Annotated in this window: 884 protein-coding genes, 8 tRNA genes, 4 rRNA genes, 3 other RNA genes, 11 pseudogenes, 2 riboswitches and 1 other annotated feature (1 of these 913 only partly in view); of the genes and pseudogenes, 500 read left to right on the forward strand and 410 right to left on the reverse strand. The window is 56.8% G+C overall.

The genetic code is table 11. The features are described 5' to 3' along the window. The 8 genes from dnaA to B8P98_RS00040 all read left to right on the forward strand — a co-directional run bounded on the left by dnaA (window position 1) and on the right by B8P98_RS00040 (window position 10851). On the forward strand, window positions 1-1404 hold the full coding sequence (gene dnaA / locus B8P98_RS00005; RefSeq protein WP_025711354.1) for a chromosomal replication initiator protein DnaA: 1404 nt from the start codon (window positions 1-3) through the stop codon (window positions 1402-1404). Between the two features lie 4 nt (window positions 1405-1408). Continuing rightward, window positions 1409-2509 (forward strand): DNA polymerase III subunit beta, encoded by a 1101-nt coding sequence (gene dnaN / locus B8P98_RS00010; protein ID WP_025711353.1) that lies wholly within the window; start codon window positions 1409-1411, stop codon window positions 2507-2509. A gap of 146 nt (window positions 2510-2655) precedes the next feature. Next, on the forward strand, window positions 2656-3729 hold the full coding sequence (recF, locus tag B8P98_RS00015) for a DNA replication/repair protein RecF (RefSeq protein WP_008806744.1): 1074 nt from the start codon (window positions 2656-2658) through the stop codon (window positions 3727-3729). A gap of 28 nt (window positions 3730-3757) precedes the next feature. Beyond that, window positions 3758-6172: a DNA topoisomerase (ATP-hydrolyzing) subunit B gene (gyrB, locus tag B8P98_RS00020; RefSeq protein ID WP_025711352.1), complete on the forward strand. Its 2415-nt coding sequence runs from the start codon at window positions 3758-3760 to the stop codon at window positions 6170-6172. Between the two features lie 200 nt (window positions 6173-6372). Beyond that, a complete protein-coding gene (gene yidA / locus B8P98_RS00025) occupies window positions 6373-7185 on the forward strand; it encodes a sugar-phosphatase (protein ID WP_023313767.1) in 813 nt (270 codons plus the stop codon). Window positions 7186-7334: 149 nt separating this feature from the next. Beyond that, entirely contained in the window at window positions 7335-8417 is a 1083-nt protein-coding gene (locus B8P98_RS00030) for a porin family protein (RefSeq protein WP_095032605.1), read from the forward strand. Further along, window positions 8414-9547 (forward strand): BamA/TamA family outer membrane protein, encoded by a 1134-nt coding sequence (locus B8P98_RS00035; protein WP_025711350.1) that lies wholly within the window; start codon window positions 8414-8416, stop codon window positions 9545-9547. Before B8P98_RS00030 ends, B8P98_RS00035 begins: the two co-directional genes overlap by 4 nt. 77 nt (window positions 9548-9624) lie before the next feature. After that, window positions 9625-10851 (forward strand): DUF3748 domain-containing protein, encoded by a 1227-nt coding sequence (locus tag B8P98_RS00040; protein WP_080897969.1) that lies wholly within the window; start codon window positions 9625-9627, stop codon window positions 10849-10851. 1 nt (window position 10852) lies between these two features. On the opposite strand, the gene B8P98_RS00045 is transcribed toward B8P98_RS00040, so the two are convergent. Continuing rightward, window positions 10853-11185 carry a YceK/YidQ family lipoprotein gene (locus B8P98_RS00045; protein WP_004151524.1) on the reverse strand — a complete coding sequence of 111 codons (333 nt, stop codon included), beginning with the start codon at window positions 11183-11185 and terminating at the stop codon, window positions 10853-10855. A gap of 245 nt (window positions 11186-11430) precedes the next feature. Next, window positions 11431-11506, forward strand: a sequence feature (ROSE (Repression Of Heat Shock gene Expression) occurs in the 5'-region of heat shock genes and acts as an RNA thermometer to modulate expression.). Here B8P98_RS00045 and ibpA point away from each other — a divergent pair. From ibpA to B8P98_RS00065, 4 genes are all read left to right on the forward strand, one after another. After that, the gene (gene ibpA / locus B8P98_RS00050; protein WP_004151523.1) at window positions 11500-11913 is read left to right on the forward strand and encodes a small heat shock chaperone IbpA; all 414 of its coding nucleotides are present in this window, start codon (window positions 11500-11502) and stop codon (window positions 11911-11913) included. It overlaps the preceding feature by 7 nt. A 116-nt stretch (window positions 11914-12029) precedes the next feature. Continuing rightward, complete coding sequence (gene ibpB, locus B8P98_RS00055; RefSeq protein WP_004145074.1) at window positions 12030-12458, forward strand: small heat shock chaperone IbpB; 429 nt, start codon at window positions 12030-12032, stop codon at window positions 12456-12458. Window positions 12459-12594: 136 nt separating this feature from the next. Beyond that, complete coding sequence (gene dinD, locus B8P98_RS00060) at window positions 12595-13419, forward strand: DNA damage-inducible protein D (RefSeq protein ID WP_080897968.1); 825 nt, start codon at window positions 12595-12597, stop codon at window positions 13417-13419. Window positions 13420-13520: 101 nt separating this feature from the next. Then, window positions 13521-15182: a putative transporter gene (locus tag B8P98_RS00065; protein ID WP_025711347.1), complete on the forward strand. Its 1662-nt coding sequence runs from the start codon at window positions 13521-13523 to the stop codon at window positions 15180-15182. Here the strand turns inward: B8P98_RS00065 and B8P98_RS00070 are convergent. Beyond that, the gene (locus B8P98_RS00070; RefSeq protein ID WP_025711346.1) at window positions 15150-15896 is read right to left on the reverse strand and encodes a GntR family transcriptional regulator; all 747 of its coding nucleotides are present in this window, start codon (window positions 15894-15896) and stop codon (window positions 15150-15152) included. The genes B8P98_RS00065 and B8P98_RS00070 overlap by 33 nt on opposite strands. A gap of 297 nt (window positions 15897-16193) precedes the next feature. On the opposite strand from B8P98_RS00070, the gene B8P98_RS00075 reads away from it, so the two are divergent. The 5 genes from B8P98_RS00075 (at window position 16194) to B8P98_RS00095 (ending at window position 20433) form a co-directional block, all read left to right on the forward strand. Continuing rightward, on the forward strand, window positions 16194-17816 hold the full coding sequence (locus B8P98_RS00075; protein WP_095032606.1) for an alpha-glucoside-specific PTS transporter subunit IIBC: 1623 nt from the start codon (window positions 16194-16196) through the stop codon (window positions 17814-17816). Beyond that, complete coding sequence (locus B8P98_RS00080) at window positions 17813-19135, forward strand: 6-phospho-alpha-glucosidase (RefSeq protein ID WP_095032607.1); 1323 nt, start codon at window positions 17813-17815, stop codon at window positions 19133-19135. The genes B8P98_RS00075 and B8P98_RS00080 overlap by 4 nt, the downstream gene beginning before the upstream one ends. Before the next feature lie 101 nt (window positions 19136-19236). Then, a complete protein-coding gene (locus B8P98_RS00085; RefSeq protein ID WP_095032608.1) occupies window positions 19237-19584 on the forward strand; it encodes a YidH family protein in 348 nt (115 codons plus the stop codon). Then, window positions 19574-19936, forward strand: coding sequence for a DUF202 domain-containing protein (locus tag B8P98_RS00090; protein ID WP_095032609.1), 363 nt, complete (start codon window positions 19574-19576; stop codon window positions 19934-19936). Before B8P98_RS00085 ends, B8P98_RS00090 begins: the two co-directional genes overlap by 11 nt. A 74-nt stretch (window positions 19937-20010) precedes the next feature. Continuing rightward, window positions 20011-20433, forward strand: a complete 423-nt coding sequence (locus B8P98_RS00095) for a regulator (RefSeq protein WP_095032610.1) — start codon at window positions 20011-20013, stop codon at window positions 20431-20433. 3 nt (window positions 20434-20436) lie between these two features. Here the strand turns inward: B8P98_RS00095 and dsdA are convergent, their stop codons facing one another. Together dsdA and dsdX are read right to left on the reverse strand one after the other, a co-directional pair. Further along, window positions 20437-21765, reverse strand: coding sequence for a D-serine ammonia-lyase (dsdA, locus tag B8P98_RS00100; protein WP_095032611.1), 1329 nt, complete (start codon window positions 21763-21765; stop codon window positions 20437-20439). A gap of 17 nt (window positions 21766-21782) precedes the next feature. Then, window positions 21783-23120 carry a D-serine transporter DsdX gene (gene dsdX, locus B8P98_RS00105; RefSeq protein ID WP_095032612.1) on the reverse strand — a complete coding sequence of 446 codons (1338 nt, stop codon included), beginning with the start codon at window positions 23118-23120 and terminating at the stop codon, window positions 21783-21785. A 91-nt stretch (window positions 23121-23211) separates the two neighbouring features. Between dsdX and B8P98_RS30595 the strand changes: the two are divergent. Together B8P98_RS30595 and dsdC are read left to right on the forward strand one after the other, a co-directional pair. Then, a pseudogene (locus B8P98_RS30595) lies at window positions 23212-23345 on the forward strand (hypothetical protein). Next, complete coding sequence (dsdC, locus tag B8P98_RS00115; RefSeq protein WP_095032614.1) at window positions 23345-24268, forward strand: DNA-binding transcriptional regulator DsdC; 924 nt, start codon at window positions 23345-23347, stop codon at window positions 24266-24268. Before B8P98_RS30595 ends, dsdC begins: the two are co-directional and overlap by 1 nt. A gap of 159 nt (window positions 24269-24427) precedes the next feature. On the opposite strand, the gene emrD is transcribed toward dsdC, so the two are convergent. From emrD to B8P98_RS30600, 5 genes and pseudogenes are all read right to left on the reverse strand, one after another. Beyond that, the gene (gene emrD / locus B8P98_RS00120) at window positions 24428-25612 is read right to left on the reverse strand and encodes a multidrug efflux MFS transporter EmrD (protein ID WP_004181587.1); all 1185 of its coding nucleotides are present in this window, start codon (window positions 25610-25612) and stop codon (window positions 24428-24430) included. 175 nt (window positions 25613-25787) lie between these two features. Next, window positions 25788-26621, reverse strand: a complete 834-nt coding sequence (locus tag B8P98_RS00125) for a DMT family transporter (RefSeq protein WP_080897998.1) — start codon at window positions 26619-26621, stop codon at window positions 25788-25790. A gap of 67 nt (window positions 26622-26688) precedes the next feature. Continuing rightward, the gene (locus B8P98_RS00130; RefSeq protein WP_025713839.1) at window positions 26689-27135 is read right to left on the reverse strand and encodes a GNAT family N-acetyltransferase; all 447 of its coding nucleotides are present in this window, start codon (window positions 27133-27135) and stop codon (window positions 26689-26691) included. A 90-nt stretch (window positions 27136-27225) separates the two neighbouring features. Continuing rightward, entirely contained in the window at window positions 27226-27345 is a 120-nt protein-coding gene (tisB, locus tag B8P98_RS00135) for a type I toxin-antitoxin system toxin TisB (RefSeq protein ID WP_004145059.1), read from the reverse strand. Between the two features lie 461 nt (window positions 27346-27806). Next, window positions 27807-27966 (reverse strand): annotated as a pseudogene (locus B8P98_RS30600) (hypothetical protein). 12 nt (window positions 27967-27978) lie between these two features. On the opposite strand from B8P98_RS30600, the gene ivbL reads away from it, so the two are divergent. The 7 genes from ivbL to uhpT all read left to right on the forward strand — a co-directional run bounded on the left by ivbL (window position 27979) and on the right by uhpT (window position 35280). Then, the gene (ivbL, locus tag B8P98_RS00140) at window positions 27979-28074 is read left to right on the forward strand and encodes an ilvB operon leader peptide IvbL (protein WP_002923286.1); all 96 of its coding nucleotides are present in this window, start codon (window positions 27979-27981) and stop codon (window positions 28072-28074) included. 104 nt (window positions 28075-28178) lie between these two features. Then, the gene (gene ilvB, locus B8P98_RS00145; protein WP_025713840.1) at window positions 28179-29867 is read left to right on the forward strand and encodes an acetolactate synthase large subunit; all 1689 of its coding nucleotides are present in this window, start codon (window positions 28179-28181) and stop codon (window positions 29865-29867) included. 3 nt (window positions 29868-29870) lie between these two features. Next, window positions 29871-30158: an acetolactate synthase small subunit gene (ilvN, locus tag B8P98_RS00150; protein WP_095032615.1), complete on the forward strand. Its 288-nt coding sequence runs from the start codon at window positions 29871-29873 to the stop codon at window positions 30156-30158. Window positions 30159-30310: 152 nt separating this feature from the next. Next, window positions 30311-30904 carry a transcriptional regulator UhpA gene (gene uhpA, locus B8P98_RS00155; protein WP_015369064.1) on the forward strand — a complete coding sequence of 198 codons (594 nt, stop codon included), beginning with the start codon at window positions 30311-30313 and terminating at the stop codon, window positions 30902-30904. A 17-nt stretch (window positions 30905-30921) separates the two neighbouring features. Then, a complete protein-coding gene (gene uhpB, locus B8P98_RS00160) occupies window positions 30922-32403 on the forward strand; it encodes a signal transduction histidine-protein kinase/phosphatase UhpB (RefSeq protein ID WP_165931846.1) in 1482 nt (493 codons plus the stop codon). Window positions 32404-32414: 11 nt separating this feature from the next. Further along, window positions 32415-33743, forward strand: coding sequence for an MFS transporter (gene uhpC / locus B8P98_RS00165; protein WP_025713842.1), 1329 nt, complete (start codon window positions 32415-32417; stop codon window positions 33741-33743). A 145-nt stretch (window positions 33744-33888) separates the two neighbouring features. Next, on the forward strand, window positions 33889-35280 hold the full coding sequence (gene uhpT, locus B8P98_RS00170; protein WP_004202242.1) for a hexose-6-phosphate:phosphate antiporter: 1392 nt from the start codon (window positions 33889-33891) through the stop codon (window positions 35278-35280). 47 nt (window positions 35281-35327) lie between these two features. On the opposite strand, the gene B8P98_RS00175 is transcribed toward uhpT, so the two are convergent. After that, window positions 35328-36233, reverse strand: a complete 906-nt coding sequence (locus B8P98_RS00175; protein ID WP_022064559.1) for a LysR family transcriptional regulator — start codon at window positions 36231-36233, stop codon at window positions 35328-35330. Window positions 36234-36338: 105 nt separating this feature from the next. Between B8P98_RS00175 and B8P98_RS00180 the strand changes: the two genes are divergently transcribed. Then, on the forward strand, window positions 36339-36791 hold the full coding sequence (locus tag B8P98_RS00180) for a DUF1198 family protein (protein WP_025713845.1): 453 nt from the start codon (window positions 36339-36341) through the stop codon (window positions 36789-36791). Window positions 36792-36893: 102 nt separating this feature from the next. After that, the gene (locus tag B8P98_RS00185; protein ID WP_016162009.1) at window positions 36894-37418 is read left to right on the forward strand and encodes an SRPBCC family protein; all 525 of its coding nucleotides are present in this window, start codon (window positions 36894-36896) and stop codon (window positions 37416-37418) included. 98 nt (window positions 37419-37516) lie between these two features. Here B8P98_RS00185 and B8P98_RS00190 read toward each other — a convergent pair whose 3' ends face one another. Both B8P98_RS00190 and B8P98_RS00195 read right to left on the reverse strand, forming a co-directional pair. Beyond that, window positions 37517-37840 (reverse strand): helix-turn-helix domain-containing protein, encoded by a 324-nt coding sequence (locus tag B8P98_RS00190; RefSeq protein ID WP_095032616.1) that lies wholly within the window; start codon window positions 37838-37840, stop codon window positions 37517-37519. Next, the gene (locus tag B8P98_RS00195) at window positions 37824-38183 is read right to left on the reverse strand and encodes a type II toxin-antitoxin system RelE/ParE family toxin (protein WP_095032617.1); all 360 of its coding nucleotides are present in this window, start codon (window positions 38181-38183) and stop codon (window positions 37824-37826) included. The genes B8P98_RS00190 and B8P98_RS00195 overlap by 17 nt, the downstream gene beginning before the upstream one ends. A 210-nt stretch (window positions 38184-38393) precedes the next feature. On the opposite strand from B8P98_RS00195, the gene nepI reads away from it, so the two are divergent. Next, window positions 38394-39578: a purine ribonucleoside efflux pump NepI gene (gene nepI, locus B8P98_RS00200; protein ID WP_015369069.1), complete on the forward strand. Its 1185-nt coding sequence runs from the start codon at window positions 38394-38396 to the stop codon at window positions 39576-39578. A gap of 5 nt (window positions 39579-39583) precedes the next feature. On the opposite strand, the gene phnX is transcribed toward nepI, so the two are convergent. Together phnX and phnW are read right to left on the reverse strand one after the other, a co-directional pair. After that, window positions 39584-40393 carry a phosphonoacetaldehyde hydrolase gene (gene phnX / locus B8P98_RS00205; protein ID WP_095032618.1) on the reverse strand — a complete coding sequence of 270 codons (810 nt, stop codon included), beginning with the start codon at window positions 40391-40393 and terminating at the stop codon, window positions 39584-39586. 9 nt (window positions 40394-40402) lie between these two features. Further along, the gene (gene phnW, locus B8P98_RS00210; RefSeq protein WP_095032619.1) at window positions 40403-41506 is read right to left on the reverse strand and encodes a 2-aminoethylphosphonate--pyruvate transaminase; all 1104 of its coding nucleotides are present in this window, start codon (window positions 41504-41506) and stop codon (window positions 40403-40405) included. A gap of 141 nt (window positions 41507-41647) precedes the next feature. On the opposite strand from phnW, the gene phnR reads away from it, so the two are divergent. The 5 genes from phnR to phnV all read left to right on the forward strand — a co-directional run bounded on the left by phnR (window position 41648) and on the right by phnV (window position 46337). Next, entirely contained in the window at window positions 41648-42367 is a 720-nt protein-coding gene (phnR, locus tag B8P98_RS00220) for a phosphonate utilization transcriptional regulator PhnR (protein WP_025713850.1), read from the forward strand. Between the two features lie 178 nt (window positions 42368-42545). Beyond that, window positions 42546-43559 carry a 2-aminoethylphosphonate ABC transporter substrate-binding protein gene (phnS, locus tag B8P98_RS00225; protein ID WP_095032620.1) on the forward strand — a complete coding sequence of 338 codons (1014 nt, stop codon included), beginning with the start codon at window positions 42546-42548 and terminating at the stop codon, window positions 43557-43559. A 5-nt stretch (window positions 43560-43564) separates the two neighbouring features. Next, window positions 43565-44677 (forward strand): 2-aminoethylphosphonate ABC transport system ATP-binding subunit PhnT, encoded by a 1113-nt coding sequence (gene phnT / locus B8P98_RS00230; RefSeq protein ID WP_095032621.1) that lies wholly within the window; start codon window positions 43565-43567, stop codon window positions 44675-44677. Beyond that, a complete protein-coding gene (phnU, locus tag B8P98_RS00235) occupies window positions 44677-45537 on the forward strand; it encodes a 2-aminoethylphosphonate ABC transporter permease subunit (protein ID WP_095032622.1) in 861 nt (286 codons plus the stop codon). Before phnT ends, phnU begins: the two co-directional genes overlap by 1 nt. 2 nt (window positions 45538-45539) lie before the next feature. Then, window positions 45540-46337 carry a 2-aminoethylphosphonate ABC transport system, membrane component PhnV gene (gene phnV / locus B8P98_RS00240; RefSeq protein ID WP_025713854.1) on the forward strand — a complete coding sequence of 266 codons (798 nt, stop codon included), beginning with the start codon at window positions 45540-45542 and terminating at the stop codon, window positions 46335-46337. 146 nt (window positions 46338-46483) lie between these two features. Here phnV and B8P98_RS00245 read toward each other — a convergent pair whose 3' ends face one another. The 4 genes from B8P98_RS00245 to B8P98_RS00260 all read right to left on the reverse strand — a co-directional run bounded on the left by B8P98_RS00245 (window position 46484) and on the right by B8P98_RS00260 (window position 50056). Beyond that, entirely contained in the window at window positions 46484-47863 is a 1380-nt protein-coding gene (locus tag B8P98_RS00245) for a carbohydrate porin (protein WP_095032623.1), read from the reverse strand. A 144-nt stretch (window positions 47864-48007) separates the two neighbouring features. Beyond that, complete coding sequence (locus tag B8P98_RS00250; protein WP_002923158.1) at window positions 48008-48310, reverse strand: PTS lactose/cellobiose transporter subunit IIA; 303 nt, start codon at window positions 48308-48310, stop codon at window positions 48008-48010. A gap of 97 nt (window positions 48311-48407) precedes the next feature. Continuing rightward, the gene (locus tag B8P98_RS00255) at window positions 48408-49730 is read right to left on the reverse strand and encodes a PTS cellobiose transporter subunit IIC (protein WP_008806769.1); all 1323 of its coding nucleotides are present in this window, start codon (window positions 49728-49730) and stop codon (window positions 48408-48410) included. Window positions 49731-49741: 11 nt separating this feature from the next. Next, window positions 49742-50056 (reverse strand): PTS sugar transporter subunit IIB, encoded by a 315-nt coding sequence (locus B8P98_RS00260; RefSeq protein WP_025713757.1) that lies wholly within the window; start codon window positions 50054-50056, stop codon window positions 49742-49744. Between the two features lie 293 nt (window positions 50057-50349). Here B8P98_RS00260 and B8P98_RS00265 point away from each other — a divergent pair, with 293 nt between their 5' ends. The 3 genes from B8P98_RS00265 to B8P98_RS00275 all read left to right on the forward strand — a co-directional run bounded on the left by B8P98_RS00265 (window position 50350) and on the right by B8P98_RS00275 (window position 54149). Then, window positions 50350-51291: a LacI family DNA-binding transcriptional regulator gene (locus B8P98_RS00265; protein WP_025713758.1), complete on the forward strand. Its 942-nt coding sequence runs from the start codon at window positions 50350-50352 to the stop codon at window positions 51289-51291. 211 nt (window positions 51292-51502) lie between these two features. Next, window positions 51503-52873 carry an MFS transporter gene (locus B8P98_RS00270; RefSeq protein WP_095032624.1) on the forward strand — a complete coding sequence of 457 codons (1371 nt, stop codon included), beginning with the start codon at window positions 51503-51505 and terminating at the stop codon, window positions 52871-52873. Window positions 52874-52886: 13 nt separating this feature from the next. Further along, a complete protein-coding gene (locus B8P98_RS00275; RefSeq protein WP_095032625.1) occupies window positions 52887-54149 on the forward strand; it encodes a gallate dioxygenase in 1263 nt (420 codons plus the stop codon). Here the strand turns inward: B8P98_RS00275 and B8P98_RS00280 are convergent. After that, window positions 54146-55372, reverse strand: a complete 1227-nt coding sequence (locus B8P98_RS00280) for a LysR family transcriptional regulator (RefSeq protein ID WP_095032626.1) — start codon at window positions 55370-55372, stop codon at window positions 54146-54148. The genes B8P98_RS00275 and B8P98_RS00280 overlap by 4 nt on opposite strands. A 127-nt stretch (window positions 55373-55499) precedes the next feature. Between B8P98_RS00280 and galB the strand changes: the two genes are divergently transcribed. From galB to B8P98_RS00300, 4 genes are read left to right on the forward strand one after another with little or no spacing between them, the layout of a single operon-like run. Then, window positions 55500-56240: a 4-oxalmesaconate hydratase gene (gene galB / locus B8P98_RS00285; protein WP_008806774.1), complete on the forward strand. Its 741-nt coding sequence runs from the start codon at window positions 55500-55502 to the stop codon at window positions 56238-56240. Next, window positions 56237-56950, forward strand: coding sequence for a 4-carboxy-4-hydroxy-2-oxoadipate aldolase/oxaloacetate decarboxylase (locus tag B8P98_RS00290; protein WP_008806775.1), 714 nt, complete (start codon window positions 56237-56239; stop codon window positions 56948-56950). The genes galB and B8P98_RS00290 overlap by 4 nt, the downstream gene beginning before the upstream one ends. Further along, a complete protein-coding gene (locus tag B8P98_RS00295; protein WP_080924972.1) occupies window positions 56951-58036 on the forward strand; it encodes a 4-oxalomesaconate tautomerase in 1086 nt (361 codons plus the stop codon). Between the two features lie 2 nt (window positions 58037-58038). Then, a complete protein-coding gene (locus B8P98_RS00300; protein WP_080924971.1) occupies window positions 58039-58902 on the forward strand; it encodes an NAD(P)-dependent oxidoreductase in 864 nt (287 codons plus the stop codon). Between the two features lie 3 nt (window positions 58903-58905). Here the strand turns inward: B8P98_RS00300 and B8P98_RS00305 are convergent, their stop codons facing one another. The 8 genes from B8P98_RS00305 to eefA all read right to left on the reverse strand — a co-directional run bounded on the left by B8P98_RS00305 (window position 58906) and on the right by eefA (window position 69685). Then, the gene (locus B8P98_RS00305) at window positions 58906-59196 is read right to left on the reverse strand and encodes a YicS family protein (protein WP_002923120.1); all 291 of its coding nucleotides are present in this window, start codon (window positions 59194-59196) and stop codon (window positions 58906-58908) included. A gap of 106 nt (window positions 59197-59302) precedes the next feature. Further along, window positions 59303-60205, reverse strand: a complete 903-nt coding sequence (locus tag B8P98_RS00310; RefSeq protein WP_080897987.1) for a DMT family transporter — start codon at window positions 60203-60205, stop codon at window positions 59303-59305. A gap of 151 nt (window positions 60206-60356) precedes the next feature. Further along, window positions 60357-61787: a PTS N-acetylmuramic acid transporter subunit IIBC gene (gene murP, locus B8P98_RS00315; protein WP_080897986.1), complete on the reverse strand. Its 1431-nt coding sequence runs from the start codon at window positions 61785-61787 to the stop codon at window positions 60357-60359. A 24-nt stretch (window positions 61788-61811) separates the two neighbouring features. Then, window positions 61812-62714 carry an N-acetylmuramic acid 6-phosphate etherase gene (murQ, locus tag B8P98_RS00320; RefSeq protein WP_025713765.1) on the reverse strand — a complete coding sequence of 301 codons (903 nt, stop codon included), beginning with the start codon at window positions 62712-62714 and terminating at the stop codon, window positions 61812-61814. Between the two features lie 162 nt (window positions 62715-62876). Beyond that, window positions 62877-64040, reverse strand: coding sequence for a multidrug effflux MFS transporter (locus B8P98_RS00325; protein ID WP_095032627.1), 1164 nt, complete (start codon window positions 64038-64040; stop codon window positions 62877-62879). Window positions 64041-64085: 45 nt separating this feature from the next. Next, window positions 64086-65450, reverse strand: coding sequence for a multidrug efflux RND transporter outer membrane subunit EefC (gene eefC, locus B8P98_RS00330; RefSeq protein ID WP_095032628.1), 1365 nt, complete (start codon window positions 65448-65450; stop codon window positions 64086-64088). 3 nt (window positions 65451-65453) lie between these two features. Further along, entirely contained in the window at window positions 65454-68561 is a 3108-nt protein-coding gene (gene eefB, locus B8P98_RS00335; RefSeq protein ID WP_095032629.1) for a multidrug efflux RND transporter permease subunit EefB, read from the reverse strand. Further along, complete coding sequence (gene eefA, locus B8P98_RS00340) at window positions 68561-69685, reverse strand: multidrug efflux RND transporter periplasmic adaptor subunit EefA (protein ID WP_016529678.1); 1125 nt, start codon at window positions 69683-69685, stop codon at window positions 68561-68563. The genes eefB and eefA overlap by 1 nt, the downstream gene beginning before the upstream one ends. A 206-nt stretch (window positions 69686-69891) precedes the next feature. On the opposite strand from eefA, the gene B8P98_RS30605 reads away from it, so the two are divergent. Then, window positions 69892-70014, forward strand: a complete 123-nt coding sequence (locus B8P98_RS30605; protein ID WP_046620780.1) for a hypothetical protein — start codon at window positions 69892-69894, stop codon at window positions 70012-70014. Here B8P98_RS30605 and B8P98_RS30610 read toward each other — a convergent pair. Next, window positions 69974-70090: a hypothetical protein gene (locus B8P98_RS30610; protein ID WP_162676795.1), complete on the reverse strand. Its 117-nt coding sequence runs from the start codon at window positions 70088-70090 to the stop codon at window positions 69974-69976. The two genes, B8P98_RS30605 and B8P98_RS30610, sit on opposite strands and share 41 nt — an antisense overlap. On the opposite strand from B8P98_RS30610, the gene B8P98_RS00350 reads away from it, so the two are divergent. Both B8P98_RS00350 and B8P98_RS00360 read left to right on the forward strand, forming a co-directional pair. Continuing rightward, window positions 70065-70481 carry a GNAT family N-acetyltransferase gene (locus tag B8P98_RS00350; RefSeq protein ID WP_046620763.1) on the forward strand — a complete coding sequence of 139 codons (417 nt, stop codon included), beginning with the start codon at window positions 70065-70067 and terminating at the stop codon, window positions 70479-70481. The genes B8P98_RS30610 and B8P98_RS00350 overlap by 26 nt on opposite strands. 421 nt (window positions 70482-70902) lie before the next feature. Beyond that, window positions 70903-71928 carry an IS110 family RNA-guided transposase gene (locus tag B8P98_RS00360; protein ID WP_025711640.1) on the forward strand — a complete coding sequence of 342 codons (1026 nt, stop codon included), beginning with the start codon at window positions 70903-70905 and terminating at the stop codon, window positions 71926-71928. A gap of 560 nt (window positions 71929-72488) precedes the next feature. Here B8P98_RS00360 and B8P98_RS00370 read toward each other — a convergent pair. Next, window positions 72489-73136 (reverse strand): TetR/AcrR family transcriptional regulator, encoded by a 648-nt coding sequence (locus B8P98_RS00370; protein WP_095032631.1) that lies wholly within the window; start codon window positions 73134-73136, stop codon window positions 72489-72491. 80 nt (window positions 73137-73216) lie between these two features. On the opposite strand from B8P98_RS00370, the gene B8P98_RS00375 reads away from it, so the two are divergent. Then, the gene (locus tag B8P98_RS00375) at window positions 73217-74710 is read left to right on the forward strand and encodes an MDR family MFS transporter (protein WP_095032632.1); all 1494 of its coding nucleotides are present in this window, start codon (window positions 73217-73219) and stop codon (window positions 74708-74710) included. On the opposite strand, the gene B8P98_RS00380 is transcribed toward B8P98_RS00375, so the two are convergent. Beyond that, the gene (locus B8P98_RS00380; protein WP_095032633.1) at window positions 74707-75621 is read right to left on the reverse strand and encodes a LysR family transcriptional regulator; all 915 of its coding nucleotides are present in this window, start codon (window positions 75619-75621) and stop codon (window positions 74707-74709) included. The genes B8P98_RS00375 and B8P98_RS00380 overlap by 4 nt on opposite strands. A gap of 95 nt (window positions 75622-75716) precedes the next feature. Between B8P98_RS00380 and B8P98_RS00385 the strand changes: the two genes are divergently transcribed. Further along, window positions 75717-76343, forward strand: a complete 627-nt coding sequence (locus tag B8P98_RS00385) for a pyridoxamine 5'-phosphate oxidase family protein (protein WP_095032634.1) — start codon at window positions 75717-75719, stop codon at window positions 76341-76343. Between the two features lie 2 nt (window positions 76344-76345). Then, window positions 76346-76816 carry a nuclear transport factor 2 family protein gene (locus tag B8P98_RS00390; protein WP_095032635.1) on the forward strand — a complete coding sequence of 157 codons (471 nt, stop codon included), beginning with the start codon at window positions 76346-76348 and terminating at the stop codon, window positions 76814-76816. A gap of 20 nt (window positions 76817-76836) precedes the next feature. On the opposite strand, the gene B8P98_RS00395 is transcribed toward B8P98_RS00390, so the two are convergent. After that, window positions 76837-77373 carry a carboxymuconolactone decarboxylase family protein gene (locus tag B8P98_RS00395; RefSeq protein WP_095032636.1) on the reverse strand — a complete coding sequence of 179 codons (537 nt, stop codon included), beginning with the start codon at window positions 77371-77373 and terminating at the stop codon, window positions 76837-76839. Window positions 77374-77491: 118 nt separating this feature from the next. Between B8P98_RS00395 and B8P98_RS00400 the strand changes: the two genes are divergently transcribed. The 3 genes from B8P98_RS00400 (at window position 77492) to B8P98_RS00410 (ending at window position 80215) form a co-directional block, all read left to right on the forward strand. Then, window positions 77492-78397 carry an AraC family transcriptional regulator gene (locus B8P98_RS00400; RefSeq protein WP_095032637.1) on the forward strand — a complete coding sequence of 302 codons (906 nt, stop codon included), beginning with the start codon at window positions 77492-77494 and terminating at the stop codon, window positions 78395-78397. Window positions 78398-78526: 129 nt separating this feature from the next. Then, window positions 78527-79336, forward strand: a complete 810-nt coding sequence (nlpA, locus tag B8P98_RS00405) for a lipoprotein NlpA (protein WP_095032638.1) — start codon at window positions 78527-78529, stop codon at window positions 79334-79336. A gap of 24 nt (window positions 79337-79360) precedes the next feature. Next, the gene (locus tag B8P98_RS00410; RefSeq protein WP_095032639.1) at window positions 79361-80215 is read left to right on the forward strand and encodes a DMT family transporter; all 855 of its coding nucleotides are present in this window, start codon (window positions 79361-79363) and stop codon (window positions 80213-80215) included. On the opposite strand, the gene B8P98_RS00415 is transcribed toward B8P98_RS00410, so the two are convergent. After that, on the reverse strand, window positions 80205-80765 hold the full coding sequence (locus B8P98_RS00415) for an NUDIX domain-containing protein (RefSeq protein ID WP_095032640.1): 561 nt from the start codon (window positions 80763-80765) through the stop codon (window positions 80205-80207). The genes B8P98_RS00410 and B8P98_RS00415 overlap by 11 nt on opposite strands. Before the next feature lie 167 nt (window positions 80766-80932). Between B8P98_RS00415 and B8P98_RS00420 the strand changes: the two genes are divergently transcribed. Beyond that, window positions 80933-81712: an MBL fold metallo-hydrolase gene (locus B8P98_RS00420; RefSeq protein WP_095032641.1), complete on the forward strand. Its 780-nt coding sequence runs from the start codon at window positions 80933-80935 to the stop codon at window positions 81710-81712. A 21-nt stretch (window positions 81713-81733) separates the two neighbouring features. Beyond that, on the forward strand, window positions 81734-82687 hold the full coding sequence (locus B8P98_RS00425; RefSeq protein WP_095032642.1) for a GlxA family transcriptional regulator: 954 nt from the start codon (window positions 81734-81736) through the stop codon (window positions 82685-82687). On the opposite strand, the gene B8P98_RS00430 is transcribed toward B8P98_RS00425, so the two are convergent. Then, on the reverse strand, window positions 82684-83733 hold the full coding sequence (locus tag B8P98_RS00430; RefSeq protein ID WP_095032643.1) for an NAD(P)-dependent alcohol dehydrogenase: 1050 nt from the start codon (window positions 83731-83733) through the stop codon (window positions 82684-82686). The genes B8P98_RS00425 and B8P98_RS00430 overlap by 4 nt on opposite strands. A 370-nt stretch (window positions 83734-84103) precedes the next feature. Here B8P98_RS00430 and B8P98_RS00435 point away from each other — a divergent pair, with 370 nt between their 5' ends. Next, a complete protein-coding gene (locus B8P98_RS00435) occupies window positions 84104-84802 on the forward strand; it encodes a winged helix-turn-helix transcriptional regulator (protein ID WP_025713950.1) in 699 nt (232 codons plus the stop codon). Window positions 84803-84851: 49 nt separating this feature from the next. Here the strand turns inward: B8P98_RS00435 and B8P98_RS00440 are convergent, their stop codons facing one another. The 4 genes from B8P98_RS00440 to B8P98_RS00455 all read right to left on the reverse strand — a co-directional run bounded on the left by B8P98_RS00440 (window position 84852) and on the right by B8P98_RS00455 (window position 86992). Continuing rightward, complete coding sequence (locus tag B8P98_RS00440; protein WP_025713949.1) at window positions 84852-85142, reverse strand: putative quinol monooxygenase; 291 nt, start codon at window positions 85140-85142, stop codon at window positions 84852-84854. A gap of 1 nt (window position 85143) precedes the next feature. Further along, window positions 85144-86151, reverse strand: a complete 1008-nt coding sequence (locus B8P98_RS00445; protein WP_080924171.1) for a zinc-binding alcohol dehydrogenase family protein — start codon at window positions 86149-86151, stop codon at window positions 85144-85146. A gap of 112 nt (window positions 86152-86263) precedes the next feature. Continuing rightward, window positions 86264-86731 carry a DUF3237 domain-containing protein gene (locus tag B8P98_RS00450; protein WP_025713947.1) on the reverse strand — a complete coding sequence of 156 codons (468 nt, stop codon included), beginning with the start codon at window positions 86729-86731 and terminating at the stop codon, window positions 86264-86266. Window positions 86732-86897: 166 nt separating this feature from the next. Beyond that, window positions 86898-86992, reverse strand: a tRNA-Sec gene (locus tag B8P98_RS00455). Window positions 86993-87284: 292 nt separating this feature from the next. On the opposite strand from B8P98_RS00455, the gene B8P98_RS00460 reads away from it, so the two are divergent. The 3 genes from B8P98_RS00460 (at window position 87285) to B8P98_RS00470 (ending at window position 91892) form a co-directional block, all read left to right on the forward strand. Then, window positions 87285-88679: a glycoside-pentoside-hexuronide family transporter gene (locus B8P98_RS00460; RefSeq protein WP_025713946.1), complete on the forward strand. Its 1395-nt coding sequence runs from the start codon at window positions 87285-87287 to the stop codon at window positions 88677-88679. Between the two features lie 12 nt (window positions 88680-88691). Then, window positions 88692-91010: an alpha-xylosidase gene (gene yicI / locus B8P98_RS00465; protein WP_095032644.1), complete on the forward strand. Its 2319-nt coding sequence runs from the start codon at window positions 88692-88694 to the stop codon at window positions 91008-91010. A 159-nt stretch (window positions 91011-91169) separates the two neighbouring features. After that, a complete protein-coding gene (locus tag B8P98_RS00470) occupies window positions 91170-91892 on the forward strand; it encodes a MurR/RpiR family transcriptional regulator (protein ID WP_095032645.1) in 723 nt (240 codons plus the stop codon). Window positions 91893-92229: 337 nt separating this feature from the next. On the opposite strand, the gene B8P98_RS00475 is transcribed toward B8P98_RS00470, so the two are convergent. Beyond that, window positions 92230-93252 carry an IS110 family RNA-guided transposase gene (locus tag B8P98_RS00475; protein ID WP_095032646.1) on the reverse strand — a complete coding sequence of 341 codons (1023 nt, stop codon included), beginning with the start codon at window positions 93250-93252 and terminating at the stop codon, window positions 92230-92232. Window positions 93253-93587: 335 nt separating this feature from the next. Here B8P98_RS00475 and B8P98_RS00485 point away from each other — a divergent pair, with 335 nt between their 5' ends. After that, window positions 93588-94574 carry an IS110 family RNA-guided transposase gene (locus tag B8P98_RS00485; protein WP_025714927.1) on the forward strand — a complete coding sequence of 329 codons (987 nt, stop codon included), beginning with the start codon at window positions 93588-93590 and terminating at the stop codon, window positions 94572-94574. 207 nt (window positions 94575-94781) lie between these two features. Here the strand turns inward: B8P98_RS00485 and B8P98_RS00490 are convergent, their stop codons facing one another. The 4 genes from B8P98_RS00490 to B8P98_RS00505 all read right to left on the reverse strand — a co-directional run bounded on the left by B8P98_RS00490 (window position 94782) and on the right by B8P98_RS00505 (window position 101225). After that, window positions 94782-96161, reverse strand: a complete 1380-nt coding sequence (locus B8P98_RS00490; protein ID WP_095032647.1) for a family 4 glycosyl hydrolase — start codon at window positions 96159-96161, stop codon at window positions 94782-94784. A gap of 12 nt (window positions 96162-96173) precedes the next feature. Beyond that, window positions 96174-97733 carry a PTS transporter subunit EIIC gene (locus tag B8P98_RS00495; protein ID WP_095032648.1) on the reverse strand — a complete coding sequence of 520 codons (1560 nt, stop codon included), beginning with the start codon at window positions 97731-97733 and terminating at the stop codon, window positions 96174-96176. Between the two features lie 252 nt (window positions 97734-97985). Beyond that, the gene (locus B8P98_RS00500; RefSeq protein ID WP_025713941.1) at window positions 97986-99683 is read right to left on the reverse strand and encodes an AsmA family protein; all 1698 of its coding nucleotides are present in this window, start codon (window positions 99681-99683) and stop codon (window positions 97986-97988) included. Between the two features lie 150 nt (window positions 99684-99833). After that, complete coding sequence (locus B8P98_RS00505) at window positions 99834-101225, reverse strand: nucleobase:cation symporter-2 family protein (RefSeq protein WP_080897626.1); 1392 nt, start codon at window positions 101223-101225, stop codon at window positions 99834-99836. A gap of 284 nt (window positions 101226-101509) precedes the next feature. Between B8P98_RS00505 and gltS the strand changes: the two genes are divergently transcribed. Continuing rightward, window positions 101510-102712: a sodium/glutamate symporter gene (gltS, locus tag B8P98_RS00510; protein ID WP_025713939.1), complete on the forward strand. Its 1203-nt coding sequence runs from the start codon at window positions 101510-101512 to the stop codon at window positions 102710-102712. Between the two features lie 114 nt (window positions 102713-102826). On the opposite strand, the gene glpK is transcribed toward gltS, so the two are convergent. Continuing rightward, window positions 102827-104338 carry a glycerol kinase GlpK gene (gene glpK, locus B8P98_RS00515; RefSeq protein WP_025713938.1) on the reverse strand — a complete coding sequence of 504 codons (1512 nt, stop codon included), beginning with the start codon at window positions 104336-104338 and terminating at the stop codon, window positions 102827-102829. A gap of 21 nt (window positions 104339-104359) precedes the next feature. Next, a complete protein-coding gene (locus B8P98_RS00520; RefSeq protein WP_025713937.1) occupies window positions 104360-105211 on the reverse strand; it encodes an MIP/aquaporin family protein in 852 nt (283 codons plus the stop codon). A gap of 442 nt (window positions 105212-105653) precedes the next feature. On the opposite strand from B8P98_RS00520, the gene zapB reads away from it, so the two are divergent. The 5 genes from zapB (at window position 105654) to B8P98_RS00545 (ending at window position 110727) form a co-directional block, all read left to right on the forward strand. Then, window positions 105654-105899 carry a septal ring assembly protein ZapB gene (gene zapB / locus B8P98_RS00525; protein ID WP_004150222.1) on the forward strand — a complete coding sequence of 82 codons (246 nt, stop codon included), beginning with the start codon at window positions 105654-105656 and terminating at the stop codon, window positions 105897-105899. A 151-nt stretch (window positions 105900-106050) separates the two neighbouring features. After that, a complete protein-coding gene (locus tag B8P98_RS00530; RefSeq protein WP_002922936.1) occupies window positions 106051-107040 on the forward strand; it encodes a sulfate ABC transporter substrate-binding protein in 990 nt (329 codons plus the stop codon). Window positions 107041-107185: 145 nt separating this feature from the next. After that, window positions 107186-108208: an IS110 family RNA-guided transposase gene (locus B8P98_RS00535; RefSeq protein ID WP_095032646.1), complete on the forward strand. Its 1023-nt coding sequence runs from the start codon at window positions 107186-107188 to the stop codon at window positions 108206-108208. Between the two features lie 379 nt (window positions 108209-108587). After that, on the forward strand, window positions 108588-109358 hold the full coding sequence (locus B8P98_RS00540) for a CDP-diacylglycerol diphosphatase (protein ID WP_025713936.1): 771 nt from the start codon (window positions 108588-108590) through the stop codon (window positions 109356-109358). A gap of 64 nt (window positions 109359-109422) precedes the next feature. Continuing rightward, on the forward strand, window positions 109423-110727 hold the full coding sequence (locus B8P98_RS00545; protein WP_095032649.1) for an SLC13 family permease: 1305 nt from the start codon (window positions 109423-109425) through the stop codon (window positions 110725-110727). Between the two features lie 91 nt (window positions 110728-110818). Here B8P98_RS00545 and tpiA read toward each other — a convergent pair whose 3' ends face one another. After that, the gene (gene tpiA, locus B8P98_RS00550) at window positions 110819-111586 is read right to left on the reverse strand and encodes a triose-phosphate isomerase (RefSeq protein ID WP_002922909.1); all 768 of its coding nucleotides are present in this window, start codon (window positions 111584-111586) and stop codon (window positions 110819-110821) included. A gap of 109 nt (window positions 111587-111695) precedes the next feature. Beyond that, window positions 111696-112295: a DUF1454 family protein gene (locus B8P98_RS00555; RefSeq protein ID WP_095032650.1), complete on the reverse strand. Its 600-nt coding sequence runs from the start codon at window positions 112293-112295 to the stop codon at window positions 111696-111698. Window positions 112296-112407: 112 nt separating this feature from the next. Here B8P98_RS00555 and B8P98_RS00560 point away from each other — a divergent pair, with 112 nt between their 5' ends. Beyond that, window positions 112408-112836, forward strand: a complete 429-nt coding sequence (locus B8P98_RS00560; protein WP_004173894.1) for a DUF805 domain-containing protein — start codon at window positions 112408-112410, stop codon at window positions 112834-112836. Here the strand turns inward: B8P98_RS00560 and fpr are convergent, their stop codons facing one another. From fpr to gmk, 7 genes are all read right to left on the reverse strand, one after another. After that, window positions 112837-113583 carry a ferredoxin--NADP(+) reductase gene (fpr, locus tag B8P98_RS00565; protein ID WP_095032651.1) on the reverse strand — a complete coding sequence of 249 codons (747 nt, stop codon included), beginning with the start codon at window positions 113581-113583 and terminating at the stop codon, window positions 112837-112839. It lies immediately after the preceding gene. A 150-nt stretch (window positions 113584-113733) separates the two neighbouring features. Continuing rightward, entirely contained in the window at window positions 113734-114744 is a 1011-nt protein-coding gene (glpX, locus tag B8P98_RS00570; RefSeq protein ID WP_095032652.1) for a class II fructose-bisphosphatase, read from the reverse strand. Between the two features lie 50 nt (window positions 114745-114794). Then, complete coding sequence (gene recG, locus B8P98_RS00575) at window positions 114795-116876, reverse strand: ATP-dependent DNA helicase RecG (protein ID WP_095032653.1); 2082 nt, start codon at window positions 116874-116876, stop codon at window positions 114795-114797. A 5-nt stretch (window positions 116877-116881) separates the two neighbouring features. Beyond that, a complete protein-coding gene (gene trmH / locus B8P98_RS00580) occupies window positions 116882-117571 on the reverse strand; it encodes a tRNA (guanosine(18)-2'-O)-methyltransferase TrmH (protein WP_025713932.1) in 690 nt (229 codons plus the stop codon). 4 nt (window positions 117572-117575) lie between these two features. After that, entirely contained in the window at window positions 117576-119696 is a 2121-nt protein-coding gene (spoT, locus tag B8P98_RS00585) for a bifunctional GTP diphosphokinase/guanosine-3',5'-bis pyrophosphate 3'-pyrophosphohydrolase (protein ID WP_025713931.1), read from the reverse strand. A gap of 18 nt (window positions 119697-119714) precedes the next feature. Continuing rightward, the gene (gene rpoZ, locus B8P98_RS00590) at window positions 119715-119990 is read right to left on the reverse strand and encodes a DNA-directed RNA polymerase subunit omega (RefSeq protein ID WP_000135058.1); all 276 of its coding nucleotides are present in this window, start codon (window positions 119988-119990) and stop codon (window positions 119715-119717) included. 54 nt (window positions 119991-120044) lie between these two features. Continuing rightward, window positions 120045-120668, reverse strand: a complete 624-nt coding sequence (gene gmk / locus B8P98_RS00595; RefSeq protein ID WP_002922664.1) for a guanylate kinase — start codon at window positions 120666-120668, stop codon at window positions 120045-120047. Between the two features lie 257 nt (window positions 120669-120925). Here gmk and ligB point away from each other — a divergent pair, with 257 nt between their 5' ends. Then, on the forward strand, window positions 120926-122605 hold the full coding sequence (ligB, locus tag B8P98_RS00605; protein WP_095032654.1) for an NAD-dependent DNA ligase LigB: 1680 nt from the start codon (window positions 120926-120928) through the stop codon (window positions 122603-122605). A gap of 5 nt (window positions 122606-122610) precedes the next feature. Here the strand turns inward: ligB and B8P98_RS00610 are convergent, their stop codons facing one another. After that, on the reverse strand, window positions 122611-123228 hold the full coding sequence (locus B8P98_RS00610; protein ID WP_012540300.1) for a trimeric intracellular cation channel family protein: 618 nt from the start codon (window positions 123226-123228) through the stop codon (window positions 122611-122613). 275 nt (window positions 123229-123503) lie between these two features. Between B8P98_RS00610 and B8P98_RS00615 the strand changes: the two genes are divergently transcribed. Continuing rightward, on the forward strand, window positions 123504-124778 hold the full coding sequence (locus tag B8P98_RS00615; protein WP_095032655.1) for a chloride channel protein: 1275 nt from the start codon (window positions 123504-123506) through the stop codon (window positions 124776-124778). 33 nt (window positions 124779-124811) lie between these two features. Here the strand turns inward: B8P98_RS00615 and B8P98_RS00620 are convergent, their stop codons facing one another. The 3 genes from B8P98_RS00620 to B8P98_RS00630 form a co-directional block, all read right to left on the reverse strand. Further along, window positions 124812-125870, reverse strand: a complete 1059-nt coding sequence (locus B8P98_RS00620; RefSeq protein WP_025713928.1) for a bifunctional transcriptional activator/DNA repair enzyme AdaA — start codon at window positions 125868-125870, stop codon at window positions 124812-124814. Beyond that, window positions 125867-126619, reverse strand: coding sequence for an isocitrate lyase/PEP mutase family protein (locus tag B8P98_RS00625; protein WP_025713927.1), 753 nt, complete (start codon window positions 126617-126619; stop codon window positions 125867-125869). The genes B8P98_RS00620 and B8P98_RS00625 overlap by 4 nt, the downstream gene beginning before the upstream one ends. A gap of 182 nt (window positions 126620-126801) precedes the next feature. Beyond that, the gene (locus B8P98_RS00630; protein WP_025713926.1) at window positions 126802-127665 is read right to left on the reverse strand and encodes a YicC/YloC family endoribonuclease; all 864 of its coding nucleotides are present in this window, start codon (window positions 127663-127665) and stop codon (window positions 126802-126804) included. Window positions 127666-128282: 617 nt separating this feature from the next. Here B8P98_RS00630 and B8P98_RS00635 point away from each other — a divergent pair. The 6 genes from B8P98_RS00635 (at window position 128283) to pyrE (ending at window position 134637) form a co-directional block, all read left to right on the forward strand. Next, window positions 128283-129983: a lysophospholipid acyltransferase family protein gene (locus B8P98_RS00635; RefSeq protein ID WP_025712208.1), complete on the forward strand. Its 1701-nt coding sequence runs from the start codon at window positions 128283-128285 to the stop codon at window positions 129981-129983. A gap of 87 nt (window positions 129984-130070) precedes the next feature. Then, the gene (locus B8P98_RS00640) at window positions 130071-131036 is read left to right on the forward strand and encodes an HlyD family secretion protein (protein WP_080897624.1); all 966 of its coding nucleotides are present in this window, start codon (window positions 130071-130073) and stop codon (window positions 131034-131036) included. Further along, window positions 131029-131946, forward strand: a complete 918-nt coding sequence (locus B8P98_RS00645) for an ABC transporter ATP-binding protein (protein ID WP_025712205.1) — start codon at window positions 131029-131031, stop codon at window positions 131944-131946. Before B8P98_RS00640 ends, B8P98_RS00645 begins: the two co-directional genes overlap by 8 nt. Continuing rightward, complete coding sequence (locus tag B8P98_RS00650; RefSeq protein ID WP_042929284.1) at window positions 131933-133072, forward strand: ABC transporter permease; 1140 nt, start codon at window positions 131933-131935, stop codon at window positions 133070-133072. Before B8P98_RS00645 ends, B8P98_RS00650 begins: the two co-directional genes overlap by 14 nt. 96 nt (window positions 133073-133168) lie before the next feature. Continuing rightward, window positions 133169-133885: a ribonuclease PH gene (gene rph, locus B8P98_RS00655; RefSeq protein WP_002922602.1), complete on the forward strand. Its 717-nt coding sequence runs from the start codon at window positions 133169-133171 to the stop codon at window positions 133883-133885. 110 nt (window positions 133886-133995) lie between these two features. After that, entirely contained in the window at window positions 133996-134637 is a 642-nt protein-coding gene (gene pyrE, locus B8P98_RS00660; RefSeq protein ID WP_025712203.1) for an orotate phosphoribosyltransferase, read from the forward strand. A 37-nt stretch (window positions 134638-134674) separates the two neighbouring features. On the opposite strand, the gene B8P98_RS00665 is transcribed toward pyrE, so the two are convergent. The 4 genes from B8P98_RS00665 to coaBC all read right to left on the reverse strand — a co-directional run bounded on the left by B8P98_RS00665 (window position 134675) and on the right by coaBC (window position 138238). After that, the gene (locus tag B8P98_RS00665; RefSeq protein ID WP_025712202.1) at window positions 134675-135691 is read right to left on the reverse strand and encodes an SMP-30/gluconolactonase/LRE family protein; all 1017 of its coding nucleotides are present in this window, start codon (window positions 135689-135691) and stop codon (window positions 134675-134677) included. 175 nt (window positions 135692-135866) lie between these two features. After that, complete coding sequence (gene slmA, locus B8P98_RS00670) at window positions 135867-136463, reverse strand: nucleoid occlusion factor SlmA (protein ID WP_015369151.1); 597 nt, start codon at window positions 136461-136463, stop codon at window positions 135867-135869. A 124-nt stretch (window positions 136464-136587) separates the two neighbouring features. Continuing rightward, complete coding sequence (gene dut, locus B8P98_RS00675) at window positions 136588-137046, reverse strand: dUTP diphosphatase (protein WP_017900056.1); 459 nt, start codon at window positions 137044-137046, stop codon at window positions 136588-136590. After that, complete coding sequence (gene coaBC / locus B8P98_RS00680) at window positions 137024-138238, reverse strand: bifunctional phosphopantothenoylcysteine decarboxylase/phosphopantothenate--cysteine ligase CoaBC (RefSeq protein WP_025712199.1); 1215 nt, start codon at window positions 138236-138238, stop codon at window positions 137024-137026. Before coaBC ends, dut begins: the two co-directional genes overlap by 23 nt. A gap of 172 nt (window positions 138239-138410) precedes the next feature. On the opposite strand from coaBC, the gene radC (B8P98_RS00685) reads away from it, so the two are divergent. From radC (B8P98_RS00685) to mutM, 8 genes are all read left to right on the forward strand, one after another. Continuing rightward, on the forward strand, window positions 138411-139076 hold the full coding sequence (gene radC, locus B8P98_RS00685; RefSeq protein ID WP_025712198.1) for a RadC family protein: 666 nt from the start codon (window positions 138411-138413) through the stop codon (window positions 139074-139076). Between the two features lie 216 nt (window positions 139077-139292). After that, window positions 139293-139529, forward strand: a complete 237-nt coding sequence (rpmB, locus tag B8P98_RS00690) for a 50S ribosomal protein L28 (protein WP_002436699.1) — start codon at window positions 139293-139295, stop codon at window positions 139527-139529. 20 nt (window positions 139530-139549) lie between these two features. Then, window positions 139550-139717, forward strand: a complete 168-nt coding sequence (gene rpmG / locus B8P98_RS00695; protein ID WP_002922510.1) for a 50S ribosomal protein L33 — start codon at window positions 139550-139552, stop codon at window positions 139715-139717. Window positions 139718-139923: 206 nt separating this feature from the next. Then, on the forward strand, window positions 139924-140601 hold the full coding sequence (locus B8P98_RS00700) for a vWA domain-containing protein (RefSeq protein WP_025712196.1): 678 nt from the start codon (window positions 139924-139926) through the stop codon (window positions 140599-140601). A gap of 34 nt (window positions 140602-140635) precedes the next feature. After that, window positions 140636-141331 carry a PP2C family serine/threonine-protein phosphatase gene (locus B8P98_RS00705; protein ID WP_227673375.1) on the forward strand — a complete coding sequence of 232 codons (696 nt, stop codon included), beginning with the start codon at window positions 140636-140638 and terminating at the stop codon, window positions 141329-141331. Next, window positions 141321-142694, forward strand: a complete 1374-nt coding sequence (locus B8P98_RS00710) for a DNA-binding protein (RefSeq protein WP_095032657.1) — start codon at window positions 141321-141323, stop codon at window positions 142692-142694. The genes B8P98_RS00705 and B8P98_RS00710 overlap by 11 nt, the downstream gene beginning before the upstream one ends. Beyond that, window positions 142695-145028, forward strand: a complete 2334-nt coding sequence (locus B8P98_RS00715; protein WP_095032658.1) for a TonB family protein — start codon at window positions 142695-142697, stop codon at window positions 145026-145028. It begins immediately after the preceding gene. A 63-nt stretch (window positions 145029-145091) separates the two neighbouring features. Beyond that, on the forward strand, window positions 145092-145901 hold the full coding sequence (mutM, locus tag B8P98_RS00720) for a bifunctional DNA-formamidopyrimidine glycosylase/DNA-(apurinic or apyrimidinic site) lyase (protein ID WP_025712192.1): 810 nt from the start codon (window positions 145092-145094) through the stop codon (window positions 145899-145901). 79 nt (window positions 145902-145980) lie between these two features. On the opposite strand, the gene coaD is transcribed toward mutM, so the two are convergent. The 7 genes from coaD to rfaQ all read right to left on the reverse strand — a co-directional run bounded on the left by coaD (window position 145981) and on the right by rfaQ (window position 152915). After that, complete coding sequence (coaD, locus tag B8P98_RS00725) at window positions 145981-146460, reverse strand: pantetheine-phosphate adenylyltransferase (RefSeq protein WP_025712191.1); 480 nt, start codon at window positions 146458-146460, stop codon at window positions 145981-145983. Continuing rightward, window positions 146457-147233 (reverse strand): glycosyltransferase family 2 protein, encoded by a 777-nt coding sequence (locus tag B8P98_RS00730; protein ID WP_025712190.1) that lies wholly within the window; start codon window positions 147231-147233, stop codon window positions 146457-146459. Before B8P98_RS00730 ends, coaD begins: the two co-directional genes overlap by 4 nt. After that, entirely contained in the window at window positions 147233-148507 is a 1275-nt protein-coding gene (gene waaA / locus B8P98_RS00735; protein ID WP_025712189.1) for a lipid IV(A) 3-deoxy-D-manno-octulosonic acid transferase, read from the reverse strand. Before waaA ends, B8P98_RS00730 begins: the two co-directional genes overlap by 1 nt. Before the next feature lie 91 nt (window positions 148508-148598). Continuing rightward, the gene (locus B8P98_RS00740) at window positions 148599-149588 is read right to left on the reverse strand and encodes a glycosyltransferase (protein ID WP_095032659.1); all 990 of its coding nucleotides are present in this window, start codon (window positions 149586-149588) and stop codon (window positions 148599-148601) included. Between the two features lie 29 nt (window positions 149589-149617). Next, window positions 149618-150712 carry a glycosyltransferase gene (locus B8P98_RS00745; RefSeq protein WP_025712186.1) on the reverse strand — a complete coding sequence of 365 codons (1095 nt, stop codon included), beginning with the start codon at window positions 150710-150712 and terminating at the stop codon, window positions 149618-149620. 2 nt (window positions 150713-150714) lie between these two features. Then, entirely contained in the window at window positions 150715-151842 is a 1128-nt protein-coding gene (locus B8P98_RS00750) for a glycosyltransferase family 4 protein (protein WP_025712185.1), read from the reverse strand. Continuing rightward, the gene (rfaQ, locus tag B8P98_RS00755) at window positions 151839-152915 is read right to left on the reverse strand and encodes a putative lipopolysaccharide heptosyltransferase III (RefSeq protein WP_025712184.1); all 1077 of its coding nucleotides are present in this window, start codon (window positions 152913-152915) and stop codon (window positions 151839-151841) included. The genes B8P98_RS00750 and rfaQ overlap by 4 nt, the downstream gene beginning before the upstream one ends. A gap of 111 nt (window positions 152916-153026) precedes the next feature. Between rfaQ and B8P98_RS00760 the strand changes: the two genes are divergently transcribed. Together B8P98_RS00760 and B8P98_RS00765 are read left to right on the forward strand one after the other, a co-directional pair. Next, window positions 153027-153989: a polysaccharide deacetylase family protein gene (locus B8P98_RS00760; RefSeq protein ID WP_025712183.1), complete on the forward strand. Its 963-nt coding sequence runs from the start codon at window positions 153027-153029 to the stop codon at window positions 153987-153989. A gap of 18 nt (window positions 153990-154007) precedes the next feature. After that, a complete protein-coding gene (locus tag B8P98_RS00765) occupies window positions 154008-155087 on the forward strand; it encodes a glycosyltransferase family 9 protein (protein WP_025712182.1) in 1080 nt (359 codons plus the stop codon). Between the two features lie 42 nt (window positions 155088-155129). Here B8P98_RS00765 and B8P98_RS00770 read toward each other — a convergent pair whose 3' ends face one another. From B8P98_RS00770 to rfaD, 5 genes are read right to left on the reverse strand one after another with little or no spacing between them, the layout of a single operon-like run. Next, entirely contained in the window at window positions 155130-156299 is a 1170-nt protein-coding gene (locus tag B8P98_RS00770; RefSeq protein WP_025712181.1) for an O-antigen ligase family protein, read from the reverse strand. Beyond that, window positions 156277-157185 (reverse strand): sugar glycosyltransferase, encoded by a 909-nt coding sequence (locus B8P98_RS00775; protein ID WP_025712180.1) that lies wholly within the window; start codon window positions 157183-157185, stop codon window positions 156277-156279. Before B8P98_RS00775 ends, B8P98_RS00770 begins: the two co-directional genes overlap by 23 nt. Continuing rightward, entirely contained in the window at window positions 157185-158156 is a 972-nt protein-coding gene (rfaC, locus tag B8P98_RS00780; RefSeq protein WP_025712179.1) for a lipopolysaccharide heptosyltransferase RfaC, read from the reverse strand. Before rfaC ends, B8P98_RS00775 begins: the two co-directional genes overlap by 1 nt. Window positions 158157-158159: 3 nt before the next feature. Then, window positions 158160-159218 (reverse strand): ADP-heptose--LPS heptosyltransferase RfaF, encoded by a 1059-nt coding sequence (gene rfaF, locus B8P98_RS00785; RefSeq protein WP_080924195.1) that lies wholly within the window; start codon window positions 159216-159218, stop codon window positions 158160-158162. Between the two features lie 9 nt (window positions 159219-159227). Next, the gene (rfaD, locus tag B8P98_RS00790) at window positions 159228-160160 is read right to left on the reverse strand and encodes an ADP-glyceromanno-heptose 6-epimerase (protein WP_023291355.1); all 933 of its coding nucleotides are present in this window, start codon (window positions 160158-160160) and stop codon (window positions 159228-159230) included. Window positions 160161-160373: 213 nt separating this feature from the next. On the opposite strand from rfaD, the gene kbl reads away from it, so the two are divergent. The 3 genes from kbl (at window position 160374) to B8P98_RS00805 (ending at window position 163563) form a co-directional block, all read left to right on the forward strand. Beyond that, on the forward strand, window positions 160374-161567 hold the full coding sequence (gene kbl, locus B8P98_RS00795) for a glycine C-acetyltransferase (RefSeq protein WP_012967063.1): 1194 nt from the start codon (window positions 160374-160376) through the stop codon (window positions 161565-161567). A gap of 12 nt (window positions 161568-161579) precedes the next feature. Next, complete coding sequence (tdh, locus tag B8P98_RS00800; protein WP_025712176.1) at window positions 161580-162605, forward strand: L-threonine 3-dehydrogenase; 1026 nt, start codon at window positions 161580-161582, stop codon at window positions 162603-162605. 169 nt (window positions 162606-162774) lie between these two features. Next, a complete protein-coding gene (locus B8P98_RS00805) occupies window positions 162775-163563 on the forward strand; it encodes a glycosyltransferase family 2 protein (protein WP_025712175.1) in 789 nt (262 codons plus the stop codon). Window positions 163564-163568: 5 nt separating this feature from the next. Here the strand turns inward: B8P98_RS00805 and B8P98_RS00810 are convergent, their stop codons facing one another. The 3 genes from B8P98_RS00810 to gpmM are packed head-to-tail and all read right to left on the reverse strand — an operon-like array spanning window position 163569 to window position 167354. Continuing rightward, window positions 163569-164525, reverse strand: coding sequence for a divergent polysaccharide deacetylase family protein (locus B8P98_RS00810; RefSeq protein ID WP_025712174.1), 957 nt, complete (start codon window positions 164523-164525; stop codon window positions 163569-163571). Window positions 164526-164528: 3 nt separating this feature from the next. Continuing rightward, window positions 164529-165800 carry a murein hydrolase activator EnvC gene (envC, locus tag B8P98_RS00815; protein WP_025712172.1) on the reverse strand — a complete coding sequence of 424 codons (1272 nt, stop codon included), beginning with the start codon at window positions 165798-165800 and terminating at the stop codon, window positions 164529-164531. A 9-nt stretch (window positions 165801-165809) separates the two neighbouring features. Then, the gene (gene gpmM / locus B8P98_RS00820) at window positions 165810-167354 is read right to left on the reverse strand and encodes a 2,3-bisphosphoglycerate-independent phosphoglycerate mutase (RefSeq protein WP_025712171.1); all 1545 of its coding nucleotides are present in this window, start codon (window positions 167352-167354) and stop codon (window positions 165810-165812) included. 244 nt (window positions 167355-167598) lie between these two features. On the opposite strand from gpmM, the gene B8P98_RS00825 reads away from it, so the two are divergent. The 5 genes from B8P98_RS00825 (at window position 167599) to cysE (ending at window position 170829) form a co-directional block, all read left to right on the forward strand. Continuing rightward, window positions 167599-168030: a rhodanese-like domain-containing protein gene (locus tag B8P98_RS00825; protein ID WP_023291350.1), complete on the forward strand. Its 432-nt coding sequence runs from the start codon at window positions 167599-167601 to the stop codon at window positions 168028-168030. A gap of 105 nt (window positions 168031-168135) precedes the next feature. After that, on the forward strand, window positions 168136-168387 hold the full coding sequence (gene grxC, locus B8P98_RS00830; protein ID WP_002922429.1) for a glutaredoxin 3: 252 nt from the start codon (window positions 168136-168138) through the stop codon (window positions 168385-168387). Between the two features lie 60 nt (window positions 168388-168447). Beyond that, window positions 168448-168915: a protein-export chaperone SecB gene (gene secB / locus B8P98_RS00835; protein WP_023291349.1), complete on the forward strand. Its 468-nt coding sequence runs from the start codon at window positions 168448-168450 to the stop codon at window positions 168913-168915. After that, a complete protein-coding gene (gpsA, locus tag B8P98_RS00840; RefSeq protein WP_004205045.1) occupies window positions 168915-169934 on the forward strand; it encodes an NAD(P)H-dependent glycerol-3-phosphate dehydrogenase in 1020 nt (339 codons plus the stop codon). Before secB ends, gpsA begins: the two co-directional genes overlap by 1 nt. Before the next feature lie 73 nt (window positions 169935-170007). Then, window positions 170008-170829 (forward strand): serine O-acetyltransferase, encoded by an 822-nt coding sequence (gene cysE / locus B8P98_RS00845; protein ID WP_002922426.1) that lies wholly within the window; start codon window positions 170008-170010, stop codon window positions 170827-170829. Window positions 170830-170910: 81 nt separating this feature from the next. On the opposite strand, the gene trmL is transcribed toward cysE, so the two are convergent. The 5 genes from trmL to B8P98_RS00870 all read right to left on the reverse strand — a co-directional run bounded on the left by trmL (window position 170911) and on the right by B8P98_RS00870 (window position 175972). Beyond that, window positions 170911-171384 carry a tRNA (uridine(34)/cytosine(34)/5-carboxymethylaminomethyluridine(34)-2'-O)-methyltransferase TrmL gene (gene trmL, locus B8P98_RS00850; protein ID WP_016161951.1) on the reverse strand — a complete coding sequence of 158 codons (474 nt, stop codon included), beginning with the start codon at window positions 171382-171384 and terminating at the stop codon, window positions 170911-170913. Between the two features lie 331 nt (window positions 171385-171715). Next, window positions 171716-172900: an FMN-dependent L-lactate dehydrogenase LldD gene (gene lldD / locus B8P98_RS00855; protein ID WP_025712168.1), complete on the reverse strand. Its 1185-nt coding sequence runs from the start codon at window positions 172898-172900 to the stop codon at window positions 171716-171718. Continuing rightward, window positions 172900-173673: a transcriptional regulator LldR gene (gene lldR / locus B8P98_RS00860; RefSeq protein WP_025712167.1), complete on the reverse strand. Its 774-nt coding sequence runs from the start codon at window positions 173671-173673 to the stop codon at window positions 172900-172902. Before lldR ends, lldD begins: the two co-directional genes overlap by 1 nt. After that, the gene (gene lldP, locus B8P98_RS00865) at window positions 173670-175325 is read right to left on the reverse strand and encodes an L-lactate permease (RefSeq protein ID WP_025712166.1); all 1656 of its coding nucleotides are present in this window, start codon (window positions 175323-175325) and stop codon (window positions 173670-173672) included. The genes lldR and lldP overlap by 4 nt, the downstream gene beginning before the upstream one ends. 284 nt (window positions 175326-175609) lie before the next feature. Next, a complete protein-coding gene (locus B8P98_RS00870; RefSeq protein ID WP_025712165.1) occupies window positions 175610-175972 on the reverse strand; it encodes a YibL family ribosome-associated protein in 363 nt (120 codons plus the stop codon). A gap of 273 nt (window positions 175973-176245) precedes the next feature. Here B8P98_RS00870 and B8P98_RS00875 point away from each other — a divergent pair, with 273 nt between their 5' ends. Next, window positions 176246-176470 carry a hypothetical protein gene (locus B8P98_RS00875; protein WP_025712164.1) on the forward strand — a complete coding sequence of 75 codons (225 nt, stop codon included), beginning with the start codon at window positions 176246-176248 and terminating at the stop codon, window positions 176468-176470. On the opposite strand, the gene mtlR is transcribed toward B8P98_RS00875, so the two are convergent. The 3 genes from mtlR to mtlA form a co-directional block, all read right to left on the reverse strand. Beyond that, complete coding sequence (mtlR, locus tag B8P98_RS00880) at window positions 176459-177055, reverse strand: mannitol operon repressor MtlR (RefSeq protein WP_025712163.1); 597 nt, start codon at window positions 177053-177055, stop codon at window positions 176459-176461. The genes B8P98_RS00875 and mtlR overlap by 12 nt on opposite strands. Then, window positions 177055-178203, reverse strand: coding sequence for a mannitol-1-phosphate 5-dehydrogenase (mtlD, locus tag B8P98_RS00885; RefSeq protein ID WP_025712162.1), 1149 nt, complete (start codon window positions 178201-178203; stop codon window positions 177055-177057). Before mtlD ends, mtlR begins: the two co-directional genes overlap by 1 nt. 100 nt (window positions 178204-178303) lie before the next feature. Next, a complete protein-coding gene (gene mtlA, locus B8P98_RS00890; RefSeq protein ID WP_025712161.1) occupies window positions 178304-180211 on the reverse strand; it encodes a PTS mannitol transporter subunit IICBA in 1908 nt (635 codons plus the stop codon). Between the two features lie 538 nt (window positions 180212-180749). Here mtlA and B8P98_RS00895 point away from each other — a divergent pair. From B8P98_RS00895 to selB, 5 genes are all read left to right on the forward strand, one after another. Next, on the forward strand, window positions 180750-181118 hold the full coding sequence (locus tag B8P98_RS00895; protein WP_087804727.1) for a DUF3302 domain-containing protein: 369 nt from the start codon (window positions 180750-180752) through the stop codon (window positions 181116-181118). A 3-nt stretch (window positions 181119-181121) separates the two neighbouring features. Next, window positions 181122-182258 carry an HlyD family secretion protein gene (locus B8P98_RS00900; RefSeq protein ID WP_080897618.1) on the forward strand — a complete coding sequence of 379 codons (1137 nt, stop codon included), beginning with the start codon at window positions 181122-181124 and terminating at the stop codon, window positions 182256-182258. A gap of 106 nt (window positions 182259-182364) precedes the next feature. Then, complete coding sequence (locus B8P98_RS00905; RefSeq protein WP_080897617.1) at window positions 182365-182973, forward strand: glutathione S-transferase; 609 nt, start codon at window positions 182365-182367, stop codon at window positions 182971-182973. Window positions 182974-183078: 105 nt separating this feature from the next. Further along, window positions 183079-184467 carry an L-seryl-tRNA(Sec) selenium transferase gene (selA, locus tag B8P98_RS00910; RefSeq protein ID WP_080897616.1) on the forward strand — a complete coding sequence of 463 codons (1389 nt, stop codon included), beginning with the start codon at window positions 183079-183081 and terminating at the stop codon, window positions 184465-184467. Further along, window positions 184464-186305, forward strand: coding sequence for a selenocysteine-specific translation elongation factor (gene selB / locus B8P98_RS00915; RefSeq protein ID WP_080897615.1), 1842 nt, complete (start codon window positions 184464-184466; stop codon window positions 186303-186305). The genes selA and selB overlap by 4 nt, the downstream gene beginning before the upstream one ends. Before the next feature lie 57 nt (window positions 186306-186362). Here the strand turns inward: selB and araD are convergent, their stop codons facing one another. From araD to yiaK, 8 genes are all read right to left on the reverse strand, one after another. Beyond that, entirely contained in the window at window positions 186363-187061 is a 699-nt protein-coding gene (araD, locus tag B8P98_RS00920) for an L-ribulose-5-phosphate 4-epimerase (RefSeq protein ID WP_021440878.1), read from the reverse strand. Further along, entirely contained in the window at window positions 187055-187915 is an 861-nt protein-coding gene (locus tag B8P98_RS00925) for an L-ribulose-5-phosphate 3-epimerase (protein ID WP_004889283.1), read from the reverse strand. Before B8P98_RS00925 ends, araD begins: the two co-directional genes overlap by 7 nt. Continuing rightward, the gene (ulaD, locus tag B8P98_RS00930; RefSeq protein WP_004889285.1) at window positions 187908-188570 is read right to left on the reverse strand and encodes a 3-keto-L-gulonate-6-phosphate decarboxylase UlaD; all 663 of its coding nucleotides are present in this window, start codon (window positions 188568-188570) and stop codon (window positions 187908-187910) included. The genes B8P98_RS00925 and ulaD overlap by 8 nt, the downstream gene beginning before the upstream one ends. After that, window positions 188567-190072: an FGGY-family carbohydrate kinase gene (locus tag B8P98_RS00935; protein WP_025714087.1), complete on the reverse strand. Its 1506-nt coding sequence runs from the start codon at window positions 190070-190072 to the stop codon at window positions 188567-188569. Before B8P98_RS00935 ends, ulaD begins: the two co-directional genes overlap by 4 nt. Before the next feature lie 78 nt (window positions 190073-190150). Continuing rightward, window positions 190151-191470 carry an MFS transporter gene (locus B8P98_RS00940; protein ID WP_025714088.1) on the reverse strand — a complete coding sequence of 440 codons (1320 nt, stop codon included), beginning with the start codon at window positions 191468-191470 and terminating at the stop codon, window positions 190151-190153. Window positions 191471-191505: 35 nt separating this feature from the next. Continuing rightward, window positions 191506-192435, reverse strand: a complete 930-nt coding sequence (locus tag B8P98_RS00945; protein WP_025714090.1) for a DUF4862 family protein — start codon at window positions 192433-192435, stop codon at window positions 191506-191508. 24 nt (window positions 192436-192459) lie between these two features. Further along, window positions 192460-192924, reverse strand: coding sequence for a YhcH/YjgK/YiaL family protein (locus B8P98_RS00950; protein ID WP_095032660.1), 465 nt, complete (start codon window positions 192922-192924; stop codon window positions 192460-192462). An 11-nt stretch (window positions 192925-192935) separates the two neighbouring features. Continuing rightward, window positions 192936-193934 carry a 3-dehydro-L-gulonate 2-dehydrogenase gene (gene yiaK / locus B8P98_RS00955; protein WP_095032661.1) on the reverse strand — a complete coding sequence of 333 codons (999 nt, stop codon included), beginning with the start codon at window positions 193932-193934 and terminating at the stop codon, window positions 192936-192938. 218 nt (window positions 193935-194152) lie between these two features. Here yiaK and yiaJ point away from each other — a divergent pair, with 218 nt between their 5' ends. Further along, complete coding sequence (yiaJ, locus tag B8P98_RS00960) at window positions 194153-194980, forward strand: IclR family transcriptional regulator YiaJ (protein WP_025714091.1); 828 nt, start codon at window positions 194153-194155, stop codon at window positions 194978-194980. Between the two features lie 109 nt (window positions 194981-195089). After that, complete coding sequence (locus B8P98_RS00965; RefSeq protein WP_095032662.1) at window positions 195090-195575, forward strand: 4Fe-4S dicluster domain-containing protein; 486 nt, start codon at window positions 195090-195092, stop codon at window positions 195573-195575. A gap of 42 nt (window positions 195576-195617) precedes the next feature. Here the strand turns inward: B8P98_RS00965 and avtA are convergent, their stop codons facing one another. Beyond that, window positions 195618-196874: a valine--pyruvate transaminase gene (avtA, locus tag B8P98_RS00970; protein WP_025714093.1), complete on the reverse strand. Its 1257-nt coding sequence runs from the start codon at window positions 196872-196874 to the stop codon at window positions 195618-195620. A gap of 168 nt (window positions 196875-197042) precedes the next feature. Further along, complete coding sequence (locus B8P98_RS00975; RefSeq protein ID WP_025714094.1) at window positions 197043-199076, reverse strand: alpha-amylase; 2034 nt, start codon at window positions 199074-199076, stop codon at window positions 197043-197045. A gap of 315 nt (window positions 199077-199391) precedes the next feature. Between B8P98_RS00975 and B8P98_RS00985 the strand changes: the two genes are divergently transcribed. After that, window positions 199392-200210 carry a protein bax gene (locus B8P98_RS00985; RefSeq protein ID WP_071993305.1) on the forward strand — a complete coding sequence of 273 codons (819 nt, stop codon included), beginning with the start codon at window positions 199392-199394 and terminating at the stop codon, window positions 200208-200210. A 38-nt stretch (window positions 200211-200248) separates the two neighbouring features. Here the strand turns inward: B8P98_RS00985 and xylR are convergent, their stop codons facing one another. The 4 genes from xylR to xylF form a co-directional block, all read right to left on the reverse strand. Continuing rightward, window positions 200249-201427, reverse strand: coding sequence for a D-xylose utilization transcriptional activator XylR (xylR, locus tag B8P98_RS00990; RefSeq protein ID WP_025714096.1), 1179 nt, complete (start codon window positions 201425-201427; stop codon window positions 200249-200251). A 221-nt stretch (window positions 201428-201648) separates the two neighbouring features. Then, window positions 201649-202830 (reverse strand): xylose ABC transporter permease XylH, encoded by a 1182-nt coding sequence (gene xylH / locus B8P98_RS00995; protein ID WP_002922349.1) that lies wholly within the window; start codon window positions 202828-202830, stop codon window positions 201649-201651. Then, window positions 202808-204349: a xylose ABC transporter ATP-binding protein gene (locus B8P98_RS01000; RefSeq protein WP_025714097.1), complete on the reverse strand. Its 1542-nt coding sequence runs from the start codon at window positions 204347-204349 to the stop codon at window positions 202808-202810. The genes xylH and B8P98_RS01000 overlap by 23 nt, the downstream gene beginning before the upstream one ends. Window positions 204350-204413: 64 nt before the next feature. Next, window positions 204414-205409: a D-xylose ABC transporter substrate-binding protein gene (gene xylF, locus B8P98_RS01005; RefSeq protein WP_004210164.1), complete on the reverse strand. Its 996-nt coding sequence runs from the start codon at window positions 205407-205409 to the stop codon at window positions 204414-204416. Window positions 205410-205904: 495 nt separating this feature from the next. Between xylF and xylA the strand changes: the two genes are divergently transcribed. From xylA to yiaB, 3 genes are all read left to right on the forward strand, one after another. Continuing rightward, window positions 205905-207227 carry a xylose isomerase gene (gene xylA, locus B8P98_RS01015; RefSeq protein ID WP_087804723.1) on the forward strand — a complete coding sequence of 441 codons (1323 nt, stop codon included), beginning with the start codon at window positions 205905-205907 and terminating at the stop codon, window positions 207225-207227. A gap of 92 nt (window positions 207228-207319) precedes the next feature. Next, window positions 207320-208774, forward strand: a complete 1455-nt coding sequence (xylB, locus tag B8P98_RS01020) for a xylulokinase (RefSeq protein ID WP_087804722.1) — start codon at window positions 207320-207322, stop codon at window positions 208772-208774. 181 nt (window positions 208775-208955) lie between these two features. After that, complete coding sequence (yiaB, locus tag B8P98_RS01025) at window positions 208956-209327, forward strand: inner membrane protein YiaB (protein WP_080897613.1); 372 nt, start codon at window positions 208956-208958, stop codon at window positions 209325-209327. 79 nt (window positions 209328-209406) lie between these two features. On the opposite strand, the gene B8P98_RS01030 is transcribed toward yiaB, so the two are convergent. After that, complete coding sequence (locus B8P98_RS01030; RefSeq protein WP_080924206.1) at window positions 209407-210402, reverse strand: acyltransferase; 996 nt, start codon at window positions 210400-210402, stop codon at window positions 209407-209409. A gap of 179 nt (window positions 210403-210581) precedes the next feature. Between B8P98_RS01030 and B8P98_RS01035 the strand changes: the two genes are divergently transcribed. The 5 genes from B8P98_RS01035 to B8P98_RS01060 all read left to right on the forward strand — a co-directional run bounded on the left by B8P98_RS01035 (window position 210582) and on the right by B8P98_RS01060 (window position 216399). Further along, window positions 210582-210881, forward strand: a complete 300-nt coding sequence (locus tag B8P98_RS01035; protein ID WP_025714079.1) for a YsaB family lipoprotein — start codon at window positions 210582-210584, stop codon at window positions 210879-210881. 127 nt (window positions 210882-211008) lie between these two features. After that, on the forward strand, window positions 211009-211920 hold the full coding sequence (gene glyQ / locus B8P98_RS01045; RefSeq protein ID WP_002922128.1) for a glycine--tRNA ligase subunit alpha: 912 nt from the start codon (window positions 211009-211011) through the stop codon (window positions 211918-211920). A gap of 9 nt (window positions 211921-211929) precedes the next feature. Further along, window positions 211930-213999, forward strand: a complete 2070-nt coding sequence (gene glyS / locus B8P98_RS01050; RefSeq protein WP_095032663.1) for a glycine--tRNA ligase subunit beta — start codon at window positions 211930-211932, stop codon at window positions 213997-213999. A gap of 326 nt (window positions 214000-214325) precedes the next feature. Continuing rightward, complete coding sequence (gene hokA / locus B8P98_RS01055) at window positions 214326-214478, forward strand: type I toxin-antitoxin system toxin HokA (protein ID WP_025714077.1); 153 nt, start codon at window positions 214326-214328, stop codon at window positions 214476-214478. Between the two features lie 301 nt (window positions 214479-214779). Beyond that, the gene (locus B8P98_RS01060; RefSeq protein WP_080924208.1) at window positions 214780-216399 is read left to right on the forward strand and encodes an ATP-binding cassette domain-containing protein; all 1620 of its coding nucleotides are present in this window, start codon (window positions 214780-214782) and stop codon (window positions 216397-216399) included. A 97-nt stretch (window positions 216400-216496) separates the two neighbouring features. Here the strand turns inward: B8P98_RS01060 and cspE are convergent, their stop codons facing one another. The 3 genes from cspE to B8P98_RS01075 form a co-directional block, all read right to left on the reverse strand. Next, window positions 216497-216709 (reverse strand): transcription antiterminator/RNA stability regulator CspE, encoded by a 213-nt coding sequence (gene cspE / locus B8P98_RS01065; RefSeq protein WP_000014594.1) that lies wholly within the window; start codon window positions 216707-216709, stop codon window positions 216497-216499. A 252-nt stretch (window positions 216710-216961) separates the two neighbouring features. Then, on the reverse strand, window positions 216962-217252 hold the full coding sequence (locus B8P98_RS01070) for an HTH-type transcriptional regulator (RefSeq protein ID WP_080924209.1): 291 nt from the start codon (window positions 217250-217252) through the stop codon (window positions 216962-216964). 246 nt (window positions 217253-217498) lie between these two features. After that, window positions 217499-218854: an MFS transporter gene (locus B8P98_RS01075; RefSeq protein WP_080924210.1), complete on the reverse strand. Its 1356-nt coding sequence runs from the start codon at window positions 218852-218854 to the stop codon at window positions 217499-217501. A gap of 440 nt (window positions 218855-219294) precedes the next feature. Here B8P98_RS01075 and B8P98_RS01080 point away from each other — a divergent pair, with 440 nt between their 5' ends. Beyond that, a complete protein-coding gene (locus B8P98_RS01080) occupies window positions 219295-220005 on the forward strand; it encodes a DUF3053 domain-containing protein (RefSeq protein ID WP_002921929.1) in 711 nt (236 codons plus the stop codon). A 108-nt stretch (window positions 220006-220113) separates the two neighbouring features. Here the strand turns inward: B8P98_RS01080 and ghrB are convergent, their stop codons facing one another. The 6 genes from ghrB to B8P98_RS01110 all read right to left on the reverse strand — a co-directional run bounded on the left by ghrB (window position 220114) and on the right by B8P98_RS01110 (window position 226077). Then, a complete protein-coding gene (gene ghrB, locus B8P98_RS01085) occupies window positions 220114-221085 on the reverse strand; it encodes a glyoxylate/hydroxypyruvate reductase GhrB (protein ID WP_080924211.1) in 972 nt (323 codons plus the stop codon). Window positions 221086-221109: 24 nt separating this feature from the next. Further along, window positions 221110-222390, reverse strand: a complete 1281-nt coding sequence (locus tag B8P98_RS01090; protein ID WP_080897609.1) for an MFS transporter — start codon at window positions 222388-222390, stop codon at window positions 221110-221112. 104 nt (window positions 222391-222494) lie between these two features. Further along, complete coding sequence (locus B8P98_RS01095) at window positions 222495-223430, reverse strand: sugar kinase (RefSeq protein ID WP_080924212.1); 936 nt, start codon at window positions 223428-223430, stop codon at window positions 222495-222497. Between the two features lie 3 nt (window positions 223431-223433). Next, on the reverse strand, window positions 223434-224183 hold the full coding sequence (locus B8P98_RS01100; protein ID WP_025714070.1) for a sugar phosphate isomerase/epimerase family protein: 750 nt from the start codon (window positions 224181-224183) through the stop codon (window positions 223434-223436). Between the two features lie 111 nt (window positions 224184-224294). Then, on the reverse strand, window positions 224295-225311 hold the full coding sequence (locus B8P98_RS01105; RefSeq protein ID WP_025714069.1) for a LacI family DNA-binding transcriptional regulator: 1017 nt from the start codon (window positions 225309-225311) through the stop codon (window positions 224295-224297). Window positions 225312-225414: 103 nt separating this feature from the next. Beyond that, complete coding sequence (locus tag B8P98_RS01110; protein ID WP_025714068.1) at window positions 225415-226077, reverse strand: OmpA family lipoprotein; 663 nt, start codon at window positions 226075-226077, stop codon at window positions 225415-225417. Between the two features lie 165 nt (window positions 226078-226242). Between B8P98_RS01110 and B8P98_RS01115 the strand changes: the two genes are divergently transcribed. Further along, window positions 226243-228573, forward strand: a complete 2331-nt coding sequence (locus B8P98_RS01115) for a molybdopterin guanine dinucleotide-containing S/N-oxide reductase (RefSeq protein WP_080897606.1) — start codon at window positions 226243-226245, stop codon at window positions 228571-228573. Here the strand turns inward: B8P98_RS01115 and B8P98_RS01120 are convergent. Continuing rightward, window positions 228542-228982 carry an N-acetyltransferase gene (locus B8P98_RS01120; RefSeq protein ID WP_025714066.1) on the reverse strand — a complete coding sequence of 147 codons (441 nt, stop codon included), beginning with the start codon at window positions 228980-228982 and terminating at the stop codon, window positions 228542-228544. The genes B8P98_RS01115 and B8P98_RS01120 overlap by 32 nt on opposite strands. After that, window positions 228960-229541: a DNA-3-methyladenine glycosylase I gene (gene tag, locus B8P98_RS01125; RefSeq protein ID WP_025714065.1), complete on the reverse strand. Its 582-nt coding sequence runs from the start codon at window positions 229539-229541 to the stop codon at window positions 228960-228962. Before tag ends, B8P98_RS01120 begins: the two co-directional genes overlap by 23 nt. A gap of 205 nt (window positions 229542-229746) precedes the next feature. Between tag and B8P98_RS01130 the strand changes: the two genes are divergently transcribed. The 11 genes from B8P98_RS01130 (at window position 229747) to dppF (ending at window position 242031) form a co-directional block, all read left to right on the forward strand. Further along, entirely contained in the window at window positions 229747-230328 is a 582-nt protein-coding gene (locus B8P98_RS01130; RefSeq protein ID WP_165931756.1) for an autotransporter outer membrane beta-barrel domain-containing protein, read from the forward strand. Between the two features lie 241 nt (window positions 230329-230569). Continuing rightward, entirely contained in the window at window positions 230570-231775 is a 1206-nt protein-coding gene (locus B8P98_RS01135) for an L-lactate MFS transporter (protein ID WP_025714062.1), read from the forward strand. A gap of 243 nt (window positions 231776-232018) precedes the next feature. Then, entirely contained in the window at window positions 232019-233692 is a 1674-nt protein-coding gene (eptB, locus tag B8P98_RS01140; RefSeq protein WP_025714061.1) for a kdo(2)-lipid A phosphoethanolamine 7''-transferase, read from the forward strand. Window positions 233693-233883: 191 nt separating this feature from the next. Further along, a complete protein-coding gene (locus tag B8P98_RS01145; RefSeq protein WP_080897605.1) occupies window positions 233884-235278 on the forward strand; it encodes an ankyrin repeat domain-containing protein in 1395 nt (464 codons plus the stop codon). Window positions 235279-235397: 119 nt separating this feature from the next. Then, window positions 235398-235474 (forward strand) — tRNA-Pro (locus tag B8P98_RS01150). Between the two features lie 34 nt (window positions 235475-235508). Then, a non-coding RNA gene (locus tag B8P98_RS01155) (RtT sRNA) lies at window positions 235509-235640 on the forward strand. A gap of 713 nt (window positions 235641-236353) precedes the next feature. After that, window positions 236354-237961, forward strand: coding sequence for a dipeptide ABC transporter periplasmic-binding protein DppA (dppA, locus tag B8P98_RS01170; protein ID WP_025714059.1), 1608 nt, complete (start codon window positions 236354-236356; stop codon window positions 237959-237961). Between the two features lie 134 nt (window positions 237962-238095). Beyond that, on the forward strand, window positions 238096-239115 hold the full coding sequence (gene dppB / locus B8P98_RS01175; protein WP_008806900.1) for a dipeptide ABC transporter permease DppB: 1020 nt from the start codon (window positions 238096-238098) through the stop codon (window positions 239113-239115). A 9-nt stretch (window positions 239116-239124) separates the two neighbouring features. Beyond that, complete coding sequence (dppC, locus tag B8P98_RS01180) at window positions 239125-240027, forward strand: dipeptide ABC transporter permease DppC (RefSeq protein ID WP_080897604.1); 903 nt, start codon at window positions 239125-239127, stop codon at window positions 240025-240027. A 10-nt stretch (window positions 240028-240037) separates the two neighbouring features. Next, complete coding sequence (gene dppD / locus B8P98_RS01185) at window positions 240038-241021, forward strand: dipeptide ABC transporter ATP-binding protein (protein ID WP_025714058.1); 984 nt, start codon at window positions 240038-240040, stop codon at window positions 241019-241021. Then, the gene (dppF, locus tag B8P98_RS01190; protein WP_025714057.1) at window positions 241018-242031 is read left to right on the forward strand and encodes a dipeptide ABC transporter ATP-binding subunit DppF; all 1014 of its coding nucleotides are present in this window, start codon (window positions 241018-241020) and stop codon (window positions 242029-242031) included. The genes dppD and dppF overlap by 4 nt, the downstream gene beginning before the upstream one ends. Window positions 242032-242165: 134 nt before the next feature. On the opposite strand, the gene B8P98_RS01195 is transcribed toward dppF, so the two are convergent. Then, on the reverse strand, window positions 242166-243218 hold the full coding sequence (locus B8P98_RS01195; protein ID WP_095032664.1) for an IS5 family transposase: 1053 nt from the start codon (window positions 243216-243218) through the stop codon (window positions 242166-242168). A 31-nt stretch (window positions 243219-243249) separates the two neighbouring features. Here B8P98_RS01195 and bcsB point away from each other — a divergent pair. From bcsB to B8P98_RS01225, 6 genes and pseudogenes are all read left to right on the forward strand, one after another. Next, window positions 243250-245448 (forward strand): annotated as a pseudogene (gene bcsB, locus B8P98_RS01200) (cellulose biosynthesis cyclic di-GMP-binding regulatory protein BcsB); the annotation flags it as partial. Between the two features lie 3 nt (window positions 245449-245451). After that, window positions 245452-246561, forward strand: coding sequence for a cellulose synthase complex periplasmic endoglucanase BcsZ (gene bcsZ, locus B8P98_RS01205; protein ID WP_080897550.1), 1110 nt, complete (start codon window positions 245452-245454; stop codon window positions 246559-246561). Then, on the forward strand, window positions 246543-250022 hold the full coding sequence (gene bcsC, locus B8P98_RS01210) for a cellulose synthase complex outer membrane protein BcsC (protein ID WP_095032665.1): 3480 nt from the start codon (window positions 246543-246545) through the stop codon (window positions 250020-250022). The genes bcsZ and bcsC overlap by 19 nt, the downstream gene beginning before the upstream one ends. Window positions 250023-250264: 242 nt before the next feature. Next, a complete protein-coding gene (gene hmsP, locus B8P98_RS01215) occupies window positions 250265-252271 on the forward strand; it encodes a biofilm formation regulator HmsP (protein WP_217353406.1) in 2007 nt (668 codons plus the stop codon). Between the two features lie 156 nt (window positions 252272-252427). Continuing rightward, window positions 252428-253714, forward strand: a complete 1287-nt coding sequence (locus tag B8P98_RS01220; RefSeq protein WP_002921438.1) for a dicarboxylate/amino acid:cation symporter — start codon at window positions 252428-252430, stop codon at window positions 253712-253714. 219 nt (window positions 253715-253933) lie between these two features. Then, complete coding sequence (locus tag B8P98_RS01225; protein ID WP_095032667.1) at window positions 253934-255436, forward strand: M16 family metallopeptidase; 1503 nt, start codon at window positions 253934-253936, stop codon at window positions 255434-255436. A gap of 55 nt (window positions 255437-255491) precedes the next feature. Here the strand turns inward: B8P98_RS01225 and kdgK are convergent, their stop codons facing one another. Then, window positions 255492-256421 (reverse strand): 2-dehydro-3-deoxygluconokinase, encoded by a 930-nt coding sequence (gene kdgK / locus B8P98_RS01230; protein ID WP_080924227.1) that lies wholly within the window; start codon window positions 256419-256421, stop codon window positions 255492-255494. A 194-nt stretch (window positions 256422-256615) separates the two neighbouring features. Here kdgK and B8P98_RS01240 point away from each other — a divergent pair, with 194 nt between their 5' ends. Then, entirely contained in the window at window positions 256616-258667 is a 2052-nt protein-coding gene (locus tag B8P98_RS01240; RefSeq protein ID WP_025710714.1) for an AsmA family protein, read from the forward strand. A gap of 42 nt (window positions 258668-258709) precedes the next feature. Here B8P98_RS01240 and B8P98_RS01245 read toward each other — a convergent pair whose 3' ends face one another. The 3 genes from B8P98_RS01245 to B8P98_RS01255 form a co-directional block, all read right to left on the reverse strand. Next, window positions 258710-260032, reverse strand: coding sequence for an MFS transporter (locus B8P98_RS01245; RefSeq protein WP_095032668.1), 1323 nt, complete (start codon window positions 260030-260032; stop codon window positions 258710-258712). 271 nt (window positions 260033-260303) lie between these two features. Then, window positions 260304-261335, reverse strand: a complete 1032-nt coding sequence (gene yhjD / locus B8P98_RS01250) for an inner membrane protein YhjD (RefSeq protein WP_080924229.1) — start codon at window positions 261333-261335, stop codon at window positions 260304-260306. Window positions 261336-261440: 105 nt separating this feature from the next. Further along, window positions 261441-262340: a LysR family transcriptional regulator gene (locus B8P98_RS01255; RefSeq protein WP_025710717.1), complete on the reverse strand. Its 900-nt coding sequence runs from the start codon at window positions 262338-262340 to the stop codon at window positions 261441-261443. Window positions 262341-262459: 119 nt separating this feature from the next. Between B8P98_RS01255 and B8P98_RS01260 the strand changes: the two genes are divergently transcribed. Next, entirely contained in the window at window positions 262460-263218 is a 759-nt protein-coding gene (locus B8P98_RS01260) for an SDR family NAD(P)-dependent oxidoreductase (protein WP_025710718.1), read from the forward strand. A gap of 24 nt (window positions 263219-263242) precedes the next feature. On the opposite strand, the gene B8P98_RS01265 is transcribed toward B8P98_RS01260, so the two are convergent. The 3 genes from B8P98_RS01265 to B8P98_RS01275 form a co-directional block, all read right to left on the reverse strand. Then, window positions 263243-263776 (reverse strand): GNAT family N-acetyltransferase, encoded by a 534-nt coding sequence (locus B8P98_RS01265; RefSeq protein WP_080924230.1) that lies wholly within the window; start codon window positions 263774-263776, stop codon window positions 263243-263245. A 66-nt stretch (window positions 263777-263842) separates the two neighbouring features. Then, window positions 263843-265495 (reverse strand): alpha,alpha-trehalase, encoded by a 1653-nt coding sequence (locus B8P98_RS01270; RefSeq protein ID WP_025710720.1) that lies wholly within the window; start codon window positions 265493-265495, stop codon window positions 263843-263845. A gap of 241 nt (window positions 265496-265736) precedes the next feature. Further along, window positions 265737-266885: an iron-containing alcohol dehydrogenase gene (locus B8P98_RS01275; RefSeq protein WP_095032669.1), complete on the reverse strand. Its 1149-nt coding sequence runs from the start codon at window positions 266883-266885 to the stop codon at window positions 265737-265739. Between the two features lie 126 nt (window positions 266886-267011). Between B8P98_RS01275 and B8P98_RS01280 the strand changes: the two genes are divergently transcribed. Then, on the forward strand, window positions 267012-267635 hold the full coding sequence (locus B8P98_RS01280) for a glutathione S-transferase family protein (protein WP_042929026.1): 624 nt from the start codon (window positions 267012-267014) through the stop codon (window positions 267633-267635). A gap of 53 nt (window positions 267636-267688) precedes the next feature. Here the strand turns inward: B8P98_RS01280 and gorA are convergent, their stop codons facing one another. Continuing rightward, window positions 267689-269041: a glutathione-disulfide reductase gene (gene gorA, locus B8P98_RS01285; protein ID WP_080897544.1), complete on the reverse strand. Its 1353-nt coding sequence runs from the start codon at window positions 269039-269041 to the stop codon at window positions 267689-267691. Between the two features lie 72 nt (window positions 269042-269113). After that, window positions 269114-269956, reverse strand: coding sequence for a 23S rRNA (adenine(2030)-N(6))-methyltransferase RlmJ (locus B8P98_RS01290; RefSeq protein ID WP_057212750.1), 843 nt, complete (start codon window positions 269954-269956; stop codon window positions 269114-269116). 193 nt (window positions 269957-270149) lie between these two features. On the opposite strand from B8P98_RS01290, the gene B8P98_RS01295 reads away from it, so the two are divergent. The 3 genes from B8P98_RS01295 (at window position 270150) to rsmJ (ending at window position 274406) form a co-directional block, all read left to right on the forward strand. Next, entirely contained in the window at window positions 270150-271421 is a 1272-nt protein-coding gene (locus B8P98_RS01295; RefSeq protein ID WP_025710725.1) for an acid phosphatase, read from the forward strand. Between the two features lie 182 nt (window positions 271422-271603). Next, entirely contained in the window at window positions 271604-273646 is a 2043-nt protein-coding gene (gene prlC, locus B8P98_RS01300) for an oligopeptidase A (protein ID WP_095032670.1), read from the forward strand. A 7-nt stretch (window positions 273647-273653) separates the two neighbouring features. After that, window positions 273654-274406: a 16S rRNA (guanine(1516)-N(2))-methyltransferase RsmJ gene (gene rsmJ, locus B8P98_RS01305; RefSeq protein ID WP_025710727.1), complete on the forward strand. Its 753-nt coding sequence runs from the start codon at window positions 273654-273656 to the stop codon at window positions 274404-274406. A 145-nt stretch (window positions 274407-274551) separates the two neighbouring features. Here the strand turns inward: rsmJ and dtpB are convergent, their stop codons facing one another. Further along, window positions 274552-276024: a dipeptide/tripeptide permease DtpB gene (gene dtpB, locus B8P98_RS01310; protein ID WP_080897541.1), complete on the reverse strand. Its 1473-nt coding sequence runs from the start codon at window positions 276022-276024 to the stop codon at window positions 274552-274554. Window positions 276025-276281: 257 nt separating this feature from the next. Further along, window positions 276282-276719 (reverse strand): universal stress protein UspA, encoded by a 438-nt coding sequence (gene uspA, locus B8P98_RS01315; RefSeq protein WP_004145166.1) that lies wholly within the window; start codon window positions 276717-276719, stop codon window positions 276282-276284. A gap of 382 nt (window positions 276720-277101) precedes the next feature. Between uspA and uspB the strand changes: the two genes are divergently transcribed. Beyond that, a complete protein-coding gene (gene uspB / locus B8P98_RS01320) occupies window positions 277102-277437 on the forward strand; it encodes a universal stress protein UspB (protein WP_002921203.1) in 336 nt (111 codons plus the stop codon). A 58-nt stretch (window positions 277438-277495) separates the two neighbouring features. Here the strand turns inward: uspB and pitA are convergent, their stop codons facing one another. Further along, window positions 277496-278992 carry an inorganic phosphate transporter PitA gene (gene pitA / locus B8P98_RS01325; protein ID WP_025710729.1) on the reverse strand — a complete coding sequence of 499 codons (1497 nt, stop codon included), beginning with the start codon at window positions 278990-278992 and terminating at the stop codon, window positions 277496-277498. A 229-nt stretch (window positions 278993-279221) separates the two neighbouring features. On the opposite strand from pitA, the gene B8P98_RS01330 reads away from it, so the two are divergent. Next, window positions 279222-280415, forward strand: coding sequence for a BaiN/RdsA family NAD(P)/FAD-dependent oxidoreductase (locus B8P98_RS01330; RefSeq protein ID WP_025710730.1), 1194 nt, complete (start codon window positions 279222-279224; stop codon window positions 280413-280415). Window positions 280416-280454: 39 nt separating this feature from the next. Here the strand turns inward: B8P98_RS01330 and B8P98_RS01335 are convergent, their stop codons facing one another. After that, window positions 280455-281468, reverse strand: coding sequence for a magnesium transporter (locus B8P98_RS01335; RefSeq protein WP_025710731.1), 1014 nt, complete (start codon window positions 281466-281468; stop codon window positions 280455-280457). 56 nt (window positions 281469-281524) lie between these two features. Further along, window positions 281525-281706, reverse strand: a riboswitch (M-box (ykoK) riboswitch). Between the two features lie 158 nt (window positions 281707-281864). On the opposite strand from B8P98_RS01335, the gene B8P98_RS01340 reads away from it, so the two are divergent. Both B8P98_RS01340 and B8P98_RS01345 read left to right on the forward strand, forming a co-directional pair. Next, window positions 281865-282140, forward strand: coding sequence for a type II toxin-antitoxin system HicA family toxin (locus B8P98_RS01340; protein WP_025710732.1), 276 nt, complete (start codon window positions 281865-281867; stop codon window positions 282138-282140). Next, window positions 282137-282496, forward strand: coding sequence for a type II toxin-antitoxin system HicB family antitoxin (locus B8P98_RS01345; protein ID WP_004181489.1), 360 nt, complete (start codon window positions 282137-282139; stop codon window positions 282494-282496). The genes B8P98_RS01340 and B8P98_RS01345 overlap by 4 nt, the downstream gene beginning before the upstream one ends. Before the next feature lie 27 nt (window positions 282497-282523). On the opposite strand, the gene nikR is transcribed toward B8P98_RS01345, so the two are convergent. The 7 genes from nikR to B8P98_RS01380 form a co-directional block, all read right to left on the reverse strand. Further along, window positions 282524-282925 carry a nickel-responsive transcriptional regulator NikR gene (nikR, locus tag B8P98_RS01350; protein WP_004181488.1) on the reverse strand — a complete coding sequence of 134 codons (402 nt, stop codon included), beginning with the start codon at window positions 282923-282925 and terminating at the stop codon, window positions 282524-282526. Beyond that, window positions 282913-283704, reverse strand: coding sequence for a nickel import ATP-binding protein NikE (gene nikE / locus B8P98_RS01355; protein WP_080897539.1), 792 nt, complete (start codon window positions 283702-283704; stop codon window positions 282913-282915). The genes nikR and nikE overlap by 13 nt, the downstream gene beginning before the upstream one ends. Next, entirely contained in the window at window positions 283701-284465 is a 765-nt protein-coding gene (locus tag B8P98_RS01360; protein WP_080897538.1) for a nickel import ATP-binding protein NikD, read from the reverse strand. The genes nikE and B8P98_RS01360 overlap by 4 nt, the downstream gene beginning before the upstream one ends. Further along, window positions 284465-285298 carry a nickel ABC transporter permease subunit NikC gene (gene nikC, locus B8P98_RS01365; RefSeq protein WP_025710735.1) on the reverse strand — a complete coding sequence of 278 codons (834 nt, stop codon included), beginning with the start codon at window positions 285296-285298 and terminating at the stop codon, window positions 284465-284467. The genes B8P98_RS01360 and nikC overlap by 1 nt, the downstream gene beginning before the upstream one ends. After that, complete coding sequence (nikB, locus tag B8P98_RS01370) at window positions 285295-286239, reverse strand: nickel ABC transporter permease subunit NikB (protein ID WP_023285608.1); 945 nt, start codon at window positions 286237-286239, stop codon at window positions 285295-285297. Before nikB ends, nikC begins: the two co-directional genes overlap by 4 nt. Beyond that, window positions 286239-287807: a nickel ABC transporter substrate-binding protein gene (gene nikA / locus B8P98_RS01375; protein ID WP_025710736.1), complete on the reverse strand. Its 1569-nt coding sequence runs from the start codon at window positions 287805-287807 to the stop codon at window positions 286239-286241. The genes nikB and nikA overlap by 1 nt, the downstream gene beginning before the upstream one ends. 138 nt (window positions 287808-287945) lie before the next feature. After that, window positions 287946-288806 (reverse strand): LysR family transcriptional regulator, encoded by an 861-nt coding sequence (locus tag B8P98_RS01380; RefSeq protein WP_095032671.1) that lies wholly within the window; start codon window positions 288804-288806, stop codon window positions 287946-287948. Window positions 288807-288903: 97 nt separating this feature from the next. Here B8P98_RS01380 and B8P98_RS01385 point away from each other — a divergent pair, with 97 nt between their 5' ends. The 8 genes from B8P98_RS01385 to arnF all read left to right on the forward strand — a co-directional run bounded on the left by B8P98_RS01385 (window position 288904) and on the right by arnF (window position 297182). Then, window positions 288904-289410 (forward strand): phenolic acid decarboxylase, encoded by a 507-nt coding sequence (locus B8P98_RS01385; protein WP_004181483.1) that lies wholly within the window; start codon window positions 288904-288906, stop codon window positions 289408-289410. A 396-nt stretch (window positions 289411-289806) separates the two neighbouring features. Then, window positions 289807-290946 carry a UDP-4-amino-4-deoxy-L-arabinose aminotransferase gene (arnB, locus tag B8P98_RS01390; protein WP_025710739.1) on the forward strand — a complete coding sequence of 380 codons (1140 nt, stop codon included), beginning with the start codon at window positions 289807-289809 and terminating at the stop codon, window positions 290944-290946. 1 nt (window position 290947) lies between these two features. Continuing rightward, window positions 290948-291931 carry an undecaprenyl-phosphate 4-deoxy-4-formamido-L-arabinose transferase gene (gene arnC, locus B8P98_RS01395; protein WP_002921035.1) on the forward strand — a complete coding sequence of 328 codons (984 nt, stop codon included), beginning with the start codon at window positions 290948-290950 and terminating at the stop codon, window positions 291929-291931. Beyond that, on the forward strand, window positions 291928-293913 hold the full coding sequence (gene arnA / locus B8P98_RS01400; RefSeq protein ID WP_025710740.1) for a bifunctional UDP-4-amino-4-deoxy-L-arabinose formyltransferase/UDP-glucuronic acid oxidase ArnA: 1986 nt from the start codon (window positions 291928-291930) through the stop codon (window positions 293911-293913). Before arnC ends, arnA begins: the two co-directional genes overlap by 4 nt. After that, entirely contained in the window at window positions 293910-294812 is a 903-nt protein-coding gene (gene arnD, locus B8P98_RS01405) for a 4-deoxy-4-formamido-L-arabinose-phosphoundecaprenol deformylase (protein WP_095032672.1), read from the forward strand. The genes arnA and arnD overlap by 4 nt, the downstream gene beginning before the upstream one ends. Then, a complete protein-coding gene (gene arnT / locus B8P98_RS01410; protein WP_095032673.1) occupies window positions 294812-296467 on the forward strand; it encodes a lipid IV(A) 4-amino-4-deoxy-L-arabinosyltransferase in 1656 nt (551 codons plus the stop codon). The genes arnD and arnT overlap by 1 nt, the downstream gene beginning before the upstream one ends. Further along, the gene (gene arnE, locus B8P98_RS01415; RefSeq protein ID WP_004202083.1) at window positions 296464-296802 is read left to right on the forward strand and encodes a 4-amino-4-deoxy-L-arabinose-phosphoundecaprenol flippase subunit ArnE; all 339 of its coding nucleotides are present in this window, start codon (window positions 296464-296466) and stop codon (window positions 296800-296802) included. Before arnT ends, arnE begins: the two co-directional genes overlap by 4 nt. Further along, window positions 296802-297182: a 4-amino-4-deoxy-L-arabinose-phosphoundecaprenol flippase subunit ArnF gene (gene arnF, locus B8P98_RS01420; RefSeq protein WP_095032674.1), complete on the forward strand. Its 381-nt coding sequence runs from the start codon at window positions 296802-296804 to the stop codon at window positions 297180-297182. The genes arnE and arnF overlap by 1 nt, the downstream gene beginning before the upstream one ends. Here arnF and B8P98_RS01425 read toward each other — a convergent pair. Further along, a complete protein-coding gene (locus B8P98_RS01425) occupies window positions 297179-298228 on the reverse strand; it encodes an AI-2E family transporter (protein ID WP_025710744.1) in 1050 nt (349 codons plus the stop codon). The genes arnF and B8P98_RS01425 overlap by 4 nt on opposite strands. A gap of 134 nt (window positions 298229-298362) precedes the next feature. Here B8P98_RS01425 and B8P98_RS01430 point away from each other — a divergent pair, with 134 nt between their 5' ends. Next, on the forward strand, window positions 298363-299583 hold the full coding sequence (locus B8P98_RS01430; RefSeq protein ID WP_095032675.1) for an MFS transporter: 1221 nt from the start codon (window positions 298363-298365) through the stop codon (window positions 299581-299583). Here B8P98_RS01430 and B8P98_RS01435 read toward each other — a convergent pair whose 3' ends face one another. Beyond that, on the reverse strand, window positions 299584-300141 hold the full coding sequence (locus B8P98_RS01435; protein ID WP_025710746.1) for a DcrB family lipoprotein: 558 nt from the start codon (window positions 300139-300141) through the stop codon (window positions 299584-299586). It abuts the gene before it with no gap. 73 nt (window positions 300142-300214) lie between these two features. After that, a complete protein-coding gene (locus tag B8P98_RS01440) occupies window positions 300215-300880 on the reverse strand; it encodes a 7-cyano-7-deazaguanine/7-aminomethyl-7-deazaguanine transporter (RefSeq protein WP_025710747.1) in 666 nt (221 codons plus the stop codon). Window positions 300881-301086: 206 nt separating this feature from the next. Here B8P98_RS01440 and tusA point away from each other — a divergent pair, with 206 nt between their 5' ends. Next, a complete protein-coding gene (gene tusA / locus B8P98_RS01445; RefSeq protein WP_002920858.1) occupies window positions 301087-301332 on the forward strand; it encodes a sulfurtransferase TusA in 246 nt (81 codons plus the stop codon). Between the two features lie 103 nt (window positions 301333-301435). Here tusA and zntA read toward each other — a convergent pair whose 3' ends face one another. Both zntA and B8P98_RS01455 read right to left on the reverse strand, forming a co-directional pair. Further along, window positions 301436-303646, reverse strand: coding sequence for a Zn(II)/Cd(II)/Pb(II) translocating P-type ATPase ZntA (gene zntA, locus B8P98_RS01450; protein WP_025710748.1), 2211 nt, complete (start codon window positions 303644-303646; stop codon window positions 301436-301438). A gap of 78 nt (window positions 303647-303724) precedes the next feature. Next, window positions 303725-304351, reverse strand: coding sequence for a lysoplasmalogenase (locus B8P98_RS01455; protein ID WP_004173987.1), 627 nt, complete (start codon window positions 304349-304351; stop codon window positions 303725-303727). A gap of 150 nt (window positions 304352-304501) precedes the next feature. On the opposite strand from B8P98_RS01455, the gene B8P98_RS01460 reads away from it, so the two are divergent. Continuing rightward, on the forward strand, window positions 304502-304852 hold the full coding sequence (locus tag B8P98_RS01460) for a DUF2500 domain-containing protein (RefSeq protein WP_025710749.1): 351 nt from the start codon (window positions 304502-304504) through the stop codon (window positions 304850-304852). A 13-nt stretch (window positions 304853-304865) separates the two neighbouring features. On the opposite strand, the gene B8P98_RS01465 is transcribed toward B8P98_RS01460, so the two are convergent. Then, window positions 304866-305141, reverse strand: a complete 276-nt coding sequence (locus tag B8P98_RS01465) for a DUF1145 family protein (RefSeq protein WP_002920822.1) — start codon at window positions 305139-305141, stop codon at window positions 304866-304868. After that, complete coding sequence (gene rsmD / locus B8P98_RS01470; RefSeq protein WP_025710750.1) at window positions 305131-305727, reverse strand: 16S rRNA (guanine(966)-N(2))-methyltransferase; 597 nt, start codon at window positions 305725-305727, stop codon at window positions 305131-305133. The genes B8P98_RS01465 and rsmD overlap by 11 nt, the downstream gene beginning before the upstream one ends. 182 nt (window positions 305728-305909) lie before the next feature. Here rsmD and ftsY point away from each other — a divergent pair, with 182 nt between their 5' ends. The 4 genes from ftsY (at window position 305910) to rpoH (ending at window position 310279) form a co-directional block, all read left to right on the forward strand. Further along, window positions 305910-307433: a signal recognition particle-docking protein FtsY gene (gene ftsY, locus B8P98_RS01475; RefSeq protein WP_095032676.1), complete on the forward strand. Its 1524-nt coding sequence runs from the start codon at window positions 305910-305912 to the stop codon at window positions 307431-307433. A 2-nt stretch (window positions 307434-307435) separates the two neighbouring features. Further along, the gene (gene ftsE, locus B8P98_RS01480; protein WP_002920817.1) at window positions 307436-308104 is read left to right on the forward strand and encodes a cell division ATP-binding protein FtsE; all 669 of its coding nucleotides are present in this window, start codon (window positions 307436-307438) and stop codon (window positions 308102-308104) included. Next, complete coding sequence (gene ftsX / locus B8P98_RS01485; RefSeq protein ID WP_080897535.1) at window positions 308097-309155, forward strand: permease-like cell division protein FtsX; 1059 nt, start codon at window positions 308097-308099, stop codon at window positions 309153-309155. Before ftsE ends, ftsX begins: the two co-directional genes overlap by 8 nt. 269 nt (window positions 309156-309424) lie before the next feature. Beyond that, window positions 309425-310279, forward strand: a complete 855-nt coding sequence (gene rpoH, locus B8P98_RS01490) for an RNA polymerase sigma factor RpoH (protein WP_002920815.1) — start codon at window positions 309425-309427, stop codon at window positions 310277-310279. A 47-nt stretch (window positions 310280-310326) separates the two neighbouring features. Here rpoH and pdxR read toward each other — a convergent pair whose 3' ends face one another. Further along, window positions 310327-311850 carry a MocR-like pyridoxine biosynthesis transcription factor PdxR gene (gene pdxR, locus B8P98_RS01495; RefSeq protein ID WP_025710753.1) on the reverse strand — a complete coding sequence of 508 codons (1524 nt, stop codon included), beginning with the start codon at window positions 311848-311850 and terminating at the stop codon, window positions 310327-310329. 118 nt (window positions 311851-311968) lie between these two features. On the opposite strand from pdxR, the gene B8P98_RS01500 reads away from it, so the two are divergent. The 3 genes from B8P98_RS01500 (at window position 311969) to livJ (ending at window position 315987) form a co-directional block, all read left to right on the forward strand. Continuing rightward, window positions 311969-313234, forward strand: a complete 1266-nt coding sequence (locus tag B8P98_RS01500; protein WP_025710754.1) for a 4-aminobutyrate--2-oxoglutarate transaminase — start codon at window positions 311969-311971, stop codon at window positions 313232-313234. A 147-nt stretch (window positions 313235-313381) separates the two neighbouring features. Then, window positions 313382-314626, forward strand: a complete 1245-nt coding sequence (locus B8P98_RS01505; protein WP_025710755.1) for an aromatic amino acid transport family protein — start codon at window positions 313382-313384, stop codon at window positions 314624-314626. 257 nt (window positions 314627-314883) lie between these two features. After that, entirely contained in the window at window positions 314884-315987 is a 1104-nt protein-coding gene (gene livJ / locus B8P98_RS01510; RefSeq protein WP_002920812.1) for a branched chain amino acid ABC transporter substrate-binding protein LivJ, read from the forward strand. 311 nt (window positions 315988-316298) lie between these two features. On the opposite strand, the gene B8P98_RS01515 is transcribed toward livJ, so the two are convergent. The 3 genes from B8P98_RS01515 to panM form a co-directional block, all read right to left on the reverse strand. After that, entirely contained in the window at window positions 316299-318344 is a 2046-nt protein-coding gene (locus tag B8P98_RS01515) for a DUF2207 domain-containing protein (RefSeq protein ID WP_025710756.1), read from the reverse strand. A gap of 4 nt (window positions 318345-318348) precedes the next feature. After that, window positions 318349-318891 (reverse strand): LemA family protein, encoded by a 543-nt coding sequence (locus tag B8P98_RS01520; protein ID WP_019704666.1) that lies wholly within the window; start codon window positions 318889-318891, stop codon window positions 318349-318351. A gap of 312 nt (window positions 318892-319203) precedes the next feature. Next, a complete protein-coding gene (gene panM / locus B8P98_RS01525) occupies window positions 319204-319587 on the reverse strand; it encodes an aspartate 1-decarboxylase autocleavage activator PanM (RefSeq protein ID WP_025710757.1) in 384 nt (127 codons plus the stop codon). 423 nt (window positions 319588-320010) lie between these two features. On the opposite strand from panM, the gene livK reads away from it, so the two are divergent. The 10 genes from livK (at window position 320011) to ugpQ (ending at window position 330102) form a co-directional block, all read left to right on the forward strand. Then, window positions 320011-321120 (forward strand): high-affinity branched-chain amino acid ABC transporter substrate-binding protein LivK, encoded by a 1110-nt coding sequence (gene livK, locus B8P98_RS01535; protein ID WP_025710759.1) that lies wholly within the window; start codon window positions 320011-320013, stop codon window positions 321118-321120. Window positions 321121-321181: 61 nt separating this feature from the next. Continuing rightward, complete coding sequence (gene livH / locus B8P98_RS01540) at window positions 321182-322108, forward strand: high-affinity branched-chain amino acid ABC transporter permease LivH (RefSeq protein WP_002920807.1); 927 nt, start codon at window positions 321182-321184, stop codon at window positions 322106-322108. Further along, window positions 322105-323382 carry a branched chain amino acid ABC transporter permease LivM gene (livM, locus tag B8P98_RS01545; RefSeq protein WP_025710760.1) on the forward strand — a complete coding sequence of 426 codons (1278 nt, stop codon included), beginning with the start codon at window positions 322105-322107 and terminating at the stop codon, window positions 323380-323382. Before livH ends, livM begins: the two co-directional genes overlap by 4 nt. Continuing rightward, a complete protein-coding gene (livG, locus tag B8P98_RS01550) occupies window positions 323379-324146 on the forward strand; it encodes a high-affinity branched-chain amino acid ABC transporter ATP-binding protein LivG (protein WP_008806972.1) in 768 nt (255 codons plus the stop codon). The genes livM and livG overlap by 4 nt, the downstream gene beginning before the upstream one ends. Window position 324147: 1 nt before the next feature. Then, a complete protein-coding gene (gene livF / locus B8P98_RS01555) occupies window positions 324148-324861 on the forward strand; it encodes a high-affinity branched-chain amino acid ABC transporter ATP-binding protein LivF (RefSeq protein WP_004145133.1) in 714 nt (237 codons plus the stop codon). A 279-nt stretch (window positions 324862-325140) separates the two neighbouring features. Beyond that, entirely contained in the window at window positions 325141-326457 is a 1317-nt protein-coding gene (gene ugpB, locus B8P98_RS01560) for a sn-glycerol-3-phosphate ABC transporter substrate-binding protein UgpB (RefSeq protein WP_095032677.1), read from the forward strand. A 106-nt stretch (window positions 326458-326563) separates the two neighbouring features. After that, entirely contained in the window at window positions 326564-327451 is an 888-nt protein-coding gene (gene ugpA / locus B8P98_RS01565) for a sn-glycerol-3-phosphate ABC transporter permease UgpA (protein ID WP_015369328.1), read from the forward strand. Further along, window positions 327448-328293 (forward strand): sn-glycerol-3-phosphate ABC transporter permease UgpE, encoded by an 846-nt coding sequence (gene ugpE / locus B8P98_RS01570; RefSeq protein WP_025710761.1) that lies wholly within the window; start codon window positions 327448-327450, stop codon window positions 328291-328293. The genes ugpA and ugpE overlap by 4 nt, the downstream gene beginning before the upstream one ends. A gap of 1 nt (window position 328294) precedes the next feature. Further along, entirely contained in the window at window positions 328295-329365 is a 1071-nt protein-coding gene (locus tag B8P98_RS01575) for a sn-glycerol-3-phosphate import ATP-binding protein UgpC (protein ID WP_025710762.1), read from the forward strand. Continuing rightward, on the forward strand, window positions 329362-330102 hold the full coding sequence (ugpQ, locus tag B8P98_RS01580; RefSeq protein ID WP_025710763.1) for a glycerophosphodiester phosphodiesterase: 741 nt from the start codon (window positions 329362-329364) through the stop codon (window positions 330100-330102). Before B8P98_RS01575 ends, ugpQ begins: the two co-directional genes overlap by 4 nt. Window positions 330103-330125: 23 nt before the next feature. Here ugpQ and B8P98_RS01585 read toward each other — a convergent pair whose 3' ends face one another. Further along, window positions 330126-330446 carry a DUF2756 family protein gene (locus tag B8P98_RS01585; protein ID WP_025710764.1) on the reverse strand — a complete coding sequence of 107 codons (321 nt, stop codon included), beginning with the start codon at window positions 330444-330446 and terminating at the stop codon, window positions 330126-330128. 123 nt (window positions 330447-330569) lie between these two features. On the opposite strand from B8P98_RS01585, the gene ggt reads away from it, so the two are divergent. After that, complete coding sequence (gene ggt, locus B8P98_RS01590; RefSeq protein ID WP_095032678.1) at window positions 330570-332315, forward strand: gamma-glutamyltransferase; 1746 nt, start codon at window positions 330570-330572, stop codon at window positions 332313-332315. 85 nt (window positions 332316-332400) lie between these two features. On the opposite strand, the gene B8P98_RS01595 is transcribed toward ggt, so the two are convergent. Then, window positions 332401-332877 carry a GNAT family N-acetyltransferase gene (locus B8P98_RS01595; RefSeq protein ID WP_025710766.1) on the reverse strand — a complete coding sequence of 159 codons (477 nt, stop codon included), beginning with the start codon at window positions 332875-332877 and terminating at the stop codon, window positions 332401-332403. A gap of 513 nt (window positions 332878-333390) precedes the next feature. Between B8P98_RS01595 and B8P98_RS01605 the strand changes: the two genes are divergently transcribed. The 5 genes from B8P98_RS01605 (at window position 333391) to gntU (ending at window position 338406) form a co-directional block, all read left to right on the forward strand. After that, on the forward strand, window positions 333391-334428 hold the full coding sequence (locus tag B8P98_RS01605; protein WP_025710767.1) for an oxidoreductase: 1038 nt from the start codon (window positions 333391-333393) through the stop codon (window positions 334426-334428). A 121-nt stretch (window positions 334429-334549) separates the two neighbouring features. Next, window positions 334550-335245, forward strand: coding sequence for a pirin family protein (locus B8P98_RS01610; RefSeq protein WP_002920779.1), 696 nt, complete (start codon window positions 334550-334552; stop codon window positions 335243-335245). Between the two features lie 114 nt (window positions 335246-335359). Continuing rightward, window positions 335360-336355, forward strand: coding sequence for a gluconate operon transcriptional repressor GntR (gene gntR / locus B8P98_RS01615; protein WP_002920777.1), 996 nt, complete (start codon window positions 335360-335362; stop codon window positions 336353-336355). A gap of 180 nt (window positions 336356-336535) precedes the next feature. Next, on the forward strand, window positions 336536-337066 hold the full coding sequence (gene gntK / locus B8P98_RS01620; protein WP_012540395.1) for a gluconokinase: 531 nt from the start codon (window positions 336536-336538) through the stop codon (window positions 337064-337066). After that, the gene (gntU, locus tag B8P98_RS01625; protein ID WP_025710768.1) at window positions 337066-338406 is read left to right on the forward strand and encodes a gluconate transporter; all 1341 of its coding nucleotides are present in this window, start codon (window positions 337066-337068) and stop codon (window positions 338404-338406) included. The genes gntK and gntU overlap by 1 nt, the downstream gene beginning before the upstream one ends. A 12-nt stretch (window positions 338407-338418) precedes the next feature. Here the strand turns inward: gntU and B8P98_RS01630 are convergent. Beyond that, window positions 338419-338766: pseudogene (locus B8P98_RS01630) on the reverse strand (hypothetical protein); the annotation flags it as partial. 103 nt (window positions 338767-338869) lie between these two features. On the opposite strand from B8P98_RS01630, the gene asd reads away from it, so the two are divergent. From asd to B8P98_RS01670, 8 genes are all read left to right on the forward strand, one after another. After that, entirely contained in the window at window positions 338870-339976 is a 1107-nt protein-coding gene (asd, locus tag B8P98_RS01635; RefSeq protein ID WP_012967126.1) for an aspartate-semialdehyde dehydrogenase, read from the forward strand. Window positions 339977-340214: 238 nt separating this feature from the next. Further along, window positions 340215-342401 carry a 1,4-alpha-glucan branching enzyme gene (gene glgB / locus B8P98_RS01640; protein WP_095032679.1) on the forward strand — a complete coding sequence of 729 codons (2187 nt, stop codon included), beginning with the start codon at window positions 340215-340217 and terminating at the stop codon, window positions 342399-342401. Then, window positions 342398-344374, forward strand: coding sequence for a glycogen debranching protein GlgX (gene glgX / locus B8P98_RS01645; protein ID WP_080897529.1), 1977 nt, complete (start codon window positions 342398-342400; stop codon window positions 344372-344374). The genes glgB and glgX overlap by 4 nt, the downstream gene beginning before the upstream one ends. Window positions 344375-344454: 80 nt before the next feature. Further along, the gene (gene glgC / locus B8P98_RS01650) at window positions 344455-345750 is read left to right on the forward strand and encodes a glucose-1-phosphate adenylyltransferase (RefSeq protein ID WP_025710770.1); all 1296 of its coding nucleotides are present in this window, start codon (window positions 344455-344457) and stop codon (window positions 345748-345750) included. Further along, on the forward strand, window positions 345750-347183 hold the full coding sequence (glgA, locus tag B8P98_RS01655) for a glycogen synthase GlgA (RefSeq protein ID WP_004202133.1): 1434 nt from the start codon (window positions 345750-345752) through the stop codon (window positions 347181-347183). The genes glgC and glgA overlap by 1 nt, the downstream gene beginning before the upstream one ends. Before the next feature lie 17 nt (window positions 347184-347200). Then, entirely contained in the window at window positions 347201-349648 is a 2448-nt protein-coding gene (gene glgP, locus B8P98_RS01660) for a glycogen phosphorylase (protein WP_025710771.1), read from the forward strand. 214 nt (window positions 349649-349862) lie between these two features. Continuing rightward, entirely contained in the window at window positions 349863-350210 is a 348-nt protein-coding gene (locus tag B8P98_RS01665; protein ID WP_025710772.1) for a type II toxin-antitoxin system RelE/ParE family toxin, read from the forward strand. Continuing rightward, window positions 350210-350509: a helix-turn-helix domain-containing protein gene (locus tag B8P98_RS01670; protein WP_025710773.1), complete on the forward strand. Its 300-nt coding sequence runs from the start codon at window positions 350210-350212 to the stop codon at window positions 350507-350509. Before B8P98_RS01665 ends, B8P98_RS01670 begins: the two co-directional genes overlap by 1 nt. 63 nt (window positions 350510-350572) lie before the next feature. Here the strand turns inward: B8P98_RS01670 and glpD are convergent, their stop codons facing one another. Next, the gene (gene glpD, locus B8P98_RS01675) at window positions 350573-352081 is read right to left on the reverse strand and encodes a glycerol-3-phosphate dehydrogenase (protein ID WP_025710774.1); all 1509 of its coding nucleotides are present in this window, start codon (window positions 352079-352081) and stop codon (window positions 350573-350575) included. 204 nt (window positions 352082-352285) lie between these two features. On the opposite strand from glpD, the gene glpE reads away from it, so the two are divergent. Genes glpE through B8P98_RS01690 form a run of 3 tightly spaced genes read left to right on the forward strand, consistent with a single transcriptional unit; the run spans window position 352286 to window position 354304 of the window. Further along, entirely contained in the window at window positions 352286-352615 is a 330-nt protein-coding gene (glpE, locus tag B8P98_RS01680; RefSeq protein ID WP_080897527.1) for a thiosulfate sulfurtransferase GlpE, read from the forward strand. Window positions 352616-352665: 50 nt separating this feature from the next. Then, on the forward strand, window positions 352666-353496 hold the full coding sequence (glpG, locus tag B8P98_RS01685; RefSeq protein WP_095032680.1) for a rhomboid family intramembrane serine protease GlpG: 831 nt from the start codon (window positions 352666-352668) through the stop codon (window positions 353494-353496). A 49-nt stretch (window positions 353497-353545) separates the two neighbouring features. After that, entirely contained in the window at window positions 353546-354304 is a 759-nt protein-coding gene (locus tag B8P98_RS01690; protein ID WP_025710777.1) for a DeoR/GlpR family transcriptional regulator, read from the forward strand. Between the two features lie 15 nt (window positions 354305-354319). On the opposite strand, the gene malT is transcribed toward B8P98_RS01690, so the two are convergent. After that, window positions 354320-357025 (reverse strand): HTH-type transcriptional regulator MalT, encoded by a 2706-nt coding sequence (malT, locus tag B8P98_RS01695; protein WP_025710778.1) that lies wholly within the window; start codon window positions 357023-357025, stop codon window positions 354320-354322. A gap of 624 nt (window positions 357026-357649) precedes the next feature. Here malT and malP point away from each other — a divergent pair. Further along, window positions 357650-360040 carry a maltodextrin phosphorylase gene (malP, locus tag B8P98_RS01705; RefSeq protein WP_095032681.1) on the forward strand — a complete coding sequence of 797 codons (2391 nt, stop codon included), beginning with the start codon at window positions 357650-357652 and terminating at the stop codon, window positions 360038-360040. Window positions 360041-360050: 10 nt separating this feature from the next. Further along, window positions 360051-362144 (forward strand): 4-alpha-glucanotransferase, encoded by a 2094-nt coding sequence (gene malQ, locus B8P98_RS01710; RefSeq protein WP_095032682.1) that lies wholly within the window; start codon window positions 360051-360053, stop codon window positions 362142-362144. A gap of 104 nt (window positions 362145-362248) precedes the next feature. On the opposite strand, the gene gntT is transcribed toward malQ, so the two are convergent. From gntT to gntX, 3 genes are all read right to left on the reverse strand, one after another. Beyond that, complete coding sequence (gntT, locus tag B8P98_RS01715; RefSeq protein ID WP_025711872.1) at window positions 362249-363565, reverse strand: gluconate transporter; 1317 nt, start codon at window positions 363563-363565, stop codon at window positions 362249-362251. Between the two features lie 335 nt (window positions 363566-363900). Beyond that, window positions 363901-364476, reverse strand: a complete 576-nt coding sequence (gene nfuA / locus B8P98_RS01720) for a Fe-S biogenesis protein NfuA (protein ID WP_002920540.1) — start codon at window positions 364474-364476, stop codon at window positions 363901-363903. A gap of 58 nt (window positions 364477-364534) precedes the next feature. Next, a complete protein-coding gene (gntX, locus tag B8P98_RS01725) occupies window positions 364535-365209 on the reverse strand; it encodes a DNA utilization protein GntX (RefSeq protein WP_095032683.1) in 675 nt (224 codons plus the stop codon). 38 nt (window positions 365210-365247) lie between these two features. Here gntX and bioH point away from each other — a divergent pair, with 38 nt between their 5' ends. Both bioH and B8P98_RS01735 read left to right on the forward strand, forming a co-directional pair. Continuing rightward, complete coding sequence (gene bioH, locus B8P98_RS01730) at window positions 365248-366021, forward strand: pimeloyl-ACP methyl ester esterase BioH (protein ID WP_025711874.1); 774 nt, start codon at window positions 365248-365250, stop codon at window positions 366019-366021. Window positions 366022-366141: 120 nt separating this feature from the next. Beyond that, the gene (locus tag B8P98_RS01735) at window positions 366142-366411 is read left to right on the forward strand and encodes a YdgH/BhsA/McbA-like domain containing protein (protein ID WP_002920510.1); all 270 of its coding nucleotides are present in this window, start codon (window positions 366142-366144) and stop codon (window positions 366409-366411) included. Between the two features lie 71 nt (window positions 366412-366482). On the opposite strand, the gene feoC is transcribed toward B8P98_RS01735, so the two are convergent. From feoC to greB, 5 genes are all read right to left on the reverse strand, one after another. After that, window positions 366483-366722: a [Fe-S]-dependent transcriptional repressor FeoC gene (feoC, locus tag B8P98_RS01740; RefSeq protein ID WP_025711875.1), complete on the reverse strand. Its 240-nt coding sequence runs from the start codon at window positions 366720-366722 to the stop codon at window positions 366483-366485. Window positions 366723-366731: 9 nt separating this feature from the next. Beyond that, window positions 366732-369050: a Fe(2+) transporter permease subunit FeoB gene (gene feoB / locus B8P98_RS01745; RefSeq protein ID WP_025711877.1), complete on the reverse strand. Its 2319-nt coding sequence runs from the start codon at window positions 369048-369050 to the stop codon at window positions 366732-366734. A 28-nt stretch (window positions 369051-369078) separates the two neighbouring features. Beyond that, window positions 369079-369306, reverse strand: coding sequence for a ferrous iron transporter A (feoA, locus tag B8P98_RS01750; protein ID WP_025711878.1), 228 nt, complete (start codon window positions 369304-369306; stop codon window positions 369079-369081). A 415-nt stretch (window positions 369307-369721) separates the two neighbouring features. Beyond that, entirely contained in the window at window positions 369722-372052 is a 2331-nt protein-coding gene (locus B8P98_RS01755) for a Tex family protein (RefSeq protein ID WP_080897524.1), read from the reverse strand. A gap of 100 nt (window positions 372053-372152) precedes the next feature. Continuing rightward, the gene (gene greB, locus B8P98_RS01760; protein WP_002920503.1) at window positions 372153-372626 is read right to left on the reverse strand and encodes a transcription elongation factor GreB; all 474 of its coding nucleotides are present in this window, start codon (window positions 372624-372626) and stop codon (window positions 372153-372155) included. Window positions 372627-372853: 227 nt separating this feature from the next. Here greB and ompR point away from each other — a divergent pair, with 227 nt between their 5' ends. Together ompR and envZ are read left to right on the forward strand one after the other, a co-directional pair. After that, complete coding sequence (gene ompR / locus B8P98_RS01765; RefSeq protein ID WP_001157751.1) at window positions 372854-373573, forward strand: osmolarity response regulator transcription factor OmpR; 720 nt, start codon at window positions 372854-372856, stop codon at window positions 373571-373573. Beyond that, window positions 373570-374925, forward strand: coding sequence for a two-component system sensor histidine kinase EnvZ (envZ, locus tag B8P98_RS01770; RefSeq protein WP_025711881.1), 1356 nt, complete (start codon window positions 373570-373572; stop codon window positions 374923-374925). The genes ompR and envZ overlap by 4 nt, the downstream gene beginning before the upstream one ends. A gap of 78 nt (window positions 374926-375003) precedes the next feature. Here the strand turns inward: envZ and pckA are convergent, their stop codons facing one another. The 5 genes from pckA to B8P98_RS01795 form a co-directional block, all read right to left on the reverse strand. Then, the gene (gene pckA, locus B8P98_RS01775; RefSeq protein ID WP_025711882.1) at window positions 375004-376626 is read right to left on the reverse strand and encodes a phosphoenolpyruvate carboxykinase (ATP); all 1623 of its coding nucleotides are present in this window, start codon (window positions 376624-376626) and stop codon (window positions 375004-375006) included. 362 nt (window positions 376627-376988) lie between these two features. Further along, a complete protein-coding gene (gene hslO, locus B8P98_RS01780) occupies window positions 376989-377873 on the reverse strand; it encodes an Hsp33 family molecular chaperone HslO (protein ID WP_165931759.1) in 885 nt (294 codons plus the stop codon). An 18-nt stretch (window positions 377874-377891) separates the two neighbouring features. Then, window positions 377892-378293, reverse strand: a complete 402-nt coding sequence (gene hslR, locus B8P98_RS01785) for a ribosome-associated heat shock protein Hsp15 (protein ID WP_017899959.1) — start codon at window positions 378291-378293, stop codon at window positions 377892-377894. Further along, window positions 378290-378973 (reverse strand): GMP/IMP nucleotidase, encoded by a 684-nt coding sequence (gene yrfG, locus B8P98_RS01790; RefSeq protein WP_080897523.1) that lies wholly within the window; start codon window positions 378971-378973, stop codon window positions 378290-378292. Before yrfG ends, hslR begins: the two co-directional genes overlap by 4 nt. 60 nt (window positions 378974-379033) lie before the next feature. Next, entirely contained in the window at window positions 379034-381163 is a 2130-nt protein-coding gene (locus B8P98_RS01795; protein ID WP_025711886.1) for an intracellular growth attenuator family protein, read from the reverse strand. Between the two features lie 320 nt (window positions 381164-381483). Here B8P98_RS01795 and nudE point away from each other — a divergent pair, with 320 nt between their 5' ends. Continuing rightward, on the forward strand, window positions 381484-382044 hold the full coding sequence (gene nudE, locus B8P98_RS01800; RefSeq protein WP_025711887.1) for an ADP compounds hydrolase NudE: 561 nt from the start codon (window positions 381484-381486) through the stop codon (window positions 382042-382044). Window positions 382045-382096: 52 nt separating this feature from the next. Here nudE and mrcA read toward each other — a convergent pair whose 3' ends face one another. Beyond that, window positions 382097-384655 carry a peptidoglycan glycosyltransferase/peptidoglycan DD-transpeptidase MrcA gene (gene mrcA, locus B8P98_RS01805; RefSeq protein ID WP_025711888.1) on the reverse strand — a complete coding sequence of 853 codons (2559 nt, stop codon included), beginning with the start codon at window positions 384653-384655 and terminating at the stop codon, window positions 382097-382099. 118 nt (window positions 384656-384773) lie between these two features. On the opposite strand from mrcA, the gene B8P98_RS01810 reads away from it, so the two are divergent. The 12 genes from B8P98_RS01810 (at window position 384774) to trpS (ending at window position 394718) form a co-directional block, all read left to right on the forward strand. Then, window positions 384774-385574 (forward strand): type IV pilus biogenesis protein PilM, encoded by an 801-nt coding sequence (locus B8P98_RS01810; protein ID WP_025711889.1) that lies wholly within the window; start codon window positions 384774-384776, stop codon window positions 385572-385574. Then, a complete protein-coding gene (locus tag B8P98_RS01815; RefSeq protein WP_025711890.1) occupies window positions 385558-386091 on the forward strand; it encodes a PilN domain-containing protein in 534 nt (177 codons plus the stop codon). Before B8P98_RS01810 ends, B8P98_RS01815 begins: the two co-directional genes overlap by 17 nt. Beyond that, window positions 386081-386500 (forward strand): HofO family protein, encoded by a 420-nt coding sequence (locus B8P98_RS01820; RefSeq protein WP_025711891.1) that lies wholly within the window; start codon window positions 386081-386083, stop codon window positions 386498-386500. Before B8P98_RS01815 ends, B8P98_RS01820 begins: the two co-directional genes overlap by 11 nt. Then, window positions 386490-386870 carry a HofP DNA utilization family protein gene (locus tag B8P98_RS01825; RefSeq protein WP_025711892.1) on the forward strand — a complete coding sequence of 127 codons (381 nt, stop codon included), beginning with the start codon at window positions 386490-386492 and terminating at the stop codon, window positions 386868-386870. Before B8P98_RS01820 ends, B8P98_RS01825 begins: the two co-directional genes overlap by 11 nt. Then, on the forward strand, window positions 386806-388047 hold the full coding sequence (hofQ, locus tag B8P98_RS01830) for a DNA uptake porin HofQ (protein ID WP_025711893.1): 1242 nt from the start codon (window positions 386806-386808) through the stop codon (window positions 388045-388047). Before B8P98_RS01825 ends, hofQ begins: the two co-directional genes overlap by 65 nt. A gap of 270 nt (window positions 388048-388317) precedes the next feature. Then, window positions 388318-388839 carry a shikimate kinase AroK gene (gene aroK / locus B8P98_RS01840; RefSeq protein WP_002920267.1) on the forward strand — a complete coding sequence of 174 codons (522 nt, stop codon included), beginning with the start codon at window positions 388318-388320 and terminating at the stop codon, window positions 388837-388839. 55 nt (window positions 388840-388894) lie between these two features. Next, entirely contained in the window at window positions 388895-389989 is a 1095-nt protein-coding gene (aroB, locus tag B8P98_RS01845; protein ID WP_025711894.1) for a 3-dehydroquinate synthase, read from the forward strand. A gap of 84 nt (window positions 389990-390073) precedes the next feature. Next, window positions 390074-391366 (forward strand): cell division protein DamX, encoded by a 1293-nt coding sequence (gene damX / locus B8P98_RS01850; RefSeq protein ID WP_025711895.1) that lies wholly within the window; start codon window positions 390074-390076, stop codon window positions 391364-391366. Between the two features lie 78 nt (window positions 391367-391444). Further along, a complete protein-coding gene (gene dam, locus B8P98_RS01855) occupies window positions 391445-392272 on the forward strand; it encodes an adenine-specific DNA-methyltransferase (RefSeq protein ID WP_025711896.1) in 828 nt (275 codons plus the stop codon). 17 nt (window positions 392273-392289) lie between these two features. Further along, window positions 392290-392967 carry a ribulose-phosphate 3-epimerase gene (gene rpe / locus B8P98_RS01860; RefSeq protein WP_004202179.1) on the forward strand — a complete coding sequence of 226 codons (678 nt, stop codon included), beginning with the start codon at window positions 392290-392292 and terminating at the stop codon, window positions 392965-392967. Next, window positions 392960-393721, forward strand: coding sequence for a phosphoglycolate phosphatase (gph, locus tag B8P98_RS01865; RefSeq protein ID WP_025711897.1), 762 nt, complete (start codon window positions 392960-392962; stop codon window positions 393719-393721). Before rpe ends, gph begins: the two co-directional genes overlap by 8 nt. Further along, entirely contained in the window at window positions 393714-394718 is a 1005-nt protein-coding gene (trpS, locus tag B8P98_RS01870; RefSeq protein ID WP_025711898.1) for a tryptophan--tRNA ligase, read from the forward strand. The genes gph and trpS overlap by 8 nt, the downstream gene beginning before the upstream one ends. A gap of 74 nt (window positions 394719-394792) precedes the next feature. On the opposite strand, the gene cysG is transcribed toward trpS, so the two are convergent. From cysG to nirB, 3 genes are all read right to left on the reverse strand, one after another. After that, entirely contained in the window at window positions 394793-396166 is a 1374-nt protein-coding gene (cysG, locus tag B8P98_RS01875; RefSeq protein ID WP_025711900.1) for a siroheme synthase CysG, read from the reverse strand. A 153-nt stretch (window positions 396167-396319) separates the two neighbouring features. After that, complete coding sequence (gene nirD / locus B8P98_RS01880) at window positions 396320-396646, reverse strand: nitrite reductase small subunit NirD (protein ID WP_004202186.1); 327 nt, start codon at window positions 396644-396646, stop codon at window positions 396320-396322. Beyond that, window positions 396643-399186 carry a nitrite reductase large subunit NirB gene (nirB, locus tag B8P98_RS01885; RefSeq protein ID WP_025711901.1) on the reverse strand — a complete coding sequence of 848 codons (2544 nt, stop codon included), beginning with the start codon at window positions 399184-399186 and terminating at the stop codon, window positions 396643-396645. Before nirB ends, nirD begins: the two co-directional genes overlap by 4 nt. Before the next feature lie 239 nt (window positions 399187-399425). Here nirB and B8P98_RS01890 point away from each other — a divergent pair, with 239 nt between their 5' ends. Continuing rightward, window positions 399426-400748: a cytosine deaminase gene (locus B8P98_RS01890; protein ID WP_025711902.1), complete on the forward strand. Its 1323-nt coding sequence runs from the start codon at window positions 399426-399428 to the stop codon at window positions 400746-400748. Here the strand turns inward: B8P98_RS01890 and tsgA are convergent. Then, window positions 400745-401932, reverse strand: a complete 1188-nt coding sequence (tsgA, locus tag B8P98_RS01895; protein WP_002920240.1) for an MFS transporter TsgA — start codon at window positions 401930-401932, stop codon at window positions 400745-400747. The two genes, B8P98_RS01890 and tsgA, sit on opposite strands and share 4 nt — an antisense overlap. A gap of 276 nt (window positions 401933-402208) precedes the next feature. Between tsgA and ppiA the strand changes: the two genes are divergently transcribed. From ppiA to argD, 5 genes are all read left to right on the forward strand, one after another. Further along, window positions 402209-402778, forward strand: coding sequence for a peptidylprolyl isomerase A (ppiA, locus tag B8P98_RS01900; RefSeq protein ID WP_002920238.1), 570 nt, complete (start codon window positions 402209-402211; stop codon window positions 402776-402778). Window positions 402779-402883: 105 nt separating this feature from the next. Then, window positions 402884-403051 (forward strand): YhfG family protein, encoded by a 168-nt coding sequence (locus B8P98_RS01905; RefSeq protein ID WP_002920231.1) that lies wholly within the window; start codon window positions 402884-402886, stop codon window positions 403049-403051. Then, window positions 403041-403643, forward strand: a complete 603-nt coding sequence (locus B8P98_RS01910; RefSeq protein WP_025711903.1) for a putative adenosine monophosphate-protein transferase Fic — start codon at window positions 403041-403043, stop codon at window positions 403641-403643. The genes B8P98_RS01905 and B8P98_RS01910 overlap by 11 nt, the downstream gene beginning before the upstream one ends. Window positions 403644-403675: 32 nt before the next feature. Next, window positions 403676-404239 (forward strand): aminodeoxychorismate synthase component 2, encoded by a 564-nt coding sequence (pabA, locus tag B8P98_RS01915; RefSeq protein ID WP_025711904.1) that lies wholly within the window; start codon window positions 403676-403678, stop codon window positions 404237-404239. Window positions 404240-404329: 90 nt separating this feature from the next. After that, window positions 404330-405550 (forward strand): bifunctional acetylornithine/succinyldiaminopimelate transaminase, encoded by a 1221-nt coding sequence (gene argD, locus B8P98_RS01920; protein WP_025711905.1) that lies wholly within the window; start codon window positions 404330-404332, stop codon window positions 405548-405550. Here the strand turns inward: argD and B8P98_RS01925 are convergent. Both B8P98_RS01925 and crp read right to left on the reverse strand, forming a co-directional pair. Continuing rightward, the gene (locus B8P98_RS01925) at window positions 405540-407618 is read right to left on the reverse strand and encodes a YccS/YhfK family putative transporter (protein ID WP_095032684.1); all 2079 of its coding nucleotides are present in this window, start codon (window positions 407616-407618) and stop codon (window positions 405540-405542) included. The two genes, argD and B8P98_RS01925, sit on opposite strands and share 11 nt — an antisense overlap. A gap of 51 nt (window positions 407619-407669) precedes the next feature. Continuing rightward, complete coding sequence (gene crp / locus B8P98_RS01930) at window positions 407670-408302, reverse strand: cAMP-activated global transcriptional regulator CRP (RefSeq protein ID WP_000242758.1); 633 nt, start codon at window positions 408300-408302, stop codon at window positions 407670-407672. Between the two features lie 306 nt (window positions 408303-408608). Between crp and B8P98_RS01940 the strand changes: the two genes are divergently transcribed. Beyond that, complete coding sequence (locus B8P98_RS01940) at window positions 408609-409013, forward strand: OsmC family protein (protein ID WP_023291180.1); 405 nt, start codon at window positions 408609-408611, stop codon at window positions 409011-409013. Between the two features lie 55 nt (window positions 409014-409068). On the opposite strand, the gene B8P98_RS01945 is transcribed toward B8P98_RS01940, so the two are convergent. The 4 genes from B8P98_RS01945 to B8P98_RS01965 all read right to left on the reverse strand — a co-directional run bounded on the left by B8P98_RS01945 (window position 409069) and on the right by B8P98_RS01965 (window position 413318). Then, window positions 409069-409938 carry a phosphoribulokinase gene (locus B8P98_RS01945; RefSeq protein ID WP_025711907.1) on the reverse strand — a complete coding sequence of 290 codons (870 nt, stop codon included), beginning with the start codon at window positions 409936-409938 and terminating at the stop codon, window positions 409069-409071. 36 nt (window positions 409939-409974) lie between these two features. Next, complete coding sequence (locus B8P98_RS01950) at window positions 409975-410193, reverse strand: YheU family protein (protein ID WP_002920151.1); 219 nt, start codon at window positions 410191-410193, stop codon at window positions 409975-409977. Then, window positions 410190-411149, reverse strand: coding sequence for a hydrolase (locus B8P98_RS01955; protein ID WP_230362605.1), 960 nt, complete (start codon window positions 411147-411149; stop codon window positions 410190-410192). Before B8P98_RS01955 ends, B8P98_RS01950 begins: the two co-directional genes overlap by 4 nt. 264 nt (window positions 411150-411413) lie before the next feature. Beyond that, on the reverse strand, window positions 411414-413318 hold the full coding sequence (locus tag B8P98_RS01965; RefSeq protein ID WP_080897517.1) for an ABC transporter ATP-binding protein: 1905 nt from the start codon (window positions 413316-413318) through the stop codon (window positions 411414-411416). Between the two features lie 173 nt (window positions 413319-413491). Here B8P98_RS01965 and kefG point away from each other — a divergent pair, with 173 nt between their 5' ends. The 4 genes from kefG to slyD all read left to right on the forward strand — a co-directional run bounded on the left by kefG (window position 413492) and on the right by slyD (window position 416740). Continuing rightward, window positions 413492-414055, forward strand: a complete 564-nt coding sequence (gene kefG / locus B8P98_RS01970) for a glutathione-regulated potassium-efflux system ancillary protein KefG (RefSeq protein WP_025711911.1) — start codon at window positions 413492-413494, stop codon at window positions 414053-414055. Then, the gene (kefB, locus tag B8P98_RS01975; protein ID WP_095032685.1) at window positions 414042-415847 is read left to right on the forward strand and encodes a glutathione-regulated potassium-efflux system protein KefB; all 1806 of its coding nucleotides are present in this window, start codon (window positions 414042-414044) and stop codon (window positions 415845-415847) included. Before kefG ends, kefB begins: the two co-directional genes overlap by 14 nt. Before the next feature lie 11 nt (window positions 415848-415858). Beyond that, complete coding sequence (locus tag B8P98_RS01980; RefSeq protein WP_002920143.1) at window positions 415859-416059, forward strand: YheV family putative zinc ribbon protein; 201 nt, start codon at window positions 415859-415861, stop codon at window positions 416057-416059. Window positions 416060-416152: 93 nt separating this feature from the next. Continuing rightward, window positions 416153-416740, forward strand: a complete 588-nt coding sequence (slyD, locus tag B8P98_RS01985) for a peptidylprolyl isomerase (RefSeq protein WP_025711913.1) — start codon at window positions 416153-416155, stop codon at window positions 416738-416740. 57 nt (window positions 416741-416797) lie between these two features. Here slyD and B8P98_RS01990 read toward each other — a convergent pair whose 3' ends face one another. Then, window positions 416798-417016 carry a protein SlyX gene (locus B8P98_RS01990; protein WP_002920136.1) on the reverse strand — a complete coding sequence of 73 codons (219 nt, stop codon included), beginning with the start codon at window positions 417014-417016 and terminating at the stop codon, window positions 416798-416800. Window positions 417017-417238: 222 nt separating this feature from the next. Between B8P98_RS01990 and fkpA the strand changes: the two genes are divergently transcribed. From fkpA to bfr, 11 genes are all read left to right on the forward strand, one after another. Then, on the forward strand, window positions 417239-418069 hold the full coding sequence (fkpA, locus tag B8P98_RS01995) for an FKBP-type peptidyl-prolyl cis-trans isomerase (protein WP_025711914.1): 831 nt from the start codon (window positions 417239-417241) through the stop codon (window positions 418067-418069). A gap of 168 nt (window positions 418070-418237) precedes the next feature. Continuing rightward, a complete protein-coding gene (locus tag B8P98_RS02000; RefSeq protein ID WP_002920130.1) occupies window positions 418238-418960 on the forward strand; it encodes a helix-turn-helix transcriptional regulator in 723 nt (240 codons plus the stop codon). Then, complete coding sequence (gene tusD / locus B8P98_RS02005; protein ID WP_025711915.1) at window positions 418960-419346, forward strand: sulfurtransferase complex subunit TusD; 387 nt, start codon at window positions 418960-418962, stop codon at window positions 419344-419346. Before B8P98_RS02000 ends, tusD begins: the two co-directional genes overlap by 1 nt. After that, window positions 419346-419705 (forward strand): sulfurtransferase complex subunit TusC, encoded by a 360-nt coding sequence (tusC, locus tag B8P98_RS02010; RefSeq protein ID WP_025711916.1) that lies wholly within the window; start codon window positions 419346-419348, stop codon window positions 419703-419705. Before tusD ends, tusC begins: the two co-directional genes overlap by 1 nt. A gap of 7 nt (window positions 419706-419712) precedes the next feature. Further along, a complete protein-coding gene (gene tusB / locus B8P98_RS02015; protein WP_025711917.1) occupies window positions 419713-420000 on the forward strand; it encodes a sulfurtransferase complex subunit TusB in 288 nt (95 codons plus the stop codon). A 124-nt stretch (window positions 420001-420124) separates the two neighbouring features. Next, window positions 420125-420499, forward strand: a complete 375-nt coding sequence (gene rpsL / locus B8P98_RS02020; RefSeq protein ID WP_002920115.1) for a 30S ribosomal protein S12 — start codon at window positions 420125-420127, stop codon at window positions 420497-420499. 96 nt (window positions 420500-420595) lie between these two features. Next, window positions 420596-421066, forward strand: a complete 471-nt coding sequence (gene rpsG, locus B8P98_RS02025; protein ID WP_002920113.1) for a 30S ribosomal protein S7 — start codon at window positions 420596-420598, stop codon at window positions 421064-421066. Between the two features lie 96 nt (window positions 421067-421162). Further along, the gene (fusA, locus tag B8P98_RS02030; RefSeq protein ID WP_025711918.1) at window positions 421163-423277 is read left to right on the forward strand and encodes an elongation factor G; all 2115 of its coding nucleotides are present in this window, start codon (window positions 421163-421165) and stop codon (window positions 423275-423277) included. A gap of 69 nt (window positions 423278-423346) precedes the next feature. Further along, a complete protein-coding gene (gene tuf, locus B8P98_RS02035) occupies window positions 423347-424531 on the forward strand; it encodes an elongation factor Tu (RefSeq protein ID WP_004174069.1) in 1185 nt (394 codons plus the stop codon). A 180-nt stretch (window positions 424532-424711) separates the two neighbouring features. Beyond that, window positions 424712-424906, forward strand: a complete 195-nt coding sequence (bfd, locus tag B8P98_RS02040; RefSeq protein WP_025713648.1) for a bacterioferritin-associated ferredoxin — start codon at window positions 424712-424714, stop codon at window positions 424904-424906. Window positions 424907-424979: 73 nt separating this feature from the next. After that, window positions 424980-425456 carry a bacterioferritin gene (gene bfr / locus B8P98_RS02045; protein ID WP_004206792.1) on the forward strand — a complete coding sequence of 159 codons (477 nt, stop codon included), beginning with the start codon at window positions 424980-424982 and terminating at the stop codon, window positions 425454-425456. On the opposite strand, the gene B8P98_RS02050 is transcribed toward bfr, so the two are convergent. Next, window positions 425440-425925 carry a prepilin peptidase gene (locus tag B8P98_RS02050; RefSeq protein ID WP_025713647.1) on the reverse strand — a complete coding sequence of 162 codons (486 nt, stop codon included), beginning with the start codon at window positions 425923-425925 and terminating at the stop codon, window positions 425440-425442. The two genes, bfr and B8P98_RS02050, sit on opposite strands and share 17 nt — an antisense overlap. Before the next feature lie 13 nt (window positions 425926-425938). Between B8P98_RS02050 and B8P98_RS30355 the strand changes: the two genes are divergently transcribed. The 32 genes from B8P98_RS30355 to B8P98_RS02205 all read left to right on the forward strand — a co-directional run bounded on the left by B8P98_RS30355 (window position 425939) and on the right by B8P98_RS02205 (window position 441206). Further along, window positions 425939-426097: a hypothetical protein gene (locus B8P98_RS30355; protein ID WP_157738350.1), complete on the forward strand. Its 159-nt coding sequence runs from the start codon at window positions 425939-425941 to the stop codon at window positions 426095-426097. A gap of 211 nt (window positions 426098-426308) precedes the next feature. Next, complete coding sequence (gene rpsJ, locus B8P98_RS02055) at window positions 426309-426620, forward strand: 30S ribosomal protein S10 (protein WP_001181005.1); 312 nt, start codon at window positions 426309-426311, stop codon at window positions 426618-426620. A 32-nt stretch (window positions 426621-426652) separates the two neighbouring features. Further along, complete coding sequence (rplC, locus tag B8P98_RS02060; RefSeq protein WP_002919796.1) at window positions 426653-427282, forward strand: 50S ribosomal protein L3; 630 nt, start codon at window positions 426653-426655, stop codon at window positions 427280-427282. Window positions 427283-427292: 10 nt separating this feature from the next. After that, on the forward strand, window positions 427293-427898 hold the full coding sequence (gene rplD / locus B8P98_RS02065; RefSeq protein WP_002919794.1) for a 50S ribosomal protein L4: 606 nt from the start codon (window positions 427293-427295) through the stop codon (window positions 427896-427898). Beyond that, entirely contained in the window at window positions 427895-428197 is a 303-nt protein-coding gene (rplW, locus tag B8P98_RS02070) for a 50S ribosomal protein L23 (protein WP_000617546.1), read from the forward strand. Before rplD ends, rplW begins: the two co-directional genes overlap by 4 nt. Before the next feature lie 17 nt (window positions 428198-428214). Beyond that, a complete protein-coding gene (gene rplB, locus B8P98_RS02075) occupies window positions 428215-429036 on the forward strand; it encodes a 50S ribosomal protein L2 (RefSeq protein WP_002919786.1) in 822 nt (273 codons plus the stop codon). Window positions 429037-429052: 16 nt separating this feature from the next. After that, on the forward strand, window positions 429053-429331 hold the full coding sequence (gene rpsS / locus B8P98_RS02080; RefSeq protein WP_001138115.1) for a 30S ribosomal protein S19: 279 nt from the start codon (window positions 429053-429055) through the stop codon (window positions 429329-429331). A 14-nt stretch (window positions 429332-429345) separates the two neighbouring features. Next, window positions 429346-429678, forward strand: a complete 333-nt coding sequence (gene rplV / locus B8P98_RS02085) for a 50S ribosomal protein L22 (protein WP_002919773.1) — start codon at window positions 429346-429348, stop codon at window positions 429676-429678. Window positions 429679-429695: 17 nt separating this feature from the next. After that, window positions 429696-430394: a 30S ribosomal protein S3 gene (rpsC, locus tag B8P98_RS02090; protein ID WP_002919766.1), complete on the forward strand. Its 699-nt coding sequence runs from the start codon at window positions 429696-429698 to the stop codon at window positions 430392-430394. 12 nt (window positions 430395-430406) lie between these two features. Then, on the forward strand, window positions 430407-430817 hold the full coding sequence (gene rplP / locus B8P98_RS02095; protein WP_002919759.1) for a 50S ribosomal protein L16: 411 nt from the start codon (window positions 430407-430409) through the stop codon (window positions 430815-430817). Next, on the forward strand, window positions 430817-431008 hold the full coding sequence (gene rpmC / locus B8P98_RS02100) for a 50S ribosomal protein L29 (protein WP_002919754.1): 192 nt from the start codon (window positions 430817-430819) through the stop codon (window positions 431006-431008). Before rplP ends, rpmC begins: the two co-directional genes overlap by 1 nt. Continuing rightward, window positions 431008-431262, forward strand: a complete 255-nt coding sequence (gene rpsQ, locus B8P98_RS02105) for a 30S ribosomal protein S17 (RefSeq protein ID WP_002919751.1) — start codon at window positions 431008-431010, stop codon at window positions 431260-431262. The genes rpmC and rpsQ overlap by 1 nt, the downstream gene beginning before the upstream one ends. A 165-nt stretch (window positions 431263-431427) precedes the next feature. Beyond that, window positions 431428-431799 (forward strand): 50S ribosomal protein L14, encoded by a 372-nt coding sequence (rplN, locus tag B8P98_RS02110; protein ID WP_002919748.1) that lies wholly within the window; start codon window positions 431428-431430, stop codon window positions 431797-431799. 10 nt (window positions 431800-431809) lie between these two features. Further along, window positions 431810-432124 (forward strand): 50S ribosomal protein L24, encoded by a 315-nt coding sequence (gene rplX, locus B8P98_RS02115; protein WP_000729185.1) that lies wholly within the window; start codon window positions 431810-431812, stop codon window positions 432122-432124. 14 nt (window positions 432125-432138) lie between these two features. Then, the gene (gene rplE, locus B8P98_RS02120; protein WP_001096200.1) at window positions 432139-432678 is read left to right on the forward strand and encodes a 50S ribosomal protein L5; all 540 of its coding nucleotides are present in this window, start codon (window positions 432139-432141) and stop codon (window positions 432676-432678) included. A gap of 14 nt (window positions 432679-432692) precedes the next feature. Further along, complete coding sequence (gene rpsN / locus B8P98_RS02125) at window positions 432693-432998, forward strand: 30S ribosomal protein S14 (protein ID WP_002919667.1); 306 nt, start codon at window positions 432693-432695, stop codon at window positions 432996-432998. A 33-nt stretch (window positions 432999-433031) separates the two neighbouring features. Then, window positions 433032-433424, forward strand: coding sequence for a 30S ribosomal protein S8 (gene rpsH, locus B8P98_RS02130; protein ID WP_002919665.1), 393 nt, complete (start codon window positions 433032-433034; stop codon window positions 433422-433424). A gap of 12 nt (window positions 433425-433436) precedes the next feature. Then, a complete protein-coding gene (gene rplF, locus B8P98_RS02135) occupies window positions 433437-433970 on the forward strand; it encodes a 50S ribosomal protein L6 (protein WP_002919662.1) in 534 nt (177 codons plus the stop codon). A gap of 9 nt (window positions 433971-433979) precedes the next feature. Beyond that, a complete protein-coding gene (gene rplR / locus B8P98_RS02140) occupies window positions 433980-434333 on the forward strand; it encodes a 50S ribosomal protein L18 (protein ID WP_000358960.1) in 354 nt (117 codons plus the stop codon). A gap of 14 nt (window positions 434334-434347) precedes the next feature. After that, window positions 434348-434851, forward strand: a complete 504-nt coding sequence (rpsE, locus tag B8P98_RS02145; protein WP_002919545.1) for a 30S ribosomal protein S5 — start codon at window positions 434348-434350, stop codon at window positions 434849-434851. 3 nt (window positions 434852-434854) lie between these two features. Continuing rightward, on the forward strand, window positions 434855-435034 hold the full coding sequence (gene rpmD, locus B8P98_RS02150) for a 50S ribosomal protein L30 (protein ID WP_001140434.1): 180 nt from the start codon (window positions 434855-434857) through the stop codon (window positions 435032-435034). A 3-nt stretch (window positions 435035-435037) separates the two neighbouring features. Next, complete coding sequence (gene rplO / locus B8P98_RS02155) at window positions 435038-435472, forward strand: 50S ribosomal protein L15 (RefSeq protein ID WP_002919516.1); 435 nt, start codon at window positions 435038-435040, stop codon at window positions 435470-435472. 7 nt (window positions 435473-435479) lie between these two features. Then, complete coding sequence (secY, locus tag B8P98_RS02160) at window positions 435480-436811, forward strand: preprotein translocase subunit SecY (RefSeq protein ID WP_002919515.1); 1332 nt, start codon at window positions 435480-435482, stop codon at window positions 436809-436811. 33 nt (window positions 436812-436844) lie between these two features. Further along, on the forward strand, window positions 436845-436961 hold the full coding sequence (rpmJ, locus tag B8P98_RS02165; protein ID WP_000868187.1) for a 50S ribosomal protein L36: 117 nt from the start codon (window positions 436845-436847) through the stop codon (window positions 436959-436961). A gap of 146 nt (window positions 436962-437107) precedes the next feature. Continuing rightward, a complete protein-coding gene (gene rpsM / locus B8P98_RS02170) occupies window positions 437108-437464 on the forward strand; it encodes a 30S ribosomal protein S13 (RefSeq protein ID WP_002919259.1) in 357 nt (118 codons plus the stop codon). 16 nt (window positions 437465-437480) lie between these two features. Next, window positions 437481-437870 (forward strand): 30S ribosomal protein S11, encoded by a 390-nt coding sequence (gene rpsK / locus B8P98_RS02175; protein ID WP_004388621.1) that lies wholly within the window; start codon window positions 437481-437483, stop codon window positions 437868-437870. A 33-nt stretch (window positions 437871-437903) separates the two neighbouring features. Then, window positions 437904-438524, forward strand: coding sequence for a 30S ribosomal protein S4 (gene rpsD / locus B8P98_RS02180; RefSeq protein WP_002919224.1), 621 nt, complete (start codon window positions 437904-437906; stop codon window positions 438522-438524). A gap of 25 nt (window positions 438525-438549) precedes the next feature. Next, on the forward strand, window positions 438550-439539 hold the full coding sequence (locus B8P98_RS02185) for a DNA-directed RNA polymerase subunit alpha (RefSeq protein WP_002919219.1): 990 nt from the start codon (window positions 438550-438552) through the stop codon (window positions 439537-439539). A 40-nt stretch (window positions 439540-439579) separates the two neighbouring features. Further along, window positions 439580-439966 (forward strand): 50S ribosomal protein L17, encoded by a 387-nt coding sequence (gene rplQ, locus B8P98_RS02190; RefSeq protein WP_002919206.1) that lies wholly within the window; start codon window positions 439580-439582, stop codon window positions 439964-439966. Between the two features lie 107 nt (window positions 439967-440073). Then, the gene (locus tag B8P98_RS02195; protein WP_025713645.1) at window positions 440074-440442 is read left to right on the forward strand and encodes a DnaJ family domain-containing protein; all 369 of its coding nucleotides are present in this window, start codon (window positions 440074-440076) and stop codon (window positions 440440-440442) included. A 2-nt stretch (window positions 440443-440444) separates the two neighbouring features. Next, entirely contained in the window at window positions 440445-440870 is a 426-nt protein-coding gene (gene zntR / locus B8P98_RS02200; RefSeq protein ID WP_025713644.1) for a Zn(2+)-responsive transcriptional regulator, read from the forward strand. A gap of 57 nt (window positions 440871-440927) precedes the next feature. Continuing rightward, window positions 440928-441206, forward strand: coding sequence for an alternative ribosome-rescue factor A (locus B8P98_RS02205; RefSeq protein ID WP_071993293.1), 279 nt, complete (start codon window positions 440928-440930; stop codon window positions 441204-441206). Here the strand turns inward: B8P98_RS02205 and mscL are convergent. The 5 genes from mscL to def form a co-directional block, all read right to left on the reverse strand. After that, window positions 441142-441555, reverse strand: a complete 414-nt coding sequence (gene mscL, locus B8P98_RS02210) for a large-conductance mechanosensitive channel protein MscL (protein WP_004145325.1) — start codon at window positions 441553-441555, stop codon at window positions 441142-441144. The genes B8P98_RS02205 and mscL overlap by 65 nt on opposite strands. A 140-nt stretch (window positions 441556-441695) precedes the next feature. Further along, window positions 441696-443072 (reverse strand): Trk system potassium transporter TrkA, encoded by a 1377-nt coding sequence (gene trkA / locus B8P98_RS02215; RefSeq protein WP_002919153.1) that lies wholly within the window; start codon window positions 443070-443072, stop codon window positions 441696-441698. Between the two features lie 13 nt (window positions 443073-443085). Beyond that, window positions 443086-444381 (reverse strand): 16S rRNA (cytosine(967)-C(5))-methyltransferase RsmB, encoded by a 1296-nt coding sequence (gene rsmB, locus B8P98_RS02220; RefSeq protein ID WP_025713643.1) that lies wholly within the window; start codon window positions 444379-444381, stop codon window positions 443086-443088. 52 nt (window positions 444382-444433) lie between these two features. Next, window positions 444434-445381, reverse strand: a complete 948-nt coding sequence (fmt, locus tag B8P98_RS02225) for a methionyl-tRNA formyltransferase (protein WP_025713642.1) — start codon at window positions 445379-445381, stop codon at window positions 444434-444436. 14 nt (window positions 445382-445395) lie between these two features. After that, the gene (gene def, locus B8P98_RS02230; protein WP_008807058.1) at window positions 445396-445905 is read right to left on the reverse strand and encodes a peptide deformylase; all 510 of its coding nucleotides are present in this window, start codon (window positions 445903-445905) and stop codon (window positions 445396-445398) included. A gap of 128 nt (window positions 445906-446033) precedes the next feature. Between def and dprA the strand changes: the two genes are divergently transcribed. Genes dprA through B8P98_RS02260 form a run of 6 tightly spaced genes read left to right on the forward strand, consistent with a single transcriptional unit; the run spans window position 446034 to window position 449825 of the window. After that, on the forward strand, window positions 446034-447158 hold the full coding sequence (gene dprA / locus B8P98_RS02235; RefSeq protein ID WP_080898046.1) for a DNA-protecting protein DprA: 1125 nt from the start codon (window positions 446034-446036) through the stop codon (window positions 447156-447158). Then, on the forward strand, window positions 447130-447603 hold the full coding sequence (gene smg, locus B8P98_RS02240; RefSeq protein ID WP_008807060.1) for a DUF494 family protein Smg: 474 nt from the start codon (window positions 447130-447132) through the stop codon (window positions 447601-447603). The genes dprA and smg overlap by 29 nt, the downstream gene beginning before the upstream one ends. Before the next feature lie 26 nt (window positions 447604-447629). After that, window positions 447630-448172, forward strand: a complete 543-nt coding sequence (locus B8P98_RS02245; RefSeq protein WP_080924994.1) for a DNA topoisomerase family protein — start codon at window positions 447630-447632, stop codon at window positions 448170-448172. A 4-nt stretch (window positions 448173-448176) separates the two neighbouring features. Then, window positions 448177-448749 (forward strand): L-threonylcarbamoyladenylate synthase type 1 TsaC, encoded by a 573-nt coding sequence (gene tsaC, locus B8P98_RS02250; protein WP_025713639.1) that lies wholly within the window; start codon window positions 448177-448179, stop codon window positions 448747-448749. Window positions 448750-448752: 3 nt separating this feature from the next. After that, window positions 448753-449571: a shikimate dehydrogenase gene (aroE, locus tag B8P98_RS02255; protein WP_025713638.1), complete on the forward strand. Its 819-nt coding sequence runs from the start codon at window positions 448753-448755 to the stop codon at window positions 449569-449571. Beyond that, on the forward strand, window positions 449568-449825 hold the full coding sequence (locus B8P98_RS02260) for a DUF1488 family protein (RefSeq protein WP_002919125.1): 258 nt from the start codon (window positions 449568-449570) through the stop codon (window positions 449823-449825). Before aroE ends, B8P98_RS02260 begins: the two co-directional genes overlap by 4 nt. Here B8P98_RS02260 and B8P98_RS02265 read toward each other — a convergent pair. Beyond that, a complete protein-coding gene (locus B8P98_RS02265) occupies window positions 449801-450355 on the reverse strand; it encodes a gamma carbonic anhydrase family protein (RefSeq protein ID WP_025713637.1) in 555 nt (184 codons plus the stop codon). The two genes, B8P98_RS02260 and B8P98_RS02265, sit on opposite strands and share 25 nt — an antisense overlap. A 471-nt stretch (window positions 450356-450826) precedes the next feature. Between B8P98_RS02265 and B8P98_RS02270 the strand changes: the two genes are divergently transcribed. From B8P98_RS02270 to rrf (B8P98_RS02290), 5 genes are all read left to right on the forward strand, one after another. Next, a 16S ribosomal RNA gene (locus tag B8P98_RS02270) occupies window positions 450827-452366 on the forward strand. Window positions 452367-452564: 198 nt separating this feature from the next. Beyond that, window positions 452565-455466, forward strand: a 23S ribosomal RNA gene (locus B8P98_RS02275). Window positions 455467-455661: 195 nt separating this feature from the next. Next, window positions 455662-455777: ribosomal RNA gene (gene rrf, locus B8P98_RS02280) — 5S ribosomal RNA — on the forward strand. Between the two features lie 14 nt (window positions 455778-455791). Next, a tRNA-Thr gene (locus B8P98_RS02285) sits at window positions 455792-455867 on the forward strand. A gap of 38 nt (window positions 455868-455905) precedes the next feature. After that, window positions 455906-456021 (forward strand): 5S ribosomal RNA (gene rrf, locus B8P98_RS02290). The 16S, 23S and 5S rRNA genes sit together here with 1 tRNA gene alongside, the layout of an rRNA operon. 442 nt (window positions 456022-456463) lie before the next feature. On the opposite strand, the gene B8P98_RS02295 is transcribed toward rrf (B8P98_RS02290), so the two are convergent. The 3 genes from B8P98_RS02295 to B8P98_RS02305 all read right to left on the reverse strand — a co-directional run bounded on the left by B8P98_RS02295 (window position 456464) and on the right by B8P98_RS02305 (window position 461240). Then, entirely contained in the window at window positions 456464-456685 is a 222-nt protein-coding gene (locus B8P98_RS02295) for a putative periplasmic lipoprotein (RefSeq protein ID WP_004206262.1), read from the reverse strand. A 292-nt stretch (window positions 456686-456977) separates the two neighbouring features. Further along, on the reverse strand, window positions 456978-460088 hold the full coding sequence (locus B8P98_RS02300) for an efflux RND transporter permease subunit (protein ID WP_095032686.1): 3111 nt from the start codon (window positions 460086-460088) through the stop codon (window positions 456978-456980). Between the two features lie 12 nt (window positions 460089-460100). Then, entirely contained in the window at window positions 460101-461240 is a 1140-nt protein-coding gene (locus B8P98_RS02305; RefSeq protein ID WP_025713002.1) for an efflux RND transporter periplasmic adaptor subunit, read from the reverse strand. Window positions 461241-461618: 378 nt separating this feature from the next. Here B8P98_RS02305 and envR point away from each other — a divergent pair, with 378 nt between their 5' ends. Further along, window positions 461619-462272, forward strand: coding sequence for an acrEF/envCD operon transcriptional regulator (gene envR, locus B8P98_RS02310; protein ID WP_025713003.1), 654 nt, complete (start codon window positions 461619-461621; stop codon window positions 462270-462272). A gap of 84 nt (window positions 462273-462356) precedes the next feature. Here the strand turns inward: envR and fis are convergent, their stop codons facing one another. The 10 genes from fis to msrP all read right to left on the reverse strand — a co-directional run bounded on the left by fis (window position 462357) and on the right by msrP (window position 470823). Continuing rightward, the gene (fis, locus tag B8P98_RS02315; protein ID WP_000462905.1) at window positions 462357-462653 is read right to left on the reverse strand and encodes a DNA-binding transcriptional regulator Fis; all 297 of its coding nucleotides are present in this window, start codon (window positions 462651-462653) and stop codon (window positions 462357-462359) included. A gap of 24 nt (window positions 462654-462677) precedes the next feature. After that, a complete protein-coding gene (gene dusB, locus B8P98_RS02320; protein ID WP_004144972.1) occupies window positions 462678-463643 on the reverse strand; it encodes a tRNA dihydrouridine synthase DusB in 966 nt (321 codons plus the stop codon). Between the two features lie 357 nt (window positions 463644-464000). Further along, a complete protein-coding gene (gene prmA / locus B8P98_RS02330; protein ID WP_025713004.1) occupies window positions 464001-464882 on the reverse strand; it encodes a 50S ribosomal protein L11 methyltransferase in 882 nt (293 codons plus the stop codon). 11 nt (window positions 464883-464893) lie between these two features. Next, window positions 464894-466345 (reverse strand): sodium/pantothenate symporter, encoded by a 1452-nt coding sequence (gene panF, locus B8P98_RS02335; RefSeq protein WP_080897321.1) that lies wholly within the window; start codon window positions 466343-466345, stop codon window positions 464894-464896. Beyond that, the gene (locus B8P98_RS02340; protein ID WP_004206253.1) at window positions 466335-466577 is read right to left on the reverse strand and encodes a DUF997 family protein; all 243 of its coding nucleotides are present in this window, start codon (window positions 466575-466577) and stop codon (window positions 466335-466337) included. The genes panF and B8P98_RS02340 overlap by 11 nt, the downstream gene beginning before the upstream one ends. A 110-nt stretch (window positions 466578-466687) precedes the next feature. Beyond that, entirely contained in the window at window positions 466688-468037 is a 1350-nt protein-coding gene (gene accC / locus B8P98_RS02345; RefSeq protein WP_004174096.1) for an acetyl-CoA carboxylase biotin carboxylase subunit, read from the reverse strand. A 10-nt stretch (window positions 468038-468047) separates the two neighbouring features. Then, the gene (gene accB / locus B8P98_RS02350; RefSeq protein WP_004206250.1) at window positions 468048-468515 is read right to left on the reverse strand and encodes an acetyl-CoA carboxylase biotin carboxyl carrier protein; all 468 of its coding nucleotides are present in this window, start codon (window positions 468513-468515) and stop codon (window positions 468048-468050) included. A 22-nt stretch (window positions 468516-468537) separates the two neighbouring features. Then, window positions 468538-468990: a type II 3-dehydroquinate dehydratase gene (gene aroQ / locus B8P98_RS02360; RefSeq protein ID WP_025713006.1), complete on the reverse strand. Its 453-nt coding sequence runs from the start codon at window positions 468988-468990 to the stop codon at window positions 468538-468540. 232 nt (window positions 468991-469222) lie between these two features. Beyond that, entirely contained in the window at window positions 469223-469822 is a 600-nt protein-coding gene (msrQ, locus tag B8P98_RS02365) for a protein-methionine-sulfoxide reductase heme-binding subunit MsrQ (RefSeq protein ID WP_025713007.1), read from the reverse strand. Next, window positions 469822-470823, reverse strand: a complete 1002-nt coding sequence (gene msrP / locus B8P98_RS02370; protein ID WP_080897322.1) for a protein-methionine-sulfoxide reductase catalytic subunit MsrP — start codon at window positions 470821-470823, stop codon at window positions 469822-469824. Before msrP ends, msrQ begins: the two co-directional genes overlap by 1 nt. A 216-nt stretch (window positions 470824-471039) precedes the next feature. Between msrP and B8P98_RS02375 the strand changes: the two genes are divergently transcribed. The 9 genes from B8P98_RS02375 (at window position 471040) to tldD (ending at window position 483581) form a co-directional block, all read left to right on the forward strand. Further along, entirely contained in the window at window positions 471040-471231 is a 192-nt protein-coding gene (locus B8P98_RS02375) for a hypothetical protein (RefSeq protein ID WP_042929469.1), read from the forward strand. Between the two features lie 79 nt (window positions 471232-471310). Next, window positions 471311-473251: an RNase E specificity factor CsrD gene (csrD, locus tag B8P98_RS02380; protein WP_025713009.1), complete on the forward strand. Its 1941-nt coding sequence runs from the start codon at window positions 471311-471313 to the stop codon at window positions 473249-473251. Between the two features lie 305 nt (window positions 473252-473556). After that, window positions 473557-474600: a rod shape-determining protein MreB gene (mreB, locus tag B8P98_RS02390; protein WP_002918653.1), complete on the forward strand. Its 1044-nt coding sequence runs from the start codon at window positions 473557-473559 to the stop codon at window positions 474598-474600. 70 nt (window positions 474601-474670) lie between these two features. Beyond that, window positions 474671-475663 (forward strand): rod shape-determining protein MreC, encoded by a 993-nt coding sequence (mreC, locus tag B8P98_RS02395; protein ID WP_004206242.1) that lies wholly within the window; start codon window positions 474671-474673, stop codon window positions 475661-475663. After that, on the forward strand, window positions 475663-476151 hold the full coding sequence (gene mreD / locus B8P98_RS02400; RefSeq protein ID WP_025713010.1) for a rod shape-determining protein MreD: 489 nt from the start codon (window positions 475663-475665) through the stop codon (window positions 476149-476151). The genes mreC and mreD overlap by 1 nt, the downstream gene beginning before the upstream one ends. Before the next feature lie 7 nt (window positions 476152-476158). Further along, a complete protein-coding gene (locus B8P98_RS02405; RefSeq protein WP_042929470.1) occupies window positions 476159-476740 on the forward strand; it encodes a Maf family protein in 582 nt (193 codons plus the stop codon). A gap of 2 nt (window positions 476741-476742) precedes the next feature. Continuing rightward, complete coding sequence (rng, locus tag B8P98_RS02410) at window positions 476743-478212, forward strand: ribonuclease G (protein WP_004206239.1); 1470 nt, start codon at window positions 476743-476745, stop codon at window positions 478210-478212. A gap of 37 nt (window positions 478213-478249) precedes the next feature. Then, window positions 478250-482047, forward strand: coding sequence for an AsmA2 domain-containing protein YhdP (gene yhdP / locus B8P98_RS02415; protein WP_095032687.1), 3798 nt, complete (start codon window positions 478250-478252; stop codon window positions 482045-482047). A gap of 88 nt (window positions 482048-482135) precedes the next feature. After that, window positions 482136-483581 carry a metalloprotease TldD gene (gene tldD, locus B8P98_RS02420; RefSeq protein ID WP_095032688.1) on the forward strand — a complete coding sequence of 482 codons (1446 nt, stop codon included), beginning with the start codon at window positions 482136-482138 and terminating at the stop codon, window positions 483579-483581. Window positions 483582-483616: 35 nt separating this feature from the next. On the opposite strand, the gene aaeR is transcribed toward tldD, so the two are convergent. Beyond that, on the reverse strand, window positions 483617-484546 hold the full coding sequence (gene aaeR, locus B8P98_RS02425) for an HTH-type transcriptional activator AaeR (protein WP_025713013.1): 930 nt from the start codon (window positions 484544-484546) through the stop codon (window positions 483617-483619). A gap of 132 nt (window positions 484547-484678) precedes the next feature. On the opposite strand from aaeR, the gene aaeX reads away from it, so the two are divergent. From aaeX to B8P98_RS02450, 5 genes are all read left to right on the forward strand, one after another. Continuing rightward, window positions 484679-484882, forward strand: a complete 204-nt coding sequence (gene aaeX / locus B8P98_RS02430; RefSeq protein WP_002918640.1) for a p-hydroxybenzoic acid efflux pump operon protein AaeX — start codon at window positions 484679-484681, stop codon at window positions 484880-484882. A 7-nt stretch (window positions 484883-484889) separates the two neighbouring features. Beyond that, on the forward strand, window positions 484890-485822 hold the full coding sequence (aaeA, locus tag B8P98_RS02435) for a p-hydroxybenzoic acid efflux pump subunit AaeA (RefSeq protein WP_025713014.1): 933 nt from the start codon (window positions 484890-484892) through the stop codon (window positions 485820-485822). A 5-nt stretch (window positions 485823-485827) separates the two neighbouring features. Further along, complete coding sequence (aaeB, locus tag B8P98_RS02440; protein WP_025713015.1) at window positions 485828-487795, forward strand: p-hydroxybenzoic acid efflux pump subunit AaeB; 1968 nt, start codon at window positions 485828-485830, stop codon at window positions 487793-487795. 79 nt (window positions 487796-487874) lie between these two features. After that, a complete protein-coding gene (locus B8P98_RS02445) occupies window positions 487875-488150 on the forward strand; it encodes a barstar family protein (RefSeq protein WP_025713016.1) in 276 nt (91 codons plus the stop codon). A 232-nt stretch (window positions 488151-488382) separates the two neighbouring features. Beyond that, a complete protein-coding gene (locus B8P98_RS02450; protein ID WP_025713017.1) occupies window positions 488383-489405 on the forward strand; it encodes an alpha/beta hydrolase in 1023 nt (340 codons plus the stop codon). 111 nt (window positions 489406-489516) lie between these two features. Here the strand turns inward: B8P98_RS02450 and yhcN-B are convergent, their stop codons facing one another. From yhcN-B to argR, 3 genes are all read right to left on the reverse strand, one after another. Beyond that, the gene (gene yhcN-B / locus B8P98_RS02455; RefSeq protein WP_025713018.1) at window positions 489517-489783 is read right to left on the reverse strand and encodes a DUF1471 family stress response protein YhcN-B; all 267 of its coding nucleotides are present in this window, start codon (window positions 489781-489783) and stop codon (window positions 489517-489519) included. A 97-nt stretch (window positions 489784-489880) separates the two neighbouring features. Further along, window positions 489881-490144, reverse strand: coding sequence for a peroxide/acid stress response protein YhcN (gene yhcN, locus B8P98_RS02460; RefSeq protein ID WP_004889568.1), 264 nt, complete (start codon window positions 490142-490144; stop codon window positions 489881-489883). A gap of 376 nt (window positions 490145-490520) precedes the next feature. Continuing rightward, entirely contained in the window at window positions 490521-490991 is a 471-nt protein-coding gene (argR, locus tag B8P98_RS02465) for a transcriptional regulator ArgR (RefSeq protein ID WP_002918625.1), read from the reverse strand. A gap of 414 nt (window positions 490992-491405) precedes the next feature. Here argR and mdh point away from each other — a divergent pair, with 414 nt between their 5' ends. The 10 genes from mdh (at window position 491406) to B8P98_RS02515 (ending at window position 501032) form a co-directional block, all read left to right on the forward strand. After that, entirely contained in the window at window positions 491406-492344 is a 939-nt protein-coding gene (mdh, locus tag B8P98_RS02470; RefSeq protein ID WP_025713019.1) for a malate dehydrogenase, read from the forward strand. A 130-nt stretch (window positions 492345-492474) separates the two neighbouring features. Then, window positions 492475-493104 (forward strand): GntR family transcriptional regulator, encoded by a 630-nt coding sequence (locus B8P98_RS02475; protein WP_025713020.1) that lies wholly within the window; start codon window positions 492475-492477, stop codon window positions 493102-493104. Continuing rightward, window positions 493091-493756 (forward strand): GntR family transcriptional regulator, encoded by a 666-nt coding sequence (locus B8P98_RS02480; RefSeq protein ID WP_025713021.1) that lies wholly within the window; start codon window positions 493091-493093, stop codon window positions 493754-493756. The genes B8P98_RS02475 and B8P98_RS02480 overlap by 14 nt, the downstream gene beginning before the upstream one ends. 211 nt (window positions 493757-493967) lie before the next feature. Continuing rightward, the gene (locus B8P98_RS02485; RefSeq protein WP_080897326.1) at window positions 493968-495236 is read left to right on the forward strand and encodes an SLC13 family permease; all 1269 of its coding nucleotides are present in this window, start codon (window positions 493968-493970) and stop codon (window positions 495234-495236) included. A 32-nt stretch (window positions 495237-495268) separates the two neighbouring features. Further along, entirely contained in the window at window positions 495269-496168 is a 900-nt protein-coding gene (gene ttdA / locus B8P98_RS02490) for a L(+)-tartrate dehydratase subunit alpha (RefSeq protein ID WP_080897327.1), read from the forward strand. Next, window positions 496168-496785 carry a L(+)-tartrate dehydratase subunit beta gene (gene ttdB / locus B8P98_RS02495; RefSeq protein ID WP_064317651.1) on the forward strand — a complete coding sequence of 206 codons (618 nt, stop codon included), beginning with the start codon at window positions 496168-496170 and terminating at the stop codon, window positions 496783-496785. Before ttdA ends, ttdB begins: the two co-directional genes overlap by 1 nt. A gap of 141 nt (window positions 496786-496926) precedes the next feature. Continuing rightward, window positions 496927-497178 (forward strand): oxaloacetate decarboxylase subunit gamma, encoded by a 252-nt coding sequence (locus B8P98_RS02500; protein WP_058331016.1) that lies wholly within the window; start codon window positions 496927-496929, stop codon window positions 497176-497178. Window positions 497179-497193: 15 nt separating this feature from the next. Continuing rightward, window positions 497194-498957 carry a sodium-extruding oxaloacetate decarboxylase subunit alpha gene (gene oadA / locus B8P98_RS02505; RefSeq protein WP_095032689.1) on the forward strand — a complete coding sequence of 588 codons (1764 nt, stop codon included), beginning with the start codon at window positions 497194-497196 and terminating at the stop codon, window positions 498955-498957. Window positions 498958-498972: 15 nt separating this feature from the next. Next, on the forward strand, window positions 498973-500274 hold the full coding sequence (locus B8P98_RS02510) for an oxalacetate decarboxylase subunit beta (protein ID WP_095032690.1): 1302 nt from the start codon (window positions 498973-498975) through the stop codon (window positions 500272-500274). A gap of 59 nt (window positions 500275-500333) precedes the next feature. After that, window positions 500334-501032, forward strand: a complete 699-nt coding sequence (locus B8P98_RS02515) for a hypothetical protein (protein WP_025713348.1) — start codon at window positions 500334-500336, stop codon at window positions 501030-501032. A gap of 27 nt (window positions 501033-501059) precedes the next feature. Here B8P98_RS02515 and degS read toward each other — a convergent pair whose 3' ends face one another. The 3 genes from degS to zapG all read right to left on the reverse strand — a co-directional run bounded on the left by degS (window position 501060) and on the right by zapG (window position 504145). Further along, a complete protein-coding gene (gene degS, locus B8P98_RS02520; RefSeq protein ID WP_025713347.1) occupies window positions 501060-502118 on the reverse strand; it encodes an outer membrane-stress sensor serine endopeptidase DegS in 1059 nt (352 codons plus the stop codon). An 86-nt stretch (window positions 502119-502204) separates the two neighbouring features. Beyond that, window positions 502205-503572 (reverse strand): serine endoprotease DegQ, encoded by a 1368-nt coding sequence (degQ, locus tag B8P98_RS02525; protein WP_025713346.1) that lies wholly within the window; start codon window positions 503570-503572, stop codon window positions 502205-502207. A 174-nt stretch (window positions 503573-503746) separates the two neighbouring features. Beyond that, entirely contained in the window at window positions 503747-504145 is a 399-nt protein-coding gene (gene zapG, locus B8P98_RS02530) for a Z-ring associated protein ZapG (protein WP_012540461.1), read from the reverse strand. A gap of 190 nt (window positions 504146-504335) precedes the next feature. Here zapG and zapE point away from each other — a divergent pair, with 190 nt between their 5' ends. The 7 genes from zapE (at window position 504336) to B8P98_RS02565 (ending at window position 508841) form a co-directional block, all read left to right on the forward strand. Continuing rightward, window positions 504336-505463: a cell division protein ZapE gene (gene zapE, locus B8P98_RS02535; protein WP_025713345.1), complete on the forward strand. Its 1128-nt coding sequence runs from the start codon at window positions 504336-504338 to the stop codon at window positions 505461-505463. A gap of 265 nt (window positions 505464-505728) precedes the next feature. Continuing rightward, the gene (rplM, locus tag B8P98_RS02540; protein ID WP_002918559.1) at window positions 505729-506157 is read left to right on the forward strand and encodes a 50S ribosomal protein L13; all 429 of its coding nucleotides are present in this window, start codon (window positions 505729-505731) and stop codon (window positions 506155-506157) included. A gap of 15 nt (window positions 506158-506172) precedes the next feature. Next, complete coding sequence (gene rpsI / locus B8P98_RS02545) at window positions 506173-506565, forward strand: 30S ribosomal protein S9 (protein WP_000829818.1); 393 nt, start codon at window positions 506173-506175, stop codon at window positions 506563-506565. A gap of 57 nt (window positions 506566-506622) precedes the next feature. After that, the gene (locus B8P98_RS30360; protein ID WP_136026098.1) at window positions 506623-506907 is read left to right on the forward strand and encodes a hypothetical protein; all 285 of its coding nucleotides are present in this window, start codon (window positions 506623-506625) and stop codon (window positions 506905-506907) included. Next, window positions 506877-507515, forward strand: coding sequence for a stringent starvation protein SspA (gene sspA, locus B8P98_RS02555; protein WP_002918467.1), 639 nt, complete (start codon window positions 506877-506879; stop codon window positions 507513-507515). The genes B8P98_RS30360 and sspA overlap by 31 nt, the downstream gene beginning before the upstream one ends. A 3-nt stretch (window positions 507516-507518) precedes the next feature. Continuing rightward, entirely contained in the window at window positions 507519-508013 is a 495-nt protein-coding gene (sspB, locus tag B8P98_RS02560; RefSeq protein WP_002918465.1) for a ClpXP protease specificity-enhancing factor, read from the forward strand. A 123-nt stretch (window positions 508014-508136) separates the two neighbouring features. Beyond that, window positions 508137-508841 (forward strand): N-acetylmannosamine-6-phosphate 2-epimerase, encoded by a 705-nt coding sequence (locus B8P98_RS02565; RefSeq protein ID WP_080924978.1) that lies wholly within the window; start codon window positions 508137-508139, stop codon window positions 508839-508841. A gap of 55 nt (window positions 508842-508896) precedes the next feature. Here the strand turns inward: B8P98_RS02565 and gltD are convergent, their stop codons facing one another. Then, window positions 508897-510315: a glutamate synthase subunit GltD gene (gltD, locus tag B8P98_RS02570; protein ID WP_025713342.1), complete on the reverse strand. Its 1419-nt coding sequence runs from the start codon at window positions 510313-510315 to the stop codon at window positions 508897-508899. A 9-nt stretch (window positions 510316-510324) separates the two neighbouring features. After that, on the reverse strand, window positions 510325-514785 hold the full coding sequence (gene gltB / locus B8P98_RS02575; protein WP_095032691.1) for a glutamate synthase large subunit: 4461 nt from the start codon (window positions 514783-514785) through the stop codon (window positions 510325-510327). 673 nt (window positions 514786-515458) lie between these two features. Here gltB and B8P98_RS02585 point away from each other — a divergent pair. Further along, entirely contained in the window at window positions 515459-516394 is a 936-nt protein-coding gene (locus B8P98_RS02585) for a TIGR01212 family radical SAM protein (protein ID WP_080898054.1), read from the forward strand. A gap of 45 nt (window positions 516395-516439) precedes the next feature. Here the strand turns inward: B8P98_RS02585 and B8P98_RS02590 are convergent, their stop codons facing one another. Together B8P98_RS02590 and B8P98_RS02595 are read right to left on the reverse strand one after the other, a co-directional pair. Beyond that, the gene (locus B8P98_RS02590; protein WP_025713339.1) at window positions 516440-517723 is read right to left on the reverse strand and encodes an MFS transporter; all 1284 of its coding nucleotides are present in this window, start codon (window positions 517721-517723) and stop codon (window positions 516440-516442) included. A gap of 85 nt (window positions 517724-517808) precedes the next feature. Next, window positions 517809-518825 (reverse strand): Zn-dependent oxidoreductase, encoded by a 1017-nt coding sequence (locus B8P98_RS02595; RefSeq protein ID WP_025713338.1) that lies wholly within the window; start codon window positions 518823-518825, stop codon window positions 517809-517811. Between the two features lie 297 nt (window positions 518826-519122). Between B8P98_RS02595 and uxuA the strand changes: the two genes are divergently transcribed. From uxuA to mtgA, 4 genes are all read left to right on the forward strand, one after another. Beyond that, a complete protein-coding gene (gene uxuA / locus B8P98_RS02600) occupies window positions 519123-520187 on the forward strand; it encodes a mannonate dehydratase (RefSeq protein WP_025713337.1) in 1065 nt (354 codons plus the stop codon). Between the two features lie 149 nt (window positions 520188-520336). Next, window positions 520337-522676 carry an aerobic respiration two-component sensor histidine kinase ArcB gene (gene arcB / locus B8P98_RS02605; RefSeq protein WP_025713336.1) on the forward strand — a complete coding sequence of 780 codons (2340 nt, stop codon included), beginning with the start codon at window positions 520337-520339 and terminating at the stop codon, window positions 522674-522676. Between the two features lie 233 nt (window positions 522677-522909). Next, window positions 522910-523563 (forward strand): isoprenoid biosynthesis glyoxalase ElbB, encoded by a 654-nt coding sequence (elbB, locus tag B8P98_RS02610; RefSeq protein WP_025713335.1) that lies wholly within the window; start codon window positions 522910-522912, stop codon window positions 523561-523563. Then, window positions 523560-524285: a monofunctional biosynthetic peptidoglycan transglycosylase gene (gene mtgA / locus B8P98_RS02615; protein WP_025713334.1), complete on the forward strand. Its 726-nt coding sequence runs from the start codon at window positions 523560-523562 to the stop codon at window positions 524283-524285. The genes elbB and mtgA overlap by 4 nt, the downstream gene beginning before the upstream one ends. Before the next feature lie 9 nt (window positions 524286-524294). Here the strand turns inward: mtgA and citC are convergent, their stop codons facing one another. Both citC and B8P98_RS02625 read right to left on the reverse strand, forming a co-directional pair. Further along, a complete protein-coding gene (gene citC, locus B8P98_RS02620) occupies window positions 524295-525338 on the reverse strand; it encodes a [citrate (pro-3S)-lyase] ligase (protein ID WP_025713333.1) in 1044 nt (347 codons plus the stop codon). A 4-nt stretch (window positions 525339-525342) separates the two neighbouring features. Next, the gene (locus B8P98_RS02625) at window positions 525343-526203 is read right to left on the reverse strand and encodes a LysR family transcriptional regulator (protein ID WP_080898077.1); all 861 of its coding nucleotides are present in this window, start codon (window positions 526201-526203) and stop codon (window positions 525343-525345) included. A 180-nt stretch (window positions 526204-526383) separates the two neighbouring features. Between B8P98_RS02625 and citD the strand changes: the two genes are divergently transcribed. From citD to B8P98_RS02680, 11 genes are all read left to right on the forward strand, one after another. Further along, window positions 526384-526680 (forward strand): citrate lyase acyl carrier protein, encoded by a 297-nt coding sequence (gene citD, locus B8P98_RS02630; protein WP_042929555.1) that lies wholly within the window; start codon window positions 526384-526386, stop codon window positions 526678-526680. Then, a complete protein-coding gene (locus B8P98_RS02635) occupies window positions 526665-527594 on the forward strand; it encodes an aldolase/citrate lyase family protein (protein ID WP_200548315.1) in 930 nt (309 codons plus the stop codon). The genes citD and B8P98_RS02635 overlap by 16 nt, the downstream gene beginning before the upstream one ends. Before the next feature lie 21 nt (window positions 527595-527615). Next, window positions 527616-529169, forward strand: a complete 1554-nt coding sequence (gene citF, locus B8P98_RS02640) for a citrate lyase subunit alpha (RefSeq protein ID WP_025713331.1) — start codon at window positions 527616-527618, stop codon at window positions 529167-529169. A gap of 90 nt (window positions 529170-529259) precedes the next feature. Further along, entirely contained in the window at window positions 529260-530525 is a 1266-nt protein-coding gene (locus tag B8P98_RS02645; RefSeq protein ID WP_025713330.1) for an SLC13 family permease, read from the forward strand. Beyond that, window positions 530526-531575, forward strand: a complete 1050-nt coding sequence (locus B8P98_RS02650) for a lactonase family protein (RefSeq protein ID WP_200548316.1) — start codon at window positions 530526-530528, stop codon at window positions 531573-531575. It begins immediately after the preceding gene. 79 nt (window positions 531576-531654) lie between these two features. Further along, complete coding sequence (gene citG / locus B8P98_RS02655; protein WP_025713328.1) at window positions 531655-532545, forward strand: triphosphoribosyl-dephospho-CoA synthase CitG; 891 nt, start codon at window positions 531655-531657, stop codon at window positions 532543-532545. Further along, a complete protein-coding gene (locus tag B8P98_RS02660; RefSeq protein WP_080898078.1) occupies window positions 532542-532793 on the forward strand; it encodes an oxaloacetate decarboxylase subunit gamma in 252 nt (83 codons plus the stop codon). Before citG ends, B8P98_RS02660 begins: the two co-directional genes overlap by 4 nt. Window positions 532794-532808: 15 nt before the next feature. Continuing rightward, on the forward strand, window positions 532809-534572 hold the full coding sequence (gene oadA / locus B8P98_RS02665; RefSeq protein WP_095032692.1) for a sodium-extruding oxaloacetate decarboxylase subunit alpha: 1764 nt from the start codon (window positions 532809-532811) through the stop codon (window positions 534570-534572). A 15-nt stretch (window positions 534573-534587) separates the two neighbouring features. After that, the gene (locus B8P98_RS02670) at window positions 534588-535889 is read left to right on the forward strand and encodes an oxaloacetate decarboxylase subunit beta (RefSeq protein ID WP_095032693.1); all 1302 of its coding nucleotides are present in this window, start codon (window positions 534588-534590) and stop codon (window positions 535887-535889) included. 160 nt (window positions 535890-536049) lie between these two features. Beyond that, complete coding sequence (locus B8P98_RS02675) at window positions 536050-536673, forward strand: hypothetical protein (protein WP_025712548.1); 624 nt, start codon at window positions 536050-536052, stop codon at window positions 536671-536673. Then, a complete protein-coding gene (locus tag B8P98_RS02680; protein ID WP_025712547.1) occupies window positions 536673-537521 on the forward strand; it encodes a fumarylacetoacetate hydrolase family protein in 849 nt (282 codons plus the stop codon). Before B8P98_RS02675 ends, B8P98_RS02680 begins: the two co-directional genes overlap by 1 nt. A gap of 41 nt (window positions 537522-537562) precedes the next feature. Here the strand turns inward: B8P98_RS02680 and npr are convergent, their stop codons facing one another. The 11 genes from npr to B8P98_RS02735 form a co-directional block, all read right to left on the reverse strand. Beyond that, entirely contained in the window at window positions 537563-537835 is a 273-nt protein-coding gene (npr, locus tag B8P98_RS02685; protein ID WP_002918431.1) for a PTS phosphocarrier protein NPr, read from the reverse strand. Then, entirely contained in the window at window positions 537832-538686 is an 855-nt protein-coding gene (gene rapZ, locus B8P98_RS02690) for an RNase adapter RapZ (RefSeq protein WP_002918428.1), read from the reverse strand. Before rapZ ends, npr begins: the two co-directional genes overlap by 4 nt. A gap of 45 nt (window positions 538687-538731) precedes the next feature. Continuing rightward, window positions 538732-539220 carry a PTS IIA-like nitrogen regulatory protein PtsN gene (gene ptsN / locus B8P98_RS02695; protein WP_004144926.1) on the reverse strand — a complete coding sequence of 163 codons (489 nt, stop codon included), beginning with the start codon at window positions 539218-539220 and terminating at the stop codon, window positions 538732-538734. 69 nt (window positions 539221-539289) lie between these two features. Beyond that, the gene (gene hpf, locus B8P98_RS02700; RefSeq protein ID WP_004206206.1) at window positions 539290-539577 is read right to left on the reverse strand and encodes a ribosome hibernation promoting factor; all 288 of its coding nucleotides are present in this window, start codon (window positions 539575-539577) and stop codon (window positions 539290-539292) included. Window positions 539578-539599: 22 nt separating this feature from the next. Next, on the reverse strand, window positions 539600-541033 hold the full coding sequence (gene rpoN / locus B8P98_RS02705) for an RNA polymerase factor sigma-54 (RefSeq protein ID WP_025712546.1): 1434 nt from the start codon (window positions 541031-541033) through the stop codon (window positions 539600-539602). A gap of 47 nt (window positions 541034-541080) precedes the next feature. After that, window positions 541081-541806, reverse strand: a complete 726-nt coding sequence (gene lptB, locus B8P98_RS02710) for an LPS export ABC transporter ATP-binding protein (RefSeq protein WP_004206203.1) — start codon at window positions 541804-541806, stop codon at window positions 541081-541083. A gap of 6 nt (window positions 541807-541812) precedes the next feature. Then, complete coding sequence (gene lptA, locus B8P98_RS02715) at window positions 541813-542358, reverse strand: lipopolysaccharide ABC transporter substrate-binding protein LptA (protein ID WP_002918415.1); 546 nt, start codon at window positions 542356-542358, stop codon at window positions 541813-541815. Continuing rightward, on the reverse strand, window positions 542327-542902 hold the full coding sequence (gene lptC, locus B8P98_RS02720; RefSeq protein WP_002918413.1) for an LPS export ABC transporter periplasmic protein LptC: 576 nt from the start codon (window positions 542900-542902) through the stop codon (window positions 542327-542329). The genes lptA and lptC overlap by 32 nt, the downstream gene beginning before the upstream one ends. Then, a complete protein-coding gene (kdsC, locus tag B8P98_RS02725; RefSeq protein WP_025712545.1) occupies window positions 542899-543465 on the reverse strand; it encodes a 3-deoxy-manno-octulosonate-8-phosphatase KdsC in 567 nt (188 codons plus the stop codon). Before kdsC ends, lptC begins: the two co-directional genes overlap by 4 nt. A gap of 14 nt (window positions 543466-543479) precedes the next feature. Further along, window positions 543480-544484 (reverse strand): arabinose-5-phosphate isomerase KdsD, encoded by a 1005-nt coding sequence (gene kdsD / locus B8P98_RS02730; RefSeq protein ID WP_370511770.1) that lies wholly within the window; start codon window positions 544482-544484, stop codon window positions 543480-543482. Further along, window positions 544481-545458, reverse strand: coding sequence for a calcium/sodium antiporter (locus B8P98_RS02735; RefSeq protein WP_025712543.1), 978 nt, complete (start codon window positions 545456-545458; stop codon window positions 544481-544483). Before B8P98_RS02735 ends, kdsD begins: the two co-directional genes overlap by 4 nt. A gap of 209 nt (window positions 545459-545667) precedes the next feature. Here B8P98_RS02735 and mlaF point away from each other — a divergent pair, with 209 nt between their 5' ends. The 7 genes from mlaF (at window position 545668) to murA (ending at window position 550474) form a co-directional block, all read left to right on the forward strand. Beyond that, the gene (mlaF, locus tag B8P98_RS02745; RefSeq protein ID WP_042929381.1) at window positions 545668-546480 is read left to right on the forward strand and encodes a phospholipid ABC transporter ATP-binding protein MlaF; all 813 of its coding nucleotides are present in this window, start codon (window positions 545668-545670) and stop codon (window positions 546478-546480) included. 7 nt (window positions 546481-546487) lie between these two features. Further along, entirely contained in the window at window positions 546488-547270 is a 783-nt protein-coding gene (mlaE, locus tag B8P98_RS02750) for a lipid asymmetry maintenance ABC transporter permease subunit MlaE (RefSeq protein WP_004150949.1), read from the forward strand. Between the two features lie 4 nt (window positions 547271-547274). Next, the gene (mlaD, locus tag B8P98_RS02755; protein ID WP_025712541.1) at window positions 547275-547826 is read left to right on the forward strand and encodes an outer membrane lipid asymmetry maintenance protein MlaD; all 552 of its coding nucleotides are present in this window, start codon (window positions 547275-547277) and stop codon (window positions 547824-547826) included. Between the two features lie 18 nt (window positions 547827-547844). After that, entirely contained in the window at window positions 547845-548480 is a 636-nt protein-coding gene (gene mlaC / locus B8P98_RS02760; RefSeq protein WP_025712540.1) for a phospholipid-binding protein MlaC, read from the forward strand. Next, window positions 548480-548770: a lipid asymmetry maintenance protein MlaB gene (gene mlaB, locus B8P98_RS02765; RefSeq protein ID WP_095032694.1), complete on the forward strand. Its 291-nt coding sequence runs from the start codon at window positions 548480-548482 to the stop codon at window positions 548768-548770. The genes mlaC and mlaB overlap by 1 nt, the downstream gene beginning before the upstream one ends. A gap of 136 nt (window positions 548771-548906) precedes the next feature. Beyond that, window positions 548907-549161, forward strand: coding sequence for a BolA family iron metabolism protein IbaG (gene ibaG, locus B8P98_RS02770; RefSeq protein ID WP_004144910.1), 255 nt, complete (start codon window positions 548907-548909; stop codon window positions 549159-549161). Between the two features lie 53 nt (window positions 549162-549214). Next, window positions 549215-550474: a UDP-N-acetylglucosamine 1-carboxyvinyltransferase gene (gene murA, locus B8P98_RS02775; protein ID WP_025712538.1), complete on the forward strand. Its 1260-nt coding sequence runs from the start codon at window positions 549215-549217 to the stop codon at window positions 550472-550474. A 57-nt stretch (window positions 550475-550531) separates the two neighbouring features. Here the strand turns inward: murA and sfsB are convergent, their stop codons facing one another. Together sfsB and ispB are read right to left on the reverse strand one after the other, a co-directional pair. Further along, window positions 550532-550804: a DNA-binding transcriptional regulator SfsB gene (gene sfsB, locus B8P98_RS02780; protein ID WP_025712537.1), complete on the reverse strand. Its 273-nt coding sequence runs from the start codon at window positions 550802-550804 to the stop codon at window positions 550532-550534. Window positions 550805-551002: 198 nt separating this feature from the next. After that, entirely contained in the window at window positions 551003-551974 is a 972-nt protein-coding gene (gene ispB, locus B8P98_RS02785) for an octaprenyl diphosphate synthase (RefSeq protein WP_025712536.1), read from the reverse strand. A 260-nt stretch (window positions 551975-552234) separates the two neighbouring features. Between ispB and rplU the strand changes: the two genes are divergently transcribed. From rplU to cgtA, 4 genes are all read left to right on the forward strand, one after another. Further along, window positions 552235-552546, forward strand: a complete 312-nt coding sequence (gene rplU / locus B8P98_RS02790) for a 50S ribosomal protein L21 (RefSeq protein ID WP_002918379.1) — start codon at window positions 552235-552237, stop codon at window positions 552544-552546. A 20-nt stretch (window positions 552547-552566) separates the two neighbouring features. Beyond that, window positions 552567-552824: a 50S ribosomal protein L27 gene (rpmA, locus tag B8P98_RS02795; RefSeq protein ID WP_002434222.1), complete on the forward strand. Its 258-nt coding sequence runs from the start codon at window positions 552567-552569 to the stop codon at window positions 552822-552824. A gap of 93 nt (window positions 552825-552917) precedes the next feature. After that, the gene (locus B8P98_RS02800) at window positions 552918-553883 is read left to right on the forward strand and encodes a DMT family transporter (RefSeq protein ID WP_004206187.1); all 966 of its coding nucleotides are present in this window, start codon (window positions 552918-552920) and stop codon (window positions 553881-553883) included. A gap of 15 nt (window positions 553884-553898) precedes the next feature. Continuing rightward, complete coding sequence (gene cgtA, locus B8P98_RS02805; protein ID WP_025712535.1) at window positions 553899-555077, forward strand: Obg family GTPase CgtA; 1179 nt, start codon at window positions 553899-553901, stop codon at window positions 555075-555077. Between the two features lie 51 nt (window positions 555078-555128). On the opposite strand, the gene dacB is transcribed toward cgtA, so the two are convergent. Beyond that, on the reverse strand, window positions 555129-556562 hold the full coding sequence (gene dacB / locus B8P98_RS02810) for a serine-type D-Ala-D-Ala carboxypeptidase (RefSeq protein ID WP_025712534.1): 1434 nt from the start codon (window positions 556560-556562) through the stop codon (window positions 555129-555131). A gap of 235 nt (window positions 556563-556797) precedes the next feature. Between dacB and greA the strand changes: the two genes are divergently transcribed. Then, window positions 556798-557274 carry a transcription elongation factor GreA gene (gene greA / locus B8P98_RS02815; RefSeq protein ID WP_025712533.1) on the forward strand — a complete coding sequence of 159 codons (477 nt, stop codon included), beginning with the start codon at window positions 556798-556800 and terminating at the stop codon, window positions 557272-557274. A gap of 152 nt (window positions 557275-557426) precedes the next feature. Here the strand turns inward: greA and yhbY are convergent, their stop codons facing one another. Then, window positions 557427-557720, reverse strand: coding sequence for a ribosome assembly RNA-binding protein YhbY (gene yhbY, locus B8P98_RS02820; RefSeq protein WP_025712532.1), 294 nt, complete (start codon window positions 557718-557720; stop codon window positions 557427-557429). Between the two features lie 123 nt (window positions 557721-557843). Between yhbY and rlmE the strand changes: the two genes are divergently transcribed. The 7 genes from rlmE to B8P98_RS30635 all read left to right on the forward strand — a co-directional run bounded on the left by rlmE (window position 557844) and on the right by B8P98_RS30635 (window position 563983). Continuing rightward, the gene (rlmE, locus tag B8P98_RS02830; protein WP_008806638.1) at window positions 557844-558473 is read left to right on the forward strand and encodes a 23S rRNA (uridine(2552)-2'-O)-methyltransferase RlmE; all 630 of its coding nucleotides are present in this window, start codon (window positions 557844-557846) and stop codon (window positions 558471-558473) included. A 99-nt stretch (window positions 558474-558572) separates the two neighbouring features. Beyond that, window positions 558573-560507 carry an ATP-dependent zinc metalloprotease FtsH gene (gene ftsH / locus B8P98_RS02835; RefSeq protein WP_004206183.1) on the forward strand — a complete coding sequence of 645 codons (1935 nt, stop codon included), beginning with the start codon at window positions 558573-558575 and terminating at the stop codon, window positions 560505-560507. Between the two features lie 96 nt (window positions 560508-560603). Next, entirely contained in the window at window positions 560604-561452 is an 849-nt protein-coding gene (folP, locus tag B8P98_RS02840; protein WP_025712531.1) for a dihydropteroate synthase, read from the forward strand. Further along, on the forward strand, window positions 561445-562782 hold the full coding sequence (glmM, locus tag B8P98_RS02845) for a phosphoglucosamine mutase (RefSeq protein WP_002918370.1): 1338 nt from the start codon (window positions 561445-561447) through the stop codon (window positions 562780-562782). The genes folP and glmM overlap by 8 nt, the downstream gene beginning before the upstream one ends. A 229-nt stretch (window positions 562783-563011) precedes the next feature. Next, entirely contained in the window at window positions 563012-563341 is a 330-nt protein-coding gene (gene secG / locus B8P98_RS02850; protein ID WP_025712530.1) for a preprotein translocase subunit SecG, read from the forward strand. Window positions 563342-563350: 9 nt separating this feature from the next. Further along, window positions 563351-563437, forward strand: a tRNA-Leu gene (locus tag B8P98_RS02855). A gap of 297 nt (window positions 563438-563734) precedes the next feature. Further along, window positions 563735-563983 (forward strand): hypothetical protein, encoded by a 249-nt coding sequence (locus B8P98_RS30635; protein ID WP_165931848.1) that lies wholly within the window; start codon window positions 563735-563737, stop codon window positions 563981-563983. A 40-nt stretch (window positions 563984-564023) separates the two neighbouring features. On the opposite strand, the gene B8P98_RS02865 is transcribed toward B8P98_RS30635, so the two are convergent. From B8P98_RS02865 to argG, 3 genes are all read right to left on the reverse strand, one after another. Further along, complete coding sequence (locus tag B8P98_RS02865; protein ID WP_095032695.1) at window positions 564024-564575, reverse strand: YfaZ family outer membrane protein; 552 nt, start codon at window positions 564573-564575, stop codon at window positions 564024-564026. Between the two features lie 353 nt (window positions 564576-564928). Continuing rightward, the gene (locus B8P98_RS02870; protein WP_080924507.1) at window positions 564929-565558 is read right to left on the reverse strand and encodes a winged helix-turn-helix transcriptional regulator; all 630 of its coding nucleotides are present in this window, start codon (window positions 565556-565558) and stop codon (window positions 564929-564931) included. Window positions 565559-565729: 171 nt separating this feature from the next. Next, complete coding sequence (gene argG, locus B8P98_RS02875; RefSeq protein WP_004144895.1) at window positions 565730-567073, reverse strand: argininosuccinate synthase; 1344 nt, start codon at window positions 567071-567073, stop codon at window positions 565730-565732. Between the two features lie 306 nt (window positions 567074-567379). Here argG and B8P98_RS02880 point away from each other — a divergent pair. From B8P98_RS02880 to mtr, 12 genes are all read left to right on the forward strand, one after another. Further along, a tRNA-Met gene (locus B8P98_RS02880) sits at window positions 567380-567456 on the forward strand. Between the two features lie 208 nt (window positions 567457-567664). Continuing rightward, window positions 567665-568117 carry a ribosome maturation factor RimP gene (rimP, locus tag B8P98_RS02885; protein ID WP_002918364.1) on the forward strand — a complete coding sequence of 151 codons (453 nt, stop codon included), beginning with the start codon at window positions 567665-567667 and terminating at the stop codon, window positions 568115-568117. A gap of 27 nt (window positions 568118-568144) precedes the next feature. Beyond that, complete coding sequence (gene nusA, locus B8P98_RS02890) at window positions 568145-569632, forward strand: transcription termination factor NusA (RefSeq protein ID WP_002918252.1); 1488 nt, start codon at window positions 568145-568147, stop codon at window positions 569630-569632. A 24-nt stretch (window positions 569633-569656) separates the two neighbouring features. After that, a complete protein-coding gene (gene infB / locus B8P98_RS02895; RefSeq protein ID WP_008806629.1) occupies window positions 569657-572347 on the forward strand; it encodes a translation initiation factor IF-2 in 2691 nt (896 codons plus the stop codon). Between the two features lie 102 nt (window positions 572348-572449). Beyond that, window positions 572450-572851: a 30S ribosome-binding factor RbfA gene (gene rbfA / locus B8P98_RS02900; protein WP_002918248.1), complete on the forward strand. Its 402-nt coding sequence runs from the start codon at window positions 572450-572452 to the stop codon at window positions 572849-572851. Beyond that, on the forward strand, window positions 572851-573795 hold the full coding sequence (gene truB, locus B8P98_RS02905) for a tRNA pseudouridine(55) synthase TruB (protein ID WP_023291116.1): 945 nt from the start codon (window positions 572851-572853) through the stop codon (window positions 573793-573795). The genes rbfA and truB overlap by 1 nt, the downstream gene beginning before the upstream one ends. Window positions 573796-573943: 148 nt before the next feature. Then, window positions 573944-574213: a 30S ribosomal protein S15 gene (rpsO, locus tag B8P98_RS02910; protein WP_002918244.1), complete on the forward strand. Its 270-nt coding sequence runs from the start codon at window positions 573944-573946 to the stop codon at window positions 574211-574213. A gap of 242 nt (window positions 574214-574455) precedes the next feature. After that, on the forward strand, window positions 574456-576591 hold the full coding sequence (gene pnp / locus B8P98_RS02920) for a polyribonucleotide nucleotidyltransferase (RefSeq protein ID WP_004150944.1): 2136 nt from the start codon (window positions 574456-574458) through the stop codon (window positions 576589-576591). 108 nt (window positions 576592-576699) lie between these two features. Beyond that, window positions 576700-577584 (forward strand): lipoprotein NlpI, encoded by an 885-nt coding sequence (gene nlpI / locus B8P98_RS02925; protein ID WP_002918241.1) that lies wholly within the window; start codon window positions 576700-576702, stop codon window positions 577582-577584. 104 nt (window positions 577585-577688) lie between these two features. Further along, window positions 577689-577769 (forward strand): protein YrbN, encoded by an 81-nt coding sequence (yrbN, locus tag B8P98_RS02930; protein WP_085903200.1) that lies wholly within the window; start codon window positions 577689-577691, stop codon window positions 577767-577769. Then, a complete protein-coding gene (gene deaD, locus B8P98_RS02935; protein WP_025712528.1) occupies window positions 577762-579693 on the forward strand; it encodes an ATP-dependent RNA helicase DeaD in 1932 nt (643 codons plus the stop codon). The genes yrbN and deaD overlap by 8 nt, the downstream gene beginning before the upstream one ends. Before the next feature lie 144 nt (window positions 579694-579837). Further along, the gene (gene mtr, locus B8P98_RS02940) at window positions 579838-581082 is read left to right on the forward strand and encodes a tryptophan permease (protein ID WP_080897334.1); all 1245 of its coding nucleotides are present in this window, start codon (window positions 579838-579840) and stop codon (window positions 581080-581082) included. 44 nt (window positions 581083-581126) lie between these two features. Here mtr and B8P98_RS02945 read toward each other — a convergent pair whose 3' ends face one another. From B8P98_RS02945 to ubiU, 3 genes are all read right to left on the reverse strand, one after another. Further along, window positions 581127-582134, reverse strand: a complete 1008-nt coding sequence (locus B8P98_RS02945; protein ID WP_080897335.1) for a luciferase-like monooxygenase — start codon at window positions 582132-582134, stop codon at window positions 581127-581129. A 143-nt stretch (window positions 582135-582277) separates the two neighbouring features. After that, window positions 582278-583156 carry a U32 family peptidase gene (locus B8P98_RS02950; protein ID WP_025712525.1) on the reverse strand — a complete coding sequence of 293 codons (879 nt, stop codon included), beginning with the start codon at window positions 583154-583156 and terminating at the stop codon, window positions 582278-582280. A gap of 5 nt (window positions 583157-583161) precedes the next feature. Continuing rightward, window positions 583162-584157 (reverse strand): ubiquinone anaerobic biosynthesis protein UbiU, encoded by a 996-nt coding sequence (gene ubiU / locus B8P98_RS02955; protein WP_025712524.1) that lies wholly within the window; start codon window positions 584155-584157, stop codon window positions 583162-583164. A 221-nt stretch (window positions 584158-584378) separates the two neighbouring features. Here ubiU and ubiT point away from each other — a divergent pair, with 221 nt between their 5' ends. Together ubiT and B8P98_RS02965 are read left to right on the forward strand one after the other, a co-directional pair. Further along, window positions 584379-584903, forward strand: a complete 525-nt coding sequence (gene ubiT / locus B8P98_RS02960) for a ubiquinone anaerobic biosynthesis accessory factor UbiT (protein ID WP_008806622.1) — start codon at window positions 584379-584381, stop codon at window positions 584901-584903. Continuing rightward, window positions 584897-585400 (forward strand): GNAT family N-acetyltransferase, encoded by a 504-nt coding sequence (locus B8P98_RS02965; RefSeq protein ID WP_025712523.1) that lies wholly within the window; start codon window positions 584897-584899, stop codon window positions 585398-585400. The genes ubiT and B8P98_RS02965 overlap by 7 nt, the downstream gene beginning before the upstream one ends. On the opposite strand, the gene B8P98_RS02970 is transcribed toward B8P98_RS02965, so the two are convergent. Next, window positions 585387-585677 (reverse strand): GIY-YIG nuclease family protein, encoded by a 291-nt coding sequence (locus tag B8P98_RS02970; protein ID WP_025712522.1) that lies wholly within the window; start codon window positions 585675-585677, stop codon window positions 585387-585389. The two genes, B8P98_RS02965 and B8P98_RS02970, sit on opposite strands and share 14 nt — an antisense overlap. A 48-nt stretch (window positions 585678-585725) precedes the next feature. On the opposite strand from B8P98_RS02970, the gene B8P98_RS02975 reads away from it, so the two are divergent. Further along, window positions 585726-586169: a YhbP family protein gene (locus B8P98_RS02975; protein ID WP_025712521.1), complete on the forward strand. Its 444-nt coding sequence runs from the start codon at window positions 585726-585728 to the stop codon at window positions 586167-586169. Here the strand turns inward: B8P98_RS02975 and B8P98_RS02980 are convergent. Continuing rightward, window positions 586131-586667, reverse strand: coding sequence for a type 1 glutamine amidotransferase domain-containing protein (locus B8P98_RS02980; RefSeq protein ID WP_008806618.1), 537 nt, complete (start codon window positions 586665-586667; stop codon window positions 586131-586133). The genes B8P98_RS02975 and B8P98_RS02980 overlap by 39 nt on opposite strands. Window positions 586668-586795: 128 nt before the next feature. Between B8P98_RS02980 and B8P98_RS02985 the strand changes: the two genes are divergently transcribed. Both B8P98_RS02985 and B8P98_RS02990 read left to right on the forward strand, forming a co-directional pair. Then, window positions 586796-587443 (forward strand): NAD(P)H-binding protein, encoded by a 648-nt coding sequence (locus B8P98_RS02985; RefSeq protein ID WP_025712520.1) that lies wholly within the window; start codon window positions 586796-586798, stop codon window positions 587441-587443. 75 nt (window positions 587444-587518) lie between these two features. Continuing rightward, on the forward strand, window positions 587519-588556 hold the full coding sequence (locus B8P98_RS02990) for a permease (protein ID WP_095032696.1): 1038 nt from the start codon (window positions 587519-587521) through the stop codon (window positions 588554-588556). Window positions 588557-588670: 114 nt separating this feature from the next. On the opposite strand, the gene dolP is transcribed toward B8P98_RS02990, so the two are convergent. From dolP to B8P98_RS03010, 4 genes are read right to left on the reverse strand one after another with little or no spacing between them, the layout of a single operon-like run. After that, entirely contained in the window at window positions 588671-589246 is a 576-nt protein-coding gene (gene dolP / locus B8P98_RS02995; RefSeq protein ID WP_002918214.1) for a division/outer membrane stress-associated lipid-binding lipoprotein, read from the reverse strand. A 9-nt stretch (window positions 589247-589255) separates the two neighbouring features. Next, on the reverse strand, window positions 589256-589846 hold the full coding sequence (gene diaA, locus B8P98_RS03000) for a DnaA initiator-associating protein DiaA (protein WP_002918211.1): 591 nt from the start codon (window positions 589844-589846) through the stop codon (window positions 589256-589258). A 25-nt stretch (window positions 589847-589871) separates the two neighbouring features. Continuing rightward, window positions 589872-590258, reverse strand: coding sequence for a YraN family protein (locus B8P98_RS03005; RefSeq protein ID WP_008806614.1), 387 nt, complete (start codon window positions 590256-590258; stop codon window positions 589872-589874). After that, the gene (locus B8P98_RS03010; RefSeq protein ID WP_095032697.1) at window positions 590216-592324 is read right to left on the reverse strand and encodes a penicillin-binding protein activator; all 2109 of its coding nucleotides are present in this window, start codon (window positions 592322-592324) and stop codon (window positions 590216-590218) included. Before B8P98_RS03010 ends, B8P98_RS03005 begins: the two co-directional genes overlap by 43 nt. A 63-nt stretch (window positions 592325-592387) precedes the next feature. On the opposite strand from B8P98_RS03010, the gene rsmI reads away from it, so the two are divergent. Beyond that, window positions 592388-593251: a 16S rRNA (cytidine(1402)-2'-O)-methyltransferase gene (gene rsmI / locus B8P98_RS03015; RefSeq protein WP_004144878.1), complete on the forward strand. Its 864-nt coding sequence runs from the start codon at window positions 592388-592390 to the stop codon at window positions 593249-593251. Window positions 593252-593365: 114 nt separating this feature from the next. Continuing rightward, a complete protein-coding gene (locus tag B8P98_RS03020; protein WP_167382686.1) occupies window positions 593366-594268 on the forward strand; it encodes a Fic family protein in 903 nt (300 codons plus the stop codon). A gap of 34 nt (window positions 594269-594302) precedes the next feature. On the opposite strand, the gene B8P98_RS03025 is transcribed toward B8P98_RS03020, so the two are convergent. The 10 genes from B8P98_RS03025 to B8P98_RS03070 all read right to left on the reverse strand — a co-directional run bounded on the left by B8P98_RS03025 (window position 594303) and on the right by B8P98_RS03070 (window position 603951). Then, complete coding sequence (locus B8P98_RS03025) at window positions 594303-595076, reverse strand: DeoR/GlpR family DNA-binding transcription regulator (RefSeq protein ID WP_004206153.1); 774 nt, start codon at window positions 595074-595076, stop codon at window positions 594303-594305. Window positions 595077-595186: 110 nt separating this feature from the next. Continuing rightward, on the reverse strand, window positions 595187-596230 hold the full coding sequence (gene gatD, locus B8P98_RS03030) for a galactitol-1-phosphate 5-dehydrogenase (RefSeq protein ID WP_025712515.1): 1044 nt from the start codon (window positions 596228-596230) through the stop codon (window positions 595187-595189). 49 nt (window positions 596231-596279) lie between these two features. Then, the gene (locus tag B8P98_RS03035) at window positions 596280-597662 is read right to left on the reverse strand and encodes a galactitol-specific PTS transporter subunit IIC (protein WP_008806609.1); all 1383 of its coding nucleotides are present in this window, start codon (window positions 597660-597662) and stop codon (window positions 596280-596282) included. A gap of 5 nt (window positions 597663-597667) precedes the next feature. Beyond that, window positions 597668-597952: a PTS galactitol transporter subunit IIB gene (gene gatB / locus B8P98_RS03040; protein WP_002918119.1), complete on the reverse strand. Its 285-nt coding sequence runs from the start codon at window positions 597950-597952 to the stop codon at window positions 597668-597670. Between the two features lie 26 nt (window positions 597953-597978). Further along, on the reverse strand, window positions 597979-598446 hold the full coding sequence (gene gatA / locus B8P98_RS03045) for a PTS galactitol transporter subunit IIA (RefSeq protein WP_008806608.1): 468 nt from the start codon (window positions 598444-598446) through the stop codon (window positions 597979-597981). Window positions 598447-598460: 14 nt separating this feature from the next. Further along, on the reverse strand, window positions 598461-599732 hold the full coding sequence (gene gatZ / locus B8P98_RS03050) for a tagatose-bisphosphate aldolase subunit GatZ (RefSeq protein ID WP_025712514.1): 1272 nt from the start codon (window positions 599730-599732) through the stop codon (window positions 598461-598463). 176 nt (window positions 599733-599908) lie between these two features. Next, the gene (locus B8P98_RS03055) at window positions 599909-600724 is read right to left on the reverse strand and encodes an HPr family phosphocarrier protein (protein ID WP_080897338.1); all 816 of its coding nucleotides are present in this window, start codon (window positions 600722-600724) and stop codon (window positions 599909-599911) included. Between the two features lie 10 nt (window positions 600725-600734). Continuing rightward, the gene (locus B8P98_RS03060; RefSeq protein WP_025712512.1) at window positions 600735-602147 is read right to left on the reverse strand and encodes a PTS fructose transporter subunit IIC; all 1413 of its coding nucleotides are present in this window, start codon (window positions 602145-602147) and stop codon (window positions 600735-600737) included. Between the two features lie 10 nt (window positions 602148-602157). Beyond that, on the reverse strand, window positions 602158-603072 hold the full coding sequence (pfkB, locus tag B8P98_RS03065; protein ID WP_008806604.1) for a 1-phosphofructokinase: 915 nt from the start codon (window positions 603070-603072) through the stop codon (window positions 602158-602160). A 24-nt stretch (window positions 603073-603096) separates the two neighbouring features. Next, entirely contained in the window at window positions 603097-603951 is an 855-nt protein-coding gene (locus tag B8P98_RS03070; protein WP_020803712.1) for a tagatose bisphosphate family class II aldolase, read from the reverse strand. A 350-nt stretch (window positions 603952-604301) separates the two neighbouring features. Here B8P98_RS03070 and B8P98_RS03080 point away from each other — a divergent pair, with 350 nt between their 5' ends. Both B8P98_RS03080 and B8P98_RS03085 read left to right on the forward strand, forming a co-directional pair. Then, window positions 604302-605105: a DeoR/GlpR family DNA-binding transcription regulator gene (locus B8P98_RS03080; protein ID WP_167382687.1), complete on the forward strand. Its 804-nt coding sequence runs from the start codon at window positions 604302-604304 to the stop codon at window positions 605103-605105. Further along, a complete protein-coding gene (locus tag B8P98_RS03085; RefSeq protein ID WP_004206140.1) occupies window positions 605105-606055 on the forward strand; it encodes a sugar kinase in 951 nt (316 codons plus the stop codon). The genes B8P98_RS03080 and B8P98_RS03085 overlap by 1 nt, the downstream gene beginning before the upstream one ends. Window positions 606056-606109: 54 nt before the next feature. Here the strand turns inward: B8P98_RS03085 and garD are convergent, their stop codons facing one another. After that, on the reverse strand, window positions 606110-607681 hold the full coding sequence (garD, locus tag B8P98_RS03090) for a galactarate dehydratase (protein ID WP_095032700.1): 1572 nt from the start codon (window positions 607679-607681) through the stop codon (window positions 606110-606112). A gap of 392 nt (window positions 607682-608073) precedes the next feature. Here garD and B8P98_RS03095 point away from each other — a divergent pair, with 392 nt between their 5' ends. The 5 genes from B8P98_RS03095 (at window position 608074) to rnpB (ending at window position 612744) form a co-directional block, all read left to right on the forward strand. Then, window positions 608074-609405, forward strand: a complete 1332-nt coding sequence (locus B8P98_RS03095) for an MFS transporter (RefSeq protein WP_008806599.1) — start codon at window positions 608074-608076, stop codon at window positions 609403-609405. Window positions 609406-609431: 26 nt separating this feature from the next. Beyond that, window positions 609432-610202 carry a 2-dehydro-3-deoxyglucarate aldolase gene (gene garL, locus B8P98_RS03100; protein ID WP_008806598.1) on the forward strand — a complete coding sequence of 257 codons (771 nt, stop codon included), beginning with the start codon at window positions 609432-609434 and terminating at the stop codon, window positions 610200-610202. Between the two features lie 26 nt (window positions 610203-610228). Beyond that, complete coding sequence (gene garR, locus B8P98_RS03105) at window positions 610229-611119, forward strand: 2-hydroxy-3-oxopropionate reductase (protein WP_025712508.1); 891 nt, start codon at window positions 610229-610231, stop codon at window positions 611117-611119. 64 nt (window positions 611120-611183) lie between these two features. After that, window positions 611184-612329, forward strand: coding sequence for a glycerate 2-kinase (gene garK, locus B8P98_RS03110; protein ID WP_025712507.1), 1146 nt, complete (start codon window positions 611184-611186; stop codon window positions 612327-612329). A gap of 32 nt (window positions 612330-612361) precedes the next feature. Continuing rightward, an RNA gene (gene rnpB, locus B8P98_RS03115) (RNase P RNA component class A) lies at window positions 612362-612744 on the forward strand. Between the two features lie 538 nt (window positions 612745-613282). Here the strand turns inward: rnpB and B8P98_RS03120 are convergent. Beyond that, the gene (locus tag B8P98_RS03120; protein WP_025710600.1) at window positions 613283-613747 is read right to left on the reverse strand and encodes an OB-fold putative lipoprotein; all 465 of its coding nucleotides are present in this window, start codon (window positions 613745-613747) and stop codon (window positions 613283-613285) included. Between the two features lie 312 nt (window positions 613748-614059). On the opposite strand from B8P98_RS03120, the gene B8P98_RS03125 reads away from it, so the two are divergent. After that, window positions 614060-614470, forward strand: a complete 411-nt coding sequence (locus B8P98_RS03125) for a Spy/CpxP family protein refolding chaperone (protein WP_025710599.1) — start codon at window positions 614060-614062, stop codon at window positions 614468-614470. Window positions 614471-614543: 73 nt separating this feature from the next. Here the strand turns inward: B8P98_RS03125 and B8P98_RS30650 are convergent, their stop codons facing one another. Both B8P98_RS30650 and B8P98_RS03130 read right to left on the reverse strand, forming a co-directional pair. After that, window positions 614544-614711: a hypothetical protein gene (locus B8P98_RS30650; RefSeq protein WP_042928995.1), complete on the reverse strand. Its 168-nt coding sequence runs from the start codon at window positions 614709-614711 to the stop codon at window positions 614544-614546. Between the two features lie 24 nt (window positions 614712-614735). Then, entirely contained in the window at window positions 614736-615437 is a 702-nt protein-coding gene (locus tag B8P98_RS03130; RefSeq protein ID WP_025710598.1) for a pirin family protein, read from the reverse strand. 104 nt (window positions 615438-615541) lie between these two features. Between B8P98_RS03130 and B8P98_RS03135 the strand changes: the two genes are divergently transcribed. Then, window positions 615542-616438, forward strand: a complete 897-nt coding sequence (locus B8P98_RS03135) for a LysR family transcriptional regulator (protein ID WP_025710597.1) — start codon at window positions 615542-615544, stop codon at window positions 616436-616438. A gap of 41 nt (window positions 616439-616479) precedes the next feature. Here the strand turns inward: B8P98_RS03135 and B8P98_RS03140 are convergent, their stop codons facing one another. The 11 genes from B8P98_RS03140 to B8P98_RS03190 form a co-directional block, all read right to left on the reverse strand. Beyond that, window positions 616480-616848, reverse strand: coding sequence for a DUF805 domain-containing protein (locus tag B8P98_RS03140; protein ID WP_002917923.1), 369 nt, complete (start codon window positions 616846-616848; stop codon window positions 616480-616482). A 126-nt stretch (window positions 616849-616974) separates the two neighbouring features. Beyond that, complete coding sequence (locus B8P98_RS03145) at window positions 616975-617961, reverse strand: glutathione S-transferase family protein (protein WP_095032701.1); 987 nt, start codon at window positions 617959-617961, stop codon at window positions 616975-616977. Between the two features lie 75 nt (window positions 617962-618036). Then, window positions 618037-618429, reverse strand: coding sequence for a DoxX family protein (locus B8P98_RS03150; RefSeq protein ID WP_002917920.1), 393 nt, complete (start codon window positions 618427-618429; stop codon window positions 618037-618039). A 356-nt stretch (window positions 618430-618785) separates the two neighbouring features. Next, complete coding sequence (locus B8P98_RS03155; RefSeq protein ID WP_025710595.1) at window positions 618786-619079, reverse strand: YqjK-like family protein; 294 nt, start codon at window positions 619077-619079, stop codon at window positions 618786-618788. After that, window positions 619076-619474 carry a phage holin family protein gene (locus tag B8P98_RS03160; protein WP_095032702.1) on the reverse strand — a complete coding sequence of 133 codons (399 nt, stop codon included), beginning with the start codon at window positions 619472-619474 and terminating at the stop codon, window positions 619076-619078. The genes B8P98_RS03155 and B8P98_RS03160 overlap by 4 nt, the downstream gene beginning before the upstream one ends. A gap of 2 nt (window positions 619475-619476) precedes the next feature. After that, window positions 619477-619782, reverse strand: a complete 306-nt coding sequence (locus tag B8P98_RS03165; protein WP_002917916.1) for a DUF883 family protein — start codon at window positions 619780-619782, stop codon at window positions 619477-619479. 45 nt (window positions 619783-619827) lie between these two features. Next, on the reverse strand, window positions 619828-620196 hold the full coding sequence (locus B8P98_RS03170) for a DUF1090 domain-containing protein (protein ID WP_095032703.1): 369 nt from the start codon (window positions 620194-620196) through the stop codon (window positions 619828-619830). Window positions 620197-620345: 149 nt separating this feature from the next. Then, window positions 620346-620723, reverse strand: coding sequence for an EnvZ/OmpR regulon moderator MzrA (gene mzrA, locus B8P98_RS03175; RefSeq protein ID WP_165931850.1), 378 nt, complete (start codon window positions 620721-620723; stop codon window positions 620346-620348). A gap of 8 nt (window positions 620724-620731) precedes the next feature. After that, window positions 620732-621394 carry a DedA family general envelope maintenance protein YqjA gene (gene yqjA / locus B8P98_RS03180; RefSeq protein WP_004206121.1) on the reverse strand — a complete coding sequence of 221 codons (663 nt, stop codon included), beginning with the start codon at window positions 621392-621394 and terminating at the stop codon, window positions 620732-620734. A gap of 341 nt (window positions 621395-621735) precedes the next feature. Further along, window positions 621736-622512, reverse strand: a complete 777-nt coding sequence (gene exuR, locus B8P98_RS03185; protein WP_008806583.1) for a transcriptional regulator ExuR — start codon at window positions 622510-622512, stop codon at window positions 621736-621738. A 127-nt stretch (window positions 622513-622639) separates the two neighbouring features. Further along, window positions 622640-623941 carry an MFS transporter gene (locus tag B8P98_RS03190; RefSeq protein ID WP_025710591.1) on the reverse strand — a complete coding sequence of 434 codons (1302 nt, stop codon included), beginning with the start codon at window positions 623939-623941 and terminating at the stop codon, window positions 622640-622642. A gap of 477 nt (window positions 623942-624418) precedes the next feature. Between B8P98_RS03190 and uxaC the strand changes: the two genes are divergently transcribed. The 3 genes from uxaC (at window position 624419) to B8P98_RS03205 (ending at window position 628021) form a co-directional block, all read left to right on the forward strand. After that, window positions 624419-625831, forward strand: coding sequence for a glucuronate isomerase (uxaC, locus tag B8P98_RS03195; RefSeq protein ID WP_025710590.1), 1413 nt, complete (start codon window positions 624419-624421; stop codon window positions 625829-625831). 18 nt (window positions 625832-625849) lie between these two features. Then, complete coding sequence (locus B8P98_RS03200) at window positions 625850-627337, forward strand: UxaA family hydrolase (protein ID WP_095032704.1); 1488 nt, start codon at window positions 625850-625852, stop codon at window positions 627335-627337. A gap of 129 nt (window positions 627338-627466) precedes the next feature. Further along, window positions 627467-628021 carry a YgjV family protein gene (locus B8P98_RS03205; RefSeq protein WP_025710588.1) on the forward strand — a complete coding sequence of 185 codons (555 nt, stop codon included), beginning with the start codon at window positions 627467-627469 and terminating at the stop codon, window positions 628019-628021. Between the two features lie 15 nt (window positions 628022-628036). Here B8P98_RS03205 and sstT read toward each other — a convergent pair whose 3' ends face one another. The 4 genes from sstT to B8P98_RS03225 form a co-directional block, all read right to left on the reverse strand. Then, window positions 628037-629284 carry a serine/threonine transporter SstT gene (gene sstT / locus B8P98_RS03210; RefSeq protein ID WP_095032705.1) on the reverse strand — a complete coding sequence of 416 codons (1248 nt, stop codon included), beginning with the start codon at window positions 629282-629284 and terminating at the stop codon, window positions 628037-628039. A 231-nt stretch (window positions 629285-629515) separates the two neighbouring features. Then, window positions 629516-630487 (reverse strand): TerC family protein, encoded by a 972-nt coding sequence (locus B8P98_RS03215; RefSeq protein ID WP_025710586.1) that lies wholly within the window; start codon window positions 630485-630487, stop codon window positions 629516-629518. A 271-nt stretch (window positions 630488-630758) separates the two neighbouring features. Beyond that, window positions 630759-631748, reverse strand: coding sequence for a Gfo/Idh/MocA family protein (locus B8P98_RS03220; protein ID WP_095032706.1), 990 nt, complete (start codon window positions 631746-631748; stop codon window positions 630759-630761). A 73-nt stretch (window positions 631749-631821) separates the two neighbouring features. Continuing rightward, window positions 631822-632322 carry a M48 metallopeptidase family protein gene (locus B8P98_RS03225; RefSeq protein WP_016161861.1) on the reverse strand — a complete coding sequence of 167 codons (501 nt, stop codon included), beginning with the start codon at window positions 632320-632322 and terminating at the stop codon, window positions 631822-631824. Window positions 632323-632392: 70 nt separating this feature from the next. On the opposite strand from B8P98_RS03225, the gene rlmG reads away from it, so the two are divergent. Beyond that, window positions 632393-633523, forward strand: coding sequence for a 23S rRNA (guanine(1835)-N(2))-methyltransferase RlmG (rlmG, locus tag B8P98_RS03230; RefSeq protein WP_095032707.1), 1131 nt, complete (start codon window positions 632393-632395; stop codon window positions 633521-633523). Window positions 633524-633717: 194 nt separating this feature from the next. Further along, window positions 633718-633810 (forward strand): annotated as a pseudogene (locus B8P98_RS31975) (hypothetical protein); the annotation flags it as partial. A 108-nt stretch (window positions 633811-633918) separates the two neighbouring features. Here B8P98_RS31975 and B8P98_RS03235 read toward each other — a convergent pair. The 4 genes from B8P98_RS03235 to lsrR all read right to left on the reverse strand — a co-directional run bounded on the left by B8P98_RS03235 (window position 633919) and on the right by lsrR (window position 640398). After that, on the reverse strand, window positions 633919-635940 hold the full coding sequence (locus B8P98_RS03235; protein WP_080897342.1) for an NADPH-dependent 2,4-dienoyl-CoA reductase: 2022 nt from the start codon (window positions 635938-635940) through the stop codon (window positions 633919-633921). 426 nt (window positions 635941-636366) lie between these two features. Then, window positions 636367-637695, reverse strand: coding sequence for an IS4 family transposase (locus B8P98_RS03240; protein WP_080896980.1), 1329 nt, complete (start codon window positions 637693-637695; stop codon window positions 636367-636369). A gap of 101 nt (window positions 637696-637796) precedes the next feature. Beyond that, window positions 637797-639389, reverse strand: coding sequence for an autoinducer-2 kinase (gene lsrK, locus B8P98_RS03245; RefSeq protein WP_032733842.1), 1593 nt, complete (start codon window positions 639387-639389; stop codon window positions 637797-637799). A 37-nt stretch (window positions 639390-639426) separates the two neighbouring features. Beyond that, window positions 639427-640398, reverse strand: a complete 972-nt coding sequence (gene lsrR / locus B8P98_RS03250; protein WP_095032708.1) for a transcriptional regulator LsrR — start codon at window positions 640396-640398, stop codon at window positions 639427-639429. A gap of 218 nt (window positions 640399-640616) precedes the next feature. Between lsrR and lsrA the strand changes: the two genes are divergently transcribed. From lsrA to lsrG, 6 genes are read left to right on the forward strand one after another with little or no spacing between them, the layout of a single operon-like run. Then, on the forward strand, window positions 640617-642104 hold the full coding sequence (gene lsrA, locus B8P98_RS03255) for an autoinducer 2 ABC transporter ATP-binding protein LsrA (protein ID WP_095033605.1): 1488 nt from the start codon (window positions 640617-640619) through the stop codon (window positions 642102-642104). Continuing rightward, complete coding sequence (gene lsrC, locus B8P98_RS03260) at window positions 642101-643135, forward strand: autoinducer 2 ABC transporter permease LsrC (protein ID WP_095032709.1); 1035 nt, start codon at window positions 642101-642103, stop codon at window positions 643133-643135. The genes lsrA and lsrC overlap by 4 nt, the downstream gene beginning before the upstream one ends. Next, a complete protein-coding gene (gene lsrD, locus B8P98_RS03265) occupies window positions 643136-644134 on the forward strand; it encodes an autoinducer 2 ABC transporter permease LsrD (protein WP_095032710.1) in 999 nt (332 codons plus the stop codon). It begins immediately after the preceding gene. 1 nt (window position 644135) lies between these two features. Beyond that, window positions 644136-645137: an autoinducer 2 ABC transporter substrate-binding protein LsrB gene (lsrB, locus tag B8P98_RS03270; protein WP_025710578.1), complete on the forward strand. Its 1002-nt coding sequence runs from the start codon at window positions 644136-644138 to the stop codon at window positions 645135-645137. Between the two features lie 11 nt (window positions 645138-645148). Next, window positions 645149-646036, forward strand: a complete 888-nt coding sequence (gene lsrF / locus B8P98_RS03275) for a 3-hydroxy-5-phosphonooxypentane-2,4-dione thiolase (protein ID WP_095032711.1) — start codon at window positions 645149-645151, stop codon at window positions 646034-646036. Then, window positions 646033-646329, forward strand: coding sequence for a (4S)-4-hydroxy-5-phosphonooxypentane-2,3-dione isomerase (gene lsrG, locus B8P98_RS03280; RefSeq protein WP_025710576.1), 297 nt, complete (start codon window positions 646033-646035; stop codon window positions 646327-646329). Before lsrF ends, lsrG begins: the two co-directional genes overlap by 4 nt. A 52-nt stretch (window positions 646330-646381) precedes the next feature. Here lsrG and ygjG read toward each other — a convergent pair whose 3' ends face one another. Both ygjG and B8P98_RS03295 read right to left on the reverse strand, forming a co-directional pair. Beyond that, a complete protein-coding gene (gene ygjG / locus B8P98_RS03285) occupies window positions 646382-647761 on the reverse strand; it encodes a putrescine aminotransferase (protein WP_025710575.1) in 1380 nt (459 codons plus the stop codon). Between the two features lie 257 nt (window positions 647762-648018). After that, window positions 648019-648573 (reverse strand): PadR family transcriptional regulator, encoded by a 555-nt coding sequence (locus tag B8P98_RS03295; RefSeq protein WP_023298241.1) that lies wholly within the window; start codon window positions 648571-648573, stop codon window positions 648019-648021. 239 nt (window positions 648574-648812) lie between these two features. Between B8P98_RS03295 and B8P98_RS03300 the strand changes: the two genes are divergently transcribed. Further along, on the forward strand, window positions 648813-649589 hold the full coding sequence (locus B8P98_RS03300; protein ID WP_025710574.1) for a siderophore-interacting protein: 777 nt from the start codon (window positions 648813-648815) through the stop codon (window positions 649587-649589). 101 nt (window positions 649590-649690) lie between these two features. Here B8P98_RS03300 and B8P98_RS03305 read toward each other — a convergent pair whose 3' ends face one another. The 5 genes from B8P98_RS03305 to B8P98_RS30655 form a co-directional block, all read right to left on the reverse strand. Then, on the reverse strand, window positions 649691-651340 hold the full coding sequence (locus B8P98_RS03305) for a glycerone kinase (protein ID WP_025710573.1): 1650 nt from the start codon (window positions 651338-651340) through the stop codon (window positions 649691-649693). A gap of 75 nt (window positions 651341-651415) precedes the next feature. Further along, window positions 651416-652837, reverse strand: a complete 1422-nt coding sequence (dhaM, locus tag B8P98_RS03310; RefSeq protein WP_025710572.1) for a dihydroxyacetone kinase phosphoryl donor subunit DhaM — start codon at window positions 652835-652837, stop codon at window positions 651416-651418. 10 nt (window positions 652838-652847) lie between these two features. Continuing rightward, a complete protein-coding gene (gene dhaL, locus B8P98_RS03315) occupies window positions 652848-653480 on the reverse strand; it encodes a dihydroxyacetone kinase subunit DhaL (RefSeq protein ID WP_004181378.1) in 633 nt (210 codons plus the stop codon). Between the two features lie 10 nt (window positions 653481-653490). Further along, window positions 653491-654561 (reverse strand): dihydroxyacetone kinase subunit DhaK, encoded by a 1071-nt coding sequence (gene dhaK / locus B8P98_RS03320; protein ID WP_025710571.1) that lies wholly within the window; start codon window positions 654559-654561, stop codon window positions 653491-653493. A 155-nt stretch (window positions 654562-654716) separates the two neighbouring features. Then, window positions 654717-654920 (reverse strand): hypothetical protein, encoded by a 204-nt coding sequence (locus B8P98_RS30655; RefSeq protein WP_025710570.1) that lies wholly within the window; start codon window positions 654918-654920, stop codon window positions 654717-654719. A 251-nt stretch (window positions 654921-655171) separates the two neighbouring features. Here B8P98_RS30655 and B8P98_RS03340 point away from each other — a divergent pair, with 251 nt between their 5' ends. After that, window positions 655172-656269: a glycerol dehydrogenase gene (locus B8P98_RS03340; RefSeq protein WP_008806556.1), complete on the forward strand. Its 1098-nt coding sequence runs from the start codon at window positions 655172-655174 to the stop codon at window positions 656267-656269. 101 nt (window positions 656270-656370) lie between these two features. Beyond that, on the forward strand, window positions 656371-658296 hold the full coding sequence (gene dhaR, locus B8P98_RS03345; protein ID WP_025710569.1) for a dihydroxyacetone kinase operon transcriptional regulator DhaR: 1926 nt from the start codon (window positions 656371-656373) through the stop codon (window positions 658294-658296). Here the strand turns inward: dhaR and B8P98_RS03350 are convergent. From B8P98_RS03350 to B8P98_RS03365, 4 genes are read right to left on the reverse strand one after another with little or no spacing between them, the layout of a single operon-like run. Next, window positions 658274-658804 carry a cob(I)yrinic acid a,c-diamide adenosyltransferase gene (locus B8P98_RS03350; protein ID WP_025710568.1) on the reverse strand — a complete coding sequence of 177 codons (531 nt, stop codon included), beginning with the start codon at window positions 658802-658804 and terminating at the stop codon, window positions 658274-658276. The genes dhaR and B8P98_RS03350 overlap by 23 nt on opposite strands. After that, window positions 658805-659158, reverse strand: coding sequence for a glycerol dehydratase reactivase beta/small subunit family protein (locus B8P98_RS03355; RefSeq protein WP_025710567.1), 354 nt, complete (start codon window positions 659156-659158; stop codon window positions 658805-658807). It lies immediately after the preceding gene. A 20-nt stretch (window positions 659159-659178) separates the two neighbouring features. Then, window positions 659179-660342, reverse strand: a complete 1164-nt coding sequence (gene dhaT, locus B8P98_RS03360) for a 1,3-propanediol dehydrogenase (protein ID WP_025710566.1) — start codon at window positions 660340-660342, stop codon at window positions 659179-659181. A 21-nt stretch (window positions 660343-660363) separates the two neighbouring features. After that, on the reverse strand, window positions 660364-660792 hold the full coding sequence (locus B8P98_RS03365; protein ID WP_025710565.1) for a GlcG/HbpS family heme-binding protein: 429 nt from the start codon (window positions 660790-660792) through the stop codon (window positions 660364-660366). A gap of 413 nt (window positions 660793-661205) precedes the next feature. Between B8P98_RS03365 and B8P98_RS03370 the strand changes: the two genes are divergently transcribed. The 5 genes from B8P98_RS03370 to B8P98_RS03390 are packed head-to-tail and all read left to right on the forward strand — an operon-like array spanning window position 661206 to window position 666590. Next, window positions 661206-662873, forward strand: coding sequence for a propanediol/glycerol family dehydratase large subunit (locus tag B8P98_RS03370; protein ID WP_095032712.1), 1668 nt, complete (start codon window positions 661206-661208; stop codon window positions 662871-662873). Window positions 662874-662885: 12 nt separating this feature from the next. Continuing rightward, window positions 662886-663470, forward strand: coding sequence for a propanediol/glycerol family dehydratase medium subunit (locus tag B8P98_RS03375; RefSeq protein ID WP_095032713.1), 585 nt, complete (start codon window positions 662886-662888; stop codon window positions 663468-663470). Between the two features lie 2 nt (window positions 663471-663472). After that, window positions 663473-663898 (forward strand): glycerol dehydratase small subunit DhaB3, encoded by a 426-nt coding sequence (locus B8P98_RS03380; RefSeq protein WP_095032714.1) that lies wholly within the window; start codon window positions 663473-663475, stop codon window positions 663896-663898. Window positions 663899-663910: 12 nt separating this feature from the next. Then, entirely contained in the window at window positions 663911-665734 is a 1824-nt protein-coding gene (locus B8P98_RS03385) for a diol dehydratase reactivase subunit alpha (RefSeq protein WP_025710561.1), read from the forward strand. A 52-nt stretch (window positions 665735-665786) separates the two neighbouring features. Beyond that, window positions 665787-666590, forward strand: coding sequence for an MIP/aquaporin family protein (locus B8P98_RS03390; RefSeq protein ID WP_080897347.1), 804 nt, complete (start codon window positions 665787-665789; stop codon window positions 666588-666590). Window positions 666591-666656: 66 nt separating this feature from the next. Here the strand turns inward: B8P98_RS03390 and hdeB are convergent, their stop codons facing one another. Further along, entirely contained in the window at window positions 666657-666962 is a 306-nt protein-coding gene (gene hdeB / locus B8P98_RS03395; RefSeq protein ID WP_095032715.1) for an acid-activated periplasmic chaperone HdeB, read from the reverse strand. A 26-nt stretch (window positions 666963-666988) separates the two neighbouring features. Further along, entirely contained in the window at window positions 666989-667564 is a 576-nt protein-coding gene (locus B8P98_RS03400; protein WP_095033606.1) for an HdeD family acid-resistance protein, read from the reverse strand. Between the two features lie 251 nt (window positions 667565-667815). Here B8P98_RS03400 and B8P98_RS03405 point away from each other — a divergent pair, with 251 nt between their 5' ends. After that, the gene (locus B8P98_RS03405) at window positions 667816-668478 is read left to right on the forward strand and encodes a YfdX family protein (protein WP_167382638.1); all 663 of its coding nucleotides are present in this window, start codon (window positions 667816-667818) and stop codon (window positions 668476-668478) included. Window positions 668479-668568: 90 nt separating this feature from the next. Here B8P98_RS03405 and B8P98_RS03410 read toward each other — a convergent pair whose 3' ends face one another. Beyond that, entirely contained in the window at window positions 668569-671811 is a 3243-nt protein-coding gene (locus B8P98_RS03410; protein WP_095032717.1) for an ATP-binding protein, read from the reverse strand. Window positions 671812-671815: 4 nt separating this feature from the next. Beyond that, window positions 671816-672430, reverse strand: coding sequence for an acid-sensing system DNA-binding response regulator EvgA (evgA, locus tag B8P98_RS03415; protein WP_025710556.1), 615 nt, complete (start codon window positions 672428-672430; stop codon window positions 671816-671818). Window positions 672431-672728: 298 nt separating this feature from the next. On the opposite strand from evgA, the gene B8P98_RS03420 reads away from it, so the two are divergent. Next, window positions 672729-673094, forward strand: coding sequence for an HdeA/HdeB family chaperone (locus B8P98_RS03420; protein WP_025710555.1), 366 nt, complete (start codon window positions 672729-672731; stop codon window positions 673092-673094). Between the two features lie 68 nt (window positions 673095-673162). Here the strand turns inward: B8P98_RS03420 and B8P98_RS03425 are convergent, their stop codons facing one another. Both B8P98_RS03425 and B8P98_RS03430 read right to left on the reverse strand, forming a co-directional pair. Then, window positions 673163-673435: a hypothetical protein gene (locus tag B8P98_RS03425; RefSeq protein WP_025710554.1), complete on the reverse strand. Its 273-nt coding sequence runs from the start codon at window positions 673433-673435 to the stop codon at window positions 673163-673165. Between the two features lie 539 nt (window positions 673436-673974). Then, window positions 673975-674050, reverse strand: a tRNA-Ile gene (locus tag B8P98_RS03430). 124 nt (window positions 674051-674174) lie between these two features. On the opposite strand from B8P98_RS03430, the gene mug reads away from it, so the two are divergent. Beyond that, the gene (mug, locus tag B8P98_RS03435) at window positions 674175-674681 is read left to right on the forward strand and encodes a G/U mismatch-specific DNA glycosylase (RefSeq protein ID WP_002917636.1); all 507 of its coding nucleotides are present in this window, start codon (window positions 674175-674177) and stop codon (window positions 674679-674681) included. Between the two features lie 99 nt (window positions 674682-674780). Here the strand turns inward: mug and rpoD are convergent, their stop codons facing one another. The 3 genes from rpoD to rpsU form a co-directional block, all read right to left on the reverse strand. After that, window positions 674781-676622 (reverse strand): RNA polymerase sigma factor RpoD, encoded by a 1842-nt coding sequence (gene rpoD / locus B8P98_RS03440; RefSeq protein WP_025710522.1) that lies wholly within the window; start codon window positions 676620-676622, stop codon window positions 674781-674783. Between the two features lie 219 nt (window positions 676623-676841). Continuing rightward, window positions 676842-678587: a DNA primase gene (dnaG, locus tag B8P98_RS03445; protein WP_095032718.1), complete on the reverse strand. Its 1746-nt coding sequence runs from the start codon at window positions 678585-678587 to the stop codon at window positions 676842-676844. A 111-nt stretch (window positions 678588-678698) separates the two neighbouring features. Beyond that, window positions 678699-678914, reverse strand: a complete 216-nt coding sequence (gene rpsU, locus B8P98_RS03450) for a 30S ribosomal protein S21 (protein WP_001144069.1) — start codon at window positions 678912-678914, stop codon at window positions 678699-678701. Window positions 678915-679151: 237 nt separating this feature from the next. Between rpsU and tsaD the strand changes: the two genes are divergently transcribed. Next, window positions 679152-680165, forward strand: coding sequence for a tRNA (adenosine(37)-N6)-threonylcarbamoyltransferase complex transferase subunit TsaD (gene tsaD, locus B8P98_RS03460; RefSeq protein WP_008806537.1), 1014 nt, complete (start codon window positions 679152-679154; stop codon window positions 680163-680165). A 44-nt stretch (window positions 680166-680209) separates the two neighbouring features. Here tsaD and B8P98_RS03465 read toward each other — a convergent pair whose 3' ends face one another. The 8 genes from B8P98_RS03465 to B8P98_RS03500 all read right to left on the reverse strand — a co-directional run bounded on the left by B8P98_RS03465 (window position 680210) and on the right by B8P98_RS03500 (window position 686921). Further along, on the reverse strand, window positions 680210-681817 hold the full coding sequence (locus B8P98_RS03465; RefSeq protein WP_025710520.1) for a purine-cytosine permease family protein: 1608 nt from the start codon (window positions 681815-681817) through the stop codon (window positions 680210-680212). A 153-nt stretch (window positions 681818-681970) separates the two neighbouring features. After that, window positions 681971-682588, reverse strand: coding sequence for an urease accessory protein UreG (gene ureG / locus B8P98_RS03470; protein WP_002916877.1), 618 nt, complete (start codon window positions 682586-682588; stop codon window positions 681971-681973). A gap of 8 nt (window positions 682589-682596) precedes the next feature. Beyond that, on the reverse strand, window positions 682597-683271 hold the full coding sequence (locus tag B8P98_RS03475; RefSeq protein WP_095032719.1) for an urease accessory protein UreF: 675 nt from the start codon (window positions 683269-683271) through the stop codon (window positions 682597-682599). 1 nt (window position 683272) lies between these two features. Continuing rightward, on the reverse strand, window positions 683273-683749 hold the full coding sequence (gene ureE, locus B8P98_RS03480) for an urease accessory protein UreE (protein ID WP_004215466.1): 477 nt from the start codon (window positions 683747-683749) through the stop codon (window positions 683273-683275). Between the two features lie 9 nt (window positions 683750-683758). Next, a complete protein-coding gene (gene ureC, locus B8P98_RS03485) occupies window positions 683759-685462 on the reverse strand; it encodes an urease subunit alpha (RefSeq protein ID WP_025710518.1) in 1704 nt (567 codons plus the stop codon). Further along, window positions 685455-685775, reverse strand: a complete 321-nt coding sequence (locus B8P98_RS03490; RefSeq protein ID WP_022064951.1) for an urease subunit beta — start codon at window positions 685773-685775, stop codon at window positions 685455-685457. The genes ureC and B8P98_RS03490 overlap by 8 nt, the downstream gene beginning before the upstream one ends. Window positions 685776-685784: 9 nt before the next feature. After that, the gene (locus B8P98_RS03495) at window positions 685785-686087 is read right to left on the reverse strand and encodes an urease subunit gamma (protein ID WP_002916871.1); all 303 of its coding nucleotides are present in this window, start codon (window positions 686085-686087) and stop codon (window positions 685785-685787) included. A gap of 9 nt (window positions 686088-686096) precedes the next feature. Then, window positions 686097-686921 (reverse strand): urease accessory protein UreD, encoded by an 825-nt coding sequence (locus B8P98_RS03500; RefSeq protein ID WP_025710517.1) that lies wholly within the window; start codon window positions 686919-686921, stop codon window positions 686097-686099. Here B8P98_RS03500 and B8P98_RS31525 point away from each other — a divergent pair. After that, window positions 686911-686994, forward strand: a pseudogene (locus tag B8P98_RS31525) (short-chain dehydrogenase); the annotation flags it as partial. The gene B8P98_RS03500 and the pseudogene B8P98_RS31525 overlap by 11 nt on opposite strands. A 73-nt stretch (window positions 686995-687067) precedes the next feature. Here the strand turns inward: B8P98_RS31525 and B8P98_RS30660 are convergent. Together B8P98_RS30660 and plsY are read right to left on the reverse strand one after the other, a co-directional pair. Continuing rightward, window positions 687068-687187 (reverse strand): hypothetical protein, encoded by a 120-nt coding sequence (locus B8P98_RS30660; protein ID WP_042928987.1) that lies wholly within the window; start codon window positions 687185-687187, stop codon window positions 687068-687070. A gap of 131 nt (window positions 687188-687318) precedes the next feature. Further along, the gene (plsY, locus tag B8P98_RS03505; protein WP_025710515.1) at window positions 687319-687936 is read right to left on the reverse strand and encodes a glycerol-3-phosphate 1-O-acyltransferase PlsY; all 618 of its coding nucleotides are present in this window, start codon (window positions 687934-687936) and stop codon (window positions 687319-687321) included. A gap of 107 nt (window positions 687937-688043) precedes the next feature. Here plsY and folB point away from each other — a divergent pair, with 107 nt between their 5' ends. Continuing rightward, on the forward strand, window positions 688044-688427 hold the full coding sequence (gene folB / locus B8P98_RS03510; protein WP_025710514.1) for a bifunctional dihydroneopterin aldolase/7,8-dihydroneopterin epimerase: 384 nt from the start codon (window positions 688044-688046) through the stop codon (window positions 688425-688427). A gap of 198 nt (window positions 688428-688625) precedes the next feature. Beyond that, entirely contained in the window at window positions 688626-689447 is an 822-nt protein-coding gene (bacA, locus tag B8P98_RS03515; RefSeq protein WP_004144532.1) for an undecaprenyl-diphosphate phosphatase, read from the forward strand. An 11-nt stretch (window positions 689448-689458) separates the two neighbouring features. Here bacA and B8P98_RS03520 read toward each other — a convergent pair whose 3' ends face one another. Both B8P98_RS03520 and B8P98_RS03525 read right to left on the reverse strand, forming a co-directional pair. After that, window positions 689459-690700, reverse strand: a complete 1242-nt coding sequence (locus tag B8P98_RS03520; RefSeq protein WP_095032720.1) for a multifunctional CCA addition/repair protein — start codon at window positions 690698-690700, stop codon at window positions 689459-689461. 61 nt (window positions 690701-690761) lie between these two features. Beyond that, the gene (locus B8P98_RS03525) at window positions 690762-691382 is read right to left on the reverse strand and encodes a TIGR04211 family SH3 domain-containing protein (protein ID WP_002916862.1); all 621 of its coding nucleotides are present in this window, start codon (window positions 691380-691382) and stop codon (window positions 690762-690764) included. Between the two features lie 214 nt (window positions 691383-691596). Between B8P98_RS03525 and B8P98_RS03530 the strand changes: the two genes are divergently transcribed. The 3 genes from B8P98_RS03530 to hldE are packed head-to-tail and all read left to right on the forward strand — an operon-like array spanning window position 691597 to window position 697245. Continuing rightward, entirely contained in the window at window positions 691597-692895 is a 1299-nt protein-coding gene (locus B8P98_RS03530) for a CYTH domain-containing protein (protein WP_025710512.1), read from the forward strand. 20 nt (window positions 692896-692915) lie between these two features. Further along, complete coding sequence (gene glnE / locus B8P98_RS03535) at window positions 692916-695753, forward strand: bifunctional [glutamate--ammonia ligase]-adenylyl-L-tyrosine phosphorylase/[glutamate--ammonia-ligase] adenylyltransferase (protein WP_080897351.1); 2838 nt, start codon at window positions 692916-692918, stop codon at window positions 695751-695753. 58 nt (window positions 695754-695811) lie between these two features. Next, window positions 695812-697245: a bifunctional D-glycero-beta-D-manno-heptose-7-phosphate kinase/D-glycero-beta-D-manno-heptose 1-phosphate adenylyltransferase HldE gene (gene hldE, locus B8P98_RS03540; protein WP_025710510.1), complete on the forward strand. Its 1434-nt coding sequence runs from the start codon at window positions 695812-695814 to the stop codon at window positions 697243-697245. An 80-nt stretch (window positions 697246-697325) separates the two neighbouring features. On the opposite strand, the pseudogene B8P98_RS30665 reads toward hldE, so the two are convergent. Continuing rightward, window positions 697326-697472, reverse strand: a pseudogene (locus B8P98_RS30665) (hypothetical protein); the annotation flags it as partial. On the opposite strand from B8P98_RS30665, the gene glgS reads away from it, so the two are divergent. Next, window positions 697464-697661 carry a cell surface composition regulator GlgS gene (gene glgS, locus B8P98_RS03550; RefSeq protein WP_042928986.1) on the forward strand — a complete coding sequence of 66 codons (198 nt, stop codon included), beginning with the start codon at window positions 697464-697466 and terminating at the stop codon, window positions 697659-697661. The pseudogene B8P98_RS30665 and the gene glgS sit on opposite strands and share 9 nt — an antisense overlap. Window positions 697662-697697: 36 nt before the next feature. On the opposite strand, the gene ubiK is transcribed toward glgS, so the two are convergent. Next, window positions 697698-697970, reverse strand: a complete 273-nt coding sequence (gene ubiK / locus B8P98_RS03555; protein WP_002916856.1) for a ubiquinone biosynthesis accessory factor UbiK — start codon at window positions 697968-697970, stop codon at window positions 697698-697700. A 120-nt stretch (window positions 697971-698090) separates the two neighbouring features. Continuing rightward, window positions 698091-698242, forward strand: a riboswitch (FMN riboswitch). Window positions 698243-698347: 105 nt separating this feature from the next. Between ubiK and ribB the strand changes: the two genes are divergently transcribed. Then, window positions 698348-699001, forward strand: coding sequence for a 3,4-dihydroxy-2-butanone-4-phosphate synthase (gene ribB / locus B8P98_RS03560; RefSeq protein WP_004174356.1), 654 nt, complete (start codon window positions 698348-698350; stop codon window positions 698999-699001). Window positions 699002-699064: 63 nt separating this feature from the next. On the opposite strand, the gene zupT is transcribed toward ribB, so the two are convergent. Further along, window positions 699065-699835 (reverse strand): zinc transporter ZupT, encoded by a 771-nt coding sequence (zupT, locus tag B8P98_RS03565; RefSeq protein WP_025710508.1) that lies wholly within the window; start codon window positions 699833-699835, stop codon window positions 699065-699067. A gap of 185 nt (window positions 699836-700020) precedes the next feature. On the opposite strand from zupT, the gene ygiD reads away from it, so the two are divergent. Next, window positions 700021-700812, forward strand: a complete 792-nt coding sequence (gene ygiD, locus B8P98_RS03570; RefSeq protein ID WP_025710507.1) for a 4,5-DOPA-extradiol-dioxygenase — start codon at window positions 700021-700023, stop codon at window positions 700810-700812. Between the two features lie 43 nt (window positions 700813-700855). On the opposite strand, the gene B8P98_RS03575 is transcribed toward ygiD, so the two are convergent. The 3 genes from B8P98_RS03575 to tolC form a co-directional block, all read right to left on the reverse strand. After that, window positions 700856-702016 (reverse strand): glutathionylspermidine synthase family protein, encoded by a 1161-nt coding sequence (locus B8P98_RS03575; RefSeq protein WP_025710506.1) that lies wholly within the window; start codon window positions 702014-702016, stop codon window positions 700856-700858. Window positions 702017-702021: 5 nt separating this feature from the next. Further along, window positions 702022-702693 carry a DUF1190 family protein gene (locus tag B8P98_RS03580; protein WP_002916849.1) on the reverse strand — a complete coding sequence of 224 codons (672 nt, stop codon included), beginning with the start codon at window positions 702691-702693 and terminating at the stop codon, window positions 702022-702024. Between the two features lie 167 nt (window positions 702694-702860). Next, complete coding sequence (gene tolC, locus B8P98_RS03585) at window positions 702861-704330, reverse strand: outer membrane channel protein TolC (RefSeq protein ID WP_023340732.1); 1470 nt, start codon at window positions 704328-704330, stop codon at window positions 702861-702863. Window positions 704331-704526: 196 nt separating this feature from the next. Here tolC and nudF point away from each other — a divergent pair, with 196 nt between their 5' ends. The 5 genes from nudF to parE are packed head-to-tail and all read left to right on the forward strand — an operon-like array spanning window position 704527 to window position 708931. Continuing rightward, window positions 704527-705159 carry an ADP-ribose diphosphatase gene (gene nudF / locus B8P98_RS03590; RefSeq protein WP_025710505.1) on the forward strand — a complete coding sequence of 211 codons (633 nt, stop codon included), beginning with the start codon at window positions 704527-704529 and terminating at the stop codon, window positions 705157-705159. Then, window positions 705156-705578, forward strand: a complete 423-nt coding sequence (locus B8P98_RS03595; protein WP_025710504.1) for a DUF1249 family protein — start codon at window positions 705156-705158, stop codon at window positions 705576-705578. The genes nudF and B8P98_RS03595 overlap by 4 nt, the downstream gene beginning before the upstream one ends. A 24-nt stretch (window positions 705579-705602) precedes the next feature. Then, a complete protein-coding gene (gene cpdA, locus B8P98_RS03600; RefSeq protein ID WP_025710503.1) occupies window positions 705603-706430 on the forward strand; it encodes a 3',5'-cyclic-AMP phosphodiesterase in 828 nt (275 codons plus the stop codon). Next, window positions 706430-707005 (forward strand): esterase YqiA, encoded by a 576-nt coding sequence (gene yqiA, locus B8P98_RS03605; protein ID WP_025710502.1) that lies wholly within the window; start codon window positions 706430-706432, stop codon window positions 707003-707005. Before cpdA ends, yqiA begins: the two co-directional genes overlap by 1 nt. Before the next feature lie 30 nt (window positions 707006-707035). Next, window positions 707036-708931 carry a DNA topoisomerase IV subunit B gene (parE, locus tag B8P98_RS03610; RefSeq protein ID WP_025710501.1) on the forward strand — a complete coding sequence of 632 codons (1896 nt, stop codon included), beginning with the start codon at window positions 707036-707038 and terminating at the stop codon, window positions 708929-708931. Window positions 708932-709004: 73 nt separating this feature from the next. On the opposite strand, the gene B8P98_RS03615 is transcribed toward parE, so the two are convergent. From B8P98_RS03615 to qseB, 4 genes are all read right to left on the reverse strand, one after another. Further along, window positions 709005-709319 carry a putative quinol monooxygenase gene (locus B8P98_RS03615; RefSeq protein ID WP_025710500.1) on the reverse strand — a complete coding sequence of 105 codons (315 nt, stop codon included), beginning with the start codon at window positions 709317-709319 and terminating at the stop codon, window positions 709005-709007. Window positions 709320-709399: 80 nt separating this feature from the next. After that, entirely contained in the window at window positions 709400-709981 is a 582-nt protein-coding gene (locus tag B8P98_RS03620; protein WP_025710499.1) for an NAD(P)H-dependent oxidoreductase, read from the reverse strand. Between the two features lie 106 nt (window positions 709982-710087). Further along, on the reverse strand, window positions 710088-711437 hold the full coding sequence (qseC, locus tag B8P98_RS03625) for a quorum sensing histidine kinase QseC (RefSeq protein WP_025710498.1): 1350 nt from the start codon (window positions 711435-711437) through the stop codon (window positions 710088-710090). After that, window positions 711434-712093: a quorum sensing response regulator transcription factor QseB gene (gene qseB / locus B8P98_RS03630; RefSeq protein ID WP_025710497.1), complete on the reverse strand. Its 660-nt coding sequence runs from the start codon at window positions 712091-712093 to the stop codon at window positions 711434-711436. The genes qseC and qseB overlap by 4 nt, the downstream gene beginning before the upstream one ends. Before the next feature lie 149 nt (window positions 712094-712242). Here qseB and B8P98_RS03635 point away from each other — a divergent pair, with 149 nt between their 5' ends. From B8P98_RS03635 to B8P98_RS03660, 6 genes are all read left to right on the forward strand, one after another. Beyond that, window positions 712243-712632 (forward strand): YgiW/YdeI family stress tolerance OB fold protein, encoded by a 390-nt coding sequence (locus tag B8P98_RS03635; protein WP_025710496.1) that lies wholly within the window; start codon window positions 712243-712245, stop codon window positions 712630-712632. A 77-nt stretch (window positions 712633-712709) separates the two neighbouring features. After that, a complete protein-coding gene (locus tag B8P98_RS03640) occupies window positions 712710-713579 on the forward strand; it encodes an AraC family transcriptional regulator (RefSeq protein ID WP_080897354.1) in 870 nt (289 codons plus the stop codon). Window positions 713580-713700: 121 nt separating this feature from the next. Beyond that, a complete protein-coding gene (parC, locus tag B8P98_RS03645) occupies window positions 713701-715959 on the forward strand; it encodes a DNA topoisomerase IV subunit A (protein WP_095032721.1) in 2259 nt (752 codons plus the stop codon). A gap of 191 nt (window positions 715960-716150) precedes the next feature. Further along, the gene (plsC, locus tag B8P98_RS03650; protein WP_025710493.1) at window positions 716151-716888 is read left to right on the forward strand and encodes a 1-acylglycerol-3-phosphate O-acyltransferase; all 738 of its coding nucleotides are present in this window, start codon (window positions 716151-716153) and stop codon (window positions 716886-716888) included. Window positions 716889-716971: 83 nt separating this feature from the next. After that, window positions 716972-718384, forward strand: coding sequence for a cell division protein FtsP (gene ftsP / locus B8P98_RS03655; protein WP_025710492.1), 1413 nt, complete (start codon window positions 716972-716974; stop codon window positions 718382-718384). A 33-nt stretch (window positions 718385-718417) separates the two neighbouring features. Beyond that, window positions 718418-720691, forward strand: coding sequence for a YgiQ family radical SAM protein (locus tag B8P98_RS03660; RefSeq protein ID WP_167382639.1), 2274 nt, complete (start codon window positions 718418-718420; stop codon window positions 720689-720691). Window positions 720692-720777: 86 nt separating this feature from the next. Here the strand turns inward: B8P98_RS03660 and dkgA are convergent, their stop codons facing one another. Both dkgA and yqhD read right to left on the reverse strand, forming a co-directional pair. Next, complete coding sequence (gene dkgA, locus B8P98_RS03665; RefSeq protein ID WP_080897356.1) at window positions 720778-721605, reverse strand: 2,5-didehydrogluconate reductase DkgA; 828 nt, start codon at window positions 721603-721605, stop codon at window positions 720778-720780. A 144-nt stretch (window positions 721606-721749) separates the two neighbouring features. Continuing rightward, the gene (gene yqhD / locus B8P98_RS03670) at window positions 721750-722913 is read right to left on the reverse strand and encodes an alcohol dehydrogenase (RefSeq protein WP_080897357.1); all 1164 of its coding nucleotides are present in this window, start codon (window positions 722911-722913) and stop codon (window positions 721750-721752) included. A 196-nt stretch (window positions 722914-723109) separates the two neighbouring features. Between yqhD and B8P98_RS03675 the strand changes: the two genes are divergently transcribed. Further along, window positions 723110-724009, forward strand: coding sequence for an AraC family transcriptional regulator (locus B8P98_RS03675; protein ID WP_080897358.1), 900 nt, complete (start codon window positions 723110-723112; stop codon window positions 724007-724009). A gap of 49 nt (window positions 724010-724058) precedes the next feature. On the opposite strand, the gene yghB is transcribed toward B8P98_RS03675, so the two are convergent. Beyond that, complete coding sequence (gene yghB, locus B8P98_RS03680; protein WP_025710489.1) at window positions 724059-724718, reverse strand: DedA family general envelope maintenance protein YghB; 660 nt, start codon at window positions 724716-724718, stop codon at window positions 724059-724061. Between the two features lie 131 nt (window positions 724719-724849). Then, complete coding sequence (gene metC, locus B8P98_RS03685; protein WP_025710488.1) at window positions 724850-726037, reverse strand: cystathionine beta-lyase; 1188 nt, start codon at window positions 726035-726037, stop codon at window positions 724850-724852. Window positions 726038-726287: 250 nt separating this feature from the next. On the opposite strand from metC, the gene exbB reads away from it, so the two are divergent. The 5 genes from exbB to B8P98_RS03715 all read left to right on the forward strand — a co-directional run bounded on the left by exbB (window position 726288) and on the right by B8P98_RS03715 (window position 729461). Next, window positions 726288-727019 carry a tol-pal system-associated acyl-CoA thioesterase gene (exbB, locus tag B8P98_RS03695; RefSeq protein ID WP_004174395.1) on the forward strand — a complete coding sequence of 244 codons (732 nt, stop codon included), beginning with the start codon at window positions 726288-726290 and terminating at the stop codon, window positions 727017-727019. 6 nt (window positions 727020-727025) lie between these two features. Beyond that, window positions 727026-727451 carry a TonB system transport protein ExbD gene (gene exbD, locus B8P98_RS03700; protein ID WP_002916785.1) on the forward strand — a complete coding sequence of 142 codons (426 nt, stop codon included), beginning with the start codon at window positions 727026-727028 and terminating at the stop codon, window positions 727449-727451. Between the two features lie 140 nt (window positions 727452-727591). After that, entirely contained in the window at window positions 727592-728086 is a 495-nt protein-coding gene (locus tag B8P98_RS03705; RefSeq protein ID WP_004105804.1) for a TIGR00645 family protein, read from the forward strand. A 121-nt stretch (window positions 728087-728207) separates the two neighbouring features. After that, window positions 728208-729095, forward strand: coding sequence for a YghX family hydrolase (yghX, locus tag B8P98_RS03710; protein WP_025710487.1), 888 nt, complete (start codon window positions 728208-728210; stop codon window positions 729093-729095). Window positions 729096-729173: 78 nt separating this feature from the next. Next, complete coding sequence (locus B8P98_RS03715; RefSeq protein ID WP_025710486.1) at window positions 729174-729461, forward strand: DUF2623 family protein; 288 nt, start codon at window positions 729174-729176, stop codon at window positions 729459-729461. Between the two features lie 72 nt (window positions 729462-729533). Here the strand turns inward: B8P98_RS03715 and yghU are convergent, their stop codons facing one another. Both yghU and B8P98_RS03725 read right to left on the reverse strand, forming a co-directional pair. After that, on the reverse strand, window positions 729534-730400 hold the full coding sequence (yghU, locus tag B8P98_RS03720) for a glutathione-dependent disulfide-bond oxidoreductase (protein ID WP_080897360.1): 867 nt from the start codon (window positions 730398-730400) through the stop codon (window positions 729534-729536). 47 nt (window positions 730401-730447) lie between these two features. Continuing rightward, window positions 730448-731008 (reverse strand): DsbA family protein, encoded by a 561-nt coding sequence (locus B8P98_RS03725; RefSeq protein WP_004150918.1) that lies wholly within the window; start codon window positions 731006-731008, stop codon window positions 730448-730450. Between the two features lie 20 nt (window positions 731009-731028). On the opposite strand from B8P98_RS03725, the gene B8P98_RS30365 reads away from it, so the two are divergent. The 3 genes from B8P98_RS30365 to B8P98_RS03735 all read left to right on the forward strand — a co-directional run bounded on the left by B8P98_RS30365 (window position 731029) and on the right by B8P98_RS03735 (window position 734421). Continuing rightward, entirely contained in the window at window positions 731029-731151 is a 123-nt protein-coding gene (locus B8P98_RS30365; protein WP_042928997.1) for a hypothetical protein, read from the forward strand. Between the two features lie 76 nt (window positions 731152-731227). Beyond that, the gene (gene gss, locus B8P98_RS03730) at window positions 731228-733093 is read left to right on the forward strand and encodes a bifunctional glutathionylspermidine amidase/synthase (RefSeq protein ID WP_025710485.1); all 1866 of its coding nucleotides are present in this window, start codon (window positions 731228-731230) and stop codon (window positions 733091-733093) included. 146 nt (window positions 733094-733239) lie between these two features. After that, window positions 733240-734421, forward strand: coding sequence for an aminotransferase-like domain-containing protein (locus B8P98_RS03735; protein ID WP_080924467.1), 1182 nt, complete (start codon window positions 733240-733242; stop codon window positions 734419-734421). 177 nt (window positions 734422-734598) lie between these two features. Here B8P98_RS03735 and B8P98_RS03740 read toward each other — a convergent pair whose 3' ends face one another. The 3 genes from B8P98_RS03740 to B8P98_RS03750 form a co-directional block, all read right to left on the reverse strand. Next, a complete protein-coding gene (locus tag B8P98_RS03740) occupies window positions 734599-734787 on the reverse strand; it encodes a hypothetical protein (protein ID WP_025710483.1) in 189 nt (62 codons plus the stop codon). 199 nt (window positions 734788-734986) lie between these two features. Beyond that, window positions 734987-735331 carry a hypothetical protein gene (locus B8P98_RS03745; RefSeq protein WP_025710482.1) on the reverse strand — a complete coding sequence of 115 codons (345 nt, stop codon included), beginning with the start codon at window positions 735329-735331 and terminating at the stop codon, window positions 734987-734989. An 87-nt stretch (window positions 735332-735418) separates the two neighbouring features. Then, entirely contained in the window at window positions 735419-736021 is a 603-nt protein-coding gene (locus B8P98_RS03750) for a short chain dehydrogenase (RefSeq protein WP_080897362.1), read from the reverse strand. Window positions 736022-736118: 97 nt separating this feature from the next. Between B8P98_RS03750 and B8P98_RS03755 the strand changes: the two genes are divergently transcribed. Further along, complete coding sequence (locus B8P98_RS03755; RefSeq protein ID WP_080897363.1) at window positions 736119-737030, forward strand: LysR family transcriptional regulator; 912 nt, start codon at window positions 736119-736121, stop codon at window positions 737028-737030. Here the strand turns inward: B8P98_RS03755 and B8P98_RS03760 are convergent, their stop codons facing one another. The 3 genes from B8P98_RS03760 to B8P98_RS30370 form a co-directional block, all read right to left on the reverse strand. Further along, the gene (locus B8P98_RS03760; protein ID WP_080897364.1) at window positions 737031-738179 is read right to left on the reverse strand and encodes a trans-sulfuration enzyme family protein; all 1149 of its coding nucleotides are present in this window, start codon (window positions 738177-738179) and stop codon (window positions 737031-737033) included. It abuts the gene before it with no gap. 10 nt (window positions 738180-738189) lie between these two features. Next, a complete protein-coding gene (locus tag B8P98_RS03765; RefSeq protein WP_165931765.1) occupies window positions 738190-739566 on the reverse strand; it encodes a pyridoxal-phosphate dependent enzyme in 1377 nt (458 codons plus the stop codon). Window positions 739567-739665: 99 nt separating this feature from the next. Then, entirely contained in the window at window positions 739666-740376 is a 711-nt protein-coding gene (locus tag B8P98_RS30370; RefSeq protein ID WP_142832751.1) for a hypothetical protein, read from the reverse strand. A 372-nt stretch (window positions 740377-740748) separates the two neighbouring features. On the opposite strand from B8P98_RS30370, the gene B8P98_RS03775 reads away from it, so the two are divergent. The 6 genes and pseudogenes from B8P98_RS03775 to B8P98_RS03795 all read left to right on the forward strand — a co-directional run bounded on the left by B8P98_RS03775 (window position 740749) and on the right by B8P98_RS03795 (window position 748977). Further along, a complete protein-coding gene (locus B8P98_RS03775) occupies window positions 740749-742245 on the forward strand; it encodes a DUF3375 domain-containing protein (protein WP_095032723.1) in 1497 nt (498 codons plus the stop codon). A gap of 5 nt (window positions 742246-742250) precedes the next feature. Beyond that, entirely contained in the window at window positions 742251-743000 is a 750-nt protein-coding gene (locus B8P98_RS03780; protein ID WP_080959044.1) for a DUF4194 domain-containing protein, read from the forward strand. Beyond that, window positions 742997-743152, forward strand: a pseudogene (locus B8P98_RS31850) (ATP-binding protein); the annotation flags it as partial. The gene B8P98_RS03780 and the pseudogene B8P98_RS31850, both read left to right, overlap by 4 nt. Before the next feature lie 1785 nt (window positions 743153-744937). Further along, window positions 744938-746284, forward strand: coding sequence for an SbcC/MukB-like Walker B domain-containing protein (locus B8P98_RS31855; RefSeq protein WP_309599640.1), 1347 nt, complete (start codon window positions 744938-744940; stop codon window positions 746282-746284). A 1-nt stretch (window position 746285) separates the two neighbouring features. Then, on the forward strand, window positions 746286-747434 hold the full coding sequence (locus B8P98_RS03790; protein ID WP_095032725.1) for a DUF3322 domain-containing protein: 1149 nt from the start codon (window positions 746286-746288) through the stop codon (window positions 747432-747434). Between the two features lie 400 nt (window positions 747435-747834). Then, window positions 747835-748977, forward strand: coding sequence for a Fic family protein (locus B8P98_RS03795; RefSeq protein ID WP_095032726.1), 1143 nt, complete (start codon window positions 747835-747837; stop codon window positions 748975-748977). A gap of 117 nt (window positions 748978-749094) precedes the next feature. Here B8P98_RS03795 and gapS6b read toward each other — a convergent pair whose 3' ends face one another. Then, on the reverse strand, window positions 749095-752409 hold the full coding sequence (gene gapS6b / locus B8P98_RS03800) for a GapS6b family protein (protein WP_095032727.1): 3315 nt from the start codon (window positions 752407-752409) through the stop codon (window positions 749095-749097). A gap of 17 nt (window positions 752410-752426) precedes the next feature. Beyond that, entirely contained in the window at window positions 752427-752759 is a 333-nt protein-coding gene (gene gapS6a, locus B8P98_RS03805) for a GapS6a family protein (protein WP_226946870.1), read from the reverse strand. A 381-nt stretch (window positions 752760-753140) separates the two neighbouring features. On the opposite strand from gapS6a, the gene B8P98_RS03810 reads away from it, so the two are divergent. From B8P98_RS03810 to B8P98_RS03830, 3 genes are all read left to right on the forward strand, one after another. Continuing rightward, a complete protein-coding gene (locus B8P98_RS03810) occupies window positions 753141-753602 on the forward strand; it encodes a hypothetical protein (RefSeq protein ID WP_095032728.1) in 462 nt (153 codons plus the stop codon). Between the two features lie 2 nt (window positions 753603-753604). Then, the gene (locus B8P98_RS03815) at window positions 753605-753820 is read left to right on the forward strand and encodes a helix-turn-helix domain-containing protein (protein WP_095033607.1); all 216 of its coding nucleotides are present in this window, start codon (window positions 753605-753607) and stop codon (window positions 753818-753820) included. 939 nt (window positions 753821-754759) lie between these two features. After that, a complete protein-coding gene (locus B8P98_RS03830) occupies window positions 754760-755644 on the forward strand; it encodes an integrase domain-containing protein (RefSeq protein ID WP_095032730.1) in 885 nt (294 codons plus the stop codon). Window positions 755645-755837: 193 nt separating this feature from the next. On the opposite strand, the gene B8P98_RS03835 is transcribed toward B8P98_RS03830, so the two are convergent. The 3 genes from B8P98_RS03835 to B8P98_RS03845 form a co-directional block, all read right to left on the reverse strand. Continuing rightward, window positions 755838-757097, reverse strand: coding sequence for a tyrosine-type recombinase/integrase (locus B8P98_RS03835; protein WP_095032731.1), 1260 nt, complete (start codon window positions 757095-757097; stop codon window positions 755838-755840). Window positions 757098-757260: 163 nt separating this feature from the next. Further along, a tRNA-Phe gene (locus B8P98_RS03840) sits at window positions 757261-757336 on the reverse strand. A 105-nt stretch (window positions 757337-757441) separates the two neighbouring features. Beyond that, the gene (locus tag B8P98_RS03845) at window positions 757442-758155 is read right to left on the reverse strand and encodes a DUF554 domain-containing protein (RefSeq protein WP_025713504.1); all 714 of its coding nucleotides are present in this window, start codon (window positions 758153-758155) and stop codon (window positions 757442-757444) included. A gap of 420 nt (window positions 758156-758575) precedes the next feature. On the opposite strand from B8P98_RS03845, the gene B8P98_RS03855 reads away from it, so the two are divergent. Further along, window positions 758576-760714 (forward strand): ornithine decarboxylase, encoded by a 2139-nt coding sequence (locus tag B8P98_RS03855; protein ID WP_025713503.1) that lies wholly within the window; start codon window positions 758576-758578, stop codon window positions 760712-760714. A 43-nt stretch (window positions 760715-760757) separates the two neighbouring features. On the opposite strand, the gene B8P98_RS03860 is transcribed toward B8P98_RS03855, so the two are convergent. From B8P98_RS03860 to mutY, 4 genes are all read right to left on the reverse strand, one after another. After that, window positions 760758-762011: a nucleoside permease gene (locus B8P98_RS03860; protein ID WP_095032732.1), complete on the reverse strand. Its 1254-nt coding sequence runs from the start codon at window positions 762009-762011 to the stop codon at window positions 760758-760760. Between the two features lie 188 nt (window positions 762012-762199). Then, window positions 762200-763282 carry a membrane-bound lytic murein transglycosylase MltC gene (gene mltC / locus B8P98_RS03865; RefSeq protein ID WP_095032733.1) on the reverse strand — a complete coding sequence of 361 codons (1083 nt, stop codon included), beginning with the start codon at window positions 763280-763282 and terminating at the stop codon, window positions 762200-762202. Window positions 763283-763330: 48 nt separating this feature from the next. Further along, window positions 763331-763606, reverse strand: coding sequence for an oxidative damage protection protein (locus B8P98_RS03870; protein WP_004105744.1), 276 nt, complete (start codon window positions 763604-763606; stop codon window positions 763331-763333). Between the two features lie 28 nt (window positions 763607-763634). Beyond that, window positions 763635-764693, reverse strand: a complete 1059-nt coding sequence (gene mutY, locus B8P98_RS03875) for an A/G-specific adenine glycosylase (RefSeq protein WP_095032734.1) — start codon at window positions 764691-764693, stop codon at window positions 763635-763637. Between the two features lie 136 nt (window positions 764694-764829). On the opposite strand from mutY, the gene trmB reads away from it, so the two are divergent. From trmB to B8P98_RS03890, 3 genes are read left to right on the forward strand one after another with little or no spacing between them, the layout of a single operon-like run. Further along, on the forward strand, window positions 764830-765549 hold the full coding sequence (trmB, locus tag B8P98_RS03880; RefSeq protein WP_002916627.1) for a tRNA (guanosine(46)-N7)-methyltransferase TrmB: 720 nt from the start codon (window positions 764830-764832) through the stop codon (window positions 765547-765549). After that, complete coding sequence (locus B8P98_RS03885; RefSeq protein WP_002916620.1) at window positions 765549-765875, forward strand: YggL family protein; 327 nt, start codon at window positions 765549-765551, stop codon at window positions 765873-765875. The genes trmB and B8P98_RS03885 overlap by 1 nt, the downstream gene beginning before the upstream one ends. A gap of 50 nt (window positions 765876-765925) precedes the next feature. After that, window positions 765926-766645 carry a YggN family protein gene (locus tag B8P98_RS03890; protein ID WP_095032735.1) on the forward strand — a complete coding sequence of 240 codons (720 nt, stop codon included), beginning with the start codon at window positions 765926-765928 and terminating at the stop codon, window positions 766643-766645. A 40-nt stretch (window positions 766646-766685) separates the two neighbouring features. Here the strand turns inward: B8P98_RS03890 and hemW are convergent, their stop codons facing one another. The 5 genes from hemW to B8P98_RS03915 are packed head-to-tail and all read right to left on the reverse strand — an operon-like array spanning window position 766686 to window position 769996. Next, window positions 766686-767822 (reverse strand): radical SAM family heme chaperone HemW, encoded by a 1137-nt coding sequence (hemW, locus tag B8P98_RS03895; protein ID WP_095032736.1) that lies wholly within the window; start codon window positions 767820-767822, stop codon window positions 766686-766688. Then, window positions 767815-768408, reverse strand: coding sequence for an XTP/dITP diphosphatase (locus B8P98_RS03900; RefSeq protein ID WP_025713497.1), 594 nt, complete (start codon window positions 768406-768408; stop codon window positions 767815-767817). The genes hemW and B8P98_RS03900 overlap by 8 nt, the downstream gene beginning before the upstream one ends. A 12-nt stretch (window positions 768409-768420) precedes the next feature. Further along, on the reverse strand, window positions 768421-768711 hold the full coding sequence (yggU, locus tag B8P98_RS03905; protein WP_025713496.1) for a DUF167 family protein YggU: 291 nt from the start codon (window positions 768709-768711) through the stop codon (window positions 768421-768423). Continuing rightward, on the reverse strand, window positions 768708-769274 hold the full coding sequence (locus tag B8P98_RS03910; RefSeq protein ID WP_004205182.1) for a YggT family protein: 567 nt from the start codon (window positions 769272-769274) through the stop codon (window positions 768708-768710). The genes yggU and B8P98_RS03910 overlap by 4 nt, the downstream gene beginning before the upstream one ends. Before the next feature lie 20 nt (window positions 769275-769294). Continuing rightward, window positions 769295-769996, reverse strand: a complete 702-nt coding sequence (locus B8P98_RS03915; protein WP_025713495.1) for a YggS family pyridoxal phosphate-dependent enzyme — start codon at window positions 769994-769996, stop codon at window positions 769295-769297. A 16-nt stretch (window positions 769997-770012) separates the two neighbouring features. Between B8P98_RS03915 and B8P98_RS03920 the strand changes: the two genes are divergently transcribed. After that, the gene (locus B8P98_RS03920) at window positions 770013-770993 is read left to right on the forward strand and encodes a type IV pilus twitching motility protein PilT (RefSeq protein WP_025713494.1); all 981 of its coding nucleotides are present in this window, start codon (window positions 770013-770015) and stop codon (window positions 770991-770993) included. A 348-nt stretch (window positions 770994-771341) separates the two neighbouring features. Next, window positions 771342-771995: a LuxR C-terminal-related transcriptional regulator gene (locus tag B8P98_RS03925; RefSeq protein ID WP_080898044.1), complete on the forward strand. Its 654-nt coding sequence runs from the start codon at window positions 771342-771344 to the stop codon at window positions 771993-771995. A 52-nt stretch (window positions 771996-772047) separates the two neighbouring features. On the opposite strand, the gene ruvX is transcribed toward B8P98_RS03925, so the two are convergent. The 8 genes from ruvX to metK all read right to left on the reverse strand — a co-directional run bounded on the left by ruvX (window position 772048) and on the right by metK (window position 779305). Next, the gene (gene ruvX / locus B8P98_RS03930) at window positions 772048-772464 is read right to left on the reverse strand and encodes a Holliday junction resolvase RuvX (protein ID WP_049004129.1); all 417 of its coding nucleotides are present in this window, start codon (window positions 772462-772464) and stop codon (window positions 772048-772050) included. Continuing rightward, window positions 772464-773027, reverse strand: coding sequence for a YqgE/AlgH family protein (locus tag B8P98_RS03935; RefSeq protein WP_025713491.1), 564 nt, complete (start codon window positions 773025-773027; stop codon window positions 772464-772466). Before B8P98_RS03935 ends, ruvX begins: the two co-directional genes overlap by 1 nt. A gap of 173 nt (window positions 773028-773200) precedes the next feature. Then, the gene (gene gshB / locus B8P98_RS03940) at window positions 773201-774151 is read right to left on the reverse strand and encodes a glutathione synthase (RefSeq protein ID WP_025713490.1); all 951 of its coding nucleotides are present in this window, start codon (window positions 774149-774151) and stop codon (window positions 773201-773203) included. A 20-nt stretch (window positions 774152-774171) separates the two neighbouring features. After that, the gene (rsmE, locus tag B8P98_RS03945; RefSeq protein ID WP_023282987.1) at window positions 774172-774903 is read right to left on the reverse strand and encodes a 16S rRNA (uracil(1498)-N(3))-methyltransferase; all 732 of its coding nucleotides are present in this window, start codon (window positions 774901-774903) and stop codon (window positions 774172-774174) included. Between the two features lie 91 nt (window positions 774904-774994). Next, a complete protein-coding gene (endA, locus tag B8P98_RS03950; RefSeq protein ID WP_087805962.1) occupies window positions 774995-775702 on the reverse strand; it encodes a deoxyribonuclease I in 708 nt (235 codons plus the stop codon). A gap of 94 nt (window positions 775703-775796) precedes the next feature. Then, entirely contained in the window at window positions 775797-776297 is a 501-nt protein-coding gene (locus B8P98_RS03955; RefSeq protein ID WP_025713488.1) for a SprT family zinc-dependent metalloprotease, read from the reverse strand. Between the two features lie 77 nt (window positions 776298-776374). Further along, complete coding sequence (locus tag B8P98_RS03960) at window positions 776375-777769, reverse strand: sugar porter family MFS transporter (protein ID WP_087805964.1); 1395 nt, start codon at window positions 777767-777769, stop codon at window positions 776375-776377. A 381-nt stretch (window positions 777770-778150) separates the two neighbouring features. Then, window positions 778151-779305, reverse strand: a complete 1155-nt coding sequence (metK, locus tag B8P98_RS03965) for a methionine adenosyltransferase (RefSeq protein ID WP_095032737.1) — start codon at window positions 779303-779305, stop codon at window positions 778151-778153. Between the two features lie 467 nt (window positions 779306-779772). On the opposite strand from metK, the gene B8P98_RS32105 reads away from it, so the two are divergent. The 4 genes from B8P98_RS32105 (at window position 779773) to speB (ending at window position 783277) form a co-directional block, all read left to right on the forward strand. Next, window positions 779773-779922: a hypothetical protein gene (locus B8P98_RS32105; protein ID WP_420061990.1), complete on the forward strand. Its 150-nt coding sequence runs from the start codon at window positions 779773-779775 to the stop codon at window positions 779920-779922. Window positions 779923-780006: 84 nt separating this feature from the next. Next, complete coding sequence (gene yqgB, locus B8P98_RS03980; RefSeq protein WP_002916578.1) at window positions 780007-780138, forward strand: acid stress response protein YqgB; 132 nt, start codon at window positions 780007-780009, stop codon at window positions 780136-780138. An 8-nt stretch (window positions 780139-780146) separates the two neighbouring features. Beyond that, window positions 780147-782123 carry a biosynthetic arginine decarboxylase gene (gene speA / locus B8P98_RS03985; protein ID WP_008806456.1) on the forward strand — a complete coding sequence of 659 codons (1977 nt, stop codon included), beginning with the start codon at window positions 780147-780149 and terminating at the stop codon, window positions 782121-782123. Between the two features lie 233 nt (window positions 782124-782356). Then, window positions 782357-783277 (forward strand): agmatinase, encoded by a 921-nt coding sequence (gene speB / locus B8P98_RS03990; RefSeq protein ID WP_004205166.1) that lies wholly within the window; start codon window positions 782357-782359, stop codon window positions 783275-783277. A 132-nt stretch (window positions 783278-783409) separates the two neighbouring features. Here speB and B8P98_RS03995 read toward each other — a convergent pair whose 3' ends face one another. Next, window positions 783410-784678, reverse strand: coding sequence for an OprD family outer membrane porin (locus tag B8P98_RS03995; protein ID WP_095032738.1), 1269 nt, complete (start codon window positions 784676-784678; stop codon window positions 783410-783412). A gap of 377 nt (window positions 784679-785055) precedes the next feature. Further along, a complete protein-coding gene (gene loiP / locus B8P98_RS04000) occupies window positions 785056-785814 on the reverse strand; it encodes a metalloprotease LoiP (protein WP_025713485.1) in 759 nt (252 codons plus the stop codon). A gap of 279 nt (window positions 785815-786093) precedes the next feature. Between loiP and tkt (B8P98_RS04005) the strand changes: the two genes are divergently transcribed. The 8 genes from tkt (B8P98_RS04005) (at window position 786094) to B8P98_RS04040 (ending at window position 796024) form a co-directional block, all read left to right on the forward strand. Then, a complete protein-coding gene (gene tkt / locus B8P98_RS04005; protein ID WP_095032739.1) occupies window positions 786094-788085 on the forward strand; it encodes a transketolase in 1992 nt (663 codons plus the stop codon). 384 nt (window positions 788086-788469) lie between these two features. After that, the gene (gene epd / locus B8P98_RS04010; protein ID WP_004205289.1) at window positions 788470-789498 is read left to right on the forward strand and encodes an erythrose-4-phosphate dehydrogenase; all 1029 of its coding nucleotides are present in this window, start codon (window positions 788470-788472) and stop codon (window positions 789496-789498) included. Window positions 789499-789537: 39 nt separating this feature from the next. Beyond that, entirely contained in the window at window positions 789538-790701 is a 1164-nt protein-coding gene (gene pgk / locus B8P98_RS04015; RefSeq protein ID WP_008806453.1) for a phosphoglycerate kinase, read from the forward strand. A 97-nt stretch (window positions 790702-790798) separates the two neighbouring features. Beyond that, the gene (gene fbaA, locus B8P98_RS04020) at window positions 790799-791878 is read left to right on the forward strand and encodes a class II fructose-bisphosphate aldolase (protein ID WP_004144748.1); all 1080 of its coding nucleotides are present in this window, start codon (window positions 790799-790801) and stop codon (window positions 791876-791878) included. A 190-nt stretch (window positions 791879-792068) separates the two neighbouring features. Beyond that, window positions 792069-792926, forward strand: a complete 858-nt coding sequence (locus B8P98_RS04025; protein WP_095032740.1) for a small-conductance mechanosensitive channel MscS — start codon at window positions 792069-792071, stop codon at window positions 792924-792926. A gap of 151 nt (window positions 792927-793077) precedes the next feature. After that, complete coding sequence (gene argO, locus B8P98_RS04030) at window positions 793078-793713, forward strand: arginine exporter ArgO (protein WP_025714605.1); 636 nt, start codon at window positions 793078-793080, stop codon at window positions 793711-793713. Window positions 793714-793802: 89 nt separating this feature from the next. Further along, window positions 793803-794579, forward strand: coding sequence for an oxidative stress defense protein (locus B8P98_RS04035; protein ID WP_025714604.1), 777 nt, complete (start codon window positions 793803-793805; stop codon window positions 794577-794579). A 116-nt stretch (window positions 794580-794695) separates the two neighbouring features. Continuing rightward, on the forward strand, window positions 794696-796024 hold the full coding sequence (locus B8P98_RS04040) for an IS4 family transposase (RefSeq protein ID WP_080896980.1): 1329 nt from the start codon (window positions 794696-794698) through the stop codon (window positions 796022-796024). A 46-nt stretch (window positions 796025-796070) separates the two neighbouring features. Here B8P98_RS04040 and argP read toward each other — a convergent pair whose 3' ends face one another. After that, on the reverse strand, window positions 796071-796964 hold the full coding sequence (gene argP, locus B8P98_RS04045) for a DNA-binding transcriptional regulator ArgP (protein WP_008806448.1): 894 nt from the start codon (window positions 796962-796964) through the stop codon (window positions 796071-796073). 167 nt (window positions 796965-797131) lie between these two features. Here argP and rpiA point away from each other — a divergent pair, with 167 nt between their 5' ends. Continuing rightward, window positions 797132-797791, forward strand: coding sequence for a ribose-5-phosphate isomerase RpiA (gene rpiA / locus B8P98_RS04050; RefSeq protein WP_002916495.1), 660 nt, complete (start codon window positions 797132-797134; stop codon window positions 797789-797791). A gap of 269 nt (window positions 797792-798060) precedes the next feature. Beyond that, entirely contained in the window at window positions 798061-799293 is a 1233-nt protein-coding gene (gene serA, locus B8P98_RS04055; protein ID WP_087805907.1) for a phosphoglycerate dehydrogenase, read from the forward strand. Between the two features lie 83 nt (window positions 799294-799376). Here serA and B8P98_RS04060 read toward each other — a convergent pair whose 3' ends face one another. The 3 genes from B8P98_RS04060 to zapA form a co-directional block, all read right to left on the reverse strand. Further along, a complete protein-coding gene (locus B8P98_RS04060) occupies window positions 799377-799973 on the reverse strand; it encodes a 5-formyltetrahydrofolate cyclo-ligase (protein ID WP_025712506.1) in 597 nt (198 codons plus the stop codon). 98 nt (window positions 799974-800071) lie between these two features. Further along, window positions 800072-800255: non-coding RNA, 6S RNA (ssrS, locus tag B8P98_RS04065), on the reverse strand. A 41-nt stretch (window positions 800256-800296) separates the two neighbouring features. Beyond that, window positions 800297-800626, reverse strand: coding sequence for a cell division protein ZapA (gene zapA / locus B8P98_RS04070; protein WP_004205298.1), 330 nt, complete (start codon window positions 800624-800626; stop codon window positions 800297-800299). Window positions 800627-800792: 166 nt separating this feature from the next. Between zapA and B8P98_RS04075 the strand changes: the two genes are divergently transcribed. From B8P98_RS04075 to B8P98_RS04110, 8 genes are all read left to right on the forward strand, one after another. Further along, window positions 800793-801371 (forward strand): YecA/YgfB family protein, encoded by a 579-nt coding sequence (locus tag B8P98_RS04075; protein WP_002916486.1) that lies wholly within the window; start codon window positions 800793-800795, stop codon window positions 801369-801371. Window positions 801372-801394: 23 nt separating this feature from the next. Further along, window positions 801395-802711 carry a Xaa-Pro aminopeptidase gene (gene pepP, locus B8P98_RS04080; RefSeq protein ID WP_080925030.1) on the forward strand — a complete coding sequence of 439 codons (1317 nt, stop codon included), beginning with the start codon at window positions 801395-801397 and terminating at the stop codon, window positions 802709-802711. Beyond that, a complete protein-coding gene (gene ubiH, locus B8P98_RS04085) occupies window positions 802708-803886 on the forward strand; it encodes a 2-octaprenyl-6-methoxyphenyl hydroxylase (RefSeq protein WP_080925029.1) in 1179 nt (392 codons plus the stop codon). Before pepP ends, ubiH begins: the two co-directional genes overlap by 4 nt. A 10-nt stretch (window positions 803887-803896) precedes the next feature. Then, window positions 803897-805099 (forward strand): FAD-dependent 2-octaprenylphenol hydroxylase, encoded by a 1203-nt coding sequence (gene ubiI / locus B8P98_RS04090; protein ID WP_080925028.1) that lies wholly within the window; start codon window positions 803897-803899, stop codon window positions 805097-805099. Window positions 805100-805521: 422 nt separating this feature from the next. Continuing rightward, window positions 805522-806616 (forward strand): glycine cleavage system aminomethyltransferase GcvT, encoded by a 1095-nt coding sequence (gene gcvT, locus B8P98_RS04095; RefSeq protein ID WP_080925027.1) that lies wholly within the window; start codon window positions 805522-805524, stop codon window positions 806614-806616. Window positions 806617-806640: 24 nt separating this feature from the next. Next, window positions 806641-807030, forward strand: a complete 390-nt coding sequence (gene gcvH, locus B8P98_RS04100; protein WP_023290979.1) for a glycine cleavage system protein GcvH — start codon at window positions 806641-806643, stop codon at window positions 807028-807030. Window positions 807031-807236: 206 nt separating this feature from the next. After that, the gene (gene gcvP, locus B8P98_RS04105) at window positions 807237-810110 is read left to right on the forward strand and encodes an aminomethyl-transferring glycine dehydrogenase (RefSeq protein ID WP_025712501.1); all 2874 of its coding nucleotides are present in this window, start codon (window positions 807237-807239) and stop codon (window positions 810108-810110) included. Between the two features lie 60 nt (window positions 810111-810170). Then, window positions 810171-810914 (forward strand): SDR family oxidoreductase, encoded by a 744-nt coding sequence (locus B8P98_RS04110; protein ID WP_025712500.1) that lies wholly within the window; start codon window positions 810171-810173, stop codon window positions 810912-810914. A gap of 138 nt (window positions 810915-811052) precedes the next feature. Here B8P98_RS04110 and B8P98_RS04115 read toward each other — a convergent pair whose 3' ends face one another. From B8P98_RS04115 to B8P98_RS04140, 6 genes are all read right to left on the reverse strand, one after another. After that, window positions 811053-811556: a protein disulfide oxidoreductase gene (locus B8P98_RS04115; protein WP_025712499.1), complete on the reverse strand. Its 504-nt coding sequence runs from the start codon at window positions 811554-811556 to the stop codon at window positions 811053-811055. Next, window positions 811546-812157 (reverse strand): DsbA family protein, encoded by a 612-nt coding sequence (locus tag B8P98_RS04120; protein ID WP_025712498.1) that lies wholly within the window; start codon window positions 812155-812157, stop codon window positions 811546-811548. Before B8P98_RS04120 ends, B8P98_RS04115 begins: the two co-directional genes overlap by 11 nt. Window position 812158: 1 nt before the next feature. Further along, window positions 812159-814168: a protein-disulfide reductase DsbD family protein gene (locus B8P98_RS04125; RefSeq protein WP_095032741.1), complete on the reverse strand. Its 2010-nt coding sequence runs from the start codon at window positions 814166-814168 to the stop codon at window positions 812159-812161. A 49-nt stretch (window positions 814169-814217) separates the two neighbouring features. Then, a complete protein-coding gene (locus B8P98_RS04130) occupies window positions 814218-814577 on the reverse strand; it encodes a hypothetical protein (RefSeq protein ID WP_025712496.1) in 360 nt (119 codons plus the stop codon). A gap of 124 nt (window positions 814578-814701) precedes the next feature. Further along, window positions 814702-816135 carry a 6-phospho-beta-glucosidase BglA gene (bglA, locus tag B8P98_RS04135; RefSeq protein WP_025712495.1) on the reverse strand — a complete coding sequence of 478 codons (1434 nt, stop codon included), beginning with the start codon at window positions 816133-816135 and terminating at the stop codon, window positions 814702-814704. A gap of 119 nt (window positions 816136-816254) precedes the next feature. Then, on the reverse strand, window positions 816255-816983 hold the full coding sequence (locus tag B8P98_RS04140; protein ID WP_025712494.1) for a MurR/RpiR family transcriptional regulator: 729 nt from the start codon (window positions 816981-816983) through the stop codon (window positions 816255-816257). Between the two features lie 50 nt (window positions 816984-817033). On the opposite strand from B8P98_RS04140, the gene yqfB reads away from it, so the two are divergent. Both yqfB and trhA read left to right on the forward strand, forming a co-directional pair. Then, window positions 817034-817345, forward strand: a complete 312-nt coding sequence (gene yqfB, locus B8P98_RS04145) for a N(4)-acetylcytidine aminohydrolase (protein WP_025712493.1) — start codon at window positions 817034-817036, stop codon at window positions 817343-817345. 163 nt (window positions 817346-817508) lie between these two features. Beyond that, on the forward strand, window positions 817509-818168 hold the full coding sequence (gene trhA, locus B8P98_RS04150) for a PAQR family membrane homeostasis protein TrhA (RefSeq protein WP_025712492.1): 660 nt from the start codon (window positions 817509-817511) through the stop codon (window positions 818166-818168). A 410-nt stretch (window positions 818169-818578) separates the two neighbouring features. Here trhA and ygfZ read toward each other — a convergent pair whose 3' ends face one another. Then, complete coding sequence (gene ygfZ, locus B8P98_RS04155; protein ID WP_025712491.1) at window positions 818579-819562, reverse strand: tRNA-modifying protein YgfZ; 984 nt, start codon at window positions 819560-819562, stop codon at window positions 818579-818581. A gap of 245 nt (window positions 819563-819807) precedes the next feature. Between ygfZ and sdhE the strand changes: the two genes are divergently transcribed. Both sdhE and B8P98_RS04165 read left to right on the forward strand, forming a co-directional pair. Next, entirely contained in the window at window positions 819808-820074 is a 267-nt protein-coding gene (gene sdhE, locus B8P98_RS04160) for an FAD assembly factor SdhE (RefSeq protein WP_002916312.1), read from the forward strand. Further along, a complete protein-coding gene (locus B8P98_RS04165) occupies window positions 820055-820465 on the forward strand; it encodes a protein YgfX (protein WP_025712490.1) in 411 nt (136 codons plus the stop codon). The genes sdhE and B8P98_RS04165 overlap by 20 nt, the downstream gene beginning before the upstream one ends. A 6-nt stretch (window positions 820466-820471) precedes the next feature. Here the strand turns inward: B8P98_RS04165 and fldB are convergent, their stop codons facing one another. Continuing rightward, on the reverse strand, window positions 820472-820993 hold the full coding sequence (fldB, locus tag B8P98_RS04170) for a flavodoxin FldB (RefSeq protein ID WP_025712489.1): 522 nt from the start codon (window positions 820991-820993) through the stop codon (window positions 820472-820474). A gap of 100 nt (window positions 820994-821093) precedes the next feature. Here fldB and xerD point away from each other — a divergent pair, with 100 nt between their 5' ends. The 5 genes from xerD (at window position 821094) to lysS (ending at window position 827176) form a co-directional block, all read left to right on the forward strand. Beyond that, window positions 821094-821990: a site-specific tyrosine recombinase XerD gene (gene xerD / locus B8P98_RS04175; protein WP_025712488.1), complete on the forward strand. Its 897-nt coding sequence runs from the start codon at window positions 821094-821096 to the stop codon at window positions 821988-821990. Window positions 821991-822012: 22 nt separating this feature from the next. Then, window positions 822013-822726 (forward strand): bifunctional protein-disulfide isomerase/oxidoreductase DsbC, encoded by a 714-nt coding sequence (gene dsbC / locus B8P98_RS04180; RefSeq protein WP_080897037.1) that lies wholly within the window; start codon window positions 822013-822015, stop codon window positions 822724-822726. 5 nt (window positions 822727-822731) lie between these two features. Then, complete coding sequence (gene recJ / locus B8P98_RS04185) at window positions 822732-824465, forward strand: single-stranded-DNA-specific exonuclease RecJ (protein WP_025712486.1); 1734 nt, start codon at window positions 822732-822734, stop codon at window positions 824463-824465. Window positions 824466-824550: 85 nt separating this feature from the next. Beyond that, window positions 824551-825649 (forward strand): peptide chain release factor 2 gene (gene prfB, locus B8P98_RS04190; protein ID WP_095858446.1). Its coding sequence is split into 2 segments (ribosomal slippage): window positions 824551-824625 and window positions 824627-825649, totalling 1098 coding nucleotides; the frame shifts between segments, so codons are not numbered across the junction. Between the two features lie 9 nt (window positions 825650-825658). Next, entirely contained in the window at window positions 825659-827176 is a 1518-nt protein-coding gene (lysS, locus tag B8P98_RS04195; RefSeq protein WP_002916299.1) for a lysine--tRNA ligase, read from the forward strand. Window positions 827177-827385: 209 nt separating this feature from the next. Here the strand turns inward: lysS and idi are convergent, their stop codons facing one another. Genes idi through B8P98_RS04215 form a run of 4 tightly spaced genes read right to left on the reverse strand, consistent with a single transcriptional unit; the run spans window position 827386 to window position 830806 of the window. Further along, entirely contained in the window at window positions 827386-827940 is a 555-nt protein-coding gene (idi, locus tag B8P98_RS04200; RefSeq protein WP_080924660.1) for an isopentenyl-diphosphate Delta-isomerase, read from the reverse strand. 53 nt (window positions 827941-827993) lie between these two features. Beyond that, entirely contained in the window at window positions 827994-828710 is a 717-nt protein-coding gene (locus B8P98_RS04205; RefSeq protein WP_025712484.1) for a DUF554 domain-containing protein, read from the reverse strand. 12 nt (window positions 828711-828722) lie between these two features. After that, entirely contained in the window at window positions 828723-829301 is a 579-nt protein-coding gene (locus B8P98_RS04210; protein WP_025712483.1) for a UbiX family flavin prenyltransferase, read from the reverse strand. Window positions 829302-829312: 11 nt separating this feature from the next. After that, the gene (locus B8P98_RS04215; protein ID WP_025712482.1) at window positions 829313-830806 is read right to left on the reverse strand and encodes a UbiD family decarboxylase; all 1494 of its coding nucleotides are present in this window, start codon (window positions 830804-830806) and stop codon (window positions 829313-829315) included. 211 nt (window positions 830807-831017) lie between these two features. Here B8P98_RS04215 and B8P98_RS04220 point away from each other — a divergent pair, with 211 nt between their 5' ends. The 6 genes and pseudogenes from B8P98_RS04220 to B8P98_RS04245 form a co-directional block, all read left to right on the forward strand. Beyond that, complete coding sequence (locus B8P98_RS04220) at window positions 831018-831917, forward strand: LysR family transcriptional regulator (protein ID WP_025712481.1); 900 nt, start codon at window positions 831018-831020, stop codon at window positions 831915-831917. A 102-nt stretch (window positions 831918-832019) separates the two neighbouring features. Beyond that, window positions 832020-832733 carry an amidase activator ActS gene (gene actS / locus B8P98_RS04225; RefSeq protein ID WP_095032742.1) on the forward strand — a complete coding sequence of 238 codons (714 nt, stop codon included), beginning with the start codon at window positions 832020-832022 and terminating at the stop codon, window positions 832731-832733. A gap of 80 nt (window positions 832734-832813) precedes the next feature. Beyond that, window positions 832814-832887, forward strand: a tRNA-Gly gene (locus tag B8P98_RS04230). 154 nt (window positions 832888-833041) lie between these two features. Further along, window positions 833042-834658, forward strand: a complete 1617-nt coding sequence (locus tag B8P98_RS04235; RefSeq protein WP_095032743.1) for a site-specific integrase — start codon at window positions 833042-833044, stop codon at window positions 834656-834658. Then, window positions 834651-835289 carry a DUF4145 domain-containing protein gene (locus B8P98_RS04240; protein WP_000796417.1) on the forward strand — a complete coding sequence of 213 codons (639 nt, stop codon included), beginning with the start codon at window positions 834651-834653 and terminating at the stop codon, window positions 835287-835289. Before B8P98_RS04235 ends, B8P98_RS04240 begins: the two co-directional genes overlap by 8 nt. Window positions 835290-836336: 1047 nt before the next feature. Continuing rightward, window positions 836337-836843, forward strand: a pseudogene (locus B8P98_RS04245) (Rha family transcriptional regulator); the annotation flags it as partial. Between the two features lie 16 nt (window positions 836844-836859). On the opposite strand, the gene B8P98_RS04250 reads toward B8P98_RS04245, so the two are convergent. Then, window positions 836860-837971, reverse strand: a protein-coding gene (locus tag B8P98_RS04250; RefSeq protein ID WP_087812879.1) for an IS3 family transposase whose coding sequence is annotated in 2 segments (ribosomal slippage) — window positions 836860-837710 and window positions 837710-837971 — 1113 coding nt in all. Because the reading frame shifts where the segments join, the coding sequence is not laid out codon by codon here. 616 nt (window positions 837972-838587) lie between these two features. Here B8P98_RS04250 and B8P98_RS04265 point away from each other — a divergent pair. The 7 genes from B8P98_RS04265 (at window position 838588) to B8P98_RS04285 (ending at window position 844205) form a co-directional block, all read left to right on the forward strand. Next, window positions 838588-838998: a DUF6971 family protein gene (locus B8P98_RS04265; RefSeq protein WP_095032745.1), complete on the forward strand. Its 411-nt coding sequence runs from the start codon at window positions 838588-838590 to the stop codon at window positions 838996-838998. Between the two features lie 102 nt (window positions 838999-839100). After that, the gene (locus B8P98_RS04270) at window positions 839101-840228 is read left to right on the forward strand and encodes a hypothetical protein (RefSeq protein ID WP_023286857.1); all 1128 of its coding nucleotides are present in this window, start codon (window positions 839101-839103) and stop codon (window positions 840226-840228) included. Between the two features lie 598 nt (window positions 840229-840826). Then, the gene (locus B8P98_RS04275; protein ID WP_095032746.1) at window positions 840827-842017 is read left to right on the forward strand and encodes a tyrosine-type recombinase/integrase; all 1191 of its coding nucleotides are present in this window, start codon (window positions 840827-840829) and stop codon (window positions 842015-842017) included. Window positions 842018-842118: 101 nt separating this feature from the next. Next, entirely contained in the window at window positions 842119-842442 is a 324-nt protein-coding gene (locus B8P98_RS31530) for a hypothetical protein (RefSeq protein ID WP_016239714.1), read from the forward strand. Beyond that, window positions 842417-842671 carry a DUF3644 domain-containing protein gene (locus B8P98_RS31535; protein WP_227673369.1) on the forward strand — a complete coding sequence of 85 codons (255 nt, stop codon included), beginning with the start codon at window positions 842417-842419 and terminating at the stop codon, window positions 842669-842671. Before B8P98_RS31530 ends, B8P98_RS31535 begins: the two co-directional genes overlap by 26 nt. Beyond that, window positions 842626-843360, forward strand: coding sequence for a DUF3644 domain-containing protein (locus B8P98_RS31540; protein ID WP_227673368.1), 735 nt, complete (start codon window positions 842626-842628; stop codon window positions 843358-843360). Before B8P98_RS31535 ends, B8P98_RS31540 begins: the two co-directional genes overlap by 46 nt. A 53-nt stretch (window positions 843361-843413) precedes the next feature. Then, window positions 843414-844205, forward strand: a complete 792-nt coding sequence (locus B8P98_RS04285; protein ID WP_095032747.1) for a Cthe_2314 family HEPN domain-containing protein — start codon at window positions 843414-843416, stop codon at window positions 844203-844205. A gap of 208 nt (window positions 844206-844413) precedes the next feature. Here the strand turns inward: B8P98_RS04285 and B8P98_RS04290 are convergent, their stop codons facing one another. After that, the gene (locus B8P98_RS04290) at window positions 844414-844665 is read right to left on the reverse strand and encodes a YdgH/BhsA/McbA family protein (protein WP_063850127.1); all 252 of its coding nucleotides are present in this window, start codon (window positions 844663-844665) and stop codon (window positions 844414-844416) included. Window positions 844666-844790: 125 nt separating this feature from the next. Beyond that, complete coding sequence (locus B8P98_RS04295; protein WP_095032748.1) at window positions 844791-845582, reverse strand: SDR family oxidoreductase; 792 nt, start codon at window positions 845580-845582, stop codon at window positions 844791-844793. 148 nt (window positions 845583-845730) lie between these two features. Here B8P98_RS04295 and B8P98_RS04300 point away from each other — a divergent pair, with 148 nt between their 5' ends. After that, on the forward strand, window positions 845731-846624 hold the full coding sequence (locus tag B8P98_RS04300) for a LysR family transcriptional regulator (RefSeq protein ID WP_095032749.1): 894 nt from the start codon (window positions 845731-845733) through the stop codon (window positions 846622-846624). Window positions 846625-846692: 68 nt separating this feature from the next. Here the strand turns inward: B8P98_RS04300 and tal are convergent, their stop codons facing one another. The 5 genes from tal to ptsP (B8P98_RS04325) all read right to left on the reverse strand — a co-directional run bounded on the left by tal (window position 846693) and on the right by ptsP (B8P98_RS04325) (window position 853156). Further along, window positions 846693-847643: a transaldolase gene (gene tal / locus B8P98_RS04305; RefSeq protein ID WP_095032750.1), complete on the reverse strand. Its 951-nt coding sequence runs from the start codon at window positions 847641-847643 to the stop codon at window positions 846693-846695. 83 nt (window positions 847644-847726) lie between these two features. Next, window positions 847727-848980: a class II D-tagatose-bisphosphate aldolase non-catalytic subunit gene (locus tag B8P98_RS04310; RefSeq protein WP_095032751.1), complete on the reverse strand. Its 1254-nt coding sequence runs from the start codon at window positions 848978-848980 to the stop codon at window positions 847727-847729. 9 nt (window positions 848981-848989) lie between these two features. Beyond that, a complete protein-coding gene (locus B8P98_RS04315; protein WP_095032752.1) occupies window positions 848990-850093 on the reverse strand; it encodes a PTS fructose transporter subunit IIC in 1104 nt (367 codons plus the stop codon). Window positions 850094-850264: 171 nt separating this feature from the next. Further along, window positions 850265-850585, reverse strand: a complete 321-nt coding sequence (locus tag B8P98_RS04320) for a PTS fructose transporter subunit IIB (RefSeq protein WP_095032753.1) — start codon at window positions 850583-850585, stop codon at window positions 850265-850267. Between the two features lie 60 nt (window positions 850586-850645). Beyond that, complete coding sequence (gene ptsP, locus B8P98_RS04325; protein ID WP_095032754.1) at window positions 850646-853156, reverse strand: phosphoenolpyruvate--protein phosphotransferase; 2511 nt, start codon at window positions 853154-853156, stop codon at window positions 850646-850648. Window positions 853157-853518: 362 nt separating this feature from the next. Between ptsP (B8P98_RS04325) and B8P98_RS04330 the strand changes: the two genes are divergently transcribed. From B8P98_RS04330 to B8P98_RS04340, 3 genes are read left to right on the forward strand one after another with little or no spacing between them, the layout of a single operon-like run. Continuing rightward, the gene (locus tag B8P98_RS04330; RefSeq protein ID WP_167382641.1) at window positions 853519-854184 is read left to right on the forward strand and encodes an HAD-IA family hydrolase; all 666 of its coding nucleotides are present in this window, start codon (window positions 853519-853521) and stop codon (window positions 854182-854184) included. After that, window positions 854185-856179 (forward strand): transketolase, encoded by a 1995-nt coding sequence (gene tkt, locus B8P98_RS04335; protein ID WP_095032756.1) that lies wholly within the window; start codon window positions 854185-854187, stop codon window positions 856177-856179. 56 nt (window positions 856180-856235) lie between these two features. Next, window positions 856236-856976, forward strand: coding sequence for a phosphatase (locus tag B8P98_RS04340; protein WP_095032757.1), 741 nt, complete (start codon window positions 856236-856238; stop codon window positions 856974-856976). 97 nt (window positions 856977-857073) lie between these two features. On the opposite strand, the gene B8P98_RS04345 is transcribed toward B8P98_RS04340, so the two are convergent. From B8P98_RS04345 to B8P98_RS04370, 6 genes are all read right to left on the reverse strand, one after another. Then, window positions 857074-857463, reverse strand: a complete 390-nt coding sequence (locus tag B8P98_RS04345) for a PTS fructose transporter subunit IIB (protein WP_001515329.1) — start codon at window positions 857461-857463, stop codon at window positions 857074-857076. After that, window positions 857460-858314: a helix-turn-helix domain-containing protein gene (locus B8P98_RS04350; RefSeq protein ID WP_032729062.1), complete on the reverse strand. Its 855-nt coding sequence runs from the start codon at window positions 858312-858314 to the stop codon at window positions 857460-857462. Before B8P98_RS04350 ends, B8P98_RS04345 begins: the two co-directional genes overlap by 4 nt. 1 nt (window position 858315) lies before the next feature. Next, window positions 858316-859335 carry a PTS fructose transporter subunit IIC gene (locus B8P98_RS04355; RefSeq protein WP_024274694.1) on the reverse strand — a complete coding sequence of 340 codons (1020 nt, stop codon included), beginning with the start codon at window positions 859333-859335 and terminating at the stop codon, window positions 858316-858318. 23 nt (window positions 859336-859358) lie between these two features. After that, the gene (ptsP, locus tag B8P98_RS04360) at window positions 859359-861860 is read right to left on the reverse strand and encodes a phosphoenolpyruvate--protein phosphotransferase (RefSeq protein WP_095032758.1); all 2502 of its coding nucleotides are present in this window, start codon (window positions 861858-861860) and stop codon (window positions 859359-859361) included. Window positions 861861-862298: 438 nt separating this feature from the next. Beyond that, the gene (locus B8P98_RS04365) at window positions 862299-863288 is read right to left on the reverse strand and encodes an aldo/keto reductase (RefSeq protein WP_095032759.1); all 990 of its coding nucleotides are present in this window, start codon (window positions 863286-863288) and stop codon (window positions 862299-862301) included. Between the two features lie 26 nt (window positions 863289-863314). Next, a complete protein-coding gene (locus tag B8P98_RS04370; RefSeq protein ID WP_095032760.1) occupies window positions 863315-864166 on the reverse strand; it encodes an aldo/keto reductase in 852 nt (283 codons plus the stop codon). A 293-nt stretch (window positions 864167-864459) separates the two neighbouring features. Here B8P98_RS04370 and B8P98_RS04375 point away from each other — a divergent pair, with 293 nt between their 5' ends. Next, on the forward strand, window positions 864460-865926 hold the full coding sequence (locus B8P98_RS04375; RefSeq protein ID WP_095032761.1) for an HNH endonuclease: 1467 nt from the start codon (window positions 864460-864462) through the stop codon (window positions 865924-865926). Between the two features lie 163 nt (window positions 865927-866089). Here the strand turns inward: B8P98_RS04375 and B8P98_RS04380 are convergent, their stop codons facing one another. The 7 genes from B8P98_RS04380 to B8P98_RS04410 form a co-directional block, all read right to left on the reverse strand. Beyond that, entirely contained in the window at window positions 866090-867154 is a 1065-nt protein-coding gene (locus B8P98_RS04380; RefSeq protein ID WP_095032762.1) for an alpha/beta hydrolase, read from the reverse strand. A 107-nt stretch (window positions 867155-867261) separates the two neighbouring features. Beyond that, the gene (locus B8P98_RS04385) at window positions 867262-867846 is read right to left on the reverse strand and encodes a flavodoxin (RefSeq protein ID WP_095032763.1); all 585 of its coding nucleotides are present in this window, start codon (window positions 867844-867846) and stop codon (window positions 867262-867264) included. A 9-nt stretch (window positions 867847-867855) separates the two neighbouring features. After that, on the reverse strand, window positions 867856-868617 hold the full coding sequence (locus B8P98_RS04390) for a carboxymuconolactone decarboxylase family protein (protein ID WP_095032764.1): 762 nt from the start codon (window positions 868615-868617) through the stop codon (window positions 867856-867858). After that, window positions 868595-869074: a (R)-mandelonitrile lyase gene (locus B8P98_RS04395; RefSeq protein ID WP_095032765.1), complete on the reverse strand. Its 480-nt coding sequence runs from the start codon at window positions 869072-869074 to the stop codon at window positions 868595-868597. The genes B8P98_RS04390 and B8P98_RS04395 overlap by 23 nt, the downstream gene beginning before the upstream one ends. A 64-nt stretch (window positions 869075-869138) precedes the next feature. Then, entirely contained in the window at window positions 869139-870596 is a 1458-nt protein-coding gene (locus B8P98_RS04400) for a heavy metal sensor histidine kinase (RefSeq protein WP_095032766.1), read from the reverse strand. Window positions 870597-870610: 14 nt separating this feature from the next. Further along, on the reverse strand, window positions 870611-871291 hold the full coding sequence (locus B8P98_RS04405) for a heavy metal response regulator transcription factor (protein WP_095032767.1): 681 nt from the start codon (window positions 871289-871291) through the stop codon (window positions 870611-870613). A 14-nt stretch (window positions 871292-871305) separates the two neighbouring features. Next, on the reverse strand, window positions 871306-872472 hold the full coding sequence (locus B8P98_RS04410) for an aldo/keto reductase (RefSeq protein WP_174705283.1): 1167 nt from the start codon (window positions 872470-872472) through the stop codon (window positions 871306-871308). A 275-nt stretch (window positions 872473-872747) separates the two neighbouring features. Here B8P98_RS04410 and B8P98_RS04415 point away from each other — a divergent pair, with 275 nt between their 5' ends. From B8P98_RS04415 to B8P98_RS04440, 6 genes and pseudogenes are all read left to right on the forward strand, one after another. Beyond that, entirely contained in the window at window positions 872748-873773 is a 1026-nt protein-coding gene (locus tag B8P98_RS04415; RefSeq protein WP_370511772.1) for an alpha/beta hydrolase, read from the forward strand. A gap of 256 nt (window positions 873774-874029) precedes the next feature. Further along, window positions 874030-874245 (forward strand): annotated as a pseudogene (locus tag B8P98_RS31980) (nitroreductase family protein); the annotation flags it as partial. A gap of 43 nt (window positions 874246-874288) precedes the next feature. After that, entirely contained in the window at window positions 874289-874696 is a 408-nt protein-coding gene (gene radC / locus B8P98_RS04425) for a RadC family protein (protein WP_370511773.1), read from the forward strand. Beyond that, on the forward strand, window positions 874693-874914 hold the full coding sequence (locus tag B8P98_RS04430) for a DUF987 domain-containing protein (RefSeq protein ID WP_014226747.1): 222 nt from the start codon (window positions 874693-874695) through the stop codon (window positions 874912-874914). Before radC (B8P98_RS04425) ends, B8P98_RS04430 begins: the two co-directional genes overlap by 4 nt. A gap of 25 nt (window positions 874915-874939) precedes the next feature. Beyond that, complete coding sequence (locus tag B8P98_RS04435) at window positions 874940-875296, forward strand: type IV toxin-antitoxin system YeeU family antitoxin (RefSeq protein WP_095032769.1); 357 nt, start codon at window positions 874940-874942, stop codon at window positions 875294-875296. Between the two features lie 20 nt (window positions 875297-875316). Beyond that, window positions 875317-875640, forward strand: coding sequence for a TA system toxin CbtA family protein (locus B8P98_RS04440; RefSeq protein ID WP_001546951.1), 324 nt, complete (start codon window positions 875317-875319; stop codon window positions 875638-875640). Window positions 875641-876011: 371 nt separating this feature from the next. On the opposite strand, the gene B8P98_RS04445 is transcribed toward B8P98_RS04440, so the two are convergent. Then, the gene (locus B8P98_RS04445; RefSeq protein WP_095032770.1) at window positions 876012-877400 is read right to left on the reverse strand and encodes an MFS transporter; all 1389 of its coding nucleotides are present in this window, start codon (window positions 877398-877400) and stop codon (window positions 876012-876014) included. A 129-nt stretch (window positions 877401-877529) separates the two neighbouring features. Here B8P98_RS04445 and B8P98_RS04450 point away from each other — a divergent pair, with 129 nt between their 5' ends. After that, the gene (locus B8P98_RS04450; protein WP_025713603.1) at window positions 877530-878444 is read left to right on the forward strand and encodes a LysR family transcriptional regulator; all 915 of its coding nucleotides are present in this window, start codon (window positions 877530-877532) and stop codon (window positions 878442-878444) included. Between the two features lie 303 nt (window positions 878445-878747). On the opposite strand, the gene B8P98_RS04455 is transcribed toward B8P98_RS04450, so the two are convergent. Genes B8P98_RS04455 through B8P98_RS04470 form a run of 4 tightly spaced genes read right to left on the reverse strand, consistent with a single transcriptional unit; the run spans window position 878748 to window position 881493 of the window. Continuing rightward, on the reverse strand, window positions 878748-879551 hold the full coding sequence (locus B8P98_RS04455; protein ID WP_095032771.1) for a carboxymuconolactone decarboxylase family protein: 804 nt from the start codon (window positions 879549-879551) through the stop codon (window positions 878748-878750). A 32-nt stretch (window positions 879552-879583) separates the two neighbouring features. Beyond that, a complete protein-coding gene (locus B8P98_RS04460) occupies window positions 879584-880603 on the reverse strand; it encodes an aldo/keto reductase (RefSeq protein WP_095032772.1) in 1020 nt (339 codons plus the stop codon). Window positions 880604-880621: 18 nt separating this feature from the next. Then, the gene (locus tag B8P98_RS04465) at window positions 880622-881176 is read right to left on the reverse strand and encodes an NAD(P)H-dependent oxidoreductase (RefSeq protein WP_136053395.1); all 555 of its coding nucleotides are present in this window, start codon (window positions 881174-881176) and stop codon (window positions 880622-880624) included. Window positions 881177-881184: 8 nt separating this feature from the next. Beyond that, complete coding sequence (locus B8P98_RS04470; protein ID WP_025713599.1) at window positions 881185-881493, reverse strand: hypothetical protein; 309 nt, start codon at window positions 881491-881493, stop codon at window positions 881185-881187. 138 nt (window positions 881494-881631) lie between these two features. Here B8P98_RS04470 and B8P98_RS04475 point away from each other — a divergent pair, with 138 nt between their 5' ends. After that, window positions 881632-882531, forward strand: a complete 900-nt coding sequence (locus B8P98_RS04475; RefSeq protein ID WP_095032773.1) for a LysR family transcriptional regulator — start codon at window positions 881632-881634, stop codon at window positions 882529-882531. Between the two features lie 171 nt (window positions 882532-882702). Then, the gene (locus tag B8P98_RS04480; RefSeq protein ID WP_025713597.1) at window positions 882703-882969 is read left to right on the forward strand and encodes a hypothetical protein; all 267 of its coding nucleotides are present in this window, start codon (window positions 882703-882705) and stop codon (window positions 882967-882969) included. A gap of 3 nt (window positions 882970-882972) precedes the next feature. On the opposite strand, the gene B8P98_RS04485 is transcribed toward B8P98_RS04480, so the two are convergent. After that, complete coding sequence (locus tag B8P98_RS04485; protein ID WP_025713596.1) at window positions 882973-883545, reverse strand: DUF1349 domain-containing protein; 573 nt, start codon at window positions 883543-883545, stop codon at window positions 882973-882975. Window positions 883546-883563: 18 nt separating this feature from the next. Further along, window positions 883564-883857: a YciI family protein gene (locus tag B8P98_RS04490; protein ID WP_095032774.1), complete on the reverse strand. Its 294-nt coding sequence runs from the start codon at window positions 883855-883857 to the stop codon at window positions 883564-883566. Between the two features lie 218 nt (window positions 883858-884075). On the opposite strand from B8P98_RS04490, the gene B8P98_RS04495 reads away from it, so the two are divergent. The 5 genes from B8P98_RS04495 to B8P98_RS04515 all read left to right on the forward strand — a co-directional run bounded on the left by B8P98_RS04495 (window position 884076) and on the right by B8P98_RS04515 (window position 888716). After that, window positions 884076-884405: a metalloregulator ArsR/SmtB family transcription factor gene (locus tag B8P98_RS04495; protein ID WP_095032775.1), complete on the forward strand. Its 330-nt coding sequence runs from the start codon at window positions 884076-884078 to the stop codon at window positions 884403-884405. 52 nt (window positions 884406-884457) lie between these two features. After that, window positions 884458-885750 carry an arsenic transporter gene (locus tag B8P98_RS04500; protein ID WP_095032776.1) on the forward strand — a complete coding sequence of 431 codons (1293 nt, stop codon included), beginning with the start codon at window positions 884458-884460 and terminating at the stop codon, window positions 885748-885750. A 9-nt stretch (window positions 885751-885759) separates the two neighbouring features. Then, complete coding sequence (gene arsC, locus B8P98_RS04505; protein ID WP_095032777.1) at window positions 885760-886182, forward strand: glutaredoxin-dependent arsenate reductase; 423 nt, start codon at window positions 885760-885762, stop codon at window positions 886180-886182. 496 nt (window positions 886183-886678) lie between these two features. Next, window positions 886679-888232 carry a peptide MFS transporter gene (locus tag B8P98_RS04510; RefSeq protein WP_080897040.1) on the forward strand — a complete coding sequence of 518 codons (1554 nt, stop codon included), beginning with the start codon at window positions 886679-886681 and terminating at the stop codon, window positions 888230-888232. A 184-nt stretch (window positions 888233-888416) separates the two neighbouring features. Beyond that, complete coding sequence (locus B8P98_RS04515; protein ID WP_025713585.1) at window positions 888417-888716, forward strand: DUF1889 family protein; 300 nt, start codon at window positions 888417-888419, stop codon at window positions 888714-888716. Between the two features lie 62 nt (window positions 888717-888778). Here the strand turns inward: B8P98_RS04515 and B8P98_RS04520 are convergent, their stop codons facing one another. The 4 genes from B8P98_RS04520 to B8P98_RS04535 are packed head-to-tail and all read right to left on the reverse strand — an operon-like array spanning window position 888779 to window position 893466. Beyond that, window positions 888779-890227 carry an MdtP family multidrug efflux transporter outer membrane subunit gene (locus tag B8P98_RS04520; RefSeq protein ID WP_080897041.1) on the reverse strand — a complete coding sequence of 483 codons (1449 nt, stop codon included), beginning with the start codon at window positions 890225-890227 and terminating at the stop codon, window positions 888779-888781. After that, on the reverse strand, window positions 890224-892149 hold the full coding sequence (gene mdtO / locus B8P98_RS04525) for a multidrug efflux transporter permease subunit MdtO (RefSeq protein WP_095032778.1): 1926 nt from the start codon (window positions 892147-892149) through the stop codon (window positions 890224-890226). Before mdtO ends, B8P98_RS04520 begins: the two co-directional genes overlap by 4 nt. A 12-nt stretch (window positions 892150-892161) precedes the next feature. Continuing rightward, window positions 892162-893187 (reverse strand): multidrug transporter subunit MdtN, encoded by a 1026-nt coding sequence (gene mdtN, locus B8P98_RS04530; protein ID WP_025714762.1) that lies wholly within the window; start codon window positions 893185-893187, stop codon window positions 892162-892164. Between the two features lie 6 nt (window positions 893188-893193). Further along, window positions 893194-893466: a YtcA family lipoprotein gene (locus B8P98_RS04535; protein ID WP_008806389.1), complete on the reverse strand. Its 273-nt coding sequence runs from the start codon at window positions 893464-893466 to the stop codon at window positions 893194-893196. 223 nt (window positions 893467-893689) lie between these two features. Here B8P98_RS04535 and yjdI point away from each other — a divergent pair, with 223 nt between their 5' ends. Then, window positions 893690-893920, forward strand: a complete 231-nt coding sequence (gene yjdI, locus B8P98_RS04540) for a 4Fe-4S mono-cluster protein YjdI (RefSeq protein WP_004205354.1) — start codon at window positions 893690-893692, stop codon at window positions 893918-893920. Between the two features lie 11 nt (window positions 893921-893931). Beyond that, complete coding sequence (locus B8P98_RS04545; protein ID WP_002916201.1) at window positions 893932-894204, forward strand: GNAT family N-acetyltransferase; 273 nt, start codon at window positions 893932-893934, stop codon at window positions 894202-894204. 83 nt (window positions 894205-894287) lie between these two features. Here B8P98_RS04545 and B8P98_RS04550 read toward each other — a convergent pair. From B8P98_RS04550 to B8P98_RS04605, 12 genes and pseudogenes are all read right to left on the reverse strand, one after another. Beyond that, window positions 894288-894461, reverse strand: a pseudogene (locus B8P98_RS04550) (EAL domain-containing protein); the annotation flags it as partial. Between the two features lie 16 nt (window positions 894462-894477). Next, entirely contained in the window at window positions 894478-895383 is a 906-nt protein-coding gene (locus tag B8P98_RS04555) for a fimbrial protein (RefSeq protein WP_032416394.1), read from the reverse strand. Window positions 895384-895400: 17 nt separating this feature from the next. Next, window positions 895401-895886 (reverse strand): type 1 fimbrial minor subunit FimG, encoded by a 486-nt coding sequence (gene fimG / locus B8P98_RS04560; protein WP_165931852.1) that lies wholly within the window; start codon window positions 895884-895886, stop codon window positions 895401-895403. A gap of 27 nt (window positions 895887-895913) precedes the next feature. Further along, window positions 895914-896441, reverse strand: coding sequence for a type 1 fimbrial adaptor subunit FimF (gene fimF / locus B8P98_RS04565; RefSeq protein ID WP_157738381.1), 528 nt, complete (start codon window positions 896439-896441; stop codon window positions 895914-895916). A gap of 10 nt (window positions 896442-896451) precedes the next feature. Next, window positions 896452-899064 carry a fimbrial biogenesis usher protein gene (locus B8P98_RS04570; protein WP_095032780.1) on the reverse strand — a complete coding sequence of 871 codons (2613 nt, stop codon included), beginning with the start codon at window positions 899062-899064 and terminating at the stop codon, window positions 896452-896454. Between the two features lie 81 nt (window positions 899065-899145). Continuing rightward, window positions 899146-899850, reverse strand: coding sequence for a fimbria/pilus periplasmic chaperone (locus B8P98_RS04575; protein WP_025714768.1), 705 nt, complete (start codon window positions 899848-899850; stop codon window positions 899146-899148). 49 nt (window positions 899851-899899) lie between these two features. Beyond that, window positions 899900-900436, reverse strand: coding sequence for a type 1 fimbrial minor subunit FimI (fimI, locus tag B8P98_RS04580; RefSeq protein WP_025714769.1), 537 nt, complete (start codon window positions 900434-900436; stop codon window positions 899900-899902). 70 nt (window positions 900437-900506) lie between these two features. Then, the gene (fimA, locus tag B8P98_RS04585; RefSeq protein WP_025714770.1) at window positions 900507-901055 is read right to left on the reverse strand and encodes a type 1 fimbrial major subunit FimA; all 549 of its coding nucleotides are present in this window, start codon (window positions 901053-901055) and stop codon (window positions 900507-900509) included. A gap of 480 nt (window positions 901056-901535) precedes the next feature. Continuing rightward, window positions 901536-902144 carry a type 1 fimbria switch DNA invertase FimE gene (fimE, locus tag B8P98_RS04590; RefSeq protein WP_025714771.1) on the reverse strand — a complete coding sequence of 203 codons (609 nt, stop codon included), beginning with the start codon at window positions 902142-902144 and terminating at the stop codon, window positions 901536-901538. 463 nt (window positions 902145-902607) lie between these two features. Next, window positions 902608-903213, reverse strand: coding sequence for a type 1 fimbria switch DNA invertase FimB (gene fimB, locus B8P98_RS04595; protein ID WP_025714772.1), 606 nt, complete (start codon window positions 903211-903213; stop codon window positions 902608-902610). A gap of 150 nt (window positions 903214-903363) precedes the next feature. Beyond that, a complete protein-coding gene (locus B8P98_RS31860; RefSeq protein ID WP_042930031.1) occupies window positions 903364-903612 on the reverse strand; it encodes a hypothetical protein in 249 nt (82 codons plus the stop codon). A 400-nt stretch (window positions 903613-904012) separates the two neighbouring features. After that, complete coding sequence (locus B8P98_RS04605) at window positions 904013-904258, reverse strand: hypothetical protein (protein ID WP_095032782.1); 246 nt, start codon at window positions 904256-904258, stop codon at window positions 904013-904015. A gap of 395 nt (window positions 904259-904653) precedes the next feature. On the opposite strand from B8P98_RS04605, the gene B8P98_RS04610 reads away from it, so the two are divergent. After that, entirely contained in the window at window positions 904654-905610 is a 957-nt protein-coding gene (locus B8P98_RS04610) for a nickel/cobalt transporter (RefSeq protein WP_080897133.1), read from the forward strand. On the opposite strand, the gene B8P98_RS04615 is transcribed toward B8P98_RS04610, so the two are convergent. Continuing rightward, complete coding sequence (locus tag B8P98_RS04615) at window positions 905607-906113, reverse strand: MarR family winged helix-turn-helix transcriptional regulator (RefSeq protein ID WP_080897048.1); 507 nt, start codon at window positions 906111-906113, stop codon at window positions 905607-905609. The genes B8P98_RS04610 and B8P98_RS04615 overlap by 4 nt on opposite strands. A gap of 81 nt (window positions 906114-906194) precedes the next feature. Between B8P98_RS04615 and B8P98_RS04620 the strand changes: the two genes are divergently transcribed. Beyond that, window positions 906195-907091, forward strand: a complete 897-nt coding sequence (locus B8P98_RS04620; RefSeq protein WP_025714826.1) for an EamA family transporter — start codon at window positions 906195-906197, stop codon at window positions 907089-907091. A gap of 95 nt (window positions 907092-907186) precedes the next feature. On the opposite strand, the gene B8P98_RS04625 is transcribed toward B8P98_RS04620, so the two are convergent. Beyond that, complete coding sequence (locus B8P98_RS04625; RefSeq protein ID WP_002916131.1) at window positions 907187-907396, reverse strand: YdgH/BhsA/McbA family protein; 210 nt, start codon at window positions 907394-907396, stop codon at window positions 907187-907189. A gap of 709 nt (window positions 907397-908105) precedes the next feature. On the opposite strand from B8P98_RS04625, the gene B8P98_RS04630 reads away from it, so the two are divergent. From B8P98_RS04630 to mrkF, 5 genes are all read left to right on the forward strand, one after another. Then, window positions 908106-908714 carry a fimbrial protein gene (locus B8P98_RS04630; RefSeq protein ID WP_095032783.1) on the forward strand — a complete coding sequence of 203 codons (609 nt, stop codon included), beginning with the start codon at window positions 908106-908108 and terminating at the stop codon, window positions 908712-908714. Between the two features lie 95 nt (window positions 908715-908809). Further along, window positions 908810-909511, forward strand: coding sequence for a type 3 fimbria chaperone MrkB (mrkB, locus tag B8P98_RS04635; RefSeq protein WP_025711262.1), 702 nt, complete (start codon window positions 908810-908812; stop codon window positions 909509-909511). 11 nt (window positions 909512-909522) lie between these two features. After that, window positions 909523-912009 (forward strand): type 3 fimbria usher protein MrkC, encoded by a 2487-nt coding sequence (gene mrkC, locus B8P98_RS04640; protein WP_080897050.1) that lies wholly within the window; start codon window positions 909523-909525, stop codon window positions 912007-912009. Then, window positions 912000-912995 carry a type 3 fimbria adhesin subunit MrkD gene (gene mrkD, locus B8P98_RS04645; protein WP_080924653.1) on the forward strand — a complete coding sequence of 332 codons (996 nt, stop codon included), beginning with the start codon at window positions 912000-912002 and terminating at the stop codon, window positions 912993-912995. The genes mrkC and mrkD overlap by 10 nt, the downstream gene beginning before the upstream one ends. A gap of 13 nt (window positions 912996-913008) precedes the next feature. Continuing rightward, entirely contained in the window at window positions 913009-913644 is a 636-nt protein-coding gene (gene mrkF, locus B8P98_RS04650) for a type 3 fimbria minor subunit MrkF (RefSeq protein WP_095032784.1), read from the forward strand. Between the two features lie 33 nt (window positions 913645-913677). Here the strand turns inward: mrkF and mrkJ are convergent, their stop codons facing one another. The 5 genes from mrkJ to B8P98_RS04675 all read right to left on the reverse strand — a co-directional run. Then, window positions 913678-914394 carry a cyclic-di-GMP phosphodiesterase MrkJ gene (mrkJ, locus tag B8P98_RS04655; RefSeq protein ID WP_080897052.1) on the reverse strand — a complete coding sequence of 239 codons (717 nt, stop codon included), beginning with the start codon at window positions 914392-914394 and terminating at the stop codon, window positions 913678-913680. 142 nt (window positions 914395-914536) lie between these two features. Continuing rightward, window positions 914537-915121: a transcriptional regulator MrkI gene (gene mrkI / locus B8P98_RS04660; RefSeq protein WP_025711267.1), complete on the reverse strand. Its 585-nt coding sequence runs from the start codon at window positions 915119-915121 to the stop codon at window positions 914537-914539. A gap of 5 nt (window positions 915122-915126) precedes the next feature. After that, window positions 915127-915831: a transcriptional activator MrkH gene (gene mrkH, locus B8P98_RS04665; RefSeq protein ID WP_095032785.1), complete on the reverse strand. Its 705-nt coding sequence runs from the start codon at window positions 915829-915831 to the stop codon at window positions 915127-915129. A 381-nt stretch (window positions 915832-916212) separates the two neighbouring features. Next, window positions 916213-917034, reverse strand: a complete 822-nt coding sequence (locus tag B8P98_RS04670) for an oxidoreductase (protein WP_227676554.1) — start codon at window positions 917032-917034, stop codon at window positions 916213-916215. Between the two features lie 176 nt (window positions 917035-917210). Next, window positions 917211-917730 carry the 3' portion of an amino acid permease gene (locus B8P98_RS04675; protein WP_095032786.1) on the reverse strand. 710 nt of this gene lie beyond the right edge of the window, so only the last 520 of its 1230 coding nucleotides appear in the window; the start codon falls outside the window, past its right edge — the gene reads right to left on this strand; it ends in the stop codon at window positions 917211-917213.

Below are 917730 nucleotides of genomic sequence, written 5' to 3' on the forward strand. Positions count from 1 at the left end.
GTGTCACTTTCGCTTTGGCAGCAGTGTCTTGCCCGATTGCAGGATGAGTTACCAGCCACAGAATTCAGCATGTGGATCCGCCCATTGCAGGCGGAACTGAGCGATAACACGCTGGCACTGTATGCGCCAAACCGTTTTGTGCTCGACTGGGTAAGGGACAAATACCTCAATAATATCAATGGACTCCTCAATGATTTTTGCGGTGCTGATGCCCCGCAGCTGCGTTTTGAGGTGGGCGCTAAGCCTGCCAGCTCGCTGCAGAAAGGGGCGGTAAGCCCGGCTGCGGCGACCATCCCGGCGGCGCAGGTACAGACCGCGCGCACGGCGCCGACGATCGTGCGCCCAGGCTGGGATAATGTCCCGGCGCCAGCGGAGCCGACCTACCGCTCTAACGTTAACGTGAAACACACGTTTGATAACTTCGTCGAAGGTAAATCTAACCAGCTGGCCCGCGCGGCGGCGCGTCAGGTGGCGGATAACCCGGGCGGCGCCTACAACCCGCTGTTCCTTTATGGCGGCACCGGTCTGGGGAAAACCCACCTGTTGCACGCCGTGGGTAACGGCATTGTGGCGCGTAAGCCGAACGCCAAAGTGGTCTATATGCACTCCGAGCGTTTCGTCCAGGACATGGTCAAAGCGCTGCAGAACAACGCCATAGAAGAGTTTAAGCGCTACTACCGCTCTGTTGACGCCCTGTTGATCGATGACATTCAGTTCTTCGCTAATAAAGAACGATCCCAGGAGGAGTTTTTCCACACCTTCAATGCCTTGCTGGAAGGTAATCAGCAGATCATCCTGACGTCGGATCGTTATCCAAAAGAGATCAACGGCGTTGAGGATCGTCTAAAATCCCGCTTCGGCTGGGGGCTGACGGTGGCGATCGAGCCGCCGGAGCTGGAAACCCGCGTTGCGATCCTGATGAAAAAAGCCGATGAAAACGACATTCGCCTGCCGGGCGAAGTGGCGTTCTTTATCGCCAAGCGTCTGCGTTCGAACGTGCGTGAACTGGAGGGGGCGCTGAACCGTGTTATCGCTAACGCCAACTTTACCGGCCGGGCGATCACGATTGATTTCGTGCGCGAAGCGCTGCGCGATCTGCTGGCGCTGCAGGAAAAACTGGTCACCATCGACAATATTCAAAAGACGGTGGCGGAGTACTACAAGATTAAGGTAGCGGATCTGCTGTCCAAGCGCCGCTCCCGTTCGGTGGCGCGTCCTCGCCAGATGGCGATGGCGCTGGCCAAAGAGCTGACCAACCACAGCCTGCCGGAAATCGGCGATGCGTTTGGCGGCCGCGACCATACCACCGTGCTGCACGCCTGCCGCAAGATTGAGCAGTTGCGTGAAGAAAGCCACGACATTAAAGAAGATTTTTCCAATTTAATCAGAACATTATCCTCGTGACGCTATGAAATTTACCGTAGAACGTGAACATTTATTAAAACCGCTGCAACAGGTGAGCGGTCCGTTAGGTGGTCGTCCGACGCTGCCCATTCTCGGTAACCTGCTGCTTCAGGTCGCGGACGGCACACTGTCGCTGACCGGTACCGATCTTGAAATGGAGATGGTGGCGCGCGTGGCGCTGGTTCAGCCGCACGAAGCGGGTGCCACGACCGTTCCGGCACGGAAATTCTTTGATATCTGCCGCGGACTGCCGGAAGGGGCGGAGATCGCGGTTCAGCTGGAAGGCGATCGGATGCTGGTGCGTTCCGGCCGCAGCCGCTTCTCGCTGTCGACCCTGCCCGCTGCCGATTTCCCGAATCTTGACGACTGGCAGAGCGAGGTGGAATTTACCCTGCCGCAGGCGACGATGAAGCGCCTGATCGAAGCGACCCAGTTCTCGATGGCGCACCAGGATGTTCGTTACTACTTAAACGGTATGCTGTTCGAAACCGAAGGCAGCGAACTGCGCACCGTCGCCACCGACGGCCACCGCCTGGCGGTCTGCGCGATGCCGCTGGAAGCATCGCTGCCGAACCATTCGGTGATCGTGCCGCGTAAAGGGGTGATTGAGCTGATGCGGATGCTCGACGGCGGCGATACCCCGCTGCGCGTGCAGATCGGCAGCAACAATATCCGCGCCCACGTTGGCGATTTTATCTTCACCTCTAAGCTGGTTGATGGCCGTTTCCCGGATTATCGCCGCGTATTGCCGAAAAACCCGGATAAACACCTCGAGGCGGGCTGCGATATTCTCAAGCAGGCTTTTGCCCGCGCGGCGATTCTTTCCAACGAGAAATTCCGCGGCGTGCGGCTGTATGTCAGTGAAAACCAGCTGAAAATCACCGCCAATAACCCGGAACAGGAAGAGGCGGAAGAGATTCTGGATGTGACCTACGCCGGAACGGAGATGGAGATTGGCTTCAACGTTAGCTATGTGCTGGATGTGCTGAATGCGCTGAAGTGCGAGAATGTACGTATTCTGCTGACGGATTCGGTGTCGAGCGTGCAGATTGAGGATGCGGCTTCGCAATCCGCAGCCTATGTCGTCATGCCTATGAGATTGTAGTGGAAAATATCGGGCTATCTTACTTGCCATTTTCAACCTGGGCTGTGCTCGCCCCTGTCACGTACTTCGTGTACGCTCCAGGGTCTGCGCGCAGTCCGCGTTGAAACTGGCTGCGCCGATAACGCCCTGGCCCAAAGAACGCTGATATGTCACTGACGCGCTTGCTCATCAAAGACTTCCGCAATATTGAAAGCGCGGATCTCGCTTTATCTCCCGGCTTTAACTTCCTGGTTGGCGCGAACGGCAGCGGCAAAACCAGCGTGCTGGAAGCTATCTATACGCTCGGTCACGGCCGGGCGTTTCGTAGTTTGCAAATTGGCCGGGTGATCCGCCACGAGCAGGAGGCTTTTGTCCTGCACGGCCGCCTGCAGGGCGAAGAGCGGGAAACCGCCATCGGCCTGACCAAAGACAAACAGGGCGACAGCAAGGTGCGCATCGACGGCACCGACGGCCACAAAGTGGCGGAGCTGGCGCACCTGATGCCGATGCAGCTGATTACGCCGGAGGGGTTTACTTTACTCAACGGCGGCCCCAAATACAGAAGAGCATTCCTCGATTGGGGATGTTTTCACAACGAAGCCGGATTCTTCACCGCCTGGAGCAACCTGAAGCGCCTGGTCAAGCAGCGCAACGCCGCGCTACGCCAGGTGAGCCGCTATGCCCAGCTGCGGCCGTGGGATCTGGAATTAATCCCGCTGGCGGAGCAGATCAGCCGCTGGCGTGCCGAATACAGCGCCGCTATTGTCGAAGACATGGCGGATACCTGTCAGCAATTTTTACCGGAATTCACCCTCACCTTCTCTTTCCAGCGCGGCTGGGAAAAAGAAACGGACTACGCCGAGGTGCTGGAGCGGAATTTCGAACGCGACAGAATGTTAACCTACACCGCCCACGGCCCGCATAAAGCGGATTTCCGCATTCGCGCTGACGGGGCGCCGGTGGAAGATACCTTGTCGCGCGGGCAGCTTAAGCTGCTGATGTGCGCCCTGCGTCTGGCGCAGGGAGAGTTCCTCACCCGCGTCAGCGGGCGGCGCTGCCTGTACCTGATAGATGATTTTGCCTCGGAACTTGATGATGCCCGCCGCGGTCTGTTATCCAGCCGCCTGAAAGCGACGCAGTCACAGGTTTTCGTCAGCGCCATCAGCGCTGAACACGTTATGGACATGTCGGACAAAAATTCGAAGATGTTCCGCGTGGAAAAAGGTAAAATAACGGATTAACCCAAGATTAAATGAGCGAGAAACGTTGATGTCGAATTCTTATGACTCCTCCAGTATCAAAGTCCTGAAAGGGCTGGATGCGGTGCGTAAGCGCCCGGGTATGTATATCGGCGACACGGATGACGGCACCGGTCTGCACCACATGGTATTCGAGGTTGTGGATAACGCTATCGACGAAGCGCTCGCGGGTTACTGCAAAGATATCGTTGTCACCATCCACAGCGATAACTCCGTCTCCGTACAGGATGACGGCCGCGGCATCCCAACCGGCATTCACCCGGAAGAGGGCGTCTCCGCAGCGGAAGTTATCATGACCGTCCTGCACGCCGGCGGTAAATTCGATGATAACTCCTATAAAGTGTCCGGCGGTCTGCACGGCGTAGGCGTCTCGGTGGTTAACGCCCTGTCGCAGAAGCTGGAGCTGGTTATCCAGCGCGATAACAAAGTGCACAAGCAGATGTACGAACACGGTGTACCGCAGGCGCCGCTGGCGGTGACCGGCGAGACCGACAAAACCGGCACCATGGTGCGTTTCTGGCCAAGCCTGGAAACCTTCACCAACGTCACCGAATTCGAGTATGACATTCTGGCGAAACGCCTGCGCGAGCTGTCGTTCCTGAACTCCGGGGTCTCTATCCGCCTGCGCGATAAGCGCGACGGTAAAGAGGACCATTTCCACTACGAAGGCGGCATCAAGGCGTTCGTTGAGTATCTCAACAAGAACAAAACGCCGATCCACCCGAATATTTTCTATTTCTCCACCGAAAAAGACGGTATCGGCGTGGAAGTGGCGCTGCAGTGGAACGACGGCTTCCAGGAAAACATCTACTGCTTTACCAACAACATCCCGCAGCGTGACGGTGGTACTCACCTCGCTGGCTTCCGCGCGGCGATGACTCGTACCCTCAACGCCTACATGGATAAAGAGGGTTACAGCAAAAAAGCGAAAGTCAGCGCCACCGGCGACGATGCCCGTGAAGGCCTGATCGCTGTGGTATCGGTGAAAGTGCCGGATCCGAAATTCTCCTCACAGACCAAAGACAAGTTGGTCTCCTCCGAGGTGAAATCGGCGGTGGAGCAGCAGATGAACGAACTGCTGAGCGAATACCTGCTGGAAAACCCGTCCGATGCCAAAATCGTGGTCGGCAAAATTATTGACGCCGCGCGCGCCCGTGAGGCCGCACGTCGCGCCCGTGAGATGACTCGCCGTAAAGGCGCGCTGGATCTGGCAGGCCTGCCGGGCAAACTGGCGGATTGCCAGGAACGCGATCCGGCGCTGTCTGAACTGTACCTCGTGGAAGGGGACTCCGCGGGCGGCTCTGCGAAGCAGGGTCGTAACCGTAAGAACCAGGCGATCCTGCCGCTGAAGGGTAAAATCCTCAACGTTGAGAAAGCCCGCTTCGATAAAATGCTCTCTTCCCAGGAAGTGGCGACGCTGATCACCGCCCTGGGCTGCGGCATTGGTCGCGATGAATACAACCCGGACAAGCTGCGCTATCACAGCATCATCATCATGACCGATGCGGACGTCGACGGCTCGCACATTCGTACCCTGCTGTTGACCTTCTTCTACCGCCAGATGCCGGAAATCGTCGAGCGCGGGCACGTCTATATTGCCCAGCCGCCGCTGTACAAAGTGAAGAAAGGCAAGCAGGAACAGTACATTAAAGACGATGAAGCGATGGATCAGTATCAGATCTCCATCGCGCTCGACGGTGCGACCCTGCACACCAACGCCAGTGCGCCAGCGCTGGCGGGCGAACCGCTGGAAAAACTGGTTGCCGAGTTCAATGCCACCCAGAAAATGATTGGCCGTATGGAGCGCCGCTTCCCGAAAGCGCTGCTGAAAGAGCTTATCTATCAGCCGACCCTGACCGAGGCCGATCTGGCGGACGAGCAGAAGGTGACCCGCTGGGTGAACACCCTGGTCTCCGAGCTGAACGAGAAAGAACAGCACGGCAGCCAGTGGAAATTTGATCTCCACGAGAACAAAGAGCTGCAGCATTTTGAACCGGTTATTCGCGTCCGTACCCACGGGGTGGATACCGACTATCCGCTGGATAATGAGTTCATCGTAGGGCCGGAATATCGCCGTATCTGCACCCTGGGTGAGAAACTGCGCGGTCTGATGGAAGAAGATGCCTACATCGAGCGCGGCGAACGCCGTCAGCCGGTAGCCAGCTTCGAGCAAGCCCTCGACTGGCTGGTGAAAGAGTCCCGTCGCGGTCTCTCCATCCAGCGTTATAAAGGTCTGGGCGAGATGAACCCGGATCAGCTCTGGGAAACCACCATGGATCCGGACAGCCGCCGCATGCTGCGCGTGACCGTTAAGGATGCCATTGCCGCTGACCAGCTGTTCACCACCCTGATGGGCGATGCCGTTGAGCCGCGTCGCGCCTTTATCGAAGAGAACGCCCTGAAAGCGGCGAATATCGATATTTAAGCCGCATGTTTCCCGGTAACGAGTTTTACCGGGACAACAGGATGAGTAAGCCCGGTCGCATCGCGCGATCGGGCTTTTTTTTGCCGCTAAAAGGGGAATCCTCTGCCGCGGTTCCATCCCCCTTTCGGGCCGACACTTTTACTGTTTTTTGAGCGGAATCGCGTTAGCATGAGGGGAGACTCATCTTACCCGGGGATCCTATGACTATTAAACTGATTGCAATCGATATGGACGGCACGCTGCTGCTGCCAGACCATACCATTTCTCCGGCGGTGAAAGCCGCCATCGCTGCGGCGCGCGAGCGCGGCGTCAATGTGGTGCTGACCACCGGTCGCCCTTACGCGGGCGTCCATAGCTATCTGAAAGAACTGCATATGGAGCAGCCGGGGGACTACTGCATTACCTACAATGGCGCGTTGGTGCAGAAAGCCGGGGACGGTAGCACCGTCGCGCAAACCGCGCTGAGCTATGACGACTATCGCTTCCTTGAGCAGCTCTCCCGCGAGGTCGGCTCCCATTTCCACGCGCTGGATCGCAATACGCTGTATACCGCGAACCGCGATATCAGCTACTACACCGTCCACGAATCCTACGTGGCAACCATTCCGCTGGTGTTCTGCGAAGCGGAGAAAATGGACCCTGAGATCCAGCTGTTGAAAGTGATGATGATCGATGAGCCGGCAATCCTTGACCAGGCCATCGCCCGTATTCCGGCGGAAGTGAAAGAGAAGTACACCGTGCTGAAAAGTGCGCCTTACTTCCTCGAAATTCTGGATAAACGCGTCAATAAAGGCACTGGCGTGAAATCGCTGGCCGATGCGCTCGGCATCAAGCCAGAAGAGATTATGGCGATTGGCGATCAGGAAAATGATATCGCGATGATTGAATTTGCCGGCGTCGGCGTGGCAATGGATAACGCCATTCCTGCGGTCAAAGAAGCGGCGAACTTCATCACCAAATCTAACCTTGAAGATGGCGTCGCCTTCGCCATTGAAAAATACGTTTTAGCGTAAGCTTCCTTCAGGCCCGGCGTTCGCCGGGTCTGTCTTCTCTTTTTTCATGAACAGATGTTAATCCGCATTTAAATCCCTCAATCCTCGCAGGGGATTCTATAAGCTACCCGCCCTCTTTTTAGCAACTCAGAACTAACATCATACTTTTCATGAATATATACCACCGTTTGATGTTGGTTACGCTGCCATTCGCCTCTGTTCAGATTTGCGCGGCCGCGGAACCAACGGCGCCGCTCGAACCGGCGTATGCCTATCACGGCGCAGAGCCTGCGGATCTGCCGGCGCCAGAAAGTCGCCAGCCTGCGGCGACAGAATCGTCCTCGCTACTCCCTTTGCTAGGCGATGAGGCCAGAAAGCGCGGCTACGTACTGCCGCTGCCGTTTGGCGTTAGTATTAACTATATGGATATGCGGCTGAATATTAATGTCGACAGCATTAACTTCACCGGGCTGTCGCTGGATGGTCGCAATATCGATTGCGGTAAGAGCTTCGCCTGCAAACGTGCGGTGAATAATATTTTCGCTAATGGGCCCGTCTCGCTGGATAACGCTTTCCAGATTGGCGTCGGTAATACGCGGGAAAGCAGTAAAACCGAAACGCTCAAGCTGGATGCCTGGCTGCTGCCGTTTATGAACGTTTATGGTCTGGTCGGGCACACCGAAGGACATTCAATTTCGCAGATTGCCGTCGGCCTGAAGGGGCCGAATGGTAAAGTGGTCCCTCTGCCGGGGATGCAGGATCTCGACTTTCGCCTCGATTTTAAGGGTACCACCTACGGGATGGGCACCACCCTGGTGGGTGGCGTCGGCAACTGGTTTACGGTGTTCGACGCCAACTACACCCAGACGCGTTTTGATATCCTCGACGGTAGCATCGACGCGTTTACCTTTTCGCCGCGCGTAGGCTATCGTTTCACTACGCCATCGGTCGATACGCTGCATCTCCCCGCCGGAAAGCTGAACCTGTGGGTCGGCAGCATGTATCAGGATGTGCAGCAGGAGTTTAAGGGCAGCCTTAACGATCTCTCGATGCCGTCGCCGATGCTGCAGAATATGGTCAATCTGGCCAACCAGGACAATAACGGTCGCTTTGATGTGAAACAGCATCTCCAGTCGCCGTGGAACGTGCTGGTGGGCGCGCAGTATGAGATGACGCAGAACTTTAATATTACTACCGAGTTTGGCTTTGCCGAACGTAACAGCTTCTTTATCGCCGGTGAGTATCGCTTTTGAGCCGACTGTTTATCACTTTTCTGCTGCTGATGACCAGCCCGATCTGCAGCCAGGCCGAAATGCTCAGCCGCGAGAAAATCGACGGTTGGCTGCAGCATCTCGGCGCCAGCGATAAGTTCGACGCCAGCAAAGGGATCGACTGGGGCGTGATGCCCGGTCCGTTCTATACGCCGGAGCTGGGGCTGGGCATCGGCACCGCTGTCGTCGGCATGTATCGCCCCGATCCGCAGGATACCACCAGCCAGAACTCGACCCTGACGCTGAGCGGCTACGCCAGCTCCACCGGCGCCTTCGGCCTCAGCGTGAAAAACTACGCCTTTTTCGACAACGACCTGTGGCGCGTTTTTGTCGAAGGGTCGATGGCCAATACGCCCACTTATTACTGGGGGCAGGGTTTTCACGCCGGGGATAAAGACAATGAAAAAGAGAAGTATACCGCCCAGGTGCTGACTCTGCGCCCGACAATCTACCGGCAACTGTTCGACAATGTCTATCTGGGCGCGGGATGGTCGCTGGCGGCGCAGAACGCCGATGAGATGGACCACGACGATTTACCGAAAATAGAAAGCACCTCACAGGGGCCGTCGGTATTCAGTTCGGGCGCCAGCGTTGCCCTGAACTGGGACGATCGCGACTTTGTCCCCAACCCGCGTCGGGGTCAGTATGCTAACGTCCGCTACACCCATTATGCGCCCGGATTAGGCAGCGATACCCGCTTTGACGAATTTCAGCTGCACTATAGTCATTATCATGCCCTGAGCGAGAAAAGCGTGCTCGCCTGGGAGGCCGATGGCGCCTTCACCCAGGGCGAGGTGCCGTGGAGCATGATGCCCCTGTTGGGCAGCGATGAGCGGATGCGCGGTTACTATGAGGGGCGCTATCGCGATAAAAACGTCGTCAGCGGCCAGCTGGAATATCGTCGGCAGCTCACCTGGCGGCATGGGATTGTGGCCTGGGCTGGGGCGGGAACCATGGGGCCGTCGCTGTCGTCGTTGAACAATGGCCGCTGGCTGCCCACCGGCGGCGTTGGCTACCGTTTCGAGTTCAAACCTCGGGTGAATATTCGCCTCGACTATGGCATTGGTAAGGGCAGCAGCGGCTTTTACTTTCAGGTCGGGGAGGCGTTTTAAGCACCTTGCCGGGCATTCAACCTTGCGCGGATTGCGGTATGCTAACGCCACTCTTATATCGGCCCGGTCAGCACGCCATGAAACAAGTTACCTTTGCTCCCCGCAACCACCAGCTCACCAATACCCGTATCTGGACCCCCGACAGCCAGTGGCTGGTGTTCGATGTCCGCCCGTCCGGCGCGTCGTTCACCGGCGAGACTATCGAACGGGTGAACGTCCACAGCGGTGCGGTGGAGATCGTCTATCGCGCCACTGAAGGGGCCAGCGTTGGCGTGGTGACCGTGCATCCGACCGAGGAGCGCTATGTGTTCATTCACGGCCCCGAGCGGCCGGATGCGCAGTGGCAGTATGATTTTCATCATCGCCGCGGAGTGGTGGCCTTTCAGGGGGGCGTCGAGAATCTGGACGCCATGGACATTACCGCCCCTTACACCCCCGGCGCGCTGCGCGGCGGCAGCCACGTTCACGTCTATAGTCCCAACGGTCAGTTCGTCAGTTTTACCTATAACGACCACGTGCTGCACGCGCGCGATCCGGCGCTGGATCTGCGCAACGTCGGCGTGGCGGCGCCCTATGGGCCGGTGACGCCGCCGGGCCACCATCCGCGCGAATACGGCGGCAGCCACTGGTGCGTGCTGGTGAGCCGCACGACGCCGACGCCTGTTCCGGGGAGCGACGAGATTAATCGCGCCTATGAAGAGGGCTGGGTCGGGAACCATGCGCTGGCGTTTATTGGCGATACCCTGGCGGAAAACGGCGACAAAGTCCCGGAGCTGTTTATGGTCGAGCTGCCGCAGGATGAAGCCGGCTGGAAGCAGCCCGGCGGGGAGCCGCTGGCGGGCACGGCAACCACGATGCCGGCGCCGCCGGCGGGCGTCTGTCAGCGTCGTTTGACCTTCACCCACCGTCGCCGCTACCCGGGGCTGGTGAACGTCCCGCGCCACTGGGTGCGCGCCAATCCGCAGGCGACGGCGATAGCCTTTCTGATGCGCGACGACGCCGGGGTGGTGCAGCTGTGGCTGATTTCACCGCAGGGGGGCGAACCGCGGCAGTTGACGTATCACGCGTCGGGTATCCAGTCGGCGTTTAACTGGCATCCGTCGGGAGAGTGGCTGGGCTTTGTGCTGGAGGATCGGATTGCCTGCTGCCATGCCGGCACGGGGGATATCACCTTTTTAACCGACGCGCATGCCCATGCGCCTTCGGCAGACGCGATCGTCTTTTCGCCAGACGGTAAACAGATTGCCTGGATGGAAGAGGTGGACGGTTATCGCCAGCTATGGGTCACGCAGACCGGACGATAACTTACTGGGCAGGCATCGGCGCTGGCGGGATCACCGAGTTGGTCGCCAGCGTGGCTTTCTCGCTCTTTTCGACTCGCGATTTGATAGAGCTGTCGGTGCGGAACATATCCCACGGCAGCAGCAGGGTATCCATGACGGCGGTGAATGGCATATCCAGCGCCACCAGCGATTTGACACCCCAGTTGGTGTCGCTGTCTCCCAGCGTTTGCGCGCTGGAACGTGTACCCGGATAGGTTCCCTCTTTGCCACCGGTATGTGACATTACGCTGGAGCAACCGCTCAGGCTTATTATCCCGCTGAACAGGACCAGCTTTAACAGTCGTCTGCTTTTCATTATTTTTCCATCGTCGTTTCGGGCGTTGAGATAACCTTTCAGCGGTTATATCGGGCCATCCCGTGAATGCATAGCGTTATTGCGCCGCATTGTGGCGGGCATCGCACTTTGCTTTTTGTGCTCCTCCCCCCAGTCTAAGCAATCATTGGCAAACTGCAAAAAAATTCGCCCTCAATCCCTTGAAAATCAGAGGGAGAAACCCATTTTATAGGTGTAACCCACTGAGAATACGCCTGAGGGGTATTCCGGATTACCGCGGCCTGTCCACGATGGAAGGTCATTTGATTCTCGCTGATTTTCAGGAGCTATTTATTATGCGTAACTTCGATCTCTCCCCGCTTTATCGTTCAGCCATTGGTTTCGACCGTCTGTTCAACCTGCTGGAAAACAATCAAAGCCAGAGCAACGGTGGCTACCCTCCGTATAACGTCGAGCTGGTAGACGAAAACCACTATCGCATCGCCATCGCGGTGGCCGGCTTTGCTGAAAGCGAGCTGGAGATCACGGCCCAGGACAATCTGCTGATCGTCAAAGGCGCCCACGCCGCCGAGCAGAAAGAGCGGACCTACCTGTATCAGGGGATCGCCGAGCGCAACTTCGAGCGCAAATTCCAGCTGGCGGAAAATATTCACGTCCGCGGCGCCAACCTGGTGAACGGCCTGCTGTACATCGATCTGGAACGTGTCATCCCGGAAGCGAACAAGCCGCGCCGTATCGAAATTAACTAATTATCCGTTTCAGGCCGCCACGCGGCCTGATGTAAAAACTTGCTCGCCGTCAGGGAGCAGATGCGAATCCACGCTATTCGCAGATATTCACTCGCTTCATAGAAGGAGAAAACACTATGCGTAACTACGATTTATCCCCCCTGCTGCGTCAATGGATCGGTTTTGACAAACTGGCCAGCGCCCTGCAAACCGCCGGTGAAAGCCAGAGCTTCCCGCCTTATAACATCGAAAAAAGCGACGATAACCACTACCGCATTACCCTTGCGCTGGCCGGTTTCCGTCAGGAAGATCTGGATATTCAGCTGGAAGGTACCCGCCTGGTGGTGAAAGGCACGCCGCAGCAGCCGGAAAAAGAGACCACATGGCTGCACCAGGGGCTGGTGAGCCAGGCCTTCAGCCTGAGCTTTACCCTTGCCGACAACATGGAGGTCTCTGGCGCGACCTTCACCAACGGCCTGCTGCATATCGATCTGACCCGCAATGAGCCTGAGCAGATTGCCCCGCAGCGTATCGCCATCAGCGAACGACCAGCGTTAAATAGTTAATTAAGCGAATAACTTATAAGGCCCCGATTTTCGGGGCTTTTTTGTGCGCGAGAGCGCAATAAACTTACTTGCTGCAACGGGTGTTTCAGTTTAAAAAACAATCATACTTTGGGACTCACTCAAACAAGGATACGTTATGAACGAACAGCAGCCATTTGAAGCGATTAGAAAGAGCGATGAGGCGGGGCGGGAGTATTGGTCTGCCCGCAACCTTGGTCCCCTGCTTGACTATAAAGAGTGGCGGAATTTTTATAAGGTCATTGCAAAAGCGATAATTTCATGTGAGGCGAGTGGTCATCCCTCGGCAGACCATTTTGTTGAAACCAACAAAATGGTCGAATTAGGTTCTGGCGCCAGCAGGAATCTTGAAGATTTCCACCTCTCACGCTACGCCTGCTATCTGGTAGTGCAAAATGGCGATCCGTCGAAACCGGTGATTGCTGCGGGGCAAACGTACTTTGCCTTGCAAACCCGGCGCCAGGAATTGCAAGATGATCAAATATTTAAGTCTCTACAAGAGGATGAAAAGCGACTGTTCCTGCGCAATGAACTCAAAGAGCATAATAAACATCTGGTTGAAACGGCCCAACGTGCCGGTGTTGAGACGACTCTTGATTTTGCTGTCTTTCAAAACCATGGCTATAAAGATCTCTATGGTGGTCTTGACCAAAAAGCAATCCATGAGCGTAAGGGCCTAAAGAAAAGCCAAAAAATACTCGACTATATGGGATCGACTGAGCTCGCGGCCAACCTGTTTCGTGCTACCCAAACGGAAGAAAAACTACGTCGGGACGCGGTTGATTCGAAGCAACTCGCCAACAAAACGCATTATGACGTAGGGCAAAAAGTACGCCAGACTATTAAAGATCTGGGTGGCACTATGCCTGAAGCGCTTCCTTCCCCGGAGAAAAGTATTCAGCAACTCACTATCGCAGCGAAAAATAAGAACGCGCCTGAGTAGCGTATCTTACTCCATGATTATTGTGCGCCAGGCGGCATACAACCCGTCTGGCAGTGGTCATAATCCCTGTAGTTAATAATGTTATTCACAGGGACGGTACCATGAGTGAGATAGCATTGACGGTCAGCGTGCTGGCGCTGGTGGCGGTGGTTGGGCTGTGGATCGGCAATGTCAAAATCCGCGGCGTCGGCTTTGGCATTGGCGGTGTCCTGTTTGGCGGGATTATTGTCGGCCACTTTGTCGATCAGGCGGGCGTCGCCCTTAGCAGCCCGATGCTGCATTTTATTCAGGAATTCGGTTTGATCCTGTTTGTCTACACCATCGGTATCCAGGTGGGACCGGGCTTTTTCGCCTCGCTGCGGGTCTCAGGCCTGCGGCTCAATCTGTTCGCTATCCTTATCGTTATCCTCGGCGGTCTGGTGACCGCGGTGCTACATAAACTGTTCAATATTCCTCTCCCGGTGGTGCTCGGCATCTTTTCCGGCGCGGTGACCAACACGCCGGCGCTGGGGGCCGGGCAGCAAATTCTGCGCGATCTTGGGGTGCCCTTCGATGTGGTCGATCAGATGGGGATGAGCTACGCGATGGCCTATCCGTTCGGCATCTGCGGCATTCTGCTGACCATGTGGCTGGTGCGCCTGTTCTTCCGCATCAATGTGGAGAAAGAGGCCCAGCGGTTTGAGGAGAGCAGCGGCAACGGCCACGCTCATTTGCACACCATCAACGTGCGGGTGGAGAACCCCAATCTCAATCAGATGGCGATTCAGGATGTGCCGATGCTCAACAGCGACAACATCGTCTGTTCGCGGCTGAAGCGCGGTGAGCTGTTGATGGTGCCTGCGCCGGGCACCCTTATCCAGGCTGGCGACCTGCTGCACCTGGTGGGGCGACCTGAGGATCTGCACAATGCGCAGCTGGTGATTGGCCAGGAGGTGGCGACCTCGCTGTCGACGCGCGGCACCGATCTGAAAGTCGAGCGGGTGGTGGTGACTAACGAGAAAGTGCTGGGGAAGAAAATACGCGATCTGCACGTCAAACAGCGCTATGACGTGGTGATCTCCCGGCTTAATCGCGCTGGCGTCGAGCTGGTGGCCAGCAGCAGCGCCAGCCTGCAGTTTGGTGACATCCTTAACCTGGTCGGCCGCCAGGAGGCGATTGACGCTGTGGCCGCCGAGCTGGGTAACGCCCAGCAGAAGCTGCAGCAGGTCCAGATGCTGCCGGTGTTTATCGGCATCGGCCTCGGAGTACTGCTGGGCTCTATTCCGTTATTTATTCCCGGCTTCCCCGCCGCGTTGAAGCTGGGGCTGGCTGGTGGGCCACTGATTATGGCGCTGATCCTCGGGCGCATCGGCAGCATCGGCAAGCTGTACTGGTTTATGCCGCCGAGCGCTAACCTGGCGCTGCGCGAGCTGGGGATCGTGCTGTTTCTGGCGGTGGTCGGGCTAAAATCGGGGGGCGACTTTGTCGCCACCCTGACCGAAGGCGACGGCCTGAGCTGGATTGCTTACGGCATCTTTATCACCGCCATCCCGCTGCTGACGGTAGGCATTCTCGCGCGCGTGCTGGCGAAGATGAACTATCTGACGCTGTGCGGCATGCTGGCCGGCTCCATGACTGACCCGCCGGCGCTGGCCTTCGCCAACAATCTGCACGCCACCAGCGGCGCGGCGGCGCTCTCTTACGCCACCGTCTATCCGCTGGTGATGTTCCTGCGGATTATCACCCCGCAGCTACTCGCCGTGCTGTTCTGGGGGCTGAGCTAGCGGGCTTTGCGCCTGGACGCGGCGCAGGTGGTAATCCACCTGATACTCGCTGGCGTTGCGGAACATGACGGAATAATTAAGAAACTCGCCGCTGTCGCTGTAGGAAAGGGAGGTAATACGCAGCAGCGGCGTCTGTTCAGGGACGTTCATTGAGCGCGCCAGCTGCCTGTCCGCCAGTACCGGCGTCAGCGTTTCATAGTTCCCGCTGATGATGATCCCGCACTCCTTCTCAATATAATCAAATTTCGACCCCTCCAGATGGCTCAGCGACAGGTTGCGGAACAGCTTCACTGGCATATAGCTATCCTCCAGCATCAGCGGCTTGCCATCGACGTAGCGCACCCGCCGTGAGAAGTAGATCCGTTCATCAATTTTAATCCGCAGCAGGCTGGCGATGGCCGGCGGGGCGGGCATCACCTCAAAGGCCAGCACCTGACTCACCACCTCTTTACCCTGCTTGCGCAACACTTCCGCCAGGCCGGTGAGATTACTGGTTTCGTGGTGGACATCTTTGCGCGCCACGTAGGTCCCGGCGCCGTGGCGACGAACCACCAGTCCCCAGTCCACCAGCAGATTGATGGCTTTGCGGATGGTCATGCGCGCCACCCCGAATTCCTCGGCCAGTTTTTTCTCTCCCGGCAGCGGGCTGCCGATGGCGAAGTCGGCGGAATTCAGCCGCAGCCGCAGACGGTCAGCAATAGATTTGTAGATCACCAGTAGTCCTCTTACGCAGGAAAGGGAAACGCTGTTTTCTTCATGATTTGTTAAAAAAATAGTTTTATTACAAATGATTAGTACTCATTTATTTAGTTAATTCCACTGCCTGACTTATCGATGTCTAATTTTTATTAAAGAAGTAGACAACTTTGACCAAATTAAAACCATGAAAGCGATCACGAATCGCAACGGCGCGGCATGTTGTCGGACGGGCAAATTCCTATTCTCGAGTGAGGCCGGTAACAAGAAAAAGAAGGCCACTCACCCTACGAGTTGTTACATGAGGATTTTCAAATGCTCAGTCAAATACAACGCTTTGGCGGCGCCATGTTTACCCCGGTTTTATTGTTTCCTTTTGCCGGGATCGTGGTCGGTATCGCCATCATGCTGCGCAACCCGATATTCGTCGGCGAAGCGCTGACCGCACCCGACAGCCTGTTTGCCCAGATCGTTCACATCATTGAAGAGGGCGGCTGGACCGTCTTTCGTAATATGCCGCTGATTTTCGCCGTCGGCCTGCCGATCGGCCTGGCGAAACAGGCCCAGGGCCGGGCCTGTCTGGCGGTGCTGGTGAGCTTCCTCACCTGGAACTACTTTATCAATGCCATGGGGATGACCTGGGGCCACTTCTTTGGCGTCGACTTTTCCGTTGAACCCACGGCCGGCAGCGGCCTGACGATGATTGCCGGGATCAAAACCCTCGACACCAGCATTATCGGGGCCATCGTCATCTCCGGCCTGGTGACGGCTCTGCACAATCGCTATTTCGATAAACCCCTGCCGGTATTCCTCGGCATCTTCCAGGGCTCATCCTTTGTGGTCATTGTCGCCTTCCTCGCGATGATCCCCTGCGCCTGGCTGACGCTGCTCGGCTGGCCGAAGGTACAGCTGGGGATTGAGTCGCTGCAGGCCTTCCTGCGCTCAGCCGGGGCGCTTGGGGTGTGGGTCTACATCTTCCTTGAGCGCATCCTGATCCCCACAGGCCTGCACCACTTTGTCTATGGCCCGTTCATCTTTGGCCCGGCGGTGGTGGAGGGCGGTCTGCAGGTCTACTGGGCGGAGCATCTGCAGGCGTTCAGTCAGAGTACAGAACCGCTGAAGACGTTGTTCCCGGAGGGCGGCTTTGCCCTGCACGGTAACTCGAAAGTGTTTGGTTCGGTGGGGATTGCGCTGGCGCTCTACTTCACTGCCGCGCCGGAAAACCGCGTCAAGGTCGCCGGCCTGCTGATCCCCGCCACGCTGACCGCGATGCTGGTCGGGATCACCGAGCCGCTGGAGTTCACCTTCCTGTTCATCTCGCCGCTGCTGTTCGCCGTTCACGCGGTGCTGGCGGCGACCATGGCGACGGTGATGTACATCTGCGGGGTGGTAGGCAATTTCGGCGGCGGTCTGCTCGACCAGTTCCTGCCGCAAAACTGGATCCCGATGTTCCATCACCACGCCTCGATGATGTTCATTCAGATAGGCATCGGTCTCTGCTTCACCGCCCTCTACTTCGTGGTCTTCCGCACCCTGATCCTGCGTCTGAACCTGAAGACGCCTGGCCGGGAAGAGAGCGAAATCAAGCTCTACACCAAAGCCGATTACCAGGCGGCGCGAGGTAAAACCACGGCAGCCGCCGCGCCAGAGACCCGGCTGGGTCAGGCCGCTGGCTTCCTGCAGGCCCTCGGCGGCGCCGACAACATTGAAAGCATTAACAACTGCGCCACCCGACTGCGCATCGCGCTGGTCGATATGGCGAAAACGCAAAGTGACGACGTCTTTAAAGCGCTGGGCGCCCACGGGGTAGTACGCCGCGGCAACGGGATTCAGGTCATCGTCGGCCTGCACGTTCCCCAGGTGCGCGACCAGCTGGAAAACCTGATGAAAGATTCTCTTTCGACCGAACATACCACCATGACGGAGGCAGTATCATGAAAAAATTCTCAGTTGTTATCGCAGGCGGCGGCAGCACCTTCACCCCGGGCATTGTTCTGATGCTGCTGGCAAACCAGGATCGTTTTCCGCTGCGGTCGCTGAAATTTTACGACAACGACGGCGCGCGGCAGGAGACCATCGCCGAGGCGTGCAAAGTGATCCTCAAAGAGCAGGCGCCGGAGATTGAATTCAGCTATACCACCGATCCGCAGGCGGCGTTTACCGATGTTGATTTCGTCATGGCACATATCCGCGTCGGTAAATATCCGATGCGTGAACAGGATGAGAAAATCCCGCTGCGCCACGGCGTGCTGGGCCAGGAGACCTGCGGACCGGGCGGGATCGCCTACGGTATGCGCTCTATCGGCGGGGTGCTTGAGCTGGTGGATTATATGGAAAAATATTCGCCGAACGCCTGGATGCTCAACTACTCCAACCCGGCGGCGATTGTGGCGGAAGCCACCCGTCGTCTGCGGCCAAACGCCAAAATCCTCAATATCTGCGATATGCCGATCGGCATTGAAGGGCGGATGGCGCAGATTGTCGGCCTCAAAGATCGCAAACAGATGCGCGTGCGCTATTACGGGCTTAACCACTTCGGCTGGTGGACCTCGATTGAGGACCTCGACGGCAACGATTTGATGCCGAAACTGCGCGAATATGTGGCGAAATATGGCTATGTGCCGCCCTCTAACGATCCGCACACCGAGGCCAGCTGGAACGATACCTTCGCCAAAGCGAGAGACGTGCAGGCGCTGGATCCGCAGACCATGCCGAACACCTACCTGAAATATTACTTGTTCCCGGACTACGTGGTGGCTCACTCCAACCCGGAACGCACCCGCGCCAACGAGGTGATGGATCATCGGGAGAAAAACGTCTTCAGTGCCTGCCGGGCGATTATTGCCGCCGGGAAATCCACTGCCGGCGATCTGGAGATTGACGAGCATGCGTCGTATATCGTCGATCTGGCGACGGCCATCGCCTTTAACACGCAGGAAAGGATGCTGCTGATTGTGCCGAACAATGGCGCGATCCATAACTTTGACGCCGACGCGATGGTGGAGATCCCGTGCCTGGTGGGCCACAACGGACCGGAACCGCTGACGGTCGGCGACATCCCGCACTTCCAGAAAGGGATGATGAGCCAGCAGGTGGCAGTGGAAAAACTGGTGGTCGATGCCTGGGAACAACGCTCTTACCACAAGCTGTGGCAGGCGATTACCCTGTCGAAAACCGTACCGAGCGCCTCGGTGGCGAAAGCGATCCTCGACGACCTGATTGCGGCCAACAAAGATTACTGGCCTGAGCTGCATTAATCCCCGCTGTTTGACCGGCGCCCGCGGGGCGCCGGTTCTTCTCCCCGGTTCCTGATTTACGCTATGCTGAAGCCTGCCTGCGCGATGAACAAGGAACTGTAATGAAAATCTCCCGCCTCGGCGAAGCGCCAGATTACCGCTTTTCGCTGGCTAACGAACGCACCTTTCTGGCGTGGATCCGCACGGCGCTCGGTTTTCTGGCCGCTGGCGTCGGCCTTGACCAGTTAGCGCCGGACTTTGCCACGCCGCTGATCCGTGAAATGCTTGCCCTGCTGCTGTGTCTCTTTGCCGGCGGCATGGCTATCTATGGCTATCTGCGCTGGCTGAATAACGAGAAGGCGATGCGTCTGAAGCAGGACCTTCCCTATACCCGCACGCTGCTGGTGATTAGCATCCTGCTGTTGGCGGTGGTGGCCGCGGTGATGCTGCTGGTGGTGTATGGCGGATAAACGCCGGGCGCGGCGGGAAGGCGATCCGGGACTACAGCCAGAGCGCACCTCGCTGGCCTGGTTTCGCACTCTGTTGGGCTATGGCGCGCTGATGGCGCTGGCGATTAAACACAGCTGGCACCGCGCCGGTCTGCCGTTCTGGCTGTCTGTCGGCGTGCTGGCCGTGGTGGCGGTGATCCTCTGGCGCTATACCCGCCGTCGTCATCTGATGGACGTCGATGACAGCGATTTTTTTCAGCCGCGGGCGGTTCGTGACAAATTTTTGATCGCTCTCGCAGTACTTTCTCTGGCATTCCTGTTTGCTGTTACTCACCTTCAACAGATCGTTTTATTCATTAGGGATATGTCATGACAGGATGTCCGGCGAATTTGCCTCTCACTCATGCCCCCGGCCAGCAACATGACACTCCCTTTCAGGCTGTCGTGGTGGAGGCGCATCATTGCCACCAGCCGCAGGCGTTCTATGCGCAACTGCGTCAACAGGGTCTCACCGCTATCCATTTTATTCCGCAGCTGGCGGCGGGCGATGCCGCGCTCTGGGGCGAGTTTCTCTGCACCGTTTTTCACCGCTGGGTGCGGGAAGATATCGGACGCATCAGTATTTTGCTGTTTAGCGAGACGCTGAGCGCCTGGTGTGGTGAGAAGATGGCGCCGCCGGGCGCGCCGGCGGCCAACAGCACCTGCTACGGCTGCCCGTGGCTGCGCCTGTGCCGCTGCGGCGAACAGGAAGACCCGCTGTGCGCGGGTTACCGGCAGTTCTACGATCTTAGCGGGCCTTATATGCGAGTAATGCGGGACTTACGCCGACAGCAGCGGCCGCCCGAGGCGCTGATGCCGCTGCTGCGCTGAAGGTTAGCGCCCCTTCGCCAGATACTGCGCCATCTCCTCTTCCGGTACCATGCCGCCGCCGGTCGCCCACACCAGATGGGTGGCCTGCTGCAGCTGTTGTTCATTCAGACCCTGCCGTTGATGATACGCCTGGCTGGCGCATACCCGCTGCGGCCCGGCCATTCCGGCCAGCGCGGAAGGTTCAAGGCGAATGTTTTCCGCTGTCGCCAGCCAGCCCAGCATGTCGTACATCGTCTGATCATCAAGGGTATACAGGCCATCGAGCAGACGCTCCATCGCCCGGCCAACGAACCCGGACGCCCGGCCGACCGCCAGGCCGTCGGCGGCGGTCAGGTTATCAATCCCTAAATCCTGCACCGCAATCTGGTCGTGGAGCCCGGTATAAACGCCGAGCAGCATGCATGGCGAGTGGGTCGGTTCGGCGAACAGACAGTGAACATGGTCGCCGAAGGCCAGCTTCAGGCCAAATGCCACCCCGCCGGGGCCGCCACCCACGCCGCACGGCAGGTAGACGAACAGCGGATGATCGGCATCGACCACGCGCCCAGCTTTGGCAAACTGCGCCTTCAGGCGCTCGCCAGCCACGGCATAGCCGAGGAACAGCGTGCGCGAGTTTTCATCGTCGATGAAAAAGCAGTTTGGATCGGACTCCGCCGCCTTGCGCCCCTGTTCGACGGCGACGCCGTAGTCCTCTTCGTACTCAACGACCGTTACGCCGTGGCTGCGCAGTTTGGCTTTTTTCCACGCCCTGGCATCGGCGGACATATGCACCGTCACCTTAAAACCAATGCGCGCGCTCATGATGCCGATCGACATCCCGAGGTTGCCGGTGGAGCCGACGGCGATGCTGTACTGGCTGAAGAACTGTTTAAATTCCGGCGTCAGCAATTTGCGATAATCATCCGCGGTGGTGAGCAGCCCGGCCTCCAGCGCCAGCTTTTCCGCATGGGTCAGCACTTCATAAATCCCGCCGCGCGCCTTAATGGAACCCGAAATCGGCAGATGGCTGTCTTTTTTCAGCAGCAAATCGCCGCTAATTGGCTGACCGAATTTTTGCTCAAGGCAGGCCTTCATGGCCGGAATGGCAACCACGTCCGATTCGATAATCCCGCCAGTGGCGGCGGTTTCCGGAAAGGCTTCCGCCAGATAAGGCGCAAAGCGCTGAAGGCGAGCATGGGCGTCTTGCACATCGTCGGCGGTCAGGCCGACATAAGGTAACCCTTCCGCCAGGGTGGTGGTGGCGGGGTTAAACCAGGTGGTTTCTTTCAGGGCGATCAGATCCTGCACAAGCGGGAAGGTCGCGGTTAAGGTGGTCAATTCAGCGTGTTTCATCATACGTCTCTTTGCGCTCAGATAATGAAAGAAAGCAGGAAGGTAGCGGCCAGTGCAAGTAGTGAAGCGATAAATGTCGCCGTCGTGTAGTACTTGAACGTTTCGCTGAGGCTGGCGCCGCAGTATTGTTTCACCAGCCAGAACAGGGAATCGGTGACGATCGTGCAGCCAATGGCGCCGGAACCGATAGCAATGGCGATGATCTCCGGGCTTACGCCAGGATACAGCGGCAGCATCGGCGCAACGATCGCGGTGGCGCCCATCATCGCCACGGTAGCGGAGCCGACGGCGGCATGCAGAATAAGCGCCACCAGCCAGGCCAGCAGGATCGGGTGCATATCAAGGTTCGAGAGGATCACCGCCAGGCTATCGGCCAGGCCGCTGGATTTCAAAATCGCGTTGAACGCGCCGCCGGCGCCGATAATCAGCAGGATGTTGGCGATCGAACCGAAGCCGTTTTCGGTGTGGGTCAGCAGGACGCCCATCCCCATCTGCCGACGGATGCCGAGCATGTAATAGGCGACAAAGACGGCGATAAACATCGCGGTAATGGGGTTGCCGATAAATTCCAGCACCGTATACAGCGTGCCGCCTTTGGCCATATTCAGTTCGGCGACGGTTTTCACCAGCATCAGCCCAATCGGTAGCAGCACGGTAAATAGCGTGGCGCCGAGCGACGGCAGCGTCGATTCTTCGCGAACCTCGAGGTTGGAAAACTCCGCTGGCACTGGTTTAAACGGCAGGCGGTTGCCGAGCAGCCTGAGAAACAGCGGACCGCCGACCAGCGAGGCGATCAGGCCCACCAGCAAGCCATAGACAATAACCGTCCCGATATCTGCGCCGAGCTTATTCGCGACAAACAGGGCCGCCGGATGCGGGGGGACCACACAGTGCACTGCCATCAGCGCGGTACACAGCGGAATAGCCAGCTTCAGCAGCGAGGTGTGGGTCTTTTTGGCGATGGAAAACGCCAGCGGGATCAGCAGGACCACACCGACTTCGACAAACAGCGTGATGCCGCAGATCAGGCCGACCAGCACCATAATCACGTCCGCCGACAGCCAGCGGCAGCGCTGCAGCGTCAGGCCGATGCGCTCCGCCGCGCCGGAGACCTCCATCATCTTGCCGAGGATGGTGCCGAGACCGATCACCGCCGCCAGGAAGCCCAGCGTGCCGCCGATGCCGCTCTCAATGGCGTTGACCATCTCCAGCGGGCCCATCCCCATCATCGCCCCAACGAAAAAGCTCGCCAGCAGCAGCGCCAGAAACGGATGAAACTTCAGTTTGACGATCGTTAAGACGATTAACACGATGCTAATCAGCAGCGTGCCCACAACCCAAATTTGCGATTCCATACCCCACCTCGCCGTAAGTAACGTGTGGTTATTGAACAGAAATTCGGCATGGGCTGACAAACGATATAAATGGCCTTTCAGGTGAGCCAGATTGAATCAAACAGGTGATTTAGCTCTAAAAGCGACCTTTAAACTTGGTGTGGGTCAAATTAATTCATCCTTTAGCGGAAGTTCTGGCGCTATTTTTTTATCATCCAGATCCCCTTTTTCGCCAGGAGCGCATAATGGATGCACTCACAACCTTAGGTACCCGCTTGCTCAACGGCTGGCAGCTCTCCAGGCTATCGACGTTTGAGGTGGCGGCGCGGCATGAGTCGTTTGCTCTGGCCGCCGACGAGCTGGCGCTGACGCCGAGCGCCGTCAGTCACCGGATTAATCAGCTGGAAGAGGAGCTGGGGATCCAGCTCTTTGTCCGCTCGCACCGCAAAGTGGAGCTGACGCGGGAAGGGAAGCGTGTTTACTGGGCGCTGAAGTCATCGCTGGATGGCCTCAACCAGGAGATCCTCGACATCAAAAACCAGGAGCTCTCCGGCAGCCTGACGGTCTACTCGCGCCCGTCGATAGCCCAGTGCTGGCTGGTGCCGGCGCTGGGCGATTTCACCCGCCGCTATCCGTCCATCTCGCTGACTGTGCTGACCGGCAACGATAACGTCAACCTGCAGCGCACAGGTATCGATCTGGCAATCTACTTCGATGATGCGCCGTCGTCGCAGCTGAGCCACCATTTTCTGATGGATGAAGCGATCGTGCCGGTATGTACGCCAAAATACGCGCAACAGCAGCATTTAAACCACAATCCAGGCAATCTGCGCCACTGTACGTTGCTTCACGATCGCCAGGCATGGAGCAACGATTCCGGCACCGATGAATGGTTCAGCTGGGCACAGCAATTTGGGATTGAATTGCCGCAATCGTCGGGTATCGGCTTCGATCGTTCTGATTTAGCGGTGATTGCGGCAATGAATCATGTGGGGGTAGCGATGGGGCGCAAACGGCTGGTGCAGAAGCGGTTAGAGAGCGGGGAGCTTATCGCGCCGTTCGGCGACATGACGCTGAAATGCCATCAGCATTATTACGTGACCACCCTGCCGGGCCGCCAGTGGCCGAAAATCGACGCCTTTATCGAGTGGCTGCATAGCCTGACCTGAAAAAGAGCCGGGCTATCCCTCTGTGTTGTTAGGGAGGCCGGGTAGGGCGTGAGCCGCCACCCGGCAAAATGACGGCACTGCGCATGCGCGGGCCGGCAGACGACCAGTCCGGTAGCCCGGATAAGGCGTCAGCCGCCATCCGGGGAACGACCGCCGCGCTTATACCGGCTGCTGATGGTGGGTAAAGCGCGAGGCCAGCGGCAGCCAGCATAGCAGAATCAACAGGCCCATCAGCATCATCAGCAGGCCGAGGCTGCCCTGACCGGTTTGCGGCATCATCGCCGACAGCCAGGCCAGCACGCCGGAGCCGATATTCTGCAAGCCGCCAACCAGCGCCCCGGCGGTACCGGCGAGGAACGGGAACGGCTCCATTGCGCCGCTGGTGGCCAGCGGGAACAACATTCCGGCGCCGAAGAAGAACAGCGCTGCAGGCACCAGCAGGGTCCAGACGGTCATAATGCCCAGCAGCCCCGGGATCCACATCATCAAACCCGCCAGCAGGCAGCAGATAACCGACTGCCACATCAGCGTCGGGAAACGCTTGTTCGGGCGGCCGGCAAACCAGGCGCCGAAGAAGGCCGCCGGGATTGGCAGAATGAACAAAATACTCACCGCCATGCTGCTCAGGCCGAGCACCGCGCCCATCAGCACCCCGGAGCAGGCTTCGAATACCGCGATTCCTGCCAGACCGCCGATCAGCATTAACAGGTAACAGTTAAAGGCGCCGGTGCCGAACAGGGTTTTATAGCTGGCCAGAAGTTTGGTGCGCGGTGCGCCCTCCGGCCGCGTTTCCGGCATCCACTTCGCCATACTGAAGGTCACGCCAGCGCACAGGACCAGCAGGAAGGCGTAACAGGCGCGCCAGCTCCACAGGGTGTCGAGGATGCCGCCGAGCAGCGGCGCTATCAGCGGGCTGACCAGAATACCCATATTTAACAGGCTATTGGCATGACGCAGCTGAGCGCCTTCGTACAGATCGCGGGGCAGGGTGCGCGCCATCACGCCGCCGACCCCGGTGCCCATCCCCTGCATGGCGCTGGCGGCGATCAGCACCGGCAGGCTATGGGTGGTGATAGCTACCAGCGTCGCCAGCATAAAAATCGACATCCCAACGAGGATCACCGGTCGGCGACCGACGCGGTCGGAGAGCGGGCCGTAAAACAGCTGCGAAATGCCGTAGGTCAGCAGGTAAGCCGCCATCACGCTTTGTACTGCCCCTTCGCGGACGTTCAGCGCGACCGCCATGTCGGCGATGGCCGGAATATAAATGGTCTGCGCCATCTGGCCGACGGCCACCAGCAGTACCAGCATCAACAACAAATTGAAGTTCTTATGCCGTTTCATGTCGATGAATACTTTGAGAGTAAAGAGAAATAAAGAATATGTGACTGGCACATCCCGAAAACGATGGAGGAATCTACCATATAAAAATGACAGAACAACTGCATAGTACCGATTGTTGAGAGAGGGGCAGGCAGATTATGTAAACAGGAACGGCAACTAATGTTGCCAATTCACGCTACGCCAGGCGCAGGAGGATCGCCCCGGCGGCGATTCCGCAGGCGGCCACGATGCGCAGCGGCATCAGTTGCTCTTTCAGGACGATAAAGGCGATCAGCGCGCCGAACAGAATGGAGGTTTCGCGTAGGGCGGCGACCACCGCCAGCGGGGCCTGGGTCATCGCCCATAGCGCCAGGCCGTAGGAGCCCATGGTGCCGACACCGCCGAGGATGCCCTTTTTCCAGTGCTGGCGTAAATAACGACTGGCCTCACGCCGCCGCGCCACCATGGCCCAGCACAGCAGGCAGAAGCCGTTCATAAAAAAGGTCCACAGGGTATAGCCGAGCGCAGAGCCCGCCAGCCGGACGCCGGTGCCGTCCACCAGCGTATAGCCGGCGATGAAGCAGGCGTTGATCAGTGCCAGCACGATGCCTTTGCGGGAGCTGGCGCGGCCGTTGAAGGCCATCGCCAGAATCGCCAGGCAGATCACGCCGATGCCCAGCCAGGCCAGAGGCGACAGGCGATCGCCGAGGAACAGCACGCTTATCGCCGCCACCAGCAGCGGCGCGGTGCCGCGCATTAGCGGATAGGTCTGGCTCATATCCGACACCTGATAGGTCTTCGCCACCAGCACCGTATACACCACCTGTAACGCGCACGACGCCAGCAGATAGGGGGCGCTGGCAAGCGTGGGCTGCGGGGCAAAGGGCAGCATCACCAGGGCGATCAGCGAGGCCGAGCCGCTGACGCCGATCGCCGCGTACATTTTATCGCCGCTGGCTTTGACAATCGCGTTCCAGCTGGCGTGCAGCAGGGCGGCGAACAGCAAAATGCAGAATACGGTGAGGGTCATCGCAGACAGGTTCAACAGTGAAGGTCACCGGACTGTAACACGCGCCCATGCCGCCTGCCAGAGGCGGCTAAAGTGAACAAAACAGGCGATGTGTGACCCGCGGTTCATCGTACACCGGGCGAAAGCCAAGCCTTTCATAAAAGGGCCAGGCCTGCGCCGGGGCATGGGTGTTGAGAAAGTCGAACCAGGCGCTGGAGTGGGTAATGACCGAGACCAGCAGCTGCTGGCCGATGCCCCGGCGGCGGTAGCGTTCGCTGATGTAGAGATGACGAATACGCCCGACCCGCGGCTGCGGACTGAAGGGATCGCTATTGATGCCGCATACCCCTACCAGCTGGTGGTTCACGAAAGCGCCCAGCAGGGCTTCGCCCGGCGCGTTAAAGCGGTTTTTGCCGCTCTGCCAGTTTTCCGCCAGGCGGCGCAGCATGTTGAAATGCTGTTCGACACTTTCAGTGCGCAATGCCCCGAACCCCGGGGCATCCGGCGTCGTGGCGGCAATTAATAGCGGTGGCATAGCTTCCTCCATCAAGTCATCCCGGGACGCCCGGCGGGCGCCTGCAGGGGGGCGGTTTCCCGCCCCCCTCAGGTGCGACTTGAACCTGAATCAGCGGAACTGTTTCAGGACTGCATCAAGTAGTTGCAACACAGCAACCATGAGTTTCAGGATTAAAATAATAATATCCATTCCGCCCATACGCGCGTCTCCTGTGGTTAAGGAGCACAATAAGCTGACGTACCTTTCCGCTGCCCGTTGCCAGCTTATCCCTGGCTGCCGCAGGCGGCGTCTGCCCTGGCCGATAGTTCGTCCTTTCCATGGACGGCTTCCCGGCCCGCCGCCTGCAACGACAGGGGTGCGCAGCGCAGAACCACGCGTTGCCGCGCGGGCCAGACACTGCACGTTGTTGACGTAACACAGTGTGCTCTCTCGGGGTTAAGGCACTGACGGCACCACCCGTTTCAGCCAGGACTTCGTTGCGCCGGTCAAACTTGCGGCCCCCGAATGGCACAAAGTGAACACACCCAGTATAGATAAATACTGTATGGATGAACAGTATTTTTTGGACAAATGCGCCTCTCTCACCCATACTCTATGACAGAGAAAAACCGGCCTTAAATTGCGCGAACTGCAGCGATCGCGTATACTTTTGGCGTTGACGTAATACAGTGTGCTTGCGGCTACCAACCTTAAACATGCTGATCAAAACCTCGCTCCGGCGGGGTTTTTTGTTTTCAGCCCTTTTTGCGGCGAATTGTGATCTTTCGCGCAAATTTTCGTGGATGAAAATAAATCCATTGTGAAAACGTAAAACCTGTGTTTGTATAAATTCAGCTTATTTATTGACACAACAGGTCCCTAATGAACGCAACCCTGATCGCTTCGACCCTACTAAAAACCGCGCCTGCCGCGGTGGTCGTCGTGTCTGTGGTGGTCGTCGTCGGCAATGCGCCGTAGGGTCCGGAACAACACGAATTCCAAACCCCGCCGGCGCAAACCGAGCGGGGTTTTTTGTTGGCGAGCCCCCCGGTAAAGTCGGCCCAGAATAAAAGGACTGGAGCATGGCAAGTTCGGGCACCACATCAAACACAATGCGCTTTACCGGCGCGCAGCTGGTTGTTCATTTACTGGAACGCCAGGGTATCACTATGGTCAGCGGCATTCCGGGCGGCTCCATCCTGCCTATCTACGATGCCTTAAGCCAGAGCACGCAGATCCGCCACATCCTGGCGCGCCACGAGCAGGGCGCGGGCTTTATCGCCCAGGGGATGGCGCGTACCGAAGGTAAACCGGCGGTCTGTATGGCCTGTAGCGGACCGGGGGCGACGAACCTGGTCACGGCAATCGCCGATGCCCGCCTGGACTCGATTCCGCTGGTCTGCATCACCGGCCAGGTGCCGGCCTCGATGATCGGTACCGACGCTTTCCAGGAAGTCGATACCTACGGCATCTCTATCCCCATCACCAAGCATAACTACCTGGTGCGCGACATCGCCGAGCTGCCGCAGGTGATCAGCGACGCCTTCCGTATTGCCCAGTCCGGGCGTCCCGGGCCGGTGTGGATAGACATTCCTAAGGACGTACAGTCGGCAACGATTGAACTGGAAACGCTGCCGGAGCCGGGCGAGCGCGCCCCGGCACCGGCATTCGCGCCTGAAAGCGTGCGTGAAGCGGCGGCGATGATCAACGCGGCGAAGCGTCCGGTACTGTATCTGGGCGGCGGGGTGATTAACGCGCCGCAGCCGATTCGCGAGCTGGCGGAAAAAGCCAACCTGCCGACCACCATGACCTTAATGGCGCTGGGGATGCTGCCGAAGGCGCACCCGTTGTCGCTGGGGATGCTGGGGATGCACGGCGCGCGCAGCACCAACTTCATTCTGCAGGAAGCGGATTTACTGATTGTTTTAGGCGCCCGTTTTGATGACCGGGCGATTGGCAAGACCGCGCAGTTCTGCCCGAACGCGAAGATTATTCACGTTGATATCGACCGCGCTGAGCTGGGCAAAATCAAGCAACCGCATGTGGCGATTCAGGGCGATGTGGCGGAGGTCTTGGCCCAGCTTATTCCGCAGATTGAGGCGCAGCCGCGTGCTGAGTGGCGCCAGCTGGTAGCTGATTTACAAAGAGAATTCCCCTGCGCCATTCCGCAGGAAAGCGATCCGCTCTCCCATTACGGCCTGATTAACGCCGTGGCCGCCTGCGTTGACGACGAGGCGATTATCACCACCGACGTTGGCCAGCATCAGATGTGGACGGCGCAGGCCTATCCGCTCAACCGTCCGCGCCAGTGGCTGACTTCCGGCGGTCTCGGTACCATGGGCTTCGGCCTGCCGGCGGCCATCGGCGCGGCGCTGGCGAATCCGCAGCGCAAGGTTATCTGCTTCTCCGGCGACGGCAGCCTGATGATGAATATTCAGGAGATGGCCACCGCCGCTGAAAATCAGCTGGATGTAAAAATTATCCTGCTGAACAACGAAGCGCTGGGGCTGGTGCATCAGCAGCAGAGCCTGTTCTATCAGCAGGGCGTTTTTGCCGCCACCTATCCGGGGATGATTAACTTTATGCAGATCGCTGCCGGTTTTGGTCTGCAAACCTGTGATTTAAATAACGAAGCCGATCCGCAGGCGGCGCTGCAGGCGATCATTGACCGTCCGGGGCCGGCGCTGATCCACGTGCGCATCGACGCGCAGCAGAAAGTGTATCCGATGGTACCGCCGGGTGCGGCCAATACTGAGATGGTGGGGGAATAAGCCATGCAAAAACAATGTGATAACGTCATTCTGGAACTCACCGTCCGCAACCACCCCGGCGTCATGACCCACGTCTGCGGGCTATTTGCCCGCCGGGCGTTTAACGTCGAAGGCATTCTCTGTCTGCCGATTCAGGGCAACGAACACAGCCGCATCTGGCTGCTGGTAAACGACGATCAGCGTCTCGGGCAGATGATTAGCCAGATTGAAAAGCTGGAAGATGTCACCAACGTGGCGCGCAATCAGTCCGATCCCACCATGTTTAACAAAATTGCGGTGTTCTTCGAGTAAATCGCGCAAGGCTTGAACGGTAAGGTGCTTATGGTTAAGGTAAGCGCCTTTGCCGGATGGCGCTGCGCTTATCCGGCCTACAGGGAGTGGATCCGTAGGCCGGATAAGGCGTTTACGCCGCCATCCGGCGCTTTCAGGCACCAGGAAACACCATGACTACCATCGCCCTTATTGACGATCATTTGATTGTCCGCTCCGGCTTTGCTCAGCTGCTGGGGCTGGAAGCTGATTTTCAGGTTGTCGCCGAATTCGGCTGCGGCCGCGAGGCGCTGGCGGGGCTACCGGGGCGCGGCGTGCAGGTCTGTATCTGCGATATCTCAATGCCGGATATTTCCGGGCTGGAGCTGTTAAGCCAGTTGCCTAAGGGGATGGCGACCATCATGCTGTCGGTACACGACAGCCCGGCGCTGATCGAGCAGGCGCTGAACGCCGGCGCGCGCGGCTTCCTGTCGAAACGCTGCAGTCCGGATGAACTGATTGCCGCAGTGCGCACGGTGGCGGCGGGCGGTTGTTATCTCACGCCGGATATCGCCATGAAGCTGGCCGCCGGGCGCCAGGATCCGCTCACCAAACGCGAACGCCAGGTGGCGGAAAAGCTGGCGCAGGGGATGGCGGTGAAAGAGATCGCCGCCGAGCTCGGCCTGTCGCCGAAAACCGTTCACGTTCACCGCGCCAACCTGCTGGAAAAACTGGGCGTCAGTAACGACGTTGAGCTGGCGCGCCGCATGTTCGATAGCTGGCAATGAACACCGTCGTTTCGCGCTTGCTGTCGGTGATCGGCTGCGCCTTTATCTTCTCAGCCGCCTGGTTCTGCCTGTGGAGCATCAGTCTGCATCTGGTGGAACGCGCGGACCTGGCGGTGCTGCTGTTTCCCTTTGGCCTGCGTTTAGGGCTGATGCTGCAGTGCCAGCGTGGCTACTGGCCGGTGCTGCTGGGCGCCGAGTGGCTGCTTATCTTTTGGCTGGCGCAGGAAGTGGCGCTGGCGCACCCGATAATATTGATGACCGGAAGTCTGCTGACCCTGCTGCCGGTAGCGTTGATTTCACGCTATCGCCATCAGCGCGACTGGCTGACATTGTTGCGCCAGGGCGGGGCGCTGATCGCCGCCTCGCTGCTGCAATCGCTGCCGTGGTTGGCGCAAGGGAGCGAAGGATTGACCGCGCTGTTGTTGACCCTGACCGGCGGCCTGACCCTGGCGCCGACCTGCCTGGTTATCTGGCACTATCTTACCAGCACCGTCTGGCGGCCGCTGGGACCGTCGCTGGTGTCGCAGCCGGTTAACTGGCGCGGCCGGCATCTGATCTGGTACCTGCTGCTCTTTACCGTCAGCCTGTGGCTACAGCTCGGGTTGCCCGCCGAACTCTCCCGCTTTACCCCTTTTTGTCTGGCGCTGCCGATTATCGCTCTCGCCTGGCACTATGGCTGGCAGGGGGCGCTGATCGCCACCCTGATGAACGCCATCGCGCTGATTGCCAGCCAGACCTGGCACGATCACCCGGTTGATTTATTGCTTTCACTGCTGGCCCAGAGCCTGACCGGACTGCTGCTGGGAGCAGGGATCCAGCGATTGCGCGAGCTTAACCTGTCGCTACAGAACGAGCTGGCGCGTAATCGGCGGCTGGCGGAACGCCTGCTGGAAACGGAAGAGAGCGTGCGGCGCGACGTGGCGCGCGAGCTGCACGATGATATTGGCCAGACTATCACGGCAATTCGCACCCAGGCGGGGATCGTGCAGCGTCTGGCGCCACACAACGGTAGCGTACGGCAGAGCGGCCAGCTGATAGAACAACTGTCGCTGGGGGTTTACGACTCCGTGCGAAGACTGCTGGGTCGTCTGCGTCCGCGCCAGCTTGACGATCTGCCGCTTGAACAGGCGATACGTTCGTTGATGCGCGAAATGGAACTGGAAGACCGCGGCATCGTCAGCCACCTTGAATGGCGGATTAACGAGGCGGGGCTGAGCGAAAACCAGCGCGTGACGCTGTTTCGCGTTTGCCAGGAGGGGCTGAATAATATCGTCAAGCACGCCAGCGCCAGCGCCGTCACCCTCCAGGGCTGGCAGCAGGATGGGCGATTGATGCTGGTGCTGGAGGATGACGGCTGCGGCCTGCCGCCGGGCTCGAATCTGCAGGGGTTCGGCCTGACCGGCATGCGCGAGCGTGTGACCGCGCTGGGCGGTACGTTAACTATCTCCTGCACCCACGGTACCCGGGTGTGCGTCAATCTACCGCTGCGTTACGTCTGAGAGGAGCGCCGATGTTTGCCTTTTTAAAAGCGCCGCCGGACGCCGCGCCGATTAGCGATAAACGCGAGCTGGACGAGCGTTATCGTTACTGGCGTCGACATATTCTGCTCACTATCTGGCTGGGTTATGCGCTGTTTTATTTCACCCGCAAAAGCTTTAATGCCGCGGTTCCGGAAATTCTGGCCAGCAATGTGCTGACCCGCAGCGATATCGGCCTGCTGGCCACGCTGTTTTACATCACTTACGGACTGTCGAAATTTTTCTCCGGTATCGTCAGCGACCGCTCCGACGCCCGCTATTTTATGGGGCTGGGGCTTATCGCTACCGGGGTGGTGAATATCCTGTTTGGTTTTTCCACCTCGCTGTGGGCTTTCGCGCTGCTGTGGGCGCTGAATGCCTTCTTCCAGGGCTGGGGCTCGCCGGTGTGCGCCCGGCTGCTGACGGCCTGGTATTCGCGGACCGAACGCGGCGGCTGGTGGGCGCTGTGGAATACCGCGCATAACGTCGGCGGCGCGCTGATCCCGATGGTCGTGGGGGCGGCGGCGCTGCACTACGGCTGGCGCGCGGGGATGATGATTGCCGGCTGTCTGGCGATCCTCGCCGGACTGTATCTGTGCTGGCGGCTGCGCGATCGCCCGCAGGCGGTGGGGTTACCCGCCGTAGGCGACTGGCGTCACGATGCGCTGGAAATCGCCCAGCAGCAGGAAGGCGCCGGGCTGACGCGTAAAGAGATCCTGACCCGCTACGTGCTGGCCAATCCCTACATCTGGCTGCTGTCGCTGTGCTATGTGCTGGTGTACGTGGTGCGGGCGGCGATTAACGACTGGGGTAATCTGTATATGTCGGAGACGCTCGGCGTCGATCTGGTGACCGCTAACTCGGCGGTGACCATGTTTGAGCTGGGCGGTTTTATCGGCGCGCTGGTGGCGGGATGGGGCTCGGATAAACTGTTTAACGGCAATCGCGGGCCGATGAACCTGATTTTCGCCGCCGGAATTTTGCTGTCGGTTGGCGGGCTGTGGCTGATGCCTTTCGCCAGCTATGTCATGCAGGCGGCCTGCTTCTTCACCACCGGGTTCTTCGTTTTCGGCCCGCAGATGCTGATCGGCATGGCGGCGGCGGAATGTTCGCATAAAGAAGCCGCCGGGGCGGCGACCGGGTTTGTCGGCCTGTTCGCTTATCTTGGCGCCTCGCTTTCCGGCTGGCCGCTGGCGCAGGTGATGGATATCTGGCACTGGACCGGATTCTTCGTGGTGATTGCGATTGCCGCCGGCATTTCCGCGCTGCTGCTGCTGCCGTTTTTAAACGCGCAGGCGCCGCGTACCGCCAGCGAAGCGTGATGTAGCTCACCCTTTCGCCGCGAACGGGGCAAAACTAAGAAATTTTCCCGGTTTCACCTGGACGCCGTCTCAGGCCAGACGGCGCGCTGGTTTTTACAATGCCTGGTTATGACGCAGGCATAAAAAATCAGCTCAGGAGATACCCATGCTGGCCTTTCTGAATCAGGTGCGCAAGCCGACCCTGGATCTGCCGCTCGACGTGCGGCGCAAAATGTGGTTCAAACCTTTCATGCAGTCCTACCTGGTGGTCTTCATCGGCTACCTGACCATGTATCTGATCCGCAAGAACTTTAACATCGCGCAGAACGACATGATCTCCACCTACGGGTTGAGCATGACGCAGCTGGGGATGATTGGCCTGGGCTTTTCCATCACCTACGGCGTGGGCAAGACGCTGGTCTCTTATTATGCCGACGGTAAAAACACCAAGCAGTTCCTGCCGTTTATGCTGATCCTCTCCGCCATCTGTATGCTGGGCTTTAGCGCCAGTATGGGGGCGGGTTCAACCAGCCTGTTCCTGATGATCGCCTTCTATGCGCTGAGCGGTTTCTTCCAGAGCACCGGCGGCTCGTGCAGCTATTCCACCATCACCAAGTGGACGCCCAGACGCAAACGCGGCACCTTCCTCGGCTTCTGGAATATCTCCCACAACCTCGGCGGCGCGGGCGCGGCGGGCGTGGCGTTGTTTGGCGCCAACTATCTGTTCGACGGCCATGTGATCGGCATGTTTATCTTCCCGTCGATTATTGCGCTGATCGTCGGCTTTATTGGCCTGCGCTACGGTAGCGACTCGCCGGAATCCTATGGCCTCGGCACGGCGGAAGAGCTGTTTGGCGAAGCGATCAGCGAAGAGGACAAAGAGACCGAAGAAAATGCGATGACCAAGTGGCAGATCTTTGTTGAGTACGTGCTGAAAAACAAAGTGATCTGGCTGCTGTGCTTCTCCAACATCTTCCTCTATGTGGTGCGTATCGGTATCGATCAGTGGTCCACCGTGTATGCTTTCCAGGAGCTGAAGCTGTCTAAAGAGGTGGCGATTCAGGGCTTTACCCTGTTTGAGGTCGGCGCGCTGGTCGGCACGCTGCTGTGGGGCTGGTTGTCGGATCTGGCCAACGGCCGCCGCGCGCTGGTGGCCTGCATCGCGCTGGCGCTGATTATCGCCACCCTCGGGGTTTACCAACACGCCAGCAACCAGTACGTCTATCTGGCCTCGTTATTTGCGCTGGGCTTCCTGGTGTTTGGTCCGCAGTTGTTGATTGGCGTCGCCGCCGTCGGCTTTGTGCCGAAAAAAGCGATCGGCGCCGCCGATGGGATCAAGGGCACTTTCGCCTATCTGATTGGCGATAGCTTCGCCAAGCTGGGTCTCGGGATGATCGCCGACGGCACGCCGGTCTTCGGCCTGACCGGCTGGGCCGGCACCTTTGCGGCGCTGGACGCCGCCGCCATCGGCTGTATCTGCCTGATGGCCATCGTGGCTATCTTCGAAGAGCGTAAAATTCGCCGCGAGAAAAAGAACCGTATTTTGCAGACTGCCTGATTCACCAGGTATTTGGTAACCTTGCCCGGCCATTGCGCCGGGCTTTTTTATTGTTCTTGCTGGCTGGATTGCAGGAGTAGCTCCCGCAGCCACTGCTGCGCCGGGTCATGATGGTTACGCTCGTGCCAGGCCATGCTTTTGGTGAAACCCGGGATCGTCAGCGGCGGTGGGGCTATTTTCATGCCGCTGGCTCTTTTCGCCAGTCGGCGCGGTACCACGGCGATCATGTCGCTCACCGCCAGTATTTCCGGCAACACCAGGAAACTGCTCACCGACAATCCCACCCGCCGGGTTCGACCAAGCGCCGCCAGCGCGTCGTCGGTCACGCCGCGAAAGCTATCGCCCTGCCATGAAACCAGCACATGTTCCAGCGCACAGAAGCGGTCGAGCGTCAGCGGCTGGCTGGCCTGCGGATGGTCTTCGCGCATCAGACAGACATAGTCTTCCTGATACAGCGCCCGGCTGTGCAGCGCCGGCGGCGTATCGTGGGGCGTCAATAGCGCAATATCCACTTCACCACGTTCGGACTGTGCCAGCAGCGTGGCCGGTGATTCGGGAATGATGCGCACGCGGATACCCGGCGCCAGTGGCTTCAGCGCGGCGATAAATGGCACGATCACTGCTTTCAACGCATAATCCGTCGCGGCGATGGTCCAGGTAAAATTGGCTTCCAGCGGCTCGAAGATGGCGGGTTGCAGCAGGGTTTCAGCATCGATCAGCAGCTGCTTTACCGGAGCCGCCAGCGCCTGAGCGCGCAGTGTCGGCACCATACCGTGTGGGGCGCGGATAAACAGCGGGTCATTAAAGGCGTCGCGCAGGCGGGTGAGCATGCCGCTGACCGCCGGCTGGGTGAGCGCCAGCCGCGCTGCCGCCCGGGTGACGCTGCGCTCATCGAGCAGCGCATCCAGGGCTTTCAGCAGGTTGAGATCGAGGTTTCTGATATCAGATTTCATGATAGCTATCCGCAAACGCGATAAGTCACATTATGGTATGCCCGGTAGTCGACAGCAGGCAAATTCCCATTATGATAGTGAGGCTGCGATTGGATGAGAGGATGCATGATCTGGATAGGACTGGCCACCCTGGTAGTGGTATTTGTTGTGGGATTTCGGGTGCTTACCTCTGATTCACGCCGCGCGATTCGTCGCCTGAGCGAACGCCTTGGCATTACGCCTGTTCCGCTGGAATCGATGATCGATCAGCTGGGAAAAACCGCCGGTAATGAGTATTTGCGCTACCTGGAGCGGCCGAATGAAGCGCATCTGCAGAACGCCGCACAGGTACTGCTGATCTGGCAGACCGCTATCGTCGATGCCAGCGAAAAAAACCTGCATTACTGGTATCGCCTGATGCAAAAAGCGCGTTTAGCGGCGCCGATTACCGACGCGCAAATTCGTCTTGCGCAAGGGTTTCTGCGCGACCTGGATCCGGATGCAAGCGATTTGCATAACCTACAGCAGCGTTATAACGCGCTGTTTCTGCCGGAAGACGGCGTGCACTGGCTGCACTGATATCATAATTTCTTATGTGTATTATCAAGGATGATGATTCGATTTATATCACTCACCGACGCATGATTAACCTCGTTAAAACAATCGTTCACGAGGTTAATCATGAAACAGCCCCTGCTGCAAAGCGCCATCGTCTGGCCGGAAGAGTATCTGCCAGGTACGACCGACAATTTTGCCTCTAATGAAATTATCGTTAGCGGCCTGACGGCAGCTCAGATATGGGCGCAGCTCGATGACACCACGCTGTGGCCGGGCTATTACAGCAACGTTGCCGATATCCATTTCCATGACGGCAGCGGCCCGACCCTCAGCGCCAACGCCCGTTTCCGCTTCAGCACCTTCGGCTTCCCGATTGAGGCGCAGATTACAGAGTATGTACCTCCCGCTGCCGGGCAGGCGGCGCGCGTAGCCTGGCACGGCTGGGCGGAAGGGGATGCAACGACGCGTCTTGATGTGATCCACGCGTGGCTATTTGAAGATTTGCCCGGCGGGCGCGTACGTATCCTCACCCAGGAGTCGCAAAAAGGCGTTCCGGCGCAGGAGTTGGCGCGTACCTTGCCCAATCCGATGATTAACGGTCACCAGGAGTGGATCTGCGGGCTGGTGAAATCGGCTCGCGGTGAGTAAATCCGAGTGCCGGATGGCGGCTGCGCCTTATCCGGCCTACGGTTTACGCACTCGTCACTTGTAGGCCGGATAAGCGTAAGCGCCATCCGGCAGAATGACTACAGTAGGATTTTCAGGCCGTGTTTTTGTACGACGCTAAGCAATTTTAATGACATTCCGCTCGGTCGTTTAGCGCCAGTCTCCCATTTTTGCACGGTAGACACACTGGTATTCAGATAACGAGCGAACACGGGTTGGCTAACATTGAGTTGTTCACGTAGCGCTTTAATTTCAATGGGTTGAAGTGCGGTTACGCTACCGAGACATGATTCATCAAAATGGCGCATTGTTTCCTGTGGGATTGCGCCAACGCTGAATAGCCCCGATGCAGCGCTGTGGATTGCTTCGAAAGCCGGGCTTTTATATTTAGTTTTTGCAGTCATGGCAAATCTCCACCAGTTCTTTACTTTTAACTAAGGCTGCCGTTTTCTCTTCAGAGAGATTGGCATAGTGTTTTGCAAGCTCACGAAACCCCATTAATTCGCGATGGCTGATATTGGCCATATCCTGTTTGGCGTACAGAAAGACATAAAACCAATGCCCTGCGCTTTTGGTAAGGATGATTGCGCGATCGCGATTCTTGTTGAGTCGCTTTTTATAAACCCCTCCTCCTAAATCAACCACTTTGCCCTGAAGCGCAGATTGAATAGCTTGATAGAGCTCGTTGTCGGAAATGCCATGAGAGCTAGCCTCTCTGGCGAACCATTTGGTTTTAAAGATACGCATTGCTGACATCCTGTCGTTAAAAGTATAGCACATAGTGCTATATTAAATGCTCCCGAGATTTGTTAAAGCGATAGCAAGCATCGTTTTTTAAACATGCGAGCAGCTACGCATCCTCTTATGAAAAGCGAGAAGAGTTGCGAAAACGTTAAGTACGTCACATACAAAATGTTACACTGCGCAGCTTTCCGCCACTTTCTTCGCAGGTCACTCATGAGTCATTCAAATGAAACCAAACCCCATGCACGCGATCTCGCGCGGCCAAACTGGTCGGCGGTCTTCGCGGTTGCTTTCTGCGTCGCCTGCCTGATTACCGTCGAGTTTTTGCCGGTCAGCCTGTTAACGCCGATGGCGCTGGATTTAGGCATCTCCGAAGGGATGGCCGGGCAGTCGGTAACGACGACGGCATTCGTCGCGATGTTTTCCAGTCTGTTTATCACCACGGTTATCGGCAAAACCGATCGCCGCTACGTGGTGATCCTGTTTTCGCTGCTGCTGACCCTGTCCTGCCTGCTGGTTTCGTTTGCCGATAGCTTCACCCTGCTGCTGCTGGGACGCGCCTGTCTGGGCCTGGCGCTCGGCGGTTTCTGGGCGATGTCGGCATCGCTGACCATGCGTCTGGTGCCGATGCGCGTGGTACCGAAAGCGCTATCGATTATCTTCGGCGCGGTATCAATCGCGCTGGTGATCGCCGCCCCGTTGGGCAGTTTCCTTGGCGGGCTTATCGGCTGGCGCAACGTCTTTAACGGCGCGGCGGTGATGGGCGTGCTGTGTACGCTCTGGGTGCTGAAAGCGCTGCCGTCGCTGCCGGGTGAATCGGCGGCTCAGCAGCAAAATATGTTTGGTCTGCTGAAGCGTCCGGGGGTGATGGCCGGGATGTGCGCCATTTTCATGGCCTTTGCCGGACAGTTCGCCTTCTTTACCTATATTCGCCCGGTTTACATGACCCTCGCCGGTTTTGACGTCGACGGCCTGACGCTGGTGCTGCTGAGCTTTGGTATCGCCAGCTTTATCGGCACCTCGCTCTCCTCGGTGGTGCTGAAGCGCTCGGTCAAAGCGGCGCTGGCGATTTCGCCGCTGGTGCTGACAGCCTGCGCGGCGGCGCTGGTACTGTGGGGAGAAAGCAAAATCGTCGCCTCGACGGTGGCGATTATCTGGGGCTTCGCGTTTGCGCTGATCCCGGTGGGGTGGTCAACGTGGATCACCCGTTCGCTCTCCGATCAGGCGGAAAAAGCCGGGTCGATTCAGGTGGCGGTGATCCAGCTTGCCAACACCTGCGGCGCCGCGGTCGGCGGCGTTGCGCTCGACCACTTAGGGCTGCTGTCGCCGCTGGTGTTGTCAGGAATATTAATGCTGTTTACCGGCCTGCTGGTGACGACCAAAGTGAAGGTGAATTAACCCGCTTACGGCCGTTCGCCTTTTGCCAGCCGGGCGTTGATGTCGGCAATCACTTCCGGCAGATCCGCCAGGGTATCAACCACATAGTGAGCCCCGGTGGCATACAGTTTGCCTGCCGCCCGCTCGCGACGGGTGGCGATTTCCGCTTTCGACATCGCCTGGTACTCCTCCCAGGTAGCGCCGAATTCGTTACCGGACACCGCCAGGCCGACGCTCCACATCCCGGCATGTAACCCTTCGCTGATGCCCGGTGCGGCGTCGTCGACCTTCACGCAGTGGGCCACATCGTCTATGCCCAGGGTAATCACGTTCTGCAGCGCCATCCACGGGCCCGGACGACCGCCGACGGCAAGATCATCGGTGGCGACCCAGTGGTCCGGGGCGTAGCCCTGGGCGGCGGCGGCCGGTACCAGCTTTTCCATCACCGGGCGCGGATAACCCGAGCAGGAGCCAATCTTCAGACCCTCGGCGCGCAGCGCGGCGAGGGTGTCGACCACGCCGGCAATCGGTGCGGAAAAATCGACAACCTTAGCAATTTGCAGCGGCATAAACGCGGCATAAATCGCATCGATATCAGCGGCCGTCATCGCGCGGCCAAATTTGGCCTGCCAGCGGCTATCGACAGCAGGGAGTTTGCCCAGCGCCTCAATGTGCTGCCACTTGCCAAGCCCCATTGGCACGCGGGCCTCTTCAAGGGTGATCTCAATATCGAAGGCCTGGCGGAAGGCCTCGACGAAAATTTGCGTCGGGGCGAAAGAGCCGAAGTCTACGGTGGTGCCTGCCCAGTCAAGGATCAGTGCGCTAATACGGTTCATGGCGGTTCCTTATTGTTTCCAGTACATGGCGTTGTCGATAGCCGCCAGCAGGGCGGTGATATCGGCGTCGTAGACTTCGCCAATGTTGCCGATGCGGAAGCAATCGCTTTGCGATACTTTGCCCGGATAGATAACGAAGCCCTGATCTTTCAGCTTCTGGTAGAAGGTGTGAAAGCGGTACTGCGGCGCATCCGGTGAATAAAAGGCGGTAATAATCGGCGAGTGCAGGCTATCGTCGAGCAGCGGCCGGAAGCCGAGCGCGCGCATTCCGGCGACCAGCCGGCGCTGATTGTTGCGGTAGCGCCGATGGCGGGCGCTGACGCCGCCCTCCTGCGCCAGCTCTTTCAGCGCCTGGGCAAAGGCCAGCACGGTATGGGTCGGCGAGGTGAAGCGCCACTTGCCGTGGTTATCTTCCATGCAGCGCCACTGGGCGTACAGATCCAGAGACAGCGAGCGCGAACGGCCTTTGCAGGCGGCCAGCTCCGCTTCGCGGGCAATCACGAAGGCAAAGCCCGGTACGCCCTGAATGCATTTGTTGGCGGAGCTTATCAGGTAATCAATATTCAGCGCGGCGATATCCAACGGAATGCCGCCAAAGCTGCTCATCGCATCGACGATATAGCGTTTATCGTACCGTTTCGCCAGTTCGGCCACTTCTTCGATCGGATTCAGCATGCCGGTGGTGGTTTCGCTGTGTACCATCGCGATATGGGTGATCGCCGGGTCGTTCTGCAGGATCTGTTCGATCGCCGCCGCGTCAGGACGGGAGACTTCGCCGCAGTCGTAAGGGTGGCAGGCGATACCCATCAGTTGCGCCATCTCAATCATACGCGCGCCATAGGCGCCATTGCTGACGATCAACACTTTGCCTTGTTCGCCGATGACGCTGCCGAGCACCGCTTCGACCGCGTAGCTGCCGCTACCCTGCAGTAGCACCGCCGTATAACCGTCGGCCGGGGTAGCCAACTGCACCAGCTGCTGGCGAATGGTCTGTACCACGCCGAGATTGTAATCATCATCCCAGGTGCAGCTATCGAACAACATCGCCTCTTTCACCGTACGGGAGGTGGTTAACGGGCCGGGGGTCAGCAGCAGGTAGTTCCGTGAAGTCATTTGTCTCACCATTTGGTCTATACCAGATTTGCATTTATCATGGAGACAAAGCCGGGGCAGGGTCAAAGGAAATGTGGCGCTGCAACAAAAAATTCATCTGGCTATGTATAATGAGCGCACGAAAAGTGGCAGTGAGTAAACATGAAATCACCCTCTGGCGAGATGCCGCAATACCTGATGATTAAGGCGCAGCTGCAGGCGCGTATTCAAAACGGCGCCCTCAAAAGCGGCGACAAGCTGCCTTCCGAGCGCGAGCTGTGCGCGCTGTTCAACACGACCCGGATTACGGTGCGTGAGAGCCTGGCGCAGCTGGAGGCCAGCGGCGTGATTTACCGCGCCGACCGCCGCGGCTGGTTCGTGACGCCGGAGCGTCTATGGCTGGATCCGACGCAGAACACCAACTTCCACAAGCTGTGTCTCGAGCAGGGGCGCGAACCGAAAACGGTGCTGCTTGAAGGGTGCTTAACCGCCGTGCCGTTGGACGTGATGGCGCCGCTGGCGCTGCAGCCCTTCGATCAGGTTTACCTGCTGACGCGTCTGCGCTATGCCGACGGCCGGCCGGTGTGCTACTGCGAAAACCACTGTCTGCCCGCGCGGGTGCCTGAGCTGCTGCGCCACGATCTCAACGGCAGTCTGACCGAGATTTATCAAACTCAGTACGACCTGATCTATACCAGTATGCATCTATCGTTTTATCCCACCTCAATGCCGCCGCAGGCCGCAGAGGCGTTGGGGGTGATGGAAGGGCGCCCGGCGCTGCTGTTGCGCCGGCTGAATTACGATCAGCACGGGCGTATTCTCGATTACGATATTGAATACTGGCGGCATGACAGCCTGCGGATCGAAGTCGATACCCATTGATTTTATTGGTTAAATTTTTTGATCTCCCCGGGGCGCTAGCGCGTGCCGGGGCTACGCACTTCCCCTCGTTTTAACTCTTCCGACACACTTCTTTCATCGTTTTGTCATAAACCCCCGGTAGCGTGAAGGCAAATCTGGTCTACACCAGAATAACTGACTATCCGATGAGGCTTATACGATGAAACTCTCCCGACTTGCTCTGCTGTCCCTGTTCGCGCTGACCAGCTCTCCGGTTTGGGCGGACGGCGTCGTCACGGTTTATTCCGCCGACGGCCTGCATGACGGCGATAACAGCTGGTATCAGAGCCAGTTCGACGCCTTCACCAAAGCGACGGGCATCAAAGTGCAGTATGTGGAAGGCGGCTCCGGCGCGATCGTTGAACGTCTGGCGAAGGAGCGTACCAATCCGCAGGCTGACGTGTTGGTTACGGTGCCGCCGTTTATCCAGCGCGCCGCGAAAGAGCAATTGCTGGCAACCTTTACCCCGCAGGGTAGCGCGCAGATCCCCGGCGCTAACGACCGCTACGCGCCGCTGGTGAATAACTATCTGACCTTCATCTATAACAGCCAGTTGCTGAAAAGCGCGCCGGCCAGCTGGCAGGATCTGCTGGATAGCCGCTTTAAGAACAAGTTGCAGTACTCCACGCCGGGCCAGGCGGGTGACGGTACCGCGGTGATGCTGCAGGCGTTCCACAGCCTCGGCGGTAAAGACGCCGGTTTTGCGTATCTGGGTAAGCTGCAGGCCAATAACGTTGGCCCATCGGCCTCGACCGGCAAGCTGACGGCGCTGGTCAACAAAGGCGAGCTGTACGTCGCCAATGGCGATCTGCAGATGAACCTGTCGCAGATGGCGCGTAACCCGAACGTTAAAATTTTCTGGCCGGCGGATGACAAAGGCGAGCGCAGCGCGCTGGCGCTGCCCTACACCATCGGGCTGGTGCAGAACGGGCCGAACAGCGAAAACGGCAAGAAGCTGATCAATTTCCTGCTGGATAAACCGGCGCAATCCAGCGTCAGCGCGCGCTCCTGGGGCCTGCCGGTACGCAGCGACGTGGCGCCGGAGGACGCTAACTTTAAGGCGGCGAAAGCGGCGCTCGACGGCGTGAAGCGCTGGGAGCCGAACTGGGATGATGTCGCGGTATCGCTGTCGGCTGACATTGCCCGCTGGCACCAAGTGACCGATAGCGAGTAAGCCTGATGTTGATGAAAACCACCGTCACTTCTTCCCCGTCGCTGGCGGGGACTTCCGGGATCACCCTGGACTCGCTGCGCGTTTCATACCACGGCAACGTGGTCTTAAAACCGCTGTCATTGACCATTGAACCCGGTGAGGTGCTGGCGCTGATAGGCCCTTCCGGTTCCGGGAAAACCACGGTGCTGCGGGCGATCGCCGGATTTGTGCAACCGGCTGGCGGTCGGATTGTGATCGGCGATACTGATGTCACCCAGCTGCCGCCGTATCAACGCGGGCTGGCGATGGTGGTGCAGAACTACGCGCTGTTTCCGCATATGAAGGTGGAAGATAACGTCGCTTTCGGCCTGCGGGCGCAAAAGCAGCCCAGGGCGCTTATCGCCGAGCGGGTGACTGAAGCCTTAAAAATCGTCGGTATGGCGGATTACGCCACCCGCTACCCGCATCAGCTTTCCGGCGGCCAGCAGCAGCGCGTCGCGATAGCCCGCGCGATTGCCGTGCGTCCTCGGGTACTGTTGCTCGATGAACCGCTGTCGGCGCTGGATGCGCAAATTCGTCATAACATGGTGGAAGAGATTGCCCGTCTGCATCGCGAACTGCCGGAACTGACCATTCTCTACGTCACCCACGATCAGACCGAAGCGCTGACCCTGGCGGATAAAATCGGCATCATGAAAGACGGTTCGCTGATTGCCCACGGTGAAACGCACGAGCTGTACCACTATCCGCCGAACCGCTTTAGCGCCGAATTCCTCGGCCGCGCCAATATCCTGCAGGCGACGGCGCTGAAGGACAGCACCGAGCCGGGGCTGGTTAGCGTGAGCTGCGGCGGCGGACTGATTAACGCCTTCAGCCGGGGCGGCCTGCATGGCAACAACAAGCTGTTATGCATTCGCCCGCAGCACATGAGCCTGACGCCGCGATCGGCAACCAGTAATCGTCTCAACGCCACCCTGACCTCGGTACACTGGCAGGGCGATCTGACGCATCTGCTGTGCGACGTCGCGGGCGAAGCGGTGCGGATCGTCATGACCCACGTCAACCCACTCCCGCGCGCGGGGGACAAGCTGGCGCTCTACTTCGAACCTGGCGATGCGGTTCTGATCGAGGTGCCATGATGACGCAGACCCTCACGCTTGCGCGTCCGGCGCGAAACCTACGCCCTTACCTGTGGCTGGCGTTGCCGCTGCTGGTGCTGGCGACGCTATTTTTCTATCCGCTACTGCTGATCGCCGAACAGGCGTTACGCGACGCCAGCGGCAACCTGAGCCTCGAGACTTTTTGGCAGGTGATTGACTCAAAACGCTTTATTGGCGCGCTGCTCAATACCTTACAGATTGCGGTGTTCGCTACCCTTGGCTGCCTGGTACTCGGCAGCGTGCTGGCGCTGATTCTGGTGTTTATTCCGTTTCCCGGCAGCCAACTGGTGAGCCGGATCATTGATACGTTTATCGCGCTGCCGACCTTCCTGATTACTCTCGCGTTCACCTTTATTTACGGCTCGGCGGGGCTGCTCAACGGCACCCTGATGGCGCTGTTTGCTTTTGAACTGCCGCCGGTGGATTTTCTCTATTCGATAAACGGCGTGATTCTGGCGGAGATCACCGTCTTTACGCCGCTGGTGATGCGCCCGCTGATGGCCGGACTGCGGCAGATAGATAAGAGCCAGCTGGAAGCGGCGAGTATTCTCGGCGCCCATCCGCTACGGGTGATTACCCAGGTTATCTTCCCGGCGGCGCTACCGGCGCTGATGGCGGGCGGCAGCCTTTGCCTGCTGTTGACCACTAACGAGTTCGGTATCGTGCTGTTTATTGGCGCCAAAGGGGTTAATACCCTGCCGATGATGGTCTACAGCAAGGCGATTCTGGAGTCGGATTACAGCGTGGCCTGCATGATTGCGCTGATTAATATTCTGCTGTCGCTGGGGCTGTTTATGCTCTATCGGCTGGCGGCGGCGCGCACTGGCGTAAGGAGTTAACGATGTTGATTTGGTCGCGTAAAGGCCGCGCGGCGGCGGGCGCGCTGGCGGTCACGCTATTTGCCGGCGTTTTCCTGCTGCCGCTGGCGGTGATTTTACTCTCCAGCTTGAGTAAACAATGGAATGGCCTGCTGCCCACCGGCTTTACCTTTGCCCACTTTGTTAACGCCTTTCGCGGCGCGGCGTGGGATTCGCTGTTTTCGAGCCTGATGGTGGGCTTCTGCGCCAGCCTGTTGGCGCTGCTGTGTGGGATGTGGGCGGCGCTGGCGCTGCGCCAGTATGGCGCGAGGCTACAGAAATATCTTGGCCTGGCGTTTTATCTGCCCAGCGCCATCCCCTCGGTTTCCGTCGGGCTGGGCATTCTGGTGGCGTTCAGCCAGGGGCCGCTGCAGATGAACGGCACCTTCTTTATCGTTCTGGCGGCGCACTTCGTGCTGATCTCCGCCTTTACCTTCAGCAACGTAACCACCGGGCTGGCGCGGATTTCCGCCGATATTGAAAACGTCGCCTCAAGCCTGGGCGCTTCACCGTGGTATCGCCTGCGCCATGTGACGCTGCCGCTGATGACGCCGTGGATGATTTCAGCGCTGGCGCTGAGCCTGTCGCTGTCGATGGGAGAGTTGGGGGCGACGGTGATGATCTATCCGCCGGGCTGGACGACGCTGCCGGTGACCATTTTCAGCCTCACCGATCGCGGCAATATCGCCGATGGCTCGGCGCTGACCATTGTGCTGGTGGGCGTCACGCTGCTGTTGATGATGAAGCTTGAGCGTATCGCCCGCCGATTAAGCCAGAGATAAAGAATTGATAACGCCACCCGGGCACGGGGCTGACCGCCCGGCGGCGCTACGCTTGCCGGTCCTGGGGGGATCCCGCAGGCCTCCTCAGTCGTAGCCCGGCTAAGCGTAGCGCCAGCCGGGAACGCTCCTTCAACAACGCTATCGCATCAGAACCACGCCTCAAACATCCCGCCGACGTTCAGCGAATCCAGCTGCTGGTCTTTGGTGTTGTTGACCTTCGCGGTATGCTCGTTATCCACCTGACCACCGGTCACGTAGAAGCGCAGCATCGGACGGAACTCCGGCCCCATGCCGATGGCGATGTTCTGCGACAGCGTCAGCTTCCAGCCGTGGTTATCCCCGCCCTGGTCGTAATCCACGCGCTGGTAGCCCGCTTCCAGCCAGGTGGAGTGCACGTCGTTCCAGAAGTACATCGGCCGGACGATGGCGCCGTAGTTTTTACGGTTGTCGGTGTTGTCCTTGCCGTTGTCGTAGTCATGGAAGGCCAGCAGGTATTCGATCTGCGCCTGCTGGGTGAACTTATGGTTGCCCTCGAAGCTGGCGTAGACCGTGGTCAGGTCGTCGGTTTTGTTGTAGACGCTGTTATCCGAGTTGTCGGAGTAGCGCAGGATCACCTTGTTCACCCCGCTGTCGTTGGTGTGGCTCAGCACCAGCCCGCCCTGCCAGGCTTCGAGGCGGGCGTCGCTGTCCACCGCCTTCGAATCAAAGCCGTAGTTGGCGTACACCTCGACGTCGATCGGCCCGGCTTTGATGTTGTGGGTTTTGGTGGTCAGCGCGTAGTGGCCGTTGTCGCCAGTGTCGGAGCTGCCGGTACAGGTGATGCGCGACGGGTTAGTCTCGTCGGCCATCACTTCCGGGCTACAGGATTTCACCTGCGACACCGCCGCCACGTCGAACTGCACGCCGCCGATATCAAAGTTCTTCACCCCGGCGCCCTGGCCGTCGTGGTTCATCCAGAAGTAGTCGTTGATCCCCTGTTGCGGACGCTGGTGGAAGTCGCGCCCGGCCCAGATATAGGCGTTGGGGTTGGATTCGAGGACGTTGGTGACGCCGACGTAGGCCTTCTTCAGGTTAACTTCATCGCTCCAGTGGTCGAACATCACGTTGAGATCCCAGATAGCCCCCTGCGCGCTTTTGAAGGCCTTGCTGATCTGGAATTCACCGCCGTTGCTTTCGTTGCCCAGACGGCCGATCGCTGAGGCGCCGTTATAGGAGCCGTCGACGCCGACATATTTCTGGTCGCCGGTCTGGAAGTGGGCGCCATAGCGGGCGTAGCCGCTGAACTTGAGGCCGAACGGAATGGCCATATCCGGCGAGGCGGCGGTGGTCTGCGGGTTGGTGATCACGTCGACCTTTTTGTCGGCCGCGGCGTCAATTTTCGCCTGGCGGTCGGCCAGCGCTTTATCAACGGCTTTGGCGACGATGGCGTTGATCTGTTCCTGCGTAAATTCTTGGGCCATGACAGAAATTGGGCACAGCGCGGCGACAACCGCCATGGCTAAAGGCAGTTTTTTCACAGTATTCATGGTTATCTCGTTTTAATAATTAATATATTTCAGATAATAACCATCCCATTCTGGCTAAAATAAATAACCAAAATAAGCTGATTTGTTTTTTAGGGTACAGCGACGCCGGAGAATAATATTCTCGCTGACGTTATTCCATATTAATTAACGCTGGTACAGATGGATTAATTCCTCTGAGAATTCACGGGCCAGCAGCGAATTCATCAGATGATCCTGGGCATGTACCATAATCAGCGTCATGGGCTGACGCGCTTCACCGGCATCCTGCCCGATGAGCTGGGTTTGCATCTGATGCGCCCGGCGGGCGTAGCCGTCGGCCTCATTTAAGAGTAAGCGCGCTTCGTCGATATTTCCGGTTCGGGCCGCATGCAGCGCTTCAAAACATAATGAGCGTGACTGTCCCGCATTAACGATAATTTCCATTACCGCATCTTCTAATTCAATCATGTATATTCCTGAGGTATTTATTATTTAATAATGCAGGGAAAGTCCATTTTCTGCATTATTACGCTGTCATCTTATTATCTCTCCGGAAGGAGAGGGATTAGCTAACGGTTTCTGCCACCGGAACGCTATTTTTGGCTTTCTCAACTTCGGTTTTCATTAAGGAACGTTCATAAGCGCGCAGGAACGGCAGGTAAATGACCGCCGACATCACCATGCAGATAACGCACATCACCACCGGACTCAGGGTCCAGTTAGCCGCCCACGAGGCGCCAATCGGGGCCGGCGTGGTCCACGGCGTCAGCGACACTACCTGGCTCAGCCAGCCAAGACGGGTTGCGCCGTAAGCCAGCACCGCGTTGACCATCGGTACGCAGACGAAGGGGATAAACATCATCGGGTTCATGATGATCGGCGCGCCGAACAGGATCGGCTCGTTGATATTAAAGAAGCTCGGCACGATGCCCATCTTGCCGATGGTCCGCAGATGGGTAGCCCGACTACGCAGCAGCAGGAAAGCCAGCGGCAGGGTCGAACCGACGCCGCCAATAAGCAGATAGTGATCCCAGAAGCCCTGCAGATAGACGTGCGGCAGTACCGTACCCGCCGCCAGCGCCGCCTGGTTTGCCGACAGGTTGGCCATCCAGAACGGGTTCATAATGCCGGTGACAATCAGCGAGCCGTGGATCCCGGCGAACCAGAAAATCTGGCACATCAGAACGGAGAGCAAAATCGCCGGCAGCGAGTCGGAGGCGGAAACCAGCGGCTCCAGCAGATGCATGATCGCCTGCGGCAGGATCATCCCGGTCTGCGCTTCGATAAACAGATTCAGCGGATGCAGAGTGGCGATAACCACCAGCACCGGGATCAGGATTTCAAACGAACGGGCGACGCCGGTCGGCACCTCTTTCGGCAGACGAATAGTAATGTTGTTTTGCTTCAGCCACGCGTAGACGCGGGTGGAGTAAATGGCGGTGATCAGGGCGGTGAAAATGCCCTGGCCGGACAAATACTGAGTGGAAATTTTACCATCGGCATAGGGCGCGGCGACCAGCAGGAAGGCCATAAACGCCAGCAGACCGGACATCACCGGATCGAGCTGAAACTGACGACCAAGGCTGGCGCCAATGCCGACCGAGATAAAGAAGGTCATCACGCCCATGCTGAGGTTAAACGGCAGCATCAGCTGTTCGCGGTAATGCTGGGAGAAATCAAGCCAGCCGCGGGCAAAGCCGTTGGTGGTATCGGGGGAAAACGGCGGAAAGATAAATACCAGCATGAAAGAGCCGATGATCATAAACGGCAAGGCGGCAGTAAAGCCATCGCGGATCGCGATAACGTATTTCTGCTGCCCAAGGCGTCCTGCCAGCGGAGTAATAGATTGCTCGATCACGGCAATCATGGACTGATACAGAGAACTCATTTCAACACCTCTCAGTGCGCCGCTGGGATCAGCGACAGAGCATAATTCAGGACGTTGTCTCCCCGCTGCATACCGTAGTCCATCGTATCGATGGGCTGAACGGGAATGTTCAGGGAAGCCGCTTTCTCAGACAGGGTTTTCAACATGTATTTCACCTGGGGGCCAAGCAACACCACCTGATACTGCGGAAACTGCATGTCAAATTCGGAAACACCATAGGCATCAATCTGCACCGGCAGGTCACGTTCCTTCGCCGCCTCCACCATCTTTCTGACCAGCAGACTGGTGGACATCCCGGCAGAGCAGCACAGCATAATCTTGTACATCGACGACCATCCTCAAAATGTAAAAAGTTATTGCGTCGGTGATTTGATATCAGACGGAAACCGGTTTCCATTCATAAAAAGCAGAACTGTGATAGTGGTCAAGATCTCCTGCTTATGGGGCGGATTTATTGGATTTCGCTCACATTATTCTGTCGATTTGGCGATGTTTTGCGCTGAAATGGAAAATCGGTTTCCAAACAAATGACGAAATGGATATACTGCGCTGGTCACAATTGAAGCGATTCAGGTTTACAGGATTTTGGCGGGACGCGGCGCCCGCGCAGGGGAAAATGATGTCGACAATCAATGATGTTTCACGACTTGCCGGGGTTTCCAAAGCCACGGTGTCGCGAGTGTTGAGCGGCTCACGTGGCGTGAAGGAAGCCAGTCGTCAGGCGGTACTGCAGGCGGCGGAAGCGCTCAATTACCGGCCAAACATGATAGCCCAGTCGTTGCTCAGTCAGTCCACCGGCTGCATCGGCGTCATCTGCGCCCAGGACAACATCAATCAAACCACCAGCTATCTCTACGCCCTGGAAAAACAGCTCAGCCAGCACCAGAAACACCTGCTGCTGCGCTTCGCCAACACCAGCAACGGCGTGATGAACTCGCTGGAGGAGTTGACCTGCGGATTGTGCGATAACGTGCTGATCATCGGCGCGCGTTTCCCCCTGAATATTAACCGCCCGGACGTGGTGCTGGTGGACTGCCTCGACAGCGAGGGTGACAACAGCATTCAGTACGATCATGCCTTTGCCGCCGAAACCGCGTGCCACTATCTGATAAGCCAGGGAAGACGGCAGATTGCGCTGATTCATCCGCAGAGCAGCGGCTTCGCCGATCAGGTGCTGCTGGGCTATAAGCACGCGCTGGAAAAAAACTTTTTGCCGTTTAACCGCAACCTGGTGTTTCTGGATAACACCTCACCGTCGGTGGCGGTGCAGGAGCTGGTCAATAACGCCACGACGCTGAACTTTAACGCGCTGCTGGTGAGCGATGAGCTGCAGGCGCAGCGCGTGGTGCCGCAGCTGCAGGCCTTTAACCGCGCTGTTCCGCAAAATGTCATGGTGTTTAGCCTCGCCGGATCGTTACAGCTGCCCGGTATCCCCACCATTCCGGCCATTGAATATTCCATGGACGCGATGGCGTCGCGGATCGTCAACTGGCTGACCGAGAAAACGGACAACCCGGGCGGCAGCCCGCTGCGCGGCGATTTAATTATTCCGAAGCACTGAACTCCGCTCTTGCCCTGACCCGCCGCCGTTGGCTGCGGGTTTTTTGCTGGCTGGTTTTTGTCGTATCCCTCACATTATAAATAAAACTCATATCTGACGCCGGGTTTTCGAACCGGACAGCCTGCGTGACCTGCCTTAAGTTGAGTACGAAAGTTCCACTCAAAAAACACTAACCAGAACATTCGTACCGCCTGCTTGAGGAAGTCACCCTATGAATCACACGAACGTTGTCGATGTGAAAGCGTGGATAGATGCCCGCCCGGTCTCGCGCTTTCAATGGAACGTGCTGCTACTCTGTTTCATCATCATTATGCTGGATGGTTATGACGCTGCGGTGATGGGCTTTGTCGCCCCGGCGCTCATTGAGGACTGGGGCATCAGCCGGGCTGAAATGGGGCCGATACTCGGGGCGGCCATGTTCGGCGTCGCCATCGGCGCCCTGGTGGCGGGCCCGCTTTCTGACCGCTACGGCCGAAAACGCATTTTACTCTGGTCGGTGGCGCTGTTTGCGCTGTTCAGCCTGGCCGGCGCCGTGGCGCAAAGCCCATCACAGCTGGCGCTGATGCGTTTTCTCACCGGCCTTGGACTTGGCGCCGTGATGCCCAACTGCGTCACGCTGGTGGCGGAATATATGCCGGAGCGGCGTAAAGGGGTGATGATCACCCTGATGTACAGCGGTTTTAACGTGGGTTCCGGCCTCGGCGGCTTTATCGCCGCCGGGTTGTTATCGCATTACAGCTGGCACTCGGCGCTGATTTTTGGCGGCGTGCTGCCGCTCGTGGTGCTCCCCTTTATGATCGTGATGTTGCCGGAGTCGGCGATGAACATGGTGGCGCGCCGACTACCGGGCGAGCAGATCGCCAGGGCGCTTAACCGGCTTGGGGGCCAGTTTACGGCTGAAACCGTTTTCCAGCTCAATACACCGCCCATCACGCGGAGCAGCAAAGTGGCGCAGCTGTTCCGGCATGGTTATGCCCGCGGCACGGTAGCGCTGTGGCTGACCTATTTTATGGGGCTGTTCGTGATTTATCTGCTGAACGGCTGGCTGCCAACCATTCTCCGCTCCGGCGGGCTGTCGCTGCAGCAGGCGGCGATGATGACCGGCTTGTTCCAGCTCGGCGGCCCGCTGGGCGGGATCCTTGTCGGTATGCTGATGGATCGTGCTTCGGCGAAAGCCGTGATTGCGGCAACCTATTTCCTCGGCTGCCTGTGCCTGTTGTCCCAGGGGTTGATGGATTTCGGCTCGGCGGCGCTGTCGGTGCTGATTTTCATCAGCGGGATGTGCATTAACGGCGCGCAGAACGGTCTGCAGGCCTATTCGCCAGCCTATTATCAAACCGAGATCCGCGCTACCGGTGTCAGCTGGATGCATGGTATCGGCCGTACCGGGGCTATTCTCAGCTCCACGCTGGGTGGGATGCTGATGCTGGCGGTGCCGGGACATTCCGCGATCTTTCTGGTGCTTGCGCTGCCGGCCTGCCTGGCGGGCATCTGTATTTTGTTGCACCGTATGAATCACGCTAAGCCTCGACTCACAGAGGCAGAACTGGACGCTTTGTCATCCCCCCTGGAACACCGATAAGTGGAGTTATCTGATGGCTAACATTCTCGGCGGTATCGCCGTCTCTCATACCCCGACTATCGGCTTCGCGGTCGATCATCATAAACAGCAGGACCCGGCGTGGTCGCCGATCTTCCAGAGCTTCGAACCGCTGCAGCGCTGGTTGGAGGAGAAAAAGCCGGATGCGCTGGTGTACATCTTTAATGACCATGTGACCGCCTTTTTCTTCGATCACTATTCGACTTTTACGCTGGGAATCGACAGTCAATATGATGTTGCCGATGAGGGCGGCGGACCACGCTGTCTGCCGCCGGTCCAGGGCAATGCGGCGCTCTCAAGGCACATTGGCGCCAGCCTGATGGCCGATGAGTTTGATATGTCGTTCTTTATGGATAAAAAGCTCGACCACGGCCTTTTCTCGCCGCTTTCGGCGCTGTTGCCCTGGGATGAAGCGCAGGGATGGCCGACGGCGGTGATCCCGTTACAGATCGGCGTGCTGCAATTTCCGGTACCGAGCGCGCGTCGTTGTTACAAACTCGGTCAGGCGCTGCGCCGGGCGATTGAAAGCTTCCCGGAAGATCTCAATGTGGCGATTGTCGCGACCGGCGGCCTCTCGCATCAGGTTCATGGCGAGCGCTGCGGATTTAATAATCCCGACTGGGATGCTCAGTTTGTTGACATGCTGGTTAATGACCCGGAAAAGCTCACCGAAATGACCCTTGGCGAATATGCCGAGCTAGGGGGGATGGAGGGGTCCGAAGTGATCATGTGGCTGGTGATGCGCGGCGCGCTATCAGCCAATGTCACCGAAACCTGGCGCGACTATTACCTGCCGTCGATGACCGGTATCGCCACGCTGATCCTTGAGAACAATGCGCGCCTGCCTCCCGTCGATACCCTGACGCGCCATCGCCAGCATATGGCGCAGCAGCTGGCCGGGGTGGAGAAACTACCGGGAACCTATCCTTTTACCCACGAGCGCAGTCTGAATGGTCTGCGGCTTAACCGTTTCCTGCATCGGCTGATTGAGCCTGCCTGGCGCGAACGTTTTCTGCAGTCGCCTCAGTCGCTTTATGCCGAAGCCGGACTGAGTGAGGAGGAACAGCAACTGCTTAACGCGCGCGACTGGCGGGGATTGATTCAGTATGGCGCCAGTTTCTTCCTGCTGGAGAAAATGGGCGCGGTGGTCGGCGTATCCAACCTGCATATTTACGCCGCGATGCGCGGGCAGACGCTGGAAGCGTTTCAGCAAACGCGCAACCAGCAGGTAACCTACTCGGTGGCGGGTAAACGTTAAGCGGTTCCGTCCTGAACCTGCTGATAAATAAAACGCAACAGCGCTTGCGTCGCCGGGGAGGGCAGGCTGCCGGCGCGAAACGTCAGCCCGATACGCCGGGTGGTATCGGGCAGGGGGACCGGCAACACGCTGAGCAGCCCATTGTCTGTCTCAAAACGCATCTGGCTGGCGGATACCGCCGCCAGCATGTCGGAGTCCTGCAGCAATCCTCGCACCATTGCCGCATCCCCGGTCTCCACCGTCGGCTGGGGCAGCGGCTGCCCCAGGGTGACAAACGCCTTATCCAGCAAATGGCGCGCCGGCGCGTTGGCGCGCGGCAGCACCCATTGCGCGGTCGCCAGCTGGCTGCGCGGATCCGGATGGCGCAGCAGCGGGTGGTTATTACGCAGTAAAATCAACATATCCTCTTCGAATAACGCTTCGCTACAGAGGTCCGGGAGATCTTCATCCTGGCGCAGGGCGCCGATAATAAAATCGATATTACCTGCCCGCATATCGGCGACCAGCGACTCATACGGGCTTTCATTGGTCATGAGGGTGATGCCCGGGTGCTGGGCCAGAAAGGCGGCGATGGCGGAGGGCAGTAGCCGGGTCCGGCTCAGCGGCAGGGCGCCAATGCGCACGCTACCCTCCAGCACCCCGCGACGGGCGGCGAGATCGCTCCAGATATTTTCCAGCTCGTTGAGCGCTCTGCTCACCGGGGGATAGAGTAGCTCCGCGGCGGGCGTGGGGCGCACCCCTTCTGGCGTCCGGCGAAATAGCGCCGAATCCGCCCCTTTCTCCAGGACCTTCAGCGCGGCACTGACCGCCGGCTGGGTGATCCCCAACTGTTGCGCGACGGTTTGGGTATGGTTGACGTGATAGAGCTGAATAAAAATGGCTAACCGGCGGGTATTGAACAGCCAGCCGGCGTCCGCCAGCGGGCCGCTGCTGCGGGTATGGTGTTTCTGCAACAGCGCCGGGATGGCCTGCAGGTCGTCAATCGCCCGCCGGGCGCGCGGCAGGATGCACTTGCCATACTCGGTGGGCACCATGCCGCTGTAATGGCGTTCGAACAGCGTGACGTTCAACGCGGCTTCAAGGTCGCGGATCGCCCGGGTTATTGCTGACTGCGTGCGGAATAAGTCATCGGCCGCACGCGAGACGCTGCCGCGCAGCGCGACCTGACAGAAAAAGCGCAGCTGCATGATATTTATAATTTTATCGTGCTTTCTCTTCAGCATTGTTCGTCAGGCCTGAAACAGTGAGTGAATCGACAACATAAATAAAAATCATAGCCTTCGCAAGTTAACGAATTACCTCCCTGCGACGGGACATGACAAGCTGAAAAAAACAACAGAGGAAGCCATCATGTCTCATCCGGTTAGCGAAAAAAGTGCCCTTGTCGTCAGCGCCCACTCGGCCGATTTCGTCTGGCGCGCGGGCGGTGCGATAGCGCTGCATGCCCTGCAGGGCTATCAGGTCCACGTGGTCTGTTTATCCTTTGGCGAGCGCGGCGAGTCCGCCAAACTGTGGCGCAAAGGCAACATGACCGAGGAGGCGGTGAAGCAGGTGCGTCGCGAAGAGGCGCAGGCCGCCGCTGAGATCCTGGGCGCCAGCGTCGAATTTTTTGATATCGGCGACTATCCGCTGCGCGCCGATAAAGAGACGCTATTTCGTCTGGCGGATGTGTATCGCCGCATCCAGCCCCACTTTGTCCTGACGCACTCCCTGCACGATCCCTATAACTACGATCATCCCCTGGCCTCCCATCTGGCGCAGGAAGCGCGGATTATCGCCCAGGCAGAAGGCTATCGCCCAGGCGAGAAAATTGTCGCTGCTCCCCCGGTTTACTGTTTCGAACCGCACCAGCCGGAGCAGTGCAACTGGAAACCCGATGTGTTGCTGGACATCACCGCCGTCTGGGAGAAAAAGTATCAGGCCATTCAGTGCATGCAGGGTCAGGAGCATCTGTGGGAGTACTACACCCGCGTGGCGCTGCAGCGCGGGGTGCAGGCCAAGCGCAATATCGGCATCACGGCCGCGCGCGATATCGTTCACGGCGAAGCCTTCCAGAGCATCTTCCCGCGCGTAACGGAGAACCTGGCATGAACCTGTTAAATAAAAAAGGCCTTGTGATCCGCCATCTGCCGCGCCATGACGAGGCGGTTTTGCGCCGCTGTGAGGCGGCCGGGGTAGCGACGCTCCATGAAGCCTGGGATCGTCAGGGGCTGATGGGGCCGGCAATCCGGCCGATTCAGCAGGGCGTCAGCCGGGCGGGCAACGCGGTAACCGTGCTGGTGACGCCAGGCGACAACTGGATGTTTCATGTCGCGGTCGAGCAGTGCCGCGCCGGCGATATTCTGGTGGTGGCCCCGACCTCGCCGTGCGGCGATGGCTTCTTCGGCGATCTGCTGGCGACGTCTCTGCAATCGCGCGGCGTGGTGGGGCTGGTGGGCGATATCGGCATTCGCGATTCGCAAACGTTGCGGGAGATGGGATTCGCCGTCTGGTCCCGTCAGGTTTATGCCCAGGGAACGGTGAAAGAGAGCCTCGGTTCGGTTAACGTCCCGGTGATTTGCGCAGGCCAGCTTGTGCAGCCGGGCGATGTCGTGGTGGCCGACGACGATGGCGTCGTGGTGCTGCCTCACGCGCAGGTCCGTGATGTGCTTGATAAAGCGGAAGCCCGCATGAGCAATGAGCTTGCGAAGCGTGAGCGGATGCGCCATGGCGAGCTGGGGCTGGATATTTACGCTATGCGCCCGCGTCTGGCGGAAAAGGGACTGCGGTATTACGACCGCGCAGACGAGGTGGAGGAATAAATGGCGCAACGCGGAATCCCCTGTCTATGGATGCGCGGCGGCACCTCGAAGGCAGCCTGTTTTCTGGCTGACGATCTGCCTGCCGATCCGGTGCAACGTGATGCGGTGCTGCTGGCGGTGATGGGCTCGCCTGATCCCCGGCAAATTGACGGGATCGGCGGCGCCGATCCGCTGACCAGTAAAGTGGCGATTATCCGCCGCTCCGCACGGCCTGACGCCGATGTGGACTATCTGTTTGCCCAGGTGAACGTGGCGGCGGCCACCGTGGATTACGGCCAAAACTGCGGCAATATTCTCGCCGCCGTTGGCCCTTTCGCCATCGAGCGCGGGCTGGTTCGCCACGATGCGCCGCTCACGCGGGTGCGTATTTTTATGGAGAACACGGGGCAACTGGCGGTGGCAGAGATCCCCTGCGATGCCGACGGGGTCGACTACGTCGGCGAGAGCCGTATCGATGGCGTGCCGGGCAGCGCCAGCCCGATCCTGCTCCATTTTCTTGATGTGGCCGGCTCCAGCTGCGGGGCCTTGCTGCCGACCGGTCGGGTTCGTGACCGTTTTGACGGCGTTGAGGTGACCTGCATCGATAACGGTATGCCGGTGATCCTGCTGCGCGCTTGCGACCTCGGTTGCACCGGCTATGAGACGCGCGAACAGCTGGATAATGACGACGCGCTGAAACGTCGGCTGGAGTCGATTCGCCTGCAGGCCGGGCCGCTGATGCAGCTTGGCGACGTCAGCCAGCGCACGGTGCCCAAGATGACCCTGATCGCCGAGCCGCGACACGGCGGCGCCATCAGCAGCCGCACCTTTATCCCCCACCGCTGCCACGCGTCGATCGGCGTGTTTGGCGCGGTGAGTGTGGCCAGCGCCTGTCTGCTCCCCGGATCCGTCGCGCAGGGTATGGCGCAGGTGACGCCAGGCGCTACGCCGCTGCTCAGCGTTGAGCATCCGACAGGCGAATTTAGCGTGACGCTTCAGCTTGACGCTGACGGTGCCCTGGCAGGCTGCGGCCTGTTACGCACGGCGCGACTGCTGTTTGCTGGCGAGGTTTTTATTCCGGCCCGCGTCTGGCCGCGTGAGGAGTGATGATGACGATCGCGTTTATTGGTTTTGGCGAGGCGGGTGGCATTCTGGCGGCGGATCTGGCCCGTGAGCATACGGTGACCATGTGGGATTGCAAGCTCAATGGCCCGGCGCGAGAGGCGATGGGCAATAAAGCTCGTGATTCGCGCGTTCAGGTGGGGAATTCGCTGGCGCAGGCGCTGGAGGGGGCTACGCTGGTTTTCTCTACTGTGACCGCGGGTGAGGCGCTAAAGGTGGCGCAGCAGGCTGCGGCGCTGCTGCAGCCGGGGCAATACTTCCTCGATCTCAACTCCGTGGCACCGGAGACGAAACGGCAGGCCGCCGCTCATTTTCTGCCCGGCGCCTACATTGATGTCGCGGTGATGGCGCCGGTACCGCCCGCCCGATTGCAGACACCGTTATTGATCGGTGGGCCACAGGCGGAGGCGATCGCGCCGCGTCTGCAGGGGCTGGGGCTGAATGCCCGCTACGGCGCCAGTACGGTGGGCCAGGTGTCGGCGATAAAAATGTGCCGCAGCGTGATGATCAAGGGTCTTGAAGCGCTCACCACAGAATGCCTGTTCGCGGCCCGTGAATATGGCGTCGAGGAGGAGGTGCTTAGTTCCTTGCATCATAGTTTCCCCTCTCTGGGCTGGACAGGCGCGTTCCCCGACTATCTGATCAGCCGGGTGGCGGAACATGGCATTCGGCGCAGCGAAGAGATGGAAGAGGTGGTGAAAACCCTGCGTGACGTGGGGAGCGCCGGGATAATGAGCGAGGCGATCGCGAAAAGCCAGCGCCAGCTGCCGGAGCAGATGGCCGCCCGTAGCCTGAGCTACAGGCAGCTGACGCCGTTTGACTGGAAAACGCTGGTCGCCAGGCTGAAATAACCGCTATTTGGCCGGACAGACGATTTTGTCGATTGCGGCCTGGTAGCTTTTCTGGTTATTGCGCTCTTTCGCCAGCGTTGCTTCGCGGACCGCGTTCTTGTTACCGTCGGTCGCCAGCACTTTATTGGCAAAATCGTTATCGCTGAGGTGGCTTGCTGGCGCGCATTTTTCCTTCACCGCTTTGAGCACCTGCTGCTTTTGCTGCTCGAACTGCAGGCTTTGCAGCGGTGATTCGGCCCACGCCGACGTGGCGCTCAGGGCGGTGACCAGGCATACCATCCAACATGCTTTCATCAGGCTTCTCCTTCCGTAATCGCTCTCGTCAACTATATGCGCAGGCGCGAAAACACGCAAATAGCGGACAGTTTAACTTGTTGAAAATGCGCTTTTTCTCGCCTGCTCAGGCGGCTCTCACCCGCCGCCGCGAGTCGATGGCGATCAGCACCACCGACGCGAGGATCAGCAGGGTGCCCAGCCAGTCCGGCAGCGTGAAGGTGATCCCCAGCAGCAGGAGCGACAGCAGGGCGCTGCTCAGCGGTTCGGCGCAGCTGAGGATCCCGGCTTTGGCGCCGCCAATCTTCTGCGCGCCGTTGAGATAGAGGCTGAAGGTCAGCGAGGTACCGATCACCACCAGATAGAAAAAAGCTAACAGCAGGCTGCCGTTAACCACAAAGTTGGTGCCCTGGCCGCCGTAAAACGGCAGCAGCATCGCGCCGCCGAACAGCATGCTCCAGCCGACGATCGGCAGCGTCCCGTAGCGGGCAATCAGCGTCGAGGGATAGGTGGTATAAAAGGCGGCGGCAAACGCCGAGGCGATCCCCCAGAACAGCGCCGCCGGCGAAATCGACAGCGTCGTTGGGTTGCCGTGAGTCACCAGCAGAAAGGTGCCCGCCAGCGAGGTGCAGATAGCCCCCAGCACCAGCGGCGTGGGACGCGCTTTGCGGGCGAGGGCGAACCAGGCGACGATGATCGTCGGCGACAGGAATTGCAGCACCGTGGCCGTGGCGGCATTGGATTTTTCAATGGTCATCAGAAAGGTGAACTGCACGGTTAACGCGCCAAACAGCGAGAAAAACAGCAGACTGAGGGCGTCGCGGCGGTTTTGCAGCACGCGAAAAATGCGGTCGCCGTGAACAAAGCCGAGCATCAGCAGGATCAGCCCGGCGAACAGCAGACGCGTCATGGTCAGAAACGGCGACGACATCTGGCTTTCCTGCATAATAAATTGCGCACACACCCCGGAACTGCCCCACAGCACGGCGGCAATCAGTACGTTCAGCATCCCTTTTTTGCTGGAGCCCATCTTTTCCTCAAGCGAAATATGACAAAGGGGAATCATAGCATGCGCCCGCCCGGACGGCGGGGCAGGAAATGGTAGTCGGGCGCGGCGGCGTAACGATGTTGCAGGCCCGGTAAGGCGCAGCCGCCACCGGGCACTACCCGACAGTCGCGTTCTAGCTTAAATCGATATTTTTACTGCCGAACAGCCAGGTGAGGACAAAGCCGCACAGGTAGGAGACCGCCAGTCCGCCGGCGTAGACCGCCATCCCGGCGTAAATTCCGCTGCCGGAGGTCATCAGCGGCAGCGCCACCAGACCGGACGGGCCGAACACCGTGTTCAGGCCGACCGGCAGCCCCAGCCAGGCGATCAGTCCGACGAAGAACCCGCCGCAGGCACCGCCGAGGCAGGCGGTGACAAACGGCTTCATCCGCGGCAGGGTGACGCCGTAGATCAGCGGCTCGCCAATCCCGAGGAAGCCCGGAATAATCGCCCCTTTAATCTGGGTTCGCAGCAGCGAATCGCGCTTCGCCCGCCAGAACAGCGCCAGCGCCGCCCCCACCTGCCCGGCCCCGGCCATCGCCAGGATCGGGAACAGCGAGTTAAAGCCCTGGGCGTCCACCAGCGCAAAATAGACCGGCACAAACCCCTGATGCACACCAAACATCACCGCCAGCAGGAACAGGCCGGCCAGCACCGCCGAGCCAAACGGGTTGCCGTTAAGATGCAGGAACAGCCATGACATGCCGGTAAACAACCAGCCGCCAATCGGCATGATCACCGTAAAAGTCACTGCGCCCATGATCAGCAGGGTCACCGCCGAAGTGAGGATCATATCGAGGTTGGCGGGCATCACCCGCCGCACCTGACGCTCAACCCACGCGCCAAGGATAGCGGCGATCAGTACGCCGATGATATTGCCGCGCGGGTCAATGCCGTGGCCGAAGAAGGTGGAAATGCCGGCGTAGAAGCCGCTGGTTGCCTCCGGGTTGTAGCCCAGCACGAACAGCGAGGCGATAATCGCGCCGTTCACGCCGGAGCCGCCGAAGGCTTTCTGCGCGTTATAGCCAATCAGGATACTCAGGAAGGTAAACATCCCTTTGCTGAAGACCTTCATGTAGCCAATCAGCGCTACCAGGCTGGCGTTCGGATGGGCGTTCTCCAGCACGAAGACCTGTTCCGCCAGGGTAGCAAAGCCCAGCAGCAGCCCGACGGCAATAAAGCCGGGGATCAGCGGCGTAAAGATGGTGGCGAATTTAGCGAGAAATTTCTGCACCGCGCTGGTCTGCCTGCCCTTCAGCGCCTGCTTTTTCTCTGCTGCGATGTCGGCCAGCGACGGCGCGGCGGGCGCCTCTTCCAGCAGGCCGTTCATCATCTCGGCGGCGGTCTGCGCCTTGCCGGGGCCGAGCACCACCTGGAACTGCTCATCGCTGACGATCACCCCCATCACGCCGTCAATCTGGCGGATGGCGGCGCTGTTGGCCAGGCTTTCATCGCGCAGGGTCAAGCGCAGGCGCGTCATGCAGTTGCCTGCCTGCGCGACGTTTGCGGCGCCGCCCACGTGGGCGAGGATCCGCGCTATCATCTCTTTCGTTATTTTTGCCATTGCCCGTTACCTGTCTGTCGGCGCTCAGGTGTTGCTGAGCGCCTTGCGGATATAGCCGTTGTTTTTCGCCAGCAGCGACTGCGCCTCTGCGGCGCTTAAGTCCGCCAGCACCATCACGATCGCCGTTTTACAGTGGCGGCCGCAGGCCTCCAGCGCCTTCTGGGCGGTGGCGCGATCGCAGTCGGTGGCCTCCATCACGATAGAGACCTGGCGCTCAATCAGCTTGGCGTTGGTCGCTTCCACATCCACCATCAGGTTGCTGTACACCTTGCCGACGCGGATCATCGCCCCGGTGGAGATCATGTTCAGCACCAGCTTCTGCGCGGTACCGGCTTTCAGGCGGGTAGAGCCGGTGACCACTTCCGGGCCGACCACCGGGGTGATCGCCACGTCCGCCAGCTGGGCCATTTCGCCATGCGGGTTACAGCTGACGATGGCGACAAAGGCATTCTGACGATGGGCGTATTCCATGGCGCCAATGACGTACGGCGTGCGTCCGCTGGCCGCCAGCCCCACCAGCACATCGCGCTGGCTGAAGTTCAGGTTCTGCAGATCCATCGCCCCCTGCGCTTTGTTGTCTTCCACGTTTTCCACGGCGCTGAGAATCGCTTTATGGCCGCCGGCGATGATCCCCACCACCTGCTCCGGACGGGTACCGAAGGTTGGCGGGCATTCGCTGGCATCGAGGATCCCCAGTCGTCCTGAGGTGCCCGCGCCAATATAAATCAAGCGGCCACCGGCCTGCAGCGCCGTCGCGACCTTATCCACCACCTCGGCAATCTGCGGCAGATAGGGCGTAATCGCCTGGGCTACCTGCTGGTCTTCCTGGTTTATCACCGTCAGCATGTCGAGGGTGGAGAGGGTGTCAATGTTGGCGCTGTTGGCGTTGCGTCGCTCGGTCAGCAGTTTGCTCAGGTCGATACTCATAGAAACCTCGTTATTCTCAGTGGCGCGCAGTATAAGGAATTATTTATTCCTTGCCTGTGAAGAGTATCACGATTAGTACGCGGAGAATAATAGGAGAATGGTAGGTATGGCGGGAAATAGTGCGGTAATAAATCTGGAATATTTTATTACCGCAGCAGGAGATTAGCGCGCGCTGCGCGGTTTGCTGAGGCCCAGCAGCAGCGCCAGCAGGTAGCAGATGGCCATCGCGAGGCTCATTTTCAGCATCGTTTCACCGCCGAGGCCTGCCAGCGGCGCGGCGATGCCGCCGAAGACAAACATCAGGGTGCCCATCAGCGCGGACGCGGTCCCGGACTGCGCGGCATCGACGGCGCTCATCGCCTCCGCGCCAGCGACGGTGCTGATGCCGCTCATCAGCGACACGGTAAAGAACAGACCGACCAGCGCCAGCACCGGCAGCTGCAGCCAGGCAAACAGCAGCATGACCGCCGCACAGCTCACCGCCAGCGTCAGGCCGCCGCGCAGCAGGGCATCGGCGCTAAAGCGACGCGCCAGACGGGAAAAGGTCATCGCGGCGATGATCAGCCCGATACCGTTCAGACCGAACAGCAGACTGAACTGCATGGCGCTCATGCCGTATTCGCTCTGCATCACGAAGGAAGAAGATCCGATGTAGGAGAACAGCCCGGCCATCATAAACGCCTGAATCAGGCAGAAGCGCAAAAAGCGGCGATTTTTCAGCACCGGCTGGCCGGGTTGCTGGCGGGCAGTATGCGTTGCTGCGGCCGGGCGCGTTTCCCGCAGGATCGCCAGGCTCATCACCAGCAGCACGCCGCCGATGGCGGCCATTGTCCAGAAGAGAATTCGCCAGTCGAAGGCGGTGATAACGTAGCCGCCCAGCACCGGGGACAGCACCGGCGCAATGCCGTTCACGGTCATCAGCAGGGCGAAAAACTGGGTCAGCAGGGTGCCCTGGTATTTATCGCGGGCAATGGACCGCGACAGCACCGACCCGCCAGCGCCAGCAAAGCCTTGTAAAAAACGCCAGACAATCAGCATGTTGATATCGCGGGTCAGGGCGCACATCGCCGAAGAAAAGATAAACAGCAGCAGCGACAGCACCAGCGGTTTCAGGCGGCCAATGCGGTCGCTCAGCGGGCCGAAAAACAGCTGACCCAGGCCGAGGCCAATCAGCGCGGCGGTCAGCGACAGCTGAGTCTGGGTGCTGGTGGCCTGCAGCTGCTGAGTAATTTCCGGCAGCGCCGGCAGATAAAAATCCGTGCACAGCGGGCCGATACCCGACAGCAGACCGAGGATCAGCGCCCAGGAGAGGGAAACACGTGCCATAACAATTCCTTGTAGAGGCCGGGCGCGGCCGCCCGGCGGGTAAGTTTAACTGGCGCCGCCGCCCAGCGATTGCCAGAGGGTGATCCGGTTATTGAGGTCGGTTTGCTGCAGGGACAGCAGCGTCGTTTTCGCCGACCACAGCGTGCGCTGGGCGGTGAGCACCGACAGATAATCACCGACCCCGGCCTGATAGCTTTTCATGGCGATATCCAGCGATGCCTGTTCGGCGGCGACGTACTGCCGCTGGGCATCAAGCTCTTCGCTCAGCGTTTCCCGGCGCGCCAGCGCATCGGCAACATCCTTAAACGCGCTCTGAATCGATTTCTCGTAGGTGGCGATCAGCCCCTTTTTCTCCGCTTCCGCATAGCGCAGCTGCGCCAGGTTGCTGCCGCCGGTGAACAGCGGCAGGCTGATGGACGGGGCGAACGACCACACCTGCATCCCGTGGCTGAACAGCGACGACAGCGAGTCGCTGCCGACCCCGGCGCTGGCGGTCAGGGAAATCGACGGGAAGAAGTTCGCCCGCGCCGCGCCGATATCGGCATTGGCGCTCTTCAGATTGTGCTCCGCTTCCTGAATGTCCGGCCGACGCAGCAGCACCGACGATGACACGCCCGCCGGCACCAGCGCAATACTGTTATCCCCCAGGCTCTCGAGGGTGCCGGGCAGCAGGCTCTCCGGCACGGTGTCCCCCGCCAGCAGGTTAATGGCGTTTTTATCCTGCGCCACCAGCGTGCGGTAGCTGGCGACGCTGGCGCGGGCCTGCTGATAGACGCTTTCCGCCGAGCTTACATCGCCGGCGGAAGCGGTACCCACCGCCATCTGGCGGGCGACGATGTTGCGCGAGTTTGCTGCGCTGTCCATGGTCTGCTGCGCCAGCGCCAGATTGCTGTTATCCGTCGCCAGCGTTACCCAGGCGGTGGTCAAATCGGCAATCATCGTCAGCCGGGTATTCTGCGCGGTGAATTCGTTGGCAAGCCATGTTTCGCGCGCCGCGCGCGACAGGCTCTGGTTCTTGCCGAACAAGTCCAGTTCGAAGCTGGAGACCGCGCCGTCGGCCTGCGAAGCGGAGCTCAGGCCGCTGGCTACCGTTTTGCTGCGGGTATGGCTCAGCTCTGCATCGACGGTGGGAAACAGCGACGCCCGCGTCTCGCCGTACTGGGCGCGCGCGGCCTCGATATCGGCCAGCGCTTTTTGCACATCGCGGTTGCTGTTCAGCGCGAGACTGACCACTTTTTTCAGCCGCGCGTCATTGACCACTTTCTGCCAGTCGCCGACCACCGCCGTCGATTCGCCGTGCGCCCCGGGCAGGGTGGCCGGCACCGGCGCGGCCGGGCGATCATAATGCGGGTCAAGCGAGACGCAGCCCGCGGTCAGGAGCGCGATAAACATAAAACTCAAACGAAACATACCTTACTCCTGAGAAGGACGTTGGCGGGTGAAGAGACGTTTCACCAGCACGAAGAACAGCGGTACGAAAAATACCGCCAGCAGGGTGGCTGTCAGGGTGCCGCCGATGATGCCGGTGCCGATCGCCACGCGGCTGTTGGCTCCGGCGCCGGTGGCGATGGCCAGCGGCAGCACCCCGGCGATAAACGCCAGCGAGGTCATGACAATCGGGCGCAGACGAGTCTGCGCGGCGCGGATCGCCGCCCGGGAGAGCGAATACCCCTCATCCACGGCGGATTCAGCGAACTCCACGATCAGGATGGCGTTTTTCGACGACAGGCCGATGGTGGTCAGCAGCGCCACCTGGAAGTAGACGTCGTTGCTTAAACCGCGCAGCGTCGCCGCCAGCGCCGCGCCGAGCAGGCCGAGCGGGATAACCATGATCACCGAGAACGGCACCGACCAGCTCTCATACAGCGCCGCCAGGCACAGGAACACCACCAGAATCGAGATGGCGTAGAGGCTCATCGCCTGGCCGCTGGCGAGCTTTTCCTGCAGCGAAATGCCGCTCCACGCCCAGGTGGAGCCCGCCGGCAGGCTGTCGGCCAGCTTTTCCATCTTGTCCATCGCCGCGCCGGAGCTGAAGCCGGCGGCGTTTTCGCCCTGGATCTCAAAGGCGGCGGAGCCGTTGTAGCGCACCAGGCTTTCCGGGCCGTATTGCCAGTGGGTGGTGGCGAAGGCGGAGAACGGCGTCATGCTGTTATCGCTGCCGCGAACGAACCATTTGCCGAGGTCCGACGGCACCGCGCGCGCGTCGCTCTCGCCCTGGATATAGACCTTCTTCACCCGGCCGCGATCGATAAAGTCATTCACGTAGGTACCGCCCCAGGCGCTGGAGAGCGTATCGGTCACATCGCTCAGCGACAGCCCCAGCGAGACGGCTTTGTTGTTATCGATATCCACCTGCAGCTGCGGCATCTGCGGCAGATCGTTAGCACGCACCGACTGCAGCTCGCTGCTCTGGTTGGCCACCGCCAGCAGCTGGCTGCGCAGCTTCATCAGGCTGTCGCGGTCAGTACCGCCGCTGGCCATCAGTTCGAAGGTGAAGCCGTTGCTCTGCCCGAGACCGTCCACCGACGGCGGGGTCATGGCGAAGAGGGTGGCGTCGCGGATCGTCCCCAGCTCTTTGGTGGCCCGCAGGGCGATGGCCTGGGCGGTATTGTCGTCCCCTTTGCGCTGCGACCAGTTTTTCAGCGACACGAAGGCCATCCCGGCGTTCTGGCCGCTGCCGCTAAAGCTGAAGCCGTCGACGGTGAAAATGACGTCGGTATTGGCTTTCTCTTTGGTGAGGAACCAGTCGGTCACCTGGCGGCGCACCTCGGCGGTACGCACCGCCGTCGCCCCGGCGGGCAGGGTGTACTGGACCATGATTTCCCCCTGGTCCTCCACCGGCAGGAAGCTGCCCGGCAGCTTCCACATCGCCAGCGCCATCGCCCCGCAAATCAGCGCGTAAGCGCCCATCATCACCACGCCCCGGCGCAGGCCGCCGAGCACCCGGCGCTGGTAACTCGCCTCCGTGCGTCCCCACAGGCGGTTAAAGGCGCCGAAGAACCCTTTGGTGTGCGGTTTGGAGTGGCTGAGCAGCGCACCGCACAGCGCCGGGGTGAGGGTTAGCGCCACCACCACCGACAGCATCATTGCCGAGATAATGGTTACCGAGAACTGGCGATAGATCACCCCGGTCGAACCGCCGAAGAAGGCCATCGGCAGGAACACCGCCGACAGCACCAGGGCGATCGCCACCAGCGCGCCGGAGATTTCGCCCATCGATTTTTCAGTGGCTTCGCGGGCGGGCAGCCCTTCGTCGCGCATAATGCGCTCGACGTTTTCCACCACCACGATGGCGTCATCCACCAGCAGGCCAATCGCCAGTACCATGGCGAACAGCGTCAGGGTGTTAATCGAGTAGCCGAACAGCGCCAGCACGCCGAAGGTGCCAAGTAACACCACCGGCACTGCCACCGCCGGAATAAGCGTCGCGCGGAAGTTCTGCAGGAACAGATACATCACGCAGACCACGAGGATAATCGCTTCGAACAGGGTCTGAATCACGTCCTCGACCGAGATTTTGATGAACTCGGTGCTGTCCTTCGGATAGGCGATATCGTAGCCCTGTGGCATCTGACGCTGGAATTCGGCGATTTTGCTTTTCACCAGGGTCGCGGTGTCCAGCGCGTTGGCGCCGGGGGCCATCATCACCGCGATCCCGGCGGCCGGATGGCCGTTCAGATTGGCGGTGGCGGTGTAATCTTCGCTGCCCATCTCCACCCGCGCGACATCGCTCAGGCGCACTACCGAGCCGTCGGCCTGGCTTTTCACGATGATCGCTTTGAACTGATCGGGCGTTTGCAGACGGGATTGCGCCCGCACGGTGGCGGTTAATTGCTGGGCATTGGACGACGGTAGCGCGCCGATTTTACCGGCGGAAACCTGCACATTCTGCGCCTCAATCGCCGACTGGACGTCGGAAGGCATCAGCGAGTAGGAGGCGAGTTTGGTCGGGTCCATCCAGACGCGCATCGCGTATTCGGCGCCGAACATCTGCAGGCTGCCGACGCCCTCCACGCGCGCCAGCGGGTCCTGCATATTGCTGACCAGCCAGTCGGAGATGTCGGAGCTGGTAGCGCGGTTGGTTTTGTCATACACCGCGAGGATCAGCAGGAAGCTGCTCTGCGATTTTTCCACCGTCACGCCGGACTGCTGGACTTCGCTCGGCAGTCGCGATTCCGCCTGCTGGACTTTGTTTTGCACCTGCACCTGGGCGGTGTCCGGGTCGGTCCCCTGCTCAAAGGTGACGGTGATGCTGACCGAGCCATCGGAGCTGCTGGTGGAGCTGAAGTAGAGCAGGTGGTCGAGCCCGGTGAGCTGCTGCTCGATCACCTGGGTGACGCTGTTTTCCAGGGTTTCGGCGGACGCCCCGGTATAGGTGGCGGAGATTTTCACCGCCGGCGGAGCGACGTCCGGATACTGGCCTACCGGCAGGGTGCGGATCGCCAGTACCCCGGCGAGCATAATCAGAATGGCGATCACCCAGGCAAAGACCGGGCGACGCACGAAGAAACGGGAGAACATCAGGCGTTGCCTCCGTTATTGTTGACGGCAACGGCCTTCACTGTCTGTCCGGGGGCCACTTTACCGGTGCCTTCGACAATCAGTTTATCGCCCGCTTTCAGGCCGCTCAGCACCAGCCATTTATCGCCGTAGGTGTCGCCGGTTTCCACGGTACGCTGTTCAACTTTGTTGGCGGCATCGACCACCAGCGCCGTGGCGTCGCCTTTGGCATCGCGGGTGATCCCCTGCTGCGGGGCGAGGATCGCGTCGTTCATAATGCCTTCATCGATGCGCGCGCGGACAAACATCCCCGGCAGCAGGACGTGCTGCGGGTTGGGGAAGATAGCGCGCAGGGTCACCGAGCCGGTGGATTCATCGACGGCGACTTCGGTGAGCGCCAGACGCCCTTTTTCCTGATAGGTGCTGCCATCTTCCAGGGTTAAGGTCACGCTGAGGGTATCGCTGTTGCTGGCCAGGCTTTGTTTGCGTAAACGCAGGAGATCGACGCTGGATCGCGTCAGATCGACATACATGGTGTCTAGCCCGCGGATCGTCGCCAGCGCGGTATCCTGATCGGCGGAGACCAGCGCCCCCGGCGTAACCGACGAGATGCCGATGCGCCCGGCAATCGGCGCGGTGACGGTGGTCCAGTTCAGGTTGATGCGCGCGCTCTCCAGCGCCGCTTTTTTCGATTCCACGCTGGCCTTGTCCTGGGCGCAGGTGGAGGCGGCGTCGTCGGCATCCTGGCGGGAAACGCCGTTATCCCTGACCAGCGACGCGTAGCGCTGGGCCTTCTGGCAATCGGAGACCACCAGCGCCTGGGCCTGTTTCAGCGCGGCCGCCGCTTCGTTCCAGGTCGCGCGATAGCTGGAGGGATCGATCTGGTAAAGGGCCTGCCCGGCCTTCACCATATCGCCTTCGGTAAACAGGCGTTTCTGAATGATGCCGCCCACCTGCGGGCGAACTTCGGCGCTGAGCGAGGCGGTGGTGCGGCCGGTGAGCTGGCTAACTACCGGCACCGGCTGGCTTTGCAGGGTGACCACGCCCACTTCCGGCGTGGGTTGCTGCGGAGCAGATGTCTGCGCATTATCGCATCCGCTAAGGAGAAATAATGCTGTCGCGATGGGAGCTATGATGTATTTCATTATATTTTCTCAAGATATAAGACGTCCGCCCCGTTTATTTAAAAACGAGGGAATAGGTTGGGCGCTGAGGCATTTTCGGATTACCGAAAATGACAAAAAAGGAACACAGATGTTCCTGAACGTGATTGTTATTGTGTCTCCGTTGAAGCCAACCTCTTCGGTCTTCAGGAGGTGAAAAGCGCATCTCCTCTGGTTTTGTGGTGAGAATGATCATTCTCATTTTTCTCCATTATACGATCCGCCGCGATAATGGAAAGGTTTTTTTGCTTACTTTTAGAACACAAAAAATTAAGGCAAATAATCATGGAGAAAATAAGAATATTTTGTGAAAGTGGAGAGGGAAAATAACGATTCGGCATCGCAATACTGGAGATAGTTAATGACACTAATCATTACAAAAAGCATTAATCCCGACGATCAACAAGAATTGCTTGCCGGTCTGCGGCACTATAATCAGCAGTATCTCGATGCGGCACAGTTTGGCGATCTGGGGGTTTACTCCCGCGATGCGCAGGGGGTGATGCAGGGCGGGCTGATTGCCAAACGCAAGGGCAACTGGCTGTGCATTGAGTATCTGTGGGTCAGCGAGACGACGCGCGGGCGCGGGCTGGGGAGCGAGCTGATGCAGGAGGCGGAACAGCAGGCGCAGGCGCTAGGCTGCAGCCATCTGCTGGTGGATACCTTTAGCTTCCAGGCGCTGCCGTTTTATCAGAAATTAGGCTATCAGCTGCAGATGTCGCTGCCCGACTTCCCGCACGCAGGGATGCAGCGCCACTATTTGTCGAAGGCGCTATAACGGTCCTGGTATCCCCGGGCGGTCAGGTACCGTACCTGTGGTTGTGCCGGATGGCGGCTGGCGCCTTATCCGGCCTACGCAGTCCTCCCGTCGTTTCGCCCCACCCAGGACCGGCAAGCGCAGCGCCGCCGGGCAGGATATCAGGCACGGCACCAGTATTCTTGCCGGGTGGCGCCTGTCGCCTTACCCGTCCTGGGGTTCGTGCGGCCTGTTATTGATATACCCACTTGCGCGACTGAAACTGCCGGTGCTGGCGGCCTCAAAATCGCTGAGACGTTCCCGGAAGGCCGGGGCAGCCCGCATGGATGCGGGCTGAGGGCCGTGTTTTGCATGGATAATGAGATGGACGCTCCAGATTTTACGGTATCAAAGTACCAGACTGGATCGTTGCAATACGTCCTAAAAAATGAGGAGCGTCCACATGAAAGTATCAACTCTTGGTATCGACCTGGCAAAGAACGTTTTTCAGCTTCATGGTGTCGATCACGAAGGCCATACTATTTTGCGTAAGAAGCTGACTCGGGCTAAGTTCGTTCAGTTTGTTATTCAACTGGACCCTTGCCTGATTGGCATGGAAGCCTGTTCATCCAGCCATCATTTTGCACGGTTATTCAGTCGCCACGGCCATGAGGTAAAACTCATTCCTCCGCAATATGTGAAGCCCTATGTCAAAACGAACAAGACGGATGCAGCAGACGCTGAAGCAATTTGCGAAGCGGTAACCCGCCCGAATATGCGTTTTGTACAGATAAAAACCGAAGAGCAGCAGGCCGTTCTAGCGTTACACACTGAACGGGGAATACTTATCCGTGAGCGGATCGCCTGTTCCAATAGTTTAAGAGCCACACTTGCTGAGTTTGGAATTACGATTGCGGCCGGACAAAGCCATTTAACCTGTGAGCTGCCAGCCATTCTGGAGGACGGCGAAAATGGTTTATCTCCCTTCGTCAGAACCAGCATCTACAGACAGTCTAAACATATCCGGGAACTTGAGGAGCAAGTTAAACAGGTAGAAGAAGCTCTGGACTCTTGGTACAGAACGCAGGAAGCCTGCCAGAGAATGGCCAAAATCCCGGGGGTTGGCATGCTAACGGCCACTTATGTGGTAGCAGCTGTGGGTAATGCCCGACAATTCAGTACCGCAAAGCAGTTCGCTTCATGGCTGGGGCTGACACCAAAGGAACATTCCAGCGGAGGGAAACAGCAACTGGGAGGGATCAGCAAACGTGGCGATGGATATTTCCGATACCTGCTGGTTCACGGCGCACGTGCACTTACCGCCTGGGTCAACCGGAATGGCGCGGTTGAGGAGAATTCCTGGCTTCAGGGACTACTTGAGCGGAAGCACTACAATGTAGCTGTTGTCGCCATGGCGGCAAAAACAGCAAGGATCATGTGGTCAATGTTGACACACAATACTGAATATCAACCTCGCCAGCCTGCCTGACACAAGGTCAGTCAATCTGACGAGGTGCTGAAAAAGAGTTAACGTCCTGGTAGGTGCAGGTGACTTCAGAAGATGGCAAAACAGGTAAGACCGCAGGCAGGATACACCGAGAGGTAGCAAGGGCAAGTCAGCTCGCAGAGGATGATTGGTACCTGCCTGGCGGATTTCATCATGGTTCGGGATAAAGAAATCCCATCAGAAACCGGATATATGGCTGCACCTACCCGTTTTATTACTGAACTGAAGAAAGCATTGCATTCCGGGAGCGTCCATATACGCTGCCTCGGCCCGACCCGAAGCCTGCAGGGATAAGTCGAAGGGACCGCGTAGCGGCGATGTTGCTGGCCGGAGCCCGGGGGTACAGGGGGCGGCGGCGACTGGCCGCCCCCTGTGCGCTCCCTGCGCCATAAGAGACATAGCGCAGAAGAAATATCGGGAGCGCAATCTGCCCGGACATAACACGGGAGTGGTAGCCCTGCTAAGCGTAGCGCGAGCAGGGAAAATCCCGCATGGCGGCGCGTGGCGCCTTATCCGGGCTACAAAAGCGTCAAAACCACGCCTTAACCCCCGACGCCGTGGCCCATTAACGCCAGCGCGTGGCTGACGATAGTCTGCCGGTTGACCGCCTGTAAACGCGGATCGCTGTGGATACGCGAAAACGGCACCAGCACCAGGCTAATCACCGTGGTAAATAACAGCTCCGGCGACAGCGCCGGATTGATCTTGCCTTCCAGCTGCCAGCGACGCACTGTCTCCAGCATCACCTGAAAGCGCTCTTCGCCGAAGCGGACGTCCATATGCTGACGCAGGATCGGCATCTCGCCGATGATCTCCTGCATCCACAGCGGCGCGAACCAGGCGTTTTTCTCCGCCATATGCGCCAGCGTCTCGACCATCATCGTTAGCGCCAGCACCGGGTCCTGCGGATGATCGACAAATATGCGGCTGATGTGATTGCGCAGCGGCATAAAGCGCTCCTCAATCAGCTGGGTCACCAGCGCATCCCGCGAGCTGAAGTAGTAATGCAGCATCGCCGGCGTCACCCCGGCCTCTTTGGCGATGGCGTTCAACGATACGCGGCCCGCCCCGTCGCGGGCAAACAGCGTCAGGGCAATATCCATCAGCTGTTCGCGGTTGGCGGTACCCGGTTTTTTACCGCGTGGCCGCCCCGGGCGGCGGGGGGCATCCTGATCCTTTTGTGCTGTCATGATATGGCGATCTCTTGACCCGACTCATTCTTTCACTAAATATTAATTATGCATTTAATTAATTTCAAGCGAGCGTTGTGATGACTACTGAAGTCGCAAACCCACCGGTGCAGTCAATACGTCTGCTGTTTAGCGCATTGCTGCTGGTGATGCTGCTTTCGGCGCTGGATCAGACAATCGTCTCCACCGCGCTGCCGACGATTGTCGGCGAACTGGGCGGGCTGGACAAGCTTTCCTGGGTGGTCACTGCCTATATCCTCAGCTCCACCATTGCGGTGCCGCTGTACGGGAAATTTGGCGATCTGTTCGGTCGCAAAATTGTGCTGCAGGTGGCGATTGGACTGTTTCTCGTCGGCTCCGCGCTCTGCGGTCTGGCGCAGAATATGACCCAGCTGGTATTGATGCGTGGCCTGCAGGGGCTCGGCGGCGGCGGCCTGATGGTGATCAGCATGGCGGTGGTCGCCGACGTCATCCCGCCCGCCAACCGCGGGCGCTACCAGGGGCTGTTCGGCGGTGTCTTCGGCCTCGCGACGGTGATTGGCCCGCTGATCGGCGGCTTCCTCGTGCAGCATGCCTCCTGGCGCTGGATCTTCTATATCAACCTGCCGCTGGGCCTGTTCGCGCTGTTGGTGATCGGCGCGGTATTCCACAGCAGCAATAAACGCAGCCAGCATCAGATTGACTGGCTGGGAGCCATCTACCTCAGCATGGCGCTGCTGTGCATTATTCTGTTTACCTCGGAGGGGGGTACCGTTCGTCCATGGAGCGATCCGCAGCTATGGTGCATTCTGGCCTTCGGCCTGATCGGTATCGCCGGCTTCATTTATGAAGAACGGCTGGCGTTTGAACCGATTATCCCGTTGGATCTGTTCCGTAACCGCAGCTTTCTGCTGTGTAGCCTGATTGGCTTCGTCATCGGTATGTCGCTGTTCGGGTCGGTCACCTTTCTGCCGCTCTACCTGCAGGTGGTGAAGGAGGCGACGCCAACCGAGGCCGGGCTGCAGCTGATCCCCCTGATGGGCGGCCTGCTGCTGACCTCGATTATCAGCGGGCGGATTATCAGCCGCACTGGTAAATATCGCCTGTTTCCGATCCTCGGTACCCTGCTCGGCGTGGTGGGTATGGTGTTGCTGACCCGCATCACCATTCACTCGTCGCTGTGGCAGCTGTATCTGTTTACCGGCGTGCTGGGGGCAGGTCTGGGACTGGTGATGCAGGTACTGGTGCTGGCGGTGCAGAATGCGATGCCGGCGAAGCTGTACGGCGTGGCCACCTCCGGCGTGACCCTGTTCCGCTCGATTGGCGGCTCCATCGGCGTGGCGCTGTTTGGCGCGGTGTTCACGCATGTGCTGCAGAGCAACCTGCAAAAACTGCTGCCGGAAGGGGCGGTGCTGCCGCAGGGAATGAATCCGGTGGCGGTTCAGCACCTGCCCGCGGATATCCGCCTCGACTACCTCGACGCCTTCGGCGCGGCGATCCACGCGGCGTTCCTGATGGCGGCCGGCATTATGGCGGTGGCGTTTGTTCTCTCCTGGCTGTTAAAGGAGGCGCCGCTGAAGACCGCGGCGCATTAAGCGGCGCCAGCGATGCGCAGCAGCGCCTGACGCAGCGCCGGCGCGGCAAAATCGATAAATTTCCTCAGCTTAAGCGGCGTCAGCTCCCGTGCGGTATACAGCAAATGGACCGGCGCGGGTTCCGGCTCGACGCGCTCAAGCAGCAGGCGTAGCTCCCCGTGGCGCAGGCCATCCAGCGCCTGATAATGCAGTAAGCGGGCCACGCCCACCCCCAGCCGCGCGGCATCGGCGGCGCTCTCCGGCGTGGTGACGGATAATACCGGCGGCAGGTTAATCAGCTGGTCCTCCCGCTCGGCGGTGCGAAAGCGCCAGCCGCGATAGGGCATCGGCGATTCAATACGGATGATCGGCAGCGCCGCCAGATCGCGCGGCCGCTGCGGCTCGCCGTATTTCGCCAGCAGCGCCGGATGGGCGCAGGCCACAATCCGCATGGTGCCGAGGCGGGTGGCCACCATGCTGCTGTCCGCCAGTTCGCCAATCCGCACCGCCAGATCGACATGGTCGCCCACCAGGTCGGCATTGCGATCGCTGAGCAGCAAACGGACGCGAATTTGTGGATAACGGGCGATAAATTCACCGATCACCGGGAGAACGTGCTGGCGGCCAAACATCGTCGGCGCGGAGATCACCAGCTCGCCTTTTGGTTCCTGATATTCGCCCGTCGCCTGGCGTTCGGCGTTTTCCACCTCCTCGAGGATCCGCCGGGCGGCGGCGACATAATCGACTCCGGCGTCGGTGAGCGTCAGTTTGCGGGTGGTTCGCGCCAGCAGGCGCACGCCCAGTGCGCTCTCCAGCTCGCCAATATGGCGGCTGACGGTGGTCAACGGCATGTTCAGCGCCCGCGCCGCCGCCGACATACTCCCCAGCTCGGTCACTTTCACCAGCAGCGCCATCGCGTTTAATCGATCCATTATTATCCCGTTTTTCGGAAAGATGATTGCCACTTTACCCGTATTATCATTCCTAACAGTACAGTCCATGATGGCGCCAGACAACAGGAGGCGCTATGGCAGCAACCTTTCTCGATATCGCCGTCACCCCGGACGTGATGGATGTGCAGCATGAAATGGGCAGCGACTCGCTGTGGCAAACGCCGCACAGTCGCCGCCAGGCCGACCGCTTCGGCGACAGCGAAGCGGGGATGATCGCCACCCGCGACAGCTTTTATCTGGCGACGGTGTCGCAGAGCGGCTGGCCCTATATTCAGCATCGCGGCGGCCCGGAGGGGTTTCTGCATCTGCTGGATGACACCACCCTGGCGATGGCGGATTTCGGCGGCAACCGGCAGTACATCACCACCGGCAATCTGCGCGGCAGCGACCGGGCCTGCCTGTTTTTGATGGATTATCCGCGCCGTGCCAGGCTGAAAATCTACGCCACCGTCGAGGTGCTGGCGGCAGAGGACCACCCGCAACTGCTGGCGCAGGTGGCGCCGGCAAACTATCGCGCCCGCATTGAACGTCTGTTTCTTTTTCATTTGCAGGCGTTTGACTGGAACTGCCCGCAGCACATTACGCCGCGCTACAGCGCGCAGCAGGTGGCGGAATATAGCCAGAACCTGCAGCAGCGTATTCATGACCTGGAGCAGGAGAATCAGCGCCTGCAGCAGCAATTAGCCCGCAGAGGAGAGTAAGTATGGCCGAACAACGTCCCCCGTTACCGCCGTTTACCCGCGAGAGCGCTATCCAGAAGGTCCGCGCCGCGGAAGATGGCTGGAACAGCCGCGATGCCGAAAAAGTCGCCCTGGCCTACACCGTGGATAGCGAATGGCGCAACCGCAGCGAATTTGTCCACGGCAGGGGGCAAATTGTGGAGTTCCTGCAGCGAAAATGGCGCAAAGAGCAGCAATATCGGCTGATTAAGGAGCTATGGGCATGGCAGGAGAATCGCATCGCCGTGCGCTTCGCCTATGAGTGGTGCGACGACAGCGGCAACTGGTTTCGCTCGTACGGCAATGAAAACTGGGAGTTTGATCAGCATGGGCTGATGCAGACGCGCTACGCCTGCATCAACGATCTGCCGATTGCCGAGAGCGAGCGCCTGTTCCACTGGCCCCAGGGCCGTCGTCCGGACGATCATCCGGGGCTCAGCGATCTGGGGCTGTAAAACCGGCGTCGCCTCGCGGGTTAATCGGCTTTCGAGAAGTCAACCACCGTGTCGTTAACCCGGTTCACCATGTTGGTGAACAGGATCGCGCTGATGGCGCTGATAATCTCAATCACCTGCTGGTCGCTGAAACCGGCGTTGCGCAGCGCGGCGACGTCGGTTGCCGGCAGCGTGCCGGTGGTGGTGACCAGCGTCTGCGCGAATTTCACCAGCGCATCGAGCTGCGCGTCTTCCGCATACTCCCCGCGGCGCAGGGCATGGATCTGCTCGCTGCTGAAGCCCGCTTTTTTCGCCATCAGGGTATGCGCGGCCAGACAGTAGTCACAGCCGGTGGCTTCGCTGACCGACAGGTTAATCGCTTCCAGCTGTTGGGCGCTGAGGCTGCCTTTGTGCAGCATGGCATTGTGCGCCAGCGCCTGCTGCAGCGCCGCCGGCGAGTGACCGCCGATGGTCAGGTAGGCGTTCGGCACTTTGCCCATCGCTTTTTTGATCCCGGCGAAAATATCGGCGGCTTTACCGGTGGCGTCTTGTTCACGGATATCAGCTAAACGGCTCATGGTTAACTCCTGTTGTTATCGAGGGTGTGTGTTGGCAATGGAGTCATCTTAGGCGCTTGCCGCATGCTAGACTGGCGGTCTTCGTCTCACCTTTTTGTCTTATCGTCTCAGGAGAAGCATGGACAGTCTCAGTCATCTGCTGACGCTGCTGGCGCCGCGCTGCGAAGTGAACCTGCACTGCCGTTTCGGCGGCCGCTGGCAGGCCGGGCACGATCAAATGCGCAACGGCGTGGTGCCCTGGCACGTGGTGCTGCGCGGCGAGGGGCGGCTCAACGTCGGCAGCCAGACCCATCACCTGCGCGCGGGGGATGTCGTCCTCCTGCCCCACGGTTCGCCGCATGTGATGGAGAGCCTGGTGGAGTGGGGCCAGGTGCTGCCGGTGGCGCACCGGTTTAACGGTACGGTAACGGAAATGCGCGCCGGCCCGGCGGAGGGGGCGCTGGAGATGCTGTGCGGCGAATTTTATTTTGGCCCGCACGTCAGCTGGCTGTTCACTGAAGAATCGACGTTGATCCACCTGCATACCGATACGCGTGAAGACTGTCCGGAGCTGGAGGCGCTGCTTAACGTCCTGGTGCGCGAGAGCCTGGCGCAGCGTCCCGGCGGAAGCGCTATTGTGCGCAGCCTCGGCGATACGCTGCTGGTGCTCCTGCTGCGCATGCTGCTTGGCGAGCAACAGCCGCCCGGCGGTCTGCTGCGCCTGATGAGCGATGAACGTCTGATGCCGGCGGTGCTGGCGGTGATGGCGACCCCGGAGCAGCCGTGGACGCTGGAAACCATGGCCGCCCGTGCCTTTCTGTCGCGGGCCACCTTTGCCCGCCATTTTGCCCGCGTCTATCACCTGACGCCGCAGGCGTGGCTGTCGCAGCTGCGAATGGCGCTGGCCGCCCGGCTGCTGCGCCTGGAGCGGCAGACCAACCTCGATGTTATTGCCGAACGCTGCGGCTTTCAGTCGCTGGCGTCATTCTCGAAGCGCTTCAAAATGCGCTATGGCGTGACGCCGGGCGAGTGGCGCCGGGGCTAGCGCGTCGCGTTCCGCGAAGATGATTTTATTTCCAGTTGCGTGGTTTGCTGTTTATTACCTGACCCGAAAGTCGCTATAGTTTTGCACGGAAAAAAACAATGACAGTCAGGACGGACAGGGGTGATGAGGATGAAATTACGTTTACGGGCCGCCGCCGCAGTGATGCTGGCGGGTCTGGTACTGGTCGGCTGCGACCAAAAGGGGAATGACGCAAAGCACATTAAGGTCGGCGTGATTAACGGCGCCGAGCAGGATGTGGCGGAAGTGGCGAAGAAGGTGGCCAAAGAGAAGTACGGTCTGGAGGTCGAGCTGGTGGGGTTCAGCGGCTCGCTGCTGCCTAACGAATCAACTAACGCCGGCGATCTGGACGCCAACGTCTTCCAGCATCGGCCTTTCCTCGCGCAGGACAACAAAGCGCATAACTATCATCTGGTGGCGGTCGGCAATACCTTCGTCTTCCCGATGGCCGGCTATTCCCGCAAGATCAAGTCAGTCGCCGAACTGAAAGACGGCGCGACGATCGCCATCCCCAACGATCCGACCAACCTCGGACGGGCGCTGCTGCTGCTGCAAAAAGAGAAGCTGATTACCTTAAAAGGCGGCACCGGCCTGCTGCCGACGGCGGTGGATATCACCGACAACCCGCATAACCTGAAGATTATGGAGCTGGAAGGGGCGCAACTGCCGCGCGTGCTCGACGATCCCAAAGTCGACGTGGCCATCATCAGCACCACCTACCTGCAGCAAACCGGGCTGTCGCCGGTTCGCGACGGCATCTTTATCGAAGATAAAAACTCGCCCTACGTGAACATCATCGTGACCCGGGAAGACAACAAAGACGCGGAAAACGTGAAAGAGTTTATGCAGTCGTACCAGTCGCCGGAGGTGGCGAAGGCGGCGGAGACTATCTTCAACGGCGGCGCGGTGCCAGGCTGGTAAGCCAACACACAGGGAGAGGCGCGTATGGTACGCCAACGGCAGGCCGACCTGCTGCTGATTGCCGCGACGGTGATTGCCGCCTGCGGCTGGATATTTTCCCGCGAGGCGATCGCCGGCATGCCGGTATTCGCGTTTCTTGGGCTGCGCTTTTTCTTCGCCGCGCTGCTTCTGCTGCCGTTCTGTCGTGGTTATCGCCCGGAAAAGCCGCACTGGCCAAAGCTCATCATCAGCGGACTCTGGTTTGCCCTCAACCTCTGCCTGTGGATCTATTCGGTCTCCACGACGGCGTCGCTCGGCGAAGGGGCCTTTATCATGAGCCTGTCGATGCTGTTCGTCCCGCTGACCGCGTGGGTGATGATGAAGGTGCGCCCGCCGCGCGCCTGGTGGGAGTGCCTGCCGATCGCGGTGGTGGGCCTGGGGCTGCTCAGCCTGCATATGCCAATAGTGTTTCACCCCAGCCAGGGCTGGTTTTTGCTGACCGCGCTGGTGCAGTCGATCTGGTTCTGTTACACCAGCCGCTGTGCGCGTGAAGTGCCGCTGATCCCCCTGACCACCGTGCAGCTGGCGATCACCGGTATCGTCGGGTTGACCATCTCCGCTGCCGTTGAACGCTGGGACCAGCCGATGACCCTGCCGACCCTCGGCTGGCTGGTGGCCAGTATTGTCATCGCCACTAGCCTGCGCTTCGGCCTGCAGATGAAGGGGCAGAAGTACGCGGCGGTGGCCAGCGCGGCCATCATTATGGTGATCGAGCCGCTGCTGACGGTGATTGCCGCCGCGCTGTGGTACGGCGAACAGCTGCCGCTACAGAAGATTATCGGCGGCGTGCTGATCCTGGTGGCCCAGCTGTGGTTCCGCTGGCGGATGCTTAAGCCGTAAGCGGGCCGGTTCGCCGCTGCGCCATCAGCTGCAGCAGCGGCACCAGCGACAGCCCGTCCGGCATTTCGCCGCGGGCGATCAGCTGGTTTATCTCGTCGAAGGTAAACCAGCCGGTTTCCATCACCTCATCCTGATCCGCGTCCATACCGACCCAACGTAAACCGGTGGCCAGCCAGGTGATAAACAGCTGATCGCTGCTGCCGTAGGAGGGGTTAAAGCGAATGATCTCCTCGACGCGCTGCGCCTGCCAGCCGGTCTCTTCCCGCAGCTCGCGCAGCGCGGCGACCGCCGGGTCTTCCCCTTCATCGACGCCGCCAGAGGGGATCGCCCACACCACCTGATCGATCAGATAGCGGTAGTGGCGAATCAGCAGTACTTTCTCATCCTGGATAGCCACAATCCCCACCGCCGGGCGCGGGTAATGAATGGAATAAAAGTCGCGGCGCTCGCCGGAGGCGACATCAATCCCCACCTTACGCATGCTGAACCACGGCGTCTCGGCGATGACCTGCGGGTCGTGCATATCGGCGGCGGTCAGTTTCTTTTTCATCGTGCCACTCCTGTCAAAAATTGAGCCTTAAGAACAACATAGCCGGAGGCGGATGGCAACTGCCGCAGGTTGGCCCGATTTCATCGATCATTGTCCAAATGCCCCTGTTGAGCCAGGCTAGTACTCAGTACGATGTTCGTCAGATGACCCCACTGAGGAACACCAACATGAACATCACCCACATCCGTAATGCGACCCAGAGGATTGACTACGCCGGGAAAAGATTTCTCATCGACCCGATGCTGGCTGACAAGGGCGCCTGGCCAGGTTTTCCTGGCACTGCGCGCAGCGAGCTGCGCAATCCGCTGGTTGAGCTGCCGTTTTCCCGCGATAAAATTATCGACGTTGATGCGGTGATCGTCACCCATACCCATGACGATCACTGGGACGCGGCGGCGATCGCCGCGATCCCGAAAACCCTGCCGGTGTTCGTCCAGCATGAGGCCGACGCCGCGCTGCTGCGCAGCCAGGGATTTCAGGATCTGCGCCTGCTGTCGGCAGACAGCGAATTTGCCGGCGTGCGCCTGCAGAAAACCACCTCCGGCCAACACGGCAGCGACCGTACCTACGCGGTGCCGGCGATGGCTGAGCGCCTGGGAGAAGCCTGCGGCGTGGTGTTTCGCCATCCGCAGGAGAAGACGCTGTGGCTGATGGGGGATACCATCTGGCGTGATGACATTGCAGCCGACCTGCTGAAGCTGCGCCCGGACGTGGTGGTCCTCAACGCTGGCTACGCCCACGTCATCGGCTTTGGCCCGATAATCATGGGCAAGGAAGATCTCCTGAACGTGCACTTCGCCCTGCCGGAAGCGGAAATCATGGCTATCCACCTCGAGGCGGTCAACCACTGTCTGGTGAGCCGGGAAGAGATGCGCCAGTATGCGGTGGATAATCAGATTGCCGATGTGGTGAGTATCCCGCAGGATGGGGAAACCGTGGTTTATTAACATACGCAAGGGGAAAGGACGATGAAACTCACCGACGTGGCGATTGTCGCTGTAGAGGGCTTTAGCCCGTTTCACTACGCCGTCCCCTGCATGCTGTTTGGCGATTCGGTCTCTGAAATCAAACGCTTTCATCTGCACATTTGCGCCGAGCGGCCGGGGCTGCTGCGCGCCCGCGATGGTTTTGCGCTGTACGCCACCGGCGATTTCGCCGCGCTGGAACAGGCGGATATCGTGGTGGTGCCTTACTGGGGCGAGGTCGATCGGCGTCCGCCGCAGGCACTGCTTGATAGCCTGGTGCGCGCCCGGGATCACGGCGCGCAAATCGTCGGCCTGTGTCTCGGCGCGTTCGTTCTCGGCTACGCCGGGCTGCTGGACGGCAGGCGAGCGGCGACCCACTGGGAGTTCGAGCAGGATTTCCAGCGCCGGTTTCCGCAGGTGCAACTGGATATCAATGCCCTGTATGTCGATGACCAGCGAGTGATCACCTCGGCGGGCACCGCGGCGGCGCTGGACTGTTGCCTGTACCTCATCCGCCAGCGTTTCGGCAGCCTCGCGGCCAACCAGATCGCCCGGCGGATGATTGTTTCGCCGCACCGCGAAGGCGGCCAGGCGCAGTTTATCGCCCAGCCGGTGCCGAAAAACACCCGCGATGCGCGGATTAACTGCCTGCTGGATTATCTCCAGCAGCATATTGCCGAGCCGCACAGTCTCGATTCGCTGGCCCGGGTGGTGGCGATGAGCCGCCGTACCCTGACCCGCCACTTCGCCCGGGCGACCGGGATGAGCATTACCGACTGGCTGACCGCCGAACGTCTGCGCCGCAGCCAGACTCTGCTTGAGGCGGGCGATCTGCCGGTCGAGCAGGTGGCGGAGGCGGTGGGCTATCTTTCAGCGGTCACCTGGCGCCAGCAGTTTAAGGCGCGCTTTGGCGTCAGCCCGACGGAGTGGCGGCGCACCTTTCGTCGCGGCGCTTAGCCGGCGAGGGTCGCACTGTCGATCACGAAGCGGTATTTCACGTCACCCTTGACCATTCTTTCCCAGGCTTCGTTGATCTCATCGCCGCGGATCAGCTCGATATCGGCGACGATGCCGTGTTCGGCGCAGAAGTCGAGCATCTCCTGAGTTTCCGGAATACCGCCGATCATCGAGCCGGCAATCGACCGGCGGCGGAAGATCAGATTGAACACTTCCGGCGACGGATGCGGCGTGGCCGGAGCGCCTACGAGGGTCATGGTGCCATCGCGTTTCAGCAGCGTGGTGAAGGCATCGAGATTGTGCGGCGCCGCCACGGTGTTGAGGATAAAATCGAAGCTTTTGACGTGGGCCGCCATTTCGTCGTCGTTGCGCGACACCACCACGTCATCGGCGCCCAGCGCTCTGGCCGCATTACGCTTGGATTCGGAGGTGGTAAAGGCCACCACGTGGGCCCCCATGGCGTGGGCCAACTTGATCCCCATATGCCCGAGGCCGCCGATGCCGACCACGCCGACTTTTTTACCCGGCCCGACGTGCCAGTGGCGCAGCGGCGAGTATGTCGTGATCCCGGCGCACAGCAGCGGCGCGACGGCGGCCAGCTGCGCTTCGGGATGGGTTATCCGCAGCACGTAGCGTTCATTAACCACAATCTGCTGGGAATAGCCGCCCAGCGTGTGGCCCGGTGCGTCCTGGGTCGGGCCGTTATAGGTCAGCACCATGTGGTCGCAGTAGTTCTCCAGCCCCTCGGCGCACTCTTCACACTGTTGACAGCTATCGACCATGCAGCCGACGCCCACCAGATCGCCGACGGCGTAGCGCGAGACGGCATCGCCAACCGCGGTCACCCGGCCCACAATCTCATGGCCCGGTACGCAGGGATACAGCGTCCCGGCCCATTCCGATCGCGCCTGGTGGAGATCGGAGTGGCAGACGCCGCAGTAAGCGATGGCGATCTGTACATCCTGCGGCCCCGGGTCGCGGCGGGTGATGGCCATTGATTCCAGCGGCTGGCTGGCGGAGTAGGTACCAATAGCGTTGATCAGCATAGCGAAACCTCTACTTGATGAATTGTTTGCGTGGAACGGAAGATGGACGCGGCTGGTGAGTGGCATCGATAAGCGTAGCCTGGAGTGGGCGAGATGCGAGGGGGAAAGCGGTAGAGAAACCCTCAGGCGCGGCGTGAGCCAGCGCAGTAAATAATAAGGTGGCCTTATCTTTATCGTCGCTAAGCCTTATAGGTAATTACGGCAAATAGTATTATTTATTCCTGTAGAATAGAGATAAATAGTTATTACAGATAATGATGCTTACACTCTTTTTATCCCCGTAACGTCTTGTCTTTTATTCGTTATTTCACCTGTTGATACTATGATTCACAACGAATCACTTTTTCAACCTGACCGATGGCATAAAACCATGTCGATACCTGCAGCCAGCCTCTCTACCGACCAGGCGTTACCGTCATTTTATTACGGAAGACAGACAAAGCCGCTATTCGCGGTGGAGTCCTTGGTATCTGCGTTCCGGCCCGCCAGCTCACCCTTTGCGCTGCCGCGATCGACCTATTATCGTTTTCCGCCGACCCAGGCTGAATCCGGATTAATTCTGCTCGAAGAGGGAATTGCCTCGCTATGCCATGCGGAAAACAACATGGTGATATCAACGATATTTTCCCCTTCGCTATTGGGATTAATCGATGGTTACGGCGTCTTTAACGGTATTCCGGAAAAACACCACTGCTCTCTGTTTGCTGAGACAGATTTGCGCGGACACTGGATAGGGCATCAGGCCGCGGTCGAGATCCTCAATGAGAAGAACCTGTGGCAGGATATGGCCCATGTTCTGGCGCAGCGGCTGATGGTGTTGAGCATGCGTTCGCAGGAGATGATGGGGGTGGATTCTTATCTGATGGTGCGAACCCTGCTAACAGAGCTGGCGGACTACCCGGAGGCATATCGTCGCCAAATCAACGTCCTGAGCTTTATTCAGCGCCGTACCAACTTGTCGCGTAGCCGCATTATGTCGATTCTGTCGGAGCTGCGCAAAGGCGACTATATTACGATCCATCGCGGCGTACTGAGGAGCATCGCCCACCCACTTCCCGCCCACTTTTAAGCCCGTGAGACGGAGGGGCGTGATTTTCCACCCCTCGTCAGCCGGCTGGCTAAGGCTCAATCGCCGTCAGGTAGTCCAGCCGCAGCGGCTCAGCCAGCAGGGACTCCATCTGCGTAATAAACGCCTGAAAATAGGGCATCGCGATATGGGCATCGAGGGCATCCTGCCCTTGCCACGCCTCGCGCATATAGAAGGTGTCCGGCGCGTCGCGCAGCTGAAACAGGGCGTAGTCGAGATTGCCCGGCTCCTGTCTTGTCGGCAGGAGCAGCGCCTGCAGGGCCTGGCGCAGGGCATCCGTCTGGCCCGGTTTTGCTTTGAGCACGGCGATAAGCGATATCATCTTAAAACCCCTCCAGCACGATCTTGCCGACGGCGCGCCCGGTTTCCAGCTGGCGATGCGCTTTCTGCAGATTGGCGGCGGTGATGGCGCCGTAGTGTTCGCCGAGGGTGGTTTTGATCGTGTGGCTGTCGATCAGCGCCGCCACGCGGGTGAGCAACTGATGCTGGGCGATCATATCATCCGTCTCAAACATTGAACGGGTGAACATAAATTCCCAGTGCAGGGACAGGCTTTTCGCTTTCAGCGGCACCACGTCCAGGGTTTCCGGATCGTCAATTAGCGCCAGCTTGCCCTGCGGGGCGAGAGCTTCAATTAGCGCTTTGAAGTGCTGCCCGGTGTTGGTCAGGCTGGCGACATGGGTCACCGACGTGATGCCAATGCGCGCCAGCTCGTCGGCGAGCGGCTTGCTGTGATCGATCACATGGTGCGCGCCCGCCTCCCGGACCCATTGCTGGCTTTCCGGACGCGAGGCGGTGCCAATCACCGTCATGCCGGTCAGTTTACTGGCCAGTTGCGTCAGGATCGACCCCACACCCCCCGCCGCGCCGACGATCAGCAGCGTGTCGCCGGCATTGCCGCCTTCCTCAACGCCGAGACGGTGAAACAGCAACTCCCAGGCGGTGATAGCCGTCAACGGCAGCGCGGCGGCGGAGGCGTTATCGAGGGAGCGTGGTTTATGCGCCACCAGGCGCTCGTCCACCAGCTGATATTCGCTGTTGCTGCCCGACCGGCCCAGCGCTCCGGCGTACCAGACCTCATCGCCCGGAGCGAACAGCGTGACCTCCTCACCGACGGACTGCACCACGCCAACGGCATCCCAGCCCAGGACCCGCGGCGTGTCGCCCTGGAATCCCGCGCGCACTTTGGTGTCCACCGGGTTGACTGAGATGGCTTTCACGGCGACCAGCAGGTCATGCCCCTGGGCGGTGGGGACCGGCAGGTCGATCTCCGTTAAAAACGGGATGTTGTTGTCGTCAGCGGCGGCTTGAGTAATGGCGATAGCTTTCATAACTGCTCCGGTCTGTGGTTCGGGTGAATGAAAAGATGACGCGATAGTAGACCGCTGCCGGGAGGGGAAAAATGGGCTAACGGCAATAACAGTTATATGCAGAAAGTGAAAATCAGCCCACCTGATAGAAATCGAGCATCACCCCCTCCTGGGTCCGGCCACCGGCGCAGATAAACAGCGAGGTGGTTAGCCAGCTGAGCGCCGATGTATCCACCTCGAAGGTGGGCACGGTGCGAAAATAGATGGCTTCTGGCGCAATATCGTTAAAAAAGCGCATATCGTCGGCGAAAAGCTGGTCATGGTACTGGGCCGGTACCCGGCGGATACCGTTGTTTTCCACATAGACCGTCCCGTCTTCCACTTGCAGGGCATAACGGGCGGACAGGCGGCAGGTGCCGTCGGGCTCGATAATCTGGCTATCGACGCCGCCGGGCAGCACGTGGCCGCGAAGTTGACCTGAGACGCTGCCGCCGACAATCGGGATCAGCTGGCGCTTACCGGTCTGCGGGCTACGGGAGACAATTATCGGTTTATCAACCTGGATGGTAATGGAAAAACAGTGTCTGAGTTCGGGGGTCATCATGGCTCTCCTGTTTCGATTAGCAACGGCACGCGGCCACCGCGCCAGTGTAACGGGTTTGCAAGAGACAAAATAACGCAGGGTTTGGATGAAAATGATTGGCTGGGATGATGAGTTTGGGGGGCTCAAGTTGGTATGGCGTGGCTTTGGGGGAGCAGAGGCAAACTGGCGGAAGATCACAGGAGTTGAACCTGCCCGGGACCGCTGGCGGCCCCAACTGGATTTGAAGTCCAGCCACCTCACCGGAGATGACGATCTTCCGCGCCTCGATTGCTACATGGAGGCGGGGCGCATTATAGCTACTTTCAGCCGTTTACCACATACCTGAATGCACTTTTTTACTGTGAAAACTGGACTTTACAGAACAGTCCTGGACAAATCCTCACAAAATCCGTGAGTTACACTTTTTCACTCCCTGATTCCCTACCACGATCACAGAAAACAAGAAACGTAATCTGATAACGAGATATCGCAATTCATCTTACCGCGACAAAGGGTTACAAAAATCGTAACCGGTACCAACCCTCGGTGCCGCTAAGGGAATAGTGCGCATATGAAAGATCATATTTTGTCCGTCAAAGAGAAAATTGGTTATGGCATGGGTGATGCCGCCAGCCACATTATTTTTGATAACGTCATGTTGTACATGATGTTTTTCTACACAGATATTTTCGGTATCCCTGCCGGCTTTGTTGGCACCATGTTCCTGCTGGCGCGCGCGCTGGACGCGATTTCCGACCCGTGCATGGGCCTGCTTGCCGACCGTACCCGCAGCCGCTGGGGTAAGTTCCGTCCGTGGATCCTCTTCGGCGCTATCCCGTTCGGCCTCGTCTGCGTGCTGGCCTACAGCTCGCCGGATTTAAGCCACAACGGCAAGCTGATCTACGCCGCCGTGACCTACACGCTGCTGACCCTGCTCTACACCGTGGTGAATATCCCCTACTGCGCGCTCGGCGGCGTGATCACCGATAACCCGACGCAGCGCATCTCGCTGCAGTCCTGGCGCTTCGTGCTGGCGACGGCGGGCGGCATGCTCTCCACCGTGCTGATGATGCCGCTGGTCAACTTTATCGGCGGCGAAGACAAAGCGCTCGGCTTCCAGGGGGGTATCGCGGTGCTGTCGGTGATTGCCTTCCTGATGCTGGCTTTCTGCTTCTTTACCACCAAAGAGCGTGTCGAAGCGCCGCCGAGCAGTACCTCGATGCGCGAAGATCTGCGCGATATCTGGCGCAATGACCAGTGGCGGGTGGTCGGCGTGCTCACCATCCTCAATATTCTCGCGGTCTGCGTTCGCGGCGGTGCGATGATGTACTACACCACCTGGATCATGGGCTCGGCGGCGCTGTTCACCGTCTTCCTCACCACCTACTGCGTGGGCAACCTGATTGGCTCTGCACTGGCGAAACCGCTGACCGACTGGAAATGCAAAGTCAGCGTCTTCTGGTGGACCAACGCCCTCCTGGCGGTGCTCAGCGTGGCGATGTTCTTCGTACCGATGGACGCCGAAATCACCATGTTTGTCTTTATCTTCGTCATTGGCGTACTGCACCAGCTGGTGACGCCAATCCAGTGGGTGATGATGTCCGACACCGTCGATTACGGCGAATGGTGTAACGGCAAACGCCTGACCGGCATCAGCTTCGCCGGCACCCTGTTTGTGCTCAAGCTGGGCCTGGCGCTGGGCGGCGCGCTGATCGGCTGGATGCTGGCCGGCGGCGGCTATGACGCCGCCGCTAAAACCCAGAACAGCGCCACCCTCACGATTATTATCGCCTTGTTCACCCTCGTTCCGGCGGTGTGCTACCTGTTGAGCGCGGTGATCGCCAAACGCTACTACACGCTAAAAACGCCGTTCCTGAAAAAAATGATGGCCGAGCTGGCCGAGGGCGCGCGTCGCAACGAACAAGACTTCACCGCAGCCCCGATCGACAAAGAATGGCAAAACTAAGAGGACGTTTTAATGAAAATCAGTGATGGAAACTGGCTCATTCAACCAGGGCTCAACCTGATCCAACCCGTACAGGTTTACGAGGTTGAGCAGCAGGGGAATGAAATGGTGGTTTATGCCGCGCCGCGCGATGTCCGCGAACGCGCCTGGCAGCTGGATACGCCATTGTTCACCCTGCGCTTTTTCTCGCCTCAGGAAGGGATAATCGGCGTGCGCATGGAGCACTTCCAGGGCGCGCTGGATAACGGTCCGCACTATCCGCTGAACGTGCAGAAAGACGTCCATGTCGAAATAGAAAATACGGCCGAGTTCGCCGAGCTGAAAAGCGGCAGCCTCAGCGTGCGGGTGACTAAAGGTGAATTCTGGGCGCTGGATTTTCTGCGCGACGGCGTGCGTATCACCGGTAGCCAGCTGAAAAACAACGGCTACGTGCAGGATAGCAAGACCCAGCGCAACTACATGTTCGAGCGCCTCGACCTCGGCGTCGGCGAAACCGTCTATGGCCTCGGCGAGCGCTTTACCGCGCTGGTGCGCAACGGCCAGACGGTAGAAACCTGGAACGAAGACGGCGGCACCAGCACCGAGCAATCTTACAAAAATATCCCGTTCTACCTGACCAACCGCGGCTACGGCGTGCTGGTGAATCATCCGCAGCGCGTCTCTTTCGAGGTGGGTTCGGAGAAAGTCTCTAAAGTCCAGTTCAGCGTTGAGGGCGAATACCTCGAGTACTTCGTGATCGACGGCCCGACGCCGAAAGCGGTGCTTAACCGCTATACCCAGTTCACCGGCCGCCCGGCGCTGCCGCCGGCATGGTCGTTCGGTCTGTGGCTGACGACCTCGTTCACCACCAACTATGACGAAGCGACGGTGAATAGCTTTATCGACGGCATGGCCGAGCGCCATCTGCCGCTGCACGTCTTCCACTTCGACTGCTTCTGGATGAAGGCCTTCCAGTGGTGCGATTTTGAATGGGATCCGCAGACCTTCCCGGACCCGGAGGGGATGATCAAGCGCCTGAAGGCGAAAGGGCTGAAGGTCTGCGTGTGGATCAACCCGTACATCGGCCAGCGTTCGCCGGTGTTCAAGGAGCTGAAAGAGAAGGGCTACCTGCTGAAGCGCCCGGACGGTTCGCTGTGGCAGTGGGATAAGTGGCAGCCGGGGCTGGCGATTTATGACTTCACCAACCCGGAAGCCTGCCAGTGGTACGCCGACAAACTAAAAGGCCTGGTGGCGATGGGGGTCGACTGCTTCAAGACCGACTTCGGCGAGCGTATCCCGACCGACGTGCAGTGGTTTGACGGTTCCGACTCGCAGAAAATGCACAACCACTACGCATTCATCTATAACGAGCTGGTGTGGAAGGTGCTGAAAGAGACCGTCGGCGAGCAGGAGGCGGTGCTGTTCGCCCGCTCCGCCTCGGTGGGCGCGCAGCAGTTCCCGGTGCACTGGGGCGGCGACTGCTACGCCAACTACGAATCGATGGCGGAAAGCCTGCGCGGCGGGCTGTCGATCGGCATGTCCGGCTTCGGCTTCTGGAGTCACGATATCGGCGGTTTCGAAAACACCGCACCGGCCCACGTTTATAAGCGCTGGTGCGCCTTTGGCCTGCTCTCCAGCCACAGCCGCCTGCACGGCAGCAAATCCTATCGTGTGCCGTGGGCCTACGACGAAGAGTCCTGTGACGTGGTGCGCCACTTCACGCAGTTGAAATGCCGCATGATGCCGTATCTCTATCGCCAGGCGGCGCTGGCCAACGAGTTCGGCACGCCGATGCTGCGCGCGATGATGCTCGAGTTCCCGGACGATCCGGCCTGCGACTATCTCGACCGTCAGTATATGCTCGGTGATTCGGTCCTGGTGGCGCCGGTGTTCTCCGAGGCTGGCGACGTGCGGTTTTATCTGCCGGAAGGGCGCTGGACGCACCTGTGGCATAACGATGAATTGCCGGGTAGCCGCTGGCATAAGCAGCGTCACGATGCGCTGAGCCTGCCGGTCTACGTTCGCGACAACACCCTGCTGGCGCTGGGCAACAACGACCAGAAACCCGATTACGCCTGGCATGAAGGCACCGCCTTCCAGCTGTTCCAGCTTGGCGATGGCAAGGAAACGGTCTGTCAGGTTCCGGCGGCCGACGGTTCCGCGATCTTCACCCTGAAGGCGAAGCGCCAGGGCAACACTATCACCGTCAGCGGTGAAGGCGAAGCCCGCGGCTGGACGCTGTGTCTGCGCAATATCCCGCAGATAGCGGGCGTGCAGGGTGGGACGCAGGCCGGCAGCGAATGGGGTGTGGCGGTGAGCGCCGAGGGCAATACGCTGACGATTACCCTGTAAAACACCATCTTAACGGCTGCAGCCCTCTTCGCCCGGCGGAGAGGGTTTTTTTATTCCATTTTTGTACAAAAAGTAACATTCATTTCATAGTGGTGACTCAGGCCGCAGACGCTGTCGCCGAACGGTGGTAGCGTATTCTGCCGCTGAGAGGAGCCCGCCATGGACTTAGAAAATATCTTTCGTGACGTGAAGCTAAGCAAAACGGAAATGACCGTGCTGCGTTTTATCCAGAACGACCCGGAGCAGTGTATCCGCCAGGGGATCCGCGCCGTGGCGGAGCAGTGCTACAGCAACCCCTCTTCACTGGTACGGTTGGCGAAAAAGCTTAAGTTCAGCGGCTGGCTGGAGCTGGTCTATTTCATCAAGTTCAATATCACCATGCCGAAGCTCGATGTCACCAACGATATCGACTATATGAGCATTCAGCCGGCGGAGGCGCTGACGCCGCTGCTGACAAGCCTCGCGCAGCAGCGCGTCCTGATCCACGGCAGCGGTTTTTCACAGCTGATTGCCCAGTATATTTATAACAAGTTTCTCGTCACCGGCGTCAACGCCAGCCTGGCGCTGTGGCCGGATTACGAAATTCTCGAACAGAAAAATGCTGCCTGCTTCGACTCCATCTGGATCATTTCCAAATCCGGGCGCAGCAGCTCAGCGCTCAACTGGGTAAAGGCTCTGGAAGGAAAGGAAATCAACCTGGTCTGCTTTACCGGCGATTATCAAAGCCCGCTGGCGCAGGCTGCGGATACGGCGTTTATTATTCACGACCCGCAGAAGTTCGACGATGATATTTACTGGAGCAACCCGTTTTTCGGCTACTGCATATTGGGCTTTGAGCGGTTGTTAAAAATGTGGTTTACAAGCGCACCTTGCACGATGTAGCCCTGCTAAGCGCAGCGCGAGCGGGGGAGCATTCCCGGATGGCGGCTGACGCCTTATCCGTATATGGACACCTCCCGTTATGCAAGTCATCTCTGCATTTTGTGTAACGGGGTAAGGTGCGTTCGTATATCCGGCCTCTCTTACGATACCGTCGTATCCGGGCCATGATGTTATCTGCGCATCTGTTTCCATTCGGGCTAGCGGCTTTGTTTTCCAGGGAGCCTTCGGATAAGTCGGAATGACAGATGCCGGTCTTACCTGTTACTCATCACACTTTGCTGACTGCACTCTCACGGCAGGTTATTGCTCTTTTACTGCATGGGTTACAGGCCGCCGGTTAACCGGCGGCCTGTAACCCATGGTAATCTTCTTCGCGGCTCAGTATCGCCCATGCTATTCGCGCATTCTTGTTCGCCAGCGCCACCGTCGCGATATTCCGGTTTCGCCTTTCCGATAACGCCTTCAGCCACTGGCTGCGTCTGTCGGTTTTATTCTGACACGCGTTCAGCACCGCACGCGCACCGTGGATTATCAGCGTCCGCAGGTAACTGTCTCCCCGTTTGCTGATAGACCCCAGCCGCGCTTTCCCGCCACTGGAGTGCTGCCGCGGGACCAGACCCAGATACGCCGCCATCTCCCGACCACTTTTGAACTGTCTGCCATCGCCGACCGCCGCCACCAGCGCACTGGCCACCACCGGCCCCATACCCTCTATCGCCAGCAGCCTTTTTATCCGGATATCATCCCGTGCTGACTGCTCAAGCCGCCTGTCATGGCGGGCGACCCGCTCATCCAGCATCTGCAGCTCTTCCGCCAGTTCGCTCAGCAGGCGGATAAAGCGGTCATCCCACAGCTCTTGTTGCGACAGTATCTCCGGCAATGCCTTACGTAGCTGCCTTATTCCCACCGGCAGTACCAGACCAAACTCACCCAGCAGTCCCCGCATCTCATTACTCAGGGCTGTCCGGGCGCGGACGAGCCGGGCCCGGACGCGGTGCTCTGCCTGCAGCGTCTGCTGCCGCTCTGTCTTCATGGCCACAAAGCGCATTCCGGGACGGCTGATAGCCTCGCAGATAGCTTCCGCGTCGTTGGCGTCATTCTTCTGCCCTTTAAGATAGGACTTGACCCGCTGAGGCGGGATAATGCGTACGGTATGCCCCATACGGGTCAGCTCGCGGGCCCAGTAGTGGGCGGCGCCGCAGGCTTCAATCCCGATAAGGCAGGGAGAGAGTTGAGAGAAAAAGGCGGTCATGCGGTCCCGGCGCAGGGTTTTACGCAGGACAACATGTTCATGGTGATCCACGGCATGTATCTGGAAGATATTTTTAGCCAGGTCGAGACCAATACGTTTAATATTCATGATGGACACCTCCTCCGGGGATCTGGGGTTAACACCTCAGTCTGGCACTTTGATGCCGTAAGGTGGGAGGTGTCCATCACATCGGGCTACCGGGTGATGTGGCTATTTTGTCGGGTGGCGGCTTACGCCTGACCCGACCTTGTATTATTCCTTTCGTGCAGAGAGAACCGGCCAGTTCTTTCTGCCATGCAGTCCGGATGCCGCACCCGACCTTAGATCCTCAAATCTGTGTCGTAGATAATTCGCACCGGACTGCGCTCCTCCACAAGTGATAAACCGAACAGTATCATGGACCGGAACACCCGGTACCCCGCATTTGCAAGGATGGTTACACCATGGAAAACAAACTCCACTTTATCGGCATTGATGTTGCCAAAGCTAAACTCGATGTCGATATGCTGCGCCCTGATGGCCGTCACCGCAGCAAGAAATTTGCCAACACCCCAAAAGGCCATAACGAGCTCGTCAGCTGGTTGTGCGGTCATCAGGTCAGCAATGCCCACGTCTGCATGGAAGCGACCGGGACGTATATGGAAGATGTCGCCGCTCATCTCTCTGACGCGGGGTATCTGGTCTCCATTATCAATCCGTTGCTCAGCAAAGCGTTCGTCCAGAGCCAGGGAATACGCAGCAAAACCGATACGGTGGATGCCCGCCAGCTGGCGTATTTTTGCCGGGAGAAACGCCCGGTGATATGGGAAGCCCCCCATCCGGTTGAGCGGGCCCTGCGGGCGCTGGTGCTGCGGCATCAGGCACTGACGGAAATGCATGTTCAGGAGCAGAACCGGCGGGAAAGTGCCCGTGAAGTTCAGTTGCCGAGTATCGACATGCACCTGCTGTGGCTGGAGACGGAACTGAAGCGTATCGAAAAGCAGATAAAAGACCTGACGGATGATGATCCGGATATGAAGCACCGTCGCAAACTGCTGGACAGTATCCCGGGGATCGGAGCGAAAACATCGGCGGTGTTGCTGGCTTACGTGGGGCTGAAAAACAGATTCCTGGAAGCGAGGCAGTTCGCGGCGTTCGCGGGTCTGACACCAAAGCAGCATGAATCAGGCAGCAGCATCCGGCGGGTGAGTCGGATGAGTAAAATGGGTCATATGTCGCTGCGCCGTGCGCTGTACATGCCGGCAATGGTGACGCTGTACAAGACAGAATGGGGTCGGATATTCAGGGAACGACTGGAGAAGAGCGGAAAAAATGCAAAGCTGATCATCGGTGCAATGATGCGGAAGCTGGCACAGGTGGCGTACGGGGTCCTGAAATCGGGACGCCCGTTCGATGCCACGCAGCATACGGAAAATGCTTGCATGGCATAACAGTATCTACATAAAATACAAACCGCTCCGTTCGTAGCCCCGCTAAGCGTAGCGCGAGCGGGGGAGCATTCCCGGATGGCGGCTGGCGCCTTATCCGGGCTACTCAATCGAGCGGGCTGTAGCCCCGCTAAGCGTAGCGCGAGCGGGGGATAGTTCCCGGATAGCGGCTGGCGCTTTATCAGGGCTACTCAATCAAGCGTGGACTCGCTACCGCCAGGCGGCGAACTGTTCATCGTCGAGGTAGGCCTCGACCAGGGTTTTTGCCAGCGAATATGAACCGATCAGCGGGTGCGCCATCAGCGCCCGCACCGCCAGCGACTTATCCTGCTGCAGGATCGCCGCCACCGCCAGCCGCTCATACTCTTTCACACAGGAAATCATATTCTTCTGCGCCACCGGCACGTTGACCGGCGTTACCGGCTTGAGGCCGTCCCGGCTCAGGTCGCAGCTGATCTCGATCACGTCGTCCGGGCGTAAAAAATCGAGCGTGCCATTATTCTGGATCGATACCACGATCCGCTTGGTGGTGGTGCTGTTCACCGCTTCCAGAATATCCAGCGCCACCCCGGCATAGCCGCCGGTGTCCGGCTCTTCGATAAACTGGCGCAGCGTCAGCGGTTCGCGGGTGTGGAATTTCTCCTGCTGCGACTCGTTTTGCATATAGCTGTTTTCCCGGCGCAGGTAATGCTGCATCCAGATGGTGAAGGCGGCTTCCGGCTGCGTTCTGGCATCCACGGTGCGCAGCGCCTCGCGCATCTCATGATTGATGCGGGCGATCTGCTCTCCGCGCGTCTCGCCGGCCTCCTGAATCGCCTTCAGCGCTAACTCTCGGTAGTAGTAATAATAGAGATATTCATTGAGCAGTTGATTATCGCAAAGCCGTACCAGCTCGGGTGAGAAGTACTGCATCGCCGTCTTCTGATACAGTTCCGGGCTGGCAATCAGCCGTTCAGTCACCTCTTCTCCGCGTACGGTGAAATGGGTAAACCATGAGAAATGGTTCAGCCCATAGCATTCCACGCTGAGGTCGCGCTCCTCACAGCCAAGGATCGCGGGCAGTTCACGAATTAGCTCGGAGGGAGCGTCGCAGATCCCATAGACCCGGCGCTTAAAGCCGGACTTGACGATCGCTTCTGTCACCAGGCCGGACGGGTTGGTAAAGTTAAACAGAATGGCGTCTTCGGCGGCATGTTCTTCGATCAGCCGGCAATAGCGAAGGATCGCCGGGATCGAGCGCATGGCCATGGCGAAACCGCCGGCGCCGGTGGTCTCCTGGCCGAGAGTGTTATGGGCAAGCGCAATGCGCTCGTCGCGAATGCGGCTTTCGTCACCGCCAACCCGCAAAGTGGTAATGATATAATTGGCGTTCTGCAGCGCCGCGACCGGGTCGGTGGCGGTACTAAACTGAATATCCGGGCGAATGGTATTAAATACATAGCGGGCAATTTCGCCAAATACCGCCAGATTATCAGCAGAGTTATCGAGAAAAACCACTTCTGTTAAACCAATGCGGTGAGCGTTATAGGCCAGAGATTTCGCTAAAAATGCAGAGCGAACGCCGCCCCCGCCTAATACGGTTAATTTCATACAAACTCCTCATTAATTTTCTGCTAACCAGTTATCAACCCGGGAACGTACCTGTCCCACTTTGACGCCATAAATAACCTGAACTTCATTACGATTGCGTACCACGCCATTAGCGCCGGTCTTTTTTAATTGCGCGTCATCAACCCGCGCCATATCGTGCACAGCCACACGCAGACGAGTAAAACAATTATCAACGGAGACAATATTCTCCTTGCCCCCGAGACCGCGAATAATGTCATCAGTGACCGACTGCGGTTGTGCGACCTTCTGGCGGTACTCTGCTTTGCTGTAGAGCTTCACGTTTTCGTCATCTTCCCGACCCGGCGTTTTCAGGTTCAGCTTCACCACCAGGGTGCGGAAAATCACGTAGTAGACGGCAAACTGGCCGATACCGATCAGGACATATCCCGGCCAGCGGGTTAAAGAGACCGGCAGCGGCAGGTTATAGATCAGAAACTCAATCAGGCCCGATGCCCCCCAGGGACGCACGGTGAAGATGTCGCAAATCGCCTGCGAGGCGGCGGTTAACGTCGCGTGGATCACCCACAGCAGCGGCGAGACAAACAAGAAAGTAAACTCAATCGGTTCGGTGATGCCGGTCAGCATCGAGGTGATGATCGCCGGCAGAAGAATCGCCTTCGCCAGCGCTTTTTTCTCCGGCTTCGCGGTGTGGTAGAACGCCAGCGAGGCGCCGGCCAGGCCGAAAATAGTGGTCATCCCCTGCTGCGAGAAGCGTAAGGCTTCATTCATCACCGGGGTCAGATCTGGATGGCGCATATAGGCAAGGAAAATGGCCTGGGTGCCGGAGACGACCTGGCCGTCCACGTTCAGCGTGCCGCCAATCTGGGTGAGCTGGAACGGGGACCAGACGAAATGGTGCAGACCGGTCGGGATAAGAAATTTTTCAAAGAAACCATAGACGAAGACCCCGGCGACCCCGGCATTTTTCATAAAGCCGGTGAGGGCGGAGATGCCATGGGTCATAAAAGGCCAAATCCAGGTAAAGGCGATAGCATAGAAGATAACCACCGGCGTCATTGCCACCAGCGTCAGCTTGGCGCCACCGTACATCGACAGCGCGCCGGGCAGCTCAATGGCAGAGACTTTATTGTGCACCCACGCAATGGTGCAGCCGAGAATAATGCCAAGGAAAACACCCATATCCACCACCACAAAGCCCAATAGTTGGGTTTGTCCGGTGCCATAATATTCACCGTTAATTTTTTCGGCGAGTCCGTGAGTATTTTCCAGCCAGGAGTGGTTGGCGCCAAGAAACATAATAAAGCACATCACCGAAACCAGCGCGACTTCAGTTTTTTTATCTTTTGCCAGGCCATAGCTAATGCCAACGCAAAACAATAAACCAAGGTTGCCAAATAAGGGCCAAAAGGTGTCGCCGAGCATCTGCCCAAGCTGGTGTAAGAAACTGGTTTCTGCAATTAATGTCGGATTAGTTAATACTGAACTGAGGGCCAGAATTAAGCCAATGACCGGCAAGAACAATACGGCGCCGATCATGGCCCGGGAGAATTTTTGCATATTCTCCATAATACGCTGACGTATTTCAGGCATGATTGATCCTTTTATATTTGTAAGTACAGGGAGCAGTTTATTTTTATCGACTTCCAGTATTTTGGTTATAGCAACTCTGATATTTGAAAGGAACCTGTGGCGGTAAATAGGTACAAATAGCCGCGTATTGCACACAGGTTTCAGGATCTTCACCCTATCCCTTTCCCTGAAAGGGAGAGGGGTAGCCAGAGCGGAGTGTTGCAGGGAAGTGTTCCCTCTCCCCGCAAGGGAGAGGGCCAGGGTGAGGGGACTTTACTGCGGCGCGGCGGGGGCGGTGTTGACCTCGCCGTTGCGCATGGTTTGCGCGACCTGCTGTTTCTCCATATTCACGGCGCTGAGCTGTCCGTTAACCGTCGGCTTGAGCGGGGCATCGGCCTGCACGCTGCCGCTGGCGGTCAGCTGGAGATTACCATCTCCGCTAATGGGCAGAGCGGGCCAGCCCCAGGCCTGCAGAATACCCAGCGGCACGCCGCGGCCGTTCAGGCTGAGATTGACCTGGCGCTGGGGCAGCTGCGACACCGCTGCGGTGGCCTGCAGAATGCCGCGCTCGGTGAAGGCGCTGAGCTCGGTAATATTGACCGTCGACACCGTGGCGCTCAGCTTAAGTGACGGGCGGCGCACGTCAACTCGGTTAAAGGTCGCCGCCGCGGCGTTCAGCGTCGCGCTGCCGTTCCATACCCCCCAGTTGCCGTTTTTCACCAGCTGCAGCTCGCCGCCATAGCCGTCGAGAGCGGTTATTTGCCACGGGAAGGCAGGATCCACATCGATGATCAGGTTGCGGCTGGCGCTAAATTTTTTCAGCGTCAGGCTTTGCAGCCAGGCTGGCAGCGGTGCCATCCACAGCTGTTTCCAGTTCGCCGGCAGCGTGTACTCCAGCCCGGCAAAGGCGGTATCGTCGAGCACCAGGGCGTTCCCGGCGCGCAGCCAGTTGCCGGAGGTGCGCACCATGCCGCCCTCCCAGCGTGAGGTAAATTGGCGCAGCGCAATGCCCTGCGGAGAGAATTCGGCGTTGAGGATCGGGTCGAAGAAGTGCAGCGAGCCGTAGATAAATTCGCTGGCGTTCATCGACAGCGTGCCGTCCTCGCTCTGCCAGCCGCCGTGGCTAAGCGTCAGGTTGCGCAGGCTCAGGTCGAGGTCGGTTACCGCCCAGTCCGGCCCCTGCAGGCGGGCGTCGGTGATATCCAGGCGGCCAATCTGCAGAGAAGGGACGGTGGTCAGCGGGGCGAAAAAGTCGGCCAGCGAGGCGGCGCTTTGCAGTCGAATCTCGTTGAGCTGGAGGTTATCCACCCGCCAGCTGCCGTCGGCGCTGCGTTTCGCATTGCCGGTTAAGGTGCCGCGGGCGACATCGGCGCCGAGGGTGGAGAGGGTGACCTCGCCCTGATCAATCTTACCCTGAATCAGAACGTTGCTGGCTTCGACGCCATTGAGGGTCATCGAGCCCGCACTCATCTGGATCTGCGCCGTTTTCCCCAGCACATTGCCCGCTTCCGGCGTCCATGGGCTGACGCCGCCGGTGACGCGCTGCGCGCTGAGCGCCCAGCCGGTTTCCGGGCTGTTGAAAGCCATATTGCGCAACATCAACCGGTCGGCAGCGAACGGCAGGTCGGCAGAGTGGGGCGACAGATTCAGGGTGCCGTCGTTAAGCACAATCTCATCTGCATGCAGCGGATCGCTAAACTGGCGGGTGCTGAAGCCAATATCGACCGTTTTTGCCACCAGGGTTGCCGGCTTGCCTTCCCGGCCAAAGGTGACGTTTTGCAGCTGCACATGAAGAGGAGAGGAGAAATCGTGTTCCATCGCATCAAAGGAGACCTGCCAGCCGGTGCCATTGCTCAGCCAGGCGCTGGCCTGGCGGGCGCCCCAGTGGGTTTGCAGCAGGAACCACGCGCCAATAATGACGAGCAGCAGAGCGACTAGCAGCCAGAGAATCAGCTTTCCAAGAAATTTCATGGTCTTCCATTCTGTGAGATGCACATAACCGTGTTATGCCCGATTTAGGCGCACTTCTCAAGGCAGGCGTGGTTTATTTCGGTGATGGGGCGGTGGCCGAGGGCAACGCTGGCGCGTCCCGGCCGATGCTACGACCGGGAGCGCGTCAGATCAGGCTTTTTCTGGCGGGAAAATTAAATTCAGAACAATCGCCGTGATACCGCCGGCGGCGATGCCGGAGGAGAGCAGGTTCTTCAGCCAGTCCGGCGCGAACTGCAGGATCAGCGGCTGCTGCGATACGCCAAGACCCACCGCCAGCGACAGGGCGATAATCAGGATCGCCCGGCGGTTCAGCGGCTCGCGGGAAACGATGCGCACGCCGGATGCGGCAATGGTACCGAACATCACCAGCGTCGCGCCGCCAAGTACCGGCTCAGGAATATGCTGCACAAAGCCGCTTACCGCTGGGAACAGGCCGAGCACAATCAGCATCAGCGCCACCACAAAGCCCACATAGCGGCTGGCGACGCCGGTCAGCTGGATCACGCCGTTGTTCTGGCCGAAGCAGGAGTTCGGGAAGGTATTGAAAACGGCGGAAACAAAGGAGTTCAGGCCGTTAGCCAGCACGCCGCCTTTCAGGCGTTTCATATACAGCGGACCGGAGACCGGCTGTTCGGAGACGTCGGAGGTGGCGGTGATGTCGCCGATGGTTTCCAGGGAGGTGATCATAAATACCAGCATCAGGGGCAGCAGCAGGCTCCAGTCGATGCCGAGGCCATAGTAGAGCGGCGTCGGGACGGTGATGAGGCTGCTGTTGGTTGAGGCGGTGTTGGCCGGCAGCATATCGAGGAACCACGCCGCCAGATAGCCCGCCGCCATGGCGATCACCAGCGAAGCGATGCGCAGGTACGGGTTGCGCTGGCGGTTGAGGATAATAATCAGCGCCAGCACGATGCCCGCCAGCAGCAGGTTCTTCGGCGCGCCAAAGGTATGGTCGGCCATCGCCGCGTAGCCACCGCCGATGGAGGTCAGTCCGACCTGAATCAGCGACAGGCCGATAATCATCACCACCACGCCGGAGACCAACGGGGTAATGATGCGGCGCGCGAGGTGCAGGACGCGGGAGAGGACCATTTCCGTGCAACTGGCCAGCATCAGGGTGCCGAACAGGGCGGCCATCATGGTCGGAACGTCGGCGCCGCCGGTTTTCAGCGCGGTGCCGCCCATGATCAGCGGGGCGACAAAGTTGAAGCTGGTGCCCTGAATGGAGAGCAGCCCGGAGCCGACCGGGCCCCAGGCTTTGATCTGGATAATAGAGGCGACGCCGGAGGCGAACAGCGACATGCTGATGATGTGTTGGGTATCTTGCGCCGGGAGACCGAGAGCCTGACAGATTAACAGCGCCGGGGTGATCACCGCGACAAACATCGCCAGCAGGTGCTGGAAGGCGGCGAACAGGGTTTGCGGAAGCGGCGGGCGATCTTCGAGGCGGTAGATTAATTCGCTGGCTGGTTTGTGCGCAACCGGTTGCGCATTTTCTGACTCTGCGGTGTTAACGGACATCACAAGCAATCCCAAGGTGGCAAAGCGGGGATTTTATCGGACTGTAGACCAAAAGCAAACGTTTGCCAGCGTTTAGTCATTAAAATTTATGCCATGAATATGCGCAACGGGATTATTAACATTTTGTATGCTAAATCGCATCATTCAGGATACAAAATATCTTTTTCTGTCATTTTTTCCGCCGTTCTGCGTAAAATCCCCCTCTGACTCCTCATGATGAGAAGCTAAAGACACCAGGAATATCGTCGCGTGTGAATGGATCATGCGCCCATAAGGAGCTTTTTATGTTTCACCTCGATACCTTATCGACGCTCGTTGCCGCAACGCTTGTGCTGTTACTCGGCAGAAAACTCGTACAAACCGTTCCCTTCCTCAAGAAATATACCATTCCTGAACCCGTTGCCGGTGGTCTGCTGGTGGCGCTGGCGCTGCTGGTGCTGAAAAAAAGCATGGATATCGAAATTGATTTCGATATGAGCCTGAAAGATCCGCTGATGCTGGCGTTCTTCGCTACTATCGGCCTTAACGCCAACCTCGCCAGCCTGCGGGCGGGCGGCAAAGTGCTGGGCACATTTCTGATCGTGGTGGTCGGCCTGCTGCTCCTGCAGAATGCCCTCGGTATCGGCATGGCGAAGCTGCTGGGGCTGGATCCGCTAATGGGGCTGCTGGCCGGATCTATTACCCTTTCCGGCGGCCACGGCACCGGGGCGGCATGGAGTAAGCTGTTCGTCGAGCGCTACGGTTTTGCCAATGCCACCGAAGTGGCGATGGCCTGCGCGACCTTTGGCCTGGTGTTGGGTGGTCTGATCGGCGGCCCGGTGGCGCGTTATCTGGTGAAACACTCTTCCTCACCGGACGGGACCCCGGACGATCAGATGGCGCCGACCGCCTTTGAAAAGCCCGACGTAGGGCGGGTGATCACCTCGCTGGTGCTGATTGAAAGTATTGCCCTTATCGCTATCTGTCTGACGGTGGGTAAGGTTGTTGCGCAACTGCTGGCGGGAAGCGTCTTCGAGCTGCCCACCTTCGTCTGCGTATTGTTTATCGGCGTGATCCTCAGCAACAGCCTGGCGCTGGCGGGGCTGTATCGGGTGTTCGATCGCGCAGTATCGGTGCTGGGTAACGTCAGCCTGTCGCTGTTCCTCGCCATGGCGCTGATGAGCCTCAAGCTGTGGGAGCTGGCTTCCCTGGCGCTGCCGATGATTATTATCCTGGCGGTGCAATCAGTGGCGATGGCCCTGTATGCGGTGTTCGTCACCTACCGGATGATGGGCAAGAATTATGATGCCGCGGTGCTGGCGGCGGGCCATTGCGGCTTTGGTCTGGGCGCAACGCCGACGGCGATTGCCAATATGCAGGCGATTACCGACCGTTTTGGCCCGTCACATATGGCCTTCCTGGTGGTGCCGATGGTGGGGGCGTTCTTTATCGATATCGTCAACGCGCTGGTGATTAAGCTGTACCTGCTGCTGCCGATGTTTGGCTGATAAAAAACCCGGAGGCGGTGCTGCGCACCTGTCCGGGCTACAAGATCGTGCTGTTTGGGGTTTTGTAGCCCGGCTAAGGCGTTTACGCCGCAAGCCGGGAATACCTTCACAATCTTACGCTTCGTCGTGCTCTTCCCACGCTAACGCGCGTTTTACCGCTTTCTTCCAGCCGCTGTAACGATAGTTGCGCTCGGTGGTTTCAATCCCCGGGCGGAATTCGCGCTCAATCACCGCTTTTTCCTGCAGCTCGTCCAGATTCTGCCAGAAGCCTACCGCCAGGCCGGCCAGGTAGGCCGCGCCCAGCGCCGTCACTTCGCGCACTTCCGGCCGCTCGACGCGGGTGCCGAGGATATCGGACTGGAACTGCATCAGGAAGTTGTTGGCCACCGCGCCGCCGTCCACGCGCAGAGCGTGCAGGCGAATACCGGAGTCAGCCTGCATTGCTTCCAGCACGTCGCGAGTCTGATAGGCGATAGACTCCAGGGTGGCACGAATAATGTGGTTCGAGTTCACGCCACGGGTCAGGCCGAAGATCGCGCCGCGGGCGTACGGGTCCCAGTAGGGTGCGCCAAGGCCGGTAAAGGCCGGTACCACATACACGCCGTTGGTGTCCTTCACTTTGGTGGCGAAGTACTCGGAGTCGAACGCATCGCTGATGAGCTTCATCTCGTCGCGCAGCCACTGAATAGACGCGCCGGCCATAAACACCGCCCCTTCCAGGGCATAGTTCACCTCGCCGCGCGGGCCGCAGGCGATGGTAGTCAGCAGACCGTGAGTAGAGGTAACCGCTTTTTCACCGGTGTTCATCAGCATAAAGCAGCCGGTACCGTAAGTGTTTTTCGCCATCCCTTCTTTGACGCACAGCTGGCCGAACAGGGCCGCCTGCTGGTCACCGGCGATCCCGGCGATAGGAATACGGGTCCCGCCTTTACCACCGATGTTGGTCTGGCCGTACACTTCGGATGACTTACGTACTTCCGGCAGCATGGCACGCGGGATGTCCAGCGCGTCCAGCATCTTGTCGTCCCAGTCCAGGTCGTGGATGTTGAACAACATGGTACGTGAGGCGTTGGTGTAGTCGGTGACGTGCACGCGGCCCTGGGTCATCTTCCAGATAAGCCAGGTGTCAACGGTGCCGAACAGCAGCTCGCCGCGTTTCGCACGCTCACGGGAACCTTCGACATGGTCGAGGATCCATTTCACCTTGGTGCCGGAGAAGTAGGGGTCCACCACCAGGCCTGTGGCCTTGCGGATATACTCTTCCATTCCGTCACGTTTGAGCTGCTCGCAAATCTCCGCGGTACGGCGGCACTGCCAGACGATAGCGTTGTAAATCGGTTTGCCGGTCTCGCGTTCCCACACCACCACGGTCTCACGCTGGTTGGTGATACCGATGGCCGCGATCTGATCGGAGCTAATATCCGCTTTGGCCAGCGCTTCGACCAGCGTCGAGCTTTGGGAAGCCCAGATTTCCATCGGATCGTGTTCGACCCAGCCCGGCTTAGGATAAATTTGTTCAAATTCTCGCTGGGAGACGCTGACGATATTGGCATCATGATCCATCACAACGGCCCGGGAGCTGGTAGTGCCCTGGTCAAGCGCAACGATATATTTTTTGTCGGTCATAGTCGGTGTCCCGTAGTCAAATTACAGCGAAGCTTTATGTTGAGTGGGCGAAGAGGAGGGGCTCTGTTGCTCTTCTTCCACGCAGGTGTCGCAAGGCAGGTGGCGGCCAATCAGCTTACGATAGCTGAATGCGCCCAGCGCGGCGCCGACCACCGGTGCGCACAGCGGCACCAGGAAATAAGGAATATCTTTGCCGCCGGTGAAGGCGACGTCGCCCCAGCCGGCCAGCCAGGCGAAGGCTTTCGGGCCGATATCACGCGCCGGGTTCATGGCGAAGCCGGTCAGCGGTCCCATGGAGGCGCCAATCACCGCAATCAGCAGGCCGATCAGCAGCGGGGCAAGCGGGCCACGCGGCACGCCGTTGCCATCGTCGGTCAGCGCCAGGATGACGCCCATCAGGATAGCGGTAATCACCATCTCTACCGCGAAGGCCTGCACAAAATTGATATGCGGGTTCGGATAGGTGGAGAAGATGCCGGCCAGATCGAGGCTTTCCACGCTGCCGCGGACCATATGGTGGGTGGTTTCATAATCGAGGAAAAGATTGTAATAAAGCCCGTAAACTAATGCCGCAGCGCAAAAGGCGCCAGCGAATTGCGAAATGATAAAAGGGACCACTTTGCGGCCATCGAAGCAGGCGAACAGCCAGAGCGCGATAGTTACCGCAGGGTTAAGGTGTGCACCGGAAACCCCGGCGGTCAGGTAGATCGCCATGGCGACGCCCAGACCCCAGATGATGCTGATTTCCCATTGCCCGAAGCTGGCTCCCGCGACCTTGAGCGCAGCCACGCACCCAACGCCGAAAAAGATCAACAACCCGGTACCGAGGAACTCTGCGATGCACTGGCCTTTTAAGGTTGATGTTTGGCTCATAATCGAATCCTGAAGCGTGGTGATGATTATTGTATGTAGGGTGGTCACAGACGACCATATTGCCATGTAGGCATAGTGTTAATTTATCGTTAACGAGCAAAAACGAGAAATATCGAACTTCAAATGTGTGTACCGCGTCAAGAAAATGAGCGTTTTCGCGCCATTCGCGCGCATTGGGACTTCTGCCGGAGCGTTTCACCTCGCATTTTGTTAACCATAAAATTAACAATGACTCATGAAGTACGAGCGAACTGCGCTGAAAGCACCAGGTAAAGACTGAAAAGTGTTGCAAACCGCAATCTGCGCGGCTTGCCGCTGGACAGGGGCGGCGGGGATTCATACAATCGACGATAACACCGCTATGTGCGCTAATTTTCGTTAAGGCGGGACCGCGTATACGAAACACGAGTTTCTATCAACGCCTTGCAAGTTCAGGAGAGGTATGACGATGTCATTAGAAGTGTTTGAGAAATTAGAATCTAAGGTTCAGCAGGCGATTGATACCATCACTCTGTTGCAGATGGAAATCGAAGAGCTGAAAGAAAAGAACAACACCCTGGTGCAGGAAGTTCAGAGCGCGCAGCATGGTCGTGAAGAGCTGGAGCGCGAAAACAGCCAGTTGAAAGAGCAGCAGCAGGGCTGGCAGGAACGTCTGCAGGCGCTACTGGGCCGCATGGAAGAAGTCTAATCGTGTCGCGCCCTCTCCCGTCCGGGAGGGGGCAATCCTCCCTCACCGCTTTATATCCACAAGTTATAGCCAATCTTTTTTTATTCTTTAATCATTGATTCGCTTTCTGGCACGCTTAGTCCATCACAACACACATAAAGAGAGCGGTGCGATGAATAAGTGGGGCGTAGGGTTAACTCTGTTGCTGGCATCCGCCAGCGTTCTGGCAAAAGACATTCAGCTATTAAACGTATCTTATGATCCAACGCGCGAGCTGTACGAACAGTACAACAAAGCGTTCAGCGCGCACTGGAAGCAGGAGACCGGCGACAACGTGGTGATCCGCCAGTCGCACGGCGGCTCCGGCAAACAGGCGACCTCGGTAATTAACGGTATTGAAGCGGATGTGGTTACTCTGGCGCTGGCCTATGACGTAGACGCCATTGCTGAACGCGGCCGTATCGATAAAAACTGGCTGAAACGCCTGCCGGATAACTCCGCGCCGTATACCTCCACCATCGTGTTCCTTGTCCGCAAGGGCAACCCGAAACAGATCCATGACTGGAACGATCTGATCAAACCGGGCGTGTCGGTCATCACCCCGAACCCGAAAAGCTCCGGCGGCGCTCGCTGGAACTACCTGGCGGCCTGGGGCTATGCCCTGCATCAGAACCATGGCGACCAGGCGAAAGCTCAGGAATTCGTCAAGGCGCTGTATAAAAACGTAGAAGTGCTGGACTCCGGCGCGCGCGGTTCGACCAATACCTTCGTAGAACGCGGTATCGGCGATGTGCTGATCGCCTGGGAAAACGAAGCGCTGCTGGCCACCAACGAACTGGGTAAAGACAAGTTTGAAATCGTGACCCCGAGTGAGTCGATTCTGGCTGAGCCGACCGTTTCGGTGGTTGATAAAGTCGTGGATAAGAAAGGCACGCGCCAGGTGGCGGAAGCGTACCTGAAGTATCTCTACTCGCCGGAAGGCCAGGAGATTGCGGCGAAGAACTTCTACCGTCCGCGCGATCCGAATGTGGCGAAAAAATACGCCAATGAGTTCCCGAAACTGAAGCTGTTTACCATCGATCAGGAGTTCGGCGGCTGGACGAAAGCGCAGAAAGAGCACTTCTCCAACGGCGGCACCTTCGACCAGATTAGCCAGCGTTAATCCTCGTGTCCCTGCTTGCGCTATGCTTAGCAGGGCTACAGTTCTGCACCGTGCGGTAGCCCGATGTGATGGACACCTCCCACCTTACGGCATCAAAGTGCCAGACTGAGGTGTTAACCCCAGATCCCCGGAGGAGGTGTCCATCATGAATATTAAACGTATTGGTCTCGACCTGGCTAAAAATATCTTCCAGATACATGCCGTGGATCACCATGAACATGTTGTCCTGCGTAAAACCCTGCGCCGGGACCGCATGACCGCCTTTTTCTCTCAACTCTCTCCCTGCCTTATCGGGATTGAAGCCTGCGGCGCCGCCCACTACTGGGCCCGCGAGCTGACCCGTATGGGGCATACCGTACGCATTATCCCGCCTCAGCGGGTCAAGTCCTATCTTAAAGGGCAGAAGAATGACGCCAACGACGCGGAAGCTATCTGCGAGGCTATCAGCCGTCCCGGAATGCGCTTTGTGGCCATGAAGACAGAGCGGCAGCAGACGCTGCAGGCAGAGCACCGCGTCCGGGCCCGGCTCGTCCGCGCCCGGACAGCCCTGAGTAATGAGATGCGGGGACTGCTGGGTGAGTTTGGTCTGGTACTGCCGGTGGGAATAAGGCAGCTACGTAAGGCATTGCCGGAGATACTGTCGCAACAAGAGCTGTGGGATGACCGCTTTATCCGCCTGCTGAGCGAACTGGCGGAAGAGCTGCAGATGCTGGATGAGCGGGTCGCCCGCCATGACAGGCGGCTTGAGCAGTCAGCACGGGATGATATCCGGATAAAAAGGCTGCTGGCGATAGAGGGTATGGGGCCGGTGGTGGCCAGTGCGCTGGTGGCGGCGGTCGGCGATGGCAGACAGTTCAAAAGTGGTCGGGAGATGGCGGCGTATCTGGGTCTGGTCCCGCGGCAGCACTCCAGTGGCGGGAAAGCGCGGCTGGGGTCTATCAGCAAACGGGGAGACAGTTACCTGCGGACGCTGATAATCCACGGTGCGCGTGCGGTGCTGAACGCGTGTCAGAATAAAACCGACAGACGCAGCCAGTGGCTGAAGGCGTTATCGGAAAGGCGAAACCGGAATATCGCGACGGTGGCGCTGGCGAACAAGAATGCGCGAATAGCATGGGCGATACTGAGCCGCGAAGAAGATTACCATGGGTTACAGGCCGCCGGTTAACCGGCGGCCTGTAACCCATGCAGTAAAAGAGCAATAACCTGCCGTGAGAGTGCAGTCAGCAAAGTGTGATGAGTAACAGGTAAGACCGGCATCTGTCATTCCGACTTATCCGAAGGCTCCCTGGAAAACAAAGCCGCTAGCCCGAATGGAAACAGATGCGCAGATAACATCATGGCCCGGATACGACGGTATCGTAAGAGAGGCCGGATATACGAACGCACCTTACCCCGTTACACAAAATGCAGAGATGACTTGCATAACGGGAGGTGTCCATATACGGGTAAGGCGTCAGCCGCTACCCGGGATAACTCCCCGCCCACCATCTGTTTTCATTTAGTCATCAAATTACGTTACTCTTCCGCTTCAGGCTTAACAGGGAATGAAAATGAGAAGAGTAAGATACTTTTTGCTGGCGCTGCTGGTGGCGATCCTCGCGGCGCTGGCGGGCGGCTACTACTGGCTGCACTCTGGCAACCCGGACGCGTTGCGCAAGATTGTTCTGCAGCAGTGCGTTCCCCATCAGCAACAGCAGCAAAACCCGTCGCCGTGCGCGGAAGTGAACCTCAAGGGCGGCTATGTGCTGTTTAAAGACCGTAACGGCCCGCTGCAGTATTTGCTGATGCCGACCTACCGCATCAACGGCACCGAAAGCCCGCTGCTGCTGGACCCGTTAACGCCGAACTTTTTCTGGCAGGCCTGGCAGGGACGTGAAATCATGAGTCAGCGCCACGGCGCGCCGGTTCCAGATAACGCGGTATCGCTGGCGATCAACTCGCGCAGCGGGCGCACGCAAAACCATTTCCATATTCATATCTCCTGCCTGCGCCCCGATGTACGCGCGCAGTTAGATAAGGAGGCGGCCGCGGTCAGCAGCCGCTGGCTGCCGCTGCCGGGCGGGCTCCAGGGCCATGAATACCTGGCGCGTCGGGTGACGGAGGCCGAACTGGCCCAGCGCAGCCCGTTCCTGATGCTGGCGGAAGAGGTGCCGGAGGCGCGTGAACATATGGGACGCTTCGCGCTGGCGATGGCGCAGCAGAGCGACGGCTCGCTGGTGCTGCTGGCGACGGAGCGTAATCTGCTGACCTTGAACCGGGCTTCAGCGGAAGAAATTCAGGATCATCGCTGCGCCATCCTTAATGCAAACCACTAGTTCTGGCGTTTACCTGTCTAACCTGTCGTCGTATTCTTGCTGAAAAAAACGACAGGAGACAGGCATGTCGCTCTGGCTTACCCACCCGCTGTTCCTTCCTTCACTGATTGTCGGCGTCACCATTGTCCTCTGGGCGACGTCGCTGCTGCCGGAATTTATCACCGCCCTGCTGTTCTTCGCGGCGGCGATGATGGTCAAAATCGCCCCCCCGGAGGTGATCTTCGGCGGCTTTGCCTCTTCGGCGTTCTGGCTGGTGTTCAGCGGCTTTGTGCTCGGCATCGCTATCCGTAAAACCGGGCTGGCGGACCGGGCGGCGCAGGCGCTGTCTGCGCGGCTCACCGACTCCTGGCCGCGGATGGTCGGCAGTGTGGTATTGCTGAGCTACGCCCTGGCGTTCGTGATGCCTTCCAACATGGGGCGTATCGCGCTGCTGATGCCGATCGTGGCGGCGATGGCCCGCCGCGCGGGCATTGCCGACGGCAGCCGCGGCTGGTTCGGCCTGGCGCTGGCGGTGGGGTTCGGCACTTTTCAGCTTTCGGCGACGATTTTGCCCGCCAACGTGCCGAATCTGGTGATGAGCGGCGCGGCGGAAGGTTCTTACGGTATCCATCTGAATTATGTTCCCTATTTACTGCTGCACACGCCGGTGCTTGGCTGGCTGAAAGGGATAGTGCTGGTGGCGCTGATTTGCTGGCTGTTTCCCGGCAAGCCGCATCCGCCGCGCGACCTGGCGCCGCTGCCGGCGATGAGCGGCGACGAGAAGCGTCTGGCGTGGCTGCTGGCGGTGGTCCTCACGCTATGGGTGACGGAGAGCTGGCACGGCGTCGGCCCGGCGTGGGCCGGCCTGGCGGCGGCCGTGGTCACACTGTTGCCGCGGGTGGGCTTTATCAGCGGCGAAGAGTTTGCCAGCGGGGTGAATATACGTACCTGCATATATGTCGCCGGGATTCTGGGACTGGCGATCACCGTCACCCAAACTGGAATTGGCGGCGCGGTGGGCAATGCGCTGCTGCAGGTAATGCCCCTGGATAAAGACAATCCGTTCACCAGCTTCCTTGCCCTGACCGGGATAACCAGCGCGCTGAACTTTATTATGACCGCCAACGGCGTCCCGGCGCTGTATACCACTTTTGCGCAGAGCTTTGCCGATGCGACCGGTTTCCCGCTGCTCAGCGTGATTATGATTCAGGTGCTGGGCTATTCCACGCCGCTGCTGCCGTACCAGGCGTCGCCGATCGTAGTGGCGATGGGGTTAGGCAAGGTCCCGGCGAGGGCGGGGATGCAACTGTGTCTGGCGCTGGCAGTGGTGAGCTATCTGATTTTGCTGCCGCTGGATTACGCGTGGTATCAGCTGTTGGGGAAACTGTAACGGCAAAAGAAAGCCCGGCTTGCGCTGTGCTAAGCCGGGCTCCGAGTGTTATCAGTCATCCCGGTCGCGTGTTGCCACCGGGAAAAGCGGATTACGCTTTTTTCGCTGCTTCTGCTGCTTTAACGATCACCGCGAAAGCGTCAGCTTTCAGGGAAGCGCCGCCGACCAGCGCACCGTCGATGTCCGGCTGGGTGAACAGCTCTGCTGCGTTGCCAGCGTTAACGGAACCGCCGTACTGGATGATCACTTGCTCAGCGATTTTCGCGTCAGCTTTGGCAATGTGGTCACGAATGAATTTGTGCACCGCCTGAGCCTGAGCCGGGGTCGCGGATTTGCCGGTACCGATAGCCCATACGGGTTCGTAAGCGATAACCACGCCTTCGAAAGCGGCAGCGCCCTGCGTTTTCAGTACCGCGTCGATCTGACGTGCGCAAACTTCTTCGGTTTTGCCCGCTTCGTTTTCCGCTTCGGTTTCACCGATGCACAGAACCGGGGTCAGACCCTGCTCTTTCAGCACGGCGAATTTCTTCGCGATCAGCTCGTCGGATTCTTTGTGGTAGGTACGACGCTCGGAGTGGCCGATGATGATGTACTGCGCGCCGATATCTTTCAGCATTTCGGCGGAGGTTTCGCCGGTGAAAGCGCCGGACAGGTTCACGTCAACGTTCTGCGCGCCCAGGTGAATGTGGCTGCCTTCTGCCGCACGCTTAGCCAGGTCCAGATACATTTCCGGCGGGGCGATGGCAACTGCACAGCCGCTTACGCCAGCCAGCTCGGTACGCAGGTTCGCAACCAGTTCGTTTACCATGTGGCGGCTGCCGTTCAGTTTCCAGTTACCCATCACTAAAGGATGTCGCATTTTAATTCTCCACGCTACTTAAGCGAATTAAGGAATATAGCCGCCCCAGAGGGCAGCATGGTCTGTGAAACAGTATAGAGACTCGTCACTGGAAAGGCTTTGCTTTTTGTCATTTATTGTTACCTTCCAGCGTTTCAGATAGCGCCAGCTTAATCGGTTCAATCGCGAAGGTCAGGCCCTTTTCGCCATGATCTGCCACCACATAGCGCACGGCGCCTTCGGTGTCGGCGAAGTAGCGTTTGCCTTTGCCGGCGGTCAGCAGTTTCTGCAGCTTTTGCTGGCTTTGCGCCGGGCTAAGGGTCGGAACGAAGGCGCGGATCATGGCGCTCATGTACTCCAGCGCTTTCGCTTTCGCCGCCTTTTGCTCCGGCCCCTGGATCGGCAGCCAGGTGATCTGCATGGATTTTATCTTAAGCGTGCCGCGCTCCAGCGCGGTGGAAGCATAGAGATTTTCGTTAATCTTGCTGGCGGCGCGGGTCAGGTTAGCCTGATCGCGGCTGGTGGCGATGGAACGGAATTCGTTCAGGGGCAGCTTCGGGTTATCGGCATTGAATTTTTCGCGGAACTGACTGATTGACTGGTCAAAGCTCGGCGCGCCGGAGAGCAGATAGGGCGCCGCGGTCGTCGATTCGCTCTCAGCGGACAACGCCTGCGGGCCGACGGCAAGGCCCATCAGCCCACTGAAACACAAGATTGTCCACTTCTTCATGCCCGTCGTTCCTTTTTTTGCCTGCTGACGATTAAATCGGGAAGCGCGGCGCTTGTCAAAAAGTCACGACGCCAGGGTAAACTACGCAGACGATGATGATAAGGAAAAACGCATGACCCTACAGCAGTGGTTATTCTCAATTAAAGGGCGCATTGGCCGCCGCGATTTCTGGATCTGGATTGCCATCTGGCTGGTAACCATGAGCGCCCTGTTTACCCTGGCAGGCAGCAATCTGCTCAATCTGCAGACGGCAGCGTTTATTATTGTCTGCCTGCTGTGGCCGACGGCGGCGGTGGTGGTCAAGCGGCTACACGATCGCGGTAAATCCGGGCTGTGGGCGCTGCTGATGATTCTGGCGTGGATGCTGCTGGCGGGGAACTGGGCGATGCTGCCGCAGGTCTGGCAGTGGGGCGTCGGGCGCTTTGTGCCGACGCTGATTATCGTCATGATGTTGATCGACCTGGGGGCGTTTGTCGGCACCCAGGGCGAGAATAAGTTCGGCAAGGAGACCCAGGACGTGCGCTGGAAAGCGGACGCCTGATTACCAGTAGTGCTCCGCTGTCATATGGCCCGGCCGGCGACGCAGATGTTTGGTCATCTGCCGGGTCTCTTTTAACAGCTGTTGGGTATCGCGCACCATTTGCGGGTTGCCGCACAGCATGACGTGGCTGGTGTCGGTGGTCATCGGCAGGCCAACCGCCTCTTCCAGCGCGCCGGTTTCAATCAGGAACGGCACCCGGCCGGTCAGCGAGCCTTCCACGGTTTCGCGGCTGACCACCGTCTGAATGCGGAGTTTACCGGCATAGCGCTGCTCGAGTTCGCGCATCAGCGGCAGATAGCTCAGGTCTGCGGCGTAGCGCACGGCGTGGACCAGCACCAGGTTGTTAAAGCGCTCAAGATCTTTGCCTTCCTGCAATATCGACAGGTATGGTCCCAACGCGGTGCCGGTCGCCAGCATCCACAGGGTATCGCAATCCGGTACCTCCTCGAGGACGAAGAAGCCTGCCGCTTCACTCACCACCAGGACTTCATCGCCCGGCTTCAGCGCCGCCAGACGCGGGCTCAGCTTGCCTTCCGGGACGGTCACCAGATAGAACTCGAGATCGGGATTGCCGGGAGCATTGACGTAAGAGTAGGCGCGCTGCACGCGCTCGCCGTCGATTTCCAGCCCGAGCTTGGTAAACTGCCCGGCGGTAAACGGCTGAACAGGCGCCCGCACGTACAAACTGAACAAAGCATCCGTCCAGTACTCCACTTTTGTCACTTTGCCGCTAACCCAGTCCGCCATCGTCTTCTCCTGTTGCCAAGCGATGCCTTATCTTCGGTCCAGACGAGCCAGATTTCCACCCCGAAGGCGCAAGAAAGCTCTATTGATCAAATATAAACGAAGAACAGGGCAACCGCCTGCGGACGGTTGCCTGGAGAAGAAAACGCGGAATTACAGGATGTGCTGCTGGATGTCCGGATCTTTACGGTCGAGGTAATGAATCGACTGAATACGGCGGATGGTACGGGACTTGCCGCGGATCAGCAGCGTCTCGGTGGTGGCCATATTGCCCTTGCGGGTGATGCCGTCCAGCAGATCGCCTTTGGTGATACCGGTGGCGGAGAAGACGACGTTATCGCTGCGCGCCATTTCATCCAGACGCAGCACTTTACCCGCTTCGATGCCCATGGTTTTGCAGCGCGCCAGCTCGTTTTCACCGATGCGGCGATTCTCTTCGCTGTCGCCCTTCACGTGGTGACGAGCCAGCAGGCGGCCCTGCATATCACCGTCGAGCGCGCGGATCACCGCGGCGGAAACCACCCCTTCCGGCGCGCCGCCGATGCCGTACAGCACATCGACTTCGCTATCGGGCATGCAGGTGAGAATAGAGGCCGCGACGTCGCCATCAGGAATCGCGAACACCCGCACGCCGAGCTGCTGCAGCTGGGCAATGACCGCGTCGTGGCGCGGTTTCGCCAGCACGGTAACGGTTAGTTCAGCCAGCGGCTTGTTCAGGGCGCGGGCAATATTGTGCAGGTTCTCTGCCAGCGGCAGATTGAGATCGATGGCGCCTTTAGCGCCCGGGCCGACGATCAGCTTTTCCATATACATATCCGGCGCGTTGAGGAAGCAGCCCTTGTCGCCGACCGCCATCACCGCCAGGGCGTTGGCCTGACCCATTGCCGTCATGCGCGTGCCTTCAATGGGATCGACGGCGATATCGACCGCATCGCCCTTGCCGGTACCCACTTTTTCGCCGATATAGAGCATCGGCGCTTCATCGATTTCGCCCTCGCCGATGACGATGGTGCCGTCGATATTGACGAGGTTAAGCATAATGCGCATGGCGTTAACCGCTGCGCCGTCGGCGGAGTTTTTATCGCCGCGGCCCAGCCATTTATAGCCCGCCAGCGCGGCGGCTTCGGTGACACGCGAAAATTCGATGGCCAGTTCTCGTTTCATAATCCACTCGTTGTGTAGAAAAGTTGCCCGCAGCGCGGCAAAAGTGCGCGCTACGCGTTGGAATAGCGTTCGGTTTCCGGCATCCAGCGCTCGATAAGCGCCTGGGCCTGCAGCGGATAGCGTTCATGAATGTGGCGAGCGATGCGCTGAACGTCGGGGATCATCGCCTGATCGCGCAGCAAGTCCGCCACTTTAAACTCGGCATTGCCGGTCTGGCGGGTACCGAGCAGCTCGCCGGGGCCGCGTATTTCGAGGTCTTTCTGGGCGATGACGAAACCGTCGTTGCTGTCGCGTAGCACCTGCAGGCGCTTCTGCGCCGTTTTGGAGAGCGGCGCTTTATAGAGTAGCACGCAGTGGGAGGCGACGGCGCCGCGCCCGACGCGCCCTCTGAGCTGGTGCAGCTGCGCCAGACCCAGACGCTCCGGGTTTTCGATAATCATCAGGCTTGAGTTAGGCACGTCAACGCCGACTTCAATCACCGTGGTGGCGACCAGCAGGTGCATGTCGCCCTGCTTGAAGGCCTGCATCACGGCCTGTTTCTCCGCTGGTTTCATCCGCCCATGGACGAGACCGATATTAAGTTCCGGCAGCGCCAGCTTGAGCTCTTCCCAGGTGGCTTCCGCCGCCTGGGCTTCCAGCAGATCGGACTCTTCAATCAGCGTACAGACCCAATAGGCCTGGCGACCTTCCTGGGTGCAGGCGTTGCGCACGCGGTCGATAATGTCGCTGCGCCGGGTGTCTGGGATGGCGACGGTGGTGACCGGGGTACGGCCCGGCGGTAGTTCGTCGATGACTGAGGTATCGAGGTCGGCGTAGGCGGTCATCGCCAGGGTGCGGGGGATCGGAGTGGCGGTCATAATCAGCTGATGCGGATGGAAACCCTGCTGCTGACCTTTCTCCCACAGCGCCAGACGCTGATGCACACCGAAGCGGTGCTGTTCGTCGATAATCACCAGCGCCAGGCCGTTAAACTGCACCTGCTCCTGGAAGATGGCGTGAGTGCCGACAATCATCTGCACCTCGCCGCTGGCGATGGCTTCCTGTTGCGCCTGGCGGGCTTTGCCTTTCTGTTTGCCTGCCAGCCAGCCAACTTCAATGCCCAGCGGTTCGAACCAGCTGCGAAAGTTATTGGCGTGCTGCTCGGCCAGCAGTTCGGTGGGCGCCATCAGCGCCACCTGTTTGCCGTGAGCGATAGCGCGCAGGGCGGCCAGGGCGGCAACCAGCGTTTTACCGGAGCCAACGTCGCCCTGCACCAGGCGCATCATCGGCACGTCCAGCGCCATATCGCGCTCGATCTCGGCGGTGACCCGCGCCTGCGCGCCGGTGGGCTTAAAGGGCAGGGAGGCCAGCAGCTGGTTTTTCAGGGTATCGTTGGCGCCGAGCGGCAGGGCGTGATAGCGCTGGGCGCCTGCCCGCAGCGCCAGCATGCTGAGGTTATGCGCCAGCAGCTCTTCCAGAATCAGACGTTGCTGCGCCGGGTGCTTGCCGCTTTCCAGCTCGCTAAGCTGTAAGGAGGGCGGCGGACGGTGCAGCGTACGCAGCGCCTCCGGCAGGCTCATCATCCCCTGCGCCAGCTCCGGCGGCAGGAGCTCGCTAATCGCGCAGGTTTCCAGCAGCTCAAGCGCCTGATCGGTCAGCTTGCGCAGGGTCGCCTGCTTAATACCTTCGGTGGTCGGATAGACCGGGGTTAACGTTTCCTGCAGCTCCGGAGTGCTCATATCGCCCTGGACGCGGTATTCCGGGTGGATCATCTCGGCGCCGTACTTCCCGCGTTTGGCTTCACCGTAGGCCAGCACCCGGCGACCGGTCGCAAGGCTGTTTTTCATCGCCGCGTTGAAGTTGAAAAAGCGCATGGTGAGGATGCTGGTGCCGTCGCTGATCTGGCAGGTCATCATCCGCCGGCCGCCGAAGGTGATATTGCTGTTGAGCACTTCACCCTCCACGGTGGCATAAACCCCGGGAAGCAATTCGGCTATCGGATAAAGGTGGGTGCGATCTTCGTAGCGTAAGGGCAGGTGCAGTAGCAGATCCTGGACCGTATGCAGGCCGATCTTCGCCAGTTTGCTGCTCTGCGCAGCGCCCACACCGGTGAGTGAACTAAGCGGAACGGCATCGAGCAGGCGGCCTGACATCGGGTTTACCTCGCAGCCTGCATGGTTGCCCACCACGTGGCATCGGCTTCCACTTCGCCCTGCTCGTTGACGTGGGGATAAGGCAGCCCTTTTTGTCGGGCGACGCGGGCCAGCACCGGATAGCCGCCTTCAAACAGCAGGCGCTGCTGCTCTTCCGGCGGCAGCATGCTGTTGGCGCGTTGGTACATCCCGGCGTTTTGCCGCTGGCGCTGGGCTTCATACAGGATCAGCGCCGAGGCGACGGAGACGTTCAGCGACTGCACCATGCCGATCATCGGGATAATGATGTCCCGGTCAGCCAGGGCCAGCGCTTCCTGAGTGATGCCGGTTTTCTCCTGACCCATCAGGATGCAGGTAGGGCGCGTATAGTCGATTTCACGAAAATCGATAGCTTTGTCGGAAAGGTGGGTGGCGAGGATTTGCATACCCTGGCCTTTCAGGTGGCCGACGGCATCGGCGATAGTGCGGTGGGTTTTCACCTGCACCCAGCTGTTGCTGCCCGCGGCGGCGGAGGCCATGGTACGCATCCGGCTGCTTGGCCAGACGGCATGCACCTCGTGGACGCCAACGGCATCTGCGGTCCGGATGACCGCAGAGACGTTATGAGGCTTATGGACCTGCTCCATGCAGACCGTCAGGTCAGGCTGACGCCTGGCGAGCATCTCGCAGATACGCTCGTAGCGCTTTGAGTTCATAAAGCTAGTTTCGGTTACGGGTGACTTTAATCACGTCCGGCATGACGCGGATTTTGCGCATGATATTCGCCAGATGCACGCGGTCACGCGCGGTCAGGCGGATAAAGGCGCTGTATACGCGGCCATCTTTCTCTTCCGTATTCAGGCTCTGGATATTGGAAGACGCGGTGTTGATCGCCGCCGTCAGGTTAGCCAGCGCGCCCTGGTGGTTAAACATATCCACCTTGATTTCGGTGATGAACTCCTGAGCGGTCTCTTTATCCCACTCAACCGCCATAAACTTCTCCGGCTCTTTCTGGTAGCCGCGAATGTTACGACAGGATTCATGGTGGATAACCAGCCCTTTACCCGGACTAACGTGGGCGATAATCGGGTCACCTGGAATTGGACGACAGCATTTGGCGAAGGTGATCAACACGCCATCGGCGCCTTTGATTGGCAGATGGCCGTGATTTGAGGTATTGGCCGGCACCGGTGCCGCAGCGGCTTCGCCCTGCTGCAGGTTTTTTGCCACCACGACGCTCATGGCATTACCCAGACCGATTTCCGCCAGCAGATCGTCGAGCGAGGCCAGCTTCATGCGATCGAGTTCGCGCTGGATATTCTCCGGCGGGATCTCGGCGAGTTTGCGGCTACCACCCAGCGCGTGGTTGAGCAGACGACGGCCAAGGCTGACTGAGTCGTCGCGCTTGAGGTTCTTCAGCAACTGACGGATCTTGGCGCGCGCTTTCGAGCTGACGACAAAGTTCAGCCAGGCGGCATTCGGGCGTGCGCCCGGCGCGGTGATAATTTCGACAGTCTGGCCGCTGGAGAGCGGCTGGGACAGCGGATAGGGCTGACGGTCGACGCGCGCGCCGACGCAGGCATGGCCGATATCGGTATGCACCGCGTAGGCGAAGTCCACCGGCGTGGCGCCAGCGGGCAGCTCGACAATGCGCCCTTCCGGGGTGAAAACGTAAATCTCATCCGGGAACAGATCGGATTTCACGCTCTCGATAAATTCAAACGAGCTGCCGGCGCTCTGCTGCAGCTCCAGCAGGCTTTGCATCCAGCGCTGAGCGCGGATCTGCGCAGTGGTGCTGCTTTCGCCGCCGTGCTCTTTATAAGCCCAGTGCGCCGCGACCCCCATTTCCGCCATCTGATCCATGTCTTCGGTACGAATTTGTACCTCGACCGGAACGCCGTGGGGACCGATCATCGAGGTGTGCAAAGACTGATAGCCGTTCGCTTTCGGAATGGCAATGTAATCTTTGAAACGGCCTGGACGCGGTTTATAGAGGCTGTGCATCTGACCGAGCACGCGGTAGCAGACATCGGCATCATGGACGATGACGCGGAAGGCGTAGATATCCATGATCGAGTGAAAACGCTGCTCTTTGAGCACCATTTTGCAGTAGATGGAGTACAGATGCTTTTCGCGACCGCTGACGCGGCAGGGGATCCCCGCTTCCTGCAAACGCCCTTCGATTTCAGAGAGGATCTTTTGGATCATCTCTTTACGGTTGCCGCGCGCCGCTTTGACCACCTCTTTAATGACGCGGTAGCGGTTAGGGTACAGCGCTTCGAAGCCCAGCTCTTCGAGCTCGGTTTTGATGTGATGGATACCTAAACGGTGCGCCAGCGGGCTGTAAATTTCCAGCGTTTCGCGGGCGATGCGGCGGCGTTTATCCGGGCGTAATGAGCCCAGGGTGCGCATGTTGTGGGTGCGGTCGGCAAGCTTGATGAGGATGACGCGGATGTCCTGCACCATCGCCATGATCATTTTGCGAAAGTTTTCGGCCTGCGCCTCTTTCTTATCGCGGAACTTGAGCTTATCAAGTTTCGATACCCCCTCCACCAGTTCGGCGACGCTTTTACCAAAAAGCTGTTCCATGTCCTGGTAGGTGGCGGGGGTATCTTCAATCACATCATGCAGCAGCGCGGCCATCAGCGTTTCATAGTCGAGCTTCATCTCGGCCAGAATGCAGGCTACCGCGACCGGGTGCGTGATATAGGGTTCACCGCTTGAACGTGTCTGACCCTCGTGAGCGTCACGTGCAACGAGATACGCCTGCCGCAGACGCTTAATCTGGTCTTCCGGCAGGTAGTTTTGAATCAGCTGATTCAGGCTTTCAAACAGATACAAGGGCGACCCGCTGTGTGATTAACGACGACCTTCAGCAATCGCGGTAACGGCTTGTAATTCAGCGGCTTCCTGCTCTTGCTGTTCCTGGCGCTCACGTACGTCGAGGATCTGGTTGTTGATCAGACCTTCTTCGATTTCGCGCAGTGCGATAACGGTGGTTTTATCGTTTTCTTCCGGTACCAGCGGATCCTTTCCGCCTACCTGCATCTGACGAGCGCGACGCGCGGCGACCAGTACCAGGTCAAAACGGTTACCAATTTTCTCTACAGCGTCCTGAACAGTTACGCGTGCCATACTTAAAATGCTCCACAGGTGAAGAAATGACTGGGCATGATACTGAATGTGGGTTCAGTCTGCCAATAGTTTGGTGATTAAAGCGCCATGTCGCTGCTTTTGGCGGCTCATGCGCAGACGTTCAGCGCGGATGATATTTTTCAGGTCGCTCAGAGCGGTGTCAAAATCATCGTTCACAATCAGGTAATCATATTCGGCGTAATGGCTCATTTCCGCAACGGCCTGAGCCATTCGTTTCGCGATCACCTCTTCGCTGTCCTGGCCGCGGCCGCGCAGGCGTCGGTCCAGTTCATCTTTTGACGGCGGCAGAATAAAAATGCTGCGTGCGCCGGGCATGCTTTTACGGATCTGCTGTGCACCCTGCCAGTCGATATCGAGGAAGACATCAACCCCGGTCGCCAGCACCTGCTCTATCGCTTTACGCGACGTGCCGTAATAGTTGCCAAAGACCTCTGCATGTTCCAGAAACGCGTTTTCGCCAATCATCGAGCGGAATTCGTCGTGATTCACGAAGAAATAATGTTCGCCGTGCACTTCACCCGGACGCGGTGCTCGCGTGGTATGGGAAACCGATACCTGGGTGTCATACAACGGTTGGGTTTTTAATAAAGCCTGAATCAGGCTGGATTTACCCGCGCCGCTAGGGGCGGAAACAATATAAAGCGTGCCTTGAGCCATGAGTGTCTTTTGTATGTGGTTATCGAAAGAGGTCCTACATACGAGCCTATTATACACGTCGCCGCGGTGTGACGCAGTCCTTGTCACACTTTTTGCCGCTGTTTCTTTCATTTTGCCTGCCGTTTTCCTGAATTCGTTAGCCGTTGCTGCAATGAGGTATAAATCCTGGAAGGCGCTTCGCAAGGCGAAAAAGTACCCGTCGCGGTTCGCGGTGTTCTACAGCAGACTCTCCGTCAGGTGATGAAGGAGGAGCTGCAATGCGTAAAGGAGGGTGGTGGCTGGTGCTAGGGATGTTCTCTGCCAGCGCGCTGGCGACGTGTCCGGAGTGGCCGCCGGCCAGAGGAAGGCAGGAGATTTCACGCCTTCATCAGCAAATTGTCGCCTGGAAAGAGGACTACTGGCGACAAGGCGCCAGCGAAGTGAGCGATGAGGTTTACGACCAGCTCACCCTGCGCCTGGCGCAGTGGCGACAATGCTTTCCGGGCGCGACGCCTGAAGATGACGATCTGCCTCCGCCGACCGGCGATACGCGTCATCCGGTGGCCCATACCGGCGTGCGCAAGCTGGCGGATGAGGCCAGCGTGGCCCACTGGATGAAAAATAAAGCCGACCTGTGGGTACAGCCTAAAGTGGACGGCGTGGCGGTCACCCTGGTCTATCGCCAGGGGCATCTGGTTCAGGCTATCAGCCGCGGGGATGGCCTGCGCGGTGAGTTGTGGACCGCCCGAGCGCGGCAGATCCCGGCGCTGGCGAAGCTGACGACCGGCGAACTGGCCAACAGCGTGCTGCAGGGGGAGCTATTTCTGCGTCGGGAGGGGCATATTCAGCAGCAGGCTGGCGGAATGAACGCGCGGGCGAAAGTCGCTGGGTTGATGATGCGAGCCGACGCGGCGGCGGCGCCGCTCAGCCAGCTGGACGTTTTTATCTGGGCTTGGCCAGACGGTCCCTCGGATATGCGCCGTCGACAGCAGCTGCTGGCGCAGGCGGGGTTTGGCTACAGCGGACAATACACCCATTCGGTAACGCGCGTTGAGCAGGTGGCGGAGTGGCGCCAGCGCTGGTATCGCTCGCCGCTCCCCTTCGTGACCGACGGCGTGATTGTGCGCGAAGCACGTGAGCCGCCGGGGCGTGTCTGGTCGCCCGGAAAGGGAGAGTGGCTGGCGGCCTGGAAGTATCCTCCGGCCTCGCAGGTGATGGAGGTACGGGCGATCCATTTCAGCACCGGCCGCAGCGGCAGGCTCAACGTCGTGGCCCAGCTTGAGCCACAGCGGCTGGATGACAAACGCGTGCAGCGGGTTAACGTTGGCTCAGTGGCCCGCTGGCAGGCGCTTGATATTGGGATTGGCGATCAGCTGCAGATCAGTCTGGCGGGGCAGGGTATTCCTCGGATTGACGCCGTCGTCTGGCGGACGGCCGAGCGCCATAAACCGACGCCGCCGGCGGCGAAATTCAATGCGCTAACCTGCTATTTCGCCACCCCTGAGTGCAGCGAACAGTTTCTTTCCCGGCTGATCTGGCTGTCATCAAAGTCCGCGCTGGATGTCGATGGCGTGGGGGAAAATTTATGGCGCGCCATTCAGCAGCAAAACCCGATGACGCATATTTTTTCCTGGCTGGCGCTTACGGTGGAGCAGCTGCAGGCGGTGCCAGGGATCTCCGCCGCCCGCGGGCAGCACCTCTGGCATCAATTTGATCTCGTTCGCAAACGGCCTTTTATCCGCTGGGTGCTGGCGATGGGGCTCCCGGTGCCTCAGGGGGCGCTGGCGCAGCTCGAAAGCGAGAACTGGCATCTGCTGGCGGCAAAAAGTGAAGCGCAATGGCGCGCGCTGCCGGGCGTGGGGGAGATCAGAGCCCGCCAGCTGGTGGCCTTCCTGCACCATCCGGATGTGGTGGCGCTGGCGCAATGGCTCAGTGGGCAGCGCATCCCCGGATTTTGAGGCGGTTAGTGGCTATCATGGGTGTAGTGGAAGACCGGTAGCCCCAGTTTCCAGCGCAGTGCCAGCATGCGGGCGGTAAAGCCGAACAGCAGCGTAGCCAGCACCACCACATCGTGGCTGCTGACGTAATGTTGCAGGGCAATATAGAGTACGGCTGCGGCAAACGAGATCCCGGCATAGAGCTCTTTCTGGAAGACCAGCGGAATGCGTTTGCAGAACATATCGCGCAGTACGCCGCCAAAAACGCCGGTGATGACCGCGGCGATAGAGGCGATGATCGGACCTTCGCCCATATCCAGGGCGATCTGCGCGCCGATGATGGAAAACACGATCAGCCCCAGCGCGTCCAGCACCAGAAACAGCCGGCGAAGGTGAGGCATCACTGGAGCGGCAATGGTGGTGAGGACGGCGGCGACAGCGACAATAATGACATATTCCGGATGTTTCACCCAGCCGAGAGGATAATGTCCCAGCAGGATATCGCGAACGGAACCCCCGCCCAGCGCGGTCGCGGTGGCGATAATGATGACGCCAAACGTGTCCATCCGCCGGCGCCCGGCAGCCAGCGCGCCGGTCATGGCTTCCGCGGTGATACCGATTAAATACAGAACATGAAGCAGCATAGATCCCCCCAGACAGTGGCGGGCAGGTTAACGATTTGTGCGCAGGATCACGATTGAGATTTTCTAAAGCGAATCATTTACGCCAGGAAAAATTAATGAAGACAGCGACGGTGATGGCTTTGTCTAAAGATTTATTGCTTTCTAATTAATTTTTATCGATTAGAAAAAGTAATGCTAAATGAAGCGATCAGCATCACTACCGAAAACACGATGAATACTCAATGTTTAAGTATCGTCCTTTATGCTTTTATTTTTCTTTTTCAAGGCCTGAGAAAATGAGCGTCGCCGCCGGGAATAAAAATCATCTGACCCGCCTGATAGCCGTGATATTAACCGGGATTCTGGCCGGTGTATCCGGTATGGTGCTGGCGCTGATTTTACACGCGATACAGCACCTGGCTTTTGGCTACAGTGCCGGGCAGATCGTCGGTTCGGTGTCATTTTTACAGGGCGTCACGGAGTCGTCCTGGCCACGCCGCATCGCGGCAATCGTGGCCGGCGGCGTCGTCGCCGGATTTGGCTGGTGGCTGCTTGGTCGCTATGGGCAGAAGCGGGTTTCCATTGCGGCGGCGGTGGCCAACCCTTCCGTACCCATGCCAGCAGGCACCACGACGATCCACGCCCTGCTGCAGATCGTCACCGTAGCGCTGGGTTCCCCGCTTGGCCGCGAAGTGGCGCCCCGGGAAATGGGCGCGCTGGGGGCGGGGATGGTGGCGCGTAAGCTGGGCCTGCTGGAAGATGAAACCCGCACCCTGATCGCCTGTGGGGCGGGCGCCGGTCTGGCGGCGGTCTATAACGTCCCGCTGGCAGGGGCGTTGTTCAGCCTTGAGGTCATGCTGCTGTCGTTTAGCTGGGAAAAAACGCTGGCGGCGATAATGACCTCGGCGATTGCCGCGTGGACGGCTACCCTGGGGTTAGGGGATGAATCGCAATACCATTTTGTTTCCAGCGCACTCCCGTACACCTTTCTCTGGTGGGCGATTCTGGCGGGCCCGATTCTTGGTGCCGGCGCCTGGCTTTTTCGCAAAGCGACCAGCGCGGCGCGTTCACGCGTGCGAAGTAACTGGCAGATGCCGGTGTTCTGTCTGCTGGGTTTTTCCCTTCTTGCCATCCTGAGCCTTTATTTCCCCGAGCTTCCGGGCAACGGCAAGGGGCCGATGCAGCTGGCGCTTAGCGACGGGCTGCCTCTCTCCATGGTCGCTGTCCTGTTAGTGTTGAAGATGGTGGTGATTCTGGCGGTGCTGCGCGGCGGCGCGGAGGGCGGGTTGTTAACCCCGGGGCTGGCGGTGGGCGGGCTGGCCAGCCTGCTGCTCTGCGCGCTCTGGCAATCAGGGTTCCCTGGCGGAGATGAAAGTAGTTTCGCTCTGGTGGGGGCAGCCGCGTTTCTCGCCGCTTCTATGCAGATGCCGCTGACCGCGGTGGTGCTGGTGATGGAGTTCACTCACATGGATCACAGCTATCTGGCACCCACGCTGCTGTGCGCGGCAGGGGCGTTTTTGACCTGCCGGGTACTGGATAAGAAAGCGGTTAATGAGCCGCAACGAAAGTGAACCGGGAAGGGGGGCTTCATCCTGGAAGTAAACTCAGTCGCCTTTTTCCATGATGGTTGCCTCATGGTTGATAAGCCATTTTTTACGCACAATGCCGCCGCCGTAACCGGTCATCGCACCATCTTTGCCGATAATTCGATGGCAGGGGATGATAATCGCGACGCGATTAGCGCCGTTTGCAGCAGCGACCGCGCGCGTGGCCGTTGGTTTACCTATATCCATCGCAATCGATTGATAATGTGTCGTCTCGCCGAAGCTAACGCGCTGTAAACGGTGCCAGACCGCTCGCTGGAATTCGCTGCCTGGGGTATCAAGCGCCACCCCGAACGATTGACGATGCCCGGCAAAATACTCGGTTATTTCCTGTTGCGCCTGCCGGGTGTGGGCATTTTCACCTGCGATGATGCTGGCGTTGAACCGCCGCTGCAGGTCGCTGAATTCTGACTCCAGCGCGCGTCGGTCGACAAACTCCAGCAGACAAACTCCCCGTTGCGTTGCACAAACAAACATTGGCCCTAACGGGGTGGTAAAGCGATGAATTAAAACAACCTGGCGTTGTGCGCTGGGTGCGAAACCGGTCAATTTTTTGCAGGTATAGCCGAAGCCGCTTAAGGACTCGTAACCGCTATCGAAAGCGACATCGGTAGTTGAGCGGCCTGCTTTTAATTCCTGAAGCGCCATATTCAAACGCTGCATCCGTTGAAAAGCCTGAAAGGTGATCCCGTGGTTTTGCAGGAACCAGCGGCGAACGCGTTCCGGGCTAATATCGTGCTGACGTAGCTCGCTATCGCTGAGGCGGACCTTTGGAGCTTCTCGCAGCAGGCGGAGCGCTTGTTCAACAAAGGCGGGGGCCGTCCGGGCATTCTCCGTCGGGCGACAGACTTTGCATGGCCGGAAGCCGGCATCCAGCGCGGATTTAAAGTCATTATAAAATTCGACGTTTTCCCGCCGGGGTTTTCGCGCCCGACAGACCGAGATACAAAATACGCCGGTGGTTTTCACGCCGACGAAAAAAACGCCGGTGAATTCCACCGCGCGTTCAAGCAGCGCCTGATACCAGATATCGCACTGCATGCTGTCGGTAATTTTCATGGTAAAAAAATACCCGAGAAAGAGTGATGGGTTTGCACCTGACATAATAGGTCTTTCAGTCTGGCCTGCGTGGCGGCATGAATAAAATTGCCCATCGAAATACGTTTTACGCCCAGGGCAGATAAGCTGCTGAAGTCTGCCAGTTCTGGCATACACATCACGTTTAAGGGTAAAGCCACATGGCGGACAATGGCGGTAATATCTTTCGCATAGGTGACGCCAGGCACAAAAAAACCACATGCACCGTGGTCCGCATAAAGTTGACCGCGATAGAGCGTCTGAACCAGCGCATCTTGTACGTTGAGAAGAAAGGTATCGGTGCGGACATTAACAAACATGCCGGGACAGGCGCGGGTAATTTCCCTCAGTTTGACAGCAAAGCTCTGCGCATCGTCAAGACGGCGCGTATTATTCGCCACATGACTATCCTCAAGGTTTATTCCACTCACGCCGAGACGCGCCAGGCGCTGAATGTTGTCAATTATCTGGCTCGTTGTGGTACTGTAGCCCGCTTCTAAATCGACGCTTAACGGCCGTTCGCTAACGGCTTTGATACGTGAGACAACATATAACAGCTCGTCAACATGCATCTCTTCGCCATCTTTATACCCCAGCATCGCGGCGATAGCGGCGCTGGAGGTTCCCAGAGCCCGATAGCCAGCCTGCTGAGCGGCCTGGGCGCTGCTGGCATCCCAGACGTTGGCAAGCAACAAAGGTTGGTTTTGCTGATGAAGCGCATTGAAGTCCATTCTTTTCTCTCGCGGTGGTGTTTTCCCTGACTGTGCCGCGTTGTGCCTGTTTGCCACAACCGAAAAATGGACGACTATTTTTATACGTAAATTCTTATCATCAGCCAGTGAGAGAGAGAAATAAAAAGGCCATGATTTATCATGGCCCTGGATACCGAAATACGCTAACAGATGAGAAAGCGTTACTCGATATTCTGGATCTGCTCGCGCATTTGCTCGATCAACACTTTCAACTCAATGGCAGAGTTGGTGACCTCGGCATTAATCGATTTTGACGCCAGGGTGTTCGACTCGCGGTTGAACTCCTGCATCATAAAGTCGAGACGGCGACCCACAGCCTCTTTCTTCTTCAGGATGTTATAGGTCTCTTTAACGTGCGCTTCGAGGCGATCCAGCTCTTCAGCAACGTCAATACGCTGCGCCATTAGCACCAGTTCTTGCTCAAGACGGTTATTTTCCAGCTGCACTTCCGCGTCTTCCAGTTTGGCAACCAGACGCTCGCGCTGCCACTGAAGGATTTCCGGCATATGGGCGCGAACTTTCGCCACTTCCCCGCTGACGCCTTCAAGACGCTGCTCGATAAGCGCTTTCAGGGCCTGGCCTTCCGTTTCGCGGGCGACGATGAAGTCGTCCAGCGCGCCGTCCAGGGCTGACAGAATGTCGGCAGCGATGGCGTCGAGATCCTGCTCTTTGGCAGCCATCACACCCGGCCAGCGCAGGATATCAACAGGATTGATTTCCCCTTCATCGCTCTGCATTTTCACCCAGTTGGCAGCGTTAACCAGCTGCTTAGCCAGGTTTTCGTTGAGGATGAGTTCGCCCTGAGCACTGGGGTCTTGTTCAAAACGCAGGGTACATTCGATTTTGCCGCGAGTCAGGCGGGCGCGAATGCGCTCGCGTACCACGGGCTCCAGACTACGGAACTGCTCCGGCAGGCGGAAGTACGTTTCCAGATAGCGCTGGTTTACCGAGCGCAGCTCCCATGCGGCGCTACCCCAGTCACCCTTGATTTCACGGCGGGCATAGGCGGTCATACTGCGGATCATAGACGTTCCTGTTTTCGTAATAATGATTGCAAGGATTATAGCTTTGCAGGAGAGGAGTTAACAGGAATAGTGACGAAATACTTGGAAACGGATTGTTTAAAGGACATGGTTGTAAAGTATTTAACGCATTAGCGGTATCGAACCGCCGGTGGTGGGTAAAAAATAAAAGTGTGGTGTATTAATAATTTTCCGCGGTTAGCTTTTTAACGTATTGCATTTGTTAAATCGGTTTAGTTGTGATCATCGGCAGGATGAAAGTCTTCATTGCCGTTGTTTTTTTTAATATTTTTTTTGATTGCTTATGCTGTATATGTCATTTGGCTATGCCAGGCAAATCATTTTACTGTCGGAAAGATAAGTCTGAGGGTAATCTGATTGGAAGTATAATTTCGAAAAATACGAAGGTGTTTTACCTTTAAGCATTATGTATGTTTTTTTTGAATTCATTATGACTAATGCATTAAAATCGCTATTAGTTGTATTATTGATATGAATAATATCATTTTAATTATGTCTAATTATTTTGTATTAACGTTTTTTAATTTTAGGCGGTATTGCTCGAGGGAAAGAACACTAGTATAGTCTTTTAGGATGAGTTCTATAAAAAGGATTTTAATATGGACGCTATCTTTGACAGAGTTATTAAGGAGTTTTTTCCTAATAAAAATATCCCATGTTGGAAGAAATGGGTTTTCGAGACCGCGTTTGGCAATAGGATATTTTCTCGCTTAGTAAATAATGATAAAGTCTTCAATAAGCATGGGATTGATTGGGTCAATTCTGTTGTTGAGCTTCTTGAAGTACAATGTGAAACGAAAGACGAAGATTTTAATAATATACCTCGGCATGGTGCTACGGTTGTTATCTCAAATCATCCGACAGTTATCGATGGCCTTACCTTAATACATACGGTCTCTCGGGTCAGAAAAGATATAAAGATTATTGCTAACCATATTTTGCCAATTATATTTCCAGAGGTGTCTGGACTAACCATTGGTATTGAAAATATGGCTGGTAAAATGAGTCACAAAAAATTTAGAGAGATGAATGACCATCTGAAAAATGGTGGGGTACTGATTATTTGTCCTGCGGGTAAACTGGCAAACTGGTCTCTTTCTGGTTTACAGGAACATAAATGGAATCCTGGTTTTTTACAGCTGGCTATCAGAAATAATGCGGCGTTGATACCTGTGCATATTACAGGAAGAAATAGTAAAAGATATTATTTAACTGCAACGGTGTGGCGGCAATTATCAAATATTATGGTTATTCGTGAAGCTTTACGCCATCGTGGAAAAGTGATGAATATCAAAATAGGGGAGCAAATATCTTCAACTTCCTTTAAGCACGATAATAAAGATCTTTCTCTGGCAGCAAGTACATGCAGGATGCATCTCCAGAGTATAGGAAAAAATGGGCCGACACTGGTAGATACAATTTCTGCGCAGGAATCTCTGGCAAGCAGGAAAGCACTAATCAGTGAAATTGATGCGTGTGAAGTATTAAAGCAGTTTAATGACGGTAAAAAACTATTGATATATCGCTATAACACTAGCGGAATCTCACCCATAATTGATGAATTAGGGCGTTTGCGCGAGCGTTGTTATCGTGATATTGGTGCAGGATCGGGCACAGATAAAGACAACGATATTTTTGATGAGACTTATTACCATATCATTTTATGGGATCCTTCGGAGGAAGAAATTCTCGGGGCCTATCGTCTCATTCCTGTCGGTGAGCAAATGGCCCGCTATGGAATAACGGGATTATACAGTAGTAGCTTATTTAAATATCATGAGGGCGCGTATTCCTGCTTAGAGAAATGTGTGGAAATAGGCCGCGGCTTTATCCAAAAGCCCTATCAAAAAAGCAATGCGCTTGATTATTTATGGCGAGGAATATTCGATTTTATAAAAAGATATCCAGACTATAAGTATTTATTAGGTGTATTGACTATTCCCGGTTCTTTTCCTGAGGATGTGCAAAAACTCATCGTGGCCTTTTATAATATGTACTTTGCCACCTCAATCGATTTCTGTACGCCTATAGAATTATTCAGTGCAGAAGATAAACAGAACGATAGTCCTTTTTGCGGAAAAGACTTTAGACATGACTGGGGGGTGCTTAATCATTTTTTGAGAAAAAAAGGTTATGAACTCCCCTGGCCTTTTAAGCAGAGCGCCAAATGGTTTTCTCCGGGTGGTTCGACGATTATGTCATTCACAAAAGATAACTCTTTTAATTCGATAGCAGGGTTAAACCTGAGTGCTATTGATAAACTGAATGAAATATACTTTAAGCATTATTTAAAAGATTAAACTGACAGTGAACCTCTGGGCTGAATCGAGAATGCTTTACTCCAGTCGTCAGTAATGAAAAAATTATATACGTACGGATGCGTTTTAATGCAAAAGCCAGTGAGTATCTTTTCCGTTTTGATAGCAATACTGCTCCTGTCGGGGTGTGATAACAAACCAGATAACATTTTATCTGGTTATTCACATGGTGATTTTATTTATCTTTCATATTCAGGTAGCGAAAAAATAGAACGACTACTGATTAATAAGGGAGATAATGTCACAACAGGGCAGGAGTTAGTTAAGATTGATTCCTTCGATGCGCAGAACATTCTCCTGCGGGCTGAAGAAAAGCTTTCAGCAGAGAGTGCATTATTACGGAATTTAGAGTCGGGAGAACGGCCTGAAGAGCTGGATGTGATACGTTCGCAGATTAAAAAAGCACAATCGGCAGAATCCCAGGTCAAGCGCCAGCTTGGGCGATATCGTAAACTGTATGCCACTCATGCCATATCGCTAGCGGAATGGGAGGATATCAGGGATGAGTTAACGCAAAAAGGTGCACAGGTTGAAGAGCTGATTAATCAACTCAAGGCACGGCAGCTGCCTGCCCGTCAGGATGAGATTAGCCAACAGCTCTCACTGGTGGCTGCGGCAAAACTCGAACGTGATAAGGCGCTTTGGGATGTTCAGCAAACGACAATTGTTTCGCCGGTAAATGCCCAAGTCTTTGATATTATTTATCGTCCCGGGGAGCGGACCTCTGCCGGTAAACCAATCATCAGTCTGTTGCCACCTGAAAATATAAAAGTACGCTTTTTTATACCCGAAGCGATGCTCGGTAAATTTAAAGTCGGAGCCAAGGTAAGACTTTTATGCGATGGATGCGCGGAGTCCATCCCTGGCGTTATTAACTATATCAGTCCTGAAGCAGAATTTACCCCTCCGGTTATCTATAGTACGAAACGGCGTGAGAAGCTCATTTTTATGGCTGAGGCTGTCCCCGTCCCGCAACAGGCTGAGCGGATGAAAATCGGCCAACCGTTCGATGTGGAGATTATTGTGAATGAATAATCTTTGTATTGATGTGAAAAATCTCAATAAGCATTTTGGCGAGCATCATGTCGTTAAGGATTTCTCTTTACAGGTAGAAAAAGGAGAAATTTATGGTTTCCTCGGCCCGAACGGTAGCGGAAAAACGACATCTATTCGGATGATGTGTGGTTTGATCACGCCAGATTCAGGAGAAGGCACCTGTCTGGGTATGGATATTTTTACTCAGCGGGAAAAAATAAAAAAAAATATAGGCTACATGACTCAGTATTTCTCGATGTGGGGAAATTTAACCATCCGGGAAAACTTACTCTTTATCTCCCGCTTGTATAGCCTCGACCAGCGTAAAGTCCGGGTTGAACGTGCGCTCTCAGAATTAGGTCTCACCTCCCGACAGCACCAGCTGGCTAAGGAGCTTTCTGGCGGCTGGAAGCAAAGAATGGCCCTTGCGGCTTGCATGTTGCATGAACCCGTTTTGTTGTTCCTTGATGAACCAACCGCTGGCGTGGATCCAAAGGCGCGACGGGAGTTTTGGCAAATGTTGCATCAGCTCTCTGACAGGGGGATCTCAATCCTGGTGAGCACGCATTATATGGATGAAGCTGAGCGTTGCCATAAGGTTGCCTATCTGTCTTATGGCCGACTGCTGGCGAATGGCACTATTGCGTCTATTATCGCGTCCCAGAATCTGATCACCATGCGAACCAGCGGTGCCGATCTGACGGTGCTTGAAAGCCAGCTACAGCGCTTGCCGGATATTGAGCAAACGGTGATTTTTGGCAACCAGCTTTATATTACCTCCAGAGATGAAGAGAAGTTAAAATCCACGCTTTTTGCATTTACGCAACAGGGTTATGAGTTCTGCAAGGTTGATACCAATCTGGAAGATGCATTTACCTACTTAATGAAAAATGATTGTGAAAAAATTTAATTTAAGTTTCTCCTTTACGCGCTGGATTGGCGTGGTTATTAAGGAAATCCACGAATTACGTCGTGATAAAGTTAGCATCAGTATGGTGCTTCTAACCCCTATTTTTCAGCTAATCATACTTGGCTATGCCATAAATATGGATCCGCATAATCTGCCGACCGCATTATTAAATTATGATACTGAAAGGATGAGTCAAATTTTTGTGACGGAAGCGCAAAATACAGGGTATTTTTCAATGATTCCTGTCGATTCAGAAGAGGCCGCTCAGAAGGCGTTTGTGCGGGGAGATGTCACCTTTATTGTGACGATCCCTGAGGGATTTACGCGCAAGATGCTGCGTGGAGAAAAACCTCAACTGTTAATTCAGGGTGATGCCATCGATCCGATCACTACGGGGAATGCCCTCAGCGCACTTGTGCAGGTGGCGAAATCGATGTTTCAACACGATTTACCGGGCGACATGCGTGTCGCGCAAAAGGAGGATGACTTTGAGCTTATTATCCATCGAATGTTCAACCCTGAGGGTATAACCCAGTTTAATACTATTCCCGGTATTATGGGGTCAATACTCAGTACGACGTTGATTCTAATGACCGCCTTGTCTATTACCCGTGAGCGAGAAAATGGTGCATTAGAGAATTTACTGGTCTCTCCGTTATCCGGTCTTGAGGTCATTATTGGTAAGATAACCCCTTTTGTTATCATTGGTCTTTTTCAGGCGACATTAATTCTGATTGCCGCCGTTTTGTTGTTCGATATACCTCTTCACGGAAGCGTTTTCCTGTTGTTTTTTGTTTTATTAATTTATGTTTTTCTTTGCCTGTCAATCGGCATTGGTATATCTGGCATGGCACAAAACCAGCTCCAGGCACTGCAAATGTCGTCATTTTATTTTATCCCTTCAATTATGCTGTCTGGTTTTATTAGCCCTTTTATTAGTATGCCCGACTGGGCAAAAGCCATTGGTTCCTGTTTGCCGCTGACCTACTTCATCCGCCTGGTTAAGGGCATTATGCTCAAAGGGTATTCTGCAACGGCATTATTACCCGATCTATTGCCGCTGATAGGCCTGGCGGTGATCGTCATCGGCGTGGGGTTGAAATCTTATCGTAAAACGCTGGACTGACATTATCTGCGCGTCCGGCAGGGGTGGGCATAGGCTTTTTGCCATGAAATTCGTATAATGCGCCCTCACATTCGTTTCAAGCCGGAGATTTCTATCATGCGTCCAGCAGGCCGTAGCGCTAATCAGGTGCGTCCCGTCACCCTGACCCGTAATTACACAAAACACGCTGAAGGCTCCGTGCTGGTCGAATTCGGTGATACCAAAGTGCTCTGCACCGCCTCCATTGACGAAGGCGTTCCTCGCTTCCTTAAAGGCCAGGGCCAGGGCTGGATCACCGCCGAATATGGCATGCTGCCTCGTTCAACGCATACGCGTAACGCGCGTGAAGCCGCAAAAGGTAAGCAGGGCGGCCGGACGATGGAAATTCAGCGCCTGATCGCCCGCGCGCTGCGTGCGGCGGTTGATCTGAAAGCGCTGGGCGAATTCACCATCACTCTTGATTGCGATGTGCTGCAGGCCGATGGCGGTACCCGTACTGCGTCTATTACTGGTGCCTGCGTGGCGCTGGCCGACGCGTTGAATAAGCTGGTGGCCGCCGGCAAGCTGAAAACCAACCCGATGAAAGGGATGGTGGCTGCGGTCTCTGTTGGTATCGTGAATGGCGAAGCCATCTGCGATCTGGAGTACATCGAAGACTCCGCCGCGGAAACCGACATGAACGTGGTGATGACCGAAGATGGCCGCATTATTGAGGTACAGGGTACGGCAGAAGGCGAGCCGTTCACCCATGAAGAGCTCCTCACTCTCCTGGCGTTAGCCCGAGGGGGGATCGAGTCCATTATCACGACGCAGAAGGCGGCGTTAGAAAATTAATGATTAAGGCGACTGAGAAGTCGCCTTTTTTTTGCGCGCTATCCTTCATCACACCTGCGAAGGGGAAGCGCGAAGTCTGACAATGATGAAAGTACGAAAGGAGCGAATCCATGAAGCCGTATCAGCGCCAGTTTATTGAGTTTGCGCTTAGCAAGCAGGTTCTTAAGTTTGGCGAGTTCACGCTGAAATCCGGGCGCAAGAGCCCCTATTTCTTCAACGCCGGCCTGTTTAACACCGGGCGCGATCTGGCTCTGCTGGGCCGTTTTTATGCCGAGGCGCTGGTGGATTCCGGGATTGAGTTCGACCTGCTGTTTGGCCCGGCCTATAAAGGTATTCCGATCGCCACCACCACCGCGGTAGCATTAGCCGAGCACCATGACCGCGATCTGCCTTACTGCTTTAACCGCAAAGAGGCAAAAACCCACGGCGAAGGCGGTAATCTGGTCGGTAGCCCGCTACAGGGTCGGGTGATGCTGGTGGATGATGTCATCACCGCCGGCACGGCGATCCGTGAATCAATGGAGATCATCCAGGCCCAGGGCGCGCAGCTGGCGGGTGTACTGATCTCTCTGGATCGTCAGGAACGCGGCCGCGGCGACATCTCTGCTATTCAGGAAGTGGAACAGGATTACGGCTGCCAGGTTATCTCGATTGTTACTCTGAAAGAGCTGATCGCTTACCTGGAAGAAAAACCGGAAATGGCGGAACACCTGGCGGCAGTTCGCGCCTATCGCGAAGCCTACGGCGTCTGATGATGCATCCGGCAGCCTCGGCTGCCGGATATTTCCGTTATACCAGCTTAGCGCCCTGCGCATTGACGTACAGCGAATAGATTGACGTACTGGACGCCATAAACAGCCGATTGCGCTGTTCGCCGCCAAAGCACAAGTTCGCGCAGCGCTCCGGCAGTTGAATGGTGCCGATATGCTTACCCTGAGGGTTAAAGATCCGCACGCCGTCGAGTTCTTCGTTTCCGCTTCCCCATCCGCACCACAGATTGCCGTCTGCGTCGCAGGCGATCCCATCGGCGGTACCGTTGCCACAGTCGAGATACACCCGTTTATTTTTCAGCGTATTGCCTTCCACGTCCCACGCCAGAATTAAGCGGTTCGGTGTCGCCCGGCTTTCCACCACGTACAGGGTCTTTTCGTCCGGCGAGAAACACAAACCATTTGGCCCTTTTACGTCGCCCAGGACCACGCTTAGTTTGCGGCTTTCCGGCTCCAGGCAATAGACGTTTTGCGGCAATTCTGGGGTTGCTTTGTGGCCTTCGTAAAAGCCGCTGATGCCAAATGGCGGGTCGGTAAACCAGATGGTACCGTCTGACTTCACAACGATATCGTTTGGGGAATTGAGGCGCTTACCCTGGTAGCTATCGGCCAGTACGGTGACAGATCCGTCGTATTCGGTACGCGTAATGCGGCGGGTGTCGTGCTCGCAACTGATTAAGCGCCCCTGTCTGTCGCGGGCATGGCCATTGCTATAGTTGGCCGGGTAGCGAAAGACGCTGGTTTCTCCACTGATTTCATCCCAGCGCATGATGGCGTTATTCGGAATGTCGCTCCACAGCAGCATTCGCATGTCGCCGAACCAGACCGGGCCTTCCGCCCAACGGAAGCCGCTGGCGATGCGTTCAACCTTTGCGCTGGCAAGCATATAGCGACGAAAGCTGTCATCGACGGCCACGATGCGTGGGTCAGGATAGCGTTCAGAAGGGGCCCATGCTGCGAAGCTTTTTTGACTGACTAGTAGCGATGCGGTTGCCAACCCGCCTATCTTCAATAAATCCCGCCGTGACGTCGCCATCAAATCTCTCCTTGTCGGGTGGTGTTGGGGGAGGGTGAAACGATCAGCAAGCTGGATAGTAGGAAAGGAAAGCGGAAACGCGCATTGGGCAATTCAACCAATGGCCCTGGGATTTGCGACAAACTTACGCAGATTGCGAGGAGAATCATGCAGCCTGGCGGCTGCATGTGAGGATTTACTGAAGCTGTGCGGCGACCAGCGGCCAGCGGGCGTCGAAATCATCCGTCGGACGATATTTGAACTCGCTGCGCACAAAGCGCGACAGCATGCCCTCGCAGAAGGCCAGCAGCTGGCTGGCCAGCAGGGTTTCGTCGAGGGTGTAGCCTTCGCCTTCGCGCATTTTTTTCTCGCGCATCACCTGGCGTAGCTGCACTTCGATGCGTTCAAAAAGCTGGTTGATGCGGCCCTGAAGCCGGTCCTGTTCGAACATCAGCGCGTGCCCGGTAAGGATACGCGTCAGCCCAGGATTACGCTCGCCAAACCCAAGAATCAGCAGGACGATCAGGCGCAGGCGCGCGGTGGTGTCCTTTTCATCTTTCAAAATCAAATTGATGCGCGTAATCAGACTGTCTTCAATGAACTCGATCAGGCTGTCAAACATGCGGGTTTTGCTGGGAAAATGGCGATACAGCGCGGCTTCGGAGACGCCGACGGAAGCCGCCAGTTTCGCGGTGGTAATACGTTGGCTACCATCGCTGGATTCCAGCATTAGCGCCAGAGATTGAAGTATTTCTTCGCGACGATTCCGTTTCGCAGTTTGCTTTTCTGCCATGTTTTAAAATACCCCTGAAAATAAGCACTTGTCAGGCAGACATCCACAACGCGACCGCAAACCAGGGTTTGCGGTGATGTTATTGCATTATGCGCGTTGGGATGCAGATTCCGTGTTGCTGGGCTTATTTACGCCCTGAGTGACCGAAGCCGCCTTCGCCGCGGTCGGTGGCATCGAAGGATTCCACCAGGTTAAATTCTGCCTGAACGACCGGCACAAAGACCATCTGTGCGATACGTTCGCCCGGCTCGATAACAAAACTCTGCTGACCGCGGTTCCAGACGGACACCATCAGTTGTCCCTGATAATCGGAGTCGATGAGGCCCACCAGGTTACCCAGTACCACCCCATGCTTATGACCGAGGCCGGAACGTGGCAGGATCACCGCCGCCAGAGAGGGATCGGCGATATGAATTGCCAGGCCGGTCGGCAACAACGTGGTTGCACCCGGCGCCAGCTCTACGGCGTCGTCAAGACAGGCTCGCAGGTCAAGTCCGGCGGAGCCGGAGGTGGCATAGGTCGGCAGCGGAAATTGCTGGCCGACACGCGGGTCCAGAATCTTAACGTCGATTTTTTTCATCATAACGGGTCACGATCTCGTCGAGTAATAATTGGCCCAGGAGTTCCTTGCGCTCAAGTGGTAAGCGCTTTTCTCCATCCTGCCAGAAAAGGTGTAATGCGTTGCTATCGCTATTAAATCCCTGATTAGGCTGGGAAACATCGTTGGCACAAATCAGGTCGAGGTTTTTGCGGGCACGTTTTTGCCGCGCATATTCTTCCACATTATTCGTTTCGGCGGCAAACCCAACGACATAGGGGCGATGCGATTTTAGCGCCGCGACCCCGGCCACGATATCCGGGTTTTTAACCATTTTTATTGTTAATTCATCACCTTGTTTTTTTATTTTATCTTCGGCGATGACAGCCGCGCGGTAATCCGCCACCGCGGCGCAGCCAATAAAAATGTGCTGCTGCTGAGCGCCAGCCTGGACGGCCGCTTCCATCTCCAGCGCGGTAGTGACATCAATGCGCTGCACAAACGGCGGTGTTGGTAGCGATACCGGGCCGCTGATCAGGGTCACGTTCGCGCCGCGCTGGGCGGCGGCCGCGGCAATCGCGAAGCCCATCTTGCCAGAGCTGTGGTTGGTGATATAGCGCACCGGATCCAACGGCTCACGGGTCGGGCCCGCGGTAATCATGAGGTTGAGATGTTGCAAATCTTTGACAGGGGAGGCGAAATGTTGCGCGGCCATGTCTACGATAGTTAACGGATCGAGCATTCTCCCCGGGCCGACGTCACCGCAGGCCTGACTACCGCTGTCCGGTCCCCACAGCAGCAGCCCGCGGGAAGCGAGCGTCTGCAGATTATGCTGGGTGGCCTGCGCGCGATACATCTGCTGGTTCATGGCGGGCACCACGGCAACCGGAGAAGGCGTGGCGAGACAGATCGTCGACACCAGATCGTTGGCCATGCCAGCCGCCACGCGAGCGATTAAATCGGCGGTCGCCGGAGCAAGGATCACCAGGTCGGCCCATTTCCCGAGCTCAATATGCCCCATTGCCGCTTCCGCCGCTGGATCGAGCAGGCTGTCGGAAACCGGATAGCCGGATACCGCCTGCAGGCTGAGTGGGGTAATGAACGCTTTTGCCGCCTCTGTCATCGCGACACGCACCTCCGCGCCGCGTTCACGCAGTCGGCGCACCAGTTCCGGGGTTTTATACGCCGCGATGCCGCCGCTGACGCCCAGGACGATTTTTTTACCCGCCAGAGTCATCATGATGTCTTCCTGTTGCCGTAGACCAGAATCCGCGCATCTTATCACAATCCTGTCGCCGTCGTGCCTCTGGTGGGCATTCACTTTGCGAGCGGCTACGCAGGGTGAAAAGCAGCGGGTCGGCAGTGCCGCCAGGCTGTGCCAGGATAGGCTGATTGACGCAGGAGGGCGTATGGACGGAATGGAAAATCTGATGCCACGGGAGAAGATGTTGCAGTACGGCATCGAAACGCTAACGGATGTTGAGCTGCTGGCACTGTTTCTGCGCATCGGCACACGTCATCAGGATGTACTGAGTTATGCCCAGGCGTTACTGCAGCGTTTTGGTTCGCTTTACGCCCTGCTTTCCGCTGATAAAGCGCAACTGGTTGCTGTAGACGGACTAGGGCTGGCGAAATATGCGCAACTGAAGGGGATTGCCGAACTGGCGCGACGCTATTTTAGCTCGCAACTGGTCGAGGAAGCTGCGCTGATCTCTCCCTCGATGACGCGAGAGTTTTTGCAAAGCCAGCTGACGGAAGAGGAGCGGGAGATCTTTATGGTGATCTTTTTAGATAATCAGAACCGGGTGTTGAAACATAGTCGACTTTTTTCTGGTACTCTTAGCCACGTTGAGGTGCATCCGCGAGAAATTGTACGCGAAGCCATCAAAGTGAACGCCGCCGCCGTGATCCTTGCGCATAATCACCCCTCCGGTAGTCCGGAGCCGAGCCAGGCTGACAGGCTGATTACCGAAAGAGTGGTAAAATCTTGTCGATTCATGGAGATACGTGTGCTTGACCATCTGGTTATCGGCCGCGGTGCGTATGTATCTTTTGCCGAACGCGGCTGGATTTAGCGCCGAACTGGCGATCCTTAGGGATCTTTGTCTGTTCGGGACTTGAGCACATCGCCGAGTCAGCGTATACTACGCCACCTTTGAGAATCTCGGGTTTGGCATTTGGGCCTGGCAGTCGAGAGTTCACATTGAACTGCGATGACCAGGCTGTAAAGCCTGACGAGGCGCCAATACCCCATACGAAGCTCGAGCTAATTTGATTTTTGGAGAATAGACATGTCCCGAGTCTGCCAAGTTACTGGCAAGCGTCCGGTGACCGGTAACAACCGTTCCCACGCACTGAACGCGACTAAACGCCGTTTCCTGCCGAACCTGCACTCTCACCGTTTCTGGGTTGAGAGCGAGAAGCGTTTTGTCACCCTGCGCGTATCTGCTAAAGGTATGCGTGTAATCGATAAGAAAGGCATCGATACAGTTCTGTCTGAACTGCGTGCCCGTGGCGAAAAGTACTAAGTACTTAGAGGAAATAAATCATGGCTAAAGGTATTCGTGAGAAAATCAAGCTGGTTTCTTCCGCTGGTACTGGTCACTTCTACACCACCACGAAGAACAAGCGTACCAAACCGGAAAAAATGGAACTGAAAAAGTACGATCCGGTTGTACGTCAGCACGTTATCTACAAAGAAGCTAAAATTAAATAATTTTCGCCTCTTTGTAATGAAAACCCCGCCCCGGCGGGGTTTTTTATTGCCATTATTCAGGCAAAACACCTTCAAAACTTATCATATATCCCTCTTTTAATTATTAACCAGAAATCAATTAACATAATGAATGTAAAGGTTTTTCTTGTCTTGCTTGTATAGTCTGTCTATTCTTCCGGTACAGAAAACCAGCGACAGGGATTGTTATGGCCTCTTTTATTCCAGATGTTTCATTTATTGATAATAGCGAACAGCGCACACCATTAATTTTAGTCCTCGATTGCTCAGGCAGCATGCAGGGCCAGCCAATGGCCCAGCTGAATCAGGGGCTAAAGCTGCTGGAAGAGGAACTTAAGCAGGATGTGATCGCCGCGAAGCGCGTTCGGCTGCTGGTGGTCAAATATGGCGGCTATGATGAATGCGAGCTGTACGGCGACTGGTGTGATGCGATGGACTTCACCGCTCCGGTGCTTGAGGCCAATGGCCTGACGCCCACCGGGCAGGCTGTTAGCCTGGCGCTGGACGAAATTGAAGCTGAAAAGCAGCGCCTGAAAGCGGCTGGCGTCCCCTATACCCGGCCGTGGCTGTTTTTAATGTCGGATGGCGAACCTACGGACAACTGGCAGGCGGCTGCACAGGCGTGCCGTGATGCGCAGGCGGCGAACAAAGTCGCTGTGTTTCCGATTAGCGTAGGACTCGAAGCAACAGAGTCGATGGGGCAGTTCAGCCGTAGCGGTATTAACGGTGTGAAGCAGTTGAAGGGATTACAGTTCCGCGAGCTATTCCTCTGGCTCAGCGCCAGTATGCAGGTGGTGTCGCAGTCGACACCGGGCGGTAAAGCGCAGCTGCCGCCGACGGATAGCTGGTCAGAAATTTCGGTCTGACGCCATGAACTGGCGCGTATACGCAGCGTCGGTCATGGGGAGCAGCCACCGACAAAATCAACTTCCCTGCCAGGATGCCTTTTGCTACCGCAATTTGGGCGATCGGCTTGTCGCCGTTGTCTGTGATGGGGCGGGCTCTGCCGCGTATAGCGAGCAGGGCGCAGCCATGGTCGCGCATGATCTGGCTAATCGACTGGCGACGTTCACCACTGCACCGGATGAAAAGCAGCTGGTGGCGCTGGTCGGGAGCGTGCGTGAGACTGTTCTGTTACAGGCGCAGGCACAGGATATTTCCCCGGGCGATTTTGCCTGTACTGTTCTGGCCGCGTGGCTGGGCGAGACTGCCTCTGTGATAGTGCATATTGGCGATGGCGCTGCGGCGTTAAGCCTGGGTGCCGAACAGCACTTATCCCTGCCCGAAAACGGCGAATACGCTAACCAGACCTGGTTCCTGACCAGCGACGACTGGCGGGAGCATTTACATATCAGCCCGTTTTCTGGCAGAGCCACGCGGTTGGTAATGATGACTGACGGCGTGCAGCCGTTTGCGCTCAACCGGCGTGGGGATGCGCTGTTCTCTCCGTTTATCGATCCGGTTTTGCGTTATATACAACAGTCTTCAGAGGCAGAGGGAAGCGAAGCGCTGTGCGCCACGCTGGATGACCCGCGTACCTGGGCGATAACCGGTGATGACAAGACACTTCTGGTAGCCCTGCGTCATGAAGCATAAAAAACTGCCGGTCTGCTATACGGAACTGCGTCGCACGGTACGTCTGGGGAAACTGATCAAAAGCGGTGGCGCAGGGAGTGTCTATTTCCTGGCGGATGATCCTTCCCGCGTTGCCAAACTTTACCATCCGCACACCGATACCGCTTACTACCAGCGTAAGCTCAGCGCCATGCTGGCGCAGCGGCCCGCGATCCCCGCTCCCGCGGAAGATGCGTCGATTGTCCAGCTGGCGTGGCCCGACTATTTGCTCTACGACGAGCGCAAGCGCGTTGTCGGTTTTGTCATGCCGGTTCTGGACACCCAGCGCACCATTGAGCTGGAGTATATTTTACAGGCACGGCAGGCGAAGGCGCACCATCTGCCGGAAGGCATCGGCGCGAAAGTGAGCCTGGCTTGCAACCTTGCTACCCTGGTCTCTACGCTGCATGCGCGACAGCACCGGGTTATCGACATGAAACCGGTCAACCTGCGGTTCTATCGCGACAGCCTTTATATCGCGCTGCTGGACTGTGATGGCTTTAGCATTCAGGGCGAGGGTGAGCGTTTCCCTGCAGGGCAGTTTACGCCGGATTATCTGGCGCCGGAGTTTCAGCGTATTGGGCAGGTACCCGGTGAGCAGGAAGAAGCGCAGGATCGTTTCTCGCTGGCGGTGATTATTTTCCAACTCCTCAACCATGGTATTCATCCCTACAGTGGTCGCTCGATAGCGGCGAAGGTACCCGATGATTTACCGGGTCGTATCGCTGCCGGCTGTTATGCCTACGGGATAAACGCAGCGACGACTATCTCGCCGGTGCCGGCCAGTACTCACCATTTGTTGCCGGTTGAGCTGCGTAAGCTGTTCGATCGCGCATTTAGCGGTTCGCCCGCCCGACGTCCTTCCGCCGATGAATGGGCGCAGGAGCTGCGTCCTTATGCGCTACGCAGCACGCAAAAAATTATTCTTTGTCATCAAAAACACCAGCATTTCGCCGGGATGCCGTGTCTGGTCTGCGCGCGAAAAAAACAGGTTGTTGCGGGAATAAAACAGGCAAAACAGCGTAAACAAGCGGAAACCGATCGCCTGCGGGTCGCGCCTGTAGTGCGGCAGGCTCGTAGGGCGCCAGCCGCTGCCGTACCTCGTCAGCCTACCGGGCCGGGGCCGTTAACCCTGCTGTGGCGCAGTATTCGCAGCAGCGTTCCTTCGTTTGCCTGGCATGGCGCGCTGGCGCTGATGAGTACGCTGATTATGGGGGGGCTGGCGCGCAGTTTTGCCCGGCTCAACGACGCTGGTCCAGCATGGTTTGATATTGCGGCGTTACTGATTATTTTTATCTGGGTGGCAGCGCTGATATTCCGGTCCATTATTCGGAGTAAGCCATAAATGACGCTGAAATTAAGATATCTCATTCTCTTTTTCGCGTTGCTGATGGCTTTTGTAGCGCCGGATCTCGTCTTCTTGCTGTGGTCCGCGCCATTTCGCTTAATGGATAAGCTGCCGCTGTTACCTGCTGCGCTTAATGATCCCCAGCGTTTATATCTCTATGGCCTGTGGCTGGGGGGAACGATCTATTTTTCCGCCCTGATGTGGGTGGCAGTTACCCGACGCAATAAAGGCTATCTGATTGTTGCTGTGGCGCAGCTGGTTTTTGTCATGGGCATTACGTTATTCAAGGTGCCGATTGGCGAGCAAAATCAGCGGCGCTGGCAGAGTATGAATCAGCTGGAAACGCCCGCCTGGAGCGATTTTCTTTATAAACGACATGCCCGTTTTATTCAGATAGCGCTACAGGGGGGGCCGTTGGATCAGCATAAGATCACCGAGCAATTTCTTGCGCAGAAAAAACCGCTGACGGCGCTGCCGCTTGGCTGGAATGACGAAGATGCCGCCGCCGCGGATGCGCTCTGGCAGCAGGCGCTGGGCTATCGTGAACGGGAAGCGAAAGCATTACCCAAAATGATGGATTATCTGGCCTGGATGCCGGATCGTGGCGATCTGACGCTGGCAACGGCCGTCCTGACGCTGACGAGCGAGGCGGATAAAGCGCAGGCGGAAACGGCGTTTCGCCGGGCCATTGCCATTGAGCCGGAAAATCCGGACGCCTGGCTGGGCTGGGCAATCGCGCTGATCGAGGCCCGCGATATTGCGCGAGTGCGAAATACGCAGTTTCAGGCGCTCACGCAAAGCATTACAACCGGATTGTTGATGGCGGAGGGTCTGAAGGATAGACCGCGGCAGCCTGCGCTACAGCAGCGGCTGGCAGCATACATCGCGCAAATGCCGGTGGACGATCGGCAAATCCTGCACATTTTGCAGGCGCGCATGCAGACGCGCGCCTGCGATTTGCCACTGGATAAGTATGCAACGGAGCAGGGCGAAGCGAGCAAGGTGCTGCCTTTGGCAAAATCAATCGTGTTTAAAACTGCTCCCGTGCGTAGCGTCAGCCCGATTAACGAACGCTTTCCCGGCCACGTCAGCATTGATACGGAGCACTATGGCATCAGGAAAGAGAGTTTGCAGGCGATGCCGTATCCGGCGATACATAAATACATCAAGTCAGCGACAACCATCCTCTCGCTGGATACTGACGCCAGCGGCGAGCTGTTAAACGTGGTCGTTGAGTGCAGCAGCGGCATTCCCGAGTTCGACCAGGCGGCGCTGTACTATGCGCAGCAGTGGCGTTTGGGTTCTCGCCGGCAGGGAAAACGTGTGTTGCTGCCGGTGAGCTTTATCAGCGATCGTGTACCGCCGGAGGAGTACTATGAGGAGATGGAGGCGCGGGCGATGCGCATCTCCCGGCTGGCCGCTCGCCATAATAAAACGGCGATGGAAAGCGCCAGCAAGGAGATGATTGCGCAATTTACGCGAATGAAAACACTGTTTCCGCAACAGAAACTGAGCGCGGAAGAGGCGCGTCAGTTACAGCTTATCTACCTCAAAAAACGGGATAAAACGACCAAAGGCAGAATAGAAAGCTTTACTGAAATGACGCAGGCGATGGAAGCCCTGGTGGATACGCACCCGTACTACGCGCCGCTACTGAAAGATCTGGCCTTCAGAAAAAGTTACGCTTCCTTTGAGAAGAAGCGGGCCACATGGTCGCAGCTGCTGGCGCTGGCGCCAGAGGATCCGCAGGTGTGGATGGCCTGGGGGAGCGTGTGGGCCGATCGCGATCCTGAGCTGTACATGGGCGCGATGATCGCTTCCATGCTGCTACAGCCGTTCACCGAGGATACCGAGCAGAAAATAGAGAATATCAAAACGAAGCTGCTGATGCGGGTTGGCATGGGGCCACGTAAGGCGATTCTTTCGGCAAAAGTCTACGCCGACTATGGCGATATCCTCGGGGAAAGAGCGAAAGGAGAGAATACGGCAAAGGCCGCGGAGATCTTACCCGCCAGTGAAAAACTGGATCGTCAGGAAGCCGTCGCCCCCCTGGATCCCGCGCAGCGCATGACGGTTGATATCGATCGGGATGAGGTGTTGAATGCTGCTCTCTTCAACGTGGAGTGGAAAGCGCCGCAGCGGCCGGACGGACAGCGGGTAGAACTGACCGTTGATATCGATGACACAGGCATGCCGACGCTGGTACTCGTCAGCAAAAGCAGCGCAGTGGAACAGTATGATGCGCAGGCGGTCGATATGCTGTGGCGCTGGAACTTTAAGCCGCTGCCTGATGCGAGGCGCATAACCGTTGGCGTGAATTTTCTCCACTAATCGCGTCGCTGCCTCCTGAACGAGGTAAAATAGTGGCGCCTGCCTAAGTTGATGAGGAAAATCATGCCTGAATTACCAGAGGTTGAAACCAGCCGCCGCGGCATCGAGCCGCACCTGGTTGGCGCAACTATTCTGCACGCCGTTGTGCGCAATGGACGGTTGCGCTGGCCGGTATCCGAAGAGATTTATCGTCTGAGCGACGTTCCGGTGCTCAGCGTGCGTCGTCGCGCTAAATACCTGCTTCTGGAACTGCCTGACGGCTGGATCATCGTCCACCTCGGGATGTCGGGAAGCCTGCGCATCCTGAGCGAAGAACTGCCGGCAGAAAAACACGATCACGTTGACCTGGTCATGAGTAATGGCAAGGTGCTGCGCTACACCGATCCGCGTCGCTTTGGCGCCTGGCTGTGGACCAAAGAACTGGAAGGCCACCCGGTGCTGGCGCATCTGGGGCCGGAACCGCTGAGCGACGCCTTCAACGCCGACTATCTCCAGCAAAAATGCGCGAGGAAGAAAACCGCGATCAAACCCTGGCTGATGGATAACAAGCTGGTAGTGGGGGTCGGCAATATCTACGCCAGTGAATCGCTGTTCTCCGCCGGGATCCATCCTGACCGGTTGGCGTCCTCGCTGTCGCGGGACGAGTGCGAGCAACTGGTGAAGGTGATCAAGCTGGTCCTGCTGCGTTCGATAGAGCAGGGCGGCACTACGCTGAAGGATTTCCTGCAAAGCGATGGCAAGCCGGGCTATTTTGCCCAGGAGCTGCAGGTCTATGGCCGCAAGGGCGAGCCATGCCGGATCTGCGGTACGCCGGTCGTCGGGACCAAACATGCCCAGCGGGCGACTTTTTATTGCCGCCAGTGTCAGAAGTAGTCTCAGGAACACGAATGTTTGTAGGCCAGGTCAGCGTAGCGCCACCTGGCACACAGACGGGGACAGAGCAGCTGATAGGTTACTTCAGCTTATTCAGCAGCGCCTGATGGACGTTCGCTGGCAGGAAGTGAGAAACATCACCCTGATGGCGCGCCACTTCCTTCACCAGTGAGGAAGAGATAAACGACCACTCTTTGCACGGCATCAGAAACACGCTCTCCAGCGTTGGCATCAGATGGCGGTTCATATGGGCCAGCTGCATCTCGTACTCAAAATCCGCCACCGCCCGCAGGCCGCGAATGAGAATATTGGCCTGCTGCGCGCGGGCGAAATTGGCCATCAGATCGCTAAAGCCGACCACCTGGACGTTCACCAGATGGGCCGTCGCCTGCTCCGCCAGCGCAATGCGTTCATCAAGGCTGAACATCGGCTTTTTGCTCGGGCTGGCGGCGATAGCCAGCACCACTTTATCGAACATGCTCGCCGCGCGGGTGACAATATCGATATGGCCGTTGGTGATGGGATCGAAGGTACCCGGATAGATCGCTTTTGTGCTCATGATGACTCTTTCTCCGAGTAGCCGTGGTTCAGCGCCCACAGCTCGGTATATTTTGTAAACGTATACTGGGCATTGACCATCGCCAGTAACCAGCCCTGCTTACCGTCCAGCACCCCACCGCGCAGCAGCAGCGTCTTGAGAAACGCGCCCAGCGTATGGCTGAAAATCCCTGCCATCGAGGTCTTCTTGCCCTTGCGGTGGCGCTCAAGCGCCCACGCGGCGGCATACGCCAGCTGTTTTTGCTGGAAGCCCGCAAAGTCGCGGCAGGTCAAGTGCAGGAGATCGCCGGTCAGCGGAATAACCTCGGCGCCAAGGCTATCCAGCGATTCATGGACCAGATTATCGTTATAGCGGTAACGGGCGCGTTCGTACAGGCGCAGGACGCGATCGGGATACCAGCCGCTGTGGCGCATAAAGCGTCCCAGGAAATAGTTGCGGCGAGCGATGCTGTAGATAGCGCCGCGCTGCGGCGCTGCCAGCACCTTGAGAATAGCCTGCCTGAGTTCAGGCGTGACGCGCTCATCGGTATCGATCATCAACACCCAGTCGCCGGTGGCATAGTCCTGCGCGCGCTGGCGCTGAATGCCATAGCCTCGCCAGTCGGTATGGGTATAGACCTGGGCGCCGAGACGACGGGCCAGCTCGACGGTATTGTCGGTACTGCCGGAGTCGAGGACGATAATTTCATCCGCCCAGCTAACGGAGTCGAGACAATCCGGCAGCAGATCGGCTGCATTTTTGGCGATCATCACCACGGAAAGCCGGTTCGACATTAATGACTCCGCTGCGGCAGGTAGGGTTGCAGTAACTGTAGCAGACGCGACAGCGCGCCCTGGTTTTGATGCAGTACTTCCACCGCGTGACGGCCATACCACAGACGGTAGTCTTCATCAGTGAGGAGCGTGGACACCTCTCTGACCAGCGAGTCGGCGTCGGTAACGGTAATCAGGCCATCGTCCTGCTGCAGCTTGGCGCAGATATCTTTGAAGTTGAAGGTGTGCGGCCCCATCAGCACCGGAATGGCGTGCGCCGCCGGCTCGAGCGGGTTATGGCCGCCGCGCTCCACCAGGCTGCCGCCGACGAAGGCGAGGTCGGCAATGCCGTAGAGCAGCATCAGTTCGCCCATGGTATCGCCAATCACCACCTGGGTACTGGAAGAAGGGATCTCGCCGGTGCTGCGCAGGGTGAAGCTCATTCCGGCCTTTTGCACCATCTCACGCGCGTCGGGGAAGCGCTCCGGATGCCGGGGCACAAGGATCAGCAGCAGGTTCGGGAAGGTCTCCAGCAGCTTTTTATGCGCCTGCAGGATGATTTGCTCTTCGCCGTCGTGGGTGCTGGTGGCGATCCAGACTTTACGATGCGGCGCCCATTGCCGGCGCAGCGTTACCGCCCGGGCCGCCAGCTCAGGCGTGACCGAGATATCGAATTTCAGGCTACCGGTGACCGCCAGCTGGTTGCGCTTCAGCCCCAGCGAGAGGAAGCGGTTACCATCTTCTTCGTTCTGCGCCGCGATAAGCGTAATGCGGCTTAACAGGCGGCGCATAAAGCCGCCCAGTTTGGCATAGCCTTTAGCGGAACGTTCGGACAGGCGCGCGTTGGCAATCACCAGCGGGATCTTACGCTTATGCAGCGCGGCCACCATATTTGGCCACAGCTCGGTCTCCATAACGATCACCAGCTTCGGCTGAACGGTGTTCAGGAAACGGTTCATGGCGCCGGGCAGATCGTAGGGCAGATAGACGTGATGAACATCTTTGCCGAACGCCGACATGGCGCGCTCGGAGCCGGTTGGCGTCATTGTGGTGACCGTGATCGGCAGAGAAGGGTAGCGGTGGCGCAGGGCGCGAACCAGCGGAATGGCGGCTAAGGTCTCGCCGACGGAAACGGAATGCAGCAGAATGCCATCCGGCTCTACCTTGTTCTGACAGTAGCCATAGCGTTCCGCCCAGCGTTTACGGTAGGCAGGAGCCTTACGGCTACGCAGCAGCAGCCGCAGCCACACCAGCGGCTGAATAAGGTAAAGTAGGGTGGTATAAAGCAATTCCAAACTATTTATCCGTTCTCTGTTTTGGCGGGCAAATTCTAAGCATTTCGCCCGCGTAAAGCTATCTCTTTGGCGGAAACAGCGGGTTTTTGGTCTATCCCGCGTGGCGATAACGCTTAATACGCAGATAGCGGCGTCCCAGGCGCCAGCGTAAACGGAAAGTACAGGCGTTTTTCCAGATTAACCGCCAGATACCGCGATCGAAGAATTCGTTAATAATAACATGCTTTTTCGACTCATCTTTCATGCTGTCGAAGGTATGGATGATCCCCAGGCCTTCTTTGGCAATCTGCCAGCGACAGGCGGCGATATGGCGCACTTTATCCGGGTAGCGCTGGTTAATCGCCTCCAGCATCTCCAGAATCTTCATATAGTGGCGCGCCGAACGCATCAGCGTGTCGTCGTTGTCCGGCTTATGCGATACCGACTCAGAGTGAATGTAGTAATCATAGAACTGCTGGCTGGTGTACTGCACGCGCTCCGCGGCCAGCAGGGCCTCTGTGGTCCATGGGATATCCTGATGGCGCAGGCCCGGCTCGAAATGGAAGTTGTGCTGGCGGATAAAGTCGTGGCGATAAATATTGAGCCAGGTGACGTGCAGAAACTTCCGCGAGTCCAGGGCCTGCTTAAGCCAGACATGGCCCGGCAGCACGCCGGTCGAGGGCAGGCGATCCAGCGGGAAAATCGGGTGGCTCTCGCGGCGCTTTTCGTACACGTAGGTGCCGTTGCAGGTGGCGATATCGAGATGTTCTTTCTCGGCCATCTCCAGCAGCGTGCAATACATGCCCGGATAGAGTTTGTCGTCGATATCCGGAAACGCCAGATATTTGCCGCGGGCGGCGGCGAGGCCGGTATTGCGCGCGACCGAGACGCCCTGGTTTTCCTGCTCCAGCACCTGGACATTCTGCAGCCGATCCCGCCATTCAGCGATCACCGCCAGGCTGTTGTCCGTCGAACCATCGTTCACCAGGATCAGTTCATAGCTGTCCAGCTGCTGCTGTTCAAGGCACTCAAAGAATTGCGCAAGAAATTTCTCACCGTTGTAGACGGCAGCCACGATGCTCAATAAAGGCGTTTGACTCATAAATCTTCGATCCTGGTTAACTAACGGCGTCAGGTGCGCTGCAGCTGACGGTACTGCTGACAAATGGACACGACGCTGAATTTTTCCAGCGCGGCATCGTCGATGGCCGGCGGGTTATGGTAAATGCTTTGCATCGTCTGAGCCAGCGCCGGACTGGTCAGATCCGCCAGACCGCGGGCAAGTTCGCCGGTGAGGATCTCGGTGACGCCGCCGGGGCAGCGGGTGCTGGCGACCGGCGTATGCAACAGCAGCGCCTCCACCACCACATTGCCGAATCCTTCGCTATCCGAGCTCAAAACCAGCATCCGCGCGCCTTTGATCCACGGTAAGGGGTTTTTCTGAAAGCCTTTGAACCACACCCGGTCCTCAATCTGCAGCGTTTTCGCCAGCTGGCGCAGGCGCTGCTCTTGCTCCGGTTTTCCCTGGCCTAACAGCACCAGCGGTGCGTCGATGCCGCTTTGCGCATAGGCTACGAGCAGGCGGTCGTGGCGTTTGCCCGGATGGAAGCGGCCGACGTGAATCAGATAGTCACCGGCCGGGCGCTCGCTGTCGGCTTCCGCCTCAGCTCGCAGGGCAGTGATATCGAAGGGGTTGTAGATAGTCTTCAGCTGCGCCGGACGCAGGGCGAAGGCTTCAACCAGATCGCGCCCCACGGCGTCGGAAACCGTCACCACGTTGCGACCCTGGTAAATTCGCTTAATCTTCTGCTGCTTCATCCAGCGGTCAAAGCCGGTGCGATGTCCGAGGTAGGAGGCAGAGAAGACGCCGTGCAGGCAGAACCAGACGTTACGCTCGCGCAGTGCCCGGCTGCGGGCGACGATGCGGTCGGTTTTGTGCAGGTTGGAGAGCACAAGGTCAAATTGCCCCTGCTGTTCGGCCCGGATGACCGCGGCGTCCAGCTGGCGGGCGCGGCGGGACAGCTCGGTCAGCTTGCGCCACGGTTTACGGCAACGATCGGTCACCACCTGGTAGTCGAGCCCCTCGGGCAACGGATACTCGCAGACGTCGCGCAGCGAAATGAGCGACACCCGATCGCCGTCGCGCAGGAACTGTGCCGCCAGGGTCAGGACCACTTTTTCCGCGCCGCCGCCGGCTAAACCGTCAATCACAAATAAGATGCGCATCGTTATTTCACCAGATCCTGATAAAGAGAAAGCAGCTGGGTTGAGAGGCGCTCGCTGGTGCAGTCCATAATACGCTCGCGGGCGTGGCCGCCTTCCGCGGAGCCCAGCGCGCGCGGCGGCAGGGCCATCACCGCCTGCTGCAGCGCCGGGATATCCAGGGCATCGCAGACGTAACCGTTGTGCCCCTCGACGATAAACTCCGCCCCGCCGCAGCCGGTGGTGGTGATCACCGGCAGACCGCAGGCCATCGCTTCGAGGATCACGTTGGGGAACGGATCGTAGAGGGTCGGCAGCAGCAGACCATCGGCCATCTGATAGAAGGGCAGCGTTTCCGACTGCATGCCGAAGAAGCGCACCCGCGCTTCGCAGCCGAGGCTCTTCGCCAGCGCCTGATAGCGCGGCTGATCCTTATCTTTGCCGACCACCAGCAGATAGCGATCGGTGGGAGCGATGGCGCGGATTGCCGCCGCCAGCCCTTTACGCTCAAAGCCGGAGCCGACGTAAATCAGGCAGGTCGCCTGCAGCGGCAGCTGCCATTTGGCGCGTAAGGCGGCAAAGGTCTCTTCGTCCGGCGGCAGGAAGCGCTGGTTGTCAATGGCGTTGTAAATAACGTGGATCTTGTCCGCCGGCAGGCCAAAGTCTTCGATAATTTCGCGCTTGATCATCTCGGCGTTGCAGATCACCCCGCGCAGGTGTGAGTCTTCATACATCTCGCGCTCCGCCTGCATGACGTAGCGGTGGTAACGGTCGGCGAACAGCAGGCGGCTTTTCCAGGCCGGTAAAATGCGCGAGCGCTGTTGCAGCCAGCGGCGATGAACGCCGTCGCCAGCGCGGTAGAGATCGCAGCCGGGAATACGTTCATGGCTCTGCACCAGGTCAAAAGACTCACGCTGCCACAGCGCACGCGCGGCGTTGGCAAAGCCGCGCTCGCGGCTGATGCGCCCCCACTTACGTGGGTTACAGATATGGATCTGCCAGTCCGGTTTCACCGGCCCCTGCCATTCGCGGGTGATGACGTTCAGCTGCAGATGACTGCTGTCGAGGGCTTCCAGCGCGCGGGAGACAAACCGTTCTGCGCCGCCGTCCGGGCGGTACTTCTGCCGCACCAGAGCCAGCCTGAATTTACTCATGCCAGTACCTTTTTCGCCGCCGCGATCACGGCGTCGGTAGGAATTAAATCGAGATAACGTTCGTCGGTGTTGGTGTTGATAGCGTCCGGATCGGGCAGCGGACCGAAGTCGCCGGCCCAGATCACCTCGCCTTTCGCCTGCCACGGACGCCAGAAGGTCAGCTTCGAGGGGCCGAACAGGGCGACCAGCGGAGTGCCAAGAGCCGCAGCCATATGCATCGGCACCGAGTCGACGCCGATAAACAACCGGGCATGATCGATCACTGCTGCCAGCTGGCGCAGCGTTAACTGGCCGGCTAAAGAGTGCAGTCGCGCCTGCGGGCAGCCGGCGATGATGGTATCCACCATCTTCTTCTCTCTATCATCGGGGCCGGAGGTAAGCACCACCGCGTACCCCTCGGCGGACAGCGCGTTGATCAGCGCACTCATACGATCTTCGCGCCAGCATTTAAAGAACCAGCGCGACGTCGGCTGGATGACGATGTAGTTTTCCCGGAACTCCTCTGGCAGCAGGGCGCGGCTGGTGGCCCAGTCTGCTTCGCTGTAGCCCATCCGCGCCGGCGCGTCGTGCAGCTGGATACCAAGTGGAGCGAGAATAGAGAGATTCTGCTGTACCGTATGCAGCTGGTTGTGCTGTTGGGTTGAGGCCAGCGCGGTGTGGCAGTAGCGCCAGAACGGGTGGCGGCGCTTTGGGAAATCAAAACCAATCCGCGTCGCGGCGCCGGTCAGTTTGCTGATAATCGCGCTCGGCCACTGGTCGGCAAGGTTAAGCACCATATCGTATCGCTGCTGGCGCAGCGTCTGAATGAGCTGCCATTGCATCTTTAGCTGATGCCTTTTTCCCTGCTTTTTCCAGCGGCGATCGAGACCATAAATATGGTGGATATCGGGGTTGGCAGCGAGCATATCGCGGGTCTCTTCATACAGCAGCACATCCACGCTGGCGGCGGGATACTGCTGTTTCAGCGCGTGAATAAGCGGCGTGATCAGCAGCATGTCGCCATGATGGCGCAGCTTAATGACCAGGATCCGCGCCGGGTTCAACGGGCCGCGGGAGAGGGTTTCAGGCGTCATACTCTGTTCTTCATCCAGGATAAGGGTTCCGATTCTAGGGGATCAGACAGATTGAGAGAAGCGTTGTATTGCTCTACCATGACCCGATACGTATGGCCTGAGGACGTTTTCGTGCACAATCCCGCATTTCTCATCACGATTGATACAGAGGGCGATAACCTCTGGCAAAAACATGACAGTATCACCACCGAGAATGCGCGCTATCTCCCGCGTTTTCAGCAGCTTTGCGAAAAGTATGGCTTTAAACCGGTCTATTTGACCAATTATGAAATGGCCATCGACCCTTTTTATATCGAATTTGCCAGAGACGTGATTGCCCGCGGCACCGCGGAAATCGGCATGCATCTGCATGCGTGGAACAGCCCGCCGACCGAGCCGCTGACCGCCGATGACTGGCGACATAAGCCTTATCTTATTGAATACAGCGATGCCATGATGCGTGAGAAGGTCGACTATATGACGCGCCTGCTGGAGGACACCTTCCAGACCAAAATGGTCAGCCATCGCGCCGGGCGCTGGGCGTTTGACGAGCGCTATGCGCGTCTGCTGGTGGAGTACGGGTATCAGGTGGATTGCTCGGTGACCCCGCGGGTGAACTGGAAGACCGCCAAGGGGGCGCCGCAGGGCGATGGCGGGACCGATTATCGCCGCTTCCCGCAGCATGCCTATTTCCTCGATGAAAATGATATCAGCCGCGAAGGCCACTCTCCGCTGCTGGAAGTGCCGATGAGCATTCAGTACAAGCACTCAGCGTGGATGAACAGCGTGAAGCAGGGTTACGATCGGCTGCGTGGCAAAGTGCGTTCTCCCTCCGTGCACTGGCTGCGTCCGATGGGCGGCAACGTGGAGACGATGAAAAAAGTCGTCGAACAAACGTTGACGCAGGGCAATGACTACGTGGAATATATGCTCCACTCTTCAGAGTATATGCCCGGCGGCAGCCCCACGTTCCAGAATGAACGGGATATTGAGCGTTTATACGCTGACCTTGAAGCCTTTTTTAGCTGGCTGGCGCCGCAGGTAAAGGGAATGACGTTGGCAGAATATTACCAGCGGAAAATCACACAGCGCTAACACAGCTCAAGGTACCGTATGCGTATCCTTAAACAATTAACGCGGAAAAAGAATGCTTTTTTCCGCGGCATTAAATTTAATTTAATTAACTATCGATACAGAAATAAGCCGGCGCGTAAAGCCTTTGACCCGGCGCCTGTGCACCGCGTACTGCTATTGCGTCTGGACGATAAAGTCGGTGATATGGTGGTTACGACCGGCTGCGCCAGAATACTGGCTGAACGGGGATATCAGGTTTCGGTGTTAACCGGACCAATATGCTGCGAAATATTAGCAGGCTCAGAATTCATTCAACAAGTATATTTATATCGGCCGCGCATGTCCTTAAATGTTTTAAGGGCGGTGGGCTTTGATGCGGTTATCGATTTTGATGACGTCACCAGCTATGAACGCTTTAAATTACTCGCCGATTTACGCGCGACCAGCGTGATTGGCTTTAATAAAGATCAATATAAACTTTACGATCATTCGATCGCTTTTTTTGACAGCAACAGCCATATTTCCCAGCGCTATAAACAGGTAGTGAAGCTGTTTGGCATCGTTGACGACCACCCGTATCACTATCATCTCCCCGGCTGCCGCCATGAGCGGGAGAAAGTAGCCCGCTTGCTTTCCCAGGCCGGAGAGGTCGAACTGCGTATTGCCATTAACCCTTTTACCGCGTCCGAGGATAAAGACTTCTGTCGCCACCAGGTGGCGACCCTGGTTGAGCGGCTACATGCTCTGCCTTACCGGGTCTGTATCGTGATGGTGGGGCGCAGTGAAAAAATCCGCCAGCTGGGACTGGATATGGCACTGTACATCGCCGACAGCACCATCAATTCCGCTGTCGAAGTGATCCGCAGCTGTGATTTAGTCATTACGCCGGACACCTCGATCGTGCATATTGCCCGGGCCTTCGATAAGCCGATGGTGGCGGTCTATAACAAACGCAAACTCAAAGATACCGGGCTGCCCGGCTATCACATCTGGGCGCCGGGCTATGACAAGGCGAAACAGATCGTCTGTGAAGAGGCAAATGTCGCCGATGTGGCGATTGAGTCGGTGTGGCCCGTGATTCAGGAAGAGGCCGACCGGCTGGTCGCCGCCCGCAGTTAATCGAGAGGTTAATATAAAAAGGGCCGCTGACGGCCCTATTTATTAGCGTTTTTCCGCCAGCCCTTTGCTGAGCGCAATGCCCAGCGGCAGCCAGAACAGCACCCAGGTCTCCCGGGGATTGCTGATGATAAACATCCCCTGAGAGGCCATAAACACCAGCGCGTAAAACAGGATCGCCAGACTGTAGCGGCTGTCGGTGCGGCGCTTGCGCCACGCCTGCCATAGCCCGCAGGCAATGACCGCCAGCAGCAGCAGTAAGCCCACGATGCCGCCTTTCAGCAGGGCACCCATATACACGCTGTGGGTGGTAGTGATGTGCTCGCCGCTGTAGTTGATGAAGTCCAGTTCATAGCTGAAACCGCGCCCCAGCCACGGCTGGCTGGCCATCTCCGACAGCGTATGGTGCCAGATACTCAGGCGCAGCCCACTTTGGGTGCCCAGCTCCTCGAAACGGGCGAGCAGCATATCGCCCACCGGTGTTACGACCAAAAGCAGCGCTACCAGCACGGCCAGCGCAGCGGCGATCAGCAGGTTACGGCGGGTAAAGACGTGCAGGTGCAGCGTACAACCGACCGCCAGCACCAGGGCGATGATTGGCCCGCGGCTTTGGGTCAGTAGCATCATGACCAGCATGATGGCGACCGGCAGATAGAGCCAGTGGCTGGCTTTTTCTTTCAGTAACATGCCGCAGATTAAAATGCCGATGCCGCAGTAGCCGGCAAGGTCGATAACGTTCGTTGGTCCAGGGTTCTCGGGGGAGACCGCACGTTCAGTGAGAACCAGCGTGTGGTCGATAATCAGCGTCCACAGTGAGAGCACGGTGATCCCGCCAACCACCGCCAGCATCGCCAGGCGGCGGGTTCGTTCGTCGCTGAGCAGCAACGCCATCAGTAACAGATAGCCGGTCAGATACACGCCGTGGGTGATCGGCGAGTCAATATGCTGTGGCGTATGGCCCCACAGGTTACTGAGGGCGTAATAAATAAAGAAGACCGCCAGCAGCGTCCAGGTCTGCCACTGTTCGCGTAACACCCCGGCCAGCGCCTGGCGGTTTTCCTGGCGAACCAGCGATAGCAACAGCAGCAGGATCGATAAATGCAGCAGGTTATTGGTCCGGGTGGACATACAAAAAATCGCGCTAAAAAATAAAAACAAAGGAAAGACAATCGAGTAACCCTGTCTGGCGAAATTACTCACTTTTAAAGTACTCATTAAACGCAACCTTTTCGAAGATAGTGTCCGGCACAGCGCTTTCTGGAGAAAAATTAATTACCCGGATCTGGCGTTGCTGCAGTACCTGCGCGGCATGCGCAAAGGAGGGCATGACGAGGGTATCCACTTTCGTTGCCAGATATGAAGGCAATTTTTCTTGTTGTGTTTCGTAGAATCGCGGCTGGTTAAAGTTGGTCATATCCAGGCCGCTCACCAGGATCGTATTGAAGCCCAGCCAGGCGAGAATTTGCAGCGCCCAGTAGACCACCGTTCCGGCATCGAAAACCCCCTGGCGGATATCGGTGCTAAAGCAGATATCCGGGCGCTGGGGATGAAAGCACATCGCCGGATTCTGCTGATATGTGCGCTTTATCGCTTCGCTGGCGACTTTCGGCTGGTAAATCTTATAGCAACCGTCCTCAATCAACGCCAAACGGCAGCGCAGCACATCCGCATGGCGATCGATAATTTTGGCGACCCCATGCATGGTGGTGAATAACAGAATGTCCGGCTGGCTGACAATGGCGCGGATAATGTCCGGCTTTTTATCGAAAAATTCCATGTCGACGATGGTATAGAGCGAAAAATGCAGTCGATCGGCAAGATGCCAGGCGCCATTGACGCCCATTACCGGGATCGTTTTCGATAGCAGGGAAAAATCGATATTGCGGGTTGAAGGGCCGGTGGCGGTCAACAGGACTTCGCCCTGCATGCTGTTTTTCAGCGCGCTCAGGCTGACCAGCGGCACCGTTTTCCCTTTATAGCGTAACGCGCTGATTTCGCCGCTTGGCGCGCGCGTGATGCGGGTAAAAGGCCACAGATTTTCATTGTGGCGATACGCGCGAGGGCGCGTATAACGATAGATCTGTTTAAACAGGGATCCCATCAGAGCAGCCCCTGATTTTGCAGGAGAAGATGAACCTGGCTGGCTGAAATATCGCCGGTGCTGGTGCTGTTTTCCGGTCTCACGATATGCTGATTTTTACCGTATCCGCCAATCAGTCCCGGATCGGTCGGGCCATAGAGCGTGAAGTTCGGTTTATCCAGCGCGGCGGTCAGATGGCTCAGTCCGGTATCGACCGAGACGACGGCCCGGGCGCCGGCCAGAACCTGCGCCACCTGCTCAAGGCTCATGCGCGGCAGTACTTCAACATACTCCCGTCCTTCCGCCAGTCGTTTTGCCCGCGCCTCTTCGTGTGGGGCGCCCCACGGCAGCTTAATACGAACGCCGCTGTCGGCAAGCAGATCGAGAAGCTCCTGCCAGCGGGGTTCCGGCCAGTGTTTATCGTCGCGGGTGGTGGCGTGCAGGAAGACCAGATAGGGGGCGGCAGCGCTAGCCTCATGCTGCAGGAAATGGCGCGCAATGGCGTAATCTCCCTGCGTCTGGGGTTTCGCGTAGCCGAGGCTTTTGGCGAACAGCTCGCGGGTACGCTCCACCGCATGCTGCGGTTTCGCAATGTGGTGGCGGCGATTGTAAAACAGGCTGGCCAGCGGCTCGCGGGCCGTTTGCCAGTCCATACCGTGTTTCACGCCGTGTGCCAGGCGAGTGACCAGCGCGGCGCTTTTTACCAGCCCCTGGGCGTCGATGATGACATCATACTTTACCGCCTGAACGGCCTCGCGAAAGGCTTTACGCTCGGCTTTAATCGGCGCGGAAAACCAGGCCTTACGCCAGCGACGAATCGCCACTGGAATGATGCGTTCAACGCTTTCATGCCAGGAGGGGATTTGCGCGAAGCCTTCTTCCACCACCCAGTCGAAGCGAATACCGGGGTGCGCCTGCGCCGCGTCGGTTAGCGCGGGCAGCGTGTGCAGCACATCGCCCATCGATGAGGTTTTTACGATCAATACCCGCATCCGCTATGCTTCCTCGTGCCCGGTTTTTTCCGTCAATAGCGCATTCAGCTCCTGCAGGACGCGTTCTGGCGTAATGTCGATCAGGCTCTGATGATAACCTTCGGCGGCATCGCCTTTGCGCACTTTGTGGTAGCCGGTAATCAGACGGATCACCCGCGCTTTATGTGACAGCGGAGGGGTGAAGTCCGGGCTGCTCGGGCCATACAGCGCCACCAGTGGGCGGTCCAGCGCGGCGGCGACGTGCATCAGCCCCGAATCGTTAGTCACTACAGCTTTACAGGCGGCGATCAGAATGACCGCCTGCTCCAGCTGGGTTTCACCCGCCAGGTTGCGGCACCAGGCCTGCTGCTCGCTGCTGAGCGCGGCGATGATCTCTTTGCCGGCCTCGTTATCTTTTGCCGAGCCGAATAACGCAATCTGATAGCCATCGTCGATGAGCTTTTTCGCCAGCGCAGCATAGTGATAGTGCGGCCAGCGTTTGGCCGGGCCGAACTCCGCGCCGGGACAGAAGCCGATGATCGGCCGGTCGTTCGACAGATTAAAGGCGCTGCAGGTCTGTGATTTTTCGCCATCGTTGACCTGCAGCTGCGGCCATAGCAGAGGTTGCGGCAGATCTTTGGCGCAGCGCATGACGCCGTTGTCATAGGCCAGCGCCACGTAGCGTTCCACCATCAACGGCCAGGCGTCTTTATCCAGCACCCGGGCGTCGTTGAGCAACCCGTAGCGCATCTCGCCGCGCCAGCCGGTGCGCAGCGGGATGTTGGCAAAGAAGGGGACTAATGCCGATTTAAACGAGTTCGGCAGCACGTAAGCGCGATCGTAGCGACGCTCGCGCAGGCTATGGCCGAGCTTGCGGCGTTCACCGATAGCCAGCGCGCCGTGGCCCAGCGGCATCGGGATCGCTTCGTTCACTTCCGGCATGCGCGATAGCAACGGACGGCACCAGGCTGGCGCCATCACGTCAATAATCGCCTGGGGATAGCGCGCCCTGAGCGTACGATAAAGACTTTGCGACATCATCATGTCGCCCACCCAAGACGGGCCTATCACCAATATTTTCATGCTTGTTTCTTACGCGTCGCGGTTGAGCCAGGCCATATATTCCGTTACGCCTTCGGCAACGGTTTTGAACGGTTTGTCATAGCCCGCTTTGCGCAAGTTAGTCAGATCCGCCTGCGTGAACGCCTGGTAGCGGCCTTTCAGTTTGTCCGGGAACGGGATGTACTCGATGCTGCCTTTTTTGTGGTATGCCAGGGTCGCATCGGCGACGGCCTGGAAGGATTCCGCGCGGCCGGTGCCAAGGTTGAAGATGCCGGAAACGCCGTTTTCCCAGAACCACAGATTGACGTCAGCTACGTCGCCCACGTAAACGAAGTCGCGCTTGAAGCCGTCGCTGCCTTCGAACAGTTTCGGACTTTCGCCATTATTCAGCTGGGTATTGAGGTGGAAAGCCACGCTCGCCATGCTGCCTTTATGGCCTTCACGCGGCCCGTAGACGTTGAAGTAGCGGAAGCCGACAATCTGCGAATTGGCTTCCGGCAGGATCTGGCGCACGTATTCGTCGAACAGGAATTTGGAGTAGCCGTAGACGTTCAGCGGCTGTTCGTACTCGCGAGATTCGATGAAGTCGCTGGTGCGTCCGCCGTAGGTGGCCGCTGAAGAGGCGTACAGGAACGGAATTTCGCGCTCCAGGCAGTAGTGCAGCAGCTCTTTGGAGTACTGATAGTTGTTGTCCATCATGTACTTGCCGTCCCACTCTGTGGTGGAAGAGCACGCGCCTTCGTGGAAGATAGCGTCGATGTCGCCGAACTCTTCGCCCGCCATAATCTGGATCAGAAAATCTTCTTTATCCATGTAGTCAGCGATGTTCAGGTCAACCAGGTTCACAAACTTGGTGCCGTCTTTCAGATTGTCGACAACCAGAATGTCGGTAATCCCTTTGTCATTCAGCGCTTTAACGATGTTGCTGCCGATAAAGCCTGCGCCGCCGGTTACGATGATCATAACTGTACCTTTGAAGTTGGGAGCCCGGAGACAATCCGGACATGAATGCTCATATCATATCACCACATGAGCAAGCCTACAGCCATTCGCAGAATAAGGTGCTGGGCTGACGTGATTTATGCTGCAAATAATTCATTCAGGCCTGCATCATCTCGTATCAGCGTATAGCTTTGGGTAATATGTGCCAAATTTTGCCGAATCTGGAGAGTTGCAATGCGTGGTGATTTCTACAAACAGTTAACTAGCAATCTGGAGACCGCTCGGGCCGAAGGTTTGTTTAAAGAAGAGCGCATCATCACCTCGGCGCAGCAGGCGGATATTACCGTCGGCGACAGCCACGTGATTAACTTCTGCGCCAATAACTATCTGGGCCTGGCGAACCACCCGGAACTGATTGCCGCGGCGAAATCCGGCATGGACAGCCACGGTTTCGGGATGGCCTCCGTCCGCTTTATCTGCGGCACTCAGGATACGCACAAGCAGCTGGAGAAGAAGCTGGCCGATTTCCTCGGTATGGAAGACGCGATCCTCTACTCCTCCTGTTTCGACGCCAACGGCGGCCTGTTTGAAACCCTGCTTGGGCCGGAGGATGCCATTATCTCCGACGCCCTGAACCATGCTTCGATCATCGACGGCGTGCGCCTGTGTAAAGCGAAGCGCTTCCGCTATGCCAACAACGACATGCAGGAGCTGGAAGCGCGTCTGAAAGAAGCCCGCGAAGCCGGCGCGCGCCACGTGCTGATTGCTACCGATGGCGTCTTCTCCATGGACGGCGTGATCGCCAACCTGAAAGGCGTGTGTGATCTGGCGGACAAATACGATGCGCTGGTAATGGTCGATGACTCCCACGCCGTCGGCTTCGTCGGCGAAAACGGCCGCGGCTCCCACGAATACTGCGACGTGATGGGGCGCGTCGACATCATCACCGGCACCCTCGGTAAAGCGCTGGGCGGCGCCTCTGGCGGCTACACCGCCGCGCGCAAAGAGGTGGTCGAGTGGCTGCGTCAGCGCTCCCGCCCGTATCTCTTCTCCAACTCTCTGGCGCCGGCCATCGTGGCCGCCTCCATCAAAGTGCTGGAGATGGTCGAAGAGGGGGCAGACCTGCGCGATCGCCTGTGGGCTAACGCGCGTCTGTTCCGCGAAAAAATGACCGCGGCAGGCTTCACGCTGGCGGGCGCCGACCATGCCATCATTCCGGTGATGCTGGGTGAAGCGGTGGTGGCGCAGAACTTTGCCCGCGAGCTGCAAAAAGAAGGGATTTATGTCACCGGCTTCTTCTATCCGGTGGTACCGAAAGGCCAGGCGCGTATTCGCACCCAAATGTCGGCGGCGCATACCCCTGAACAAATTGAGCGTGCGGTGGAAGCCTTTACCCGCATCGGCAAACAACTGGGCGTCATCGCCTAATAAGGGTGTGAGATGAAAGCGTTATCCAAACTGAAAGCGGAAGAAGGCATCTGGATGACCGACGTACCGGAACCGGAAGTCGGCCATAACGATCTGCTGATTAAAATCCGCAAGACCGCCATTTGCGGGACCGACGTGCACATCTACAACTGGGATGAGTGGTCGCAGAAGACCATTCCGGTGCCGATGGTGGTCGGTCACGAATATGTCGGCGAAGTGGTCGGGATTGGTCAGGAAGTGCGCGGCTTTAAGATTGGCGACCGCGTCTCCGGTGAAGGGCATATTACCTGTGGCCACTGCCGCAACTGCCGCGCAGGCCGCACCCACCTGTGCCGCAACACCATCGGCGTGGGCGTCAACCGCCCTGGCTGCTTTGCTGAGTATCTGGTGATCCCGGCCTTTAACGCCTTTAAGATTCCCGACAATATCTCTGATGATCTGGCGTCTATTTTCGACCCGTTCGGCAACGCCGTGCACACCGCGCTCTCCTTCGATCTGGTGGGGGAAGATGTGCTGGTCTCCGGCGCCGGCCCGATCGGCGTGATGGCGGCGGCGGTGGCGAAACATGTCGGCGCGCGTAATGTGGTGATCACCGACGTCAACGAGTACCGTCTGGAGCTGGCGCGCAAAATGGGCGTCACCCGCGCGGTGAACGTGGCCAAAGAGAGTCTCAACGACGTGATGGCTGAGCTGGGCATGACCGAAGGTTTCGATGTGGGTCTGGAAATGTCCGGTGCGCCGCCGGCGTTTCGCAGCATGCTCGATACCATGAACCACGGCGGCCGTATTGCGATGCTGGGTATCCCACCGTCGGATATGTCCATCGACTGGACCAAGGTCATCTTCAAGGGGCTGTTTATTAAAGGTATCTATGGTCGCGAAATGTTCGAAACCTGGTACAAGATGGCGGCGCTGATCCAGTCTGGCCTCGACCTTTCGCCGATCATTACCCACCGCTTCGGCATTGACGACTTCCAGAAGGGCTTCGATGCGATGCGATCCGGCCAGTCCGGAAAAGTGGTATTGAGCTGGGAATAATCCCCTGGTGCTGTCGTAAAAATGAGCCCAAAAGGCGCCTGCGGGCGCCTTAATTTAGATTTGGATAACATTTTTAGCCTGCTTAATATTAAGCGCACAATTTCTACATCGATTTTCCGGTTATTCGCTTATACAGTGTGTTTAGTCTCAGTTTAACTTTGTAACTATCATGCTTAAACTCTCCGTATGCTTACTAACCTGTAACTCTGCACGCCTGCTCAGGGAGGTGCTCCCGCCTTTGCTGAAGGTGGCCGATGAATGTATCGTTGTCGATTCCGGCAGTACAGACGACACAGTCTCTATTTGTCAGCAGTTTGGTCTTACCGTCCATCACCATGCCTACAAAGCTCACGGCGCGCAGATGAACTATGCTATCGGGCTGGCCAGCCATGACTGGGTGCTGTGCATGGACAGCGACGAAATTCTTGATAATGACGTGGTGGCGGCCATTCAGGCGCTAAAAGCGGGGGAGGAGCCCGACCCAACCTGTGCCTGGCGTCTGCCGCGCTACTGGTTTGTGCTTGGCAAACAGGTGCGGACGATCTACCCCATTTCCTCGCCGGATTACCCGGTGCGCCTCTTCAACCGCCAGCAGGCGCGTTTTAACGACCGGCCGGTGGATGACCAGGTGGTCGGCCACGCGCGCTCCGTTAAATTGCCGGGCTTCGTTCGCCATGACACCTTTTTTTCGCTGCATGAAGTGTTTAATAAGCTGAACAGCTATACCACCCGGCTGGTGAAGTACCAGCAGATCAAACCTTCGCTGACGCGGGGGATCGTCAGCGCCATTGGCGCTTTCTTTAAGTGGTATCTGTTTAGCGGAGCGTGGCGCTATGGCAAGGTCGGCGTGGTCACCGGGCTGTACGCCACGTTTTACAGCTTTCTCAAATATTTTAAGGCGTGGTACGCCCACGAAGATAATCAGGCGCCCGTCGCGCAAAAACGAACGGACCCCTGAGTGGTCTAGTTGCCGGGATTGTCCCAACCCTGCCATTTGAGGCGATAGTACTGGACCAGCGCGCTCTGGCTGATACTGTCGCTGAGGATAGTGAAGAAGCGGCTGGCGTTTACGGGCTCCAGTGGATGCTTCGGCTTGCAATACTTCACGCCATGGAACGGATTACGCGGTTTCCGCTGCACTGGCAGCGTTTGTTGCGCAGGCGGCTGAGCGTAGTTGGGCGTCGAGTTGTCGACCTGCGGCTCGTTCAGCAGGCTGCTCGGGCGCACCAGCGTGATATCCGACGGCAGGTTATAGACCATCTGCTGCAGCACCCGCACCGTCGTCGGATGCGGATGGCCAATAGCAATCGCCGAGCCGTTGCGTCGCGCCAGCGCGACAGCGCGATTGAACTGGTTACGGATATCGGCTTCGTTCTGCGTATCGTCAAGAAATACCTTGCGCTTAATCACCTTTACGCCGGTGCCCTGGGCGGCGCGCATGGCCTGGGTGTTGCCGATGGTGACGCTGTCGAGAAAATAGAGATTGTAGCGCTCCAGGGCCTGCATCACCTTCTGCATGCCAAACAGGTTGGAGGTCATCGCGCTGCCCATATGGTTATTCAGCCCGACGGCGTAGGGGACTTTGCCGTAGGCCTCGCGAATGATGCGCTCGATCTCCTCGCTGCTCATCTCAGGACGCAGGGTGTCTTTTTCCAGCGGCTGTTTGCTGAGTGGCGCCATCGGCAGATGAATGAGCACTTCATGGCCCAGATTATGCGCTTTAGTGGCCATTTCCCGGGCGTGCGGCGCGTTCGGCAGCACGGCGACGGAGATAGTGGATGGCAGCGCCAGTACCTGATTCTCGGTTTGCGGGCGGTAGCCGAAATCGTCAATAACGATGGAGAGTTTGCCAGCGAACGCTGGCGCCGCCAGAGCCAGCGAACCGGCTACGGCAAGAGCAATTGCGCGAAATTGAAGCAAAACTTATCTTCCCAACCACGGCTGTGGATTGACCGCCTGACCCTGGCGGCGAATTTCGAAATAGAGCGACGGACGGCCCTGACCGCCGCTGCTGCCTACGAGCGCGATAGGCTGGCCGGCACGAACCTGCGTACCGACGCTGACCAGCGCGCTTTGGTTATAGCCATACAGGCTCATGTCGCCTTTGCCATGTTCGACCACCACCACCAGACCATAACCCTGCAGCCAGTCGGCCAGAATGACCCGACCATCGGCAATGGCTCTGACTTCGGTGCCTTCAGACGCGGCGATAACCATCCCTTTCCAACGTAGTTCACCTTGCAGCTGTTCGCCATATCGATGAAGGAGAGGACCGCGAACCGGCCAGAATGCCTGACCGCGCGGCGAGCCCAGCCCGCCGGTGCGTGACATCAGCGAACGCTCGCTTTCCGTTGGTTTATAGGTGGTGCCTTTGCGCGACGCTTCCTGCTGGCGGTCGCGCACCGCCTGCGCGTCGCGTGCTTCCCGATCGGCGCGGGCTTTGGCGGCAGCTTCCGCCTGGGCAATACGACCGCGTAGGCGCGATTCGTTAGCCCGCATTTCGCTTAGCTGTTGCTGACCCTGCTGAATGGAGGACTCGAGTCCGGAAAGGGTCTTTTTCCGTTCGTTACGTGCTTGCTCCAGCTTCGCCTGCTGGGCTTTTTGCTCGTAGACCAGCGTCTGCTGTTGGCTCTGCTTCTCTTCGAGCATCGACTTCTGGACAGCCATCTCTTCACGCGTTTTCTTCAGCTCCGCGATGGTCTCCTGACGGGCCTGGTTGAAGTAGCTGAAATAGACCTGCATCCGCTGGTTGCGCTGACCTTCTTCACCGCTGAGCACCATCTGGATACCGGTGTGTGGCCCCTGACGGAACGCGGCATCGAGCTGCGCGGCGAGATTACGCTCCTGAGACGCGCGCTGGCGCTCCAGCTTTGCGAGCGTGGCGTTCATCTCGTCAATCTGCTTATTGAGCTGGTTCAGGGTATCCTGGGTTTCGCGGAGTTTGCGGGTTGCGGCGGCGATCGCCTCTTCCTGCGCTTTGAGCTGGGCAAGCAGGCTCGCGCGCTGCTGCTGCTGTTGCTTAATCGCCCGCTGCTTCGCGGCGATATCGGCCTGAATAGACTTTAGCTGATCGCGATCGTCGGCGTGAGCAGATGACGCGCACAGCAATACGCCAGCGCTGAGCGCGCTGGCGTAAAGGACGGATCGAACTGCCGTTGCGATCCATGTAGTTGAATACGTCGCCTTTCCCCTCATGGGGAAGGATTATTCCACGATGAACAGCGGCTTGCCAGTCATCTCTTGCGGGATTTCCATTCCCATCAGCGACAGCATGGTCGGGGCGATGTCGGAAAGTTTACCGCCGTTGACCGCTTTAACCGCTTTATTACCGACGTAGATCAGCGGAACCGGCAGGTTGGTGTGCGCGGTATGCGCCTGGCCGGTAGCCGGGTCGCGCATCTGCTCGGCGTTGCCGTGGTCGGCAGTGATCAGCAGCTGGCCGCCAACGGATTCCACCGCCTGAGCGACCTGGTCGATGCAGTGATCCAGCGCTTCAACCGCTTTCACTGCCGCTTCCATCACCCCGGTATGGCCAACCATGTCGCCGTTCGGGTAGTTACAGATGATGGTGTCGTATTTGCCGCCCTTGATGGCCGCAACCAGTTTCTCGGTCAGCTCGGCGGAGCTCATTTCCGGCTGCAGATCGTAGGTCGCCACTTTCGGCGAGTTAATCAGGATCCGCTCTTCGCCTTTAAACGGCTCTTCTACGCCGCCGTTGAAGAAGAAGGTGACGTGAGCGTATTTCTCGGTTTCGGAGATGCGCAGCTGGGTTTTATCGTGCTTCGCCATCCACTCGCCGAAGGTGTTGGCCAGCGAGGCTGGCGGATAAGCGCAGGCGACTTTGATGTCGGCGGCGTATTCGGTGAGCATCACGAAATCGAGATTAACCACTTTCTTACGCGCGAAGCCGTCGAAGTCAGCATTGACGAAGGCGCGGGTGATTTCACGCGCGCGGTCAGCACGGAAGTTCATGAAGATCAGCGCGTCGCCGTCTTCCATCGCGGCATCGGCCTGGCCGGCTGCGCGGATAACGGTCGCTTTCACGAACTCGTCGTTTTCGTCACGGGCGTAGGCGGCCTGCAGACCGGCGACGGCGGTATCGGCCTGGAATTCGCCTTTGGCCAGGGTCAGCAGGTCATAGGCCTGTTCAACGCGGTCCCAGCGGTTGTCGCGGTCCATGGCGTAATAGCGGCCGATGAGCGACGCGATGCGGCCTTTGCCCAGCGCGGCAAATTTGGCTTCGAATTTTGCCAGCGTTTTTTCCGCGCTGCGCGGCGGGGTATCACGACCGTCGAGGAAAGCGTGGAGATAGATCTTCTCAGCGCCGCGCTCTGCCGCCAGCTCCACCATCGCCATGATGTGATCTTCGTGGCTGTGGACGCCGCCCGGCGACATCAGGCCCATGATGTGGACCGCTTTGCCGGCGGCAACCGCTTTGTCGACCGCGGCGGTGAGTACCGGGTTGGCGAAGAAGGTGCGTTCTTTAATTTCCACATCGAGACGGGTCAGGTCCTGATAGACGATACGACCGGCGCCCAGGTTGACGTGGCCCACTTCGGAGTTGCCCATCTGACGGTCCGGCAGGCCGACTTCGAGGCCGGATGCATCGATCAGGGTATGCGGACGTTTGGCCCACAGCGCGTCCATTACCGGCGTTTTAGCGCTGTAAATAGCGTTATCCTGATGCTCTTCACGATAGCCGTAGCCATCCAGAATCACCAGTACCATAGGTTTTTTAGAAACCGACATTGCGACAACCTCATGCTCAAAGACAGAAATTTTGCATAATTTTACTACAGCTGAATCGTTTAAATCCCCGTGAAAGATCAAAGAAAGGGAGCGGCCAGGCCACAGGGCGTCTGCGAGAACGGTTTTTTTCGCCGCCGTCCGCAGAAAATACATTACATCGCGCTCACTGGCTGTAATTGCCGCAAGGCACAGGTATACTCCTTTCCTGGTTTTTTTCTCACTTAGTCGGGAGTTGTAACCCCCCATGCAAGAAATTATGCAATTCATCGGCCGTCACCCGGTCCTGAGCATCGCGTGGATCGCGCTGCTGGGTGCGGTACTGTTCACCACCTTCAAGGGCCTGATGTCGAAAGTCAAAGTCATCACCCGTGGTGAAGCGACGCGTCTTATCAATAAAGAAGATGCGGTGGTGGTCGACCTGCGTCAGCGTGACGATTTCCGTAAAGGCCATATTGCCGGTGCTATCAACCTGTTGCCCAGCGATATCAAAGCCAATAACGTCGGCGAGTTGGAAAAACACAAATCGCAACCCATTATTGTGGTAGACGGTTCCGGCATGCAGGCGCAAGAGCCCGCCAGCGCGCTGAACAAAGCCGGGTTTGAAAAAGTCTTTGTACTGAAAGAGGGCATCGCAGGCTGGAGCGGCGAAAACCTTCCTCTGGTACGCGGCAAATAACTTACCTCGCGTGGTGATGCCGCCGCGTTTTCCCCTGCATGCCTGACGTGAGGGGAAGCTCAGTCCGCGGCGTAAAACCCTCAGGGTAACAACAGGAGTGAAGTCATGGCCAATATTGAGATCTACACCAAAGCGACCTGCCCGTTTTGCATCCGCGCGAAAGCGCTGCTGAACAGCAAAGGCGTAACGTTCCATGAGTTGCCGATCGATGGCGATGCCGCAAAGCGTGAGGAGATGATCCAGCGCAGCGGACGGACGACGGTTCCGCAGATTTTTATTGATGCGCAGCACATTGGCGGCTGTGACGACTTGTATGCGCTTGATTCACGTGGTGGACTTGATCCCCTCTTGCGCTAATTTTTGCGCGCTTTCCCTGGCGGAAGCGCGTATTTAAGGACAACACGAAAGGGTTTTACTATGTCAGAACAAAACAGCACCGAAATGACCTTCCAGATCCAGCGTATCTATACCAAAGATATCTCTTTTGAAGCGCCGAATGCACCGCAAGTTTTCCAGAAAGACTGGCAGCCGGAAGTTAAACTTGATCTGGATACCGCCTCCACCCAGCTGGCTGAAGGCGTTTATGAAGTGGTGCTGCGTGTGACCGTGACCGCCTCGCTGGGCGAAGAAACCGCGTTCCTCTGTGAAGTACAGCAGGGCGGTATTTTCTCCATCGACGGCATCGAAGGCACCCAGATGGCGCACTGCCTCGGCGCATACTGCCCGAACATTCTGTTCCCGTACGCGCGCGAGTGCATCACCAGCCTGGTTTCCCGCGGTACCTTCCCGCAACTTAACCTTGCGCCAGTGAACTTCGACGCGCTGTTTATGAACTATCTGCAGCAGCAGGCTGGCGAAGGTGCAGAACAACATCAGGATGCCTGATGAACGCACTTAATGCTGCAATGACTGTGATCGGTGCCGGCTCTTACGGCACCGCTCTTGCCATTACCCTGGCAAGAAATGGCCACCACGTTGTGCTGTGGGGCCATGACCCGAAACATATCGCGACGCTGCAACACGATCGCTGCAACGCCGCGTTCCTTCCCGATGTGCCTTTCCCCGACACGCTGCATCTTGAAAGCGACCTGGCCACCGCGCTGGCCGCCAGCCGCGACATCCTTGTCGTGGTACCAAGCCATGTGTTCGGTCAGGTGTTACGCCAGATTAAACCGCTGATGCGTCCCGACGCGCGGCTGGTGTGGGCGACCAAGGGACTGGAGGCCGAAACCGGCCGCCTGCTACAGGACGTGGCGCGTGAAGCGCTGGGCGACGACATCCCGCTGGCGGTGATCTCCGGGCCAACCTTCGCCAAAGAGCTGGCCGCCGGCCTGCCGACGGCGATTTCGCTGGCGGCGACGGATCCGCAGTTTGCCGAGGATCTGCAGCACCTGCTGCACTGCGGCAAAAGCTTCCGCGTCTACATCAACCCGGACTTTATCGGCGTGCAGCTCGGCGGCGCGGTGAAAAACGTCATTGCCATCGGGGCGGGCATGTCGGACGGCATCGGCTTCGGCGCCAATGCGCGTACGGCGCTGATTACCCGCGGCCTGGTGGAAATGTCCCGTCTCGGCGCGGCGCTGGGCGCCGATCCGGAAACCTTTATGGGCATGGCCGGCCTCGGTGACCTGGTGCTTACCTGCACCGACAACCAGTCCCGTAACCGCCGCTTCGGCATGATGCTCGGCCAGGGGATGGACGTGCAAAGCGCTCAGGAAAAGATTGGCCAGGTGGTTGAAGGCTACCGCAATACCAAGGAAGTTCGCGTTCTGGCACAGCGTTTAGGTGTCGAAATGCCAATAACCGAGGAAATTTATCAGGTATTGTATTGCGGAAAAATTGCGCGCGAGGCAGCATTGACCTTATTGGGTCGCGCCCGCAAGGACGAGCGCAGCAGCAATTAGCTTTCCTTTGTCACCTGAATGACCCTGCCAGCGCAGAACTGGCAGGTCATTACTATATCGCCTGGAGTATGCAATGCCGTGTGAAGAACTGGATATCGTCTGGAATAATATTAAAGCCGAAGCCCGGGCTCTGGCTGACTGTGAGCCGATGCTCGCCAGTTTTTACCACGCAACGCTACTCAAGCATGAAAATCTGGGCAGTGCGCTGAGCTATATGCTGGCCAACAAGCTGGCTTCCCCAATTATGCCGGCCATCGCCATTCGTGAAGTAGTGGAAGAGGCCTACGCCGCCGATCCGGAAATGATCGCCTCCGCCGCCTGCGATATTCAGGCGGTGCGTACGCGTGACCCGGCGGTGGATAAATACTCCACGCCGCTGCTCTACCTGAAGGGTTTCCATGCGCTGCAGGCGTATCGTATCGGCCACTGGCTGTGGACTCAGGGCCGGCGTGCGCTGGCGATTTTCCTGCAAAATCAGGTCTCCGTCTCCTTCCAGGTGGATATTCACCCGGCGGCGAAAATCGGCCGCGGGATCATGCTCGACCACGCCACCGGCATTGTGGTCGGTGAAACGGCGGTGATTGAAGATGATGTCTCTATTCTGCAGTCGGTCACTCTCGGTGGGACCGGTAAAACCAGCGGCGACCGTCACCCGAAAATTCGCGAAGGCGTGATGATTGGCGCCGGGGCGAAGATCCTCGGCAATATTGAAGTCGGGCGCGGGGCGAAGATAGGCGCCGGTTCGGTGGTATTGCAGCCGGTGCCGCCGCACACCACCGCCGCAGGCGTACCGGCGCGCATCGTCGGCAAGCCGGAGAGCGACAAGCCGGCGATGGATATGGATCAGCATTTCAACGGCATCCACCATACCTTCGAGTACGGCGACGGGATTTGATGTATTGCCACTTGCCGTTGTTAAGCCCAGAAAGGTAGCCCGGATAAGGCGCAACGCGCCGCAATCCGGGAACCGCTCAGGTTAGCTGCGCAACACCGCGCCTGGATATCCCAGCTGGCGCCAGGCTTCATACACCACCACCGACACCGCGTTTGACAGGTTCATACTGCGGCTGTCCGGCATCATTGGAATACGGATTTTCTGCTCCGGCGGCAGGGCATCGAGGATGCTGGCCGGCAGACCGCGGGTTTCCGGGCCAAACATCAAGAAATCGCCATCCTGATAGCTCACCGCGCTGTGCGCCGGTGTGCCTTTGGTGGTCAGGGCGAACAGCCGCTGTGGCTGCGCGCTGGCGAGAAACGCCGCGTAATCCGCATGGCGCTGCACGGCAGTGAACTCGTGATAGTCCAGTCCGGCGCGTCTCAGGCGCTTATCGTCCCAGGTAAAGCCCATTGGCTCAATGATATGTAAATTGAAGCCGGTGTTGGCGCACAGGCGAATAATATTGCCGGTGTTCGGCGGGATCTCTGGTTCGAATAAGACGATGTTCAACATACTGCCCCCTTAATTGCGGGGCAGAATAGCAGATATTTGGTCAACCCTCACCCCGGCCCTCTCCCAAAGGGAGAGGGGGAAAACCGGTGCCGGTCGGTGGGCTGGGGGGCTGGTAAAGGGAACACCCTCACCCCGGCCCTCTCCCAAAGGGAGAGGGGGAAAACCGGCGCCGGTCGGGCGCTGGAGGAAGGCGGGTAAAGGGCTTACCCATCCGTCGATACTTCTCGTGGACTGAGGGGCAGGGAAACGTCGCCGCTAATCTGTCTGCCGGACGGTTCCCTCTCCCTGAGGGAGAGGGTTAGGGTGAGGGGAGAGAGCATAACGGCGCAGCTTATGCCGCGTTATGCTGCTTCAGCGCATCGAAGGTCTGCAGCGCCTCCGCGTTCTGCACCAGCGAATCGCGGCTGATATCCGCGATGGTTTTTGCCCCGGTCAGGGTCATCGCCACTTTCATCTCTTTCTCGATCAGGTTCAGCAGATTCGCCACCCCTTGCTTACCGTGGGTCGCCAGGGCGTACAGATACGCGCGGCCCAGCAGCACGCTGTCGGCGCCAAGGGCGATCATCCGCACCACGTCGAGACCGTTGCGGATGCCGCTGTCGGCGAGAATAGTAATGTCGCCTTTCACCGCGTCGGCAATGGCGGGCAGGGCGCGGGCGGAGGACAGCACGCCATCGAGCTGGCGGCCGCCGTGGTTGGAAACCACAATACCGTCAGCGCCGAAGCGCACCGCGTCGCGGGCGTCTTCCGGATCGAGGATCCCCTTGATCACCATCGGGCCGTCCCAGAAATCGCGGATCCACTCGAGGTCTTTCCATGAAATCGACGGATCGAAGTTATTCGCCAGCCAGCCGATGTAATCCTCAAGCCCGGTCGGTTTGCCAAGATAGGTGGAGATATTGCCCAGATCGTGCGGGCGACCGTTGAGGCCGACATCCCACGCCCACTGGGGATGAGTGACCGCCTGCCAGTAGCGACGCAGGGCGGCATTCGGGCCGCTCATGCCGGAATGGGCGTCGCGATAACGGGCGCCAGGGGTGGGCATATCGACGGTAAAGACCAGCGTCGAGCAGCCTGCGGCTTTAGCGCGCTCCAGCGCATTGCGCATAAAGCCGCGGTCGCGCAGGACGTACAGCTGGAACCACATCGGGCGCTTGATGGTCGGGGCGACCTCTTCGATCGGGCAGACGGAAACGGTAGAAAGGGTGAACGGAATGCCTTTCTCATCCGCGGCGCCAGCGGCCTGCACTTCGCCGCGGCGGGCGTACATCCCGCACAGCCCGACCGGCGCCAGCGCCGTCGGCATCGCCAGCTTTTCGTTGAATAACGTGGTTTCCAGGCTCAGGTCCGACATATTGCGCAAAATACGCTGGCGCAAGGCGACATCGGAAAGGTCCTCGACGTTGCGGCGCAGGGTATGTTCGGCGTAGGCGCCGCCGTCGATATAGTGGAACAGAAACGGCGGCAGGATACGCTGGGCGGCGGCGCGATAGTCGCTGGCGGCGGAAATAATCATCACGAATTCTCCCTGGAATTTTCATTGTGGTCACCGGGCAGGCGGGTAATTCGCGCCTGGCGGGCCTGGTCTTCATCAAAACGTTTAATGGTGGCGTGGACAAAACCTAAGTGGCCCATCATCGCCTGGCGCGCCGCCTCGGCGTCACCGGCAACAATAGCCTCCATAACGGCCTGGTGCTGTTCGGTCAGGCGGGCAAACACCGGCGGCACCAGATACATCCGCTGGCGGCTCTGCTTCACCGAGGATTGTAGAAGCTCGAAAAAGCCGCGCATGGTTTGCAGCAGCACCACGTTATGCGAGGCTTCAGCGATCGCCAGATGGAAGCGGACGTCCGCCTGCGAGGCGATATCCGGGTCTTCACTCTGAGTGGCTTCAAAGCACAGACGAATTTTTTCTTTGTCGGCGTCGGTGGCCCGCATCGCCGCGTGCCACGCGGTGCTGGCTTCGATGGCGTGACGGGCTTCGAGGATATCGAAGCTGTAGTCCGGGTCATCTGCCAGCAGCGTCTTCAGCGGCTGGACGATGTTTTGCTCGGACCATGGCTCATGCTGCCAGCGGACGAAGGTGCCGCCGCCGCGACGGCTCAGCAGCACACCTTCATTGACCAGCATCGCCAGCGCTTCGCGCAGGGAATTGCGCGAGACGCCGAGCTGGGCGGCGAGCTGGCGCTCGGCGGGCAGTCGCATGCCCGCCTCCAGCTGTTGTTCTTCAATCAGCGCCCGGACGCGACGCGCTACGTCGTCGGCCAGGCGTTTAGGCATCACTATCACGGGATCATCCAGGTTAAAACGTAGGCCTGCAGCGTGGTGATCAGGCCCACCATGCAGGTGAAGATCAGGCTGTGTTTGACGGTAAAGCGGAACAGATCCGACTCTTTACCCACCAGGCCTACCGCGGCGCAGGCGATGGCGATCGACTGCGGGGAAATCATCTTGCCGGTGACGCCGCCGGTGGTATTGGCGGCGACCAGCAGGATATCGGAGACGCCAATCTGCTGTGCCGCCGTTGCCTGCAGCGCGGCGAACAGGGCGTTAGACGAGGTGTCCGAACCGGTCAGGAATACCCCCAGCCAGCCAAGGAACGGCGAGAAGAAGGTAAACGCGTGGCCGGTATGGGCCAGTGCCAGGGCCAGGGTCGACGACAGCCCGGAGTAGTTAGAGATAAAGGCGAACGCCAGCACCATCCCGATAGAGTAGATCGGCAGCGCCAGATCCTTCAGCGTCCCGGCGAAGGTGGTCAGCGCGTCTTTCGGCTTCATGCGCAGCCAGACAATGGACAGCAGGGCGGCGAACAGAATGGCGGTGCCGGTCGCCGACAGCCAGTCGAATTTGTAGATAGCAGCGTAAGGGGTCGCTGCGCTGACCACCGGCGGCATGCGGGCGACCATCTTGTCGAGGAACGGTACCGAAATATTGATGACGAAGTCATACATCGCGCCGCCCGGTGCGAACAGCGCTTTGAACGGCGGTACGCTCCACAGGGTCACGGTGGCGGTCAGGAACAGGAACGGCGACCAGGCGCGGATCACTTGTCCCGCCGTGTAGCGAGTGCGGGCCAGCGTCATATCCACCTGTGCGGCGCCGATATCGCCAAAGCGGAAGATACGCACTGGCTGCCAGCGTTTGAGGAACAGGGTCAGACAGACCAGGGAGACCAGCGACGAGATGATGTCCGGCAGCTCCGGGCCAAGGAAGTTAGAGCTAAGGTACTGGGCAATAGCGAACGAACCGCCTGCCACCATCACCGCCGGCCAGGTCTCTTTAATGCCCCGCCAGCCGTCCATGATAGCCATGATCCAGAACAGGACGATAATGGTCAGGAACGGCAGCTGACGGCCCACCATCTGGCCGATGGCGAAGCTGTCGATACCGGTCACCTGGCCGGCGACCAGAATTGGGATGCCCATCGCGCCGAAGGCCACCGGCGCGGTGTTAACGATCAGGCACAGGCCAGCGGCATACAGCGGGTTAAACCCGAGACCGACCAGCAGCGCGGCGGTAATGGCGACTGGCGCGCCGAAACCCGCCGCCCCTTCGAGAAAGGCGCCGAAGGAGAAACCGACGATCAGCATCTGCAGGCGCTGGTCCGGCGTAATCGACAGGATCGACGAGCGAATAATATCGAACTGCCCGGTCTTCACTGAGATTTTATAGACGAAGACCGCGGCGATAATAATCCACGCGATAGGCCACAGGCCGTAGAAGAAGCCATAGACCACCGAGGCTAAAGCGCGGTCCACCGGCATTTTATAGAACAGCAAGGCGACGGCCAGCGCGATAGCGACGGTCCAGGTGGCAGCGACGTAGCCTTTCAGTTTGAGCTTAATCAGCGCGAAAAAGAAAAACAGAATCGGTAGCGATGCGATAAGACTGGATAACCAGATATTACCGGCGGGATCGTAGTTTTGTTGCCAGAGATTCATGCAGGGTCTCCATCGGGCCGCCAGGACAGGAGGGCTGAGTCTGCGCTCATTGCCGATCACATGCTGGGTAAAATTGGCCCGGCCAATTAGGGATAGCAGGGTTGATGACAACGAATGGTTAACCAGATGTTACTCTTAAGCAACGTGTTTGTGATGTGTTTTGATGGATTTGTGAACTACTGAGGGGTTGATGAAATTATTGGTTGGACCAATCGGCCTGGCAGGGCATAAAAGCGTGGGGGAGTGAAGACAGAATGGCCCTCTCCGCACGGAGAGGGTTGGGATCAGAATTCGCTGCGGGCGAAACCGGTCATCTCTTTGAGACCCATTTCCCGGCCGAGAGCGGTCATCGGATGAACGACTACCAGACCGCGGACGCTTTTCTTCAGTTTGCCCATATCGGCCTGCTCTTTTTTGGTTATCGCGCGGCGGAACGGCAGACTCATCAGCTTCTGCGCCTCTTTGCTCAGTTTCTGGCTCTGGACGGAACGCAGGCGCTCAATCTCCGTTTCCAGGGTCGCTTTTTCTTTTTCCAGCTCAGCGTATTTGTCGGCGGCTTCCACCAGCGACAGCTCGGCCTGCTGGTGGCGGATGGTGTCGAGACGATCGCTCAGACGCTTGATTTCATTCTTTTCGACTTCTTTCATGGTGACTTAATCTGTTAATAAAGGGGCTTCATTCGCCTATAGTATGTGCTGTGACCGTCATTGTTGATAGCTTTTTATCAAAAATTCGCCGTTTAGCGCCTGCAGAATGCAATATCATCCATGGCTAATAATTTGAATTTTATTAATATTCTTCCTAATATCTGGTCTAATTTCATTTCTGTGAAGCCTGTCGGCAGATAAGCACGTTTTCCTTAACCCGCGCCGGTTATTTGGCTAATGCTTAATCAGATTATTCCCAAAGAGGAGGACGTGATGGCAAAGATCGGCGACGGCGTACCACGTTTAATCGACAAAGCGGTTGATTTTATGGCTTCCAGTCAGGCGTTTATGGAGTATTTGAAAAAGTCTCCGCGTCTGCAGCATGTACCGCGAGACATCCCTCAGGAGAAGGAAGCGTTGTTTCTGCAGCGTCTGGAATATTATCGTCAGCTTTACCGGCCGACCTGCGACCAGACGGAGCCGGAATCAGAGCGTTGATTTCTGGAAGGCTTTTTTTAAGCTGATTCGTGAAATCAGCTCAGTCAGGGACAACACCATTGTTGAGCGCACCATCTGCTGGTAACGCAGCTTCTGCATTGCCAGCAGTTCTGCATCGCTGTCATCAAACTGCGGCGTTGGCGGCAGGGCGGTGACGCAGTGCAGCTCGCCGAACGGACCGATAATTTCGTCGTCGGTGAAGCTGTACTCATTGCCGTCGTGGTTAAGCTCTTCGCGCAGGGCCATCAGCAGTTCAGCGTCTTCATACTCGGCACGACTTATCACCCCAAGGCCATAAATCAGCTTCAGGCGTACAGAGAGATCGCCGAGCGGCCCGCTGCCCTCCAGCAAGGGCTCGACGGCGTATTTCACCGCGTAGTCGTCTTTACGGAACACCTGAAGCACCAGAATATTGACCGCTTCCGTTAACAGCTCGACGGTGGCGATCAGGAAGCTTCGTACGGTTTTGCCAGCATTCAGACGCTCAAGCACACGGTTTTCAAATGCTTGTGTTTCTTCCATCATTGCCTGCATATCTGACAGGAGTCGTAATGGGCGCGACGTCGGTCGCGCCAGGTTGTACATCATTTTACCGCGTTGTAGTCGCTAACGGCCTCCGCGACAACAGCGCTTGCAGCGTCCAGGCCGGAAATCTGCGCCAGCGCCGCCTGCGGCCCCTTGTCAGCGATCAGTGCCGCCAGCTCCTGCGCCTGCGGATCGTCTTCGCTACGGAAATGCATCGCCGCCGCAATCCCTTTCACCAGGTTGCGGTGCGGCAGACCGTATTCCAGGGTACCCAACAGCGGCTTAATTAAACGGTCGCCAGCGCTCAGTTTGCGCAGCGGCTGACGGCCAACGCGCTCAACATCGTCTTTCAGGTACGGGTTCTCGAAACGTCCCAAAATTTTCTGGATATAAGCTGCGTGCTTCTGGGCATCAAAGCTGTAGCGTTTGATCAGCACCGCGCCGCTCTCTTCCATCGCGCCTTTAACGACGGCACGAATGCTCTCATCGAGGATCGCATCGCGAATCGTCTGGTGGCCCGCCAGTTTCCCGAGGTAGGCGGTTATAGCATGCCCGGTGTTTAAGGTGAATAGCTTGCGTTCGACAAATGCCATCAGGTTATCGGTTAATTCCATTCCCGGGATGTTCGGCAGCTCGCCCTTAAACTGGGTTTTATCCACAATCCATTCGCTGAAGGTTTCCACAGTGACTTCCAGCGGATCGTTGGTGGCGGAGGCTGACGGCGGCACGATACGGTCTACGGCGGAGTCGACGAAGCCGATATGCGCTTCCACCCACGCTTTATCTTCTTCCGCCAGCGCGTTAAACACGTGGCCTTTTAACTGCGTGGTGCCGCGCACCATATTTTCGCAGGCGATAATGTTCAGCGGGCGTTCGCTGCCCTGTGCTTTGCGCTTCGCCAGCCCTTTGGCGATCGCCGGGGCGATACGTTCGAGCACGACGGGGCCGACGGCGGTAGTGAGCAGATCGACCTCAGCGATCAGGTCCACCACCTCATCGCCGATGCTGCTGACGGCATTGACGCCGGAGACGGTATCCACCTGCTCATTTTCGCCGACGACGTGAACCTGATAGCTATGACGGGCATTCAGGGCATCAAGTACGGTCTGATTGACATCGGCGAACGTCAGTTCGATGCCCGCGTCGGCCAGCAATTTACCGATAAAGCCACGTCCGATATTACCTGCGCCAAAATGTAATGCTTTCATAGTATTAACCTTCAATTAATGTTTTTACCTGAGAGGGCTGGGGTGAGGCTTTTCCCTCACCGCAACCCTCTCCCAAAGGGAGAGGGAAGGGACGTTGTGGTTATTTATTCAACAGCGCCAAAACCTCGTCGACGCTGGTGGTTTTCGCCAGTCGTTCAATCACGGTTTCATCATCCAGTGCGTTAGTCAGGCTGGTGATAACGTGGATGTGTTCGTTATTGCGGGCGGCGATGCCGATCACCAGGCGGGCAACATCGTCTTCATCTTCGCCGAAACGCACCCCTTCCGGGTACTGGCAGAAGACAACGCCGGTTTTCAGCACGCGATCTTTCGCTTCAATGGTGCCGTGCGGGACCGCGATGGACTCCCCGAGATAGGTTGAGGTCAGTTTTTCGCGGTCGAGCATCGCCTGTACATATTCCGGCTCGACGTAGCCGCCTTTCACCAGCTGTTCACCGGCGAAGCGAATCGCTTCTTCTTTGGTGGCCGCTTTGCGACCGAGGAAGATGTTATCCGCGCCCAGCTGGAACAGGTTTTTGTTAGTATCGTCAAAGCTGTCTTTCAGGCTATCGGTGACTTTGACTTCGTTGTCGATGTGGCGCTGCGCCGCGACCAGACGCTCGGTCAGGCTGGTGTACAGACCGCTGTCGAGGAAGTTGGTCAGCGAAATATGCTGCGCCTGCGGCACCTGACGCATGGCGCGCTCGGTGAGGTCGCGGTGGGTGATGACCAGGTCAACATCCGGCGGCAGGTTATTGATTGCGCTGTTGGTGACCGAAATCTGGCTCAGCCCGGCATCCTGCACTTTCTTGCGCAGCACCCCTGCGCCCATGGCGCTGGAACCCATACCGGCGTCGCAGGCGACGATGATTTTACGCACATGGCTCAGGTCGTTGGTGACATTACCGGCCGCCAGCGGGCTGGCGCCTTTGGATTCCGCTTTCATGTCGTGCATACGACGCGTTGCGGCTTCGATATCGTCTTCTTCTTTGACTTTGCTGGTCTTCAGCAGAACTGCAGAGACCACGAAGGAGACCGCCATCGCCGCGATAATCGCTGCAATGTTAGCGAAGTAGGCGCCTTTTGGCGTCATCGCCAGCACCGCCAGGATAGAGCCCGGGGAAGCCGGAGAGACCAGACCGCCGTTGAGGATAGTCAGGGTGAAGACACCGGTCATCCCGCCGAGAATAACGGCCAGGATCAGACGCGGGTTCATCAGCACGTACGGGAAGTAGATTTCATGGATACCCCCCAGGAAGTGGATGATAGCTGCCCCGCCTGCAGACTGTTTTGCGCTGCCGCGACCAAAGAACATGTACGCCAGCAGAACGCCCATCCCCGGACCCGGGTTAGCTTCAATCAGGAAGAAGATGGATTTGCCCAGCTCGTGGGACTGCTGAATACCCAGCGGTGAGAAGATACCGTGGTTGATGGCGTTATTGAGGAACAGGATTTTTGCCGGTTCCACGAAGATAGACGCCAGCGGCAGCATGTCGTGCGCCACCATAAAGTTCACGCCAGCTGCGAGCAGTTTTGACAGAACTTCAACCGCCGGGCCGATGCCGAGGAAGGCCAGAATGGCGAGGATCATCCCGATGATGCCGGCGGAGAAGTTATTCACCAGCATTTCAAAACCGGATTTGATCTTACCATCTACCCAGTTATCGAATTTCTTGATGCAGTAACCACCCAACGGGCCGGCAATCATGGAGCCGAGGAACATCGGCATATCCGCGCCGACGATAACGCCCATGGTAGTGATCGCCCCGACCACCCCGCCACGTTCGCCGCCGACTAATTTACCGCCGGTGTAACCGATCAGCAGCGGCAGCAGGTAGGTGATCATCGGACCGACCAGCTTCGCCAGCGTTTCGTTTGGCAACCACCCTGTCGGAATGAAAAGCGCAGTGATGATACCCCACGCGATAAACGCGCCGATATTCGGCATCACCATATTGCTGAGGAAACGACCAAAGCTTTGCACTTTGATCTTGATATCGGATGACATAAAACACCCCTTCTTCTGTTTTGCGTATCGCGCAGGCTAAAAGCCCGAGGTTTGTTGTTAATGTGGCGGCAGAGGTAGCCGGGCCCTGATTGATAGTGCGAAATCTGGCACTGAATCGTTTAGCTGTCCAGCCAGCGCCCTTTTGTGTGATACGGATCACATGAATATAGGGGGCAAAGCGCTTTTTGTAGTGATGCTGATCACATAATTCCTGTGTAAAAAAACAACACAGCGCCTTTTTAGCCGCTGATCTGCCTTTTTGTGTGATATTTGTCACAATTTTGTTTCGTGGTTTTGTTGTTTGTTTGTGATTTTGATCACAAAGAATTTCACGGTGGATTTTTGCCGCTGTGATCTCGGCCCGGTTTTGCGGCCAGGGCGAGATGGCTCTGTAACTAAGCAACCTTAACTGCCGAATAACTTTTTTACGCCGGATGGCAAAAATGAAAGGCGTGAATTATGCTCAAAATAGCGGCCCGAATGTCAGTGGGTCGTGAATAAAATTCATATAAATTATTAGCGTAAAGCCGAGGGAATTATGTTTCTCAATTATTTTGCGCTGGGCGTTCTGATCTTCGTTTTTCTGGTCATTTTTTATGGGATTATCATTCTTCACGATATTCCCTATATGATTGCTAAAAAACGCAACCACCCCCATTCGGATGCTATTCATGTTGCCGGATGGGTGAGCCTTTTTACGCTCCACGTCATCTGGCCGTTTTTATGGATTTGGGCCACGTTGTACCAGCCTGAGCGCGGCTGGGGCATGCAGCATAAGGCGAATACGGCCCCTGACGAACCTGAAAAAGAGACCGATATACAACAGCTTCGCCAACGACTGAGCGACCTTGAACACCAGGTGGCGGCCATCCAGCGGCCGCAGTCCACCTCTGCGGCGGAGAAATAAACGATGGATCTGTTGATAATTTTGACCTACGTGGCCATCGCCTGGTCGATATTTAAAATCTTCAAAATACCGGTAAATAAATGGACGGTACCCACCGCGGCGCTGGGTGGCGTATTTATTGTTAGCGCGCTTATTTTATTAATGAACTATAACCACCCGTATACGTTTCTGGCGCAAAAGGCGGTGATATCTATTCCTGTTACGCCGCAGGTTACCGGGGTGGTGAACAGCGTTACTGACAAAGCGAATCAGCGCGTTAAAAAGGGCGAAGTGCTTTTTACGATTGACCCGGCGCGCTATCAGGCGCGAGTCGACCGCCTGCAGGCCGACCTGGTGACGGCGCTGCACAGTATTAACACCCTCAAAGCGCAGCTCTCTGAAGCCCAGGCCAACACCACCCGCGTGTCGGCGGAACGCGATCGCTTATACAAGGACTATCAGCGCTACCTGAAAGGGAGCCAGGCGCGGGTGAACCCGTTCTCGGAAAGCGACATCGATAACGCCAGGCAGAATTACCTTGCCCAGGACGCGCTGGTCAAGGCGTCGGTGGCTGAGCAGGCGCAGATCCAGAGCCAGCTGGACAGCATGATCAACGGCGAGCAGTCGCAAGTGGCCAGCCTGCGCGCCCAGCTGGCGGAGGCGAAATATAATCTCGATCAGACCACCGTGCGGGCGCCAAGCGATGGGTATATCACCCAGGTGCTGATCCGCCCTGGGACCTACGCTGCCTCGCTGCCGCTGCGTCCGGTGATGGTGTTTATCCCGGAGCAAAAACGGCTGATCGTCGCCCAGTTTCGGCAAAATTCCCTGCTGAGGCTGGAGAAAGGCGATGACGCGGAAGCGGTGTTTAACGCCCTGCCCGGGCAGGTGTTCCACGGCAAACTGGTCGATATTTTACCGGTAGTGCCGGGAGGAACTTATCAGGCGCAGGGGGCGTTACAGTCGCTGACCGTGACGCCGGGCAGCGATGGCGTGCTGGCGACCATCGAGCTTGATCCTAATGCCGAAATTGATGCGCTGCCTGATGGCATCTACGCGCAGGTGGCGGTCTACTCCGACCATTTCACCCACGTCTCGGTGATGCGTAAAGTGCTGCTGCGCATGACCAGCTGGATGCACTACCTCTATCTCGATCATTAATGCGATCGGCGGCAGGTTGAGCGGGACGCTCACCTGCCTTTTGCCCTGCCCTGAGCCATACTCATATCTTTATTGGCGATAATTTGTTGGCGATAAGGAGCAGGCTATGAAACTGATCGGCAGCTACACCAGTCCCTTTGTGCGCAAAATCTCCGTCATCCTGCTGGAAAAGCGCATCCCGTTTGAGTTTGTCAACGAATCCCCGTACAGCGAAGACAACGGCGTGGCGCGCTATAACCCGCTGGGCAAAGTGCCGGCGCTGGTGACGGACGACGGTGAGTGCTGGTTTGATTCTCCGGTCATCGCCCAGTATCTGGAGCTGCTGGGCGTGGCGCCGCCGATGCTCCCCTCCGACCCCAGAGCCGCTCTCAGGATGCGTCAGCTTGAAGCGCTGGCGGATGGGGTGATGGAGGCCGCCCAGGCACTGGTGCGCGAAAAAGCCCGCCCAGGCGCGCAGCAGTCAGAGCAAGAGCTGCTTCGTCAGCGGGAGAAAGTGGCTCGCGGTCTCGACAGGCTGGAAGCCTGCGCGGCAGACGGAACGCTGCGCGGCGACGAGGTCAATCTGGCGACCATTTCCACGGCCTGCGCCATTGCCTACCTGAACTTTCGCCGGGTAGCGCCCGGCTGGTGCGCCACCCGGCCGCAGCTGGTAAAGCTGGTGGATGCCCTGTTCCAGCGCGCCAGCTTTGCGCGTACCGAACCGCCGCGGACTTGACCCAGGCAGGTAACAGTTTGTGCAAGGAGGCGTTACAATCGCCGCTGATTGTTGACTCCCTCTCCCGTCGGGAGGGGGGAAAATAACTTACCGCCAGGCCCATTCATGACTACCGAAATTCGTGCGCTTTATACCCGGCTTCCGGCCATTGACCGCTTACTACGCGACCCCGCTTTTTCCTCTCTGCTGGCGCAGCACGGCCATTCGCAGGTAGTGGCGCAACTGCGCCAGATGCTCGATGAGGCGCGGGAGCAAATCCGCCAGCATCAGACGCTGCCGGACTGGAGCCATGACTGGCTGAACGCCTGCGCACAGCGGCTGACCGCCAGTCGGCAGAGCGCCCTGCGTCCGGTGTTTAATCTCACCGGTACGGTATTGCATACTAATCTGGGACGCGCCATCCAGGCAGAGTCGGCCGTGGAGGCAGTTGCCAGTGCGATGCGCGCGCCGGTGACCCTCGAATATGATCTCGACGACGCCGGGCGTGGCCATCGCGATCGCGCCATTGCCGATCTGCTGTGCCAGATCACCGGCGCGGAAGATGCCTGCATTGTGAACAACAACGCGGCGGCCGTTCTGTTGATGCTGGCGGCCACCGCCAGCGGCCGCGAAGTGGTGGTCTCCCGCGGCGAACTGGTGGAGATCGGCGGGGCATTTCGCATCCCCGACGTGATGCGCCAGGCGGGTTGTCAGCTGCACGAAGTGGGCACCACCAACCGCACCCATGCTAAAGATTATCGCCAGGCGGTGAATGACAATACTGCGCTGCTGATGAAGGTTCACACCAGCAACTACAGCATTGAAGGCTTTACCAAAGCCGTCGACGAAGCGGAGCTGGCGGCCATTGGCCGCGAACTGGACGTCCCGGTAGTGGCCGACCTGGGCAGCGGGTCGCTGGTGGATCTCAGTCAGTATGGCCTGCCAAAGGAGCCGATGCCGCAGGAGATGATTGCCGCCGGGGTGAGCCTGGTCAGTTTCTCCGGCGATAAGCTGCTCGGCGGTCCGCAGGCCGGAATTATCGTCGGCAAACGCGCGCTGATTGCCCGGCTGCAAAGCCACCCGCTGAAGCGGGCCCTGCGCGCGGATAAAATGACCCTCGCGGCGCTGGAAGCCACGCTGCGCCTCTATCAGCACCCGGAGGCGCTGAGGGAGAAATTGCCGACGCTGCGCCTGCTCACCCGTCCGGCGGAGGAGATCCGCCGGCTGGCTGAACGCCTGCAGCCTGCCCTGGCGGCACACTATGCTGATTTTGCCGTCAGCGTGGCAGCCTGTCAGTCGCAGATTGGCAGTGGTTCGTTACCCGTCGACCGCCTGCCCAGCGCGGCGTTGACCTTTACCCCGCATGACGGCCGCGGCAGCCGGCTGGAGGCGCTGGCGGCCTGCTGGCGCGCGCTGCCGTGTCCGGTGATTGGCCGCATTTATGACGGTCGGCTCTGGCTGGACCTGCGCTGTCTGGAAGATGAAACCCGGTTTATGGAGATGTTGTTACGATGATTATTGCCACCGCTGGACATGTTGACCACGGCAAAACGACGCTGCTGCAGGCGATAACCGGCGTGAATGCCGATCGTCTGCCGGAAGAGAAAGCGCGGGGAATGACGATCGATCTCGGCTATGCCTACTGGCCGCAGCCGGACGGGCGGGTGCTGGGATTTATTGACGTTCCCGGGCACGAAAAGTTTTTGTCCAACATGCTGGCGGGGGTGGGTGGGATCGACCATGCGCTGCTGGTGGTGGCCTGCGATGACGGGGTGATGGCGCAAACCCGCGAACACCTGGCGATCCTGCAGCTGACCGGAAAGCCGACGCTGACCGTGGCGCTCACTAAAACGGACCGCGTGGCGGCCGCCAGGGTGGCGGAAGTTCAGGCAGAGGTCGAGCAGACCCTGCGCAAGCTGGGCTTTGACGCCGTCGCTTTCTTTCCCACCGCGGCACCGGAAAATATCGGTATTGCCGAACTGCGCAGCCATCTGCTGCAGCTTGCGGAGCGTTCCCACCCGCAGCAGCAGCGGTTTCGCCTGGCGCTGGACCGCGCTTTTACCGTCAAGGGGGCGGGGCTGGTGGTCACCGGGACGGCACTCTCCGGCGAAGTACGGGTCGGGGATACCCTGTGGCTCACCGGCGTCAACACGCCGATGCGCGTCCGCGGTCTGCATGCCCAGAACCAAGCGGTTGAACAGGCGCACGCCGGGCAGCGCATTGCGCTGAATATTGTCGGCGATGCGCAAAAAGAGGCCGTGCATCGCGGCGACTGGCTGCTCTCCTCACCGCCGCCGGAGGCCGCAGAGCGGGTGATTGTCGAGCTACAGTGCCATACGCCGCTCAGCCAGTGGCAGCCGCTGCATATTCACCACGCTGCCAGCCACATTACCGGCCGGGTGTCGCTCCTTGAGGGCAACCTGGCGGAGCTGGTGCTGGATACCCCGCTGTGGCTGGCGGATAACGACCGGCTGGTGCTCCGCGATATCTCCGCTCGCTTAACGCTGGCCGGCGCACGGGTGGTGACGCTGGATCCCCCGCGTCGCGGCAAACGGAAACCGGAATATCTGCAGTGGCTGCACGCCCTGGCGGCAGCTGGCGCTGACGATGCGCAGGCGCTGGAGCTGCATCTGCAGCGGGACGCCGTCCGCCTTGAGCGCTTCGCCTGGGCGCGGCAGCTCAGCGAAGCCGGAATGACGGCTCTGATCCAGCGACCGGACTATCTGCAGGCCGGACAGCGCCTGCTCAGCGCGCCGCTTGCCGCCCGCTGGCAGCGAAAATTGCTGGATGCCCTGGCACGCTACCATGAGCAGCATCGCGACGAGCCCGGTCCAGGCCGGGAGCGCCTGCGCCGCATCGCGCTGCCGATGGAAGATGAAGCGCTGGTGCTGCTGCTGATTGAGCAGATGCGCGAGAGCGGCTTAGTCCACAGCCATCACGGTTGGCTGCATTTGCCGGAGCATAAAGCCGGATTTACTGACGAGCAGCAGGCGGTCTGGCAGAAGGTGGAGATCCTGTTCGGCGATGACCCCTGGTGGGTGCGCGATCTTGCGCGCGAAGTCCATGTTGAAGAGTCGCTGATGCGCGCGGTGCTGCGTCAGGCCGCGCAGCAGGGGATGATAACCGCGATCGTAAAGGATCGTTACTACCGCAACGATCGCATTGTGCAGTTCGCCCAGCGGGTGCGCGAGCTGGATCAACTGCGCGGATCAACCTGCGCAGCGGATTTCCGCGATACCTTAAACGTAGGGCGGAAGCTGGCGATCCAGATCCTGGAGTATTTTGACCGGATTGGCTTCACCCGCCGTCGCGGTAACGATCATATCCTGCGCGATAAAGCGCTGTTCCGGTAATCATGATCGCCTGTTCCCCGGCGGGCAGCGCATGGCGACCTGCCGGGGAACAGAATGTCAGCCTTGTCCGTAATAGGCGTTGGCGCCGTGCTTGCGCAGATAGTGTTTATCCAGCAATACCGACTGCATCTCCGGCAGCTGAGGCGAGAGCTGGCGTGAGAACAGCCCCATATACGCGCACTCCTCCAGCACCACGGCGTTATGTACGGCGTCGGCGGCGTCTTTTCCCCAGGCGAACGGACCGTGTGAATGGACAAGTACCGCCGGGATTTGCGCCGGATCGAGGCGCCGTTCTTCAAAGGTCTGAATAATCACTTCGCCAGTCTGATACTCATATTCCCCGTTAATTTCCTCTTCGGTCATCAGGCGGGTACAGGGGATCGCGCCATAGAAGTAGTCGGCGTGGGTGGTGCCCCAGGCGGGCAGATCGAGACCCGCCTGCGACCAGATCGTGGCGTGGCGGGAGTGGGTATGCACGATCCCGCCGATCTGCGGATAGCGGCGGTAAAGCGCCAGATGGGTCGGGGTATCTGATGACGGTTTTTTGCCGCCGGCCACCACCTTGCCGCTGGCGATCTCGACCACGACCATATCCTCGGCGGTCATCACGTCGTATTCCACGCCGGAAGGTTTAATCACCATCAGTGTGCGAGTTTCATCGACCGCGCTGACGTTGCCCCAGGTAAACGTCACCAGCTGGTGCGCCGGGAGCGCCAGGTTGGCCGCCAGCACCTCGGCTTTTAACTGTTCTAACATGCAAATCCTCCTTCCTGCATCCGCGCTTCTATCCAGCGTCGGGCCTCGATAATTTCCAGTACCGGCTCTTTGGCTTTTTCCGTCCACATCTCAATCAGAAATGCGCCGCGATAGTTCAGCTCATGCAGCGTTTTGAAGATGCCGACAAAATCCACACAGCCTTCGCCAAACGGTACGTCGCGGAACTGACCTGGGCTCTGCGCGGTCACCGGCTGGGTATCTTTTAAATGAATGGCGGCGATGCGATCGATACCCAGCTTCAGCTCGGCGGTGACGTCGTTTCCCCAGGCGCTAAGATTGCCCACGTCGGGGTAGACCGAGAACCACGGCGAGGCGAGCATCTCATCCCACTTTTTCCATTTGCTGATGGAGTTCATAAAAGCGGTATCCATGATCTCCACCGCCAGCATCACCTGCGCCGCCGCGGCCTGTTCCACCGCCCATGCCAGCCCTTCGGCGAAGCGCTGTTGGGTGCCTTCATCATGCGCTTCATAATAGACGTCGTACCCTGCCAGCTGGATGGTGCGGATGCCGAGATCGCGCGCCAGATGGATAGCTTTGCTCATGATCTCCCGCGCCCGCTGGCGCACGGCCGCATCGCGGCTGCCAAACGGGAAACGGCGATGGGCAGAGAGGCACATCGACGGGATCGCCACCCCGGTTTCCAGCATGGCGGTGACCAGCGAGGCGCGCTGCGCCGGGCTCCAGTCGAGACGCGACAGCCGCTCGTCGGTCTCATCCACCGACATCTCGACGAAATCAAAGCCGCAGCTTTTCGCCAGCACCAGCCGCTCCGGCCAGCTGAGATCTTTCGCCAGCGCCTTCTCATAGATCCCTAACGGATGGTTACGCATGCTTATCTCCCCAGATAGCATCGATCTGCGCATGGAACGCCGCAGCGACCTGCGCCGGTTGCGGTGCTCCGGCCAGCGCGCGTCCGGCAATAAACGCTTTCACCTGAATATCTTTGAACAAGGGCAGATCGGCCGGGGTGATGCCGCCGGTAATCGACAGCTGAAGGCCGATATCAGAGAGCGCTTTCATCCGCGCCAGATCGGCGTCACTCCACTGTTGTCCGCTGGCCTGAGCGTCGCGGCCGCGATGGTAAATCGCCTGGCGGACGCCGGTGCGGTACCAGGCGCGGGCGTCATCCAGCGTCCAGTTACCGAACAGCTCGATCTGAATTTCGCCGCCGCAGGCCTGCGCGACGGCGTGGCCCTTCTCAACGGTGGCGAGCGGCGCGGCGCAGATGATGGTCATCCAGTTAGCGCCGGCGGCAAAGGCCTGCTGGGCCAGCGTTTCCCCCGCATCGGCAACCTTCCAGTCGGCGACGATGAGTTTATCCGGGCACTGGGCGCGCAGAGCTTTCACCGCGCTCAGGCCTTCGGTTAAGCAGAGGATGGTACCGGCTTCAACGATATCGACGTGGTCCTGTAGCAGGGCGACATCGCGGCTGGCGGCTTCCAGGCTGGTGTGGTCGAGCGCCAGTTGCAGTAATGGTCGGCTCATAATGCATGCTCCTTAATGCGGGCGTGGTAGCCCTGTAGTGCTTCAATCAGATTCTGGTAATGGTGATATTTGCGCTGGTAGCGCGCGTGGGCGGCCATGTCGGGCAGCAGCGTGCGCACCGGATGCTGAAGGTGGCGGCAGGCGTCGTTGAAATCGCGATAGACGCCAGTGCCGACCCGGGCGGCGAGCGCGGCGCCAAAGCAGCCGGTCTCCTCAACCTGCGGCAGCTCGACGCGCAGGCCGCTGACGTCCGCCAGCATCTGCATCCAGACGTCAGAGTGCGCCGGGCCGCCGGTGACGCGCAGGGCCTGCACGCGGGTAAAGCGTTCGCGCATGCGGTTGAGGTGGGTCATGTGGCTGAAAACGACGCCCTCATAAATCGCCTGCAGCAGGTGCGCGCGAGTGTGGAGCGCCTGCATACCGTAGAAGCCGCAGGTCATCTCCAGTCCGGCGTTGCTGCCGTAGAGAAATGGCAGAAAAAAGAGGTCGCTACCGGCCTTCGGCAGGCTGGCGACGGCCTGATTGATCTCGTCAAAAGAGAGTTCACCCCACTGGGCAGTGAACCATTCGAGGTTGCCCGACGAGGTGGGGCTGGCTTCGTGAACGATGTACTGCCCGTCGTTAACGTAACGGCCGTAGACGTAAGGGTGCGCTTCATGGTCGCGCAGGCCATGGGTGATCCCGCTGGTGACGGCCCAGGTGCCCATCACCGCGTTGAGCGTGAATTCATCTTCAATACCGGCGCAGAGTGCGGTGGAGACCACATCAAACAAGCCGCCGACGACGGGGGTACCCGCCGCCAGACCGGTGATGGCGGCTGCCTGAGGGGTGATCTCCCCGCCTTTTTCTGCTGAACCGACGACAGGCGGCAGCGCACTGTCAATTTCGCCGATCCCCAGCCATTGCGTCAGGCGTGGATCGTACTGGCCGCTGGTCATGTTGTAGAGATTGGATTCAGAGATGTTGCTCTCTTCGCACCCTTTCACGCCGGTCAAACACCAGCGCAGATAGTCATGGCCCATCATCACGCAGCCAATTTGCGCGTAGCGCTGCGGTTCATTTTCTTTCACCCAGCGCAGCAGTGAAGCCGGGTGACCGGTCCACAGGGTCTGGCGGGTGACGGGATAGAGTTTTTCCGGGATCCCGTCCTGTTGCCAGCGCTGGACGATCGCCAGCGCCCGACGGTCGGAAGAGAGCATGGCATGGCCCAGAGGGCGATCCTGTTTATCAAGCAGGAACAGCCCCTTACCCTGCGCGGAGATGCCCACGCCTTTAATTTGTTCGCCGCGGATACCGGTACGTTGTAACAGGCCGGCGATGGTGGCGGCGCATTGTTGCCAGAGCTGGTCCATGTCGCGTTCGGCGTAACCCGGCAAGGGCGATAGCGTCTGCAGCGATTGCCGGTTAATGCCATGTTCACGGCCTTGCGCGTCATATAATCCCGCTTTCAGATACGTTCCGCCGCAATCAATGCCCAGCCAGAAGCGTGCTTTCTCACTCATTTTTCATCTCTCAATGTTGCCGGATGGCGCTGCGCTTATCTGGCCTGTGGGAGGATGCCCCACAGGCCAGGCGCGGTATTACGCGGCGTGCTTCCGCGGATTCACCGTATTGACGGGCGTGGCGCCGGCATCGCATTTCGCCGGCAGCAGCAGGGCCATCAGCGCGGCCAGCGCCAGAGAGATGGCCAGGCAATATACTCCCGCGTCTTTGCTATAGAGGGTGATCAGGACGCCCACCGCATAGGGGCCGCAGAAACCGCCAAGATTGCCGAGGGCGTTGATGACCCCGCGCGCGCCGCCGGCCATTTCGGCGCTGAACAGCCGTGCCGGAATGGTCCAGAACACGCCCGCCGCCGATTGCAGGAAGAATCCGCAGCCGACCAGCGCGGCGTAGGCCAGCCAGATCTGGCTCTTCAGAGCCACCGACAGGAACATGCACAGGGCAAAACCAATCAGTGGCAGGCAGACAAACAGCTTGCGTTTGCCGGTACGATCCGAGAGAGAAGAGAACAGGAACATGCCGGCAATGGCGCCAACGTAGGGCAGAATGGCGAGCACCCCAACCTGGCCCATGCTGCTGTGAGTCAGTTCTTTGAGGATGGTGGGCAGCCACAGGGTGTAACCGTAAATCCCGGTCTGATAGAAGAAGTTCAGTGCGATAAGCTGCCACATGGTTTTATCGGAAAGCACCGCGCCGAGAGAGGCGTTTTTCACCTCGGTGCCGGCAATGGCCCTTTGCTCGGCGGCCAGCGTTTCCACCAGATAATTCTTTTCGGCATCGGAGATCCAGCGCGCTTCCTGTGGGCGGTCATAAACGGCATAGGTCCACAGCAGCAGGACAACCACCGAGAGTAACCCTTCAATAATAAACAGCCAGCGCCAGTCGAGAACGGTGATGATCCAGCCGGAAAGCGGAGCCGTGATGATCCCGGCGATAGGGACAAACATAATGACAATGGCGTTAGCGCGCCCGCGTTCGGCGTCCGGGAACCAGTTGCTGATCATGGTTAGCACTACCGGGAGCATCCCACCTTCCGCCACCCCCAGCAGGAAGCGCAGCACCAGCAGCTGATACTGGTTGGTGATTAATCCCGTCAGGACGGAGATCACCGCCCAGGCGACCAGCGACCAGCCAATAAACTTCTTGCCGCTACCGTGAACGGCAATCTTGCCGCCGGGAACCTGTAAGAACAGATAACCAATAAAGAAAATGCCGCCGGCCAGTCCCGCCATGGTGGCGGAAATACCGAGTTCAGCATCCATACCGCCCGGCATTGCAAAAGCAATATTGACGCGGTCCATATAAGAGATAATACAGGCGATCAGAATGGGTGGAATAATTCGCAGCCAACGCTGACGTGGGACTTCATTTAGTCCTGGTCTAGAGGTCATATTCATATTTATAGTCTCGTAGAGTAAGTGTTCTTTTTTTATTATTGTTGTGCTTTATTTAAGGCAGCGATGCCGTCGCGTAATATCGCTATGCGGTGATTGACGTCCGCATCCGGGTTAATTTCCAGTAATTTAATACCCAGAAATTGCAGGGCGTCGCTGCCCGCGCAGGCTAATAATTCCCGCACATGCGTGTGGGTCATTAAACTTTGCGCACAGAACGGAGAGAAGGGCGCGTGTAAATCCTGCCATTCGCCATATTCGCCATTGAGCGTGGTGCCGGAAAACATTAACGCGCCAAGCTTACCGGCCTGGCTGGCCTGCCGGGTATGGGTCAACGGCAGAGTGGTGTCCTGGCCTTCAATCGCGGAGCGGGCCCAGTTTATGGCAACGCTAATCTCATAACCGGCAAGCGTTTCCAGCACATTCTCTAAAGGCAGAAATCCTTTGCGCGGCGCGGGGCCGGTCATGGCATCGCAATGTTCCAGCACCAGACTGCACGACCAGTCCCAGCTGGCCACCTCCTTCAGTGAACGGGCAAAGGCATCGGTAGCCTGGGCGACGTTAGGGTTGCTGGCGCAGGGCGTGGCATGGAGTTCCAGCGCCACGATTTTTCCGGCATTTGCCGCATTGATCGCATTAATTTTCTGGTAAAGGTGGCGGTAGTAGGCCACGCAGGCTTTACGCTGTTCCTCATCGCTCGATGCCAGGCCAAAGCCGCCGTTACCCCCGCGGCGGCGCATGGTTTCCATAATTGCCGTGACGACAATCTGCCAGTCTGCTGGGGTATGGCGCATTAACCACTCGTCGCCAAGTGGATGGAGATGTTCAAGGCAGGGTTGCTCCAGCCCGCGAATATCCGGGGTATCAGCCAGTTGTCGCCAGAATGCTTTTTCTTCGTCTTCACTTTTTTGGTGAAAAGAGGGTGCACAGGGATACGCACCGATAATATAACCGGTATTATTTTTCATAATGTGCTCCTGAAAATAATGCTTTTATAAAGCGTCAATCGCCACTTTAACCACGATTTTCCTGATCGGCGTGGCGACCGATTTATGGCATCCCGGGCGATGAACATCCTGCGGGAAAAATATGACATAGCTTCCCGGGATCATTTCAAGAAAAGATTCATTTTCGCATCCGTGATAGAAAATAATATCGCGCTGCGCTAATAGCGATTCGCTGATGGTGTTATTACCGTTATCAATAGCGAAACCTATTTTCTCCTCACCCCAGGCCAGAAACTGAATATCCAGATAGCGGCGATGTACTTCCGGGCGATTTTCGGCAACTTCGCGAGTGGTTAAGTCGATAATCTGCGCGAAGATATTTTTGCCGTCGATCTCCACGACGCCGGGGGCCAGTTTGCTGAAATCGGTGCTGCGCAGGAAATCCAGGGCTCGCTCAATTGCCGCAGGCAACCGACACGGATTAGGCTGCGTGATATGTCCAAAGATCATGGCTTAACTCCTTACAGCGCCTGAATTTTCGCCCAGACGCTGTCATCGACGGTGATACCGTCGCGACGATTCTCTTCCAGCAGGCGGGTAAACTCATGGCCAGGTAGACGGACAGCCACGTTTTCATCGGCCCGTTCGGCGCTGGTGATGAAATCCATAATCCGCTGCAGCTTGGCATCACGGGTCGCACCGTCGATGAGCTTATCGACCTCAATGGCGATGAAAATCTGCGAAACACCATATTCATCGCTGTTTTCCTGGGTCACTTCGGCCACAGAAGATCCATTGGAAAGCAGGGTGGCAATCATATCCAGCACGATCGACAGGCCGGATCCTTTCCAGTAGCCCATGGGTAAAATGCGGCGATTTTTCTCAATCACGCCCGGTTCTTTGGTCAGATTGCCTTCATCGTCGAATCCCCCGTCGACGGGGAGCTGGCGACCCGCCAGGCGGTTCACCTCCAGCATGCCGTAGGAGAACATCGACATCGACATATCCACCATGGTGATCGGCGTGGACGGGATGGCGACGATCAGCGGGTTGGTGCCGATGCGGCACTCTTTGGCGCCCCACGGCGGCATCACCGCGATGGAGTTAGTCCAGCAGATGCCGATGTAGCCTTTTTCCGCTGCCTGCCAGCCGTAGCTGCCCCCGCGCATCCAGTGGTTGGCGTTACGCAGCGCCACCAGCCCAATGCCGTGATCGGATGCCAGCTCAATGGCCCGGTCCATCATCTTTTTCGCCGTCAGATTGCCGATGGAGCGCTGGGCGTCCCACTGCTCAATCGCGCCGAGGCTGGTAATCCGCTGTGGTTTGGCCTCCGGGATGATATCGCCATTGTCCAGTTGCTGAATAAAGCGGGGAAAGCGGTTCACGCCGTGTGAATAGACGCCGGATTCCGTGGTGCGGGCGAACATGTCCGCGCAGGCCTCGGCGGTTTCCGCCGCCACGCCGCGTTTAAGCAGTACCTGATTGAAGGCCTCTTTTAACTGCGAAAAAGTTACTTTCATACGTGTTTCCCTGGTGAGTTCTGATCGCTTTTTTATCGTTAAATTTCACAATGCGAAATCTGATTTCAAATATAACGATCTAAATTGGCCAGATCAACGGGAGGACTATTTTTTAAAAACAATAAAAATCAATGAATTATGTTTTTTGATCTCAGATCGTGAACTGACACACACTTTGCGCTACCATCAGAGCGCAACGAAATGGGGGAGCGGAAGCGATGGTGATGAAAGAGAGCGAGACAGGACAAGACAAAGAGCGGCCGGCGGGAAGTCAGAGCCTGTTCCGTGGACTGATGCTGATTGAAATTCTGAGCAACTATCCAAACGGTTGCCCGCTGGCGCATCTGTCAGAGCTGGCGGGGCTCAATAAAAGTACCGTCCATCGATTACTGCAGGGTTTGCAGTCCTGTGGGTATGTCACACCGGCCCCGGCGGCGGGTAGCTATCGGCTCACCACCAAGTTCATCGCCGTTGGCCAGAAAGCGCTCTCCTCGCTGAATATCATCCATGTGGCGGCTCCCCATCTTGAAGCGCTTAACCTGGCGACGGGCGAAACGGTGAACTTTTCCAGCCGGGAAGACGATCATGCGATCCTGATTTACAAGCTTGAGCCGACCACCGGCATGCTGCGTACCCGCGCTTATATTGGCCAACATATGCCGCTCTATTGCTCCGCGATGGGGAAGATTTACATGGCGTTCGGCCATCCTGACTATGTGGAGCATTACTGGAACACTCACCAGGATATTATTCAGCCGCTGACCCGCAACACCATCACCGGCTTGCCAGCCATGCATGATGAGCTGGCGCAGATCCGTGAACGGAACATGGCCATGGACCGGGAAGAGAATGAGCTGGGGGTGTCCTGTCTGGCGGTGCCGGTTTTCGATATTCACCAGCGCGTGCCCTACGCCATTTCTATTTCTCTGTCGACGTCGCGCCTCAAGCAGATAGGCGAAAAGAACTTGTTAAAGCCACTGCGTGAGACCGCCGAAGCAATCTCACGTGAGCTGGGCTTTACGGTGCGTGAAGCGTCAGGCACATGACCACATCTTCCTCATCATCTGACAAAAAACAGCGCTGATTCCATTCAGGATCAAAGCGCGGGTAGGGACTATTCTGGCACCCTGCGGTTTTATCCCCAGGGAGCAGAGGATGAACCGGTTTCTTATTGCCAGTGCCCAGCAGTGTATTGGCTGTCGTACCTGTGAAGTGGCCTGCGTGGTCGCGCACCAGCAGGCACAGGATGTCGCCGCCCTGTCGACGAACCATTTTGCGCCGCGTATTCGGGTGGTGAAAAGCGGTGACATATCGACGGCGACGGCCTGCCGGCAATGCGAGGATGCGCCCTGCGCCAGCGTTTGCCCGCAGGGGGCGATTCAGCGTGACAATGACGTCTGGTGGGTCGACCAGCGGCGCTGCATCGGCTGCAAAAGTTGCATGGTAGCCTGCCCGTACGGCGCGATGACCGTCACGGTGGTGAGCCAGCAGGCACAGGCGCTGAAATGCGATTTATGCCATCACCGCGCCGAGGGTCCGGCCTGCGTGGCCGCCTGCCCGACGCAGGCGCTGCGGGTGATGGTTCCCGCAGAGCTGGAAGCGCTATGCGCGCAAAAACGCCAGCGGCTGGCGCTGGCGTGAGTAGGGCCGTTGACGGGCGTTACCCGCCCGTGGCGTCAGAGGCTATGCTTCCTGTTCGCGCCAGGCGAATTCAATCTCTTCGGCGAGAATTTTCACCCCGGCCTCAATTTTTTGCGGGTCTGGCACATAGTTCATGCGCATACACTGGTGGGTGTGCGGCCACGGCTTATCCAGACCCGGGAAGAAGTAATCCCCCGGCACCATCAGCACGCCGCGCTTTTTCAGCCGCTGATACAGCAGCTCGGTGGAGACCGGCAGATCCTTAAACCACAGCCAGAGGAAGATCGCTCCCTCCGGTTTGTGAATCAGGCAGCGCTCCTCCGGCAGATAGCGGCGAATAATGGCGATGGTTTCCTGCACCCGCTGATAATAGAAGGGCTTGATCACCGTCTCTGACAGGCGCAGCAGATCCTGTCGTTTAATCATTTCGCACATCATTGCCGGCCCGATGCCGCCAGGGGCGAGGCTGATAATGCCGTTCATATTGCTGATGGCGGTGATGATTTTCTCGTTGGCGATGATAATCCCGCAGCGGCTCCCCGGCAGCCCCAGTTTGGACAGGCTCATACACAGCACGATGTTTGGATTCCACAGCGGTCGGGCGTCGCTAAAGATAATCCCCGGGAACGGTACGCCGTAGGCGTTATCAATTACCAGCGGGACCCCGTGCTGATTCGCCAGCGCATCCAGTTTGATCAGCTCTTCATCAGTGATGACGTTGCCGGTCGGGTTGGTGGGGCGCGAGACGCAGATCATCCCGGTCTCTTCCGTCACCTGCAGATGTTCAAAATCAACGTGGTATTTGAACTGGCCTTCCGGCAGCAGTTCGATGTTCGGCCGGGTGGCAACGAACAGATCCTCTTCCAGACCGGCATCGGCGTAACCAATATATTCCGGCGTCAGTGGGAACAGTACCTTACGCGTGGTGCCATCTGCCCGACGGCCTGCAAACAGATTAAATAAGTAGAAAAATGCGCTCTGACTGCCGTTTGTTAGCGCAATATTCTGTGGTTCGATCTCCCAGCCCAGCTCGTCGCGCAGCATGTTCGCCAGCAGGTTCAGCAGCTCGCTTTTGCCCTGGGGGCCATCATAATTACATAGCGCATCAAGGGCTTTGCCATTATCCAGCATGTCGGACAGCAGCTGCTGGAAGTAGTCATTCATTTCCGGGATCTGCGCGGGGTTACCGCCGCCCAGCATAATAGCGCCCGGCGTGCGCAGACCGTCATTAAGGTCTTCCATCAGGCGGGTGATGCCTGAATGACGGGTGAATTTGTCGCCGAAAAGGGAAAATGTCATCGCGAATAGTCTGTCGGTGGTTCTGGAAAGTGGCTAACCATAACGCCAGCGCCAGCGTGGTGCAAATCTGAGGGAGGAGGAGGCTTTTTATCTTTATCCTGGTAATTGCTATTTTGCTAGCGTTTTGTTCTGAGTGGCTCCCCGCGAGGGCGGAGAGCCACGTGTGGATTACTGCTGCTGTCCGGCCCAGATAACCATCACTTTGTCTTCACCGCGCTCACGTACGAAACCGTAACCGCGCGGCATCGACAGCGTTGTCTGTTTGCCCATACCGATTGCCGGATGGCGAGCGCGGAACTGGCCGATCTTCTGCCAGTGGGTGACGCTGCGGGCCGCCTTGCCGTTGACGTCCTGCCAGTTCATCTCCGAACGGGTGCCCTGCAGCGGGTCCGAACCGGTGGGGCCGAACGGGCGCGATGATTCGTCGCCATAGAAAATCTGCACCGCGCCAGGGGCCAGCAGCAACAGCTCCGCCGCCGTAGTGCCCCCTTCGCGGAACAGGCGCGTATCGTGTGAAGAGAGATAGCTCAGGACGTTAAAGCTCTGCAGCTTGTCCGCCATTTGCTGCCAGGTGAGGTCAATATTGGCCATGCAGTTCGCTGCTTTCGCCGCCTGGTCCTGATAGTCGAAATTGATCATCGCATCAAAACCGTGGCGATAATAATCGCTCTGCATCACGCCATGTCCCCAGGCTTCGCCGGTCATCCAGAACGGCGCCGCATCCAGGGCTTTATCCGGATTGGCTTTCTTCCACTCCGCCAGCGCGGCGGTGGCCTGGGTTTTTAACTGCTGCCAGGCGTCCATCTCCACATGTTTGGCGGTATCGACGCGGAAGCCATCGATGCCGTAGTCACGTACCCACTGGCTCAGCCAGTGGGTCAGGTAGTCGCGCGGCGTATAGCCCGGGATCACTTTCGCTGCGGTGTCTGGTTTATGGCTATAGAAGTTCGGCAGGCCTGAGGCTTCCTTCGATTCGGTTTTCAGGTCCGGCAGGAAGGCCAGCGACATGGTGAGATCGTCATAGCCTGGGTTGTCATAATCGCCGATATCGGTGCGGATCCACTTCTTGCCCCACCATTTCTCCCAGCCGGCTTTGTCGCTGAAGTTGATGTAGTCGTTAAAGCTGTGCCAGGTTTGGCCCGCGCCCGGCTTCCAGTCTGTCCAACGCTCGCCGAGGGTTTTTTTCAGCTCATCGCCTTGCAGATACAGAGCGCCGAACTGGAACTCCTGCATGTCGGCCAGGGTAGCGTAACCGGTATGGTTCATCACCACGTCAAACAGGATGCGTATGCCGCGCTTATGCGCTTCATCCACCAGCCGGCGGAGATCCGCTTCGGTCCCCATGTTGGCATCCAGTTTCGACCAGTCCTGGGTGTAATAGCCGTGGTAGGCGTAGTGAGGAAAATCGCCCTTCGTGCCGCCGCCGACCCAGCCGTGGATCTGCTCAAGCGGGGAGCTGATCCACAGGGCGTTAACCCCCATCTGCTGCAGATAATCCAGCTTGCTGGTTAATCCCTGCAGGTCGCCGCCGTGGAAGGTGCCGATCTCCTGCATGCCGTCCTTATGGCGACCGTAGCTATTGTCGTTGGCCGGGTTGCCGTTTACAAAGCGATCGGTCAGGACGAAGTAGACAGTGGCGTTGTGCCAGTCAAACGGCGCTGGGGCGGCAGTCTCGGCGCGCTCGAGCAGCAGCAGACCATTGCTGCCGAAGGCGGGCTGCAGGGTGATTTTGCCGCCGCTGACGGTCGCGACATTGCCGCTGTAGAAATCGCGGACCTTACTACCCTCAGCGAAGGTTTTACTGACGTCGATGGTCAGGGGTTTTCCATCCCACTTCGGACACTGACGGATCTGCGGCGCCGCGGCGCTGGTCTCTTTTTCCTCCAGCGAAATCATCATCGTCGGCGTGCCGGAGCGGGTATCCACCTCGAGGGTATATAGACCCTGGCGGAAGATGCGCCATTGCGGCGGGGTGCCGCGGCAGGGTTCCATGGACAGCATCTGGTTGAGCTTAATGGCGCCGGACGGCTGCCAGCACTGTTGGTCAAAATTTAGCTGCAGGGGACGTGTACCCTTCTCAACCACTTTCTGGCTGATGAATCGGCCCGTCCCCTCTTCGGTAAAAGCCGGGAAGTCGGCAGTAGTCCAGGCGGCGAAGGCCATCCCAGGCACGAATAACGTGGCAAGCGCAGCGAGTTTCATTGCGGGATCCTGTGAGCGGTTTTTAACTAGTGTGCCTTGTTGCCGCGCGGGTGAACTCCTCCTGGCGAGGGGGTTTACCAGGAGGATGAAAAGGGGTGAGTGACACCGCTCAAAAAATAGGCTAAAAATGAGACGGAGCTAGCATTTTCGCACTCGCGTTGCGGCGCAGAAACCGATTTCAGATGACACCAATTCGGAATTGGACTATTTCTGTTGATGCTCTCATTGCGTATTTTTGATACTATTAGCGATTCAGCTATCGTTTTTTTGTGAAAAACAAGGTGTTGGAATGCATATATCCGACCAGGAGACCTGATGATATCGAATCCCATACGACGATATGGGGCCGCAATACTTATGTTACTAACCTGCATTTTTTCAGGTAGTGTGTTGGCCACAACGCACACAGCAACAAAGAGTCATAAAGCCCCAACGGTTAAGAAGATCAGTAGTACTAAGGTAAGCAGTAAACAAGAGTATTCTCGCAATAGTGTAAAGAGCAGTTCACTTCCTGACTTGCGAAAATACCCTTCCGGAACACCAAGGAAAAAAGCGTTTCTCCGGACGGTCATGCCTTATATTACCAAGCAGAATCAGGCGATTACTGCGGATCGTAACTGGCTTGTTTCCAAGCAGTACGATGCTCGCTGGTCGCCGACTGAGAAGGCGCGCCTGAAGGACATCGCTGCCCGTTATAAGGTGAAGTGGTCAGGCAATACGCGTCATGTGCCCTGGAACGCGCTGCTTGAGCGTGTCGACATTATTCCGAACAGCATGGTGGCAACCATGGCAGCGGCGGAAAGTGGCTGGGGGACCTCCAGGCTGGCGCGTGAGAACAACAACCTGTTTGGCATGAAGTGCGGCGCCGGGCGTTGCCGCGGAGCGATGAAAGGCTACTCGCAGTTTGAGTCGGTGGAGCAGTCGGTGCAGGCTTACGTAACAAACCTGAACACCCACCCGGCCTATTCCTCTTTCCGCAAATCGCGTCTGCAGCTGCGCAAGGCGGATCAGGAAGTGACGGCCAGCACCATGATTCATAAGCTGAAGGGTTATTCGACCAAAGGGTCGAGCTACAACAACTATCTCTTCGCAATGTATCAGGACAATCAGCGGCTTATCGCTGCCCATCTGTAATCCCGATGCCCGGCCTTGTCGCCGGGCATTTTTTTGCCCTACAGCATCACCTCGCTGTGCCGGTCACGGTACTCCTTCGGCGTCACGTCGTACTCCTTCTTAAACACCGAATAGAAATATTGCAGCGACGGATAGCCGCACATCTGTGAAATCTCATTGATCGACAGGCTGGTGGACACCAGCAGGCTGCGCGCCTTTTCCAGCTTCTCACTGTGGATCACCGTGTGGATGGTCTCCCCGACCTCCTCTTTGAAGCGTTTTTCCAGATTAGAGCGAGAGATGCCCACGGCGTCGAGCACCTGTTCCACCTTGATGCCTTTACAGGCGTTGTTGCGAATATAATGCATCGCCTGAATCACGGAGGGATCGTTTAACGACCGGTAGTCGGTGGAGCGCCGCTCAACGACGCGCATCGGCGGGATCAGCTGACGCTGCAGCGGGAGCACCTCGTTATTCAGCAGCCGGTGGAGTAATTTTGCCGCCTGATATCCCATCTGGCGGGTGCCCTGGGCGACGGAGGAGAGGGCGACGCGGGAGAGGTAGCGAGTCAGCTCCTCGTTATCGATGCCAATAACGCACAGTTTCTCTGGCACCGGGATATGCAGCAGCTCGCAGGCCTGCAGAACGTGGCGGGCGCGGGCGTCGGTGACGGCGATGATGCCGGTTTGCGGCGGCAGGGTTTGCAGCCAGTCGGCGAGCCGGTTTTGCGCGTGCTGCCAGTTTTCCGGCGCTGTCTCCAGCCCCTGGTAGACCACGCCGCGATATTTCTCCTTCGCGACCAACTGGCAGAAGGCATACTCGCGCTCTACCGCCCAGCGTTTACCGCTGGAGGTGGGAAGGCCGTAAAACGCGAAGCGGTGCACCCCTTTTTCCTTCAAATGGAGAAAGGCGCTTTCTACCAGCGCGGCGTTATCCGTAGCGATATAGTGAACCGGTGGGTACCGCTCTGGCTGATGATAAGATCCGCCGACGCCGACGATGGGCACGTGGACATCGGCCAGCAGCTTTTCGATTTCGGGATCGTCATAGTCGGCGATAACGCCATCGCCCAACCACTCTTTGATGTTTTCGATGCGTGCCCGAAAATCCTCTTCAATAAAGATATCCCACTCCAGCTGGGAGGCCTGCAGATACTCGCCGACGCCCTCAACCACCTGGCGGTCATAAGCTTTGTTGGCGTTGAATAACAGCGTAATACGGTGACGCTTTTCAAACATAGATAATGTTCCTGCTCTAACCCCGGTCATACCCCTTCATTCTTGATGTTGCTGCGCACTCACCCCGGCCACGTACGCCGGTACGCGGCCCGGATGCGCGGTCTGCAACCCGAATGATGTTGGGTATACACTACCGGCTAATGCCCGAGATATTTCAAGCGCCTTATGGCGAAGTTTGGCGGTAGCGCAAAGAATTCAGACATTCTTCAGAGAGTGCCTCCTTACGCGCGCCGCTTGGTGGCGGAGTCCATCCACACCGCCAGCAGCAAAATGGCCCCTTTAACGATATATTGCCAGAAGGTGGCGACGTCCATCATGCTCATGCCGTTATCCAGGGCCGACATGATAAACGCCCCCATTACCGCCCCGGCGACGCTGCCGATGCCGCCTGCCAGGCTGGTGCCGCCGATAACGCAGGCGGCGATGGCGTCCAGTTCGGCGATGTTGCCCGCCGAGGGCGACCCGGCGCCGAGGCGCGAGCTAAGGATTAGCCCGGCAATGGCGACCATCAGACCGTTAATGGCGAAGACCGCCAGCTTGGTACGCTCGACGTTAATTCCGGACAGGCGGGCCGCCTCCAGATTACCGCCGATGGCGTAGATGCGGCGACCAAAGGCGGTGCGGGTGGCCATAAACAGGCCCGCCAGCAGCAGGGCGGCGAGGATCAGCACTGGGGTCGGTACGCCGCGATAGTCATTGAGCAGCCAGATTGCGCCCAGCACAATCACCGCGGTAATGGCCTGGCGGCCGACGGCGGCGGTGGAGGACGAGGTCGCCAGACCTAACGCCTGCCGGCGCATCCGCCCGCGCCACTGCCAGACGATAAACACCGCCATGCCGACAACACCAATGCCGAAGCCGATGCCGTCTGGCAGGTAGCTTTGGCCGATCTGCGACATCGCCGGACTGGTGGGCGAGACGGTGGTCCCGTTGGTGATGCCGATCAGAATGCCGCGAAACGCCAGCATCCCGGCAAGGGTGACGATAAACGAGGGCACTTTGCGATAGGCTACCCACCATCCGTTCCACGCCCCGAGCAGCAGGCCCATCACCAGCGTCACCAGAATGGTGAGCGGCAGCGGCCAGCCGAGCCAGACGTCAAAGATCGCCGCAGCGCCGCCCAGCAGCCCCATCATCGAGCCAACGGAGAGGTCGATTTCTGCCGAAATAATCACAAACACCATGCCGACGGCGAGGATGCCGGTGATGGCCGTCTGCCGCAGCAGGTTGGAGATATTGCGTGCGCTCAGGTAGGCGCCATCGGTAACCCAGGTGAAAAACAGCATAATGACGACGATGGCGGCGATCATCACGAAGACCTGGAGATTCAGCCCCTTCAGCGCCGGCAGGGCCGCGGGGGCGGTTGGGGTGAGTTTGATTTCAGACGACGTGTTCTTCGACATGGCGTTCGCTCCTCAGCGCGGCTTCCATCACCTGCTCCTGGGTCAGATGTTGATTTACCAAATTGGCTTTTAGCCTGCCTTCGTGCATGACCAGCACCCGATCGCTAAGACCAAGCACCTCGGGCAGTTCGGATGAAATGACAATGACCGCGATGCCCTGCTGCACCAGCTGGTTAATCAGTTTATAAATTTCATACTTGGCCCCGATATCGATGCCACGGGTGGGTTCGTCGAGGATCAGAATGCGCGGATTGAGCAGCAGACAGCGCGCCAGAATCGCCTTTTGCTGGTTGCCGCCGCTCAGGCGGCCAATCGCCAGCTCCGGCGAGGAGGTTTTAATTTTCAAACGCTGAATGGACTGCTGAATACAGTGCTGCTCGGCGGCATCGTCCAGGCTGCTCATCGCGCCGGTGAACTGGTTGAGCGCCGCGAGGGTAATGTTTTTGCCCACCGCCATCACCGGCACGATGCCGTCTTTTTTGCGGTCTTCCGGCACCATGGCGATGCCGTGGGCAATGGCCTGCTGGCAGTGAGTGATGCTCACCGGCTGGCCATCAATAAAGATCTCCCCTTGCCAGCGCCCCGGCCAGACGCCGAACAGGCACTGCACCGCCTCGGTGCGCCCGGCGCCGACCAGCCCGGCGATGCCGAGGATTTCCCCGCGATGCAGGGAAAACGAGACGTCGTTGACCCGTTTAATATGACGGTTTACCGGGTGCCAGGCGGTTAAATGTTCGACCCGCAGGATCTCCTCGCCGTGGGCGTGCGGCTCGCTGGGATAGAGCGCGGTGAGCTCGCGTCCAACCATCATGGTGATGATGTCGTCTTCGCTCATGCCGCTGGCGTCGCGGGTGCCGATGTGCTGGCCGTCGCGGATCACGCAGATCGTGTCGGAGATCGCTTTGACCTCATTGAGCTTGTGCGAAATATAAATGCAGGCGATATCGTGGTTTTGCAGATCGCGAACGATCGCCAGCAGCGTTGCGGTCTCTTGCTCGGTTAAGGAAGCGGTCGGCTCGTCAAGTATCAGCAGGCGAACCTGTTTATTCAGCGCCTTGGCGATCTCCACCAGCTGCTGCTGGCCAAGGCCGAGGTCGCCGACGCGGGTGTCGGGCGAAATGGGCAGATTGACCTGCGCCAGCAGCTTCTGACAGCGCAACGTCATGGTTTCATAATCCAGCAGACCGTGGCGGGAGATCTCGGCGCCGAGGAAAATATTCTCCAGCACGGTGAGATGTTTCACCAGCGCCAGCTCCTGGTGAATAATGGCGATGCCTTTGCGTTCGGTATCGCGAATATGGTTTGCCTGCAGCGTTTCGCCGGCAAAAATAATCTCGCCCTCATAGCTTCCGTGCGGATAGATACCGCACAGCACCTTCATCAGCGTCGATTTCCCCGACCCATTTTCACCGCATAACGAGACCACTTCACCCGCGTTAAGACGCAGGCTGACGTTATCCACGGCTTTAACGGCGCCGAAGGTTTTGGTGATGTTCTTCATTTCGAGTAGCCAGGCCATAAAGACTCCGCAAACGTGATATTCGGCGGGATGAAAATGACGCCCCGTCGCGGGGCGTCAGCCATTACAGTTCACTCTTTTTATGGAAACCGTCTTTAATAACCGTGGCGTCGATATTCTCTTTATTCACTTCAATGGGCGTTAACAGGCGCGAGGGAACGTCTTTTAAGCCGTTATTCAGCGTGGTATCGGCTTTCGGCTGTTTATCGTTACCCAGCTCAACGGCGATTTCGGCGGCGTTGGTGGCCAGGGTGGTAATGGGTTTATAGACGGTCATCGTCTGGGTACCGGAAATAATGCGCTTCACGCCCGCCAGGTCAGCATCCTGACCTGAAATCGCCACTTTGCCGGCCAGCCCCTGCGCGGTTAAGGCCTGGATAGCGCCGCCGGCGGTGGCATCATTGGAGGCCACCACGGCATCGATCTTGTTATTATTCGCCGTCAGCGCGTTTTCCATTATTTTCAGCGCGTTCTCCGGCAGCCAGCCGTCAACCCACTGATCGCCGACAATCTTAATTTTGCCCTCGTCCACATACGGCTTGAGAACTTTCATTTGCCCGGCGCGGAACAGTTTGGCGTTATTATCCACCGGCGAGCCGCCCATCAGGAAATAATTCCCCTGCGGCACTTTGTCGACCAGGCTTTGCGCCTGCATTTCACCGACTTTTTCGTTGTCGAAAGAAATATAGAAATCAATATCGGCATTATTAATCATGCGGTCATAGGCCAGGACTTTAATACCTTCCTGCTTGGCTTCTTTAATGACGTTGCTGAGTACCTGACCGTTATAAGGAATAATGACTAATACATCGACACCGCGGTTGATCATATTTTCAATTTGCGACATCTGTGTTTCTTCATTGCCATTGGCGGACTGGACAAAAACTTTGGCGCCTAAGGATTCCGCTTTATTGACGAAAATATCACGGTCTTTCTGCCAGCGCTCCAGACGCAGATCGTCGATGGCCATGCCAATCTTCACTTCTTTCGCCATCCCCGCCATGCTGGCGAGCAGGAGGGAGCTGGCGCAAAGCGTAAGGCAAAGGTTCTTTATCTTCATAATAACGATACCTTTTTTGTAAGGGTAGGTAAGACGAACGGAAAAATAATGTTTGATACATGAGGTTGCGGATACGTTACAGATTCTTAACGCGGAAAGCAGGACTGGCAATTATCGGTTCTTATTTTGCCGTTATGAAATTTCGTTTAATGTGCAAATTATGACGGCGATCGTATTTTATTCATGCACACTCTTATTATTGCACTGGACTTCTCTGGCAGAACGGCGAAAGAAGAGATAGAGATTATTTTTGCGAGCTGGCGCACGTTTGTGGATTCTCTCAATGGCGGTGTGAAATAACGTAATTGAGGAGAATGAAAGCGAAATTCTATATTGGCTTAAACCCGTCATACTTCAAGTTGTAGGTGGGTTGGTGACATTCGTTGCTCCGCCCCCGGGTTATCGGGGACTCGCGCTCCTGCCGCCTTCCTGCAACTCGAATTATTTAGGGTACCTGATTGGTTATTCGCCGCATCTCTGAATATGGAGTTCTCTATGCAGACTTATTTCGATCAACTCGATCGCGTTCGTTACGAAGGCCCGAAATCCACCAACCCACTGGCTTTCCGTCACTATAACCCGGATGAACTGGTGCTGGGCAAACGGATGGAAGATCATCTGCGTTTTGCGGCCTGTTACTGGCATACCTTCTGCTGGAATGGCGCCGATATGTTTGGCGTGGGCTCCTTCGACCGCCCCTGGCAGCAGCCTGGCGACGCCCTGGAGATGGCGAAACGCAAAGCCGATGTGGCATTCGAATTTTTCCACAAACTCAACGTACCTTACTACTGCTTCCACGATGTCGATGTCTCGCCGGAAGGCGCTTCGCTCAAGGAGTACAGCAATAACTTTGCCCAAATGGTCGAGGTGCTGGCGGAGAAACAGCAGCAGAGCGGCGTGAAGCTCCTGTGGGGTACCGCAAACTGCTTTACCAACCCGCGCTACGGCGCCGGCGCGGCCACCAACCCGGATCCGGAAGTGTTTAGCTGGGCGGCCACCCAGGTGGTTACCGCCATGAATGCCACCCATCAGCTGGGCGGCGAAAACTATGTGCTGTGGGGTGGTCGCGAGGGCTATGAAACCCTGCTGAATACCGACCTGCGCCAGGAGCGTGAACAGATTGGCCGCTTCATGCAGCTGGTGGTGGAGCATAAGCACAAAATTGGCTTTAAAGGTACGCTGCTGATTGAGCCCAAACCGCAGGAGCCGACCAAGCATCAGTATGACTATGATGCCTCTACCGTGTACGGCTTCCTCAAACAGTTTGGTCTGGAAAAAGAGATTAAACTGAACATTGAAGCTAACCACGCGACGCTCGCCGGCCACTCGTTCCATCATGAGATTGCGACGGCCATTGCGCTGGGGCTGTTCGGCTCTGTCGACGCCAACCGCGGCGATCCGCAGCTGGGCTGGGATACCGACCAGTTCCCGAACAGCGTCGAAGAGAACGCACTGGTGATGTATGAAATTCTCAAAGCGGGCGGCTTTACCACCGGTGGCCTCAACTTTGATGCGAAAGTGCGCCGCCAGAGCACCGATAAATATGACCTGTTCTATGGCCATATCGGCGCGATGGATACCATGGCGCTGTCGCTGAAGGTCGCGGCGCGGATGATCGAGGACGGTGAGCTGGATAAACGCGTGGCCAGACGCTACGCCGGCTGGAACGGTGAGCTGGGGCAGCAGATCCTTAACGGGCAGATGACCCTGAGCGACATTGCCCAGTATGCCGCTCAGCATCAGCTGGCGCCGCAGCATCGCAGCGGCCAGCAGGAACAACTGGAAAACCTGGTCAACCATTATCTGTTTGACAAGTAATCATGCGGCGGCGCCCGGCATGACCGGCGTCGCAACCAGGATGCTCTGTTCGCGCCACGCTTAGCCGTGGCGCGCGTTTAAGGGGAGGGAGTATGTATATCGGCATCGATCTGGGGACATCGGGCGTCAAAGCCATTCTGCTCAATGAGCAGGGTGAGGTGGTGGCATCGCATACCGAAAAGCTCACCGTCTCGCGTCCGCATCCGCTGTGGTCGGAACAAGATCCCGAACAGTGGTGGCAGGCGACGGACACGGCGATGAAAGCTCTGGGCGCGCAGCATAGTCTGCGTGACGTGAAAGCGCTGGGGATCGCCGGGCAGATGCACGGCGCCACCCTGCTGGATAAATCATTGCAGGTGCTGCGTCCGGCCATTTTATGGAATGACGGCCGCTGCGCCGAAGAGTGCCAGCTGCTGGAAGACAACGTCAGCGCTTCCCGGCAGATCACCGGCAACCTGATGATGCCTGGCTTTACGGCGCCGAAGTTACTGTGGGTGCAGCGTCACGAGGCGGCGGTGTTCAACCAGGTCGATAAAGTGCTGCTACCCAAGGATTATCTGCGCCTGCGGATGACCGGCGAGCTCGCCAGCGACATGTCTGACGCCGCCGGTACGATGTGGCTGGACGTCGCCAGGCGCGACTGGAGCGATGAGATGCTCGCCGCCTGCGATCTCAGTCGGGACGCAATGCCGGCGCTGTTTGAAGGCAGCGACGTCACCGGGCAACTGCGGCCTGAGGTGGCGCAAGCGTGGAACATGCCGCAGGCGCTGGTGGTGGGCGGCGGTGGCGACAATGCCGCGGGCGCGGTCGGGGTCGGCATGGCCGATGCTGGCCAGGCGATGCTGTCGCTGGGCACGTCGGGGGTTTATTTCGCCGTCAGCGAAGGGTTTCTCAGCAAACCCGAAAGCGCGGTGCACAGCTTCTGCCATGCGCTGCCGGGCCGCTGGCATTTGATGTCGGTGATGCTCAGCGCGGCCTCCTGCCTGGACTGGGCGGCGAAATTAACCGGCCTGGCCAGCGTGCCGGCGCTGATCGCGGCGGCGCAGACGGCGGATGAAAGCGCCGGTCCGGTGTGGTTCCTGCCCTATCTCTCGGGCGAAAGGACGCCGCACAATAACCCGCAGGCCAAGGGCGTCTTTTTTGGCCTGACGCATCAGCATGGGCCGGCAGAGCTGGCGCGGGCGGTGCTGGAAGGGGTGGGCTATGCGCTGGCGGATGGCATGGACGTGGTGCATGCCTGCGGTATCAAGCCGCAGAGCATCACGCTTATCGGCGGCGGGGCGCGTAGCGCTTACTGGCGGCAAATGCTGGCGGATATCAGCGGCCATCAGCTCGATTACCGTACCGGAGGGGATGTCGGCCCGGCGCTGGGGGCGGCCCGGCTGGCACAGCTGGCGGTTCATGGCGAGGCCGAACGCGCCGGGCTGCTGAAGCCATTGCCTCTGGAACAAGCCCATCATCCAGACGACCGCCGTGTGGCCCACTATGCGCCACAGCGGGAAACCTTCCGCCAGATTTATCAGCAGCTGAAACCGCTGATGTCATAGCCTCGATGTTATAGCCTCAGTCCGTCCGGCCGTGCCGGGCGGATTTACTCCCTGAATATCTCCGTTTCATCGATTCAAAACACATATTTGTTTATTCCGAAATGTCGACGTTGCCGCAGGTAAGCAGCGGCATCGCCGGGCGACTCGGTCATAATCAGTGCGTGTCGAACAGGGAGGTGCGATGAAAACAAAACGCAATATCGCGAGAGTGATGATGGCGGCAGGAGCGCTGGTATATCTGCTCGGTATCTGGCGGACCTGCCCGTTGTTCAGCGGTAAAGGTTATTTTCTTGGCGTGCTGGTGATGGGGATGTTTGCCGTTCTCACCCATCAGCGCGCCATACAGTGGCAGGAACAGGACGACGGCTTTATTTCGCTGTGCCGCCTGGTGCTGCTGCTGTCGGTCGGCCTGCTGCTGGTCGGTGCCTGTTATGTCCCGGCAGACTGGCAAGAAAAAGCCGTCTATATCGTGGCCTGGTTTGTCTGCTTATATGGCGCATCGGCAACCCCCGAACGGACTCGCGTAGCCCGCGCGGTGCATAAAACGGAATAAGTGCGCCGCCCGTGGGCTGCGCAACAGGTCAATTAGCATGCTGGAAGCGAGGCCGGAATCATAAACAGGCGCCGCGCCGTTAGCTGACCAGCCGGCGGCTATCAATCCGCTGCACGAGGCCTGACAGCAGCAGGCTGCCGAGCAGTGCGGCGCTAAAAATCCACACTATGTCCAGCAGCGGCCAGCGGGACAGCTCCAGATGGCTGGCGCGCAGCGCATGCACAATCAGGGCATGAAAGCCGTAAATACCCAATGAATGTCGCGCAATGCAGGCGATACCGGGCAGGGGACGCGTGTTAAGCCGGTTTTTGGCCAGCGTCAGCAGAGAGACTGCGCAAACGAACACCGCCGGCCCGCAGTAGAGATACCAGGTATCGCCGAAATCCCCACGCCAGCGCAGCTCGTGCAGCGTTCCGCGGGAAATGACCCATACCGCGGCGATGAACAGTGCGGCGCAGAGCGGGGTCAGCCATTTTTTATCGGTGTCCAGGGTGCCAATGGCTCTGCCCAGTACACCGTAGAGCACGTAGTAGAAGGTGTCGCCGTTGATATAGAGGTTGACTGGCAGCCACTCAATCCCGGCGGCTTTGACGCTGACCATATTGGGGTTAGCCAGAATGCCGAGGATCGCCATCAGCGCCAGCAGCATTTTGCCGCTGACAGCCTTCACCTGAATAAGCGGTGAGAGCAGATAGATAACGGCGATGGCAAAGAAAAACCACAGATGGTAGAAGACGGGCTTCTGTAGCAAATGCGTGAGGGACAGCTCGACGTTGATATGGGTAAACAGGGCGATATACAGCAGCGACAGCACGCTATAAAACACGATACACAGGCCAATCCGCCAGAAATGACGCGACCGGGCGCTGCGTTCCCCGAAGAACAGGTATCCCGAGATCATAAAAAACAGCGGCACGCTGACGCGGGAGGCGGAGTTGAGCAGATTGGCGATATCCCATTGCGCGAGAGTAATCGTATGCGGGTGAGTGATATACCAGCTGGTGCTGTGGATCATCACCACCATCATGCAGGCGATACCGCGCAGGTTGGTGATCCAGTGTATCTTTTCTTGCATCAGTCCCTCAGTGTCTGCTGGCGAAATAAGGTATGACCCGCCCTGTTTGTCGGTGTCGCAATAGATTAGTCTGAGTTTTCGGTCACAGACTTGTCGCAGTTTCATGATATTCGCAAAATACCTGTAATACTGAATCTTTAGGATAACAACTTGCTAACAAGGCGGTGGAGGAGAACGTGGTGAAAGGTGTCGTTTCCGTAATGCTGGTGCTGCTCCTCGCGGGCTGCAGCGAGACCATTTCCCCGCCGGCGCAAAAAGCGCAGCGTGCCCGTATTACGCCGCAAACTACGCTCAATATGGCGCAGCTTTGCCGGGATCAGGCGGCGATTCGCTACAACACGCAAACGCAGCTCGTTGACGTGAACCATTTCGAGCAATTCCAGGCGAGCTATGAGCTTTCGGGCCGTACCGGCAAGAATGAGCGTTTCATCTGTTCCTTTGACCCGGACGGCCAGTTTATGCATCTTTCGATGCGCTGAATCGACCCCGCCTGGCGTAAATTTCGTCCGATTTCCTGAAACAACGCCGTTTCGTACTGTATATCTCGCAGCCAGCGGGTATACTGACCCCTTCCTTTAAATCCACACGTATCCAGCACGAAATCATATGCAAAAGTTTGATACCAGGACCTTCCAGGGCCTGATCCTGACCTTACAGGATTACTGGGCTCGTCAGGGCTGCACCATTGTTCAACCACTGGACATGGAAGTCGGCGCCGGCACCTCTCACCCGATGACCTGCCTGCGCGCGTTAGGGCCGGAGCCAATGGCGACCGCCTACGTGCAGCCTTCCCGTCGTCCAACCGATGGCCGCTATGGCGAAAACCCGAACCGTTTACAGCACTACTATCAGTTCCAGGTGGTGATTAAACCCTCTCCGGACAACATCCAGGAGCTGTACCTCGGGTCGCTGAAAGAGCTGGGCATGGACCCGACTATTCACGATATTCGCTTTGTCGAAGATAACTGGGAAAACCCGACGCTGGGTGCCTGGGGTCTGGGCTGGGAAGTGTGGCTCAACGGCATGGAAGTCACGCAGTTCACCTACTTCCAGCAGGTGGGCGGCCTTGAGTGTAAGCCGGTGACCGGCGAGATCACCTACGGTCTGGAGCGTCTGGCAATGTACATCCAGGGCGTGGACAGCGTCTACGACCTGGTCTGGAGCGACGGTCCGCTGGGCAAAACCACCTACGGCGACGTGTTCCACCAGAACGAAGTGGAGCAGTCCACCTATAACTTCGAATACGCCGACGTCGACTTTCTGTTCACCTGCTTCGAGCAGTATGAGAAAGAAGCCCAGCAGCTGCTTGCGCTGGAGACCCCGCTGCCACTGCCGGCCTATGAACGTATTCTGAAAGCGGCTCACAGCTTCAACCTGCTGGATGCGCGTAAAGCCATCTCCGTCACCGAGCGTCAGCGCTATATCCTGCGCATTCGCACCCTGACCAAAGCAGTGGCGGAAGCGTACTACGCTTCCCGTGAAGCGCTCGGCTTCCCGATGTGCAACAAGAATAAATAAGAGGCGGCCATGTCTGAGAATACTTTTCTGGTGGAAATCGGCACTGAAGAGCTGCCACCAAAAGCGCTGCGCAGCCTGGCGGAATCTTTTGCTGCGAACGTGACTGCGGAGCTGGATAATGCCGGCCTCGCGCACGGTGAAGTGGAATGGTTTGCCGCCCCGCGTCGTCTGGCGCTGAAGGTGGCCAACCTGGCGGCGGCGCAAGCCGATCGTGAAGTAGAAAAACGTGGCCCGGCTATTGCCCAGGCGTTCGATGCCGAAGGCAAGCCAAGCAAAGCGGCCGAAGGCTGGGCGCGCGGCTGCGGTATCACCGTCGATCAGGCCGAACGTCTGACCACGGACAAAGGCGAGTGGCTGCTGTATCGCGCCCATGTGAAGGGCGAAAGCACCGAAGCGCTGCTGCCGAACATGATTGCCAGCTCGCTGGCGAAGCTGCCAATCCCGAAACTGATGCGCTGGGGCGCGTCCGACGTCCACTTTGTGCGTCCGGTACACACGGTGACTTTGCTGCTGGGTGACAAAGTTATCCCGGCGACTATCCTCGGTATTCCGTCCGATCGCGTCATTCGCGGCCATCGCTTTATGGGTGAGCCGGAGTTCACTATCGACCATGCCGACCAGTATCCGCAGATCCTGCTGGAGCGCGGTAAAGTCATCGCCGATTACGAACAGCGTAAAGCCAAAATTAAAGCCGATGCGGAAGAAGCGGCGCGTAAGATTGGCGGTCAAGCCGATCTGAGCGAAAGCCTGCTGGAAGAAGTCACCTCGCTGGTGGAGTGGCCGGTGGTGCTGACGGCGAAGTTCGAAGAAAAATTCCTCGCGGTGCCGTCCGAAGCGCTGGTTTACACCATGAAGGGCGACCAGAAGTACTTCCCGGTCTACGACAACGCTGGCAAACTGCTGCCGAACTTTATCTTCGTGGCCAACATCGAGTCCAAAGATCCGCAGCAGATCATCTCCGGTAACGAGAAGGTGGTTCGTCCGCGTCTGGCTGATGCCGAGTTCTTCTTCAACACTGACCGTAAAAAGCGTCTGGAAGACAACCTGCCGCGCCTCGAAACCGTGCTGTTCCAGCAGCAGCTGGGCACCCTGCGCGACAAGACCGATCGCATCCAGGCGCTGGCGGGCTGGATTGCCGAGCAGATTGGCGCTGACGTGAACCACGCGACCCGCGCGGGCCTGCTGTCCAAGTGCGACCTGATGACCAACATGGTCTTTGAGTTCACCGACACCCAGGGCGTGATGGGGATGCACTACGCGCGCCACGATGGCGAAGCGGAAGATGTGGCCGTAGCGCTGAACGAGCAGTATCAGCCGCGCTTTGCCGGCGATGCGCTGCCGTCTAACCCGGTAGCCTGCGCGGTGGCGATTGCCGATAAGATGGATACCCTGGCGGGTATCTTTGGTATCGGTCAACATCCAAAAGGCGATAAAGATCCGTTTGCGCTGCGTCGTGCCGCGCTGGGCGTGTTACGCATCATTGTCGAGAAGAACCTGAATCTCGATCTGCAAACGCTGACCGAAGAAGCGGTGCGTTTGTACGGTGAGAAGCTGACCAACGCCAACGTGGTTAATGACGTGATCGACTTTATGCTGGGCCGCTTCCGCGCCTGGTATCAGGACGAAGGCTACGGCGTCGACACTATCCAGGCAGTACTGGCGCGCCGTCCAACCCGCCCGGCGGATTTCGATGCGCGCATGAAAGCGGTATCGCACTTCCGTACCCTGGAAGAGTCCTCCGCGCTGGCGGCGGCGAACAAACGTGTCTCCAACATCCTCGCGAAATCTGATGAGACGCTGAACGACATCGTTCACGCTTCGGTGCTGAAAGAAGCGGCGGAAATTAAGCTGGCGGGTAATCTGGTGGTGCTGCGCGACAAGCTGCAGCCGTATTTCGCCGCAGGCCGTTATCAGGATGCGCTGATTGAACTGGCTGCGCTGCGCGAGCCGGTGGATGAGTTCTTCGAGAACGTGATGGTTAACGCTGAAGACAAAGATGTTCGCATCAACCGTCTGACGCTGCTGTCCAAACTGCGTGAACTGTTCCTGCAGGTCGCGGATATTTCTCTGCTGCAGTAAGCGTATCGGTAATAATAAAAGACCTGCCTCAGGGCAGGTTTTTTCATACGTGAAATATAAATAGATGAACCATTAATAATTCTGTCATTGATATCTTCATTATATTAATTTATCGATGTATAACATTTTAGGAATATATAAACATAATTCCGTGAGATATTTACGCTAGAATGGCGGCGGGTGCTTGAGACTGTGTGTCTCAGGTATTCAGCGGGAGATACACAGAGAAAAGCCCCACCTGATAGTAATCAAAGTGAGGCTCCCCTATGCATCAACACCATAAGAGTAGCCTCTTACTTGTTGAAAATCAACACTGGAGGCGAGGAATGCCGCAAAAGTATCTGTTGTTTGGCTTAGTAGTGATTTGCTTCACTATTTTATTATTTACCTGGATGGTTCGTGATTCGCTATGTGAATTACAGCTCAGGCAGGGAAATATTGAGCTGGTGGCATTCTTAGCCTGTGATATTAAACAGTAAGAGCATCTGGTGGGGAGCTATCCCCACCATGCTTGCGGTGTCAGGCATTCTCAATGCACCCTTTCATTGTTCACCAAATAAATCATTTGCCTCCTGATATCAGGAGGCCTTTTTATTTTTACACGATCGTTGAATAAAACAGACTTGCAACGCATACCGGAGTGTGGCTATCCTATGGCCCGACGAATTCCTCGTCTCACCGGAGCGCGCCCCACAAATGAACAAACACGACTGATGAATTTCACGCCTTACCTCGCAGACGTTGCGGGTAGGGGAGTATTGATTTCATTCAGGAGTGCTTATGGCTCATTGCGCCCAATCCCCTTCTTTTATTTTGCATCAGGTCACCTGTCAGTTTTCGACGGGAGATACGCTTTTCGGTCCGCTGAATTTATCGCTGGCACCGTCGCTTTGCGGCCTGGTTGGCCGGAACGGCGTCGGTAAGACGCGTCTGCTGCGTTTGCTGGCGGGCCTTGATTCTCCTGCCGGCGGCCATATCGAGCGCGCCGCCGCCGTTGCCTGGGTGGCGCAGCAGCCGACGCTCACGGCAGAGACTACCCTCGCCGCGCTACTGGGCTATGCGTCGGTATTTGACGCCTTGTCCCGCCTTGAACAGGGGAAAGGGCTGGCAGAGGATCTCGAGTTGCTGGATGGCCACTGGGATCTGCCCGATCGCCTGAGTTCAGCCTTCCACGCCGCCGATCTCCCGGCATTCGCAGCCGATCGGCCTGCCTATTCGCTCAGCGGCGGCGAACGGATGAAGGCGCTGCTGTGCGGCGCCTTCGCCTCGGGTGCCAATTATCTGCTGCTGGATGAGCCCACCAATCATCTGGACCGTCAGGGGCGGGAGTGGCTCTACCACCAGCTGGAAAACTGGCAGGGTGGGGCGCTGATCGCCAGCCACGACCGCGAGTTGCTGACCCTGATGCCAGAGATTATTGAGCTGACGTCGTCAGCGTTGCGCAGCTACGGCGGCAACTATGATGAATATCAGCGGCAGCGTGAGGCGGAACAGCAGGCCGCACGCGCGGCGCTGCAACATGCCGCTATCGAACGGCGACGCACCCGCGCACGAATGCAAAAGGAGCATGACGCGGCCCAACGGCGCTCGGCTCAGACGCTGCGTACCGTTGATACGCTAAATATCGCCTCGTTTGAACGTGTGAAATACAAAGGTGCGGCAAAAGAGCGGCCGGGAACGCTGCGTCGCCAGCATCGTGAGCAGAACAGTAGCCTGAATGCCGCCGTGCAGCAGGCGCGGGAGCGGGTGGAGGACGATAACCCGGTGATGTTCACGCTGCCGGGTAGCGAAGTGGCCGCCGGGAAGCAGGTGCTGGCGCTGGAAGCGATGCAGTTAGCCCATTGCCCCGCCGCCCCCCTCGACTGGCGCGTGGATGGTCCGATGCGCATTGCGCTTAAGGGACCGAATGGCTGTGGCAAAACGACCTTGCTGAAAACGCTGCTGGGGCTGGAGCCGCCTGTTGCAGGCGATATCCGGCTGTCGGTGAGCACGGCTTATCTGGATCAGCATCTGACGCAGCTGGATCTGTCGTTATCGGTGATGGCGCACCTCGGCCTGGAAGATACCCCGTTAGATGAGGGCCTCCTGCGCACCCGTCTGGCGCAGCTCCAGCTGGGCGCAGATAAGGTCACTCTGCCGCTGGCGGCGCTCAGCGGCGGCGAGCGCCTGAAAGCGGCCCTGGCGTGCGTGCTCTGGCGACGCGAGCCTGCCCAGCTGCTTTTGCTGGATGAGCCGACCAACCATCTCGATTTAGCATCGACGCAGGCTATTGAACGCGCGCTGGCGGCGTTTCCTGGCGCGATGGTGGTGGTGTCACATGATGAGGCGTTTTTACAAGGTCTGAAGCTGACCCATAGTCTGGCGTGGCGGAAAACGGGCTGGCACTTTTCCCGGCTCTGAATGCTTAACCGCCGCCAGCACACTCTGGCGGCGGCGAACGACAGATAAAAAAATCCCCGCCATCAGGCAGGGATTCTCGATTCTTAGCGGCTTGAACTTACAGAGAAGTTACGTTGCCAGCTGCCGGGCCTTTAGCGCCGCTTTCGATGGTGAAGGACACTTTCTGACCTTCGTCCAGGGATTTGTAGCCATCGTTCTGGATAGCAGAGAAGTGTACGAACACGTCTTTAGAGCCATCGTCAGGAGTGATGAAGCCGAAGCCTTTGTCAGCGTTGAACCATTTTACGATACCAGTCATTTTACCGGACATAGTGAATTACCTTTAAAAAAATAAGTGAGCCTTGCGGCGTAGCGGTCTGGACTACAGATTTAAAGCGATAAAGGGAAAGTTCACTACGGGGGTATCTTTGGATAACCTTAGAAGGACTGCTCTATTCGACTGCTCTGTGGTCTGTACATCAAACCTGCGAGCATTAACGCACGTTCAGCACCTGATAGCAAACTTTTTTTTACGGTGCAGCGGCAAAAGCTCCCTTACTGGCCCTTGCCGCTGCGCGCTGGATTAATCGAGTAACTGCCGTGAAAGCTGTGGATTGGCCTGAATCAGGCGCATCAATTTCAGCTCGGTGGGAGACGGTCTGACCCGTCTCGACTCCCACTCTCTTACCATGGCGACGCTCACGCCCATGACGTTGGCAAAGTCGTCAATCTTAAGTCCAGTGCCTTTACGCAGTTGCTCAAATTCACTAAACACAGTGGACTTACGGTTTGAGGTAATTATCTGATTATCATCCTTAAATACGATGTGTTCCAGGCTGCTCAGCAGTTCAAACACAGGATCTTTATATTCCATTGAGAACTCCTTTTATCACACAGCGGAAGAGATTTTTTATAAAGCTCTTTAAGAATAGTCAGAAAACGGCGAGAAGGATGGTCACGTCCGTGATTATTTGCCAACAGGCTATTGGATCGGCTCCGGCAGCCAAACGGCAGCGGAGCCTAAGAGAATGAATATTAACGGTATGAAGTCGCTTCGAAAATTTTTGTAAACGGATAAGAAAAAAGCGGCAAAGCCGGCGCAGCACCACCGGCTCGTCAGTCAGGCCTTCTGCAGACCTCTCGTGTCGTCTTTCGTCGCCGGCGCGGATTTACTGACCCGGTATTTAATCAGCAGCGCGATGGCAGACAGGAACGCCGGGATGGCCAGCAGGGTGAAAATAGTCTCAAACGAGAGCTGGGCCTGCATCAGGAAGGCGCCGCTGAACGCGCCGAGGATGCCGCCGAAGCGGCCAATACCCAGCATCCAGGCGACACCGGTGGCGCGCCCCTGCGTCGGGTAGAAGCCTGCCGCCAGCGCGGGCATCGACGACTGCGCGCCATTCATAATACTACCGGCGATAAACACCATCACCCCCATCAGCACCAGGCTGCTGGTGGAGAAACCCACCAGGCAGACGCAAACGCCGGTCAGCAGCCAGCCAACGGCCACCACCTTATTGGGGTTGATCTTGTCCATCAGCGCGCCGAGGATCAGCACGCCAATTCCGCCGCCCAGCGGGAACAGGGCGGTGATAATGGAGGCCTGGCTCATCGAGGCGCCGGTTTCGCGGATCAGCAGCGGCAGCCAGCTGGTCAGGAGGTAGAAAATCAACAGGCCCATAAAGTAGGTCAGGCACAGCATCACGGTTCCCACGGCGTAGCGAGGGGAGAAAATGACGCCGATAGCGGACTTCTCTTTTACCTGGCCGGCTTCGCGCAGTTCAAATTCCACCGTCTCCGGCAACGGTGCGATACGACGCAGGATCGCGGCAATGCGCTGCGCCGGCTGCTGCTTCACTACCAGATAGCGGGCGGATTCCGGCAGCAGGAAAATTAATGCCACCGCCAGCAGGAGGGGCATCACGCCGCCCAGCACCAGCACGCTCTGCCAGCCATAATGTGGGATCATCCAGGCGGATAAAAAGCCGCCCAGCGATGACCCCATCGGAAAGCCAACGAACATCAGGTTCACCAGCAGCGCCCGACGCCGCTCCGGCGCATATTCGCTCATCAGCGTCGCAGCATTCGGCATCGCTGCGCCGAGCCCCAGTCCGGTCAGGAAGCGCAGTAGCGTCAGCTGGTTAAGGCTGGTGGCAAAGGCGGTGAGCAGGCTGAAGCCACCGAACACTACGATCGACATAATCAGCACTTTTTTGCGCCCGATGCGGTCGGCCAGCGGTCCCGCGGTTAAAGCACCGACCGCCAGGCCTACCAGCGCGGCGCTCATCACCGGGCCGAGGGCTGATTTTTCCACGCCCCATTCCTGGACCAGATCGGAGGCGATGAACCCGATGATTGCGGTGTCGAACCCGTCCATCGCGACGGTGATAAAACAGAGCGCGAGGATCATCCACTGGTAGCGGGTGAAGGGGTGCTCGTTGATAAAGGCCTGAATGTCGATGGTTGTCTTAGTCATACGGCTTTCCTGGCAGACTGAGCGAGGGACAGAGGTTTATTATTATCGTCGCCTTCGCGTCGTTGAGTTTGATTTGTGCGATAATCGAACGTATCGCCGTTAATCGCTCATTCATCAAATCATTGAAGTGGGAGGCAGGCAATCCAGGCGCGCGCCAAAGCGTGCGATTATCGTCCGCTTTAGGACGCTACGCCGGACGGAGACTTTGCATTACCATTAAAATCAAAAAGTTATTAGACATTTATCGGCACAATGTGAAGGCCATATTTGTGATGCGCGTAACAGACGCTGCAGGCGCCGACGGCGGCGGGCGGAATGGCGTTTTTCCTGCGTAAGATTAGCAGTAAAGGGTATCCTGCGAGGCCGAGCTGGACTATCCTTGTCAGCGTCTGGCACGTGTGTGCCGTTGTGCGCTTTTTTTGGCTGAAAGGAGTAAAAAAATGGCGACAGGAAAGTCCTGCTCTCGCTGGTTTGCGGCTATGGCGGCCTTATTGATGGTGGTTAGCCTGAGTGGGTGTTTTGATAAAGAGGGCGATCAGCGCAAAGCGTTTATCGACTTCCTGCAGAATACGGCGATGCGTAGCGGCGAACGTCTGCCGACGCTGACCGCCGATCAGAAAAAACAGTTTGGGCCGTTTGTTTCTGACTACGCGGTGATTTACGGTTACTCGCAGCAGGTGAGCCAGGCGATGGACGCCGGTCTGCGCCCGGTAGTGGACAGCGTCAATGCGATCCGCGTCCCGCAGGACTATATGACCCAGCGCGAGCCGCTGCGTCAGGCGAACGGCGCGCTGGGCGTGCTCAGCCAGCAGCTGCAGAATGCGAAAATGCAGGCCGATGCCGCGCATGGCGCGCTGAAGCAGGCTGACGATCTCAAGCCGGTCTTCGATCAGGTGTACGCCAAGGTGGTGACGGCGCCAGCCGACGCGCTGCAGCCGCTGATCCCGGCCGCGCAGATCTTTACCCAGCAGCTGGTTCAGGTGGGGGACTTTGTCGCTCAGCAGGGGACGCAGGTGAGCTTTGTCGCCAACGGCATTCAGTTCCCGACCTCCCAGCAGGCCAGTCAGTACAATGCGCTGATTGGGCCGCTGGCGGCGCAGCATCAGGCGTTTAATCAGGCATGGACGGCAGCGGTCAACGCCACCCGTTAATGCCTCATCTGGCTGACGTTGGCTGCGGCGAACGGGCAGGATGACGGACAGGATGCAAAAAGAACCCGGGGAAGGCGATAACCGCCGCCACCCGGGTTTTTTTATGGCTTACTTAACCTGCGGATTGACGCAGTTTTTCTCAACGTTACCGTTCAGGGCATCGATCAGGTTGTCCACCGCGCAGGCCGCCATGTTGTAGCGCGTCTCATGGGTGGCGGAGCCGATATGCGGCAGCGCGACAACGTTTGACAGGCTCAGCAGCGGAGAGTCCTTGGCCAGCGGTTCGTGCTCGAACACATCGAGACCGGCAGCGTGAATTTCCCCGGCCTGCAGGGCGGCGATCAGCGCCTGTTCATCCACCACCGGGCCGCGCCCGGCGTTGATGAAGATGGCGGAGGATTTCATTTTGGCAAACTGCGCCTGACCGAACAGATGGTGCGTCTCTTCGCTCAGAGGCAGGATCAGGCAGACGAAATCGGCTTCCTGCAGCAGGGTATCGAGATCGCAATAGCGGGCGTTGAAGCGCTCTTCCGCCTGCGGATGCTGGCGGCGCGCGTTATACAGGATCGGCATGCCGAACCCGAAGTGGGCGCGCTGCGCCAGCGCCATACCGATACGGCCCATGCCGACGATACCTAAGGTTTTATGGTGCACGTCGGTACCGAACCAGTCCGGGCCAATGCTCTTCGTCCATTCACCCGCTTTCACGCGTTCAGCGACCTCAACCACCCGGCGGGCGGTGCTCAGCACCAACGCCATAACCGTATCGGCGACGGTCTCGGTCAGTACGGTCGGGGTATGCATCAGCAGCACCCGGCGGGCGTTCAGCGCCTCGACGTCGAAATTGTCATAGCCAACTGAAACCGTGGAGGTCGCACGCAGCTTCGGCATTTTCTCCAGCAGCGCGGCGTCAACCTTTTCACTGGAGCCCAGGAGGCCTTCAGCCTGGGCAAAGGCCTCTGCGTGCTGCGAAACGGTTTCCGGCCGCAGGTTTTTCACCTGAGTGACGGAAAAGTGCTCCTCCAGACGCTGTAGCAGGTCGTCGGGAAGTGTTTTATAGAGAATGACAGACGGCTTCATGCGAATCTCCGTAGTGTGAGTCGTTCAGGCGTGATGAGCGCCAAGTGGAAGGTTTTGATTATTAGCAGGCTTAACAATCAAAGTCAGCCATACTGAGGCGAAAAGCGCCACCCCCATGAAAATATAGGAAGCTGCGGGGCTGCCGGTGGCACCGTTCAGGTAGCCGACAAACCACGAGCCGAAGAAGGAGCCCAGGGCGCCCATACTGTTGATCAGCGCCATGGCCCCACCGGCGACGTTGCGCGGCAGCATTTCCGGAATAATGGCGAAGAAGGGGCCGTAAGGGGCATACATTGCCGCACCGGCCACCACCAGCAGGGTGTAAGAGACCCAGAAGTGGTTGGCGCCGACCGCCCAGGAGCCGATGAAGGCCAGTCCGCCAATCAGCAGCAGCGGCCAGACGAACAGTTTGCGGTTCTGCAGCTTATCGGAGGCCCAGGAAACCACGATCATGGCGATAGTGGCCGCCAGGTACGGGACGGAAGAGAGCCAGCCCACTTCCACCATCCCCATATTCTCACCGCCGCTGCGGATAATCGACGGCAGCCACAGTACAAAGCCGTATACGCCGATACTCCAGGCAAAGTACTGGGCACAGAGCAGGATCACGTTGCGGGAGCGGAAGGCCTCGCCATAGTTACGCACCGCTTTGATGCCCTGCTGTTCACGATCCAGTTGTTCCTGCAGCGCGGCTTTTTCACTCTCTGCCAGCCAGCCCACCTGTGATGGTTTGTCTTTTACCAGCACCCACCAGCAGAAGGCCCAGATCACCGCCGGGATGCCTTCGAAGATGAACATTTCCCGCCAGCCAAAAGCCTGAATCAGATAGCCGGAGACCACCGACATCCACAGGACCGTCACCGGGTTACCGAGGATCAGGAAGGTGTTAGCGCGAGAACGCTCTGATTTAGTGAACCAGTTGCTGATATAGATAAGCATCGCCGGCATCACCGCGGCTTCGACGACGCCGAGGATAAAGCGAATCGCCGCCAGCGCCGGAATATTATGCACAATACCGGTCAGCGAGGCGCAACCGCCCCACAGGATCAGGCAGATAAAGATCAGTTTGCGAACGCTGCGGCGCTCTGCATAGATAGCGCCGGGGATCTGGAAGAAGAAGTAGCCGAGGAAAAACAGGGCCCCCAGCAGGGAAGAGATCCCCTTGGTGATCCCCAGATCTTCGGTAATGCCAGCCGCGGAGGCGAAGCTGAAATTGGCACGGTCGAGGTACGCCAGGCTGTACGTGATAAACACGATTGGCATGATGTACCACCAGCGTTTCGTTGCATTTGTTGAATTATTCATAGGCTTGCCTCTGTCAATGAGGAGACATACGTCCGTCGAAACGGACGCTGCTGTGCCGCGCTGCAGGTAGGGTACAGGACGGCTGTTATCGTTGCGTAGAAAAGTTACTCGCCCAGCGCGTCGCGAGTGGGCAGCCCCTCGCTGTCGCCCTGGACCTGAATCGCCAGCGAACCGATTTTATTGCCGCGGTTCACCGCCTGAAGCAGGGTTTTGCCTTCCAGCAGGGCGCTAATCACCCCGACGGCAAAGCCGTCGCCGGCGCCGACGGTATCGACGACGTTATCGACTTTAATCGCATCAACCGTTCCCTGTTCGCCGCTGGCGCTCTTGAACCAGGCGCCGTCGCAACCCGTTTTAATGACCACCGCTTTGACGCCACGGGAGAGATAGAAATCGGCAATCCCATCCGGAGTCTGCTGGCCGGTAAGAATCACGCCCTCTTTTAAGCCTGGCAAAACCCAGTCAGCCTGGAAGGCGAGACGGTTGAGTTTCTCCACCATCTCGGCTTCGCTTTTCCACAGCACCGGGCGCAGATTGGGGTCGAAAGAGAGGGTTTTTCCCTCGGCTTTCATTACCTTCGCCGCATGCTCGAGCAGCGCATATGAGCTTTCAGAGAGCGCGGCGGCCACGCCGCTCAGGTGCAGATGGCGGGCGCTGGTGAAGTAGTCGGCGCGAAAATCATCCGGCGACAGATGGCTGGCGGCAGAGCCTTTGCGGAAATACTCCACAATGGGATCGGTTCCATTTTCGACTTTCGATTTCATCTGGAAACCGGTAGCGAAGCGGTTGTCGATGGCGACAGCGTGGCTATCGATCCCCTCTTTCGCCAGCGCATTGAGCACAAAGCGACCAAAACTGTCGTTGCCGACGCGGCTCACCCAGCCGACCTTCAGACCCAGACGGGCGAGGCCGGTGGCGACGTTTAGCTCGGCCCCGGCGACGCGTTTCATGAAATGCTCCACCTCGGCCAGGTCGCCGGTCTCGGTGGCGACAAACATGGCCATGGCTTCGCCGATGGTGATGACATCTAAATTTTCCACGGCTTAATCCTCACGTAACAGGTTGACGTAGCGGCGGGTCACGGCCGTCAGGTCATGGCCAGTGAGCGGAAACTCGATTCCGCGCGGCGCGTCGGCGGGAAGATTATCGAGCAGGGCCAGCCAGCGGGCAGAGGCCTGATCCGGCGGTACTGCGCGGAATTTCTCATGATGAGGCTCCGCCGCTTTAACATGAATATAGCTGACCGCTGGCGCAAGATGGCGGGCCGCCTCTTCCGGCGAGTCGCCGACCCACAGCCAGTTGCCCATATCAAAGGTGAGGGTGACCGGCAGCTGATGGACCCGGCAGGCGGCTTTGAAGCGCTGCATCGGCGCCAGCTGGCCGCAGTCGGTCTGGTCATTTTCCACCACCAGCGCCATGCCGCTGTCGCTGAGAATATCGCGCAGGGTGTCCAATTGTTGATTGTGGAGGAAATGGCCAAGAGAGAGTTTCAGCCACAGGGCATTCAGGGTCTGTGCTTCCGCGAGCAGCGCCGGGAGATCCGGGTTGAGCTCGCCGTTGTCAGTGAACAGCGCCTGCGGCGCGGAGTAACAGGCCAGCAGGCCATGGTGCTCAATGGCGGCTGCCAGCGCTGGCAGGGCGTTGAGCTCGTGCGCGCTGAACAGTTCGCGGCGGATTTCGACGCCGTCCGCGCCAGCGTCGGCGATAAACGGCAGGACGGCGGCCTGCCCGCCTAAGGATTTAACATGGTCGTTACCATACGCAGCGGTAACGACAATAATTTTTCTGGCCATCGCGCTCTTACTCCCGGCGTTTGTTGCTTAATCTCCTTATTACGCTAGATGGTATCGGTTCCATAAGAAAGGACGAGATGTTTAATTTATGATCGCCATCACGAAGGAACGTTAACGGGAAGTTGAGCCGCGGACGATAAGTTCTCCGGAGAAGACCCGCTCGCAGATTGGATCGTTCGTGCCCGCAATGCGCCGAATCACCTGTTCCACCGCCGCGTAGCCGATCTGCCATGTTGGTTGTTTGAGAGTAGTGATACCGACGCCCGCCAGCTCGGCCCACTCCAGTTCGTCGAAGCCCAGCAGGCCGATATCGCTGCCCCAGATCAGGCCGACGCGCTTCAGGGCGCGGGCCACCTGCAGCGTCAGCGCGCCGTTGGCGGAGATGACCGCTTTGCGCATCCCGCGGTGGCGGGCATGGAACTGGCGCAGGACATTATCCAGCATCGCGCCGTCGTTGAGCTGCACCTCGGCGTTTTCGGCCACCACGCCGTGATGGCGGGCGAGCGTGGCGCGGAAGGCGCTCAGGCGCTCGCGGCGGGTATTCACCGAGCCCAACGGTTCGCTGAGAAACAGGATGGCCTCAAACCCTTTTTCCACCAGGTGTTCGGTGGCAGTGGTGGCCGCCTGGGCGTTATCAAGCCCGACCACATCGCAGGCGAAATCGGGAATTTTACGGTCAATCAGCACCATCGGCAGGGCCGACTGCTGCAGGCGGTTCAGGCCATCCTCACGCATGCCGACCGCGTTGACCACGATGCCCTCCACCTGGTAGCTGCGCAGCAGGTCGAGGTAGTGCAGCTCCTGATCCAGCTCATTATTCGTATTACACACCAGCAGGGTGAAACCTTTTTCCCGACAGGCCGCTTCAATGCCGCTCATCACATTGACCGAGTAGGGATTGGTGATATCGGCGATGATCAGGCCGATAAGGCGGGTTCGGCCGTGCTTGAGGCCGCGGGCCATCAGGCTGGGGCGATAGTCGAGTTCGGCAATGGCTTTTTCAATACGAGATAACAGGTCGTCGGAAAGCAGATGCTTTTCGCCGTTAAGATAACGTGAAATGCTGGTTTTGCCGGTCTTTGCGGCTTTCGCCACATCGCTGATAGTTGCACGCGCCGCTTTCGCCATGGTGGCTTCCTTTGCTGAAAATCTGCCAACACCTTAGCGCGAAAAATAGCGATATCAAGCATTTTGCCCGGCAGAGCGGCTGCCGGGCGACATGAGTATGCGCTTACTGTAGCGGGCTGAGGGTGATTTCCACGCGACGGTTCTGCGCTTTGCCTTCCGCCGTGCTGTTGCTGGCGATCGGGTTCGCCGGCCCCATGCCGGTGGTGCGAATGCGGTTGGCGGCCACGCCCTGGGTGATCAGGGCGCTGGCGACGCTGTCCGCACGCTGCTGCGACAGGCGCATATTCAGATCCTTGCTGCCGGTGCTGTCGGTGTAGCCGACCACGTTAACGGCGGTTTTCTCATACTCTTTCAGCACCATGGCCACGCCGGTCAGGGTGTTGGCGCCGGCCGGTTTCAGGTTGGCGCTGTTGCTGTCAAAGGTGACGTTATTCGGCATGTTCAGCACGATATTGTCGCCATTTCGCGTCACGCTGACGCCGGTTCCCTGCATTTTTTCCCGCAGTTTCGCTTCCTGCACGTCCATGTAGTAACCGATGCCGCCGCCGACGGCCGCCCCGGCCGCCGCACCGATCAGCGCGCCTTTGCCGCGATCGTGTTTGGAAGAGGAAAGCGCGCCAATGCCTGCGCCCACTAAAGAGCCAATGCCTGCGCCAATACCGGATTTCCCCGCTTCACGCTCACCGGTATAGGGGTTGGTGGTGCAGCCAGAAATCGCCAGGGTGCCGCTGACCAGCGCCGCAATCATAAGTACGCGTTTTTTCATTTAATGTCCTTAATCCTTTTTATTCTTTGTCACAGCGAACGTGACGGTTGATTATGACGCGCGATTACGTAGAAAATTCCCCGGATACCATCTCATTTTGTAAATAACATTGAACGGTGCCCATCACGCCGTCACACACCTGCATTCGCTGACCAGGAGCCGCCCTTGCCAACCTCATCTGCAACCAAAACCATCTTAACCGCCGCCCACTGGGGACCGATGCTGGTGGAAACGGACGGAGAAAACGTCCTCTCCTCTCGCGGCGCGCTGGCGACGCCGTTTGCCAATTCGCTGCAAACGGCGGTACGCGACCAGGTCCACAGCAAAACTCGCGTGCGCTACCCAATGGTGCGCAAAGGCTTTCTTGCTTCACCGGACCACCCTCAGGGGATCCGCGGTCAGGATGAATTCGTGCGGGTGAGCTGGGATCAGGCGCTGGATCTGATCGATGCCCAGCACCGCCGCATTCGCGACAGCTACGGCCCGGCCTCCATTTTTGCCGGCTCCTACGGCTGGCGCTCTAACGGTGTCCTGCATAAGGCGGCGACGCTGCTGCAGCGCTATATGAGCCTGGCGGGCGGCTATACTGGCCATCTTGGCGATTATTCCACCGGCGCGGCGCAGGCGATCATGCCTTACGTCGTGGGCGGCAATGAGGTGTATCAGCAGCAGACCAGCTGGCCGCTGGTGCTCGAGCATAGCGAGGTGGTGGTGCTGTGGAGCGCCAATCCGCTGAACACGCTGAAAATTGCCTGGAACGCCTCCGATGAGCAGGGGATCCCGTGGTTTGACCGGTTGCGTCAGAGCGGCAAGCGTCTGATCTGCATCGATCCCATGCGATCGGAAACCGTCGATTTCTTTGGCGACGCGATGGAGTGGATCGCCCCGCATATGGGCACCGACGTCGCGCTGATGCTGGGGATCGCCCATACGCTGGTGGAGAATGGCTGGCAGGATGATGATTTCCTTACCCGCTGCACCAGCGGCTACGACATTTTTGCCCGCTATCTGACCGGAGAAAGCGACGGTGTGGCGAAAACCGCCGACTGGGCGGCGGCGATCTGCGGCGTTGAAGCAGATAAGATCCGCGAACTGGCGAAACTTTTTCACGAAAACACCACCATGCTGATGGCCGGCTGGGGCATGCAGCGCCAGCAGTTTGGCGAACAAAAACACTGGATGCTGGTCACCCTGGCCGCCATGTTGGGGCAGATTGGCACCCCCGGGGGCGGGTTTGGTCTTTCCTACCATTTCGCCAACGGCGGTAACCCAACGCGCCGCGCGGCGGTGCTGGGATCGATGCAGGGGAGCGTGGCGGGCGGTGTGGACGCCGTAGAGAAGATCCCGGTCGCGCGGATCGTCGAGGCGCTGGAAAATCCGGGGGCGGAGTATCAGCACAACGGCATGGCGCGGCGCTTCCCGGATATTCGCTTTATCTGGTGGGCCGGCGGGGCCAACTTTACTCATCATCAGGACACCAACCGGCTAATTCAGGCGTGGCAGAAACCGGAGCTTATCGTCATTTCCGAATGCTTCTGGACCGCCGCCGCGCGCCATGCCGATATCGTCCTGCCGGCGACCACCTCGTTTGAGCGCAACGATCTGACCATGACCGGGGATTACAGCAATCAGCATCTGGTGCCGATGAAGCAGGTGGTCGCCCCGCGCGATGAAGCGCGCGACGATTTCGCAGTCTTTGCCGACCTCAGCGAACGCTGGGAGGCGGGTGGTCGCGAACGCTTCACCGAAGGGAAGCGTGATTTGCAGTGGCTGGAGACCTTCTATCAGCTGGCCGCCCGGCGCGGCGCCCAGCAGCAGGTGACGTTGCCGCCGTTTGCCGAATTCTGGCAGGCTAACCAGCTGATTGAGATGCCGGAGGAGCCGGAGAATGCCCGTTTTGCCCGCTTCGCCGCCTTCCGCGCCGATCCCCAGGCCAACCCGCTGAAAACGGCGAGCGGTAAAATTGAGATCCACTCGCCGACCATCGCCGCCTTTGGCTACGCCGACTGCCCGCCGCACCCGATGTGGCTGGAGCCCGACGAGTGGCACGGCAACGCTGAAGACGGGCAGCTACAGCTGCTGTCGGCCCATCCGGCTCATCGCCTGCACAGTCAGCTGAACTACTCCGCGCTGCGCGAACGCTATGCCGTCGCCGGGCGCGAACCGTTGACTATTCATCCGCAGGATGCGCAGGCGCGCGGGATTGCCGATGGCGATCTGGTGCGGGTGTGGAACGCCCGCGGCCAGGTGCTGGCCGGCGCGGTGGTGACGGAGGGGATCCGCCCGGGCGTGATTTGCCTGCATGAAGGGGCGTGGCCCGACCTGGATCCGCAGGTGGGCATTTGCAAAAACGGGGCGGTGAACGTGTTGACTAAAGATATCCCGACATCCCGGCTCGGCAACGGCTGCGCCGGTAACACCGCCCTGGCGTGGCTGGAGAAATATACCGGCCCGGCGCTGCCGCTTACGGCATTTGATCCGCCGGCCAGCGCATAATCCAGGTCGGGTGCTGGGTATCGTCCTGCCATGCGCAGTCTTCAATCCGGAAGCCCTGCGCATGGTAGAAGCTGACCGCTGACTCGTTCTTCTGGTACACCTCAAGGCTAAGCCAGGCGTAGTGCTGCTTGACCTCATCCAGCAGCGCCCGCCCTATACCCTGGCGGATGGCGTCCGGCGCGACAAACAGCGCACCGACGAAACGCGACTCCAGCACACTGACAAAGCCTTTTAACTCGCCGTCCTGCTCCCAGACCCAGGTGCTGGCGGCGGGAAGATAGACATCCCGTACCACCGCGACGCTGTCGCGCCAGTAGCTTTCACTGATAAAGGGATGGGCATGAATCGTGCTTTCCAGCCACAGGGCCAGCAGCGGAGCGGTATCTTTAGTGTCCCACTTGCGGATCATCCTGACCTCCAGGGTGACAGAAGCAGCCGGTGACATGGTCGTTAACCAGTCCACAGGCCTGCATAAAGGAGTAACAGATTGTCGAGCCGACAAACTTAAAGCCGCGTTTTTTCAATGCCTTGGACAGCGCATCGGAGGCCGGCGTCGTGGTGGGGATTTCCGCCAGCGTCGCGGCGCGGGTTACCTGCGGCGCATTGTCGACGAAAGACCAGACAAAATCAGTGAACGACTCGCCATTTTCTTCCATCGCCAGATACGCCCGGGCGTTGCCGATAATGGCCTGGATTTTTCCCCGATGGCGAATGATGCCGGCATTCTGCAGCAACTGCTCGACATCGTCTTCCCCCATTGCCGCCACGCGCACCGGGTCGAACTGATGAAAGGCCTGGCGATAGTTCTGCCGTTTCTTTAACACCGTGATCCACGACAAACCGGCCTGCTGGCCCTCCAGGCAGATCATTTCAAACAGCTGGCGGCCCTCTTTTTGCGCCACACCCCATTCGGTATCGTGATATTCGATATATAACGGATCCTGACTCACCCATCCGCAACGCTGCATAGCTATTTCTCCCTCTGCGCTAAAAAAGTGGACGCCCCGGCTTGACGGCTGAAAGATAAAGATAATAGTTAATACAGGGAAATCGTATCCCCAAAAAAACACAGCAATATTGCCGATTCGGCTCTTTTCTGGAGTCGCATTAATGATAATAAAGAAATGCAATGGCCTCCGGGGGTTCTTGATCCCGGCGAGCGTATCCGTCTGGATGTCGTGTGTCTCTGGAGCGAATGCCTGGCAACAGGAATATATCGCTATCGATACAAAAAGTAATACGTCTGAACGCTATACCTGGGATAGCGATCACCAACCACGTTATGAAGATATTCTCGCCGAGCGGATGAAGTCCTCGGAACCGCCCGGCGGCCTGGCGCTAAACCAGGCCCTGGCACCGCCGGAGAGCAACCATGGTCTGAGCGTCGGCTGGAATTATCTGCTGGCGAATGGCATGACCTCCGGGCCAGTAGCCAGCCTGCGCAGCGACATCACCACCCCGACAGTGCGAAGCGCTGGCGAGACGGGGTATGTCAACACGCTCGGCTGGCGCATGGATTATCAGTCGCTGTGGGGTGTGCATCCCTGGGCGCAGGTGAGCTACAACCAGTCGCTCGCCAGCGATGCCTGGACGCCGTCCTCCCGCACCAGAGAGGGCGGCTGGGGTGATGTGACCCTGGGCGCCGATATGCGCTTAGGCTCCCATGTCGCGGCGTGGGCGACGCTATCACAGGCGGACAATGTTCCATCGGGGGAAAATACGCTCTATCTGATGGGGGTCAGCGCTAACTTTTGACCCGAGATTGTTACGGGTTTGAAACGATGTGGTTATTGTTAAATCTCAGTAATGGCGCATTTCTGTGAGATAGCGCACACTAACTTTTTTCCTGAAATTCGCGGAATGAATGTCATGCAATGTCATTCGTTCCGTCATTAATGCATTTCATTCCCTGCTGATGGCAGTTCATGCCTTTTTCCCCCACTGGATGAGGGGCCTTCGCTATTGTGGCAGCAGTTAATTTATCAGGACAACTGCTATGAACGCTGCAAATCGTCAATCGACCCGCTGGCTTACGCTAATCGGCACCATCATCACCCAATTCGCTCTTGGTTCGGTTTATACCTGGAGCCTGTTTAACAGTTCGCTGTCTGACAAACTGGGCGAGCCGGTCAGCCAGGTGGCTTTCTCCTTTGGCCTGTTGAGTCTTGGGCTGGCGCTCTCTTCGTCGGTTGCCGGCAAGCTGCAGGAACGTTTTGGCGTGAAGCGCGTCACCATGGCCTCCGGGATCCTGCTCGGCCTGGGCTTCTTCCTGACCGCGCACTCCAGCAGCCTGATGATGCTGTGGCTGAGCGCGGGCGTGTTGGTGGGTCTGGCGGACGGCGCCGGTTATCTGCTCACCTTGTCGAACTGCGTGAAGTGGTTCCCGGAACGTAAAGGCCTGATCTCCGCCTTCTCCATCGGCTCCTATGGTCTTGGCAGCCTGGGGTTCAAATTCATTGATTCCCACCTGCTGGCCACCGTTGGCCTGGAAAAAACCTTCGTCATCTGGGGCGCTATCGTGCTGGTGATGATCGTCTTTGGCGCGACCCTGATGAAAGATGCCCCGAATCATCCGGCGACCACCGCGGCTAACGGTGTCGTGGAAAATGATTTCACGCTCGCCGAATCGATGCGTAAACCGCAGTACTGGATGCTGGCGGTAATGTTCCTGACGGCCTGCATGAGCGGTCTGTATGTGATTGGCGTGGCGAAAGATATTGCCCAGGGGATGGTTCATCTGGATGTCGCGACGGCGGCCAACGCGGTAACGGTGATCTCAATTGCGAACCTCAGCGGCCGCCTGGTGTTAGGTATCCTCTCCGATAAAATCTCCCGCATTCGCGTAATTACTATCGGTCAGGTGGTCTCGCTGGTGGGTATGGCCGCGCTGCTGTTCGCCCCGCTGAACGCGATGACCTTCTTTGCCGCTATCGCCTGTGTGGCCTTTAACTTCGGCGGCACCATCACCGTCTTCCCGTCGCTGGTGAGTGAGTTCTTTGGCCTGAACAATCTGGCGAAAAACTACGGCGTGATTTATCTGGGCTTCGGTATCGGCAGCATCTGCGGCTCCCTTATCGCTTCGCTGTTCGGCGGCTTCTACGTGACCTTCTGCGTGATTTTCGCCCTGCTGATTCTCTCGCTAGCGCTGTCCACCACCATCCGTCAGCCAAAAAGCAGTGTATATAGCGAGGCGCATGCCTGAAACTGATTGCGTGAATCGAGCACCCTGATTAACTCCCTAAGCAAATAGTGCCAATCCAGCCAAATGTTTTGTAAATGTTTGGCTGGATCACATTCCCTCCTGATACTTTTCCCGTTCCCTGTGGTCTACTTATCGCGCTTTGTAGAGGTTTCTGATAACCAACCCTAACGCACCCTATTAGCCTACTGACTCGTGCCATAGCGTCAGGCGGTGTTTTATTCTTCTTTTTCCAGGTTTGCTTGCATGAAATATATTAGAACGATGACGCAGCAGAAGCTTAGTTTTTGGCTGGCGCTGTACATCGGCTGGTTTATGAACGTCGCCGTTTTTTTTCGGCGTTTTGATGGTTATGCTCAAGAGTTCACTTTCTGGAAAGGGCTTTCCGGCGTTGTTGAACTGGTTGCCACGGTATTTGTCACCTTCTTCCTGTTACGTCTGTTGTCGCTGTTCGGCCGCCGCATCTGGCGCATTCTGGCGACGCTGATTGTCCTGTTTTCTGCCGCCGCCAGTTACTACATGACGTTCCTCAATGTGGTCATTGGCTACGGGATTATCGCCTCGGTGATGACCACCGATATCGACCTGTCGAAAGAGGTGATCGGCTGGCACCTGATCCTCTGGCTGGTAGTGGTGAGCGCGCCGCCGCTGCTGTTTATCTGGAGTAACCGCTGCCGCCATACGCTGTTGCGCCAGCTGCGTACCCCAGGTCAGCGGGTGAAAAACGTGCTGATCGTCGTGCTCGCCGGGCTGATCGTCTGGGGACCTATTCGCCTGCTCGAGCTGCGCCAGCATGACGTTGAGCGCCATTCGGAAGTCGATATGCCGAGCTACGGCGGGGTGATCGCCAACTCCTACCTGCCGTCAAACTGGCTGTCGGCGCTGGGGCTGTACGCCTGGGCGCAGGTGGATGAATCCTCCGATAATAAATCACTGATTAACCCAGCGAAGAAGTTTACCTATGTCGCCCCCGAAGGCCTGGATGATACCTATGTGGTGTTTATCATTGGCGAAACGACCCGCTGGGATCATATGGGTATTCTTGGCTACAACCGCAACACCACGCCAGAGCTGGCGAAAGAGAAGAATCTCGTCGCTTTCCGCGGTTACTCGTGCGATACCGCCACTAAGCTGTCGTTACGCTGCATGTTTGTACGCCAGGGCGGAGCAGAGGATAACCCACAGCGGACGCTCAAAGAGCAGAACGTTTTTGCGGTGCTCCATCAGCTGGGCTTTAATGGCAACCTCTATGCCATGCAGAGCGAGATGTGGTTCTACAGCAACACGATGGCCAACAATATTGCCTATCGCGAGCAGATTGGCGCCGAGCCGCGCAACCGCGGCAAGAGCGTTGACGATATGCTGCTGGTGGAGGAGATGAAGCGCGGTATGGCCCAGGACAACACCTCCGGTAAGCACCTGATCATCCTTCACACCAAAGGCTCACACTTTAACTATACCCAACGCTACCCGCGCAGCTTTGCGCAGTGGAAGCCGGAATGCGTCGGTGTCGACAACAAGTGCTCAAAAGCGGAGCTGATTAACTCCTACGATAACAGCGTGACCTATGTCGACCACTTTATCGTCAGCGTCCTCGACCAGCTGCGGGACAAGAAAGCGATTGTGTTCTATGCCGCCGATCATGGGGAATCGATTAACGAGCGCGAACACCTGCACGGTACGCCGCGCAAGATGGCGCCGCCGGAGCAGTTCCGCGTGCCGATGATGGTGTGGATGTCGGATAAGTACCTGGAAAATCCCGATCACGCTGCCGCGTTTGCCCATCTGCAGCAGCAGGCGGCGATGAAGGTGCCGCGCCGTCACGTCGAGCTGTACGACACCATTATGGGCTGCCTCGGCTATACCTCGCCGGATGGCGGGATCAATGAGAACAACAACTGGTGTCGCTGGAAAAAGTAAGGCCCGGGGTTTATTTTCAGATTCTCGGGTCTGTTCTCTCTTCCTGAGCCCAGGATAAGCTAATCCCTCGCCGGCCACCGCCCGCGAGGGATTTTTTTCGCACAGTGGATGTGTCTGACAAGTTGCCTCTTCTTTTGCTGCTCCTCCAGTCTTCTCGCCCCCTGTGCACATGCTTTTCATGGAGAGAAACGATGAAAATAATCAAGGGATTAGCCATGCTGTGCCTGCTGATGCTGGTTGGCTGTCAATCCGAGGAGGAGACCAGCCGGTTTCTGCTGGCCTGTAAATATGATGCGCCGGCGAGCATCGAGGCGATGCTGAATAACGGCCTGGATGTGGATGGCCAGGACAAAAGCGGCTTAAGCGGTTTGATGGTCGCCGCCGCGGAAAATCGTCGCGATGTGGTGGAATTGCTGCTTAAGCGTCAGGCGAAGCCAAATCTCCAGACGCGCCAGGGCGTTACGGCGCTGATGCTGGCGGCGGCGCGGGGTAGCGATACAGCGATTATCCGCGATCTTCTCCAGGCGGGAGCGTCTGTGAATCAGACCACTGTCGACAAGAGCACGGCATTGATGTCCGCCATCTCCGACGGCGGCGACGTCAGAAGCGACTATCAGCATATTCTGGCAATGAAAAAGCCCGATGCGCCTGTCGAAGAGAAAAGCACGCTGGACAAAATAGTCGGCGCAACGGCGGAAAAATCGCTGGCGACGGGCAACCGCGCGCTGATGACTGAAGAGATGGCGTTACAACTGGCGCCCGGTGCGTTTAAGAAAAACGTCGACGAGATCGTGGCGCTGCTCCTCAAGCACGGGGCGGACGTGAAGGCCGTCAACGCTTCAGGGGAATCGGCTTTTTTCCTCGCAGTCGATCACGCGCGTTCGGCGGAAACGATCACGACGCTGGCCAACGCCGGGGCGGACACCAGCCTGGCGGATAAATCCGGCACCACACCGCTGATGCTGGCGGCCGCGGGAGATGATCCGAATCTGGTGCTGGCGCTGTCGGCCTCCGGGGTGGAGGTGGACAAACCGAACCGTGAAGGACTCACGGCGCTGCAGGTGGCGGCGGGGCAGGGGGCGCCCGCGGTAATTGCGGCGCTGGTGCAGCGTGGTGCAAAAGTGGACTTATTATCCGCCAACGACCTGAGCCCGCTGATGCTGGCAGTCAAAATGAATAACAAAACGAATGTCGAGGCGCTTCTCGAGGCTGGCGCTAACGTCAATCTCAGCAATAAAGAGGGCTACACGGCGATTGGCTACAGCCGGGCCGGCGAGGTTCGCCAGCTGTTGCTGGCGCAGCATGCCGAGCTGAAAGGGCAGGCTGCGCATATGGCGCAAAGCGAACTGCAGTTTTGCGCCAGTACGTTCGCCGATAAGCTGGCATACAGCGATATCGCCCGCGCGGTGAATAACGACACCCGCCCGGACATCATGCGCCACCAACTATCCTGCCCGGAGCTGGGCGAACTGACGATGCTGCTGGGGGATTTTAAATTTAAACCGGCAGGCTCCACCTATCTTGGTGAGCCGGTGACCTGTAAGGTATCCGAGCATCGCAAAGCGTTTGAGGTCAGCTGTCGCTGAAAACGATGACCTGCCGGCGATTCGCTGCTCATACTGCTGAGTTTCTCGCCGGTTGAGCGATTTTTTCAAAATAAGGCATTGACGGGTAGGCATCCCAGCAGTAAGATGCGCCCCGCATTCGGTGATTGGCGCAGCCTGGTAGCGCACTTCGTTCGGGACGAAGGGGTCGGAGGTTCGAATCCTCTATCACCGACCAAATTCGAAAAGCCTGCTCAACGAGCAGGTTTTTCTGCATCTGTGGCCTGCGAGGATGAGAACCTCCGGGGGCAGAGGTTCGACTCGAGCGAAGCGAGAGAACGTTGCGTCAGCAACGGCCCGCAGGGCGAGTCACGAAGTGGCGAGTCATCCTCTATCACCGACCAAATTCGAAAAGCCTGCTCAACGAGCAGGCTTTTTTGCATCTATGGCCTGCGAGGATGAGAACCTCCGGGGGCAGAGGTTCGACTTGCGTTCCGTAGGCCCGCGCAAGCGCAGCGCCGCCGGGCATCATCAGTGCGCTACCGGCAAATATCCATCAGAATCACAAAAATCGTCTTTACCTCGGTTTCCTGCCGTCTGTTCGCTATTTTGTGACATCTTCCATTGCATTTTTTTATCGATGAACAGATCTTTTTTCGCGAAGCTTATGGCTCAATACAGCATTTTCCGCTGTGCGTTTTAACGTTCACGCTATTAATCGCTCACATATTGGTCACATAGCAAGAATTTTTTCTCATTTGCTGGAATTGTTTACCACCAGATGTTGCGAATTATTGAGCTATTTATGCTGCTTATTTGCCAGTAGCATAAATTTCTCTGCTGAAAATAGCGCCATCAAGTTTTTTTAATCTTTGCCTGCGGTTTCTCACGCCGGATGTAAAACCCGGCTGGCTGTATTGACGTTTCTCCATTCTGTTGACAGATTGTAGGGCATGAGGGGCATTTCATGGAGAATCCGTACTGCAACTCAGTCGTTTTAGCGAACGGAATCCCCATCTCTCTCAACGCCTTCGGGCACCACCGACCGGACCGGGTAAAAAATAAATAAAGGTCCGGCGGATATATGCAAACAACATCACAGTTTTGGAGCAGAATAATGAGTATTTCCTTGAAGAAATCAGGGATGCTGAAGCTTGGTCTGAGCCTGGTCGCCATGACCGTCGCCGCCAGCGTACAAGCGAAAACCCTGGTTTATTGTTCTGAAGGCTCGCCGGAAGGCTTTAACCCACAGCTCTTCACCTCAGGCACCACCTATGACGCCAGTTCCGTACCGATCTATAACCGCCTGGTCGAATTCAAAACCGGTACGACGGAAGTTATTCCAGGGCTTGCCGAGAAATGGGAAATTAGTCCGGATGGCAAAACCTACACTTTCCACCTGCGTCAGGGCGTGAAGTGGCAGGATAATAAAGAATTCAAACCAACCCGTGATCTGAACGCCGATGATGTGGTGTTCTCCTTCGATCGCCAGAAAAATACCAATAACCCGTACCATAAAGTCTCTGGCGGCAGCTATGAGTACTTTGAAGGCATGGGGTTACCTGACCTGATTAGTGAAGTGAAGAAAGTGGACGATAATACCGTCCAGTTCGTCCTGACTCGCCCGGAAGCGCCGTTCCTCGCTGACCTGGCGATGGACTTCGCCTCCATTCTCTCTAAAGAGTATGCCGACAACATGCTGAAAGCCGGCACGCCGGAAAAAGTAGACCTTAACCCAATCGGTACCGGTCCATTCCAGCTGCTGCAGTACCAGAAAGATTCCCGCATTCTGTATAAAGCCTTCCCGGGCTACTGGGGCACCAAGCCGAAGATCGATCGTCTGGTCTTCTCCATCACCCCGGATGCCTCCGTGCGCTACGCCAAGCTGCAGAAAAACGAGTGTCAGGTGATGCCGTATCCGAACCCGGCGGACATCGCGCGCATGAAGGAAGATAAGAGCATTACCCTGATGGAACAGCCTGGTCTGAACGTCGGTTATCTTTCCTTTAACACCGAGAAGAAACCGCTGGACGACGTGAAAGTCCGTCAGGCGCTCACCTACGCGGTCAATAAAGAAGCGATCATCAAAGCCGTTTACCAGGGCGCAGGCCAGGCGGCGAAGAACCTGATCCCGCCGACCATGTGGGGCTATAACGATGACGTTAAAGACTACACCTACGACCCGGAGAAGGCGAAGCAGCTGCTGAAAGAAGCGGGCCTGGAAAAAGGCTTCACCATCGATCTGTGGGCGATGCCGGTACAGCGTCCGTACAACCCGAACGCCCGCCGTATGGCTGAAATGATCCAGTCTGACTGGGCCAAAATTGGCGTCCAGGCCAAGATCGTCACCTACGAATGGGGTGAGTATCTGAAGCGGGCGAAAGCGGGCGAGCACCAGACCGTAATGATGGGCTGGACCGGTGACAACGGGGATCCGGATAACTTCTTCGCGACCCTGTTCAGCTGCGCCGCGGCGAAAGACGGCTCCAACTACTCGCGCTGGTGCTATAAGCCGTTTGAAGATCTGATTCAGCCGGCCCGCGCCACCGACGACCACAACAAGCGTATTGAACTGTACAAACAGGCTCAGGTAGTGATGCATGACCAGGCTCCGGCGCTGATCATCGCCCACTCCACCGTTTACGAGCCAGTGCGTAAAGAAGTCAAAGGCTATGTGGTCGATCCGCTGGGCAAACACCACTTCGATAACGTCTCCATCGAATAATAAGCACGATGCCTGACCCCCTCTCCCCGTATGGGAGAGGTGGGGGGCGTGTTCCCGCTATTCCGGGGAATGCTTTTGTGAGCAATACAGACGCCCTGTCGCCAGGCGGGGCGTCACTAGAGAGAATCCGGGTTATGTTGCAGTTTATTCTCCGACGTTTGGGACTCGTCATCCCGACATTTATCGGTATCACCCTTCTCACCTTTGCCTTCGTCCATATGATCCCCGGCGATCCGGTGATGATCATGGCGGGTGAACGTGGTATTTCCCCCGAGCGTCACGCGCAGCTGCTGGCCGAAATGGGCCTTGATAAGCCGCTGTGGCAGCAATATGCCCATTATATTTGGGGCGTACTGCACGGTGATTTAGGCATCTCGCTGAAAAGCCGCATTCCCGTGTGGCAAGAGTTTGTCCCGCGCTTCAAAGCCACCCTTGAGCTGGGCGTTTGCGCGATGATCTTTGCCGTTGCCGTCGGTATTCCGGTGGGCGTGCTGGCTGCGGTAAAACGCGGCTCCATCTTCGACCACACCGCCGTGGGCCTGGCCCTGACCGGCTATTCGATGCCTATCTTCTGGTGGGGCATGATGCTGATTATGCTGGTTTCGGTGCAGCTGAACCTGACCCCGGTCTCCGGGCGTATCAGCGATACGGTGTTCCTTGACGATACCCTGCCGCTGACCGGCTTTATGCTGATCGACACCGCCATCTGGGGCGAGCAGGGTGACTTTATTGACGCCTTAATGCATATGATCCTGCCCGCTATCGTGCTGGGCACCATCCCGCTGGCGGTGATTGTGCGTATGACCCGTTCGTCGATGCTGGAAGTGCTCGGCGAGGACTACATCCGTACCGCGCGCGCCAAAGGGCTGACCCGGATGCGGGTGATCGTGGTCCACGCGCTGCGCAACGCGATGCTGCCGGTGGTGACGGTGATTGGCCTGCAGGTGGGTACCCTGCTGGCGGGCGCCATCCTGACGGAAACCATTTTCTCATGGCCTGGTTTAGGCCGCTGGCTGATCGACGCGCTGCAGCGTCGCGATTACCCGGTGGTACAGGGCGGAGTGCTGCTGGTGGCGACGATGATTATCCTCGTCAACCTGCTGGTCGACCTGCTGTATGGCGTGGTGAACCCGCGTATCCGGCATAAGAAGTAAGGGGCCATCATGTCACAAGTTACTGAAAATAAAGTTATCGCTGCGCCGGTGCCCATGACCCCGCTGCATGAGTTCTGGCACTATTTCAAACGCAACAAAGGGGCGGTCGTCGGTCTGGTTTACGTGGTAGTGATGATCGTCATCGCGGTGTTCGCCAACTTCCTCGCCCCGTATAACCCGGCGGATCAGTTCCGTGATTCGCTGCTGGCGCCGCCGTTCTGGCAGGACGGCGGCAGCCTGGCGCATCTGCTCGGTACCGACGACGTGGGTCGCGATATTCTGTCGCGCCTGATGTACGGCGCCCGCCTGTCGCTGCTGGTGGGCTGTCTGGTGGTGGTGCTGTCGCTGATCCTTGGCGTGGTGCTCGGCCTGGTGGCGGGCTATTTCGGCGGGGTGGTGGATTCCATCATCATGCGCGTCGTCGATATTATGCTGGCGCTGCCGAGCCTGCTGCTGGCGCTGGTGCTGGTGGCTATCTTCGGGCCGTCTATCGTCAATGCCTCGCTGGCGCTGACCTTCGTGGCGCTCCCGCACTATGTGCGTCTGACGCGCGCCGCGGTGCTGGTCGAAGTCAACCGCGACTATGTGACCGCTTCCCGCGTGGCGGGCGCCGGCGCGATGCGCCAGATGTTCGTCAATATTCTGCCAAACTGTCTTGCGCCGCTGATCGTTCAGGCGTCGCTGGGCTTTTCTAACGCCATTCTCGACATGGCCGCACTGGGGTTCCTCGGCATGGGCGCGCAGCCGCCGACGCCGGAGTGGGGCACCATGCTCTCCGACGTATTGCAGTTCGCGCAGAGCGCCTGGTGGGTGGTGACCTTCCCGGGCGTGGCGATCCTGCTGACGGTGCTGGCATTTAACCTGATGGGTGACGGTCTGCGTGACGCGCTCGATCCCAAACTGAAGCAGTAAGAGGTTCGAGATGGCGTTATTGAATGTAGATAAATTATCGGTGCATTTCGGCGATGAGAACGCGCCGTTCCGCGCCGTAGACCGCATCAGCTATAGCGTGAAGCAGGGCGAAGTGGTTGGCATCGTCGGTGAATCCGGCTCCGGTAAATCCGTCAGCTCGCTGGCAATTATGGGCCTGATTGACTATCCCGGCCGGGTGATGGCGGACAAACTGGAGTTCAATGGCCGCGACCTGCAGCGCATCTCTGAAAAAGAGCGGCGCCAGCTGGTGGGAGCGGAGGTGGCGATGATCTTCCAGGATCCGATGACCAGCCTCAATCCGTGTTACACCGTCGGCTACCAGATTATGGAAGCGATCAAAGTCCATCAGGGCGGCAATAAGCAAACCCGCCGCCAGCGTGCCATCGACCTGCTGAACCTGGTGGGCATTCCCGACCCGGCGTCGCGGCTTGATGTTTACCCGCACCAGCTTTCCGGCGGGATGAGTCAGCGCGTGATGATCGCGATGGCGATTGCCTGTCGGCCAAAACTGCTGATTGCCGATGAACCGACCACCGCGCTGGATGTGACCATTCAGGCGCAGATCATCGAACTGCTGCTGGAGCTGCAGCAGCAGGAGAATATGGCGCTAGTGCTGATCACTCACGACCTGGCGCTGGTGGCCGAGGCCGCGCATAAAATTATCGTCATGTACGCCGGCCAGGTGGTGGAGACCGGCGACGCGAAGGATATCTTCCGCGCGCCGCGTCATCCGTATACCCAGGCGCTGCTGCGCGCGCTGCCGGAGTTTGCCCAGGATAAAGCGCGTCTGGCCTCGCTGCCGGGCGTGGTGCCGGGGAAATATGACCGTCCTGCCGGCTGTCTGCTGAACCCGCGCTGCCCCTACGCCACGGATAAATGCCGGAGCGAAGAGCCGGTGCTCGCGGATCTTTCCGGCGGCCGTCAGTCTAAATGTCACTACCCACTCGATGATGCCGGGAGGCCTGGATTATGAGTACGCAAAAGGCCGCCACGCCACAACCGCTGTTGCAGGCCATTGATCTGAAAAAACACTACCCGGTGAAGAAGGGGATATTCGCCCCGGAACGACTGGTGAAAGCGCTGGACGGCGTCTCTTTTACCCTTGAGCGCGGTAAAACGCTGGCAGTAGTGGGGGAGTCGGGATGCGGCAAATCGACGCTGGGTCGTTTGCTGACGATGATTGAAATTCCCACCGGCGGCGAACTGTATTATCAGGGGCAGGATCTGCTTAAGCACGACCCGCAGGCGCAGAAGCTGCGGCGGCAAAAAATCCAGATTGTGTTCCAGAACCCGTACGGTTCGCTGAACCCGCGTAAAAAAGTGGGGCAGATTCTGGAAGAGCCGCTGTTGATTAACAGCAGCCTGAGCAAAGAGCAGCGGCGTGAAAAAGCGCTGGCGATGATGGCGAAGGTCGGCCTGAAAACCGAGCATTACGATCGCTACCCGCATATGTTCTCCGGCGGTCAGCGCCAGCGTATCGCTATTGCCCGCGGGCTGATGCTGGATCCGGATGTGGTGATTGCCGATGAGCCGGTCTCCGCGCTGGACGTTTCGGTACGTGCCCAGGTGCTGAACCTGATGATGGATCTGCAGCAGGATTTAGGCCTGTCCTACGTGTTTATCTCCCACGACCTGTCGGTCGTCGAGCACATCGCCGATGAAGTGATGGTGATGTATCTCGGCCGCTGCGTGGAGAAGGGTACCAAAGACCAGATCTTCAACAATCCGCGCCATCCGTATACGCAGGCGCTGTTGTCGGCGACGCCACGGCTGAACCCGGACGACCGTCGCGAGCGGATCAAGCTGACCGGCGAACTGCCGAGCCCGCTGAACCCGCCGCCGGGGTGCGCCTTCAATGCGCGCTGCCGTCGTCGCTTCGGTCCCTGCACCCAGCTTCAGCCGCAGCTGAAGGAGTACGGCGGCCAGCTGGTGGCCTGCTTTGCCGTCGATCAGGATGAGAATCCGCAAAAAAATCTCGCCTGATATTGCGCTCCCGGTCGTCTGGCCGGGAGCGCCTCTTCCTGCGGGAATGACACCCTCCCGCATATTGTTGCTCTTTATGGGCTTTGTTGAATAAATAAGATTTCGTGCGAACGACCCTGTAGCTGGCTGGATTTTCAGGCAATACGCACGCTTTCTGGCATCCCAGCCTTTGTCATCCTGTTCAACGCACGCACCATGGCCATAGCTTCCGCTACCTGACCATCGTAGTCACGCAGCGTCAGTGAATCTCCCAACAACTGCTTAATTCTGTACATTGCCGTTTCCGCTATCGAGCGACGGTTATATTCCGTTGTCCATTTCCACCGTGCATTGCTTCCGCTCAGCCGCTGATTAGCAATTGCCGTTTCCGCTATCGAGCGACGGTTATATTCCGTTGTCCATTTCCACCGTGCATTGCTTCCGCTCAGCCGCTGATTAGCAACGGCACGGTTGCGGTCTGCGTACTCACCGGGCCAGTAACCTGCTCCTTTTCGGGGAGGAATAAGCGCGCTGATTTTTTTGCGGCGCAGTTCATCGTGACAAAGCCGTGTATCGTAAGCCCCGTCTGCCGCGGCTGCCCTGATTTTTCTGTGAGTCTGCCGGATAAGGCCCGGGAAGGCTTCTGAGTCCGTGACGTTATTCAGCGACAGGTCTGCACAGACAACTTCATGTGTGTTGCTGTCAACAGCAAGATGCAACTTTCGCCAGATACGACGGCGCTCTTTGCCGTGCTTTCTGACTTTCCATTCGCCTTCACCAAAGACCTTCAGCCCGGTGGAATCAATCACCAGGTGTGCGATTTCACCCCGGGTGGACGTTTTGAAACTGACATTAACCGACTTTGCCCGCTTACTGACACTGGTGTAATCCGGGCAGCGCAACGGAACGTTCATCAGGGCAAAAATGGAATCAATAAAACCCTGCGCAGCCCGCAGGGTCAGCCGGAATACGCGTTTAATCACCAGAACGGTGGTGATGGCGAGATCAGAATAGCGCTGGGGCCTTCCTCGTGATGAAGGCGTTGCCGACTCATACCAGGCCTGAATCGCCTCATCATCCAGCCAGAAAGTGAGGGAGCCACGGTTGATGAGAGCTTTATTGTAGGTGGACCAGTTGGTGATTCTGAACTTTTGCTTTGCCACGGAATGGTCTGTGTTGTCGGGAGGATGCGTGATCTGATCCTTCAACTCAGCAAAAGTTCGATTTATTCAACAAAGCCTCGGCGAGCCAACGACGACGCTTAGCGAATCGACCGCCCCGGCGGCGGTGGCCGAGAACGTCCCGCAGCGGGAGGTGAAGCTGACCTTTGCCACCATCGCGCCGCCGCCCGGCAGCATCGTGCTGCGCGGCTCACGGCCTGACGCGTCGGTCGAATTCGGCATGCGCAGCGATGAGCTGGTCGCCAACGCGCTGCTCAATCTGGAATATACTCCGTCGCCCTCGCTGCTGCCCGTCCAGTCGCAGCTGAAAGTCTATCTCAACGATGAGCTGATGGGCGTGTTGCCCGTGACCAAAGAGCAGCTGGGGAAAAAGATCCGCGCGCAGCTGCCGATTGACCCCCTGTATATAACCGACTTCAACCGCGTACGGCTGGAGTTTGTCGGCCACTATCGCGACGTCTGTGAAAACCCGGCCAGCAGCACGCTGTGGCTGGACGTCGGGCGCGAAAGCTATCTGGATTTAACCTACCAGTCGCTGAAGGTGCGTAACGATCTGTCGCACTTCCCGGTGCCGTTCTACGATCAGCGCGATAACCGCCCGCTGACGCTGCCGATGATTTTCCCGGGCTCGCCTGCGGTCGCCCAGCAGCAGGCGGCGGCGATTGTCGCCTCGTGGTTTGGCAGCAAGGCCGGCTGGCGCGGCCAGCAGTTCCCGGTCTATTTCAACGAACTGCCGGACCGTAACGCCATTGTGTTCGCCACCAACGACAAGCGCCCGGACTTCCTGCGCGATCATCCGCCGGTCAAGGCGCCGACCATCGAAATGATCGACAACCCGAACGATCCTTACGTCAAACTGCTGGTGATTTTCGGCCGCGATGATAACGATCTGCTGCTGGCGGCGAAGGGGATTGCCCAGGGCAATATTCTGTTCCGCGGCGACAGCGTCACCGTGGACGGCATCAAAACCCTGCAGCCGCGTCAGCCTTACGATGCGCCAAACTGGGTGCGCACCGACCGCTCGGTCACCTTTGCTGAACTGAAAACCTATGAGCAACAGCTGCAGTCCAGCGGCCTGGTGCCGGATGCCATCACCGTGGCGCTTAACCTGCCGCCGGATCTCTATCTGCTACGGGCCAACGGCATCGATATGGATCTGAAATATCGCTACACCATGCCGCCGGTGAAGGACAGCTCGCGGATGGATATCAGCCTCAACGACCAGTTCCTGCAGTCGTTCAGCCTGAACAGCTCCCAGGACGTAAACAAACTGATCCTGCGCCTGCCGGTGCTGCAGGGGCTGCTGGACGGCAAATCGGAGGTTACTATCCCCGCGCTGCGTCTCGGGGCGGTCAACCAGCTGCGCTTTGACTTCCAGTACATGAACCCGATGCCGGGCGGCTCTATCGACAACTGTATTACCTTCCAGCCGGTGCAGAACCATGTGGTGATCGGCGACGATTCGACCATCGACTTCTCGAAGTATTATCACTTTATCGCCTTGCCGGACCTGCGCGTCTTCGCCAATGCGGGCTTCCCTTACAGCCGTATGGCCGACCTCTCCGACACGCTGGTGGTGGTGCCGAAAGCGCCGACCCAGGGTCAGGTGGCGACGCTGCTGCAGGCGCTGGGCGGTATCGGTTCGCAAACCGGTCTGGCGGCGATTAATCTGCAGATGACCGACGATGGCAACCAGATCAAGAACAAAGACGCGGATCTGCTGCTGATCGGCGCGATCCCGTCGTCCCTCAAGGACGACACCAAAATCAACCTGCTGGTCGAGGCGACCAAAAGCTGGGTGAAAATGCCGATGCGCCACTATGACCTGGCGAGCATTTATCCCGATGACGATGCCCGCACGCCCAATACCCGCACCGATATTACCTCTTCCGGGCCGATGGCGGCGGTGATTGGCTTCCAGTCGCCGTATAACGATCAGCGCAGCGTGGTGGCCCTGCTGGCCGACAGCCCGCGCGGTAATGAACTGCTGACCAACGCCCTCAACGACAGCGGTAAGCGGGCAGCAATGTTTGGCTCGGTAGCGGTGATCCGCGAGTCCGGCGTCAACAGTCTGCGGGTAGGGGATATCTACTACGTGGGTCATCTGCCCTGGTTCGAGCGCATCTGGTTCGCGCTCTCTAACCACCCGATACTGCTGGCGATCTTCGCCGCTATCAGTATTGTGCTGCTGGCGTGGGTGCTGTGGCGCATGCTGCGCATCATCAGTCGCCGCCGTCTTAGCCTGGATGATGAATAAACCATGATGAAAGTACTTTGTGGCGCGGTGCTCTCCGCGCTGCTGCTGGCGGCGGGCCAGGTGGGCGCCGCCTGCCAGTGGCCCGCCTGGGAGCAGTTTAAAAAAGCGTACGTCAGCCCTGAGGGACGGGTGATTGACCCCAGCGATGCGCGCAAAATCTCCACCTCCGAAGGGCAGAGCTATGGCCTGTTTTTCGCCCTGGCGGCCAACGATCGCGCGGGGTTCGACAAACTGCTGACCTGGACGCAGAACAACCTGGCGGAAGGCGATCTGAAACAACATTTGCCGGGCTGGCTGTGGGGCAAAAAGGACGATGAGCAGTGGACCCTGCTGGACAGCAACTCGGCGTCCGACTCGGATCTGTGGATAGCCTGGGCGCTGCTGGAGGCGGGCCGCCTGTGGCAACAGCCGCAGTACACCGAGACCGGTAAAGCCCTGCTGGCGCGGATTGTCGCTGAAGAGACGGTGGCGGTGCCGGGCCTCGGCACGATGCTGCTGCCGGGAAAAGTCGGTTTTGCCGATGACAGCGGCTGGCGGTTTAACCCCAGCTATCTTCCGCCGCAGCTGGCCACCTACTTTGTGCGTTTTGGCGCGCCGTGGCCCGCTCTGCGCGACAGTAACCTGCGCCTGCTGCTGGAGACCGCGCCGAAAGGCTTTACCCCGGACTGGGTGCGCTATGAGAAAGGGAAAGGCTGGCAGCTGAAAACCGAAAAGCCGCCGATCGGCAGCTATGACGCGATTCGCGTCTACCTGTGGGTGGGCATGCTCCATGATGGCGATAAGCAGAAAGCGCGTTTGCTGCAACGCTTCGCGCCGATGGCGGCGCAGACCACGAAGCAGGGGGTACCCCCGGAGAAAGTGAATATCGCCACCGGCAAAACCAGCGGCCAGGGGCCAGTGGGCTTCTCCGCGGCAATGCTGCCGTTTTTACAGGACGACGAGGCCCGGTCGGTGCAACGCCAGCGCGTCGCCGATAACTATCCCGGCGCGGATGCCTACTACAGCGCAGTTCTGACGCTGTTTGGCCAGGGTTGGGATCAACACCGTTTTCGTTTCACTGCGGGTGGCGAATTACAACCTGACTGGAACCAGGAATGCGCAAGCTCTCACTAAGTTTACTCACGCTGTCCCTTGGCGTTGCGCTGCTGCCGTTGGCGCAGGCGGCGACGACGCCTGCCCAGGAGCATCTGCTGGAGCAGGTGCGTCTCGGCGAGGCCAGCAATCGTGAAGACCTGGTGCGCCAGTCGCTGTATCGTCTGGAGCTGATTGACCCCAACAACCCGGACCTGATTGCCGCGCGGATGCGCTACCTGCTGCGTCAGGGGGATGCCGCCGGGGCGCAAAAAGAGCTGGAGCGGCTGACGAAGCTGGCGCCGGATTCTCCGGAGCTGAAGGCGTCGCGTAATGAGATGAAAAGCAACACCGGCGAAGGCCGGCAGGCGCTGCAGCAGGCGCGACTGCTGGGCGTGGCCGGGAAGGTCGATGAAGCCATCGCCGCCTATGAAAAACTGTACGGCGGCGTACCGGATGACGTTGACGTCGCCATTGAATACTGGACGCTGGTGGCGCGCCTGCCGGCTCGCCATAGCGAAGGCGTCAGCCAGCTGAAAAAACTGAACGCCAGCGCGCCGGGCAACGTCAGCCTGCTGACTTCGCTGGCGAAGCAGATGTTTGCCGATAACAAACCGCAGGAAGGGTTTGCCTATCTGACGGAGCTGGCCCGCTCGGCCTCAGGACGCGGCATCGCCGCCGACATGTGGTTCAGTGAGGTGAAAAGCATGCCGGTGAGCAAGGCCAGCGTGCAGGCGTTGCAGCAATTTCTCCTGCAGTTTCCTACCGGCTCGGTGGCGGCGAACGCCCGCGTTCTGCTCGACCAGCAGCAGGCGCAGCTGCAGGATCCGACCTTCCGCGCCCGCTCGGAAGGGCTGGCGGCGGTCAAATCCGGAAATACCTCTCAGGCGGTGGCGGATCTGCAGAAAGCCGTTCAGGCCGACAGCCGCGACAGCGACGCGGTGGGCGCTCTCGGCCAGGCCTATTCCCAGCGCGGTGACCGCGCGCGCGCGGTGGCCCAGCTCAATAAAGCGATTGCGATGGACCCCGACAGCCCGAACCGCGGCAAATGGGACAGCCTGCTACAAACCAACCGTTACTGGCTGCTGATCAAGCAGGGGGATAACGCCCTGAAAGCTGGCCAGCTTTCGCAGGCGCAGAACTATTATGCCCAGGCGCAGCGGGTCGATCGCACCGACAGTTATGCCGTGCTGGGATTGGGGGACGTCGCGGCGGCGCGCAAAGAGTCGGCGGCGGCGGAGCGCTATTACCAGCAGGCGTTGCGCCTGGATCGCGGTAATAATCTGGCGGTGCGCGGCCTGGCCAACCTCTATAGCGCCGAATCGCCGGAGAAAGCCAGCGCCTGGATCGCCGGCCTCCCGCCAGCCCAGCGGCGGAGCATCGATGATATCGAGCGCAGCCTGACCAACGATCGGCTTGAGCAACAGGCGCAGGCCCTGGAGAGCCAGGGCAACTGGGCGCAGGCGGCGGAAGTCCAGCGTCGGCGCCTGGCGCTGGATCCGGACAGCGTGTGGATAACCTACCGTCTGGCGCGGGATCTGGTCAGCGCCGGTGAACGCCAGGAGGCCGACGCGCTGATGCGGGCGATGGTCAACCGCCAGCCGCAGGATGCCGAGCGGGTCTACGCCTCGGGACTCTACCTGTCGGGGAACGACCAGGACGATCTGGCCCTGGCGCAAATCGCCGCCCTGCCGCGCAGCGCGTGGACGGATAACATTCGTGAACTGGAGGCGCGCCTGCAAAGCGACCGGGTGCTGCGCCAGGCTAACCAGCTGCGCGACAGCGGTGACGAAGCCCAGGCGATTGCCCTTATCAAACAGCAGCCGCCTTCGGTGCGCTATGACCTGACGCTCGCCGACTGGGCGCAGCAGCGCGGCGACAGCCAGACGGCGATTGCCGACTACCAGCGGGTACTGCGTCAGGAAGCCGACAACGGCGATGCGCGACTCGGCCTTGCGGAAGTCTACCTGGCTGAAGGGGATAAACCCGCCGCCCGGGCGCAGGTCATGCAGCTGAAAGGCGCAGAGACTGAATCCATGAATATGCAGCGCCGGATCGCCCTGGCGCGAGCCGGCCTTGGCGATACCCCTGACGCCCAACGGATTTTTAACCAGATTGTGCCGCAGGCGAAGGCGCAGCCGCCTTCCATGGAGAGCGCGCTGGTGCTGCGCGATGCCGCGCGCTTTACCACCCGGAGCGGGGAGCCGCAGCAGGCGCTGACGCATTACCGGGAGGCGATGGTGGCCTCCGGCATCACTCCCACGTCGCCGCAGGATAACGATACTTTTACGCGGCTGACGCGTAACGACAGCCGGGATGACTGGCTGAAGCGCGGGATCCGCAGCGATGCCGCCGACCTTTATCGCCAGCAGGATCTGAACGTCACTCTGGAACACGACTTTTGGGGTTCCAGCGGCACCGGCGGCTATTCCGACCTGAAGGCGCATACCACCATGCTGCAGGTGGATGCCCCGCTGGCGGATGGCCGGATGTTCTTCCGTACCGACCTGGTCAATATGGATGCCGGCAGTTTTTCCACCGCCAGCGACGGGAGCTACTCGCCCAGCTGGGGCACCTGCGGGGAGATCGCCTGCACCAGCGGCAGTAAAAACCAGACCGACAGCGGGGCCAGCGTGGCGGTCGGCTGGAAGAATGACACCTGGAGCGGCGATATCGGCACCACGCCGATGGGCTTTAATGTCGTCGATGTGGTGGGGGGGCTGAGCTACAGTAGCGACGTCGGGCCGGTGGGGTATACAGTCAACGTCCACCGGCGGCCCATCTCCAGCTCGCTACTCTCCTTTGGCGGGCAGAAAGATAGCGACAGCCATACCGGCACCACCTGGGGCGGCGTTCGCGCCGCTGGCGGCGGCCTGAGCCTCAGCTATGACCGGGGCGAAGCGCACGGCATCTGGTCCTCGCTGGGGGCCGACTCGCTGACCGGTAAAAACGTGGCGGATAACTGGCGCGTGCGCTGGATGACCGGCTACTACTACAAGGTCGTCAACGAGAATAATCGTCGCGTCACCGTCGGCCTCAACAATATGATCTGGCACTACGACAAAGATCTCAGCGGCTACACCCTCGGCCAGGGCGGCTATTACAGCCCGCAGGAGTATCTCTCGTTCGCCGTGCCGGTGACCTGGCGTCAGCGCACCGAGAACTGGTCCTGGGAGCTCGGCGGGTCGGTATCATGGTCCCATTCGCGCACCCAGACGCAGGCCCGCTATCCGCTACTGAACCTGATCCCGTCTGACTATCGCCAGCGCGCCAGCCAGCTGACGGAGGAGGGGAGCAGCAGCCAGGGATTCGGTTACACTGCCAGAGCGCTGGTGGAGCGGCGGGTGACCAGCAACTGGTTTGTCGGCGCCGCGGTCGATATTCAGCAGGCGAAGGATTACACCCCAAGCCATGCGCTGCTGTACGTTCGCTATTCGGCGGCCGGCTGGCAGGGGGATCTGGATATGCCGCCCCAGCCGCTGGTGCCCTACGCCGACTGGTAGCAGAATAGACTGAATTACATGACAGAGCGCCACTCTAAAGCGCGCTTCGCGTATACTCGTGAGGCGTTGCCCACCGTCGGCCGCCGGGTAGACTTCCCGGCGTCTGCGCCACCGCGCGGAAATATCCCGTCACTTCATCCCTCGCGGGCGTGGGCGAAGGATTTAAGTATATAATCAGCCTGAAATGACCGGGATTGAAGGATTGATACCGGGTATGCATTCAGTATCAGTGGAGAACACCGTTGCGCGTCAGCCGTTCACTTACAATCAAACAGATGGCGATGGTCGCGAGCGTGTCCATGGCCTTTGTATTGGTTTTTTGCACTATTTTGCTGTTTCACTTTGTGCAACAGAGTCGCTTTACCACGGCCACGCAGTTAGAAAGTATCGCGCGATCCGTTCGCGAACCGCTGTCTGCGGCTATTCTGAAAGCCGATATTCCGGAAGCGGAAGCCATTTTAAGCCGTATCCAGCCTGCTGGCATCGTCAGCCGGGCGGACGTGGTATTGCCGAACCAGTTCCAGGCGCTGCGGATGCGGTTTATCCCCGAGCGGCCGGTGCCGGTGACCGTCACCCGGCTGTTTGAGCTGCCGGTGCAGATTTCGCTGCCCATTTATTCGCTGGAGCGGCCGGCCAACCCGCAGCCGCTGGCCTATCTGGTGCTGCAGGCCGACTCCTATCGCATGTATAAATTCGTCATGAGCGCCCTTGCCACGTTAGTGACTGCTTACTTACTTCTGGTGCTGATGCTGACGGTGGCGCTCACCTGGTGCATCAACCGGCTGATGGTTCGCCCTCTGCGGCGTATCGCCCGCGAGCTGAACGATCTCTCCCAGCAGGAGCGTCTTGGCCATCAGCTGACCCTCCCGCGCCTGCACCATGACGACGAGATCGGTATGCTGGTGCGCAGCTATAACCGCAACCAGCAGAGCCTGGTCCGCCAGCATGATGAGCTGTCCATCCAGTCGACCCGCTTCCCGGTCTCCGAGCTGCCGAATAAAGCCTTTTTGCTGGCGATGCTGGAGCAGACGGTGGCCCGCCCGCAGAGCGCCGCGCTGATCGTCGTCGCCTGTGAAACCCTGCAGGACGCCGCCGGGGTCATCAAGGAGAGTCAGCGCGAAATGCTGCTCCTGACGCTGGTGGAGAAGCTGCGGGCCGCGATCCCGCCGCAGATGGTGCTGGCTCAGGTGAGCGGGTATGACTTCGCGATTCTCGCCGATGGCCTCGCCGAACCGTGGCAGGCGGTAACGTTAAGTAAGCAAGTGCTCACTATTATTAATGAGCGTTTACCGCTGCATGGGCTGCAGCTGCGGCCCTACGCCAGCGTCGGGATCGCCATGTTCCACGCCGGGCTCAGCGCCGAGCAGTTTTACCGTCGCGCGGTATCGGCCGCCGTCACCGCACGACGTAAAGGCAAAAACCAGATCGAGTTCTTCGATCCCGAGCAGATGGAAAAGGCTCAGCGCCGCCTGATGGAAGAGCATGACATTATGACCGCCCTCGACAACCAGCAGTTCGCTATCTGGCTGCAGCCGCAGGTGGCCTGCGCCAGCGGCGAGATCTGCGGCGCCGAGGTACTGCTGCGCCAGCGGCAGGCGGATGGCAGCTGGTCGCTACCGCCGTCGCTGATTGAGCGCATTGAGTCCTGCGGGCTGATTATCCCGGTCGGCTACTGGGTAATGGAAGAGGCCTGCCGCCAGCTTGCGGCCTGGCAAAGCCAGGGGATTATGCTGCCGCTGTCGGTCAATGTTTCGCTGCTCCAGCTGCTGGAGCATGACCGCGGCGAGGAGATGCTGAAGCTGATCGCCCGCTACCGCATCGCCCCGGGCACCCTCATCCTCGAGGTGACGGAGAGCTGCCGGATGGACGATCCGCAGGATGTGATGGCCCGGTTGCGCCCCCTGCGCGAGGCCGGGGTGCAGATTGCGCTGGATGATTTTGGCATGGGTTATGCCGGGTTGCACCAGCTGCAGCAGATGAAGGCCCTGCCGGTGGATATTCTGAAAATTGATAAGGTATTCATCGATATGCTGCCGGAGGATGTCAGCATGGTGCCGGCGATGATCCAGCTCGCGCGCGGCCTGTCGCTGCGTATCGTGGCGGAAGGGGTGGAGAACGACGCCCAGCGCCGCTGGTTGCAAGCCGCCGGCGTCGAGGTGCTCCAGGGCCATCTGTTCGGTTGCGCTTTACCGCAGGAGGCATTCAGCGCGCGCTATCTCTCCCCGGCCCGGGAGGATGTAAATTTGTAAATGTTTTGTTGACTTGTGCGAGTCAGCTCAAAGATTTTAACAATTGCGTTGCACTTTCGGCGTTAGTTATTTCTGAAATGTTTCCAGGGTGTTATTTTTAAGCCACAGACGTCAAATATCCCTTCTTGCTCTGTGGTTATTCCCAAAGGACACCCTATGAAAACCTCTATCTTTAAAAGCCTCTATGTCCAGGTGCTGACGGCCATAGCGATCGGTATTCTGCTGGGCCATTTTTACCCGGAACTGGGCGCGCAAATGAAACCCTTCGGCGACGCCTTCGTTAAGCTGATTAAAATGGTGATTGCTCCGGTTATCTTCTGTACCGTCGTGACGGGGATCGCCGGGATGGAAAGCATGAAAGCCGTCGGCCGTACCGGGGCGGTGGCGCTGCTCTATTTCGAAGTGGTCAGCACCATCGCGCTGATTATCGGTCTGATTATCGTCAACGTGGTGCAGCCCGGCGCCGGGATGAACGTCGACCCGTCAACGCTCGATGCGAAAGCGGTGGCGGTGTACGCTGAGCAGGCTAAAGATCAAGGGGTAGTGGCCTTTTTACTGGATGTGATCCCGGGCAGCGTCATTGGCGCCTTCGCCAGCGGCAACATTCTGCAGGTTCTGCTGTTCGCCGTCCTTTTTGGTTTTGCCCTGCACCGTCTGGGCAGCAAGGGCCAGCTGATTTTCAACGTCATTGAAAGCTTCTCCCAGGTTATCTTCGGCATTATCAATATGATCATGCGCCTGGCGCCGATCGGCGCCTTCGGAGCCATGGCCTTTACCATCGGTAAATATGGCGTCGGCACCCTGGTGCAGCTGGGGCAGCTGATTATCTGCTTCTATATCACCTGTATCCTGTTCGTGGTGGTGGTGCTGGGGAGCATCGCCCGGGCCACCGGCTTCAGCATCTTCAAATTTATCCGCTATATCCGTGAAGAGCTGCTGATTGTGCTGGGGACCTCCTCATCAGAATCGGCGCTGCCGAGAATGCTCGACAAGATGGAGAAGCTGGGCTGCCGTAAATCGGTGGTGGGCCTGGTGATCCCGACCGGCTATTCGTTCAACCTCGATGGCACCTCTATCTATCTAACCATGGCTGCGGTCTTTATCGCTCAGGCGACCAACAGCCATATGGATATTTTCCATCAGATCACCCTGCTGGTGGTGCTGTTGCTCTCCTCGAAAGGGGCGGCAGGGGTGACCGGCAGCGGCTTCATCGTGCTGGCGGCGACCATCTCGGCCGTCGGTCATTTACCGGTGGCTGGTCTGGCGCTGATCCTCGGTATCGACCGCTTTATGTCCGAAGCCCGCGCGCTGACTAACCTGGTGGGTAACGGCGTTGCCACGGTGGTGGTGGCGAAATGGGTGAAAGAACTGGATGCCAAACAGATGGATGACGTTCTGAATAACCGTGTTCCGGCGAACAAAACGCACGAATTATCCTCTTAAATCCTCCTCTTAGGCCCGTACTCCCTTGCTGGAGTACGGCCTCCTGCGCATAATTAGAGGTCATTCCCGCCCGGCGGGAATGACACGAAATGATTATTTTACGTTGTCATGCGACATTTTCGTCTCCGTGTGGTCTAACCGACGTATTTCACTCTCACTTTTTTCGGCAGCCCGTCAGTGGGGTGCTGTTGTAACCAGGAATGTTCATCAGGGGTTCACATGCAGGGCACAACAATTAAACTCTTAACGGGCGGTTTGCTGATGGTAGCGGCGGCCGGTTATGTGCAGGCAGAAGCGCTCCAGCCTGATCCGGCCTGGCAACAAGGGACCTTAGCGAATGGTTTGTCGTGGCAGGTATTGGCCACGCCGCAACGTCCCAGCGACCGTATCGAAGTCCGTTTGTCCGTCAATATTGGCTCGCTGAGCGAAAGCACTCAGCAGAGCGGTTTCAGCCGCTTTATTCCCCGCCTGGCGTTGACGCAAAGCGGCAGCCTGCCGACGATGCAGGCGCGCTCTTTATGGCAGCAGAGTATTGACCCGAAGCGTCCTCTGCCGCCGGCCATCGTCTCCTACGATTACACGATGTTTAATCTCAGCCTGCCCAATAACCGCAACGATCTGTTGAAAGAGGCGCTGAGCTGGCTGGCGGACGCCAGCGGTAAACTGGCCATTACGCCTGAATCGATCAATCATGCGCTGCAGGGCAGCGACATGGTGGCGACCTGGCCACTGGATACCAAAGAGGGTTGGTGGCGCTATCGCCTGAAAGGGTCCACCATGCTGGGCCATGACCCCGCCGCGCCGCTGAAGCAGCCGATCGACGTGGCTCAGCTGAAAGACTTTTATCAAAAATGGTACACCCCCGACGCCATGACGCTGATCGTGGTGGGGAATGTCGACAGCCGCAGCGTTGCCGAGCAAATCAATAAGACCTTTGGCGATCTGAAGGGCAAGCGGGAAACCCCCGCAGCGGTGCCGACCTTATCGCCGCTGCCTACCGTGCCGGTCAGCATCATGACCAACGCGGTGCGTCAGGACAAACTGTCCATCATGTGGGATGCGCCATGGCAGCCGATCCGCGACTCCGCGGCGCTGCAGCGCTACTGGCGTGACGATCTCGCCCGTGAAGCGCTGTTCTGGCACGTGCAGCAGAGCCTGAGCAAAAATAACGTGAAGGATATTGGCCTTGGCTTTGACTGCCGGGTGCTCTATCAGCGCGCGCAGTGCGCCATCAACATCGATTCCCCGGGCGAGCGCCTGAACAACAACCTGAGCGTGGTTTCGCGCGAGCTGGCGAAAGTGCGGGACAACGGGCTGCCGCAGGAGGAGTTTGACGCGCTTATCGCTCAGAAAAGCCTCGAGCTGCAGAAGCTGTTTGCCACCTATGCGCGCACTGACACCGACATTCTGATGAGTCAGCGTATGCGCTCCCTGCAAAATCAGGTGGTGGATATCGCGCCGGAGCAGTACCAGAAGCTGCGTCAGGAGTTCCTTAACTCCCTGACGGTGGACATGCTGAACCAGTACCTGCGCCAGCAGCTCTCGCAGGACATGGCGCTGGTGCTGCAGCAGCCGAAAGGCGAACCGGAATACAATATGAAGGAGCTGCAGGCCACGTGGGAAAAACTGATGGCGCCAAATCCGGCGGCGACGACGACCGGCGGCAGCGCCGATACGGTTGACGCCCACAGCGAGGCCAGCGACATCCCGCCAGGGCAGTAACTGAACGACCTCTCCGGCACGCCAGCGGCGGCCGGAGAGCGCTTCCTGCGGAGAATTACTGCGGCATCGCTTCCCGCGGGATGATCGCCCCGCGGTACTGGATCACCGTGCTGGCGGTCAGGTGGCCGCGTCTGGCGGCGGATTCAGCATCACCGCCGGTCAGGCGCACGGCCAGGTAGCCAGCGCTGAAGGAATCTCCGGCGGCGGTGGTATCCACCACCTTCTCTTTGGCCAGCCTGACGGCCGGCACTTCCCGCAGCGGCTGCCCGCTAACAGACACCAGGCAGGCATCCGCCCCGCGCTTCACCACCACCTCTTCCACGCCAGCGGCGTGGGTGCGGGCAATGACGTCGGCAACCGGTTTTTCACCCCACAGCGCGTCTTCATCATCGAGAGTCAGAAACGCGATATCGGTGCAGGCGAGCATCTCCTGATAGACCTGCTGCGTCTCCGCCTGGCTGGCCCACAGGCGCGGGCGATAGTTGTTATCGAAGATCACCTTGCCGCCGCTGGCGCGGCACTCACGCAGCAGCGTGAACAGTTTGTCGCGGCTGGCCGGGCTGAGAATGGCGAGACTGATGCCGCTCAGATAGAGATAGTCGAACGTCGCCAGCTCTTCGCAAATCGCCGCCGCGCGATCGCTCTCCAGCCAGAATTTTGCCGCCGCCTCGTTACGCCAGTAATAGAAGGTGCGCTCGCCGGTGTCATCGGTTTCAATGTAATACAGTCCCGGCAGACGGTCGGCCATCCGCTGGATCAAACTGGTGTTGACGTTTTCCTGCTGCCAGCTGTCGAGCATCTGCTGGCTGAAGGCATCGGTCCCCAGCGCGGTGACGTAGTGGACGCTCAGCGCGCTGGCATCGGTCTGCCGCGCGATATAGACCGAGGTGTTTAAGGTATCGCCGCCAAAGCCGCGGTTAACGGCTCCGTTCTTCTCTGACAGCTCAATCATGCATTCGCCAATAACGGCAATTTTTTTAGACATAGCCAGAACCTGCAATGGAATCGATATAAGCGCTAGTGTGCGCTGCGCTGTTTTACTGGTCAATCATATTAAAACATCGTTCCATTATTTTTTTGACCTGACGCGCGTAATGTGACGAAAAGCGCATTTCCAGGAGAAACGCTGCTTTTTGACTATATTCAGGACTGACGTGATGCAAAAGGAGCGCAGTAGGGATGAGCAGAACCCGTAAAACGTTGGTGATCATCACAGGAACGATACTGTTGCTGATCGTTCTTTTCTTCATTGTGCTGGCCACCTTTGACTGGAACCGGCTAAAGCCGACGATCAATCAGAAAGTCTCCGCCGAGCTTAACCGCCCGTTCGCCATCCGCGGCGATCTCGGCGTGGTCTGGGAGCGGCAGCCGGAAGAGCGCGGCTGGCGCAGTTGGGTGCCGTGGCCCCATGTGCACGCGGAGGATATCGTGCTGGGCAACCCGCCGACCATTCCCCAGGTGACGATGATCCACCTGCCGCGGGTGGAGGCGACGCTCGCCCCGCTGGCGCTGCTGAGCAAAACGGTGTACCTGCCGTGGATCAAGCTGGAACAACCCGACGTGCGGCTGATCCGCCTGGCGGAAGACAACAATAACTGGACCTTTCAGCTGGCTGGCGATCAGCGTGCGTCGGGCGACAGCGCCCCCTCCAGCTGGTCCTTTCGCCTCGACAATATTCTCTTTGATCGCGGGACTATCGCCATTGATGACAAGATCACCCGCAGCGATATCACCATCCTCGTCGATCCCCTCGGCAAACCCCTGCCGTTCAGCGAAGTGACCGGCACGAAGGATCGGCATAGCGCGGCGAAACCAGGTGACTATGTCTTTGGCCTGTCGCTAAAGGGGCGCTACAAGGACCAGCCGGTCACCGGTAACGGTAAAATCGGTGGCATGCTGGCCCTGCGCAGCGCAAGCACCCCTTTCCCATTGCAGGGCGACTTCCATTCCGGCAACACCCGGGTGGCGTTCAGCGGCACGGTCAGCGACCCGCTCAACGTCGGCGGCATTGACCTGCGGCTGAAATTCGCCGGCGACTCGCTGCGCGATCTCTACGACCTGACCGGCGTTCTGCTGCCCGAGACACCCTCGTTCTCTACCGACGGCCGCTTGCGCGCCGACTTTAAGCAGAAAAACCGCATGCGTTTTGACTATCAGGATTTTAACGGCCGGATTGGCGATAGCGACATTCATGGCTCCCTGACCTATACCACCGGCAAACCGCGGCCGAAACTCAGCGGCGATATGGAGTCAAAGCAGCTGCGACTGGCGGACCTTGGGCCGTTAATCGGCGTCGACTCCGGCAAAGGGACGAAGAAAAGCGCTTCGCGCCAGGCGGGTGACCGGCCGCAGCCGGCGGGTAAAGTGCTGCCGGCGGACCGCTTTGAAACCGACAAGTGGCAGGTGATGGATGCCGATGTGCGCTTTAAAGGCCGGAGAATTGAGCACGGCGGCACTCTGCCAATCAGCGACCTGTCGACCCATGTGATCCTGGAGGATGGTGACCTGCGCCTGCAGCCGGTGCGCTTTGGCCTGGCTAACGGGTCGATTGCCGGCAGCGTACACCTGCAGGGCGATAAAAAGCCGCTGCAGGGTGAGGCCAATCTGCAGGCGCGACGGCTGAAGCTGAAGGCGCTGATGCCGAACGTCGAGATGATGCAGAAAACCCTCGGCGAGATGAATGGCGATGTCCAGCTGCGCGGCAGCGGCAACTCGGTGGCGGCCCTGCTTGGCAACAGCAACGGTAACCTGAAGCTGCTGATGAACGACGGCCTGATCAGTCGCAACCTGATGGAAATCCTCGGCCTTAACGTCGGTAACTACCTGATTGGCCAGATTTTTGGCGATGAGGAGGTTCGGGTAAACTGCGCGGCGGCCAATATCGACGTGACCAACGGCGTCGCCCGGCCGCAGATTTTTGCCTTCGATACGGAAAACGCGCTGATCAATGTGACCGGGACCGCCAGCTTCGCCTCCGAGCAGCTGGACCTGACCATCGATCCGGAAAGCAAAGGTTTCCGGGTGATCACCCTGCGTTCCCCGCTGTATGTTCGGGGCACCTTTAAATCGCCGCAGGCGGGGGTGAAGGCCGGGCCGCTGATTGTCCGCGGCGCGGTAGCGGCGGCGCTGGCGACCCTGGTGACGCCGGCTGCTGCCCTGCTGGCGCTGGTCTCTCCGGCGGAGGGCGATAGCAACCAGTGCCGGACCATTTTGTCGCAGATGAAAAAATAAAGTAGGGAAGAACCCTGACGCCAGCGGCGTCAGGGCGCAGGATCACAACGACTGGTGGCGGGTCTCGTGGGCCAGCAGCAGGGCGATCAGCGTCAGCGCCGCCATCGCCGCCAGATAGGTGCCGACCGCCGCGAGGCCGTAGTTGCCCTGCAGCCAGGCGGCAATGTACGGGGCGACCGAGGCGCCAAGAATCGACGACACGTTATAGGAGAACGACGCGCCGGTGTAGCGCACTTCCGTCGGGAACAGCTCCGGGAGCAGCGCGCCCATCGGGCCAAAGGTCAGTCCCATCAGGCTTAAGCCCAGCAGCAGGAAGGCGAAGACCAGCAGCGGGTTACCGGAACCCAGCAGCGGTTTAAAGGCGAACAGGGCGAACAAAATAATCATCGTGGTGATGACAATCATGCTCTTGCGCCGGCCAAAAGCGTCCGCCAGCAGGCCGGCGATCGGCACCATCACGCCAAAGCCAATCACCGCCATCATCAGCATCCACAGCACTTCGTTACGCGGCAGGCCCAGGCCATTCGGCGCGGCGCCGGTGCTGAAGGTCATCGAGTAGACGGTCATGATATAGAACAGGGTGTAGGTGGCCAGCATGATGAAGGTGCCCAGCACCGTCACGCGGACGTGTTTGGTTAACAGGGTACCCAGCGGGATTTTGACCTGTTTTTTCGCCGCCGCTACTTTGGCGAAGACCGGTGTTTCATGCAGCGAGACGCGAACATACAGACCGATGATCACCAGCACCGCGGAGAAGATAAACGGCACGCGCCAGCCCCACTCCATAAACTGCTGGTCGGTCAACAGCCAGGAGAGCAGCAGGAAGGTGCCGTTGGCGAAGAAGAAGCCGATCGGCGCGCCCAGCTGTGGGAAGGAGCCGTACAGCGCCCGCTTGCGCGCCGGGGCGTTTTCCGTTGCCAGCAGCGCTGCGCCGCCCCATTCTCCCCCGAGCCCAAGACCCTGGCCGAAGCGCGCCAGCGCCAGCAGCATCGGCGCGACAATGCCAATGCTTTCATAGCCGGGCAGCAGGCCGATCACCACGGTGGAGATCCCCATGGTTAACAGCGAGGCGACCAGGGTGACCTTCCGGCCAACGCGATCGCCGAAGTGGCCAAACAGGGCGGAGCCGATCGGCCGGGCGACGAAGGCGATGGCGAAGGTGGCCAGCGACTGCAGGGTGGCCGCAGCGGCATCGCCCTGCGGGAAAAAGATATGCGGGAAGACGATGACCGCGGCGGTCGCATAAATGTAGAAGTCGAAAAACTCAATGGCAGTACCAATGAGCGAGGCGACAACGACTTTATTGCGCGAGTTGACCGGGGCAGTTTCCTGCGTGTTTTCGAGTGTGGTGGCTGTGGCTTGCATAGATCTTTCTTATTTTTGCGCGAACGAAAAGCCATATAGCCACAGCCACAGGGACATTTCAATCTGTAACAAACGCTGATAATGGCCAAAAAATAGACAATAAGCGGATAATTTTTACGCCAGAAAAAATAGTTCTATGAAATGCTTCACACAATTAAAAGGATAGAGGATAAAACCAGTTTTGAGTTAAATAAAAGTTAAGAAGCGGATTTATCTTCTGAAATATTGTGCGAGGATGAATTTTGCCGCTCCAATTCATCCTCGCAATACGTTAACGGTGGGTTTTGCCCGGCATCCGCCGGTCGTCTTTATACTCCGCGGTGGCGATCCACGCGGCGCAGAACAGCGTCAGGCGGGCAAAGAAATAGAAAAAGGCCATCAGCCCCAGCACCGATCCAAATGCCGCCCCGGAGGGGGATTTCACCAGCGCCGGCAGCGTCCAGGTCATGACAATTTTGATGATTTCAAAGCCAATCGCCGCGATAAGCGTGCCGCGAAACAGCGCTTTGCGGCGTGGACGATGGCGTGGCAGACGCCAGAAGATCCAGAAAAAGAGCAGGTAGTTGGCAAAAATCGAGATCGCGAGGCCGATTAGCCGCCAGGCGGGTTTCAGCCATTCAATGTTATCGAGATACAGTGCGGAAATAATCATCTGCTGGGCGGAGCCGGCGACGGAGGTGATCGACAGCGTAATAATCAGCGCCACCAGCAGACCGATCAGCGAGATAAAATCGCGGAAGTATTTTATCCAGATTTTCTCTTCGTCCTGCGGCCGGCGCTCCCAGACGTCGCGCGACTGGGCGCGGATCGCTTCGCGCAGGTTACCCATCCAGTTAATGCCGGAATAGAGGGCGACCAGCAGACCGACCAGACCAACGGTGGTGCGCTGCTGCACCGCGGTATTGATGGTGTTTTTCAAGGTTGCCGCCAGCGTTGGGTCGCTGACGTTTTGCAGGATTTTGTCAAAAATGTCCTGCAACAGCGTCGGATGCCAGGCCAGCACGAAGCCGGCGGCGGCGAAGGAGACCATCAGGATCGGGATCATCGACAGGAACGAGAAATAGGTGATAGCCGCGCCAAACTGATTGCCCAACCGGTCATTGAAGCGCTCAGCGGCGCGCAGCAGATGGGCGACCACTGGATTGCGCTGCACTTTGGCCGCCGTTCCGGTGACGGTCTTCAGCGCGTGACTGGCTTTTTGCCCGACGGCTGTATCATTGAGGGCATCGAGCGTGCTTTTGCTTTTCTCCGGCTGCGGGACCGGTTCCTGTGGCGGGCGTCGATCGTCGTTTTCCGGCGTCATACGTGTTTTCTTCCTTTTTTACAGCGAGATTCAGCAAAAAGTATACCTTAAATGCCGTATCCTGCAGGAATGCCTCTCCCGCCGCCCGTTTACCGCCCACGCGGATCAATCGACATACGCTTTCATCAGTCCGCCCAGCCACTCCATAAACAGATGCACGCGACGGGAGAGATTGCGCCGGTGCGGGTAGATAAGCGAGACCGGCAGCGGTTCGGCGCGGTACTGGGGCAGGATCTCCGTCAGGTCGCCGGCGCGTAACGCCTCGCGCACGCCGGTGCGCGGCACCTGAATAATCCCCAGCCCGGCAATACAGGCCGCCTGATAGGTTTCCGTGCTATTAACCGTCAATATGCCGCCAGTTTTTACCCAGCGCACCGCACCGTCGATCGCGACCTCAAAGCCGGGGGGACGGACCCCGAGGGTGCTGGCGTAGTGGATCAGGGCATGATCCGCCAGATCCTCCAGGGTTTGCGGGTAGCCAAAGCGGGCGAGGTAGTCCGGGCTGGCGCAGTTAATCTGCGTCAGCTTGCCCAGCGGGCGGGCAATCAGCCCTGAGTCTTTGAGCGCGCCGACGCGCACCACGCAGTCAAACCCCTCGCGGATCACGTCCACCAGCCGATCGCTGCTGCTCAGCTCCAGTTCGATGCCCGGATACTGCTGTAAAAAAGTCGGCAGGTGCGGGATCACCAGCTTTTTGGCAAAACCGACCGGCATATCCACCCGCAGCCGGCCGCTGATGCTCGCCGGATCGTGCTGGAACATACCGTCCAGTTCGTCGAGATTGCTCAGCAGATCCTTTGCCCGCTCGTAGTAGACCATCCCATCCTGGGTGAGCTGGACCCGGCGGGTGGTGCGGTGCAGGAGCCGTACGCCAAGATGGCTTTCCAGGGCCTGGATCTGCCGTGAGACGCTACCCTTAGGTAGCGCCAGGGTCTCGGCGGCACGGGAGAAACTCTCCAGATCCGCGACCCGAATGAATAACTGCATTGCATGAATTTTATCCATGCCGATCGCCTATTGTTGTTGTTAATGAAACAGTAAAACGCAATGTAGCGTATTTATTGTTGCATGAGCAGTTAATAAGCTACAACACAATCACAACGCAATCTGAAAGGGGTCTTCTGATGACACAACGTATCGCTTTAGTGACCGGCGGCAGCCGCGGTCTGGGTAAAAACGCCGCGTTGAAGCTGGCGGCGAAGGGAACCGATATTCTTCTGACCTACCACAGCAACCGCCAGGCGGCCCTCGAGGTGGTGGCGGAAATAGAGAAAAAAGGGGTTAAAGCGGCAGCATTAGCGCTGAACGTCGGCGATATTTCAAGTTTTGATGCTTTCGCCAGCGAGGTAGCGCAGGTGCTGACGCAGCAGTGGGGACGCACCACCTTTGATTATTTACTGAACAACGCCGGGATCGGTCTCAACGTGCCCTTTGATGAGACCAGCGAAGCGCAGTTTGACCAGCTGATGAACATCCAGTTTAAAGGGCCGTTTTTCCTGACCCAGCGTCTGCTGCCGCTTCTGCAGGACGGGGGACGGATCCTCAACGTCTCAAGCGGCCTGGCGCGTTTTGCCCTGCCGGGCTATGCGGCCTACGCCGCGATGAAGGGGGCGATGGAGGTCCTGACCCGCTATCAGGCGAAAGAGCTGGGCGGGCGCGGGATTTCGGTGAATATCATTGCGCCGGGAGCCATCGAGACCGACTTTGGCGGCGGCGTGGTGCGCGATAACGCCGAGGTGAATCGACATATCGCCGCTCAGACCGCGCTGGGGCGCGTTGGGCTGCCGGACGATATCGGCGACGCGATTGCCGCCTTGCTCAGCGATGAGCTGGCGTGGATGAACGCTCAGCGCGTGGAAGTCTCGGGTGGGATGTTCCTCTGAGCCAGAGCGACGACAGGCGGTGCGCTACGGCGCATCGCCCTCCGCGCGCAGCCGACCGAACAGCCAGTCATTGTGCCAGCGCCCGTTCAGCCAGTAGTTCTCCCTCAGTTCCCCCTCCAGCCGGAATCCGGCTTTGAGCAGTAACTGCTTTGACGCCTCGTTGCCGGCGGTGACGCTGGCGGTCAGGCGGCGGACGCCGCCGGTGGTAAAGGCGTAGTCGCACAGCGCGCGCAGCGATTCGTAGCCATAGCCACGTCCTTGCGCCGCCGGGGCGAAGAGAAAGCCAACTTCGGCAATGTCGCGGTGGTGATGCTGGTAACCGGTCAGGCCGAGCGGAGTGTGGGTGAACCTGTCGCGCACCACCAGGCACAGCCAGTGTTCATCTCCCGGCGCCCATGGCGGCAGTCGCGAATCGAACGCTTCGCGAATGGCCGCCTGTGGCCGGAGGTCGGCGACGTAGAGCATGACCTGCGGATCCTGCTGCAGGGAGAGAAAAAACGACCAGTCGTCCAGCTGCAGCGGTGAGCAGCGCAGGCGCGGCGTCAGAAGTTCAGGCATAAGCGTCATTCCTGGCAGAGCGAATCCTCTGAACATAGCAGGAGACGGCCGCCGGGGACAGCCCGACTAGGTTGGCTCCCCATAGAGGCCAATCAGTCGGCGTACCACGCCGTTGGTCCAGCCGAAGCCATCCTGCAGGGGATACTCCCCGCCGCCGCCCTCATGGGGGACGCCGGTGGCAATATGGTATTTCTCAATCAGCTTGTGGTGCTGCTTGTAAAAGTGGTTGACCGTTTGCAGCCAGCTCCAGGCGATCTCATCTCCCAGCGGATCCTGGCCGTAGCGTTTGAATCCCTGGATCGCCATCCACTGCAGCGGCGCCCAGCCGTTGGGTTTATCCCACTGCTCGCCGCTTTCGTATTCGGTGGCCATGATCCCCCCGGGGGTAAGCAGGCGGGCCCGTACCGCATCGGCAAGGCGTTCCGCCTGCTCATGGGTTGCAAGGCCGACGTACAGGGTGACGATGCTGGCGGCAGAAAACAGCGCCGGCTGTTCACGGCGCCAGTCATAATCACGAAAACAGCCGTTCTCGTCATCCCACAGATAGCGGTTGACCGCCGCCCGCCGATCCTGGGCCTTCTGGCGAAAGGCCGCTTCCGTCTCGCGATCGCCCTTCAGGCCGGAGAGGTTGGCGATGGTCGTCTCCAGCTTGAACAGAAAGGCGTTCAGGTCGATGGGGATAAACTGCGTCGTGCGGATGCTGGCCAGCCGCGTGCTATCCCGCAGCCAGCGGCTGGAGTAGTCCCAGCCGGACGCGGCGCCCGCCCGCAGGTCGCGGTACACTTCATTGGCGGGTCGGCCGGAGTGGCGGGCGGTCTCCACGTCCTCGCGCCAGGACTCATCCCGCGGCGTGTCACGGTCGTCCCAGTAGCGATTGAGCAGGGAGCCATCCGGCATGCGCACCACGTGACGATACGCCTGGTGCGGGATCAGCGACTCGGCGCCGTCCATCCAGAAAGCGTGCTCCATCTTCAGATGGTCCAGATAGCGCTTCGCGCCGCGCACGCCGTCCTCTTCAAACAGTTCAACCATCAGGGCGAAGACCGGCGGCTGCGACCGGCTGAGGTAGTAGGTGCGGTTGCCGTTCGGAATGTGGCCGTAGGTTTCAATCAGCCAGGCGAAGTTATCGGCCATGCATTTCAGCAGATCTTCCCGGCCGCTCTCCGCCAGTCCCAGCATGGTGAAATAAGAGTCCCAGTAATAGGTTTCGCTGAAGCGACCGCCGGGCACGATGTAGGCCTGCGGCAGCGCCAGCAGCGATGACCAGGGAATATGATCCTGAGGCTCGCGGGTCAGCACCGGCCACAGCTTGTCGATGTGCTCTTTCAGCGTCAGGCTGGGGTCGGAAGTGTAGACGTCGGTCTGGCTCGCCGGCAGCCAGAAGTTGTCCTCAACGAACTGGCGCAGGTCGAAATCGGGCTGACGTTTGACCTTGCGGTAGTTGCGCAGGATGTCCAGCGGATCGTGTTTCGGCGCGCAGTCGGGGAAGGTTTTGCTGTCGGCAAAAATGCGTGATTTCTGCACGTTGGTAAACAGCTCAAGATAGCGATCTGCCGGGGTAAGGGCGTCGGACGCCGGGAGTCCCTCGATCACCTCAGGCTCCGGTTCTGCGTCAATCATCTCATCCAGCTTTAATTCGTACGGATCGGCTTCGTAGCAGGGATCGATGTCGATCCTTAACTCGTCGTCTTCAACGTGGCGTAATTTCTGGCTGAACATAGCGATACGGACCTCCGGATTGCGTGAGTTCGCGGCCGGGCGCGCCCGGCCTTGTCTACTAAGGATAGACAGTCGCTTCGGTGAGCGTGAAGTAAACTGTGCGTTAGATCACGCTTTCCCGCCTGCAGGAAATACCGTGATTATGAGGTAATCGTTTGATAAATAATTAAAAAATAGGCGAACGGGCGAAGATAAAATTCGGAGCATTCATTATGCAACAAAATTTTATCCCGGGGCCCGATCACTCCCAGGCCGCCTCCAGCATCTCCAGCAGCTGTTGGCTGCTCAGACTGACCGGGTTGGCCTTCATCGACGAGGAGGTGCTGGCGGCCAGCGCCGCCGGTTCCAGCGCATCGCGTGCTACGCCGAGGTCGCGCAGGGTGCCAAGGCCGGCGCGATGGCTCCATTCCCGCAGACTGTCCCAGACCTGATCCACAGGCACGTCCAGCCCGTCGGCCAGCCAGCGGCGAACGTCGTTGAAGCGCTGGCGCAGGGCAGGGTCGTTTATCTGTGACTCATTGAGCGCCAGGCCAAACGGCAGCAGGCTGCCGCATAAGGCGCCGTGCGAGGCGCGGCTCAGGCCGCCCAGCGGACCGGCGAGACCGTGGATCACCCCCAGCCCGGCGTTTGCCAGCGCCAGCCCGCCGCACAGGCTGACCCAGGCCATCTCGTCGCGGCTGACCGGGCACTCTTTTTCCATCAGGACTTTCAGCGCACGGATGCCCCGCGGGATCGCCTGCTGGCAGAGGGCATCGGTGAAGGGAGTGGCCCGGCTGCAGAGCAAGGGCTCGATCACCTGGGTCAGGGCATCGAGGCCAGCGCTCAGGGTGATGCTCCGCGGCGCGTTGTCGGTTAGCGCCGGGTCGACAATCGCCAGGTCAGGCAGCATTCGGTCGTCGCGCAGGCTCACTTTCCGCTGCTGCTCCGGAACGTTGATCACCGCATTTTTGGTGACCTCCGCGCCCGTGCCAGCGGTGGTGGGGATCGCCACGAACGGCAGGGGACTGGCTTCCAGCTGACGGCCCGTTCCCACCACCTCCAGATAATCAATCAGTGGGCCGGTGGCGGGGACCAGCGCCGCAATCGCCTTACCGGCGTCAATCACCGCGCCGCCGCCGAGGCTGACCACCGCCCGGATGCCTTTCTCGCGCGCCAGCTGGACGCCCTGCTCGATATCGCTAAGCCAGGGTTCGCGGCTTATCGCCAGCGTCGTGACCGCCAGCTGCAGCGCCTCCAGCTGATGGCGCAGAAACGCCGCCCGCTGCGGGCTGGCTCCATGCACCAACAGAATGGGGCCGCCCTGCTGCGCCAGCCAGGGGGCGGCGCTCTCGGCCTGACCACGGCCAAAACGAATATTTGCAGGCATCAAAACGGTAAACGGGGTCAACATGTCGGGTTCCTTTTCGGCAAACAGGCTGGAATCAACTATACACATTATCCAGTGCTCTGCCTTGTTGCTGGCTGACAATAGAGTAGAGTGAATGATCTCTCTTTTATGGCTGAGGAATCGCTGACGATGCTAACAATTCTGGGCAAACGCTCTTCAATCAATGTACGGAAAGTGCTGTGGACCTGCGAAGAGATCGGGCTGGCGTACCAGCAGGAAGACTACGGCAGCGGATTTAAGCCCCTGGATACGCCCGAATTTCAGCGCCTGAATCCTAACAGCCTGGTGCCGGTGCTGCTGGACGACGACTTCGTGCTCTGGGAGTCGAACAGCATTTGCCGCTATCTGGCGCGCAAAGCGGAGCGCTGGGATCTGCTGCCCACCGAGCCGCAGCCCGCCGCCGAGGTGGAGCACTGGATGGACTGGCAGGCGACCGAGTTCAACACAGCCTGGCGCCATGCCTTTATGGGGCTGGTGCGTAAAGATCCGCGCTTTCAGGATCCGGCGGCGATTAAAGAGAGTATTGCCACCTGGACTCAGTGTGTGCGCATTGTCGAAGCGCAGCTGCAGCGTACCGGGGCGTGGATAGCCGGCGAGCGCTTCACCCTGGCCGATATCGTGCTAGGGCTGTCGGTGCATCGCTGGAAGATGACCCCTTTTGCCCATCCGGAGATGCCGGCCGTGGAGCGCTGGTATATGGCGCTTAATCAGCGCCCGGCGTTTATGCGTCATGGCAATAACGGCGTGGCCTGAGCATAAAAAAAGAAGCCCCTGGGGGCTTCTTTTTATCATCCGGCGATCGCGTCTTAGCGCATGGTGACGAACTCTTCTGCCGCCGTCGGGTGAATGGCGACGGTGTTGTCGAAGTCTTTTTTGGTGGCGCCCATTTTCAGTGCCACCGCAAAGCCCTGCAGCATCTCATCCATCCCGAAGCCGATGCCGTGGATCCCGACAATTTTCTCTTCCGGACCGACGCAGACCAGCTTCATGCGGCACGGCTGGCGGTGCGAGGTGACGGCGGTGTACATCGCGGTAAAGGACGATTTGTAGACCTTCACGGCGTCGTCGCCGTACTGCTCGCGCGCCTGCGGCTCGGTTAAGCCGACGGTGCCGATAGGCGGATGGCTGAAGACCACGGTCGGGATGTTGCTGTAGTCCAGGTGCTCTTCCGGCTTGTTGTTAAACAGGCGTTCGGAGAGACGACGGCCAGCGGCAACCGCTACCGGGGTCAGCTCGACGGCGCCGGTGTTATCGCCCACCGCGTAGATGCCCGGTACGCTGGTGTTCTGGAACTTATCAACGACAATGTAGCCTTTATCGTCGGTTTTCACGCTCGTAGCCGCCAGGTTGAAGTTATCGGTCGCCGGTTCGCGGCCAATCGCCCAGATCAGGCAGTCAACGGTCTGGCTGCGGCCATCTTCCAGCTCCAGCGTCAGGCTGCCGTCGGCATTCTTCACTACCGCTTTCGGGATCGCATTGGTATGCAGCTGCGGACCTTCGGCGTTCATCACTTCCACCAGCGTCTCAACGATCAGCGGATCGAAGCTGCGCAGCGGCGCGTGCTTGCGCACGAACAGATGGGTTTCGGCGCCGAGGCCGTTAATCACCCCCGCCAGTTCAACGGCAATATAGCCCGCGCCGACTACCGCCACGCGCTTCGGCAGCGCCGGCAGTTCAAAGAAACCGTCGGAATCAATACCGTATTCCACACCCGGAATGTTCGGGTGGCTCGGGCGGCCGCCGGTGGCGATCAGGATATGATCGGCGGTGATCGTCTCGCCGTTCACTTCCACCGTGTGGGCATCGACAAAGCGCGCGAACCCTTTGATCACATCAACTTTATTCTTACCCAGTACGTTGTCGTAGGAGGTATGAATGCGGTCGATATAGGCGCTGCGGCTGGCGACCAGCTTATCCCAGTCAAAATGGTTGATGGTGGTATCGAAACCGTAGTCCGGGCCGTAAAGATGAATCGCTTCGCGGATCTGCGCCGCATGCCACATTACTTTTTTCGGCACGCAGCCGACGTTGACGCAGGTGCCGCCCAGTTCTTTGGCTTCAATCAGCGCGCACTTCTGGCCGTACATCGCCGCACGGTTAATCGAGGCGATACCGCCGCTACCGCCGCCAATGGCGAGGTAATCATAATGTTTGCTCATGCCCATATGTCCTTAATCGTTGATTGCCGCGATTGTAGCGCGAGGCTTAAAAGGTTCCACCGATGGTTGCGATTACTCCGGCACGATCCAGCTGACGGTCGTATGGCCGGTACCGGCGGGAACCAGCTTGCTGTGCAGCCACGGCAGCACATTGTTCATCTGCTGTTCCAGCTTCCACGGCGGGTTGATGACGATCATCCCGGAAGCGGTCATGCCGCGCTGGTCGCTGTCCGGACGCACCGCCAGCTCAATCTGCAGAATTTTACGAATGCCGGTGGCTTCTAACTCTTTGATCATGCGCTTGATCTGCGCGCGAAGTACCACCGGGTACCACAGGGCGTAGGTGCCGGTAGCGAAGCGTTTGTAGCCTTCGTTAATCCCGGTCACCACCGCCTGATAGTCGGTTTTAATTTCATACGGCGGGTCGATCAGAATCAGACCGCGACGCGATACCGGCGGCAGCTTGGCTTTCAGCTGCTGGTAGCCATCGGCTTTATCAACGCGCGCGCGGCTGTCTTTCTGGAACTCGGCGCGCAGCAGCGGGAAATCGCTCGGGTGCAGCTCGGTCATCTGCAGGCTGTCCTGCTCGCGCAGCAGCTGGCGGGCGATCAGCGGAGAGCCCGGGTAGTAGCGCAGCTGGCCGTTACGGTTGAAGTGTTCGACCACGGAAATATACGGCTCCAGCTCTGCCGGCAGGTCGTCCTGCTGCCAGATGCGGGCGATGCCTTCGAGATACTCGCCGGTACGCTCGGCGTGCTCGCCGCTCAGCTGATAGCGGCCCGCGCCAGCGTGGGTGTCCAGGTAGAGAAACGGTTTTTCTTTCTCTTTCAGCGCTTCGATGATCAGGCTCTGAACGGTGTGTTTGAGGACGTCGGCGTGGTTGCCTGCGTGAAAGCTGTGGCGATAACTGAGCATGGATACAGAGATTCCGGGAAATAAACAAGTTAACCGATAGTTTACCGCAGATCGGCCGAGATTACCGCTGCGCCGCCGCGCTGTTTCATTTCTGCCAAAAGCGTTGCAAAACATAACGCTGTCATAAAAACGTCAAACGGCCGCGCTAGCGTCGGGTACAGGCAAGGTAATTATTTGAATAAAAGGAAAAATAATGAAAAGGCAACTCTCACTGCTGGCCGTCGCGCTGCTGCTGGCGCAACCGGTTCTGGCTAAAGACATCCCGCTGGACAGGGCGGCGGCCCTCGCCAATAGCGTGACGCCGGCTGCCTCCAGCCAGGCGTATGACGATCTTGAGCAACAGGCGCTGGCGCAGCTGCGCCACGCTCTGCAGGGGGATGCCGCCACGCTGACCCGCGATCGGCTGGCGCACACGAAACAAAACAAAACTCAGGCCGATACCGCCTGGCTGAAGGCCAGCGGCTACGATTTCCAGACCCGGGCTAACCAGCAGGCGGGCATTGCGCTGCTGTCGGCGTTCAGCACCCTGCCGGAGACGGTCGTGAAGCAGAATCTGGCGACGGTGACTGCCATCAATCGCGATGCCGTGCAGACCACGCGCCGTCAGGCGCTGGCCGATGCGGAAGGGATTAGCTACCTCTACTTCCTCAGCGATGCGCTGGGGCCGCGGCTGGGCAAAGCGTTTCTGGCCGCCTATGACCAGGGCGCGCTGGGGAAAGCGGCAGCATTGATCAAAGCCTCGGAGGTCAGCACCGGCGAGGCGAAAAAGCACTTCAACAATCCGCGGCCGTTTCTGGTTCAGGGCAACACCATTCACCTGGTGCCGGACGACGTGGTGGTGAAGGATAATCAGCCCTACACCGCCGACGGCGGCTCGTTCCCCAGCGGCCATACCAACACCGGCTATACCGATGCGCTGCTGCTGGCGGCGATGATCCCGGAGCGCTATGACGCGCTGGTAACCCGCGGCGCCCGCTATGGCTACTCGCGCATCGTGCTGGGCGTCCACTATCCGCTGGACGTGATCGGCTCGCGGATGGTAGCCGAGCGCAACGTGGCCCATTATCTTAACGATCCGCACTACCGGGTATTATTTAACGAAGCCCGCGATCAGCTGCGCGCCGCGCTGGCGAAAGCCTGCGGCACATCGCTTGCCGAGTGCGCGAAAAGCAGCGTGAAAGACGATCCCTGGCGCGATCCGGCGATGCGTGATTTCACCCGTTTCACCCTGACTTACGATCTGCCGCAGCAGAAGGGCGCGCAGCCGCGTCTGCAGGTGCCGGAGGGGGCGGAAGTGCTGCTGGAGGCTGCCCTGCCGCAGCTGTCGGCGGCCCAGCGCCGGGCGCTGATGGTCAATACCGCGCTGCCGGCGGGCTACCCGCTGTCCGGCGTCACCCCCGAGCAGCAGTTCTGGCAGCGGCTGAATCTGTCGGCGGCCTGGGAGATGGCGCAAAAAGGGCATTAACGCGGTTTCCGGCACGCTGCACCGCGTGTCGGCCTTTTCCCGCAACGGGCGGACTTATCGCAGCAATACCCAGGCTGACGCACCGCCCGTCATTGAAATTCCCCCAACTATCCCCCATTCTAGATCTCATGCATAAGCGCCGGACGCGCGCTTCATTCACCCTTTTCAACAGGACAGCGCATATGACCAATCCATTACTGACGCCTTTTTCCCTGCCGCCTTTTTCTGCGATCAAACCAGAGCACGTGGTCCCTGCGGTCACCAAAGCGCTGGAGGATTGCCGGGCCGCGGTGGAAAGCGCGGTGGCGCACGGCGCGCCGTATAGCTGGGAAAATCTTTGCCAGCCGCTGGCAGAAGTGGACGATGTGCTGGGACGCATCTTCTCGCCTGTCAGCCATCTGAATTCGGTAAAAAACAGCCCGGAACTGCGTGAGGCCTACGAACAGACGCTGCCGCTGCTCTCGGAGTACAGCACCTGGGTCGGCCAGCATGAAGGCCTGTATAAAGCCTACCGCGACCTGCGCGATGGCGATAACTACGCCACCTTGAATACCGCGCTGAAAAAAGCGGTCGATAACGCGCTGCGCGATTTTGAATTATCCGGGATTGGCCTGCCGCCCGAGGCGCAGAAACGCTACGGCGAAATCGCTGCGCGCCTCTCTGAGCTGGGCAACCAGTACAGCAACAACGTCCTCGACGCTACCATGGGCTGGAACAAGCTGGTGACCGACGTCGCCGATCTGGCCGGTATGCCGGAAAGCGCGCTGGCCGCCGCTCAGGCTCAGGCGCAAGCCAAAGAGCAGGAAGGGTATCTGCTGACCCTGGATATCCCGAGCTATCTGCCGGTGATGACCTACTGCGACAACCAGGCGCTGCGCGAAGAGATGTACCGCGCTTACTCCACCCGCGCTTCCGATCAGGGGCCGAACGCCGGGAAATGGGATAACAGCCCGGTGATGGCGGAGATCCTCGCGCTGCGTCACGAGCTGGCGCAACTGCTGGGTTTTGACAGCTATGCCTTTAAATCCCTCGCCACCAAAATGGCGGAGGATCCGCAGCAGGTGCTCGACTTCCTCACCGACCTGGCAAAACGCGCCCGTCCGCAGGGCGAAAAAGAGCTGGCCCAGCTGCGCGCCTTCGCCAAAGCCGAGTTTGGCGTTGATGAACTGCAGCCGTGGGATATCGCTTACTACAGCGAAAAACAGAAACAGCACCTCTACAGCATCAACGATGAGCAGCTGCGCCCCTATTTCCCGGAAAACAAAGCCGTTAACGGCCTGTTCGAAGTGGTTAAGCGCATTTATGGCATCACCGCCAAAGAGCGTACCGATGTCGATGTGTGGCATCCGGAAGTGCGCTTCTTCGAGCTGTATGATGAAAACAATGAGCTGCGCGGCAGCTTCTATCTCGACCTGTATGCCCGCGAGCATAAGCGCGGCGGGGCGTGGATGGACGACTGCGTCGGCCAGATGCGTAAACTGGATGGTTCCCTGCAGAAGCCGGTCGCCTACCTGACCTGTAACTTCAACCGCCCGGTCAACGGCAAGCCGGCGCTGTTCACCCATGACGAAGTGATCACCCTGTTCCACGAGTTCGGCCACGGTCTGCACCATATGCTGACCCGCATCGACACCGCCGGGGTTTCCGGCATCAGCGGGGTGCCGTGGGATGCGGTCGAGCTGCCGAGCCAGTTTATGGAGAACTGGTGCTGGGAGCCGGAAGCGCTGGCGTTTATCTCCGGTCATTATGAAACCGGTGAACCGCTGCCGCAGGAGCTGCTGGAGAAAATGCTGGCGGCGAAAAACTACCAGGCGGCGATGTTTATTCTGCGCCAGCTGGAGTTCGGCCTGTTCGATTTCCGCCTGCACGCGGAGTACAAGCCGGAGCAGGGGGCGAAAATCCTCGAAACCCTGGCCGAGATTAAAAAGCAGGTCGCCGTGGTGCCGGGCCCGACCTGGGGCCGTTTCCCGCATGCGTTTAGCCATATCTTCGCCGGCGGCTACGCGGCGGGTTACTACAGCTACCTGTGGGCCGACGTGCTGGCCGCAGACGCCTTCTCACGCTTCGAAGAAGAGGGGATTTTCAACCGCGAAACCGGTCAGTCGTTCCTCGACAATATCCTGAGCCGCGGCGGTTCCGAAGAGCCGATGGTGCTGTTCAAACGCTTCCGCGGACGCGAGCCGCAGCTGGACGCGATGCTGGAGCACTACGGGATCAAAGGCTGATTGCTACGTGAAGATCTGCTTAATTGATGAAACAGGCGCCGGTGACGGCGCCTTATCTGTTTTAGCCGCCCGCTGGGGGCTGGAGCAGGATGACGATAACCTGATGGCGCTGGTGCTGACGGCGGAGCATCTGGAGCTGCGCAAGCGCGATGAGCCCAAGCTTGGCGGCATCTTTGTCGATTTCGTCGGCGGGGCGATGGCTCATCGCCGCAAGTTTGGCGGCGGCCGCGGTGAAGCGGTGGCTAAAGCGGTGGGCATCAAAGGCGATTATCTGCCGGATGTGGTTGACGCCACCGCCGGCCTTGGGCGCGATGCCTTTGTGCTGGCGTCGGTCGGCTGTCGCGTGCGGATGCTGGAGCGCAATCCGGTGGTCGCTGCGCTGCTCGATGATGGCCTGGCGCGCGGCTATGCTGACGCGGAAATCGGCGGCTGGCTGCAGGAACGGCTGCAGCTGATCCATGCCTCCAGCCTGACGGCGCTGACCGATATCACCCCGCGCCCGCAGGTGGTCTACCTCGATCCGATGTTCCCGCATAAGCAGAAAAGCGCGCTGGTGAAGAAAGAGATGCGCGTCTTTCAGTCGCTGGTGGGGCCGGATTTAGACGCCGATGGTCTGTTGGCGCCAGCGCGTCAGTTGGCGACCAAACGAGTGGTAGTCAAGCGCCCGGATTATGCGCCGCCGCTGGCGGATGTCGCCACGCCGAACGCGGTGGTGACCAAAGGACATCGGTTTGATATTTACGCCGGTACGCCGGAATAATATTAGGCCGTGATGGTATCTCCCGGATAGCGGCGCAACGCGCCTTATCCGGGCTACCGAATTGTCGCCCGGCTCAGTGCAGCGTAAGCCGGGAACCGCAATATCTGAACAAACGGCGCCAGCGCGGATCGGCCATCTTAAATGGTTACTCGGCGCTGGCCGGGGTATTAATCATCCGGTTCAGCCACGGCACCATTAGCGCCATCACCACCGTGACGCCCAGCGTCACCAGGCCAATTTTACTGAACACATTGGTATAGACCGGCAAGGTCTGCAGCGGGTCGGTGATGTTTTCCGGCACCGCGGTGAAGGTTGCTACGTAGCCGCCCAGCAGGAACGCGGCGGCCTGGGTCAGGAACCACATCCCCAGAATAAAGCCCATCAGCCGCTGCGGAACCAGCGCGGCGACCATCGCCAGGCCCAGGGCGCTAATCAGCAGTTCGCCCAGGCTCTGGAACAGATAAACCAGCACGATAAACCATGGCGAGGTGAGCCCCTGGGCGTCGGCGAACCACATCCCTGCCGCCGCGGCGGTGAGAAAGCCCAGCGCGCAGAGGAACATCCCGAGGGTAAATTTCACCGGCATGGTCAGGTCTTTGCCTTTGTGGCCGAGATGGGTGTAGATCGCCGCCAGCACCGGGCTGGCGACCACTACCCAGAAGGGATTCAGCGCCTGGAAGCTGACCGGGTTGATGGTAAAGCCAAGGATCTCATGATGGACGTTGTTGATGGCGAAGAAGTTCAGCGAGGTCGGCATCTGGGCATACAGAATGTAAAACAGCACCGCCTCAATCATCAGGATAAAGGCGACGAACATTTTGTTGCGTCCGGTTTTATCGAGGCGAAACGCCTCACGGAAAAAGAACGCAATAACCACGACCGACAGGACAATCAGCACCAGGTTGGCAATCATCACGTTATGCATCAGCCAGGCGCAGAGAAAAATCATTACCACCGTCCCGGCCAGCACCAGCGCCAGATTGCGCAGGCTGAGGGGGCGATGATCCGGCTCCGAACCAATATCTTTCACCATCCCGCGACAGGCGAAGTAGACCAGCAGCGCGATAATCAGCCCCGCGCCGCACAGGTTATAGGTTACCGCGTAGCCAAACTTTTCGGCGATCACCGGCGCCAGCGAGAGCGACAGCAGCGACCCGATGTTTATCGACATATAAAACAGGGTGAATGCCCCGTCGAGACGGGCATCCTTCGGCGGATAGCACTTAGAAAGCAGGCTCGCCGGGTTGGCTTTAAACAAACCATTACCGACGGCGATGGTGCCAAGGGCGACAAAGATCAGCTGCGGTTTTAGCAGCGACATCCCGGTCATAAAGTAGCCGATAGCCAGCACAATCGCGCCGAGTACCAGCGTACGTTTGGTCCCCAGCAGATGGTCGCCCACGTAGCCGCCAATCGAAATCAGACCGTATACCAATGCCGCGAAGGCGCCGAAGGTGATAAAGGCTTGTTCCTGAGAGAAGCCCAGCTGTTTAACAAAGAAGACCGCCAGGATCCCCTGAACGCCGTAATAGCCAAAACGTTCCCAGAGCTCCACAAAGAAGATCATGAAGAACGGACGAGGTTGCTGCAGCAAGCCCGTAGGTGCAGTTGTATTCATATTCCTTCGCCTTGTTTTACTTTCCCAAAAAGTATGAACGCGTATGCCAGAACGCGCTGAAAATGTCTGATCACTCGCCATGCTGCGGTTATTGGCTTAATGAATAGATTATTATATAGATATTTTGCTGAATAACTGGTTGATCACACTAATTGAATGGCTTATTTGCGGATTGAAGTTCTGTTACGCGTCGGCGGAGGGCAGAAATAAAAAACGCCCGCATTGGGCGGGCGTCTGGCGCGTGGAAAAAGCGAAAATTATTCGTCTTCTTCGTCGCGCAGCGGGACGATCAGCATGTCGACATGAACGGTGTTGATCAGCTGGCGGGCAGAGGACATCAGCTTGCTCCAGAAGTCCTGATGATGGCCGCAGACCACCAGGTCCATATCGTATTTTTTAATCGCATCGACCAGCACCTGGCCGAGGTCGCCGCTGCCGCTCAGGGTCTCGGTGATCGGGTAGCCCGCGTTGGTTGAGAGCTCGGTCAGCGCGTGATGGGTCTCTTCGGAGATGCGTTTCTGCATATCGCCGAGGTTAACGTCAATCAGCCCGGTGTAGAGGTCGGAGTAGTTCACATCCACGTGGATCAGGGAGACTTTCGCGTTATACGGGCGGGCCATAGAAACGGCTTTTTCAACCAGTACTTTACTCTCCGGGGACAGGTCTACTGCAATAAGAATATGTTTGTAAGCCATAGTATTACTCCTTCCATAAGTTTGTCGATGACCATTGGACCTGACAGCTGGCGCTGCCGTTTCGCCCGCGTCCTGCGTGCTACATTCGCGGGAGGGTAGCCTTTAAGGACTTCATTGTTGAAGATATTTCTTACCTTATAGCGCCCCCCGCACTCCGTCAATGCACTGGGTTCACCTAAAAGTTAAACAAATTTATCCGTCTTACGTATTGATAACGAATAACCTTGTGGTAAAAAAATTAATGGATCTCCTACACTATTTAATGAGCCGGTCGGGAAAATAAATGTGATCGGAATCGCACTCTTTACGGTATTGTCGTGGGTTATTTGGGGAGCGGTAGCCGCGGAGGGGTTCTCCGTGGGCGGGTCGCCGGGGAGGAGGTATGATCAGCACTATTGCGCTGTTTTGGGCCCTGTGTGTCGTTTGTGTGGTGAATATGGCACGCTACTTCTCATCGTTGCGTGCATTATTGGTTGTGCTACGTGGTTGCGATCCCTTGCTCTATCAGTACGTCGATGGCGGCGGCTTTTTTACCTCGCACGGGCAGCCCAGCAAACAGATGCGGCTGGTGTGGTATATCTATGCCCAGCGCTACCGTGACCATCACGATGATGAATTTATTCGTCGCTGCGAACGTGTCCGTCGCCAGTTTATCCTGACCAGCGCCCTGTGCGGTCTGGTGGTGGTGAGCCTGATTGCGCTGATGATCTGGCACTAACGACATCTTCGGATAAAAAAACGGGCCAGCAAGCTGACCCGTTTTGATCGAATGACGTTTAAATCAGTTTCAGGGAGAGCCAGTAAAGGACGCCTGAAAGGATAATCGCTGCCGGCAGGGTCAGTACCCAGGCCATCAGAATGCTGGTCACCGTCTTTTTCTGCAGACCACCGCCATCCACCAGCATCGTCCCCGCAACAGAGGAGGAGAGCACGTGGGTGGTAGAAACCGGCATCCCGGTGTAGCTCGCCAGACCGATAGAGACTGCGGCGGTCATCTGGGCCGACATCCCCTGGGCATAGGTCATGCCTTTCTTACCAATCTTCTCACCGATGGTGGTCGCCACGCGGCGCCAGCCGATCATGGTGCCGATACCCAGCGCCAGCGCGACCGCCATAATAATCCAGATTGGCGCGTACTCGATGGTGCTCAGCATGTCGGTTTTCAGTTTCTTCAGCAGACGCTGGTCGTCAGCGCTCACGTCCGGCAGCTTCGCCACTTTGTCGGTGGTGTCGGAGATGCAGAGCATGATGCGACGCAGCTGGCCGCGCTGTTCCGGTTTTAGCGACTCGTAGTTCTCAACGCCGGTCAGCATGATTTTCACGCGGTCAAGAGCGTTGATGGTGTTCGCCGGATGGCAGTGGAACTCGCCGTTGGCCGCGGTATTGGTATCCGGAGAAGGAACCAGCTGATCGACACCGGTGGCTTTTTTCAGCAGTTCAGGGCGCTGCTGGAAGAAGGTTTCCACGTTGTTGACCGCATCGCGGGTACGGGTGATTTCGTAACCAGAGGCATTCATATTCACCACGAAGCCCGCCGGCGCGACGCCAATCAGTACCAGCATCACCAGACCAATGCCTTTCTGCCCATCGTTAGCGCCGTGAGAGAACGACACGCCGATAGCAGAGAGGATCAGTGCGATACGGGTCCAGAACGGCGGCTTTTTCTTGCCGTCTTTCTTTTCACGTTCCGCGGGAGTCAGGTGGATACGTGCCCGTTTTTTGGTTCCGCTCCAGTAGCGACGCAGCAGGAAAATCAGGCCGCCCGCGATCACCAGGCCGACGATGGGCGAGATGATAAGCGAAGCAAAAATACCGATGACTTTCGGGATATTCAGCGCATCAACCACGGAGGTGCCGGTCATCAGCGCGTTGGTTAAACCAATGCCGATGATGGCGCCAATCAGGGTATGAGAACTGGAGGCCGGAAGACCGAAGTACCAGGTGCCGAGGTTCCAGATGATTGCCGCCAGCAGCATAGAGAACACCATGGCGAGGCCATGCGCGGAACCCATGTTAAGCAGCAGATCGGTCGGCAGCATATGCACGATGGCATAGGCTACGCTGAGACCACCCAGCAGAACGCCGAAGAAGTTGAAGAGCGCTGCCATCGCTACCGCGAGCTGCGACCGCATGGCGCGAGTGTAGATAACCGTAGCTACCGCGTTTGCGGTATCATGGAAACCGTTAATCGCTTCGTAGAACAGTACAAAAGCTAAAGCAAGCAATAATAATAGTCCGGTATGTAAATCCAGACCGGCAAATAAATGTAGCATAGGACGTTACGCCATTTTGAGGACATGAACGCGGCGCATTATCAGTGACTTTAGCGGCGCGGGCAAAGTGAAATATAGACTTTTTTTGATTTTCTTCCTGTTTAGGTTTTACCCTGTTGGGAGTAATCCTATATCTTTCAATGATGTATCTAATGCGGGATTTTTCCCGCTGGTGTGACCAGAGTGAAATATTTACAAAACCCGACAATTGGGGAACGAGGAATGCGGTGTGGAAAGGTTTGATGCCATTGTTGTTGGCGCCGGAGCGGCGGGAATGTTTTGCGCAGCGCAGGCGGGCCAGCTCGGCTGCCGCGTCCTGCTGCTCGATAATGGCAAAAAGCCGGGGCGAAAAATTCTGATGTCCGGTGGCGGCCGCTGCAACTTTACCAACATGTATGTTGAGCCCGCGGCGTATCTCAGCCAAAACCCGCATTTTTGCAAATCTGCGCTGGCGCGCTACACCCAGTGGGACTTTATCGAGCTGGTCGGTAAATATGGCATTGCCTGGCACGAGAAAACCCTCGGCCAGCTGTTTTGTGATGATTCGGCGGAGCAAATCGTCAATCTGCTGCTGGCGGAATGCGAAAAGGGCGGTGTGCAGATCCGTCTGCGCAGCGAAATCCTCAGCGTGGAGCGCGATGAACAAGGCTACCGGCTACAGGTGAACGGCGAAACGCTGATGACCAAAAAGCTGGTGATCGCCTCCGGCGGTCTGTCGATGCCAGGACTCGGCGCCTCGCCGTTTGGCTATAAAGTCGCCGAGCAGTTCGGCCTGAAGGTGCTGCCGACCCGCGCGGGACTGGTGCCGTTTACCCTGCATAAGCCGCTGCTCGAGCAGCTGCAAGTGCTTTCTGGCGTCTCGGTGCCTTCTACCATTACCGCCGAGAACGGCACCCTGTTCCGCGAGAACCTGCTCTTTACCCACCGCGGTCTTTCCGGGCCGGCAGTGCTGCAAATTTCCAGCTACTGGCAGCCCGGCGAGTTCGTCACCGTCAATCTGCTACCGGACTGCAATCTTGAGGACTTCCTTAACGAGCAGCGCAGCGCGCATCCCAACCAGAGCCTGAAGAACACCCTGGCGATGCAGTTGCCGAAGCGGCTGGTGGAGTGTCTGCAGCAGCTGGGACAAATACCTGATGTGACGCTCAAGCAACTTAACGTTCGCGATCAGCAGGCGCTGGTGGAGACGTTAACCGCCTGGCGCGTGCAGCCGAACGGCACCGAAGGTTACCGGACGGCGGAGGTGACCCTCGGCGGCGTCGACACCAACGAGCTCTCGTCGCGTACCATGGAAGCGCGTAAGGCGCCGGGTCTCTACTTTATCGGCGAAGTGATGGACGTCACCGGCTGGCTCGGTGGGTATAACTTCCAGTGGGCGTGGTCAAGCGCCTGGGCCTGTGCGCAGGCGCTGGTGGAAGGGTAATCTACGCGTCCGGGCGCCCTGGTGCCCGGACGTATATGATCAGTTCAACCCAAGAAAATACTGGGCGATTTTGAAATAGATAATCAGCCCGGTGCCGTCAATCAGCGTAGCGATAAACGGCGCGGAAACCACCGCCGGGTCGATGCCGATCCGCTTAAGCACCATCGGAATGACCGAGGAGACGATCGCGCTCCACAGGGTAATGCACACCAGCGTCAGGCTGACGATCAGCGTGATTTCCATGCCAATCCCCATCATCCACGCGCGCAGGCAGCCCGCCAGCCCCAGGGTCAGCGCAATCAGAAATGAGGTCGACACCTCTTTGCGGATCACCCGTCCCATATCGCGCAGTCGCACTTCCCCCAGCGCCATCGAGCGCACCAGCGTCGAGGTGATTTGCGTTCCGCTGTTGCCGCCGGTGCCGATCAGCAGCGGAATAAAGAAGGCCAGCGCGATGGCCGATTCCAGCGCCTCTTCGAAATGCTGCAGCACGCTGCTGGTATAGGCTTCGGCCACGAACAGCAGCAGCAGCCACACCGAGCGCTTCTTCCACAGCGTCCAGGGGCTGATTTCCAGGTACGGTTTTTCCAGCGGCAGCGTCGCCCCCTGCAGCTGGGCGTCTTCGGTGACGTCGTCCTCCAGCAGATGGGCAATTTCTTTTTCCATCAGGCAGCCGACCAGCTCGCCTTTATCGACGACGGGTACCAGATCGAGGCCGCGCTCGCTGAGCTCGGCAATCACCTGCGGGCGCTCATCGCCAGGTTTAACGCGGAACAGGCAGCTGTCCATCAGGTAGCGAATAGACTGGCCTACCTCTGCCTCCTGCAATAGTTTTTTGACTGATAAGCTGCCGCGCAGCTTGTTACCGGCGACGACAAATACCTGGCCGGGAATATCATCGCTGGCCAGCTGGGAGATAAAGTGCTCCCGCGCCTCATGGACGCTGAGATGTTCCTGCAGCGTAATAAAATCGGTACGCATGTACTGGGCGATCGCATCGCCGTCGAAGCCAGAGGTCGCCTGATGGGCGGCGCAGAGTTGAATGGAAGACATGATTAAAATCCCTATAAAAAATCACTCATAGGGGCGAACAAGACAGGGTTAGCGCAGGCAGATCCCTACGTCCTGGTTTTAGCACTGCATAACGTATCTGAACGGTTATGACCGCCAGAAGTTACCTTGGCAACACCTTGATTCGATGGAAGCCTGTATTTCCCTGAGTGGTCTCTCTCGATACCAACAGGGCGGTAACTTGTATTTATGCAGGAGCCTCGCCATAACGAGATCGTTAAATGAGGCGCCATTATTGGCGGAGCGGGATAATTAACAAAGCGTATAATTTATGTGGTTTATCAACTGTTGATAAACAAACTTCATCAGAATTTGGCTTGACTTCATCTTGTGCTATCATTAGCTTGACTTCAATGGATGAAGTCATGGGGCAGGGCGATGGAGCAGCAGGTTTTATCTTTACGTAATAAACAGCGCCACACGTTGGAGCAACTGTTTAAAACCCCTGTCCCACAGGGCATTAAATGGGCCGACATTGAATCGCTAATTAAAGCGTTAGGCGGGGAGATTAAAAAAGGACGCGGCTCGCGCTGTAAATTTTTGTTGAACCACAGCATTGCCAGCTTTCACAGGCCTCATCCTTCGCCGGATACCGACAAAGGCGCCGTGGAGAGCGTGCGCGATTGGTTAATCACTATAGGGGTAAAACCATGATCAAACCTAAAACGCCAAACTCAATGGAGATTGCCGGCCAGCCTGCCGTTATCAATTACGTGCCTGAGCTCAATGCATTCCGCGGTAAGTTCCTCGGATTATCAGGATATTGCGATTTTGTTTCCGATAGTATTCAAGGGTTACAACAGGAGGGCGAGATATCATTACAGGAGTATCTCGCAGATTGTCATGAAGCGGGGATTGAGCCTTATGCTCACCCGGAAAAGATGAAAACCTTCACGCTGCGCTATCCTGAGTCATTTGGCGAGCGTCTTAGCTCCGCCGCTGCGGAGGAGCAGGTTTCCGTAAATACCTGGATCCTTGAGACGCTCAATGAACGTCTCAAACAGGCTTAAAACAGTATGCAGCAGCTCGCCATCGTTTTAATTTTCATCCGCTAAACACTGCAAATGCCCATGGCGCACGCCGCGCTGGGCAATCACGTCGTCGGCAAAATGCTGTACCTCGGCCATGTCACCTTTCAGCACCGCAATCTCCAGGCAGTCGTCATGACTGATATGCACATGCAGCGTGGCGACGGAGAGATCGTGATGATGATGCTGGGTGGCCACCAGCCGGCTCGCCAGTTCGCGTTTCTCATGTTCATACACATACGACAGAACGGCATACCCGCGCCGTGATTCCGGCGACGGAGGATCCTGGTTGAGGGCGTCGCGCAGAATATCGCGTACCGCCTCCGAACGGTTGTGGTAGCCGCGGCGGGCGCTGAGCGCATCGAGGGCGGCCAGCAGATCATCATCAAGGGTCAGGGTTACGCGCTGCATGGCATGGCCTCGTTAAGCAGAGTGGCAGGAAAAGGGGGGAGCACCGCCTGCTGGAGCGCTTGTCCGGCAGGAGAGCGCAGGCGCAGCGGTAAGCTGACCGTCGCGGTTTCGACGATGCGCCCCTGCTCCATCACCAGCACCCGCTGGCAAAAGCGCTCTACCAGCCGCAGGTCGTGGGTGATGAACAGGCAGGCGGTGTCAAACTGCGCCTGCAGGCGTTTGAGCAGGGCGATAATCTCCGCCTGCAGCAGCAGATCAAGATTCGATACTGCTTCATCCAGGATCAACAGCTGCGGCCGCACCGCCAGGGCACGTGCCAGGCAGACGCGCTGCAGCTGTCCGCCGCTGAGCTGCGCCGGGCGCTTATCGAGCAGCGACGGCGCGAGGTCGACGGCCAGCAGCATCTCTTCCACCCGCCGCGCACGCTCCTCACGCGACAGGCGCAACAGATGGCGCAGCGGCTCGCTGACGATCTCGCGCACCGTTTTTCGCAGATTCACCGCGCTGAAGGCATCCTGAAACACCAGCTGAATATCACGGCGGAAGGCGCCCATGGCTTCGCCCTTGAGGGCGGTCAGCGGCGTGCCGCGCCAGGCAATATCGCCGTGCTGCGGCGTTTCCAGACCCACCAGCATCCGTGCCAGAGTGCTTTTCCCACAACCGCTGCGTCCGAGCAGGGCCACCGTTTCGCCGGGGGCGATGGCGAGTTGTATCTCATGCAGGACTCTGCCGTGGTGAGGGTAATCGTGGTTCACCCCGGTAGCGCTGAGTAGATTCATGCTGTTTTCTCCAGCCCGTACAGCGCCAGATGTGCGGCCAGCAGGCGCTGGCTCAGCGGGTGCCGCGGGGCGCTAAATAGCGTATTCACATCGCAGTGTTCAACGAGACGACCGTTCTCCATGACCGTCACATGATGCGCCAGCCGCGCCACGACGCCCATGTCATGCGTCACCAGCAGCAGACCCAGACCGCGTCTGGCGACAATATCCGCCAGCAGATCGAGGATGCGCGCCTGGGCGATAGCATCGAGATCGGTCGTCGGCTCGTCGGCGATGATAAAGGGCGCGCGGCTGAGCAGGGCGAGAGCGACCATCATCCGCTGCAGCATGCCCCCGCTCATCTCAAAAGGGTAGCGCTTCAGCAGTACGTGCGGATTGTCCAGGCCGACCTCCTCCATCGCTGCCAGCAGCACGGTATCGTTCGCTTCGCGCCCCGCCGCGCGGCAGGTTTCCCGGGCGTGGGCGGCCATGGTCTGCAGCGGGTTAAAGGCGCTGCGCGGATTCTGCATGATGGTGGCGATGGTCGCGCCGCGCAGCTGTTCGCCGTATACCGGAATGCCGTCGAGCAGCACCCGGCCGGCGGTCTGCCTGACGCCGGGCGGCAGCAGGCCCAGCGCGGCGGCGCAGGTCAGCGATTTTCCGCAGCCACTGCTGCCGAGCAGCGCCAGCACCTGCCCGCGGCGCAGGGTGAAGGAGACGTCGCTGACCAGCGGGCGGTCGGCGGCAAGCGAGATCTGTTCCAGTTGGATCTTCTGCGGCATCAGTGGCTATGCTCCGCGATCAGGTGGGGATCGAGGCGATCGCGCAGCGCGTCGCCCAGCAGGTTAAAGGCCATCACGCTAATGAACAGCGCCAGTCCCGGCCAGACCATTTGCAGCGGCTGCGTCCAGATATACTGCCGGGCGTCGTTGATCATCACTCCCCATTCCGCCGTCGGCGCGCTGACGCCGAGGCCGAGGAACGACATGCCGGCCACGTGGAGCATCATATGGCCGATATCCAGCGAGGCGAGCACCAGCAGCGAGGGGATCACCGCCCCGGCCAGGTGGTCGCTGAACAGTCGCCAGCGGCTGGCGCCGCTCAGGCGGGCGGCGAGGATAAACTCACGCTGGCGCAGAGAGACCACCAGGTTACGTACCATTCTGGCGTACCAGGCCCAGTGTGACAGCGCAATGGCGAGGATCACATTGGTCAGCCCGGTGCCCAGCACCCCCACCATAAAGAACGACAGGATCGAGGTTGGAAAGGTCATAAACAATTCGGCGAGGCGCATCAGACCGCGATCGGCGCGGCCGCCCAGCAGCCCGGCGCTGCCGCCGACCGCCAGGCCGATCAGCAGCACCAGCAGCAGACAGGCCATCACCGCCCCCAGCGAAACGCGGGTGGCGGCCAGCAGGCGTGAGAAAATATCCCGGCCAAGATGATCGGTGCCGAGCCAGTGCGCTGCGCCCGGCGGCAGCAGCCGCTGTTGCAGGTCAATCGCCGCCGGATCCCAGGGCAGCCACCAGCCGCTGCCGATGGCGATAACGGCCAGCAGTGCGATGACCAGCATGGCCAGTTTTACCGGCCAGCGAAAGCGTTGTAGCCATCTCATGCGCTCACCTCCTCATGGCGGCGCAGGCGCGGGTCGAGCGCCGCGTTAAGCACATCTACCGCCAGATTAGCCAGCACGAACACCGTCACCATCATCAGGGTAAAGCATTGGATCACCGGGTAATCGCGATTGAAAATCGCGGAAACCGCGTAGCGGCCGACCCCGGGCCAGGCAAAGATATTTTCGATAATCATGGTGCCGCCGATCAGCTCGCCAATGTGCATGCCCATGGCGGTCACCACCGGCAGGGTGGCGTTGCGCAGGATATGTCGGCGCTCCACCTGGCGTGCGCTTAATCCGCGCAGCCGCGCCCACACCACGTGACGCTGACTGGCGGCGTCCAGCATGCTGGCGCGCAGCAGGCGGGCGTTGATCGCCAGCGACATAAAGGCGATGGAGACAGCGGGCAATATCAGGTGCTGCCAGTCGCCATACCCCATCGCCGGGAGCCACTGCAGATGTACGGAAAAGAGCATCACCAGCAGAAAGGCCAGCCAGAAGTTCGGCATTGAGACACCGAGAAAGGCAATCAGCCGTACGACATAGTCCGGCAGGCGATCGCGATGGCGCGCCGCCCAGATGCCCAGCGGCAAGGAGGTGACGAGGATCAGCGCCAGCGCCGCGCCGGTGAGCAGCAGGGTGGCTGGCAGGAAGTGCAGCAGGTCATCCAGTACCGGGCGCTGGGTGGCATAGGAGAGACCGAAATCCAGGTGCAGCGCCCGCCACAGCCAGTGCAGATACTGCATCGCCAGCGGCTGGTTGAGCCCCAGCAGCTCGCGGGTCGAGGCTACCATCTCTTCAGTGGGCGGCAGGTTCGACAGGCGTAAATAATCCAGCGCCGGGTCGCCGGTGCCGAGCCGCAGCAGCAGAAAGATGATGGCGGAGGCGGCGAGCAGCAGCGGGATCAGCAGCAGCAGGCGGCGTAAAATATAGCGTAGCATTATGGCGTTACCGGGTTAATCTGGTCGAAAGGGATCTCGGTAGTCACCGGGGCGAACGGGATCTCCCCGACCTCCTGGTGCGCAACCGACATCAGCGAGACATAGCTGATGGGCAGATACACCGCGTCCTGATGCAGGCGGGTCAGCACATCGTGGTACAGTTTTCTCCGCAGCGCCTCGTCCCCGGTGGTCAGCACTTCGCTAATCTCTTTATCAATCAGCGCCTTGTCCGGCAGGCCTCGCTGGGCCTGGTAATCCGCATGCGACGGCACGCGCATCGAGCTTAAAAAGGCATGCGGATCGTAGGGCGCCCCCCAGGTGCGATTGAAGATCATGCCGAAGCGGCCTTCGCGCTGGCGGGCGTAGATGCTGCTCTCCTCCTCGCCCACCAGGGTGACCTGGACGCCGACCTGCCGCAGATTGGCCTGAATAATTTCGGCCATTGATTTAGCCAGCGCGTCGGTGCCGATAAACGCCAGCTCAATTGCCAGCGGTTGCCCGGCTTTTTGTCGCCAGGGCTGGCCTTCCGGCTGCTGCCAGCCGGCCTGCTCCAGCAGGGCGCGGGCTTTTGCCGGATCGTAACGGCGCGGCGTCAGATCCTGCGGCGCGTAGGGGACCGAGGGGGCAAACAGGGTGTCGGCAACCTGCTGGGTGCCGTAGAGCACGCTATCGACGAGGGTCTGTTTGTCGACGGCGTAGTTGAGCGCCTCGCGAACCGCCTGCTCGCGGGTCGGCCCCTGGCTGGTATTTAGCGCCAGCATCACCGTCTCCGCCGGGGCGGACAGACGAGCCACGTAGCCGGGGTGATGGCGAAAACGCTCGAAGGTGTCCAGCGGCAGCAGCCCTTCATCGCCGTAAAGCATATCGATTTCCCCGGTTTCGAACGCCACCGCCCGGCTGGTAGCGTCGGGGATCACCTTGATGGTGATTTGCTGCAGCGCGGGTTTGCGACCCCAGTAGTGTTCATTGCGTACCAGCACATCGCGCTGATTGAGCTGCGAGCTTGCCAGCCGCCACGGGCCGGTGCCGATCGGGGCTTTAATGCCTCTGGCGGTACCGCCATCGATAAACTGCGAGGGGGCGATAAAGCGGAACGGACGGGGCAGGGCCAGCTCTTGTAGTAAGGGCGCGTAGGCGCTTTTCAGGGTGATCTGCAGCTCAGTAGCGCTGAGTGCCCGCACGTCGGTGATCTGATTGGCGAGCTCAAGCCAGGCATGGCGTTGGCGGTTGGCCAGCACAGCCTGGAAATTGGCTACCGCGGCCTGGGCGTTAAACGGTTCGCCATTGGAGAACGTCACATCGTCGCGCAGGGTAAACTGCCAGGTTTTACCATCGGCGGAGTGATGCCAGCGGATCGCCAGCCAGGGCTGTACGCTGCCGTCAGCCTGATACTTCACCAGCGGTTCATAAACCATGCTTTGGGCAAACATCTGGTTGGGTGTATAGAGATGCGGATTGAGCGGGCCGACGTTAACCGGCCAGGCGGTGGTGAGCTGGTGCTGTGCGGCCTGAGCCAGTAAAGGGACGCAGGCAACCAGCGCCAGCAGGGTGAGGCGGATAGTAGACAAGACGGTGATCTCAGCGACAGGAAAGTATGACGATTTTAGTGATTCATCATACTTTGGGAGTAACCTGGATCAATATTGCGCCGGAAAGTATAAGAAAATCGTATCATTGCGCGCGGGCGGCAGGCGCCACCTTATCCCTCAGGGCGCGCGGAACAGCTCCAGCAGCGTGGCCACCTGTTCGTCGATCGGCGCCAGGTCCCGCTTAACGATCAGGTGCAGCGGCGTCGCGCGGCGCGCGCCGTGGCTGAGGGGCAGCCGCTTCAGCACGCCCTGGTCGAGATGGGGGCGAATGCGCTCCTCCGGCAGCCAGCCGAACCCGACCTGATACATCACCGCATCAATGGCGGCGTCAATGGTGGAGAAGGTCCAGGCGTCACGCGTCGCCTGGCCGTCGCCGGTCTGGTCGGCAATGCGCACCAGCGGCCACGGCGCCAGCGCGCTATCCTCCAGCGGCCCGTCGAGCGCGGTGAGAGGATGGTCGCGGTGGGCGACGGCGATGAAATCAATATTCATCAGCCACTCTCCGCGGCCGGTAATATCCTGGCGGCGGGTCAGCACCATCACATCGGCTTCCGTCCGCGCCGCGCTCTCGTCATCAACGTTTTCCAGCACTTCGGTGAGTCTGACCTGGGTCTGCGGATAGCGCTGCTGAAACTGACGCAAAATCGCGAACAGCCGCTGACGCGGGAAAATGCTGTCGACCACCAGATCCAGGCGGGTGCGCGCCCCGTTACGCAGGGTGGCGGCGTGCGTCTCGACGTAGGCAAAAGCCTGCAGCAGCGGTTTGACCTGATTCAGCAGTAGTTCACCCGCGGGAGTGAGCACTGCCCGCCGGCCGGACGGCGCCAGCAGCGCCACGCCTAAGCGCTCCTGCAGCAGCGCGAGGTTATAGCTCACCGATGACTGACTGCGGTTGGTCTCCTCCGCCGCTCTGGCAAAGCTCCCCAATTCCACTACCTTTTCGAGTAACGCCCACTGCTCCAGGGTTGTCTTGTGCATAATCAATCTAAAATTTGGATGTATTTAATCCAAACATAGCGTTATTCATTCATTTTTTAAAGACGTATGCTGTCCTCAACAAAACAGAGGAGAATAAATGATGAGCACTTTCGACAAACATGACCTCAGCGGCTTTATCGGTAAACATCTGGTCTACACCTACGACAACGGCTGGAACTACGAGATTTACGTCAAAAATGGCCACACCCTCGACTACCGTATTCACAGCGGCATCGTCGGCAATCGCTGGGTGAAAGATCAGGAAGCGTACATTGTGCGGGTGGGGGAAAGTATCTACAAAATCTCCTGGACCGAGCCGACCGGCACCGACGTTAGCCTGATCGTCAACCTGGGCGACAAACTGTTCCACGGCACCATTTTCTTCCCGCGCTGGATCATGAATAACCCGGAAAAAACCATCTGCTTCCAGAACGATCACATTCCGCTGATGAATTCGTATCGCGATGCCGGCCCGGCCTACCCGACAGAAGTAATTGACGAGTTCGCCACTATCACCTTCATTCGCGACTGTGGCGCAGATAATGACGAGGTCATTAATTGCCCGGCGAGTGAATTGCCTGCGGATTTCCCTGCAAATTTGTAATTCAACAGCAATAAATTTGTGATCTGCACGAACATTTTGTCATTAAGCGTAACGATCGCTAATTAAAGTATTGTGTATTGGTTTAATTCCCGTTTACTTTCTGCTATTGCGTTCCTGTTTATTTCCGCTTAACAGGAACGCTTTCCTGTCATATCCCTGCCATAAAAAATTCCTATCATACTGTTTAGTAATGAGTTATTTCTTATTCTGAGAAAATATTAATTTCTTAATATTATCCTAAGCAAGGTCGACTACATTAATAGTGGTCGAAATACCCTGAAATGGAATGCCGCGCTGAACTCACTTCATTTTAATTTCGTTTAAGTCCGCAGGCGCAGGATATTTTATTCTAACGACCCTGATTTGTGCGTGGGTCATCTACAAAACAGGATGATGATGAGCGATTTTTTGCCGTTTTCGCGCCCGTCGATGGGCGACGCAGAGCTGGCTGCGCTGCGTGAAGTTTTAGCGTCGGGCTGGATCACCACCGGACCGAAAAATCAGGCACTTGAAGCGGCATTCTGCCAGCTGACCGGCAACCGCCACGCGATTGCCGTCAGTTCAGCGACCGGCGGGATGCATGTGACCCTGATGGCGCTGGGTATCGGCCCCGGCGATGAAGTCATTACGCCGTCCCAGACCTGGGTCTCCACTCTCAATATGATCTGCCTGCTGGGCGCCACGCCGGTGATGATCGACGTCGATAACGACAATCTGATGATCACCCCTGACGCGGTGGAAGCGGCGATCACTTCGCGTACCAAAGCGATAATTCCTGTGCACTACGCGGGCGCGCCAGCCGACATCGACGCCATTCGCGCGGTGGGCGAGCGCCACGGCCTTCCGGTGATCGAAGACGCCGCCCATGCGGCGGGGACCCACTATAAAGGCCGCCACGTGGGCTGGCAGGGGACCGCCATTTTCTCGTTCCACGCGATCAAAAACATGACCTGCGCCGAAGGCGGGCTGATTGTCACCGACGACGACGAGCTGGCCTCCCGCATCCGCAGCCTGAAATTCCATGGCCTGGGCGTGGACGCCTATGACCGCCAGACCCACGGCCGCGCGCCGCAGGCGGAGGTGATCACCCCGGGCTTTAAGTACAACCTCGCCGACATCAACGCCGCCCTGGCGCTGGTGCAGCTGGAAAAACTGAGCCACGCCAATCAGCGCCGGACGGAAATTGCTCAGCGCTACCTGCGCGAGCTGGCGGACACGCCGTTTACCCCGCTGACCGTCCCGGCATGGGATCACCAGCACGCCTGGCACCTGTTTATCATCCGCGTCGATGAGGCCGCGTGCGGCATCAGCCGCGACGCGCTGATGGAAAAGCTGAAGGCGATGGGCATCGGCACTGGTTTGCACTTTCGTGCGGCTCATACGCAAAAATATTACCGCGAACGCTTCCCTGAGGTTTCCCTGCCGAATACCGAATGGAACAGCGCCCGCATCTGTTCTCTCCCATTGTTCCCGGACATGACCGATGACGATGTCACTCGCGTTATCTCCGCACTGCGCCAGTTGTCAGGACGTTGATATGCTTACTTACCCTCCCGTGAAGAAGGTCTCGGTGGTTATCCCGGTTTATAACGAACAGGATAGCCTGCCGGAACTGCTTCGTCGTACGGATGCCGCCTGCGCCACGCTGGGGCGGCAATATGAAATTCTGCTGATCGACGATGGCAGCAGCGACGATTCTGCGCGCATGCTGACCGAAGCCGCCGAGGCGGAAGGTAGCCACGTCGTCGCCGTGTTGTTAAACCGTAACTACGGCCAGCACTCGGCGATCATGGCCGGCTTCAGCCATGTGACTGGCGACTTAATCATTACCCTCGACGCCGACCTGCAAAACCCGCCGGAAGAGATCCCGCGGCTGGTGGCGAAGGCTGATGAAGGTTACGACGTGGTGGGCACCGTGCGCCAGAACCGTCAGGACAGCATCTTCCGTAAAACCGCGTCGAAGATGATTAACCGCCTGATCCAGCGCACCACCGGCAAAGCGATGGGCGACTACGGCTGCATGCTGCGCGCTTACCGCCGCCATATCATCGACGCCATGCTCAACTGCCATGAGCGCAGCACCTTTATCCCGATCCTGGCGAATACCTTCGCTCGTCGCGCGGTGGAGATCCCGGTAATGCATGCCGAGCGCGAATTCGGCGACTCCAAATACAGTTTCATGCGTCTGATTAACCTGATGTATGACCTGGTGACCTGTCTGACCACCACGCCGCTGCGTCTGCTCAGCATTTTCGGCAGCGTGATTGCCCTGCTTGGCTTCGCCTTCGGCCTGCTGCTGGTGGTACTGCGTCTGGCCTTCGGCCCACAGTGGGCGGCGGAAGGGGTGTTTATGCTCTTCGCCGTGCTGTTCATGTTTATCGGCGCCCAGTTTGTCGGGATGGGCCTGCTCGGGGAGTATATCGGACGCATCTATAACGACGTGCGTGCGCGTCCCCGCTACTTTATTCAACGTGTTGTTCGCCAGCCGGAAACGGCATCTAAAGAGGAAGATCGTTCATGAAAGCCGTAGTCTTCGCTTATCACGATATGGGTTGCACCGGTATCCAGGCTCTGCTGGACGCCGGGTATGATATCGCTGCTATTTTCACCCACCCGGATAACCCTGGCGAAAACCATTTCTTTGGCTCCGTGGCGCGCCTTGCCGCCGAGCAGGGCATTCCGGTGTGGGCGCCGGAAGACGTGAACCATCCGCTGTGGATTGAACGTATCCGCGAGATGAAGCCGGACGTGCTGTTCTCCTTCTACTACCGCAACCTGCTGGGCGATGAGATCCTCAATCTGGCACCGAAAGGGGCGTTCAACCTGCATGGTTCGCTGCTGCCGAAATATCGTGGCCGTGCGCCGCTGAACTGGGTGCTGGTCAATGGCGAAAGCGAAACCGGCGTGACCCTGCACCGCATGGTTAACCGCGCGGACGCCGGCGATATCGTCGCCCAGCAGACCGTGGCGATTGGCCCGGATGACGCGGCCCTGACGCTGCACCGTAAGCTGTGCGCCGCTGCTACCGAGCTGCTGGGCCAGGCGCTGCCCGCGATCCTCGCCGGCACCACCGATGAACGTCCGCAGGATCACAGCCAGGCGACCTACGTGGGGCGTCGTACCCCGGAAGACGGCCGCCTCGACTGGGAGCAGCCGGCGCAGACTCTGCATAATCTGGTGCGTGCCGTCTCTGACCCGTGGCCAGGCGCCTTCGGCTACGCCGGGGCAAACAAGTTTATCGTCTGGAAATCCCGTGTTCGTCGCGATCTGCCGGCAGCCAAACCGGGGACCGTGATCTCCGTTACGCCGCTGATCGTCGCGTGCCAGGACGGGGCGCTGGAGATTGTCACCGGCCAGACCGAACGCGGCGTGTACATGCAGGGCGCCCAGCTGGCGCAGGCCCTGGGCCTGGTGTCCGGGGCGGTGATCAGCAGCAAACCGGTGGTGGCGATTAAGCGCCGCACCCGCGTGCTGATCCTCGGCGTCAATGGCTTTATCGGTAACCATCTGACCGAACGCCTGCTGCAGGACGACAACTATGAGATTTACGGTCTGGATATCGGCTCCGACGCCATCAGCCGTTTCCTTGACTGCCCGCGTTTCCACTTCGTGGAAGGCGATATCAGTATTCACTCCGAGTGGATCGAGTACCACATTAAGAAATGCGACGTGGTGCTGCCGCTGGTGGCCATCGCCACGCCTATCGAATACACCCGCAACCCGCTGCGCGTGTTCGAACTGGATTTCGAAGAGAACCTGAAGATCATCCGCGACTGCGTAAAATACAATAAGCGCATCATCTTCCCGTCGACCTCGGAAGTGTACGGCATGTGCACCGACAAAAACTTCGACGAAGATAGCTCCAACCTGGTGGTGGGGCCGATCAACAAACAGCGCTGGATCTACTCGGTCTCCAAGCAGCTGCTGGACCGCGTGATCTGGGCCTATGGCGATAAGAACGGCCTGAAGTTCACTCTGTTCCGTCCGTTCAACTGGATGGGGCCGCGCCTGGATAACCTCAACGCCGCGCGTATCGGCAGCTCCCGAGCTATCACCCAGCTGATCCTCAACCTGGTGGAAGGGTCGCCGATCAAGCTCATCGAAGGCGGCAAGCAAAAGCGCTGCTTCACCGATATCAGCGACGGTATCGAAGCGCTGTTCCGCATCATCGAGAACAAAGACGGCCGCTGCGACGGGCAGATCATCAACATCGGCAACCCGGATAACGAAGCGAGCATCAAAGAGCTGGCCGAAATGCTGCTTGCCTGCTTCGAACGCCATCCGCTGCGCGATCGCTTCCCGCCGTTCGCCGGCTTCCGCGAAGTGGAAAGCAGCGATTACTACGGGAAGGGCTACCAGGACGTTGAGCATCGTAAGCCAAGCATCCGCAATGCCAAACGCTGCCTGAACTGGGAGCCGAAGGTCGAGATGGAAGAGACTGTCGAACACACGCTGGACTTCTTCCTGCGTACAGTTGAACTGGTGGACGATAAAAATCCATGAAACAGGTCGGCTTACGCATAGATGTCGATACCTTTCGCGGCACGCGGGACGGCGTTCCGCGGCTGCTGGACCTGCTGGGCCAGCACGGGATCCAGGCAAGCTTCTTCTTCAGCGTCGGGCCGGACAATATGGGGCGCCATCTGTGGCGCCTGATAAAACCGAAGTTTCTGTGGAAGATGCTGCGTTCCAGGGCGGCTTCGCTGTACGGCTGGGATATTCTGCTGGCCGGCACCGCCTGGCCGGGGCGCCGCATCGGCGCGGGTAATGAAGCGGTGATCCGTGCGACCGCCGAGTCTCATGAAGTCGGACTGCATGCCTGGGATCATTACAGCTGGCAGGCGTGGAGCGGTGTCTGGCCGCAGGAACGGCTGACGCTGGAGGTTGAGCGCGGCCTGCTCGAACTGGAACGCATCATCGGCCGCCCGGTCACCTGCTCGGCCGTCGCCGGCTGGCGCGCCGATCAGCGGGTGGTCAAAGCCAAAGAATCCTTCGATTTTCTCTACAACAGCGACTGTCGCGGCACGCGGCCGTTTCTGCCCCAGCTCGGCAGCGGCGTCTCTGGTACCGTGCAGATCCCGGTCACGTTGCCGACCTGGGACGAGGCGGTGGGCACGGCGGTGGATATCGCCGGCTTTAACCGCTACCTGCTGGACTGCATCCATCGCGATGCGGGCGTGCCGGTCTATACCATTCACGCTGAAGTGGAAGGCATTGCCTACGCCGATCAGTTCAATGAACTACTGACCATGGCGGCGGAAGAAGAAATTCAGTTTTGCCCACTGAGCCAGCTGCTGCCCGCTGACTTTAGCGAGCTGCCCTCAGGCAAAGTGGTTCGTGGTGAACTGGCTGGCCGGGAAGGCTGGCTCGGACGTGAACAATTACTGACTTCGGGTATTTGATGAAAAGCATTCGCTATGGCGTCTCTCTGATTGCGCTGTTTGCGCTGTATTATCTGCTGCCGCTCAATTTCCGTTTGCTCTGGCAACCCGACGAAACCCGCTACGCGGAGATCAGCCGTGAAATGCTGGCCACCGGCGACTGGGTGGTACCGCATTTTCTCGGGTTGCGCTACTTCGAAAAACCGATTGCCGGTTACTGGATCAACAGTATCGGTCAGTGGCTGTTTGGCCATAATAACTTCGGCGTACGCTTCGGGTCGGTCTTCGCCATCACCATGACCGCCCTGCTGGTGGCCTGGCTGGCGTGGCGGATCTTTCGTGATAAGCGGGTAGCTATCCTGTCGCCGATTATCTTCCTCACTGCGATGCTGGTGTATGCGATTGGCACCTATGCGGTGCTGGACCCGATGATCACCCTGTGGCTGGCGTTGGCGATGTGCAGCTTCTGGGGCGCGACGCAGGCGCAGAGCCGCGGCGGCAAAATACTGGGTTACGTGCTGTTGGGCGTCGCCTGCGGTATGGGGGTGATGACCAAAGGTTTCCTTGCGCTGGCGGTGCCGGTGGTGGGCGTTCTGCCATGGGTGATCGCCCGTAAACGCTGGCGTGAAGTGCTGACCTACGGTTGGCTGGCGGTGGTCGTCTGTACGCTGGTGGTGCTGCCCTGGGGGCTGGCTATCGCCCAGCGCGAGCCGGACTTCTGGCGCTATTTCTTCTGGGTCGAGCATATTCAGCGTTTCGCCGAAAAAGACGCCCAGCATAAAGCGCCATTCTGGTACTACATCCCGTTCCTGATCGCCGGCAGCTTGCCGTGGCTGGCCCTGCTGCCAGGGGCGCTGAAGCGCGGCTGGCGTGAGCGCGATGAGGCCCGCGGCGCGCTGTATCTGCTCGGTTGGGTGGCGATGCCGTTCCTGTTCTTCAGTATTGCTAAAGGCAAACTGCCGACCTATATCCTGCCGTGCTTTGCGCCGCTGTCGATCCTGATGGCCCGCTACGCGCTGGAGGCGGCGAAGACCGGCGCGAAAGCGCTGCGCATCAACGGGATGATCAACCTGGGCTTTGGCCTGCTGGGGCTGATCGCCGTGCTGGTGGTCTCGCCCTGGGGCGTGATGCACAAGCCGGTATGGAGCAAGATTGAGCTGTATAAATGTCTGCTGGCGGCCATCGCCTTCGCCGTCTGGGCGCTGATGGGCTGGTTGGCGATGAAAGACGCTGGCCGCCGCTGGAGCCTCGCCGCGCTCTGTCCGCTCGGCCTGGCGCTGCTGGTGGGCTTCGCCATCCCGGACCGGGTTATCGACAGCAAACAGCCGCAGTTCCTCGTGGATATCGTCAGCGAATCCCTGCAGCCCAGCCGCTACGTCCTGACCAACAACGTCGGGATCGCCGGCGGCCTGGCCTGGGAGCTGAAGCGCAGCGATATTATTATGTTCGACAAACAGGGTGAGCTGAAGTACGGTCTCGACTGGCCGGATGCTCAGGGAAGCTTTGTCAGCCAGGCCGGTTTTGCCGACTGGCTGGCCGCGCACCGTCAGCAGGGGCCGGTCTCGCTGGTGCTGTTGATGGATAAAGGAGAGAGTATGGTCGACTTACCGTTACCGAAACCAGATAACGCCTATGAGCTGGGTCGGGTGGTCTTCCTTCAGTATCTGCCGCAATGAGCGTCTGGATCTGTCTGGTGTTCGCCAGCCTGCTGAGCTGCGCCGGACAACTCTGCCAGAAACAGGCGACCCGCCCGTCCCGTCGCGGACGGCGGAGTCGCCATATACTCTTCTGGCTGGGGATGGCGCTGTTATGCCTGGGCTGCGGCATGCTGCTGTGGCTGAGCGTCCTGCAGTCTATTCCGGTCAGCATCGCCTATCCGATGCTGAGCCTGAATTTCGTCTGGGTTACCCTCGCGGGCTGGGGCATCTGGCATGAGCCGGTCGCTCGCCGCCACTGGTTTGGCGTTGGGTTGATCGTCGTGGGCATCGTCATTCTGGGGACCAGCGTCTGATGGGCTTTCTCTGGGCATTATTCAGCGTCGGCCTCGTCAGCGCCGCGCAGTTGCTGCTGCGCAGCGCCATGTTGGCCTTGCCGCCGCTGACCGATATTATGGCATTTCTCCAGCATCTGCTGCATTTCCAGCCCGGCACCTTCGGCCTGTTTTTCGGCCTGCTGGGCTACCTGCTGTCGATGGTCTGCTGGTACTTTGCCCTCCATCGCCTGCCGCTGTCGAAAGCGTATGCCCTGCTGAGTCTGAGCTATATCCTCGTGTGGGCCGCCGCCATCTGGCTGCCCGGCTGGCATGAGCCGTTCTACTGGCAATCGCTGCTGGGCGTGGCGATCATCGTCGCCGGCGTATTGACCATCTTCTGGCCGGTGAAACGCCGCTAGCCGGGCAGCCGGCTTTTGGGGCGCCCCGGGCCGAGCAGGATCGCCAGCTTACTGCCCCCAACGGTAGTCTCCATCCAGATTTTACAGACGCTGGTTAACGGCACCGAGAGCAGCATGCCTACCGGCCCCAGCAGCCAGCCCCAGACCAGCAACGACAGGAACACCACCAGGGTCGACATTCCCAGCCGATGGCCCATCATGCGCGGCTCCACCATGTTGCCCAGCACCATATGCACCACCAGAAACAGCGCCCCGACCAGCAGACACTCATAGATGCCGCTGAACAGCAGCGCCTGCAGCATCGGGGGGATGGCCGAGATGGCGGAGCCAATGTTCGGCACATAGTTCAGCAAAAACGCCAGCACCCCCCACATCAGGGCGAACTGTACCCCCATCGCCAGCAGCCCCAGCCAGACAATCAGCCCGGTCCACAGGCTAATCAGCGTCTTCAGCGCCAGATAATGGGTGACGCCTTTCAGCGCCCGGTGCAATCCGGCGATATGCAGGCGCGGGTTATTGAGGGCAAAACGCAGTTTGTAGGGCAGGTGGCGAACCTCAAACAGCATAAAGATCACCGTCATCACCAGCAGCACGATGCTGGCCATCGCCCCGGAAAGCTGGGTCATCAGCGTCGTGGCCCAGGTCATCAGCCGTTCTGAATCCATGCGCCGCAGCATCCGCTCCGGATTGATATGCAGATTAAGGAAGGGGAGATACTCCTGGAGCTGGAGGATCTTGCGCGTCAGGGCACGGTTGAAATCGGGCAGCATGGCGACAAAGTCATTGAGCGACGCCGCCAGCACGCCGAGCAGCGCGGTGAGCATCACCAGCATCGCCGTCACCACCAGGGTAATGGCGAAAGGACGCCGCACCCCGCGACGAATGCACCAGGTCACCAGCGGGTTGAGGACAATAGCGAAAAACAGCGCCAGCAGCAGCTGCACCAGAATATCGGCGGCGGCGTGGATCCCGGCGAGGATAATCACTAACGCTGCCAGCTTAAGTAAAATATGGAGCCCGGCTTTATCAGCCTGCGGAGAGGACATAGGTATTCCTTTTTATGAGTCGCGCCAGATAAGTGTAGCGGTTCGCCGACTGCCAATATTCTGAAAGGAGGGCTGCTTTTCCGCCGACAGCGTGGTAATAGTGAAAGCTGATTGTCGAAATCTGGTGGAACCTGATGCCCGAACCCGTCGCCGAACCGGCGCTCAATGGACTGCGCCTCAATCTGCGGATTGTCTCTGTCGTCATCTTTAACTTTGCCAGCTATCTCACCATCGGCCTACCGCTGGCGGTGCTGCCCGGCTATGTGCATGATGTCATGGGCTTTAGCGCTTTCTGGGCCGGGCTGGTAATTAGTCTGCAATATTTCGCCACGCTGCTCAGCCGCCCGCATGCCGGGCGCTACGCCGACCTGCTGGGGCCCAAAAAGATTGTTGTCTTCGGTCTCTGCGGCTGTTTTTTGAGCGGTCTGAGCTATCTGCTGGCGGCCTGCAGCAGCGGCTGGCCACTGGTTAGCCTGCTGCTGTTATGTCTCGGGCGGGTGATCCTTGGAATCGGTCAGAGCTTTGCCGGCACCGGGTCGACGCTGTGGGGCGTCGGCGTGGTCGGTTCGCTGCATATCGGGCGGGTGATTTCGTGGAACGGGATAGTGACCTACGGGGCGATGGCGATGGGCGCGCCGCTCGGCGTGCTCTGTTACTCACGGATTGGCCTCAGCGGCCTGGCGGTGGTCATTATGGCGGTGGCGCTGGTGGCGATCCTCTGTGCGCTGCCCCGCGCGGCGGTGAAGGCAGCCAAAGGTAAAGCGATGTCGTTTCGCGCGGTGCTTGGCCGGGTCTTGCCCTACGGCATGGCGCTGGCGCTGGCCTCCGCTGGCTTCGGGGTGATCGCCACCTTTATCACGCTGTTTTATGACGCTAAAGGCTGGGACGGCGCGGCTTTTGCTCTGACGTTATTCAGCTGCGCGTTCGTTGGCACGCGGCTGCTGTTTCCTAACGGCATTCATCGCCTCGGTGGACTGAACGTGGCGATGCTCTGCTTTAGCGTGGAGATTATCGGACTGCTGCTGGTCGGCTTTGCCGATACGCCGCTGTTGGCGAAAATCGGTACTTTCCTTACCGGGGCGGGGTTCTCGCTGGTCTTCCCGGCGCTGGGAGTGGTGGCGGTCAAAGCGGTGCCGCAGCACAATCAGGGGGCGGCGCTGGCGACCTATACCGTGTTTATGGATTTGTCGTTGGGCGTTACCGGGCCGCTGGCCGGGTTGCTGATGGCGTGGACCGGGATCTCGATGATTTATCTCGCCGCGGCGGGGCTGGTGATGGCGGCGCTGCTGTTGGGCTGGCGGCTAAAAAAACGGCCCCCAGTTAGCGAACCGGAGGCCATCGCACCAGGCCAGTAATTACTGAATGGTGAGGGTGTTGATGATGCTTTCTGCTTCGGTCTGTGCCTGCTGCTGGTTGTCCGCCGGCAGGGTCACCTGCAGGGTCAGCAGTTTGTCATCCACTTTGCCAAGCAGTACGGAAGACCAGGCGGTCTGCCCCTTGGCGGAGATGATGCTGTCCAGCTGCTGCAGGGTATGGCCTTTAATCTCCAGCGATTTATTGCTCACCACCTGCAGCTGCGGGTCGCGGCTACGCTGCTGATCTTCCAGACGTTTCGCCAGCACCGCCAGATCTTCATTGGTGCTGTCGCCGACGATGACGATGACCGCTTTCTGGCCGGTAGCGTCAGAGTAGACGTGCATGTTGTTCGCCTGGGTACCCAGTTTGCCGCTCTGGTCGGCCATGCCCGCGGGCAGGGTGAAGCTCAGCTTGCCATCCAGCAGGCTGATTGCCTGGCCGCTGGCATTGCTCTCCGCTGCTGCGCCAACGGTTGGCGCTTTTGAATCGCTGTTATCGCAGGCGGCAAGCCCCATCACCAGCAGGCCAATACCGACATATTTAACCAAATTGCGCATTGACATCTTCCTTTCGATAAACGGCCACTAATGGCTCATCCGGCTATCTTAACACATCAGCCCGCGAGTACCTTTAACTCGGCTGCAATGCCGACAAATCAGATTTATCCGCCAGTCTTTTCAACAGCATATTTAACAACACGCCATACATCGGCAGGAAGAAAATGATGCTGATAAGCACTTTAAAGCTGTAGTCGACGAGGGCGATTTCCCCCCAGTGGGCGGCCATAAATGGGTCCGGACTGCGCCAGAAAGCGATAAAGAAGAATGCGACGGTATCGCTAATGTTGCCGAACAGCGTTGAGGCGGTGGGGGCCAGCCACCAGTGGCGGCTCTGCCGCAGGCGGTTAAAGACGTGGACGTCGAGGATCTGCCCCAGCGCATAGGCCATAAAGCTGGCGATGGCGATACGCGCGACGAAGAGATTAAAAGTGCCCAGCGCGGCAAAGCCCTGCCACTCGCCCATGTAAAACAGGGCGGAGACACCGTAGGAAATGACCAGCGCCGGGACCATCACCGCGAAAATGATGCGTCGCGCCAGCGGTGCGCCAAAAATGCGTACCGTCAGATCGGTGGCGAGGAAGATAAACGGAAAACTAAACGCGCCCCAGGTGGTATGGAAACCAAAAATGGAGATCGGCAGCTGAACCAGATAGTTGCTGGAGGTGATCACCAGCAGATGAAATAGCGAAAGCCAGACGAGCGCTTTTTTGCGCTGTACGGTAGTAAACGGATTCATATTGTGACCTTTTTATGCCCGTCATGCTTCAGGTTAAGGAGCAATCGGCAGCGGAACGTTGGGGTGAGGGAACCCAATAAAAAACGGCTGCATGATACTGCGTTACCGGCGTAATGCAATGGTTGTTTTTCGCGCAAACGTTAACCTGGCTTGCGTACTGGCGAACTGGGGGTAAACTAGGGCCGTTTTGTTGACGTGAGACTAAAATGAGCGAACTTTTCTCCACTCCTGACCACACCCTGGATGCCCTGGGGCTCCGCTGCCCAGAGCCGGTCATGATGGTGCGTAAAACCGTGCGGACGATGCCGGTCGGCGAGACGCTGCTGATTATTGCTGACGATCCGGCCACCACCCGCGATATCCCGGGATTCTGCCGCTTTATGGAGCATGAGCTGGTGGCCCAGGAAACCGAAGCCCTGCCGTACCGCTACCTGATCCGCAAAAGCCACTGAGCCTCTCCCGGATGGCGGCGCGTAGCGCCTTATCCGGGCTACCCGACGGTCTGGAACCGTAGCCCTGCTAAGCGTAGCGCGAGCAGGGAAGCCGGTATCTATGCTACAACTTCTTACGCAATAACCGCAGCGCGTTAGCCGTTACCAGCACGGTGGCGCCGGTATCCGCCAGCACCGCCAGCCACAGTCCGGTCAGGCCGAGCAGGGTGGTGACGAGGAAAATCCCCTTCAGCCCTAAGGCAATCGCGATGTTCTGGCGAATATTGGCATGGGTGGCGCGCGCCAGGGAAATCATCTGCGCCAGGCCGATCAGACGATTATGGGTCAGCGCGGCGTCGGCGGTTTCCAGTGCCACGTCGGTGCCGCTGCCCATGGCGATGCCGATGGTGGCTGCTTTCATCGCCGGAGCGTCGTTGATGCCGTCCCCGACCATCGCCAGCGGTGCGTTGGCATTCAGCGCCACCACCGCGTTGACCTTGTCTGCCGGCAGCAGACCGGCGCGGAATTCCAGCCCCAGTTCGCTGGCGATGGCCGCCGCGGCGCGCGGGTTATCTCCGGTGAGGATCACCCCCTGCACCCCCAGCTGGTGTAAGGCATCCACCGCCTGACGTGCGTCGTCGCGCAGGGTGTCGCGCAGCGCCAGAATGCCGAGCAGCGTCTCGCCGCGCATCACCAGCACTACCGTTTGCCCGGCGCTCTCCAGCTGCTGGATCTGCGCCTCATGCTCTGCCGGGGCGGCTTTGCTGGCTGCGCAGATTAAGATGCGGCTGCCGTTGACCTCAGCTTCGATACCGGAGCCGGCCAGCGCCCGCTGGCCGCTGGCAAGCGGAATACTCAGCTGACGCCGCTGTGCTTCACGGACGACGGCCTGCGCCAGCGGGTGGCTGGAGCCTTGCTCCACCGCTGCCGCCAGCGCCAGCAGGGCGTTGTCGTCAACCTCAGCCGTGGCGATCACCGAAGTCACCTGCGGCTGGCCGACGGTCAGGGTGCCGGTTTTATCGAACGCCACCTGCCGCACCTGGCCCAGCTGTTCCAGCGCTGCACCGCCTTTGATCAGCGCTCCGCGTCGGGCGGCGACCGCCAGGCCGGAGGTGATGGCCGCCGGCGTGGAGATGACCAGCGCGCACGGACAGCCGATCAGCAGCAGCGTCAGCCCTTTATAAATCCACGGCAGCCAGGCGCTGGCGAAGAACAGCGGTGGGACAATAGCGACCAGCAAGGCGACGACCATAATGGCCGGGGTGTAGATCCGGCTGAAGCGGTCGATGAAGCGCTCGATCGGCGCCCGACGCTCCTCTGCCTCTTCAATCAGCTTCAGGATGCGGTCGATGGCGCTGTCGCCCGGTTCGGATATCACGGTCAGCTGCACCAGGCGATCGACGCTGGTGGCGCCCGCCGCGACCCGTTCCCCGGCCTGACGCTCCACCGGCACCGACTCGCCGGTCAGGGCGCTTTCATCAAAGCTGGCAAACGGCGACAGCAGCTGGCCATCCGCCGGCAGACGCCCGCCAGCGGCCACTTCAATCACATCTCCGGGACGCAGGTCGCGCTGGGCGACGGTTTCCCGCACGCCGTCGCGCAGGCGAATGGCGGTGTCGGGCTTAAGCGCCATCAGCGCGCTCACCCCCTGCCGTGCGCGGCTGGCGGCCCAGCCTTCGAGACGCTCGCCAATCAGGAACAGCAGCAGCACCATCGCCGCTTCCGCGGTGGCGCCGATAAACAGCGCTCCGATGGCGGCGACGCTCATCAGCGTCTCAATAGCGAACCAGCTCCCGCTCTTTATCAGGCGCAGCGCCTGGCGGGCAACCGGCCACAGGCCGACCAGGGTGGTGACAATAAAGGCTAACTGGCCGGCGGGGTGGTTGAACTGCTCCAGCCCCCAGCTCAGGGCCATCATGATAACCAGCGTCAGCAACGACAGATTGTCGCGCAGCAGCGACCCCTGCGTTTTTTCTGGCGCGGGAGCATTGGCATCGCGCAGCGTATAGCCCGCCTGGCGTACCGCGTTCTCAACCTGAACGCGGATATCGCCTTCCGCATTAACCAGCAGTTTTTCTGTGGCGAACAGCACCTGAACCTGACTGACCCCGGGTATCTGACGAACCGCGGTTTCCACCTTGCGGGCGCAGGCGGCGCAGTCCATGCCCTCTACCTGCCAGCTGTAGCGAGCGTCGCTGAGCGTTTCGCCGGCAGGTGGCGTTTCTGTCGCGCAGGCGTGGTCTGTGCAGCAGCCCTCCGCCGGGGCGGTCGCGGGCCGCATGGTGAATGACGAGAATTGTGGGACTTTTTTATCCTGCGCGTCTGGAGTCGACATGGCACCCTCCGGGAAATGATAATTTTCTCATTAGCCGTAGGATACACTCTGGAGTCGACTCCAGAGTCAAGGACTAAATTACAGGTACAGCGCGCGCACGATCAGGAAGTGGCCGGCAAAGTAGAATGCCGCGGCGATGGCGTTATCGGCGCGGAAGCGGCGACGATAATGGCTTACCAGCCACACAGCATTGCTCAATAGCAGCAGGGCGGCGCCGGCGAAACCAGACAGCGCAGTGTTAGTGGGACGGGCAAACCACAGCTCACCGGCCAGCCAGACCATCACCAGCGTCATCCCGATAAAGGTCAGCACCGGCATTTTCATCTCTTCCAGTCGGCTCCAGATCACCGCCATCAGCAGGGCGCCGAACACCAGCAGCACCAGCGGCAGCGGCCAGAAGAAGGATAGCGTCAGCTGGCTGGCGAACCAGATGGTATACAGCAGATGCGACAGGAAGAAAGCGCCTACGGCGTACATCACCCGCTGGCGCGGCAGCAGGGTCAGGGCATCGCCGAGCAGCGAGGCGCACAGGCCGGCCAGTACCAGATAGCTGATGGCATTGAACATCGGCGCCTGCCAGGCCAGTAACAGCAACAGAATCAGGGTGACAGGTTTAAATACCCAGCGTCGCCATGCCGGCCCACGATAGGATGCATCGACATAAAGCCATGCGGAGAAACAGACAGCAATAAATGACCAAAGCATAGTAAGTCCCTGTATCTGTTATCATAAAGAAAGTTACGGATGCGAGATGCTACTACTCAGTGTAGTGGTTTGGCGTAGCAGATGACAATGTTATTCCCGACGCAGTATGCTGATTCCTGATATTTTTTATGGGTAACCTTAATGAGTAAAATGCCCCTCTTTTTTGTCCTGGTCGTCGCGGTGATTGTGGTGGCGGCTTCGTTTCGCTATGTCCAGCAGCGCCGTGAGAAACAGGCGAATGACGCCGCGCCAGTGTTGCAAAAGCGCGTTATCGTCAGCAATAAACGGGAAAAGGTGATTAACGATCGGCGCTCGCGGCAGCAGACGGTGACGCCCGCAGGCAGTGAGATGCGCTATGAGGCGAGTTTTCGCCCGGAAAACGGTGGGCTGGAAGTGGTGTTTCGCCTCGACGCGCCGCAATATCATGCGCTGAGCGTGGGCGATCGCGGGATGTTGAGTTATAAGGGCACAGCGTTCGTGGCGTTTACGCCCGATCCCTGAGCCCTTTTCAGGACTACTTTTTCAGCGTCGCCTTCAGTTTTTTCTGCCAGGCGACGAGCTCAAACACGCCGAAGATAAAAATGCGGATTTGCTCAAAGCGGCTCAGCGGCGGCGCCTCTTTCGGCTGCGTCGCCTTAAGCAGCGTCAGCTGCAGACCGTGCATCAGGATCATGAAAATCAGCGCGACGTTGACGAAGATATTCAGCGGCTTCGGGAAGGGCTGAAACAGGTTCAATAACAGAAAGGCCCAGACGCACAGCATCAGCAGGCGGCCTAAATTAATCAGCATGATTCTCTCCTTGGGCCTCACGTTGGTAAAGACGGTAGGCGACCTGTCCGGCCACTTTTTCACGATACAGCTGCCAGTTCGCCGGTACCGGCGGTAGGCCATTTTCAACTTCGCTTTCGACGTACACCAGGGCCTCATCGGCCAGCCAGCCCTGCGTTTCCAGCAGACGTAGCGTCTCCTCCAGCAGCCCCTGACGGAACGGCGGGTCGACGAACACGATCTGATGCGGTGTGCCCGGCTGGCTCAGAAAGCTGAGGGTGTTAGTCGTGATCACCTTGCCGCGATCCGCTTTCAGGGTAGCGAGGTTTTTTTGCAACTGCTGGGCTACGCCGCGCTCCATCTCCAGCAGCGTGGTGCTGGCCGCATAGCGGGACAGTGCCTCAAGCCCCAGCGCGCCGCTGCCGGCAAAGCAGTCGAGGCAGTGCGCGTCAACGATGGACGGCGCCAGCCAGTTAAAAAGGGTTTCGCGAACCCGGTCGGTGGTCGGCCGCAGGCCCGGGCTCTCCGGCACCGGTAATTTACGGCCGCGCCATTGCCCGCCGATGATGCGGATCTGGCCGCTGCCCGCGTGGTTTGGTTTTTTCATCTCTCTGCTCAAGTCTCTACTTCCGGCCTGCTATTCTAGCGATGGACGGCGGTTGACGAAACCTTAATCCGGGGGCGGTGCTGCGAGTTAAGTTAAGTGATAGACTATCCGACTAATTTCATCATTTTTTCAGCTTCTGATGAAGCTGCGCCATGAATAAACAGCGAGGAGTGTGGTCGCAAATGGCAAAAGAGAAAAAACGTGGCTTCTTTTCCTGGCTGGGCTTTGGACAGAAAGAACAGGCACAGGAAACCGAGACTGAACAAAAAGTAGAAGAACAACAAGCGGTTGTCGAAGAGACACCGGCGGTTGAAACCCCTGCTGAGCCGAGCGCGCCGAAAGCAGATCCGGAAGCGTTTGCCGAAGACGTCGTCGACGTGACCGAGACGGTGGTCGAAAGCGAAAAAGCGCACCTCGCGGAGCCTGCCAGCGTGCAGGAAAAAGAGTGGGTGGAAACGCCTGCTCTGGTCGAAGACGCGCCTGTTGTTGAACCGGCGCCCGCGGTCAGCGAACCGCCTGAACAGCCTGCGGTGGTTGAGCCGCTGGCGGAAGAGGTGATCGCCGAACCGGTGGTGGCGGAAGCCGTAGCAGAGCAGCCTGTGGCAGACGTTATCGCCGAGCCGCAGGAGACGGAGGTCCCTGAAGAGGACGCCCCGTTAAGCGATGAAGAGCTGGAAGCACTGGCGCTGGCGGCCGAAGCGGCAGAAGAGGCGGCGGTCGTGGTGCCGGCGCCCGAGGACGAGGCGCCGGTTGAAGAGCTGGCTCAGGAGCAGGAAAAACCAACGAAAGAAGGCTTTTTCGCCCGTCTCAAGCGTAGCCTGCTGAAAACCAAACAAAATCTCGGTTCCGGATTTATCAGCCTGTTCCGCGGCAAGAAGATCGACGATGATCTGTTTGAAGAGCTGGAAGAGCAGCTGCTGATCGCCGACGTCGGGGTGGAGACCACCCGCAAGATCATTACCAACCTGACGGAAGGCGCCAGCCGCAAGCAACTGCGCGATGCGGAAGCGCTGTACGGCCTGCTGAAAGAAGAGATGGGCGGTATTCTCGCCAAAGTGGACGAGCCGCTGAACGTTGAAGGCAAAACGCCCTTTGTTATCCTGATGGTTGGCGTGAATGGGGTGGGGAAAACTACCACCATCGGCAAGCTGGCGCGTCAGTTTGAGCAACAGGGTAAATCGGTGATGCTGGCGGCGGGGGATACCTTCCGCGCGGCGGCGGTGGAACAGCTGCAGGTGTGGGGTCAGCGTAACAATATCCCGGTGATCGCCCAGCACACCGGCGCCGACTCCGCCTCGGTGATTTTCGACGCCATTCAGGCGGCGAAGGCGCGCCATGTTGATGTGCTGATTGCCGACACCGCCGGGCGTCTGCAGAATAAATCGCATCTGATGGAAGAACTGAAGAAGATTGTCCGGGTGATGAAAAAACTGGACGTTGATGCGCCGCATGAGGTGATGTTAACCATCGACGCCAGCACCGGGCAGAATGCCATTAGCCAGGCCAAACTGTTCCATGAAGCGGTCGGTTTGACCGGGATCACCCTGACCAAGCTGGACGGCACCGCCAAAGGCGGCGTGATCTTCTCGGTGGCCGATCAGTTCGGCATTCCGATTCGCTATATTGGCGTCGGCGAGCGTATTGAGGATCTGCGTCCGTTTAATGCGGGCGACTTTATTGAGGCACTTTTTGCCCGAGAGGATTAAGAATGATTCGCTTTGAACAAGTCAGCAAAGCCTATCTCGGTGGGAGACAAGCGCTGCAGGGGGTGACTTTCCACCTGCAGCCGGGCGAGATGGCGTTTCTGACCGGCCATTCCGGCGCAGGGAAAAGTACCCTGCTGAAGCTTATCTGTGGTATCGAACGGCCCAGCGCCGGGAAAATCTTCTTCAGCGGTCATGAAATCAGCCGCCTGAAGAGCCGTGAGGTGCCGTTTCTGCGCCGCCAGATCGGCATGATTTTCCAGGACCACCATTTGCTGATGGATCGTACCGTGTATGACAACGTGGCGATCCCGCTGATTATCGCCGGCGCCAGCGGCGATGACATTCGTCGTCGCGTCTCGGCGGCGCTGGACAAGGTCGGCCTGCTGGACAAAGCGAAGAACTTTCCGATTCAGCTCTCCGGCGGTGAGCAGCAGCGTGTAGGGATTGCCCGCGCGGTAGTCAACAAGCCGGCGGTGCTGCTGGCGGATGAACCGACCGGTAACCTCGACGAGGCGCTCTCGGAGGGGATTTTACGTCTGTTTGAAGAGTTTAACCGCGTTGGGGTGACGGTACTGATGGCCACGCACGATCTGGGGCTAATTTCCAGTCGTCCGTACCGCGTGCTGACGCTCAGCGACGGCCATCTGCATGGAGGCATTCGGGGTGAATAAGCGCGACGCAATGAACCAGATCCGCCAGTTCGGCAGCAAGTTCGATCGCCTGCGCAACGCGGCGGGCGGCAGCGGTGGCGGCGGGCGCAATGCGCCAAAACGGCCGAAAGCGGCGCCTAACCCGGCCTCGCGTAAGAGCAACGTATTCAACGAGCAGGTGCGCTACGCCTGGCACGGCGCGCTGCAGGATCTAAAAAGCACGCCGCTGGCGACCTTCCTGACGGTAATGGTCATCGCTATTTCGTTAACCCTGCCAAGCGTCTGCTACATGGTCTACAAAAACGTCAGCAGCGCGGCGTCCCAGTATTATCCCTCGCCGCAGATCACCGTTTATCTGGAAAAAACGCTGGATGACGATGCCGCGGCGCGGGTGGTGGGCCAGCTGCAGGCGGAGCAGGGCGTCGACAAGGTGAACTATTTGTCCCGTGACGAGGCGCTGGGGGAATTCCGTAACTGGTCTGGCTTTGGCGGCGCGCTGGATATGCTGGAGGAGAACCCGCTGCCGGCGGTCGCCATCGTGGTGCCGAAGCTGGATTTCCAGAGCACCGAGGCGCTGAACACCCTGCGCGATCGGGTAACGCGGATCCAGGGCGTCGATGAAGTGCGAATGGACGACAGCTGGTTTGCTCGTCTCTCCTCGCTCACCGGGCTGGTAGGACGCGTGTCGGCGATGATCGGCGTGCTGATGGTGGCGGCGGTATTCCTGGTGATCGGCAACAGCGTGCGTCTGAGCATCTTCGCCCGCCGCGATACCATTAACGTGCAGAAGCTGATCGGCGCCACCGACGGCTTTATCCTGCGTCCGTTCCTCTATGGTGGGGCGATGCTGGGCTTCTCCGGCGCGTTTTTATCGCTGATCCTGTCGGAGATTCTGGTGATGCGCCTCTCGTCGGCGGTGACCGAAGTGGCGAAAGTGTTCGGCACCCAGTTTGAGCTGAGCGGCCTGGGCTTCGACGAGTGCCTGTTGATGCTGATTGTCTGCTCGATGATCGGTTGGGTCGCCGCCTGGCTGGCGACAGTGCAACATTTACGTCACTTTACTCCCGATTAAAAAAAGCGTGATATAATCTTTCCCTGCTGCAATGAGTTCCTGTTCGCAGGGAAAGATACCGCAAGCTTGTTCTCCTTTTCCTGCCCTCACTTGTTCATCGTGGTGTCACATTTTGTGCGTAATTTATTCACACGGTTGCATGGAACTTGTGGATAAAATCACTGTCTGATACTAATGTGAGTGATATTCTCGTTGCTCATGAATGCTGGCATGCTTGTTGCCTGATGGGGACAAGACCGCGTCAGAAGATATCAATTGAGAGGATTTGAATGACCAAAGAAATGCAAACTTTAGCTTTAGCCCCCGTTGGTAACCTGGAATCGTATATCCGGGCCGCTAACACTTGGCCGATGCTGTCGGCTGATGAAGAGCGGGAGCTTGCTGAAAAGCTGCATTACCAGGGCGATCTGGAAGCAGCGAAAAAGCTGATTCTGTCTCACCTGCGCTTTGTTGTTCACATTGCTCGTAACTACTCGGGCTATGGCCTGCCGCAGGCGGATCTGATCCAGGAAGGCAATATCGGCCTGATGAAAGCCGTGCGTCGCTTCAACCCGGAAGTGGGTGTGCGCCTGGTCTCCTTCGCCGTGCACTGGATTAAAGCCGAAATTCACGAATACGTGCTGCGCAACTGGCGTATCGTGAAGGTCGCTACCACCAAAGCACAGCGTAAGCTGTTCTTTAACCTGCGTAAAACCAAACAGCGTCTGGGTTGGTTCAACCAGGATGAAGTGGAAATGGTGGCCCGTGAGCTGGGCGTGTCGAGCAAAGACGTCCGCGAGATGGAATCCCGTATGGCGGCGCAGGACATGACGTTTGACATGTCTTCCGACGACGAATCCGACAGCCAGCCGATGGCGCCGGTACTTTATCTGCAGGATAAAACGTCTAACTTTGCCGACGGCATCGAAGACGACAACTGGGAAGAGCAGGCGGCGAATAAGCTGACCGACGCGATGCAGGGCCTGGACGAGCGTAGCCAGGACATCATCCGCGCCCGCTGGCTGGACGAAGATAACAAGTCCACGCTGCAGGAACTGGCCGACCGCTACGGCGTCTCCGCGGAGCGCGTGCGTCAGCTGGAAAAGAACGCCATGAAAAAACTGCGTGCCGCTATCGAAGCCTGATACGCCCACGCCTGCCTGATAATCAGGCACCCCGATAACGCCCCGCCTCAGGTTGGGGCGTTTTGTTTTTCTGCGTCCCCCCGGGGCAGGAGCAACTGCGGGCAGTGCGTCTGCAGGCAGCCGAGTAAGACGCTAAACGCCGGCGCCATCTGCTCTTCGGGCTGGCTGGCGAATCCCATCAGTAATCCTTTCTTGCGCGCCGCCGTCAGGTAGTAGCGCGACAGCGGCCGCACCAGAATATTGCGCGCATTGGCCTCTCTGGCAATAGCCACATCATCAGCCTCTTCGGGCAAATTGAGGATCAAATGCAGCCCGGCATTATCGCTGAAGTCAGACAGGGCGTACGGCATACAGTGCTGCCGGATAAGCTCGGTTAAAAAGGCACGGCGACGGCTGTAAAGCAGCCGCATGCGGCGGATATGGGCCGAATAGTGGCCGGCGGTAATAAACTCCGCCAGCGCCATCTGGATCAGCGAATGGCCGCCGCGGTAAAGTCCGGCATGGGCGTGCTTCAGATCGCTGACCAGCGGGCGCGGGATCACCACATAACCCAGGCGCAGGCCGGGGTAGAGCGTCTTGCTGAAGGTGCCGATATAGACCACCGGGGCGTCGGCGACCAGACCCTGCAGGGCCGGGATCGGCTGGCCGGAAAAGCGAAATTCGCTGTCATAATCATCTTCGACGATCCAGCTGCCCTGCTGGCGGGCGAGCGCCAGCAGCCGCTGGCGGCGCTCAAGGCTCATCACCGCGCCCAGCGGATACTGGTGGGAAGGCGTAACGAAGATGAGCCGCGGCGCGTCGTCAACCGTTTCCGGCGGACACAGGCCGTTGGCATCGACGGTCAGAGGCTCTGCCCGAACGTCGTTCATCGCCAGCACGTGGCGGATCCCCCAATAGGAAGGCTCCTCCACCCACGCCAGATCGCCGTTGTCGCACAGCATGCGGGTGACCAGATCGATAGCCTGATGGATCCCCTCGGTGATAAGAATTTGATCTGCATGACAGTGGACGCCGCGCGACACGCGCAGATAATCCACCAGCGCCTGCTGCAGCTCCGGTGTGCCGCCGTTGCAGCTGTAGCTGAGCCGCTCCGGCTTAGGCCGACGGCTGATACGGGCCTGGATCTTACTGAACAGCGGGTGGGGAAAGGCATTAACGTCCGGCACGCCGGGAATAAACGCTCCCCACTGGCGCGGGCTGGCGCTGACCTGACCGAGCAGGTGCTGACCGCGGCGCGAAATATACGCTGTTGACGCCGCGAGGTTGCTGTTTTCCTGCTGGCCTTTAGTCGTTAATGAACTCTCCGGGGCGGTTTGGGCAACGAATGTTCCACTTCCCCGACGGGAAACCACATATCCTTCCGCCAGCAATTGTTCATAAGTTGTTAATATGGTGTTTCTTGATACGCCGAGCTCGCCCGCCAGATCGCGCGATGGCGGCAGGCGGCTTTGCGGCGCCAGCGAGCCGTCGAGGATTGCGCGGCGCAGCGCGTTGTATAAGCGTTTGTGCAGAAGAGGGTCGCGCTCTTCCTGCAGACGGACCAGCACCAGGTCACCCACCAGCGAACGCAATTGGATCCCTCAGATATTCAAAATTGGTACTCGATTATAGGGCCAACTCCTGTGTAAATAAACGACATCGTTTCTAATTTGTTGCGATAACGTGACATACACGACAGGAGATTCGCAGGTGAAAAGCTCAGAACTGAATCAACGTCGCCAGCAGGCGACGCCGCGCGGCGTAGGCGTAATGTGTAACTACTTTGTCGAGAAGGCGGAAAACGCCACGCTGTGGGATATCGAAGGCAACGAGGTGATCGATTTCGCCGCCGGGATCGCCGTGTTAAATACCGGTCACCGTCATCCGAAAGTGGTCGCCGCGGTCGCCGACCAGCTGCAGGCGTTCACCCACACTGCCTATCAGATTGTGCCGTACGAAAGCTATGTTTCGCTGGCGGAGCGTATCAACGATCTGGCGCCAATTGACGGGCCGGCAAAAACAGCTTTCTTCACCACCGGCGCGGAAGCGGTCGAGAACGCGGTGAAAATCGCCCGCGCTTACACCGGTCGTCCGGGCCTGATTACTTTTGGCGGCGGCTTCCACGGCCGTACCTTTATGACCATGGCCCTCACCGGTAAGGTCGCGCCTTACAAAATCGGCTTCGGGCCGTTCCCGGGCTCGGTGTATCACGGCGTTTACCCCAATGCGGCGCACGGCGTGACCACCGCGGATGCGCTGAAAAGCCTGGAACGTATTTTCAAGGCAGATATCGCGCCGGATCAGGTAGCGGCCATCATCCTCGAGCCGATCCAGGGGGAAGGCGGTTTTAACGTTGCACCGGCCGATTTTATGCAGGCGCTGCGCGACCTGTGTGATACCCACGGCATTCTGCTGATCGCCGATGAAGTGCAGACCGGTTTTGCCCGCACCGGCAAGCTGTTCGCCATGCAGCACTATGAGGTGAAACCGGATCTGATGACGATGGCGAAAAGCCTCGCCGGCGGTTTCCCGCTGTCGGGCGTTGTCGGTCGCGCCGAGGTGATGGATGCGCCAGCGCCAGGCGGACTGGGCGGGACCTATGCCGGTAACCCGCTGGCGGTGGCCGCGGCGCACGCGGTGCTGGATGTGATTGCCGAAGAGCAATTGTGCCAGCGTGCCGAACAGCTGGGTAGCCATCTGCGGGAAGTGCTCAACCAGGCGCGTACCACTTGCCCGGCGATTGTTGATGTCCGCGGTCGAGGGTCGATGGTGGCGGTGGAGTTTAACGATCCGCAAACTGGCGAGCCGTCGCCGGAGTTCACCCGTCTTGTGCAACAGAAAGCGCAGGAAAACGGCCTGCTGCTGCTGAGCTGCGGCGTCTACGGCAACGTGATCCGCTTCCTGTATCCGTTGACTATCCCGGATGCCCAGTTCTCGAAAGCGCTGGATATTCTGGCGCGCGTACTGAAGAGCTAACGTCTCCCCGGCGGGCTGCGGCGGCAGGGAAGCCGAACAGAAACAGGAAGCCGCAGCCGGCTGTTTATGCTCAGCGTGAGTGGTTTATCACCCTGATATCACCTTTTTTCCGGCGCTAAAAACCGCCGGAGTAAAACGGAAAGTATTATGTCTGAAAACTCCACCTTTTCTCCCGTCCTCACCGGCCGGGAACGTACGGCTGTCCCTGCAAAATCTCTGAGCTTCGTCGAAGGGGTATCGATGATTGTCGGTACCAATATTGGCGCGGGCGTCCTCTCTATCGCCTATGCGTCGAGCAAAGCGGGCTTCTTACCGCTGCTGTTCTGGCTGGTGCTGGTGGGCAGCCTGACGACGGTGACTATGCTCTATGTCGCGGAATCCACGCTCCGCACCCGTAAACATCTGCAGCTCAGCGGTTTATCGAAGCGCTACGTCGGCGGCTTTGGCGCGCTGATGATGTTCCTCTCCGTTTGCGTCAACAGCGTCGGCGCATTGACGGCTTATATGACCGGCAGCGGCAAGCTGCTGCACTCGTTGTTTGGCATCTCGCCGGCGCTGGGCAGCGTGCTGTTTTTCGTCCCGGCGGCAGGGGTGCTCTACCTGGGCCTGAAGGCGATTGGCCGCGGCGAGAAATTTATCAGCATCGGTATGGTGGTGATGATCTCGGTGCTGGTGATTGCCACGCTGTTGAAAGAGACCACCCGCGTGGGCTATCTGCTCGACGGCAACTGGCTGTATATGGTTCCGGTCTTCAATGTCGTGGCATTCTGCTTCTCGGCACAGTATATCGTGCCGGAGATGGCGCGGGGCTTCGCCGACAAACCGGAAAAATTGCCCAGGGCCATTATGGTCGGTATGGCTTTGACCTTTGCCCTGCTGGCGCTGGTGCCGCTATCGGTTATCTCGCTTAATGGCCTGGACAATATCTCGGATGTGGCCACCATCTCCTGGGGCCGGGCGCTTGGCGAATGGGCGTTCTTCTCGGCCAACCTGTTTGCGCTGTGCGCCATGCTGACCTCTTACTGGGGGCTGGGCGGCAGCTTTCTGACCAATATCTTCGATCAGTTCCGCCTGGGGAATGACGAACAGCCCGCCCGTCGCCTGATGGTGCTGCTGGTGGTGGCGATCCCGCCGTTCGTGCTGGCCTATAGCGGCATGGTTTCTTTCGTCAACGCGCTCTATTTTGCCGGAGTGTTCAGCGGCGTCATTTTATCAATTATGCCGATCCTGATGCTGAAGGGCGCCCGCCAGCGTGGCGACCTGACCCCAGGCTGGACCTGTCCGGCCTGGATGACCCATCCGCTTATCCAATGCTTCATTGTGTTGTTGTATCTTTGCAGCGCCGCCTACGCGATAGCGTCCGCGGTAGGCTACCTGCCCGCTGGCTGGTAATCAGGGCCTGTTTTGCACCGCGTCCGGTTCATGCTGGCGCGGTTTTTTTATTTGTCACTTATCTGTTACATAGCCCGCAATTTAGTCATTTCAAATTCCTCAGAATGACGGTATGTTTAGCATAGTGTGCTGCAAAAGCGCGAGCAGCCCCCGGTGGATTAGCTATCATATGCTTTTCCTATCGATATAAACAAAATAATGCGCTAACAAACAACATCACAACAAATGCAAAAACCATAATAATGGGGGGCCTCAGGATGAATATGAAGGGTAAAGCGTTACTGGCAGGATGTATTGCCTTAGTTATGAGCAGCGCGGCGCTGGCGGAAGACATCAAAATCGCGGTCGTCGGGGCGATGTCCGGCCCGGTGGCTCAGTACGGCGACCAGGAGTTTACCGGTGCCGAGCAGGCGGTAGCGGATATCAACGCTAAGGGCGGCATCAAGGGCAATAAGCTGCAGATCGTCAAATATGATGACGCTTGCGACCCGAAACAGGCGGTAGCGGTCGCCAACAAAGTGGTCAACGACGGCATCAAGTACGTTATTGGCCATCTGTGCTCCTCTTCCACTCAGCCGGCGTCTGACATCTATGAAGACGAAGGCATTCTGATGATCACGCCGGCAGCGACTGCCCCGGAGCTGACCGCGCGCGGCTATAAGCTGATCCTGCGCACCACCGGCCTGGACTCCGATCAGGGACCCACCGCAGCGAAATACATTCTCGACAAAGTGAAGCCGCAGCGTATCGCTGTGGTACATGATAAACAGCAGTACGGTGAAGGTTTGGCCCGTGCGGTGCAGGATGGCCTGAAAAAAGGCGGGGCGAACGTGGTCTTCTTCGACGGCATCACCGCCGGTGAGAAAGATTTCTCCACCCTGGTGGCGCGCCTGAAGAAAGAGAATATCGATTTCGTTTACTACGGTGGCTACCACCCGGAAATGGGCCAGATCCTGCGTCAGGCCCGTGCTGCCGGTCTGAAAACCCAGTTTATGGGCCCGGAAGGCGTAGCGAACGTCTCCCTGTCTAACATCGCCGGCGAGTCGGCGGAAGGCCTGCTGGTGACCAAGCCGAAGAACTACGACCAGGTGCCGGCGAACAAACCGATCGTGGATGCGATCAAGGCGAAGAAACAGGATCCGAGCGGCGCCTTCGTGTGGACCACCTACGCGGCGCTGCAGTCGCTGCAGGCGGGCCTGAATCAGTCTGACGATCCGGCGGAAATCGCTAAATACCTGAAAGGCGCGACGGTAGACACCGTGATGGGCCCGCTGTCGTGGGATCAGAAAGGCGACCTGAAAGGCTTCGAGTTCGGTGTCTTTACCTGGCATGCTAATGGTACGGCGACCGACGCCAAATAATTTAACCGGCGCCTTTCACGCTGCAAATGCGTTGTCTGCGGCCCTCAACCCCGGTCACTTACTGATGTAAGCTCCCGGGGATTTCGGGTCTTGACGCCTTTTTGCAACGCGAAATGCTGGGTTAAATGGGTGGGGGCCTTTCACGCTGCAAATGCGTTGTCTGCGTCCCTCAACCCCGGTCACCTACTGATGTAAGCTCCCGGGGATTTCGGGTCTTGACGCCTTTTTGCCACGCGAAATGCTGGGTTAAATGGGTGGGGGCCTTTCACGCCGCAGCTTTGTTGGCCGGATAAATGCTATCCGGCCTTCTCTTACCAGCCGCCACCGCCGCCGCCGCCGGAACCGCCTCCTGACGATCCGCCGCCGGAAGAGCCGGAACCGCTATAGCCCGACCCTGAAGAGCCACCTTCTGAACGCCGCACCGGTTTCTCACTGGCTGCGGAATGACAGCTCTGGTAGAAATGATGCATGTCCCGCCAGTCCGTCTGCTGTAACACTTCCGACATCGCGCCGGTGCTGCTTAAGTATCGGGCAAAGGTATTTGCCCAGGTTTTTCCTACGCCGAGCGCCAGGGCGACCGGCAGCAGACTTTCAAAGTGCGCAATCCTCTCGTCGGGCGGATACAGTGTCTGATACCGCTTCTCTTCGGCCGTTTTAATATACCGTTTCAGCCCTTTGGCGACGGCCAGATCGTTTAACCCCTTCTGCGTATAGCGAGGTGTTTTCCAGGCGACGAACGCGCACAGTGCGATGGCGGTTAACAAGGCGCCAGGATAGCCGGCAGGAAGTTGGGTGAGGGGTAGCATGCCAAGCAGGAAAACACCGCCCGCCACGGTGGCGAAAGGGCTAAATACCAGCGCCATCAGGATCATAACTGGTCCCAAACTACGCAGGGTTTTCATCGGGTTGCGTAAAAACCTCAGGCACAAATACGTCATCACCCCGCCGACCGATACAAACAGCAGACTGGGAACGGTGAGCGCCGCCGCCGCCGGGCTAAATCCGATGCCGCAAACGATCGGGATCAGCAGAGCAATATAGATACAATGACGCAGTGGTTTACCCCATGTCCGGCACAGCTGCGGTTTCTGCTCTTCACAACATTTTTCCAGCCATCTGCGCGCGTTTTGCATCAACGTTTGATGCGGCGTACTGAGATTGATGTTCTTACGTTTAGCGCTGAAAAGCAGGCTCATCAACTGCTTTTCATTGGGGTTCAGCGGCTTATGTTTTTCGTCTGGCTGGCGGGAAAGCCACTGCTCATCAACAGAGGATGAAGACCACGCGCCTTTGGTTTGGCTTTTTTTACTCGTCAATCTGATTGCTCGTTTGGCAACCAGCCCCAGCAAATCGCTACTGAATGCCACATCGTCATACTTACGTTGCGTAATAAAGCGCAGATAGCCTGGCGACATCGCGGCGGGCAGCGAAAATAGTGGCGTCACCGGCGGCATTTTTAACCCCGCCGCCGTGACGTTTTTGCGCCACCACAGCCCGTAGTAGCCAACGAGCAGTAGCAGGGGAAGCCAGATAAGGCTGGTGGCCAGCGTCGGCACCAGTAAATGGACCAACGGCCAGACCGCTTCGGGCGCGGCGGCGCCTGCCAGAATATCTCGAGGCCAGGTATAGACCACGGTTAGCCCTTCGCCGGTGGCAAGGGGGCGGGAAGTTTGTATGCTGCCATCAGGCAGGATGATCGCATGGTGGTCTTTCGCCCCCTGACGACCAGTGTAAACATCAATGGTGCGCAACCTTGCATCTCTGCCATCCGCATTCAGCTGCCCGGCGGCGTCAGGCAGTACAAGCTGGAAACGGGCTTTCCCGATTGGCCAGCTCCAGTCGTTGCCCGTCACGTTCCAGTACAGCTCATCCCAGTCGGGGAAGCGGCTGAAATGGTTGCTAACCTGATAGCGAATTTCATAGTTATAGATACCTGGCTTCAGGGTGCGATCGGCGCTGCCAATGCGCACGGTCAGCGCTTTTGTCGTGCGATCGAGGCTGTAGGGTTCAGGGAGTCCATTGCGTGAGACCGATTTGATGACGTAATCAACGCTAAAAATTTTGCCGTCCTGCCGGTGCCAGGAGAGAGGTAGCGTGCGGAAAATGCCTCGACGAATCTCCTTTCCGAGGGACAGCACGGTGATATTTTCCCGCATCTCCATGCTGCCGTTTGGCTGAAAACGCGCCAGGGAATCGAAAAAGAGAATATGTTCATACGCGGGAACCCGGCGGGCATTGGCCGGGAGTGGCGACGCCTCGGTGATAGCTTTATCGTCGCTGACGGCTAAGCCAGAGATGCTCAACAGCAGCAGCAACAGGCCAACACCGCGCAGTATCCGGGTGGACAACGTTGGCATGAGGTCACTCCATCCGGGGCAATTTGGCTTCTTCAGGGGACTCCAGTTCAAAGAAAAGTTCCGCCCTGAAGCTAAACAGGCGGGCCAGCAGCAGGCTGGGGAAAGACTCCACCAGAATATTAAACTCGCGGACCGTGGCGTTGAAGTAACGGCGGGCCATTTGCAGTTGTTCTTCTATTTCGCCAAGGGATTGCTGCAGCGAGAGGAAGTTTTCGCTGGCTTTGAGTTCCGGATAGGCTTCCGCCAGGGCGAATACACGGCTCAACGTTCCGGCATAGTGCTGCTCGCTGTCGGCCACCTGTTGGGGATTACCAATCAGAACGCTGCGCTGGCGGCCGATCTCTTCCAGCAGCTCCTTTTCGTGCTGCGCATAGCGCTTGACCAGGCTGAACAGATTGGGCGCCAGATCGTGACGGCGCTTGAGCTGGACGGCAATACCGCTCCAGGCTTCATCTTTGAAACGGCGTAGAGAGATAAAACGATTATAGGTGAAGATCGCCCAGATAAGGATTACGGCGACAATAGCCAGCCCGATATACATTTCCATATGTTTATTCCATGTTGACTGCTGATGATCGCGCTGCGCTGAATACTTTCTGCGCAATTTTACGCGTCAGCGAATCTTACCTCACGTGAGGCGCAGGGGAAACGTGCACTCGCGCGTTAAATTCTGAAATATCATGTGGGCCTTTACCCTGGCGAATATCTGACAGGACAATCCGCAGCTTCACGTTCGGGGAATCATGGCATTATCGTCGCAGCTTGAAATAAACAAGCCCAGCCGTTTACCCGCGGCTGGGCTTTATTCGCTTACCGGCAGACAGCCAATAAGCGCAATTTTACCCGGCGAACGATTTTCTTAATGTTTTTCCCAACCGGTCTGCTGGGCGCTAAAGCCGAGCGCCTGCATAAACGCTGCCATCACCCCGCGGTCTTCCACTCCGCTATCGGCAACGCGCCAGCTATTGATATTGGGGTTATCCCGCAACGTCTCTTCCACTAAGTATTGCCCGACGCCGCGGCGGCGGGTCACTTCGCGCACGCACAGATCGCTGAGCTCGGCTTCGACGCCGCGCAGGGTGACGCGCACGGCGCCCAGCAGGCGCTCGTTAAAGCGAGCGGCGTAAAGGCGATGATTCTCATCCAGGGTTAGGGTCGACAGATCCTGCGACGGCCAGATTTTCCCCAGATCGATGCGATCCTGATCGCTGAAGTGCTGTAAACGGATAATAGTCAGTTTCATGGGCGGCAAATCCAGTGCAAAACAGAGGCGCCAGTGTACCCAAAATTGCTGTCTGGCGGAGCGCTGTTTTTTGCGCATACATCAGGGGATTCGTTTTCCTGATGTTGTCAGGGTAGCGCAATCCGTCATGGATCGAAAAATAAGCAGGATTTTAACCTAATGTGCAGCGTTTTATTCCGCCTTATGTATCGTTATTTTATGCTGCAGGATGGACTTTTTTTTGTTTATCTTCACCAAAATACAGAATATTATCTTTGCTTAATCGACTGAAAAATAGAGATTTTACTCTGTTTTTTAGTGAAAAGCTGCGCTAAACCATTAAACTCAATGGCAAAAATGGCGTTGTTTAATAAAAGCACAGAATGCTTTTTAACCACCAAAATACAAAACATTTACACCACATCACGAACGGGGTTCTACAGCATGAAAAGGAACGCGAAAACCATCGTCGCGGGCATTGTCGCATTAGCGATGTCGCACGCGGCGATGGCCAAGGATATTAAGGTCGCCGTGGTCGGCGCGATGTCGGGTCCGGTGGCCCAGTGGGGCGACATGGAGTTCAATGGCGCGCGTCAGGCGATTAAAGATATTAACGCCAGCGGCGGCATTAAGGGTGACAAGCTGGTGGCCGTCGAATATGACGACGCCTGCGATCCGAAGCAAGCGGTCGCGGTGGCCAACAAAATCGTCAACGACGGCATTCAGTACGTTATCGGCCACCTGTGCTCCTCTTCCACCCAGCCGGCTTCCGACATCTATGAGGATGAAGGCATTCTGATGATCTCCCCGGGAGCAACCAACCCGGAGCTAACCCAGCGCGGCTATCAGTACATCATGCGTACCGCCGGCCTTGACTCCTCGCAGGGGCCGACCGCGGCGAAATATATCGTCGAGACGGTGAAACCGCAGCGTATTGCCATCATTCATGACAAGCAGCAGTACGGCGAAGGGCTGGCGCGCTCGGTGCAGGAGAACCTGAAAAAAGCCGGGGCTAATATCGTCTTCTTTGACGGCATCACCGCGGGAGAGAAAGATTTCTCTGCTCTGCTGGCGCGTCTGAAGAAAGAGAATATCGACTTCGTCTACTACGGCGGCTACTACCCGGAAATGGGCCAGATGCTGCGCCAGGCGCGCTCCGTCGGGCTGAAAACCGTATTTATGGGGCCGGAAGGGGTCGGTAACGCCTCGCTGTCCAATATTGCGGGCGCCGCGGCGGAAGGCATGCTGGTGACGATGCCAAAACGCTACGATCAGGACCCTGCCAACAGCGCTATCGTCAACGCGCTGAAAGCGGAGAAGAAAGATCCGAGCGGGCCGTACGTCTGGATCACCTATGCCGCCGTTCAGTCGCTGGCGCAGGCGATGGACAGAACCGGCAGCCAGCAGCCGCTGGATTTAATCAAAGATTTGAAAGCGCACGGGGCGAAAACCGTGATTGGGCCGCTGACCTGGGATGAAAAAGGCGATCTGAAGGGATTTGAGTTTGGTGTCTTCCAGTGGCACGCCGACGGCTCTTCGAGCGCGGCGAAATAAGCGCTGAAGACGAGTTATCCCTCCGCCCGCGATCCGCGGGCGGTTTGAAAAAGGTTACCTTATGTCCGAGCAGTTTCTCTATTTTCTGCAGCAGATGTTTAACGGCGTCACGCTGGGCAGTACCTATGCGCTGATCGCCATCGGCTATACCATGGTGTACGGCATTATCGGCATGATCAACTTCGCCCACGGCGAGGTCTATATGATTGGCAGCTATGTCTCCTTCATGATCATCGCCGCGCTGATGATGATGGGCATCGACACCAGCTGGCTGCTGGTCGCCGCCGGCTTCGTGGGCGCCATTGTGATTGCCAGCGCCTACGGCTGGAGTATCGAGCGCGTGGCCTATCGGCCGGTGCGTAATTCCAAGCGTCTGATTGCGCTGATCTCCGCTATCGGGATGTCTATCTTCCTGCAGAACTACGTCAGCCTGACCCAGGGCTCCCGCGACGTGGCGCTGCCAAGCCTGTTTAACGGCCAGTGGGTCGTCGGCCACAGCGACAGCTTCTCCGCGACGATCACCACCATGCAGTTAGTGATTTGGGTGGTGACCTTTATCGCCATGCTGGCCCTGACGCTGTTCATTCGCTACTCGCGGATGGGACGCGCCTGCCGCGCCTGCGCGGAAGACCTGAAAATGGCCAGCCTGCTCGGCATTAACACCGACCGCGTCATTGCCCTGACCTTTGTCATCGGCGCCGCGATGGCGGCGGTGGCGGGCGTGCTGCTCGGCCAGTTCTACGGCGTGATTAACCCCTACATCGGTTTTATGGCCGGGATGAAGGCCTTCACCGCGGCTGTGCTCGGCGGTATCGGCAGTATCCCTGGCGCGATGATCGGCGGCCTGATTCTGGGTATCGCCGAGGCGCTCTCTTCTGCCTATCTCAGCACCGAATATAAGGACGTCGTCTCCTTCGCGCTGCTGATTCTGGTGCTGTTAGTGATGCCGACCGGCATTCTGGGCCGCCCGGAGGTGGAAAAAGTATGAAACCGATGCAAATTGCAATGGCGCTGCTGTCTGCCGTGATGTTCTTCATTCTGGCGGGCGTCTTTATGGGCGTGCAGCTGGAGCTGGACGGCACCAAACTGGTGGTCGATACCGCCGCCGATATTCGCTGGCAGTGGATCTTAATCGGCACCGCGGTGGTCTTTTTCTTCCAGCTGCTGCGGCCGCTGTTTCAGAAAGCGGTCAAGAATGTCTCCGGGCCGAAGTTTATTATGCCGGCGATTGACGGATCGACGGTCAAGCAGAAGCTGTTCCTGATAGCCCTGCTGGTGATTGCCGTAGCCTGGCCGTTTATGGTGTCGCGCGGCACGGTGGATATCGCCACCCTGACGATGATCTATATCATCCTTGGCCTCGGGCTGAACGTGGTGGTCGGCCTTTCCGGCCTGCTGGTGCTGGGCTACGGCGGGTTCTACGCCATCGGCGCCTATACCTTCGCGCTGCTGAACCACTATTACGGTCTCGGCTTCTGGACCTGTCTGCCGCTGGCCGGCCTGGTCTCCGCGGCGGCTGGCTTCCTGCTGGGCTTCCCGGTGCTGCGTCTGCGCGGCGACTACCTGGCGATTGTGACCTTAGGCTTCGGCGAGATCGTGCGCATTCTGCTGCTCAACAATACCGAGATCACCGGCGGGCCGAACGGCATCAGCCAGATCCCGAAACCGACCTTCTTTGGCCTTGAATTTAGCCGTACCGCCCGCGAAGGCGGCTGGGATACCTTCAGCAATTTCTTCGGCGTCAAATACGATCCCTCCGACCGGGTGATTTTCCTCTACCTGGTGGCGCTGCTGCTGGTGGTGCTCAGCCTGTTTGTCATCAACCGCCTGCTGCGAATGCCGCTCGGGCGGGCATGGGAAGCGCTGCGTGAAGATGAGATCGCCTGTCGTTCGCTGGGCCTGAGCCCGACGCGCATCAAGCTGACCGCCTTTACCATCAGCGCCGCGTTTGCTGGCTTCGCCGGCACGCTGTTCGCCGCGCGCCAGGGCTTCGTCAGCCCGGAATCCTTTACCTTCGCCGAGTCGGCCTTCGTGCTGGCGATCGTTGTGCTGGGCGGGATGGGCTCGCAGTTCGCGGTGATCCTCGCGGCTATTCTGCTGGTAGTCTCGCGCGAGCTGATGCGTGACTTCAACGAATACAGCATGTTAATGCTCGGTGGCCTGATGGTGCTGATGATGATCTGGCGTCCGCAGGGGCTTCTGCCAATGACGCGTGTGCAGTTGAAGCTGAAAAACGGTCAGGCGAAAGGAGAGCAGGCATGAGTCAGCCATTATTATCCGTCAGCGGCCTGATGATGCGTTTCGGCGGCCTGCTGGCCGTCAACAATGTTTCGCTGGAGCTCAGAGAGCGCGAGATTGTCTCGCTGATCGGCCCCAACGGCGCCGGGAAGACCACCGTCTTTAACTGCCTGACCGGTTTCTACAAGCCCACTGGCGGCACCATTATGCTGCGCGACCAGCACCTGGAAGGGCTGCCGGGCCAGCAGATTGCGCGGATGGGGGTGGTGCGAACCTTCCAGCACGTGCGTCTGTTCCGCGAAATGACGGTGATTGAAAACCTGCTGGTGGCGCAACATCAGCAGCTGAAAACCGGGCTCTTCTCCGGCCTGCTGAAAACGCCGGCCTTCCGTCGGGCGCAGAGCGAAGCGCTGGACCGGGCCGCCACCTGGCTGGAGCGTATCGGCCTGCTGGAGCACGCCAACCGTCAGGCCAGCAACCTGGCCTACGGCGACCAGCGCCGGCTGGAGATTGCCCGCTGCATGGTGACCCAGCCGGAAATTCTTATGCTTGATGAACCGGCGGCGGGGCTGAACCCGAAAGAGACCAAAGAGCTGGACGAGCTTATCGCCGAGCTGCGTAACCATCACAACACCACCATTCTGCTTATCGAACACGATATGAAGCTGGTGATGGGCATTTCCGATCGCATCTACGTCGTGAACCAGGGGACGCCGCTGGCCAACGGGACGCCGGAAGAGATTCGTAATAACCCGGACGTGATCCGCGCATACCTTGGTGAGGCATAAGATGGAAAACGCGATGTTAACTTTTGACAATGTCAGCGCCCACTACGGCAAGATTCAGGCGCTGCACAACGTCAGCCTGCATATCAAACAGGGTGAAATCGTCACGCTGATCGGCGCCAACGGCGCGGGGAAAACCACCCTGCTCGGCACGCTGTGCGGCGATCCGCGCGCCTCCAGCGGGCGCATTGTCTTTGACGGTAAGGATATTACCGACTGGCAGACGGCGAAGATCATGCGTGAAGCGGTGGCGATCGTCCCGGAAGGGCGGCGCGTCTTTTCGCGTATGACGGTGGAAGAGAACCTGGCGATGGGCGGTTTCTTTGCCGACCGCGATCAGTTCCAGACCCGCATCAAATGGGTGTATGAGCTGTTCCCGCGTCTGCATGAACGCCGTATTCAGCGCGCCGGCACCATGTCCGGCGGCGAGCAGCAGATGCTGGCGATCGGTCGTGCTCTGATGAGCCAGCCGCGCCTGCTGCTGCTGGATGAGCCCTCATTAGGGCTGGCGCCGATTATCATTCAGCAGATTTTCGACACCATCGAGCAGCTGCGCGAGCAGGGGATGACGATCTTCCTGGTTGAGCAGAACGCCAACCAGGCGCTGAAGCTGGCCGATCGCGGCTACGTACTGGAAAACGGTCACGTGGTGCTGGAGGATACCGGCGACGCGCTGCTGGCCAACGAGGCGGTGCGCAGCGCCTATCTCGGCGGTTAATTCATCGCAACCCGGCGTCGTTCACTTCGCCGGGTTGTAGGTTTGTAGCCCGGGCGAGGCGCTTGCGCCGACCCCGGGAGCCGATCGCACGAATATTATCCGTGTCTCAGCTCCCACTTTACTTCCCCCGTCCTTTCATCGGCTTGTCATCTCTCTGACCCGTTACTATCTTTTTTTTGTAATAAAAAAGTTATTTTTCTGTAATTCGAACATGTCATGTTACCCCGCGAGCATAAAACGCGTGAAATCGCGCATCCGGCACAACAAGAGAGATAACCGATGATATCGTTACGACATACAGCTTTAGGACTGGCGCTGAGCCTGGCTTTTGCCGGTCAGGCCCTGGCGGTTACCACCATCCCATTCTGGCACTCAATGGAAGGCGAGCTGGGTAAAGAAGTGGATTCTCTGGCGCAACGCTTTAACGCGGCCAATCCTGATTACAAAATCGTTCCGGTATACAAAGGCAACTATGAACAGAGCCTGAGTGCTGGTATCGCCGCTTTCCGTACCGGCAACGCCCCGGCGATCCTGCAGGTGTATGAAGTCGGCACCGCCACCATGATGGCGTCAAAAGCCATTAAGCCGGTGTACCAGGTGTTTAGCGAGGCGGGCATCAAGTTTGATGAATCGCAGTTCGTGCCGACGGTATCCGGGTATTACACCGATTCGAAAACCGGCCATCTGCTCTCCCAGCCATTTAACAGCTCTACGCCGGCGCTGTACTACAACAAAGACGCCTTCAAAAAAGCCGGCTTAGATCCGGAGCAGCCGCCGAAGACCTGGCAGGATCTGGCGGCCTATACCGCGAAGCTGAAAGCCGCCGGGATGAAGTGCGGGTACGCCAGCGGCTGGCAGGGCTGGATCCAGATTGAAAACTTCAGCGCCTGGCATGGTCTGCCGGTGGCCACGAAAAATAACGGCTTCGACGGTACCGATGCGGTACTGGAGTTCAATAAGCCGGAGCAGGTGAAGCATATCGCCCTGCTCGAAGAGATGAACAAGAAGGGCGATTTCAGCTACTTCGGGCGTAAAGACGAGTCCACCGAGAAGTTCTATAACGGCGACTGCGCGATCACTACCGCGTCATCCGGCTCGCTGGCCGATATTCGTCAGTATGCCAAATTCAACTACGGCGTCGGCATGATGCCATACGATGCCGACGTGAAAGGCGCGCCGCAGAACGCCATCATCGGCGGGGCCAGCCTGTGGGTGATGCAGGGTAAAGACAAAGAGACTTACACCGGCGTGGCGAAGTTCCTCGACTTCCTGACCAAACCGGAAATCGCCGCCGAATGGCACCAGAAAACCGGCTATCTGCCGATCACCACTGCGGCCTACGATCTGACGCGCCAGCAGGGCTTCTATGATAAGAACCCGGGCGCCGATATCGCCACCCGCCAGATGCTGAACAAGCCGCCGTTGCCGTTCACCAAAGGCCTGCGTCTGGGCAACATGCCGCAAATCCGCACCATCGTCGATGAAGAGCTGGAGAGCGTGTGGACCGGCAAGAAAACCCCGCAACAGGCGCTGGATTCCGCCGTTCAGCGTGGGAATCAGCTGCTGCGCCGTTTCGAGCAAGCCACCAAATCGTAATCTGTAACTTGCCCGGTGGCGCTGCGCTTACCGGGCCTACGATGTGCCCTATGTAGGCCGGGTAAGGCGTAGCCGCCACCCGGCATTGTTCAGGAACCCAATCGCAATGTCCTCATCCCGTCCGGTATTCCGCTCGCGCTGGCTGCCCTATGTGCTGGTCGCGCCGCAGCTGATTATCACGCTGATTTTCTTTATCTGGCCCGCGGGCGAAGCGCTGTGGTACTCGCTGCAGAGCGTCGATCCGTTTGGCCTTTCCAGCCAGTTTGTCGGCCTGGATAACTTCGTCACGCTGTTCCACGACCCGTACTATCTGGACTCGTTCTGGACGACCATAAAATTCAGCACCCTGGTAACCGTCAGCGGCCTGCTTATTTCGCTTTTTTTTGCCGCGCTGGTCGACTATGTGGTGCGCGGCAGCCGCTTTTATCAAACGCTGATGCTGCTGCCGTATGCCGTGGCCCCCGCCGTCGCGGCGGTGCTGTGGATCTTCCTCTTTAACCCCGGGCGCGGGCTGATCACCCATTTCCTCGGCGAGCTGGGTTACGACTGGAACCACGCGCAAAACAGCGGCCAGGCGATGTTCCTGGTGGTCTTCGCCTCGGTATGGAAGCAGATAAGCTACAACTTCCTGTTCTTCTTCGCCGCGCTGCAGTCGATCCCGCGTTCGCTGGTTGAGGCCGCCGCCATCGACGGCGCCGGGCCGATTCGCCGCTTCTTCAAGCTGGCGCTGCCGCTGATTGCGCCGGTGAGTTTCTTTCTGCTGGTGGTCAACCTGGTTTACGCCTTCTTCGATACCTTCCCGGTGATCGATGCCGCCACCGCCGGCGGCCCGGTGCAGGCGACCACTACCCTAATCTACAAAATTTATCGCGAAGGTTTCGCCGGGCTCGATCTTTCCGCTTCCGCCGCGCAGTCGGTGGTGCTGATGTTCCTCGTCATTATCCTGACGGTGGTGCAGTTCCGTTACGTTGAAAGTAAGGTGCGTTACCAATGATTGAGAACCGTCGCGGGCTGACGATTTTCAGCCACACCATGCTGATTCTGGGTATTGCCGTCATTTTATTCCCGCTGTACGTCGCCTTCGTGGCGGCGACGCTGGATAACAAATCGGTATTTGAAACGCCGATGACGCTGATCCCCGGCGGACATCTGCTGGAGAACATGAAGGCCATCTGGGTAAACGGCGTCGGCGTCAACAGCGCGCCGTTCTGGCTGATGATGCTCAACAGCTTCATCATGGCGTTCGCTATTACGGTCGGCAAAATCGTGGTGTCGATGCTGTCGGCGTTCGCCATCGTGTGGTTCCGCTTTCCGCTGCGTAATCTGTTCTTCTGGATGATCTTTATCACCCTGATGCTGCCGGTCGAGGTGCGTATTTTCCCGACGGTGGAAGTGATCGCCAACCTCAACATGCTCGACAGCTACGCCGGGTTAACGCTGCCGCTGATGGCGTCGGCGACCGCCACCTTCTTGTTCCGCCAGTTCTTTATGACCCTGCCGGACGAGCTGATTGAAGCGGCGCGTATCGATGGCGCTTCGCCGATGCGCTTCTTCCGCGACATCGTGCTGCCGCTGTCGAAAACCAACCTCGCCGCGCTGTTCGTTATCACCTTTATCTACGGCTGGAACCAGTATCTGTGGCCGTTGCTGATTATTCAGGATGTGAATCTTGGCACCGCCGTCGCCGGTATTAAAGGCATGATCGCCACCGGCGAAGGTACTACCCAGTGGAATCAAGTGATGGCGGCGATGCTGCTGACCCTGATCCCGCCGGTCGTCATCGTTTTAGCCATGCAGCGCGCGTTTGTGCGCGGCCTGGTCGATAGTGAGAAATAAAATGGCTGGTTTAAAACTACAGGCAGTAAGCAAAAGCTGGGATGGCAAAACCCAGGTGATTCAACCGCTGACGCTGGACGTGGCGGACGGGGAATTTATCGTCATGGTCGGCCCGTCGGGCTGCGGGAAATCAACGCTGCTGCGGATGGTCGCCGGACTGGAGCGAGTGACCAGCGGCGATATCTGGATTGACCGTAAACGGGTGACCGAGATGGAGCCGAAGGATCGCGGCATCGCGATGGTGTTCCAGAACTATGCGCTTTATCCGCATATGAGCGTGGAAGAGAACATGGCGTGGGGGCTGAAGATCCGCGGCATGGGTAAGGGATTGATTGCCGAGCGCGTGCAGGAGGCGGCGCGTATTCTTGAGCTGGATGGCCTGCTCAAGCGCCGCCCGCGGGAACTGTCCGGCGGTCAGCGCCAGCGCGTGGCGATGGGCCGCGCTATTGTGCGTGACCCGGCGGTATTCCTCTTCGACGAACCGTTGTCAAACCTCGACGCCAAGCTGCGCGTGCAGATGCGTCTGGAACTGCAGCAGCTGCATCGGCGCCTGAAAACCACCTCGCTGTATGTCACCCACGATCAGGTCGAAGCGATGACCCTCGCCCAGCGGGTGATGGTGATGAATAAAGGCGTTGCCGAGCAGATCGGCACCCCGGTTGAGGTGTATGAAAAACCCGCCAGCCGCTTTGTGGCGAGCTTTATCGGCAGCCCGGCCATGAATCTGCTGGAAGGGCGCATCAGCGATGATGGCGGCCGCTTTGAGCTGGAAGGCGGCATGCAGCTGCCGATGAATCACGAGCACCGGCGCCACGCCGGGCGTAAAATGACCCTCGGTATCCGCCCGGAGCATTTTATTTTAAGCTCGCAGGCGCAAGGCGGCATTCCGCTGCTGATGGACACCCTGGAAATTTTAGGTGCCGATAACCTCGCCCACGGGCGCTGGGGCGAACAGAAGCTGGTGGTCAGATTGCCGCATCAGCAGCGCCCGGCGGTAGGCAGTACGCTATGGCTGCATCTGCCCCTGGAACATCTGCACCTCTTTGATGGTGAAACAGGACAACGCGCATGAGTAACTGGCCTTATCCCCGCATCGTCGCCCATCGCGGCGGCGGTAAACTGGCGCCGGAGAACACCCTGGCGGCTATCGACGTCGGCGCCCGCTACGGGCACACGATGATTGAATTTGACGCCAAGCTGTCGAAGGACGGGCAGATCTTTCTGCTGCATGACGATAACCTCGAACGCACCAGCAATGGCTGGGGCGTGGCGGGCGAGCTGGCGTGGGACGATCTGCTGAAGGTTGATGCCGGCAGCTGGTACAGCCGCGAGTTTAAGGGCGAACCGCTGCCGCTGCTCTCCCAGGTGGCGGAGCGCTGCCGCCGTCACGGCATGATGGCGAATATCGAAATTAAGCCGACCACCGGGCTGGGGCCACAGACCGGCAACGTGGTGGCGCTGGCCGCGCGTGAGCTGTGGAAAGGCATGACCGCGCCGCTGCTCTCATCCTTTGAAATTGATGCGCTGGAAGCGGCGCAAAAAGCTGCGCCCGAGCTGCCGCGCGGGCTGCTGCTGGATGAGTGGCGCGATGACTGGCGCGAATTGACCACCCGACTGGGCTGCGTGTCGATTCATCTTAACCACAAGCTGCTGGACGCGGCGCGAGTGGCAAGCCTGAAACAGGCCAGTCTGCATATCCTGGTGTATACGGTCAATAAACCCCAGCGCGCGGCGGAACTGCTGCGCTGGGGGGTAGATTGCATCTGCACCGATGCTATTGACGTCATCGGGCCGAATTTCCAGCCTTAAGGCTGATTTGCGGCGGACGATCTTTACGGGTTGGTCTGCCGCAGCATCCCGCCGTTGCTGTTTGGCAGCACCTGCTGTGGCGGATTGAGATTACCGCCCTGCGCCGCGCGCTGCTGATTAGTCTGCAGCTGGTTTTGCAAATGCTGCTGCTGCGAGCGGGTCTGATTATTCAGATCCTGCCTCAGCATGCTTTGCTGCTGCTGTTGCTGCACCTTCATCTCATTTTGCATACGCTGCTGGCTGGGGACCACGTAACCCGGCTGGTTAGGGTTGTTATTAACATTGATCGGCTGGGCTAATACGCCAAGCGGCATCAGCGCCGCCAGAAACAGAATCGCTTTCATGGTTTTCTCCTCCCGTGCGTGGGATCACTTAAGTGTACCTCGAATCCGCCATAACAATGATTTTTTAGGAGTTATCAACCAGGCTTAAGCGGGGAATGAAACCTACCTTTCAGGAGTAAGACAATGATAAAAACAACAATATGGCGTCAGGTGGTCATCGCTGCATTGCTGGCGGGGGGTAGTTTTACCGTCGCCGCCAATCCGCCGCCACCGCCGCCGGTCTCGTATGGCGTAGAGGAAGATGTGTTCCACCCAGTACGCGCCCGGCAGGGGATGGTGGCCTCGGTGGATGCGCTGGCCACCCGCGTCGGCGTAGATATTCTGCGCCAGGGCGGCAACGCCGTTGATGCAGCGGTTGCCGTTGGCTACGCGCTGGCGGTGACGCATCCGCAGGCCGGGAATATCGGCGGCGGCGGGTTTATGATGCTGCGTACTAAAGACGGTAAAACCACGGCGATCGATTTCCGCGAAATGGCGCCGGAACAGGCCACCCGCGACATGTTCCTTGACGACCAGGGCAACCCGGACAGTAAAAAATCACTGACTTCGCATCTCGCTTCCGGTACCCCAGGCAGCGTTGCGGGCTTCTCCCTCGCGCTGGAAAAGTACGGCACCATGCCTCTGAACAAAGTGATCCGTCCGGCGATTAAGCTGGCGGAAGAGGGGTTTATTGTTAACGATGCGCTGGCGGACGATCTGAAGACCTACGGCAGCGAAGTCATTCCCCAGCATGAAAACAGTAAAGCGATCTTCTGGAAGAACGGCGAGCCGCTGAAGAAGGGCGATCGGCTGGTGCAAAAGAATCTGGGGAAAAGCCTGGAGCTAATTGCCGAGCACGGCCCGGACGCCTTCTATAAAGGGGCCATTGCCGAGCAGATCGCTGACGAGATGAAAAAGCATGGCGGGCTTATCACCAAAGCCGATCTCGCCAGCTATAAGGCCGTCGAGCGCACGCCGGTTAGCGGTGAATATCGCGGGTATGAGGTCTACTCCATGCCGCCGCCGTCCTCCGGCGGGATCCACATCGTGCAGATCCTCAATATCCTCGAAAACTTCGATATGCAGAAATATGGCTTTGGCAGTGCCGACGCCATGCAGGTGATGGCGGAAGCGGAGAAGCATGCCTATGCCGACCGCTCTGAATATCTCGGCGACCCTGATTTCGTCAACGTGCCGTGGCAGGCGCTGACCAGCAAAGCCTACGCCAAAGCGATAGCCGCCGAGATCGACGTCAACAAGGCGAAGCCTTCCAGCCAGATCCGTCCGGGCAAGCTGGCGCCGTATGAAAGCAACCAGACCACCCACTTCTCGGTGGTCGATAAAGACGGCAATGCGGTGGCGGTGACCTATACGCTGAATACCACCTTCGGTACCGGCATTGTGGCCGGCGATTCCGGGATTTTGCTCAATAACCAGATGGATGACTTCTCGGCGAAGCCTGGCGTGCCTAACGTCTATGGTCTGGTGGGCGGCGACGCCAATGCGGCGGAGCCGAAAAAACGCCCGCTGTCGTCGATGTCGCCGACCATTGTGGTGAAAGACGGCAAAACCTGGCTGGTGACCGGCAGCCCGGGCGGCAGTCGGATCATCACGACCGTGCTGCAGATGGTGGTCAATACCATCGATTTCGGGATGAACGTCGCGGAGGCCACCAACGCGCCGCGCTTCCACCATCAATGGCTGCCGGACGAGCTGCGGGTGGAGAAAGGCTTTAGCCCGGATACCCTGAAGCTGCTGGAGGCGAAGGGGCAGAAAGTGGCGCTGAAAGAGGCGATGGGCAGTACTCAGAGCATCATGGTGGGGCCGGACGGCATGCTGTATGGCGCCTCCGATCCGCGTTCGCCGGATGATTTAACGGCGGGGTATTAAGGGATGTGCCGGGCAGCGCGACGTTTGCCCGGCAGGGATACCCGTGTAGGCCCGGTAAGCGTCGCGCCACCGGGCGATATATGGATTACTTCAGCCGCGCCATAAAACAGGCATCCACGTATTCGCCGTTGCGCAGCGCGAAGCGCTTGCCGGTCCCTTCGATGACAAAGCCGTGTTTCTGGTACACCGCGATGGCCCGGGCGTTATCGGCGAACACCGTCAGCTCAATACGCTCGACCCGAAGCCAGTTATCGCACAGATCGATCATCTCGCGCATCAGCGCGCTGCCGATGCCGCGTCCCTGATGGCCGGCGGCAACCGCCATGCCAAAGGTTGCGACGTGGCTGCGCCGAGGGCGCGGCTCAACATGGAGCGACAGATGTCCGGCGACCTGCTCGCCCAGCGTCGCCACCAGATGGAAGGTATGGGGTTTGGGCTGTAGCTTCTCCTGCCAGGCTTCCATCGATGGATAGGGGATCTGTAGCGTGTCATGATAGACCTCCGGGTGCGCCATCAGCATACGTAAAGGTTCAGCATCGCGCGGTTCGGCATGGCGTATCACTATGTCACTCATTCCCTTATCCTCTTTTTGGTTGTCGATTCCTCTCCACCATCTCTGACGGCAGCCGGGGAGTCAATGTTGTTTTTTGCAAAAAAAAGTAGACAAGTGCGAATGAGAATGATTATTATTGTCCTGCATTCAGGGAGACCCTTGCGGAAAGCCTGAAAGCACGACATTGCTCACATTGCTTCCAGTATTACTTTAGCCAGCCGGGTGCTGGCTTTTTTTTTGCGTCTCGCCGATCGCCTCGATGCTTTGCTGTAGATCCGCCAGCAGAGTGAGGAGGCTGCTCCTCCGCGGCCAGCCCTGCCACTTCTCCACCGATTTGCCGCCTTGTGTAATGGCAAAGTGCTGCTTTAACTTTATGTAAATTCACGCGTTATTGATGTGTCCGTCGGGGTGATGCTCGCACGGTTTTTCTGGCGCATCGTCGCGGAAAGCGGACACAGGGGATGAAGTCATCTCCCGGCTTGCGCTATGGTTAAAGGCAGCTCATCAACTAAGGACAGCGTTATGACTCTGCACTGCGCATTTATTGGCTTCGGCAAAAGTACCACCCGCTACCATCTTCCTTACGTTTTACACCGCCAGGACCGCTGGCAGGTGGCGCATATCTACCGCCGCCGGGCGAAGCCTGAGGAGCAGGCGCCGCAGTATTCCCATATCCATTTCACCAGCGATCTTGATGACGTGTTAAACGACCCACAGGTCAAGCTGGTGGTCGTCTGCACTCACGCCGACAGCCATTTTGAATATGCGAAAAAGGCGCTGGAGGCCGGGAAAAACGTGCTGGTGGAAAAACCCTTCACCCCGACGCTGGAGGAAGCAAAAACCCTGTTTGCGCTGGCAAACAGCAAAGGTCTGACGGTGACGCCCTACCAGAACCGCCGCTTCGACTCCTGCTTCCTGACCACCAAAAAGGTGATTGAGAGCGGGAAACTCGGCGAACTGGTGGAGATCGAAAGCCATTTCGATAACTACCGCCCGGTGGCGGAAACCAACCCTGGCGGCCCGCAAAACGGCGAGTTCTATGGCCTTGGCGTGCATACCCTGGATCAGATCATTTCGCTGTTCGGCCGCCCGGACCATGTCTCTTACGACCTGCGCTCGCTGCGCAACAAAGCCAACCCGGATGATACCTTTGAGGCCCAGCTGTTCTACGGCGATCTGAAGGCCATCATCAAGACCAGCCACCTGGTGCAGATCGACTACCCGAAATTTATCGTTCACGGCCATAAGGGTTCGTTTGTGAAGTATGGCATTGACCAGCAGGAGACCAGCCTGAAGGCCAATATCATGCCGGGCGAGCCAGGGTTTGGCGCGGACGACAGCGTCGGCGAGCTGGTGTATGTCAACGAGGCGGGGGAGACGGTGCGTGAAGCGGTGCCGCTGGAGACCGGCGACTACGGCCGGGTGTACGACGCCCTGTATGACACCCTCGTCAACGGCCAGCCGAATTACGTCAAGGAATCTGACGTTCTCACCAATATGGAGATCCTGCAGCGCGGCTTTGAACAGCCTTCTCCGGCCACCATAACCCTTACCCGATAAGTCAAATCGGCTCCTCTGCGCTTGTTCATATTTTTTGAACAGAGGAGTCAATTTTCACCCTCTATGATCGCCGGCGAAATGGGTCCACACTGATTCCATCGAAAACATACGGGGGTGCAACATGATCTACTTACGCAAAGCGAACGAACGTGGCCACGCTAACCATGGCTGGCTGGATTCCTGGCATACTTTCTCTTTCGCCAACTATTATGACCCGAACTTTATGGGCTTCTCCGCCCTGCGGGTGATTAACGACGACGTCATCGACGCCGGTCAGGGCTTCGGTACCCACCCGCACAAAGACATGGAGATCCTGACCTATGTGCTGGAAGGGGCGGTGGAGCACCAGGACAGCATGGGCAACAAAGAGCAGGTGCCGGCGGGTGAGTTCCAGATTATGAGTGCGGGTACCGGGGTGCGCCACTCTGAGTACAACCCGAGCAAAACCGATCGTCTGCGTCTGTATCAGATCTGGATTATTCCGGAAGAAACCGGCATTACCCCGCGCTACGAGCAGCGCCGCTTCGACGCCGCGCAGGGTAAACAGCTGGTGCTGTCGCCGGATGCACGTGATGGCTCGCTGAAGGTGTATCAGGATATGGAGCTGTATCGCTGGGCGCTGCTGAAAGATGAGCAGTCGGTTCATCAGATTGCCGCGGAACGCCGCGTGTGGATCCAGGTCGTCAAAGGTGAAGTGACCATCAACGGTACCAAAGCCACCACCAGCGACGGTTTGGCCATCTGGGACGAGCAGGCGATTTCGGTTCACGCCGACAGCGATAGCGAGATCCTGCTGTTCGATCTGCCGCCGGTTTGATTGTTATCTGAGCCAGCTTAAATAAATTGCGCAACCTTCTCTAACATCGGGGAAGGTTGCGCTTTGTCCGTGATAAACTGAGAAAATGTTTCCCCGTTGATCACAGTCAGGACGATGAAAAAGAAAAGACCCGTACTTCAGGATGTAGCCGATCTTGTCGGCGTGACCAAAATGACGGTCAGTCGCTATTTACGCAACCCGGAGCAGGTCTCCGAAGCGCTGCGTGGCAAGATTGCCGTTGCCCTCGATGAACTGGGTTATATTCCCAATCGCGCCCCTGACATTCTCTCCAACGCCACCAGCCGCGCCATCGGCGTGCTGCTGCCGTCGTTAACCAACCAGGTCTTCTCGGAAGTGCTGCGCGGTATCGAAAGCGTCACCGACGCCTTCGGCTATCAAACCATGCTGGCGCACTACGGCTATAAGCCGGAAATGGAAGAGAAACGCCTCGAATCGATGCTATCCTGGAACATTGACGGCCTGATCCTCACCGAACGCACCCATACGCCCCGCACCCTGAAGATGATTGAAGTCGCCGGCATTCCGGTGGTGGAGCTGATGGACAGCCGGTCGCCGTGCCTCGATATCGCCGTCGGGTTCGATAACTTCGAAGCGGCGCGACAGATGACGGCGGCGATCATTGCTCGCGGCCACCGCCACGTTGCTTATCTCGGCGCGCGTCTTGATGAACGTACTATCATCAAACAGAAGGGGTACGAGCAGGCGATGCTTGACGCCGGGATGACGCCCTATAGCGTGATGGTGGAGCAATCTTCGTCCTACTCGTCGGGGATTGAGCTGATGCGCCAGGCGCGCCGCGAATATCCGCAGCTTGACGGTATTTTCTGCACCAACGATGACCTTGCGGTCGGCGCGGCCTTTGAATGCCAGCGCCTGGGGCTGAAGATCCCCGATGATATGGCGATCGCCGGGTTCCACGGCCACGATATCGGCCAGGTGATGGAGCCGCGGCTGGCCAGCGTTCTGACCCCGCGCGAGCGAATGGGGCGCATCGGCGCCGAACGGCTGCTGGCCCGCATTCGTGGTGAAGCGATTACCCCTAAGATGTTAGATTTAGGTTTCACATTGTCACCGGGCGGATCAATTTAAACTGACAAGTTTGAAGTAGATCACACATATTCACATCTGGCACGAATGGATATTGCTTCTCCACAGGTCCGGCATGACAATGTTACCGATAACAGTTACCCGTAACAATTAACCGATACGCCGCCTTCGCGCTGGATGAGTCAGCCCCGGCGCGGCGTACCAGTCCAGTGGGAGGACGCTTTGAGCACGACTAACCATGATCACCACGTCTATGTCCTGATGGGCGTTTCCGGCAGCGGAAAATCCGCTGTCGCCAGCGAAGTGGCGCATCAGCTGCATGCTGCGTTTCTCGACGGCGACTTTCTCCATCCGCGCAGCAACATCACCAAGATGGCCTCCGGGGAGCCGCTGAATGATGATGACCGCACCCCGTGGCTGCAGGCGCTGAATGACGCCGCATTTGCCATGCAGCGTACCAACAAGGTATCGCTGATCGTCTGCTCGGCGCTGAAGAAAAGCTACCGCGACATTCTGCGCAAGGGCAACCCGAACCTTTCCTTCATCTACCTGAAAGGCGACTTCGACGTGATTGAAAACCGTCTGAAGGCGCGTAAAGGGCACTTCTTCAAAACCCAAATGTTGGTGACGCAGTTTGAAACGCTGCAGGAACCAGGCGCCGACGAGAGCGATGTGCTTATCGTCGATATCGACCAGCCGCTGGAAGGCGTGGTGGCCAGCACCATCGAGGTGATCAACAAAGGCAGTCACTAGTGAGTACTTTAACGCTTGTTTTAACTGCAGTCGGCTCAGTATTGCTGCTGCTGTTTTTAGTCATGAAGGCGCGCATGCACGCCTTCGTGGCTTTGATGGTGGTTTCTATTGGTGCAGGTCTCTTCTCCGGTATGCCGCTGGATAAAATCGCGGCGACAATGGAGAAAGGGATGGGCGGTACGCTGGGCTTCCTGGCGATCGTCGTCGCGCTCGGCGCAATGTTCGGGAAGATCCTCCATGAAACGGGGGCGGTCGATCAGATTGCCGTCAAGATGCTCAAATCCTTCGGCCACAGCCGGGCGCACTATGCGATTGGCCTCGCCGGCCTTATCTGCGCGCTACCGCTGTTCTTCGAAGTCGCCATTGTCCTGCTGATAAGCGTCGCCTTCTCGATGGCGCGCCATACCGGCACGAACCTGGTGAAGCTGGTGATCCCGCTGTTTGCCGGGGTGGCCGCCGCTGCGGCGTTCCTGCTGCCGGGGCCGGCGCCGATGCTGCTGGCGTCGCAAATGCACGCCGACTTTGGCTGGATGATCCTGATTGGCCTGTGCGCGGCCATTCCGGGGATGATTATCGCCGGTCCGCTGTGGGGTAACTTTATCAGCCGCTACGTTGAGCTGCATATTCCTGACGATATCAGCGAACCGCATCTCGGCGAAGGCAAAATGCCGTCGTTCGGCTTCAGCCTGTCGCTGATCCTGCTGCCGCTGGTGCTGGTGGGTCTGAAAACTATCGCCGCGCGCTTTGTGCCGGTGGGCTCGACCGCTTACGAATGGTTCGAATTTATCGGCCACCCGTTCACCGCGATCCTGGTGGCTTGCCTGGTGGCAATCTACGGCCTGGCCATGCGCCAGGGGATGGCCAAAGACCGGGTGATGGAGATCTGCGGTCATGCGCTGCAGCCGGCGGGGATTATCCTGCTGGTGATCGGGGCTGGCGGCGTCTTCAAACAGGTGCTGGTAGACTCTGGCGTGGGCCCGGCGCTCGGTGAAGCGCTGACCGGTATGGGCCTGCCGATCGCCATTACCTGCTTTGTACTGGCAGCGGCGGTGCGTATCATTCAGGGCTCTGCCACCGTAGCGTGCCTGACGGCGGTTGGCCTGGTAATGCCGGTGATTGAGCAGCTGAACTACAGCGGCGCACAGATGGCGGCTCTGTCTATTTGTATCGCCGGCGGCTCGATTGTCGTGAGCCATGTGAACGACGCCGGCTTCTGGCTGTTCGGTAAATTTACCGGCGCCACCGAAGCCCAGACGTTGAAAACCTGGACCATGATGGAAACTATCCTCGGCACCACCGGGGCGATAGTTGGCATGATCGCTTTCCAGCTGCTGAGCTAAGCGAGTTTTCATCCCGCTCATGAGGGAATAAAAAGCCAGGGTAACAACGGTTACTCTGGCTTCTTTGCAATAACCCGCGTTTTTTCACGCTTTTCCCGTTCTGCTACACACCATGATGAGCGCTACGACGATGATCGTACCCCTCATCAGGCCCTGCTGTGCCTGGGTTTGTCGCTTTTTTTTGGCAAGCGGCAAATCCCTTGATTTCGCGCTTAATCCATAATCAGGATCAATAAAATAGCGACGGAAAATATTCCATTCCCCGGGGGATTTCCCCGATAATCGTTGCGCTTTTGACGACGACCAGCGACGGTGGGCAATGTGCAGGATAAGTTGCATTTCTGATTGTTCAGCAATCATTGATTAATTTCACTTGCGACTTTAGCTGCATTTTGTAAGGTGAGGGATAATCCAGTTGGAAACTGGCCAGGCACAAACAGCACACACCTCGCAGGAATACGTTATGAAAAATGTTGGTTTTATCGGCTGGCGCGGAATGGTCGGCTCTGTTCTCATGCAACGCATGGTTGAAGAGCGCGATTTCGACGCCATTCGCCCGGTGTTCTTCTCTACCTCCCAGCTGGGACAGCCAGCGCCGTCATTCGGCGGTAGCACCGGTGGTACGCTTCAGGATGCGTTCGATCTGGACGCGCTGAAGGCGCTGGACATTATTGTCACGTGCCAGGGCGGCGATTACACCAACGAGATTTACCCGAAGCTGCGCGAAAGCGGCTGGCAGGGTTACTGGATTGATGCGGCCTCTTCGCTGCGCATGAAGGACGATGCGATCATTATCCTCGACCCGGTTAACCAGGACGTGATCACCGCTGGCCTGAACAACGGTGTGAAAACTTTTGTCGGCGGCAACTGTACCGTCAGCCTGATGCTGATGTCCCTCGGCGGCCTGTTTGCACAGGATCTGGTGGAGTGGGTCAGCGTGGCGACGTACCAGGCGGCTTCCGGCGGCGGCGCGCGTCATATGCGCGAGCTGCTGAGCCAGATGGGTCAACTGCACAACCACGTGGCCGCAGAGCTGGCGGACCCGGCTTCCGCCATCCTGGACATTGAGCGCAAAGTCACTTCGCTGACCCGCAGCGGCGAGCTGCCGGTGGACAACTTCGGCGTACCGCTGGCGGGCAGCCTGATCCCGTGGATCGACAAACAGCTGGATAACGGCCAGAGCCGCGAAGAGTGGAAAGGCCAGGCGGAGACCAACAAGATCCTCGCCACCTCGTCCGTTATCCCGGTAGACGGTCTGTGCGTTCGCGTTGGCGCGCTGCGCTGCCACAGCCAGGCGTTCACCATCAAGCTGAAGAAAGATGTTTCTATCCCGACCGTTGAGGAGCTGTTGGCCGCGCACAACCCGTGGGCCAAAGTGGTGCCGAACGATCGTGAGATTACCATGCGCGAGCTGACCCCAGCCGCGGTGACGGGCACCCTGACTACCCCGGTAGGGCGCCTGCGTAAACTGAATATGGGGCCGGAATATCTCTCGGCCTTTACCGTTGGCGACCAGCTGCTGTGGGGCGCCGCGGAGCCGCTGCGCCGGATGCTTCGCCAGCTGGCGTAAGCGCAGGATAAACAGAAAGGGGGTCTTCGAGCCCCCTTTTTTTTTGCGTAATACAAGGAGTAAACGCGGATGTTAGATTTTTCCCCACGGAGGTAACTCAGCCTTGGCTATGCTTTAAGTAAGGAATTCCTTACCTGAAGGTGGGACGGAGCAGAAGGATGCAGAAAGTGCTGCGCCGTTCAGGTCAAAAAAAGTCGCCAGTTACAGGAATGAGCGACACTTACAACAGGATGAAAGCATGTCTAATCATATTGATAGAGACGTGATTAATGCGCTAATCGCCGGTCATTTCGCGGATCCCTTTTCCGTGCTCGGCATGCACCGTACTGACGCCGGGCTGGAAGTGCGCGCATTATTACCCGATGCCACCGATGTGTGGGTTATTGAACCGAAAACCGGACGCAAAGTCGGCAAGCTCGAATGCCTCGACTCGCGCGGTTTCTTCAGCGGCGTCCTGCCGCGGCGGAAAAACGCCTTTCGCTATCAGCTGGCCGTCACCTGGCACGGGCAGCAGAATCTGATTGATGATCCTTATCGCTTTGGTCCGCTGTTGCAGGACCTTGACGTCTGGCTGCTGTCGGAAGGGACCCATCTGCGCCCTTACGAAACGCTGGGCGCGCACGCTGCCACCATGGACGGCGTCACCGGTACCCGTTTCTCGGTGTGGGCACCGAACGCCCGCCGGGTGTCGGTGGTGGGGCAGTTTAACTACTGGGATGGCCGTCGCCACCCGATGCGATTTCGCAAAGAGTCCGGGATCTGGGAGCTGTTCGTTCCCGGCGCGCACAATGGCCAGCTGTATAAATTCGAGCTGATTGACGCCAACGGCCATCTGCGGGTCAAAGCGGATCCTTACGCCTTTGAGTCGCAAATGCGTCCGGAAAGCGCCTCGCTTATCTGCGATCTGCCGCCCAAAGTGGAACAGCCAGCGGACCGCAGAGCGGCGAACCAGTTCGATGCCCCGATCTCTATCTATGAAGTGCATCTCGGCTCCTGGCGCCGTCATACCGACAATAATTTCTGGCTGAGCTACCGCGAGCTGGCCGACCAGCTGGTGCCCTACGCCAAATGGATGGGCTTCACCCATCTCGAACTGCTGCCGGTAAACGAGCACCCGTTCGACGGCAGCTGGGGCTATCAACCCACCGGGCTCTATGCGCCGACCCGCCGTTTCGGCACCCGCGATGATTTCCGTTACTTTATCAACGCCGCGCACGCCGCCGGGCTGAACGTCATCCTTGACTGGGTGCCCGGCCACTTCCCGGCGGATGACTTTGCCCTTGCCTCGTTTGACGGCACTTCGCTGTATGAACACAGCGACCCGCGCGAGGGGTATCACCAGGACTGGAATACCCTGATTTACAACTACGGTCGCCGTGAAGTCAGCAACTTCCTTGTCGGTAACGCGCTGTACTGGATCGAGCGCTTTGGTATTGATGCTCTGCGCGTCGATGCGGTGGCCTCGATGATCTATCGCGATTACAGCCGCAAGGCAGGCGAGTGGATCCCCAACGAATACGGCGGCCGGGAAAATCTGGAAGCCATTGAGTTTCTGCGCAACACCAACCGCATTCTCGGCGAACAGACGCCGGGCGCGGTCACCATGGCGGAAGAGTCCACCGATTTTGCCGGGGTGACCCGTCCGCCAGCCGGCGGCGGCCTCGGTTTCTGGTTCAAATGGAACCTTGGCTGGATGCACGACACCCTGGATTACATGAAGCTCGATCCGGTGCATCGCCGCTACCATCATGACAAAATGACCTTCGGCATGCTCTACAACTACACCGAGAATTTTGTGCTGCCGCTCTCCCACGATGAAGTGGTGCACGGCAAAAAATCGATTCTCGACCGCATGCCGGGCGATGCCTGGCAGAAGTTCGCCAACCTGCGCGCCTACTACGGCTGGCTGTTCGCCTTCCCGGGGAAAAAGCTGCTGTTTATGGGCAATGAGTTCGCTCAGGGGCGCGAGTGGAACCATGACGTTAGCCTCGACTGGCATCTGCTGGAGGGCGGCGACAACTGGCACCACGGCGTCCAGCGGCTGGTGCGCGACCTGAACCATACCTACCGTCATCATAAAGCGCTGCACGAGCTGGATTTTGACCCCTACGGCTTCGAATGGCTGGTGGTCGACGACCATGAGCGCTCGGTGTTTGTCTTTGTACGCCGTGACCGGGCGGGCAACGAGATTATCGTCGCCAGCAACTTCACGCCGGTGCCGCGCCACGACTACCGCTTCGGCATTAACCAGCCGGGCCGCTGGCGCGAGGCGCTAAATACCGACTCCATGCACTATCACGGCAGCAATCAGGGCAATGGCGGCGTGGTGGAAAGCGACGCTATCGCCAGCCACGGTCGCGAACATTCGCTGTCGCTGACCCTGCCCCCGCTGGCGACGATCTGGCTGGTCCGGGAGGCGCAATGACCTCACTCGCGGCAGGCAAACCTGCGCCATTGGGCGCCAGCTATGACGGCAAGGGGGTGAATTTCGCCCTCTTCTCCGCCCATGCGGAGCGGGTGGAGCTGTGCGTATTCGACGAGCAGGGCAACGAGCAACGCTTCGATCTCCCGGCGCGCAGCGGCGACATCTGGCACGGCTGGCTGGCCGCCGCCGGGCCGGGCCTGCGCTATGGCTACCGGGTGCATGGCCCCTGGGATCCGGCGCAGGGGCACCGGTTTAACCCGGCCAAGCTGTTGATCGATCCCTGCGCCCACCGGGTCGAAGGCGATTTGCCTGACGACGAGCGCCTGCATGGCGGCATGTGGCAGCCGGATCATCGCGACAGCGCCGCGGTCGCGCCAAAATCGCAGGTGGTGGATCTGCGTTACGACTGGCGGGGCGATAAACCGCCGCGTACCCCGTGGGGCGAAACGGTGATTTATGAAGCGCACGTGAAAGGGCTGACTCTGTTGCATCCGCAGCTACCGGAAGCTATTCGCGGAACCTATAAGGCGCTGGGCCACCCGGTGATGATTGCTTACTTCAAATCGCTGGGCATCAGTGCCCTTGAGCTGCTGCCGGTGGCGCAGTTCGCCAGCGAGCCGCGACTGCAGCGGATGGGGTTAAGCAACTACTGGGGCTACAACCCGCTGGCATGGTTCGCGCTGGATCCGCGCTACGCCAGCGATCCGGATCGCGCCCTGGATGAGTTTCGCGATGCGGTCAAAGCGCTGCATGCCGCTGGTATCGAGGTAATTCTGGATATCGTGCTCAACCACAGCGCGGAAATCGATCTTGAAGGGCCTACCGTCTCCCTGCGCGGAATCGACAACCGTAGCTATTATTGGATAAGGGACGATGGCGATTACCACAACTGGACCGGGTGCGGTAATACGCTCAATCTCAGCCACCCGGGCGTGGTGGAGCTGGCGCGCCAGTGTTTACGCTTCTGGGTGGATGAGTGCCATGTCGACGGTTTTCGCTTCGACCTCGCCTCCGTGATGGGCCGAACCCCGGAATTCCACCAGAATGCGCCGCTGTTCGAGGCTATCCGTGACGACAGCGTGCTGTCGCAGGTGAAACTGATCGCTGAACCCTGGGATATCGGCCCGGGCGGCTATCAGGTGGGTAATTTCCCGCCGCTGTTTGCCGAATGGAATGACCATTTTCGCGATAGCGCCCGACGGTTCTGGCTGCAGCAAAACGTCTCTCTGGGTGACTTTGCCCAACGCTTCGCGGCTTCCAGCGATCTCTTTGCCCGCGATGGTAAGCCGCCATCGGCGACGGTCAACCTGGTGACAGCTCACGATGGCTTCACGCTCCGCGACTGTGTCTGTTTCAATCAGAAACACAATCAGGCAAACGGGGAGGAGAATCGCGATGGGACTAACAACAACTACAGCAACAATCATGGTATAGAAGGATTAGAGGCTAATCTTGCGGTGATTGAACGGCGACGCGCCAGCGTGCATGCGCTGCTGACGACGCTGCTGTTGGCGCAGGGGACGCCGATGCTGCTGGCGGGAGATGAGCAGGGCCACAGTCAGCACGGCAACAATAATGCCTACTGTCAGGATAACGCGTTGACCTGGCTGGACTGGCGTCAGGCGAACCCGGGTTTAACCGCATTTACCGCGGCGCTAATCCATCTACGGCGGCGCATTCCGGCGCTTACCCGCAACCGCTGGTGGCAGGAGGGCGATGGCAACGTCCGCTGGTTGAATCAATACGCCCAGCCGCTGACTGCCGGGGAGTGGCAGCAGGGCGCAGCGTGTATGCAGATCCAGTTGTCGGATCGCTGGCTGCTCACGCTGAACGCCACCGCACAGGTGGTCGATATGGTTTTACCCGAGGGGGAATGGCGCGCCGTTCCTCCATTCGCCGGAGAGGATAATCCGGTCATCATGGCTGTCTGGCATGGGCCCGCGCACGGAGTGTGCGTATTTCAAAGGTCGTAAGCCCTGAAGCTTCCGGTTGGACCCGTGGCGGCGGCGCGGCGGGATGAGCTGGAAAGCGGGGGTGTAAAAAGGAGTTAATCATGGTTAGGCTTGAAAAAAACGATCCGCTGATGCTGGCGCGTCAATTACCCATTAAATCCGTGGCGTTGATCCTCGCGGGCGGGCGTGGCACCCGGCTGAAGGATCTCACCATTAAGCGCGCGAAACCTGCCGTTCACTTCGGCGGCAAGTTCCGTATTATCGATTTCGCATTATCTAACTGCATTAACTCAGGGATCCGTCGTATCGGCGTTATTACCCAGTATCAGTCGCACACGCTGGTGCAGCATATCCAGCGCGGCTGGTCGTTCTTCAGCGAAGAGATGAACGAGTTTGTCGATCTGCTGCCAGCCCAGCAGCGCGTACACGGCGAAAACTGGTATCGCGGCACGGCGGACGCGGTGACGCAGAACCTGGATATCATCAGCCGCTATAAGGCCGAGTATGTGGTGATCCTCGCGGGCGACCATATTTATAAGCAGGACTACTCGCGCATGCTGATCGACCATGTCGAAAAAGGGGCGCGTTGCACCGTAGCCTGCATGCCGGTGCCCATTGAAGAGGCATCCGCCTTCGGCGTCATGGCGGTCGACGAAAACGAAAAAATCATTGAGTTTGTCGAAAAACCGGCCAACCCGCCGGCGATGCCGACCGACCCGACCAAATCGCTGGCCAGTATGGGTATTTATGTCTTTGACGCCGCCTATCTTTATGAGCTGCTGGAAGAAGACGATCGCAACGAGCACTCCAGCCACGATTTCGGCAAAGATATCATTCCGAAGATCACCGCAGCTGGCATGGCTTATGCACATCCTTTCCCGCTCTCCTGCGTGCAGTCTGATCCGAACGCCGAACCTTACTGGCGCGACGTGGGAACGCTGGAAGCGTACTGGAAGGCCAACCTCGATCTGGCATCGGTCACGCCGGAGCTGGATATGTACGACCAGAACTGGCCGATCCGCACCCATATGGAATCGCTGCCGCCGGCGAAGTTCGTGCAGGACCGCTCCGGTAGCCACGGCATGACCCTGAACTCGCTGGTTTCGGGGGGCTGTATTATCTCCGGGTCGGTAGTGGTGCAGTCGGTGCTGTTCCCACGTGTGCGGGTGAACTCCTTCTGTAACATTGATTCGGCAGTCTTGTTGCCTGATGTCTGGGTGGGGCGCTCTTGCCGCCTGCGTCGCTGCGTGATTGACCGCGCCTGCGTCATCCCGGAAGGTATGGTAATTGGTGAGAACGCGGAAGAGGATGCACGCCGCTTCTATCGCTCAGAGGAAGGTATCGTGCTGGTGACCCGCGACATGCTGCGGAAATTAGGGCACAAACAGGAGCGCTAATGCAGGTCTTACATGTATGTTCTGAGATGTTCCCGCTGTTAAAGACGGGCGGTCTGGCGGACGTCATCGGCGCACTGCCGGCGGCGCAAATCGCGGAGGGTATCGATACGCGCGTGCTGTTGCCGGCGTTTCCCGATATCCGTCGCGGCGTGGTGGATGCCCAGGTGGTCACCCGCCGCGATACCTTCGCCGGGCGGATCACGCTGCTGTACGGCCACTTTAACGGCGTGGGGATCTATCTGATAGACGCCCCGCATCTCTATGACCGGCCGGGGAGCCCTTACCACGATACCAACCAGCACGCTTATACCGACAACGTCCTGCGCTTTGCGCTGCTGGGCTGGGTGGGAAGTGAAATGGCCAGCGGACTGGATCCGTTCTGGCGCCCGGACGTGGTGCATGCCCATGACTGGCACGCCGGTCTGACGCCGGCCTACCTGGCGGCGCGCGGACGCCCGGCTAAATCGGTCTTTACCGTGCACAACCTGGCGTACCAGGGGATGTTTTACTCCTGGCATATGAATGACATTGAGCTGCCGTGGTCGTTTTACAACATGCATGGCCTCGAATTTAACGGCCAGATTTCGTTTCTGAAGGCTGGCCTTTACTACGCCGACCATATTACGGCGGTGAGCCCAACCTACGCGCGCGAGATCACCGAGCCGCAATACGCCTACGGCATGGAGGGGCTGCTGCGCCAGCGCCATCATGAAGGGCGGTTGTCGGGGATTCTCAACGGCGTGGACGACGGTATCTGGAGCCCGCAAAACGATCTCCTGCTGCCGATGCGCTACGATCGCGACACGCTGGAGGAGAAGGCGGAGAACAAGCGTCAGCTGCAGATTGCCATGGGCCTGAAGGTCGATGACAAAGCGCCGCTGTTTGCCGTGGTCAGCCGTCTCACCAGCCAGAAAGGGCTGGACCTGGTGCTTGAAGCGCTGCCGGGTCTGCTTGAGCAGGGCGGCCAGCTGGCGCTGCTGGGCGCCGGCGACCCGGTGCTGCAGGAAGGTTTCCTCGCCGCCGCCGCCGAACACCCGGGCAAAGTGGGGGTGCAGATTGGTTACCATGAAGCCTTCTCCCACCGCATTATGGGCGGCGCCGATGTGATTCTGGTGCCGAGCCGCTTTGAACCCTGCGGCCTGACCCAACTGTATGGTCTGAAGTACGGCACGCTGCCGCTGGTCCGCCGCACCGGGGGGCTGGCGGACACGGTTTCTGACAGTTCGCTGGAGAACCTGGCCGATGGTCTGGCGACAGGGTTTGTCTTTGAGGACAGCAATGCGCTGTCATTGCTGCGCGCTATTCGTCGCGCCTTTGTCCTCTGGTCGCGCCCGTCGCTCTGGCGCTATGTGCAGCGTCAGGCGATGAATATGGATTTTAGCTGGCAGGTTGCCGCGAACTCCTATCGCGAACTTTATCAACGCTTGATGTAACCACTGGAGTCATTGTTATGAATGTACCCTTTAGCTATGCATCACCGACGCTGAGCGTTGAGGCGTTAAAGCATTCTATTGCCTATAAGCTGATGTTTATCATCGGTAAAGATCCGGCCATCGCCAACAAGCATGAATGGCTTAACGCCACGCTGTTTGCCGTTCGCGATCGCATGGTGGAGCGCTGGCTGCGCTCCAACCGCGCGCAGCTCTCGCAGGAAGTGCGCCAGGTATACTATCTGTCGATGGAGTTCCTGATTGGCCGCACCCTTTCGAATGCCCTGCTGTCGCTGGGCATTTATGACGATGTCAGCAGCGCGCTGGCGGAGATGGGGCTCGATCTCGAAGAGCTGATCGATGAAGAGAACGACCCCGGGCTTGGCAACGGTGGTCTGGGACGTCTGGCGGCCTGTTTCCTGGATTCCCTGGCGGCGCTGGGCCTGCCGGGACGAGGCTACGGCATCCGCTACGATTATGGGATGTTTAAACAGAATATCGTCGATGGCCGACAAAAAGAGTCTCCTGACTACTGGCTGGAGTACGGTAACCCGTGGGAGTTTGAGCGCCACAACACCCGCTATAAAGTGCGCTTCGGCGGCCGTATTCAGCAGGAAGGGAAGAAAACCCGCTGGATCGAAACAGAAGAGATCATTGCGGAAGCCTACGACCAGATCATCCCTGGCTTTGACACCGACGCCACCAACACGCTGCGTCTGTGGAGCGCGCAGGCCAGTAGTGAAATTAACCTCGGTAAATTCAACCAGGGCGACTACTTTGCCGCGGTAGAGGATAAAAACCACTCCGAAAACGTCTCCCGCGTGCTCTATCCGGATGACTCGACCTACTCGGGCCGCGAGCTGCGCCTGCGCCAGGAGTATTTCCTCGTGTCGGCTACGGTGCAGGATATCCTGAGCCGCCATTACATGTTGCATAAGACCTATGACAACCTGGCGGACAAGATTGCCATTCACCTCAATGATACCCATCCGGTGCTGTCGATACCGGAGCTGATGCGTCTGCTTATCGACGAACATAAGTTCAGCTGGGACGAGGCGTTCGAGGTGACCTGCCAGGTCTTCTCCTATACCAACCACACCCTGATGAGCGAAGCGCTTGAGACCTGGCCGGTGGACATGCTGGGTAAAATTCTGCCGCGCCATCTGCAGATTATCTTTGAGATTAACGACTACTTCCTTAAAACCCTGCAGGAGCAGTATCCGAACGATACCGACCTGCTCAGCCGCACCTCGATTATCGACGAGTCGAATGGCCGTCTCGTGCGCATGGCCTGGCTGGCGGTGGTGGTCAGCCACAAGGTTAACGGGGTGTCCGAGCTGCACTCCCGGCTGATGGTGGAGTCACTGTTTGCCGAATTCGCCAAAATTTTCCCAATGCGCTTCATCAACGTGACCAACGGCGTCACGCCACGCCGTTGGCTGGCGCTGGCCAACCCGCCGCTGTCGAAAGTGCTGGATGAGCATATCGGTCGCACCTGGCGAACCGATCTGAGCCAGCTTGATGAGCTGAAACAGCATATCGACTACCCGACGGTTAATCAGGCGGTGCGTCAGGCCAAGCTGGAGAACAAACAGCGCCTCGCCAGCTATATTGCGCAGCAGCTTAATGTGGTGGTCAATCCGAAGGCGCTGTTTGATGTACAGATCAAACGTATCCATGAATACAAACGCCAGCTAATGAATGTGCTGCACGTCATTACCCGCTATAACCGGATCAAAGCCGATCCGCAGGCGGAGTGGGTGCCGCGAGTGAATATTTTCGCCGGTAAAGCGGCCTCGGCCTACTATATGGCCAAGCATATTATTCACCTGATCAACGATGTAGCGGCGGTGATCAATAACGATCCGCAGATTGGCGACAAGCTGAAGGTCGTCTTTATCCCCAACTACAGCGTCAGCCTGGCGCAGCTGATCATTCCGGCGGCAGACCTGTCGGAACAGATTTCCCTCGCCGGCACCGAAGCTTCCGGCACCAGTAATATGAAGTTTGCTCTTAACGGCGCGCTGACTATCGGCACCCTCGACGGGGCAAACGTGGAGATGCAGGAGCACGTGGGCGAAGAGAATATCTTTATCTTCGGCAACACCGCGGAAGAGGTGGAGGAGCTACGTCGCAGCGGCTATAAACCACGCGAATACTACGAGCAGGATGAAGAGCTTCACCAGGCGCTGACGCAGATCGGTACCGGCGTCTTCAGCCCGGCGGAACCGGGGCGCTACCGCGACCTGCTGGATTCGCTGATTAACTTTGGTGACCACTACCAGGTGCTGGCGGACTATCGCAGCTATGTGGACTGTCAGGATCGCGTCGACGAGCTGTATCAACATCCGGAAGAGTGGGCCTATAAGGCGATGCTGAATATTGCCAATATGGGCTACTTCTCTTCTGACCGGACGATCCAGGAGTACGCGAAATATATCTGGCATATCGACCCGGTAAGGCTGTAAGCCAGTCAACGCAACACAACGGGGCCATTTGGCCCCGTTTCTGTCTGTGTGGCGAACGTTTTATTCGGAAAAGTGCCGGGGAGGATTCAGGCTATTGCGGGAATATACTATTGACGTGAATTCGCCAGCAGTACGATAAACGCTCAATAAGTTTACGTTCATAGCCTAATGGCTATAATATGGATGATAGCCTTTAGGCTATGAGGGATCGCCTATGTGGGATGTAGAAACGACGGATACGTTTGATGCCTGGTTCGAATTACAAAGTAGAGCTTTAAAAGAGGATATGTTGGCCACGATGCTCATCTTGTCTGAGTTTGGTCCGCAGCTTGGGCGCCCATATGTTGATACGGTGAAAGATTCAACGTTTCAGAATATGAAAGAACTTCGGGTTCAGCATCATGGGCTCCCCATCCGCGCCTTTTTTGCTTTTGATCCTCTGCGGAAAGCTATCGTTTTATGTGCGGGCAATAAGGATGGCACGAATGAGAAACGTTTTTACAAAGAGATGATTACTCTGGCTGATAGAGAATTCAGCAAGCACCTGACTAAGGAGCGATAATGGCCACGCTAAAAGAACTGATGGCGAAACAGAATCCTGAAAGCCAGCAGCGGATTGAAGCGAAAGCGGCAGAGATACGCCAGTCTGTCGCATTAAACCTGCTTCGAGAAGAGTTACAAATTTCACAAACGGAGATGGCTGCGGCTATGGGTGTAAAGCAGCCAACGATCGCTAAAATGGAACAGGCTGATAACGACCCTCGGCTTTCGACCCTAAAACGTTACATTGCGGCATTGGGTGGAGAACTCAGTATAAATGTCACATTGCCGACTGGAAAAAAAGTCTCGTTTAATTTGTGAAACAGGTATCCGGGCCAAGCGCAAGCCATAGCCCGGGTATTTCTCTCCTGGCGCCACGCGATGTCAGGATGCTAAAGACAGTTCAGACTTTCCCGCATGCTGCGCCAGCCACGCGCTGATGCGCGCCTGCTGCTCGGCATTCAGCCACATTCCCTGTTTAGTACGGCGCCAGATGGCGTCATCCAGGCTGCGTACCCATTCGTGCTCAACCAGATATTTCAGCTCGGCTTCATAAAACTCGTGGCCGAAATCCTCCCCGAGATCGCTCAGGGCGCTGGCTTCCTTGAGGATCCACTCGCTGTTGCTCCCGTAGGTGCGAGCGTAATGGCGGGCCAGCGGTTCACTGATGAACGGGAAGCGACGGCGCAGTTTTGCCGCATAGTCGTCGCGATCGCCGCCGATATCACCGCCGGGCAGCACCGCGGTTTTGGTCCACGCCGGACCGATCCCTTTGTAATAGGGGGTCAGTTTTTCCAGCGCGTGCTCGGCCAGCTTGCGATAGGTGGTCAGCTTGCCGCCGAAGACGGAGAGCAGCGGCGCCTGGCCGTTCTCATCGTGAATATCCAGCGTATAGTCACGGGTGATCGCCTGCGGCGAATCCGACTCGTCATCACACAGCGGACGCACGCCGGAATAGGTCCAGACGATGTCGTCCCGGCTGAGGGGCTTTTTAAAGTGCGCGTTATAGACGTTGAGCAGGTAGTTGATCTCTTTATCATCAATGGCTACCGCCCTCGGGTCACCCTTATACTCGACGTCCGTCGTGCCGATGATGGAGAATTCATCCATCCACGGAATAACAAACACAATACGTTTATCTTCGTTCTGCAGAATATAAGCCTGCTTCTGGGTATGCACCCGCGGCACCACAATATGGCTGCCTTTGATCAGGCGGATACCGTAAGGCGAACGCAGATGCATCCCCTCGTCGAAGAACTGTTTGACCCATGGGCCGGTGGCATTAACCAGGCCGCGCGCCTTCCAGGTAAACTTCTCGCCGCTATCGATATCTTCTGCTTCTACGATCCACAACCCATTTTCACGTTTTGCCGAGATGGCGCGGGTGCGGGTGCGCACTTCGCCGCCTTTGCGAACCACCATCTGCGCGTTGGCCAGCACCAGGCGGGCATCGTCGACCCAGCAGTCTGAATATTCGAAACCGCGCACAATTTCCGGCTTAAGCACCGATTCTGCGCCAAAACGCAACCCGGTAGATCCCGGCAGGCTGGTGCGTTTGCCCAGATGATCGTACATAAACAAGCCGATACGGATCATCCATGCCGGACGCAGATGCGGGCGATGCGGTAGGCGAAAGCGCATCGGGAAAGCGATATGCGGAGCCATTTTTAACAGCACTTCACGCTCGGCCAGCGCTTCACTGACCAGACGGAACTCATAGTGTTCGAGGTAGCGGAGACCGCCGTGGATCAATTTGGAACTGGCGCTGGAGGTGGCGCAGGCAAGATCGCGCGCTTCCAGCATCAGTACGGATAAACCCCGCCCGGCGGCATCTGCCGCGATACCGGCACCGTTAATGCCTCCGCCTATCACAATCAGATCTTTGGTTTGCACGTTCTTACCCTCTCACACTTTCGTTTAAGCTCACAAATGCTCGATATCGCTCACTATAGCAAACAAACGCGCTTTTGGTAACATCAAAAAAACATTTTGGAGTGATGGGTGTAACATATTGGCGTTTCTTTACCGCCAGGCGGTACACTACAGGGTAAAATTAGGCCGGCCAGTGCCCGTCATGACGAGAAAGAGAAGAGAACCATGGAACAGTTTGAATGTATCAATGTTGAAGAAGCGCACCAGAAGCTGCATCAGCAGACGGCGGTGCTGGTCGATATCCGCGATCCGCAAAGCTATGCCATGGGCCATACGCCAGGCGCGTTTCATCTGACTAACGATACGCTGGGCGCGTTTATGCGTGACAACGACTTTGACACGGCGGTGATGGTGATGTGCTATCACGGCAACAGTAGCAAGGGCGCCGCGCAATATCTGCTGCAGCAGGGGTATGATAAGGTCTACAGCGTAGACGGGGGATTCGATGCCTGGCATCGCCATTTCCCGGCGGAAGTGGCGCACGGGACGTTTTAACAGCTGGCAGGTATACTATCCCCCTTTGTGTGGAATAAGCGATTCGCTGCATGTTAATGATTACCTCTTTTGCCAACCCGCGCGTGGCCCAGGCGTTTGTCGATTATATGGCGACGCAGGGGATTATCCTGACCATCCAGCAGCATACCCAGAGCGACGTCTGGCTGGCTGATGAGAGTCAGGCCGAGCGCATCAGGGCTGAGCTGGCGCGCTTCCTTGAGAACCCGGCGGACCCGCGCTACCTGGCGGCAAGCTGGCAGTCAGGACAGACCAATAGCGGCTTGCGCTATCAGCGCTTTCCTTTTTTTGCCACGCTGCGGCATAACGCCGGCCCGTTCACCTGGGCCATTCTGCTCATCTGCATTGCGGTGTTTATCCTGCAAAACCTGCTGGGCGATCAGCCGGTGATGATTTGGCTGGCCTGGCCCTACGATCCTTCGCTGCAGTTCGAAGTCTGGCGCTATTTCAGCCATGCTTTCATGCATTTCTCGCTGATGCATATTCTCTTCAACCTGCTATGGTGGTGGTATCTCGGCGGCGCGGTAGAAAAGCGCATCGGCAGTGGCAAACTGGTGGTGATCACCGTCATCAGCGCCCTGCTGAGCGGTTTCGTGCAGCATCAGTTTAGCGGACCATGGTTTGGCGGTTTATCGGGTGTGGTCTACGCGCTGATGGGCTACGTCTGGCTGCGGGGCGAACGCGATCCGCAGAGCGGTATTTATCTGCAGCGCGGGTTGATACTCTTCTCTTTAGTGTGGTTAATTGCTGGCTGGTTTGATGTTTTCGGCATGGCGATCGCCAACGGCGCGCACGTGGCTGGTCTGGCGACCGGTCTGGCGATGGCGTTTGTTGATACCTTGCATGGGCGAAAACGCGCATAAAGACTTACCGACAGGGGTCGGGTAAGCGATATTTTTCCAGGGATATTTCATGAAACAAACACAACGTCATGACGCCATTATCGAGCTGGTAAAAAAACAGGGTTACGTCAGCACGGAAGAGCTGGTTGAGCAGTTCGCGGTCAGCCCGCAGACCATCCGCCGTGACCTCAACGACTTAGCCGAACAGAAAATGATCCTCCGCCATCACGGCGGCGCGGCGCTGCCCTCCAGCTCGGTGAACACCTCCTGGCACGATCGCAAAGCGACCCAGACGGCGGAAAAAGAGCGTATCGCCCGCCGGGTAGCCAGCGAGATCCCGGACGGCGCGACGCTGTTTATTGATATTGGCACCACGCCGGAAGCGGTGGCGCATGCTCTGCTCGGTCACAACGATCTGCGCATTGTGACCAATAACCTGAACGTGGCCAACACGCTGATGGTGAAAGACGATTTTCGCATTATCCTCGCCGGCGGCGAGCTGCGCAGCCGCGACGGCGGGATCATCGGGGAAGCCACTCTGGACTTTATCTCGCAGTTCCGCCTCGACTTCGGCATTCTCGGCATCAGCGGCGTCGACAGCGATGGCTCGCTGCTGGAGTTTGATTATCATGAGGTGCGCACCAAGCGGGCGATCATTGAAAATTCACGCCACGTGATGCTGGTGGTGGACCATACCAAGTTTGGCCGTAATGCGATGGTCAATATGGGCAGCATCAGTATGGTCGATGCGGTCTATACCGACGTACTGCCGCCGGCGGGCGTACTGAAGGTGATCACTGATAACAACCTCCAGCTGGAGCTGTGCTAAACGGCAACGGCGTCGTCAGACGCCGTATCCCATCATCTTGAGTAACTGCTGGGCATGCAGCACCGCGTCCTGCCGGTGGGCGACGCCCAGTTTCTGATACAGGTTGCGAATGTGGGTTTTAATGGTGGTGGCCGCCACGTCAAGCTCGCCGGCAATCTGCTCGTTGCTGTAACCGGAATAGATTAAGCCAAGCACCTGCCATTCGCGCTGGGTCAGCGGGCTGGTGCGGATAAGCTCCGGCACCTCCGGGTGATTCAGCAGCCGCTCGACGAACCCTTCGTCAAAGTGGGCGAACTTGTGCCGATGATGCTGGTTGATGTCGCGCAGAATACGCTGGGCGCGGTGTTGCTCCAGCTCCGGCAGGGTGTTCAGCTGGATCAGCTGGCGTAACTGCTGGGCCATCGCCTCGCCTTCAATCACAAAGTGGTTGATAAAGCCGGTGCGGTTGGCGAGCGTCAGGGCTTCGAGCAGGGCTTTCTGCGCTTCGTTCTTGCGGCCTGCCTGCCAGTACAGCTGGTTGAGCAGCAGCAGGTTGCGGTTGAGATCGCTCATCAAACGCAGGGAACGCGCATTTTCGTTCAGTTCTTCCAGCACCATTTCCGCCGGTTCAAAGTCCCCAAGCAGGATCTGCGCGCGGGCAATATTGCGCCACTGGCTTTGCAGGAAGTGGTTATTGGCGAATTCCGGCTTCGGTGTCTGACGCAGCCAGTTGGCCGCTGCGGTTTTATCGCCGGTCATCTGCCAGTAGATCACCCGCACTTTATCCGCGTTGGAGACCCAGTCGCTGTGATAGTGGCCGTTACCAAGCAGATTTTCCAGCCGGTTGAGATGGCTACGTGCATTGTCCAGATCGCCGCGCGCCAGCGAGCACTGCACCATCAGCGCCAGACATTGCAGCTGCTGCTGCGGCTGGTAAGTTGAAAGAACGTCCATCCCCTGACGGGCGCAGGCTTCAGCTTCGTCGAGGCGCGCCCATGCCCACAGCAGTTGAGCGCGGATGCGCAGCAGGAACTCATGCATCGGCAACTGCTCAAGATGCTGTTCACGTACCAGCTGGAAGGCTTTCTCCTGGCTCTCCCAGGCGGCCTGCAGGAAGCCCTGGGCGAAGAGAATTTCGCTTTGCTGAATGATGCTCCACAGGGCGTAATGCCACACATCGTGGCGGCGAGCCATCTGTTCGGTCTGCTGCATCACGGCGAGGGATTTGGTCAGTTTCCCCTTGCAATGGAGCACTTCGCCATGCACCGAGGTAGCGACGATGCGGCTGTAATAGTTGGCCAGCGGCAGCTCTTCCAGGGCCACCATCGACAGACGTTCCGCCTCGTCCTGGTCGCCGTCGTTAATCGCCACCTGGGCGCGCAGGGCGTTGAAATCGCCATGCATTGCGGTATCCATTTCTACGCTCATCTCCTGCTCGGCGCGCGCCAGCAGAGTGTTCACTTCGCTGTAGCGATGCTGGCTCTGCATCAGCCAGGCCTGGAGCAGGATCAGGCGCGGGTTCTCCAGCAGGTTTGACCACGGCAGTGCCGCCAGCGACTGCTCCAGCAGCCCCAGCTCGCTATGGTTAAACATACCCCAGGCATGATTGAGCAAGATATCGCGCAGCATTTTGGCATCGCCAGCCGCCAGCGCATGATGGATGGCCTCGCTGGGGAAACCTTGTGCCATCCAGCTTTCCGCCGCGGCGTGGTGGATCTCCGGCAGTTCAACCGCCAGCTCCCACTGACAGCGCTGGCGCAGGAAGCTGCCAAACAGCGGGTGATAGCGGAACCACTCGCCGGAATCATCCATCCGCTGCAGGAACAGCCCCTGGCGCTCAATCTCCTCCAGCTGCATCTGGCCATTCTCTTCGCCGGTAACGCGCACAATTAACGCGTCGTTCATCGAGCGCAGCAGAGAACTCTTCAGCAAAAAGTTACGCGTGCGGGCGTCGACGTTGTCCAGCACTTCATCCACCAGATAATCCGACAGATGGCTGGCGTTAATCCCGGCGAGGCGGCGGGCGGAGTGTTGGGCGGAGGAGTTATTCTGGCGGGCGGAGAGGGCGATGAGCTGCAGCGCGGTGGCCCAGCCGGCGACATCGTCGCACAGCCGGCTGCTGTCATCGGCTTCGATAGGTGATGTCAGCCGACAGTCAAAAAATTGTTTCGTTTCCTGGTGGGTAAAGGCCAGCTGCTGGCTGCCAATCTCCAGCAGCTGATCGCGGACGCGCAGGTTGGCAATGCCCAACTGCGGCAGGTTACGCGACAGCACCACCAGAGTCATATTCTCCGGCTGATGGCGCAGGAAAAAGCGCATCGCGTCATGGATCACCGGATTATTGATCAGATGGTAATCATCAATGACGAGATACAGCGGGCGCTGCCAGTCGGCAAGTTCAATAAACAGCTGCGCAAAAAGAGAGGAGAGACTGGCGTACTGGCGTTTTTGCACCATCGCTTCACTGGCCGCGCAGTGGTTGCCGGTAGCCTGCTGAATCGCCGCGATCAGATAGCTGGCAAAACGCTCCTGCTGGTTGTCGCCTTCGTCCAGCGAAAACCACCCAAGATCGTTTTTACCCGCGGCCCACTGAGAGATGAGCGTTGTTTTACCGTACCCGGCAGGACTGGTGATCAGCACGAGACGATAATTGTTCGCGCCGGAAAGTTTCGCCAGTAAGCGCTCACGAACCACAGTGTGTTCAAGGCGGACCGGACGACTTAATTTGGACGGAATCAACATAGTTCTACATTTCGCTGTGCAAGAGAGAGGTTGCGATTTTTTTTGCGCTTCGTAATTAATATCTAATAAGGTCGGTGATTATGAAATTTATTGCAAGTTATGTCCGAAGTTTATGCTCTTGAATTTGCTCTATGTCACAAATTTCGACATTGGCTGAGAATGGGAAAAAATCGCAGGCAGGACTGGTCGGCCGCGGTTTTCAGGCGGTAGCTGGCGGAGTGTGGGTAGATTTATTTTACGCTAAGAGTAGTTGTTTGTTTTTATTAAATTATTGTCAGCGATTTCTTAGAAGTAATCTTTTTTGCGGGTCAATGCGATGAAAGGTGCTTATTTCTTCAGGGGTCTCTATTTATTTTGTTAATAACGTGGCGAGGAACTGGAAGATTTTTTACGCGTATTGGCCTGTAACAAATTTTTAGCTACCGGAGGTAACCTCTCGATTGTCATATCGCGGTGATTTTTACAGCATATTTTTGCCTTCTCACCCACACTATAGTGTTCAGGATCACACTTTTCGCTCATCCCCGCCACTCCTCCCTGTCTAATCCCCGTCAGGATGAGGACGATGAATCGGGAGGTCGGCACACTAGCGCCATCGTTTTAGTAAAGGACCCGGATCTCATTATGTCACAGACTACATTTAACAAAGCTCAGTTTCAGGCTGCACTGACGCGTCAGTGGCAGCATTTTGGTTTACAGTCCGCTTCCGAGATGACACAGCGTCAATGGTGGCGCGCAGTCAGCGGAGCGTTGGCGGAACTCCTGGCGGCGCAGCCGGTAGCGAAACCGGCGCAAGGACAGCGTCACGTTAACTACATCTCAATGGAGTTTCTGATTGGTCGTCTGACCGGCAACAACCTGCTCAACCTGGGCTGGTACGAGGGCGTCAGCGACGCGCTGAAAGGCTACGATGTCAACCTCACCGATCTGCTGGAAGAAGAGACTGACCCGGCGCTGGGTAACGGTGGCCTGGGACGTCTGGCAGCCTGCTTCCTCGACTCCATGGCGACGGTGGGGCAGTCGGCGACCGGTTACGGTCTCAACTACCAGTATGGCCTGTTCCGCCAGTCATTTGACGATGGCCAGCAGATGGAAGCCCCTGACGACTGGGGGCGCAGCAGCTACCCGTGGTTCCGTCATAACGAAGCGCTGGATGTCCAGGTAGGTATCGGCGGGAAAGTCAGCAAAAACGGCGAATGGCAGCCGGCGTTCGTCATTACCGGCGAAGCCTGGGACCTGCCGGTGCTTGGCTATCGCAACAACGTCGCCCAGCCGCTGCGTCTGTGGCAGGCCAAACACGCTCATCCGTTCAACCTGACCAAATTCAACGATGGCGATTTCCTGCGCGCCGAGCAGCAGGGCATCGACGCGGAAAAACTGACCAAGGTGCTGTACCCGAACGATAACCATCAGGCAGGTAAAAAATTGCGCCTGATGCAGCAGTACTTCCAGTGCGCCTGCTCGGTGGCTGATATCCTGCGCCGCCACCATCTGGCCGGGCGCAAGCTGGCCGAGCTGGCGGATTACGAAGTGATCCAGCTGAACGATACCCACCCGACTATCGCTATCCCGGAACTGCTGCGCGTGCTGATTGACGAGCACCAGCTGAGCTGGGACGACGCTTGGGCGATCACCAGCAAAACCTTTGCTTACACCAACCATACCCTGATGCCGGAAGCGCTCGAGTGCTGGGATGAGAAGCTGGTGAAAGCGCTGCTGCCGCGCCATATGCAGATTATTAAAGAGATCAACGACCGCTTTAAACAGCTGGTGGACAAAACCTGGCCGGGCGATAAGCAGGTCTGGGCGAAGCTAGCGGTGGTGCATGACAAACAGGTCCGGATGGCCAACATGTGCGTGGTGGGCGGCTTTGCCGTCAACGGCGTGGCGGCGCTGCACTCGGACCTGGTGGTGAAAGATCTGTTCCCGGAATATAACCAGCTGTGGCCAAACAAATTCCATAACGTGACCAACGGCATCACGCCGCGCCGCTGGATCAAGCAGTGCAACCCGGCGCTGGCCTCGCTGCTGGATGAGACGCTGAAAAAAGAGTGGGCCAATGACCTCGACCAGCTGATCAACCTGGAAAAATACGCTGACGATGCGGCGTTCCGTCAGACCTACCGCGACATCAAGCAGGCTAACAAAGTGCGTCTGGCCGAGTTTGTGAAGCAGCGCACCGGGATCGAAATTAACCCGCAGGCGATTTTTGACATCCAGATCAAACGCCTGCACGAGTACAAGCGTCAGCACCTGAACCTGCTGCATATCCTCGCGCTGTACAAAGAGATCCGTGAAAATCCGCAGGCCGATCGCGTACCGCGCGTCTTCCTGTTCGGTGCGAAAGCGGCGCCGGGCTACTATCTGGCGAAGAACATTATTTTTGCCATCAACAAGGTAGCGGAAGCGATCAACAACGATCCGAAAGTCGGCGATAAGCTGAAAGTGGTCTTCCTGCCGGACTATTGTGTATCGGCGGCGGAAAAACTGATCCCTGCAGCGGACATCTCCGAGCAGATCTCCACCGCGGGTAAAGAGGCCTCTGGTACCGGCAACATGAAGCTGGCGCTGAACGGGGCGCTGACCGTCGGGACGCTGGATGGCGCCAACGTGGAAATCGCCGAGCAGGTGGGGGAAGAGAACATCTTTATCTTCGGCCACACCGTGGAAGAGGTGAAAGCCCTGAAAGCGAAAGGCTATGATCCGCTGAAATGGCGTAAGAAAGACAAACTGCTCGATGCGGTGCTCAAGGAGCTGGAGAACGGCACCTATAGCAATGGCGACAAGCATGCCTTCGACCAGATGCTGCACAGCCTGCTGCAGGGCGGCGATCCGTACCTGGTGCTGGCCGATTTCGAAGCCTACGTGGCGGCGCAAAAACGGGTAGATGAGCTGTATCGCGACCAGGAGGCCTGGACCCGCGCGACAATCCTCAACACCGCGCGCTGCGGCATGTTCAGCTCCGACCGCTCGATCCGTGATTATCAGCAACGTATCTGGCAGGCGAAACGCTAAAGGAAGGCCTATGGAGAGTAAACGCCTCGATAATGCCGCGCTGGCGGCGGGCATCAGCCCCAGCTATATCAATGCGCACGGCAAGCCGCAGTCTATCGCGGCTGTCACCAAACAGCGCCTGCTGGATGCGATGCATCGCTCTACCGCCGCCACGAAAGTGGCGGTTAACCCGCTGCCGAACGTGAAAATTTTCACCCACGGCAAAAAAATGTCGCTGCCGGTGGCAGGACGCGGTGAGTATCAGTGGATCCTGACCACGGAGGACGGTAAACAGTATCAAGGGAAAACCCGCGGTGGCGAGACGCTGCCGCTGCCGGCTAAACTGCCGGAGGGCTACCACTCCCTGACCCTCACCCAGGAGGGAGAGCGCTGGCACTGCCGGACGATCGTCGCGCCGGCGCGCTGCTACGAACCGCAGCCGCTGAAAGAGGGGAAAAAGCTGTGGGGCACCTGCGTGCAGCTGTATACCCTGCGCTCGGAGAAAAACTGGGGGATCGGCGATTTTGGCGATCTGCGGGCCATGCTGCCGGAAATCGCCCGTCGCGGCGGGTCGTTTATTGGCCTTAACCCGATTCATGCGCTCTATCCGGCGAACCCGGAGAGCGCCAGCCCGTATAGTCCATCTTCACGTCGCTGGCTGAACGTCATCTACATCGACGTCAACGCGGTTGAGGATTTCCAGCATAGCGAAGAGGCGCAGGCGTGGTGGCAGTCTCCGGCAACGCAGCAGGCACTGCAGGCGGCGCGGCAAACGGATGATGTCGACTACACCGCCGTCACCACGCTGAAAATGACTGCGCTGCGTATGGCGTGGAAACGATTCTCTCGTCGTGAAGATGAGCAGATGACGGCGTTCCGCGAGTTTGTCCTGCGCGAGGGGGAAAGCCTCTACTGGCAGGCGGCTTTCGATGCGCTGCACGCCTGGCAGGTGCAACAGGACCCACTGCGCTGGGGCTGGCCGGCCTGGCCGAAGGCCTTTCAGGATATCAACAGCCCGGAGGTAAAAGCCTTCTGCATCGAGCATGAGGACGATGTCAGTTTCTATCTCTGGCTGCAGTGGCTGGCCTGGAGCCAGTTTGCCGCCTGCTGGGAAACCAGCCAGCGTGACGGGATGCCGATCGGCCTCTACCGCGATCTGGCGGTGGGCGTCGCCGAGGGCGGGTCGGAGACCTGGTGCGATCGTGAACTGTACTGCCTGAAAGCGTCCGTGGGCGCGCCGCCGGATATTCTGGGCCCGCTGGGCCAGAACTGGGGCCTGCCGCCGATGGATCCGCATATCATTGCCGCCCGTGCCTATGAGCCGTTTATCGACCTGCTGCGCGCCAATATGCAGAACTGCGGCGCGCTGCGCATCGATCATGTGATGTCGGTGCTGCGTCTGTGGTGGATCCCCTATGGTGAAACCGCCGACCATGGCGCTTACGTTCAGTATCCGGTCGACGATCTGCTGTCGTTGCTGGCGCTGGAAAGCCAGCGTCATCGCTGCATGGTGATCGGCGAAGACCTGGGCACCGTGCCGGTGGAGATCGTCAGCAAGCTACGCAACAGCGGCGTCTATTCGTATAAGGTGCTCTATTTTGAGAGTGATGCAGAGAAAACGTTCCGCGCGCCGGCGCTGTACCCGGAGCAATCAATGGCTGTGGCGACGACGCACGACCTGCCCACCCTCCGCGGCTACTGGGAAAGCGGCGACCTGACGCTAGGTAAAGCGCTGGGGCTCTATCCGGACGACGTGGTGCTGCGCGGGTTGTATCAGGACCGTGAGCTGGCGAAGCAAGGGCTGCTGGACGCGCTGCATAAGTACGGTTGTCTGCCCAAGCGCGCCGGACATAAGGCCTCGCTGATGAGCATGACGGGGATCCTCAACCGGGGGATGCAGCGTTACATTGCCGACAGTAACAGTGCGCTGCTGGGCCTGCAGCCGGAAGACTGGCTGGAGATGGCGACGCCGGTTAACATTCCGGGCACCAGCACCGAGTACCCGAACTGGCGCCGGAAGCTGTCTGTCACCCTTGAGCAGATGTTTGCCGATGAACAGGTCAATAAGCTGATTAAGGATCTGGATAAACGGCGTAAGGCGGCGAGCAAGAAAGCCGCCTCCTGATGATGCCTCCGCCGCGTCGTTCTCTGCGCGGCGAAGAGCATGTCCGATAAAAAAAGGCCGGCCCGCTTCACGCGGACCGGCCTTTTTCTATGGTGAGAGTGACCTTACACCACCATCCCCAGCAGCAGACAACCTACCAGGCCGCAGACGGAGATAATGGTTTCCAGCACCGACCAGGACCTGATGGTCTCGCCGATGGTCAGGTTAAAGTACTCTTTGAACAGCCAGAAGCCCGGATCGTTCACGTGCGAGAAGATAACGCTGCCGGAGCCAACGGCGATAACCATCAGTTCCGGGCTGACGCCGGTGGTGGCGATCAGCGGCGCGGCAATCCCGCCCGCGGTGATGGCGGCCACGGTCGCTGAACCCAACGCGATACGCAGCACTGCGGCGATAGACCACGCCATAAACAGCGGAGACATGTTCGATTCGTGCATGATAGAGGCGATGTATTTATCCATGCCGCTATCGACCAGCACCTGTTTGAAGGCGCCGCCGCCGCCGATGATCAACAGCATCATGGCGATGATTTTGATCGAAGAGGTCAGGGTATCGTTGATCTGCTCCATGGAGCGGCCGCGGTTCAGACCGAAGGTGAACAGGGCAATCAGTACCGCAATCAGGGTGGCCATCACCGGGTCGCCGAAGAACTCGGCAATCGGCAGGAAGGCGTGGCCTTTCGGCAGGATCATCTCGGCCACGGCGCGCATCGCCATCAGGATCACCGGCACCAGCGAGGTCCAGACGCTGACGCCAAAGCCAGGCATTTCTTCTTCAGTGAACACTTTCGGGTTATGCAGGCCTTCCGGGATCGGCTTATCAATCCCTTTCAGGAAGTGCGCAAACACCGGTCCCGCCAGGATAACCGTCGGGATAGCCAGAATGGTGCCGTAGAGCAGCGTTTTACCCATATCGGCATGGAAAATGGTGGCAATCGCGGTCGGACCCGGGTGCGGCGGCAGGAAGCCGTGGGTGACGGAGAGCGCGGCGGCCATCGGTACGCCGACGTACAGCAGCGGAATACGGGCCGACGCGGCGATGGTAAATACCAGCGGCAGCATCAGCACGAAGCCCACCTCGTAGAACAGGGCGAAGCCGACGGTAAAGCCGGTCAACACCACCGCCCACTGAATATGCTTCTTACCGAACTTATTGATAAGCGTGGTGGCGATACGCTGGGCGCCGCCGCAGTCTGCCAGCAGCTTACCGAGCATAGCGCCGAAGCCCATGATCAGCGCGAGGCTGCCAAGGGTACCGCCAACGCCGTTCTTGATGGAGACGATCACTTTATCCAGCGGCATACCCTGCATTAATCCGACGGCGAGCGCCACCAGAACCAGCGCAATGAAACCGTTCATTTTGAAACGGATCATTAACAGCAATAACAGGGCAACCCCGATAGCAACGATGACTAATGGCATGATTTACCTGGCCTTAATTTGTTATGGGTAACGTCAAAGTTTGAACCTGTAGAGCATCCGCTCCGGCAGGGAGCTAAATAGTCCGGCACCGTAAATGCTTGCATTATCCTTACCCAGAGAAAGGATAGCTGGCTATTTTTTTGTCGGTGGTGCCTGAACGTGATGATACGGGTAACATGTGAGGATTGAGAATCACCTGATGGGGGAAAATGTTAAATATGAGACTTAAGTCATACTCTTTCCCCGGTTTTTGCCGGTCGTTTAGTGGGACATGTTGCGCGGTAACACAGAATGGATAATACGATCCGGCGGCAGGCTGCCGCCGGAGGAAGGGCTTAGTAGTAGGAGTGCTCGCCGCGCTGGTGCTCGGTCAGATCGCGAACCCCTTTCAGCTCCGGAAACTCGTTCAGCAGCTGTTTTTCAATACCTTCTTTCAGGGTTACGTCGACCATCGAGCAGCCGTTGCATCCGCCGCCGAACTGCAGGATAGCCAGACCGTCGTCGGTGATCTCCATCAGCGACACGCGGCCACCGTGGCCGGCCAGCTGCGGGTTAATCTGCGACTGCAGCAGGTACTCGACGCGCTCCATCAGCGGGGCATCGTCAGAAACTTTACGCATTTTGGCGTTCGGCGCCTTCAGCGTCAGCTGCGAGCCGAGCTGATCGGTGACGAAATCAATTTCAGCGTCTTCCAGATAGGGCGCGCTGAGCTCATCGACATAGGCGGTCAGCTGTTCAAATTTCAGCGCCGTGTCAGTGTCTTCCACCGCATCCGGTGGGCAGTAGGATACGCCGCACTCAGCGTTTGGGGTGCCGGGATTAATCACAAATACGCGAATTTGCGTCCCTTCTTCCTGATTTGCCAGCAGTTTGGCAAAGTGCGCTTGTGCAGCATCGGAAATACGGATCATAGCGTTGGCCTAATAGTTGACTATTTTACTGGGTTATAATACGCCCATCAGCGGGGGTCTACAAGGTACGGCATAAACACCATACCTGAACCGTCGCGGCGCCGTTTCGCAAAAGCAGGCGGGATATCTCGGCGACGGTGCTGCCGGTCGTGACGACATCATCCACGATAGCGATATGGAGTCCGCGCACGGCAAATTCAAGCTGAAAGGCATTTTTCAGGTTCTGTCTGCGCTGGCGGGCATTGAGCGAATGTTGTACGGCGCCGGCTCGCTGGCGCGTCAGGCCGTTGCGATGCCAGACACATCCTCGCCAGTGGGCTAACGGCCGGCACAGCTCGTCGCATTGGTTATACCCCCGGTGCCAGCGGCGCCGGCGCCAGAGCGGTACGCCGACCAGCGCGTCCACCGGCGGCACATCGTGACGCTGCTTAAGGCGCAGCAGCAGCAGGCGTGCCAGGGCGGGCCCCAGCTCCGGACGATGATGAAACTTCAGCTGCTGCACCAGACCGCTCAGCGGCGGACAATAATCATTAACCGCCACCAGCCGACGCCAGGGAGGCGGCTTTTGCAGGCAGCGACCGCAGGGGTGTTGGGACAGCGCCGCCGGCAGGCCACACTGCGGGCAGAGCGGGGGGCAGGCGAGCAGGGCGCGGCTGCAGCGGGAGCAGATCCCCCAGCGAGCGATCGCCAGCGGCATTTGGCATAGCCAGCATAAGCTGTGTGCTGTTAGCATATTTGGCCTTCTATTCAGTAAAAAGAGAACGGTAACGGATGAACGACATCTGGTGGCAGACTATTGGCGAAGGTGATTGTCATCTTGTGCTGCTGCACGGCTGGGGGCTGAACGCTCAGGTATGGGATTGCATCACGCCGCAGCTGGCTTCGCATTTTACCCTCCACCTGGTGGATCTGCCGGGGTATGGCCGCAGCGGCGGGTATGGCGCGATGTCGCTCGAGGCGATGGCGCAGCGGGTGCTTGAGCAGGCCCCTCCACAGGCAGTGTGGCTGGGCTGGAGCCTGGGCGGACTGGTGGCCAGCCAGGTCGCGCTTATGCACCCGGAACGCGTGCAGGCGCTGGTGACGGTCGCCTCTTCCCCCTGTTTCGCGGCCCGCGACGACTGGCCCGGCATTAAGCCCGAGGTGCTGGCCGGGTTTCAGCAGCAGCTAAGCGACGATTTCCAGCGCACCGTCGAGCGGTTCCTTGCTCTGCAAACCATGGGCACAGAGAGCGCGCGTCAGGATGCACGAGCGTTAAAGCAGGCGGTGCTCTCGCTGCCGATGCCTTCCGCCGAGGCGCTGAACGGTGGGCTGGAGATCCTCAGAACCGTTGATCTGCGCCAGGCGCTGGTCGGGCTGCCAATGCCGTTTTTGCGGCTGTACGGTCGGCTGGACGGACTGGTGCCGCGCAAGATCGTCCCGTTGCTGGACGATCTGTGGCCGGAAAGTGAGTCAATCCTCTTCGATAAGGCAGCGCATGCGCCGTTCGTTTCCCATCCCGAGGCCTTCTGCGAGCCGCTGCTGGCGTTGAAAAAGCGGCTGGGTTAATTTTTTTTGCCACGTCATGGTAAAAGGGCCATTCATAGCAATACTTAGGTTGTCACGGTGGTTGATTATTTCATTCCGCCATCGTGGCCTACAATAACAACCTTATGGAGAGTAGAGGCTATGAAACTTGTTACAGGAATGGTTGCATCTCTGGTGATAGGCACCCTGTCTTTCGGCGCGTTCGCTGCGAAAGAGATCCAAAAAGAAGATGTGGCGAAGATGAACCTGACCAAGGTCGGCAGCATCACGACCTCAAGGACCACCTCGCCGATGGACGCCCGCCGCGATCTGTCTAAAAAAGCGGATGAGCTGGGCGGGAAGTACTTTGTGGTGATTGCCGGGCAGAAAAACGAAAAAACCGTTCACGCTAACGCTGACGTTTATAAATAATCCAGTCATAAAAAACGGGCCAGCAGGCCCGTTTTTTACTGATATCTCACGCTATTCTGGCCATGCTGTTTTCATCGCAGCGCCCACCACTCCTGCTGGCACGCGACTTTTCCTTCAGGACAGCTTTTACAGCTGCCTGAAAGGCAGCCTTCGCTCGTTTCGCTGATCCGTACCACCTTACCCATGGCTTCCATTCGCTCAAGCATGGCGTCAATCATTGGCTGAGGCGTCTGCAGGCGAGCGCTGAGCTGTTTTGCCTCCATGCGGCCCTGCAGGGCCAGCATATCGCGGACTTCCATTAACGACGCCACAGGCCCTCCTTAGTGGCAATCGCCAGCCGGGCTGGCGCAGCAGGAGGTTGGCGTTTTCCGCGTGGCCAGCAGGGAGACGTCCACCCGGCTGCGCGCGCGGCGCAGCAGGCCGAAGAGCACCACGTTGAACAACACTACTGCCAGGATACATACCAGGCTGTAGCGCGGATGATCGCTAAAGCTGACGGTCTGGTAGTAGAGCGTCGAGAGCGAATAGGCAATATTCAGACCCCACAGAATGGAGAAGGTCATCCAGCCGCGGCTCGATTCGCGGGCGATAGCGCCCATCACCGAGATGCAGGGGATATAGAGCAGGACGAAAATCAGGTAGCTGTATGCCGCCGCCGCGCTGCCAAATTTACTGCCCATCACGCCCATGGCGCCAGTGGCCATTTCACCATCGCCTTTGCTGGCTTCGATGGGGTTGGCCAGGACGCTGAGGCTGAAGGTGTCTTTCAGTCCCTGCCAGGTTTCGTCGACGGCGGCCAGCAGTTCTTCGCCGAGGCTGAAGGTTTGCGGATTGAAGTCCTCGTTCTGGATATCTTCGGCGGTATAGAGGGTGTTCAACGTACCCACTACAACCTCTTTCGCCATCGCGCCAGTAAACAGGCCGACGGTGGCCTGCCAGTTATCTTCATGCACGCCGATCGGCTTAAACACCGGGGTAATGACCCGGCTCACCGAGGCCAGCGCGGAGTCGTTGATGTTGTCGACGACTTTACCGCTCAGTGAGAAGCTGTTCAGTGCACTGAGGAAGATACTGACGATGACGATCACCTTCCCGGCGCGCAGCACAAAGCCTTTCAGGCGCTGCCAGGTCTGGATAATCAGGCTCTTGATGTGCGGGACGTGGTACACCGGCAGCTCCATCACGAACGGCGAGGCTTCACCGCGCATAATGGTGTGCTTCAGCATCAGGCCGGTGAGAATCGCCATCACAATGCCCAGCACGTAGAGCGAGAAGACCGCCAGCGCGCCGTTCTGCCCGAAGAAGGCGGCCGCGAAGACGGCGAAGATTGCCAGCCGCGCGCCGCAGGACATAAACGGCGCCATCATAATAGTCATCAGACGCTCACGCGGGGCGTCAAGGGTACGGGCACCCATCACCGACGGCACGTTGCAGCCGAAACCGACAATCAGCGGAACGAAGGATTTCCCCGGCAGGCCGAGGGCTTGCATCAGCCGGTCCATGACAAAGGCGGCGCGCGCCATGTAGCCGGAGTCCTCAAGGAAGGAGAGGAACAGATACATCATGCCGATCTGCGGCACCAGCGGCAGCACCGTGTTGATACCGCCGCCGATCCCCTGGGCGAGGAACACGGTCAGCCAGTCCGGGAAGTGCAGGGTGTAACCCAGCCATTGAATGCCATGCACAAAGATCGCGACCGAGCCGGCATCGAAAATCGGCTGTAGCGCGCCGCCAATGTTGATTGCCAGCAGGAACATCAGGTACATGACAAAGAGGAAAATCGGCAACCCGAGGAAGCGGTTGAGGATCACTTTGTCCATCGCGGCGGTGAAGCGGCTTGGCTCGGCGGTCAGGGTGTTGCTGACGGCATCGCAAACGGCAGCGATGGTCTGATAGCGGGCGTCTGCGATATGCAGCGCCGGATCGTCGATCTCGTCGCTGAGGTTCGCCAGAGCGATATCCAGTTTGTCAGCGGCGTCGCCGGCATAGGCCCGGCTGTAGATATCACCTTCCAGCATCTGCAGGCCCAGCCAGCGCCGCTGGCGGGCCGGGATCTGCGCCGACATCTGCTGCGCCAGCAGGTCAGCTTCGCGCAGCAGCGGCTGCGGATAGTGGACCAGCTCAATATCGCTGTTGGCCTGGTGGCGGTCGAGAGCGATCTTCAGCGCTTCGATCCCGCGACCGCGGGTCGAAACCAGCGGAATGACCGGACAGCCGAGGCGGGCGGCGAGAGCATCGATATCAATACGCACCTGCTGCTTTTCGGCAATATCCAGCATGTTCAGCGCAACGACGCAGGGGATCCCCAGTTCGAGTAGCTGCAGCGTCAGATAGAGGTTGCGCTCAAGGTTAGAGGCGTCGACCACGTTAATCAGCATGTCGGCATCGCCGCTCAGGATATAGTGGCAGGCAATCTGCTCGTCCAGCGAGGTCTGCGAAGAGATGGTGGTCAGGGAGTAGGTTCCCGGGAGGTCGACCAGCGTGACCTGATGGTCGGTAGTGGCGAAAATGCCCTCTTTACGCTCAACGGTCACCCCGGCCCAGTTGCCCACGCGCTGACGCGCGCCGGTCAACTGATTAAATAAAGTGGTCTTGCCGGAATTAGGATTACCAATTAAACCAACGGTTAATTTTTTCATATTTCAGACTCTTGTGCCGGGCCAGCCGTTATTGTGCAACCGCTTCCAGTTCGATTAAGGCGAGATCTTTTTTGCGTAATACCAGACTGACGCGTCGGGTTTCGATATGAATAGGGTCGCCGAGCGGCGCCACGCGAACCACATGAAAAGAGGAACCGGGCAGCATGCCGAGGGAGAGCAATTTCTGACGGTATGCTGGGCTAATATCGCGGGAGAATCCAATAATTTTCCACGCACTATCAGGTGTGAATTGCATAGGGCCTACTTGTGTATCGCTAACCGAAAATGAATTGACCGGGCGGCGGGATGTCGTCGCGCCGGAGACCATAGCCAACGAAAAAAGGAAAAAACACGCTGAAACCGATGATAATGAGAATGGTTTTTATCATCAATACATATGATGCGATCAACGCTATTTTTAAAGCGGAAATCACTTTTTTATTGACGTGCCGCAAAATTCGTCTGTGATCGAAAATGCGCGAAATATTATTTCGTCGATCTAATGTTTAATTAAGGTTTCTTAAGTTAACGAAATGAAAATATTAATTTCGCTGTCTTTCAGGCGTGGAATAAAAGCAGATTATCAGAAATAACTGAACCTGTTTTGTGCGTGATGGCGATGGCCTGGTTATGAAAAAAACTGCCCCTGAAAAAGGGGCAGGGAGGGATGATTAGCGTTTTTTACCCATCGCCGCGGCGAGGGCATCCATCATCGCGCTGTTACCCGCAGGCTGCGCGTCGCGTCCGCGGGGTTTGGCGGCTTTGGCGGCCGGGCGGTTGCCCTGCGGACGATCCTGGCCACCGCCGCGGCGGGAGGAGCTCTCGCCCGGCTGCTCGTCGAGGCGCATGGTCAGGGCGATACGCTTACGCGGCAGATCGACTTCCATGACTTTGACCTTGACGATGTCGCCCGCTTTCACCACGGTGTGCGGATCTTCAACAAACTTGTCGGAAAGCGACGAAATGTGTACCAGTCCGTCCTGATGAACGCCGATATCAACAAACGCGCCGAAGTTGGTGACGTTAGTGACGGCGCCTTCCAGGATCATCCCCGGCAGCAGGTCGTTCATGGTCTCCACGCCATCGGCGAACTTCGCGGTTTTAAACTCCGGACGCGGATCGCGGCCTGGTTTTTCCAGCTCTTTGATAATGTCGGTGACCGTCGGGACGCCAAACTTCTCATCGGTGAAATCCACAGCCTTCAGGTGGCGCAGCGCGCTGCTGTTGCCCATCAGATCTTTCAGCGCCTGCTGGGTGGCGGCCAGAATGCGTTCGACCACCGGATAGGCTTCCGGGTGGACGGTGGAGGCGTCCAGCGGGTTGTCACCGTGGTTGATACGCAGGAAGCCCGCGCATTGCTCAAAGGCTTTCGGCCCCAGACGGCTAACCTTCAGCAACTGCTGGCGGTTCTGGAACTGGCCGTTCTCATCGCGCCAGGCAACGATGTTCTGCGCCATCATGCGAGTCAGGCCGGCGACGCGGGTCAGCAGCGGAACGGAGGCGGTGTTCAGGTCAACACCGACGGCGTTCACGCAGTCTTCCACCACCGCGTCCAGCTTACGCGCCAGCTGGGTCTGGCTGACATCGTGCTGATACTGGCCGACGCCGATGGATTTCGGGTCGATTTTCACCAGCTCGGCCAACGGATCCTGCAGACGGCGGGCGATGGAGACCGCCCCGCGCAGCGACACGTCGAGATCCGGAAACTCCAGTGCCGCCAGCTCGGAGGCGGAGTAAACGGAAGCCCCGGCTTCGCTGACGATCACTTTCTGGGCGGTGACTTTCGGGAACTGCTTCTGCACGTCGAGGAAGAAACGCTCGGTTTCACGTGAGGCGGTACCGTTGCCGATAGCCACCAGTTCAACGTTGTACTTTTCACACAGCGCGGCGACGGCGACGGCCGCTTTGGCGGCCTGGCCGGTGTGGGGATAGATGGTATCGGTGGCCACCAGTTTGCCGGTACCGTCAACCACGGCGACTTTCACCCCGGTGCGCAGGCCTGGATCGAGTCCCATGGTGGCGCGTAGCCCGGCGGGCGCCGCCATCAGCAGGTCGTGCAGGTTACGGGCGAAGACATTGATGGCTTCGTCCTCCGCGCGCTCGCGCACGGTGCCCATCAGCTCGGTTTCGAGATGCATCAACACCTTGATACGCCAGGTCCAGCTGACCACGCCTTTACGCCAGCTGTCCGCCGGGGCGTTATTCAGGCGCAGGCCCAGGTGATCGATAATAATTTGTTCGCCGTGGCTCTCTTTCGGTGGCTCGTCAAACTGTGGGTCGGCGTTTAAAGAGAGCTGCAGGACGCCTTCGTTGCGACCGCGGAACATCGCCAGCGCGCGGTGCGACGGCACGGTGGAGATCGGTTCATGGTGATCGAAGTAGTCGCGGAATTTAGCGCCTTCCTCTTCTTTGCCGCTGACGACGGTGGAGACCAGATGGGCGTTTTTCCACAGATAGTCGCGGACCTTCGCCAGCAGCGCGGCGTCTTCGGCAAAGCGCTCCATCAGAATATATCGCGCGCCGTCCAGTGCCGCTTTGCTGTCGGCCACGCCCTTATCGGCATCAATATATTTTGCGGCCTCCGCTTCCGGGTCGTGGGACGGTTCGTTCCACAGCAGGTCAGCCAGCGGTTCGAGCCCGGCTTCGATGGCGATCTGCCCGCGAGTACGGCGCTTCGGCTTGTACGGCAGGTAGAGATCTTCCAGTTCGGTTTTGCTGAGCGTGGTGGTGATGGCTTTTTCCAGCGCGTCGGTCAGTTTGCCCTGTTCAGCGATGGATTTGAGGATCGCCTGACGACGGTCTTCGAGTTCGCGCAGATAGCCGAGGCGAGTTTCCAGATTACGCAGCTGCGTGTCATCCAGACCGCCGGTGACTTCTTTACGATAACGTGCAATAAACGGCACGGTGTTCCCTTCATCAAGCAGGCGAACGGCAGCTTCTACCTGTTCGGCTCTGGCCTGAAGTTCACCCGCAATAATGCGGCAGAGCGAATCATTCATCATGGCTTTTAATTCATCTTTAGGGTCAAAAATCAGGGACTAGTTATACGGACTGACGGCTGAAAATGCCAGCCGCGCCCGGCGTCTCTCGGAAAGTTCTTGTCTATTTTACGTATTCGATCTCGTTGACATACCAGCTGGCTTCGCCCGCCGGCGTGTTCACGATGGCCAGGTCGCCGACCTCTTTTTTTAACAACGCGCGCGCCATCGGCGAGTCGATGGAGATATAGTCTTTGCGGCCAAAAATTTCATCGTAGCCGACGATGCGAAAGCGCTTGATATCGCCTTCATCGTTTTCAATCTCTACCCAGGCGCCGAAGAAGACCTTGCCTTCCTGCTGCGGTGAATAATCAACTATCTTTAACTGTTCCAGACATTTGGTCAGATAGCGGACCCGGCGATCGATCTCCCGCAGGCGCTTTTTGTTGTACTGGTAGTCGGCGTTCTCGCTGCGGTCGCCGAGGCTGGCGGCCCAGGTCACCTTTTTGGTCACTTCCGGGCGTTCCTGGCGCCACAGGTAGTCCATTTCCTGCTTCAGTTTTTCATATCCCTCGCGGGTGATCAGCGGCGTTTTCATCGTGAGTTCAACCTTCTGACAGTCTGTCGTTGCGCACAATTTGTAGCGCGTAATAATACCGACAGGATAAATACTGTGTCTTATGATTAAATGTATACTTAACCTGCTGTTAAATATGCTTTGTAACAATTTAGCCTGGAATGTATACCAGATTTAGCTGGTGAGCGCGCCGGGCTTTTTTGAGAATACGCACTGACTATTGCAGTGAACCTTTGGGAGTACAAACAATGCAAGAGAATTATAAGATTCTGGTTGTGGATGACGACATGCGCCTGCGTGCGCTGCTCGAGCGTTATCTGACCGAGCAGGGCTTCCAGGTTCGTAGCGTGGCGAACGCCGAACAGATGGATCGCCTGTTAACCCGTGAATCCTTCCACCTGATGGTGCTGGATCTGATGCTGCCTGGCGAAGATGGTCTCTCTATCTGCCGTCGTCTGCGCAGCCAGAGTAACCCGATGCCGATCATTATGGTGACGGCGAAAGGTGAAGAGGTCGATCGGATCGTTGGCCTGGAAATCGGGGCTGACGACTACATTCCGAAGCCGTTTAACCCGCGTGAACTGCTGGCCCGCATCCGGGCGGTGCTGCGCCGCCAGGCGAATGAACTGCCGGGTGCGCCGTCGCAGGAAGAGGCGGTTATCGCCTTTGGTAAATTCAAACTGAATTTAGGCACCCGTGAAATGTTCCGTGAAGACGAGCCGATGCCGTTGACCAGCGGGGAATTCGCGGTCCTGAAGGCGCTGGTGAGTCATCCTCGCGAGCCGCTGTCGCGCGATAAGCTAATGAACCTCGCTCGCGGTCGTGAATACTCAGCGATGGAGCGCTCCATCGACGTACAGATCTCCCGCCTGCGCCGCATGGTGGAAGAGGACCCGGCGCACCCGCGCTATATCCAGACCGTCTGGGGTCTGGGCTACGTCTTCGTTCCGGACGGTTCTAAGGCATGAAACGCGTGCGCTTTTCGCCGCGCAGCTCCTTTGCTCGCACACTGCTCCTGATCGTCACCTTGCTGTTCGTCAGCCTGGTGACGACCTATCTGGTGGTACTGAATTTCGCGATCCTGCCGAGTCTCCAGCAGTTTAATAAAGTGTTGGCCTACGAAGTGCGTATGCTGATGACCGACAAACTGCAGCTGGAGGATGGCACCCAACTGGTGGTGCCCCCGGCGTTCCGTCGTGAAATTTATCGTGAGCTGGGCATTTCGCTCTATTCCAATGAAGCGGCGGAAGACGCAGGGCTGCGCTGGGCGCAGCATTATGAATTCTTAAGCCAGCAGATGGCCCATCAGCTTGGTGGCCCCACCGAGGTGCGAGTGGAGGTCAATAAAAGCTCCCCCGTGGTGTGGCTGAAGACCTGGCTGTCGCCCAATATCTGGGTGCGAGTGCCGCTGACCGAGATCCATCAGGGCGACTTCTCGCCGCTGTTCCGCTATACCCTGGCGATTATGCTGCTGGCGATAGGCGGCGCCTGGCTGTTTATTCGTATTCAGAACCGCCCGCTGGTGGATCTGGAGCACGCGGCGCTGCAGGTCGGGCGCGGCATTATTCCGCCGCCGCTGCGCGAGTACGGCGCCTCCGAAGTGCGCTCGGTGACGCGTGCCTTTAACCATATGGCGGCGGGCGTGAAGCAGCTGGCTGACGACCGTACGCTGCTGATGGCCGGGGTCAGCCACGATTTACGTACCCCGCTGACCCGCATCCGTCTGGCCACCGAGATGATGGGCGAGCAGGACGGCTATCTCGCAGAGTCGATCAACAAAGATATCGAAGAGTGCAACGCCATCATCGAGCAGTTTATCGATTACCTGCGCACCGGGCAGGAGATGCCGATGGAGCTGGCGGACCTCAATGCGGTGCTGGGGGAAGTGATCGCGGCGGAGAGCGGCTATGAGCGTGAGATCGCCACTGCTCTGCAGGCGGGCGAAATCCCGGTACGTATGCACCCGCTGTCTATCAAGCGCGCACTGGCGAATATGGTGGTGAATGCGGCCCGCTATGGCAATGGCTGGATCAAGGTCAGCAGCGGCAGCGAAGCAAGCCGGGCCTGGTTCCAGGTGGAAGACGACGGACCGGGGATCAAACCTGAGCAGCGCGAGCATCTGTTTCAGCCGTTCGTGCGTGGCGATAGCGCCCGCAGCACCAGCGGCACCGGGCTGGGGCTGGCGATTGTTCAGCGTATTATCGACAATCACAATGGCCGGCTGGAGATTGGCTCCAGTGAACGCGGCGGATTACTGATCCGCGCCTGGCTGCCGGTACACCGGGTGCTGGCGCCGATGAAACCCGTCAAAGAGAGCTGATCGCGTCCACGGTTGGACGGGTCAGGACGTTGCACAATAAAAAGCCGGGCAAGCCCGGCTTTTTCACCTCTGCGCCCGTTAGCGCCGCGGCCCTGCCGCCACCAGCGCGGCGCCCGCTGGCGTATCGGTATACTTCTCGAAGTTCTCAATAAACAGCTTCGCCAGCTGGTCGGCTTTCTCCTGCCACTGCTCCGGAGAACCGTAGGTGCTGCGCGGATCGAGGATGTGGGTATCCACGCCAGGGAGCGCCGTCGGGATCTGCAGGTTAAACATTGGCAGGGTAAAGGTCTCTGCGTTGTCCAGCGAGCCATTGAGGATGGCGTCGATAATGGCGCGGGTATCTTTAATCGAGATGCGCTTGCCAGTGCCGTTCCAGCCGGTATTGACCAGATAAGCCTGCGCGCCGGCCGCCTGCATGCGTTTGACCAGCACTTCGGCGTACTGCGTTGGGTGCAGCGTCAGGAAGGCCGCGCCGAAGCAGGCGGAGAAGGTTGGCGTGGGTTCGGTCACACCGCGTTCGGTGCCGGCCAGTTTGGCGGTAAACCCGGACAGGAAATGGTACTGCGTCTGGTCGGCGGTCAGGCGGGAGACCGGCGGCAGGACGCCGAACGCATCGGCCGTCAGGAAGATCACTTTGGTGGCATGACCCGCTTTGGACACCGGCTTAACAATATTGTCGATGTGGTCGATAGGGTAGGAGACGCGGGTGTTTTCGGTCTTAGAACCGTCATCGAAATCGATAGTGCCGTCGGCGCGCACTACCACGTTTTCCAGCAGGGCGTTGCGGCGGATGGCGTGATAGATATCCGGCTCGGCTGCTTCAGAGAGCTTGATGGTCTTGGCGTAGCAGCCCCCTTCGAAGTTAAACACGCCGTCGTCATCCCAGCCATGTTCATCATCGCCAATCAGACGGCGCTTCGGATCGGTGGAGAGGGTGGTTTTGCCGGTGCCTGAGAGACCGAAGAAAATGGCAACATCGCCTTTTTCGCCGACGTTGGCAGAGCAGTGCATGGAGGCGATGCCCTTCAGCGGCAGCAGGTAGTTCATGATCGAGAACATCCCTTTCTTCATTTCGCCGCCGTACCAGGTGCCGCCGATCAGCTGAATGCGCTCGGTGAGGTTGAAGGCGACAAAGTTTTCCGAGTTCAGGCCTTGCTCTTTCCACTGCGGGTTGGTGCACTTCGCGCCGTTCATCACGATAAAGTCGGGCGCGAATTCCGCCAGCTCTTCATCGCTCGGGCGGATGAACATGTTTTTAACGAAGTGCGCCTGCCAGGCGACTTCGGTAATGAAACGCACGCTGAGACGGGTATCGGCGTTGGCGCCGCAGAAGGCGTCGACGATAAACAGGCGTTTACCGGACAACTGCTGGGTCACCAGCCCTTTCAGATGCTGCCAGGTTTCCTGCGAAAGCGGCTTGTTGTCGTTTTTACCCTTGCCTTTATCGGACCACCAGACGGTATCGCGGGTGGTGTCGTCGCGGACGAGGTACTTATCTTTCGGAGAACGGCCGGTAAAAATGCCCGTATCGACGGCGATAGCGCCCAGACTGGTTAAGACGCCACGTTCGTAACCTTCCAGGTTCGGGTCGAGCTCTTCCTGAAATAACATATCGTAGCTGGGGTTGTGGACGATATCCTGGACGTCATTGATACCATAAGCCTTGAGATCCTGCGGGGTTAAACCATGATTAACGCGCATGTCACTGCTCCTTAGCCAAGATGTACTGATATAAATTGTAGGGTTAATTACCGGATATTGACCGCGACCAGGTTCATAGATTTACGTATCTCGACATTTCGCAGAATGACGAAAAAAACGGTGACTCCTGTCACGAAGTGAAGTGGATTATCTCAGGAAATAGCCGCATGGTGGGGTTAGATGTTTCTCAATGGTTAAAAAGTAATTAAAAAAACTGCTGAAATGTGAATGTAATCGCTTTCCTGAAATAAAATTACGTAACTCTTTCAGGGAAAATTGATTCAACGCGTGAATAAATAAAAGTCAGGCTCCGGGTAGCGAAAGTGAAAATCGCGACCCGGCGCCTGAGGAAGGCGAGGGGATTAATGAACCTGCGGGTCGGCTGGAGAGGCGTTGTTACGGATCTCAGCGATATCCATGGCGTTGAAGATATAGTGGTTACCGCAGTAATCGCAGTGCATATCAATTTCGCCTTCATCGGCGAGGATGCTATCTATCTCTTCATCCGGCAGGGTCTTCAGCGCGCCGGCGCAGCGCTCGCGAGAGCAGGTGCACTTGAATTCCACGCTCTGCGGATCGTAGACCGTGACTTCTTCTTCATGGTAGAGACGCCACAGCACATCATTTGCCGGCAGGGTGAACAGCTCTTCCGCCTTAATGGTCTCGGTAAGCGTCGCCAGGTGCTCGAAGTCGGCAGTCTGGGCATCCTGCGCCGGCATCACCTGCAACAGCATCCCACCCGCCATCGGCTGGCCTTCATGTTCGCCGGTGCGGATGATAAGGCGCGTCGGCAGCTGCTCTGAACGCTGGAAGTAGTCTTCCAGGCAGGCGGCCAGCGTATCGCCTTCCAGCCCCACCACGCCCTGATAGCGTTCGCCTTCTTCCGGAGAGATGGTAATGACCAGGTAGCCGTTGCCGACCATCGTTTTCAGATCCGCATCGTCCGCAATATCACCCTGCACGCGCGCGACGCCGCGCAGCTGCTGCTGGTTATTGCCGTTAATCACCGCCAGCTGTAAAGGACCATCGCCCTGTAACTGAACGGTAATGTCGCCAGCAAACTTCAGCGTCGCGGTCAGCAGGCTGGTGGCGACCAGCAGTTCCGCCAGCACTTTTTTCACCGGCTGGGGATAAGTGTGATTCGCCAGAATCTGTTCCAGGGTTTCCGACACCGTTACCAGCTCGCCGCGCACGGCATAATTTTCAAACAGATAACGATGTAATTGATCGTGTTGAGTCATAATCATCTCTCTTTCTGGCGCGAGTTACTCACTCTCGCCGTGTTTAAATCTCATCAGGTCGCGGCGCTCTTTCTTGTCCGGACGTCTGTCAGGATGCGGCATGGTCAGGGCGTTCATTTTGCGCGCCAGGGCCATTTTTTCACGCTTCTCGATACTTTCCGCCGTCTCTTCATACAGGGTGACGGCTTCGCTTGCCGGGCGGCGCTGTTCGGTAATGCCGACGATCCGTACCGTACGCTCGTCGTTGCCCTGACGGAGCGTCAGCATGGCATCCAGTTCGACAATTTTCCCGGGTTTACTGCGTTGTCCGTTGTAATGCACCTTGCCGCCTTCAATCATCTCCCGCGCCAGCGCGCGGGTTTTGTAGAAGCGGGCGGCCCAAAGCCATTTGTCCAGCCTGACGGTTTCGGTGGGCTTCTCTTTCATCGCCTCTCCTTCGGGGTAAGCGAAGGGATCAGTCGTCGGTAATCATTCAGCCCCGGATGGCGCAGATACTGCTTTTCCGCCAGTCCGGAGTCAGGGTTGGTAATACCCAGGCAGTAACGAATGCCAAATTCCCTCGCGGCATCCAGAATCGCCTCGCTGTCGTCGACAAACAGCGTTTTATGCGCCTCAAGGCCGGTTTCCTCCGCCACGGCGCGCCACAGACGCTGATCCTCTTTCGGATAACCAAATGTGTGGGTGGAAAGTAATAAATCAAGGTGCGCATCCAGGCCGGTGTGTTTGAGCTTCACCGCCAGATTATGGGGATGGGCATTGGTCAACAGAATACGTCGCTTACCGCTGGCCTTGAGCGCGTCAAGGAACGGTACGGTATCCTCGCGCAGCGTGGCGCGCGGTCCCTGTTCGCTGGTCATCGCACAAATATCCAAACCCAGGCGCTCGCTCCAGTAATCCAGACAGTACCAGTTTAGCGTATGCTGCACGGCGTGATACTCCTGACGCATGGCCTCTTTCGCCTGCTGCAAATTGAGGCCGCGCGGGGCGCCCCAGGTTTCAGGCACCAGCGTTTGCCAGAAGTAGTTGTCGAAGGCGAGGTCCAGGAGCGTGCCGTCCATATCCAGCAGAACGGTATCGACCTCCTGCCAGGCGATATCAAAGTGCATGATGACTCTCCAGCGAGCGGGAAATGGGCGACAGGGTATCATACCCCGCCGCCGGGAAAATTAATCTTGCGGGTCAGACGCGGGGAGCAGCACCGGATTCAGGCAGCTTTCGTAATATTTCTGAATCTCTTCCATCCGCTGACGATGGCGTTGATAACGACGCAGCGCCTGCACGCTGTGGTAAGCCATGCATCCCAGCATCGACAACAGCAACAAGGTGATGCCGAGATAGCGCCACAGACCGCTGCGGTCAGGGATACGGTGCAGGTTGATATGCTGCGTGCCGTTGGCATCAGTAAACAAGTTAGTGACAATCCCTTCGGCATGGAAAGGGGTATGCATCAGCATGCCCGCCAGTCGCCGCAGTTCGCCCCACTGCTCATGTGCCGGATAATCATACAGGCTCACCGCCGGCCAGGGCTGATTGACCAGCACGCTGCCTTCGTCGCTGGCGATGAGGAAACCGCCGGGGGCCGGGCTGTTCAGCGCCTGTGCGGCCCGCGAGGTTTCACGCATCACAAAGGGGGCCGTTGAGGTGGTGACCAGATTCTCCAGCGACTCGGCGCTGACCGGCCGCAGCAGCACGTTCACGCCATCCAGTTTGCCGGCAGTGGCGCGCTTGGTTAACGCCTCCCAGTTACGGGTATTACCGAGGTTGACCAGCGCGTTCTTCAGGCGCAGGCAGTCATCCTTTGCCGAGCAGAGATCGTTCGTTTTCTGCACGATGTCGCCGAAATCATCCAGCAGCACCATGCCCGATTTCTGAATGGCGGAGCGCAGCGCCGGGCTGACGCGGGAGTCATCGTCGGTTTCCGGGTGTAGCTGGCGCTGAACGGACTGCATCAGGGCGGTCGCTTTGCCGACAATGTCAGACTCCGGCAGCGGCAGAGGAGGGGCGTCGTTCCACACAATCTGCGAGCAATCGAAAGGCAGGAACGGCGAATCCTCTTTGGCCGACCAACTGCCCGGTGTGCGGATATTACACATTCCGGTACCGGTCAGGCGTAGCGTATCACCAATGCGTACATGGGCCTTTTCCAGCTGGTTGACGGTGGTCGCTTCAATCGTCTGCGCACCCTTCAGCCACGACAGAGTGAACTTAAACGGCATATTCAGCGGTACGCTGGCCCACAGCATAATCACCACCACCAGGGCGCCAGCGGCGATAATCGCGCTGCGCAGCCAGTACTGCAGCGGGAAGTTTTTCACTTCGTCATGAAGCGAAAGATAGCGTCCCTGCCGGGCCACGTGGCGGTTGAGATAGATATCAATATCGGTCTGCTGCCCCAAATCCTGGGCAATCCATGGCTGCCAGTGGCGCGGATAGATGAGATCGATAATGCCCAGCGAGATGTTATTGATTTGCTCCTGATCGTTTTCGCCAAACAGTCCCCAGCGCTTAGGGACGCCCCGCAGGCAGTGGATTTCGCGCAGCGCGGCGCGGCGCGGTGGGGCATAGATCCCCCACAAGCCGGCAGCGAGCAGCAGCAAACCAGCGGCGACCAGCCAGGGGGTAAAGACGACAGGCCCAATCAGGCTGAAATAAAAGAACAGGAAAGAGGCGACGATCAGGATCGCTTCGCGCAGACCGTCCGGGCGGTTCAGGGCATGTTCTTCCGGGCTCTCCCGACGGATCTGCCGCAGCTCTACCTGCTCGCTCTCTTCGCCGCGAATGGAGGCCTGGGTGGCCGAGGCGCGTTCCAGGGCGTAGCTTTGCGCCTCCTGGCGATAGTCGCTCAGGCTATGACCGTTAAGGGTGATGACCAGCGGCAGGCTATCGGTGGGGATCAGCTCAACGCTGTTTTCGTCATTGATATGCTGTTCCCAGAACGGCGGCAGATGGACCTCCACCGAATCGAGAAAATAGCGCCATTTATTCGGCGCGTCGGTGGTGATCCCGTAGCGGGTAATGGCCCGCGTCACCGCGTAGACGGTGTCGCTTTGTTCATTCAACGCCAGAGCGACGGGCGCGCTGGTTGCGCCTGATGCCGGGACCTGCTGGGCGCGGCTCAGCTCCGCCAGATACTTTTCGATAGCCTGCCGCTCGTCTGCAGGCAGCGGCCGCGTGGTGGCGTCGCTAAAAGCGTGCAGTAGGGGGAGGCGGCGACGTCTGGCGTGCGAGCGATACCACCATCCGATGAGCAATACGCAGATTAGCAGAGCTGTAAGGAAAATCAGAAAGGTGCCCATGCCCATCCCATCATAGTTATTTTTTTCTTAAGAAATCGTTGGCGAACGTGAAGACTAACATCAAGCTGCAGTATTAGCGGCGTAACTGCTTACAGGGTAGTGAATATGTCATGCAGCAGCGTATAAGCTTACCAAAAACGTTAAAGCGCAGAAATCGGTAAATTCCCAAACAGAATTCAACCTATTGACTTTTTTATCTTTATTGCTTTTCTCTTTGCTGGGGAAAGGTTACAAGCCTGTAAATAAGTAGCGATTTGGATTGCCGAAAGTGCGTTGCCTATCGCACAATGACTGCTTAATCACAGCATAGACCGATGACAATGAGCAAATCATTACAAAAACCCACCATTCTCAATGTTGAAACTGTCGCCCGTTCGCGCCTCTTTAATGTCGAAAGCGTCGATCTGGAGTTCAGCAACGGTGTGCGTCGCGTTTATGAACGTATGCGGCCTTCCACCCGTGAAGCGGTGATGATTGTGCCGATTGTTGATGATCACATTATTTTGATTCGTGAGTATGCCGTTGGTACGGAATCCTACGAGCTGGGCTTCTCAAAGGGGCTGATTGATCCGGGCGAAACGGTAGAGGAAGCGGCCAATCGCGAGCTAAAAGAAGAGGTTGGCTTTGGCGCCAATAAGCTGACGTTTCTGAAGAAGCTCAGTATGGCTCCTTCCTATTTCTCCAGCAAAATGAATATCCTGGTGGCGGAAGATCTCTATCCGGAGTCGCTGCCGGGCGATGAGCCTGAGCCGCTGCCGCAGGTGCGCTGGCCGCTGGCGCAGCTGATGTCGCTGCTGGATGAAGAAGATTTCAACGAGGCCCGTAACGTCAGCGCGTTGTTTTTAGTGCGCGAGTGGCTGCAGGCTCAGGGCCGACTCTGAGCGAAAGCGCGTCGTAACAACAATAAAAAAGCGCCCGCAGGCGCTTTTTTTGTCAGAACAGTTCGTGGGTTTCGCCACCGCCGTCAGTCAGGGTGGTACCCACCTCATGGACCGCCTGCTGCGTGGGTTGGGTGCCTTCAATGAAGTACTCCGCACGACTGTTGCCCCCGTTCGCCAACTGACCGGTGCTGCGGTCAATATTCACCGTGACGATACCCGGCGGCGGAGTTAACGGTTCTTCCGGAACGCCTTCCAGCACGCTCTTCATAAAGCTGTCCCAGGCCGGTTGGGCGCTTTTGGCACCACCTTCATAGCCAGAGATCTGATCTTTAATCGCTCCGGAGGCGGTGGTGCGGCCAAGATCGCGACGATGATCGTCAAAGCCAATCCATACTGACGTCACCACGCCCGGCCCGTAGCCTGAGAACCAGGCGTCCTTCGAACTGTTGGTGGTCCCGGTTTTCCCGCCGATGTCATGCCGCTGCAGATCGCGTCCGGCGCGCCAGCCGGTGCCCATCCAGCCCGGTTCGCCAAAGATGTTACTGTTCAGCGCGCTCTTGATCAGGAAGGCCAGCGGCGTATTAATCACATGCGGCGCGTATTCCTGGGCGCCGCTCTGCGCGACCAGCGACTGGTTGGCCTGCTCCAGCTGCGGCTGCGGCGGCACGTTGCCATTCTGTGGCTCTGTCGAGGTGGCGACATCTTCCACATCTTTGTTTTCCAGCACGTTGGATTTTGGCGTATCGCCATAAATCACCGGTAAGTCACACTGCGGGCAAGCGATCTTCGGACGCTCCTCAAAGAGTACCCCTCCCTGATCGTTCTCAATCTTACTGATAAAGAAGGGATTAACCAGGAAGCCACCGTTGGCCATCACCGAATATCCGCGCGCGACCTGCAGGGGAGTAAAGGAGGCTGAGCCCAGTGCCAACGATTCAGTGTGGACAATGTTTTGCGCCGGGAAGCCAAAGCGCTGCAGATACTCGGCGGCGTAGTCGACGCCCATAGCGCGCATGGCGCGTACCATCACCACGTTTTTCGACTGTCCAAGCCCCTGGCGTAAACGAATCGGACCGGCATACTGCGGCGGCGAGTTCTTCGGCCGCCAGTCGGAACCGGCTCCGGCGTCCCAGCGTGAGATCGGCACATCGTTGAGCATACTTGCCAGGGTTAAGCCTTTATCCATCGCGGCGGTATAGAGGAACGGCTTAATGTTGGAGCCGACCTGACGCAGCGCCTGGGTGGCGCGGTTGAATTTACTCTGGTTAAAGTCAAACCCGCCGACAAGGGCAATAATCGCTCCGTTTTGCGGGTTAATGGAGACCAGCGCCGAGTTGACGTCCGGGACCTGCGACAACCACCAGCTGTCAGCCACTTTACGCACCCAGATCTGCTGCCCGGCCTGCACGACGTCGTTGACTTTACGCGGGGTCGCCCCCTGCTGCGTATCGGAGATAAAGCGACGGGCCCAGCGCACGCCGTCCATCGTCAGCGAAACCGAGTCGCCGTTAGCCAACAGCGCGACGGCCTCCTGGGCATTCGCGGAGGTGACCACCGCCGGGAAAAGCGGGCCGTAGCCAGACTGACGCTTCAGCATGTCGACGATCTTCCTCGTCTCCCACGGCGTTTCACCGACTTTCCATAGCACGCTGGCCGGGCCGCGGTAGCCATGACGCATATCGTAATCCAGCACGTTATTGCGTACCGCCTGCTGGGCCGCCTGCTGGTTCTTGCGGGTAATGGTGGTGTAAACCCGGTAGCCATCTTCATAGGCCTGCTCGCCGTAGCGATTCACCATCTCCTGACGCACCATTTCGCTCAGGTAAGGCGCAGAGAAGGCGATTTTCGGCGCGTGATAGCTGGCGTCGATCGTTTCGCTGCGTGCCTCATCGTATTGCGCCTGGGTGATGTACCCTTCGCTCAACATACGCGATAACACCACGTTGCGACGGGCAGTGGCACGATCCATGGAATAGAGCGGGTTAAAGGTAGAAGGCGCTTTCGGCAGGCCGGCAATCACCGCCATCTCACTCAGGGTCAACTGGTCGATAGGTTTGCCAAAATAGACCTGCGCCGCGGCGCCGACACCATAGGCGCGGTAGCCGAGGTAGATCTTGTTCAGATACAGCTCAAGGATTTCATCTTTGTTCAGCAACTGCTCGATGCGGATAGCCAGAAAGGCCTCTTTAATCTTACGCATCAACGTCTTCTCGGGGCTGAGGAAGAAGTTACGAGCTAACTGCTGGGTGATGGTGCTGGCGCCCTGGGAGGCGTGGCCTGAAAACATCGCCACGCTGGCGGCACGGAAAATACCTACCGGATCGACGCCGTGGTGCTCATAGAAACGGCTGTCTTCAGTGGCGATAAACGCTTTAACCAGTTCGGGAGGAATTTGCTGCAACGTTACAGGGATACGGCGTTTTTCGCCATATTGCGCAATAAGCTCACCGTCGGCGCTATAGACCTGCATCGGGATCTGCAAACGCACATCCTTCAGGGTTGCGACGTCGGGGAGTTGCGGCTCTATGTATTTGTAGAGGCCAAAAATCGAGCCTGCTCCCAGCAGTACGCAACAGACTGCAAGGATCAATAGATACTTTACGAACTTCACCGGTGTTTTCCCATTTAGTTTTATTTGGGCAGTTTATAAACAAACGCGCGGTAGTATAAAGGCAAGCCAGGAGCATTGATATAGCCGGGCAGTTTTGCCGGATAAGGAGATCGTAAGCATGGCTTTCAGAAACTGGAGGATCGGAATGCATATCCAACAGGATAGCATTGCCGTTGTCGCACTACTGCATGAGCGCTCACGCTGGGCGCTACGCCGCTGGTGGCGGATCCCTCTGCCGCCAGGTCTGGTACGCCAGGGTATGGTGGCGGACGTCAGCGCTCTCGGTACACGACTTGCCGCCTGGCGCCGGGAGCTACCGGCGCAGCATCAGGTCAGTATCGCCTTTCCCGCGGTGCGCACATTGCAAAAGCGCCTACCGTATCCGCAGTTCGCTCTGCGGGATCGGCAACAGGCGACGTGGATAGCCAGCGCCATGACCCAGCAGCTGGCGATGCCCGCCACCTCCTTATGTATTGATTATGCGCCCACCTCGCAGAACGACGGCTGGCAGGTTACAGCGGCGCAGCGGCTGGACATCAATGTCCTGCGGGAGCTGGCAGGACGGCTGCGGCTGCGGGTGGCGGCCATCGTGCCGGATGCCAGCGCGCTGGGCGCCTTTTTCCCCTTGATGACGGCGACCGAGCAGGCCCTTGCCTGGCGGGATGAAAAGCACTGGCTATGGGCGACCCAGGAGGCCTGGGGCTGTGAGGCCTGCGATGAAGTGGGCTCCTTAAGCCAGCTGGCGGAGCAGCTTCAGATGCCGTTGCGTCTGTGTGCGGATGCCGGTGATGAGGCCAACCGTTTTGATGCCTGGCAGGTGATTCACCGCCGGCAGCCCCCATTGCCGGCCGATGGCGATCGCTATGCTATTGCCCTTGGGCTGGCGCTGGGGGGGGGGCGCCATGACGCATGTCGTTAATCTTCTTCCCTGGCGTGACCTTCGCCGCCGCCAGCGCTTGCGCTACGCCCTGTTGTTAGCCATCGGCATTGTGCTGCTGGGCGGGATGAGCCTGCTGGTGAGCCGAACGGCGCGTCTGCAGCACGGCTTCCTGGCGACGCTCCACACGACGGCAGACGCGCAGCTGCTCGCCTCGCTCAAACTACGCGAGAAGGCGCTGCGCGAGGCCCGGCAGGAGTACCATCGCCTGCTCGCGCAGCAACGGCGCAGATCGGCGATCGCGGCCTGGCAACCCAGGCTGCAGGCGCTCGCGGCAGATCTGCCTGCACAGGCGTGGCTGACGCGGCTGGATTACCACGAGGCGGTTCTGACGCTCAACGGCCTCGCTTTGAACCTACAGGCACTGGCCAGCGCGGAGGCCATTCTGGCTAGCGTCCCTGGATTCGCGCCGGCAAAAGCTGGCGGAACCCAGCGTGACGCCGAGGGCCGCTGGCAGTTCAGCTTTACCCTGACGGGAGAGCGTTCCGATGCAGATTAACATCCAGCGCAGCCAGAAGCTGCTGCTGATCCTGTTTATGCTGGGGGGCGGTGCGGCTCTCTGGCACGCTACCCGGCTGCCGCTGGCATCGGTGTCCCGTGAAGTGGCCCTGCAAACACAGTGGCGCCGGGTGATGGCTTTGCGCATACCTGCCGGTGATATACCAGGTGCGCGCATCGACAAGCAGCCGTTTTCGCCCATAGCCATTCCACTAACCGGCGTCAGGCTTATTGCCTGGCGTCCACAGGGGAACGGCGGTGAGATGGAACTGACCCTGCCCTGGCAGACGGTGCCCGCGTTTTTTGCCTGGCTGGCGCGCTGCGGGATGAGTCCGCGCTCGTTCTCATTGTATCGCGAGGCGCAGGTACTCCGCCTGCATCTGCAACTGGAGGCGGAAGATGATCGGTAAACGCTGGGCTTTACTGTGGCTGCCGCTGTCGCTGCTGGCCGCCGGGCGAGACCCTTTCCTGCCGGTAGAGGATCCCTGCCGTACGGCGCAGCTATCGCAATGGCGCTATGGCGGGGCCGCCGGCGATGACGCAGGCTGGAGGGGATTTCTGCAGGACGGGAGCGGCAAGTGGCAGCGGGTGCAAATAAATGAGCAATTACCCACCGGATGGCGAGTGAACCGGATGACCCCCGGTGAGCTGGAGATCGCCACCCCTGCGGGGTGTGAACCGCCAGCGTGGCGCTGGCAACGTGAAGGGAAACAACATAATGCGATGGATAAGCCTCCTGTTTCTGCTGCTGCCTCTGGCAGTGGCCGCCGCGCGAAATGATAAGACGGTTACGCTGGTGGTCGACGATGCGCCGGTGGCCCAGGTGCTGCAAGCCCTGGCCGAAATGAACCATAAGAATCTGGTCGTGGCGCCGGACGTCAGTGGCACGCTCTCCCTGCATCTGCAGAAGGTTCCCTGGACTCAGGCGCTGCGGGCGGTGGTGGACAGCGCGGGCCTCTCTTTGCAACAGCAGGGGACGGTCATTTACGCGCACACTCAGGCCTGGCAAAAGGCAAATCAGGCGCAGCGTGAAGCCGAGCAGGCGAAACGCCTGCAGAATCTGCCGCTGCAGGCGGAGAACGTCATTCTGCACTATGCCGATGCTGAGGAGCTGGCAAAAGCGGGCGGTAAGTTACTCAGCGCCAGGGGCAACTTAATGGCGGATAAGCGGACCAATCGCCTGCTGATCCGCGACGATGCTCGTCATCTCCCGGCGCTTAAAGCCTGGGCTCAGGAGATGGATTTGCCTGTCGGGCAGGTTGAGCTGGCTGCCCATATCGTGTCGATGAGCGAAACCAGCCTTCGCGAGCTGGGGGTGAAGTGGCGGCTGGCGGAGGTCGGCGGCACGCCGGGATCAGGACAAATCACCACCCTGAGCAGCGATTTGTCGGTGAACGATGCCAGCACCCGCGCAGGGTTTAACATCGGCAAGATTAACGGTCGCTTGCTTGAGCTGGAGCTTTCCGCGCTGGAGCGTAAGCAGCAGGTCGAGATTATCGCCAGCCCGCGTTTACTGGCCTCTCATATGCAACCCGCCAGCATCAAGCAGGGAAGTGAGATCCCTTATCAGGTCTCCAGCGGCGAAAGCGGCGCCACGTCGGTGGAATTTAAAGAGGCGGTATTGGGGATGGAGGTGACGCCGACAGTGCTGCAGCAGGGGAGAGTGCGTCTGAAGCTGCGGATCAGTGAAAATACGCCGGGCCAGGTATTAAAGCAGGAGAATGGCGAGACGCTGGCCATCGATAAACAAGAGATAGAAACCCTGGTGGAGGTCCGCAGCGGCGAGACCTTAGCGTTGGGCGGCATCTTTTCGCAGAAAAATAAAACCGCCCGCGACAGCGTCCCGCTGTTGGGTGATATCCCGGTGCTGGGGCGCTTGTTTCGTCGCGACGGGAAAGATAATGAACGCCGTGAACTGGTTGTCTTTATTACGCCACGGATTCTGGCAGTACGTTAAGCAGGTTTTTCATGCTAAACACGTTTCAGGTGTTTGACGTGAGGACGGATTTAGCATACAAGGGGTACCGATTTGAGAGTCGGGTACGACATCAATCCTCCCTTTATTGTCCGGCGATTTTATTCAGTTGCCAAACCAGCCGGAGTATTGAGATAATTTTTAGTCTGACTCTCGCTCTATTGCATATGAGGTTTCAGTTCATGCCCTGCGGCGCTGGGTGTCTGCGAAGCGGGTTTATCATTAACGAATAGTCTTAGTAGTACCGAAAAAATGGCAGAGAAACGCAATATCTTTCTGGTTGGGCCTATGGGTGCCGGCAAAAGCACTATTGGGCGCCAGTTAGCCCAACAGCTCAACATGGAATTTTACGATTCTGATCAAGAGATTGAGAAACGCACTGGCGCTGATGTGGGCTGGGTCTTCGATGTTGAAGGCGAAGAAGGCTTCCGCGACCGTGAAGAAAAAATTATCAATGAGTTGACGGAAAAACAGGGGATTGTGCTGGCGACTGGCGGCGGCTCTGTAAAATCCCGTGAAACGCGTAACCGTCTCTCCGCCCGCGGCGTGGTGGTCTACCTGGAAACAACAATCGAGAAGCAGTTGGCCCGTACGCAGCGCGATAAAAAGCGTCCTTTGCTACAAGTCGATGCGCCGCCTCGTGAAGTGCTGGAAGCGCTGGCTGACGAGCGTAACCCGCTGTATGAAGAGATCGCCGACGTGACTATCCGCACAGACGATCAGAGTGCGAAAGTCGTCGCGAACCAGATTATTCATATGCTGGAAAGCAACTGATTCTGGCTTAATAAAAGTGCGTCAGAGTAAAAGTCACTGAGGTGGATGTCGCGTTATGGAGAGGCTTACTGTTACCCTCGGGGAACGTAGTTACCCGATTACCATCGCGGCTGGTTTGTTTAACGATCCAGCTTCCTTTCTGCCACTCAAGTCGGGCGACCAGGCTATGCTGGTCACCAACGAAACACTGGCGCCGCTTTATCTGGATACCGTCCGCTCCGCGCTGGAGCAGGCAGGCGTCAACGTTGACAGCGTGATCCTGCCCGACGGCGAGCAGTACAAAAGCCTGGCGGTGATGGATACCGTTTTCACCGCGTTGTTGCAAAAACCGCATGGCCGTGACACCACGCTGGTGGCGCTTGGCGGTGGTGTTATCGGTGATCTCACCGGTTTCGCCGCGGCAAGCTATCAGCGCGGCGTGCGTTTTATTCAGGTCCCTACCACCTTGTTGTCGCAGGTCGATTCATCGGTCGGTGGCAAAACCGCAGTGAACCACCCTCTCGGCAAAAATATGATTGGTGCCTTCTGGCAGCCGATTTCGGTGGTGGTCGATCTTAACTGTTTAAAAACCCTGCCGAAACGCGAGCTTGCTTCCGGACTGGCTGAAGTCATCAAGTACGGCGTGATCCTGGATGGCGAATTCTTCAGCTGGCTGGAAAACAACATTGATGCGCTGCTGGCCCTGGATGACAACGCGATGGCGTACTGTATTCGTCGCTGCTGTGAGCTGAAAGCGGAAGTTGTGGCTGCTGACGAGCGTGAAACCGGGTTACGTGCTTTACTCAATCTTGGACATACCTTCGGCCATGCTATCGAGGCGGAAATGGGCTACGGTAACTGGCTGCACGGCGAAGCGGTGGCGGCAGGTATGGTCATGGCCGCGCATACATCCGAACGGCTGGGGCAGTTCCGGGCTCAGGATACTCAGCGCATTATCGATCTGCTCAAGCGTGCAGGCTTGCCGGTACGCGGCCCGCAGGAAATGAGTGCGCAGGCGTATTTGCCCCATATGATGCGCGATAAGAAAGTACTGGCTGGCGAAATGCGGCTAGTGCTCCCGCTCGCAATAGGAAGCAGCGAGTTGCGCGGCGGAGTGCCGCACGATGTGGTTCTTGGCGCGATTGCTGATACTCAGCAGGCGCAACAATAAGAAGGTCTGGCCGCGTTCGCGCGGCGTTATCATTTCGGGTGATGTGCAATAATCGTGAGCATAAGCCTTTTAGTGGGGTGTTAAATGGATGATTTCAAACCAGAAGACGATATGAAAGCCGATCGCAACGATCGTCGTGCTGGTCGTTCCCGTCAATCTTCCGAGCGTGATGCCGATCCGCAAATTAATTTCGACGATGTCGATCTTGATGCCGATGAAGACCGTCCGACGCGCGCCGGTAAGGCCCGTCGCGAGCGTGATGAGGAAGAATTTGAAGAAGAACTGGATGCGGAAGACGAGGAGATGCTCGAAGAGCAACCTGTAGAGCGTCGTCCGCGCAAGCGTAAAAAAGCGCCGGCCAAACCAGCCTCCCGTCAGTACATCATGATGGGCGTGGGGATTCTGGTGCTGCTGCTGTTAATCGTAGGTATCGGTTCCGCGCTGAAATCGCCATCATCGTCCAGCCAGCAGACCGCTTCCGGCGAGAAGAGCATTAATCTTTCTGACGACCAGTCCACCAGCACGCCTGCTGCTGCCGGCCAGGATCAGACCGCCGCCAACACCACCTCACAGCAGGACGTCACGGTTCCGCCTATTGCCGCGAACCCGACCCAGGGCCAGGCAGCGGCAGAGCCGCAGGGCCAGCAGCGGGTTGAAGTTCAGGGCGATCTGAATAATGCGTTGACCCAGCAGCAGGGCCAACTGGATGGCGCCGTAGCCAACTCGACGCTGCCGACTGAACCGGCAACCGTCGCGCCGATCCGTAATGGTGCCAATGGTACAGCGGCTCCGCGCCAGGCAACTGAACGTCAGACGGCGGCGACGCCGCGTCCGGCTGAGCGTAAGCACACCGTTATCGAAGCGAAGCCGCAGACGAAGCCTCAGGCCGTGGCAAAAGCGCCGGTAGAAACCAAGCCGGTTCAGCCGAAGCATGTTGAAAGCGCCGCGACTACCGCTCCGGCGAAAACGACCGCCGCGGAAAGCAAACCGGTGGCAACGGCGCAGAGCAAACCTGCAGCGACCACCACCCCTGCTGCGCCAGCCGCAACGGCAGCCACGGCAGCTCCGGCCGCGAAGAGCGGTAAAACGGCAGGTGACGTCAGCTCAATGAAATCTGCGCCGTCGGGTAACTATACCCTGCAGCTCAGCAGCTCCTCTAACTATGACAACCTGAACAACTGGGCGAAGAAAGAGAAGCTGGAAAGATATGTTGTCTATGAAACATCGCGTAACGGCCAACCATGGTACGTGCTGGTGAGCGGTATCTATGCTTCAAAAGAAGAAGCGAAACGCGCTGTCACCTCGCTACCGGCGGACGTGCAGGCGAAAAATCCATGGGCAAAACCGCTGCATCAGGTTCAGGCTGACCTGAAATAATGCCGTGGGGTAGTCTTAAGCGCAGGATGCTGTCGGAGCTTTCTCCACAGCCGGAGAACGTGTAATTAGTTAGGCAGCATGAAAAAGAATCGCGCTTTTCTAAAGTGGGCAGGGGGGAAGTACCCCCTGCTTGACGATATTAAAAAGCATTTGCCGGAAGGCGAGTGCTTAATCGAGCCCTTTGTGGGCGCCGGGTCGGTATTTCTCAATACCGACTTTTCTCGTTATATCCTCGCGGATATCAACAGTGACCTGATCGGCCTGTACAACATCGTCAAATTGCGCACCGACGAATATGTCGCTGCTGCTCGTGAGATGTTTACCCCGGAAAACAACGTTGCTGAGCGCTACTACCAGCATCGTGATGAATTCAACCAGAGCCAGGATCCGCTGCGTCGCGCGGTGCTGTTCCTGTATCTGAATCGTCACGGCTACAACGGCCTGTGTCGCTACAATTTGCGCGGCGAGTTTAATGTGCCGTTTGGCCGTTATAAAAAGCCCTACTTCCCCGAAGCTGAGCTCTATCATTTCGCCGAAAAGGCGCAAAACGCCGAGTTTTACTGCGAATCTTACGAAGAGTGCATGCAACGCGCGGATAGCCGCACGGTGGTGTATTGCGATCCGCCCTATGCGCCGCTAACGGCGACGGCGAACTTTACCGCTTACCACACCAACAGTTTCAACCTGGAGCAACAGGTACTGCTGGCGCAAAAAGCGGAATCGCTGATGAAAAAGCGCATCCCGGTGCTGATTTCCAACCACCGCACGCCGCTGACGCAGGAATGGTATAAAAACGCGGCAGAAACGCATATTGTGAAGGTTCGGCGCAGCATCAGCAGCAACGGTGGTACGCGTAAAAAGGTGGACGAGCTATTAGCGCTCTACCGTCCGCCTAAGACCAAATAAATTTCAAGGAGATGCGGATGAAGCAGTATTTGATTGCCCCTTCGATTCTGTCGGCTGATTTTGCCCGTCTGGGTGAGGATACCGCGAAGGCGCTGGCGGCGGGTGCGGATGTCGTGCACTTCGACGTTATGGACAACCATTACGTGCCAAACCTGACGATTGGCCCGATGGTGCTGAAGTCACTGCGTAATTACGGTATTACCGCGCCAATCGACGTCCACCTGATGGTGAAGCCGGTCGACCGCATCATTCCTGATTTTGCCGAAGCCGGCGCCAGCATTATCACCTTCCATCCGGAAGCCTCCGAACACGTGGATCGCAGCCTGCAGCTGATTAAAGAGCACGGCTGTAAAGCAGGCCTGGTGTTTAACCCGGCGACGCCGCTGAGCTACCTCGATTACGTGATGGATAAGCTGGACGTGATCCTGCTGATGTCGGTTAACCCGGGCTTTGGCGGCCAGTCCTTTATTCCCCAGACGCTGGATAAACTGCGTGAAGTGCGCCAGCGCATTGACGCTTCCGGCTACGACATCCGCCTTGAAGTGGATGGCGGTGTGAAAGCCAGCAATATCGGCGAAATCGCCGCGGCGGGTGCGGATATGTTTGTTGCCGGCTCGGCGATCTTCGGCCAGCCGGACTACAAGAAAGTGATTGATCAAATGCGTAGTGAATTAGCGAAGGTGAGTCATGGATAAATTACAGGCGATCCGCGGCATCGCGTTTGATCTCGACGGCACGCTGGTGGATAGCGCGCCGGGTCTAACCTCGGCGGTTGATAACGCCCTCTACGCCCTGGAACTGCCGGTGGCGGGAGAAGAACGGGTCGTGACCTGGATTGGCAACGGCGCCGATGTCCTGATGGAGCGGGCGCTGACCTGGGCTCGTCAGGAGCGTGCGACGTTACGTGCGGCGATGGGCAAGCCCTCCGTCGACGATCATGATATTCCGCAAGACGAGCAGCTGCGCATTTTGCGTAAACTGTTTGACCGCTATTACGCCGAAGCGGCGGAAGAGGGCAGTTTCCTGTTTCCGGCGGTGGCCGATACGCTCGGCGCGCTGCATGCCAAAGGTCTGCCGCTGGCGCTGGTCACCAATAAGCCGACGCCGTTTGTCGCCCCGCTGCTCGAGGCGCTCGATATTGCGAAATATTTTAGCGTGGTGATTGGCGGCGATGACGTGCAGAACAAAAAGCCGCATCCGGAACCGCTGCTGCTGGTGGCGGAAAAGCTCTCTCTGGCTCCAGCCGAGCTGCTGTTCGTCGGCGATTCGCGCAATGATATTCAGGCGGCCAAAGCGGCAGGTTGCTGCTCTGTTGGCCTGACCTACGGTTATAACTATGGCGAACCGCTTGCGCTGAGCGAGCCGGACTATCTCTTCGACCAGTTTAATGAACTCTTACCCGCTCTCGGGTTACCGCACAGTGAAACTCAGGAATTGAAACATGACTAAGCCCATCGTTTTTAGTGGCGCACAGCCCTCAGGTGAACTGACCATTGGCAACTACATGGGTGCGCTGCGTCAGTGGGTCAACATGCAGGACGAATACCACTGCATCTACTGCATCGTGGACCAGCACGCCATCACCGTGCGCCAGGATCCGCAGCAGCTGCGCAAGGCGACCCTGGATACCCTGGCACTGTATCTGGCCTGCGGCATCGACCCGCAAAAAAGCACCATCTTCGTGCAGTCGCACGTGCCGGAACACGCCCAGTTAGGCTGGGCGCTGAACTGCTACACCTATTTCGGCGAGCTGAGCCGCATGACGCAGTTTAAAGACAAGTCCGCACGCTACGCGGAGAACATCAACGCCGGTCTGTTTGATTACCCGGTTCTGATGGCTGCAGATATTCTGCTGTACCAGACCAACCAGGTTCCGGTCGGCGAAGATCAGAAGCAGCACCTTGAGCTGAGCCGCGACATTGCCCAGCGTTTTAACGCTATCTACGGCGATATTTTTAAAGTGCCTGAGCCGTTTATCCCGAAATCCGGCGCGCGCGTGATGTCGCTGCTGGAGCCGACCAGGAAGATGTCCAAGTCTGACGATAACCGCAACAACGTTATCGGCCTGCTGGAAGATCCGAAATCGGTGGTCAAGAAGATCAAACGCGCGGTCACCGACTCCGACGAGCCGCCGGTGGTGCGTTACGACCTGAAAGAGAAAGCGGGCGTCTCCAACCTGCTGGATATCCTTTCTGCGGTCACCGGGAAAACCATTCCGGAGCTGGAGCAGCATTTTGAAGGCAAAATGTATGGCCACCTGAAAGGCGAAGTCGCTGAAGCGGTGTCGGGCATGCTGACTGAGCTGCAGGAACGCTATCACCGTTTCCGTAACGACGAAGCGTTTCTCAACCAGGTGATGAAAGACGGCGCAGAGAAAGCCAGCGCGCGCGCTTCTCAGACCCTGAAAGCGGTATACGAAGCGATTGGTTTTGTCGCCAGGCCGTAAGCGATGCAACAGCTAAAAAGGGCGGGAATATCCCGCCCTTTTTTATGCCTGTCGTCCACGCCGCAAGGCGAAGGTTAGTGGTTCGAGAACCAGTTCAGTTTATCCCGCAGGCCGACCACGCGGCCGACGATGATCAGCGCCGGGCTGGCCATCTGCTGCGCCAGAATATCCAGCTGTGCTAAGGTGCCGCTGACGACTTTTTGCGTCACGGCGGTACCGTTCTCGACGATGGCGGCGGGCATATCTTCCGCCATGCCGTGAGCGATAAGCTTCTCGCGGATCGCTGGCGCCTGGTTCAGTCCCATGTAGAACACCAGGGTTTGCTTCTCTATCGCCAGGTTTGCCCAGTCCAGCTCGCCGCCGGTTTTCAGATGGCCGGTAACCAGGCGGACGCCCTGGGCGAAATCGCGGTGTGTTAACGGGATCCCCGAGTAGGCGGAACAGCCGGAGGCGGCGGTAATGCCAGGGACAACGGAGAAGGGGATGCCCGCCTCACAAAGGATTTCCAGCTCTTCTCCGCCGCGGCCAAAGATAAAGGGATCGCCGCCTTTCAGCCGGACCACGCGTCTGCCTTTTTGCGCTTCGCGCAGCAGGATCTGGTTGATCTCCTCCTGCGGGACGCAGTGATAGCCTGAACGTTTGCCGACGAATACCCGGTCGGCATCGCGGCGCACCAGGTTCATGATGTCGTCGGAGACCAGACGGTCATAAACCACCACATCGGCCTGCTGGATCTGCTGTAGCCCTTTGAGCGTGAGTAGCCCGGCATCGCCTGGGCCGGCGCCAACCAGCACCACCTCGCCGCGATGCTCTAACGGTTCCGTCAGCAGCTGCTCGGTGGTATCTGCCACCGCTTGCCGATCGTCGTTGGCCAGCGACTGCGCCAGCCGATCGTTAACAAACAGCTTCTCCCAGAAGCGGCGGCGTTCGCCCACGCTGGCAAACTGCTGCTTAACGCGCGCGCGCAGATGGCCGGCGTAGCGCGCCAGCTGGCCGAGGTGTAGCGGCAGGACGGACTCCAGCTTCTCGCGCAGCAGGCGCGCCAGCACTGGCGATGTCCCGCCCGAAGAGACGGCGACCATCAGCGGCGAGCGATCGATGATCGACGGCATGATAAAGCTGGCCTGGCGCGGGGCATCCACCACGTTACAGAAGATACGCCGCGCTTCGGCCGCCTCGCTAACCTGCTGGTTGACCGTCTCATCATCAGTAGCGGCGATGGCCAGCCAGCAGTTATCCAGCAGCGAGGGGATAAACTCCCCCTGCACCAGAGTTAGCATCTGTGAATCAGCCCACACCTGAAACTGGGGCGTGAAGTCGAGCGCATTGACCGTGACGTTAGCGCCAGCATCCAGCAGCAGACGGGCTTTGCGTTCGGCGACATCCCCGCCGCCAACCAGTAAACAATCGCGCTGGCGCAACTGGCAGAATATGGGTAAGTGATCCACAGAAAAACCTCATAAAAATAAGGGGTAGAAAACGAGTGGTCGTAGAATAGCAGCAAAGGTAATACAAAACATGCGACATATCCCGCACTCATGCGCTGTCGGTCAGAACTGTTACTTATATCTCCCCCCGTGGCCGGGGGGAGGGAGAAGGACTTACGCTTTAAGCTGAACGTGTCCGTCTTTCACGCGGGCGTCGAAGCGGGCGATAGAGTGGCTGGCATCTTCCATGCACAGGCCGTCGCTCAGGCGGAAGCGCTGTTTTTTCAGCGGGCTGGCAACCCACAGCGCGCCGTCATGTTCGGCGATGATCCCGCGGGACAGCACGCTGGCATTGAAGAACGGGTCAATATTGCTGATGGCGAATACCCTGTCGTCATGGTAGGGACGGAAGATCGCCACCTGCTGCTGGCCGAGCAGCGCGCAGACGCCGGTGGCCGGCAGGATGTCGTCAATTTTGCAGATGTTTACCCACTGGCTCATGCTTTTTCCTCCACCAGAGTAACCGGGATACGCTCATACGGCGTGGCCGGGCGGTGCTGGTCACGTTCCGGCACCACCTGAACGTTCGGGTCGCGCTGGTCGCTGTTGATAAAGTGTTTGAAGCGCGTCTGCGCCGCCGGGTTGTTGACGGTCTCGGTCCACTCGCAGGCGAAGGCGGCGCGCAGGCGAGCCAGCTCCTCTTCCAGATGGTCGTTCAGGCCCAGCTTGTCATCGATGATAACGCTGCGCAGATAGTCGATCCCGCCTTCCATGTTGTCCAGCCACGGCGCGGTACGGGTTAGCTTATCGGCGGTGCGGATGTAGAACATCATAAAGCGGTCGAGATACTTAATCAGCGTCTCGCGATCGAGGTCCGCGGCCAGCAGATCGGCGTGGCGCGGCTTCATCCCGCCATTACCGCACACGTACAGGTTCCAGCCTTTCTCGGTGGCGATGATCCCGACGTCTTTGCCCTGGGCCTCCGCACATTCGCGGGTACAGCCGGAGACGCCGAACTTCATTTTGTGTGGGGTGCGGATGCCTTTGTAGCGGTTTTCCAGTTCCACGCCGAAGCCGACGCTGTCGCCGACGCCGTAGCGGCACCAGGTGCTACCGACGCAGGTTTTCGCCATCCGCAGCGCTTTGGCGTAGGCGTGGCCGGTTTCGAAGCCCGCTTCAATCAGCTGACGCCAGATCTCCGGCAGGTCGTCTTTCTGCGCGCCAAACAGGCCGATGCGCTGGGAGCCGGTGATTTTGGTGTACAGATTGAATTCACGCGCGATACGGCCCACGGCGACCAGCCCTTCCGGCGTGATTTCGCCGCCCGCGGAGCGCGGAATGACCGAGTAGGTACCATCTTTCTGAATGTTGGCGAGGAAGTTGTCGTTGGTGTCCTGCAGCGGCGTGTGCTGCGGTTTGAGGATGTACTCATTCCAGCAGGAGGCCAGCAGAGAGCCGACGGTCGGCTTACAGATCTCGCAGCCATAACCCTGACCGTGTTTTTCCAGCAGTTCGTCGAAGGTTTTAATGCCTTCCACGCGGATCAGGTGGAACAGCTCCTGGCGGGAGTAAGCGAAGTGTTCGCACAGGTTGTTGTTGACCTCGATGCCCTGTTTCGCCAGTTCGGCATTGAGCACCTGCGTCACCAGAGGGATACAACCCCCGCAGCCGGTTCCGGCTTTGGTTTCCGCTTTCAGCGCCGCGACGGTGTGGCAGCCTTTGTTGATGGCGGCGATCAGGTCGCCTTTACTGACGTCAAAGCAGGAGCAGATCTGCGCGCTGTCCGGCAGTTTATCGACGCCGATCGACGGCTTGCCGCTGCCGGCGTGGGCCGGAAGGATCAGCGAATCCGGATTTTCCGGCAGCTCGATAGCGTTGAGCACCAGTTGCAGCAGATTGCCATAGTCGCTGGTGTCACCGACCAGCACCGCGCCGAGCAGCGTTTTATTGTCGGCGCTGACGATCAGGCGCTTATAAACTTCTTTGCTTTCGTCGAGATAGACGTAGCTGCGGGCGCCCGGCGTGCGGCCATGGGCATCGCCGATACCACCCACATCCACGCCCAGCAGCTTCAGCTTGGCGCTGAGATCGGCGCCGGTGAAACTATTTTCACTGCCGAGGAGGTGGTCGACGGCCACCTGGGCCATTTTATAGCCCGGGGCGACCAGACCGTAGACGCGGTTGTTCCAGCTGGCACATTCGCCGATGGCGTAGATATCCGGGTCGGAGGTCTGGCAGCTATCGTTGACCATGATGCCGCCGCGCTGGGCGACCTCCAGCCCGCACTGGGTGGCCAGCTTGTCACGCGGGCGGATCCCGGTAGAGAAGACGATGAAATCGACCTGCAGCTCGCTACCGTCGGCGAAGTGCATGGTTTTGCGCGCCTCGGTACCCTGCTGGACGATCTCTTTGGTGTTTTTGCTGGTGTGAACTTTCACGCCCATGCTTTCAATTTTGCGCCGCAGCTGCTCGCCGCCCATCTGGTCGAGCTGTTCGGCCATCAGCATCGGCGCGAATTCGATAACGTGGGTTTCCACGCCGAGGTTTTTCAACGCGCCTGCCGCTTCCAGACCGAGCAGACCGCCGCCGACGACTGCACCGCGCTTGCTGCGACGGGCGCAGGATTCAATCGCGTTGAGATCTTCAATCGTGCGATAGACGAAGCAATCCTGAGTTTCCGCGCCTTTAATCGGCGGGATCCAGGGGTATGAGCCGGTCGCCATAATCAGCTTGTCGTAGAACACAGTGCGCCCGGCGCTGGAGTGGATCACCTTCTCCTGGCGGTTGATGGTGATCGCCCGTTCGCCGACCAGCACCTTGACGCCGTGTTTCTCATAGAAACCTTCGCGCACCAGCGACAGCTCTTCTGCGGTATGGTGGGAGAAATAAGACGACAGGTGGACACGGTCGTAGGCGATACGCGGTTCTTCACAGAACACGGTAATGTCGAACTGTCCGGCAGGCGTCTTATCGAGAAGCTCTTCGATAAAGCGATGGCCAACCATGCCGTTACCGATAATAGCGATTCTGACTTTGCTCATTTTTGCCTCGATTTCTTTTCTATTACCGCCTACCTTAACGATTCAGCCATCAGGCTTATTGATTCAAATCAATGACAACTTCACCTACCACTTAATGGGTATATAATTGATTTGTCTGTATTTTTCTAAGTTATGGAAAACGCTGGCTTTTCCTTTTTGCTGATTTTGTGTACAAGAATTGGACGGGCCGCGAAGTAGAGTTGGCTGGAAAATAAGCCGTATTGAATAGAGAGGGTGATATGACAGCAGCGCCGCTTTGGTTGATTCAGAACGTACGCCTGGCAGACCGTGACGGCCTCTGGCAGATAGCGATAGATAAGGGGCGCTTTGGCGCGATTACGCCGATGGGCGAGGCGCACGACGAAAGCTACGAAATATTGAACGCTCGCGGCGGGCTGGCGATCCCGCCTTTTATCGAGCCGCATATCCATCTGGATACCACCCAGACGGCCGGTGAGCCGCACTGGAACCAGTCCGGTACTTTGTTCGAGGGGATTGAGCGCTGGGCGGAGCGGAAAGCGCTGCTCAGCCATGAGGATGTCAAAGCCCGCGCGTGGAAAACCCTCAAATGGCAGATCGCCAATGGCGTGCAGTTTGTCCGTACCCATGTTGATGTCTCCGATCCCACGTTGACGGCGCTGAAGGCGATGCTGGAGGTCAAACAGGAGGTGGCGCCATGGGTCGAGCTACAGATTGTCGCTTTTCCGCAGGAGGGGATCCTCTCTTACCCCAACGGCGAGGCGCTGCTGGAGGAGGCCCTGACGCTGGGGGCGGATGTCGTCGGGGCGATCCCGCACTTTGAGTTCACCCGTGAATATGGTGTGGAATCGCTGCATATTGCTTTCCGTCTGGCGCAGAAATATGACCGCCCGCTGGATATCCACTGCGATGAAATTGACGATGAACAGTCGCGCTTTGTTGAAACCGTTGCCGCGCTGGCGCTGAAGGCGGGGATCGGGCCGCGAGTGACAGCCAGCCATACCACCGCCATGCACTCCTATAATGGCGCTTATACCTCACGCCTGTTCCGCCTGCTTAAGCTCTCCGGCATCAACTTTGTCGCCAATCCGCTGGTGAATATTCATCTGCAGGGCCGGTTTGACGACTACCCGAAACGGCGGGGCATTACCCGGGTGAAGGAGCTGATGGCGGCGGGGATCAATGTGTGCTTTGGTCATGATGACGTCTTTGACCCGTGGTACCCGCTGGGGACCGGCAATATGCTGCAGGTCCTGCATATGGGGCTGCACGTCTGCCAGTTGATGGGTTATCAGCAGATCAACGACGGCCTGAAGCTCATCACCGACCACAGCGCCCGCACGTTTGGTCTGACGGATTACGGCATCGTCAGCGGCAACCCGGCTAACCTGATCATCCTCCCGGCGGAGAATGGCTTTGAGGCGGTACGCTGCCAGGTGCCGGTGCGCTGGTCAATTCGCCAGGGAAGGGTGATCGCGACCACTCAGCTGGCGCAAACCTGGATCCAGACCGACCGCGGTGGGGAGGAGCTCTCTTTTATGAGGAACAGCCCCCTTGCGGACGCAAAGGGGCCGAAGGCTTAGTGAGACGCCGCCTGAGCGTTGTTCTGGCGGTGACGGGAGACGAAGCCAAGGATGAAGCACATCACGAACACCACGGCGTAGAGGCCGTTAGCGGTGTGCAGCGCGGCCAGGGGACCGCTGGCCGCCACAATCGGGCCGGTGACCACGAAAGTAAGCATGGTGCCGATGGTGCCGCAGGTGAGGATAAAGTTCACCAGCTTCGGCGAAGCGACCCGCGTCTGCTGCGAACCGAGCGTAATGATCGAGGTGTAGATGGCGCTGGAGAAGAAGCCCAGGGTGAGAATAAACCACGGCATATGCTCCGGCGACCCATTGATAAACAGGTACATCAGCACCGTCGCGAGCCCGGCGAGAACGGTTAAAATACGCTGCAGGTCGAAGAAGCGTAGGATGAAGCTGAATGACCACATGCCGATCATGTAGGACATCCAGAAATCGCTCACCAGTTTACCGGCGTCCCCGAGGCTCATGCCCAGGCTCTTCGCATATTCCGGTACCCAGGAGATAAAGCCCAACTGACCGAGGATGTAGCACAGCGCCGCAACGGAAAGGAACAGCACGCCGATGCCCCACTTCTCTTTCACTACCGGCTGGCTGTTTTCGCTCTGCGCTTTTTTGCCCAGCACCGGAAAATCACAGCCGAAAGTCAGGACAAAAATGGCGACATACACCAGCCCAATACAGGCGTAGACCCAGTACCACTCGATGCTGCGCGCCAGCAGGACGGCGGCGACCATCGGGAAAATCATTCCCGCCATGCTAAAGAAGGAGTCGGTAAACAGCAGACGCGCCCCGCGCTGACGGCCTTCGTACATATGGGTGATCAGGAAGGTCCCGATCGACATGGTGATCCCGCTCACCAGGCCGAGAACGAACATCGACGCGGAGAACAGCGCCAGGCTGTGGCTGAGCATCAGGCCGGCCACCGCCAGCACCATCAGAATAAAGCCAAAACGCAGCTGAGTTTTCAGCGGCACGATTTCCATCAGCCAGGCATTGAGGAAGATGGAGATCAGAATACCGGCGTTCAGAAAGGTAAAGGTGTTGCTCATACTGGAAACGGGCAGATGGAAATAATCCGCAATGTTACCCATCACCATCCCGGTGACGATCACCAACGCGCCGGTCAGGGCGTAGGAGAAGAAGCTGATCCATGTGAGCTTAATACGGTTGCTGTTAGTCATGACTGGCCTGTGAATAGAAAGGTAAAGCGCGTTGACGCTGCGCCGGGCGGACAGATTTTATTCGTTCAGGTGATGTAATTAAATGTTTATTGTGAAATAGATTATCTTTTGCATGTTTTAATGTGATTCAAATCACATTTAATCGTCGCGCAGGAGAACGTTTGCGCGGTTACAATTATTACAGCTAAGTAAAATTTGGTAAAAGGCTGGCCCAGGATGCAAAGGCTCTTTAGAATCAAGGCACTCGCTTTTATTCTGCTCCGTTAAGGAATTTCCATGCTCAAATCAACACTGGCGGCGATGGCTGCCGTTTTCGCCATTTCAGCGTTCTCCCCGGCCATGGCGGCAAAGGGCGACCCGCATGTGCTGCTGACCACCTCGGCAGGGAACATTGAGCTTGAGTTAAACAGCCAGAAAGCCCCGATTTCCGTAGATAACTTCCTGAAGTACGTTAACAGCGGCTTCTACAACAACACCACCTTCCACCGCGTGATCCCGGGATTCATGGTGCAGGGCGGCGGCTTTAACGAGCAGATGCAGCAGAAACAGCCTAACCCACCGATTAAGAATGAAGCAGATAACGGCCTGCGCAACACCCGCGGCACCATCGCGATGGCGCGTACCGCCGATCAGGATAGCGCCACCAGCCAGTTCTTCATCAACGTGGCGGATAACGCCTTCCTTGACCATGGCCAGCGCGACTTTGGCTATGCGGTGTTTGGTAAAGTGGTGAAGGGGATGGACGTCGCGGACAAGATCTCCCAGGTCCAGACCCATAACGTCGGTCCATACCAGAATGTGCCGACCAAACCGGTTGTTATCCTCTCTGCGAAAGTGCTGCCTTAATCTTCCCTCAGCGCGGTGGGTAGCCGCCGCGCCCGGACGCCTCCCGGCATAACCTGAAATTGCTGCTTATACTTGTGGCACACAGGGGACGATAAGGGGGCGACGATGCGTCCACTCACCGATAAGCAAAAATCCCGACTCTGGGAACAGACACGCAATACCAATTTTCAGGCCAGCCGTCGCCTCGAAGGCGTGACGGTGCCACTGGTTACGCTGACTGCCGAAGAGGCGCTGGCGCGTCTGGCGACGCTGCGGAGGGAGTATGAGCGATAAATTCGGCGATGAACGCGATCCTTACCTCTATCCGGCGCTGAACGTTCTGCGCAACCGTCTTGGCATCCGCCAGGCTAAAAATCTGCAGCAGGCCGCCTTTGAGATGACAGCGCTGCGGGCGGCCACTCTGCCGCTGGGCCCGCGGGTGCGCGGCTTACCCTATCTGTGCGCTATTCATCAACAACTGTATCAGGATCTGTTTGACTGGGCGGGCCGGTTGCGTGAAGTGAACCTTTACCTGGGTGATACGCCGTTTTGCCACTTTGCCCGGATCGAGGAGGAGGGCAATGCCCTGATGCAGGCCCTTGAGCAGGAGGATTATCTCAACAGCCTGCCGCGCGAGACCTTTATCGAACGCCTGAGCTGGTTCTATGGTGAAATTAATGTGCTACACCCTTTTCGTCTTGGCAATGGCCTGACCCAGCGCATTTTCTTTGAACAGCTGGCGATACACGCCGGCTACCTGCTTGACTGGCGTGATGTCGACCCTGCCAGCTGGAGCGCGGCCTGCCAGCAGAGCGCGATGGGCGATCTGGCCCCGCTGGTGGCGATCTTTCGCAAAGTGGTAAGCGAAGCGCGGGAATCTGAGTAGAATAGCCCGGTTTTGATTGTTCCGGAGCCGCTATGATCCTGCTTATCGATAACTATGACTCTTTCACCTGGAATCTGTATCAGTACTTCTGCGAACTGGGGGCGGAAGTGCTGGTCAGGCGCAACGATGCGTTGACGCTGGAAGAGATAGCGGCGCTGGCGCCGGAGAAGATCGTGATCTCGCCTGGCCCCTGCACGCCAAATGAGGCGGGGATATCCCTCGCGGTTATCCGCCACTATGCCGGAAAAACGCCACTGTTAGGCGTCTGTCTTGGGCACCAGGCGATAGCCCAGGCGTTTGGCGCGACTATCGTGCGGGCAGCGCAGGTCATGCATGGTAAAACCTCGCTTATTGAGCATAACGGCGAAGGGGTGTTTCAGGGGCTGAACCATCCTCTGACGGTGACCCGCTATCACTCGCTGGTGATTGACCCGCCGACGCTGCCGCCCGAGTTTATCGTCACTGCCCGCAGCGCCAGTGGTGAGATTATGGGGATCCGCCACCGCGACTGGGATCTTGAGGGCGTGCAGTTCCATCCGGAAAGCATCCTCAGCGAGCAAGGCCATCAGTTGCTGGAAAACTTTCTGAAGCGGTGATTTTCAGTTGCCATTGAGTGATTTTTTATGCATATTTTGTGATTAGATTATCATAATCACATCTGCATAACGAAGAGGGATGGGCAAGACATGGCAACTGAACAACCGGCAATCACCCGCGCCACATTCGATGAAGTTATTTTGCCAATTTATGCACCGGCAGAATTCATCCCTGTGAAGGGGAAAGGCAGCCGCGTCTGGGATCAGCAGGGCAAAGAGTATGTCGATTTCGCCGGTGGCATCGCGGTGACGGCCCTCGGCCATTGCCACCCGGCGCTGGTGGCGGCGCTGCACGAGCAGGGCGAAACGCTCTGGCACACCAGCAACGTCTTTACCAATGAGCCTGCGCTGCGCCTGGGGCGTAAGCTTGTCGATGCCACCTTCGCCGAGCGCGTAGTGTTTATGAATTCCGGCACCGAAGCCAATGAAACGGCTTTCAAGCTGGCGCGTCACTATGCGGTAACCCGCCATAGCCCGTATAAAACCAAAATTATTGCCTTCCATAATGCCTTCCATGGCCGCTCCCTGTTTACCGTTTCCGTCGGCGGGCAGCCGAAGTACTCCGATGGTTTTGGCCCGAAACCGGCGGATATTGTCCATGTTCCCTTCAACGATCTGCAGGCGGTAAAAGCGGTGATGGATGACCACACCTGTGCGGTGGTGGTGGAGCCGATTCAGGGCGAGGGGGGGGTGACCGCGGCCACGCCGGCCTTCCTGCAGGGATTGCGTGAGCTGTGCGATCAGCACCAGGCGCTGCTCGTCTTTGATGAAGTGCAGTGCGGTATGGGGCGTACCGGATCGCTGTTCGCCTATATGCACTATGGCGTAACCCCGGATATCCTGACCAGCGCCAAAGCGCTCGGCGGCGGCTTCCCGGTCAGCGCCATGCTGACCACCCACGAGATCGCCAGCGCCTTCCATGCGGGCTCCCATGGTTCAACCTACGGCGGCAACCCGCTGGCCTGCGCGGTCGCCAACGCGGCCTTCGATCTGATTAATACCCCAGCAGTGCTGGATGGCGTGAACGCGAAACGCGATCTGTTCGTCAAACACCTGCAGCAGCTGGATGCCGAGTTTGATCTGTTCAGTGATATTCGCGGAATGGGGCTGCTGATTGGCGCCGAACTCAAGCCGCAGCACAAAGGTCGCGCGCGTGATTTCCTGTATGCCGCTGCCGATGCCGGCGTCATGGTGCTCAACGCCGGGCCGGACGTGATGCGGTTTGTTCCCTCGCTGATCATCGACGAGCAGGATATTGCCGAAGGGATGGCGCGCTTTGCCCAGGCCGTGGCAAAGGTGATTAACGGCTGATCTTACGCAGCCAGATGCCGTGATGCGGCCGCTGACGCCATGCCACTGACGAAATGGTATGCATGGTGTTCAGATGGCCCAGAATGCGTTGCAGATGCTGCTCCAGAGTGCTTAACGGACCGACTGGCACCTCGCTTTCCGGCGACTCCATAATATTGGCATCCCCTGCGCTGCCGGGGCCATCGCTGTCCAGCCGCTGCTGACAGCGCTGCAGGGCAATCTCACAGGATTCGAGATAGCGCTGAGCAAGATCCGGGGTGAGCATCGTATGCTCCCGGGCCAGGGTGGTTATGGCGTTGATGTGTTCGACGATAAACTGGCTGTGCGTTACCCACAGCTTCATATCTTCCAGATAGTGGGTATTAAACCCGGGTTCCTGCATCGCCTGATTCAGGGAGTTATAGAGCGCGTTATGCGCCTGGTTGACGCGCATGCGTTGATAGGCCAGCGCGGGCGCTTTCGGGTCGGGGCTGAGGATCAGGCGAATCGCCTGCTGGTCGGCCTCCAGCGCATCGTGGGCGTTTTTTTTCAGCAGGCCGCTCTGCCACTGCGGCCACAGCCAGACCATCCCGCCGAAGGCGATCAGGCAGCCGATAATCGTGTCAATCAGTCGGGCGATAATAAACTGTTCCCCGTTGAGCGTCAGCAGTTGCAGGGTATACACCGCCGTCACCGTAAAGCCTACCATCGCCCAGCCATAATGTTTGCGGATGATCAGATAGCTAAGTAGGGTGATCAGCAGCATCCCGCTCAGGGTATAGCTCTCCGGAACGTGAAAGTGCAACGTCAGTCCGGCGATGATCAGGCCGGCGAGCGTTCCCGCCGCCCGGTGGACAATTCGCACCCGCGTGGCGCCATAGCCGTTCTGGGTGACGAAGAGTACGGTCATCAGGATCCAGTAGGGCTTCGGCAAATGCAGGGCGTTACCCATCAGGCTGGCGATGCTCAGCATCACGCTGATGCGGGCGGCATTGCGCAGTGCGGGTGATTTCAGCGACAGATAGTTCTTTAGCGCGGGAAACAGCGGTAAACGACGCTCTTTGTCGGCCATCAGATCCCGGGCATACAGGGGGCGCTGGGTATGCAGCACCCGGGCGATGCGGCTGAAGTGCCAGGCGCAGAAGTGGCCGACCGGGTTATCCGGATGTTGCCTGGCGATCTTTTCCAGAGCCTCGATCTGTTTATCCATTTGAAAGCGCTGCGGGAAGCGATGATAGAGCATGTCATCCGCCAGCACCCGCAGGCGGGCGGCGACGGTTTGCGCATTCCAGCGGATCACCGCTTCGGCATGGCTGCGTTCCACCAGCTTTTGCACCTCTTCCGGCTGATGCAGGCTAACCGAAATATGCTCCTGCAGATCCAGCCCCATCTGGAACGCCCGCAGCAGGCGCTTGTGGTCGTTACGCTGGTTGGCGGCCAACATATGCATCTGCTGATAGCACTGGGTGATCAAATCGACCACCTTCTGCTGACGGGTGAGCAGCGGCGGCAGGGAGGTCGTCGGATCGGTATGCTGGGTCAACAGACTGTATTTGGCTTCACAATAGTCGGCCAGCTCCCGGTAAAGCAGGCTGAGCGACTCCCGCAGCGGCTGTTCGCGCCACAGCCAAAACCAGAACCAGTTAAACACGCCGTACCACAGCGTACCGAAGGCGTAGATTAGCAGCGGCTCCCAGATGGGCATATTGCCCGCCAGGCTCAGGGTAAAGATGGCGGCGATCAGCGATGCGGGCAGCAGACGCGCATGCAGCGAACTGATTTCCGCAGTGACGCCAAGCAAAAGCGCCAGACCGCTAAGGATAAGCGGCAGGGGAATCGCCTGGGCGAGCAGCAACTGTACCACCAGGCTGCATCCGGCAAACAGGCAGCCGCCGATAATCAGGCGTTTGAAAAAGCGCTTATGCGGGGTATCAAGACCGGCAATATTGCAGCAGGCGGGGACTAAGGAAAACAGCAGTCCCTGCTGGAGATGGCCGAGCAGAAGACCGATGGCCACAGGCAGACACAGCACCAGCGTTTGCCGCAGTGCATAGTTGACTTCCGGGTGGTAAATCAGCCTGCGCCACATGAGGGAAAAACAAAAACGGCGTACTGCAGGAGCAATACGCCGCTTAGCAACTTAACGGGTGCCGTAGACGACGATGGTTTTACCGTGGGCGGAAATCAGGTTCTGATCTTCCAGCATTTTCAAAATACGGCCAACCGTTTCACGAGAGCAGCCGACGATCTGACCAATTTCCTGACGGGTAATTTTAATTTGCATACCGTCCGGGTGGGTCATGGCATCCGGTTGCTTCGCCAGGTTCAGCAGCGTCTGGGCGATACGGCCCGTCACGTCGAGGAAGGCGAGGTTGCCCACTTTCTCAGACGTGACCTGCAGACGGCGAGCCATTTGCGAAGAGAGACGCATCAGAATGTCCGGGTTAACCTGGATCAGCTGACGGAATTTCTTATAAGAGATTTCGGCCACTTCACATGCGGTTTTCGCCCGTACCCAGGCGCTACGCTCCTGACCCTCTTCAAACAGGCCTAATTCACCGATGAAATCGCCCTGGTTGAGGTAGGAGAGGATCATCTCTTTACCTTCTTCATCCTTGATGAGTACAGCCACGGAGCCTTTAACGATGTAGTACAGCGTTTCTGCTTTCTCACCCTGGTGGATCAGCGTGCTTTTTGATGGGTACTTATGAATGTGGCAATGAGACAAGAACCATTCAAGGGTAGGGTCTGTTTGCGGTTTGCCAAGCACCATGCGCGGTTATCCTCTGTTATAAGCTATCTCCGGGCGCCGACACTACACGGCGTCCGGGCATGCAATCGTATTGTTTCCCTATACCTGGGAAGCTGGCTGATGATTTTTCGACAGCCCGTAATGTGAACTCCTCTGCATACATGCAGTACATCAATGTAATACTGTAGCATCCAGACTGTTTTAGCATAGCTTTCGCCGCATGTCTCCTGGTGTCTCGCTTCAGCATGACGCAGGTCGCCTTCCGTTGCGAGAATTGTTATGTGCGCGTAATCTGACAGGAATATTGCGATACTGGAGTTAAATTTTATGCAAGCGCGTGTGAAATGGGTAGAAGGGTTAACCTTTATCGGGGAGTCCGCATCGGGACACCAGATTCTGATGGATGGCAACTCCGGGGATAAGGCTCCCAGCCCGATGGAGATGGTGCTAATGGCGGCGGGCGGTTGCAGCGCGATCGATGTGGTCTCCATATTGCAAAAAGGTCGCCACGACGTGACCAACTGCGAAGTGAAGCTGACCTCTGAGCGCCGCGAAGAGGCGCCGCGTCTGTTCACGCATATTAATCTGCACTTTATCGTGACCGGTAAGGCGCTGAAAGATGCCGCCGTCTCCCGGGCAGTGGATCTGTCGGCAGAGAAATACTGCTCGGTGGCGCTGATGCTGGAAAAAGCGGTGAAGATCACCCACTCCTATGAAGTGATCGAGGCATAGTCTTTGCCTGCTGTTGTATCAAATCTCAACCCCGGCCTGACCGGGGTTTTTTCGGTTAGCCGATCTTACGACCTTCCATCAGGCGCTCGACCAGCGGCGTCATGATAAGCTCCATCGCCAGCCCCATTTTACCGCCCGGCACCACCAGGGTGTTCATGTGCGAGATAAACGACCCCTGCAGCATCGCCAGCAGCCACGGGAAGTCGATATTCTGCAGATTGCGGAAATGGATCACCACAAAGCTCTCGTCCAGCGAGGGGATCGCTTTGGCGGCAAACGGGTTGGAGGTATCCACCGTCGGCACGCGCTGAAAGTTGATATGGGTACGGGAAAATTGCGGCGTAATGAAGTTGATGTAGTCTTCCATCGAGCGGACGACCGAGTCCATCACCGCCTCGCGGGAGTGGCCGCGCTCGCTGGTGTCGCGAATTAGCTTTTGGATCCACTCGAGGTTAACGATAGGCACCACGCCGACCAGCAGGTCGACCTGGCTGGCCACATCATGTTGCGGTGTGACAACCCCGCCGTGCAGCCCCTCATAGAACAGCACATCCGTCGGCTCTGGCAGCGGCTGCCAGGGAGTGAAGGTCCCCGGCACCTGATTCCACGGTACGGCTTCGTCATAGGTGTGCAGGTATTTCCGCGACTGGCCTTTTCCGTGGCGGCCATAGTCGACAAAGGTCTGCTCCAGCAGGCCGAAGTCGTTCGCCTCGGGGCCAAAGTAGCTGATATGTTTGCCCTGATCCCGCGCCTTGCGGATCGCCATGTCCATTTCCGGGCGGGTGTAGCGATGAAAGCTGTCGCCTTCCACCTCCGCGGCGTGCAGGTTTAGCTGCGCGAAGATTTTGCGAAAGGCAAGGCTGGTGGTGGTAGTGCCCGCGCCGCTGGAGCCCGTGACGGCGATCACCGGATGTTTGGCAGACATAACAACTCCCTGGTTAAACGATGTAGTGGCGTCGCCTTAGCCGTTAAACAGCGCGCGCGGCATAATATTGACCGTCTCATGCAGTTCCGACCACACAAGGACCGCCTCTCCGCGTTTCAGCTGCTGTTTTACATCGGCGACTTTATCGGCAAGTGAACGTTCATGTTCACCATAATCGGTGCCTTCACGTAACACAAAGCTTTCAATCAGGTTATCCAGCGTTTCGGGATCCAGATCCTGCCAGGGAATAATCATATGGGGACCTCCAGCCAACGGTTTAACCAGTCCGGGATGCGTCTTTCCAGCCACATCTCCGGCTTACGCAGGGTGCCGCCGACGAAACCAACGTGACCGCCTTGCTCAGTTAACTGATACTCAACGTTCGCCGGCAGTTGCTCCTGCGGCGGTATGGAGTGGTGGTCCATAAACGGATCGTCTTTCGCGTGAATGATTAGCGTCGGCTTAGTGATATCGCTGAGCCGCGGCATGGCGCTGCATTGTCGGTAATAATCCAGCGCATCGGCGAAGCCATGGATTTTCGCGGTGATCATATCGTCAAATTCCCGGATGCGGCGCATCCCTTTGAGTTGACGTAAATCGACGGGCAGTGAGCCCGGATACGCTTTCAGCTTGCGTGAGGCGTTGGCTTTTAACAGGTTGAGCAAATAGCGCTGATAAACCCGCGAGAAGCCCTTATCCATATGATAGCTGCAGGCTTCCAGCATAAAAGGCGCGGAGACGATCACCGCGGCATCCAGCGGGCAGCGGTCGCCTTCTTCTGCCAGCAGGCAGCCCAGCATATTGCCGCCCAGTGAATAGCCGACGGCCGCGGTCGGCGCGGGGCCAAACTCGCGCTGTAGCCAGTGCAGAAACCAGGTGCCATCTTCCGTTTCACCGGAGTGATAGATGCGGTGATTGCGGTTAGGTTCGCCGCTGCAGCCGCGAAAATGCATGACTACGCCCAGCCAGCCGCGCTGCATCGCCGCGTGGATCAGACCATGGGCGTACGGGCTGTGCAGACTGCCTTCCAGACCATGAAACACGACCAGGCGCGGCTTATGTTGCGCCTGGTGCGGGTCTTCGCTCCAGGCCAGATCGACAAAATCGCCGTCCGGCAGCTCAAGGCGCTGCCAGTGCGGAGTGAAGCGCAATTTACGGCGGATCAGCCGCGGCAGCATGGTTTGCAGATGACGATTGCCCACGCCGCGCATCGGATGGAACTCACGCGAATCGTTTTCGGGGGGCGTCATATCTGTGGGGATGATTTCAACCATAGCACCAGAACAATTAATAAACGTGATGATGACTATACCGCGCAGGGCGCGCACAGGTTAGCCAATATGTGGTCTTGTGGCCAGTGACGCCAGGTACAGCAAAGACAACCTATTGATGTCACTGATGGCCAGGCCATGGAGAGGGCAGAAACCCACCCTGCCAGCGGCAGCGTACGCGCAGGCAGGATGAGGAAGTAAATATTAGCCTTCCTGAAGCATCTGTTCCAGCTGCTCCTGAGCCTCCAGCCAGGCCATTTCGCACTCCTCCAGCCCGGACTTCGCGCTGGCCTGCTGCTGCAGGCATTCGGTCAGCTCGGCTTTACGTGAGGCGTCATAAAGCTCACTGTCGCCAAGCTTTTCTTCCGCACTGGCCAACTGTGCGTTGAGCTTGTCCATCTCTTTTTCCAGGCGGGCGATCTCTTTGCGCAGCGGTTGGGTCTGGCTGCGCAGCTCCGCTTCCCGCCGCTTCTGGTCCTTGCGCGCCTGGGCGCTGTTGCCGCTCTCTTTTGGCGCCTCGCCGCTCTGGGACTCCTGTTTTTGCGAGTCGCTGAGCCACTGCTGATAATCTTCCAGATCGCCGTCAAACGGCTCGACTTTACCATCGTGGACGAGGTACAGATCGTCGGTGGTGGAGCGGATCAAGTGGCGATCGTGCGACACGACCACCAGCGCCCCTTCAAAGTCGATCAGCGCTTCGGTTAAGGCCTGACGCATATCGAGGTCAAGGTGGTTGGTCGGTTCATCGAGCAGCAGCAGGTTAGGGCGCTGCCAGACGATCAGGGCCAGCACCAGGCGCGCTTTTTCGCCACCGGAGAAGCGGCGGGTCTCTTCGCTGACCTTATCCCCCTGGAAGCCAAAGCCGCCCAGATAATCGCGCAGCTTCTGCTCCAGCTCCTGCGGCGCCAGGCGCGCCAGGTGCTGCAGCGGCGACTCATCGGCGCGCAGGAACTCCAGCTGATGCTGGGCAAAGTAGCCGAGCTTGATGCCTTTCGCGAGGCCGATCTCGCCGCTTACGGGCTGGAGTTCGCCTGCCAGCAGCTTAATCAGCGTCGACTTCCCGGCGCCGTTGCGGCCCAGCAGGCCAATACGCGATCCCGGCACCAGGTTGAGCTTGATGGAGTCGAGAATAATACGCTCGCCGTAGCCAGCGCTGACTTTCTCCATCTTCAGCAGCGGGTTAGGCAGGCTCTCCGGCTGGCGGAAGCTGAAGTGGAACGGGTTATCCACGTGCGCCGGGGCGATAAGCTCCATTCGCTCCAGCATTTTGATACGGCTTTGCGCCTGCTTGGCCTTGGTGGCCTTAGCGCGGAAGCGATCGATATAGCTTTGCAGATGCGCGACGCGCTGCTGCTGGCTTTCGTACATCGCCTGCTGCTGAGCGAGCCGGGTGGCGCGCTGCACTTCGAACGAGCTGTAGTTGCCGGTGTACTCAAACATCGTCTGCTGTTCGATATGGATAATTTTGTCGACGATAGGATCGAGAAAATCGCGATCATGGGAGATCAGGATCAGTGTTCCCGTGTAGCCTTTCAGCCACTTCTCCAGCCAGATCACCGCATCAAGGTCGAGGTGGTTAGTCGGTTCGTCGAGCAGTAGCAGGTCGGAGCGGCAGATCAGCGCCTGGGCGAGGTTAAGGCGCATACGCCAGCCGCCGGAAAAATCGCTGACCGGCCGCTCAAGCTGTTCATTGCTGAACCCCAGACCGTGCAGCAGGCTGGCGGCGCGGGAACGGATGGTCCAGGCGTCGATGGCGTCCAGCTTACCGTGGACGGTGGCGATAGCATGGCCATCGTTGCGTTCGTTAGCCAGCTGGAGCGCGGCCTCCAGCTGGCGGTATTCCCGATCGCCGTCAATGACATAATCGATGGCCGGCTGCGGTAGCGCCGGGGTTTCCTGATTCACCCAGGCCAGCTGCCAGTTGCCGGGAAAGGTCATACTGCCGCCGTCAGCGCTTATCTCGTTTTTCAAAAGCGATAGCAGCGTCGATTTCCCGCAGCCGTTTTTACCCACCAGACCGACCTTTTGGCCAGGATTGATGGTAGCGGTGGCGTTGTCCAGCAGGACGCGTACGCCGCGACGAATTTGTAACGAGGAGAAAACAATCATAAGGCGCCGTATGTTCAGACTATGTTAATTTGTCATTATGATAATGTAGTGTGGAAGCGAATCGCTTCACCGGGCCGCCATGGTAGCCCAAAACGAAGACGATACACAAAGTCATTCTGGCTGTGTCAAAACGCCGGGGCTGTGCAGGCCGCCAGAAGACCTACGGGAGGGGAATGATGTCTCAGACAGCGAAAGTGTTGCTGCTGTATGCCCACCCAGAATCTCAGGATTCCGTGGCCAACCGGGTCTTATTAGAGCCGGCCTTACAGTTGCCGAACGTCACCGTGCACGATCTCTACGCGCACTATCCGGATTTTTTTATCGATATCGCTCATGAACAGGACCTGCTGCGCCAGCATGAGGTGATCGTTTTCCAGCATCCTTTATACACCTGGAGCTGTCCGGCACTGCTCAAGGAGTGGCTGGATCGTGTATTAAGCCGCGGCTTCGCCAGCGGCGCTGGGGGGAACCAACTGGCGGGAAAGTACTGGCGTAGTGTGATCACCACCGGTGAGCCTGAGAGCGCCTACCGTCGCGATGCCAATCGCTATCCAATGAATGATATTTTACGTCCTTTTGAACTGACTGCCGGTATGTGTCGTATGCACTGGATGAGCCCTATTATCGTCTACTGGGCACGGCGACAACAGCCAGAGGAGTTGCGCAGCCGCGCCCGGGCCTACCGGGACTGGCTGGCCAATCCTGTTGCCGCCGGAGGTGTCCATGGCGGGATCTGATTTGCTGCTGGCTGGGGTGCTGTTTTTGTTCGCGGCTGTCATCGCCGTTCCTCTGGCGTCAAGACTGGGGATTGGCGCAGTGCTGGGCTATCTGTTGGCCGGGATTGCCATTGGCCCATGGGGGCTCGGGTTTATCAGCGATGTGGATGAAATTCTCCATTTCTCTGAGCTTGGCGTGGTGTTTCTGATGTTTATCATCGGCCTCGAGCTGAATCCGGCCAAGCTATGGCGACTGCGAAGCTCTATCTTCGGCGTTGGTGCGGCACAGGTGATGCTCAGCGCCGCGATCCTCGGTGGCCTGCTGATGACGACCGGGTTTTCATGGCAGGCGGCCGTGGTTGGCGGGATCGGCCTGGCGATGTCTTCCACCGCGATGGCGCTGCAGCTGATGCGCGAGAAGGGAATGAGCCGCAGCGAATCGGGGCAGTTAGGCTTTTCGGTGCTGCTGTTTCAGGATCTGGCGGTGATCCCGGCGCTGGCGCTGGTGCCCCTGCTGGCCGGTTCAGCGGACGAGCATGTGAACTGGCTGACGGTCGGCATGAAGGTTCTGGCGTTTGCCGGGATGCTGATTGGCGGACGCTATCTGCTACGGCCGGTGTTCCGCTTTATCGCCAGCTCGGGGGTCAGGGAAGTATTCACTGCCGCCACGCTGCTGTTAGTCCTCGGCTCTGCTCTGTTTATGGAGGCGCTGGGGCTGTCGATGGCGCTGGGCACCTTTATCGCCGGCGTACTGCTGGCGGAAAGTGAATATCGCCACGAACTGGAAATCGCTATCGATCCGTTCAAGGGGCTGCTGCTCGGGTTGTTCTTTATCTCCGTCGGCATGGCGCTGAACCTTGGCGTGCTTTACACCCATCTGCTGTGGGTGGCAGTTAGCGTGGCGGTGCTGGTGGCGGTAAAAATGCTGGTGCTCTATCTGCTGGTTCGTCTCTATGGCCTGCGAAGTTCAGAACGGATGCAGTTTGCGGGCGTATTAAGCCAGGGCGGCGAGTTCGCATTTGTTCTCTTTTCGCTACCCGCGTCTCAACGGTTGTTCCAGCACGATCAGATGGCGCTGCTGCTGGTGTCGGTGACGTTGTCGATGATGACCACGCCGCTGCTGATGAAGGGGATAGATAAGCTATTGTCTCGACGGCTGAATCCAGCGGACGATACGGATGAGGCGCCGTGGGTCGAGGATGACAAGCCGCAGGTGATCATTGTCGGGTTTGGTCGCTTTGGCCAGGTTATTGGTCGTCTGTTGATGGCTAACAAGATGCGAATTACGGTGCTGGAGCGGGACATCAGCGCGGTGAACCTCATGCGTAACTATGGCTATAAAGTCTATTTTGGCGATGCTACCCAACTGGAGCTGCTGCGCTCGGCGGGAGCGGAAGAGGCGCAGTCGATCGTCATCACCTGCAATGAGCCGGAAGACACCATGCGGCTGGTGGAAATGTGTCAACAACACTTTCCACATCTGCATATTCTCGCCCGCGCCCGTGGACGCGTCGAGGCGCATGAGCTGCTGCAGGCCGGTGTGACGCAGTTCTCTCGTGAAACCTTCTCCAGTGCGCTGGAGCTGGGACGGAAAGCGCTTATCACCCTGGGGATGCATCCTCACCAGGCGCAGCGCGCGCAATTGCACTTCCGACGACTCGATATGCGAATGCTGCGTGAGTTAATGCCGGTGCATACTGATACGGTACAGATATCACGCGTGCGGGAGGCCCGACGCGAACTGGAAGAGATTTTTCAGCGTGAAATGCAGAAAGAGAGCCGGCAGCTGGACGGCTGGGACGAGTTTGAATAAAGGTAAATCATATGGCAGTGCGTAAACGTTTTATTGCCGGGGCGAAATGTCCGGCGTGCCAGGCGCAGGATTCGCTGGCGATGTGGCGTGAGAATAATGTCGATGTTGTTGAATGCGTTAAGTGCGGCCATCAGATGCGTGAGGCGGATAAAGAGGCCCGTGAGCATGTACGCAAAGAGGAGCAAGTGATTGGCATTTTTCATCCCGACTAGCGTTATCCGTCGGCTTTTTTTAAGCTAAAGGGTACACGGCTGCAGAATTCCGCTACAATCTGCGCCACTATTCTTCCCATCTCAGGAGATATCATGAAAGTAGCAAAAGACCTGGTGGTCAGCCTGGCCTATCAGGTACGTACAGAAGACGGTGTGTTGGTTGATGAGTCTCCGGTAAGCGCGCCGCTGGATTACCTGCACGGTCACGGCTCCCTGATTTCCGGTCTGGAAAACGCGCTGGATGGCCACGAAGTGGGCGACAAATTTGACGTAGCCGTCGGCGCTAACGACGCTTACGGTCAGTATGACGAAAACCTGGTGCAGCGTGTTCCTAAAGACGTCTTTATGGGCGTTGATGAACTGCAGGTTGGTATGCGCTTCCTGGCGGAAACCGATCAGGGTCCAGTACCAGTAGAAATCACTGAAGTTGAAGACGACCATGTGGTGGTTGATGGCAACCACATGCTGGCAGGCCAGAACCTGAAGTTCAATGTGGAAGTCGTCGCCATTCGCGAAGCAACCGCTGAAGAACTGGAGCACGGTCACGTGCACGGCGCGCATGGCCACGACCACGACCACGATCATGGTCACGATGGTTGCTGCGGTGGTCACGGTCACGACCATGGCCACGAGCACGGTAAAGGCGGCTGCGGCGGCCACGGTGGCTGCGGCTGCCACTAATCTTCGCGCTTTGCACGGAGACGACAAAAAAGCGGGGAAACCCGCTTTTTTTACGCCTTAATAGTGTGGCGGTGGCGTCTCTTCCGCCTGGGAGGCGATATGGGAAGGTTGAGTTGCTTTCAGCTTTTCGATCATCAGACGCATATGTTCGCGCATCTTCGCCATCTCTATCTCGTGGGCGGTCACGGTTTTATTGAGGTCTTCGATGGTGATTTCCTGAAACGCCAGCCGGCTTTCCAGCTCCGCAAGGCGCGTTTCTAATGTGCTATCGTGCATGGGTAACCTCTTTAGTCTGATCCTGCGGGCGGATTCTACTTAAGTTTCTCTTTTCGCGCAGCATCGCTGCGTTGGACAGGAAACTTATTCATACAAAAATAGTCCTAAAAGAGGCGATATTCAGGAACGTCCGTATGTAGATTTTTACGGCAACGTTCTATAGTACTTTTTTTGCTTTTTACGCTAACCCTGGGGTGAGAGGCCCCGGCCCTGGAGAAATGGATGAAATCACTGTTTAAAGTAACGCTGCTGGCGACCACAATGGCCGTCGCCCTGAATGCACCGCTGACCTTTGCTGCAGATACGGCGGCGAAGGCAGCCCCGGCGGCTGAGAGTAAATCGGCATTTAAAAATGACGATCAGAAATCTGCCTATGCGCTGGGCGCGTCCCTGGGGCGTTACATGGAAAACTCTCTGAAAGAACAAGAAAAGCTGGGTATTAAGCTGGATAAAGCTCAGCTTATCGCCGGCGTACAGGACGCGTTTGCCGATAAGAGCAAGCTGTCCGACCAGGAGATCGAACAGACTCTGCAGGCCTTTGAGACCCGCGTGAAGACCGCCGCTCAGCAGAAAATGGAAAAAGACGCGACTGAGAACGAAACCAAAGGTAAAGCGTTCCGTGACAGCTTTGCCAAAGAGAAGGGCGTGAAAACCTCGAAAACTGGCCTGCTGTATAAGGTCGAGAAAGAAGGCACTGGTGATGCGCCGAAAGACAGCGACACCGTCGTGGTTAACTACAAAGGTACTCTGATCGACGGTAAAGAGTTTGATAACTCTTATACCCGCGGCGAACCGCTCTCTTTCCGTCTCGACGGTGTGATCCCGGGCTGGACTGAAGGCCTGAAGAACATCAAGAAAGGCGGCAAAATCAAGCTGGTCATTCCGCCAGATCTGGCGTACGGCAAAACCGGCGTTCCGGGGATCCCGGCCAACTCTACGCTGGTCTTTGACGTAGAGCTGCTGGATATCAAACCGGCGCCGAAGGCAGACGCTCAGCCGGAAGCCGCTGGCGAAGCGAAAGCCGCAGATGCGAAAGCTGACGCTAAGAAGTAATCGGGTTCAGGCCGCCGTCTCGTCAGAGGCGGCGGCTTTTTTATTGAGCGCAGATATAATTAAAACTGGAAAGATCCTCAGGCGCTGTATTACTTTAGATAGCTTAATAATGATGATGAGCCTGCCCTGACAATAACGACAGGCTCCTGAAAAGGAGTGCTTTTTTTCATGTCCAGGTCGCTTTTAACCAATGAAACCAGCGAGCTTGACCTGCTGGATCAACGTCCCTTTGACCAGACCGATTTCGATATTCTCAAATCTTATGAAGCGGTGGTGGACGGGTTGGCGATGCTCATCGGTTCGCACTGTGAAATCGTGCTGCATTCTTTGCAGGATCTGAAATGCTCTGCCATCCGTATCGCCAATGGTGAACATACCGGCCGCCAAATCGGTTCACCGATTACCGATCTTGCGCTGCGCATGCTGCACGATATGACGGGCGCCGATAGCAGCGTTTCCAAATGCTATTTTACCCGCGCCAAAAGCGGTGTACTGATGAAATCGGTGACGATTGCCATCCGCAACCGCGATCACCGGGTGATTGGTCTGCTGTGCATCAACATGAATCTGGATGTCCCGTTTTCCCAGATTATGAGCACCTTTATTCCGCCAGAAACGCCTGAAGTTAACTCGCCGGTGAACTTTGCTTCCTCGGTTGATGATTTGGTCGCCCAGACGCTTGAATTTACCATTGAAGAGGTGAATGCCGATCGTAGCGTGTCTAACAATGCGAAAAACCGCCAAATCGTGCTGAATCTCTACGAGAAAGGGATCTTCGATATTAAAGACGCTATTAACCAGGTAGCCGATCGTCTGAACATCTCCAAGCACACCGTCTACCTCTATATTCGTCAGTTCAAGAGCGGCGATTTCCAGGGGCTGGATAAGTAATGCGTTTTGCCCTCACGGTGACCGGTCCTGCCTATGGGACGCAGCAGGCAAGCAGCGCCTGGCAGTTTGCCCAGGCCGTGCTGCAGGAAGGTCATGAACTGGCGTGCGTTTTTTTCTATCGCGAAGGCGTGCTTAACGCTAACCAGCTGACGGCGCCTGCCAGCGATGAGTTCGATCTGGTGCGTGGGTGGCAATCCCTCCACAATGAGCACGGCGTCGCGCTGCATATTTGCGTGGCGGCGGCTCTGCGCCGTGGCGTAACCGACGAACGTGAAGCGCAACAGCTCGCGTTGCCTGGCCACAACCTACAGCCGGGTTTTATGCTTAGCGGACTCGGTGCGCTGGCAGAGGCGGCGCTAACTTGCGATCGGATGGTACAGTTCTGATGAAACGTGTGGCTTTTGTTTTTTCCTCCGCGCCGCACGGCAGTGCCGCCGGCAGAGAAGGCCTGGATGCCTTATTAGCCACCTCCGCCCTTACTGACGAGATTGGCGTTTTTTTCGTGGGTGACGGCGTGTTTCAGCTATTGCCCGAACAGCAGCCTGGCGTGGTACTGGCCCGCGACTACATCGCCACCTTTAAATTGCTGTCGCTATACGATATCGATCAGTGTTGGCTGTGCGTCGACTCCGCGCGAGAGCGCGGTCTGGACCCCGCGACCCCGTGGGTGGTGGATGTCGAATGCCTGGCATCGGATGCCCTGCGCGCCCGTCTGCATGAATTTGATGTGATTTTGCGTTTCTGAGGCCCCCATGCTCCATACGCTCAGTATTTCTCCCTGGCATGCCGACATCGCAGCAATGCTTCGTTTGATGGAGCACGGTGACGATCTGTTACTGCTGTCTGATGGCGTCACGGCGGCCATCGCCGGTGGCCGCTTCCTTGAGATCCTGCAATCCGCCCCCATAACCCTTTACGTGCTGCAAGACGACGTTGACGCCCGCGGGCTCGCTGGTCAAATTGCGGACAGTGTCGGCAGGGTTAGCTATACTGATTTCGTCAGACTCACGGTCAAACATGCCGGTCAGTTGGCCTGGTGATGGCGGGATCGTTGTATATTTCTTGACACCTTTTCGGCACCGCCCTAAAATTCTGCGTCCTCATAATATATGAGGCGATTTATTACGTGTTTACGAAGCAAAAGCTAAAACCAGGAGCTATTTAATGGCAACAATTAACCAGCTGGTACGCAAACCACGCGCGCGCAAAGTTGCAAAGAGCAACGTGCCAGCGCTGGAAGCCTGCCCGCAGAAACGTGGCGTATGTACTCGCGTATATACCACCACTCCTAAGAAACCGAACTCCGCACTGCGTAAAGTTTGCCGTGTGCGTCTGACTAACGGTTTCGAAGTCACCTCCTACATCGGTGGTGAAGGTCACAACCTGCAGGAGCACTCCGTGATCCTGATCCGTGGCGGTCGTGTTAAAGACCTTCCGGGTGTTCGTTACCACACCGTTCGTGGTGCGCTTGACTGCTCCGGCGTTAAAGACCGTAAGCAGGCTCGCTCCAAGTATGGCGTGAAGCGTCCTAAGGCTTAATGGTTCTCCGTTAAGTAAGGCCAAACTGATTTATCTTAATGTCATACTAAACTCTTAGAGTTTTGGACAATCCTGAATTAACAACGGAGTATTTCCATGCCACGTCGTCGCGTCATTGGTCAGCGTAAAATTCTGCCGGATCCGAAGTTCGGATCAGAACTGCTGGCTAAATTTGTCAACATCCTGATGGTAGATGGTAAAAAATCTACTGCAGAAACTATCGTATACAGCGCGCTGGAGACCCTGGCTCAGCGCTCTGGTAAATCTGAACTGGAAGCCTTCGAAGTTGCGCTCGAAAACGTGCGCCCGACTGTCGAAGTTAAGTCCCGCCGCGTAGGTGGTTCTACTTATCAGGTTCCAGTTGAAGTCCGTCCGGTTCGTCGTAATGCCCTGGCAATGCGTTGGATCGTTGAAGCTGCTCGTAAACGCGGTGATAAATCCATGGCTCTGCGCCTGGCGAACGAACTCACTGATGCTGCAGACAACAAAGGTACTGCAGTTAAGAAACGTGAAGACGTTCACCGTATGGCCGAAGCCAACAAGGCGTTCGCACACTACCGTTGGTAATCCCTTCGGAGTCATAGTCACCAGGCGGGCGCTTCAGATGAGTCGCCCGCTCTGGATAACTTAACTGAACGCCTAAAGAAATAAACGAGGAATCAAATGGCTCGTACAACACCCATCGCACGCTACCGTAACATCGGTATCAGTGCGCACATCGACGCCGGTAAAACCACTACTACCGAACGTATTCTGTTCTACACCGGTGTAAACCACAAAATCGGTGAAGTTCATGACGGCGCCGCTACCATGGACTGGATGGAGCAGGAGCAGGAACGTGGTATCACCATCACTTCCGCTGCGACTACTGCATTCTGGTCTGGTATGGCCAAACAGTATGAACCGCACCGTGTAAACATCATCGACACCCCGGGGCACGTTGACTTCACAATCGAAGTAGAACGTTCCATGCGTGTTCTTGATGGTGCGGTAATGGTTTACTGCGCAGTTGGTGGTGTTCAGCCGCAGTCTGAAACCGTATGGCGTCAGGCAAACAAATATAAAGTTCCGCGCATCGCGTTCGTTAACAAAATGGACCGCATGGGCGCTAACTTCCTGAAAGTTGTTGGTCAGATCAAAACCCGTCTGGGCGCGAACCCGGTTCCGCTGCAGCTGGCAATTGGTGCTGAAGAAGGTTTCACCGGCGTTGTTGACCTGGTGAAAATGAAAGCCATCAACTGGAACGATGCAGACCAGGGCGTAACCTTCGAATACGAAGATATCCCGGCTGACATGCAGGATCTGGCTGACGAATGGCACCAGAACCTGATCGAATCCGCAGCTGAAGCTTCTGAAGAGCTGATGGAAAAATACCTGGGTGGTGAAGAACTGACTGAAGAAGAGATCAAAAAAGCTCTGCGTCAGCGCGTTCTGAACAACGAAATCATCCTGGTAACCTGTGGTTCTGCGTTCAAGAACAAAGGTGTTCAGGCGATGCTGGATGCGGTAATTGATTACCTGCCATCCCCGGTTGACGTACCTGCGATCAACGGTATCCTGGACGACGGTAAAGATACTCCGGCTGAGCGTCACGCAAGCGACGAAGAGCCGTTCTCTGCACTGGCGTTCAAAATCGCTACCGACCCGTTTGTTGGTAACCTGACCTTCTTCCGCGTGTACTCCGGTGTGGTTAACTCTGGTGATACCGTCCTGAACTCCGTGAAAGCTGCACGTGAGCGTTTCGGTCGTATCGTACAGATGCACGCTAACAAACGTGAAGAGATCAAAGAAGTTCGCGCGGGCGACATCGCTGCTGCTATCGGTCTGAAAGACGTAACCACTGGTGATACCCTGTGTGATCCGGATGCGCCGATCATTCTGGAGCGTATGGAATTCCCTGAGCCGGTAATCTCCATCGCCGTTGAGCCGAAAACCAAAGCTGACCAGGAAAAAATGGGTCTGGCTCTGGGTCGTCTGGCTAAAGAAGACCCGTCTTTCCGCGTATGGACTGACGAAGAGTCTAACCAGACTATTATCGCCGGTATGGGTGAGCTGCACCTCGACATCATCGTTGACCGTATGAAGCGTGAATTCAACGTTGAAGCGAACGTCGGTAAACCTCAGGTTGCTTACCGCGAAGCGATTCGCCAGAAAGTTACCGATATCGAAGGTAAACACGCCAAGCAGTCTGGTGGTCGTGGTCAGTACGGTCACGTTGTGATCGACATGTACCCGCTGGAGCCGGGCTCTAACCCGAAAGGTTACGAGTTCATCAACGACATCAAAGGTGGTGTAATTCCTGGCGAATACATCCCGGCCGTTGATAAAGGCATCCAGGAACAGCTGAAAGCTGGTCCGCTGGCAGGTTACCCGGTAGTTGATATGGGTATCCGTCTGCACTTCGGTTCTTACCACGACGTTGACTCCTCTGAGCTGGCGTTTAAACTGGCTGCGTCTATTGCCTTTAAAGAAGGCTTTAAGAAAGCAAAACCAGTTCTGCTTGAGCCGATCATGAAGGTTGAAGTAGAAACTCCGGAAGAGAACACTGGTGATGTTATCGGTGACTTGAGCCGTCGTCGCGGTATGCTGCGCGGTCAGGAATCCGAAGTAACCGGCGTTAAGATCCACGCTGAAGTACCGCTGTCCGAAATGTTCGGTTATGCAACTCAGCTGCGTTCTCTGACCAAAGGTCGTGCATCATACACCATGGAATTCCTGAAGTATGATGATGCGCCGAACAACGTTGCTCAGGCCGTTATTGAAGCCCGTGGTAAATAATCCACAGGATTAAAACCTAAGTCCCGTGCTCTCTCCGAAGGGGAGAGCACTATAGTAAGGAATATAGCCGTGTCTAAAGAAAAATTTGAACGTACAAAACCGCACGTCAACGTTGGTACTATCGGCCACGTTGACCATGGTAAAACTACCCTGACTGCTGCCATCACTACCGTACTGGCTAAAACCTACGGTGGTTCCGCTCGCGCATTCGACCAGATCGATAACGCGCCGGAAGAAAAAGCTCGTGGTATCACCATCAACACCTCTCACGTTGAATATGACACCCCGACTCGCCACTACGCGCACGTAGACTGCCCGGGCCACGCCGACTATGTTAAAAACATGATCACCGGTGCTGCGCAGATGGACGGCGCGATCCTGGTTGTTGCTGCGACTGACGGCCCGATGCCGCAGACTCGTGAGCACATCCTGCTGGGTCGTCAGGTAGGCGTTCCGTACATCATCGTGTTCCTGAACAAATGCGACATGGTTGATGACGAAGAGCTGCTGGAACTGGTAGAGATGGAAGTTCGTGAACTGCTGTCTCAGTACGATTTCCCGGGCGACGACACCCCGATCGTTCGTGGTTCTGCTCTGAAAGCGCTGGAAGGCGACGCAGAGTGGGAAGCGAAAATCATCGAACTGGCTGGCCACCTGGATACCTATATCCCGGAACCAGAGCGTGCGATTGACAAGCCGTTCCTGCTGCCGATCGAAGACGTATTCTCCATCTCCGGTCGTGGTACCGTTGTTACCGGTCGTGTAGAGCGCGGTATCATCAAAGTAGGTGAAGAAGTTGAAATCGTTGGTATCAAAGAAACCGCGAAAACCACCTGTACTGGCGTTGAAATGTTCCGCAAACTGCTGGACGAAGGCCGTGCTGGTGAGAACGTAGGTGTTCTGCTGCGTGGTATCAAACGTGAAGAAATCGAACGTGGTCAGGTACTGGCTAAGCCGGGCACCATCAACCCGCACACCAAGTTCGAATCTGAAGTGTACATTCTGTCCAAAGACGAAGGCGGCCGTCATACTCCGTTCTTCAAAGGCTACCGTCCGCAGTTCTACTTCCGTACTACTGACGTGACTGGCACCATCGAACTGCCGGAAGGCGTAGAGATGGTAATGCCGGGCGACAACATCAAAATGGTTGTTACCCTGATCCACCCGATCGCGATGGACGATGGTCTGCGTTTCGCAATCCGTGAAGGCGGCCGTACCGTTGGCGCGGGCGTTGTAGCTAAAGTTCTGGGCTAATTCGTTAGCTTTGAATTAAAAAGGGCGCTTCGGCGCCCTTTTTGCTGTCTGCCGTTCAGAGGGAATGGGTGTTTAACAGTCTATTCATAACGTGCGCTGCTGCGGAGAATGCGGAAATGGTCTATTGTAATCATAACCATTCTCATTTAATATTTGTGCATAAATTAAACGGGAGTTTCTATGTACGTTTGTTTGTGCAATGGCGTCAGTGATAAAAAAATTCGCCAGGTTGTTCGTCAGTTTCAACCGCAGTCTTTTCAGCAATTACGTAAGTTTATTCCCGTTGGAAATCAATGCGGTAAATGTGTTCGTGCGGCGCGCGAAGTGATGGAAGATGAATTAACCACCATGCCGGAATTCAAAGAAATCGCCTGAAGTTCACGCTTCTCTTTTGACATCGCTATAGGCCGGACTACGCTTCAATGAGTGGAAGCGGAGGGACTATATAATGAAAGGTGATGTCAAAATCATAAGTTATCTCAATAAATTATTGGGAAATGAGCTGGTCGCAATTAATCAGTATTTTCTCCATGCGAGAATGTTCAAAAACTGGGGCCTGATGCGCCTCAACGATATCGAATACCACGAATCCATCGATGAAATGAAGCACGCCGATAAGTATATCGAACGTATTCTTTTTCTCGAAGGTATCCCGAATCTGCAGGATCTCGGCAAGCTTGGCATCGGTGAAGATGTGGAAGAGATGCTGCAGTCGGATCTAAGACTGGAGCTGGAAGGAGCGCAAAATTTGCGCGAGGCGATCGCCTATGCCGACAGTGTTCATGACTACGTCAGCCGCGACATGATGATTGAGATCCTGGCGGATGAAGAAGGCCATATCGACTGGCTGGAAACCGAACTCGATCTGATTGGCAAAATCGGTCTGCAAAATTACCTGCAGTCGCAGATCAAAGTGTCAGACTAGCCAACGTCTGCCACCCGCACCAGAAACCCGCAGCCGCCAGAAATGGCCCAAACGGCAGCGGGTTGTTCCCCCTCCATTTACTGCTCCCGCCGCACCTGGCGTACAAATCTGATACTGCCCACACTGTGCAGGCGAGAAGCGATGCAACCAGTAACAGCTGCGGCAGCATTCGCCAGCCATGCCAGGCGCCGAGGGCGGAAAGATATTTTATATCTCCATACCCCAATCCTTCATAGCCGCGAATCCCCCGATATAGCCAGTAAAGCGCAGCCAAAGAGAGATAGCCGGCTATTGCTCCCCAAACGGCATCATGGAGCTGCCGCGGTGCCAGACAGAGATAAAAGAGCAAACCACTCCACAGCAGGGGACAGGTGAAACGGTCGGGCAACAGACCGTGGCGCAGGTCCTGATGACATAATGCCACGGTCAATCCGCCGTAGCACAGCAAGAAGGGGAGGGCGGCGAGCATAAGTGACCCCGCGATGGATGATGAACAGTGCGTCACTATGCGCTTCCTCCCGCGTTCAGCACAAAAGGCATTTTCCGAGAATGGATGGCACAATCCGCACTCTTTCTCCGCATTGCAACTCCATACAGCGCGCAATCGCGAAGGCGCGCAAATCCTGGTGATGATTTTCTAAACAGCACTTGCGTCACGCCAGAATTTGCGTATAATGCGCGGGCCTGTCAAAGTTGACGGCCGGTTCAATATGAACCCTGGTAATCGCAGTTGGGTTATCAAACAATGTCCCCAATCGGGGGGCTATGTAAGAACGGTTACACTCTCCCATCAATCGTAATGGGTATGAGGAGTAATCATTTCGTCTATAAAATAATTGGAGCTCTGGTCTCATGCAGAACCAAAGAATCCGTATCCGCCTGAAAGCGTTTGATCATCGTCTGATCGATCAATCAACCGCGGAAATCGTCGAGACTGCTAAGCGCACTGGTGCGCAAGTCCGTGGTCCGATCCCGCTGCCGACCCGCAAAGAGCGCTTTACCGTTCTGATCTCCCCGCACGTCAACAAAGACGCGCGTGACCAGTACGAAATTCGCACTCACAAGCGTCTGGTTGACATCGTTGAGCCAACTGAAAAAACCGTTGATGCTCTGATGCGTCTGGATCTGGCTGCCGGTGTAGACGTGCAGATCAGCCTGGGTTAATCAGGTCATCGAGCGATTGAGAGGTTGAAACAATGATTGGTTTAGTCGGTAAAAAAGTGGGCATGACCCGCATCTTCACTGAAGATGGCGTATCTATCCCAGTAACCGTAATCGAAGTTGAAGCAAACCGTGTTACTCAGGTTAAAGACCTGGCTAACGATGGCTACCGCGCAATCCAGGTTACCACCGGTGCTAAAAAAGCTAACCGTGTAACCAAGCCGGAAGCGGGTCACTTCGCTAAAGCTGGCGTTGAAGCTGGCCGTGGTCTGTGGGAATTCCGTCTGGCTGACGGCGAAGAATTCACCGTAGGTCAGAACATTAGCGTTGAACTGTTTGCTGACGTTAAAAAAGTTGACGTAACCGGTACCTCTAAAGGTAAAGGTTTTGCTGGTACCGTTAAGCGCTGGAACTTCCGTACCCAGGACGCTACTCACGGTAACTCCTTGTCTCACCGCGTTCCGGGTTCTATCGGTCAGAACCAGACTCCGGGCAAAGTGTTCAAAGGCAAGAAAATGGCAGGTCAGCTGGGTAATGAGCGTGTAACCGTTCAGAGCCTGGACGTAGTACGTGTTGACGCTGAGCGCAACCTGCTGCTGGTTAAAGGTGCTGTCCCGGGTGCGACCGGTAGCGACCTGATCGTTAAACCAGCTGTGAAGGCGTGAGGAGATAGCAATGGAATTAGTATTGAAAGACGCGCAGAGCGCGCTGACTGTTTCCGAAACTACCTTCGGTCGTGATTTCAACGAAGCGCTGGTTCACCAGGTTGTTGTTGCTTATGCAGCTGGTGCGCGTCAGGGCACTCGTGCTCAGAAGACTCGTGCTGAAATCACTGGCTCCGGTAAAAAACCGTGGCGCCAGAAAGGTACCGGCCGTGCGCGTTCTGGTTCTATCAAGAGCCCGATCTGGCGTTCCGGTGGCGTTACCTTCGCTGCTCGTCCGCAGGACCACAGTCAAAAAGTTAACAAGAAGATGTACCGCGGCGCGCTGAAAAGCATTCTGTCCGAGCTGGTACGTCAGGATCGTCTGATCGTTGTCGAGAAGTTCTCTGTTGAAGCGCCGAAAACTAAGCTGCTGGCACAGAAACTGAAAGACATGGCTCTGGAAGATGTGCTGATCATCACCGGTGAGCTGGACGAGAACCTGTTCCTGGCCGCACGTAACCTGCACAAGGTTGACGTACGTGATGCGAACGGTATCGACCCGGTTAGCCTGATCGCCTTCGACAAAGTCGTAATGACTGCTGATGCTGTTAAGCAAGTTGAGGAGATGCTGGCATGATTCGTGAAGAACGTCTGCTGAAGGTGCTGCGCGCACCGCACGTTTCTGAAAAAGCGTCTACTGCGATGGAAAAAACAAACACCATCGTTCTCAAAGTTGCTAAAGACGCGACCAAAGCAGAAATCAAAGCTGCTGTGCAGAAACTGTTTGAAGTCGAAGTCGAAGTCGTTAACACCCTGGTTGTTAAAGGGAAAGTTAAACGTCACGGACAGCGTATCGGTCGTCGTAGCGACTGGAAAAAAGCTTACGTCACCCTGAAAGAAGGCCAGAACCTGGACTTCGTTGGCGGCGCTGAGTAAGTCGGAGGAGTAATACAATGGCAGTTGTTAAATGTAAACCGACATCTCCGGGTCGTCGCCACGTCGTTAAAGTGGTTAACCCAGAGCTGCACAAGGGCAAACCTTTTGCTCCGTTGCTGGAAAAAAACAGCAAATCCGGTGGTCGTAACAACAATGGCCGTATCACCACCCGTCATATCGGTGGTGGCCACAAGCAGGCTTACCGTATTGTTGACTTCAAACGCAACAAAGATGGTATCCCGGCAGTTGTTGAACGTCTTGAGTACGATCCGAACCGCTCCGCGAACATCGCGCTGGTTCTGTACAAAGACGGCGAGCGCCGTTACATCCTGGCCCCGAAAGGCCTGAAAGCTGGCGACCAGATTCAGTCTGGCGTTGATGCTGCAATCAAAGCAGGCAACACCCTGCCGATGCGCAATATCCCGGTTGGTTCTACCGTTCATAACGTAGAAATGAAACCAGGTAAAGGCGGTCAGCTGGCTCGTTCCGCTGGTACTTACGTTCAGATCGTTGCTCGCGACGGTGCTTATGTCACCCTGCGTCTGCGTTCTGGTGAAATGCGTAAAGTCGAAGCAGACTGCCGCGCTACTCTGGGCGAAGTTGGCAATGCTGAGCATATGCTGCGCGTTCTGGGTAAAGCAGGTGCTGCACGCTGGCGTGGTGTTCGTCCTACCGTTCGCGGTACTGCGATGAACCCAGTAGACCACCCACATGGTGGTGGTGAAGGTCGTAACTTTGGTAAGCACCCGGTATCCCCGTGGGGCCTGCAGACCAAAGGTAAGAAGACCCGCAGCAACAAGCGTACTGATAAATTCATCGTACGTCGCCGTAGCAAATAATTTTAGAGGATAAGCCATGCCACGTTCTCTCAAGAAAGGTCCTTTTATTGACCTGCACTTGCTGAAGAAGGTAGAGAAAGCGGTGGAAAGCGGAGACAAGAAGCCCCTGCGCACTTGGTCCCGTCGTTCAACGATCTTTCCTAACATGATCGGTTTGACCATCGCTGTCCATAATGGTCGTCAGCACGTTCCAGTATTTGTTTCCGACGAAATGGTCGGCCACAAACTGGGTGAATTCGCACCGACTCGTACTTATCGCGGCCACGCTGCTGATAAAAAAGCGAAGAAGAAATAAGGTAGGAGGAAGAGATGGAAACTTTAGCTCAACATCGCCATGCTCGTTCTTCTGCTCAGAAGGTTCGCCTCGTAGCTGACCTGATTCGCGGTAAGAAAGTGTCGCAGGCCCTGGATATTCTGACCTACACCAACAAAAAAGCTGCTGTACTGGTCAAGAAGGTACTGGAATCTGCCATTGCTAACGCTGAACACAACGATGGCGCTGACATTGATGATCTGAAAGTTGCGAAAATTTTCGTAGACGAAGGCCCGAGCATGAAGCGCATTATGCCGCGTGCTAAAGGTCGTGCAGATCGCATCCTGAAGCGCACCAGCCACATCACTGTGGTTGTGTCCGATCGCTGAGACTCTGGAGACTAGCAATGGGTCAGAAAGTACATCCTAATGGTATTCGCCTGGGTATTGTCAAACCATGGAACTCTACCTGGTTCGCGAACACCAAAGAATTCGCTGACAACCTGGACAGCGATTTTAAAGTACGTCAGTTCCTGACTAAAGAACTGGCTAAAGCGTCTGTATCTCGCATCGTTATCGAGCGTCCGGCTAAGAGCATCCGTGTGACCATTCACACCGCTCGCCCGGGTATCGTTATCGGTAAGAAAGGCGAAGACGTAGAAAAACTGCGCAAGGTCGTAGCGGATATCGCTGGCGTACCTGCACAGATCAATATCGCCGAAGTTCGTAAACCTGAACTGGACGCAAAACTGGTTGCTGACAGCATCACTTCTCAGCTGGAACGTCGCGTTATGTTCCGTCGTGCGATGAAGCGTGCTGTACAGAACGCAATGCGTCTGGGCGCTAAAGGTATCAAAGTTGAAGTTAGCGGCCGTCTGGGCGGCGCGGAAATCGCACGTACCGAATGGTACCGTGAAGGTCGCGTACCGCTGCACACTCTGCGTGCTGACATCGACTACAACACCTCTGAAGCGCACACCACTTACGGTGTAATCGGCGTTAAGGTATGGATCTTCAAAGGTGAGATCCTGGGTGGTATGGCTGCTGTTGAACAACCGGAACCGGCTGCTCAACCTAAAAAGCAGCAGCGTAAAGGCCGTAAATAAGGAGCGTCGCTGATGTTACAACCAAAGCGTACAAAATTCCGTAAAGTGCACAAAGGCCGCAACCGTGGTCTGGCGCAGGGTACGGATGTTAGCTTCGGCACTTTCGGTCTGAAAGCTGTTGGCCGTGGTCGTCTGACTGCCCGTCAGATCGAAGCAGCACGTCGTGCTATGACCCGTGCAGTTAAGCGTCAAGGTAAGATCTGGATCCGTGTATTCCCGGACAAACCGATCACCGAGAAGCCGCTGGAAGTTCGTATGGGTAAAGGTAAAGGTAACGTGGAGTACTGGGTTGCCTTGATTCAGCCGGGTAAAGTCCTGTATGAAATGGACGGTGTACCGGAAGAGCTGGCCCGTGAAGCATTCGGCCTGGCAGCAGCGAAACTGCCGATCAAAACCACCTTTGTAACTAAGACGGTGATGTAATGAAAGCAAAAGAGCTGCGTGAAAAAAGCGTTGAAGAGCTGAACGCTGAGCTGCTGAACCTGCTGCGTGAGCAGTTCAACCTGCGCATGCAGGCTGCAAGTGGCCAGCTGCAACAGACTCATCTGCTGAAGCAAGTGCGTCGTGATGTTGCACGCGTTAAGACTTTACTGACTCAGAAGGCGGGTGCGTAATGACCGATAAAATCCGTACTCTGCAAGGTCGCGTAGTTAGCGACAAAATGGAGAAATCCATTGTTGTTGCTATCGAACGTATGGTGAAACACCCGGTTTACGGTAAATTCATCAAACGTACGACCAAACTGCACGTACATGACGAGAACAACGAATGCGGTATCGGCGACAAGGTTGAAATCCGCGAATGCCGTCCGCTGTCCAAGACTAAGTCCTGGACGCTGGTTCGCGTTGTAGAGAAAGCGGTTCTGTAATAGAGTACGCATTCTCGATACGGATAAACGGCTCAGCGATGAGCCGTTTATTTTTTCTACCCATATCTGGTTTGTGGTGTTATAATGCCGCGCCCTCGATATGGGGCTTTTTAACGACCCTAATTTTCGGGTCTCAGTAGTAGTTGACATTAGCGGAGCACTAAAATGATCCAAGAACAGACTATGCTGAACGTCGCCGACAACTCCGGTGCACGTCGCGTAATGTGTATCAAGGTTCTGGGTGGCTCGCACCGTCGCTACGCAGGCGTAGGCGACATCATCAAGATCACCATCAAAGAAGCAATTCCGCGTGGTAAGGTCAAAAAAGGTGATGTGCTGAAGGCGGTAGTGGTGCGCACCAAGAAGGGTGTTCGTCGCCCGGACGGTTCTGTCATTCGCTTCGATGGTAATGCATGCGTTATTCTGAACAATAACAGCGAGCAGCCTATCGGTACGCGTATTTTTGGGCCGGTAACTCGTGAACTTCGTACCGAGAAGTTCATGAAAATTATCTCTCTGGCACCAGAAGTACTCTAAGGAGCGAATCATGGCAGCGAAAATCCGTCGTGATGACGAAGTTATCGTGTTAACCGGTAAAGATAAAGGTAAGCGCGGTAAAGTTAAGAATGTCCTGTCTTCCGGCAAGGTCATTGTTGAAGGTATCAACCTGGTTAAGAAACACCAGAAGCCGGTTCCGGCTCTGAACCAACCAGGCGGCATCGTTGAAAAAGAAGCTGCAATTCAGGTTTCTAACGTTGCAATCTTCAATGCGGCAACCGGCAAGGCTGACCGTGTAGGCTTTAGATTCGAAGACGGCAAAAAAGTCCGTTTCTTCAAGTCTAACAGCGAAACTATCAAGTAATTTGGAGTAGTACGATGGCGAAACTGCATGATTACTACAAAGACGAAGTAGTTAAGAAACTCATGACTGAGTTTAACTACAATTCTGTCATGCAAGTCCCTCGGGTCGAGAAGATCACCCTGAACATGGGTGTTGGTGAAGCGATCGCTGACAAGAAACTGCTGGATAACGCAGCAGCTGACCTGGCAGCAATCTCCGGTCAAAAACCGCTGATCACCAAAGCACGCAAATCAGTTGCAGGCTTCAAAATCCGTCAGGGCTATCCGATCGGCTGTAAAGTAACTCTGCGTGGCGAACGCATGTGGGAGTTCTTTGAGCGCCTGATCACTATTGCTGTACCGCGTATTCGTGACTTCCGCGGCCTGTCCGCTAAGTCTTTCGACGGTCGTGGCAACTACAGCATGGGTGTCCGTGAGCAGATCATCTTCCCAGAAATCGACTACGATAAAGTCGACCGCGTTCGTGGTTTGGATATTACCATTACCACTACTGCGAAATCTGACGAAGAAGGCCGTGCTCTGCTGGCTGCCTTTGACTTCCCGTTCCGCAAGTAAGGTAGGGTTACTTAATGGCTAAGCAATCAATGAAAGCACGCGAAGTAAAGCGCGTGGCTTTAGCTGATAAATTCTTCGCTAAACGCGCTGAACTGAAAGCTATCATCTCTGATGTGAACGCAACCGACGAAGATCGTTGGAATGCCGTTCTCAAGCTGCAGACTCTGCCGCGTGATTCCAGCCCGTCTCGTCAGCGTAACCGCTGCCGTCAAACAGGTCGTCCGCATGGTTTCCTGCGGAAGTTCGGGTTGAGCCGTATTAAGGTCCGTGAAGCCGCTATGCGCGGTGAAATCCCGGGTCTGAAAAAGGCTAGCTGGTAATTGTCACCAATTGAATCACGGGAGTAAAGACAGATGAGCATGCAAGATCCGATCGCGGATATGCTGACCCGTATCCGTAACGGTCAGGCCGCGAACAAAGCTGCGGTCACCATGCCTTCCTCCAAGCTGAAAGTGGCAATCGCCAACGTGCTGAAGGAAGAAGGTTTTATCGAAGATTTTAAAGTTGAAGGCGACACCAAGCCTGAACTGGAACTTACTCTCAAGTATTTCCAGGGCAAAGCTGTTGTAGAAAGCATTCAGCGTGTCAGCCGCCCAGGTCTGCGCATCTATAAGAAAAAAGATGAGCTGCCGAAAGTTATGGCCGGTCTGGGTATCGCAGTTGTTTCTACCTCTAAAGGTGTTATGACTGATCGTGCAGCGCGCCAGGCTGGTCTTGGTGGCGAAATTATCTGCTACGTAGCCTAATCGGAGGAAAAAATGTCTCGTGTTGCTAAAGCACCGGTCGTTGTTCCTGCCGGCGTTGATGTAAAAATCAACGGTCAGGTTATTACGATCAAAGGTAAAAACGGCGAGCTGACTCGTACTCTCAACGATGCTGTTGAAGTTAAACATGCAGATAATGCTCTGACCTTCGGTCCGCGTGATGGTTACGCAGACGGTTGGGCTCAGGCTGGTACCGCGCGTGCCCTGCTGAACTCGATGGTTATCGGTGTTACCGAAGGCTTCACTAAGAAGCTGCAGCTGGTTGGTGTAGGTTATCGTGCAGCGGTCAAAGGGAATGTAGTAAACCTGGCTTTAGGTTTCTCTCACCCGGTTGATCATCAGCTGCCTGCGGGTATCACTGCAGAATGTCCGACTCAGACTGAAATCGTGCTGAAAGGCGCTGATAAGCAGGTGATCGGCCAGGTTGCAGCAGATCTGCGCGCCTACCGTCGTCCTGAGCCTTACAAAGGCAAGGGTGTTCGTTACGCCGACGAAGTCGTGCGTACCAAAGAGGCTAAGAAGAAGTAAGGTAACACTATGGATAAGAAATCTGCTCGTATCCGTCGTGCGACCCGCGCACGCCGCAAGCTCCAGGAGCTGGGCGCAACTCGCCTGGTGGTACATCGTACCCCGCGTCACATTTACGCACAGGTAATTGCACCGAATGGTTCTGAAGTTCTGGTAGCTGCTTCTACTGTAGAAAAAGCTATCGCTGAACAACTGAAGTACACCGGTAACAAAGACGCTGCAGCAGCTGTGGGTAAAGCTGTCGCTGAACGCGCTCTGGAAAAAGGCATCAAAGATGTTTCCTTTGACCGTTCCGGGTTCCAATATCATGGTCGTGTCCAGGCACTGGCAGATGCTGCCCGTGAAGCTGGCCTTCAGTTCTAAGGTAGAGGTGTAAGATGGCTCACATCGAAAAACAAGCTGGCGAACTGCAGGAAAAGCTGATCGCGGTAAACCGCGTATCTAAAACCGTTAAAGGTGGTCGTATTTTCTCCTTCACAGCTCTGACTGTAGTAGGCGATGGTAACGGTCGCGTTGGTTTTGGTTACGGTAAAGCGCGTGAAGTTCCAGCAGCGATCCAGAAAGCGATGGAAAAAGCCCGTCGCAATATGATTAACGTCGCGCTGAACCACGGCACCCTGCAGCACCCGGTTAAGGGTACTCACACGGGTTCTCGTGTATTCATGCAGCCGGCTTCCGAAGGTACCGGTATCATCGCCGGTGGTGCAATGCGCGCCGTTCTGGAAGTCGCTGGGGTTCGTAACGTTCTGGCTAAAGCGTATGGTTCCACTAACCCGATTAACGTGGTTCGTGCAACTATCGACGGTCTGGAAAACATGAAGTCCCCGGATATGGTCGCTGCCAAGCGTGGTAAATCCGTTGAAGAAATTCTGGGGAAATAAACCATGGCAAAGACTATTAAAATTACTCAAACCCGCAGTGCAATCGGTCGTCTGCCGAAACACAAGGCAACGCTGCTTGGCCTGGGTCTGCGTCGTATTGGTCACACCGTAGAGCGCGAGGATACTCCTGCTGTTCGTGGTATGGTCAACGCGGTTTCCTTCATGGTTAAAGTTGAGGAGTAAGAGATGCGTTTAAATACTCTGTCTCCGGCCGAAGGCTCCAAAAAGGCGGGTAAACGCCTGGGTCGTGGTATCGGTTCTGGCCTCGGTAAAACCGGTGGTCGTGGTCACAAAGGTCAGAAATCTCGTTCTGGCGGTGGCGTACGTCGCGGTTTCGAGGGTGGTCAGATGCCTCTGTACCGTCGTCTGCCGAAATTCGGCTTCACTTCTCGTAAAGCGATGATCACTGCAGAGATCCGTCTCTCCGATCTGGCTCACGTAGAAGGCGATGTAGTAGACCTGAACGCGCTGAAAGCGGCTAACATTATCGGTGTCCAGATCGAGTTCGCGAAAGTGATCCTGTCTGGTGAGGTAACTCGTCCGGTAACTGTTCGTGGCCTGCGTGTGACTAAAGGTGCTCGTGCTGCTATCGAAGCTGCTGGCGGTAAAATTGAGGAATAAGTAGCAGATGGCTAAACAACCGGGATTAGATTTTCAAAGTGCCAAAGGTGGCCTTGGCGAACTGAAACGCAGACTTCTGTTTGTGGTCGGTGCGCTGATAGTGTTCCGTATTGGCTCTTTTATTCCGATCCCTGGTATTGATGCCGCTGTACTTGCCAAACTGCTTGAGCAACAGCGAGGCACCATCATTGAAATGTTCAACATGTTCTCTGGTGGTGCTCTCAGCCGTGCTTCTATCTTTGCACTGGGGATTATGCCGTACATTTCGGCATCGATCATCGTGCAGCTGCTGACGGTGGTTTACCAACCGCTGGCGGAACTGAAGAAAGAAGGGGAGTCTGGTCGTCGTAAGATCAGCCAGTACACCCGTTACGGTACTCTGGTGCTGGCGATATTCCAGTCGATCGGTATTGCTACCGGTCTGCCGAATATGCCTGGTATGCAAGGCCTGGTAATTAATCCAGGCTTTGCATTCTATTTCACCGCTGTTGTCAGTCTGGTCACAGGGACTATGTTCCTGATGTGGCTCGGCGAACAGATCACTGAACGCGGTATCGGTAACGGTATCTCGATCATTATCTTCGCCGGTATCGTTGCGGGACTCCCGCCAGCCATCGCCCATACTATCGAGCAAGCGCGTCAAGGCGACCTGCACTTCCTCCTGTTGCTGTTGGTTGCAGTATTAGTATTTGCAGTGACCTTCTTTGTTGTATTCGTTGAACGTGGTCAACGCCGCATTGTGGTAAACTACGCTAAACGTCAACAGGGTCGTCGTGTCTATGCTGCACAGAGCACACATTTACCGCTGAAAGTGAATATGGCGGGGGTAATCCCGGCAATCTTCGCTTCCAGTATTATACTGTTCCCGGCAACCATTACGTCATGGTTCGGGGGTGGTACTGGTTGGAACTGGCTGACAACAATTTCGCTGTATTTGCAGCCTGGGCAACCGCTTTATGTGTTACTCTATGCGTCTGCAATCATCTTCTTCTGTTTCTTCTACACGGCGTTGGTTTTCAACCCGCGTGAAACAGCAGATAACCTGAAGAAGTCCGGTGCATTTGTACCAGGAATTCGTCCGGGAGAGCAAACGGCGAAGTATATCGATAAAGTGATGACTCGCCTGACTCTGGTTGGTGCGTTGTATATTACTTTTATCTGCCTGATCCCGGAGTTCATGCGTGACGCGATGAAAGTGCCGTTCTACTTCGGTGGGACCTCGCTGCTTATCGTTGTTGTCGTGATTATGGACTTTATGGCTCAAGTGCAAACTCTGATGATGTCCAGTCAGTATGAGTCTGCATTGAAGAAGGCGAACCTGAAAGGCTACGGCCGTTAAAACTGGTCGCCCGAGAAGTTACGGAGAGTAAAAATGAAAGTTCGTGCTTCCGTCAAGAAATTATGCCGTAACTGCAAAATCGTTAAGCGTGATGGCGTCATCCGTGTGATTTGCAGTGCCGAGCCGAAGCATAAACAGCGCCAAGGCTGATTTATTCGCATATTTTTCTTGCAAAGTTGGATTGAGCTGGCTAGATTAGCCAGCCAATCTTTTGTATGTCTGTACGTTTCCATTTGAGTATCCTGAAAACGGGCTTTTCAGCATGGTACGTACATATTAAATAGTAGGAGTGCATAGTGGCCCGTATAGCAGGCATTAACATTCCTGATCACAAACATACCGTAATCGCTTTAACCGCTATTTTCGGTATCGGCAAAACCCGTTCTAAAGCTATCTGCGCTGAAACGGGCATCGCTGAAAATGTTAAGATCAGTGAGCTGTCTGAAGAACAAATTGATATTCTGCGTGAAGCAGTAGGTAAATTTGTCGTTGAAGGTGATCTGCGCCGTGAAATCACCCTGAGCATCAAGCGTCTGATGGACCTTGGTTGCTACCGTGGTTTACGCCATCGTCGTGGTCTTCCGGTTCGCGGTCAGCGTACCAAGACCAACGCACGTACCCGTAAGGGTCCGCGTAAACCGATCAAGAAATAATCGGGGTGATTGAATAATGGCAAAGGCACCAGTTCGTGCACGTAAGCGTGTAAGAAAACAAGTCTCTGATGGCGTGGCTCATATCCATGCTTCTTTTAACAACACCATCGTTACTATCACTGATCGTCAGGGTAACGCACTGGGTTGGGCAACAGCCGGTGGTTCCGGTTTCCGTGGTTCTCGCAAATCCACTCCGTTTGCAGCTCAGGTTGCAGCAGAGCGTTGCGCAGAAGCCGTAAAAGAATACGGCATCAAGAATCTGGAAGTTATGGTCAAAGGTCCGGGTCCGGGTCGCGAATCTACTATTCGTGCACTGAACGCCGCTGGTTTCCGCATCACTAATATTACTGATGTGACTCCGATCCCTCATAACGGTTGTCGTCCGCCGAAAAAACGTCGCGTATAACGCTACGTTTTCCAGGTTAGTTGGAGAAAGAAAATGGCAAGATATTTGGGTCCTAAGCTCAAGCTGAGCCGTCGTGAGGGCACCGACTTATTCCTTAAGTCTGGCGTTCGCGCGATCGATACCAAGTGTAAAATTGAACAAGCTCCTGGCCAGCACGGTGCGCGTAAACCGCGTCTGTCTGACTATGGTGTGCAGTTGCGTGAAAAGCAAAAAGTTCGCCGTATGTACGGTGTGCTGGAGCGTCAGTTCCGTAACTACTATAAAGAAGCAGCACGTCTGAAAGGCAACACCGGTGAAAACCTGTTGGCTCTGCTGGAAGGTCGTCTGGACAACGTTGTATACCGTATGGGCTTCGGCGCCACTCGTGCTGAAGCACGCCAGCTGGTTAGCCACAAAGCGATTATGGTAAACGGTCGTGTTGTTAACATCGCTTCTTATCAGGTTAAAGCGAATGACGTTGTCAGCATTCGTGAGAAAGCGAAAAAGCAATCTCGCGTGAAAGCCGCTCTGGAGCTGGCTGAGCAGCGTGAAAAGCCAACCTGGCTGGAAGTTGATGCTGGCAAGATGGAAGGTACGTTCAAGCGTCAGCCGGAGCGTTCTGATCTGTCTGCGGACATTAACGAACACCTGATCGTCGAGCTTTACTCCAAGTAAAGCTTAGTACCAAAGAGAGGACACAATGCAGGGTTCTGTGACAGAGTTTCTAAAACCGCGCCTGGTCGATATCGAGCAAGTGAGTTCGACGCACGCCAAGGTGACCCTTGAGCCTTTAGAGCGTGGCTTCGGCCATACTCTGGGTAACGCACTGCGCCGTATTCTGCTCTCATCGATGCCGGGTTGCGCGGTGACCGAGGTTGAGATTGATGGTGTACTGCACGAGTACAGCACCAAAGAAGGCGTTCAGGAAGACATCCTTGAAATCCTGCTCAACCTGAAAGGGCTGGCGGTGAGAGTTCAGGGTAAAGATGAAGTCATCCTTACTTTGAATAAATCTGGCATTGGCCCTGTGACTGCAGCCGACATTACCCACGACGGTGATGTCGAAATCGTCAAGCCGCAGCACGTGATTTGCCACCTGACTGATGAGAACGCTGCTATTAGCATGCGTATCAAAGTTCAGCGCGGTCGCGGTTATGTGCCGGCTTCTGCCCGAATTCATTCGGAAGAAGATGAGCGCCCAATCGGCCGTCTGCTGGTCGACGCCTGCTACAGCCCTGTAGAGCGTATTGCCTACAATGTTGAAGCTGCGCGTGTAGAACAGCGTACCGACCTGGACAAGCTGGTCATCGAAATGGAAACCAACGGCACAATCGATCCTGAAGAGGCGATTCGTCGTGCGGCAACCATTCTGGCTGAACAACTGGAAGCTTTTGTTGACTTACGTGATGTACGTCAGCCAGAAGTGAAAGAAGAGAAACCAGAGTTCGATCCGATCCTGCTGCGCCCTGTTGACGATCTGGAATTGACTGTCCGCTCTGCTAACTGCCTCAAGGCAGAAGCTATCCACTATATCGGTGATCTGGTACAGCGTACCGAGGTTGAGTTGCTGAAAACGCCGAACCTGGGTAAAAAATCTCTTACTGAGATTAAAGACGTGCTGGCTTCCCGTGGACTGTCTCTGGGCATGCGCCTGGAAAACTGGCCACCAGCAAGCATTGCTGACGAGTAACCGGATCACAGGTTAAGGTTTTACTGAGAAGGATAAGGTCATGCGCCATCGTAAGAGTGGTCGTCAACTGAACCGCAACAGCAGCCATCGCCAGGCTATGTTCCGTAACATGGCAGGTTCGCTGGTTCGTCATGAAATCATCAAGACGACCCTGCCGAAAGCGAAAGAACTGCGTCGCGTAGTTGAGCCGCTGATTACTCTTGCCAAGACTGATAGCGTTGCTAATCGTCGTCTGGCATTCGCCCGCACTCGTGATAACGAGATCGTGGCAAAACTGTTTAACGAGCTGGGCCCGCGTTTCGCGAGCCGCGCCGGTGGTTACACTCGCATTCTGAAGTGTGGCTTCCGTGCAGGCGACAACGCGCCGATGGCATACATCGAGCTGGTTGATCGTGCTGAGCCGAAAGCAGAAGCTGCTGCAGAGTAATCTGTAGTAACGTAAAAAAACCCGCCCCGGCGGGTTTTTTTATATCTACCTCATCTCCACTTCACTACACTATCTGTACTCTTTTTGTTCATCCCCGGAGCCGTAGAATGTGGTTACTGGATCAGTGGGCGGAACGCCATATCCTCGATGCCCAAACTAAAGGTGAGTTCGATAACTTACCCGGCAGCGGCGAACCGCTGACTCTCGATGACGATTCGCATGTGCCGGCGGAGCTGCGGGCAGGTTATCGCCTTCTGAAGAATGCTGGATGCCTTCCCCCGGAGCTGGAGCAGCGTCGGGAAGCGGTTGCACTGGCTGATTTACTGAAGGGAGTCCGCCAGGACGATCCGCGTCATGCTGAACTGAGCAAACGGCTTGCCTTGCTTGAACTGAAGCTTCGTCAGGCTGGCCTGAGCACCGACTTTTTACGCGGTGAGTATGCCGACGCTTTGCTACAAAGAATGAATCAGGAGTAAATATGTATCGTATTGGTGAGCTGGCTAAGCTGGCTGACGTCACGCCAGATACCATCCGCTACTATGAAAAGCAGCAGATGATGGATCATGACGTGCGCACCGAGGGGGGCTTTCGTCTTTACTCGGATAACGATCTTCAGCGGCTACGCTTTATTCGCTATGCCCGTCAGTTGGGCTTCACTCTGGAAGCGATCCGTGAATTATTGTCGATCCGTATCGATCCTGAGCACCATACCTGCCAGGAATCGAAAGGGATAGTTCAGGCGCGATTAAGCGAAGTTGAGGCGCGGATCAACGAGTTACAGACGATGCGTCGCTCTCTGCAGCGGCTTAATGATGCCTGCTGTGGGACGGCGCACAGTAGTGTTTATTGTTCGATCCTCGAGGCCCTTGAACAAGGCGCCAGCAATGGCGGTACGGGACGTTGATTTTTTCATCGCGCGGATCTACACTCGCGCGGAATTCACACATGCACTGGAGTTAATATGAGTCGCTATCAGCATACTAAAGGGCAAATTAAAGATAACGCCATTGAGGCACTTCTCCACGATCCGTTATTCAGGCAGCGCGTAGAGAAAAACAAGAAAGGGAAAGGAAGCTATCAACGTAAAGATAAACATGCAGGAAGGATTGACCGGGAGGCCAGTGGCAAGCAAGCGAATCGCTTTTTTACCACTGGCCTTCTGCTTTCTGTACTGATTAAGAACGGTTGTTTTGTTCTTTCAGCAGATCGCGAATTTCGCTCAGCAGGACTTCTTCTTTAGAGGGGGCTGGCGGTGCCGCCGGAGCCTCTTCTTTCTTACGATTTAACTTATTCATCAGTTTAATCGCCATGAAGATGGCAAACGCGACGATGATGAAATCGAAAACGTTCTGAATGAATACTCCATAGTGCATCACCACAGCCGGGACATCGCCCTGGGCATCACGTAGCGTGACGGCAAACTGTTTAAAATCGATCCCGCCAATCAACAGACCGAGCGGTGGCATAATAATATCTGCGACCAGCGATGAAACAATTTTACCGAATGCTGCACCGATGATCACACCCACTGCCAAATCGACAACATTCCCGCGCATCGCGAATTCGCGAAACTCTTTTAAAAAACTCATTTTATTCTCCTTGTGCCAGCTGACCTTGTAAGTTTAACAAATGTATTTTCATTTGCCATTAACAGTAGATAGTTACCGCAAATTATTAACCTTTGAATAATAAGGGATAATAAAAAGGCGCCTGTTCGGCGCCCTGGGAATTACAGGAAGAAAGGACTTGGCTGGAACAGCCTTTCGACATCGGAAATAAACTTCTTATCGGTTAAAAACATGATCACATGATCGCCCTGCTCGATCCGCAGATTATTATTGGCGATCATTACGTCGTTGCCCCGCACAACGGCACCGATGATCGTGCCTGGCGGCAGCTTGATCTCATCGATCGAACGCCCGACTACCCGGGAAGTACTCTCATCGCCGTGCGCGACTGCCTCAATCGCTTCTGCAACGCCGCGGCGTAGGGAGGAGACGCCGACAATATCGGCTTTACGGACATGACTGAGGAGTGCGGAAATTGTGGCTTGCTGAGGTGATATCGCGATATCGATGACGCTGCCCTGGACCAGATCCACGTAGGCTCTACGCTGGATCAGCACCATCACTTTTTTCGCGCCCATTCGCTTGGCCAGCATCGCTGACATAATATTTGCTTCGTCGTCGTTAGTGACGGCAATAAACAGGTCCACCTGGTCAATATGCTCTTCAGCCAGCAGCTCCTGGTCTGACGCATCACCGTAGAAAACGATAGTATGCTGCAGTTTTTCCGCCAGCTCTGCGGCTCGCTGCTGGTTACGTTCGATAAGCTTAACGCTGTAGTCTTTTTCCAGCTTATGGGCCAGACCCGCGCCAATATTGCCCCCGCCGACCAGCATAATACGCTTATACGGCTTTTCCAGTCGCTGTAGTTCGCTCATGACCGCGCGAATATGCTGCGAGGCGGCAATAAAGAAGACTTCATCGCCGGCCTCGACAATCGTCGAACCCTGCGGGCGGATGGGGCGATCGTGGCGGAAAATAGCGGCCACGCGCGTATCGATATGCGGCATGTGTTCCCGCATAGTGGACAACGCATTCCCCACCAGCGGACCGCCGTAATAAGCCTTCACTACAGCAAGACTGACTTTTCCTTCGGCGAAGTTCACAACCTGCAGCGCGCCGGGATATTCGATCAGACGATGGATATTGTCGATGACCAGCTGTTCCGGAGCGATTAAGTGGTCGATCGGCACGGCTTCAGAATTGAAGAGCTTTTCCGCATCACGCACGTAGTCTGGCGCACGAATGCGAGCGATACGGTTTGGGGTATTGAATAATGAGTAGGCGACCTGACAGGCCACCATGTTGGTTTCGTCCGAACTGGTGACCGCTACCAGCATATCGGCATCATCGGCTCCCGCCTCGCGCAGTACGCGAGGGTGAGAGCCGTGTCCCTGGACGACACGCAGGTCGAACTTATCCTGCAGGCTGCGCAGACGGTCGCCATTGGTATCAACCAGCGTAATATCATTGTTCTCGCCGACGAGGTTCTCCGCCAGCGTGCCGCCGACCTGGCCGGCGCCCAGAATAATAATCTTCATCTGCAGTGACCCATTAGTTCCGACGTTTGATTAGCTTAGCGTAAAAGAAGCCATCACCTTCTTCCGCGCCCGGCAGATTTTGCTGCCCCGGGCTCGCAGGCGTGCCGGTGGCGTGAAGTTCTGCATCCGGGGTTCGCGCGAGGAAGGCGGCAATTTGCTGGCTATTCTCTTCCGGCAGTATTGAACAGGTGGCATACACCAGCGTGCCGCCAGGCTTCAGGTGTGTCCAGGTGGCATTCAGGATCTCGGCCTGCAGCTGGGCTAACTCGGCGATATCCCGATCCCGGCGCAGCCATTTGATATCTGGATGGCGGCGAATAACGCCAGTGGCAGAGCAGGGAGCATCCAGCAGAATACGATCGAACTGCTCGTCGCCACACCACTGCGCAGGGAAGCGACCATCGCCTTGTTTGACTTCGGCTTTCATGCCCAGTCGTTTCAGGTTGTCATAGACGCGGGACAGACGTTGTTCATCAATGTCCACCGCCATGACCTCAGCCTGGGGAGCGACTTCCAGAATATGCGTCGTCTTGCCGCCCGGCGCAGCGCAGAGATCGAGAATGCGCTCGCCGTTTTCCGGCTGCAGATAGCGCATGCAGCCCTGGGCAGAGGCATCCTGAACGGTTACCCATCCTTCGGCAAAACCCGGCAAAGCATGGACTGGGGCAGGGGTGGCCAGCCGCACGGCGTCGGGATAGTCAGGGTGAGTAAAGCCCTCTAAGCCGGCTTCTTTAAGCAGAGCAAGCCATTCATCCCGCGAATGATGGTTGCGGTTAACGCGCAGCCACATCGGTGGGCGCTGGTTATTCGCATCGACGATCTCCTGCCACTGTTGCGGCCAGGCCTGCTGCAGACGCTTAAGTAACCATTTGGGATGAAGATAACGGTTTTCATGCTCAGCGAATTCGGCCAATAACGCTTCCTGCTGGCGCTGGAACTGGCGTAGTACGCCGTTGATCAGTCCTTTAAGCTGTGGGCGTTTAATGGCCACTGCGCCTTCTACCGTTTCCGCCAGCGCGGCATGGGGGGGAATACGAGTATAGAGTAACTGATAGAGCCCAACCATGATCAGAAAATGCACGGTGCGCTGTTTGCCGGTCATCGGACGCGCCATCAGCTTATTGATAAGCCACTCGAGCTGGCTGAGCGTACGCAGTACGCCAAAGCACAGCTCCTGCAGCAGCGCTTTGTCTTTATCGCTAACTTTCTGCTGCAGAGGAGGGAGAACGTTGCTTAAAGATTGACCTTTCTCAACGACTTGCTCGATAGCCTGGGCGGCCAGGCTGCGTAAATTTATTTTGTTTTTCATAAGCGCAAAAATAAAAATGCCCGGCTAACCCGGGCTTTTAAAGAGATAACCGTCAGGCGAGACGGGTACCAGGGATGAACCACTCCCGGCGGGAATTGAGTAAGTCCTGCGAGCTCATCGCTTTTTTACCCGCTGGCTGTAATGATTCCAGACTGAGGATCCCATCACCCGTAGCGACCTGAATACCCTGTTTGGTTGCTGCCACTATTGTTCCCGGCTCGGCGTGCGTGGCTTCGGCAATAACCGTTGCCCGCCAGACTTTGACTGGCTGCCCGTCAATCTCCAGCCAACTCATTGGCCACGGATTAAACGCCCGGATGCAACGTTCGAGCTGTGCAGCGGAAAGCGACCAGTCGATGCGGGCCTCTTCTTTACTCAGCTTCTCGGCATAACTGACGAGTGACTCGTCCTGGACTTCAGGCTGTGCCGTCCCGTTGGCCAGTTGCGCTAAGGTTGTCAGCAGTCCCTGTGGGCCAAGATCGGCCAGCTTATCGTACAGGCTGCCGCTGGTATCCTCAGCGGTAATAGGGCAGGAAAGCTTATACAGCATGTCACCCGTATCAAGGCCGACGTCCATCTGCATAATGGTCACGCCGGTTTCGCTATCGCCCGCCCACAGTGAACGTTGGATCGGCGCGGCGCCACGCCAGCGCGGCAGCAGGGAACCATGAACGTTGATACAGCCCAGACGCGGCATCTCAAGCACCGCTTTTGGCAGAATCAGACCATACGCCACCACCACCATGATATCAGCGCCCAGATCGGCGATGAGCTGTTGGTTTTCCTGCGGACGAAGAGACGATGGCTGGAATACGGGAACGTCATGGGCTTCGGCCAGCACTTTTACCGGACTCGGCATTAATTTTTTGCCGCGTCCAGCAGGGCGGTCTGGCTGAGTGAATACGCCAACGACATGATGTTCAGACGACAACAGCGCGTCAAGATGACGCGCTGCGAAATCGGGAGTGCCGGCGAAAATGATACGTAGTGATTGTGACACGGTATTCCTTGTTATCAAGCCCGGGAGCGTAAACGATCCAGTTTCTCAACCTTCTGACGAATGCGCTGCTGCTTAAGCGGTGACAGATAGTCAATAAACAGTTTGCCGACCAGGTGATCCATTTCATGCTGGATACAGATAGCCAGCAGGCCATCGGCCTCCAGTTCAAACGGCTTACCGTCGCGGTCGAGCGCACGGATTTTCACTTTTTCAGCACGCGGCACCAGGGCGCGTTGTTCCGGAATAGACAGGCAGCCCTCTTCGATGCCGGTTTCGCCGTCTTTTTCCAGCAGCTCCGGGTTGATTAATACCAGACGCTCTTCCCGGTTTTCCGATACATCGATAACGATGATACGCTGATGGATATCGACCTGGGTTGCGGCCAGACCAATGCCCTCTTCAGCGTACATGGTGTCGAACATATCATCGACGATACGCTGAATTTCCGCATTCACTTCTTTGACCGGCTCGGCGACTTTGCGAAGGCGCTCGTCCGGAATATGTAACACTTGCAAAACTGCCATAAAGTTCCAGAGTCGTATTCAGGAGTTGATAAGATTATTAGCTCTATTCTAGACAAATCCCCCCGCAATTGACAGTCTCACTGTCCAATCGCAAAGATTGTCAATACCGCTTATGGCAGGGGGTAAGGATGACGCCCGACGAGATTTGGCTGCGGCTGATGAAGGTCAGTAATTTGTATGGCGACAGGATGCTGGATATTGCGCAGCGGCTATGCACAGCCGGTACGGTAGATCGTGAAACGCTGCATGCCGTCGGGATGACGGCGGCACAGGCAAAGTTATTTTTTCGGCTTGACGGGCGTGAGCTTGACGAGACGCGGCGCTGGCTGGAGCTCCCGGAACATCATCTGTTAAGGGCCGACGATCCGCGCTTTCCGTCGCGGCTAAGGGCCATCGCTGATTACCCCGGTGCGCTGTTGGTCAGCGGCGATCCCGCCCTGCTTCACAGCGCGCAGCTTGCCGTTATTGGTAGTCGCTTGCATTCCTGGTATGGCGCTCGCTGGGGGAAGTTGTTCAGCGAAGCGCTGGCGCGTAAAGGGATAACTATCACCAGTGGGCTGGCGTTAGGCATTGATGGCATCGCGCATCGCGGCGCGCTCGCGGCTGAGGGTAAAACCATCGCGGTGCTGGGCAACGGACTGGGCCAGGTTTATCCGCGGCGCCATGCAAGCCTCGCCCAGCAGATCATCAATAATGGCGGTGCGCTGGTGTCTGAATTTCCACTTATAACGCCGCCGCTTCCCGCGCATTTCCCCAGGCGCAACAGGATTATCAGCGGCCTGAGCCTGGGCGTGTTGGTGGTTGAGGCGGCATTGCGAAGCGGATCGCTGGTCACCGTCCGTTGCGCCCTGGAACAGGGAAGGGATGTGTTCGCCCTGCCAGGCCCGATTGGTAATCCGGGATCTGAAGGTCCGCACTGGTTAATCAAGCAAGGCGCGGTACCGGTGACTTCGCCAGAGGATATCGTGGAGTACTGGCAAACCGAGCTAGCCTGGCTTACTGATACGTCTGATTCGATAAATAATTGCGCCGATCAGCCGTCTGTAGCATTGCCATTTCCGGAGCTCCTGGCTAACGTAGGAGATGAGGTAACACCTGTTGACGTTGTCGCTGAACGTGCCGGCCAATCTGTGCCAGTAACCGTAGCTCAGCTACTTGAACTGGAGTTAGCAGGCTGGATCGCAGCTGTACCCGGCGGCTATGTCCGATTAAGGAGGGCAAGCCATGTTCGACGTACTCATGTATTTGTTTGAAACTTACATCCATAACGAAGCAGAAATGCGCGTGGATCAGGACAAACTGACGCGGGATCTTACCGATGCAGGCTTTGAGCGGGAAGATATCTATAACGCGTTAATGTGGCTCGAGAAACTGGCTGATTATCAGGAAGGTCTCGTTGAACCCATGCAGCTCGCTTCCGACCCGCTCTCGCTTCGGGTGTATACCGAAGAAGAGTGCCAGCGTCTGGATGCCAGTTGCCGGGGATTTTTACTCTTCCTCGAGCAGATTCAGGTGTTGAACCTCGAAACGCGAGAAATGGTGATAGAGCGCGTACTGGCGCTGGATACGGCAGAATTTGAGCTGGAAGACCTGAAATGGGTCATCCTGATGGTACTGTTCAATATTCCGGGCTGTGAAAACGCCTATCAGCAAATGGAAGAATTACTCTTCGAAGTAAATGAAGGTATGCTGCATTAATCTTTTTGCAGCAACATCGAGTTGTTATGACCAAATCAGCACTGTTTTCGGTGCGTAAAAATGAGCCCTGCCCGCAGTGTGGGGCTGAACTGGTGATCCGTTCCGGGAAACATGGCCCGTTTCTCGGCTGTTCGCATTATCCGGACTGTGACTATATCCGTCCCCTGAAAAGTCAGGCGGACGGGCATGTCGTTAAGGTGCTGGAGGGGCAAGTATGCCCATCGTGCGGCGCAGTTATGGTGCTACGCCAGGGGCGTTTTGGGATGTTCATTGGCTGTAGCCGCTATCCGGAATGCGAACATACCGAGCTAATTGATAAACCAGATGAGACGGCTATTGCTTGCCCGCAGTGCGGACAAGGCCATCTGGTGCAGCGTCGTTCCCGTTTCGGTAAAACCTTTCACTCCTGTGATCGCTATCCTGATTGCCAGTTCGTTATCAATTTTAAACCGGTGGCGGGCGAATGCCCTGAATGCCATTACCCGCTGTTAATAGAAAAGAAGACGGCGCAGGGGTTTAGACGCTTCTGTGCCAGTAAACAATGTGGAAAGCCGATCCCGGCGGAATAAATCAGTGAACAATAACCTGCCCTCAGAAGCCGTCGCCCATGCCGTGGCGGTCCTGAAAAATGAACATGTCATCGCCTATCCTACTGAAGCTGTGTTTGGCGTCGGCTGCGACCCAGACAGCGAAACGGCCGTCATGCGCCTGCTGGATCTCAAGCAGCGCCCTGTTGAGAAGGGATTGATCCTTATCGCCGCCAGCTTTGAGCAATTGAAGCCCTATATTGATGATTCACGGTTAAGTGCTGCGCAGCGGGACGCTATCTTTTCCTGCTGGCCAGGACCGGTGACGTTTGTATTCCCTGCCCGTCCTGAAACGCCGCGCTGGCTGACCGGTCGTTTTGATTCACTGGCTGTACGCGTGACCAACCATCCTTTGGTGATTGAATTGTGCGAAGCCTACGGGAAACCGCTGGTTTCAACGAGCGCTAATCTTACCGGGCAACCACCGTGCCGTACCACTGCAGAGGTGCATGCTCAGTTTGGTGACAGCTTCCCCGTCGTTGATGGCGCGACGGGTGGACGACAAAATCCATCTGAAATCCGTGATGCCCTGACGGGTGAACTGTTCCGCCAGGGGTGAACCATGGAAACCTATGCCGTTTTTGGTAATCCGATCGCGCACAGCAAGTCGCCTTCTATTCATCAGCTTTTTGCCCGCCAGTTAGGGATTACTCATCCTTATGGACGTGTGCTGGCGCCGCTGGACGATTTTGTCTCTTCTCTGAATCAGTTCTTTGCAGAAGGAGGAAAGGGGGCCAACGTCACCGTTCCTTTTAAAGAGGAAGCTTTTGCGCGCGCGGATGAGCTGACAGAACGCGCTGCGCTGGCGGGAGCAGTAAACACCCTGAAACGCCTGGAAAATGGCCGTTTACTGGGGGACAACACCGACGGTATTGGTCTCCTGAGCGATCTGGAACGTCTGGGGTTCATTAAGCCACGCCAGCGGATCCTGCTTGTCGGTGCTGGTGGCGCATCACGCGGGGTTCTTTTGCCGCTTCTGTCGCTGGGATGTGCCGTCACGATCGTCAATCGAACCTATTCTCGTGCCCATGAATTAGCCACTCTCTTCGCCCATACCGGGAGCGTCAGTGCAAGGGAGATGGATACCTTATCCGGGGAAACATTCGATCTGATCGTCAATGCGACGTCCAGTGGAATAGACGGTGATGTGCCGGCTGTCCCGGCGTCTGTTGTTAACCCCGACGTGTATTGCTATGACATGTTTTACCAGAAAGGGACGACGCCGTTTCTTCAGTGGTGCCAGCAGCATGGCGCAGTCCACTGCGCTGACGGGCTGGGAATGCTGGTGGCACAAGCCGCTCATGCCGTTCTGCTATGGCACGGCGTCCTGCCGGCTATTGCTCCGGTCATCGAAACGCTGCAGCAGGAACTGAATGCATGAATCAGGCGATTCAGTTTCCCGATCGGGAATCATGGGATGCCGAACGGCAGGGCGTGGTTTTTCCCGCGCTGGTTAATGGGATGCAATTAACCTGCGCAATTTCAGGGCAGATCCTTCAGCAGCGTTTCGGCGCAGAGGGGCCAGCGCAGTGGCTGGCCGCCTTCCAGGAACATCGTTGGGATCTAGAGGAAGAGGCGGAAGCATTGATCCGCGATGGTCAGGAAGATGCTCAGGGCTGGATCTGGTTATCCTGATCCAGGTACTCATTTTTCCATTTCACATAGTTATTTGCTGAATACTTGAGTCCTTCCCGTTCCGCCTCTGTCAGGGGGCGGATCTGTTTGACCGGATTGCCAAAGTAAAGGTAGCCGCTTTCCAGCTGTTTGTTCTGCGGTACCAGGCTTCCCGCACCAATCATGACATCATCGCCAACGACGACACCATCTAATAAGATCGAACCCATGCCAACCAGTACGCGGTTACCGATAGTGCAGCCGTGCAGCATCACTTTATGACCAACAGTCACATCCTCACCGATGATCAACGGATTTCCCTCCGGCTTATAAGAGGACTTATGGGTCACATGTAGAACGCTTCCGTCCTGAATATTGCTGCGTTGACCTATCGATACATAGTTGACGTCGCCGCGAATGGCCACCAGAGGCCAGACGCTGACATCATCGGCAATTCTGACATCGCCGATGATGACGCTGGATGCATCAATCATGACGCGAAGACCGATTTGTGGGAAAAATGCTTTATAGGGGCGCAGCTGAGCAGACATATAGACCTCAAAATACGGGAATGTAAGAAGACTTTGGTGGCTTTTATCGCCGTGTGCAACCCCTGAAAACGGTGAAAATTGAGCAAATCGTGCAATTACGCGACGAAAAGGGTGAAAAATCACCACTCAGAAAAAAAGATCGAAAAAAGGCTTGTGCAAAAAACTGGGATCCCTATAATGCGCACCCACTGACACGGCAGATGTGAATCACTTCACACAAACAGCCGGTTCGGTTGAAGAGAAAAATCCTGAAATTCAGGGTTGACTCTGAAAGAGGAAAGCGTAATATACGCCACCTCGCGACAGAGCGCTAAAGCGCGTCGCAACTGCTCTTTAACAATTTATCAGACAATCTGTGTGGGCACTCAAAGTGACATGGATTCTTACCGTCCTCGGACGAAAAATGAATACCAAGTCTCTGAGTGAACATACGTAATTCATTACGAAGTTTAATTCACGAGCATCAAACTTAAATTGAAGAGTTTGATCATGGCTCAGATTGAACGCTGGCGGCAGGCCTAACACATGCAAGTCGAGCGGTAGCACAGAGAGCTTGCTCTCGGGTGACGAGCGGCGGACGGGTGAGTAATGTCTGGGAAACTGCCTGATGGAGGGGGATAACTACTGGAAACGGTAGCTAATACCGCATAACGTCGCAAGACCAAAGTGGGGGACCTTCGGGCCTCATGCCATCAGATGTGCCCAGATGGGATTAGCTAGTAGGTGGGGTAACGGCTCACCTAGGCGACGATCCCTAGCTGGTCTGAGAGGATGACCAGCCACACTGGAACTGAGACACGGTCCAGACTCCTACGGGAGGCAGCAGTGGGGAATATTGCACAATGGGCGCAAGCCTGATGCAGCCATGCCGCGTGTGTGAAGAAGGCCTTCGGGTTGTAAAGCACTTTCAGCGGGGAGGAAGGCGTTAAGGTTAATAACCTTGGCGATTGACGTTACCCGCAGAAGAAGCACCGGCTAACTCCGTGCCAGCAGCCGCGGTAATACGGAGGGTGCAAGCGTTAATCGGAATTACTGGGCGTAAAGCGCACGCAGGCGGTCTGTCAAGTCGGATGTGAAATCCCCGGGCTCAACCTGGGAACTGCATTCGAAACTGGCAGGCTAGAGTCTTGTAGAGGGGGGTAGAATTCCAGGTGTAGCGGTGAAATGCGTAGAGATCTGGAGGAATACCGGTGGCGAAGGCGGCCCCCTGGACAAAGACTGACGCTCAGGTGCGAAAGCGTGGGGAGCAAACAGGATTAGATACCCTGGTAGTCCACGCCGTAAACGATGTCGATTTGGAGGTTGTGCCCTTGAGGCGTGGCTTCCGGAGCTAACGCGTTAAATCGACCGCCTGGGGAGTACGGCCGCAAGGTTAAAACTCAAATGAATTGACGGGGGCCCGCACAAGCGGTGGAGCATGTGGTTTAATTCGATGCAACGCGAAGAACCTTACCTGGTCTTGACATCCACAGAACTTAGCAGAGATGCTTTGGTGCCTTCGGGAACTGTGAGACAGGTGCTGCATGGCTGTCGTCAGCTCGTGTTGTGAAATGTTGGGTTAAGTCCCGCAACGAGCGCAACCCTTATCCTTTGTTGCCAGCGGTTAGGCCGGGAACTCAAAGGAGACTGCCAGTGATAAACTGGAGGAAGGTGGGGATGACGTCAAGTCATCATGGCCCTTACGACCAGGGCTACACACGTGCTACAATGGCATATACAAAGAGAAGCGACCTCGCGAGAGCAAGCGGACCTCATAAAGTATGTCGTAGTCCGGATTGGAGTCTGCAACTCGACTCCATGAAGTCGGAATCGCTAGTAATCGTAGATCAGAATGCTACGGTGAATACGTTCCCGGGCCTTGTACACACCGCCCGTCACACCATGGGAGTGGGTTGCAAAAGAAGTAGGTAGCTTAACCTTCGGGAGGGCGCTTACCACTTTGTGATTCATGACTGGGGTGAAGTCGTAACAAGGTAACCGTAGGGGAACCTGCGGTTGGATCACCTCCTTACCTTAAAGAACCTGCCTTTGTAGTGCTCACACAGATTGTTTGATAAATGATAAATTTCAAAATGTACTGCGAAGTGCATTGTGAAATTTTGCTCTTTAAAAATCTGGATCAAGCTGAAAATTGAAACGACACACTGTTTAAGTGTGTTCGAGTCTCTCAAATTTTCGCAATCAGAAGTGAAACATCTTCGGGTTGTGAGGTTAAGCGACTAAGCGTACACGGTGGATGCCCTGGCAGTCAGAGGCGATGAAGGACGTGCTAATCTGCGAAAAGCGTCGGTAAGGTGATATGAACCGTTACAGCCGGCGATGTCCGAATGGGGAAACCCAGTGTGATTCGTCACACTATCGTTAACTGAATACATAGGTTAACGAGGCGAACCGGGGGAACTGAAACATCTAAGTACCCCGAGGAAAAGAAATCAACCGAGATTCCCCCAGTAGCGGCGAGCGAACGGGGAGCAGCCCAGAGTCTGAATCAGCTTGTGTGTTAGTGGAACGGTCTGGAAAGTCCGACGGTACAGGGTGATAGTCCCGTACACCAAAATGCACAGGCTGTGAACTCGAAGAGTAGGGCGGGACACGTGGTATCCTGTCTGAATATGGGGGGACCATCCTCCAAGGCTAAATACTCCTGACTGACCGATAGTGAACCAGTACCGTGAGGGAAAGGCGAAAAGAACCCCGGCGAGGGGAGTGAAAAAGAACCTGAAACCGTGTACGTACAAGCAGTGGGAGCACCTTCGGGTGTGACTGCGTACCTTTTGTATAATGGGTCAGCGACTTATATTCTGTAGCAAGGTTAACCGTATAGGGGAGCCGCAGGGAAACCGAGTCTTAACTGGGCGTTAAGTTGCAGGGTATAGACCCGAAACCCGGTGATCTAGCCATGGGCAGGTTGAAGGTTGGGTAACACTAACTGGAGGACCGAACCGACTAATGTTGAAAAATTAGCGGATGACTTGTGGCTGGGGGTGAAAGGCCAATCAAACCGGGAGATAGCTGGTTCTCCCCGAAAGCTATTTAGGTAGCGCCTCGTGAACTCATCTTCGGGGGTAGAGCACTGTTTCGGCTAGGGGGTCATCCCGACTTACCAACCCGATGCAAACTACGAATACCGAAGAATGTTATCACGGGAGACACACGGCGGGTGCTAACGTCCGTCGTGAAGAGGGAAACAACCCAGACCGCCAGCTAAGGTCCCAAAGTCATGGTTAAGTGGGAAACGATGTGGGAAGGCCCAGACAGCCAGGATGTTGGCTTAGAAGCAGCCATCATTTAAAGAAAGCGTAATAGCTCACTGGTCGAGTCGGCCTGCGCGGAAGATGTAACGGGGCTAAACCATGCACCGAAGCTGCGGCAGCGACACTATGTGTTGTTGGGTAGGGGAGCGTTCTGTAAGCCTGTGAAGGTGGCCTGTGAGGGCTGCTGGAGGTATCAGAAGTGCGAATGCTGACATAAGTAACGATAAAGCGGGTGAAAAGCCCGCTCGCCGGAAGACCAAGGGTTCCTGTCCAACGTTAATCGGGGCAGGGTGAGTCGACCCCTAAGGCGAGGCCGAAAGGCGTAGTCGATGGGAAACAGGTTAATATTCCTGTACTTGGTGTTACTGCGAAGGGGGGACGGAGAAGGCTATGTCATCCGGGCGACGGTTGTCCCGGTTTAAGCATGTAGGCTGGTTATCCAGGCAAATCCGGATAATCAAGGCTGAGGTGTGATGACGAGGTACCACGGTACTGAAGTGACAGATGCCCTGCTTCCAGGAAAAGCCTCTAAGCATCAGGTAACATCAAATCGTACCCCAAACCGACACAGGTGGTCAGGTAGAGAATACCAAGGCGCTTGAGAGAACTCGGGTGAAGGAACTAGGCAAAATGGTGCCGTAACTTCGGGAGAAGGCACGCTGGTGTGTAGGTGAAGTCCCTGCGGACGGAGCTGAGACCAGTCGAAGATACCAGCTGGCTGCAACTGTTTATTAAAAACACAGCACTGTGCAAACACGAAAGTGGACGTATACGGTGTGACGCCTGCCCGGTGCCGGAAGGTTAATTGATGGGGTTATCCGTAAGGAGAAGCTCTTGATCGAAGCCCCGGTAAACGGCGGCCGTAACTATAACGGTCCTAAGGTAGCGAAATTCCTTGTCGGGTAAGTTCCGACCTGCACGAATGGCGTAATGATGGCCAGGCTGTCTCCACCCGAGACTCAGTGAAATTGAACTCGCTGTGAAGATGCAGTGTACCCGCGGCAAGACGGAAAGACCCCGTGAACCTTTACTATAGCTTGACACTGAACATTGAGCCTTGATGTGTAGGATAGGTGGGAGGCTTTGAAGCGTGGACGCCAGTCTGCGTGGAGCCAACCTTGAAATACCACCCTTTAATGTTTGATGTTCTAACGTTGGCCCCTTATCGGGGTTGCGGACAGTGTCTGGTGGGTAGTTTGACTGGGGCGGTCTCCTCCCAAAGCGTAACGGAGGAGCACGAAGGTTAGCTAATCCTGGTCGGACATCAGGAGGTTAGTGCAATGGCATAAGCTAGCTTGACTGCGAGCGTGACGGCGCGAGCAGGTGCGAAAGCAGGTCATAGTGATCCGGTGGTTCTGAATGGAAGGGCCATCGCTCAACGGATAAAAGGTACTCCGGGGATAACAGGCTGATACCGCCCAAGAGTTCATATCGACGGCGGTGTTTGGCACCTCGATGTCGGCTCATCACATCCTGGGGCTGAAGTAGGTCCCAAGGGTATGGCTGTTCGCCATTTAAAGTGGTACGCGAGCTGGGTTTAGAACGTCGTGAGACAGTTCGGTCCCTATCTGCCGTGGGCGCTGGAGAATTGAGGGGGGCTGCTCCTAGTACGAGAGGACCGGAGTGGACGCATCACTGGTGTTCGGGTTGTCATGCCAATGGCACTGCCCGGTAGCTAAATGCGGAAGAGATAAGTGCTGAAAGCATCTAAGCACGAAACTTGCCCCGAGATGAGTTCTCCCTGAGACTATAAGTCTCCTGAAGGAACGTTGAAGACGACGACGTTGATAGGCCGGGTGTGTAAGCGCAGCGATGCGTTGAGCTAACCGGTACTAATGAACCGTGAGGCTTAACCTTACAACGCCGAAGATGTTTTGGCGATTTGAGAGAATTTTCAGCTTAGATTCAGAGTTGAGTACGCAATAATTTGCGCAGCAGCAAGGCGGCAAGCGAAGGAAAGGAAGGAGCATACTGAAGTATGTGACTGACTTTACGAGCGCAGGCAACGCGGCTGATGCGATAAAGAATTGCGTACTGAGCACAAAGAATTTGCCTGGCGGCACTAGCGCGGTGGTCCCACCTGACCCCATGCCGAACTCAGAAGTGAAACGCCGTAGCGCCGATGGTAGTGTGGGGTCTCCCCATGTGAGAGTAGGGAACTGCCAGGCATCAAATTTAGCGTGCTGATATGGCTCAGTTGGTAGAGCGCACCCTTGGTAAGGGTGAGGTCCCCAGTTCGACTCTGGGTATCAGCACCACTTTTTAGGTTAAAGTTCGGCACGTTGTAAAGAATTTGCCTGGCGACAATAGCACGGCGGTCCCACCTGACCCCATGCCGAACTCAGAAGTGAAACGTCGTAGCGCCGATGGTAGTGTGGGGTCTCCCCATGTGAGAGTAGGGAATCGCCAGGCATCAAATAAAGCAAAAGGCCCAGTCGAAAGACTGGGCCTTTTGCTTTTGTTTTCTCTGCTCTGTTTGCCGATGAGAAGCGCCTCTGCCCAGGGAAGATCTGCCAGGTACCGGTATGAACGTTGCGCAGCAACGGCCCGGGGAAGGGGGACTGGATGTTCGCCATCATTGCCCGCGATACAGAATAAAGGCCCTGTCGAAAGACTGGGCCTTTTGCATATATTGTCCCTGAAGCCTGAAGCCTGAAGCCTGAAGCCTTAAGCCTGAAGCCGAAAGTTTCCTGGTAGCGATGGGAGACTCTTTACCAGGGTGGGATCTCTGATAACCGCAAAGGCTAATAAAGCTGGCGAACTGTCGTCAGGGAGAGTCTGGACAATCGGTTAGAATGGTGGGAAGCAGATACAGGCTATGCTCCTGTCCTGTATCTGCTTCCCTGGAAGAGACCTAACGGGTCAGTGCGACGATCCCTAATGTGAGACCGGCTACCGCGGCGGCACCCCCGGCGATCGCGCCTGCGGTGTCCCAGTTGTCTTCTGTTGTGCCTTTCATACAGGTATTAGTGTGGACTAAGCGGCCTTGCGAGTCATAAACCGGTACGCAGGGAGAGTCATGGGCACAGCCTGCCAGCAGAGAGGCCAGCAGCGCCACGATTAAATACTTTTTCATGATATTACCTCTGGATAATCCGCGGGATTGCACTGAAAGCCAGTGCAGAACGGAATGGCTTATTTTATCACCACCCTTTGTCCGGCCCGGATGCCGAAATCATCTCAATATATGAGCCACGTAAATATCGTGAAGATAAGCAGGGGAATATGCAGAAAAGATGGAGAGAAAGGTCGTGACTCAGCGATACAGCATGCGAGGGAGATTACCTTAGTGCGGGGCGTTTTACTGGTTGCCATTATTTCATGCAAAAAAAAGCGCCCTCAGGGGGCGCCTTTAATACATAGCCGTATTATTCAACGTGCCGGGTAAAGCGTCGTCTGACGACCACAAAGAAGACCGGAACAAAGAAGATCGCCAGCAGTGTCGCGGTGAGCATCCCCCCCATCACGCCGGTGCCAACCGCATTCTGCGCTCCGCTGCCGGCACCATGGCTGATTACAAGCGGCATGACCCCGAGAATAAAGGCCAGAGAGGTCATCAGAATAGGTCGCAGGCGCATCCGCGATGCCTCCAGGGTGGCCTCAATGATCCCTTTCCCTTCTTTCTCCATCAGATCCTTGGCGAACTCAACGATCAGAATCGCGTTCTTCGCCGACAAACCGATCGTGGTCAGCAGGCCAACCTGGAAATACACGTCATTATTCAGCCCACGCAGCGTGGCGGCTAGCAGCGCGCCAATGACCCCCAGCGGAACCACTAACATCACTGAGAAGGGGATCGACCAGCTCTCATACAGCGCTGCCAGACACAGGAAGACTACAATCAGCGAGATGGCATAGAGCGCAGGCGCCTGGTTGCCGGAGAGCCGTTCCTGGTAAGACATCCCGGTCCAGTCATAACCGATACCGCTCGGCAGTTTACTGGCCAGCGTTTCCATCAGCGCCATGGCTTCCCCGGTACTTTTGCCTGGCGAAGCTTCACCAAGGATCTCCATGGATGGCAACCCGTTGTAGCGCTCCAGGCGCGGCGAGCCATATATCCAGCGCGAAGTGACAAAGGCGGAGAACGGGACCATTTCGCCGTTAGCGCTACGAACATACATATTGTTAATATCGCTCGGTAGCATACGGAAGTGGGCATCAGCCTGAACGTACACTTTCTTAACGCGGCCGCGGTCAATAAAGTCATTGACGTAGTACCCGCCCAGCGCGGCTGATATCGTTTCATTGATATCGGAGAGCGATACGCCAAGCGCTTGCGCTTTTTCCTGATCGACATCCAGTTTGAACTGTGGCGTATCTTCCAGACCATTAGGGCGCACCCGAACCAGCTGATCCGGATGCTGTTTCACCATGCCCAACAGTTGGTTTCGCGCCTGCGTCAGGGCGGTATGGCCGAGTCCACCCTGGTCGATCAGTTCAAAGTCGAAGCCGGTGGCGGTACCCACCTCAATAATGGCTGGCATGTTGAACGGGAAAACCATGGCGTCTTTGATCTGGCTGAAGGCCACGGTGGCCCGCTTGATGATGGACTCCACGCTGTTTTTATCACCGCTGCGCGCTTCCCAGGGTTTCAGGCTGACAAACGCCATACCGGAGTTTTGTCCCTGGCCGCTGAAGCTGAAGCCGTTAACGGTAAAGACGCTTTCAACGTTGGCCTTCTCGTTATGCAGATAGTAGTCGGTCACCGTATCCAGTACCTTCTGCGTGCGCTCCTGGGTAGCGCCGGAAGGCAGTTGGATCATGGTCAGGAAGACCCCCTGGTCCTCGTCGGGTAGAAAGGATGTGGGTAAACGCATGAACAGCACAGCCATCCCCACGACGATCACCAGGTAGATCACCAGATAACGGCCTGTTCCACGCAGAATGCCGCTAACGCTGTTGGTATAGTGATTGACGCTCTGGTCGAAGCGGGCATTAAACCAGCCAAAAAATCCTTTTTTCTCATGGTGTTCGGCCGAGGCTGGCTTTAAAAGTGTGGCGCAAAGCGCCGGCGTCAGCACCAGGGCAACCAGCACGGAGAGCGCCATGGCGGAGACGATGGTGATCGAAAACTGGCGATAAATCGCACCGGTGGAGCCGCCGAAAAAGGCCATCGGCACAAATACCGTAGAAAGCACCATGGCAATACCCACCAGCGCTCCCTGGATCTGCGACATCGATTTTTCCGTCGCCTCTTTTGGCGAAAGTTTCTCCTCAACCATCACGCGCTCGACGTTTTCCACCACCACAATGGCGTCATCGACCAGCAGACCTATCGCCAGCACCATGCCAAACATCGTCAGCGTGTTAATGGAGTAACCAAACATCGACAGTACTGCGAAGGTGCCCAACAGCACCACGGGCACGGCAATGGTCGGAATGAGCGTTGCGCGCATGTTCTGCAGGAACAGATACATGACAAGAAAGACGAGAATAATCGCTTCAAAGAGCGTTTTGACCACTTCATGAATGGAGATTTTGACGAAAGGGGTCGTATCGTACGGATAAACAACCTTCATCCCCTGAGGGAAGTAGGGCTGCAGCTCGGCCAGTTTCGCTTTAATCGCGGTGGCGGTATCCAGTGCGTTGGCGCCCGTTGCGAGCTTAATCCCCAGACCAGAAGCGGGCTTGCCGTTGATTCTGGCGACAACGTTATAGTTTTCTCCTCCCAGCTCGATGCGGGCAACGTCTTTCAGATGGACGACAGACCCATCGGCGTTGACCCGCAGCGTGACCTTGCCAAACTCCTGCGGATCTTTAAGCCGTGTCTGAGCGATGATCGACGCGTTCAACTGCTGGCCTTTTAGCGCTGGCGTACCGCCGAGCTGGCCGGCGGCGATCTGATCGTTCTGGACCTGCAGCGCATTGATGACGTCAACCGGCGTCAGGTTGTATTTGTTCAGCAGGTTGCCATCCAGCCAGACGCGCATGGCGTATTGCGCGCCGAACAGCTGCACATCGCCCACGCCGTTGAGGCGGCTAATAGGATCTTTGACGTTGGAGGCGACATAGTCAGAGATATCATCCTGGGTGGTGGTCGGGTTATCAGAGATAAAGCCGGCGACCAGCAGGAAGCTGCTACTGGACTTCTCGACGCTAATTCCTTGCTGCTGAACTTCCTGGGGCAACAGCGGCGTGGCCAGCTGCAGTTTGTTTTGCACCTGCACCTGAGCGATATCGGGATCGGTGCCGGATTTAAAGGTGAGTGTAATGGTTACCGACCCGGCGGAGTCGCTGGTCGACGACATATACATCAGGTTGTCGATGCCGTTCATATTCTGCTCGATAACCTGGGTGACGGTATCCTGTACGGTCTGAGCATCTGCGCCAGGGTAGGTGGCGGAGATCGCTACCGCAGGGGGGGCGATTGTCGGATACTGCGCTATCGGTAGCTGCAGGATAGCCAGGCCGCCGGCAATCATCATAATGATGGCCAGTACCCAGGCGAAGACCGGTCGATGGATAAAAAACTTAGACATGGCTGAGTATCCTTATTGCGCGGCCGGCGCCGCACGCTCCGCTTCCGTTTTGACAGTGACGCCTGGACGGACTTTCTGTAAGCCGCTGACAATCACTTTATCGCCCGGCTTCAGCCCGCTGGTAATAAGCCACTTATCGCCAACGGCCTGAGTCGCGACGACTTCCCGGGTTTCAACCTGGTTTTTGCCGTTCACCAGCATCACGGAGGCATCACCACGCGGCGTGCGGGTCACCCCTTGCTGCGGCACCAGGATGGCCTGCGGATCGATACCTTCGTCTATGCGGGCGCGGACGAACATGCCTGGCAGCAGGACATGCTGGGGATTAGGGAAGATAGCGCGCAGAGTAATTGAGCCTGTACTTTCATCGACAGTGACGTCAGAAAACTGCAACGAACCTTTGAGCGGATAGGCCTGGCCGTTCTCCATGACCAGCTCGACGCTTTTGGTATCACCGCCGCGCTGCAGGCTTTCCTGCTTAAGGCGCATGAAATCATTGCTGGACTCCGTCACGTCAACATAAATGGGATCGAGCTGTTGTACGGTTGCCAGGGCATCCGACTGGCCGTTGGTGACCAGCGCCCCTTCGGTGACGCTCGATTTACCGATGCGCCCGCTAATGGGGGACGTCACTTTGGTGTAGGCCAGGTTAATGCGGGCTGTTTCCACGGCAGCTTTGGTGGCGATGACGTCGGCATCGGCCTGGCGTGCAGTGGCCACTGCCTGATCGTATTCCTGCTGGCTGATATATTTAGTACCCAGTAGTGGAACGTAGCGTTTTACCGTCAAATGGGCGATAGCGGCAGCGGCTTCAGCTTTTGCCTCATCGCCTTTGGCGCTGTTCCAGGCTGCCTGATAGGTTGCCGGATCGATCTGATAGAGCGACTGGCCTGCTTCGACATCACTTCCTTCAACAAAGTTACGCTTCAGGATGATACCGCTCACCTGGGGGCGGACTTCCGCTACGCGAAAAGCAGAGGTTCGGCCCGGCAGTTCGGTGGTGACTGATAGCGGTGCGCTGTTCACGACATGGACCGTCACCTGCGGCGCCTGCGCATGGGGTTGCTGGTTGTCCGAATTATCGCAACCGGTTAGCAATAAGGCCGAGATAATTAAACCGGATAAAAGTGTCACTCTGGCGTGAGTCGTCATTGCGGTTCCTTATAGATTACGTACCAAATTCGGCGGCGAATCTGTGAAAGAAAGAGGGAATCAAAAAGCAGTTTGCCATCCTACAAATAAACGCCGTTGGATGTAAGAGATACTTATTTTTAAGCAATCAGCAAGGCACGCAAAAACAAAAAAATGGTCACGGCAGTATTGCGATTTATCGCAATTGTAAAACTTAATAAATAGACATTATTTCGGTGAATGCATTCTGTAGTGATATTCATTTAAATAATTAATTATCTTGTGGCGTCAGAATTAACTTGTCTGCATTTTTGCTAAATAATACTCCATGACAAATGCTAGATTAATTGGTCTTAAGAAAATCCTATATTATCTGTTTGTCGGGAAGTGGGGCCTTGTATGGCAAGAAAAACGAAAGAAGAGGCGCTGCGCACGCGCCAGCTCCTGATTGAATCTGCTATCCAGCAGTTTGCCCTGCGGGGGGTGAGCAACACGACCCTGACGGATATCGCTGATGCCGCGGGAGTGACTCGCGGTGCGGTGTACTGGCATTTTGCCAGTAAGACAGAGCTGTTTAATGAAATGTGGCAGCAACAGCCACCGCTCAGGGATTTGATTCAGCCAAACTCAGCGCAAGCGAATGACCAGGAACCGTTAAGTATTTTGCGGGAGCGATTTATTGCCGGGCTGCGCTATATTGCTGAGAATCCTCGCCAGCGTGCCCTGATGCAAATTCTCTATCAGCGCTGTGAGTTTTCCAGAGATATGCTATCAGAAAGTGAAATTCGCCAACGTATTGGCTTTAACTATTGTGTTATTGGTGAGATTCTCCAGCGCTGTGTACGTAACAATATATTGCCAGCCGAAACAAATATTGAAGTCATCTTAATCGTCTTACATAGTGCTTTTTCCGGGTTGATTAAAAACTGGTTACTCGACCCGCAACGCTTTAATCTTTATCAGCAGGCACCTGCGCTGGTGGATAATATTATGGCGGTAATATCGGCTTCTCGTATTGCGGCGGGGCCGGCGCTGCGGGTGGTGAACCAGTAGGCTATTCTGTTGCTGTAGATAATAAAAAAGGCGCTTCCCCATGCCGAAGAGCGCCTTTTATATCAAGCAAGCAACTGACTAGTATCAGTTCATGCCGTATTTTTTCAGTTTTTTACGCAGCGTACCGCGGTTGATGCCCATCATCAGGGCAGCGCGGGTCTGGTTACCACGGGTGTATTGCATCACCATGTCCAACAGGGGCTGTTCAACTTCAGCCAGTACCAGCTCATACAGGTCATTCACATCCTGACCGTTCAGTTGAGCAAAATAGTTCTTCAGTGCCTGTTTAACCGAGTCACGCAGGGGCTTTTGAGTTACCTGATCCTGAGAGTTAACGGTAGAAACGGTCAGTACGTCAGAATTTACGCGTTGTTCGAACATAGTTCTGTCAGCTCTTTATTTCTATTACGCAAAATTTTCGAAGTATGCCTCCAACGCCTCCAGCTGTTCGCTGGCATCCTCAATGGCGTTGAATGTGCGCCGAAACTGGTCATCTGGAGCATGCTCCTGGAGATACCAGGAGACGTGTTTACGCGCGATTCGGTACCCTTTTGCCTGACCATAAAAGTCATGCAATTCCCGAACGTGCGCACAAAGCAAGCGCTTTACCTCTGCCAGCGGCAGCGGGGGCAGCAGCTCTCCAGTGTCCAGATAATGCTGGATTTCCCGAAAGATCCAGGGTCTTCCCTGAGCTGCACGGCCTATCATCAGGGCATCAGCCCCTGTATAGTCGAGCACAGCTCTGGCTTTAAGCGGGTCAGTAATGTCGCCATTCGCGATAATCGGAATGGAAACTTTCTGCTTAACTGCCCGAATACTGTCGTACTCAGCGTCTCCGTTAAACAAGCAGGCGCGGGTGCGTCCGTGAATAGTCAGAGCCTGAATGCCACACTCTTCGGCCAGTTGGGCAATCTCTACGCAGTTACGGTGCTCCGGTTCCCAACCGGTGCGAATCTTGAGTGTCACAGGAACGTCCACTGCGTTAACGACCGCCGTCAGGATCGACTTCACCTGGTCGGGGTACTGCAAGAGGGCTGAACCTGCAAGCTTGCGATTCACCTTTTTCGCCGGGCATCCCATATTGATATCAATAATCTGGGCGCCGCTTTCCACGTTAATCCGCGCGGCGGCAGCCATCTCTTCCGGTACGCTACCGGCGATTTGCACGGTACGAATACCGGGCTCATCAATATGCACCATCCGCAAACGAGACTTGTCGCTTTCCCACACCTGTGGGTTAGAAGACATCATCTCGGAAACGGTTAAGCCCGCTCCCATCTCGTAGCACAGCGTCCGGAATGGTCTGTCAGTGATGCCAGCCATGGGCGCTGCGATCAGGCGATTTCTGAGCTGGTGGTGTCCGATGCGCATGAGTTAAGAAATGACCATACTGTGACTGCAAGGCGGCGTATATTACGCATTTTTTGCACGAGATGAAAGGCCAAACTTTGAGCAATCCTCTGTTGCAGATCAATGAATCCGGGACTAGCGTAAAAGGGATGAATAAATACTTATATTAATCATTACTTTAATTGATGATGGATAATTTGTGTCCATTTATAAAATCATAAAACTTCTCGATTTTTCTTAGATTAACTCGCTGCTTTACGGCATAAAACGCTGTTTTTGTAGCCAAAAAAGTACGCTATAGTGCGATCTGCCTCTCATTTCCTGGCATTATTCGGTGGCTACTGGAAACAAAAATGCGGCCCGCAGGCCGCATCGCGCTTAGTTTTTCTGGCCGGTGATCCGGCACCACTCTTCTTTCTCAACCACCGGATCGAGAGTGAAGAGGTCGGCGTAGGCTTCACAGACGCTCTCTGCCTGGCTGGCAAGAATACCGGAAAGCCCCAGCAAACCGCCTGAAACGGGCAGGATGCTGATTAAGGGGGCCAGCTCGCGTAATGGACCTGCGAGGATATTCGCGACCACCACATCGGCTTTCATGGCTTCTGGCTGATCCTGCGGCAGATACAGCTCAAGGCGTTCGGAGACGCCATTACGCTGCGCGTTATCGCGGCTGGCCTGGATGGCCTGCGGGTCGATATCAATGCCGATTGCTTTAGCTGCGCCCAGTTTCAGGGCGGCAATCGCCAGGATGCCCGAGCCGCAGCCGAAATCAATGACCGTTTTTCCGCTGAGGTCGAGTCCATCCAGCCACTGCAGGCACAGGGATGTCGTCGGATGCGTACCGGTGCCAAAGGCCAGACCCGGATCGAGCATCACGTTGACAGCATTTTCATCCGGAACGTCGCGCCAGCTCGGGCAGATCCACAGACGCTCCCCAAAGCGCATCGGATGGAAATTATCCATCCATTCCCGCTCCCAGTCTTTATCTTCGAGCTGCTCGATCTTATGCGCGAACCCGGCGCCCAGCAGCGGGTGCTGCTCTAGTTGGGTCACGACCGCTTTCATGTCGGTTTCCGCATCGAACAGGCCGATGACATCGGTATCGCCCCACAACCGGGTTTCTCCGGGTAACGGCTCAAAGACCGGCGTATCGTGCGTATCCTGAAAGGTGATCGAGACCGATCCGGCCTCCATCAGCGCATCGCTAAGATCTTCAGCGTTCGCACCGGTGGTATTTAGTTTCAGTTGGATCCATGGCATAGCAAAACTCTTTATTTATCAGTAGTCAAAATGGGGGCCTGTGGGGCGGAACGACCAAAACGGTTCCCCGCCACAAACGCCAGCAAACTCAACAGCAGCGCGGGAACAATTGGATGGAAGCCCAAAAACTGCACTTTCAACGTCGCCAGTACGGCATACAGCACGCCGCCCACAATCATTGCGCTCAGCGCGCCAGCCGCGTTGGCGCGTTCCCAGTAAAGGCCCAGCACCAGCGGCCAGAGGAAGACGGCTTCCAGGCCACCGAAGGCCAGCAGGTTCAGCCAGATTATCATCTCCGGCGGCCGCCAGGCCGCGAGCAGCAGCAGGACCCCCAGCAGAAGCGTAATACTGGCGGACATGCGCTTAAGCCGCTTTTCGTTGGTCGCCTGTTCCGGACGCCAGTTCAGGTACAGATCTTTGATGATCGTAGCGGAACTTTGCAGAAGTTGGGCATTGATCGTCGACATAATCGCCGCCATCGGCGCGGCAAGGAAGATCCCGGCGGCAAAGGGTGGAAGCACTTTAACCATCAGCGTCGGGATCACCAGATCCGGCACGGTTAAATCGGGGATCACCGCCCGGCCTAATGCGCCAGCCAGATGCATACCAAACATCAGGATCGCCACCACGATGGTGCCGATAATGATGCCGCGATGCACGGCTTTGCTGTCTTTGTAGGAGATACAGCGCACTGCGGTATGTGGCAGACCAATAACGCCGAAGCAGACCAGCACCCAAAACGAGGCCATAAAGGTTGGCGAGAGGATATCCTCCGCGCCCTGCGGGGACACCAGCTTGACGTCGATCGACTGCAGTGTTTCTACCGCGTGGCCGATGCCGCCGGCCGCGTGGATCACGCCCACCAGCAGCACGATCGTGCCGATCAGCATCACCATGCCCTGCATCGTATCGTTGAGCACGCTGGCGCGAAACCCGCCATAGGCGGTATACAGCGCGATGCTGATCCCGAAGATCAACAGCCCGGTGTCGTAGGGAATACCCGCCGCCGTCTCCAGCAGGCGGGCGCCGCCGATAAACTGGACGGTCATGGCGCCGACAAAGGCGACCAGCAGGCTCAGGCTGGCCAGCCAGACCAGCAGGCGGCTCTGGTAGCGCGCAAACAGCATGTCATTTAGCGTGACGGCATTATAGCGGCGCGCAAGGATGGCGAATTTTTTCCCCAGCACACCCAGCGACAGCCAGATAGCGGGGAGCTGGATCATCGCCAGCAGTACCCAACCCAGGCCATATTTATAGGCGGCGCCGGGCCCGCCGATAAACGAGCTGGCGCTAATATAGGTGGCGGTTAAGGTCATGGCCAGCACGAAGCCGCCCATCGAGCGGCTGCCGAGGAAGTACTCGTTGAGAAAACTTCCTGAAGCGCGTTTTCTCATGGCGTAAAGGGATAAGCCGAACACCACCACCAGATAAGCGATCAGGGGAATAATGACCTCAAACTGCATCGTCGTCCTCCAGAGGAATATCGCGGAAAACCAGTTTGACCATCGCCCAGCACAGCAAAATAAACAGCAGCGGTACCAGCAGGCAGGCCATTTCAAACCAGTGGGGCAGGCCGGTAAAACCGATAGCGACCCCCGGCAGATACGCCGCCGCCAGCCAGGCGGCAAGATAGAGAAGGGTCAGCCACAGCGCCCAGCGCGCTTCTTTGTGGGCCTGAACAAAGCGTTTGTCCATTTTTTGTCCCTTGAGGATGAAGAAAGCGGGGATTGTACCGCATGGAAAAGTTGAGAGGAGAGAAAAAGAAAAAAGGCCGGATTAACCGGCCTTTTGCAGCGAGTACAGGATTATTTTTCCTGCAAACCGAGTTTTTTCTCCAGATAGTGGATGTTAGTGCCACCATGCTGGAAGTTCTCGTCGCTCATAATGCGCATCTGCAGATCGACGTTGGTTTTGATACCGTCGATAATCAGCTCCTGCAGCGCATTCTTCATGCGGGCAATCGCTACGTCACGGCTTTCGCCGTAGCAGATCAGTTTGCCGATCATGGAGTCATAGTACGGGGGTACAGTGTAGCCAGCGTAGATATGAGACTCCCAGCGCACGCCAAAGCCGCCCGGTGCGTGGAAACGGGTAATCTTACCCGGGCTTGGCAGGAAGGTGTTCGGGTCTTCGGCGTTGATACGGCATTCCACCGCATGGCCGCGAACCACCACTTCATCCTGTTTAATGGACAGCGGCTGGCCAGCAGCGATACGCAGCTGCTCTTTGATCAGGTCTACGCCGGTGATCATTTCGGTAACCGGGTGTTCTACCTGGATACGGGTGTTCATTTCAATGAAGTAGAACTCGCCGTTTTCGAACAGGAACTCGAAGGTACCCGCCCCGCGGTAGCCGATATCAACACAGGCTTTCGCGCAACGCTCGCCGATGTAGCGACGCAGCTCCGGGGTAATGCCCGGCGCCGGCGCTTCTTCGACCACTTTCTGGTGACGGCGCTGCATGGAGCAGTCGCGCTCAGCCAGATAGATAGCGTTACCCTGACCGTCCGCCAGCACCTGAATTTCGATGTGGCGTGGGTTTTCCAGGTATTTCTCCATGTAGACCATGTCGTTATTAAAAGCCGCTTTGGCTTCCGCTTTGGTCATGGAGATGGACTGGGCCAGCTCAGCGTCGCTACGCACAACGCGCATACCGCGACCGCCGCCGCCGCCGGAGGCCTTGATGATCACCGGATAGCCGATGCGTTTAGCATGGGCGCGGTTAGCATCCATGTCGTCGGTCAGCGGGCCGTCAGAACCCGGCACGGTTGGGACGCCGGCTTTCTTCATCGCGGTGATCGCGGACACTTTGTCGCCCATCAGGCGGATGGTGTCGGCTTTTGGGCCGATGAAGATAAAGCCGGAGCGTTCAACCTGTTCAGCAAAATTGGCGTTCTCAGAGAGGAAGCCATAGCCTGGGTGAATAGCTACCGCGCCAGTGATCTCAGCGGCGCTGATAATAGCCGGGATGTTGAGATAGCTTTTTACGGACGGAGCCGGACCGATGCAGACCGTCTCATCCGCTAACAATACGTGTTTTAGATCGCGGTCCGCAGTAGAGTGCACAGCGACGGTCTTGATGCCCAGTTCTTTACAGGCACGCAGGATGCGCAGTGCGATCTCGCCACGGTTAGCGATGACAATTTTATCCAGCATGTTCGCCTCGTTACTCGATAACTACCAGCGGCTCGTCGAATTCTACTGGTTGGCCGCTTTCGATCAGAATGGCTTTCACCACGCCGGCTTTGTCGGCTTCGATCTGGTTCATCATTTTCATCGCTTCGACGATGCACAGGGTGTCGCCCACGTTAACTTTCTGGCCAACTTCCACAAACGCTTTTGCGTCCGGGCTCGGCGTGCGGTAGAAAGTACCAACCATCGGGGAACGTACGATGTGACCACTGATTTCCGCTTTCGCCGGCGCTTCAGCGGCGGCAGCTGGAGCGGCAGCCGCCGCGGCAGGTGCCTGAGGCTGCATCATCGGCGCAGCATACGCCTGCTGCATAACCGGATAGCTTGCGGCCGGTGCAGAGCGGCTGATGCGAACAGACTCTTCGCCTTCAGAAATTTCCAGTTCGGAGATACCTGATTCTTCAACCAGCTCGATCAGTTTTTTAATCTTACGAATATCCATGAGTGGGTTCCGTACTCTTTGTTTAGTGTGATTGTGACAGGCGTTTTACCGCCGTCTGTAAAGCGTATGAATAGCCGTCCGCCCCCAGTCCGCAAATGACGCCAGCGGCGACATCTGACAGATACGAGTGCTGGCGGAAGGGTTCGCGTGCATGCACATTGCTCAGGTGAATCTCGATAAACGGGATGTTCACAGCAAGCAACGCATCACGGATTGCTACGCTGGTGTGCGTGAACGCGGCCGGATTAATCAGGATATAGTCCACGTTGTCTTTAGCCTGATGAATTCGGTCGATTAACGCATACTCCGCGTTGGACTGCAGGTGATCCAGGCTCACATTCAGCGCCGCCGCTTCAGATGTTAAACGGTTAACAATTTCAGCCAGCGTGAGGGTGCCATACTTCTCAGGCTCGCGCGTTCCGAGCATGTTAATGTTTGGCCCATTCAAAAGCAAAATGTGAGACTTGTCTACCATCGTGTGGCGATCTCCTGCCATTTTCGGGTAAAAAACAACATATACCTTCAATGCGCCCTTGTCACCTTTTCCGGGTCAGAAAACCCCGTCAGGAAAACCAAAGTCGCACATTATAACGATTTCGTAGCAATTGGCAGCTAAATACTGGTCTTATCAGGGAAGATTATCAACCGCTATCTGAAAAAGAGTCGCGGTTGATAAAGGATCTGCGGGAAACTGCACATTACCGGATTCAGCGCCACCACTGGCGGAACTTCTTATAACGCCATGCCAAAAGCACCACGGCCAACAGGGCATAAATGAGGGGCTGCGGTGAGACGATCTTTACCGACCACAGGTAGTGAATCGGCGCGAGGATCGCCACCAGATAGACGAAGTTGTGTAAAAGTTGCCAGCGACGACCCAGTTTTCGCTGCATCGCCTGCGTCGAAGTTATCGCCAGCGCCAACAGGATCGCCCAGCAGACCATGCCTAACGTCAGGTAGGGGCGAGTAATAATCTCCGAGCCCAGCAACGCCAGATTGTTAATGCCCAGCTCCAGCAGGGTATAGCTGGTCAGGTGCAGTGTCGCCCAGGCAAAACACCATAGACCTAACAGGCGGCGAACGCGAATTAATAATGGCTGCTTCGCGTAGCGTGCCAGCGGAGACACCAACAGCGTCGCCAGCAGAAACTTAAGCGCCATTCTGCCGGTAAAGTGCTGGATATCCTTGGCGGGATCGGCGCTAAAGTAGCCCTGGTGCCCGGCCCAGAATAACCAGACCAGCGGCAAAAAACCCGCAAGGTGAAGTAAAACCTTCAGCCAGACGATCTGTTTGACGGTGAAACGCACTAGAAGTTCTCCCGCAGGTTCATGCCGCGATACAGTGAGGCCACTTCGTCGGCATAGCCGTTGAATAGCAGTGTCGGCTGACGCTTCACGTCGAGTACGCCACCGGCGCCGATAAACCGTTCGCTGGCCTGCGACCAGCGGGGATGATCGACATGGGGATTGACGTTGGCAAAGAAACCGTATTCGTCCGGCGCCGCCATATTCCAGGTGGTTGGCGGCCGATCGCGGGTCAGTTCGATGCTGACGATGGATTTTATGCCTTTAAAGCCATACTTCCACGGTACGGTCAGGCGGATCGGCGCGCCGTTTTGCGGCGGCAGCGCTTTGCCATACACGCCGACGGTAAGCAGTGTCAGCGGGTGCATTGCTTCATCCAGCCGCAGGCCTTCCACATAAGGATAAGCGAGTCCCCCGCCGATAAAACGATCTTTCTGCCCGGGCATTTGCTCCGGGGCATAGAGGGTTTTGAAGGCCACGTAGCGCGCGTTGCTGGTGGGCTCCACCAGCGCTAACAGTTTATGCAGCGGGAAGCCCACCCAGGGAACCACCATCGACCAGGCCTCCACGCAGCGCATACGGTAAATGCGCTCCTCCAGCGGAAAGCGTTTGGTCAGATCGTCATGGTCAAGAGTCAACGGCTTCGCCACTTCACCGCCAATGGTCAGCGTCCAGGGGTCGGTGCGCAGGCTGCCCGCGTTCGCTGCCGGGTCGGCTTTATCGAGGCCAAATTCATAAAAGTTGTTGTAACCGGCAACCTTATCTTCCGGGGTAAGCGTCAGCTTTGACTGCCATTCGGTGGGCCTGGCAAAGTCGAGTGCTTTGCCTGCCGGAGCCGGCGGTCGGTCGTTGCCTTTAAACCAGTCCAGCAGATCGGCCCGTGCGGTCGCGGGAAGAGAAAGTGCGGTCGCGCTGATGCCCAGCATTTTCAGCACCTGGCGACGCTTCAGCATAAAAACAGACTCGGCCGTGACGTCGGCTTCCGTCAGTGTTTTTCTTTTCATGGTGTTCTCCGTCATGCGTTTCCCTAAGCATGACGGAGACGGCAATTTATCGCGAATATGTCACGAAAAATTGCACATTAAGGATATCAACCGTCGCCCTGCCAGGAGGACAGGAGACCAGGAATCATCGGAAAGTGGCACAAGACGTTTCCTTTACCGTGCATGACCCGGCATCTTTATCAGACAAAAGGGGACACAAGGTCAATCCTTAATACTATGCGCCGCTGGCGTCGGGTTGCCATTCAGCGTCTAAAATTAAAGCGCTTCTGGTGTAGGCCGCAGGCGGGCGACGATTGGCAAATTTTTTCTGCCGACTATACTCGCTATCGGCATAATTTCGCCGATAATACGCATTCCATTGCCAGACTCGCCATCTTTGATAGTATGCGTCGCGCTTTAAAAGGTTAATGCTAGCGGCAAGGCGCGCGCCGGCAGGGGGGCCTGATGGTTCATTGGGCAGTCATTCACTCGCGGAGTTAACACAGGGATGCGATTAACGACGAAGTTCTCAGCCTTTATCACGCTGCTAACTAGCCTGACCATCTTCGTCACGCTGATTGGTGCTTCGCTGAGCTTTTATAACGGCATTGAGAATAAGGTTGCAAACCGCGTGCAGGGGGTGGCAACGATGCTGGATAACCGGCTCATCACTACCTCGTTTGACCAGCTTGAGCCGCAACTGGACGAACTGTTGACACCGTTCGAGATCGTGCATATCGATTTCATGCTGAACGGCAAACCGCTCTACAGTCACTCCCGAACCGACAGCTATCGCCCGCTGGGAAGCCATGAACAATTCCGTGAGGTGACGGTCCCGTCGCTTAAACATCCGGGTATCACTCTGCATCTGGTCTACGTTGACCCGATGGTTAACTATTTCCGTTCGCTGTCGGTCACGGCCCCGCTGTCGATCTCTATCGGCTTTATGGTGGTGATTATCTTCTTCGCCGTCCGCTGGATCCGCCGCCAGCTGGCCGGCCAGGAGCTGCTTGAGCTTCGTTCCACGCGCATCCTGAGCGGCGAGCGCGGGCCGCAGGTGCGCGGGTCGGTCTATGAATGGCCGGCCAGTACCAGTAGCGCGCTGGATATGCTGCTGTCGGAGCTGCAGTTTGCCAGCGATCAGCGCAGCCGAATGGATACGCTGATTCGCTCCTATGCGGCACAGGATTCCAAAACCGGCCTGAATAACCGCCTGTTTTTTGACAATCAGCTGGCCACCCTACTGGAAGATCAGGAAAAAGTGGGCGCCTACGGCATCGTGATGATGATCCGTCTGCCGGAGTTCGATCTGCTGCGGGACAACTGGGGACGCACGGCAGCCGAAGAGCATTACTTTACGCTTATCAACCTGCTCTCTACCTTTATTATGCGTTACCCCGGCGCACTTCTGGCGCGCTATCACCGTAGCGACTTTGCCGTGCTGCTGCCGCACCGTACGTTAAAAGAGGCGGATAGCATCGCCGGACTGTTGCTGAAGGCGATGGACGCGTTGCCACCGACGCGCATTCTCGATCGTGACGATATGATGCATATCGGCATCTGTGCTTTCCGCAGTGGGCAATCGACTGCGCAGGTCATGGAACATGCCGAAGCGGCGACGCGCAACGCGGTGCTGCAGGGCAGCAACAGCTGGTCGGTTTATGACGACACCCTTCCTGAGAAAGGCCGCGGCAACGTTCGCTGGCGGACACTGATCGAACAGATGCTCAGTCGCGGCGGGCCGCGGTTATATCAAAAACCGGCCGTCACCCGCGACGGACGCGTGCATCACCGTGAGCTGATGTCACGGATGTACGACGGTAAAGAAGAGGTGATTGCCGCGGAATACATGCCGATGGTGCTGCAGTTTGGCCTGGCAGAGGAGTATGACCGCCTGCAGGTGACGCGCCTGCTGCCATTTTTAGGCTTCTGGCCCGAAGAGAACCTGGCCCTGCAGCTGTCGGTAGAGTCGCTAATCCGCCCGCGTTTCCAGCGCTGGCTGCGCGATGCCCTGATGCAATGTGAAAAATCTCAGCGTCAGCGGATTATTTTTGAACTTGCAGAGGCAGATGTTTGTCAATATATCGGCCGCCTGCAGCCCGTTATGCGGTTGGTTAATGCCCTCGGTGTTCGGGTGGCAGTGGTTCAGGCGGGATTAACCCTGGTGGGTACTAGCTGGATCAAACAGCTGGATGCGGAAGTGATCAAGCTGCATCCAGGGCTGGCGCGCAACATCGAAAAGCGCAGCGAGAACCAGCTGCTGGTACAAAGCCTGGTGGAAGCCTGTAAAGGCATGCCTATGCAAGTTTTTGCGACGGGCGTACGCAGCCGTAGCGAGTGGCTGGTACTGTCTCAATGCGGTGTCACGGGCGGGCAGGGGGAATTTTTTGCCGCCTCACAGCCACTTGACACAAATGTGAAAAAATATTCGCAAAGATACTCGGTTTGATCTGCCGTTTAGCGTGATTTCACGTAGAATAACGCGCGCCATCGTGAAGGGGGTGTGCTTGTCTACCTGCCGGATCATCGCAATGTAAATGCCAGTGAACCTCCTTTGACAGGTTACAAATTCAGGTGTGGAGCACTGCTGAAGATTTCAGCAATGAACGAAGCCGGAAAAATTTGTAACAAAGGAAATGAACTGCACTAATTTTCACCGCAGCAGGTGATTTTTGCGCCTTGTCGCTGCTGCGTGTGGTTGGTAAAGTAAGCGGATTTTGTTTTCCGCCCCAGCTTTCAGGATTATCCCTTAGTATGTTAAAAAAATTTCGTGGCATGTTTTCCAATGACCTGTCCATTGACCTGGGTACCGCGAATACCCTTATTTACGTAAAAGGACAAGGCATCGTATTGAATGAGCCTTCCGTGGTGGCCATTCGTCAGGATCGTGCCGGATCGCCGAAAAGCGTCGCTGCCGTGGGTCATGAAGCGAAGCAGATGCTCGGCCGTACCCCGGGTAATATCGCGGCGATCCGCCCGATGAAGGACGGCGTCATCGCTGACTTCTTCGTGACGGAAAAAATGCTGCAGCACTTTATTAAACAAGTGCACAGCAACAGCTTTATGCGCCCGAGCCCGCGTGTGCTGGTCTGCGTGCCGGTTGGCGCCACCCAGGTAGAACGCCGTGCCATTCGTGAATCCGCGCAAGGCGCAGGCGCTCGCGAAGTGTTCCTGATTGAAGAACCGATGGCGGCAGCGATCGGCGCGGGTCTGCCGGTTTCTGAAGCAACTGGCTCAATGGTGGTGGATATCGGTGGTGGTACTACCGAGGTGGCGGTCATCTCCCTGAACGGTGTGGTCTACTCCTCCTCCGTGCGTATCGGTGGTGACCGCTTCGACGAAGCTGTCATCAATTACGTGCGTCGTAACTATGGTTCCCTGATCGGTGAAGCGACCGCTGAGCGTATCAAGCACGAAATCGGTTCGGCTTATCCGGGCGATGAAGTACGCGAGATCGAAGTTCGCGGCCGTAACCTGGCGGAAGGCGTTCCACGCGGCTTCACCCTGAACTCAAACGAAATCCTTGAAGCGCTGCAGGAGCCGCTGACTGGCATCGTGAGTGCGGTTATGGTTGCCCTTGAGCAGTGCCCGCCGGAACTGGCTTCTGATATCTCCGAGCGCGGGATGGTTCTCACCGGCGGTGGTGCGCTGCTGCGCAATCTGGACCGCCTGTTAATGGAAGAAACCGGTATTCCAGTCGTGGTTGCTGAAGATCCGCTGACCTGCGTAGCGCGTGGCGGCGGCAAGGCGCTGGAAATGATCGACATGCACGGCGGCGACCTGTTTAGCGAAGAGTAGTCAGCCTGAAGGTCCGGGGTGGCTTACACGCTGCCCCTGGTCTTTACTGACACGAGAATACGCATAGCCTATGAAGCCAATTTTTAGCCGTGGCCCCTCGCTACAGATTCGCCTTATTCTGGCGGTGCTGGTGGCGCTTGGCGTGATTATCGCCGACAGCCGCCTGGGTACGTTCAGTCAAATCAGAACGTACATGGATACAGCCGTCAGCCCATTCTACTTTGTCTCTAATGGTCCCCGGGAACTGCTCGACAGCGTATCGCAGACGCTGGCTACCCGCGACCAGCTCGAACTGGAAAACCGTGCGCTGCGTCAGGAGCTGTTGCTGAAAAACAGCGATCTGCTGATGTTGGGCCAGTATAAGCAAGAGAACGCGCGCCTGCGTGAACTACTTGGCTCGCCGCTGCGTCAGGACGAGCAAAAAATGGTGACGCAGGTCATCTCGACGGTCAACGATCCCTACAGCGATCAGGTGGTTATCGATAAGGGCAGCGTGAACGGCGTTTATGAAGGCCAGCCGGTTATCAGCGATAAAGGCGTGGTGGGGCAGGTGGTCGCCGTGGCGAAAATGACCAGTAGGGTACTGCTGATCTGTGATGCCACCCATGCGCTGCCGATCCAGGTCCTGCGTAACGACATTCGCGTGATTGCCGCCGGTAACGGCTGCACTGACGATCTCCAGCTTGAACATCTGCCGGCGAATACCGATATTCGCGTCGGCGACGTGCTGGTGACCTCTGGTCTCGGCGGCCGCTTCCCGGAAGGGTATCCGGTTGGGGTGGTTTCTTCGGTGAAACTGGACACCCAGCGTGCTTACACCGTCATTCAGGCGCGCCCGACCGCCGGTCTGCAGCGCTTACGCTATTTGCTGCTGCTGTGGGGCGCCGATCGCAATGGCGCTAACCCGATGACCCCGGAAGAGGTCCATCGGGTGGCTAACGAACGCCTGATGCAGATGATGCCGCAGGTACTGCCTGCGCCGGATGCGATGGGGCCGCAGATGCCGGCGCCCGCCACCGGGCTGACGCCTTCTCAGCCGTCGCAGCCTGCAGGGGGGCAATAGTGGCAAGTTACCGTAGCCAGGGACGCTGGGTTATCTGGCTCTCGTTTCTTATCGCGCTATTGCTGCAAATTATGCCCTGGCCGGCGGACATCAGCGTTTTCCGGCCCAACTGGGTATTATTGATCCTGCTGTACTGGATCCTCGCCCTGCCGCATCGGGTGAACGTAGGGACGGGCTTCGTGATGGGGGCTATTCTTGATCTCATCAGTGGTTCAACGCTCGGCGTTCGCGCGTTGTCTTTAAGCATCGTCGCCTATCTGGTGGCGCTGAAGTATCAGCTGTTCCGTAACCTGGCGCTCTGGCAACAGGCGCTGGTGGTTATGCTGTTATCCCTGGCCGTGGATATCATTGTTTTCTGGGCAGAGTTTTTAGTGATCAACGTCTCTTTCCGTCCGGAAGTATTCTGGAGTAGTGTAGTAAACGGTGTCCTCTGGCCATGGCTCTTCCTGCTGATGCGCAAAGTGCGCCAGCAATTTGCCGTGCAATAAGGTTGATATGACAACTCTGTATCTTGCTTCTGGTTCCCCGCGTCGGCAGGAACTGCTGACTCAGCTTGGTCTCGCGTTCGAGCGTCTGGTTCCAGGTATTGAGGAGCAGCGCCAGCCGCAGGAGAGTGCTCAGCACTATGTCGCCCGTCTGGCGCGCGAAAAAGCGCAGGCCGGGGTGGCGATGGCGCCGCGTGATTTGCCCGTGCTGGGCGCGGATACGATTGTTATTCTTAATGGCGAAGTGCTGGAAAAACCGCGCGATGCTGAACACGCAGCAGCGATGCTGCGTCTGCTTTCCGGCCACACCCATCAGGTCATGACCGCGGTGGCGCTGGCGGATAAGCAGCAGACGCTGGACTGTCTGGTGGTCACGGAAGTGACCTTCCGGCAGCTTAGCGAGCAGGATATCGCCGACTATGTGGCCAGCGGCGAGCCTTTAGATAAAGCAGGTGCATACGGTATTCAAGGGTTGGGTGGTTGCTTCGTCAGGAAGATTAATGGCAGCTATCACGCCGTAGTCGGCTTACCGCTGGTGGAAACGTATGAGTTGCTCAGTAACTTTAACTCACTGCGTAAAGAAAAGGGATAAAGATGACGGCTGAATTATTAGTTAACGTAACGCCATCCGAAACGCGCGTTGCGTATATTGATGGCGGTATTCTGCAGGAAATTCATATTGAGCGTGAAGCGCGACGCGGAATCGTAGGCAATATCTACAAAGGTCGTGTTAGCCGAGTGCTGCCCGGAATGCAGGCGGCTTTTGTAGATATTGGTCTGGATAAGGCGGCCTTCCTCCACGCCTCCGATATCATGCCGCACACCGAGTGCGTCGCCGGCGAGGAGCAAAAGCAGTTTACCGTACGCGATATTTCAGAGCTGGTGCGCCAGGGCCAGGACCTGATGGTCCAGGTGGTTAAAGATCCGCTGGGTACCAAAGGCGCGCGTCTGACCACGGACATTACGCTGCCTTCCCGCTATCTGGTATTTATGCCGGGCGCCTCCCACGTGGGCGTCTCTCAGCGTATTGAAAGCGAAGCCGAGCGCGAGCGGTTGAAAAAGGTGGTCGCAGAATATTGCGATGAACAGGGCGGGTTTATCATTCGCACTGCTGCGGAAGGCGTTCACGAGCAAGAGATGGCCGCGGATGCCGCCTATCTTAAGCGCGTATGGACCAAGGTAATGGAGCGCAAAAAACGCAACCAGACCCGCTATCAGCTGTATGGCGAACTGGCGCTGGCCCAGCGCGTGCTGCGTGATTTTGCCGATGCGCATCTTGACCGTATTCGCGTTGACTCGCGGCTGACCTACGAGGCGCTGCTCGAATTCACCGCCGAATATATTCCGGAGATGACCAGCAAGCTGGAACACTACAGCGGCCGCCAGCCAATCTTCGATCTCTTTGACGTGGAGAATGAAATTCAGCGCGCGCTGGAGCGTAAAGTCGAGCTGAAGTCCGGAGGCTACCTGATCATCGACCAGACCGAGGCGATGACGACTATCGATATCAATACCGGGGCCTTTGTCGGGCACCGCAACCTTGACGATACGATTTTCAATACCAACATCGAAGCCACCCAGGCGATAGCCCGTCAGCTGCGTTTACGTAACCTCGGTGGCATTATCATCATTGATTTCATTGATATGAACAATGAAGACCATCGTCGACGGGTGCTGCACTCCCTGGAGCAGGCGCTAAGTAAAGACCGGGTGAAGACCAGCATCAACGGCTTCTCCCAGCTGGGGCTGGTGGAGATGACCCGTAAACGCACTCGCGAAAGCGTGGAGCATGTGCTGTGCAACGAGTGCCCGACCTGCCACGGACGCGGAACGGTAAAGTCGGTCGAAACAGTATGCTATGAGATTATGCGTGAGATCGTCCGCGTGCATCATGCTTATGATTCCGATCGTTTCCTGGTCTATGCTTCCCCTGCGGTGGCGGAAACCCTGAAAGGGGAAGAGTCGCACGCGCTGGCGGAAGTGGAAATCTTTGTCGGCAAGCAGGTGAAGGTACAAATTGAGCCGCTCTATAATCAAGAGCAGTTCGATGTGGTTATGATGTAAGACACCGCGTCATTGTGCGGCTGACAAGGAGAGAGGCGTGAGGCGACTGCCCGGGATATTATTGCTCACCGTGGCAACATTGATTGTTATCGTCGCGCTGCTGGTGAGTGGCTTGCGTCTCGTGTTGCCGCAGCTCGACGCCTGGCGTCCGCAGCTGCTGGAGAAGATCTCCTCCCTCACTGGCGCGCCGGTGGACGCCTCGCAGATCAGCGCCAGCTGGCAAACTTTTGGTCCAACGCTGGATGTCCGTGATATACATGTCGGGCTGAAAGATGGCGGCACAATGGCGGTCAAGCGCGTGACCCTGGCGCTGGACGTCTGGCAAAGCCTGCTGCATATGCGCTGGCAGTTCCGCGACCTCACTTTCTGGCAGTTGCAGGTCCATACCAATACCCCTATTCAGACCAACGACGGCGGCGACAGTCTGAAAGGCGACCGCATCAGCGATCTCTTTTTACGTCAGTTCGATCACTTTACTCTGCGCGACAGTCAGCTGAGTTTCCTGACCCTTTCCGGCCAGCGGGCGGAGCTGGCGGTTCCGCAGCTGACCTGGCTTAACGGCAGGAACCGTCACCGCGCCGAGGGGCAACTCAGTCTTTCCAGTCTCACCGGCCAGCATGGCGTCATGCAGGTGCGGATGGATCTCCGTGATGAAGATGGCCTGCTGAACAAAGGCCGGGTGTGGCTGCAGGCTGACGATATTGACGTCAAACCGTGGCTGGGCCGCTGGATGCAGGACAATATTGCCCTAAAGAGCGCCCGCTTCAGCCTTGAAGGCTGGATGACGATTGAAAAAGGCGATGTGGCCGGCGGCGATGTATGGCTGAAAAAAGGGGGCGCCAGCTGGCAGGGCGATAACGAAGTCCATCATCTGTCGGTGGATAACCTGACGGCGCATCTCTCTCATAACCAGCAAAGCTGGGGCTTCTATATTCCCGATACCCGGATTGCTATCGACGATAAACCGTGGCCAAGTGGCGCGCTGGCGATGGCCTGGATCCCGGCGCAGGACGTCGGTGGCGATAATGGTCAGCGAAGCGATGAATTACGTATTCGCGCCAGCAATTTAGCCCTCAGCGGCCTCAGCGGTTTACTGCCTTTTGCCGATAAGCTGGCGCCTTCCCTGGGCCAACTCTGGCGCACTACGCAGCCCAGCGGCAAGATCAACCTGCTGGCCCTTGATATTCCCCTGCAGGCGACCGAGAAAACACGCTTTCAGGTGCAGTGGAGCGATCTGGCATGGAAGCAGTGGAAACTTCTGCCGGGGGCGGAGCACTTTTCTGGCAGCCTTGATGGCAGCGTTGAGCACGGGGAACTGCAAGCCCGGATGACGAAGGCGCTGATGCCCTATGTCGGCGTTTTCCGCGCTCCGCTGGAGATCGCCGCTGGCGAAGCCACCCTCAGTTGGGTGAAAAACGACAAGGGGTTTATGCTCGATGGCCGCGATATTGACGTGCAGGCGACGGGCGTACGCGCTCGCGGCGGCTTCCGTTATCTGCAACCGCAGGGGGACGATCCGTGGCTGGGCATTCTGGCGGGCATCAGCACCAATGATGGCGGCCAGGCGTGGCGTTACTTTCCGGAAAACCTGATGGGTAAAGCGCTGGTGGATTACCTCAGCGGCGCGATTAAAGCGGGGCAAGCCAGCGATGCGACGCTGGTGTATGGCGGCAACCCGCATCTGTTCCCGTATCCGCATAATGAAGGCCAGTTCCAGGTTTATGTCCCGCTGAAGAACGCCACTTTTGCTTTTCAACCGGACTGGCCGGCGCTGACCGGGCTGAATATCGACCTTAACTTTATCAACAACGGCCTGTGGATGCGGGCGGATAAAGCGATGCTTGGCAACGTGGCTGCCAGCAATCTTGATGCCGCGATCCCGGACTATGCGCAGGAAAAACTGCTGATAGATGCCGACATCAAAGGCCCGGGCAAAGAAGTGGGACCTTATTTCAACACCACGCCGCTAAAAGAGTCTCTGGGTGCGGCGCTGGAGTCCCTGCAGCTGGATGGCGATGTGAGCGCTCGCTTACATTTAAACATTCCCCTTGATGGCGAAATGACCACTGCGAAAGGCGATGTCCGTCTGCAGAATAACAATCTTTTTATCAAGCCATTAGATACTACGCTGCAGAATCTGAGCGGTAATTTCAGCTTTGTGAATGGCGATCTTAATAGCGACACGTTGAGCGCGACCTGGTTTAATCAGCCACTGAACCTCAATTTTTCCACCCGCGAAGGTGAAAAAGCCTTCCTGGTGGACGTCGGGATGAATGCCAACTGGCAGCCGTCGCGCACCGGGCTGCTGCCGAAAGCCGTGAATGAGGCGCTGAGCGGTAGCGTCCCGTGGGAGGGTAAGGTCGCTATCGAGCTGCCGTACCACGGCAATGCCAGCTATAAGGTCGATATCAAGGGCGACCTGAAGAATGTGAGTAGTCACTTACCTCCGCCGGTCAGTAAGCCTGCCGGCGAACCCCTGCCGGTCAACATCAACGTCGCTGGCGGTCTGAACAGCTTCGACCTGACCGGCTCTATCGGGGCGAAGAATCATATCAACAGCCGCTGGTTGCTGAACCGTAAGCTAACGCTGGACAGAGCGATCCTTACCACGGACAGCAAAGGCCTCTCTCCGCTGCCCGACCAGCCTGGCGTTGAGCTCAACCTGCCGCCGATGGATGGTGCGCAGTGGCTGGCGCTCTTCCAGAATGGGGCGGCAAATGAAGTCAGCAGCAGTGTGCTTTTTCCACCGCGCATTGTGCTACGTACGCCGTCGCTGGCGCTTGGCGGCCAGCAATGGAACAACGTCAGTCTGATGTCGCAGCCGGTTGCCGGCGGCTCGCTGGTTGAGGCGCAGGGACGTGAGATCAACGCCACCCTGACGATGCGTGATAATGCTCCATGGCTGGCAAATGTGCGTTATCTCTATTTCAACCCGGCCAGCGCCAGCGGCCAGAGCGGGACGGGAAATGCGCTCCCACAGGCACAGACGCGGCTGGATTTCCACGGCTGGCCCGATCTACAGCTGCGCTGCGCCGAGTGCTGGTTGTGGGGGCAAAAATATGGCCGTATCGACGGCGATGTGACGATCAAGGGCGATACCTTAACGCTCGCCAACGGTCTGGTGGATACCGGGTTTGGCCGGCTGACAACCGACGGCGTGTGGGTGAGCGCTCCTTCCGGGGTGCGCACATCGCTAAAAGGCAGACTGTATGGCAATAAGACGGATGAGTTTGCCAATTTCTTCGGTGTTTCCACGCCGGTGAAGGATTCGTCGTTTGATATCGACTACGATCTGCACTGGCGCGCGCCGCCCTGGTCGCCAGATGTGGCGTCGCTCAATGGCATCATTAAAAGTCACCTTGGCAAAGGGCAGTTTACCGACCTGAGTACCGGACACGCTGGCCAGCTGCTGCGTTTGCTGAGCGTCGATGCCCTGCTGCGTAAACTGCGTTTCGATTTCAGCGATACTTTCAGCGAAGGCTTTTATTTCGATTCTATTAACAGTACGGCATGGATTAAGGATGGCGTACTGCATACCGATGATACGCTGGTGGATGGCCTGGAAGCCGACATTGCCATGAAAGGGTCGGTCGACCTGGTGCGTCGACGGCTGGATCTGCAAGCGGTGGTTGCGCCGGAAATCTCCGCCACCGTCGGCGTGGCAGCAGCCTTCGCCGTCAACCCGATCGTCGGCGCGGCGGTATTTGCCGCCAGCAAGGTGCTGGGGCCGCTGTGGAACAAAGTCTCGATTCTGCGCTATCGCATCACTGGCCCGATTGACCAGCCGCAGATCAATGAAGTGCTGCGCCAGGCGCGTAGCAACAAAAAGCAATGATTTGACGATTGCCGGGAATTGCCGCAATCTCAATAGATAGCCTTCTGTATTTCCGCCTGTCAGGCGGCAACAAACGAGTAGCATAACGATGAGTCTGAACCTGGTAAGTGAACAACTACTGTCGGCAAATGGCCTGAATCATCAGGATCTGTTTGCCATTCTTGGTCAACTGACCGAGCGCCGCCTCGATTACGGCGATCTCTATTTTCAGTCGAGCTATCACGAATCCTGGGTTCTGGAAGACAGCATCATTAAAGATGGGTCGTACAACATTGACCAGGGCGTAGGCGTGCGCGCCGTTAGCGGCGAAAAAACGGGTTTTGCCTACGCGGACCAGATCAGCAAGCTGGCGCTGGAGCAGAGCGCTCAGGCGGCGCGGACCATTGTGCGCGAGACCGGCAATGGCAAAGTACAAACCCTCGGCGCCGTAGAGCATAGTGCCCTCTACACCAGCATCGACCCGCTGCAGAGCATGAGCCGGGAAGAGAAGCTGGATATTCTGCGTCGGGTGGACAATGTCGCCCGGGCGGCGGACAAGCGTGTGCAGGAGGTTTCAGCCAGCCTGAGCGGGGTGTATGAGCTGATTCTGGTGGCCGCCACCGACGGCACCCTGGCGGCCGACGTTCGTCCGCTGGTTCGTCTTTCCGTTAGCGTACTGGTGGAAGAAGATGGCAAGCGCGAACGCGGCAGCAGCGGCGGCGGCGGACGTTTTGGCTATGACTATTTCCTCGCCTCCCAGGATGGCGAAGTACGGGCCGATGCCTGGGCGAAAGAAGCGGTACGCATGGCGCTGGTTAACCTCTCGGCGGTCGCCGCGCCAGCGGGGATGCTGCCGGTGGTACTTGGCGCTGGCTGGCCTGGCGTCCTGCTGCATGAAGCGGTTGGCCATGGTCTGGAAGGTGATTTCAACCGTCGCGGCACCTCGGTCTTTAGCGGCCATATGGGAGATTTGGTGGCCTCTGAGCTGTGCACCGTGGTGGATGACGGTACCATCGTCGATCGTCGTGGTTCGGTGGCCATCGATGACGAAGGCACGCCGGGGCAATACAACGTGCTGATCGAAAACGGCATCCTGAAAGGCTATATGCAGGATAAGCTCAATGCGCGCCTGATGGACGTCGCGCCGACCGGCAATGGCCGCCGCGAGTCGTATGCCCATCTGCCGATGCCGCGTATGACCAACACTTATATGCTGGCGGGCCAGTCGACGCCGCAGGAGATTATTGAGTCAGTTGACTATGGGATCTTCGCACCTAACTTTGGCGGCGGGCAGGTGGATATCACCTCCGGTAAGTTCGTTTTCTCCACCTCTGAGGCCTATCTGATTGAAAAAGGGAAGGTCACGAAGGCGGTGAAAGGGGCCACGCTGATAGGCTCCGGCATTGAGACTATGCAGCAGATTTCGATGGTGGGCAACGACCTGCGCCTGGATAACGGCGTCGGCGTCTGCGGTAAAGAGGGCCAGAGCGTACCGGTGGGCGTAGGCCAGCCGACCCTGAAGGTCGATAACCTTACCGTCGGCGGCACCGCCTGATCCTTACCGGGTTCCCGGCGCCGCCGGGAACCCCTTCACCGGGCGATCCCGCGTCCGTGCATTCCCTGATAAATCTTTGCCACGTCGACAAAATACTCCGTCAGATAGTTGATGCAGACCTGCACTTTCAGCGGCAGTTTATCCTTTTCCGTATACAGGGCGTAGACCGGACGCGGATCGGACTGATAGCTGGGCAGCAGGATCTCCAGTTCACCTCGGTTGATCTCCTCGATCGCCCACATCAGCGGTACGTAAGCGATGCCCACCCCGGCCGTCAGCCAGCGCACCAGGGTCATGGGATCGTTGGTCACAAAGCGACCCTGCGGGGTCACCCGGGTTGAGATCCCTTCCGGGGCAATAATTTCAAATTCGTTGTCCGGTCGCACGCTATATTCCAGCCATGCATGGCTGGCCAGATCGGCCGGTTTTTCCGGATGGCCAGCCTGTGTCAGATAGCTTTTTGCGGCACATAACACCATCGGCATTGAGCCCAGGCGGCGGGAAAAGAGGCTGGAATCCTGCAGCGCGCCAACGCGGATAACGACGTCAAGGCCATCGGCGATCAGGTCCGGCGCGGGTATCCCGGTGACCAGATTTACGGAGAGTCCAGGGTATTCTTTCAGCATCTCCGCGGTTATGCGAGCCAGGACATTTTGTGCCATAGTTGAAGAGCAGCCGATGCGCAGCGTCCCGATTGGCGTGTTGTTAAATGCGTATAATTGCTCATGGACATCCTGCGCTTCAAAGAGCATCCTACGGCAGCCCTGGTAATAGATTTTACCGGCTTCTGTTAAGCCAAGGCTGCGGGTGCTGCGGTTAAGCAGCTTCACCTGCAGTTCATCCTCCAGTTTTGCGACTGTCTGGCTGATCGAGGAAACGCTCATCTGAAGCTGGCGGGCCGCCGCGGTGAATGAACCTAATTCGACCACTTTGGCGAAGACGGACATGCGTTTTAGTCGTTCCATTATTCACTCTGGCTTAAAAGTGATTTAGATCACACATTATAGATAATGCTGCAATTGTTACGTTAATATATTGTTAGCTACATAATAAACGCATCTCGCTCACTACCTGTACGCTTCTTATTCAAGGTCATCATGAGTCTGTTTCCTGTCATCGTGATTTTCGGCTTATCGTTTCCGCCGATCTTCTTCGAGTTGCTATTGTCGCTGGCCATCTTCTGGCTGGTGCACCGATTGCTGGTTCCGACCGGCATATACGATTTTGTCTGGCACCCTGCACTGTTTAATACGGCGCTTTATTGCTGCCTTTTTTATTTGATATCGCGCTTGTTCGTTTGAGGTTGATGTGAAAACACTAACAAGAAATATCCTCCGTACCGCTATTACCGTGATACTGGTCATTCTGGCCTTCGTGGCGATTTTCCGCGCCTGGGTCTATTACACCGCCTCGCCGTGGACGCGAGATGCGCGCTTTAGTGCTGATATTGTGGCCATTGCACCGGATGTCTCCGGGCTGATTTCCCAGGTAAACGTCAAGGATAACCAACTGGTTAAGAAAGACCAGGTATTGTTCGTTATTGACCAACCTCGTTACCAAAAAGCGCTGGATCAGGCAGAAGCCGATGTCGCCTACTACCAAACGTTAGCCCAGGAGAAACGCGTTGAAGCCGGTCGACGGAATAAGCTCGGCGTACAGGCGATGTCGCGGGAAGAGATAGACCAGGCGAATAACGTGCTGCAAACCGTTGAGCATCAGCTGGCGAAAGCCGTCGCCAGCCGCGATCTGGCCAGGCTGGATCTGGAGCGCACGGTGATCCGCGCCCCGGCGGATGGCTGGGTGACCAACCTGAATGTCTATAACGGAGAATTTATCACTCGCGGCTCCACGGCGGTGGCGCTGGTGAAAGAGAATACCTTTTACGTCATGGCCTATCTGGAAGAAACCAAGCTGGAAGGCGTCCGCCCGGGCTACCGTGCAGAGATTACCCCGCTTGGCAGCAGCAAAACCATGAAAGGCACAGTGGACAGTATCGCCGCAGGGGTGACCAACGCCAGCAGCAGCAGCGACTCGAAAGGGATGGCCTCGGTCGATTCTAACCTTGAATGGGTGCGTCTGGCGCAGCGTGTGCCGGTGCGTATTCGCCTCGACCACCAGCAGGGAAACCTGTGGCCGTCAGGCACTACCGCGACGGTCGTCATCACCGGTAAAGAAGACCGCGACACCAGCCAGGCCAACTTCTTCCAGAAACTGGCTATGCGCCTGCGCGAATTCGGTTAATCGCTATGGGGACATATACCATTGCTCCCCGGCATCTCCGCTTTGCCATTAAGCTTGCATGTGCGGTGGTGCTGGCGCTGTTTGTCGGTTTCCATTTTCAGCTCGAAACGCCGCGCTGGGCGGTGCTGACGGCGGCGATCGTCGCGGCCGGGCCAGCGTTTGCCGCCGGGGGAGAGCCGTACTCTGGCGCGATTCGCTATCGCGGGATGTTACGTATTGCCGGGACCTTTATTGGTTGTATTGCCGCGCTGGTCATTATCATCCTGATGATCCGCGCCCCTCTGCTAATGATGCTGGTTTGCTGCCTGTGGGCCGGGTTTTGTACCTGGATCTCCTCGCTGGTCAAGGTCGAGAACTCCTATGCCTGGGGGCTGGCCGGGTACACCGCGCTGATTATCATCATTACCATCCACACTAACCCGATGCTGGCGCCGCAGTTTGCTGTGGAGCGCTGCAGCGAAATTGTTATCGGTATTGTTAGCGCCATCGTCGCCGACCTGCTGTTCTCTCCGCGATCGATTAAAAAAGAGATCGACCTCGAACTGGATAACCTGCTGATTGCGCAATATAAGCTGATGCAGCTATGCGTTGCGCATGGCGACAAAGAGGAAGTGGATCAGGCCTGGGGAGCACTGGTGCGTCGCACTGCGGCCCTGGAAGGCATGCGCAGTAACCTGATTATGGAATCTTCACGCTGGGCGAAGGCGAATCAGCGTCTGAAAGCCATCAATACCCTTTCGTTAACGCTTATTACCCAGGCTTGCGAAACCTACCTGATCCAGAACTCGCGCCCGGAAATGGTGACGGATGACTATCGCGAACTGTTCGCCGAGCCGGTTGAGACGGTCCAGGATGTCCACCAGCAGTTGAAGCGTATGCGCCGGTTTCTGACCTGGAAAGGCGAGCATAATACGCCCGTCACCATCTATAGCTGGGTGGGTGCCGCTACACGCTATTTATTGCTTAAGCGTGGCGTGGTCGGCAACACCAAGATCAGCCGCATCGAAGATGGCGTATTGCGTGGCGAAACGGTGGTCAAAGTGGAGTCCGCTGAGCGTCATCACGCAATGGTGAACTTCTGGCGCACCTCCGTCTCCTGTATTCTCGGGACGCTGTTCTGGCTGTGGACCGGCTGGACTTCAGGCAGCGGCGCGATGGTGATGATTGCCGTGGTTACTGCGCTGGCTATGCGGCTACCGAATCCCCGAATGGTGGCGATAGACTTCCTTTACGGTACCCTGGCGGCGTTACCGCTGGGCACCTTGTACTTCCTGGTGATCATGCCGGCGACGCAGCAGAGCATGCTGCTGCTCTGCATTAGCCTGGCGGCGATGGCGTTCTTTATCGGGATCGAAGTGCAGAAAAGGCGTCTCGGATCGCTGGGGGCGCTGGCGAGCACCATTAACATTCTGGTGCTGGATAACCCGATGCAGTTCCAGTTCAGTCAGTTCCTCGACAGTGCGCTGGGACAGATTGTCGGCTGTTTCCTCGCCCTGATGGTCATTCTTATCGTCAGGGATAACTCACGGGCCAGAACCGGTCGGGTGCTGTTGAACCAGTTTGTCTCGGCGGCGGTCTCTTCACTGACCACCAACTCGGCGCGTCGCAAAGAGAATCATCTGCCTGCACTCTATCAGCAGCTGTTTTTATTGCTCAATAAATTCCCTGGCGATGTCGCCCGCTTCCGTTTGGCACTGACGTTGATTATCGCCCATCAGCGCCTGCGTGATGCGCCCGTTCCGGTGAATGACGATCTGTCGGCGTTCCATCGACAGCTACGGCGGACCGCAGATCATGTGATTTCCGCTGGCAGCGATGATAAGCGTCGGCGCTATTTCACCCAGCTGCTGGCCGAGCTTGATGTCTATCAGGAGAAGCTGAGAGTCTGGGAGGCCTCGCCGCAGGTGACCGAACCGGTGCGGCGGCTGGTAGAGATGTTGCACAAGTACCAGCATGCGCTGACCAGCAGTTAACCCGTAAACCGGCGCTCAGGCGTCGGTTTTTTTATCGCTATACTTAACGGCGACAGGAATAGAATACGGGAGGGCTGCCATGACCACCTATACGTTTGATTTTGACGAAATCACCGAACAGCAGGATTTCTATCGCGAGTTTTCACGGACCTTCGCGCTGGCTCACGATAAGGTTAATAATCTCGATTCACTGTGGGATGCGGTGACCGGTGGGATGTTGCCGTTGCCGTTGGACATTGAATTTATTCATTTAAATGATAAACAGCGTCGGCGCTTTGGCGCACTGATTTTATTATTTGATGAAGCAGAGGAAGAGCTGGAGGGGGAGTTGCGCTTTAACGCCAGACAGCGATAAAAAGTCGAACCGCTTTTGCCGGGATACATCGTGTCGACGCTCAGGGGAAGGCGCCATTACCCTTTTAATTCTGCGCAATACGTTAACGGTAACTGCGTTTTTATCTAAAAAGCTGATGGATTTGATACAAAAAGCGCGTTATTCACCGCTATTTTTCGGTTATACACTGCCTGAACCATGAACGCATTTTTATTTGATCTGCGTTTTGCAGGTCTTATCCAGGACGCCTACCATGAAAACCCTTCCTTTTATACTGACCAGCGGCCTGATGCTGGGCTCCATCGCGGCAACGGCTTATGCCTCGGAACTCCCCGGTTACGCTGATGGCGCACAGATTATTCGCGTGGATCAAACCCGTGGCCGTATTGATACCTTCAACGGCGTGGTTTACAGCCAGATTAAAAATGCAGTTTCCGTTCGTCAGATGCATATGTCTTTGCTGGTGCCGCGAAACCACGATCTGAAGCCCGCCATTGTTTACTTCCCTGGCGGTGGTTTCACCAGTGCGGCATGGGATAAATTTATCGAAATGCGCATGGCGCTGGCGGAAGCCGGGTTTGTCGTCGCAGCAGCAGAATACCGTACCGTGCCAGACACGTTTCCCGCGCCGGTTGTCGATGGTAAAGCGGCTATCCGCTATCTGCGCGCGCACGCAGCGGAATACGGCATTGATCCTAAACGTATCGGCGTGCTGGGCGATTCTGCAGGTGGCTATATGGCACAAATGATGGCGCTAACTCAGGGAGAGAAGAGCTGGGAACAGGGCGATTTTCTCGACCAGTCCTCTGCGGTTCAGGCTGCAGTGACGCTATACGGCATCTCTAATCTGTTGAATATAGGTGAAGGTTTCCCAGCCGATATTCAGAAAGTGCACGCCTCGCCTGCCGTGACGGAAGCGCTCCTGGTGCATGGCAGCGCATTTCGCAACTGGCCTGGCGCTACGATTGGCAGTGACAGGCAAAAAGCGCTCGACGCCAGCCCGATGGGACATATTGCCCGTAACGAACCACCGATGTTGATTATGCATGGCAGCGCTGACTCTCTGGTGTCACCCGTACAAAGCGCCCAGCTTTATAAGGCGTTAATAGCGAAAGATAATAAGGCAGAGTATGTGCTGATCGACGGTGCTGAACATGGTGATGATAGCTGGTATCAGAAGCCGGTTATCGACCGGGTCGTTAGCTGGTTTAAAGCGACGCTCGGCGCACCGGTACAGACAGCCGACGGGACGAAAGATAAAGATGCCAATCTGTAAATCGCGGCTCCGTTGTGGAAGCGGAACGCATTGTCTGATCAGGTTTTGCGATAAACCAAAAAAAAGCCCCCGGCAGGCGGGGGCAAGTCGTCGAAATAAGACGACGAGGGTTTATTTGTACAGCTCAGCGGTGGCGTGCCAGCTATCGCCGGTACGTGCTTCAATAATACGGTAGCTGCTGGCGCCTTCTTTCTCTGCTTTAGCCGCCAGTTCCTGGCGCATGTCCATTGGCGCACTACCGACCTGGGATACGGAGATGGTGCCCATGGACTGCAGGTTTTGGGCTTGCTCTGCGTTCACTTGCTGAACGGCAGCGCTGGCGCCGAAAGAGATAAGAGAAGCCAGGCCAAGGGATGCGATGATCATTGCGCGTTTCATATTCTTTACTCCAGTCTTTGTTTTGCCGCGGCGGGGCGATGTATGAGGCCCGCCGCGGTAGAGAATTGTTGTCAGGTTAATCGTTGACGTCTAAAACTTATTTATACAGCTCAGCAGTGGCATGCCAGTGGTCGCCAGTGCGTGCTTCAATAATGCGGTAAGAAGAAGCCCCTTCTTCCTGCGCTTTTTTGTTCAGCATTTCATGCATATCCATCGGGGATGATGCTACCGCGCCGACGGAAACCGTGCCGATAGCCTCGCGGCCCTGGGCCTGCTCGCTGTTGATAATATCAGCGGCGAAAGCGCCAAATGACACGACAGAAAGGATGCTGAGAGCAGCTACAGTGGTTTTGATTTTCATGATGTTCACCTCGTCGAATCTTTTTGTTGGGGGTCTTTGTTTCGTGACCCTCATCACAAAAACAAGTATACACTAATCACCAAAAATATTAATACCATGCTAATTGTTTTGCGCGTTAATAGTTACAATGGATTGCGCTTTTTATAACGGATAAGAATTAAAAATGACACTTTAGCGACAGCGATAAGATTTATTTCTAATAAAATCATAAAGGTATACGAATTTGATCTTTTGTGCGTTTTACGATTTTCACGTTAGTAAAAGAACGTATAGAGGCCGTAAATGACACTAAGTGTTAAATAGTTGTTGTGGTACAGGAGGGGAAGAGAGGCAGAAAAAGGGGAGTCGCCCTCTGACGGTAGCCAGAGGGGAATACTCAGAGTTCCTGTTCGAACAGGACCAGGATAGCGTCGTGCAGATCCTTCACCGTAAAACCGCGAGCCGGGGTGGTAAAGATAGTGTCATCGCCGGCGATGCTGCCGAGAATACCTTCCGCCTTGCCCAGCGAATCAAGAAGGCGGGCGATCAGCTGCGCGGCGCCAGGACTGGTGTGAATCACCACTACGGCATCGTTATAGTCGATATCCAGCACCAGATTTTTCAGCGGGCTGGAAGTCGTCGGAACACCAAGCTCGGCAGGCAGGCAATACACCATTTCCATTTTGGCATTACGGGTACGCACCGCGCCAAATTTGGTGAGCATGCGGGAGACCTTCGATTGGTTGATATTCTCGAAGCCTTCCTCCTGCAGCGCCTGGACGATCTCTCCTTGCGAGCTGAATTTTTCTTCTTTAAGCAGCGCTTTAAACGCTTTAACCAGTTCTTCTTGTTTTGCCGAACTTCGCATAAGTCACCCAGATTATGGTGGTAAAAACAACATCATTATGCATAACCATGAATTTTTATGCAAATAATCCGCAGAGGGATAGGTCAATAATGTTATGAAGGGGGCATATTTTAGCAAAAAAACCGTATAAGGAACATGTTCTCATCACAACGCTTAAAGCTATGTAAAAGTAAATGAAATGTTATTTAGTTGGTGTTGTTTTGCGCAACTGGCTGGGTGTATTGTAACCAATAGTCGATCCGGTACTTCGCTTTGCTGGATGGTCAGTCAGAAAGCAGAAAATGCGCAGTTGTTCTATTGCTACGCACAATAATGCATTCTTCAGCCATAATCATTGTAATTGTTCATCTTGTGAATTAAGGTCCAGGCGACGGAATAACGAAAGACTAAATTAACCATAATAAGGAGTTTAGGATGAAAGTTGCAGTCCTTGGCGCCGCCGGTGGTATCGGTCAGGCGCTTGCCCTACTACTTAAGACCCAACTGCCTTCAGGTTCAGAGCTCTCGTTGTACGACATCGCTCCGGTTACACCGGGCGTGGCGGTAGATCTAAGTCATATCCCCACAGATGTAAAAATTAAAGGATTTTCCGGTGAAGATGCTACCCCGGCGCTGGAAGGCGCTGATGTGGTGCTGATCTCCGCGGGCGTAGCACGTAAGCCCGGCATGGATCGTTCCGACCTGTTTAATGTGAATGCGGGTATCGTTAAGAACCTGGTGCAGCAGATTGCCAAAACCTGCCCGCAGGCCTGCATCGGCATTATCACTAACCCGGTGAATACCACCGTGGCCATCGCCGCCGAAGTGCTGAAAAAAGCCGGCGTGTACGATAAAAATAAACTGTTTGGCGTCACCACGCTGGACATTATCCGCTCCAATACCTTTGTTGCTGAACTGAAAGGTAAATCGGCAACCGAGGTGGAAGTCCCGGTCATTGGCGGTCACTCCGGGGTGACTATTCTGCCATTACTCTCGCAGATCCCGGGCGTCAGCTTTAGCGATCAGGAAGTGGCCGATCTCACTAAACGTATTCAGAACGCCGGTACCGAAGTCGTGGAAGCGAAAGCGGGTGGCGGATCGGCAACGTTGTCGATGGGCCAGGCGGCTGCCCGTTTTGGTCTCTCTCTGGTACGTGCGATGCAGGGGGAAAAGGGCGTGGTGGAGTGTGCCTACGTGGAAGGCGACGGCCAATACGCGCGTTTCTTCTCCCAGCCGCTGCTGCTGGGGAAAAATGGTGTGGAAGAACGTCAGTCTATCGGCAAACTTAGCGCCTTTGAACAGCAGGCGCTGGAAGGGATGCTGGACACTCTGAAGAAAGATATTGCCCTCGGCGAAGACTTCGTCAATAAGTAATTTCGCCTTAACAGAAGAGCCGGAACCGCTGTTCCGGCTTTTTATTGCCTCACTTTTCGCCCCAATGCGCCTGCTTCCGGGCAAATCTGCTAAAATCCCCGCGTTTTAAGCCGTCAGTCATGAGGACAGAGTGAAAAAGATTGAAAGAAAACAGACCCGGGACCAGATCGCGCAGATGATTCGCTACCAGATCCTCTCCGGTGCGATGAAGGCTGGGGATGAGCTGACGCAAGAAAGCATCGCGGAACAGCTGGGACTTTCACGTATGCCGGTTAGGGAAGCGCTGCAATCTCTTGAGCAGGAAGGGTTTCTGGTGCGCTTGCCTAACCGGCATATGCAGGTCTCCACATTGGCCGTTGAGGATGTGAGCCATATTTTTCGCGTTATCGCGGTGATGGCCGCCGAACTATTTGCTCTTGTACCGGCGAATCAGGGGGAACTGCTCCGCGGGCGAGCCCAGGAGCTGGCGCGTCCGGGAGAGAACGCCCGCGAACTGGCGTTTCATCAGCTGCTGATTTCCTATCTTGATAACCGCTATCTGGCGAAAGCGTATCAGCAATTTTTGGACGGTTATATTTCTTATGTCATTCTTTATCTGAAAGAGAATGGCCAGGAATCGGCTCTGATACTGAGCGAACTGGCCAGCGCTATTGGCAATAGCGAAGGCGAAAAAATTGCCCAGACAACGCAGCGTTATTTCCTTATGCTTGCGGAAATTATGCGTCAACATATGAAGGATTGGGAAAGTGCAGAAGCCTAAATTAGGGAAAATTAAGCTTCTTTCCGCGAAGGAGCAGGTGGCGGCGGTTTTGCGTAAAGCAATCCTGTCGCGGGATTTAGTGGAAGGGCAGGAGATTACCCTTGAAGGGATTGCCCGACTGGTTGGCGTCTCCAGCATGCCGGTACGCGAAGCGTTTCAGATTTTAGCCGCCGACGGTCTGATTCAAGTGCGGCCGAATAAAGGCGCGGTGGTGCTGGGCATTAATGAGCAGACCATCCGCGAACATTATGAAATTCGCGCCGTACTGGAAAGTGAAGCCGTGGCGAAAGCTTCTCGCCCAGGGACCGATATTTCACGTATCGCCCAGGTTCACTATGCCGCAGAGAAGGCGCTGGCAGACAATAATTCTGCTGAATATTCCGATCTGAACCAGGCTTTCCATATGGAGATCTGGAGCGCGGCGGGAAATGAAAAAATGAAGATGCTGCTCTGCAACATGTGGAACGGCCTGTCGATGGGACATAAGGTCACCGAAGAAGAGTATGCCGTTATCTCCATTCGCGAACATAAAGCCATTTTACAAGCGCTTGAGCAGCATAACGAAGCGCTGGCCCGCCAGCGAATGCATGAACACATTATCCGCTCGATGGAAAATATGCTCACTCGATACCTGCCCGATCCCACCACCTGACGGGGTCCTTCGCCAGCGATAGGCTGGCTTTTCTTACATTTATCTGCGTTATTAGTTACTTTTCGTGACGATCTGCACAGGATCTTGATGCAGATCTCATTGCGCGATCATTCCGCAAAAACGCATTGACTTACTTTTTACATGGGAATAATTTCTCCCCCGTCAATATTGGATACAATATCATATATCATTGATAGGAAGAATTATAAGTATGGAACCGATTACCATCACCCTATGTTTGCTGGTGTTCGCTATCGTCATGTTTGTCTGGGAGAAGGTGCCACTGGCAGTGACTTCCATGGTGGTTTGCGTGGCGTTAGTGCTCACCGGTGTATTGGATCTCAAGCAGGCGTTTGCCGGTTTTATCGACAGCAACGTCATTCTTTTCGTCGCCATGTTTATCGTTGGCGGAGCGTTATTTGAAACCGGGATGGCCAATAAAGTCGGTGGCGTGATCACCCACTTCGCTAAAACGGAGAAGCAATTAATTTTCACCATCATGGTGGTGGTCGGCATCATGTCTGGTTTTCTGTCGAATACCGGTACGGCGGCGGTACTGATCCCGGTCGTTATCGGTGTCGCGGCGAAATCGGGTTTTTCCCGCTCGCGTCTGCTGATGCCGCTGGTGTTTGCTGCCGCGCTGGGCGGTAACCTGTCGCTAATCGGCGCCCCGGGCAACCTGATCGCGCAATCGGCCTTGCAGAATATCGGCAGCGGCTTCGGCTTCTTTGAGTATGCGAAAGTGGGCCTGCCGATGCTGGTCTGCGGCATCCTCTATTTCCTGACTATCGGCTATAAGTTCCTGCCTAATAACCCGAACAGTAGTGAAGTGGGCAGCGTTGGCGAACAGCGGGATTACAGCCACGTTCCGCGCTGGAAGCAGATCCTGTCCCTGGTGGTGCTGATCGCCACGATCCTCGGCATGATTTTCGAAAAACAGACCGGTATTAGTCTGACGGTAGCCGGCTGCATTGGTGCCCTGGTGCTGGTTATCACCGGCGTGTTGACGGAAAAACAGGCTTATAAAGCCATTGATTCACAAACTATTTTTATCTTCGGCGGCACCCTGGCGCTGGCTAAAGCGCTGGAAATGACCGGCGCGGGGAAGCTGGTCGCTGACCAGGTTATCGGTCTGCTGGGTAACAACTCCTCGCCGTTTATGCTGCTGGTGGCGGTCTTTGCCCTCTCTGTAGTGATGACCAACTTTATGTCCAATACCGCCACCGTCGCGCTGCTGGTACCAGTGAGTCTGTCGATTGCCGCCGGTATGGGCGCCGATCCGCGTGCGGTGTTGATGGCGACGGTTATCGGTAGCTCCTGTGCCTATGCGACGCCGATCGGTATGCCTGCCAACATGATGGTGCTGTCGGCCGGGGGCTATAAGTTCGTCGATTACGCCAAATCCGGCATTCCTCTGATTATCGTTTCCACCATTGTCAGCCTGATCCTGCTGCCAATCCTTTTCCCTTTTCATCCGTAATTTACGGACGCTGTTCTGACTAAGGAGCCTTTATGAGCAAAAGCGAACAGATATCCCGAATGACCGATATTATGGCCAAATTCGTGGGATATACCGGCAAAGTATTGCCTGATGACGTCACGGCAAAGCTGAAAGATTTGCATAAGAAAGAGACCAGTCAACTGGCCGACGTGATCTTCACCACCATGATTGAAAACCAGCGTCTGGCGAAGGAGCTGGATCGCCCTTCCTGCCAGGATACCGGCGTGATCCAGTTTCTGGTGGAGTGTGGGGCAAACTTCCCGCTGATCGGCGAGCTGGAAGCGCTGCTGCGCGAATCGGTAATCAAAGCCACCGTGGATTCGCCGCTGCGTCATAACAGCGTCGAGACCTTTGATGAATACAACACCGGCAAAAACGTCGGCAAAGGGACGCCGACGGTATTCTGGGAGATCGTTCCGGATTCAGACCAGTGCAGCATCTACACCTATATGGCCGGCGGCGGCTGCTCGCTACCGGGTAAAGCGATGGTATTGATGCCGGGCGCGGGTTATGAAGGCGTGACTCGTTTCGTGCTGGATGTGATGACCAGCTATGGCCTGAATGCCTGTCCGCCGCTGCTGGTTGGCGTAGGGGTCGCGACGTCTGTGGAAACGGCGGCGCTGCTGTCGAAGAAAGCGCTGATGCGTCCGATTGGTTCGCACAATGATAACGAACGTGCGGCATCGCTGGAAAAAATGCTCGAAGACGGTATCAACAAAATCGGCCTTGGCCCGCAGGGGATGTCCGGCAATACCTCCGTGATGGGCGTCAATATTGAAAATACCGCGCGCCATCCTTCCACCATTGGCGTGGCGGTGAATGTTGGCTGCTGGTCACACCGTAAAGGACATATCGTTTTCGATAAAGACCTGAATTACACCATTACGTCTCACACAGGAGTGGCATTCTGATGACTAAAAAAATACTCACTACGCCCATTAAAGACGAAGACTTAGCGGATATTAAAGCGGGCGACATTATTTATCTCAATGGCCACATTGTTACCTGCCGTGATGTTGCTCATCGTCGTTTAATTGAAGGTGGCCGTGAATTACCGGTCAATGTCGCGGGTGGCGCGATATTACATGCCGGGCCAATTGTGCGTCCGATTAAAGGTACGGAAGATAAATTCGAAATGGTCTCCGTTGGGCCAACCACCAGTATGCGCATGGAGAAATTTGAAAAAGAATTTATTGCCCAGACCGGTGTGAAATTAATCGTCGGCAAAGGCGGTATGGGCAAAGGGACCGAAGAGGGCTGTATGGAACATAAAGCCTTGCACTGTGTGTTCCCGGCCGGCTGCGCGGTGGTCGCCGCGGTCTGTGTGGAAGAGATTGAAGATGCGCAATGGCGTGATTTAGGCATGCCGGAAACCTTATGGGTTTGCCGCGTCAAAGAGTTCGGGCCGTTAATTGTGTCGATCGATACCCACGGCAATAACCTGTTTGAGCAAAATAAAGTGATCTTTAATCAGCGCAAAGAAATTGTCGCCGATGAAATCTGCAAACATGTGAGCTTCATTAAATAACCCCGATTGACTCTATCGCGCAGTAATGGCAGCGGCAGCTGACGGCTAAACAGAGGCTTCTGACCAGGCGGTCCGGGGAAATCCCCTCTGCTGACGTGGGCTACCGTAAGCCATTATTGCGCTCCTCCCAAAGGCCATTTTATGACTGACAATGCCGTCCTGTTAGGCGAAGGCTTCACCCTGATGTGTCTCGGCATGGGCTTTGTGCTGGTTTTCCTGCTGCTGCTCATCTTTGCCATCCGGGGAATGTCCCTCGCCGTCAACCGCCTGTTCCCTGAGCCGCCTGCCGCCCCCGCAGCAGCGCCGGCCGCCGTCGCGCCCGCCGACGACTTCGCCCGCCTGAAGCCGGCGATTGTCGCCGCCATTCACCACCATCGCCGTCTTCACCCTTAATTCATGGAGGAATTCATGACCGTTGCCATTACCGATGTCGTCCTGCGCGACGCCCACCAGTCCCTGTTCGCCACCCGTCTGCGTCTCGACGATATGCTGCCCGTTGCCGCTGCGCTCGACGACGTCGGCTACCGCTCGCTGGAGTGCTGGGGCGGCGCCACCTTTGACGCCTGCATCCGCTTTCTCGGCGAGGACCCGTGGGTCCGCCTGCGCGAGCTCAAAAAGGCGATGCCGAAGACCCCGCTGCAGATGCTGCTCCGCGGCCAGAACCTGCTCGGCTACCGCCACTACGCCGACGACGTGGTGGAGCGCTTTGTCGAACGCGCCGTCAAAAACGGCATGGACGTCTTCCGCGTCTTCGACGCCATGAACGACCCGCGCAACATGAAAGCCGCCCTGCAGGCGGTCCGCCGCCACGGCGCCCACGCCCAGGGCACGCTTTCGTACACCACCAGCCCGGCCCACACCCTGCAGACCTGGCTCGACCTCACCGAACAGCTGCTGGAGACCGGCGTCGACTCCGTCGCCATCAAGGACATGTCCGGTATCCTGACGCCGGGGGCGGCGTATGAGCTGGTCAGTGAAATCAAAAAACGCTACGACGTCACCCTGCACCTGCACTGTCATGCCACCACCGGCATGGCGGAGATGGCCCTGCTGAAGGCCATTGAAGCCGGGGTCGACGGCGTGGATACGGCGATTTCGTCCATGAGCGCCACCTACGGCCACCCGGCCACCGAGGCGCTGGTGGCCACGCTCACCGGAACGAAACACGACACCGGGCTGGATATCCACAAACTGGAGAGCATCGCCGCCTACTTCCGCGAGGTGCGCAAAAAGTACCACGCCTTCGAAGGCCAGCTGAAAGGTACCGACAGCCGTATCCTCGTCGCCCAGGTCCCGGGCGGGATGCTCACCAACCTCGAAAGCCAGCTGAAGCAGCAGAATGCCGCCCACCGTCTGGATGAGGTGCTGGCGGAAATCCCCCGCGTGCGTGAAGACCTCGGCTTCATCCCGCTGGTGACCCCGACCTCGCAGATTGTCGGCACCCAGGCGGTGCTCAACGTCCTGACCGGCGAGCGCTACAAGACCATCGCGAAGGAAACCGCCGGGATACTGAAAGGCGAATACGGCCGCACCCCGGTACCGGTGAACGCCGCCCTGCAGGCGCGGGTGCTCGACGGCGCTGAGGCCATCACCTGCCGCCCGGCGGATTTACTCAAGCCGGAGCTGGCCGCGCTGGAAGCCGACGTCAAACGCCAGGCGCAGGAGAAGGGCATTCAGCTTGCGCAGAACGCCATCGACGACGTGCTCACCGTGGCGCTGTTCCCGCAACCCGGCCTGAAGTTCCTTGAGAACCGCCACAACCCGGCGGCCTTTGAGCCGGTGCCGCAGGTGGAAGCCGCGCAGCCGGTGGCAAAAGCAGAGAAGCCTGCCGCCTCCGGCGTCTACACCGTGGAAGTGGAAGGCAAAGCCTTCGTGGTCAAAGTCAGCGACGGCGGCGACGTCAGCCAGCTGACCGCAGCCTCTTCCGCACCGGTTCAGGCCGCCGCCCCGGCCGGCGCCGGCACCCCGGTGACCGCCCCGCTGGCGGGCACCATCTGGAAAGTCATCGTCAGTGAAGGCCAGACGGTGGCCGCAGGCGACGTGCTGCTGATTCTGGAAGCCATGAAGATGGAAACCGAAATCCGCGCCGCGCAGGCCGGCACCGTCCGCGGTATCGCGGTGAAAGCCGGCGACGCGGTGGCGGTCGGCGACACCCTGCTGACCCTGGCGTAAGGACGAGGAGCGCAAATGGAAAGTCTGAACGCCCTGATTCAGGGCATGGGGCTGATGCACCTCGGTGCCGGCCAGGCCATCATGCTGCTGGTCAGCCTGCTGCTGCTGTGGCTGGCCATCGCGAAAAAGTTCGAGCCGTTACTGCTGCTGCCGATTGGCTTCGGCGGCCTGCTGTCGAACATCCCGGAGGCCGGACTGGCGCTCACCGCCCTGGAGAGCCTGCTGGCCCACCACGACCCGGCGCAGCTGGCGGTGATTGCCGCGAAGCTCCACTGCGCGCCGGACGTCCACGCCATTAAGGACGCGCTGGCCCTGGCCCTGCCGTCGGTGCAGGGGCAGATGGAGACGCTGGCGGTGGACATGGGCTACTCCGCCGGGGTGCTGGCCATCTTCTATAAGGTGGCGATCGGCTCGGGCATCGCCCCGCTGGTCATCTTTATGGGCGTCGGGGCGATGACCGACTTCGGCCCGCTGCTGGCCAACCCGCGCACCCTGCTGCTGGGGGCGGCGGCGCAGTTCGGGATCTTCGCCACCGTGCTCGGGGCGCTGACGCTGAACTACTTCGGCATCATCAGCTTCACCCTGCCGCAGGCGGCGGCCATCGGCATTATCGGCGGCGCCGACGGCCCGACGGCCATCTACCTGTCGGGCAAGCTGGCGCCGGAATTACTCGGGGCCATCGCGGTGGCGGCCTACTCGTACATGGCGCTGGTGCCGCTGATCCAGCCGCCGATCATGAAGGCGCTGACCACGGATAAGGAGCGGAAGATCCGCATGGTACAGCTGCGCACGGTGAGCCGGCGGGAGAAGATCCTCTTCCCGGCGGTGCTGTTGCTGCTGGTGGCGCTGCTGCTGCCGGACGCCGCGCCGCTGCTGGGGATGTTCTGCTTCGGCAACCTGATGCGCGAGAGCGGGGTGGTGGAACGTCTGAGCGACACGGTGCAGAACGCGCTGATCAACATCGTGACCATCTTCCTCGGGCTGTCGGTGGGGGCCAAGCTGGTGGCGGACAAGTTCCTGCAGCCGCAGACGCTGGGGATCCTGGTGCTGGGGGTGATCGCCTTCTGCGTGGGGACCGCCGCCGGGGTGCTGATGGCGAAGCTGATGAACGTGTTCAGCCGGCACAAAATCAACCCGCTGATCGGCTCGGCGGGGGTGTCGGCGGTGCCGATGGCGGCCAGGGTGTCGAACAAGGTGGGCCTGGACGCGGACGGGCAGAACTTCCTGCTGATGCACGCGATGGGCCCGAACGTGGCGGGGGTGATCGGCTCGGCGATCGCCGCCGGGGTGATGCTCAAGTACGTGCTGGCGATGTAGGCCAGCCTGTTCCCGCGGCTGGCATGTCGGCCGCGGGGATCTCTCATAAGGAGACGGTGATGAATGAAACCATAGCATGCTGTCCGGAAAACCGGACATCGACACGGGAGGCGGTGGTTGACGCCATGCTGACGTCAGGCGATGAAATCGCGCAACTGCAGCCGGCACTGAATCTGCTGACTCCTCCGCTGAACGTCGCGCCTGGCGAAGCGCTGCTGGCCAGCTGTTATGAAGCTGGCGCCGATCGCGACACCGGCGATGCAAGTGCCTTTCCGGCGGCGGTCGTGCACCCTGCGGCGCCCTCGCTGCAGCGCAGCGGCCTGCTGTGCATGGCGGCCGGGGCGCTCAGCGCCCGGCATCTTCCGCTGACGCACAACCGGCTGTGCGACGTGGCGGGGCAGTTCGCCCGCGCGCTTCCCGACGGCGACGAAGAGGCGGGCAGCGGATTTTATACCGTGCGCAGCATTTCCCTGCCCGTTTACCGGCGTCTGCTGCGGGATAACCATTCCCACGGCGTCTGTCTGCAGCAGGCGCTGCTGCATCTGCTGGCCTGGAAGAGCGAGTCGCCCTGGGCGCGACAGCAGGCGCAGCGCCTGCTCTGGCAGGGAGGCGTGCTGGGTGAGAAGGGGGAGTTTGCGCTACTGACGCTGGATGACGGACTGCGTGAGCGCCAGATAGTCTGGCCCGCGCTGAGATCGCTGCTGGCGGTGACCGGGTTTCTGGTGAGATTCCCGGCCGGTCCGGTATTTAGCGATTAACGAGGCTCCCCGGAAGGGGGGAGCCATTTAGTTAGTGGCCGGGTATTCCTGCACGGCAATATGGAGCGTGATTTTCTTATCATCACGCATGATAACCACCGGAATTTCCGATCCCGGGCGGATCTCGGCCACCTGATCCATCGTCTCCAGCGCCGAGACGGCGGGTTTGTCATTCACGGAGATGATCACGTCATTGGCGCGGATCCCGGCTTGTGCCGCCGGTCCGTCCGGTGCCACATCGTTAACCACGATCCCCTGAATCTGATCGATCCCACCGCCCTGCGCGTGCAGCGGGGCGATCTCCCGACCGCTAATACCGATATAGCCACGGATCACCCGACCATCACGGATCAGCTTATCCATAATTTTGGTCGCTAACTGGAACGGGATTGCAAAGCCAATGCCTTCCGGCGTTTCGCCATCATTACTCTTATCGAAGGAGAGGGTGTTAATCCCCATCAGCTCGCCGAGCGAGTTCACCAGCGCTCCACCCGAGTTACCGTGGTTGATCGAGGCGTCAGTCTGCAGGAAGTTCTGACGACCGGTTGGGTTGAGGCCAATACGCCCTGTGGCGCTGATGATCCCCTGAGTGATGGTCTGCCCCAGGTTATAAGGGTTGCCTATCGCCAGCACCACATCGCCAATATGCGGCGTGCGTTTCGGGTTAATCGGGATCACCGGCAGCCCGCCGGTAGCATTGATCTTGAGCACGGCGAGATCGGTGAGGGAATCGGAGCCTACCAGCAGCGCTTCGAAGACGCGGCCGTCCTGCAGGGCGACGATAATCTGATCCGCATCGTTGATAACATGCTTGTTGGTCAGGATATAGCCGCGCTGATCCATGATCACTCCGGAACCCAGCGTCAGCTGATTATGGCTGGTGCTGTTCAGGGCACGGTTATAGACGTTCACCACGGCGGGGGCCGCGCGACGCACCGCAGCGTTATAGCTCGCCGGGGAGTCGTCTGCCGTATCGTTCTGAGTGATCGGCGTCAGCTGCCACTGGCGCAGTGAGGGCATCAGGGCCAGCAGCAAGCCCCCAACAATCAAACCGATGAGTACTGAACGTAATAACTTTCCAGGCATGATGCAGATATCGTTAATGAATGGTCAGGCGCAGCATAGCATGAGTTGTCCGGACATCGCACATGGCGGCGATGTCCGGGGCGAAATCAGCGCAGCAGCAGGTAAATGCTTTCATTACCACGGATCACGTTCAGGGCGATAACCGGCGGTTTGCCTTCGAGCACTTTGCGCAGTTCGGCAATCGAGTGAATACGCTCCCGGTTAAGGCCAATGATAATGTCATCTTTATGCAAGCCGACCTGGGCGGCGGCGCTGCCTTTATCCACATTATCGATCACCACCCCTTTGGTGCCATCTTTCATCTGGCCGTCGCTGAACGAGGCGCCCTGCAGAGCCGGGATAATCAGCTCCGCGCTGGCGGTGGAGGAAGTGCTCTTATCCAGGGTCACTTCGACATCGACCGGTTTTCCATCGCGCAGCAGTCCCAGTTTGACTTTAGTCCCCGGCTCGGTGGTCGCGATTCGCGAGCGCAGTTCGGCGAAACTGTTCAGCGGTTTGCCGTTCAGGCTCACGATGACGTCGCCGGATTTGATCCCCGCTTTGGCGGAACCGGAGTTTGGCAGGACTTCACTAACAAAGGCGCCACGCTGAACGTCAAGATTCATCGCCTTGGCGATGTCGGCGCTCATTTCCATGCCTTTAATGCCCAGCAGGCCGCGTTTGATTTCGCCAAACTGGATGAGCTGGTCGGCAAGGGTTTTCGCCATATTACTCGGGATGGCAAAGCCGATGCCGACGCTACCGCCGCCCGGCGCCAGAATAGCGGTATTAATGCCGATAAGCTCGCCGTTGAGATTCAGCAGCGCGCCGCCGGAATTGCCGCGGTTAATCGAGGCGTCGGTCTGAATGAAATTCTCCAGTCCTTCCAGGTTCAGGCCGCTGCGGCCAAGGGCAGAGATAATGCCGGAGGTGGCGGTCTGGCCAAGGCCGAACGGGTTGCCGACGGCGACGGCGAAATCGCCGACGCGGAGTTTATCGGAGTCAGCAATGGCGATTTGCGTCAGGTTCGCCGGCTTAATCAGCTCCAGCAGAGCGATATCGCTCTGTTCATCGCTGCCGACCAGTTTGGCATCGAATTCACGGCCATCGTTGAGCTGGACGCTGATCTTCTGCGCCTGATTAATGACGTGATTATTGGTCAGCACGTAGCCTTTCGCTGCGTCGATGATGACACCGGAGCCAAGCCCTTCAAACGGCTGCGCCTGCTCCTGCGGGGCGTTATCGCCAAAATATTTCTTCAGCTCTTCCGGCATATTGAGCGTCGGCGAGGCAGTGCCTTCCACCTGCACGCTGACCACCGCCGGCAGGACTTTTTCCAGCATCGGCGCCAGGCTCGGTAACGCGCCCTGGCCGGGCACCTGAGTCGGTAAAGATGCTGCTGCCGGAGGCAGAACCGACAACGATAACCCAATGCTTAACGCTAACGCACTCAACAGCAAAGTCTGTTTCTTCATTAGATGCTGGCTCTCGTAACCTGAGGTGTATGGGAAAACGTCCTGAATAGCCTGATGTTATTGAATTTTTGCACAGGTAACAATGTGGGTACTGGTTTAAATTGTAGCCGGGAAGTGGGGGAAGGAGCGGGCGCAGCAGGTGCGCCCGGAGAAAATTTAATCAGAAGTAATTCATTAATCGCGTTTTGCACCACCACGCAGCAAACCGGATGCGCCTTCGGAATAGTCGCGCGGCATCTGGACCGGTGCCTGATCGTTGCTGGCTTCAGACTCTTCCAGGCGGTTGCGGAACGGGTTGGCGTCTGCCATAGAGTCCGGCAGCAGGTTGTTAGAGCTTTTCGCCATATGCTGATACAGCTGACGATAGTCATGCGCCATGTTATCTAACAGTTCGGCGCTGCGCGCAAAGTGGCTCACCAGCTCTTCACGGTACTCTTCAAGCTCGGCTTTATTCTTTTCCAGTTCAAACTGCAGCGCCTGCTGCTGGCGCAGTTTGCGGTTGCCGAAACGCATGGCGACGGCACCAATGATGATACCGACGACTAACCCAATTAGCGCGTATTCCCAGGTCATGAACATCTCCCGTTGTTTTGTGGTTCCGTAGGGTGGCTGTTAGGCTCTCCGCCTGCGCCCGATAGTGCCACTATAACCGCTAATTCCACAGAAGTGGAATCCTGGCGTATCATCGCGTAGTGTAGAACGGCCTTTTTTTCGTCAATCGTGAGCTTCGGCATTACGGTTTTCAAGGAATAACAATTAGATCATGCAAAGCCTGTCTCCAACATCGCGTTACCTTTTAGCCCTGAAAGAGGGCAGCCATCAACCCGACGACGTCCAGCAAGAAGCGGTGAGCCGCCTTGATACCATTTACCAGGAACTGCAGACTCAGCCCGCGCCCGTCGCGTCTGGCGGCGGTTTGCGCGCGAAATTCGGCAAACTGCTGGGTAAGCGCGAACCGGCTGCCGAGGCGGCACCTGTCCGCGGCCTGTATATGTGGGGCGGCGTAGGGCGGGGGAAAACCTGGCTGATGGACCTGTTTTACCAGAGCCTGCCGGGCGAGCGTAAGCAGCGCCTGCATTTCCATCGCTTTATGCTGCGGGTTCACGAAGAGCTGACCACCCTGCAGGGCCATAGCGACCCGCTGGAGATTGTCGCCGACCGCTTTAAAGCGGAAACCGACGTGCTCTGCTTCGACGAGTTTTTTGTCTCCGATATTACCGACGCCATGCTGCTGGGCGGGCTGATGAAAGCCCTGTTTGCCCGCGGCATCACCCTGGTCGCCACCTCCAATATTCCGCCGGATGAGCTCTATCGCAATGGCTTGCAGCGTGCCCGTTTTCTGCCCGCTATCGACGCCATCAAGCAGCATTGCGATATTATGAACGTCGATGCCGGAATCGATTATCGCTTGCGTACCCTGACGCAAGCGCACCTGTGGTTGTCGCCGCTGAATAACGACACGCGTGAACAGATGGATAAACTGTGGCTCGCGCTGGCCGGCGCGCCGCGCGCTGCCGGGCCGACGCTGGAGGTCAACCACCGTGAGCTGCCGACCCTCGGCGTGGAAAACCAGACGCTGGCGGCATCATTCGCCACGCTGTGCGTGGATGCGCGCAGTCAGCATGACTATATCGCGCTCTCCCGCCTGTTCCATACCGTGATGCTGTTCGACGTGCCGGTGATGACCGCGCAGCTGGAAAGCGAAGCCCGGCGCTTTATCGCCCTGGTGGATGAGTTCTATGAGCGTCATGTCAAACTGGTGGTCAGCGCCGCGGTACCGCTGTACGACATTTACCAGGGCGAGCGGCTGAAGTTTGAGTTCCAGCGCTGTCTGTCGCGTCTGCAGGAGATGCAGAGCGAAGAGTATCTCAAGCGTCCGCATATGCCCTGACAGGGCACTTTTTCAGGCGGATTCAGGGCCGCAAGGCTGTCCCGGGACCTGCCTGAAAAATCTCATAAAGGGGTCGATCTTTGACCCCGACTTCTCTATAATCTTGCGACCCCACGTTACGAGAAGGTTTTTTTCCCGAAACTTTCTATGCGCCGGCATAGGCTATTCGAAGGGGTAGGTTTGCTGGACAATGTCGTGTGAACCTCAACTGACTAAACGTTTGGGTGTTCACCAACGTGTAACTTATTATTTGGGTAAGCTTTTAATGAAAACTTTTACAGCTAAACCAGAAACCGTAAAACGCGACTGGTATGTTGTTGACGCGACCGGTAAAACTCTGGGCCGTCTGGCTACTGAACTGGCTCGTCGCCTGCGCGGTAAGCACAAAGCGGAATACACTCCGCACGTTGATACCGGTGATTACATCATCGTTCTGAACGCAGAAAAAGTTGCTGTTACCGGCAACAAGCGCGAAGACAAAATGTACTACCACCACACCGGCCACATCGGTGGTATCAAAGAAGCGACCTTTGAAGAGATGATTGCCCGCCGTCCTGAGCGTGTGATTGAAATCGCGGTTAAAGGCATGCTGCCAAAAGGCCCGCTGGGTCGTGCTATGTACCGTAAACTGAAAGTTTACGCGGGTAACGAGCACAACCACGCGGCACAGCAACCGCAAGTTCTTGACATCTAATCGGGATTATAGGCAATGGCTGAAAATCAATACTACGGCACTGGTCGCCGCAAAAGTTCCGCAGCTCGCGTTTTCATCAAACCGGGCAACGGCAAAATCGTTATCAACCAGCGTTCTCTGGAACAGTACTTCGGTCGCGAAACTGCCCGCATGGTAGTTCGCCAGCCGCTGGAACTGGTCGACATGGTTGAGAAACTGGATCTGTACATCACTGTTAAAGGTGGTGGTATCTCTGGTCAGGCTGGTGCGATCCGTCACGGTATCACCCGCGCTCTGATGGAGTACGACGAGTCCCTGCGTTCTGAACTGCGTAAAGCTGGCTTCGTTACTCGTGACGCTCGTCAGGTTGAACGTAAGAAAGTCGGTCTGCGTAAAGCACGTCGTCGTCCGCAGTTCTCCAAACGTTAATTGTTTTCTGCTCACGCAGAACAATTTGCGAAAAAACCCGCTTCGGCGGGTTTTTTTATGGATAAAACGGCTGTTATCCACAAGCATAGCGCCGGTTCTCGCCACTTTTTCAGCATTTCCAGAATCCCCTCACCACAACGTCTTCAAAATCTGGTAAACTATCATCCAATTTTCTGCCCAAATGCTGGTGATTGTTCATTTTTTGTTTTATTCGTGAACGAAGGTGACATCACGCTACTGGGGTTTTTACATCTGGCTGGCCATGAGTGGCTGGCAGCAGTACAAAATTCTGAATATACCTGGAGGTTTTCATGGCTGTCGCTGCCAACAAACGTTCGGTAATGACGCTGTTTTCTGGTCCTACTGACATCTATAGCCATCAGGTCCGCATTGTGCTGGCCGAAAAAGGTGTCAGTTTTGAGATAGAGCACGTGGAGAAGGACAACCCGCCTCAGGATCTGATTGACCTCAACCCGAATCAAAGCGTACCGACGCTGGTGGATCGTGAGCTCACTCTGTGGGAATCCCGCATCATTATGGAGTATCTGGATGAGCGTTTCCCGCACCCGCCGTTAATGCCGGTTTATCCGGTGGCGCGTGGTGAAAGCCGCCTGTATATGCAACGTATCGAGAAGGACTGGTATTCGCTGATGAATACCATCCAGAGCGGTACCGCAGCACAAGCTGATGCTGCGCGTAAGCAGCTGCGTGAAGAACTGCTGGCCATCGCGCCGGTCTTCACCCAGAAACCTTACTTCCTGAGCGATGAGTTCAGCCTGGTAGACTGCTACCTGGCGCCGCTGCTGTGGCGTCTGCCGGTTCTCGGTGTGGAACTGGTTGGCGCAGGTGCGAAAGAGCTCAAAGGCTATATGACTCGCGTATTTGAGCGTGATTCCTTCCTCGCTTCTTTAACTGAAGCCGAGCGTGAAATGCGCCTCGGTCGGGGCTAAATAATGGATGTATCACAGCTGACGCCGCGTCGCCCGTATCTGTTACGGGCGTTTTATGACTGGCTGCTGGATAACCAGCTGACGCCGCACCTGGTGGTGGATGTCACGCTGCCGGGCGTGCTCGTGCCAATGGAGTACGCGCGTGACGGGCAAATCGTTCTCAACATTGCCCCGCGTGCGGTCGGCAATCTCGAGCTGGCGAACGATGAAGTGCGCTTTAACGCGCGCTTTGGCGGCGTGCCGCGTAACGTTTCTGTCCCGCTGGCTGCGGTACTCGCCATCTATGCCCGTGAGAACGGCGCCGGCACGATGTTTGAACCGGAAGCGGCCTATGACGAAGATGTCAGCAGCCTCAACGATGATGACGTCGCGCCTGAGAGTGAAAGCGAAACGGTGATGTCGGTGATCGATGGCGATAAGCCGGATAATCACGACGACGATCCTGACGACACGCCGCCGCCGCGCGGTGGTCGCCCGGCGCTGCGCGTGGTGAAGTAAACCCCTTCTCTGACAGGCCCTGCGGGGCCTGTTTTTTTGACTGTCTGCTTTGTTAACCCCGCCACACATCGCACGTCCTGCGGCTGATACTGTTACGCTAAACGTATCGTTCAGGGAGCAGGAATGTCTTTATTGGCACAACTAAATTCGCGTATACACCTTCATGGTGGGTTAATCGTTTCCTGCCAGCCGGTACCGGGCAGTCCGCTGGATAACCCCGCTATCGTCGCGGCAATGGCGCTGGCGGCTGAGCAGGCGGGAGCGGTAGCGCTGCGCATCGAAGGGCTGGCCAACCTGCAGGCCGTTCGTCCGTTAGTGACGGTGCCCGTTATTGGGTTGATCAAACGCGATTTGCCCGATAGCCCGGTGCGTATTACGCCATGGCTGGAAGATATCGACGCGCTGGCGCAGGCCGGGGCCGATATCATTGCTTTCGACGGCACGCGGCGGCGGCGTCTGGCCACCGTTTCGTCACTGTTAGCTGAAATTCACCAGCAGGGGAAAGTGGCGATGGCCGATTGCTCATCTCTCGACGACGCTCTCGAGTGCTGGCAGTTGGGCGCTGAGATTATCGGTACCACCCTCTCGGGCTATATCGCGAATGAGACACCTGTTGAGCCGGACCTGGCGCTGGTGAAAAGCCTGAGCGTGGCAGGCTGCCGGGTGATTGCCGAGGGGCGCTATAACACGCCAGCCCAGGCGGCGGAGGCGATGCGCTGCGGCGCGTGGGCGGTGACCGTCGGCTCGGCGATCACTCGCTTAGAGCATATCTGCGGCTGGTATAATTCGGCGCTGAAAGCGGCGGTTTGCCCGGCGAATGAGCAATAAAAAAGCCCGATGGCGTTAACCATCGGGCTTTTATGCGCTGAGGCTCAGAGCCTAATCAGACCTCGAGGTAGTTGAGGATCCCGTCCGCCGCTTTCCGGCCTTCGGCAATCGCTGTCACCACCAGGTCGGAACCGCGAACGATATCGCCACCGGCGAAGATTTTCGGGTTGCTGGTCTGGAAGGCGTTGTCGCTGCCTTCCGGCGCAATGATACGGCCCTGAGAGTCCAGCTCGACGCTGTGCTTCGCCAGCCACTCCATGCTGTGCGGACGGAAACCAAACGCCATCACTACGGCGTCTGCCGGCACCACATGCTCTGAACCAGGGACGATCTCCGCGCGACGGCGGCCTTTCGCGTCCGGCTGGCCCATTTCGGTGCGCGCCATCTTCACGCCGCACACTTTGCCATTGGCATTCACTTCCACACCCAGCGGCTGGACGTTGAACTGGAACTCAACGCCTTCCTCACGCGCGTTTTTCACTTCGCGTTTTGAACCCGGCATGTTCTCTTCGTCACGACGATAGGCGCAGATCACGTGCGCCGCATTCTGACGAATGGAGGTCCGCACGCAGTCCATCGCGGTGTCGCCACCGCCGAGCACGACCACGCGTTTGCCTTCCATGCTGACATAGGGCTCATCGGCCGTTTCGCCAAAGCCCATGATCTGTTTGGTGTTAGCGATCAGGAACGGCAGCGCGTCGTAGACGCCCGGGGCGTCTTCGTTGTCCAGTCCACCGCGCATCGACTGATAGGTGCCAACGCCGAGGAACACGGCATCGTACTCTTTCAGCAGGTCGTCGAGCTGCACGTCCCGGCCCACTTCGGTATTGAGTTTGAACTCAATCCCCATGCCGGTGAAGATCTCCCGGCGGCGGGTCATTACCTCTTTTTCCAGCTTGAACGCCGGAATACCGAAGGTCAGGAGGCCGCCGATTTCCGGATGGCGGTCAAACACCACCGCTTTAACGCCGTTACGGGTCAACACGTCGGCACAGGCGAGGCCCGCCGGTCCGGCGCCGATGATCGCGACGGTTTTACCGGTCGGCTTCACGCCGGAGAGATCCGGGCGCCAGCCCATTTCGAACGCTTTGTCATTGATATAGCGCTCGATGTTGCCGATGGTCACCGCGCCGAACTCATCGTTCAGCGTACAGGAGCCTTCACACAGGCGGTCCTGCGGGCAAACGCGCCCGCAGACTTCCGGCAGGGTGTTGGTCTGATGCGACAGCTCAGCCGCCTCAAAAATACGCCCCTCGTTGGCCAGCTTCAGCCAGTTCGGGATGTAGTTATGCACCGGGCACTTCCATTCGCAGTACGGGTTGCCGCAGGAGAGGCAGCGATCTGCCTGCGCCTTGGCCTGGCCTTCTGAAAACGGCTCGTAAATTTCCACAAACTCAATTTTACGGATCTTCAGCGGTTTCTTTGGCGGATCAACGCGCTGCAGGTCGATAAATTGATAAACGTTCTGACTCATCTTAACCCCTTACTGCGCCTGCACCCGCAGCTCAGCTGCGGAACGACTACGGTGACCCAACAGTGCTTTAACATCGCTGGACTTCGGTTTAACCAGCGCAAACTTCGCGGAGAAGGCCGGCCAGTTGGCGAGGATCTCTTCGCCACGTTGCGAACCGGTAAGCTGCACGTGTTCGGTGATTAAACCGCGCAGGTGCTCTTCATGGATAGCCAGGGAATCAACGTCCAGCACTTCCACCAGTTCCGGGTTCACGCGTTTACGGAAGTCGCCATCTTCATCCAGGACATAAGCAAAGCCGCCGGTCATCCCTGCGCCAAAGTTGACGCCGGTTTTACCGAGCACGCAGACGATGCCGCCGGTCATATATTCACAGCCGTTGTCACCGATGCCTTCCACCACGGTAATGGCGCCGGAGTTACGCACGGCGAAACGCTCACCCGCGCGGCCTGCGGCGTACAGACGACCACCGGTCGCGCCGTACAGGCAGGTGTTGCCGATAATGCTGGCTTCATGGCTGCGGAACGCAGAGCCGACCGGAGGACGAATGGCCAGCAGACCGCCCGCCATGCCTTTACCGACATAGTCGTTGGCATCGCCGGTCAGATGCAGCTCTACGCCACCGGCGTTCCACACGCCGAAGCTCTGCCCCGCGGTACCACTAAAGTGAGCGACGATCGGGTCGCCCGCCAGTCCCTGGTCGCCATGGGTCTGGGCGATATACCCGGACAGCGAGGCCCCCACGGAGCGGTCAGTGTTGCGGATATCAAACCAGAACGTCTTGCTCTGCTTTTCATCCACGTACGGTTTCGCCTGCTGCAGCAGCTGGGCGTTGAGCACGCCGTTATCGAACGGCGGGTTGTTTTCGGTGCAGTACAACGCTTTGCCCGGATGCGGCTCTGCGGTCTCCAGCAGTTTACCCAGATCCAGTTTCTGCTGCTTGGCAGTAAACCCATCCAGCTCTTTGAGCAGATCGGTGCGGCCGATCAGATCCACCAGACGCTTGACGCCCAGCTGGGCCATCAGCTCGCGGGTCTCACGGGCGATAAATTCAAAGTAGTTGGTCACTTTGAACGGCAGACCGTGATAGTGGTTCTTACGCAGTTTGTCATCCTGAGTCGCCACGCCGGTCGCGCAGTTGTTCAGGTGGCAAATACGCAGGTATTTACAGCCCAGCGCGACCATCGGGCCGGTACCGAAACCGAAGCTCTCTGCGCCGAGGATCGCCGCTTTGATGATATCGAGGCCGGTTTTCAGGCCGCCATCCACCTGCAGACGGATCTTATGACGCAGACCGTTAGCGACCAGCGCCTGCTGGGTTTCCACCAGGCCAAGCTCCCACGGACAGCCGGCATATTTCACCGAAGAGAGCGGGCTCGCTCCGGTGCCGCCGTCGTAGCCGGCAATGGTGATCAGATCGGCATAGGCTTTGGCCACGCCGGTGGCGATGGTGCCAACGCCCGGTTCAGAAACCAGTTTGACCGAAATCATCGCTTTCGGGTTGACCTGCTTGAGGTCGAAAATCAGCTGCGCCAAATCCTCGATAGAGTAGATATCGTGGTGCGGCGGCGGGGAGATCAGCGTCACGCCCGGAACGGAATAGCGCAGTTTGGCGATGTACGGGGTGACTTTATCACCCGGCAACTGACCGCCTTCACCCGGCTTCGCCCCCTGGGCGACTTTGATCTGGATAACGTCGGCGTTGACCAGATAGGCTGGCGTGACGCCGAAGCGGCCGGACGCCACCTGCTTGATGCGCGACACTTTATTGGTGCCGTAGCGCGCCGGGTCTTCGCCGCCTTCACCGGAGTTAGAGAAGCCGCCGATGCTGTTCATCGCTTCCGCCAGCGATTCGTGCGCTTCCGGGCTCAGGGCGCCGATCGACATCGCCGCGGTATCGAAGCGTTTGAACAGCTCTTTCGCCGGTTCTACGTCGTCGATACTGACAGCGTCTTCGCCTGGATTGAGCGCCAGCAGATCGCGCAGCGTGGCCGCCGGACGTTCGTTAACCAATTTCGCGTATTGTTGATAGTCGCTGTATTCGCCGCTCTGCACGGCTTTCTGCAGGGTCTGAACCACGTCCGGGTTGTAGGCGTGATATTCGCCGCCGTGCACGAACTTCAGCAGGCCGCCCTGAGCCAGTGGCTTACGTGCCAGCCAGGCGCGTTTCGACAGATTCAGCAGATCCTGCTGGAAATCGTCGAAGCCGGCGCCGCCGATACGGCTGACCACGCCCTGGAAGCAGAGATCGGAAACCTCGCGATGCAGACCGACCGCTTCGAACAGCTTCGAGCAGCGGTAGGACGCGATGGTCGAGATCCCCATCTTCGACATGATCTTGTACAGACCTTTGTTGATACCGTTGCGATAGTTCAGCATCACCGCACGGTACGCTTTATCGATGGCTTTGCTGTCGACCAGCTTCGCCAGCGTTTCATAGGCGAGGTACGGGTAGATAGCCGTCGCACCGAAGCCGAGCAGCACGGCGAAGTGGTGCGGATCGCGGGCGCTGGCGGTTTCAACGATGATGTTGGCATCGCAACGCAGACTTTTATCGACCAGACGGGTCTGGATTGCGCCAACGGCCATTGGCGCCGGTACCGGCAGACGGTCTTTAGCAATGTTGCGGTCAGAGAGCACCAGCAGCACGGTGCCGTTGCGCACCATTTGCTCCGCTTTGTCACACAGCGCTTTCACCGTCTCGCTGAGGGAGGCCTCTGCCGGATTGAAAGTGATGTCGAGGACGTCGGCACGGTAGTGCTCTTCTTCCATCGTTGTCAGCTGTTTGAAATCGGAGTACAGCAGGATCGGCGATTTGAAACTCAGACGATGGGCCTGGCCTTCCGCTTCGCAGAAGACGTTCATTTCGCGACCGATGCTGGTGGCCAGCGACATAACATGGGCTTCACGCAGCGGATCGATCGGTGGGTTCGTCACCTGGGCAAACTGCTGACGGAAGTAATCGTAGATAATACGCGGCTGACTGGAGAGCACGGCGAAAGGCGTGTCATCGCCCATTGAGCCGACCGCTTCCTGGCCATTCTCGCCGAGCACGCGCAGGACGGAATCCAGCTCTTCCGCACTGTAGTTAAACTGTTTCTGGAAGCTGGCGAGCGTGTCGTCGTCCAGCTGGCGGCTGCCAACTTCTTCGTCCGGCAGATCTTCGAACGGTACCAGGCGACGAACGTTTTTCTCCATCCACTCTTTATACGGATGGCGGCTTTTCAGATCGTCATCGGTTTCCGCCGAGTGCAGAATGCGTCCGGCACGGGTATCGATAACCATCAGCTCCCCCGGGCCCACGCGGCCTTTCTCGACCACTTCGTCCGGCTGGTAGTCCCAGATACCGACTTCAGAGGCGCAGGTGATGAGCTTATCTTTGGTAATGACGTAGCGCGCCGGGCGCAGGCCATTACGGTCGAGGTTACAGGCCGCGTAGCGACCATCGGACATGACGATGCCCGCCGGGCCGTCCCACGGCTCCATATGCATGGAGTTAAAGTCGAAGAACGAACGCAGCTCCGGATCCATATCCGGGTTGTTCTGCCAGGCTGGCGGCACCAGCAGGCGCATGGCGCGCACGATATCCATCCCGCCGGCCAGCAGCAGCTCCAGCATGTTATCCATTGAACTGGAATCAGAGCCGGTTTCGTTAACGAACGGCGCGGCGTCATGCAGGTCAGGGATCAACGGAGTCTGGAACTTATAGGTACGAGCGCGAGCCCACTGACGGTTGCCGGTGATGGTGTTGATTTCACCGTTGTGCGCCAGGTAGCGGAACGGTTGCGCCAGCGGCCAGCGCGGCACGGTGTTAGTGGAGAAGCGCTGGTGGAACAGGCTAATAGCCGACTCCAGGCGCAGGTCCGCGAGGTCCAGGTAGAAGCGCGGCAAATCCGCCGGCATACACAGACCTTTATAGATATTGACCAGGTTCGACAGGCTACAAACGTAGAAATCTTTGTCATCCTGCAGGCGTTTTTCAATGCGACGACGCGCAATAAACAGACGGCGCTCCATATCGCGCGGGCGCCAGCCAGCCGGGGCGTTCACAAAGATTTGCTCAATACGGGGCAGCGAGGAGAGGGCGATTTCACCGAGCACGCCTTCGTTGGTCGGCACATCGCGCCAGCCGACAATCGACAGGGTCTCAAGTTGAAGTTCTTCTTCAACGATGCGGCGCGCCGCTTTAGCCAGCTCAGGATCTTTATTCAGGAACAGCATCCCAACGGCGTAGTTTTTGGCTAAACGCCAGCCGCGCTCTTCAGCAACGATGCGGAAGAAACGATCGGGTTTTTGCAGCAGCAGACCGCAACCGTCGCCGGTTTTACCATCGGCAAGGATTGCGCCACGGTGCTGCATGCGGGCCAGTGCGTGTATCGCGGTTCGCACTACCTTGTGGCTAGGTTCGCCTTCTATGTGGGCGATCAGGCCGAAACCACAGTTATCCCTCTCAAGGGATTTGTCGTACAACATATCAGTGAACCTCCCCAGGCTCTACGGACACCCTCCGATACCGATTGCGCACAGGCACAGAAAGAGCGTGGCGACGGGGTTTGCACCTCGCATTCGCCCTCTTTAAATCCTTTTCGCATCGGTACACAAGTTTGAGGACTTGCTGTTAAGAGGGAATCTCAATTACTGCATAAATATGATGAGCAGAGTGCTCATCCAGAAAGCTTCCAGCGGATTCCCAACTTATCGGGAATCCACACTTACGTCAAATGGCAATCTTATTAATACAAAAATGTGCTATACAGCATTTAACTTGTTGTTTTTATTGTAAATTATACCTTTTTTTATGCTTTGTAAACGCCTGAGGAAGGATGAGGTAGTGTGATCTGTCTCACTATGCACGCGGCTTTGCATTACCGTTATGCGCTAAAATATAACCTACTGTTAGTATATTTAGCTGCATACATTTTATCTGGTAGATATTAATACTGTTTTTTATCATGTAGAAGATTAGGGCTACCAGCACGCTAAATATAAGCAAAACTCATCACCTCACTGGTGAATGAAATTGCAGTAATCATGATTGTTTATGCAATAGGATTGGCCGCCGCGTTGACGATTGATCCAGGTCATCGCCGTCGGTGACGAAAAATGGCAGGCTTGGCCCCCTTTGTTGAGGCCGGTCTATCAGATTATGCAGTTACAGAAATTAGTCAATATGTTTGGTGGGGATCTTACGCGCCGCTACGGCGAAAAGGTCCATAAGCTGACGCTGCACGGCGGTTTTAGCTGCCCAAATCGCGACGGAACGCTGGGCCGTGGCGGCTGCACTTTCTGTAATGTGGCTTCCTTTGCCGATGAGGCGCAGCAGCATCGTTCCATCGCCGAGCAACTTGCTCATCAGGCGCAGCTCGTCAACCGGGCGAAGCGCTATCTGGCCTATTTTCAGGCCTACACCAGCACCTTCGCTGAAGTGCAGGTGCTCCGCTCAATGTATCGTCAGGCCGTCAGTGCCGCAAATATCGTTGGCCTCTGCGTCGGCACTCGTCCGGACTGCGTGCCGGAGGCAGTCCTTGACCTGCTAAGTGAATACCATCAGCAGGGGTATGAGGTGTGGCTGGAGCTGGGGCTGCAAACTGCCCATGATAAAACCCTGCATCGCATTAACCGTGGACATGATTTCGCCTGTTACCAGCGTACCGCGCGCCTGGCGCGAGAGCGAGGGCTGAAAGTCTGCACGCATCTGATCGTCGGTCTGCCCGGGGAAACCCAGGAGCACTGTCTGCAGACCCTGGAGCAGGTGGTGGCGACCGGGGTGGATGGTATCAAGCTGCACCCGCTGCACATTGTTAAAGGCAGCATTATGGCCAAAGCCTGGCAAGCCGGGCGCCTCGATGGCATCGAACTGGAGGCGTATACCGTGACCGCCGGGGAGATGATCCGCCATACGCCGCCGGAGGTGATCTACCACCGTATTTCGGCCAGCGCCCGCCGTCCCACGCTGCTGGCGCCGCTGTGGTGCGAAAATCGCTGGACCGGAATGGTCGAACTGGATCGTTATCTGAATGAGCAGGGCGCTCAGGGCTCGGCGCTGGGCCGCAGCTGGGTCGCTCCCCTGGTTGAGAAGTAGGAGCACGCGATGTCCGGGACAATGCCGGACATCGCTCTCCTGCCATTATGCCTGGCTGGCTTTCATCGTCACTCGCGGAGTTTTGATCACGAACAGCACCAGCAGGGCGCCGAGCGCGGCGATAGTGCCGGCGAGGACAAAGGCGCTGTCGAATTTACCGGTAGACTGCACGATATAGCCAGTGACAATCGGCCCCACAATACCCGAGATACTGCCGATAAGGTGGATAAAGCCGCTGGCACCGCCGACGCGGGATTTATGCACCACGTCCTGGATAATCGCCCAGTAGATCGCCCCGGTCACATAGAGGAAAAAGATGGAGACCGACATGAGCAGAACGGCAGGAACGACGCTGCTGACGGTACCCGCGAGCCCGACGCAGATAGCGGCCATTAGCAGACATACCACCAGTACAATTTTGCGCGACAGCAGCAGGCGGCCGGTAATTTTAAAAATTTTATCGGAGATATAGCCTCCAAGCGCCAGACCGACAAAGCCGACTATCCATGGGATCATGGTGGTAAGGCTCATCTGTTTAATATCCAGATGGTGCTGTTGTACCAGATAGGACGGGAACCAGCTGAGAAAGAAAAACAGAATATAGTTGTAGCAGAAGAAGGCAAAGGCTGTCACCAGAATAATAGGTTGTTTCAGATAATAACCCAGCGAGTGAGCCGTTTGATTTTCTGTTGTTTCCAGCGCGACTTCTTCTTCCTTCATTTTATTAATCAGCTTAAGTTCTTCCTGGCTGACTTTTTTATGCTTTTCGGGCGAATTAGCGGCAATAAAAAACCACGCTATCATCCAGACAATACCGATAGCGAAAATAATCATAAACGCGGGACGCCAGCCGAATGCCAGAGCCAGGTAACCCACGATGGGGCCAGCGACTGCGCCGCCCAGCGGAGAGCCAGCGCTGAGGAAGCCGACGGCGGTAGCCGCTTGCTTTTTAGGAAACCAGCCGTTGATCATTTTGTTCGCCGACGCGCAAATCGGGCCTTCCGCCATCCCGAAAAGCACCCGCAGCACCAGCATGGAATAAAAACCGGTGGCAACCGCGGTTAAGCCGCAAAATAGCGACCACAGACCGACCGCCAGACCCATCACCAGCGTTGCGCCGAATTTATCCACGGCCAGACCGCCAATAAAATTAAAGACCGCGTAACCGAAGAAAAAGCTACCGAAAATCATGCCAAACTGCTCAGCGTTAAGCGCGAGATCTTTTTCAATCATCGGTACCGTAATGGATAATGCCACCCGGTCCAGATAATTTATCATATATACTAAAAATAATAACAGGACGATAATCCAGCGAATATTTTTTCCCATGATAACACCATGCTCAGTATATTATTTATTTCAGGCGCAACGGATAAAAAGGTATCCGTTGGCCGTTATTTAAAATGATGAGGGTTTAGCCTAGCTGCAGCAGCACCTTGCAACAGGTTTTACGATCGTTGGCAAATATCTCCATGGCCTCTTTCACCTGTTCCAGCGGCATACAATGGGTGATTAATGCATCAGGATGGATAAGCCCTTTCTCCATCCAGTCAATTACCAGCGGAAAGCGTCCGCTGTTCAGGCGGGAAGAGAAAATGGAAATTTCTTTACTGGTGATACTTTGCTGGGTGAGAGTAGAGGCTTCGCCGGAGAAGCCGAGTATACCGATGCGGGCGGCGGGGGAGGCGAGAAGAATGGCCTCCTGGAGGATCGCCGGGTGACAAGCGGCATCAATGACCAGCGTCGGAGCCAGCTGCCGCTGCGCCAGCTGTTCAGCGAGCGGCTGGTCGGTGTTATCGAGCGTCAGATCGGCGCCGTTTTCCCGAGCCATCTGCAGACGTTCGGCAATGCGATCCACGACGATGACCTGCTTAACGCCATACACCCCCTTCAGCGCCTGGATGATCGTCAGACCCATAGGGCCAGCGCCGTAAACCAGGGCAATATCCTGCGCCGTGGGTTGCAGCTGGGCGGTAATATTTGCCGCGATGGTAAAAGGCTCAACCATCGTTGCCTGACGATCGGTGATAGCCTCGGGGATGTGCCAGGCATTTTTCGCCGGCACGCAGGCGTAGTCGCTAAATCCTCCGTCGCGGTGAACCCCAATGACCTGGAGCTGGGTACAGACATTCGGCCTGCCTACCGAGCAAGGATAACAATGGCCGCAACTGACAACGGGGTCTACTGCGACACGCTCGCCGATACGCGTCGGGGAAACCTGCTCGCCCACGGCGTCGATAATGCCAAAGAATTCATGGCCGATGACGCGGGGATACTTCGCGAAAGGGTTGTGGCCGTGATAGATGTGTACATCGGAACCACAGATCCCGGCAAAAGCAATTTTCACCCGTACTTCATGGGCTGCCGGAACCGGAACCGGACGTGATTCAATGTTCAGTTGGCCTGGCTCTTTGACGACGACGCTTCTCATTTTGATTCCTTCCATTGTCTGTTTTCTGAACGAATTTCGCTGCTTTTATTACCATACAAGTATGCAATAGATCATAATCAGGCCTGGATCACATTTGAGAAAGCTCGTCCGAAAAAGCCATAGCATGATTAATCTATTGAAATAAATTGAAAAAAATTATGAATATGTCACGTATTGCCAGTTAGATAAGCCGGTCAGCAGGAATGTGATCGCTATCACGACAGTTAAGGCGCATTCGATTATGATTACTGGTATGGTAGTAGGGTATAAACGCAAATTTTAACGCAGGTGATAACGATGCAGATGACAATGCGCTGGTTTGGGCCAGAGGAAGATAAGGTTTCATTAGAACATATTCGCCAGGTGCCCGGTGTCGAGGGGGTGGTCGGTGCGCTCTATGACGTCGCTGTGGGTGAGGTATGGCCGGTGGATAAAATTGAACGTCTGGTCGGTCAGGCCCATGCCGCAGGCCTGAAAATGGAGGTGATAGAGAGCGTTAACATTCATGATGACATCAAAATCGGCCTTCCTTCCCGTGACCGCTATATTGCCAATTACCAGCAGACCATCCGCAATCTTGCCCGCTTTGGCGTCAAGGTCATCTGTTATAACTTCATGCCGGTTTTCGACTGGATGAAGACGGATATGAACTACGTTCTACCGGATGGCTCATTGACGATGGCTTTCGAGAAGAAAGATATCGATAAGCGGCTGGAAGACGTGGTGAAGGAGGTGCTGGAAAACTCAAACGGCTTCGCGTTGCCGGGCTGGGAGCCGGAAAGGCTGGCGGAGGTGCAGACCTTGTTTGCCAAATATAGCGCGGTAGATGACGAAAAGCTGCGGGAGAACCTGGTCTATTTTCTGCGGGCGGTGATCCCGGTTTGCGAAGAGGTCGGGGTGAAAATGGCGATCCACCCGGACGATCCGCCGTACTCGATTTTTGGCTTGCCGCGGGTGGTAAAAAACCGCGACGATCTGGACTGGCTCTGCCGGGCCGTCGATTCGCCCGCCAACGGCATTACGCTCTGCACCGGCTCGATCGCCGAAGATCCGGATAACGACGTGTACGCTATCCTGGCCGAATTTACCCGGCGCAAGCGAATTCATTTTGCCCACGTCCGTAATATTAAGCTGATACGGGATAAAGATTTTTACGAGTGCGCCCATCCGTCAGAATACGGTTCTCTGGATATGTATAAAGTGATGCAAGCGCTGTATGACAATGGGTTCGACGGCTATATTCGCCCGGATCATGGCCGTTTTATCTGGGGTGAGACCGGACGGCCGGGCTATGGCTTATACGATCGCGCCCTCGGCGTGACCTACCTGAAAGGACTCTGGGAGGCATTAAGCAAGCGTTAATCCCTCTCCTGATCCCCCTCTTTTTTTGCGGCTGGTTCGCCTCTGCGGCCAGCCGTCGCACCGTGTCCTTCCCGCATTTTTTGCACAACTTACAGCGCATTGCTCAGAATTGAGTATTATTGTGCGAAGTTGTCGTGAAGGAATCCCCTATGAAGCAAATTCGTATGCTGGCGCAGTATTATGTCGACCTGATGATGAAGCTGGGTCTGGTCCGCTTTTCGATGCTGTTGGCTCTTGCGCTGGTCGTGTTGGCTATCGTGGTGCAGATGGCGGTTACCATGGTTCTGCATGGCCAGGTGGAAAGCATCGACGTTATCCGCTCTATCTTCTTTGGCCTGCTGATTACCCCATGGGCGGTCTATTTTCTCTCGGTGGTGGTGGAACAGCTTGAAGAGTCCCGTCAGCGTCTCTCACGGCTGGTGGAGAAGCTGGAGGAGATGCGCGAGCGCGATCTGAAGCTGAACGTGCAGTTGAAAGACAATATCGCACAGTTAAATCAGGAGATTGGTGAACGTGAAAAGGCGGAAGCCGAGCGTGAGACCACCCTTGAGCAGTTGAAGATCGAGATGAAAGAACGTGAGGAGACGCAGATCCAGCTCGAGCAGCAGTCTTCCTTCCTGCGCTCTTTTCTCGATGCCTCTCCGGATCTGGTCTTCTATCGCAATGAGGATAAGGAGTTTTCAGGCTGTAACCGGGCGATGGAGCTGTTGACCGGTAAAAGCGAGAAACAGCTTATCCATCTCAAACCGCAGGACGTCTATAGCGAAGAGGCGGCGGAAAAGGTTCTGGAAACCGACGAGAAGGTGTTCCGTCACAATGTGTCGCTAACTTATGAGCAGTGGCTAGACTATCCCGATGGCCGCAAAGCGTGCTTCGAAATCCGCAAGGTTCCCTATTACGATCGCGTTGGCAAGCGTCGCGGCCTGATGGGCTTCGGCCGCGATATCACCGAACGTAAACGCTATCAGGACGCCCTTGAGCGCGCCAGCCGGGATAAAACCACCTTCATCTCCACCATCAGCCATGAGCTGCGTACTCCGCTGAACGGGATCGTCGGGCTGAGCCGAATTTTGCTGGATACCGAACTGACCAGCGAGCAGGAAAAATACCTCAAGACCATCCATGTCTCGGCGGTGACGCTGGGGAATATCTTTAATGATATTATTGACATGGACAAAATGGAGCGCCGCAAGGTGCAGCTCGATAACCAGCCGGTGGACTTCACCAGTTTCCTTGCCGACCTTGAAAACCTCTCGGGCCTGCAGGCCCAGCAGAAAGGGCTGCGCTTTGTGCTGGAGCCGAGCCTGCCGCTTCCGCATAAGGTGATCACCGACGGCACCCGCTTGCGGCAGATCCTGTGGAACCTTATCAGCAACGCCGTGAAGTTTACCCCCCAGGGCGGCGGGGTGAACGTCCGCGTGCGCTATGACGAAGGCGATATCCTGCACTTTGAAGTGGAAGACTCCGGGATTGGTATTCCTGAAGCGGAACAGGACAAAATATTCGCCATGTATTACCAGGTTAAAGACAGCCACGGCGGCAAACCGGCCACCGGGACCGGGATTGGCCTCGCCGTCTCGCGTCGCCTGGCGCGTAATATGGGTGGCGATATCAGCGTTACCAGCCAGCCGGGCAAGGGGGCGACCTTTACGCTCACCGTCCACGCGCCTGCCATTGCGGAAGAAGTGGAAGATACGTTGGCGGAAGACGACATGCCATTACCGGCGCTTAACGTGCTGCTGGTGGAAGACATCGAGCTCAACGTCATTGTGGCCCGTTCGGTGCTGGAAAAACTGGGCAACAGCGTTGATGTGGCGATGACCGGGAAAGCCGCGCTGGAGATGTTTGAGCCCGGCGAATATGACCTCGTGCTGTTAGATATTCAGCTGCCGGACATGACCGGACTGGATATTTCCCGCGAACTGAAACAGCGCTTTGCCGCTGATGAGCTACCGCCGCTGGTGGCCCTGACCGCCAACGTGCTGAAGAATAAGAAAGAGTATCTTGATGCCGGCATGGACGATGTGCTGAGCAAGCCACTATCGGTGCCGGCGCTGACGGCCATGATCAAAAAATTCTGGGATGCGCCGGATGAGGAGACGCAGGACGCGCCGGCGGCCGATCTGCATAAAGCCGATGCGGTGCTGGATACCGATATGCTGGAGCAATACATCGAGCTGGTAGGGCCGAAGCTTATCAACGATGGTCTTGCGGTGTTCGAGAAGATGATGCCGGGTTATATGTCGGTTCTGGAGTCTAATCTGACCGCCCGTGACCAAAAAGGGATCGTCGAAGAGGGCCATAAAATCAAGGGCGCGGCAGGTTCTATCGGCCTGCGCCACATCCAGCAGCTGGGCCAGCAGATCCAGACTCCGGATCTGCCAGCCTGGTCTGATAATGTCGCTGAATGGGTTGAAGAGATGAAATCCGAGTGGCAAAACGACGTCGCGGTACTGAAAGCGTGGGTGGCGAAGACCGGAAAAAAATGACCCCGGACAGACCGGGGTGCGCGAATACTGCGCCAACACCAGGGAACTGGTGGTTGAGCCAGTGTTGTTTGAGTGATGTTGTTACGTGGCGCAACCGGAGAAGTGGATTGCTCGCTGATTAAGATAGCAAAGCTTAACTAATTTGTTACATGAATCAGTAAAATATGTGAAGCATAGCGAGTAAATCGACATTTTTGACTGGTTTCAGCAAGTTGCATGGAGGAGCGAAAGCGATGAAAAAAATTGGTGTGGTACTGAGCGGCTGCGGCGTGTACGACGGCAGTGAAATCCATGAGGCGGTGATTACCCTGCTGGCGATCGCGCGCCACGGCGCGCAGGCGGTGTGCTTTGCGCCCGATAAACCGCAGCGCGACGTCATCAACCATCTGACCGGGGAGGCGATGACGGAGCAGCGCAACGTGCTGGTGGAAGCGGCGCGTATCGCCCGTGGCGATATCCTGCCGCTGGCCCAGGCGCGCGAGGAGACGCTGGATGCGCTAATCGTTCCCGGCGGCTTCGGTGCGGCGAAAAATTTAAGCAGCTTCGCCGCTGAAGGGAGCGAATGCCAGGTGGACCACGACCTGCGGGCCCTGGCGCTGGCGATGCATCAGGCCGGCAAGCCGCTGGGCTTTATGTGTATTGCCCCGGCGATGTTGCCGAAAATCTTCGCGTTTCCGCTGCGGATGACCATTGGGACCGATCTTGATACCGCCGATGTGGTGGAAGAGATGGGGGCGGAGCACGTCCCTTGCCCGGTCGACGACATCGTGGTGGATGAAGAGAATAAGGTGGTCACCACCCCGGCGTATATGCTGGCGGAGGACATTGCGCAAGCCGCCAGCGGAATTGAGAAGCTGGTGGCCCGCGTGCTGGCGCTGAGCGCATGAGGCTCCGCGTTGCGCCCCTCGCGCTGTTAAAACGTCTGGCGCTGCGTTTGCTGTTGATCGCCGCTGTTTTCTGGGGCGGGGGTATTGCGCTGTTTAGCGTGCTGCCGGTACCGTTTTCGGCGGTGATGTTTGAGCGGCAGGTGAGCGCCTGGCTGTCCGGAGATTTCCACTACCTGGCGCACTCTGACTGGGTCGGTATGGATGAGATCTCTCCGTGGATGGGGCTGGCGGTGATTGCCGCCGAAGATCAGAAGTTCCCGGAACACTGGGGGTTCGACGTATCGGCGATAGAAAAAGCGCTGGCGCACAATGAGCGCAATGAGAACCGGATCCGCGGCGCGTCCACGCTGTCACAGCAGACGGCGAAAAACCTGTTTTTATGGGATGGCCGCAGCTGGCTACGTAAAGGGCTGGAGGCCGGGCTGACTGTCGGAATAGAAACCGTCTGGAGTAAAAAGCGGATCCTGACTGTCTATCTGAATATTGCCGAGTTCGGCGACGGGGTATTTGGTGTGGAAGCGGCCGCCCAGCGCTATTTTCATAAGCCTGCCAGCCAGCTGACGCCGGGTGAAGCGGCGCTGCTGGCCGCGGTGCTGCCAAACCCGATCCGCTATCGCGCCGACGCGCCCTCGGGCTATGTGCGCAGCCGCCAGGCCTGGATCTTGCGCCAGATGCGACAGCTGGGTGGGGAAGGGTTTATGCGTAACCATCAGTTAAGGTAATTCTTGATGTTAGTAGTGAACGACATTTGAACTCCTCTGGATCTTTTCTATTATAGATGTTGCTGATGGCGATTTAAGGAATGAGAGTGTTGTTGAAGGCAACCAGTCGGAGAGAAGGCCAAATTTACCATCATGAATTGCCTGGCGTACTCTTGAAGCACTAATCACGATGCCATCATGCATTTTTCTGTCAATAATAATGCACTCGATTCCAGCCGCAGGTAGCATTGTGGACATAACATCATTATATATTTTAGTTACTGTACTATTGGGTTCTTCACCAACATAGCGGCGAGTAATATTCAATGTCCGGGCTATATCTTTAAAGATGTTGACGTCTACTATTGCTTGAGCAGTGAGAATATCTTTTTTACTGTGCATAAAATACCCAGGGAATGTTGCGTTACTAATCATATAATCTCCACACGTATGGTATGATATATTCATTAAATGCTCAGTGCTATCAATGATTAATTTTCGTCGAATTTCATAAGGAAACAGGCTAACATCCTCGCTTACGATGAATAAGTGCAATCTGTCATTTTCTTTAGCGGCAGTTTCTATGAGATGTAAATGACCCAAGGTGAAAGGATTTGCATTCATTATTATTGCAGCTGATTGTGGCCAGATCGTCTCTTTTTGTAATTTTTTGAGATAATTCCTGAACCCGTCTAATTTGTTTTCCATAAAGACGAGTTGTCTACTAACCGTAGTGATAATATGAAAACCGATATCCAGAAAGAAATTAGCACTTTCAGGTTTAGTATATAAAAATATGTGATCATTGTTTCTTTGGTGCTGTACCTCAATAAGATGCGTAACTATTTTATTCAATAATCCGAATCCTTGGTGGGATGAACTAACTGCCATACAGCGCAATGTGTTACCAAAGCAACTTCCTGTTGCAATCGCATTGTCGTGTTCATCAAAAATAGCACATCGATAGTCCAGATGGTCATCGCGACGAATACCTTCCTGCTCAAGTAAAACATCGATTTTGTTTTGATGTAAAATATCACGTTTAAAGACGGTTGCTACATTATAACCATTCATTTTTCTATTTCCTGTATGTTGTAGGAATTGTTTCAATAAAAGCTCTTACTTGGGGGAGTGCGGTTATTTCATCTGTATAAACTAACCAGGTAGACCGAACGAAAGGAGCTCCATTTTTAAAGGATAAAGGAATTCTATGTCCGGTGAAATGGCGCAAACAGATTTCTGGAACAACAGTCCAGCCAAGCCCTCTGTCAACAAGTTCCACACAGGTGCTAATGTTGTCAACATAAATACCTTGCCGCTCCGGATTATGATTGTTTTCACGCATCCACTGAGATAACTCACGTTCAAATACGGTATCAGTTTTTCGACCAATAAAAGAGATTTCATTTAGTGGTTTATTTTTATCTTTATTACTACAAATTGCATAGATTCTGTCGCAATCAATGAGTTTTTTATGGCCTTTCCATGGAAACTCCCCACGAATAATAGCAAGATCGAAGTATCCGTCTAATAACTGGAGATAAATTTTTCGACTATGTTCTGTAATGATATGTGTGTCAACGTAAGGGAATTTATTGCGAAAAATGGTCAGAAGTTCAGGTAGTTGGTATAAAGCATAATTAATCGACACTCCAGCTCGGAGCGTGCCTGAAACTCCGTGTTTATCTATTTTTATCCTTTGCCGTAGCAACGCTAGTTCATCTGTAACCTTTTTTGTATGGTACAGAACGGATTCCCCAGCTGGTGTAAAATGAACTCCGTTACGAGAACGTAACAATAATGTTATACCTAATTCGTGCTCTATTGCATTAATTCTTTTAGATATGGCTGATTGTGATGTATATAACAAATCGGCAGCATGTGTAATATTTTTTGTTTTTTCTATTGTCATTAAAAGCTCAAAGTCGCGTTCATCCATACCTTATCCTTGTAATGTAGAAACCTTTTATACTTTAACTAGGATATGACTTTTACTTCCTGAAGTAAATCCAGGAAGGTATTCCATTTTGGAATGTCTGGGCGCGCGCAACTGGAATTTTACATGGTCAAAAATAATGTTATTAAATTAGTTACACAACGGTGTAATAAAGGATTGAAGATGGAAATATATAATAAAGGGATTGCTGGTACGCTTGAATCCAGTGATGCCATGATAACGGTTGAGCCAAATGAGAGTGGAATCGAGCTCTATGTCGATAGCGTGGTGATGAACGTCTATGGCAGACAGATAAAAGAACTGATTTTAAAAACGCTCGCAACCCTGGAGGTGGCAAAAGCTAAGGTGACGGTCATTGATAAAGGTGCTCTGGAATGCACATTAAAAGCCAGACTTGAGTGTGCGGTATATCGTAGTTGTGATGCATCTCGCAAAAATATCCCATGGGAGAATATCTGAAAATGATTCCTCGTCAACGACCTATAAAAAACCGCCTGCGCCGCACTATGATGTTTATGAATGCTCAAAAACCCGGGCTACTAAAGGATGCTTGGATTTATGGTGCCGATAGCATCATTTTAGATCTGGAAGACGCAGTGGCTGAAAACCAAAAAGATGCCGCTCGCTTTTCACTATATCACGCATTGAAAAATATTGACTATGGCGATACTGAAGTGATTGTCAGAATCAATGGTCTGGATACGCCGCATTGGCAGGAAGATATTCGCTGTGTCGTTGCGGCTGGCGCTGATGGTATTCGTATCGCGAAATGTGAAAGTGCGCAGGATGTCCATCTGGTTGAAGAACACGTTCTTGCTGCGGAAAAAGAGTTTGCTCAGGAAGAAGGGCGCACATTATTAATGGCCGCTCTTGAAAGCCCGAAAGGTATATTGAACGCTCTGGAGATCGTGACAGCTTCAGAACGTATTTTTGGTTGCGCTATTTCTGGTGGCGATTTCCGTAAAAATATGCATGTTCGTATTGAAGAAGGCGGTATTGAGATGCTGGCTGCTCGCGGAAATATGCTGATTGCGGCTCGTGCTGCTGGCGTTCAGTGTTTTGATACGATGTATCCTCATATCGATGATATCGAAGGGTTTGAAGCCGAGGTCAGACAAAACAGAAAAATGGGTTTCGATGGAAAAAGTATCGTTAATCCACGGCAAATAAAATACGTACATGACACATTTGCACCAACAGTAAAAGAAATTGCTTATGCTGAAAAATTGATTTATTCCTTTGATGAACAAACTGAAGCTGGTGTTGGTGTATATACCGTGGACGGTAAAATGGTTGATATTCCTTTCTTTGAGGATGCACGGCGTATTATTGCACTCGCTAAAGCTTGTGGCGTCTACCACGGAAATCTTTAATTATTAAATGGATCATGGTCTATGAAGAACGCTGTTAATCGAAATATACCTGATGAACTTCTTCTGGCAGGAAAGGAAGTTTATCAAGGAAAACATTATATGGACGGTAAATATGTGAAAAAGGATTCACCTTTTTCACGTCGTCATGTAAAACCGGTCGAAGATAAAATTTGCGCAACCATCCGGGAAGCTTGTGAACGCTGTGGTGCGCATGATGGCATGACATTTTCTTTTCACACTGAGTTCCGTGAAGGCGATTATGTCGCGGCAATGGTCGCCAGAGTATTAATCGAAGAGATGGGACTAAAAGATATTACTGTTGCAGCCACTTCGTTAGGCAATGCACAGGATGTTATTGCGGATTATATTGAACAGGGAAAAATTATCGGTGTACAAACGTCCGGTGTTCGTGGGCGAATTGGCGAGGTAATTTCTGCAGGAAAACTGGCCAGTCCGGCGGTTATTCGTAGTCATGGTGGACGTCCGCGCGCGGTAGAAGCAGGTGAGGTTCATATTGATATCGCCTTTCTGGCTGCATCTACTGCCGATTGTTGCGGCAATGCAAAAGGAACGGGGGGGAAAAATAACTGTGGCTCAATGGGATTTGCAATCCATGATGCAAAGTATGCCGATCACACGGTCATCATTACCGATACGTTAGTCGATTTTCCTAATATGCCCTCCTCTATTGCGGCTATTGACGTCGATTGCGTATGTGTAGTGGATAATATCGGTGATGCAAGCAAAATCGCGACGAAAGAAGCACGGATGACGGATAACCCGCGTGAATTGATGATGGCGGAACAGGTAGCTAAGGTGATTTCCGCTACGCCGTGGTTTAAAGATGGATTCTCATTCCAGACTGGTGTCGGCGGACCGTCTCTTGCAGTAAACCGTTTCCTTGAGAAATATATGGTTGATAACCGTATTACGATGAGTTTTGCTCTGGGGGGAACCAGCAGTGCGATTTGTGAGTTGCAAAGTAAAGGTCTGGTTAAACATATTCTTGATACACAGGATTTTGATTCAGGTGCGATTGAACATTTAACACAGCATCCAGGTCATCATGAAATTGATCTGAGTGAATATGCGAACCCGGCAAATAAAGGGGCATACGTTAATAAACTTGATTATGTCGTGCTCTCCGCGCTAGAAATTGATACAGCTTTTAACGTCAATGTTATTACTGGTTCCGATGGTATTCTGCGGGGCGCGCCAGGTGGCCATCCGGACACTGCTGCCGGGAGCAAATGCTGCATTATTGTTACACCATTAACACGTGGAAGAATGGCAACCGTATGCGATGAAGTAGTGACGGTGACAACTCCGGGTGATTGTGTTGATGTTTTGGTTACGGATTACGGCACGGCGGTGAATCCGTTGCGCCAGGATATTATTGATTGGTTGGATGATGCAGGGATCCAACATATTTCAATTGAATCTTTGCGCGATAAAGCCTATTCGATTGTCGGAGTTCCGGATAATCTGCAATGGGAGGAAAAAGTCGTTGCAGTAATTGAGGCCCGGGATGGTACTATTCTTGACGTTGTCAAAAAAATCAAAACGATTAAATAATTAAAATAGTAACAAGCACAAGGAAGCAATCGCGATAATTGTTTTCGTGTGCTTGATTTATTTATCACTGTATCCTAAAAGAGTAATCATATGGCTATTCAAATTTTGTCATTATTTTTTCTCATATTTGCTATAGTTCTTGGTTTTTTTAAGAAAACGAATATTGGTTTTGTGGCTTTTGGTTGTGTTCTGATTTTATCGACGATTGGGGGATTGAAGGCGTCTGTAGTTTTAGCGTGTTTTCCTGAAAAATTATTTATCACATTACTTGGTACTATGTTTTTTTTCTGTCTGTTACAGCAAAATCAGACACTGGAGCTGCTTTCCAGGAAAATGGTTGTGGCAGTAGGAAAGCAAGCATGGCTTATTCCAATTATTATCTATCTGGTATCATGGGGGCTCTCCGCTGCGGGTCCTGGCGCAATCTCCGTACAGTCAGTGATGATCATTTTCGCCGTGTCATTAGCTGTGCAAATGAACGCCTCACCTGTATTATTAGGTTCGATGGCGATTCTTGGCGCGGTCGGTGGCACAACATCGCCAATTGCATTGTCCGGTATTATTGTTACTGATATTACTAATTCTCTTGGATATCATGGTGTAGCCCAACCGGTATTTATTGCCGTCAGTATCGTTAACTTTATATGTGCAATGTTGTTGTATGTCGGATTTAAAGGTTATGCACTTAATGCGGGAAATCTTAATTCGATTCCACAGCTTCCGAAATTTAATAAAAAACAAACAATAAGCATTGTGGCTATAGTTGCATTGATTGTCGTAGTCGTGGGGTTACGCTATGATGTTGGGCTGGTGGCATTTACATTATCGCTCTTGCTTATTTTATGCGAGGCCGTAGATGAAAAATCAGCAGTGAAATTAATCCCATGGAACGTGCTTATTCTTATCTGTGGTGTGAGTGTTTTAATGAGTGTAACAAGCTTGTTAGGTGGAATAGACTTGCTGTCTCACTTCCTTTCATCGCTAATGAATGATAAAACAGCCTCTCCGCTTATTGGTCTTACAGCTGGGATAATGTCATGGTTCAGTTCAGCGAATGGTGTCGTTCTTCCTACGCTAATACCAACGGTTCCTGGAATTGTGAATAATATTGGCGGTGGAATTAGTTTGCCTGAGCTGGTGATGGCAATTGTAGGTGGTGCGACAGTTGCCGGAATTAGTCCTCTTTCAACAGGCGGTAGCCTTATTCTGGCAACTTATGCGCAGGAAGCAAAGGTTTCAGATAATGCTCTACAATCGATATTTTCCAGACTCTTCTTGCTGTCTTTCGGCGTTGTAGTCGTAGTGATGATTTTTGCTGGAGTGAATGGTTTTAAATTATTTGTGACAGGAGTGTAAATGATGAATGGATTACTATTTGTTGGCTGCCGTACGACGAAAGAACGAGGTGCCAGAGGTAAAGGAATTAAAGCATTTGAGACCAATACGACTACCCCAGGAGTGTTGAAGCATTTAACCTCTGGGCTGGTTAATCCCTCATGGTTGTGCCTGGATGAAAAAAAAGAATTTCTTTATACCATTCATGGTGATATGAGCGATGTGTCTGCATTTTCTATTAATAAAATTAACGGAGGATTAACCAGGATTAATACCGTGTCTACGGCTGGTGAAAATCCTGTCCATATTTCAATAGACAAGACTAACCGCTGGGTTTTTGTCGCCAACCTGCAGACAGGAACAATTTCCGTAATTCCACGAAACTCTGATGGTAGCCTCGGGAATTTACATAAATTGTATACTATTCCGGGCCTGACCGACGGCGCAATTTCTCATCCTCATCAGGTATTCCAGGATATATCTCGTAACTACCTGGTTGTCCCATGTCAGGGGCGAAAATATGGCTTTGGACAGATAGTTGTTTTCCGTATTAATTCAGTCGATGGCACGCTGGAAGAAACATGTACGGTACGTAGTCGTGAACTGGCGGAACCAAGGCACTGCGTATTTCATGCCAGTAATCGCTACTGTTATTGCGTTAATGAGAAAGATTTTACTATTACCGCCTACTCTTTTGATGAGACGCAAGGGGTGTTATCTCCTTTCCAGGTCATTCCTACGCTTCCGGATACCTGCACCGATGATGGATGGGCCAGCGGTATTATTATGGATCAAACATCGCGTTTCGTTATCGTGTCTAATCGTAAGCAAAACAGCATTTCCTCACTGCTGGTTGACCCAAACACTGGAAGGTTAACACTAATTGATACAATGGGGTCGTTTGGAGAACAGCCGAGGTTTATTTATCTATTGCCGAATGGTCTGTTGTTAGTGGCGAATGAATTAACCGATTCTCTTGAGTTTTTTAATCTGGATGATAATGGAAAATTTCATCATCTAAACATGCAGATTAAAACGGAAAGTCCGGTAAGCGCTGTTTCCTGGCAGTAACGCCTTGAGTGTAAATAACAATTGAGTAATTTAATTGTTTGCTGGTTGTTATTTACACAGATTTTACAGAGAGTATTGAATGACTCACACCACAATAAATATGTCCATAGATATCGTGTGCGAATACTTCACTCAACTAGTACTACGCGCTATGCAGACGGAGGTTAATCTAACACCTAAACCGGGGTTGGTCGATTCAAGAAATAGTGGTGCTCATTGTGATATGGATCTACAGGATTTTCATCGTAGCGCTAAAGCAATATCTGTTTATGTTCCGGAATTTATTTTATGTGGGTTTTCAACTGCTAAAAAGGATACGCGTTTGATCTTAAGCGAGTTGCGTATTCCCGGGAAAAAATGTGAGCAGGCAATGTATAAGGCGACATCTGGAGTAAATACACATAAAGGAGCCCTGTTCTCTCTGGGATTATTTTGTGCCGCGATTGGTCGTCATTATGCGTTGAATCAGTCGTTGACGCCTCGGGCGCTAAGCCATACGGTGGCGAGTATTTGTCAGGGAATCGTGAACCGTGAACTGAACGGACTTTCTGAGCATTATAATTTGACAGCTGGACAGTTATTGTTTGTTAAATATGGACTTACCGGTGCGCGAGGCGAAGCCGAGAATGGTTATCCGTTAGTGATCAATATTGCGCTGCCCTATTTCCGACAGCAAATAAAGTCTGGTTTAAGTCAAGATTATTCATTGCTAAATACATTGTTATTAATCATGTCATATAACAATGACACGAATATTGTTTCAAGAGGTGGGCTGTCATCATTGCAGTGGATTAAAGATTGTGCTGAAGGTTTATTACAAAATGGCGGAGTTCGTTCAGCAAGTGACTTACCGGGGATTTATCAGCTCGATGATCTCTGTATTTCCCGCAACCTCAGCCCCGGCGGCAGCGCTGATTTACTGATGTTGACCTGGTTTCTTTCACACTTTCACGAAGAGGAGAGTCAATGACTGACAATGCTGTACTGCTGGGTGAAGGCTTCACCCTGATGTTCCTCGGCATGGGATTCGTGCTGGCGTTTCTGTTCCTGCTGATTTTCGCCATTCAGGGCATGTCCGCCGCCGTCAACCGCTTCTTCCCTGAACCGGTCCCGGTACCGAAGGCGACACCTGCCGCCGCCGCGTCCGCGGACGACTTCGCCCGCCTGAAGCCGGCGATTGTCGCCGCCATTCACCACCATCGCCGTCTTCACCCTTAATTCACGGAGGAATTCATGACCGTTGCCATTACCGATGTCGTCCTGCGCGACGCCCACCAGTCCCTGTTCGCCACCCGCCTGCGTCTCGACGATATGCTGCCCGTTGCCGCTGCGCTCGACGACGTTGGCTACCGCTCGCTTGAGTGCTGGGGCGGCGCCACCTTTGACGCCTGCATCCGCTTTCTCGGCGAGGACCCGTGGGTCCGCCTGCGCGAGCTGAAAAAGGCGATGCCGAAGACCCCGCTGCAGATGCTGCTCCGCGGCCAGAACCTGCTCGGCTACCGCCACTACGCCGACGATGTGGTGGAGCGCTTTGTCGAACGCGCCGTCAAAAACGGCATGGACGTCTTCCGTGTCTTCGATGCCATGAACGACCCGCGCAATATGAAAGCCGCCCTGCAGGCGGTCCGCCGCCACGGCGCCCATGCCCAGGGCACGCTCTCCTACACCACCAGCCCGGTCCACACCCTGCAGACCTGGCTGGATTTAACCGAACAGCTGCTGGAGACCGGCGTCGACTCCGTCGCCATCAAGGACATGTCCGGTATCCTGACGCCGGGGGCGGCGTATGAGCTGGTCAGCGAAATCAAAAAACGCTACGACGTCACCCTGCACCTGCACTGTCACGCCACCACCGGCATGGCGGAGATGGCCCTGCTGAAGGCCATTGAGGCGGGCGTGGACGGCGTCGACACCGCCATCTCCTCAATGAGCGCCACCTACGGCCACCCGGCCACCGAGGCGCTGGTGGCGACGCTGGCCGGTACGCCGTATGACACCGGGCTGGATATCCACAGGCTGGAGAGCATCGCCGCGTACTTCCGCGAGGTGCGCAAAAAATACCACGCCTTCGAAGGCCAGCTGAAGGGCACCGACAGCCGTATCCTCGTCGCCCAGGTCCCGGGCGGGATGCTCACCAACCTCGAAAGCCAGCTGAAGCAGCAGAGCGCGACGGACAAACTCGACCTGGTGCTGGCGGAAATCCCCCGCGTGCGTGAAGACCTCGGCTTCATCCCGCTGGTGACCCCGACCTCGCAGATTGTCGGCACCCAGGCGGTGCTCAACGTCCTGACCGGCGAGCGCTACAGGACCATCGCGAAGGAGACCGCCGGTATTCTGAAGGGCGAGTACGGCCGCACCCCGGCGCCGGTGAACGCCGCCCTGCAGGCGCGGGTGCTTGACGGCGCTGAGGCCATCACCTGCCGCCCGGCCGACCTGCTGAAGCCGGAGCTGGCCGCGCTGGAAGCCGACGTGAAGCGCCAGGCGCAGGAGAAGGGCATCACCCTCGCGCAGAACGCCATCGACGACGTGCTCACCGTGGCGCTGTTCCCGCAACCCGGCCTGAAGTTCCTTGAGAACCGCCACAACCCGGCGGCCTTTGAGCCGGTGCCGCAGGTGGAAGCCGCGCAGCCGGTGGCAAAAGCAGAGAAGCCTGCCGCCTCCGGCGTCTACACCGTGGAAGTGGAAGGCAAAGCCTTTGTGGTCAAAGTCAGCGACGGCGGCGACGTCAGCCAGCTGACGGCAGCCTCTTCCGCACCGGTTCAGGCCGCCGCCCCGGCCGGCGCCGGCACCCCGGTGACCGCCCCGCTGGCGGGCACCATCTGGAAAGTCATCGTCAGTGAAGGCCAGACGGTGGCCGCAGGCGACGTGCTGCTGATTCTGGAAGCCATGAAGATGGAAACCGAAATCCGCGCCGCGCAGGCCGGCACCGTACGCGGTATCGCGGTGAAAGCCGGCGACGCGGTGGCGGTCGGCGACACCCTGCTGACCCTGGCGTAAGGAAAAGGAACGGAAATGGAAAGTCTGAACGCCCTGATTCAGGGCATGGGGCTGATGCACCTCGGTGCCGGCCAGGCCATCATGCTGCTGGTCAGCCTGCTGCTGCTCTGGCTGGCCATCGCGAAGAAGTTCGAGCCGTTACTGCTGCTGCCGATTGGCTTCGGCGGCCTGCTGTCGAACATCCCGGAGGCCGGACTGGCGCTCACCGCCCTGGAGAGCCTGCTGGCCCACCACGACCCGGCGCAGCTGGCGGTGATTGCCGCGAAGCTCCACTGCGCGCCGGACGTCCACGCCATTAAGGACGCGCTGGCCCTGGCCCTGCCGTCGGTGCAGGGGCAGATGGAGACGCTGGCGGTGGACATGGGCTACTCCGCCGGGGTGCTGGCCATCTTCTATAAGGTGGCCATCGGCTCGGGCATCGCCCCGCTGGTCATCTTTATGGGCGTCGGGGCGATGACCGACTTCGGCCCGCTGCTGGCCAACCCGCGCACCCTGCTGCTGGGGGCGGCGGCGCAGTTCGGTATCTTCGCCACCGTGCTCGGGGCGCTGACGCTGAACTACTTCGGCATCATCAGCTTCACCCTGCCGCAGGCGGCGGCCATCGGCATTATCGGCGGCGCCGACGGCCCGACGGCCATCTACCTGTCGGGCAAGCTGGCGCCGGAATTACTCGGGGCCATCGCGGTGGCGGCCTACTCGTACATGGCGCTGGTGCCGCTGATCCAGCCGCCGATCGCGAAGGCGCTGACCACGGATAAGGAGCGGAAGATCCGCATGGTACAGCTGCGCACGGTGAGCCGGCGGGAGAAGATCCTGTTCCCGGCGGTGCTGTTGCTGCTGGTGGCGCTGCTGCTGCCGGACGCCGCGCCGCTGCTGGGGATGTTCTGCTTCGGCAACCTGATGCGCGAGAGCGGGGTGGTGGAGCGGCTGAGCGACACGGTGCAGAACGCGCTGATCAACATCGTGACCATCTTCCTCGGGCTGTCGGTGGGGGCCAAGCTGGTGGCGGACAAGTTCCTGCAGCCGCAGACGCTGGGGATCCTGGTGCTGGGGGTGATCGCCTTCTGCGTGGGGACCGCGGCCGGGGTGCTGATGGCGAAGCTGATGAACGTGTTCAGTAAACACAAAATCAACCCGCTGATCGGCTCGGCGGGGGTGTCGGCAGTGCCGATGGCGGCCAGGGTGTCGAACAAGGTGGGTCTGGAGTCGGACGCGCAGAACTTCCTGCTGATGCACGCGATGGGCCCGAACGTGGCCGGGGTGATCGGCTCGGCGATAGCCGCCGGGGTGATGCTCAAGTACGTGCTGGCGATGTAAACCGGTACCTGTCCGGGCTACCGGATTGCATGGATCTGTAGCCCGGACAGATGCGCAGCATCGCCTCCGGGAAATACGTTCTCCCGGCTTGCGCTGCGCTGAGCCAGGCTACGGGTTCACAGCCGTCTGCAAGCCGGGAATACCCTACAAGGAGAAAGAGATGTCTGAAACAGCAATACCTGAATATACCGCCTCCCGGGTCACCAGGACCTCGCTGGCAGGCTACCTTCATCAGTCGCTGGAACAGGTCTGCAAGCTGGCCTCTGGCCTGAAAATGCTCCAGCTACCGGTCAATGACACCGATCGAACCGCTGTAGTACTTACGGAGCCGGTCTACGCCGCTGCCGGGTTGCGCCTTGCCCGCCAGCAGCCCCTGGCGCAGAACCCGCTTTGTGACGATGTGCTGCGGCGCTTTCGTCATGCCCCCGGTCTGACGGCAGATCTGCCCGCCCTGGTTGAGACCGTGCGCAGCGTGGCGCTGCCGGTCTGGTCACGCCTGCGTCGCGATGGACACGGCGATGATACGGCTGTCAGGCAGACGCTGCTGCATATTCTGGCCTGGCGAAGCGAGTCGCCATGGCTGCAGGATCAGGCCCAGAGAATACTCTGGCAGGGCGGCGTACTGGGGGAGAAAGGGTACGCCGTGTTAACATCCCTCGACGATGAAGCCGCCCCCCGGTGCATTGGGTTCTGCGGGCTGAGTGAACTACTGACCACCACCGGTTTTTTAGTCCACTTTCCGGCAGGACCTCTGTTTTCTGAAGAATATCCAGAGAGTTATTAATGAAGTTAATCAGTTTTTGTGTAAGCAATATTCCCCGCTATGGTTTGTTGCGGGGGGATGGCGTTGTCGATTTAACCCGGCATTTTCTGCAATATCCGTCGCTGAAATCCTTTCTGGCGGCAATGGACAATATCCCGGCAGAAATGCTGTCGCATATGGCGATCGACTATGCCCTTGATGAGATCGAATTTTTGCCGCTGATCCCCGACCCACAGAAGATCCTCTGCGTCGGGATGAACTACCAGGCCAAAAGGCTGGAGTTTGACGAGCAGGATCCCGATCCAACGCTGTTTATCCGTTTCCCGGATTCCCAGTGCGGGCATCTGGGCGAGATCATTAAACCGGCTGCCAGCCATGAGTTTGATTATGAAGGCGAGCTGGCGCTGGTGATCGGCAAACGCGGGCGCAATATTCCCGTCGAGCGGGCGCTGGAGCACGTTGCCGGTTACAGCTGCTATATGGACGGCTCGGCCCGCGACTGGCAGCACGCCTGGTTTACCGCCGGCAAAAACTGGCCATCGACCGGCGGCTTTGGCCCCTGGCTGGTGACGCGGGATGAAATCGCCGACCCTAACGCGCTGGCCATCAAAACCCGGCTCAACGGTATGGAAGTGCAGAACGACAATACCGCCAGCATGATCCATAGCGTCCCGGAGCTGATTGCCTATATCAGCACCTTCTGCCTGCTGACGCCGGGCGATGTTATCCTGACCGGCTCACCGGGCGGCGTGGGGAAAAAGCGCACCCCGCCGCTGTTCCTGCGAGATGGCGATACGATTGAAGTGGAAATTGAAAAGATCGGCTGCCTGCGTAATAGAGTGCTTGAAGAGGTGCAGGGTAGGTTTTGATATACACAAGGGGTGATTGCTACACCCTTGTGTAGTAAAGACTAATCCTCGTCAAACCCGGCGTTGAACAACGCAATAACCGCGGCCAGCGCCTCAACTTCCTGCGGACCGCTGGCCTCTACCTCTATCTGACGCCCTTTCGCCGAGTCCAGCATCAGCAGGGCAATCACGCTGTTTGCCTCCGCCTCGGTACCTTCGTCGTTGCGCAGCAGTACTTCGGCATCGAAATTCTGCATCAGCTCAAACAGCTTCATCGCCGGGCGGGCATGCATGCCCAGCTTATTGGTGATCTCAACGGTTTGCTTTACGGTCATGATTTACGTTTTTCCAGCGTCCGATGACGAGACTGTACGTTCTTGCCGCGGGAGCGGAAGTAGTCAGCCAGTTGTTCAGCAATATAAACTGAACGATGTTTCCCGCCGGTACAACCAATGGCCACCGTCAGATAGCTGCGATTGTTGGTCTCCAGCATCGGTAGCCATAGCTCAAGATAGCTCCGGGTCTGATAAATAAAGTTGTGCACTTCGGTGTGCCGGTCGAGGAAGGCGGCCACCGGCTTATCCAGACCGGTCATCGGGCGTAGTTTCGGATCCCAGTGCGGGTTGGGCAGGAAACGTACGTCAAAGACGTAATCAGCATCGATCGGGATGCCGTGCTTAAAGCCGAAGGATTCGAAGACCATCGTCAGTTCACGCTCGCGTTTGCCTAACAGGCGAGTACGCAGCATCTCGGCCAGCTCATGCACCGACATTTCGGACGTATCGACGATCAGATCCGCGCGGGAACGCAGTGGTTCCAGCAGATCGCTCTCTTCGTCGATGGCGCTTTCCAGCGACAGATTTTTACTGGAGAGCGGATGTAAGCGACGGGTATCGCTGTAACGGCGGATCAGCGTGTTGCGGTCGGCATCGAGAAACAGCAGCTGCGGAGAAAAGCATTCCGGCAGATTCTGCATCGCCTGCTCAAAGATCTCCGGGGATTCCGGCATGTTACGCACGTCGATGCTGACGGCCGCGGAGATATTACGGTCAGCCAGCGACCGCGCCAGGTCGGGCAGCAGCACGACCGGCAGGTTATCCACGCAGTAAAAGCCCATATCTTCCAGCGCTCGCAGAGCGACGGATTTCCCCGAGCCCGAGCGGCCGCTGACGATCATCAGTACCATGTACCGTTTCTCCTCAGTACGATAAAGGATAAGGTGCGACTGCCGTTATGCGTCATCGCTGCTTCCTGCTTCGGTGATGATCTCATACAACTCTTCATCGCTCTGCGCCGCGCGCAGGCGACGACAAATGGCTTTGTCCGCCAGCCGTTTGGCCACCAGGGAGAGCGTATGCAGGTGGGTTTTTGTCTGATCGGCCGGCACCAGCAGCGCGAACAGCAGGTCGACAGGCTGATTGTCGATCGCGTCGAAGGCGATGGGGGTTTCCAGCTGGACAAAAACGCCGACAGCACGCAGCGTATCCTCTTCCAGTTTTCCGTGGGGAATGGCAATACCATTGCCAATTCCGGTACTGCCCATTTTTTCGCGGGTGAGGATCGCTTCGAATACCACCTGCGGCGGCAAACTTAACTGTTTGGCGGCCAGTTCGCTAATGATTTCCAGAGCGCGCTTCTTGCTCTGGCAGTGAACCTGGCTACGGGTACATTCCTGGTTCAGGACGTTGCTCAGTTGTAGAGCCGAATCGTTGTTCATCATAATTTCACCTGAGCGCCCCCGCGGCCGTCGTCGATATTCACTGACGGCGGTCGCAGGGGGCCCGGACAATTAGTGTTGTTTTAGTTTATCTTTGTGCTTCGTTAACTGTCTTGCCAGCTTATCGATAAGACCATCGACAGCTGCATACATATCCTGCCCTTCCGCACTGGCATGGATTTCGCCACCGTTGACATGCAGATTCGCGTCCGCAATTTGCGTCACTTTCTCTACTTTTAACACAATATAGACCTGATTGATCCGGTCGAAAAATTGCTCCAGCTTGCTGAACTTCGCGGTGACGAAGTCGCGCATGGCGGGAGTGATCTCGACGTTGTGTCCTGTAATGTTGAGCTGCATAGTGTCTTCCTTATCGGTTGTGTCAGACCAGTTGTTTACGCTGGTTTGACGGCGGGATGGATAAAGACTCTCTGTACTTCGCGACAGTGCGGCGCGCCACCATGATACCCTGCTCGGACAGCATGGAGGTGAGCTTACTGTCGCTCAACGGCTTCGCGGGGTTTTCCGCGGCGATGAGCTTCTTCACCAGCGCGCGAATGGCCGTCGACGAGGCTTCGCCGCCGCCTTCGGTATTCACATGGCTGGAGAAGAAATACTTCAGTTCAAAAATACCGCGCGGACTGTGCAGATATTTTTGCGTGGTCACACGGGAAATCGTCGATTCATGCATCTCGACGGCCTGGGCGATATCGGCCAGCACCATCGGCTTCATATACTCTTCACCCTGCTCGAAAAAAGCCTGCTGTTGTTCAACGATGCAGCGGCTAACGCGCAGCAGCGTATCGTTACGGCTTTCCAGACTTTTGATCAGCCAGCGGGCTTCCTGCAGATTGCTGCGAATAAACTGACTGTCGGCGTCATTGCGGGCGCTGTTGCCCATTGCTGCATACTGTTGATTGATTTTCAGCCGGGGTATGCTGTCGGCATTGAGCTCCACGGCCCAGCGGCCGCTAACCTTGCGGACCAGTACGTCGGGAATGACATATTCTGGTTCGCTGGTCTGAATGGACTGACCAGGGCGAGGATCCAGCGACTGGATCAGGTTCACCGCCTCTTTCAGCACCTCTTCTTTCAGGCGCGTCACCCGCATCAGGGTGCGGAAATCATGGTTGGCCAGCAGATCGAGATGCTCGCTGATAATCAGCCGGGCCTCGTCCAGCCACGGCGTCTCTTTGGCGAATTGCGACAGCTGGATCAGCAGGCAGTCGCGCAGATCTTTCGCCGCGACGCCAACCGGATCAAAACGCTGAATACGCTTCAGAACGGCTTCCACCTCTTCCAGACCGATCTCGTCATCGCCGATGCTGTCGACGATATCTTCAATCTGAACGGTGAGGTAGCCCGTATCGTCGACGGCGTCGACGATGGAGGTGGCAATGGCGCGGTCGGTGTCGGTGAAAGGCGTTAGCTCAACCTGCCACATCAGGTAATCCTGAAGCGTCTGGGTGGTTTCACCTTGATAGACGGGCAGCTCGTCGTCCTGATAGTCGACGCCGTTACCCGACGGCGTGCCGGCGGTATAAATTTCATCCCAGCTGGCATCGAGGGGCAGCTCGTCGGGCATCTCTTTTTGCTCAAGCGCGTCGACGGTATCGAGGGACTCGCGGTCCTCCACCTCTTTTGCCTCTACCTCGTCGTGAAGATCGGTTTGCTCAAGCAACGGGTTACTTTCCAGCGCTTGCTGGAGCTCTTGCTGGAGTTCTAACGTGGACAACTGCAGCAAACGAATCGCCTGCTGCAGCTGCGGCGTCATGGCAAGCTGTTGGCTAAGCCTTAATTGCAAACCTTGCTTCATGTTCAGGGTAAATATCTCCGGCTAAAACGTCTGTAACCTCTACCCTATCAGAGTCTGAAGTCTTCCCCAAGATACACGCGCTTAACCTGCTCATCTTCGAGGATCTGCTGCGGTGTACCATGAGCGATAAGGTGTCCCTGACTGACAATATACGCCCGTTCGCAGACCGCGAGGGTCTCACGGACGTTATGGTCGGTAATCAGCACGCCGAGGCCACTGTCGCGCAGGTGCTCAATGATGCGTTTAATATCGATAACGGAGATCGGGTCAACGCCGGCAAAGGGTTCATCCAGAAGGATAAATTTCGGGTTCGCCGCCAGCGCGCGGGCGATCTCGACGCGGCGGCGTTCACCACCGGAGAGCGCCTGACCGAGGCTGTCGCGCAGGTGCTCAATATGAAACTCTTCCATCAGCTCTTTGGCGCGATCTTCCCGCTGCTCGCTGCTCAAATCGTCACGGATCTGCAGGACCGCCATCAGGTTGTCATAGACGCTCAGGCGACGGAAAATGGAGGCTTCCTGCGGCAGATAGCCGATGCCCCGGCGCGCGCGCGCGTGCAGCGGCAGCAAACTGATGTCTTCGTCATCGATAATAATATTGCCCGCATCGCGCGGCACAATACCGACCACCATGTAGAAGGTGGTGGTTTTACCGGCGCCGTTCGGGCCGAGCAAGCCGACAATCTCCCCGGAATTAACGGTGAGACTGACATCTTCCACCACGCGGCGGCCTTTGTAAGCTTTAGCGAGATTCTTCGCAGTTAAGGTTGCCATAACGAATTAGTTACTCTTCTTTTGCTGGTTGCCGCTTTTGTCCTGCAGCTCAGACGGCACCAGAACGGTGGTGACGCGTCGACCTTTGTCGCTGAAGGCCTGCATTTTTTGCTCTTTCACCAGATAGGTGATCTTGTCGCCCTTGATGTTGCTGTCGAGCTGTTCCAGATAAGCGTTACCGGTCAGCACGACGTAATCGTTCTGCAGCTCGTAGCGCATTTTCGACGCCCGGCCTTTTACCGGTTTGCCATTATCCTGCATCTGATAGAAAGTGGCCGGGTTACCAAAACCTTCGATCACCTCTTTGCCTTTCTCATTGCCCGGACGGGTGACCACCACTTTATCCGCGTTAATTTTGATCGTCCCCTGGGTCACGACCACGTTACCGGTGAAGGTGACGACGTTGCCCTGCATGTCCAGCGACTGCTGATCGGACTCGATGTGGATCGGCTGATCGGTATCACCCGTCTTGGCCAGAGCTGGCAGGCTGGCGGCCAGTAACGCGCCGGCGAGCGCAATCTTAAGGCTGAGTTTGTTTGTTCTGAATTTCATAAGAGGTTCTCACCTTTTCAATCAGCTCGGCATTTTTACTGCGAAGGTTTCCACGCATTTTCAGGCCGCTGGAATTAAATGTGGTGCCGTATAACGTCACCATGTCATCGGAGGTAACATCCTGCGTTACCAGATTTATCTGGGCGTTATCCGTCGTAATTTTGCGCAGTTGAGAATCCGGCGCGAGCGCATTCACCTCAACGTGCCCGTAAAGATAGAGCATCCGGTCATTCGTCAGCTTCGCTTTGTCTGCCCTGACCGACCAGGTCGGCACCTTATTGGTATCGAAGGTGGTCATGACTGGTTTGGTAAACCAGGAGACCTCCTGATCGGAAAAGTATTCCACGTGTTCGGCAATCAGCCGATAGCTCAGGGCACCTTCCGGACTGTACACCACGGTGTCGGTATGTTCGCTTTTATACGTCGGGTCGTTTGGATTGACCTCCGGCTGGGCCGTGTCGTCCGTATTCGCCAGATTCAGGCCGATGAGGATCAGCGCGAGCAGCGACAGTAAAATGATAACCCAACGTCTGGTTTTACTCATATTGATTGCCCTTTGGCCTCATCCAACTTGCCCTGCGCCAATAGTAACAAATCGCAGACTTCACGTACCGCGCCACGGCCGCCATTAATCCGGGTGATGTAATCGGCGCGCGGCAACAGTAGCGGATGTGCATCTGCGACGGCGACACTGAGGCCCACTTCGGCCATCACCGGCCAGTCAATGAGATCGTCACCGATGTAGGCGACTTCGTCCGCGCCTACGCCCAGTTTGTCGGTAAGATCGCGGAACGCCAGCAGTTTATCCGACTGCCCCTGATACAAATGCGTGATGCCCAGCGTCTGACAGCGATCTTCTACCAGTTTAGCTTTTCGTCCGGTAATAATCGCCACTTCAATGCCCGAGGTCAGCGCACAGCGAATACCATAGCCATCACGGACGTTGAACGCCTTCAGTTCCTCGCCCTGGTTACCCATATAGATAAGCCCGTCGGATAATACACCGTCGACATCGAGGATCAGCAAACGGATCTTCGCCGCGCGATCGAGAAACGCCTGGCTTACCGGCCCGTAGCAGGTCGCTAACTGAGCATCAGCATTATTCATTATTTTTTCCTTACTTACACTACGCCCGCGCGCAGCAGATCGTGCATATGTACCACACCCAGCAGATGGTCGCCATCGGCAACCAGCACGCAGGTAATATGACGGGATTGCATCAGGTTGAGCGCATCCACCGCCAGAGTGCCGGGACGGATACGGATCCCCCCCCGGGTCATGACGTCGGCAATGCTGGCATCGCGCATATCGACGCCAGTATCAAAAACCCGGCGCAGGTCGCCATCGGTGAAAATGCCGATGATATTCATCTTGTCATCGCAGATGGCCGTCATACCTAAATTTTTACGCGTGATTTCCAGTAACGCATCGCGCAGGGTGGCCTGTAAGCCGACGTGCGGGATCTCATCACCGGTATGCATAATATCATTGACGCGCAGCAACAGCTTACGACCAAGTGCGCCGCCCGGATGCGAGAGGGCGAAATCCTCCGCGGTAAAGCCGCGGGCTTCCAGCAGGGCAACGGCGAGGGCATCGCCCATCACCAGTGCGGCAGTGGTGCTGGAGGTGGGGGCCAGCCCTAACGGACAGGCCTCTTTGGGTACTTTCACGCACAGATGAATGTCCGCCGCGCGCGCCATGCTGCTCTCCGGTCGGCTGGTCATACAGATAAGTTTCACCTGCTGGCGTTTCAGAACCGGGATCAGCGCCAGGATCTCATTCGATTCGCCAGAGTTCGACAGCGCAATCACGACATCCTGCGGCGTCACCATACCTAAATCACCGTGCGCGGCTTCGCCGGGATGGACAAAAAATGCCGAAGTGCCGGTACTGGCGAAAGTGGCGGCCATTTTGCGTCCGATGTGGCCGGATTTGCCCATCCCCATCACCACGACTTTCCCGCCGCAGCGGAAAATGGTTTCGCAGGCATGGGTAAAATCTTCATTTATATATTGATCGAGCTGGGCCAGACCTTCACGTTCAATTTCCAGCACCTGACGGCCTGCCTGTTGAAAGTCAAAATCCGTGGGCAAATCTATTTGCGACATGATGTAATCCCGAGTCATTCAACGAAGAGCGGTGCTGTCCAGAACAGCATCGCCAACCAAACCACAAAACCGCCGACCAGCAGCGCGCCAATCAGTCGGCCCGGCTGTTGCTGGCGGCGCCAGCACAGCACCGCGAAGATCAGGCTGACCAGCAGCATCACGCCATAATCGCGGGTAAAGGCTTCTGCGGCAAAGGTCCCCGGCGCAATCAGCGCGGGTAACCCCAGCACCAGCGCTATATTGAGGATGTTTGCGCCGATGATATTGCCGATGGCAATGTCATCTTCCCCTTTCCGCGCACCAGCGATGGCGGTGGCCAGCTCCGGTAAGCTGGTGCCGATAGCGATAACCGTTAAGCCAACGGTCAGTTCACTGATAGCAAAAAAGTTCGCCAGTACCGTCGCGTTATCCACCACCATACGGGTGGCCATCGGCATGACGATCATCGCCACCCCTAACCAGAGCAAGGCGACCGGCAGTGACCCTTCGCGCGGCAATTCCGCCAGCTGTTCCCGGGTCAGGCTATCGCTTCCCTGACGCTCTGCCAGACGCGCGATTTTGATAGTGAACAGCAGCCACAAAAGCGCCAGCGCCAGCAAAAATAGCCCGTCGAGACGGGACAGTTGTCCATCGTAGAGCACCAGTCCCGCCAGGACGCTCACTAGCAACATTAGCGGTAATTCGCGGCGCAGAATATCAGAATGCACGGTAAATGGCCTGAGTAAGGCGGCGAGACCGAGGATCAGTAAAATATTGGTGATGTTGGAGCCGAGCGCAGTGCCGACCGCCAGATCGGTCTGCCCATGCAGCGAGGCCGCGGTAGAGACCATGATCTCAGGCAAGCTGGTGCCGATACTGACCACTGTCATACCAATAACCAGCGGCGGGATCCCCAACATGCGACACAGAATAGAAGCGGCATAGACCAGACGATCGGCGCTGTAGACAACCAGCAGTAAACCAATAATTAACAGAGCCGTCGCTAAGAGCATCTAAAGTCCTTTCTTCAGGTATAATCGTCGCCTCGCTGGGTTATCCCTACGCAGCGTAACGAATTCTTAATTTTGACTTTATGTGTGCCAAAAGTAAAACAAATGCCAGCTTTCGCTAACCTGTGCAGGTAAGATTCTGTAAAAATGTTGTGATTGTGGCGCAAGAAAGGGCCATGCTTGCCCGTCAGGTGTTTAGTAAGGATGATTTTATGAGCCAAACTCAGGCGAATTTAGTTGAAGTGCGCGATATCCGCTTTTCTCGCGGCGATCGTGTGATCTTTGACGACATCTCGCTGTCGGTGCCGCGCGGTAAAATTACTGCGATTATGGGACCTTCGGGGATCGGCAAGACTACCCTGTTACGCCTGATCGGCGGGCAGATCCCGCCGGACAGGGGAGAGATCCTGTTCGATGGCGAGAACGTGCCGCAGATGACGCGTTCACGGCTTTACACGGTGCGTAAGCGGATGAGCATGCTGTTCCAGTCCGGCGCGTTGTTCACCGATCTCAATGTCTTTGATAATGTTGCCTATCCGCTGCGGGAACATACGCATCTGCCGCCTGCGCTGCTGCATACGACGGTGATGATGAAGCTGGAAGCGGTGGGGCTACGCGGTGCGGCGAAGTTAATGCCGTCCGAGCTTTCCGGTGGGATGGCGCGCCGCGCCGCGCTGGCAAGGGCCATTGCCCTGGAGCCGGATCTGATTATGTTCGACGAACCGTTCGTCGGACAGGATCCCATCACCATGGGCGTGCTGGTGAAGCTAATTTCTGAACTCAACAGTACGTTGGGTGTCACTTGCATCGTGGTTTCGCACGATGTGCCTGAGGTGCTTAGCATTGCGGACTACGCGTATATCGTGGCGGATAAAAAGATTGTCGCCCACGGTAGCGCTCAGTCGCTGCGGGAGAATGCCGATCCTCGGGTTCGTCAGTTCATTGATGGTATTGCCGACGGTCCGGTGCCGTTCCGTTATCCGGCTGGCGACTATCACCATGATTTATTAGGCATAGGGAGTTGAGCGACTCATGCTGTTTAATGCGCTGGCCGCGCTAGGGCATCGCGGTATTAAAACTACCGCGACGTTTGGACGCGCCGGATTAATGCTTTTCAACGCCGTTGTCGGCAAACCAGAGTTTCGCAAGCACGCGCCGCTGCTGGTTCGTCAGCTCTACAACGTTGGCGTTTTGTCGATGCTGATTATCATTGTCTCGGGCCTGTTTATCGGTATGGTGCTTGGGCTGCAGGGATATCTGGTCTTAACCACCTACAGTGCAGAGACCAGTCTTGGCATGCTGGTGGCACTGTCGCTGCTGCGCGAGCTGGGACCGGTAGTCGCCGCGCTGCTGTTTGCCGGGCGAGCCGGGTCGGCGCTGACCGCCGAGATTGGCCTGATGCGGGCCACGGAGCAGCTCTCCAGTATGGAGATGATGGCGGTGGATCCGCTGCGTCGCGTCATTTCCCCACGTTTCTGGGCCGGTGTCATTTCGCTGCCGCTGCTGACGATTATCTTCGTCGCGGTGGGGATCTGGGGCGGTGCGCTGGTGGGCGTGAGCTGGAAGGGTATTGACGGTGGTTTTTTCTGGACCGCGATGCAAAACGCCGTCGACTGGCGAATGGATCTGGTTAACTGCCTGATTAAGAGTCTGGTATTTGCCATTACGGTAACCTGGATTGCGTTATTCAATGGTTATGACGCTATCCCCACTTCCGCCGGGATTAGCCGGGCGACAACGCGCACCGTGGTGCATGCGTCGCTGGCGGTTCTGGGGCTGGATTTTGTGCTGACTGCGCTGATGTTTGGGAATTGAGTTCATGCAAACGAAAAAAAATGAAATCTGGGTAGGGGTATTCTTACTGGTGGCGCTGCTGGCGGCGCTGTTTGTCTGCCTGAAAGCGGCGAACGTCACTTCGCTACGTACCGAGCCAACTTACCGCCTTTATGCAACCTTCGATAACATTGGCGGCCTCAAGGCGCGTTCGCCGGTGCGCATCGGGGGGGTGGTTGTCGGCCGTGTGGCGGATATCACCCTTGATCCAAAAACTTATCTGCCGCGCGTAGAGCTCGATATCGATCAGCGCTACAACCATATCCCGGATACCAGTTCGTTGGCGATTCGCACCTCTGGTCTGCTGGGGGAGCAGTACCTGGCGCTGAACGTCGGTTTTGAAGATCCGGACCTCGGGACGGCTATCCTTAAAGACGGCGGTACGATCCAGGACACCAAATCCGCCATGGTGCTGGAAGATCTGATCGGTCAGTTCCTTTATAACAGCAAGGGTGGCGACAATCAGAATTCTGGCAATGATAAGGCCGAGGCAGAAGGTCATACTGACGTGACGCCGGCAGCCGGCACGACGCATTAATTTCAGGAGAAACACGATATGTTTAAACGCTTACTCATGGTCGCCATGCTGGTGATTGCCCCACTGACCGCCGCCCAGGCGGCAGACCAGTCCAACCCGTATAAGCTGATGAATGAAGCAGCGCAGAAAACCTTCGATCGCCTGAAGAATGAACAGCCGAAGATCAAAGCCAACCCTAACTATCTGCGCGACATCGTCGACCAGGAGCTGCTGCCGTATGTGCAGGTGAAATATGCAGGCGCGCTGGTACTTGGCCGCTACTACAAAGAAGCGACCCCGGCGCAGCGTGAAGCTTACTTTGCCGCTTTCCGTGAATATCTGAAGCAAGCCTACGGCCAGGCGCTGGCGATGTATCATGGTCAGACTTACCAGATTGCCCCGGAGCAGCCGCTGGGCGACGCCACTATCGTGCCTATCCGCGTGACCATCGTTGATCCGAACGGCCGTCCGCCGGTGCGCCTGGACTTCCAGTGGCGTAAAAACACCCAGACCGGCAACTGGCAGGCCTACGATATGATCGCCGAAGGCGTCAGCATGATCACCACTAAACAGAATGAGTGGAGCGACCTGCTGCGTACCAAGGGCGTTGACGGCCTGACTGCGCAACTGAAAGCGATCTCCGCGCAGCCGATCACCCTGGAACAGAAAAAATAATGACCGGGCAGTTAAGCTGGACTCGCGAGGGTGAGACGCTGGCGCTGCACGGAGAGCTGGACCAGGATCTGCTGGTCCCACTCTGGGAGGCGCGGGCTAAGGCGACTGAAGGGACTGTGATCATCGATCTTAGCCATATCACTCGGGTGGACACGGCGGGTCTGGCGCTGTTAGTGCATTTTGTGGCGCTGATACGCCGTCAGGGCCGGGAAGTGCAACTGGTCGGTAAGAGCGAGAATCTGCAAACGCTGATCGGTCTTTACAACCTGCCTGTCGATATGATCCCATAATCTTTTCAGTGCGTTAGCGCTGAAGCTATTCCGAAAGCCCCGGCAATCTTTTCGCCGGGGCTTTTTGCTTGTTTAAGACCGCGTCACTTTCCTCTAAGATGTTGGGCTGTTTTCACTATCAGATAAATTTGAGCCCATGGAAAATCATGAAATTCAGACCGTGCTGATGAACGCACTCCCCCTCCAGGAAGTCCACGTCTCTGGCGATGGCAGCCACTTTCAGGTTATTGCTGTGGGTGAGATGTTCGATGGCATGAGTCGGGTTAAAAAGCAGCAGAGCGTCTACGCGCCGCTGATGGAATATATTGCTGACAACCGCATCCATGCGCTGTCGATCAAGGCCTTTACTCCGCAGGAGTGGGCGCGAGACCGCAAACTAAATGGCTTCTAAGCTGTGGGGGATCCCCTGCAGCGTATGTGAATTTTTAATAGAGAACAGAATCAATGGATAAATTCCGTGTTCAGGGGCCGACTCGCCTACAGGGCGAAGTCACCATCTCCGGTGCAAAAAACGCCGCCCTGCCAATCCTCTTTTCCGCGCTGCTTGCTGAAGAGCCGGTAGAGATCCAGAACGTACCTAAGCTGAAAGACATCGATACCACCATGAAGCTGCTGAGCCAGCTGGGCGCGAAGGTTGAGCGTAATGGTTCGGTATGGATTGACGCCGGCCCGGTCGACGTATTCTGTGCTCCATACGATTTGGTTAAAACCATGCGCGCTTCTATCTGGGCGCTGGGCCCGCTGGTGGCGCGTTTTGGTCAGGGACAAGTGTCTCTGCCAGGCGGTTGCGCCATTGGCGCGCGTCCGGTCGATCTGCACATTAGTGGGCTGGAGCAGCTGGGTGCCGAGATCAAACTGGAAGAAGGTTATGTCAAAGCCTCGGTTAACGGTCGCCTGAAAGGCGCGCATATCGTGATGGATAAGGTGAGCGTCGGCGCCACCGTCACCATCATGAGCGCGGCGACCCTCGCGGAGGGGACGACGATTATTGAAAACGCCGCTCGCGAGCCAGAGATCGTCGATACCGCGAATTTCCTTAACGCGCTGGGCGCCAAAATTACCGGTCAGGGCACCGACCGCATCACTATCGAAGGCGTGCAGCGTCTGGGGGGCGGCGTATACCGTGTACTGCCGGACCGTATCGAAACCGGCACTTTCCTGGTCGCGGCGGCGATTTCTGGCGGTAAGATCCTTTGCCGTAACGCGCAGCCAGATACCCTGGATGCCGTACTGGCGAAGCTGCGCGACGCCGGGGCTGACATCGAAACGGGCGAAGACTGGATCAGCCTTGATATGCACGGCAACCGTCCAAAAGCGGTTAACGTACGTACCGCACCACACCCGGGGTTCCCGACCGATATGCAGGCTCAGTTCACGTTGCTTAACCTGGTAGCGGAAGGGACCGGCGTGATCACCGAAACGATCTTTGAAAACCGCTTCATGCACATTCCGGAACTGATCCGTATGGGCGCGCACGCGGAGATCGAGAGCAATACCGCTATCTGTCACGGCGTGAAGCAGCTTTCGGGCGCCCAGGTAATGGCGACCGATTTGCGCGCATCGGCGAGCCTCGTGCTGGCAGGCTGCATCGCTGAGGGGACTACTATCGTCGATCGCATCTACCACATCGATCGTGGCTATGAGCGTATCGAAGATAAACTGCAGGCGCTGGGTGCCAATATTCAGCGCGTGAAGGGCGAGTAACCGCGTCCTGGCAGTGACCCCGTGACGATGGTCCGGGGTCACTGTCAATCAATCACATCACTTGTTCATCTTCTTCTGACGCATCATCTGCGTTCTGTCAATAAACTCATGAGTCACGGGGTCGTGGTAGCGCGATGGCCAGATGACCCATGGCTGCGTTTCCAGCGCCGTGGCGATAATCAATTCGCCTTTCGGCCAGGGGCGGGTCAGGGCGTTCGCCAGCGTTGAAGAACTCAGGCCGTGCCGTCGCGACTCTGCTGCCAGCGATGTTCCCCGTTTACGTAATCCGGCAACAATATCTGCGGGATGCCAGTCGATGAACTTATCCATAAATTCTCCTGGTGTTTAAGGTCCAGATCGTCCCACATGGGCGATAGTGACACTATACCCGCGTACTATGTAAGGTTCTAACAAGTTCTGTTAAAGAGCCGGAATATTCAGAATGTATCAAGGTATTCGGAAGTTTAGGGTGAGAAGTGGGGTTTTATTGGAACTTTCCCGCGCTTTGCGCGGGAAGGGAGAGCAGTACTAGTGATCGCGCTGGACCGCGATATGCGCCAGTCCGATCAAGGCTTCACGCCAGGGCGTGTCCGGGAGGATCTGCAACGCGGCAATGGCTTTGTCCGCTTCTTCTTCGGCACGCTTCTGCGTCCACTCCAGCGAACCGCAGGTGGCCATCGTTTCCAGCACGGCATCCAGCAGATGACGGCCATTACCCTGTTCGATCGCCCCACGGATCATCGCCGATTGATCGGGCGTTCCGTGGTGCATGGCGTGCAGCAGCGGCAGCGTCGGTTTACCCTCGTTCAGGTCATCGCCGACGTTTTTACCGAGCCGCTCGCCGTCGGAACTGTAGTCGAGTAAATCGTCGATCAGCTGGAAAGCGGTGCCGAGATAGCGGCCATAATCCTGCAACGCGCGCTCTTCTTCCGCAGAGCAATCGGCCAGCAGGCCCGCACACTGGGAGGCTGCCTCAAACAGGCGCGCCGTCTTGCTGTAGATGACGCGCATGTAGTTCTCTTCCGTAATATCCGGGTCATTGACGTTCATCAGCTGCAGCACTTCGCCTTCGGCAATGACGTTCACGGCTTCCGACATAACTTCGAGGATCTTCAGTGAGCCCAGCTGGGTCATCATCTGGAAGGCGCGGGTATAGATAAAATCGCCCACTAACACGCTGGCGGCATTGCCAAACGCCGCATTGGCCGTGGCTTTGCCGCGACGCATATCTGACTCATCGACGACGTCGTCATGCAGCAAGGTGGCGGTATGAATAAATTCAATCAGCGCAGCAATAGTGACATGCGCGCTCCCCTGATAGCCCACCGCGCGTGCGGCGAGCACAGCAATCATCGGGCGAATGCGTTTGCCGCCGCCACTGACGATGTAATAGCCTAACTGATTGATAAGCTGAACATCGGAGTTGAGTTGCTCAAGAATCGTCGCATTGACACCCGCCATATCTTGCGCGGTTAACTCATTGATTTTTTCTAAATTCATCGCAAAAGCCGGGCCAAATGTCCTGTTACCATGAATCCAGGTGGGATCACAGAAGGATTAAGACAGAATTAAAAGAAGATATGATTGTACTTAAAAATTGCCGTAGATAAACGTTGTCGTGAGAGTTGTGTTTTTTTTCTGCATTGATCGCTGATCGCTCTTGTCAAAGGCTCGCGTTTTGCGTAATATTCGCGCCCTATTGTGAATATTTATAGCGCACTCTGAATCACACAAAGAGGTGCGCGGAAGCGGAGTTTTATATGTACGCGGTTTTCCAAAGTGGTGGTAAACAACACCGAGTAAGCGAAGGTCAGACCGTTCGCCTGGAAAAGCTGGACATCGCAACTGGCGAAGCTGTTGAATTCGCTGAAGTGCTGATGATCGCAAACGGTGAAGAAATCAAGATCGGCGTTCCTTTCGTTGAGGGCGGCGTAATCAAAGCTGAAGTTGTTGCTCACGGTCGTGGCGAGAAAGTTAAAATCGTTAAGTTTCGTCGTCGTAAACACTATCGTAAGCAGCAGGGCCATCGTCAGTGGTTCACTGATGTGAAAATCACTGGCATCAGCGCCTAAGACCTGAGGAGTAGATTTAAATGGCACATAAAAAGGCTGGCGGCTCGACTCGTAACGGTCGCGATTCAGAAGCTAAACGTCTGGGCGTAAAACGTTTCGGCGGTGAAGCAGTTCTGGCAGGTAGCATCATCGTTCGTCAACGTGGTACCAAATTCCACGCTGGCACCAACGTTGGTTGCGGCCGTGACCACACTCTGTTCGCTTTGACTGACGGTAAAGTCAAGTTCGAAGTTAAAGGCCCGAAAAACCGTAAATTCATCAGCATCGTTGCTGAATAAGTTTTTCGCGTCCCGGTAACGGATGAAAGCCCCGCAACACGTTGCGGGGCTTTTTACATTCGTCTACTGGAAAATTGTTGCAGGGAAACAGGCATGAAGCAGCAGGCTGGGATTGGCATTATTCTGGCGCTCACCACCGCCATGTGTTGGGGAGCGTTGCCGATTGCGATGAAGCAGGTTCTTGAAGTGATGGCGCCGCCTACGGTGGTGTTTTATCGCTTTCTGATGGCCAGCATTGGGCTTGGTGCTATCCTCGCGATTAAAGGCAAGCTTCCGCCGCTGCGGATTTTCCGCAAGCCGCGCTGGCTGGTGTTATTAGCGATTGCCACCGGCGGCCTGTTCGGTAACTTCATTCTGTTCAGTTCCTCCCTGCAATACCTCAGCCCCACGGCATCTCAGGTCATCGGCCAGCTATCGCCGGTGGGCATGATGGTGGCTAGCGTCGTAATCCTGAAAGAACGCATGCGCGGCACCCAGGTAGTGGGTGCGTTGATGTTGCTCAGCGGGCTGGTGATGTTCTTCAACACCAGCCTGATTGAAATCTTTACCCGTCTCACGGATTACACGTGGGGGGTAATTTTCGGCGTCGCTGCCGCAACGGTGTGGGTAAGCTATGGCGTCGCGCAAAAGGTGTTATTGCGCCGTCTGGCATCACAGCAGATACTATTTTTGCTGTACACTTTATGTACGATTGCATTACTGCCGCTTGCTGAGCCCGGAGTGATTTCCCGGTTAAGCAGCTGGCAACTGGCATGCCTGATTTTTTGCGGGCTCAATACCCTGGTCGGCTACGGGGCGCTGGCGGAAGCCATGGCGCGCTGGCAGGCGGCGCAGGTCAGCGCGTTAATCACCTTGACGCCACTGTTTACGCTACTGTTTTCTGATTTATTATCAATGGCCTGGCCCGATGTTTTCGCCAGACCGATGTTAAACCTGATTGGTTATCTCGGTGCGTTTGTCGTGGTTGCGGGCGCGATGTATTCCGCCATCGGCCATCGCCTTTGGGGGCGTTGGCGTAAGCGAGAGGCGGTAGTACCGCTGCCCCGCTCAGGCGAATGATTTACGGAGAGTAAAATGAAGTTTGTAGATGAAGCAACGATCCTGGTCGTAGCAGGTGACGGCGGTAATGGTTGCGTGAGCTTCCGCCGCGAAAAATATATTCCGAAAGGCGGTCCGGACGGCGGCGATGGCGGTGACGGCGGCGACGTCTGGCTGGAAGCGGACGAGAACCTGAACACCCTGATCGACTACCGTTTTGAAAAATCTTTCCGCGCTGAACGCGGGCAGAATGGTCAAAGCCGCGATTGTACCGGTAAGCGCGGTAAAGACGTGACGGTAAAAGTGCCGGTCGGGACCCGGGTTATCGACCAGGGTACCGGCGAGACCATGGGCGATATGACCAAACACGGTCAGCGTCTGATGGTGGCGAAAGGTGGCTGGCACGGGCTCGGCAACACCCGTTTTAAATCATCCGTTAACCGTACCCCGCGTCAGAAGACCATGGGTACCCCGGGGGATAAGCGCGACCTGCAACTGGAGCTGATGCTGCTGGCCGACGTCGGGATGCTGGGAATGCCGAATGCCGGTAAATCCACCTTCATCCGCGCGGTCTCCGCTGCCAAGCCGAAAGTGGCTGACTATCCGTTTACCACCCTGGTGCCAAGCCTGGGCGTGGTACGTATGGACAACGAGAAGAGCTTCGTGGTCGCCGATATCCCGGGGCTGATTGAAGGCGCAGCGGAAGGCGCAGGCCTCGGTATCCGCTTCCTCAAGCACCTTGAGCGCTGCCGCGTACTGCTGCACCTCATCGATATCGATCCGATTGACGGCTCCGATCCGGTTGAGAACGCGCGCATTATCATCGGCGAGCTGGAGAAGTACAGTGAGAAGCTAGCTTCTAAACCCCGTTGGTTAGTCTTCAACAAGATTGACCTGATGGACAAAGCGGAAGCTGAAGCCAAAGCGAAGGCAATTGCCGAAGCGCTGGGTTGGGAAGAGAAATTCTACCTGATCTCTGCGGCCAGCCAGCAGGGTGTTAAAGACCTGTGCTGGGACGTAATGACCTTTATCATCGAAAACCCTATCGTCCAGGCGGAAGAAGAGCAGAAGCCGGAGAAAGTCGAGTTTATGTGGGACGACTATCACCGTCAGCAGCTTGAAGAGGCCGAAGCCGAAGCGGAAGATGACGAAGACTGGGATGACGACTGGGACGAAGACGACGAAGAAGGCGTCGAATTCATCTACAAACGCTAATCCTGACTTCTCTGGATCAAAAAGGGCCGCATCTGATGCGGCCCTTTTGTTTTAGTTGTTCTGGTACAAATCTTTATACAGCCGGCTTTCAAAGCGCACCAGCGGAATGCGGCGGTTGCGCTGGTCGGCGGGTTCCACCGCATAGCCGGAGAGATATTGCACAAAGGCCACTTTTTGTCCGCTGGCGGTAGTGATGAAGCCTGCGAGGTTGTAAACCCCCTGCAGCGACCCTGTTTTCGCTGAGACTTTACCATCCACGCCCGCCTGATGGAGACCGGCGCGATATTGCAGCGATCCGTCGTGGCCCGCCAGCGGCAGCATGGAGATGAAGTTGAGCTCGGTATCGTGCTGAGCGATATACTGCAGCACCTGCATCATGGTTGCCGGAGCGATCAGGTTGTGGCGCGACAGGCCAGAGCCGTCGGCGATGATCGTATTGCCGAGATCGACCCCAGCCTGTTGACGCAGGATCTGGCGTACCGCATCGGATCCCGCCCGCCAGGTGCCTGGTACGCCAAACCGGGCATGGCCGATGGTACGAAAGACGGTATCGGCAATCATGTTGTCTGATTTCTTCAGCATGATCCTCAGCAAATCGTGCAGAGGGGCCGACTGGGTGGTGGCTAATACTGTTCCGGGATCATTGGCCAGCGTCTGGCGCAGCAGTGTGCCGCTATAGCTGATCCCCGCCTGGGTCAGCTCCGCTTTGAGGATCGCCCCGGCGTAGCTGGCGCCATCCTGAATGGCGAAGGCCAGCGGCAGCGGCTCGCTACGCTGTGGCAGACAGCCGGTGAGGGTATAGCGGTTCAGGTCCCCCGGTACCACGTCCAGCTCGCAATACTGCGCTTCTGAGGAGCCGCGTGCCAGCGTCCGTACCTGGCTGAACATGGTGACTGGATAATAGGACGCAACGCGAATGAAGGCCAAATCGCCAGGCTTCTGCGCGCTATACAACGAAATGGAGAAGCAGTTGCGGTCGACAATCGCCGCCGCAGGTGGGGCGCTGAAGCACTGCGTCAGGTCGTTCCATGGCCATCCCGGCGCTTTATCGTGGCTGGCGAAAACCGAAGTATCGATGAGCACATTGCCTTCGATACGCTGTACGCCGGCTTTTTTCAGCGTCGCCACCATGTTGCGAATATCCTGCCGCTTGAGCGTCGGGTCGCCGCCGAAGCGGGCGATCAGATCCCCTTTCAGCACACCGCCGTCCAGAGAGCCTTTGGTTTCCAGCGTGGTGGTGAAGCGAAAATCGGGCCCCAGTTGCAGCAGCGCCGCCAGCGCGGTGATGACCTTTTGCGTACTGGCCGGAAGCGCCATTTGCTGACTGTGATAGTCAATTTCCGGCGTCGATGCGCCGACCTTCTGCGCCATAAAGGCAAGGTTCGCACCGGCGGGAAGCTGGTTGATGTACTCGTCAATATTCGCTGCCTGCGCGTTAAGCGCTATACCGGCAGTCAATCCGATGATAAATCTGGGAAATCGCATAATCTCGCGCTAACAACCTGAAGCCAGGCCGTCATACTACGGTGCAACGCCCGGTAAAGTAAACGATGACCCATAAGGAACTTCGGGGTAAAATACCTATCAAATGAAAAATTGCTGCTGACCTGGGGAGTGTTTCCCGGGTCGGTTTCTTTTTGCTCGTGTCCTGCCTGTGGGCAGGGCAGGTGGCGGAGCGGAACCGTCCGTTCCCTGAAGGAATGATAAAGAGGTATAACTAATGCAAGCGATTCCGATGACCTTACGTGGCGCTGAGAAACTGCGCGAAGAACTGGATTACCTGAAGTCTGTGCGTCGCCCTGAAATCATTGCCGCTATTGCTGAGGCCCGTGAACACGGCGATTTGAAAGAGAATGCTGAGTACCACGCCGCGCGTGAGCAGCAGGGCTTCTGCGAGGGGCGTATTAAGGATATCGAAGCGAAGCTGTCCAATGCACAGGTTATCGATATCACCAAAATGCCGAACAATGGCCGGGTGATTTTTGGTTCTACCGTCAGTGTGCTCAACCTTGATACCGATGAAGAACAGACCTACCGTATCGTGGGTGATGATGAGGCCGATTTTAAGCAGAATCTGATCTCCGTGAACTCGCCCATTGCCCGCGGCCTGATCGGTAAAGAGCAGGACGACGTCGTGACCATCCGCACGCCAGGCGGTGAAGTGGAATACGAAATTATTAAGGTCGAGTACCTTTAAGGCGTATTTCCCGCTACGATGTTGATAGATTGTAAAGAAAGGAAAAAGGCCGCATAGCGGCCTTTTATCAACATCCGGAGCATGGCATTTTGCTCGCCTGACCGCAGAAAACCCTCGTTTTACACAAAGTTGTGTCTTGAACCAGGATATTCTTAGCGTGGCAGCGAGATTTTACGCTCGTTAGTCGGGCGATACAGAACCAGCGTTTTACCGATGACCTGTACGTTGCAGGCGCCGGTTTCGCGTACGATAGCTTCCACGATCAGGGCTTTAGTTTCGCGATCTTCCGAGGCGATCTTCACCTTGATGAGCTCATGGTGCTCTAACGCTTGTTCAATCTCGGCCAGTACCCCTTCGGTCAAACCATTGTTGCCAAGCATAACTACCGGCTTGAGCGGATGTGCCAGACCTTTCAGGTGCTGTTTTTGTTTAGTACTCAGATTCATCGTATTTTTTTGCTTACGTTGGGATTGAAAACGGGCCATTCTACCGCCATCTCCCATATATCGCCAAACTACCGCGTCGATTTTTACGCAGTTAAGTACGATGAACCCGAACGGGAATGTTAAATGACAGGTAAAAAGCGTTCTGCCAGCTCGAGCCGCTGGCTTCAGGAACACTTTAGCGATAAATATGTTCAACAGGCACAGAAAAAGGGGTTACGTTCCCGTGCCTGGTTTAAACTTGATGAAATACAGCAAAGTGACAAAATTTTTAAACCGGGGATGACTATCGTCGATCTCGGCGCTGCTCCCGGTGGCTGGTCGCAGTATGCGGTCACGCAGATCGGCAACAGCGGCCGCATCATCGCTTGCGATCTTTTACCAATGGATCCAATCGTTGGTGTGGACTTCCTTCAGGGCGATTTTCGTGATGAATTAGTCCTGAAAGCGTTACTTGAGCGCGTAGGTGACAGTAAAGTACAAGTTGTCATGTCCGATATGGCACCAAATATGTGCGGAACACCGGCGGTGGATATTCCCCGGGCCATGTATCTGGTTGAGCTGGCGCTTGAAATGTCTCGTGATGTATTGGCGCCAGGTGGTAGTTTTGTAGTGAAGGTGTTCCAGGGCGAAGGCTTCGATGAGTATCTTAGAGAAATTCGCTCCCTGTTTACGAAGGTCAAAGTTCGTAAGCCGGACTCTTCCCGCGCTCGTTCGCGTGAAGTGTATATTGTAGCGACCGGGCGTAAACCATAACCGGCAGATTTCAAACGAAAGTTTGAAAGAAACTGGATATAGAGTATCCTGACGCTGTTTTTAACACAGTTGTAATAAGAGGTTAATCCCTTGAGTGACATGGCGAAAAACCTAATACTCTGGCTGGTCATTGCCGTTGTGCTAATGTCAGTATTTCAGAGCTTTGGGCCCAGCGAGTCGAATGGCCGCAAGGTGGATTATTCTACCTTCCTGCAAGAGGTCAATCAGGACCAGGTTCGCGAAGCGCGTATCAACGGACGTGAGATCAACGTTACCAAGAAAGATAGTAACCGTTACACGACTTACATTCCGGTTAACGATCCGAAGCTGCTCGATAACCTGTTGACTAAAAACGTCAAAGTTGTTGGCGAACCACCAGAAGAGCCGAGCCTGCTGGCTTCCATCTTCATCTCCTGGTTCCCAATGCTGCTGTTGATCGGCGTCTGGATCTTCTTTATGCGGCAAATGCAGGGCGGCGGCGGAAAGGGCGCGATGTCCTTCGGCAAAAGCAAAGCCCGTATGTTGACGGAAGACCAGATCAAAACCACTTTTGCAGACGTTGCCGGGTGTGACGAAGCGAAAGAGGAAGTCGGCGAGCTGGTGGAATACCTGCGTGAGCCGAGCCGTTTCCAGAAGCTGGGCGGTAAGATCCCGAAAGGCGTCCTGATGGTCGGTCCTCCGGGTACCGGTAAAACGCTGCTGGCGAAAGCGATCGCTGGTGAAGCGAAGGTACCGTTCTTTACCATTTCCGGTTCTGACTTCGTAGAAATGTTCGTTGGTGTTGGTGCATCTCGTGTGCGTGACATGTTCGAACAGGCTAAGAAAGCAGCGCCTTGCATCATCTTCATCGATGAAATCGACGCCGTCGGCCGCCAGCGTGGCGCAGGCCTTGGCGGTGGTCACGATGAACGTGAGCAGACCCTGAACCAGATGCTGGTTGAGATGGACGGCTTCGAAGGTAACGAAGGTATCATCGTTATCGCGGCGACTAACCGTCCGGATGTTCTTGACCCTGCGCTGTTGCGTCCGGGCCGCTTTGACCGCCAGGTGGTGGTTGGCTTACCGGATGTTCGCGGTCGTGAGCAGATCCTGAAAGTGCACATGCGTCGCGTACCGCTGGCGCCGGATATCGATGCGGCAATCATTGCGCGCGGTACCCCGGGCTTCTCCGGTGCGGACCTGGCCAACCTGGTCAACGAAGCGGCGCTGTTTGCTGCCCGCGGCAACAAACGCGTGGTATCGATGGTTGAGTTCGAGAAAGCGAAAGACAAAATCATGATGGGTGCGGAACGTCGCTCCATGGTGATGACGGAAGCGCAGAAAGAATCGACCGCTTACCATGAAGCGGGCCATGCGATTATCGGCCGTCTGGTGCCGGAACACGATCCGGTCCATAAAGTGACGATTATCCCGCGTGGTCGTGCGCTGGGCGTGACTTTCTTCCTGCCGGAAGGCGACGCGATCAGCGCCAGCCGTCAGAAACTGGAAAGCCAGATCTCCACCCTGTACGGCGGTCGTCTGGCGGAAGAGATTATCTACGGTCCGGAACATGTTTCTACCGGTGCGTCCAACGACATTAAAGTGGCGACGAACCTGGCGCGTAACATGGTGACCCAGTGGGGCTTCTCCGACAAACTCGGTCCGCTGCTGTATGCAGAAGAAGAGGGGGAAGTCTTCCTCGGTCGTAGCGTAGCGAAAGCGAAGCATATGTCCGATGAAACCGCACGTATCATCGACCAGGAAGTGAAATCGCTGATCGAGCGTAACTACGGTCGTGCTCGCCAGCTGCTGAACGACAACATGGACATTCTGCACGCGATGAAAGATGCGCTCATGAAGTATGAGACCATCGATGCGCCGCAGATTGACGACCTGATGGCTCGTCGCGATGTTCGTCCGCCAGCGGGTTGGGAAGAACCGGGTTCTTCTAATAACTCTGACAACAATGGCACGCCTCGTGCGCCGCGTCCGGTTGATGAACCGCGTACGCCGAACCCGGGCAACACCATGTCAGAGCAGCTGGGCGACAAGTAAGCTACCGCTGTTGATGTCTTGTTTTAACCTTAAAACCCCGGGGCGCCCGCTCCGGGGTTTTTCTTTTTTAACCTCTTCAGTCTCAGGGATTTTGTGATGAAACTTGTAGCCCAGGGCTCAACCCTCGATCTCTCTCATCCCCACGTGATGGGCATCCTTAATGTGACGCCGGACTCTTTCTCCGATGGCGGCGCACACAATTCGCTAATTGAGGCGGTGAAGCATGCCAATCTGATGATCAACGCCGGCGCGACCATCATTGATATCGGCGGTGAATCGACGCGGCCAGGGGCGGCGGAGGTCAGTGTGGAAGAGGAGCTGGAGCGAGTGATCCCGGTCGTTGAAGCGATCGCTCAGCGTTTTGAAGTGTGGATCTCGGTAGACACCTCCAAGGCGGAGGTTATTCGTGAATCTTCCCGGGCTGGGGCGCATATCATTAACGATATACGTTCGCTAACTGAACCAGGCGCGCTGCAGGCCGCCGCGGATACCGGGCTGCCGGTCTGTCTGATGCATATGCAAGGACAGCCGAAAACCATGCAGGAGGCGCCGAAGTATGAAGACGTCTTCGCGGATGTTGAGCGCTTTTTTACCGAACACATTGTGCGCTGCGAGCAGGCGGGGATCGCAAAAGAAAAATTGCTGCTCGACCCGGGATTCGGTTTCGGTAAAAATCTCTCCCATAATTACCAACTGTTGGCGAGACTGGGGGAGTTTCATCACTTTGGTCTGCCGCTGCTGGTCGGTATGTCGCGGAAGTCGATGGTAGGTCAGTTGCTGAACGTCGGGCCGTCAGAGCGGCTGAACGGCAGCCTGGCGTGTGCCGTCATTGCAGCAATGCAGGGCGCGCAGATTATTCGCGTCCATGATGTCAAAGAAACGGTAGAAGCGCTGCGCGTGGTGGAAGCCACTCTCGCCGCTAAGGGAAAAAAACGTTATGAGTAACCGCAAGTATTTTGGCACCGATGGTATTCGTGGCCGCGTCGGCGATGCGCCGATCACGCCGGAATTTGTACTTAAGCTGGGTTGGGCGGCAGGCAAAGTGTTAGCGCGCCACGGCTCGCGTAAAATTATTATCGGCAAGGATACCCGTATTTCGGGTTATATGCTGGAGTCTGCGCTGGAAGCCGGACTGGCGGCGGCGGGGCTCTCTGCGTCGTTCACCGGACCTATGCCGACACCGGCCATCGCCTATCTGACGCGCGCATTCCGCGCCGAGGCGGGGATCGTTATTTCAGCTTCGCATAACCCTTTCTACGACAACGGTATTAAATTCTTCTCCATTGAGGGCACCAAGCTGCCGGATGATGTGGAAGAGGCGATTGAAGCCGAAATGGAGAAAGAACTCACCTGCGTGGATTCGGCAGAGCTGGGCAAAGCCAGCCGTATCGTTGATGCCGCCGGGCGCTACATTGAATTTTGTAAAGGCACCTTTCCCAACGAACTGAGCCTCGGCACGCTGAAAGTGGTGGTGGATTGCGCGCACGGTGCGACCTATCACATTGCCCCCAATGTCTTCCGCGAGCTGGGCGCTCAGGTTATCGCGATGGGCTGCGAGCCTGACGGCCTCAACATCAACGAAGAGGTCGGCGCCACCGACGTGCGTGCGCTGCAGGCGCGCGTGCTGGCGGAGAAAGCCGATCTGGGTATTGCCTACGACGGCGATGGCGATCGGGTGATCATGGTTGACCATGAAGGCAATAAAGTCGATGGCGACCAGATCCTCTACATCATCGCCCGGGAAGGGCTGCGTCAGGGGCAGCTGCGCGGCGGCGCCGTGGGCACGCTGATGAGTAATATGGGACTGGAGCTGGCGCTCAAGCAGTTAGGCATCCCGTTTGCCCGCGCGAAGGTCGGTGACCGTTATGTACTGGAGATGCTGCAGGAAAAAGGCTGGCGCATTGGTGCGGAAAACTCAGGCCATGTGATCCTGCTGGATAAAACCACCACCGGCGATGGCATCGTCGCCAGTCTGCAGGTGGTCGCGGCGATGGTACGTAACCATATGAGTCTGCATGATCTTTGCAGTGGCATGAAGATGTTCCCTCAGTTACTGGTGAATGTGCGTTTTACCGAAGGCAGCGGTAACCCACTGGAGAACGAGCATGTCAAAGCGGTGACCGCAGAAGTGGAAGCAGCGTTAGGGAAACGCGGCCGTGTCCTGCTGCGTAAATCCGGAACGGAGCCGCTGATCCGCGTCATGGTAGAAGGCGAGCATGAAGATCAGGTGCACGAGTTTGCGCATCGCATCGCCGAAGCGGTAAAAAGCGTCTAAGCTTGCCGGCTAAGTGGTTAAAAAGGCGGCGCTTGCCGCCTTTTTTATGATCGAAAACCGACTTTTTGCTGTTTTTTTCTGCAGTTGATACAATGTGTCGAAATTGCCCTTGCGAAGGTCATTCGCTTTGGTTAGTATTCACACCCGCTTCAGTGGGAAACGTTAAAACGTCCCGCTTTATTGGTCGAAGCACTTGGTATGCGGCGAATCCGCAAGGAACAGGTTGATTATGTACGAAGCTCTTTTGGTTGTTTTCCTTATTGTAGCGATTGGCCTTGTAGGTCTGGTTATGCTGCAGCAAGGTAAAGGCGCTGATATGGGAGCCTCCTTCGGTGCAGGCGCTTCCGGCACACTGTTTGGGTCCAGCGGTTCTGGTAACTTCATGACCCGTATGACCGGCATCCTGGCTGCGCTGTTCTTCATCATCAGTCTGGCGCTGGGTAACATCAACAGCAACAAGACCAATAAAGGAAGTGAGTGGGATAACCTGAGCGCACCGAAAACGGAGCAAACTCAGCCAACTGCGCCGGCTCAGCCGAGCAGCGATATCCCGCACTAAGTATTCTGTACCGAGGTGGTGGAATTGGTAGACACGCTACCTTGAGGTGGTAGTGCCCTAACGGGCTTGTGGGTTCGAGTCCCATCCTCGGTACCAATATTCCAGAAAAAAGACGCTGAAAAGCGTCTTTTTTTGTTTTTATCCTCGCTGGCCGTTTATTTATAAACATCTCTTCGCTGGTTCCCTCCTTTTACTGTCGTTAAAGTCGCCTCGTCAAATTAACAGAGGTGAAGTGACACAATGAACAAGATCGGGTTGCTTATCGTCGCCGGCGTGCTCGGTTTAGCGGGGTGTAGTTCAACATCGCCATCCCAAACGGTAGAGACCATTAATGCGCTTACCGTACCGGTATCGCACAGTGAGCCTGGGATTACGACGAACAATGCCCAGGTGGTGACTCGCTATTTCCAGGACAATACGGCACTGATCGGGCGTCTTAACCATTCGTTGAAAAGTCATTATTTGCAGGATGTGGTGCCTCGCGATGTGTTCGACAGACATAGCGAGGCGTATCAGGTATATGGCGCTTTGACCCGTCTGGAGCAGATGGCGTCCATGAATGAGGTTTATCGGAAAGAGAATAATGTGGCTGGTTTGCAGGAGATCAACCGCGTGTTGAAGACCGTGCCGTTGGCCAGCTGAGATAAGACAGGGACTGCCGGACGGCAATCCCTGCGAAGCGTTAAAAGCGGAAGTTAACCCCGGCGTAAGCGCCATCTGCCAGGGTGTTGTCGCGATTGCCCTCTTTCCCTGTCATATCAATATAGCGATAGCCGGCTTCGATATTCAGCGACGGGAGCACGTTAAGGCGTACCCCGGCATTGGCCTCCACATAATCCTCAACGCCGCTGGACATTGAGTCCGGCGAGTAATAACCCTCGCCGAAGAGCGTGAAGTACTGGCCGAGGGGCAGCTCTGCGCCGCCACCGGCGGCGATGGCGTAACCTTCATCACCATCTTTGGGGTTCAGGTAGACCCCCTTACCGCCCAGGGTCATCAGAAAGGGGCCAAGGGTAAAGTTGTAACCCATGCCCAGCCCTACGCTATCTCCGTCATTGTCACTGTGGGCCCACTGGGTATTGAATGACATCCCCGGTTCCCCGGCGCCAAAGCTGGCGGACAGGTTGGTGAACTCGGCACCGGCTTCACCATGCAGGTTCACGGATGCGCAGGCGGCGCTGCTGGTCCCCAAAGCGATCATCACGGCCACCATTTTTGCAGCAATAGACTTCATTGTTGAATTCCTTCAGATAAAAAAAAGCCCGATACGGGCGTTCGGGCAAAATTAACGGGTTCTTGGATCTCATCATTATGGTCGAGGCAGGCGGCAGGTGAGGGGATCAACTCACGCTACCGCTGCTCACGCCTGGCCGATTTCCGGTTGCATATCCTGAGCCTGTACAGGCCAGACGGTTTGCGCCGTATGTGTGGTGGCCTGCTGGTTTAGCTCAGAGACATGTTGTCCTCCGGTAAATTCAGGCATTCAGCATAAAATTTTTCTTTTTTTACCGTTAGCGTTTATTGATTTAAATTTAAATATTTTTGCTGCTGTAGCGAATAACAATAAATGATAGGGCGCAGCGCGAATCAGAATTTTTCAGGAAGTGAGACGATATTTTGTAAATAGCCACCGCGGGCAAAGGTAATATAACCGCCTTTCTTTAATGCTGACAAGACATTGAGAATACTGCTACGCGACAGATGGGTCCGGTCCTGAATATATTCAAGAATAGACACGCGCTGTCGGGTCTCTGCGGTTAATAGCATCATTTCCAGCAGATGGTTACGGATCACTGAATAGGTTCGCTGTTGCAGGACCAGATCGTCACGATACACCATATACGATGTATGATAGGCCAGCAGGCTGGTGACCTCCTCCCAAAGATTATGCTGGCGAAATAGCGCCGAAGCCCGATCATAGTCGATACGTAGCAGCTCGGAAGAGACCTCCGCCCGCAGGCTATGGCTGCGGCTGGGCTGCAGCATTTCCGCCACGCCGAAAAGGTGTGGTTCATAGACGGTCACCATCAATAGCTTATCGGAATTACGAATAATCGACAGCTCACCTTTTTTAAAAATAAAGAGCTGGGTTTTGCCTTTATATTCCCAGGTGAGTCTTTTTCTGGCGATCGCGTTAACGGGCGTCGCGTGTGGCTCAAGCACATCGATCAGTCGGTCAATGGCCTTTTGCGGCCTGATCGGCGGTTTAATATTCATGATGTTTATCACCAGATATGAATTAATCAATTGAGGCTATTATAGTCAACAATTTTGCTGACCGGGCGATAAGGAAAAAATGCCTCTTTTCGATTTTTCTGGCGCTGACGGGTAACAAAAAATAAAAAGCCGGCGGGGGGCCGCCGGCGGAGAGCAAACATCGTCAGGCGATTATTTGCCTTTGTTTTCCAGATTCTCAACCTGTGGTAAACCGGTTGCTGAGGAGGCGCTCAGCAGGCCAGACTGCGCGTAGCCGAACAGCTTCTCGCGGGTATCGGTGATATCCAGATTACGCATAGTCAGCTGGCCGATACGGTCTTCAGCGGTAAACATGGAATCACCTTTTTCCATGGTCAGACGCTCTGCTTTATAGGTCAGGTTGTCAGATACCGTATTGAGGATTGAGTAGTCGTTACCGCGACGCAGCTCAAGGGTAACCTCACCCGTGATCTGGCTGGCGACCCAGCGCTGCAGAGAATCACGCAGCATCAGCGCCTGGGAGTCGAACCAGCGGCCCTGATACAGCAGGCGGCCCAGCTGACGACCGTGGGCGTGATATTGCTCGATAGTATCTTCGTTATGGATACCGGTCAGCAGACGCTCGTAGGCGATATGCAGTAGCGCCATCCCGGGGGCTTCATAGATGCCGCGACTTTTCGCTTCGATAATCCGGTTTTCGATCTGGTCACTCATGCCCAGGCCGTGACGACCGCCGATGCGGTTGGCTTCCAGCATCATCTCGACGTCATCGGCGAAAGTTTTGCCGTTCAGCGCCACCGGATGGCCCTGCTCAAAGCGAACGGTGACCTCTTCCGCAGGGATCTTCACGTTTTCGTCCCAGAACTTCACGCCCATAATCGGGTTGACGATCTTGACGCTGGAGTTCAGGAATTCGAGATCTTTCGCTTCATGGGTCGCGCCGAGCATATTGGAGTCGGTGGAGTAGGCTTTCTCGACCGACATCTTGTAATCAAAGCCGCAGGCGATCATAAATTCGGACATTTCGTGACGACCGCCGAGCTCATTGATAAAGTCGCTGTCCAGCCACGGTTTGTAAATCTGCAGTTCAGCGTTGGTCAGCAGGCCGTAACGATAGAAACGTTCGATATCGTTGCCTTTATAGGTGCTGCCATCGCCCCAAATGTTAACGCCGTCTTCTTTCATCGCCGCCACCAGCATGGTGCCGGTGACTGCGCGGCCCAGCGGCGTGGTGTTGAAGTAGGTCAGCCCACCGGTGGTGTTATGGAAAGCGCCACACTGAATCGCCGCGATCCCTTCTGCGACCAGCTGTTTGCGGCAGTCGATCAGACGAGCACCTTCAGCGCCGTACTCTTTCGCGCGGCGCGGAATCGCATCGTAGTCGTCTTCGTCCGGTTGACCTAGGTTAGCGGTATATGCATAAGGCACGGCGCCTTTTTTGCGCATCCATAACAGCGCGGCGCTGGTATCCAGTCCACCAGAGAAAGCGATACCAATACGTTGACCAACCGGGAGATGCTTGAGAATCGTCGTCATAAAATAAAACCCTGCTCGATAGACTGTGGTGAGTTCGACTCAACAACCTTAACTGCATTTTTATGCATTAATTGTGAGTATTCATTTAACCATCTTTTACTGGCGACAGGAAGGGCTTCATCATCTTTTTGCTAAAAAAGACTGAAATACCAGCATAAACGGCAATCGGGGGCGATAAATGTATGTTGACAAAATATACTAATTGCCGTTACAATTCATCCCGATTTTATGTCCCGTCTTCGGTACCAAATCCCAGCAGTATTTGCGTCTTTTACTCAAAAAGAGTAAAATATGCCACGTTTCAGGCGCGGGGTGGAGCAGCCTGGTAGCTCGTCGGGCTCATAACCCGAAGGTCGTCGGTTCAAATCCGGCCCCCGCAACCACTTTCCCATTAAGTACTTTTTCAAATATACTGTGAGGACTAAGTGTCCTTCGTAGCCGGATTTGAAAGAATTCTTGCGGAAGGTGTTCCAGATCGCCATGGCGATCTCAGGGTTCAGTTATCTAAAGCCCCGATTTATCGGGGTTTTTTGTTATCTGACTTCAGAATAACTGGGCTATACGCCCTTTTTTTATGTCTTGGGGGTGGGTTTGTCCACATTAGAGCAAAAATTGACAGAGATGCTCACAGCGCCGGTTGAAGCGCTTGGCTTTGAGCTGGTCGGCATCGAATTTATTCGCGGTCGCACATCCACACTGCGCATCTATATTGATAGTGAAGATGGCATCAACGTTGATGATTGTGCTGATGTGAGCCACCAGGTAAGCGCCGTCATGGATGTCGAAGACCCGATCACTGTCGCTTACAACCTGGAAGTCTCTTCGCCTGGTCTTGACCGTCCGATGTTCACCGCCGAACACTATCAACGTTTCACTGGCGAAGAAGTTGCGCTGGTGCTGCGCATGGCGGTTCAGAACCGCCGCAAATGGCAGGGCATTATCAAAGCGGTAGACGGTGAGATGATCACGGTAACCGTCGAAGGCAAAGATGAAGTGTTCGCGCTGAGTAACATCCAGAAGGCGAACCTGGTTCCCCACTTTTAACAGTCTGGATTGAGGTGAAAGGCCCCGATGAACAAAGAAATTTTGGCTGTTGTTGAAGCCGTTTCCAACGAAAAAGCGCTGCCGCGTGAGAAAATTTTCGAAGCGCTGGAAAGCGCGCTGGCAACGGCCACCAAGAAAAAATACGAACAAGAGATCGACGTTCGCGTAGAAATCGACCGCAAGAGCGGCGATTTCGATACTTTCCGTCGCTGGCTGGTAGTTGAAGAAGTCACCCAGCCGACGCGTGAGATCACTCTCGAAGCCGCGCGTTTTGAAGATGAAAGCATGAACGTCGGCGACTATGTCGAAGATCAGATTGAATCTGTTACCTTCGACCGTATCACCACGCAGACCGCTAAACAGGTTATCGTGCAGAAAGTCCGCGAAGCAGAGCGCGCGATGGTGGTCGATCAGTTCCGCGAGCACGAAGGTGAGATCATCACCGGCGTGGTGAAAAAAGTGAACCGCGACAACATCACTCTGGATCTGGGTAACAACGCTGAAGCCGTGATCCTGCGTGAAGATATGCTGCCGCGTGAAAACTTCCGTCCGGGCGACCGCATTCGCGGCGTATTGTACGCTGTCCGTCCGGAAGCGCGTGGCGCCCAGCTGTTCGTGACCCGTTCCAAACCTGAGATGCTGATCGAATTGTTCCGCATCGAAGTGCCGGAAATCGGTGAAGAAGTGCTGGAGATCAAAGCGGCGGCTCGCGATCCGGGTTCTCGTGCCAAAATCGCGGTGAAAACCAACGACAAGCGCATCGACCCGGTTGGCGCTTGCGTCGGTATGCGCGGTGCGCGCGTGCAGGCTGTGTCGACTGAGCTGGGCGGCGAACGCATCGATATCGTCCTGTGGGATGATAACCCGGCGCAGTTCGTCATTAATGCTATGGCGCCGGCAGATGTCGCGTCCATCGTGGTGGATGAAGATAAACACACCATGGATATCGCGGTAGAAGCGGGCAACCTGGCGCAGGCGATTGGCCGTAACGGCCAGAACGTCCGCCTGGCTTCGCAGCTCAGCGGCTGGGAACTCAACGTGATGACCGTTGACGATCTGCAGGCTAAGCACCAGGCGGAAGCGCATGCCGCTATCGATACCTTCACCAAATATCTCGATATTGATGAAGATTTCGCGACAGTGCTGGTTGAAGAAGGCTTCTCCTCGCTGGAAGAGCTGGCCTATGTGCCGATGAAAGAACTGCTGGAAATCGACGGTCTGGATGAAGCCACCGTTGAAGCACTTCGTGAGCGTGCGAAAAACGCACTGACTACGCTGGCGCTAGCTCAGGAAGAGAGCCTGGGCGATAACAAACCTGCCGATGATCTGTTGAATCTGGAAGGTTTGGATCGTGCCCTGGCATTCAAACTGGCTGCCCGTGGTGTTTGTACGCTGGAAGATCTCGCCGAGCAGGGCGTTGATGACCTGGCTGATATCGAAGGGATGACCGACGAGAAAGCTGGCGAGCTCATCATGGCCGCTCGCAACATTTGTTGGTTCGGCGACGAAGCGTAATAAACTGTAGCAGGAAGGAACAGCATGACAGATGTGACTATTAAAGCGCTGGCCTCAGAAATTCAGACCTCTGTGGATCGCCTGATACAGCAATTTGCTGACGCAGGTATTCGCAAATCGGCTGATGATTCTGTGACCGCGCAAGAGAAACAAACTTTGTTGACGCACCTGAACCGTGAACACGGCTCGGCGCCAGACAAGCTGACGTTGCAGCGTAAAACGCGCAGTACGTTGAATATTCCAGGTACCGGTGGAAAGAGTAAATCGGTACAAATCGAAGTCCGCAAGAAACGCACCTTTGTGAAACGCGATCCGCAAGAGGCTGAACGCCTGGCCGCGGAAGAGCAGGCGCAGCGTGAAGCGGAAGAGCAGGCCCGTCGTGAAGCTGAAGAAGCAGCAAAACGCGAGGCGCAATTAAAAGCTGAACGTGAGGCCGCAGAACAAGCTAAACGTGAAGTCGCTGATAAAGCGAAACGTGAAGCTGCGGAAAAAGACAAAGTGAGCAATCAACATACCGACGAAATGACCAAAACCGCCCAGGCTGAAAAGATCCGCCGTGAGAACGAAGCCGCGGAACTGAAGCGCAAATCGGAAGAAGAAGCACGCCGCAAACTTGAAGAAGAAGCGCGCCGTGTAGCGGAAGAAGCACGCCGTATGGCAGAAGAAAACGAAAAAAATTGGTCTGAAACGTCAGACAGCCCGGAAGATAGCAGCGACTATCACGTCACCACGTCACAGCATGCTCGTCAGGCTGAAGATGATAACGATCGTGAAGTCGAAGGCGGCCGTGGCCGTAGCCGTAGCAGCAAAGCGGCACGTCCGGCGAAGAAAGGCAACAAACACGCTGAATCTAAAGCTGACCGTGAAGAAGCCCGTGCGGCCGTTCGCGGTGGTAAAGGCGGTAAGCACCGTAAAGGTTCCGCTCTGCAGCAGGGCTTCCAGAAGCCGGCGCAGGCCGTTAACCGTGACGTTATCATCGGCGAAACCATCACCGTTGGTGAACTGGCTAACAAGATGGCGGTGAAAGGTTCTCAGGTCATCAAAGCGATGATGAAGCTGGGCGCGATGGCGACCATCAACCAGGTCATCGACCAGGAAACCGCGCAGCTGGTTGCCGAAGAGATGGGCCACAAAGTTATCCTGCGTCGTGAAAACGAACTGGAAGAAGCAGTAATGAGCGACCGTGACACCGGCGCTGCGGCTGAACCGCGCGCACCGGTTGTGACCATCATGGGTCACGTTGACCACGGTAAAACCTCGCTGCTGGACTACATTCGTTCGACCAAGGTTGCCTCCGGTGAAGCGGGTGGTATTACCCAGCACATCGGTGCTTACCACGTCGAAACCGACAACGGCATGATCACCTTCCTGGATACCCCGGGCCACGCCGCGTTTACTTCCATGCGTGCTCGTGGTGCGCAGGCGACGGATATCGTGGTTCTGGTGGTGGCGGCAGACGACGGCGTGATGCCGCAGACTATCGAAGCTATCCAGCACGCTAAAGCGGCGCAGGTGCCGGTGGTCGTGGCGGTGAACAAAATCGATAAGCCAGAAGCCGATCCGGACCGCGTCAAGAACGAACTGTCCCAGTACGGCATCCTGCCGGAAGAGTGGGGCGGCGAGAGCCAGTTCGTCCACGTTTCCGCGAAAGCCGGTACCGGTATCGACGACCTGCTGGACGCGATCCTGCTGCAGGCTGAAGTTCTCGAACTGAAAGCGGTTCGTAACGGGATGGCGAGCGGCGCGGTCATCGAATCCTTCCTCGATAAAGGTCGTGGTCCGGTGGCTACCGTTCTGGTTCGCGAAGGTACCCTGCATAAGGGCGATATCGTCCTGTGTGGCTTTGAGTATGGCCGCGTACGTGCGATGCGTGACGAACTGGGCCGCGAAGTGCTGGAAGCGGGTCCGTCCATTCCGGTGGAAATCCTCGGTCTGTCCGGTGTGCCGGCTGCCGGTGATGAAGTGACCGTGGTTCGTGACGAGAAGAAAGCACGTGAAGTGGCGCTGTATCGTCAGGGCAAATTCCGTGAAGTTAAGCTCGCGCGTCAGCAGAAATCTAAGCTGGAAAACATGTTCGCGAACATGACCGAAGGCGAAGTTCACGAAGTGAATATCGTGCTGAAAGCGGACGTACAGGGTTCTGTCGAAGCGATTTCCGATTCCTTACTGAAACTGTCTACCGACGAAGTGAAAGTGAAGATCATCGGTTCCGGCGTAGGTGGTATCACCGAAACCGACGCCACCCTGGCGGCTGCGTCCAACGCGATTCTGGTTGGCTTCAACGTTCGTGCTGATGCCTCTGCGCGTAAAGTTATCGAAGCGGAAAGCCTGGATCTGCGTTACTACTCCGTCATCTATAACCTGATCGACGAAGTGAAAGCGGCGATGAGCGGCATGCTGTCTCCGGAACTGAAACAGCAGATCATCGGTCTGGCTGAAGTGCGTGATGTCTTTAAATCGCCGAAGTTCGGCGCTATCGCGGGCTGTATGGTTACCGAAGGGACGATCAAACGTCACAACCCAATCCGCGTTCTGCGCGACAACGTGGTTATCTATGAAGGCGAGCTGGAATCCCTGCGTCGCTTCAAAGATGACGTTAACGAAGTCCGTAACGGCATGGAATGTGGTATCGGTGTGAAGAACTACAACGACGTTCGCGTTGGCGATATGATTGAAGTGTTCGAAATCATCGAAATTCAGCGTAGCATCGATTAATCATCGGATGGCTAAGCAGCCGGGGAAGCGAAGCGCCACCCGGCAATCATTTTAAAAAGGGGCTTTTGGCCCCTTTTTTGTCTTTATTCTGGAGAATTTATTATGGCGAAAGAATTTGGTCGCCCGCAGCGCGTGGCCCAGGAGATGCAAAAAGAGATTGCCATCATCCTGCAGCGTGAAATTAAAGATCCGCGTCTGGGCATGATGACCACCGTTTCCGGTGTGGAAATGTCCCGTGACCTGGCCTATGCCAAAGTGTATGTCACCTTCCTGAACGACAAAGATGAAGCCGCGGTGAAAGCGGGCATCAAAGCGCTGCAGGAAGCCTCTGGCTTTATCCGCTCTCTGCTGGGTAAAGCGATGCGTCTGCGCATCGTACCGGAACTGACTTTCTTCTACGACAACTCACTGGTGGAAGGGATGCGCATGTCCAACCTGGTTACCAGCGTGGTGAAACACGACGATGAGCGCCGTGTGAACCCGGACGACAGCAAGGAGGACTGATGAGTCGTCCTCGTCGTCGCGGTCGCGACGTGCACGGCGTGTTGTTGCTGGACAAGCCTCAGGGTGCCTCCAGCAACGATGTGCTGCAGAAAGTAAAGCGTATTTATAACGCCAACCGCGCCGGGCATACCGGCGCGCTGGATCCGTTGGCGACCGGTATGCTGCCGATCTGCCTTGGCGAAGCGACGAAATTTTCCCAGTATCTGCTGGACTCAGATAAACGCTACCGCGTGATCGCCAAACTGGGCCAGCGCACCGATACCTCCGATGCCGATGGCCAGGTGGTGGAAGAGCGTCCGCTGACCTTTAGCGACGAACAGCTGGCGGCGGCGCTGGACAGCTTCCGCGGCGAGACGCAGCAGGTGCCATCGATGTATTCGGCGCTGAAATATCAGGGTAAGAAGCTGTACGAATATGCTCGCCAGGGGATTGAGGTCCCGCGGGAAGCCCGGCCGATTACGGTCTACGAGCTGCTGTTTATTCGCCATGAAGGCGATGAGCTGGAGCTGGAGATCCACTGCTCGAAAGGCACCTACATCCGGACGATTATCGATGATTTAGGTGAGAAGCTCGGCTGCGGCGCGCACGTGATTTTCCTGCGTCGCCTGGCGGTGAGTAAATACCCGGTTGAGCGGATGGTGACCCTTGAGCAGCTGCAGGCGCTGGTCGATCAGGCGGCGGCGCAGGATATTCCTGCCGCGCAGCTGCTCGATCCGCTGCTGATGCCCATGGACAGCCCGGCTTCAGATTACCCGCTGGTGACGATTCCGGAGACTTCCGCAGTCTACTTTAAGAACGGTAACCCGGTACGCCAGTCAGGCGCGCCGCTTAACGGCCTGGTACGGGTGATGGAAAGCGAATCCGGCAAGTTTCTCGGCATGGGCGAAATTGACGATGAAGGCCGCGTGGCGCCGCGTCGTCTGGTGGTGGAATACCCGGCGTAAGCGCTTTTCTTGCGATAAAAGCCTGCTACGAGTAGAATATCGCCGCTTAACGTCCGCTAACGTGTTTTAACATTTTCGGGCGTTGCATCAGGGGTCGCTGAATTAGAGATCGGCACCCTTTCTTTCTTTTAATTTTTGGAGTTCTAAAATGTCTCTAAGCGTTGAAGCTAAAGCAAAAATCGTTTCTGAGTTTGGTCGTGGCGAAAACGACAGCGGTTCTACCGAAGTTCAGGTTGCACTGCTGACCGCACAGATCAACCACCTGCAGGGCCACTTTGCAGAGCACAAAAAAGATCACCACAGCCGTCGTGGTCTGCTGCGCATGGTTTCTCAGCGTCGTAAACTGCTCGACTACCTGAAACGTAAAGATGTTGCACGTTACTCTGCGCTGATCGAGCGTCTGGGTCTGCGTCGCTAATTCTGCGAGTTTCAGAAAAAGGGGCCTGACGGCCCCTTTTTTCGACCGGGCGGCAGCAATTCATTCAAAACTCATGTATTGTTGCTAGTAATGATCTTCATGCAGAGGTTCGCGCGGCTAATGAGAGGCTTCATCCGCAGGGGCGGGTAAAGGTTGTCATTAGTCGCGAGGATGCAGAGGATCGGGTCAATAGACGCTATGTCCTAGATATGGCGTGATTTATAGATAAAAAGGATAGAATTTTGCTTAATCCGATCGTTCGTAAATTCCAGTACGGCCAGCATACCGTGACTCTGGAAACCGGCATGATGGCGCGCCAGGCAACGGCCGCTGTGATGGTTAGCATGGATGACACCGCGGTATTCGTGACCGTTGTGGGTCAGAAAAAAGCGAAGCCAGGCCAGGACTTTTTCCCGCTGACTGTTAACTACCAGGAGCGTACCTACGCTGCTGGTAAAATCCCGGGTGGTTTCTTCCGTCGTGAAGGCCGTCCAAGCGAAGGCGAAACCCTGATCGCGCGTCTGATTGACCGCCCGGTTCGCCCGCTGTTCCCGGAAGGCTTCGTTAACGAAGTTCAGGTTATCGCTACCGTTGTTTCCGTTAACCCGCAGGTTAACCCGGATATCGTCGCGATGATCGGCGCCTCCGCAGCGCTGTCGCTGTCTGGTATTCCGTTCAATGGCCCAATCGGCGCCGCGCGCGTGGGTTACATCAACGACCAGTACGTACTGAACCCAACCCAGGAAGAGCTGAAGTCCAGCAAACTGGATCTGGTGGTTGCCGGTACCGAAGCGGCTGTGCTGATGGTTGAATCCGAAGCTGAACTGCTGAGCGAAGACCAGATGCTGGGCGCGGTGGTCTTTGGCCACGAGCAGCAGCAGATTGTTATTCAGAACATCAACGACCTGGTGAAAGAAGCCGGTAAACCGCGTTGGGATTGGCAGCCGGAAGCCGTCAACGAGGCGCTGAACGCGCGCGTTGCTGCGCTGGCTGAATCCCGCCTGAGCGATGCTTACCGTATCACCGACAAACAAGAGCGTTACGCTCAGGTTGACGTGATCAAATCTGAAACCATCGCCACGCTGGTTGCTGAAGATGAAACCCTGGACGCTAACGAGCTGGGTGAGATTCTGCACGCTATCGAGAAAAACGTGGTTCGTAGCCGCGTACTGGCAGGCGAGCCGCGTATCGATGGTCGCGAAAAAGATATGATCCGTGGTCTGGACGTTCGTACCGGCGTACTGCCGCGTACTCACGGTTCCGCACTGTTCACCCGCGGCGAAACGCAGGCGCTGGTTACCGCGACTCTGGGTACCGCACGCGATGCGCAGAACATTGACGAACTGATGGGCGAGCGTACCGACTCCTTCCTGTTCCACTACAACTTCCCTCCGTACTCCGTAGGCGAAACTGGCATGGTGGGTTCTCCGAAGCGTCGTGAAATCGGTCACGGTCGTCTGGCGAAGCGCGGCGTACTGGCCGTGATGCCGACTATTGAAGAATTCCCGTACACCGTTCGCGTGGTATCGGAAATCACCGAATCTAACGGTTCTTCTTCCATGGCTTCTGTCTGCGGTGCTTCTCTGGCGCTGATGGACGCCGGCGTGCCGGTAAAAGCCGCTGTGGCGGGTATCGCCATGGGCCTGGTGAAAGAAGGCGACAACTTCGTCGTGCTGTCTGACATCCTGGGTGACGAAGACCACCTCGGCGATATGGACTTCAAAGTCGCGGGTTCCCGCGATGGTATCTCTGCGCTGCAGATGGATATCAAAATTGAAGGTATCACCAAAGAAATCATGCAGGTTGCTCTGAACCAGGCTAAAGGTGCGCGTCTGCACATCCTGGGCGTGATGGAACAGGCGATTAACGCGCCGCGCGGCGACATCTCTGAATTCGCACCGCGTATCCACACCATCAAGATCAACCCGGACAAGATCAAAGACGTTATCGGTAAAGGCGGTTCTGTTATCCGTGCCCTGACCGAAGAAACCGGCACCACCATCGAAATCGAAGATGACGGTACCGTGAAGATCGCAGCGACCGACGGTGATAAAGCGCAACACGCTATCCGTCGTATTGAAGAGATCACCGCTGAGATCGAAGTTGGCCGTATCTACAATGGTAAAGTAACCCGTATCGTTGACTTTGGCGCATTCGTTGCCATCGGCGGCGGTAAAGAAGGTCTGGTCCACATCTCACAGATCGCTGACAAGCGCGTTGAGAAAGTGACTGACTATCTGCAGATGGGTCAGGAAGTGCCGGTTAAGGTTCTGGAAGTTGACCGTCAGGGCCGTGTCCGTCTGAGCATTAAAGAAGCAACTGAACAGACTCCGTCTGCCGCAGCGCCGGAAGCTCCGGCCGCCGAGCAGGGCGAGTAAGGTTGCCGTTAGCCCTCCGCTTTTGCGGAGGGCGTTTTACGGGCAGGACGCCTCGTTTGCAGCCGGGGAACAGGACGTTCATCCAATCGTTGTCTTCGGGAGTGGGAAATGAAGCCTTTTTTGCGCTGGTGTTTCGTGGCGACAGCTCTCACGCTGGCAGGATGCAGTAGCACCGCCTGGCGTAAGGACGCCGTCCTCGCAGTACCATTGCAACCGACTTTACAGCAAGAAGTGATTCTGGCACGCATGGAACAAATTCTTGCCAGTCGGGCTTTATCCGATGACGAACGCGCACAGCTTTTATATGAGCGCGGAGTGTTGTATGATAGTCTCGGTCTGAGGGCATTAGCGCGAAATGATTTTTCACAAGCGCTGGCAATCCGACCCGATATGCCTGAAGTATTTAACTACTTAGGCATTTACTTAACGCAGGCAGGCAATTTTGATGCTGCCTATGAAGCGTTTGATTCTGTACTTGAGCTTGATCCAACTTACAACTACGCGCACTTGAACCGCGGTATCGCCCTGTATTACGGCGGCCGGGCTAAGTTAGCGCAAGATGATCTGCTGGCGTTTTATCAAGACGATCCCAATGATCCTTTCCGTAGCCTGTGGCTTTATATCGCCGAGCGTAAACTCGACGAGAAGCGGGCGCTTGAAGCACTCAGAGAGCGCTTAAACAAGTCGGACAAAGAACAATGGGGATGGAACATTGTCGAGTTCTACCTTGGCGACATTAGCGAAAAAGAGCTGATGACTCGTCTGAAGGCAGACGCAACGGATAACACCTCGCTCGCTGAGCATCTCAGTGAAACCAACTTCTATTTAGGTAAGTACTACCTAAGTCTGGGGGACAAGGACAGCGCTACGGCACTGTTCAAACTGGCGGTCGCCAACAACGTACACAACTACGTTGAGCACCGATACGCATTGTTGGAATTATCGCTCTTGGGCCAGGAGCAAGATGACCTGGCAGAATCGGACCAGCAATAGCTGACGAACACATCAGCCCATAGTTTTTTGCTTGCCATCACCTTCGCGGGTGAGGGCGTTGTTGTTCGTTAATACACCTACTTTGAGCCGGTTCACACTTTTCAATGAAAATTACCGTAAATTTTCACGATGAGTTATGTAGACTGGCCGCCATTAATTTTGAGGCACACGTACTACATGGCTGAATTCGAAACCACTTTTGCAGATCTGGGCCTGAAGGCTCCTATCCTTGAAGCGCTCACCGATCTGGGTTACGAAAAACCATCTCCGATCCAGGCTGAGTGCATTCCGCATCTGCTGGACGGCCGCGATGTTCTGGGTATGGCCCAGACCGGTAGCGGTAAAACCGCAGCGTTCTCTTTACCGCTGCTGAACAACATTGATCCTGAGCTAAGAGCACCGCAGATTCTGGTGCTGGCGCCGACCCGCGAGCTGGCGGTACAGGTTGCTGAAGCAATGACGGAATTCTCTAAACATATGCGCGGCGTGAACGTGGTTGCCCTGTACGGCGGCCAGCGTTATGACGTGCAGCTGCGCGCCCTGCGTCAGGGGCCGCAGATCGTCGTCGGTACCCCGGGTCGTCTGCTGGACCACCTGAAGCGCGGCACCCTGGACCTCTCTAAACTGAGCGGCCTGGTACTGGATGAAGCAGATGAAATGCTGCGCATGGGCTTTATCGAAGACGTAGAAACCATTATGGCGCAGATCCCGGAAGGGCATCAGACCGCGCTGTTCTCCGCCACCATGCCGGAAGCGATTCGTCGCATTACCCGCCGCTTTATGAAAGAGCCGCAGGAAGTGCGCATTCAGTCCAGCGTCACTACGCGTCCGGACATCAGCCAGAGCTACTGGACTGCTTACGGCATGCGTAAAAACGAAGCGCTGGTGCGTTTCCTGGAAGCGGAAGATTTTGATGCGGCGATTATCTTCGTTCGTACCAAAAACGCGACCCTGGAAGTGGCTGAAGCGCTGGAGCGTAATGGCTATAACAGCGCAGCGCTGAACGGCGACATGAACCAGGCGCTGCGTGAGCAGACCCTGGAGCGTCTGAAAGACGGTCGTCTGGATATCCTGATTGCGACTGACGTTGCAGCCCGCGGTCTGGACGTTGAGCGTATCAGCCTGGTGGTGAACTACGACATCCCGATGGATTCTGAATCCTACGTTCACCGTATCGGCCGTACCGGTCGTGCCGGTCGTGCTGGCCGCGCGCTGCTGTTCGTTGAGAACCGCGAGCGTCGTCTGCTGCGCAACATCGAACGCACAATGAAGCTGACCATTCCTGAAGTGGAACTGCCGAACGCAGAGCTGCTGAGCAAGCGTCGTCTGGAAAAATTCGCCGCGAAAGTTCAGCAGCAGCTGGAAAGCAGCGATCTGGATCAGTACCGTGCGCTGCTGGCGAAAATCCAGCCGACGGCGGAAGGCGAAGAGCTGGACGTGGAAACGCTGGCTGCTGCGCTGCTGAAGATGGCTCAGGGTGAACGTTCGCTGATCGTTCCGCCGGATGCGCCGATGCGTCCTAAGCGTGAGTTCCGTGACCGCGACGATCGCTTCGAGCGTCGTGGCGACCGTAACGATCGCGCTCCGCGCGGCGATCGCGAAGATCGTCCGAAGCGTGAGCGTCGTGACGTAGGTGATATGGAACTGTATCGCATTGAAGTGGGTCGCGATGACGGCGTTGAAGTACGTCATATCGTTGGCGCGATTGCCAATGAAGGCGATATCAGCAGCCGTTACATCGGTAACATCAAGCTGTTCGCTTCTCACTCCACTATCGAACTGCCGAAAGGGATGCCGGGCGAAGTGCTGCAGCACTTTACTCGTACCCGCATCCTGAACAAACCGATGAACATGCAGCTGCTGGGCGATGCGCAGCCGCGCACTGAACGTCGTGGCGGCGGTGAGCGTCGTGAAGGCGGTCGTGGCTTCGGCGGTGAGCGTCGTGAAGGCGGCCGTGGCTTCGGTGGTGAGCGTCGTGAAGGCGGTCGTGGTGATGGTCGTCGTTTCAGCGGCGAACGTCGTGAAGGCCGTGCGCCGCGTCGTGATGATGCATCCGCGCCGCGCCGTGATGACTCTGCCGGTCGCCGTCGCTTCGGTGGCGATGCGTAATTAACGCAGCCCGTTAGCGTAAACTAAATAATACAGCCCCGATCGTCATGATTGGGGCTTTTTTTATTTCTTTTGTACTCGTGTACTGGTACAGTGCGTCATGCTCAACGTGAGCGAAGTATTTTCGACTGGAGATTTCGGTAAATGGCGACACTAACCACTACGGCAACCCGTCCGTCCTTGTTTGGCGGCGTGGTGATTATCGGCGGCACGATTATCGGCGCGGGCATGTTCTCGCTGCCGGTGGTGATGTCCGGCGCGTGGTTCTTCTGGTCGCTGGCGGCGCTGGTCTTCACCTGGTTCTGCATGTTGCACTCCGGTCTGATGATCCTGGAGGCCAACCTTAACTACCGCATCGGCTCCAGCTTCGACACCATCACCAAAGACCTGCTCGGCAAGGGCTGGAACCTGGTGAACGGCGTGTCGATCGCCTTTGTACTGTATATCCTGACCTATGCCTATATCTCAGCCAGCGGCTCGATCCTCCACCACACTTTTAGCGAGATGTCGCTGAACGTGCCGGCGCGCGCGGCGGGCTTCGGCTTTGCGCTGCTGGTGGCGTTTATCGTCTGGATGAGCACCAAAGCGGTGAGTCGTATGACGGCCATTGTGCTCGGCGCCAAGGTGATCACTTTTTTTCTGACTTTCGGCAGCCTGCTGGGGCACGTCGAGCCGACGACGCTGTTTAACGTCGCGGAAAAGAACGCTTCCTACGCGCCCTATCTGCTGATGACGCTGCCGTTTTGTCTGGCCTCATTTGGCTACCATGGCAACGTGCCGAGTCTGATGAAATACTATGGTAAAGATCCGCGGACCATCATCCGCTGCTTAACCTACGGTACGCTGCTGGCGCTGGGTCTGTACGTGGTATGGCTGCTGGTGACGATGGGGAACATCCCGCGTCCGCAGTTTATCGACATCGCGCAGAAGGGCGGCAACATTGATGTGCTGGTGCAGGCGCTGAGCGGCGTGCTGAACAGCCGGAGTCTGGATCTGCTGCTGGTGGTGTTCTCTAACTTTGCCGTCGCCAGTTCGTTTCTCGGCGTGACGCTGGGGCTGTTCGACTACCTGGCGGATCTGTTTGGCTTTGACGATAGCGCGATGGGGCGCTTTAAAACCGCGCTGTTGACCTTTATCCCGCCGATGATCGGCGGGCTGGTGAAACCAGATGGTTTCCTTTACGCCATCGGCTATGCCGGCCTGGCGGCGACCATCTGGGCGGCGATTGTGCCGGCGCTGCTGGCCCGCGCCTCACGCCAACGCTTCGGTAGCCCACTGTTCCGCGTGTGGGGCGGAACGCCGATGATTGTGCTGATCCTGCTGTTTGGCCTCGGCAACGCCGTTGTACACATCCTGTCGAGCGTTAATCTGCTGCCGGTGTATCAGTAACGTTATTGCCCGGTGGCGCGACGTCCACCGGGCTGACGTGTGTGTTACCCCAACAATTCCTCTTTCACCTGCATCGCCAAATCAAACGAATGCAGGCGAGCCTGGTGGTCGAAGATCTGGCCATTGACCATAATTTCGTCCGCCTCGGTTTCGCGCAGAATCGACGCTAAGCCGTGGCGGACTTTGTTTTTATCGCCAACCAGCGACATGCTCAGTGCCTGCTGCACACCATACTGCTCGGATGCAGACCACAGCTGATGCATATTTTCCACCGGCGGCGGCAGCTGCCCGGTCTCGCCGCGGCGCAGCTTCACAAACGCCTGCTGCATAGAGGTAAAGAGGAATTCCGCATCGCGATTACTGTCGGCGGCAATGATATTGATGCATACCATGGCGTACGGTTTTTCCAGCCGCGCCGAAGGTTTGAAATTGCTGCGATACAGATGCAGGGCCTGGAACAACATATCCGGCGCGAAATGCGAGGCGAACGCGAACGGCAGGCCGAGCTGCGCCGCCAGCTGGGCACTGTACAGGCTCGATCCCAGCAGCCATACCGGAATACGCTCCCCGTAACCGGGAACCGGGCGCACGTGCGGGTTTGGATCGCAGGCGTCAAACCAGTCCACCAGCTCCGCCACGTCGCGCGGGAAGTTATCGACATCGCCGCTCATATGGCGGCGCAGGGCACGCATGGTCGGCTGATCGCTGCCTGGCGCGCGGCCAAGGCCGAGATCGATCCGCCCGGGATAAAGGGTATTCAGGGTGCCGAACTGTTCGGCGATCACCAGCGGTGAGTGGTTGGGCAGCATTACGCCGCCGGACCCGAGATGCAGGGTGGAGGTGTTGGCGGCGAGATAGCCTATCAGCACCGAAGTCGCCGCACTGGCAATGCCGACCATATTATGGTGCTCCGCCAGCCAGTAGCGGTGATAGCCGCGCGATTCGGCCAGCCGGGCGAGATCCAGAGAGTGGGTAAAGGCTTCTTTGGCAGAAGAACCTTGCGGGATCGGCGCCAGATCGAGCACCGAGAACGGAACAGATTTGTCAGTCATAAAGGCTCACTTTGCTACAGCATCGTCATCAGATTGAAGGTCTTCTTCCAGCCTGGCGCATCCTGGACGCGCCAGCCAGAAAAGCTGCATCTTTAATAATGCATTAAAATCTGAGCACTGTTGTTAACAAAGTGAGCGGTTTATCAGGGCTGCAGCGCCAGCCCGGGCAGCCGTTTCCAGTAGCCGTTGCAATCACTATTGCTGGTAAGATCCAGCGGCGCAGCACCGTTTTCGTTGGCGCGGAAGGCCTCGAGCATAGCGAAGGTCTCATTGCCCATCGGCGACAGGCGCACCATATCCACCAGACCATGCATGGACGTCAGCTCATTGCCCAGGTTATAGACGTAGCCGCTCATGGTCTGGATACCGTTGAGCACGAAGACCTGCTGGTTCTCCTGCGACAGCATGCTGCGCCCGGTCGGGTACTTGATGCAGCAGGTTTCGCATTCATCCTTTGGCCGGTCTTCCGAGCGGGCGGTAAAGCAGCGCGCGGAATAGGCCAGCGGCAGATGGCCGTAGCTCAGTACTTCGACTTCAAACTGGTTGCGAATGCCCAGCTCTTCGCACTGGGTCAGTAAATTTGCCAGCCAGTCGCGGGAAAGCTCCACCGGCATGCACCAGCGTACCATCCCCTGTTTTAGCAGCAGGCGCAGGGTGACGGCGTTGTAGCAGTTTAGCGCATGACCAGCGACGAACGGCAGCTTGCGTTCGGCGCAGAGGTTCACTACCCCCAAATCGCTGGCCTCGATCAGAAACTCGCCATTCTCGACATAGCGCTTCAGCTCGCCCAGCTCAGAGGAGGCCTGCACCAGCGCGAGGGTAGACAGCACGACCTGCTTGCCGCTACCGGCCAGCGCTTTTGCCATCTCGATCCAGTCGCCAACTTTGGTGGCGCGGCGTTTGCTGCACACGGCTTCGCCGAGATAAATGGTGTCGGCGCTACTGTTTGCCGCCTGCTGGTAAAAATCTTCCAGCGTCTCTTTTGGCCAGTAGTACAGCACCGGCCCTAATGAATATTTCATGTTTCTCACTGCCATTTACGGTGGTAGGCGCCAAGGGTGGTTTGTGTCCCTTCAGACATGGAGCCGAGGGTGTCCATCCATGCGGATTGCGGCACGAAATTCTGCGGATCGGCTTTGCAGCGATCGATTGCCTGACGCCAGACTTTTGCCACCTGGGTAACATATGCCGGGCTGCGCTGGCGTCCTTCGATTTTCACCGAGGCGATATTGGCGGCCATCAGCTCCGGCAACAGCTCGAGGGTGTTGAGGCTGGTGGGCTCTTCCAGCGCATGATAGCGCTCGCCGTCGACCAGGTAGCGGCCTTTACACAGCGTCGGATATCCGGCGTTCTCACCATCCTGATAGCGATCGATCAGCACTTCGTTGAGGCGCGACTCCAGCCCCTGCGGCGTTTGCTGCCAGCGCACGAAGCGGGCAGGCGAACAGGCGCCAACGGTATTCGGCGACTCCCCGGTCAGGTAGGAAGAGAGATAGCAGCGGCCTTCCGCCATGATGCACAGGCTGCCGAAGGCGAAGACTTCCAGCGGTACCGGCGTGGCGCGGGCTAACTGTTTCACCTGATGAATAGACAGGACGCGCGGCAGCACAACGCGCGCGACGTCGAAGTTGCGGTGGTAGAAGCGAATCGCTTCTTCATTGGTGGCGGAAGCCTGCACCGAAACGTGACGCTCAATATGTGGATAGCGTTCCGCGGCGTACTCCAGCATGGCGATATCGGCCAGGATCAGCGCATCGGCGCCCAGCTGGGCGGCCATATCCACCGCGCGTTGCCAGCGAGCGTAGCCGTCCGGGTGGGCAAAGGTGTTGATCGCGATATGCAGTTTACGACGGTGCTGATGCACAAAGTTGACGGCTTCCTGCAGTTTCTTTTCGGTGAAATTAAGGCCGGCAAAGTGGCGGGCGTTGGTGTCATCTTTCAGCCCGATATAGACGGCATCGGCGCCGTTTTCGATGGCCGCCTTAAGCGCCGGAAGGTTACCGGCTGGGCAGAGCAGCTCCATAATTTTTCCTGAAAAATGCGGCCCGTCAGGGACGCTGATTGGTTAACGAGCAGGGATTTTAGTTAACCTTCTGGTGACAATTTTTGATTTGAGGCAGTTAAAAGTGTATTGGCGGCGCCAATAACTGACGGCCGTCATCGCGTTTTTGTTGATTTACGCCGCTATGTTGTTTATGTGATATGGCACAATAGCGGAACAATTGCATTCATGGAGTAAAGCTTGTGTTGGATAAACTGCGTTCCCGGCTGGTCCACTTTGGCCCGTCTTTACTGAGCGTGCCGGTTAAGCTGGCGCCTTTTGCCCTCAAGCGCCAGGTGCTGGAGCAAGTGCTAAGCTGGCAGTTCCGTCAGGCGCTGGCAGAAGGCGAGCTGGAGTTTCTCGAGGGGCGCTGGTTAAGTATTCATGTGCGTGACATCGGTCTGCTGTGGTATACCTCGGTAGTCGATGGGCGCCTGGTGGTCAGCCAGCAGGCCGACGCCGACGTCAGCTTCAGCGCCGACGCCAGCGATCTGTTAATGATTGCCGCGCGCAAGCAGGATCCGGATACGCTATTCTTCCAGCGTCGTCTGGTGATCGAAGGCGATACGGAGCTGGGGCTGTATGTAAAAAATTTGATGGACGCCATTGAGCTCGAGCAGATGCCAAAAGCGCTGCGCGTGATGTTGCTGCAACTGGCGGATTTTGTCGAAGCTGGACTGAAGAGCCCGCAGAAACCTGAACAGACATCGGTAGGTGAGGCATGCTGATTCGAGTGGAGATTGGGATTGATGCACCGGGAATCGACGCACTGCTGCGTCGTACCTTCGGCCGCGATGCCGAAGCGCAGCTGGTGCACGATCTGCGTGAAGATGGACTGATCACGCTGGGGGTGGTGGCGACGGATGATGAAGGCCAGGTGATCGGCTACGTTGCTTTTAGCCCGGTGGCGGTGGAAGGTGAAGAGCTGCAGTGGGTTGGCCTGGCGCCGCTGGCGGTGGATGAACAATACCGTGGGCAGGGCATTGGCCGGCAGCTGGTCTATGAAGGGCTGGATTCGCTAAATGAGTTTGGCTATGCCGCGGTGGTGACGCTGGGCGATCCGGAATTGTACCGTCGCTTCGGCTTTGAACCGGCAGCACGCTTCGATCTACGCTGCCGCTGGCCGGATAGCGCAGAAGCGTTTCAGGTTCACCGTCTGGCGGATGACGCCCTTAACGGGGTACACGGTCAGGTGGAATATAGCGATCACTTTAATCGTCTTTGAGCCTTGCCAGCAGGATTTCGAAGGTACCCTCTCCGGCAACGAGGCGCTCTTTATCGCGCTTCGTTAGCTGCTTAACACGATATTCCAGTCGCAAAGCAAGTGAGTGTTCACCAACCTCATGGCTAAAGGCCAGCTGTAGGTCGCCTTTGCCACGCAACGCCTTCGCGCCTTTCCCCGTCTGATGCTGGCGAAAGCGGCGCGGCACATCGGTCGTGATGCCGGTATAGAGGCGATTATCCGCGGTTCGAATGAGATACAGAAACCAGCACACGGTCACAAAGTCGGTATGGTAAGGTGTGTGCACCATAGCATAATGGAGAAGAAAATGGATACGCTTGCTGCCATTGGTCGCTGGCTGAATAAACAGCATGTCGTCACCTGGTGCGTTTCGCGCGACGACGAGCTGTGGTGTGCCAATGCTTTTTACGTTTATGACCCCGAGACGGTGGCCTTCTATCTGCTCAGCGATGAACATACGCGCCACGGTCAGATGACCGGTGAGCGGGCGAAAGTGGCCGGCACGGTCAACGGCCAGCCAAAAACCGTGGCCCTGATCCGCGGCGTGCAGTTCAAAGGCGAGATCCGTCGGCTGAGCGGCGACGAAGAGGCACGGATGCGCCAGCGCTACGTCAGACGCTTTCCGGTGGCCCGCATGCTGTCGGCACCGGTATGGGAAATTCGTCCGGACGAAATAAAGTTCACCGACAACACGCTGGGCTTTGGGAAAAAATTACACTGGCGGCGTGATGCCAGCGCCGAGCAGGCGTAACGCTTCACGATTAAAGGCCGGCAGATCGTCCGGCGTTCTGCTGGTGACCAGCTGTTCGTTATCGACCACCACCTCCTGGTCGTAAAACTCGCCCCCGGCGTTTTTCACATCCACCACAATCGGTTTCACCGCGGTGAGCTTACGCCCGCGGATCACATCGGCGCTGATCAGCAGCTGCGGGCCGTGGCAGATGGCAAACACCGGCTTACCGCCGTTGACAAAATCGCGGGTAAAGGTGACGAAGCGTTCATCCCCGCGCAGCTGGTCAGGGGAATAGCCCCCGGGCAGCAACAAGGCATCAAACTCACCCGGTGTGACGTCATCGATGGCCCGATCGATAGCCACCTCTGCTTCTCCCTGTTTACCTTTCACCGTCTTGCCAGCCTGCTTTTCGATCGTCACAACCTGATGCCCGGCGAGCTTGAAGGCGTCGGCGGGAGAGGTAAATTCAGAATCTTCAAAGTCATCGGTAATGAGCACGGCTATCTTTTTACTCATGCTTCCTCCGCTATCTGGATGGTCAATGAGGTAATTCCATGATGATGGTGGATACTTACCTTGTAAGGTATTAAGCCTGGAACATGAGCCCGAAAGTGCAAGGCGGAGAATTCTGTAAAGGAGAATCAATGAGTCAGGTATTATTGACCGGCGCGACCGGGTTAGTTGGTGGTCACTTACTTCGGCTGCTGCAGAATGAGCCGAGCATCAGCACCATTGCTGCGCCGACGCGGCGCCCGCTGGCGCCAGCGGAAGGTGTCTTTAATCCTCACGATCCCCAGCTGACCGATGCCCTGGCGCAGGTGGTCGACCCGGTGGATATCGTCTTCTGCTGTCTGGGAACAACGCGCCGGGAGGCCGGGAGCAAAGAGGCTTTTGTCCATGCCGATTACACGCTGGTGGTTGATACCGCGCTGACCGGCAAACGGCTGGGTGCGCAACATATGCTGGTGGTCAGTGCGATGGGCGCCAATGCCCACTCGCCGTTTTTCTACAATCGGGTGAAGGGTGAAATGGAGGCGGCGCTGATCGATCAGGGCTGGCCGCGGCTGACCATTGCCAGGCCGTCGATGCTGTCGGGTGAGCGGGAAAAAAAACGGACCAATGAGACCTTACTCGCACCGCTTTTTCGGCTCCTGCCGGGGAACTGGAAAGCCATCGCGGCCCGCGATGTGGCAATTGCCCTGCTGGCGGAGGCATTGTCGCCCACCCACGAAGGGGTGCAAATTCTCACCTCATCCCAGTTGCGGGCGCGCGCCGCGCGACAGACGGAATAGCGGTTTGCAAACGCAGGCTTCCGGCGTAGTATTCACGGCTTCAATTCATATCCACATTTCTTGCTGGGGAATGCTATGACTGGTCAGTCTTCATCTCAGGCGGCGTCACCGTTTCAATGGTGGAAACCCGCGCTTTTCTTTCTTGTCGTCATTGTTGGTCTGTGGATCGTCAAATGGCAACCCTACTACGGGAAGGCCTTTACCGCTGCGGAAACCCACAGTATCGGTAAATCCATTCTCGCCCAGGCCGACGCTAACCCGCTGAAGGCGGCGTGGGACTACGCGATAGTTTATTTCCTTGCCGTCTGGAAAGCGGCGGTGCTCGGCGTGCTGCTCGGGTCGTTGATCCAGGTGATACCCCGCGACTGGCTGCTGCGTACGCTTGGGCAATCGCGGTTTCAGGGGACGCTGCTGGGGACGATTTTCTCGCTGCCGGGCATGATGTGTACCTGTTGCGCTGCCCCGGTTGCGGCCGGGATGCGCAAACAGCAGGTGTCGATGGGCGGAGCGCTGGCGTTCTGGATGGGCAACCCGCTGCTCAACCCGGCGACACTGGTGTTTATGGGTTTTGTTCTGGGCTGGCAGTTTGCGCTGATTCGTCTGGTGGCGGGCCTGGCGACGGTATTGATTGTGGCGACCCTGGTGCAGAAATGGGTAACAGAGGCGGCGACGCAGCCGGCTGTGGTGCCTGATGCACAGCCGGACGCGGCCCAGGGCGGCTTCTTGAGTCGCTGGCTGCGGGCGCTGTGGACGCTGTTCTGGAACACGATCCCGGTTTATATCCTCGCGGTACTGGCGCTGGGAGCGGCGCGCGTCTGGTTGTTCCCGCACGCCGATGGCGTGGTGGATAATACGTTGTTCTGGGTCATTGCGATGGCGATAGCCGGCTGCCTGTTTGTGATCCCCACCGCGGCGGAAATTCCAATTGTGCAAACGATGATGCTGGCGGGAATGGGAATGGCGCCGGCGCTGGCGCTGCTCATCACTCTGCCGGCCGTGAGCGTGCCGTCGCTGATTATGCTGCGTAAAGCCTTCCCGGCCAAAGCGCTGTGGCTGACGGGCGGACTGGTGGCGCTGTGTGGAGCGATCGTTGGCGCGCTGGCGCTGATATAGTTCGGCGTAAACGTATGGATAGCCGGATTGGATGGCGGCGACGCCTTACCCGGCTTCCAACGGACAGGGAATGCTAGCCCGGCTACGCGCAGCGCCAGCCGGGAGACTGCAGGTTTATTTGATGTAGGTAAAGGCGGTGGTCACCCGGGACACGCCGCTCACCCGGCTGGCAATATCGGCGGCCGCCCGGCCTTCACGATCGGTTACCAGTCCCATCAGGAAGACTTCGCTGTTTTCCGTGGTGACCTTCACATTCGACGATTTGACCTGATCGGTGCTCAGGAGCTGCGAACGCACCTTGGTGGTGATCCAGGTATCAGACGAGGCGGTCCCTAAACCAATCGGCTGGCCCTGACGCACTTCATTAAACACTTCCGTGGTCCCTTCCACACCCATAGCGATTTGCTTGGCGCGGGCAGAGAGATCCGGCGTCGGCGACTGACCGGTTAGCAGGACTTTGCCCTGATAAGCGGTAACGTTGATGCGGGCCTGTTTTTTAATCTGTTCATCTTTCGACAAGGCGCTATTGACGCGCAGTTCCAGGGTGCTGTCATCGACCTGGGTTCCCACCGTACGCGGGTCCGTTGCGGCTTTGGTGCCGACTGCTGCCGTTCCGACTACCGCGGCGGCAACGCAGCCCTGCAGCAGTAGTGCAGAAAGCAGGATGGCGAGGGGCGAGAGAGCCTTCATGTGTTCTCCTTAATCGTCCTGGTGTGGAAAAAGGGTGTTATCTATCAAATCGCACAGACAGTTGACGGTCAGCATATGCATCTCCTGAATACGCGCGCTGCGATGCGAGGGGATGCGGATTTCGACATCCTGCTGACCTAAGAGGCCAGCCAGCTCACCGCCGTCATAGCCGGTTAACGCGACGATGGTCATGTCGCGGGTCACAGCGGCTTCCACCGCTTTGACAATATCCCGGCTGTTACCGCGTGTGGAGATCGCCAACAGCACATCGCCGGCGTGTCCCAGGGCGCGCACCTGCTTGGCGTAGATCTCGTCATGCAGGCGATCGTTAGCGATGGCAGTTAAGACCACATTATCGGTATTTAGTGCAATGGCAGGTAAACCAGGGCGTTCCGTTTCAAAACGATTAATCATGCTGGCAGCAAAATGCTGTGCGTTGGCGGCGGAGGTGCCATTACCACAACAGAGGATTTTGTTGCCGTTGAGCAGGGACTGTACAAGCGTCATCGCCGCCCGGGAGATGGCGTCCGGGAGGGCTTCCGCTGCGGCAATTTGGGTTTGAATGCTTTCGGTAAAGCAGGCTTTGATTCTGTCGAGCACGGGATCCCTTACTTCTGGTATTACGCTATTCGCCAAAGGCGTTTTTTAGCCATTGGATGTCGTTTCCGGTGAAGGCTACCACATCGAAACGGCAATCCACAGTCTCAAAGCTCCCATTCTGTCGGCAGAGCCACAAACGGGCGGCTTTAAGCAGTCGTTGTTGTTTTTGCGGGGTGACGCTGGCCGCCGCGTCACCGTACCGGGCGCTACGGCGGTAGCGCACCTCGACAAAAACGGTGACGGCGCCGTCGCGCATGATGAGATCAATTTCGCCGCCACGCTCGCGGGCATTAGCGGCGATAAAACGCAGGCCCTGGCCTTCCAGCCAGCGGCGAGCCTGGTTTTCCCAGGCATCGCCAGTCTGTTTGCTTAGCTGGCCGGAACGATTTTTCCCTGCTGGTACTTGAGCCATGACAGTTTCCTGTTAATCACGCAGTCCTGGGTGGCCGTCAGATCGCCGGTATTGCCGTTCAGCTCGAAGCCCGGCGTTTGGCGCATTTGCGTGAAGTGGTTCGCCAGTGACCAGGCGTCAGCTCCCATGGCATACAGGCGCGCCAGCGAGTAGTCATTACGTACAGCGGACAGCGCCTGCTGCATCAGCGCCGGGTTGCTGCCGGCCAGCATCGGGATCTCACTATACTGCAGCCCTTCCATCTCCAGACGGAAATCCGGCCCTGCGGTGCCCTGGGCGCTGCGCGAGCTGGCGTACAGGGTGACATTGTTTTGACTGCCGTTGCGCATGGCGATCATGGGTTTGATATAGGCAATCTGTTCCGGGGTGGCGAGGATATAGGCGGCGTCCACGCTGCCGCCGCTGCTCACCGGCATCTCATCCGCACTGCCGAGGGAACTGTTCTGGGCCGAAGGCAGGGTGGAGACCGGGGTGCCGGTCAGCGCAATGCCCCCTCCGCCGTTGACGCCGGCGCGCAGCTCGGCCGTGGATCCAAAACGCTGCTGCAGGACGCTGGCGCCGCCCAGCTTCAGCCACTCGTCGGCGAAGGCGCTAACCACACGATCGCCCAGCGCGCCGCGCGGAACCAGTAGCAGCGGCGTCTGTTTGCCCTGTTGGTGGATATGTCGGGCAGCGTCACGCGCTTCGTCTTCCGGAGAAAGCGCGAAATAGCAGAGGTTAGCGCGGCTCTCGACTTTCTCCGGCTGGTTGAGGGCCAGCACGTTGAGCGGCGTGTTGCTCTTGATAACCTCTTCGACGTTCTCTTTCAGCAATGGCCCGACGACCAGGGTGGCGCCGTCCTGCTGTGCCTGGGCGAGTAGCTGGCTTATCGGCTGGCTGGTGGTATCGTAAATTTTCAGTTCCGCAGAGGGGTTGGCGGCGGTGGCCACCACGGGCTGAGGCTGTGCGGTCGGGGCGGTGACCGGCTGGGTAACCGGGGAAGCGGTGGTCTGCGGCGTGGCGGATGCTGCCGGCGCCTGGGCTGCCGGTTCCGCGGCAGGCGCCGCCTGGTCTTGTGTCGGGGCCTGCACCGGTTCAGCGCGGCTTCCGGTGGCGGTAAGATCGCTGATTTCTGCCTGCGACGGACTCACCACATCATCATTACCGGAGACATTCGCCGCCTGGGCGACCTGGGCGGGAACCGCGCTGCCCGTCACCGACGGCGCGCCATTTTTGGCGGCTTCGAAGCCCTGCTGGATAGTACGGCCGAAAATCGACGCCTGGCCGTTCAGCGGCAGGAAAAGCGCAATCTTGTTGGTGGACGCGGGCTTATAGTTTTGCATGTTCACCAGCGCCGTCGGCAGCATTTTTGCGCCCGGGTTTTGCGGATAGCGCGTCTGCCAGTCTTTAACGCCCGCTTTCAGCAGGGTCGGATCGTTGCGGTTGTCAAACCACATCCGCTGCAGATCCAGCCAGCCCTGAAGGGTATTTTCATCGGCATTGATCACCAAAGCATTGGCCTGATCCTGGGTCATTGTCGTCAGCGCTTGCCAGGTCGCGTCGATATTTTTCTGGCGCTGTTTGGCATCGCTCAGCAGCGGCTGCTGGGCGATTAATGCGCGCAGCAGGCTAACCGACGGTTTGCCCTGGCTGGCATCGATTTGCGCCTGCCAGTAGCGCGCCTGCTGTGGCGGCTCCATGCTTGCCGGGTCGAGTTTAGACAGCAGAGTCCGGGCGCCCTGAAAATCGTTTTGCGCCAGCTTCACTTCCACCGCCAGCAGCGCCTGTTCACGGGCCTGGGTGCTGTTCAGGTTCGACGGCAGCTGGTTAAACAGGTCGATGGCCTGCTGTTTCTTGCCTTCCTGCAGCAGTGCACGAATGGCGAGTAATTGCCAGTTGGTCTTGCTATCATTCGTGCTTTGCTGCATCTGCTGCAAGTAGAAACTGGAGTTGGCCTGCGATGTACCCTGCATAAACGCCGTGCTTTGATCCTGCGTGTGGGTGCCGCAGCCAGCAAAAAGAAGCGTCGCCAGCAATACGGGCAGACAGCGCGCGGGCTTAGAACGAAGAAATGTTGACGGTACCATAAGTGTCCAGTGATATTTTTTTGGCTCAATGCTCAATATTAAATCGGCAATACGGACGAGACAATGAAACAACACGAATCAGCGGATAATTCTCAGGGGCAGCTCTATATTGTGCCCACTCCGATAGGAAATCTGTCTGATATCACGCAGCGTGCGCTGGAAGTGCTGCAAGCCGTTGATTTAATTGCAGCGGAAGATACCCGTCATACCGGTTTGCTGCTGCAACATTTTGCGATTAACGCCCGCTTATTTGCGCTTCACGACCATAACGAGCAGCAAAAGGCTGAAACACTTCTCGCTAAACTGAAAGAAGGGCAAAACATCGCGCTGGTCTCCGATGCGGGCACACCGCTGATTAACGACCCAGGCTATCATCTGGTGCGCACCTGCCGCGAAGCGAATATTCGCGTGGTACCGCTGCCGGGCCCTTGCGCGGCCATCGCCGCCCTGAGCGCCGCTGGCCTGCCTTCCGACCGTTTCTGTTATGAAGGCTTCCTGCCGGCGAAATCAAAAGGCCGCCGCGATACCCTGAAAGCGCTGGAAGAAGAGCCGCGCACCCTTATCTTCTATGAATCGACCCATCGCCTGGTGGAGAGTCTGGAAGATATCTGCGCGGTACTGGGAGAATCCCGCTACGTGGTGCTGGCACGCGAGCTGACCAAAACCTGGGAGTCTATCCATGGCGCGCCGATCGGCGAGCTGGTGGCGTGGGTGAAGGAAGACGAAAACCGTCGCAAAGGCGAGATGGTGCTGATCGTCGAAGGCTTTAAGGCCCAGGAAGAGGCGCTGCCGGCAGCCGCGCTGCGGACCCTGGCGCTGCTGCAGGCGGAGCTGCCGCTGAAGAAAGCCGCCGCGCTGGCCGCGGAAATCCACGGCGTGAAGAAAAATGCGTTGTATAAGTATGCCCTGGAGCAGCAGGGGGAGTAAGCGATGAGCCGTTACCAACCGCCGTTTAGCATCACACCCACGGTTCTCAACCTTGTCGTTGAGATTGGGGAATTGCTTGGGCATTGGTCGGCGAAACGTGGACAAACATCGCCGTTGCTGCGTAAAGAAAACCGCATTCGTACTATTCAGGCGTCACTCGCAATTGAACATAATAGCCTGAGCATGGAACAGGTAACGGCGCTGCTGGAAGGCAAGCGGGTTCTGGCGCCGGCTAAGGATATTCAGGAAGTGAGAAATGCCATTCGTGCTTATGAATTAATGCCCGGATGGCATGCGGCAAATATAAGCGACCTTCTGGCGGCACACAAAACGCTGATGGTAGGGTTGGTGGATAGTCCTGGCGTTTTACGTGGCGGTAACGTGGGTATTTACCGTGGTACGCAGGTGGTACATATGGCTCCGCCTGCTGCACTGGTCCCAAGATTGATCGCTGATTTACTCAACTGGCTGGAACACACCGAGCTTCATCCTTTGATTGCCAGTTCAGTTTTCCACTATGAGTTTGAGTTCATTCACCCTTTCGCTGATGGCAATGGTCGAATGGGGCGTTTATGGCAGACATTGATTCTAAGCCAGTGGCGTCAGGAATTGGCCTGGCTGCCGGTTGAAACGCTGATCCACCATCAGCAAGAACGCTATTACGACATTTTAGGTGTTTGTGACAAAACCAGTGATTGCACGCTATTCGTGACCTGGATGTTGCAAAATATCCTGGCGGCGCTGAAAGAAGGTCTGGAGACTTCATTCGTTGTGTCGGAAGAAATGTCGGAAGAAATGTCGGAAGAAATGTCGGAAGAAATCGACGCGAAATTAACTGAGCTGGAAACCACAATTCTACATTTGCTAACCGCAGCTCCGGATTTGACGGCGAGAGCACTGGCTGAAAACATCGGGATATCAGCACGTACGGTTGAGCGCTATCTGCAAGGGCTACAAGCGAAAGGGAGATTGATTCGCATAGGCGCTAAAAAAGGTGGAAGCTGGCTGGTTAAGTAGAACCAGCCGCTATGATGTTCCACTCAGCGTGCAATCACACTATCTTCAGTTCCACCTTTTTGCTGCTTAACGCTGCACGGTCATTTTCGCTAATGCCGTCGTCGGTGATCACGCAGTCTATTTTTTCCATCGGCAGTACCTGGTTAAAGCCCCGGCGATTGAATTTGCTGGCGTCGAGCACGGCGATCACCTGATGCGCGGCGGCGGCCATCACGCTGCTGATGGAGTAACCTTCGTTAAAGGTGGTGATACCGTTGGTGGCGTCGATACCGTCGGCGCCGACAAACATCAAATCGGCGCAAATTCCCTGCAGCGAACGTTCGGCAATTGTGCCGTGCATCGAATGCGTTTTGTGCCGCACGGTACCGCCGCATACCACCAGGGTGATGTCTTTATTTTCCGCCAGGGTAAACGCGGCGGGCAGGCTGTTGGTGATCACGGTGATATTGGTCATCCGCACCAGCGCCTCGGCAATCAGCAGGGTTGTGCTGCCGCTATCGAGGATCACCGTCATACCTTCACGGATCATTGCCGCGGCGGCCTGGGCGATGCGCTTTTTGGGATCGCTGGCAAGCTGATAACGATCTTCCAGTACCACTTCCTGATTTTCGGCGTCGGTCAGGTCGCTGCCCGCACGGGCGGCGCCGCCGTGAAAACGGGTTAACAGCCCTTTCTCTTCCAGTAAGCGGAGATCGGCGCGAATCGTTACCTCAGAGATGCCAAAGAGATTCGAAAGGTCTAGAACCAATACGCTGCCCTGCGTATTCACCATATCGACGATTTTGTTCCTTCGTTCAAATGAGTTCATCTTGATTTGCCTGATAATTAACTCATCTCAGTGTAATCGAAGGGTAACGAAAGTTGAACGATAATTTTCGAAAGGTTTGATGAGCCAGCGCCGAGGGCTGGCTCGGGCGGTCAGGAGAGTTTGAGCAGGATTTTGCCCTGCATCGGCGCGCCGTTGAGCGCCTGCACTTCACGCGCAAAGCTCTCCGCGTCACCGCGGTGGGCGATCAGCGGCGCCAGCTGCAGGCGTTTTTCTGTCAGCAGGCGGGTGGCCGTTTGCCACTCTTCTCCTGGCCACGGGCCAGAATAGTTCATCCAGCTACCGACAATATTCAACTCCTTGCGCAGGATCTGCCCGAAGGTGGCGGCCGGGAGGGTTAAATCGTGATGGAGCGTGCCGACCAGCGCCAGCTGCGCCCGCGGCCCGGCGGCTTCAATCGCTAATGCGACGGTCTGCGGCGTACCGGCGGTCTCGAGGACTAACTGGTCGAACTGAATGGCTTCCAGCGCCTGCTGAATCGCCTGGCCGTTCATCTCGCGGCTGTTGAACACACGGGTTGCGCCAAGGGTTTTGGCCAGTTCCAGTTTCTGCGGATTGATATCGATCGCCGTGACGCTGTTGGCGCCCAGTTCCCGGGCGCACTGCAGCGCCAGCAGGCCAATGGTGCCGGCACCGATAATAATCACGTTTTTACCTTCGCAGCCCTGCGCCAGATGGAAAGCGTGCAGGCCAACGGTTATCGGTTCGATAAACGCGCCGTCATCAATTGGCATCTGGTCCGGCAGGCGGAACAGGTTGGCACGCTTTACCACCACATATTCGGCGTTGCCGCCTTCGCTGCGTGAGCCGACGAACTGATACTGTTTACATAAAGAGAAATACTCGCGCTGGCACTGCGGGCACTGGAAGCAGGGCAGCAGCGGCACGCAGGCGACGGCATCGCCGGGCTGCAGGTCGGTTACCGCCGCGCCGTAGGATTCCACATAGCCGCTGAATTCGTGTCCCAGCGTAATAGGGTAGTAATGCGCGCCTTTGGCGAAAATGCGCGGGATGTCGGAGCCGCATAAACCGGAACTGACCACTTTGACCAGGACATCGTTTTCCGTTTGCAGCGTAGGGATAGGGCGTTCTTCAACGCAGACGTTCCCCTCAGCATGGATTACCACTGATTTCATAACATTCTCCAGCTATAAGATTCAGGGGAGCGACCGCTCCCCTTTTAGATCAAGACATGCCTGTACTTTGTTGTGGGGCAGCGCTTTTTTCTGCTTTTTCCACCGCGATGAAGCGACGGGCACGACGCCAGGTCAGCAGAACGCCAGTCAGATAGATAATGCCGATGACCGCGAAGCCCACCACGTTCTGCCAGGTAAAGAGCTGGATCAGCAGCCAGGTAATCGGTGAACCGCCCTGGTCCATTGAGGCCACCATACCGCCGGCTTTCAGGGCCCCGGCGTTTGCCGCCAGCTGGGTGTGCAGGCCTATGGTCTGGGTGGCGATCCATAGGGTGATACCCATAATGATGACCCCGGAAATCAATGTGCGGAACAGGTTCCCTTGATGTACCGCGACTGCCATCGCCACGAAGAAGCCGATGGTGGCCAGGTCGCCAAACGGCAGGACCTGGTTGCCAGGAACCACGACGGCGATAAGAATGGTCAGCGGGATGAAGATCAGGCTGGCGGAGACCACCGAGGTATGACCGAGCAGCAGCGCCGGGTCGAGACCAATCAGGAATTCCTGGCCGCCGAATTTGGCCTGCAGACGTTTACGCGCCTGTTTGGCTATCGGTGTGAGGCCATCCATAATCGGTTTGATCACCCGTGGCATCAGCAGCATCACCGCTGCGGTTTTCACCGCAAGCTGGAGAATGCTCTTCAGGTCGTAACCCGCCAGCGCGCCAATCACCAGGCCCATGACGAAGCCAACGGTAACCGGTTCACCGAAGGGACCGAAGCGTTTCTGGATATCATCGGCGCTAAAGTGAATACGGTTAAGACCGGGGATCTTGTCGATGATGGTATCGACAAGCACGGCAACCGGCCCTAAATACGCCGAACTGCCGTGCGGGATCGCAATACCCTCGAGGCCAAAGAAATCGCGGGTATCTTTGGCAAACCAGTCGCCCAGCTTATACACAAAGGCGGCATGCACTACCACGCCGAGAATACCTATCCAGTACGATCCGGTAGCGATATGCAGCATCGCGCCGGTAAAGGTCATATGCCAGATGTTCCAGATATCGACATTCACTACGCGGGTCATACGGGTAACCAGCATCACGATATTAACCACGATGGCCACCGGGATCGCCACCAGGGCGATTTGCGACGCCCAGGTCATCGGTGATGAACCCGGCCAACCGATATCGATCACGTGAAGATTAATCTGGAAATGCTCCGCCATCGCCTTTGCCGCCGGGCCGATGGAGTCGAGCATCAGGCCAATGACCAGGCCGATACCGACGAAACCGATCCCGATATGCAGACCAGATTTGAAACAATCCCCGAGCTTCATCCCCAGTAACTTGGAGAAAATAATGATCACGATCGGCAGCATCACCGTCGGACCGAGATCGAGGATATAACGCATGATTTCGCTAAACATGGCGTTTACTCCGCGAGGATGCCGAGGATTTTCTGTTGTAAGGCTTCAATGCCGACGCCCGAAACGAATGGCATGCCGTGTACCACCGGAATGTCGCCAAAGGTCCGCTCCACGCGCGCGGTGGTGCAGATCAGGTCCGCCCCGTCCATGTAGGTTTCGATTTCATTGACCCGGCACTGCACCAAATCCAGTTCAATATTGTGGTCTGCACACAGCTCTTTAATCTCTTCAGCCGCCATCGTGGAGGTGGCGACGGCACCGCCGCAGGCGACGATAACTTTACGTTTCATAGGGTACCCCTTTTATTATCAGTATCTTATGAAGCCACGGCGTTAAGCTCAGGCTCAAGGATAAATTGCTGGAACCGCACCGGCAGCTGATCGTCGGAAGCGGCGAGCAGTGCCTCCAGCGTGTGCGGATTTTGTAGCTCACTAAATAACCGGCGCAGTAGCTTCAGCTGTGCCGCCGGGTTTTCAACAATCAGCGCGATGATGAGCGAAACGTCGATTTCGCCGTCGTCATCAGCGCGCTGAAAAGGAACCGGCGCATCCGGACGAATCAGGTAAATGGCCGGCGATTTGGCGTGGACGGCTTCACAGTGCGGGATAGCGACAGCATGCTGCTCCAGGGCGATGCCGGTGGGAAAAGTCGCTTCGCGTTCGAGCAGGGCGGCGGGATAGCTGTCGTGTACGACGCCTCGCGCCAGCATCTCTGCGCCAATGTGTTCCAGCGCCTGCTGGCTGGAACTGAAATGAATGCCGGTACGAACAAACAGTTGACTCATATATCCTCTTAACTTCAGGCGATTTCAGAAGAACAGCCGTAGCGGTAGGCACGCAGAACATCCTGGATTTTGTCGAGGATCAGCGCGTGCGGCTCGGCGTTCAGTGCATTCAGCGACAGTCGTTCAAACTGCACCGGCATATACTGGCTGATAAGCCCCAGCGGCAGCTTAGCGTCGGTCAGATTAGCGATAAGTTTCTCAACGCTCTGGCGAATACGCGGATGCGGCCAGTAATAACGGATACGGTCGGAAAGGCTGAAGTGGATATCGACCATCGCCTGGCTCCAGGTGGGGTGATAGTATTTTTTCCAGTAGCCGGGTTCGTTAAGCATCACTTCGTCGATCACCTCCATCACGCGACTGCGAGACTCCGGGGCGATCAGCTCATTTTCCATTTGGGCGAGGGCAAAGATGGCTTCACGCAGGGCAAAGGTGAGCGCCGGGCCGACTTTCAGGATGGCGAAGTGGTCGCGAACCAGCGCGCGATAAGCCTGGCGAGTTTGGTAGTCGGTGGAGTGCGCTTCGTAGACCATCGGGGTACTTTCGATCCAGGCGGAAAGCGCTTTCGCTTCCTGCGGCTGGTAATGAATGATTTGCGTATGGTCGAACTCCACCCCAGGCTGCACGACGATAGCGATAACTCGCTCCAGCGCAGCCTCGAGTCCCAGCTTACGGAAAGCAGCCTCATGGGTTTCGAGTGTCGCCGCGGCATCCTGCGCCCGGGTGACATGTACGCTGCCGATGGTGCAGGCCTCGCCGCCGGGCACCGGAACTTCGGTCCCGATGACGTAGGTCAGGTGGCGCTTTTGCTCAGCGCTGGCGGTCTCTTCAGCAGCCTGACACAGTCGAGCGGCGCGCTCAGCAACCACACCAGGATCCAAAGGCACCGGGTCGTCAGCACAGGACATTGACGCATCGAGATGGATTTTGCTAAAGCCGGCCGCGACGTAGGCCTTGATCAGGTCGATTGATTTTTCCATCGCCACGGCTGCTGGTTCATCTTGCCAGCAGTTCGGGCCCAGATGATCGCCGCCAAGAATAATGCGCTCAGCCGGGAAACCGACGGTACGCGCGATGTTGTAGACGAAGTCGCGGAAATCGGCCGGCTGCATGCCGGTGTAGCCACCAAACTGATTTACCTGGTTGGACGTCGCTTCGATCAGCACCTTGTTGTTGGTCGGCAGATCGAAACGTAACGCCGCTTCGATAACCAGCGGATGCGCTGAACACACTGAACAGATGCCGATATGTTCGCCGGACTTGTGGCGAGTGATAATATCTTTCATTTACAACCTCCGTTTTCTTTCGAATATATTCGTTATGTTTTGTTTTGGTCGCAAATGGCTTTGTTTTGAATTGTGATCTGTATCGATAAATAGTGATGTAACGCAGTGAAAGGTGTCGTCTTTCGAGACAAAAACGCCCTGACCAGGAAGGCAGGGCGTTTTTAATTGATTGAAAATTAACTAAATAGTCGGGAGAGCCAGCTGCGTTTCGTTTTGACGGCTTCCTGAGAGACCTGCTGCGGCTGGGCGGCAATTTCGCCGAGACCGGCGTTAAAAGCGTCGCCAATGGCTTTTAACGCCTGCTGCGCATCGTTGCCGCTGGCCATAAAGTGCAGACGATGACCCTGTTTGGCACCCAGCGATACGACGCGCATCAGATTTTTGGCATCCACAATCGCGGAGCGCGTATCCAGGTTTTCGACCTGGATTTGCGATCGCCACTGCTTGACGGCTTTCACCAGCACCGCGCTGGGGCGGGCATGAAGACCGTGCGGATTGCGCAGGGTAAAGGTGGCCTCTTCGTCAAAATGCGGCGCGGGTTGTGGTTCTTCGCCTGCCGGCAGAGGGATATTGCCAGCGAGAATTTCCAGCACCGCCTGAGGGATATCGGCGCGCGTCAGCGCCTCAGGCACCCGATCGTCGCCCAGGGCATGGGTGAGCTGGCGCAAAATATCGAGATGCTCATTGTCCTGAGCCGCAATACCGACAATCAGATAGGCGGTTTGCTCCTCACCCCAGTCAATCCCCTGCGGACAAGCCAGCACCTTAACGCCCGTTTTGAGCACTGCGTCGCGACTGTGCGGCGTACCGTGGGGAATGGCGATGCCGTTGCCCAGATAGGTGCTGATTTGCTCCTCGCGCTCGCGCATGCCTTGCAGATAGGCTGCTTGCGTATGTCCGGCCTGAGTCAGGGCTGCAACGACACGCTGTAGCGCCTCGTCTTTCGTTTTGACCTGACGATCGAAACCAATATCGGCAGAAGTCAGTTGCATAGCGTGCTCCTTATTTCATGGCGCCAGCAAGAGCTGTCGCTTTGTCAGTGCGTTTTTGCCACAGCCGCCAGCATCCCAGCATAAGTGCGCCGCACGCGGAACCGGCGAGAATGCACAGCACCCACATCAACGGTTTGCTGACCAGCGGCAGGATTAAGAAGCCGCCGTGCGGTGCCGGAACCTGAATATGCAGGCTGTAGCTGAGTACCGCAGAAATTGAGGAGGCGATCATCATCATCGGGATCACCCGCAGTGGATCCTTGGCGGCGAAGGGAATTGCACCTTCGGTAATGTGCGTGCAGCCGAGGATATAGTTGACCATCCCGGCGGCGCGTTCCTCCTCGCTAAAGCCTTTCGGAAAGAACGTGGTCGCCAGGGCGATGACCAACGGCGGCGTAATGCAGGCGGCAGACACACCGGCCATAAAGAAATAGTTACCTTGCCCCAGCAGCAGCGTACCGGTGACATAGGCCGCTTTGTTGACCGGCCCGCCGAAGTCGAAGGAACACATTGCGCCGACCACGATCCCCAGCAGGATGGGGTTGGCTTCCTGCAGAGAGCTGAGCCAGTTCATCATGCCATTGTTGATCGCTGCCACCGGCTGGCCGAGCAGGACCATCATCACGCCAATCACCAGGACGCCGATCAGCGGCATAATGAAGATCGACTTCAGCCCTTCGTACTGGCGCGGCAGACCGTCGAGCAGATGACGGATCAGCAGCATAAAATACCCGGCGGCAAAACCGGCGATGATCCCACCGAGGAACCCGGCGCCGGTGGCGTTCGCCAGCAGGCCGCCGACAAAACCGGCAACCATACCCGGGCGGCCAGATATCGACCAGGCAATGTAGGCGGTAAACACCGGCACCATGATCGAGAACGCCTGCTGACCGACTTTCATCAGGGTGGCGGCAACCACGTTATACTGCGGTGAATTCAGATCGGCAGAGTAGATGCCCCACAGGAAAGAAACGGCGATTAAGATCCCGCCGGCGACAACGAACGGCAGCATGTTGGAAACACCGCTCATCAGATGTTTGTAAATCTGTCGGCCGAACGATTCTCGCTCATATTTCTCGGCGAGATCCGTCGTCGCGGAGTGTCCCTGGCGACGCTGCGCCTGACCGTTAACAACTTTATTAATTAATTCCGCCGGATGGTGAATGGCTTCTTTAACCGGCACCTCAATAACCGGTAAGCCATTAAAACGTTCGGCATTAACATCTTTATCGGCAGCGATAATCACACCATAAATATCCGTCAGGTCTTCCGGCGTAATGGCATTTTCTACGCCGGAAGCGCCATTGGTTTCGACTTTTATTTCAACGTTTAATTTTTTCGCTGCGGTTTTTAAGGCCTCTTCAGCCATAAATGTATGAGCAATACCTGTAGGGCAGCCGGTAACGGCAATAATTTTTTTCATAATCGGACCTTTATAATTGGACGATCTGAAGTTGTTGTAATAATTCTTGCGTACGGTTTAATTTGCCAAGCCCGGCGGAGGCGGCAACATCGGCGCCGGTGGCGCTGGCCAGCGCCAGCGCCTGAGGAATATCGCCTGCGTTAAGCCATCGGCTGAGGAACGCGCCCAGCGCGGCATCGCCGGCGCAGGCCGAGCTGACCAGTTCGATTTTCGGTGCCGAGCAGAACCACAGTTGCTCGCCGTTCGAAAAATAGAGCCCTTGTGCGCCAAGGGTCAGCAGAACATTGCGAGCCCCAAGCTGGTGGAGCGTTTGCATTGCTTCGCGTACCCGCTGGGGGCTGCTGACATCCAGACCAAAGATCTCGTTCAGCTCGTCGTCATTGGGTTTAATCAATAGCGGATGCCACTCCAAAAGCTGGCGCAGCACCGGGTGGCTGATATCTAAGATGACTTCACACCCTTTTTGCTGACACAGCACCAGAATCTCGCTATAGAACCGGCTCTCTATTCCCGGTGGCAGACTGCCGCTGATAACTAAATAATCACCAGGCGTGACGCACTGTAAATGATGAAGAATTTGTTCTTTCCCTTCATCGTTAATCCGCGCGCCGGGATTTACCAGTTTATATTCATCTCTGCCGTCGTTAATAAAGATATTAATACGGGTGGGTTCAGCGACCCATGCCGGCGTGACGTTAATATGTTGTTTGCGTAGTTCCTCAACGATATAGCGGCCGGTAAAACCGCCGAATATGCCCATAACATGGGTTGGCTGCTGGTAATGATGTAATACCAGCGAGACGTTAACCCCTTTACCATTCGGGCAATATTCCGTCTGCCGGGTGCGGTTGACTGCCGCCGGCTGGAGCGGATCGCAAAAGATATTCATATCAATCGCGGTGTTCAGTGTCAGGGTGTGGATCACGACAAGGCTCCTTCGATCCGCTGATTACAGTTGTCCTTCGCAGCCACAGACGTGAATGACTTTGCGAACGACCTCTTTCATTGCCGCTTTCGCCGGTTTCATATAGTGGCGAGGATCGTTGGCGCCCGGATTTTCCAGGAAGTAGGCTTTCAGTGCATCCGAGAAAGCGATTTTTAGTTCGGTGGCGACGTTGACTTTGCAGACGCCCAGAGAAATGGCGCGGCGAATATCACTATCCGGCAGGCCGGAAGCGCCATGCAGGACCAGCGGAACGTCAACGCGGTCGCGAATAGCCGCCAGGCGCTCAAAATCAAGCTTCGGTTCGGCGGTGTAAAGGCCATGCGCGGTACCGATGGCAACGGCCAGCGAATCAATACCGGTACGAGCGACAAATTCGCGGGCCTGTTCGGGGTTGGTATAGAGCGCATCTTTAGCATCGACCACCAGATCGTCTTCTACCCCGCCCAGACGGCCCAGCTCGGCTTCTACGCTGGCATCATAGCGGTGGCTCAACTCCACCACGCTTTTTACCAGCGCCACGTTCTCTTCGAACGGTGAGTGAGAGCCATCGATCATGACCGAGCGGATCCCTGCCTGGACTTTGCGTGTGATATCAGCCAGATCCTCATGATGATCGAGGTGCAGAGCGAGCGGGAGATCCCACTTTTTCGCCAGATCGCGGGCGATCGCCACCACGTTGCCGGTGCCGGCATAGCTATAGGTACCGGGCGTGCCGGCAAGGATCAGGGGGGAGCGTAGCTCAGCTGCCGTTTCAACGACGACCTGCATGGTTTCGAGGTTATGGATATTGAAAGCCGGCACGGCATAACCCTGTCGTTGAGCTTTCAACAGCATGTTTTTACTGGAAATGATGTACATTTTAGTCCTCTATTTTCAAGTTGTAAGTTATTAACATTAAATAACCTTCAATTTGAAAGTAATGTAACGATCGTCTCGACTTTTAGGTGTGATCCACCGCACACAATGATGAATTGATTTTTAAAATGAAAGTTAATAGTATTTTTAATGTTTCTTTTTTAAAGTTTTAGCAGGGAAGGGGTATCATTATAACTATGTGATTAATATGCATTAATTTGTTTATGGCAAGATGGGGGTTCAGCCGCGGTTTGACATTACGATAGGGAAATTTAAAAATGAAAGTTATTCTAGGAGAAAATAATAAGGCATAAACCGTGGCAAAACCGTCAACCAGCCTGCTGAAAAGGCGCTTGGACATCGCAGAGATCGTTCGTAAGAACGGCGAGATCAAAGTCGACGATCTGGCCGAAATGCTGGCTGTTTCCGGAGTGACAATCCGTAACGATCTCAACTACCTCGAGCAGCAGGGCTACTTGAAACGCTCCTTCGGCGGGGCGATTTATACCGCCCAGGCTGGCGCGCCGGTTGCGGTGATGCGGGAAGCACCAGCCGTCAGGGATAAAGCGCTGGAGACGGAAATGGCTCGCCAGGTGGCGGCGCAGATAGAAGATGGCGAAACGCTATTTTTAGGCCAAGGTTCCATTTTGCGTAAAGTGATCCCCTTTCTGGCCAACAGAGAAGAACTTTGCCTGCTGTTAAACGATCTGGGCCATGTCGCGCTGGCGCAGGAGTTTTTAAATGGGGAAACCGTTCTGCTTGGCGGGGTGCTGTCAGGCCAGGGGCGGATTGTGGAGGGCGAGCTGGCGCTGAAGGCGTTAGGCCATTACCGCCCTTCACGTGCGCTGATAGCGGTGGATCATATTGCCGAAGACGGCACGCTGAGCGTGCGTAACGAGGTCACAGCACATTTACTAAACGAGGCTGTCGCCCAGAGTAAACGAGTCATTGCGATTGTCGCGTCCCGACCGGTCTATGGCGAGAAACGCTATGCTGTGGGTGAATTGCAACAGATCAGCAGCGTCGTGACCCCGCAGGTGGTCGCGGCAGAGTACCATGCCTGCTTCCTCGCTGCGGGTTTGACCAACAGCTATACCAACAATGAATGCCTGACATGGCTCAACACGGCTTTGCATAAGACAAACCAGGAGCGGTGATGAACGTAACCATTTGCACCATCGGCGAGCTGCTGGTGGAGTTTCTCGCCAAGGAAGAGAATCAGGGTTTTTCCCGCCCCGGTGAATTTTGGGGACCCTATCCGAGCGGGGCGCCGGCAATCTTTGCCGATCAGGTAGCTAAGCTGGGTTTTGGTTCCGTGCTGTTTAGCTGCGTGGGCAGCGACGCCTTTGGTGAGATGAACATTGCGCGGCTGGAGAAAGACGGCGTTAACGTCAACGGTATCGCCATGCTGCAGAAAGCGACCACCGGTAGCGCCTTCGTCAGCTATCGTAGTCAGGCGCAGCGCGATTTTATTTTTAACATGCCCAATAGCGCCTGCGGTTTACTGACCGCCGACCACATTGATGAGGCGCTGCTCAACCGGTGTCAGCATTTTCACATTATGGGATCGTCGTTGTTCTCGTTCCGTATTATCGATGCGATGCGTAAAGCGATTGAAAATATAAAAGGCCGCAACGGGACGGTGTCGTTCGACCCCAATATTCGCAAAGAGATGCTTAACATCCCGGAGATGTCGCAGGCTTTTGAATATATCCTCGACTACACCGATATCTTCCTGCCGAGCGACGGCGAGCTGGATTACTTTGGCCTCAATCCGGAGCGCAATGAGCAGGTCCTGGTTGATAAGCTACTGAAACGCGGCGTGAAGCATGTGGTGATTAAACGCGGGCCGCGTGGCGCCAGCTACTTTAGCGCCAACGAGACACACCATGTCGCCGGCTTCAACGTGCCGGTGGTGGATCCGACAGGCGCCGGGGACTGCTTTGGCGCCACCTTTGTCAGCCTGTTCCTCAATGGCGCCACGCCGCAGGAGGCGCTGAGATGGGCAAATGCCAGCGGCTCGCTGGCGATTAGCCAGCGTGGACCGATGGAAGGTACCTCGACGCAGGCGCAGATCAGCGCTTTTCTTGCCGCACAGCACGCCTAATCAACAAGCCCGGATAAATCCGGGCTGAAGGGGAATGGGCTGCCAGTGTCGCGATCAGGTTACCGGCGCCGGGTTGAATACCGCCAGTTGGTTATGCAAGCCCCACTGATCGGAGAAGGTTTTCTTGCGTCCACTGGCGACGTCGAGAATGAATTCGAAGAGCTTCAGTCCGACATCCTCAATCGTCTCTTCGCCGGTGGCGATGGTCCCGGCGTTAATGTCCATTAAGTCATACCAGCGGTTGGCCAGCTCGGTGCGAGTCGCCATTTTTATCACCGGTACCGCCATCAGGCCGTACGGCGTGCCGCGGCCGGTGGTGAACACCTGCACGGTGATGCCAGAAGCCACCTGCTGGGTGCCGCAGACAAAATCGCTGGCCGGAGTCGCGGCGTAAATCAGGCCGCGCTTGGTTGGGCGCTGTCCTGGAGAAAGCACTTCAACAATGGCGCTTTTCCCTGATTTGGCAATCGATCCCAGCGCTTTTTCCACCACGTTGGCCAGACCCCCTTTCTTGTTACCGGGAGAGGGATTGGCGCTGCGGTCGGTTTTGCCCATATCAAGATAGTTATCGTACCAGGCCATCTCTTCCAGCAGGCGTTTGCCGACCGCTTCGTTAATCGCCCGCGGGGTTAACAGATGGATGGCGTCGCGTACTTCGGTCACTTCCGAGAACATCACCGTCGCGCCGCAGCGTACCAGCAGGTCGGACGCGTAACCTACCGCCGGATTGGCGGTCACGCCGGAGAAGGCGTCGCTGCCGCCGCACTGCATCCCGACTACCAGCTCTGAAGCCGGGCAGGTTTCGCGCTGGCGCTGGTTCAGTTTCGCCAGGTGGCGCTCGGCGACCTGCAGAATGTCATCGACCATCGATTTGAAACCAACGTGCTTTTCGTCCTGCAGGCTAACGATGCTGGCGCTGTCCACCGGGATGCTTTTGACGTCTTCCGTACCCTGCAGCAGACGTTCCGGCTGCAGCTTTTCACAGCCGAGGCCAATGACCATCACCTCGCCGCCGAAATTCGGATTGAGGGCGATATTGTGGATGGTACGAATCGGCACTACCGCCGCCGGCGCATTAATCGCCACGCCGCAACCGTAGAGGTGGTTCAGACCAACCACGCCGTCGACGTTGGGGTATTTCGGCAGCAGGTCTCGCTCAATGATTTTCACCACATAATCAACCACGCCCGCAACACAGTGCACGCTGGTGGTGATGCCCAGCAGGTTCTTGGTGCCCACGCTGCCGTCGGCATTGCGGTAGCCTTCGAAGGTGTAGCCTTCCAGCGGCGGTAGCGGTTCAGGTATTTTGGTCGCCAGCGGCAGGGTATTCAACGGTGGGGCGGTGGGCAGTTCCACCAGCGATTCGTCAATCCAGCTTCCCTGTGGGATGTCGCGCACGGCGAAGCCAATCACTTCTCCGTAGCGGATGATTTCACCGCGGGCAGGGATATCCACCAGGGCTACTTTATGACCCTGTGGGATGTGTTCGACGAGCGTCAGGCCGTCCGGGAAACGTGTTCCGGCGGTCAATCCCCGATCGTTGACAATAATCGCCACGTTATCTGTCGGGTCAACTTTAATATAAAACGCGGTTGGCGATTGTTGTCGAATTGCAATGTCAGCCATTGTCCAGTCATCTCCAAACAGGTGCTAATAATAAAATAAAACGCTAATTCATTTACTACGTATCAGTATGATGGAATAAAGGATGTCAGCTGTATTGATTTTAAAATGTGATCTACATCACTCCTTGCTGAGGTGGTAACCCCAGCAGGGCAGGCAATCGTAAGAACTGTGGATTAGCGCCCATGGCTTATGGCATAAGCCTAATTTTAGCGTTAAATAATGACTTTATATTGTGGTTATGCATAGTGTCTGGCGGAGGCGTGCTGATTATACTGAGTCATGTTTTTGAGGTATTCGATATGCGAATAGATAGCTTCAATATCGTCTTTTAAATAAATAAGAAACCGCTTAAAGCAATTATAAAAGGTGTTCTGTGCCTGAGGAATGTCTAAATGATTCTGGATTCTACATTAGATGAGAAAAAAGGAATACCGACCCGCTATTTAATTCTATTGATGATATTTGTCGTGACGGCGGTGAACTATGGCGACCGCGCGACGTTGTCTATCGCCGGTACTGAAGTCGCGAAAGAGCTGGGGCTCAGCGCGGTGTCGATGGGATACATTTTTTCCGCCTTCGGCTGGGCTTATCTGCTGATGCAGATCCCTGGTGGTTGGCTGCTGGATAAATTTGGATCGAAGAAGGTTTACTCATACAGCCTGTTTTTCTGGTCGCTGTTTACCTTCCTGCAGGGCTTTATTGATGTGTTCCCGCTCGCCTGGGCTGGGGTCTCCATGTTCTTTATGCGTTTTATGCTGGGCTTTTCCGAAGCGCCCTCGTTTCCCGCCAACGCCCGCATTGTGGCGGCCTGGTTTCCGGCCAAAGAGCGGGGCACCGCTTCGGCTATTTTTAATGCGGCGCAATATTTTTCGCTGGCGTTATTCTCGCCGCTACTCGGCTGGCTGACCTTCGCGCTGGGTTGGGAGCATGTCTTTACCGTGATGGGGATAATAGGGTTTGTGCTCACCGTCATCTGGGTGAAGTTTGTGCATAACCCCACCGATCATCCGCGAATGTCCGCGGCGGAGCTGAAGTATATCTCTGAAGGCGGCGCGGTGGTCGATATGGACCACAAAAAAGAGACGACCCAGGCGGCCGGGCCGAAGATGGATTATATCCGTCAGTTGCTGACCAACCGAATGATGTTAGGCGTATTTTTCGGTCAGTATTTCCTCAACACCATTACCTGGTTCTTCCTGACGTGGTTTCCGATCTACCTCGTGCAGGACAAGGGAATGTCAATTCTGAAAGTCGGCTTCGTGGCTTCAATTCCGGCGCTGTTTGGTTTTGCCGGCGGCGTACTGGGCGGGCTGTTTTCGGATTATCTGATTGGCCGCGGCTGTACGCTGACTTTTGCGCGTAAGTTACCGATAGTACTCGGAATGCTGCTGGCATCGTCCATTATTCTGTGTAACTACACGGCCAGCACGCCGCTGGTTATTACGCTGATGGCGCTGGCGTTCTTTGGTAAAGGCTTTGGCGCGCTGGGCTGGCCGGTTATCTCGGATGTTGCGCCGAAAGAGATTGTTGGCCTGTGCGGCGGGGTATTCAACGTCTTTGGCAATGTGGCCTCGATCGCCACGCCGCTGGTTATTGGCTACATCGTAAGCGAACTGCACTCATTCAATGGCGCACTGATTTTTGTTGGCGGCTCCGCGCTGATGATGATGGTCTGCTACCTGTTTGTGGTTGGCGATATCAAACGTATGGAATTGCAGAAGTAAGCAACGATTAACGCAAGGTAAAAATTATGGATAACGCAATTTTCCCGAACAAATTTAAGGCCGCGCTGGCGGCTCATCAGGTGCAGATTGGCTGCTGGTGCGCGCTGGCTAACCCGATCAGTACTGAGGTGCTGGGTCTGGCCGGTTTCGACTGGCTGGTGCTGGATGCGGAACACGCGCCGAACGACGTGACCACGCTTATCCCACAGCTGATGGCGCTGAAGGGCAGCTCCAGCGCGCAGGTAGTCCGTGTGCCGACCAATGAGCCGATCATCATCAAGCGCATGCTGGACATCGGCTTCTATAACTTCCTGGTGCCGTTCGTCGAGACGGCTGAGCAGGCGGCGCAGGCGGTGGCGTCGACCCGCTATCCGCCGGAAGGGATCCGCGGGGTCTCCGTTTCCCACCGCGGCAATATGTTTGGCACCGTGCCGGACTACTTCGCCCAGTCCAACAAGAACATTTCCATTCTGGTGCAGATTGAGAGCCAGACCGGGGTAGATAACGTCGAGGCGATTGCCGCGACCGAGGGTGTGGACGGGGTGTTCGTTGGCCCGAGCGACCTGGCTGCCGCTTTAGGCCATCTCGGCAATGCCGCCCATCCTGAGGTACAGCACGCTATCCAACATATCTTTGCCAGCGCGAAGAAGCACGGTAAGCCAAGCGGCATTCTGGCGCCAGTGGAAGCTGATGCGCGCCGCTATCTGGAATGGGGGGCGACTTTCGTCGCCGTCGGCAGCGATCTGGGCGTCTTCCGCTCAGCAACGCAGAAACTTGCTGATGCGTTTAAAAAATAATCACCAGGATGAAGAGAGAGAACATTATGACAATCAAAGTAGGTTTTATCGGTCTTGGCATTATGGGCAAACCGATGAGCAAAAATTTGCTGAAAGCAGGTTATTCGCTGGTGGTGTCCGACCGTAACCCGGAAGCGATTGCCGACGTGATTGCCGCGGGTGCAGAGACCGCGACGACGCCGAAGGCGGTTGCTGAGCAATGTGACGTGATCATTACCATGCTGCCAAACTCTCCGCATGTGAAAGAGGTGGCGCTGGGTGAAAACGGCATTATCGAAGGCGCAAAGCCGGGCACCGTGGTGATTGATATGAGCTCTATCGCGCCGCTGGCGAGTCGGGAAATCAGCGAAGCGCTGAAAGCCAAGGGTATTGATATGCTGGACGCGCCGGTGAGCGGCGGCGAACCAAAAGCCATCGACGGCACCCTGTCGGTGATGGTCGGCGGCGATAAGGCGATCTTTGATAAATACTACGATCTGATGAAAGCGATGGCGGGCTCCGTGGTGCATACCGGCGACATCGGCGCGGGCAACGTCACCAAACTGGCTAACCAGGTGATTGTCGCCCTGAACATCGCAGCGATGTCTGAAGCGCTGACTCTGGCGACCAAAGCTGGCGTCAATCCGGATCTGGTCTATCAGGCGATCCGTGGCGGCCTGGCGGGCAGTACCGTGCTGGATGCCAAAGCGCCGATGGTGATGGATCGTAACTTCAAGCCGGGATTCCGTATCGACCTGCATATTAAAGATCTGGCGAACGCCCTGGATACGTCCCATGGCGTGGGCGCTCAGCTACCGCTGACGGCGGCGGTAATGGAGATGATGCAGGCGCTGCGCGCAGACGGTCTGGGCACCGCGGACCATAGCGCGCTGGCGTGCTACTACGAAAAACTGGCGAAAGTGGAAGTCACTCGCTAACAAGAAGGGCGCCTTGCGCGCCCTGTTATTCTTGCCTTGCGCGGCACTGTCAGGCTACAAAATTATGAAAATCGTCATTGCCCCAGACTCTTACAAAGAAAGCCTTTCTGCCACCGAGGTAGCTCAGGCGATAGAAAAAGGATTTCGGGAAATTTTCCCTGACGCGCAGTATGTTTCCATGCCCGTCGCCGACGGCGGCGAGGGAACGGTGGAGGCGATGATTGCCGCGACGCAGGGAACGGAACATTCCGCATGGGTGACTGGCCCGCTGGGCGAGAAAGTGGAGGCCTGCTGGGGCATGTCCGGCGATGGCGTCACTGCGTTTATTGAGATGGCGGCGGCCAGTGGCCTGGGACTCGTTCCGCCCGAAAAACGCAACCCTCTCATCACCACTTCACGCGGTACCGGCGAGCTGATATTACAGGCGCTGGAACATGGCGCGAAACGGATCATTATCGGTATCGGCGGCAGTGCGACCAACGACGGTGGAGCGGGCATGATGCAGGCGCTAGGCGCCCGCCTTTGTGACGCCGAGGGGCAGGAGATCGGCCATGGCGGCGGTAGCCTGAGCCGTCTGAGCCGGATCGATCTTTCCGCCATCGATCCACGCTTACGTGACAGGATGATCCACGTGGCCTGCGATGTTACCAATCCGCTGGTAGGCGAGCGAGGAGCGTCGCGGATCTTTGGCCCACAGAAAGGGGCGACCGAGGCGATGATCGTCGAGCTGGATCGTAATCTGGCGCATTATGCCGACGTCATTAAGACGTCGCTGCAGGTGGACGTGAAGTCGATCCCCGGCGCGGGAGCGGCAGGTGGCATGGGCGCGGCGCTGATGGCGTTTCTGAACGCGGAATTGCGCAGCGGGATTGAGATTGTCACCGAGGCGCTGCATCTGGAAGAGCAGATCCTTGATTGTTCACTGGTGGTTACCGGGGAAGGGCGGCTCGATAGTCAGTCTATTCACGGTAAGGTTCCCGTCGGGGTTGCCCGGGTGGCGAAGAAATACCATAAGCCGGTGATTGGTATTGCCGGTAGCCTGACCCACGACGTCGGTGTGGTTCACCAGCACGGCATCGATGCTGTTTTCAGCGTGTTAACTTCCGTTTCGACGCTGGAAGAGGCATTTCGCGGGGCGTTTGATAATATTTATCATGCATCGCGCAATATCGCCGCTACCCTGCTGGTCGGGATGACGACAGAAGGATGACAACGGGCGGTAAACCCTCTATACTGCGCGCCGAAGCTGACCAGACAGTCGCCGCTTCGTCGTCGTCCTCCTTCGGGGGGAGACGGGCGGAGGGGAGGAAAGTCCGGGCTCCATAGGGCAAGGTGCCAGGTAACGCCTGGGGGGTGTCACAGCCCACGACCAGTGCAACAGAGAGCAAACCGCCGATGGCCCGCGCAAGCGGGATCAGGTAAGGGTGAAAGGGTGCGGTAAGAGCGCACCGCGCGGCTGGTAACAGTCCGCGGCACGGTAAACTCCACCCGGAGCAAGGCCAAATAGGGGTTCATAAGGTACGGCCCGTACTGAACCCGGGTAGGCTGCTTGAGCCAGTGAGCGATTGCTGGCCTAGATGAATGACTGTCCACGACAGAACCCGGCTTATCGGTCAGTTTCACCTCTTTATGCAAAAACCCCGCTCCGGCGGGGTTTTTGCTATTCGAATACCGGAAGCAGGATGAATGACTGTCCACGACGCTATACCAGAAGAACGCGGCTTATCGGTCAGTTTCACCTCTTTATGCAAAAACCCCGCTCCGGCGGGGTTTTTGCTATTCGAATACCGGAAGCAGGATGAATGACTGTCCACGACGCTATACCAGAAGAACGCGGCTTATCGGTCAGTTTCACCTCTTTATGCAAAAACCCCGCTCCGGCGGGGTTTTTGCTATTCGAATACCGGAAGCAGGATGAATGACTGTCCACGACGCTATACCAGAAGAACGCGGCTTATCGGTCAGTTTCACCTTTTTTATGTCAAAACCCCGCTCCGGCGGGGTTTTTGCTATCTGAATCCGTGACTCGGATGAATAACTGTCCACGACGCTATACCAAAAGAACGCGGCTTATCGGTCAGTTTCACCTTTTACGCTAAAACCCCGCTGCGGCGGGGTTTTGACTATTAGGAAAGCGGAAAGCGGTTTATCGGTCAGTTACCGTTATTTAACCACCTTAGGATTCTGTAGCGTCGGGATCGTGGAATCTTGCACCTGATGAACCTGACCGACGATCGTGGCGATGCTGCCGTTGCTTAACGCCTCAACGTCTGCGCTGTTATGTGAGCCAAAATTGAAGGTCAGACGTTTATCCGTTTTATTCTGCTCATCTCGCATGGTCACGGTAAAATAATAGCTGCCGGCAATACCGCTCATCCGGCGAATATCGACAATGACGCCGCGCACCTTAACCCATTTACCCAGATAATCGCTGCTGGCCTTCGCCGGGTTGAGAGTAAACGGCTGCAAGAACTGAGACACTGAATACGTCTGCATCGACGCGACGGCGTCATCTCCGGGTTGAAATAATTTATCACCCGCGGAATAAAAGGCTTTAGAAGCCAGGCCGCAGCCGCTTAACAACGAGATGAAAAAAACCAGCGGTAATACGCGAAAACGTAATAACATTACTATCTCCTTATCTATTTTTTATGGTGTCCTTGATGCACTGGATAACTTGTTTCGCGCTTATTAAATAAACTAAAGCTTACTGTTGTCAATTATTTTACCTGAGGCCAGCGGTGAAAATAATGTAATGATAATAGTGTATTATCCTGAGTGATTAATAAAGGGGTGATATTCGTGTTTTTTATATATATCGTGATATACATTCCGCAATTGAATGTGAATAATCTTTAGGTATTATTTTTTACATTTCTTCACTACCGACTGGAAAATAATGAGCTGCTATTTCTGCTCCCTTTACTACAGGATAAGACCATGAAATTTATGACCCGTATTGCCTTCGCCGCGCTGTTGACCACCGGCTTCTCTGTTGCGGCACAGGCCGCGGATGTTAAGGCGGCACCAGCACCGGCGCAGGATCCTATTGTTCAGCACTTAAAACTCACCAACGATCAGGTTGCGAAAATTAAAAGCCTGCATCAGCAGCTGGAAAATAATGTTCAGCAGATTTCACAGCAAGACATTAAAGATGGCGCATTGATTAACGTAATTGATTCCGGAAAATGGGATGAGAAAGCGGTCAAGGATCAGCTGGCAGCCTTCAGTAAGATCGATCAGCAGGTACGTTATTACCGCGTGAAGTACTATTTTGAAGTGAATCAGGTACTGACGCCGGAGCAGCGCACCCAGGTGAAAAAAGATCTTGCCGACGCGCTGAGTGAATAATGCCATCGGCCCCTTTCGGGGCCGATTTCATCTTCAGGCCATAAACGAAAATTAACCCATCCATTTTGCCATTTCAGGCGAGACTTTCTTCATCCCGCAAGCGAATCTCCGCTTCGGCAATAATGGCTTCCAGTTCGCTAAGCATCTCATCATAACCAAAGCTGGTAACCCCGGCGGCTTCCGGCTGCGGCGGGGCTAACGGCGTTGGTGACGCCTTTTTTCTATTTTTCTTCTTACTCACTGACCGACTCCATGACTTCCGTTGTTACACCGGTAAATCTATCAGCAAAGCGCGCAGCGGCGTATCGGCGACGAGGGTAATGTTAGCTTCGTCACGAATAAATGCGCCGTCACCGCAGGTGAGTGCCTGCTTTTGTTGTTCCTGCGCGACGGCATGGACGGTGCCGTGGATCGACTGCAGGTAAGCGCGTGGACCATGTAATTGCACGTTAATATGCTCACCTTTCTCCAGGGCAATATGGTAGACCCAGGCCTGCTGGCGAAGCTGAAGGCTGTTGCTCTCTCCTTCCGGCGAGGCCAGCAGCTGCAGCGGTGCGCTCGCGATGTCGATTTTCTGCTGTAGCGGGTTTTCCCGCTGCGGGCAGGCATCCAGCCACAGCTGCATTCGTGTTAACGACTGCTCTTTACTCAGGTTATGCTCGCTGTAGCTTACGCCTGGTTGGGTGGCGATAAGCAGCGCTTCACCGGCTTTGGCCTGCACATGGTTGCCATCGCTGTCGCGGTACTCTGCTTCACCTTCCAGAATCAGGTTCAGGATATCGACTTTTGGATAAGTCCTCGCCTGGAACGAGGCGCCAGGCGCCAGCACTTCCTGATTGAGGACACGTAAGGACGCAAAGCCCAGTAATTTCGGATCGAAGTAGTGGCCAAAGGAGAAAGTGTAGCGGGCCTGCAGCCAGCCGAAGTCTGCTTGTCCGCATTGTTTGGCTGTTCGGGTAGTAATCATGTTCTTGACCTCTCTTTACACTAAATCAATGGTAAAGGTATGGACGCTGTATTGTTAGCCAGATATTCTGCCCGGTATGTTCAAATTTCCTGAATGAGAAAGCGATGGCCAAAGAGAGAGCATTAACGCTGGAAGCGTTACGCGTGATGGATGCGATCGACCGGCGCGGGAGCTTTGCTGCCGCGGCTGATGAACTGGGTCGCGTGCCCTCCGCCCTGAGCTATACCATGCAAAAACTTGAGGAGGAGCTGGACGTGGTGCTGTTTGACCGTTCCGGTCATCGCACGAAGTTCACTAACGTCGGAAGAATGCTGCTGGAGCGCGGGCGAGTGCTGCTTGAAGCGGCAGATAAGCTGACTACCGATGCGGAAGCCCTGTCGCGTGGCTGGGAAACCCACCTCACGATCGTCACTGAAGCGCTTATTCCCACCCCGGAATTGTTTCCGCTGATTGAGAAACTGGCGACCAAATCCAACACTCAGCTGTCAATTATCACCGAGGTACTGGCCGGTGCCTGGGAACGGCTGGAGCAGGGGCGGGCGGATATTGTTGTCGCGCCGGATATGCATTTTCGTTCCTCCTCAGAGATTAACTCCCGCAAGCTCTACTCGGTGTTGAGCGTCTACGTGGCGGCGCCGGACCATCCGATCCATCAGGAGGCGGAGCCGCTCTCTGAGGTTACCCGCGTAAAATATCGCGGTATTGCGGTGGCGGATACCGCGCGCGAGCGGCCTGTTCTTACCGTCCAGCTACTGGATAAACAGCCGCGTTTAACGGTGAGTACGATAGAAGATAAGCGCCAGGCGCTGCTGGCCGGGTTAGGCGTGGCGACCATGCCCTATCCGCTGGTGGAGAAGGATATTGCCGAAGGGCGGTTGCGGGTCGTCAGCCCGGAATACACCAATGAAATTGATATTATTATGGCCTGGCGACGGGACAGTATGGGCGAAGCGAAGTCCTGGTGTCTGCGTGAGATCCCTAAGCTGTTTGCGGGGCGCTAGCCAAGAAGACGCTCCTCCCGGTAGTGGGAGGAGCAGGAAGATTAGTAGGAAAAGGGTTTTGGGTCGGGGCCAAATCGATTATTACCCTCGGTGCCGCGCTGGCAGTTAAAGATCAGGATCACCAGCCAGCCGATGACCGGGATCAACAGCAGGAGCAGCCACCAGGCCGAACGGTCGGTGTCGTGCAGACGCCGAAACTGCACCGCCCACCACGGTAAAAAGACCAGCACGCCATAGATGGTTGTCAAAATGCCTTCGCCGCCCGCCCGCTGCCAGCCCAGCATTTTATCGATGATGCTCAATACGCCGGTCAGGATGAGGTTGACCAGAATAAACATCCAGTACTCTTTGCGCCGCGCACGGCCGCCAAATCCAATATAGTTTTTTAATACCTTGAGATACCAGTCCATTTCTACGCCTCAATTAACCGTCAATCACTTGTTTTTTAAGCGATCGTAATAAGAATAGACGTGAATGAATGGTGGGTAAATATCTGTTTTCTGAATTATTAGGCGCCATCACTGGCGCCTGACAGATCAACGGAAGCGCTGATCGCGACCGTGTGGTTCGTTGAGATCCTGCTGCGGCCCTATGGAGATGATACCGGTAGGATTAATGGTTTTATGGCTGCGGTAATAGTGGTTACGGATATGCGGAAAACTTACCGTCTCGGCGATGCCCGGCATCTGGTAAAGGTCGCGCAGGAAACCGTACAGATTGAGGTAATCGCTGATGCGCCGTTTATCGCATTTAAAATGCGTCACATACACCGGGTCGAAGCGTACCAGCGTCGTCCACAGGCGGATATCCGCCTCAGTTAACTGATTCCCGGTCAGGTAGCGGTGCTGGCCGAGGATCTGCTCGAGCCGTTCCAGCGAGGTAAAGACCGCATCGACCGCTTCGTCGTACGCCTGCTGGCTGGTGGCGAAGCCGGCTTTGTACACGCCGTTATTCACGTTATCGTAGATCCAGCCGTTCAGCTCATCGATTTTTTCCCGCAGCGCCGGCGGGTAGTAATCACCGGCTCTGGCGCCCAGGCCATCGAAGGCGGTATTAAACATGCGGATGATTTCTGCTGACTCATTGCTGACGATAGTCTGCTGTTTTTTATCCCACAGCACCGGCACGGTGACGCGACCGGTGTAGTGCGGGTCGGCGTGCAGATACAATTGATACAGAAAATCGTGCTGGTAAAGGGTATCGCCGGTAGCTTCCGGGAAGCTGTCGTCAAAGGTCCAGCCATTTTCCAGCATCAGCGGATTGACCACGGAGACGGGGAGAAAAGACTCCAGCCCTTTCAGTTTACGCATGATTAACGTGCGATGCGCCCACGGACAGGCGAGAGAGACGTACAGATGATAGCGATCTTTCTCTGCCGCGAAACCGCCTTCACCGCTGGGACCGGCGGCGCCATCGGCAGTGAGCCAGTTACGGAAGGCCGAAACGGAACGCTTGAACCGTCCTCCGGTGGATTTGGTGTCATACCAGGTATCTTGCCAGACGCCGTCGACTAATTGTCCCATTACTTCCTCCTTCAGATAACAAAAGCGAGGAGATAATCCCCTCGCTTTTTTTGATTTTTACTCAGTATAGTGCGCTTACCACTTTTTATTCAGTACACGGTCGATACTGAATGCGCCTGGTCCGGTGATGGCCAGCAGCAGGTAACCGCCTGCGATGGTCAGGTTTTTCATGAACATCAGAGAGTTCACGCCTTCCGCAAAGTTGCTGTGGAACAGGAACGCGGTCAGCAGCGTAAAGCCTGCGGTGAACAGCGCCGTGGTACGGGTCAGGAAACCGAACAGAATCGCCAGACCACCGCCGAACTCAAGGAGGATGGTCAGCGGCAGCAGCGCTCCCGGTACGCCCATGGCTTCCATATACTGCTGGGTACCCGCATAACCGGTGATTTTGCCCCAACCTGCAGTGATAAACAGAATTGGCATCAGAATGCGCGCTACCAGTACACCAACATCTTCTAATTTTTTCATTTCTTACTCCAGAAAACCCAAAGGGCGGCGGTTTTGTTTTTTAGTGCAATCCCGCGTAGTTACGCGGTGTCGCTGTCGATGGAGAGGATATTAGCGAGGCGGAGAGGGAATTGTTAGCAAGGAAAACTGTAGATCTTTTTCAAAGTTTCTGAGCAATTAGTGCGGTGAGAGACAAAATACCCAGGGGCGATGGGTAACCAACCGCCACGATATGGAGTCGGCAGATCTCACTGGACAGGGATATTAAGGCAGGGGAACCGCCTGGTGCGGTAAAGGCGCAGGTTGCCGTAAACGGTATTATCTGGTGGGAAAACGGCAGAACGGGGCGCGAGAAAAAACGCCCGCGCCCTGAGCCGCTAGCGAGCTGACTGGCGCAGGATGCCGCGGACCATTCGCCAGGTGCTCCACAGTCCGAGACCGCGTTTGGTCCAGCGCATTAAAAAGTGTGGATGTCGTACGGACCACACGGCCATCAAACCGCTGCCCACCATCAGCCACGAACGTAAGCCCAGCAGCGTATGCCAGCCGCGATCGAAAGGCGCTGTCGTCTCCAGCCAGTGGCGACGACAAGCGCTCAGCTCCAGACGTTGCTGCTGGATCTGGCGCAACAGCAGCGCCTTTTGTCGTTCACGCTCCTGTCGGCCATTCATGGTTTATGGTCCTCCAGAAGGGCACGGTCGTTCTCCAGTTCTTTACGTGTCAGACGCAGCAGCGTGGAGCGGCGCGCCTTACGTAAGGTAAGGATACCGACAATCGCTGCGGCGAGAAGCAGAACGACGGTGGTGGCGATCATGACGTGCAGGCGGTACTGGGCGTCAACGGCCCAGATAACCAGCACCAGCAGGCTCATGAGGCCAAACGCCGCAAACAGTAGCGTCAGTCCGGTCATTAACAACAGCTGGAAAAGATTGGCTTTCTCCTCCTCCAGCTCCACGACGACCAGACGCAGCCGTGTTTCCACCATTTCGGCCAGCAGCGTGACAATACGCTGACCAATGGAGAAAACGCGCTGACCTGGTCCCTGCGTGTGTTGAGTATTCGCCATAATCAGCGACGCGACAGCAGGACACCCAGCACCAGCCCGACGGCGGCACCAATCCCGACGCCAGTCCACGGATTTTCGCGAACATAATCATCCGCCCGCGCGGCGGTCTCACGCGTTTGACGCAGAATCGCCTCGCTGGTTTCCCCCAGGCGGGCGCGACTCTCTTTCAGCGCGCTTTCGGCTTTACTACGCAGTTTACCCATCTCTTCTTTCGACTTGTCCGCCGAGGAGTTCAGCACTTCCTCCAGGGTATCCGCCAGCGTTTTCAGTTCTGCACGAAGGTCGTCAGTCACATTCTCTTTAGCCATGTCGTTCTCCTGTAGCGTGGTCCGTGTTGCGAAAGTTAATGGTGATTAGTAATCCCGAGACTCCAGCGTTTTCAACTCCTGTTGCGCTTCATTAAGTTTACGCTGGCGTTTGTTGATTTTGTCCGCATCGCCTTTCTTCCGGGCTTCCTGCAGATCGCGCTGACGTTCAGCGATCTCTTCCCGCTGTTTGGCAATTTTTTGCTGATGATCGGCTTTCAGTTGACTGTCGCTGCAGTTCTCTCTGACCTGACGTAGCGCGGTATTTAGCCCATCAATGCGACTTTGATTGTGATGCTTTTCGGCATAGCTGATCTCTCGTTGAATATCCTGCTCTTTTTCCTGGCAGGGAGAGGCGGCTATGGCGCTGGCGCTAAGTGAAGTCAGGGCCAGAAGCAGAGCGATGCGGTGTTTCATGGATAGTACCTTCCATTGTCTGAGGGTGTACCCGGAGGATATACCCGTTCCCGATGGTGAACGGGAATGCGTTGATTCCCGCAGGTTTAAGCATAGTAACAAATGCGGAAAACCACCAGACTACGAGAAAAACGCAGTCTGGTGGCCGCTTAGCCAAGCCGGTGCGGCGCGTCGCGCAGGCGGGATAACCAGGCGGTGGCCGAGTTATCGTCCTCCAGCAGGGCGATAATATAACCATGTGGCAGAGCGCGACCGAGAACCTCTTTCGCCGCCGCGCCCTGGGCGGTGGAATCGAACTTAATCAGCAGGCCATCTTTTTGCGGCGTAATGCTTTTAAAGCGGATGCCGTTGGCGTCGAGGTGATGCCAGACGGAGAAACCGTCCGGCATGCTGACGCCTTGTCCAACCGGACGGATCGCCAGCGTGGCCTCTTGCTGCTGCACCGCCAGACAGACCCATAACAGCGCGCAGAGCACAAGAGAGCCACCCAGCAGCCAGCTCAGCTGGCGCAGGGAAGGGCGTTTTATGACCATCATTAGCCCCGGCTTCTGTATTTTTTCTTCCACAGCACCACCAGCGAGCCGATCAGTCCGAAGACCAACAGCGCGACCGGCAGGAGCATCAGGCAGGACATCAGCTGGTCTTCATACTTGAGGAATACCGGGGTTTTACCCAGCAGATAACCCAGCGAGGTCAGGATGAGCACCCACAGCAGGCCGCTCATCCAGTTAAAGAACTGAAAGCGGGCGTTATTGAGGCCGGAAAGGCCCGCGATGGTGGGCAACAGCGTACGCACGAAGGCAATAAAGCGGCCGATCAGCAGCGCGGAAAGCCCGTGTTTATGGAACAGATGATGGGCGCGCTGATGATAGTGAGAGGGCAGATGCGACAGCCAGTTTTGCACGATCCGCGTATTGCCCAGCCAGCGCCCCTGGATATAGCTCAGCCAGCAGCCAAGGCTGGCGGCGGCGGTGAGCAGCAGTAAGGTTTCCGGAAAACCCATCGCCCCTTTGGCGATCAGCACGCCGACGAGCACAAGCAGACTATCCCCCGGTAAAAACGCGGCAGGCAGGAGCCCATTCTCAAGGAACAAAATCATAAACAAGACAAAATACAGCATGCCAATCATGGAGGGATTTGCGAGTGTTTCGTAATCCTGAGCCCACAAGGCATTCAATAACTGGGTTAATAGTTCCATTCACGATTCCTGGTACATCGGTTAACGGCACGTCTGAGCGCGTGGCATATAGGGCGACAAGATTTTTATGAGATTATGGTCGCGGCTTAGGCGCTCTGAACGCTTCCCTGTATAAAACTGAAGTAAGTAAAGACCTACCCCCAGAACGGCAAAATGCATCTAATTGTAACAAATCACCTGACTTTACGTCAGAGAAATTGCAAGGTGTTGCTTGTTGATTTTGCTGATTGCGGCGGTGGGAGGCGAGAGGATTTACACAGGCTGACACTATATATGCTTTGCTTACTCCAGCCTGGGTGGCGGGCAGGCGCGCCGGGGCTGCGCGCCGCTGAGATAAGGGTTTATTTTGCGCTGTTGGCCGCCGTATCGAGATGAACGACCGGGTTTTCAGCAAACAGATAGCGATCGGCATTAAATTCAAAGTCGTCGCTGGTTTCGTTAAACAACATTTGCTTGGTATTTTCCAGATGCTGCCACATGGCGAGCTTGGCGGCGTTCGGGTCTTTACGCAGCAGCGCCTTCAGGATCTGATCGTGATCGTCGCACCAGTTATCGACCGTACGCAGGTCGATATGCTCATGCAGTTTTTTCCAGTACGGGTTATGCACGCGCTGGGTCCACATCTTTTCCACGATCGCCGCCAGCGCGCTGTTCTGCGTGGCCAGGGCGACCTGGACGTGAAATTGCAGGTCCCACTCGGAGTCGCGGAAACATTTCTCGTTACGCGCTTTCTCCTGAATTTCCATCAGCTTCATGATGTCCTGCTTGGTCACCTGAGTAGCCGCAAATTCGGCGATATTACTTTCAATGAGCTGCCGCGCCTGCAGCAGTTCAAAAGGGCCATAGTTAGCGAACTCAAGGCTTTCGTCGGCCACCTGCTGGTATTTCGGATGGTTGGAGATGACATGAATACCCGACCCTTTGCGGACTTCGACATACCCTTCCACTTCCAGCATGATAATGGCTTCGCGAACCACGGTGCGGCTGACGTTTTTTTCATCGGCGATAAAGCGCTCGGCGGGCAGCTTATCCCCAACAAGGTAGACACCTTGTTCGATGCGCGTCTTCAGCTCAGCGGCGAGCTGCTGATACAGACGGCGTGGTTCAATGATTTCCATATTCGCTCCCGGAAGATGGCGACAATATTCGATTTGTTATACCACTTTTACGCGCTTTCCACCACTGGCAGGTATGAAAAAGCCGCCTGTACAGGCGGCTTAATCAGCAGTCACATTCTCACAACGTCTAACTTTGCGTAGCCGGTTTGCTACTGCTAAGTGGCGTAGAGTCATCATCCGCCGGTTTATTTTTCAATACCGTCCAGATAACCAGCGCACCCAGCAAGTCAAAGATCGCCAGCACCGCAAACAGTGGGCTGAAGCCAATGGTGTCTGCCAGCGCGCCGACGACCAGAGCGAACATGGTGCTGGCCAGCCAGGCAGCCATCCCGGTCAGACCGTTGGCAGTGGCGACTTCGTTACGGCCAAAGACGTCGGAGGAGAGGGTGATCAGCGCCCCGGACAGCGCCTGGTGAGCAAACCCACCGATGCACAGCAGCGCAATCGCCACGTACGGGCTGGTAAACAGGCCGATCATCCCCGGGCCAATCATCAGTACCGCGCCCATGGTCACCACCATTTTACGCGAGACGATCAGGTTGACGCCGAACCAGCGCTGGAACAGCGGCGGCAGGTAACCACCGACGATGCAGCCGAGGTCGGCGAACAGCATCGGCATCCAGGCGAACATGGCGATCTCTTTCAGGTTAAAGCCGTAAACCTTGAACATGAACAGCGGGATCCAGGCGTTGAAGGTCCCCCAGGCCGGCTCTGCGAGGAAGCGCGGCAGGGCGATACCCCAGAACTGACGGTTGCGCAGGATCTGCCATGGCGACATTTTCTTCGCGTTGTTGGTCTGGTGCTGAGACTCCTGGCCGCCAATGATGTAGTCGCGTTCTTCGTCAGATAATTTTTTCTGATCGCGCGGGTGTTTGTAGAAGATAAGCCAGGCGATGGCCCAGGCGAAGCTCAGGACCCCGGAGATGATGAACGCCATCTGCCAGCTGTGCATCACGATCGCCCACACCACCAGCGGCGGCGCGATCATGGCGCCGATAGAGGAACCGACGTTGAAGTAGCCCACCGCGATAGAGCGCTCTTTTGCCGGGAACCACTCTGAGCTGGCCTTCAGACCTGCCGGGATCATCGCGGCCTCTGCCGCGCCCACCGCGCCGCGGGCCAGCGCCAGTCCACCCCAGCTGCCGGCCAGCGCCGTTGAGCCGCAGAATACCGCCCAGGCGATGGCGAAGAAGGCATAGCCGATTTTTGTGCCGAGAATATCAAGGACATAACCCGCAACAGGCTGCATGACGGTGTAGGCAGCGGAATAAGCTGCAATGATATACGAATACTGTTGGGTCGAGATGTGTAACTCTTCCATCAGCGTTGGCGCGGCCGCCGCCACGGTGTTACGCGTCAGGTAGCCCAGCACGGTGCCCAGCGTCACCAGTGCAATCATGTACCAACGTAACCCTTTAATTTTACGCATGTAAACCTCATCGTCTGTTATCTTTCCGCACCAGGTGCGGCCTTTTCCGACCGCGTTAGGCGGCCGGGAAAGCGAAACGGAGGGTTCAGGAGGGAACTCCCCTCTGTTCGAACCTTGCCATTAGTGGTTATTGAAAGTCGGTATCCATCCCGTTTAAGCCGATGTCATAAACACCGGTAATGCATTCCGTCGGTTTATATGTTGCGACGGCAGAAAGATAACTTGTCATACAACTTTAAAAGTTGAGTGCTGTCACAAAAGTGGGAAAGATAGTGTGGTCTTTATCTCTGGCCGAAAAAGCCAGAAATGGCGCGCTCTGGCGAGGTGTTTTGCCCTGGGGCGGTTGTTTTTTTGTCGACGTTTATTGATCTAACTCACGAAAAACAGCTCGGTCTGTAGAAATTGGTGTGATAACTTTGTCAGCATTGTAGTCAATCATCTGAAAGGCTCCCGCTGTGGAGCGAAGAGGACACGCGAATGACACCGTTTATGACTGAAGATTTTCTACTTGATACCGAGTTTGCCCGCCGTCTGTACCACGATTACGCCAAAGATCAGCCAATTTTCGACTATCACTGCCACCTTCCGCCGCAGCAGGTTGCCGAAAATTATCGTTTCAAAAATCTGTATGACATCTGGCTGAAAGGCGATCACTACAAATGGCGCGCGATGCGCACCAACGGCGTACCAGAGCGTCTGTGCACCGGAGATGCCTCCGATCGCGAGAAATTTGACGCCTGGGCGGCAACAGTTCCGCACACTATTGGCAACCCGTTATACCACTGGACACATTTAGAACTGCGTCGTCCTTTTGGTATTACAGGTAAGCTGTTGTCGCCATCCACTGCCGATGAGATCTGGGACCAGTGCAATGATTTACTGGCTCAGGACGCGTTCTCTGCCCGCGGAATCATGAAGCAGATGAATGTGAAGATGGTCGGCACCACCGACGATCCGATTGATTCGCTGGAGCACCATGCGGTCGTTGCCAAAGACACCTCCTTTGATATCAAGGTGCTGCCGAGCTGGCGCCCGGATAAAGCGTTCAACATCGAGCTGGCGACTTTCAATGACTACATGGCGAAGCTGGGCGAGGTGTCCGACACCGATATTCGTCGCTTCTCTGACCTGCAAAGCGCCCTGACGAAACGTCTGGATCACTTTGCCGCTCACGGCTGCAAAGTTTCCGACCACGCGCTGGACGTGGTGCTGTTTGCGGAAGCGACCGACGCCGAGCTGGATGACATTCTGGCGCGCCGTCTGGCAGGGGAGACCCTCAATGAACACGAAGTCGCACAGTTCAAAACGGCGGTGCTGGTGTTCCTTGGCGCAGAGTATGCCCGCCGCGGCTGGGTGCAGCAGTACCACATTGGCGCGCTGCGCAATAACAACCTGCGTCAGTTCAAACTGTTAGGGCCAGACGTCGGCTTCGACTCGATCAACGACCGCCCGATGGCTGAAGAGCTGTCTAAGCTGCTGAGCAAGCAGAATGAAGAAAACCTGCTGCCGAAAACCATTCTCTACTGCCTGAACCCGCGTGATAACGAAGTGCTGGGTACTATGATCGGTAACTTCCAGGGCGAAGGTATGCCGGGCAAGATGCAGTTCGGCTCCGGCTGGTGGTTCAACGATCAGAAAGACGGCATGGAGCGGCAGATGACCCAGCTGGCGCAGCTCGGTCTGCTGAGCCGCTTTGTCGGCATGCTGACCGACAGCCGCAGCTTCCTCTCCTACACGCGCCATGAATATTTCCGCCGCATTCTGTGCCAGATGATTGGCCGCTGGGTGGCTGCGGGTGAAGCGCCTGCGGATATCGCGCTGCTGGGCGAGATGGTGAAAAACATTTGCTTTAACAATGCGCGCGACTATTTCGCCATTGAACTGAACTAAGGCCTGAGGTCGGTTGATATGCAATACATTAAAATCCATTCGCAGGATAACGTCGCGGTTGCGCTCTCGGATATGGCGGCCGGTAGCGTGGTGACGGTAGATAATGACTCTGTCACCCTTGGCCAGGATATCGTCCGCGGCCACAAGTTTGCACTGCGCGCTATCGCGAAAGGGGAAAACGTCATTAAGTACGGGTTGCCGATAGGTCATGCGCTGGCGGATATCGCGCCGGGTGAGCATGTCCATGCGCATAACACGCGCACCAATCTCAGCGATCTTGACGCGTATCGCTATCAACCGGACCTGATTGCCCAACCGGCACAGCCTGCGGATCGCGAGGTGCAGATTTATCGTCGCGCCAACGGCGACGTTGGGGTACGCAACGAACTGTGGATCCTGCCGACCGTCGGCTGCGTCAATGCCATGGCCCGGCAAATGCAGAACCGTTTTCTGAAAGAGACCGGTGGCGCTGAGGGTATCGACGGGGTGCATCTCTTCAGCCATACCTACGGCTGCTCGCAGCTCGGAGACGATCACATCAACACCCGTACCATGTTGCAAAATATGGTTCGTCATCCGAACGCCGGGGCGGTACTGGTGGTAGGGCTTGGTTGTGAAAACAACCAGGTTGATGCGTTTCGCGAGACGCTGGGCGAGTATGATCCGCAGCGCGTGCACTTTATGGTCTGCCAGCACCAGGACGATGAAGTGGAGGCGGGGGTTGAGCATCTTCACCAGCTGTATGAAGTGATGCGCCAGGATAAACGCCAGCCGGGCAAACTCAGCGAGCTGAAGTTTGGCCTCGAGTGCGGGGGATCGGATGGGCTGTCAGGGATCACCGCGAACCCGATGCTGGGACGTTTCTCAGACTATGTGATCGCCAACGGCGGCACCACCGTGCTGACCGAAGTGCCGGAGATGTTTGGCGCCGAGCAATTGCTGATGAGCCACTGCCGTGACGAAGCAACCTTTGACAAGCTGGTTACCATGGTCAATGACTTCAAGCAGTACTTTATTGCCCACGACCAGCCTATTTACGAAAATCCATCGCCGGGCAACAAAGCCGGGGGGATCACCACCCTGGAGGATAAATCGCTGGGCTGTACCCAGAAGGCGGGCTCCAGCCAGGTGGTGGATGTCCTGCGCTACGGCGAGCGCCTGAAGGTTCATGGTCTGAATTTGCTGAGCGCGCCGGGTAACGATGCGGTTGCCACCAGCGCGCTGGCGGGCGCCGGCTGCCATATGGTGCTGTTCAGTACCGGCCGCGGCACGCCGTATGGTGGCTTTGTGCCAACGGTGAAGATTGCCACCAACAGTGAGCTGGCGGCGAAGAAAAAGCACTGGATCGACTTCGATGCCGGGCAACTGATCCACGGTAAAGCGATGCCGCAGCTGCTGGAGGAGTTTGTGGATACCATTGTGGCTTTCGCCAACGGTAAACCGACGTGTAATGAGAAGAATGACTTCCGCGAACTGGCCATCTTTAAAAGCGGTGTTACCCTGTAAAGGCGCAATCATACTAGCCTCCAGGGGCGTTGAGCGCGTATCGGCCTGATAGCGTAGCGCCATCAGGCAAGTAAAAGCGGCGTTTCAGCCTGTGAAGCGCCGTTTATTTTTTCCTGTCAGGGAGCCTTCATGACCGCGTATTGGCTGGCCCAGGGTGTCGGCGTCATCGCCTTTCTTATCGGCATTACCACCTTTATCAACCGCGACGAACGCCGCTTCAGGCTGCAGCTGGCGGGCTATAGCGCCATTATTGGCGTCCATTTTTTCCTGATGGGCGCCGCACCCGCCGGGATGAGCGCCGGACTCAATGCGCTCCGCACGGTCATTTCCCTGCGCACCCGCAGCCTGTGGGTGATGACGGTCTTTATCCTCCTGACGTTGATCCTCGGCCTGGGCAAACTGCAGCATGCCATGGAGCTGTTGCCGATTATTGGCACCGTTGCCAGTACCTGGGCGCTGTTTCGCTGCAAAGGGCTGACCGTCCGCTGCGTGATGTGGTGCTCCACCGCCTGCTGGGTTACGCATAACCTGTGGCTGGGTTCCATTGGCGGGACGCTGATTGAAGGCAGTTTTCTGATCGTCAACGGGCTGAACATCATTCGCTTCCGCCGGATGCAAAAGCGCGGTATCGATCCGTTTAAGGTTGAAAACGCAGTACAGGAAGAGAGCCCCTCCGCCCGATAGCGGAGGGGAAAGGCGTTATCCGCGCAGGGCGTTTTTCGCCAGCTGGTCGTCTTCCGCCATACAGGCCGCGGCGGTAAACAGGGCGTCGGTGGAGGAGTTCAGCGCGGTTTCGCAGGAGTCCTGCAGCACGCCGATAATAAAGCCAACGGCCACCACCTGCATCGCCACATCGTTCGGAATACCAAACATATTACAGGCCAGCGGGATCAGCAGCAGTGAACCGCCCGCTACGCCGGAGGCGCCGCAGGCGCACAGCGAAGCGACTACGCTTAGCAGCAGCGCTGTCGGCAAATCGACCTGGATATTCAGCGTATGCACCGCCGCCAGCGTCAGCACGGTGATCGTGATCGCCGCGCCCGCCATATTGATGGTCGCTCCCAGCGGAATTGACACTGAATAAGTATCGCGATCCAGATTCAGTTTCTCACACAGCGCCATATTCACCGGAATATTGGCGGCCGAGCTGCGGGTGAAGAAGGCGTAGACGCCGCTTTCGCGCAGGCAGGTGAGCACCAGCGGATAGGGGTTACGGCGGATCTTCCAGAACACCAGCAACGGGTTAATCACCAGCGCCACCAGCAGCATACAGCCCACCAGCACCAGCAGCAGCTGGGCGTAGCCCCACAGGGTCTCGAAGCCGGTGGTCGCCAGGGTGGAAGAGACCAGACCGAAGATCCCCAGCGGCGCAAAACGGATCACGACTTTGACGATAAAGGTCACCGCGTGGGAGACATCATTGATCAGGTTTTTGGTGGTGTCGTTACCGTGACGCAGGGCGAAGCCAAGCCCCACCGCCCACACCAGAATGCCGATATAGTTGGCGTGCAGCAGGGCGTCGATTGGATTGGATACCATGCTCATCAGCAGACCGCGCAGCACTTCGACAATCCCCGATGGCGGGGTGATGCTGTCGGCGGCGGTGGTTAAATGCAGTGACGACGGAAAGACAAAACTGAACAACACTGCGGTCAGCGCCGCGCTAAAGGTACCCAGCAGATAAAGAAACAGAATGGGCCGGATGCTGGTTTTTTGGCCGTGCTGATGGTTGGCGATGGAGGCCATCACGAGCATTAATACCAGCACTGGCGCCACCGCCTTTAACGCGCCGACGAACAAGGTCCCCAGCAGTCCGACGGCAATCGCCGCCTCCTTTGAAACCAGCGCCAGCAGTATGCCAAGCACCAGGCCGATTAAAATTTGTTTCACCAGGCTGCCTTGCGCCAGACGAGTGAGCCACCCTGTTGGGGGAGTGCGTGTTGTCATAATTCATTCCTTCCAGTGATGTAGCAAGCCATCCCAGCCACGTATTATTTGTTACGTTTATGTCAGGATGTAAGTAGATGTTTGCATAGTCGAGTATACGGAAAGAACGGCGGGCGGGAAGCGCAAAATACTGTGATTTTAATCTGTATCTAATTTATTAACTGTGTAGCAACATAATTGTGACATGAGATGGGGTTACCGTCGGCAATAGCCGACGGCGGATTGGGCAGATTACTCAGGCAGGTTGCGTTGCTTGTCGTGTTGCTTGTTGACCCAGGCGTTAATCAGCAGCGTGACGGCCAGGATGCCGCCCACCACGCCCAGCGAGATGGCAACCGGGATATGGTAGAAGTCGACGATCAGCATCTTCACGCCAATAAACACCAGGATCACCGACAGACCGTATTTGAGCATCGAGAAGCGCTCGGCGACCCCCGCCAGCAGGAAGTACATGGCGCGCAGGCCGAGGATGGCGAACAGGTTCGAGGTCAGCACGATAAACGGATCGGTGGTGACCGCGAAGATAGCCGGGATACTGTCGACGGCGAAAATCACGTCGCTCAGTTCCACCAGAATCAGCACCAGCAGCAGCGGGGTGGCGAACAGCACCCCGTTTTTACGGGTGAAGAAGCGCTCGCTCTCGATTTTATCCGTCATGCGCAGATGGCTGCGGATCCAGCGCACCAGCGGTTTATCGCCGATACCGGAATCATCTTCTTTCGCCAGCGCCATCTTCACGCCGGTAAACAGCAGGAAGGCGCCGAAGACGTACAGCAGCCAGTCGAACTGCGAAATCAGCCAGCTGCCGGCGAAGATCATAATGGTACGCAGAACAATGGCGCCCAGCACGCCATACACCAGCACCCGGCGCTGCAGAGCAGGCGGTACGGCGAAATAGCTGAACAACATCAACCAGACGAAGACGTTATCGACCGCCAGCGCTTTCTCAATCAAATAGCCGGTGAGGAAGGCTAAGGCCTGCGGATCGGCGACGGCGCGGCCCTGGGTTTGTACCAGATACCACCAGAAGGCGGCGTTAAACAGCAGAGAAAGCGTGACCCAGAGGATTGACCAGCCCGCGGCCTGCTTCATAGTCATGCTATGCGAACCGCGTCGTCCCTGAAGCAGCAGGTCGATCGCCAGCATGATCGCGACGACGACAGCAAATCCACCCCATAGCAACGGCGTGCCGACAGTATTCATTTGATATTCCTTACATAAAAACAAAACGGCTGACGTCGGAAGACGGCAGCCGCTGCGCTTTTATGCATAGACCTCGCCTTCCGGCAAGGTCTCACTTACAACAACCAAAGTACATCGCGATGGGCTTTGGTTATTGCCCGGCGACCGGATGCGGTATTGCACGCATCGTAATGACGATCAACCGGCAAGGAAGTTACTCCCCTTTGCACGTAACAAAATATGTCACAGGGCGGTTTTCGTCAATGGCGGCCGGTCCGGCCTTTACACTCTTTTACGCCAGCGGCTGCGTATCGGCCGGGAAGATCACTCCGGTCTGGCGACGAATTTCGCTCGACAGTTTGGCGGTGATACGGCTTACCGTCAGGCCCGGGTGATCCACATCTGCTGTCTCCACCAGCCGCGCAAAGGTCTCCGCCTCATACAGCATAGTATTGATGTGCTGAGGCTGCGTCAGGTCCTGGGCTTTGCCGCCGCGCGGCACAAACGCCAGCTTCTGGCATTCGGAGATTTTTTCGATCACCAGCACCCCATCTTCACCCTGGATTTCACTGGGGATCGCCGAGTCACTCACCTTGGAGTGATGCAGCGTCACGTCGAAGTCGCCATAGCTCAGCACCACGGTACCCTGGGCATCCACGCCGCTGTCCAGCAGGCTGGCGGTGGCATGAACGGCCCGCGGTTCGCCCCATAGCGCCACGGCGGACGCGAGGCAATAGAAGCCGATATCCATAATCGAACCGTTAGAGAACGCCGGGTTAAAGGTGTTGGGGTTTTCGCCGTCAAGGTAGCGCTGATAGCGCGAGGAGTACTGACAGTAGTTGATGAAGGCTTTGCGCAGTTTACCCACTTTGCCGAGGGTTTCCTTCAGCAGCAGGAAATTAGGCAGACTGGCGGTCTTGAAGGCTTCAAACAGCACCACGTTATTTTCTTTCGCCAGCGCGATGGCCGCTTCGACCTCCTGCAGATTCGACGCCAGCGGTTTTTCGCAAATCACGTGCTTTTTATGGCTCAGGAACAGGCGGGTCTGCGGGAAGTGCAGGGAGTTCGGGCTGGCGATATACACAGCATCAATTGCGTCGCTTTGCGCCAGCGCCTCCAGCGAGGTAAACAGATGCTCGACCGGATAGTCATTGGCGAAGGCTTGCGCCTGTTCGAGGCTGCGGGAGTAGATGGCGGTAAGTTTATATTTGCCGGTTTCATGGGCGGCATCGACAAACTGCTTGGTGATCCAGTTTGTGCCAACAACTGCGAAACGTATCATAAACGTTGACGAACTCCATTAAAGGGAACCTGTCGTCACTCTATCATGCCATCATGACAAAACCAGTGCGTCACTACGCAGAACGATTTAACGAAAGGTGCGTCAGCCACAGGCGGGTATCGAACTCCAGCTGGTGGTACTGCGGCTCCATATGACAGCACAGCTGATAGAAGGCTTTGTTGTGATCCTTCTCTTTTAAATGCGCCAGTTCATGAACCACGATCATACGCAGAAACGCTTCCGGCGCGTCGCGAAACACCGTCGCTACGCGAATTTCCGCTTTAGCTTTCAGCTTGCCGCCCTGAACGCGGGAAATGGCGGTGTGCAGGCCGAGCGCATTGTTCAGCACGTGGATCTTACTGTCGTACATCACTTTGTTGATCGGCGCCGCTCCGCGCAGAAAGCGGGCCTTCAGATCCTGAGTGTACTGATACAGCGCTTTATCGCTGTTAACGTCATGGCCCTGAGGATAACGCTTTTGCAGCACCTCGCCGAGGCGGTCTTGCTCGATTAAAGCCGTGACCTGCGACAGCAGCGATTCAGGATAGCCCTGAAGGTAAGGTAGCGTGTTCATGGTGAAAAAAGTTTACTTCTCCGGAGAATTGAGCGATAACACGCGCGAATTTTAGCATTTCGGAGGGGCGATGAGCCAGGTAGAGTTAAACGGTGAGTTATTCACATTAGAGCGGTTCCCACCTAACGCTGAAGAAGAAGCGCTTCAGGCATGGGAAGCGGCGGATGAATATCTGCTGCAACAGGTGAATGACGTCGACGGCCTGACGCTCATCTTCAACGACGGCTTCGGCGCGCTCGCCTGCGCGCTGGCGGCGCGCAACCCGGTCAGTATCAACGATTCCTTTATTTCCGAGCTGGCGGCCCGCCACAACCTGCGGATGAACGGTATCGATGAAGAGAGCGTGCGCTTTCAGGATAGCCTGAGCCCGCTGCCGGCCGCGCCGGGGCTGGTGCTGATTAAGGTGCCAAAACAGCTGGCGCTGCTGGAACAGCAGCTGCGCGCGCTGCGCGAAGTGGTGACGCCGGAAACCCGCATTATCGCCGCGGCGAAAGCCCGTGACGTGCACAACTCGACGCTGGCGCTGTTTGAAAAAATCCTCGGAACCACGACGACCTCGCTGGCGTGGAAAAAAGCGCGTCTGATCCACTGCGTTTTCACCGCCCCTGAGCTTGCCGATGCGCCGCAAACCTACAGCTGGAAGCTGGACGGCACGCCGTGGACCATCCATAACCACGCCAACGTTTTTGCCCGCAGCGGACTGGATATCGGCGCGCGTTTCTTCCTGCAGCATTTACCGTCTGATTTAGAAGGCGAGATCGCCGATCTCGGCTGCGGCAATGGGGTGATTGGCCTGCAGGCGCTGGCGCAAAACCCGAATGCGCGGGTCATGTTTACCGATGAGTCGCACATGGCGGTAGCTTCCAGCCGGTTGAACGTCGAGCGCAACCTGCCGGACGATATCGCACGCTGTGAATTCATGGTCAACAATTCGCTTTCCGGCATTGAGCCCGACCGGTTTACGGCGATTCTGTGTAATCCGCCGTTCCATCAGCAGCACGCCATTACCGACCATATTGCCTGGCAGATGTTTAACGATGCCCGCCGCAGCCTGAAATATGGCGGCGAGCTGTATGTCGTCGGCAACCGCCACCTCGATTATTTCCGTAAGCTGAAGCGCGCTTTTGGTAACTGCACGACGATTGCGACGAACAATAAGTTTGTCATTTTGAAAGCAACCAAGGTGCGTAAGCAGCGCTGATTCTTGTCGCTGCTTCCCCCCGGCTTGCGGCTGTCGCCTTAGCCGGGCTACCGGCTGAAGCGCGCGTTTGGTAACTGCACGACCATTGCGACGAACAATAAGTTTGTCATTTTGAAAGTAATGAAGGTGCGTAAGCAGCGCTGATTCTTGTCGCTGCTTCCCCCGGCTTGCGGCTGTCGCCTTAGCCGGGCTACCGGCTGAAGCGCGCGTTTGGTAATTGCACGACGATTGCGACGAACAATAAGTTTGTCATTTTGAAAGCAACGAAGGTGCGTAAGCAGCGCTGATTCTTGTCGCTGTTTCCCCCGGCTTGCGGCTGTCGCCTTAGCCGGGCTACCTTTCGGGATTATCGTGGTAGCCCGGGGAAGGCGCATCGCGCCGCCCCCGGGACACGGCTAAATCGCCAGCGCCAGTTTTGTGCCCTGGGCAATCGCCCGGCGCGCATCCAGCTCCGCCGCCACGTCGCAACCGCCGATGAGATGCACAGTTTTCCCCGCCGCGCGCAGCGGATCCGCCAGTTCGCGGCGCGGTTCCTGACCGGCGCAGATCACCACCTGATCGACCGCCAACAGTTGGCGCTCGCCGCCGATAGTGACATGTAACCCTTCATCATCGATCTTTTCATAGCTGACCGCCGGGATCATTTTCACGCCGCGCGCCAGCAGCGTCGCGCGGTGGATCCAACCGGTGGTTTTGCCGAGCCCTTCGCCCGGTTTGCTGGCTTTACGCTGCAGCATCACAATCTGTCGCGGGCTTTTACTCAGTTGTGGGCCCTCAGGACTCAGCCCTCCCGCCGTTTGCAGGCTGGTATCGATACCCCATTCGCGGCAGAACTCGCCGATATCCTGGCTGGTGGCCGCGCCCGACTGGCTTAAATACATCGCGGTGTCGAAGCCGATGCCGCCGCAGCCGATAATCGCCACCTTCGCGCCAACCGGCGCTTTGTCGCGCAAGACATCCAGGTAGCTCAGCACCTTAGGATGATCGATCCCGGCGATCGCCGGCAGGCGCGGGGCGATACCGGTGGCGAGGATCGTCTCATCGAACGCCAGCAGATCGTCTGGCGTGACGCGGGTGTTCAGGCGCAGATCGACACCATGAAGATCGAGCATGGTGCGGTAGTAACGCAGCGTCTCGTGAAACTCCTCTTTGCCGGGGATCTGTTTGGCGATATTAAACTGGCCGCCGATCTCCGGGAGCGCATCGAACAGCGTGACCTGATGGCCACGGGCGGCGGCGTTAACGGCGAAAGCCAGGCCGGCAGGCCCGGCGCCGACCACCGCCAGCCGTTTAGGCGCGTTGGCAGGCTGGACCGGCATCAGGGTTTCATGACAGGCGCGCGGGTTGACCAGACAGGAGGTGACTTTGCCGACGAAGATCCGATCGAGACACGCCTGGTTGCAACCGATGCAGGTGTTGATCTGATCGGCACGATCGTTCTGCGCTTTCGACATAAATTCGGCGTCGGCGAGGAACGGGCGGGCCATCGATACCATATCGGCATCGCCGCGGGCGAGAATATCCTCCGCGACCTGCGGATCGTTGATGCGGTTGGTGGTAATCAGCGGGATCGACACTGCGCCTTTCAGCTTGCGGGTGACCCAGCTGAACGCCCCGCGCGGTACCGGCGTGGCGATGGTCGGAATGCGCGCTTCGTGCCAGCCGATGCCGGTATTAATGATTGTCGCCCCTGCCGCTTCGATGGCTTGGGCCAGTTCGGTGACCTCCGCCAGCGTGCTGCCGCCGTTGACCAGATCGAGCATCGACAGACGGTAGATGATAATGAAATCGTGGCCGGCGCGCTGGCGCACCGCCTTAACCACTTCAATGGCGAAACGCATGCGCCTGGCATAATCGCCGCCCCATTGGTCGTCGCGCTGGTTGGTGCGCGCGGCGAGAAATTCGTTAATCAGATAGCCCTCAGAGCCCATCACTTCGACGCCGTCATAGCCCGCTTCGCGCGCCAGCTGGGCGCAGTGGGCAAAATCATCGATCAGCGTAAGGATCTCCTCGTGGCTCAGTGCATGGGGCGTAAAACGGTTGATCGGCGCCTGTAGCGCCGAGGGGGCCACTAGCGCGGGCTGGTAGCTGTAGCGCCCGGTGTGCAGGATCTGCAGGGCGATTTTGCCGCCTTCCTGATGTACCGCGTCGGTAATATGACGATGGTGCGCCAGATGGCTGGCATCGTTGAGTACCGCGCCGCCGGCCATGGTGACGCCAGAGGGCGCCGGGGCGATGCCGCCGGTGACGATCAGCGCCACGCCGTGGCGGGCGCGCTCGGCGTAAAAGGCCGCCAGCCGCTGCGCGCCGTCCGGCAGCTCTTCCAGCCCGGTGTGCATTGAGCCCATCAACACGCGGTTTTTGAGCGTTGTGAAGCCCAGCTCAAGCGGGGCGAAAAGCGACGGATAGCGGCTCATAGTGGCTTCCAATGTAAAATTATTGTTATGTGGTCGGATGAGTTACTAATTTAGCCGTCGCGGAGCAAAAGGGAAAAGGGGAGTGCGGTGATTGTGATGGAATTCAAAGAACGGAACACGTTGTCCCTCACCCCGACCCTCTCCCAAAGGGAGAGGGAGAAAGGCGGATCGGCACCTATATTTAAGGCCTGCGCCGAACGGTTCCCGCTCAAAGGGCAAGGAGAAAGGCGGACTGGCACTGGTATTCAACGCTAGTGCCGAACGGTTCCCGCTCAAAGGGCGAGGGGGAAAGGCGGATCGGCATCGGTATTCAAGGCCTGTGCCGAACGGTTCCCGCTCAAAGGGCAAGGGGAAAGGCGGACCGGCACCGATATTCAACGCTAGTGCCGAACGGTTCCCTCTCCCACCGGGAGTAATGCCAGTCAGTTAAGCAACTGACTGGCCCTTTCTCAGGGCGGTGGTGTATTTCTGAGGCCTCTCTTTCACCACCCTTGGGAAGACCCTTTCCCTCCTTATCGGTAACTTGACTAACTGCCCCATACTTTCAAGATCACGCATCAACTCCGGGATACGACCCGGTGAAGCGCCCTGCAACGTCATTAGCATCCGCATCACCATCCCGCAGGACTCTGAGAAGCTCAGCTGATTTGGCCAGTATCCTTTCAGTTGCCCTGCCATTTTAATCATCTGATATCTCACCAGATTATAAGCCAGCAACACGCCCCACAACTCCTGCTCCACAAGCTCCGGCTTTTTACTTCTCAGTGTCAACCTGCTCAGTTGCATCGTCTGCTTTATCTCCCGGTAACCCAGCTCAATTTCCCAGCGATAGCTATACAGATCCGCCATTTCCCCGCCGGGGTAGCGCATGGCGTCCGTCATCGACGTCAGCAGATGGCAGACTTTTCCTTTGCGCGTGATGGTCAGCAGGCGGGCTGTCATCTCATTTCCCAGACCCGGCCACTTTTTTCGTGCCTGCGGGCTGGTTTTCAGCTTCACCAGGTGGTCGCCTTTACCCAGTTTTCTGACCTCTTCGTACTGCGCGCCTTTTTTCAGAGGGATCAGCCAGTGCCGGTGTTCTCCCGCCTGGTTCCATGCGTTCAGCAGACCCAGTGAGTAATAGCCTTTATCCATTAGCGTCAGGGTGTTATCGCCGGTTTGCTCTATAAGTTTCTCCGCGAGCGCATTTTCGCTGTCTTTCATCGTGCCGAAGGCTGCTGCCGTCAGCAGATGGCTGGTCAGCTCCATCTGGCAGACCATTTTAACCTGTGGGTAGAGTGCCGGGTTTCCGCCATGCGTCTGGCGGGGGAAGGCGATATCGTTCTCTGGTGTGTCCGGTGTGCGCCAGAACACACCATCAATGGCCAGCAGGGTCAGGCCGCACCAGTGTGGATGCGGCGTGGCGTTATGCCAGAGCTGTGCTGTCTGCGAGAATACGCGGCGGACGGCTTCGCTTCCCAGACGCTGACGGGCCTGGATCACCGCGCTGGGGGCGACGAAGGGACGACTGCCCGGCAGCATGATGTCCAGACGGTTGACGATCTGATGAAGGGGTTCTTTACGTTCAAGCGCCATGCCGACAATGCACCAGACCATCATTTCCAGCGGCAGGCGACGCTTGCGCAGGGTGACGGTACCGGCTTCGGCCAGACAGCGGGAAATGAGTTCCGGGTCCAGATAGTCGCCCAGAGAAGTCAGTGGGTTACGCAGAGAATCGTAACGGGATACCAGATCAAGAGCCTGTCCAATGTGCATAAAAAAATCCGGAAACGGGTGAGCATTTCCGGATTCTTACACAGCCACTGGATCGATCAACTGATCCTTAACTGATCGGCATTACTCCCACCGGGAGAGGGTTAGGGTGAGGGGACTACGCGCTGGCGGCGCTCCAGACCCGGCGCCTGCCACATCGACGTTGTCAGCCCGCTATCCACCAGACCCAACTGATCGGCGTACACCGTTTGCCACTTGCTCATCATCTCCTGATACAGCTCGCGATGCTGTGGATTAGGAGTGAACTCGCGGTGCCAGCTCACTAACCGTTCTCCTGTACTGGCCATATCGCCATACAGTCCGGCGCCGGTTCCGGCGGCGATGGCGCAGCCCAGAGCGGTGGCTTCGCGGACCACCGGCACCCGCACCGGCAGGCCGGTGACGTCGCTGAGGATTTGGCTCCACAGCGCGCCTTTAGAGCCGCCGCCGGCAAACACCAGGCTCTCGAATGTCACGCCGGAGAACTGCGAAATCTGCGCCAGGTTACAGGCGGAGACAATCGCCGCGTTCTCCTCCAGCGCGCGGAACAGGGTCGCTTTGTTGCACTTCTCCGGATCGATGGAGAGGTTAATAAACGACGGCGCGGCGTGGTACCACTGCTTAAAGTGCATAGCGTCGGAAAAAATAGGCATCACGCCGTGGGATCCGGCGGGTACGCGGCTGGCCATCTCCTCCAGCAGCGAATAGGCATCAACGCCGAGCCGCTCGGCAATCAGTTTTTCTTCAGCGCAGAAGGCGTCGCGGAACCAGCGCATGGTCAGCCCGGTAAAGAAGCTGATCGATTCCGCCTGCACCATGCCGGGAATGACATGAGGATTAACGCGAATATTCATCTGCGGATCGGTACGCACCTGCGGCAGGTTGACCACCTGCTGCCAGAAGGTGCCGCCGAGTACTGCGGTTTGCCCGGCACGCACCACCCCAAGGCCCAGGCAGCCGAGCTGGACGTCGCCGCCGCCCATCACCACCGGTGTCCCGGCGCGCAGGCCGCTCTGCTGCGCCGCCGCTTCGGTGACGGCGCCCAGCAGGGTACCGGTCTCTTTGACCGGCGACAGCATATCGGCGCGCAGTCCGGCCATATCCAGCAGCGCCGGACGCCAGTCGCGGCTGAACAGATCGAGCATGCCGGTGGTGCCGGCGTTTGACGGGTCGACCGCCAGCTCGCCGGAAAGCTTCGCCGCCAGCCAGTCGCTGATCATGGTGATGGTTGCCGCTTTGCGGTAGATATCGGGGCGGTGGTGCGCCAGCCACAGCAGGCGCGGCATGGCGCTTAGCGCCAGGGTTTGTCCCGAGACCTCGTACACCTCGGATTCAAACCGATAGTCGTGGATCTCCTTAAGCTCCGCCACTTCGCGGCTGGCGCGGGCATCGACGTTGGCGCAGGCCCAGATGGCCTCGCCGTCGCGGTCATAGAGGACGATCCCTTCGCGCATCGAACAGCAGGCGACGGACTGAATATCGGCGGCAGAGAGTCGGGCGGCGTCGAGCGCCTGGCGAATGCACTGGCAGGCCAGCTGCCAGTTGGTAGTAAGGTCGAACTCCATCGAGCCGGGGACGTTATCAACGCTCAGGTGTTTCCATTCGGCCTGGCCTACCGCCAGCTGGCGGCCATTAAGATCGAAAATGACCGCCCGAATGCTGCCGGTCCCGGCATCTAACGCTAACAGGTAACTCATGACATGCGCCTCGCTGTTGTCGCGCGGCGCCAGGCCGTCAGGAGGCCAGTGCGAGCACCGCGCGTGCTGTTGTCTCTTCCGTTACCAGGCCATTAATGCGCTTGCCAATCAGAGCGGCATGAATCGCCTGCGCTTTTTGTTCTCCCCCGGCGACGCCGACGATGGTGGGCAGCTGCGCCAGCTCATCAAGGGTTACGCCGAGGAGTTCCCGATGGATCTCCAGCCCTTCTACCGGCCGGCCGTCGGCCTGCAGGAAATAACCTAAAATGTCGCCGACCGCGCCTTTGCGCCCGTACATCAGCTGTTCGCCCTCGCTGATATAGCCGGAGCGTAAAATGGTGGCGTCGCGCCGCTGATCGATGGCGCCAATGCCAACCACCGCCGCGTCCGCCGCCATCGCCGCCAGCATCACGTCGCGCACGCTCGACTCGCGGCGCAGGATCTCGGCGACCTCCGCCGAAGAGACCCGCAGCGGCGCCGGAATAATGCTGACGTTGCAGGCGGCATCAAGCTGGCCGATGCCGGTCATATAAGGGCCGACGCCGCCGGAGAGGGTCACCAGCCGCACCTGCTGCGAGCCAATAAATCCGCTGAGATGCTGCAGGCAGCTCATGGTGGCTTCGCCGAACCCGACCGCCAGTAGTTGACCCGGTTGCAGAATGCCCATCAGCGACTGCGCCGCGCCGATCCCCAGCCGGGTATTCATCGGCGGGGTATTGAGCGCCGGCAGCACGCGGGCAAGCTTGAGGCCAAAACGCTGCTGGAGTTCGCTTTCCAGCGCCAGACAGCCCTCATAGCGCGAGTTGATCTGCACGCGGATCACTCCGGACTGGCGGCCTTTCTCCAGCAGGCGGGAAATCTTCAGCCGTGGCAGCCCCAAACGCTCGCCGATGTCATTTTGCGTCAGGCCGTCGTGGTAGTAACACCACGCCACCCGCGCCACCAGCTCTTCCTCGGCTAACGCCAGCCCGGCGTAGCGGTTCTCTTCCGTAATGCGTTTTTCGCTCATAAATTGAACTCTTATAAAAATTTAGATCATATGTTCGCTATTGCGCGGTCGGAAAGTGTGAGCCGACTGGCAAAACGGATCTTTCATCGCTGGCGCATTTATTCCTGACTATCTAAAGCACCAAAGTGTGATCTTCGCACGGTTGTAAATATAGTTCACCGTCTACGCTTTTGAACATTATTAAATTTAAAAATCATTTGTTCAATTGAGGCGTGATGATGAAGCCACTGTTTGAAGCTCGTCAGATTTGCAAACAGTTCTCCGGCGTTGCGGTGCTGAAGGGCATCGATTTCACGCTAGGCGCGGGCCAGGTGCATGCGCTGATGGGCGGCAACGGCGCGGGTAAATCAACGCTGATGAAGATCATCGCTGGCGTTGAAACGCCGGACAGCGGTGAACTGACGCTCGGCGACCGCGCGTTTGCGCGTCTCAATCCGGCGCTAGCGCATCAGTTAGGCATCTATCTGGTGCCGCAGGAGCCGATGCTGTTTCCCAACCTCAGCGTGCGCGAGAACATTCTCTTCCGCCTGCCGAAGCGGGCGGATACCGTCGCGCGGTTGCAGGACAAACTGCAGCAGTTGAACTGCCAGATCAACCTCGACGCCAGCGCCAGCACGCTCGAGGTAGCCGATCAACAGATGGTCGAGATCCTGCGCGGGCTGATGCGCGAGGCCAGGATCCTGATCCTGGATGAACCCACCGCCTCTTTAACGCCGGGTGAAACCGAGAGACTGTTTAGCCAGATCCGCGCGTTACAGGCGCTGGACGTTGGGATCGTCTTTATCTCACATAAATTGCCCGAAATCCGCCAGCTTGCCAGCCATGTGTCGGTGATGCGCGACGGGGCGGTAGTGCTGAGCGGCGAGACCGCAACTTACCGCGATGAGCAACTGATTAGCGCTATGACGCCGGCCAGCCGCGACCATACGCTGAGCGACACGCAAAAGCTGTGGCTGTCGCTGCCGGGCAACCGCCGTACGCAACCACAGGATTTTCCCGTGCTGCGGGTGGAAGATCTCACCGGCGAAGGCTTTATCGATCTCAATCTGGAGATCCGCGCCGGTGAGATCGTCGGTCTGGCCGGGCTGGTGGGATCCGGGCGCACCGAATTTGCCGAAACCTTATACGGCCTGCGTCCGCCGCGCGCCGGGCGGATCTGGCTGGAGAATCGCGAGATCAGCCGCGACAGCACCCGCGCCAGGCTGGCCAGCGGGTTGGTCTATCTCCCGGAAGATCGTCAGGTCTCGGGGCTGTTTCTCGATGCGCCGGTGCGCTGGAACACGGTGATGTTCAATCAGCCGTCGTGGTGGCAGCAGGGGAAACGGGAGGCGGCGGTGGTTGAACGCTATCACCGGGCACTGGGGATCAAGCTGGCCGATGGCGATCAGCCGGTGCGCACTCTCTCTGGCGGTAACCAGCAGAAGGTGCTGCTGGCGCGCTGTCTGGAAGCTAATCCGTTACTGCTGATTGTCGATGAGCCGACGCGCGGCGTGGATGTCTCCGCCCGCGCCGATATCTATCAACTGCTAAAAAGCGTTGCCGCGCAAAACGTGGCGGTGTTGATGATCTCCAGCGATCTGGATGAGTTCGTTGGCCTGGCCGACCGGGTGCTGGTGATGCATCAGGGCCGCTACAGTGGCGAACTGGCGCGGCAGGCGGTGACCGTCGATCGCATGATGACCCTGGCCTTCGGAGGGCAGGCATGAAAACGTTACTGAAGAATCGCGAACTGAGTGCCTTCTTTGCCATCGTGGCGCTCTTTGTTGTGCTGGTGGCGCTCAATCCAGCCTATTTCAGCCTGCAGACCCTGGCGATGATTTTCGCCAGCTCGCAGATCCTCTGCCTGCTGGCATTGGGCGCGACGCTGGTGATGCTGACCCGCAATATTGATGTGTCGGTAGGCTCGACCGTTGGGCTGTGTGCCATCGCCGTCGGCGTGGCGCTGAACAACGGTTACGGGCTGGCGACGGCTATCGCCTTCGCGCTGGCGATTGGCGCGCTGGCCGGGGCTTTTAACGGCCTGCTGGTCGTGGGACTGCGCATTCCGGCGATCGTCGCGACGCTCGGTACGCTGGGGTTGTATCGCGGAGTGATGTTGCTGTGCACCGGCGGGAAATGGATCGAGGGCTTGCCCGACAGCCTGAAATCGCTCTCGGAGCCCGCGTTTATTGGCGTGTCGCCGCTGGGCTGGCTGGTGCTGGCGCTGCTGCTGGCGGGCGCCTGGCTGCTGTCGCGTACCGCCTTTGGTCGTGATTTTTACGCCGTTGGCGATAATCTTGCCGCCGCGCGTCAGCTGGGCGTGGCGGTCAACCGCACGCGGATGCTGGCCTTTACCCTCAACGGTATGCTGGCGGCCTGCGCCGGGATCGTCTTCGCCGCGCAGATTGGTTTTGTGCCTAATCAGACCGGCAGCGGGCTGGAGATGAAAGCCATCGCCGCCTGCGTACTGGGCGGGATCTCGCTGCTCGGCGGCACCGGCACGCTGCTCGGCGCGTTTCTCGGCGCCTTTTTCCTCACCCAAATTGACACCGTACTGGTGCTGTTCCGCCTTCCCGCCTGGTGGAATGACTTTATCGCCGGCCTGGTGCTGCTCGGCGTGCTGGTGCTCGATGGCCGCCTGCGCCAGGCGCTGGCCCGCCATCAACGGGCGCTAAAGTACAGCCGTTTCCAGCCCGGTAATAAAGGGGGCAAACAGGTTGCCCGCTTTCCCGAACGCAAAAGCAAAGAGGTGGCTTAAATGAAGCTGAAGCTTAACTGGGAAAGCGCGCTGCTGGCATTGCTGATCGCGGAAATCCTGCTATTCGGCGCGTTGAATCCGCGCATGCTGGATCTCAATATGCTGCTCTTTAGCACCAGCGACTTTATCTGCATCGGCATTGTCGCGCTGCCGCTGACGCTGGTGATCATCAGCGGCGGGATCGATATTTCGCTGGGCTCGACCATCGGCCTGTGCGCCATCGCCCTCGGGGTGATGACCCAGGCGGGCTGGCCGCTGTGGCTCGCGGTATCGCTGACGTTGCTCTTGGGACTGCTGTGCGGGTTATTCAACGCCGCGCTGATCCACTACACCGGCATCAGCCCGCTGGTGATCACGCTTGGTACGCTGTATCTGTACGGCGGCGGCGCGCTGCTGCTTTCCGGGATGGCCGGCGCGACCGGTTACGAGGGGATTGGCGGTTTTCCCGATAGCTTCACCGCCTTCGCCAATTTAACCCTCGCCGGACTGCCGCTGCCGCTGGTGCTGTTCGCGATTATCAACTTTTTCTTCTGGCTGCTGACCCATCGCGGGCGCTTTGGCCGCCACCTCTTTTTACTCGGGCAAAACCCGCGCGCCGCGCGCTATGCCGCGCTGTCGGTGAACGGCATCCCGTACGTGCTGTATGGCCTGGTTGGCGTCGCCTCGGCGGTCGCGGCGCTGGTGATGGTCTCCTATTTCGGCTCGGCGCGTTCGGATTTAGGCCGCGACCTTCTGATGCCGGCGCTGACCGCGGCGGTGCTCGGCGGGGCCAATATTTACGGCGGCTCGGGATCGATACTGGGTACCGCGCTGGCGGCGTTGCTGGTGGGGTATCTGCAACAGGGTTTACAGATGGTCGGCATCCCCAACCAGGTGTCGAGCGCGCTGTCAGGGGCGCTGTTGGTTGTGGTGGTGATGGGGCGTTCGCTGAGCCTGCACCGTGAATGGGTGCGCGCAACCTGGCGGCGTCTTTTCTCGCATAAAACAATCGGAGCATAAAATGAAATTAAAACTGATCGTGCTGGCGCTGACGATGAGCGTGGTTACCGCGCAGGCGGCGGACCGCATCGCCTTTATTCCTAAGCTGGTTGGCGTCGGCTTCTTTACCAGCGGCGGCAACGGCGCGAAAGAGGCGGGGAAAGCGCTGGGCGTGGATGTCACCTATGACGGCCCCACCGAGCCCAGCGTCTCCGGCCAGGTGCAGCTTATCAACAACTTCGTCAACCAGGGCTACAACGCGATTATCGTCTCCGCCGTCTCGCCGGACGGCCTGTGCCCGGCGCTGAAGCGGGCGATGCAGCGCGGGGTAAAAGTCCTGACCTGGGATTCCGATACCAAACCGGAGTGCCGCAGCATCTATATCAACCAGGGCACGCCGCAGCAGCTCGGCGGCCTGCTGGTGGAGATGGCGGAAAAGCAGGTCAGCAAACCTGCCGCCAAAGTGGCGTTTTTCTACTCCAGCCCGACGGTGACTGACCAGAACCAGTGGGTGAAGGAAGCCAAAGCCAAAATCGAAAAAGAGCATCCGCAGTGGCAAATCGTCACCACCCAGTTTGGCTATAACGATGCCACCAAATCGCTGCAAACCGCCGAGGGGATCTTAAAAGCGTATCCGGATCTCGACGCCATTATCGCGCCGGATGCCAATGCGCTGCCGGCGGCGGCGCAGGCGGCAGAGAACCTCAAGCGTCAGGGCGTGGCGATTGTCGGCTTTAGTACGCCGAACGTGATGCGCCCGTACGTTGAGCGCGGCACGGTGAAAGCGTTCGGCCTGTGGGATGTGGTTCAGCAGGGCAAAATTGCGGTTAACGTCGCCGATCGATTGCTGAAAAAGGGCGATCTTAACGTAGGCGATAGCGTTGAGGTGAAAGATATCGGCTCGCTGAAGGTCGAACCGAATAGCGTGCAGGGCTACCAGTATGAGGCGAAGGGCAACGGTATCGTGCTGCTGCCGGAGCGCGTGGTGTTCAGCAAAGAGAACATCAATAACTACGACTTCTGACGGAGGATGAGATGGCTGATTTAGACGACATCAAAGAGGGTAAGGACTTCGGTATCGACCGCCCGCAGCAGAACACGCTGTATACCCTGAAAGGCTGCGGCTCGCTGGAATGGGGCATGCAGTCGCGGCTGGCGCGCATCTTTAATCCGCACAGCAACCGCACGGTGATGCTGGCCTTCGATCACGGCTACTTCCAGGGGCCAACGACCGGGCTGGAACGTATCGACCTGTCGATTGCGCCGCTGTTTGCCGACACCGACGTGCTGATGTGCACCCGCGGCGTACTGCGCAGCCAGGTACCGGCGGCCACCAATAAGCCGGTGGTGCTGCGCGCCTCCGGCGGCAATTCGATTTTAAGCGAACTCTCCAACGAATGCGTGGCGGTGGCGATGGAAGACGCGCTGCGTCTCAACGTATGCGCGGTGGCGGCGCAGGTTTATATCGGCAGCGAATACGAACATCAGTCGATCAATAACATCATCAAACTGGTGGATGCCGGCAATCGCTACGGTATGCCGGTCCTGGCGGTTACCGGCGTCGGCAAAGAGATGACCCGCGACGCGCGCTACTTCTCGCTGGCCAGCCGGATTGCCGCCGAAATGGGGGCGCAGTTTGTGAAGACCTATTTCGTTGAGGAAGGCTTTGAAAAAGTGACCGCCAGCTGTCCGGTGCCGATCGTCATCGCCGGCGGTAAAAAACTGCCGGAGCATGAGGCGCTGGAGATGTGCTGGCGGGCGATCGACCAGGGGGCGTCCGGGGTGGATATGGGGCGCAATATCTTCCAGTCCAGCGCCCCGCGCGCGATGCTGAAGGCGGTGAAAAAGGTGGTGCATGAGAATCTGAACGCGCGCGAAGCGTATCAGTTCTGGCAGGAAGAAAAACAGGGAGAGCTGAAATGAACGTAACGCTGGTGGAGATCAATATTAAACCCGAGCGGGTGGATGAGTTTCTCGAGGTGTTTCGCGCCAACCACGAAGGCGCGCTGCGGGAACCGGGCAACCTGCGCTTCGATGTCCTGCAGGATCCAGAAGTGAAAACCCGCTTTTTTATCTACGAAGCCTATAAAGACGATGAGGCGGTGCAGGCGCATAAGAAGACGCCGCACTATTTAGCCTGCGTCGAAAAGCTGGAGGAGATGATGTCGCAGCCGCGGCAGAAACGCAGCTTTATCGGCCTGTTACCGCAGGTGTGAGGGTTTTCCTTCACCCTCTCCCTCTCTGAGGGAGAGGGTGAAGAGCACTTTATTATGTCTCTTCAACCGAAACGCGCAGGGCCGCCAGCGCCTTGCGCGCCGCCTTCAGTACCTGTTCGCACTGCTCAAGGGTGAGCGTCAGCGGCGGTTCAATGCGGATCGTCTTGGCGTTGTTTAACGTCCCGGCGACCAGCACCCGCTGTCTGAACATCTCGCTGGCAAAGTCGTAGCCAATCTCGTTATCGACAAACTCAATGGCCATCAGCATGCCTTTCCCGCGCACTTCATTCACCAGGTCCGGATACTCCTGCGCCAGCAGGCGGAAACCGTCCAGCAGCATATCGCCTTTCTGCGCCGCCTGCGCCGGCAGGTTTTGCGTCAGCAGCACGTTGATCGTCGCCAGCGCCGCCGCACAGGCCAACGGGTTGCCGCCGAAGGTGGTGGTGTGCAGGAACGGGTTATCGAAGAGCACCGAGAAGACCTCTTCCGTCGCCACCGTCGCGCCGATCGGCATCACACCGCCGCCGAGCGCTTTCGCCAGACACAGAATGTCCGGCTGGACGTTCTCATGCTCGCAGGCGAACATCTTGCCGGTGCGGCCCATGCCGGTCTGCACTTCGTCGAGGATCAGCAATGCGCCAAACTCGTCGCACAGTTTACGCACCGCCGGCAAATACCCCGTTGGCGGGAGGATCACGCCCCCTTCGCCCTGAATCGGCTCGAGGATCACCGCCGCGACGTCGTCGCCGGTTTTCTTGCACTCGCTCAGCATGGTGCGCATGGCGTTGATATCGCCGAACGGCACGTGGCGGAAGCCCGGCAGCAGCGGCATAAACGGCTTGCGGAAGGTCGACTTGGCGGTGGCCGACAGCGCGCCCAGCGATTTACCGTGGAAGGCGCCGCTGGTGGCGATGAAAGTAAATTTACCGCGCGGCGACTGATAGGCTTTCGCCAGCTTGATGGCCGCCTCTACCGATTCGGTACCGCTGTTGCAGAAGAAACTGTACTTCAGTTTACCGGGCGTTAACGCTGCCAGGGTTTTCGCCAGCATCGCGCGTAGCGGATCCAGCAGCTCCTGGCTGTGAAGCGGTTGTTTCGCGAGTTGATTCTCGACGGCGGATACCACAACTGGATTACGGTGCCCTACATTGAAGATGCCAAACCCACCAAGGCAGTCGATAAATTCCTGTCCCTGGGTGTCGACAAGCGTATTTAACCCTCCCGCTTGCCACTCTACGGCTCCGTAATCCCCGCCGGCTGTGACCGATTTTCGATACTCTAAAAACCCCGGATTCACATGCTCTTTAAAGTATTCCCTGACCTCCTGGTTAAGTGCTTTCATTTCCTCATGATCAAGCGTGCGCTTTTCAATGAGATTCAGTGCGTGTGCGCTGCAGGCCAGAGCCGATGCGCTGGAAGGTAACCTGTTCAAAATGTGCTCCTGGGGCGGACGTATCACACGATACTGGATTAAGTATTGCAGGGATTACGCCAGTTCGGCAGAAGCGGTGAAAATCGGGATAAATGCAAGGTAAAAGACGAAATGTGTAAAATTTAATCTCATTGCGCCACTATTGGCACGTTTTATTCCTGAGCTGACGAGATTTTCTGCCTGGCGGCAATGAACGGGGCGATCCGCCGTGGTGCGGACTGCCCCAGCGCGGGGCAGCCGATGGTGAAAAAAGAGGCTTAGTCGAGCTGAGAGATCTCCATTGCTGCCCGGTCGATAATGCCGATGATCTGCTTGAGCTGGGCGGCACTGCTGGCCTGCTGGTTCACTTTCAAATCGAGGACCGCTTTGAAATTCTCCAGCGCGCGCTTCATCTGCGGATCCCGGCGCAGCTCGCAGCCGACCATCCGCGCCTGCAGACGCTCCTGGATATGGGCCAGGTGCTCCTGGTTCTCGGCGTGCAGCTGTTTTCCTTCCTCGCTGATAACGATTTTTTTGCGTCCGTTGTCGTCTTCCACGCTGATAAGGCCCTGGTCCTGGAGCAGATCCAGCGTCGGGTAGATCACCCCCGGGCTGGGGCTGTAGTTCCCCTGGGTGAGGGTTTCGATCTCTTTGATCAGCTCATAGCCATGGCTGGCGTTGCGGCTGAGGATATCCAGAATGATCAGCCGCAGTTCGCCATGGCCAAAGAAACGCTGGCGACGTCCGCCGCCGCGGCGGCCATGGTCGCCGTGTTCGCTGGGATCACCGTGGCGCCCCCGTGGCCCACGCCCGTCTTCATGATGATGTCGCATCGCTAACTCCTGTGTTTTTTTTGATATATCTAATTTATATCTAAAATTTTAATCTTAGCAATGGTATGGGGTATTTATTTTTTATTATGTTGATTTATAAGTAATTATTTAAGTATCTGGAATTTTAGTGCGATTTACTTTTACTATATCAAAAAAAGACTTGCATTCTTTTTAGTTGGCAATCATTATCATTTGCATCAAGTTTAGATATATCTATTTACCGTTCACGAAGGCAATCGATGATGACAAAAACCAAAGCAGGCAAGTACCCGCAGCGTGTCCGCAATGAGCTGCGTTTCCGTGAGCTGACGGTGCTGCGCGTGGAGCGCGCAGGCGCGGCGTTCCAGCGTATCGTGCTGGGAGGCGAGGCGCTGGAAGGCTTCGCTTCTCACGGCTTTGACGACCATACCAAGCTTTTTTTCCCCGAGCCGGGTGCGGCATTTACTCCGCCGCAGGTAACCGAGGAGGGGATTGACTGGGGGGAAGGTGTGCGGCCTGCCACCCGCGACTATACGCCGCTGTACGATGCCGAACGACACGAGCTGGCTTACGATTTCTATATCCACGATGGCGGTATCGCCAGCCGTTGGGCGCTGGAAGCAAAAGTGGGCGATAAGCTGGTTATCGGCGGCCCGCGCGGCTCGCTGGTGGTGCCGGAAGATTATGCCTGGCAGCTGTATGTTTGCGATGAGTCCGGCATGCCGGCGCTGCGCCGTCGTCTGCTGGGATTACGCCAGCTGCCGGCGAGGCCGCAAGTGACGGCCATCGTTACTATCGCCGATGCGTCGTATAAAGATTATCTGGCGGATCTCGACGGCTTTAACATCGAGTGGGTGGTAGGCCACAACCCGGCGTTCGTCGCCGAGCGTCTGGCGCAGGTGAAGGTGCCGGCGGAGGATTATTTCATCTGGCTGACCGGCGAAGGCGCGGTGGTGAAATCGCTACTGGAACGCTTTGAAGACGAGAGTATCGATCAGCAGCTGGTGCGTTCCCAGGCATACTGGCACAGCAAGTAAAAAGCCATCGTGGTAAAACCCGGATAGCGGCTTGCGCCTTATCCGGGCTACGGTTGGCGCCGATTTGTAGCCCCGGTAAGCACAGCGCCACCGGGGGAGGCTTAGCGTTCCGCCAGCGCTTTAAACACCATCGCCACCGCGTGGGCGCCGGGGTCCATGTTGCCGAGCAGGCTGTCGCTGTTGAGATAGGACGCTCGTCCGGCGCCGGCTTTGCTCGACTGGCAGGTGCGATCCGCCCCGGCCTGCGCCGCAGCAAAAGCGGTCTGCAGGTTCTCCGGTTCGGCCAGCAGCGCCGCCAGCGCCGGCTGCAGAGCGTCGATCATCGTCCGGTCACCTTCCTCGGCGCCGCCGTAAAATTTCATCTGCTCCAGACCGGCGTTCAGCGCCTCGGCCACGCTGGCGCCTTGCTCCAGCTTCTGCCCGGCAGCGGTGAAGAAGATCGACATCAATACCCCGCTGGAGCCGCCCATCACCACCGTCAGGCGTTCGCCGATCAGCGCGAACAGCGTTGGCAGATCGTTCAGCGGCAGCTGCTGACGCTCGAGCCGCTCGGCAATCTCACGCGCCCCGGCGGCGAAGGTGGAGCCGGTATCGCCGTCGCCTACTTTGGCATCCAGCGCGTTGAGATGTTCTTCAAGATCGATGAGGGCGCCGGTCACCTGCGCCACGTAATCGCCCACCTGTGGGTTGGCCGAGGGCGTAAAATCCACCCGAGCGCTGTCGAGGGTGGACGGCACGACGTTGATAATCCGCGGTTGCACCGGCTGCGGCCAGCCGGCGGTTTCCACATCCGCCAGCAGCGCTTTCTCAATACTCTCCTCCAGCACGATGGCGCTCAGCGAGAAGCCTTTCATATCGAGGGCTGTCACCAGCGAGGCCGGGCCTATCAGCCAGTCAATGCGCGCCTGCAGCGGGGTGTTGGCCAGCTCGCGGGTCAGGATCGCCATCTCGGCCACCGACACGCCGCCGAGGTTATTGAGCATCACCGCCAGGCGGCCGGTTTCCGGCAGGGCGGCGGTCAGTTTTTCCACCATCAGGTTGACGACTTCCGCACTGTTTTGCGTGGCGATCGTCGAGGCGCCCGGCTCACCGTGGATACCCATTCCCAGCTCGGCGTGGCCGGCCTGATGGCGCGGGGCGCTTTCCGCTTCCTGCGGCAGGTGGCAGCTGGCCAGCGCCACCCCGATGCTGGCGGTGTGGCTGGCGGCGTACTGCGCTTCGCGCAGGACGGTGGCGAGGTTATAGCCGCGCTCGGCAAAATAGCCCGCCACCTTATGGACGAACAACGTACCGGCGATGCCGCGCGGCTGTTTGTTATCCGGCAGCGAAATGTCGTCGCCGACGATCAGCATTTCAACGTTGTAGCCGAGACGGCGCGCTTTCTCCGCCGCCAGGCCGAAGTTAAGCCGGTCGCCGGTGTAGTTTTTGACGATCAGCAGGCAGCCTGCCTCGCCGGTCACCGCCTGAATGGCGGTAAGCACCGCGTCGACGCTCGGCGAGGCGAACAGATCGCCGCAGACTGCGGCGGTCAGCATGCCTTTACCAATAAAGCCGACGTGCGCCGGTTCATGGCCGGCGCCGCCGCCGGAGATCACCGCCACGTTGTTTTTATTCAGATCGCGACGGACCACCACCCGGATCGCCGGGTCGCTCTCCAGCCGGGCGAGGTTATTCCACGGGCTGGCGATAATGGTACCCTCAATCACATCGTTGACGAGGCTGGCGCGCTGGTTAAAAAAGAATTGAGACATAGTGGTTCCTGAAGAGTAAGCGAAAACTCACCCTCCGGAGGCAGGCCTCCGGAGCGGTAACGGTCAACGTGAATTTTAGTCACGGATAAGGCGCTGGTGGCGCATATCGAGCGCGATAGTCTCGCCGGGCTGTACGTTGTTCAGCGCCTCGCCCTGCTGGCACAGCCAGGCAATTCCTGCGGCGCGGGCGATAATCGCGCCGTGAGCCTGTTCGCTGCCATCGCGCAGGCACAGGCCTTTAACGAAGCTGGCATCCAGCTGTAAGACGGTTGAGGGATAAATGTTGTCGGCGATAATAATCGTTGGCTCGCCGGGCGCCGGCACTCTCTCCTGAACGCCCTGCAGATGGCGCAGGGTACGCTGCAGAATATCTTCGATATCGATGTAACGCGCCTGCAGGTAGGGGTCATCCAGCTGGCGATACTGCTGGCTGAGCTCCATCAACACCTGATGCCATGCCCATTCCGCCGAGCATTGTTCGGTGAGCAGACGATCGTTGGCGGCATCAAACAGATCGTCATCGTCGAGCAGGGTATGGTGCCCGGCGAAGATCGCCGCGATATCGGCGTTAAATTTGTTTTCCGCCAGCTCGGTCAGGGCGATAAGATCCGCCAGCGTCTGGTCAATGGCCTGGCGCAGGCGCTGCTGCTCGCGGGCGGCATCAGCGGCAGCCGGGTGAACCGGCTGGATCAGGGCCAGCGGGTAGCGCAGGGCAGCGCCTTCGACGCGCTCGGGCGTGGCCGGATCCTCAGCTGGTTGCGCTGCAGGTGATTCACCGAAGTTATCGGCGGCCAGCGCCTGAAACGCCGCCAGCGCCGCGTCGGCATCCGGACCGCGGGCCAGCAGGCGCAGCTTATCGTTGCGGCGTACCTGCAATAGCGCGATTTGGTTGAGGCTGTCCGGTTTGACGCACTTCCCGTTTTTCTCCAGCAGCAGTTCGGCGTTAAAGCCCGCCAGCGCGGCGACCAGCTTTGACGCCGGACGCACGTGCAGGCCGTTGTGATTGTTAATAATGACTGAAACCGATTTTGTGTCGCCGTCGTCAGCAAGCGTTGGGGCAGTGATGGCGTCAGGCGTATGCGAAGGTAAACCCAGCTGAACCCGCTTGGCCTCCAGGGCGTTCATGGCATCGGCGATCACTTTGTCAATCCCGGCGCCGGAGGCGGCGCTGACGGTGGCCGCCAGCGTCCCTTCCACCAGCGGCGCGGCGCATAGCCGCACCTTCGTGGCAATCGCCGGATCGAGCAGATCGAGGGCGGTTTCGGCGCTGAGCAACGCGCTGCCGATATCCATCATCACCAGCACGTGATCGGTATCGGCCACGGATTCGATCGCCTCCATGACTTTAAGCGGATCGGTGCCGATCGGGCTGTCGGGATCGTCGATCCCGGCGGCGATCGCCAGCTTGCAGCCATCGTTGATTAACATCTGCCGGGCCAGTTCTCCGACACCTTCGCCCAGCCGGGCGCTATGAGAAACAATAACCAGGTTTACCATCGCGATTTCCTTACTCTTTGGCGGCGGCGGCCAGCATCTGAACCATAAACAGCACCGAGGTCGCGCCGGGATCCTGATGTCCGATGCTGCGCTCGCCGAGATAGCTGGCGCGGCCTTTACGCGCCTGCATAGTGATGGTGGCGTGGGCCGCACGCTCGGCCACTTCGCAGGCGGCATCCAGCGCGGCAGCGATCGACAGGTGCTGCTCGCTGGACTGGCGCAGGGAGTCCACCACCGGCAGCCAGACGTCGCACATGGTTTTATCCCCTGGCTCCGCTTTGCCGCGGTTGACGACGCCGTCTGCGCCTTCGCGGATCATCAGGTACAGCTCGTCGAGCGTCAGGCTCTGGTGGGCCTGGGTCACCTGCGCGGCGCGAATAAAGAAGGTGCCGAACAGCGGGCCGCTGGCGCCGCCGACGTTGGAGAGCAGCGTCATACCGGTGTTTTTGAGGATAAAGCCAATATCTTTATCGGCAATCGACGGCAGCTTTTCGACTACCTTGCTGAAGCCGCGGTGCATATTGAGGCCGTGATCGGCATCGCCGATCTCTTTATCAAGACCGGTGAGAAAATCGCTCTCTTTGGTGAAAATATCGCCGCAGCGGTACAGCCAGTCGACGATTTGCGTTCTGTTCAGTGACATGTCGTGCTCCTTAGTTTCCCCAGTTCAGCGCCGGGGTATGAACCGGGGCGTCCCATAGCGTCAGCGTCTCGTCATCCACTTTCAGCAGGGTGATCGAGAAGCCCGCCATATCCAGCGAAGTACAGTAGCTGCCGATGAGGTTACGTTCGATGATGATGCCGGACGCTTCGCAGCGCTGGGCCAGGCGGTTATACACGCCGTACAGTTCGGAAAGCGGGGTGGCGCCGAGGTTGTTGACCAGCGCGATAACCCGGTCGCCGTTTTGCAGCGCGGTTTTGCTCTGCTGCACTTCCTGCCACGCGCCCTTGACGGTATCCCACTGGCGCAGCGTGCGGCTGTAGGCGCCGTTTTCCAGCAGGGTATCGAACATCTCATCGACGGTTTGGTCCAGCGAGCTGAAGCGGCGGCGGTCAATGCCCGGCTCGCCGTGAATGCCGACGCCGAACTCCATTTCGTCGTCCTGCAGGGTAAAGGAGGGCTGCCCGGCGGCCGGTACGGTGCAGGCGCCGAGGGCGATACCAATCGAGTGGCCGAGATTATTCAGGCGGCGGCCCAGTTCGGCGCAGGCTTCCAGCGAGTCGCCGCGTTCGGCGGCGGCGCCGACCAGTTTTTCAATCAGTACGGTGTTGGCGACGCCGCGACGACCGGCGGTATAGAGGCTGTCTTTCACCGCCACGTCGTCGTCGACCACCACGGTGGTGACTTTAATGCCGCTCTCATGCAGCAGCTCGGTGGCGGTTTCGAAGTTCAGGATGTCGCCGGTGTAGTTTTTGATAATCAGCAGGACGCCTTCCCCGCCGTCGATCTGCATCGCACATTCGAACATTTTGTCCGGCGTCGGCGAGGTGAAGATTTCCCCCGGGCAGGCGCCAGAGAGCATGCCCTGGCCGATATAGCCGCAGTGCATCGGTTCATGTCCGCTGCCGCCGCCGGAGAGCAGGGCCACTTTGCCAGCCACCGACGCGTCGGTGCGGGTCACATACAGCGGGTCCTGATGCAGGGTCAGCTGCGGATGGGCTTTAGCCAGCCCCTGTAATTGTTCATTCAGTACATCTTCAACACGGTTAATCAGCTTTTTCATTATTCAGTGCTCCGTTGGAGAAGGTTCGATGCGGCCTCTCTGCTGGCGGAGGCGGTCATCGCGTAGGGGTATCGTCTGACGGTGCAACGTGCCTGGCGATAGGATGATTCTGGCTGAGCGGACGAAAAAAAGAATGCCCCGACGATCGGGTTTCATTACGAAACATTGCCTCCTTGTTTTGTTTCTTTATGGAACGTTTTTGCTGAGGAAACGGTGAAAATGCGAGCTGGCGCGCTTTTTTTCTTCTGCCATAAGCGGCGGTCAGGATAGCTGGCGAAGCGGGTGAGAAAAAAATTTTTGCTGATTTTCTGCCGACTGCGGGAGAAAAGGTGGTCGAAAAAGGAGGATCGCAAGGGCATTATGCGGCAAAGGAGCGGATCGGGATCGCAATCCTGACCGAGAGTAGGGTTTTCTGTTCCAATATGGAACGTAAAAAATTAACCTGCGTTTCATATCAGAACAAAAAGGCGAAAGATTTTTTTGTTCCCTGCCGGCCCTACAGTGATCGCACTGCTCCGGTACGTTCCGTTCAGGCCGCGCTTCACTGGCCGGCGCGGATAACGCCAGGGCTCATCATGTCTACATGCGCACTTATTTGAGGGTGAAAGGAATGCTAAAAGTTATTCAATCTCCAGCCAAATATCTTCAGGGTCCTGATGCTGCTGTTCTGTTCGGTCAATATGCCAAAAACCTGGCGGAGAGCTTCTTCGTCATCGCCGACGACTTCGTAATGAAGCTGGCGGGAGAGAAAGTGGTGAATGGCCTGCAGAGCCACGATATTCGCTGCCATGCGGAACGGTTTAACGGCGAATGCAGCCATGCGGAAATTAACCGTCTGATGGCGATTTTGCAAAAGCAGGGCTGCCGCGGCGTGGTCGGGATCGGCGGTGGTAAAACTCTCGATACCGCGAAGGCGATCGGTTACTACCAGAAACTGCCGGTGGTGGTGATCCCGACCATCGCCTCAACCGATGCGCCGACCAGCGCGCTGTCGGTGATCTACACCGAAGCGGGCGAGTTTGAAGAGTATCTGATCTATCCGAAAAACCCGGATATGGTGGTGATGGACACAGCGATTATCGCCAAAGCGCCGGTACGCCTGCTGGTCTCCGGCATGGGCGATGCGCTCTCCACCTGGTTCGAGGCCAAAGCCTGCTACGATGCGCGCGCCACCAGCATGGCCGGGGGACAGTCCACCGAGGCGGCGCTGAGCCTCGCTCGCCTGTGCTATGATACGCTGCTGGCGGAGGGCGAAAAGGCCCGTCTGGCGGCGCAGGCCGGGGTGGTGACCGAAGCGCTGGAGCGCATCATCGAGGCGAATACCTACCTCAGCGGCATCGGCTTTGAAAGCAGCGGCCTGGCCGCCGCCCACGCGATCCACAACGGCTTCACTATCCTTGAAGAGTGCCACCACCTGTATCACGGCGAGAAAGTGGCCTTCGGTACGCTGGCGCAGCTGGTGCTGCAGAACAGCCCGATGGATGAGATTGAAACGGTGCTGGGCTTCTGCCAGCGCGTCGGCCTGCCGGTGACGCTCGCGCAGATGGGCGTCAAAGAGGGGATCGACGCGAAAATCGCCGCGGTGGCGAAAGCCACCTGCGCGGAAGGGGAAACCATCCACAATATGCCGTTTGCGGTGACCCCGGAGAGCGTCCATGCCGCTATTCTCACCGCCGATCTGTTAGGCCAGCAGTGGCTGGCGCGTTAATTCGCGGTGACTAAACCGCTGGCGCAGGTCAGCGGTTTTTCTTTCTCCCCTCTGGCAGTTGCTGCCGGAGGGGTTCTCTATGGTACAACGCGGAAAAGGATATGACTGTTCAGACTCAGGATACCGGGAAGGCGGTCTCTTCCGTCATCGCCCAGTCATGGCATCGTTGCAGCAAGTTTATGCAGCGCGAAACCTGGCAAACGCCGCACCAGGCCCAGGGCCTGACCTTCGACTCGATCTGTCGGCGTAAAACCGCGCTGCTGACCATCGGCCAGGCGGCGCTGGAGGATGCCTGGGAGTTTATGGACGGCCGCCCCTGCGCGCTGTTTATTCTTGATGAGTCTGCCTGCATCCTGAGCCGCTGCGGCGAGCCGCACACCCTGGCCCAGCTGGCTGACCTGGGGTTTCGCGACGGCAGCTACTGTGCGGAGAGCATTATCGGCACCTGCGCGCTGTCGCTGGCCGCGATGCAGGGCCAGCCGATCAACACCGCCGGCGATCGGCATTTTAAGCAAGCGCTACAGCCGTGGAGTTTTTGCTCGACGCCGGTGTTTGATAACCATGGGCGGCTGTTCGGCTCTATCTCGCTTTGCTGTCTGGTGGAGCAGCAGTCCAGCGCCGACCTCTCTCTGACGCTGGCCATCGCCCGCGAGGTAGGCAACTCCCTGCTCACCGACAGCCTGCTGGCGGAGTCCAACCGCCACCTCAATCAGATGTACGGCCTGCTGGAGAGCATGGACGATGGGGTGATGGCGTGGAACGAGCAGGGCGTGCTGCAGTTTCTCAATGTTCAGGCGGCGAGACTGCTGCATCTTGATGCTCAGGCCAGCCAGGGGAAAAATATCGCCGATCTGGTGACCCTCCCGGCGCTGCTGCGCCGCGCCATCAAACACGCCCGCGGCCTGAATCACGTCGAAGTCACCTTTGAAAGTCAGCATCAGTTTGTCGACGCGGTGATCACCTTAAAACCGATTGTCGAGGCGCAAGGCAACAGTTTTATTCTGCTGCTGCACCCGGTGGAGCAGATGCGGCAGCTGATGACCAGCCAGCTGGGTAAAGTCAGCCACACCTTTGAGCAGATGTCTGCCGACGACCCGGAAACCCGGCGCCTGATCCACTTTGGCCGCCAGGCGGCGCGCGGCGGCTTCCCGGTGCTGCTGTGCGGCGAAGAGGGGGTCGGGAAAGAGCTGCTGAGCCAGGCTATTCACAATGAAAGCGAACGGGCGGGCGGCCCCTATATCGCCGTCAACTGCCAGCTGTATGCCGACAGCGTGCTGGGCCAGGACTTTATGGGCAGCGCGCCCACCGATGATGAAAATGGCCGCCTGAGCCGCCTTGAGCTGGCCAACGGCGGCACCCTGTTTCTGGAAAAGATTGAGTATCTGGCGCCGGAGCTGCAGTCGGCCCTGCTGCAGGTGATTAAGCAGGGCGTGCTCACCCGCCTCGACGCCCGGCGCCTGATCCCGGTGGATGTGAAGGTGATTGCCACCACCACCGTCGATCTGGCCAATCTGGTGGAACAGAACCGCTTTAGCCGCCAGCTGTACTATGCGCTGCACTCCTTTGAAATCGTCATCCCGCCGCTGCGCGCCCGACGCAACAGTATTCCGTCGCTGGTGCATAACCGGCTGAAGAGCCTGGAGAAGCGTTTCTCTTCGCGGCTGAAAGTGGACGATGACGCGCTGGCGCAGCTGGTGGCCTACTCGTGGCCGGGGAATGATTTTGAGCTCAACAGCGTCATTGAGAATATTGCCATCAGCAGCGACAACGGCCATATTCGCCTGAGTAATCTGCCGGAATATCTCTTTTCCGAGCGGCCGGGCGGGGATAGCGCGTCATCGCTGCTGCCGGCCAGCCTGACCTTTAGCGCCATCGAAAAGGAAGCCATCATTCACGCCGCCCGGGTGACCAGCGGGCGGGTGCAGGAGATGTCGCAGCTGCTCAATATCGGCCGCACCACCCTGTGGCGCAAAATGAAGCAGTACGATATTGACGCCAGCCAGTTCAAGCGCAAGCATCAGGCCTAGTCTCTTCGATTCGCGCCATGGAGAACAGGGCATCCGACAGGCGATTGCTGTAGCGTTTGAGCGCGTCGCGCAGCGGATGCGCGCGGTCCATGGCCGTCAGCAGGCGTTCGAGCCGACGGGCCTGGGTGCGCGCCACGTGCAGCTGGGCAGAGGCGAGATTCTTCCCCGGGATCACGAACTGTTTTAACGGGCCGCTCTCGGCCATATTGCGGTCGATAAGCCGCTCCAGGGCGGTGATCTCCTCTTCGCCGATCGTCTGGCTCAGGCGGGTCAGGCCCCGCGCATCGCTGGCCAGTTCAGCCCCCAACACGAACAGCGTTTGCTGAATCTGGTGCAGGCTTTCCCGCAGCCCTGCGTCGCGGGTGGTGGCGTAGCAGACGCCCAGCTGGGATATCAGTTCATCGACGGTGCCGTAGGCCTCGACGCGAATATGGTCTTTCTCGATGCGGCTGCCGCCGTACAGGGCGGTGGTGCCTTTATCTCCGGTGCGAGTGTAGATACGGTACATTCAGTTTCTCTCACTTAACGGCAGGACTTTAACCAGCTGCCCGGCGTTGGCGCCGAGCGTACGCAGATGATCGTCGCTATCGGTGACGTGTCCGGTAGCCAGCGGCGCGTCCGCCGGCAGCTGGGCATGAGTGAGGGCTATCTCGCCGGCTGCGCTGAGCCCGATACCCACCCGCAGGGGCGAGCTTCTGGCCGCCAGGGCGCCCAGCGCAGCGGCGTCACCGCCTCCGTCATAGGTTATGGTCTGGCAGGGGACCCCCTGCTCCTCCAGCCCCCAGCACAGCTCATTGATGGCGCCGGCATGATGCCCGCGCGGATCGTAAAACAGGCGTACGCCTGGCGGTGAAAGCGACATGACGGCCCCCTCGTTAACACTCAGAATGCCTGGCGGAAAATCGCGGCAATCTCCTGCTCGTTGCCTTTACGCGGGTTCGAGAACGCATTGCCGTCTTTCAGAGCCATCTCCGCCATGTACGGGAAGTCGGCCTCTTTTACCCCCAGATCGCGCAGATGCTGCGGAATACCGATATCCATCGACAGACGCGTGATCGCGGCGATGGCTTTTTCCGCCGCGTCGAGGGTGGACAGTCCGGTGATATTTTCGCCCATCAGTTCAGCGATATCGGCGAATTTCTCCGGGTTGGCGATCAGATTGTAGCGGGCCACATGCGGCAGCAGGACAGCGTTGGCCACGCCGTGCGGCATGTCGTACAGGCCGCCCAGCTGGTGCGCCATGGCGTGCACGTAGCCGAGGTTGGCGTTATTGAAAGCCATCCCGGCCAGCAGAGAGGCGTAGGCCATGTTTTCCCGCGCCTGCAGATTGCTGCCGAGGGCCACGGCCTGGCGCAGGTTGCGCGCGATGAGGCGGATCGCCTGCATGGCGGCGGCGTCCGTCACCGGGTTAGCGTCTTTGGAGATATAGGCCTCTACGGCGTGGGTCAGGGCATCCATCCCGGTCGCCGCGGTCAGGGCGGCCGGTTTACCGATCATCAGCAGCGGATCGTTGATGGAGACCGATGGCAGGTTGCGCCAGCTGACGATCACAAACTTCACTTTGGTTTGGGTGTTGGTCAGGACGCAGTGGCGGGTGACCTCGCTGGCGGTGCCGGCGGTGGTGTTGACGGCGATGATGGGCGGCAGCGGGTTGGTCAGGGTCTCGATTCCGGCATACTGGTACAGATCGCCCTCATGGGTGGCGGCGATGCCGATGCCTTTGCCGCAGTCGTGCGGGCTGCCGCCGCCCACGGTGACGATGATGTCGCACTGTTCGCGGCGAAACACCGCAAGGCCGTCACGCACGTTGGTGTCTTTTGGGTTCGGCTCGACGCCGTCAAAAATCGCCACCTCGATCCCGGCCTCCTGCAGATAATGCAGGGTTTTATCCACCGCGCCATCTTTAATTGCCCGCAGGCCTTTGTCGGTGACCAGCAGGGCTTTTTTCCCTCCCAGCAGCTGGCAGCGTTCGCCGACTACGGAAATGGCGTTGGGGCCAAAAAAGTTAACGTTTGGCACCAGATAATCAAACATACGATAGCTCATAATATACCTTCTCGCTTCAGGTTATAATGCGGAAAAACAATCCAGGGCGCACTGGGCTAATAATTGGTCCTGCTCGACCGTACCGCCGCTAACGCCGACGGCGCCAATGACTTGCTCATTAAAAATAACGGGCAGGCCGCCGCCAAAAATAATAATTCGCTGTTGATTGGTCAGCTGAAGACCATACAGAGATTGTCCTGGCTGGACCGCTGATGTAATTTCATGGGTACCTTGTTTTAGACTACAGGCACTCCAGGCTTTATTCAGAGAAATATCGCAGCTGGAGACGAAGGCCTCGTCCATCCGCTGGATAAGCAGCGTATTGCCCCCGCGGTCGACCACGGAAAATACCACAGGAACGTTGATCTCATTAGCTTTTTGTTGCACCGCTGCCGCCATTTTCTGAGCGGCGGCCAGGGTGATTGTCTGAACTTGCTGGCTCTTGTTCATCATGCTCTCCCACGCCAGGATAATGCTGGCGCGAATAGTCAGTAGGGGGCGATAGTCAAAAACGATCGCCAGACGGTTGGCTTGCTTTATTTTTGTCAGCGTTATTTTGTCGCCCGCCATGATTTAGTCAATAGGTTTAAAATAGCTTCGGTAAAACGTAATTAAGGGCCTTTTTTATTAATTGATTTATATCATTGCGGGCGATCACATTTTTTATTTTTGTCGCCGGGGTAAAGTTTCATAGTGAAACTTTTGGCAGATTTCGCGTGCCAAATTGAAACGAAATTAAATTTATTTTTTTCACCACTGGCTCATTTAAAGTTCCGCTATTGCCGGTAATGGCCGGGCGGCAACGACGCTGGCCCGGCGTATTCGCTACCGTCTGCGGATTTCACCTTTTGAGCCGATGAACAATGAAAAGATCAAAACGATTTGCAGTACTGGCCCAGCGCCCCGTCAATCAGGATGGGCTGATTGGCGAGTGGCCTGAAGAGGGGCTGATCGCCATGGACAGCCCCTTTGACCCGGTCTCTTCCGTAAAAGTGGAAAACGGTCTGATCGTCGAGCTGGACGGCAAGACCCGGGACCAGTTTGACATGATTGACCGGTTTATCGCCGATTACGCGATCAACGTTGAGCGTACAGAGCAGGCGATGCGCCTGGAGGCGCTGGAGATAGCCCGCATGCTGGTGGATATCCACGTCAGCCGCGAGGAGATCATCGCCATCACCACCGCCATCACGCCGGCCAAAGCGGTCGAGGTGATGGCGCAGATGAACGTGGTGGAGATGATGATGGCGCTACAGAAGATGCGTGCCCGCCGGACCCCCTCCAACCAGTGCCACGTCACCAACCTCAAAGATAATCCGGTGCAGATTGCCGCCGACGCCGCTGAGGCCGGGATCCGCGGCTTCTCCGAGCAGGAGACCACGGTCGGTATCGCGCGCTATGCGCCGTTTAACGCCCTGGCGCTGTTGGTCGGTTCGCAGTGCGGCCGCCCCGGCGTGTTGACACAATGCTCGGTGGAAGAGGCCACCGAGCTGGAGCTGGGCATGCGTGGTTTAACCAGCTACGCCGAGACGGTGTCGGTCTACGGCACCGAAGCGGTGTTTACCGACGGCGATGATACGCCGTGGTCAAAGGCGTTCCTCGCCTCGGCCTACGCCTCCCGTGGGTTGAAAATGCGCTACACCTCCGGCACCGGTTCCGAAGCGCTGATGGGCTATTCGGAAAGCAAGTCGATGCTTTACCTCGAATCGCGCTGCATCTTCATTACCAAAGGCGCCGGAGTTCAGGGACTGCAAAACGGCGCGGTGAGCTGTATCGGCATGACCGGTGCTGTGCCGTCGGGCATTCGGGCGGTGCTGGCGGAAAACCTGATCGCCTCTATGCTCGACCTCGAAGTGGCGTCGGCCAACGACCAGACTTTCTCCCACTCGGATATTCGTCGCACCGCGCGCACCCTGATGCAGATGCTGCCGGGCACCGACTTTATTTTCTCCGGCTACAGTGCGGTGCCGAACTACGACAACATGTTCGCCGGCTCGAACTTCGATGCGGAAGATTTTGATGATTACAACATTCTGCAGCGTGACCTGATGGTCGACGGCGGTCTGCGTCCGGTGACCGAGGCGGAAACCATCGCCATTCGCCAGAAAGCAGCGTGGGCGATCCAGGCCGTTTTCCGTGAGCTGGGGCTGCCGCCAATCACCGACGAGGAGGTGGAGGCCGCCACCTACGCGCACGGCAGCAACGAAATGCCGCCGCGTAATGTGGTGGAGGATCTGAGCGCGGTGGAAGAGATGATGAAGCGCAACATCACCGGCCTCGATATTGTCGGCGCGTTGAGCCGCAGCGGCTTTGAGGATATCGCCAGCAATATTCTCAATATGCTGCGCCAGCGGGTCACCGGCGATTACCTGCAGACCTCGGCCATTCTCGATCGGCAGTTCGACGTGGTGAGCGCAGTGAACGACATCAATGACTATCAGGGGCCGGGCACCGGCTATCGCATCTCCGCCGAACGCTGGGCAGAGATCAAAAATATTCCGGGCGTGGTTCAGCCCGACACCATTGAATAAGGCGGTATTCCTGTGCAACAGACAACCCAAATTCAGCCCTCTTTTACCCTGAAAACCCGCGAGGGCGAGGTGGCTTCTGCCGATGAACGTGCCGATGAGGTGGTGATCGGCGTCGGCCCAGCCTTCGATAAACACCAGCATCACACTCTGATCGATATGCCCCATGGCGCGATCCTCAAAGAGCTGATTGCCGGGGTGGAAGAAGAAGGGCTTCACGCCCGGGTGGTGCGCATTTTGCGCACGTCCGACGTCTCCTTTATGGCCTGGGATGCGGCCAACCTGAGCGGCTCGGGGATTGGCATCGGTATCCAGTCGAAGGGGACCACGGTTATCCATCAGCGCGATCTGCTGCCGCTCAGCAACCTGGAGCTATTCTCCCAGGCGCCGCTGCTGACGCTGGAGACCTACCGGCAGATTGGCAAAAACGCCGCACGCTATGCGCGCAAAGAGTCACCTTCGCCAGTGCCGGTGGTGAACGACCAGATGGTACGGCCGAAATTTATGGCCAAAGCCGCCCTGTTTCATATCAAAGAGACCAAACATGTGGTGCAGGACGCCGAGCCCGTCACTCTGCACGTCGAATTAGTGAGGGAGTGACCATGAACGAGAAAACCATGACCGTGCAGGATTATCCGTTAGCCACCCGCTGCCCGGAGCATATCCTGACGCCTACCGGCAAACCGTTGACCGATATTACCCTCGAGAAGGTGCTCTCTGGCGAGGTGGGCCCGCAGGATGTGCGGATCTCCCGACAAACTCTTGAGTACCAGGCGCAGATTGCCGAGAAGATGCAGCGCCATGCGGTGGCGCGCAATTTCCGCCGCGCGGCGGAGCTTATCGCCATTCCTGACGAGCGCATTCTGGCTATCTATAACGCGCTGCGCCCGTTCCGCTCCTCACGGGCGGAGCTGCTGGCGATTGCCGACGAGCTGGAGCACACCTGGCACGCGACGGTGAATGCCGCCTTTGTCCGGGAGTCGGCGGAAGTGTATCAGCAGCGGCATAAGCTGCGTAAAGGAAGCTAAGCGGAGGTCAGCATGCCGTTAATAGCCGGGATTGATATCGGCAACGCCACCACCGAGGTGGCGCTGGCGTCCGACGACCCGCAGGCGAGGACGTTTGTTGCCAGCGGCATCGTCGCGACGACGGGCATGAAAGGGACGCGGGACAATATCGCCGGGACCCTCGCCGCGCTGGAGCAGGCTCTGGCGAAAACACCGTGGTCGATGAGCGATGTCTCTCGCATTTATCTTAACGAAGCCGCGCCGGTGATTGGCGATGTGGCGATGGAGACCATCACCGAGACCATTATCACCGAATCCACCATGATCGGTCATAACCCGCAGACGCCGGGCGGGGTGGGGGTTGGCGTAGGGACGACTATCGCCCTCGGGCGGCTGGCGACGCTGCCGGCGGCGCAGTATGCCGAGGGGTGGATCGCGCTGGTTGACGACGCCGTCGATTTCCTTGACGCCGTGTGGTGTCTCAATGAGGCGCTCGACCGGGGGATCAACGTGGTGGCGGCGATCCTCAAAAAAGACGACGGCGTGCTGGTGAATAACCGCCTGCGTAAAACCCTGCCGGTGGTGGATGAAGTGACGTTACTGGAGCAGGTCCCCGAGGGGGTGATGGCGGCGGTGGAAGTGGCCGCGCCGGGCCAGGTGGTACGGATCCTGTCGAATCCCTACGGTATCGCCACCTTCTTTGGCCTGAGCCCGGAAGAGACCCAGGCCATCGTCCCCATCGCCCGCGCCCTGATTGGCAACCGTTCCGCGGTGGTGCTTAAGACCCCGCAGGGGGACGTGCAGTCGCGGGTCATCCCGGCGGGCAACCTCTACATTAGCGGCGAAAAGCGCCGCGGAGAGGCCGATGTTGCCGAGGGCGCGGAAGCGATTATGCAGGCGATGAGTGCCTGCGCCCCGGTACGCGATATCCGCGGCGAACCGGGCACCCACGCCGGCGGCATGCTCGAGCGGGTGCGCAGCGTGATGGCGTCGCTCACCGGCCATGAGATGAGCACGATATACATCCAGGATCTGCTGGCGGTGGATACGTTTATACCGCGCAAGGTGCAGGGCGGGATGGCCGGCGAGTTCGCCATGGAGAATGCCGTCGGGATGGCGGCGATGGTGAAATCGGATCGTCTGCAAATGCAGGTTATCGCCCGCGAACTGAGCGCCCGGCTGCAGACTGAGGTGGTGGTGGGCGGCGTGGAGGCCAACATGGCCATCGCCGGGGCGTTAACCACTCCCGGCTGTGCGGCGCCGCTGGCGATCCTCGACCTCGGCGCCGGTTCGACGGATGCGGCGATCGTCAATGCGGAAGGCCAGATCACGGCGGTCCATCTCGCCGGGGCGGGGAATATGGTCAGCCTGTTGATCAAAACCGAGCTGGGTCTCGACGATCTTTCGCAGGCGGAAGCGATAAAAAAATATCCGCTGGCCAAAGTGGAAAGCCTGTTCAGTATTCGCCACGAGAATGGTGCGGTGGAGTTCTTCCAGGAAGCCCTTAGCCCGGCGGTGTTCGCCAAAGTGGTGTACATCAAGGAGGGCGAACTGGTGCCAATCGATAATGCCAGCCCGCTGGAAAAAATTCGTCTCGTGCGTCGCCAGGCGAAAGAGAAAGTGTTTGTCACCAACTGCCTGCGCGCGCTGCGCCAGGTCTCTCCCGGCGGTTCCATTCGCGATATCGCCTTCGTGGTGCTGGTGGGCGGCTCATCGCTGGACTTTGAGATCCCGCAGCTGATTACGGACGCCCTGTCGCACTACGGCGTGGTCGCCGGGCAGGGCAATATTCGGGGAACAGAAGGGCCGCGCAATGCGGTCGCCACCGGGCTGGTACTGGCCGGTCATGCCGATTAAGCGGGCGCTTGCGCCAGCCTCTCTCTAAACGTGTTATTTCAGGATGCCGATAATGAACCAGACTTCTACCTTAACCGGGCAGTGCGTGGCCGAGTTTCTTGGCACCGGACTGCTCATCTTCTTCGGGGCGGGCTGTGTCGCTGCGCTGCGGGTCGCCGGGGCCAGCTTTGGCCAGTGGGAAATCAGTATTATCTGGGGCCTGGGCGTCGCCATGGCCATCTACCTGACGGCCGGTGTCTCTGGCGCGCACCTTAATCCGGCGGTGACCATTGCTCTGTGGCTGTTCGCCTGTTTTGAACGCCGCAAGGTACTGCCGTTTATTATCGCGCAGATGGCCGGGGCATTCTGCGCCGCCGCGCTGGTGTACGGGCTGTATCGCCAGCTGTTTCTCGATCTTGAACAGAGTCAGCATATCGTTCGCGGCACTGCCGCCAGCCTTAACCTGGCCGGGGTCTTTTCCACGTATCCGCATGCGCATATCACCTTTATGCAGGCGTTTGCTGTGGAAACCACCATCACGGCGATCCTGATGGCGATGATCATGGCCCTGACCGACGACGGCAACGGAATTCCGCGCGGGCCGCTGGCGCCGTTGCTGATTGGCCTGCTGATCGCTGTGATCGGCGCGTCGATGGGGCCGCTAACCGGCTTTGCGTTGAATCCGGCGCGTGACTTCGGTCCGAAACTGTTTACCAGTCTGGCCGGGTGGGGCTCGATCGCCTTTACCGGTGGGATGGCGATCCCCTACTTTCTGGTGCCGCTGCTGGCGCCGGTGGTGGGGGCGATTGTCGGGGCGTTTTTATACCGCAAGCTTATCGGCCACCATCTGCCGTGCGAATGCGGTATTGATGAGTAAAGTGGGACCCGCCGCAGCGCGGCGGGGAATGAGGTTAACTTCCCCGGCCAGAAGCCGGGGGCTGGATTATTTTTTGATGACCGCGCTGAGATCGCCGAGTTTGGTGGTGGGGTTCTTGTGGCACTGCTGCAGCATTTTCGGTACCGAAACGGTCTCGACTTCATGCCAGTCAACATAGTCGCCACCGCTAAAGTCGGTGTTGCGATTCACCACCCAGAAGGCCACCGGGGTCATGCTTTTTGGGTTCATATCCATAAATTCCTGACAGGTCATATTCTGCGGCGTGGTTTCCTCAACCGCGAACGCCGGGCTGGTCATCAGACAGAATGTTGTGGCCGCTACGGTCAATACGAGTGCTTTAGGTAAATTCATTTTCTTCTCCAGTGACAAAATAGGGCTTAAGCCTGAGCGCGCTTCATTTTATTGCGCAGAACCAGCAAGCCGATGGCGCTAAATATCATTTCAACGCCGATAAAGGCAGTAATAAATAACCAGCTTTGCTGCGGGTTCATGGCCAGCCACAGGCAGGCGATAAGCAAATCCAGCAGACCAATAAATATATTCCAGCCCGCGCCGCTTTGTTTTCTGGTTTGCCATCCGTTGACGATGCGGGAAATTCCGCCGAGAACAAATAAAAAGCCAAATAAGAAGGCCAGACTGCTCATGCCATTGAGGGGATTGACGACAAAGCTCAGGCCGAGCACGATCCAGGCAATGGCGAAGATCAGCGCCACCAGGCGCGATTTCCAGTGCTGCTGACGGAAGACAATCAAGCTGTACAGCGAATAGAAACCACAGATCATCAACAACATGCCGGTTACCGTAGCGAGATACCAGCCGGCGACCAGCGGCCAGGCCAGGCAACAGGCCCCACAGATAAACAGCAGCACCGCCATCATTCCGGCATGGCGTTTATATCGTAAAAAGACGCGTGGGCTAAACGCATTTAAGGTGTAATGGCTAAACATAAACATAAACATAAACATAATTGCTCCGCAGATCCCGGTTGGTGGCCTGACGCTGAATAAAATACGTAATGGCTTATTCTGCTGGCCAAATAAAGGTCTGAGGGAAATAGTAGGCCGCGCCATCGGCAAGCGTAAATAAGAGCGCTGAGGTTACTCTATACGCCTGGTCTGACAGCTGTCAGACCAGGCCCGCAATATCGCTTCCGGCCTCTGATTCTCAATGCCCACGATATTTTTTAAGCTGGCTGCGTTTGGTAATGCTTACCTATTTTAATCAGGAGTCAACGATGAAAAAAGTCATTCTGGCGAGCCTGCTGGCAACCATGATGAGTACCTCTCCGGTGTGGGCGGCAGATAGCGCGACGGCAGCGCCAACCGCGGCAGCCACGACGCAGGTGCAGAAAGAAGCCGCCGATGTGCTGCAGGTGGCGGTGCAGGGCGCCAATGCGATGCGCGATGTCCAGTTCGCCCGTCTGGCGCTGTTCCACGGCCAGCCGGAGAGCGCCAAAAAACTGACAGACGACGCCGCCGCGCTGCTGGCCGCCGATGACGCCAGCTGGGCGAAGTTTGTGAAAACCGACGCGACAGCCAAAATGATCGCCGATCGCTATGTGGTGATTAACGCCACCGTTGCCCTGTCCGAAGACTATGTGGCGACACCGGAAAAAGAGAGCGCCATTAAATCGGCCAACGAAAAACTGGCGAAAGGCGATCAGAAAGGGGCTATCGAAACCCTGCGCCTGGCCGGCATTGGCGTGATCGAGAACCAGTATCTGATGCCGCTTAACCAGACTCGTAAGGCGGTGGCGCAGGCGCAAAAACTGCTGAAAGCCGGGAAGTATTACGAAGCGAATCTGGTGCTGAAAGGCGCTGAAGAGGGCATTGTGGTGGATAGCGAGATGCTGGTGGCAGGCAACTGATCCGCGTTTCACCCTGAGAGAGCGCAGAGGAAGAAACTGACAAGGATGTCCCCTTAACGCCCGGGCAGGCGGACTGCCCGAGCGGAACGGCTAGCGGCCAGTGAGGGCGTCGATTTCGCCATCGATCTCGCGCATAACGCCGGTGATGTGCTGTACCACCTCCAGACAGCTTGCCGGCGATAGCGAGTCAGGCCGCTTCGCCTCAAAAGGGGCGCACAGCGCTTGCAGCGCAGAAATGCCAAGAATTTGCGCAGAACCGTGCAGACGGTGCAGCGCCCGCAGAAAGACCTGCGGTTCATGCCGGGCGATAGCCTGCCCGGCGGCCTTTAAATCCGCGGCCGACGCATCGCGGAACGTCTCCAGCATCTCATTCATCAGCGCCTGGTCTCCCCCGGTATTTTCGGTCAGGACGCTGAGCTTCAGGTGCCGGGTAGCGTGAGGCGATGCGTGGCCCACCGCTAAACGGCTGAGTTCGTGACTCAGTGTCTGAACCGACACGGGCTTAAACAGACACATATTCATGCCGCTGGCCAGACATGCCTCCCGCGACTGCGGCAGCGCGCTGGCGGTCATGCCCCAAATTACCAGGCCCGGATAGCGACGGCGTAACGAGGCCGCCAGCGCCAGACCATCTTTTTTCGGCATATTGAGGTCCGTTATCAGCAGATCGTAATGTTTGCCGGCGAGTTTATTCTCCGCCTCTTCACCGTCGCAGGCTTCATCGACGCGATAGCCGATGGTGCTGAGCTGGCGCTTGAGCAGCAGCCGGTTGGTGGGATGATCGTCCGCTATCAGTATCGACAGTCCGGGCAGAGCCAGCGGCCTGACGGGCAACGCCTGCGGCGTATGAATCGCGCAGCGGCTCACCTTGACCGGCAGGATGATGGTAAACGTGGTCCCCACACCCGGGCGGCTGACCATCTCCAGTCGGCCCTGCATCAGCGCCACCAGCTCTTTGCAAATGACCAGCCCGAGCCCGGAGCCGGTCTGCTGGCGTCCCTGACGCGCCTGGGCATAACGGTGGAAGAGCGTGGTCTGCTCTTCTTCACTGATCCCACAGCCGCTGTCGCTGACGGTGAGGGTCAGCTCTCCCTGCGTCTCGTCCGCCTGTACCAGCCGGCAGCTGACCTGAATCGCGCCCTCGGCGGTAAACTTCAGCGCATTGCCGATGAGATTATTGAGGATTTGCCGTAGCGCCTGCGGGTCGAGCCACAGCGTGGTTCCCTCCCGCAGAGGGCTATGGCAGTGCAGGGCGATCCCCTTTTGCTGTGCCAGCGCATCGAAGGTGTGGCACTGCTGCGACACTAACTGTGCGACATCGCTCCACTGCGGGGTGATCTGGTATTTTCCCGACTCAATCTTGTCGATATCAAGAATATTACCGATAAGCCCCAGCAGAGTTTGCGCCGTCGACCCCGCCAGCTCGATTGCCTCTTTACGCTGGCCGACGTTTAGCTCCGGCTTCGCCAGCAGTTCCAGAAAGCCGACGATGGCGCTTACCGGGGTACGCAGCTCGTGGCTCATGCTGGCCAGAAAACGACTCTTCGCTTTTGTCGCCTGGATCGCCTTGTCTTTCTCGCGCTCCAGCGCGCAGGAGAGCGCTCTCTTCTGCGCCAGCTCCTCCTCCAGCCGCTGCTGAGAGTCTTTGCGTTTGCGCACTTCCCGGCACAGCGATAGCCCCCAGCCGAGACTGATGGCGATCAGCACCAGCGCAAAGGCGATAAGCTGATAAAACTGACGACTATACTGGCTCCAGTCCTCTTTTTGCCGGCTGGAGATTTTCGACCATTTCTCGGTCATCTGCAGGATATCCCGTGGCGGAATGGCCTGCAGCGCTTTGCTGAGAATGGCGGCCAGCACCGGTTCATCGCGTGGGATGGCCAGGCGGATGGCAGCGAGGGGAAGACCGTCGATACGGGTATAGTGCAGATCCTGCGGATAGTAGTGGTCAATCATATAGCGGGCGGAGAGTTCCGAGGCCACCGCGGCATCGACTTCACCTTCCTCCACCATCTTCATGGCGATGCCGACATTATCCGTCTCCACCCAGTTAACCTGCGGATAGCGTGCTTTCAGATCGTGAGCCGCGATGGGCCCGACCGGCAGGGCGATCCGCACCGATCGCCTCAGCAGTTGCTGATCGGGCGCACTGCCGCGGGCGACCAACACAAAGGCCACGTTAATGAGCGGATCGCTGAGAGTGACATAGGCCTGAGATTGTGGAGTGAGGGTGGCGGCGGGCATGATGGCCCAATCCTCTTTCTCCATGCGTTTTACCAGATCGTGGCGGTTGCGCACCAGGATGGGGTCTATCTGCAGGCCGGTCTGTAGCGAAAATATATTCAGCATATCGGCCATGATGCCGCGCAGTTCATCCTCGTTATCCACCAGGGTAAACGGCGGAAAATAGGGGTTCACCAGCAGGCGGATGCGATGATGCTTTTGCAGCCAGCGCTGCTCCTCGGCGGTAAAAGGCAGTGGGCTATTAAGAAACGACAGATCGCCGCGGTTGAGCCAGTTTTGCATGATCCGCATGGCGGTATCGCTGTCGATGGCGCGAATAAAACGATCGAGGATCTGATGCAGTTCGGGCCGATCGTCGCGAGTGACGAAGCGGTTGTGCTGTTCCTGCTGACGAAAATAGTGCGCGATGACCAGCGATTGCGAGAAATATTTCGAGATACAGTGGCCAGTGGTGATGTTGTTGCCAATGAAATACTGATTTTCCCCGCTGACCACCGACGCGAGGGCCTGATAATCACTATCGTAAAGGTTGATTTTGGCGTTAGGAAACGCCTGCTGAATGATATCGAAAAAGGCGCATTCGCGGGTGCAGGCCAGCGTGACCCGCCGGTCAGTAGTCAGCGGCGGCAGGGGGGATTTCAGCGAGGTCACCAGCGTCGGCCAGGTTTTGATCAGCGGTGCGGTTCGCGCCAGTCCCGGGGCAAGCGCATCCCGGTGCGCCACCTGCGTGAGCAGGGTATCCACCTGGCGGTCGGCCAGGGCGGCCAGAGCCTGCTGCTCGGTGTCATACTGGCGGATAATCACCTTTAGCCCGAGGCTGTGCGCCATCAGTGCCAGATAGTCGGCGTTAATCCCCTGATAGCTTTCCTCATCGCTGTCATAGACGATAGGGGTCATCTCGGGCAGCCAGGTGCCGACGGTCAGCGTCAGCTGCGCGGCCAGCCAGGTTTTTTCCTTACCGCTGAGCGGCATGTCGATCGTGGCGATATGGGCATGGCTCTTTAGCTCCAGCTGTTTCATGGCATACGCGGCGGGAGAGAGGCTTAGCGCCAGCCCAAAAACCATGGATAAAATAAGACGAACAACCATCGCATCACCCTATTTTATTGCGCTGCGCAAAGTCATAAAGCTCAAGCAGGGAGCCGCAGCCTAATTTATCCATCAGACGGACCTTATAGGTACTTACCGTTTTATTGCTGATATTCATTTTGCTGCCGATGGTGGTGTAGTCGACGCCGCTGAGAATATAGCGGAACACCTTCATCTCCTGTGTTGACAGCGTATCCAACCGATCCTGGTCGGTGATGCCGTGGGTGCAGAAGCGCTCCAGTGAAAAAGGGAAATAGCTATAGCCATTATTGGCCGCGTCGATTGCGGCGAGGATATTATTCATTCCCTCTTTTTTACTCACAAAACCATTTGCTCCGCAGTCGGCGCTGCGTTTGCCGTAGAACAATTCATTCTTTGCGGAAATGATGATGATTTTTCCCTGGTAGCGGCGTTTGCGCAGCTGCTCCAGCACCTCGATACCGCTGAGTTCCGGAATATCGACGTCGACGATCAGCAGGTCAGGCTGCATGCTTTCCGCGGTCTGCACGGCATGGGCGCCGCTGTCGAGCTCTGCCGCGACGGTAATGCCGTTGGTATCGAGAAGATTGCGAATGGCGATACGTGCCAATGGATGATCGTCAATGATTATCGCGTTCATGGGGGCGTAAATCCTGGTAAAAAAAGAAGGGCGATGCCTGGTGCAGGTGCGGCGGGGGTTATTTTTATCGGTGCCGTAATAAGGCGCAATTGTAACACAAATCGTTTTCGGTCGGGAAAATATTGTGGAGTAGAGCCTGGCGAATATATTTGCATATCTGGCTGACAGCTGTAGGAACAGGCGTTCACTGGCTTCAGCGCTGTCTGCTGTTAAAAAAAATGCAAACGATTAATCTGCTTTTTTAAGGCAATTGCCAGGAAATATTCTCTGGCGACAACTGGCAGGTAAAATAATAACAATGAAAGAAGCAAAGCCCGCCCTCTGGCGAAAATGGGTTTGGAAACATCTGATGGCAGGAATAACAGTATTGGCATTAAGTAGCGCCGCGGTGGGAAAAGACGTATCGCCGCCTGAGGTGCGGACCCGCGATATGATGCGCTGTCAGGATTATCTGCAGCTGGATCCGCGTACCTGGACGCCGATGGTGATCTGGCTGATGAACGATCCTTTTTCACTGGAGCCGCCGGAGTGGACTGACTTTCATGAAGCCGAGCTGGTGCTGACGCCGATCCTCACCGAAATCTGCCGCCAGGAGCCGGATGCGTGGCTGACTTCGCTGCGTGAACGGCTCAATTCTTACCAGCAGGTGCGGTCGCTGAACTAAGCGACCGCGGTAAAGTAGCAAAGAAAGTGACTAAATGTGCAGTTAACGGCCTTCTGCTGCGCGGTGAATTAGCAGCGGCCCGCTTGTTTTGACAGGGCGTCACAAGTTTTGCTCGCTGATGTCGGGTTGCTGCCAGCACAAATGGCATCCGAGACGGTACTGCCGCCGCCCAGGGGGATCAGCCCGTAAAGTTTCGGCTCGGCGGCTTTCGTCACATAGCAGCGATGGCTGGTTTTGCCGATAGTGGCCACAAAGTTGGTTTTCACATCCTGCTGCTTCGCATCGGAAATTGTCACCTGCGAAGCATCGACATTAAAAGCAAAGGCGGCCGCCTCTTTCATTTCACTTTCCGTCGCCATGGGCGGTTTAGCTACGCAACCCATTAATAAAAGTCCCAGACAGATACTGACTGATATATCCCGTATTTTCATCATTTCATCCTTTTTGTAAGTCAGCGGGTTATATATAAGAGCGGCGGGAAGAGAGTATTGATTTTGATCAGCTGGCGCAGGCTATGGTTATTTTTCGGAAATTGACCTGAGTTGTTACATTTATCGTAAGTAGTACGAATTCCAGCATTGCAGAAATGAAAGATATTTTAAGACAACATTGCGTAGTAAGACCGAAGTCAACAGGAGTGCGGCGGTTATGGACTGCCCGAGATGCTCTGAGCAATATTTTGCAAGGCAGAATGCTATCTATTTTAGCGTAAGCAAAAATTTTCCCTGCGCTATCACGGACTTTTTATCCTCTTTATGGGATAGCGACAAAACGCTAAGCCCTGCGCAATGCTCAGCGGTTTGTGGTGCCCTTTTAAAATTCGGGAACAAAAAAGCCACTCTTTCGAGTAGCTTAATTATATGATTTTAAAGCTAAAATTTGGTGGCCCCTGTTGGGTTTGAACCAACGACCAAGCGATTATGAGTCGCCTGCTCTAACCACTGAGCTAAGGGGCCGTGGCGAGGGATTATAAAGTAACTGACGGTTGCAATCCAGCGTAAAGCGCGCAGCTGCTGTTTTTATAAACAATGCATTTTCAATCCTTTATAATCATGTTTTAGCCATACAGCCGGAGAAAATATGATTAGCGATATCCTTGCGCCGGGCCTGCGCGTTGTCTTTTGCGGTATCAACCCGGGGAAGTCCTCCGCCCATACCGGCTTTCATTTTGCCCATCCTGGCAATCGCTTCTGGAAGGTCATCCATCAGGCCGGATTCACCGATCGGCAGCTCAGGCCGGAAGAGGAGCTGCAGCTGCTGGATACGCGCTGCGGCATCACCATGCTGGTAGAGCGACCGACGGTGCAGGCCAGCGAGGTCGCCCTACAGGAGCTGCGCAGCGGCGGCCGTGAGCTGGTGAGGAAGATTGAGGAGTATCAGCCGCAGGCGCTGGCGGTGCTCGGCAAGCAGGCCTTCGAGCTGGCCTTTAACCAGCGCGGCGCGAAGTGGGGGAAACAGGCTATGACCATCGGGACGACCCAGGTGTGGGTGCTGCCCAATCCCAGCGGCTTAAACCGGGCGACGCTTGATAAGCTGGTGGCGGCCTATCGTGAACTGGACGATGCCCTGGCAACCCGCGGCCAGTAGCGGAGAGAGGCGACTTTCCCCGGAGGGCCACCTGAACGCCATAAAAAAAGCTCCCCGCAGGGAGCTTTTTAACAGGCTGTAGACGATGTCCCGCGACGATTAATCGTCGAGGAAGCTACGCAGCACTTCAGAACGACTCGGGTGACGCAGTTTACGCAGCGCCTTCGCTTCGATCTGACGGATACGTTCGCGGGTAACGTCGAACTGTTTACCTACTTCTTCCAGCGTGTGGTCGGTGTTCATATCGATACCGAAACGCATACGCAGGACTTTCGCTTCACGAGCGGTGAGGCCGGCCAGCACGTCGTGCGTTGCCGCACGCAGGCTCTCGGTGGTCGCAGAATCCAGCGGCAGCTCGAGGGTGGTATCCTCGATGAAATCCCCCAGATGCGAATCTTCATCGTCGCCGATCGGCGTTTCCATGGAGATAGGCTCTTTGGCGATCTTCAGCACTTTACGGATTTTGTCTTCCGGCATCAGCATACGCTCAGCCAGCTCTTCCGGCGTCGGTTCACGGCCCATCTCCTGCAGCATCTGACGGGAGATACGGTTGAGCTTGTTAATCGTCTCAATCATATGCACCGGAATACGGATGGTGCGCGCCTGATCCGCGATGGAGCGGGTGATGGCCTGACGGATCCACCAGGTGGCGTAGGTTGAGAACTTGTAGCCGCGACGGTATTCGAACTTATCGACCGCTTTCATCAGACCGATGTTGCCTTCCTGAATCAGGTCGAGGAACTGCAGACCGCGGTTGGTGTATTTCTTGGCGATCGAGATAACCAGACGCAGGTTCGCTTCCACCATCTCTTTTTTCGCACGGCGGGCTTTCGCTTCACCGATGGACATGCGACGGTTGATATCCTTCACCTGCTCGATGGTCAGGCCGGTCTCTTCTTCGATCTGCTGCAGCTTCTGCAGACCGCGCTGCACGTCTTCTTTCACTTCCAGCAGCTTCTCAGACCACGGCTTGTTCATTGCCACCGCGGCGTTGAACCAGGTTTCGCTGGTTTCATTGCCGGTGAACAGCGTGATGAAGTTTTTCTTCGGCATTTTGCACTGCTCAACGCACAGCTTCATGATGATACGTTCCTGAGTACGAACGCGATCCATCATGCTGCGCATGCTGTTGACCAGATAATCGAACTGCTTCGGCACCAGGCGGAACTGCTTGAAGACTTCAGACAGCTTCAGGATCTCTTCCTGGGCGTCGGCATGGCTACGACCTTTGGCTTTGATGGTGTCACGCGTCAGCTCGTACTGGGTACGCAGCTCGGCGAACTTCTCACGGGCCAGCTCAGGATCGATGCTGTTGTCGTCATCGCTGTTGTCGTCGGCGTCTTCATCTTCGTCTTCGTCTTCGTCGTCATCCATCTCTTCCTGAGACAGTTCGGAGCCAACGTGGGTGGCGGTCGGCGCCATATCTTCTTCGGCGTTCGGATCGACGAAACCGGTGATCAGATCGGACAGACGGGCTTCTTCCGCTTCGACACGGTCGTACTGCTCAAGCAGGTAGGTGATCGCTTCCGGATATTCGGCAACGGAACACTGCACCTGGTTGATGCCGTCTTCGATACGTTTGGCGATGTCGATTTCGCCTTCACGGGTCAGCAGCTCTACGGTACCCATTTCGCGCATGTACATGCGCACCGGGTCGGTTGTCCGCCCGATTTCGGATTCCACGCTGGAGAGCACCTGCGCGGCGGCTTCGGCAGCATCTTCATCCGCGGTGTTTTCGGCCAGCATCAGATCATCGGCATCCGGTGCTTCTTCCATCACCTGAATGCCCATGTCGTTGATCATTTGGATGATGTCTTCGATCTGATCGGAATCGACGATATCTTCCGGCAGATGGTCATTGACCTCGGCATAGGTCAGATAGCCTTGCTCCTTACCACGTTGGACAAGAAGCTTCAGCTGTGACTGCGGGTTTTGCTCCATAAGACGGTATCCACACTTAATTCGTTTGATTGGTGTCGGCAGGCGGGCTGTCGACATTTAAAGCGAGGGCGTACTTATATTATTGCCGCTGCGCCTCTGTGCGGCTGTCGGGGGCTTCCCGATCGATACTCGGCACTTAAGCCGTTAAATACGGTGTCCTTCACGTTACCCTGCGTTCTGGTGCTGCATCGATGCAACGTGAATGACTGAGTCTGTCATTTATTTCTTCGCCAGCTCCTGGCTGATGGTCCAGAGTTCCCGGCGTTCTTCACTGCTTAAACCGTGTGTGCGATCGCGAGCTATCAACTCTTCCTGTCGCAGTTCCAGCAGTGAATCAAACATATGGTTGAGCGAGTCGGTGAAGGTTTGTTCAGCGATATCTTTATCTGCTATATCGTCCCACATCGACAGTTTTTCAAGGGTGGCGGCCTCTTTTGTGCCGCGATATTGCTCTAAAAGTTGCCCGGTTGTCAGACCAGGCTGCGCCAGACAGCTTTTCACCAGTTCGCTGAACAGGCCAAGCCCCGGCATTTTGCGCGAGTCCAGTCCTTCCAGCGGCGGGACTAACGGCGCCAGATCCGGGTTTTGCACCAGCAGTCCTATCAGTATACGCATGGTCGTGCGTTTTAGCTGTGGTGCGGGACGCGGCGTGCCATTTTCCGCCTGTTTTGGCATTAAACGTTCAAGCTGCGCGTCATCTAAAATGCCCAGTTTGTTGCCCAGTTCCTGGCGCAAATAGATGCGCAGGGTTTCGCCCGGGACCTGGGTTATCAGCGGCAGCGCCAGCGTGCTCAGCTGCGCGCGCCCGTCCGGAGTACTCAGATCGACCTGCGGCAGCAGGCTGTTAAACAAGAACGTGGAGAGCGGCTGAGCCTGCTCCATCCGCGCCTCGAACGCCGCTTTGCCCTCTTTACGCACCAGCGTATCCGGGTCTTCGCCGTCAGGCAGAAACATAAAGCGTAGCTGGCGACCATCGGTCATGTACGGCAGCGCTGTCTCCAGCGCGCGCCAGGCAGCATCGCGGCCGGCCCGGTCGCCGTCGTAGCAGCAGATGACGTTATTGGTCACCCGAAACAGCAGCTGGATATGGTCGGCCGTGGTTGAAGTGCCCAACGACGCTACGGCATAGTTGATGTCGTATTGCGCCAGCGCCACGACGTCCATATACCCTTCGACAACCAGTAAACGCGGTGGTTCGGGGTTGTCCTGCTGCGCTTCATACAGGCCATACAGCTGGCGGCCTTTATGGAATATGTCGGTTTCCGGGGAGTTCAGATACTTCGGCAGGGCATCGCCCAGCACTCGTCCGCCAAACCCAATTACCCGGCCTCGCTTATCGCGGATGGGAAACATCACCCGTTCGCGGAAGCGGTCGTAACTGCGCCCCTGATCGTTGGTGACCAGCATGCCGGCATCAATAAGCGACTGGCGGTTTTCCTGATTGCCGCCAAAACGTTTTAAAACGTTATCCCAACCCGGGGGAGCATAGCCGATGGCAAAGCGCGTAATCACCTCGCTGCTTAATCCCCGTTTTGCCAGGTACTGGCGCGCAGGGTCGGCGGCGGGTTGCATCAGAGACTGTTGATAAAACGTATTCAGACCATCCAGTAACTGGTAGAGGTTCTGCCGTTGATGGCGCTCTATCTGGCTGGGTCCGTTGCCTGCTTCATAAGGCACTTCGAGGTTGTGCATGGCGGCCAGTTCTTCGACCGTTTCCACGAACTCGAGCTTGTCGTAGTTCATCAGGAAGTCGATAGCATTGCCGTGCGCCCCGCAGCCGAAGCAGTGGTAAAACTGTTTTTCACCGTTGACGGTGAAAGAGGGGGTTTTTTCGTTATGGAACGGACAGCACGCGTGAAAATTTTTGCCCTGCTTTTTCAGCTTTACCCGCGCATCGATCAGATCGACGATGTCGGTTCTGGCAAGCAGATCGCTAATAAATACACGTGGAATTCGTCCAGCCATAAGCCCCGTTATTTCTGATGACTATAAACGAAAATAAGCCGCGCATTCCTTTCGGAAGCACGGCCTTACAACTACAACTCGGTCTGAATTGAGAGCGTCGCTCTCAACAGATTAGTACAGACGAGTACGGCGTGCGTTTTCGCGAGCCAGTTTCTTCGCGTGACGTTTCACTGCAGAAGCTTTAGCGCGCTTACGTTCGGTAGTCGGTTTTTCATAGAACTCACGACGACGAACTTCCGCCAGAACACCTGCTTTTTCGCAGGAACGCTTGAAGCGACGCAGAGCTACGTCGAACGGCTCGTTTTCACGTACTTTAATTACCGGCATGTGCCTCTCACCTTTGATTAATTCGGTTTGCCGCTGGCCGCAATGCCAGCTTATTTCAAAATGGTGCGGAATTTTACTGCAACTACTGCTGCTTTGTAAAGCACCGGCGCCTTTTTTGAAAGGGACTTTTATAAGGGTGAGGAGTATACACGAAGAGAGCACCAGGGGTGAGCAAAGTTTTACATCGCCGGTCATTGGACCTACACTGCGCGGTATTGAAGCGAGGTAAAACAACTCATGCGTGTACTGGGTATTGAAACATCCTGCGATGAAACCGGCATCGCGATTTATGACGACCAGCAAGGTCTGTTAGCCAACCAACTGTATAGTCAGGTGAAACTGCATGCGGATTACGGCGGCGTGGTGCCGGAGCTGGCATCGCGCGACCACGTGCGCAAAACGGTGCCGCTGATCCAGGCGGCGCTGAAAGAAGCCGGCCTGACGGCGAAAGATATCGACGCCGTTGCCTATACGGCGGGTCCTGGCCTGGTCGGCGCGCTGCTGGTCGGGGCGACCGTTGGCCGCTCGCTGGCGTTTGCCTGGAACGTGCCGGCGATCCCGGTACACCATATGGAAGGGCATCTGCTGGCGCCGATGCTGGAAGATAACCCGCCGGCGTTCCCGTTCGTCGCGCTGCTGGTTTCCGGCGGCCACACCCAACTGATCAGCGTCACCGGCATCGGCCAGTATGAACTGCTGGGCGAGTCGATTGACGATGCGGCGGGCGAAGCCTTTGATAAAACCGCGAAACTGCTGGGGCTGGATTATCCCGGCGGGCCGATGTTATCGAAAATGGCCGCTCAGGGCACCGAAGGCCGCTTCGTCTTCCCGCGGCCGATGACCGACCGGCCGGGGCTCGATTTCAGCTTCTCCGGCCTGAAAACTTTCGCCGCCAACACCATTCGTAATAATGGCGACGATGAGCAAACCCGCGCCGACATCGCCCGGGCGTTTGAGGATGCGGTCGTCGATACGCTGATGATTAAATGTCGCCGCGCGCTGGAGCAAACTGGCTTTAAGCGTCTGGTGATGGCGGGAGGCGTGAGCGCCAACCGTACCCTGCGGGCGAAGCTGGCGGAGATGATGCAAAAACGCGGCGGCGAGGTGTTCTACGCCCGCCCTGAGTTCTGTACTGACAACGGCGCGATGATCGCCTACGCCGGCATGGTGCGTCTGCAAACCGGCGCCAAAGCCGAGCTCGGCGTGACGGTTCGCCCGCGCTGGCCGCTGGCCGAGCTGCCTGCCGCCTGACGCGTCCTGAAACAGGCCGACGCTACGTCGGCCTGCCTTCCTGACTACTCCATACTTTTACACAGCGAGCAGATGGCTCCCTGATGCTTGTGCGAGTGCATCACATCCGGGCGCTCGTACTCTTCCTCACAGCTAACGCATTGATACACGGTGGTAGAGGCGTTCCCCGCCGCGTCATAGCGCGGTTCGGCGATGCCGTCATCCACTTGCTTAATATAGTAGCGTCCGCGGGTGAGGATCCCCATCAGCGGGGTCATGACAAAGGCGACGACCAGCGCAATCAGCGGCGAGAACGGCGCCAGCGTCGTTCCCAGCAGGCCGAAGAAGGCGCAGATCGACAGCCCGGCGGCAAGGCCAAAGGAGACCACGCCCACCGGGTTAACGTTGTAGATCATGCCGCGACGATACTCCGGCTGCGCCGGCGCCAGCTTGAGCAGGCCTTTATTAAAGGTGATGTCGGTCGCCACCACCACGACCCAGGCGATAGCGAAGTTGGAGTAAAAACCGAGGATCCACGACAGAGCGCTGAACATATCGCCTTCCATCAGCGCCAGAGCAATCGCCAGGTTGACCACCACAAAAATAATCCGTCCCGGATAGCGTTTGGTGGTGCGGGTCCAGGCGCTGGTCCACGCCAGCGAGCCGGAGTAGGCATTGGTGACGTTAATTTTGATCTGCGAGATCACCACCAGCACCACCGCCAGCGTCAGAGCCAGCCAGCCGGGCACCAGGTTATCGAAGACGCTGACGAACTGCTGCACCGGTTCGGTATTGTGCACCGCCGGGAAACGGGTCAACAGATAGAAGCCGAGGAAGGCGCCGATGATCTGTTTGATCGCGCCTAACACCACCCAGCCCGGGCCGGCGGAAAAGACCGCCAGCCACCAGCTTTTACGGTTCTCTGCAGTCTTAGGCGGCATAAAGCGCAGGTAATCAATTTGCTCGCCAATCTGCATGATCAGCGACAGGCATACCCCGGCGCCGAGCATGATGGCGGTGATATCCACCGTCGACGCGTTGTTTTTACCGGCGAAATGCAGGAAGCCGTCCACCAGCTGCGGATCTTTGACAATCAGCCACGCCACCGGCACCACCATCAGCACCAGCCACAGTGGCGTGGTCCACACCTGCAGGCGGGTCAGGGCTTTCATGCCATAGACCACCAGCGGGAGCACCATCAGGGTGGCGATCAGATATCCCATCCACAGCGGGATCCCGAGGCCCACCAGCAGCCCCTGGGCCATGATCGAGCCTTCGAGGGCGAAGAAGATAAAGGTGAAGCCGGCAAAAATAATGCTGGTGATCACCGAGCCGAAATAGCCGAAGCCGGCGCTGCGGGTGATCAGGTCAAGGTCAATGTTGTAGCGCGCGGCGGTGATCGCCAGCGGAATACCGGTGAGGAAGATCACCAGCGCCGCCACCAGGATCGAATAGATGGCGTTGCTGGTGCCCCACGCCATACCGATGCTGGCGCCGATGGAAAAGTCGGCCAGATAGGCGATGCCGCCCAGCGCGGTGACCGCGACGACGCCCGGTCCCCAGCGGCGAAAGCTCAGCGGGGCGTAACGTAAGGTGTAATCTTCTAAGGTTTCCCGGGAGCCGGAAGTCCGCGTCGTCGCGGGTAATTCAGGGTTGAGATCCAGTGATGACATAGTCATTCCTTAATGGTTAGGCATGACTTGAATTAGCAAACCTTATGCCATATTGCAGGGCAGGCGTGGCGCGGAGGTGGGGGCAGGGTGATATAGAGAGAGAGCAGAGGCTGCACCATCCGGACGCGCCTGCGCCCGGCTGGTGCAACAGGCCTATTTGCCGAGCATGCCTTTGTCTTCGAGGAAGGCGATAATGGTGCTCAGGCCGTCGCCCTGCTTCAGGTTGGTGAAGGTCCATGGGCGATCGCCGCGCATACGCTGGGTATCGCTCGCCATCACCTCCAGCGACGCGCCCACATAGGGGGCAAGGTCGGTTTTATTGATCACCAGAAAATCGGATTTGGTGATCCCCGGCCCGCCTTTGCGCGGGATCTTCTCCCCTTCGGCCACGTCAATGACGTAGATGGTCAGATCCGCCAGCTCCGGGCTGAAGGTGGCGCTCAGGTTGTCGCCGCCGCTTTCCACGAAGATAAGGTCGAGGTTACCGAATTTTTCACTCAGCGCTTCTACGGCGGCGAGGTTCATCGAGGCATCTTCGCGGATCGCCGTATGCGGGCAGCCGCCGGTTTCCACACCGACAATGCGTTCAGGCGCCAGCGCGCCCGCTTCGGTAAGGATGCGCTGATCTTCTTTGGTGTAGATGTCGTTAGTGACCACCGCCAGCTGCCAGGTATCACGCATCGCTTTGCACAGCGCTTCCAGCAAAGCGGTTTTACCGGAGCCGACCGGGCCGCCGACGCCGACGCGCAGCGGGTGTTTATAAGAGTTCATGGCTTCTCCTAGGAACGGAATAATCGGGAGTATTGGGTTTCATGCCGGGCAGAGGCGATAGCGGCGAGCGGGGTGGCCGATCCGATATCGCCGTCCGGTGCGGCCAGCGCGCGGGGCATCTGGGCCGCGTAGTGATCACAAAGACGTAAAATCAGCTGCTGGGCGGCCTGCTGGCCGAAGGGCACCAGCTTGACGCCGGCCATTACGGCGCTCTCAATCCAGCTGTAGCCCAGGCTGAGGGCCATCTCGGGCAGCGCGATGCGCCAGCGCACGCCGAGCCAGGCCATCCCGGCGAGCTGGCTTTGCTGGCACAGCGTGCGCCACGCCGGCGGGCAGTCCGGCTGCCAGTCGCTCAGCAGACGGGCAAACGCCGCACCGCGGTTGCGCTCCTCCTCCCGCAGTTCACGGGTCTCCCGGCAGGCCAGCAGATAGGCGGTCCAGCGCTGAGCCGCGGCGATATCGCCTTGTTCGCAGGCGCGGTACAGGCGGACAAACAGCGGCAGGTCAACGGTAAAAAAGCCTTCCGTCATCTGCCGCCGCTGCCAGCGCTCGAAGGCCGCGACGTCCGGCACCCAGCCGGCTTCCACGGCCCACTCCAGCCCCTGGGACCAGCTGTAACCGCCTACCGGCAGGTTGCTGCTGGCCAGCTGCATCAGCCGCAGGCGTTGTTCCGCTGTCGACATGCTAGTGGCTGTGAGCGTGGTGGTCATGATGAGCATGATGATGACCGTGGCTTTCGCTGGCGTAAGCGCCGGCTTCCGGCTCGAACGGCAGCTGGCCAAAAGTCACCGTCAGGCCGAACTGGCGCAGCATATCGTCCAGTACGTGATCGTGATGGTAGCGCAGCTCGCCCGGCATGATCTGCAGCGGCACGTGACGGTTGCCGAGGTGGTAGCAGGCCTTCGCCAGCATAAACGGATCGTCGCAGCGCACTACCGACACCCCTTCATCAGCGGCAATCACCTGCACAAACTCGGTGCCTTCTTCGTTGCTGAGCACATCGCCGCCGCGCAGCAGCAGGCCGCGGGGCAGCAGCAGGCCGGCTTCCCGGCCATCGTTGAGGGTGACCTTAACCCGGCTTTTGACGCGAACATCAATCGGCAGCGTAACGCTGGCGGTCGCGGCGCTGGGGATCTCCAGACGTTGAGTTAAATAAAGCATCCGCTCTCCTTAAAACAGAAAATATCGTTGCGCCATCGGCAGAACGTCTGCCGGCTCGCTGGTGATAAGTTCGCCATCCACCCGTACCTCATAGGTCTGGGCGTCGACGGTGATGTTAGGCTGCAGACTGTTGTGCACCATGTCGGCTTTCTGCACCGTACGGCAGCCTTTCACCACGGCGATCGCGCTGCGCAGGTTCAGCCGCCCGGCAACGCCATTGGCTGCCGCCGCCTGCGACAGGAAGGTGAGGCGGCAGTGATGGCGGGCGCTGCCCAGCGCGCCAAACATCGGGCGGTAGTGCACCGGCTGCGGGGTCGGAATAGAGGCATTGATATCGCCCATCGGCGCGATGGCGATCATGCCGCCTTTGATCACGGTGGCCGGTTTCACGCCGAAGAAGGCTGGTGACCAGACCACGAGGTCAGCCAGCTTACCCACCTCAATGGATCCGACTTCGTGTGCGATGCCGTGGGTCAGCGCCGGGTTGATGGTGTATTTGGCGATGTAGCGCTTCACGCGGAAGTTGTCGTTATCCCCGGTCTCCTCCGCCAGCGCGCCGCGCTGCACCTTCATGCGATGCGCCACCTGCCAGGTGCGGAGAATCACTTCCCCGACGCGGCCCATGGCCTGCGAATCGGATGAGGTGAGCGAGAAGGCGCCGAGATCGTGCAGCACGTCTTCCGCGGCGATGGTTTCCCGGCGAATACGCGATTCGGCAAAGGCCACGTCCTCGGCAATGTCCGGGTCCAGATGGTGGCAGACCATCAGCATATCGAGATGTTCATCGATGGTGTTGAGGGTGTAGGGCAGCGTTGGGTTGGTGGACGACGGCAAAATGTTCGGATGGGCGCAGGCGGTGATGATGTCCGGCGCATGGCCGCCGCCGGCCCCTTCGGTATGAAAGGTGTGAATAGTGCGCCCGCCGATGGCGGCGAGGGTATCTTCCACAAAACCGGACTCATTGAGGGTGTCGCTGTGCAGGGCGACCTGAATGTCCATTTCATCGGCGACGGTTAACGCACAGTCGATCGCCGCCGGGGTGGCGCCCCAGTCCTCATGAATTTTCAGGCCAATGACGCCCGCCGCTACCTGCTCGCGCAGGGCATCCGGCTGAGAAACGTTGCCCTTGCCCAGCAGGCCGATATTGACCGGCAGGCTGTCGGCCGCCTGCAGCATGCGTGAGATATACCACGGGCCCGGGGTACAGGTGGTGGCGTGGGTGCCCGCGGCCGGGCCGGTGCCGCCGCCGACCATGGTGGTCACGCCGGAGACCAGCGCCTCTTCCGCCTGCTGCGGACAGATCCAGTGAATATGGGTATCGATCCCGCCGGCGGTGACGATCTTGCCTTCGGCGGCAATCACTTCCGTCGCGGCGCCGATGGGGATGGTGACGTTGGGCTGGATATCGGGATTGCCGGCTTTGCCGATGGCGAAGATCCGGCCGTCCTTCACGCCGATATCGGCCTTGACGATCCCCCAGTGATCGACGATCAGCGCGTTGGTGAGCACCAGATCGACACAGTCGTCGGCCAGCATCTGTCCCTGACCCATCCCGTCGCGGATCACTTTGCCGCCGCCGAATTTGACCTCTTCCCCGTAGGTGGTCAAATCATCTTCCACTTCGATCCACAGCTCGGTATCCGCCAGGCGCACCTTGTCGCCGACGGTGGGGCCGAACATGTCGGCATAGGCCTGGCGTGAAATATTACTCATCGTTTGCCTCCAGAGGGCCCATGACCTCGCCGCGGAAGCCGAAGACGGCGCGGTGACCGGCGAAGGCCACCAGCTCGACCTCGCGTTTCTGGCCGGGTTCAAAACGTACCGCCGTGCCGGCCGGGATATTCAGGCGATAGCCAGTGGCCTGCTGACGGTCGAACTTCAGCGCCGGGTTGACCTCGGCGAAATGGTAGTGCGAACCGACCTGAATCGGCCGATCGCCGTGGTTTTCAACGACCACGCGACAGGTCGCCCGGCCGGTATTCAGGGCTATCTGACCGGGCTTAACGTGATATTCACCGGGGATCATGGCGCTACCTCAGATAATCGGGTTGTGAACGGTGACCAGCTTCGAGCCGTCCGGAAAGGTGGCTTCGACCTGGATATCCGGGATCATTTCCGGGACGCCCTCCATCACCTGCTCGCGGGTCAGGACGTGACGGCCTTCCTCCATCAGTGAGGCTACGCTTTTGCCGTCGCGGGCGCCTTCCATAATAAAGGCGCTGATCAGGGCCACGGACTCCGGATAGTTGAGCTTCAGGCCGCGAGCCAGGCGGCGTTCCGCCACCAGCGCGGCGGTAAACAACAACAGCTTGTCTTTTTCTCGGGGGGTCAGTTCCATAACGTTCTCTTAAGTCAGCCAGATTCGGGGAAGGACGGGGGATTTGCCGGTGAGATGAGGGCGCAGAAACTGCCAGATGTCGCGCATCACCTGCTGGCAAATCAGATTATCGTCACTGAGGAAACGTACCGTCAGCAGGCGGTCGGTCAGGGTGGCGCCGGCGTAGAGACCGAGCGGCGCCAGCGCGTCGCGCACCCCGTCGAGCAGGGTGTCGGTAGCCGGATAGCACAGCAAAGTGCCGACCCAGGGGCGTTCGGCAACGCTGGACAGCTCTCCCTCCTGCAGGTGCAGGCGTTCGACCAGCAGCGGTATCTCATCCACCCACACTTCCAGCCGGTTGCTGAGGGTGCCATGGCTGAAGGTTTCGCCAATCACCGGGCGGCCAAGGCAGAGCAGGTCCCAGGCCAGCAGCGTGCTGGAGGCGCACAGATGAAAGGTGGTGGACAGCCGGGCATTGGCCCCGGGAAAAAAGATGGCATCCTGCGGGAGCCACTCCAGGGTCGCCTGCGGGGCAATGGTCAACTGCTGGCGCATCAGCGCTTGCGCGCCGCTGCTGCGGTAAAACTTGCTGGCGCCAGGCATGGTTATCAGCGTATGGCAGCCGGGGTCAAGATGGGCGCTAATCGTCAGCTCATCACCGCCGACGATGCCGCCGGGCGGGTGAAGCAGATAGAGGTGACAGGTCTCTTCTTCCGGGTAAAACGGGCGCTGGACGGTCAGCGGGCCGACGTGTTGGGCGCTGGCGAGAACGGTCTTGCCGCCGGCCTGCTGAAAGCGCAGATCCAGCGTGGCCTGCCAGCCTTTTTTGAGTGGTGGTAACACGGTGCCGTGCAATGTTGCGCCCCTGCAAAATCAAGATAAAACAGCAGCAATGAGTATTGATCGGTGGGTGATTATCCCGGTCATATGAAACGCTTATGTCATCCGTAACCCGGTGCGTCGTGACGGGCGCGAGGGGAAAGCGGCATAACCGCTCCGAATTATTCACCCGGATTATCTTTGTCGTCAATATCCTGATCCGCTGCCTGGCCGCGGCGGAAAAGGCGGCGGATCGGGTTGCGCCGCGCCGCCAGCCGCCAGCGCAACTTTTGCCTTTCCATACCGCTAACGCATTGTTACAAAAGGGGGATGTGGCGATGATCGCCTTTGATGGCGAGGAGGCGTAAAAGAGCGGGTGAAAGGTGCGATTCGCGCAGGAGAGTCGCCCGGCTGGCGGAGCCGGGAGGGGAGATTACTTCTGCTCTGGCGTTTTTTTCTTCTTCACGCGGGTCCAGATTTTGCTCTCCTGGCGGCGCCACAGGCGCTGAATGTTGTCGTGATGGCGCAGCAGGATCAGGCAGGAGAGCATCGACACCGGAAAGGTGTACTGCGGTTTGAACCACCAGACGTAAAACGGGGCGATCAGCGCGCTGACGATAGCGCCCAGGGAAGAGTAGCCGCTGAGCAGGATGGTCAGCAGCCAGGTCCCGGCCATCACGCCGGTCAGATCGAGACCGATGGGGGCGATAGCGCCGAAGGCCGTGGCGACGCCTTTGCCACCGCGGAAATGAAAGAAGATGGGCCAGATATGGCCTACGCAGGCGGCAATCGCCACTAAACCCAGCCAGAACGGCGTAAGGCCCAGCGCCCAGGCGCCCCACACCGGGAGCATGCCCTTCAGCACATCAAAAATAAGTACCGCTACGGCCGCCCCTTTTCCGCCAATTCGTAGTACGTTAGTGGCCCCGGGGTTGCCTGAGCCGCTGTCACGTGGGTCGGGCAGGCCAGCAAGGCGACATACCAGAATGGCGCTGGAAATGGAGCCGCAGAGGTAGGCGAGGAGTACCAGTCCAGGCGCGATTGCACTCATAACGCTGTTCCGTTTTGAAAATGTCGTTGTATTCTCTGCATCTGTGGATAATACGCATAATTCGCCGGAAGTGGTATCCGGTTTAGCTAAAAAGCAGGCAGGGCGTGATGGATATTGTATTTATAGAGCAACTTTCGGTAATCACCACCATTGGTGTTTATGACTGGGAACAAACCATTGAGCAGAAGCTGGTGTTCGATATCGAAATTGCATGGGATAACCGCAAGGCCGCTGGCAGCGATGATGTCAGCGACTGCCTCAGCTATGCTGATATCAGCGAGCGCGTGATCGCGCATGTGGAGGGGGGAAAATTCGCGTTAGTGGAGCGGGTGGCGGAAGAAGTGGCCGACCTGCTGCTGGAAACATTCCAGTCGCCATGGGTGCGCATAAAAGTCAGCAAACCTGGCGCCGTGGCTCGCGCGGCAAACGTCGGGGTGATTATTGAACGTGGCCTTAATCTGAAACAAAACTTTTCAGGTCATACTTGTTAAACAAATTGCGTTTATACCGGTCATAGCATCCGGTCATCAGGCAATTTTACTGGCGATGTCCTTCCAGAACGGTGGGCAAATTCGTGTGTACTTCCTGTACGCTGCGGATTTGGCGCGCTCTGGCTGCCGGGTTGTGCCTGTTGAACGATACCGTGTTCCTGGTTTTTTTCATTTTACTTTTTTAAAGGGTTTAATTGGATGAGCGATATACACTCGCTGCTGGTGGCGGCAATATTGGGTGTGGTTGAGGGTTTGACAGAGTTTTTACCTGTTTCCAGTACCGGTCATATGATTATTGTTGGTCACCTGCTGGGGTTTGAAGGTGATACGGCAAATACCTTTGAAGTGGTGATTCAGTTAGGTTCGATACTCGCCGTGGTGGTGATGTTCTGGCGTCGCCTGTTCGGCCTGATCGGCATCCATTTTGGCAAGCCGCCGGCGCATGAAGGTCAGGGCAGCGGTCGCTTGTCGCTTATCCATATTCTCCTCGGTATGATCCCTGCGGTGGTGATGGGGCTGATTTTCCACGACACCATTAAATCCTTGTTTAACCCCGTGAACGTGATGTACGCCCTGATTGTCGGCGGCGTATTGCTGATTGCGGCGGAAGTGTTGAAGCCGAAACAGCCGCGCGCGGTCGGGATTGACGATATGACTTATCGTCAGGCGTTCGTCATCGGCTGCTTTCAGTGCCTGGCGCTGTGGCCGGGCTTCTCCCGCTCGGGGGCGACTATCTCCGGCGGCATGCTGATGGGCGTCAGCCGCTATGCGGCATCAGAGTTCTCTTTCCTGCTGGCGGTACCGATGATGATGGGCGCCACCGTGCTGGACGTCTACAAGAGCATCGGCTTCCTGAACATGGGCGATGTCCCGATGTTTGCCGTCGGCTTCGTGATGGCGTTTATCGTGGCGCTGATTGCGATTAAAACCTTCCTGCAGCTGATCAAACGGATCTCGTTCATTCCGTTCGCTATCTACCGCTTTATCGTCGCGGCAGCGGTTTACGTGGTCTTCTTCTAAGGCCTGCGCCCTCAGCCTTGCGGCTGGGGGCAACGCTGTTCCTTCCACCGCGCCACCGCCGCAATTCTCCGCCGCGTCAGCTCCTCGCGAATCTCCGCCCCTTTAAAGCCCGCCGCCACCACCTCTTTGGTGGAGACCGACTGCGCCACTTCCCAGGCCTCCAGCAGCAGCCGCCCTTGTGGGTAATCGCTGGCCTCAAAACCGGTACGTCCGCGGACGTCGGCTTCGCTGGTGAGCGCGATCTGCTGCACGCGCTGCGGTTTGCGCCACGCGTCAATGCTGTCAAAGAGTTTGACGAGGGTTTTCGGCTGCAGGATCGGCAGGGTGTGGATTAGGTCATGGTACTCCGCCACCAGTTTCGCGAGATCGCGGATATCGTTTGGCACCCGCAGACGCGCGCAGAGTTGCTCCACCAGCTTAACTCCCGCCGGGCCATGGCCATGGTGACGCGGCCAGAGCGCTTTCGGCGTCAGCCCTTTGCCGAGGTCGTGGCACAGGGTGGCGAAGCGCACATCAACGTCCGGCGACAGCATCGCGGCCATCGTGACGGTCATCAGGGTGTGCAGGCCGGTGTCGATTTCCGGATGCCACTTCGCCGGAGCCGGCACGCCGTACAGCGCGTCAATTTCCGGAAACAGCACCTTAAGGGCCTGACAGTCGCGCAGTGCCTGGAAAAAGACCTGCGGGTTGCGAGTAGTCAATGCGTTTTCCGTCTCTTTCCACACCCGCTCCGGCGTTAAATGCGCCAGCTCGCCGGCCTCAACCATCGCGAGCATCAGGGCCTGGGTCTCTTCGGCAATGCGAAAACCGAGGTGGGCGTAGCGGGCGGCAAAGCGCGCCACGCGCAGCACGCGCAGCGGATCTTCGCTAAAGGCGGGAGAGACATGGCGCAGCAGGCGCTGACGGAGATCGTTCTGTCCGCCGTAGGGGTCGATAATTGCGCCGTCGGCATCCTGGGCGAGGGCGTTGACCGTCAGGTCGCGGCGCAGCAGATCGGCCTCGAGGGTAACGTCCGGGGCGGCATAGCAGGTAAAACCGGTGTAGCCTGCGCCGGATTTGCGCTCGGTGCGGGCCAGGGCATACTCTTCCCGGCTTTGCGGATGGAGGAACACGGGAAAGTCGCGGCCTACCTGTTGATAGCCCGCGTCAAGCATCTGTTGCGGGGTGGCGCCCACCACCACCCAGTCTCGGTCTTTGACCGGCAGTCCTAACAGCGCGTCACGCACCGCTCCACCGACCAGATAACTCTTCACGCCTGATTCTCCCGTATCTGTTTTTCGCACGATGATACGTAAGTCTGGCAGAGAAGACGAATTAGTTCATCCACCGATCTTTACGTTTGCGGCTTGGCACCAGATGCGGCAGCACCAGACCGAGCAGCAGACCGACGCCCAGCACACCGCCGCCGTACATAAACCACTGCATGATAATGGTGCGCTGTTTGTCATCAAGCTGCAGATTTGCCGCGTTCACCTTCTTCTGCGCGACAACCAGCTCGTTTTTCAACTTTTGGTTTTCGTCCTTCAGCGCGTTAATCACGCTGTCGCTGCCGGCGACTTTCTTCTGCATATCCGCCGTGCGCTGGTTCCAGGTGGCGTCGATGTTATTCAGTTTATCGGTCAGCGTTTTGACCTGGTTTTCCAGATCCGGGACACGGGTGCGCAGGCTGGGCTCGTTGCTCAGCTCTTTCAGCGGGATCCAGGCGGTACGGCCATTACTGTCGCGAATTTGCGCGTAACTGGTGCTGTCGTTCGTTTGCAGTACCGACACTTCTTCCCCGGCGTTGATGGTGCCGACCAGACGATAATTATCGCCCGGGCCGCTGCGAACCCAGGTGTTCAGCTCATCGGAAACGTAGCGCTTTTCTTCTGCGTGAACCGCCGTGGCGGCGCTAAGCGCGAGCAAAGTAAAAGTAATCAGGCGTAATTTTGGCATCAGGTCATCGTTTGGTCATAAAAAGTGGAACGATAGTAGAGGCATCGCCAGAGCGACGCAAAGTTTTCCGCCACAATCGGAATCATCCAGGAGGTGGCCCGGCAAAAAGCGCGTTGCATGGCGATTCGCCGCAAAATACTATCTACTGACAAAAAATATCGTCGTAAGTTCGCCGCAATTTGTCGGCGCAGCACAGAAGCGGAAGAATTCAGTCATGGCTCAAGAAATCGAACTCAAGTTTATCGTCGCTCAGGATGGGGTAGAGACGTTGCGCGAGCAGCTCAATGCGCTCGAGGCGAAACATACGCCCGCGGGCCAGTTGCTGAACATTTACTACGAGACCGCCGATAACTGGCTACGTCGTCATGACATGGGGCTGCGCATCCGCGGCGACCAGGGGCGTTATGAGATGACGCTGAAAATCGCCGGCCGGGTGGTCGGCGGCCTGCACCAGCGCCCGGAATACAATATTCCCCTCGATAAACCGGAGCTGGCGCTTGAGCGCCTGCCGGCGGAGGTCTGGCCGCAAGGCGAGCTCCCGGCCGCGCTGGCGGATAATGTTCAGCCGCTGTTCAGTACCGATTTTGCCCGTGAGCGTTGGGTGATACAGGAAGGGAAGAGTGAGATTGAGATCGCCCTCGATCGCGGCGAAGTAAAGGCGGGCGAGCATCAGGAGCCAATCTGCGAGCTGGAGCTGGAGCTGTTCGCCGGGGAGACAGCCGATCTGCTGCGCCTTGCGCACCGTCTGCTGGAGAGCGGCGTACTGCGTCAGGGTAGCCTGAGCAAAGCCGCGCGCGGGTATCATCTGGCGCAAGGCAATGATGAGCGTCCGGTGACCCGGCTGGCGGTGCTGCCGGTGGCGGCAAAGGCCAGCGTGGAGCAGGGGCTGGAGGCGGCGCTTGAGAGTGCCCTGGCGCACTGGCTGTATCACGACGAGATCTGGCTGCGCGGCAACGCGAAAGCCAAAGTGGAAATTCTGCTGGCGATAGCCCGCGTGCGCCATGCCCTGGTGCTGTTCGGCGGCATCGTGCCGCGTAAGGCGACCACCCACCTCCGCGCGTTGCTGAACGACGCCGACGCCGTTCTGCTGGCTGCGGACACCGCCGACGAAGCGTTATTCCGCACCGAGGTCGTCGGCGCCAAACTGGCCCTGACCGAATGGCTGGTCCAGCGCGGCTGGCGTCCGTTCCTCAACGAGGCGGGAGAGAAAAAAATAGCCGGCTCGTTCAAACGGTTTGCCGATATAAACCTCTCCCGGGCGGCGGCCGAGTTGCGTAGCGCCGTGCAGCATCTGGCGGTCGAAGATGCCGCCGACCAGTTGCCGAAGCTGGCGCGCGACATCGACAGCGTCCAGCTGCTGGCGGGCGCCTATGGCGACGCCGTCGCGCCGTGGCTGGAGAACTGGCAGGAGCTTCAGCGTGCGATAGAACATGACGACCGCAGCGTCTTTGAATATTTCCGTCGCCAGGCGCTGGCTGCGGAGCCGTTCTGGCTGCATAGTGGAAAACGATAATTACAGGCCAGGGAGCCCCTATGATGCCGCTTTCTTCGCAGTTACAGCAGCACTGGCAGACGGTCGCCGACCGCTTGCCAGCGGATTTTCCCGTTGCCGAACTGAGCCCACAGGCCAGGTCGGTGATGGCGTTCAGCGATTTTGTCGAACAGAGTGTGATTGCCCAGCCGGGCTGGCTGAATGAACTGGCTCAGTCTTCACCAGAAGCAGAGGAGTGGCGGCATTATGAGGCGTGGCTGCAGGATCGCCTGCAGGCCGTCACTGACGAAGCGGGGTTGATGCGGGAGCTGCGTCTCTTTCGCCGCCAGATGATGGTCCGCATCGCCTGGGCGCAGGCGCTGTCGCTGGTGAGCGAAGAAGAGACGCTGCAGCAGCTGAGCGCGCTGGCGGAGACCCTGATTGTCGCCGCCCGCGACTGGCTGTACGCCGCCTGCTGTAAGGAGTGGGGAACGCCATGCAATGCCGAGGGGCAGCCGCAGCCGCTGCTGATCCTCGGGATGGGAAAGCTGGGCGGCGGCGAACTGAACTTCTCTTCCGATATCGATCTGATTTTTGCCTGGCCTGAACATGGCGCCACCCGCGGCGGCCGTCGCGAGCTGGATAATGCCCAGTTCTTTACCCGCCTGGGGCAGCGGCTGATCAAGGCGCTGGATCAGCCGACGCAGGACGGCTTTGTTTATCGGGTGGATATGCGCCTGCGGCCGTTTGGCGACAGTGGACCGCTGGTACTCAGCTTTGCGGCGCTGGAGGATTATTACCAGGAGCAGGGCCGGGACTGGGAACGCTACGCGATGGTGAAAGCGCGGATCATGGGCGATAACGACGGCGCCTACGCCAGCGAACTGCGCGCGATGCTCCGTCCCTTCGTCTTCCGCCGCTATATCGACTTCAGCGTGATCCAGTCGCTGCGTAACATGAAAGGCATGATCGCCCGTGAGGTGCGACGTCGCGGGCTGAAAGACAACATCAAGCTCGGCGCCGGCGGGATCCGTGAAATTGAGTTTATCGTTCAGGTCTTTCAGCTGATCCGCGGTGGTCGTGAACCTGCGCTGCAGCAGCGCGCCCTGCTGCCGACGCTGGCAGCGATTGATGAGCTACATCTGTTGCCGGAAGGCGACGCGGCGCTGCTGCGCGCGGCCTATCTGTTCCTGCGCCGGCTGGAAAACCTGCTGCAGAGCATCAACGATGAGCAGACCCAGACCCTGCCGCAGGATGAACTCAACCGCGCCAGGCTGGCGTGGGGGATGCATACCGATAACTGGGAGACGCTGAGTGCGCAGTTGGATAACCATATGGCCAACGTGCGGCGGGTGTTCAATGAGCTGATTGGCGATGATGAGGCCCAGTCCCCGGATGAGCAACTGGCGGAGTACTGGCGCGAGCTGTGGCAGGATGCGCTGGAAGAAGATGACGCCAGCCCGGCGCTGGCGCATTTAAACGATACCGATCGCCGCAGCGTGCTGGCGCTGATTGCCGATTTCCGCAAAGAGCTGGATCGGCGCACCATCGGCCCGCGTGGCCGCCAGGTGCTGGATCAGCTGATGCCGCATCTGCTGAGCGAAATCTGCTCGCGCGCCGATGCGCCGCTGCCTCTGGCGCGGATCACGCCGCTGTTGACCGGGATCGTCACCCGCACCACCTATCTTGAGCTGCTGAGCGAATTCCCCGGCGCGCTGAAGCACCTGATTACGCTCTGCGCGGCGTCGCCGATGGTCGCCAGCCAGCTCGCGCGCCACCCGTTGCTGCTTGATGAGCTGCTGGATCCCAACACCCTCTATCAGCCGACGGCGACCGATGCCTATCGCGACGAGCTGCGCCAGTACCTGCTGCGCGTGCCGGAAGAGGATGAAGAGCAGCAGCTGGAGGCGTTGCGCCAGTTCAAGCAGGCGCAGCAGCTGCATATCGCCGCGGCGGATATCGCTGGCACCCTGCCGGTGATGAAGGTTAGCGATCACTTAACCTGGCTTGCCGAAGCGATCCTCGATGCGGTGGTGCAGCAGGCATGGGGGCAGATGGTGGCTCGCTACGGCCAGCCGACCCACCTGCACGATCGCCAGGGGCGCGGCTTCGCCGTCGTCGGCTACGGTAAGCTCGGCGGCTGGGAGCTGGGCTACAGCTCCGATCTCGATCTGGTGTTCCTCCATGACTGCCCGGCGGAGGTGATGACCGACGGCGAGCGGGAGATTGATGGCCGTCAGTTCTACCTGCGGCTGGCCCAGCGGATCATGCACCTGTTCAGCACCCGCACTTCGTCCGGTATTCTCTACGAAGTTGACGCCCGGCTGCGCCCTTCCGGCGCGGCGGGGATGCTGGTCACCACCGCCGACGCGTTTGCCGATTATCAGCAGAACGAAGCCTGGACCTGGGAGCATCAGGCGCTGGTGCGCGCCCGCGTGGTCTACGGCGACCCGGCGCTGCAGGCGCGCTTTGACGCCATTCGTCGCGATATTCTGACCACTGCGCGGGAGGGCGCGACCCTGCAGACTGAGGTTCGCGAGATGCGCGAGAAGATGCGCGCCCACCTCGGCAACAAACATCCCGATCGTTTTGATATCAAAGCCGATGCCGGCGGGATCACCGATATTGAATTTATTACCCAGTATCTGGTCCTACGCTATGCCAGCGACAAGCCGAAGCTGACCCGCTGGTCTGATAACGTGCGTATTCTCGAGCTGCTGGCGCAAAACGACATCATGGACGAGGAGGAAGCGCGCGCGTTAACGCATGCGTACACTACCTTGCGTGATGCGCTCCATCACCTGGCCCTGCAGGAGCTGCCGGGGCACGTGGCGCCAGAGGCCTTCAGCCGGGAGCGTGAGCAGGTCAGCGCCAGCTGGCAGAAGTGGCTGATGGCTTAACTATAAAATCGGGTGTGCTATTATCGCGCGCAAAGTTTGCGTCTCGCAGGAGAGAGTCATGAAAGTAACGCTGCCGGAGTTTGAACGTGCAGGAGTGTTGGTGGTGGGTGATGTGATGCTGGATCGTTACTGGTACGGCCCCACCAGTCGTATTTCCCCGGAAGCCCCGGTGCCGGTGGTGAAGGTGGAAAATATCGAAGAACGTCCTGGCGGCGCGGCAAACGTGGCGATGAACATCGCCTCACTGGGAGCGACGTCGCGCCTGGTGGGATTGACCGGGATTGATGATGCCGCTCGCGCGCTGAGCCAGGCGCTGGCCAACGTCAATGTGAAGTGCGACTTTGTCTCCGTCCCGACTCACCCGACTATCACCAAGCTGCGGGTGCTGTCGCGCAATCAGCAGCTGATCCGCCTTGACTTTGAAGAGGGCTTCTCCGGCGTTGATCCGCAGCCGATGCACGAGCGCATTCAGCAGGCGCTGGGATCCATTGGCGCGCTGGTCCTCTCGGACTACGCCAAAGGGGCGCTGACCAGCGTCCAGACCATGATCAAGCTCGCCCGTGAAGCGGGTGTGCCGGTGCTGATCGATCCGAAAGGCACCGATTTCGAACGCTACCGCGGCGCGACGCTGCTCACCCCGAACCTCTCTGAGTTTGAAGCGGTGGTGGGCAAGTGTCAGGATGAAGCGGAGATCGTTGAACGCGGCATGAAGCTTATCGCTGAATTCGAACTGTCAGCGCTGCTGGTGACGCGCTCTGAGCAGGGGATGACGCTGCTGCAGCCGGGCCGTCCGCCGCTGCATATGCCGACCCAGGCCCAGGAAGTGTACGACGTGACCGGCGCCGGCGACACGGTGATTGGCGTGCTGGCGGCGACCCTGGCCTCCGGCAACACCCTGGAAGAGGCCTGCTATTTCGCTAACGCCGCGGCGGGTGTGGTCGTTGGCAAGCTGGGTACCTCCACCGTATCTCCTGTCGAGCTGGAAAACGCGGTCCGCGGCCGGGCCGAGACCGGCTTTGGCGTGATGAGCGAAGCCGAACTCAAACAGGCGGTTGCGGCAGCGCGTAAGCGCGGCGAGAAAGTGGTGATGACCAACGGCGTTTTCGACATTCTGCATGCCGGCCATGTCTCCTATCTGGCGAATGCGCGCAAGCTGGGCGACCGTCTGATCGTGGCGGTTAACAGCGATGCTTCCACCAAACGTCTAAAAGGTGACAGCCGCCCGGTGAACCCGCTGGAACAGCGGATGATCGTGCTGGGGGCGCTGGAGGCCGTCGACTGGGTGGTCTCCTTCGAAGAAGATACTCCGCAGCGCCTGATCGCTGGCATCCTGCCGGACCTGCTGGTGAAAGGCGGCGACTATAAGCCGGAGCAAATCGCTGGTAGTGAAGAGGTTTGGGCTAATGGCGGTGAAGTGCTGGTGCTCAACTTTGAAGATGGCTGCTCAACTACCAATATTATTAAGAAAATACAAAAAGATAGCGACAAATAAGCTTTTCGCTATTCACCGATTTGTACGGTGAAGCATCACGGCCTGCGATAGACATATCGCGGGCCGTTTTTATTTAATGATGTGGAAAATGATTTGGCGCAATAAATAATCAGATTGAGCGCATTTTTCGTACAAAACGCGCTAGGGTAAGGATAAATACTGAAGTGAGTAAAAGGCATATGACTGATCAGAACATCCACCGCTGAAGGAGTATGCGCATGAACCATAACGATATGTATTCAATGAAGAATTTTGATTTCCTGGCGCGGAGTTTCGCCAGAATGCACGCCCAAGGCCAACCAGTTGATCTTCAGGCCATTGTCGGCAATATGGATGAAGAACATCGTGAATGGTTTTGCCAGCGCTATGAACTGTACTGTCGCCAGGTGAGTAACCAGGTGGAAGCCGCGCACTAAGCCAAACGCCAAACGGGCCCCTGAGGGCCCGTTTTTTTACTGCTGCTCTTCGCTGCCAGGCGTCGCTGCCGGGCGGTTTTCGAGGTCATTCAGACGCTGCTCCAGCAGCGCCAGTTTTTCGCGAGTCCGCAGCAGCACCTGGGTCTGCACGTCAAACTCTTCGCGACTAACCAGATCCAGACGGGTCAGCTGCGACTGCAGTGCCTGGCGGATTTTCTTCTCAACATCCTCACCCAGATCGCGAAGTCCTTTTGGCATCGACTCATGGACCTGGCGGGCGATTTGTTCAATTTTTTTCGGGTCAATCATGGTGGTTTCCTGCTCGGGTCGGATGATTGATCATTGTAGTGCGAACCTGGCCGCCTATAAACCAGAAATGTTTGAAGCTTATGCATTGCCGAGGATAGTCAATAGCGTTATAGTTATCTCGCTTATTCTCAGGGCGGGGCGAAATTCCCCACCGGCGGTAAATCAACCATGGCGTTGAAAGCCCGCGAGCGCTTCCCGTGACTACGGGAAGGTCAGCAGATCCGGTGTAATTCCGGGGCCGACGGTTAAAGTCCGGATGGGAGAGAGTAACGACACAGTCGGGCCACAGCCCGCTCGCGTTGACTTTTGCCGCTAAACCGGCACTCCTAAGACTGCCCTGATTCTGGTAACCATAATTTTAATGAGGTTTTTTTACCATGAATCAGACGCTCCTTTCTTCTTTTGGTACCGCTTTTGAACGTGTGGAACACGCTTTGGACGCCCTGCGCGAAGGCCGCGGTGTGATGGTGCTTGACGATGAAGACCGTGAAAACGAAGGCGATATGATCTTCGCCGCCGAAACCATGACCGTTGAACAGATGGCGCTGACCATTCGTCACGGCAGCGGCATTGTGTGCCTGTGCCTGACCGAAGATCGTCGCAAACAGCTGGATCTGCCGATGATGGTGGAGAACAACACCAGCGCCTACGGCACCGGCTTTACCGTGACCATCGAAGCGGCCGAAGGTGTGACCACCGGCGTCTCCGCTGCCGACCGCGTGACCACCGTCCGCGCGGCCATTGCCGACGGCGCGAAACCTTCCGATCTCAACCGTCCTGGCCACGTTTTCCCGCTGCGTGCGCAGCCGGGTGGCGTACTGACCCGCGGCGGCCACACTGAAGCCACTATCGACCTCGTGACCCTGGCTGGCTTTAAACCCGCAGGCGTGCTGTGCGAGCTGACCAACGACGATGGCACCATGGCGCGCGCGCCGGAGTGCATCAAGTTCGCTCAGCAACACAATATGGCAGTAGTCACGATTGAAGATCTGGTGGCCTACCGTCGCGAACATGAGCGTAAAGCCAGCTAATTAGCGGTTTTTGACGCCAGCGAACACAGCCCACCTTGTCGTGGGCTGTGTTGTTTTTGCGCCTCAACCAATGCCCATCGTCTGGAGCACCACCAGGCTTAACCCCATCACCGACATCCCGCACAGGACGCCATAGCTCGGGTTGCTCTGCGGGTCGATCTCTTTTGCCAGCGGCATCAGTTCATCGACCGACAGCGCTACCATAATGCCGGCCACGGCGGCCATGATCGCCCCCATCACCAGCGGCGAGATCAGGCTGCCGAGAATCAGCCACGCCAGCACGCCGCCTAATATTTCCGCTATGCCGGAAAGCCCGGCCCAGAGCACCGCCTTGCTGCGCGATCCGGTAGCGGCATACACCGGTCCGGCAACCGCCAGCCCTTCAGGAATATTGTGCAGAGCGACGGCAAGCGCAACGCCCATGCCAAGCTCCAGGTTATTGCTGGCCGTGACATAGGTGGCAATGCCTTCCGGAAAGTTGTGCAGACTGATCCCCAGCGTCAGAAGAATAGCGGTGCGGCGTAAATTGCGCGGACGCGGCGCGGTGGGAGTCATCAGATCCTGCGGGTGAGCGTGTGGCAGCAGGCGGTCGAGGCCAAAATAGCCCAGCAGACCGATAACAAACATGCCGTAACCGAGCAGCGGCGACATTTGCTCGGTAGCCAGCGCTGCCGGCAGCATTTCCATTAATGAAATCAATAGCATGATGCCGGCGGCAAAGCCGAGAGAGAAACCAAGCAGCCGATTAGAGGGTTTTTGGCCAATCACGCCGAATATGGCACCAATAAATGTTGCGCTGCCAGCTAACAGTGTCAATATCAAGGGCGATGACATCACTTCTCTCCCGGTAAAATAAGTGCATACGCGTATATTGCATGAGGATGCGCGTGCGGGATACGTCCCTTTACCGCGAATTACATTCAAATTTTCTGACGATCATCATCATGCTTATCTGAGTTTATCCTGGCGCAAAAGCGCGTAATGTGAACACATTACATTGACTCCCTAAGGATATCATCATGTCCCGTACCCGCATGCCCGCGTTGTTTCTCGGCCATGGCAGCCCAATGAACGTGCTGGAAGACAACATTTATACTCGCGCCTGGGCTCACCTGGGCGAAACCCTGCCGCGCCCGAAGGCGATTGTCGTGGTCTCTGCGCACTGGTTTACGCGCGGTACGGGCGTGACGGCGATGGAGGCCCCGAAAACCATCCACGACTTCGGTGGTTTCCCGCAGGCGCTGTATGACACCCATTATCCGGCACCGGGCTCTCCGGCGCTGGCGCAACGACTGGTGGAGCTGCTCTCGCCAGTGCCGGTCACCCTTGATAAAGAAGCCTGGGGATTTGATCATGGCTCGTGGGGCGTGCTGATTAAAATGTATCCGCAGGCGGATATCCCGATGGTTCAGTTGAGTATCGACAGCACTAAACCGCCGGCCTGGCATCTGGAGATGGGGCGGAGGCTGGCCGCGCTGCGCGATGAAGGCATTATGCTGGTGGCCAGCGGCAACGTAGTGCATAACCTGCGTACCGCGCGTTGGCATGGCGAGAACACGCCCTACCCGTGGGCAGAGTCCTTCAATAACTACGTGAAGGCGAATCTGCAGTGGCAAGGTCCTGACGCGCAGCACCCGCTGGTCAACTATCTGGCGCACGAAGGAGGCTCGCTCTCCAACCCAACGGCGGATCATTTCCTGCCGCTGCTGTACGTGCTGGGGGCGTGGGATGGCGTTGAAGCGATCACGATCCCGGTGGATGGTATCGAGATGGGCTCGCTGAGTATGCTGTCGGTGGTGGTTGGCGCCTGATAAGATTGCGCTCCAGCGGCGATGTCGTCGCCGGAGCGTGACATTATTCGACGAAAATGTGCGGGTAGAAGCGCGACAGATCCTGGGTGATCAGCGCCCGATCTTCACGAATACCGATCCCGGCAGGTTGATCGTTGATGAGCCAGCTGCCAATCAGCGTGTAGCTGTCACCAAACTTCGGCAGGGGGTAAAACGCCTGCACGATAGTGCCTTCTTCCCCGTAGGGACCTTCCACCGACTCCACGACCTTACCCTGCTCAATAATTGAGACGTTGGCGCCTTCACGGGAGAAGATCGGCTTAATGACGTACTTCTCCATCTCCGGATGGGCATCTTCGCTGAAGTAGGCCGCCAGCAGATTCGGGTGATTGGGGAACATTTCCCACAGCATCGGCAGCAACGCTTTGTTAGAGATAATGCTTTTCCACGCCGGTTCCAGCCAGCGGACGCCGGCGTCTTCCAGCTTGGTGGAGAACATCTCCCGCAGCATAAACTCCCACGGATAAAGCTTGAACAGGTTACCAATCACCTGATCCTGCAGATCGGTAAACTGGCCTTTTTCGCCGAGACCGATATCTTCGATGTAGAGGAATTCTGTCGCCAGCCCTGCTTCGGCGGCGCAGTCCTGCAGATACTGTACGGTACCGCGATCTTCAACGGTATCGCGGCAGCAGGCCATGTGCAGCAACTGGAAGCCAAACTGTTCACGCAGTTCACCGAAGCGGTCGATTAACTTTTCCTGCAAACTGTTGAACTGGTCGCTACCCGCCGGTAGCTTGCCGGCGTTGAGCTGGTCTTCCAGCCAGATCCACTGGAAGAACGCCGCTTCGTACAGCGAGGTCGGCGTGTCGGCATTGTTCTCCAGCAGCTTCGGTTCACCGACGCCATCCCAGGCCAGGTCGAGACGCGAGTACAGCGACGGCTGGTTAGTTTTCCACGACTGGCGTACAAAGCCCCAGGTGTGTTTAGGGATACGGAATTTGGTCATCAGCTCATCGCTGGCGATCACTTTCTCCACTACCTGGAGGCACATCTGATGTAGCTCAGCGGTGACCGCTTCGAGCTTTTCCACCTGCGCGAGGGTCAGTTTGTAGTAGGCCTCTTCGCTCCAGTAGGGCTCGCCGTACATGGTGTGGAAGTTGAAGCCGTACTCGGTCGCTTTCTCGCGCCAGTCCGGGCGCTCGGTAATACTGACTCTTTCCATGTTGCTTAGCCGCCCATTGAGCGAGAAGAGGACGTTGAACCGGCGGCGCTACGCTGCATAGTCGACTGTTTCGCTACCGACTCGCCAAAGCCGCCGCGGGTGACGGTGGTGGTGGTGGCTGGCTTCGGCGCCATCGCGGTTTTCGGCACGTTCATGGTGCGGCCCGGCTGAGCGGCGCCATAGCTCTTGCCGCTGGCGTCAGTGTACTGACCGTAGGCCGGGCTGGCCGGGTTTTTCGAGCTGAACAGCGGCTGCTGTTGCGCCATGCCGCCGCCCATCAGGCGGCCCATCATATAGCCGGCCATCAGCGGCATCCAGAAGCTACCGCTGCTTTGCGCCTGCGCCTGGTTTTCCGGGGCGACGCCTGCCTGGGCTGGCGTCTGCTGGCACTGACCTTCGCCAAATTCAGCGACGCAGTCTTCGCGGGTGGCATATTTTGGCGCGGTGCGCTCTGCCTCTTTTACCGCATTGGTGTAGGCCGTGGTGCACTCGGCTGCTTTGCCCGGGTTCGCGGCGGAGCAGTCATCGGCGTTCTGGTACAGCGACACCGTTTCGTCGCTTTTTTCGCAACCGGCAAGCATAAAGACCGCGGTGACGGCCAGTGCGACTGGCGTCAGATGGCGTGCGCTCCAGCTTTTGCGGAACGACGAATGATTAATATTTTTTGTCCGTTTCATATTTGTCTTCCAGGACCCAGTGGTATGGCGTGTGTTAACGCTCAGGATAGAGGATGAGTGGTGGAAAATGAAGCGAAGAGGGGCGCAAAGCGGCGGATCTTTACGTTGCCTTACGTTTAACGCATCGCCTGTCCAACGAACAGGCGATGCGCGTCACAGTATGAGAATTACTGACGGAACGGATTGCTGCCGCTGCTCTGCGTCGTCCGTGCGGACGCCGGTTTCACGGCGGCGGTAGTATTGCCGTAGCCATCAGCGGTGGCATCCTGCTGCGGATTTTCCGGCGCGACGCTGTCAGCGGAGGTCGGGATTGGTTTACCCAGCGTGTTGTTCAGGGCGACCAGATCCTGCTCATTCAGAGTACCTAACGCCGACTTGATGTTCAGCTCGTTGATCAGGTAGTTGTAGCGCGCATTAGAGAGCTGCTGCTTGGCGTTGTACAGCGTGGTAGTGGCGTCGAGGACGTCAACGATAGTACGTGTACCCACCGAGTAGCCAGCTTCCATAGCATCCAGGGAGCTTTGCGCAGAGACCACCGCCTGTTTGTAGGCGTTGATGCTGCTGATGGAGGCGTTCACGTTGTTAAACGACGAACGCACAGTCTGCACGACGCTGCGATGAGCGCTTTCCAGCTGCTCGCTGGCGCCGACGAAGTTGTATTGCGCCTGTTTGACCTGCGAGGTCACCGCGCCGCCCTGATACAGTGGCAGAGAGAAGTTCAGGCCGATTTGGTTCTGCCCGACGTCGCTGTCGTTGTAGGCGAGCGGGGTATTGGTTTTCGAACCGTTATATCGCGTATTCGAAACGCCGGTAGAAGCGGAAAGGTTCAGGGTCGGCAAATGACCGTCCTGCGCCTGGCGAATCTGCTCGCGAGCCAAGTCCTGGCTCAGACGCGCCTGCAGCAGCGACAGGTTGCGGTTCTCCGCTTCCTTCAGCAGGGCATTGACCGCCTGCGGCTTATTGGTCTTGAAGCCGTTCACGTTCAGGGAGGCCAGCTCCGGATAGTAGTTACCGGTGACCTGGCGCAGTCCTTCGACGGCGTTGTCGAGATCGTTGCGCGCGGTCACTTCGTTCGCCAGCACGGCGTCGTATTGTGAACGGGCGTTCTGTACGTCGGTGATCGCCACCAGGCCTACGTTAAAGCGCTGCGTGGTTTGGTCCAACTGGCGGTAAATGGCCTGTTTCTGCGCTTCGGTATAGGAGAGCGTGTCGATGGCAGCCAGCACTTTAAAATAGGCCGTCGCGGTATTCAGAATCAGTGTTTGCTGATCGGTCTGATACGTGACATCCTGAATGCCTGCCGTTTTTTCCTGCAGCGTCAGGGCGCGCCATTTCGACATATCAAACAGAACCTGCGTTAACTGCAGCGAGCCGCTGGTGACGTTAGAATTGACGCCGTTGCTGTCGCGATAGCCATTGGTATAGGTATAATCTGCTCCCAGCCCAAGCTGAGGCAATAATGGACTGCGCGCTTCGTTGATCTTTTCGAACGCGGCGTCACGATCGGCTGCCGATTTACGCAGATCGGGGTTGCTGATGCGTGCCTGCTGGTAAACCTGAAGCAGGTTTTCCGCCTGGCTCATGGCGCTGAACCCGGTCAGGCTCAGGCCGATAAGAATGGGGAGCAATTTCTTCATTTGCATTCCTTGTTGTGAAGCATTTAGCGCTGGTCTAATTCTAAGAAAAATTCCGCTGATTGTATCGATTCTGCCGCCGTAAAAAGTTGGCGTTACGTGCCATCCGGCGGTAATTTGCACCAATCTAACATACGGACCGTAAAACGGTAGCCAAACGGTTTGGAAATCCCTAATTTCGGATTCGCAGGACATGACAATGAGCAAACCCACGCAGCAGGGAATTACCTTCTCCAAAAATGATGTAGAAATTATTGCACGCGAAACGCTATATCGTGGTTTTTTTTCGCTCGATTTATACCGTTTTCGCCACCGCCTGTTTAACGGCGGCATGAGCGGCGAAATCACCCGCGAAATTTTTGAGCGCGGCCATGCCGCCGTCTTGCTACCCTTTGACCCGGTGCGCGACGAAGTGGTGCTCGTCGAACAAATCCGTATCGCCGCCTATGATACCAGCGAGAGCCCGTGGCTGCTCGAAATGGTCGCCGGCATGATTGAAGAGGGTGAAACGGTAGAGGATGTCGCCCGTCGGGAAGCGCTGGAGGAGGCCGGGCTTGAAGTCGGGCGGACGAAACCAATATTAAGCTATCTGGCCAGTCCTGGCGGCACCAGCGAACGGTTATCGATCCTGGTGGGAGAAGTTGATGCATCCACGGCGAAAGGCATTCACGGCCTGGCCGAGGAAAACGAGGATATTCGGGTGCATGTGGTGAGCCGGGAGCAGGCTTACCAGTGGGTAGAAGAGGGGAAAATCGACAACGCAGCCTCTGTCATCGCCTTGCAATGGCTGCAATTGCATTATCACAATTTACGAAACGAGTGGACAAAATGAAGCGTTATACACCTGACTTCCCTGAGATGATGCGCCTGTGCGAGACCAATTTCGCGCAGTTGCGCCGCCTGTTGCCGCGAACGGATGCAGCGGGTGAGAAGGTGAGCTATCAGGTGGGAAGCGCGCAATATCGATTAACGATAATTGAATCAACCCGCTACACTACTCTGGTGGCGATAGAGCAGACTCTGCCAGCGGTGAGCTACTGGAGCCTGCCGTCGATGACCGTACGCCTCTACCATGACGCCATGGTGGCCGAAGTGTGTTCGAGTCAGCAGATCTTTCGCTTCAAAGCGCGGTATGATTATCCTAATAAAAAGTTGCATCAACGCGACGAAAAGCATCAAATTAATCAGTTTCTGGCCGACTGGCTGCGTTACTGTTTAGCACATGGAGCGATGGCGATTCCGGTTTGTTAGCGTCGTTAAACCTAAGGACACCATTTGGAAAGCCTGTTAAACCTACCTCTGGCTGGTGAGGCCAGAGTCAGGATCTTACAAATTACTGATACTCACCTGTTTGCTGAAAAACATGAAACGTTGTTAGGCATCAATACCTGGGAAAGTTATCAGGCTGTACTGTCGGCCATTCATGCCTCACAGCGTCCATGCGATTTAATTGTCGCAACAGGCGATCTGGCGCAGGACCACTCCTCCGCGGCCTATCAGCATTTTGCTGAGGGTATCGCGAGTTTTGCTGCACCCTGCGTCTGGCTACCAGGCAACCATGATTTCCAGCCGGCGATGTACAGCACGCTGCAGGAGTCGGGTATTTCGCCCGCCAAGCGTGTATTTCTCGGCGATCACTGGCAGATCCTGTTGCTGGACAGCCAGGTGTTTGGCGTTCCCCATGGCGAGCTGAGCGACTTCCAGCTGGAGTGGCTTGAACACAAGCTGGCGGAAGCGCCGGAGCGCTATACCTTACTTCTGTTACATCACCATCCGCTGCCGGCCGGCTGCAGCTGGCTGGATCAACACAGTCTGCGCAACGCCGGTGCGCTGGACAGCGCGCTGAGTGCCTGGCCGCGGGTGAAGCATCTGCTGTGCGGCCATATTCATCAGGAGCTTGACCTGGACTGGAATGGCCGGCGCATGATGGCGACGCCGTCGACCTGCGTGCAGTTCAAACCGCACTGCGCCAACTTCACCCTTGATACGGTTTCACCGGGCTGGCGCTGGCTGGAGCTGCATCCTGACGGGACGCTGACCACCGAAGTGTGCCGGCTGGAAGGCGCCGAGTTTCATCCGGATATTGCTTCAGAAGGCTACTGATGGCGACGCTCCTTTACCTGCACGGCTTTAACAGCTCTCCGCGCTCGGCGAAGGCGATGGCGTTAAAGACCTGGCTGGCGCAGCACTATCCTGATATCACCATGGTGGTGCCGGAGCTGCCGCCCTATCCGGCGGAAACGGCAGAGTTGCTGGAATCCATCGTGCTGGAGCACGGCGGCGAACCGCTGGGGGTCGTTGGGTCGTCGCTGGGCGGCTACTACGCGACCTGGCTGTCGCAGTGCTTTATGCTGCCGGCGGTGGTGGTTAACCCGGCAGTGCGGCCGTTTGAGCTGCTGAACAATTTTCTCGGCCACAATGAGAATCCATACACCGGGCAGCAATATGTGCTAGAGTCTCGCCATATTTACGATCTCAAAGTCATGCAAATCGACCCGCTCGAAGCGCCGGATTTACTCTGGCTGCTGCAGCAGACCGGGGATGAAGTGCTTGATTACCGCCAGGCCGTTCATTACTACGCCTCCTGCCGGCAGACGGTGGAGGAGGGCGGTAATCACGCATTTGTCGGCTTTGACGATCATTTCACTCAGATTATCGAATTTCTCGGCCTGCACTAAACGGCCCTGAACGACCTACGAATACACACCATGACGCAATCTTCATATAACGCTGATGCCATTGAGGTACTCACCGGGCTTGAGCCGGTGCGCCGCCGTCCGGGCATGTATACCGACACCACGCGTCCTAACCATCTTGGTCAGGAAGTTATTGATAACAGTGTGGATGAAGCGCTGGCAGGCCACGCCAAACGCGTGGAAGTTATCCTTCATGCCGACCAGTCCCTTGAAGTCATTGACGACGGGCGCGGGATGCCGGTCGACATCCACCCGGAAGAAGGGGTGCCGGCGGTTGAGCTGATCCTCTGCCGACTGCACGCGGGCGGTAAGTTTTCCAACAAAAACTACCAGTTTTCCGGCGGCCTGCACGGGGTCGGGATCTCGGTGGTCAACGCCCTGTCAAAACGCGTAGAGGTGAATGTTCGTCGCGACGGTCAGGTCTACAGCATTGCCTTTGAAAATGGTGAGAAAGTAGAAGACCTGCACGTCACCGGTACCTGCGGTAAACGCAACACCGGGACCAGCGTCCATTTCTGGCCGGACGAAAGCTTCTTCGACAGTCCGCGCTTCTCCGTTTCGCGTTTGACCCACCTGTTAAAAGCGAAAGCGGTGCTGTGCCCGGGCGTGGAAATTGTATTTCGCGACCAGGTTAACAACAGCGAGCAGAGCTGGTGCTATGCCGATGGCCTTAACGACTACCTGAGCGAAGCGGTAAACGGCCTGCCGCTGCTGCCGGAAAAACCGTTTGTCGGCACTTTCTCCGGCGAGACGGAGGCGGTGGACTGGGCGCTGCTGTGGCTGCCGGAAGGCGGCGAACTGCTGACCGAAAGCTACGTCAACCTGATCCCGACTATGCAGGGCGGGACGCACGTCAACGGCCTGCGCCAGGGGCTGCTGGACGCGATGCGTGAGTTCTGCGAGTACCGCAATATTCTGCCGCGCGGCGTGAAGCTGTCAGCGGAAGATATCTGGGATCGCTGCGCCTACGTGCTGTCGGTGAAAATGCAGGATCCGCAGTTCGCCGGACAGACCAAAGAACGCCTGTCGTCGCGCCAGTGCGCGGCGTTCGTCTCCGGCGTGGTGAAAGATGCCTTCAGCCTGTGGCTGAACCAGAACGTACAGGCTGCGGAGCTGCTGGCTGAAATGGCTATTTCCAGCGCCCAGCGCCGTCTGCGCGCCGCCAAAAAAGTGGTACGTAAAAAGCTGACCAGCGGTCCGGCGCTGCCGGGTAAGCTGGCAGACTGTACCGCCCAGGACCTGAATCGCACCGAACTGTTCCTCGTCGAAGGGGACTCGGCGGGTGGGTCGGCGAAACAGGCGCGCGACCGTGAATATCAGGCAATCATGCCGCTGAAAGGCAAGATCCTTAATACCTGGGAAGTCTCGTCCGATGAAGTGCTGGCTTCGCAAGAAGTGCACGACATTTCAGTGGCGATTGGTATCGATCCGGATAGCGATGACTTAAGCCAGCTGCGCTACGGCAAAATTTGTATTCTGGCGGATGCCGACTCCGATGGCTTGCACATTGCCACCCTGCTGTGCGCGCTGTTCGTGAGACATTTCCGTACCTTGGTGAAGGAGGGGCATGTCTACGTGGCGCTGCCGCCGCTGTACCGTATCGACCTTGGTAAAGAGGTCTACTACGCGCTGACGGAAGAAGAAAAAACCGGCGTGCTGGAGCAGTTAAAACGTAAGAAAGGCAAGCCGAACGTCCAGCGCTTTAAAGGGCTGGGTGAGATGAACCCGATGCAACTGCGGGAAACGACCCTTGACCCGAATACCCGCCGCCTGGTGCAGCTGGTGATCAGCGATGAAGATGAACAGCAGACCACGGCGATGATGGATATGCTGCTGGCCAAGAAGCGTTCCGAAGACCGTCGTAACTGGCTGCAGGAGAAGGGCGATATGGCGGATCTGGACGTGTAAGTCTGTACGCTGCGCCAAACGTAAAAGGGAGCCTGAGGCTCCCTTTTCTTATTTCATTACTGAGTTGGCGGGCTTACACGCCAGGCTGCAGGATACGGATGGTGGTCTCCAGCACATCGCCTTTGACCGCTTCCGACCAGGCTTTCATGTGCGGCGTCTGCAGGTGCGCTTCAAGATGCGCGACGCTTTCCCACTGCTCCACCATGACGATGGAGTCGGGCGCCGTGGTCTGGAAGCTGACGCCGGCGGCATGATCCACCAGCGGGGCATAGCCATGGCAGCCGGCCTCTTGCAAAACGGTCGGGATAATTTTCGCGAACTGATCGAGAACCGCCTGGCGGTGGTGCTGGCCTGGGCGGGTACGGATTTCGGCAATCACTGTTAACATGGTTAACTCAACTCCTTCTGTGTGGATCTCGTCATACTCCAGGTTCGAATAACTCGAAATATGTAGAGCTAGGCCCCTAGTTAACCAAAAATTTCCGCGAGATGCTTGCGATATTCTGCGATATACCGTGGCACATCAGGCATTTTAATCACATCGTTGGCGATAAAGGTCGGCAACGCCTCCATGCCGAGGAACTGATTGGCTTTATGGAACGGCAGGTAAACGCCGTCAACGCCGACGCCGTGGAAGAACTGTTCTTTGTCAGTGAAGGCTTCCATGGGCGCGTTCCAGGTCAGGGAAAGCATATATTTTTTCCCCTGCACCAGGCCGCCGGAGCCATATTTTTTGCTGGCATCAGAGCGGGTACGGCCGTCGCTGGCGTACAGCGAGCCGTGGCCTTCGGTAAAGACATCATCCATATATTTCTTCACCGTCCACGGAGCGCCCATCCACCAGCCAGGCATCTGCCAGATCACCACATCGGCCCACAGGAAATTCTGCACTTCTTCTTTTACGTCGTACTCGCTTTCGGCGCGAACGCTTTTAACATCGTGTCCGGCGTCGCGCAGATAACTCTCCGCGACCTCGGTCAGGGTGTCGTTCAACTGGCCATTCGAGTGAGCGAACTTTTTCGCCCCATTAATAATCAGAATGTTGCTCATCATTTGTCCTCAATCATGAAAATTTGCCGACGATCTTACCCCGCGAAGCGGGGCAGTAAAATAAGCAAAATGTGCAAAGTCTTTTGCCAAATGAGCAATAATCTCGCTACCAGTACACGCGAGCTTCGAAGCCGCCGTCGCGCGCGTTAGCAAATTCAACCTGCATGCCGTGCAGCGAGGCGATGCGCCGGACGATTGACAAGCCCAGGCCGCTGCCCGGCACATCCTGCCCTGGCGGCCGGTAAAAACGCTCGCCAATGCGCGCCAGCGCCTGCGGGCTGATGCCAGGGCCGTTATCGCGCACCCGAAACTCTCGGGCGTTGAGCGTGATATCGACCTGACTGCCGCGCGGGCTATAGCGCACCGCGTTATCCAGCAGGTTGCGCACCAGCAGACTGAGCAGCAGCGGCTGGCCGGTGCGGGCGATATTGCTGGCATTGAGATGCAGGCGTAGCTCAATGCCGGATTGCTGTGCCGGGTGGTACATTTCCATCACCGCTGACTGTAACAGATCATCAAGCGCGATCTTCTGCACGTCGTCCAGCTGGGCGAGAGAGTCCAGCCGCGACAGCGTCAGCAGTTGATCCACCAGCCGGGTGGCGCGATCGATCCCCTGGTGAAGCTGGGCCAGCGCTTTCTCACGTCCTTCTGCATCGTCCATAGAGAGCTGGGCGACTTCAGTCTGCACCTTCAGCGCCGCCAGCGGGCTGCGTAACTCATGGGCGGCATCCGAGGTAAACCGACGCTCGCGCAGCATGGCGTCATGGGTGCGCTGGAACAGCTGGTTCAGTGCGTCAACCAGCGGGCGAACTTCGGAGGGAATTTTCTCTACGCTGAGCGATTCCGCCGAATCCGGGGCGCGCAGGCGCAGCGTACGCGCCAGATTTTTCAACGGCGCCAGTTCGCGGCTTAATAGCACAATAAGCAGCACGAACATCAGCGGCAGGGCGATCATCCACGGGGTGAGCTGTGAGGTGACGATATCCATTGCCATTTCGCGCCGATAATCCCACTCCTGTCCGACGGCGATGCGATGACGACCATCGGCGGTGGTTAACCACAGGAAGCGCCACTCGTCATCATCGCCGCGCAGGTAGCCATTGCTGAACCCCTCGCGCTGCGAGTTCCACTGAATATCCTCTCCGTTCTCACCATCGTTAAGCACCATGGTGCCGTCGCGAGTGAAGATGGCGAACGCCAGCGCGTCGTCGTCGATGTGTCCATGCCGCACCTTTTTCTTTTCACCCGTCGAGGCGGGCGGGGCGCGCAACTCATCGAAATGCATGGCGCTCAGGCGGCGGGCGAACAGAAGTTGCTGGGTATCAAACAGCTTATCCAGCTTTTTGCTGGTTTGCTGCCAGGCGATCACGCTGGCGATGCCCCAGGCGGCCGCGGTGAGCACAGCAAACAGCAGCGTCAGACGGACGCGCAGGCTCAGGCGGGCAAGTCGTTTCATGCGTCACCCAGGGTATAGCCGATGCCGTGGACGGTGCGGATAAAGTCACTCCCGAGCTTGCGGCGCAGATGATGGACGTGAACTTCCACGGCGTTGCTGGAGACCTCGTCGTCCCAGGTGTAGAGCTTTTCTTCGATAAGCTTGCGCGGCAGTACGCGACCGGCGTTACGCAGCAGCAGCTCCAGCAGGGCGAACTCCTTCGGCTTCAGCGTCAGGCTTTCACCGTCGAGGCTGGCGGTTAAACGGTTCGGGTCGAGGCTCACCTTGCCGTGGCGCAGCTCACTGCTGCTCTGGCCGTGCGCGCGGCGGATCAACGCTTCGAGGCGCGCCGCCACCTCAATCAGGGCGAAAGGTTTGCACAGGTAGTCATCGGCGCCCAGGCGCAGGCCCTCCACTCTCTGGTTAAGGGCATCGCGGGCGGTGAGGATCAGTACCGGCTCATGGCGGCCTTTGTCGCGCCATTCGCGCAGAATATCGAGGCCATCGATGCCGGGAAGGGTGAGGTCGAGGATTGCGGCGTCGTAGGGGGCGCTGTACAGGGCGTTCTTGCCCTCCAGCCCGGCGGTAAACCAGTCAATGCTAAAGCCCATTTTGCTCAGCCCGACCTTGATGCCGTCGCCGATCAGCTTGTCATCTTCCACCAGTAATATGCGCATGTTTCCCTCCAACGATCCTGTTTCCTTGCGCAGTAAACCGCGTTGAAGCGGGTGATGTACAGCATTAAAATTTCTTTTTTCCGCTTAAGAAGTCGTTAAGTTTTGTCGGGCGTAATAGGATCCATATCAACACGAAGGGAGAATATAAGATGAAAAAAATTGCTGCGATGACCGCGATCGTTGCCCTGGTTTCTATGCCGGTACTGGCTGCCGGACAGGGCGGATTCACCGGTCCTTCTTCGACCACTCAAGGGGGCGGATTTACCGGCCCAAGCGGCGCGGTCACCACCGTCACTAATGCCAAATCGCTGCGGGACGATACCTGGGTGACCCTGCGCGGCAAGATCACCGAGCGCGTTTCTGACGATCTCTATAAGTTCCAGGATGCTTCCGGGGTCATCAATGTCGATATCGACCACAAGCGCTGGAACGGCGTGACCGTCGGCCCGCAAGACACGGTCGAAATTCAGGGGGAGGTCGATAAGGACTGGAACTCGGTGGAAATCGACGTTAAACAGATCCGTAAAATCACGCCATAAGGCCAGCGACGAGAAGCGCAAGATCGGTCAGGAATCGCTATCCTCGCTCTGTCAGAGTAGGTCGCGAGGAGGAGACGATGAACGATATTAAGGCCAGCCCGGCGTATGTCGGGCGCTTCCAGCGTGTCTGTAGGTACATTGCGCGCCATCTTGATGAGCCGCTGTCGCTGGAGGCGCTGAGCGCGATAGCGCACAGTTCGCCTTACCATTTTCACCGGCAATTTAGCGCTTATACCGGCATTCCATTGTACCGGTACATCCAGTGGTTGCGTCTGCGACGCGCCTGTTGGCGCCTGGCGTTCAACCCCCGCGATAAAGTCATCGACATTGCCCTTGATGCCGGGTTTCAGAATGCGGAGTCGTTCAGCCGTGCCTTCCGTACCGCGTTTGACCAAAGCCCGACCCAGTTCCGGCAGCAACCGGACTGGGCCGAGTGGCATCGACGCGTACCGAAACATACGCTACAGGAGCAAACGTCGATGGACGTCAATATCATTTCCTTCCCCACCACCCGGGTAGCCGTACTGCAACATCGCGGCAGCCCGGACCTTGTCAACGCCACCGCCGCGCGTTTTATTGCCTGGCGTAAGACGAGTGGATTATCGCCCGTCGCCACCCGCGATACCTGGGGGATCGCCTGGGACGATCCGCAGACCACCCCGCAGGAGGCATTTCGTTTTGATATCTGCGGCACGGTCGAGCGGCCGGTCGGTGAAAACGCCTTTGGCGTGATTAACGGCGAAATCCCCGGCGGACGCTGCGCCGTCGTGCGCCATCACGGCTCGCTGGACACCCTGGCGCAGAGCGTCTGGTTTCTCTATCGCGACTGGCTACCCACCTCAGGCGAGACGTTACGGGATTTTCCGGTGTACTTCCGTTACCTCAATTTTGTCCATGAGGTGGCTGAGCATGAACTGCAAACCGATATTTATCTGCCGCTGGCCTGATTAAGCGTGATGGAATCCTCAGCCGATCTCACGCCCTGTGACTCAGGGCGTGAGATCGGGTATTATCGCGGGTAGTTTTGCCGTCCGAACGGTCGGTACCCAGATTGAGGATCCACGATTAATGAGCGATATGGCAGAGCGCCTTGCGCTGCATGAATTTACGGAAAATGCTTACCTGAACTACTCCATGTACGTGATCATGGACAGGGCATTACCGTTTATTGGCGATGGCTTAAAACCGGTCCAGCGTCGCATCGTCTATGCGATGTCCGAGCTGGGGCTGAACGCCAGCGCCAAATTCAAAAAGTCCGCCCGTACCGTCGGCGACGTGTTGGGTAAATATCACCCGCACGGCGACAGCGCCTGCTATGAAGCGATGGTGCTGATGGCGCAGCCGTTCTCTTACCGCTATCCGCTGGTGGATGGCCAGGGGAACTGGGGGGCGCCGGACGATCCGAAATCCTTCGCCGCCATGCGTTACACCGAATCCCGTCTGTCAAAGTATGCCGAGCTATTGCTTAGCGAGCTGGGACAGGGGACGGTCGACTGGGTGCCAAACTTTGACGGCACGCTGCAGGAGCCGAAAATGCTGCCGGCGCGCCTGCCAAACATTCTGCTCAACGGCACCACCGGCATCGCGGTGGGCATGGCGACCGATATTCCACCGCACAACCTGCGTGAAGTGGCCAAAGCGGCGATTACGCTGATTGAACAGCCGAAAACCACACTCGACGAGCTGCTGGATATTGTGCAAGGGCCCGATTTCCCGACAGAGGCGGAGATCATCACCTCGCGGGCGGAAATTCGCAAAATCTACCAGAACGGGCGCGGCTCAGTACGCATGCGCGCGGTGTGGAGTAAAGAGGACGGCGCGGTGGTGATCAGCGCGCTGCCGCATCAGGTCTCCGGCGCCAAAGTGCTGGAGCAGATTGCGGCGCAGATGCGCAATAAAAAGCTGCCGATGGTTGACGATCTGCGCGACGAATCGGATCACGAAAATCCGACCCGTCTGGTGATTGTCCCGCGCTCCAACCGGGTGGATATGGAGCAGGTGATGAACCACCTGTTTGCCACCACCGATCTGGAGAAGAGCTACCGCATCAACCTCAATATGATCGGCCTCGACGGACGCCCGGCGGTGAAAAACCTGCTGGAGATCCTCAGCGAGTGGCTGGTGTTCCGTCGCGATACCGTGCGTCGCCGTCTGAATCATCGGTTAGAGAAAGTGCTGAAGCGCCTGCATATCCTCGAAGGTTTGCTGGTGGCGTTTCTCAATATCGATGAAGTGATCGAGATCATCCGCACCGAAGATGAACCGAAGCCGGTCCTGATGTCGCGTTTTGGCATCAGCGAAACCCAGGCGGAAGCGATTCTGGAATTAAAGCTGCGCCACCTCGCCAAACTGGAAGAGATGAAGATCCGCGGCGAGCAGAGCGAACTGGAAAAAGAGCGCGATCAGCTGCAGGCGATTCTGGCGTCTGAACGTAAGATGAACAACCTGCTGAAGAAAGAGCTACAGGCCGATGCCGATGCCTTCGGCGACGATCGCCGTTCGCCGCTTCACGAACGTGAAGAAGCGAAAGCGATGAGCGAGCATGACATGCTGCCGTCCGAGCCGGTGACTATCGTTCTGTCGCAGATGGGCTGGGTGCGCAGCGCCAAAGGGCACGACATTGACGCCCAGGGCTTGAGCTATAAAGCCGGCGACAGCTGGAAGGCCTCGGCGAAAGGCAAGAGCAACCAGCCGGTGGTGTTTATCGATACCACCGGGCGCAGCTATGCCATCGATCCGATTACCCTGCCTTCTGCGCGTGGCCAGGGTGAGCCGCTGACCGGTAAGCTAACGCTGCCACCGGGCGCGACCGTCGAACATATGCTGATGGAAGGCGACGATCAGAAACTGCTGATGGCCTCCGATGCCGGCTACGGTTTTGTCTGCACCTTCAACGATCTGGTGGCGCGCAACCGTGCCGGTAAAGCGCTGATCACCCTGCCTGACAACGCCCACGTGATGCCGCCGCTGGTGATTGAGGACGAGTCCGATATGCTGCTGGCCATCACCGCCGCCGGGCGGATGCTGATGTTCCCGGTCAGCGATCTGCCGCAGCTGTCGAAGGGCAAGGGCAACAAAATCATCAACATTCCTGCGGCGGAGGCTGCCGCAGGTCAGGACGGTCTGGCACATCTGTTCGTTCTGCCGCCGCAGAGTACGCTGACCATTCACGTCGGCAAACGGAAGATCAAACTGCGTCCGGAAGAGCTGCAAAAAGTTACCGGCGAGCGCGGCCGCCGCGGTTCGCTGATGCGTGGGCTGCAGAAGATCGACCGTGTAGAAATCGACTCGCCGCGCCGTGCCTCGGCGGGCGATAGCGAAGAGTAAACGCCTCTCCTCCCGTCTTTGACGGGAGGAGGCGAAAAAATGCCGCAAAATCGTTGTTTATTCAGGCGTTGCGATTAACAATGTCCATCATCAGGGACCCAGGAAGAACGGTCCCGGCCTGCGCAGAACTCGTGAGCCTGCCTTCTGCCAGCAGCGAATAATTCTAAGCGGTTTGGGTTTTAGAGGTAGCTATGCTATTCATTTTTCGAGTAATTTTTGTGGTCATTTATTGCATCGTGGTGTGCATACTTGGCTGTCTGTACTGCTTGTTCAGCCCGCGTAATCCAAAACACGTTGCCACTTTCGGCCATCTGTTTGGCCGCCTGTCTCCGGTATTTGGTCTCAAGGTGGAGCTACGCAAACCTGCTGACGCGGAAAGCTATGGCAACGCGATCTACATCGCTAACCACCAGAACAACTATGATATGGTGACGGCGTCGAATATCGTGCAGGCCCCGACGGTCACCGTGGGTAAAAAGAGCCTGCTGTGGATCCCGTTCTTTGGCCAACTGTACTGGCTGACCGGTAATCTGCTGATTGACCGTAATAACCGAACCAAAGCGCACGGCACCATTGCCGAGGTCGTCAACGCCTTTAAAAAGCGTAAAATTTCGTTCTGGATGTTCCCGGAAGGGACCCGCAGCCGTGGCCGCGGCCTGCTGCCGTTTAAAACCGGCGCCTTCCACGCGGCGATTGCCGCCGGGGTACCCATTATTCCGGTGTGTGTCTCGAATACATCGAATAAAATAAAGCTCAATCGCTGGAATAACGGTCTGGTGATCGTGGAAATGCTGCCGCCGGTGGATACCACTCAGTTCGGTAAAGACAACGTGCGCGCGCTGGCGACGCATTGTCGCGAGCTGATGGCCGCCAAAATTGCTGAGCTGGACAACGAAGTGGCTGAGCGCGAAGCGGCCGGCAAGCAATAAGACAGGAAACGCCGCCAACGCGTGCGTATTGCTGGCGGGAAACGAATTCCCTTTTTCATTTGTCAGTATGTCATGGAGTTAATATGTCACTCAGTCGGCGTCAGTTTATTAAGGCTTCCGGCGTAGCGCTGTGCGCTGGCGCCGCGCCGCTGAAGGCCCATGCCGCCGGCCAGCAGCCTGCGCTGCCGGTTCCGCCGTTGCTGGAATCCCGTCGCGGCCAGCCGCTGTTTCTGACGCTGCAGCGTTCGCATTGGTCATTTACCCCCGGCACCCGTGCTCCCGTCTGGGGGATCAATGGCCGCTATATGGGGCCGACGATCCGCGTCTGGAACGGGGATGACGTTAAGCTTATCTACAGCAACCGCCTGACTGAGAACGTGGCGATGACCATCCGCGGCCTGCAGGTACCTGGCCCGCTGATCGGCGGCGCGGCGCGTATGATGTCGCCGAATGCCGACTGGGCGCCGGTGCTGCCTATCCGCCAGAGTGCGGCGACGCTGTGGTATCAGGCCAATACGCCAAACCGAATGGCGAAACAGGTTTACAACGGCCTGGCGGGCATGTGGCTGGTGGAAGATGAGGTCAGCAAGAATCTGCCGATCCCTAACCACTACGGCGTTGATGACTTCCCGGTGATTATTCAGGATAAACGGCTGGATAACTTCGGCACGCCGGAGTATAGCGAACCAGGAAGCGGCGGCTTTGTGGGCGATACGCTGCTGGTTAACGGCGTGCAGAGCCCGTATGTCGAAGTGTCGCGCGGCTGGGTGCGCCTGCGCCTGCTGAACGCCTCCAACTCCCGGCGCTATCAGCTGCAGATGAGCGATGGCCGACTGCTGCATGTGATTTCCGGCGACCAGGGGTTCCTGCCGGCGCCGGTTTCGCTCAAGCAGCTGTCGCTGGCCCCAGGGGAACGGCGTGAAATTCTGGTCGATATGACCAACGGCGATGAAGTATCCATTACCTGCGGCGAAGCGGCGAGCATTGTCGACCGTATCCGCGGCTTTTTTGAACCGTCAAGTATTCTGGTCTCCACGCTGGTGTTGACCCTGCGCCCGACCGGGCTGCTGCCGCTGGTCACTGACAGTCTGCCGGTGCGTCTGCTGCCGACCGAGCTGCTCTCCGGCACGCCAATCCGCAGCCGGGATATCACCCTCGGTGACGATCCTGGCATCAACGGCCAGCTGTGGGATCCGCAGCGTATCGATATCACGGCGCAGCAGGGAACCTGGGAGCGCTGGACGGTGCGCGCCGACCGCCCGCAGTCGTTTCATATTGAAGGAGTGATGTTCCAGATCCGGAACGTCAATGGCTCGATGCCTTTCCCGGAAGACCGGGGCTGGAAGGACACCGTGTGGGTCGACGGGCAGGTTGAGCTGCTGGTCTACTATGCCCAGCCGTCGTGGCCACACTTCCCGTTCCAGTATCTGAGCCAGACCCTGGAGCTGGCCGATCGCGGCTCGATTGGCCAGATGCTGGTGAATCCCGCGCCGTAATCTCTGCAGCCCTGGCCGGAATACGGTCAGGGTTTGAGAAAATCCTCCTTCATTTCCACTATCATTCCGGCTTATAATCCACGCCCTTTTGGTTATTTTTTTATCATTTTCCCCGGAAGCAATATGAGCGCTATATCCCTGATCCAACCGGATCGTGACCTTTTTTCCTGGCCGCAATACTGGGCTGCCTGTTTTGGCCCTGCGCCATTTTTACCGATGTCGCGTGAAGAGATGGATCAACTTGGCTGGGATAGCTGCGACATTATTCTGGTGACGGGCGACGCTTACGTCGACCACCCGAGCTTCGGGATGGCTATCTGCGGCCGCATGCTGGAAGCGCAGGGTTTCCGGGTAGGGATCATCTCCCAGCCAGACTGGAACACCAAAGACGATTTCATGCGGCTGGGCAAACCAAATCTGTTCTTCGGCGTGACCGCCGGCAACATGGACTCGATGATCAACCGCTACACCGCCGACCGTAAGCTGCGTCATGACGATGCCTATACGGCGGGTAACGTGGCGGGCAAACGCCCGGACCGCGCTACTCTGGTCTACACCCAGCGCTGTAAAGAGGCGTGGAAAGATGTGCCGGTGATCCTCGGCGGCATCGAAGCCAGCCTGCGCCGTACCGCCCACTATGATTACTGGTCCGACACTGTGCGCCGCTCGGTGCTGGTGGATTCCAAGGCCGATATGCTGATGTTCGGCAACGGTGAGCGCCCGCTGGTGGAGGTGGCGCATCGTCTGGCGATGGGCGAAACCATTGACCAGATCCGCGATGTGCGCAATACCGCCATCATGGTGAAAGAGGCGCTGCCGGGCTGGAGCGGCGTGGATTCCACCCGTCTGGATACCCCGGGCAAAATCGATCCGATCCCGCATCCGTATGGTGAAGACCTGCCGTGTGCAGACAACAAACCTGTTGCGCCGAAAAAGCAGGAAGCGAAAAGCATCACCGTGCAACCGCCGCGGCCCAAACCGTGGGAAAAAACCTATGTACTGCTGCCCTCCTTTGAGAAGGTGAAAGGCGATAAGGTCCTGTATGCTCACGCCTCGCGCATTTTGCACCACGAAACCAACCCTGGCTGCGCCCGGGCGCTGATGCAAAAGCATGGCGAGCGCTATATCTGGATCAACCCGCCGGCGATCCCGCTCTCTACCGAAGAGATGGACAGCGTCTTCGCCCTGCCGTACAAGCGTGTGCCGCACCCTTCTTATGGCGATGCGCGTATCCCGGCGTATGAGATGATCCGTTTCTCGATCAACATCATGCGCGGCTGCTTCGGCGGCTGTTCGTTCTGCTCGATCACCGAACACGAAGGACGCATTATTCAGAGCCGTTCTGAGGATTCGATCATCAATGAGATCGAAGCCATTCGCGACACGGTGCCCGGCTTTACCGGGGTGATCTCCGATCTCGGTGGGCCAACGGCCAACATGTATATGCTGCGCTGTAAATCGCCGCGCGCCGAACAGACCTGCCGCCGTCTCTCCTGCGTCTACCCGGATATTTGCCCGCACATGGATACCAACCATGAGCCGACGATCAATCTTTATCGCCGCGCCCGTGAGTTGAAAGGCATCAAGAAAATCCTTATTGCCTCCGGGGTACGCTATGACATCGCGGTTGAAGATCCGCGCTATATCAAAGAGCTGGCAACCCATCACGTCGGTGGCTATCTGAAAATCGCCCCGGAGCATACCGAAGAGGGGCCGCTGTCGAAGATGATGAAGCCGGGCATGGGCAGCTACGACCGCTTTAAAGAGCTGTTTGATACCTATTCGAAGCAGGCAGGTAAAGAGCAGTATCTGATCCCGTACTTTATTTCCGCCCACCCGGGAACTCGTGATGAGGATATGGTGAACCTGGCGCTGTGGCTGAAGAAACATCGCTTCCGTCTCGACCAGGTGCAGAACTTCTATCCGTCGCCGCTGGCGAACTCGACTACGATGTATTACACCGGCAAGAACCCGCTGGGTAAAATCGGTTATAAGAGCGAAGAGGTAGTGGTGCCGAAGGGTGATAAACAGCGCCGTCTGCATAAAGCGCTGCTGCGTTACCACGATCCGGCAAACTGGCCGCTGATCCGTCAGGCGCTGGAGGCGATGGGCAAGAAGCACCTGATTGGCTCCCGTCGCGACTGCCTGGTGCCAGCGCCAACCCTGGACGAAATGCGCGAAGCGCGTCGCCAGAATCGTCATACCCGCCCGGCGCTGACCAAGCACACACCGATTGTGCATCAGCGTTCTAACGGTGAAGCGACGGCGAAAAAACCGGTCAAACGCGGTAAAGTCGCCGGGCGTTAAGCCTGACGTTGTGCCCGGTAGCGCTTTGCTGCCCGGGCCAGTTGGAGAGCCGGACGCGCGTCAGCGCTGTCCGGTTTTTTTACGTATTACCCGCCAAACTGATCCGGGTCAGGGCCGAGCCGTTTACCCTGATCCAGCTTCGCGATCGCTCCCAGCTCATCTTTGTCGAGACGGAAGTCCCAGACGTCAAAGTTCTCGGCGATACGCGATGGCGTCACGGATTTCGGGATCACCACCAGACCGCTATCAAGATGCCAGCGGATGACGATTTGCGCCGGCGTTTTGCCGTACTTATCGGCGAGCTGGTGGATGACTTTCTGATCGAAGACGCCTTCGCCGCCCTGGGCCAGCGGGCTCCAGGATTCGGTCTGGATCTTGTGTGTCGCGTTCCAGGCGTGCAGTTGACGCTGCTGCATAAGTGGATGGAGCTCAATCTGGTTGATCACCGGGGCGACGCCGGTTTCATCAATCAGCTTCTGCAGATGTGGGACCTGGAAGTTGCACACACCGATGCTTTTGGTCAGCCCCTGCTGCTGCAGCTCGATCAACGCCTGCCAGGCGTCGACGTAATGGCCGATTGCCGGCACCGGCCAGTGGATTAAGTAGAGATCCACATAGTCGAGCTTCAGCTTGCTGAGACTCTCTTTCAGCGCCTCGTGCGGCCGTTTTTGATCGTCGTTCCACAGCTTGGTGGTAATAAACAGCTCATCGCGATTGACGCCTGCACTGTGCAGCGCGTTGCCGACGCCGGTCTCATTTTGGTACGCGGCGGCGGTGTCAAAAGAGCGATAACCGACTTCCAGCGCCTTATGAATGGCGGAGACGACTTCCTCGTTGCCAGCTTTCCACACGCCGAGACCCAGCTGCGGCATCAGGTTGCCGTCGTGTAGTTTTATAACGGTTGGATGTGTCATGCCTTCCTCCTGTTAATGAACTCGGCGGGGTAGAATCCGCCGAGGGGTAGCATTAAGTCTGGACGAAATAGCTAAAAACGGTAGTAAAAACACCTCTCCCTGACGTTTGTTTAACGTAAGGAGAGGTGAATCAGACGGGATAAATTAGCGGGCTGCCTCGTAGATACGGCGGCTGACGTCCAGCGTGATATCCTGATGTTCGCCCAGTTTGGTCATGCCGTGCTCTTCCAGTTTCGCCAGCAGCGCCGGGATAGAGCTGCCGTCGAGACCGTAATCGGAAAGACGGGTCGGCACGCCCATCTGCTCGAAGAACTGACGCGTTGCGGCGATGGCGGCATCGATGCGCTGGTCTTCCGAACCTTCGGTAATATTCCACACGCGCTCGGCATACTGCAGCAGCTTCGCGCGCTTGCTGTCGCGTTTCTCATTCCACAGCGCCGGCAGCACGATAGCCAGCGTCTGGGCGTGATCCAGGCCGTGCATCGCCGTCAGCTCGTGGCCGAGCATATGCGTCGCCCAGTCCTGTGGCACGCCTGCGCCGATCAGGCCGTTCAGCGCCTGCGTCGCCGCCCACATAATGTTGGCGCGCACGTTATAGTTCTCCGGTTCCTGCAGGGCTTTCGGGCCATCCTCGATCAGCGTCAGGAGAATGCCTTCGGCGAAACGGTCCTGGATTTTGCCGTCCACCGGGTAGGTGACGTACTGCTCGACGGTATGGACGAAGGCGTCAACCACACCGTTCGCGACCTGGCGCGGCGGCAGGGTGTAGGTATAAACCGGATCGAGGATTGCGAACTGCGGCTGGACGTGCGAAGACATGAACGCGCGTTTGTCGCCGGTGGTTTTCCGCGATATGACCGCGCCTTTGTTGGATTCAGAACCGGTCGCCGGCAGAGTCAGTACCGAGCCCATTGGAATGGCGCTGGCAATTTTGCTGCCATAGGTTTCCAGAATTTCCCACGGATCGATATCCGCGTCGTAGTGGGCTGCTGCAGCGATAAACTTGGTGCCATCCAGCACCGAACCGCCGCCGACCGCCAGCAGGAAGGTCACTTTCTCTTCCCGGGCGAGTTTCACCGCATTCATCAGGGTTTCGTAAGACGGGTTCGGCTCGATGCCGCCAAATTCAAGGACATCCAGGCCATTCAGAGCGGTGAGGACCTGATCCAGGACGCCTGTTTTTTTGACGCTGCCGCCGCCGTAGGTGATCAGTACGCGGGCTTCCGCCGGGATCTGTTCACGCAGCTTTTCAATCGCGCCTTTGCCAAACAGAATGCGGGTTGGGGTATGCAGGTCGAAATTATTCATTGCTTAAGTCCTCCAAAGAGTAAAACCGTCGACAGGGACGATACCGCTGCCCGATGAAGGTTATTGTGGTCCTGGCGCCGTTGACCCTCAATGCACATTCCTGCCGATGTCTTGCCTATTTCTCCATATGGCTGGAGAATTTGTAGCGGCCTGCGCACAATGTACAGGTGAAGAAACATCGGGAGAGACGGTGGCAATGCAACACGCAGAGATATGTCGGACATTAACGGAGAAGATTAACCTGCTGAAAGATAAGCACGAAATGTTAAGTTCGTTGCTGCCTGACGTCCGTTTGCTGTACGGAACGCAACCGGGGCCCCGGACGCCGGTGATGTATCAGCCGGGGATCGTTTTTCTCTTTTCGGGCCATAAAATTGGTTATATCAATGAGCGGACTTTTCGCTACGATACAAACGAATATTTACTGCTGACCGTGCCGCTACCTTTCGAGTGCGAAACCTTTGCCACCCCGGAGGTGCCCCTCGCCGGGATGCGCCTGAATGTCGATATCCTGCAGCTACAGGAGCTGCTGATGGATATTGGCGAAGATCCGCTGTTTCAGCCCGCGGTCGCCTCCAGCGGGATAAACTCGGCGGTACTCTCGGAGGATATTCTGTGCGCTGCCGAACGGCTGCTTGATGTGATGGAGCGGCCGCTGGATGCCCGTATTCTTGGTAAGCAGATCATCCGCGAAATTCTCTATTATGTGCTGATGGGGCCCTGCGGTGGCGCGCTGCTGGCGCTGGTCAGCCGGCAGACCCACTTCAGCCTGATAAGCCGCGTGCTCAAGCATATCGAAAGCCAGTACACCGAAAACCTCAGCGTCGATCGGCTGGCGGCGGAAGCAAATATGAGTGTGTCAGCGTTTCACCATAATTTTAAATCGGTGACCAGTACTTCTCCGCTGCAGTATTTGAAAAACTACCGTTTGCACAAAGCGCGGATGCTGATGATCCATGACGGCATGAAGGCCAGCGCGGCGGCGATGCGGGTGGGATATGAAAGCCCTTCGCAGTTCAGCCGCGAGTTTAAGCGCTACTTCGGTTTGACGCCGGGAGAAGACGCCGCGCGTATTCGCACGATGCAGGGAATGTAATATCAGGAAGGGCAAGCCGGGCGGGCGCTGGCCCCCCGGCAGATAAGCGTCAGGCGCTGCAATATTTCTTTTTAATGACCACGAACAGCGTGCCGAGCAGGCCCGCCAGCAGCAGGACAATCGGCAGGATCATCAGGCAGGTCATCACCTGATCTTCATGGCGCTTCACGAACGGGATCATGCTCAGCGCATAGCCAAGACCCGTCACCACACAGACCCACAGCAGGGCGCTCAGCCAGTTAAAGAACTGGAAGCGGCGGTTCGGCAGACCGGAAATGCCGGCCATGGTTGGCAGCAGGGTGCGAACAAACGCCAGAAAACGGCCCGCGAGCAGTGCCAGCAGGCCGTGGCGGTCAAACATGCAGGTGGCACGCTGATGGTATTTGTGCGGCAGGTGCGCCAGCCAGCCTTTCACCGTTTGCGTATTGCCCAGCCAGCGCCCTTGCACATAGCTCAGCCAGCAGCCGAGGCTGGCGGCGGCGGTCAGAATGGCGATAGTGGGCACAAAGTCCATGACGCCTTTAGCAATCAGCGCGCCGGCGAGCAGCAGCAGGCTGTCTCCCGGTAAAAAGGAAGCGGGCAGCAGCCCGTTTTCCAGAAACAGGGTCGCGAACATAACCAGATATACAACGCCCACAACGTGAGGGTTCGCCAATGCGGCAAAATCATGTTGCCACAGCGCGGCGACAATCTCTTGAATGACAACCATGGACTTTCCTAAGTGGTACCGTATTGTTGACTAGTGTACTCCTGAAGAGACCCGAGCACCTTGATCCCGGGCGCAACAAAAGCGGCCGCTTTGCTAAAAAGCGTCCGCTATTGTTGCCACTGACTGTCACTTTACACGATACGCGCGAAGCCCGCTGCTAAATCCGCCTGCAGATCGTCAACATTTTCGAGACCAATGTGCAGGCGGATCAGGGTTCCGCTGAAGTCGACTTCAGCATCTGGTCGAATGTGGGCGATTTGCTCCGGCTGGTTGGCCAGAATCAGCGACTCAAAGCCGCCCCACGAATAGGCCATGCTGAACAGGCTGAAGTTGTCGAGATACTCCGCCAGCTCGGCGTCATTGAGACGCTTGTTAAGCACAAACGAGAACAGCCCGCTGCTGCCGGTAAAATCGCGCTTCCAGAACTCATGGCCTTTACTGCCGGGCAGGGCGGGATGGTTAACCCGCGCCACCTGCGGATGCTGGGCCAGCCATTCGGCGATGCGCAGGCTGCTTTCATGGTGCTGACGCAGGCGCACGCCCAGGGTGCGCAGGCCGCGGCTGGTCATATAGGCGGTATCGGCGTCCAGCATTTGTCCCATCAGATAGGCATTCTCACGCAGCTGCGGCCAGCAGCGCGCGTTCGCCACCGCGGTGCCCACCATGGCGTCGGAATGGCCAATCAGGTATTTGGTGCCTGCCTGGATGGAAATATCGATGCCAAAATCCAGCGCTTTAAACAGGATCCCCGCCGCCCAGGTGTTATCGATCATGATAATGGCTTCCGGCGCAACTTTACGCACGGCAGCGACAATCGCCGGCACATCATGCACTTCCATGGTGATCGAGCCGGGTGATTCAAGGAACACCACGCGGGTTTCAGGGCGAACCAGATGGGCAATATCGGCGCCGATAAGGGGATCGAACCAGCTGGTGGTAACGCCGAGTTTGGCGAGAATTTTGGTGCAAAAGTCCTGGCTTGGCTCATAGGCGGTATTGGTCATCAGCACATGGTCGCCCTGTTCGACAAACGCCAGAATGGTGTTGGCCACCGCCGCGGCGCCGCAGGGGAAGAGGGCGCAGCCGGCGCCGCCTTCCAGCTCGCACATCGCCTCCTGCAGCGAGAAGTGGGTCAGGGTGCCGCGACGCCCGTAGAACAGCTCGCCGTTGGCCCGGTTACGGGTGGCGTGTTTTTTGGCTTCCACGGTGTCGAAAACCAGTGAGGACGCGCGCTGGATCACGCTGTTCACTGAGCCCTGGGTGTACTTTTTGCTCCGCCCGGCGTTGACCAGGGCGGTATCAAGATGTTTATCAGCCATGTTGATGAACCTGTTTTTATACGTCTGGACGTCTAAACTAACATGAATCTTCTTTTCTGTACCAGCAGGGTGCCGATACAGGCGAAAATTTTACCAGGCCCGCGGTTAGCCGCTTTTTTACTGCGTAAGCGCAAGGAAAATAAACGTGATTTGCTGCACAGTGTAAATACTAATGAGAACCACTATCAATTCGATGTCGTTTTGATATTATTGTGGGCAGATTTTGTGATTATCGTCGTGGAGATAGAGCGTGGGTAATAATTTGATGCAGGCGGATCTCTCCGTTTGGGGTATGTATCATCATGCCGATATTGTCGTTAAGGTGGTGATGATTGGCCTGATTCTGGCGTCGGTCGTCACCTGGGCCATCTTTTTCGGCAAAGGGGCGGAAATCCTCGCCAGCAAGCGTCGCCTCAAGCGCGAACAGCAGCAGCTGGCGGAAGCCCGCTCTCTCGATCAGGCCAGCGATATCGCCAGCGCCTTCGAGGCGAAAAGCCTCACCACCCAGCTTATTAACGAAGCGCAGAACGAACTCGAACTTTCTGCCGGTGCGGAAGATAACGAAGGTATCAAGGAACGAACCGGTTTCCGCCTTGAGCGCCGCGTCGCCGCGGTCGGTCGCCATATGGGGCGTGGCAACGGTTATCTGGCCACCATCGGCGCCATTTCGCCGTTCGTGGGTCTGTTCGGTACCGTCTGGGGCATCATGAACAGTTTTATCGGCATCGCCCAGACTCAGACCACCAACCTTGCGGTGGTAGCGCCGGGTATCGCGGAAGCGCTGCTGGCGACGGCCATCGGCCTGTTCGCCGCCATCCCGGCGGTGGTCATCTATAACATCTTTGCCCGCATGATCGGCAGCTACAAGGCCTCGCTCGGCGACGTCGCCGCTCAGGTACTCCTGCTGCAAAGCCGCGATCTGGACCTCAGCGCCAGCGGCGTGAAGCCGGTGCGCAGCGCGCAGAAATTACGGGTAGGTTGATCGGCTATGGCGATGCGTCTTAATGAAAATCTGGACGATAACGGTGAAATGCATGAGATCAACGTGACGCCGTTTATCGACGTCATGCTGGTTCTGCTGATTATCTTCATGGTGGCCGCGCCGCTGGCGACGGTTGACGTGAAGGTCAATCTGCCGGCTTCCTCCAGCCAGCCGCAACCGCGACCGGAAAAACCTATCTACCTGTCGGTGAAGGCGGATAAAAGCATGTTCCTCGGCAACGACCCGGTGACCGAAGCGAATATGATTAACGCCCTGGATAGCCTTACCGCCGGCAAAAAAGATACCACCGTCTTCTTCCGCGCGGATAAAACCGTGGATTACGAGACGATGATGAAAGTGATGGATACCCTGCATCAGGCGGGCTATCTCAAGATCGGGCTGGTGGGCGAAGAGACCGTCAAAGCCAAATAACCCGATTATGTCCCTGAAAAGGCTGGCCGCGCGCCGGCCTTTTTTATGGCCGTCTGCCGGCGAAGTGTTGGCATGGCGTTGCCATCACGTTATCTGTCTGGGATATAATGTCGCTTCTTTTTGTTAACTGACAGGATCTTATGGAACGCTTTCTGGAAAACGCTATGTACGCTTCGCGCTGGCTGCTGGCGCCGGTTTATTTTGGCCTCTCGCTCGGTCTGATTGCGCTGACCATCAAATTTTTTCAGGAGATCTTCCACATACTGCCGCATATTTTTAGCGTCAGTGAGTCGGATATGATTCTGACCCTGCTGTCGCTGGTGGATATGACCCTGGTGGGCGGTTTGCTGGTGATGGTGATGTTCTCTGGATATGAAAATTTTGTCTCGCAGCTGGATATTAATGAGGGTAAAGAAAAACTCAGCTGGCTGGGCAAAATGGACGCGACTTCGCTGAAAAATAAGGTTGCCGCCTCCATCGTGGCGATCTCCTCTATTCACCTGCTGCGGGTGTTTATGGATGCGAAAAACGTCCCGGACAATAAGCTGATGTGGTACGTGATTATCCACCTGACCTTCGTGCTGTCGGCCTTTGTGATGGGCTACCTTGATCGTCTGACCAAAGTGAAACACTGATCCCTTCTCTCCCGGCGGTGTTAGCCGCTGGGCTGTTTCTCCCCGTTTCATGCTTTTCTGGGCTGGCGTATGCCCGAGCTTCTGCTTTGCTTAAAGGGCGCTTAACAACGGAGGCAGGGTGATGACGCGATTAACGGCCAAAGATTTCCCGCAGCAGTTGCTCGAGTATTATGACTACTATGCCCACGGCAAAATCAGTAAACGCGAGTTTCTCCGGCTGGCGGGGAAATATACTGTCGGCGGGATGACCGCGCTGGCGCTGTTTAATCTGCTGAAGCCCGACTATGCCCTGGCAGAGCAGGTACCGTTCACCGACCCGGATATCCGCCCGGAGTATATTCATTATCCCTCTCCTGACGGTCACGGCGAAGTGCGGGCTTACCTGGTGACGCCGACAAAAATAGCCGACAAAGCGCCCGCCGTTGTGGTGGTACACGAGAACCGCGGCCTGAATCCCTATATTGAAGACGTAGCCCGACGGGTAGCGAAAGCGGGGTACATCGCGCTGGCGCCGGATGGCCTGAGCGCCGTCGGCGGCTATCCGGGGAATGATGATGAAGGCCGGGCGCTCCAGCAGAAAGTCGATCCCGTGAAGCTGATGAATGATTTTTTTGCGGCGGTCGCGTTTATGGCGAAGCATCCCCAGGCGACGGGGAAGGTCGGTATCACCGGGTTTTGTTACGGCGGCGGCGTCAGCAACGCGGCGGCGGTCGCCATTCCGGAGCTGGCCTGTGCGGTGCCGTTTTACGGTCGCCAGCCGCCGCTGAAGGAGGTCGATAAAATTAAAGCGCCGCTGCTGCTGCACTATGCCGGCCTCGATCGCGGCATTAATGAAGGCTGGCCCGCCTATGAACAGGCGTTGAAGGAACACCATAAAGTCTACGAGGCCTATTTCTATCAGGGCGTGAATCACGGCTTTCATAATGATTCCACGCCACGCTACGATCGGGCTGCGGCTGATCTGGCCTGGCAACGCACGCTGGCATGGTTTGAGAAGTATTTACGCTAGCGCAAACGTCATAAATAGCGCTATCGCTCGCTCAAAAAAACGCTATATAATTTATTATATAACGATTGGGAGGGCGCGATGGAAAATCATTTTGGTAAAGGGTTACTGGCGGGGCTTGAGGCCTCCTGTGCCAATACGGCGAGCCAGGCAGCAGACTTTTGCAACGATTATAAGCGTGGGTTTGTGCTGGGGTATTCGCAGCGCATGTTTGAAAAAACCGGTGATCGTCAGCTCAGCGCGTGGGAGGCGGGGATCCTGACCCGTCGCTATGGCCTTGACAGAGATATGGTGATGGATTTCTTCAAAGAAGGTGGGTCGGGTATGGCGATGCGCTATTTTCTGGCGGGCTATCGGCTGGAAAGCTAAACAGGACGTCTTCGCAGGCGGAACCGTCCTGTAGTGGGAACCCTTTCCCGTCAGCGGGAAAGGGCGAAGACCTTACGCCTGGCGCTTATCTTCCGTTTGGGTGTCAAAGTCGCGGGCGTCGTGGCGCTCATGCAGCTGCTCATTGAGCGGGCCGTTGGTGCGGTTGACGATGCGTCCGCGCTTGACGGCCGGGCGGTTGCCGACATCCTGCGCCCAGCGCAGCACGTTTTTATAGCTCCCGGCGTCGAGGAACTCCGCCGCGTTATAGACATTGCCCAGCACCACGTTGCCATACCACGGCCAGATAGCCATATCGGCGATGGTGTACTCTTCTCCAGCCACATAGCGGCCGCGGGCGAGCTGTTTATCCAGCACGTCGAGCTGGCGTTTGGCTTCCATCGTAAAGCGGTCGATCGCGTACTCGATCTTCACTGGCGCATAGTTATAGAAGTGGCCGAAGCCGCCGCCGAGGAACGGCGCCGCGCCCTGCAGCCAGAACAGCCAGTTAAGAGTTTCAGTGCGACCGGCAGGATCTTTCGGCAGGAAGAAACCAAATTTTTCCGCTAAATACAGGAGAATGCTGCCTGACTCAAATACCCGGGTCGGCGGCGTGGTGGAATGGTCGCTGAGGGCCGGGATCTTCGAGTTCGGGTTGATCTCGACAAAGCCGCTGGAAAACTGATCCCCTTCGCCAATGCGTATCAGCCAGGCGTCGTATTCCGCGCCGCTGACGCCCAGCGCCAGCAGCTCTTCCAGCATAATCGTCACCTTCTGGCCGTTGGGCGTGCCGAGTGAGTATAGCTGGAGCGGATGGGTTCCCACCGGCAGGACACGCTCATGGGTCGCGCCGGAAACGGGACGGTTGATGTTGGCGAACGCGCCGCCGCTGTTTTGCTTCCATTCCCACACTTTTGGTGGCTGGTAGTTTTGCTCTGACATGCTGGTTTGCCTTTTTCGTGGATGTACAAAAAGTGTAGCAGGTGACCTCAGGCCATAATCCGCGCGGCCCACACGCTGACATCATCGCCGCTGCCCAGATCCGGCTGCACCAGGCCGTTGACCATAAAGGTCGGCGAGACATGGATACCGTTCTGACGGGCATATTTACTGTGCCACTTGATCACGTCCTGCAGCTCCGGGCGGGCAAAGGCAGCCCCCAGCAGCACGTGACTGTAGCGTTCAATGCGCTCAATGATTTGCTGCGGCGTGGCGTTCATGTTCGGCCCGCTGCAGTGATCGGTAAACTCAAACTCTTCCCGATGGTCGGCCACGGCCTGCATCACCTTATGCGCCTGCTCTCTGCCATGCGGCAGGGTGGACGCGGCGAGGATGCAGCGGACAATCACCCCGGAGAACAGATGCCACGGCTGCGACTGCAGACGTATTTTGATGGTCACGTTATCGGCGCCGACCTCATCGAGCAGATCGTCGAGTTTATTAAACGCGCGGACAGAGTAAGGGCAGGTGGGCTCAAGGAACACCTCAAACGTCCGCGGGCCGTGTCCCCAGACCAGCGGTTGGGCATTCAGATGCGAGGGTGTGCTCATTGTCGACTCCTGATGTTGCGTTGTTTTTTTGTTATATCACCGATAACGATATCACTTTTGTTTCCGGCTGCAGGGTTATTTTCCTTAACGGCACGATTAGCGAAACGAATGAGTGGTATCATCGTGACACCTCTGTCTGGTAAGTGCCTGCGGCAGGATAAGAAGAGGGAGTTTTGTTTCGCCAACTGCCCGGGCTGCATTAATTTGAGGTCAGGCTAAATGAGCAAAGGATCCACAAGCAGTGACGCCCCGTTTGGGACATTGTTAGGCTACGCACCCGGCGGCGTAGCGATTTATTCATCAAATTACAGTAGCTTAAATCCGCAGGACTACCCGGATGACGCGACGTTTCGCAGCTACATCGGCAATGAGTATATGGGGCATAAATGGCAGTGCGTTGAATTTGCGCGCCGCTTTCTGTTCCTGACCTACGGGTTTGTCTTTACCGACGTGGGGATGGCCTATGAAATCTTCTCCCTGCGTTTCCTGCGCGAAGTGGTCAATGACAACATTCTGCCGCTGCAGGCATTCGCCAATGGCTCCCGCCGTCCGCCTATCGCCGGTTCGCTGCTGATCTGGCAGAAGGGCGGCGAGTTTAAGCACACCGGCCACGTCGCGGTAATCACCCAGCTTGTGGGCAATAAAGTGCGTATCGCCGAGCAGAACGTCATTCACTCGCCGCTGCCGCAGGGCCAGCAGTGGACCCGCGAGCTGACCCTTGAGGTCAAAGACGGCCGGTACACCATCAAAGATACCTTTGCCGATACCGAAATTTTAGGCTGGATGATCCAGACCGCCGATACCGAACACAGCCTGCCGCAGCCGGTGCTGCCGGGTGAGGCGATGGCGATCAAAGGCGCGCGGCTGCCAAACAACGGCCAGTTCCGCGGTAAATGGCTGAACGAGAAAGACCCGCTGCAGAAAGCCTATGTGGCGGCCAACGGCCATTTCATTAACCAGGATCCCTATCAGTATTTCACCATCAGCGAAAGCGCCGAACAGGAGCTGATCAAGGCCACCAACGAGCTGCACCTGATGTATCTGCACGCCACCGATAAGGTAATGAAGGATGATAACCTGCTGGCGCTGTTTGATATCCCGAAAATCCTCTGGCCGCGTCTGCGTCTTTCCTGGCAGCGCCGTCGTCATCATATGATCACCGGGCGCATGGATTTTTGCATGGATGAGCGCGGGCTGAAGGTGTATGAGTACAATGCCGACTCCGCCTCCTGCCATACCGAAGGCGGGCTGATCCTCGAACAGTGGCTGAAGCAGGGCTACTACGGTACCGGCCACAATCCGGCGGAAGGTCTGCTCGATGAGCTGGCGGGGGCGTGGAAACACAGCCGGGCGCGGCCCTTCGTCCACATCATGCAGGACAAGGATCTGGAAGAGAACTACCACGCGCAGTTTATTCAGCGTTCGCTGACCCAGGCCGGTTTTGAGAGCAAAATTCTCTTTGGTCTTGATGAGCTGCGCTGGGACGCCGCCGGCCAGCTGATCGACGCCGACGGGCGGCTGGTCAACTGCGTCTGGAAAACCTGGGCATGGGAAACCGCCATTGAGCAGGTGCGCGAAGTCAGCGCCGATGAGTACGCGGCGGTGCCGATTCGTACCGGACATCCGCAGAATGAGGTGCGGCTGATTGACGTCCTGCTGCGTCCTGAAGTATTGGTATTCGAACCCCTGTGGACGGTGATCCCCGGCAACAAAGCGATTCTGCCGGTGCTGTGGTCGCTGTTCCCACATCATCGCTATCTGCTGGATACCGATTTTGAGGTTAACGACGAGCTGGCGAAAACCGGTTATGCGGTCAAACCTATTTCCGGGCGCTGCGGGAACAATATCGACCTGATCGGTCCTCAGGATGAAGTTCTGGATAAGACCAGCGGCCAGTTTGTCGATCGCAAGAATATCTACCAGCAACTGTGGTGCCTGCCGAAAGTGGACGGTAAGTACATTCAGGTGTGCACGTTTACCGTCGGCGGTAACTACGGCGGTACCTGCCTGCGCGGCGATTCGTCGCTGGTGGTGAAAAAAGAGAGCGATATCGAGCCGTTAATCGTTTTGAAAGACAAAGCGTGACGTGCGAAATCCGGAGAGCGGCTCATGCCCTCTCCGGGTGACCGTGTACAGAAAAGGATAGCTCCGGCGCGGCACGCGCCGCCGGGGAGCACCTGCCATAACGCAAAGATAATTAACACAACAACAAGACAGAAAAGGAAAATAGTATGCACGATCGGCGTCTCGCCGCCCGCGCGGGTGAACTCAAGCCCTCCGCCGTCCGCGAACTTCTCAAACACAGTAAACTGCCCGGCGTGATCTCGCTTGGCGGCGGCATCCCGGCCCCGGAACTGTTTGATACCGAAGGCCTGGAGCAGGCGGTGCAGAAGGTGATGAGCGAGCGTTTTAATGACGCATTCCAGTACGGTCTGACGGAAGGCTACCCGCCGCTGCGCCAGGCGGTGAGTGAAATTTGCCAGTCCCGTGGCGTCGCCTGTTCAGCCGCCCAGGTCTATATCACCTCCGGCTCCCAGCAATCGCTGGATATCGTTGCCCGTACGCTGCTCGATCCGGGCGATACTATCGTCGTTGAGCGTCCTACCTATCTGGCGGCGCTACAGGTATTTCAGCTGGCGCAGGCCAATATCCTCAGCGTCGACACCGACGATGATGGGATGCTGGTGGAGCAGCTGGCCGACCTGCTGGAGACCACCCGCGTCAAAGCCGTTTACCTGGTGCCGACGTTTGGCAACCCTGGCGGCAAAACGCTGAGCGAGGCGCGTCGTCGCCGGCTGGTTGAGCTGGCGAAAAAATATGATTTCGTCATTCTGGAAGACGATCCCTACGGCGAAATTAGCTTTACAGACGCCGTGCGACGCCCGCTCTATCAGCACGCTATCGAGCTGGGCTGTGAAGATCAGGTGGTTTACACCTCGACCTTTTCGAAAATCCTCGCGCCGGGGATGCGCATTGGCTGGATTGTCATGCCGGACTGGCTGGCGCAGCAGACGGTGATTGTGAAGCAGGCGGCGGATCTGCATACCAATATGCTGTCGCAGGCGATCACTGCGGAATACCTCAGCCTGAACCGGCTGGAGAACCAGATTGCGTTGATTCGCGAAGACTACCGCAAGAAGTGCGTGGCGCTGGCCGATGCGCTGGAAAGCCGCCTTGGCGAGCACCTGGAATTCAGCCGCCCGCAGGGGGGAATGTTCCTGTGGGCGCGTTTCCGCTATCCGTTCGATACCATGGAATGGATGAAGAAAACGCTGGAAAACGGCGTGGTGTATGTCCCGGGTGAAGCGTTCTATCACGATAAGCCGGATACTCGTACCCTGCGCCTCTCTTACTCCACGGTGTCAGAAGCCGGATTGCTGACGGCCGTTGAGCGGCTGGCCGCCTCCCTGTAACGACCCTGCTGTGCGCCGCTTCTCGGCGGCGCGCAGCTCCGCGTGACGTTAACGTCCAGCGCTGGGGTCAATCTGTTTCGGCGATCCGGTCATCGAGCCAGACCAGCATCAGCGCTGCGAGAAAAGCCAGCGCAAAGGTACCAATAAACAACAACATAGACGTCCCTCGCGGGTTAATTATTTTTCTGGTTTTACCGGAGAGATATTGTTTCGATCGGAGATAGAGATTTTTGTCCCAGCGGCGTGGCTGGCGAGAGAGAAAAAGTCATCGGCATCAATATCGAAGTTAAGAATAATTTCCCTGTACTTCCCACCGTTAATTAACGCTTTGGCTTCTTTAACACTACTGGCAATAATGACAGGCATCAGTTTTATCTCATTTTGAAAACTGAGAAGCAAAATAAGAGTTAGTTCGTACCAGATCAACTACTTTTTATCGTATTCCGCCGCAGAAAAAACGTCGTACTGTGACGCGACGACGACCGGATATTTTGTGACAGCGATCCGGTCATCAACAGCACAATCTTATTCGACGCTGGCGATATGCTGCAATTTTGCCAACTCGTCAGGATGATTTCCCCTGTTGTTTTTCGCGCAATATCTCGTCGCAGCGCTGCCGGTCCTGACGCAGCGCCTGCTGTTCCTGCGGGCTGAGCTGGTGCCAGGTGTCCAGCATCCGCTGCCCCAGCGCCGGCAGATAATGGGTTTTATGCAACGCGTAGTCAGAATTTCCCCCCTCGACGATATTCTGCATATCGTCGAGGAACTGGCGGCTGTCCTCATGATCGATCATGCAAAAGACTGCCCGGTAGTAGGCTTCCTCTTCTGCGGTGTAATGCGGGGTGAACCACCAGACCAGCAGCGCGATAAGCGCCAGCAGCGGGATAATAAAAGGTAATTTTTTCAACATCAGTTTTTTCGGTCGGAGACAATCAGCCGTCAGTGTACCTGCAACGACGGCCTGATGTAAGCGCCGGCCCCGGCGGGCCGGCACAGGCTAGTAGCCAACCGTGTAGATGCGGCCCGTCTGGACCCCTTCAATGCTGCGGCGGTAGGCCTGAGCCACGGCGGCGGCGGGGACGCTGGCAAAGCCCGGGAAAAAGTCGCCGTAGGCTGCCAGCGACTCGCTGAGCACGGTGGGGCTAATGAGATTGATGCGGATCCCGCGCGGCAGCTCGCAGGCGGCAGCACGCACAAAGCCTTCCAGACCGGCGTTGACCGTCGTGGCATTGACCCCCTGAGCAATCGGCTCCTGCGCGACAATGCCGCTAACCAGGGTAATCGACCCGCCGTCGCGCAGAAAATGCTGCCCGATCAGCGCCAGGCGAATTTGCCCGAGCAGCTTGTCCTGCAGCCCGAGATTGAACTGGCTGTCGGTCATGGTGCTTAACGGCCCAAAATGCAGATTGCCGGTGGTGGAGACAATCGCGTCTACTTTACCGGTCTGCGCAAACAGCGCCTCGACGCTCTCCTGCGAGGTGATATCCACCTGATAATCTCCCCGGGTGCGGCCGACGCGGATAACGTCATGTCTCTGGCTCAGTTCTTCGCTGACCGCGCGACCGATGGTGCCGCTGGCACCGATAACGATAATGTTCATGGCTGACTCCTGATGAGGTGAGAGGCTATTTTTTAATAAAACGAATCTCGGATAAACTGGCTAAAAGTTAGAACATTACTAACCAGGGGTTAGCAATATGGACAAATTGCGAGGGATGGAGACGTTTATTGCCGTGGTAGAGTGCGGCAGCTTTACCGGGGCGGCGTCGCGCCTGGGGCTGTCGGCGGTGATGGTCGGAAAATATATCGCCCAGCTGGAAAGCCAGCTGGCGACGCGTCTGCTGGAGCGTAACACCCGACGCCAGAGCCTCACCGACGCCGGGCGGGTCTATTTTGACGAAGCGAAACGGGTGATGGAGCAGGTCTCTATCGCCGAAAGCGCGGTCGAGCGGCTGCGGCTGGCGCCCGCCGGCACCCTGCGGGTGAGCGCCCCCACCTCGTTCGGCGCCAGCGTGATCGCGCCCCTGACCGCCACCTTCCTGCAGGCCTGGCCCGCGGTCCGGGTGGAACTGGATCTGACTAACCGGATGGTCGATCTGGTGGATGAGGGGTTCGATCTGGCGATCCGCATCGGCGAGATCCATCAGGAGGATCTGGTGGCTCGCTACCTGGCGCCGTATCGGATGGTGATCTGCGCCGCGCCGGCTTATCTGGCGCGTTACGGCACGCCCGGGACGCCGGAAGATCTCGCCGATCATCTCTGCCTGTCCCATACGGTCTGGACCGCCCGCAACGAGTGGCGGCTGCCGGGCGTAGAGGGAGAAGTGCGCTGGAAGCGCGATGCGGTTTTGCGCTGCAACGATGGCTACGCGCTGCGCCAGGCGGCGATCGCCGGGGCCGGGCTGCTGATGCAGCCGGAGGTGCTGCTGGCCGATGCGCTGGCCAGCGGCAGCCTGGTGCGGGTGCTGGAGGCATGGACCCCCGAGCCGAGACCCGTGCATCTGCTCTGGCGCCAGGATCGTCGGCCCCTGCCGAAGCTGACGCAGTTTATCGCCCACCTTCAGCAGGGAATGGCCGACGCGCTGACAACGACCCGCGCGTCGGAATAATCACTCCTCCCGCAGCGCCTGCTGCCAGTCGGCAATCAGATCGTTGGGATCTTCGATCCCGACCGACAGGCGGATCAGCTGGGGCGTGATACCGTTCGCCAGGCGTTTCTCCAGCGGGATCGAGGCATGGGTCATGCTGAAGGGCTGGCTCACCAGACTCTCCACGCCGCCCAGACTCTCCGCAAGCGTAAACCAGCGCAGCTTGCTGATGATGCGTTCGGCGTAACCGTCATCGCCCTTCACCACCACCGAAATCATGCCGCCGGGCAGCGCCATTTGCTGGCGCGCCAGCTGATGATGCGGGTGCGAGGCCAGCCAGGGGAACCAGACCCGCTCCACTTCGGGCTGCTGTTCCAGCCATTCGGCGAGCTGCAGCGCGTTCGCGCTGTGGCGCTCCATGCGCAGCGCCAGGGTGCGGATACCGCGCTGCGTCAGGAAGCTGCTGAACGGGTCGAGCACGCCGCCTACCGCATTCTGCAGATAGCCAAGCTTTTCCGCGAGATCGGGGTTAGCGCCGACCACCGCCAGGCCGGCGACGACATCGGAATGGCCGTTGAGGTACTTGGTCGCGGAGTGCACCACAATATCAAACCCATGCTCCAGCGGGCGATGGATCGCCGGCGAGGCGAAGGTGTTATCGGCGACGCTGATCAGGTTATGGCGGCGCGCGATGGCGGCGATAGCGCTGAGATCCGCCAGCTTCAGCAGCGGGTTGGTGGGCGTTTCCACCCAGATCATGCGCGTATCGGGGCGGATCGCCGCTTCAATTCCCGCCAGGTCGTCGGGTTTCACCCAGCTCACCTGCAGACCAGCGCTACGGCGGCGAACGTTTTCCAGCAGGCGGTAAGTGCCGCCATACACATCATCGACCGCCACCAGGTGACTGTCCTTATCCAGCAGCTCCAGCACTGTGGAGATGGCGGCCAGTCCGGAGGCGAACGCATAGCCGCGGGTGCCATTTTCCAGATCGGCGATCGCGGTTTCCAGCGCATGGCGGGTGGGATTGCCGCTGCGGGAATATTCATAGCCGGTGTGCTGCCCCGGCGCCGGCTGAGCAAAAGTGGAAGTGGCATAAATCGGCGGCATCACTGCGCCGTGGCTGTCGGTGAAGGTTCCGCTATGTACGCTCAGGGTGTGAATAGATGACATAAAAAATTACTTATTGTGCGACTCGGTTACGCCAGGCGGTCAGTACATCGCTGCGGGTGACCAGGCCAAGAAAACGCGCGTTGTCAGCGATTACCGCCACCAGACCGCGATCGAGAATGGCCTGCAGTTCGCTCTCTGGCGCACGCTTATCGAGAGTTTCAACATGGCGGCTCATCGCTTCGCTGACCGGCAGGGAGAAGCGTTGGCGATCGCCCTGTACGTGGCGGATCAAATCCCACTCATCGACGATGCCGACCACGCGGCCATCCTCCAGCACCGGCAGTTGAGAGATGTCATACAGCCGCATACGGGCAAAGACTGCGGCCAGGGTGTCGTCCGGCGCGGCCGTGACGGTGGCGCCTTCGTCATGGCGTAGGGCGATAAAATCACTGAGATCGCCCTGTTCGGGCCGGGCGATCAGCCCTTGCTGGCGCATCCAGTCGTCGTTGAACATTTTGGACAGGTATTTATTGCCGCTGTCGCAGGCGAAGGTCACCACCCGTTTCGGCCGGCTTTGCGCCCAGCAGTAGCGCAGGGCGGCGCTGAGCAGGGTGCCGGTGGAGGAGCCGGCCAGCACGCCCTCGACCTGCAGCAGCTGGCGCGCAGTCTGGAACGCTTCGCGGTCGCTGACGCGATACGCGGTATGCACCCCCTCCAGCCTGGCCAGCGGCGGGATAAAATCTTCGCCTATCCCTTCGACCAGCCAGGATCCCGTTTCGCCGTAGCGCCCGGTATCGACCTGATCGGCAAGGATCGAACCCGCCGGATCGGCGAGAATAAATTCCGTTTTCGGCGAGTGTTCAGCAAACCAGGCCTGAAGCCCGCCCAGCGTACCGCCGGAACCGACGCCAACGACGATGGCGTCGATGTCGCCCTCCAGCTGCTGATAAAGCTCCGGTGCGGTGGAGGTGGCATGGGCCAGCGGGTTGGCATCGTTATTAAACTGGTCGATGTAAAAGGCGCCTGGGGTTTCATCGGCAAGGCGGCGGGCATAATCCTGATAATAGGCCGGGTGGCCTTTATTGACGTCGGAACGGGTGAGCAGCACCGTCGCGCCCAGCGCCCGCAAGTGAAAGATTTTCTCGCGGCTCATCTTATCCGGCACTACCAGGATCAGGCGGTAATTTTTCTGCGCCGCAATCAGTGCCAGGCCGAGACCGGTATTGCCGGCGGTGGCTTCGATTATCGTGCCTCCGGGCGCCAGTTTTCCCTGGCGCTCGGCTTCATTAATCATCGACAGCGCAACCCGATCTTTAATTGAGCCGCCGGGGTTCTGATTTTCCAGTTTTAAAAACAGACTGCAGGGGCCGGTATCCAGTTTATGCAACTGGAGCAGGGGAGTATGACCGATCAGGTCGCTCACGGAATGAAACAGTGACATAACCATTTACCTACTCGTTTAAGATATTTTTGCATGGTAGGGCTGTAAAAACGGTAATTTAAAGAATATTTCTCTGCCTGTTAGCGCCAAATGGAATATAAGATGCTATTTGGCCATCTGGAAGGAAAGCAGGGCAGCCACCTGGGCGGATCGATTGCCAGAAAAGGGCGATTTAGCCGCTTTTGGCGACAAAATGGCAATTTGAATCAGCGTGTTATGTGCTATTTGAAAATGTATTTGCGAAAAGATTCTATGGGGAATAGGTCTTAATGGCACAGAGGATACGGCGTGGTAGAAACCCACAGATATAGGGCGCAGAAAAGCAAAAACCCAGCCATAGGCTGGGTTCTCTGAATAAGTGGTGCCCAGACTCGGACTAACGCCGCAGGCGTTGAACAGCGCGCGTGTCGCGCTGGCCCCGAAGGGGTGAGCCGCTGTGCGGCGAATAATCGAACTCAGTTCGATGAAGAGTCCGGATGTAGAAAAGCAAAAAACCGCCTTTTGGGCAGGTTCTTTAAATAGTGGTGCCCGGACTCGGACTAACGCCGCAGGCGTTGAACAGCGCGCTTGTCGCGCTGGCCCCGAAGGGGTGAGCCGCTGTGCGGCGAATAATCGAACGCAGTTTGATGGAGAGTCCGGATGCAGAAAAGCAAAAACCCAGCCATAGGCTGGGTTCTCTAAATAAGTGGTGCCGGACTCGGAATCATATCCATGACTAATACGTTGTTTGTTATTGTTTTTGTTGGTATTTCTTGTAAGCGGTGCCCCCACTAAAGCCCCCATAAAAAATCGCTTTATTTTTGTGATGGTTATCACGAAAAATCGTTGTTTAATTGACTCACTATCCCACTCTTACGACACGCAATTTGTTCCATATCATAAATCTCACCATTGTTATGGGGCAGAGTTGTTATTTTTTTATCATAGGGAGTTAACACAATTTCCGCATTTTCCACCACGCATTCCTGCATTCTGCCTTGTAAAGTTGTTCTGGACGTTATCAGTTCATACTTTAGCCTGAACTTGTAGCACACCGATTCCGGTATTTTTCCTGTTAATTGAGAAAAGTCACTGGAGAAAATATTGTGATAAAAATCACAAAGTGAGGCAGGCTACTGGAGAAAAAGTCTGCAACGGCGAATTATCGTAGTCTGTGTACCTCAACCAGCATTTTGAAGGCTCTGCTACATGGAAGAAAATACAAGGCTGCGTACGGAGAATTATATTTCAGCAAAAAACCAGCATCCAGCCTGGATACTTCTTGCTACCCGCCGCGCTCCGCTGGTATTGAGCTGCCTGAAAACGCTGTTTGAAAAATCACATGATGGTATCCCCCTTGAGGAAGCGATTCAGTCTCTTACCGGCATTCTTGTCGAGCACATGAGTCAGGAACAGTATGACATTAATCAGGACAATTCCTCTCTTCAGGCCAGCCGTGAACTGCGGGAATGGATTAAACGCCGTCTAATCGTCGAACGGGATGGCCGTATCTTTGCTACTGATGCGCTTGAGGTCGCGATTACGTTTGTTGAGTCTCTGGATAATCGTTTCATGACCTCTACGGCTTCCCGTTTGTCCACCGTACAGCGAGAAATTGAAAACCTGGAAACCCGGCTTAATCCAAATCCAGCAAACCGGGTTGCAACCTTACGCCGTCGTATTGCCGAACTGGAACATGAATTACAGGAGGCAGAAGCCGGGCATATTGAGGTGCTAGAAACGCATCAAGCGATTGAACATATTCGAGAGGTCTTCAATTTAGCTTCCAGCCTGCGGGCTGACTTTCGTCGTGTTGAAGACTCCTGGCGCGAGGCCGACCGTGCGCTTCGGCAATCCATTATTGGCGAGCAATATCATCGCGGCGATATCGTAGAACGCCTGCTCAACGATCAGGACGCGCTGCTTAATACGCCGGAAGGAAGAGTTTTCGACAGCTTTCAGCAACAACTCCGTCAATCTTCTGAACTTAAAGCGATGAGTGAACGATTACGAGTAATCCTTAGCCATCCTTCTGCTTCCGATGCGCTTAACCGTCTACAGCGGCACGATCTGCGCTGGCTGGTTAAGCGCCTGGTAGATGAATCGCAAACTGTACTCCAGGCTCGCGCCCGTAGCGAGCGTGATGTCCGTGGTTTTATGAAAACTGGGCTTGCTGCTGAACATCACCGCGTTGGTCATTTGCTTAACGAATTTCTAAACCAGGCGTTAAAACTCGACTGGCAGCGCCAGATCGTTCGCAAACAAGAGGTTCCGCTTCCTGCTGTTGGTGTGGCGGTAACAGGCGTCCCCGCGATTGAACGTTTACGTTTTAAAGAGGTGGATGATGAAGCGGAACAAACGTTGGATCTCAGTAATCATGCGGCGGATTTAACGCAGATTGGCGATGATTTCTGGGATGCTTTCAATGGCCTCGATCGTGAGGCGCTGATTCAGCAGACGTTGCAGGTTCTGGCAAAAGAAAATCGCCCCGTTAGTCTGGCTGAACTGGCGGCGCTGTTGCCCCCGGCTCACGATCTTGAAACCTTCGCCATATGGATTGGCATGGCGAGAGAAGCGGGCATTGCGGTTATTGATTCACAGCGCGAATTTGCTGAGCTTAGTGATGGGGAAGGTCGTCGCTGGCGATTTAATCTGCCCACTACCGGTCTGGAAAGCCAGGCATTAATGGATATCGATTGGGAGTAACAGGTATGGCGGGCTTTTTTGACAGACAGATTAACCGGAGCGTTACCGCAAATGCAGGCAGTGAACCAGAACCATCGGACGAAGCGGTTGCCGATGAGTCGGTTGAGGAAATTGCAACCAATAGCGAAATGCGAACGCTGAAAAAAATACGCGAAGCGGCTCAGGAATTGCTCAAATACGGCCTGCTGGAAGAGGCCAGTAAACCCAATCTGTACCGCGTTGTACTGGCCCATCCAGAAGAGGTTACTCGCATTCTGGAACCTCTCGATCTGGATATCGGCATTGATGAGATCCGCGGTTTGCTGTATGTCAAAGTCAGGCTTGATGAAACGCCAGAGCAGGATGAATGGTCCCACCCTCTGGTGAGACGGCAACGGCTTAACCTGGAACAATCATTATTGGTTGCCATACTGCGCCAGCATTTTGTTGCCTGGGAGCAGGAAAGTGGAACAGGCGCCAGCCAGGCGCAGATCGCTATCGACGATCTCCTCCCTCAGCTCCAGATTTACCTTGGCGATCCGGGGAGTGAATCAAAAGAACGCACCCGGTTGCTTACCCTATTGGATCAATTAAAGGGCCATGGGCTGGTCACGTCGCCGGATGCGCATGAGCGGATCGTGATTCGCCCGATTATTGCTCATCTTGCCGATCCGATGAATCTTCAGGCATTACTGGCATGGCTACAGGACCAAGTTGCTCAACAAACCTCCCCTGCTGATTCGTCAGAAAAGGAGAGTAGTGGGGAGGAAGTATGAATCAAATAGCGCGTCTGGCTGGAAAGGAATCTTTTATTCTCACCCGTATCGAGTTGTTCAACTGGGGCGGTTTTCATGGATTGCATCAGGCAGCAATCCATCAGGAAGGTACCGCCGTTATTGGTCCAACCGGAAGCGGAAAAACGACGCTGGTCGATGCCTTAATGACGCTACTCTGTGCCAATCCCCGCTATAACCTGGCCTCAACCGGGGGGCATGAAAGCGACAGAGATCTTATCTCCTACGTGCGCGGTGTATCCGGGCCCGGCGATGGCGGGGAGGGGCAATCGCATATTGCCAGACCAGGTAAAACCGTGACCGGCATTGCCGCAACGCTGGAGCGTGAAGGGCAGCAGGTACGTCTGGGAGCTCTGCTGTGGTTTGATTCCACCAGCTCCAGCGTGACGGATATGAAAAGGCTTTGGCTTTTCAGCGATAACCCCGAGCAGACGCTGGAGCACTGGTTGAACGTTTACCATGACGGCGGCACACGATTGCTGCGGCAAATGGAAAAAGAAGTGACCGGCATCTGGACATACCCGAATAAAAAACAGTATCTGGCGCGCCTGCGGGACTTTTTCGAAGTGGGGGAAAACGCGTTTACATTGCTAAATCGGGCGGCAGGGTTAAAACAGCTAAACAGCATTGATGAGATTTTTCGTGAGCTGGTGTTGGACGATCACTCCGCCTTCGATCGCGCGACGGAAGTGGCCGATAGTTTTGATGGTCTGACAGAAATCCATCAGGAACTGGAAACGGCGCGCAAACAGCAGCAGTCATTGCAACCTGTTGCCCTGAGTTGGGATAAGTACCAGAAGCAAGAGCGACAACTTGCTGAAAGGAAAGCGCTGGAATCGCTATTGCCCATCTGGTTTGCACAACAGGCAAGCCAGCTCTGGAGGGAAAAGGTCAGCCATCTTGAAATCGAGTTTGGTGAGGCACAGATTCGCGAAGAACAGATCCAGTCGCAGCTTGAGTTGCAAAAAAAGGTTGTGGCTGACTGCATGCAGCACTACTACCAGGCTGGCGGCGCCAATATTGATGAACTGAACGATCGCATCAATGACTGGCAAAAAACGCTCGGTAGACGAGAAGCGCTGGCGCGCCAGTATCAACAGCTGATCCATAATCTGGGGTTGCCGCCTGACCTGAGTCAGCAACAGCTAGAGGCGAATCAGCATGAAGCCGAAGCCCGCTGTGTGCAGCTTGCTGATGATATAAAGCTGAAGCAGGAAGAGGCTTATCAAAAAGGCGCGCTAAGCCATAACATTACTGTAGAACTGCGCGAACGGGAAACTGAACGCGCCGAGATCGCACGTCGTCCGGATTCTAACCTTCCCGCCCATTATCAGGCATTTCGCAGCGAACTGGCGAAAGCGTTGAACGTTGGTGAGTCTGAACTGCCTTTCGTCGCTGAACTGATACAGGTTAAACCGGAAGAGGCCCAATGGCGCGGTGCGATTGAGCGCGCTGTCGGGAGTAACAGGCTGCGTATTCTGGTTGCGCCTGAATCTGCACAGGAAGCGCTACGCTGGGTAAACCAGCGCAACAATCGTCTGCACGTGCGCCTATTGGAGGTCAAGTTACCGCACTCTCCCGCCAGGTTTTTTGATGATGGTTTTACCCGCAAGCTGTTGTGGAAAGATCATCCGTGGCGAGAGGCCGTCAAAGCATTACTGGCCGAAAGCGACAGGCATTGTGTTGACAGCCCTGAACAGTTGCGTGACACACCTCACGCTATGACGGTGCAGGGGCTAATGTCTGGTAAACAGCGTTTTTATGACAAACAGGATCAGAAACGCCTTGATGAAGACTGGCTGACGGGATTCGATAACCGCGATCGCCTGAACTTTCTTGCCAGAGAAGTTGCCGCGCTTCAGGAGCAGACTAAAACCGCAAACGCGGCATTTGAGGTTGCGAAAGGCGAGGTGGCGCTTTTGCAAAATCAGGCCATTTCATTCCAGAAAATACAACAGATTGATTACGATAGCATTGATGTTCCCGGCGCAAAGAGCCAACTGGAAGCGCTCAAGGAGCGGCTGGAGAATCTGATCCATCCTGATTCCGATGCCAGCGTAGCGAAAGCAAAACTTGATGAGGCTCAAACGGTTGAGTCTGAATTTGATAAGCAGCTCAGAGCCGCCAATAAAGTCACTAACGGGCTGGATACAGAGCTCACCTCCGCCAAGGCCGCAGAACGTAAGGCTCAGCAAACCGCGCAACAAGGTATGCAAGATGAAGAGCGAGAATTGTGCGCGTCACATTTTCCGGCGGTGACTCTGGGGCAACTGCACGACATTCGCGATCTGGAACGCCAACATGAGCGGGGAATTCAGCAAGAAATTGAGGGCGTTAAAGGTGAACTGCATCGACTGAACATTGAGTTGACCAAACGTATGTCTGAAGCCAAACGTGTGGATACCGGGTCGCTCGTTGAGGCAGGGGCTGATTTGGACGATATTCCTGCCTATTTACAGCGTTTGCAGGAACTGACCGAAGAAGCCCTGCCGGAAAAGCTCAACCGCTTCCTTGATTATCTGAACCGTTCATCTGACGACGGCGTAACGCAACTGCTCAGCCATATTGAGCATGAAGTACTGGTGATTGAAGCGCGACTCAGCGAACTCAATGAAACCATGTTTAGGGTCGATTTTCAGCCGGATCGCTACCTGCGCCTAGATACCAAAAAAGTTGTCCATGAAAGCCTGCGAACGCTTGAAAAAGCGCAGCGTCAGCTAAATGCCGCCCGGTTTGTTGATGATAACGGCGAGAGCCATTATAAGGCCTTACAGGTGCTGGTGGCGCAACTGCGGGATGCTTGTGAACGAAACCGTACCCTGGGCGCGAAGGCGCTGCTGGATCCCCGTTTTCGTCTGGAGTTCGCCGTGTCGGTGATGGACCGTCAGAGCGGGAATGTGATTGAGTCGCGTACTGGCTCACAGGGCGGTAGTGGTGGAGAAAAAGAGATTATCGCTTCCTACGTATTGACCGCATCACTTAGCTATGCGCTTTGTCCTGCGGGGAGTCGTTATCCGCTTTTCGGCACCATTATCCTTGATGAGGCCTTCTCCCGCAGCTCTCATGCCGTGGCGGGCAGGATTATTGCCGCGCTTAGAGAATTTGGCTTACATGCAGTATTTATCACCCCCAATAAGGAAATGCGCCTGCTGCGCGACCATACTCGTTCGGCGATTGTCGTCCACCGGCGCGGTCAGGATTCAAATATGGCTTCGCTGAGCTGGGAGGAGCTTGAACAACACTCTCAGCGACGGGAGAACGCGTAGAATGTATTCTCCTGATGAACTGCGTAAAAAGCTTGCCCGGCAGTGGGATAACGCAAAGCTCCGGGCCGAGCGTTTACTTCCACCCGGTAACTGGCCGCTCTGTCTGCCCATTGGCAAACCTTCCGCGAAAATATTCGCCGAGCAGCCTCAGCGCGTTTTACAACACGTGCAATTATGGCGGCAAGTCGCGGTTGGACGTGTGGACTGGGAAGAGGTCAGTTATCGGGCGAGCGACGGACCGGTATCAATGCCGTTGCGTTGGATCCTGAATAGCCCTTCTGACTGGCTTAACGCAGCGGCGGATCCGGTGGTGTACCGGGAATTTCGCTTGCTGGAGGGAATTATTGAGCAGGTTGACCCCATTTTTCATCCGCTGTTGGTTAGTCATCGTTCTCTCTGGCGGCACAAAGACCCACATGACATCATCAGCGCGGCCAGGTTGGCCTGCCGATTAGCGCCGGGCTGTGCAAAGGGGCTGCCGTTAAGGCTGCTTTCCGGGCAAGGGGTGGATACCAAATTTATCGAGAATAATATTTCATTATTAACCCGACTGGTGGACGTGCGTTTTTCCGGCGAAGCCAGCGAGCAGGGGTTAACCACCTTTCTTGATGCTTTTGATGAGTCCAGCCACTGGGTTTTGGTTGTGCCATTATCGCCCGGATTGCTCCCTTTTAAAAAATGCCGGGTGACGACAGCGGAACTGGCGGAAACGACATTGCCCGCGTCGCGTGTGCTGGTGATTGAAAATGAACAGTGTCTGCATCAACTTCCAGCATTATCTGACACTATCGCGATTTTAGGGTGCGGCCTTGACGTGCAGTGGTTATCCAGCGCTGTTCTGGATGAAAAACATGTTGCCTATTGGGGAGACATGGATAGCTGGGGGCTACTGATGCTGGCGAGAGCCAGGCGCTGTCGCCCGACGCTTGATGTTCTGCTCATGAATCGTGAGTTGTTTGAGCAATATGCCAGCCATAGCGCCGTTCCTGAACCGGTAAAAGCACAGGAAGCAATACCCGATGGTTTGCTTAATGAAGAGGCCGATTTTTATCGCTACTTGACCCGCTTGCCGCGTGGTCGTCTGGAGCAGGAATTTTTGCCTGCGGGGATAGTTGAAGAGGCGCTGGTCAGGTGGGGAAAAGAGAGTTAAGGAGATCGCTGGCTGCGGGTGGGTTGCCACGGAAAGCCGGAGTTGAAATGGTCTATGGTTTCGTTATGTGTGGAGTTAGGTCCACACATAACGGCTTAAGGTCCACACATAACGGCTTAAGGTCCACATATAGTGGATGGAGCTCCACACATAACGGTCTGAGGTCCACATATAACGCCCAGAACTCCACATATAGCGGCGCTAAAAAATCCATACTGCATTATGCAGACAAAGCCCCATCCCCCTCACATTGAACATCGTTCAAACTTACATTTGATATATTGGAACAACGGTTTTTGAGATAATCAGAAACGATGTTATTTCTAATTTATAGATTCTATTAGTATTTTTGCTATACTTTTGAGATACCGTCATGCACCAGTTGAGATAACTAAACATCATGGCTCAATTTAATCACTTTGAACTCTCGCTTCTGAACCCCAGCTTTGATTCCCCTTTGGTCGACGCGCTGACAGAGCTGGAGTTACTCCGGCACCTGCGGCTGGAAACCGATGTTCACCCTATCCTGTTTGCGCAGTTGAAGGCGGTTTTCCACATGCTGGAGAGTCTTGGCTCTGCAAGGATTGAGGGAAACCACACCACGCTTGCCGACTATGTTGAAAGCAAGGTTGAAGGAACGCAGAGTTCGACGGATCAGCTCAAAGAAATCAACAATATTGAAGCCGCGATGGAGTACATCGACGAATACCTGAGTAACGGCGATGAGATAACGGAATATTTTATCCGCGAGTTGCATAGTCTGGCGGTGGTCGGGCTGCAACAGGAAGGCGACAGAACGCCCGGCGCATATCGGCAACATAATGTCAGCATTGCTCAGTCAGACCATTTACCGCCGGACCACATCCGCGTTCCTGATTATATGGCGGCACTGACCGCCTTTATTAACCGTGCCGATAAGCCAAAGTACGATCTGATGAAAATTGCTCTGGTGCATCACCGCTTTGGCTGGATACATCCCTTCGGCAACGGTAATGGCAGAACGGTGAGACTGCTGACTTATGCGTTGCTTATCAAGTATGGTTTTAACGTTCAGACGGGTGGTCGGGTTCTCAATCCGACAGCGGTATTCTGTAACGATCGTGAGCGCTATTACGCCATGCTTTCGCTAGCCGATAAGGGAACAGAGCAGGGGCTGGAAGAGTGGTGCTTATATGTGCTTTCGGGGATCTCGTCTGAGCTGAAGAAAGTCGATCAACTGACAAACCACGCTTTTCTGATTGAAAAGATCCTGTACCCGGCCATCGATTTCTCATCGGAGCGAGGGTTGATAAATCCGCTGGAATCGAAGGTGCTGAAACGTGCTGTCGAGCTGGGGACGATAAAAGCGGGCGATTTACGCGCCGTTTTGCCCGATCTGAAACCGACGCAGGTGACTTATCAGCTTGGTAAGCTGATTGAGCGGGGACTTCTTCAGCCAGTAGAAGAAGGAGCGCGTACCTATACGGCGAAGTTTTCTAATTCGTATCTGATACGTGGAGTGATTAAGGTTCTGCGGGAAGAGGGGTTTATTCCTGATTTGTGATATCAGGAACATATTGGTGGATTATTTATACTTTTCTTATGGTTATATTTTATGAAGCATAGCAGCTATTGATATAGCTGCTATATTTCTGGTTTTATTTATTTGGGAAAATTAACTTCAATTAAGGGCTTCATTTACTATAGTTGGGACGGACTCGACTGGTTCTGTTGTTTCAACGTCATTTATTAGTAGATTCATATAATTAATATCAAGAAAATGGCCCTGTGCAAATGAACTGAAAATTGAAAAAATAAATGAAATAAATCCTTGAGGGTATATACGGTCATCAATAATAAGCTTAGTAAATGTTACTAATCGTTCCTCTGCGGTGCGTCCATCGGAAGCATTAATGATACCTTGGCAACAAGTATTAAATAATACAATTATAGCGTTATCCAGAGATAATGATCTTCTTTTCTTATAATGGTTTATATAAACTAAAAATAATGGTAGAGAGATGGCGTGGGTAAAAAATGAACATAAGCTATTAAAGTTATTAAATGGATTAGAGTGTATTTGAAATATTTTAGTTACTAAAGCAACATGTTTTTCATCATCTGAATTTGCCAATGCAATACAATCCTTGTAGCTTATATGCATAGGAAGGTAAGTTTCTACATGACATTGGAAATTCTTTAACTTAATAGGTAGCGGTAGATGCTCTAAGAGATGGGATGTAAACACTATCGAATTTACTATTTTTATTTCTCTATCTAAAGACTTTGTCAGGGCACTAAAGGCATCATCAATAATAAAATATGGCGTTTTTGTGAATAGAACATATTTCATTGTAGAATAGACAGATGTGTCTAAGAACTCTTTTACATTTAATAAGGTATCTGGCGTATTCTCTACCGGAACTGAGTGAACTTCGCAGTAGCCAAGCAAGTTATTCAGGGCGTCACGAATGGACGCTGTTGAACTTTGAATGTCTTCTGCCGTTATCCTAAAAAGATGATCATCGCGCACACCGATAGATAGATAAGAAGGATTTTCAACTTCAGTTAACCAATTATCAATACAAGTTTTAGTCTCATTTGTAATTATTAGTTTGGATCTACTTTTGCATAATGTTATGTCTGCACGCGTTAAAGCGAAATAAATGATACCATGAATATCTGTAATAAATTGTTCTGGATGATCGACTTCACCCACGGGTAATGATAAAGATTTATTGACTATCTGAGAGGTTAGTAGCTGCAAAATAGATTTTACAGGTTTTCCTTTTTCAAGTTCATTAGCTTTAAGAAATAAAGGTACATTCTGACAATTGATAATATGTTCTTCTCTTGATTGATGATCATATTGTGAAAATTCATCTTTTATTTTTTGAAACATTAGCTCTGGGTCTGAAGGGACTTCTATCCTTTTTATCGGGAAGTTAATGTCAGGTTTTTCAGAGACAATATTCAGTGCATATCTGAATATAACGTGGTAAGGATTTAATTCTTCGATTATTTTTACTCTGTCCATAACATAAACAACCTCCTCACCTACAGCTAAATTAGTAAGAAGATCTCCATATTCAGTATGAGCAGATAATAAGGCTCCCTGTTCTTGGGCGGGTATTATATCAACAATAACTTTCTCTTCTACTTCCCCATTACGACTTAATTTTATAGCTCTAATAACTTTATTTGGACGTTGTGTATTTATTTCGTTAGCTTTTTTATTTTCGATTAAAGCGGAGAAATGTATTTTTAAAAGAATGGAAGCAAATTCTTTAGGTGAATTAATAAATTGTTCTGCAACTATTTTTTCTGAAAAATGAGGGTCTATTTCATTTGAAATAAGTCCTAATAATGACAAAGTATGAGTATCGAAAGATAAGAAAATAGTTTTCGGTATTCTGTCTAGAATATTTATGGCTGTAGCTGGAGCTGTTTTTAAAATGCAACGAACCAATAAAAGCCAGTTGTATGAATTATCATTATTTTTCTTAATAGCTTCTTCCAGAGCTATTATTGCCTGAGACCAATTGTTATATGCAATATATATTCTGGCCTGAAAGGTCCATGTGTAGTGATCCCATAATGCTTTATCCAACTTGCTCAGGCATTCTGCCAATGTAGTTAGCTTTTCTGCACGAATAAGTGACTCAAAATAGGCTATAACTAAGCGTGACGGCCATAAATTTTCAGGTAAACGAGGTTCGAGAAGATCGCAACACTCTTTAGCAAGATCTAACCAGAGTAGATCATCGCATAAATTAACTAACCCATTGCCGGAAAGAGATGTTTTATCTTTATGTGCTGATGGAATGAAAATAGCAAGATCTTCTTTGATCCTTTTTTTATTAATGTGATCATTACTATCATTTAATAATAACTTAGATTTCAACGATATGAGTTGGTAGTTAAAAGGCAAATTTTTAATATGGTCATCTTTTTTTAAATCAGCATTGAGAATAAGCTTTTTTATATTCTCCTTAATATATACTCCTTTTGCTGCGGCCTCTATTAATACGATCAGGATGTCTGATGTTAACTCATCATCTTCTTTAATGTCCCGTAATGTGAGAGGTGCTGTTTCATCAATTGAGAATAGCATATCAACAAAGTCGGTAACAGATGGGCTAATGGCTGATATTTTATCCTTATATTTAACTATTGTTTGAATAAGTTGATAGTGATTTGCTTTAACCAACATAACTAAATTACTTAAAGAGTAAAGCAACCATTTGTTGTCTGGGTATGTTTCTGAGAATGAGAGCGCATCATTAATACAGCTAATTACTTGGTCATAGACATCTTTATCCAGAGATAGTAAATCTATATTGATATATTTTTCTGCAAGTTCCAGTACGGTAATATAATTAAGCAGAATAGAGTTTATAGGTGTTGGCGCTCTTTCAACTAAGAGTGTTACAAATTCTTTTGCTGATACTTGATTATTTATCCGACTGGCACCTATAGATATTGCATAAAGTTCATCCTCACTAACGAGAGGCCGGTTCTTATTCCAGAAATCGTTAATTTCATCTTCAGTTGCAAGGCACTGAAGATAAAACATGTGTGAGTATTTTTTCTTTGGAGACTGTGAATATATAGCTATAGCATTTTCGTGATTGTTATTTTTAAACTCTATAAGCATAATAACAGAAAAAACAACATCTCTTAGTTTATCTGATAAATCATCTTCTTTGGCAAGAGTATACAGTTCATCAAATTCAGAGGTTAAAGCATTTTCTGATGCAAGGATTGCTGTATTTAATACATCTACAAATTTTCTGGCGACAGGTGTGGCTGGTAATTTTTCTATAGTGTCTATAACGGTCTTAGCCGTGGCTATATCGCTATTACGTATCTTTCTAAATATGTCCTCTGCAATAGGGAATAGGTTTTCGGGGGTAAGTTCTGATGGATATGTTATTTTATTACCAAGGACAATGTCACCAGAACCGTAATGTGAAGAGTGCAATTCGTTATTCATTCCTGATGACCTTACTTTTAGTTATTGATGATTTTATTACCATGCACGATATCGCCGCTACCATGATGGGTACTAACATGGTTAATAGTCTGCGGTGCAGTTTTAATTTCCATTAATATCCTCAATAACTCAGGATCGTTATCAATTCTGGTTTTTATTGCTTTTCCACTTAGATCATCATTTATGCCTAGTTGAGTAATTTTATCTGCCATTATTTGCGCTGTATTATCGTCAATCAGCCAGTTTCTAAGAGTATCTTTTAACCAGACCGCACTGATCGTTACGCCAGACTTTAATCCGTCATAAAGTAATCCCGATAAAATGGTACTTGTTAGAAAATCCATAGTCATTTCTCTTTCTCTATAGTTAAATCATATAGATAACTATACCTGAAGTGTATCTTCGAATACCAGAGCCTGACCGTACAGAAAGTATGGATGAGATGAGTTCTTGCTGCTGCTAACCAAACGCGGTATCGTTTACAAGCACCTGCAAAATCAGGTGCCGGGATTGGTCTCCTGAAGATATTCCTTACTGGCGACATATGACGCGCTTTGCGTCTTTTTTATGTCGTTCATCCGGCTACATCTCAATGGTGGGCCGGGCGGAGGCGTCGCAAGACGCGCCGGTGTCCAGTAAGGCCGGTAAGACCAACTCCGTCCGGTTCCACCACCCGTAAGATTGGTCTCTTCGGTGGTGGTTCAAACAATCACTTACTGGAGGCTGCCACTATGGCTACGATCCCCACTCAAACACACCCGTTACTTGCTGTTCCCTTCAATGCCGCCACGGATTTCACCGTCCTTGCCGATCACTGTGAAAACTTCGCCGAAACCCTGATTGAAAACGACGACCCCACACTGAAAATGGCGCTCTGCGGCAGACTCAACGCCGCTCTGACATTGCTCCAGCCCACGCTGTTAGAACCCGTCCCGCCCCATCTTGTTGAAAGCCTGACCGTCGATACTCTCCCGGCGAATTCCCCCCAGTTTGGACCGGAATGCACCGAGCTTTGTAGCTACTGCCTCGCCCTGACGCAGACACTGGCGGAGCAGGGATTTTATTCTGAAAAGGAGAAACAGTTGAGTTATCTGCTGTACGACCTGATCAACTACTTCGCGGCGGAAATGAAAGCCCCGCGCTGGCTGCGTACCGCCGACGGCGTGAAGTTTATAGATGGGGAGGCGGCATGATCATGATGCAGCCGGACTGGCATTCCGCCGACATTATCGCGGCGCTGAAAAAGCAAGGGACGTCGCTGTCCGCCGTTTCCCGCAAGTCGGGGCTGGCGTCCTCAACGCTGGCAAACGCCCTTAACCGCCACTGGCCCAAGGCTGAAAGGCTGATCGCCGAAGCGTTGGGCGTGGCGCCAGAGCAAATCTGGCCTTCCCGTTATCTCAGACCACGTTAAAACAGACTCTCCCGATCTTCTGTCAGCTTATGCTGGCGGAAGATCGGGAGAAGACAAGCGAAGCGCGGCAGGCTGTCATTCACAGAATGACGAAAAAATCCACAAACAACTCAATTCCCGGAAAAAAGGTTTCCCCTTTTCATCCGTGCAAACCGGGTGTAATCTCCCTTCTGCTCTATGCTGTCGTTGACAGCGCCCTTTGCTTCGCAACCTGAAAGAAGCACCTGTTCCGTCAGGACGGTTGATCCCTTTACCGGTGCAGACCTCTGCAAACACCGGGTCGCAGAACATCGCGGCGGAGGCCCGAAGTTCATACACGATGCATTCTTTAACTGCGCCAGTTCATCGGCTGTCATTCCACACAACCGGAAATCACCCGATTTCACGGTTCACTTACACCTGCTGAATTTCAGCGTCTTTTACCTGCACCAGTCCATTGGCCGGTGTTTTACCGCGCCGGAAACTTTCCGGTAAATCCTGCACCTGCTGCCACACCAGCGCTGTTTACTTTACGGGCTGCGGCCTGCATTGCCGCAAGGCTTTGCTGCCGCGTGACCGTAAAACTGCACCAGAATGTGCCCTCTCAGAGCACAGCACCTGACCGGGCGTCACTTGAGTCCCGCAACGCGGGCGCAAGTGACGCCATTCCACCACGCCGACGCAAGCCATGGAAAATCTGGCCTGCGCCCTCAATCCCCCACACTGACACGCCGTTTTCAGGCCGCTGTCGGTTCAGAAAAGGAGAAAAAGATCGATACCGAGGGGGGCATGACGCCCCGGAGAATTTCCTGCTCACGCAGGCAGCCTGTACCGCGTACAGTCTGAAACTCCCTACACCTCAACAATCTGCCACCCCGGCGTGAAGGTATCGTTCTGGCGCAGCCACAAAGCATACGCCGGGGCCAGATTGTGCTTTTTATCAAGCTGCAAGGGGTAGCTATGGGTAAATTAGGCGGTGAAATGAAGGCGCTGGCGAAAAAAGCGGGCGGCAGTTTTAAAACGGTGGATGACCGCATTCATATTGTGCAGCGGTTCAGCCGCCATTTACGCTCGCTGAATATCCAGATCCAGCGGGTGGAACAGGTCAAGGTTCGCCATATCGAATGCTATATCCAGGCGCGACTGGTGCAGGAGATCGGCAAACGGACGCTACAAAATGAAATGGCCGCGCTGCGTGGTGTGCTGCAACAGGTCGGACGCAAGCAGGTGGCAGAACATGAGCGGCTGACCAATCAATCATTGGGGCTGGCTGGCGCATCCCGTAACGGCACCAACCGGGCCATCACGCCGGAGTATTACAGCAAGGTACTGGAAGCCGCCCGCGATAAAGACGCAGGGCTGGCGGCGACGCTGGAGCTGGCAAGGTTGATGGGGTTACGCTCGCAGGAAGCGGTACAATGCTGCCAGTCACTGAAAACGTGGAAACAGGCGATGGAGCGCGGCGAAACCCGGCTGACGGTGGTGTTTGGCACCAAAGGCCATCGCCCGCGTGAAACCATTATTCAGGATACTGGCGCAGTCAAAAAAGCGCTGGAAAACGCCTTATCTGTCGCAGAGCAACGCAACGGCAGGCTGATTGACCGACCCAATCTCCAGAAAGCGACGAATTACTGGAGGGGAGAGATTGCAAAAGCTGGTCTGACAGGCGATTACACACCGCACTCGTTGCGTTATGCGTGGACGCAGGATGCGCTCCGTCACTATCTGGCGCAGGGATTCAGCGAAAAAGAAGCGTTGGCGCTGGCCGCGATGGATTTGGGCCACGGCGACGGGCGAGGGCGGTATGTGGTGCAGGTTTACGGGCGACGGGAAGAAGAGGAGTAATTTCCTGTTCTGGTGCAATCATGAAAAGCAAAAGGCCGAAGGGTAAAGGAACGTTAAGGGTAACAGCGCCAGACCGGAAAAGGCCAAAGAGCTGAAAGGGCAGGAACTGGCGCAGATCTATGGATTTGGGGCTGGTGCAAATAAAAAAGCAGATCCGCTGAGATCTGCTTTCCTGCGTGACCCACTGAATGGCTCAGGCCACCTGAACCTGCCTGTCATACCGATATGGCGCCACAAACTTCTGCCGACAGGCATCGAGATAGTCCGACCACCACTGCATCATCTGAGTGCGCTCGTCGAGGTGCTCCGCCTTGTGGATATACGCGGCGCGAACGTTGTTACGCTCCTGATGGCTCATCTGCCGCTCTACCGCATCTTTCGACCAGCGCCCGGACTCGATCAGCGCGCTACAGGCCATCGTGCGGAAGCCGTGACCGCACACGTCCACCTTTGTGTCGTACCCCATCACCCGCAGCGTTTTGTTGATGGTGTTTTCGCTCATCGGCTTACGCGGATCGTGGTCGCCGGGAAACAGCAACTCGCTGTTAACGGACAGCAGCTTTAACTGTTTCAGCACCGTCACCGCCTGTTTTGACAGCGGCACCAGATGCGGCGTTTTCATCTTTGCGCCACGCTCTGAATAACGCACGCCCGGAATCGGCTCACGCTCGGCGGGGATAGTCCACATTGCGCCATCCAGATCGATCTCCGCCCAGCGGGCAAAGCGCAGCTCGCTGGAACGAATAAAGATCAGCAGGTTAAGCTGCACCGCCAGACGGGTTAACAGCCTGCCGGAATAGCCCTCCAGCCGCTCCAGCAACTCCGGCATTTTCTCCAGCGGCAGGGCGGGGTAGTGGTTTTTCGGCGGCGGCGCGATGGCGCCTGTCAGATCGTTAGCCGGGTTGCTGGCGATCAGACTCTCCTGCACGGCATAGCGCATGATCGCCGTGGTGCGCTGCTGTATCCGCGCGGCGGTCTCCAGATTGCCCTTTCTCTCCGCCACCCGCAGCGGGATCAGCAGATCGGCGGTTTTCAGGTCGGCAACGGGGATTTTGCCAATCAGCGGAAATACGTGCAGCTCAAGCGAGCGCAGAGCTTTGGCTGCGTGTGCCTCTGTCCAGCGGATATTCCCTGCCACCCATTTACGGGCGATTTCTTCAAAGGTATTACCGCTTTTCTTCGCCTGTTTTTCCTGCTGCTTTTTCACCCCCGGATCGTCGCCCGCGCTGAGTACAGCGCGAGCCTCTTCACGCAGCTTACGCGCATTCGCCAGCGTAACGGTCGGGTAAGCGCCAAACGCCAGCTTCTTCTCCTTGCCGCCAAAGCGGTACTTGAGCTGCCAGAGCTTAGAGCCGTTGGGTTTAATCAGCAGGTAAAGACCCTGCGCGTCGCTGAGCTTGTAAGGTTTATCGAGAGGCTTTGCATTGCGGATGGCGGTATCGGTGAGTGGCATCGCGGGGGCTCCAGAGTTTATCGAACCAACAGGCCCCCAATTAAGCCCCCCAAAACTCGGGATGTCAAAAAACCTGACGGAACTTTTCAGCACCATCAGGTTTCTTTAACTTACTGATTTTCTAACGTTTCAGGACTTATAAGAATGCCATGAAACTAAATTTTGGTGCCCGGACTCGGAATCGAACCAAGGACACGGGGATTTTCAATCCCCTGCTCTACCGACTGAGCTATCCGGGCAACGGGGCGCATTAAACCGTAATCGCCGCGCCTCGTCAACGAAATTTATCTGTTTTGCAGCAGACTGAACAATCTATCACCACATTGCGCTAAAAGCACGCGTCTTCAGGCAAAAAACAGCGTCCAGGCCGCTGAAATCGGCATCGCCAGCACCAGTGCAGGTAGCATATTCACTACCGCAAACATTTTTATCCCGCAGATGCGCAGGCCGGTGGCGACCAGCAGCATACCGCCGACGGCGCTGAAATCCGCCAGCATCATCGGCGTGGTAAGCGGCATAATCACCGCCGCGCAGGCTGCGAGGGTCAGCTGAATGATCAGCATCGGCACGCTGATGGCGGCGACGGCAATCCCCAGCGTGCAGGCAAAAATGGTGGCGGTGAAAAAATCGAGAAACGCTTTGGCAATCAGAATGCTGGCATCGCCGGTCATCCCTTCGCGCATGGCACCGAAGACGCCGGTGCCGCTGGCGCAGAACAGAACAATAATCGCCACGTAGCTCTGGATATAAGATTCCTGAGCGGAGGCCTTTTTCTTGCCTTTCGCTGACATTAGCTGCTGGAGCTTGCTGACCAGCGTATTGATCCCTTTTTCCATATTGCTCACTTCGCCGAGCAGCGCACCGACAAGGGTCGAGAGCACCATCACCGGCAAATTGGCACACTTGATGACCAATAAAATGCCGATACCCAATGACGCCAGGCCAAAAATGGAGGTCATTGAGGCGCGGATCCGCTCCGGCAACCGTTGGCTAAGCAAGGCGCCCAGCACGCCGCCGACCAGCACCGCGCTGGCGTTAATAAAAGGTCCTGTAACCACGCTGACTCCTGTTAAATATCCCTGATAACCGCATTATTATGACGTTAACCTGCCGGGAAAGCTTGTGTATCCGTGATATAAGTGCATACGGTTTTCATCTTGCGCCGGTCCGGGAAAGGTGCCATGATTGCGCGAATTTTCTCCTCCCTGCTATGAGGCCGCCGATGACGACACTGCCATTACCTCGCCAGCGACGCCGCGCACCGATGCGCGGGCAGCCTCATCTTGCTACGCTTACCCCTCTGTTCACCATGCGGTGAAGGACACGTATGCTCACTGTAGGGCAACAGTAAGATCGGACGCGTCTGCTTTTACTGATGTCCGGCGGTCGGAGCTGAATCCGTCAGACCCGGACACATCGTTGGGCAAGGTTCTCCCTTGTCTGAGCTTTTTACACTCCCGATACGGGCATTTGCGCTTATGAAATCCATGCACATTGCCGCCAGCTACGAGCTGGTCACCCGCTTGTCCACCCACCGTCGCGTTGTGGCGCTGGACAGTACCGATTTTACCGATGTGGCGGCAGTCGTCATCTCCGCGGCCGACAGTCGCAGCGGCATCCTTACTCTCCTCAGGCGCAGTGGCTTTAACCTGCCGGTCTACCTGCTGAGTGAGACGGCGGTCGAGAAGCCGGAGGGGGTGCAGGCGGTGATCGCCGGTAAAGATCAGGAATGGCTGGAGCTGGAGGCGGCGGCTTGTGATTATGAAGCGCGTTTGCTGCCGCCATTTTTCAATACCCTGACCCAGTACGTCGAGATGGATAACAGCACCTTTGCCTGTCCGGGGCATCAGCACGGGGCGTTTTTCAAAAAGCACCCTGCTGGCCGTCAGTTCTTTGAGTTTTTTGGCGAGAATGTCTTTCGCGCCGACATGTGCAACGCCGATGTGAAACTAGGCGATCTGCTGATCCACGAAGGGTCGGCCAAGCACGCGCAGAAGTTCGCCGCGAAGGTGTTTAACGCCGATAAAACCTATTTCGTTCTCAATGGCACCTCGGCGGCCAACAAAGTCGTGACCAACGCGCTGTTGACCCGCGGCGATCTGGTGCTGTTCGATCGTAACAACCATAAGTCAAACCATCACGGGGCGCTGATTCAGGCGGGGGCGACGCCTGTCTATCTTGAAGCCGCGCGCAATCCGTTCGGCTTTATTGGCGGCATTGACGAACGCTGCTTTGATGAGCATTACCTGCGGGAACGTATCCGCGAAGCGGCGCCTGAGAAAGCCAATGCCTCCCGCCCATTTCGTCTGGCGGTGATCCAGCTCGGAACCTACGACGGTACGGTCTATAACGCCCGTCAGGTGGTGGATAAGATCGGCCACCTCTGCGATTACATCCTGTTTGACTCGGCATGGGTGGGCTATGAGCAGTTTATCCCGATGATGGCTGACTGCTCGCCGCTGCTGCTGGAGCTGACCCCGGACGATCCGGGTATTTTTGTCACTCAGTCCGTGCACAAGCAGCAGGCCGGCTTTTCGCAAACGTCGCAGATCCATAAAAAGGATAACCATCTGCGCGGCCAGGCGCGCTTCTGTCCGCATAAGCGGTTGAATAACGCCTTTATGCTGCATGCCTCCACCAGCCCGTTCTATCCGCTGTTTGCTGCGCTGGATGTTAACGCCAAAATCCACGAAGGCGAAAGCGGCCGTCGCCTGTGGGCCGAGTGCGTGGCGCTGGGCATCGAGGCGCGCAAAGCGATCATCGCCAACTGCAAGATGATCCAGCCCTTTATTCCGCCAGTGGTGGCGGGGCGTCCGTGGCAGGATCACCCGACCGAGGCGATCGCCCGGGAACGCCGCTTCTTCAGCTTCGAACCGGACGCGCGCTGGCATGGTTTTGAGGGCTATGCGGACGACCAGTACTTTGTCGACCCGTGTAAGCTGCTGCTGACCACCCCGGGCATCGATGCCGATAGCGGCGACTATACCGAGTTCGGCATTCCGGCGACTATTCTGGCGCACTATCTGCGTGAAAACGGCATCGTGCCGGAGAAGTGCGATCTCAACTCGATTCTGTTCCTGCTGACGCCGGCGGAGAGCGCCGAAAAAATGGCGCATCTGGTAGCGATGCTCGGGCAGTTCGAGCAGCATATTGAGGCGGATACGCCGCTGGCCGATGTGTTGCCGACCATCTACAACAAATATCCGGTGCGCTATCGCGATTACACCCTGCGCGAACTGTGCCAGGAGATGCACGATCTCTATGTCAGCTTTGATGTGAAGAGCCTGCAAAAGGAGATGTTCCGCAAACGGAGCTTCCCGCGGGTGGTGATGAATCCCCAGGATGCCAACCGCGAGTTTATTCGCGGCAACGTGGAGCTGGTGCGTCTGAGCGAAGCGGAAGGCCGCATTGCGGCGGAGGGGGCACTGCCGTATCCGCCGGGCGTGCTGTGCGTGGTGCCCGGCGAGGTCTGGGGCGGCGCCGTGTTGCGCTATTTCCTCGCGCTGGAGGAGGGGGTCAATATGCTGCCTGGCTTCTCGCCGGAGCTGCAGGGAGTTTACAGCGAGACGGATCCGGACGGCATTAAGCGACTGTATGGCTACGTGCTGAAGGAATAAAAAAACGCCCCGCTGAACAGGCGGGGCGTTTTACTTTTGCCGATCACGCGTTCTGCTGGGCGGCGGCAGGTTGTCTGACGTGTTTGTATTTGAACAGCGCCACGAAGGCGAAGGCCAGCACCAGCGAATAGCCGGCGAAAATCAGCCACACGCTCTGCCAGTCAGTGATCCCCTCGACGGTAAAGTGCTCCACTACTTTGCCGCTCACCATCCCACCGAGAATACAGCCGAAGCCGTTGGTCATCATCAGGAACATTCCCTGGGCGCTGGCGCGGATTTCCGGACGTACCTCTTTCTCAACGAACACCGAACCGGAGATGTTGAAGAAGTCGAAGGCGCAGCCGTAGACGATCATCGACAGCACCAGCAGCACGGTGCCGAACGGCGTCGGGTCGCCGAAGGCGAACAGGCCGAAGCGCAGCATCCACGCCACGATACTGATAAGCATCACGTTCTTGATGCCGTAGCGGCTAAGGAAGAACGGGATAGTCAGGATAAACAGCGTTTCGGAGATCTGCGAGATCGACATCAACACCGAGGCGTGTTCAACGATAAAGCTGCCGGCAAACATCGGATTTTTATCGAAGCTGTGCAGGAAGGTGTTGCCGAACATGTTAGTGATTTGCAGCTCGGCGCCGAGCATCATCGAGAAGATGAAGAAGATTGCCATGCGTTTGTTTTTAAACAGCGCAAAAGCGTTAAGTCCCAGCATCTCCGTCCAGCTTTGATTGCGCTGGGCGTTGGCGACCGGGATCGTCGGCAGCGTCAGGGTGAACAGCGCCAGCAGGACCGACAGCGTCGCGCCAATGTACAGCTGCATATGGCTCAGTTCAAAGCCGGAGAAGCTCACGCCCCACATGGCGAGGATAAAGCCGATGGTGCCCCAGATGCGAATTGGCGGGAAATCGGTGACGATATCCAGCCCTGCTGACTGCAGGCGGTAGTAGGAGATGGTGTTGATCAAGCCAAGCGTCGGCATATAGGCCAGCGAGTTAAGCAGGATCACGAGGAACATCTCGCCCGGCGTGGTGACCTGCGCCGCGAGGTACAGCGTTAACGCGCCGACCAGGTGGCAGATGGCGTATACCCATTTAGCACTGATCCACTTATCGGCAACGATACCGAGCAGCGTTGGCATCAGCACTGCGGCGATCCCGAGCGAGCTATACACTGCACCGATAGCCGCGCCATCAAACTTCAGCGTGACGAACATGTATGAGCCAAGCGTGGTGAGCCAGCTCCCCCAAAGGCAGAACTGCAGGAACGACAATATTTTGAGCTGCAGCTTAAGATTCATGTAGATATCCTCACGAATGTGGGCTTGTTATGTTTTTAAAATAACATTAATGCCGTTATTTTGATGCGATTCTATCATTTGCCAGCTGAAGGCTTCTGTTAACTGCCGCAGAAAATCGAAAGATATTACAAAGTATGGCGGAGAATAAGCGCGGCCTCAGCGCAGGGCTGAGGCCGGTGACAGGGGGGTTATTTGCGGCGGTAGCTTTTCTGCGCGGTGTTAACCTTATACAGATAGCGGCGTGATTCCGCCGACGGATGGCGGGTGGTCAGGGTCTGGTAGACGTCCCCTGGCGCCATGCTGTTGATAATATTGGCCGCCTGCACTTTATCGCTGGAGAAGACCCGCAGCACGCTGCCGGCGCCGCCGTTATAGGCAGTGATCACCGCATAGCGACGCGAGGTGGGGTTATCGATGCCGGCGAGGTAGACATTGTTCAGCATCGCCAGGTAGGCGGTGCCGGTGTCGATATTATTTGCCGGGTCAAAGAGATAGCTGCGGCTTGGCAGGCCCGATTTGCCCTGGGAACGGAAGACGTCTCTGCCGGCGCTGTGCTGAACGACCTGCATCAGCCCCATGGCGTCGGCATGGCTGACCGCATAGGGGTTGAAAGAGGATTCGGTCTGCATAATCGCGAGGATCAGCGACTCATCAACCCCATACTTACGCGAGGCCTGACGAACCATACCGAGGTATTTATGCGCACGTTTGTCGAGATGGTTCGGCACCAGGTTGATGGTGATGCTGTAGACCACGCGCAGACCATTGTTGCGGCTCTTCAGACGGGTTTGCAGCAGGTAATCGGCATAGCGCGCGGCGCGCCACTCCCAGCGAATCGATGCCCCGGTGTTATCGACGACCTGGCCGTAGAGGAATGGCTCTTTGGAGATCTGAATATCATCGACGTCAGAGTAGAGGTCAATGGAGTTGGGGTCATCGCCCATCAGCAGCGTTTTGATGATCGCCTGGCGCAGTCGTCCGCGCGGATCGGTGCCCGCGATGGTCTCGACGGTGATCGTCCCGGCATCAAAGTTGATGTGGCTGCGGGTTTGATATTGATCGGTATATTTAACGTAGTCCTTCGGCCCGGCGAGCAGGACTTCGTTATACCCCCAAATGTTCTCAATGTTATGGGCAAACTGGCCCATCAGGATATCGAATCCGTTCGTGTCCTTGACCCAGGCCTCGTTGTATTCGGTGCCTTTTTTATTGGAGCTGGAACACGAAACGAGCAACGGCGCAATCAGCGCGAGCGCTAAGTATTTTTTCATCATTCCGGGCGTGCGTGTTGTGTTTGTTTTTAAAAGGCCGCAGGGCCCTTACTGTTTTTCCGGCGGCGTGTAGCCTTCGATATGCACGTCTTTCCCTTCAAACAGGAACTGCACCATCTCCTGCTCCAGCAGCTTGCGGTGCTCCGGGTTCATCATGCTGAGTTTTTTCTCGTTGATCAGCATGGTCTGCTTGTGCTGCCACTGCGCCCAGGCTTCTTTGGAGATTTCGTTGTAAATGCGCTTACCGAGCTCGCCCGGATAGAGCTGGAAATCCTGGCCGTCCGCTTCACGTTGCAGGAAAGTACAAAAAATGGTTCTGCTCATAATCAATCCTCTTTGATAGCCGAAAAATTTATACCGGCGTTCCGGCTTTTAACTGTTGCAACAAGCGCTCCACGGGGGCCGCCAGTCCGACCGACGGCGGCTGCGCTAAGTTATACCAGAGTGCGTTGCCTTCATCCATGCATGCGCCAGATGAGTGCACTGTAAGCCACATCGGCACAATATCCAGGTGGAAATGGCTGAAAGTGTGGCGAAAGGCGGTTAATTGCGTCAGATTATCGGCCTTTATCTGACGCTGCGCCAGCCACTCGCGCAGCCCCGCTTCGTCTGCAAACTGCGGAAAACAGAATAATCCGCCCCACAAACCCACCGGTGGACGCTGGGAGAGAAACACCTCGTCGCCGTGCTGCATCAGCAGGAAATAGCCAGTGCGTTCCGGGAGGGTCTGCTTCGGTTTTTTGCCCGGATATTCTGCCCATGAATGATTGGCGTAGGCCACGCAGCCGTTATTCAGCGGGCACAGCTCGCACTTCGGCTTCGAGCGGGTGCAAACCATTGCCCCGAGATCCATCATCGCCTGGTTGAAGCGCTCAACCCCCTTCGCCGGGGTAACCTCTTCGCTGATGTCCCACAGCCGTTTTTCCACCTCTTTTTTTCCCGGCCAGCCGCTGACAGCATAGCAGCGGGCGAGCACCCGCTTCACATTACCGTCGAGAATCGGATAATGCTGACCGAGCGAAAGGGATAAAATCGCCCCCGCCGTTGAGCGCCCGACGCCGGGCAGCGCCGCCACTGCGTCAAAGGTCCGGGGGAATTCCCCGCCGTGCAGTGTGGCGACCTGCTGCGCGGCTTTATGTAAATTGCGCGCCCGCGCGTAGTAGCCGAGGCCGGTCCACAGATGCAGCACCTCATCCAGCGGCGCGTTGGCTAAATCAACAACCGTGGGGAAACGCGCCATAAAACGTTCAAAATAGGGAATAACCGTGGTGACCTGGGTCTGTTGCAACATCACTTCGGAGAGCCATACTTTGTAGGGCGTCTTGGCGATTTGCCAGGGCAGGGTTTTACGCCCGTATTTGTCGTACCAGTCCAGAACCTGGGCTGAAAATTGCGTGGCGAGAAAAGTCAAAGCTACGGCTCCGGGATCGCGATTACAGGGTGGCAGATTGCAGCACAAGGGCGAGTGGCTGTAAACCCTTGCATCCGCCGGGTAACTTTGGATAATGCCCGTTTTCCGAACACATTCACAAGCAGACCAAACTTTTATGAAAAACGACGTCATCTCTCCGGAATTTGATGAAAACGGCCGTCCGCTGCGCCGTATTCGTAGCTTCGTCCGTCGCCAGGGTCGCCTGACGAAAGGGCAGCAGCATGCGCTGGATAACATTTGGCCGGTGATGGGCGTTGAATTCAACGATGCGCCGCTCGATTTCGCCGCCCTGTTTGGCCGTGACGCGCCGGTCACCCTCGAGATTGGCTTCGGCATGGGCGCCTCGCTGGTGGCGATGGCAAAAGCCAAACCGGAACAGAATTTCCTCGGCATTGAAGTACACTCGCCGGGCGTCGGCGCATGCCTGGCTTCTGCGGAAGAAGAAGGCGTACAAAATCTGCGCGTAATGTGTCACGATGCGGTGGAAGTGCTGCACACTATGATCCCGGATAACTCGCTGAATATGGTGCAACTGTTTTTCCCTGATCCGTGGCATAAAGCGCGCCATAATAAACGTCGTATCGTGCAGCCGCCTTTCGCTGAGCTGGTGAAAAGCAAGCTGAAGCTTGGCGGTGTCTTCCATATGGCGACCGACTGGGAAGCCTATGCCGTGCATATGCTGGAAGTCATGTCCTCGCTGGAAGGTTATCGTAACCAGTCGGCAAGCAACGATTATGTACCGCGCCCGGAATCGCGCCCGGTAACCAAATTTGAACAGCGTGGCCATCGTCTCGGCCACGGCGTATGGGACTTAATGTTCGAGAGGGTGAAATAATGGCCAAGAATCGTAGCCGTCGTCTGCGTAAAAAAATGCATATCGATGAGTTTCAGGAGTTAGGTTTCTCCGTCGCCTGGCGTTTCCCGGAAGGGACCAGCGAAGAGCAGATCGACCAGACGGTCAACGATCTGATCGAAGAGGTGATTGAGCCGAACAAGCTGGCCTTCGACGGCAGCGGCTATCTCTCCTGGGAAGGGCTCATCTGCATGCAGGAGATCGGTAAATGCACCGAAGAGCATCAGGCCATCGTACGCAAATGGCTGGAAGCGCGTAAGTTAGAGGATGTGCGCACCAGCGAACTTTTTGACGTCTGGTGGGACTAAGTTTGACAAGGGTCGGCAATTGCCGGCCCGTTTTGTCTTAAGGGAGTTTTATGATGCGTAAAACGCTGCTGGCGGTGGCGCTCTCCGTCACCGCTTTGTCTGCCCATGCGGACTACCAGTGTAGCGTCACGCCGCGTGACGATGTGATCCTCAGCCCGCAGCAGGTCCAGGTGAAAGGGGAAAATGGCGATCTGGTGATAAAGCCGGACGGCAATTTGACCTTTAACGGCAAGGCCTATGCGCTCAGCGCCGCCCAGCGCGAGCAGGCGCAGGATTATCAGGCCAGTCTGCGCAGCAGCCTGCCGTGGATTGACGAAGGCGCGCGTTCGCGAGTCGAAAAAAGCCGTAAGGCGCTGGATAAAATCATTACCGAACAGGTTGGCGCCAACAGCAGCATGCATGGTCGCCTGACCAAGCTGGACGCGCAGCTCAAAGAGCAGATGAACCGCATCATTGAGCGCCGCAGCGATGGCCTGACCTTCCATTATAAAGCCATCGACCAGGTGCGCGCCGACGGCCAGCAGCTGGTGAATCAGGCGATGGGCGGCATTCTGCAGGACAGCATTAACGAGATGGGGGCGAAAGCGGTGCTTAAAGGCGGCGGTAACCCGCTGCAGGGCATTCTCGGCAGTCTCGGCGGCCTGCAAACGGCGATTCAGGATGAATGGAAAAACCAGGAGGCCGATTTCCAGCAGTTTGGTAAGGACGTCTGCAGCCGGGTTGTCTCGCTGGAAGATAGCCGGAAATCGCTGGTTGGCTCGCTGAAATAATGACATGGCGGTCCGCTTGCCGGCAGGACCGCTTCTGCGTTTACTCGTTCAGAAATAACTCAAGCAGGGAATTCAAAAACAGCTTACCGTGTTCGGTGATCTGCCAGTTCTGCTCATCTTCATGCAGATAGCCCTGGGCTATCGCCGCTTCCAGCTGCGGGCGGATCGCCGCTTCCTCAAGACCGGTATAGCGTCTGAATTCGTCGCGCGGTGCGGCCTCCAGCAGGCGGAAACGGTTCATAAAGAACTCAAACGGTTTATCCGCGTCTTCCACATCATGCTGACGCTCGAGGTAACGGCCTTCCATATACCCCCGCGGGTGGCGGGTTTTGGCGGTACGCAGGATGCGTCCGTCAGGGAAGGTGATCTTGCCGTGCGCGCCGCAGCCGATGCCGAGGTAGTCGCCAAAGCGCCAGTAGTTGAGATTATGCTGACACTGGAAGCCCGGCTTAGCGTAAGCGGACGTCTCGTAATGCTGATAGCCGGCGGCGCTCAGCAGCTGATGCCCCTGCTCGAAAATATCCCATAGCGCGTCGTCATCCGGCAGCACCGGCGGCCGTGAGCCGAACAAGGTGTTCGGCTCAATGGTCAGCTGGTACCACGACAGGTGCGGCGGGTTGAGGGCAATGGCCTGACGCAGATCGTCCAGCGCCTCCTCCAGCGACTGGTCCGGCAGGCCGTGCATCAGGTCAAGATTGAAGCTGCGCAGGCCGAGCCCGCTGGCGAGACGTGCGGCGCGCTTGGCCTCTTCAGGGCCATGGATCCGTCCCAGGCGCTGCAGCTTTGGTTCACTGAAGCTTTGGACGCCGATGGAGATGCGGTTCACCCCGGCGCGCTGGTAATCAACGAAGCGATCGGCCTCCACGGTGCCCGGGTTGGCTTCCATGGTGATTTCCGCCCCGGCGGCCAGCGGCAGGCAGGCGCGGACGCCATCGAGCAGGGTTTGCATGGCCGGGCCGGACAGCAGACTTGGCGTACCGCCGCCGATAAAAATCGTGCCTATTTCCCGTCCCTGGGCATATTGCGCATCGGCCTGCAGGTCGTTCAGCAGATGCTGGACGTAATCGTCATGCGGCACCTCGCCTTTCAGCGCATGCGAATTAAAGTCGCAGTACGGACATTTCTGCACGCACCAGGGAATATGGATATAGAGACTCAGCGGCGGCAAATTAGCCATTACGTAATGCTTCCAGTAACAGTTTCAGCGCTTGCCCACGATGGGAAATGGCGCTCTTTTCTTCACGGCTCAGTTCGGCCGCGGTTTTCCCTTCTGACGGGACGAAGAAGATCGGATCGTAGCCGAAGCCACCCGTACCGGCGGCTTGTCGGGTGATTACCCCAGGCCAGCTGCCGTGGCACACCAGCGGCGTGGGATCTTCGGCATGGCGCAGATAGACCAGCACGCAGTGGAACTGCGCCTGACGCTGGTCGTCCGGCACGTCCTTTAACGCGTCGAGCAGCTTCTCAAGATTCTGCTGGTCGCTGGCGTCGACGCCGGAATAGCGGGCGGAGTAAATACCCGGCGCGCCGCCAAGCGCATCGACGGCCAGACCGGAATCGTCGGCGATGGCCGGCAGGCCGGTGATCTGCGCCGCGTGACGCGCTTTCAGAATCGCGTTTTCAATAAAGGTCAGGCCGGTCTCTTCCGCAGAGTCCACGCCCAGCTCGGTCTGAGCGACGATATCGAGACCAAAATCTTCCAGCAGCGAGGCCAGTTCGCGCACTTTACCGGCGTTGCCGGTAGCGAGGACGACTTTTTGCATGATGAATCCTGTTTATTCAGTTAGCGCCGCGACCGCAGTCGGGATCTGTTGTGGGGCGATGATTTTAACTTGCTTATGGCGGCCCAGCTCGCCTTTTTCAATCAGAACCTGGCTTTTGGCGACGCGGAACTGTTTGGCGAGAAATTTCACCAGGTGGGCATTGGCCTGGCCATCAACGGGCGGGGCGGTAATGGCGACTTTAAGCTCGTCGCCATGTACGCCCACGATGCTATCGCGGCTGGCCTTAGGCTGAATGTACAGCCTCAGCACCAGCCCGTCAGCGCAGGGTTCAACGGCACTCATAGCGCCATCCACAGCCCCGGCAGCAGCACGTTACCGGTAGCCTGCAGCACCTCGGCGACGCCCATATTGATCACGTACAGCAGCAGCACCAGCACCATCGGTGAGAAATCGATACCGCCCATCGACGGCAGCAGGTTGCGGATAGGGCGCAGCAGCGGGTCAGCCAGCTGCATCAGCACGTACTCCACCGGGCTGCGGCCCTGGCTGACCCAGCTCATGATCGCCATCAACAGCAGCACCCAGAAGATCAACGAGCCGATGGTTTTCAGCAGAATAAGCAGGGCGGAGATCCAGATGATCGGCTGGAAAGTGATCACCATAAACAGCACGATCGCTTTGATAACGCAGAGAATAAATGCCACCAGCAGCGAGGCGCTGTCAATCGGCCCCATTGCCGGGATAATCCGGCGCAGCGGTCCGACAATCGGCTGCGTGGCCTTCACCACAAATTGCGAAAACGGGTTGTAAAAGTCGCAGCGCGCCCACTGCATCCAGACGCGTAACAACACGACCATCGTGTAAAGCTCAATGACCGTTGAAAGCAGGAAAGTCAACGTCTTCATGGCGTTCCTCAGATTCCTTATTATTTGCTGTAGTCGCGCGCACCAAAAATGGCTGTGCCGATGCGCACCATCGTGCTTCCCGCCGCGATTGCGGCTTCCATATCGTCCGACATTCCCAGAGACAACGTATCGACCGTGGGGTACCGCGTTTTTAATCGCGCAAATGCTACCGCCATTTGCCGGGCGACGGCAAACTGCCTTACATATTCTGACTCAGGCGCAGGGATCGCCATCAGGCCGCGCAGCTCAAGGCGAGGTAATTCAGCGATCTCCGCCGCTAACGCATCGAGCGCTTCCAGCGGAATACCGGATTTGCTCTGCTCATCGCTGATATTAATTTGAATCAGCACCTTCAGCGGCGGCAAATGCGCCGGGCGCTGTTCGTTCAGACGGGTGGCGATTTTCAGCCGATCGACGGTGTGGCACCAGTCAAAATGCTCCGCCACTAACCGGCTTTTGTTGGACTGCAGGGGGCCAATAAAGTGCCACTGCAGCCCACTGACGCCCGCCTGCTGGAAATGGTTAATCTTCTCCACGCCCTCCTGGACGTAGTTTTCACCAAATGCCCGCTGGCCTGCCGCGATGGCGTCTTCGATCGCGCTCGCAGGTTTTGTTTTACTCACTGCAAGCAATGTCACTTCTTCTGGCGCACGCCCGCATCGGGCGGCAGCACCGGAGATTTTGTCCCGGACCTGTGCCAGGTTATGCGCAATATCGTTCATATTCCGAGGATGAGTTATGAAGCTGGAAGAAATCGTAGCCCTTAGTGTAAAGCATAATGTCTCCGATCTACACCTGTGCAATTCCGCCGCGCCGCGCTGGCGGCGGCAGGGCAGGCTGGAGGCCGCTCCCTTTCCTGCGCCGGATGTTGCGGATTTACTTAACGACAGGCTCGATGTCGCCCAGTTACAGCACTGGCAGGAGCAGGGACAGATTGACTTTGCGCTGACCCTGGCCTGCGGTTCGCGGCTGCGCGCCAGCGCGTTCGCCCATACGCGTGGAATTTCGCTGGTGTTGCGCCTCCTTCCCGGGCAGTGCCCGCGTCTGGAGTTGCTGGGTGCCCCGCCAGCGCTGAGTGAACTGCTGGCGGAAGAGAGTGGTTTGCTGTTGGTCACCGGAGCGACGGGCAGCGGCAAGTCGACCACCCTGGCGGCAATGGTTGGGCACCTCAACCAGCATCTTGATGGCCATATTCTGACCCTGGAGGACCCGGTGGAGTTTATTCATCACAGCGAGCGCTGCCTGATCCAGCAGCGGGAGATTGGCCGTCACTGCCCTTCGTTCGCTGCGGCGTTACGCGTGGCGCTGCGTCAGGACCCTGACGTCATCCTGTTAGGTGAGCTACGCGACAGCGAAACCATTCGCCTGGCGTTAACCGCGGCGGAGACCGGGCATCTGGTGATGGCGACATTACATACCCGCGGTGCGGCGCCGGCGGTGGAGAGATTGATCGATGTCTTTCCGGCAGAGGAGAAAGATCAGGTTCGTAGCCAGCTGGCCGGAAGCCTGTGCGCCGTACTGGCGCAAAAATTGTTACCCGCGCGTCAGGGTGGCAGAGTTGCGCTATACGAGCTTCTGGTCAATACCCCTGCGGTGGCGAATTTGATCCGTGAAGGAAAAGTGCACCAATTGCCCGGCGTGATGCAGACCGGGATGCAGAGTGGAATGCTGACCTTTACCCAGAGTTTTCAGCAACGTGTCGCTGCAGGCGAGCTATAAAGTGAGGAATGGGCGGGTTTGCCAGGTTAAATGATATGTTATATGAATGTTTGTTTTTTGTTTATTAATATTATTTAGTAATACAAATAACTTTTGATTATAAATTCAAATAATACATTCAAATTAGATATGTCGATAGTGAATACGCATTTCCAGGAAAAAAGTTTGATTATGTTTTGACAGTTTTGAGTCATTCGATTTATGCTGTTTATGGGAATAGGATGATTCTCATGGAATAACGTTTCTATTTGTAAGTCACCTTGGTGATTTATAAATTCACGACTGAATGTATCTTTTTTTATTCATTTAACCACCATGGCGGTGGGTAACAGCTAAGGAGAGTTTTAAGTGATTAATTTAAATGGAAATTCATCATCTTCTCGTCAGGTAACCTTTATTACCCACCCCTCTATTCAAAGCAAAGCTTTTGCCAGCTATTTGAGTGAAACCCTGATGGCGCCTGTGATTTTACAAAACATTAATAAACCACTTGCGCAGCGCCTGGCGAAAGATTCTGTAATATTATTTGATATCGCAGTGTCAAATAAGAAATTAAACAGGGTGTGGCGGGATATTATTCGCCTGCAGGCAGATAATCCTCGTTTGTTGATTATTAATAGCGCACAAAAGTATGAGTTATACGAAATGGCGCAGTGGCCAGCTTTATATGGTGTGTTCCGCCATGACGATGATGAATCGCGCTTAATTGAGGGCGTTAAGGCCGTGCTGAACGGTGAACAGACGGCTGAATTGAGCGTGATGCACCCGGCGATGTATGCTGCGGACCATGCATCGAAACCAGTGGAGAACTCGCCCCTGACGGAACGGGAATGCGAGATCCTCAACGAACTGCGCTGCGGCGCGACCAACCTGGATATCGCCCGGGCGCTGTTCATCAGCGAGAACACGGTACGGACGCATCTGTATAATGTATTTCGTAAGCTGAGCGTCAAGAATCGCACCCAGGCGGTGAGCTGGGCGAACGAACATCTGCGTCACTGAGCGGGTGGAAGGGCGCCGTCAGCAACCTGCCGGCGGCGCAGGAGAGCAGAGCTTAAAAGCTCTGCTCGAAGTAGCTTTCCAGAATGACCACGGCAGAGGCCGAGTCGACGCTGCCTTTATTCAGCGCCCGGTAGCCGCCGTGTTCAAACAGACCCGCGCGGGCTTCAACCGTACTCAGACGTTCATCATGCAGAAGGATCGCGACACCAAAGCGGCCATGGATTTTATTGGCGAAATTACGCGCGCGCGCCGTCAGCGGTTGCTCGGTGCCGTCCATATTCAGCGGCAGGCCGACGACCACCGCCTCAGGCTGCCACTCTTTAAGCAGTTTTTCAATGATATTCCAGTCCGGTTTACCGTCCTGTGCCTTCAGCGCCGGCAGCGGTCGAGCGGTTGCGGTGATGCGTTGACCCACCGCCACGCCGATGCTTTTGGTGCCGAAATCAAAGCCGAGAAAGGTTCCGCTCATCATGCATGCCCCGCGACGCCAGGCATCGTCACAATGTCGATACCAATCAGTTTAGCCGCCTCGCGCCAGCGATCGGCGATAGGTGTGCGGAAGAGAATATTCTGGTCAGCCGGCGCGGTGAGCCAGGCATTATCTAAAATCTCCTGCTCCAGTTGCCCTTTCTCCCATGAGGCGTAACCCAGCGCAACCAGCACGTTGCCCGGCTGCCGGTCGGTGCCTAAGGTTTCAAGGACATCCCGCGAGGTGGTGATCACCGTGTTATCCGAAATGCGGATGCTCGAGGAGAAGTCAGAGGGCGGGGTATGCAGAATAAAGCCGCGGTCTTCCGCCAGCGGGCCGCCCAGCATCACCGGTTTATCCAGGCGGATCTCCGGGTTGCGCGGCTCCGGGACAATTTTGAGCTTCTCGAGGATCCCTTCCACCTGCAGATTTTCCAGCGGCTTATTGATAATAATGCCCATGGCACCCTCATCGTTATACTCGCAGATATAGACCACGGAGCGGCGGAAAATAGGGTCCTGAAGCGCAGGCATGGCAATCAGAAAGTGATGCTGTAAATTCATTGTCAGAGGTTCTGTTCCTGGTTCAAAAAAGCAACACCCAGTATGCGGGCAAAGTAGAATGGTGTCGATGCACTTTATCTGGCAGGTGCCCAGGCGACGCCTGGCTGGCCGCGTTTCACGAGCGCGGAAACCCGCGCTCGCGGCGCCATCAGCGGACGTTTACAACCTGGTGCTTATTTAGCGATACGTCTCTCGATAGCGTCCATCAGCATGCCGGTGATCGAAATATCCGGGAAAGCTGCCTCGATCTCACGCACACAGGTCGGGCTGGTGACGTTAATTTCCGTCAGACGGTCGCCGATGATATCCAGGCCAACAAAGATAAGGCCTTTGGCCTTCAGCGTCGGGCCGACGCGGCGGGCGATTTCCCAGTCGCTTTCGGTCAACGGGCGAGCTTCGCCGCGGCCGCCGGCGGCCAGATTGCCGCGGGTTTCACCGCCCTGCGGAATACGCGCCAGGCAATAAGGTACCGGCTCGCCATCCACCACCAGCACGCGCTTGTCGCCGTCTTTAATGGCCGGCAGATAGTTCTGCGCCATGCAGTAGCGGCTGCCCAGTTCGGTCAGCGTCTCGGCTATCACCCCAAGGTTAGGATCGCCGGCTTTAACACGGAAAATAGAGGCGCCGCCCATGCCGTCGAGCGGTTTCATTATGATATCGCCGTGTTTTTCCCAGAAGGCTTTCAACTGGGCTTTATTGCGGGTGACCAGCGTTTCCGGGGTGAGTTCAGAGAACCAGGCGGTGAACAGCTTCTCGTTACAGTCGCGCAGGCTCTGCGGCTTGTTAACGATAAGCGTACCTTTCTCTTCCGCCCGCTCGAGGATGTAGGTGGCATAAATAAATTCGGTATCAAACGGCGGATCTTTACGCATCAGGATGACGTCAAGGTCCGCCAGCGGCAGATCCTGCTCGCCGGTGAAGTCATACCATTTATCGTAGTTCTGTTCGACGCTTAGCGTGCGCGTACGGGCGCGGGCTTCGCCGTTGATCAAATAGAGGTCGTTCATCTCCATGTAATGGAGTTCATAGCCGCGACGCTGCGCTTCCAGCAACATAGCGAAGCTGGTGTCTTTCTTGATGTTGATGGTTGCGATGGGATCCATCACGATGCCGAGCTTGATCATGGTTCTTCTCCGTTAACGCCTCAACCTAAGTCGCCAAAACGCACCTGCAGGGCGGTGATGGCGGTGAGCGCAGTAGTCTCTGTACGCAGAACGCGCGGTCCCAACAGAATATCAGTAAACTGGTATTGCGCGGTCATCGCTATCTCTTCAGCCGACAGCCCACCTTCCGGGCCAATCAGCAAACGGACGCGTTCAACCGGCAGCGGCAGCGTGTTAATACTGGCGCTGGCGCGCGGGTGCAGGTTGAGCTTCAGCCCGCTGTCCTGTTCGGCGCACCACTCTTCCAGCTGCATCGCCGGACGTATTTCCGGTACCACGTTACGACCGCTCTGTTCGCAGGCGGCAATAGCGATTTTCTGCCACTGCTGGATCTTTTTCTGCAAACGTTCGGCATCCAGTTTAACGCCACAACGCTCGGAAAACAGTGGCGTTATGAGGCTTACCCCAAGTTCGATCGATTTCTGGATGGTGAATTCCATTTTTTCGCCGCGCGACATCACCTGGCCTAAATGGATATGCAGCGGCGATTCCCGATCGTCAGGTTCGCCACTGAGCACCTCAACCGTAACGTTTTTCTTACCGGCCTCGGTGATGACCGCGTCAAACACCTGGTTACTGCCGTCAAAAAGCTGTAGGTGCTGACCGGCGGTCATGCGCAGGACGCGGCCGACGTGGTTGGCCGCGTCATCGCTCAGCGCGATCTGGCTGCCGACAATGAGGCGTTCTGGATGATGGATGCGAGGAATGCGCATGCTTGATATTCCGTTCGTTGCGCAGATGCCAGCTTCCCGCCATCGGGCGGGAAGCACAGGGCTGCAAATTAACAATTGCCGCTAGTGTAGGTTAGCTCTTTTGCGCCTGGCAAGCCTGCTGGACATACGGATTATGGTTGCCCTGTACTTTCGCGATGCGTTCATCGCGTTCACACTCCCAGGCGGTGACCGGGTACTGTTTATTCCAGGCGGTAAACAGCTGAGTTTGCTGGCGGGAAAGATTCAGCTGATAGCGGTCGCGCATATAGAAGTAGGTGCGGGCGATGGCGCCGCGAGCGCGGGCAGGGGGCTCGGCGATTTTATCTTTAAAATCGACCTTCATGGTGCACTGGCCGTACTGGCCTTCACCGCCGTTCCACTGGCTGTACATAAAGTTGCCGCGATCGCCATTCACTTCTCCCACCGCCGGCTGCAGGTTGTGCATATCGCTTTCCATCTTGCGGTATTCCGGATCTTTGGCGCAGTTTTTACGTCCACCCTCCTGCCAGCACTGACGCTGATGGCCGAACTGCCATGCCGGCACTACGTGCTCCCATTCAACCCGGCTGGCGCGGTTCTCATTTTTACGCACTTTATAGCCGCAGGATTCCAAATCGATAACGCCTTTTTTCCCCTGCCAGTCGATTTTACAGCCGCAATAAAAATCGCCCGGAACGTCGGCATTCACTTTGACGCCAGCGGCTTTGGCCTGGGAAAAACTGGTAATTTCGGCGGCCGCAAGCGGGCCACTGACTGCCGCGCTCAATACCGCTACGGCTAAAACATGCATACGGGACATCGTTAACTCCGTGTCAAAACGAGCCCGCAACGTAGCGAATGAGGGTGCCGGATGCAATCAGTCAGATCAGAAAGTTTCTAATTAATTCCAATGGTTATTTTTCAGCCACCAGCAGATCGCCGCAGCGAACGCAGCGGTAGGTGGCCTCACCACGAACCACCCGGTTATGGCGACGGACGGTGAGCTGATGCTGCTGACAGCGGCAGCGATAGGGGAAGGTGTTCTGGCGAACCGAATCGAGTTCAAAGCGGTGGGTGCGGCGAGCGGGAACGCCAAGGACGCTCTCCATCATCCATTTCCACTCTTTTCCGTGCGGCGCGACGCGGCCAAAATGCTGCCAGACCAGCAGGTGTGCCAGCTCATGCGGCACCACTTCATCGATAAACTCCTGCTGATTTTCCAGCAGCAGCACCGGGTTTAAACGAATTTCGTTTTTCTCCAGCCAGGCGGTGCCGGCGGAGGTACCGCGCTGTTGGTAGACCAGCGTCGGCTCCGCATAGCAGCGTTCCAGCTTGCGATTCGCGTTGGCGAGATGCTCCCGCAGGCTGCGCATTACGGCCTGCTGAATAGCGATGGGAATTCGGGGTGTTTTCATAGCGCCAGAGGATAGTGCGGCGCACGAGGGAGAGCAAGAGGAAGCTTCCTCCCGGGGAGGGAGGAAGCTCAGGCGGGTTAGTTGCGGGCGCCGATTTCGCGCAGCGGACGACCTTGCATCAGGTTCCGTTCAATATGTTCCAGCGAGACGTTTTTGGTTTCCGGGATCAGCCACAACGTCAGCAGGATAAACAGCACGTTCAGGCCGCCGTAGACCCAGAAGGTATTGGCGCTGCCGAGCGAGTTGAGCATGGTCAGGAAGGTGGCGCCGACAATCATGTTGGCAATCCAGTTAGTCGCCGTGGAGCAGGTGATACCGAAGTCGCGGCCTTTCAGCGGCTGGATTTCGGAGCACAGTACCCAAATCAGCGGACCGGCGCTCATGGCGAAACCGACGATGAACATCAGCAGCATCAGGACCGCAACATACTGGGCGGTAGAAGAGTGAATGCCGATGTGCATCATGGTGCCCAGCACGCCCATCCCTGCGGCCATCACGATAAAGCCAAGGATCAGCGTTGGTTTACGGCCCCAGCGGTCGACCAGACCGATGGCGATAAAGGTGGCCAGCACGTTGGTCAGACCGACGATCACCGTCCCCCACATCTGTTCTGTGGTGTTGGCATAGCCCGCCAGCTCAAAAATCTTCGGCGCGTAGTACATGATGACGTTCATGCCGGTGAACTGCTGCATCACCTGCAGCAGAATGCCGAGGAACACCGCACGGCGGAAGTTACTGTTGTCTTTAAACAGCGACCAGCCGGACTGTTTCACCTTCAGGCTTTCACGGATCTCGTCAAGCTCACGTTTCGCTTCGGCGCTGGTATCGCGCAGGCGCAGCAGCACGCGTTCGGCATCGACGAAGCGACGTTTGGCGGCGAACCAGCGCGGGCTGTCCGGCAGGAAGATGACGCCAATCAGCAGCAATATTGCCGGAATGATGATCACGCCGAGCATCCAGCGCCAGGCGCCGCTGTAGCTGAAAGCGGTATCAGAGAGATAGGCGCCAAGGATCCCGATGGTGATCATCAGCTGGTACATGGAAATCATACTGCCGCGAATTTTTTCGGGCGCGATTTCCGAGAGATACAGCGGAGCCGTGTATGAGGCAACACCCACCGCCAGCCCCAGCAGCACGCGGGAGACCAGCAGGATCTCGACGTTTGGCGCAGCGGCAGAGAACAGAGAACCTGCGACAAAGAGGATGGCGCCGATCATCAGGCTCTTTTTACGGCCCAGTTTGAAGGAGAGCCAGCCGCTGCCCACCGCACCGACGGCGGCACCGAACATCATGGAGCTGACCACCCACTCCTGAGTGTGAGCGGAAATCTGGAACTCATTGGCAATAAAGGGTAAGGCACCCGCAATAACACCGATATCAAGGCCGAACAGCAGGCCAGCCAGCGCGGCGAGGAAACAGACGAAGAACGTCATGGTCTTGTTCGAACGCCCTTGTTTTTTGTTGTCAGGCATAACGCCCTCCAGTTGAGTTATTGATTCTGTCGATGGTTAGGGTAGGACACTCGTCGGTAAAAAAACGTGATTATAGTCACGGCTGTGTAATCGTTTACACAAAGGTAAAGAAACGTAATACATTAAATGCTTTTTAAATCAGCAATATAAACAAGGATAGTCGACAATTTGAAAAACGGTAATCAGAGTTGACCGAAACAATATGTAACATTGTGAAAAATACCCCCATAAGCTGCCTGCTTAGGGGAGAAAGTGATAGGCATCAATATGTAATCGCTTTCATGGCAATGCCACGTTCTGCTTAAGCAAGGCGGAGGGAGGAGAGAGAGGGAAAATAAAAAGGCCAGCACGAGGCTGGCCTTGAAGAGAGGAAGCGGGGGATTATTTCAGACCAGCAGCTTCGCGCAGCAGTGCCGCTTTGTCGGTTTTTTCCCATGGGAAATGTTCGCGACCAAAGTGACCGTAGGCTGCGGTTTCTTTGTAGATCGGGTGCAGCAGATCCAGCATCTGAATCAGGCCGTAAGGGCGCAGGTCGAAGAACTCGCGCACCAGCAGGGTCAGCTGTTCAGAAGGCACTTTCTCGGTACCAAAGGTTTCCACCATGATGGAAGTCGGTTCTGCAACGCCGATAGCGTAGGAAACCTGAATTTCGCAACGATCGGCCAGGTCTGCGGCAACGATGTTTTTCGCCACATAGCGCGCCGCATAGGCTGCGGAACGGTCAACTTTAGACGGATCTTTACCGGAGAACGCACCGCCGCCGTGACGTGCCATGCCGCCGTAGGTATCAACGATGATTTTACGGCCGGTCAGCCCACAGTCGCCCATCGGGCCGCCGATAACGAAACGGCCGGTCGGGTTGATGAAGAATTTGGTCGAAGCGTTCAGCCATTCGGTCGGCAGAATCGGCTTGATGATCTCTTCCATCACCGCTTCCTGCAGCGATTTCTGGTCGATATCTTCCGCGTGCTGGGTGGACAGAACGACTGCATCGATGCCGACGATTTTGCCGTCGTCATACTGGAAGGTTACCTGGCTTTTCGCATCCGGGCGCAGCCACGGCAGGGTGCCGTTTTTACGCACTTCAGCCTGGCGCTGCACCAGACGGTGAGCGTAGGTCACCGGCGCCGGCATCAGCACGTCGGTTTCGTTGGTGGCATAGCCAAACATCAGCCCCTGGTCGCCTGCGCCTTGCTCCAGCGGATCGGCACGGTCAACGCCCTGGTTGATGTCCGGAGACTGTTTACCAATGGCGCTCAGTACGGCGCACGAGTTGGCGTCAAAGCCCATATCGGAATGCACGTAGCCAATTTCGCGGACGGTGTTGCGAGTGATCTCTTCGATATCAACCCATGCGCTGGTGGTGATTTCGCCACCGACCAGCACCATGCCGGTTTTGACATAGGTTTCACATGCTACACGCGCTTTCGGATCCTGCTCGAGGATCGCATCCAGCACAGCATCAGAGATTTGGTCAGCAATTTTGTCAGGATGCCCTTCTGATACGGACTCAGACGTAAAGAGGTGTTTTGCCATATTTTATTTCACCTGTGGACGATTCGGGTAGCTCATACTGTTGTGTGATGTGGCTTTGGTGGATTATCAGCGCAAAGCCGCGCAGGTTGCGACACGAGCAGTCTGAGTGTTAATCAGTATAGACGGATTAACTTCTGGACGGCCATTTTAGGTCAAATCTTGAGCCTATTTCCAGCCTTTTTTGATGGCGGTCGCATTTATGGGAAAACGGGTCTGGCAAATTTTCCTGACAACGGCGCAGGCAGGCACATTTTTATTTTGCTTTTTACCCCGCTTCTCGGTATAAAACGCCGCGCGCGGCTCATTAAAAAAGCGCACGGGGCATGGCCCTGTGGTGCCACTTCCAGCCGGGTTAAGCAGTCTGTATTTACAGAATCTCGCAGCGGCGTAGCGCCTGTTGCCCGGTATGTATAGCTTTGGCTTGTCGCCGACCCTGTCGCAGGGCGGTGTGGAGGTGATACCAGATAATGAACCAACGTTTTTCGCTTGATTCGTCGCGTCGTTCTGTCGCGCGCCAGCACTCCGCAACCTGCATCTCTCTCATGCAAACCAGCCGATGTTCACCCCATCTCGGCGCTTCTCAGGATTCCAGGGCCGGTCGGCCGTCAGAAAACTGAACAAGGGCGCTCTTGCCAGGCAAGAGTTTTCTCGTGGTTTCTCCGGACTGTCATACTCTGTTCGGCTACGTGTTTTACGATGATATGAATAAGAAACCGGTCGCGCAGTCGCAAAACCAGCAGATAGTGCTGGGCTTTAGGACTGTTCATGGGTTGTTATCGCATCTTTGGACTGCGATAGTAGTTAACTGTCTTACACTTATTATTAAAAATTGAGGTTCGCTATGTCTGACGACATGTCTATGGTTTCGCCTTCGTCAGCAGGCGAACACGGTGTATTACGTTCCATGCAGGAGGTAGCGATGAGCTCCCAGGAAGCCAGCAAGATGCTGCGTACTTATAATATTGCCTGGTGGGGCAATAACTATTATGACGTCAACGAACTGGGCCACATCAGCGTTTGCCCGGATCCGGACGTCCCGGAAGCGCGCGTTGACCTCGCTGAATTAGTCAAAGCGCGTGAAGCGCAAGGACAGCGCCTGCCGGCACTGTTCTGCTTTCCGCAGATCCTGCAGCACCGCCTGCGCTCGATCAACGCCGCCTTCAAACGCGCGCGTGAATCGTACGGCTATAACGGCGATTACTTCCTCGTCTACCCAATTAAGGTTAACCAGCACCGTCGCGTGATTGAATCGTTGATCCATTCCGGCGAGCCGCTGGGCCTGGAAGCCGGTTCGAAAGCGGAACTGATGGCCGTGCTGGCGCACGCCGGGATGACCCGCAGCGTCATCGTCTGTAATGGTTATAAAGACCGCGAATACATCCGTCTGGCGCTGGTGGGCGAGAAGATGGGCCACAAGGTCTATCTGGTCATCGAGAAGATGTCCGAGATCGCCATCGTGCTGGAAGAGGCCGAGCGCCTGAACGTGGTGCCGCGCCTCGGTGTGCGTGCGCGTCTGGCCTCGCAGGGCTCCGGCAAATGGCAATCCTCTGGCGGCGAGAAGTCCAAGTTTGGCCTCGCGGCGACCCAGGTACTGCAGCTGGTTGAGATCCTGCGTGCCGCAGGGCATCTTGAGAGCCTGCAACTGCTGCACTTCCACCTCGGTTCGCAGATGGCCAATATTCGCGATATCGCTACCGGCGTGCGTGAATCGGCGCGTTTCTACGTCGAGCTGCATAAGCTGGGCGTCAATATTCAGTGCTTCGACGTCGGCGGCGGTCTGGGCGTGGACTACGAAGGCACCCGCTCGCAGTCTGACTGCTCGGTGAACTACGGCCTGAACGAATACGCCAACAATATCATCTGGGCCATCGGCGATGCCTGTGAAGAGAACGGTCTGCCGCACCCGACGGTGATCACCGAGTCCGGCCGCGCGGTGACCGCGCACCATACCGTGCTGGTTTCCAACATCATCGGCGTGGAGCGTAACGAATACACCGAGGCGACCCCGCCGGCGGAAGACGCCGCGCGTCCGCTGCAGAGCATGTGGGAAACCTGGCTGGAGATGCACGAGACCGGTAATCGCCGCTCGCTGCGCGAATGGCTGCACGACAGCCAGATGGACCTGCACGATATCCATATCGGCTACTCCTCCGGCACCTTTAACCTGCAGGAGCGCGCCTGGGCCGAGCAGCTGTATCTGAACATGTGCCATGAAGTGCAGAAGCAGCTCGACCCGAGCAACCGCGCGCATCGCCCCATCATTGATGAGCTGCAGGAACGCATGGCGGATAAAATCTACGTCAACTTCTCGCTGTTCCAGTCGATGCCGGATGCCTGGGGGATCGATCAGCTGTTCCCGGTGATGCCGCTGGAAGGGCTGAACAAGTCGCCGGAGCGCCGCGCGGTGCTGCTGGACATCACCTGCGATTCTGATGGCGCCATCGATCACTACGTGGACGGCGACGGGATCGCCACCACCATGCCGATGCCGGAATACGACCCGGAGAACCCGCCGATGCTGGGCTTCTTTATGGTCGGCGCCTATCAGGAGATCCTCGGCAACATGCACAACCTGTTCGGCGATACCGAGGCGGTGGACGTGTTCGTCTTCCCTGACGGCAGCGTTGAGGTTGAGCTGTCCGACGAGGGCGACACCGTGGCGGATATGCTGCAGTATGTGCAGCTGGATCCGAACACGCTGCTGACCCAGTTCCGCGATCAGGTGAAAAACACCGGCCTGGACGATGCGTTGCAGCAGCAGTTCCTCGAAGAGTTTGAGGCGGGTCTCTACGGCTATACTTATCTGGAAGACGAGTAGCCGCTGATGCCCGGTGGCGCTGCGCTTACCGGGCCTGCGCATGTCTGCCGGATAAGGCGAAGTCGCCCGCTGGCCGAATGCGATACTCACTTGAACCCGTATGCATTACCGGCGATAATTCACGCCAATAAGCGATTTATCTATCAAACCCTTCCTCGTCGGGCCTAACGACGCGGAGGGGTTTTTTTATACTTATTTTTTACGTTCCACGACTGCGAAAAGAGGTCATATCCATGAGCACTTTAGGTCATCAATACGATAACTCCCTGGTATCCAATGCCTTTGGCTTTCTGCGTTTGCCGATGAATTTCATGCCTTACGACAGCGATGCGGACTGGGTCATCACCGGCGTACCGTTCGATATGGCGACCTCCGGGCGCGCGGGTGGCCGTCATGGCCCGGCGGCTATCCGTCAGGTTTCCACTAACCTCGCCTGGGAGCACAACCGTTTCCCGTGGAACTTCGACATGCGCGAACGCCTCAACGTGGTGGACTGCGGCGATCTGGTGTACGCCTTCGGCGACGCGCGCGAAATGAGCGAGAAGCTGCAGGCTCACGCCGAGAAGCTGCTGGCGGCAGGTAAGCGCATGCTCTCCTTCGGCGGTGACCACTTTGTAACCCTGCCGCTGCTGCGCGCCCACGCCAAGCACTTCGGTAAAATGGCGCTGGTGCACTTCGATGCTCACACTGATACCTACGCCAACGGCTGCGAGTTTGACCACGGCACCATGTTCTATACCGCGCCGAACGAAGGGCTTATCGATCCGAACCACTCGGTGCAGATCGGGATCCGCACCGAGTTCGACAAAGACAATGGCTTTACGGTGCTGGACGCCGGCCAGGTCAACGACCGCAGCGTTGATGACGTGATTGCCCAGGTGAAGCAGATCGTCGGTGACATGCCGGTCTACCTGACCTTTGATATCGACTGTCTGGATCCGGCGTTTGCGCCAGGCACCGGTACCCCGGTTATCGGCGGGCTGACCTCAGACCGCGCGATCAAGCTGGTGCGCGGTCTGAAGGATCTGAACATCGTTGGGATGGACGTGGTAGAAGTGGCTCCGGCCTACGATCAGTCCGAAATCACCGCTCTGGCGGCGGCGACCCTGGCGCTGGAGATGCTGTATATCCAGGCGGCGAAGAAGGGTGAATAACCCGGATTAACCCCGACCCTCTCCCTTCCCGGGAGAGGGTTGCGCACGGCACAGAGGGGTTATCAAGGCGCCGGGCGATAGCTCCTGCGCGCCGGGAGAGGGCCGGCCCGCAGGAGAGGGGTCATCAACGCATCAAAATACGTTAAACGGATATTCGACGTAGAACCGGACTTCATTCCCGCTGACGTTATAGTCGCTGGCGTTGCTGGAAACGCGCAGCACCGAATAGCGGAGTCTGAATTTCAAATCTTTCGCCACGCCGTTTTGCACCTGGTACTGAACCTGGTTGAACCATTCATGTTCTTTGCCGTTGCTGGTCTCTGAAGTTTTAATGTTATCCCCGCGCACGTAGGCGGTGGTCCAGGTCAGCCCCGGCAACCCCAGCCCGGCAAAATCCAGTCCGTACGACGCCTGCCACGAGCGTTCATCTTCACCATTAAAATCAGACCAGTAGGAGTTAGCCAGCCAAATGGTGTTGCCGCCATCGCCGACGCCGCCCTGGTTCTGGTAGCCGCCATAATGGTAGCCGGTACTGCCGCTGCTTTGCTGGTAAGCGACCTTAAAGGTGTGAATATCCCTGATGTAGCTGGCGGCCAGGCTCCAGATGCTGTTGCTGCGCCCGGTGTCATTGGCATCGGCATATTCTTGATCCAGGCGTGAGTTATAGCCGTTGAAGTCGAGAACCAGCTGTTGGTTGGCGGTGAACGGCTGCTTATAATTCAGGCCAAGATACTGTTTGTTAAGCACATCTTCGACGTGTGAAGCGTACAGCGCACCGCTAAGCTGGTCGTTGAACTGGTAGCTGGCGCCGCCGAAGGTCAGGCTTTTCAGGCCGCTGTTATGGCTGTCGTCGCTTTTGCGCTGCTGATCGGTCAGGTAGCCAGCGTTAATTTCCAGACCATCGATTTCGCGTGAGGTCAGCATGGTGCCGGTATAGCTCTCGTACAGCAGACGTGAGTCGTCGGCATAGACGATGGGCAGCATCGGGCGCTGGCTGCCGTAGCTGAGTACGGTATTTGAGAAGCGCATTTTGCCGGTGGCGCCGAATTTCGCAAGATCGGATTTCGCCCGGCCATCGTCATCCTGGGCGAAAAAGTCGATCCCGCCCGCGCCGCTGCGCCCGCGACCGCCGTCAAGGCGTACCGCATATTGAGCGATACCGTCCACGCCGAAGCCAACCGGACCCTGGGTAAAGCCGGATTCGAAGGTGGCGATAATCCCCTGGCCCCATTCGGCCTTATCCGGCAGTCCGTCACGATAATCACGTTTGATATACGCGTTACGCAAAAAGAGATCCAGATGGCTGTCGTCAATAAAGCCCTGGCTGGCGGATTGTTGGCTGGCGAAAGTCGGCGTGGCGGCAATAATGCCAAGTGCGATTAACGATAATTCTTTTTTCACTGAAGGCACTTCTCTGTCTGTCGATATATTCAAGGGAATCACTGCTGACCAGATATTCTCCTGAAATAATGTCGAAAGCAATCATTGTGTGAGCAATGGTATCGGCAGGAAACAAGTGATGTAGCGCGCCACGGCAGCGTGCGGCGGTAAGGGCTGGACTATTTATTATCTGGAGGAATGCGGTTCTGAAAGGCGGATTGTGTCCGCCGTTTTTCATTTGCCAAATAATATTTTGCTGAGGTTTCGGATATAAAATAATTGCCTGTAAAGTGAGGCGGTTATAATTAACAGTTTGTGCGCTTAAGTTATCAATTTATGCGGCTAAATATTTTTCCTGCAATATAAAAAAGGGAGGCGATAATGCCTCCCACTGTCGATTATTTAATCCCGTCGGCCTTCATGCGATCGCGAATATGCTGGGCGCGCGCTTCTGAGGCCGGGTGATCGTCAAACATGGAACTTTGACGGCCGGCTTCCAGCTTGGCCAGTTTTTCGAAGCTGGTGGCCAGCCCTGATGGATTGATGCCGCGTTTACGCAGCAGGTCGTAAGAGTAGTCATCCGCTTCCGACTCCTGGCGCTGGGAGAACTGCGAGTTCACCAGTTTTTCACCCAGATCGCCCAGCTGCGACTGCGACAGACTGCCGACGATACCGCCCGCGGAGGCTGCCGCCGCACGCACGGCGTTGGTGCCCAGCGCGACCTGCATGCCTTTCTTCACGTGGCCCAGGGCGACGTGGCCCATTTCGTGGCCGATCACCGCTTCAACTTCATTATCGTTCATCAGGTCCATCAGGCCGCTGTAGACGCGGATGCAGCCGTTGGCCATCGCGAAGGCGTTTACATCTTTGGTCTCATACACTTTGTAGTTTACTGGCTGACCATTGATGTTATCGCCCAGCGCGGCCGCGATTTTGCTCAGACGCTGGCTGTATTCACTGCTGGCCGGGGCGATTTTCGCTTTGGCGTCCATTTCTTTACAGGCCTGGTCGCTTAGGGTTTTCACCTGCGCGTCGCTGAGGGAGTAAGCCTGGAAGGCTTCGGCGCCTGAGCTGAGCAGACCGTTGGAGTCCATGTTCTGACATCCGGTAAGGGTTGCTGCGATCCCAAGAGCAAGTACGGTTGAGCGAATTTTCATTTTTTATCTTCCACAATCTTATGGTTGTTTATCCGACAATACGGCGACGGCAGGGAACCGTATTCTGCGTAAATTATAAAGAGTATCGCAGGAAGCGGGCGAGCGGATTCCGGGGTAGCACAACCTGTTCCAGAGATTTCTTAAAGGGCAAAAGGATGCTCCATGTACATGACTTGTCGCTTGGGTTACATTGTTCACACTTTTTTCCGGCGTAGCCCAAAACGCGCTCTCGTCAAGTCGTTAAGGGCATGGCCTTCAACAGTCCGAACTGGAGTCAAAATGTCCTCACGTAAAGAGCTTGCTAACGCTATTCGTGCGCTGAGCATGGACGCTGTACAGAAAGCCAAATCCGGCCACCCGGGTGCCCCGATGGGTATGGCTGACATTGCCGAAGTGCTGTGGCGTGATTTCCTGAACCATAACCCGAACAATCCGGCGTGGGCTGACCGTGACCGTTTTGTCCTGTCCAATGGCCATGGTTCGATGCTGATTTACAGCCTGCTGCACCTCACTGGCTACGATCTGCCGATTGAAGAGCTGAAAAACTTCCGCCAGCTGCACTCCAAAACCCCGGGTCACCCGGAAGTCGGCTACACCGCGGGCGTGGAAACCACCACCGGTCCGCTGGGTCAGGGTATCGCTAACGCGGTCGGGATGGCTATCGCCGAGAAAACCCTGGCGGCGCAGTTTAACCGTCCGGGCCACGACATCGTTGACCACTACACCTACGCCTTTATGGGCGACGGCTGCATGATGGAAGGCATTTCTCACGAAGTGTGCTCCCTGGCCGGTACCCTGAAACTGGGCAAACTGGTGGCGTTCTATGATGACAACGGCATCTCCATCGACGGCCACGTTGAAGGCTGGTTCACCGACGATACCGCGAAACGTTTTGAAGCCTACGGCTGGCACGTGGTGCGCGGCGTGGACGGTCACGACGCTGACGCCATCAAACGCGCGGTAGAAGAAGCGCGTGCGGTCACCGATAAACCGTCCCTGCTGATGTGCAAAACCATCATCGGCTTCGGTTCGCCGAACAAAGCAGGCACCCATGATTCCCACGGTGCGCCGCTGGGCGACGCGGAAATCGCGCTGACCCGCGAAGCGCTGGGCTGGAAATACGCGCCGTTTGAAATCCCGTCTGAGATCTATGCCCAGTGGGATGCGAAAGAGGCAGGCCAGGCGAAAGAAGCCGCATGGAACGAGAAGTTTGCGGCTTACGCCAAAGCCTTCCCGCAGGAAGCGGCCGAATTCACCCGTCGTATGAAAGGTGAGATGCCGTCTGACTTCGACGCCAAAGCTAACGAGTTCATCGCGAAGCTGCAGGCCAACCCGGCGAAAATCGCCAGCCGTAAAGCCTCTCAGAACGCCATCGAAGCCTTCGGCCCGCTGCTGCCGGAATTCCTCGGCGGTTCTGCCGACCTGGCGCCGTCCAACCTGACCCTGTGGTCTGGCTCTAAGCCGATCAACGAAGACACCGCGGGTAACTACATTCATTACGGCGTACGCGAGTTCGGTATGACCGCTATCGCCAACGGTATCGCGCTGCACGGCGGTTTCCTGCCGTACACCTCCACCTTCCTGATGTTCGTCGAGTATGCGCGTAACGCGGTACGTATGGCGGCGCTGATGAAACAGCGTCAGGTGATGGTCTACACCCACGACTCCATCGGTCTGGGCGAAGACGGCCCGACTCACCAGCCGGTAGAGCAGGTGGCTTCCCTGCGTGTGACCCCGAACATGTCCACCTGGCGTCCGTGTGACCAGGTGGAATCCGCGATTGCGTGGAAATATGGCGTGGAGCGTCAGGACGGCCCGACCGCGCTGATTCTCTCCCGTCAGAACCTGGCGCAGCAGGAGCGTACCGCAGAGCAGCTGGCAAACGCGGCCCGCGGCGGGTATGTGCTGAAAGATTGCGCCGGCCAGCCGGAACTGATCTTCATCGCCACCGGTTCTGAAGTTGAGCTGGCAGTGGCCGCGTGGGACAAACTGACTGCCGAAGGCGTGAAGGCGCGCGTGGTTTCCATGCCGTCTACCGACGCATTCGACAAGCAGGATGCGGCCTACCGTGAATCCGTACTGCCGAAAGCCGTTTCTGCGCGCGTTGCTGTGGAAGCCGGTATTGCGGACTACTGGTTCAAATACGTTGGCCTGAATGGCGCCATCGTTGGCATGACCACCTTCGGTGAGTCTGCGCCGGCTGAGCAGCTGTTCGAGGAGTTCGGCTTCACCGTCGACAACGTGGTCGCTAAAGCGAAAGCGCTGCTGTAATTGCTGGTACGGTGCGGGCTGATGCCCTCACCCCAACCCTCTCCCACAGGAGAGGGGCAAACACCAAAAACGGTAACCCCTGGGTTACCGTTTTTCTGTTACCTCGCACCCGGCTTTTTTGTATCGGCTATTCCTGAATCATGTAATGTACTTGTAAATTATTCCAGCGAAAATGTGATGTGAGTCATATAGCTGGTTTATTGCACTGGACAAACATTCCTTTTATTCCTCGTTTCGCTTATTCTAGCTGAAGCGTTTCAGTCGTTTAAATGTTCGACAATTAATCAATCAGTCGCAGTTTGCAGCTGGTAAGGTTCCCCTCAGAGCGTTGCTGGATTACTCTGTCAGCCACCTCTATAACAGGGACAGCCTTGCAGGAGATCTATGACCATTCGCATCGCGATTAATGGCTTCGGTCGCATTGGACGCAACGTGGTTCGTGCTCTATATGAATCCGGGCGTCGTGCGGAAATCACCGTGGTGGCAATCAATGAACTGGCGGATGCTGCGGGCATCGCGCATTTGTTGAAATATGACACCAGCCATGGCCGTTTCGCCTGGGATGTCCGTCAGGAGCGCGAGCAGCTGTTTGTTGGTGATGATGCCATCCGTCTGCTGCATGAGCCGACCATTGCGGCGCTGCCCTGGCGCGAGCTGGCGGTAGACGTAGTGCTTGACTGCACCGGCGTTTACGGGAGCCGTGAGCACGGTGAAGCGCACCTGCAGGCGGGGGCGAAGAAAGTGCTCTTTTCCCACCCCGGCGGTAACGACCTCGACGCGACGGTGGTCTATGGCGTCAATCAGGATGAACTCCGCGCCGAGCACCGCATTGTCTCCAACGCCTCCTGCACCACCAACTGCATTATTCCGATCATTAAACTGTTAGATGATGCCTATGGCATCGAGTCCGGCACCGTCACCACCATTCACTCGGCGATGCATGACCAGCAGGTGATTGACGCCTACCATCCGGATCTACGGCGTACCCGCGCGGCCAGCCAGTCGATCATTCCGGTGGATACCAAACTGGCGGCAGGGATAACGCGTATTTTCCCGCAGTTTAACGACCGTTTTGAAGCGATTGCCGTGCGGGTACCGACGATAAACGTGACGGCAATTGACCTGAGCGTGACGGTAAAAAAACCGGTAAAAGCATGTGAAGTCAACCAGTTGCTGCAAAAAGCAGCACAAGGTGCATTTCATGGTATAGTTGACTATACGGAATTACCGTTGGTCTCGACAGATTTTAACCACGATCCGCACAGTGCCATCGTCGATGGCACGCAAACCCGGGTCAGTGGCGCGCATCTGATCAAAACGCTGGTCTGGTGCGATAACGAATGGGGCTTTGCTAACCGAATGCTCGACACGACGTTAGCGATGGCGGCTATTGGTTTCAGGTTCGACGCATAAACGTCGACAAAACTTTATGAATCAACGAGAGGATTCACCATGTCTGTAATTAAGATGACCGATCTGGATCTGGCTGGTAAACGCGTTTTTATCCGTGCGGATCTGAACGTACCAGTTAAAGACGGGAAAGTAACCAGCGACGCACGTATCCGTGCCTCTCTGCCGACCATTGAACTGGCGCTGAAGCAGGGCGCGAAAGTCATGGTTACTTCTCACCTGGGTCGTCCGACCGAAGGCGAGTACAACGAAGAATTCTCTCTGCTGCCGGTTGTTAATTACCTGAAAGACAAACTGTCCAACCCGGTACGTCTGGTTAAAGACTACCTGGACGGCGTGGAAGTGGCTGCCGGCGAGCTGGTGGTTCTGGAAAACGTTCGCTTCAACAAAGGCGAGAAAAAAGACGACGAAGCGCTGTCCAAAAAATACGCCGCGCTGTGCGACGTGTTCGTCATGGACGCTTTCGGTACTGCACACCGTGCGCAGGCTTCCACCCACGGCATCGGCAAATTTGCTGACGTAGCGTGCGCAGGCCCGCTGCTGGCCGCTGAACTGGACGCGCTGGGTAAAGCGCTGAAAGAGCCGGCTCGTCCGATGGTCGCTATCGTTGGTGGTTCTAAAGTCTCCACTAAACTGACCGTTCTGGATTCCCTGTCTAAAATCGCTGACCAGCTGATCGTGGGCGGCGGTATCGCTAACACCTTCGTTGCTGCTCAGGGCCACAACGTGGGTAAATCCCTGTACGAAGCAGACCTGGTTGACGAAGCCAAACGCCTGCTGAGCACCTGCGATATCCCGGTTCCGACTGACGTTCGCGTCGCGACCGAGTTCTCCGAAACCGCCACTGCGACCCTGAAATCTGTTAACGACATCAAAGATGACGAGCAGATTCTGGACCTCGGCGACGTTTCCGCACAGAAACTGGCTGATATCCTGAAAAACGCCAAAACTATCCTGTGGAACGGCCCGGTTGGCGTATTCGAGTTCCCGAACTTCCGTAAAGGGACTGAAATCGTGGCTAACGCTATCGCGGACAGCGAAGGTTTCTCCATCGCCGGCGGCGGTGACACCCTGGCAGCGATTGACCTGTTCGGCATCGCTGACAAAATTTCCTACATCTCCACTGGCGGCGGCGCATTCCTTGAATTCGTCGAAGGCAAAGTCCTGCCGGCAGTAGCGATGCTCGAAGAGCGCGCTAAGCAGTAATTCAGTTCAGGCGGGGAAACCCGCCTGTTTTTCAGCGCGCTTAAGGGCTCGCGAACCTTCTTCAACGGTCGAAGATACAGATACAGGACTAAGTAACATGTCTAAAATTTTTGATTTCGTAAAACCGGGCGTCATCACTGGCGACGACGTTCAGAAAGTGTTCCAGGTAGCGAAAGAAAACAACTTTGCACTGCCGGCGGTAAACTGCGTAGGTACTGACTCCATCAACGCCGTTCTGGAAGCTGCTGCTAAAGTTCGCTCTCCGGTTATCGTTCAGTTCTCTAACGGCGGCGCAGCGTTCATCGCAGGTAAAGGCGTGAAAACTGACGTTCCTCAGGGTGCTGCTATCCTCGGCGCTATCTCTGGCGCGCACCACGTGCACCAGATGGCTGAACACTACGGTGTACCGGTTATCCTGCACACTGACCACTGCGCGAAGAAACTGCTGCCGTGGATCGACGGCCTGCTGGACGCTGGTGAAAAACACTTCGCCGCTACCGGCAAACCGCTGTTCTCTTCCCACATGATCGACCTGTCCGAAGAGTCTCTGCACGAAAACATCGAGATCTGCTCTAAGTACCTGGCTCGCATGGCCAAAATGGGCATGACTCTGGAAATCGAACTGGGCTGCACCGGCGGTGAAGAAGACGGCGTGGACAACAGCCACATGGACGCTTCCGCACTGTACACCCAGCCGGAAGACGTGGATTACGCCTACACCGAGCTGAGCAAAATCAGCCCGCGCTTCACCATCGCGGCTTCCTTCGGTAACGTACACGGCGTGTACAAGCCGGGTAACGTGGTTCTGACCCCGACCATCCTGCGCGACTCTCAGGAATATGTTTCCAAGAAACACAACCTGCCGCACAACAGCCTGAACTTCGTGTTCCACGGCGGTTCCGGTTCTTCCGCTCAGGAAATCAAAGACTCCGTCAGCTACGGTGTGGTGAAAATGAACATCGATACCGACACCCAATGGGCAACCTGGGACGGTATCCTGCAGTACTACAAAGCGAACGAAGCTTACCTGCAGGGCCAGCTGGGCAACCCGAAAGGCGAAGACCAGCCGAACAAGAAATACTACGATCCGCGCGTATGGCTGCGTGCTGCACAGACTTCCATGGTGACTCGTCTGGAGCAGGCATTTAAAGAGCTGAACGCGATCGACGTTCTGTAAGAAAAATCTGTTTCTTACTCTGAAGCCCGCAGCAATGCGGGCTTTTTTATTATCTTAACAACAGGATAGCGCGGAGGAAAACTGTGATCCATTTGGCAAAACGCGCACTTATTGTTTACCCTATAACCTGACTGCCCTGTCGCAGGCTGAGTTTTTTACTTTCCCCCAGGGGATTCATAAGGAATGTTAAATGGAAGATTTGAACGTTGTCGATAGCATCAACCACGCCGGGACGTGGCTGGCACGCAACCAGGAGCTGCTGCTAAGCTATGCCGTCAACATCGTTGCGGCGATCGCTATTCTGATCGTCGGGATGATCGTGGCGCGCATCGTCTCGAATACCGTCAACCGCCTGATGCTGGCGCGTAAAATTGACGCTACCGTGGCCGATTTTCTCTCTGCGCTGGTGCGCTATGCGGTTATCGCCTTTACGCTGATTGCCGCGCTGGGCCGGGTAGGCGTGCAGACCGCCTCGGTCATTGCCGTGCTGGGTGCCGCCGGTCTGGCCGTCGGTCTGGCGCTGCAAGGGTCGCTGTCGAACCTTGCCGCAGGGGTACTGCTGGTGATGTTCCGCCCGTTCCGCGCTGGCGAGTATGTCGACCTTGGCGGTGTGGCGGGTACGGTGCTGAACGTGCAGATTTTCTCCACCACCCTGCGTACCGCCGACGGCAAAGTAGTGGTGGTGCCGAACGGGAAAATCATCGCCGGCAACATCATTAACTTCTCCCGCGAACCGGCGCGCCGCAATGAGTTTATCATCGGTGTCTCCTACGATGCCGATATCGACAAGGTGAAGCAGCTGCTGACCTCGATTATCGAATCTGACGATCGAATTCTGCGCGATCGCGAAATGACCGTACGCCTGAACGAACTCGGCGCCTCCTCGGTGAACTTCGTGGTTCGCGTCTGGAGTAAGAGCAGCGATCTGCAAAACGTCTACTGGGATGTCCTCGAGCGTATCAAGCGCGAATTTGACGCCAACGGTATCAGCTTCCCTTATCCGCAGATGGATGTTCATGTGGTGCGCCTGCCGGAAAAAGCAGAGTAAACCGCCATTGAATGAGACAGGCCGGCTATGCCGGCCTTTTTTTATCGTGTGTTATTAGCTGTTCTAATTAATGATTAATACTTTCAATTTCCGCTAATAATCCATTCGCGATATAGTCAGCGCCACTCTCGAACACAGCGGAAAAATCCTTATGTTTACCTATTACTTTCAGGGCCTTGCCCTGGGAGCGGCAATGATTTTGCCGCTTGGCCCGCAAAATGCTTTTGTAATGAATCAGGGGATCCGTCGTCAGTATCATCTGATGATTGCCCTGCTGTGCGCGCTCAGCGACCTGCTGTTGATCTGCGCCGGCATTTTTGGCGGCAGCGCGCTGCTGATGCAATCCCCGTGGCTGCTGGCAATCGTGACCTGGGGCGGCGTAGCCTTTTTACTCTGGTATGGCTTCGGCGCACTGAAAACGGCGTTTAGTCAGAGCATTGAACTCGCCAATGCTGAGGTGATGCAGCAGGGGCGCTGGAAAATCATTATTACCATGCTGGCGGTCACCTGGCTGAACCCGCACGTTTACCTTGATACTTTTGTGGTGCTGGGCAGTCTGGGAGGCCAGCTGGCCGTCGAACCGAAGCGCTGGTTTGCGTTGGGGACCATTAGCGCCTCTTTCCTGTGGTTCTTTGGTCTGGCGCTGTTAGCTGCCTGGCTGGCGCCGCGGCTGCGTACCGCCAAAGCCCAGCGGATCATCAATATTGTGGTCGGTGCCGTCATGTGGTTTATTGCGTTTCAGCTGGCAAAAGAGGGCGTCAGTCATCTCCAGGCGTTATTCAACTAAGCGTTGTCCGATGGACTTTCCCGCTGTACGCGCTAAGCTTGCTGGCATGCGTCCCGTAAGGGCGATTTAAGTAACATGGAGAAACGACAGTGAAGTTAAAAGTTTTAGCCCTGGCGGCAGCACTCGGATTTAGCACTATGGCGGCACAGGCCAGCGAATTGCCGGATGGTCCGCACATTGTGACTTCAGGCACAGCAAGCGTTGCCGCGGTTCCGGATATCGCCACCCTGGCGATCGAAGTGAACGTGTCGGCAAAAGACGCCGCGTCGGCAAAAAAACAGGCTGACGATCGCGTTGCGCAATATCTCTCTTTCCTTGAAAAGAGCGGTATTGCCAAAAAGGATATCAGTTCGGCGAATCTGCGTACCCAGCCTGATTATGACTATCAGAACGGGAAAAGCATTCTGAAAGGCTATCGCGCGGTGCGCACCGTGGAAGTGACGTTGCGCCAGCTGGATAAACTAAACGGTCTGCTGGACGGCGCGCTGAAAGCGGGGCTGAACGAAATTCGTTCCGTATCGCTGGGCGTTGCGCAACCGGATGCCTACAAAGATAAAGCGCGTAAAGCAGCGATCGATGATGCCGTGCATCAGGCGCAGGAGCTGGCGGCTGGCTTCCACAGCAAGCTGGGGCCGGTTTACAGCGTGCGTTACCACGTCTCTAACTATCAGCCGAGCCCGATGGTTCGTATGATGAAGGCGGCTGATGCCGCGCCGGTTTCCGCGCAGGAAACCTACGAGCAGGCGACGATTCAGTTTGACGATCAGGTTGATGTGGTCTTTGAACTGCAACCAGCGCAGGCTGCCGCGCCGGCAAAACCGGCTGAAGCACCGAAACCGGCAGAAGCGCCGAAACCAGCGCAGTAAGCGTTAGAAACAAAAAAGCCACTACTCTGAAGTAATGCCGATCAGTTAAGGATCAGTTGATCGATCCAGTGGCTGTGTAAGAATCCGGAAATGCTCACCCGTTTCCGGATTTTTTTATGCACATTGGACAGGCTCTTGATCTGGTATCCCGTTACGATTCTCTGCGTAACCCACTGACTTCTCTGGGCGACTATCTGGACCCGGAACTCATTTCCCGCTGTCTGGCCGAAGCCGGTACCGTCACCCTGCGCAAGCGTCGCCTGCCGCTGGAAATGATGGTCTGGTGCATTGTCGGCATGGCGCTTGAACGTAAAGAACCCCTTCATCAGATCGTCAACCGTCTGGACATCATGCTGCCGGGCAGTCGTCCCTTCGTCGCCCCCAGCGCGGTGATCCAGGCCCGTCAGCGTCTGGGAAGCGAAGCCGTCCGCCGCGTATTCTCGCAGACAGCACAGCTCTGGCATAACGCCACGCCGCATCCACACTGGTGCGGCCTGACCCTGCTGGCCATTGATGGTGTGTTCTGGCGCACACCGGACACACCAGAGAACGATATCGCCTTCCCCCGCCAGACGCATGGCGGAAACCCGGCACTCTACCCACAGGTTAAAATGGTCTGCCAGATGGAGCTGACCAGCCATCTGCTGACGGCAGCAGCCTTCGGCACGATGAAAGACAGCGAAAATGCGCTCGCGGAGAAACTTATAGAGCAAACCGGCGATAACACCCTGACGCTAATGGATAAAGGCTATTACTCACTGGGTCTGCTGAACGCATGGAACCAGGCGGGAGAACACCGGCACTGGCTGATCCCTCTGAAAAAAGGCGCGCAGTACGAAGAGGTCAGAAAACTGGGTAAAGGCGACCACCTGGTGAAGCTGAAAACCAGCCCGCAGGCACGAAAAAAGTGGCCGGGTCTGGGAAATGAGATGACAGCCCGCCTGCTGACCATCACGCGCAAAGGAAAAGTCTGCCATCTGCTGACGTCGATGACGGACGCCATGCGCTACCCCGGCGGGGAAATGGCGGATCTGTATAGCTATCGCTGGGAAATTGAGCTGGGTTACCGGGAGATAAAGCAGACGATGCAACTGAGCAGGTTGACACTGAGAAGTAAAAAGCCGGAGCTTGTGGAGCAGGAGTTGTGGGGCGTGTTGCTGGCTTATAATCTGGTGAGATATCAGATGATTAAAATGGCAGGGCAACTGAAAGGATACTGGCCAAATCAGCTGAGCTTCTCAGAGTCCTGCGGGATGGTGATGCGGATGCTAATGACGTTGCAGGGCGCTTCACCGGGTCGTATCCCGGAGTTGATGCGTGATCTTGAAAGTATGGGGCAGTTAGTCAAGTTACCGATAAGGAGGGAAAGGGTCTTCCCAAGGGTGGTGAAAGAGAGGCCTCAGAAATACACCACCGCCCTGAGAAAGGGCCAGTCAGTTGCTTAACTGACTGGCATTACTACTCTGAAGTGGCTTTTTTTACGCCTGCCATTTAATCCTGACGCAGCACCTTGTGACCGTAGTCGATGAGCGCATCGGTCACCCTGCGCATCATGCGGCTTTCCGGCGCAAAGCGGTGCCAGTACAGCATACGACGCTGGAACAGACCGGGCGTGAGGTCAATAAGCTCGCCGCTTTTCAGCTCTTTTTCGATCTGCAGATGCGGGATCATACAACAGGTCGTGCCCTGGCGCGCCAGCTGCACGAAAGCTTCCGACGAGTTGACGATGTGGCAGGGCACGCTGCCCGGCGGCAGATCGAAGTTTTGCTGCAGGAACGCCTGATGCATATCGTCCAGATGGTCGAAGGCGACGACCGGCGCTTTCAGCAGCGCCGAACGCGTCACGCCGTTCGGGAAATAGCGTTGCGCAAACTCTTTTGAAGCGACAAACAGGTAATCGAGCGCGCCGAGCTGATCCACCAGGCAGCTTGGCAGCGCCTGTGGCTGGATACTGACTGCGCCCACCACTTCACCACGGCGCAGACGCTCCTGGGTGCGGGTTTCATCTTCCACCTGCAGGTTGAGACGAATAGGGGAGTCTGACAGAACGTTGGCCAGCGCCGGCAGCAGCCAGGTGGCCAGACTGTCGGCGTTCACCGCCAGCGACAGCAGCAGCGGTGTGGAACCGGTTTGTTCATCGCCCAGCCACTCCTCCTCCAGCAGTTCAACCTGGCGCAACAGGGCCAGCAGTTTCTGTCCTTGCTCGGTGGGGCGCGGCGGAACGGTACGCACCAGCAGCGGCTGGCCGAACATATTTTCCAGCTGCTTAATACGCTGTGAGACGGCGGACTGGGTAATACATAGCTTCTGCGCGGCGCGCTCAAATCCTCGTTCCCTAATCACCGCATCCAGTGCTTGTAGTGTCCTGTAGTCCGGTCGTTTCATTATTCTGGCGTGCCCCCATAACTAATCGTTATCTCGCACTATGACATAAATTTTTATTTGATACAGACGAAATTGGTCTGCTCAGTTGTGTGATCTGCATCGCAGGGACATTTCCACTGTCGATGTTCTATAATGCGCCACAGGCATTCACATCTCGGACCATAATTATGACGCAGGATGAACTGAAAAAAGCGGTAGGTTGGGCGGCGCTGCAATACGTACAGCCAGGGACTATTGTCGGCGTAGGCACCGGCTCGACGGCGGCCCATTTTATTGATGCGCTGGGCACCATGAAGGGGCAGATCGAAGGGGCGGTTTCCAGCTCTGACGCCTCCACCGAAAAGCTCAAGAGCCTCGGGATCACCGTCTTCGATCTCAACAGTGTCGATCGCCTGGGGATCTACGTTGACGGCGCGGATGAGATCAATGGCCACATGCAGATGATCAAAGGCGGCGGCGCGGCGCTGACCCGCGAGAAGATTATCGCCTCGGTGGCGGATAAATTTATCTGCATCGCCGACGCCTCCAAGCAGGTTGATATTCTGGGCAAATTCCCGCTGCCGGTTGAAGTCATTCCGATGGCGCGCAGCGCCGTGGCGCGTCAGCTGGTTAAGCTGGGCGGCCGCCCGGAGTACCGTCAGGGCGTGGTGACCGATAACGGCAACGTGATCCTTGACGTACACGGTCTGGAAATTCTCGATGCTATCGCGCTGGAAAACGCGATCAACGGCATTCCTGGCGTGGTGACCGTGGGGCTGTTCGCCAACCGTGGCGCCGACGTGGCGCTGATTGGCACTGCCGACGGTGTGAAGACCATCGTAAAATAGTCTGTCCGCAGGGAGCCAACCGGCTCCCTCGCAAATATTTTTTCACCTGGCGCAATTTGGTGACTTCTGTCACATTTATGCAACCAATCTGATTTACAAACTACCATTCCTCCTCTTTCTGGTGTTTTGTCCTGTCATTTCCTTGTGGATGACATTTCTTCAGGACGGTGACGCAAACGTTCATATTGCCGCGATAGTTTTTTTTGATATGTTGCTCAGACGAACTTTCGTTCAGCACGACATCAGTTAAGACAAAACAGGACGGGGAAATGGCTAAGGTATCACTGGAAAAAGACAAGATTAAATTTCTGCTGGTTGAAGGTGTGCATCAAAAGGCAATCGATAGCCTTCGCGCAGCGGGTTACACCAACATTGAATTTCATAAAGGCGCGCTGGATTCCGAACAGCTGAAAGCGTCGATCCGTGATGCCCATTTCATCGGCCTGCGTTCCCGTACCCATCTGACTGAAGAGATTTTCGCCGCGGCGGAAAAACTGGTCGCAGTTGGCTGCTTCTGCATCGGTACCAACCAGGTTGATCTGAACGCCGCCGCGAAGCGCGGTATTCCGGTATTTAACGCGCCATTCTCCAATACCCGTTCGGTGGCCGAACTGGTGATCGGCGAGCTGCTGCTGATGCTGCGCGGCGTGCCGGAAGCCAACGCCAAAGCGCACCGCGGGGTGTGGAACAAGCAAGCGGTCGGTAGTTTCGAAGCTCGTGGTAAAAAGCTGGGCATCATTGGCTACGGCCACATCGGCACCCAGCTTGGCATTCTGGCGGAATCGCTGGGCATGCATGTCTTCTTCTATGATATTGAAAACAAACTGCCGCTCGGCAACGCCACTCAGGTACAGCATCTCTCCGACCTGCTGAACATGAGCGATGTGGTCAGCCTGCACGTGCCGGAAAACGCCTCCACCAAAAATATGATGGGCGCGGAAGAGCTGGCGCTGATGAAGCCGGGCGCACTGCTGATCAACGCCTCCCGCGGTACCGTGGTGGACATCCCGGCGCTGTGCGATGCGCTGGCCAGTAAGCATCTGGCCGGGGCGGCTATCGACGTCTTCCCGACCGAACCCGCGACCAACAGCGATCCCTTCACTTCACCGCTGTGCGAGTTTGATAACGTGATCCTGACTCCGCACATCGGTGGTTCCACTCAGGAAGCGCAGGAGAACATCGGTCTGGAAGTAGCTGGCAAGCTGGCGAAGTACTCTGACAACGGGTCAACCCTGTCGGCAGTTAACTTCCCGGAAGTTTCTCTGCCGCTGCACGGTGGTCGCCGTCTGCTACATATCCATGAAAACCGGCCGGGCATCCTGACCGCCATCAACCAGATCTTCGCCGCGCAGAGCATCAACATTGCCGCCCAGTATCTGCAAACGTCGCCGCAGATGGGTTACGTGGTTATTGATATTGAAGCGGAAGAGGATGTTGCCCAGCAGGCGCTGCAGGCAATGAAAGCGATCCCGGGGACTATCCGCGCCCGTCTGCTGTTCTAATCATTTTTGCCTCTCGGGCAGGGCGCGTACCTGCCCGTTTTTTTGTTAATACTTTCCAGGCTGAAATTCTCGTCCCCGCGTACCTACCAACACCAGGTTTTTCCCGGGGTGATGACCGCCGGCAGCGGGATATCCCACTCTTCGCTCGGCAGGCTTTCCACCTGCTGGCAGTCGTGCGCGTAGCCCACCGGCTGCAGGCGATACTGCTGCCAGTTTTGCAGCGTGCGGTCGTAAAAACCGCCGCCCATTCCCAGCCGCTGGCCGCTGGCATCGAAGGCCACCAGCGGGGTCACCAGCACATCGAGTTCAGCCAGCGGCAGCACGTCCCGCACATCGAGCTTCGGTTCGCGGATTTTCAGGCGATTCACTCTCAGTTCGCTCTGCGGATGGTAGTGTAGGAACAGCAGATTGCCTGGGCTGAACGGATGTAGCACCGGCAGATACACCCGCTTGCCGGTGCGCCAGAGCTGGTCGATCAGCGGCTGGGTGTCCAGTTCGCCGTCAAAAGAAAGAAACAGCGCCACGGTATGGGCGAGAACCACCGGCGGCCAGGCCATCATCCGCTCTGCGGCTTGCAGGGCAAACTGCCGCTGTTGCTCCGGGCTGAGCGCGCGTCGACGCTCGCGGATCTGCTGGCGAATGTGCTGTCGGGAGAGCAGGGTATCGGGCTGTAGGGTCATGCTGGTCTCATTACGAGCAGGCGAAACAATACGGGCAAGTGTAATACAGAGCGGCATCAGCCGAAAACAGATGTGGGGGATAATACGAAGTAAGGAAGGGAATCTCCGAGATGCCGCCGCAGGCTGTAACCCTTGAACCCTTGGTTCAAGGTGAATGTGTCGTCACAGTTTTAAGGCTTCTCGGACGAACCGAGCATGCTCACCAACCGTGGAGCGCCACATTCTTGTGGTATGAAATATCGGCTCAGGGGACTGGCCCGCTTGCAAACATCTCAGAGAAATTTTGTTCCTGGAATTACTCTAACACAGTTAACTGCAAAGTGTTATTCAAACTTCGACCCTGGTCTTTCGCTTATGCGACCTTGCTCAAGCAATGCTTGTTCGATGGTCTGCTGAAGCATCCGAATGCGCTGCTCCATGCTGGAAGCGTAGTCGCGGGTCTTCGCTTTTTCCTGAGTCAACTCATAGCTGATGTTCAACGCGGCGATGAAGACCAGCTGCTCAGTATTTGTGACTCTAGTGCGTTCTTTTAAATCTTGCAACCGCTGATTAAGGTCTTCAGCTGCCTGATTCAGGGCATCCCTTTGTTCAGGCGGGCAATTCACTCGCAGTGAACGGCCGAAAATTTGGAGATCTACGGGTTGTGCAGACATGCCACCTTCCTGCTGATTGACTGCGCTGCCTTCACACCCTGACCCGGGTCTGCGAAGGGGCGACACTATAGCTACCCTGGTGCGAAGATACAAGCCCTATTCTGGTTCACCAGGGTCCAAAGTGGTAGCATACCATGAATATTCCTCCCAACGATGACGAATGCGCATGTCTATACAGAACGAAATGCCTGGTTACAACGATGTAGACCAGTTACTGAACCAACAAGGGGTAGGTCTCACCCCGGCCGAAATGCACGGTTTGATCAGCGGATTGCTGTGCGGCGGCAACACGGACAGCAGCTGGCAGCCGCTGGTACACGACCTGACCAACGAAGGCCTTGCCTTTGGTCATGAGCTGGCTCAGGCGCTGCGTAACATGCATTCCGCCATCAGTGACTCTCTGGATGACGACGGTTTCCTCTTTCAGCTGTATCTGCCGGAAGGCGATGCGGTAAGCGTCTTCGACCGCGCCGACGCCCTTGCCGGCTGGGTCAACCACTTCCTGCTTGGCCTTGGCGTCAGCCAGCCGAAGCTGGATAAAGTGAAAGACGAGACCGGGGAGGCGATTGACGATCTGCGTAATATTGCCCAACTGGGCTACGATGAAGACGAAGATCAGGAAGAGCTGGAGATGTCTCTGGAGGAGATTATCGAGTATGTCCGCGTTGCCGCACTGCTGTGCCACGACACCTTTGCGCGTCAGCAGCCAACCGCACCGGAAGTCCGCAAACCGACATTACACTAACTAAAATTCGTTCAGGGGGCGTCATGACTCAGCAGGAATTTCTCTCGCGTCGCCAGGCGCTGTTGGCGCAGATGCAGCCAGGCAGCGCGGCGCTGATTTTCGCCGCACCGGAAGCGGTGCGTAGCGCAGATTCAGAGTATCCCTACCGGCAGAACAGCGATTTCTGGTACTTCACCGGCTTCAATGAACCGGAAGCGCTGCTGGTGCTGATCAAAAGCGATGAAACGCACAATCATAGCGTGCTGTTTAACCGGGTGCGCGATCTGACCGCTGAGATCTGGTTTGGTCGCCGTCTGGGCCAGGAGGCCGCGCCGGCGAAGCTTGGCGTCGACCGGGCGCTGGCATTTAGCGAAATCAACCAGCAGCTGTATCAGCTGCTCAACGGCCTGGACGCTATCTATTTCGCCCAGGGCGAATATGCCTATGCCGATGAGATTGTGTTCAACGCCCTCGAAAAACTGCGCAAAGGCTCGCGTCAGAATCTGCAGGCGCCGAATTCGGTCATCGACTGGCGGCCCATGGTGCATGAGATGCGCCTGTTTAAATCCGCGGAAGAGCTTGCCGTGATGCGTCGCGCCGGGGAGATCACCGCGCTGGCCCATACCCGGGCGATGGAAAAATGCCGCCCCGGCATGTTTGAATATCAGCTGGAGGGCGAAATTCTCCATGAATTCAACCGCCATGGCGCGCGTTTCCCGTCCTATAACACCATCGTTGGCGGCGGCGAAAATGGCTGCATTCTGCACTACACCGAAAACGAATCCGAACTGCGTGATGGCGATTTAGTGCTGATTGACGCCGGCTGCGAATACCGCGGCTATGCGGGCGATATCACCCGCACCTTCCCGGTTAACGGTAAGTTCACCCAGCCGCAGCGTGAAATCTACGATATCGTGCTGGAATCGCTGGAAACCGCGCTGGATCTGTATCGTCCGGGCACCTCCATTTATCAGGTTAATCAGGAAGTGGTGCGCATTATGATCACCGGCCTGGTACGGCTGGGGATCCTGAAAGGCGAGATTGACGAGCTCATCGCCAACAACGCCCACCGCCCGTACTTCATGCACGGCCTGAGTCACTGGCTGGGTCTGGATGTGCACGATGTCGGCAATTACGACACCGACCGTTCGCGCATACTGGAGCCGGGTATGGTGCTGACCGTCGAGCCGGGGCTGTATATCGCCACCGACGCCGACGTACCGGCGCAGTATCGTGGTATCGGCATCCGTATTGAAGATGACATCGTTATTACCGAGGACGGTAACGAAAATCTCACCGCCGGTGTGGTGAAGAAGGCGGATGAGATCGAGGCGCTGATGGCGGCGGCGCGCCAGTCATGAGCGTGCTGATCGTCGGCGGCGGGATGACCGGGGCGACGCTCGCGCTGGCCATCTCCCGTTTGACCGGCGGCGCCCTGCCGGTCCATCTGATTGAGGCGCAGGATCCGCATTCGTCACGCCATCCCGGTTTTGACGATCGGGCAATTGCCCTGGCGGCCGGTACCTGCCAGCAGCTGGCGCGCATTGGTATCTGGCAGACCCTGGCTAAACGAGCGACGCCCATCCAGCGGGTCCACGTCAGCGACCGTGGTCACGCTGGTTTTGTGAACCTGGCGGCGGCCGATTACGGCTTGTCGGCGCTGGGGCAAGTAGTTGAACTCCACGATGTTGGTCAGCGGCTGTTTAGCCTGCTGCGCGAGGCGCCGGGCGTCACCCTGCACTGTCCGGCGAAAGTGGAAGCGGTCAGCCGCCGCGAGGAGAGCGTCAGCCTTACGCTTGAGGGCGGCGAAATCATCAACGGTAAGCTGCTGGTGGCGGCGGACGGTTCCCGTTCGTCGCTGGGCGCTCACTGCGGCATCAGCTGGCAGCAGCAGCCGTATGAGCAGATAGCGATCATTGCTAACGTTAGCACTGCGTTGCCGCACGAAGGCCGCGCCTTCGAGCGCTTTACCGAGCATGGTCCGCTGGCGATGCTGCCGATGTCGCAAGGGCGCTGTTCGCTGGTGTGGTGCCATCCGCAGTCGCGGCGCGACGAGGTGCTGAATTGGTCTGACGAACGTTTTTGCCAGCAATTACAGCAGGCGTTTGGCTGGCGGCTGGGGCGTATTACCCATGCCGGTAAGCGCAGCGTCTATCCGTTAGCCTTAACCACCGCCACCCGTGCGGTGTCGCATCGCCTGGCGCTGGTCGGTAATGCGGCGCAGACGCTGCATCCGATCGCCGGGCAGGGCTTTAACCTCGGCCTGCGCGACGTGATGAGCCTGGCGGAGATGCTTGCCGATGCGCATGTGGCCCGCGACGATGTGGGCGATTATTCCCTGCTGTGCCGCTACCAGGCACGGCGGGCAGGTGATAAAGCCGCCACTATCGGTGTCACCGATGGGCTGGTGCATCTGTTTGCCAACCGTTGGGCGCCGCTGGTGGCGGGGCGCAACGTCGGTCTGATGGCCATGGACTTATTTACCCCGGCGCGCGATGCGCTGGCGCAGCGTACCCTCGGTTGGGTTCCCCGTTAAGGAGTAGAACGTGCAAAGTGTTGATGTTGCCATTGTTGGCGGTGGAATGGTGGGACTGGCGGTGGCCTGTGGTTTACAGGGCAGCGGCCTGCGCGTCGCGGTGCTGGAGAAAGCAGAACCACAGCCTCTGGCCGCCGATGCGCCGCCGGCGCTGCGCGTTTCGGCAATCAATGCCGCCAGCGAAAAGCTGCTGACGAAGCTGGACGTCTGGCGCGAGATCGTTGCCCAGCGCGCCAGTTGCTATCACGGCATGGAAGTGTGGGACAAAGATAGCTTTGGTCGCATTAGCTTCGACGACCAGAGTATGGGCTTTAGCCATCTGGGCCATATTATTGAAAATGCCGTGGTGCATCACGCGCTGTGGCAGAAAGCGCAACGCTGCGCTGACGTCACCCTTCTGGCGCCGGCGGAACTTCAGCAGGTGGCGTGGGGCGAGAATGAAGCCTTTCTCAGCCTGCAGGACGGCAGCATGCTCACCGCCCGGCTGGTGATCGGCGCCGATGGCGCCAATTCGTGGCTGCGCAATAAAGCCGATATTCCATTGACCTTCTGGGATTATCATCATCATGCGCTGGTGGCGACCATCCGTACCGCTGAACCGCACCAGGCGGTGGCGCGCCAGGCGTTCCATGGCGAGGGTATTCTGGCCTTCCTGCCGCTGAGCGATCCGCATTTGTGCTCGATCGTCTGGTCGCTGTCGCCAGCGGAGGCGCAGCGGATGCAGCAGGCCGATGCAGCTGAGTTTAATCAGGCGCTGAACATCGCCTTCGATAATCGCCTTGGCCTTTGCCAGCTTGAAAGCGAACGGCAGGTTTTCCCGCTGACCGGACGCTATGCGCGTCAGTTCGCCGCCCATCGTCTGGCGCTGGTTGGCGATGCCGCCCACACTATTCATCCGCTGGCCGGGCAGGGGGTAAACCTTGGCTTTATGGACGCCGCCGAGCTTATTGATGAGCTGAAGCGCCTGCACGCTCAGGGGAAAGATATCGGCCAGCACCTTTATCTGCGCCGCTATGAGCGCAGCCGCAAGCACAGCGCCGCGCTGATGCTGGCGGGTATGCAGGGATTCCGCGAAATGTTCTCCGGCAGCCATCCGGCGAAGAAATTTCTCCGCGATATGGGGCTTAAACTGGCTGATACGCTGCCGGGCGTGAAACCGCAGCTGATTCGCCAGGCGATGGGCCTGAACGATCTCCCTGCCTGGTTACGTTAACCCCATCACACTTCTTCCACCCGGCCCCCGCGCCGGGTTTTCTCCCTCATTTGAAATATTCTAATTTCACCTCTTTTTTCGCATTAGTTTTATTAATGCGCTCTTTTTTTTGTTAAAGAAATTAGGCCCGTAAAATCGCATAAAACACCATCATTACCTTATCGATGAAAGCTTGATGTTAATTTTATGTGGCATAAATCGCTTTTTTCCAGTCAATAACTCTGTAGGCTTTTCGGCGGATTTTAGTCATAAGCTAATGTGATGCCCTGAATGAGCTTATGGTTTAGCGCCGGGTTCGGTGGTAAGTTCAGGCAAAAGAGAACGTTTGCGTCGGCGTCCGTCAGCGGTGCCGTCGCCGAATTTCGTGGCGCAAAATCGCCGACAATCTCGTGGCTGGTTCCGTTTTATTCGATGAGGAAAAGATGGCTCAACAGACTCCGTTGTATGAACAACACACGCTGTGCGGCGCTCGCATGGTGGATTTCCATGGCTGGATGATGCCGCTGCATTACGGGTCCCAGATTGATGAGCACCACGCGGTGCGCGGCGATGCAGGGATGTTCGATGTGTCGCATATGACCATCGTCGATTTCCACGGCAGCCGGATCCGGGAGTTCTTGCGCTATTTACTGGCCAACGATGTGGCGAAGCTCACCACCCCAGGTAAAGCGCTCTACACCGGCATGTTGACCGCCTCCGCCGGCGTCATCGACGACCTGATTGTTTATTTCCTTTCTGAAGATTATTTCCGCCTCGTTGTTAACTCCGCCACTCGTGAAAAAGACCTCGCCTGGATTTCCGAACAAGCCGAACCTTACGGCCTTGAAATTATCGTTCGCGACGATCTGTCGCTGATCGCGGTGCAGGGCCCCCAGGCGAAAGCGAAGGCGGCGACGCTGTTCACCGACGCTCAGCGTCAGGCCGTGGAAGGCATGAAGCCGTTCTTTGGCGTGCAGTCCGGCGACCTGTTTATCGCCACCACCGGTTATACCGGCGAAGCGGGTTATGAAATCGCGATGCCGAACGAGCAGGCGGCGGATTTCTGGCGCGGTCTGCTGGACGCTGGCGTTAAGCCGTGTGGTCTTGGCGCGCGCGATACTCTGCGCCTGGAAGCCGGGATGAACCTGTACGGCCAGGAGATGGACGAAGGCGTTTCCCCGCTGGCGGCGAACATGGGCTGGACTATCGCCTGGGAGCCCGCCGATCGTAACTTCATCGGCCGCGAAGCGCTGGAGATGCAGCGCGAAAAAGGCACCGAGCAGCTGGTTGGCCTGGTGATGACCGAGAAAGGCGTCCTGCGCGGCGGCCTGCCGGTCCGTTTTACCGATAGCGACGGTAATCAAAAAGAAGGCATTATCACCAGCGGCACCTTCTCGCCGACGCTGGGCTACAGCATCGCGCTGGCTCGCGTGCCGGCCGGAATTGGCGACACCGCGGTGGTGCAGATTCGTAACCGTGAAATGCCGGTAAAAGTGACTAAACCTGGTTTTGTACGCAATGGCAAAGCCATTGTGTGATTTCCCTTTTTTGGAGATGAATTGATGAGCAACGTACCAGCAGAACTGAAATACAGCAAAGAACACGAGTGGCTGCGTAAAGAAGCGGACGGCACCTATACCGTCGGGATCACCGAGCACGCGCAGGAGCTGCTTGGCGATATGGTTTTCGTTGACCTGCCGGAAGTGGGCGCCACCGTTGAAGCGGGCGCCGATTGCGCCGTTGCCGAATCCGTGAAAGCGGCTTCCGATATCTACGCGCCGATTAGCGGTGAAATCGTTGCCGTCAACGAAGAGCTGAACGACTCGCCGGAACTGGTCAACAGCGACCCGTATACCGACGGCTGGATCTTCAAAATCAAAGCCAGCGACGAAGCGCAGGTTGCCGCGCTGCTGGATGCGACCGCCTATGAAGCTCTGTTAGAAGACGAATAAATACGCTTCATCCTTCACGCTGCAGGGGCGTTGGCTTCCTGGCTCCCCCCGGTCACTTACTTTTGTAAGCTCCCGGGGAGTCGCTGTGTCGCCGCCTTCCTGCAGCGCGAATGATTTTGCGTATTCTGGCCCGGTAAGCATCAGCGCTTGCCGGGCAAACCAGTCAGACAATCACGATTCACCGCACGTTTCAGGAACCATCGCTCATGACTCAGACTTTAAGTCAGCTTGAAAACCGCGACGCCTTTATTGAACGCCACATTGGCCCGGACGCTCAGCAGCAGCAAGAGATGCTGAAGACCGTCGGCGCGGATTCGCTTAACGCCCTGATTGGCCAGATTGTGCCGCAGGATATCCAGCTGGCGACCCCACCGCAGGTGGGCGACGCGACTACCGAATTCGCCGCGCTGGCGGAGCTGAAGGCGATTGCCGGTCGCAACAAGCGCTTCAAGTCTTACATCGGCATGGGCTATACCGCCGTGCAGCTGCCGCCGGTCATTCAGCGCAACATGCTGGAAAACCCGGGCTGGTATACCGCTTACACTCCTTACCAGCCGGAAGTTTCCCAGGGCCGTCTGGAATCGCTGCTCAACTTCCAGCAGGTCACGCTGGATCTGACCGGGCTGGATATCGCTTCCGCTTCGCTGCTTGATGAAGCCACCGCCGCCGCCGAAGCGATGGCGATGGCCAAACGCGTCAGTAAACTGAAGAACGCCAACCGTTTCTTCGTTGCCGCCGACGTCCATCCGCAAACCCTGGACGTGGTTCGCACCCGCGCGGAAACTTTCGGCTTCGACGTGATTGTCGATGACGCCGACAAAGTGCTCGATCACCAGGATGTCTTTGGTGTGCTGCTGCAGCAGGTTGGCACCACCGGTGAAATCCACGATTACAGTAAACTGATCGCCGAGCTGAAAGCGCGCAAAGTGATTGTCAGCGTCGCCGCTGACTTTATGGCGCTGGTGCTGCTGACGGCGCCGGGCAAGCAGGGCGCCGATATTGTCTTCGGTTCCGCCCAACGTTTCGGCGTGCCGATGGGCTATGGCGGCCCGCACGCGGCCTTCTTCGCGGCGAAAGATGAATTCAAACGCTCCATGCCGGGCCGGATTATCGGCGTATCGAAAGATGCGGCGGGTAATACCGCGCTGCGCATGGCGATGCAGACTCGCGAGCAGCACATCCGCCGCGAGAAAGCGAACTCCAACATTTGTACCTCGCAGGTCCTGCTGGCCAACATCGCCAGCCTGTACGCGGTATTCCACGGCCCGGCGGGCCTGAAACGTATCGCTGGCCGCATTCATCGCCTGACCGACATTCTGGCCGACGGCCTGCAGAAGAAAGGGCTGAAGCTGCGCCATGCGCACTACTTCGACACCCTTTGCGTCGAAGTGGCGGATAAAGCCGCGGTGCTGGCGCGTGCCGAAGCGCTGCAGATTAACCTGCGTAGCGATATTCACGGCGCGGTGGGCATTACGCTTGATGAAGCGACCACCCGCGAAGATGTGCTGAACCTGTTCCGCGCCATCGTCGGCGACGATCACGGTCTGGATATCGATACTCTGGATAAAGACGTGGCGCTGGATAGCCGTTCGATCCCGGCGGCGATGCTGCGCGACGATGCGATCCTCACCCATCCGGTGTTTAACCGCTACCATAGCGAAACCGAGATGATGCGCTACATGCACGCGCTGGAGCGTAAAGATCTGGCGCTGAACCAGGCGATGATCCCGCTGGGATCCTGCACCATGAAACTGAACGCCGCGGCGGAAATGATCCCGATCACCTGGCCGGAATTTGCCGAGCTGCACCCGTTCTGCCCGGTCGAGCAGGCGGAAGGTTATCATCAGATGATCGCCCAGCTTTCTGACTGGCTGGTTAAACTGACCGGCTATGACGCCGTCTGTATGCAGCCGAATTCCGGCGCGCAGGGCGAGTATGCTGGCCTGCTGGCGATTCGCCACTATCACGAAAGCCGCAACGAAGGCCATCGCGATATCTGCCTGATCCCAAGCTCCGCGCACGGCACCAACCCGGCTTCCGCGCAGATGGCGGGTATGCAGGTGGTGGTGGTTGCGTGCGACAAAAACGGCAATATCGATCTCGCTGACCTGCGTGAAAAAGCAGAGCAGGCGGGGGCGAATCTCTCCTGCATCATGGTCACCTACCCGTCGACCCACGGCGTATATGAAGAGACCATTCGCGAAGTGTGCGAGATCGTGCACCAGTTCGGCGGCCAGGTTTACCTTGACGGCGCCAACATGAACGCCCAGGTCGGGATCACCTCTCCGGGCTTTATCGGCGCTGACGTTTCGCACCTCAACCTGCATAAAACCTTCTGCATTCCGCACGGCGGCGGCGGCCCGGGTATGGGCCCTATCGGTGTGAAAGCGCACCTGGCGCCGTTTGTACCGGGCCACAGCGTGGTACAGATTGAAGGCATGCTGACCCGTCAGGGCGCGGTTTCCGCCGCGCCGTTCGGCAGCGCGTCCATTCTGCCGATCAGCTGGATGTATATCCGCATGATGGGCGCGGAAGGACTGAAGCAGGCGAGCCAGAACGCGATTCTCAACGCCAACTATATCGCTACCCGGCTGAAAGAGGCTTACCCGGTGCTCTATACCGGCCGCGACGGTCGCGTGGCGCACGAATGTATTCTCGATATTCGTCCGCTGAAAGAAGAGACCGGCATTAGCGAGCTGGATATTGCTAAACGCCTGATCGACTTTGGTTTCCATGCGCCGACCATGTCCTTCCCGGTCGCCGGGACGCTGATGGTTGAGCCGACAGAATCGGAAAGCAAGGTCGAGCTGGATCGCTTTATTGACGCCATGCTGGCGATTCGCGCGGAAATCGATCGCGTTAAAGCCGGTGAATGGCCGCTGGAAGATAACCCGCTGGTGAACGCGCCGCACACCCAGGGCGAGCTGGTGGGCGAGTGGAACCATCCGTACAGCCGCGAGCTGGCGGTATTCCCGGCTGGGTTGCACAACAAGTACTGGCCGACGGTGAAACGCCTGGATGACGTATACGGCGACCGTAACCTGTTCTGCTCCTGCGTCCCGATGAGCGAATACCAGTAAGTGGTGAATTAGCTAAACTTTTAAAGGCGCTGCGGCGCCTTTATTTTTTGGAGGGAAGATATGGCGATAGCTCTGATTAGCGGCGCAAGCCGCGGCATAGGCCGGGCGACGGCGCTGCTGCTGGCGCAGGAAGGGTATACCGTCGCGGTTAATTATCATCACAACATTAACGCCGCCACCGAAGTGGTCAATACCATTGTTGAATCTGGCGGCAAAGCCACGGCGCTGCGGGCCGATATCAGCGATGAAGCGCAGGTGATGGCGATGTTTGAGGCGGTTGACCGCATGGGCGAACCACTGGCGGCGTTGGTCAACAATGCCGGGATCCTGTTTACCCAATGTACGGTAGAGAGCCTGAGCGCCGAGCGTATTAACCGCGTGCTGGCCACCAACGTCACCGGATACTTTCTTTGCTGTCGCGAGGCGGTAAAGCGCATGTCGCATCGGCATGGCGGCAAGGGCGGGGCGATAGTTAACGTTTCGTCGGCGGCGTCGCGCCTTGGCGCGCCGGGGGAGTACGTTGATTATGCCGCGTCGAAAGGGGCAGTAGATACCCTGACCACCGGGCTGGCGCTGGAAGTGGCGGCGCAGGGGATTCGGGTAAACGGCGTGCGTCCGGGGCTCATTTATACCGAGATGCACGCCTCCGGCGGCGAACCGGGACGCGTGGACCGGGTGAAAAGTTCGCTTCCGATGCAGCGCGGCGGCCAGCCGGAAGAGGTCGCTCAGGCCATTGCCTGGCTGCTGAGCGACAAAGCGTCGTATGTGACGGGTAGCTTCCTCGAACTGGCGGGCGGTAAATAACCCGTAGATGTCTATTGCCCGGCGGCGCTGCGCTATCCGGGAAGGTTTCCCCGGCTCGCGCTGCGCTCAGCCGGGCTACGGGTTCGCATCTTTGGGTAGCCCGGATAAGGCGTAGCCACTATCCGGGAACCCGACGGTCTACCAGGAGGCCAGCCATAGCCGCAGGCGCATTCCCCAGCTGCTGGTCCAGCCGGTGGTGACCGACTTCACCTCGCCTTGAGAAATGAACACCAGCGTTGGCGTCACCTGCACGTCCCACTGCCGCGCCAGCTGGCCGCTCGGATCGTTCACCGTCGGCAGCGCCATTTTCTTCCTGGTCAACCACGTCTCCAGCGTGGCGTTATCGCCGGAACGCAGGGCCACCGTCAGCACATTGCCGCCGTCGGCGGCAAGCGATGCCACCGACGGCGTGGTATAGCGACAAACTCCGCACCAGGTTGCCCAGACGTACAGCAGCAGCGGCTTTTGCTGGCTCATGGCGTTCAGATCCAGCGTCCTGCCGTCGAGTGTCTGCAGCGATGTGGCGCTGATGTTTTGCGGCAGCGCGGGCTGGCGAAAATAATCCACCGCCAGGCTCACCGCCGCGCCAATCAGCAGCCACACCGCCAGCTCGCGCAGCCAGCGCCTGATTTTACTGGCCACGGGCTTTCGCCAGCTGTTCTTTCACCAGCCCCTCCAGTTCATCAGCAGGGATTGCGCCGGCCACCATCTGATCGCCGATGATGGTCGCCGGGGTGCCCTGAATATTCAGCACCTGCGACAAAATCAGGTTCATTTTCAGCGAATCCATGGTTTTGTCATCAATATTCACGCTTTCGGTGGCGGTTTTCTTCTGTGCGGCGGCGATGCTGGCATCATCGTGATAGCCTTTTTTCGCCATCAGCCGCTGATGCAGCGCCCAGAACTTATCGGGCTGCTGATGCCAGGTGGAGAGCGCGGCTTTAGCGGCATTCACCGAACTCTGCCCTTTAAACGGCAGCAGCTTAACGATGAGCTGGATGTCCGGATTATCGTGGACGATTTTTTCCAGCAGCGGATCAAACTGTTTGCAGTAAGGGCAGTTGTAATCGGTAAACGAGACGATCGTGAGCTTCGGCGCTTTCGCGCCGGTGCGCGGGCTGTTCGGATCGTTAAACAGCAGCTGGGCTAACTGGTCATTACCGTTCGATTGCGGTTCTTGCTCCGGGGCGGCGAAGCTGAAGGCCGATACGCACAGCAGCAATAAGGCGGTGATAGCTCTCATGTTATTTTCCTTTAGCGGCGGACAGGGTAGCGAGAAGGTGTTCGCGATCTAACAGCGCAGGCAGAATTTGTCCCTGCGGCAATCCTGGTCCGTAAATCTGGTTAAACGGCACCGCGGCGTTGCCGCGAGCGGTTAAAAACTGACTAATGTCGGCGGAGGGGCGGCTCCAGTCGCCGCGTAAGGCGACCACATCTGGCGCTGAAAGCGCCTGCTGGACGTCATCGCGCAGCAGCACGTTGTATTTATTGGCTTTACAGGTCACGCACCAGTCGGCGGTGACATCAATAAACACCCGCTTATGCTCCGCCAGGGCGTTAGCGATAGCCTGCTCGCTGAGCGGCTGCCAGTTAACCCGGTCGCGGCGCGGGCCCTGGCCGTCCTGTTGGGCGACAAAGGCGACGGCGCCCGCCACTACGATGGCCAGAGCGCCCGCGCGCAGCGCCGTACGCCAGCGGTAGCGCCAGGCGGTGGCCAGCAGCAGAACGATGGCCAGAATCACCAGCAGGGTAAGCACCGGCGTACGGCCGATGTGGATCGTCAGCAGGCTGACCAGCCATAGCGCTGAGCCAAGCATCATTAACCCCAGCACCACCCGCAGATGATTCATCCAGCGACCCGGGCGCGGTAGACGTTGCGCCAGACCCGGCCAGGCGACGATAAGCAGCCACGGCAGGCTCATGCCGATCCCCATGGCGAAGAAAATACCCCACAGCAGCGGCAGCGGCGCCACCAGCGCCACCGAAACGGCGGTACCGAGGAACGGCGCGGTACAGGGCGTCGCCAGCAGAGTGGCGAAGGCGCCCTGCCAGAAATGGCCCATTAAGCCGTTGCCGCCCCGGGTGGCGAGGAAGGTACTGGCGCTGGAGGAGAGACGGATTTCGAACAGCCCTAATAAACTGGCGCTGAACAGCACCATTACCAGCGCCATCGCGCCGATAAACCATGGGTTCTGGAACTGGATCCCCCAGCCGAGCGCCTGATTACCTAAGCGTAGCGCGGTCATCATCAGCGCCAGCGCCAGGAAGGAGACGACGATCCCGCATACCGAGGCGAGGAACTGCCGCCGCACCGCGCCGCGTTCGCGACGTTCGGTTTGCACCAGCGAGCCGAGTTTCATGGCCAGCACCGGCAGCACGCACGGCATGACGTTGAGGATTAGCCCGCCGGCCAGCGCCATCAGCAGCACCCAGCCTAACGCCAGCCCCGGCGCGGCGCTGCCGGCGGCGATGGCGATCTTGCTTTCCTGCGCCTGGCCGCTATCGGCCAGCACCAGCGACAGCGTTTTGCCGCTCAGGTCCGGTGCCGCTTCGCCCCAGCTATCGGTGACCGGTACGGTGGCGGTCAACGTATCGCCGCGGCTGGTAAAACTCGGCTTGCCGAAATCGACATCCTCCATGCTGTCGATAAACAGTGCTGGCTGCTGCCAGCCGGCATCGCGGCGGGCGATTACCGTCAGCTTACCGCTGACGTAGCTGGCGCTAAGCGCCGAGGTGAGACCGTCGCGCAGGGGCAGCGTGCCCATCGCGCGGGTGAAATCGTAATTAAATTGCTCCCCCGCTGGAGCCGTCATATCCAGCGAAAAGGGATAGTCAGTGAGAATGCAGACATTGCTGCAGGTGGATAGCGTCAGGACGCCGCTAAGCGTCGGCGGTATTTTGCCGCGCAGGGTCATCGGGAAGCTGACGTCGCCGTGATACCCCTGAGTGGAAATACCCGCGACGTCGAAGCGTTGCGGCGTCGGCCAGCGCCAGTTCACCTCCAGCGGCGTGTGCCAGGCGATGGCCGGCGCGATGCCGCCTTCGCCCGGCGAACGCCAGTAGGTTTTCCAGCCCTTTTCCAGCGCTACGTCTAAAAGCAGGCGGGTGTCGCCATTGCTTTCGCTTTGCGCCCGCAGGCGCACGCTGGCGTGTTGATTGTCGGCGACGCGCAGCCAGCCGCTATCGGCGGCCTGGCTGACGGGCAGCCATAGCCAAAGCAGGCAGACCAGCAGTCGCCTGAATACCATAAACATAAATTTTCTCCGTAAGTAATAAATTAACCTGAGCTGTCAGGAGAATTAATCACTCACGGAAGACGCATAATCGTAGATGCACCCGCAATCGGGGGGGAGAAATGACGCGGGGAGGCCACTGGCGCTCGATACGCGGCGGGATCGCCGCCAGCACCGCCAGCAGGAGAGTGATAGCCAACAGCGCCCCTTCAAACAGCATCGGCGGAACGGCCATCAGCGACTTGGCGCTGAGCTCGCACGGCGTGACCGGCGCCTCGGCCTTATCCTGGCTTTGCTGTAGCGACGGGCTGTCGGCGGTGAGGTTCATGACCAGCGCGTGCATCCCGGCCATCCGTTGAGCGGTACAGGTCAGCACCACCAGACAGGCCAGGAGGACAAAAAGAATGGCTTTGCGTTGTCGCTTAATCATGATTGCCTCAAATATTCACGAGGCCTATCTTATCGGGCGAACGCGTTTTAGCAATGGTAAAGCTGTAAAGAAGTGTCTGACGGAGAAGTAATTTGCCCACTCCCGGCCGGGAGAGGGCGGTCAATTACAGATTCTCGCCGTTGCTGGCGATGACCTCTTTGTACCAGTTAAAGCTCTTCTTGCGCGAGCGGGACATATCGCCGGTGCCGTCGTCGTGTTTATTGACGTAGATGAAGCCGTAGCGTTTGCTGTACTGGCCGGTAGTGAAGGAGACGCAGTCGATGCAGCCCCATGGGGTATAGCCCATCAGATCGACGCCGTCATAAGTGACCGCTTTGATCATCTCTTCCACGTGGGCGCGCAGATAATCGATGCGGTAGTCATCGTTGATGCTGCCGTCGGCTTCTACTTTGTCGTAGGCGCCAAAGCCGTTTTCCACGATAAACAGCGGCTTCTGGTAGCGCTCATACAGTTCACACAAGGAATAGCGCAGGCCGACCGGGTCAATCTGCCAGCCCCAGTCGGAGGCCTTGACGTGCGGGTTCGGCACGCTGCCTTCGAAGCCGGAAATGGCATCGCCGGTACCGCCTTCGGCTTTCACCGCGTTGGTCATGTAGTAGCTGAAGCCGAGATAGGCGCAGGTGCCTTCGCGCAGGATCTGCGCGTCGCCGTCTTCCATCTTGATGTTGAAGCCGCGGCGTTCCCATTCATTCAACACATAGCTCGGGTAGTAGCCGCGCAGCTGGACATCGGTAAAGACGTAGCGCTCGCGCATCGACTCCTGGGCGAACATCACATCTTCCGGTTTGCAGGAGTAAGGGTAGAGGGCGACCATCGCCAGCATGCAGCCGACCTGCATTTCCGGGTTGATACGACGCGCCGCTTTCACCGCCAGCGCGCTGGCGACGAACTGATGATGCAGCACCTGGTACATGGTCTCTTCCGGGTTTTCATGCTCGGTATAGACCACGCCGGAACAGCAGTAGCCGAACAGCGGCGCGCGCCAGTTTCGCTGGTTATTGATCTCGTTAAAGGTCATCCAGTATTTCACTTTGTGCTTATAGCGCTCGAAGACCACTTCGGCGAAGCGCACAAAGAAATCGACCACTTTGCGGTTGGTCCAGCCGCCGTACTGCTGGACCAGATGCAACGGCATTTCAAAGTGGGAAAGGGTGATCACCGGCTCGATGTTGTACTTCAGCAGTTCATCGAACATGTCATCGTAGAATTTCAGCCCCTCTTCATTCGGCTGGGTTTCGTCACCCTGCGGGAAGATGCGGGTCCAGGCAATAGAGGTGCGGAAGCACTTGAAGCCCATCTCAGCGAACAGTTTGATGTCTTCTTTGTAGTGGCCGTAGAAATCGACCGCTTCGTGGTTCGGGTAGTATTTGCCCGCTTCGACCTGGTGGGTGATTTCGCGCGGCACGCCGTGCGCCCCACCGGTCAACACATCGCAGATGCTGGGGCCTTTGCCGCCTTTATTCCAGCCGCCTTCAACCTGATGCGCGGCGACCGCGCCGCCCCATAAAAAGTCTTTTGGAAGGGTCAATTTTTTCATCTTTGCTAATCTCTCTGAATCACTATTGCGATTGAGTCTAACAAAGCGAAAATGAAAGTCACGATATAACAAATTCCGCTAAACGTAATATGTTACATAGAAAAAACAGGTTGTTATTTTTAGCTGATTTTGCGCGCTAATTTACGCCCGAGCGATTCGAGAATATAGATCACCGGAATTTGCGTCGTAATATCGTAGACGCCGCCAATGCGCGTCTGCGGCACGTGCCAGGAGAGATTGAAGTCAGCCAGTTTCGCCAGCCGCGAATGCTCATGGCTGGTAATCGACATCACCTTACAGCGGTGCAGGTTGAACTGGCTGGCGAAGCGCAGGATCTCTTCGGTTTCGCCGGAGACGGAAAGCACAATCGCCAGCGCGTTACGGGCCATATCGTTGGTTACTGGAAAATAGGGATCATCAATATGGTTGCTGAATTTACCGACGTTGGAAAAGAAGCGCGCGCCATATTTCGCCAGCGCGCCGGAGGTGCCGGCGCCGACGAAAATAATACGTTCGGAGGCGAGAATAATATCGACGGCCCGGTCGAGTAATTCGTCAAATTCGTCATTGTTGACGCTTTTAAAAAAGCTCATTATTTCGCTGGCGCCGATATTTGCCTGTTGAGGCTCATTCTGCTCGAGATATAATTTAAAGCGCACGCGAAATTCAGAGTAGCCCTCGCACTGCAGTTTGCGGCAGAAGCGCAACACGGTGGTGGTGGAGACCCCGGCGGCCTCGGCCAGTTCGCGAATGGTCATGTACATCACTTTGTCACGATTTTTGATGACATAGTGATAGACCATCATCTCAAGGTTATTGAGACTGGCGACAGCGGCGTGGGAGAACATACTCACAGTGGCGAACTCACAATTCATAAAGACCAGGACGGAATTATATCATGCAGGCCAATGACATTACCTTTTTTCAGCGTTTTCAGGACGACATCCTCGCCGGGCGCAAAACCATCACTCTCCGCGATGCGGCGGAATCACATTTTAAACCGGGTGACGTCCTGCGCGTTGGGCGCTATGAAGACGACGGCTATTTTTGCACCATCGCCGTGACCGCCACCTCGACGGTGACTCTCGACACGCTAACCGAAGAGCATGCCCGGCAGGAGAATATGACTCTCGAACAGCTGCGGCAGGTCATCAGCGACATCTATCCTGGCGAGAGCCAGTTTTATGTCATTGAATTCAAAATGCTTTAAGATAATCAGGAACAGCTGTGAGTTGAAATAAAAATGTAACTTTATGATTTTAAAGTATTTACAAATATACATCTTTTTATTTTAGCTAACAGGTGTTCACTGGAATCATTCTCAGTTACCCTAAGTGGGCAATGAAAGCGTTCTTGTTTTCACGGAGTCAAATATGGTTCGCAAACCATTAATCACTCAGGGATATTCTCTGGCAGAGGAAGTTGCCAACAGCATCAGCCACGGGATCGGGCTGGTGTTCGGTATCGTCGGCCTCGTGCTGTTGCTGGTGCAGGCGGTGGACACTAATGCCGGCGCGACGGCGATCACCAGCTACAGCCTGTACGGCGGCAGCATGATTATGCTGTTCCTCGCCTCCACGCTCTATCACGCAATCCCGCATCAGCGGGCGAAACAGTGGCTGAAAAAGTTCGACCACTGTGCCATCTATCTGTTGATTGCCGGAACCTACACGCCGTTTTTGCTGGTGGGGCTCAATTCACCGCTGGCGAAGGGGCTGATGATTGTTATCTGGAGCCTGGCGCTGCTGGGGATCCTGTTCAAACTGACCATCGCGCACCGCTTTAAAATTTTGTCGCTGGTGACCTATCTGACGATGGGCTGGCTGTCGCTTATCGTGGTCTATCAGCTGGCGGTGAAGCTGGCGGTGGGCGGGGTAACGCTGCTGGCGGTCGGCGGGGTAGTGTACTCGCTGGGGGTCATCTTCTACGTCTGCAAACGTATTCCCTATAACCACGCAATCTGGCACGGCTTCGTGCTCGGCGGCAGCGTGTGTCACTTCCTGGCTATTTATTTGTACGTCGGCCAGTCCTGATAAACATCCCACGGTGGCGCTGCGCTTACCGTGGCGACGATACTCTGCGGCCTGGAAATCCCACGGTGGCGCTGCGCTTACCGTGGCGACGATACTCTGCGGTCTGGAAATTCCACGGTGGCGCTACGCTTACCGTGGCGACGATGCTCTGCGGCCTGGAAATCCCACGGTGGCGCTACGCTTACCGTGGCTACGATACTCTGCGGCCTGGAAATCCCACGGTGGCGCTGCGCTTACCGTGGCTACGGTTATCTGCGGCCTGGAAATCCCACGGTGGCGCTACGCTTACCATGGCGACGATGCTCTGTGGCCTGGAAATTCCGCGGTGGCGCTGCGCTCACCATGGTCACGATACTCTGCGGCCTGGTAGCCCGGCTAAGGCGCAAGCGCCGCAAGCCGGGAACTGTTCCTTAATTTTCTTCCAGCGAATACGGCAGCGGTTCAATGCGCAGGCTGCCGGCATCGTCGCGCACGCGGAACAGGCTATCCGGCTCCATATCGTTATTCATCACCACCTGCACCAGCAACTGGCCATCATCGAGCTGAACCGCCGCAAGCACCGTACCGGTGCGGCGCCAGTTATCGCCCATTTTCAGCTCCAGATCTTCCCCGGCTTCCGGCACCCGGCTGGCGGTCCCTGACAGCGTCCACAGCGCACGCTTATTGGCGCCGCGGAATTTCGCCCGCGCCACCATTTCCTGGCCGGTGTAGCAGCCTTTCTTGAAGCTGATGCCGCCCAGCGCCTGCAGGTTGGTGGCCTGGGGTATGAACTGCCCGCTGTTGGTGCTGTCGATAACCGGCAGACCGGCTTCAATATTCAGCGCCAGCCACTGCTGGCTGTTATTGAGCTGCGCTTCGCCGCGCAGCGCGTCGGTGACGCGGTTGGCGGTGTCGACATCGGTCACCAGCAGGAAGCGTTCGCCCGGATGTTCAAACCACAGCAGGCTGGTGGCGCCTTCGCTAACCACCGGTGTGGCGGCATCGGGCAGGGCGGAAAACAGCGGCGCCAGCGCAGCGCGCGCCTGAAAGCCGGCAACCCCCAGCAGAACCAGATCGTCGTTGGCGGCGATAGTGACTTTGGAGAAGACGGCATATTTTTTCAGCTCGGTCAGCTGCGCGTCGCGCAGGCTGCGGCGCTCAATCCATGCAAAGCCGCCGTCGCGACGAAATACGCGCAGATTGCTCCACATCTTGCCTTTGGCGTCACAGTGCGCGGCAAGCAGATGCTGAGCATCGGTGAGGTGACTCACATCAGCGGTAATCTGGCCTTGCAGATACTTTTCGCTATCTGGTCCGCTGATGGTCGCCAGCGCCCAGTCATCCAGGGTCATCAGCGTTAACGGCAGACGAGCGGAAGAGGAAGGCTGACGCGGAGGAAAAGGTGTAAAAGCCATAGTCGTATCCTGAATCGCTTTACGCAGTGTGTGTGACCAATGGTAAAAGAGCTATAGTGCATTGCAAGTGCTTTCAACAGGCCATTTGTGCGCTGACGTCGGGCAACGGCCTGGGGCGGGTAAGTAATAAGCCCATCATTATTTTATGGTTTTTATGGAATGATGCTCGCATTCAGCGATATTCCTGTAAAGTTACGGCATAAAACGGGTTAAACTAACCTATATTTTGCTGCTGGAAGATCAACATGGACATTAACAATAAAGCACGTATCCACTGGGCATGCCGCCGTGGGATGCGTGAACTCGATATCTCCATCATGCCGTTCTTTGAGTATGAGTACGATACCCTCAGCGATGCTGACAAACAGCTGTTCATTCGTCTGCTGGAAAATGACGACCCGGATCTGTTCAACTGGCTGATGAACCACGGCAAACCGGCCGATGCGGAGCTGCAGCGGATGGTAACCTTAATTCAGACACGGAATCGGGAACGTGGTCCTGTGGCAATCTGATCTCCGTATCTCCTGGCGCGCACAGTGGTTTTCTCTGCTGCTCCACGGCGTGGTGGCGGCCCTGGTGCTGCTGGTTCCCTGGCCGCTAAGCTACACCCCGATTTGGCTGCTGCTGCTGTCGCTGGTGGTCTTTGATTGCGTGCGTAGCCAGCGGCGGATCCATGCTCGTCGCGGGGAGATAAAACTGCTCACCGACTCCCGTCTTCGCTGGCAAAACGCTGAATGGGAGATCCTCGGCACACCATGGGTTATCAATAGCGGAATGTTACTGCGTTTGCGCCATGTCGATACCCGGCGCGGGCAGCATCTGTGGCTGGCGGCGGACAGCATGGATGCCGGAGAGTGGCGCGACCTGCGCCGGCTGGTGATGCAAAAACCGGCGCAGGAGTAAGCGGCGTCAGGAAAAGTGTTCGGCCATTTCGCCGAGGATCTGCTCGCACCAGCTCTGGATGCGCTTGTCGCTCAGGTCGTACTGGTTGGTTTCATCCAGCGCCAGGCCAACGAACAGTTGGCCATCGGCGATCACCGGTTTCGGGCTGGTGAACTCGTAGCCTTCGGTTGGCCAGTAGCCGACAAACTTCACGCCTTTGGTCGCCAGCTTGTCGTGCAGCATGCCCAGCGCGTCCAGGAACCATTCGCCATAGCCCAGCTGATCGCCCATGCCGTACAGCGCAACGATTTTGCCCGCCAGATCGAGGGTATCCAGCTGGTCCCAGACCGCCTCCCAGTCTTCCTGAATTTCGCCGAAATCCCAGGTCGGGATGCCGAGGATCAGGACATCGTACTGGCTCATTAGCGCGGGGGAATCATCTTTCAGATTGTGCAGCGTCACCAGCTCGGGGCCGATGATATCGCGGATTTTCTCCGCGGCCATTTCGGTGTAGCAGGTGCTGGAGCCGTAAAACAGACCTATATTCATCGCGTAAACATCTCGATTCTTGCCGTGAATAGCGGGCAGTGTACCAGAAAGGCATGCTCTTAAGGCATAATGAGAGCGTTTAACGAACAAAGAGGCCGATGTGAAACAGGATCTGGCACGAATCGAACAGTTTCTCGATGCCCTTTGGCTGGAGCGGAATCTGGCGGAGAATACGCTCAGCGCCTATCGCCGCGATTTGACGATGCTCGTGGAGTGGCTGCATCACCGCGGCCTGTCGCTGGCCAGCGTCGGCAGCGACGATCTGCAGGCGCTGCTGGCCGAGCGGCAGTCCGGTGGCTACAAAGCCACCAGCACGGCGCGCCTGCTGAGCGCCGTGCGTCGTTTCTTCCAGCATCTGTACCGGGAAAAAATTCGCCCGGACGATCCCAGCGCGCTGCTGGCCTCGCCAAAGCTGCCGCAGCGGCTGCCGAAAGATCTCAGCGAGGCGCAGGTTGAGCGCCTGTTGCAGGCGCCGCTGGTGGAGCAGCCGCTGGAGTTGCGCGATAAAGCGATGCTGGAGGTGCTGTATGCCACTGGCCTGCGCGTCTCGGAGCTGGTGGGCCTGACGATGAGTGATATCAGCCTGCGTCAGGGCGTACTACGGGTTATCGGTAAAGGCAACAAAGAGCGGCTGGTGCCGCTGGGGGAGGAGGCGGTACTGTGGGTGGAAAATTACCTTGAGTATGGCCGCCCCTGGCTGCTGAACGGCGTGGCGTCGGATGTCTTATTTCCCAGCCAGCGCGCCCAGCAGATGACGCGCCAGACCTTCTGGCACCGCATTAAACACTACGCCGTACTGGCGGGGATCGACAGTGAAAAGCTCTCCCCGCACGTGTTGCGTCATGCGTTCGCCACGCATTTGCTCAATCATGGCGCCGACCTGCGCGTGGTACAAATGCTGTTAGGACACAGCGATCTCTCCACCACGCAGATCTACACCCACGTGGCGACCGAGCGTCTGCGACAACTTCATCAACAGCACCACCCGCGGGCGTGAGTGCTGAATAAAAGGACTGAGTATGAAAAAAGGTTTATTGATGTTCACCCTGCTGGCGGCTTCCCTTTCGGGGGCGGCGCATGCCGATAGCGCGGCAATCAAACAGTCGCTGGCGAAGCTGGGTGTGCAGAGCACCGATATTCAACCGTCGCCGGTTTCCGGGATGAGCACGGTGCTGACCGACAGCGGCGTCCTGTACGTTACCGACGATGGCAAGCACGTCATCCAGGGGCCGATGTACGACGTGAGCGGCACGCAGCCGGTCAACGTCACTAACCAGCTGCTGTTGGGTAAGCTGAACGCGCTGAGCAACGAGATGATCGTCTATAAAGCGCCGAAGGAGCAGCACGTCATTACCGTCTTCACCGATATCACCTGCGGCTACTGCCACAAGCTGCATGAGCAGATGAGCGATTACAACGCGCTGGGGATCACCGTGCGCTACCTGGCTTTCCCGCGCCAGGGACTGCAGAGCCAGGCGGAGCAGGACATGAAGGCCATCTGGTGCGCGAAAGATCGTAACAAAGCGCTGGATGACGCCATGAGCGGCAAAGGCGTGCAGCCGGCGAGCTGCAGCGTGGATATCGCCAAACATTACACCCTCGGCGTGCAGATGGGCGTCAACGGTACGCCGGCGATGGTCCTCAGCAACGGCATGGTGCTGCCGGGCTATCAGGGGCCGAAAGAGCTGAAGGCGTTCCTTGACGAGCATAAAAAACAGACAAGCGGTAACTGATTCGCGTGAAACAACAGATACAACTACGCCGCCGCGAGGCGGTTGACGGCGTCGAACTCCCCGCCGGCCTGCCGCCGCTACTGCAGCGGCTGTATGCCAGCCGGGGGGTGCGCAGCGCGCAGGAGCTGGAGCGCAGCGTCAAAGGCATGCTGCCGTGGACGCAGCTTACCGGCGTTGAAAAAGCGGTCGAGATGCTGCATGACGCGTTCCTGAAAGGATTGCATATTGTGGTGGTCGGCGATTTTGACGCCGATGGCGCCACCAGCACCGCGCTAAGCGTACTGGCCCTGCGCGCACTGGGATATAACAACGTCTCCTATCTGGTGCCGAACCGCTTTGAAGACGGCTACGGCTTAAGCCCGGAAGTGGTCGATCAGGCGCACGCTCGCGGCGCGCAGATGATCATGACCGTTGATAACGGCATTTCGTCACATGCCGGTGTCGATCACGCCCATGCGTTGGGCATTCCGGTGCTGGTGACCGATCACCACCTGCCGGGCGATACGCTGCCGGCGGCGGAGGCCATCGTTAATCCCAACCTGCGCGATTGCGACTTCCCGTCGAAATCACTGGCCGGGGTGGGGGTGGCGTTTTATCTGATGCTGGCGCTGCGCACTTTCCTGCGCGATAAAGGCTGGTTTGAGGCCCGCGGCATCGCTGCGCCAAACCTCGCCGAGCTGCTGGATCTGGTGGCGCTTGGCACCGTCGCGGACGTGGTACCGCTGGATGCTAACAACCGTATTCTCACCTGGCAGGGGTTAAGCCGCATTCGCGCCGGCAAATGTCGGCCCGGCATTAAGGCGCTACTGGAAATTTCCAACCGCGATCCGCAAAAGCTGGCGGCCAGCGACCTCGGTTTTGCCCTCGGGCCGCGCCTGAACGCGGCGGGACGGCTGGATGATATGTCGGTCGGCGTGGCGCTGCTGCTATGCGATAACATCGGCGAAGCGCGGGTGCTGGCCAACGAGCTCGACGCGCTCAACCAGACGCGCAAAGAGATTGAGCAGGGGATGCAGGCCGAAGCGCTAACGCTCTGTCAGCAGCTGGAGCGCAGCGCCGATACTCTGCCCGGCGGACTGGCGATGTACCATCCCCAGTGGCACCAGGGCGTCGTTGGCATTCTGGCATCACGCATTAAAGAGCGCTTCCATCGCCCGGTTATCGCTTTTGCGCCCACCGGCGACGGCACGCTGAAAGGCTCCGGTCGCTCCATTCAGGGGTTGCATATGCGCGATGCGCTGGAGCGCCTTGATACGCTTTATCCTGGGCTAATCCTGAAGTTCGGCGGCCACGCGATGGCGGCGGGGCTTTCGCTGGAAGAGGCGCGTTTTGACGAGTTTCAACAGCGCTTCGGCGAGCTGGTGACCGAATGGCTGGATCCCGCATTATTGCAGGGCGAAGTGGTCTCCGACGGCCCGCTGACGGCGGCGGAGATGAGCATGGAAGTGGCGCAGATGCTGCGCGATGCCGGGCCATGGGGGCAGATGTTCCCGGAACCGCTGTTTGACGGTCGCTTCCGCCTGCTGCAGCAGCGGCTGGTGGGCGAGCGCCACCTGAAGGTGATGGTCGAGCCGGTTGACGGCGGCCCGCTGCTGGACGGTATCGCCTTCAACGTTGATACTTCCATCTGGCCCGACAACGGCGTGCGTGAAGTCCAGTTAGCCTACAAGCTCGACATCAACGAGTTCCGCGGCAACCGCAGCCTGCAGCTGATCATCGATCACCTCTGGCCAAATTGACAACAGTGTAGGAATAAGGGCGCGAATCCGGTAGAATTCCGCTCTTATCACCGCATTTTGACAAATCCATTAAAAGAAACCGACCATGTTTGAAATAAATCCGGTAAAAAACCGCATTCAGGACCTCACGGAGCGCTCCGACGTTCTTAGGGGGTATCTTTGACTACGATGCCAAGAAAGAGCGTCTCGAAGAAGTAAACGCCGAGCTGGAACAGCCGGACGTGTGGAACGAACCCGAACGCGCCCAGGCGCTGGGTAAAGAGCGTTCTTCCCTGGAAGCCATCGTAGATACCCTGGATCAGATGTCCCAGGGGCTGGAAGATGTTGCCGGCCTGCTGGATCTGGCCGTGGAAGCGGACGACGAAGAAACCTTCAACGAAGCCGTCGCCGAGCTGGATACGCTGGAAGAGAAGCTGGCGCAGCTTGAGTTCCGCCGCATGTTCTCCGGCGAATACGACAGCGCCGATTGCTACCTCGATATTCAGGCCGGTTCCGGTGGCACCGAAGCCCAGGACTGGGCCAGCATGCTGATGCGCATGTACCTGCGCTGGGCGGAAGCCCGCGGCTTTAAGACCGAGATCATCGAAGAATCCGAAGGTGAAGTCGCGGGGATTAAATCCGTGACCATCAAGATCATTGGCGATTACGCCTACGGCTGGCTGCGTACTGAAACCGGTGTTCACCGTCTGGTGCGTAAGAGCCCGTTCGATTCCGGCGGCCGCCGTCATACCTCCTTCAGCTCCGCGTTTGTTTATCCGGAAGTGGAAGACGATATCGATATCGAAATTAACCCGGCCGACCTGCGCATTGACGTATATCGCGCCTCCGGCGCCGGTGGTCAGCACGTTAACCGTACAGAATCCGCGGTGCGTATTACCCATATCCCGACCGGGTTGGTGACGCAGTGCCAGAACGACCGTTCGCAGCACAAGAACAAAGACCAGGCCATGAAGCAGATGAAAGCGAAGCTTTATGAGCTGGAAATGCAGAAGAAAAATGCCGAGAAGCAGGCGATGGAAGACAACAAGTCCGATATCGGCTGGGGCAGCCAGATCCGCTCTTACGTGCTGGATGACTCGCGTATTAAAGATCTGCGTACCGGGGTGGAAACCCGCAACACTCAGGCGGTGCTCGATGGCAGCCTGGACCAATTTATCGAAGCAAGTTTGAAAGCAGGGTTATGAGGAACCAACATGTCTGAACAACAAGCACAGGGCGCTGACGCGGCAATTGACCTTAATAATGAACTGAAAACCCGTCGCGAGAAGCTGGCTGCGCTGCGTGAGCAGGGCGTCGCTTTCCCGAACGATTTCCGTCGTGACCATACCTCTGACCAACTGCACGCTGACTTCGATGGCAAAGAAAACGAAGAGCTGGAAGCGCTGAACGTTGAAGTGGCCGTTGCTGGCCGCATGATGACCCGTCGTATCATGGGGAAAGCGTCCTTCGTGACCCTGCAGGACGTTGGTGGCCGCATTCAGCTGTACGTGGCGCGTGATGACCTGGCGGAAGGCGTTTACAACGATCAGTTCAAAAAATGGGACCTCGGCGACATCATTGCCGCCCGCGGTAAGCTGTTCAAGACCAAAACCGGTGAGCTGTCTATCCACTGCACCGAGCTGCGTCTGCTGACCAAAGCCCTGCGCCCGTTACCGGACAAATTCCATGGCCTGCAGGATCAGGAAGCGCGCTATCGTCAGCGTTACCTCGATCTGATCTCCAATGATGAATCCCGCAAGACCTTTAAAGTGCGTTCGCAGATCCTGGCGGGCATCCGTCAGTTCATGGTTGGCCGCGGCTTTATGGAAGTGGAAACCCCGATGATGCAGGTGATCCCGGGCGGTGCTTCCGCGCGTCCGTTCATCACCCATCATAACGCGCTGGATCTGGACATGTACCTGCGTATCGCGCCGGAACTGTACCTCAAGCGTCTGGTGGTCGGCGGCTTCGAACGCGTCTTCGAGATCAACCGTAACTTCCGTAACGAAGGGATCTCCGTTCGTCATAACCCTGAGTTCACCATGATGGAACTCTACATGGCGTACGCGGATTACAAAGATCTGATCGAGCTGACCGAATCCCTGTTCCGCACCCTGGCGCAGGACATCCTCGGCAACACCGAAGTGCCTTACGGCGACCAGGTGTTCGACTTCGGCAAACCGTTCGAAAAACTGACCATGCGCGAAGCGATCAAGAAATACCGTCCGGAAACCGAGATGGCGGATCTGGATAACTTCGATTCTGCGAAAGCGATCGCTGAGTCTATCGGCATCAAAGTTGAGAAGAGCTGGGGTCTGGGCCGTATCGTGACCGAGATCTTCGAAGAAGTGGCGGAAGCACACCTGATTCAGCCGACCTTCATCACCGAATACCCGGCGGAAGTTTCTCCGCTGGCGCGCCGTAACGACGTGAATCCGGAAATCACCGACCGCTTTGAATTCTTCATCGGCGGCCGCGAAATCGGTAACGGCTTTAGCGAGCTGAACGACGCCGAAGACCAGGCGCAGCGTTTCCAGGATCAGGTTGATGCGAAAGCCGCAGGCGACGACGAAGCGATGTTCTACGATGAAGACTATGTCACCGCGCTGGAACACGGTCTGCCGCCGACCGCGGGTCTGGGCATCGGTATCGACCGCATGGTCATGCTGTTCACCAACAGCCACACCATCCGCGACGTTATTCTGTTCCCGGCAATGCGTCCGCAGAAATAATCGCCCTTCGCGAAAAGCAAAAAACCCGGCTTGCCGGGTTTTTTTATGTCTGATGTGAGGTCCGAAGACTGGCGTAGCGGGGAGTCCCGGATAGCGGCGTAAACGCCTTATCCGGGCTATGCGACGGCGAGCCGTAGGCCTGTGCAAGCGTAGCGCCGCCGGGCAGTGATGACAGGTACAGGCTGCGCCTGGCCTGGAGAATATTCAGCTTACGCGCGCAGGCGTGCAACGAAACCGATCAACGCCTGGCGGGCGTCCTGGTTTTCCGCTTCCAGTACCATCCACGGGCTGAACGCCCACGGCGTGGCGGCCAGCGCGCTTAACATGGTTGGCAGGTCAACCCACTGATAGTCCATGACTTCATCGTCGTTAGGCTGCAGCTCACTCACCACGCGCGCGGCATATACCGGGCATACTTCGTTCTCAACGATGCCGTTCGGGGCAACCGCCCGGTAGCGGAAGGCCGGGTGAATCGGCGCGATATCGGCAATCTCCACGCCGAGCTCGAAGCGACAGCGGCGCGTAACGGCCTGCTCGAAGGTCTCGCCCTGCTGGGGGTGTCCGCAGACCGAGTTGGTCCACACCCCGGGCCAGGCCTTTTTGCCTAGTGAACGGCGGGTGACCAGAAACTGTCCCTGCTCATTGAACAGCCAGCAGGAAAACGCGAGGTGCAAAGGGGTATTGAGCGTGTGGGCGGCATACTTCTCCAGCATACCGGCAGGCTGATCCTGCTCATCCAGCAAAATGACGTGTTCCCCGGCCATAACGACTCCTGAAAATAAAAAATGACCCGGCACAAACCCGCCGGGTCATGTACTCAGGCCACTAGGGTAGCCCATAAATGGGAGAAAGGCATTACCAAAACAAGCCCTGGCAGCATGTTGGCGACCGGGAAAAGCTTAATGTTGCAGATGCGTAATCCCGTGGCCACCATCAGCAATCCACCGGCGCAGGAGAAATCCGCCATCATTGACGGGGTGATCATCGGCAGAATAAACACTGCCAGCATCGCCAGCGCCACCTGAATCACAATCTGCGGGATAGCGATGGTCATCACCGCGTAACCCAGCAGCGTCGCGAAGATCCCGGCGGTAAACAGATCGAGGATCGTTTTAATGTACAGGATCGATGGATCGCCGCTCATACCTTCGGTCATGGCACCAAAAATACCGGTACCGCTGGCGCAAAACAGGACCAAAATAGCCACGAATTTTTCGGTGAACTCTTCGTGACCTAATCCCTGAACGGGGGGCAGGACTTTATTAATCAACCCACGCGTTGATCCCGCCGCGCGACCGATACGTTTTTCCAGGTGCAACAGTTCGCCAAGGAAAGCGCCGAGTACCATCGCCAGCACTACCGCCGGCATATATTTCACCTTCAGCACCAGGGTGATCCCCAGGCCGACGGAGCAGAGACCAAAGGTCATCGGCAGAGCTGTTTTGACGCGTTCCGGAAGTTTGCCTCCGGCCATTGCGCCAATTAATCCGCCGATAATCACGGCGGAACCATTTACATACGGACCAATTAACATTGCGAGTTCCTGTTACGCGTAATGCAGCTCGCCTTCACCCCAGCGTGGGATGTTATTGACCTCCAGGCCAAACAGGTCAAGCGCGCGGTTTACGCTATGGGTAATAATGTCATCTGCGCTTTGCGGACGCTGATAGAGCGCGGGCACCGGCGGAAAGATGATGCCGCCCATCTCGGTCACCGCCGCCATATTGCGTATATGGCCGAGATTAAGCGGCGTCTCGCGCGCCAGCAGCACCAGCCGTCGGCGTTCCTTAAGCACTACGTCCGCCGCGCGGGTAAGCAGATTATCGGTGAGACAATGGGCGATAGCGCCCAATGACCGCATCGAGCAGGGGGCGACTAACATCCCCAGCGTTTTAAACGAGCCGCTGGAGATGGACGCGCCCAGGTGGTTGATGGGATGTACCACGTCAGCCAGCGCCATCACGTCGTCTAAGCGGTAATCCGTTTCCAGTTCGCAGGTTTTTTCCGCGCCTTTGGAGACCACCAGATGAACCTCTACCGCCAGTGGCCGCAAGAGTTCCAGCGCTTTGACGCCGTACTGGAACCCGGAAGCGCCGCTAATGCCAATGATGATGCGTGGTGTCATGGTCATCGCCCTTATTCGAAGTCCGGCAGGAAACGTTTTACATCAACCGCTTTGAACTTAGAGCGCTCAAAGTTGTGTTTCAGATGGAACGGTACGGTGCAGTCGAAAATGGTTTTGCACGACATTCCCTGCTGCAGCACGCTCGGGCTGTATTCTGGCACCTGCGACGGGTCGAGCGGATGGCAGCGCACGCCCGGGATCATTACGGTATCGACATCACCCTGGTAGCGGGTTTGCATCGCCCACAGCACGTCGTCGCTATCGAAAATATCAACGTCTTCATCCACCAGAATGACATGCTTCAGCTCAGGGAAGGCAGAGAACGCCAGGAGCGCCGCCTGGCGCTGGCGGCCTTCATCGGCTGGAGACGACTTTTTGAATTGCAGCACCGCCAGCAGCTTGCCGCCGCCTGCCGAGTGGGCGAAGACGTTGAGTAATTTGCCCGGCATGGCGCGTTCTACCATATCGAGAATACTCGCTTCGGTCGGGATCCCGGCCATGTTGACATGTTCTTCGCCTGGCCCGACGGTGGTGCGCCAGATGGGGTTGATACGATGGGTGACAGCTTTGACTTTAATGACCGGAATCGCCTCTTTGGCTTCGCCGGTATAGCCCGGGAACTCCGGCATCGCGCGGCCGGTATGGGTGTTTTGATCTTCACGCACGCGCACGTTCGGCAGCAGCTCGCCTTCAATAACGATTTCAGCGTGAGCGATGGCTTTTTCATTAATGGTTTTACACTGCACCATCTCCACCGCACGGCCACGCAGCGCGCCGGCGATGCTTAGCTCGTTGAAACCCAGCGGGGTAGTCGGCGGCTCAAAGCAGGCGGCGATTTCGATAGCCGGATCCACGCCGATGCTGATCGAAATAGGTAGCGGCTGGCCCGCCGCTTCAGCTTTCATGCGGAAGGCATCGATATGACGACCCGGCGTCAGCCACATTGAAAGCTCATCGCGGCTCTGAACACACAGGCGGTGAATGGTGATATCGGATTCACGAGTTTGCGGATCGGAGGCGTAGCACAGGCCCATGGTGATATACGGGCCGGCATCTTCTTCGGTGTTGGTTGGCGCAGGCAGCAGTTTACGCAGATCGAAATCAGCATCGCTGGCGAGGTGAACCACTTCCTGGCATACCGCCGCGCCCTGCACCATGGTTGGGGCAATAGCATTTTCAACGGAATCTTTCAGCAAATGACCCAGTTTTGCCGGCTCACACTGCAGGAACTGGCTAACGCGCTGGCGCGAGCCGTTCAGACCGATGGCTACGCTGATATCGTCGAAGCCCTTAATTTTGTTAAAGACCATGACCGGGCCGTTCTTGCGTGTTGGACGCTGGCAGGTGCCGCCGGCGCCCACGTAGCGGTAAACGCCGGAGAGTTCGGCATGGGGATCGACTTCGGTATCGGTTTCAACATATTCGCCCGGCAGCGTTTTTAACAGCGCCAGAGCCGAACGTAAATCATGTACCGGTGACGGTGTTTTTTTATCTGAGTTTGCCATGAGTGTTCCTTTGAAAAGCAATTTTGCTAAGCGCACAATATTTTTCTTCGATAAATTAAACAAATACCGTTTACCGGATGCTCAGTAGATCAAAAAAGTTGGTTTTAAAAAAATGTTAATGAACAATTAATCAATATGGTGAATTTGACGCGGCTTTTTATTTCTCAGCGTTAGTGTGATACTGCCCGGAAGATAATTAATGAGGTCGGTCATGGATCTTAAACGCTTACGCTATTTTTGCCGGGTAGTGGAACACGGTTCGGTGAGTCAGGCGGCGAAGTCGCTCAACATGGCGCAACCACCGCTCAGCAAGCGGATTCAGGAGCTTGAAGAAGAGCTGCAGGTTTCGCTTTTCGAGCGCCGCGGCAACCGCATTGAACCGACGGAAGCGGGGTATTTCTTATATCGGAAAGGCTGTGAAATTTTACGCCAGGTTGAGGATACTGCCCGCGAGACGGCTGATATTGCGCAAAAGGCCCGTGTGGAAGTACGTATTGGCTTAACTCATCTGTATCAGAATTATTTCCAGCCTTTATTAATGGAGCTCTATCGGCGCAACCCTGAGACCGCGATAAATATCTCGGTGACCGACTCAAGTCATCTGGAAACATTATTAAATGAAGGTGCTATCGACCTGGCGTTAATACAGCGGCCTTATCGCAGCGAAGGCTTCGATTATATCTCCTTCGACCCCATTAAACTGGTAGCGGTCATTAATAAAAAATGTCTGTCGCAGCCGCCTTCCAACCCCTATGACTACAATGCGCTGGCGGCGATGCCGCTGGTGCTGCTGCACCGGGCGAAAGATTCCGGCACCTATGAAATGCTCATGGACCTGTTCCGTAAATCCGGCGTTAGCGCGAAGGTGATTATGCATATTACCCAGCCCGGAGTGATCCTCGACTGGCTGGAAGACGGGCTGGAAGCGGCGACATTGCTGCCATCTTCGGAAGTGAATGCCGAAAAACTGCCTCATTGCTATGTGGTTGATGTCTTCCCCTCACCGCAGATATTTTATCCGGCGCTGGTGAAATTGCCGTCGATGCCGTATCTCCCGGCGCTGATGGATATTATCGCCGGGGGTTATCCGTTTATCGCGCCGAGGGAGTAGAGATCAGAGAAAAAGCGTAGAGCATTGGGGATTGTTGCATGGACTGGTATGATATTCGCCCTGGTTGCGAGGTAAGTGGTTGTGTTAAGTGCAGGATGCCTGATGATGAAACGCGTTTATATATCACTGATGCTGGTGGCAAGCCTGGTGCTGGCCGGCTGCTCCAGTACGTCCGATTCTGGTGCCACTTATACCGTCAAACGCGGTGATACCCTGTATGGAATCTCCCGCACCACCGGCACCAGCGTTCGCGATCTCGCCCGTCTGAATAACATCTCGCCGCCTTACACCATCGAAGTGGGGCAGAAGCTGAAGCTTAACGGCAGCAGTTCGGCGAAGACGACGAAGAAAAAATCTTCCTCCACTCGCACTGCGGCGGCTACGCCTTCTTCCGCGGTACCTCAGTCCTCCTGGCCGCCGGTGGGACAGCGCTGCTGGCGCTGGCCGACCAGCGGCAAAGTGGTCCTGCCTTATTCCACCGCCGATGGCGGCAATAAGGGCATTGATATTGCCGGGACCCGCGGGCAACCGGTATATGCCGCTGGGGCGGGCAAGGTGGTGTACGTCGGCAACCAGCTGCGCGGCTATGGTAATCTGATCATGATTAAGCACAGCGAGGATTACATCACCGCCTACGCCCACAACGATAAGCTGATGGTGAATAACGGTCAGAGCGTGAAAGCCGGCCAGCAAATTGCCACCATGGGCAGTACAGATGCCGATTCAGTGCGCCTGCATTTCCAGATCCGCTATCGGGCGACGGCCATCGATCCGCTGCGCTATCTGCCGCCGCAGGGCAGTAAACCCAAGTGCTAAAAGGTTATTTTATCGCCAGTCAGTATCCGGCGGGCTTGCCACAGGGTGCGTAAGGGCTATAATGCTTCTCGCACCTCTTCGCGGGCGTAGTTCAATGGTAGAACGAGAGCTTCCCAAGCTCTATACGAGGGTTCGATTCCCTTCGCCCGCTCCATGACCTTTCTTAAAGTATTCCAACTTACTGAATCCTAAGGGATACGGCTTTAAGCCTTCCGATAGTTTTACTCACTGTAACCAACATTGTAACCCTGTAGCGACCAAGCTACGTCCTTATGTTGACAAAGTGAGCGGACCTAGGGTCTCAGTACATGCTCAATTCCTACACCTACCTTTACCAGCGTAACGGCGTCTACTATTTTCGCCTTCGAGTTAGACAATCAAACAATGATAGAATGACCTCAGTTTCATTAAGGACCAAGGATAGACGCACCGCTATGGCTCACTCCCGGCACATTAAGGCAGCACTCAAGGCAATCCATGCGGATAACCCTACAGCCTCCTACGAGGATATGAGGAAACACTTACGGGATATCGCGGAGTGGGAACTTTCAGCGGGACGCTCTGACCTCTTCGAGCCGGACATGAGGGACATCTATCGGGACCAGTACGGTGAACTTGGTGAGAACCTTACCGATGCTCTGGCTAGTGAACCGCTGAGTATTGACCAGCATCGCTACATCAATGAGGCCCTGAAGGTACTCAAGGCTTGCATGAAGCGTATCGAAGCGGGAGACAGTCAGTCACTGATAGATTACGTCGATCGTTTTGATGGTATTGATCGGCAGGATGACCAAGCCTCTGTGTCCCTATCTGTTAGTGCTCCTGAGGTAAAACCAGCAGCGCTAGCTGCACTAGCAGTCACACCAAGCGTCACTGTGGCTAGCCTCTTTGAGCAGTATGAAGCGGAGAACGCTCAGAACTGGAAGCCTGCTACCTTAAGGGAAAACCAATCGTCTCACGCTGCGTTAATCGAAATCTTTGACTATCTGGGTCTTGGTGCTGACGCCAATACGGTAACACGCGCTGACGTGCTTAGAGTCCGTGATGTCCTCCAGCAGTTACCGAAGAACCGTAAGCAGCGCTTCAAGGATGCCCCGTTGGTTGACTTGCTGGGCCGTGAAGAGAAAACAGATTGTCTGGACGTAGTCACCATCAACAATAAATATCTCATTAAGATGGCGGCGGTCTTTAAGTGGGCTGTGCGTAATGACCTGATTAAAAAGAATATGACTGAGGGGCTGGAACTCAAGGTTCCCCAGCGTAAAGCCTCAGAGGCCCGTAACGCTTTCTCTACGGAGCAGGTAGGGCAACTGCTGGTTGCCGCTAAGGCATACTCTCAGAAGGCCTCAGGCAAGCCTTATCACTATTACGTTACGGTGCTGGCGGCTATCACTGGTGCGCGACTCAATGAAGTAGCTCAACTTCAGGTAAAAGATGTCAGGGTCACTGAGGCCGGGACCGTTTATATTCATATCAATGAGGATGACAGCAGCCTGCCCGGTAAGAGCATTAAGAACGCCCACAGTGATCGCTGTGTCCCTCTGGTTGATGGTGCCTACGGTTTTGTATTGGCTGACTTTATGGACCTGTTAGAAGCCCGTAGGAACGCGGGGGGTGAAGATGCTATGGTATTCGATGGCCTGCGTCTCATGAAGAACGGCTACGGTGAGCAGGTGAGCAAGTGGTTTAACAGAACGTTGTTACCTAAGGTTATTACTGACCGTGACGGCTTGGCGTTCCACTCGTTTAGACATACGGTCGCCACTCAGTTAAAACAGCATGGCGTCGAGTTGGCTTACGCTCAGGCTATTATGGGGCATAGCTCAGGGTCCATTACTTATGACCGCTACGCTAAAGAGGTTGAGGTAGACCGATTGGTTAACGTTCTTGCTGATGTTTATAAGGAGACAGTAGTAAATGGCTGATTATCATCCGGCAGTTTTTGAATATCAGGCTTTTAATTGTCCATATTGTGGAGTTTATGCGCGACAATTTTGGCGCACTCTGTATGGCAACGGTCAAAATCTTGGTGTAAAAGATACGCCGTTTCGGATGTCTTCATGTTCACATTGTGGTGATAGTGCCTATTGGTGCCAAGAAAAAATGATAGTCCCTGCGGCTGGTAATGTTGAATTACCTAATCCAGACATGCCGGAAGACTGTAAGGCTGACTACATGGAAGCCAGAAGCATAATCAATCTGTCTCCTAAAGGTGCCGCTGCGCTACTCCGCTTGTGCTTACAGAAACTCATGCGCCATCTCGGTGAACCGGGGAACAACATTAACGCAGACATTAAGTCTCTCGTTGAGAAAGGATTGCCTGTGCGTATCCAACAAGCTGCTGACATTTGTCGTATCGTTGGTAATCAGGCCGTGCATCCCGGAGAGATTAGCCTTGATGATGACCCTCAGTTAACACATGGTCTCTTTAAGTTATTGAATATCATTGTTGATGACCGCATCACCAGACCTAAAGAAATCGAAGCGATGTTCCAGAGTATGCCTGAAGGTCCACGGCAAGGCATCGAAAAGCGGGACGGCAAGGCTAGCGGATAGTCCTTCGGAATTAGGGCACACTATAGGGGGAAGTCTAATACGACTCACTATAGGGAGATACGCCAAATCGCCTTAAGAATTGACCATGTGTCAAGCATTTTGAATTAGGTAGCACTATAGGGAGACAGTGAGAAATAAATTTTATGATGACACTCACTGTCCCTATGCACACTTCACGCTGGCGCAGCTAGCACTGCTGGCAATCAGCATTCCTTAACCGTAACTCATCGCATTCTTTCAGGGGCGGGATGACCACATACAGACGAACACAGCGGAGACATTATGTCACTGCTTCCCGGTTCTTCTAGGTCAGTCGATGAGTGAATAGCAAATAGTCTTTATACCAATAATAGACACGAGCCTACAGGGGCTAACTTAAAGTTTACTTAAAGACCATTAAGATACTTATAGTTTAAATAATAGATTAATTAAAAGATAACTATTAGAGCTTTAAGTATTGCCTAAAGTGAACTTAAAGAGGTGATGATATTTACCATTAATAATCACCATACTCTGGGCCACTCACAGTCCTCTGTATCTCCAGCGGTCAGCCCTTGGAGAATTAGGGCACACTATAAGGAGACGGTCTGAATACCTCTTCGCTGTCAACAGATGGTTTACTTTCTGTACAGCCGTCAGTCCTCACCCGAAGCCTACTCTGGGCATGACTCCTTGCCGTTACGCTGATGTACCTCATTGTGAAATCTTTAGGTAGTAATCAACGCCAGACAACTGGCAACATCGTGTGTATCAGCTTTGGGCCATGAACCCAGAGACGCTTCTGGTGCGGATTTACCGCCACTCGCACCACCACCAGCAGTGCTAGCTGCGCCAGCCATTGAACATCATACAGGGTCTCCGGTCACACATGACGTGCCGCCCCTGAGTTCGTCCGATTGGTCCTCACCTATCCATGGTCATCGCAGACCGTTATTAAAACCAGTCTTTATGTAACGCCTTTATGCTACCGACAGTTTCCTTTACGTGGGGTCTGGTTGGCTGGCGGTAGGTGCGAACATAGAGGCGTCACATAAGGAGTACACGTAAATGAACATTATCAATCTTGACCAGCTTATCTCGATGACCTCAAAAGAAATCGCGGAGTTGACGGGTAAGCGACACGACAACGTTATTCGCGATGTTCGTAAGATGCTTGATGAAATATATCCGGATGGGGGTCTCCTCAGTTTTGAGGACACCTACGTTAATACCCAGAATGGCGAAACATATAGCATGTACCGACTCGACCGGAAGCATACCTTTATTCTGGTCTCTGGGTATTCCGTCCAACTCCGCGCTAAATGCTACGACCACATTCAGATGCTTGAACAAAAAGTCCTCCGATTGGAAGACCAGCAGAAACGCGCAGCCGTACAGTCGGCTAACCGCCGTGGTGTAACATGGGGCGATTACTGCAAGACGCATGGTCTACCTGCTCAGAAGTTGATGAACATCCTCAAGCGGGAACGAAAGCTCTTTCAGGTCCACCCCGTCAGTGGTGAATGGTCAGTCAATCCAAAATATGCGGAATACTTCCGGGTCATCAAGCCAACTTGTAAGCACCCCTGCTTCAGTTCCATGCACTTTTTGAGAGTTCCGGTTTTTCAGCCATCAGCCGGTACTCTTCCGGTGTCAGGTTATTCAGGGATTCATGAGGCCGCTCGTTGTTATATTCCATCAGCCAGCGCTCGGTAATTTCCCGTGCTTCATTCAGTGTTCTGAACAGGTAAAAATCCAGGATTTCTGTCCGGTATGTTCGGTTGAACCGTTCGATAAAAGCATTTTGTGTCGGCTTACCCGGCTTGATAAATTCGAGCTGTACGCCATGTTCTTCGGCCCATTGTGCCAGCGCCAGCGAGACCAGCTCTGGCCCGTTGTCCATCCGCATTTTCAGCGGGTAGCCGCGGTTTGCCACGATCCTGTCCAGCACCCGGATGACTCGCTGAGCCGGGATATTCAGGTCGATTTCTATCGCCAGTGCTTCACGGTTAAAATCATCCACCACATTAAAGGTTCGGAAGCGTCTGCCGCAGACCAGCGCGTCGTGCATAAAATCGATGGACCAGCTCTGGTTTAACGCTTGCGGTGTCGCCAGTGGTGCGGGATTACGCACAGGCAGCCGCTGTTTTCCCTTGCGGCGAAAATTCAGTTTCAGCAGGCAGTAAATCCGGTGAACACGTTTATGGTTCCAGGTATTACCCTGCCTGCGCAGCAGCTGGAACAGTTTCTTAAAACCGTAGCGCGGATAGCGTTCTGCCAGCTCAGTCAGCGCGTGGATCACTGGTTCATCATGCCGGGTATCGGGCTGATAAAAATACACCGTCCTGCTCAGCGATAACGTCCTGCAGGCCTGGCGTAAACTCATGGCAAATTGCACCGTCAGATAGCTGACGAGTTCACGCTTTATCGCTGGTTTTAAAGCTTTTTTTCGATGACGTCTTTAAGTGCCCGGCACTCAAGGCTGAGATCAGCAAACATCTGTTTTAAACGTCGATTCTCATCCTCAAGATCTTTGATTTTTTTAATATCGGCCGCTTCCATCCCGCCATATTTCGCCTTCCAGTTGTAATAGCTGGCTTCCGAAATAGCGGCCTCACGGCACACATCCTTGACGGTACGTCCGGCTTCGACGGACTTCAGAACGGCGATGATCTGGTGTTCAGTGAATCGGATCTTACGCATAGCGATCTCCTCAGGGGACATTATCAGTATGTCGGAAGATCTCTAAAAGTGAATGGTTCGTTTTGCCGGGATACTTACAAACTGACCAGCGATTCAACCCGAGCGGCATTAACATTCGGTTCAACGCCAAGGGACTGGAATTCTTTGGTCAACCTGAGCATGTCCTAAAGATGCGCGGAAAGGTTATCGAAATTCACGGTACAGACGCCGAGAAGCAGAAGCACCTACTGGATGTCGCTAGTACAGCTCCTCAAAATGAGGGTCTGTAATCGTGAAGATCCTACCGCCAGACCTACCGCCTACTTACAGTGTAGACGTGAAGATTGACCCACGGACACCCGAAGGCCGTAAAGCTATGCGCCTACTGGATGTGCCTACAGCCATACTCGTAGCCGCGTTGGGTCTCCCACCGAAGCACACCCGGCCCGATATGTATTACTCGAAAGGTGCGCTGTGTCTCATGGCGACCGCTGAAGGGTTGACCCCGATGGACTTCAAGTAAACCACCGCACCACCACAAACAACACTCTTTTGAACTGACCGACGCGGGGAGACCGTAGGGCTAGCCGTGCCTGCGAGACCGATAAGTTCAACCATTTCAAAGGAGAATCAAATTATGTCTATTTCATACCGTAAGCTCGACATCAACCTGAGCGCCGACAAAGAGACCGTGCTGGTCTTCGGTCAAGAGATGTCCACCAAGTATTTCACTGAGATTGTAGTGACCTCAATGCTGAATGGTCTACCTGCCCTGAGCACAGGGGCACACGCCATCCTGACTTCCCTGCACGCTGCTGGTCTTAACGCTAATGACTACGGGGCGTATTCCCGAGCGTGGGCTGAGAGCAACGCAGAGGCACGCCGAGAGGCTGAGCGTCAGCGCATTGAAAACGAGCGTAACCGTCAGCGTATCGCCGCTATGTATGCAACCCCTGAAGAAATCGCTAAAGAGGCCGCAGAGCGTAAGGAACGTAAGGCAGACCTTGAGCGTCGCTTCAGCCGTAAAGGCGCTGCATTCGGTCTGTAAGTTCAACGGCTACGCCCACTCATGGCACTGTGGGTCAGAACTCATGGTGCCATACCGCTACCAACATCAATCTCATTCAAATTAAATACAAGGAGGCATCCCATGCCAGAAGTAAAACGTATCGACTCGAACAATTCAAAGATTAAACACACCGACGAACTCCGCGCTCACCTGCTGGATAAAGAAGGCAACAAGATTCCGCATAGCGTCTTTGGTACTGATACGACGCGCACCGAGATTATCTCTCAGGCTGACGGTACAGGCGAGATCATGAATGTTGGCTTCACTGACCGCTCAGGCCGCCCGCAGGCATTCGGTAATGACGTGACTGATTACGTTCAGGCCCTTGAGTCTGCACTTGATGAGACGCTTAATGATGGTGATTTTATCGATGGGTTGAATACCGAAGTATTCCCCTGTGAGCAGCGCCCATTTGCTACTCTACCGACTCCGATTAACCGTGAGACCCTGACCGATCGCACCGTCCGCTTCCTGTCCAACGGCGTGTATAACCCAGCGAAGAACGCCCCGACCACTAAGGTGAAAGGCGGTCAGACCCTGATGGTTAACCCTGTGATTGCCGATAAGGACGCTAAAGAAACTGGTATTCTGTGTTCAGCGATTACCCATGTGTCCGACTTTGCGATGATGGGCGGCTGGACTGGCGCTGGTCTGATGGCTACGGCTACCGATATGGTTGACCAGTATCTGCGTAACATGACCTCTAAAGTTGTCGATGTGCTGCTGGATGCTCCAGACCTTCAGTCAACCAAAGTGGGCGCATTGTCTGGCAAAGCGTCAGCACAAGCCGATGACATTCTGGATGCTGTAGCGGTGAACCTGCCGTTCTACCTTGGCTCCTCACTGACCGATTACACTCTACTGGTCCCAGAGAAGTACGAAGCTATCCTCAATCGTGCAGCCCAGAAAGCGGGTATGACCGAGATTAGCGAACTGGTAGGCACTGCCGTTGCGCCTTACAGTGGTGATGACCGTGGTGTTATCATTCTACCGAAGAAGTACGCTATGTTATCTTTCCGTTCAACCCGTAGTGGCGACCTCGTTAACGTGTTGGTTACTCGTGACGCTAACCGTGCAGGCTATGACGTCGAACTGGTAGGCGCACTAGATGTCATGGCAACGGGTACCGTTAAGGTTAAGGCCGGGGCGTTCGACACTGAGGCGGCTGCTAGTTATCCGTTGGTCCACGTCCTGAAGTTTGAAGACTAACCCTATGAACCCTTGGAGGAGACTCTGAGGGTTTATTAACTGTTATGATATAACATATCAAATAAGGGCAAGGAGGCACTATGTCAAACCTGATGCTGCTCTATCTGGTCCTTCTTCTGGTGTATTACGTAGTGGAGGAGTTTTAAGAAATCACCACAAAAATCTGAGGGGATATGTAATAGTTCCCTTGTGAGTAATTCCCCCCGTTACTGCTTCTTGCAGTCACAGCTATCGAGATAGCACAGCGTATGCCTCTTTCTAAAGGAGAAGGGCGGTACGTCTCACCTCAGGTTCTATTCCTGCCATGGGAATCTAACTGCGGGTATTGACCAGAGATCACTCAATGTGTAACCATAAGTGTAACCAGACGGATTCACCTGTCTTTAAGAAACAGAAGGTTAGCTACTTGTCCTCGGCTCCCTTCGCCCGCTCCAAACTCAAGTCTCCTGAAGTCTACTAAACTCAATTTTCCCTTGATAAATCAGCAGTTATAGCATTCTATTAGTCTATTGAACTCAATTGTACTCCCCCAGGGTCAAGCTCAATGTGGGGGTATGGATGGGGGTATAATTGTACCCCCTGCTGAGAGGTACCCCCAATGAAGCTGACTGCTCGTCAGGTTGAAACTGCGAAACCTAAAGATAAGCCCTACAAACTCGCTGATGGTGGTGGTCTTTACCTGCTGGTTAATCCCAATGGTAAAAGATACTGGCGTCTCAAATACCGTTCGTTAGGTAAAGAGAAGCTGCTCGCTATTGGCGTTTACCCCGATGTTTCTTTAGCTGAAGCCAGAAGCAAGCGAGAGGATGCTAAAAGGACATTAGCGGCTGGCAACGATCCTTCTCTTGAACGGAAAATTGAGAAACTTAGTCGTCAACAAGACGCAGAAAACTCTTTTGAGGCTATCACGCGGGAGTGGTATCAGCGTCGCTATGACCGCTGGTCTGTCTCCTACCGCGAAGAGATGCTGAGAACCTTCGAAAAGGATGTGTTCCCTTATATCGGTCACCGGCCAATCAAAGATATCAAGCCGATGGAGTTGCTTGCTGTTCTTTCAAAGATAGAAGCAAGAGGGGCAACTGAGAAGGTCCGTAAGGTTCGCCAGCGCTGTGGAGAGGTCTGGAAGTATGCTGTTGTGACTGGCAGGGCCGAATACAATCCAGCACCTGATCTAGCCAGCGCCGTGACTACTCATGAGAAAGAGCACTATGCTTTTTTAACCCAGGATGAATTGCCTGAGTTTCTTCGGACTCTCAACACCTATGCTGGTAGTGTACTTGTTAAGATTGCGATGCAATTGCTTATTTTAACGGGAGTAAGGCCTGGGGAGTTGAGGCAAGCGGAGTGGCAGGAATTTGATTTTGAGAAAAAGGTTTGGAATGTACCAGCGGAACGCATGAAAATGCGCCGCCCTCATCTGGTTCCGTTATCAAGCCAGGCAATTGACCTACTTAATCAGCTTAAACCCATGACGGGAGCAGGAGCGTTGCTGTTCCCAGGACGTAATAATCCTAAGAAACCGATGAGTGATATGGCATTGACTGTGTTGGTCAGGCGTATCGGCTATGCCGGGCGCGTTACAGGGCATGGATTCCGCCACACGATGAGTACCATTTTGCATGAGCAGGGTTTCAATTCGGCCTGGATTGAGTTACAGCTGGCTCACGTCGATAAGAACTCAATTCGTGGGACGTATAACCATGCGCAGTATCTGGATGGGAGGAGGGAGATGATGCAGTGGTATGGCGAGTTGTTATCTTTTATGTGTGATGTAAGTACATTAAAATAATATATTTAGAATGTACAATGTCTTTTTATTTGTTTGCGAAAAAATTTTCGCAGACCAATCTAAAAAGACATTCATCTTTAAGAGTTAAATAGGGATGTTGTATGAAAAAATATGATCAGGTTGATAAGGCTTTTGATTTTTTAGTAGGAAAGGAAAATCGGCAAGAATTTTTTACTATTGCTGAGTTAGCAGTGGCTACTGGTTGGAAAGTTCAGACATGTAAAACATATCCAACTAAAAGATGGAGTAAATATATATCAAGGGATGGCGCTCAATATACCACACTTGGATTAAAATACTTAAGTAAGGAAGACTTCAGAAATCTTCATAGTCAGAAGAGCGTTGAACCGGCCAAAAGTGAGCGAAGCATTAATTTAAAAAAAAGCAAGAGAGTTCGCTATGCTTGCTGTTTCTGTTTACAATAATCCATTTACAGAGTTTAAAACTCATGGTTTTATAGTTAATGTGGTTATAGCATATACATCATTATTTCATGCTATATTCGCAAAAAGAGGTGTTGATTATTTTTACTTGAATGATGATGGCTCTCATAAAATTATTGATGGTGACAAAAAAGCGTGGGAACTGAAAACCTGCTGTGAAAAATATTGGCTTGGAAGAAATACCCCAGAAAAATCGAATGTGTTTTTTTAATAGGTTTACGTAATATCATTGAACACCGAGGTCTCCCTGAAATAGATACACTAACTTTTGGTGAGTGCCAGGCTTCAATAAATAACTTTGAAGATATTCTCATTAACGAATTTGGTGATGAAAATGCTTTAATGGTAAACTTATCTCTTGCAATGCAACTTACAAGGATGTCTCAGCAAGCGCAGATCGACGCTTTGAAGAAAGTCCAATCAAAAAATTTCACTATTGTTAAGAAATATATCGAGGATTATAAAAGAGACTTGGAGCAAGAGATATTAGAAAGTCAACAATATCGACTCAGAGCTTTGTTAGTCCCCTTGATAGGTAAAAAGGCATCAAGTTCTGATATTTCTATAGAGTTTATCAATGTTAATAATCTCACCGAAGATGAACTTGAGAAATTTGACACTGGTATTGCTTTCATCAAAGGAGTGGAAAATCAATTTAAGTTGAAACCTAAAAAGGTAGTTGAGTTGGTTCAAAAAAAACATAAGTCTTTTAATCTTAGTACTCATGCAAAGTTTTGGAAGCATTTTGATGTCAGACCATCTCATGTAGATAAAACTCTAAAAGGGAAATACTGTGGTTATATCGAAGGTTTTGATGGGTATTTATATAATCAGGAATGGGTGCGTAAAATACTAAGTGTTTATTCTGATAGTAAAGAGTTGGATAAGGTTTTAGGCTGACATTAAAATAAGATTTTTTTTGGATTTTGCATTTAACTTCAGCGAGGCTTTTCATGAAAGATGATTATTATTGGTGGGATCTGGAGGGGACTGCTTTCAAAGGGGTACTTTATGATTCGATTAATACATATTTTCTGTATGATCATTCCTACGCTGATTGGAATGAGTTCTCTAAAGCAGATCCCCATATGGCATATGCGCATTTGACCTATATTAGATTTAACGCATTAGAACAACAATTCGTAGATTTAAGAGTCATCCCTCAAATGCTAGGGGTTAATAATTTGCCATTGGTTTCAAAAGTAAAAAATATAAATCGATATGATTGGCTTAAGGCAATTGTTGATTTGGCATTATTTAGATTTTCAAGCCTTCGCGATATAACCTTTCATTTTGTTAATGAGGTTTTAGAACTTAATATCCCAGATTACTATTTAAATATTAAACAATTCGGTAAGATTATTAAAGACACTCATGCTGATATTTTGAGTAACTTAAAAATAATTGATTCCTCTGGTGGTCCTCTACGTACAGATAGAAATACAAGAGCTCATAAGGGATTCTGTAATTTATACACTGATGATGATGAGATGTTTAAGAATATGTCGTGGATAGAGGGCTATGGTTCACACCTAGAAGGATATGATTTAAATGTAATATATGAAAAATCAAGAGATAAAATATACGATCTTGTAGTTAATGAAATACAAAGCGCTCTTTCTTCTTGTAAAAATATTGTCGATGAGCTTTATTTTTATTATAGAGACAGGCATGAAGAGCTATCTATAAAGTCCAGAAGTGGTGTATCTGCACATTTCTATAATTATCATGGAAAGAAGGAGTAAATAAATTATTTCACCTGCACAAAAATCCGCTGAAGATGCCACCTGGACTATCCTGCCCGCGCAGCAACATCCTCTATCTTCAGCGGTTTATGTGTAAGTTTGAATCAATCCATTGAGTTATCATCATCGATGATGTCTTCTGTTCTGAACATAAATCGACGCTCACTATAAGAGAGTTGAGACACATCCTGTTCGAGATGCTAATGATTTACTTATAGATTTCAGCAACCCCGTGCAGTCGATTATTCCCCGTGGTTGACAGAATTTTGAACGATGTTGCTCCTTGCTCATCAGCCTTACGAGAGAGCGCATCCGATAACTCATCAAGTGTATAGGCATTGCTTGCCGAGACGACACCGATCTTTTCTTTCCCATCTGCATGATTAATTTCTTGAGCAGCAGAAACGGAATTCACAGAAATAAATCCCATGACCAATGTAGCAATAAGTAGTGCTTTCATATCTAATACCTCTTTAAACTCTATGTTTGAAACTGAACTAGTATCAGGGGGGAACGCCCACTGTCTATATATTCAAATATACAGACCTAAGCTGTCATAAGACTGACCGCTATATGACAAAATTGTCAGGGTTGTAGATTAGTTAATTTTTTTGAATACAAATTCAGCTCGTTAACAATGCACTCCGGTTCTTCCCTGAGAGGCATATTGTCTATGTCTAAAACCCCATCATTTTTTTGTGGATCATCAGTCTGCAGATCTGCAAACAGTGGGGTAAGATCCTGCTGTGCTTCGCCTCGCTCGGCCACCAGCTCAAAAGTTTTATTTTTTGCCTCGTCGTTGGTCAGGGCACTGACCAGAACCTGGGCGATTTGTTCCCGGGATATCACGCCATCTTCCGGTGTTCCTGCGTGGCGACGATCCCCCTGAAGCATAACGATTCGGTGTTCATCATCATTGTTGTAATCAAACCAGCCGGGCCTGACGATGGTATAGGGGTGACCAGTGGCCCTGACCAGACGCTCGGCACGTCTTTTCCAGTCATGAACCTCAGTGCGTTGATTCCAGGTGCTGAGTCGTTCAGTCACGCCAATCGTGGTCATCAGGCTGATACGAACAGATACGTCCCTGAATATTCGTAAAATATTGCGCACTCCGCCATAATCTATCGCCCTGGCACCAATACGACCCTGACCATCGGAACCGAGAGTGAAGATGATAGCATCAATATCTTTCGGTAATTCGGTGAGTGTTTTAGGCAATGAAACATCGCCGTAAAAAATATCTGTTCCCTGAGGAAGCAATTTCACTTTGCGCTTATTTCGGATCAGCGCTACAGGCTGATGGCCCATTTTGATAGCGGTATTGACGACATGAAGGCCAATACTTCCTGTCGCCCCTGCAACGAGTATTCTCATGATAAGCCTACTGATAATTCAAACTTATTTTCGATACGGTCAGAATATCAATTATCATTAATGTCAGTAATGGGGCTAAAATGATTGTGTCTATGAACACCCTTCATGAGTGTGCGATGAAGGGAATGCCTCCATAAGGAAATCGCCGATGCTCAAAGAAAATTTCAACGAACTGCAAATCTTTCTTGTGGTGGCAAGGGAGCGAAGTTTTACCAAAGCAGCGGGCAAACTGGGCGTTTCTCAGTCTGCACTCAGCCACGCGATGAAGGCCCTGGAGGAAAGGCTGAATATCCGCCTTCTGACCCGCACGACCCGAAGCGTTGCCCCTACAGAGGCCGGTGAGAGAATTATTGCCTGCCTTGAACCGCGTATTGCCGATCTTGAGCAGGAACTTGAATCGCTCGTTCAGCTGAACGGCACTGCCTCCGGCAATATCCGTTTATCTGCCGGGGAGCATGCCGTGCGAAGTCTGGTATGGCCGAAGCTAAAACCCTTCCTCAGGGAATATCCGGAAATCAATGTTGAACTGGTGGTTGATAACGGCTTTGTCGATATTGTTGAGGGGCGTTTTGACGCCGGGATCCGCCTGGGCGAAAGCGTGGATAAGGACATGATTGCGGTAAGAATTGGGCCGGACATGAGAATGGCTGTGGTAGGGGCACCATCTTACTTCGCTGCAAATCCTGCACCTGAAACGCCGCACGCGCTGCAAAATCATCGGTGTATCAATATGCGCCTGCCGACAGCCGGTGGGCTTTACCACTGGGAGTTTGAGAAGGAAGGGAAACCGTTACGGGTCAGAGTGGAAGGGCAGGTCACGTTTAATCTGCAGGCAGAAAGGATTGATGCGGCGTTATCTGGTTTTGGCATTGCCTGCATACCTGAAGACAGGGTGCAGGATTATATAAAGTCAGGAGAGCTTATTCAGGTTCTGCAGGACTGGTGCCCATCTTTCCCCGGATACTATCTTTACTACCCGAGCCGTAAGCAGCATCCGCCCGCTTTTGCGCTGATGATCGATGCACTTCGCTACGTGGAATAATGGGTCCGATATTTACTGCGGACCCGTCTAAGAATCAACTACCTGCATAGGATATTTGCAAGGGGAGCTTACAGATATTGACTCAGCAGTGCCTCAAGACTGTTCTGGTCCACGGCAAACAGGCGAATACCTTCGGCGAGCTTTTCCACTGCCATCGCATCCTGATTATGAGCCCAGTAGAACTCAGCCTCGGTCATCGCTGTGGGCTTCGCCTGGATTTCACCTTCATACGTCAGCGGCATTGGTACCGCCCCCTGAGTTTGCTGCAACTGCGCCAGCAACGCCGGGGAAACGGTCAGACGATCGCAGCCGTTAAGCGCCAGCACCTGTTCCGGCGTGCGGAAGCTGGCCCCCATCACCACCGTCCGGTAACCGTGCATTTTATAAAAGCGATAGATCTTCTGTACCGAATCGACGCCCGGATCGTTATCGACGGTGAACGTGGTGTCAGGGTTGTTTTTCTTGTACCAGTCGTAGATGCGACCGACAAATGGGGAAATCAGGAAAACACCGGCATCGGCGCAGGCTCTGGCCTGGGCAAAGGAGAACAGTAGCGTCAGGTTGCACTGGATACCCTCTTTTTCCAGCGTTTCTGCCGCGCGGATCCCTTGCCAGGTGGCGGCCAGTTTAATCAAAACCCGGTCTTTACCAATCCCTTTCTCTTTATACAGCGCAATAATTTCCCGCGCTTTAGCAATACTGGCCTGGGTATCAAACGAGAGGCGGGCATCCACTTCAGTTGAAATACGACCCGGAACGCTTTTCAGGATCAGCGCCCCGATACTCACCGCCAGATAATCGGCAATATCTGCAGGCTGTACCGGTTTTCCATTCTGGCGAGACTTCACCGCCGCGACGGCATCTTTCACCAGTTTCTGATACTGCGGAAGCTGCGCTGCCTTATAGATAAGCGAAGGGTTGGTAGTCGCATCTTCAGGCTGATAAGCCATAATGCTGTCAATGTCCCCGCTGTCGGCAACAATGGTTGTCCGCTGCTTTAGTTGTTCAAGCTGATTCATAGCTATGACCTGTTTTTCAATAATAGGGCTGGAAACAACAAGGAGGAGGCAAGGCCCCTCCTTATTGTTGGCTGGATGGGGGATTATTTTGCCTGCGCGACGCGGGAGGTCAGGCCTGGCATATTGAAGCATTCGGCTTCGTTCTGGATCATATCTTTAATTTTATTGACCACGTAACGCTCAGGCTCGACGCCAAACGACTTCAGATTGGCAAACATGGTTTGCATCTCTTTGACGACTTCCGGTTTTTCGTAGTTGTAGTGGCCGCTAAGTTCGAGAATCTCTTTCAACAATTCTGGTTCGTTAAAGATCTGCTCCTCGGACTTGTTTTTGTGCTCATCGGTCATCCATTTTTCCCATTTGTGGCTCAGTACGCACTCGCGGGTCAGGACGGTTTTTAAATCAGACGCCGACTTGATAAAGCCTTTCGCCGCCAGATCTTTCTCGACTTCCGCCAGCTTCAGATAAGCGCGGGTTTCAATGGTACCGTAGGCTGGGGCGACGTTCATTGCCGTGATGCCCAGACCCGGATGCTTCAGTAGAATTTCATCCGGCAGGTAGTCGCCGTTATGCTCTTTCAGACCGACGCCGTGACGGGTGCTGATAGCCGAAAGCTCTGCGGACTGCTTATCGTTAAAATGGCCAACGTTTTTGGTCAGGCGGGTCAGGGTGCCGGTCTGGCCGACGATAAACAGCGGCTGCGGCAGCGATTCGGCAGCAAGACGTTTATTCAGCTCGATAATAAACCCTTCATAGGCGCTGACGTCGGTCAGGCCGCCGTTGGTCTCCTCGGTACCGACCTCATAGAAAAACTCTTTCAGGTTATTGGCCTTGCGGTACTCTTCGCAGAAGCGAATCAGCTCAACCGTGCGGCTCAGAACCAGTTCGATATCAATAACTTTACCGACGACGTACGGGTCTTTTGTCGGGTCGATATGCAGCAGGTCGAAACCGGCGTCCATATCAATCTGATAGGAGCGGCGGGCCAGTTCCATCGCTTCGGCTTCCGGAATATGGTCTTTACGCTCTTTATCACGCTGCCACGGACCGCCGTGGTCACGACAGAGGAAATAATCACCGTCGAAGCCGACTTTTTCCGCCATCGCTTTCAGGTCGGCGGCAAAGCGAAATTGATCCCAGTTATTAACGTAACCTGCGCCGAACTCATCGGCATCAACCTGGTTACGGCTGGCAATAAACATCAGCGGCAGATCTTTTTCTTTACCCAGTTCAAAACAGGCCTGAATTAATGCCGGAGACATTGGGCCAATTCCCAGCATTGTTGATTTGCCACCGTTAACAATATAATCGACGTACTGTTTCATTGTGTTTTTCATGATAACTCCTCAGACTTTATTCATATCAGAAGTGATTGTTTTTTTAGCCGACTCTTTTTTTACCGGCTCGCTAATATTGGGGCGCAGAATATGCAAACAGATTGCTGTGACAATAACGCCGATAATCATATCGATGACGTACCACATTGGTGCTTTATTGACGCCAGCAATGGCAATTAATCCACCATGGGGAACCATAGATTCAACGCCGTGAACCATAGCCAGACCGGCACCGACGGCGCTACCGATAATAATTGACGGTAGCACGGTCTTCAGGTTTTTAACGGCGAAAGGAATAGCTCCTTCGGTAATGCCAATTAATCCCATAAAGGCAGCAGAGGTGCCCATTCGTCTTTCATCTTCAGCCCATTTGCGCTGGGAAATAAAAGTGGAGAGGGCAATGCCCAGCGGCGGAATAGCGCAGGCAATACGGTAAGCACCGTTCGGACCATAAATACCTTCAGCCATTAATGCGAGTGTAAATGCCGTTGCGGTTTTATTGACCGGCCCGCCCATATCAAAGGCCGCCATGGCGCCGAGAATAAGGCCTAAAATGACGCCGCTGCTTCCCTGCATATTAGAGAGCATGGAAACAAGCCATTTCATGGCAAAACCGATGGGGCCAATTAGCACGTACAGATAGAGCATGCCGACAATGACGCTTGAGACGATAGGAATAATCATGATCGGCATAACCGGCATCAGCGCCTTACCGACTTTCCAGCCTTTTACCCATTTGGCAACGTAGCCGCTGAGGATCCCGAGCAGCATCGCGCCGAGAAAACCGGTTACTACGTGGTCCGCGCCCAGCGGCGTGCTGGCCATAAAGCCGGTGATTAAACCCGGAGTCAGCCCCGGTTTACCGGCAATAGAATAGGAAATATAGGCCGCCAGCACCGGGATCATCATCCCGAGGCCCGCGCTGCCGATAGCGCCGAGGTTTAATAAGAATGGGTTGGTCACTACCATGCCTTTGCCCGCGACCGGCTCACCGCCAACCAGGGAGAGCGCCAGACAGATGCCGCCGACTACCACCACCGGCATCATATATGACACGCCGGTACTAAACGCTTTGACTAAATCATCCTTAATGGCTTTTGCTTTTTCCGACATTTTTTATCCTCCCGATACCCTGTATTTTTATGGGGTGACCACGGTATACGGGCGTAGTCATCCCCGGGCGCTTTTGCGTCATAATTGAAATACAGCGTTCGCAGAAATTTAATTAACGTTATTATTCGCCGGTACCGAATGCCGAAAGTAAATCAGGACCGACGGGGTAGTTTATTGCGCCAGTTTCTCAGCCCGGTCAATAATAGCTTCCGGATCGCGAACCACTTCCGCCGGATTCAGCGAAATAACCAGCCCGGCGTCTTCTTTTTCTTCAAAACGCTCGACGCCTTCTATACCAATAGCAATCGCCAGAATAACCACGTCCGCTTCGGCAATCTCATCTTCGCTTAATTCATTTTCAATTCCCATGCCGCCCTGAGTTTCGACCTTGACGTCATAACCTCTTTTTTTGCACTCCTGCTCGATAGCTTCCTGTGCCATATAGGTGTGGGCGACACCGGTAATGCATGCTGCGACTCCGACAATCTTCATGAGTGACTCCTGATTTTTTATTTGGCTGTGGTTTTAAACATTGCTTAATAAATCCTGATTTCATACGGCCAAAGTATTGGCCATCAGGTTGTAGAGTACGTTGACGTTTTCGGCCTGTTTTATTTCATTGCGGAAATCCTCTTTCATTAGCTTTCGGGCAAGCGTGGAGAAATATTTCATATGCTCATTAGGGTCGGCGGATTTACTCACCGTCAGCATGAATACGGTTTCGACTTCCTGATCGCCCCACATAATGGGCGACGCAAGGGTTGCCATACTGATGGTGGAGTAGTGAATATGGTCTGACTTGGTGTGCGGAATGGCGAAGCCATAGCCCACGGCGGTGGAGAATGAGTCTTCGCGGGCCCAGATATCATCGGTTAATTGATCCCGATTCTCGGTGCGATGGTGCAGCCACAGATTGTCGGTCATCTTTTTGATAACTTCGTTTTTATCTCTGGCCTGTAGTCCGCAAAGAATAAACTCCGGGGCGAGGATCGGCATTTTGCTGACCGCTTTTACGTCCGGTGAACGCAGCGCGGCTTTGACATCAGCGGAACGTTTTAACGCCACAATGTTCTGCGACAGCCCCTGGCATTTGGCATAACTCAGCTCGCGCAGCGCATGTTTTACACCCGGAATCGAGGTGCCGCTCATGCTGAGTTCGTCAAAGCCCATGCCAACGAATAGCGGCAGAAAATCTTTGCTTGCACCCAATTCTCCGCAGATACCTATCCACTTGCCCGCGCGGTGGACTTCGTCGGCGGCATACTGCATGGCGCGCAGGAATGCCGGGGAATAGTTGTCGTATACCGCCTCAACCTGCGTATTTCCACGGTCGGCGGCAAAAAAGTACTGCGTCAGGTCGTTGCTGCCCACGCTGAAGAAATCCGCGTATTCCGCTATTTCACTAATCGCGAAGATAACGGAGGGGATCTCCAGCATCACGCCGAGCGAGATGCTGTCGTTGAATGCCAGCCCTTCATCACGCATCGTACTTTTGACCTCTTCGAGGACTTCACGGCACCAGATAACTTCATCAACATTGGCGATCATCGGGATCATGATTTTGGCATCGCCAAAAGCCGAGGCGCTGAGGATAGCCTTGAGCTGCATGGCGAAAAGGTCGCGATAACGCGGATAAGTTCGCACCGCCCGGAAGCCGAGAAACGGGTTTTCTTCTTCGCCGATGCTCATATAGTCGACAGGCTTATCACCGCCAATGTCGAAGGTGCGGAAGATAACCGGCTTCCCTTGTGCAACCTGTATCACCTGGCTGTAGAGCTCAGCCAGTTCGTGGTAGTCCGGTGCGGATTCGCGGTCCATGAATGACATTTCGGTACGAAATAGTCCGATGCCTTCAGCGCCGTTACTGAAGGCTGCCTCGGCTTCCGCCAGGCTGGCAATATTGGCGGCTATCTCAACGCTATGATGATCGCTGGTGGTTGCTGCCTGATAGACGTTAGCCAGCATTTGCTGCTGCATACTCTGCTGAACGGCAATTTCACTCTGATAATAGCGCAGAACTTTCTCATCCGGTGCGATAATTAAAATACCCGGATTGCCATCGATAATAATGTCCATGTCTGCATTCAGCTGCAGGGTCGAAAAATCAATATCGGTCAGAGTCGGGATACCGAGCGAACGTGCAAGGATAGCGGTGTGCGACGTTTTACCCGTGGCGGATAATACCATCCCGGCAAGAAACTCTTTATTGATCCCGAGAAACTGGCTTGGTGTCAGACTGTTGGCCAGAATAATCGATGGTTGCGTTAATTCAAGACTGTTCTGCGGTAATATACCCGGGCCATAGATCGCAGAAAGTAATTGTCCGGTAATATCGAGAACATCCAGGGTCCGCTCTTTAATGTATTTGCTTGATGAGCGAGTAAGAATTTCACAGAATTCCATTGCAGCTTTAATCACCGCATCCCAGGTATTGTCACCACCGGAAATCGCCGAGGAGATATGGCTTTGAAAGGTCGCATCGGTGATAATGGAAAAATGCGCCTGTAAAATATCGTGTTCAACGCCTTTTTTAATTTCCAGCGCAGCCTGCTTCTCTTGCTTAAGCGCCTCTAAACCCGCCAGAAAAATACGCTGCTGATGCTCCGTGGAATACTCACCGCCCGGGTTACGCGCCAGCATTTCGTCCAGAGACAGGCTCTGAATACGAACGGGTTTGGCAATGGCAACACCGCCGCTGATGCGTGAACCCTGAATAAAACTGAGCTGAGTCTCCCGCAGCGAACGCGGGAGATAGCCCGCAGGCACTGCGGCTTCATCTGCATGGCTAACCTCGAAGGAGGGCAGTTTTTTAAGCAGCGCACTCAGCTGCTGAGCCGCGTTTGCAGCATCTTTACCGCTGATGGTAATTTCACAGGCGTCGTTGAGTAAGGTATCGGTGGCGACAATCGAGAGAGCGCTTTTACCATTACCCTGAATGCCGCTGCGAATATTATTCCAGCACACCTCAGATTGAAAGGTATTACACAATCGTTCGATATGTCCCGCCGGTCTGGCGTGAATACCATCCTTCAGCTCACATTGATACGTAATTATCTGTGACATCATTGCTCCCGATAATCTTTTAGCCTTGGCTAATTAATTTTTTCTGCAGGTTTGAGTGCCTGCCTTTCATGTTTTATATCCTTCATCGTTCTCAGCTAGCTTTGAATAGAAAAAAAGTGACCTTTGCTTGAATAAAAAAGCCTGATTATTATTTTGTGATCGAGGTCATGAAATTATATAGAATTACTGTGATGTGTGTATTGCGAGATGATTTAAGTAATTGTGATGGCAGCCGCACTATTATTAACGGGTGAGCAGTGGTCACGTAATTGCTATTAAAGTGACTTTCTTTCTATTCAATGGTCATGGGTAATGGAGTACAAAATAATACACACTCTATTTATTTCATTGTGGTAATTACGATGCATTTTCGTGGAATATTACTGGATTTAGACGGGACGCTGGTGAACTCGCTGGATTTCGTTGAGACCTCCTGGCGTTTATGGGCCACTACAAAAGAGCTGGATCCGAGGGCGGTATGCCATTATCTCCACGGTAAACCCGCTTTGAGTACGCTGCGCCACTTTATGCCCGATGCCAGCGAACAGATCATCATCGACGAATTTCTCGCGCTGGAAGAGTTTGAAGCGAGCAATACTGACGGCATCACTGCGGTTAACGGGGCTGTTGATTTTCTCCGCCAGCTTGAGCAGTTGCAGGTCCCCTGGGCCATTGTGACTTCCGGGTCGCTGAAGGTTGCCTCAGCACGGATCCGACAAGCCGGTTTCCCCGTTCCGCCGGTGCTGGTGACCAGCGAAGATATTCATCATGGCAAGCCGCATCCGGAGCCGTTCCTGACGGGTGCAGCCCGACTCGGTCTTTCTCCCGCTAATTGCCTCGCTTTTGAAGACTCCACTGCCGGTCTGCTTTCTGCCACCCAGGCAGGGTGCGTGGTGGTTGAAGTCCTGACCCGCCAGTCTGTAGTTCACGATATCGATACCTGGAAAACCATTGATAACTACCTCGACCTACGCGTAACGCGCAAGGGCGAGGCAGATTTTTTACTTAAGATTCAGAGGGAGTTTTAAATGCCATCACGAAAAACCCTGGCCAATGCCATCCGTATGCTGAGTGTCGATGCCGTTCAGCGGGCAAATTCCGGTCATCCGGGCGCACCGATGGGAATGGCGGATATTGCCGAAGTCCTGTGGCGGGATTTTCTCAACCATAACCCGAATAACCCCGCGTGGGCCAACCGCGACCGTTTTGTACTCTCCAACGGTCACGGCTCAATGCTGCTCTACAGCCTGCTGCACCTTACCGGCTACGATTTGCCGATTGATGAGCTGAAAAACTTCCGTCAGCTGCATTCGAAAACGCCGGGGCACCCGGAAGTGGGTTACACCGCGGGCATCGAAACCACCACCGGGCCGCTGGGGCAGGGGATAGCCAATGCGGTCGGCATGGCTATCGCCGAGAAAACTCTCGCGGCGCAATTTAACCGCCCGGGCCACGACATTGTCGATCACTTCACATATACCTTTATGGGCGACGGTTGCATGATGGAGGGCATTTCTCATGAAGTTTGCTCCCTGGCCGGGACGCTGAAGCTCGGTAAGCTGGTGGCGTTCTACGACGATAACGGCATCTCTATCGATGGTCACGTCGAGGGATGGTTCACCGACGACACCGCCAAACGCTTTGAGGCTTACGGCTGGCATGTGGTACGCGGAGTCGATGGGCATGATCCTGAATCCATCCGTGCCGCGATTGATGTTGCAAAGTCGATTACCACCATGCCGACGTTAATTATCTGCAAAACGGTGATTGGTTTTGGCTCTCCGCATAAAGCGGGTACTCATGATGTCCACGGCGCGCCGCTGGGCGAGGCTGAAGTGGCGGCAACGCGTGAAGCGCTGGACTGGCCGTATCCACCGTTTGTTATCCCCACTGAGATAGCTTCGCAGTGGGACGCCCGCAAATCAGGGCAGGCTAAGGAGGCTGCGTGGAACCAGCAGTTTGCCACATACGCGAAAGCGTTCCCCGAGCTGGCAGATGAATTTACCCGTCGGGTGAATGGGCAACTGCCTGCAGATTTTGCCAGCAAGGCGCAGGCGTTTATTGAAAAATTGCAGGCCAAACCGGCGAAAATCGCCAGCCGTAAAGCCTCGCAGAATGCGATTGAAGCCTTCGGTCCACTGTTGCCGGAATTCCTCGGCGGCTCTGCGGATCTGGCTCCATCGAACCTGACCTTGTGGTCCGGCTCTAAAGCGATTAACGAAGACAGCGCCGGGAACTACATTCACTACGGCGTGCGTGAGTTCGGTATGACTGCTATCGCCAACGGTATTGCGCTGCACGGTGGCTTCCTGCCGTACACCTCGACGTTCCTGATGTTTGTCGAATACGCACGCAACGCGGTGCGCATGGCGGCGCTGATGAAGCAGCGTCAGGTGATGGTTTACACCCACGACTCTATTGGCCTGGGCGAAGATGGCCCGACCCATCAGCCTGTCGAGCAAATTGCCTCACTGCGCATGACGCCGAACCTCAGCACCTGGCGTCCCTGCGATCAGGTGGAGTCGGCGGTGGCGTGGAAATATGGTGTTGAGCGCCAGGTTGGTCCTACGGCGCTGATTTTTTCCCGGCAAAACCTGACCCAGCAGGAACGGACCTGGCAGCAGGTGCAGGATATCGCGCGCGGCGGCTATGTACTGAAGAATTGCGAGGGGCAACCGCAGCTGATCCTTATCGCGACCGGCTCGGAGGTGGAGCTGGCGGTAGCCGCATGGCAGCAACTGACGGCTGAAGGTGTGAAGGCGCGGGTGGTCTCCATGCCGTCCACCGATGTCTTCGACAAGCAGGATGCGGCGTATCGTGAAGTGGTGTTGCCGCAAGCGGTTTCTGCGCGTATTGCCGTGGAAGCGGGGATCGCGGATTACTGGTTTAAATATGTCGGGCTGAACGGCGCGATTATCGGTATGCAGACCTACGGCGAGTCCGCCCCGGCGGAACAGCTTTATCAGGAGTTTGGCATTACCGTTGAGGTGGTGTTGCAGCAGGCAAAAGCGCTTCTGGCTTAACCTTTAACGGCCTCTTACATGCTAAGGGGCCGTTTTTCATTAAGGGGAGAGATAACATGTATCCCGTCGACCTTCATATGCATACCCTGGCCAGCACCCACGCCTATAGTACGGTTCATGACTATATCGCCGCCGCGGTGCGTAAACATATTCGCCTGATCGCCATTACCGACCATGGCCCGGAAATGGTTGATGCGCCGCATCCGTTTCACTTTAATAATTTGCGTGTGCTGCCGCGCGTTGTCGATGGTGTGGGGATCCTGCGCGGTATTGAGGCCAATATCAAACCTGGTGGTGAGACCGACTGCAGCGACAAAATGCGTGCGTCGCTGGATTTAGTGATTGCCGGATTCCATAAGCAGGTGTTTGCGCCTGCGGACATTACCACCAATACCGATGCGCTGATTGCAGTAATAGCGAGCGGGAAGGTCCATATTATCAGCCACCCCGGTAACCCGGAGTATCCAATTGATATCCCGGCGGTGGTGGCCGCGGCTAAGGAGTGTCATGTGGCGTTGGAGGTTAATAACGCCTCTTTCGTCCATTCACGTAAGGGCAGTGAGGGGAACTGTTGCAAAATTGTAGCAGCCGTGCGCGACAGCGGCGGACTTCTCTCATTGGGTAGCGATTCACACAGCGCGTTTTCTCTGGGGGACTTTAGCGCCTGTCAGCATCTGCTGGTGGAGGCTGATTTTCCAGCATCAAGAGTGCTGAATACCTCTGTGCGACGAGTGCTGACGTTTCTGGAACAGCACGGCGGGGGGCGGATAGCCGAGCTTTATGCGCTTCCTGGCTAAAAATCTTGTGGGTTAAACCCTCTCCCAATAATGGGAGAGGAAGTTCGGCGTGTCTGTGCGGTTTTGAGACTGGACTGTTAGAGCCAGGGAAAACCACCTACAGGTCAATAACATTGCCTCGCGGCAGATTTAAAGACTTACGAATGGCGGCGATAACCTCAGTTGGTTTGAGTAACAGCGAATTAATACAAACATTCAGAATACGGCAACCCTCAAAGCGTGAAGGATTATCGATAGTAATATCGGATGCGATGATGGTGAGCTCAGACTCGAAAATATCTTTATCGGTAATTGGATTCTTAAGCCCCAGTACGCCCTGAGTCTCAATTTTGATCGCAAAGTGATACTGCTTCGCCAGTTTTTCCAGCTGCTCTGCGGCCATGTACGTATGCGCCACGCCGGTCGCGCACGCGGTCACCGCCACAATATGCAGATGACGTTCGCTGGAGAAAGGCTGAATCTCATCTCTTGTTGCACGAGTGGTCATGATCTTGCTCCTTTATTTTTGCGGCGGTATTCAAGCGGCGTACAGTCGTTGATATCGCGAAACACCTTGCAGAAATAGTTAGTATCTGTGAAACCGCACTTTTCTGAAACTTCGTTTATTTTCAGATTGGTATTGGTCAGCAGCGTTTTTGAACGTGAAATGCGGGCTAACTTGAGATATTCGTTAAATTTCACGTCTGACTCCTTCGAAAACAGACGCGACAGATAGCCTGGGGAAATATTAAACGTTTCGGCGACGCTTTCCCGGCTAATGTCCGTGTGGTAGTGACTATCGATATGGCTCTTAATTTCGTCCAGCAGTGAGAAGGGAGCCCGCTGGTTATTCAGGCCATCGGTAATTTGATATAGCAGGTCGTTAAGCAGCGCATAGACCACGTGGGCAAAGGTCTCGCTGGTGGTATCTTGCGACCACGCCAGCGATTCAGCCAGGTCGAGAAGCCGATCGCGAACCGTACTGCTGGAGTTTTGCAGATTGTACTTCTCTACCTCTTTAAACTGCGTGCCATCCCAGTTGCTGATGCTGAAACCGACGTCCTGCTTCCAGAAGACTATCGACATGCAAATAACCGGGCTTTCCCACAGCGGCGAGTTCCAGCTATTGGCGGGGATATAGGTGATGGTGCCGACCGGACGTTCATATTTCACGATGCGGTCCACGCCTTTCGGCAGCAGCATGCGAAGTGTGCCCTTTACCGTCAACTCAATGCGCGGAACGTGCAGATGGTAGGCCATCGCCGGAGCCTGCGTATTGCCGTTAGCTACCATGACGCCTTTGTCTATCGAGCCCTGAGCGCTGAATTCACTGAGAATAGATTGAATAAACGTAGCCATATTATGCCCGAGGTTTGATAACTGTCTTCAGGACTTTCACCGCAAAGGCGGTGGTGATGCTCCCGGCGACCACCGAAACGATGTAGCCAAAATGGTTGCTGACTACCGGTAATACGATAAGTCCGCCCCACGGGGCGGCGTTGGTTGCGCCAAACCATAGTGAGAGGATCGCCGCAACCGCACTGCCAAGCATAATTGCCGGGATCACCCGTACCGGATCCGCCGCCGCAAACGGAATTGCCCCTTCTGTTATCCCCATAAAGCCCATAATTATCGCTGGCTTACCGGCTTCTCGCTCCACATCATTAAAGATGTCTTTAAACAGAAAGGTTGCCAGCGCCAGCCCCAGAGGCGGAGTACAGTCGGCGGCAGCGACTGCCGCCATCAGCTGCGGGTTCGTTGAGATCAGTGCAACAGCAAAGAAAAAAGCGGTTTTATTCATTGGGCCGCCCATGTCAACGGCGATCATGCAGCCCAGGATGGTACCGAGGATAATAAACGACGCGCCCTGCATATTGCCAAGCCAGACGCTAAGCCACTTCATCAGCCCGGCAATCGGGTCGCCAATGATGTAATACACCGCCATGCCGGTGAGGAAGGTCCCGATCAGCGGAATAATAAATATCGGTAATACCATGCGCAGGAAGTGGGGGATTTTAAGCCGGGCGATCAGGTTCAACAGAACATAGACGACCAGCCCGGCAATAATCCCGGAGAGCATGCCGCCTAAAAATCCGGCGCCCATCTGATAAGCCATCAGGCCGCCGATGGCACCCGGCGCGATGCCCGGTTTATCGACCATCGAATACGCGATAAATCCTGACAGGATGGGGATAAACAGGGTTAAGCCAGCCATACCAATTTGCGACATGGCCTTCAGGAAACCATGGTCCGGTACGGCGGCTTCCCCGTTAAACATCACCGCGAGCGCCAACAGAACACCACCAGCGACGACAAACGGGATCATGTAGGAGACGCCGGTCATAAAATGTCGTTTAGTATTTTTTAATAGTTTTAACATGTCAGCCTCGTAACGTTTGCTGCTCAGAAGACCAGAGTTCTGGATATCAGCGTGTAAAGCGCTTCCGGGCTTTTTGCCGCTTTAATCTGGCTGACAAATTCATCATTCATGAGCATGCGCGCCAGGGTGGAGAAGTACTTCATATGCTCGTTATCCTGCGCGGATTTGCTAATCGTCAGCATGAATAGGGTATCCACCATGACGCCGCCCCAGGCGATAGGTTGCCTGAGCGTGGCAATACTGACGGAGGAATCCCTGACAGCGTCCGTTTGGGCATGGGGGATAGCAAAGCCCGAGCCAACGACGGTAGGAAAAGGCACTTCGCGAGCCCAGATATCACTGCAGAGCCTGTCACGAGTATTGGTGCGCTGCTGAAGCCACAGGTTATCAACCATCATTTTGATAGCCTCGTTTTTATCAGCGGCGTCAATTCCCCACAAAACCATCTCCGGCGACAGCAGCGGCTTTTGCGCCGCACTAACGCTCGAGTTTTGTAATGCGGCTTTGAACTGTTGTGCGTTGTGATTTTGCAAAAGATTCTGCGTCAGCGACCGGCAATCTCCGGCACTGAGTTGGCCCAGGGCGTGCTTAATCCCCGGAATCGCGGTGCAGTTCATACTCAATTCATCAAAGCCAATGCCGATAAGCAGTGGGAGAATGGTTTCGTCAGCAGCGAGTTCACCGCACAACCCGACAGGCTTACCGGCGCGATGAGCCTCTTTCACTGCGAACTGCAGGGCGCGTAAAAACGGTGGAGTGTAACTGTCATAAAGCGTTTTTACCTGGGCATTACCCCGGTCAGCGGCGAAAAAGTATTGCGTCAGGTCATTACTGCCCACGCTGAAGAAATCCGCATGTTCTGCCATCTCCGCCATAGAGAAAAGTACCGAAGGTACTTCCAGCATGATTCCGAGCGCTGTCTGTTCATCAAATGCCAGACCCTCGTGGCGCATCTCCTGTTTAACCGATTCCAGTACCTCACGACACCAGATAAGTTCTTCCACCCGAGAAATCATCGGCAGCATAATTTTGGCTTTACCTGATGCTGAGGCGCTCAGAATAGCCTTCAGTTGGGTGGAAAAAAGGTCGCGATATTGCGGATAAGTACGCACTGCCCGGAAACCAAGAAACGGGTTTTCTTCATTGTCGACGCTTAGATATCCAACCGGTTTATCACCGCCGATATCGAAGGTGCGAAAGATAACGGGCTTCCCCCCTGCCAGAGTAACAACCTGTTTATACAGGTCTGTCAGTTCAGCGCAGGAGGGCGGGCAATCGCGGCCCATATAGGTTATCTCGGTGCGAAACAGGCCGATGCTTTCCGCGCCGTTTTCAAAGGCCGCCTGCGCTTCGGCAAGGCTTGCAATATTAGCGGCTACCTCTACGCGATGCCCGTCGCGGGTTCTTGCGGGCGCTAAAGCTTTTTCCCGCAGCCGCTGCTGCATTTCCTGCTGGACGGCAATTTCATGACGGTAGTAGCGCAGAACTTTCTCATCCGGATGAGTAATCAGGATCCCCGGCTCACCATCAATGATTATCAGCTGATCGACATCGAAATCCAGCGATGAAAAATCGATATCCGCCAGGGTTGGGATACCTGACGAACGAGCCAGTATGGCTGTATGGGAGGTTTTCCCCGTAGAGGACAGCACCAGACCTGCAAGGTGTTTGCGGTTTAGCGCCAGAAACTGGTTGGGGGTCAAATGATTGGTGAAAACAATCGTCGGTTCATTTAGCAAAGGCGGGTGGTAAGCCAGAGCCTGTTCGCCATAGATCGTACTGATGAGCTGCGTCGCAATATCAAGAATATCCAGGGCGCGCTCCTGCAGATACTTGCTGGGCGAGCGCTCAAGCTGATGGCAAAAGTCAAGGGACGCCTGCGCGATGGCCGACCAGGCATTCATGTTGTTATTCAGATAACCGATCGCACTATCCTGAAATGCGATGTCGGTTATCAGAGATAGATGTGCCGCAATAAGGTCGTGTTCAATACCATGGGTTTTTGCGAGGGCGGCTTCTTGCTCTACGCGTAATGAATCTAACCCGGCAAGAAAGCGGGCTTTTTCACTTTCAATATTGCCGATATGCCCTGGATTGCGGGCGATAATATCGGTGAAAGTCAGGCTCTGCATTATCTGTGGTCTGGCGATGGCTGCGCCTTTATTTATGCGAGTTCCCTGAATCACCTGTGGGTTCAACTCGCGCAGGCAGCGGGGCAGATACCCCTGCGTGGTTATTGGTTCCGGTTCAAGGCTAAAAGTCGGGAGATCGGAAAGCAGCGTGCGCAACTGGACTGCGGCCTGCGTTTCATCCTCTCCGCAAAGGGTGATGCGGCATGTATCGTTTACCAGCGTGTCACTGGCAATCAGCGAGAGGGCGCTTTTCGCATTTGCCAGTAGTCCCGTACGGGTGTTTTCCCAGTCGATATCTGCCTGGAAAAGATTACATAGTCGCGCGATGTATCCGGCAGGCCGGGCATGAACACCTTCATGAAGCTCACATACATAGGTTATAACCACCGCCATCTCAACTCCTGAATGCTATTGTGCGCGTCAACGTGTTGCCGATCTCGCTATCTTTCACTGTTCGCAACGGTGATGACATAGTAAAAAAGTGACCTTTTCTTAAAAATAGTTACCTGATTGTGATTTTGTGACTTTTGTCATATTTATGAATGATTAACTCTCAATTACTTGTTTGATTTAGTTTGTTTTTTTGTTTCTGGCTTTTAAACCGTTTTTGCAATATGGATCACAAATTTAAAGCTAATACAAACAGGTTCATGAAATGGTGCGGGGGTAGGCAGGATAATCTGTTTCCGGCATGTCTATTCACGACTTCTCCGGCGGCATCTATCACTATGGCGTTAGCAGATATGTACCTGATTCAAAACTATCTGAGTTATCTGGCTGATTAATCAAACGAAATAAGGGTCCGCAATAGAGTACGGACCCGTCCGGGTATTAACGACCTACGCGAGCCCGATGCTCAGGAGAGTAACGCTCGCCGACGATTTTAATCGTTTCAAGCGCCTGGGTTATCTTTCGCGAGTCATCCTGAGAAAGGATGATGTCGGCGGCCCCCAGGTTTTCTTCCAGCCGGTGCAGTTTCGTGGTACCAGGGATAGGAACAATCCACGGCTTTTGTGCCAGCAGCCATGCCAGCGCGATTTGTGCAGACGTCACGCCTTTCTCTGCCGCCAGTTCACCCAGCAATGAGACCAGCTTTTCATTGGCTTCAATCGCCTGCTCGGCGAAACGCGGCACGGTGCTGCGGTAGTCATCCTTGCCAAAAGTGGTTCCTGGCCTAATCGCTCCTGTCAGGAAGCCCTTACCTAATGGACTGAAGGGTACAAAACCAATACCCAGTTCCTCCAGCAACGGCAGGATCTCCTGCTCAGGCTCGCGCCACCACATGGAGTATTCGCTTTGCAGCGCCGTGACAGGTTGTACGGCATGCGCACGACGAATGGTTTGCGCACCCGCTTCGGACAGACCGAAATGTTTAACTTTGCCTTCAGCTATCAGATCTTTTACCGTACCGGCAACATCTTCAATCGGGACATCCGGATCGACACGGTGTTGGTATAGCAGGTCAATGATATCAGTCTTAAGACGGCGTAATGATCCTTCCACAGCTTCACGGATATGCTCCGGACGGCTGTTTAAAATCTGCTGCTTGTTGTCGTCGCCAAAAGTAAAACCAAACTTAGTGGCAATGACCACACGGTCACGAAACGGTTTTAAGGCTTCGCCGACAACTTCTTCATTGAGGAAGGGGCCATACACTTCAGCGGTATCGAAGAAGGTGACGCCACGTTCAACCGCTGCGCGAATGAGCTCGATAGCCTGACGAGTATCGGTCGCCGGACCATAGCCGTGGCTTAAGCCCATGCAACCGAGCCCAAGCGCGGAGACTTCGAGTCGGGATTTACCCAGATAACGTTTTTGCATTGAATGAATACCTCTTTTATCGCGGCTTAAACATCAAGTTTGCGGCCAGTCAGCCATTCCACCATCGCCGGGTCGCGGTGAGAGAAGAAGGCGCTGGTTGCAGTGTCGAGGGCAGCAATCTGCAGCATATCTTCAGAATTGAGTTCAAAATCGAGAATATTGATGTTCTCTTCCATGCGTTCTTTGCGCACCGATTTCGCCAGCGAAACGATGCCTCGCTGGAAGATCCAACGCAGCACAACCTGACCCACGCTTTTGCCGTACTTCTGGCCAATTGCCGTTAACACGGGATGCTGGAACAGGCCATTTTTACCCTCTGCAAACGGTGCCCAGGCTTCCGGCTGGATGCCATGGCTTTGATTCCATGGAACGGCATGCAGCTGCTGGTTGAAGGGGTTAACCTCAATCTGGTTCACCGCAGGAGCCACTTTGTTGAAGGCGATAAGGTCGGCCAATCGATCAGGATGGAAGTTGCTTACGCCGATAGCACGAATTTTGCCAGCCTGCTGCAGTTCTTCCATAGCACGCCATGCTCCATGGACATCGCCATAAGGCTGGTGAATCAGATACAGGTCGACGTAATCAAGTTGCAGCCGATTCAGGGAGCGTTCGAACTGTGCTTTAGCGCCTTCGTAATTGGTATCCTGTAGCCAAAGTTTAGTGGTAACAAAGAGTTCGTTACGGGCGATACCGGTCTGTTTCAGTGCGTTCCCGACCTGGGTTTCATTCTGGTAAGACGCGGCGGTATCAATCAGACGGTATCCCGTATCAATGGCATCAATCACGGCCCTTTCGCATTCGGCGGCATCAGACATCTGAAATACACCAAAGCCCAACAGGGGCATTTCAATACCGTTGTTCAGTTTTACAGTTTGCATGACGTTATCCTTCAGCTGTTGTGTTGGAAAAGCATAACGCAAAGTGATTTTTTCGATTAGATGGGGTAATTAGCTAGGGTTTATTAGATGTGTTCATTAATTGAGAGGGACTGATGGTCGGCTTTGTGTCAGAAGTCTTCTGAAAATTGATGATTCATTTTGCAGAGATACTTATATATGACGGTAATGCCATTATTCCGTCAGCTCTTACAGTGCTTGCCGTCACATGTATAGACGATTGATCAGAATGGTTTGTATACTTCCTCATATCTACAGATTTTTCAGGTTAACACATGAAAATGACACGCTTAGAAGCTATCAAAGCATGGGGAAGAGCAAGCCGTGAAGGTAAGACCATTCCTGACGAGGTCAGAGAAGTTCTGATCAGCACCCAAAATGATAGCCGCAATGATTTCCATGTAGAACCTCCTACAGCTAAAGTTAGAATTAGCAAAGAGCAAGTAAAAAGGAATATAAATGGTAAGAAACCGTTAATTGCACCTGCTACTATCCGTAGCGTAGGAGGTGCTTTAACTCCTGCACAAATGGAAGTCTACAACCAAAAACGCAAGCTAGATAACCAAAAGCGTAAACATAATCCTCAACATTATTCAAATATAATGCTTGAACTTCTTGCATCTGGATTGTCAAAAAAGCAAGCAACGAAGAAAGCAAAAGCTATTATTCAGGGAGAAACACTAGAGCGACTCAATAACGAGAAAAATAAACCAGCAGCTAAAGCAACTCTTTCGGCCAAACATAGGACCATTCTTAATGAAGAAAAAATTAAATCTGATCCATGGCATATAGCTAAAGTTAAACAGGACAAAATAAATCAAGATAATAATGAACAAAAAAAGATAGAAGCAGCCATTATAAGACGTCCGATTTCATGTATCGAATGCAAGATTGATTTTAAGTCTTTTGGCGGGTTTGTTGACCATACCAGAGATATTCATCATGCGAGCGTAAGTACACCTAAGTTAATTGTAGAGATTGAAATAGCTATTGCCGCAGCTGATATTATAATAGGGTCGCCTGAATTACCATCTAATGAATCAGTAGAGGAAGTTGTTTCTATTCCTGTTGCCAAGATGCCAGAATCCTTTAGTGATAAATGGATCAGGTTGTTTACAGAAAATGGATATACAGTTGCTATGGTTGATGCTTTCAAACGTGAAGCAACTAAGCAAGGCATGGACGTAAAACAGGTACATGAATTTCTTAGTGTCTGTAAGCCGTCAAAACATCTAGTAGAATCCCCTGTACGCCCTCTAGAAGTGATTACTCCCCCTGAACAACCCAATTCCATTACAAATCCCGTAGAAGAGCTTGTAGACTCAGTTGCTAATGATGCTTCTTACGTTTCAGCTCTTTCTGAATCTATTGAGCAAGCGTTGTTCGCTGATCGTATTGTCCGTACCCGTACTAATCAGAGCGATTTTAAAGAGCGTGTAGCCGCTAACTTTGGTTATCGCTGTGCCATAACGAATAGTGGAGAAGCCCTAGAGGCAGCTCACATTGAGCCAGTAGGAACAGGAAATAATAATACCTCTAACGGATTATTGATGCTTGCATGTTTGCATCGTCTTTTTGATGCAGGATTAATGGCTATTAATCCTGACTTACTCACCGTACATTTCAGGCCTGATTGCACATACTTTGCTAAAAGCATGTTGGAAGGTAAAAAAATAAATGATCACTCAGTTCCTTTGAATAAGTCGGGGTTGCTAGAGCGCTGGCATAGCTTTGATGTATAAGGGCATGACAAAGTGAATTGTAACTATTTCTGTAGTCATTTTTGTGGGAGCAAAAGTGCCAATTTCCACTCATCGCTTAAGGCCGATCATAACGTTTCCATTTTTTAATGAAAATCGCATTTATATTGAGCCTTCATTAATGAAGGCTCAATATTGGCTCTTCCTATTGCAGATCTTTGTCCTTCAGAAATTTAGTTACTAAATCAGCAATCTGCACATTATTTAAATCAGAGAACGGGAAGTGGGTATTCCCTTTGATTCCCACTTCAGGCAGATGCGTCACCGTAACATCCCCGCCATGCTTGTTCACCACGTCACGCCACTCGCGGGCCATCGCCAGACGTACGCGCCAGCTGTCCTGCGCGGGCATGGCGACAGGTTTATCCGGTATGTTATCGCCGTAAATAATCAGAATCGGGATTTTGGTCAGTGCCATAAACTGCTCCATTGGCACAGGCTCACCCTTCAGCGTGTCGAACGCGCTTGGCATAGGGGCTGGGAGTTCTTTTTCAGGGAAGACAAAGCTGCTGCCAGGCTCAAAAGCGACAATGGCTTTGACCTTGTTGTTTTTCATCGCCGTGTACCAGCCAGGTCCGCCGCCCTGAGAGTGGGTGAAGAGGATTGCCGGGCCGGATTTATCCACGACGGCTGACATCGCATCAGAGATAACATTGATATCAAACGGCCCGGTATTTGGGGTCATCTGACGGAAATACTGATTCAGTGCTTCTTTGTCGTGAGAAAACTGAACACCTTTAAAATACTCTGGCCACACGCCAATGCGGAACTGGTTAAACCACATTTGTTCATCCGGTTTAGGCGTAACAGTACCTTCTACAGTCGTGCGCCCGGCGCTGCCCCGACGCGGCTGATCGACAAGATAAGTTGAGAACCCGCGACGCAGGAAGATGTTCTGGAACCCTTCGCGACCATCCGGGGTACTTTCCCAGGTACGGGAGAACTGACCTGCGCCGTGCAGCATGACGATAGGGTATTTATGCGGATTCTCCGGGATTTGGTAGAACACTGAGGCATGATCGCCATGATAGGTTTGGCCAGCTGAATCCAGCGGCTTTTTTGCATCAAATGTTCCTGGTGCGGTGATGATAGTGCCACCAGCAGAAAAGCTTCCTTGTTCCTGAATGACCATCGGCTCGGCATAGACCGACTGAGCCACCAGGCCGCCCGCCATTACGCAGATGGCCAGCGTTTTTAAGATTGTCTTCAAGATTACATCCTCTGTTATGTTTGCCGCTCAATAATATCTGAGTTGTCCGCGTTAATTATTTAGCACCCCTGATTGCCCTTATTTGGCAGACTCATGAATGCGGACGATTAACTGCGTATTGTCTCTAACCAACTTGTTACCGTTTCAGTGGTTCTTCGCTCCTGGTCGCATTCAATGACCAGCGGTTTTTCCCGATGTGCAGTTGGGGCGAGACTGGCAAGGATGTCGTCGCTGTCTCCTTTACCGTAGCCACCGTGAGTAATGAAGGGGATGATTAACTTGCCCGCAAGGTTGTGGCTGCTGAGAAATGCTTGCACGACAGGCGGTACGCTGGTCCCCCAGATCGGAAAGCCTAAATACACGGTCTCGTAGCGTGAGAAATCTGCGACGCTATTTTTTAATGCAGGTTTTACGCCTCGCTCACGCTCTTTTTTCGCCTGTTCAACGGTCTGAAAATAGTCTCCCGGATAAGGCGTAGCCGGTTCGATTTCAAACAGATCGGTATTCAGGCTGCGGTGAATGACGCCCGCAATCACCCGTGTATTTCCGCTGCGGGAAAAGTACGCCACCAGAACACGGCTTTTACCCTGCACGTTTGCGGTTCCGGTCGCAGCTGAGGCAAAAGAAACGTTCGCCAGCGTCAGCCCGGCAAGCGCGGTGATTAACATTCTGCGGTTGGGATCATGCTCCATAACCCACTCCTAATTGTTTGCGAGCGCCTGCTGCAGCGCCTTTTCAGCTCGCGTTGCTGCATCACTTTCGCCATGTTCACGCAGAACCTGTGCCAGCTGGCGCAGCTGCGACGCCGTCAGGCCGACCCGCATGCTTGCTCGCGTATGCGACAGCAGTTGTGATTCGACGCCCGGCGTGGCCGCTAATGCGCCAACCGTTGCCAGCTCGCGGCTTTGCCAGTCGAGGTTATCACGGGCGAAAATGTCGCCGAAAAGGTGCGTTTGCAGGAACTGGTTAATCACCGGGGCAAAATCAAACAGTGGGCCCTGGACGGGAGCGCCTGAGATTTTTGTCTGGTTTGCGGTACCGACACGGCGAAGCTCACCCCCGACAGGGATCGGGGCAATCGGTTCTTTACCCTCAACGTCTTTGATACCACGTTGTTTACGTGCTTCGACGACCTTCATCAGTTCACTAAGCGCATTCAGGCTACGGGGGAAGCCCGTATAGGCATAAAGCTGGACGAGAATCTCTTTGGTTTCGTTTATCGTGAGCCCTGCGTCAAGACCCTGATTCAGGGCTGCATTCAGCTTATCCATCTGACTGCTGGCCATCGATGCGGCAATCAACGGGATGGCCTGCTGGCGGGCTGACAGCGTATCTGAAACCGTTTGTTCGCGGTTCATTTCTGAGGCTCCTTTATTGACGGGCGCAGCATGTACCGCGAGACCAAAACCAAAGGTCAGCAATACCGCTGCCGCTAATGCTTTAATGGGCGTGGTATTGTTCATCTGTCACTTTCTCCATCCAGTTAACGCTTTTGCCATCCACAATCCCGGTTATCGCCAGATGCGTCATCGCGCTGCCGGGTGCCGCCCCGTGCCAGTGTTTGACGCCCGCCGGGCAAGAGATAACGTCACCGGCGCGGATAACCTGCACCGGCTGGCCTTCTTGTTGGGTGAGCCCAACACCCGAGGTCACAATCAGCCGCTGACCTGCCGGATGCGTATGCCAGGCGGAACGAGCGCCGGGTTCAAACGTGACATAAGCCCCGGAAACAGGGATGTCGTTATCCGGTTTGAAGAGAGGATCAACCCTGACGTGACCGGTAAAGTTCTCGGCTGGCCCGTACAACGTGTTCTGACTTCCTGCGGGGGCGATATGGACAGCAGGATTTTGCTCCGCTGCCCAGGATGAAAATGTGAAGAGGGGCAGTAATAGCCCGAGGTAACATAAATGTCCGATCATGCAAAGCGTCCTTATCAATGAAGAGGGGATTGCCTGCGATGATTTTATCGAGGGGGTAATGACGTCAGGCTGACGCCCCCCTGACAATTCTGTCAGTTAACCCTGGCCCCGGCTCAGTGCCGGTTTGAGCATTGCCCGCCGCTTTATCCGCTTGTACCGCAAAGGTGAGGCCAAATGTATTGATGCCATCTTCACTACGGGCAAATACATCTCCCCGGTGCATAATGGCGACGGCACGCACGATCGACAGGCCCAGTCCATGATGGGTATCACTCCTGGCCCGGGAGGTGTCGACGCGATAAAAGCGCTCGAAAAGCCGGTGTAAGTGCTCTGGCGCTATAGGCTCGCCCGGGTTTGAAACTTCAACCCAGGCTTGATTGTTTTTTTCGCTTAACCGCACCGTAACCGTGCTGTTGGATGGTGAATGTCTTGCGCTATTTTCCAGTAAATTAGCCAGTGAGCGGTGGAACAGTCGTCGGTCGATGTGCGCGGTGACGTCGCCCTCCACATCCAGAGAAAGCTGTTTTTCAGCAAAAGAGGGTTCAACGTACTCCGCTGTTTTCAGGGTTTCTTCCCGCAGGGAAACCTGCGTAAGCTGGGAAGCATGCTCACCCGCATGAGCATGGGACAGGAACAGCATGTCGTTAACTATCGACGTCATGCGTTCAAGTTCTTCCAGATTGGAACCCAATAACTCTTCCAGTTCATCCTGTGAACGTCGGCGTGAGAGACCCAGCTGCGTCTGGCCGATCAGATTAGTTAGCGGAGTCCGGAGCTCATGCGCAACATCGGCATTAAAGCTTTCGAGCTGCCTCCAGGCGACCTCTTGCCGTTCCAGCACGCCATTAAAAGATGATGCTAATTGCTGTAATTCGTCAGGTAATGCTTCGGTATTCAGGCGCTGACCATGGTCCCCGGGAGCGAGATGCCGGGCCTGTTTACTGAGCGCCCCAACGGGACGAAGACCGATCCTTGAAACGATGTACCCCAGTAAGGCGACAATCACGACGCCCAGTGCGGTAATGATCAGCAATGTACGCGTGAACGCATCGAGTGTGCCCATGTACGGCGTGGAGTCAATGGCAACCACATAGCGCAGCTCAGGCCTTTCACCGTTGGCGGGGATCGTTTTCACTAACAGAAACAGCGAGCATGCACCTTCTGATGCGCCGGGCACTTTATTAAAGCCTTCCCGTAAAGAAGACCACTGAACGCCCACCGGCGGCGTTCCCCCCATGCTAAAGCGTGGGTTATCGCTTACTATCCAGTAGCGAACGCGCTCACCTTCAGAATTGGTTAACACGGTGAATTTATTGGCAAGCAGTGACCAGCCGTCAGCGGAGGTTCGGGCGGTAATCCACGGGCTCATTAATGATTCACGGAATAACAATTCGTTGTGCATCTGCTTTTGCAAAGAGTCATGCAAGGAGCTTCTGAGCAGGATGCCGATAACGGACACAATCAGCAGCGCGGATAAGGCAAACATCAGCGCCAGGTGAACGGAGATGGAACGCTTAAGCATGCTTATCCCCTTCACTATTCTGACCGGACTTCAAGGACATACCCCATGCCACGAACGGTATGCAGCAGTTTGGCGTCGAACGGCGCATCCACTTTGGCTCGCAGGCGTTTAATGGCCACTTCAACCACGTTGGCATCGCTATCAAAGTTCATGTCCCATATCTGCTCAGCTATCATCATCTTTGACAGAATCTCCCCCTGATGCCGGGCCAAAAGGCTCAGCAGGGAAAACTCTTTCGCGGTCAGTTCCAGCCGTGTTCCACCACGAAATACGCGGCGAGCCAGCAGGTCGAGATGCAGATCGTGAATTTGCAGTTGAGTGATGTCTGCGCCATCCGTAGCGCGGCGACGCACCAGTGCCTGAATACGCGCCACCAGCTCAATAAGCGAAAAGGGCTTGGGCAGATAATCATCCGCGCCAAGGCGAAGCCCTTTAACGCGTTCATCGACAGAGCCGCGAGCCGAGAGCATCAGCACCGGCGTCTGTTTGGCTGCTCGCACACCCTCAAGTACCCGGTAGCCATCCATCCCCGGCAGCATCACATCCAGTATTATCGCGTCGTAGTCGAACTCCAGCGCGTAATGAAGTCCTTCCGCGCCATCTGCAGAGACATCTACCGTAAATCCGGACTCACTCAATGCTCGGTTGAGATAGGTTGACGTTTTTTCTTCATCTTCGACTAACAACAGGCGCATAACGGGACTTCCTCTTAACTTTTCAACGGTGCTTCAACATCAGAATAAACCTGCACAGCATCCGGCAGACGTTGACCCTGGATAGTGATGGCATCCAGTGAGCGGGTGAGCTCGGTCATCTCAGCGGAAGTTAGCGACACGGTGGTAGCCGCTGTGTTTTGCAGCATATGGTCTTTATTGGTGGTGCCAGGGATGGGAACAATCCAGGGTTTACGCGCCAGGAGCCATGCCAGCGCAATCTGTCCCGGTGCGGCATTTTTTCGTATTGCCCAGGATTTCAGTAGTTCAACCAACTGTAAGTTGTGTGGCAAGTTTTCAGGCGTGAAACGCGTTTCTGTCGCGCGGAAATCACCGGCAGCGAACCGGGTATTCTCATCAATCCAGCCCGTTAAAAATTGCACGCCGAGTGGGCTCCATGGCACGAACCCAATGCCCAGCTCTTCACACACCGGAAGCACCTGCTTTTCAGGGCCGCGCCAGAGCATGGAGTACTCACTTTGTACGGCGGTCACGGGTAATGCTGCATGGGCGCGCCTCAATGTATTGATGCCCATTTCAGACAGACCCCAGTGCAGGACTTTTCCTTGATCCATTAAATCTTTCACCACATCGGCAACATCTTCGATAGGGATCTGCGGATCAACCCGGTGTTGATACAGTAAATCGATACGATCGGTACGTAGGCGTTTTAGCATATTGTCGACGACCTGCCTGATATGCTCCGGCCTGCTGTTAAGGCCCGGCAGACGCTTACCCGTCTGTTGGTCAATGTTCCAGCCAAACTTGGTGGCGATAACGATTTTGTCCCTGAACGGGGCGACGCCTTCCCCGAGAATTTTTTCGACTTCAAACGGGCCGTAGGCTTCAGCAGCGTCGAAGAACGTTACCCCTTCATCAAATGCCCGGTGGATAACATTGATCATCTCGGGACGCCAGGGAACGGATGTGTCGTATTTGCGACTCATGTTCTGCACACCCAGACCGACGGCAGAAACTTCCAGCTTCCCGAGTTTACGCTTGCCAGGAGCAGCATTGCGTTGGCTGGGTTGTCTGGATGAATCGACCTGAAAGGATTGGCTCGCCGCTGATACTTGCGGAATCATTGAGGCGGCGGCAATACCGGCCCCGGCGACTAATAGCTTGCGCCGCTCTGGCATTGTTGGGTCATTCTGGCTTTTCATTGATCGCTCCGTTTCTCAGAAAATTAATCATGACTCTCATTTAAGCGGGACCATTCTGCGTTGTGATTGCCAACATAAAGCTGACGGCTACCTGACAGCGTTGTCAGAAACACCTGCCTATCCCAGTCTGTTTCCTGACAAAAATGTTATTTCCCTGTCACGATGCTGACAGCCCTCTCCGCCTACTCTGAGCCTGCAAATTTGATTCCGCGAGCCTGTATAACCAGGCCAACACTCATCGGGGAGAGACCATGAAATTCACGGTTATCAGTGCAATGCTACTCACGGCAATGGCCGGGGTGACCTCAGTCAATGCGGCTGATTACAAAAAAAATCCATTCACACTCGTCTATGACGGTGCCATCACCGAGAACGTCAAAGGCAAGGTCAACATTCATCCCGTGAAATACGATCTGCATGGCATCCAGATTGCTGCGAATGTCTATACCCCTGCTAACTACGATCCCGCCAAAAAATATCCTGCCGTGGTGGTTGCACATCCTAATGGTGGCGTAAAAGAGCAGGTCGCCGGGTTGTATGCCCAGCGTCTCGCCGAGCAGGGCTACATCACGATTACAGCCGACGCGGCTTATCAGGGGGCCAGCGGTGGGATGCCTCGCAGCGTGGATAAACCCGCTAATCGCATTGAGGATATCCACGGCATGGCTGACTACATCAGTCAGTATCCTGGTGTCGATACCGCCCGCCTTGGTCTGCTGGGTATTTGCGGAGGCGGCGGGTATTCACTTGTTGCGGCCGAAACTGACAAGCGGTTCAAATCGATAGCAACCATCAGCATGTTTAATTCAGGCCTTGTGCGCCGCAACGGTATGCAGGATTCACAGCTGGATACTATCCAGCAACGTCTTCAGCAGGCTTCTGACGCACGTGCTCAGGAAGCCGCCGGAGGAGAAGTACTTTACTCCGGCGATGCCAACCTGACTGATGAACAGATTGCTAAATTACCCTTTGCCTTGTATCGCCAGGGCTACGAGTACTACTGGAAAACCCATGCCCACCCGAACTCCACGTTTAAATACACCACCAGCAGTCTTCTGGATTTGATGAGCTTTGACGTAATGGACCATATCAATCTCATCAATAAACCGCTGCTGATGATTGCCGGGACAAAAGCGGATACGCTCTATATGACTGAAGATGCGTTCGCGAAAGCCACCGGTACGAAGGACAAAGAACTCTTCCTGATCGATGGTGCTACCCATATCGAGACGTATTGGGTGCCAAAATACGTTGACCAGGCAATGCAAAAGTTAGACGTCTTCTTCGATAAGAATATTTAGTTATCCTCCGATGACGCCCCAGCCGCGCAGGCTGGGGTGTGATCATCAGTTGCCACTTTCCGCTTGCGTGTTCACGCGATAGACCCAGATTAACGAAGTTGCGGTTAAAGATAATTACGCTGCTTAAATAGGCGCTATGAATGGAATTCATAGACCTAATCTGGAACCGGGAATGAAAACGATGAGTCTGATGTGACAGGATGGATCTGGATAGAGTGAATCATTCACTTCAAATTACTTTCAGGCGGAGAAGCAAATGAGTTCGCAAGAGCCAACATTTAGTGAGGTAGTAAAAAACAGGTACTCGGCTAGAGCCTTTCTTTCATCTCCCATCCCCAGCGATATCCTCAAAGACATTTTGCTCGAAGCGCAATGCGCACCATCCAACTGCAATACTCAGCCTTGGTCCCTGCATATCGTTGCAGGAGATAAACTTAGTGAATTAAGCCACGCACTGACGGAAGATCTGAGGGCGGGGAACTACAGCCTTGATTTTACGTTTGATAAAGAAGCTTATCCCGAGCCATTCAGGCAACGGGCTTCGGAACAGGGGCGCTCGTACTATCAGGCACTGGGCGTTGCGCGAGGGGATACAGCTGGCCAGACAGGAGCGGGAGGTATTTATGGTGCTCTATCTCGATAATCAGCATCGTTTACTAGAGAGTGAAACACTGTTCGCCGGTTCGGTAAACCATGTGCAGGTTCATTCCCGCGAAGTGGTGAAGTCGGCGCTTCGTTTCAATGCTGCAGCTGTCGTACTCGCACATAACCATCCCTCCGGCGATCCGGAGCCCAGCAAAGCCGATCGCCAGATGACTGACAGGCTAAAGGAGGTACTGGAGCTGGTTGATGTGAAGACGCTCGATCATCTGGTTGTCGGCCAGGATGGCATTGTGTCGTTCGCTGAGCGAGGCTGGATATGAAAATCATCAGTAAGCGCCAGGCCATGGCTCTGTACCGACAGCATCCTGACTCCCGCCTGTTTCGCTTCTGTACCGGCAAATATAAATGGTCAGGCAGTATCTGCCATTATGCTGGCCGGGAAGTTCAGGACATACACGGCGTTCTGGCCGTGTTTGCTGAACGTCGTCAGGACCGCAATGGTCCCTATGTCATTCTTCGAAGTGTCACTCTCAATTAATCCTTCCCTTTAATCAGGAACAATAATGAACAATCACTCAGAATCCGGTACCAAGCCGGAGAATCCCCGCTGCCAGCATTGGGGGCTAAAGAGTACGATTACACCCTGTTTTGGAGCTCGGCTGGTGCAAGAAGGCGACCGCCTGCATTTTCTTGCTGATCGGGCCGGATTTAACGGTGCTTTCTGCGACGATGACGCGCTATACCTGGATCAGGCCTTTCCGTTGATTCTCAAACAACTGGAGCTGATACTCACCGGCGGAGAACTCTCCCCCCGCCATCAGCACTGTGTCACCCTCTATCACAACGGATTCACCTGCGAAGCCGATACGCTTGGTAGTTGTGGCTACGTATACATCGCCATTTATCCCACTCAACGTTAATTACTTTCACGAGAAAAAAAATGAAATTTCTACCTACAACAAATATGCGGGCGGCGAAGCCATGCCTGTCGCCCGTGACTATCTGGCAAATGCTACTTAGTCGTCTGCTGGAACAGCATTATGGCCTGACACTAAACGATACACCTTTCTGTGATGAAACCGTCATACAGGAACATATCGATGCCGGTATCACTCTCGCTAATGCCATTAACTTTCTAGTGGAAAAGTACGAACTGGTTCGTATCGATCGCAGAGGGTTTAGCTGGCAAGAACAAACTCCATATCTCACGATTATTGATATCATGAGGGCCCGTCGCGATCTGGGTTTAATGAATCGTAATTAGTCTGATGCTAACGGTATCGCTGCTTTCGAGTATGCCTGCCATTTGCTATCATCTCGCTTCCTGCTGATTTATCGACAAAGGTAATTACTTGAATTCAAAGCCTCTGTGCTTTGGGGGTATCTTTGGGGGTATAAGTTAAGATATAACGTGAAAATTCTATATTTTTCAAATTATTGAACAGCTTGTTCTAATCCCTTCGCCGCTCCAAACTCCAGTCTCCTGAAGTCTATCCAACTCAATTTTCCCTAGATAAAACAGCAGTTATAGCATTCTGTTAGTCTGTTGCACTCCGACGGAGGACTCCACTTTGGTTGCGGAAGCGGCGTCTTGCGCTGTTGGCGCTGGAGTAGCGTTTAGTGATATTTTCGCACTTATCCTGTTCTCGCAGGATGAGTGATTTTACGCAGTCGGCTCGCGCTGACGACAACCGATACCGCAGAGGCCGCGGCGGCAACCCACAGCGCAACATGAATTGACCTTTCATCTGCTGCCAGCAGAACGCCTACGGCGGCGGCTCCCAGGCACTGCCCGAAAGTGCGCATAATGGATAAAACACCGGACGCATAACTCGCGTGCTCACGAATAACGTTTGAGAGCATTTCCCGGTTATTGGGACTCTGAAAGCAGCCAAACCCTATTCCACACACCAGACTTCTCAGGCAGATATCCCACATTGAAGGGCCGGCGGGTAACGTCGCCAGCAGGATCAAACCGACGACAAAAATCACCAGCCCCAGGGTGGATATCGCCGGGGCGGATATCGTGTCCGCCCAACGGCCTGCATGCGGTGCAATCAGCACGATCCCTAACGGCCACGGCGTAAACAGCAGGGCAGACACTACCGGACTGTAGCCGTATTCGCTCTGAAACAGGAAGGGCAGCGCAATAAAGGTGATCCCCTGGCTGACAAAAGCAATCATCGACGTGAAGGCCGCGAGGGTAAAACGTTCATTTTTAAACATGGTCGGCGGCAGTAAGGGATGATCCGTGCGGCGGATTTGCCAGATAAAAGCCATGCCGCTCAGCGCAGCGAGAGCCATCCAGCAAAGGCTGCCGAATTGATAAGTAGCGTCCTGGAGGCTGTTCGCCGCCATGATCGTCGAACCCAACAGCAGTGCCGACAATATGGCGCCCAGGGTGTCGAAGGGCGCCTGCATAAGGATCGCATCCCGCGGCAGCGCTCTGACCGCCAGCAGTAAGGCGAGGGTGCCGGGAAGAACGTTTATCGCAAACAGCCATTGCCAGCTCAGGGTGTGAAGGATCGTACCGCCCAATACCGGGCCGATAGCGGAGCTGGAGGCAATGAGCAGGGCATGGAACCCCAGAATGCGGCCAAGTAATCGTCCGGGAAATACGGACCTGAGTATTGCGGGGGCAATGCTCAGCGTCGCCGCGCCGCCGATCCCCTGAAGCACGCGCATACCGATAAGCACGTCGGGCTTATTCGCCAGCGCGCAGCCCAGCGATGTCAGGGTAAAGGTCGTCAGGCCCGCCAGAAATACGGGGCGATAACCCAGACGGGCCGCAAGCGCCGCGAATATCGCCAGCGTCATCGCAGCCGCCAGCAGATACCCGTTGGCGAACCAGACGGCAATACTGGCAGGTACCTGCATCTCCTGAGCCATTGAGGGTAGGGCAATGTTGATCATGGTGCCATCAAACACGCCCATTAAGGTGGTGGTCATTATTGCGGCCATCACCCGTGCGCGCGCCGGGCCAGGCAGGCCTTCGTCGCCGGGTTGACTGGAAAAGAGCGTCATCATTTGTCCTCTGAGAAGAGTGTATGGATGACAAAACTATAAAGATGGCTTTTACTGGGCGGAAGGCGCACTATTTTCACTTTATTGTTGCATCAAACGCCTTATCTTAATGTGCTGGGAGGAAGGGAAATGTCCGATCCCGATTTTAATTTGCTGGTAGCTCTCGACGTATTGCTGAGTGAAGCGAGTGTCGCGGGTGCGGCACGTCGTCTGAACCTCAGCACTTCGGCCATGAGCCGGACACTAAGCAGGTTACGCGATGTCACAGGAGACCCGATCCTGGTGCGCGCCGGGCGTAACATGGTACTGACTCCGTGGGCTGAAGCGACCCGGGATCGCGCCAGGCGTGCAGTGCACGAGGCCAGGGCGGTATTGCAGCCCTCAACTGAAACATTCAGCGCGCGAAGTCTGGCGCGTCTTTTTACCATCAGGGCAAACGATGGTTTTGTGGTGGCGTTTGGGCCTGCGCTCATAGCAGCGGTTGCCGACGCCGCGCCGGATGTCTGTATACGCTTCGCGCCTAAGCCGGAAAAAACGTCGCGCTATCTTCGGGAAGGGCTGGTTGATCTGGAGATTGGCGTTCAGAGTAATATGGGGCCAGAAATACGGCTGCAACGACTGTTTGAGGATCGGTTTGTTGGCGTCGTGCGTAAAGGGCACCCGCTGGCTAAGCAGGCAGAAATAGGCGTGGGTGATTATGTCGCCTGGGGCCATGTGGTAGCGTCACCCGAGGGCGCGTTGCACGGATCCGTTGACGATGCGCTGGCCGAACTGGGGACAAAACGTAAAATTGCGAGCGTCGTACCGGGATTTCCGACAGCACTGTCTGTGGCGCTGGAATCGGATCTTATCGCCATGATACCTGCACTCTATTTACTCAATCAGCAGGTAACGGACCAGGTACACGTTTTCGAGCTGCCGTGCAAAAGCCGTCGTATTACGGTATCGCAGATGTGGCACCCAAGAATGGAACGCGACCCCGGTCACCGCTGGCTGAGAGAGCAAATTCTTGCAATATGCGGTGTGGGGAGGTCAGTCCATTGATAGTTAAGATAAAACAGATTAAACGAAGTTGCGGTGTAGTAGCTAAATTGAGATATTCGTCTCTAACCAAATAGACATGTCCGCGCTACCGTCTCGCCGCAGCGATCGCTGCTTTCAAAAGATGAGACTCAGGACGGCATACGGAACGGAAATTTTCTCAATGAGCGATGTGAACAGACTCACGATCGAAGCCTCCATACGTCGATAGACCGTTTATGTCCTTTCCGCGAGATTTAATCGAAAGCCCTCGTGCTACCTTTAAACTGATAAATAAAGGACAGCTTTCCTGTCCTTTATCCTTTTTTATTCAGCTTTGCTCTCGCGCGATCGCAACACGTCACCGACCACCGGGGCAGCGGTAAACGCATTTGGCCATCCCGCGTAGAACGCCGCCTGGGCGACCACTTCTCCGGCCTCTTCAGCCGAAAGCCCATTATCCATGGCTCTGTTCAGGTGGTAGCCAATCTGCGCGCTCTGTCCGGCAGCGATTAACGCGCTGACCGTCACCAGACTTCTGTCGCGGGGCGTAAGCGCGGGCCGTTGCCAGAGGTCGAGAAACAGCGGGTCGGCGGTAAATTTAACCAGGCCAGGCGAAATGGGACCGACATTTTTCTCCACGGTGTCTGCACGCTGCTTCTCTACCTGTTTATTGAGTGGCAGCAGTGTCGGCGAGGCGGCGGGCAGGGCCTCTGCCGTGATGCCGCGGGCTGCAAAGATCGTTTTGGTCACGCTGACGGCTGACATTGCATTGGGCCAACCTGAGTAGAACGCCAGATGGGTAATGATCTCTGATACTTCCGCTGGCGTCACGCCGCTGTCGAGAGCAACTTCAATATAGTGCTTAAGCTCGCCAGGCTGGTTGCGGGCAATCAGCATCGCTACGGTCACGATGCTGCGGTCGCGGGCAGACAGGGCGTCACGTTGCCAGAGGTCGTTGCTGATGGCCTCGCGGCCGAAGCGCGCCAGCGCCGGCGACACCGCTTGAATATCAGCGTCGGCAAGGGTGGAAGGGATAATTTTCATCATAGCTTCATCTCTTTGTTCGTTGGCATAAGCAAAATCAGACAGCACAAGCGACAAGGCTGCCGCGGCAATCACGTTTTTCATATTTGCTCCTTTCCGATCAGCAGGGCGGATCGTTACCGCGTCCAGACCTGCTTAACGTCCTTCGTTTGCGGCGTGTTTTGCGCCATGATCCCCGTCAGAACGTGCGGCTGGTAGGTTTCTTCAAGAAACTGGATTTCCTCCGGGCTCAGGTGAAGATTGACTGCGTTTACCGCGCCATCGACGTGATCTTTTTTTGTGGCTCCTACGACAGGCGACGTCACTTTTGTCAGCAGCCAGGCCAGCGAAATTTCGGTCATGGAAACCTGATGCCGTTCGGCAAGTTCGGCGACGCGGGCAATAATGATCCGGTCCTGTTCTGCCGTGCTGTCGTATTTTCCCTGCGCATACTCATCTTCTACCGCTCGCCGCGTGTGGCCTTCTAAGCGGGAGAGACGGCCGCTGGCCAGCGCGCTATAGGGAGTCATGGCGATATCATCTTCCGCGCACAGCCCGAACAGCTCTCGTTCATCTTCCCGCATGATCAGGTTGTAGTGGCTCTGCACGGAAACAAAGGGCGCCAGCCCTTCGCGTTCGGCCAGGGCGTTCGCCTTCGCCAGCTGCCAGGCATAGCAATTGGAAATGCCAATTGCGCGCACCTTGCCGGCGGTCACGGCGGCGTGCAGCGCTTCAAGCACGTCAATAACCGGCGTGTTGTAATCCCAGATGTGGTAGATGTAGAGGTCGATGTAGTCCATCCCGAGGTTGCGCAGACTCTGGTCGAGTGAGCGGGCTATTGCCTCTTTTCCGCCGATCCCCCCCGCAATTTGCGCGGCGGTTCGTGGCAGAAACTTGGTGGCCAGCACCACCTCCTCGCGTTTTGCCATCTCCCGCAGCGCCCGGCCAACGTATCGCTCGCTGGAGCCGTTCTGATAGGCGATGGCGGTATCGAAAAAATTGATGCCCTGTTCGAGGCCGTAGCGAATGATGTCCCGGCTGGCTGTTTCGTCCAGCGTCCAGCGATGCTGACCCGTTGACGGATCGCCAAACCCCATACATCCCATGCAGATGCGGGAGACCGTTAAGTCACTTTTACCGAGCCGGGTATACTGCATCGTTATTCTCCCTGTGGATTATTCACAAACGGTATTGAGCAGATCGACAAGCCTTGACGCGTGTTCCCGGGCAAGCGTTTTTTGCTGTGCGATTTTGTCGGCATCCCGGTCGGCATAGCTGATGCCGCAGGTATACACCGGCGCCAGCAGCTCAAGATTGCACAGCCTTGCCGTGGTCTCGAACGGAATAAGATACTCTTCAATGGCATGGCCAAAGAAACCGTCAGCGCTATACGCCGCCTGCGGCGCCCCGGTGGTGAAGGAGAGGATCAGCTTTTTACCACCCAGTTTCGCCGTTGATCCATGCGCGAAGCCGTGAACAAAGACCTCGTCCAGCCATTGTTTCATTAACCCGGGCAGCCCATACCAGGAAAAAGGGAACTGCCAGACAATCACATCCGCCTGCAGCAGGCTTTCCTGCTCTGCGGTGATGTTGAATTTGCCGTCCGGATAGAGCCAGTCCAGACGACGAATTTCCGCGTCAGGCAGGGCGGTTGCCAGCTCATCGAGGATGGTGGCGTTAGCGATGGAAAGATTGAGATCCGGATGCCCGGAAACAATAAGAATATTCATTCCTACCGTTACTCCTGATGTTTAAATTCGGCTGAGAAGAGGTTTTCCCAGTTAATAAACGAGCCGAGTGGAATACACTCGAAGCTTAATAAGCCTGCTTTTGCCAGCGGAAATTCGGCCATGACGTTATTCGCCTCTTCCACGGTGTCGCACTCGAGGAAAATAGCGACGCCGGGTCGGTCCTGACGGAAATAGATGTCGCGGATAAAGCCAGACTTGTACAGTCCCCAGGCGTGCAGGGCTTCCGCGGTAAGGTGCGGCGCATAGTGTTCCAGCGTCGCGCCGGGGGCAGGGATATCCAGACATAAAATGCGCATTGTTGTCTCCGGAAAGTCGTTATCAGCGGGAAGAGACAAAAGTATACGAGCCACAGCTGGCGAAGATTAGGCGGTCATTGACTTAAGAATATTTAGCCTGTACTTAATAATCAGGTGAGGCTGTCTTAAGGAGATGCTATGAATAACGCCCTTTATAACCAGATACGCATCTTTCAGAGCATTGCACGTGAGGGTAATATTTCGGCAGCCGCAAGAAAACTGGAAATTACGCCTCCCTCCGTCAGCAATGCGCTTAAGCTGCTGGAAGAGCATATTGGCCATCCGCTTTTTGTGCGTACGACCCGGCGTATTGAGCTGACGGAAACCGGGCAGCTGCTGCTGGAACAGACCGCTGCGGCGGTGGAGTCGCTGGAAAATTCGTTTGAAAGCATTCGCGACCAGAATCAGGAGCCCTCTGGTATCGTACGAATCACGCTATCGCGCTTTGCCTATCTGCTTATTCTCAAACCGGCAATGGCGGCATTTTGTCAGCAATATCCGGGGATCCAGCTGGAAATATCGGTCTATGACGGTACCGTTAATATCATTGAAGAACGTTTCGACCTTGGGATCCGCTTTGGCGATATTCTCGAAGGCGGCGTGGTCGCCCGCCCGTTAATGAAACCGTTTCGTGAAGGGTTATACGCCTCCTCAGCCTATCTTGCCGAATATGGCGTGCCAGCGGTGCCCGCCGATCTCAGCCATCACCAGCTGATTGGCTATCGCTTTATTACCAACAACCGCATCCTGCCGCTACTCCTCAATGACCACGGTGAGCAGCTCACCGTCGAGATGCCGGGGCAGTTAATCAGCAATGATATTGACGTGATGGCAGACGGTATTCGTCACGGACTGGGGATTGGCCGCTTGTTTGAACCCATCTGGCGGCTACAGCCCGATCGTGAGCAGTTTATTCCCGTGATGGAAGACTACTGGAAAACCTATCCCCCGGTTTATCTCTATTACCCGAAAAACGCGGGTAAAACGAAAAGAGTGAAGGCCCTGATTGATTTTCTGATAATGCATGCCGCGGAATAAAGGCTATTTTGCGTGCGAAATATCTGAAGGCACAGGTCCTGTCTTTCCCTCAGTCTTAACCCTATACTCCATGCGGATAAAGCGGTTTTTATCGCGATGACTTTTGCCGCTCAACGGCTTAACCCATCACCAACGTCATAGGCTGGGAATACAAATAAGGGAGAGACATCAATGGGCAGACGCTTCATGGTCGGTATCTTCGCGCTGGTGGCGTTTTCGGCCAGTGCTGCGCATGGCGGCCATCATGGCCAGTCGGTGATAGCTGGCGCCGACGGCGGAAACGGTTCGGACGGCGGCGATAGTGATAACTCATCGGGCCGGGCAGGGTGCCCGGGCGGCACCGATCCCGATAAGCACGGCCATTTTTACCTGCCTGGCACCCACGAGCCTTGCAATCCCGGGCCCCAGGATGCACAGAAAGTCGGGTCTTCCCGCTAGCGTTTAGCTCAGATCGTGCAGTGCTTTGTCTGATGGCGGGGAAAGCTGAATATCCTGAAACTCAACCGCCAGTCCCCCGCGCTCCGGTGAGCAGCACATCACGCCCGCTTTCACCGGGCCTGGCGGAAAGTAGCCCAGCCGCAGCAGCGGCCAGCGTTCGCCGTCGGTTGAATACTGCAGCCTTATCGCATCGCCTTTACGGGTCAACCGCAGCCAGAAGGTGCGCGGGTCGCCGGGAAAAAGCCCGGTGGCCCAGTCGGAGTGGGTCAGCGTCAGTACGCTACCAATGGCCGGGGCATCGTCATTAAACTCAATCCCCGCCTTCAGCCAGGTCCGCTCGTCCGCCATCATCATTAGTCCGGCCTGGTCGTAAAGGGTGGTGAAATCCGCACATATTTTTGCCTGCAGGGTAAAATCACCTTCCACCTCAGCAGCATAAAGATGACCAGAGAAGCGCTCGAAGCCATACCAGGTATGGCGCCAGAAATCGGTATGCTTGTCAGTGACCACCGTCAGGCCGTCGGTATCGCGGCGCCACTCGGCAGGTTCATTGATCCAGTGAAAGGACGGCTGCATTTTTCCTCCGGGATACGCTTATAACAGCGACTGCAGTACGGGTGACGCCATGCTGGCCTCAAAGGGAATAATCTCGGTACGGGCGAGACCCAGCTGCTGGAAGGGGTCCTGACTCAGACGCGATTCCAGCATTTCCCGGCTGGCGCATTTCGCCAGAATTACCCCGCCGGTGCGGGGAAGGCGGCGGCCGGAGGCAAGAAAGAGGCCGTCAGCATAGCCCTTTTTGAGCCATTCGACATGGGCGGGGATGGCGTCATCCACCTCTTCAAGCGGTTTTACATACGTTAAAACAACCACATAAATCGTACTCATCCTGAAAACCCTGGCAATCTAATGGGATCTCCAGCCTGACATATTTCGATGGTGGATAAAAGAAAACGCGGCATTTTTCCGTGCTATTGCGCAAGGGGTGGCGTGTCGCCACGCAACGGAGGCTCATCGCTGGTGTGAAAAACATATATGATTTTTCGAATGTATATTGATCTTTATTGGTGGTGCCGTATGCTGTCCATCACGCTTGAGGAGAAATCATGTCTTTAGTGCCCCTGCAACTGTTCAAAAACCTCGCCGATGAAACCCGGCTGGGGATCGTATTGCTGCTCAAGGCGCGTGGAGAGCTGTGTGTTTGCGATCTCTGTACGGCGCTCGCCCAGTCCCAGCCCAAGATCTCCCGCCATCTGGCGATGCTCCGTGAGAGCGGCCTGCTGCTGGATCGTAAACAGGGTAAATGGGTCTATTACCGCCTTTCTCCGCAGATGCCGGCCTGGGCGGCGCAGGTGATAGAGCAGGCCTGGCTCAGTCAGCAGGACGATGTGCGGCTGATGGTCAGCAGACTGGCTGGCGGGCCGGGTTGTCGGTAAAAAATTTATCTAAATACATCTGTTTTTTCGAATGTGATTGGCGGGAGGAAGAATGTTGCTGGCAGGTGCGATTTTTGTCCTGACCCTGGTGCTGGTGATCTGGCAGCCGCGGGGGGTAGGGATCGGCTGGAGCGCGGCCTTTGGCGCGGCGCTGGCGCTGGCCACCGGTGGCGTACAGTTAGCCGATATCCCGGTGGTGTGGCATATCGTCTGGAATGCGACTGCCACCTTTATCGCCGTTATCATTATCAGCCTGCTGCTTGATGAGTCTGGCTTTTTTGAATGGGCCGCGCTGCACGTTTCCCGCTGGGGAAGAGGGCGGGGTCGTCTGCTGTTTACCTGGATTATCCTGCTCGGCGCCGCGGTGGCGGCGCTGTTTGCCAACGACGGCGCGGCGCTGATCCTCACCCCCATCGTGATAGCCATGCTGCGGGCGCTGGGTTTCAGCAAGGGAACGATGCTGGCCTTTGTTATGGCCGCCGGGTTTATTGCCGATACCGCCAGCCTGCCGCTGGTGGTGTCGAATCTGGTGAATATCGTTTCGGCAGATTTCTTTGCCATCGGCTTCAGGGAGTACGCTTCGGTGATGGTGCCGGTCGATCTCGCGGCGATCTTCACCACCCTGGCGATGCTGCACCTGTTCTTTCGCAAGGATATCCCGCCAGCCTGGGATATGGCGTTACTGAAAGCGCCGGTCACGGCGATAAAAGATCCGGCGACCTTCCGCACCGGCTGGGGCGTGCTGCTGCTGTTGCTGGTTGGTTTTTTCGTTCTTGACCCGCTGGGGATCCCGGTCAGCGCCATCGCGGCGCCGGGAGCGGGGATCCTGTTTGCTGTCGCGAAGCGCGGGCGGGTCATTAACACCGGCAAGGTGCTGCGCGGCGCCCCGTGGCAGATCGTGATCTTCTCGCTGGGAATGTATCTGGTGGTGTATGGCCTGCGAAACGCCGGGTTAACGGATTATCTGACCACGGTGCTGAACATGCTGGCGGAGCGCGGGCTCTGGGCCGCGACGCTGGGCACCGGTATCCTGTCGGCCTTCCTCTCTTCAATAATGAATAATATGCCCAGCGTGCTGGTCGGCGCCCTGTCGATTGATGGCAGCGCGGCCACAGGAACGATCAAAGAGGCCATGATTTATGCCAACGTCATCGGCTGCGATCTGGGGCCCAAAATCACGCCGATTGGTAGCCTGGCCACGCTGCTCTGGCTGCATGTGCTGGCGCAGAAGCACATCACCATCGGATGGGGGTATTATTTCCGCTGCGGCATCACCATGACCCTGCCGGTGCTGCTTGTGACGCTGGCTGCGCTGGCGCTGCGTCTCTCCTTTAACCAGCCATGAGAACGTACTATGAGCATCACCATTTACCATAACCCGGCGTGCGGCACGTCGCGCAACACCCTGGCGCTGATCCGCAACAGCGGCGAAGAGCCCGTTATTATCCATTATCTGGAGACGCCGCCGTCGCGTGATGTGCTGCGCCAGCTGATTGCCGTGATGGCCATCCCGGTACGTGCGCTGCTACGGCAAAACGTTGAACCCTACGACGCGCTGGGGCTGGCGGAAGACCGGTTTACTGACGATCAGTTAATCGACTTTATGCTTCAGCATCCGATCCTGATTAATCGTCCGATCGTGGTGACGCCGCGGGGCACCCGACTCTGCCGCCCGTCAGAGGTGGTGCTGGAGATCCTGGCCGCGCCGCAAAAAGGCGCGTTCGTGAAGGAAGACGGTGAGCCAGTCATTGATGCCGCAGGGCGGCGAGTGAAATAGCGTCGGTTTTAGCCGCTACCTCCAACATCTTCTGTACGTCGTTTTGTCCCGGCCTGGCGGAATATTCCCCGGGCAAAGTCAGGGCCTCTCCCGAGGGGGAGGTCAGCCTTGCTGAGCAATATTGCCGCTTAACGTTATTTCCTCGTCATTAGGTCCATTTTCCTTACTTTTCCTGCCGTTATCTTCCGCGTCTGTGCCGGCCGTCTTTGTCCTTTGCTGATCATCTAAGGTATTGTTTTTAATTGATGATTTAATGTTTTTGACCCGGAAATATAAAGTCAACGTTGTTTGTGTTTTTGCGAACATTAAATCTATAAAACTAGATGTTTGTCGACTTTTCATCTAAAAAGGGAAGGTAAGGGGCTGGACAAAACCATTGCGTGGTTATCAAATGGTTAAAAATGCTCGCGTTTGATGTTAATGCAAACAAATTATAAATCGTCAGCCTGCTTTATACGGTTAACTTGCGCTGCGGCGCACCTTACCTGGAGAATTTATGCATTCCTCTGTTAATAAAAACGAAAGCCGTACCTTTTTCGGCCATCCTTATCCGCTGGGCTCCCTGTTCTTCACTGAAATGTGGGAGCGCTTCTCGTTTTACGGGATCCGTCCCTTACTGATCCTGTTTATGGCAGCGACGGTCTACGACGGCGGGATGGGACTGGCGCGGGAGAACGCCTCGGCGATCGTCGGGATTTTTGCCGGCAGTATGTATCTGGCGGCGCTGCCCGGCGGCTGGCTGGCGGATAACTGGCTTGGCCAGCAGCGGGCCGTCTGGTACGGCTCTATCCTGATCGCCCTGGGGCACCTGTCAATCGCCCTGTCGGCATGGCTGGGCAACGACCTGTTCTTTATCGGTCTGATGTTTATCGTCCTGGGTTCCGGGTTGTTTAAAACCTGTATCTCAGTGATGGTCGGCACCCTGTATAAAAAAGGCGACGCGCGCCGCGACGGCGGTTTTTCGCTGTTCTACATGGGGATTAACATCGGCTCGTTTATCGCGCCCTTGATCTCCGGTTGGCTGATCAAATCCCATGGCTGGCACTGGGGCTTTGGCATCGGGGGGATCGGGATGCTGGTGGCGCTGGTCATTTTCCGCGCCTTTGCCGTGCCGTCGATGAAGCGCTATGACGCGGAAGTCGGCCTCGATTCCACCTGGAACAGCCCGGTGGCGAAAAAGAATGGCGTTGGGGCGTGGCTGCTGGCGCTGACCCTGGGAGTGGCGGTGCTGGTCACGCTCATTAGCCTGGGCACGATCGTGATTAACCCGGTGGCGGTGGCCAGCGTGCTGGTCTATGTGATTGCCGCCTCCGTGGCGCTCTATTTCATCTGGCTTTTTGTCTTTGCCGGGCTGAATCGTAAAGAGCGGGCGCGGCTGCTGGTGTGCTTTATTTTGCTGGTCTCGGCGGCCTTTTTCTGGTCCGCGTTTGAACAGAAACCAACCTCCTTTAACCTGTTTGCCAACGACTACACCAACCGGATGATCGGCGATTTTGAGATCCCCGCGGTCTGGTTCCAGTCGATTAACGCCTTGTTTATCATTCTGCTCGCGCCGGTATTCAGCTGGGCGTGGCCTGCGCTGGCGCGTAAAAACGTGCGTCCGGGCAGTATGACCAAATTCGTGATTGGTATCCTGTGCGCGGCGGCGGGCTTTGGCCTGATGATGCTGGCAGCGCAGAACGTCCTGAGCAACGGTGGGGCCGGCGTGTCACCGCTGTGGCTGGTGGGCAGTATCCTGATGCTGACGCTCGGTGAACTATGCCTGAGCCCGATTGGGCTGGCGACCATGACCCTGCTGGCCCCGGAAAGAATGCGCGGCCAGATGATGGGCCTGTGGTTCTGTGCCAGCGCGCTGGGTAACCTGGCGGCGGGGCTGATTGGCGGTCATGTGAAGGCCGATCAGCTGTCGCTGCTGCCGGATCTCTTTGCCCGCTGCTCCATCGCGCTGCTGATCTGCGCCGCCGTGCTGGCCGTGCTGATTGTCCCGGTCCGCCGGATGCTGGAGAACAGTCGGTCCAGCGCTGCGCAAAAATCCGTCAGCAACGCCTGACGCACTCCTCAGGCCGGCCCTACGGGGCCGGCTTGTTTTTTGTCCAATCCCCGCCCCAGCAGAACAAAATCCCCTTTTCTGAATGCGCGATGTCCCATAACGTGAGCGTGTTCTTTGAAATCACGTCGCTTTCCGGTCCATAGTGTAGTCAGGTTTACTATGTGGTTAATATAAGGACACACCTATGCCAGCAGTCATTGATAAAGCATTGGATTTCATCGGTGGTATGAATACGTCTGAGCCAGTACCACAGTCTATGGATGAAAGTACCGCGAAGGGAATTCTCAAATATTTGAAAGAACTGGGCGTACCAGCCTCCCCGGCCGACGTCGCTGCGCGGGGCCAACAGCAGGGCTGGAGCGCCGGGTTTACCGATAAAGTAGCGGAATGGGCTGAACGGGTCGCCGCGGGTGAACGGCTGGTGATTAAGCATCCGGAATTCTTTTCCACCTATATGCAGGAGGAGCTGCGCGCTCTGGTGTAATCGCCGCGTATCAACCCCGCGCTTTCTGTTTAATGCCTTCCCCACCGGGGAAGGCATTTTTGTTACTGGCCGCGGTAGCCGCCGCCCAGGGCTTTGATCAGGGTAATGTCGGTGCTCAGCCGCTGGGCTTCAATGTCCAGCAGCAACAGCTGCTGGGCGAGAACCGCCCGCCGGGCCTCTTCGGCGGCGTAGCGGCTGAGCAGGCCGCGCTGATAATGGGCGCGGGCGCTGTCGGTGGTGGTCTGCGCCGCGGTGACTTTTAGCTGCTGCAGCGCACGCTGCTGGTTCAGATCGTTAAGCTGGCTGGAGCTGATGGCGACATCGCGAACTGCGTCCAGCACCGCCTGGTTGTACTGTTTGATCAGGATGTTGCTGGCGGTACGCACCGACTGCAGGTTGGCGTTCAGACGACCGCCGTCGAAGATCGGCAGATACAGCCCGGGCAGCAGGTTGATCTGCTGGAAAGAGGACTTAAACAGATCCCCGACGCTCAGGGCGTTATAGCCCCAGAACGCTTTGATATCAAAATGGGGATAGAAGGCCGCTTTCGCCGCATCGACCTGGCTCAGGGAGGCAGTCACGTAGCCGCGCAGCGCCTGCAGGTCCGGACGGCGGGCCAGCAGCTCGAAAGAGAGCGACGGCGGCAGCGTCTCCTGGAGCGCCGGCAGCGCCACCGGATGGATCGCCGGCATGCTCTGCGCATCAGCGCCGATCAGCGCCCGCAGGGTTTCACGATACTGGGTCAGCATCCCCTCGGCGCTAATGATCTGCTGGCGGGCGGCGAGCTGCTCAGCCCGGGCATTGGCCACATCCACACTGTCTTCCACGCCGCGTTGGGTCCGGTGCTCATGGGCCGCTACCGAGAATTGGGCAATACCCTCCAGCTCCTGCAGCAGCGCGATTTTCTGGAACGTCGCCTGCATGGCGAAATAGAGCTGCGCCACGCTGCTGGCGATATCAAGCTCAATGCCGGCGGTCTCCGCCAGCCGGGCATTTTTCTCGCCAATGGCGGCGGCGACCCGGGCGCGATCGGCTCCCCAGAGATCGATATTCAGCTGCGCCCCGACGCCAACGGTATTCAGCGTATACCAGGGACCATTCTTATCCACCGGCAGGGAGTACGAGTAGGGCCAGCTAAAGGATTTGTCGGTGATCCGCAGGCGGTTTTGCGCCGCGACGGCGGTGGCCTGCAGGCCCATCGCCGAGCGGGCGAGCTCCACCGTGGACTGCGACTGGGAGATACGCAGTCGGGCGGCCTGCATGGTCGGCGAGTTCTGCAGCGCCCGGTTGATCAACATGTTGAGCTGAGGATCATCATAGGCCTCCCACCAGCGGGCTGCCGGCCAGTCGCTGTTCGCCAGGTGGATCACCTGCGCCAGCTGGGCCTGCTGCGGATTGACGATGGCGACCTGGGCCGGCTCATCCTGGATCAGCGCGCAGCCGCTGAGCAGCGTTAGCGTCAGGGTAAAGAGAGTCGCGCGCAGTCGCGCGGGGAAAGGAAGCATCATCATGACGTTTTAGCCTGTTGCTCAGTCGGGCCCCAGTCGGGCAGGGTGGCCAGCGCGGCAGCCAGCGCCGGACCAAAGGGGTTACTGACATCGGCGGCCAGCGTCCCGTCAGGTGCGGCCGCCTCCTGTTCGATACGTTCGGCGTAGCGCCGCAGCTGCTCGGCGCAGCGGGCCAGCGTCGGGTCTCCCGGCGCGGCGTTGAGCCGGTAGCCTTCGCTGAGGCGGGCGATCTCCTCGGCCTGAGCAAGGGTGGCGCGCATCGGCCAGTCTTTCGCCTGTGGCCAGGGATGGGCCCAGGTGCCCAGCGGTTCAGCGCGAACCCGATGGAGCAGCGCTTCGCTGTCGGTGAAGGCGACAAACAGGGGCGCCAGCGGAACCGCCTCCTTCGGGGCGGCGAGGCAGTCCGCCAGTCGGCGATAAAGTGCCGCAAGGCGGGATTTCAACTGCGGCGCTTCGCTGTCCGGCCAGAGATAGAGATGAACGATGGAGGAGACCAGCACCCCGAGCAGAATGCCGAGTACCCGATCCCGCAGCTCGGTGAGGTTGGTCAGCGGGCCAAACCAGCTGAGGAAGGCCAGCGCAAAGGTGAAGCCAATCTGGATCCCGGCGTAGGCGATACGCTCCGAGCCGGCGGCGATCCAGGCCGCCAGCGCCAGCACCGGCAGGGACATCGCCAGCAGGCCGGACAGCGAATCGGTCCAGGGCTGAACAAAGACAATTAACAGCAGCGCCAGCAGGGTGGCGAGCAGCGCCCCGCCGATGCGCAACCATGTCTTTTGCATCGTGGCGCCCAGCCCCGGCTGGGCGACGATGACGCAGCTCAGCATAATGGTGTGCAGTCCCTGCCAGTCGGCAGCGGTATAGAAGACATAGCAGATTAGCGTCGCCAGCAGGGTCTTGAGCGCAAAATGGAGATAGGCCGGGTTGCGCCAGGCGTCCGGCGCCAGCAGAGGCGCCTTCTCCACTTCCCCCTGCGGCAGGGCAACGGGCTCACCCTGCGCCAGCTGCTGCAGAAGGGAAGCCATCTCCTGCAGAACCGCGCGATTAATGCCACGACCGCTGAGCGCCAGGGGAGGAATCGCGCCGTCAAACGGCCCCTCGCTAAGGGCGTTCTTTAGCTGCAGTACCGCCTGCGACAGCTGCTGGCGATCGTCGCTATCCGCTTCGTCCGCTTGCAGCAGGGCCGCCAGCTGATAGCAGCGCAGGGTGGCGGCCAGCCGCGAGCGCCAGGCCTGCGGTTCGGCGGCGATCTCCGGCGTCGCCCGGCTAGCCTGGGCGAACAGCGACTGCAGCTGGTTGAACTGTGCGGCGGTCTCGCCGAACGTGGGCGGCGTTTCCGCGCCCGGGGCTGCCAGCCGGCTGGCGACTGCCTGCAGCATCTCCGCCAGACGCGCCTTAAACTGGTTGCCGGGGAAAGCTTGCTGAAAACAGGCGTTGACCAGCAGGGTAACCAGGATTGCGGTGTTAATCGCCACCCACAGCCAGAGCAGCAGCCGCACCAGGATCTCGCTCTGACTGGTCATTGACGGGAAGGTCTGAGCGTAAATCACCGCCAGCGCCACCACGAAAAAAGCCAGCCCCAGCTTGCCCAGCACCCGCATCAGATAGAGGGCGCAGAAAAAGAGCGCCACCGAGGCGGCCAGGCGGATCAGCGGGTAGTCATAGGTCCACTTGATGATCAGCAACACGCCGCCGAGCGCCACGGTGACGGTGACAAAAAAGACCACGCTGACCAGCTTGATCATCAGCACGTTAGGCTGGCTAACGTAGAACACGACGATCAGCGCAACGGCCAGAAAGGGGATCTGCAGGGTCATAAACAGGGTGATGAGCACCGCACAGCTCAGCGTCAGGCGCAGCGTGTAGCTGGCGCGTCCCGGCGCGTCGCGCAGTTCCTGGCGTAAAAAATCGGCGAAAGGAAACATCGCGTTGTCCGGCTACGGCTGCAGCACGGCGCTGGCCGAGGCGCCCATGCGGAACAGCTCTGGATCGGGATCGCTGACGGCGATTTTCACCGGGAAGCGCTGCGAGACGTGAACCCAGTTAATGCTTTTCTGGATCAGCGGCAGCCCTTCAATGACGCTCCCGCCTTCGGGAAGAACGCCGGAGCCGACCGAATCCACCACGCCGTTAAAGGCGCGGTTGTGGTTGGTCATCACGGTGATCCGCGCCGCCACGCCGGGGCGCACGTTGTTCAGATCGGTTTCGCGGAAGTTCGCGATCACATACCAGCGATCGTCATCCAGCAGGGTGAAGACCGGCTTCAGCGCTGAAGCGTACTGACCGACGGTGGTTTTCAGCGCCACCACTACGCCGTTGAACGGCGCCCGCACTTCGGTAAATTCCAGATGCAGTTCGGCGAGGGCGATTTGCGCCAGGATCCCGGCGCGTTGCGCCACCATGGCATCCACGCCGGTCACGGCGGCCGAGGCCTGTCTGGCCTGCAGCAGCGTGGCCTCCAGCTCCGCACGCGCCGCTTTCTCGGCGGTGCGTGCCTGATCGAGATCTTCCTGGGAGGCAAACCCCTGCGGCACCAGCGGCTCAAGGCGGGTGCGCGTGGAGGTGGTCTGCTTGACCAGCGCTCTGGCGCGCTCGACGGCGGCCGCCACCGACTGGGCGTTATACTCCTGCGCTTTGATGGTGCGCTGGGTCAGCATGATCTGCGCGTCGAGGGTCGTCAGCCGCGCTTTCGCGTCATCGAGCATCGCCTGATAGGGACGGGGGTCGATGCGGAACAGCAGATCGCCTTTTTTCACCCGCTGGTTATCGCGTATGGGCATCTCCACGATGCGTCCGCTAACCTCGGGCACCACATCGATGGTATCGGCATAGACATAGGCGTCATTGGTCTCCGGCGAGGTTTGCAACTGCCAGATAACCAGGATCAGCGCCAGGATAGCGGCAAGGACCAGCGCCAGCAGGGGCCACTTTTTGCGTAACAGGGGAGTGCGGGAAGTTGTCATAAGCGATCAGTGAACAAAAAACAGAAACCACAGCAGCGTGGCGAACAGGAACATCAGCGCGACATAGCTGAAGACCAGAGGAGAAAAGCGCGGCTGCCAGCCTTTACGGGTAATCAGGATATGGCAGGGGATCAGTAAAAACGCACCGCCTAACAAGCAGAAAAACCAGCCTGGAAACGCGGCGCCCAGTACCGGGATCGCTGGTGAGAGTGAGCAGCCGGAGAGCGGCAAGACGAGCAGTAACCGCGCTGGGCGGGCTATGGTAGCAATATGATTCAATGGAACATCCCTGAGTGCTCTTACCAGTGTGTCATGAGTGTAATCGCCTCGTTGCGGGAATGAAAGTCAACCGATCATTGACCAAGTGAATTAACGCGACGAGAAAACATGATATGACATGCCAAATCACTCTCCTGGCGCCAGTTGCCGCGCTCAGGCATAGTCAGCCGCCACGGCGAGGGCTATGCTTAACCTGCAAGATAAAAAAGACCGAGGCAATGTCATGGATAAAGAATTACTGGAAGCCGGCTACCGGGCCTACACCGGAGAGAAAATCGACGTCTACTTTAATACGGCGATTTGTCAGCACTCGGGAAACTGCGTGCGCGGTAGCGCGAAACTGTTCAACCTGAAGCGTAAGCCGTGGATTATCCCGGATGAAGTGGATGTCGCGACGGTGGTAAAAGTGATCGATACCTGCCCGAGCGGCGCCCTGCAATATCGTCATAAATAAGCGAGGAGAAGATGGAAATACTGGAAGGGCACAACAAATTTTATGTTAACGACGCGCAGGGAAACCAGGTGGCGGAAATTGTTTTTGTTCCCACTGGCGAACACCTCAGTATTATCGAGCATACCGATGTTGATCCCAGCCTGAAAGGTCAGGGGGTGGGAAAACAGCTGGTGGCGAAGGTGGTGGAAAAAATGCGCCAGGAGCAGCGGAAGATCATTCCTCTCTGCCCGTTTGCCAAACATGAATTCGATAACACCCGCGAATACGACGATATCCGCGCCTGACGTACCGGCACCGGTGCCCACCGGTGCGCTTTTCTCTCGCCAGCCAAACCACGCCTTTAGTCACTCATTGCTTCCCCTCATGCCTGTTCAAACGCCGACAGTGAGTGTGCGGATGTGCGCGGGAAGCGGGGGGCCGGATGCGGATGATATTCCACCCGTTTTTTCATCCTGGCCAGCCGCTGGGTATAGCGCGTTTTCTGGCTTAATCCGAGACGTTGGGCCTGCTCGCCTGTCGTCTGCCCTTGCAGCAGGGCGAGAGGATATAGTCGCTCATCATTGATAGACAAAGGTGATGCCGATGATCGACTGTACGTTGCCGGCGGTGACCTGGCCTGTGGTCCGGGCATAGGTGGCCGTCAGGCCGAGGTTGACCGGCGAGGTACCGACGGTGCCCAGCGAGACCGTGCTGTTCGCCGGCACGGCGCTGCCGTTGCGCGTCAGCTGAACGCCGATCCCCTGCGCCGGCGAGGCGGAGGCGGTATTGGTGAAGATCGCGTTGGCGCTATCCGCGGTGGTGCCGGAGAGGTAATACCCCAGCTGCTGGCTCTGCGCGCAGTGGACGGTGAGCGGCACGGCCATTGAGCCCGGGTAGTCAGGGAGGGTGACGGTGACATCGCGGGCGGAGACATCGCAGCCGCCGGTGGGGACCACCACGTCGTTATTGGCGTAGATGTTCCAGATGAACTGGAAGGAGTCACTATTGTAGTTGTTGGTCTGATGCAGGATCAGCACCGCGATCAGCGATCCTGCGGTGATCGCCACCCCGCCGGCAGTGCTGACCGGCGTCAGATACAGGACCGTGGGCCAGGGTTTATCGGTCCGTGAATCGTAAATCACCCGCGCCGTTTCCGTAGTGGTCGGGAACGGGTAAGAGGTGCCGTTATACTTCACGGTACCGGAGAAACTCGACAGCACGCCGCCATAGGCGGATCCGCGCTGCAGGGTCACGTAGTCGGTGATCGTTTCCGGATAGTCGTTATGGCAAAAAATCTGCGTGGAGAGGTCGACCACCAGGTTTTGCCCGACGTTCACCGCCGGGGTCAGGTTAACGTAGACGTTGGCTGACCCGCCGCCGATGGGGATCGTTGCCCCGGTGGCCGTTTTGCAGGCAAAGGACCAGGCGTTCATCGACCAGCCCAGCAGCAGCAGGGTAGTGAACAGGGGGATAATTTTTTTCATCATGATGCTCTCCTGGCTCAGGCGTAGGTATAGGTGACGTTAATCACCGCCTGAATGGTGCCTTGCGTGGCGCCGCCGTTGACGGACAACGCCCTGACCTGCAGCGGGAAGCGAGCGGACTGGCTGGCCTCATCCACCTGTACCGACTGACTGCTGCCATTGTTCAGCGTGGTGCCGTCCTCGCTCTGCAGTTCGAGCTGAATATTGCCCGCCGTGCCCTGGTTTTTGTAATAGCCGGTGCTGTCCGCTGTGCCGCTGAAGGTGGCTTTCACCCGTGAAGTACCCACGGGGCAGTTGCTCAGATCCAGCGCCACGCTGTGCCAGGCCGATGTCGAGCCCGCGGCGATCAGGCTAAAGGTATAGAGATCGCCCAGCTCGACGGTAGCGTTGACGGTGGAGACCGTGCAGGGTTTGGCCACCACCTTGCCGTTGACGGTGAGGGTGACGTCGGCCGCCCGCAGGGAAGCGCTTGCGGTTAACAGGCCGGCCAGCAGCCAGCCCACGTGGGTCCATTTCATTTCCGCCTCCGCTTACTGAAATTCCAGGGTGAATGTCGCTGTCGCATTGACATGCCCGGCGGTGACGGGCACCTGAGTGGCCATCAGCCGGGCGTAAAAGTTGAGGATGTTGGTCTGGCCCGGGGTCAGCGTGGTCCAGGACATGGCTGACGACGGCGCATTGACCGGCAGCCGGGACTGCTGCTGGTCGAGAATTTCCACCCCCATTCCCGCCGCCGCCGAGGCGCCGGCATCGAGTTTTAACAGGCTGGTGTTAACGCTGTCCGCCACGCCGGTGAAGCCGACCTTCACCGCGGTGACGGAAGTGCCGCAGGGCGACAGCACGATGCGGAACGGCACCGGCGGCGTCGTTGCCCCGACGGCATAAAACTGCTTCGCGGCGTTATCCTGAAAATCGACGGTGAAGTCTTTCGACTCCCCGGCTACCGCGCAGGCGTTGTCGCGCACATAGCCGCTGATGGTGATCGTGCTATCGGCGGCAAGCGCAGCTGGTGTGGCGAGGGTGAACAGGGCGCCCAGCAGATACTGCAGTGTTCTCATCATGATCTCCTTAGCGGCACGCGACCGACAGCTGACTGAGCGCCTGCTGTTGGCTCTCCGGCGGCAGACGATAATCGGCCACGCACTGGGCGTCCGGGCCATCGCCCCATTTCACCCGCACTTTGCCCGCCAGCGGCATTCCGCTCAGGTAGACCTGGCCGTTGTCCGCGACGATGCTGCCGCTCTGGTTGCTGTCGCCGGTGGCGAGGGCGCCAAACGGCACCGGTTTACCGCGATGGGTCAGCGTCATCAGGATCTTCATCCCCACCTGCGCGTTAAAGCTGGCGCGGACGATCGCCCCATGGGTGGGCACCACGCTAACCACCGCATCGTCAAGGTCGACATTGTCCGCCAGGGTGTTGGTATCCAGCGCGACCCGGTTTTCGCGATACTCAGTGGCATAAGGCAGGACGGCATACCCGCGCCAGTCGGTGCGAACCCCGGTTTGATTTTCCACTTTCACGCCGCCGGCGCCGGGGGCTTTTACCAGCACCACGGTGTCGTTCAGCGGCTGGCTCAGGGTGATGCCGTTGGCGTGCGCCAGCACGCCGCCGCTCACCCCGTAGTAGAGCTGCTTAAAGCCGTCGCTGCGGCTGTAGCCGACGTTGGCATTGCCGTAGCCGCCGCGGTAGTTGAGAGCGGTGTAGCCTGTGCTGCCGCTGTCGCCGTTGCCGCCGCCCGCATAGCCGGTCTGCACGCTATAGCTGAGGTTGTTGTCTTCCAGCAGGGTGCCGTACAGGCCCGCCAGGTTAGTCATGCGGCCATTGAGATCGTGCGACAGGCTGTAGCTGGCGCTGGCGTGCCGCCAGACCGAGCGGCTGTCGGAACGCAGCCAGTGGCTGAAGGGGATATTGACGTTGATCGCCAGCATCTGATCGCGTCCCTGCTGCCAGGCGTTTTTCGTCAGGCTGTAGCTCAGCGACCAGTTGATATCGTCTACGGCGGCGTTGAGCCCGGCCTGCAGCTGCTCATCGGCATCGTCGGTGCCCCAGTAGGTCTGGTGGCTACCGCTGAGATAGAGGGTGGCGGTGCGCCCCAGCTGCTGGGTCACGCTCAGCTGCACCTTGCCGCGCTTGCTGTAAGCCAGATTGTAGTAGTCGGTAAATTTGGGTTTTACCTGAATAACGCCGTCCTGGGTTTCCACACTGTAGCCGCTCATTCGGCGGTAGGTGGTATCGGCAAAGTTATAGTAGCCGCGGGTGGAGTAGCGGTAGCCCACCAGCTGCAGGTTGGTGCCGGTCTCATCCAGGGATTTGTTATAGAGAAAACGCACCGACTGCCCCTGATGCTCGCTGTCGTCGGGCAGCGTGGCGTTGGCCTGGGTGACATCCAGCGACAGGGCGCCGAAATAGCCCATATTTTTCCCCACGCCGAGGTTAAAGGCGCGATAGCGGTCCGCCAGCTGGGTGCCGCCGTACAGGGTCCAGCCTGCCGGCAGGCCATGCATGGCCGTGCCCTGGAAAAAATCGGGCGTTTCCTGCTGGCTGTTGCCGCTGCGGTACTCTCCGGCGGTGAGGGCGAAGCGGGTATGGCTTTCGCGCTGAAGAACCGGCACCGTTGACCAGGGCATGCTGAAGACCTGGCGGGAGCCATCCGCTTCTTTGATCGTGACCTGCAGATCGCCGCCATTGCCCGCAGCGTAGAGATCGTCGATGGTAAACGGCCCCGGCGGCACCGTGCTCTGGTAGATTTCATAGCCGTTTTGCCGGATTGACACCTGCGCCGTGCCGCGGGCGATCCCGTGGATCACCGGCGCGAAGCCTTTCTGGCTGTCCGGTAGCATATTGTCGTCCGAGGCCAGCTGGGCGCCGCGGAAGTTGATCCCGTCGAAAACATCGCCGTTGGTGTAGCTATCCCCGAGGGTGAGCCGCGAACGCAGCGGCGTGATGTCCCGCTCAAGCCAGCTGTTAACGTGCTGCCAGCGGTTCTCATTGGAGGACGCGCTGCCGCCGCTGCTGTAGCTCCAGGTGCTGTTATCGCGCAGACGCCAGGCGCCCAGGTTTAAGCCACTCTGCAGATTCAGATAGGCGTAACGGCTGCTGCCGCCCGTGGTGTTATGGACGTTATTGCCCGTGAAGTTATAGTTAATCAGCCCGGCGGTGATACCGTTATCCCACAGCTCCGGCGGAATATAGCCGCGCGCATGGTTGCCCATAAATGCCTGGGGTACGGTGAGGTACAGGCGCTGCTGGCCGACGTCGAAGCGCGTGGTGGCTTCGCTGATAAGCGTGGTCAGCGGTACGCAGGCGGTGCTGTCCAGCGTCGCCATGCCCGCAACCCGCCCGGTATCCACCCCCATGCTCGCCAGCTGGCCGCGCGTCAGGCAGGGCGACAGACCATGGCCCTGGGCATCGGCCTGGAAAGTGACGTCCCGGGTGGTCATAAAACCATTATTGAGATAAATATCGACGCGATAGGTGCCTGGCGGCACCTCCTGACCTTTTTCAAATCCCGACAGGTCAGCCACCGCCGCCGGATCGTCAGCTAAAAAGCGCGGGTTAAAATAGAGGTCCGCCCGCGCGGCAAACGGCTGTGAGCAGAGCCACAGCGCCAGCGCCGGAGATACCAGGCGCCGGGCAGCTCGGCAACCTAAATGATCCAGTCCATATTTTCGATGTGACATTATCCCTCCGGTCCGACGTTGCCCGGCTGTCAGTGCTTCTGGTCATGCGCAGCGTGTCCCGCGCGGCGGGGCGCTTCTGGGTTAGCGCAGCACGCCATTCATTTTCGGCGTCAGCGCGCCGTAATCATTAATCGTGCGATAGGTGATGGTGTTCCCGGCATCCGCGGGGAGCTTGACGCTGGTTTTGCCCATCGGCGGCACGAGGGCGTTTTCCAGAATGCGCGTCCCGGCGTTCAGTTCGGTCACCGTCAGGTAATAGGGGGTGGGGTTCGTCAGCGTCAGCGACGATCCGCTGCGGCTAAAGGTCAGCTTTTCCGCCGCCTGATCCGGAGGCAGGGCCAGTTTTCCCGGACGGTAGTAGAGCTTGATGCGGCTGATAATCGCCAGCTGCAGGGTATTGTCGCTGAGCTTTGATTTATCCATTGAGGGGATCGCCTTCACGTTCATCCAGAACAAGCTTTCCCGATCCTGCGGCAGCTGGTTATTGGTGGCGTCGATAATGCGCAGGGTGTTCTCTTTTTTGCCCTGCATGGCAAACAGCGGAGGAGTGATGACAAACCGACCGTCTCGCTGACCATCGGCATTTTCCACCCATGACTGAATAAGCCAGGTGCTGTTGTCATCATTATTGGTCACCGCCAGCTGGACCTGTTTCTGTCCTGCCGGATAGATAACCCGGGTTGCGCCGAGCGCGACGCCCGCCTGCGCGCTGGCGCTCAACGCACCGGCGACGAAAAGCACACATCCCGCCAGTATGCCGCGTGTCGTCGTTGCCATTTTTCTCACGTTTTCTCCTTGTCTGCTCACCGTGTTGTCCTGTTTGTCTGCGGATTAATTACTGATAGGTCAATGAGAACCAGGCCTGGGCGTTGGCCGCGCCGCCGGTCACCTGGCGTCCGGTCGCCCGATATTTGGCGACAAAATTTAGCGTTGTTGGTCCACGGTAGAGCGATACCCAGCGGTCGGGTGGACGATTGAGCGGCAGCTGCTGGCCCTGACTGTCGAACAACGCAATGCCAATCCCGCTGGCGATCCCCGGGCCTTCGCCCACCGAGAGCACATCGGGATTTTTACCATCAGCCACGCCGTGAAATGCCACGCCCACATGCTGGCTGACCGCCGTACTGCAATCCTGTAAATGAATCGCGAAAGGGATTGGGTTGCTGTCTTCGCCGACAGCATGAAATCGATTACTGCTGATCTGCCCCAGATTGACCGTCATCTGCCGATCGCCGGCTTCGACCCGGCAGGAACTCGCCATTATCAGGCCCTGAAAACGCATGCTGCCCCCCGGCAGCGTGACGTTCCACTGATTGCCGGCCAGCGCCAGCGGAGGCAGTAACAGCAGCAGACCAGATTTCATTCCCTGCATCGTTTCACTCCGGTTGAAAATAGAGAGCGGGCCCTCCTGGCCCGAATGGCTTCCCTGCCAGACTCGGGTCTTACTCGTACTGCACTTTGAACGTGGCGTCCGCGTTCGCTATACCCGCCGTCGCTGCGCCGGTCGCGTAGTAACGCGCCTGGAACGGGATGATGTTGGTGCCGTCATTCAGCGTGGTCGCGGCGCTGAAGGTGGCGCCGTCCAGCGCCAGCGGTGTGCCGGTGTTGTCGAGGATCTGCACGCCGACGTTAGTCGCGCCGCCAGCGGCAGAGTTTTGCAGGGCCAGAACGGTGGTATTGGTGCTGTCGATAGCCGTACCCGAGAAGGCGACAGAGGCTTTGGTCGCTACGGTGGTGTCGCAGTCATCCAGCTGGATGTTAAAACCAACGGAGGAGCTGGTGCTCCCTGCCGTGGCCAGCTTCGCGGAACGCACCTGGCCTAACTGGACGGTTTGATCGATAGAGCCGGCATCCACTGCACAGGCCGCATTGACGACTTCTCCTTTAAAATGCACGGTTCCGCCGTTGACCGTGGTGGTATCGGCCAGAGCTGCTGCGGAGCTCAGTGACAGGGCTGACACAACAATCATTGCCAGTGTTTTGATTTTCATACTGTTTTCCTTTGAACGATGTCGAAATAACGAACCGGATTGGCAGCCGTTGTGCCTTCCAGGCATTTCAGATTTCAGCCGAGTCGTCAGGCTGCCGGCTCTGCACAGTTTTCGCCCAATCGATGAGACAATTGGGGCCATTTTGACTCGTTGGCATAAGTGGCCTGTTTTAAGTTTGTCTATGGCGTTTTTATGGAATAAAACGCCTAAAAGTAATCTTTTAACGGATGTATTGTCTGAAGCGGTTGGCCGGGGGGAGAAAGGAAGAGTGATGGCGCGGGCGGCGGATCGCCGGTGCGGCAGAAATCTGGTAAGAGAAAAGTGAGTAATCTCAGGTTTAAAAGTGGATAATAATCAATTGGATATGATTTTTTCTGCAGAAATATGGCGCAGTGAGTTGCAAAATATGTCAAAACATTTTTATGATATAAACAGTTTGGCCCCAATTGACCTGTTCGTCATTTATTTAATGATTTAAAATCAATCAGTTAATTCATTTTTCGTTTTTGGCTCTTTTTCCTCTAAAAGATTATTTCTTTCCCATATTCCAGCGAAACGTGCCGCATTACTGGCGGTGTAGCGTACCGTGTGACGAATATTACGATGTCCCAGATAATCCTGTATCAAACGGGTATCTGTCCCTCTTTCCGCCAGTTCGTAGCCGCAGGCGTGACGCAGCATATGGGGGTGGGTGTGCGTGACGGTGCCCGCATTTTCGCCGGCGGAGCGAATAATACGATACGCCTGCTGGCGGGAGAGCGCTGTACCGCGACGGGAAATAAACAGCGCGTCAGTTTTGTTCGCCGCTTTCCAGCCGGCACGGACCAGACTCCAGCGCTCAATCGCCTCGCGCTCATCAAAGCGCAGCGGATGAATCGTCGAAAAACCATTCTTTAACCGCCGTACATTAACCCGCCCTTCATGCAGGTCCAGATCGTGATAATGCAGATCCAGCAGTTCGCTGATGCGCATGCCATGGCGAAAGGCCAGCAGGATGAGGCAGTAGTCCCGTTCGCCGGTGGGGCCCTGACGAGCGGCCTGCATCATGGCCTGAACTTCTTTGGCGGTAAGAAAACGACGTCGATTCACAATAGTTGCTCCTGGAAAATAGGTATGAGTGACCGTCACAGCGAAGCCATACGCTATGACGAAAAGGATCGGTAATGCTAAAACGGTACAGGGTGAAGATGATTAATCACGAATTGATAACACATTATATTGACAGACACTAAAAATATCGCCGGGCGATAATTCTTAATTTTAAAGATTTTAATCGTCGGCTCAATAGCATCTGCACGGGTTAGTGCCAGGTGTATAAAATGAAAGGATATTTTGATGGTCAGTCGCCATTAAAGACAACGATGCGAAAATTCTCTCCTGCAATTAATACCCGAGCCTATTCCTGAATAAGCGCAGGGTTATATTAACTCTCAGACATAAGGATTAAATAAGAACTTGTGGGAACAGTAATCCTAATTAACAGAGGGTTAATAATAAGGGATACTTTAATTGATCGGCCGATCGCGATACAACGCCATCCGTGGCGTCAATGCTATTGGATCAGCGACGATCGCTGTTTGTCACGGGTATTGTCCCAGATGCCATAGAAGCGTCCCGCATTACTGGCGGTATACCAGACGGTGTGGCGGATATTGCGATGCCCGAGATAATCCTGAATCAAGCGGGTATCGATCCCCATATTCGCCAGCGCAAAGCCACAGGAGTGCCGCAGCATGTGCGGGTGGATCTCCAGCGGCAGCCCCGCCAGTCCCCCTGAGGAGGCGATAATCTGATAAAACTGCTGGCGGGAGAGGGGATTACCTTTGCGGGAGAGAAACAGCCATTCGCTGGCGGCCTGCGGCCAGCTGCTGCGAATGGCCAGCCAGCGCTTTAGGGCGTGGATCTCTTTATCCAGCAACGGGTGGGTGGTCGAAAACCCTTTTTTTAGCCGATGGATGTAAACACATCGGGCAGCAAGGTCGATATCCGATATTCGTAGACGGCAGATCTCACTGGCGCGTAGACCATGGATGAAGCACAGTAATGTCAGGCAATAATTACGTGCAGCATAAGGACCGGTATCGGCCGCTTTAAGTAAAGACTCGATTTCATTCTGAGTCAGGAAGTTCCTTTTTTTTATATCGGCGTTATTCGTCATGGTTTTCCCTTTTATTGCAGGCATATTTTGCGCTTTCCGGGCCTGCGTCAGGTCATTGTTAAATTTGACTGCCTTTTTATTTTGAAACAGCGTGGTGATAACGTTTTAATTTGCTACGAACATGAGCGGTATCATGGGCTATCTCCATCGCTAACGATAAGAGGCCGCAATCTGAAGGGTAAAGAAAGGGTGAGCTGGCTGAACAGATGAATTTTTCCTGGGGGTTTCCACGTCCTGTACATCCCTGATCCTCTTGATGATGCCCGCATGTTGATGAAGGCACGGGCTTCCGGCCACGGCAAGGCGGCTATCAATGCCGTCGTGATTTATTGCCTGTCTGCTGGGCAACGTCAACCCAGTAAACCAGCCTCCCGCACCGACAACCTTCGGGAATGGCATGAGAAATTTCTCAGACAAAATACAACCTTAAGTCGTCTGGATAGCATTCACTGCAAAACTACAACAGCAATTAAACCATACTGCAAAAAGCCTGGTGATAATAGCATTGTCTGTAATAGGGCGCTTTACGCCCTATTTCAATGGGTAAGCTTAAGCTGGGGCGTGCGGTGAATGAGATTATAACCGTCACAGTCAGCGTCAGCAGGGAGATAGCAATGGGGGGAAGAAGAGAACAGGTTAGTGTTGCTATAGGGTCTGACGGTTGGCTGGAATGCCCGCTTGCCTGTTAAGAATAAGCTGCATGCCAGGAACGTCAGGTTGGCGATGGAAGTATCAGGGGAGAATTAACGGCTTCGGCGCGGGAAGGACTCACATCCAGGATACGCCGAAGCCTGCCGGTTCACCATTTTTCGTCACGTGCCTCCTGGCGACCTTCACGGCGATTTTCCCGTTTATCATGACGACAGCTGGCGTTGCTTTGATTGTTATTGCGGACGCATTCCTGTTTGGTATCACGACCTTGTTCGCGACTATCCTGGCGGATATCGCGGGCGTCCTGGCGTTTGTCGCCACGCCAGGTGGCGTGTGCGGCAAGCGAGGGTATCAGTAGCGTAATGCAGACCAGGGTAAGTAAGCCTCTTTTCATGGGAGTGGTCCTGTTGAAAAGCACCATAAATAAATAGCAGTTAAAGAATATTCTTGCCGGACGCGCTGCATAATAAATGACAAAAAATGCCCGGACAGAAATAACTTATTTATTTTTATCTGTAATTTTGCGCGTCAATTTTCGTTTTACAGGGTATGGGTAAGCGCTAACCAATAACTCATTAAAAGAGATGTCAAGGGTATGCTGAAGATATTGCGGCATTTTGCGCTAACATGGTGTAGAGAAGGCAGCGACCGGTAGATAATGCGGAGCCTGTGACTATGAACAGTCATGTGAAAAGCTGCGATAAATTCCCCGCCCTTCAGAGCAGACACATCGTTCGCCTGATGTGAAGTTGCCATCAGGCGGTTTACGTTTTCTACAATGGCATAATGATGACGACTCCGATTCAGCACCGCGACTGGCGCCTGCTGGCGGCCGGGAGCGGCGGTCTTCTGCTGCTGGCCGCAGGCATCACCTTGCACAGCCACTGGGGCGACTTTCTCCAGTGGTGTCTCGCCACGCAAATTACCCTGCATCGCTACCTGGTGATGTACCTTCTGTTGTTGAACAACCATCAATATAGCGGCGGCGTCTGGCTGCTGGTGGGCGCTTTTCTCTATGGTGTGCTGCACGCCATCGGACCGGGACACGGCAAGTTTATCGTGACGACCTACCTCAGCACCAATCAGGAGAGCCTGACGGCGGCGCGGGTAGTGCCCTTTCTCGGCAGCTTGTTGCAAGGGGTCACTGCGATACTCTTCGTCTTTATTCTTGCGGTGGGGCTGAATCTGGCCGCCGGCGATCTTAGCGCCAGCCGCTGGTACGTCGAGAAGATCAGCGCCCTGACCATCGGCGCCTTTGGGGCTTATGTTATCTTTCGCGCTCTGCAAAGCCTGTGGCCGGCAAAACAGGTGATTCGCCGCCTGACGCCAGCGCATCAGCATGACGCCTCGTGCGGCTGCGGCCATCACGGCGTGGGGCAGGATCTGCAGGGCGCTGACTGGAAGACGCGCCTTGGCGTGGTGCTGGCTATCGGCGCCCGGCCCTGCAGCGGGGCGATCATGATCCTGTTATTTGCCAACGCGCTGGGGATTGTCAGCTGGGGCATCGCCGCAGTGATGACCATGGCGCTGGGCACCGGACTTTCGATCCTTGGTCTGTCGCTGCTGGTCCACTATGCGCGTCATCGAACGGTCAAGCGGCTGACCACGACTCACCGCCCGCGGCCCTGGCTGGTGCCGCTGGTGAAGATCCTCGGCGGTCTGGCTCTGATCCTCTTTGCCGTGGGGTTGTTTTTCACCGTGGTGCCGATCAGCGCCAACGGCGACTTTATTGCGGCGGGCTGTTAGCCCGTTTCCAGCAGGCGCATCAACACCCGCAGCGCCTGATCCAGCTGCTGGCGTTCGCTGTCGCTGAGTCCTGCCAGCAGCTGTCGTTCGTTGTCGACATGGCTCTCCACTGCCCGATCGATCCGCTCGCGTCCGACCGGCGTCAGGGCGACCAGCATACTGCGGGCGTCCTCCGGGTTCGGCAGGCGGGTAATAAACCCGCGTTTCTCCAGCGCCTTTAAACGATGAGTCATGGTGCCGGAGGTGATCATCAGCGTCGAGAAGAGCTGAGTCGGTGAGAGAATGAAAGGCGCCCCGGCACGGCGCAGCGTCGCCAGCATGTCAAACTCCCAGCGCACCAGATCGTGACGCGTGAAGGCCACTTCCACCTGCGGCTCCAGCAGCATGGCGCATCGTTTCAGACGGCCAATTGGTCCCATCGGGCTGCAGTCCAGATCGGGTCGCTCCCGCTGCCACTGGGCGAGAATGCGATCAACGGCGTCGTTCAGCGGTGATTTGTCCATCAGTGCTCACTTGTCTTGATATCAAGATACATTGCGGTACATACTTCCGTCACCAATTTACCTTGAAGTGAAGATAAAATCATGGCATTTCTCACGCGTAGTTTGATGCTCGACTTACTGCTGACGGCGCTGGCGCCCGCTATCTGGGGAACGACCTACATCGTCACCTCCCAGTTTCTTCCCCCGGATCGACCCTTTATCGCTGCGCTGTTGCGGGTGTTGCCGGCAGGAATCGCTCTGCTGATCTGGAGCCGCCGCTTTCCACAGCGCGGCGAATGGGTAAAGCTTATCGTCACCGGTATTTTAAACATCGGCGCTTTTCAGGCGCTGCTGTTTATCGCCGCCTATCGCTTACCCGGCGGGTTGGCGGCGGTGATTGGCGCGATCCAGCCGCTGCTGGTGATGCTCCTCGCCTGGTGCGTAGACCGGCAGCGTTCGCCCTGGCTGGCGGTGTTCTCCGCCATCGCCGGTATACTCGGTATGGCCATGCTGCTGCTGTCGCCGCACACCGTCCTCGACCCGCTGGGTATCGGCGCGGCGTTTCTCGGCGCGATCAGTATGGCGCTGGGCACCTGGCTTTCCCGCCGCTGGGCGCTCTCCTTGCCGATTGTCGCGTTGACCGGCTGGCAGCTGGCGATCGGTGGGGTGGTACTGGCCCCGGTGGCGCTGATCGTTGATCCTCCTCTGCATCAGGTGACCGCGCTGCAGGTTGCAGGCTATCTGTGGCTGTGCGTGGCGGGTGCGATGCTGGCCTATGGTCTGTGGTTCCGGGGAATTGGTCGCCTCTCGCCGGTGGCGGTGTCGGCGATGAGTCTGCTGAGCCCGGTGACCGCCGTGGTGCTGGGATGGATATTTCTGGGACAAACGATCCAGGGGATGGCGCTGGTGGGACTGATCGTGGTGCTGGCGAGCGTGTTGTCTATCCAGCGCGCGCTGGCGCGCCAGGCGGCGGGAGCAAAAACGAAAAAAGCCCCATAACGGGGCTCGACATTGCTGTGTGCGGGGTGGGCGGCGGGAGCCAGACCAGCCACCCGCAGGCGGCCTGTCCGGCAGCTCCCTCTGCAACCATTCGCTTATTTAGACAGCTCGGCGGTCATATGGACCTGGTTGCCGGTGTACGCTTCGGTGATGTGATAGGAAGCACCTTGTTCTTTCGCAATGGTTGCGATTTTCGCTTCTGCGCTATCCAGGGTGTCAGCAGTGACGCTCACCGGGTGAGCGAAGCTAGCGAAAGAAACCAGAGAGAGCATACCGGCAGCGGCGAGTAATTTTACGTTTTTCATGGTGTTTATCCTTTTAACTTTTATGGTGGAAAGCGTGTTTGCTTTCGATGGGCTTATAATAAGTCTGCTAACTATAACATGCGTTGCAAAAAGTGCGATTTAGATCACGTTTTTATGGCGGGTGGATGATGAGGATAGATGTGTCGTTATGTTTTTTGATTTAAAAACAATGAATTACTGATGGTGTTGTGAAAGAGATATCACGCGGTTTGCTCGCGTTCACGGGAAGGAATGCGCCTCATTTACCCCTATATCATTCATTGAATGAATTTATTGATGTTATTTTCCGCGCCGTCAGGGCGGATTCGGACTTATCGCGATGGCGCCCGGGCGGCCTTTTCGGCAGCATGATCCGCTACATTCCTCCCTTACGCCGGCGTTAGGCATCCTGCGCTGTAAACAACCGCTGTCTCGTTTTCATCTATCAATAATCATTTATTAATAGCCTAAGGTTGTTTGTTATATATCTTAATGAAACGTGAACAAATGTATATTTATCGGCGAATGAATAGCATTCTTTGACGCCGATAGTTCCAGCGAACTTATATTTTTTAGGTTCGTTACCTGACGCCTTAAATATTGCGGCTCCCGCGGTCAGTCGAAGATTCTATTAGCAGTGGCATAAATCAGCATCGCCTGATGTTTCTGGTTCTATGCGAATTCACAGTGTGCTCATTGATTCGTAATTCACTCTGACAAGGAAATGGCAATGAAAAAGGTTCTTCTCTCTGCAGCAATGGCAACCGCGTTTTTTGGCATGACTGCTGCTCATGCAGCTGATACCAATGTTGGCGGCGGCCAGGTTAATTTCTTCGGTAAAGTTACCGACGTATCTTGTACTGTTTCCGTTAACGGCCAGGGTAGCGATGCGAATGTGTACCTGTCTCCGGTAACCCTGACGGAAGTTAAAGCGGCAACAGCGGACACTTACCTGAAACCGAAATCCTTCACCATTGATGTCTCTAACTGCCAGGCTGCAAACGGTGACAAACAGGATGACGTAAGCAAACTGGGCGTGAACTGGACCGGTGGTAACCTGCTGGCTAGCGCAAGCGGCAAGCAGCTGGGCTACCTGGCGAACACCGAAGCTGCCGGCGCGCAGAACATCCAGCTGGTGCTGTCTACTGACGACGCTACCGCGCTGACCAACAAAATCATCCCGGGCGACAGCACTCAGCCGAAAGCGGTTGGCGATGCTTCTGCTGTAGCCGATGGCGCACGCTTCACCTACTACGTTGGTTATGCCACCAGCACGCCGAACACTGTAACCACCGGTGTGGTCAACAGCTACGCGACTTACGAAATTACTTACCAGTAATTCCGCCAGAAAATAAAACTGCCCCGCCACGGGGCAGTTAATAACAATAATAAAGCGGCGATGACCGCCGCTTCTATTTTTATTCTGAGGTCAGCATGAAGCGTATTGCCCTTTTTTTCTGTTTCATTTTTAGTTTTGCGGCCCATGCCAACAATATTATTGTTAACGGTACCCGCTTTATTTATCCAGGAAATGAAAAAGAAATAACGGTACAGCTTTCAAATAACGCCGACCGTCCGGCGCTGGCGCAGGCCTGGCTGGATAATGGCGATGCCGACGCGACGCCGGATACCATTACCACCCCGTTTATTATCACTCCGCCGATCTCGCGCGTTGACGCCAAAAGTGGCCAGACGTTGCGTATTAAACTCGGCAGCAATGCCGGCCTGGCAAAAGATAAAGAGACGCTGTGGTGGCTGAACTTGCTGGAAATCCCACCGGTGGTGGCCGATCAGAAAAATGAAGGCCAGAACGTGCTACAGCTGGCGATCCGTTCCCGCTTTAAATTTATCTACCGGCCTGCCGGGTTAGGCAACCGCGATGCGGCGGCTGAGAAGCTGGTTCTGACCGCCAACGGCAGTAGTCTCGCCATCAATAACCCGTCGCCGTTCTACATTACCGTCAGCCGTATCTCCCGCAACGGCGGCAAAGCCCTGAACAGCAAAACCGTGATGCTGGCGCCGCAGTCCAGCCAGACGGTAGCGCTGTCGTCCGCTGTCAACCGCGGTGAAACCTTGACCGTTAACAACATTAATGACTATGGCGCCGATGTCGCAGTGAAAGTGGCCGTTAAATAAGGGAAACGCTAATGAAGCAGAGGTCATTCTGCCCGGGAAGATTAAGTACCGCGATCGCCCTCGCGCTGTGCTGCTTTCCGCCATTTTCCAGCGGACAGGAAAACCCGGGAACGGTATATCAATTTAACGACGGCTTTATTGTCGGCAGTCGCGAAAAGGTCGACCTGTCGCGCTTTTCGACCAGCGCAATTAGCGAAGGCACATACTCCCTTGATGTCTACACCAACGACGAGTGGAAAGGGCGCTACGATCTGCGCATCGCGCGCGACAAAGACGGTCAACTCGGCGTCTGCTACACCAAAGCCATGCTGGCGCAGTACGGCATCGCAGCGGAAAAGCTCAATCCACAGCTCAGCGAGCAGGAAGGCTACTGCGGTAGCCTCAAATCCTGGCGCAACGAAGAAAACGTCAAAGACAACCTGGTCCAGTCCTCTTTGCGCCTGAACATCTCGGTGCCGCAGATCTATGAAGATCAACGACTGAAAAACTATGTCAGCCCGGAGTTCTGGGATAAAGGCATTACCGCGCTTAATCTTGGCTGGATGGCCAACGCCTGGAATAGCCACACCTCTTCGGTCGGCGGATCGGATAACAGCAGCGCCTATCTGGGCGTTAACGCGGGTCTGTCGTGGGACGGCTGGCTGCTAAAGCACATCGGTAACCTGAACTGGCAGCAGCAGCAGGGTAAAGCGCACTGGAACAGCAACCAGACCTATCTCCAGCGCCCCATTCCGCAGATCAACTCCATCGTCAGCGGCGGGCAGATTTTTACCAATGGTGAATTTTTCGACACTATCGGTCTGCGCGGGGTCAACCTTTCTACCGATGACAATATGTTCCCGGACGGCATGCGCTCCTATGCCCCGGAAATTCGCGGCGTGGCGCAGAGCAACGCCCTCGTCACCGTGCGCCAGGGCAGCAACATCATCTATCAGACCACCGTCCCGCCAGGGCCATTCACCCTGCAGGATGTCTATCCATCCGGCTATGGCAGTGACCTTGAGGTCTCGGTAAAAGAGGCGGATGGCTCGGTGGAAGTGTTTAGCGTACCTTACGCTTCCGTTGCCCAGCTGCTGCGCCCGGGAATGACCCGCTACGCCCTCTCTGCCGGTAAAGTGGACGACAGCGCTCTGCGCAACAAACCAATGCTCTACCAGGCCACCTGGCAGCATGGTCTCAACAACCTGCTGACCGGCTACACCGGGGTTACCGGCTTCGACGATTATCAGGCCTTCCTGGTGGGGACCGGGATGAACACCGGCATCGGTGCGCTCTCCTTTGACGTAACCCATTCGCGGCTGAAAAGCGATACCTATGATGAATCGGGCCAGAGCTATCGCGCGACCTTTAACCGCATGTTTACCGATACCCAGACCAGCATCGTGCTGGCGGCGTATCGCTACTCGACGAAAGGCTATTACAACCTCAACGACGCGCTGTATGCCGTCGATCAGGAAAAAAACAGCCGCAGCAACTACACCCTGTGGCGGCAGAAAAACGGCATGACCTTCACCGTGAACCAGAACCTGCCGGACGGCTGGGGCGGGTTTTATCTCAGCGGTCGCGTCTCCGATTACTGGAACCGTTCCGGAACCGAGAAGCAGTACCAGGTCAGCTACAACAATTCGTTTGGTCGTCTCTCCTGGTCGGCGAGCGCCCAGCGCGTCTATACGCCGGATAGCTCCGGTCATCGTCGCGACGATCGTATTTCACTCAACTTCAGCTACCCGCTGTGGTTTGGTGACAACCGCACTGCCAACCTGACATCGAATACTTCGTTCAACAACTCGCGTTTTGCCAGTTCGCAGATCGGCATCAACGGTTCGCTGGACCGTGAAAACAACCTCAACTACGGCGTGTCCACCACGACCGCCACCGGTGGTCAGCACGATGTGGCGCTCAACGGCAGCTACCGTACGCCATGGACCACGCTCAACGGCAGTTACAGCCAGGGCGAAGGCTATCGTCAGAGCGGTATCGGCGCCAGCGGGACAATGATTGCCCACAGCGGCGGCGTGGTGCTCTCGCCGGAAAGCGGTTCGACGATGGCGCTGATTGAGGCCAAAGACGCGGCCGGCGCGATGCTCCCTGGTTCGCCGGGCACCCGCGTGGACAGCAATGGCTACGCCATCCTGCCGTATCTGCGCCCGTACCGGATTAACGCCGTTGAAATCGACCCGAAAGGCAGCCATGACGACGTGGCATTCGATCGCACCGTGGCGCAGGTTGTGCCGTGGGAAGGCAGCGTAGTGAAGGTGGCGTTTGGTACCACGGTGCAGAACAACCTTACTCTGCAGGCGCGTCAGGCAAACCATGAACCGCTGCCGTTCGCCGCGAGTATTTTCTCTCCTGAGGGCAAAGAGATCGGCGTCGTTGGCCAGGGCAGCATGATGTTTATCAGCGATGCGAACGCCAAACGCGCGATTGTGAAGTGGAGCGGCGGGCAGTGTTCGGTGGATCTGGGACCGCAAACAACAAAGGATAGCGTATGTCGCTGAGGAAATTACTAACGCTTTTTATCGTCTTAATGGCGCTGGGAACCACCTCGTCCTGGGCCGTCTGTACGCGTCTCTCTTCGCCAACGGTGATGCTGGACATGGTGGTGGGCAGGGTGGTGGTGCCCCCGGATCTGCCGGTGGGATCGGTGATCCTCACCCGCGACTGGACGATGAGCGCCCCCGGCGGCGCGAGCTATCGCTGTACCTCCGGCACCAACCGCTTTGCGGCGAAGATTGTTGCGCCAGGGGCCACGGACCTCGGCAATAAAATCTATTCCACCAACGTGCCGGGTATCGGCATGCGTTTCAGCCGCGGCGGCGCGACGGTCAATATCGTCTATCCCGACGTCTTTTCGTCTCGGGTATCGGGTACTACCAGCTATTCGCTGGAGGGGTCGCGCTTTACGCTGGAGATAATCAAAACCGCAGCAACCACCGGCAGCGGCACCCTGGCGACGGGAAAATACACCTCCTATGACTGGGAGAGCGGCGGTAACCCGATCCTCGAAACCTACCTGAGCGCCAACGCCATCACCGTGGTCTCGCCCTCCTGTACGGTGATGAGCGGCAAGAATATGAATGTCGATGTGGGCTCCATCCGGCGCAGCGATCTGAAAGGCGTGGGAACCACCGCGGGCGGGAAAGATTTTAATATCGATCTGCAGTGCAGCGGCGGCCTGAGTGAAACCGGGTATGCCAACATCAGCACCTCGTTCTCCGGCACTTTGGCTACCAGCACGACGGCGACCATGGGCGCCTTGCTGAATGAAAAGGCCGGTAGCGGCATGGCGAAAGGTGTCGGTATCCAGGTGCTGAAGGATGGATCGCCCTTGCAGTTCAATAAGAAATACACCGTCGGCCGCCTGAATAACCAGGAAACACGCTACATCACCATACCGCTGCATGCGCGTTTTTATCAGTATGGCCCGACGACCAGTACTGGTGAGGTGGAGTCGCATATGATCTTTAACCTGACGTACGATTAATACGGGAGGGGGAATGAAGGGATTGCCGAAACACACTATCGCGTGGCTGCTGTTTTGTGGCAGCCTCGCCGCCCCCTCGGCGTGGGGTTTTGAGACCAACTATGACCGCGGACGTGTCGATTTTGCCGGTCGGGTAACGGATATCTCCTGTAGCGTCGCGCTGAATGGCGGTCAGCATGCCGGCAGCGGCAATGTCTGGCTGGCCCCGGTCAGCCTGGCGGAAGTGCACGATCGCGGGGCCGGGGCATTTATGAAGCCGCAGTCGTTTACCCTGGCGCTGTCAAATTGCCAGTTGCGCCATGATGGGGGCGCCGCCTCGCAGGATGAAGTGCGCCGGGTCAGCGTGCGCTGGATTGACGGTTTTTTACTGACGGCGGTCGGCAACGAGAATGCGGGCTATCTGGCCAATACCTTGCCTGATGGTGCGCAGAATATTTATCTGGCGCTATCGACCAACGATAATAATACGCTGGATAAGAGTAATAAAATTGTCCCAGCGGACCCGCAGCAAAATCAGGTGCGTTTGCAGGAAAGCGCGGTCAGCGGCGGCCTGTTTACCTATTATGTTGGCTATGTTTCGCCCACGCCAAAAAGCGCCACCAGCGGGCCGATTACCAGCTGGGCAACGTGGGAATTAGTTTATAATTAAGTGACGTTAAAAAGCCGGGAATTCCCGGCTTTGTTACATGGCAATATCGTCTGCGACCAGTTGTTCAATACTGACTTCCTGCCAGTAATGTCCCTGAATAGCAAACCACTCCATTCCCTGCAGCCATTCTTTATGGGCTTCGCTTTCGACACCTTCAATAATCACATTATGCTGGTTGCGCGATAAAAAGGTTACCAGCGCATCCATCAACTGACGGCCGGATTCTTTACGCATCAGGTGCCAGAAAAAATCCTTATCAATTTTCACATAGTCAAAATGATAACCGCGAATAGCATTAATCCCCGCGTAGCCGGAGCCGAAGTCGTCGAGCCACAGGGAGGTATCCTGTGGATTCTGCCAGGCGGCAAGAGAATTATGTAGCAGATTCTCGGCGTTTTCGGTCACCTCAAAATGGACGCAGGTCAGGCCGGCAACTTTGGCTTTTATTTCCTGCTGCCGCAACAGGTTCAGGATATGGTCATCAACGTTAATTGTTGCGGAAATATGGTTACGTAAAAACCATGCTTTATGCTTTTCAATCAGCGCCAGTTGTTCGAGAAAAATACGTTCACGAACGGCGGCAGTGGCATGGCGGAAAAAATCTTCGGGAGAAACAGAAAGATTATCAAAGCGGCTTAAACATTCAACCGCGACCAGGGTACCTTGCGGGGAAAACATTTTCTGAAAGACGTAGCGTACAGCGATATCATTACGAGATAAAATGTTGTCTTCGGATATTTTAGTGTTCATTATCCCTCATCAAGAGGTTAGTCAGACAATAGGCAGAGGATACATTAATTATAGGCTACCTGAGGATTAATGGGAATGCCGGAAAATGTAAATCAGCAGCGAATAAGAACGCTTGCTCCGCGACTGATTTACTTTATCAACATTAACATTGATGCAGAGCGGCAATACGCTGATTCATGGTACGGGAATTCTCGATGCCTAACTTTTGCATGATATGGATTCGGTGGCTATGAACCGTTTTATGGGCAATACCAAGCAGGGCCGCAATCCGTTTATTATTATTGTTGGCAATCAAGAGTTCCAGGATCTGACATTCGCGTTGCGACAGCTGTTTGCGCAATCGCTGCGGCGGCAGTTGATTGACGCCGCTCGCGCGCTGGATGATAGAGGAAAACAGAGTGAGTGGTGATTTTTCACTAATAATCATCGCATTATCAATCTTTATCAACTCCCTGCATAGCCCGGCAATCTCGCTTTTTACCACCAGCACCGGCTGCTGGCAGCGCAGCAGGGAAAAGCGCAGCGTATTCAACAAGCCCACCAGTCTGATGACAGAAATATCCTTATTGATTAAATTGAAAATAACCGTCTGTGCGACCGGAGTATGATTCCCGTGTAGAAAATCCTCATAACCCAGGCGGGAGGCATTTTCATAGCTATCAATAAGGTAGTGATAGATTGAGTGACCAATGAGATTATCATTGGTGTACAACAATATACTTTCCAAGGTTATCACATTCTCTTTTTGCGCTTGGCTTCTAAGATCAAGTCCAGCAGTATCTTCTCTATTCTGCGTTGGTCGTCGAGATGACGAAACTTAAACTGACAGGATATCTGATAGTAACTTTCGCTCTCTTCCTGCGTGTTATCCAGGGTGATAACAATGACATTCTTCACCACCAGGTCGATGGTGATCTCGCCATATTCCGCCAGCATCAGTACGGCGTTTTTCAGCAACGCGTTATGGCTGAGAAATTTCAGATTTGGCGTCTTGGTTATCAATGCGCAACCGCCGTCAGAAATGTCTTTGATATCGAAAAGATAGTTTTCGCCATTCTTATGGCGGCCGCGACAATAAAAGTCATGCTCATGGCGTAAACGAAAGCGGGGATCCCGACGACGCTGTACCACCTGCAGGCATTCAGGCAATGAAAAAGCGTAGCGGATACCTTTATCTACACCGCTATTGTCATGTTTTGTCAGGGTTGCATTAAACTCTATTTTCCCTGAATCGCTATGCAGGAGAAAGCGAGTTTTATGGCCTGACGGGATTTTGCGATGGGTCTGAATATGAAACTCGGCAAAATCCACGCGCGTCAGTTGGGTAATGATACTGGTGTTGTTAAAAAATATTTCAATTTCAGTACGTTTGCGCAACTCCTCGCGGAAAATAGCAATAATTTCATACTTACTGGTCTTTATCGTTCCCTCTGTCATGTGCATCCCTTGTAAATAGTTGTGATGAAGCGTTTGAATTTTTCTTATAGCAATAGCAACATTCTGATGGGGTTGATCAGATGTTTTTATGAGCGTTTGATGTTATTGACTATCTTTGCAGCCAGATTGATTTGTATAAACTTGGAATTCGATATTGTGTTTCCTGTAATCAAGAGTTTCCAATTTTGGTCATGACAAAAACGACAACGGCCTCCAAGCTGGAGACCGGTCGAAGGATAAAAACTTTAGATTGATTATCGGGGAGGATGAGAAAAGATCGTCGATCACGCCCCATTTGTAGGATCTATAGTGCCAGCAGTGTTGGGGTTTTTCCAGGCAAATATTAAGGAGGGATGCGGTCCCTCCGTTTCGCCTGGTGGGTCAGGGGCGCGGACTGGCGGCAATATTATCCAGAGTGCGCAGAGCCTCCGCCGGCAGGGCCAGCTCGGCGGCGGCAATATTTTCCGCCAGGTGCGCCCGGGATGAGGTGCCGGGGATCAGCAATATATTTGGCGCGCGCTGGAGCAGCCACGCCAGCGCGACCTGCATTGGCGTCGCCTCAAGCGAGGCCGCGACGTCGTTCAGCTCCTGCGCCTGCAGTGGCGTAAAACCGCCCAGCGGGAAGAAGGGCACCCAGGCGATGTGCTGGGCGGCGAGGGCGTCCACCAGCGCGTCGTCGGCGCGATGGGCGATGTTATACAGGTTTTGCACGCAGACGATGGGGGTCATTTTCTGCGCATCGGCGACCTGTTTCGCCGTCACGTTGCTCAGGCCGATGTGACGGATCAATCCCCGCTCTTTCAGCTCCAGCAGCGTGGCGAGCGGCGCCTCCAGCGATCCCTCCACCGGGCCGTGGGGGCTGAACATACTGCGCAGGTTTACCACCTCCAGCACGTCGAGCCCCAGATGGCGCAAATTATCCTCGACGGCCTGGGTCAGTTCGCCAGGGGACATCGCCGGCAGCCAGTTGCCCTTCTCGTCGCGGCGCGCGCTGACCTTCGTGACAATGCACAGATCGTCCGGGTAAGGATGGAGCGCTTTGCGGATCAGCTGATTGGTAATATGCGGGCCGTAAAAATCAGAGGTATCGATATGGTTGACTCCGGCCTCGACGGCAGCCTGCAGCACGCGAACAGCCTCCTCAGGATCTTTCGGCGGGCCGAAGACGCCGGGGCCGGCCAGCTGCATCGCGCCATAACCCAACCGATAAACCTAGCGATCGCCGAGCGTGCCGCGACCGGATAAGGTGACACTGGACATACGAACTCTCCTCACGGTGGCTAAGCCGTAAGTGTAATCCGCTCAGGGGACAGGGAAGGGCGAGAATATTGTCAGAATGTGCGACAGCGGCTCAGGCAAGCCGCTGTCGCCAGAGGCGATCAGCCGAAGAACATCACGGAGACGCAGAGCAGGCCGACCGCCAGCGTAATGGCGTTACCCACCGAGCGGTACGGCTTCAGCGCCGGAATAAGCCAGGTCGACAGCGTGGGCATGATAAACAGGATCATGGCGATAAGCGGCCCGCTGATGGCGTAGATCATGGAGATGGCGTTCGGGTTGATAAAGCACACCGCAAAGGTGAAAGCGGAAACAATCAGGATCGACATCGCGCGGTTGAAGGCGCGGCTCTTGCGCACGCCTAACAGTCCCAGCGAGCTTTTGACGATTTCGCTGGCGCCTTCAATCACCCCGAAGTAGGTGCCGAGAAACGATTTAGACATGGCGACCACCGCGACGATGATGCCAGTCACCGCCAGCCAGCCCGGTGCGCCCGGCACCATCGACAGGGCGGAGAGGATGGTCACCCCCTGATCGCGGGCGGTCTCAATATACGTTGCCGGGATCGCCAGCAGGCAGCTGAAAACAAAAAACAGCACGCTGGCGCAGATGATGGTGTAG

It is taken from the genome of Klebsiella quasivariicola (genome assembly GCF_002269255.1).
Classification (GTDB): Bacteria; Pseudomonadota; Gammaproteobacteria; order Enterobacterales; family Enterobacteriaceae; genus Klebsiella; species Klebsiella quasivariicola.

Coding starts and splice junctions, on each gene's coding strand:
- B8P98_RS01520 (WP_019704666.1), bottom strand. CDS start 318,891: ATGGAAATGTATATCGGGCTGGCTATTGTCGCCGTAATCCTTATCTGG.
- rplR (WP_000358960.1), top strand. CDS start 433,980: ATGGATAAGAAATCTGCTCGTATCCGTCGTGCGACCCGCGCACGCCGC.
- sstT (WP_095032705.1), bottom strand. CDS start 629,284: ATGACAACACGCACTCCCCCAACAGGGTGGCTCACTCGTCTGGCGCAA.
- secB (WP_023291349.1), top strand. CDS start 168,448: ATGTCAGAACAAAACAGCACCGAAATGACCTTCCAGATCCAGCGTATC.
- yhcN (WP_004889568.1), bottom strand. CDS start 490,144: ATGAAAATCAAAACCACTGTAGCTGCTCTCAGCATCCTTTCTGTCGTG.
- B8P98_RS01440 (WP_025710747.1), bottom strand. CDS start 300,880: ATGAATCCGTTTACTACCGTACAGCGCAAAAAAGCGCTCGTCTGGCTT.
- ruvX (WP_049004129.1), bottom strand. CDS start 772,464: ATGAGCGGAACCTTTCTCGGCTTTGATTTCGGCACCAAAAGCATCGGC.
- B8P98_RS03120 (WP_025710600.1), bottom strand. CDS start 613,747: ATGTTATTACGTTTTCGCGTATTACCGCTGGTTTTTTTCATCTCGTTG.
- greB (WP_002920503.1), bottom strand. CDS start 372,626: ATGAAAACGCCGCTGATCACCCGCGAGGGATATGAAAAACTGAAGCAG.
- B8P98_RS00260 (WP_025713757.1), bottom strand. CDS start 50,056: ATGTACAAGATTATGCTGTGCTGCTCTGCCGGGATGTCCACCAGTCTG.
- livG (WP_008806972.1), top strand. CDS start 323,379: ATGAGTCAGCCATTATTATCCGTCAGCGGCCTGATGATGCGTTTCGGC.
- B8P98_RS03155 (WP_025710595.1), bottom strand. CDS start 619,079: ATGAATGGCCGACAGGAGCGTGAACGACAAAAGGCGCTGCTGTTGCGC.
- B8P98_RS03835 (WP_095032731.1), bottom strand. CDS start 757,097: ATGCCACTCACCGATACCGCCATCCGCAATGCAAAGCCTCTCGATAAA.
- rplM (WP_002918559.1), top strand. CDS start 505,729: ATGAAAACTTTTACAGCTAAACCAGAAACCGTAAAACGCGACTGGTAT.
- gyrB (WP_025711352.1), top strand. CDS start 3,758: ATGTCGAATTCTTATGACTCCTCCAGTATCAAAGTCCTGAAAGGGCTG.
- yghU (WP_080897360.1), bottom strand. CDS start 730,400: ATGTCAGAGCAAAACTACCAGCCACCAAAAGTGTGGGAATGGAAGCAA.
- B8P98_RS03305 (WP_025710573.1), bottom strand. CDS start 651,340: ATGTCTCAATTCTTTTTTAACCAGCGCGCCAGCCTCGTCAACGATGTG.
- dppD (WP_025714058.1), top strand. CDS start 240,038: ATGGCGTTATTGAATGTAGATAAATTATCGGTGCATTTCGGCGATGAG.
- gapS6a (WP_226946870.1), bottom strand. CDS start 752,759: ATGACTATGGATTTTCTAACAAGTACCATTTTATCGGGATTACTTTAT.
- B8P98_RS04465 (WP_136053395.1), bottom strand. CDS start 881,176: ATGAATATTCTTATTGTTTCCGGGCATCCGGATCTCAATCTTTCCATC.
- B8P98_RS03705 (WP_004105804.1), top strand. CDS start 727,592: ATGGAACGCTTTCTGGAAAACGCTATGTACGCTTCGCGCTGGCTGCTG.
- livF (WP_004145133.1), top strand. CDS start 324,148: ATGGAAAACGCGATGTTAACTTTTGACAATGTCAGCGCCCACTACGGC.
- tdh (WP_025712176.1), top strand. CDS start 161,580: ATGAAAGCGTTATCCAAACTGAAAGCGGAAGAAGGCATCTGGATGACC.
- B8P98_RS01385 (WP_004181483.1), top strand. CDS start 288,904: ATGATGAGCACTTTCGACAAACATGACCTCAGCGGCTTTATCGGTAAA.
- B8P98_RS02260 (WP_002919125.1), top strand. CDS start 449,568: ATGAATCAGGCGATTCAGTTTCCCGATCGGGAATCATGGGATGCCGAA.
- B8P98_RS04475 (WP_095032773.1), top strand. CDS start 881,632: ATGAATAACGCCCTTTATAACCAGATACGCATCTTTCAGAGCATTGCA.
- B8P98_RS04515 (WP_025713585.1), top strand. CDS start 888,417: ATGCCAGCAGTCATTGATAAAGCATTGGATTTCATCGGTGGTATGAAT.
- B8P98_RS00620 (WP_025713928.1), bottom strand. CDS start 125,870: ATGAAAATTACCGACAGCATGCAGTGCGATATCTGGTATCAGGCGCTG.
- fpr (WP_095032651.1), bottom strand. CDS start 113,583: ATGGCGGACTGGGTTAGCGGCAAAGTGACAAAAGTGGAGTACTGGACG.
- B8P98_RS00390 (WP_095032635.1), top strand. CDS start 76,346: ATGGCCGAACAACGTCCCCCGTTACCGCCGTTTACCCGCGAGAGCGCT.
- csrD (WP_025713009.1), top strand. CDS start 471,311: ATGCGATTAACGACGAAGTTCTCAGCCTTTATCACGCTGCTAACTAGC.
- B8P98_RS04615 (WP_080897048.1), bottom strand. CDS start 906,113: ATGGACAAATCACCGCTGAACGACGCCGTTGATCGCATTCTCGCCCAG.
- arnE (WP_004202083.1), top strand. CDS start 296,464: ATGAGCGTCTGGATCTGTCTGGTGTTCGCCAGCCTGCTGAGCTGCGCC.
- B8P98_RS01910 (WP_025711903.1), top strand. CDS start 403,041: ATGAGCGATAAATTCGGCGATGAACGCGATCCTTACCTCTATCCGGCG.
- ftsH (WP_004206183.1), top strand. CDS start 558,573: ATGGCGAAAAACCTAATACTCTGGCTGGTCATTGCCGTTGTGCTAATG.
- B8P98_RS03640 (WP_080897354.1), top strand. CDS start 712,710: ATGAACGATATTAAGGCCAGCCCGGCGTATGTCGGGCGCTTCCAGCGT.
- ptsP (WP_095032754.1), bottom strand. CDS start 853,156: ATGTCACAGATAATTACGTATCAATGTGAGCTGAAGGATGGTATTCAC.
- rbfA (WP_002918248.1), top strand. CDS start 572,450: ATGGCGAAAGAATTTGGTCGCCCGCAGCGCGTGGCCCAGGAGATGCAA.
- mltC (WP_095032733.1), bottom strand. CDS start 763,282: ATGAAAAAATACTTAGCGCTCGCGCTGATTGCGCCGTTGCTCGTTTCG.
- uhpC (WP_025713842.1), top strand. CDS start 32,415: ATGTTTGCCTTTTTAAAAGCGCCGCCGGACGCCGCGCCGATTAGCGAT.
- garD (WP_095032700.1), bottom strand. CDS start 607,681: ATGGCTGACATTGCAATTCGACAACAATCGCCAACCGCGTTTTATATT.
- B8P98_RS03240 (WP_080896980.1), bottom strand. CDS start 637,695: ATGCACATTGGACAGGCTCTTGATCTGGTATCCCGTTACGATTCTCTG.
- B8P98_RS30610 (WP_162676795.1), bottom strand. CDS start 70,090: ATGCTTTTTGTAATGATTAGTGTCATTAACTATCTCCAGTATTGCGAT.
- B8P98_RS03870 (WP_004105744.1), bottom strand. CDS start 763,606: ATGAGCAGAACCATTTTTTGTACTTTCCTGCAACGTGAAGCGGACGGC.
- B8P98_RS01735 (WP_002920510.1), top strand. CDS start 366,142: ATGAAACTTGTTACAGGAATGGTTGCATCTCTGGTGATAGGCACCCTG.
- truB (WP_023291116.1), top strand. CDS start 572,851: ATGAGTCGTCCTCGTCGTCGCGGTCGCGACGTGCACGGCGTGTTGTTG.
- B8P98_RS03595 (WP_025710504.1), top strand. CDS start 705,156: ATGAAGCGTTATACACCTGACTTCCCTGAGATGATGCGCCTGTGCGAG.
- yghX (WP_025710487.1), top strand. CDS start 728,208: ATGACGCGATTAACGGCCAAAGATTTCCCGCAGCAGTTGCTCGAGTAT.
- rpsS (WP_001138115.1), top strand. CDS start 429,053: ATGCCACGTTCTCTCAAGAAAGGTCCTTTTATTGACCTGCACTTGCTG.
- rpoH (WP_002920815.1), top strand. CDS start 309,425: ATGACCAAAGAAATGCAAACTTTAGCTTTAGCCCCCGTTGGTAACCTG.
- accB (WP_004206250.1), bottom strand. CDS start 468,515: ATGGATATTCGTAAGATTAAAAAACTGATCGAGCTGGTTGAAGAATCA.
- eefB (WP_095032629.1), bottom strand. CDS start 68,561: ATGTTCTCCCGTTTCTTCGTGCGTCGCCCGGTCTTTGCCTGGGTGATC.
- B8P98_RS00925 (WP_004889283.1), bottom strand. CDS start 187,915: ATGCGTAACCATCCGTTAGGGATCTATGAGAAGGCGCTGGCGAAAGAT.
- B8P98_RS04630 (WP_095032783.1), top strand. CDS start 908,106: ATGAAAAAGGTTCTTCTCTCTGCAGCAATGGCAACCGCGTTTTTTGGC.
- B8P98_RS01110 (WP_025714068.1), bottom strand. CDS start 226,077: ATGAAAAAACGCGTACTTATGATTGCGGCGCTGGTCAGCGGCACCCTG.
- B8P98_RS02515 (WP_025713348.1), top strand. CDS start 500,334: ATGAATGAAACCATAGCATGCTGTCCGGAAAACCGGACATCGACACGG.
- B8P98_RS03190 (WP_025710591.1), bottom strand. CDS start 623,941: ATGCGTAAAATTAAAGGGTTACGTTGGTACATGATTGCACTGGTGACG.
- parC (WP_095032721.1), top strand. CDS start 713,701: ATGAGCGATATGGCAGAGCGCCTTGCGCTGCATGAATTTACGGAAAAT.
- B8P98_RS03350 (WP_025710568.1), bottom strand. CDS start 658,804: ATGTACCGTATCTACACTCGCACCGGAGATAAAGGCACCACCGCCCTG.
- B8P98_RS00440 (WP_025713949.1), bottom strand. CDS start 85,142: ATGATATCGCTTATCGCCGTGCTCAAAGCAAAACCGGGCCAGACGGAT.
- B8P98_RS02650 (WP_200548316.1), top strand. CDS start 530,526: ATGATGAATGGATTACTATTTGTTGGCTGCCGTACGACGAAAGAACGA.
- phnV (WP_025713854.1), top strand. CDS start 45,540: ATGTTGATTTGGTCGCGTAAAGGCCGCGCGGCGGCGGGCGCGCTGGCG.
- B8P98_RS02340 (WP_004206253.1), bottom strand. CDS start 466,577: ATGGACAAACGCTTTGTTCAGGCCCACAAAGAAGCGCGCTGGGCGCTG.
- B8P98_RS04495 (WP_095032775.1), top strand. CDS start 884,076: ATGTCTTTAGTGCCCCTGCAACTGTTCAAAAACCTCGCCGATGAAACC.
- dacB (WP_025712534.1), bottom strand. CDS start 556,562: ATGCGATTTCCCAGATTTATCATCGGATTGACTGCCGGTATAGCGCTT.
- lsrK (WP_032733842.1), bottom strand. CDS start 639,389: ATGAGTTACCTGTTAGCGTTAGATGCCGGGACCGGCAGCATTCGGGCG.
- B8P98_RS02680 (WP_025712547.1), top strand. CDS start 536,673: ATGAAGTTAATCAGTTTTTGTGTAAGCAATATTCCCCGCTATGGTTTG.
- B8P98_RS02485 (WP_080897326.1), top strand. CDS start 493,968: ATGGAACCGATTACCATCACCCTATGTTTGCTGGTGTTCGCTATCGTC.
- B8P98_RS03140 (WP_002917923.1), bottom strand. CDS start 616,848: ATGGACTGGTATCTCAAGGTATTAAAAAACTATATTGGATTTGGCGGC.
- lptA (WP_002918415.1), bottom strand. CDS start 542,358: ATGAAATTCAGAACAAACAAACTCAGCCTTAAGATTGCGCTCGCCGGC.
- rfaD (WP_023291355.1), bottom strand. CDS start 160,160: ATGATCATCGTAACCGGCGGCGCAGGCTTTATCGGCAGCAACATCGTT.
- B8P98_RS01425 (WP_025710744.1), bottom strand. CDS start 298,228: ATGTCCTCTCCGCAGGCTGATAAAGCCGGGCTCCATATTTTACTTAAG.
- xylF (WP_004210164.1), bottom strand. CDS start 205,409: ATGAAGATAAAGAACCTTTGCCTTACGCTTTGCGCCAGCTCCCTCCTG.
- B8P98_RS00935 (WP_025714087.1), bottom strand. CDS start 190,072: ATGAGTGAGAAAGCACGCTTCTGGCTGGGCATTGATTGCGGCGGAACG.
- aroK (WP_002920267.1), top strand. CDS start 388,318: ATGGCAGAGAAACGCAATATCTTTCTGGTTGGGCCTATGGGTGCCGGC.
- B8P98_RS04295 (WP_095032748.1), bottom strand. CDS start 845,582: ATGAGAATACTCGTTGCAGGGGCGACAGGAAGTATTGGCCTTCATGTC.
- mdh (WP_025713019.1), top strand. CDS start 491,406: ATGAAAGTTGCAGTCCTTGGCGCCGCCGGTGGTATCGGTCAGGCGCTT.
- B8P98_RS02595 (WP_025713338.1), bottom strand. CDS start 518,825: ATGAGAAGCGTCGTCGTCAAAGAGCCAGGCCAACTGAACATTGAATCA.
- rpsO (WP_002918244.1), top strand. CDS start 573,944: ATGTCTCTAAGCGTTGAAGCTAAAGCAAAAATCGTTTCTGAGTTTGGT.
- pckA (WP_025711882.1), bottom strand. CDS start 376,626: ATGCGCGTTAATCATGGTTTAACCCCGCAGGATCTCAAGGCTTATGGT.
- mlaD (WP_025712541.1), top strand. CDS start 547,275: ATGCAAACGAAAAAAAATGAAATCTGGGTAGGGGTATTCTTACTGGTG.
- B8P98_RS02645 (WP_025713330.1), top strand. CDS start 529,260: ATGGCTATTCAAATTTTGTCATTATTTTTTCTCATATTTGCTATAGTT.
- feoB (WP_025711877.1), bottom strand. CDS start 369,050: ATGAAAAAATTAACCGTTGGTTTAATTGGTAATCCTAATTCCGGCAAG.
- yrbN (WP_085903200.1), top strand. CDS start 577,689: ATGAAAATTACCGTAAATTTTCACGATGAGTTATGTAGACTGGCCGCC.
- B8P98_RS00535 (WP_095032646.1), top strand. CDS start 107,186: ATGAATATTAAACGTATTGGTCTCGACCTGGCTAAAAATATCTTCCAG.
- fis (WP_000462905.1), bottom strand. CDS start 462,653: ATGTTCGAACAACGCGTAAATTCTGACGTACTGACCGTTTCTACCGTT.
- galB (WP_008806774.1), top strand. CDS start 55,500: ATGTCTCATCCGGTTAGCGAAAAAAGTGCCCTTGTCGTCAGCGCCCAC.
- oadA (WP_095032692.1), top strand. CDS start 532,809: ATGACCGTTGCCATTACCGATGTCGTCCTGCGCGACGCCCACCAGTCC.
- ribB (WP_004174356.1), top strand. CDS start 698,348: ATGAATCAGACGCTCCTTTCTTCTTTTGGTACCGCTTTTGAACGTGTG.
- tsaD (WP_008806537.1), top strand. CDS start 679,152: ATGCGTGTACTGGGTATTGAAACATCCTGCGATGAAACCGGCATCGCG.
- B8P98_RS01280 (WP_042929026.1), top strand. CDS start 267,012: ATGCTAACAATTCTGGGCAAACGCTCTTCAATCAATGTACGGAAAGTG.
- B8P98_RS04240 (WP_000796417.1), top strand. CDS start 834,651: ATGGCTGATTATCATCCGGCAGTTTTTGAATATCAGGCTTTTAATTGT.
- B8P98_RS01075 (WP_080924210.1), bottom strand. CDS start 218,854: ATGACTAAGACAACCATCGACATTCAGGCCTTTATCAACGAGCACCCC.
- B8P98_RS00765 (WP_025712182.1), top strand. CDS start 154,008: ATGCGTATCCTTAAACAATTAACGCGGAAAAAGAATGCTTTTTTCCGC.
- B8P98_RS01610 (WP_002920779.1), top strand. CDS start 334,550: ATGATCTACTTACGCAAAGCGAACGAACGTGGCCACGCTAACCATGGC.
- B8P98_RS03915 (WP_025713495.1), bottom strand. CDS start 769,996: ATGAACGATATTGCGCATAACCTGGCACAGGTCCGGGACAAAATCTCC.
- dsbC (WP_080897037.1), top strand. CDS start 822,013: ATGAAAAAAGGTTTATTGATGTTCACCCTGCTGGCGGCTTCCCTTTCG.
- mlaE (WP_004150949.1), top strand. CDS start 546,488: ATGCTGTTTAATGCGCTGGCCGCGCTAGGGCATCGCGGTATTAAAACT.
- B8P98_RS03215 (WP_025710586.1), bottom strand. CDS start 630,487: ATGAATACTGTCGGCACGCCGTTGCTATGGGGTGGATTTGCTGTCGTC.
- B8P98_RS00410 (WP_095032639.1), top strand. CDS start 79,361: ATGGTACGCCAACGGCAGGCCGACCTGCTGCTGATTGCCGCGACGGTG.
- B8P98_RS00375 (WP_095032632.1), top strand. CDS start 73,217: ATGACTACTGAAGTCGCAAACCCACCGGTGCAGTCAATACGTCTGCTG.
- grxC (WP_002922429.1), top strand. CDS start 168,136: ATGGCCAATATTGAGATCTACACCAAAGCGACCTGCCCGTTTTGCATC.
- dppB (WP_008806900.1), top strand. CDS start 238,096: ATGTTGCAGTTTATTCTCCGACGTTTGGGACTCGTCATCCCGACATTT.
- B8P98_RS03390 (WP_080897347.1), top strand. CDS start 665,787: ATGAACCAGACTTCTACCTTAACCGGGCAGTGCGTGGCCGAGTTTCTT.
- B8P98_RS03055 (WP_080897338.1), bottom strand. CDS start 600,724: ATGCAACTGACTTCTGCCGATATTGGTTTCGATCGTCAGGTCAAAACG.
- B8P98_RS04480 (WP_025713597.1), top strand. CDS start 882,703: ATGGGCAGACGCTTCATGGTCGGTATCTTCGCGCTGGTGGCGTTTTCG.
- B8P98_RS01890 (WP_025711902.1), top strand. CDS start 399,426: ATGACAGCAGCGCCGCTTTGGTTGATTCAGAACGTACGCCTGGCAGAC.
- cspE (WP_000014594.1), bottom strand. CDS start 216,709: ATGTCCGGTAAAATGACTGGTATCGTAAAATGGTTCAACGCTGACAAA.
- citC (WP_025713333.1), bottom strand. CDS start 525,338: ATGAATGGTTATAATGTAGCAACCGTCTTTAAACGTGATATTTTACAT.
- B8P98_RS00310 (WP_080897987.1), bottom strand. CDS start 60,205: ATGGGCTCCAGCAAAAAAGGGATGCTGAACGTACTGATTGCCGCCGTG.
- B8P98_RS03740 (WP_025710483.1), bottom strand. CDS start 734,787: ATGCCTGTCATTATTGCCAGTAGTGTTAAAGAAGCCAAAGCGTTAATT.
- ubiK (WP_002916856.1), bottom strand. CDS start 697,970: ATGATTGACCCGAAAAAAATTGAACAAATCGCCCGCCAGGTCCATGAG.
- B8P98_RS02565 (WP_080924978.1), top strand. CDS start 508,137: ATGTCTTTATTGGCACAACTAAATTCGCGTATACACCTTCATGGTGGG.
- B8P98_RS01270 (WP_025710720.1), bottom strand. CDS start 265,495: ATGTTCAGCCAGAAATTACGCCACGTTGAAGACGACGAGTTAAGGATC.
- rpmA (WP_002434222.1), top strand. CDS start 552,567: ATGGCACATAAAAAGGCTGGCGGCTCGACTCGTAACGGTCGCGATTCA.
- B8P98_RS03750 (WP_080897362.1), bottom strand. CDS start 736,021: ATGAACATTATCGTTATCGGTGCCAGCGGCACCATCGGTCGCGCGGTC.
- lsrD (WP_095032710.1), top strand. CDS start 643,136: ATGAAGCTGAAGCTTAACTGGGAAAGCGCGCTGCTGGCATTGCTGATC.
- B8P98_RS00770 (WP_025712181.1), bottom strand. CDS start 156,299: ATGAGTACTTTAAAAGTGAGTAATTTCGCCAGACAGGGTTACTCGATT.
- B8P98_RS04555 (WP_032416394.1), bottom strand. CDS start 895,383: ATGAAAAAAATTATCCCCCTGTTCACTACCCTGCTGCTGCTGGGCTGG.
- B8P98_RS00415 (WP_095032640.1), bottom strand. CDS start 80,765: ATGAAAAAGAAACTGACCGCCGCCGATATGCACGACCCGCAGGTCATC.
- argP (WP_008806448.1), bottom strand. CDS start 796,964: ATGAAACGACCGGACTACAGGACACTACAAGCACTGGATGCGGTGATT.
- gcvP (WP_025712501.1), top strand. CDS start 807,237: ATGACTCAGACTTTAAGTCAGCTTGAAAACCGCGACGCCTTTATTGAA.
- B8P98_RS03145 (WP_095032701.1), bottom strand. CDS start 617,961: ATGGGACAATTAGTCGACGGCGTCTGGCAAGATACCTGGTATGACACC.
- bacA (WP_004144532.1), top strand. CDS start 688,626: ATGAGCGATATACACTCGCTGCTGGTGGCGGCAATATTGGGTGTGGTT.
- B8P98_RS04430 (WP_014226747.1), top strand. CDS start 874,693: ATGAAAATCATCAGTAAGCGCCAGGCCATGGCTCTGTACCGACAGCAT.
- bcsZ (WP_080897550.1), top strand. CDS start 245,452: ATGATGAAAGTACTTTGTGGCGCGGTGCTCTCCGCGCTGCTGCTGGCG.
- B8P98_RS02625 (WP_080898077.1), bottom strand. CDS start 526,203: ATGGATGAACGCGACTTTGAGCTTTTAATGACAATAGAAAAAACAAAA.
- tkt (WP_095032756.1), top strand. CDS start 854,185: ATGCCATCACGAAAAACCCTGGCCAATGCCATCCGTATGCTGAGTGTC.
- gcvT (WP_080925027.1), top strand. CDS start 805,522: ATGGCTCAACAGACTCCGTTGTATGAACAACACACGCTGTGCGGCGCT.
- B8P98_RS03885 (WP_002916620.1), top strand. CDS start 765,549: ATGGCCAAGAATCGTAGCCGTCGTCTGCGTAAAAAAATGCATATCGAT.
- glpK (WP_025713938.1), bottom strand. CDS start 104,338: ATGACCGACAAAAAATATATCGTTGCGCTTGACCAGGGCACTACCAGC.
- B8P98_RS02965 (WP_025712523.1), top strand. CDS start 584,897: ATGCTGATTCGAGTGGAGATTGGGATTGATGCACCGGGAATCGACGCA.
- B8P98_RS04460 (WP_095032772.1), bottom strand. CDS start 880,603: ATGCAGTATACCCGGCTCGGTAAAAGTGACTTAACGGTCTCCCGCATC.
- B8P98_RS03170 (WP_095032703.1), bottom strand. CDS start 620,196: ATGAAACACCGCATCGCTCTGCTTCTGGCCCTGACTTCACTTAGCGCC.
- tldD (WP_095032688.1), top strand. CDS start 482,136: ATGAGTCTGAACCTGGTAAGTGAACAACTACTGTCGGCAAATGGCCTG.
- B8P98_RS03855 (WP_025713503.1), top strand. CDS start 758,576: ATGAAATCCATGCACATTGCCGCCAGCTACGAGCTGGTCACCCGCTTG.
- B8P98_RS00640 (WP_080897624.1), top strand. CDS start 130,071: ATGCAAAAGCCAGTGAGTATCTTTTCCGTTTTGATAGCAATACTGCTC.
- B8P98_RS04390 (WP_095032764.1), bottom strand. CDS start 868,617: ATGAACAATACCACGCCCATTAAAGCATTAGCGGCAGCGGTATTGCTG.
- folB (WP_025710514.1), top strand. CDS start 688,044: ATGGATATTGTATTTATAGAGCAACTTTCGGTAATCACCACCATTGGT.
- lptB (WP_004206203.1), bottom strand. CDS start 541,806: ATGGCAACCTTAACTGCGAAGAATCTCGCTAAAGCTTACAAAGGCCGC.
- B8P98_RS04320 (WP_095032753.1), bottom strand. CDS start 850,585: ATGAAGATTGTCGGAGTCGCAGCATGCATTACCGGTGTCGCCCACACC.
- gpmM (WP_025712171.1), bottom strand. CDS start 167,354: ATGTCGGTTTCTAAAAAACCTATGGTACTGGTGATTCTGGATGGCTAC.
- B8P98_RS03755 (WP_080897363.1), top strand. CDS start 736,119: ATGGACAAATTGCGAGGGATGGAGACGTTTATTGCCGTGGTAGAGTGC.
- envZ (WP_025711881.1), top strand. CDS start 373,570: ATGAAACGCGTGCGCTTTTCGCCGCGCAGCTCCTTTGCTCGCACACTG.
- B8P98_RS04330 (WP_167382641.1), top strand. CDS start 853,519: ATGCATTTTCGTGGAATATTACTGGATTTAGACGGGACGCTGGTGAAC.
- rplU (WP_002918379.1), top strand. CDS start 552,235: ATGTACGCGGTTTTCCAAAGTGGTGGTAAACAACACCGAGTAAGCGAA.
- B8P98_RS01460 (WP_025710749.1), top strand. CDS start 304,502: ATGCCCCTCTTTTTTGTCCTGGTCGTCGCGGTGATTGTGGTGGCGGCT.
- yhbY (WP_025712532.1), bottom strand. CDS start 557,720: ATGAATCTGAGTACTAAACAAAAACAGCACCTGAAAGGTCTGGCACAT.
- metC (WP_025710488.1), bottom strand. CDS start 726,037: ATGGCTGATAAACATCTTGATACCGCCCTGGTCAACGCCGGGCGGAGC.
- rsmE (WP_023282987.1), bottom strand. CDS start 774,903: ATGCGCATTCCTCGCATCCATCATCCAGAACGCCTCATTGTCGGCAGC.
- B8P98_RS03725 (WP_004150918.1), bottom strand. CDS start 731,008: ATGAGCACACCCTCGCATCTGAATGCCCAACCGCTGGTCTGGGGACAC.
- malT (WP_025710778.1), bottom strand. CDS start 357,025: ATGTTGATTCCGTCCAAATTAAGTCGTCCGGTCCGCCTTGAACACACT.
- rfaF (WP_080924195.1), bottom strand. CDS start 159,218: ATGAAAATATTGGTGATAGGCCCGTCTTGGGTGGGCGACATGATGATG.
- lptC (WP_002918413.1), bottom strand. CDS start 542,902: ATGAGTAAAACCAGACGTTGGGTTATCATTTTACTGTCGCTGCTCGCG.
- garL (WP_008806598.1), top strand. CDS start 609,432: ATGGATAACGCAATTTTCCCGAACAAATTTAAGGCCGCGCTGGCGGCT.
- B8P98_RS04375 (WP_095032761.1), top strand. CDS start 864,460: ATGAAAATGACACGCTTAGAAGCTATCAAAGCATGGGGAAGAGCAAGC.
- B8P98_RS02245 (WP_080924994.1), top strand. CDS start 447,630: ATGACCAAATCAGCACTGTTTTCGGTGCGTAAAAATGAGCCCTGCCCG.
- B8P98_RS00290 (WP_008806775.1), top strand. CDS start 56,237: ATGAACCTGTTAAATAAAAAAGGCCTTGTGATCCGCCATCTGCCGCGC.
- rpoD (WP_025710522.1), bottom strand. CDS start 676,622: ATGGAGCAAAACCCGCAGTCACAGCTGAAGCTTCTTGTCCAACGTGGT.
- B8P98_RS04235 (WP_095032743.1), top strand. CDS start 833,042: ATGCTCAATTCCTACACCTACCTTTACCAGCGTAACGGCGTCTACTAT.
- tsgA (WP_002920240.1), bottom strand. CDS start 401,932: ATGACTAACAGCAACCGTATTAAGCTCACATGGATCAGCTTCTTCTCC.
- dsdA (WP_095032611.1), bottom strand. CDS start 21,765: ATGAAACACGCTGAATTGACCACCTTAACCGCGACCTTCCCGCTTGTG.
- B8P98_RS04205 (WP_025712484.1), bottom strand. CDS start 828,710: ATGTTAATTGGTCCGTATGTAAATGGTTCCGCCGTGATTATCGGCGGA.
- B8P98_RS01665 (WP_025710772.1), top strand. CDS start 349,863: ATGTGGGATGTAGAAACGACGGATACGTTTGATGCCTGGTTCGAATTA.
- B8P98_RS02300 (WP_095032686.1), bottom strand. CDS start 460,088: ATGTCTAAGTTTTTTATCCATCGACCGGTCTTCGCCTGGGTACTGGCC.
- B8P98_RS03035 (WP_008806609.1), bottom strand. CDS start 597,662: ATGTTTAGCGAAATCATGCGTTATATCCTCGATCTCGGTCCGACGGTG.
- dprA (WP_080898046.1), top strand. CDS start 446,034: ATGACGCCCGACGAGATTTGGCTGCGGCTGATGAAGGTCAGTAATTTG.
- B8P98_RS03220 (WP_095032706.1), bottom strand. CDS start 631,748: ATGATACGTTTCGCAGTTGTTGGCACAAACTGGATCACCAAGCAGTTT.
- B8P98_RS03095 (WP_008806599.1), top strand. CDS start 608,074: ATGATTCTGGATTCTACATTAGATGAGAAAAAAGGAATACCGACCCGC.
- pabA (WP_025711904.1), top strand. CDS start 403,676: ATGATCCTGCTTATCGATAACTATGACTCTTTCACCTGGAATCTGTAT.
- lysS (WP_002916299.1), top strand. CDS start 825,659: ATGTCTGAACAACAAGCACAGGGCGCTGACGCGGCAATTGACCTTAAT.
- B8P98_RS04620 (WP_025714826.1), top strand. CDS start 906,195: ATGGCATTTCTCACGCGTAGTTTGATGCTCGACTTACTGCTGACGGCG.
- B8P98_RS03675 (WP_080897358.1), top strand. CDS start 723,110: ATGCAACACGCAGAGATATGTCGGACATTAACGGAGAAGATTAACCTG.
- B8P98_RS01105 (WP_025714069.1), bottom strand. CDS start 225,311: ATGGCGAAAGCGGCGCGTGCAACTATCAGCGATGTGGCGAAAGCCGCA.
- dam (WP_025711896.1), top strand. CDS start 391,445: ATGAAAAAGAATCGCGCTTTTCTAAAGTGGGCAGGGGGGAAGTACCCC.
- selA (WP_080897616.1), top strand. CDS start 183,079: ATGACTACCGAAATTCGTGCGCTTTATACCCGGCTTCCGGCCATTGAC.
- B8P98_RS03405 (WP_167382638.1), top strand. CDS start 667,816: ATGCTTACCTATTTTAATCAGGAGTCAACGATGAAAAAAGTCATTCTG.
- B8P98_RS00975 (WP_025714094.1), bottom strand. CDS start 199,076: ATGAAACTCGCTGCGCTTGCCACGTTATTCGTGCCTGGGATGGCCTTC.
- B8P98_RS03200 (WP_095032704.1), top strand. CDS start 625,850: ATGCAATACATTAAAATCCATTCGCAGGATAACGTCGCGGTTGCGCTC.
- B8P98_RS02585 (WP_080898054.1), top strand. CDS start 515,459: ATGCAGTTACAGAAATTAGTCAATATGTTTGGTGGGGATCTTACGCGC.
- dhaT (WP_025710566.1), bottom strand. CDS start 660,342: ATGAGCTATCGTATGTTTGATTATCTGGTGCCAAACGTTAACTTTTTT.
- mtlA (WP_025712161.1), bottom strand. CDS start 180,211: ATGTCATCCGATATCAAGATCAAAGTGCAAAGCTTTGGTCGTTTCCTC.
- qseC (WP_025710498.1), bottom strand. CDS start 711,437: ATGAAACGACTTGCCCGCCTGAGCCTGCGCGTCCGTCTGACGCTGCTG.
- B8P98_RS04125 (WP_095032741.1), bottom strand. CDS start 814,168: ATGTTTATGGTATTCAGGCGACTGCTGGTCTGCCTGCTTTGGCTATGG.
- B8P98_RS00080 (WP_095032607.1), top strand. CDS start 17,813: ATGAAAAAATTCTCAGTTGTTATCGCAGGCGGCGGCAGCACCTTCACC.
- ttdB (WP_064317651.1), top strand. CDS start 496,168: ATGACTAAAAAAATACTCACTACGCCCATTAAAGACGAAGACTTAGCG.
- B8P98_RS04025 (WP_095032740.1), top strand. CDS start 792,069: ATGGAAGATTTGAACGTTGTCGATAGCATCAACCACGCCGGGACGTGG.
- fbaA (WP_004144748.1), top strand. CDS start 790,799: ATGTCTAAAATTTTTGATTTCGTAAAACCGGGCGTCATCACTGGCGAC.
- B8P98_RS03010 (WP_095032697.1), bottom strand. CDS start 592,324: ATGGTACCGTCAACATTTCTTCGTTCTAAGCCCGCGCGCTGTCTGCCC.
- dhaL (WP_004181378.1), bottom strand. CDS start 653,480: ATGTCACTGAACAGAACGCAAATCGTCGACTGGCTGTACCGCTGCGGC.
- B8P98_RS01380 (WP_095032671.1), bottom strand. CDS start 288,806: ATGCACAAGACAACCCTGGAGCAGTGGGCGTTACTCGAAAAGGTAGTG.
- B8P98_RS03935 (WP_025713491.1), bottom strand. CDS start 773,027: ATGAATTTACAGCATCACTTTCTGATTGCCATGCCTGCGCTTCAGGAC.
- murA (WP_025712538.1), top strand. CDS start 549,215: ATGGATAAATTCCGTGTTCAGGGGCCGACTCGCCTACAGGGCGAAGTC.
- aroB (WP_025711894.1), top strand. CDS start 388,895: ATGGAGAGGCTTACTGTTACCCTCGGGGAACGTAGTTACCCGATTACC.
- B8P98_RS03380 (WP_095032714.1), top strand. CDS start 663,473: ATGAACGAGAAAACCATGACCGTGCAGGATTATCCGTTAGCCACCCGC.
- mrkB (WP_025711262.1), top strand. CDS start 908,810: ATGAAGCGTATTGCCCTTTTTTTCTGTTTCATTTTTAGTTTTGCGGCC.
- ftsE (WP_002920817.1), top strand. CDS start 307,436: ATGATTCGCTTTGAACAAGTCAGCAAAGCCTATCTCGGTGGGAGACAA.
- B8P98_RS03575 (WP_025710506.1), bottom strand. CDS start 702,016: ATGGAAAGAGTCAGTATTACCGAGCGCCCGGACTGGCGCGAGAAAGCG.
- exbD (WP_002916785.1), top strand. CDS start 727,026: ATGGCGATGCGTCTTAATGAAAATCTGGACGATAACGGTGAAATGCAT.
- uspA (WP_004145166.1), bottom strand. CDS start 276,719: ATGGCTTACAAACATATTCTTATTGCAGTAGACCTGTCCCCGGAGAGT.
- yghB (WP_025710489.1), bottom strand. CDS start 724,718: ATGGTTGTCATTCAAGAGATTGTCGCCGCGCTGTGGCAACATGATTTT.
- B8P98_RS00895 (WP_087804727.1), top strand. CDS start 180,750: ATGTTTCTCAATTATTTTGCGCTGGGCGTTCTGATCTTCGTTTTTCTG.
- rsmD (WP_025710750.1), bottom strand. CDS start 305,727: ATGAAAAAACCAAACCACGCGGGCAGCGGCCAGATCCGCATCATCGGC.
- B8P98_RS01965 (WP_080897517.1), bottom strand. CDS start 413,318: ATGATTGTTTTCTCCTCGTTACAAATTCGTCGCGGCGTACGCGTCCTG.
- B8P98_RS03420 (WP_025710555.1), top strand. CDS start 672,729: ATGAAAGAAGCAAAGCCCGCCCTCTGGCGAAAATGGGTTTGGAAACAT.
- garK (WP_025712507.1), top strand. CDS start 611,184: ATGAAAATCGTCATTGCCCCAGACTCTTACAAAGAAAGCCTTTCTGCC.
- parE (WP_025710501.1), top strand. CDS start 707,036: ATGACGCAATCTTCATATAACGCTGATGCCATTGAGGTACTCACCGGG.
- B8P98_RS03635 (WP_025710496.1), top strand. CDS start 712,243: ATGAAAAAAATTGCTGCGATGACCGCGATCGTTGCCCTGGTTTCTATG.
- B8P98_RS03790 (WP_095032725.1), top strand. CDS start 746,286: ATGTATTCTCCTGATGAACTGCGTAAAAAGCTTGCCCGGCAGTGGGAT.
- B8P98_RS04455 (WP_095032771.1), bottom strand. CDS start 879,551: ATGAAAAACGTGATTGCCGCGGCAGCCTTGTCGCTTGTGCTGTCTGAT.
- B8P98_RS00615 (WP_095032655.1), top strand. CDS start 123,504: ATGAGCGTCGCCGCCGGGAATAAAAATCATCTGACCCGCCTGATAGCC.
- zupT (WP_025710508.1), bottom strand. CDS start 699,835: ATGTCATCGCCCTTGATATTGACACTGTTAGCTGGCAGCGCAACATTT.
- pepP (WP_080925030.1), top strand. CDS start 801,395: ATGACTCAGCAGGAATTTCTCTCGCGTCGCCAGGCGCTGTTGGCGCAG.
- murP (WP_080897986.1), bottom strand. CDS start 61,787: ATGGCAAAAATAACGAAAGAGATGATAGCGCGGATCCTCGCCCACGTG.
- B8P98_RS02980 (WP_008806618.1), bottom strand. CDS start 586,667: ATGAGTAAAAAGATAGCCGTGCTCATTACCGATGACTTTGAAGATTCT.
- B8P98_RS00065 (WP_025711347.1), top strand. CDS start 13,521: ATGAGTGAGATAGCATTGACGGTCAGCGTGCTGGCGCTGGTGGCGGTG.
- ptsP (WP_095032758.1), bottom strand. CDS start 861,860: ATGGCGGTGGTTATAACCTATGTATGTGAGCTTCATGAAGGTGTTCAT.
- rpsC (WP_002919766.1), top strand. CDS start 429,696: ATGGGTCAGAAAGTACATCCTAATGGTATTCGCCTGGGTATTGTCAAA.
- ibpB (WP_004145074.1), top strand. CDS start 12,030: ATGCGTAACTACGATTTATCCCCCCTGCTGCGTCAATGGATCGGTTTT.
- epd (WP_004205289.1), top strand. CDS start 788,470: ATGACCATTCGCATCGCGATTAATGGCTTCGGTCGCATTGGACGCAAC.
- yqhD (WP_080897357.1), bottom strand. CDS start 722,913: ATGAATAATTTCGACCTGCATACCCCAACCCGCATTCTGTTTGGCAAA.
- B8P98_RS03385 (WP_025710561.1), top strand. CDS start 663,911: ATGCCGTTAATAGCCGGGATTGATATCGGCAACGCCACCACCGAGGTG.
- B8P98_RS01060 (WP_080924208.1), top strand. CDS start 214,780: ATGGCTCATTGCGCCCAATCCCCTTCTTTTATTTTGCATCAGGTCACC.
- zapG (WP_012540461.1), bottom strand. CDS start 504,145: ATGACCTGGGAATACGCGCTAATTGGGTTAGTCGTCGGTATCATCATT.
- rpmJ (WP_000868187.1), top strand. CDS start 436,845: ATGAAAGTTCGTGCTTCCGTCAAGAAATTATGCCGTAACTGCAAAATC.
- plsY (WP_025710515.1), bottom strand. CDS start 687,936: ATGAGTGCAATCGCGCCTGGACTGGTACTCCTCGCCTACCTCTGCGGC.
- ppiA (WP_002920238.1), top strand. CDS start 402,209: ATGCTCAAATCAACACTGGCGGCGATGGCTGCCGTTTTCGCCATTTCA.
- dnaN (WP_025711353.1), top strand. CDS start 1,409: ATGAAATTTACCGTAGAACGTGAACATTTATTAAAACCGCTGCAACAG.
- xylR (WP_025714096.1), bottom strand. CDS start 201,427: ATGTTTGAAAAGCGTCACCGTATTACGCTGTTATTCAACGCCAACAAA.
- citD (WP_042929555.1), top strand. CDS start 526,384: ATGGAAATATATAATAAAGGGATTGCTGGTACGCTTGAATCCAGTGAT.
- arsC (WP_095032777.1), top strand. CDS start 885,760: ATGAGCATCACCATTTACCATAACCCGGCGTGCGGCACGTCGCGCAAC.
- hslR (WP_017899959.1), bottom strand. CDS start 378,293: ATGAAAGAGAAGCCCACCGAAACCGTCAGGCTGGACAAATGGCTTTGG.
- B8P98_RS00560 (WP_004173894.1), top strand. CDS start 112,408: ATGACCCTACAGCAGTGGTTATTCTCAATTAAAGGGCGCATTGGCCGC.
- B8P98_RS00360 (WP_025711640.1), top strand. CDS start 70,903: ATGAAAGTATCAACTCTTGGTATCGACCTGGCAAAGAACGTTTTTCAG.
- secG (WP_025712530.1), top strand. CDS start 563,012: ATGTACGAAGCTCTTTTGGTTGTTTTCCTTATTGTAGCGATTGGCCTT.
- bioH (WP_025711874.1), top strand. CDS start 365,248: ATGAACGACATCTGGTGGCAGACTATTGGCGAAGGTGATTGTCATCTT.
- plsC (WP_025710493.1), top strand. CDS start 716,151: ATGCTATTCATTTTTCGAGTAATTTTTGTGGTCATTTATTGCATCGTG.
- B8P98_RS00625 (WP_025713927.1), bottom strand. CDS start 126,619: ATGGACTTCAATGCGCTTCATCAGCAAAACCAACCTTTGTTGCTTGCC.
- B8P98_RS04315 (WP_095032752.1), bottom strand. CDS start 850,093: ATGTCGGAAAAAGCAAAAGCCATTAAGGATGATTTAGTCAAAGCGTTT.
- B8P98_RS01430 (WP_095032675.1), top strand. CDS start 298,363: ATGCCCGAACCCGTCGCCGAACCGGCGCTCAATGGACTGCGCCTCAAT.
- prmA (WP_025713004.1), bottom strand. CDS start 464,882: ATGCCATGGATCCAACTGAAACTAAATACCACCGGTGCGAACGCTGAA.
- bglA (WP_025712495.1), bottom strand. CDS start 816,135: ATGAAAAAATTGACCCTTCCAAAAGACTTTTTATGGGGCGGCGCGGTC.
- B8P98_RS02870 (WP_080924507.1), bottom strand. CDS start 565,558: ATGAATATTAAACCGCCGATCAGGCCGCAAAAGGCCATTGACCGACTG.
- mdtO (WP_095032778.1), bottom strand. CDS start 892,149: ATGTTTCCTTTCGCCGATTTTTTACGCCAGGAACTGCGCGACGCGCCG.
- B8P98_RS01070 (WP_080924209.1), bottom strand. CDS start 217,252: ATGGAATATAAAGATCCTGTGTTTGAACTGCTGAGCAGCCTGGAACAC.
- dppF (WP_025714057.1), top strand. CDS start 241,018: ATGAGTACGCAAAAGGCCGCCACGCCACAACCGCTGTTGCAGGCCATT.
- glgB (WP_095032679.1), top strand. CDS start 340,215: ATGTCTAATCATATTGATAGAGACGTGATTAATGCGCTAATCGCCGGT.
- B8P98_RS03410 (WP_095032717.1), bottom strand. CDS start 671,811: ATGGTTGTTCGTCTTATTTTATCCATGGTTTTTGGGCTGGCGCTAAGC.
- livJ (WP_002920812.1), top strand. CDS start 314,884: ATGAATATGAAGGGTAAAGCGTTACTGGCAGGATGTATTGCCTTAGTT.
- rpsL (WP_002920115.1), top strand. CDS start 420,125: ATGGCAACAATTAACCAGCTGGTACGCAAACCACGCGCGCGCAAAGTT.
- glgX (WP_080897529.1), top strand. CDS start 342,398: ATGACCTCACTCGCGGCAGGCAAACCTGCGCCATTGGGCGCCAGCTAT.
- B8P98_RS04470 (WP_025713599.1), bottom strand. CDS start 881,493: ATGCGCATTTTATGTCTGGATATCCCTGCCCCCGGCGCGACGCTGGAA.
- fimI (WP_025714769.1), bottom strand. CDS start 900,436: ATGCAGGGAATGAAATCTGGTCTGCTGCTGTTACTGCCTCCGCTGGCG.
- B8P98_RS00540 (WP_025713936.1), top strand. CDS start 108,588: ATGAAAATGAGAAGAGTAAGATACTTTTTGCTGGCGCTGCTGGTGGCG.
- yggU (WP_025713496.1), bottom strand. CDS start 768,711: ATGAGTGCCGTTGAACCCTGCGCTGACGGGCTGGTGCTGAGGCTGTAC.
- slyD (WP_025711913.1), top strand. CDS start 416,153: ATGAAAGTAGCAAAAGACCTGGTGGTCAGCCTGGCCTATCAGGTACGT.
- B8P98_RS01810 (WP_025711889.1), top strand. CDS start 384,774: ATGGCTTTCAGAAACTGGAGGATCGGAATGCATATCCAACAGGATAGC.
- rpsQ (WP_002919751.1), top strand. CDS start 431,008: ATGACCGATAAAATCCGTACTCTGCAAGGTCGCGTAGTTAGCGACAAA.
- B8P98_RS01455 (WP_004173987.1), bottom strand. CDS start 304,351: ATGCTTTGGTCATTTATTGCTGTCTGTTTCTCCGCATGGCTTTATGTC.
- B8P98_RS03425 (WP_025710554.1), bottom strand. CDS start 673,435: ATGAAAGAGGCGGCCGCCTTTGCTTTTAATGTCGATGCTTCGCAGGTG.
- B8P98_RS03025 (WP_004206153.1), bottom strand. CDS start 595,076: ATGAACTCATTTGAACGAAGGAACAAAATCGTCGATATGGTGAATACG.
- aaeX (WP_002918640.1), top strand. CDS start 484,679: ATGAGTCTGTTTCCTGTCATCGTGATTTTCGGCTTATCGTTTCCGCCG.
- nfuA (WP_002920540.1), bottom strand. CDS start 364,476: ATGATCCGTATTTCCGATGCTGCACAAGCGCACTTTGCCAAACTGCTG.
- rplX (WP_000729185.1), top strand. CDS start 431,810: ATGGCAGCGAAAATCCGTCGTGATGACGAAGTTATCGTGTTAACCGGT.
- B8P98_RS03205 (WP_025710588.1), top strand. CDS start 627,467: ATGACCGCGTATTGGCTGGCCCAGGGTGTCGGCGTCATCGCCTTTCTT.
- mrkD (WP_080924653.1), top strand. CDS start 912,000: ATGTCGCTGAGGAAATTACTAACGCTTTTTATCGTCTTAATGGCGCTG.
- B8P98_RS00130 (WP_025713839.1), bottom strand. CDS start 27,135: ATGCCACCGCTATTAATTGCCGCCACGACGCCGGATGCCCCGGGGTTC.
- B8P98_RS04215 (WP_025712482.1), bottom strand. CDS start 830,806: ATGGCAAACTCAGATAAAAAAACACCGTCACCGGTACATGATTTACGT.
- B8P98_RS00180 (WP_025713845.1), top strand. CDS start 36,339: ATGATCTGGATAGGACTGGCCACCCTGGTAGTGGTATTTGTTGTGGGA.
- glnE (WP_080897351.1), top strand. CDS start 692,916: ATGATGCCGCTTTCTTCGCAGTTACAGCAGCACTGGCAGACGGTCGCC.
- rph (WP_002922602.1), top strand. CDS start 133,169: ATGCGTCCAGCAGGCCGTAGCGCTAATCAGGTGCGTCCCGTCACCCTG.
- yhjD (WP_080924229.1), bottom strand. CDS start 261,335: ATGACGCCGGAAAACGACGATCGACGCCCGCCACAGGAACCGGTCCCG.
- B8P98_RS01515 (WP_025710756.1), bottom strand. CDS start 318,344: ATGCCAACGTTGTCCACCCGGATACTGCGCGGTGTTGGCCTGTTGCTG.
- citG (WP_025713328.1), top strand. CDS start 531,655: ATGACTCACACCACAATAAATATGTCCATAGATATCGTGTGCGAATAC.
- B8P98_RS04605 (WP_095032782.1), bottom strand. CDS start 904,258: ATGAAAAGAGGCTTACTTACCCTGGTCTGCATTACGCTACTGATACCC.
- trmL (WP_016161951.1), bottom strand. CDS start 171,384: ATGTTGAACATCGTCTTATTCGAACCAGAGATCCCGCCGAACACCGGC.
- B8P98_RS03745 (WP_025710482.1), bottom strand. CDS start 735,331: ATGTTGAAAAAATTACCTTTTATTATCCCGCTGCTGGCGCTTATCGCG.
- B8P98_RS04040 (WP_080896980.1), top strand. CDS start 794,696: ATGCACATTGGACAGGCTCTTGATCTGGTATCCCGTTACGATTCTCTG.
- crp (WP_000242758.1), bottom strand. CDS start 408,302: ATGGTGCTTGGCAAACCGCAAACAGACCCTACCCTTGAATGGTTCTTG.
- uxaC (WP_025710590.1), top strand. CDS start 624,419: ATGACACCGTTTATGACTGAAGATTTTCTACTTGATACCGAGTTTGCC.
- gltD (WP_025713342.1), bottom strand. CDS start 510,315: ATGAGTCAGAACGTTTATCAATTTATCGACCTGCAGCGCGTTGATCCG.
- msrP (WP_080897322.1), bottom strand. CDS start 470,823: ATGAAAAGAAAAACACTGACGGAAGCCGACGTCACGGCCGAGTCTGTT.
- B8P98_RS00435 (WP_025713950.1), top strand. CDS start 84,104: ATGTCGATACCTGCAGCCAGCCTCTCTACCGACCAGGCGTTACCGTCA.
- B8P98_RS03365 (WP_025710565.1), bottom strand. CDS start 660,792: ATGAACAAGAGCCAGCAAGTTCAGACAATCACCCTGGCCGCCGCTCAG.
- nirD (WP_004202186.1), bottom strand. CDS start 396,646: ATGAGCCAGTGGGTAAACATCTGCAAAATTGACGACATCCTGCCGGCC.
- B8P98_RS00965 (WP_095032662.1), top strand. CDS start 195,090: ATGAACCGGTTTCTTATTGCCAGTGCCCAGCAGTGTATTGGCTGTCGT.
- B8P98_RS03150 (WP_002917920.1), bottom strand. CDS start 618,429: ATGAAAAAATTAGAAGATGTTGGTGTACTGGTAGCGCGCATTCTGATG.
- rpsG (WP_002920113.1), top strand. CDS start 420,596: ATGCCACGTCGTCGCGTCATTGGTCAGCGTAAAATTCTGCCGGATCCG.
- B8P98_RS00040 (WP_080897969.1), top strand. CDS start 9,625: ATGAAACAAGTTACCTTTGCTCCCCGCAACCACCAGCTCACCAATACC.
- serA (WP_087805907.1), top strand. CDS start 798,061: ATGGCTAAGGTATCACTGGAAAAAGACAAGATTAAATTTCTGCTGGTT.
- tusC (WP_025711916.1), top strand. CDS start 419,346: ATGAAACGTGTGGCTTTTGTTTTTTCCTCCGCGCCGCACGGCAGTGCC.
- B8P98_RS00485 (WP_025714927.1), top strand. CDS start 93,588: ATGGAAAACAAACTCCACTTTATCGGCATTGATGTTGCCAAAGCTAAA.
- B8P98_RS02990 (WP_095032696.1), top strand. CDS start 587,519: ATGACTGGTCAGTCTTCATCTCAGGCGGCGTCACCGTTTCAATGGTGG.
- rfaQ (WP_025712184.1), bottom strand. CDS start 152,915: ATGACGCCTGAAACCCTCTCCCGCGGCCCGTTGAACCCGGCGCGGATC.
- B8P98_RS02375 (WP_042929469.1), top strand. CDS start 471,040: ATGCGCCGCTGGCGTCGGGTTGCCATTCAGCGTCTAAAATTAAAGCGC.
- phnW (WP_095032619.1), bottom strand. CDS start 41,506: ATGACTTCACGGAACTACCTGCTGCTGACCCCCGGCCCGTTAACCACC.
- lldD (WP_025712168.1), bottom strand. CDS start 172,900: ATGATTATTTCCGCCGCCAGCGACTATCGCGCCGCCGCCCAGCGTATC.
- livM (WP_025710760.1), top strand. CDS start 322,105: ATGAAACCGATGCAAATTGCAATGGCGCTGCTGTCTGCCGTGATGTTC.
- ureC (WP_025710518.1), bottom strand. CDS start 685,462: ATGAGTAATATTTCACGCCAGGCCTATGCCGACATGTTCGGCCCCACC.
- B8P98_RS04385 (WP_095032763.1), bottom strand. CDS start 867,846: ATGGAGCATGATCCCAACCGCAGAATGTTAATCACCGCGCTTGCCGGG.
- B8P98_RS00750 (WP_025712185.1), bottom strand. CDS start 151,842: ATGAGTAAATTCAGGCTGGCTCTGGTGCGGCAGAAGTACCGCCCGGAC.
- B8P98_RS04110 (WP_025712500.1), top strand. CDS start 810,171: ATGGCGATAGCTCTGATTAGCGGCGCAAGCCGCGGCATAGGCCGGGCG.
- B8P98_RS03465 (WP_025710520.1), bottom strand. CDS start 681,817: ATGTCATCACTGGATCTCAACCCTGAATTACCCGCGACGACGCGGACT.
- B8P98_RS00555 (WP_095032650.1), bottom strand. CDS start 112,295: ATGAAGAAGTGGACAATCTTGTGTTTCAGTGGGCTGATGGGCCTTGCC.
- mreB (WP_002918653.1), top strand. CDS start 473,557: ATGTTAAAAAAATTTCGTGGCATGTTTTCCAATGACCTGTCCATTGAC.
- dut (WP_017900056.1), bottom strand. CDS start 137,046: ATGATGAAAAAAATCGACGTTAAGATTCTGGACCCGCGTGTCGGCCAG.
- B8P98_RS01335 (WP_025710731.1), bottom strand. CDS start 281,468: ATGTCTTCCATTCAACTCTGCGCCGCCCATCAGGCGACCTCTGGCTTC.
- sspA (WP_002918467.1), top strand. CDS start 506,877: ATGGCTGTCGCTGCCAACAAACGTTCGGTAATGACGCTGTTTTCTGGT.
- B8P98_RS00900 (WP_080897618.1), top strand. CDS start 181,122: ATGGATCTGTTGATAATTTTGACCTACGTGGCCATCGCCTGGTCGATA.
- npr (WP_002918431.1), bottom strand. CDS start 537,835: ATGACCGTAAAGCAAACCGTTGAGATCACCAATAAGCTGGGCATGCAT.
- mrkH (WP_095032785.1), bottom strand. CDS start 915,831: ATGACAGAGGGAACGATAAAGACCAGTAAGTATGAAATTATTGCTATT.
- B8P98_RS03400 (WP_095033606.1), bottom strand. CDS start 667,564: ATGTTTATGTTTAGCCATTACACCTTAAATGCGTTTAGCCCACGCGTC.
- lsrC (WP_095032709.1), top strand. CDS start 642,101: ATGAAAACGTTACTGAAGAATCGCGAACTGAGTGCCTTCTTTGCCATC.
- B8P98_RS04440 (WP_001546951.1), top strand. CDS start 875,317: ATGAAATTTCTACCTACAACAAATATGCGGGCGGCGAAGCCATGCCTG.
- dsdX (WP_095032612.1), bottom strand. CDS start 23,120: ATGGAATCGCAAATTTGGGTTGTGGGCACGCTGCTGATTAGCATCGTG.
- mreC (WP_004206242.1), top strand. CDS start 474,671: ATGAAGCCAATTTTTAGCCGTGGCCCCTCGCTACAGATTCGCCTTATT.
- B8P98_RS02305 (WP_025713002.1), bottom strand. CDS start 461,240: ATGACGACTCACGCCAGAGTGACACTTTTATCCGGTTTAATTATCTCG.
- mrkC (WP_080897050.1), top strand. CDS start 909,523: ATGAAGCAGAGGTCATTCTGCCCGGGAAGATTAAGTACCGCGATCGCC.
- B8P98_RS03225 (WP_016161861.1), bottom strand. CDS start 632,322: ATGAACACGCTACCTTACCTTCAGGGCTATCCTGAATCGCTGCTGTCG.
- B8P98_RS01605 (WP_025710767.1), top strand. CDS start 333,391: ATGACTCTGCACTGCGCATTTATTGGCTTCGGCAAAAGTACCACCCGC.
- zapB (WP_004150222.1), top strand. CDS start 105,654: ATGACGATGTCATTAGAAGTGTTTGAGAAATTAGAATCTAAGGTTCAG.
- B8P98_RS00645 (WP_025712205.1), top strand. CDS start 131,029: ATGAATAATCTTTGTATTGATGTGAAAAATCTCAATAAGCATTTTGGC.
- B8P98_RS03295 (WP_023298241.1), bottom strand. CDS start 648,573: ATGCGACATCATCATGAAGACGGGCGTGGGCCACGGGGGCGCCACGGT.
- rng (WP_004206239.1), top strand. CDS start 476,743: ATGACGGCTGAATTATTAGTTAACGTAACGCCATCCGAAACGCGCGTT.
- lsrF (WP_095032711.1), top strand. CDS start 645,149: ATGGCTGATTTAGACGACATCAAAGAGGGTAAGGACTTCGGTATCGAC.
- gapS6b (WP_095032727.1), bottom strand. CDS start 752,409: ATGAATAACGAATTGCACTCTTCACATTACGGTTCTGGTGACATTGTC.
- B8P98_RS03910 (WP_004205182.1), bottom strand. CDS start 769,274: ATGAAGACGTTGACTTTCCTGCTTTCAACGGTCATTGAGCTTTACACG.
- nirB (WP_025711901.1), bottom strand. CDS start 399,186: ATGAGCAAAGTCAGAATCGCTATTATCGGTAACGGCATGGTTGGCCAT.
- B8P98_RS00500 (WP_025713941.1), bottom strand. CDS start 99,683: ATGAAATTTCTTGGAAAGCTGATTCTCTGGCTGCTAGTCGCTCTGCTG.
- rlmG (WP_095032707.1), top strand. CDS start 632,393: ATGAGCCAGGTAGAGTTAAACGGTGAGTTATTCACATTAGAGCGGTTC.
- nepI (WP_015369069.1), top strand. CDS start 38,394: ATGAGTCATTCAAATGAAACCAAACCCCATGCACGCGATCTCGCGCGG.
- B8P98_RS04445 (WP_095032770.1), bottom strand. CDS start 877,400: ATGACGCTCTTTTCCAGTCAACCCGGCGACGAAGGCCTGCCTGGCCCG.
- B8P98_RS03160 (WP_095032702.1), bottom strand. CDS start 619,474: ATGGCGAATACTCAACACACGCAGGGACCAGGTCAGCGCGTTTTCTCC.
- B8P98_RS01950 (WP_002920151.1), bottom strand. CDS start 410,193: ATGATTATTCCCTGGCAGGATCTGGATCCCGAAACGCTGGATAACCTG.
- nikC (WP_025710735.1), bottom strand. CDS start 285,298: ATGAGATGGCTACAACGCTTTCGCTGGCCGGTAAAACTGGCCATGCTG.
- B8P98_RS00505 (WP_080897626.1), bottom strand. CDS start 101,225: ATGTCCGTTAACACCGCAGAGTCAGAAAATGCGCAACCGGTTGCGCAC.
- eefC (WP_095032628.1), bottom strand. CDS start 65,450: ATGTTTCGTTTGAGTTTTATGTTTATCGCGCTCCTGACCGCGGGCTGC.
- B8P98_RS03775 (WP_095032723.1), top strand. CDS start 740,749: ATGGAAGAAAATACAAGGCTGCGTACGGAGAATTATATTTCAGCAAAA.
- B8P98_RS01925 (WP_095032684.1), bottom strand. CDS start 407,618: ATGTGGCGCAGGCTGATTTACCACCCGGAAGTCAACTATGCACTGCGG.
- yhcN-B (WP_025713018.1), bottom strand. CDS start 489,783: ATGAAACGCGCAATGATCATCGCATCCCTTGGCCTGGCTTCTCTTATC.
- fldB (WP_025712489.1), bottom strand. CDS start 820,993: ATGAATATAGGTCTGTTTTACGGCTCCAGCACCTGCTACACCGAAATG.
- B8P98_RS01340 (WP_025710732.1), top strand. CDS start 281,865: ATGGAGCAGCAGGTTTTATCTTTACGTAATAAACAGCGCCACACGTTG.
- B8P98_RS00870 (WP_025712165.1), bottom strand. CDS start 175,972: ATGAAAGAAGTCGAAAAGAATGAAATCAAGCGTCTGAGCGATCGTCTC.
- B8P98_RS04545 (WP_002916201.1), top strand. CDS start 893,932: ATGGAAATACTGGAAGGGCACAACAAATTTTATGTTAACGACGCGCAG.
- rplE (WP_001096200.1), top strand. CDS start 432,139: ATGGCGAAACTGCATGATTACTACAAAGACGAAGTAGTTAAGAAACTC.
- B8P98_RS00400 (WP_095032637.1), top strand. CDS start 77,492: ATGGACAGTCTCAGTCATCTGCTGACGCTGCTGGCGCCGCGCTGCGAA.
- B8P98_RS02205 (WP_071993293.1), top strand. CDS start 440,928: ATGAGTCGCTATCAGCATACTAAAGGGCAAATTAAAGATAACGCCATT.
- bcsC (WP_095032665.1), top strand. CDS start 246,543: ATGCGCAAGCTCTCACTAAGTTTACTCACGCTGTCCCTTGGCGTTGCG.
- trhA (WP_025712492.1), top strand. CDS start 817,509: ATGGTTCGCAAACCATTAATCACTCAGGGATATTCTCTGGCAGAGGAA.
- rpmG (WP_002922510.1), top strand. CDS start 139,550: ATGGCTAAAGGTATTCGTGAGAAAATCAAGCTGGTTTCTTCCGCTGGT.
- coaD (WP_025712191.1), bottom strand. CDS start 146,460: ATGAGCACAAAAGCGATCTATCCGGGTACCTTCGATCCCATCACCAAC.
- B8P98_RS04075 (WP_002916486.1), top strand. CDS start 800,793: ATGTCTATACAGAACGAAATGCCTGGTTACAACGATGTAGACCAGTTA.
- B8P98_RS00275 (WP_095032625.1), top strand. CDS start 52,887: ATGGCTAACATTCTCGGCGGTATCGCCGTCTCTCATACCCCGACTATC.
- sdhE (WP_002916312.1), top strand. CDS start 819,808: ATGGACATTAACAATAAAGCACGTATCCACTGGGCATGCCGCCGTGGG.
- B8P98_RS01955 (WP_230362605.1), bottom strand. CDS start 411,149: ATGCGCGGCGTGGGCAATCGTCATCTGCAAACCATGCTGCCGCGGCTG.
- B8P98_RS00805 (WP_025712175.1), top strand. CDS start 162,775: ATGCTTAAACTCTCCGTATGCTTACTAACCTGTAACTCTGCACGCCTG.
- def (WP_008807058.1), bottom strand. CDS start 445,905: ATGGCAGTTTTGCAAGTGTTACATATTCCGGACGAGCGCCTTCGCAAA.
- feoA (WP_025711878.1), bottom strand. CDS start 369,306: ATGCAATTCACACCTGATAGTGCGTGGAAAATTATTGGATTCTCCCGC.
- gshB (WP_025713490.1), bottom strand. CDS start 774,151: ATGATCAAGCTCGGCATCGTGATGGATCCCATCGCAACCATCAACATC.
- lsrR (WP_095032708.1), bottom strand. CDS start 640,398: ATGAGCGAAAAACGCATTACGGAAGAGAACCGCTACGCCGGGCTGGCG.
- B8P98_RS00300 (WP_080924971.1), top strand. CDS start 58,039: ATGACGATCGCGTTTATTGGTTTTGGCGAGGCGGGTGGCATTCTGGCG.
- B8P98_RS01690 (WP_025710777.1), top strand. CDS start 353,546: ATGAAACAAACACAACGTCATGACGCCATTATCGAGCTGGTAAAAAAA.
- tusD (WP_025711915.1), top strand. CDS start 418,960: ATGCGTTTTGCCCTCACGGTGACCGGTCCTGCCTATGGGACGCAGCAG.
- phnT (WP_095032621.1), top strand. CDS start 43,565: ATGTTGATGAAAACCACCGTCACTTCTTCCCCGTCGCTGGCGGGGACT.
- tag (WP_025714065.1), bottom strand. CDS start 229,541: ATGCAGCGTTGCGGATGGGTGAGTCAGGATCCGTTATATATCGAATAT.
- B8P98_RS00945 (WP_025714090.1), bottom strand. CDS start 192,435: ATGAAAAATAATACCGGTTATATTATCGGTGCGTATCCCTGTGCACCC.
- B8P98_RS02735 (WP_025712543.1), bottom strand. CDS start 545,458: ATGCTCTTAGCGACGGCTCTGTTAATTATTGGTTTACTGCTGGTTGTC.
- B8P98_RS00185 (WP_016162009.1), top strand. CDS start 36,894: ATGAAACAGCCCCTGCTGCAAAGCGCCATCGTCTGGCCGGAAGAGTAT.
- garR (WP_025712508.1), top strand. CDS start 610,229: ATGACAATCAAAGTAGGTTTTATCGGTCTTGGCATTATGGGCAAACCG.
- glpG (WP_095032680.1), top strand. CDS start 352,666: ATGTTAATGATTACCTCTTTTGCCAACCCGCGCGTGGCCCAGGCGTTT.
- B8P98_RS00430 (WP_095032643.1), bottom strand. CDS start 83,733: ATGCTGATCAACGCTATTGGTACCTACTCCGCCAGCCAGCCGCTGGAA.
- yiaJ (WP_025714091.1), top strand. CDS start 194,153: ATGGTGATGAAAGAGAGCGAGACAGGACAAGACAAAGAGCGGCCGGCG.
- B8P98_RS00450 (WP_025713947.1), bottom strand. CDS start 86,731: ATGACCCCCGAACTCAGACACTGTTTTTCCATTACCATCCAGGTTGAT.
- B8P98_RS00445 (WP_080924171.1), bottom strand. CDS start 86,151: ATGAAAGCTATCGCCATTACTCAAGCCGCCGCTGACGACAACAACATC.
- gatZ (WP_025712514.1), bottom strand. CDS start 599,732: ATGAAAGATATTATCACTCGCCACAAGTCCGGCGAACATATCGGCATC.
- dsdC (WP_095032614.1), top strand. CDS start 23,345: ATGGATGCACTCACAACCTTAGGTACCCGCTTGCTCAACGGCTGGCAG.
- uspB (WP_002921203.1), top strand. CDS start 277,102: ATGATCAGCACTATTGCGCTGTTTTGGGCCCTGTGTGTCGTTTGTGTG.
- B8P98_RS31860 (WP_042930031.1), bottom strand. CDS start 903,612: ATGCCATTCCCGAAGGTTGTCGGTGCGGGAGGCTGGTTTACTGGGTTG.
- rpsJ (WP_001181005.1), top strand. CDS start 426,309: ATGCAGAACCAAAGAATCCGTATCCGCCTGAAAGCGTTTGATCATCGT.
- B8P98_RS00705 (WP_227673375.1), top strand. CDS start 140,636: ATGGGGAGCAGCCACCGACAAAATCAACTTCCCTGCCAGGATGCCTTT.
- B8P98_RS00460 (WP_025713946.1), top strand. CDS start 87,285: ATGAAAGATCATATTTTGTCCGTCAAAGAGAAAATTGGTTATGGCATG.
- B8P98_RS04625 (WP_002916131.1), bottom strand. CDS start 907,396: ATGAAAAACGTAAAATTACTCGCCGCTGCCGGTATGCTCTCTCTGGTT.
- B8P98_RS00255 (WP_008806769.1), bottom strand. CDS start 49,730: ATGAGTTCTCTGTATCAGTCCATGATTGCCGTGATCGAGCAATCTATT.
- B8P98_RS02660 (WP_080898078.1), top strand. CDS start 532,542: ATGACTGACAATGCTGTACTGCTGGGTGAAGGCTTCACCCTGATGTTC.
- ttdA (WP_080897327.1), top strand. CDS start 495,269: ATGAGCAAAAGCGAACAGATATCCCGAATGACCGATATTATGGCCAAA.
- actS (WP_095032742.1), top strand. CDS start 832,020: ATGATGAAACGCGTTTATATATCACTGATGCTGGTGGCAAGCCTGGTG.
- rplB (WP_002919786.1), top strand. CDS start 428,215: ATGGCAGTTGTTAAATGTAAACCGACATCTCCGGGTCGTCGCCACGTC.
- B8P98_RS00520 (WP_025713937.1), bottom strand. CDS start 105,211: ATGAGCCAAACATCAACCTTAAAAGGCCAGTGCATCGCAGAGTTCCTC.
- ligB (WP_095032654.1), top strand. CDS start 120,926: ATGCGTAAAGGAGGGTGGTGGCTGGTGCTAGGGATGTTCTCTGCCAGC.
- eptB (WP_025714061.1), top strand. CDS start 232,019: ATGAAATATATTAGAACGATGACGCAGCAGAAGCTTAGTTTTTGGCTG.
- kbl (WP_012967063.1), top strand. CDS start 160,374: ATGCGTGGTGATTTCTACAAACAGTTAACTAGCAATCTGGAGACCGCT.
- yidA (WP_023313767.1), top strand. CDS start 6,373: ATGACTATTAAACTGATTGCAATCGATATGGACGGCACGCTGCTGCTG.
- xylH (WP_002922349.1), bottom strand. CDS start 202,830: ATGTCGAAGAACACGTCGTCTGAAATCAAACTCACCCCAACCGCCCCC.
- B8P98_RS02985 (WP_025712520.1), top strand. CDS start 586,796: ATGAGTCAGGTATTATTGACCGGCGCGACCGGGTTAGTTGGTGGTCAC.
- B8P98_RS01225 (WP_095032667.1), top strand. CDS start 253,934: ATGCAGGGCACAACAATTAAACTCTTAACGGGCGGTTTGCTGATGGTA.
- B8P98_RS01255 (WP_025710717.1), bottom strand. CDS start 262,340: ATGGATAAAATTCATGCAATGCAGTTATTCATTCGGGTCGCGGATCTG.
- B8P98_RS03530 (WP_025710512.1), top strand. CDS start 691,597: ATGGCTCAAGAAATCGAACTCAAGTTTATCGTCGCTCAGGATGGGGTA.
- dhaK (WP_025710571.1), bottom strand. CDS start 654,561: ATGAAAAAGCTGATTAACCGTGTTGAAGATGTACTGAATGAACAATTA.
- B8P98_RS00270 (WP_095032624.1), top strand. CDS start 51,503: ATGAATCACACGAACGTTGTCGATGTGAAAGCGTGGATAGATGCCCGC.
- glgA (WP_004202133.1), top strand. CDS start 345,750: ATGCAGGTCTTACATGTATGTTCTGAGATGTTCCCGCTGTTAAAGACG.
- ilvB (WP_025713840.1), top strand. CDS start 28,179: ATGGCAAGTTCGGGCACCACATCAAACACAATGCGCTTTACCGGCGCG.
- ftsP (WP_025710492.1), top strand. CDS start 716,972: ATGTCACTCAGTCGGCGTCAGTTTATTAAGGCTTCCGGCGTAGCGCTG.
- glpE (WP_080897527.1), top strand. CDS start 352,286: ATGGAACAGTTTGAATGTATCAATGTTGAAGAAGCGCACCAGAAGCTG.
- B8P98_RS01030 (WP_080924206.1), bottom strand. CDS start 210,402: ATGCAAGAAAAGATACACTGGATCACCAACCTGCGCGGTATCGCCTGC.
- speB (WP_004205166.1), top strand. CDS start 782,357: ATGAGCACTTTAGGTCATCAATACGATAACTCCCTGGTATCCAATGCC.
- rapZ (WP_002918428.1), bottom strand. CDS start 538,686: ATGGTACTGATGATCGTCAGCGGCCGCTCGGGCTCGGGGAAATCCGTC.
- gatB (WP_002918119.1), bottom strand. CDS start 597,952: ATGAAACGTAAAGTTATCGTCGCCTGCGGCGGTGCCGTCGCCACCTCC.
- B8P98_RS03340 (WP_008806556.1), top strand. CDS start 655,172: ATGCTAAAAGTTATTCAATCTCCAGCCAAATATCTTCAGGGTCCTGAT.
- B8P98_RS04340 (WP_095032757.1), top strand. CDS start 856,236: ATGTATCCCGTCGACCTTCATATGCATACCCTGGCCAGCACCCACGCC.
- B8P98_RS04310 (WP_095032751.1), bottom strand. CDS start 848,980: ATGAAAAACACAATGAAACAGTACGTCGATTATATTGTTAACGGTGGC.
- radC (WP_025712198.1), top strand. CDS start 138,411: ATGGACGGAATGGAAAATCTGATGCCACGGGAGAAGATGTTGCAGTAC.
- recF (WP_008806744.1), top strand. CDS start 2,656: ATGTCACTGACGCGCTTGCTCATCAAAGACTTCCGCAATATTGAAAGC.
- lsrG (WP_025710576.1), top strand. CDS start 646,033: ATGAACGTAACGCTGGTGGAGATCAATATTAAACCCGAGCGGGTGGAT.
- araD (WP_021440878.1), bottom strand. CDS start 187,061: ATGTTAGAACAGTTAAAAGCCGAGGTGCTGGCGGCCAACCTGGCGCTC.
- sspB (WP_002918465.1), top strand. CDS start 507,519: ATGGATGTATCACAGCTGACGCCGCGTCGCCCGTATCTGTTACGGGCG.
- pyrE (WP_025712203.1), top strand. CDS start 133,996: ATGAAGCCGTATCAGCGCCAGTTTATTGAGTTTGCGCTTAGCAAGCAG.
- B8P98_RS02500 (WP_058331016.1), top strand. CDS start 496,927: ATGACTGACAATGCCGTCCTGTTAGGCGAAGGCTTCACCCTGATGTGT.
- panM (WP_025710757.1), bottom strand. CDS start 319,587: ATGAAACTGACTATTATCCGTTTACAGCACTTCAGCGATCAGGATCGC.
- secY (WP_002919515.1), top strand. CDS start 435,480: ATGGCTAAACAACCGGGATTAGATTTTCAAAGTGCCAAAGGTGGCCTT.
- B8P98_RS03715 (WP_025710486.1), top strand. CDS start 729,174: ATGGAAAATCATTTTGGTAAAGGGTTACTGGCGGGGCTTGAGGCCTCC.
- mtlD (WP_025712162.1), bottom strand. CDS start 178,203: ATGAAAGCATTACATTTTGGCGCAGGTAATATCGGACGTGGCTTTATC.
- metK (WP_095032737.1), bottom strand. CDS start 779,305: ATGGCAAAACACCTCTTTACGTCTGAGTCCGTATCAGAAGGGCATCCT.
- B8P98_RS00740 (WP_095032659.1), bottom strand. CDS start 149,588: ATGAGTCAAACGCCTTTATTGAGCATCGTGGCTGCCGTCTACAACGGT.
- B8P98_RS04130 (WP_025712496.1), bottom strand. CDS start 814,577: ATGATTAAGCGACAACGCAAAGCCATTCTTTTTGTCCTCCTGGCCTGT.
- B8P98_RS03620 (WP_025710499.1), bottom strand. CDS start 709,981: ATGAGCAACATTCTGATTATTAATGGGGCGAAAAAGTTCGCTCACTCG.
- mlaC (WP_025712540.1), top strand. CDS start 547,845: ATGTTTAAACGCTTACTCATGGTCGCCATGCTGGTGATTGCCCCACTG.
- yqjA (WP_004206121.1), bottom strand. CDS start 621,394: ATGGAACTATTAACCCAGTTATTGAATGCCTTGTGGGCTCAGGATTAC.
- B8P98_RS00385 (WP_095032634.1), top strand. CDS start 75,717: ATGGCAGCAACCTTTCTCGATATCGCCGTCACCCCGGACGTGATGGAT.
- B8P98_RS00190 (WP_095032616.1), bottom strand. CDS start 37,840: ATGACTGCAAAAACTAAATATAAAAGCCCGGCTTTCGAAGCAATCCAC.
- B8P98_RS00090 (WP_095032609.1), top strand. CDS start 19,574: ATGGCGGATAAACGCCGGGCGCGGCGGGAAGGCGATCCGGGACTACAG.
- rplN (WP_002919748.1), top strand. CDS start 431,428: ATGATCCAAGAACAGACTATGCTGAACGTCGCCGACAACTCCGGTGCA.
- B8P98_RS03900 (WP_025713497.1), bottom strand. CDS start 768,408: ATGCAAAAAGTCGTCCTCGCTACCGGCAACGCCGGTAAAGTGCGCGAA.
- rplQ (WP_002919206.1), top strand. CDS start 439,580: ATGCGCCATCGTAAGAGTGGTCGTCAACTGAACCGCAACAGCAGCCAT.
- B8P98_RS04265 (WP_095032745.1), top strand. CDS start 838,588: ATGTCTATTTCATACCGTAAGCTCGACATCAACCTGAGCGCCGACAAA.
- B8P98_RS00305 (WP_002923120.1), bottom strand. CDS start 59,196: ATGAAAGCATGTTGGATGGTATGCCTGGTCACCGCCCTGAGCGCCACG.
- B8P98_RS00280 (WP_095032626.1), bottom strand. CDS start 55,372: ATGCTGAAGAGAAAGCACGATAAAATTATAAATATCATGCAGCTGCGC.
- B8P98_RS01345 (WP_004181489.1), top strand. CDS start 282,137: ATGATCAAACCTAAAACGCCAAACTCAATGGAGATTGCCGGCCAGCCT.
- nlpI (WP_002918241.1), top strand. CDS start 576,700: ATGAAGCCTTTTTTGCGCTGGTGTTTCGTGGCGACAGCTCTCACGCTG.
- rpsN (WP_002919667.1), top strand. CDS start 432,693: ATGGCTAAGCAATCAATGAAAGCACGCGAAGTAAAGCGCGTGGCTTTA.
- B8P98_RS02945 (WP_080897335.1), bottom strand. CDS start 582,134: ATGACTGACAAATCTGTTCCGTTCTCGGTGCTCGATCTGGCGCCGATC.
- B8P98_RS01905 (WP_002920231.1), top strand. CDS start 402,884: ATGCGTCCACTCACCGATAAGCAAAAATCCCGACTCTGGGAACAGACA.
- endA (WP_087805962.1), bottom strand. CDS start 775,702: ATGTCCCGTATGCATGTTTTAGCCGTAGCGGTATTGAGCGCGGCAGTC.
- trmB (WP_002916627.1), top strand. CDS start 764,830: ATGAAAAACGACGTCATCTCTCCGGAATTTGATGAAAACGGCCGTCCG.
- accC (WP_004174096.1), bottom strand. CDS start 468,037: ATGCTGGATAAAATTGTCATCGCTAACCGTGGCGAGATCGCACTGCGC.
- B8P98_RS04450 (WP_025713603.1), top strand. CDS start 877,530: ATGTCCGATCCCGATTTTAATTTGCTGGTAGCTCTCGACGTATTGCTG.
- B8P98_RS02405 (WP_042929470.1), top strand. CDS start 476,159: ATGACAACTCTGTATCTTGCTTCTGGTTCCCCGCGTCGGCAGGAACTG.
- aaeR (WP_025713013.1), bottom strand. CDS start 484,546: ATGGAACGACTAAAACGCATGTCCGTCTTCGCCAAAGTGGTCGAATTA.
- B8P98_RS00380 (WP_095032633.1), bottom strand. CDS start 75,621: ATGGATCGATTAAACGCGATGGCGCTGCTGGTGAAAGTGACCGAGCTG.
- B8P98_RS02510 (WP_095032690.1), top strand. CDS start 498,973: ATGGAAAGTCTGAACGCCCTGATTCAGGGCATGGGGCTGATGCACCTC.
- ugpE (WP_025710761.1), top strand. CDS start 327,448: ATGATTGAGAACCGTCGCGGGCTGACGATTTTCAGCCACACCATGCTG.
- ubiH (WP_080925029.1), top strand. CDS start 802,708: ATGAGCGTGCTGATCGTCGGCGGCGGGATGACCGGGGCGACGCTCGCG.
- xylB (WP_087804722.1), top strand. CDS start 207,320: ATGTATATCGGCATCGATCTGGGGACATCGGGCGTCAAAGCCATTCTG.
- B8P98_RS00295 (WP_080924972.1), top strand. CDS start 56,951: ATGGCGCAACGCGGAATCCCCTGTCTATGGATGCGCGGCGGCACCTCG.
- B8P98_RS03760 (WP_080897364.1), bottom strand. CDS start 738,179: ATGTCATCTATTCACACCCTGAGCGTACATAGCGGAACCTTCACCGAC.
- mrkJ (WP_080897052.1), bottom strand. CDS start 914,394: ATGAACACTAAAATATCCGAAGACAACATTTTATCTCGTAATGATATC.
- rplF (WP_002919662.1), top strand. CDS start 433,437: ATGTCTCGTGTTGCTAAAGCACCGGTCGTTGTTCCTGCCGGCGTTGAT.
- nudE (WP_025711887.1), top strand. CDS start 381,484: ATGAGCAAATCATTACAAAAACCCACCATTCTCAATGTTGAAACTGTC.
- ibaG (WP_004144910.1), top strand. CDS start 548,907: ATGGAAAATCATGAAATTCAGACCGTGCTGATGAACGCACTCCCCCTC.
- avtA (WP_025714093.1), bottom strand. CDS start 196,874: ATGACATTTTCCCTTTTCGGCGACAAATTCACCCGTCATTCAGGCATC.
- B8P98_RS04410 (WP_174705283.1), bottom strand. CDS start 872,472: ATGAAAAGCCAGAATGACCCAACAATGCCAGAGCGGCGCAAGCTATTA.
- ompR (WP_001157751.1), top strand. CDS start 372,854: ATGCAAGAGAATTATAAGATTCTGGTTGTGGATGACGACATGCGCCTG.
- arnF (WP_095032674.1), top strand. CDS start 296,802: ATGGGCTTTCTCTGGGCATTATTCAGCGTCGGCCTCGTCAGCGCCGCG.
- hldE (WP_025710510.1), top strand. CDS start 695,812: ATGAAAGTAACGCTGCCGGAGTTTGAACGTGCAGGAGTGTTGGTGGTG.
- coaBC (WP_025712199.1), bottom strand. CDS start 138,238: ATGACTCTGGCGGGTAAAAAAATCGTCCTGGGCGTCAGCGGCGGCATC.
- gltS (WP_025713939.1), top strand. CDS start 101,510: ATGTTTCACCTCGATACCTTATCGACGCTCGTTGCCGCAACGCTTGTG.
- trkA (WP_002919153.1), bottom strand. CDS start 443,072: ATGAAGATTATTATTCTGGGCGCCGGCCAGGTCGGCGGCACGCTGGCG.
- tpiA (WP_002922909.1), bottom strand. CDS start 111,586: ATGCGACATCCTTTAGTGATGGGTAACTGGAAACTGAACGGCAGCCGC.
- B8P98_RS03955 (WP_025713488.1), bottom strand. CDS start 776,297: ATGAAAACACCCCGAATTCCCATCGCTATTCAGCAGGCCGTAATGCGC.
- livK (WP_025710759.1), top strand. CDS start 320,011: ATGAAAAGGAACGCGAAAACCATCGTCGCGGGCATTGTCGCATTAGCG.
- dusB (WP_004144972.1), bottom strand. CDS start 463,643: ATGCGCATCGGACACCACCAGCTCAGAAATCGCCTGATCGCAGCGCCC.
- B8P98_RS01980 (WP_002920143.1), top strand. CDS start 415,859: ATGGCAGTGCGTAAACGTTTTATTGCCGGGGCGAAATGTCCGGCGTGC.
- trpS (WP_025711898.1), top strand. CDS start 393,714: ATGACTAAGCCCATCGTTTTTAGTGGCGCACAGCCCTCAGGTGAACTG.
- B8P98_RS02000 (WP_002920130.1), top strand. CDS start 418,238: ATGTCCAGGTCGCTTTTAACCAATGAAACCAGCGAGCTTGACCTGCTG.
- B8P98_RS02800 (WP_004206187.1), top strand. CDS start 552,918: ATGAAGCAGCAGGCTGGGATTGGCATTATTCTGGCGCTCACCACCGCC.
- B8P98_RS00030 (WP_095032605.1), top strand. CDS start 7,335: ATGAATATATACCACCGTTTGATGTTGGTTACGCTGCCATTCGCCTCT.
- B8P98_RS00715 (WP_095032658.1), top strand. CDS start 142,695: ATGACGCTGAAATTAAGATATCTCATTCTCTTTTTCGCGTTGCTGATG.
- B8P98_RS01260 (WP_025710718.1), top strand. CDS start 262,460: ATGACACAACGTATCGCTTTAGTGACCGGCGGCAGCCGCGGTCTGGGT.
- uxuA (WP_025713337.1), top strand. CDS start 519,123: ATGCAGATGACAATGCGCTGGTTTGGGCCAGAGGAAGATAAGGTTTCA.
- dppA (WP_025714059.1), top strand. CDS start 236,354: ATGAGTATTTCCTTGAAGAAATCAGGGATGCTGAAGCTTGGTCTGAGC.
- B8P98_RS01435 (WP_025710746.1), bottom strand. CDS start 300,141: ATGCGCAATTTGGTTAAATATGTCGGTATTGGCCTGCTGGTGATGGGG.
- dhaR (WP_025710569.1), top strand. CDS start 656,371: ATGACTGTTCAGACTCAGGATACCGGGAAGGCGGTCTCTTCCGTCATC.
- B8P98_RS01295 (WP_025710725.1), top strand. CDS start 270,150: ATGAAAAGGCAACTCTCACTGCTGGCCGTCGCGCTGCTGCTGGCGCAA.
- B8P98_RS00905 (WP_080897617.1), top strand. CDS start 182,365: ATGAAACTGATCGGCAGCTACACCAGTCCCTTTGTGCGCAAAATCTCC.
- kdsD (WP_370511770.1), bottom strand. CDS start 544,484: ATGACTCGGGATTACATCATGTCGCAAATAGATTTGCCCACGGATTTT.
- glgP (WP_025710771.1), top strand. CDS start 347,201: ATGAATGTACCCTTTAGCTATGCATCACCGACGCTGAGCGTTGAGGCG.
- ygfZ (WP_025712491.1), bottom strand. CDS start 819,562: ATGGCTTTTACACCTTTTCCTCCGCGTCAGCCTTCCTCTTCCGCTCGT.
- hpf (WP_004206206.1), bottom strand. CDS start 539,577: ATGCAGCTCAACATTACAGGACACAACGTCGAGATCACTCCCGCCATG.
- mlaB (WP_095032694.1), top strand. CDS start 548,480: ATGACCGGGCAGTTAAGCTGGACTCGCGAGGGTGAGACGCTGGCGCTG.
- B8P98_RS01820 (WP_025711891.1), top strand. CDS start 386,081: ATGCAGATTAACATCCAGCGCAGCCAGAAGCTGCTGCTGATCCTGTTT.
- B8P98_RS00635 (WP_025712208.1), top strand. CDS start 128,283: ATGGACGCTATCTTTGACAGAGTTATTAAGGAGTTTTTTCCTAATAAA.
- mug (WP_002917636.1), top strand. CDS start 674,175: ATGATTAGCGATATCCTTGCGCCGGGCCTGCGCGTTGTCTTTTGCGGT.
- B8P98_RS03920 (WP_025713494.1), top strand. CDS start 770,013: ATGAAGCTGGAAGAAATCGTAGCCCTTAGTGTAAAGCATAATGTCTCC.
- B8P98_RS00475 (WP_095032646.1), bottom strand. CDS start 93,252: ATGAATATTAAACGTATTGGTCTCGACCTGGCTAAAAATATCTTCCAG.
- yiaB (WP_080897613.1), top strand. CDS start 208,956: ATGAAAACAAAACGCAATATCGCGAGAGTGATGATGGCGGCAGGAGCG.
- B8P98_RS04395 (WP_095032765.1), bottom strand. CDS start 869,074: ATGATCGGACATTTATGTTACCTCGGGCTATTACTGCCCCTCTTCACA.
- aroE (WP_025713638.1), top strand. CDS start 448,753: ATGGAAACCTATGCCGTTTTTGGTAATCCGATCGCGCACAGCAAGTCG.
- arnT (WP_095032673.1), top strand. CDS start 294,812: ATGAAAAGCATTCGCTATGGCGTCTCTCTGATTGCGCTGTTTGCGCTG.
- yqiA (WP_025710502.1), top strand. CDS start 706,430: ATGGCGACGCTCCTTTACCTGCACGGCTTTAACAGCTCTCCGCGCTCG.
- B8P98_RS02635 (WP_200548315.1), top strand. CDS start 526,665: ATGGGAGAATATCTGAAAATGATTCCTCGTCAACGACCTATAAAAAAC.
- B8P98_RS01000 (WP_025714097.1), bottom strand. CDS start 204,349: ATGGCCTGGCTACTCGAAATGAAGAACATCACCAAAACCTTCGGCGCC.
- zapA (WP_004205298.1), bottom strand. CDS start 800,626: ATGTCTGCACAACCCGTAGATCTCCAAATTTTCGGCCGTTCACTGCGA.
- nudF (WP_025710505.1), top strand. CDS start 704,527: ATGAGCAAACCCACGCAGCAGGGAATTACCTTCTCCAAAAATGATGTA.
- B8P98_RS00950 (WP_095032660.1), bottom strand. CDS start 192,924: ATGATCTTTGGACATATCACGCAGCCTAATCCGTGTCGGTTGCCTGCG.
- tal (WP_095032750.1), bottom strand. CDS start 847,643: ATGAATCAGCTTGAACAACTAAAGCAGCGGACAACCATTGTTGCCGAC.
- yqfB (WP_025712493.1), top strand. CDS start 817,034: ATGCAGGCCAATGACATTACCTTTTTTCAGCGTTTTCAGGACGACATC.
- ugpA (WP_015369328.1), top strand. CDS start 326,564: ATGTCCTCATCCCGTCCGGTATTCCGCTCGCGCTGGCTGCCCTATGTG.
- gmk (WP_002922664.1), bottom strand. CDS start 120,668: ATGGCTCAAGGCACGCTTTATATTGTTTCCGCCCCTAGCGGCGCGGGT.
- B8P98_RS02450 (WP_025713017.1), top strand. CDS start 488,383: ATGAAAACCCTTCCTTTTATACTGACCAGCGGCCTGATGCTGGGCTCC.
- emrD (WP_004181587.1), bottom strand. CDS start 25,612: ATGAAACGGCATAAGAACTTCAATTTGTTGTTGATGCTGGTACTGCTG.
- B8P98_RS00125 (WP_080897998.1), bottom strand. CDS start 26,621: ATGACCCTCACCGTATTCTGCATTTTGCTGTTCGCCGCCCTGCTGCAC.
- rfaC (WP_025712179.1), bottom strand. CDS start 158,156: ATGCGGGTATTGATCGTAAAAACCTCATCGATGGGCGATGTGCTGCAC.
- B8P98_RS04120 (WP_025712498.1), bottom strand. CDS start 812,157: ATGAGAGCTATCACCGCCTTATTGCTGCTGTGCGTATCGGCCTTCAGC.
- gntX (WP_095032683.1), bottom strand. CDS start 365,209: ATGCTAACAGCACACAGCTTATGCTGGCTATGCCAAATGCCGCTGGCG.
- fkpA (WP_025711914.1), top strand. CDS start 417,239: ATGAAATCACTGTTTAAAGTAACGCTGCTGGCGACCACAATGGCCGTC.
- B8P98_RS00985 (WP_071993305.1), top strand. CDS start 199,392: ATGATATCGAATCCCATACGACGATATGGGGCCGCAATACTTATGTTA.
- B8P98_RS01670 (WP_025710773.1), top strand. CDS start 350,210: ATGGCCACGCTAAAAGAACTGATGGCGAAACAGAATCCTGAAAGCCAG.
- B8P98_RS03475 (WP_095032719.1), bottom strand. CDS start 683,271: ATGTCGACAGCGGAACAACGCCTGCGGCTGATGCAGCTGGCCAGCAGC.
- ftsY (WP_095032676.1), top strand. CDS start 305,910: ATGGCAAAAGAGAAAAAACGTGGCTTCTTTTCCTGGCTGGGCTTTGGA.
- B8P98_RS03495 (WP_002916871.1), bottom strand. CDS start 686,087: ATGGAACTGACCCCCCGAGAAAAAGACAAGCTGTTGTTGTTTACCGCC.
- zntR (WP_025713644.1), top strand. CDS start 440,445: ATGTATCGTATTGGTGAGCTGGCTAAGCTGGCTGACGTCACGCCAGAT.
- evgA (WP_025710556.1), bottom strand. CDS start 672,430: ATGAACGCGATAATCATTGACGATCATCCATTGGCACGTATCGCCATT.
- rplP (WP_002919759.1), top strand. CDS start 430,407: ATGTTACAACCAAAGCGTACAAAATTCCGTAAAGTGCACAAAGGCCGC.
- gorA (WP_080897544.1), bottom strand. CDS start 269,041: ATGAGCAAACATTATGATTACCTCGCCATTGGCGGCGGTAGCGGCGGT.
- yicI (WP_095032644.1), top strand. CDS start 88,692: ATGAAAATCAGTGATGGAAACTGGCTCATTCAACCAGGGCTCAACCTG.
- gcvH (WP_023290979.1), top strand. CDS start 806,641: ATGAGCAACGTACCAGCAGAACTGAAATACAGCAAAGAACACGAGTGG.
- glgC (WP_025710770.1), top strand. CDS start 344,455: ATGGTTAGGCTTGAAAAAAACGATCCGCTGATGCTGGCGCGTCAATTA.
- B8P98_RS30660 (WP_042928987.1), bottom strand. CDS start 687,187: ATGGAAAGGCAAAAGTTGCGCTGGCGGCTGGCGGCGCGGCGCAACCCG.
- ptsN (WP_004144926.1), bottom strand. CDS start 539,220: ATGATGAACAACGATTCGGCTCTACAACTGAGCAACGTCCTGAACCAG.
- B8P98_RS04400 (WP_095032766.1), bottom strand. CDS start 870,596: ATGCTTAAGCGTTCCATCTCCGTTCACCTGGCGCTGATGTTTGCCTTA.
- phnS (WP_095032620.1), top strand. CDS start 42,546: ATGAAACTCTCCCGACTTGCTCTGCTGTCCCTGTTCGCGCTGACCAGC.
- oadA (WP_095032689.1), top strand. CDS start 497,194: ATGACCGTTGCCATTACCGATGTCGTCCTGCGCGACGCCCACCAGTCC.
- B8P98_RS00710 (WP_095032657.1), top strand. CDS start 141,321: ATGAAGCATAAAAAACTGCCGGTCTGCTATACGGAACTGCGTCGCACG.
- ibpA (WP_004151523.1), top strand. CDS start 11,500: ATGCGTAACTTCGATCTCTCCCCGCTTTATCGTTCAGCCATTGGTTTC.
- B8P98_RS03005 (WP_008806614.1), bottom strand. CDS start 590,258: ATGGCTCAAGTACCAGCAGGGAAAAATCGTTCCGGCCAGCTAAGCAAA.
- dppC (WP_080897604.1), top strand. CDS start 239,125: ATGTCACAAGTTACTGAAAATAAAGTTATCGCTGCGCCGGTGCCCATG.
- B8P98_RS04365 (WP_095032759.1), bottom strand. CDS start 863,288: ATGCAAAAACGTTATCTGGGTAAATCCCGACTCGAAGTCTCCGCGCTT.
- rpsH (WP_002919665.1), top strand. CDS start 433,032: ATGAGCATGCAAGATCCGATCGCGGATATGCTGACCCGTATCCGTAAC.
- nusA (WP_002918252.1), top strand. CDS start 568,145: ATGAACAAAGAAATTTTGGCTGTTGTTGAAGCCGTTTCCAACGAAAAA.
- B8P98_RS03795 (WP_095032726.1), top strand. CDS start 747,835: ATGGCTCAATTTAATCACTTTGAACTCTCGCTTCTGAACCCCAGCTTT.
- B8P98_RS03070 (WP_020803712.1), bottom strand. CDS start 603,951: ATGTACATCATTTCCAGTAAAAACATGCTGTTGAAAGCTCAACGACAG.
- B8P98_RS00630 (WP_025713926.1), bottom strand. CDS start 127,665: ATGATCCGCAGTATGACCGCCTATGCCCGCCGTGAAATCAAGGGTGAC.
- rpsK (WP_004388621.1), top strand. CDS start 437,481: ATGGCAAAGGCACCAGTTCGTGCACGTAAGCGTGTAAGAAAACAAGTC.
- idi (WP_080924660.1), bottom strand. CDS start 827,940: ATGGCCGGGGAACACGTCATTTTGCTGGATGAGCAGGATCAGCCTGCC.
- rpsD (WP_002919224.1), top strand. CDS start 437,904: ATGGCAAGATATTTGGGTCCTAAGCTCAAGCTGAGCCGTCGTGAGGGC.
- B8P98_RS03810 (WP_095032728.1), top strand. CDS start 753,141: ATGGCTACGATCCCCACTCAAACACACCCGTTACTTGCTGTTCCCTTC.
- B8P98_RS30605 (WP_046620780.1), top strand. CDS start 69,892: ATGATCATTCTCATTTTTCTCCATTATACGATCCGCCGCGATAATGGA.
- B8P98_RS00245 (WP_095032623.1), bottom strand. CDS start 47,863: ATGAATACTGTGAAAAAACTGCCTTTAGCCATGGCGGTTGTCGCCGCG.
- yqgB (WP_002916578.1), top strand. CDS start 780,007: ATGAATAAGAAACCGGTCGCGCAGTCGCAAAACCAGCAGATAGTGCTG.
- B8P98_RS03085 (WP_004206140.1), top strand. CDS start 605,105: ATGAACGTAACCATTTGCACCATCGGCGAGCTGCTGGTGGAGTTTCTC.
- dkgA (WP_080897356.1), bottom strand. CDS start 721,605: ATGACACATCCAACCGTTATAAAACTACACGACGGCAACCTGATGCCG.
- B8P98_RS01755 (WP_080897524.1), bottom strand. CDS start 372,052: ATGATGAATGATTCGCTCTGCCGCATTATTGCGGGTGAACTTCAGGCC.
- gph (WP_025711897.1), top strand. CDS start 392,960: ATGGATAAATTACAGGCGATCCGCGGCATCGCGTTTGATCTCGACGGC.
- lldP (WP_025712166.1), bottom strand. CDS start 175,325: ATGAATCTCTGGCAACAAAACTACGATCCCGCCGGTAATATCTGGTTA.
- smg (WP_008807060.1), top strand. CDS start 447,130: ATGTTCGACGTACTCATGTATTTGTTTGAAACTTACATCCATAACGAA.
- aroQ (WP_025713006.1), bottom strand. CDS start 468,990: ATGGTAGACAAGTCTCACATTTTGCTTTTGAATGGGCCAAACATTAAC.
- B8P98_RS03815 (WP_095033607.1), top strand. CDS start 753,605: ATGATGCAGCCGGACTGGCATTCCGCCGACATTATCGCGGCGCTGAAA.
- B8P98_RS00395 (WP_095032636.1), bottom strand. CDS start 77,373: ATGAGCCGTTTAGCTGATATCCGTGAACAAGACGCCACCGGTAAAGCC.
- bfd (WP_025713648.1), top strand. CDS start 424,712: ATGTACGTTTGTTTGTGCAATGGCGTCAGTGATAAAAAAATTCGCCAG.
- ubiU (WP_025712524.1), bottom strand. CDS start 584,157: ATGGAGCTGCTCTGCCCAGCCGGTAACCTTCCGGCGCTTAAGGCGGCC.
- infB (WP_008806629.1), top strand. CDS start 569,657: ATGACAGATGTGACTATTAAAGCGCTGGCCTCAGAAATTCAGACCTCT.
- prlC (WP_095032670.1), top strand. CDS start 271,604: ATGACCAATCCATTACTGACGCCTTTTTCCCTGCCGCCTTTTTCTGCG.
- dnaG (WP_095032718.1), bottom strand. CDS start 678,587: ATGGCTGGACGAATTCCACGTGTATTTATTAGCGATCTGCTTGCCAGA.
- B8P98_RS03735 (WP_080924467.1), top strand. CDS start 733,240: ATGCACGATCGGCGTCTCGCCGCCCGCGCGGGTGAACTCAAGCCCTCC.
- B8P98_RS04510 (WP_080897040.1), top strand. CDS start 886,679: ATGCATTCCTCTGTTAATAAAAACGAAAGCCGTACCTTTTTCGGCCAT.
- gss (WP_025710485.1), top strand. CDS start 731,228: ATGAGCAAAGGATCCACAAGCAGTGACGCCCCGTTTGGGACATTGTTA.
- arnB (WP_025710739.1), top strand. CDS start 289,807: ATGAGCGATTTTTTGCCGTTTTCGCGCCCGTCGATGGGCGACGCAGAG.
- loiP (WP_025713485.1), bottom strand. CDS start 785,814: ATGAAAATTCGCTCAACCGTACTTGCTCTTGGGATCGCAGCAACCCTT.
- B8P98_RS03890 (WP_095032735.1), top strand. CDS start 765,926: ATGATGCGTAAAACGCTGCTGGCGGTGGCGCTCTCCGTCACCGCTTTG.
- phnU (WP_095032622.1), top strand. CDS start 44,677: ATGACGCAGACCCTCACGCTTGCGCGTCCGGCGCGAAACCTACGCCCT.
- mlaF (WP_042929381.1), top strand. CDS start 545,668: ATGAGCCAAACTCAGGCGAATTTAGTTGAAGTGCGCGATATCCGCTTT.
- gltB (WP_095032691.1), bottom strand. CDS start 514,785: ATGTTGTACGACAAATCCCTTGAGAGGGATAACTGTGGTTTCGGCCTG.
- dhaM (WP_025710572.1), bottom strand. CDS start 652,837: ATGGTAAACCTGGTTATTGTTTCTCATAGCGCCCGGCTGGGCGAAGGT.
- B8P98_RS01265 (WP_080924230.1), bottom strand. CDS start 263,776: ATGCCTGAACTTCTGACGCCGCGCCTGCGCTGCTCACCGCTGCAGCTG.
- phnR (WP_025713850.1), top strand. CDS start 41,648: ATGAAATCACCCTCTGGCGAGATGCCGCAATACCTGATGATTAAGGCG.
- rpmD (WP_001140434.1), top strand. CDS start 434,855: ATGGCAAAGACTATTAAAATTACTCAAACCCGCAGTGCAATCGGTCGT.
- B8P98_RS00425 (WP_095032642.1), top strand. CDS start 81,734: ATGAAACTCACCGACGTGGCGATTGTCGCTGTAGAGGGCTTTAGCCCG.
- B8P98_RS00730 (WP_025712190.1), bottom strand. CDS start 147,233: ATGTCGAACCGGCTTTCCGTGGTGATGATCGCCAAAAATGCAGCCGAT.
- B8P98_RS31535 (WP_227673369.1), top strand. CDS start 842,417: ATGCTTGCTGTTTCTGTTTACAATAATCCATTTACAGAGTTTAAAACT.
- ispB (WP_025712536.1), bottom strand. CDS start 551,974: ATGAATTTAGAAAAAATCAATGAGTTAACCGCGCAAGATATGGCGGGT.
- livH (WP_002920807.1), top strand. CDS start 321,182: ATGTCCGAGCAGTTTCTCTATTTTCTGCAGCAGATGTTTAACGGCGTC.
- rpsU (WP_001144069.1), bottom strand. CDS start 678,914: ATGCCGGTAATTAAAGTACGTGAAAACGAGCCGTTCGACGTAGCTCTG.
- damX (WP_025711895.1), top strand. CDS start 390,074: ATGGATGATTTCAAACCAGAAGACGATATGAAAGCCGATCGCAACGAT.
- B8P98_RS01360 (WP_080897538.1), bottom strand. CDS start 284,465: ATGCCGCAGAAGATCCAACTGGAACAGATCTCGCTTGCCGCCGACCGC.
- B8P98_RS04140 (WP_025712494.1), bottom strand. CDS start 816,983: ATGTTCTCCCACGCCGCTGTCGCCAGTCTCAATAACCTTGAGATGATG.
- B8P98_RS00940 (WP_025714088.1), bottom strand. CDS start 191,470: ATGAATATGACCTCTAGACCAGGACTAAATGAAGTCCCACGTCAGCGT.
- ivbL (WP_002923286.1), top strand. CDS start 27,979: ATGAACGCAACCCTGATCGCTTCGACCCTACTAAAAACCGCGCCTGCC.
- rpe (WP_004202179.1), top strand. CDS start 392,290: ATGAAGCAGTATTTGATTGCCCCTTCGATTCTGTCGGCTGATTTTGCC.
- B8P98_RS31530 (WP_016239714.1), top strand. CDS start 842,119: ATGAAAAAATATGATCAGGTTGATAAGGCTTTTGATTTTTTAGTAGGA.
- B8P98_RS01575 (WP_025710762.1), top strand. CDS start 328,295: ATGGCTGGTTTAAAACTACAGGCAGTAAGCAAAAGCTGGGATGGCAAA.
- mutM (WP_025712192.1), top strand. CDS start 145,092: ATGCCTGAATTACCAGAGGTTGAAACCAGCCGCCGCGGCATCGAGCCG.
- citF (WP_025713331.1), top strand. CDS start 527,616: ATGAAGAACGCTGTTAATCGAAATATACCTGATGAACTTCTTCTGGCA.
- B8P98_RS00545 (WP_095032649.1), top strand. CDS start 109,423: ATGTCGCTCTGGCTTACCCACCCGCTGTTCCTTCCTTCACTGATTGTC.
- B8P98_RS02865 (WP_095032695.1), bottom strand. CDS start 564,575: ATGAAGTCTATTGCTGCAAAAATGGTGGCCGTGATGATCGCTTTGGGG.
- mtlR (WP_025712163.1), bottom strand. CDS start 177,055: ATGTACAACCTGGCGCGACCGACGTCGCGCCCATTACGACTCCTGTCA.
- argR (WP_002918625.1), bottom strand. CDS start 490,991: ATGCGAAGTTCGGCAAAACAAGAAGAACTGGTTAAAGCGTTTAAAGCG.
- B8P98_RS04350 (WP_032729062.1), bottom strand. CDS start 858,314: ATGGCTACGTTTATTCAATCTATTCTCAGTGAATTCAGCGCTCAGGGC.
- B8P98_RS01825 (WP_025711892.1), top strand. CDS start 386,490: ATGATCGGTAAACGCTGGGCTTTACTGTGGCTGCCGCTGTCGCTGCTG.
- uhpT (WP_004202242.1), top strand. CDS start 33,889: ATGCTGGCCTTTCTGAATCAGGTGCGCAAGCCGACCCTGGATCTGCCG.
- zapE (WP_025713345.1), top strand. CDS start 504,336: ATGCAAAGCCTGTCTCCAACATCGCGTTACCTTTTAGCCCTGAAAGAG.
- gatA (WP_008806608.1), bottom strand. CDS start 598,446: ATGAGTCAACTGTTTGTTCGTACCGGCATTCATTTCAGTTCCAGCCAG.
- lsrB (WP_025710578.1), top strand. CDS start 644,136: ATGAAATTAAAACTGATCGTGCTGGCGCTGACGATGAGCGTGGTTACC.
- B8P98_RS00175 (WP_022064559.1), bottom strand. CDS start 36,233: ATGAAATCTGATATCAGAAACCTCGATCTCAACCTGCTGAAAGCCCTG.
- B8P98_RS03235 (WP_080897342.1), bottom strand. CDS start 635,940: ATGAGCCGCTATCCGTCGCTTTTCGCCCCGCTTGAGCTGGGCTTCACA.
- ygiD (WP_025710507.1), top strand. CDS start 700,021: ATGTCCCGTACCCGCATGCCCGCGTTGTTTCTCGGCCATGGCAGCCCA.
- asd (WP_012967126.1), top strand. CDS start 338,870: ATGAAAAATGTTGGTTTTATCGGCTGGCGCGGAATGGTCGGCTCTGTT.
- mtr (WP_080897334.1), top strand. CDS start 579,838: ATGGCGACACTAACCACTACGGCAACCCGTCCGTCCTTGTTTGGCGGC.
- B8P98_RS03860 (WP_095032732.1), bottom strand. CDS start 762,011: ATGAATCTTAAGCTGCAGCTCAAAATATTGTCGTTCCTGCAGTTCTGC.
- rlmE (WP_008806638.1), top strand. CDS start 557,844: ATGACAGGTAAAAAGCGTTCTGCCAGCTCGAGCCGCTGGCTTCAGGAA.
- B8P98_RS03300 (WP_025710574.1), top strand. CDS start 648,813: ATGATGACAAAAACCAAAGCAGGCAAGTACCCGCAGCGTGTCCGCAAT.
- B8P98_RS01815 (WP_025711890.1), top strand. CDS start 385,558: ATGACGCATGTCGTTAATCTTCTTCCCTGGCGTGACCTTCGCCGCCGC.
- B8P98_RS04435 (WP_095032769.1), top strand. CDS start 874,940: ATGAACAATCACTCAGAATCCGGTACCAAGCCGGAGAATCCCCGCTGC.
- kdgK (WP_080924227.1), bottom strand. CDS start 256,421: ATGTCTAAAAAAATTGCCGTTATTGGCGAATGCATGATTGAGCTGTCA.
- B8P98_RS03960 (WP_087805964.1), bottom strand. CDS start 777,769: ATGCCTGACAACAAAAAACAAGGGCGTTCGAACAAGACCATGACGTTC.
- glgS (WP_042928986.1), top strand. CDS start 697,464: ATGAACCATAACGATATGTATTCAATGAAGAATTTTGATTTCCTGGCG.
- B8P98_RS01220 (WP_002921438.1), top strand. CDS start 252,428: ATGAAAACCTCTATCTTTAAAAGCCTCTATGTCCAGGTGCTGACGGCC.
- B8P98_RS01945 (WP_025711907.1), bottom strand. CDS start 409,938: ATGTCTGCCAAACATCCGGTGATCGCCGTCACGGGCTCCAGCGGCGCG.
- ggt (WP_095032678.1), top strand. CDS start 330,570: ATGATAAAAACAACAATATGGCGTCAGGTGGTCATCGCTGCATTGCTG.
- pitA (WP_025710729.1), bottom strand. CDS start 278,992: ATGCTACATTTATTTGCCGGTCTGGATTTACATACCGGACTATTATTA.
- ghrB (WP_080924211.1), bottom strand. CDS start 221,085: ATGAAGCCGTCTGTCATTCTCTATAAAACACTTCCCGACGACCTGCTA.
- rpmC (WP_002919754.1), top strand. CDS start 430,817: ATGAAAGCAAAAGAGCTGCGTGAAAAAAGCGTTGAAGAGCTGAACGCT.
- mrkF (WP_095032784.1), top strand. CDS start 913,009: ATGAAGGGATTGCCGAAACACACTATCGCGTGGCTGCTGTTTTGTGGC.
- murQ (WP_025713765.1), bottom strand. CDS start 62,714: ATGAGTATCGACCTGAGCAAACTGCTGACCGAGCGACGCAACGCCAAC.
- B8P98_RS00665 (WP_025712202.1), bottom strand. CDS start 135,691: ATGGCGACGTCACGGCGGGATTTATTGAAGATAGGCGGGTTGGCAACC.
- B8P98_RS00325 (WP_095032627.1), bottom strand. CDS start 64,040: ATGGCACGTGTTTCCCTCTCCTGGGCGCTGATCCTCGGTCTGCTGTCG.
- B8P98_RS04270 (WP_023286857.1), top strand. CDS start 839,101: ATGCCAGAAGTAAAACGTATCGACTCGAACAATTCAAAGATTAAACAC.
- B8P98_RS03580 (WP_002916849.1), bottom strand. CDS start 702,693: ATGAAACGGACAAAAAATATTAATCATTCGTCGTTCCGCAAAAGCTGG.
- B8P98_RS02185 (WP_002919219.1), top strand. CDS start 438,550: ATGCAGGGTTCTGTGACAGAGTTTCTAAAACCGCGCCTGGTCGATATC.
- B8P98_RS01940 (WP_023291180.1), top strand. CDS start 408,609: ATGCAAGCGCGTGTGAAATGGGTAGAAGGGTTAACCTTTATCGGGGAG.
- B8P98_RS03765 (WP_165931765.1), bottom strand. CDS start 739,566: ATGGTTATGTCACTGTTTCATTCCGTGAGCGACCTGATCGGTCATACT.
- rplW (WP_000617546.1), top strand. CDS start 427,895: ATGATTCGTGAAGAACGTCTGCTGAAGGTGCTGCGCGCACCGCACGTT.
- B8P98_RS01240 (WP_025710714.1), top strand. CDS start 256,616: ATGAGCAGAACCCGTAAAACGTTGGTGATCATCACAGGAACGATACTG.
- B8P98_RS00075 (WP_095032606.1), top strand. CDS start 16,194: ATGCTCAGTCAAATACAACGCTTTGGCGGCGCCATGTTTACCCCGGTT.
- hemW (WP_095032736.1), bottom strand. CDS start 767,822: ATGGCTAATTTGCCGCCGCTGAGTCTCTATATCCATATTCCCTGGTGC.
- B8P98_RS03830 (WP_095032730.1), top strand. CDS start 754,760: ATGGGTAAATTAGGCGGTGAAATGAAGGCGCTGGCGAAAAAAGCGGGC.
- B8P98_RS00775 (WP_025712180.1), bottom strand. CDS start 157,185: ATGGGATCCCTGTTTAAACAGATCTATCGTTATACGCGCCCTCGCGCG.
- fimA (WP_025714770.1), bottom strand. CDS start 901,055: ATGAAAATCAAAACACTGGCAATGATTGTTGTGTCAGCCCTGTCACTG.
- lsrA (WP_095033605.1), top strand. CDS start 640,617: ATGAAGCCACTGTTTGAAGCTCGTCAGATTTGCAAACAGTTCTCCGGC.
- bfr (WP_004206792.1), top strand. CDS start 424,980: ATGAAAGGTGATGTCAAAATCATAAGTTATCTCAATAAATTATTGGGA.
- B8P98_RS03125 (WP_025710599.1), top strand. CDS start 614,060: ATGAAATTTATGACCCGTATTGCCTTCGCCGCGCTGTTGACCACCGGC.
- B8P98_RS04345 (WP_001515329.1), bottom strand. CDS start 857,463: ATGACCACTCGTGCAACAAGAGATGAGATTCAGCCTTTCTCCAGCGAA.
- B8P98_RS01090 (WP_080897609.1), bottom strand. CDS start 222,390: ATGAATAATTCAACAAATGCAACGAAACGCTGGTGGTACATCATGCCA.
- kdsC (WP_025712545.1), bottom strand. CDS start 543,465: ATGAATAATGCTGATGCTCAGTTAGCGACCTGCTACGGGCCGGTAAGC.
- pgk (WP_008806453.1), top strand. CDS start 789,538: ATGTCTGTAATTAAGATGACCGATCTGGATCTGGCTGGTAAACGCGTT.
- B8P98_RS03370 (WP_095032712.1), top strand. CDS start 661,206: ATGAAAAGATCAAAACGATTTGCAGTACTGGCCCAGCGCCCCGTCAAT.
- rplC (WP_002919796.1), top strand. CDS start 426,653: ATGATTGGTTTAGTCGGTAAAAAAGTGGGCATGACCCGCATCTTCACT.
- B8P98_RS02675 (WP_025712548.1), top strand. CDS start 536,050: ATGTCTGAAACAGCAATACCTGAATATACCGCCTCCCGGGTCACCAGG.
- B8P98_RS04275 (WP_095032746.1), top strand. CDS start 840,827: ATGAAGCTGACTGCTCGTCAGGTTGAAACTGCGAAACCTAAAGATAAG.
- tusA (WP_002920858.1), top strand. CDS start 301,087: ATGAGCGAACTTTTCTCCACTCCTGACCACACCCTGGATGCCCTGGGG.
- B8P98_RS00470 (WP_095032645.1), top strand. CDS start 91,170: ATGGACTTAGAAAATATCTTTCGTGACGTGAAGCTAAGCAAAACGGAA.
- rpiA (WP_002916495.1), top strand. CDS start 797,132: ATGACGCAGGATGAACTGAAAAAAGCGGTAGGTTGGGCGGCGCTGCAA.
- B8P98_RS01990 (WP_002920136.1), bottom strand. CDS start 417,016: ATGCACGATAGCACATTAGAAACGCGCCTTGCGGAGCTGGAAAGCCGG.
- B8P98_RS04220 (WP_025712481.1), top strand. CDS start 831,018: ATGGATCTTAAACGCTTACGCTATTTTTGCCGGGTAGTGGAACACGGT.
- B8P98_RS00195 (WP_095032617.1), bottom strand. CDS start 38,183: ATGCGTATCTTTAAAACCAAATGGTTCGCCAGAGAGGCTAGCTCTCAT.
- ugpB (WP_095032677.1), top strand. CDS start 325,141: ATGATATCGTTACGACATACAGCTTTAGGACTGGCGCTGAGCCTGGCT.
- folP (WP_025712531.1), top strand. CDS start 560,604: ATGAAACTTGTAGCCCAGGGCTCAACCCTCGATCTCTCTCATCCCCAC.
- dolP (WP_002918214.1), bottom strand. CDS start 589,246: ATGAAGGCTCTCTCGCCCCTCGCCATCCTGCTTTCTGCACTACTGCTG.
- B8P98_RS02975 (WP_025712521.1), top strand. CDS start 585,726: ATGGATACGCTTGCTGCCATTGGTCGCTGGCTGAATAAACAGCATGTC.
- B8P98_RS30655 (WP_025710570.1), bottom strand. CDS start 654,920: ATGCCCTTGCGATCCTCCTTTTTCGACCACCTTTTCTCCCGCAGTCGG.
- B8P98_RS30360 (WP_136026098.1), top strand. CDS start 506,623: ATGGATAAAACGGCTGTTATCCACAAGCATAGCGCCGGTTCTCGCCAC.
- B8P98_RS03780 (WP_080959044.1), top strand. CDS start 742,251: ATGGCGGGCTTTTTTGACAGACAGATTAACCGGAGCGTTACCGCAAAT.
- ugpQ (WP_025710763.1), top strand. CDS start 329,362: ATGAGTAACTGGCCTTATCCCCGCATCGTCGCCCATCGCGGCGGCGGT.
- B8P98_RS04415 (WP_370511772.1), top strand. CDS start 872,748: ATGCTACTCACGGCAATGGCCGGGGTGACCTCAGTCAATGCGGCTGAT.
- B8P98_RS03525 (WP_002916862.1), bottom strand. CDS start 691,382: ATGCCAAAATTACGCCTGATTACTTTTACTTTGCTCGCGCTTAGCGCC.
- B8P98_RS04405 (WP_095032767.1), bottom strand. CDS start 871,291: ATGCGCCTGTTGTTAGTCGAAGATGAAGAAAAAACGTCAACCTATCTC.
- B8P98_RS04490 (WP_095032774.1), bottom strand. CDS start 883,857: ATGAGTACGATTTATGTGGTTGTTTTAACGTATGTAAAACCGCTTGAA.
- slmA (WP_015369151.1), bottom strand. CDS start 136,463: ATGGCAGAAAAGCAAACTGCGAAACGGAATCGTCGCGAAGAAATACTT.
- uhpA (WP_015369064.1), top strand. CDS start 30,311: ATGACTACCATCGCCCTTATTGACGATCATTTGATTGTCCGCTCCGGC.
- B8P98_RS00250 (WP_002923158.1), bottom strand. CDS start 48,310: ATGATTGAATTAGAAGATGCGGTAATGGAAATTATCGTTAATGCGGGA.
- rpsE (WP_002919545.1), top strand. CDS start 434,348: ATGGCTCACATCGAAAAACAAGCTGGCGAACTGCAGGAAAAGCTGATC.
- arnC (WP_002921035.1), top strand. CDS start 290,948: ATGCTTACTTACCCTCCCGTGAAGAAGGTCTCGGTGGTTATCCCGGTT.
- B8P98_RS01275 (WP_095032669.1), bottom strand. CDS start 266,885: ATGTTGACCCCGTTTACCGTTTTGATGCCTGCAAATATTCGTTTTGGC.
- recG (WP_095032653.1), bottom strand. CDS start 116,876: ATGTCAGGCCGCCTGCTCGATGCCGTTCCGCTTAGTTCACTCACCGGT.
- rsmI (WP_004144878.1), top strand. CDS start 592,388: ATGAAACAACACGAATCAGCGGATAATTCTCAGGGGCAGCTCTATATT.
- B8P98_RS04300 (WP_095032749.1), top strand. CDS start 845,731: ATGCTCAAAGAAAATTTCAACGAACTGCAAATCTTTCTTGTGGTGGCA.
- aaeB (WP_025713015.1), top strand. CDS start 485,828: ATGGGGACATATACCATTGCTCCCCGGCATCTCCGCTTTGCCATTAAG.
- arnA (WP_025710740.1), top strand. CDS start 291,928: ATGAAAGCCGTAGTCTTCGCTTATCACGATATGGGTTGCACCGGTATC.
- B8P98_RS04290 (WP_063850127.1), bottom strand. CDS start 844,665: ATGAAAGCACTACTTATTGCTACATTGGTCATGGGATTTATTTCTGTG.
- B8P98_RS02590 (WP_025713339.1), bottom strand. CDS start 517,723: ATGGGAAAAAATATTCGCTGGATTATCGTCCTGTTATTATTTTTAGTA.
- B8P98_RS04285 (WP_095032747.1), top strand. CDS start 843,414: ATGAAAGATGATTATTATTGGTGGGATCTGGAGGGGACTGCTTTCAAA.
- B8P98_RS04355 (WP_024274694.1), bottom strand. CDS start 859,335: ATGTTAAAACTATTAAAAAATACTAAACGACATTTTATGACCGGCGTC.
- hdeB (WP_095032715.1), bottom strand. CDS start 666,962: ATGAATTTACCTAAAGCACTCGTATTGACCGTAGCGGCCACAACATTC.
- B8P98_RS01135 (WP_025714062.1), top strand. CDS start 230,570: ATGAACGCTGCAAATCGTCAATCGACCCGCTGGCTTACGCTAATCGGC.
- trmH (WP_025713932.1), bottom strand. CDS start 117,571: ATGAACTCAAAGCGCTACGAGCGTATCTGCGAGATGCTCGCCAGGCGT.
- glmM (WP_002918370.1), top strand. CDS start 561,445: ATGAGTAACCGCAAGTATTTTGGCACCGATGGTATTCGTGGCCGCGTC.
- B8P98_RS03165 (WP_002917916.1), bottom strand. CDS start 619,782: ATGGCTAAAGAGAATGTGACTGACGACCTTCGTGCAGAACTGAAAACG.
- B8P98_RS03130 (WP_025710598.1), bottom strand. CDS start 615,437: ATGATTACTACCCGAACAGCCAAACAATGCGGACAAGCAGACTTCGGC.
- B8P98_RS02670 (WP_095032693.1), top strand. CDS start 534,588: ATGGAAAGTCTGAACGCCCTGATTCAGGGCATGGGGCTGATGCACCTC.
- arcB (WP_025713336.1), top strand. CDS start 520,337: ATGAAGCAAATTCGTATGCTGGCGCAGTATTATGTCGACCTGATGATG.
- B8P98_RS03135 (WP_025710597.1), top strand. CDS start 615,542: ATGGCCAAAGAGAGAGCATTAACGCTGGAAGCGTTACGCGTGATGGAT.
- panF (WP_080897321.1), bottom strand. CDS start 466,345: ATGCAGTTTGAGGTCATTATTCCCCTGATCGCTTATCTGGTGGTGGTG.
- B8P98_RS00610 (WP_012540300.1), bottom strand. CDS start 123,228: ATGCTGCTTCATGTTCTGTATTTAATCGGTATCACCGCGGAAGCCATG.
- malP (WP_095032681.1), top strand. CDS start 357,650: ATGTCACAGACTACATTTAACAAAGCTCAGTTTCAGGCTGCACTGACG.
- malQ (WP_095032682.1), top strand. CDS start 360,051: ATGGAGAGTAAACGCCTCGATAATGCCGCGCTGGCGGCGGGCATCAGC.
- B8P98_RS04610 (WP_080897133.1), top strand. CDS start 904,654: ATGACGACTCCGATTCAGCACCGCGACTGGCGCCTGCTGGCGGCCGGG.
- argO (WP_025714605.1), top strand. CDS start 793,078: ATGTTTACCTATTACTTTCAGGGCCTTGCCCTGGGAGCGGCAATGATT.
- gatD (WP_025712515.1), bottom strand. CDS start 596,230: ATGAAATCAGTGGTAATCCATGCTGAGGGGAACGTCTGCGTTGAAGAA.
- mtgA (WP_025713334.1), top strand. CDS start 523,560: ATGAGGCTCCGCGTTGCGCCCCTCGCGCTGTTAAAACGTCTGGCGCTG.
- B8P98_RS32105 (WP_420061990.1), top strand. CDS start 779,773: ATGAACCAACGTTTTTCGCTTGATTCGTCGCGTCGTTCTGTCGCGCGC.
- ureG (WP_002916877.1), bottom strand. CDS start 682,588: ATGAACTCTTATAAACACCCGCTGCGCGTCGGCGTCGGCGGCCCGGTC.
- B8P98_RS02195 (WP_025713645.1), top strand. CDS start 440,074: ATGTGGTTACTGGATCAGTGGGCGGAACGCCATATCCTCGATGCCCAA.
- B8P98_RS30355 (WP_157738350.1), top strand. CDS start 425,939: ATGGATGATGAACAGTGCGTCACTATGCGCTTCCTCCCGCGTTCAGCA.
- B8P98_RS00875 (WP_025712164.1), top strand. CDS start 176,246: ATGGCAAAGATCGGCGACGGCGTACCACGTTTAATCGACAAAGCGGTT.
- B8P98_RS01100 (WP_025714070.1), bottom strand. CDS start 224,183: ATGGCCAGAAAAATTATTGTCGTTACCGCTGCGTATGGTAACGACCAT.
- B8P98_RS03490 (WP_022064951.1), bottom strand. CDS start 685,775: ATGATCCCCGGTGAATATCACGTTAAGCCCGGTCAGATAGCCCTGAAT.
- selB (WP_080897615.1), top strand. CDS start 184,464: ATGATTATTGCCACCGCTGGACATGTTGACCACGGCAAAACGACGCTG.
- phnX (WP_095032618.1), bottom strand. CDS start 40,393: ATGAACCGTATTAGCGCACTGATCCTTGACTGGGCAGGCACCACCGTA.
- rplO (WP_002919516.1), top strand. CDS start 435,038: ATGCGTTTAAATACTCTGTCTCCGGCCGAAGGCTCCAAAAAGGCGGGT.
- zntA (WP_025710748.1), bottom strand. CDS start 303,646: ATGTCGACTCCAGACGCGCAGGATAAAAAAGTCCCACAATTCTCGTCA.
- ulaD (WP_004889285.1), bottom strand. CDS start 188,570: ATGAGCCGACCATTACTGCAACTGGCGCTCGACCACACCAGCCTGGAA.
- argG (WP_004144895.1), bottom strand. CDS start 567,073: ATGACGACGATTCTCAAGCATCTCCCGGTTGGTCAACGTATTGGTATC.
- B8P98_RS00085 (WP_095032608.1), top strand. CDS start 19,237: ATGAAAATCTCCCGCCTCGGCGAAGCGCCAGATTACCGCTTTTCGCTG.
- B8P98_RS01120 (WP_025714066.1), bottom strand. CDS start 228,982: ATGATCCGCAAGTGGGACACTAAAGATACCGCTCCGCTGCTGGCCCTG.
- gntT (WP_025711872.1), bottom strand. CDS start 363,565: ATGCCATTAGTCATCGTTGCTATCGGGGTTGCCCTGTTATTGCTGTTA.
- B8P98_RS04060 (WP_025712506.1), bottom strand. CDS start 799,973: ATGACCCTACAGCCCGATACCCTGCTCTCCCGACAGCACATTCGCCAG.
- B8P98_RS04500 (WP_095032776.1), top strand. CDS start 884,458: ATGTTGCTGGCAGGTGCGATTTTTGTCCTGACCCTGGTGCTGGTGATC.
- B8P98_RS01245 (WP_095032668.1), bottom strand. CDS start 260,032: ATGCAAGCCACAGCCACCACACTCGAAAACACGCAGGAAACTGCCCCG.
- nlpA (WP_095032638.1), top strand. CDS start 78,527: ATGAAATTACGTTTACGGGCCGCCGCCGCAGTGATGCTGGCGGGTCTG.
- envR (WP_025713003.1), top strand. CDS start 461,619: ATGGCAAGAAAAACGAAAGAAGAGGCGCTGCGCACGCGCCAGCTCCTG.
- yrfG (WP_080897523.1), bottom strand. CDS start 378,973: ATGCACTTTGATATCGCCTGGCAGGAGGTCGATACCGTTCTGCTGGAT.
- B8P98_RS03355 (WP_025710567.1), bottom strand. CDS start 659,158: ATGTCGCTTTCACCGCCAGGCGTACGCCTGTTTTACGATCCGCGCGGG.
- glyQ (WP_002922128.1), top strand. CDS start 211,009: ATGCAAAAGTTTGATACCAGGACCTTCCAGGGCCTGATCCTGACCTTA.
- yjdI (WP_004205354.1), top strand. CDS start 893,690: ATGGATAAAGAATTACTGGAAGCCGGCTACCGGGCCTACACCGGAGAG.
- fimB (WP_025714772.1), bottom strand. CDS start 903,213: ATGACGAATAACGCCGATATAAAAAAAAGGAACTTCCTGACTCAGAAT.
- B8P98_RS00490 (WP_095032647.1), bottom strand. CDS start 96,161: ATGAAATTAACCGTATTAGGCGGGGGCGGCGTTCGCTCTGCATTTTTA.
- nikB (WP_023285608.1), bottom strand. CDS start 286,239: ATGCTACGCTATATTTTACGCCGCCTGCTGCTGCTGATCCCGCTGCTG.
- fusA (WP_025711918.1), top strand. CDS start 421,163: ATGGCTCGTACAACACCCATCGCACGCTACCGTAACATCGGTATCAGT.
- deaD (WP_025712528.1), top strand. CDS start 577,762: ATGGCTGAATTCGAAACCACTTTTGCAGATCTGGGCCTGAAGGCTCCT.
- degS (WP_025713347.1), bottom strand. CDS start 502,118: ATGCCTGGAAAGTTATTACGTTCAGTACTCATCGGTTTGATTGTTGGG.
- argD (WP_025711905.1), top strand. CDS start 404,330: ATGGCAACTGAACAACCGGCAATCACCCGCGCCACATTCGATGAAGTT.
- cysE (WP_002922426.1), top strand. CDS start 170,008: ATGCCGTGTGAAGAACTGGATATCGTCTGGAATAATATTAAAGCCGAA.
- exuR (WP_008806583.1), bottom strand. CDS start 622,512: ATGGAAATCATTGAACCACGCCGTCTGTATCAGCAGCTCGCCGCTGAG.
- tusB (WP_025711917.1), top strand. CDS start 419,713: ATGCTCCATACGCTCAGTATTTCTCCCTGGCATGCCGACATCGCAGCA.
- B8P98_RS00350 (WP_046620763.1), top strand. CDS start 70,065: ATGACACTAATCATTACAAAAAGCATTAATCCCGACGATCAACAAGAA.
- B8P98_RS00745 (WP_025712186.1), bottom strand. CDS start 150,712: ATGCGCATCTTATTTGTGATTGACGGTTTAGCCGGCGGCGGCGCGGAA.
- B8P98_RS01130 (WP_165931756.1), top strand. CDS start 229,747: ATGTCGTGTGTCTCTGGAGCGAATGCCTGGCAACAGGAATATATCGCT.
- tolC (WP_023340732.1), bottom strand. CDS start 704,330: ATGAAGAAATTGCTCCCCATTCTTATCGGCCTGAGCCTGACCGGGTTC.
- greA (WP_025712533.1), top strand. CDS start 556,798: ATGCAAGCGATTCCGATGACCTTACGTGGCGCTGAGAAACTGCGCGAA.
- kefG (WP_025711911.1), top strand. CDS start 413,492: ATGATGTCTCAGACAGCGAAAGTGTTGCTGCTGTATGCCCACCCAGAA.
- degQ (WP_025713346.1), bottom strand. CDS start 503,572: ATGAAGAAACAGACTTTGCTGTTGAGTGCGTTAGCGTTAAGCATTGGG.
- B8P98_RS04370 (WP_095032760.1), bottom strand. CDS start 864,166: ATGCAAACTGTAAAACTGAACAACGGTATTGAAATGCCCCTGTTGGGC.
- B8P98_RS04570 (WP_095032780.1), bottom strand. CDS start 899,064: ATGTCACATCGAAAATATGGACTGGATCATTTAGGTTGCCGAGCTGCC.
- qseB (WP_025710497.1), bottom strand. CDS start 712,093: ATGCGCATATTACTGGTGGAAGATGACAAGCTGATCGGCGACGGCATC.
- B8P98_RS03615 (WP_025710500.1), bottom strand. CDS start 709,319: ATGTTAACAGTGATTGCCGAAATCCGTACCCGCCCAGGCCAGCACCAC.
- rplV (WP_002919773.1), top strand. CDS start 429,346: ATGGAAACTTTAGCTCAACATCGCCATGCTCGTTCTTCTGCTCAGAAG.
- B8P98_RS02445 (WP_025713016.1), top strand. CDS start 487,875: ATGACCACCTATACGTTTGATTTTGACGAAATCACCGAACAGCAGGAT.
- cgtA (WP_025712535.1), top strand. CDS start 553,899: ATGAAGTTTGTAGATGAAGCAACGATCCTGGTCGTAGCAGGTGACGGC.
- B8P98_RS02265 (WP_025713637.1), bottom strand. CDS start 450,355: ATGTCTGCTCAGCTGCGCCCCTATAAAGCATTTTTCCCACAAATCGGT.
- envC (WP_025712172.1), bottom strand. CDS start 165,800: ATGAGGGGAAAGGCGACGTATTCAACTACATGGATCGCAACGGCAGTT.
- elbB (WP_025713335.1), top strand. CDS start 522,910: ATGAAAAAAATTGGTGTGGTACTGAGCGGCTGCGGCGTGTACGACGGC.
- dtpB (WP_080897541.1), bottom strand. CDS start 276,024: ATGAATACAACTGCACCTACGGGCTTGCTGCAGCAACCTCGTCCGTTC.
- kefB (WP_095032685.1), top strand. CDS start 414,042: ATGGCGGGATCTGATTTGCTGCTGGCTGGGGTGCTGTTTTTGTTCGCG.
- B8P98_RS04520 (WP_080897041.1), bottom strand. CDS start 890,227: ATGATGATGCTTCCTTTCCCCGCGCGACTGCGCGCGACTCTCTTTACC.
- B8P98_RS00825 (WP_023291350.1), top strand. CDS start 167,599: ATGCAAGAAATTATGCAATTCATCGGCCGTCACCCGGTCCTGAGCATC.
- B8P98_RS01585 (WP_025710764.1), bottom strand. CDS start 330,446: ATGAAAGCGATTCTGTTTCTGGCGGCGCTGATGCCGCTTGGCGTATTA.
- glyS (WP_095032663.1), top strand. CDS start 211,930: ATGTCTGAGAATACTTTTCTGGTGGAAATCGGCACTGAAGAGCTGCCA.
- B8P98_RS00045 (WP_004151524.1), bottom strand. CDS start 11,185: ATGAAAAGCAGACGACTGTTAAAGCTGGTCCTGTTCAGCGGGATAATA.
- yiaK (WP_095032661.1), bottom strand. CDS start 193,934: ATGAAAGTAACTTTTTCGCAGTTAAAAGAGGCCTTCAATCAGGTACTG.
- B8P98_RS02950 (WP_025712525.1), bottom strand. CDS start 583,156: ATGAAATATTCATTAGGGCCGGTGCTGTACTACTGGCCAAAAGAGACG.
- B8P98_RS01080 (WP_002921929.1), top strand. CDS start 219,295: ATGGCGACAGGAAAGTCCTGCTCTCGCTGGTTTGCGGCTATGGCGGCC.
- speA (WP_008806456.1), top strand. CDS start 780,147: ATGTCTGACGACATGTCTATGGTTTCGCCTTCGTCAGCAGGCGAACAC.
- eefA (WP_016529678.1), bottom strand. CDS start 69,685: ATGAAATACATCATAGCTCCCATCGCGACAGCATTATTTCTCCTTAGC.
- B8P98_RS04210 (WP_025712483.1), bottom strand. CDS start 829,301: ATGACACCACGCATCATCATTGGCATTAGCGGCGCTTCCGGGTTCCAG.
- B8P98_RS01145 (WP_080897605.1), top strand. CDS start 233,884: ATGAAAATAATCAAGGGATTAGCCATGCTGTGCCTGCTGATGCTGGTT.
- ureE (WP_004215466.1), bottom strand. CDS start 683,749: ATGCTTTATTTAACTCAACGTCTGGAGATCCCCAGCGCCGCGACCGCC.
- gntR (WP_002920777.1), top strand. CDS start 335,360: ATGAAAAAGAAAAGACCCGTACTTCAGGATGTAGCCGATCTTGTCGGC.
- B8P98_RS00700 (WP_025712196.1), top strand. CDS start 139,924: ATGGCCTCTTTTATTCCAGATGTTTCATTTATTGATAATAGCGAACAG.
- sfsB (WP_025712537.1), bottom strand. CDS start 550,804: ATGGATAAGTTCATCGACTGGCATCCCGCAGATATTGTTGCCGGATTA.
- hokA (WP_025714077.1), top strand. CDS start 214,326: ATGCCGCAAAAGTATCTGTTGTTTGGCTTAGTAGTGATTTGCTTCACT.
- B8P98_RS00530 (WP_002922936.1), top strand. CDS start 106,051: ATGAATAAGTGGGGCGTAGGGTTAACTCTGTTGCTGGCATCCGCCAGC.
- B8P98_RS00420 (WP_095032641.1), top strand. CDS start 80,933: ATGAACATCACCCACATCCGTAATGCGACCCAGAGGATTGACTACGCC.
- xylA (WP_087804723.1), top strand. CDS start 205,905: ATGCAGACTTATTTCGATCAACTCGATCGCGTTCGTTACGAAGGCCCG.
- rpoZ (WP_000135058.1), bottom strand. CDS start 119,990: ATGGCACGCGTAACTGTTCAGGACGCTGTAGAGAAAATTGGTAACCGT.
- B8P98_RS00495 (WP_095032648.1), bottom strand. CDS start 97,733: ATGCCTGAAATACGTCAGCGTATTATGGAGAATATGCAAAAATTCTCC.
- B8P98_RS02295 (WP_004206262.1), bottom strand. CDS start 456,685: ATGAAAAAGTATTTAATCGTGGCGCTGCTGGCCTCTCTGCTGGCAGGC.
- B8P98_RS03060 (WP_025712512.1), bottom strand. CDS start 602,147: ATGAAAAAAATTATTGCCGTTACCGGCTGCCCTACAGGTATTGCTCAT.
- rsmB (WP_025713643.1), bottom strand. CDS start 444,381: ATGAAAAACAAAATAAATTTACGCAGCCTGGCCGCCCAGGCTATCGAG.
- hslO (WP_165931759.1), bottom strand. CDS start 377,873: ATGATTATGACTCAACACGATCAATTACATCGTTATCTGTTTGAAAAT.
- rplD (WP_002919794.1), top strand. CDS start 427,293: ATGGAATTAGTATTGAAAGACGCGCAGAGCGCGCTGACTGTTTCCGAA.
- arnD (WP_095032672.1), top strand. CDS start 293,910: ATGAAACAGGTCGGCTTACGCATAGATGTCGATACCTTTCGCGGCACG.
- mscL (WP_004145325.1), bottom strand. CDS start 441,555: ATGAGTTTTTTAAAAGAGTTTCGCGAATTCGCGATGCGCGGGAATGTT.
- nikE (WP_080897539.1), bottom strand. CDS start 283,704: ATGAATCTACTCAGCGCTACCGGGGTGAACCACGATTACCCTCACCAC.
- B8P98_RS00265 (WP_025713758.1), top strand. CDS start 50,350: ATGTCGACAATCAATGATGTTTCACGACTTGCCGGGGTTTCCAAAGCC.
- mdtN (WP_025714762.1), bottom strand. CDS start 893,187: ATGACAACTTCCCGCACTCCCCTGTTACGCAAAAAGTGGCCCCTGCTG.
- B8P98_RS04485 (WP_025713596.1), bottom strand. CDS start 883,545: ATGCAGCCGTCCTTTCACTGGATCAATGAACCTGCCGAGTGGCGCCGC.
- ilvN (WP_095032615.1), top strand. CDS start 29,871: ATGCAAAAACAATGTGATAACGTCATTCTGGAACTCACCGTCCGCAAC.
- B8P98_RS00370 (WP_095032631.1), bottom strand. CDS start 73,136: ATGACAGCACAAAAGGATCAGGATGCCCCCCGCCGCCCGGGGCGGCCA.
- fimF (WP_157738381.1), bottom strand. CDS start 896,441: ATGAGAACACTGCAGTATCTGCTGGGCGCCCTGTTCACCCTCGCCACA.
- B8P98_RS01465 (WP_002920822.1), bottom strand. CDS start 305,141: ATGCTGATTAATTTAGGCCGCCTGCTGATGCTGTGCGTCTGGGCCTTT.
- rpoN (WP_025712546.1), bottom strand. CDS start 541,033: ATGAAGCAAGGTTTGCAATTAAGGCTTAGCCAACAGCTTGCCATGACG.
- B8P98_RS02050 (WP_025713647.1), bottom strand. CDS start 425,925: ATGCTCGCCGCCCTCCCCTTCTTGCTGTGCTACGGCGGATTGACCGTG.
- dinD (WP_080897968.1), top strand. CDS start 12,595: ATGAACGAACAGCAGCCATTTGAAGCGATTAGAAAGAGCGATGAGGCG.
- B8P98_RS01795 (WP_025711886.1), bottom strand. CDS start 381,163: ATGGGCACCTTTCTGATTTTCCTTACAGCTCTGCTAATCTGCGTATTG.
- tkt (WP_095032739.1), top strand. CDS start 786,094: ATGTCCTCACGTAAAGAGCTTGCTAACGCTATTCGTGCGCTGAGCATG.
- B8P98_RS01505 (WP_025710755.1), top strand. CDS start 313,382: ATGTCTGAAAACTCCACCTTTTCTCCCGTCCTCACCGGCCGGGAACGT.
- rpmB (WP_002436699.1), top strand. CDS start 139,293: ATGTCCCGAGTCTGCCAAGTTACTGGCAAGCGTCCGGTGACCGGTAAC.
- nikR (WP_004181488.1), bottom strand. CDS start 282,925: ATGCAGCGCGTAACCCTGACCCTTGATGATGATCTGCTGGCCGCCCTC.
- glpX (WP_095032652.1), bottom strand. CDS start 114,744: ATGAAACGAGAACTGGCCATCGAATTTTCGCGTGTCACCGAAGCCGCC.
- rpsI (WP_000829818.1), top strand. CDS start 506,173: ATGGCTGAAAATCAATACTACGGCACTGGTCGCCGCAAAAGTTCCGCA.
- gpsA (WP_004205045.1), top strand. CDS start 168,915: ATGAACGCACTTAATGCTGCAATGACTGTGATCGGTGCCGGCTCTTAC.
- B8P98_RS01290 (WP_057212750.1), bottom strand. CDS start 269,956: ATGCTCAGTTATCGCCACAGCTTTCACGCAGGCAACCACGCCGACGTC.